The 909,584-nt window shown below is 70.5% G+C and carries 834 protein-coding genes, 2 tRNA genes, 11 pseudogenes and 3 riboswitches (2 of these 850 running past the window's edge); of the genes and pseudogenes, 400 read left to right on the top strand and 447 right to left on the bottom strand.

The genetic code is table 11. From position 1 onward, the window contains the following. The 8 genes from E5671_RS42695 to E5671_RS42660 all read left to right on the top strand — a co-directional run. A protein-coding gene (locus tag E5671_RS42695) for a dienelactone hydrolase family protein (RefSeq protein WP_160509570.1) crosses the window boundary here: on the top strand, positions 1 to 76 show its end. Its footprint begins 575 nt before the window's first position; the window shows 76 of its 651 coding nt (coding positions 576-651); its start codon lies beyond the left edge, outside the window; its stop codon occupies positions 74 to 76. A 133-nt stretch (positions 77 to 209) separates the two neighbouring features. Further along, positions 210 to 1,172 (top strand): L-threonate dehydrogenase, encoded by a 963-nt coding sequence (ltnD, locus tag E5671_RS42690; protein ID WP_160509569.1) that lies wholly within the window; start codon positions 210 to 212, stop codon positions 1,170 to 1,172. Position 1,173: 1 nt separating this feature from the next. Next, positions 1,174 to 2,499 carry a 3-oxo-tetronate kinase gene (gene otnK / locus E5671_RS42685; RefSeq protein ID WP_160509568.1) on the top strand — a complete coding sequence of 442 codons (1,326 nt, stop codon included), beginning with the start codon at positions 1,174 to 1,176 and terminating at the stop codon, positions 2,497 to 2,499. Further along, complete coding sequence (locus E5671_RS42680; protein WP_160509567.1) at positions 2,496 to 3,170, top strand: class II aldolase/adducin family protein; 675 nt, start codon at positions 2,496 to 2,498, stop codon at positions 3,168 to 3,170. The genes otnK and E5671_RS42680 overlap by 4 nt, the downstream gene beginning before the upstream one ends. A gap of 61 nt (positions 3,171 to 3,231) precedes the next feature. Next, a complete protein-coding gene (locus E5671_RS42675) occupies positions 3,232 to 4,536 on the top strand; it encodes an MFS transporter (protein WP_160509566.1) in 1,305 nt (434 codons plus the stop codon). A 44-nt stretch (positions 4,537 to 4,580) separates the two neighbouring features. Further along, entirely contained in the window at positions 4,581 to 5,420 is an 840-nt protein-coding gene (otnI, locus tag E5671_RS42670; RefSeq protein WP_160509565.1) for a 2-oxo-tetronate isomerase, read from the top strand. Continuing rightward, complete coding sequence (denD, locus tag E5671_RS42665; protein ID WP_160509564.1) at positions 5,417 to 6,457, top strand: D-erythronate dehydrogenase; 1,041 nt, start codon at positions 5,417 to 5,419, stop codon at positions 6,455 to 6,457. Before otnI ends, denD begins: the two co-directional genes overlap by 4 nt. 17 nt (positions 6,458 to 6,474) lie before the next feature. After that, positions 6,475 to 7,224 (top strand): FadR/GntR family transcriptional regulator, encoded by a 750-nt coding sequence (locus E5671_RS42660; RefSeq protein ID WP_160509563.1) that lies wholly within the window; start codon positions 6,475 to 6,477, stop codon positions 7,222 to 7,224. 33 nt (positions 7,225 to 7,257) lie between these two features. Here E5671_RS42660 and glgX read toward each other — a convergent pair whose 3' ends face one another. Both glgX and E5671_RS42650 read right to left on the bottom strand, forming a co-directional pair. Next, a complete protein-coding gene (gene glgX / locus E5671_RS42655) occupies positions 7,258 to 9,369 on the bottom strand; it encodes a glycogen debranching protein GlgX (protein WP_160509562.1) in 2,112 nt (703 codons plus the stop codon). Positions 9,370 to 9,458: 89 nt separating this feature from the next. Further along, a complete protein-coding gene (locus E5671_RS42650) occupies positions 9,459 to 9,977 on the bottom strand; it encodes a pep a2 (RefSeq protein ID WP_160509561.1) in 519 nt (172 codons plus the stop codon). Positions 9,978 to 10,269: 292 nt separating this feature from the next. On the opposite strand from E5671_RS42650, the gene E5671_RS42645 reads away from it, so the two are divergent. The 5 genes from E5671_RS42645 (at position 10,270) to glgB (ending at position 17,996) form a co-directional block, all read left to right on the top strand. After that, on the top strand, positions 10,270 to 10,503 hold the full coding sequence (locus E5671_RS42645) for a DUF5133 domain-containing protein (RefSeq protein WP_160509560.1): 234 nt from the start codon (positions 10,270 to 10,272) through the stop codon (positions 10,501 to 10,503). A 90-nt stretch (positions 10,504 to 10,593) separates the two neighbouring features. Further along, positions 10,594 to 12,564, top strand: a complete 1,971-nt coding sequence (locus tag E5671_RS42640; protein WP_160509559.1) for an alpha-1,4-glucan--maltose-1-phosphate maltosyltransferase — start codon at positions 10,594 to 10,596, stop codon at positions 12,562 to 12,564. Positions 12,565 to 12,603: 39 nt separating this feature from the next. Continuing rightward, positions 12,604 to 14,325, top strand: coding sequence for a maltose alpha-D-glucosyltransferase (gene treS, locus E5671_RS42635; RefSeq protein ID WP_160509558.1), 1,722 nt, complete (start codon positions 12,604 to 12,606; stop codon positions 14,323 to 14,325). A 9-nt stretch (positions 14,326 to 14,334) separates the two neighbouring features. Beyond that, positions 14,335 to 15,687: a maltokinase N-terminal cap-like domain-containing protein gene (locus E5671_RS42630; protein WP_160509557.1), complete on the top strand. Its 1,353-nt coding sequence runs from the start codon at positions 14,335 to 14,337 to the stop codon at positions 15,685 to 15,687. A 110-nt stretch (positions 15,688 to 15,797) separates the two neighbouring features. Then, positions 15,798 to 17,996 carry a 1,4-alpha-glucan branching protein GlgB gene (gene glgB / locus E5671_RS42625; RefSeq protein ID WP_237330950.1) on the top strand — a complete coding sequence of 733 codons (2,199 nt, stop codon included), beginning with the start codon at positions 15,798 to 15,800 and terminating at the stop codon, positions 17,994 to 17,996. A gap of 15 nt (positions 17,997 to 18,011) precedes the next feature. Here glgB and E5671_RS42620 read toward each other — a convergent pair whose 3' ends face one another. The 4 genes from E5671_RS42620 to E5671_RS42605 all read right to left on the bottom strand — a co-directional run bounded on the left by E5671_RS42620 (position 18,012) and on the right by E5671_RS42605 (position 20,919). Continuing rightward, entirely contained in the window at positions 18,012 to 18,617 is a 606-nt protein-coding gene (locus E5671_RS42620) for a hypothetical protein (RefSeq protein WP_237330368.1), read from the bottom strand. After that, positions 18,614 to 19,033 carry a RidA family protein gene (locus E5671_RS42615; protein ID WP_160509555.1) on the bottom strand — a complete coding sequence of 140 codons (420 nt, stop codon included), beginning with the start codon at positions 19,031 to 19,033 and terminating at the stop codon, positions 18,614 to 18,616. Before E5671_RS42615 ends, E5671_RS42620 begins: the two co-directional genes overlap by 4 nt. Before the next feature lie 126 nt (positions 19,034 to 19,159). Next, entirely contained in the window at positions 19,160 to 20,263 is a 1,104-nt protein-coding gene (locus tag E5671_RS42610) for a winged helix DNA-binding domain-containing protein (RefSeq protein ID WP_160509554.1), read from the bottom strand. Further along, a complete protein-coding gene (locus E5671_RS42605) occupies positions 20,260 to 20,919 on the bottom strand; it encodes a mycothiol transferase (protein WP_160509553.1) in 660 nt (219 codons plus the stop codon). Before E5671_RS42605 ends, E5671_RS42610 begins: the two co-directional genes overlap by 4 nt. Positions 20,920 to 21,017: 98 nt before the next feature. Between E5671_RS42605 and E5671_RS42600 the strand changes: the two genes are divergently transcribed. Further along, positions 21,018 to 22,079 carry a helix-turn-helix transcriptional regulator gene (locus E5671_RS42600; protein ID WP_160509552.1) on the top strand — a complete coding sequence of 354 codons (1,062 nt, stop codon included), beginning with the start codon at positions 21,018 to 21,020 and terminating at the stop codon, positions 22,077 to 22,079. On the opposite strand, the gene E5671_RS42595 is transcribed toward E5671_RS42600, so the two are convergent. Beyond that, positions 22,009 to 23,160 (bottom strand): hypothetical protein, encoded by a 1,152-nt coding sequence (locus E5671_RS42595; RefSeq protein ID WP_160509551.1) that lies wholly within the window; start codon positions 23,158 to 23,160, stop codon positions 22,009 to 22,011. The genes E5671_RS42600 and E5671_RS42595 overlap by 71 nt on opposite strands. 204 nt (positions 23,161 to 23,364) lie before the next feature. Between E5671_RS42595 and E5671_RS42590 the strand changes: the two genes are divergently transcribed. Beyond that, positions 23,365 to 23,976, top strand: a complete 612-nt coding sequence (locus tag E5671_RS42590) for a dihydrofolate reductase family protein (RefSeq protein WP_160509550.1) — start codon at positions 23,365 to 23,367, stop codon at positions 23,974 to 23,976. A 10-nt stretch (positions 23,977 to 23,986) separates the two neighbouring features. Here the strand turns inward: E5671_RS42590 and E5671_RS42585 are convergent, their stop codons facing one another. Next, entirely contained in the window at positions 23,987 to 25,180 is a 1,194-nt protein-coding gene (locus E5671_RS42585) for a hypothetical protein (RefSeq protein ID WP_160509549.1), read from the bottom strand. A 178-nt stretch (positions 25,181 to 25,358) separates the two neighbouring features. Here E5671_RS42585 and E5671_RS45640 point away from each other — a divergent pair, with 178 nt between their 5' ends. Further along, positions 25,359 to 25,523, top strand: a complete 165-nt coding sequence (locus E5671_RS45640; RefSeq protein ID WP_202121475.1) for a DUF5993 family protein — start codon at positions 25,359 to 25,361, stop codon at positions 25,521 to 25,523. Further along, a complete protein-coding gene (locus E5671_RS42580) occupies positions 25,523 to 26,161 on the top strand; it encodes a disulfide bond formation protein B (protein ID WP_160509548.1) in 639 nt (212 codons plus the stop codon). Before E5671_RS45640 ends, E5671_RS42580 begins: the two co-directional genes overlap by 1 nt. A gap of 56 nt (positions 26,162 to 26,217) precedes the next feature. Here the strand turns inward: E5671_RS42580 and E5671_RS42575 are convergent, their stop codons facing one another. The 3 genes from E5671_RS42575 to E5671_RS42565 form a co-directional block, all read right to left on the bottom strand. Further along, the gene (locus tag E5671_RS42575; RefSeq protein WP_160509547.1) at positions 26,218 to 26,382 is read right to left on the bottom strand and encodes a hypothetical protein; all 165 of its coding nucleotides are present in this window, start codon (positions 26,380 to 26,382) and stop codon (positions 26,218 to 26,220) included. A gap of 140 nt (positions 26,383 to 26,522) precedes the next feature. Further along, on the bottom strand, positions 26,523 to 26,735 hold the full coding sequence (locus tag E5671_RS42570) for a hypothetical protein (RefSeq protein ID WP_160509546.1): 213 nt from the start codon (positions 26,733 to 26,735) through the stop codon (positions 26,523 to 26,525). 54 nt (positions 26,736 to 26,789) lie between these two features. Then, positions 26,790 to 27,788 carry a GlxA family transcriptional regulator gene (locus tag E5671_RS42565; protein ID WP_237330367.1) on the bottom strand — a complete coding sequence of 333 codons (999 nt, stop codon included), beginning with the start codon at positions 27,786 to 27,788 and terminating at the stop codon, positions 26,790 to 26,792. 69 nt (positions 27,789 to 27,857) lie between these two features. On the opposite strand from E5671_RS42565, the gene E5671_RS42560 reads away from it, so the two are divergent. Next, the gene (locus tag E5671_RS42560) at positions 27,858 to 28,850 is read left to right on the top strand and encodes an NADP-dependent oxidoreductase (RefSeq protein WP_160509545.1); all 993 of its coding nucleotides are present in this window, start codon (positions 27,858 to 27,860) and stop codon (positions 28,848 to 28,850) included. Between the two features lie 144 nt (positions 28,851 to 28,994). On the opposite strand, the gene E5671_RS42555 is transcribed toward E5671_RS42560, so the two are convergent. After that, entirely contained in the window at positions 28,995 to 30,014 is a 1,020-nt protein-coding gene (locus E5671_RS42555) for a Gfo/Idh/MocA family protein (protein WP_160509544.1), read from the bottom strand. 220 nt (positions 30,015 to 30,234) lie between these two features. Between E5671_RS42555 and E5671_RS42550 the strand changes: the two genes are divergently transcribed. Further along, positions 30,235 to 30,507, top strand: coding sequence for a WhiB family transcriptional regulator (locus tag E5671_RS42550; protein ID WP_160509543.1), 273 nt, complete (start codon positions 30,235 to 30,237; stop codon positions 30,505 to 30,507). On the opposite strand, the gene E5671_RS42545 is transcribed toward E5671_RS42550, so the two are convergent. After that, on the bottom strand, positions 30,498 to 30,743 hold the full coding sequence (locus E5671_RS42545; RefSeq protein WP_160509542.1) for a DUF6479 family protein: 246 nt from the start codon (positions 30,741 to 30,743) through the stop codon (positions 30,498 to 30,500). The genes E5671_RS42550 and E5671_RS42545 overlap by 10 nt on opposite strands. A gap of 233 nt (positions 30,744 to 30,976) precedes the next feature. Between E5671_RS42545 and E5671_RS42540 the strand changes: the two genes are divergently transcribed. Continuing rightward, the gene (locus tag E5671_RS42540) at positions 30,977 to 31,777 is read left to right on the top strand and encodes a VOC family protein (RefSeq protein WP_160509541.1); all 801 of its coding nucleotides are present in this window, start codon (positions 30,977 to 30,979) and stop codon (positions 31,775 to 31,777) included. Between the two features lie 36 nt (positions 31,778 to 31,813). On the opposite strand, the gene E5671_RS42535 is transcribed toward E5671_RS42540, so the two are convergent. The 3 genes from E5671_RS42535 to E5671_RS42525 all read right to left on the bottom strand — a co-directional run bounded on the left by E5671_RS42535 (position 31,814) and on the right by E5671_RS42525 (position 34,908). Then, positions 31,814 to 32,998, bottom strand: coding sequence for a zinc-dependent alcohol dehydrogenase (locus tag E5671_RS42535; protein ID WP_160509540.1), 1,185 nt, complete (start codon positions 32,996 to 32,998; stop codon positions 31,814 to 31,816). Positions 32,999 to 33,065: 67 nt separating this feature from the next. Next, positions 33,066 to 33,971: a non-homologous end-joining DNA ligase gene (gene ligD, locus E5671_RS42530; protein ID WP_160509539.1), complete on the bottom strand. Its 906-nt coding sequence runs from the start codon at positions 33,969 to 33,971 to the stop codon at positions 33,066 to 33,068. 55 nt (positions 33,972 to 34,026) lie between these two features. Beyond that, a complete protein-coding gene (locus E5671_RS42525) occupies positions 34,027 to 34,908 on the bottom strand; it encodes an SDR family oxidoreductase (protein ID WP_160509538.1) in 882 nt (293 codons plus the stop codon). 275 nt (positions 34,909 to 35,183) lie between these two features. On the opposite strand from E5671_RS42525, the gene E5671_RS42520 reads away from it, so the two are divergent. Both E5671_RS42520 and ligD (E5671_RS42515) read left to right on the top strand, forming a co-directional pair. After that, the gene (locus tag E5671_RS42520; RefSeq protein WP_160509537.1) at positions 35,184 to 35,855 is read left to right on the top strand and encodes a DNA polymerase ligase N-terminal domain-containing protein; all 672 of its coding nucleotides are present in this window, start codon (positions 35,184 to 35,186) and stop codon (positions 35,853 to 35,855) included. Next, the gene (gene ligD, locus E5671_RS42515) at positions 35,852 to 36,862 is read left to right on the top strand and encodes a non-homologous end-joining DNA ligase (protein WP_160509536.1); all 1,011 of its coding nucleotides are present in this window, start codon (positions 35,852 to 35,854) and stop codon (positions 36,860 to 36,862) included. Before E5671_RS42520 ends, ligD (E5671_RS42515) begins: the two co-directional genes overlap by 4 nt. Here the strand turns inward: ligD (E5671_RS42515) and E5671_RS42510 are convergent. After that, positions 36,840 to 38,003 (bottom strand): RNA polymerase sigma factor, encoded by a 1,164-nt coding sequence (locus tag E5671_RS42510; RefSeq protein ID WP_160509535.1) that lies wholly within the window; start codon positions 38,001 to 38,003, stop codon positions 36,840 to 36,842. The genes ligD (E5671_RS42515) and E5671_RS42510 overlap by 23 nt on opposite strands. 8 nt (positions 38,004 to 38,011) lie before the next feature. Beyond that, positions 38,012 to 38,419, bottom strand: a complete 408-nt coding sequence (locus E5671_RS42505; RefSeq protein ID WP_160509534.1) for a YciI family protein — start codon at positions 38,417 to 38,419, stop codon at positions 38,012 to 38,014. 555 nt (positions 38,420 to 38,974) lie between these two features. On the opposite strand from E5671_RS42505, the gene E5671_RS42500 reads away from it, so the two are divergent. Both E5671_RS42500 and E5671_RS42495 read left to right on the top strand, forming a co-directional pair. Beyond that, the gene (locus E5671_RS42500; protein ID WP_160509533.1) at positions 38,975 to 39,820 is read left to right on the top strand and encodes a VOC family protein; all 846 of its coding nucleotides are present in this window, start codon (positions 38,975 to 38,977) and stop codon (positions 39,818 to 39,820) included. 42 nt (positions 39,821 to 39,862) lie between these two features. Next, positions 39,863 to 40,750: a SigB/SigF/SigG family RNA polymerase sigma factor gene (locus tag E5671_RS42495; RefSeq protein ID WP_160509532.1), complete on the top strand. Its 888-nt coding sequence runs from the start codon at positions 39,863 to 39,865 to the stop codon at positions 40,748 to 40,750. Positions 40,751 to 40,887: 137 nt separating this feature from the next. On the opposite strand, the gene E5671_RS42490 is transcribed toward E5671_RS42495, so the two are convergent. The 5 genes from E5671_RS42490 to E5671_RS42470 form a co-directional block, all read right to left on the bottom strand. Beyond that, on the bottom strand, positions 40,888 to 41,379 hold the full coding sequence (locus tag E5671_RS42490; protein WP_336606005.1) for a polyketide cyclase: 492 nt from the start codon (positions 41,377 to 41,379) through the stop codon (positions 40,888 to 40,890). A 98-nt stretch (positions 41,380 to 41,477) separates the two neighbouring features. After that, on the bottom strand, positions 41,478 to 42,008 hold the full coding sequence (locus E5671_RS42485) for a DUF3291 domain-containing protein (protein WP_160509530.1): 531 nt from the start codon (positions 42,006 to 42,008) through the stop codon (positions 41,478 to 41,480). A 32-nt stretch (positions 42,009 to 42,040) separates the two neighbouring features. Beyond that, the gene (locus E5671_RS42480) at positions 42,041 to 42,697 is read right to left on the bottom strand and encodes a helix-turn-helix domain-containing protein (RefSeq protein ID WP_160509529.1); all 657 of its coding nucleotides are present in this window, start codon (positions 42,695 to 42,697) and stop codon (positions 42,041 to 42,043) included. A 66-nt stretch (positions 42,698 to 42,763) separates the two neighbouring features. Continuing rightward, positions 42,764 to 44,110, bottom strand: a complete 1,347-nt coding sequence (locus E5671_RS42475) for a TolB family protein (protein WP_160509528.1) — start codon at positions 44,108 to 44,110, stop codon at positions 42,764 to 42,766. 443 nt (positions 44,111 to 44,553) lie between these two features. Further along, the gene (locus E5671_RS42470) at positions 44,554 to 46,017 is read right to left on the bottom strand and encodes an amidase family protein (protein ID WP_160509527.1); all 1,464 of its coding nucleotides are present in this window, start codon (positions 46,015 to 46,017) and stop codon (positions 44,554 to 44,556) included. Positions 46,018 to 46,194: 177 nt separating this feature from the next. Here E5671_RS42470 and E5671_RS42465 point away from each other — a divergent pair, with 177 nt between their 5' ends. Then, positions 46,195 to 46,785, top strand: a complete 591-nt coding sequence (locus E5671_RS42465) for a TetR/AcrR family transcriptional regulator (protein WP_160509526.1) — start codon at positions 46,195 to 46,197, stop codon at positions 46,783 to 46,785. A 463-nt stretch (positions 46,786 to 47,248) separates the two neighbouring features. On the opposite strand, the gene E5671_RS42460 is transcribed toward E5671_RS42465, so the two are convergent. Further along, positions 47,249 to 47,665 carry a CBS domain-containing protein gene (locus E5671_RS42460; RefSeq protein ID WP_160509525.1) on the bottom strand — a complete coding sequence of 139 codons (417 nt, stop codon included), beginning with the start codon at positions 47,663 to 47,665 and terminating at the stop codon, positions 47,249 to 47,251. A gap of 229 nt (positions 47,666 to 47,894) precedes the next feature. Here E5671_RS42460 and E5671_RS42455 point away from each other — a divergent pair, with 229 nt between their 5' ends. The 3 genes from E5671_RS42455 (at position 47,895) to E5671_RS42445 (ending at position 49,648) form a co-directional block, all read left to right on the top strand. Then, the gene (locus tag E5671_RS42455; RefSeq protein ID WP_160509524.1) at positions 47,895 to 48,221 is read left to right on the top strand and encodes a plasmid stabilization protein; all 327 of its coding nucleotides are present in this window, start codon (positions 47,895 to 47,897) and stop codon (positions 48,219 to 48,221) included. 90 nt (positions 48,222 to 48,311) lie between these two features. Continuing rightward, entirely contained in the window at positions 48,312 to 48,515 is a 204-nt protein-coding gene (locus E5671_RS42450; protein WP_160509523.1) for a hypothetical protein, read from the top strand. 242 nt (positions 48,516 to 48,757) lie between these two features. Then, positions 48,758 to 49,648: an ANTAR domain-containing protein gene (locus E5671_RS42445; protein ID WP_336606004.1), complete on the top strand. Its 891-nt coding sequence runs from the start codon at positions 48,758 to 48,760 to the stop codon at positions 49,646 to 49,648. Between the two features lie 37 nt (positions 49,649 to 49,685). Here E5671_RS42445 and E5671_RS42440 read toward each other — a convergent pair whose 3' ends face one another. Further along, complete coding sequence (locus E5671_RS42440) at positions 49,686 to 50,570, bottom strand: NAD(P)-dependent oxidoreductase (RefSeq protein ID WP_160509521.1); 885 nt, start codon at positions 50,568 to 50,570, stop codon at positions 49,686 to 49,688. A 48-nt stretch (positions 50,571 to 50,618) separates the two neighbouring features. Here E5671_RS42440 and E5671_RS42435 point away from each other — a divergent pair, with 48 nt between their 5' ends. The 3 genes from E5671_RS42435 to E5671_RS42425 all read left to right on the top strand — a co-directional run bounded on the left by E5671_RS42435 (position 50,619) and on the right by E5671_RS42425 (position 53,650). Then, positions 50,619 to 51,026, top strand: a complete 408-nt coding sequence (locus E5671_RS42435) for a MerR family transcriptional regulator (protein ID WP_160509520.1) — start codon at positions 50,619 to 50,621, stop codon at positions 51,024 to 51,026. 102 nt (positions 51,027 to 51,128) lie between these two features. Continuing rightward, entirely contained in the window at positions 51,129 to 52,538 is a 1,410-nt protein-coding gene (locus E5671_RS42430) for a (2,3-dihydroxybenzoyl)adenylate synthase (protein ID WP_160509519.1), read from the top strand. Positions 52,539 to 53,248: 710 nt separating this feature from the next. Further along, positions 53,249 to 53,650, top strand: a complete 402-nt coding sequence (locus tag E5671_RS42425; RefSeq protein WP_160509518.1) for a nitroreductase family deazaflavin-dependent oxidoreductase — start codon at positions 53,249 to 53,251, stop codon at positions 53,648 to 53,650. Between the two features lie 113 nt (positions 53,651 to 53,763). Here E5671_RS42425 and E5671_RS42420 read toward each other — a convergent pair whose 3' ends face one another. Further along, complete coding sequence (locus E5671_RS42420) at positions 53,764 to 54,528, bottom strand: NAD(P)-binding domain-containing protein (RefSeq protein ID WP_160509517.1); 765 nt, start codon at positions 54,526 to 54,528, stop codon at positions 53,764 to 53,766. A gap of 19 nt (positions 54,529 to 54,547) precedes the next feature. Beyond that, positions 54,548 to 55,528 carry an alpha/beta hydrolase gene (locus E5671_RS42415; RefSeq protein WP_160509516.1) on the bottom strand — a complete coding sequence of 327 codons (981 nt, stop codon included), beginning with the start codon at positions 55,526 to 55,528 and terminating at the stop codon, positions 54,548 to 54,550. A gap of 75 nt (positions 55,529 to 55,603) precedes the next feature. Between E5671_RS42415 and E5671_RS42410 the strand changes: the two genes are divergently transcribed. Next, positions 55,604 to 56,179, top strand: a complete 576-nt coding sequence (locus E5671_RS42410; RefSeq protein ID WP_160509515.1) for a TetR/AcrR family transcriptional regulator — start codon at positions 55,604 to 55,606, stop codon at positions 56,177 to 56,179. A gap of 24 nt (positions 56,180 to 56,203) precedes the next feature. On the opposite strand, the gene E5671_RS42405 is transcribed toward E5671_RS42410, so the two are convergent. Beyond that, entirely contained in the window at positions 56,204 to 56,899 is a 696-nt protein-coding gene (locus E5671_RS42405) for a DNA alkylation repair protein (RefSeq protein ID WP_160510787.1), read from the bottom strand. Between E5671_RS42405 and E5671_RS47545 the strand changes: the two genes are divergently transcribed. Further along, on the top strand, positions 56,780 to 57,169 hold the full coding sequence (locus E5671_RS47545; protein ID WP_202122797.1) for a hypothetical protein: 390 nt from the start codon (positions 56,780 to 56,782) through the stop codon (positions 57,167 to 57,169). The two genes, E5671_RS42405 and E5671_RS47545, sit on opposite strands and share 120 nt — an antisense overlap. A 370-nt stretch (positions 57,170 to 57,539) precedes the next feature. Continuing rightward, positions 57,540 to 57,908: an STAS domain-containing protein gene (locus E5671_RS42400; protein WP_160509514.1), complete on the top strand. Its 369-nt coding sequence runs from the start codon at positions 57,540 to 57,542 to the stop codon at positions 57,906 to 57,908. Between the two features lie 10 nt (positions 57,909 to 57,918). On the opposite strand, the gene E5671_RS42395 is transcribed toward E5671_RS42400, so the two are convergent. After that, positions 57,919 to 59,031, bottom strand: a complete 1,113-nt coding sequence (locus E5671_RS42395) for a hypothetical protein (protein WP_336606003.1) — start codon at positions 59,029 to 59,031, stop codon at positions 57,919 to 57,921. A gap of 183 nt (positions 59,032 to 59,214) precedes the next feature. On the opposite strand from E5671_RS42395, the gene E5671_RS42390 reads away from it, so the two are divergent. The 4 genes from E5671_RS42390 (at position 59,215) to E5671_RS42375 (ending at position 63,217) form a co-directional block, all read left to right on the top strand. Beyond that, a complete protein-coding gene (locus tag E5671_RS42390; RefSeq protein ID WP_160509512.1) occupies positions 59,215 to 60,108 on the top strand; it encodes an alpha/beta hydrolase in 894 nt (297 codons plus the stop codon). 64 nt (positions 60,109 to 60,172) lie between these two features. Further along, positions 60,173 to 61,447 (top strand): MFS transporter, encoded by a 1,275-nt coding sequence (locus tag E5671_RS42385; RefSeq protein ID WP_160509511.1) that lies wholly within the window; start codon positions 60,173 to 60,175, stop codon positions 61,445 to 61,447. 76 nt (positions 61,448 to 61,523) lie between these two features. After that, a complete protein-coding gene (locus tag E5671_RS42380; RefSeq protein ID WP_160509510.1) occupies positions 61,524 to 62,600 on the top strand; it encodes a polyprenyl synthetase family protein in 1,077 nt (358 codons plus the stop codon). 365 nt (positions 62,601 to 62,965) lie between these two features. After that, positions 62,966 to 63,217: a hypothetical protein gene (locus tag E5671_RS42375; protein ID WP_202121474.1), complete on the top strand. Its 252-nt coding sequence runs from the start codon at positions 62,966 to 62,968 to the stop codon at positions 63,215 to 63,217. Here the strand turns inward: E5671_RS42375 and E5671_RS42370 are convergent. Beyond that, positions 63,163 to 64,302, bottom strand: a complete 1,140-nt coding sequence (locus tag E5671_RS42370; protein WP_160509509.1) for a DNA glycosylase AlkZ-like family protein — start codon at positions 64,300 to 64,302, stop codon at positions 63,163 to 63,165. The two genes, E5671_RS42375 and E5671_RS42370, sit on opposite strands and share 55 nt — an antisense overlap. Positions 64,303 to 64,356: 54 nt before the next feature. After that, on the bottom strand, positions 64,357 to 65,568 hold the full coding sequence (locus E5671_RS42365; protein ID WP_160509508.1) for a helix-turn-helix domain-containing protein: 1,212 nt from the start codon (positions 65,566 to 65,568) through the stop codon (positions 64,357 to 64,359). Between the two features lie 107 nt (positions 65,569 to 65,675). Between E5671_RS42365 and E5671_RS42360 the strand changes: the two genes are divergently transcribed. The 6 genes from E5671_RS42360 (at position 65,676) to menC (ending at position 71,770) form a co-directional block, all read left to right on the top strand. Next, entirely contained in the window at positions 65,676 to 66,536 is an 861-nt protein-coding gene (locus tag E5671_RS42360) for an SGNH/GDSL hydrolase family protein (protein WP_336606002.1), read from the top strand. Between the two features lie 29 nt (positions 66,537 to 66,565). After that, complete coding sequence (locus tag E5671_RS42355) at positions 66,566 to 67,468, top strand: poly(ethylene terephthalate) hydrolase family protein (protein ID WP_160509507.1); 903 nt, start codon at positions 66,566 to 66,568, stop codon at positions 67,466 to 67,468. A 183-nt stretch (positions 67,469 to 67,651) separates the two neighbouring features. Next, complete coding sequence (locus E5671_RS42350; RefSeq protein ID WP_160509506.1) at positions 67,652 to 68,689, top strand: membrane dipeptidase; 1,038 nt, start codon at positions 67,652 to 67,654, stop codon at positions 68,687 to 68,689. Between the two features lie 41 nt (positions 68,690 to 68,730). After that, positions 68,731 to 69,822 carry a M20 family metallopeptidase gene (locus tag E5671_RS42345; RefSeq protein WP_160510785.1) on the top strand — a complete coding sequence of 364 codons (1,092 nt, stop codon included), beginning with the start codon at positions 68,731 to 68,733 and terminating at the stop codon, positions 69,820 to 69,822. Next, complete coding sequence (locus E5671_RS42340; protein WP_160509505.1) at positions 69,819 to 70,637, top strand: GNAT family N-acetyltransferase; 819 nt, start codon at positions 69,819 to 69,821, stop codon at positions 70,635 to 70,637. Before E5671_RS42345 ends, E5671_RS42340 begins: the two co-directional genes overlap by 4 nt. Positions 70,638 to 70,669: 32 nt before the next feature. Beyond that, positions 70,670 to 71,770, top strand: coding sequence for an o-succinylbenzoate synthase (gene menC, locus E5671_RS42335; protein ID WP_160509504.1), 1,101 nt, complete (start codon positions 70,670 to 70,672; stop codon positions 71,768 to 71,770). Between the two features lie 25 nt (positions 71,771 to 71,795). On the opposite strand, the gene E5671_RS42330 is transcribed toward menC, so the two are convergent. The 4 genes from E5671_RS42330 to E5671_RS42315 form a co-directional block, all read right to left on the bottom strand. After that, a complete protein-coding gene (locus E5671_RS42330) occupies positions 71,796 to 73,466 on the bottom strand; it encodes a PucR family transcriptional regulator (RefSeq protein ID WP_336606001.1) in 1,671 nt (556 codons plus the stop codon). Between the two features lie 152 nt (positions 73,467 to 73,618). Next, positions 73,619 to 74,302 carry a GNAT family N-acetyltransferase gene (locus tag E5671_RS42325; protein WP_160509503.1) on the bottom strand — a complete coding sequence of 228 codons (684 nt, stop codon included), beginning with the start codon at positions 74,300 to 74,302 and terminating at the stop codon, positions 73,619 to 73,621. Then, positions 74,299 to 75,162 (bottom strand): class I SAM-dependent methyltransferase, encoded by an 864-nt coding sequence (locus tag E5671_RS42320; RefSeq protein ID WP_160509502.1) that lies wholly within the window; start codon positions 75,160 to 75,162, stop codon positions 74,299 to 74,301. The genes E5671_RS42325 and E5671_RS42320 overlap by 4 nt, the downstream gene beginning before the upstream one ends. Before the next feature lie 415 nt (positions 75,163 to 75,577). Next, entirely contained in the window at positions 75,578 to 76,612 is a 1,035-nt protein-coding gene (locus E5671_RS42315; protein WP_160510783.1) for an NAD(P)/FAD-dependent oxidoreductase, read from the bottom strand. Positions 76,613 to 76,741: 129 nt separating this feature from the next. Between E5671_RS42315 and E5671_RS42310 the strand changes: the two genes are divergently transcribed. Beyond that, positions 76,742 to 77,332, top strand: a complete 591-nt coding sequence (locus tag E5671_RS42310; protein WP_160509501.1) for a helix-turn-helix domain-containing protein — start codon at positions 76,742 to 76,744, stop codon at positions 77,330 to 77,332. 182 nt (positions 77,333 to 77,514) lie between these two features. After that, a complete protein-coding gene (locus E5671_RS42305; protein ID WP_160509500.1) occupies positions 77,515 to 78,387 on the top strand; it encodes a class I SAM-dependent methyltransferase in 873 nt (290 codons plus the stop codon). Positions 78,388 to 78,442: 55 nt separating this feature from the next. On the opposite strand, the gene E5671_RS42300 is transcribed toward E5671_RS42305, so the two are convergent. Next, the gene (locus tag E5671_RS42300) at positions 78,443 to 79,780 is read right to left on the bottom strand and encodes an aminotransferase-like domain-containing protein (protein ID WP_160509499.1); all 1,338 of its coding nucleotides are present in this window, start codon (positions 79,778 to 79,780) and stop codon (positions 78,443 to 78,445) included. A 115-nt stretch (positions 79,781 to 79,895) separates the two neighbouring features. On the opposite strand from E5671_RS42300, the gene E5671_RS42295 reads away from it, so the two are divergent. Beyond that, positions 79,896 to 80,519 carry a DJ-1/PfpI family protein gene (locus E5671_RS42295; protein WP_160509498.1) on the top strand — a complete coding sequence of 208 codons (624 nt, stop codon included), beginning with the start codon at positions 79,896 to 79,898 and terminating at the stop codon, positions 80,517 to 80,519. A gap of 93 nt (positions 80,520 to 80,612) precedes the next feature. Here E5671_RS42295 and E5671_RS42290 read toward each other — a convergent pair whose 3' ends face one another. Together E5671_RS42290 and E5671_RS42285 are read right to left on the bottom strand one after the other, a co-directional pair. Beyond that, positions 80,613 to 81,278, bottom strand: a complete 666-nt coding sequence (locus E5671_RS42290; RefSeq protein ID WP_160509497.1) for a histidine phosphatase family protein — start codon at positions 81,276 to 81,278, stop codon at positions 80,613 to 80,615. A 155-nt stretch (positions 81,279 to 81,433) separates the two neighbouring features. Next, positions 81,434 to 82,570 carry a PQQ-dependent sugar dehydrogenase gene (locus E5671_RS42285; protein WP_160509496.1) on the bottom strand — a complete coding sequence of 379 codons (1,137 nt, stop codon included), beginning with the start codon at positions 82,568 to 82,570 and terminating at the stop codon, positions 81,434 to 81,436. A 366-nt stretch (positions 82,571 to 82,936) separates the two neighbouring features. On the opposite strand from E5671_RS42285, the gene E5671_RS42280 reads away from it, so the two are divergent. Then, the gene (locus tag E5671_RS42280; protein WP_160509495.1) at positions 82,937 to 84,223 is read left to right on the top strand and encodes a phosphatase PAP2 family protein; all 1,287 of its coding nucleotides are present in this window, start codon (positions 82,937 to 82,939) and stop codon (positions 84,221 to 84,223) included. A 4-nt stretch (positions 84,224 to 84,227) separates the two neighbouring features. On the opposite strand, the gene E5671_RS42275 is transcribed toward E5671_RS42280, so the two are convergent. The 3 genes from E5671_RS42275 to ku form a co-directional block, all read right to left on the bottom strand. Next, entirely contained in the window at positions 84,228 to 84,713 is a 486-nt protein-coding gene (locus E5671_RS42275) for a DinB family protein (protein WP_160509494.1), read from the bottom strand. Further along, positions 84,710 to 85,387: an SAM-dependent methyltransferase gene (locus tag E5671_RS42270; protein ID WP_160509493.1), complete on the bottom strand. Its 678-nt coding sequence runs from the start codon at positions 85,385 to 85,387 to the stop codon at positions 84,710 to 84,712. The genes E5671_RS42275 and E5671_RS42270 overlap by 4 nt, the downstream gene beginning before the upstream one ends. Positions 85,388 to 85,583: 196 nt before the next feature. After that, positions 85,584 to 86,567 carry a non-homologous end joining protein Ku gene (gene ku / locus E5671_RS42265; protein WP_160509492.1) on the bottom strand — a complete coding sequence of 328 codons (984 nt, stop codon included), beginning with the start codon at positions 86,565 to 86,567 and terminating at the stop codon, positions 85,584 to 85,586. A 172-nt stretch (positions 86,568 to 86,739) separates the two neighbouring features. Here ku and E5671_RS42260 point away from each other — a divergent pair, with 172 nt between their 5' ends. Beyond that, positions 86,740 to 87,486, top strand: coding sequence for a restriction endonuclease (locus E5671_RS42260; RefSeq protein WP_202121471.1), 747 nt, complete (start codon positions 86,740 to 86,742; stop codon positions 87,484 to 87,486). A gap of 56 nt (positions 87,487 to 87,542) precedes the next feature. On the opposite strand, the gene E5671_RS42255 is transcribed toward E5671_RS42260, so the two are convergent. From E5671_RS42255 to E5671_RS42245, 3 genes are all read right to left on the bottom strand, one after another. Beyond that, positions 87,543 to 87,803 (bottom strand): GlsB/YeaQ/YmgE family stress response membrane protein, encoded by a 261-nt coding sequence (locus E5671_RS42255; RefSeq protein ID WP_160509491.1) that lies wholly within the window; start codon positions 87,801 to 87,803, stop codon positions 87,543 to 87,545. Between the two features lie 85 nt (positions 87,804 to 87,888). Further along, positions 87,889 to 89,142, bottom strand: a complete 1,254-nt coding sequence (locus E5671_RS42250) for a cation:proton antiporter (RefSeq protein ID WP_202121470.1) — start codon at positions 89,140 to 89,142, stop codon at positions 87,889 to 87,891. A 94-nt stretch (positions 89,143 to 89,236) separates the two neighbouring features. Next, positions 89,237 to 89,836 (bottom strand): flavodoxin family protein, encoded by a 600-nt coding sequence (locus E5671_RS42245; RefSeq protein ID WP_160509490.1) that lies wholly within the window; start codon positions 89,834 to 89,836, stop codon positions 89,237 to 89,239. A 214-nt stretch (positions 89,837 to 90,050) separates the two neighbouring features. Here E5671_RS42245 and E5671_RS47175 point away from each other — a divergent pair, with 214 nt between their 5' ends. Next, the gene (locus E5671_RS47175; protein WP_272902850.1) at positions 90,051 to 90,179 is read left to right on the top strand and encodes an LPFR motif small protein; all 129 of its coding nucleotides are present in this window, start codon (positions 90,051 to 90,053) and stop codon (positions 90,177 to 90,179) included. A gap of 12 nt (positions 90,180 to 90,191) precedes the next feature. On the opposite strand, the gene E5671_RS42240 is transcribed toward E5671_RS47175, so the two are convergent. Both E5671_RS42240 and E5671_RS45630 read right to left on the bottom strand, forming a co-directional pair. Continuing rightward, positions 90,192 to 91,403: an FUSC family protein gene (locus E5671_RS42240; protein ID WP_160509489.1), complete on the bottom strand. Its 1,212-nt coding sequence runs from the start codon at positions 91,401 to 91,403 to the stop codon at positions 90,192 to 90,194. 181 nt (positions 91,404 to 91,584) lie between these two features. Further along, on the bottom strand, positions 91,585 to 91,740 hold the full coding sequence (locus tag E5671_RS45630) for a DUF6131 family protein (RefSeq protein WP_202121469.1): 156 nt from the start codon (positions 91,738 to 91,740) through the stop codon (positions 91,585 to 91,587). Between the two features lie 305 nt (positions 91,741 to 92,045). Here E5671_RS45630 and E5671_RS42235 point away from each other — a divergent pair, with 305 nt between their 5' ends. Beyond that, positions 92,046 to 92,699 carry a YceI family protein gene (locus E5671_RS42235; protein ID WP_160509488.1) on the top strand — a complete coding sequence of 218 codons (654 nt, stop codon included), beginning with the start codon at positions 92,046 to 92,048 and terminating at the stop codon, positions 92,697 to 92,699. Between the two features lie 105 nt (positions 92,700 to 92,804). After that, positions 92,805 to 93,461, top strand: coding sequence for a maleylpyruvate isomerase N-terminal domain-containing protein (locus E5671_RS42230; RefSeq protein ID WP_160509487.1), 657 nt, complete (start codon positions 92,805 to 92,807; stop codon positions 93,459 to 93,461). A 3-nt stretch (positions 93,462 to 93,464) separates the two neighbouring features. On the opposite strand, the gene E5671_RS42225 is transcribed toward E5671_RS42230, so the two are convergent. Beyond that, positions 93,465 to 95,216 carry an alpha-L-fucosidase gene (locus E5671_RS42225; RefSeq protein WP_160509486.1) on the bottom strand — a complete coding sequence of 584 codons (1,752 nt, stop codon included), beginning with the start codon at positions 95,214 to 95,216 and terminating at the stop codon, positions 93,465 to 93,467. A 307-nt stretch (positions 95,217 to 95,523) separates the two neighbouring features. Between E5671_RS42225 and E5671_RS42220 the strand changes: the two genes are divergently transcribed. Beyond that, the gene (locus tag E5671_RS42220; protein ID WP_160509485.1) at positions 95,524 to 96,234 is read left to right on the top strand and encodes a heparin lyase I family protein; all 711 of its coding nucleotides are present in this window, start codon (positions 95,524 to 95,526) and stop codon (positions 96,232 to 96,234) included. A 17-nt stretch (positions 96,235 to 96,251) separates the two neighbouring features. Here E5671_RS42220 and E5671_RS42215 read toward each other — a convergent pair whose 3' ends face one another. From E5671_RS42215 to E5671_RS42205, 3 genes are all read right to left on the bottom strand, one after another. Further along, the gene (locus E5671_RS42215; RefSeq protein ID WP_160509484.1) at positions 96,252 to 97,952 is read right to left on the bottom strand and encodes an ABC-F family ATP-binding cassette domain-containing protein; all 1,701 of its coding nucleotides are present in this window, start codon (positions 97,950 to 97,952) and stop codon (positions 96,252 to 96,254) included. Positions 97,953 to 98,025: 73 nt separating this feature from the next. Continuing rightward, entirely contained in the window at positions 98,026 to 98,517 is a 492-nt protein-coding gene (locus tag E5671_RS42210) for a hypothetical protein (RefSeq protein ID WP_237330364.1), read from the bottom strand. Positions 98,518 to 98,587: 70 nt separating this feature from the next. Further along, positions 98,588 to 98,707 (bottom strand) — tRNA-OTHER (locus E5671_RS42205). 458 nt (positions 98,708 to 99,165) lie between these two features. Between E5671_RS42205 and E5671_RS42200 the strand changes: the two genes are divergently transcribed. Next, complete coding sequence (locus E5671_RS42200; protein WP_160509483.1) at positions 99,166 to 99,783, top strand: GNAT family N-acetyltransferase; 618 nt, start codon at positions 99,166 to 99,168, stop codon at positions 99,781 to 99,783. A gap of 56 nt (positions 99,784 to 99,839) precedes the next feature. Here E5671_RS42200 and E5671_RS42195 read toward each other — a convergent pair whose 3' ends face one another. The 8 genes from E5671_RS42195 to E5671_RS42160 all read right to left on the bottom strand — a co-directional run bounded on the left by E5671_RS42195 (position 99,840) and on the right by E5671_RS42160 (position 106,217). After that, positions 99,840 to 100,481, bottom strand: a complete 642-nt coding sequence (locus E5671_RS42195; RefSeq protein ID WP_160509482.1) for a methyltransferase domain-containing protein — start codon at positions 100,479 to 100,481, stop codon at positions 99,840 to 99,842. Positions 100,482 to 100,555: 74 nt separating this feature from the next. After that, positions 100,556 to 100,831: a hypothetical protein gene (locus tag E5671_RS42190; protein ID WP_160509481.1), complete on the bottom strand. Its 276-nt coding sequence runs from the start codon at positions 100,829 to 100,831 to the stop codon at positions 100,556 to 100,558. Then, the gene (locus E5671_RS42185) at positions 100,828 to 102,399 is read right to left on the bottom strand and encodes a sensor histidine kinase (protein ID WP_202122731.1); all 1,572 of its coding nucleotides are present in this window, start codon (positions 102,397 to 102,399) and stop codon (positions 100,828 to 100,830) included. Before E5671_RS42185 ends, E5671_RS42190 begins: the two co-directional genes overlap by 4 nt. Positions 102,400 to 102,469: 70 nt before the next feature. Continuing rightward, positions 102,470 to 103,714 carry a PP2C family protein-serine/threonine phosphatase gene (locus E5671_RS42180; protein WP_237330363.1) on the bottom strand — a complete coding sequence of 415 codons (1,245 nt, stop codon included), beginning with the start codon at positions 103,712 to 103,714 and terminating at the stop codon, positions 102,470 to 102,472. 336 nt (positions 103,715 to 104,050) lie between these two features. Then, positions 104,051 to 104,620, bottom strand: a complete 570-nt coding sequence (locus E5671_RS42175) for a mycothiol transferase (RefSeq protein WP_160509479.1) — start codon at positions 104,618 to 104,620, stop codon at positions 104,051 to 104,053. Positions 104,621 to 104,661: 41 nt separating this feature from the next. Then, entirely contained in the window at positions 104,662 to 105,042 is a 381-nt protein-coding gene (locus E5671_RS42170) for a VOC family protein (RefSeq protein WP_160509478.1), read from the bottom strand. Further along, entirely contained in the window at positions 105,008 to 105,331 is a 324-nt protein-coding gene (locus tag E5671_RS42165; RefSeq protein WP_160509477.1) for an ArsR/SmtB family transcription factor, read from the bottom strand. Before E5671_RS42165 ends, E5671_RS42170 begins: the two co-directional genes overlap by 35 nt. Positions 105,332 to 105,386: 55 nt before the next feature. Next, entirely contained in the window at positions 105,387 to 106,217 is an 831-nt protein-coding gene (locus E5671_RS42160; protein ID WP_160509476.1) for an IclR family transcriptional regulator, read from the bottom strand. A 189-nt stretch (positions 106,218 to 106,406) separates the two neighbouring features. Between E5671_RS42160 and E5671_RS42155 the strand changes: the two genes are divergently transcribed. From E5671_RS42155 to E5671_RS42125, 7 genes are all read left to right on the top strand, one after another. Continuing rightward, a complete protein-coding gene (locus tag E5671_RS42155; protein WP_237330942.1) occupies positions 106,407 to 107,312 on the top strand; it encodes a 5-dehydro-4-deoxyglucarate dehydratase in 906 nt (301 codons plus the stop codon). A 45-nt stretch (positions 107,313 to 107,357) separates the two neighbouring features. After that, complete coding sequence (locus E5671_RS42150) at positions 107,358 to 108,695, top strand: gluconate:H+ symporter (RefSeq protein WP_160509474.1); 1,338 nt, start codon at positions 107,358 to 107,360, stop codon at positions 108,693 to 108,695. A gap of 59 nt (positions 108,696 to 108,754) precedes the next feature. Next, positions 108,755 to 110,086: an enolase C-terminal domain-like protein gene (locus E5671_RS42145; RefSeq protein WP_160509473.1), complete on the top strand. Its 1,332-nt coding sequence runs from the start codon at positions 108,755 to 108,757 to the stop codon at positions 110,084 to 110,086. Between the two features lie 240 nt (positions 110,087 to 110,326). Next, positions 110,327 to 110,887, top strand: a complete 561-nt coding sequence (locus E5671_RS42140) for an HPP family protein (protein WP_237330362.1) — start codon at positions 110,327 to 110,329, stop codon at positions 110,885 to 110,887. Positions 110,888 to 110,969: 82 nt separating this feature from the next. Next, entirely contained in the window at positions 110,970 to 111,803 is an 834-nt protein-coding gene (locus E5671_RS42135; protein ID WP_160510778.1) for an aldo/keto reductase, read from the top strand. Positions 111,804 to 111,955: 152 nt separating this feature from the next. Next, entirely contained in the window at positions 111,956 to 112,144 is a 189-nt protein-coding gene (locus E5671_RS42130; RefSeq protein WP_160509471.1) for a DUF6479 family protein, read from the top strand. A 20-nt stretch (positions 112,145 to 112,164) separates the two neighbouring features. Beyond that, complete coding sequence (locus tag E5671_RS42125) at positions 112,165 to 113,577, top strand: NADP-dependent succinic semialdehyde dehydrogenase (protein ID WP_160509470.1); 1,413 nt, start codon at positions 112,165 to 112,167, stop codon at positions 113,575 to 113,577. 51 nt (positions 113,578 to 113,628) lie between these two features. Here the strand turns inward: E5671_RS42125 and E5671_RS42120 are convergent, their stop codons facing one another. The 3 genes from E5671_RS42120 to E5671_RS42110 all read right to left on the bottom strand — a co-directional run bounded on the left by E5671_RS42120 (position 113,629) and on the right by E5671_RS42110 (position 116,114). Next, positions 113,629 to 114,051, bottom strand: a complete 423-nt coding sequence (locus E5671_RS42120) for a hypothetical protein (RefSeq protein WP_336606000.1) — start codon at positions 114,049 to 114,051, stop codon at positions 113,629 to 113,631. Positions 114,052 to 114,140: 89 nt separating this feature from the next. Continuing rightward, positions 114,141 to 115,106, bottom strand: coding sequence for an LLM class F420-dependent oxidoreductase (locus tag E5671_RS42115; protein ID WP_160509469.1), 966 nt, complete (start codon positions 115,104 to 115,106; stop codon positions 114,141 to 114,143). A 102-nt stretch (positions 115,107 to 115,208) separates the two neighbouring features. Beyond that, positions 115,209 to 116,114, bottom strand: a complete 906-nt coding sequence (locus tag E5671_RS42110) for a glycoside hydrolase family 16 protein (RefSeq protein WP_160509468.1) — start codon at positions 116,112 to 116,114, stop codon at positions 115,209 to 115,211. A gap of 225 nt (positions 116,115 to 116,339) precedes the next feature. Between E5671_RS42110 and E5671_RS42105 the strand changes: the two genes are divergently transcribed. The 4 genes from E5671_RS42105 to E5671_RS42090 all read left to right on the top strand — a co-directional run bounded on the left by E5671_RS42105 (position 116,340) and on the right by E5671_RS42090 (position 120,884). Then, the gene (locus tag E5671_RS42105; protein ID WP_160509467.1) at positions 116,340 to 117,155 is read left to right on the top strand and encodes an SAM-dependent methyltransferase; all 816 of its coding nucleotides are present in this window, start codon (positions 116,340 to 116,342) and stop codon (positions 117,153 to 117,155) included. Between the two features lie 78 nt (positions 117,156 to 117,233). Beyond that, positions 117,234 to 117,767 carry a 2Fe-2S iron-sulfur cluster-binding protein gene (locus E5671_RS42100; RefSeq protein WP_160509466.1) on the top strand — a complete coding sequence of 178 codons (534 nt, stop codon included), beginning with the start codon at positions 117,234 to 117,236 and terminating at the stop codon, positions 117,765 to 117,767. Continuing rightward, on the top strand, positions 117,764 to 118,747 hold the full coding sequence (locus tag E5671_RS42095; RefSeq protein ID WP_160509465.1) for an FAD binding domain-containing protein: 984 nt from the start codon (positions 117,764 to 117,766) through the stop codon (positions 118,745 to 118,747). Before E5671_RS42100 ends, E5671_RS42095 begins: the two co-directional genes overlap by 4 nt. Positions 118,748 to 118,778: 31 nt before the next feature. Then, on the top strand, positions 118,779 to 120,884 hold the full coding sequence (locus tag E5671_RS42090) for a xanthine dehydrogenase family protein molybdopterin-binding subunit (protein ID WP_160509464.1): 2,106 nt from the start codon (positions 118,779 to 118,781) through the stop codon (positions 120,882 to 120,884). Positions 120,885 to 120,894: 10 nt separating this feature from the next. Here E5671_RS42090 and E5671_RS42085 read toward each other — a convergent pair whose 3' ends face one another. Together E5671_RS42085 and E5671_RS42080 are read right to left on the bottom strand one after the other, a co-directional pair. Further along, on the bottom strand, positions 120,895 to 121,917 hold the full coding sequence (locus E5671_RS42085; RefSeq protein ID WP_160509463.1) for a PHP domain-containing protein: 1,023 nt from the start codon (positions 121,915 to 121,917) through the stop codon (positions 120,895 to 120,897). Positions 121,918 to 122,025: 108 nt separating this feature from the next. After that, positions 122,026 to 122,208 carry a hypothetical protein gene (locus tag E5671_RS42080; RefSeq protein WP_160509462.1) on the bottom strand — a complete coding sequence of 61 codons (183 nt, stop codon included), beginning with the start codon at positions 122,206 to 122,208 and terminating at the stop codon, positions 122,026 to 122,028. 259 nt (positions 122,209 to 122,467) lie between these two features. Between E5671_RS42080 and E5671_RS42075 the strand changes: the two genes are divergently transcribed. Both E5671_RS42075 and E5671_RS42070 read left to right on the top strand, forming a co-directional pair. Beyond that, positions 122,468 to 123,697, top strand: a complete 1,230-nt coding sequence (locus E5671_RS42075) for a PP2C family protein-serine/threonine phosphatase (RefSeq protein WP_160509461.1) — start codon at positions 122,468 to 122,470, stop codon at positions 123,695 to 123,697. 114 nt (positions 123,698 to 123,811) lie between these two features. Beyond that, the gene (locus E5671_RS42070) at positions 123,812 to 124,309 is read left to right on the top strand and encodes a DUF5709 domain-containing protein (RefSeq protein WP_160510776.1); all 498 of its coding nucleotides are present in this window, start codon (positions 123,812 to 123,814) and stop codon (positions 124,307 to 124,309) included. Positions 124,310 to 124,342: 33 nt separating this feature from the next. Here the strand turns inward: E5671_RS42070 and E5671_RS42065 are convergent, their stop codons facing one another. Beyond that, positions 124,343 to 124,915 (bottom strand): GNAT family N-acetyltransferase, encoded by a 573-nt coding sequence (locus tag E5671_RS42065; RefSeq protein WP_160509460.1) that lies wholly within the window; start codon positions 124,913 to 124,915, stop codon positions 124,343 to 124,345. A 366-nt stretch (positions 124,916 to 125,281) separates the two neighbouring features. Further along, entirely contained in the window at positions 125,282 to 125,824 is a 543-nt protein-coding gene (locus tag E5671_RS42055) for an HAD domain-containing protein (RefSeq protein ID WP_160509459.1), read from the bottom strand. A gap of 315 nt (positions 125,825 to 126,139) precedes the next feature. Between E5671_RS42055 and E5671_RS42050 the strand changes: the two genes are divergently transcribed. Together E5671_RS42050 and E5671_RS42045 are read left to right on the top strand one after the other, a co-directional pair. Next, positions 126,140 to 126,817: a carbonic anhydrase gene (locus E5671_RS42050; RefSeq protein WP_160509458.1), complete on the top strand. Its 678-nt coding sequence runs from the start codon at positions 126,140 to 126,142 to the stop codon at positions 126,815 to 126,817. A gap of 54 nt (positions 126,818 to 126,871) precedes the next feature. After that, the gene (locus E5671_RS42045; RefSeq protein ID WP_160509457.1) at positions 126,872 to 128,413 is read left to right on the top strand and encodes a SulP family inorganic anion transporter; all 1,542 of its coding nucleotides are present in this window, start codon (positions 126,872 to 126,874) and stop codon (positions 128,411 to 128,413) included. Positions 128,414 to 128,634: 221 nt separating this feature from the next. On the opposite strand, the gene E5671_RS42040 is transcribed toward E5671_RS42045, so the two are convergent. The 5 genes from E5671_RS42040 to E5671_RS42020 all read right to left on the bottom strand — a co-directional run bounded on the left by E5671_RS42040 (position 128,635) and on the right by E5671_RS42020 (position 134,141). After that, a complete protein-coding gene (locus tag E5671_RS42040; protein ID WP_160510775.1) occupies positions 128,635 to 129,384 on the bottom strand; it encodes an SDR family NAD(P)-dependent oxidoreductase in 750 nt (249 codons plus the stop codon). Between the two features lie 101 nt (positions 129,385 to 129,485). Then, positions 129,486 to 131,552: a Fe(3+)-hydroxamate ABC transporter permease FhuB gene (locus E5671_RS42035; protein WP_160509456.1), complete on the bottom strand. Its 2,067-nt coding sequence runs from the start codon at positions 131,550 to 131,552 to the stop codon at positions 129,486 to 129,488. Positions 131,553 to 131,558: 6 nt separating this feature from the next. Next, positions 131,559 to 132,539, bottom strand: coding sequence for an ABC transporter substrate-binding protein (locus E5671_RS42030; protein WP_160509455.1), 981 nt, complete (start codon positions 132,537 to 132,539; stop codon positions 131,559 to 131,561). Continuing rightward, entirely contained in the window at positions 132,536 to 133,342 is an 807-nt protein-coding gene (locus E5671_RS42025; RefSeq protein ID WP_237330361.1) for an ABC transporter ATP-binding protein, read from the bottom strand. Before E5671_RS42025 ends, E5671_RS42030 begins: the two co-directional genes overlap by 4 nt. Positions 133,343 to 133,547: 205 nt before the next feature. After that, positions 133,548 to 134,141 (bottom strand): hypothetical protein, encoded by a 594-nt coding sequence (locus tag E5671_RS42020; RefSeq protein WP_202121465.1) that lies wholly within the window; start codon positions 134,139 to 134,141, stop codon positions 133,548 to 133,550. A gap of 244 nt (positions 134,142 to 134,385) precedes the next feature. Here E5671_RS42020 and E5671_RS42015 point away from each other — a divergent pair, with 244 nt between their 5' ends. Next, the gene (locus E5671_RS42015; RefSeq protein ID WP_160509453.1) at positions 134,386 to 135,252 is read left to right on the top strand and encodes a YihY/virulence factor BrkB family protein; all 867 of its coding nucleotides are present in this window, start codon (positions 134,386 to 134,388) and stop codon (positions 135,250 to 135,252) included. Between the two features lie 3 nt (positions 135,253 to 135,255). Here E5671_RS42015 and E5671_RS42010 read toward each other — a convergent pair whose 3' ends face one another. Genes E5671_RS42010 through E5671_RS42000 form a run of 3 tightly spaced genes read right to left on the bottom strand, consistent with a single transcriptional unit; the run spans position 135,256 to position 138,369 of the window. Then, positions 135,256 to 136,179: a hypothetical protein gene (locus E5671_RS42010; RefSeq protein ID WP_160509452.1), complete on the bottom strand. Its 924-nt coding sequence runs from the start codon at positions 136,177 to 136,179 to the stop codon at positions 135,256 to 135,258. A gap of 5 nt (positions 136,180 to 136,184) precedes the next feature. Continuing rightward, on the bottom strand, positions 136,185 to 137,417 hold the full coding sequence (locus E5671_RS42005; protein ID WP_160509451.1) for a protein kinase domain-containing protein: 1,233 nt from the start codon (positions 137,415 to 137,417) through the stop codon (positions 136,185 to 136,187). Beyond that, entirely contained in the window at positions 137,410 to 138,369 is a 960-nt protein-coding gene (locus tag E5671_RS42000; protein ID WP_160509450.1) for a trypsin-like peptidase domain-containing protein, read from the bottom strand. Before E5671_RS42000 ends, E5671_RS42005 begins: the two co-directional genes overlap by 8 nt. 492 nt (positions 138,370 to 138,861) lie before the next feature. Here E5671_RS42000 and E5671_RS41995 point away from each other — a divergent pair, with 492 nt between their 5' ends. After that, positions 138,862 to 139,275, top strand: coding sequence for a hypothetical protein (locus E5671_RS41995; protein WP_160509449.1), 414 nt, complete (start codon positions 138,862 to 138,864; stop codon positions 139,273 to 139,275). Between the two features lie 239 nt (positions 139,276 to 139,514). Then, positions 139,515 to 140,402 (top strand): DUF2382 domain-containing protein, encoded by an 888-nt coding sequence (locus E5671_RS41990; protein ID WP_160509448.1) that lies wholly within the window; start codon positions 139,515 to 139,517, stop codon positions 140,400 to 140,402. 80 nt (positions 140,403 to 140,482) lie between these two features. On the opposite strand, the gene E5671_RS41985 is transcribed toward E5671_RS41990, so the two are convergent. Together E5671_RS41985 and E5671_RS41980 are read right to left on the bottom strand one after the other, a co-directional pair. Next, complete coding sequence (locus E5671_RS41985; RefSeq protein ID WP_160509447.1) at positions 140,483 to 140,929, bottom strand: DUF6372 family protein; 447 nt, start codon at positions 140,927 to 140,929, stop codon at positions 140,483 to 140,485. A 56-nt stretch (positions 140,930 to 140,985) separates the two neighbouring features. Next, positions 140,986 to 141,405 carry a hypothetical protein gene (locus E5671_RS41980; RefSeq protein ID WP_160509446.1) on the bottom strand — a complete coding sequence of 140 codons (420 nt, stop codon included), beginning with the start codon at positions 141,403 to 141,405 and terminating at the stop codon, positions 140,986 to 140,988. 275 nt (positions 141,406 to 141,680) lie between these two features. On the opposite strand from E5671_RS41980, the gene E5671_RS41975 reads away from it, so the two are divergent. Next, a complete protein-coding gene (locus E5671_RS41975) occupies positions 141,681 to 143,258 on the top strand; it encodes a carbohydrate-binding protein (protein WP_202121464.1) in 1,578 nt (525 codons plus the stop codon). A gap of 61 nt (positions 143,259 to 143,319) precedes the next feature. On the opposite strand, the gene E5671_RS41970 is transcribed toward E5671_RS41975, so the two are convergent. The 5 genes from E5671_RS41970 to E5671_RS41950 form a co-directional block, all read right to left on the bottom strand. Further along, complete coding sequence (locus tag E5671_RS41970) at positions 143,320 to 144,519, bottom strand: sialidase family protein (protein WP_160509445.1); 1,200 nt, start codon at positions 144,517 to 144,519, stop codon at positions 143,320 to 143,322. Between the two features lie 49 nt (positions 144,520 to 144,568). After that, the gene (gene arfA / locus E5671_RS41965) at positions 144,569 to 146,089 is read right to left on the bottom strand and encodes an arabinosylfuranosidase ArfA (RefSeq protein ID WP_160509444.1); all 1,521 of its coding nucleotides are present in this window, start codon (positions 146,087 to 146,089) and stop codon (positions 144,569 to 144,571) included. A 48-nt stretch (positions 146,090 to 146,137) separates the two neighbouring features. Continuing rightward, complete coding sequence (locus E5671_RS41960) at positions 146,138 to 147,025, bottom strand: carbohydrate ABC transporter permease (RefSeq protein WP_160509443.1); 888 nt, start codon at positions 147,023 to 147,025, stop codon at positions 146,138 to 146,140. Positions 147,026 to 147,027: 2 nt separating this feature from the next. Beyond that, complete coding sequence (locus E5671_RS41955) at positions 147,028 to 147,936, bottom strand: carbohydrate ABC transporter permease (RefSeq protein WP_336605999.1); 909 nt, start codon at positions 147,934 to 147,936, stop codon at positions 147,028 to 147,030. An 84-nt stretch (positions 147,937 to 148,020) separates the two neighbouring features. Next, a complete protein-coding gene (locus E5671_RS41950; protein ID WP_237330359.1) occupies positions 148,021 to 149,388 on the bottom strand; it encodes an extracellular solute-binding protein in 1,368 nt (455 codons plus the stop codon). Positions 149,389 to 149,668: 280 nt separating this feature from the next. Here E5671_RS41950 and E5671_RS41945 point away from each other — a divergent pair, with 280 nt between their 5' ends. Beyond that, positions 149,669 to 150,685, top strand: coding sequence for a substrate-binding domain-containing protein (locus E5671_RS41945; protein WP_160509441.1), 1,017 nt, complete (start codon positions 149,669 to 149,671; stop codon positions 150,683 to 150,685). A 180-nt stretch (positions 150,686 to 150,865) separates the two neighbouring features. Continuing rightward, positions 150,866 to 151,645, top strand: a complete 780-nt coding sequence (locus tag E5671_RS41940; protein ID WP_160509440.1) for an NAD(P)H-dependent oxidoreductase — start codon at positions 150,866 to 150,868, stop codon at positions 151,643 to 151,645. A 66-nt stretch (positions 151,646 to 151,711) separates the two neighbouring features. Here the strand turns inward: E5671_RS41940 and E5671_RS41935 are convergent, their stop codons facing one another. The 3 genes from E5671_RS41935 to E5671_RS41925 all read right to left on the bottom strand — a co-directional run bounded on the left by E5671_RS41935 (position 151,712) and on the right by E5671_RS41925 (position 154,612). Then, entirely contained in the window at positions 151,712 to 152,689 is a 978-nt protein-coding gene (locus E5671_RS41935) for an endonuclease/exonuclease/phosphatase family protein (protein ID WP_237330940.1), read from the bottom strand. Positions 152,690 to 152,808: 119 nt separating this feature from the next. Beyond that, complete coding sequence (locus tag E5671_RS41930) at positions 152,809 to 153,933, bottom strand: ATP-binding protein (protein ID WP_160509439.1); 1,125 nt, start codon at positions 153,931 to 153,933, stop codon at positions 152,809 to 152,811. After that, complete coding sequence (locus E5671_RS41925) at positions 153,926 to 154,612, bottom strand: response regulator transcription factor (RefSeq protein ID WP_160509438.1); 687 nt, start codon at positions 154,610 to 154,612, stop codon at positions 153,926 to 153,928. The genes E5671_RS41930 and E5671_RS41925 overlap by 8 nt, the downstream gene beginning before the upstream one ends. Before the next feature lie 86 nt (positions 154,613 to 154,698). On the opposite strand from E5671_RS41925, the gene E5671_RS41920 reads away from it, so the two are divergent. After that, complete coding sequence (locus tag E5671_RS41920) at positions 154,699 to 155,358, top strand: M15 family metallopeptidase (RefSeq protein ID WP_443032767.1); 660 nt, start codon at positions 154,699 to 154,701, stop codon at positions 155,356 to 155,358. A 15-nt stretch (positions 155,359 to 155,373) separates the two neighbouring features. Here the strand turns inward: E5671_RS41920 and E5671_RS41915 are convergent, their stop codons facing one another. Further along, positions 155,374 to 155,979, bottom strand: a complete 606-nt coding sequence (locus tag E5671_RS41915; RefSeq protein ID WP_202121463.1) for a TetR/AcrR family transcriptional regulator — start codon at positions 155,977 to 155,979, stop codon at positions 155,374 to 155,376. Positions 155,980 to 156,073: 94 nt separating this feature from the next. On the opposite strand from E5671_RS41915, the gene E5671_RS41910 reads away from it, so the two are divergent. Next, positions 156,074 to 156,631, top strand: a complete 558-nt coding sequence (locus tag E5671_RS41910) for a GNAT family N-acetyltransferase (protein WP_160509437.1) — start codon at positions 156,074 to 156,076, stop codon at positions 156,629 to 156,631. 57 nt (positions 156,632 to 156,688) lie between these two features. Here the strand turns inward: E5671_RS41910 and E5671_RS41905 are convergent, their stop codons facing one another. Next, positions 156,689 to 157,309 (bottom strand): LysE family transporter, encoded by a 621-nt coding sequence (locus tag E5671_RS41905; RefSeq protein ID WP_160509436.1) that lies wholly within the window; start codon positions 157,307 to 157,309, stop codon positions 156,689 to 156,691. A 111-nt stretch (positions 157,310 to 157,420) separates the two neighbouring features. Here E5671_RS41905 and E5671_RS41900 point away from each other — a divergent pair, with 111 nt between their 5' ends. After that, the gene (locus tag E5671_RS41900; RefSeq protein WP_160509435.1) at positions 157,421 to 157,873 is read left to right on the top strand and encodes an Lrp/AsnC family transcriptional regulator; all 453 of its coding nucleotides are present in this window, start codon (positions 157,421 to 157,423) and stop codon (positions 157,871 to 157,873) included. A gap of 171 nt (positions 157,874 to 158,044) precedes the next feature. Here the strand turns inward: E5671_RS41900 and E5671_RS41895 are convergent, their stop codons facing one another. From E5671_RS41895 to E5671_RS41880, 4 genes are all read right to left on the bottom strand, one after another. After that, positions 158,045 to 158,875 (bottom strand): helix-turn-helix domain-containing protein, encoded by an 831-nt coding sequence (locus E5671_RS41895; RefSeq protein ID WP_336605998.1) that lies wholly within the window; start codon positions 158,873 to 158,875, stop codon positions 158,045 to 158,047. A gap of 61 nt (positions 158,876 to 158,936) precedes the next feature. Further along, positions 158,937 to 160,082 (bottom strand): galactonate dehydratase, encoded by a 1,146-nt coding sequence (gene dgoD / locus E5671_RS41890; protein ID WP_160509434.1) that lies wholly within the window; start codon positions 160,080 to 160,082, stop codon positions 158,937 to 158,939. Positions 160,083 to 160,141: 59 nt separating this feature from the next. Next, the gene (locus E5671_RS41885; protein WP_160509433.1) at positions 160,142 to 160,870 is read right to left on the bottom strand and encodes an SDR family oxidoreductase; all 729 of its coding nucleotides are present in this window, start codon (positions 160,868 to 160,870) and stop codon (positions 160,142 to 160,144) included. Positions 160,871 to 161,126: 256 nt separating this feature from the next. Then, complete coding sequence (locus tag E5671_RS41880; RefSeq protein ID WP_160509432.1) at positions 161,127 to 161,657, bottom strand: GNAT family N-acetyltransferase; 531 nt, start codon at positions 161,655 to 161,657, stop codon at positions 161,127 to 161,129. Between the two features lie 168 nt (positions 161,658 to 161,825). On the opposite strand from E5671_RS41880, the gene E5671_RS41875 reads away from it, so the two are divergent. Further along, positions 161,826 to 162,650 carry a hypothetical protein gene (locus E5671_RS41875; RefSeq protein ID WP_160509431.1) on the top strand — a complete coding sequence of 275 codons (825 nt, stop codon included), beginning with the start codon at positions 161,826 to 161,828 and terminating at the stop codon, positions 162,648 to 162,650. 69 nt (positions 162,651 to 162,719) lie between these two features. On the opposite strand, the gene E5671_RS41870 is transcribed toward E5671_RS41875, so the two are convergent. Both E5671_RS41870 and E5671_RS41865 read right to left on the bottom strand, forming a co-directional pair. Continuing rightward, a complete protein-coding gene (locus E5671_RS41870) occupies positions 162,720 to 164,621 on the bottom strand; it encodes an RICIN domain-containing protein (RefSeq protein WP_202121462.1) in 1,902 nt (633 codons plus the stop codon). 395 nt (positions 164,622 to 165,016) lie between these two features. Continuing rightward, entirely contained in the window at positions 165,017 to 165,643 is a 627-nt protein-coding gene (locus E5671_RS41865; protein WP_160509429.1) for a hypothetical protein, read from the bottom strand. Between the two features lie 116 nt (positions 165,644 to 165,759). Here E5671_RS41865 and E5671_RS41860 point away from each other — a divergent pair, with 116 nt between their 5' ends. Continuing rightward, on the top strand, positions 165,760 to 168,366 hold the full coding sequence (locus tag E5671_RS41860) for a tetratricopeptide repeat protein (protein ID WP_160509428.1): 2,607 nt from the start codon (positions 165,760 to 165,762) through the stop codon (positions 168,364 to 168,366). 409 nt (positions 168,367 to 168,775) lie between these two features. Here the strand turns inward: E5671_RS41860 and E5671_RS41855 are convergent, their stop codons facing one another. Next, a complete protein-coding gene (locus tag E5671_RS41855; RefSeq protein ID WP_160509427.1) occupies positions 168,776 to 169,378 on the bottom strand; it encodes a sigma-70 family RNA polymerase sigma factor in 603 nt (200 codons plus the stop codon). Between the two features lie 78 nt (positions 169,379 to 169,456). Between E5671_RS41855 and E5671_RS41850 the strand changes: the two genes are divergently transcribed. From E5671_RS41850 to E5671_RS41840, 3 genes are all read left to right on the top strand, one after another. Beyond that, positions 169,457 to 170,299: an alpha/beta fold hydrolase gene (locus E5671_RS41850; protein ID WP_160509426.1), complete on the top strand. Its 843-nt coding sequence runs from the start codon at positions 169,457 to 169,459 to the stop codon at positions 170,297 to 170,299. A 55-nt stretch (positions 170,300 to 170,354) separates the two neighbouring features. Further along, complete coding sequence (locus tag E5671_RS41845) at positions 170,355 to 171,980, top strand: FMN-binding glutamate synthase family protein (protein ID WP_160509425.1); 1,626 nt, start codon at positions 170,355 to 170,357, stop codon at positions 171,978 to 171,980. A gap of 238 nt (positions 171,981 to 172,218) precedes the next feature. After that, on the top strand, positions 172,219 to 173,742 hold the full coding sequence (locus tag E5671_RS41840; protein ID WP_160509424.1) for a catalase: 1,524 nt from the start codon (positions 172,219 to 172,221) through the stop codon (positions 173,740 to 173,742). Between the two features lie 78 nt (positions 173,743 to 173,820). Here the strand turns inward: E5671_RS41840 and E5671_RS41835 are convergent, their stop codons facing one another. Beyond that, complete coding sequence (locus E5671_RS41835) at positions 173,821 to 175,878, bottom strand: SpoIIE family protein phosphatase (RefSeq protein WP_202121461.1); 2,058 nt, start codon at positions 175,876 to 175,878, stop codon at positions 173,821 to 173,823. Positions 175,879 to 176,094: 216 nt separating this feature from the next. On the opposite strand from E5671_RS41835, the gene E5671_RS41830 reads away from it, so the two are divergent. The 4 genes from E5671_RS41830 to E5671_RS41815 all read left to right on the top strand — a co-directional run bounded on the left by E5671_RS41830 (position 176,095) and on the right by E5671_RS41815 (position 178,907). After that, complete coding sequence (locus E5671_RS41830) at positions 176,095 to 176,847, top strand: hypothetical protein (protein ID WP_336605997.1); 753 nt, start codon at positions 176,095 to 176,097, stop codon at positions 176,845 to 176,847. A gap of 144 nt (positions 176,848 to 176,991) precedes the next feature. After that, positions 176,992 to 177,417 carry an SRPBCC family protein gene (locus E5671_RS41825; RefSeq protein WP_160509423.1) on the top strand — a complete coding sequence of 142 codons (426 nt, stop codon included), beginning with the start codon at positions 176,992 to 176,994 and terminating at the stop codon, positions 177,415 to 177,417. 513 nt (positions 177,418 to 177,930) lie between these two features. After that, entirely contained in the window at positions 177,931 to 178,197 is a 267-nt protein-coding gene (locus E5671_RS41820; protein WP_160509422.1) for a GlsB/YeaQ/YmgE family stress response membrane protein, read from the top strand. Positions 178,198 to 178,277: 80 nt separating this feature from the next. Then, entirely contained in the window at positions 178,278 to 178,907 is a 630-nt protein-coding gene (locus E5671_RS41815; protein WP_160509421.1) for an alpha-ketoglutarate-dependent dioxygenase AlkB, read from the top strand. A 218-nt stretch (positions 178,908 to 179,125) separates the two neighbouring features. Here E5671_RS41815 and E5671_RS41810 read toward each other — a convergent pair whose 3' ends face one another. Continuing rightward, positions 179,126 to 180,001 (bottom strand): LysR family transcriptional regulator, encoded by an 876-nt coding sequence (locus tag E5671_RS41810; protein ID WP_160509420.1) that lies wholly within the window; start codon positions 179,999 to 180,001, stop codon positions 179,126 to 179,128. A 118-nt stretch (positions 180,002 to 180,119) separates the two neighbouring features. Here E5671_RS41810 and E5671_RS41805 point away from each other — a divergent pair, with 118 nt between their 5' ends. Then, positions 180,120 to 180,518 carry a tautomerase family protein gene (locus E5671_RS41805; RefSeq protein ID WP_160509419.1) on the top strand — a complete coding sequence of 133 codons (399 nt, stop codon included), beginning with the start codon at positions 180,120 to 180,122 and terminating at the stop codon, positions 180,516 to 180,518. Here E5671_RS41805 and E5671_RS41800 read toward each other — a convergent pair. The 5 genes from E5671_RS41800 to E5671_RS41780 form a co-directional block, all read right to left on the bottom strand. Continuing rightward, positions 180,515 to 181,795: a cytochrome P450 gene (locus E5671_RS41800; RefSeq protein ID WP_202121460.1), complete on the bottom strand. Its 1,281-nt coding sequence runs from the start codon at positions 181,793 to 181,795 to the stop codon at positions 180,515 to 180,517. The genes E5671_RS41805 and E5671_RS41800 overlap by 4 nt on opposite strands. Before the next feature lie 168 nt (positions 181,796 to 181,963). Then, a complete protein-coding gene (locus tag E5671_RS41795) occupies positions 181,964 to 182,848 on the bottom strand; it encodes a geranyl diphosphate 2-C-methyltransferase (protein ID WP_160509417.1) in 885 nt (294 codons plus the stop codon). Between the two features lie 14 nt (positions 182,849 to 182,862). Then, positions 182,863 to 184,119: a family 2 encapsulin nanocompartment cargo protein terpene cyclase gene (locus E5671_RS41790; protein WP_443032813.1), complete on the bottom strand. Its 1,257-nt coding sequence runs from the start codon at positions 184,117 to 184,119 to the stop codon at positions 182,863 to 182,865. 32 nt (positions 184,120 to 184,151) lie between these two features. Continuing rightward, the gene (locus E5671_RS41785; RefSeq protein ID WP_160509416.1) at positions 184,152 to 185,564 is read right to left on the bottom strand and encodes a family 2B encapsulin nanocompartment shell protein; all 1,413 of its coding nucleotides are present in this window, start codon (positions 185,562 to 185,564) and stop codon (positions 184,152 to 184,154) included. Positions 185,565 to 185,852: 288 nt separating this feature from the next. Then, on the bottom strand, positions 185,853 to 186,578 hold the full coding sequence (locus E5671_RS41780; protein ID WP_160509415.1) for a TetR/AcrR family transcriptional regulator: 726 nt from the start codon (positions 186,576 to 186,578) through the stop codon (positions 185,853 to 185,855). Positions 186,579 to 186,741: 163 nt separating this feature from the next. Here E5671_RS41780 and E5671_RS41775 point away from each other — a divergent pair, with 163 nt between their 5' ends. Continuing rightward, positions 186,742 to 188,973: an MMPL family transporter gene (locus tag E5671_RS41775; RefSeq protein WP_160509414.1), complete on the top strand. Its 2,232-nt coding sequence runs from the start codon at positions 186,742 to 186,744 to the stop codon at positions 188,971 to 188,973. Positions 188,974 to 189,055: 82 nt separating this feature from the next. On the opposite strand, the gene E5671_RS41770 is transcribed toward E5671_RS41775, so the two are convergent. From E5671_RS41770 to E5671_RS41740, 7 genes are all read right to left on the bottom strand, one after another. Beyond that, positions 189,056 to 191,257: a discoidin domain-containing protein gene (locus E5671_RS41770; RefSeq protein ID WP_160509413.1), complete on the bottom strand. Its 2,202-nt coding sequence runs from the start codon at positions 191,255 to 191,257 to the stop codon at positions 189,056 to 189,058. 32 nt (positions 191,258 to 191,289) lie between these two features. Further along, positions 191,290 to 193,233, bottom strand: a complete 1,944-nt coding sequence (locus E5671_RS41765; protein ID WP_160509412.1) for a glycosyl hydrolase family 28-related protein — start codon at positions 193,231 to 193,233, stop codon at positions 191,290 to 191,292. 54 nt (positions 193,234 to 193,287) lie between these two features. After that, positions 193,288 to 194,895 (bottom strand): alpha-amylase family glycosyl hydrolase, encoded by a 1,608-nt coding sequence (locus tag E5671_RS41760; protein WP_160509411.1) that lies wholly within the window; start codon positions 194,893 to 194,895, stop codon positions 193,288 to 193,290. A 26-nt stretch (positions 194,896 to 194,921) separates the two neighbouring features. After that, on the bottom strand, positions 194,922 to 195,797 hold the full coding sequence (locus E5671_RS41755; RefSeq protein WP_160509410.1) for a carbohydrate ABC transporter permease: 876 nt from the start codon (positions 195,795 to 195,797) through the stop codon (positions 194,922 to 194,924). An 18-nt stretch (positions 195,798 to 195,815) separates the two neighbouring features. Next, on the bottom strand, positions 195,816 to 196,775 hold the full coding sequence (locus E5671_RS41750) for a carbohydrate ABC transporter permease (protein WP_160509409.1): 960 nt from the start codon (positions 196,773 to 196,775) through the stop codon (positions 195,816 to 195,818). Further along, entirely contained in the window at positions 196,775 to 198,187 is a 1,413-nt protein-coding gene (locus tag E5671_RS41745; protein WP_160510765.1) for an extracellular solute-binding protein, read from the bottom strand. The genes E5671_RS41750 and E5671_RS41745 overlap by 1 nt, the downstream gene beginning before the upstream one ends. A 277-nt stretch (positions 198,188 to 198,464) precedes the next feature. Continuing rightward, positions 198,465 to 199,475, bottom strand: coding sequence for a LacI family DNA-binding transcriptional regulator (locus E5671_RS41740; RefSeq protein WP_160509408.1), 1,011 nt, complete (start codon positions 199,473 to 199,475; stop codon positions 198,465 to 198,467). Positions 199,476 to 199,719: 244 nt separating this feature from the next. On the opposite strand from E5671_RS41740, the gene E5671_RS41735 reads away from it, so the two are divergent. Beyond that, positions 199,720 to 200,067 (top strand): hypothetical protein, encoded by a 348-nt coding sequence (locus E5671_RS41735; RefSeq protein ID WP_160509407.1) that lies wholly within the window; start codon positions 199,720 to 199,722, stop codon positions 200,065 to 200,067. Positions 200,068 to 200,092: 25 nt separating this feature from the next. On the opposite strand, the pseudogene E5671_RS41730 reads toward E5671_RS41735, so the two are convergent. From E5671_RS41730 to E5671_RS41720, 3 genes and pseudogenes are all read right to left on the bottom strand, one after another. After that, positions 200,093 to 200,877, bottom strand: a pseudogene (locus E5671_RS41730) (SAM-dependent methyltransferase). A gap of 82 nt (positions 200,878 to 200,959) precedes the next feature. After that, entirely contained in the window at positions 200,960 to 201,862 is a 903-nt protein-coding gene (locus tag E5671_RS41725; RefSeq protein ID WP_202122718.1) for a serine hydrolase, read from the bottom strand. 49 nt (positions 201,863 to 201,911) lie between these two features. Beyond that, positions 201,912 to 202,814 carry a LysR family transcriptional regulator gene (locus E5671_RS41720; RefSeq protein WP_336605996.1) on the bottom strand — a complete coding sequence of 301 codons (903 nt, stop codon included), beginning with the start codon at positions 202,812 to 202,814 and terminating at the stop codon, positions 201,912 to 201,914. A gap of 170 nt (positions 202,815 to 202,984) precedes the next feature. Between E5671_RS41720 and bla the strand changes: the two genes are divergently transcribed. Both bla and E5671_RS41710 read left to right on the top strand, forming a co-directional pair. Further along, a complete protein-coding gene (bla, locus tag E5671_RS41715; RefSeq protein WP_160509404.1) occupies positions 202,985 to 203,971 on the top strand; it encodes a class A beta-lactamase in 987 nt (328 codons plus the stop codon). After that, entirely contained in the window at positions 203,968 to 205,641 is a 1,674-nt protein-coding gene (locus E5671_RS41710; RefSeq protein ID WP_160509403.1) for a penicillin-binding transpeptidase domain-containing protein, read from the top strand. The genes bla and E5671_RS41710 overlap by 4 nt, the downstream gene beginning before the upstream one ends. 17 nt (positions 205,642 to 205,658) lie before the next feature. On the opposite strand, the gene E5671_RS41705 is transcribed toward E5671_RS41710, so the two are convergent. Together E5671_RS41705 and E5671_RS41700 are read right to left on the bottom strand one after the other, a co-directional pair. Beyond that, positions 205,659 to 206,363, bottom strand: a complete 705-nt coding sequence (locus E5671_RS41705; protein ID WP_160509402.1) for a ribonuclease H family protein — start codon at positions 206,361 to 206,363, stop codon at positions 205,659 to 205,661. Positions 206,364 to 206,460: 97 nt separating this feature from the next. Then, positions 206,461 to 207,048 carry an acyl-CoA-like ligand-binding transcription factor gene (locus E5671_RS41700; protein ID WP_160510764.1) on the bottom strand — a complete coding sequence of 196 codons (588 nt, stop codon included), beginning with the start codon at positions 207,046 to 207,048 and terminating at the stop codon, positions 206,461 to 206,463. Between the two features lie 105 nt (positions 207,049 to 207,153). Here E5671_RS41700 and E5671_RS41695 point away from each other — a divergent pair, with 105 nt between their 5' ends. Continuing rightward, complete coding sequence (locus E5671_RS41695; protein ID WP_160509401.1) at positions 207,154 to 208,092, top strand: oxidoreductase; 939 nt, start codon at positions 207,154 to 207,156, stop codon at positions 208,090 to 208,092. Positions 208,093 to 208,115: 23 nt separating this feature from the next. On the opposite strand, the gene E5671_RS41690 is transcribed toward E5671_RS41695, so the two are convergent. Both E5671_RS41690 and E5671_RS41685 read right to left on the bottom strand, forming a co-directional pair. Further along, complete coding sequence (locus E5671_RS41690) at positions 208,116 to 209,087, bottom strand: GNAT family N-acetyltransferase (RefSeq protein WP_160509400.1); 972 nt, start codon at positions 209,085 to 209,087, stop codon at positions 208,116 to 208,118. A gap of 90 nt (positions 209,088 to 209,177) precedes the next feature. After that, positions 209,178 to 209,687: a GNAT family N-acetyltransferase gene (locus E5671_RS41685; protein ID WP_160510763.1), complete on the bottom strand. Its 510-nt coding sequence runs from the start codon at positions 209,685 to 209,687 to the stop codon at positions 209,178 to 209,180. A 471-nt stretch (positions 209,688 to 210,158) separates the two neighbouring features. Between E5671_RS41685 and E5671_RS41680 the strand changes: the two genes are divergently transcribed. The 5 genes from E5671_RS41680 to E5671_RS41660 all read left to right on the top strand — a co-directional run bounded on the left by E5671_RS41680 (position 210,159) and on the right by E5671_RS41660 (position 215,125). Continuing rightward, positions 210,159 to 210,767, top strand: a complete 609-nt coding sequence (locus tag E5671_RS41680) for a TetR/AcrR family transcriptional regulator (RefSeq protein WP_237330357.1) — start codon at positions 210,159 to 210,161, stop codon at positions 210,765 to 210,767. A 59-nt stretch (positions 210,768 to 210,826) separates the two neighbouring features. Then, entirely contained in the window at positions 210,827 to 211,498 is a 672-nt protein-coding gene (locus E5671_RS41675; RefSeq protein ID WP_160509399.1) for an enoyl-CoA hydratase-related protein, read from the top strand. 50 nt (positions 211,499 to 211,548) lie between these two features. Continuing rightward, positions 211,549 to 212,007: a PaaI family thioesterase gene (locus E5671_RS41670; RefSeq protein WP_160509398.1), complete on the top strand. Its 459-nt coding sequence runs from the start codon at positions 211,549 to 211,551 to the stop codon at positions 212,005 to 212,007. Between the two features lie 109 nt (positions 212,008 to 212,116). Continuing rightward, complete coding sequence (gene fxsT, locus E5671_RS41665; protein WP_160509397.1) at positions 212,117 to 214,636, top strand: FxSxx-COOH system tetratricopeptide repeat protein; 2,520 nt, start codon at positions 212,117 to 212,119, stop codon at positions 214,634 to 214,636. A gap of 87 nt (positions 214,637 to 214,723) precedes the next feature. Next, positions 214,724 to 215,125: an STAS domain-containing protein gene (locus E5671_RS41660; protein WP_160509396.1), complete on the top strand. Its 402-nt coding sequence runs from the start codon at positions 214,724 to 214,726 to the stop codon at positions 215,123 to 215,125. Positions 215,126 to 215,149: 24 nt separating this feature from the next. On the opposite strand, the gene E5671_RS41655 is transcribed toward E5671_RS41660, so the two are convergent. Next, on the bottom strand, positions 215,150 to 215,620 hold the full coding sequence (locus E5671_RS41655; RefSeq protein ID WP_160509395.1) for a DUF5994 family protein: 471 nt from the start codon (positions 215,618 to 215,620) through the stop codon (positions 215,150 to 215,152). Positions 215,621 to 216,069: 449 nt separating this feature from the next. Here E5671_RS41655 and E5671_RS41650 point away from each other — a divergent pair, with 449 nt between their 5' ends. Together E5671_RS41650 and E5671_RS41645 are read left to right on the top strand one after the other, a co-directional pair. After that, a complete protein-coding gene (locus E5671_RS41650) occupies positions 216,070 to 216,498 on the top strand; it encodes a DUF5994 family protein (RefSeq protein WP_237330356.1) in 429 nt (142 codons plus the stop codon). 413 nt (positions 216,499 to 216,911) lie between these two features. Next, positions 216,912 to 217,913 carry an acyl-CoA desaturase gene (locus E5671_RS41645; RefSeq protein ID WP_160509393.1) on the top strand — a complete coding sequence of 334 codons (1,002 nt, stop codon included), beginning with the start codon at positions 216,912 to 216,914 and terminating at the stop codon, positions 217,911 to 217,913. 76 nt (positions 217,914 to 217,989) lie between these two features. On the opposite strand, the gene E5671_RS41640 is transcribed toward E5671_RS41645, so the two are convergent. Then, positions 217,990 to 218,592: a TetR/AcrR family transcriptional regulator gene (locus E5671_RS41640; protein ID WP_160509392.1), complete on the bottom strand. Its 603-nt coding sequence runs from the start codon at positions 218,590 to 218,592 to the stop codon at positions 217,990 to 217,992. Between the two features lie 146 nt (positions 218,593 to 218,738). Here E5671_RS41640 and E5671_RS41635 point away from each other — a divergent pair, with 146 nt between their 5' ends. After that, the gene (locus E5671_RS41635) at positions 218,739 to 219,623 is read left to right on the top strand and encodes an NAD(P)-binding domain-containing protein (protein ID WP_160509391.1); all 885 of its coding nucleotides are present in this window, start codon (positions 218,739 to 218,741) and stop codon (positions 219,621 to 219,623) included. A gap of 203 nt (positions 219,624 to 219,826) precedes the next feature. Here E5671_RS41635 and E5671_RS41630 read toward each other — a convergent pair whose 3' ends face one another. Next, positions 219,827 to 220,720, bottom strand: a complete 894-nt coding sequence (locus E5671_RS41630) for an NADP-dependent oxidoreductase (RefSeq protein WP_160510761.1) — start codon at positions 220,718 to 220,720, stop codon at positions 219,827 to 219,829. Positions 220,721 to 220,829: 109 nt separating this feature from the next. On the opposite strand from E5671_RS41630, the gene E5671_RS41625 reads away from it, so the two are divergent. Both E5671_RS41625 and E5671_RS41620 read left to right on the top strand, forming a co-directional pair. Beyond that, positions 220,830 to 221,399, top strand: a complete 570-nt coding sequence (locus E5671_RS41625) for a TetR/AcrR family transcriptional regulator (protein WP_160509390.1) — start codon at positions 220,830 to 220,832, stop codon at positions 221,397 to 221,399. 166 nt (positions 221,400 to 221,565) lie between these two features. Continuing rightward, complete coding sequence (locus E5671_RS41620) at positions 221,566 to 222,336, top strand: oxidoreductase (RefSeq protein WP_160509389.1); 771 nt, start codon at positions 221,566 to 221,568, stop codon at positions 222,334 to 222,336. 58 nt (positions 222,337 to 222,394) lie between these two features. On the opposite strand, the gene E5671_RS41615 is transcribed toward E5671_RS41620, so the two are convergent. Further along, positions 222,395 to 223,306: a LysR family transcriptional regulator gene (locus E5671_RS41615; RefSeq protein WP_160509388.1), complete on the bottom strand. Its 912-nt coding sequence runs from the start codon at positions 223,304 to 223,306 to the stop codon at positions 222,395 to 222,397. A gap of 475 nt (positions 223,307 to 223,781) precedes the next feature. Further along, positions 223,782 to 224,102, bottom strand: coding sequence for a putative quinol monooxygenase (locus E5671_RS41610; protein ID WP_160509387.1), 321 nt, complete (start codon positions 224,100 to 224,102; stop codon positions 223,782 to 223,784). Positions 224,103 to 224,226: 124 nt separating this feature from the next. Here E5671_RS41610 and E5671_RS41605 point away from each other — a divergent pair, with 124 nt between their 5' ends. Both E5671_RS41605 and E5671_RS41600 read left to right on the top strand, forming a co-directional pair. Next, positions 224,227 to 224,544 carry an ArsR/SmtB family transcription factor gene (locus E5671_RS41605; protein ID WP_160509386.1) on the top strand — a complete coding sequence of 106 codons (318 nt, stop codon included), beginning with the start codon at positions 224,227 to 224,229 and terminating at the stop codon, positions 224,542 to 224,544. A 49-nt stretch (positions 224,545 to 224,593) separates the two neighbouring features. Next, the gene (locus E5671_RS41600) at positions 224,594 to 225,160 is read left to right on the top strand and encodes a GNAT family N-acetyltransferase (RefSeq protein ID WP_160509385.1); all 567 of its coding nucleotides are present in this window, start codon (positions 224,594 to 224,596) and stop codon (positions 225,158 to 225,160) included. Positions 225,161 to 225,221: 61 nt separating this feature from the next. On the opposite strand, the gene E5671_RS41595 is transcribed toward E5671_RS41600, so the two are convergent. From E5671_RS41595 to E5671_RS41585, 3 genes are all read right to left on the bottom strand, one after another. Then, entirely contained in the window at positions 225,222 to 226,184 is a 963-nt protein-coding gene (locus tag E5671_RS41595; protein WP_160509384.1) for a hypothetical protein, read from the bottom strand. Positions 226,185 to 226,350: 166 nt separating this feature from the next. Continuing rightward, positions 226,351 to 227,619, bottom strand: coding sequence for an aminotransferase (locus E5671_RS41590; protein WP_160509383.1), 1,269 nt, complete (start codon positions 227,617 to 227,619; stop codon positions 226,351 to 226,353). A gap of 193 nt (positions 227,620 to 227,812) precedes the next feature. Next, positions 227,813 to 228,226 carry a cupin domain-containing protein gene (locus E5671_RS41585; protein ID WP_237330354.1) on the bottom strand — a complete coding sequence of 138 codons (414 nt, stop codon included), beginning with the start codon at positions 228,224 to 228,226 and terminating at the stop codon, positions 227,813 to 227,815. A 50-nt stretch (positions 228,227 to 228,276) separates the two neighbouring features. Between E5671_RS41585 and E5671_RS41580 the strand changes: the two genes are divergently transcribed. From E5671_RS41580 to E5671_RS41560, 5 genes are all read left to right on the top strand, one after another. Further along, the gene (locus E5671_RS41580; protein WP_160509382.1) at positions 228,277 to 229,110 is read left to right on the top strand and encodes an AraC family transcriptional regulator; all 834 of its coding nucleotides are present in this window, start codon (positions 228,277 to 228,279) and stop codon (positions 229,108 to 229,110) included. An 84-nt stretch (positions 229,111 to 229,194) separates the two neighbouring features. Beyond that, entirely contained in the window at positions 229,195 to 230,745 is a 1,551-nt protein-coding gene (locus tag E5671_RS41575; RefSeq protein ID WP_160509381.1) for an alpha/beta hydrolase, read from the top strand. A 251-nt stretch (positions 230,746 to 230,996) separates the two neighbouring features. Further along, positions 230,997 to 231,440, top strand: coding sequence for a hypothetical protein (locus E5671_RS41570; protein ID WP_160509380.1), 444 nt, complete (start codon positions 230,997 to 230,999; stop codon positions 231,438 to 231,440). 83 nt (positions 231,441 to 231,523) lie between these two features. After that, positions 231,524 to 232,084: a DoxX family protein gene (locus tag E5671_RS41565; RefSeq protein ID WP_160509379.1), complete on the top strand. Its 561-nt coding sequence runs from the start codon at positions 231,524 to 231,526 to the stop codon at positions 232,082 to 232,084. Between the two features lie 329 nt (positions 232,085 to 232,413). Continuing rightward, entirely contained in the window at positions 232,414 to 232,737 is a 324-nt protein-coding gene (locus E5671_RS41560; RefSeq protein WP_336605995.1) for an RDD family protein, read from the top strand. 17 nt (positions 232,738 to 232,754) lie between these two features. On the opposite strand, the gene E5671_RS41555 is transcribed toward E5671_RS41560, so the two are convergent. After that, positions 232,755 to 234,068 (bottom strand): hypothetical protein, encoded by a 1,314-nt coding sequence (locus E5671_RS41555; protein ID WP_160509378.1) that lies wholly within the window; start codon positions 234,066 to 234,068, stop codon positions 232,755 to 232,757. A 110-nt stretch (positions 234,069 to 234,178) separates the two neighbouring features. After that, positions 234,179 to 234,910 (bottom strand): helix-turn-helix domain-containing protein, encoded by a 732-nt coding sequence (locus tag E5671_RS41550; RefSeq protein WP_160509377.1) that lies wholly within the window; start codon positions 234,908 to 234,910, stop codon positions 234,179 to 234,181. A 358-nt stretch (positions 234,911 to 235,268) separates the two neighbouring features. On the opposite strand from E5671_RS41550, the gene E5671_RS41545 reads away from it, so the two are divergent. From E5671_RS41545 to E5671_RS41530, 4 genes are all read left to right on the top strand, one after another. After that, positions 235,269 to 236,423 (top strand): cytochrome P450, encoded by a 1,155-nt coding sequence (locus E5671_RS41545; RefSeq protein WP_237330353.1) that lies wholly within the window; start codon positions 235,269 to 235,271, stop codon positions 236,421 to 236,423. Next, on the top strand, positions 236,416 to 237,633 hold the full coding sequence (locus E5671_RS41540; protein ID WP_160509375.1) for a cytochrome P450 family protein: 1,218 nt from the start codon (positions 236,416 to 236,418) through the stop codon (positions 237,631 to 237,633). The genes E5671_RS41545 and E5671_RS41540 overlap by 8 nt, the downstream gene beginning before the upstream one ends. 129 nt (positions 237,634 to 237,762) lie before the next feature. Then, entirely contained in the window at positions 237,763 to 238,365 is a 603-nt protein-coding gene (locus tag E5671_RS41535) for an ImmA/IrrE family metallo-endopeptidase (protein WP_160509374.1), read from the top strand. Next, a complete protein-coding gene (locus tag E5671_RS41530) occupies positions 238,365 to 239,627 on the top strand; it encodes a DUF6545 domain-containing protein (RefSeq protein WP_160509373.1) in 1,263 nt (420 codons plus the stop codon). Before E5671_RS41535 ends, E5671_RS41530 begins: the two co-directional genes overlap by 1 nt. 29 nt (positions 239,628 to 239,656) lie before the next feature. Here the strand turns inward: E5671_RS41530 and E5671_RS47170 are convergent, their stop codons facing one another. Next, positions 239,657 to 239,785 carry a hypothetical protein gene (locus E5671_RS47170; RefSeq protein ID WP_272902848.1) on the bottom strand — a complete coding sequence of 43 codons (129 nt, stop codon included), beginning with the start codon at positions 239,783 to 239,785 and terminating at the stop codon, positions 239,657 to 239,659. A 21-nt stretch (positions 239,786 to 239,806) separates the two neighbouring features. Here E5671_RS47170 and E5671_RS41525 point away from each other — a divergent pair, with 21 nt between their 5' ends. After that, a complete protein-coding gene (locus E5671_RS41525; RefSeq protein WP_237330352.1) occupies positions 239,807 to 240,454 on the top strand; it encodes a hypothetical protein in 648 nt (215 codons plus the stop codon). Positions 240,455 to 240,783: 329 nt separating this feature from the next. On the opposite strand, the gene E5671_RS41520 is transcribed toward E5671_RS41525, so the two are convergent. After that, a complete protein-coding gene (locus E5671_RS41520; RefSeq protein WP_160509371.1) occupies positions 240,784 to 242,466 on the bottom strand; it encodes an ABC-F family ATP-binding cassette domain-containing protein in 1,683 nt (560 codons plus the stop codon). A 328-nt stretch (positions 242,467 to 242,794) separates the two neighbouring features. After that, entirely contained in the window at positions 242,795 to 243,964 is a 1,170-nt protein-coding gene (locus tag E5671_RS41515; protein WP_160509370.1) for a damage-control phosphatase ARMT1 family protein, read from the bottom strand. A 95-nt stretch (positions 243,965 to 244,059) separates the two neighbouring features. Between E5671_RS41515 and E5671_RS41510 the strand changes: the two genes are divergently transcribed. Next, the gene (locus E5671_RS41510; protein ID WP_160509369.1) at positions 244,060 to 246,117 is read left to right on the top strand and encodes a phosphocholine-specific phospholipase C; all 2,058 of its coding nucleotides are present in this window, start codon (positions 244,060 to 244,062) and stop codon (positions 246,115 to 246,117) included. Positions 246,118 to 246,135: 18 nt separating this feature from the next. Here the strand turns inward: E5671_RS41510 and E5671_RS41505 are convergent, their stop codons facing one another. Beyond that, on the bottom strand, positions 246,136 to 246,756 hold the full coding sequence (locus tag E5671_RS41505; protein ID WP_160509368.1) for a helix-turn-helix domain-containing protein: 621 nt from the start codon (positions 246,754 to 246,756) through the stop codon (positions 246,136 to 246,138). Positions 246,757 to 246,839: 83 nt separating this feature from the next. Between E5671_RS41505 and E5671_RS41500 the strand changes: the two genes are divergently transcribed. Beyond that, on the top strand, positions 246,840 to 247,538 hold the full coding sequence (locus E5671_RS41500) for a class I SAM-dependent methyltransferase (RefSeq protein ID WP_160509367.1): 699 nt from the start codon (positions 246,840 to 246,842) through the stop codon (positions 247,536 to 247,538). Here the strand turns inward: E5671_RS41500 and E5671_RS41495 are convergent. The 6 genes and pseudogenes from E5671_RS41495 to E5671_RS41470 all read right to left on the bottom strand — a co-directional run. Next, positions 247,505 to 248,008 (bottom strand): annotated as a pseudogene (locus E5671_RS41495) (dihydrofolate reductase family protein); the annotation flags it as partial. The gene E5671_RS41500 and the pseudogene E5671_RS41495 overlap by 34 nt on opposite strands. A gap of 90 nt (positions 248,009 to 248,098) precedes the next feature. After that, positions 248,099 to 248,527 (bottom strand): ATP-binding protein, encoded by a 429-nt coding sequence (locus E5671_RS41490; RefSeq protein WP_160509366.1) that lies wholly within the window; start codon positions 248,525 to 248,527, stop codon positions 248,099 to 248,101. Continuing rightward, positions 248,527 to 249,408, bottom strand: a complete 882-nt coding sequence (locus tag E5671_RS41485) for an MEDS domain-containing protein (protein ID WP_160509365.1) — start codon at positions 249,406 to 249,408, stop codon at positions 248,527 to 248,529. Before E5671_RS41485 ends, E5671_RS41490 begins: the two co-directional genes overlap by 1 nt. Before the next feature lie 236 nt (positions 249,409 to 249,644). Continuing rightward, on the bottom strand, positions 249,645 to 250,205 hold the full coding sequence (locus E5671_RS41480) for a TetR/AcrR family transcriptional regulator (protein ID WP_160509364.1): 561 nt from the start codon (positions 250,203 to 250,205) through the stop codon (positions 249,645 to 249,647). A gap of 37 nt (positions 250,206 to 250,242) precedes the next feature. Next, entirely contained in the window at positions 250,243 to 251,598 is a 1,356-nt protein-coding gene (locus E5671_RS41475) for an amidase (RefSeq protein WP_160509363.1), read from the bottom strand. Next, complete coding sequence (locus tag E5671_RS41470; RefSeq protein ID WP_160509362.1) at positions 251,585 to 251,794, bottom strand: hypothetical protein; 210 nt, start codon at positions 251,792 to 251,794, stop codon at positions 251,585 to 251,587. Before E5671_RS41470 ends, E5671_RS41475 begins: the two co-directional genes overlap by 14 nt. Positions 251,795 to 251,953: 159 nt before the next feature. Here E5671_RS41470 and E5671_RS41465 point away from each other — a divergent pair, with 159 nt between their 5' ends. After that, entirely contained in the window at positions 251,954 to 252,862 is a 909-nt protein-coding gene (locus E5671_RS41465) for an MBL fold metallo-hydrolase (RefSeq protein WP_160509361.1), read from the top strand. Here the strand turns inward: E5671_RS41465 and E5671_RS41460 are convergent. The 8 genes and pseudogenes from E5671_RS41460 to E5671_RS41425 form a co-directional block, all read right to left on the bottom strand. Continuing rightward, positions 252,859 to 253,248, bottom strand: coding sequence for a VOC family protein (locus E5671_RS41460; RefSeq protein WP_160509360.1), 390 nt, complete (start codon positions 253,246 to 253,248; stop codon positions 252,859 to 252,861). The two genes, E5671_RS41465 and E5671_RS41460, sit on opposite strands and share 4 nt — an antisense overlap. Before the next feature lie 95 nt (positions 253,249 to 253,343). Next, positions 253,344 to 256,049 carry a pullulanase-type alpha-1,6-glucosidase gene (pulA, locus tag E5671_RS41455; protein ID WP_336605994.1) on the bottom strand — a complete coding sequence of 902 codons (2,706 nt, stop codon included), beginning with the start codon at positions 256,047 to 256,049 and terminating at the stop codon, positions 253,344 to 253,346. A 132-nt stretch (positions 256,050 to 256,181) separates the two neighbouring features. After that, a pseudogene (locus E5671_RS41450) lies at positions 256,182 to 257,579 on the bottom strand (alpha-amylase); the annotation flags it as partial. A gap of 306 nt (positions 257,580 to 257,885) precedes the next feature. Continuing rightward, positions 257,886 to 258,980, bottom strand: a complete 1,095-nt coding sequence (locus tag E5671_RS41445; protein WP_160509358.1) for a LacI family DNA-binding transcriptional regulator — start codon at positions 258,978 to 258,980, stop codon at positions 257,886 to 257,888. Further along, positions 258,968 to 260,617: a glycoside hydrolase family 13 protein gene (locus tag E5671_RS41440; RefSeq protein ID WP_160509357.1), complete on the bottom strand. Its 1,650-nt coding sequence runs from the start codon at positions 260,615 to 260,617 to the stop codon at positions 258,968 to 258,970. Before E5671_RS41440 ends, E5671_RS41445 begins: the two co-directional genes overlap by 13 nt. 76 nt (positions 260,618 to 260,693) lie before the next feature. Beyond that, positions 260,694 to 261,545, bottom strand: a complete 852-nt coding sequence (locus E5671_RS41435; protein ID WP_202122715.1) for a sugar ABC transporter permease — start codon at positions 261,543 to 261,545, stop codon at positions 260,694 to 260,696. A 35-nt stretch (positions 261,546 to 261,580) separates the two neighbouring features. Continuing rightward, positions 261,581 to 262,591, bottom strand: coding sequence for a carbohydrate ABC transporter permease (locus tag E5671_RS41430; RefSeq protein WP_160509356.1), 1,011 nt, complete (start codon positions 262,589 to 262,591; stop codon positions 261,581 to 261,583). Then, the gene (locus E5671_RS41425) at positions 262,592 to 263,863 is read right to left on the bottom strand and encodes an extracellular solute-binding protein (protein WP_160509355.1); all 1,272 of its coding nucleotides are present in this window, start codon (positions 263,861 to 263,863) and stop codon (positions 262,592 to 262,594) included. Between the two features lie 336 nt (positions 263,864 to 264,199). On the opposite strand from E5671_RS41425, the gene E5671_RS41420 reads away from it, so the two are divergent. The 4 genes from E5671_RS41420 (at position 264,200) to E5671_RS41405 (ending at position 268,136) form a co-directional block, all read left to right on the top strand. Continuing rightward, positions 264,200 to 265,234 carry a LacI family DNA-binding transcriptional regulator gene (locus tag E5671_RS41420; protein ID WP_160509354.1) on the top strand — a complete coding sequence of 345 codons (1,035 nt, stop codon included), beginning with the start codon at positions 264,200 to 264,202 and terminating at the stop codon, positions 265,232 to 265,234. Positions 265,235 to 265,237: 3 nt separating this feature from the next. After that, on the top strand, positions 265,238 to 266,152 hold the full coding sequence (locus E5671_RS41415; protein WP_336605993.1) for an adenosine kinase: 915 nt from the start codon (positions 265,238 to 265,240) through the stop codon (positions 266,150 to 266,152). 65 nt (positions 266,153 to 266,217) lie between these two features. Continuing rightward, complete coding sequence (locus E5671_RS41410; protein WP_237330351.1) at positions 266,218 to 267,162, top strand: aldo/keto reductase; 945 nt, start codon at positions 266,218 to 266,220, stop codon at positions 267,160 to 267,162. A gap of 26 nt (positions 267,163 to 267,188) precedes the next feature. After that, complete coding sequence (locus E5671_RS41405) at positions 267,189 to 268,136, top strand: aminoglycoside phosphotransferase family protein (protein WP_160509353.1); 948 nt, start codon at positions 267,189 to 267,191, stop codon at positions 268,134 to 268,136. Here E5671_RS41405 and E5671_RS45625 read toward each other — a convergent pair. Together E5671_RS45625 and E5671_RS41395 are read right to left on the bottom strand one after the other, a co-directional pair. Further along, positions 268,067 to 268,417, bottom strand: coding sequence for a hypothetical protein (locus E5671_RS45625; RefSeq protein WP_202121459.1), 351 nt, complete (start codon positions 268,415 to 268,417; stop codon positions 268,067 to 268,069). The two genes, E5671_RS41405 and E5671_RS45625, sit on opposite strands and share 70 nt — an antisense overlap. Before the next feature lie 12 nt (positions 268,418 to 268,429). Further along, positions 268,430 to 269,932: an alpha/beta hydrolase gene (locus E5671_RS41395; protein ID WP_160509352.1), complete on the bottom strand. Its 1,503-nt coding sequence runs from the start codon at positions 269,930 to 269,932 to the stop codon at positions 268,430 to 268,432. 211 nt (positions 269,933 to 270,143) lie between these two features. Here E5671_RS41395 and E5671_RS41390 point away from each other — a divergent pair, with 211 nt between their 5' ends. Continuing rightward, the gene (locus tag E5671_RS41390) at positions 270,144 to 271,211 is read left to right on the top strand and encodes a YncE family protein (RefSeq protein WP_160509351.1); all 1,068 of its coding nucleotides are present in this window, start codon (positions 270,144 to 270,146) and stop codon (positions 271,209 to 271,211) included. Between the two features lie 90 nt (positions 271,212 to 271,301). On the opposite strand, the gene E5671_RS41385 is transcribed toward E5671_RS41390, so the two are convergent. Next, positions 271,302 to 272,597, bottom strand: coding sequence for an MFS transporter (locus E5671_RS41385; RefSeq protein ID WP_336605992.1), 1,296 nt, complete (start codon positions 272,595 to 272,597; stop codon positions 271,302 to 271,304). A gap of 79 nt (positions 272,598 to 272,676) precedes the next feature. On the opposite strand from E5671_RS41385, the gene E5671_RS41380 reads away from it, so the two are divergent. After that, positions 272,677 to 273,996, top strand: coding sequence for an aminotransferase class I/II-fold pyridoxal phosphate-dependent enzyme (locus tag E5671_RS41380; RefSeq protein WP_160509350.1), 1,320 nt, complete (start codon positions 272,677 to 272,679; stop codon positions 273,994 to 273,996). 89 nt (positions 273,997 to 274,085) lie between these two features. Continuing rightward, positions 274,086 to 274,625, top strand: a complete 540-nt coding sequence (locus E5671_RS41375; protein WP_160509349.1) for a GNAT family N-acetyltransferase — start codon at positions 274,086 to 274,088, stop codon at positions 274,623 to 274,625. Between the two features lie 11 nt (positions 274,626 to 274,636). Here E5671_RS41375 and cynS read toward each other — a convergent pair whose 3' ends face one another. Together cynS and E5671_RS41365 are read right to left on the bottom strand one after the other, a co-directional pair. Next, positions 274,637 to 275,107, bottom strand: coding sequence for a cyanase (gene cynS / locus E5671_RS41370; protein ID WP_160509348.1), 471 nt, complete (start codon positions 275,105 to 275,107; stop codon positions 274,637 to 274,639). 71 nt (positions 275,108 to 275,178) lie between these two features. After that, the gene (locus E5671_RS41365; protein WP_160509347.1) at positions 275,179 to 275,769 is read right to left on the bottom strand and encodes a carbonic anhydrase; all 591 of its coding nucleotides are present in this window, start codon (positions 275,767 to 275,769) and stop codon (positions 275,179 to 275,181) included. A 124-nt stretch (positions 275,770 to 275,893) separates the two neighbouring features. Here E5671_RS41365 and cynR point away from each other — a divergent pair, with 124 nt between their 5' ends. After that, positions 275,894 to 276,784 carry a transcriptional regulator CynR gene (gene cynR / locus E5671_RS41360; RefSeq protein WP_160509346.1) on the top strand — a complete coding sequence of 297 codons (891 nt, stop codon included), beginning with the start codon at positions 275,894 to 275,896 and terminating at the stop codon, positions 276,782 to 276,784. On the opposite strand, the gene E5671_RS41355 is transcribed toward cynR, so the two are convergent. The 3 genes from E5671_RS41355 to E5671_RS41345 all read right to left on the bottom strand — a co-directional run bounded on the left by E5671_RS41355 (position 276,762) and on the right by E5671_RS41345 (position 280,043). Then, positions 276,762 to 277,610: an aldo/keto reductase gene (locus tag E5671_RS41355; protein ID WP_160509345.1), complete on the bottom strand. Its 849-nt coding sequence runs from the start codon at positions 277,608 to 277,610 to the stop codon at positions 276,762 to 276,764. The genes cynR and E5671_RS41355 overlap by 23 nt on opposite strands. 33 nt (positions 277,611 to 277,643) lie before the next feature. Beyond that, a complete protein-coding gene (locus E5671_RS41350) occupies positions 277,644 to 278,453 on the bottom strand; it encodes an SDR family NAD(P)-dependent oxidoreductase (RefSeq protein WP_160509344.1) in 810 nt (269 codons plus the stop codon). Between the two features lie 111 nt (positions 278,454 to 278,564). Beyond that, entirely contained in the window at positions 278,565 to 280,043 is a 1,479-nt protein-coding gene (locus E5671_RS41345; protein ID WP_160509343.1) for an integrin alpha, read from the bottom strand. A 228-nt stretch (positions 280,044 to 280,271) separates the two neighbouring features. Between E5671_RS41345 and E5671_RS41340 the strand changes: the two genes are divergently transcribed. Both E5671_RS41340 and E5671_RS41335 read left to right on the top strand, forming a co-directional pair. Then, the gene (locus E5671_RS41340) at positions 280,272 to 280,943 is read left to right on the top strand and encodes a hypothetical protein (RefSeq protein WP_160509342.1); all 672 of its coding nucleotides are present in this window, start codon (positions 280,272 to 280,274) and stop codon (positions 280,941 to 280,943) included. Between the two features lie 173 nt (positions 280,944 to 281,116). Further along, the gene (locus E5671_RS41335) at positions 281,117 to 281,407 is read left to right on the top strand and encodes a hypothetical protein (RefSeq protein WP_160509341.1); all 291 of its coding nucleotides are present in this window, start codon (positions 281,117 to 281,119) and stop codon (positions 281,405 to 281,407) included. Positions 281,408 to 281,425: 18 nt separating this feature from the next. Here E5671_RS41335 and E5671_RS41330 read toward each other — a convergent pair whose 3' ends face one another. The 6 genes and pseudogenes from E5671_RS41330 to E5671_RS41310 all read right to left on the bottom strand — a co-directional run bounded on the left by E5671_RS41330 (position 281,426) and on the right by E5671_RS41310 (position 286,733). Beyond that, the gene (locus E5671_RS41330) at positions 281,426 to 281,632 is read right to left on the bottom strand and encodes a hypothetical protein (protein ID WP_160509340.1); all 207 of its coding nucleotides are present in this window, start codon (positions 281,630 to 281,632) and stop codon (positions 281,426 to 281,428) included. 266 nt (positions 281,633 to 281,898) lie between these two features. Next, positions 281,899 to 284,292: an ATP-binding cassette domain-containing protein gene (locus E5671_RS41325; protein ID WP_160509339.1), complete on the bottom strand. Its 2,394-nt coding sequence runs from the start codon at positions 284,290 to 284,292 to the stop codon at positions 281,899 to 281,901. A 255-nt stretch (positions 284,293 to 284,547) separates the two neighbouring features. After that, positions 284,548 to 284,649, bottom strand: a pseudogene (locus E5671_RS41320) (VOC family protein); the annotation flags it as partial. A gap of 131 nt (positions 284,650 to 284,780) precedes the next feature. After that, positions 284,781 to 284,858, bottom strand: coding sequence for a 50S ribosomal protein bL37 (locus E5671_RS47840; RefSeq protein WP_370443954.1), 78 nt, complete (start codon positions 284,856 to 284,858; stop codon positions 284,781 to 284,783). Positions 284,859 to 284,985: 127 nt separating this feature from the next. Beyond that, a complete protein-coding gene (locus E5671_RS41315) occupies positions 284,986 to 285,639 on the bottom strand; it encodes a cysteine hydrolase family protein (RefSeq protein WP_160509338.1) in 654 nt (217 codons plus the stop codon). 101 nt (positions 285,640 to 285,740) lie between these two features. Beyond that, the gene (locus tag E5671_RS41310) at positions 285,741 to 286,733 is read right to left on the bottom strand and encodes a GlxA family transcriptional regulator (protein ID WP_160509337.1); all 993 of its coding nucleotides are present in this window, start codon (positions 286,731 to 286,733) and stop codon (positions 285,741 to 285,743) included. Between the two features lie 207 nt (positions 286,734 to 286,940). Here E5671_RS41310 and E5671_RS41305 point away from each other — a divergent pair, with 207 nt between their 5' ends. From E5671_RS41305 to E5671_RS41295, 4 genes and pseudogenes are all read left to right on the top strand, one after another. Continuing rightward, complete coding sequence (locus E5671_RS41305; protein ID WP_160509336.1) at positions 286,941 to 288,041, top strand: methyltransferase; 1,101 nt, start codon at positions 286,941 to 286,943, stop codon at positions 288,039 to 288,041. A gap of 119 nt (positions 288,042 to 288,160) precedes the next feature. After that, complete coding sequence (locus E5671_RS45620; RefSeq protein WP_202121458.1) at positions 288,161 to 288,796, top strand: hypothetical protein; 636 nt, start codon at positions 288,161 to 288,163, stop codon at positions 288,794 to 288,796. Positions 288,797 to 288,843: 47 nt separating this feature from the next. Further along, positions 288,844 to 290,527: pseudogene (gene murJ, locus E5671_RS41300) on the top strand (murein biosynthesis integral membrane protein MurJ). A gap of 121 nt (positions 290,528 to 290,648) precedes the next feature. Continuing rightward, the gene (locus E5671_RS41295; RefSeq protein WP_160510754.1) at positions 290,649 to 290,891 is read left to right on the top strand and encodes a DUF6411 family protein; all 243 of its coding nucleotides are present in this window, start codon (positions 290,649 to 290,651) and stop codon (positions 290,889 to 290,891) included. Between the two features lie 28 nt (positions 290,892 to 290,919). Here the strand turns inward: E5671_RS41295 and E5671_RS41290 are convergent, their stop codons facing one another. Next, the gene (locus E5671_RS41290) at positions 290,920 to 293,811 is read right to left on the bottom strand and encodes an NACHT domain-containing protein (RefSeq protein WP_160509335.1); all 2,892 of its coding nucleotides are present in this window, start codon (positions 293,809 to 293,811) and stop codon (positions 290,920 to 290,922) included. 143 nt (positions 293,812 to 293,954) lie between these two features. Beyond that, positions 293,955 to 294,575 (bottom strand): TOPRIM nucleotidyl transferase/hydrolase domain-containing protein, encoded by a 621-nt coding sequence (locus E5671_RS41285; protein ID WP_160509334.1) that lies wholly within the window; start codon positions 294,573 to 294,575, stop codon positions 293,955 to 293,957. A gap of 140 nt (positions 294,576 to 294,715) precedes the next feature. Between E5671_RS41285 and E5671_RS41280 the strand changes: the two genes are divergently transcribed. Further along, a complete protein-coding gene (locus E5671_RS41280) occupies positions 294,716 to 295,192 on the top strand; it encodes a cupin domain-containing protein (RefSeq protein ID WP_336605991.1) in 477 nt (158 codons plus the stop codon). Between the two features lie 12 nt (positions 295,193 to 295,204). On the opposite strand, the gene E5671_RS41275 is transcribed toward E5671_RS41280, so the two are convergent. Then, entirely contained in the window at positions 295,205 to 297,616 is a 2,412-nt protein-coding gene (locus E5671_RS41275) for a phosphoketolase family protein (protein WP_160509333.1), read from the bottom strand. A 193-nt stretch (positions 297,617 to 297,809) separates the two neighbouring features. On the opposite strand from E5671_RS41275, the gene E5671_RS41270 reads away from it, so the two are divergent. The 3 genes from E5671_RS41270 (at position 297,810) to E5671_RS41260 (ending at position 301,491) form a co-directional block, all read left to right on the top strand. Beyond that, positions 297,810 to 299,009, top strand: a complete 1,200-nt coding sequence (locus E5671_RS41270; RefSeq protein ID WP_160510752.1) for an AAA family ATPase — start codon at positions 297,810 to 297,812, stop codon at positions 299,007 to 299,009. A 17-nt stretch (positions 299,010 to 299,026) separates the two neighbouring features. Continuing rightward, on the top strand, positions 299,027 to 300,649 hold the full coding sequence (locus E5671_RS41265; RefSeq protein WP_160509332.1) for a VWA domain-containing protein: 1,623 nt from the start codon (positions 299,027 to 299,029) through the stop codon (positions 300,647 to 300,649). Positions 300,650 to 300,993: 344 nt separating this feature from the next. After that, positions 300,994 to 301,491: a MarR family winged helix-turn-helix transcriptional regulator gene (locus tag E5671_RS41260; RefSeq protein WP_160509331.1), complete on the top strand. Its 498-nt coding sequence runs from the start codon at positions 300,994 to 300,996 to the stop codon at positions 301,489 to 301,491. Positions 301,492 to 301,534: 43 nt separating this feature from the next. On the opposite strand, the gene E5671_RS41255 is transcribed toward E5671_RS41260, so the two are convergent. Beyond that, positions 301,535 to 302,695 (bottom strand): SpoIIE family protein phosphatase, encoded by a 1,161-nt coding sequence (locus E5671_RS41255; RefSeq protein ID WP_160509330.1) that lies wholly within the window; start codon positions 302,693 to 302,695, stop codon positions 301,535 to 301,537. A gap of 258 nt (positions 302,696 to 302,953) precedes the next feature. Between E5671_RS41255 and E5671_RS41250 the strand changes: the two genes are divergently transcribed. Further along, entirely contained in the window at positions 302,954 to 303,838 is an 885-nt protein-coding gene (locus E5671_RS41250) for an RNA polymerase sigma factor SigF (RefSeq protein ID WP_160510751.1), read from the top strand. Positions 303,839 to 303,848: 10 nt separating this feature from the next. Here E5671_RS41250 and E5671_RS41245 read toward each other — a convergent pair whose 3' ends face one another. Beyond that, positions 303,849 to 304,757, bottom strand: coding sequence for an EamA family transporter (locus E5671_RS41245; RefSeq protein WP_237330350.1), 909 nt, complete (start codon positions 304,755 to 304,757; stop codon positions 303,849 to 303,851). Between the two features lie 73 nt (positions 304,758 to 304,830). Between E5671_RS41245 and E5671_RS41240 the strand changes: the two genes are divergently transcribed. Beyond that, a complete protein-coding gene (locus E5671_RS41240; protein WP_160509329.1) occupies positions 304,831 to 305,781 on the top strand; it encodes a LysR family transcriptional regulator in 951 nt (316 codons plus the stop codon). A 90-nt stretch (positions 305,782 to 305,871) separates the two neighbouring features. Further along, on the top strand, positions 305,872 to 306,111 hold the full coding sequence (locus E5671_RS41235; protein WP_160509328.1) for a DUF5133 domain-containing protein: 240 nt from the start codon (positions 305,872 to 305,874) through the stop codon (positions 306,109 to 306,111). Between the two features lie 198 nt (positions 306,112 to 306,309). On the opposite strand, the gene E5671_RS41230 is transcribed toward E5671_RS41235, so the two are convergent. Beyond that, positions 306,310 to 306,636, bottom strand: coding sequence for a plasmid stabilization protein (locus tag E5671_RS41230; RefSeq protein WP_160509327.1), 327 nt, complete (start codon positions 306,634 to 306,636; stop codon positions 306,310 to 306,312). Positions 306,637 to 306,958: 322 nt separating this feature from the next. On the opposite strand from E5671_RS41230, the gene E5671_RS41225 reads away from it, so the two are divergent. From E5671_RS41225 to E5671_RS41205, 5 genes are all read left to right on the top strand, one after another. Then, a complete protein-coding gene (locus tag E5671_RS41225) occupies positions 306,959 to 307,801 on the top strand; it encodes a SigB/SigF/SigG family RNA polymerase sigma factor (protein WP_160509326.1) in 843 nt (280 codons plus the stop codon). A 389-nt stretch (positions 307,802 to 308,190) separates the two neighbouring features. Further along, positions 308,191 to 308,655 (top strand): peroxiredoxin, encoded by a 465-nt coding sequence (locus E5671_RS41220; RefSeq protein ID WP_160509325.1) that lies wholly within the window; start codon positions 308,191 to 308,193, stop codon positions 308,653 to 308,655. A gap of 321 nt (positions 308,656 to 308,976) precedes the next feature. After that, complete coding sequence (locus E5671_RS41215) at positions 308,977 to 309,435, top strand: ATP-binding protein (protein WP_237330349.1); 459 nt, start codon at positions 308,977 to 308,979, stop codon at positions 309,433 to 309,435. A gap of 145 nt (positions 309,436 to 309,580) precedes the next feature. Next, positions 309,581 to 310,081: a hemerythrin domain-containing protein gene (locus E5671_RS41210; RefSeq protein ID WP_160509323.1), complete on the top strand. Its 501-nt coding sequence runs from the start codon at positions 309,581 to 309,583 to the stop codon at positions 310,079 to 310,081. A gap of 180 nt (positions 310,082 to 310,261) precedes the next feature. Next, the gene (locus E5671_RS41205; protein ID WP_160509322.1) at positions 310,262 to 311,269 is read left to right on the top strand and encodes a DMT family transporter; all 1,008 of its coding nucleotides are present in this window, start codon (positions 310,262 to 310,264) and stop codon (positions 311,267 to 311,269) included. Positions 311,270 to 311,280: 11 nt separating this feature from the next. Here the strand turns inward: E5671_RS41205 and E5671_RS41200 are convergent, their stop codons facing one another. From E5671_RS41200 to E5671_RS41190, 3 genes are all read right to left on the bottom strand, one after another. Beyond that, positions 311,281 to 312,033: a methyltransferase domain-containing protein gene (locus E5671_RS41200; RefSeq protein ID WP_160509321.1), complete on the bottom strand. Its 753-nt coding sequence runs from the start codon at positions 312,031 to 312,033 to the stop codon at positions 311,281 to 311,283. 14 nt (positions 312,034 to 312,047) lie between these two features. Next, positions 312,048 to 312,872: an endonuclease/exonuclease/phosphatase family protein gene (locus E5671_RS41195; protein WP_237330348.1), complete on the bottom strand. Its 825-nt coding sequence runs from the start codon at positions 312,870 to 312,872 to the stop codon at positions 312,048 to 312,050. 171 nt (positions 312,873 to 313,043) lie between these two features. Next, the gene (locus E5671_RS41190; RefSeq protein WP_160510749.1) at positions 313,044 to 313,538 is read right to left on the bottom strand and encodes a TetR family transcriptional regulator C-terminal domain-containing protein; all 495 of its coding nucleotides are present in this window, start codon (positions 313,536 to 313,538) and stop codon (positions 313,044 to 313,046) included. Between the two features lie 184 nt (positions 313,539 to 313,722). On the opposite strand from E5671_RS41190, the gene E5671_RS41185 reads away from it, so the two are divergent. The 4 genes from E5671_RS41185 to E5671_RS41170 all read left to right on the top strand — a co-directional run bounded on the left by E5671_RS41185 (position 313,723) and on the right by E5671_RS41170 (position 317,962). Further along, a complete protein-coding gene (locus tag E5671_RS41185; protein WP_160509319.1) occupies positions 313,723 to 314,925 on the top strand; it encodes an FAD-dependent monooxygenase in 1,203 nt (400 codons plus the stop codon). 112 nt (positions 314,926 to 315,037) lie between these two features. Further along, positions 315,038 to 315,682: a dihydrofolate reductase family protein gene (locus tag E5671_RS41180; protein ID WP_160509318.1), complete on the top strand. Its 645-nt coding sequence runs from the start codon at positions 315,038 to 315,040 to the stop codon at positions 315,680 to 315,682. Positions 315,683 to 315,772: 90 nt separating this feature from the next. Then, the gene (locus E5671_RS41175) at positions 315,773 to 317,014 is read left to right on the top strand and encodes an NAD(P)/FAD-dependent oxidoreductase (protein ID WP_160509317.1); all 1,242 of its coding nucleotides are present in this window, start codon (positions 315,773 to 315,775) and stop codon (positions 317,012 to 317,014) included. Between the two features lie 9 nt (positions 317,015 to 317,023). Further along, on the top strand, positions 317,024 to 317,962 hold the full coding sequence (locus tag E5671_RS41170) for a sigma-70 family RNA polymerase sigma factor (RefSeq protein WP_160509316.1): 939 nt from the start codon (positions 317,024 to 317,026) through the stop codon (positions 317,960 to 317,962). A gap of 35 nt (positions 317,963 to 317,997) precedes the next feature. Here the strand turns inward: E5671_RS41170 and E5671_RS41165 are convergent, their stop codons facing one another. Next, complete coding sequence (locus E5671_RS41165; protein ID WP_160510748.1) at positions 317,998 to 319,050, bottom strand: chitinase; 1,053 nt, start codon at positions 319,048 to 319,050, stop codon at positions 317,998 to 318,000. 191 nt (positions 319,051 to 319,241) lie between these two features. Between E5671_RS41165 and E5671_RS41160 the strand changes: the two genes are divergently transcribed. Continuing rightward, complete coding sequence (locus E5671_RS41160) at positions 319,242 to 319,976, top strand: ankyrin repeat domain-containing protein (RefSeq protein WP_160509315.1); 735 nt, start codon at positions 319,242 to 319,244, stop codon at positions 319,974 to 319,976. Positions 319,977 to 320,025: 49 nt separating this feature from the next. Here the strand turns inward: E5671_RS41160 and E5671_RS41155 are convergent, their stop codons facing one another. The 6 genes from E5671_RS41155 to E5671_RS41130 all read right to left on the bottom strand — a co-directional run bounded on the left by E5671_RS41155 (position 320,026) and on the right by E5671_RS41130 (position 326,723). After that, positions 320,026 to 321,210, bottom strand: a complete 1,185-nt coding sequence (locus E5671_RS41155) for a GDSL-type esterase/lipase family protein (protein WP_160509314.1) — start codon at positions 321,208 to 321,210, stop codon at positions 320,026 to 320,028. 96 nt (positions 321,211 to 321,306) lie between these two features. Then, entirely contained in the window at positions 321,307 to 321,879 is a 573-nt protein-coding gene (locus E5671_RS41150) for a TetR/AcrR family transcriptional regulator (protein ID WP_160509313.1), read from the bottom strand. Positions 321,880 to 322,004: 125 nt separating this feature from the next. Further along, positions 322,005 to 323,522, bottom strand: coding sequence for a DEAD/DEAH box helicase (locus E5671_RS41145; protein WP_160509312.1), 1,518 nt, complete (start codon positions 323,520 to 323,522; stop codon positions 322,005 to 322,007). A 163-nt stretch (positions 323,523 to 323,685) separates the two neighbouring features. Next, positions 323,686 to 323,889 (bottom strand): cold-shock protein, encoded by a 204-nt coding sequence (locus E5671_RS41140; RefSeq protein WP_100598391.1) that lies wholly within the window; start codon positions 323,887 to 323,889, stop codon positions 323,686 to 323,688. Positions 323,890 to 324,165: 276 nt separating this feature from the next. Then, positions 324,166 to 325,362, bottom strand: coding sequence for a carboxylesterase family protein (locus E5671_RS41135; protein WP_160509311.1), 1,197 nt, complete (start codon positions 325,360 to 325,362; stop codon positions 324,166 to 324,168). Continuing rightward, positions 325,359 to 326,723 carry an MFS transporter gene (locus tag E5671_RS41130; protein ID WP_160509310.1) on the bottom strand — a complete coding sequence of 455 codons (1,365 nt, stop codon included), beginning with the start codon at positions 326,721 to 326,723 and terminating at the stop codon, positions 325,359 to 325,361. The genes E5671_RS41135 and E5671_RS41130 overlap by 4 nt, the downstream gene beginning before the upstream one ends. Before the next feature lie 215 nt (positions 326,724 to 326,938). Here E5671_RS41130 and E5671_RS41125 point away from each other — a divergent pair, with 215 nt between their 5' ends. From E5671_RS41125 to E5671_RS41090, 8 genes are read left to right on the top strand one after another with little or no spacing between them, the layout of a single operon-like run. Next, positions 326,939 to 328,414: a 2-hydroxymuconic semialdehyde dehydrogenase gene (locus E5671_RS41125; RefSeq protein ID WP_160509309.1), complete on the top strand. Its 1,476-nt coding sequence runs from the start codon at positions 326,939 to 326,941 to the stop codon at positions 328,412 to 328,414. Further along, positions 328,411 to 329,256, top strand: coding sequence for a 2-keto-4-pentenoate hydratase (locus E5671_RS41120; RefSeq protein WP_336605990.1), 846 nt, complete (start codon positions 328,411 to 328,413; stop codon positions 329,254 to 329,256). Before E5671_RS41125 ends, E5671_RS41120 begins: the two co-directional genes overlap by 4 nt. Then, complete coding sequence (locus E5671_RS41115; RefSeq protein ID WP_160509307.1) at positions 329,253 to 330,218, top strand: acetaldehyde dehydrogenase (acetylating); 966 nt, start codon at positions 329,253 to 329,255, stop codon at positions 330,216 to 330,218. Before E5671_RS41120 ends, E5671_RS41115 begins: the two co-directional genes overlap by 4 nt. Beyond that, positions 330,215 to 331,246 carry a 4-hydroxy-2-oxovalerate aldolase gene (gene dmpG / locus E5671_RS41110; protein WP_160509306.1) on the top strand — a complete coding sequence of 344 codons (1,032 nt, stop codon included), beginning with the start codon at positions 330,215 to 330,217 and terminating at the stop codon, positions 331,244 to 331,246. The genes E5671_RS41115 and dmpG overlap by 4 nt, the downstream gene beginning before the upstream one ends. Positions 331,247 to 331,269: 23 nt before the next feature. Continuing rightward, positions 331,270 to 332,079: a 2-keto-4-pentenoate hydratase gene (locus E5671_RS41105; RefSeq protein WP_443032766.1), complete on the top strand. Its 810-nt coding sequence runs from the start codon at positions 331,270 to 331,272 to the stop codon at positions 332,077 to 332,079. Continuing rightward, positions 332,076 to 332,531 carry a RidA family protein gene (locus E5671_RS41100; protein ID WP_160509305.1) on the top strand — a complete coding sequence of 152 codons (456 nt, stop codon included), beginning with the start codon at positions 332,076 to 332,078 and terminating at the stop codon, positions 332,529 to 332,531. The genes E5671_RS41105 and E5671_RS41100 overlap by 4 nt, the downstream gene beginning before the upstream one ends. Next, the gene (locus E5671_RS41095; RefSeq protein WP_160509304.1) at positions 332,528 to 333,049 is read left to right on the top strand and encodes a 3-hydroxyanthranilate 3,4-dioxygenase; all 522 of its coding nucleotides are present in this window, start codon (positions 332,528 to 332,530) and stop codon (positions 333,047 to 333,049) included. Before E5671_RS41100 ends, E5671_RS41095 begins: the two co-directional genes overlap by 4 nt. A 13-nt stretch (positions 333,050 to 333,062) precedes the next feature. After that, positions 333,063 to 334,067, top strand: coding sequence for an amidohydrolase family protein (locus E5671_RS41090; RefSeq protein WP_160510746.1), 1,005 nt, complete (start codon positions 333,063 to 333,065; stop codon positions 334,065 to 334,067). Here E5671_RS41090 and E5671_RS41085 read toward each other — a convergent pair. Then, complete coding sequence (locus E5671_RS41085) at positions 334,064 to 334,993, bottom strand: LysR substrate-binding domain-containing protein (RefSeq protein ID WP_160509303.1); 930 nt, start codon at positions 334,991 to 334,993, stop codon at positions 334,064 to 334,066. The genes E5671_RS41090 and E5671_RS41085 overlap by 4 nt on opposite strands. A 215-nt stretch (positions 334,994 to 335,208) precedes the next feature. Here E5671_RS41085 and E5671_RS41080 point away from each other — a divergent pair, with 215 nt between their 5' ends. Next, positions 335,209 to 336,318 (top strand): sugar ABC transporter substrate-binding protein, encoded by a 1,110-nt coding sequence (locus E5671_RS41080; RefSeq protein WP_160509302.1) that lies wholly within the window; start codon positions 335,209 to 335,211, stop codon positions 336,316 to 336,318. A 43-nt stretch (positions 336,319 to 336,361) separates the two neighbouring features. Here the strand turns inward: E5671_RS41080 and E5671_RS41075 are convergent, their stop codons facing one another. Both E5671_RS41075 and E5671_RS41070 read right to left on the bottom strand, forming a co-directional pair. Then, complete coding sequence (locus E5671_RS41075; protein WP_160509301.1) at positions 336,362 to 337,324, bottom strand: ankyrin repeat domain-containing protein; 963 nt, start codon at positions 337,322 to 337,324, stop codon at positions 336,362 to 336,364. A gap of 69 nt (positions 337,325 to 337,393) precedes the next feature. Further along, positions 337,394 to 338,346: pseudogene (locus tag E5671_RS41070) on the bottom strand (LysR family transcriptional regulator). A gap of 231 nt (positions 338,347 to 338,577) precedes the next feature. Here E5671_RS41070 and E5671_RS41065 point away from each other — a divergent pair. Then, positions 338,578 to 339,330 carry a sulfite exporter TauE/SafE family protein gene (locus tag E5671_RS41065; RefSeq protein ID WP_160509300.1) on the top strand — a complete coding sequence of 251 codons (753 nt, stop codon included), beginning with the start codon at positions 338,578 to 338,580 and terminating at the stop codon, positions 339,328 to 339,330. 70 nt (positions 339,331 to 339,400) lie between these two features. Here the strand turns inward: E5671_RS41065 and E5671_RS41060 are convergent, their stop codons facing one another. Next, positions 339,401 to 340,339 carry an AraC family transcriptional regulator gene (locus E5671_RS41060; protein WP_160509299.1) on the bottom strand — a complete coding sequence of 313 codons (939 nt, stop codon included), beginning with the start codon at positions 340,337 to 340,339 and terminating at the stop codon, positions 339,401 to 339,403. Positions 340,340 to 340,396: 57 nt separating this feature from the next. After that, complete coding sequence (locus E5671_RS41055) at positions 340,397 to 341,320, bottom strand: zinc-binding dehydrogenase (protein WP_160509298.1); 924 nt, start codon at positions 341,318 to 341,320, stop codon at positions 340,397 to 340,399. A gap of 405 nt (positions 341,321 to 341,725) precedes the next feature. Here E5671_RS41055 and E5671_RS41050 point away from each other — a divergent pair, with 405 nt between their 5' ends. Continuing rightward, the gene (locus E5671_RS41050; RefSeq protein WP_160509297.1) at positions 341,726 to 342,241 is read left to right on the top strand and encodes a lytic polysaccharide monooxygenase auxiliary activity family 9 protein; all 516 of its coding nucleotides are present in this window, start codon (positions 341,726 to 341,728) and stop codon (positions 342,239 to 342,241) included. Between the two features lie 151 nt (positions 342,242 to 342,392). Next, positions 342,393 to 343,607, top strand: a complete 1,215-nt coding sequence (locus tag E5671_RS41045) for a serine hydrolase domain-containing protein (RefSeq protein ID WP_160509296.1) — start codon at positions 342,393 to 342,395, stop codon at positions 343,605 to 343,607. A gap of 4 nt (positions 343,608 to 343,611) precedes the next feature. Here the strand turns inward: E5671_RS41045 and E5671_RS41040 are convergent, their stop codons facing one another. The 4 genes from E5671_RS41040 to E5671_RS41025 form a co-directional block, all read right to left on the bottom strand. Further along, the gene (locus tag E5671_RS41040) at positions 343,612 to 346,464 is read right to left on the bottom strand and encodes an NHLP bacteriocin export ABC transporter permease/ATPase subunit (protein ID WP_160509295.1); all 2,853 of its coding nucleotides are present in this window, start codon (positions 346,462 to 346,464) and stop codon (positions 343,612 to 343,614) included. A 1-nt stretch (position 346,465) separates the two neighbouring features. After that, on the bottom strand, positions 346,466 to 348,751 hold the full coding sequence (locus E5671_RS41035) for an NHLP family bacteriocin export ABC transporter peptidase/permease/ATPase subunit (RefSeq protein ID WP_160509294.1): 2,286 nt from the start codon (positions 348,749 to 348,751) through the stop codon (positions 346,466 to 346,468). Continuing rightward, positions 348,748 to 349,554 carry an HlyD family efflux transporter periplasmic adaptor subunit gene (locus E5671_RS41030; RefSeq protein WP_160509293.1) on the bottom strand — a complete coding sequence of 269 codons (807 nt, stop codon included), beginning with the start codon at positions 349,552 to 349,554 and terminating at the stop codon, positions 348,748 to 348,750. Before E5671_RS41030 ends, E5671_RS41035 begins: the two co-directional genes overlap by 4 nt. Positions 349,555 to 349,648: 94 nt before the next feature. Then, complete coding sequence (locus E5671_RS41025) at positions 349,649 to 349,876, bottom strand: type A2 lantipeptide (RefSeq protein WP_160509292.1); 228 nt, start codon at positions 349,874 to 349,876, stop codon at positions 349,649 to 349,651. Between the two features lie 440 nt (positions 349,877 to 350,316). Here E5671_RS41025 and E5671_RS41020 point away from each other — a divergent pair, with 440 nt between their 5' ends. Further along, complete coding sequence (locus E5671_RS41020; protein ID WP_160509291.1) at positions 350,317 to 350,775, top strand: RrF2 family transcriptional regulator; 459 nt, start codon at positions 350,317 to 350,319, stop codon at positions 350,773 to 350,775. Positions 350,776 to 350,787: 12 nt separating this feature from the next. Here E5671_RS41020 and E5671_RS41015 read toward each other — a convergent pair whose 3' ends face one another. Then, positions 350,788 to 351,009 (bottom strand): hypothetical protein, encoded by a 222-nt coding sequence (locus tag E5671_RS41015; protein ID WP_160509290.1) that lies wholly within the window; start codon positions 351,007 to 351,009, stop codon positions 350,788 to 350,790. 215 nt (positions 351,010 to 351,224) lie between these two features. Between E5671_RS41015 and E5671_RS41010 the strand changes: the two genes are divergently transcribed. From E5671_RS41010 to E5671_RS41000, 3 genes are all read left to right on the top strand, one after another. Then, positions 351,225 to 352,448, top strand: coding sequence for an acyl-CoA dehydrogenase (locus tag E5671_RS41010; protein ID WP_336605989.1), 1,224 nt, complete (start codon positions 351,225 to 351,227; stop codon positions 352,446 to 352,448). 71 nt (positions 352,449 to 352,519) lie between these two features. Further along, a complete protein-coding gene (locus E5671_RS41005; protein ID WP_160509288.1) occupies positions 352,520 to 353,302 on the top strand; it encodes a thioesterase family protein in 783 nt (260 codons plus the stop codon). Between the two features lie 189 nt (positions 353,303 to 353,491). Then, positions 353,492 to 354,313, top strand: a complete 822-nt coding sequence (locus E5671_RS41000) for an endonuclease I family protein (RefSeq protein WP_160509287.1) — start codon at positions 353,492 to 353,494, stop codon at positions 354,311 to 354,313. Between the two features lie 61 nt (positions 354,314 to 354,374). On the opposite strand, the gene E5671_RS40995 is transcribed toward E5671_RS41000, so the two are convergent. Then, positions 354,375 to 355,352 (bottom strand): 2-hydroxyacid dehydrogenase, encoded by a 978-nt coding sequence (locus tag E5671_RS40995; protein WP_160509286.1) that lies wholly within the window; start codon positions 355,350 to 355,352, stop codon positions 354,375 to 354,377. Further along, the gene (locus tag E5671_RS40990; RefSeq protein WP_160509285.1) at positions 355,349 to 356,524 is read right to left on the bottom strand and encodes a lactate 2-monooxygenase; all 1,176 of its coding nucleotides are present in this window, start codon (positions 356,522 to 356,524) and stop codon (positions 355,349 to 355,351) included. Before E5671_RS40990 ends, E5671_RS40995 begins: the two co-directional genes overlap by 4 nt. 143 nt (positions 356,525 to 356,667) lie before the next feature. On the opposite strand from E5671_RS40990, the gene E5671_RS47540 reads away from it, so the two are divergent. After that, on the top strand, positions 356,668 to 357,864 hold the full coding sequence (locus E5671_RS47540; protein ID WP_160509284.1) for a helix-turn-helix domain-containing protein: 1,197 nt from the start codon (positions 356,668 to 356,670) through the stop codon (positions 357,862 to 357,864). A gap of 39 nt (positions 357,865 to 357,903) precedes the next feature. Here E5671_RS47540 and E5671_RS40980 read toward each other — a convergent pair whose 3' ends face one another. The 7 genes from E5671_RS40980 to E5671_RS40955 all read right to left on the bottom strand — a co-directional run bounded on the left by E5671_RS40980 (position 357,904) and on the right by E5671_RS40955 (position 369,380). Then, positions 357,904 to 359,031, bottom strand: a complete 1,128-nt coding sequence (locus E5671_RS40980) for an LLM class flavin-dependent oxidoreductase (RefSeq protein ID WP_160509283.1) — start codon at positions 359,029 to 359,031, stop codon at positions 357,904 to 357,906. A 14-nt stretch (positions 359,032 to 359,045) separates the two neighbouring features. Continuing rightward, positions 359,046 to 360,461, bottom strand: a complete 1,416-nt coding sequence (locus tag E5671_RS40975) for an NtaA/DmoA family FMN-dependent monooxygenase (RefSeq protein ID WP_160509282.1) — start codon at positions 360,459 to 360,461, stop codon at positions 359,046 to 359,048. A 17-nt stretch (positions 360,462 to 360,478) separates the two neighbouring features. Continuing rightward, positions 360,479 to 361,747 (bottom strand): LLM class flavin-dependent oxidoreductase, encoded by a 1,269-nt coding sequence (locus tag E5671_RS40970; RefSeq protein WP_160509281.1) that lies wholly within the window; start codon positions 361,745 to 361,747, stop codon positions 360,479 to 360,481. A 78-nt stretch (positions 361,748 to 361,825) separates the two neighbouring features. Beyond that, the gene (locus tag E5671_RS47160; RefSeq protein ID WP_272902847.1) at positions 361,826 to 361,960 is read right to left on the bottom strand and encodes a putative leader peptide; all 135 of its coding nucleotides are present in this window, start codon (positions 361,958 to 361,960) and stop codon (positions 361,826 to 361,828) included. 195 nt (positions 361,961 to 362,155) lie between these two features. Then, positions 362,156 to 364,963: a beta-L-arabinofuranosidase domain-containing protein gene (locus E5671_RS40965; protein WP_160509280.1), complete on the bottom strand. Its 2,808-nt coding sequence runs from the start codon at positions 364,961 to 364,963 to the stop codon at positions 362,156 to 362,158. 160 nt (positions 364,964 to 365,123) lie between these two features. Beyond that, positions 365,124 to 367,085: a M13 family metallopeptidase gene (locus E5671_RS40960; RefSeq protein ID WP_160509279.1), complete on the bottom strand. Its 1,962-nt coding sequence runs from the start codon at positions 367,083 to 367,085 to the stop codon at positions 365,124 to 365,126. A 60-nt stretch (positions 367,086 to 367,145) separates the two neighbouring features. Then, positions 367,146 to 369,380 (bottom strand): ATP-binding cassette domain-containing protein, encoded by a 2,235-nt coding sequence (locus E5671_RS40955; RefSeq protein ID WP_443032812.1) that lies wholly within the window; start codon positions 369,378 to 369,380, stop codon positions 367,146 to 367,148. Positions 369,381 to 369,627: 247 nt separating this feature from the next. Between E5671_RS40955 and E5671_RS40950 the strand changes: the two genes are divergently transcribed. Continuing rightward, on the top strand, positions 369,628 to 370,773 hold the full coding sequence (locus tag E5671_RS40950; protein WP_160509277.1) for a S1 family peptidase: 1,146 nt from the start codon (positions 369,628 to 369,630) through the stop codon (positions 370,771 to 370,773). 211 nt (positions 370,774 to 370,984) lie between these two features. Continuing rightward, complete coding sequence (locus tag E5671_RS40945; protein ID WP_160509276.1) at positions 370,985 to 371,995, top strand: DUF3048 domain-containing protein; 1,011 nt, start codon at positions 370,985 to 370,987, stop codon at positions 371,993 to 371,995. Between the two features lie 93 nt (positions 371,996 to 372,088). On the opposite strand, the gene E5671_RS40940 is transcribed toward E5671_RS40945, so the two are convergent. Next, positions 372,089 to 374,317, bottom strand: a complete 2,229-nt coding sequence (locus E5671_RS40940; RefSeq protein ID WP_160509275.1) for an MMPL family transporter — start codon at positions 374,315 to 374,317, stop codon at positions 372,089 to 372,091. A 368-nt stretch (positions 374,318 to 374,685) separates the two neighbouring features. Here E5671_RS40940 and E5671_RS40935 point away from each other — a divergent pair, with 368 nt between their 5' ends. Both E5671_RS40935 and E5671_RS40930 read left to right on the top strand, forming a co-directional pair. Further along, positions 374,686 to 375,735 carry a hypothetical protein gene (locus E5671_RS40935; RefSeq protein WP_160509274.1) on the top strand — a complete coding sequence of 350 codons (1,050 nt, stop codon included), beginning with the start codon at positions 374,686 to 374,688 and terminating at the stop codon, positions 375,733 to 375,735. Between the two features lie 211 nt (positions 375,736 to 375,946). Continuing rightward, positions 375,947 to 376,975 carry a tetratricopeptide repeat protein gene (locus E5671_RS40930; RefSeq protein WP_160509273.1) on the top strand — a complete coding sequence of 343 codons (1,029 nt, stop codon included), beginning with the start codon at positions 375,947 to 375,949 and terminating at the stop codon, positions 376,973 to 376,975. Positions 376,976 to 376,993: 18 nt separating this feature from the next. Here the strand turns inward: E5671_RS40930 and E5671_RS40925 are convergent, their stop codons facing one another. The 3 genes from E5671_RS40925 to E5671_RS40915 all read right to left on the bottom strand — a co-directional run bounded on the left by E5671_RS40925 (position 376,994) and on the right by E5671_RS40915 (position 379,623). Then, positions 376,994 to 377,380 carry a PPOX class F420-dependent oxidoreductase gene (locus E5671_RS40925; RefSeq protein WP_160509272.1) on the bottom strand — a complete coding sequence of 129 codons (387 nt, stop codon included), beginning with the start codon at positions 377,378 to 377,380 and terminating at the stop codon, positions 376,994 to 376,996. 152 nt (positions 377,381 to 377,532) lie between these two features. Continuing rightward, entirely contained in the window at positions 377,533 to 378,033 is a 501-nt protein-coding gene (locus E5671_RS40920) for a hypothetical protein (protein WP_160509271.1), read from the bottom strand. Positions 378,034 to 378,231: 198 nt separating this feature from the next. After that, a complete protein-coding gene (locus tag E5671_RS40915) occupies positions 378,232 to 379,623 on the bottom strand; it encodes a helix-turn-helix domain-containing protein (protein ID WP_160509270.1) in 1,392 nt (463 codons plus the stop codon). 229 nt (positions 379,624 to 379,852) lie between these two features. Between E5671_RS40915 and E5671_RS40910 the strand changes: the two genes are divergently transcribed. Next, positions 379,853 to 381,226: a M64 family metallopeptidase gene (locus tag E5671_RS40910; RefSeq protein ID WP_160509269.1), complete on the top strand. Its 1,374-nt coding sequence runs from the start codon at positions 379,853 to 379,855 to the stop codon at positions 381,224 to 381,226. 14 nt (positions 381,227 to 381,240) lie between these two features. After that, positions 381,241 to 381,753 carry a GNAT family N-acetyltransferase gene (locus tag E5671_RS40905; RefSeq protein WP_160509268.1) on the top strand — a complete coding sequence of 171 codons (513 nt, stop codon included), beginning with the start codon at positions 381,241 to 381,243 and terminating at the stop codon, positions 381,751 to 381,753. Here the strand turns inward: E5671_RS40905 and E5671_RS40900 are convergent. After that, a complete protein-coding gene (locus tag E5671_RS40900; protein ID WP_160509267.1) occupies positions 381,725 to 384,163 on the bottom strand; it encodes a hypothetical protein in 2,439 nt (812 codons plus the stop codon). The genes E5671_RS40905 and E5671_RS40900 overlap by 29 nt on opposite strands. A gap of 315 nt (positions 384,164 to 384,478) precedes the next feature. On the opposite strand from E5671_RS40900, the gene E5671_RS40895 reads away from it, so the two are divergent. The 3 genes from E5671_RS40895 (at position 384,479) to E5671_RS40885 (ending at position 387,611) form a co-directional block, all read left to right on the top strand. Further along, positions 384,479 to 385,756, top strand: coding sequence for an MFS transporter (locus E5671_RS40895; protein WP_160509266.1), 1,278 nt, complete (start codon positions 384,479 to 384,481; stop codon positions 385,754 to 385,756). Next, the gene (locus E5671_RS40890; protein ID WP_160509265.1) at positions 385,731 to 386,627 is read left to right on the top strand and encodes an aminoglycoside phosphotransferase family protein; all 897 of its coding nucleotides are present in this window, start codon (positions 385,731 to 385,733) and stop codon (positions 386,625 to 386,627) included. The genes E5671_RS40895 and E5671_RS40890 overlap by 26 nt, the downstream gene beginning before the upstream one ends. Positions 386,628 to 386,855: 228 nt before the next feature. Then, positions 386,856 to 387,611 carry an AraC family transcriptional regulator gene (locus E5671_RS40885; RefSeq protein ID WP_160509264.1) on the top strand — a complete coding sequence of 252 codons (756 nt, stop codon included), beginning with the start codon at positions 386,856 to 386,858 and terminating at the stop codon, positions 387,609 to 387,611. A 39-nt stretch (positions 387,612 to 387,650) separates the two neighbouring features. Here the strand turns inward: E5671_RS40885 and E5671_RS40880 are convergent, their stop codons facing one another. Beyond that, positions 387,651 to 388,283, bottom strand: coding sequence for a TetR/AcrR family transcriptional regulator (locus E5671_RS40880; protein ID WP_160509263.1), 633 nt, complete (start codon positions 388,281 to 388,283; stop codon positions 387,651 to 387,653). A 118-nt stretch (positions 388,284 to 388,401) separates the two neighbouring features. Between E5671_RS40880 and E5671_RS40875 the strand changes: the two genes are divergently transcribed. After that, the gene (locus tag E5671_RS40875; protein ID WP_160510745.1) at positions 388,402 to 389,796 is read left to right on the top strand and encodes an MFS transporter; all 1,395 of its coding nucleotides are present in this window, start codon (positions 388,402 to 388,404) and stop codon (positions 389,794 to 389,796) included. After that, positions 389,793 to 391,070 carry an FAD-dependent monooxygenase gene (locus E5671_RS40870; RefSeq protein ID WP_160509262.1) on the top strand — a complete coding sequence of 426 codons (1,278 nt, stop codon included), beginning with the start codon at positions 389,793 to 389,795 and terminating at the stop codon, positions 391,068 to 391,070. The genes E5671_RS40875 and E5671_RS40870 overlap by 4 nt, the downstream gene beginning before the upstream one ends. On the opposite strand, the gene E5671_RS40865 is transcribed toward E5671_RS40870, so the two are convergent. Next, entirely contained in the window at positions 391,054 to 392,085 is a 1,032-nt protein-coding gene (locus tag E5671_RS40865) for a DJ-1/PfpI family protein (RefSeq protein ID WP_160509261.1), read from the bottom strand. The genes E5671_RS40870 and E5671_RS40865 overlap by 17 nt on opposite strands. 178 nt (positions 392,086 to 392,263) lie before the next feature. Between E5671_RS40865 and E5671_RS40860 the strand changes: the two genes are divergently transcribed. Together E5671_RS40860 and E5671_RS40855 are read left to right on the top strand one after the other, a co-directional pair. Beyond that, positions 392,264 to 392,926 carry an HD domain-containing protein gene (locus E5671_RS40860; RefSeq protein WP_160509260.1) on the top strand — a complete coding sequence of 221 codons (663 nt, stop codon included), beginning with the start codon at positions 392,264 to 392,266 and terminating at the stop codon, positions 392,924 to 392,926. A 76-nt stretch (positions 392,927 to 393,002) separates the two neighbouring features. Continuing rightward, positions 393,003 to 393,737 carry a Clp protease N-terminal domain-containing protein gene (locus tag E5671_RS40855; protein ID WP_160509259.1) on the top strand — a complete coding sequence of 245 codons (735 nt, stop codon included), beginning with the start codon at positions 393,003 to 393,005 and terminating at the stop codon, positions 393,735 to 393,737. Here E5671_RS40855 and E5671_RS40850 read toward each other — a convergent pair. Further along, positions 393,724 to 394,833 carry an isopenicillin N synthase family dioxygenase gene (locus tag E5671_RS40850; protein WP_160509258.1) on the bottom strand — a complete coding sequence of 370 codons (1,110 nt, stop codon included), beginning with the start codon at positions 394,831 to 394,833 and terminating at the stop codon, positions 393,724 to 393,726. The two genes, E5671_RS40855 and E5671_RS40850, sit on opposite strands and share 14 nt — an antisense overlap. A gap of 50 nt (positions 394,834 to 394,883) precedes the next feature. Next, entirely contained in the window at positions 394,884 to 395,834 is a 951-nt protein-coding gene (locus E5671_RS40845; protein ID WP_160510744.1) for a (2Fe-2S)-binding protein, read from the bottom strand. Positions 395,835 to 396,136: 302 nt separating this feature from the next. On the opposite strand from E5671_RS40845, the gene E5671_RS40840 reads away from it, so the two are divergent. The 9 genes from E5671_RS40840 to E5671_RS40800 all read left to right on the top strand — a co-directional run bounded on the left by E5671_RS40840 (position 396,137) and on the right by E5671_RS40800 (position 407,814). Further along, on the top strand, positions 396,137 to 397,060 hold the full coding sequence (locus E5671_RS40840; protein ID WP_202122693.1) for an iron ABC transporter permease: 924 nt from the start codon (positions 396,137 to 396,139) through the stop codon (positions 397,058 to 397,060). Next, entirely contained in the window at positions 397,057 to 398,112 is a 1,056-nt protein-coding gene (locus E5671_RS40835; protein WP_160509257.1) for a FecCD family ABC transporter permease, read from the top strand. The genes E5671_RS40840 and E5671_RS40835 overlap by 4 nt, the downstream gene beginning before the upstream one ends. Further along, complete coding sequence (locus E5671_RS40830; RefSeq protein ID WP_160509256.1) at positions 398,109 to 398,963, top strand: ABC transporter ATP-binding protein; 855 nt, start codon at positions 398,109 to 398,111, stop codon at positions 398,961 to 398,963. The genes E5671_RS40835 and E5671_RS40830 overlap by 4 nt, the downstream gene beginning before the upstream one ends. An 81-nt stretch (positions 398,964 to 399,044) precedes the next feature. Further along, positions 399,045 to 400,049: an ABC transporter substrate-binding protein gene (locus E5671_RS40825; protein WP_160509255.1), complete on the top strand. Its 1,005-nt coding sequence runs from the start codon at positions 399,045 to 399,047 to the stop codon at positions 400,047 to 400,049. Between the two features lie 104 nt (positions 400,050 to 400,153). Beyond that, positions 400,154 to 401,395 (top strand): ATP-grasp domain-containing protein, encoded by a 1,242-nt coding sequence (locus E5671_RS40820; protein ID WP_160509254.1) that lies wholly within the window; start codon positions 400,154 to 400,156, stop codon positions 401,393 to 401,395. Next, the gene (locus tag E5671_RS40815) at positions 401,392 to 403,560 is read left to right on the top strand and encodes an IucA/IucC family siderophore biosynthesis protein (RefSeq protein WP_336605988.1); all 2,169 of its coding nucleotides are present in this window, start codon (positions 401,392 to 401,394) and stop codon (positions 403,558 to 403,560) included. The genes E5671_RS40820 and E5671_RS40815 overlap by 4 nt, the downstream gene beginning before the upstream one ends. Next, positions 403,560 to 404,786: an MFS transporter gene (locus E5671_RS40810; protein WP_160510741.1), complete on the top strand. Its 1,227-nt coding sequence runs from the start codon at positions 403,560 to 403,562 to the stop codon at positions 404,784 to 404,786. Before E5671_RS40815 ends, E5671_RS40810 begins: the two co-directional genes overlap by 1 nt. Then, positions 404,786 to 406,615 (top strand): IucA/IucC family protein, encoded by a 1,830-nt coding sequence (locus E5671_RS40805; RefSeq protein ID WP_160509253.1) that lies wholly within the window; start codon positions 404,786 to 404,788, stop codon positions 406,613 to 406,615. Before E5671_RS40810 ends, E5671_RS40805 begins: the two co-directional genes overlap by 1 nt. Beyond that, positions 406,612 to 407,814 (top strand): type III PLP-dependent enzyme, encoded by a 1,203-nt coding sequence (locus E5671_RS40800; RefSeq protein ID WP_160509252.1) that lies wholly within the window; start codon positions 406,612 to 406,614, stop codon positions 407,812 to 407,814. The genes E5671_RS40805 and E5671_RS40800 overlap by 4 nt, the downstream gene beginning before the upstream one ends. An 18-nt stretch (positions 407,815 to 407,832) precedes the next feature. Here E5671_RS40800 and E5671_RS40795 read toward each other — a convergent pair whose 3' ends face one another. Together E5671_RS40795 and E5671_RS40790 are read right to left on the bottom strand one after the other, a co-directional pair. After that, positions 407,833 to 408,831, bottom strand: a complete 999-nt coding sequence (locus E5671_RS40795; RefSeq protein ID WP_160509251.1) for a D-2-hydroxyacid dehydrogenase — start codon at positions 408,829 to 408,831, stop codon at positions 407,833 to 407,835. Between the two features lie 109 nt (positions 408,832 to 408,940). Beyond that, on the bottom strand, positions 408,941 to 409,450 hold the full coding sequence (locus tag E5671_RS40790) for a DUF2269 family protein (protein ID WP_160509250.1): 510 nt from the start codon (positions 409,448 to 409,450) through the stop codon (positions 408,941 to 408,943). Between the two features lie 221 nt (positions 409,451 to 409,671). On the opposite strand from E5671_RS40790, the gene E5671_RS40785 reads away from it, so the two are divergent. Then, positions 409,672 to 410,610, top strand: a complete 939-nt coding sequence (locus tag E5671_RS40785) for a GlxA family transcriptional regulator (protein ID WP_160509249.1) — start codon at positions 409,672 to 409,674, stop codon at positions 410,608 to 410,610. Positions 410,611 to 410,662: 52 nt separating this feature from the next. Here the strand turns inward: E5671_RS40785 and E5671_RS40780 are convergent, their stop codons facing one another. Next, the gene (locus E5671_RS40780; RefSeq protein ID WP_160509248.1) at positions 410,663 to 411,409 is read right to left on the bottom strand and encodes a methyltransferase domain-containing protein; all 747 of its coding nucleotides are present in this window, start codon (positions 411,407 to 411,409) and stop codon (positions 410,663 to 410,665) included. 104 nt (positions 411,410 to 411,513) lie between these two features. Here E5671_RS40780 and E5671_RS40775 point away from each other — a divergent pair, with 104 nt between their 5' ends. Further along, on the top strand, positions 411,514 to 412,344 hold the full coding sequence (locus tag E5671_RS40775) for a slipin family protein (RefSeq protein ID WP_160509247.1): 831 nt from the start codon (positions 411,514 to 411,516) through the stop codon (positions 412,342 to 412,344). A 227-nt stretch (positions 412,345 to 412,571) separates the two neighbouring features. Further along, complete coding sequence (locus tag E5671_RS40770) at positions 412,572 to 413,399, top strand: hypothetical protein (protein ID WP_160509246.1); 828 nt, start codon at positions 412,572 to 412,574, stop codon at positions 413,397 to 413,399. Between the two features lie 75 nt (positions 413,400 to 413,474). On the opposite strand, the gene E5671_RS40765 is transcribed toward E5671_RS40770, so the two are convergent. Continuing rightward, entirely contained in the window at positions 413,475 to 414,155 is a 681-nt protein-coding gene (locus E5671_RS40765) for an alpha/beta fold hydrolase (protein ID WP_160509245.1), read from the bottom strand. A 136-nt stretch (positions 414,156 to 414,291) separates the two neighbouring features. On the opposite strand from E5671_RS40765, the gene E5671_RS40760 reads away from it, so the two are divergent. The 3 genes from E5671_RS40760 (at position 414,292) to E5671_RS40750 (ending at position 418,238) form a co-directional block, all read left to right on the top strand. Further along, the gene (locus E5671_RS40760; RefSeq protein ID WP_160509244.1) at positions 414,292 to 416,733 is read left to right on the top strand and encodes a polysaccharide lyase 8 family protein; all 2,442 of its coding nucleotides are present in this window, start codon (positions 414,292 to 414,294) and stop codon (positions 416,731 to 416,733) included. 342 nt (positions 416,734 to 417,075) lie between these two features. Next, positions 417,076 to 417,519, top strand: coding sequence for an SSI family serine proteinase inhibitor (locus E5671_RS40755; protein WP_160509243.1), 444 nt, complete (start codon positions 417,076 to 417,078; stop codon positions 417,517 to 417,519). A gap of 176 nt (positions 417,520 to 417,695) precedes the next feature. Next, a complete protein-coding gene (locus tag E5671_RS40750; protein ID WP_160509242.1) occupies positions 417,696 to 418,238 on the top strand; it encodes a GNAT family N-acetyltransferase in 543 nt (180 codons plus the stop codon). Positions 418,239 to 418,256: 18 nt separating this feature from the next. Here the strand turns inward: E5671_RS40750 and E5671_RS40745 are convergent, their stop codons facing one another. The 3 genes from E5671_RS40745 to E5671_RS40735 form a co-directional block, all read right to left on the bottom strand. Continuing rightward, positions 418,257 to 419,489, bottom strand: a complete 1,233-nt coding sequence (locus E5671_RS40745; RefSeq protein WP_160509241.1) for an epoxide hydrolase family protein — start codon at positions 419,487 to 419,489, stop codon at positions 418,257 to 418,259. 30 nt (positions 419,490 to 419,519) lie between these two features. Beyond that, positions 419,520 to 420,395: a TauD/TfdA family dioxygenase gene (locus E5671_RS40740; protein WP_160510740.1), complete on the bottom strand. Its 876-nt coding sequence runs from the start codon at positions 420,393 to 420,395 to the stop codon at positions 419,520 to 419,522. A 258-nt stretch (positions 420,396 to 420,653) separates the two neighbouring features. Continuing rightward, positions 420,654 to 421,502, bottom strand: coding sequence for an SAM-dependent methyltransferase (locus tag E5671_RS40735; RefSeq protein ID WP_336605987.1), 849 nt, complete (start codon positions 421,500 to 421,502; stop codon positions 420,654 to 420,656). 271 nt (positions 421,503 to 421,773) lie between these two features. Between E5671_RS40735 and lpdA the strand changes: the two genes are divergently transcribed. Next, positions 421,774 to 423,177: a dihydrolipoyl dehydrogenase gene (gene lpdA, locus E5671_RS40730; protein WP_160509240.1), complete on the top strand. Its 1,404-nt coding sequence runs from the start codon at positions 421,774 to 421,776 to the stop codon at positions 423,175 to 423,177. A 152-nt stretch (positions 423,178 to 423,329) separates the two neighbouring features. After that, on the top strand, positions 423,330 to 425,474 hold the full coding sequence (locus E5671_RS40725) for an MMPL family transporter (RefSeq protein WP_160509239.1): 2,145 nt from the start codon (positions 423,330 to 423,332) through the stop codon (positions 425,472 to 425,474). Here E5671_RS40725 and E5671_RS40720 read toward each other — a convergent pair. Further along, positions 425,456 to 426,262: an isocitrate lyase/PEP mutase family protein gene (locus E5671_RS40720; RefSeq protein WP_160509238.1), complete on the bottom strand. Its 807-nt coding sequence runs from the start codon at positions 426,260 to 426,262 to the stop codon at positions 425,456 to 425,458. The genes E5671_RS40725 and E5671_RS40720 overlap by 19 nt on opposite strands. A 201-nt stretch (positions 426,263 to 426,463) precedes the next feature. Between E5671_RS40720 and E5671_RS40715 the strand changes: the two genes are divergently transcribed. The 4 genes from E5671_RS40715 to E5671_RS40700 all read left to right on the top strand — a co-directional run bounded on the left by E5671_RS40715 (position 426,464) and on the right by E5671_RS40700 (position 429,353). Continuing rightward, positions 426,464 to 426,880 carry a YciI family protein gene (locus E5671_RS40715; protein WP_160509237.1) on the top strand — a complete coding sequence of 139 codons (417 nt, stop codon included), beginning with the start codon at positions 426,464 to 426,466 and terminating at the stop codon, positions 426,878 to 426,880. Further along, complete coding sequence (locus E5671_RS40710; RefSeq protein ID WP_443032765.1) at positions 426,874 to 428,112, top strand: RNA polymerase sigma factor; 1,239 nt, start codon at positions 426,874 to 426,876, stop codon at positions 428,110 to 428,112. The genes E5671_RS40715 and E5671_RS40710 overlap by 7 nt, the downstream gene beginning before the upstream one ends. A 14-nt stretch (positions 428,113 to 428,126) precedes the next feature. After that, positions 428,127 to 428,783, top strand: coding sequence for a formylglycine-generating enzyme family protein (locus E5671_RS40705; RefSeq protein ID WP_160509236.1), 657 nt, complete (start codon positions 428,127 to 428,129; stop codon positions 428,781 to 428,783). A 234-nt stretch (positions 428,784 to 429,017) separates the two neighbouring features. Further along, a complete protein-coding gene (locus E5671_RS40700; protein ID WP_160509235.1) occupies positions 429,018 to 429,353 on the top strand; it encodes a hypothetical protein in 336 nt (111 codons plus the stop codon). A gap of 18 nt (positions 429,354 to 429,371) precedes the next feature. On the opposite strand, the gene asnB is transcribed toward E5671_RS40700, so the two are convergent. Both asnB and E5671_RS40690 read right to left on the bottom strand, forming a co-directional pair. Beyond that, positions 429,372 to 431,213 carry an asparagine synthase (glutamine-hydrolyzing) gene (asnB, locus tag E5671_RS40695; RefSeq protein ID WP_160509234.1) on the bottom strand — a complete coding sequence of 614 codons (1,842 nt, stop codon included), beginning with the start codon at positions 431,211 to 431,213 and terminating at the stop codon, positions 429,372 to 429,374. Positions 431,214 to 431,405: 192 nt separating this feature from the next. Further along, positions 431,406 to 431,993, bottom strand: coding sequence for a TetR/AcrR family transcriptional regulator (locus E5671_RS40690; RefSeq protein ID WP_160510737.1), 588 nt, complete (start codon positions 431,991 to 431,993; stop codon positions 431,406 to 431,408). Between the two features lie 153 nt (positions 431,994 to 432,146). Between E5671_RS40690 and E5671_RS40685 the strand changes: the two genes are divergently transcribed. Further along, positions 432,147 to 433,091, top strand: coding sequence for a DMT family transporter (locus tag E5671_RS40685; RefSeq protein WP_160509233.1), 945 nt, complete (start codon positions 432,147 to 432,149; stop codon positions 433,089 to 433,091). Here the strand turns inward: E5671_RS40685 and E5671_RS40680 are convergent. Then, entirely contained in the window at positions 433,064 to 433,510 is a 447-nt protein-coding gene (locus E5671_RS40680) for a cupin domain-containing protein (RefSeq protein ID WP_160509232.1), read from the bottom strand. The genes E5671_RS40685 and E5671_RS40680 overlap by 28 nt on opposite strands. Positions 433,511 to 433,562: 52 nt before the next feature. Next, positions 433,563 to 434,168: a TetR/AcrR family transcriptional regulator gene (locus E5671_RS40675; protein ID WP_160509231.1), complete on the bottom strand. Its 606-nt coding sequence runs from the start codon at positions 434,166 to 434,168 to the stop codon at positions 433,563 to 433,565. A gap of 269 nt (positions 434,169 to 434,437) precedes the next feature. On the opposite strand from E5671_RS40675, the gene E5671_RS40670 reads away from it, so the two are divergent. The 4 genes from E5671_RS40670 (at position 434,438) to E5671_RS40655 (ending at position 438,581) form a co-directional block, all read left to right on the top strand. Beyond that, positions 434,438 to 435,310 carry a Gfo/Idh/MocA family protein gene (locus tag E5671_RS40670; protein ID WP_443032764.1) on the top strand — a complete coding sequence of 291 codons (873 nt, stop codon included), beginning with the start codon at positions 434,438 to 434,440 and terminating at the stop codon, positions 435,308 to 435,310. A 460-nt stretch (positions 435,311 to 435,770) separates the two neighbouring features. Continuing rightward, complete coding sequence (locus E5671_RS40665) at positions 435,771 to 436,592, top strand: MmyB family transcriptional regulator (RefSeq protein WP_160509229.1); 822 nt, start codon at positions 435,771 to 435,773, stop codon at positions 436,590 to 436,592. 105 nt (positions 436,593 to 436,697) lie between these two features. Further along, positions 436,698 to 437,738, top strand: a complete 1,041-nt coding sequence (locus E5671_RS40660) for a 3-oxoacyl-[acyl-carrier-protein] synthase III C-terminal domain-containing protein (RefSeq protein ID WP_160509228.1) — start codon at positions 436,698 to 436,700, stop codon at positions 437,736 to 437,738. A gap of 54 nt (positions 437,739 to 437,792) precedes the next feature. After that, positions 437,793 to 438,581, top strand: coding sequence for a GNAT family N-acetyltransferase (locus tag E5671_RS40655; protein WP_160509227.1), 789 nt, complete (start codon positions 437,793 to 437,795; stop codon positions 438,579 to 438,581). A gap of 7 nt (positions 438,582 to 438,588) precedes the next feature. Here E5671_RS40655 and E5671_RS40650 read toward each other — a convergent pair whose 3' ends face one another. The 3 genes from E5671_RS40650 to E5671_RS40640 form a co-directional block, all read right to left on the bottom strand. Beyond that, a complete protein-coding gene (locus E5671_RS40650) occupies positions 438,589 to 439,137 on the bottom strand; it encodes an isochorismatase family protein (RefSeq protein ID WP_160509226.1) in 549 nt (182 codons plus the stop codon). Between the two features lie 95 nt (positions 439,138 to 439,232). Next, positions 439,233 to 439,676 carry a MarR family winged helix-turn-helix transcriptional regulator gene (locus tag E5671_RS40645; RefSeq protein ID WP_160509225.1) on the bottom strand — a complete coding sequence of 148 codons (444 nt, stop codon included), beginning with the start codon at positions 439,674 to 439,676 and terminating at the stop codon, positions 439,233 to 439,235. Positions 439,677 to 439,787: 111 nt separating this feature from the next. Continuing rightward, complete coding sequence (locus E5671_RS40640) at positions 439,788 to 441,014, bottom strand: acyl-CoA dehydrogenase family protein (protein WP_160509224.1); 1,227 nt, start codon at positions 441,012 to 441,014, stop codon at positions 439,788 to 439,790. A gap of 167 nt (positions 441,015 to 441,181) precedes the next feature. On the opposite strand from E5671_RS40640, the gene E5671_RS40635 reads away from it, so the two are divergent. Then, positions 441,182 to 441,829, top strand: a complete 648-nt coding sequence (locus tag E5671_RS40635) for a TetR family transcriptional regulator (protein WP_160509223.1) — start codon at positions 441,182 to 441,184, stop codon at positions 441,827 to 441,829. Between the two features lie 21 nt (positions 441,830 to 441,850). On the opposite strand, the gene def is transcribed toward E5671_RS40635, so the two are convergent. Further along, positions 441,851 to 442,390: a peptide deformylase gene (def, locus tag E5671_RS40630; protein ID WP_160509222.1), complete on the bottom strand. Its 540-nt coding sequence runs from the start codon at positions 442,388 to 442,390 to the stop codon at positions 441,851 to 441,853. Between the two features lie 142 nt (positions 442,391 to 442,532). Here def and E5671_RS40625 point away from each other — a divergent pair, with 142 nt between their 5' ends. The 5 genes from E5671_RS40625 to E5671_RS45615 all read left to right on the top strand — a co-directional run bounded on the left by E5671_RS40625 (position 442,533) and on the right by E5671_RS45615 (position 447,030). After that, positions 442,533 to 443,771: a MurT ligase domain-containing protein gene (locus E5671_RS40625; protein ID WP_160509221.1), complete on the top strand. Its 1,239-nt coding sequence runs from the start codon at positions 442,533 to 442,535 to the stop codon at positions 443,769 to 443,771. A gap of 40 nt (positions 443,772 to 443,811) precedes the next feature. Then, positions 443,812 to 444,540: a type 1 glutamine amidotransferase gene (locus E5671_RS40620; RefSeq protein ID WP_160509220.1), complete on the top strand. Its 729-nt coding sequence runs from the start codon at positions 443,812 to 443,814 to the stop codon at positions 444,538 to 444,540. A 162-nt stretch (positions 444,541 to 444,702) separates the two neighbouring features. Beyond that, entirely contained in the window at positions 444,703 to 445,728 is a 1,026-nt protein-coding gene (locus tag E5671_RS40615; RefSeq protein WP_160509219.1) for a 6-phosphofructokinase, read from the top strand. Between the two features lie 104 nt (positions 445,729 to 445,832). Further along, positions 445,833 to 446,783 carry a cytochrome c oxidase assembly protein gene (locus tag E5671_RS40610; protein ID WP_160509218.1) on the top strand — a complete coding sequence of 317 codons (951 nt, stop codon included), beginning with the start codon at positions 445,833 to 445,835 and terminating at the stop codon, positions 446,781 to 446,783. Positions 446,784 to 446,868: 85 nt separating this feature from the next. Continuing rightward, a complete protein-coding gene (locus tag E5671_RS45615; RefSeq protein WP_190078913.1) occupies positions 446,869 to 447,030 on the top strand; it encodes a hypothetical protein in 162 nt (53 codons plus the stop codon). A 45-nt stretch (positions 447,031 to 447,075) separates the two neighbouring features. On the opposite strand, the gene E5671_RS40605 is transcribed toward E5671_RS45615, so the two are convergent. Beyond that, positions 447,076 to 447,492, bottom strand: coding sequence for an SSI family serine proteinase inhibitor (locus E5671_RS40605; RefSeq protein WP_160509217.1), 417 nt, complete (start codon positions 447,490 to 447,492; stop codon positions 447,076 to 447,078). 286 nt (positions 447,493 to 447,778) lie between these two features. On the opposite strand from E5671_RS40605, the gene E5671_RS40600 reads away from it, so the two are divergent. Then, positions 447,779 to 448,507: a 1-acyl-sn-glycerol-3-phosphate acyltransferase gene (locus tag E5671_RS40600; RefSeq protein WP_160509216.1), complete on the top strand. Its 729-nt coding sequence runs from the start codon at positions 447,779 to 447,781 to the stop codon at positions 448,505 to 448,507. Positions 448,508 to 448,530: 23 nt separating this feature from the next. Next, entirely contained in the window at positions 448,531 to 449,028 is a 498-nt protein-coding gene (locus E5671_RS40595) for a YbaK/EbsC family protein (RefSeq protein ID WP_160509215.1), read from the top strand. A 100-nt stretch (positions 449,029 to 449,128) separates the two neighbouring features. On the opposite strand, the gene E5671_RS40590 is transcribed toward E5671_RS40595, so the two are convergent. The 3 genes from E5671_RS40590 to E5671_RS40580 form a co-directional block, all read right to left on the bottom strand. Next, a complete protein-coding gene (locus E5671_RS40590; protein ID WP_160509214.1) occupies positions 449,129 to 450,733 on the bottom strand; it encodes an alpha/beta hydrolase in 1,605 nt (534 codons plus the stop codon). A gap of 214 nt (positions 450,734 to 450,947) precedes the next feature. Next, complete coding sequence (locus E5671_RS40585) at positions 450,948 to 451,256, bottom strand: tyrosine-type recombinase/integrase (protein ID WP_160509213.1); 309 nt, start codon at positions 451,254 to 451,256, stop codon at positions 450,948 to 450,950. Between the two features lie 113 nt (positions 451,257 to 451,369). Continuing rightward, entirely contained in the window at positions 451,370 to 452,251 is an 882-nt protein-coding gene (locus E5671_RS40580) for a nuclease-related domain-containing protein (protein ID WP_160509212.1), read from the bottom strand. A 557-nt stretch (positions 452,252 to 452,808) separates the two neighbouring features. On the opposite strand from E5671_RS40580, the gene E5671_RS40575 reads away from it, so the two are divergent. Together E5671_RS40575 and E5671_RS40570 are read left to right on the top strand one after the other, a co-directional pair. Continuing rightward, positions 452,809 to 453,078 carry a hypothetical protein gene (locus E5671_RS40575; protein WP_160509211.1) on the top strand — a complete coding sequence of 90 codons (270 nt, stop codon included), beginning with the start codon at positions 452,809 to 452,811 and terminating at the stop codon, positions 453,076 to 453,078. Between the two features lie 307 nt (positions 453,079 to 453,385). After that, positions 453,386 to 453,856 (top strand): hypothetical protein, encoded by a 471-nt coding sequence (locus E5671_RS40570; RefSeq protein WP_237330347.1) that lies wholly within the window; start codon positions 453,386 to 453,388, stop codon positions 453,854 to 453,856. Between the two features lie 291 nt (positions 453,857 to 454,147). Here E5671_RS40570 and E5671_RS40565 read toward each other — a convergent pair whose 3' ends face one another. From E5671_RS40565 to E5671_RS40530, 8 genes are all read right to left on the bottom strand, one after another. Beyond that, on the bottom strand, positions 454,148 to 454,663 hold the full coding sequence (locus E5671_RS40565) for a DUF4760 domain-containing protein (RefSeq protein ID WP_160509210.1): 516 nt from the start codon (positions 454,661 to 454,663) through the stop codon (positions 454,148 to 454,150). A gap of 226 nt (positions 454,664 to 454,889) precedes the next feature. Continuing rightward, positions 454,890 to 455,663 (bottom strand): urease accessory protein UreD, encoded by a 774-nt coding sequence (locus E5671_RS40560; RefSeq protein WP_202121451.1) that lies wholly within the window; start codon positions 455,661 to 455,663, stop codon positions 454,890 to 454,892. Further along, complete coding sequence (gene ureG, locus E5671_RS40555; RefSeq protein WP_160509209.1) at positions 455,660 to 456,343, bottom strand: urease accessory protein UreG; 684 nt, start codon at positions 456,341 to 456,343, stop codon at positions 455,660 to 455,662. The genes E5671_RS40560 and ureG overlap by 4 nt, the downstream gene beginning before the upstream one ends. Positions 456,344 to 456,418: 75 nt before the next feature. Beyond that, a complete protein-coding gene (locus E5671_RS40550) occupies positions 456,419 to 457,093 on the bottom strand; it encodes an urease accessory protein UreF (RefSeq protein ID WP_160509208.1) in 675 nt (224 codons plus the stop codon). Positions 457,094 to 457,123: 30 nt separating this feature from the next. Then, complete coding sequence (locus E5671_RS40545) at positions 457,124 to 458,845, bottom strand: urease subunit alpha (RefSeq protein ID WP_160509207.1); 1,722 nt, start codon at positions 458,843 to 458,845, stop codon at positions 457,124 to 457,126. After that, positions 458,838 to 459,179, bottom strand: a complete 342-nt coding sequence (locus tag E5671_RS40540; protein WP_160509206.1) for an urease subunit beta — start codon at positions 459,177 to 459,179, stop codon at positions 458,838 to 458,840. The genes E5671_RS40545 and E5671_RS40540 overlap by 8 nt, the downstream gene beginning before the upstream one ends. A 14-nt stretch (positions 459,180 to 459,193) precedes the next feature. Then, positions 459,194 to 459,496, bottom strand: coding sequence for an urease subunit gamma (locus tag E5671_RS40535; protein WP_160509205.1), 303 nt, complete (start codon positions 459,494 to 459,496; stop codon positions 459,194 to 459,196). A gap of 199 nt (positions 459,497 to 459,695) precedes the next feature. Beyond that, positions 459,696 to 460,316: a TetR/AcrR family transcriptional regulator gene (locus tag E5671_RS40530; RefSeq protein WP_160509204.1), complete on the bottom strand. Its 621-nt coding sequence runs from the start codon at positions 460,314 to 460,316 to the stop codon at positions 459,696 to 459,698. A gap of 156 nt (positions 460,317 to 460,472) precedes the next feature. On the opposite strand from E5671_RS40530, the gene E5671_RS40525 reads away from it, so the two are divergent. Next, positions 460,473 to 461,486 (top strand): ABC transporter permease, encoded by a 1,014-nt coding sequence (locus E5671_RS40525; RefSeq protein WP_160509203.1) that lies wholly within the window; start codon positions 460,473 to 460,475, stop codon positions 461,484 to 461,486. 134 nt (positions 461,487 to 461,620) lie between these two features. On the opposite strand, the gene E5671_RS40520 is transcribed toward E5671_RS40525, so the two are convergent. After that, positions 461,621 to 461,908: a type II toxin-antitoxin system Phd/YefM family antitoxin gene (locus E5671_RS40520; RefSeq protein ID WP_160509202.1), complete on the bottom strand. Its 288-nt coding sequence runs from the start codon at positions 461,906 to 461,908 to the stop codon at positions 461,621 to 461,623. Between the two features lie 123 nt (positions 461,909 to 462,031). Then, positions 462,032 to 462,403 carry a helix-turn-helix transcriptional regulator gene (locus E5671_RS40515; RefSeq protein WP_160509201.1) on the bottom strand — a complete coding sequence of 124 codons (372 nt, stop codon included), beginning with the start codon at positions 462,401 to 462,403 and terminating at the stop codon, positions 462,032 to 462,034. 133 nt (positions 462,404 to 462,536) lie between these two features. Here E5671_RS40515 and E5671_RS40510 point away from each other — a divergent pair, with 133 nt between their 5' ends. After that, entirely contained in the window at positions 462,537 to 463,028 is a 492-nt protein-coding gene (locus E5671_RS40510) for an ANTAR domain-containing protein (RefSeq protein WP_160509200.1), read from the top strand. A gap of 49 nt (positions 463,029 to 463,077) precedes the next feature. Here the strand turns inward: E5671_RS40510 and E5671_RS40505 are convergent, their stop codons facing one another. Next, positions 463,078 to 464,085 carry a Ppx/GppA phosphatase family protein gene (locus E5671_RS40505; RefSeq protein WP_160509199.1) on the bottom strand — a complete coding sequence of 336 codons (1,008 nt, stop codon included), beginning with the start codon at positions 464,083 to 464,085 and terminating at the stop codon, positions 463,078 to 463,080. A gap of 75 nt (positions 464,086 to 464,160) precedes the next feature. On the opposite strand from E5671_RS40505, the gene E5671_RS40500 reads away from it, so the two are divergent. Then, on the top strand, positions 464,161 to 465,633 hold the full coding sequence (locus E5671_RS40500; RefSeq protein ID WP_160509198.1) for an aminotransferase class I/II-fold pyridoxal phosphate-dependent enzyme: 1,473 nt from the start codon (positions 464,161 to 464,163) through the stop codon (positions 465,631 to 465,633). A 31-nt stretch (positions 465,634 to 465,664) separates the two neighbouring features. Beyond that, complete coding sequence (locus E5671_RS40495; RefSeq protein WP_160509197.1) at positions 465,665 to 466,210, top strand: type 1 glutamine amidotransferase domain-containing protein; 546 nt, start codon at positions 465,665 to 465,667, stop codon at positions 466,208 to 466,210. Positions 466,211 to 466,237: 27 nt separating this feature from the next. Here the strand turns inward: E5671_RS40495 and E5671_RS40490 are convergent, their stop codons facing one another. The 12 genes from E5671_RS40490 to E5671_RS40435 all read right to left on the bottom strand — a co-directional run bounded on the left by E5671_RS40490 (position 466,238) and on the right by E5671_RS40435 (position 473,560). Next, positions 466,238 to 466,549, bottom strand: a complete 312-nt coding sequence (locus tag E5671_RS40490) for a gas vesicle protein GvpK (RefSeq protein ID WP_160509196.1) — start codon at positions 466,547 to 466,549, stop codon at positions 466,238 to 466,240. Further along, complete coding sequence (locus tag E5671_RS40485; RefSeq protein WP_160509195.1) at positions 466,546 to 466,734, bottom strand: gas vesicle protein; 189 nt, start codon at positions 466,732 to 466,734, stop codon at positions 466,546 to 466,548. The genes E5671_RS40490 and E5671_RS40485 overlap by 4 nt, the downstream gene beginning before the upstream one ends. Further along, positions 466,731 to 467,519, bottom strand: coding sequence for a GvpL/GvpF family gas vesicle protein (locus tag E5671_RS40480; RefSeq protein ID WP_160509194.1), 789 nt, complete (start codon positions 467,517 to 467,519; stop codon positions 466,731 to 466,733). Before E5671_RS40480 ends, E5671_RS40485 begins: the two co-directional genes overlap by 4 nt. Then, entirely contained in the window at positions 467,516 to 467,908 is a 393-nt protein-coding gene (locus tag E5671_RS40475) for a gas vesicle protein (RefSeq protein ID WP_160509193.1), read from the bottom strand. Before E5671_RS40475 ends, E5671_RS40480 begins: the two co-directional genes overlap by 4 nt. Then, positions 467,905 to 468,975 (bottom strand): SRPBCC family protein, encoded by a 1,071-nt coding sequence (locus tag E5671_RS40470; RefSeq protein WP_160509192.1) that lies wholly within the window; start codon positions 468,973 to 468,975, stop codon positions 467,905 to 467,907. The genes E5671_RS40475 and E5671_RS40470 overlap by 4 nt, the downstream gene beginning before the upstream one ends. Beyond that, a complete protein-coding gene (locus E5671_RS40465; RefSeq protein WP_160509191.1) occupies positions 468,968 to 469,654 on the bottom strand; it encodes a DNA primase in 687 nt (228 codons plus the stop codon). The genes E5671_RS40470 and E5671_RS40465 overlap by 8 nt, the downstream gene beginning before the upstream one ends. Further along, entirely contained in the window at positions 469,651 to 469,914 is a 264-nt protein-coding gene (locus E5671_RS40460) for a gas vesicle protein GvpG (RefSeq protein WP_160509190.1), read from the bottom strand. Before E5671_RS40460 ends, E5671_RS40465 begins: the two co-directional genes overlap by 4 nt. A 3-nt stretch (positions 469,915 to 469,917) precedes the next feature. Continuing rightward, positions 469,918 to 470,697 carry a GvpL/GvpF family gas vesicle protein gene (locus E5671_RS40455; protein WP_160509189.1) on the bottom strand — a complete coding sequence of 260 codons (780 nt, stop codon included), beginning with the start codon at positions 470,695 to 470,697 and terminating at the stop codon, positions 469,918 to 469,920. Further along, positions 470,694 to 471,119: a gas vesicle structural protein GvpA gene (locus E5671_RS40450; RefSeq protein WP_160509188.1), complete on the bottom strand. Its 426-nt coding sequence runs from the start codon at positions 471,117 to 471,119 to the stop codon at positions 470,694 to 470,696. Before E5671_RS40450 ends, E5671_RS40455 begins: the two co-directional genes overlap by 4 nt. Positions 471,120 to 471,180: 61 nt before the next feature. Further along, entirely contained in the window at positions 471,181 to 471,546 is a 366-nt protein-coding gene (locus E5671_RS40445) for a gas vesicle protein GvpO (protein ID WP_160509187.1), read from the bottom strand. A 69-nt stretch (positions 471,547 to 471,615) separates the two neighbouring features. Next, entirely contained in the window at positions 471,616 to 472,104 is a 489-nt protein-coding gene (locus tag E5671_RS40440) for a phage holin family protein (protein WP_160509186.1), read from the bottom strand. Then, positions 472,064 to 473,560, bottom strand: a complete 1,497-nt coding sequence (locus E5671_RS40435; protein ID WP_160510734.1) for an amidase — start codon at positions 473,558 to 473,560, stop codon at positions 472,064 to 472,066. The genes E5671_RS40440 and E5671_RS40435 overlap by 41 nt, the downstream gene beginning before the upstream one ends. 163 nt (positions 473,561 to 473,723) lie before the next feature. On the opposite strand from E5671_RS40435, the gene E5671_RS40430 reads away from it, so the two are divergent. The 4 genes from E5671_RS40430 (at position 473,724) to E5671_RS40415 (ending at position 476,430) form a co-directional block, all read left to right on the top strand. Next, on the top strand, positions 473,724 to 474,359 hold the full coding sequence (locus E5671_RS40430) for an ATP-dependent Clp protease proteolytic subunit (RefSeq protein WP_160509185.1): 636 nt from the start codon (positions 473,724 to 473,726) through the stop codon (positions 474,357 to 474,359). 7 nt (positions 474,360 to 474,366) lie between these two features. Next, positions 474,367 to 474,675 carry a hypothetical protein gene (locus E5671_RS40425; RefSeq protein WP_160509184.1) on the top strand — a complete coding sequence of 103 codons (309 nt, stop codon included), beginning with the start codon at positions 474,367 to 474,369 and terminating at the stop codon, positions 474,673 to 474,675. Positions 474,676 to 475,010: 335 nt separating this feature from the next. Continuing rightward, a riboswitch (cyclic di-AMP (ydaO/yuaA leader) is annotated at positions 475,011 to 475,203 on the top strand. Between the two features lie 3 nt (positions 475,204 to 475,206). Continuing rightward, positions 475,207 to 475,680: a C40 family peptidase gene (locus tag E5671_RS40420; protein WP_160509183.1), complete on the top strand. Its 474-nt coding sequence runs from the start codon at positions 475,207 to 475,209 to the stop codon at positions 475,678 to 475,680. Between the two features lie 183 nt (positions 475,681 to 475,863). Then, on the top strand, positions 475,864 to 476,430 hold the full coding sequence (locus tag E5671_RS40415) for a DUF6328 family protein (RefSeq protein WP_237330346.1): 567 nt from the start codon (positions 475,864 to 475,866) through the stop codon (positions 476,428 to 476,430). Here E5671_RS40415 and E5671_RS40410 read toward each other — a convergent pair. Continuing rightward, positions 476,408 to 477,037 carry a LysE family translocator gene (locus E5671_RS40410; RefSeq protein WP_160509182.1) on the bottom strand — a complete coding sequence of 210 codons (630 nt, stop codon included), beginning with the start codon at positions 477,035 to 477,037 and terminating at the stop codon, positions 476,408 to 476,410. The two genes, E5671_RS40415 and E5671_RS40410, sit on opposite strands and share 23 nt — an antisense overlap. A 128-nt stretch (positions 477,038 to 477,165) precedes the next feature. Here E5671_RS40410 and E5671_RS40405 point away from each other — a divergent pair, with 128 nt between their 5' ends. After that, the gene (locus E5671_RS40405; RefSeq protein WP_160509181.1) at positions 477,166 to 478,077 is read left to right on the top strand and encodes a LysR family transcriptional regulator; all 912 of its coding nucleotides are present in this window, start codon (positions 477,166 to 477,168) and stop codon (positions 478,075 to 478,077) included. Here E5671_RS40405 and E5671_RS40400 read toward each other — a convergent pair. Continuing rightward, complete coding sequence (locus tag E5671_RS40400; protein WP_160509180.1) at positions 478,066 to 478,533, bottom strand: ATP-binding protein; 468 nt, start codon at positions 478,531 to 478,533, stop codon at positions 478,066 to 478,068. The two genes, E5671_RS40405 and E5671_RS40400, sit on opposite strands and share 12 nt — an antisense overlap. Before the next feature lie 272 nt (positions 478,534 to 478,805). Between E5671_RS40400 and E5671_RS40395 the strand changes: the two genes are divergently transcribed. Beyond that, on the top strand, positions 478,806 to 479,666 hold the full coding sequence (locus E5671_RS40395) for a helix-turn-helix domain-containing protein (RefSeq protein WP_160509179.1): 861 nt from the start codon (positions 478,806 to 478,808) through the stop codon (positions 479,664 to 479,666). 9 nt (positions 479,667 to 479,675) lie between these two features. Continuing rightward, entirely contained in the window at positions 479,676 to 479,900 is a 225-nt protein-coding gene (locus E5671_RS40390) for a DUF397 domain-containing protein (protein WP_160509178.1), read from the top strand. Here the strand turns inward: E5671_RS40390 and E5671_RS40385 are convergent, their stop codons facing one another. After that, on the bottom strand, positions 479,901 to 481,043 hold the full coding sequence (locus tag E5671_RS40385; RefSeq protein WP_160509177.1) for an 8-amino-7-oxononanoate synthase: 1,143 nt from the start codon (positions 481,041 to 481,043) through the stop codon (positions 479,901 to 479,903). A gap of 162 nt (positions 481,044 to 481,205) precedes the next feature. On the opposite strand from E5671_RS40385, the gene bioB reads away from it, so the two are divergent. The 4 genes from bioB (at position 481,206) to E5671_RS40365 (ending at position 485,270) form a co-directional block, all read left to right on the top strand. Continuing rightward, positions 481,206 to 482,390 (top strand): biotin synthase BioB, encoded by a 1,185-nt coding sequence (bioB, locus tag E5671_RS40380; protein WP_160509176.1) that lies wholly within the window; start codon positions 481,206 to 481,208, stop codon positions 482,388 to 482,390. Further along, positions 482,383 to 483,672, top strand: coding sequence for an adenosylmethionine--8-amino-7-oxononanoate transaminase (locus E5671_RS40375; protein ID WP_160509175.1), 1,290 nt, complete (start codon positions 482,383 to 482,385; stop codon positions 483,670 to 483,672). Before bioB ends, E5671_RS40375 begins: the two co-directional genes overlap by 8 nt. 1 nt (position 483,673) lies before the next feature. Next, positions 483,674 to 484,420 carry a dethiobiotin synthase gene (bioD, locus tag E5671_RS40370; RefSeq protein WP_160509174.1) on the top strand — a complete coding sequence of 249 codons (747 nt, stop codon included), beginning with the start codon at positions 483,674 to 483,676 and terminating at the stop codon, positions 484,418 to 484,420. A 175-nt stretch (positions 484,421 to 484,595) separates the two neighbouring features. Further along, complete coding sequence (locus E5671_RS40365) at positions 484,596 to 485,270, top strand: class I SAM-dependent methyltransferase (RefSeq protein ID WP_160509173.1); 675 nt, start codon at positions 484,596 to 484,598, stop codon at positions 485,268 to 485,270. A 14-nt stretch (positions 485,271 to 485,284) separates the two neighbouring features. On the opposite strand, the gene E5671_RS40360 is transcribed toward E5671_RS40365, so the two are convergent. After that, positions 485,285 to 485,647, bottom strand: coding sequence for a VOC family protein (locus E5671_RS40360; RefSeq protein ID WP_237330345.1), 363 nt, complete (start codon positions 485,645 to 485,647; stop codon positions 485,285 to 485,287). A gap of 50 nt (positions 485,648 to 485,697) precedes the next feature. Between E5671_RS40360 and E5671_RS40355 the strand changes: the two genes are divergently transcribed. After that, positions 485,698 to 486,048 carry a VOC family protein gene (locus tag E5671_RS40355; protein WP_160509172.1) on the top strand — a complete coding sequence of 117 codons (351 nt, stop codon included), beginning with the start codon at positions 485,698 to 485,700 and terminating at the stop codon, positions 486,046 to 486,048. A 40-nt stretch (positions 486,049 to 486,088) separates the two neighbouring features. Here the strand turns inward: E5671_RS40355 and E5671_RS40350 are convergent, their stop codons facing one another. Both E5671_RS40350 and E5671_RS40345 read right to left on the bottom strand, forming a co-directional pair. Beyond that, positions 486,089 to 486,460: a fic family toxin-antitoxin system, toxin component gene (locus E5671_RS40350; RefSeq protein ID WP_202121450.1), complete on the bottom strand. Its 372-nt coding sequence runs from the start codon at positions 486,458 to 486,460 to the stop codon at positions 486,089 to 486,091. Positions 486,461 to 486,464: 4 nt separating this feature from the next. Further along, the gene (locus E5671_RS40345) at positions 486,465 to 486,692 is read right to left on the bottom strand and encodes an antitoxin (protein WP_160509171.1); all 228 of its coding nucleotides are present in this window, start codon (positions 486,690 to 486,692) and stop codon (positions 486,465 to 486,467) included. 207 nt (positions 486,693 to 486,899) lie between these two features. Here E5671_RS40345 and E5671_RS40340 point away from each other — a divergent pair, with 207 nt between their 5' ends. From E5671_RS40340 to E5671_RS40330, 3 genes are read left to right on the top strand one after another with little or no spacing between them, the layout of a single operon-like run. Continuing rightward, positions 486,900 to 487,745: an ABC transporter ATP-binding protein gene (locus E5671_RS40340; protein ID WP_160509170.1), complete on the top strand. Its 846-nt coding sequence runs from the start codon at positions 486,900 to 486,902 to the stop codon at positions 487,743 to 487,745. Positions 487,746 to 487,759: 14 nt separating this feature from the next. After that, positions 487,760 to 490,324 carry an ABC transporter permease gene (locus E5671_RS40335; RefSeq protein WP_160509169.1) on the top strand — a complete coding sequence of 855 codons (2,565 nt, stop codon included), beginning with the start codon at positions 487,760 to 487,762 and terminating at the stop codon, positions 490,322 to 490,324. Positions 490,325 to 490,371: 47 nt separating this feature from the next. After that, a complete protein-coding gene (locus tag E5671_RS40330; RefSeq protein WP_160509168.1) occupies positions 490,372 to 491,262 on the top strand; it encodes an LLM class F420-dependent oxidoreductase in 891 nt (296 codons plus the stop codon). A 6-nt stretch (positions 491,263 to 491,268) separates the two neighbouring features. Here the strand turns inward: E5671_RS40330 and E5671_RS40325 are convergent, their stop codons facing one another. Together E5671_RS40325 and E5671_RS40320 are read right to left on the bottom strand one after the other, a co-directional pair. After that, complete coding sequence (locus E5671_RS40325; RefSeq protein ID WP_160509167.1) at positions 491,269 to 492,906, bottom strand: outer membrane protein assembly factor BamB family protein; 1,638 nt, start codon at positions 492,904 to 492,906, stop codon at positions 491,269 to 491,271. 55 nt (positions 492,907 to 492,961) lie between these two features. Beyond that, on the bottom strand, positions 492,962 to 494,527 hold the full coding sequence (locus E5671_RS40320; RefSeq protein ID WP_160509166.1) for an outer membrane protein assembly factor BamB family protein: 1,566 nt from the start codon (positions 494,525 to 494,527) through the stop codon (positions 492,962 to 492,964). Positions 494,528 to 494,641: 114 nt separating this feature from the next. Here E5671_RS40320 and E5671_RS46625 point away from each other — a divergent pair. The 4 genes and pseudogenes from E5671_RS46625 to E5671_RS40305 all read left to right on the top strand — a co-directional run. Next, positions 494,642 to 494,755 (top strand): annotated as a pseudogene (locus E5671_RS46625) (GNAT family N-acetyltransferase); the annotation flags it as partial. A 121-nt stretch (positions 494,756 to 494,876) separates the two neighbouring features. Next, a complete protein-coding gene (locus E5671_RS40315; RefSeq protein WP_160509165.1) occupies positions 494,877 to 496,208 on the top strand; it encodes a hemolysin family protein in 1,332 nt (443 codons plus the stop codon). Further along, entirely contained in the window at positions 496,205 to 497,218 is a 1,014-nt protein-coding gene (locus tag E5671_RS40310; RefSeq protein WP_160509164.1) for a hemolysin family protein, read from the top strand. Before E5671_RS40315 ends, E5671_RS40310 begins: the two co-directional genes overlap by 4 nt. A gap of 28 nt (positions 497,219 to 497,246) precedes the next feature. Continuing rightward, positions 497,247 to 498,878 carry an ABC-F family ATP-binding cassette domain-containing protein gene (locus E5671_RS40305; RefSeq protein ID WP_160509163.1) on the top strand — a complete coding sequence of 544 codons (1,632 nt, stop codon included), beginning with the start codon at positions 497,247 to 497,249 and terminating at the stop codon, positions 498,876 to 498,878. On the opposite strand, the gene E5671_RS40300 is transcribed toward E5671_RS40305, so the two are convergent. After that, on the bottom strand, positions 498,875 to 499,123 hold the full coding sequence (locus E5671_RS40300; RefSeq protein WP_160509162.1) for a holin: 249 nt from the start codon (positions 499,121 to 499,123) through the stop codon (positions 498,875 to 498,877). The two genes, E5671_RS40305 and E5671_RS40300, sit on opposite strands and share 4 nt — an antisense overlap. Before the next feature lie 86 nt (positions 499,124 to 499,209). Continuing rightward, positions 499,210 to 499,605 (bottom strand): cupin domain-containing protein, encoded by a 396-nt coding sequence (locus E5671_RS40295; RefSeq protein WP_160509161.1) that lies wholly within the window; start codon positions 499,603 to 499,605, stop codon positions 499,210 to 499,212. A 52-nt stretch (positions 499,606 to 499,657) separates the two neighbouring features. Here E5671_RS40295 and E5671_RS40290 point away from each other — a divergent pair, with 52 nt between their 5' ends. Further along, the gene (locus tag E5671_RS40290; RefSeq protein ID WP_160509160.1) at positions 499,658 to 500,668 is read left to right on the top strand and encodes a GlxA family transcriptional regulator; all 1,011 of its coding nucleotides are present in this window, start codon (positions 499,658 to 499,660) and stop codon (positions 500,666 to 500,668) included. Between the two features lie 105 nt (positions 500,669 to 500,773). Continuing rightward, entirely contained in the window at positions 500,774 to 503,011 is a 2,238-nt protein-coding gene (locus tag E5671_RS40285; protein ID WP_237330344.1) for a VPS10 domain-containing protein, read from the top strand. A 9-nt stretch (positions 503,012 to 503,020) separates the two neighbouring features. Here E5671_RS40285 and E5671_RS40280 read toward each other — a convergent pair whose 3' ends face one another. The 5 genes from E5671_RS40280 to E5671_RS40260 all read right to left on the bottom strand — a co-directional run bounded on the left by E5671_RS40280 (position 503,021) and on the right by E5671_RS40260 (position 508,208). Beyond that, on the bottom strand, positions 503,021 to 504,160 hold the full coding sequence (locus E5671_RS40280) for an acyltransferase family protein (protein WP_160510730.1): 1,140 nt from the start codon (positions 504,158 to 504,160) through the stop codon (positions 503,021 to 503,023). 151 nt (positions 504,161 to 504,311) lie between these two features. After that, positions 504,312 to 505,337 carry a hemolysin family protein gene (locus tag E5671_RS40275; protein ID WP_160509159.1) on the bottom strand — a complete coding sequence of 342 codons (1,026 nt, stop codon included), beginning with the start codon at positions 505,335 to 505,337 and terminating at the stop codon, positions 504,312 to 504,314. Then, positions 505,334 to 506,671, bottom strand: a complete 1,338-nt coding sequence (locus tag E5671_RS40270; protein ID WP_160509158.1) for a CNNM domain-containing protein — start codon at positions 506,669 to 506,671, stop codon at positions 505,334 to 505,336. Before E5671_RS40270 ends, E5671_RS40275 begins: the two co-directional genes overlap by 4 nt. 208 nt (positions 506,672 to 506,879) lie before the next feature. Further along, positions 506,880 to 507,812 carry a M56 family metallopeptidase gene (locus tag E5671_RS40265; RefSeq protein WP_160509157.1) on the bottom strand — a complete coding sequence of 311 codons (933 nt, stop codon included), beginning with the start codon at positions 507,810 to 507,812 and terminating at the stop codon, positions 506,880 to 506,882. A gap of 6 nt (positions 507,813 to 507,818) precedes the next feature. Further along, positions 507,819 to 508,208 (bottom strand): BlaI/MecI/CopY family transcriptional regulator, encoded by a 390-nt coding sequence (locus tag E5671_RS40260; protein WP_160509156.1) that lies wholly within the window; start codon positions 508,206 to 508,208, stop codon positions 507,819 to 507,821. Between the two features lie 228 nt (positions 508,209 to 508,436). Between E5671_RS40260 and E5671_RS40255 the strand changes: the two genes are divergently transcribed. From E5671_RS40255 to E5671_RS40240, 4 genes are all read left to right on the top strand, one after another. After that, the gene (locus tag E5671_RS40255; protein WP_160509155.1) at positions 508,437 to 508,862 is read left to right on the top strand and encodes a VOC family protein; all 426 of its coding nucleotides are present in this window, start codon (positions 508,437 to 508,439) and stop codon (positions 508,860 to 508,862) included. Between the two features lie 381 nt (positions 508,863 to 509,243). Continuing rightward, positions 509,244 to 510,176, top strand: a complete 933-nt coding sequence (locus E5671_RS40250) for a trypsin-like serine peptidase (protein ID WP_160509154.1) — start codon at positions 509,244 to 509,246, stop codon at positions 510,174 to 510,176. Positions 510,177 to 510,186: 10 nt separating this feature from the next. Continuing rightward, complete coding sequence (locus E5671_RS40245; protein WP_160509153.1) at positions 510,187 to 510,480, top strand: carboxypeptidase-like regulatory domain-containing protein; 294 nt, start codon at positions 510,187 to 510,189, stop codon at positions 510,478 to 510,480. A 69-nt stretch (positions 510,481 to 510,549) separates the two neighbouring features. Further along, entirely contained in the window at positions 510,550 to 510,810 is a 261-nt protein-coding gene (locus E5671_RS40240; protein WP_160509152.1) for a hypothetical protein, read from the top strand. Between the two features lie 19 nt (positions 510,811 to 510,829). On the opposite strand, the gene E5671_RS40235 is transcribed toward E5671_RS40240, so the two are convergent. After that, the gene (locus tag E5671_RS40235) at positions 510,830 to 511,198 is read right to left on the bottom strand and encodes a response regulator transcription factor (protein ID WP_160509151.1); all 369 of its coding nucleotides are present in this window, start codon (positions 511,196 to 511,198) and stop codon (positions 510,830 to 510,832) included. A gap of 301 nt (positions 511,199 to 511,499) precedes the next feature. Here E5671_RS40235 and E5671_RS40230 point away from each other — a divergent pair, with 301 nt between their 5' ends. Together E5671_RS40230 and E5671_RS40225 are read left to right on the top strand one after the other, a co-directional pair. Further along, positions 511,500 to 512,123 carry a hypothetical protein gene (locus E5671_RS40230; RefSeq protein ID WP_160509150.1) on the top strand — a complete coding sequence of 208 codons (624 nt, stop codon included), beginning with the start codon at positions 511,500 to 511,502 and terminating at the stop codon, positions 512,121 to 512,123. Continuing rightward, positions 512,120 to 512,518: a hypothetical protein gene (locus E5671_RS40225; protein WP_160509149.1), complete on the top strand. Its 399-nt coding sequence runs from the start codon at positions 512,120 to 512,122 to the stop codon at positions 512,516 to 512,518. The genes E5671_RS40230 and E5671_RS40225 overlap by 4 nt, the downstream gene beginning before the upstream one ends. Before the next feature lie 69 nt (positions 512,519 to 512,587). Here E5671_RS40225 and E5671_RS40220 read toward each other — a convergent pair whose 3' ends face one another. Continuing rightward, positions 512,588 to 513,628 (bottom strand): NAD(P)-dependent alcohol dehydrogenase, encoded by a 1,041-nt coding sequence (locus E5671_RS40220; protein ID WP_160510729.1) that lies wholly within the window; start codon positions 513,626 to 513,628, stop codon positions 512,588 to 512,590. A gap of 143 nt (positions 513,629 to 513,771) precedes the next feature. Continuing rightward, the gene (locus tag E5671_RS40215; protein WP_160509148.1) at positions 513,772 to 515,715 is read right to left on the bottom strand and encodes a serine/threonine protein kinase; all 1,944 of its coding nucleotides are present in this window, start codon (positions 515,713 to 515,715) and stop codon (positions 513,772 to 513,774) included. A gap of 158 nt (positions 515,716 to 515,873) precedes the next feature. Here E5671_RS40215 and E5671_RS40210 point away from each other — a divergent pair, with 158 nt between their 5' ends. Further along, the gene (locus E5671_RS40210; RefSeq protein WP_160509147.1) at positions 515,874 to 516,878 is read left to right on the top strand and encodes a winged helix-turn-helix transcriptional regulator; all 1,005 of its coding nucleotides are present in this window, start codon (positions 515,874 to 515,876) and stop codon (positions 516,876 to 516,878) included. A 154-nt stretch (positions 516,879 to 517,032) separates the two neighbouring features. Here the strand turns inward: E5671_RS40210 and argG are convergent, their stop codons facing one another. After that, entirely contained in the window at positions 517,033 to 518,481 is a 1,449-nt protein-coding gene (gene argG, locus E5671_RS40205; RefSeq protein ID WP_160509146.1) for an argininosuccinate synthase, read from the bottom strand. 63 nt (positions 518,482 to 518,544) lie between these two features. On the opposite strand from argG, the gene E5671_RS40200 reads away from it, so the two are divergent. The 4 genes from E5671_RS40200 (at position 518,545) to E5671_RS40185 (ending at position 523,751) form a co-directional block, all read left to right on the top strand. Next, positions 518,545 to 519,075, top strand: a complete 531-nt coding sequence (locus tag E5671_RS40200; protein WP_160509145.1) for a GNAT family N-acetyltransferase — start codon at positions 518,545 to 518,547, stop codon at positions 519,073 to 519,075. Between the two features lie 71 nt (positions 519,076 to 519,146). After that, positions 519,147 to 520,640 carry an ABC transporter substrate-binding protein gene (locus E5671_RS40195; protein WP_160509144.1) on the top strand — a complete coding sequence of 498 codons (1,494 nt, stop codon included), beginning with the start codon at positions 519,147 to 519,149 and terminating at the stop codon, positions 520,638 to 520,640. A 7-nt stretch (positions 520,641 to 520,647) separates the two neighbouring features. Then, positions 520,648 to 522,471: an ABC transporter permease subunit gene (locus E5671_RS40190; protein WP_160509143.1), complete on the top strand. Its 1,824-nt coding sequence runs from the start codon at positions 520,648 to 520,650 to the stop codon at positions 522,469 to 522,471. Positions 522,472 to 522,503: 32 nt separating this feature from the next. Beyond that, the gene (locus E5671_RS40185; protein WP_237330920.1) at positions 522,504 to 523,751 is read left to right on the top strand and encodes an MDR family MFS transporter; all 1,248 of its coding nucleotides are present in this window, start codon (positions 522,504 to 522,506) and stop codon (positions 523,749 to 523,751) included. Here E5671_RS40185 and E5671_RS40180 read toward each other — a convergent pair. From E5671_RS40180 to E5671_RS40160, 5 genes are all read right to left on the bottom strand, one after another. Then, on the bottom strand, positions 523,740 to 524,621 hold the full coding sequence (locus E5671_RS40180) for an energy-coupling factor ABC transporter ATP-binding protein (protein ID WP_160509142.1): 882 nt from the start codon (positions 524,619 to 524,621) through the stop codon (positions 523,740 to 523,742). The genes E5671_RS40185 and E5671_RS40180 overlap by 12 nt on opposite strands. Further along, positions 524,618 to 525,367 (bottom strand): cobalt ECF transporter T component CbiQ, encoded by a 750-nt coding sequence (gene cbiQ / locus E5671_RS40175; RefSeq protein ID WP_160509141.1) that lies wholly within the window; start codon positions 525,365 to 525,367, stop codon positions 524,618 to 524,620. The genes E5671_RS40180 and cbiQ overlap by 4 nt, the downstream gene beginning before the upstream one ends. A 6-nt stretch (positions 525,368 to 525,373) precedes the next feature. After that, positions 525,374 to 525,754, bottom strand: a complete 381-nt coding sequence (locus tag E5671_RS40170) for an energy-coupling factor ABC transporter substrate-binding protein (RefSeq protein ID WP_160509140.1) — start codon at positions 525,752 to 525,754, stop codon at positions 525,374 to 525,376. Continuing rightward, positions 525,754 to 526,476 (bottom strand): energy-coupling factor ABC transporter permease, encoded by a 723-nt coding sequence (locus tag E5671_RS40165; RefSeq protein ID WP_160509139.1) that lies wholly within the window; start codon positions 526,474 to 526,476, stop codon positions 525,754 to 525,756. The genes E5671_RS40170 and E5671_RS40165 overlap by 1 nt, the downstream gene beginning before the upstream one ends. A gap of 30 nt (positions 526,477 to 526,506) precedes the next feature. After that, a riboswitch (cobalamin riboswitch) is annotated at positions 526,507 to 526,690 on the bottom strand. A gap of 122 nt (positions 526,691 to 526,812) precedes the next feature. Beyond that, the gene (locus E5671_RS40160) at positions 526,813 to 528,228 is read right to left on the bottom strand and encodes a short-chain fatty acyl-CoA regulator family protein (RefSeq protein ID WP_160509138.1); all 1,416 of its coding nucleotides are present in this window, start codon (positions 528,226 to 528,228) and stop codon (positions 526,813 to 526,815) included. A 201-nt stretch (positions 528,229 to 528,429) separates the two neighbouring features. Here E5671_RS40160 and aceA point away from each other — a divergent pair, with 201 nt between their 5' ends. From aceA to metE, 4 genes and pseudogenes are all read left to right on the top strand, one after another. Next, positions 528,430 to 529,731: an isocitrate lyase gene (gene aceA, locus E5671_RS40155; RefSeq protein ID WP_160509137.1), complete on the top strand. Its 1,302-nt coding sequence runs from the start codon at positions 528,430 to 528,432 to the stop codon at positions 529,729 to 529,731. Between the two features lie 130 nt (positions 529,732 to 529,861). Beyond that, positions 529,862 to 531,484 (top strand): malate synthase A, encoded by a 1,623-nt coding sequence (aceB, locus tag E5671_RS40150; RefSeq protein WP_160509136.1) that lies wholly within the window; start codon positions 529,862 to 529,864, stop codon positions 531,482 to 531,484. Further along, positions 531,481 to 531,636 (top strand): annotated as a pseudogene (locus E5671_RS40145) (3-hydroxyacyl-CoA dehydrogenase NAD-binding domain-containing protein); the annotation flags it as partial. The gene aceB and the pseudogene E5671_RS40145, both read left to right, overlap by 4 nt. A gap of 239 nt (positions 531,637 to 531,875) precedes the next feature. Beyond that, positions 531,876 to 532,092, top strand: a riboswitch (cobalamin riboswitch). A 163-nt stretch (positions 532,093 to 532,255) separates the two neighbouring features. After that, a complete protein-coding gene (metE, locus tag E5671_RS40140) occupies positions 532,256 to 534,577 on the top strand; it encodes a 5-methyltetrahydropteroyltriglutamate--homocysteine S-methyltransferase (RefSeq protein ID WP_160509135.1) in 2,322 nt (773 codons plus the stop codon). A 54-nt stretch (positions 534,578 to 534,631) separates the two neighbouring features. Here the strand turns inward: metE and E5671_RS40135 are convergent, their stop codons facing one another. Next, the gene (locus E5671_RS40135) at positions 534,632 to 535,126 is read right to left on the bottom strand and encodes a MarR family winged helix-turn-helix transcriptional regulator (RefSeq protein ID WP_237330343.1); all 495 of its coding nucleotides are present in this window, start codon (positions 535,124 to 535,126) and stop codon (positions 534,632 to 534,634) included. Positions 535,127 to 535,338: 212 nt separating this feature from the next. On the opposite strand from E5671_RS40135, the gene E5671_RS40130 reads away from it, so the two are divergent. The 7 genes from E5671_RS40130 to dgt are packed head-to-tail and all read left to right on the top strand — an operon-like array spanning position 535,339 to position 543,264. Next, complete coding sequence (locus E5671_RS40130; protein WP_160510725.1) at positions 535,339 to 536,262, top strand: SDR family NAD(P)-dependent oxidoreductase; 924 nt, start codon at positions 535,339 to 535,341, stop codon at positions 536,260 to 536,262. 5 nt (positions 536,263 to 536,267) lie between these two features. Next, positions 536,268 to 537,140 carry an amidohydrolase family protein gene (locus tag E5671_RS40125; protein WP_160510726.1) on the top strand — a complete coding sequence of 291 codons (873 nt, stop codon included), beginning with the start codon at positions 536,268 to 536,270 and terminating at the stop codon, positions 537,138 to 537,140. Positions 537,141 to 537,150: 10 nt separating this feature from the next. After that, positions 537,151 to 538,686, top strand: coding sequence for an acyl-CoA synthetase (locus E5671_RS40120; RefSeq protein WP_160509134.1), 1,536 nt, complete (start codon positions 537,151 to 537,153; stop codon positions 538,684 to 538,686). Next, entirely contained in the window at positions 538,683 to 539,138 is a 456-nt protein-coding gene (locus E5671_RS40115; protein ID WP_160509133.1) for a MaoC family dehydratase, read from the top strand. Before E5671_RS40120 ends, E5671_RS40115 begins: the two co-directional genes overlap by 4 nt. Positions 539,139 to 539,151: 13 nt before the next feature. After that, positions 539,152 to 540,528: an MFS transporter gene (locus E5671_RS40110; protein ID WP_160509132.1), complete on the top strand. Its 1,377-nt coding sequence runs from the start codon at positions 539,152 to 539,154 to the stop codon at positions 540,526 to 540,528. Next, entirely contained in the window at positions 540,525 to 541,964 is a 1,440-nt protein-coding gene (locus E5671_RS40105; RefSeq protein ID WP_237330342.1) for a S9 family peptidase, read from the top strand. Before E5671_RS40110 ends, E5671_RS40105 begins: the two co-directional genes overlap by 4 nt. Beyond that, complete coding sequence (gene dgt, locus E5671_RS40100; RefSeq protein WP_160509131.1) at positions 541,939 to 543,264, top strand: dGTP triphosphohydrolase; 1,326 nt, start codon at positions 541,939 to 541,941, stop codon at positions 543,262 to 543,264. Before E5671_RS40105 ends, dgt begins: the two co-directional genes overlap by 26 nt. 63 nt (positions 543,265 to 543,327) lie before the next feature. Here dgt and E5671_RS40095 read toward each other — a convergent pair whose 3' ends face one another. Beyond that, positions 543,328 to 544,125 (bottom strand): VOC family protein, encoded by a 798-nt coding sequence (locus E5671_RS40095; protein ID WP_160509130.1) that lies wholly within the window; start codon positions 544,123 to 544,125, stop codon positions 543,328 to 543,330. 416 nt (positions 544,126 to 544,541) lie between these two features. On the opposite strand from E5671_RS40095, the gene E5671_RS40090 reads away from it, so the two are divergent. From E5671_RS40090 to E5671_RS40080, 3 genes are read left to right on the top strand one after another with little or no spacing between them, the layout of a single operon-like run. Further along, positions 544,542 to 544,733, top strand: coding sequence for a hypothetical protein (locus E5671_RS40090; protein WP_160509129.1), 192 nt, complete (start codon positions 544,542 to 544,544; stop codon positions 544,731 to 544,733). Continuing rightward, the gene (locus tag E5671_RS40085; RefSeq protein ID WP_237330341.1) at positions 544,730 to 545,341 is read left to right on the top strand and encodes a sigma-70 family RNA polymerase sigma factor; all 612 of its coding nucleotides are present in this window, start codon (positions 544,730 to 544,732) and stop codon (positions 545,339 to 545,341) included. Before E5671_RS40090 ends, E5671_RS40085 begins: the two co-directional genes overlap by 4 nt. Continuing rightward, a complete protein-coding gene (locus E5671_RS40080; RefSeq protein WP_160509128.1) occupies positions 545,331 to 546,071 on the top strand; it encodes a hypothetical protein in 741 nt (246 codons plus the stop codon). The genes E5671_RS40085 and E5671_RS40080 overlap by 11 nt, the downstream gene beginning before the upstream one ends. 45 nt (positions 546,072 to 546,116) lie before the next feature. Here the strand turns inward: E5671_RS40080 and E5671_RS40075 are convergent, their stop codons facing one another. Together E5671_RS40075 and E5671_RS40070 are read right to left on the bottom strand one after the other, a co-directional pair. Beyond that, complete coding sequence (locus tag E5671_RS40075) at positions 546,117 to 546,497, bottom strand: hypothetical protein (protein WP_336605986.1); 381 nt, start codon at positions 546,495 to 546,497, stop codon at positions 546,117 to 546,119. A 235-nt stretch (positions 546,498 to 546,732) separates the two neighbouring features. Further along, positions 546,733 to 547,698 (bottom strand): pirin family protein, encoded by a 966-nt coding sequence (locus E5671_RS40070; protein WP_160509127.1) that lies wholly within the window; start codon positions 547,696 to 547,698, stop codon positions 546,733 to 546,735. Positions 547,699 to 547,844: 146 nt separating this feature from the next. Between E5671_RS40070 and E5671_RS40065 the strand changes: the two genes are divergently transcribed. Then, positions 547,845 to 548,192 carry a tetratricopeptide repeat protein gene (locus E5671_RS40065; protein WP_160509126.1) on the top strand — a complete coding sequence of 116 codons (348 nt, stop codon included), beginning with the start codon at positions 547,845 to 547,847 and terminating at the stop codon, positions 548,190 to 548,192. A 79-nt stretch (positions 548,193 to 548,271) separates the two neighbouring features. Here E5671_RS40065 and crcB (E5671_RS40060) read toward each other — a convergent pair whose 3' ends face one another. The 4 genes from crcB (E5671_RS40060) to E5671_RS40045 are packed head-to-tail and all read right to left on the bottom strand — an operon-like array spanning position 548,272 to position 549,852. Continuing rightward, positions 548,272 to 548,646: a fluoride efflux transporter CrcB gene (gene crcB, locus E5671_RS40060; protein ID WP_160509125.1), complete on the bottom strand. Its 375-nt coding sequence runs from the start codon at positions 548,644 to 548,646 to the stop codon at positions 548,272 to 548,274. After that, entirely contained in the window at positions 548,643 to 548,993 is a 351-nt protein-coding gene (locus E5671_RS40055) for a DUF190 domain-containing protein (protein ID WP_160509124.1), read from the bottom strand. The genes crcB (E5671_RS40060) and E5671_RS40055 overlap by 4 nt, the downstream gene beginning before the upstream one ends. A gap of 36 nt (positions 548,994 to 549,029) precedes the next feature. Further along, a complete protein-coding gene (crcB, locus tag E5671_RS40050) occupies positions 549,030 to 549,437 on the bottom strand; it encodes a fluoride efflux transporter CrcB (RefSeq protein ID WP_160509123.1) in 408 nt (135 codons plus the stop codon). Between the two features lie 49 nt (positions 549,438 to 549,486). After that, positions 549,487 to 549,852 (bottom strand): ArsR/SmtB family transcription factor, encoded by a 366-nt coding sequence (locus E5671_RS40045; protein WP_160509122.1) that lies wholly within the window; start codon positions 549,850 to 549,852, stop codon positions 549,487 to 549,489. A 103-nt stretch (positions 549,853 to 549,955) separates the two neighbouring features. On the opposite strand from E5671_RS40045, the gene E5671_RS40040 reads away from it, so the two are divergent. Further along, the gene (locus tag E5671_RS40040; RefSeq protein ID WP_160509121.1) at positions 549,956 to 551,947 is read left to right on the top strand and encodes a heavy metal translocating P-type ATPase; all 1,992 of its coding nucleotides are present in this window, start codon (positions 549,956 to 549,958) and stop codon (positions 551,945 to 551,947) included. A gap of 189 nt (positions 551,948 to 552,136) precedes the next feature. Here the strand turns inward: E5671_RS40040 and E5671_RS40035 are convergent, their stop codons facing one another. Beyond that, positions 552,137 to 553,561: a dihydrolipoyl dehydrogenase family protein gene (locus E5671_RS40035; RefSeq protein WP_160509120.1), complete on the bottom strand. Its 1,425-nt coding sequence runs from the start codon at positions 553,559 to 553,561 to the stop codon at positions 552,137 to 552,139. Positions 553,562 to 553,703: 142 nt separating this feature from the next. Between E5671_RS40035 and trxA the strand changes: the two genes are divergently transcribed. After that, entirely contained in the window at positions 553,704 to 554,093 is a 390-nt protein-coding gene (gene trxA, locus E5671_RS40030; protein ID WP_160509119.1) for a thioredoxin, read from the top strand. Positions 554,094 to 554,118: 25 nt separating this feature from the next. Here the strand turns inward: trxA and E5671_RS40025 are convergent, their stop codons facing one another. After that, on the bottom strand, positions 554,119 to 555,171 hold the full coding sequence (locus tag E5671_RS40025) for a LacI family DNA-binding transcriptional regulator (RefSeq protein WP_237330340.1): 1,053 nt from the start codon (positions 555,169 to 555,171) through the stop codon (positions 554,119 to 554,121). 204 nt (positions 555,172 to 555,375) lie between these two features. Between E5671_RS40025 and E5671_RS40020 the strand changes: the two genes are divergently transcribed. Both E5671_RS40020 and E5671_RS40015 read left to right on the top strand, forming a co-directional pair. Continuing rightward, a complete protein-coding gene (locus E5671_RS40020) occupies positions 555,376 to 556,791 on the top strand; it encodes an amidase (RefSeq protein WP_160509117.1) in 1,416 nt (471 codons plus the stop codon). Positions 556,792 to 556,876: 85 nt separating this feature from the next. After that, complete coding sequence (locus E5671_RS40015) at positions 556,877 to 557,335, top strand: type II toxin-antitoxin system PemK/MazF family toxin (protein ID WP_443032763.1); 459 nt, start codon at positions 556,877 to 556,879, stop codon at positions 557,333 to 557,335. On the opposite strand, the gene E5671_RS40010 is transcribed toward E5671_RS40015, so the two are convergent. After that, positions 557,332 to 558,198 carry a TIGR02452 family protein gene (locus tag E5671_RS40010; protein WP_160509116.1) on the bottom strand — a complete coding sequence of 289 codons (867 nt, stop codon included), beginning with the start codon at positions 558,196 to 558,198 and terminating at the stop codon, positions 557,332 to 557,334. The genes E5671_RS40015 and E5671_RS40010 overlap by 4 nt on opposite strands. 249 nt (positions 558,199 to 558,447) lie before the next feature. Here E5671_RS40010 and egtA point away from each other — a divergent pair, with 249 nt between their 5' ends. From egtA to egtD, 4 genes are read left to right on the top strand one after another with little or no spacing between them, the layout of a single operon-like run. Beyond that, positions 558,448 to 559,800, top strand: a complete 1,353-nt coding sequence (egtA, locus tag E5671_RS40005; protein ID WP_160509115.1) for an ergothioneine biosynthesis glutamate--cysteine ligase EgtA — start codon at positions 558,448 to 558,450, stop codon at positions 559,798 to 559,800. Next, positions 559,797 to 561,125: an ergothioneine biosynthesis protein EgtB gene (gene egtB, locus E5671_RS40000; protein ID WP_160509114.1), complete on the top strand. Its 1,329-nt coding sequence runs from the start codon at positions 559,797 to 559,799 to the stop codon at positions 561,123 to 561,125. The genes egtA and egtB overlap by 4 nt, the downstream gene beginning before the upstream one ends. Further along, complete coding sequence (gene egtC, locus E5671_RS39995; protein WP_160509113.1) at positions 561,125 to 561,880, top strand: ergothioneine biosynthesis protein EgtC; 756 nt, start codon at positions 561,125 to 561,127, stop codon at positions 561,878 to 561,880. The genes egtB and egtC overlap by 1 nt, the downstream gene beginning before the upstream one ends. Further along, on the top strand, positions 561,877 to 562,839 hold the full coding sequence (gene egtD / locus E5671_RS39990) for an L-histidine N(alpha)-methyltransferase (RefSeq protein ID WP_160509112.1): 963 nt from the start codon (positions 561,877 to 561,879) through the stop codon (positions 562,837 to 562,839). The genes egtC and egtD overlap by 4 nt, the downstream gene beginning before the upstream one ends. A 26-nt stretch (positions 562,840 to 562,865) precedes the next feature. Here the strand turns inward: egtD and E5671_RS39985 are convergent, their stop codons facing one another. Further along, on the bottom strand, positions 562,866 to 564,119 hold the full coding sequence (locus tag E5671_RS39985; RefSeq protein ID WP_160510721.1) for an extracellular solute-binding protein: 1,254 nt from the start codon (positions 564,117 to 564,119) through the stop codon (positions 562,866 to 562,868). A gap of 271 nt (positions 564,120 to 564,390) precedes the next feature. Here E5671_RS39985 and E5671_RS39980 point away from each other — a divergent pair, with 271 nt between their 5' ends. Further along, the gene (locus E5671_RS39980; RefSeq protein WP_160509111.1) at positions 564,391 to 564,612 is read left to right on the top strand and encodes a dodecin; all 222 of its coding nucleotides are present in this window, start codon (positions 564,391 to 564,393) and stop codon (positions 564,610 to 564,612) included. Positions 564,613 to 564,616: 4 nt separating this feature from the next. Here the strand turns inward: E5671_RS39980 and E5671_RS39975 are convergent, their stop codons facing one another. The 4 genes from E5671_RS39975 to E5671_RS39960 are packed head-to-tail and all read right to left on the bottom strand — an operon-like array spanning position 564,617 to position 568,249. Then, a complete protein-coding gene (locus E5671_RS39975) occupies positions 564,617 to 565,105 on the bottom strand; it encodes a phosphatase domain-containing protein (RefSeq protein ID WP_160509110.1) in 489 nt (162 codons plus the stop codon). A 47-nt stretch (positions 565,106 to 565,152) separates the two neighbouring features. Further along, a complete protein-coding gene (locus E5671_RS39970) occupies positions 565,153 to 566,613 on the bottom strand; it encodes a helix-turn-helix domain-containing protein (protein WP_160509109.1) in 1,461 nt (486 codons plus the stop codon). Continuing rightward, a complete protein-coding gene (locus E5671_RS39965; RefSeq protein WP_160509108.1) occupies positions 566,610 to 567,407 on the bottom strand; it encodes an SAM-dependent methyltransferase in 798 nt (265 codons plus the stop codon). The genes E5671_RS39970 and E5671_RS39965 overlap by 4 nt, the downstream gene beginning before the upstream one ends. Then, positions 567,404 to 568,249 carry a Scr1 family TA system antitoxin-like transcriptional regulator gene (locus E5671_RS39960; protein WP_160509107.1) on the bottom strand — a complete coding sequence of 282 codons (846 nt, stop codon included), beginning with the start codon at positions 568,247 to 568,249 and terminating at the stop codon, positions 567,404 to 567,406. Before E5671_RS39960 ends, E5671_RS39965 begins: the two co-directional genes overlap by 4 nt. Positions 568,250 to 568,643: 394 nt before the next feature. On the opposite strand from E5671_RS39960, the gene E5671_RS39955 reads away from it, so the two are divergent. From E5671_RS39955 to E5671_RS39940, 4 genes are all read left to right on the top strand, one after another. After that, on the top strand, positions 568,644 to 568,853 hold the full coding sequence (locus E5671_RS39955) for a winged helix-turn-helix transcriptional regulator (RefSeq protein ID WP_160509106.1): 210 nt from the start codon (positions 568,644 to 568,646) through the stop codon (positions 568,851 to 568,853). A gap of 115 nt (positions 568,854 to 568,968) precedes the next feature. Continuing rightward, positions 568,969 to 569,970, top strand: coding sequence for an MsnO8 family LLM class oxidoreductase (locus E5671_RS39950; RefSeq protein WP_160509105.1), 1,002 nt, complete (start codon positions 568,969 to 568,971; stop codon positions 569,968 to 569,970). Positions 569,971 to 570,009: 39 nt separating this feature from the next. Beyond that, positions 570,010 to 572,355 carry an ATP-binding cassette domain-containing protein gene (locus E5671_RS39945; protein WP_160509104.1) on the top strand — a complete coding sequence of 782 codons (2,346 nt, stop codon included), beginning with the start codon at positions 570,010 to 570,012 and terminating at the stop codon, positions 572,353 to 572,355. Positions 572,356 to 572,568: 213 nt separating this feature from the next. Next, positions 572,569 to 573,453 carry a glycoside hydrolase family 16 protein gene (locus E5671_RS39940; protein ID WP_160509103.1) on the top strand — a complete coding sequence of 295 codons (885 nt, stop codon included), beginning with the start codon at positions 572,569 to 572,571 and terminating at the stop codon, positions 573,451 to 573,453. Between the two features lie 10 nt (positions 573,454 to 573,463). Here E5671_RS39940 and E5671_RS39935 read toward each other — a convergent pair whose 3' ends face one another. From E5671_RS39935 to E5671_RS39925, 3 genes are all read right to left on the bottom strand, one after another. Continuing rightward, a complete protein-coding gene (locus E5671_RS39935) occupies positions 573,464 to 574,996 on the bottom strand; it encodes an FGGY-family carbohydrate kinase (RefSeq protein WP_443032762.1) in 1,533 nt (510 codons plus the stop codon). Positions 574,997 to 574,998: 2 nt separating this feature from the next. After that, positions 574,999 to 575,793, bottom strand: coding sequence for an SDR family NAD(P)-dependent oxidoreductase (locus E5671_RS39930; RefSeq protein WP_160509101.1), 795 nt, complete (start codon positions 575,791 to 575,793; stop codon positions 574,999 to 575,001). Between the two features lie 78 nt (positions 575,794 to 575,871). Beyond that, positions 575,872 to 576,822, bottom strand: coding sequence for a GlxA family transcriptional regulator (locus tag E5671_RS39925; protein ID WP_336605985.1), 951 nt, complete (start codon positions 576,820 to 576,822; stop codon positions 575,872 to 575,874). Positions 576,823 to 576,935: 113 nt separating this feature from the next. Between E5671_RS39925 and E5671_RS39920 the strand changes: the two genes are divergently transcribed. Further along, a complete protein-coding gene (locus E5671_RS39920; RefSeq protein ID WP_160509100.1) occupies positions 576,936 to 577,367 on the top strand; it encodes a Rid family hydrolase in 432 nt (143 codons plus the stop codon). 50 nt (positions 577,368 to 577,417) lie between these two features. On the opposite strand, the gene E5671_RS39915 is transcribed toward E5671_RS39920, so the two are convergent. The 5 genes from E5671_RS39915 to E5671_RS39895 form a co-directional block, all read right to left on the bottom strand. After that, positions 577,418 to 577,834, bottom strand: a complete 417-nt coding sequence (locus E5671_RS39915; protein WP_160509099.1) for an SRPBCC family protein — start codon at positions 577,832 to 577,834, stop codon at positions 577,418 to 577,420. A gap of 228 nt (positions 577,835 to 578,062) precedes the next feature. Beyond that, positions 578,063 to 579,574 (bottom strand): acyl-CoA synthetase, encoded by a 1,512-nt coding sequence (locus E5671_RS39910; protein ID WP_160509098.1) that lies wholly within the window; start codon positions 579,572 to 579,574, stop codon positions 578,063 to 578,065. Positions 579,575 to 579,662: 88 nt separating this feature from the next. Next, entirely contained in the window at positions 579,663 to 580,409 is a 747-nt protein-coding gene (locus E5671_RS39905) for a succinate dehydrogenase/fumarate reductase iron-sulfur subunit (protein ID WP_160509097.1), read from the bottom strand. Next, positions 580,406 to 582,364, bottom strand: coding sequence for a fumarate reductase/succinate dehydrogenase flavoprotein subunit (locus E5671_RS39900; protein WP_160509096.1), 1,959 nt, complete (start codon positions 582,362 to 582,364; stop codon positions 580,406 to 580,408). The genes E5671_RS39905 and E5671_RS39900 overlap by 4 nt, the downstream gene beginning before the upstream one ends. 3 nt (positions 582,365 to 582,367) lie before the next feature. After that, complete coding sequence (locus E5671_RS39895; protein WP_160510719.1) at positions 582,368 to 583,039, bottom strand: succinate dehydrogenase; 672 nt, start codon at positions 583,037 to 583,039, stop codon at positions 582,368 to 582,370. 132 nt (positions 583,040 to 583,171) lie between these two features. On the opposite strand from E5671_RS39895, the gene E5671_RS39890 reads away from it, so the two are divergent. Further along, positions 583,172 to 584,050 (top strand): LysR family transcriptional regulator, encoded by an 879-nt coding sequence (locus E5671_RS39890; protein WP_160509095.1) that lies wholly within the window; start codon positions 583,172 to 583,174, stop codon positions 584,048 to 584,050. 124 nt (positions 584,051 to 584,174) lie between these two features. Here the strand turns inward: E5671_RS39890 and E5671_RS39885 are convergent, their stop codons facing one another. The 4 genes from E5671_RS39885 to E5671_RS39870 all read right to left on the bottom strand — a co-directional run bounded on the left by E5671_RS39885 (position 584,175) and on the right by E5671_RS39870 (position 589,235). Then, complete coding sequence (locus E5671_RS39885; RefSeq protein ID WP_160509094.1) at positions 584,175 to 584,924, bottom strand: VOC family protein; 750 nt, start codon at positions 584,922 to 584,924, stop codon at positions 584,175 to 584,177. Between the two features lie 9 nt (positions 584,925 to 584,933). Beyond that, positions 584,934 to 587,069, bottom strand: coding sequence for a putative bifunctional diguanylate cyclase/phosphodiesterase (locus E5671_RS39880; RefSeq protein WP_160509093.1), 2,136 nt, complete (start codon positions 587,067 to 587,069; stop codon positions 584,934 to 584,936). Further along, on the bottom strand, positions 587,066 to 587,878 hold the full coding sequence (locus tag E5671_RS39875; RefSeq protein ID WP_160509092.1) for an SAM-dependent methyltransferase: 813 nt from the start codon (positions 587,876 to 587,878) through the stop codon (positions 587,066 to 587,068). Before E5671_RS39875 ends, E5671_RS39880 begins: the two co-directional genes overlap by 4 nt. A gap of 337 nt (positions 587,879 to 588,215) precedes the next feature. Next, positions 588,216 to 589,235 (bottom strand): SCO0930 family lipoprotein, encoded by a 1,020-nt coding sequence (locus E5671_RS39870; protein WP_272902846.1) that lies wholly within the window; start codon positions 589,233 to 589,235, stop codon positions 588,216 to 588,218. Between the two features lie 658 nt (positions 589,236 to 589,893). Here E5671_RS39870 and E5671_RS47155 point away from each other — a divergent pair. After that, positions 589,894 to 590,022, top strand: coding sequence for a hypothetical protein (locus E5671_RS47155; RefSeq protein WP_272902845.1), 129 nt, complete (start codon positions 589,894 to 589,896; stop codon positions 590,020 to 590,022). Between the two features lie 15 nt (positions 590,023 to 590,037). Continuing rightward, positions 590,038 to 590,802 (top strand): bestrophin-like domain, encoded by a 765-nt coding sequence (locus E5671_RS39860; RefSeq protein WP_160509090.1) that lies wholly within the window; start codon positions 590,038 to 590,040, stop codon positions 590,800 to 590,802. Between the two features lie 69 nt (positions 590,803 to 590,871). On the opposite strand, the gene E5671_RS39855 is transcribed toward E5671_RS39860, so the two are convergent. Next, positions 590,872 to 591,513, bottom strand: coding sequence for an HAD family hydrolase (locus tag E5671_RS39855; protein WP_160509089.1), 642 nt, complete (start codon positions 591,511 to 591,513; stop codon positions 590,872 to 590,874). 314 nt (positions 591,514 to 591,827) lie between these two features. Here E5671_RS39855 and E5671_RS39850 point away from each other — a divergent pair, with 314 nt between their 5' ends. Both E5671_RS39850 and E5671_RS39845 read left to right on the top strand, forming a co-directional pair. After that, on the top strand, positions 591,828 to 592,046 hold the full coding sequence (locus E5671_RS39850) for a hypothetical protein (RefSeq protein ID WP_160509088.1): 219 nt from the start codon (positions 591,828 to 591,830) through the stop codon (positions 592,044 to 592,046). 515 nt (positions 592,047 to 592,561) lie between these two features. Next, positions 592,562 to 593,131: a PT domain-containing protein gene (locus E5671_RS39845; RefSeq protein ID WP_160509087.1), complete on the top strand. Its 570-nt coding sequence runs from the start codon at positions 592,562 to 592,564 to the stop codon at positions 593,129 to 593,131. Positions 593,132 to 593,260: 129 nt separating this feature from the next. Here the strand turns inward: E5671_RS39845 and E5671_RS39840 are convergent, their stop codons facing one another. Next, a complete protein-coding gene (locus E5671_RS39840; RefSeq protein WP_160509086.1) occupies positions 593,261 to 593,761 on the bottom strand; it encodes a hypothetical protein in 501 nt (166 codons plus the stop codon). 350 nt (positions 593,762 to 594,111) lie between these two features. Here E5671_RS39840 and E5671_RS39835 point away from each other — a divergent pair, with 350 nt between their 5' ends. Then, a complete protein-coding gene (locus E5671_RS39835) occupies positions 594,112 to 594,762 on the top strand; it encodes a class F sortase (protein ID WP_160509085.1) in 651 nt (216 codons plus the stop codon). A gap of 61 nt (positions 594,763 to 594,823) precedes the next feature. Here E5671_RS39835 and E5671_RS39830 read toward each other — a convergent pair whose 3' ends face one another. Together E5671_RS39830 and lysX are read right to left on the bottom strand one after the other, a co-directional pair. Then, positions 594,824 to 595,669 (bottom strand): polysaccharide deacetylase family protein, encoded by an 846-nt coding sequence (locus E5671_RS39830; protein WP_160509084.1) that lies wholly within the window; start codon positions 595,667 to 595,669, stop codon positions 594,824 to 594,826. 108 nt (positions 595,670 to 595,777) lie between these two features. Further along, positions 595,778 to 599,080: a bifunctional lysylphosphatidylglycerol synthetase/lysine--tRNA ligase LysX gene (lysX, locus tag E5671_RS39825; protein ID WP_160509083.1), complete on the bottom strand. Its 3,303-nt coding sequence runs from the start codon at positions 599,078 to 599,080 to the stop codon at positions 595,778 to 595,780. 144 nt (positions 599,081 to 599,224) lie between these two features. Here lysX and E5671_RS39820 point away from each other — a divergent pair, with 144 nt between their 5' ends. Together E5671_RS39820 and E5671_RS39815 are read left to right on the top strand one after the other, a co-directional pair. Then, positions 599,225 to 599,686 carry a universal stress protein gene (locus tag E5671_RS39820; protein WP_160509082.1) on the top strand — a complete coding sequence of 154 codons (462 nt, stop codon included), beginning with the start codon at positions 599,225 to 599,227 and terminating at the stop codon, positions 599,684 to 599,686. 123 nt (positions 599,687 to 599,809) lie between these two features. Beyond that, the gene (locus E5671_RS39815) at positions 599,810 to 601,228 is read left to right on the top strand and encodes an amino acid permease (protein ID WP_160509081.1); all 1,419 of its coding nucleotides are present in this window, start codon (positions 599,810 to 599,812) and stop codon (positions 601,226 to 601,228) included. Positions 601,229 to 601,254: 26 nt separating this feature from the next. On the opposite strand, the gene E5671_RS39810 is transcribed toward E5671_RS39815, so the two are convergent. After that, the gene (locus E5671_RS39810) at positions 601,255 to 602,499 is read right to left on the bottom strand and encodes a CapA family protein (RefSeq protein WP_160509080.1); all 1,245 of its coding nucleotides are present in this window, start codon (positions 602,497 to 602,499) and stop codon (positions 601,255 to 601,257) included. 289 nt (positions 602,500 to 602,788) lie between these two features. On the opposite strand from E5671_RS39810, the gene E5671_RS39805 reads away from it, so the two are divergent. Both E5671_RS39805 and E5671_RS39800 read left to right on the top strand, forming a co-directional pair. After that, positions 602,789 to 603,304: a hypothetical protein gene (locus E5671_RS39805; RefSeq protein WP_160509079.1), complete on the top strand. Its 516-nt coding sequence runs from the start codon at positions 602,789 to 602,791 to the stop codon at positions 603,302 to 603,304. Positions 603,305 to 603,454: 150 nt separating this feature from the next. Next, entirely contained in the window at positions 603,455 to 604,108 is a 654-nt protein-coding gene (locus tag E5671_RS39800; protein WP_160509078.1) for a zf-HC2 domain-containing protein, read from the top strand. An 18-nt stretch (positions 604,109 to 604,126) separates the two neighbouring features. On the opposite strand, the gene E5671_RS39795 is transcribed toward E5671_RS39800, so the two are convergent. Genes E5671_RS39795 through E5671_RS39785 form a run of 3 tightly spaced genes read right to left on the bottom strand, consistent with a single transcriptional unit; the run spans position 604,127 to position 608,309 of the window. Then, complete coding sequence (locus tag E5671_RS39795; RefSeq protein WP_160509077.1) at positions 604,127 to 604,987, bottom strand: Fpg/Nei family DNA glycosylase; 861 nt, start codon at positions 604,985 to 604,987, stop codon at positions 604,127 to 604,129. Between the two features lie 10 nt (positions 604,988 to 604,997). Further along, positions 604,998 to 607,127: a SpoIIE family protein phosphatase gene (locus tag E5671_RS39790; protein WP_160509076.1), complete on the bottom strand. Its 2,130-nt coding sequence runs from the start codon at positions 607,125 to 607,127 to the stop codon at positions 604,998 to 605,000. Between the two features lie 42 nt (positions 607,128 to 607,169). Next, complete coding sequence (locus E5671_RS39785; protein ID WP_160509075.1) at positions 607,170 to 608,309, bottom strand: DUF6777 domain-containing protein; 1,140 nt, start codon at positions 608,307 to 608,309, stop codon at positions 607,170 to 607,172. Between the two features lie 107 nt (positions 608,310 to 608,416). Here E5671_RS39785 and E5671_RS39780 point away from each other — a divergent pair, with 107 nt between their 5' ends. Continuing rightward, on the top strand, positions 608,417 to 609,835 hold the full coding sequence (locus E5671_RS39780) for a lipase maturation factor family protein (RefSeq protein WP_160509074.1): 1,419 nt from the start codon (positions 608,417 to 608,419) through the stop codon (positions 609,833 to 609,835). 1 nt (position 609,836) lies between these two features. On the opposite strand, the gene E5671_RS39775 is transcribed toward E5671_RS39780, so the two are convergent. From E5671_RS39775 to E5671_RS39740, 8 genes are read right to left on the bottom strand one after another with little or no spacing between them, the layout of a single operon-like run. Next, on the bottom strand, positions 609,837 to 610,697 hold the full coding sequence (locus E5671_RS39775) for an amidohydrolase family protein (RefSeq protein WP_160509073.1): 861 nt from the start codon (positions 610,695 to 610,697) through the stop codon (positions 609,837 to 609,839). Beyond that, positions 610,682 to 610,996 carry an L-rhamnose mutarotase gene (locus E5671_RS39770; RefSeq protein WP_160509072.1) on the bottom strand — a complete coding sequence of 105 codons (315 nt, stop codon included), beginning with the start codon at positions 610,994 to 610,996 and terminating at the stop codon, positions 610,682 to 610,684. The genes E5671_RS39775 and E5671_RS39770 overlap by 16 nt, the downstream gene beginning before the upstream one ends. Further along, positions 610,993 to 612,006 (bottom strand): aldo/keto reductase, encoded by a 1,014-nt coding sequence (locus tag E5671_RS39765; RefSeq protein WP_160509071.1) that lies wholly within the window; start codon positions 612,004 to 612,006, stop codon positions 610,993 to 610,995. Before E5671_RS39765 ends, E5671_RS39770 begins: the two co-directional genes overlap by 4 nt. Positions 612,007 to 612,011: 5 nt before the next feature. Continuing rightward, positions 612,012 to 612,785 (bottom strand): SDR family NAD(P)-dependent oxidoreductase, encoded by a 774-nt coding sequence (locus tag E5671_RS39760; protein ID WP_160509070.1) that lies wholly within the window; start codon positions 612,783 to 612,785, stop codon positions 612,012 to 612,014. After that, positions 612,782 to 614,122 (bottom strand): enolase C-terminal domain-like protein, encoded by a 1,341-nt coding sequence (locus E5671_RS39755; RefSeq protein WP_160509069.1) that lies wholly within the window; start codon positions 614,120 to 614,122, stop codon positions 612,782 to 612,784. Before E5671_RS39755 ends, E5671_RS39760 begins: the two co-directional genes overlap by 4 nt. Positions 614,123 to 614,171: 49 nt before the next feature. Continuing rightward, positions 614,172 to 615,209, bottom strand: coding sequence for an ABC transporter permease subunit (locus E5671_RS39750; RefSeq protein WP_160509068.1), 1,038 nt, complete (start codon positions 615,207 to 615,209; stop codon positions 614,172 to 614,174). After that, positions 615,202 to 616,812: a sugar ABC transporter ATP-binding protein gene (locus E5671_RS39745; RefSeq protein WP_160509067.1), complete on the bottom strand. Its 1,611-nt coding sequence runs from the start codon at positions 616,810 to 616,812 to the stop codon at positions 615,202 to 615,204. Before E5671_RS39745 ends, E5671_RS39750 begins: the two co-directional genes overlap by 8 nt. Positions 616,813 to 616,820: 8 nt before the next feature. After that, positions 616,821 to 617,906: a sugar ABC transporter substrate-binding protein gene (locus tag E5671_RS39740; protein WP_160509066.1), complete on the bottom strand. Its 1,086-nt coding sequence runs from the start codon at positions 617,904 to 617,906 to the stop codon at positions 616,821 to 616,823. A gap of 189 nt (positions 617,907 to 618,095) precedes the next feature. Here E5671_RS39740 and E5671_RS39735 point away from each other — a divergent pair, with 189 nt between their 5' ends. The 3 genes from E5671_RS39735 (at position 618,096) to E5671_RS39725 (ending at position 620,833) form a co-directional block, all read left to right on the top strand. Continuing rightward, on the top strand, positions 618,096 to 618,797 hold the full coding sequence (locus E5671_RS39735) for an FCD domain-containing protein (RefSeq protein WP_160509065.1): 702 nt from the start codon (positions 618,096 to 618,098) through the stop codon (positions 618,795 to 618,797). A 309-nt stretch (positions 618,798 to 619,106) separates the two neighbouring features. Continuing rightward, positions 619,107 to 619,787 carry a HEAT repeat domain-containing protein gene (locus E5671_RS39730; protein WP_160509064.1) on the top strand — a complete coding sequence of 227 codons (681 nt, stop codon included), beginning with the start codon at positions 619,107 to 619,109 and terminating at the stop codon, positions 619,785 to 619,787. Next, positions 619,781 to 620,833: a MerR family transcriptional regulator gene (locus tag E5671_RS39725; RefSeq protein ID WP_160509063.1), complete on the top strand. Its 1,053-nt coding sequence runs from the start codon at positions 619,781 to 619,783 to the stop codon at positions 620,831 to 620,833. The genes E5671_RS39730 and E5671_RS39725 overlap by 7 nt, the downstream gene beginning before the upstream one ends. A gap of 339 nt (positions 620,834 to 621,172) precedes the next feature. On the opposite strand, the gene E5671_RS39720 is transcribed toward E5671_RS39725, so the two are convergent. From E5671_RS39720 to E5671_RS39700, 5 genes are all read right to left on the bottom strand, one after another. Beyond that, positions 621,173 to 624,196 carry an alpha-mannosidase gene (locus tag E5671_RS39720; protein ID WP_160509062.1) on the bottom strand — a complete coding sequence of 1,008 codons (3,024 nt, stop codon included), beginning with the start codon at positions 624,194 to 624,196 and terminating at the stop codon, positions 621,173 to 621,175. A gap of 273 nt (positions 624,197 to 624,469) precedes the next feature. Beyond that, positions 624,470 to 625,720, bottom strand: coding sequence for a glycoside hydrolase 5 family protein (locus E5671_RS39715; RefSeq protein ID WP_160509061.1), 1,251 nt, complete (start codon positions 625,718 to 625,720; stop codon positions 624,470 to 624,472). Positions 625,721 to 625,794: 74 nt separating this feature from the next. Continuing rightward, positions 625,795 to 626,640: an ABC transporter permease subunit gene (locus E5671_RS39710; protein ID WP_160510717.1), complete on the bottom strand. Its 846-nt coding sequence runs from the start codon at positions 626,638 to 626,640 to the stop codon at positions 625,795 to 625,797. 89 nt (positions 626,641 to 626,729) lie between these two features. After that, entirely contained in the window at positions 626,730 to 627,662 is a 933-nt protein-coding gene (locus tag E5671_RS39705; protein ID WP_160509060.1) for a carbohydrate ABC transporter permease, read from the bottom strand. Between the two features lie 23 nt (positions 627,663 to 627,685). Further along, positions 627,686 to 628,993: an extracellular solute-binding protein gene (locus E5671_RS39700; protein WP_336605984.1), complete on the bottom strand. Its 1,308-nt coding sequence runs from the start codon at positions 628,991 to 628,993 to the stop codon at positions 627,686 to 627,688. A gap of 250 nt (positions 628,994 to 629,243) precedes the next feature. Between E5671_RS39700 and E5671_RS39695 the strand changes: the two genes are divergently transcribed. Both E5671_RS39695 and E5671_RS39690 read left to right on the top strand, forming a co-directional pair. Then, positions 629,244 to 630,260 carry a LacI family DNA-binding transcriptional regulator gene (locus E5671_RS39695; RefSeq protein WP_202121443.1) on the top strand — a complete coding sequence of 339 codons (1,017 nt, stop codon included), beginning with the start codon at positions 629,244 to 629,246 and terminating at the stop codon, positions 630,258 to 630,260. Positions 630,261 to 630,316: 56 nt separating this feature from the next. Beyond that, positions 630,317 to 630,784, top strand: a complete 468-nt coding sequence (locus tag E5671_RS39690) for a hypothetical protein (RefSeq protein WP_160509057.1) — start codon at positions 630,317 to 630,319, stop codon at positions 630,782 to 630,784. 7 nt (positions 630,785 to 630,791) lie between these two features. On the opposite strand, the gene E5671_RS39685 is transcribed toward E5671_RS39690, so the two are convergent. The 8 genes from E5671_RS39685 to E5671_RS45605 form a co-directional block, all read right to left on the bottom strand. Next, positions 630,792 to 631,190: a DUF4440 domain-containing protein gene (locus E5671_RS39685; RefSeq protein ID WP_160509056.1), complete on the bottom strand. Its 399-nt coding sequence runs from the start codon at positions 631,188 to 631,190 to the stop codon at positions 630,792 to 630,794. A gap of 56 nt (positions 631,191 to 631,246) precedes the next feature. Further along, positions 631,247 to 632,893: an alpha-L-fucosidase gene (locus E5671_RS39680; protein ID WP_160509055.1), complete on the bottom strand. Its 1,647-nt coding sequence runs from the start codon at positions 632,891 to 632,893 to the stop codon at positions 631,247 to 631,249. 49 nt (positions 632,894 to 632,942) lie between these two features. Continuing rightward, complete coding sequence (locus E5671_RS39675) at positions 632,943 to 634,886, bottom strand: family 20 glycosylhydrolase (RefSeq protein ID WP_443032811.1); 1,944 nt, start codon at positions 634,884 to 634,886, stop codon at positions 632,943 to 632,945. Between the two features lie 157 nt (positions 634,887 to 635,043). Continuing rightward, positions 635,044 to 635,310 carry a DUF4235 domain-containing protein gene (locus tag E5671_RS39670; RefSeq protein ID WP_160509053.1) on the bottom strand — a complete coding sequence of 89 codons (267 nt, stop codon included), beginning with the start codon at positions 635,308 to 635,310 and terminating at the stop codon, positions 635,044 to 635,046. Beyond that, positions 635,307 to 635,744 carry a DUF3618 domain-containing protein gene (locus E5671_RS39665; RefSeq protein ID WP_160509052.1) on the bottom strand — a complete coding sequence of 146 codons (438 nt, stop codon included), beginning with the start codon at positions 635,742 to 635,744 and terminating at the stop codon, positions 635,307 to 635,309. Before E5671_RS39665 ends, E5671_RS39670 begins: the two co-directional genes overlap by 4 nt. Further along, on the bottom strand, positions 635,741 to 636,112 hold the full coding sequence (locus tag E5671_RS39660) for a phage holin family protein (RefSeq protein WP_160510716.1): 372 nt from the start codon (positions 636,110 to 636,112) through the stop codon (positions 635,741 to 635,743). Before E5671_RS39660 ends, E5671_RS39665 begins: the two co-directional genes overlap by 4 nt. A 158-nt stretch (positions 636,113 to 636,270) precedes the next feature. Next, positions 636,271 to 637,257 (bottom strand): YihY/virulence factor BrkB family protein, encoded by a 987-nt coding sequence (locus E5671_RS39655; protein ID WP_237330339.1) that lies wholly within the window; start codon positions 637,255 to 637,257, stop codon positions 636,271 to 636,273. A 103-nt stretch (positions 637,258 to 637,360) separates the two neighbouring features. Then, the gene (locus E5671_RS45605; protein WP_202122796.1) at positions 637,361 to 637,534 is read right to left on the bottom strand and encodes a hypothetical protein; all 174 of its coding nucleotides are present in this window, start codon (positions 637,532 to 637,534) and stop codon (positions 637,361 to 637,363) included. A 307-nt stretch (positions 637,535 to 637,841) separates the two neighbouring features. Between E5671_RS45605 and E5671_RS39650 the strand changes: the two genes are divergently transcribed. Beyond that, positions 637,842 to 638,675, top strand: a complete 834-nt coding sequence (locus E5671_RS39650) for an SDR family oxidoreductase (protein WP_160509051.1) — start codon at positions 637,842 to 637,844, stop codon at positions 638,673 to 638,675. A gap of 16 nt (positions 638,676 to 638,691) precedes the next feature. On the opposite strand, the gene E5671_RS39645 is transcribed toward E5671_RS39650, so the two are convergent. The 5 genes from E5671_RS39645 to E5671_RS39625 all read right to left on the bottom strand — a co-directional run bounded on the left by E5671_RS39645 (position 638,692) and on the right by E5671_RS39625 (position 647,715). Beyond that, positions 638,692 to 640,239: an SDR family NAD(P)-dependent oxidoreductase gene (locus tag E5671_RS39645; protein WP_202121441.1), complete on the bottom strand. Its 1,548-nt coding sequence runs from the start codon at positions 640,237 to 640,239 to the stop codon at positions 638,692 to 638,694. 70 nt (positions 640,240 to 640,309) lie between these two features. Continuing rightward, the gene (locus E5671_RS39640; RefSeq protein ID WP_237330338.1) at positions 640,310 to 641,692 is read right to left on the bottom strand and encodes a wax ester/triacylglycerol synthase family O-acyltransferase; all 1,383 of its coding nucleotides are present in this window, start codon (positions 641,690 to 641,692) and stop codon (positions 640,310 to 640,312) included. 194 nt (positions 641,693 to 641,886) lie between these two features. Further along, positions 641,887 to 644,238 carry a GH92 family glycosyl hydrolase gene (locus E5671_RS39635; RefSeq protein WP_160509050.1) on the bottom strand — a complete coding sequence of 784 codons (2,352 nt, stop codon included), beginning with the start codon at positions 644,236 to 644,238 and terminating at the stop codon, positions 641,887 to 641,889. A gap of 110 nt (positions 644,239 to 644,348) precedes the next feature. Continuing rightward, positions 644,349 to 645,044 carry a hypothetical protein gene (locus E5671_RS39630; protein WP_160510712.1) on the bottom strand — a complete coding sequence of 232 codons (696 nt, stop codon included), beginning with the start codon at positions 645,042 to 645,044 and terminating at the stop codon, positions 644,349 to 644,351. 61 nt (positions 645,045 to 645,105) lie between these two features. Continuing rightward, positions 645,106 to 647,715: a PA14 domain-containing protein gene (locus E5671_RS39625; RefSeq protein WP_160510711.1), complete on the bottom strand. Its 2,610-nt coding sequence runs from the start codon at positions 647,713 to 647,715 to the stop codon at positions 645,106 to 645,108. Between the two features lie 201 nt (positions 647,716 to 647,916). Here E5671_RS39625 and E5671_RS39620 point away from each other — a divergent pair, with 201 nt between their 5' ends. The 5 genes from E5671_RS39620 (at position 647,917) to E5671_RS39600 (ending at position 653,879) form a co-directional block, all read left to right on the top strand. Further along, entirely contained in the window at positions 647,917 to 648,930 is a 1,014-nt protein-coding gene (locus E5671_RS39620) for a substrate-binding domain-containing protein (RefSeq protein ID WP_160509049.1), read from the top strand. A gap of 144 nt (positions 648,931 to 649,074) precedes the next feature. Further along, complete coding sequence (locus E5671_RS39615) at positions 649,075 to 650,172, top strand: ABC transporter substrate-binding protein (RefSeq protein WP_160509048.1); 1,098 nt, start codon at positions 649,075 to 649,077, stop codon at positions 650,170 to 650,172. 1 nt (position 650,173) lies between these two features. Then, positions 650,174 to 651,700, top strand: coding sequence for a sugar ABC transporter ATP-binding protein (locus E5671_RS39610; RefSeq protein ID WP_160509047.1), 1,527 nt, complete (start codon positions 650,174 to 650,176; stop codon positions 651,698 to 651,700). Positions 651,701 to 651,897: 197 nt separating this feature from the next. Then, positions 651,898 to 652,860 carry an ABC transporter permease gene (locus E5671_RS39605; protein ID WP_160509046.1) on the top strand — a complete coding sequence of 321 codons (963 nt, stop codon included), beginning with the start codon at positions 651,898 to 651,900 and terminating at the stop codon, positions 652,858 to 652,860. Between the two features lie 29 nt (positions 652,861 to 652,889). Further along, positions 652,890 to 653,879, top strand: coding sequence for an ABC transporter permease (locus E5671_RS39600; protein WP_160509045.1), 990 nt, complete (start codon positions 652,890 to 652,892; stop codon positions 653,877 to 653,879). A 33-nt stretch (positions 653,880 to 653,912) separates the two neighbouring features. On the opposite strand, the gene glgC is transcribed toward E5671_RS39600, so the two are convergent. The 4 genes from glgC to E5671_RS39580 are packed head-to-tail and all read right to left on the bottom strand — an operon-like array spanning position 653,913 to position 657,883. After that, positions 653,913 to 655,133 (bottom strand): glucose-1-phosphate adenylyltransferase, encoded by a 1,221-nt coding sequence (glgC, locus tag E5671_RS39595; protein WP_160509044.1) that lies wholly within the window; start codon positions 655,131 to 655,133, stop codon positions 653,913 to 653,915. A 22-nt stretch (positions 655,134 to 655,155) separates the two neighbouring features. Beyond that, positions 655,156 to 656,322: a glycogen synthase gene (glgA, locus tag E5671_RS39590; protein WP_336605982.1), complete on the bottom strand. Its 1,167-nt coding sequence runs from the start codon at positions 656,320 to 656,322 to the stop codon at positions 655,156 to 655,158. A 52-nt stretch (positions 656,323 to 656,374) separates the two neighbouring features. Beyond that, positions 656,375 to 657,115, bottom strand: a complete 741-nt coding sequence (locus E5671_RS39585) for a (2Fe-2S)-binding protein (protein WP_160509043.1) — start codon at positions 657,113 to 657,115, stop codon at positions 656,375 to 656,377. Positions 657,116 to 657,145: 30 nt separating this feature from the next. Further along, positions 657,146 to 657,883, bottom strand: coding sequence for a class I SAM-dependent methyltransferase (locus E5671_RS39580; RefSeq protein ID WP_160509042.1), 738 nt, complete (start codon positions 657,881 to 657,883; stop codon positions 657,146 to 657,148). Positions 657,884 to 658,237: 354 nt separating this feature from the next. Here E5671_RS39580 and E5671_RS39575 point away from each other — a divergent pair, with 354 nt between their 5' ends. Beyond that, complete coding sequence (locus tag E5671_RS39575; protein ID WP_202121439.1) at positions 658,238 to 659,248, top strand: DMT family transporter; 1,011 nt, start codon at positions 658,238 to 658,240, stop codon at positions 659,246 to 659,248. A gap of 77 nt (positions 659,249 to 659,325) precedes the next feature. Here the strand turns inward: E5671_RS39575 and E5671_RS39570 are convergent, their stop codons facing one another. Together E5671_RS39570 and E5671_RS39565 are read right to left on the bottom strand one after the other, a co-directional pair. Further along, positions 659,326 to 660,555, bottom strand: coding sequence for a transglycosylase family protein (locus tag E5671_RS39570; protein ID WP_160509041.1), 1,230 nt, complete (start codon positions 660,553 to 660,555; stop codon positions 659,326 to 659,328). 115 nt (positions 660,556 to 660,670) lie between these two features. After that, the gene (locus E5671_RS39565) at positions 660,671 to 661,642 is read right to left on the bottom strand and encodes an acetylxylan esterase (protein WP_160509040.1); all 972 of its coding nucleotides are present in this window, start codon (positions 661,640 to 661,642) and stop codon (positions 660,671 to 660,673) included. A 100-nt stretch (positions 661,643 to 661,742) separates the two neighbouring features. Between E5671_RS39565 and gndA the strand changes: the two genes are divergently transcribed. After that, positions 661,743 to 663,185 (top strand): NADP-dependent phosphogluconate dehydrogenase, encoded by a 1,443-nt coding sequence (gene gndA / locus E5671_RS39560; protein ID WP_160509039.1) that lies wholly within the window; start codon positions 661,743 to 661,745, stop codon positions 663,183 to 663,185. Positions 663,186 to 663,242: 57 nt separating this feature from the next. Here the strand turns inward: gndA and E5671_RS39555 are convergent, their stop codons facing one another. The 5 genes from E5671_RS39555 to panD form a co-directional block, all read right to left on the bottom strand. Beyond that, positions 663,243 to 663,443: a hypothetical protein gene (locus E5671_RS39555; RefSeq protein ID WP_160509038.1), complete on the bottom strand. Its 201-nt coding sequence runs from the start codon at positions 663,441 to 663,443 to the stop codon at positions 663,243 to 663,245. Positions 663,444 to 663,539: 96 nt separating this feature from the next. Next, positions 663,540 to 663,986, bottom strand: a complete 447-nt coding sequence (locus tag E5671_RS39550; RefSeq protein ID WP_160509037.1) for a nitroreductase family deazaflavin-dependent oxidoreductase — start codon at positions 663,984 to 663,986, stop codon at positions 663,540 to 663,542. A 72-nt stretch (positions 663,987 to 664,058) separates the two neighbouring features. Next, positions 664,059 to 664,718, bottom strand: coding sequence for an aspartate/glutamate racemase family protein (locus E5671_RS39545; RefSeq protein WP_160509036.1), 660 nt, complete (start codon positions 664,716 to 664,718; stop codon positions 664,059 to 664,061). Further along, positions 664,712 to 665,059, bottom strand: coding sequence for a GNAT family N-acetyltransferase (locus tag E5671_RS39540; RefSeq protein WP_160509035.1), 348 nt, complete (start codon positions 665,057 to 665,059; stop codon positions 664,712 to 664,714). The genes E5671_RS39545 and E5671_RS39540 overlap by 7 nt, the downstream gene beginning before the upstream one ends. Continuing rightward, on the bottom strand, positions 665,056 to 665,505 hold the full coding sequence (gene panD / locus E5671_RS39535; protein ID WP_160509034.1) for an aspartate 1-decarboxylase: 450 nt from the start codon (positions 665,503 to 665,505) through the stop codon (positions 665,056 to 665,058). Before panD ends, E5671_RS39540 begins: the two co-directional genes overlap by 4 nt. 185 nt (positions 665,506 to 665,690) lie before the next feature. On the opposite strand from panD, the gene E5671_RS39530 reads away from it, so the two are divergent. Beyond that, positions 665,691 to 666,311 (top strand): glyoxalase, encoded by a 621-nt coding sequence (locus tag E5671_RS39530; RefSeq protein WP_160509033.1) that lies wholly within the window; start codon positions 665,691 to 665,693, stop codon positions 666,309 to 666,311. Positions 666,312 to 666,324: 13 nt separating this feature from the next. Here the strand turns inward: E5671_RS39530 and E5671_RS39525 are convergent, their stop codons facing one another. The 3 genes from E5671_RS39525 to E5671_RS39515 all read right to left on the bottom strand — a co-directional run bounded on the left by E5671_RS39525 (position 666,325) and on the right by E5671_RS39515 (position 671,727). Then, the gene (locus tag E5671_RS39525) at positions 666,325 to 668,592 is read right to left on the bottom strand and encodes an arylsulfatase (protein ID WP_160509032.1); all 2,268 of its coding nucleotides are present in this window, start codon (positions 668,590 to 668,592) and stop codon (positions 666,325 to 666,327) included. Positions 668,593 to 668,605: 13 nt separating this feature from the next. Continuing rightward, entirely contained in the window at positions 668,606 to 669,328 is a 723-nt protein-coding gene (locus E5671_RS39520; RefSeq protein WP_160509031.1) for a TetR family transcriptional regulator, read from the bottom strand. Positions 669,329 to 669,849: 521 nt separating this feature from the next. Further along, entirely contained in the window at positions 669,850 to 671,727 is a 1,878-nt protein-coding gene (locus tag E5671_RS39515; protein WP_160510709.1) for an ABC transporter ATP-binding protein, read from the bottom strand. 349 nt (positions 671,728 to 672,076) lie between these two features. Between E5671_RS39515 and E5671_RS39510 the strand changes: the two genes are divergently transcribed. Beyond that, complete coding sequence (locus E5671_RS39510; RefSeq protein ID WP_443032810.1) at positions 672,077 to 674,251, top strand: glycoside hydrolase family 3 N-terminal domain-containing protein; 2,175 nt, start codon at positions 672,077 to 672,079, stop codon at positions 674,249 to 674,251. Positions 674,252 to 674,302: 51 nt separating this feature from the next. Here E5671_RS39510 and E5671_RS39505 read toward each other — a convergent pair whose 3' ends face one another. Then, on the bottom strand, positions 674,303 to 675,160 hold the full coding sequence (locus E5671_RS39505) for a GNAT family N-acetyltransferase (RefSeq protein WP_160509029.1): 858 nt from the start codon (positions 675,158 to 675,160) through the stop codon (positions 674,303 to 674,305). A 352-nt stretch (positions 675,161 to 675,512) separates the two neighbouring features. Here E5671_RS39505 and E5671_RS39500 point away from each other — a divergent pair, with 352 nt between their 5' ends. The 3 genes from E5671_RS39500 (at position 675,513) to E5671_RS39490 (ending at position 679,904) form a co-directional block, all read left to right on the top strand. Next, complete coding sequence (locus E5671_RS39500) at positions 675,513 to 676,901, top strand: family 2B encapsulin nanocompartment shell protein (RefSeq protein WP_160509028.1); 1,389 nt, start codon at positions 675,513 to 675,515, stop codon at positions 676,899 to 676,901. Beyond that, positions 676,888 to 678,279 (top strand): cysteine desulfurase, encoded by a 1,392-nt coding sequence (locus E5671_RS39495; protein ID WP_160509027.1) that lies wholly within the window; start codon positions 676,888 to 676,890, stop codon positions 678,277 to 678,279. The genes E5671_RS39500 and E5671_RS39495 overlap by 14 nt, the downstream gene beginning before the upstream one ends. A gap of 89 nt (positions 678,280 to 678,368) precedes the next feature. Continuing rightward, entirely contained in the window at positions 678,369 to 679,904 is a 1,536-nt protein-coding gene (locus E5671_RS39490; protein ID WP_160509026.1) for an AMP-binding protein, read from the top strand. Between the two features lie 46 nt (positions 679,905 to 679,950). Here E5671_RS39490 and E5671_RS39485 read toward each other — a convergent pair whose 3' ends face one another. Both E5671_RS39485 and E5671_RS39480 read right to left on the bottom strand, forming a co-directional pair. Continuing rightward, positions 679,951 to 680,280 carry a Zn-ribbon domain-containing OB-fold protein gene (locus E5671_RS39485; RefSeq protein WP_237330912.1) on the bottom strand — a complete coding sequence of 110 codons (330 nt, stop codon included), beginning with the start codon at positions 680,278 to 680,280 and terminating at the stop codon, positions 679,951 to 679,953. Positions 680,281 to 680,443: 163 nt separating this feature from the next. Next, on the bottom strand, positions 680,444 to 681,157 hold the full coding sequence (locus tag E5671_RS39480; protein WP_160509024.1) for a TetR family transcriptional regulator: 714 nt from the start codon (positions 681,155 to 681,157) through the stop codon (positions 680,444 to 680,446). A gap of 108 nt (positions 681,158 to 681,265) precedes the next feature. Here E5671_RS39480 and E5671_RS39475 point away from each other — a divergent pair, with 108 nt between their 5' ends. Beyond that, on the top strand, positions 681,266 to 682,051 hold the full coding sequence (locus tag E5671_RS39475; protein ID WP_160509023.1) for an electron transfer flavoprotein subunit beta/FixA family protein: 786 nt from the start codon (positions 681,266 to 681,268) through the stop codon (positions 682,049 to 682,051). A 51-nt stretch (positions 682,052 to 682,102) separates the two neighbouring features. After that, positions 682,103 to 683,065, top strand: coding sequence for an electron transfer flavoprotein subunit alpha/FixB family protein (locus E5671_RS39470; RefSeq protein ID WP_160509022.1), 963 nt, complete (start codon positions 682,103 to 682,105; stop codon positions 683,063 to 683,065). 25 nt (positions 683,066 to 683,090) lie between these two features. Here E5671_RS39470 and E5671_RS39465 read toward each other — a convergent pair whose 3' ends face one another. Beyond that, on the bottom strand, positions 683,091 to 685,082 hold the full coding sequence (locus E5671_RS39465; RefSeq protein WP_160509021.1) for a BTAD domain-containing putative transcriptional regulator: 1,992 nt from the start codon (positions 685,080 to 685,082) through the stop codon (positions 683,091 to 683,093). A 113-nt stretch (positions 685,083 to 685,195) separates the two neighbouring features. On the opposite strand from E5671_RS39465, the gene E5671_RS39460 reads away from it, so the two are divergent. Next, the gene (locus tag E5671_RS39460; RefSeq protein ID WP_160509020.1) at positions 685,196 to 686,095 is read left to right on the top strand and encodes an alpha/beta fold hydrolase; all 900 of its coding nucleotides are present in this window, start codon (positions 685,196 to 685,198) and stop codon (positions 686,093 to 686,095) included. Positions 686,096 to 686,210: 115 nt separating this feature from the next. Next, positions 686,211 to 687,359 carry a serine hydrolase domain-containing protein gene (locus E5671_RS39455; protein WP_160509019.1) on the top strand — a complete coding sequence of 383 codons (1,149 nt, stop codon included), beginning with the start codon at positions 686,211 to 686,213 and terminating at the stop codon, positions 687,357 to 687,359. Between the two features lie 13 nt (positions 687,360 to 687,372). Here the strand turns inward: E5671_RS39455 and E5671_RS39450 are convergent, their stop codons facing one another. After that, entirely contained in the window at positions 687,373 to 687,624 is a 252-nt protein-coding gene (locus tag E5671_RS39450) for a hypothetical protein (protein WP_160509018.1), read from the bottom strand. Positions 687,625 to 687,808: 184 nt separating this feature from the next. Here E5671_RS39450 and E5671_RS39445 point away from each other — a divergent pair, with 184 nt between their 5' ends. Then, on the top strand, positions 687,809 to 689,458 hold the full coding sequence (locus E5671_RS39445; protein ID WP_202121438.1) for a sigma-70 family RNA polymerase sigma factor: 1,650 nt from the start codon (positions 687,809 to 687,811) through the stop codon (positions 689,456 to 689,458). A gap of 105 nt (positions 689,459 to 689,563) precedes the next feature. After that, a complete protein-coding gene (locus tag E5671_RS39440) occupies positions 689,564 to 690,352 on the top strand; it encodes a VOC family protein (protein ID WP_160509017.1) in 789 nt (262 codons plus the stop codon). Here E5671_RS39440 and E5671_RS39435 read toward each other — a convergent pair. Beyond that, a complete protein-coding gene (locus E5671_RS39435; protein ID WP_160509016.1) occupies positions 690,349 to 691,305 on the bottom strand; it encodes a GlxA family transcriptional regulator in 957 nt (318 codons plus the stop codon). The two genes, E5671_RS39440 and E5671_RS39435, sit on opposite strands and share 4 nt — an antisense overlap. A gap of 90 nt (positions 691,306 to 691,395) precedes the next feature. On the opposite strand from E5671_RS39435, the gene E5671_RS39430 reads away from it, so the two are divergent. Beyond that, positions 691,396 to 692,037 carry an MBL fold metallo-hydrolase gene (locus E5671_RS39430; RefSeq protein ID WP_160509015.1) on the top strand — a complete coding sequence of 214 codons (642 nt, stop codon included), beginning with the start codon at positions 691,396 to 691,398 and terminating at the stop codon, positions 692,035 to 692,037. Positions 692,038 to 692,057: 20 nt separating this feature from the next. On the opposite strand, the gene E5671_RS39425 is transcribed toward E5671_RS39430, so the two are convergent. The 6 genes from E5671_RS39425 to E5671_RS39400 form a co-directional block, all read right to left on the bottom strand. Next, the gene (locus E5671_RS39425; protein ID WP_160509014.1) at positions 692,058 to 692,891 is read right to left on the bottom strand and encodes a DUF1206 domain-containing protein; all 834 of its coding nucleotides are present in this window, start codon (positions 692,889 to 692,891) and stop codon (positions 692,058 to 692,060) included. 96 nt (positions 692,892 to 692,987) lie between these two features. Next, the gene (locus tag E5671_RS39420; RefSeq protein WP_160509013.1) at positions 692,988 to 693,668 is read right to left on the bottom strand and encodes a hypothetical protein; all 681 of its coding nucleotides are present in this window, start codon (positions 693,666 to 693,668) and stop codon (positions 692,988 to 692,990) included. Positions 693,669 to 693,711: 43 nt separating this feature from the next. Further along, positions 693,712 to 694,119, bottom strand: coding sequence for a GNAT family N-acetyltransferase (locus tag E5671_RS39415; RefSeq protein ID WP_160509012.1), 408 nt, complete (start codon positions 694,117 to 694,119; stop codon positions 693,712 to 693,714). A 174-nt stretch (positions 694,120 to 694,293) separates the two neighbouring features. Next, the gene (locus E5671_RS39410; protein ID WP_160509011.1) at positions 694,294 to 695,316 is read right to left on the bottom strand and encodes a CNNM domain-containing protein; all 1,023 of its coding nucleotides are present in this window, start codon (positions 695,314 to 695,316) and stop codon (positions 694,294 to 694,296) included. After that, positions 695,313 to 696,656 carry a hemolysin family protein gene (locus E5671_RS39405; protein WP_160510707.1) on the bottom strand — a complete coding sequence of 448 codons (1,344 nt, stop codon included), beginning with the start codon at positions 696,654 to 696,656 and terminating at the stop codon, positions 695,313 to 695,315. The genes E5671_RS39410 and E5671_RS39405 overlap by 4 nt, the downstream gene beginning before the upstream one ends. Positions 696,657 to 696,867: 211 nt before the next feature. After that, on the bottom strand, positions 696,868 to 698,499 hold the full coding sequence (locus tag E5671_RS39400; RefSeq protein ID WP_160509010.1) for a serine hydrolase domain-containing protein: 1,632 nt from the start codon (positions 698,497 to 698,499) through the stop codon (positions 696,868 to 696,870). Between the two features lie 109 nt (positions 698,500 to 698,608). Here E5671_RS39400 and E5671_RS39395 point away from each other — a divergent pair, with 109 nt between their 5' ends. Then, positions 698,609 to 699,235, top strand: coding sequence for a TetR/AcrR family transcriptional regulator (locus E5671_RS39395; RefSeq protein ID WP_160509009.1), 627 nt, complete (start codon positions 698,609 to 698,611; stop codon positions 699,233 to 699,235). A gap of 12 nt (positions 699,236 to 699,247) precedes the next feature. On the opposite strand, the gene E5671_RS39390 is transcribed toward E5671_RS39395, so the two are convergent. The 9 genes from E5671_RS39390 to E5671_RS39350 all read right to left on the bottom strand — a co-directional run bounded on the left by E5671_RS39390 (position 699,248) and on the right by E5671_RS39350 (position 709,429). Continuing rightward, positions 699,248 to 699,634, bottom strand: a complete 387-nt coding sequence (locus tag E5671_RS39390; protein ID WP_160509008.1) for a hypothetical protein — start codon at positions 699,632 to 699,634, stop codon at positions 699,248 to 699,250. 137 nt (positions 699,635 to 699,771) lie between these two features. Next, positions 699,772 to 700,563, bottom strand: a complete 792-nt coding sequence (locus tag E5671_RS39385) for an endo alpha-1,4 polygalactosaminidase (protein ID WP_160509007.1) — start codon at positions 700,561 to 700,563, stop codon at positions 699,772 to 699,774. Next, a complete protein-coding gene (locus E5671_RS39380) occupies positions 700,560 to 701,225 on the bottom strand; it encodes a spherulation-specific family 4 protein (protein ID WP_160509006.1) in 666 nt (221 codons plus the stop codon). Before E5671_RS39380 ends, E5671_RS39385 begins: the two co-directional genes overlap by 4 nt. Further along, complete coding sequence (locus E5671_RS39375; protein ID WP_160509005.1) at positions 701,222 to 702,184, bottom strand: NAD-dependent epimerase/dehydratase family protein; 963 nt, start codon at positions 702,182 to 702,184, stop codon at positions 701,222 to 701,224. The genes E5671_RS39380 and E5671_RS39375 overlap by 4 nt, the downstream gene beginning before the upstream one ends. Before the next feature lie 7 nt (positions 702,185 to 702,191). Beyond that, a complete protein-coding gene (locus E5671_RS39370; RefSeq protein WP_160509004.1) occupies positions 702,192 to 702,905 on the bottom strand; it encodes a nucleotidyltransferase family protein in 714 nt (237 codons plus the stop codon). Positions 702,906 to 702,993: 88 nt separating this feature from the next. Then, on the bottom strand, positions 702,994 to 703,995 hold the full coding sequence (locus E5671_RS39365; RefSeq protein WP_160509003.1) for a GDP-mannose 4,6-dehydratase: 1,002 nt from the start codon (positions 703,993 to 703,995) through the stop codon (positions 702,994 to 702,996). An 88-nt stretch (positions 703,996 to 704,083) separates the two neighbouring features. Further along, positions 704,084 to 705,502, bottom strand: a complete 1,419-nt coding sequence (locus E5671_RS39360) for a hypothetical protein (protein WP_160509002.1) — start codon at positions 705,500 to 705,502, stop codon at positions 704,084 to 704,086. After that, positions 705,499 to 707,037: a GT4 family glycosyltransferase PelF gene (pelF, locus tag E5671_RS39355; protein WP_160509001.1), complete on the bottom strand. Its 1,539-nt coding sequence runs from the start codon at positions 707,035 to 707,037 to the stop codon at positions 705,499 to 705,501. The genes E5671_RS39360 and pelF overlap by 4 nt, the downstream gene beginning before the upstream one ends. Positions 707,038 to 707,266: 229 nt before the next feature. Then, positions 707,267 to 709,429, bottom strand: a complete 2,163-nt coding sequence (locus E5671_RS39350) for a hypothetical protein (RefSeq protein ID WP_160509000.1) — start codon at positions 709,427 to 709,429, stop codon at positions 707,267 to 707,269. A 634-nt stretch (positions 709,430 to 710,063) separates the two neighbouring features. Here E5671_RS39350 and E5671_RS39345 point away from each other — a divergent pair. Both E5671_RS39345 and E5671_RS39340 read left to right on the top strand, forming a co-directional pair. Then, positions 710,064 to 710,747 carry an alpha/beta hydrolase gene (locus E5671_RS39345; protein WP_336605981.1) on the top strand — a complete coding sequence of 228 codons (684 nt, stop codon included), beginning with the start codon at positions 710,064 to 710,066 and terminating at the stop codon, positions 710,745 to 710,747. Between the two features lie 150 nt (positions 710,748 to 710,897). After that, the gene (locus E5671_RS39340) at positions 710,898 to 711,653 is read left to right on the top strand and encodes a GAF and ANTAR domain-containing protein (protein WP_237330337.1); all 756 of its coding nucleotides are present in this window, start codon (positions 710,898 to 710,900) and stop codon (positions 711,651 to 711,653) included. A 12-nt stretch (positions 711,654 to 711,665) separates the two neighbouring features. Here E5671_RS39340 and E5671_RS39335 read toward each other — a convergent pair whose 3' ends face one another. From E5671_RS39335 to E5671_RS47535, 7 genes and pseudogenes are all read right to left on the bottom strand, one after another. Beyond that, entirely contained in the window at positions 711,666 to 712,694 is a 1,029-nt protein-coding gene (locus tag E5671_RS39335) for a LacI family DNA-binding transcriptional regulator (protein ID WP_160508999.1), read from the bottom strand. Continuing rightward, positions 712,675 to 715,002 (bottom strand): glycoside hydrolase family 3 N-terminal domain-containing protein, encoded by a 2,328-nt coding sequence (locus tag E5671_RS39330; protein WP_160508998.1) that lies wholly within the window; start codon positions 715,000 to 715,002, stop codon positions 712,675 to 712,677. Before E5671_RS39330 ends, E5671_RS39335 begins: the two co-directional genes overlap by 20 nt. A gap of 50 nt (positions 715,003 to 715,052) precedes the next feature. Continuing rightward, positions 715,053 to 715,898 carry a carbohydrate ABC transporter permease gene (locus E5671_RS39325; RefSeq protein ID WP_160508997.1) on the bottom strand — a complete coding sequence of 282 codons (846 nt, stop codon included), beginning with the start codon at positions 715,896 to 715,898 and terminating at the stop codon, positions 715,053 to 715,055. Next, complete coding sequence (locus tag E5671_RS39320) at positions 715,895 to 716,884, bottom strand: carbohydrate ABC transporter permease (RefSeq protein WP_160508996.1); 990 nt, start codon at positions 716,882 to 716,884, stop codon at positions 715,895 to 715,897. The genes E5671_RS39325 and E5671_RS39320 overlap by 4 nt, the downstream gene beginning before the upstream one ends. 6 nt (positions 716,885 to 716,890) lie before the next feature. Next, positions 716,891 to 718,189, bottom strand: coding sequence for an extracellular solute-binding protein (locus tag E5671_RS39315; RefSeq protein WP_160508995.1), 1,299 nt, complete (start codon positions 718,187 to 718,189; stop codon positions 716,891 to 716,893). Between the two features lie 127 nt (positions 718,190 to 718,316). Further along, positions 718,317 to 719,375 (bottom strand): LacI family DNA-binding transcriptional regulator, encoded by a 1,059-nt coding sequence (locus E5671_RS39310; RefSeq protein ID WP_336606083.1) that lies wholly within the window; start codon positions 719,373 to 719,375, stop codon positions 718,317 to 718,319. 198 nt (positions 719,376 to 719,573) lie between these two features. Next, positions 719,574 to 719,915: pseudogene (locus tag E5671_RS47535) on the bottom strand (endo-1,4-beta-xylanase); the annotation flags it as partial. 224 nt (positions 719,916 to 720,139) lie between these two features. Between E5671_RS47535 and E5671_RS39300 the strand changes: the two are divergent. The 5 genes from E5671_RS39300 (at position 720,140) to E5671_RS39280 (ending at position 723,633) form a co-directional block, all read left to right on the top strand. Next, positions 720,140 to 720,907: an IclR family transcriptional regulator gene (locus tag E5671_RS39300; RefSeq protein WP_160508994.1), complete on the top strand. Its 768-nt coding sequence runs from the start codon at positions 720,140 to 720,142 to the stop codon at positions 720,905 to 720,907. A gap of 95 nt (positions 720,908 to 721,002) precedes the next feature. Next, positions 721,003 to 722,061, top strand: a complete 1,059-nt coding sequence (locus tag E5671_RS39295; RefSeq protein WP_160508993.1) for an aromatic ring-hydroxylating dioxygenase subunit alpha — start codon at positions 721,003 to 721,005, stop codon at positions 722,059 to 722,061. Then, a complete protein-coding gene (locus E5671_RS39290) occupies positions 722,058 to 722,246 on the top strand; it encodes a hypothetical protein (protein WP_160508992.1) in 189 nt (62 codons plus the stop codon). Before E5671_RS39295 ends, E5671_RS39290 begins: the two co-directional genes overlap by 4 nt. Beyond that, complete coding sequence (locus E5671_RS39285; protein ID WP_160508991.1) at positions 722,243 to 723,163, top strand: PDR/VanB family oxidoreductase; 921 nt, start codon at positions 722,243 to 722,245, stop codon at positions 723,161 to 723,163. Before E5671_RS39290 ends, E5671_RS39285 begins: the two co-directional genes overlap by 4 nt. Positions 723,164 to 723,417: 254 nt before the next feature. Next, a complete protein-coding gene (locus tag E5671_RS39280) occupies positions 723,418 to 723,633 on the top strand; it encodes a GH32 C-terminal domain-containing protein (RefSeq protein ID WP_160508990.1) in 216 nt (71 codons plus the stop codon). A gap of 539 nt (positions 723,634 to 724,172) precedes the next feature. Here E5671_RS39280 and E5671_RS39275 read toward each other — a convergent pair. The 3 genes from E5671_RS39275 to E5671_RS39265 all read right to left on the bottom strand — a co-directional run bounded on the left by E5671_RS39275 (position 724,173) and on the right by E5671_RS39265 (position 728,242). Then, complete coding sequence (locus E5671_RS39275) at positions 724,173 to 724,466, bottom strand: putative quinol monooxygenase (protein ID WP_160508989.1); 294 nt, start codon at positions 724,464 to 724,466, stop codon at positions 724,173 to 724,175. Between the two features lie 38 nt (positions 724,467 to 724,504). After that, positions 724,505 to 727,066, bottom strand: coding sequence for a GH32 C-terminal domain-containing protein (locus E5671_RS39270; RefSeq protein WP_160508988.1), 2,562 nt, complete (start codon positions 727,064 to 727,066; stop codon positions 724,505 to 724,507). Positions 727,067 to 727,267: 201 nt separating this feature from the next. Continuing rightward, a complete protein-coding gene (locus tag E5671_RS39265; RefSeq protein WP_160508987.1) occupies positions 727,268 to 728,242 on the bottom strand; it encodes a carbohydrate kinase family protein in 975 nt (324 codons plus the stop codon). 289 nt (positions 728,243 to 728,531) lie between these two features. On the opposite strand from E5671_RS39265, the gene E5671_RS39260 reads away from it, so the two are divergent. From E5671_RS39260 to E5671_RS39230, 7 genes are all read left to right on the top strand, one after another. Beyond that, positions 728,532 to 729,554: a sugar ABC transporter substrate-binding protein gene (locus E5671_RS39260; RefSeq protein ID WP_160508986.1), complete on the top strand. Its 1,023-nt coding sequence runs from the start codon at positions 728,532 to 728,534 to the stop codon at positions 729,552 to 729,554. 213 nt (positions 729,555 to 729,767) lie between these two features. After that, entirely contained in the window at positions 729,768 to 730,781 is a 1,014-nt protein-coding gene (locus E5671_RS39255; RefSeq protein WP_160508985.1) for an ABC transporter permease, read from the top strand. Next, positions 730,778 to 731,614, top strand: coding sequence for an ATP-binding cassette domain-containing protein (locus E5671_RS39250; protein WP_160508984.1), 837 nt, complete (start codon positions 730,778 to 730,780; stop codon positions 731,612 to 731,614). The genes E5671_RS39255 and E5671_RS39250 overlap by 4 nt, the downstream gene beginning before the upstream one ends. Positions 731,615 to 731,689: 75 nt before the next feature. Next, positions 731,690 to 732,718 carry a LacI family DNA-binding transcriptional regulator gene (locus E5671_RS39245; protein WP_160508983.1) on the top strand — a complete coding sequence of 343 codons (1,029 nt, stop codon included), beginning with the start codon at positions 731,690 to 731,692 and terminating at the stop codon, positions 732,716 to 732,718. Positions 732,719 to 733,174: 456 nt separating this feature from the next. Then, on the top strand, positions 733,175 to 734,821 hold the full coding sequence (locus tag E5671_RS39240; RefSeq protein WP_237330335.1) for a hypothetical protein: 1,647 nt from the start codon (positions 733,175 to 733,177) through the stop codon (positions 734,819 to 734,821). Further along, positions 734,818 to 735,270, top strand: a complete 453-nt coding sequence (locus E5671_RS39235) for a hypothetical protein (RefSeq protein ID WP_160508981.1) — start codon at positions 734,818 to 734,820, stop codon at positions 735,268 to 735,270. The genes E5671_RS39240 and E5671_RS39235 overlap by 4 nt, the downstream gene beginning before the upstream one ends. A 33-nt stretch (positions 735,271 to 735,303) precedes the next feature. Beyond that, entirely contained in the window at positions 735,304 to 736,188 is an 885-nt protein-coding gene (locus E5671_RS39230; protein ID WP_160508980.1) for a serine/arginine repetitive matrix protein 2, read from the top strand. A gap of 304 nt (positions 736,189 to 736,492) precedes the next feature. Here the strand turns inward: E5671_RS39230 and E5671_RS39225 are convergent, their stop codons facing one another. Next, entirely contained in the window at positions 736,493 to 737,122 is a 630-nt protein-coding gene (locus tag E5671_RS39225) for a TetR/AcrR family transcriptional regulator (protein ID WP_160508979.1), read from the bottom strand. Between the two features lie 88 nt (positions 737,123 to 737,210). Between E5671_RS39225 and E5671_RS39220 the strand changes: the two genes are divergently transcribed. Continuing rightward, the gene (locus tag E5671_RS39220) at positions 737,211 to 737,594 is read left to right on the top strand and encodes a YrdB family protein (RefSeq protein ID WP_237330334.1); all 384 of its coding nucleotides are present in this window, start codon (positions 737,211 to 737,213) and stop codon (positions 737,592 to 737,594) included. Positions 737,595 to 737,627: 33 nt separating this feature from the next. On the opposite strand, the gene E5671_RS39215 is transcribed toward E5671_RS39220, so the two are convergent. The 9 genes from E5671_RS39215 to E5671_RS39175 form a co-directional block, all read right to left on the bottom strand. Continuing rightward, a complete protein-coding gene (locus tag E5671_RS39215) occupies positions 737,628 to 738,416 on the bottom strand; it encodes a thioesterase II family protein (RefSeq protein ID WP_160508977.1) in 789 nt (262 codons plus the stop codon). After that, the gene (gene fabD / locus E5671_RS39210) at positions 738,413 to 739,366 is read right to left on the bottom strand and encodes an ACP S-malonyltransferase (RefSeq protein WP_160508976.1); all 954 of its coding nucleotides are present in this window, start codon (positions 739,364 to 739,366) and stop codon (positions 738,413 to 738,415) included. Before fabD ends, E5671_RS39215 begins: the two co-directional genes overlap by 4 nt. Continuing rightward, the gene (locus E5671_RS39205) at positions 739,363 to 739,965 is read right to left on the bottom strand and encodes a flavin reductase family protein (protein WP_160508975.1); all 603 of its coding nucleotides are present in this window, start codon (positions 739,963 to 739,965) and stop codon (positions 739,363 to 739,365) included. The genes fabD and E5671_RS39205 overlap by 4 nt, the downstream gene beginning before the upstream one ends. Then, a complete protein-coding gene (locus tag E5671_RS39200) occupies positions 739,962 to 741,017 on the bottom strand; it encodes a MupA/Atu3671 family FMN-dependent luciferase-like monooxygenase (protein WP_160508974.1) in 1,056 nt (351 codons plus the stop codon). The genes E5671_RS39205 and E5671_RS39200 overlap by 4 nt, the downstream gene beginning before the upstream one ends. 68 nt (positions 741,018 to 741,085) lie before the next feature. Next, positions 741,086 to 742,369, bottom strand: coding sequence for an MFS transporter (locus E5671_RS39195; RefSeq protein ID WP_160508973.1), 1,284 nt, complete (start codon positions 742,367 to 742,369; stop codon positions 741,086 to 741,088). Between the two features lie 103 nt (positions 742,370 to 742,472). Then, a complete protein-coding gene (locus E5671_RS39190) occupies positions 742,473 to 744,041 on the bottom strand; it encodes an amino acid adenylation domain-containing protein (RefSeq protein ID WP_160508972.1) in 1,569 nt (522 codons plus the stop codon). Next, positions 744,038 to 747,730 (bottom strand): beta-ketoacyl synthase N-terminal-like domain-containing protein, encoded by a 3,693-nt coding sequence (locus E5671_RS39185; protein ID WP_202121437.1) that lies wholly within the window; start codon positions 747,728 to 747,730, stop codon positions 744,038 to 744,040. The genes E5671_RS39190 and E5671_RS39185 overlap by 4 nt, the downstream gene beginning before the upstream one ends. Then, positions 747,727 to 752,667, bottom strand: a complete 4,941-nt coding sequence (locus E5671_RS39180; protein ID WP_160508971.1) for a non-ribosomal peptide synthetase — start codon at positions 752,665 to 752,667, stop codon at positions 747,727 to 747,729. Before E5671_RS39180 ends, E5671_RS39185 begins: the two co-directional genes overlap by 4 nt. A 121-nt stretch (positions 752,668 to 752,788) precedes the next feature. Then, positions 752,789 to 754,675, bottom strand: coding sequence for a non-ribosomal peptide synthetase (locus tag E5671_RS39175; RefSeq protein ID WP_160508970.1), 1,887 nt, complete (start codon positions 754,673 to 754,675; stop codon positions 752,789 to 752,791). Between the two features lie 165 nt (positions 754,676 to 754,840). On the opposite strand from E5671_RS39175, the gene E5671_RS39170 reads away from it, so the two are divergent. Continuing rightward, on the top strand, positions 754,841 to 755,581 hold the full coding sequence (locus E5671_RS39170; RefSeq protein ID WP_160508969.1) for an SDR family NAD(P)-dependent oxidoreductase: 741 nt from the start codon (positions 754,841 to 754,843) through the stop codon (positions 755,579 to 755,581). Between the two features lie 285 nt (positions 755,582 to 755,866). On the opposite strand, the gene E5671_RS39165 is transcribed toward E5671_RS39170, so the two are convergent. From E5671_RS39165 to E5671_RS39100, 14 genes are all read right to left on the bottom strand, one after another. Next, positions 755,867 to 757,417 (bottom strand): MFS transporter, encoded by a 1,551-nt coding sequence (locus E5671_RS39165; RefSeq protein WP_160508968.1) that lies wholly within the window; start codon positions 757,415 to 757,417, stop codon positions 755,867 to 755,869. Continuing rightward, complete coding sequence (locus E5671_RS39160) at positions 757,414 to 757,635, bottom strand: MbtH family NRPS accessory protein (RefSeq protein WP_160508967.1); 222 nt, start codon at positions 757,633 to 757,635, stop codon at positions 757,414 to 757,416. The genes E5671_RS39165 and E5671_RS39160 overlap by 4 nt, the downstream gene beginning before the upstream one ends. A 66-nt stretch (positions 757,636 to 757,701) precedes the next feature. Further along, positions 757,702 to 766,923 carry an amino acid adenylation domain-containing protein gene (locus tag E5671_RS39155; protein ID WP_443032761.1) on the bottom strand — a complete coding sequence of 3,074 codons (9,222 nt, stop codon included), beginning with the start codon at positions 766,921 to 766,923 and terminating at the stop codon, positions 757,702 to 757,704. A 261-nt stretch (positions 766,924 to 767,184) separates the two neighbouring features. After that, complete coding sequence (locus E5671_RS39150) at positions 767,185 to 768,672, bottom strand: UbiD family decarboxylase (RefSeq protein WP_160508965.1); 1,488 nt, start codon at positions 768,670 to 768,672, stop codon at positions 767,185 to 767,187. Further along, a complete protein-coding gene (locus tag E5671_RS39145) occupies positions 768,669 to 769,451 on the bottom strand; it encodes an indole-3-glycerol-phosphate synthase (protein WP_160508964.1) in 783 nt (260 codons plus the stop codon). Before E5671_RS39145 ends, E5671_RS39150 begins: the two co-directional genes overlap by 4 nt. Then, complete coding sequence (locus E5671_RS39140) at positions 769,432 to 770,139, bottom strand: N-(5'-phosphoribosyl)anthranilate isomerase (RefSeq protein WP_160508963.1); 708 nt, start codon at positions 770,137 to 770,139, stop codon at positions 769,432 to 769,434. Before E5671_RS39140 ends, E5671_RS39145 begins: the two co-directional genes overlap by 20 nt. Before the next feature lie 5 nt (positions 770,140 to 770,144). Continuing rightward, positions 770,145 to 771,509, bottom strand: a complete 1,365-nt coding sequence (locus E5671_RS39135; protein WP_160508962.1) for a TrpB-like pyridoxal phosphate-dependent enzyme — start codon at positions 771,507 to 771,509, stop codon at positions 770,145 to 770,147. Positions 771,510 to 771,568: 59 nt separating this feature from the next. Further along, on the bottom strand, positions 771,569 to 772,243 hold the full coding sequence (locus tag E5671_RS39130; RefSeq protein WP_160508961.1) for a transglutaminase-like domain-containing protein: 675 nt from the start codon (positions 772,241 to 772,243) through the stop codon (positions 771,569 to 771,571). A gap of 59 nt (positions 772,244 to 772,302) precedes the next feature. After that, a complete protein-coding gene (locus E5671_RS39125; RefSeq protein WP_160508960.1) occupies positions 772,303 to 773,442 on the bottom strand; it encodes an acyl-CoA dehydrogenase family protein in 1,140 nt (379 codons plus the stop codon). Between the two features lie 51 nt (positions 773,443 to 773,493). After that, positions 773,494 to 773,868: an ectoine synthase gene (locus E5671_RS39120; RefSeq protein ID WP_160508959.1), complete on the bottom strand. Its 375-nt coding sequence runs from the start codon at positions 773,866 to 773,868 to the stop codon at positions 773,494 to 773,496. Between the two features lie 43 nt (positions 773,869 to 773,911). Continuing rightward, positions 773,912 to 774,748: a tryptophan synthase subunit alpha gene (trpA, locus tag E5671_RS39115; RefSeq protein WP_160508958.1), complete on the bottom strand. Its 837-nt coding sequence runs from the start codon at positions 774,746 to 774,748 to the stop codon at positions 773,912 to 773,914. Further along, on the bottom strand, positions 774,738 to 775,814 hold the full coding sequence (locus E5671_RS39110; protein WP_336605980.1) for an anthranilate phosphoribosyltransferase: 1,077 nt from the start codon (positions 775,812 to 775,814) through the stop codon (positions 774,738 to 774,740). The genes trpA and E5671_RS39110 overlap by 11 nt, the downstream gene beginning before the upstream one ends. 2 nt (positions 775,815 to 775,816) lie before the next feature. Beyond that, the gene (locus tag E5671_RS39105) at positions 775,817 to 776,077 is read right to left on the bottom strand and encodes an acyl carrier protein (protein ID WP_160508957.1); all 261 of its coding nucleotides are present in this window, start codon (positions 776,075 to 776,077) and stop codon (positions 775,817 to 775,819) included. A gap of 119 nt (positions 776,078 to 776,196) precedes the next feature. Next, positions 776,197 to 777,723: an AMP-binding protein gene (locus tag E5671_RS39100; protein ID WP_160508956.1), complete on the bottom strand. Its 1,527-nt coding sequence runs from the start codon at positions 777,721 to 777,723 to the stop codon at positions 776,197 to 776,199. A gap of 408 nt (positions 777,724 to 778,131) precedes the next feature. Between E5671_RS39100 and E5671_RS39095 the strand changes: the two genes are divergently transcribed. Next, positions 778,132 to 779,175 (top strand): helix-turn-helix transcriptional regulator, encoded by a 1,044-nt coding sequence (locus tag E5671_RS39095; RefSeq protein WP_160508955.1) that lies wholly within the window; start codon positions 778,132 to 778,134, stop codon positions 779,173 to 779,175. 243 nt (positions 779,176 to 779,418) lie between these two features. Here E5671_RS39095 and E5671_RS39090 read toward each other — a convergent pair whose 3' ends face one another. From E5671_RS39090 to E5671_RS39080, 4 genes and pseudogenes are all read right to left on the bottom strand, one after another. Further along, complete coding sequence (locus E5671_RS39090; RefSeq protein WP_160508954.1) at positions 779,419 to 779,685, bottom strand: hypothetical protein; 267 nt, start codon at positions 779,683 to 779,685, stop codon at positions 779,419 to 779,421. Between the two features lie 152 nt (positions 779,686 to 779,837). Next, positions 779,838 to 780,138: pseudogene (locus E5671_RS47530) on the bottom strand (VapC toxin family PIN domain ribonuclease); the annotation flags it as partial. Next, the gene (locus E5671_RS45600) at positions 780,059 to 780,418 is read right to left on the bottom strand and encodes a hypothetical protein (RefSeq protein WP_202121435.1); all 360 of its coding nucleotides are present in this window, start codon (positions 780,416 to 780,418) and stop codon (positions 780,059 to 780,061) included. The gene E5671_RS45600 and the pseudogene E5671_RS47530, both read right to left, overlap by 80 nt. 246 nt (positions 780,419 to 780,664) lie before the next feature. Beyond that, a tRNA-Pro gene (locus E5671_RS39080) sits at positions 780,665 to 780,738 on the bottom strand. A 108-nt stretch (positions 780,739 to 780,846) separates the two neighbouring features. On the opposite strand from E5671_RS39080, the gene E5671_RS39075 reads away from it, so the two are divergent. The 3 genes from E5671_RS39075 (at position 780,847) to E5671_RS39065 (ending at position 784,795) form a co-directional block, all read left to right on the top strand. After that, entirely contained in the window at positions 780,847 to 781,356 is a 510-nt protein-coding gene (locus E5671_RS39075; RefSeq protein ID WP_160508953.1) for a DUF309 domain-containing protein, read from the top strand. A 482-nt stretch (positions 781,357 to 781,838) separates the two neighbouring features. Then, positions 781,839 to 782,618: a precorrin-6A synthase (deacetylating) gene (gene cobF / locus E5671_RS39070; protein WP_336605979.1), complete on the top strand. Its 780-nt coding sequence runs from the start codon at positions 781,839 to 781,841 to the stop codon at positions 782,616 to 782,618. A 77-nt stretch (positions 782,619 to 782,695) separates the two neighbouring features. Next, on the top strand, positions 782,696 to 784,795 hold the full coding sequence (locus E5671_RS39065; RefSeq protein ID WP_336605978.1) for an MDR family MFS transporter: 2,100 nt from the start codon (positions 782,696 to 782,698) through the stop codon (positions 784,793 to 784,795). Positions 784,796 to 784,819: 24 nt separating this feature from the next. Here E5671_RS39065 and E5671_RS39060 read toward each other — a convergent pair whose 3' ends face one another. The 7 genes from E5671_RS39060 to E5671_RS39030 all read right to left on the bottom strand — a co-directional run bounded on the left by E5671_RS39060 (position 784,820) and on the right by E5671_RS39030 (position 793,657). Beyond that, the gene (locus tag E5671_RS39060) at positions 784,820 to 785,611 is read right to left on the bottom strand and encodes a cobalt-precorrin-6A reductase (protein WP_160508951.1); all 792 of its coding nucleotides are present in this window, start codon (positions 785,609 to 785,611) and stop codon (positions 784,820 to 784,822) included. A 60-nt stretch (positions 785,612 to 785,671) separates the two neighbouring features. Next, positions 785,672 to 786,424: a sulfite exporter TauE/SafE family protein gene (locus tag E5671_RS39055; RefSeq protein ID WP_160508950.1), complete on the bottom strand. Its 753-nt coding sequence runs from the start codon at positions 786,422 to 786,424 to the stop codon at positions 785,672 to 785,674. 13 nt (positions 786,425 to 786,437) lie between these two features. Continuing rightward, on the bottom strand, positions 786,438 to 787,955 hold the full coding sequence (locus tag E5671_RS39050; protein WP_160508949.1) for a long-chain-fatty-acid--CoA ligase: 1,518 nt from the start codon (positions 787,953 to 787,955) through the stop codon (positions 786,438 to 786,440). 60 nt (positions 787,956 to 788,015) lie between these two features. Next, positions 788,016 to 789,203, bottom strand: a complete 1,188-nt coding sequence (locus E5671_RS39045) for an acetyl-CoA C-acyltransferase (RefSeq protein ID WP_160508948.1) — start codon at positions 789,201 to 789,203, stop codon at positions 788,016 to 788,018. 313 nt (positions 789,204 to 789,516) lie between these two features. Then, complete coding sequence (locus E5671_RS39040) at positions 789,517 to 790,749, bottom strand: FAD-dependent oxidoreductase (RefSeq protein ID WP_160508947.1); 1,233 nt, start codon at positions 790,747 to 790,749, stop codon at positions 789,517 to 789,519. After that, positions 790,746 to 792,188, bottom strand: coding sequence for an FAD-dependent oxidoreductase (locus E5671_RS39035; protein ID WP_160508946.1), 1,443 nt, complete (start codon positions 792,186 to 792,188; stop codon positions 790,746 to 790,748). The genes E5671_RS39040 and E5671_RS39035 overlap by 4 nt, the downstream gene beginning before the upstream one ends. Beyond that, positions 792,185 to 793,657, bottom strand: coding sequence for an FGGY family carbohydrate kinase (locus E5671_RS39030; RefSeq protein ID WP_336605977.1), 1,473 nt, complete (start codon positions 793,655 to 793,657; stop codon positions 792,185 to 792,187). The genes E5671_RS39035 and E5671_RS39030 overlap by 4 nt, the downstream gene beginning before the upstream one ends. A 257-nt stretch (positions 793,658 to 793,914) precedes the next feature. Here E5671_RS39030 and E5671_RS39025 point away from each other — a divergent pair, with 257 nt between their 5' ends. Beyond that, complete coding sequence (locus E5671_RS39025) at positions 793,915 to 794,907, top strand: hypothetical protein (protein ID WP_160508945.1); 993 nt, start codon at positions 793,915 to 793,917, stop codon at positions 794,905 to 794,907. An 87-nt stretch (positions 794,908 to 794,994) separates the two neighbouring features. Then, a complete protein-coding gene (locus E5671_RS39020) occupies positions 794,995 to 796,524 on the top strand; it encodes an amino acid permease (protein WP_336605976.1) in 1,530 nt (509 codons plus the stop codon). A gap of 33 nt (positions 796,525 to 796,557) precedes the next feature. On the opposite strand, the gene E5671_RS39015 is transcribed toward E5671_RS39020, so the two are convergent. The 4 genes from E5671_RS39015 to E5671_RS39000 form a co-directional block, all read right to left on the bottom strand. Further along, positions 796,558 to 797,112, bottom strand: coding sequence for a GNAT family N-acetyltransferase (locus tag E5671_RS39015; RefSeq protein ID WP_160508944.1), 555 nt, complete (start codon positions 797,110 to 797,112; stop codon positions 796,558 to 796,560). A gap of 123 nt (positions 797,113 to 797,235) precedes the next feature. Next, positions 797,236 to 798,009 carry an SDR family oxidoreductase gene (locus tag E5671_RS39010; RefSeq protein ID WP_160508943.1) on the bottom strand — a complete coding sequence of 258 codons (774 nt, stop codon included), beginning with the start codon at positions 798,007 to 798,009 and terminating at the stop codon, positions 797,236 to 797,238. Positions 798,010 to 798,183: 174 nt separating this feature from the next. Beyond that, positions 798,184 to 799,065: an NmrA family NAD(P)-binding protein gene (locus tag E5671_RS39005; RefSeq protein ID WP_160508942.1), complete on the bottom strand. Its 882-nt coding sequence runs from the start codon at positions 799,063 to 799,065 to the stop codon at positions 798,184 to 798,186. Between the two features lie 5 nt (positions 799,066 to 799,070). After that, positions 799,071 to 800,120: a saccharopine dehydrogenase NADP-binding domain-containing protein gene (locus E5671_RS39000; RefSeq protein WP_160508941.1), complete on the bottom strand. Its 1,050-nt coding sequence runs from the start codon at positions 800,118 to 800,120 to the stop codon at positions 799,071 to 799,073. Between the two features lie 82 nt (positions 800,121 to 800,202). Between E5671_RS39000 and E5671_RS38995 the strand changes: the two genes are divergently transcribed. Beyond that, positions 800,203 to 800,817, top strand: coding sequence for a TetR family transcriptional regulator (locus E5671_RS38995; RefSeq protein WP_160508940.1), 615 nt, complete (start codon positions 800,203 to 800,205; stop codon positions 800,815 to 800,817). Positions 800,818 to 800,828: 11 nt separating this feature from the next. On the opposite strand, the gene E5671_RS38990 is transcribed toward E5671_RS38995, so the two are convergent. Next, positions 800,829 to 802,175, bottom strand: a complete 1,347-nt coding sequence (locus E5671_RS38990; RefSeq protein ID WP_160508939.1) for a radical SAM protein — start codon at positions 802,173 to 802,175, stop codon at positions 800,829 to 800,831. A 180-nt stretch (positions 802,176 to 802,355) separates the two neighbouring features. Between E5671_RS38990 and E5671_RS38985 the strand changes: the two genes are divergently transcribed. Beyond that, on the top strand, positions 802,356 to 803,753 hold the full coding sequence (locus E5671_RS38985) for a CAP domain-containing protein (RefSeq protein ID WP_160508938.1): 1,398 nt from the start codon (positions 802,356 to 802,358) through the stop codon (positions 803,751 to 803,753). A 45-nt stretch (positions 803,754 to 803,798) separates the two neighbouring features. Here the strand turns inward: E5671_RS38985 and E5671_RS38980 are convergent, their stop codons facing one another. From E5671_RS38980 to E5671_RS38955, 6 genes are read right to left on the bottom strand one after another with little or no spacing between them, the layout of a single operon-like run. Beyond that, positions 803,799 to 804,809 (bottom strand): Gfo/Idh/MocA family protein, encoded by a 1,011-nt coding sequence (locus E5671_RS38980; RefSeq protein ID WP_160508937.1) that lies wholly within the window; start codon positions 804,807 to 804,809, stop codon positions 803,799 to 803,801. Beyond that, on the bottom strand, positions 804,806 to 805,855 hold the full coding sequence (locus tag E5671_RS38975) for a Gfo/Idh/MocA family protein (RefSeq protein WP_160508936.1): 1,050 nt from the start codon (positions 805,853 to 805,855) through the stop codon (positions 804,806 to 804,808). The genes E5671_RS38980 and E5671_RS38975 overlap by 4 nt, the downstream gene beginning before the upstream one ends. A 53-nt stretch (positions 805,856 to 805,908) precedes the next feature. After that, positions 805,909 to 806,766 carry a carbohydrate ABC transporter permease gene (locus E5671_RS38970; RefSeq protein ID WP_160508935.1) on the bottom strand — a complete coding sequence of 286 codons (858 nt, stop codon included), beginning with the start codon at positions 806,764 to 806,766 and terminating at the stop codon, positions 805,909 to 805,911. Further along, positions 806,759 to 807,706: a carbohydrate ABC transporter permease gene (locus E5671_RS38965; RefSeq protein WP_237330331.1), complete on the bottom strand. Its 948-nt coding sequence runs from the start codon at positions 807,704 to 807,706 to the stop codon at positions 806,759 to 806,761. The genes E5671_RS38970 and E5671_RS38965 overlap by 8 nt, the downstream gene beginning before the upstream one ends. Then, entirely contained in the window at positions 807,703 to 808,959 is a 1,257-nt protein-coding gene (locus E5671_RS38960; protein ID WP_160508934.1) for an ABC transporter substrate-binding protein, read from the bottom strand. The genes E5671_RS38965 and E5671_RS38960 overlap by 4 nt, the downstream gene beginning before the upstream one ends. 49 nt (positions 808,960 to 809,008) lie before the next feature. Then, on the bottom strand, positions 809,009 to 810,145 hold the full coding sequence (locus tag E5671_RS38955) for an ROK family transcriptional regulator (protein ID WP_336605975.1): 1,137 nt from the start codon (positions 810,143 to 810,145) through the stop codon (positions 809,009 to 809,011). 417 nt (positions 810,146 to 810,562) lie between these two features. Between E5671_RS38955 and E5671_RS38950 the strand changes: the two genes are divergently transcribed. The 19 genes from E5671_RS38950 (at position 810,563) to E5671_RS38860 (ending at position 828,994) form a co-directional block, all read left to right on the top strand. Beyond that, entirely contained in the window at positions 810,563 to 811,594 is a 1,032-nt protein-coding gene (locus tag E5671_RS38950; protein ID WP_160508932.1) for a hypothetical protein, read from the top strand. 48 nt (positions 811,595 to 811,642) lie between these two features. Then, positions 811,643 to 812,914: an FAD-dependent monooxygenase gene (locus E5671_RS38945; protein WP_160508931.1), complete on the top strand. Its 1,272-nt coding sequence runs from the start codon at positions 811,643 to 811,645 to the stop codon at positions 812,912 to 812,914. A gap of 19 nt (positions 812,915 to 812,933) precedes the next feature. Beyond that, positions 812,934 to 814,331 (top strand): MFS transporter, encoded by a 1,398-nt coding sequence (locus E5671_RS38940; protein ID WP_160508930.1) that lies wholly within the window; start codon positions 812,934 to 812,936, stop codon positions 814,329 to 814,331. Positions 814,332 to 814,413: 82 nt separating this feature from the next. Further along, positions 814,414 to 815,262 carry an FAD binding domain-containing protein gene (locus tag E5671_RS38935; protein WP_160508929.1) on the top strand — a complete coding sequence of 283 codons (849 nt, stop codon included), beginning with the start codon at positions 814,414 to 814,416 and terminating at the stop codon, positions 815,260 to 815,262. A 142-nt stretch (positions 815,263 to 815,404) separates the two neighbouring features. Continuing rightward, positions 815,405 to 815,554 (top strand): hypothetical protein, encoded by a 150-nt coding sequence (locus E5671_RS38930; protein ID WP_160508928.1) that lies wholly within the window; start codon positions 815,405 to 815,407, stop codon positions 815,552 to 815,554. A gap of 288 nt (positions 815,555 to 815,842) precedes the next feature. Further along, positions 815,843 to 815,992 carry a hypothetical protein gene (locus tag E5671_RS38925; protein ID WP_160508927.1) on the top strand — a complete coding sequence of 50 codons (150 nt, stop codon included), beginning with the start codon at positions 815,843 to 815,845 and terminating at the stop codon, positions 815,990 to 815,992. After that, on the top strand, positions 815,989 to 818,349 hold the full coding sequence (locus E5671_RS38920; protein WP_160508926.1) for a xanthine dehydrogenase family protein molybdopterin-binding subunit: 2,361 nt from the start codon (positions 815,989 to 815,991) through the stop codon (positions 818,347 to 818,349). The genes E5671_RS38925 and E5671_RS38920 overlap by 4 nt, the downstream gene beginning before the upstream one ends. Then, complete coding sequence (locus E5671_RS38915; protein WP_160508925.1) at positions 818,346 to 818,852, top strand: (2Fe-2S)-binding protein; 507 nt, start codon at positions 818,346 to 818,348, stop codon at positions 818,850 to 818,852. Before E5671_RS38920 ends, E5671_RS38915 begins: the two co-directional genes overlap by 4 nt. Further along, on the top strand, positions 818,852 to 819,535 hold the full coding sequence (locus E5671_RS38910; RefSeq protein WP_160508924.1) for an SRPBCC family protein: 684 nt from the start codon (positions 818,852 to 818,854) through the stop codon (positions 819,533 to 819,535). Before E5671_RS38915 ends, E5671_RS38910 begins: the two co-directional genes overlap by 1 nt. Continuing rightward, positions 819,532 to 820,191, top strand: a complete 660-nt coding sequence (locus tag E5671_RS38905; RefSeq protein WP_160508923.1) for an isochorismatase family protein — start codon at positions 819,532 to 819,534, stop codon at positions 820,189 to 820,191. The genes E5671_RS38910 and E5671_RS38905 overlap by 4 nt, the downstream gene beginning before the upstream one ends. After that, a complete protein-coding gene (locus E5671_RS38900; protein ID WP_160508922.1) occupies positions 820,188 to 821,036 on the top strand; it encodes an alpha/beta fold hydrolase in 849 nt (282 codons plus the stop codon). Before E5671_RS38905 ends, E5671_RS38900 begins: the two co-directional genes overlap by 4 nt. Positions 821,037 to 821,075: 39 nt before the next feature. Next, complete coding sequence (locus tag E5671_RS38895) at positions 821,076 to 821,588, top strand: MarR family winged helix-turn-helix transcriptional regulator (RefSeq protein WP_160508921.1); 513 nt, start codon at positions 821,076 to 821,078, stop codon at positions 821,586 to 821,588. 80 nt (positions 821,589 to 821,668) lie between these two features. Continuing rightward, positions 821,669 to 822,406, top strand: a complete 738-nt coding sequence (locus E5671_RS38890; protein WP_160510697.1) for a maleate cis-trans isomerase family protein — start codon at positions 821,669 to 821,671, stop codon at positions 822,404 to 822,406. 81 nt (positions 822,407 to 822,487) lie between these two features. Continuing rightward, a complete protein-coding gene (locus tag E5671_RS38885; protein WP_160508920.1) occupies positions 822,488 to 823,300 on the top strand; it encodes an SAM-dependent methyltransferase in 813 nt (270 codons plus the stop codon). Between the two features lie 183 nt (positions 823,301 to 823,483). Beyond that, complete coding sequence (locus tag E5671_RS38880; RefSeq protein WP_160510696.1) at positions 823,484 to 824,578, top strand: mechanosensitive ion channel family protein; 1,095 nt, start codon at positions 823,484 to 823,486, stop codon at positions 824,576 to 824,578. 127 nt (positions 824,579 to 824,705) lie between these two features. Beyond that, positions 824,706 to 825,656, top strand: coding sequence for an ABC transporter ATP-binding protein (locus E5671_RS38875; RefSeq protein ID WP_160510695.1), 951 nt, complete (start codon positions 824,706 to 824,708; stop codon positions 825,654 to 825,656). Continuing rightward, a complete protein-coding gene (locus E5671_RS38870) occupies positions 825,653 to 826,633 on the top strand; it encodes an ABC transporter permease subunit (RefSeq protein ID WP_160508919.1) in 981 nt (326 codons plus the stop codon). The genes E5671_RS38875 and E5671_RS38870 overlap by 4 nt, the downstream gene beginning before the upstream one ends. Positions 826,634 to 826,680: 47 nt before the next feature. Further along, complete coding sequence (locus E5671_RS38865) at positions 826,681 to 827,085, top strand: GntR family transcriptional regulator (RefSeq protein ID WP_160508918.1); 405 nt, start codon at positions 826,681 to 826,683, stop codon at positions 827,083 to 827,085. 112 nt (positions 827,086 to 827,197) lie between these two features. Continuing rightward, positions 827,198 to 828,994 (top strand): acyl-CoA dehydrogenase, encoded by a 1,797-nt coding sequence (locus E5671_RS38860; RefSeq protein ID WP_160508917.1) that lies wholly within the window; start codon positions 827,198 to 827,200, stop codon positions 828,992 to 828,994. Here the strand turns inward: E5671_RS38860 and E5671_RS38855 are convergent. The 5 genes from E5671_RS38855 to E5671_RS38835 form a co-directional block, all read right to left on the bottom strand. After that, complete coding sequence (locus tag E5671_RS38855; RefSeq protein WP_160508916.1) at positions 828,936 to 829,595, bottom strand: DUF6629 family protein; 660 nt, start codon at positions 829,593 to 829,595, stop codon at positions 828,936 to 828,938. The genes E5671_RS38860 and E5671_RS38855 overlap by 59 nt on opposite strands. Positions 829,596 to 829,651: 56 nt before the next feature. After that, complete coding sequence (locus E5671_RS38850; protein WP_160508915.1) at positions 829,652 to 831,055, bottom strand: FAD-binding oxidoreductase; 1,404 nt, start codon at positions 831,053 to 831,055, stop codon at positions 829,652 to 829,654. A gap of 123 nt (positions 831,056 to 831,178) precedes the next feature. Continuing rightward, complete coding sequence (locus tag E5671_RS38845) at positions 831,179 to 833,782, bottom strand: AAA family ATPase (RefSeq protein ID WP_160508914.1); 2,604 nt, start codon at positions 833,780 to 833,782, stop codon at positions 831,179 to 831,181. Between the two features lie 31 nt (positions 833,783 to 833,813). Continuing rightward, positions 833,814 to 835,109, bottom strand: coding sequence for a Zn-dependent hydrolase (locus tag E5671_RS38840; RefSeq protein ID WP_160508913.1), 1,296 nt, complete (start codon positions 835,107 to 835,109; stop codon positions 833,814 to 833,816). Then, on the bottom strand, positions 835,106 to 836,233 hold the full coding sequence (locus tag E5671_RS38835; protein ID WP_160508912.1) for a diaminopropionate ammonia-lyase: 1,128 nt from the start codon (positions 836,231 to 836,233) through the stop codon (positions 835,106 to 835,108). The genes E5671_RS38840 and E5671_RS38835 overlap by 4 nt, the downstream gene beginning before the upstream one ends. Positions 836,234 to 836,393: 160 nt before the next feature. Between E5671_RS38835 and E5671_RS38830 the strand changes: the two genes are divergently transcribed. The 4 genes from E5671_RS38830 (at position 836,394) to E5671_RS38815 (ending at position 839,970) form a co-directional block, all read left to right on the top strand. Beyond that, positions 836,394 to 837,299 (top strand): LysR family transcriptional regulator, encoded by a 906-nt coding sequence (locus E5671_RS38830; RefSeq protein WP_160508911.1) that lies wholly within the window; start codon positions 836,394 to 836,396, stop codon positions 837,297 to 837,299. Positions 837,300 to 837,366: 67 nt separating this feature from the next. Next, on the top strand, positions 837,367 to 838,491 hold the full coding sequence (locus E5671_RS38825; RefSeq protein WP_160508910.1) for an NADH:flavin oxidoreductase: 1,125 nt from the start codon (positions 837,367 to 837,369) through the stop codon (positions 838,489 to 838,491). A 70-nt stretch (positions 838,492 to 838,561) separates the two neighbouring features. Then, the gene (locus E5671_RS38820) at positions 838,562 to 839,179 is read left to right on the top strand and encodes a CGNR zinc finger domain-containing protein (protein WP_160508909.1); all 618 of its coding nucleotides are present in this window, start codon (positions 838,562 to 838,564) and stop codon (positions 839,177 to 839,179) included. Beyond that, complete coding sequence (locus E5671_RS38815; protein ID WP_160508908.1) at positions 839,176 to 839,970, top strand: transglutaminase domain-containing protein; 795 nt, start codon at positions 839,176 to 839,178, stop codon at positions 839,968 to 839,970. The genes E5671_RS38820 and E5671_RS38815 overlap by 4 nt, the downstream gene beginning before the upstream one ends. A gap of 200 nt (positions 839,971 to 840,170) precedes the next feature. Here E5671_RS38815 and E5671_RS38810 read toward each other — a convergent pair whose 3' ends face one another. The 9 genes from E5671_RS38810 to E5671_RS38770 all read right to left on the bottom strand — a co-directional run bounded on the left by E5671_RS38810 (position 840,171) and on the right by E5671_RS38770 (position 852,383). Further along, positions 840,171 to 841,205: a LacI family DNA-binding transcriptional regulator gene (locus tag E5671_RS38810; RefSeq protein ID WP_160510694.1), complete on the bottom strand. Its 1,035-nt coding sequence runs from the start codon at positions 841,203 to 841,205 to the stop codon at positions 840,171 to 840,173. Between the two features lie 32 nt (positions 841,206 to 841,237). Then, positions 841,238 to 842,098 carry an ROK family protein gene (locus E5671_RS38805; protein WP_160508907.1) on the bottom strand — a complete coding sequence of 287 codons (861 nt, stop codon included), beginning with the start codon at positions 842,096 to 842,098 and terminating at the stop codon, positions 841,238 to 841,240. Then, positions 842,095 to 843,804 carry a class I mannose-6-phosphate isomerase gene (locus E5671_RS38800; protein WP_160508906.1) on the bottom strand — a complete coding sequence of 570 codons (1,710 nt, stop codon included), beginning with the start codon at positions 843,802 to 843,804 and terminating at the stop codon, positions 842,095 to 842,097. Before E5671_RS38800 ends, E5671_RS38805 begins: the two co-directional genes overlap by 4 nt. A 36-nt stretch (positions 843,805 to 843,840) precedes the next feature. Next, a complete protein-coding gene (locus tag E5671_RS38795; protein WP_160508905.1) occupies positions 843,841 to 847,020 on the bottom strand; it encodes a glycoside hydrolase family 38 C-terminal domain-containing protein in 3,180 nt (1,059 codons plus the stop codon). A gap of 24 nt (positions 847,021 to 847,044) precedes the next feature. Then, positions 847,045 to 847,857 carry a carbohydrate ABC transporter permease gene (locus tag E5671_RS38790; protein ID WP_160508904.1) on the bottom strand — a complete coding sequence of 271 codons (813 nt, stop codon included), beginning with the start codon at positions 847,855 to 847,857 and terminating at the stop codon, positions 847,045 to 847,047. Positions 847,858 to 847,868: 11 nt separating this feature from the next. Beyond that, positions 847,869 to 848,852, bottom strand: a complete 984-nt coding sequence (locus E5671_RS38785) for a carbohydrate ABC transporter permease (RefSeq protein ID WP_160508903.1) — start codon at positions 848,850 to 848,852, stop codon at positions 847,869 to 847,871. After that, a complete protein-coding gene (locus E5671_RS38780; protein ID WP_160508902.1) occupies positions 848,849 to 850,156 on the bottom strand; it encodes an ABC transporter substrate-binding protein in 1,308 nt (435 codons plus the stop codon). Before E5671_RS38780 ends, E5671_RS38785 begins: the two co-directional genes overlap by 4 nt. Before the next feature lie 299 nt (positions 850,157 to 850,455). Continuing rightward, positions 850,456 to 851,715: an MFS transporter gene (locus tag E5671_RS38775; RefSeq protein WP_160508900.1), complete on the bottom strand. Its 1,260-nt coding sequence runs from the start codon at positions 851,713 to 851,715 to the stop codon at positions 850,456 to 850,458. Continuing rightward, the gene (locus E5671_RS38770) at positions 851,712 to 852,383 is read right to left on the bottom strand and encodes a winged helix-turn-helix domain-containing protein (RefSeq protein WP_160508898.1); all 672 of its coding nucleotides are present in this window, start codon (positions 852,381 to 852,383) and stop codon (positions 851,712 to 851,714) included. Before E5671_RS38770 ends, E5671_RS38775 begins: the two co-directional genes overlap by 4 nt. 159 nt (positions 852,384 to 852,542) lie before the next feature. On the opposite strand from E5671_RS38770, the gene E5671_RS38765 reads away from it, so the two are divergent. After that, on the top strand, positions 852,543 to 854,213 hold the full coding sequence (locus E5671_RS38765) for a GMC oxidoreductase (protein WP_160508896.1): 1,671 nt from the start codon (positions 852,543 to 852,545) through the stop codon (positions 854,211 to 854,213). A 10-nt stretch (positions 854,214 to 854,223) separates the two neighbouring features. On the opposite strand, the gene E5671_RS38760 is transcribed toward E5671_RS38765, so the two are convergent. The 4 genes from E5671_RS38760 to E5671_RS38745 all read right to left on the bottom strand — a co-directional run bounded on the left by E5671_RS38760 (position 854,224) and on the right by E5671_RS38745 (position 857,123). Beyond that, positions 854,224 to 854,703, bottom strand: a complete 480-nt coding sequence (locus tag E5671_RS38760) for a carboxymuconolactone decarboxylase family protein (protein ID WP_160510693.1) — start codon at positions 854,701 to 854,703, stop codon at positions 854,224 to 854,226. A 5-nt stretch (positions 854,704 to 854,708) separates the two neighbouring features. Continuing rightward, positions 854,709 to 855,788 (bottom strand): NAD(P)H-dependent amine dehydrogenase family protein, encoded by a 1,080-nt coding sequence (locus tag E5671_RS38755; protein WP_160508894.1) that lies wholly within the window; start codon positions 855,786 to 855,788, stop codon positions 854,709 to 854,711. Positions 855,789 to 855,892: 104 nt separating this feature from the next. Beyond that, positions 855,893 to 856,408, bottom strand: a complete 516-nt coding sequence (locus E5671_RS38750; protein WP_160508892.1) for a lytic polysaccharide monooxygenase auxiliary activity family 9 protein — start codon at positions 856,406 to 856,408, stop codon at positions 855,893 to 855,895. A 172-nt stretch (positions 856,409 to 856,580) separates the two neighbouring features. Further along, positions 856,581 to 857,123: a heme-binding beta-barrel domain-containing protein gene (locus E5671_RS38745; protein ID WP_160508890.1), complete on the bottom strand. Its 543-nt coding sequence runs from the start codon at positions 857,121 to 857,123 to the stop codon at positions 856,581 to 856,583. A gap of 178 nt (positions 857,124 to 857,301) precedes the next feature. On the opposite strand from E5671_RS38745, the gene E5671_RS38740 reads away from it, so the two are divergent. The 4 genes from E5671_RS38740 to E5671_RS38725 all read left to right on the top strand — a co-directional run bounded on the left by E5671_RS38740 (position 857,302) and on the right by E5671_RS38725 (position 862,548). Further along, the gene (locus tag E5671_RS38740) at positions 857,302 to 858,996 is read left to right on the top strand and encodes an ABC transporter transmembrane domain-containing protein (RefSeq protein WP_160508888.1); all 1,695 of its coding nucleotides are present in this window, start codon (positions 857,302 to 857,304) and stop codon (positions 858,994 to 858,996) included. Next, positions 858,993 to 860,789, top strand: a complete 1,797-nt coding sequence (locus E5671_RS38735; RefSeq protein WP_160508886.1) for an ABC transporter ATP-binding protein — start codon at positions 858,993 to 858,995, stop codon at positions 860,787 to 860,789. The genes E5671_RS38740 and E5671_RS38735 overlap by 4 nt, the downstream gene beginning before the upstream one ends. Positions 860,790 to 860,827: 38 nt before the next feature. Continuing rightward, the gene (locus E5671_RS38730; RefSeq protein ID WP_160508884.1) at positions 860,828 to 861,364 is read left to right on the top strand and encodes an NUDIX hydrolase family protein; all 537 of its coding nucleotides are present in this window, start codon (positions 860,828 to 860,830) and stop codon (positions 861,362 to 861,364) included. A gap of 125 nt (positions 861,365 to 861,489) precedes the next feature. Further along, positions 861,490 to 862,548: a YncE family protein gene (locus E5671_RS38725; protein WP_160508882.1), complete on the top strand. Its 1,059-nt coding sequence runs from the start codon at positions 861,490 to 861,492 to the stop codon at positions 862,546 to 862,548. 9 nt (positions 862,549 to 862,557) lie between these two features. Here the strand turns inward: E5671_RS38725 and E5671_RS38720 are convergent, their stop codons facing one another. Further along, complete coding sequence (locus tag E5671_RS38720) at positions 862,558 to 863,886, bottom strand: YhgE/Pip domain-containing protein (protein WP_160508880.1); 1,329 nt, start codon at positions 863,884 to 863,886, stop codon at positions 862,558 to 862,560. Positions 863,887 to 863,998: 112 nt separating this feature from the next. After that, positions 863,999 to 864,730 (bottom strand): FadR/GntR family transcriptional regulator, encoded by a 732-nt coding sequence (locus E5671_RS38715; protein WP_160508878.1) that lies wholly within the window; start codon positions 864,728 to 864,730, stop codon positions 863,999 to 864,001. Positions 864,731 to 864,949: 219 nt separating this feature from the next. Between E5671_RS38715 and E5671_RS38710 the strand changes: the two genes are divergently transcribed. The 4 genes from E5671_RS38710 to E5671_RS38695 all read left to right on the top strand — a co-directional run bounded on the left by E5671_RS38710 (position 864,950) and on the right by E5671_RS38695 (position 870,296). Continuing rightward, positions 864,950 to 866,212, top strand: a complete 1,263-nt coding sequence (locus E5671_RS38710) for an SLC13 family permease (RefSeq protein ID WP_160508877.1) — start codon at positions 864,950 to 864,952, stop codon at positions 866,210 to 866,212. A 43-nt stretch (positions 866,213 to 866,255) separates the two neighbouring features. Next, the gene (locus E5671_RS38705) at positions 866,256 to 867,719 is read left to right on the top strand and encodes an AMP-binding protein (RefSeq protein ID WP_160508875.1); all 1,464 of its coding nucleotides are present in this window, start codon (positions 866,256 to 866,258) and stop codon (positions 867,717 to 867,719) included. Then, positions 867,712 to 869,130 (top strand): carboxyl transferase domain-containing protein, encoded by a 1,419-nt coding sequence (locus tag E5671_RS38700; RefSeq protein WP_237330330.1) that lies wholly within the window; start codon positions 867,712 to 867,714, stop codon positions 869,128 to 869,130. Before E5671_RS38705 ends, E5671_RS38700 begins: the two co-directional genes overlap by 8 nt. A 116-nt stretch (positions 869,131 to 869,246) precedes the next feature. Next, a complete protein-coding gene (locus E5671_RS38695; protein WP_160508873.1) occupies positions 869,247 to 870,296 on the top strand; it encodes an NAD-dependent epimerase/dehydratase family protein in 1,050 nt (349 codons plus the stop codon). Between the two features lie 68 nt (positions 870,297 to 870,364). Here E5671_RS38695 and E5671_RS38690 read toward each other — a convergent pair whose 3' ends face one another. Both E5671_RS38690 and E5671_RS38685 read right to left on the bottom strand, forming a co-directional pair. Beyond that, complete coding sequence (locus tag E5671_RS38690) at positions 870,365 to 871,477, bottom strand: sensor histidine kinase (protein WP_160508871.1); 1,113 nt, start codon at positions 871,475 to 871,477, stop codon at positions 870,365 to 870,367. A gap of 5 nt (positions 871,478 to 871,482) precedes the next feature. Then, a complete protein-coding gene (locus E5671_RS38685) occupies positions 871,483 to 872,286 on the bottom strand; it encodes a response regulator transcription factor (protein ID WP_160508869.1) in 804 nt (267 codons plus the stop codon). A 124-nt stretch (positions 872,287 to 872,410) separates the two neighbouring features. Between E5671_RS38685 and E5671_RS38680 the strand changes: the two genes are divergently transcribed. The 3 genes from E5671_RS38680 (at position 872,411) to E5671_RS38670 (ending at position 874,783) form a co-directional block, all read left to right on the top strand. Further along, positions 872,411 to 873,181 carry a glycosyltransferase family 2 protein gene (locus E5671_RS38680; protein WP_160508867.1) on the top strand — a complete coding sequence of 257 codons (771 nt, stop codon included), beginning with the start codon at positions 872,411 to 872,413 and terminating at the stop codon, positions 873,179 to 873,181. Between the two features lie 235 nt (positions 873,182 to 873,416). After that, the gene (locus E5671_RS38675; RefSeq protein WP_160508864.1) at positions 873,417 to 874,094 is read left to right on the top strand and encodes a TIGR04282 family arsenosugar biosynthesis glycosyltransferase; all 678 of its coding nucleotides are present in this window, start codon (positions 873,417 to 873,419) and stop codon (positions 874,092 to 874,094) included. Beyond that, positions 874,091 to 874,783 carry a class I SAM-dependent methyltransferase gene (locus E5671_RS38670; protein ID WP_160508862.1) on the top strand — a complete coding sequence of 231 codons (693 nt, stop codon included), beginning with the start codon at positions 874,091 to 874,093 and terminating at the stop codon, positions 874,781 to 874,783. The genes E5671_RS38675 and E5671_RS38670 overlap by 4 nt, the downstream gene beginning before the upstream one ends. Here E5671_RS38670 and E5671_RS38665 read toward each other — a convergent pair. Both E5671_RS38665 and E5671_RS38660 read right to left on the bottom strand, forming a co-directional pair. Beyond that, positions 874,726 to 875,235 carry a hypothetical protein gene (locus tag E5671_RS38665; RefSeq protein WP_160508860.1) on the bottom strand — a complete coding sequence of 170 codons (510 nt, stop codon included), beginning with the start codon at positions 875,233 to 875,235 and terminating at the stop codon, positions 874,726 to 874,728. The genes E5671_RS38670 and E5671_RS38665 overlap by 58 nt on opposite strands. Next, positions 875,235 to 876,506 (bottom strand): molybdopterin-dependent oxidoreductase, encoded by a 1,272-nt coding sequence (locus E5671_RS38660; protein ID WP_160508858.1) that lies wholly within the window; start codon positions 876,504 to 876,506, stop codon positions 875,235 to 875,237. Before E5671_RS38660 ends, E5671_RS38665 begins: the two co-directional genes overlap by 1 nt. Before the next feature lie 113 nt (positions 876,507 to 876,619). Here E5671_RS38660 and E5671_RS38655 point away from each other — a divergent pair, with 113 nt between their 5' ends. After that, the gene (locus E5671_RS38655; RefSeq protein ID WP_160508856.1) at positions 876,620 to 878,011 is read left to right on the top strand and encodes a hypothetical protein; all 1,392 of its coding nucleotides are present in this window, start codon (positions 876,620 to 876,622) and stop codon (positions 878,009 to 878,011) included. On the opposite strand, the gene E5671_RS38650 is transcribed toward E5671_RS38655, so the two are convergent. Next, positions 877,998 to 879,203: an MFS transporter gene (locus E5671_RS38650; RefSeq protein WP_160508854.1), complete on the bottom strand. Its 1,206-nt coding sequence runs from the start codon at positions 879,201 to 879,203 to the stop codon at positions 877,998 to 878,000. The genes E5671_RS38655 and E5671_RS38650 overlap by 14 nt on opposite strands. 148 nt (positions 879,204 to 879,351) lie before the next feature. Between E5671_RS38650 and E5671_RS38645 the strand changes: the two genes are divergently transcribed. From E5671_RS38645 to E5671_RS38580, 14 genes are all read left to right on the top strand, one after another. Beyond that, a complete protein-coding gene (locus tag E5671_RS38645) occupies positions 879,352 to 881,409 on the top strand; it encodes a glycoside hydrolase (protein ID WP_336605974.1) in 2,058 nt (685 codons plus the stop codon). A gap of 233 nt (positions 881,410 to 881,642) precedes the next feature. After that, positions 881,643 to 882,749, top strand: a complete 1,107-nt coding sequence (locus tag E5671_RS38640; RefSeq protein WP_160508852.1) for a 3-deoxy-7-phosphoheptulonate synthase — start codon at positions 881,643 to 881,645, stop codon at positions 882,747 to 882,749. Positions 882,750 to 882,760: 11 nt separating this feature from the next. Beyond that, the gene (locus tag E5671_RS38635) at positions 882,761 to 884,125 is read left to right on the top strand and encodes an aldehyde dehydrogenase family protein (protein ID WP_160508849.1); all 1,365 of its coding nucleotides are present in this window, start codon (positions 882,761 to 882,763) and stop codon (positions 884,123 to 884,125) included. 33 nt (positions 884,126 to 884,158) lie between these two features. Continuing rightward, positions 884,159 to 885,484 carry a phenylacetate--CoA ligase family protein gene (locus E5671_RS38630; RefSeq protein ID WP_160508848.1) on the top strand — a complete coding sequence of 442 codons (1,326 nt, stop codon included), beginning with the start codon at positions 884,159 to 884,161 and terminating at the stop codon, positions 885,482 to 885,484. Further along, positions 885,481 to 887,220, top strand: coding sequence for a prenyltransferase/squalene oxidase repeat-containing protein (locus E5671_RS38625; protein ID WP_160508846.1), 1,740 nt, complete (start codon positions 885,481 to 885,483; stop codon positions 887,218 to 887,220). Before E5671_RS38630 ends, E5671_RS38625 begins: the two co-directional genes overlap by 4 nt. Before the next feature lie 13 nt (positions 887,221 to 887,233). Then, positions 887,234 to 887,680, top strand: a complete 447-nt coding sequence (locus E5671_RS38620; protein WP_160508844.1) for a hypothetical protein — start codon at positions 887,234 to 887,236, stop codon at positions 887,678 to 887,680. Beyond that, complete coding sequence (locus E5671_RS38615; protein ID WP_160508843.1) at positions 887,667 to 887,978, top strand: acyl carrier protein; 312 nt, start codon at positions 887,667 to 887,669, stop codon at positions 887,976 to 887,978. The genes E5671_RS38620 and E5671_RS38615 overlap by 14 nt, the downstream gene beginning before the upstream one ends. Beyond that, positions 887,975 to 888,994, top strand: coding sequence for a class I adenylate-forming enzyme family protein (locus E5671_RS38610; protein ID WP_160508841.1), 1,020 nt, complete (start codon positions 887,975 to 887,977; stop codon positions 888,992 to 888,994). The genes E5671_RS38615 and E5671_RS38610 overlap by 4 nt, the downstream gene beginning before the upstream one ends. Before the next feature lie 61 nt (positions 888,995 to 889,055). Beyond that, positions 889,056 to 889,805 (top strand): SDR family oxidoreductase, encoded by a 750-nt coding sequence (locus tag E5671_RS38605; protein ID WP_160508839.1) that lies wholly within the window; start codon positions 889,056 to 889,058, stop codon positions 889,803 to 889,805. A 45-nt stretch (positions 889,806 to 889,850) separates the two neighbouring features. Beyond that, positions 889,851 to 890,903 (top strand): phenazine antibiotic biosynthesis protein, encoded by a 1,053-nt coding sequence (locus E5671_RS38600; protein WP_160508837.1) that lies wholly within the window; start codon positions 889,851 to 889,853, stop codon positions 890,901 to 890,903. Further along, positions 890,903 to 892,537 (top strand): aromatic amino acid ammonia-lyase, encoded by a 1,635-nt coding sequence (locus E5671_RS38595; protein ID WP_202121429.1) that lies wholly within the window; start codon positions 890,903 to 890,905, stop codon positions 892,535 to 892,537. Before E5671_RS38600 ends, E5671_RS38595 begins: the two co-directional genes overlap by 1 nt. Before the next feature lie 92 nt (positions 892,538 to 892,629). After that, positions 892,630 to 893,100, top strand: a complete 471-nt coding sequence (locus tag E5671_RS38590) for an allene oxide cyclase barrel-like domain-containing protein (RefSeq protein WP_160508835.1) — start codon at positions 892,630 to 892,632, stop codon at positions 893,098 to 893,100. Between the two features lie 43 nt (positions 893,101 to 893,143). Continuing rightward, on the top strand, positions 893,144 to 894,211 hold the full coding sequence (locus E5671_RS38585; protein ID WP_160508833.1) for an NAD(P)-dependent alcohol dehydrogenase: 1,068 nt from the start codon (positions 893,144 to 893,146) through the stop codon (positions 894,209 to 894,211). 70 nt (positions 894,212 to 894,281) lie between these two features. Continuing rightward, the gene (locus E5671_RS38580; protein WP_160508831.1) at positions 894,282 to 895,880 is read left to right on the top strand and encodes an FAD-dependent monooxygenase; all 1,599 of its coding nucleotides are present in this window, start codon (positions 894,282 to 894,284) and stop codon (positions 895,878 to 895,880) included. A gap of 3 nt (positions 895,881 to 895,883) precedes the next feature. Here E5671_RS38580 and E5671_RS38575 read toward each other — a convergent pair whose 3' ends face one another. Beyond that, complete coding sequence (locus E5671_RS38575) at positions 895,884 to 896,762, bottom strand: helix-turn-helix domain-containing protein (RefSeq protein WP_160508829.1); 879 nt, start codon at positions 896,760 to 896,762, stop codon at positions 895,884 to 895,886. A 222-nt stretch (positions 896,763 to 896,984) separates the two neighbouring features. On the opposite strand from E5671_RS38575, the gene E5671_RS38570 reads away from it, so the two are divergent. Beyond that, positions 896,985 to 898,424, top strand: a complete 1,440-nt coding sequence (locus tag E5671_RS38570; RefSeq protein ID WP_202121428.1) for an MFS transporter — start codon at positions 896,985 to 896,987, stop codon at positions 898,422 to 898,424. 116 nt (positions 898,425 to 898,540) lie between these two features. Here E5671_RS38570 and E5671_RS38565 read toward each other — a convergent pair whose 3' ends face one another. After that, positions 898,541 to 899,599 carry a hypothetical protein gene (locus E5671_RS38565; RefSeq protein ID WP_160508827.1) on the bottom strand — a complete coding sequence of 353 codons (1,059 nt, stop codon included), beginning with the start codon at positions 899,597 to 899,599 and terminating at the stop codon, positions 898,541 to 898,543. A 266-nt stretch (positions 899,600 to 899,865) separates the two neighbouring features. On the opposite strand from E5671_RS38565, the gene E5671_RS38560 reads away from it, so the two are divergent. The 5 genes from E5671_RS38560 (at position 899,866) to recA (ending at position 907,164) form a co-directional block, all read left to right on the top strand. After that, positions 899,866 to 903,720 (top strand): type I polyketide synthase, encoded by a 3,855-nt coding sequence (locus E5671_RS38560; RefSeq protein ID WP_160508825.1) that lies wholly within the window; start codon positions 899,866 to 899,868, stop codon positions 903,718 to 903,720. Positions 903,721 to 903,793: 73 nt separating this feature from the next. Next, positions 903,794 to 904,417 (top strand): TetR/AcrR family transcriptional regulator, encoded by a 624-nt coding sequence (locus tag E5671_RS38555; RefSeq protein WP_160508823.1) that lies wholly within the window; start codon positions 903,794 to 903,796, stop codon positions 904,415 to 904,417. 62 nt (positions 904,418 to 904,479) lie between these two features. Continuing rightward, on the top strand, positions 904,480 to 905,286 hold the full coding sequence (locus E5671_RS38550) for an alpha/beta fold hydrolase (protein ID WP_160508821.1): 807 nt from the start codon (positions 904,480 to 904,482) through the stop codon (positions 905,284 to 905,286). 188 nt (positions 905,287 to 905,474) lie between these two features. Then, positions 905,475 to 905,753 carry a hypothetical protein gene (locus E5671_RS38545; RefSeq protein ID WP_160508819.1) on the top strand — a complete coding sequence of 93 codons (279 nt, stop codon included), beginning with the start codon at positions 905,475 to 905,477 and terminating at the stop codon, positions 905,751 to 905,753. Positions 905,754 to 906,081: 328 nt separating this feature from the next. After that, positions 906,082 to 907,164, top strand: a complete 1,083-nt coding sequence (gene recA / locus E5671_RS38540; RefSeq protein ID WP_160508817.1) for a recombinase RecA — start codon at positions 906,082 to 906,084, stop codon at positions 907,162 to 907,164. Positions 907,165 to 907,304: 140 nt separating this feature from the next. Here recA and E5671_RS38535 read toward each other — a convergent pair whose 3' ends face one another. Next, positions 907,305 to 907,625: a MerR family transcriptional regulator gene (locus E5671_RS38535; RefSeq protein WP_160508815.1), complete on the bottom strand. Its 321-nt coding sequence runs from the start codon at positions 907,623 to 907,625 to the stop codon at positions 907,305 to 907,307. 925 nt (positions 907,626 to 908,550) lie between these two features. On the opposite strand from E5671_RS38535, the gene E5671_RS38530 reads away from it, so the two are divergent. The 3 genes and pseudogenes from E5671_RS38530 to E5671_RS38520 form a co-directional block, all read left to right on the top strand. Further along, positions 908,551 to 908,733 carry a hypothetical protein gene (locus E5671_RS38530; protein WP_336605973.1) on the top strand — a complete coding sequence of 61 codons (183 nt, stop codon included), beginning with the start codon at positions 908,551 to 908,553 and terminating at the stop codon, positions 908,731 to 908,733. An 86-nt stretch (positions 908,734 to 908,819) separates the two neighbouring features. Beyond that, on the top strand, positions 908,820 to 909,179 hold the full coding sequence (locus tag E5671_RS38525) for a hypothetical protein (RefSeq protein WP_160508813.1): 360 nt from the start codon (positions 908,820 to 908,822) through the stop codon (positions 909,177 to 909,179). Between the two features lie 62 nt (positions 909,180 to 909,241). Then, positions 909,242 to 909,584: pseudogene (locus E5671_RS38520) on the top strand (IS110 family transposase); its annotated part runs 22 nt beyond the window's last position; the annotation flags it as partial.

Raw genomic sequence — 909,584 nt, 5'->3', positions numbered from 1 at the left:
TGAACCGGGAGCACTGGACGAGGCCGCCTCCGTGGCGGCCCGGTGGTTCGCCGGTATGGGGCAGGCGGAGATCTGAGCGTCCCCGACCGGCGCCGGCGGAGGAGCACACCACTGATCATGTGACCGGCATCACAGTGCGCCATCCCACATCCTCAGGTCATCATATGACCCGATCGCCGCAGGGATTCAGAGCTGAGACGAGGATGGGCATGAACGACCAGGACAGGTCGGCACGGCCGCGCGTGGGCGTGGTGGGCCTCGGGGCCATGGGGCTCGGCATGGCGCGCAGCCTGCGGGACGCGGGCTTCGATGTGGGTGTCCATGATCTGCGGCCCGACGTGGCCTCGGCCTTCGCCGTGGACGGCGGCACCGCCTACGCCTCCGCCGGTGAACTGGCGGCATCCGTCGACGTCCTGGTCGGCGTCGTGGTCAACGCCGCCCAGGTCGAGTCGGTCCTGTTCGGTGACGGCAACGGTGACGGTGACGGCGGCGCGGCCGAGCGTCTGCACCCGGGCTCCGTCTACGTCATGTGCTCCACCGCCGACCCCACCTGGTCCGCCGACCTCGAACGGCGCCTGGCCGAGCGCGGCGTGCTCTACCTGGACGCTCCCATCTCCGGTGGCGCCGCGCGGGCGGCAAGTGGACAGCTCACCATGATGACTTCGGGCGCTCCCACCGCGTACGCGATCGCCGGTCCGGTGCTCGATGCCATGAGCAGCACGGTGTACCGCCTGGGCGACGAGGCCGGGATCGGCTCCAAGGTCAAGGTCGTCAATCAGCTGCTCGCGGGCGTGCACATCGCCGCGGCGGCGGAGGCGATGGCGCTGGGCATCAAGGCGGGCGTACCCGCCGACGCGCTCTATGAAGTGATCACGCACAGCGCCGGCAACTCGTGGATGTTCGAGAACCGCATGGCGCATGTGCTCGCCGGTGATTACACGCCGCTGTCCGCGGTCGACATCTTCGTCAAGGACCTGGGTCTTGTACTCGACGCGGCCCGGCCGGAGAAGTTCCCCCTCCCCCTGGCCGCCACCGCCCACCAGATGTTCCTCCAGGCATCGGCCTCCGGTCTGGGCGGCGAGGACGACAGCGCGGTGATCAAGATCTTCCCGGGGATCGAGCTGCCCGGACAGGACACGGGCATCGAGCTGCCCGGCCAGGAAGAGGTCTGACGTGGGAATCCGACTCGGTTGCATCGCCGACGACTTCACCGGCGCCACTGATCTGGCCAACAACCTGGTACGCGCGGGCATGCGCGTGGTCCAGCTGATCGACGTACCGCCCGTCGGGGCCGAACAGCCCGTCGACGCCGACGCCGTCGTCATCGCGCTCAAGTCGCGGACCACCCCGGCGTCCGAGGCCGTCGCGGCCTCACTACGGGCGCTGGAGTGGCTGCGCTCCGCGGGCGCCGAGCAGATCTACTTCAAGTACTGCTCGACCTTCGACTCGACACAGGCCGGCAACATCGGTCCCGTCACCGAGGCCCTGATGGACGCCATCGGCACCGATTTCACGGTCGCCACCCCGGCGTTCCCGGACAACGGGCGCACCGTGTTCAAGGGCCATCTCTTCGTCGGCGACGTGCTCCTCAGTGAGAGCGGCATGCGGCACCATCCCCTCACGCCGATGACGGATTCCAACCTGGTGTCCGTGCTCGGTGCGCAGACCGCGCGTCCGGTCGGCCTCATCGACCACACCGTGGTCGCCGCCGGTGCCGAGGCGATCCGGGAGCGCGTCGACAGGCTGCGCAAAGAGGGTGTCGGCACCGCGATCGTCGATGCGGTGTCGAACGACGATCTTCTGCGGCTCGGTGCGGCGGTCAAGGGGCTGCCGCTGGTGACCGCTGGGTCAGGTCTGGCGATCGGTCTGCCCGCGAACTGGGGGTTCGAGTCGTCCCCCTCCGCTGCCCAACTGCCGCCGCACGGCGGCCAGCGGGCCATCGTCTCCGGATCGGTGTCCACCGCCACCAACGGTCAGGTGCAGGAGTTCCTGCGCGGCGGCCGGCCCGCGTTCAGCGTGGATCCGCTGCGGATCGCGGCAGGCGAGGACGTGGTCGGGCAGGCCCTGTCCTACGCCGCGACGCATCTGCCCGAGGGGCCGGTCCTCGTCTACTCCACCGAGGCGCCCGAGGCGGTCAAGGACGTCCAGGGTCGGCTCGGGGCCGCCGAGGCCGGTGAGCTCGTCGAGCGGACCCTGGCCCGCGTCGCCCAGGGGCTCGTGGAGCTGGGTGTCCGTCAGCTGGTCGTCGCCGGTGGCGAGACCTCGGGCGCGGTCGTCCAGGCGCTCGGCCTGACAGGCCTGCGCATCGGACCGCAGATCGACCCGGGTGTGCCCTGGTGCGCGGCCGCCCTGCCCGACGGGGACCCGCTCCACATCACGCTGAAGTCCGGCAACTTCGGCGGCCCCGACTTCTTCACCGCGGCCTTCGCCCGCCTCGACTCCGCCCGCCTCGGCCTCGCCTGCCTCGACTCCGCCCGCCTCGACGGGGAGACGGCATGACCGAGCCGCTGAGCACTGAAGTGGCCGCGGCGCGCTCCGAGATCGTCCGCGTAGGCACCAGCCTTTTCGCCCGGGGCTACGTCCACGCCAGCGCCGGCAACATCAGCGCGCGGGTCGGCGATTCCCACCTGATCACGCCCACCGACGCCGCCCTGGGTTTCCTGGAACCCGAGCGCCTCGCCCTGGTCGACGCCGCGGGCGAGCAGATCGCGGGCGACCGCGCCAGCAAGACCCTCACCCTGCACCGCCGCATCTGTGCCGCCGACCCCACGGCACGGTTCGTCATCCACACCCACTCCACGCATCTGGTCGCGCTCACCCTGGCCGGCGTGTGGAGTCAGGACGACGTGCTTCCGCCCCTCACGCCGTACTACGTCATGAAGGTCGGGCACGTCCCGCTCATCCCCTACCACCGGCCGGGCGACCCCCGCGTGGCCGACCTGGTGACCGGCCGTATCGCTGATCGCGCGGCGGGACGCACGCCGATCAGGGCCGTGCTGCTCGACCGTCTTGGCCCGGTGGTCTGGGGCCCGGACGCCGCATCCGCTCTCGCCGTCCTCGAAGAACTCGAGGAAACGGCGCGCCTCTGGCTCCTGACCGACCGTCGCCCCGAGCCGCTCACCTCCCCCGCTCTCGACGAACTGAGGTCCGTGTTCGGCGCCTCTTGGTGACCGCACACCGCACCGCACGCCGCCCGTCGGAGAATCCCCTGAGCCGCAGTAAGGATTCCGCATGTCCACGTCCACCGCGACGGCCGAGACCCCCGAACTCGCCCGTGAGAACGCCGTGTTCCGCAAGGTCGTTCTCCGTATCGTCCCCTTTCTGATCCTGTGTTACGTCTTCTCCTACCTGGACCGCGTCAACGTCGGCTTCGCCAAGCTGCAGATGTCCGACGACCTGGGCCTGAGCGAAGCGGCGTACGGCCTCGGCGCAGGTCTGTTCTTCATCGGCTACTTCATCTTCGAGGTCCCCTCGAACCTGATGCTGCAGCGCGTGGGCGCGCGCACCTGGATCGCCCGGATCATGATCACGTGGGGTCTGGTCTCGGGTGCGTTCTCGTTCGTCACGAACGAGACGACGTTCTACGTGCTCCGCTTCCTGCTCGGAGCCGCGGAGGCCGGCTTCTACCCGGGTGTGATCCTCTACTGCACCTACTGGTTCCCCTCCCACCGCCGGGCCCGCGTGATCGCGATGTTCATGTCGGCGATCCCCGTGGCAGGCATCTTCGGCAACCCGCTCTCCGGCTGGATCATGGACACCTTCGACGGGGTCAGCGGATGGCAGGGCTGGCAGTGGATGTTCCTGCTCGAAGCGATTCCGGCGCTCCTGATCGGTGTCGCGACGATGTTCTACCTCGACAACGGGGTGCGCAGCGCCAAGTGGCTCTCCGAGGAGGAGAAGGACATCGTCGAGGCGGCGATCGCCAAGGACACCGCGCACCAGAAGCACGGCCGGGTCTGGGACGGGTTCCGTGACGCCAAGGTGTGGCTGATGTGCCTCATCTACTTCTGCTTCGTGATGGGCCAGTACGCCCTGACCTTCTGGATGCCCACCTTCGTCAAGTCGACCGGCATCGAGGACAACTTCACGATCGGGGTGCTCAGCGCAGTGCCGTTCGTGGCCGCGCTGATCGCGATGAACCTGTTCGGACGCTCCGCGGACAAGCGCCGCGAACGCCGCTGGCACCTGGTGATTCCCAGCCTCATGGGCGCCGTCGGCTTCTCCCTGGCCGCCGGGTGGAGCGGATCGACCGTGCTGTCCCTGATCGCCCTGTCCTTCGCCGCGGCCGGCGTGCTCACCTGCGCCCCGCTGTTCTGGTCGCTGCCCACCGCGTTCCTCGGCGGCACCGCCGCGGCGGCCGGGCTCGCTCTGATCAACTCGGTGGGCAACCTGGCCGGCTTCGTCAGCCCGTACATGATCGGCGGCCTCAAGGACGCCACGGGCTCGACCTCCATCCCGATGTACGTCCTGGCCCTGAGTCTGGTCATCGGCGCGGCCGCCGTGCTGACCACCAAGAAGGACGTCGTCAACCGTTGACCGGGGCCACACCCGGCCGCCCCGGCCCCACCCCAGGAGCAAGCATGCCGAGGTTCGCCGCGAACCTGTCCATGATGTACACGGAAGTCGACTTCCTCGACCGCTTCTCCGCGGCGTCGGCGGACGGCTTCGAGGCCGTCGAGTACCTCTTCCCCTACGCCTACGAACCCGCCGAGCTGCGCCGCCGGCTCGACGAGCACGGCCTGCGGCAGGTGCTGTTCAACGCACCGCCCGGCGACTGGGACTCCGGGGAGCGGGGCATCGCCTCGCTGCCCGGCCGTGAGGGCGAGCTCCGCTCCGGGATCGGGCGGGCCCTGGAGTACGCCGCGGCGCTCGGCTGCGGCCAGGTGCACGTGATGGCCGGTCTCCTGCCGCGGGAGGCGACGGCGACCCAGCGGGCCGCGCACCGCGACACCTACCTGTCCAACCTGGCCTGGGCCGCCGAGCGAGCCGCCGCCGTGGACGTCGACCTTCTGATCGAACCGATCAACGGCCGTGACATGCCGGGCTACTTCCTGCACCGGCAGGCCGACGCGCATGCTCTCGTACAGGAGGTGGGCGCCTCGAACCTCAAGGTGCAACTCGACCTGTACCACTGCCAGATCGTGGAGGGCGACCTCACCACGACACTGCGCCGCGACCTTCCCACCGGACGCGTCGCCCATCTGCAGATCGCCGGCGTGCCCGACCGCCACGAGCCCGACCGGGGCGAACTCAATGTCCGCCATCTGCTCGACGTCGTCGACGAGTTGGGCTTCGACGGGTGGATCGGCTGCGAGTACATCCCACAAGCCGGTACGAGCGAGGGGCTCGGCTGGCTCAAGGACAACCGCTGGCTCAAGAACGAACGCTGGCTCAAGAACGACCGAGGAGAACACGCATGAGGATCGTCATCACCGGTGGCTTCGGCTTCCTTGGGCAGCAGGTCGCCGACGCCCTGCTGAAGCGGCGGACCCTGTGCGGGGCGCCCATCGAGCAACTGGTGCTCGCCGATCGGTTCGTGCCCACCGAGGCTCCGGTGGCGGCCGACCCGCTGGTAAACGTCGTCCAGGGCGACTTGAGCGAGCGCCTCGACGACATCTTCGCGCGGCCCGTGGACGTCCTGATCCACCTGGCATCAGCGGTCTCCGCCGAGTGCGAGGCGGACTTCGACCTCGGCATGAGCGCCAACCTGGACACCACCCGCGCGCTGCTCGACGCCGCTCGCGCGCAGTCGGCCGCGGGCGGACCGATCCCCCGTGTGGTGTTCTCCAGCAGCGTCGCGGTCTACGGCTCCGACCCCGCGCTGCCGCTGCCGCCCGTGGTCAGCGAGTCGACGCTGCCCACGCCGCAGTCCAGCTACGGGGCCCAGAAGCGCGTCTGCGAGCAGCTGGTCGCCGAGTACACCCGGCGGGGCTTCGTCGACGGACGCGTGGCGCGCCTGATGACCGTCGCGGTGCGGCCGGGCAAGCCGAACGCGGCCGCCTCCGGCTTCCTGTCCGGCATCATCCGCGAGCCCCTGGCCGGCCTGCCGGCCACCTGCCCGGTCAGCCCCGGCCTGCGGGTCGCCCTGGCCTCGCCTCGGCGTACCGTCGAAGGCATCCTCCGCATCGCCGAGGCCGGGCGCGGCAGTGGCCCGGGCGAGCTGGAGGGCGGGCTTCCGGTCAACCTTCCGGCGCTGACGGTGACGGTCGCGGAGATGCTGGAGACGCTGCGCCGGGTGGCCGGGGGCGCCGTGGCCGACCGGGTGGCGGTCGCGCCGGACCCCGCCGTCGAGGCGATCGTCGGCTCGTGGCCCGCCGCCTTCGACAACGCGCGCGCCACGGCGCTCGGCCTGCGGCCCGACGAGAGCTTCGAGTCGGTCGTCCGGGCGTACGTCGATGACCACCCCGAAGCCGTCACCGCCGCAGACCTGCCCGCGCCCGGGGCGATCAGGCCCTGACGGATAGACTGACGAGCATGTTCTCCAAGGTGAGTGGCCCCATTCGGCTCGCGGACCGGGTCGCCGCGATCCTCTCGGAGGAGATCGAGTCGGGCCGTCTGGCCGAGGGCGACAAGCTGCCGACCGAGGTCGAGTTGGTCAAGCAGCTCGGCGTCAGCCGCACCGTGATCCGCGAGGCCGTCTCCCGGCTGCGCAACGCGGGCCTCGTGGAACCGCGCCAGGGCCGTGGCGTGTTCGTCATGCCCCGGCGCACCAGGCCGCTCGACCTGGAGGCCGAGGCCTCGGGCACCAAGTCCAAGGTGCTGCAGATCGTGGAGGTCCGCCGCGCCATGGAGGGCGAGGCGGCTTCGCTGGCGGCCACCCGGGCCACGCCGGACGACGTCGCCCGGATGCGGCAGTCGCTGGCCGCGATCGACAAGGCGGTGGCGGCCGGCGGCGACGGGGTGGACGAGGACCTGGCGTTCCACCAGTCGATCGCCGAGTCGACGGGGAATCCGGTGATGGTCTCGACCGTGCGGTACTTGGGCGAGGTCATGCGCGGCGGTATCCGCGTCACGCGGGCCAACGAGGCGCGGCGCGACGACTTCATCGAGGCCGTGCGGGTCGAGCACCACGCGATCCTGGCGGCCATCGAGTCGGGCGACGCGGGGGCGGCCCGCAGCGCCGTACGCCGTCACATGAAGCACGCGGCGTCCCGGCTTCAGGACGCGGACGAGGGTTTCTGGACGGAGACGGACGAGCTCGATGTGGACTTGGACCGCCCCTGAGCCGACCCCGTCACCTGACCGGTGACAGGGTCGTCACCTGACCGGGGGACGGGAAAGGACGACCAGGGATCGCGGTTCCACACTCAGCGTCGTGTCGGCCTTGTGCTCCGTCTCGTCCGGCGGTCCGCTGGGTTCTGACGTGTCGAGCAACGTCGTCCAGCACCTTCCGTACGTGACGTCGGGAAGCCGGAACTCCATAGGCTCCCAGTAGCAGTTGAACAGTACGAGGAAGGAATCGTCGACGACGGTCCGGCCGACGCGGTCCCGTTCCGCGATCGCGTCGCCGTTGAGGAAGACGGCCACCGCGTGCGCGTCGGGCCGGTCCCAGTCCGTCGTCGTCATCTCCGCGGCGTCCGGGCGCAACCAGACCAGGTCCGGCAGCGGCTGCCCCTGGCGCGTGACGGTGTCGCCACGGAAGAAGCGGCGGCGGCGCAGGATGGGGTGTTCGGTACGCAGCGCCACCACCCGGCGGGTGAAGTCGAGGAGGTCCTCGCGTTCCTCGTCGAGGTCCCAGTCGATCCACGTCGTCTCGTTGTCCTGGCAGTACGCGTTGTTGTTGCCGAGCTGGGTGCGGCCGAGTTCGTCCCCGTGGCCCAGCATCGGAATGCCCTGGGACAGCATCAGCGTCGCCAGGAAGTTGCGCTGCTGCCGGGCCCGCAGGGCGCGTACCTCAGGGTTGCGCGTGGGGCCTTCCGTGCCGCAGTTCCAGGAGCGGTTGCTGCTCTCGCCGTCCCGGTTTCCCTCGCCGTTGGCCTCGTTGTGCTTGCTGTCGTACGAGACCAGGTCGCGCAGGGTGAATCCGTCGTGGGCGGTGATGAAGTTGACGCTGGCGCGCGGACGGCGCCGGTCGCGCTGATAGAGGTCGGCGGATCCCGTGAGGCGTGAGGCGAACTCGGCGAGTGTCCGGTCGCCCCCGCGCCAGAAGTCCCTGACGCAGTCGCGGTACTTCCCGTTCCACTCGGACCACAGCGGCGGGAAGTTGCCCACCTGGTAGCCACCGTCACCGAGGTCCCACGGTTCGGCGATCAGCTTGACGCGGCTGATCACGGGGTCCTGCTGGATGAGGTCGAAGAAGGCGGAGAGCCGGTCCACCTCGTGGAACTGCCGGGCGAGGGTGGCGGCCAGGTCGAAGCGGAATCCGTCGACATGGCACTCGGTGACCCAGTAGCGCAGTGAATCCATGAGCAGCTGGAGGACGTTGGGGTGGCGCATCAGCAGGCTGTTGCCCGTCCCCGTGGTGTCGTAGTAGCGGCTGAAGTCGTCGTCGGACAGCCGGTAGTAGGACGCGTTGTCGATGCCGCGGAAGGAGAGAGTGGGGCCTTTCTCGTTGCCCTCCGCGGTGTGGTTGTAGACCACGTCGAGGATCACTTCGAGGCCTGCCGCGTGCAGGGCCTTCACCATCGACTTGAACTCGGTGACCTGTTGCCCGAGCGTTCCGTGGGCCGCGTAGGTGTGATGCGGCGCGAAGAATCCGATCGTGTTGTAGCCCCAGTAGTTGGACAGACCCTTGTCGAGCAGGAATCCGTCCTGGACGTACTGGTGCACCGGCATCAGTTCGACCGCGGTGACCCCCAGGGAGGTCAGGTGGTCGATGACGGCCGGTGCGGCCAGGCCCGCGTAGGTGCCGCGGAGTTCTTCGGGAACGCCGGGGTGGGTCCGGCTCAGTCCGCGTACGTGCGTCTCGTAGATGACCGAGTCGGCGTAAGCGTGCGAGGGCGGGCTATCGCCGGTCCAGTCGAACGTCGGATCCACGACGACCCCGCACAGGGCGGCCTGCCCGGCGCCGTCGCGGGACGCCGCCCCACGCGCGGGTGCGGTCTTCGGCGGCTTGTCGTCGCGGAGGTCGTGGACCGCTCTGGCGTAGGGATCGAGCAGGAACTTCTTTGGGTCGCAGCGATGACCGGCGGCGGGCATCCACGGGCCGTGCACCCGGTATCCATAGCGTTGGCCCGGGCCGACGTCCGGCAGGTAGCCGTGCCACACCGAGCCGTCGGCCTCCGTGAGCGTCACGGCCTCCTCGACGCCGTCCGCGTCGAGGAGGATGAGGTCGACCTGCTCGGCCACCTCGCTGAACAGGGCGAAGTTCGTCCCGTCGCCGTCGTAGGTGGCACCCAGCGGGAAGGGTCGGCCGGTCCACACGTGCACAAGGTCTCCCGTCGTCGTCCCTGGGTTCGACCATCGGGCATGCGGCGGGTGCGCGCCCTTCCGGGAGCGCACCCGCCGTCGCGGTCCGGTCAGGCGGGGCCGGCGACCTCGATGGGCGTCGTACGCTCCGGCGCGCCCACGGCCACCGGCTGTGGAACGGCGCGGGGCAGGGGCCGCGCCTCGATCGTGATGGGCGCCGGGCTCTTGGGAACGAGCGGTTCGCGAAGCTCCGTACGACTGCGCAGCGAGAACCACACGATGTGCTGGTCGTCGGCGGTGCAGCTGCCCCACCCGTCACTGAGCGCCGCGATCTCGGCCAGGGAGTGCGGCTCGACGCGATGCTCCCCTTCGGTGTCCGGATCGTCGTGCGAGACCGCGGTGATCAGGTGCTGTCCGGTCCACCAGGTCTCGATCGCGGTCCGTCCCGCGGAGGTGTTCCGTGCCGCCGGCTCCAGCAGGAGGCCGACCCCACGCGACACGTCCGGTACGAGCTGTTCGAGCCCCCAGTACCTCAGATGGGCGGCCAGGATGCGTCGGATCTGACCGACGCGCTCAGGCACCAGATCAACGTCGAGGTGGTAGTAGCGGGGCACTGCGTGGTGGTTCATCGTTCTTGCTCCTCACCGCGGAGCTCGCGCTCCGACGCTTCGACGGAGCCGTGATGCGCACAGAGCGTGAGCAGTGTTCGCTTGAGAGTCAGCAACCACCTTCACCCCCCTACTCCATTCGTGCAACACGAGAGTGATCGGCCGAGCGCTCTGCGTTCAACAGGACGGCGCGCGCTTCACCTCGCACCATGAGGGAGGGAGCAAACCCGCTGTGATGGCTCGCTCCCCCTCCGTGAACGGCCCGCGAGCCCGCCGGGACTCGCCGTCGCGGAGGTTCAGGAGGTCGAGTGCGATGCGGACGGAGCGCGTCACAGATGACGTCGATCGGCAACTGGTGAGGTACCGCGCATGGCAGCGCCGCTTCCTCGCCTCCCCCGGCGACCCCGCGGTGCGGGCGCGGTTCGAGGACGCCGTGGCCGCACTGTGCGCGGTGACGAGCCGACGCTGCGGTCGGGAGGCGGCCGAGGCCGCGGAACGCCCGCCGGATCCCCGGCCGCGGGGCGGCACGGCCCCGCCCGGGGAGTGACGGACGCAGGAGACGAAGCCGCAAGGAACGAAGGCTCACGGAACGCAGCCGAGACGAACAACGCACCGGACGACCCCGGAGGTGGACAGCATGTCGGTGGACCCCAGCCACGTCCGCATCCCCATCGAGGATGTGCGGCCCTGTGTCCATGGCGGCCTGCGCCCGGCGAAGGCAGTCGTCGGCGAAGCCGTCGAGGTCACGGCCCTCGTGTTCGCCGAAGGCTCCGCCGTGATCGGCGCCGAGGCGGTCCTGTACGCGCCCGACGGCCTCACCGTCCGGCGCCGGGCCATGCGGGAGCTGGAGCCGGGGACGGACCGCTGGGCCACCGACGTCACGCCGGACGCGATCGGCCACTGGTCTTTCACCGTCGTGGCGTGGACCGACCCCATGGCCGCCTGGCAGCGTGACGCGGTGATCAAGGTGCACGCCGACGTGGACACCGGGGTCACCCTGGAGGACGGGGTCGGGCTCTTCGAGCGGGCGCTCGACCAGGCACCCGACGACGCGGCGCGCTCCACCCTGCGGGCGGCGCTCGGTCTGCTGCGCGACGACACCCGCACCCCGCTGGACCGTCTTGCGGCGGCCACGGCACCGGAGGTGCGCGCGCTCGTGTCGGCCCACCCTCTGCGCGAACGCCTCACCGAGAGCGCGCCGTTGCCGCTGCTCGTGGAGCGGGAGCGGGCGCTGTTCGCGTCCTGGTACGAGTTCTTCCCGCGCTCGGAGGGTGCCATCGTCCGTGAGGGCGCGCCCCCGAAGTCGGGCACCTTCCGCACGGCCGCCGAGCGGCTGCCTGCGATCGCCGCGATGGGCTTCGACGTCGTCTATCTGCCGCCCATCCACCCCATCGGAACCACCTTCCGCAAAGGGCCCAACAACTCCCTCTCCCCCGGCCCGCACGACGTCGGCGTGCCCTGGGCGATCGGCTCCCCCGAGGGCGGCCACGACGCGATCCACCCCGACCTTGGCACCCTGGAGGACTTCGACGCCTTCGTACGCCGCGCCGGCGACCTGCACCTCGAAGTCGCCCTGGACTTCGCCCTGCAGTGCTCCCCCGACCACCCCTGGGTGGACAAGCACCCCGAGTGGTTCCAGCACCGCGCCGACGGCAGCATCGCCTACGCGGAGAACCCCCCGAAGAAGTACCAGGACATCTACCCGCTGGCCTTCGACCGCGACATGCCCGGCCTGATCGCCGAGACCCTACGCCTGCTGCGGTTCTGGATGGACCACGGCGTGCGTATCTTCCGCGTCGACAATCCCCACACCAAGCCGGTCGCCTTCTGGGAGCAGGTGCTTGCCGACATCAACCGCACCGACCCCGACGTCATCTTCCTGGCGGAGGCCTTCACGCGCCCGGCCATGATGCGCACCCTGGCCGCCATCGGCTTCCAGCAGTCCTACACGTACTTCACCTGGCGCAACACCAAGTCTGAACTCACCGCATACGTACAGGAGTTGGCCGGTGAAACGGCTGCCTACATGCGGCCGAACTTCTTCGTCAACACCCCCGACATACTGCCTGAGATCCTCCAGAACGGCGGCCGCCCGGCCTTCGAGCTGCGGGCGGTGCTCGCCGCGACCCTCTCGCCGACGTGGGGCCTCTACAGCGGCTACGAACTCTGCGAGGGCACGCCGCTCGAGCCCGGCAGCGAGGACTACCTGGACTCCGAGAAGTACCAACTGCGGCCCCGTGACTGGAAGTCGGCGGAGCGCGAGGAACGCACCATCGCGCCGCTGATCACCACACTCAACGCGATCCGTCGACGCCATCCGGCGCTGCACCGGCTGCGCAACGTGCACTTCCACTCCGTGGACAACGATCAGGTGATCGCGTACAGCCGTCATGTGCCCGGCGACACGGTGCTGGTGGTCGTGAACCTCGACCCGCACCACGCCCAGGAAGCGACCGTACGCCTCGACCGCACGCGTCTGAACATCCCGCCCGGCTCGTCCTTCCGCGTGCGCGACGAACTGACCGACGAAACCTACACGTGGGGCGAGGCCATCTACGTCCGTCTGACGCCGGGCGTGTCCCCCGCGCACGTATGCGCGGTCGAGTGAGGAAGCACGCGCCCCCAGCCGTGCGGCAACGGAGGATGCATGACCATCAACAAGCCTGTGTCCGACCTGTTCGAGGACACGCCCGCCAAGGACCGGGACCCCGAGTGGTTCAAGCGCGCCGTCTTCTACGAGGTCCTGGTCCGCTCCTTCCACGACAGTGACGGCGACGGCATCGGCGACCTCAAGGGCATCACCGCCAAGCTGGACTATCTGCAGTGGCTGGGCGTCGACTGCCTGTGGCTGCCGCCGTTCTTCACCTCACCACTGCGGGACGGCGGTTACGACGTGGCCAATTACGTCGCCGTCCTGCCCGAGTTCGGTGATCTCGGGGATTTCGTGGAGTTCGTGGACTCCGCGCATCAGCGGGGCATGCGCGTGATCATCGACTTCGTCATGAACCACACCAGCGATCAGCACCCGTGGTTCCAGGCATCGCGCAACGACCCCGAGGGCCCCTACGGCGACTACTACGTCTGGGCCGACGACGACAAGCAGTACCAGGACGCGCGCATCATCTTCGTCGACACCGAAGCCTCCAACTGGACCTTCGACCCGGTGCGCAAGCAGTACTTCTGGCACCGCTTCTTCTCCCACCAGCCCGACCTCAACTACGAGAACCCCGCCGTCCAGGACGAGATCATCTCCGCCCTGCGCTTCTGGCTCGACCTGGGCATCGACGGCTTCCGCCTGGACGCCGTGCCCTACCTCTTCGCCGAAGAGGGCACCAACTGCGAAAACCTCCCCCGCTCCCACCACCTGCTCAAACGCGTCCGCGCCGAGATCGACGCCCACTACCCCGACACCGTCCTGCTCGCCGAGGCCAACCAATGGCCCGAAGACGTCGTCGACTACTTCGGCGACTTCAAAGACGGCGGCGACGAATGCCACATGGCCTTCCACTTCCCCGTCATGCCCCGCATCTTCATGGCCGTCCGCCGCGAATCGCGCTACCCCGTCTCCGAAATCCTCGCCAAGACCCCCGCCATCCCCTCCGGCTGCCAATGGGGCATCTTCCTGCGCAACCACGACGAGCTCACCCTCGAAATGGTCACCGACGAAGAACGCGACTACATGTACGCGGAATACGCCAAAGACCCCCGCATGCGCGCCAACATCGGCATCCGCCGCCGCCTGGCCACCCTCCTGGACAACGACCGCAACCAGATCGAACTCTTCACCGCCCTGCTCCTGTCCCTGCCCGGCTCACCGATCCTCTACTACGGCGACGAGATCGGCATGGGCGACAACATCTGGCTCGGCGACCGCGACGCGGTGCGTACGCCGATGCAGTGGACACCCGACCGCAACGCGGGCTTCTCCTCCTGCGATCCGGGGCGCCTCTACCTCCCCACGATCATGGACCCGGTCTACGGCTACCAGGTCACCAACGTCGAAGCCTCCATGTCATCCCCCTCCTCCCTGCTCCACTGGACCCGCCGGATGATCGAGATCCGCAAACAGAACCCCGCCTTCGGACTCGGCTCCTACCTCGAGCTCGCCTCCTCCAACGGCGCCGTCCTCGCCTTCCTGCGCGAGTACAACGACGACCTGGTCCTGTGCGTGCACAACTTCTCCCGCTTCGCGCAACCCACCGAGCTCGACCTCCGGGCCTACGACGGCCGCAACCCCGTCGAACTCATCGGCGGAGTCCGCTTCCCCGCCATCGGCGAACTTCCCTATCTCCTCACCCTCGCCGGACACGGCTCCTACTGGTTCCGACTCTGCGAAAGAGCGCCCCGGACCGTGCGTTCCAAAAAGTGATCGGACGTGATGCTGATGTCTTCGCCTCTGCTGCTGTCGTACGACACCGAACCTCATCCCATCGCCAGCCCGACGCTGGCGGCCCTGTTGAGCCGCTGGCTGCCAAGGCAAAGATGGTTCGCTCACCGGGAGCGTGCCGTCACCGGCGTCTACGTGACAGCCGCGACGGAGCTGGCCCCCGACGTCTTTCACCTGCTGGTGCGCGTCGAGCAGGACGGACTCCCCCAGGACTCCGCCTGTTACCAGTTGTTGCTGGGCGCCGTCACCAATCTGCCGCCCCGTCTGCACGGCTGCCTCCTGGGCCGGATGGAGGGTTCCCACGGCCAGGACCTGCTGGTCTACGACGCGCTGTACGACCCCCGGGCCACGATCCTGCTCCTCGACCGGATACGGCGCGGCGGCGCCACGGGAGCGCTCCGCTTCGAGTCGTTCCCGCGCTCCGCGGTTCCCGCGGGCCTCATGCCGCACGTCCTGGAGGCCGAGCAGTCGAACACGTCCATCGTCTACGGCGACGAGGTCATCCTGAAGCTGTTCCGCCGGGTGCAGCCGGGCATCAACCCCGACCTGGAGATTCCAGGGGTGCTTGCCCGGCACGGATACACGCGCGTGCCCGCGCCCGTCGCCTGGTTCCACACCTCCCAGCCGTTCTGGGGCACGCTCGGCGTCGTGCAGCGCTTCCTCCGCGGGGCGACGGACGGCTGGTCCCTGGCCCTGCAATCGGCGCTCGCCCATGGTGACTTCTCCGATCAGGCCCGGGAACTGGGCCGGTTGACGGGCGAGTTGCACGTGGCACTCGCCGAATCGTTCCCCGTGGGCGAGCCGACCGCGGAGCACCACACACGCCTGGCCGACCAGATGACGCACCGGCTGCTGCACGCGGCGGCCACCGTTCCCGCGCTGCGCTCGCACGTGCCGGGCCTGCGGGAGGTCTTCATCAAGCTCGCCACCGCGGACGGCGGTCTGCACCTGCAGCGCATCCACGGTGATCTCCACCTGGGTCAGGTGCTGCGGGCCGACGGCCGGTGGCATGTCGTCGACTTCGAGGGCGAGCCCGCCAAACCCCTGGCGGAACGGCGCGCCGATCGCTCTCCGATCCACGACATCGCCGGCATGCTGCGTTCCTTCGACTACGCCGCCCACGTCGAGAAGGGGGCCAGGCCGGAGTGGGCGGCGCGCTGCCGTACGGCCTTCTGCGAGGGATACGGCGCGACCGGCCTCTTCGATCCGCAGGACATCCCGGTGCTTCTGCACGCGCACGAGGCCGACCGGGCCGTCTACGAAGTCCTCTACGAAGCGACGCACCGCCCTGACTGGATCACCGTCCCCCTGCGGGCCGTCGCACGTCTCGCCCGACACCACTGACCGCCCGCCCGGTTCGAGGAGCAGCACACATGGCCGTCACCGACGTGTCCCCAGCCGCAACAGCCACCACTGCGACCTCGGCAACCACAGCCGTCCGCGGTGCGTGCGCGATGCCCCCACTGGCCGCCGCCGAACGGGACCGGCTGTTGCGCGGCGCCCATCACGACCCGCACGCCGTACTCGGTGCGCATCCCGTGCCCCACGGCGTACATCTGCGCTGCCTGCGGCCCGGCGCGAAGGCGGTGTCCGTCGTGCTGGACGGCCTCGCGTGGGAGCTGCACGACGAGGGCGACGGCCTGTTCTCGGGCGGCATTCCCATGGCCCAGGGGCCCACGCCCTACCAGCTTCGCGTGCACTACCCCGAGGCCGTCCTGGAGATGGAGGACCCGTACCGCTTCCTTCCCACCCTGGGCGAGCTGGATCTGCACCTCATCTCCGAAGGCCGCCACGAGCAACTCTGGACGGCGCTCGGCGCGCATGTGAGAGAGCACCAAGGGGTCCAGGGCACACGATTCGCCGTGTGGGCCCCCAACGCGGTCGGCGTGCGGATCTGCGGCGACTTCTGCCACTGGGACGGAACCGCGCTGCCCATGCGGTCACTCGGGTCATCGGGCGTGTGGGAGCTCTTCGTGCCCGGCCTGGGCGAAGGGACGATGTACAAATTCGAGATCACCCGAGGCGACGGCTCCCGTACGCAGCGCGCGGACCCGATGGCGCGCCGCACGCAGACCCCACCGGCGACGGCCTCCGTCGTGACGAGCAGCCACCACGTGTGGGGCGACGCCCGATGGATGGAGCACCGGGCCGACCGCCCCGTCCACGAAGCTCCCATGTCCGTGTACGAGGTTCACCTCGGCTCGTGGAGACAGGGATCCACCTACCGCGAACTGGCAACGGAACTGGCGGACTATGTACGGGAGTTGGGCTTCACTCATGTCGAGCTGATGCCCGTGTCCGAGCACCCCTTCGGCGGCTCCTGGGGCTATCAGGTCACGGGCTTCTACGCCCCCACGGCACGCTTCGGATCTCCCGACGACTTCAAGTACCTGATCGACACGCTGCACCAGGCCGGAATCGGCGTCCTCCTGGACTGGGTCCCCGGCCATTTCCCGCGCGACGACTGGGCCCTGGCCGCGTTCGACGGCCCACACCTGTACGAGCCGCAGGATCCCCGGCAGGCCGAGCACCCCGACTGGGGCACGCTGGTCTTCGACTACGGCCGCAAGGAGGTCCGCAACTTCCTCGTAGCGAACGCCACTTACTGGTGCGAGGAGTTCCACATCGACGGTCTTCGCGTCGACGCCGTCGCCTCGATGCTCTACCTCGACTACTCGCGCGAGGACGGCGAATGGTCCCCGAACATGCACGGAGGCCGCGAGAACCTCGACGCCGTCGCCTTCCTCCAAGAGATGAACGCCACCGTCTACCGCCGCTGTCCGGGCGTCGTCACCATCGCGGAGGAGTCCACGGCGTGGGACGGGGTCACCCGGGCCACGGACCACCCCTCGGCGGCCGGACTCGGAGGTCTGGGGTTCGGGCTCAAGTGGAACATGGGCTGGTCCCATGACTCCCTGGCCTACATCTCCCACGAGCCCGTGCACCGCAAGTACCACCACGACGAGATGACGTTCTCGATGGTGTACGCCTACAGCGAGAACTACGTCCTGCCTCTCTCCCACGACGAAGTCGTGCACGGAAAAAGGGCGTTGGTCGACAAGATGCCGGGCGACTGGTGGCAGCGGCGCGCCAACCACCGCGCCTACCTCGCCTACATGTGGGCCCACCCCGGCAAGCAACTCCTCTTCATGGGACAGGAGTTCGCGCAGGGAGCGGAGTGGTCGGAACGCGAAGGGCCTCAGTGGTGGGTGCTCGGAGAGAATCACCCGGCGCACCTGGAGCACCGGGCGATCCAGCATCTCGTAGCCGATCTGAACCAGCACTACGTCGCGACGCCGTCCCTGTGGGAGCGGGACACCTCCCCGTCCGGCTTCACCTGGATCACCACTGACGCCGCCGAGGACAATGTCTTCGCCTTCCTCCGCCACGCCTCCGACGGCAGCCCGCTCATGGCCGTCTTCAACTTCTCGCCGGTGGTCCGCCACGACTACCGGCTCGGGGTACCCCCCGAGGCGGGTGAAGCCTGGGAAGAGATCCTCAACACCGACGCGTCGCGCTACGGCGGCGGCGGAGTCGGAAACGATGCCCCCGTCCGGCAAGAGCCCCAGGCCGGCCACGGCTTCGCCGCATCCATCACGTTGACTCTTCCACCGCTGGCGGGTGTCTGGCTGAGGCCACACGCGTCCGCGTGACGACGAACGCACGCTTCAGGCCTGTGGCTGTCCCTGCGGGTCCTCGCTCAGGAAGTCGGTGACCAGTTCGGGCGGGTTGGCGGCTCGGGTCAGGGTGAACATCTCGTCGGGGTCGAACATGTCGTAGAGGATCACCGGCAGGGGCCGTCCGAGAACGCTGACGATGTGACCGTCCTCGTGGAGTCGGCGCGCGACGCCGACGCAGAGTTCGTGGAACTGTTCCGCAAGCACTTCGCCGCGTTCGTCCTGCTCCTCCTCGGCGAGGCCGCCCTCCTCCTCGTACCAGAGGTCTTCGGCCACCGCTTCTTTCCGGTGCAGATCGGCGCCGAACGGGTCGTGTGCGGGGTCGTGGCCGATGACGCGGACGCCTTCCAGCCCCGACGGCGGGAAGTAGGCGTAGTTCCAGCGGGTCTCCCAGGGCTCCGACCCGTTCGTCTCCGCGAGCTGCCGAGCCACCTCGGTCTCGGTGGTGTAGCCGATCGCCAGGTACGGGAACCTCGGGTCCTGGTCGACGCTGTCGATCCGGAACGTGACCGCGTAGATGTCGGCGGTCACCTCTTCGGGGAACTCCGCCAGGGTGCGAGCGGACATCTCCGCCATGTGCTGCCGGAAGGTCGTCAACGGCTCTTCTCCTCGATGACCGCGGTGGCCTCGACCTCCACCAGATGTTCGGGGACGTCCAGCGCCGCAACGCCCACCAGCGTGCCCGGCGGTACCGGCGTGACCCCCAGCTTCGCGGCCGCCCGTGCGACGCCCTCTCCGAAGAGGGGCATCTTGTCCGGCGTCCAGTCGACGACGTACACGGTCAGCTTCGCCACGTCGTCGAAGGAGGCGCCGACCCCGGCGAGGGCCGTGGCGACGTTGAGGTAACACTGCTCGACCTGAGCGGCGAGGTCGCCTTCGCCCACCGTGACTCCCTCGGCATCCCAGGAGACCTGCCCGGCGAGGAACACCAGCTTCGAACCCGTCGCGACCGACACCTGCCGGTAGGAGTCGGTCTTCGGCAATCCGTCGGGATCTACCAGAGTGATGGCCATGCTGTCTGTCTCCTTGGTCTCCGGTGGTTACTGGGAAACCTTAGGAGAGTGGCCGCTGACGTGGAAGAACGCACTTTCCGGTGACTGAGGAACCGTTTGGTGACCAAGGAGTTCACGACACCACCCTCACTGCGGCGAGCCGGAGGCCGAGATGCGTACGCGGTCGCTCTCGCCGTCGGAGAGGAACGCCGCCAGCGCCTGCCCCTCCTCGGTGACCGCTGCGCGGTCGGCGCGGGGGAGACGGCCCAGTGGGGTGACCGTCACGGTTTCTGCCTCAACCGTCCAGGTGGCGGCGACCCGGCCGTCGACCAGGACGACGCGGGCGCCGGCGACCGACAGGCCGCGGTGGGCGTCGTCGATGATCCGGGTGCGGTCCTGATAGCCGAGGATCGCGTTGTCGAACGCCGGCAGGAACCGCACCGGGGCAGGCGCGTCGGGGTCCGGGCGCGGCGCGTCGGGGAGGTCGAGCAGTTCCCGGCCCCGCTCGTCCCGGAAGGTGATCAGCTCCCCGCGCAGGGCGGTGACGGCGGCGGGCAGACCGGCGAGACCGCACCAGGCGCGCAGGTCGGCCGAGGCTGCGGGGCCGAACGCGGCAAGGTAGCGCCGCAGCAGCGCCTGTCCCACGGGATCGGAGCCGTCCGGGGACGGAGGGTCGACCTCGCGCTCCAGCCAGGACGAGAGCGGGGCGTTGCGCACTCCCGCCTTCGTGCGCCAGAGCCCGCGCGGCGGCATCTGCACCATCGGGACGACGGCCATCAGCATCTCCCCGAGCGCCCGTGGCCCCGGCTCCGGCCAGCGCTCGGCGAGTGCACGCGCGAGTTGAGTCATCGAGCGCGGTTCACCGTCGGCCATGACCTTCCGGCCCGCTGCCGCGAGCTCGTCGAGGTCCGTCCCGTCGAGTTCGTTGCGGTATACCCCGAGCACCCGTTGGCGCAGCATCGTGTCGTGGCGGGCGCGCCAGGCCAGGGCGTCGTCGGCGGTGACGAGGTGGACGGTGCGGCGCATGAGGTGGGTGCGCACCACGCGCCGCCGGGCGAGATGGTCCGATAGTTCCGCCGGGTCGAACGCCCGCAGCCGCGACCAGAGGCCGAAGAACGGCTCCTGCGGTTCCTGTGCCTGGAGACCGCCGAGGTGCGCGACGGCGTCGAGGGCCGGTACGTCGGACCGCTCGAGGAGCAGTTGCCGGGCGAGCGTCGCGCGGTTGAGCGCCCGGTTGTCGAGAACGGTCATAGGAGGCCTCCTGCGGCGTGTGAGGTACCCGGCGCCACGGCCCGGTCGATCCTTCGGTCAGTTTCATGCTTCCGGCCGTCGAGCGCCTCGCGCAGGATGTCCGCGTGGCCGGCGTGCTGGGCGGTCTCGGCGATGACGTGCATCAGCACCCCGCGCACGCTGCGTACGGCTCCCGGCTCGTGCCAGGGGGCCTCCGGCAGCGCGTGCCTCACCGAAAGGTCGGGTACGGAGGCGATGATCTCCTCGCTGCGGGCGGCGACTTCCTCGTAGCGCGCGAGGATGGCGGCCAGCGTCTCGCCGGGCAGCATCCGGAAGCCGTTCTGGTGGTCGATCGCCCACTGCGGGAACTCGCGGGCGGTACCAGCAGCGAGGTCGTCCCAGGTGACACCGTCGGGCAGGTCGTAGCGCATGGCCGCCGGGCCGTCGACGACGAAGCGCAGCCATCCCTCCTCGACGGACGCGACATGCTTGATCAGCCCGCCCAGGCACAGCGTGCTGACGGTCGGCCGCTGACCCGCCTCCTCGTCCCCGATCCCACGCACCGTATTGGTCAGGGCCGATCGCGCTGTCGCGAGCCCGGCGAGCAGGTCGATGCGCTCGGCGTCGAGCGCCGAGGTGGGCGAGGTCGGTGAGGCGGGCGTGGGTGTGGTGGTCACTGTGGTCGGGCCTTCCGGTCGTGCTCGGTGTCTGGCAGGTACGACCTTCGCAAGAGAAGCGGTCAGGTTGTGGCCGCTTCTCTTGGCAAACTGAAGCCATGCCGAAGACCTCAGGGCGACTGCTCTCGCTGCTCTCGCTGCTCCAGGCGCGCCGGGACTGGCCAGGGGCGCTGCTGGCCGAGCGTCTTGGCGTCAGCCCACGCACCGTACGCCGTGACGCCGATCGCCTTCGCGAGCTCGGCTACCCCGTCGTGGCCGTCAAGGGGCCCGACGGGGGCTACCGCCTTGACGCGGGCACGGAACTGCCCCCGCTGCTGTTCGACGACGAACAGGCCGTCGCCCTCGCCGTCGCCCTCCAGATCGCCACCACCACCGGCGCGGGCATCGAGGAAGCCGCGGCGCGTGCGCTGACCACGGTCCGGCAGGTCATGCCGGCCCGGCTCCGCCGCCGCATCGACACCCTCCAAGTGACCGCCGTCGAGCGGCCCTCCGCCTCGCCGAACCCACAGGTCTCCGGCAACGTGCTCATGGCCCTCAGCACCGCCGTGCACGCCCGGGAAGAGCTGCGCTTCGATTACGCCCCCGTCTCCCCGCAGGCGGCCACCGACGACGGTCGAGCCGATCCCCCTCCGCGCCGGGTGCAGCCCCACCACCTCGTCACCTGGGGCTCGCGCTGGTATCTGGTCGCCTGGGACCTCGACCGCGAGGACTGGCGCACCTTCCGCGCGGACCGGATCACCCCGCGCACCCCGACGGGGCCCCGCTTCACCCCGCGCGAAGTGCCCGGCGGCGAGGTGGCCGCCTTCGTCGCGGGCAGGTTCCAGGGCTTCGACGGCTCGGGCCGGCCCTGCCGCGGCGAGGTGATCCTCGACCTGCCCGCGGCCGCTGTGTCGCGCTACAGCCGCGAGGGGGTCGTCGAGGAACTCGGCCCGGACCGCTGCCGACTCGTCCTCGGCTCATGGTCATGGCCCGGTCTCGCCGCCGCCATCGGCGGGTTCGACGCCGACATCGAGGTCGTCGGCCCGCCTGAACTCAAGGCCGCCTTCGCGCACTTGGCCCGCCGTTACGCCGACGCCGCCACCGATGCGCCTACTTGTTCGGGTCCCGGAAGCGGCCGAACGCCTTTGTCAGGGCGCTCAGCGGCGAGCCGTCCGCCTTGACGTGCCCCGGCGCGGGAGGCCGGGGCACACCGTCGCCACCGGTCACCTCGGCCAGCGCGGCCTGCGCCGCCTCGGCCGCCTGCTGGTACAGGTCACGGGAGTTCGTCATGGCTTCGAGAGCCTCGGCGTACTTCGTGACCATGCCCTGGGCGTGGATCAGCTCCTCGTCCGGGGTGAGCAGGTGCCAGCCCTGGCGCAGCCGGGCCAGTGCCCGCTCGGCCTCGACGGGCAGCGGGCGCGGCAGCGCGGCGAACTCCTTGATCCTGTCGAGGAGTTCGGTGGGTTCCGAGCCGTCCAGGAAGACGGTGCGCACCGTGAAGCGCTCCGCGTCGTACCCCTCGGTCTGCGGCGCCGTGGGCAGGATGACGGCGCCACCGCGCGGCATCCGCACGCCCAGCTCCCGCTTCATCGCGAAGTCGGCGATCTGTGCCTGCTCCGGCGTGCCCCGGTGCTCGATCACCCGGTGCCGCAGGCTCGGCGGCAGGAACGTCGAGACCGGCTGCTGCCCGATCGCGTCCGGCGTCATCGCCTCGTGCACCACGAGGTGGATGAACCAGCTCTGCCGTGTGCAGTCCCGCAGCCAGTGGCGCAGCTCGTCGTCGTCCTTCGGCAGGTGGTTCGCCGTCCGCAGGCGCACGCCCGGCACCGTGTCGTGGTCCCAGGGGACACGGTCGCTGTCGGGCCAGAACATGAGGGCGGGCGAGGGCCAGCGCGCGTCCCACGCCCGTTCCGCCTCGGCGGCGATGACCCAGGTGACGCCGTCGGCTTCCTTGCGGCGGGTCTCGGGGTCGTACAGCGTCAGCTGCGCGCGGACCGTGACGTCGTCGGCCACGCGCCAGCGGGCCTCGAAGAGGCGGCGGGCCGACGGTCCGGGGTCGGCGGACTCGTCCCGCGGGTGCAGGACGGTGGAGCGGGCCGCTTCGACGGGGTCGAGGTCCAGGAAGTCGTCGAGCACCCCGGCCGCCTTGAGGGCGATCAGGTTGCGCCGGACGTCCTGCTCGGGCTCGGGCCCGAGGTGGCGCCCGCGCCCCAGCCACGCGGTGTCGGGGGCGGTGGTCGTGGAGCTGCTTTTCTTGGCCATGGAGTCGTTCTGTGAGTGATGGGGGCCCGACCAGTATGGCCCTTGGACCTGAGCAAGGAAGCGCTACCCCGCCTCGGCTTCACCACGCCGACATCTCCGCACCGAACACGGATCGGCAGCGCCAGGACCGATGAGTATGGGTGCGACACGCTGTCTGAAGAGTGGTGGGACGGACACGTCCCCCGGTCGAGAAAGTGGTGCGCGATGAGGTTGGTACTGCAGGAGTTCCTGTCCCTTGACGGCGTCTGCCAAGGTCCGGGGGCGCCGGACGAGGACACCAGTGACGGGTTCACCCGGGGCGGCTGGTTCGTGCCGCATCTGGACGAGGAGTTCGAACGGCTGGCCGGCACCTGGCTCGGTCGGGCGGACGCGTTCCTGTTCGGCCGCCGTACGTATCTGAACTTCGCGCGGGACTGGCCGAAGATGACCGAGCACCCGTTCGCCGCCATCTTGAACGGTCTTCCGAAGTACGTTGCCTCGCACAGCCTGACCTCGGCCGAGTGGGACCCGACCACGATCCTGTCCGGCGACATCCCCGCCCAGGTCGCCGAGCTCAAGCGGCTGCCCGGCCGCGAACTGCAGATCCACGGCAGCGGACGCCTCGGCCAGTCCCTGCTGGCCGCCGGCCTGGTCGACGAACTGCGCCTCGCGATCGCCCCGGTGGTCGTGGGCACGGGCCGCCGCCTGCTCCCGGACGGCGGCGCGCCCGCCGGTCTGCGGCTCCTGAGCAACGAGACGACACCGGGAGGTCTGGCGATCCACGTCTACGAATCGACGGGACTTCCGGAGTACGGGACGTACGGGGCCGAGGCGTAGGACCGGAGGATCAGCCTTCTCGCTTCAGGCGTACGACGACGGGGGCGCCGAAGGGGTCTCCCGACTGGTTGACCTGGACGTGCCCGGCGCCCAGCCACTCGCCGGTGCCCGGCACGCGGTGGATCTCCTCCAGCCACAGCGACTGGTTCGACCCCTTGCGGGCGCCTGTCGAAAGGGGCAGGCGATGGCGCTTGATCTTCACGCACCGTCCGTCGTCGGTCATGTACCAATTGCCGTCGAGGAACAGGCCCTTGTCGTCCTGGCCCACCGGGGTGCGCCTCGCGCATCCGCCGGGCGCGCCCTCCTGCTCGACCCACTTCGAGCCGTCCCAGCGCAGCTGGATGAACTCGTCCGCGGGTTCGTTCTCGACCTCGCCGTGGTTGAAGGAGTTGCTGCCGTACGCGCGCACCTCACCGCTGTCGAGCGCGAAGACCTGGCCGAGGCCGGCGCTGGGTTCCGGCGGCAGGGGCTCCTCGAAGCGGGCCTGCGGAGTCTCCACCGCCTTCCAGGAGGTGCCGTCCCAGTGCATCGAGGCGGGCTGGCTGTATCCGTCACCGGAGCCTTCGATTTGGGTGCCGGGACCGGTGGAGCGGCTGCCGACCGCCCAGACGTCGTCCGGCCCCACCACGGCGAGGTCGGAGGCTCCGTACGGCAGCCGGGTCGTGGTCCAGCGGGTGCCGTCCCAGTGCTGGGCGGTCCGCTCGCTGTCGAGGGCCCAGATGTCGTCCGGGCCCGCGGCTTCGAAGTCCCCGACGTTGCCCGGCGGGGGGCTGGGCACCGTGGACCAGCGGGTGCCGTCCCACTGGGCCCAGCGTCGCACGGCGGCGCCGTCTTCCGAGCCCTGCGGCCGCAGCCACAGTGCTTCCCCGCCGACCTCTTCGAGCAGTGGCGCGTAGGTGCTGTCGCCGAGAGCTTCGGGGAGGGGCTCGCGCTTCCACTTCGTGCCGTCGTAGTGCAGCAGGTGGGCGTTGGACTCGCCGTTGTTCTCGGTTCCGACCGCCCAGATGTCGTCCTCGGCCAGGACGGCGACGTCGGCGAGGTCTCCGCTGTAGTCCGCGATGTGCTCGAACTCCCAAGTGAGGGAGCCCGCGGGGCTTTTCGGCCGGTCGTCCTTGCCGGCGGATCCGGCGGAGCCCGTGCCCGGCGAGCCGCCCGGCTCGGAGTCCGTGCCGCACCCCGCAGCGGTGAGCACAACGGCCAGCATGACGCCGGCCACCACTGCCTTGCACCTGATTCCCGCAACGCCGCGAATGATCGCTCCCCCTCGTCCCACCTCAGCGAGCGGGCAGCCTACCTGCCCGTCAGCCCGTCGGCCCACACCAGCCGCGCGTCCCGACCGTCCTGCGGCTGTGAGGCCATCACCCCGGATACCTTCCGCGGCCATGGACACCCTCATCTTCGGCGGCCTCCTGGCCACCCTGTACGCGCTTCACCGGCAGCGGTCACGGGCCGTGCTGCTCGGCGGTTGGTGGATCATGCTCGTGCTCACGATCCTCCTCCTCGCCCATCACATCACCAGCAGCCTCAAGTTGGGGTTGAGCTACTGATGAGCATGCTGGCGGCCCCGCTGCCGGGCACCGAGCGCTCCACTGTGCTCGGCAAGGTCCAGTACTGGTTCGCCTGCTTCTTCGCCGTCGGCTGGACCGGTGTCGTCTGCGGCGGGCTCGGCGTGCAGTTCATCTCCTGGGACTACCCCTGCCCGCTGTGCATGGTGCAGCGCATGTTCATGCTGCTCGCCGCGCTCGGAGCCGCGTACATCGTGCGTCGCGGCATGACCGGCACGGTCACGGGCCGCGACTACATGATGGGCTGGGGACTTGCTCTGGTCGCCGTGATGTGCGGCGCCTTCGCGTCCTGGCGGCAGACGATGCTGCATATCCTGCCGGGCGACAAGGGCTACGGCTCCCCCGTGCTCGGTCTGCACATGTACGTCTGGGCCTGGATCCTCTTCATGGCCTCGGTGGTGGCGATCGGCATCGTGATGGCCTTCGCCCACTCCACGGCCGATACCACGGTGCCCACGTCACTGGTCTACGGGATGGCCGGTCGGGCCGTGCTCGGCTTCCTCGCACTGGTGATCGCGGTGAACCTGGTCGCGGTCTTCCTCCTGGAAGGCTTCCACTGGTTCCTGCCGGACGCCCCTGACCGCTACCGCTTCTTCTACGACGTCGGGATCATGGACTGAGGCGCCCCACCGCCCCGTCAGGGGGCAGGTGAGGCGCCTCGGTCAGGCTCGGCAGCCTAGAAGTCCATGTCGCCGCCCGGCTTGCCGCCGGGCTCGGAGCGCCGGTGTTCCTCGACCCTCTCGACGTCGCTCTGCTCGTCCTGCCTACGGGGCTGCTGCTTGCTGCGCTCCTGGTCGCGGACGGCGCGGCGCTTGTCCCGGGGAGACTGACGCTTACCCATGGTCGTTCCTCACTGTCGGTGCACGCACCTTTGCGTGCAGTAACCGTTCCAGTGCAACCCCGCCCCCGGCAGCTGGCCGTTACATGTACCCGTCCCGGCGTTGGTCGACTGCGATAAGCCCTGGTCAGCGCCTCGACGCGCTAGGCCGCTTCGTAGTGGTGGGCACGACCGCCCCGCCACTTCACCCACGCCGGGTCGTCGAGCAGCACTTCCGCGTCCGGCAGCCCGGCCCGGCGCAGGAACTCGATGACGTCCGCGTCCGAGTGCGCGAGGCCGAGGATCTCTCCGCGCGCCGTCACTCTGCGCCCGCCCGTCGGCGAGAGCGCGTGGACGATTATCGGCGCGGTCTGCATGTATCCAGGGTGCTCCGTGTCGTCCGCGCCGGCACTCCGAGCGGCGGGAACCGCCTATGCGCCGCCGGCCGCCGCCACCCCCGCCGCCTGAAACGTCTTCCGGTACACCTGCGGCGAGACCCCGATGGCCGCCTGCAAGTGCTGCCGCAGCGACGTGCCGGTGGCGAAACCGACCTCCGCGGCGACCCGGTCGACCGACAGGTCGCTGGACTCCAGCAGATGCCGGGCCCGGTGCACCCGCTGCTGGATCAGCCAGCGACCGGGGCTCGTGCCCGTCTCCTCCTGGAAGCGGCGGGCGAAGGTGCGCGGGCTCATCCGGGCGTGCGCGGCCAACTCCCTCAGAGCGAGCGGCCGGTCGAGGTGCTCCAGGGCCCAGGCGCGGGTGGCTCCGGTGCCGGCGGCACCCTCGTCCGGGATCGGCTGTTCGATGTACTGGGCCTGGCCGCCCTCCCGCCACGGGGGCACGACGCAGTGCCGGGCGACCCGGTTGGCGACCGCGCTGCCGTGGTCGGAGCGCACCACGTGCAGGCACGCGTCGACCCCGGAGGCGGCCCCCGCCGAGGTGAGCACGTCGCCGTCGTCGACGAACAACACGTCGGGATCCAGGTCGACTTGGGGGAACAGCTTCCGGAAGTGGTCCGCGAGCGCCCAGTGCGTCGTCGCGGGCCGCCCGTCCAGCAGGCCGGCCGCGGCGAGCGTGAACGCCCCCGTGCAGATGGACACGAACCGCGTGCCGGGCCTGATCCGGGCGAGCGCGTCGCGCACCGGCTCCGACAGCTCGGCGGCAATGAGCCGCAGGGCGTAGGGCGGCAGTACCACCGTGTCCGCGCTCTCCAGCGCCTCGGGGCCGTGCCCGACGGTGATGGTGAAATCGGCGTCGGTGGCCACCGTGCGGTCCTCCGTCGCCGCGCAGGTCACCACCTCGTAGGCCCCGGGGACCAGCGGGAAGACCCTGTTCGGGATGCCCAGCTCGAAGGGGTAGACGCCGTCGAGAGCGAGGACGACCACGCGGTGCGGGGGGCCTGCGAGGAGTTCCATCGACATCAAAGCCATGGCACGATCCTATCGCTTAATGGCAATCGTGCCATTGCCCAGGTCAGGCCCTTGCCGCACGCTGGACCCATGACCAACAACACCGCGTCTCAGCCCACAGACCCGACCCGCTCCACCCAGCCGACCATGAAGGCCATCAGCCAGGACGCCCTGGGCGACCCCGGCGTACTGAAAGAGATCGAGGTTGCTCGCCCCGAGCCCGGCGTCGGGCAGGTCCTCGTGGCCGTGCACGCGGCGGGCGTGAACCCGACCGACTGGAAGCACCGCAGGTTCGGCGCCTTCCTGGGCGAGCCGCCGTTCACGCTCGGCTGGGACGTGTCGGGCGTCGTCGAGGCGGTCGGCATCGGCGTCTCGCTGTTCGAGCCGGGCGACGAGGTGTTCGGCATGCTGCCATACCCGTACGGGGCCGGTTCGCACGCCGAGTACGTGACCGGACCCACCCGCGCCTTCGTGCCGAGGCCCGCAGGATTGAGCCACGTCGAGGCGGGCGCCCTGCCGCTGGTCGCGCTGACCGCCTGGCAGGCCCTGGTCGACAACGCCCAAGTGGAGGCCGGCCAGCGGGTGTTGGTGCACGCGGCGGCCGGTGGCGTGGGCCACGTGGCGGTGCAGATCGCCAAGGCGCGTGGCGCGTACGTCATCGGCACGGCCTCAGCCGCCAAGCATGACTTCGTGCGCGGCCTGGGCGCGGACGAGGTCATCGACTACCGCTCCGCGGACTTCGTGAAGGACGCTCGTGACATCGACGTGGTCCTCGACCCGCTGGGCGGCGAGGACCGGCTGCGCTCCCTGGAGGTGCTGCGGCCGGGCGGCATCCTGGTGTCGATCCTGCCGGGCAACTTCGGCGAAGTGGCCGAGCGCGCGGCCGAGTTGGGCGTGCGGGCCACGGACATGCTGGTGGAGCACGACCAGGCCGGCATGGCGGCGATCGCGGCCCTCGCCGAGTCCCGACGACTGCGGGTGCACGTCTCGGACACGTACCCGCTCGCCGAGGCCACCAAGGCGCACGCGGAGGGCGAGACGGGCCGGGTCACGGGGAAGCTGGTGCTCACGGTCCGCCCGTAGCCGCCCCGCGACGGCGCACGCCGACCTGGCCCCGCCGAGCCTCCAGCCTTCCAGCCGCGGCCTGTTCGACGGCTACGACACCGAGCGGGCGGCACCGATCCGGTGCCGCCCGCTCCGTCTCGCGGCTCCGTCTCGCCGCACGGTCTACCCGTAGAAGTCCGGCCGCTCGACCAGCTCGACCTCGATGCGCCCGCCCTCCCGCTGGGACACCACGCCCGCCTCGCACACGGCCGCCGCCGCATAGCCGTCCCAGGCGCTCGGGCCTGTGGCCTCGCCCCTGCGGGTGGCGTCCACCCAGGCCTGTACCTCGCGGTCGTAGGCGTCCTCGAAACGCTCGACGTAGTCCGGCGGGACGTGCCCTCCCCAGCGGCCGTCGGTGCTCACGCGGGGCCCTTGTTCGTCCCCGATGCGTACGGTGCCCCGCTCGCAGACCGCCTCGGCCTGGACCTGGTAGCCGTAACCGCAGTGACCGAAGATCTCGACGTCGACGAGCGCGCCCGCCGTGGTCTCGAGGAGGACGAACTGAGGGTCGTTCATGCCCGCCGGGGCGAGCGACGACGCCATCGGCTTGTGCACGGTGACCGCCGCGATCTCCTGGTCGAGCAGCCAGCGGGTCGCATCCACCTCGTGGGCGACCGAGCTGGTGATGAGCATCTCGTCGGTGAACCCGGGCGGCATGGCCAGGTTGCGGTGGCGTTGGTGCATCATCAGCGCCCTGCCCAACTCGCCGCTGTCGAGGAGCCCTTTGAGCTTGACGTACTCGGCGTCGTAGCGCCGCATGAAGCCCACCTGGATGCGCCGATGTCCGAGCCGCCGCTCCGCCTCCATGACGCGCAGGGAAGAGGCCGTGTCCGGAGTCATCGGCTTCTCGCACAGCACCGGCAGGTCGCGACCGAGGGCTTCGGTCAGGGCCGCCTCGTGGGCAGGGCCGGGGGAGGCGATGAGTACGGCATCCACCTCTCCCGAGGCCATGGCGGCCGCCGGTTCGGTGTAGGCCGTGCACCCGTCGATCGTGGCGGCCAGGGACTTCGCGCGCTCCGCCTCGATGTCGGCGACGGCCGCCACCCGCGCCCCGCTGATGACCTCGTGGAGCCGGCGTACGTGGTCCGCGCCCATCTTTCCGGTGCCTATGACGGCCACACCGAGTCCTCGCTGAGATGGCATGACGGTGGTGTCTCCCCTCCTGGTGAAGGACGTTCCCGCACCTCATCTCCAGCGAGAGAACCCTCCGTTGGGCCGCACCGTCAAGGTCGGTCGAGGAGGCCGAAACCGCCCCTTCGGCCCCAGCGAGCACTGCCGACCCCGTTTACCGACCCGCCCGGCCGGTCACTCGGACCGCCCGAGGACATCTCGAAGTCACGTCGTCAGGACGGGAGTACGGGCAATGAAGTGGTGGAGGCAGGACGCGGCGTGCGCGGAGGAGGATCCCGAACTCTTCTTCCCCGTGAGCGCCCTGGGCGCCGGTGCGACGCAGACCCTGCGCGCCAAGGAGGTGTGCGCACGCTGCCCGGTACGCACGGAATGCCTGCAGTGGGCCCTGGACACCCGCCAGCAATCAGGCGTGTGGGGCGGCACCGACGAGACGCAGCGCACGGCGATGCTGCGCCGCCTCGAGGCCCGGCGCCAGATGTCGTCGTCGCGGCACGCTCAGGGGTGAGGGTGTCCCTGGTCGGGGTCGTCGTCGGGGGTCTGCCAGGTGGTGCCGCGCTGGGCTTCGCCGCTGGCGGGGTCGGCTTCGTAGGCGGGTGTGGTGGGCTCGGTGCGGCGGGCCGCGCGGCGCCGTCCGCTGACGAACATGGCGAGCAGTCCGACGACCACGGCGATGCCGACGATGATGAAGATCAGCGCGCCGCCGCCCTCGATGGCCAGAACGGTATAGCTGTGAGTGCTCATAGCACTCATGTACCCCATATGGGGAGAAATCGCTCCCGTCGGTGGGACGGGTTCGCCGAGGCGTCCGCCCGAAGCCAGCAACACAGCGCGACGTGAGGCCCGGCGGTGGGGATGATGGAGCCGAAGGGATCACGGGCGCGGGCCGCTGACGCGGGTCGTCTTCCGGCCCACAGGGTCGGGCGCCAGTAGCCCAAAGGGGGTGGGGCGTCCATCGACCTCAGAACGGTACGAAGATGAACAGCGATAAGGCACCTGCAAGCCGGAACGTAGTCAGCGGCTCGGTCTTCGGCGCACCCTGTTGGGTCAGCTTGACCACGCGTGATCTAGCGGCCGCGGAGGAGTTCTACCACGCGGTACTGGGATGGGACTGGCGCATCGGAAAGCTGGGCGATCAGTACAGATTTGCGAGTGTGAACGGAGTTCCGGTGGCGGGTGTCTCCGCCGTGGAGGCCATGGGGCGGACGGCCGTCGCCTGGACCCCCTTCTTCGCCGCGTCCGACGCGAACGAGACCGTGGCCCGCAGCCAGGAGCGCGGGGGGACGACCGCCGTGGGGCCCATCTCGTTCCCTCCGGGGCGTGCGGCTCTGCTGGCCGACCGCGAGGGAGCGGTCTTCGGCATCTGGGAGGGCGAGCTGGTGGCCGGCTGGGAGGAGTGGCGCAGCGCGGCACCGGTCTTCGTGGAGCTCTACACCCGGGACGCCTTCGACGCGGCCATCTTCTACGCGGAGGTACTCGGCTGGGCGTCCTCGGTCGCGGGCTGCTGCGAGGTCCACTACGAGGACGAGAGGGTCGTCCTGCGCAGCCAGGGCGACATCGTGGCCCGCATCCACTCGGGCGCGGTGGAATCCGCGCCCGATCCGGAGATCCGGCCCCACTGGCAGATCCACTTCACGGTCGACGACGTGGATGCCTGCGCCCGGGCCGCGCGAGCCCACGGCGGCAGTGTCCTGCAAGGCGCGGCGGGCGCGACGGAGGCGATCCTGAGCGATCCGGACGGGGCGCGCTTCGTGGTGAACTCCAAACCGGCACGGTGAGAAGCCGCCGGGGCGAGGTCGCGGATGGCGCCCGGCTCAGGGCTTGAGCAGCGTCTTGATCATCCCGTCTTCCTTGTCCTGGAACATCTGGTACGCCTTGGGACCGTCCTCGAGGGTCATGTGGTGGGTGGCGAAGGCGTCGACTCCGAGCGGGTCCTCGTCGGTGAGGAGCGGCAGGATGTCGTCCACCCAGTGCCTGACGTTGGCCTGCCCCATGCGGACCTGGATCTGCTTGTCGAACATGGTCAGGAGCGGCATGGGGTCGAGCGCGCCGCCATAGACACCGGAGACGGAGATGGTGCCTCCGCGCCGGACGATGTCGATCGCCGCGTGCAGGGCGCCAAGACGGTCGACTCCGGCGCGGTCCATGAGTTTCCCGGCCACGGCGTTCGGCAGCAGGCCCACGCCCCAGTGGGCCGCCTTGGCCAGGGGCGCGCCGTGTGCCTCCATCCCCACGGCGTCGATGACGGCGTCCGTGCCACGCCCGTCCGTCAGGTCACGGATCGCGTTGCCGAGGTCCTTGCCGTAGCGGCGCAGGTCCAGGGCCTTGACGCCCTCGCCGTACGCGCGGCTCAGCCGCTCGGGCACCAGGTCGACGCCCACGACGAGGCTCGCGCCCCGGTGGAGTGCGATGCGCGCTGCCATGGCGCCGATCGGTCCGAGTCCCAGGACGGTCACCGTGCCGCCGGGCGGGATGTCGGCGTACTCCACTGCCTGCCAGGCGGTGGGGAGCACGTCGGAGAGGAAGACGAACCGGTCGTCCGGCGGGCCCGTGGGCACCTTGATGGGCAGGGTGTTGCCGAACGGCACCCTCAGGAGTTCCGCCTGCCCGCCGGGCACCTGTCCGTAGAGCTTGGTGTATCCGAAGAGGGCTGCGCCCGTGCCGCGCTCCTTGACCTGGGTGGTCTCGCACTGCGACTGCAGACCTCGGTCGCACATGAAGCAGTGCCCGCAGGAGATGTTGAACGGCACAACCACTCGGTCGCCCGCCGACAGTTCGGTGACGTCCGGGCCGACTTCCTCGACGATCCCCATCGGTTCGTGCCCCAGGATGTCGCCGGGGTCGATATAGGGCCCCAGGACCTCGTACAGATGCAGGTCGGATCCACAGACGCCGGTGGACGTCACCCGCACGATGACGTCGGTCGGGTCCTTGAGGACGGGGTCGGGGACTGTCTCGACACGGACGTCTCGCTTGCCGTGCCAGGTGAGTGCGCGCATCGGGCTCTCCTCAAGTAGCGGTGGCGCTCAGCCCTCTGCGGGTCTCCCGTGAGGGCGGTCGTCAGGCCTACGTACGTTCTCTCAGGCGCCGGGCGGCCGCGGTCACACCGCGCGCGTGACGGGCGAGTCCCGCCCACGGGTCCTTGTCGAGGCGGTCGCCGAGGTCGGTCACTGTCCAGCGGCGGGCGGTCAGCTCGGGTGCGTCCAGTTCGTCCCAGCTCAGCGGCACGGCCACCGGGGCGCCCGGCTTGGAGCGGACGGCGAACGGAGCGACCACGGTCTGGGCGTAGCCGTTGCGCGCGACATCCAGATACAGCCGCCCCTTGCGTGCGTCCTTGCGGGGCTCGGTCGTCAGCTCCTTCTCGTGCCGCGCCGCCAGCTCCTGCGCGGCGGCGCGGGCGAACGCGAGCACGTCGTCGGCGTCATCGCGCCGGTTCAGCGGGACGACGACGTGCAGACCGCGTGAGCCCGTGGTCATCAGGCCCGATGGAAGGTCCAGCTCGTCGAGCAGCTCGTGCAGGCGGTGTGCCGCACCGCGTACGGGCTCGAAGTCGTCGGCGGGCGGGTCGAGGTCGAAGACCAGGCGGTCGGGGCGGCGCGGCCGGTCGGCGCGGCTCAGCCAGCGGTGGGGGGTGATGCATGCCTGGCCCGCCAGATAGACCAACGTCGCCGTGTCGTCACAGACCACATGCGTCACCTCGCCGCCCTCCTTGGCCACCGTGGCGCGGTTGATCCAGTCGGGGAAATAGTCGGAGACCTCCTTCTGGTAGAAGCGCTCTCCGTCGATCCCGTCCGGCATCCGCTCCAGCATCAGAGGCCTGCCGCGCAGTTCGGGCAGCATGCGCGGTGCCACACGCCGGTAGTGCTCGGCGAGATCGGCCTTGGTGATGCCGTCCTGCGGGAACAGCTCCTTCTCGGCTCGCTTCACCTCGATCTTGCGTCGTCCGACCTGTAGGTCAACGGTGGAGCTCACTTCGCCGCCTCCTTCGCACCGATGCTCGCGCTGCCTCGCCACTCCCCCGGCCGGATCACGGGAGCGGCGTGCCTCCGGTGGCGTTCATGACCTCCGCGGTGATGAAGCTCGCCTGCTCCGAGGCCAGGAACACATACGCGGGCGCCATCTCGGCGGGCTGGGCGGGGCGGCCCATCGGGGCCTGCTTGCCGAACTCCTTGGTGTCCGGCAGCGTGGCCGGGATCAGCGGCGTCCACACCGGTCCCGGAGCGACGGCGTTGACGCGGATGCCGTTCTCGACCAGCATCTGCGCGAGGCCCTGGGTGAACGTGACGATGGCGCCCTTGGTCATGGCGTAGTCGAGCAGGTGAGGGCTCGGCTTGTAGGCCTGCACCGACGTGGTGTTGATGATGGACCCGCCCGAGGGAATGTGCGGCACGGCCATCTTGCACAGCCAGAACATGCCGTACAGATTCGTGCGCACGACGCGGTCGAACTGCTCCGTGGAAATGTCCCCGATGCCCTCAGGCTGGGACATCTGGTACGCCGCGTTGTTGACGAGGACATCGATGCGCCCGAACTCCGCCACGGCTCGCTCCACGAGGCGGCGGCACTGCTCCTCCTCCCGGATGTCGCACGGCACGGCGAGACCGCGGCGCCCCGCCTTGTCGACGAGGCGGGCCGTTTCCTGGGCGTCCTCCGCCTCCGTGGGCAGGTAGGTGAACAGGACGTCCGCGCCCTCGCGTGCGTAGGCGAGAGCGACCGCCCGGCCGATACCGGAGTCGCCGCCGGTCACGACCGCTGCCCGGTTCTGCAGCAGCCCGCTCCCTACGTAGGACTCCTCGCCGTGGTCGGGGGGCGGGTCCATCGGTCCTGTCCAGCCCGGCGGCTCCTGGTCCTGCTGTGCGAACTCCGGCCGGGGGTGCTTCGTCGTCGGGTCCTGCGGGGTGTCACCCATCGGTGCTCTTCCTTCCTCGGGTCCACTCTCTCCAGCTTGCTCCGCACCTCTCCGGGGCGCGAACGCCTGACGCCGCTCACGGTCTACGACCTGCGCGAACGCGAGCCATCGGTGCACCGGGTGTCCCGCGGGCCGCGGTCCCACACATCCCGGTCCGCGCGGGGTGCCGGCGCCGGTCGCTCGCCCGCCGGCCACGGAGCGCTCGCCGTGCGGGTGAGATCGGGGGTGCATAGCCTGTACGCGGCCTCCGGACCAGTCGGCAGAAGGGACCTGAGGTGAGCGACAAGGACGGGCTGCGGACCTATCGGGAGAAGCGGCACTTCGAGAGGACGAGCGAGCCGCGCGGCGAGCGCGGGACGCCGGACGGAGCCGGGCGGACTCCGGCCGACGAGCCCACGTTCGTGGTCCAGATCCACGACGCGAGCACGGTGCACTTCGACTTCCGCCTCGAGGTCGACGGCGTACTGAAGTCCTGGTCCGTCCCCAAGGGGCCCTCCACCGACCCGCACGACAAGCGGCTCGCCATCCCCACCGAGGACCACCCCCTGGAGTACCGGGACTTCGAGGGGGTGATCCCCCGGGACGAGTACGGCGGCGGGACCGTCATCGTCTGGGACCGCGGCACGTACCGCCCGACCAGCCACGACAAGCGGAACCGGCCGGTGCCGTTCGGGCAGGCCCTGGAGAACGGCCACGCCACGTTCCGTCTGCGTGGCGAGAAACTGCGCGGGGAGTACGCGCTCACCCGCTTCCACAGCCGTGAGGAGAAGAGCGGAGGGTCCTCCGCGAAGCCGACATGGCTGCTGGTGCGGACAGGGCACCATTCGGGTGGCGGCACCCCCGATCCACGGCGGGCGCGGTCGGCACGCAGCGGCCGTACGCTGCGCCAGGTCGCGGAGGCTCCGGACGCGCCGACATGGCACTCCAACGGCGGTGAGCGGGGATGACCGGCCTCCTCGACACACTGCCGCCCGGCCTGGCCGGCCGCACCCGCGAGGCGGCACCGGGCGTCGACCTCGCGGCCTCCCCGATGCTGGCGACGCTCACCAACCTGCGTCACTTCCCGGAGGGCTGGATCTTCGAGCGGAAACTGGACGGCGTCCGGGCACTGGCGGTGCGCGAGAACGGCACGCTGACGCTCCGGTCCCGGTCGGGGCGACGGCTCGACGCCACGTATCCGGAGATCGTCGACGCGCTCGCAGGACAGGACTGTGGGGACTTCACGGTCGACGGAGAGATCGTCGCCTACTCGCACGGCAGGACCGACTTCGCGCTGCTGCAGCAGCGCATGGGGCTCACCAGGCCCGCCGACGTCGCGGCGACCAAGGTCGCGGTGACGTACTACGTCTTCGATCTGCTGCGCCTGGACGGCATGGACGTACGGCGGCTGCCGCTGCGCACCCGCAAGTCCCTGCTGAGGCGCTCCCTCGCGTTCACCGCGCCTTTGCGGTTCAACACCCATCGCAACGAAGGCGGGCCCGAACTCCTCGCCGACGCGTGCCGGCGCGGGTGGGAGGGCCTCATCGCCAAACGGGCCGAGAGCATCTACCAGGCGCGCCGCTCGGGCGACTGGCTCAAGCTGAAGTGTTCCCGGGGCCAGGAATTCGTGGTGGGCGGGTTCACCGAGCCCACGGGCAGCCGGACGGGCATCGGCGCGCTGCTCATCGGCTACTACGAGGGCGGGCGGCTGCGTTACGCGGGCAAGGTCGGCACCGGGTTCGACGGGCGCACCCTGCTGTCCCTGCGACGCCGACTCGACGAACTCCAGGTGCCGAGATCGCCGTTCGCGGACGCGGTCCCGGAGCGGACCGCGCACTGGGCTCAGCCGTGTCTCGTGGCGCAGGTCGCCTTCACGGAGTGGACACGGGACGGCATGCTGCGCCACCCCCGCTTTCAGGGGCTGCGGGACGACAAGAGTCCGGCCGATGTCGTCAGGGAGCGCGGGGGGCCCTGAGCTCCGCGGCCGCGTTGAGCCGGGCTGCCTGGCGCGTCAGGTGGTCGCGTTCGGGGAGGTTGGGCGCCTTTCGGGCCGCATCGGCGTACAGCCGTGCCGCCGTCGCCAGATCGCCGTCGCGCTCGTGGAGGTACGCCGCCACGGCGGTGTGGCGGGGCAGTGCGTCGTCCAGGGCCGCGAGCTCCGCCAGACCGGCGCGCGGTCCGTCGGCCTCGCCGACGGCCACCGCGCGGTTGAGCCGGACGACCGGGCTGTCGGTCAGGCGTACGAGCTCGTCGTACCACTCGACGATCTGCACCCAGTCGGTCTCATCGGCGGTGGGCGCGTCGGCGTGGAGTGCCGCGACGGCGGCCTGGGACTGGAACTCGCCGAGGCGGTCACGGGCGAGGGCCGCGTGCAGGATCCCGATGCCCTCGGCGATCGTCTCGGTGTCCCACCGGCTCCGGTCCTGCTCGGCGAGCGGCACCAGGCTGCCGTCGGGCGCGGTCCGTGCGGCGCGCCGGGCGTGGTGGATCAGCATGAGGGCGAGCAGGCCTGCCACCTCGGGGTGGTCGATCGCGGCCGCGAGCTGCCGGGTGAGCCGGATGGCCTCGGCGGCGAGGTCGACATCGCCGGAGTAGCCCTCGTTGAAGACCAAATAGAGGACGCGCAGCACGGTGGCGACGTCGCCGGGCCTGTCGAACCGCACGTCGGAGACGGTTCGCTTGGCCCGGCTGATGCGTTGCGCCATGGTCGCCTCGGGGACCAGGTAGGCCTGTGCGATCTGTCGGGTGGTGAGCCCGCCGACGGCGCGCAGTGTGAGCGCGACCGCGGAGGACGGCGTCAGCGTGGGGTGGGCGCACAGGAAGTAGAGCTGGAGTGTGTCGTCCACGGCGCGGGCGGGTCCGGGCGCGGGCTCCTCGTCGACGAGTTCCTCACGCCGGCGGCGTGCGGTGTCCGCCCGGGTCATGTCGAGGAACTTGCGCCAGGCCACCGTGACCAGCCAGCCCTTCGGGTCCCGGGGCACGTCGTCCGGCCAGACGCGGACCGCCTCGACCAGGGCGTCCTGTACGGCGTCCTCGGCCGCCGCGAAGTCGGCTCCGCGGCGGACGAGGATTCCGAGCACGCTCGGTGTGAGACTCCGAAGCCGGGCTTCATCCATCTCCGGCGTCACTCCGTGACGGTGTGCTTCGCGCCCAGGAACGGGCGGATCTCGAGCCACTCGTGGATCGGCTTGCCGCCTGCCCCGGGGGCGGCCGACAGTTCCCCGGCGAGTTCGAGGGCGCGGTCGTAGTCGTCGACGTCGATCACCATCCAGCCTGCGATGAGGTCCTTGGTCTCGGCGAAGGGGCCGTCGGTGACCGGCGGGCGGCCTTCTCCGTCGTACCGGACGAACGTCCCCTCGGGGGCGAGCGCCTGGCTGTCGACGAACTCGCCGGTCTCCTCGAGCCGGGCCGCGAAGTCGTTCATGTACCGCACGTGGGCCGAGATCTCCTCGGGCGTCCAGCGCTCCATCGGCACGTCGTTGACCGCACTCGGGGCGCCGCGGTAGTGCTTGAGCAGCAGGTACTTGGCCATGGTGTTCTCCTCGGGCTGGTGCGTCCCATTGTGGTCGCGTTCACCACGGGGACGGAGCCGGACGCGAGTTCTCGACATGGCCGCTACGTGCGCGAATTCGGCGAACGGCCCTCGATGTCCTCGGGGAGGCACACAGCCTCGTTCTTGGGGAGGCACACAGCCTCGTACAGCATGCGGCGCAAGTGCCTGATGGTTCGCATCAGGTAGGTCTCCTTCGATCGTCTGTCATCCCTGGCCGAGCTCCCCTGCCGTACCCCGATGCGGTGCTCCCCTACCGGGTCCAAAGGCCCGCTTCTCGGATTTCCCGCATGCCGCCCGGCAGCGGACGGGAGCGGGGCTTTGGCACCGGGCAGGACAGGGCCTTGGTCCCCCGGATGGGTGAGGAAGGTCCCGGTATGGCGCCTGCCCTCTGCGGAACCACTGGCGAGGACCGCCGGAACCAGATGGGGAGAGGGCGCTATGCCAAAAGACATCGGTGTGAGCGACGAGCGTGAACAGCTACGGCGAGAGAGGCCCGCTCCGCCCGCCAGGGGTCAGGGCCGGGAGGCGGGGCGCGTGTGGACCGGCGTCAGGCCGTTCCGGCGGGCCGGAGGGCTCCGCCTGGTCCCGCCGGCCGGTGAGCGGCGGCCTGCCCTGCCGGGCAGGAGCCTGCCGCCGGGTGCTTCGGGCAGGGTGCGCGGCGCTCCGTGCTGGTTGAGCCTGGCCGCCGGTGATGCCCGGGCCGCCAAGGAGTTCTACGCCCGGGTCCTCGGCTGGTGTCACGTCCCGCTGCTGGGCGCGCCGGGCAGGGCGCGTTTTCTGGCGCTGCGGGCCGGAGCGCCGGTGGGAACCCTCAGCCAGGCCACGTGCGACCTCGGCGTCTCCGCGGGATGGATTCCGTACTTCGCTGTCGATGAGGTGGACACCACGGTGGGCCGGCTGCGTGAGCGCGGCGCCACCGTCGCCGTAGGTCCGCTGACCACCGAAACCGGGCGGCTCGCCGTGGCGGCGGGCCCACAGGAAGCGGTGTTCGGCCTGCGTCAGCGGGCTCCCGACCACCGTTGGAGGGTGGGCGCGGGCCCCATCGCCCGGCTGGAGCTGCACACCCGGGACATCTTCGCGGCCGCCTACTTCTACGGGGACGTACTGGGCTGGGCCGGTACGCCGGGCGACAGCTGCGAAGTGGAGTACACCCACGGGCAGATCGAGGTGCGCGACGGGCTGCGGACGGTCGCCGCGCTCAGGGACGCCGCAACGCCCGGTTGGCATCCGTGCTTTCGCGTGGCCGACGTCGGCATGGCCGCCGTCGCGGCCACCGGGTGGGGTGGGCGCGTCATCTCACCGCCCCAGGGGCCCCGCGGCCGAGGCGAGGCCGTGCTTGCGGACCGGGAAGGCAACCCCTTCACGGTCGTCGCGAGCTGAGCGATGCAGGACGAGAGTGACGAGAGAGTGAGGGGTCAGACGATGTTTCTGCAGGCGCCGGACGTGGACGACGCCGCTGAGCCGACCGGACCGGCGCGGGGAGGGGGTGGCGGGCTGCCGTGGATCGAGGAGGCCGACCAGGTCGCGCCGAAGGACGCCCGGGAGCTGTCGAAGCTCTTCTTCGAACAGCTCGGGACACTTGAGGAGGACTCGCCCGCGTACCTGTACACGCGCAACACGCTGATCGAGATGAACCTCTCCTTGGTGCATTACGTGGCAGGCCGCTACCGCAACCGCGGCAACGGCCAGTTGGAGGACATCGTCCAGGTCGGAATCGTGGGTCTGATCAAGGCGATCGACCGGTTCGACATCAGCCGCGGCTTCGAGTTCGTCTCCTTCGCCGTCCCCTACATCCTCGGGGAGATCAAGCGCCACTTCCGTGACACGAGCTGGGCCGTTCACGTACCGCGCAGACTGCAGGAACTACGCCTCCAACTGCTCAAGTCCCAGGAGCGGTTGTCCTCGAACCTCGGCCGCGAACCGACGGTCGCGGAGCTTGCCGCGGACCTCGCGGTGACCGAGGAACAGGTCCTGGAGGTGATCGTGGCCGCCAATGGCTACGCCGCCGGATCGCTGGACAGCCCGCGCAGCGAGGGAGAGGAAAGCGGGGCCCACACCACCGGACGCTCGCTTTCCGACGTCATGGGCGAGGAGGACCGGGCCATCGAGGTGTTCGAGGACCTGCACGCCTTGGCCCCGCTCCTGGCCGAACTCGGCGAACGTGAACGGCGCATCATCGAGATGCGCTTCGGCCAGGAAATGACGCAGGCGCAGATCGGCGCCGCTCTGGGTCTCTCGCAGATGCACGTCTCACGGCTCCTGTCGGCGACCCTCGCCGCCCTCCGCACCGGTCTGCTCACCCGCGACTAGCAGGGGTCCGGGTCCGGGCAACATGCTGCCCGGACCCGGACCGGCCATCCGCGGACAGAAACCCCACGCCTCCGCGTTCTTGGCACGCCTCTGGAGACGTATGTCTGAGGTGATCGGGGTCATGACAGGCGAATCCATCAAGTCGTGTCCGTCCGGTGGCGTGGGAGCAGCGCCGCCAGGTGGTGCAGCGAGTTGGTGAGGTGCTCGGGGCCGAACGGCGGGAACTTCAGGTACTCCCGGATGAACTGCGGCACCGCCGACCAGTCGTAGGTGAGCGTGACTTGAGTCTCGGACGGGCCGAGCGGCGCCAGGTCGTAACGCCAGCTCCAGCCGCCGAACTCCAGGCGGCCGTCCTCCTTCTCCTCGCCCGTCAGCCAGGCAATGGCGCGCGGCGGGTCGAGCACCTGGACCTTGTTGGCCACCTGATAGTCACCGTCCGGATGGTCGGGGTGGTACATGTCCATCCGGAAGATCTGCCCCACCTCGGCCAGCGGCGCCCGGTCGGCGGCTTCCTGGACCCAGCCGGTGCCGTCGATCGCGGAGTGGGTCGTCGGGTCCGCCAGTACCGCGAACACCTGCGCGGTGGGGGCCGCGACGGTCAGGGTGGCGCTCACGCTCTCCTGGTCCACGATGTGCACGCTCCTTGTCGTCTCATCGTCACCTCATCCGGCCTCCCGCGGGCGCGGAAGAAGGTTCTCGACATGCAGACGACGCGGCGATGCGGAACTCATCGGTAGGCGACCTGCTCGGACTGCGTCGGCGGCGTGGCCTGAAGGTGCTGGGCGGCCTCGGCAGCGGTGTATGAGGAGGCGAACGTGAACGCGCGCGGGGACGGCCCATGCGCCTGCAGCTCCGCCAGCCGCTCCAGGGCCTCGCCGACGGTCGGGAGATGGCCGGCGGGGACCCACCAGAGGACCATGTGCGCCTCGACGTGCCGCTCGAACCATTCGCGGCGCCGCCGCATCACTTCCAAGTGCCCGCTGCGGTAGGCGAAGTCCCACAGCGCCTCCTGGGTCTCCCACACCGAGAGGTTCACGATGACGTCCTCGCCCGCCGGACGCAGGCCGGTGGCGTCGGCCGCCCCCTCCTCCACGAGCCGCCACACGAAGCCGGGTGCGGCGTCGGCGGCGGCGTTGACCGGATCGAGCAACTCGACGAACGGCGCGATGCGCGGGTCGTCGAAGGGGTGGAGGAGCGTGGCGATGTTGAGCTCGGCGAGGTGGTGGGCGTGGGCGCCGTGCGCGGCGGATGCGGTCATGGCCTCATCCCAGCACGGCCCGCTTTTCTATGTCAATCAATATTGTTTTTAGAAGACTCGAGCACCACGCAGCACTCCCCCGGCCGGGCGTCCATACGAGCGCGTACAGGACCTTCCGCGCCCAACAGCCCTTCCAGCAGGGCGAGGTTCATCCCGCAGACGAGCGGCGGGAAGCGCTCGGCCACGGCATGAAAGGGGCAGTTGCGCATACGGACGACGCGGGCGTCTTCCACGTGCGGTTCGTAGCCGCGCGCGGCCAGCATCTCCATGGCCTCTTCGAGGTCCTCGCAGGGCGCCGCCGCGCCGCGCAGAGCCTCGCCCCTGCGGCGCGCGGCCGCGCGGAGCCCGGCGTCGAGACCGGCCTGCTCGGCAGCCTCGGCGAGCAGCTCGGCGGCGGTGCGGTAGTCGCGGGCGGGCAGCGACACCGTCCGCTCGGCCCGCGACCGCGTATACACCTTGGCGGGGCGGCCGGCCCCCGGCCCCGAGCGGCCCGTCAGGCGGCGACTGCCGCTGTCGAGCAGCCCGGCGTCCGCCAGCTTGTCCAGATGGTGCGCAGCCAGCGTGCGCGCCACCCCGGCCGCCTCGGCAGCCTCGTTGCGGCCCACTTCACGGCCTTGCGCCGCCACGTACTCGTACAGTCGGCGCCGCACCGGATCCTGCAGCACCGCGATCGCATCGATGTCCTCCACCTGACCATTCTAGGAACAACGCAGGTTGGAGATAGAAGGGCGGGCACCCCCGGCATCAGTGATCCGTCAGCGCAGCCTGCGCAGGAACACATCGGCCGCGCTGTTGGTGTCGCCGGGGACGAGGTTTCCTGCCGGTGAGTCGAACACCACCGCGCCGCCGTCCTCGCTGACGCCGGTCCGCCGCCCGGGTTCGGTGTCCTCCGACACCGGCTCGCTCTCGGCGCTGATGAGTCGCACCTCTCCCGTCTGCATGTCCCGCAGGAAGACGTCCGCGCTGCTGTCGCCGTCCTCGGCCGGGGCGAGATTGGAGGCGGCGGAGGTGAAGACCGCGTAGCGCCCGTCACGGCTCAGCGAGACGTCGCCGCTTTCCCCGTTGGCCGGTGTGCCGTCGGGGGCGGCGCTGACCAACCGCATGCGCTTGGTCTCGCGGTCGTAGAGGAAGACATTGCGCGAGCCGGTCGGAGGCGGTCCCTCCGGGCGGAGCACCCTGGATGCCGACGTGAACGCCACATAGCGGGCGTCACCGCTGAGGACGGCACCCCAGGACGGGGTCTTGCGGTTGTAGGCCCGCGGAATGCTGATGAGTTCCGTCGTGCCCTCCTCGCGGTCGCGCAGGAAGATGTCCGTCGCGGACGCATGGTCTTCCACGTCGGCGAGGTTCGAGGCGTTGGAGGTGAAGGCGAGATACCGGCCGCCGGCGTCACCCGCGAACGCGGGGGCGAACGCGTCGCCTTCGCCCTGCCCGCCCGCGTTGGTGAGTTGCGCGAGCTCCGTCGTCTTCTTCTTGCGGTCGTAGAGGAAGACGTCGTCCCGCTTGTTGGCGTCCCCCGCCACGAGGTCCTCGGCACCCGACGCGTAGGCGACGTAGCGGCCGTCGCCGCTGACGGCCGGGTCGTACGTCAGGTGACTGCGAAGCCCGTCGTAGGCCGCGCCCGTGGGGCTGATCCGTTGAGTCTTGCCGGTGCTCCGGTCGTGCAGGAAGACGTCGTCGAGGTCGTTCGGGTCGCCGCGTACGAGATCGTCGGCTGTGGAGGTGAACACCACGTACCGCCCGTCGGGACTGAGCGAGACCTCCCGTACGACGCCGTGGCTCGCCTTTCCGTTGCTCTTGACGCTGACGCGCTCCGTCTTTCCGGTGCGCAGATCGCGGACGAAGGCGTCGGGCGTGCCGTTGGTGTCGTTCGCGACCAGGTTCCGGGACGCCGAGACGAACGCGACGTAGCGGCCGTCGGCGCTGATGGCCGGGTTCGTGGAAGCGGCGTTGCCCTCGGCTCCTCCCGGGCCGACGCTCACCCTCTCGGTGTGCGGCACGGCGGTGGGGGCGGCGGACGCGCCGGCGGGTGACAGTACGGTCACGGCGCAGACGGCGGCCAGCGCGGCGCTTGCGGCCGTCACGCGCTGATGAACGGTCATCGGTTCCTCCTGTGTCGACAGTGGTCTCCGTGTGCCGTCCGGGCGCGCTCGGAAAGGGCAGGGCGTGGCAGAGCGTGTCGTTCCCCGTGCGCTGTTCGCAGTGCGCTCTTCGCCGTGCGCTGCTCCCCCGTGCGCTGTTCCCCCTTGGGGTTCCCCCGGCCGGTGCGGGCGGGGCGGCCGCGAAGGCCGTGCGCTCGCACCGGACACCCCGGCCATCAGCCACTGAGCCGATCGGTCATGACCAGGTGCACCGGAGGCGAGCGAACACCGTGCAACCCCGGGGGTCAACGTGTCGCGTGCCTTCCGCGGTGCGGATGCGCCGCTTGCATCAGCGGAGGAAGGCGGTTCGGCGGACTTTTGTGCCGTACTCGCGCGGAATGGGCAACCATCGGTGCCGTTCCGCGACCAGAGGAGGGGCCGGACCCCTCTCAACTCCCCGCTCCTCAGCGGCCCGTGCGATCCCCTGCCCACACCGTGGGGCTCCGGCCCGACCAGGGACTTGCCTGTTCGAGTTGTCCGGCGAGGCGGAAGAGGCGGCCTTCGAGCCCGTATCCGGCGGCGAACTGCATACCGATCGGGAGCCCCGTCTCGGCGTCGGCCTCTACCGGCACGGACATGGCGGGCGTACCCGCCACATTGAACGCCATGGTGAACGGCGAGCGGTCGTTGAGCCGGTCGATCCAGCCGAGGCCGTCCAGCACCTCTCCGCCCTCGGCGTAGGCACCCAGGGGCATGGGAAGCTCCGGCAACGTCGGGGTGAGCAGGACGTCGTGAGCGTCGAAGTACCGTGCCAGGCTTCGAGCGACGCGGTTCCGGATAGCGAGTGCACTCACGAGTCGGGCGCCGCTGACCCGCTGCCCGTAGTGGTAGCCGGCGAGGGTCTGCGGCTCAAGGGTCGAGGTGTCGACGGGCCGGTCGAAGGCAGCAGCCAGCTCGTCGACCAGGGCCGTGAGATTCGCCGTCATCAGACGGGCGTTGGCCAGGACGAACTCCCCCCAGTCGACCCCGAGGCCGACCTTGACCTCCTCCACCCGGTGGCCGAGGGATTCCAGGAGACGCACGGTGCGGGAGAGGGCGTCGGCCACTGGTGAGGTCGTGCGGCGGCCACCCCATGCCTGGGCGAGGACACCGATCCTCAATGAGCCCGGCTGGCGGGCGACTTCCTCCGCGTAGGGACGGGTCGGCTCCGGCGCGAAGTAGGGGTCACCCGGTTCCGGTCCACGTATCTGGTCGAGCAGCGCGGCGCTGTCACGCACTGTGCGGCTGACGCTCCCGTGCACGCCGAGACCGTTGAAGACTTCGTCGACGCCGGGGCCCATGGAGACCCGGCCCCGGCTGGGCTTCAGACCGAAGAGGCCGTTGTAGGCCGCGGGGATGCGGAGCGAGCCCGCGGCGTCGGTGGCGTGGGCGATCGGGACCACCCCGGCCGCGACAGCCGCGGCCGCGCCCCCGCTGGAACCACCCGCGCTCCGCTCCAGGTCCCACGGGTTGCGGACGGCCCCGTACAGCACTGGTTCCGTCGTGATGCTGTAGGCCATCTCCGGTGTGGCGGTGCGCCCGAACGTCATGAGGCCGGCGCGGCGGAAGCGACGCATCAGGGAGGAGTCGGCGCCTACGACGTTGCCGGCCGCGAGACGACTGCCCAGTTCCATGCGCCGCCCCGCCATGGAGACTCCGATGTCCTTGACCAGGAAAGGGACTCCGGCCAACGGTGCGCTGCCGCGGATTGGCTCCCGAATTGACTCGTCATCGGCCGGCCAGGTCTCCGCGATGGCGTTGATCTGCGGGCCGACCACCTCCGCGGCCTCGCGGGCGGCTGCTTCCAGTTCGGCGGGGGTCACCTCGCCTGCGGCCACAAGGCGCGCCAGCCCGACCGCGTCGAAGTGCACGTACTCGGAAACTCTCACTGTCACTCCCAGAGGAAGAACCGATACCGTCGAGTGCCTAATGATACCGCTCGGTATCACTCGGGACGGACTGGTACCGTAGCAGGGGTTGCAGGCCCCTCACAGCGCCCCCGAACAGCGCACCCAAACAGCGCCCTCAAACAGCGCTCCCAACTGACCGGACGTCACGGAGTAGTCATGGCATCGACCGCCAGCAGGCCGAGCAGGGTGGCGAAGCTGCCGCCTCGCGAGCGCATCCTCGACGCGGCGGAGGAGCTCTTCCAGAGCGAGGGGATCCGGCGGGTGGGCGTCCAGGCGATCGCCGAGAGGGCCGAGACCACCAAGATGGCGATCTACCGGCACTTCGAGACCAAGGACGCACTGGTCGCGGAGTGGCTGCGAATCGTCGCCGCCGACTACCAGGCGGCCTTCGACCGGGTCGAGGCCGAACACCCCGGCCGGCCGAGGGAGCAGATCCTGGGCCTGGCCCGCTTCATCGCCGAGGGCCTGTCGGCGATCTCGCACCGGGGCTGCCCGTTCATCAACTCCCTCGCCGAACTGCCCGACCGCGACCATCCCGCACGGCAGGTGATCGAGGAGCACAAGGCAGACCAGACCCGCAGGCTCGTCGGCATGTGCGCCGAGGCCGGGCTGCCCGATCCCGAACAGGCCGCGGCCGAGATCACGTTCGTACTCGAAGGCGCGCAGGTCAGCACGCAGAACGGAAGCATCGATCAGGCTGGGAACCGCCTGATGAGAATCGTCGAGAGGGTCGTGGCCGCCCCATGAGCTGGGGTTGGGGCTGCACGACGCGGAGTTGATCGGGGGCGGCGCCCTGTCGGGCAGGCACCCAGAGCCCCGGTCGGGGGCGGCTCCCTCCGGGTATGCGCAGGCATGGGGACAGGCCGCGCTCGTAGTGGGAGGCTGGGAGTGTCCGGCGCCGCCGCCCGAGTGCGGCAGCGTCCGGGGACGCGAGGGACCGAGGCTCCCCCTCGATCGGCCCTCGCGTGAGGTGCCCCCGGCGGTGCGAGGATGCGGGAGATGCCTCGCCGCCGCGCCTGGAGGGCGGAGGCTGGGGCCGTATTGTCGGTGATGCGGCTCCAGTCGGCCTTGCCGTGACAGCTGCCGGCTCACGTGTTCACGGGTACCGGGCCCGCCCCACGACGATCGGGGCACCGGCTCTCCCGTCGTCGGTGACGAGCCCCGCACCACTTAGCGAGCGTCAGCCCGCGGCCGGATCCACGGCAGCCGATCAGTCGGTGGAGAGCGCCTCGAGGAGCTGCCCGGCCTTGGGGTCCTTCAGGGCTCGGGCTGCGTCGGCGAGAGCCACCATGCCGACGAGCCGGTGTCCGTCGATGACGGGAAGTCGCCGCACCTTGTGATGCGTCATGGTCGCCACGATCTCGTCCGCGCTGTCGTCGGCGCCGATGGTGACGGCCTCGCCCTGGGCGAGTTCGCCGGCCAGGACGATAGCCGGGTCCTTGGACTTGCCCAGCACCTTCACGACGATGTCCCGGTCGGTCAGGACGCCCTTGAGCCGGTCGTCGGTCCCGCAGACGGGCAGCGCGCCCACGCCCAGTTCGGTCATCTTGCGGGCGGCGTCGAGCACGGTTTCCTCGGCGCCCACGCAGTGGGCACCACCGGTCATGATGTCGCGTGCCGTAGTCATGTCAGGATCCTCCAGGCCCGTCCCGGGTGCCCGGAGAGCCGGGTCGTAACCCGGGAGCCGAAGAGCTTCAGCCTGGTTTCAGACGCGGGTCATCCACTCATCCGTTCGGCCGCGTCGGTCGCGTCGGTCGCGTGAGGAGCGCCGACCGGCGGGTACGCGGAGGTACGCGCAAGGTCATCGCACAGCACATGCGGTCGTGCGGACCGCACCGATCGGGAAGGAGCACGTCATGCCGCAAGGTTCCAGCGCCAAGCGTGAGCGTCAGTACGAGCACATCAAGGAGGGCGCCGAGAAGCACGGCACCTCCGAGGGCCGTGCGAAGGAGATCGCCGCACGCACCGTGAACAAGGAACGAGCCCGCTCCGGCGAGTCGAAGACGGCGAGCAAGACGTCCATCAAGGACAAGAAGTCCGCTTCGCAGCGCGGCGGTGAGCGCTCGCACAGCGGTTCGCAGGGGCCGACGAAGGACCAGCTGTACGCGGAGGCCAAGAAGCGCGGCATCGACGGCCGTTCGTCGATGAGCAAGCAGGAACTGGCCAAGGCCCTCGGCCGCTGACCGACGGCTATGGCTACGGCTACGGCTACGGCTACGGCTACACGTGCAACCACAGCACGCACGCAAGCACGCAAGCACGCAAGGAGACGCATGAGCAACCCCAGCCCCAAGCACCAGCCCTCGCACGACGAGGAGCACCCCGAGACCGCCGCCGACGAGGTTCTCCACGAGGTGGAAGAAGCCGAGACCCGCGTGGAGGACGACGGCGATCGGCGCGACCAGGACGGCGAAGCGGCAGACGCGCTGACCCCGAACGAGGGCGCGCAGGAAGACGTCCAGCAGCGCGGCACCTGACCTCTCCCCAGTCGGCCCCGCAACCCGAGCCCCGCACCCCGAGTCCCGGAGTGCGGGGCTCGTTGCGCCTGAGTCTCAGGGGGGTCGTTACACCGTGCACACGTCGGGTTAAGGTCACTCTGGTGTGTGAGCAGCGGGCCCCTCCGGCGAACGGAGCTGGGGTGGGCGGCGTCAGCGACGCCGCGGCCGCTGCTCACTGATCGACAAGGACGACGGAGCTGGACGCCGCCATGGGAGACAACGTGACGAACATTCCGTCTGCGCCTCAACCCGAGGACCAGCCCTCGCCTCAAGACCGGGACCTCCCCTCCTCGAAGGGCGAGACGGAAGAGCTGAGAGCCACCGCCGAGCAGCTGCGCGAGCAGGTGTCCGAGCTGGAGGTCCAAGCGCGTGCGCGTCCCCGGATCGCCATGGCCGAGGGTGTCCTGGTCGAACGGTATCGACTGGCGGACGCCGAGGCGGCGTTCACGCTGCTGCGCCAGGCCTCGCAGCGGGCCAACATCAAGCTGCACCAGCTGGCTGCCGCGGTGGCCCGGACGCCAGGACCGGCACCGGGCGCCAAGGCGTGGTTCAGCAGACGGGAACAGCATCCGGTACCCGACCTGACCGCGCTCGAAGCAGGCACGCTCAACGCGACCAACCAGGGCGAGGTCCTCGGCGCCGCCCTGCATCGCGTCTTGACCGTCACCGGTACGGACATGGGGAACGTGCAGCTGCTCGAGGACGGTGTTCTGCGGATGGCGAAGCACGCGGGCCTGCCCCGGCACTTCACCGACTTCTTCGCGTTCGTCGACGGAAACACCTCATGCGCACGGGCCGCCGCCGCCAGCCACCAGGTCACCGTCAAGGACGTGGCCTCGTCGGCAGGTTTCGACGACGAGACGCGCCGGGTGATCCTCATGGCCGGCAGCCGCGCCTGCCACAGTGTCCCGCTCGTCGACGACCAGGACACTGTTCACGGCGTCATCTCCTCCCACCATGCCCGCCCCCTGATCGGCTTCACCCAGGCGCAGCTCCAGACCCTGCACACCACCGGCCGCGCCCTCGGCATCTGGATCAAGTGGCACCAGCACACCGTGCTCGTCGACGCGCTGGAGGACCTCCACCAACTGGCCCTCGCCGCCGACCAGTAGCCGCCGAGCGCGCTGCCGCGGTGGGGGGCGGAATCGGTCAGTCGGCCCGGGGCTTGCTGAACTCTTCGATCAGTACGGGATATTGCTCCCCTCCGTGCCCGGCGGCGATCGAACGGTCGGCCATCGCCTTGATCAGGCGCGGGAGTTCGGCATTGACACCCGCTGCCTCGCTCTCCTCGATCAAGTGCGCCATCGCCCGCACGTCGGTCTCCAGAGTCGACACCTCGGCCGGGAAGGAGCCGTTGTCGATCTGCTCGGCGTGCCCCGGCAGCCACTCGGCCACACCGGCAGCGATCTGCTTCGCGAACGGAGCGTACGTCGCGGCGTCGACGCCGACCGTCCTGAGCATGGCAGTGCCCTGAAGCCAGGCGTTCAGGATGCTCCACATCATGACCAGGCCGGCTCCGTCGTACAGGGACGCGAGACCGTGATCCGCACCGAGGTAGGTGACGGTACCGAGCGCGTCGAGTGTCGACTTGTGCGCCTCGAAGTCCGACTGCGGCCCGCTGTGCAGAATCACCGCCTCGGCGGTCCCGATCCCCGACGGGACGGCCATGATGGCGCCGTCCAGGTAACGGGCGCCGCGCTGCTCGGCCCAACGGGCGGCTTCCCGGGCCTGGGCCGAGTCGCCCGAGGTGAGATTGATCAACGTCGTTCCGTCCAGGGCGATATCGCTCGCGTCGAGCAACTCACGCATGGCCTGGTACTCGGTGACGCAGATGATCGTCAAGGGGCTCGTCTTGAGTGCGTCGCCGACCGTCGGCGCCAAGTGGGCGCCCTGTGCCACCAGTTGGTCGGCCTTGGAGGTCGTGCGGTTCCATACGGTTGTGGGGTGGCCGGCCTTCAGGAACGCGCCGGCGAGGGCCTGGCCCATCAGTCCGAGTCCGATGACTGACACGGGTGCTGCGGTTTTGTTGTTCATGGCAGCATCGTCAACGTTGATACCGGTATGAAGGTCAAGTGAGGTTCGATGCGAATCGGTGAACTGAGTCGTCGTACGGGCGTCAATGCCCACCAGTTGCGCTACTACGAGGCCCAGGGCCTGCTGGAGGCGGACCGCAGGGCGAACGGCTACCGCGACTACGACGAGAACGCCGTGCTGCGGGTGAAGCAGATCCGGCACCTGCTGGGTGCCGGGCTGTCCTCCGAGGACATCGCGTACGTGCTGCCCTGTGCGGTCGGCGAAGCCCCGGAGCTGCCCGGGTGTTCCGAACTGCTGGCCGCGATGCGGTCGCGGCTGCGGCGGCTAGAGGATCAGATGGACAGGATCGCTCAGTCCCGCGACGCTCTGGCCGTCTACATCGAGGCGGCCGAGCGAACGGGCAGCAAGAGCTATCCCCCCTTCGACGAAGCCGACCAGGAGGCCGTGCCTGCCTGAGGCAGTCCAGGGACAAATGCTGGTTGTCGCTTCCGCATCCGGCGTGCAAGTCTGAGCCGCCGTGATCCACATCCCCACGCGGCCCCGGAAGGAGTCTGGACCATGCTGAACGGCTGCACCCCGCGCCTGCCCGAGACCATCGGCCGCTACTACGACCACGGGTACTACCAGGGAGCCGCTCTGCCCCAACTCCTCGCCGAGCACGCCCTCACGCACACCACCCGCACCGCCCTCGTACACGGCGATCGTCGCCTCACCTACCGTGAACTGAACCGCCGCGTCGACCGCGTGGCTGCCGGGCTCTCGCTCCGGGGCGTCCGTGCAGGCGACCGGGTCATCGTCCAGCTCCCGAACGTGCCCGAGTTCGTCATCGCCGTCTACGCCCTCATGCGTGCCGGCGCCCTCCCGGTACCGGTGCCCACCTCTCACCGCGCCGACGAGATCGGGCATCTCGCCCATGTCACCGAAGCCGCTGCCTACATGGGCCCCGGCGTACACCGTGGCTTCGACCACGCCAAGATGGCCTCGGATGTCAGCGACGACAATCCTCGTCTGCGCCGCGCCTTCACTCTCGACGGCCCCGATGGCAGTGGAGGCGGCTTCACCACAGCCCTCAGCGGATGCCTGTTCTTCCCCCTCAGCTCCCTGGACGCTCCGCGCGACCCGGACCGCACGTACGACCCCAATGACGTCGCGTTCTTCTTGCCATCGGACAGGGCCACGACCGTGCCCGATCTAGTCCCGCGCACCCACAACGACTACGCGTACCAGACCCGGGCCGCCGCCGAACTCATCGGCCTCGGCCCCGAGGACGTGTACCTCGCGGCCCTCCCTGCCGCGTCCAACTTCGTCTTCGGCTGTCCCGGGATCGTCGGCACCCTCGCCGCCGGCGGCACCGTCGTGCTCGTCGACGACCCCGACCCCGCCGACGCCCTCCGCGTGATCGAGACCGAGAAGGTCACCGTCACCTCCCTCACGCCCGCCGACGCGCAACTGTGGCTGGACGCCCTCCCCGACGGCCGGTACGACCTCTCCAGCCTGCGCCTCATCCAGATCGGCGGGGCACCGCTCCACCCCGAACTCGCGGCCCGTATCCAACCGGCCTTCGACTGCCGCCTCCAGCAGGTCTTCGGCATGGCTGAGGGGCTGCTCTCCCTGACCCGCCTCACCGACACCGACGACGTCGTCCATCACACGCAGGGTCGTCCCCTCTCGCCCGGCGACGAGATCCGCATCACCGACCCGGACGGCAACGACGTACCGGCGGGCACACCCGGACAGCTCTGGACGCGCGGCCCCTACACTCTGCTCGGCTACTACAAAGCGTCCGACAAGAACACCCGCGCCTTCACCCCCGACGGTTTCTACAAGACCGGCGACATCGCCCGCCTCACCGAAGCCGGCGACCTCGTCATCGTCGGCATCGCCGACCCTCTCGTCCACGGTCAACTCACGCACAGTTTCGGGGAAATACGCCGAGGCCGGGTCGGGCCTTGCCGATGCCTTGAGTAGCGCACACGCACACCGCCAGAGCGCCACGCCACCGCCCCACCCGCATCAGAGGCCGACTTCATCCCCCTGCGCAACGCGGGTGTCTCGTGCCGGGCCGACGCACAATGACTGGGACCCGCTCGGGACGTTCAAGCCACCGAATGTTCAACAACCCCGATTCACGCGGTGAATTCACCGTAGGGGCCCGGGCGGCAAGGGAACTTCATTCGACCTGCATACGGACCCGCTGCTCGGTCGTGGCGCCTTCCCGCATCAACTGGGTGCACCACATGCATTCATCTCCCACATGTGCGGGGGAGTCCAACCAGTAGGCACCGGTGAGCAGTTGGCCTTGGCTCTGGGCCGGGGCGGGAAGCGGATCCCTCAAGTCGTCATCCATGCTCCGCACAACGAGGCCTGAGGGGCGGGGTTTTGGGGGCGGCCACCGCTCTGCCCCCGCAAGCCGTCCATACGCCTGAAGTTCGCCCCGCAGTGTCTTCAGACAGGAAGGAGGGGGTAGAAGGGGCGACTTCACTGTCGCTGCGGGGCGACCCTCACCCGTCCGCTCCCGCCCGGACCGGGACTCCGTACTGGCGGACGCCCGGACCCTGCTCGAGAGGTTCGGGGGCTATTGATGCGTGTTCGGCTGGGAAAGCGCAGAGTGACCATGAAGAGTTGGTCGGCACAGGCAGAACCCGCACAATCCCACGCATACACGAAGGAGACGGCAGATGCTGTTCGGTAAAGAGCACGTCGAGCGCTACGTGGCGACTGACGGCGCGGAAGGCCACGATTGGCAGAACACCACGGTGCTGATCCTCACCACCATCGGCCGCAAGAGCGGCGAGCAGCGCAGCACTCCGCTGATCTACCAGCCGTACGGTGACGACGTGCTCGTGGTTGCCTCCAACGGCGGAGCCGACCAGCCGCCCCTGTGGTACCGCAACATCGAGGCGAACCCCGAGGTCCAGGTGCAGGTGAAGGGCGACCGCTACACCGCCCGTGCGCGTACGGCGAGCCCGGACGAGAAGCCGGACATGTGGCGGACCATGGCCGCCACCTGGCCGGCCTATGACGACTACCAGCGCAAGACCGACCGGGAGATCCCGGTCGTCGTCCTGGAACGCGTCTGAGGCACGGGTCGCCGGAGCGGAGCGGATACGTACGCGCGTCGCGCGCGCTGAGTGAGTTGCGCCAGCCGCGTTCTGGCGTACGTATCCGCCCGCCCGGCCCCCGGGGACCCGGGCTAGTTCAGATCGCCGAGGAGGCCGTCCAAGGCCTTGTTGAGGGCTTCGGAGTTGGCCGGGCCGAACCATGTGGTGCGGATGCGTTCGTTGTTTCCGTTCGGCGTCTCGTGGTCTGCGGCGAGTTGGTGCAGGGAGCGCGTCTCGTCGTCCAGGGCGCGGCCCACGCCCTGAAAGAGCCCGCGGACGTAGCGGTCGGCGTCGTCGGACGCGATGCCGTGACCGACGGCCCACGACGTGAGCGTGGCGAGATACGAGTAGTGGGTGGTCAGCGTCCCCGTCAGCGCGGAGAAGACGTTGAAGGCCTCCTCGTCCGCGACCGGCTGCGCCCCGCCCAGCCGTTCGAAGAGCTCGTCCACCAGAGGGTGGGACGGGAACGTCACCGTGACGGAGCGGCGTTCGCGTACGGCGGGCAGGGGGATGGCGCGCACCAATGCGGCATCGGTCGCCAGTATCTGGCGCAGATCGTCGTTGGCGACGCCGGACATCACGTTGATCACCGTCTTGTCGCCGTCCACCGTCAGGCCGGCCAGTGCTTCGTGCCGGTCCTTGCCGCGTACGGCGATGATCACCATCTCGGAGCGGTCCACCACCTCCTGGTTGTCGGCGCAGACCTGTACGCCCTCGTACCGCGAGGACAGCTCCGCGGCCGTGCCGGCTCCCCGTGGGGAGAGGAAGACCTCTGGCGACTCGTCGGCGCCGTCGCACAGGCCCGTCACGATGGCCCGGCCGATCTCGCCCACTCCGATGATGCCGATGCGCTTCACTGCGTTATTTCCTTCCGGATCAGATGGCGAGGGCGGTTCGGAGGAACTCGAGGATCTCCGTCCGCGCGGCCTCTGCCTGGCTCTCCATGCCCGGCAGGGTGAGGAACGCGTGCCGCGCTCCGGGGTACTCGGTGAGCCGTACCGGTGTCCCGGCTGCCTTCAGTCGTTCGGCGTAGCTGCGGCCGTGATCGGCCACCGCGTCCTGGGTCGGCACCACCACGAGTGCCGGGGCAAGCCCGCTCAGGCTGTCGGCGTACAGCGGCGAGAGCGCACGAGCGTCGGTTCCTGGTGGAACGGCGAGCTGCTGGAAGAAGCGCAGTTGCGGCTCGGCGCGGGTCGGGCTGTACCCGTACTCGGCGATCGAGGCGTAGTCGAACATCGTCTCGGACACATCGACTGCGGGGTTGACCAGCACCTGCGCCTTGAGCCTCAGGCCGGCCTCCCTGGACCTGATCGCCGCGAGGGCGCTGATCAACGCGCCGCAGCTCTCGCCCAAGACGGCGGTCCGCGCCGGGTCGACGCCCCACTGCGCGGCGTGCCGCACCACGTGCCGGAGCACGTCCCAGCCGTCGTCGACGGCCGCCGCCAGGGGAGTTCCCGGGGCGAGGAGGCGGTGCTCGACCGAGACGACGACCGCGGGCAGCTCGGCGGCCACGTGGCTGTTCGCCCAGTCGCATTGCACCGCCGTGCCCACGAAGCCTCCCCCGTGAACGTGAAGCACGAGGGGCAGGTCGGCCCCGCCTTCGCGCTGAGGTGACGGCCGGTACACGCGGACCGGGAGCTCGCGGCCCGGCAGCGCCACCTCCTGCCACTCGATGGTGGCGCCGGGATCCGCATCCCCGAGGAACACCCGTGCGTGGGCCGACGCCCGGAAGCGGTTCTCCGCCTCGCGGTAGGTGAGCAGTTCCTCGGCCGTCATCGTCGGCCAGTCGGGCTCCGGCGGCCGCTCAACAGTGTCCTCCGGCTCCGGCGGCCGCTCCGTGACAGTTCCCTCGCTCATGGCTCTCCTTGTCGAGATAGTTACGCGACTTCAGGTATCGAAACCTAAGGTAGCGAAACCCGGTACCGTGTGGGTATGGCTTCGACCACATCCGCAAGGCCACCTGGCCGCCCCCGCGCCGGCGTCAACGCCGCGGTCTTCGCCGCCACGCTGAGCACGGTGCGGGAACTTGGCTACGCGCAGGCCACCGTCGAGCGCATCGCCGCCGCGGCCGGTGTCGCGAAGTCGACGGTCTACCGGCGCTGGCCGTCGAAGGGCGCGCTGATCGTGGACTGCCTCCTCGACGCGTTCGGCCCGGCGCCGCTTGAGGGCGCGAACCGCGCCGAGCTCATGTCCTCGACCGTCCGCTGGATCGCGGGGAAGATCGGCGAGCCCGGGGTGGGTGCCGCGTTCGCCGGCGTGTTCAGTGACGCCGTCAGCGACCCGGCCCTGCGCGAGATCCTGTCCACGCGGTTGCAGGACCCCTACCGCATCGCGCTCCAGGAAGCGCTCGGCGAGCCGGAGAACCGGGTCCTGTTCTTCATCGACGTCGTCGTCGGAGTCCTGCTCCACCGGATGGGCATGACCGGCGAGCCGATGGTGGATGCCGACGTCGACGCACTCGTCGAGATGGTGCTGCCACACTTCGCCGACGGCCCCGCGCCGGCCTGAGACGCCGTCCCGGGAGCCGCCGCCCTACCGTGCGTTCTGTCGTCGCACCATCTCGGAGATCCAGGTGGGCGCGAACGGCGACGTGCAGCCCGCAGGCGTCGGATAGTCCTTGAGCACTTCAAGGCGCTCGCCGATGTCGATGGCCCGGGCACGGTGCTCGGCGTGCTCGATCCCGATCTGAGCCAGGCAGTGGTTCATCGCCCACTGCAGGCGGTCCGGGGCGTCCTTCATCTCCGCCTCGACGACGTCGAGCAGCGCTGCGAGGTCGAGGCCCTCGGGCTTCTTCGCCACGCGTTCGGTGGTCAGCGCCCAGCCGGCACTCGCGACCACGGGGTCCGGATCGGCGGACCAGGCCAGGCGCAGTTCTTCCGCGTGCGGGCTCTTCTTCACGACGTAGTTCACGAGCCAGTCGTGCACCTTGGGTGCGCGCGCCTCGCGCAGCATGGCGTCCAGCTCGTCGCGGTCGAACGCATTCGGGCGGCAGATCAGGAGCGCAAGGAGTCGCGCCGCCGTGTCGCCCGTCTCCCAGAGGCGGTACGCGAGTTCCTGCTGGGTCTTCAGCCGCTTCGCGAGCGCACGCAGCTTGCTGAGGTTCACGCCGTGATCGTCACCGCGCTTCTCGTTCACGGCGCGTGCCTTCGGGTCCTCGAGCTCGGCAAGCTCGGCCATCACCTCGGCCAACACAGTCTCGCCCACCTCGGCCTCCTGTCCCTCACGCATGAAAATCAGCCTAGCCGCCGCGGGGCGGGCGGCGGTCACCGCGCCACCGGTCTGCGGGCGGAGATTGGGCAAGGCCTGCGGCACGTACTGGGCAACCCGGAGCTGCGCGCCCTGGCCTTCACCGCCGCCGTGCTCAATTTCGGCGCGGTGATCGTGAACACCCTGCTCCCGGTGCTCTTCGTGCGTGAACTCCACCTGCCCGAGGGCGTGTTGGGCCTCTACTGGGCAGTGGGCGGTCTCGGAATCCTCCTCGTAGCGAAGTCGGCCTGAGCGGCACGAACCCTTCGCCTCTGCTTGACGCGATCTGGTCCGCCTAGCTCCGGGTGACGAGGGCAGGCATTGCCAGCGAGACGGCCTCCCAAGTGCCACGCCGACCAGGAGATCAACCGCGCTCCTGCGCACTTGGCCGAGGAGCGGGCCCCGCCTCCCGAGGAGGGAGCACTCCAGGCGGGGCCCGCGCAGACACCCTGATGATCCGGCGGTCTGCCCACCCCAGCGCGGCACCGACTCCACCCGGGGTGTTCCTGCAAGCAGCGTTCCACTTATACCGTGCGTGCGGCGCAGCATTTCGGGGCATATTCATGCGCGACGAACGAGTAACCCGCTCAGCCGATCCACGCACCTGAGGAGACCACCAAGCATGGCTCCCGCCTCACCCCAACCGCTGCATGTAGACGCGGTCTTGGGCCTCGAACCCGTACTCATGCGTGTGTGCGGGGACTTGGACATGGACAGCGCGCCGTCGCTGAGAACCGAACTGGAGCCCTTGCTGGACAAGAGCGTCGAGCTGGATCTCGCCGACGTCACCTTCATCGACTCCTCCGGCGTCAACGTACTGCTGTCGCATCACGAACGGTGCCGGGCGGCGGGCGGCTCCCTCGTCGTGCTCCACCCGTCCAGGGCCGTGCAGCAGATCCTCCAACTCCTCGGCGTGGACGGGCTGCTGGCGCAGCAGCACAGGACCGAAGGGAGGCATGACCCGGGGGACGGCTCCCCCGGCATGCCCTAGCCCTTCTGCGTCAGGCGGTGAAGCGTTCCGTGTAGGCCTCGGTCGGAGGGGCCGGGGTGGGGCTCGTCATGCCCGCCGACCAGAATCCGGCTGTGCCCGGGATGGGCGTCACGTCGTTCAGGTACGGGGCCGGTGCCGCTCCCGCCGGGCCTCTGACCACGGACCAGGTGCTGCCGTCCCGGCGCAAATATGTGCTTCGGCTCTGGTCCTGGTAGTTCCAGCCCGAGATCCATGCGGCGCGGCCCTGTGCGTCGGCCGCGATGCCGCTCAACGACCCGACGGTGAAGCCCGGTTGCACCCGCGTCCAGGCCGTACCGTCCCAGTGGGCCAGGGCGGGGTTGCCGGGACGTCCCGGCGGGCCGCCGACACCGGCCTCTGTGCCTACCGCCCATACGTCGTCCGGAGCTGCGGCGTGCACGTCGCCGATGCCGAGGCGGGCGCCCGCGATCGGGGGCAGCACCGTCCACGACCCGTTCCAGCGGGCCACGAGCCCGGACCATCCACCGCCCGATGCCTGATCGCCGCTCACCCAGACCTCGTCCGGCGTGCGCAGCACGATCCGGTACAGGTTGGCGCTCGCGACGGGCAGCGGCTCCAGCCATTGCCACCGCTGCCCGTCGCCGAGCAGCAGGCGGGCCGCGCCGTCCCGGCTGCCACAGATCCACACGCGCCGGTCGGGGCCGACCGTCACCGATTCGAGCCTGACGCCCGGTTCACCCCTGCCCGGGAACGACGCCTCGCGCCAGGTGGTTCCGTCCCAGCTCAGCAGCGGGCTCGCGTTCCCGGTGGGCAGGCCGACGCTCCACGCCGCAGTGGAGCAGGTGCCGGCGACGTCGCTCAGCCGGCCGGTGTAGTTCAGGTGCGACAGATCGGTCTTCGACCAGGCGCTGCCGTTCCAGACCATGGCCAGTGCCCGCCCTCGTGACGGCCCGGCGAGGCCCTCCTCGCCGACTGCCCAGGCCAGTTGGGGTCCGGCGGCGGTGATGCGGCGAAGTTGCGCGGCCGGGGTGCTGCCGGGTGCCGGGACGGGCTGCCAGCCTTGTGCACGGGGTGTCGGCGCGTCGGCCCGGGCGGGGCCCGAAGCGAGCGTGATCCCCGAGAGGGCGCCGATGGTCCCTGCCACAAATCGTCTTCGTTTCATTGCTGAATCCATTGCTGTATCCCTCCGTGCGAGTAGGAGGGACCACCGTGGGCCCACGCAGCGCGGTGGTCTAGCCACTCACGTGACAAGACCCGGCCGTTCGCGTTCGACGAAGATCTTTAATTCGGTGTCCGAAGCACCGCACGGCCCTTACAGTGACCCCCGATGACACTCCTACATGCCCATGACTACGGGGGCGATGGCCCTCAACTGGTTCTCCTGCACGGTTTCTCACGGTCGCTCACAGACTGGGACGCCGCTGCCGCACTTCTCACCGCCGGACACCGCGTTCTCGGCGTCGACCTCCCCGGCCACGGCCGCTCTCCTCGTATCTCCCCCTGGACCGTCCCCACAGTGGTACGGGACCTCGCGGAAACACTCGACGCGCGGGGCGTGCCGGAGGCCGTGGTGGTGGGTCATTCCCTCGGCGGCCTGGTCGCGGTCGAGTACGCACGGGCGAACCCGGACCGTGCCCGCGCCCGCGGCGCCGTGAACCTCGACGGTTTCTGGTGGGCACGCGAATACCCCGGCGCTGAACGGGTGAACGAGGGGCTCCTGGCATCGGCCGGGGCCGTGGCGCCACCCGAGTACGTCGAACAGAAGGTCACCGCCGCAACCCGGTTCGGGATCCCCGCCGACCATGCGGAGGCCGCCGCCCGCGCGGCCGCACGCCCATTGCCCGACGGCACGTGGCAGACGCTGCCGGAACCGGCGGCGGCGAAGGAGATCGTGGACGAACTCCACAGGCTCTTCGCGCTCGGTGTCACGGCATGGCTGGAAGAGGTCGACCGCCCGCTTCTGGTGGTACAGGCCGGCCGACAACTGCCGCCGGCGCCCGGCATGGAGTGGTTCGCCGAATTCAGCGCGCGGTTCGCCCAAGGGGTCACGGACGAGCTGGCCGTGATCTCCCGTACCCGGCCGACGGTCAGCGTCCACCGGATCGACGCCACCCACCTGATGAACATGGAGGCACCGGAGACGGTGGCGAAGCTGGTCGCCGGGTTCGTGCAGGGACTGCCCGCCCAGCCGGAGCGGCACGGCTCACGTACGCGGAGGTGAGGGCGCCCCGTTGACCTAACTTCGCACCACTGACGGTGTGTTCGTCCGCTGCTAGCCTGCGCCCATGATCAAGGGGAGCTCGCCCGGCCGAATAGCTCACATGGCGGGGACCGGCAGGTCGGAGCGTGTCCTGATCCTGGCCAGTTTCGTGAACCGAGTCGGCAACGGACTCTTCAACGCGGCGTCGGCGCTCTACTTCACGTTGGTCGTGGATCTGCCGGCGGCGCAGGTGGGTGCCGCCCTCACTGTCGCCGGGTTGATCGGCCTCCTCGCGGGGATCCCGGGAGGTCACCTCGCCGATCGGCGTGGGCCTCGTACGGTCATGATGCTCGCTCTGGCGGTTCAAGCGGTGGCGATGTCCGCTCTCGTGCTTGTCGAGAGCTGGGGTGCCCTCACCCTCATCGCCACCGTCGACCAACTTGCCGCAGCCGTCGGCGGCGCGGCCTGGGGAGCCCTCGTGGTCCGGGTCGGCACTGACCGCCCGGCGCTGTTCAGGGCGAAGCTCCGTACCTACGTCAATTTGGGCGTCGTCCTGGGCACCGTGGGCGCCGGATTCGCGGTCGCCGCGCATACTCGTACCGCCTACACCGTGCTGATTCTCGGCAACGCGGCCAGCTTCGCGCTGTGCGCCCTCCTCCTGATCTTGCTCCCCAACTACAGAGCATTGCCGCCACCGTCGCAGCAGCGGCGCTGGATCGCTCTCACCGACCGCCCGTTCGTGGCCTTCACGGCGCTCTACGGTGCGATGGGGCTTCAATACTCGGCGGTGTCCCTGCTTCTGCCGATCTGGATCTCGGAGCACACGGACGCACCACGCTGGACCGTGGCCGCGGTGTTCGCGGTCAACGCCGGAGTCTGCGTCCTGTTGCAGACCAGAATCGGGTCCCGCATCGAAACCCCTCGCGAAGGCGGCAGAGCGTTCCGCACGGCAGGGCTGCTCTTCCTCGTCAGCTGTCCGATGATGGCCCTGACCGCGCACACTCCCGTGTGGGCGGCCGCAGGCCTCGTGGTCGCAGCGATCTTCGTCCACAGCCTCGGGGAGATATGGGAGTCCTCGGCCGGCTTCGCCCTCGGCTTCGGCCTGGCACCGGACCACGCCCAAGGCCAGTACCAAGGGCTTCTCGGGCTCGGCTTCAGCGCGGGCCAGGCGCTCGCACCCGCCATCCTCACCACCGTCGTGCTCGGCCTCGGCACGGCCGGCTGGCTGCTCCTCGGCGCGTTCTTCGCCGCTGTCGGCGCCGTCGGCCCCTCGCTCGAACGCTGGGGGACGCGAACCCGGCCTCGACAGGAAGCCGCGGCTGCGGGACCCAGCAAAGAACCGGACGAGGCGCGCGCATAGCCACAATGGCTCAATGGAGTACCCATGGAGCCATCCAGACCCATGGAGCCATCCAGGAAGGTCGGCCCGAACATCTATGAACAGCCATGCCGTCAGCGCCTTGGAGCGTGCCGCCGGTCACCAGCAGCGGTTCGAAGCGTCCTTCGAGAAATACTTCGCCGAGCTCGCGACCGACCTCAACGGCGTGCAGCTCGGCCGCTTCCCGCGGCGATGTCTGGAACTGCTTGCGCAGTTGTCGCTGCGCGGCGGGAAGCGGATCCGGGTCACGCTGCTCTACGAGGCGGCCGGCCTCGTCACGCGGGAAGAGGTACCGGGACTCGCGGAAGCCGCGCTGAGTCTCGAACTGCTCCACAGCCACGCGCTCGTCCTCGACGACATCATGGACGACTCAGCGATGCGACGCGGTGGCCTCTCGACGTACTACGCATGCCGCGAAGACCTCCCGGACCACCCTCAGGCCGCGCTGGGTCTGGCCATGATGGTGGGTGATCTCGCCGGTTTTCTGGCCCTGCGCGTCCTGTTCGAGGCCGACATGCCCGCCGACCGCAGGCAGGCCATGCTCGACGTCCAGTTCGGGGTGACGACCGACACCGTCATCGGCCAGGTTCTCGACCTCGAACGTGATGTGAACTCCTCTGCCGACGAGGGGTTGCTGGAGACGGTGTGCGAGTACAAGACCTCTCGCTACTCCATCCTCGGCCCCTTGCGCCTCGGCCTGCTGGCCGCGGGCCAGGACCTGACCGAACATGAGGAAAGCCTGCGTCGCTATGCCCAACTGGCCGGCCTCAGCGGCCAGATGCGTGATGACTACCTGGACCTCTTCGGCGACCCCGACGTCACCGGCAAACCCAGGGGCGCCGACCTGCGGGCCGGCCGCCACACCTACCTGACCCGCGAGCTCCTTGCCCTCACGGGCGACGATCACGACGCCGTCAAAGCGGCTCTCGGCAACCCCGAGGCCACGCCCCGGACCATCGACCATATCCGCGACATCGCCCACCGCCACGACGTCCACACCCGCCTGCAGAAGACCATCGACCACTACGCCCACGCCGCAACAACCGAAGCCGGCTCCTGGCACCGGCACTGGAACAGCGAGGCCGTCGCCCTCTTCGAGCAACTACCGCAGTGGAACACCCGCAGAACCCGATGATCTGAAGGAGAGCCCTTCATGCCAACACCCCGGGCGAACGAACACAGTTGGCCCCTCTAGGGGCAACGGCAGCGGGACCACGGTTACTCACCGGCCGGACCGGACCGCATCGACTGGGGACTCTGACCCGGCGTCGATCCCCCGGCGTCGCCCCCGGAGCCGAGGCCCTCGGGGACATCCGGGGCAGACGCGTGCTCGACATCGGACCGGGCCCCGGCCACCACGCCGCCCACCTGGCCCGCGCCCGCGCGGTTCACCCCGTACGCCGGGCCTGCCCCAGGATGTCTGGTGTTCCCGCCGGGGGGTTGGGCCAAGGCCGGCACGCCGGGGGCTGCCTGCAGCATCGTCCACTGAGGGGAAGTCCCATGGCGAACGAGCTCAAGTACGGCGACCAGATCCACCTGCAGAACGGCTACAACGGCTGGCAAGGCGGCTACCTGGACACCAACGGTCACGCCAGCGACGGGCAGAGGACCTCCGGGGCCAAGTACGACGTGTCCACCTCCCAGTCCAAGGACCGGGCCGCGGGAACCGGCCGGTGGCGGATCTTCGCCGTCGCCCGCTACAGCATCCGCACCTCGGCCCCAGCCTCGGGAAGCTTCGCCCACCAGTGGTGATATCGGCTGTAGACCGCGGCCTCGCGGTCGCCGATGAGGGCCGTCAGGGACTGGGCCTCCTTGGCGAGTTCGTCCCAAGCCGCGGGTGACAGGGGGTGAAAGGCCGTTGCCTCGATGCCGTCCTCCAGCAGACGCCACACACCTGCGACCTGACCGTCCACCAGCAAGGTGGGCAGTACGTCACCATTGCGCCGGATCACCCATGGCCGGTAGGCCGGGGGTATCACCCGGCCGCGGTCGGCGTACGCCAGCAGAATGCTGTCCCACATGGCCATGAGCCGGGCAGGAGCGGGGGTTTCCGCAGGTGGCCGAGAAGCGCCCGGGAGGTCGAACAGCACCTCCCCGTCCGGACCCTGGAGCTGCTCGACAGTGTCTCCCAGGGCAAGGAGCGCCGCGCGCACGGGTGCCCTCTGCACCATGGCGAACTGCGCCACGTCCGCGACCGACGCGGGCCCGAACCCTCCCAGATAGCGCAGGATCAAGGTCCGTAGCGCCTGCGGGTCCGCCTCCCGGCCCGTCGGCACGGGTCCGCTTCGGGCTGCGACGAAGGACGGCCGGAGGCCGAAGGACCAGGGCGCGTCCGTCGGGGCATGGTGCAACGGCGCGTACGCCTTCAGCCCCCACCACACCCCCTCCTTCTTCTCCGCGCCGAGCCGCTCCTCGACCCACGCCTGCATCTGTGCCGAGGTACGCGGATGGTCGGCGAAGTCCAGGAGCTCCGGCACCAGTTCGTCGGCGTCCGCCGGAGTCAGCCCCGAGGCGGCGAAGCGGAAGCCGAGCCGGGAGGCGTACAGCGTGGGCTGCATCGTCGCACGGAAGGCGGGGTAGTCCTCGGCGTGCACGACGTGCAGCGTGATCCGCATCAGGGTCGCTTTGATCAGCGAACGCTCGGTGAACGCGGCGTCGAGGTCGGCAGCGGTGAAACCGGTGAGCCGGTTCCACAGGGCGAGGTACGGCGAGACCGGCTGCTGCGCCTGGAGCGCGACCACGCGCCGCATGCCTTCCTGGACGGTCAGCGGCTCACGCTCCAGCAGCAGTTGGCGGCTGAGGGTGGCTCGGTTCAGTTCGCGCACGGAGATCATCACGATTCGGGATTCTGCCCTTCTCGTACATCCGCGTCCGCCCATCAGCCGGATGCATCAGACGGACCCCGCCGCGTCGTACGCGCTCAGTGCCGCCCGCAGCGTCAGCAGATCGGTGTGTGCGGCGAGGTCGAGGCCCGTCAGGGCGGCGATGCGGCGCAGGCGGTAGTCGACGGTGTTGGGGTGCACATGCAGCCGTGCCGCCGTCTCGCGGCGGTCCAAATTCGACGCGAAGTACGTCCGCAGGGTCGCCGGCAGGTCCGGGCCGTCCGTCAGGGGTGCCAGGAGCGCGGCCAGGTGGGCGCGGGCAGGGCTGGCGCGGGTGAGCTGGTAGTCGAGGAGCAGCGCGGTCAGGGGGTAGACGCCCGGCGGTCGTCCCGTGCCCGTCGCGGTGTCGCGCAGCTCGGTGGCGAGGCGGACGGCGTGCGGGACGTCGGCCGGGGTGCTCGCGGCGACGCCCGCGACCAGGGGCACTCCGCTGACGGTGATGAGGGATGCCGTCAGCCGCTCGAGCCGGGGCCGGTCGGTGTCGGCCGCGCGGTCCGGCACCGCGTCGGACGGGATGAGCGCGAGGCCCTCGTCGGCGGACAGGCGGGAGAGGACGGGGTGGCCGAGGGCGCGGTCCAGCTCCGTACGCAGGCGTCTGATCTTGCGCCGTGACGCCACGGTGGCGTCGACGTCCTCGCGGTCCTCGTCGGGGTGGCGCCCGATGGTGAAGGCGAGCACCAGATAGCACGGCGGGAGGCGTATCCCCAGGTGGGCGGAGTCGAGTTGGGGGCCTCTGCCGTCGAGCAGGGCGGACAGGACGGTGTGGCGGGCCGCGTCGCGCTCCCCTATCAGCGACTGGCTCTCCTCCACGTAGCCCGACGTGACGGCGGCCGTGATCTCCCGCAGGCAGTCGAGCAGGAGCCGGTGGGCCTCGATCAGGTCGTGCGGTTCGGCCGTCGCCGTCATCTCGTCCACGCAGATGCGGGCCCCGTAGTAGTAGGCGCTGACGACCGCCTCCACGGGGAGTCGTTCCTCCGCGCGCTTGGCCGCCGAGCGGCGCACCGTCTCGAGGAACTCCGGGGGCGGCATGCGTTCCGTGCGCAGCACCTCGGCGAAGGCGCGGATCGTCATGTCGACGATGGCCCGGACGTCCCCGTGGAGTTCCTCGGCGGGCAGCCGCCCGTAGACCGGCAGGTCGTCCGCGATGCGCCGGGTGACGGTCGCGGCCAGCCTCGGTACGTCGGCGATCAGGAAGCGGCTGACGCTTTTGTCACCGGTCACAAATGACCCCTCGGAAAGTCTGGTTGCGCGCCTAGAACACCAAGGCGTCGATGGCCCGGATCATAAGGGCGTCCGTTACCCCCGGTACACCCCACACTGGAGAGCCCGTGCGCCCCACACGTGCCCGCACCACCGCGGTCATGGCCGCCGCCCTGTCCGCCTGCGTCCTCGGAGTGTCTCCGGCCGGAGCGGCGTCCGCGCCGGCCGAGGAGGAGCTGGAGTACGTCGCCATCGGCGATTCGTTCGCGGCAGGTCCCCTCATCCCCGACCAGAGCCAGTGGTCCTGCTTGCGCTCCGGACGGAACTATCCGGCCGTCGTCGCCGAGGCGTTGGGCGCGCGGCTCACCGACGTCAGTTGCTCGGGCGCGACGGTGAGCGACTTCTCCGGCCGCCAGTTCGGCCTGCTGCCGCCCCAATACGAGGCCCTGAAGCCGAGCACCGACCTGGTGACCGTGACCATCGGCGGCAACGACGTCAGTCTCGTCAGCAAGGCGCTCGGCTGCGTCAACCTCCTGCCGAAGCCGGCGGGCATCTCCTGCGCCGACACCGCGGCGGCCAACGGCGACCCCACCGCGAAGGCCATCGACGCCTGGAGCGCCACCTTCGGCAAGGCCCTCGACGAGGTGCAGCGGCGCGCCCCGAACGCCCGGATCGTCGTCGCCGGGTACGCCACCTACATCCGCAAGGACGGCTGCTGGCCCACCCAGCCCCTCTGGGACAAGGACGCCAACTACCTCCAGGCACGCGTGAACCAGCTCAACGGCGTCCTCGCGGAGCAGAGCCGGGCCCACGACGCCACGTACGTCGACACCGCTGCCGTCAGCGCCGGGCACGACACCTGCGCGGCGCCGTCCGAGCGCTACATCGAGGGTCTGGTGCCCACCAGCGTCGCGGCGCCGCTGCACCCCAACGCCCGGGGCATGGCGGCCTTCGGGACGGCCGTCGCCCAGGCCGCGACGCGTCCGTGACGGCCGGCACCCCAGGACAGGAGATCCCCATGCCGAGGAAGCAGAGGGTGCGGCGGTCCGCCGCCGTACTGGCCACATCGCTCGCGCTGTCGGCGTCCGTGCTCACGGGCCAAGGACTCGCGCAGCCGCACGACAGCGGCGGCCAGGGAACGGCCGCCCGCACGGCCGACAGGTGCCCGTCGGTCGGCGGCCGCTGGGCCGACGACGGCCCCTTCGCCGTGACCAAGGAACGCGCCGGGCTGAGTCACACCATCCTGCGCCCCACCGAACTCGGCAGCAAGGGCTGCTCGGAACACCCGGTGATCATCTGGGGCAACGGCTCGTTCGTGACCCCGGTCATCTACGACGGACTCCTGAAGCACCTCGCCTCCCACGGGTTCATCGTGGTCGCCGCGAACACCACGCAGTCGGGCTCCGGCACCGCGATGCTCAACGGTCTCGACGTGGTGAAGAAGGCCGACGCGGACCCCCAAAGCCCCTACTACGGCAAGGTCGACCTGGAAGAGGTCGGCGCGTCGGGGCACTCGCAGGGCGGCGGCGGAGCGATCAACGCCGGTGCCGACCCGCGCGTCGACGTGACCGTCCCCGTCGAGCCGGGCCCCCAGGGCAGAATCGGCGACCTCAAGGGCCCCATGTTCATCCTCGGCGGCGAGCACGATCTCGTGGTGATCCCCGAGCTCCTGGTGATTCCCCGCTACGAGAACGCCGACCATGTCCCCGCCGTCTACGGTGAGTTGGCGGGGGCATCACACGTGACCCCCGCAGGGGACGGAGGCGGGTTCCGGGGCCCGATCACGGCGTGGTTCCGCTACTTCCTGATGAGCGATCAAGAGGCGCGCGGCGAGTTCTTCGGCGCCGACTGCGGCGCGTGTTCGGCACCTGTCTGGTCGGGCTTCCGGCGCAACAGCAAGGCAATCGGTTACGAGGGCTGAGGCGGGGCCCGGCTGACATGTGGCGGGATCCCAGGCCGGCACGGGTTCGGTGCCCTGGGCGATGGGTGTCGTGCGAGTTGTGCGGCAAGACGGAGAGCAGTGGTGATGTTGGGGCTTCTCGACGAACTTTGCGCCTTCGGAGTCGCTTAGCGTCGCGTGCATGTATCTGAGGAGGAGTCGAAGGTGACCGAAGATCTGCACAGCCGAACGGTCGTCGCCGACACGCACAACGACCTGCTCATGTCGGTGGTCGAGCGCCCACCGCACCGATGGGCGGAGTTCTTCCGCGAGCGCTGGCTTCCGCAGCTGCGCGACGGCGAGGTGAACATACAGGTCCTGCCGGTGTTCGTGGACGACCAGTTCCGGCCCGAAGGCGCCCTGCGCCGCACCCTGCGGATGATCAAGTGCGCGCACGCCATCGCCGAGGGGAACCCCGATCAGGTACGCCTGTGTCTGGACGGCGAGGACATCGACGCCGCCCTGGCGGCTGACCGGATCGCCCTGGTGCTCGCCTTGGAGAGCGCGCCCGGTGTGGACGCGGATGTGGAGTTGTTCCGGACGCTGCACCGTCTCGGCGTACGAATGGTCTCCATCGCCCACTGGGGGCAGTCCGCGCTCGGGGACGGCAGCGGAGAGGACTCCACGGGGTCCAGACTCACCCGCGACGGTGTCGAGGCGCTGCGTGAGCTGGAGCGCCTGGGCATCGTGTTCGACATCTCCCATCTGGGGGCGGCAGGTGTGGCGCACGTGTTTGAGCTCTCCTCCCGGTCGCTGATCGCCTCGCACTCCGCGGTACGCGCGCTGTGCGATCACCACCGCAATCTGACCGACGAGCAGATCCGCGGCGTGGCGGCCACCGGCGGCGTCGTCTGCGTCAACTTCGTCCCCGACTTCCTGGCCGCGGAAGGTGAGCGGCAGACCATCGACCGGGTCGTCGACCACATCGAGTACGTCATCGAGCTGGTCGGCGTCGAGCATGTCGGCATCGGCCCGGACTTCCTGCGGGAGGTCGCCGCGGACATCACCCCGCCGTGCTGCGACGGCGGCGACGACACCGGCGTCGCCCTCGACGCCTCGCTCCCCGGCCTCGACGGGCCGACGGAGCTCCCCGCACTCACCGAGGCCATGGCCGAGCGGGGCCTTGACGAGACGACCATCCGCGCGGTCCTGGGCGGCAACGTGCAGCGCCTCTTCCGCGAGCAGTTGGGGAGGACCCGATGAGCGGCACGACACCCGGGCGGCCGACGCCCAGCCTTCCCGCGATGCTCGCGGACCTCGAAGAACTGGTGGTCTGCGAGTCCTTCTCCTCCGACCTGGACGCGGTGGCGCGCAGCGCCGACGTCGTGGCCGCGCAGGGAACCCGTCACCTGGGCGCCCCGCCCGAACGCATCGTCGTCGACGGCGTCACGCACCTGCGATGGTCGTTCGGCACGCCCCGGGTGCTGCTGCTCGGGCATCACGACACGGTGTGGCCGCTGGGCTCGCTGGCCACTCACCCATGGTCGGTGACCGACGGCATCGCGCGCGGCCCAGGGATCTTCGACATGAAGGCCGGTCTTGTGCAGATGTTCCACGCCCTGGCCTCGCTGCCCTCCCTGGAGGGGGTCTGTGTCCTGGTGACGGGCGACGAGGAGGTCGGTTCGGACGCGTCGCGGCCGCTGATCGAGGAGGCGGCGCGGCAGTGCGCTGCGACCTTCGTCCTGGAGGCGTCGGCGGACGGCGGCGCTCTGAAGACGGCCCGCAAGGGCACCTCCGCCTACGAGTTGGTGGTGCACGGCAAGGCGGCCCACTCCGGCCTGGAACCGGAGAAGGGCATCAACGCGGCGGTGGAGGCCGCGCATCTGACCCTCGCCCTCGACGCGCTGGCCGATGAGACCAACATCGGCGCCCCGCAGGACTGGCGCACCACTGTGGTCCCCACGGTGGTCAGTGCCGGTACGACGACCAATACGGTGCCTGCGGAGGCGCGCGTCTCGGTGGACGTCCGCGTCCCGACGCTCAGCGCGCAGGAGCGGGTGGACGGGGCGATGCGTGCGCTGAAGCCCACCGTGCCGGGAGCGCGCATCGTCGTACGGGGCGGCCCCAACAGGCCCCCGCTGGAAGCGACTTCCTCGGCCGGCCTGTTCGAGCGGGCCCAGCGCCTCGCCGTGCAGCTCGGCCTGGGCCCGTTGTCCTCGGCGGCGGTCGGCGGAGCATCCGACGGGAACTTCACCGCCGGGCTCGGCTGCCCCACCCTCGACGGCCTGGGTGCTGTCGGCGGCGGGGCGCACGCCGATCACGAACACCTGGTCGTCGCCGAGATGGTCCCGCGCGCCCGGCTGCTCGCCGCCCTCGTCGAGGAGGCCGCCCGGTGAGCACCCTCGACGTACAGGAACCGACCACACCGCACGGCCTCGCCGTACAGGAGCTGCACGACCTGAGCGAACTGGAGGGCGCGAACGCTCTGTTCGAGAAGATCTGGGGCAGCTCCCCCGGCGCCTCCCCCATGGGCGTCGAGCAGATGCGTGCGCTCTCCCACGCGGGCAACTACGTCGCCGGGGCCTTCGAAGACGGTCAACTCGTCGGCGCGTCCGTCGCCTTCTTCGCGGCCCCGGCCGGAGAGGCCCTGCACTCGCACGTCACCGGCGCGCTGCCCGGCCGGCGAGCGGGCCTGGCCCTCAAGCTCCACCAGCGCCAGTGGGCCCTGGCCCGCGGGCTGCGGCGGATCACGTGGACCTACGACCCTCTGGTGCGGCGCAACGCCTACTTCAACCTGACCAAGCTGGGCGGACGCCCTGTGGAGTACCTCCCCAGCTTCTACGGGGCCATGGATGACGTGATCAACGGCGGCGACGACACCGACCGGGCGCTCATCGCCTGGGGGTTGAACGATGCTGCGGCCGTCGCCGCCGCGGCGTCACGCCCCGTACCCGTGGCGGTCCCCGACGGCGCCGCGATCGCGCTGTCCGTGCGCGACGGCCTGCCGGCCGTCGGCCGCGGTGACGCCGCCACCCTGCTGGTCGAGGTTCCGCCGGACATCGAGGGGCTGCGGCGCACCGACCCGGGCGCGGCCAAGGCGTGGCGCCTTGCGATGCGCGAAGTGCTCGGCGGTCTCCTCGCCGATGGCGCCCGCGTCACCGGCTTCCACGACCGGAGTTCCTACGTCATCACGCGCGCCGCCTCCGCGTGACCCCCAAAACCCTCCCCCAGGAGCCAAGCAGCATGAAGATCAACGGAATTGAACTGCGCCGGATCGCGATGCCCCTGCGGGCACCGTTCCGGACTTCTTTCGGCGTCGAGACCGCACGCGACGTCCTGCTCGTCCGCGTGGTCACGCCCGACAGCGAGGGCTGGGGCGAGTGCGTCGCCATGTCCGAACCGCGCTACTGCTCCGAATACGTCGACGGGGCGGCCGACGTGCTGCGCCGCTTCCTGATCCCGGCGCTGCCCGCCGTGGCGGACGCTCACGCGGTCAAGCGCGCCATGAAGCCGTTCAAGGGCCACAAGATGGCCAAGGCGGCGCTGGAGACCGCCGTACTCGACGCCCAACTGCGCGCAGCCGGCCAGTCCTTCGGCTCCTTCCTCGGTGCCGAGCGCGAGCGCGTTCCGTGCGGTGTCTCGGTCGGCATCATGGACTCGGTGCCCGAACTCCTCGACGCGGTCGGCGGTTTCATCGACGAAGGCTACGTACGCATCAAGCTCAAGATCGAGCCGGGCTGGGACATCGCACCGGTCCGCGCGGTGCGGGAGCGGTTCGGCGACGACCTGCTGCTCCAGGTGGACGCCAATGCCGCCTACACCCTGGCCGACGCTCGTCAGCTCGCCAAGCTCGACGCCTTCGACCTCCTGCTCATCGAGCAGCCACTGGCCGACGACGACCTGGTCCAGCACGCCGCGCTCGCCAAGCAGCTGCGTACGCCCGTGTGCCTGGACGAGTCCATCGAGTCCGCCGAGGACGCCGCCGCGGCCATCACCCTGGGCGCCGGCTCGATCATCAACATCAAGCCGGGCCGGGTCGGCGGCTACCTGGAAGCCAAGGCCATCCATGACCTGTGCGTGGCCCACGGCGTCCCCGTGTGGTGCGGAGGCATGCTGGAAACCGGAATCGGCCGCGCCGCCAACGTAGCCCTGGCCGCACTGCCCGGCTTCACCCTGCCCGGCGACACTTCCGGTTCGAGCCGTTACTTCGCCACGGACGTCACCGAGCCCTTCGAACTCACCGACGGTCATCTCGACGTCCCCACCGGGCCGGGGCTCGGTGTCGAGCCGGTCGACGAGATCCTGGATCGGGTGACCACGGCCAAGGAGTGGATCCAGCTGTAGGCCGGGCGTCAGGCTCTGACCCGTCTCACTCCTGCGTGACCGTGCCCGCAGGAGGCATCAACCGCAGCTGCAGCATGAGGGCGAAACGCACCGAGGGTTCCTGGAGGTCGACCTGGGCCACCTCGGCGACCCGGCGGATGCGGTAGCGGAAGGTATTGGGGTGGACGAAGACGTTCGCCGACGCGGCGATGATGTCGCCGAACGCGTCCAGCCACGCGCGCAGCGTCTCGACCAGGTGCGAGCGATGCCTGGTGTCGTACTCCACAAGGCGGGCCACCGGGCTGAGCAGCTCATCCCCCTGCACCGCGGCCAGGTCGCGCAGGTCCAGGAGCAGCGCGTCGATGTATACGTCGCCGATCGAGGCCACCCGCCTGCTGCCCAGGTCACTCATCAGGACACGCAGCGCGCGGTCCGCCCTGGTGCGCGACCGGCCCAGCGCCGACGGGTCGGTCGCCACCGACCCGATGCCGATCACCACCTGCGCCCGCTTGCCGGCACGCTCCAGGAAGTTGGCGGCGATCTGCACCGCCCGTTCGCGGCCGGCCACCGGGTCCGCGGGCACCGGAACGACGGCGTAGGCCACGTCGCCGAGGAGCGCGAGAGCCGACCGCGGCTGCACCGCGTTGAGGTGGATGCCCAGGGCGCTGGTCAGCCGCTGCCGTTCCGCCGTCAGCTGGGCATGATCACCCTTCTCCCCGGCGAGGCCCATGGCCATCACCACCGTGGGCTCGTTCACCAGGCCGAGCCGGTCCAGGGCGTCCACCGCACCCGTACCGCCCTCGAGGACCGTGCTCACGAGGTCGGCCCTGAGCCGGTTCCCTGCGTCGGCGCCCGCCCGGTGGCGCAGCAGGTGCAGTGCGACGAGCTTCGCCGCGTCCTGGAACGCTTGCTCACGATCGGGGGTCAACGGCTCCTCGACCGCGGCCCACACCGATCCCAGGAACTCGTCCCCGGCGCGCACCGCGACGGCCACCCGCGGGATGGCCGTCTCCCCTTCCTCGACCGTGGCCGGAGCGATGTGCACGGGGCGGTCACTGCGGTACAGCTCGCTGAAGACTCCGCGGCTCTCCAGGATCCGCAGGTATCCGTCCGGCACCTGGCGGGCCAGGATCGTGGCGACGCGCGACTGGTCCGCCTCGTCCTGACGGCCCGAGAAGGCCAGGATGCGCTGGCGACGGTCCTCGATCGTGATCGGCGCGTCCAGCAGCGTCGCGACGGCGTTGGCCAGCGCGAACAAATCACCGGAAGGGACACCTCCGAGTGACTCAACCCCCGCGTCACCGACATCCCCCTCGGTGAGCAGCGTCCGCAGGAGCTCCGTCAGCTGCGACCACGAGGCGCCCCGCGTCAAGCTGATCAGGACCACCCCCGAGGCCGCCGACGCCGCGGCCAGCGCCTCGTCCCGCTCCACCGGGCCGCGCACCACCAGGGCGGCCGCACCGTGCTCGCCCAGCTCGTGCATGAGCCGGGCGGTCTCCGCCGTCCCGTAGACGCCGACGCCGAGCACCATGGCGCGCGGCGGGTACGCGACCACGTCCCCCGGGTCGTGGATGACGACCCCGCCGACCTCGTCGGTCAGCTCAGTCGGATCAGTCAGCTCGGGGCTGCCGTGTACGAGATCGAGCAAGGCAGGACTGAAGTCCTCGAGCACACGGGCAAGACTGGTGCGAAGGTTCATCGGCACGTCACTGATCACCACCTCAGGCTAAGAGGGTGACTATCACTGACGTTCGTACGGGGACACAAGCTGGGGAGAGGAACTCGTCGCGGCGTACGAACGCGCAGTCAACGGGCAGTCGACGACGCCGTGCGGCGGCCGCTCGTTGCCCCCGCGCTCAGCAGCCTCGCTCAGCGGCCGCGCAGAGCCTTCCAGTCGTCCTCGAGAATCGAGTACTGAACGATGTCGTGCCACACCCCGTCCACATGGCCGTAGTGGCGCAGCCGCCCCTCCCGAACCATGCCCGCCTTCTCGATGGCCCGCTGCGCGGCGACGTTCGACGGCATGAATCCCGACCAGACGCGGTGCAGGCCGAGCCGGTCGAAGCCCAGGATGCCGAGCAGGAAGCCGATCTCGACGCTGTGGCCGACGCTCACCCGGTCGGCGCGCAGAGCCAGACCCACCTCCGCGCTGCGGTAGCCGACGCGGACCATCCCGCCCTCGCCCGACTGGTCCTCGACGATCAGCTTCGCCGAGCCGATCAGCTCGCCCGTGGCGATCTCGCTGACGCCAAGGCGGTAGTGCGTTCGAGGAGTCCGCCGGGCGCCTGCCCTGGCCTGCTCGACGAGCGCTGCGGCGTCGGAGCGCCGAAAGGGCGGCATGCCGAACTCGCGGGTCGTACGGGGGTCGCCGAAGATGCCGAGTACCCCCTCGACGTCGCTGGGCAGGAACTCCCGCAGTCGCAGCGTGGTGCCTTCGATGAGAACCGCACGCTGCTCCGACGCGCGCGGCGGCCGTTCTTCGACCCGCGCCCGCGATTCTCGCGGAGGCCACAGGTGGGCCTTCTCCCGCTCGGCTTCGAGGCGATCCGTCATCTGTTGACTCCTTGGTGATGTTTCGTCAGGCCGAACGACACGCGCGTGACCCAGAGTGGCTTCCGCGCACGGATCGCAGGAAGAAAGTTGGCCAGGGGCAGGACCCACCCGCAGAGGAAGCCCCGGCCCCGTGGTTCGCGAACCGCTCGCACGGCGGAGATGTTCGGGTGCACCGCGCGCAGCTTCCGCTGTTCCGCCGGTGTCATCCCCCAGAGCATCGGCGGCGGACGGTACCCCGCGGGGTACTTCCACCGACCCCGTACGGTGCGGGCGGCCATCCAGGCAGGCGGGGTGTCGAAGACCAGCTCCGCTCCGGGGAATCGGGCGGCGCACCCCTCGATGAGGCGGTGAACCGCATCGCGCGGAAGATACATCAGCATCCCCTGGGCGATGATCAGCACCCCGCGCGAGGCATCGACCTCGTCCATCCACCGTGTGTCGGTGGCCGAACAGGGCAGTGTGCGGTGGCGTGGCGCGTCCGGCAACAGCCGCCGGCGCAGCGCCGCGACCTCGGGCAGGTCGACCCCGAGCCAGCGCACCCTGCCGTTGTCCACCCGCCAGAACTGCGTCTCCAGACCCTCCCCGAGCGAGACGACCGTGCCGTCCGGATGGTCCCTGAGGAAACGTCGCACCTCGCGGTCGTAACAGCGCGCCCGTACCGCCATTCCTTGGGCGTAGCCCCAGTTGCCGGTCCCGAACCGTCCCTCGAAGGGGTAGTCGACGGCGTCGATCACCTCGATCGCCTTGGGGTCCCGCAGTGCCGAGCCAGGGTCCTTCGCGGCCAGAGCGCGGTGGTGCAACGTCCATAGCGTCGTCTCGGCGACGCCATCCAACTCGGCCTTCCGCTTCTGTCCGTTCATCCGGCGATGGTCACAACACTCCCGGCGCCCCAGCAAGGAGCGTCACTCCTGCGAGCACATAGATCACTCCTTCAGTTGGGATTTCCTACGGTGGGCCCCGCTCCCGGTCTTGTGCTGTCTACTGCGGCGCCATGTTGACCCGCCTCAACACCCCGATGGCGCTGCGGTAGCCCGACGAGAGCAGCGCGCCGAGCTGGGCGACGCCGAGCGCGGTGCCGAACTCCCGTGTGACGTCATTGCCAGTCGCCGGGGCGGCCCAGCCCCGCTCGGGCCCTCCTGCAGCGCCGCGCCGATGCCGCTCAACAGGCGTCCGCCGAGCATCACTTCGGCCGACGAGGCGAGTCCGGCCGCCAAATTGGCGACGCCGAAGACGGTCAGGCCGCCGAGCGGCAGGAGCAGTCCGGCTCTCCAAGGCTCAGGCGGCGGTGGTGCCTCGCTGCGTGGCGGCGAGGGCCGCCTCGGTGTCGGCGGCGGCCAGGTCGGCATTCATGTGGGCTCCTGCGAGCGCCCCGGCCGCGGCGGAGGCGCCGACCTGGGCGGCCAGGTCGGTTGCGTTGCCGGCCACCCACACCCCCGGCACTTCGGTGGTGCCGGCCATGCCGGTGGCGAAGTGGCGGCCCATCCCGCCGGGCAAGTCCCGCATCGGCAGCCGCAGTTGATCCAGACCCTCGGTACGGGCCTGCATGGAGGTGGCGACAGCCAGGACACTCCGGCGCTCCAGCTGTCCGTCGCTCAGGCGTACGCCCGCGATGCCGCCCTCCTCCGCGGTGACGACCTCGGTCACCGGGGTGTCGACGACGCGGATGCCGCGAGCGGCGAAGCGCGCGCGGGTGTCCTCGTCGAGATCGGTGCCGCGGGTGAAGTAGACGAGGTCGTCGGTCAACTGGCGGAACAGCAGCGCGTGATGGACGGAGGCCGGGCCGACGGCAATGATCCCGATGGGTTCGTCGCGCACCTCCCAGCCGTGGCAGTACGGGCAGTGCACCACCCCGTGCCCCCAGTGCTCGGCGAGCCCGCGGACGTCGGGCAGGACGTCGCGCAGACCAGTGGCGACGAGCAGCCGCCGCGCCGACAGAGCACTGCCGTCGGTGAGGGTGACCGTGAAGCGCGGATCCCCCTCGGCGGAGAGGGCGGTCGGGGCAGCCGGGGCGGCGGAGGCCACTTTCCCGTTCACGACAAGGCCGCCGTAACGGCGCACCTCTTCGCGCCCCCTCCGCAGCAGTTCGGCCGGCGGGGTGCCGTCCAGGCCGAGCAAGCCGTGCACGCCGTCGGCGGGGGCGTTGCGCGGGGTGCCGCTGTCGATCACGACGACCGCACGGCGGGAGCGGGCGAGCATCAGCGCGCCGTTCAGGCCCGCGGCGCCGCCGCCGATCACCACGGCATCGACGGTCTCCCCCGGCAGCTTGTCAGTCGAATACGCAGCACTGGCCACAGCAGTCGCAGTGTCCATGGGGGCCACAGGGGTCTCAGTCATGGCGTCACGCCCTTTCCTTCATGTCCTTCACACCAGTCCCCAGCGGTTCGGGGATGCGTTCACGACGATAAGCGCGGCTTGCGAGCTAGGCATATGATGTTGCCTATGACGCAAGACAATGGCGAGATGGACAGCCTGGTACGCAAACGGATCCGGGCCCTGCGGGTGGCGCAGGGCTGGTCCCTGGAAGAACTGGCCACCCGCGCCTCGCTCAGCCAGTCCACGCTCAGCCGCATCGAGAACGGCCGGCGCCGCCTGGCTCTGGACCAGCTCGTCACTCTCGCCCGGGCCCTGGACACCTCCCTGGACCAGCTCGTCGAGACGGCCACCGACGACGTCATCACCAGCCCGGCGATCGACGCGGCCCATGGACTCATGCGCTGGCCGATCAAGGCGGAGCCCGGCATGAGCGTCGTACGCCAGCGGATGACGAACCCGCCGCCCGACAGCCCCTCACGCATGCGTGCGCACCCCGGCCGCGAATGGCTCGTCGTGCTGTCCGGCACGGCGGTCCTGCTGCTGGGCAACAGGCGCTTGCGCGTGGAGACCAACCAGGCCGCGGAGTTCCCCACGATGCTCCCCCACGCCATCGGCGCCGAGGGCGGGCCGTGCGAGATCCTCGGCATCTTCGACCGCGACGCCCGCCGCGGACATCAGCGTGAGGGCAAGGACGAGAGCGGCCAGGCAAGCCAGTGACGTGACGCGACCTCCAGTCGGTTGGGCCGGCGGCAGAACAGATGGTTGCGCCCGCGGCGGAGCAACTGGTTGCGCCCGCGGCAGTGCAGTTGGTTGCGCCTGCGGCAGTGCAGCGGGCCATCTTCTTGCGCACCCCGGGATTCATAATGCCGCGACGGCATGACCGGCTTAGCGTCCCCGGCATGACCCACGACACTTCCTCGCACACCGGCCACCACGGCACCGACCACCACCCCCGCCATGAGCCGGACGCCGGCAACCAGGCGGAGATCCTCGATCTGGACGCGGAGGTGCTCTCCGAGCACATCGCGTCCATCACCGCATGGCTGCCCATCGAGAAGGCGCCGCGCCACGTCGTGGACCTGGGATGCGGGACCGGGGCGGGTACGTTCGCCCTGCTCGCGCGCTTCCCCGAGGCGGAGGTCACCGCCGTGGACGCGTCGGCCGACCACCTGCACCGCCTCCGAGCGAAGGCCGAAGAGCTCGGGGTGGCCGACCGGGTGCGCACGGTGTCGGCCGATCTCGACGCGGACTGGCCCGGCCTCGGCCGGCCCGAGCTGGTGTGGGCGTCGGCGTCGATGCACCACATGGCCGACCCCGACGGCGCCCTGCGCAAGGTCCACCACCTGCTCGCGCCCGGCGGCCTGTTCGCCGTCGTCGAGCTGGCCGGCTTCCCGCGCTTCCTGCCCGCCGACGCTCCGGCGGACCGGCCCGGCCTCGAAGAACGCTGCCACGCCGCCCTCGCACACCACGAAGCCGAGCACGTGTCCCACCGCGGCGCCGACTGGGGCCCCAAACTGGCAGCCGCCGGGTTCACCGTCGAGGGCGAGCGCCTGATCACCGTGAACGTCGACGGCTCCCGCAGCACGGCGGTCGGCCGCTACGCGCTCAGCAGCCTGAAGCGCCTGCGCGCCGGCGCCGCCCACGCCCTTCCCGCCGAGGACCTCGGCTCGCTCGACCAACTGCTCGACACCGAGAGCCCGCTCAGCATCCTGCGCCGCGGCGACCTGGCGGTCCGCACCGAACGCTCCGTATGGGCCGCGCGGCGATTCTGACCTCAGCGGCAGCGGGTCCGCGCGGACCGCGCGCGCACGGCTGATCGGAGGGAGTTCACATGTAGGCGTCCTCGACAGCGACGCGTCGCACTGTTCGCAGCGTCGACCGGAGACTGTCCATATCGGTCGAGCCCAGAGCGAGGCGGATCGCCTGCGGTGTGTGCGCCGAGGTGGTGAACGGTTCGGCCGTGGATACCGAGATGTGCTGACGCGCGAGGGTGGCGGTCAGGCGATCGGCGCGTGCGTCGTCGGGCAGCGGCAGCCAGGTGAAGTAGGACGAGGTGTGGCCGATGAGCGGCAGGCCCGCCAGCTCTTGTCCGGCGAGCGCTTGGCGGGCCTTGGCGTCCTGTCGTTTCTGCGCTTCCAAATGGTCCACCGTGCCGTCGTCGAGCCAGCGGCAGGCGATCGCGGTGGTGAGGGCCGGGGTGTTCCAGGTCGTCGCCCTGATCGCGCGTTCGAGCGAGGGCACCACGGATGGCGGGGCGACGACGAAGCCGACCCGCAGGCCGGTGGCGACGCTCTTGGACAGTCCCGAGACGTAGACGGTGATGTCCGGCGCGCTCGCGACCAGAGGCGGTGGAGGGTCCTCGGCCAGGTAGGCGTAGGAGGCGTCTTCGATGATGAGCGGACCGTGCTGTCGAGCGATCTCGATCAGGCGCGCTCGGTCCGTTTCCGGCATGACCCAGCCCAGAGGGTTGTGCAAGGTGGGCATGGTGTAGATCGCGCGCACGGGGCGGGTGGCGCACAGCTTCTCGAGGGCATCGAGATCCGGTCCGTCGGCGGTTACGGGGATGGGTGCCAGGTCGAGATGAGAGGCATGCGCGAGCACCTTGAGACCCGGGTAGGTGAGTGCGTCGACCGCGACGACGTCGCCGGCGTTGAGCGCGGCCATGACGCTGATGGCCAGGCCGTGCTGCGCACCGTTGACGACTAGGATCCGCTCCGCGTCGGTGGTGATTCCCCGGCGCCGCAGGTGCCGTGCGATCGAGGCTCTGTCCTGGGGGCGCCCTCGGTGTGGTTGGTAGCGCAGCAGCGAGTCGAGATCACCAGAGGTGGCCACCTCTCGCAGGGCCTGCCGCAGGAGATCGGCTTGCCCCGGCAGCGACGGACAGTTGAAGTTGAGGTCGACCGCATCCGCGGCGACGACCTGCTGATCGATGCCGTGACCGGCGGGAACCGCGATGTCACGCACGAACGTACCGCGGCCCTGTTCCCGGCTCACCAGACCCATCGCTTCCAGCTCGGCGTACACCCGAGTCGCGGTCACCACGGCGATGCCCTCACGGCCGGCGAGGGCGCGGTGTGTCGGCAGCCGCACACCCGCGGCGAGCCGCCCGGTCCGTATGTCGGATGCGAGCGCGTCGACCAGCTTTTTGTACCGCGAGGCTGCCATGCACCGGATTGTATGCATGACAATTCTTTGACTGTCCTGTCCACGGGTCCTTACGGTCAAGATCCACTCACCCGGATCACTCACCGGGATCCACTCACCCGGAAGGACAGCCGCCGTGCACATCGCCATCCTCACTTTCGAGGGCTACAACGAACTCGACTCCCTGATCGCGCTCGGTGTGCTCAACCGCATCAAGACCGATGACTGGCGCGTCACCATCGCCACCCCCAGCGCCAAGGTGACCTCGATGAACGGGGTGGTCATCGAGCAGATGTCCTCCCTTGAGGAGGCGTGCGCCGCTGACGCGGTCATCGTCGGCAGCGGCATCGCCACCCGCGAGGTGGTCGAAGACCCGGCGATCATGAACGTCCTTCGCCGCCTGGACCCCTCGCGCCAACTCATCGCGGCACAGTGCTCCGGCGCGCTCGTGCTGGCCAAGCTCGGCCTGCTCAACGACGTCCCCGCCTGTACGGACCTGACCACCAAGCCCTGGGTCGTCGCCGCCGGCGTCGAGGTGCTCAACCAGCCCTTCTACGCCAAGGACAACATCGCCACCGCCGGCGGCTGTCTGGCCTCGCACTACCTCGCGGCCTGGATCATCGCCCGCCTCGAGGGCAACGACGCCGCCGAGAGCGCGCTGCACTATGTCGCCCCGGTCGGCGAGAAGGAGGAGTACATCGAGCGCGCCTGGCGCAACATCACTCCCTACCTGCCCGCTCCCGCACCGGCAGTCGTCTGAACAGACCCGCTTCCGGACGGAAACGGGCCCATCCAGCAGTCCATCCAGCAGTCCATCCAGCAGGAAGCCTCGCCCGCGAGTGTCCTGTGCGCCTCACGCCACCGGAACGGTGACCTCTCCCGCCGGACCGCTGTCCTCGGGCGACTCCGGCTCCGGGCCAAGCGGGCGCCCCTCCCACACCAGGGCCCGCCAGCCCTCGTCGGGCGAGCCGTCGAGGATCACCACGCCCGTGTTGCGCAGCGGATGACCCGACGCGTACGCCACGTCGACGTTGTCCGCCCGGGCTGCCACCCACGTACGGATCACGGCGCCGTGGCTGACCATCGCCACCGTCTCCGCTCCCGTAGCGGCCGCCTCGGCGACGACGGCGTCGAAGCGCCCCAGGGCCTCCACGCCGTTCTCACCCCCGGGCATCCGGCGTTCGGTGTCGCCCCCGGCCCAGGCGAAGGCGGTGCCCATGTAGACGGCGGCGGCCTCCTCGTCGCCCCGCATCTCCAGGTCCCCGGCGGCCAGCTCGCGGATCCCGTCCCGGATCCGGGCCTCCAGGCCTGTCGCGGCGGCCAGGGGCGCGGCGGTCAACTGGGTGCGCAGCAGTGTGGACACGTACAGGGCATCGATCTTCTCCGCCGCCAATGCCTCCGGCACCGCGGCCGCCTGGTCCTGCCCCAGCGGCGTCAGCCCCGGGCCCGGTACCCCGGTGTCCAGGAGGTGCTTGAGGTTGGACGGGGTCTGGCCATGGCGTATGAGCAGCAGGCGCATGCGGGGACTACCTTCCCTGGGCGGCGACGGAACAACCTCTTCCACTCTGCCACCAGTGCCTCAGCCCCAGCGCACGGCCGGCCGGGTGACCTCACCCCCATCGCCTTGCGTGCATGGCGTCGGTGGGGCCGCTGCCCCACCGACGCCGGCAGTCGTTACGCCGGGGCGATCCGGTAGACGCTGCCGCCTATGTCGAGCACGTACAGCTCGCCATTGCCGCCCTGCACGAAGGAGACGACCTCCCCGCCGTTGACGCCGAGGTCGCTGACGCCGGTCACCTTGCCGTTCTCCATCTGCAGGGCGCGGACGGTGCCGTCGCAGTAGTCGCTGAACACGTACTGGCCCTTGAGGTCCGGGATCGCCTTGCCTCGGTAGACGTATCCGCCGGTCACCGAGCAGCCCAGGCCGTTGCGGTCGTACTCGTGGACCGGCGGCACGTGGTTCGCGGGCTCCGTGCCGTCCCGGAAGGGGTGGGTGCCCTCCATCTGGGACCAGCCGTAGTTCTCGCCGCCCTTGCTGTTCGCCGGCGCCCAGTCGATCTCCTCCCAGGCGCTCTGCCCGACGTCACCGATCAGCAGGTCGCCCGTGCCCGCGTCGAAGGAGAACCGCCACGGGTTGCGCAGCCCGTACGCCCAGATCTCGTCCTTGGCCTTCGGGTCGCCCACGAACGGGTTGTCCGGCGGGATCGCGTACGGCTTGCCGCCTCTCGGGTCGATCCGCAGCAGCTTGCCGAGCAGTGTGTCGAGGTTCTGACCGTTGCCGTGCGGGTCACCGCCCGCGCCGCCGTCGCCGAACGCGATGTAGAGGTAGCCGTCGGGGCCGATCTTGATGTCGCCGCCGTTGTGGTTCGGATAGGGCTGCGTCTGAGTGAGGACGGTGCGCCGGGTGTCGGGCCGGATCTTGCCGTGCCGCACGGCGAACTCGTCCACGGTGCTGGTGCCTTCGAGGTTCGTGTACGAGATATAGAAGTGCGCGAACTTCTTGTCGAACGCGATGCCCAACAGCCCGCGTTCCCCGTCGGTGGTGGTCTCTTTGGATATGTCGAGGACGGGCTTGCCGAGCCCATGGCGGCCCAATACCCGTACGGTTCCCGCGCGTTCGGCCAACCAGACCGCGCCGCCGGGACCGGCGGTTCCGGCGGTCGGATTCGTGGCCGTGGTCACCTTCTTGAGCGCGACCGCCGGAGCCTGCCGTGGGGAGGCGGGCTCGTCGGCGGACGCAGTGGCCAAGGCGAGGGAAGCCACGAGGCAGAGGGTGCCGACGATCGCCGAGCTTCTCGTGCGAACTTTCACCGTGATCCTCCTGGAGGCGGCAAAGCCTGGGTGGGAGCGGTGTGCTACTGGCCACGCATGAGGATACTGGGGCCGGGGTTGCTGGTATAGACCAAGACACCGCCCAGCTTTGTGTACTTGTAGCCAGAGCTGACGAAGTGTTCCGCGGGGCGAAACTCATCCGCAACGCTCCGCTAACATGATCGAACTCACGACGAGTGCCCTGATCGCTCATACATCACCCGAAAACCACGCCATCTAGCACGAAGAGTGAGCTATTAACCACAACTAACAAATCGGCCAAAACAATTGATACCTATAGCATCACGAAATTCTTCGCGAATTAACTACAGAGCAGTGCTCGCGGCGTGGCGACGGCCACGGGCGATGCTGTGGACCGCGGCGGCCGTGGTGGCCCTCGGATTCCTCGTCGCGCTGGAGATAGCCGCGCGCCACTACGGCGTGGCGGGGCCCATCACCAACCAGGCGCGCGAGGTGATCTTCGCCCCTAAGTCGGGGCCGCTGCTGTACGCCGGCATGGCGTTGATGATGGTGGTGTTCACCTGGCGGCAACGGTTCATCGCGGTGGGGGTCGCGGTCGGGATCGACGTCGTCTTCTTCCTGGTGCGGTGGGCTCTCGACGCCGAAATGATGTTCGGCAACGGCGCGTTGTGGGTGATCCTGGGCTGTGCGGTCCTCGCCGTCACACGCCGCACCGGCCAGGAACGTGTCCTGCTGCTGAAGGGCGTCGGGCTGAGTCTGCTCCTCGTGGCCGGCCGCAAGACGGGCGACACCTGGCTGCTCATCACGTCCAAGACCCGCCCCGCGGTGCTCGATCAGTACGTGGCCACCGCCGATCACGCGCTGGGCAACCCCTCGTGGCTGGTGGGGAGGATGGTCTCGGCGACCGGCCCGGTCGGCGAGCATGTTCTCGACTACGTCTACATCCAGCTCGCGGTGGCCGCGGTCATCGTCGCGCTGTACCAGTTGCGCAATGTGGCGGTCGAGCGGCGCTTCCCCGGCCATCATCTGGTGCGTACGTTTCTGGTCATCGGCCTGCTGGGGCCGGCCATCTACATGATCTTCCCGGTGGTCGGACCGATCTTCACCTACGGGAACGGCGCCTTCGGTACCGGTGGCGAGCAGTGGGCGCTGGCCAACCTCTGGCCGCACACGGTGCCGCCGATCAGCACCCCGCAGTCGATGCCGTTCGACGAGATCACTCCGCGCAACTGCATGCCGAGCCTGCACACGGCGTGGGCGACCACGATCTTCATTCATTCCCGCAAGGGCCCACGGATTCTGCGATACGCGGGCGTCTTCTGGCTGATAGCCACGCTCGGCGCGACGCTGGGATTCGGGTACCACTACGGCGTGGACATCATCGCCGGTGTGGTCTTCGCGTTCACGATCGACGCGGCGCTGCGCTCGCTCGACCGCGGCTGGGACCGGGCGGGAATCCAGCTGGTCGCTTACGGCACGACGGTTTTCGCGCTGCTCCTTGTGTCGTACCGCTTTCTGCCGATGCACATGGCCAAACACCCGTGGGTGTTCGGACCGCTTCTCGTCCTGGCGATGATCTCCGTGGTCCAGGGCTATGTGCGGACCACGAAACTGTGGGAGCCGAAGGCCGTGCCGGCGCAGCAACCGGAACCCCAACCGGAGTTGGTCTGAGGAGTCAGCGGCCGGTGGATCCGTCGATCCGCTCGCGGAGGATGTCGGCGTGGCCGGCGTGCCGGCCGGTCTCTTCGATCATGTGCACCAGGACCCATCGCATCGATGGCGCGGCTCCTCGGCGCGGAGCTCGCGGGGCGGGAAGGGCCAGGTCCGCGCAGGCGTCGATGACCTGGTTCGCTCGCTCGACCGTCGTCCGGTAGTCGGCGAGCACGCCGTCGACGGAGTCCTCCGCGGACGGCCGCATGCTCGCCGGCCAGTCGCCGACTTCCTCACCGAGGAAGTAGAACCGTTCGACGCACGTCAGATGCTTGACCAGCCCGAGAAGGCTGGTGCCCGAGGGCACTCCGCCCTTCCGGATCTCCGGTTCCGGCACGCCCACGACCTTGTCCGCGACCGAGCGCCGCAGATAGTCGAGGAAACCCCGCAAGGTGGCCTTCTCGTCGGCGCCGGTCCGCGGAGGCCCGGTGTCGCGACGTCCGGCGGTCATCCGCCGGTCCCGGAGGTCAGCTGGACGAGCAGGACGTTGTCGATCACGGTGGCGGCCTCACCGGCGGGGCCGGTCGCCCGGCGGCGCGGCATGTCGGCGCGCAGGACGGACCAGTGCGCCGGGTCGAGATCCAGTTCGGCGGCCGTCTCGGTGGGTGTGGGGTAGTGGATGCCGGGGTCCTGGTTCCAGGACCAGGGCGCGGTGGAACCGTGGTCGACGATCAGCAGGAGACCACCGGGCCGCAAGGCCTTCGCCGCGGTGCCAAGGACTCGGCCGCGGGACAGCTGGAGCGGGGTGTGGAAGTACTGGGCGGATACGAGATCGAACCGCCCTGCCGGGAAGCTGTCGGCCAGATCGTGCTGTTCGGTGGAGACCCGTTCCGCGAGGCCGAGCTCACCGGCGCGTTCCCGTACCCGTTCGACGGCGGTGGTGGAGATGTCCACGGCGGTGACCTGCCAGCCCCGCTGGGCGAGCCAGATGGTGTCCCCGCCCGCGCCGCAGCCCAGATCCAGCGCGGCGCCGGGGAACAGAGGTGAGGCGGTCTCGGCGAGCAGCGGGGTGACGCGTGCGGCCCCGGGGCGCCGGGAGCGGTAGTGCCGTTCCCAGAAGAGCTCGGCGTCCGCGTCCGCGTCGGCGGCATCGGCCATGGGTCGTGGGCTTCGGGTGGAATCCATCGGGGTCGCCCCTTCGTCGGCCGGCGTGCCGAGCGCGATTCGATGCGCGCTTCGACGCCGGTGATGTACCGACAGCATCGGCAGCACCTTTCCCCCCTTGCAATAGAAATTGCGGATCCGCAATCTTCGGGGCGAGCAGCTCCACACGGCACAGCAAGCCGCGACGCGCAGCGCCTCAGGTTCCGGGGCAGACGGCTCAGGCCGTGCGCCGCGGCTTCCTCGCGGCTGTCTTCTTCTCGGCCGTCTTCTTGGCGGTCGACTTTGTGCCTGCCGTCTTCTTGCCGGCGGTCTTCTTCGCCGCGGACGTCTTGGCCGTCGTCTTCTTCGCGGCCTTTTTGGCCGCCGTCTTCTTCCGCGGCATCTCGTGGACGGTGGCGTCCTTGCCGGTCTCGCCGCGGGCCGACTTGGCCTTCTGTACGGACTCTTGCAGCGCGTCCATCAGGTCGAGAACCTGCCCGCCCCGCGCTTCCTCCTCGTCCGGTTTGGGCGGCTGCTTCCCCTCGGCCTTCGCCTCGATGACCTGCTCAAGGGCTGCGGTGTAGCGGTCCGTGGCCCAGTCCTGGTCGGCGATACCGTCCGTGGTCATGGAATCGATGAGGAGGATCGCCCGGTCGATCTCGTCGTCGTCCAGCTCCATAGCCTTGGGAGCCAGCTCCTCGGGATCGCGGACTTCGTCGTCCCACTTCATGGCGTGCAGCAGGATCACGTCGTCCTGTACGCGCAGCAGGCCGAGCCGCTCACGCCCGTGCCACGCGAACTTGGCGACGGCGGCCTTGCTGTTCCGTTCGAGGGCCTTGCGAAGGAGCGTGTAGGGCTTGTTCGCCACCTGCCCGTCGGCCTGGAGGTAGTACCCCTCGCCGATCCGGATGGGATCGATCGATTCATAGGGCACGAATCCGGCGATCTCGATCGCCTTCGCGGTCGGGAGCGGCATCTCGTCGAGCTCTTCGTCGGTGACCGCGACGATCGTGTCCTTGCTGACCTCGAATCCCTTGCCGATCTCGGCGTTCGTGAGCTGCTTGCCGTCGAGATCGCAGATCTTCCGCGTGCGGACCCGGCCCATGTCCTCGAGGTGGTACTGGTGGAAGCTGATGCTGTGGTTCTCGGTGGCCGACAGAACCTTGATCGGGATCGTGACCAGGCCGAAAGAGATCGCGCCGGACCAGACGGGGCGGGGCATGCGGTACCTCCGTGACAGCCCCGAGAACACCAGACTAGGAGTGACTCCTGCCCACGGCATGTGGAGCGCACCCGAAGTCATTACGGTGAGCGATCTTGAGGTCGTCGATCTTGGGCACACGGAGACAAGTGATCTTCATTGTCGCCCTCCGTAAGCTCCGTAAGGGAGTCCAATGACCGCACCTTCGCGCCCGGTTCGACGTATGGACCGTGGGCGGCGCTTCAATCTGCGCGCGACCGCCTTGTTCTTCGCCCTGCTGGCGATCATCCTGTGCGTCCTCGTGTTCGTGGTCCGCACTGCGGCAAGCATCGTCGAAAGCCGCCCTGTGTGGGCCGGCTCCCTCATCGTGATGGGCATCGCGGCCGCGCCCCTGTGCCGGTCCAGATGGCGCCGCTTCTCCGCCGCGAGGTATGCGCGTCGTGCCGCCGAGGCGCTGGAAGATGCCGCCGAAAGGGCCTCCGCCGAGCGGGAGTTGGGCGGCGAAGAGGGTGAGGAGGCCACCACCGTCCTTGACCCTCCGGACGACTACGCCGAACTCGACCCCGACGGTTTCGAGCACGCCATAGCCGACCTGTGCGCCCGCGACGACTGCCGGGAGGTGGAAGTGGTGGGAGGCGCCCGCGACTTGGGCGCGGACGTCATGGCGGTCACCTCCGACGGGCTCCGCGTCGTCATCCAGTGCAAGCGTTACGGTGACGACAACAAGGTCGGCTCGCAGGAACTGCAGCGCTTCGGCGGGACATGCTTCACCGTCCACGACGCCGACATCGCGGCGCTCGTCACGACGAGCGACTTCACCGCTCCCGCCCTCGAGTACGCGCAGCAGTGCGGCATCGTGTGCGTGAACGGCGCAGACCTGCACGCCTGGCTCGACGGCACCGGCCCAAGGCCCTGGGAGGCAGCGGGCGTCGAGCCCTGACCGGGGAGAAGCATGCGGGCCTGCTCCGCATCGACGCTCGGCGCAGCTTCACCTGCTCAGCGCAGCTTCACCTTGCTCAGCGCGGCAACGCCCAGCGCCGCGAGGGCGATCTGGATGAGCCATTCGATCCAGTCCACGCCGTCGGTGTTCGCCACGTCCAGACCCGCCGCGATGGCCGTCCCGACCAACGCCGCCACGATGCCGACGACGAGTGTCCAGAGAATGCCGATGCGCTGTCGTCCGGGAACGACGAGTCGCCCCAGAATCCCGATGACAATTCCGATCACCACAGCACTGATGAGGCCCGAAATCTCCATGATTTCCCCTTGGTCGGCATCCTGTCACCAACCGAGTGCCCGTGGGCCGGGCGAATAGGCACCGCTCCCCCGTCACGCCACGGCGTCAGCGGTAGCCGACTCTGTCCAGGCGCCTGAGCACGGGCGAGGCCGCGGCCCCGTGCAGCATCACCGACAGCAGGACGATGAACGTCACCACCGCCCACAACTCCTCCTGGAACGCCTTGAGATCCCCCTCTCCCAGGGCGTACGCGAGGTAGAAGACGGACCCGATCCCCCGGATGCCGAAGAAGGAGGTCACCACGCGTTCCCGCGGGGTCGTCCTCCCCCGCAGCTGGGCGATCCAGCCGGTGAGCGGACGGATCACGAGCAGCACCAGGACGGCCGTCACCGCGCTGCCCCAGGAGAGCGCGGAAAGCCCGCCGCAGGCGATGAACCCGCCGATGAGGAGCAGCACACCGGCCGTGAGGAGCCTCTCCACCTGTTCCATGAAGGCGTGCATCACCCGTTGGTATCCGTGGGCGCGCTCGGCGGCCCGGATCGCGCAGGCCGTCGTGAACACGGCGAGGAAGCCGTAGCCGTGCAGCACTTCCGTGAGGCCGTACGAGATGAAGGTCGCCGCAAGCGCGACGAACCCTTCCCTGTGCTCGGACAGCCGGAGCGCTTCCCAGCCGGCCCGGAAGAACATCCAGCCGAGCAGTCGGCCGACCAGCAGGCCGACCGCCACCCCGACCGTGACGCGTACGATCACGTCGCTCCACAGCCAGTGGCCCACCCACGCGCCGGACCAGCCCGTTTCCGAGGCCGCGAACATGGCGAGGGCGGCCAGGACCAGCGGGAAGGCGAGACCGTCGTTGAGGCCTGCTTCCCCGGTGAGGGCGAAGCGCACCTCATCCTCGTCGTTCTCGGCGTCGGTCGGCTCACCGACCCGTACCTCCGCCGCCAGCACGGGGTCGGTGGGGGCGAGCACGGCGCCAAGGAGCAGGGCGACGGCCGGCGGCCAGCCCACGAGGCCCCAGGCGACGAGGGCGGTGGCCACGACGGTGAGGGGCATCGTGATGCCAAGGAGGCGCCATGCGGTGGCCCAGGAGCGTCGGCCGAACGGCCGGTTGATCGCAAGACCCGCGCCCATCAGGGCCACGATGACGCAGACCTCGGTGAGGTGCTCCAGCCACGCCCTGTGCTGATAGGGGTCGAGGTCGGGAAGCCCGGTCGGCAGCAGATAGACGAGGAAGCCGACGGCCAGGAAGACCATCGGCATCGACATGGGCTGTCGCGCCACCAGCCTGGGCAGCACCGCGGCGAGCAAGGCGCCGATCCCCATGCAGGCGTATCCGACGTCCGCAGCACTCACGTCCATCTACCGGCACCCGTCCTCGTGGTCATCTCCTGTCCCTCCGACGCCTGCCCCACTTGGGCCGTGCCGTATGCCGCCGGTCGTCCGGTGAAGGACGTCAGGGTGCCGGGTAGGGCTGTCGGCCGAGCAGCTCGGCCAGGTGGAAGGCGTTGACGGCGAGGGCGTGCGTGGCGGAGGCGACGGCCTCGGGGGTCTCGTCCAGGTCCTGGTAGTCGGTGCCCTGTTTCGCCTCGCCCACCCAGTAGGTGACCGCGTGGGGCGCCAGCGAGAAGCCGAGGTCGTTGCAGGCCTGGAAGACGTCCGCGCTCACGTTGTGGGCGCCGTCCTCGTTGCCGACCACGGCCACCGCCGCGACCTTCCCGTACATGAGGGGCCGGCCCGTGTCGTCGGTCTCCGACATGTCCGCGTTCAGACGCTCAAGGACTCGCTGGCAGACGCTCGACGGGTGGCCCAGCCAGATCGGCGTGGCCAGCAGCAGGATGTCGGCGCCCAGCACCTTCTCGCGCAGGGCGGGCCAGGCGTCACCACTGCCCAGGTCGACGGCGACACCGGCGTGGATGTCATGGTCGGCCACCCGGACCGTCTCGACCTCGACGCCCAGCTTGTCGAATTCGGCCATGACCTGATCGGAGAGTGTGTGGCTGCTGGATGAGGTGGGCGAGGAATTCAGCGTGCATACCAAGGACAGCGCGCGCATACGGAGCTCCATTCGTCAGCGGCGGGGGTCGTATCCCTGGGAGGCGTTCCCGATTGGATCAAACCTAATCAAGCACCTGCGAAAGAAACCGCAGGTAAGGGCTCCATGTTTTCGTCGCCGCTCACAGGGAAACCGGTAATCGACAAGCTGTGCAGCAGTTAACGAACTGACGACGAGCAAGTGAGCAAGTAAAGACGTTCTCTGGAGGTCCGTCATGCTGAAGGCCATTGCAGATGTGCTCCGAGCCATCGGTGGAGCCATTGCCACGGTGGTCACGCTTCCCTTCCGCGCCCTCGCGCGGCTCTTCGGCGGGGCTTCCTCGAGCGCCCACGGCCACCACTGACCGCAGGGCCTGTCACGCCTCTTGGTCGACGTGCCGTTGGAGCACGTCACAGGCGTGCTGGAACTCCTCCATGAGCCGGGTGGACTCCACGACAAGGACGCCGTACGGACGGGTCGGGTCGGCCAGCGGAAGGCCGGCCCGGCTCGCTCCGTCGGTCACGTTCCGGCAGCAGCCCTGGGCCTCTTCGGCCAGCCGGCACAGCTGGCGGGCCTGCTCGGCGAGGGAGTCCTCGTCCAGCTCGCCGAGCACCTGGCCGATGTTCGCGAGGGATTCGAGGAAGTCGGCGTAGCTTTCGAGGAAGGCCCGGTCGTCGTGCCGGGACCCTTCCTCTTCCTGCCACTGGTGGAGGCTGCGCGTCAGTGACGCCACTTGGTACAGCGAACGTTCGAGGGCTCCGAGCACCGCTCCGTACCCCTCGAACGAGGCCCTGCCCCGGTGCCTGCCCAGCAGTCGGCGAGGGTTGAAGTAGAGACTCTCCTCGGCCGTACGGAAACCCTCCCGCGCCTGCGTGATCTGGCCTCCGGTCTGCTCGGCCCGCCGGCGCCACTGCCTGCAGCGCTCCTCGTCCAACTCGCCCTCGCGCAGCACCGGATGCATGTCGCTGACCAGCTCGCCCAGAGCGGTGGAGAGCGAGCGGATCCCGTACTCGGCGCTGCGGTACCGCATCGGCGGGGCCACCGTCACGTTGACGACGACGCCGATGCCGCAGCCGATGAGGACCAGCAGGATGATCTGCCCGAGCTGCGTGATCTTCTCGGTGGCGGAGGTAGCGGCGGCGTAGGTGGAGAAGGCGAAGAACGCCGCGGTGGCGACCTGCGGTCCTTGTGCACCGAGTGGGGGCCACCGTCCGATGGACAGGCCCACCAGCGCCACCAGCACGAAGGTGAGCAGGTCGGGGCCGCCCAGGAACCCCAGGCCGGCCACCATCGCCACGCCGACCGCCACCGCTCCCAGGTAGCGCAGCGACTGCAACAGCGACTGGTACACCGTCACCTGCATGATCAGCACCGCGGAGAACGGCGCGAACGCCGGTGACGGCGCGTCGAGCGCGTAGTACGAGACCATCCAGGCCAGAGTCGCCGCCAACGTGCTCTTGAGGACCAGAAGCAGGGTGTGGCGCTCGTAGGCCGGTGTTTCCCAGGCCCGCCGCCACCATTGGCGCACACGGTCGAACCACCCCTGGGCGGCGGTTTCCGCCCGCTGCCCTCCGCCCTTGCCGGCCATGCACCGACTCCATTCCGTCCAGCAGGTGATCGAGTTCAGCCTGCTACCCGGAGGAGCCGTCCGCATGCGGACTTCGGGCCGCCAGAGGGCCCGGGGCCCCGGGAGGCACGTCAAGGAAAGCCGTTACCCGTGCAAACGCCAGGATGGTTGCGCTTGCGAGGGGTGGCCGGTGCCGCTGCGCCTACCAGTAATGCTTTCGCCCGCCCACCGCGTGACCGACAGAACCGAGAAGCCACAGGACCACACCTACGACGACGAGGATGACGCCGATGGTCCACAGGATGGAGATCCCGGCGATAAGGCCGATGATGAGCAGGATGATTCCGAGTGCGATCATTTCGCCTCCGACCCTCAGAATTATTTCAAGTATGCGCCTTTTGAATGCCGATGACAGCCTCCGGCGTCGTTCCCGTTGAGTCCCCTTGAGCGGCCCGGCAAAACCTGACCGGCGCGCTATTCGGCCCTGATGTGACGGTGCGTGATGCGAGGCGATCCAACCGTGCATCCACATCCGTGCCGATCTTGTGCATCTTTGCAGTCCGCGGCGGAGAACCCGGACGAGACCGCCCATCTTGCTGGGTGGCGCCTGCCGTCGACGTGATAACACGGAGTGATCAAATCCGAAGGAGACGACGCGACATCATGGGTATCTTCAGCCGTCGCCAGACCCCGACCCTCGAGCCGATACCGGCGGTCGGCCGCAGCACGCCCTTCTCGGCAGCCGCCGGTGCCGCACTCGACCCGGCGCTCCGTGCGCTGACCGGGGAGTGGACCATCGACCGCCCGCACAGCCGTATCGGATTCTCCGTGCGGCACGCGATGGTCACGACGGTGCGGGGTGCCTTCGGGGACTACGACAGCACGCTGTACTTCGACGGTGCCCGGCCCTCCGAGTCGCGGGCCGAGATCGTCATCCGGGTCGACAGCGTCGACACGGGCGTGGAGCAGCGGGACGCCCACCTCGTCGGCGGCGACTTCTTCGACGCGCGCCGCCACCCGGAGATGTCGTTCCGCAGCACCTCCACGGTCCATGAGGGCGGGGAGACCTTCCGGATGGCCGGGGAGCTGACCATCCGCGGCGTCGCCCGGCCCGTGGAGCTGCAGCTCGACTACCTCGGCTCGGTCGTGGACCCGTTCGGCTTCGAGAGGGCCGGCTTCGACGGCACCACCACCATCGACCGCACCGACTGGGGCCTGGTCTACAACCAGCGTCTGGAGACGGGTGGCGCCATGGTGAGCGAGAAGGTCCGGCTGCAGTTCGACATCTCCGCGATCCGCGCCACGGCGCTGGAGTAGCACTCGGCGAAGGGCCGCGCGGCGGGAGCTGGTGCCGTGGCCGACGGGGCTGCACACCCTCCTGTGTGCTTGTCCCCCGTCACGGCACCGCACTACCTTGGCGCTGTGGATCTCTTCTCACACTCTTGGACGGCCTTGCGCACGGCGGTCGCCGAACTCCCCGACGAGGCCTTCGCTCAGCCGTCCGGCTGCACCGGCTGGCTCGTGCGGGATCTGGTGTGCCATCTGGTCATCGACTCCCAGGACGTCCTGATCACCCTCGCGACCCCCGCCGACGCGGAGCCGACCCGCGACGCGCTGACCTACTGGGACGTCACCGCGGCGCCGCCGACCGGCGAGGACCCGCTCGACGCGCTGACCGTCCGGCTCGCCGCCGCGTACGAGGAGCCGTGGCTGCTCAAGTTCCACCTCGACGACGTCGGTTCGGCCGCGGGCCGCGCCGCCGGACTCGCCGACCCCGGCGCCCGGGTGAGCACCCGCGACGAGGTCCTCACCACGGGCGACTACCTCACCACGTACGTCATGGAATGGACCCTGCACCACCTCGACCTGATCGCGCACCTCCCGGACGTGGCCAAACCGCCCGCCGAGGGGCTCGCCCGGAGCCGGGAGATGCTGGAGAAGATCGCCGGCGCCGCCTTCCCCGCCTCGTTCTCCGACACGGACGCGCTGCTGGTCGGCACCGGGCGGCGCGCCCCGACCGACGCGGAGAAGGGCGAACTGGGCGGCTTCGCCGCGAGACTCCCGCTCGTCCTCGGCTGACCCTCACCTGGGAGCGACCCGCAACTCATCGATGCGCAGGCCGAGTTCCTCCCCTGCGTGCTCCGGGGCTGCCAGCCTGATGGTCACGGGGGTCACCTTGTCGCCGGGTACGGAGAAGGGGCCCACGGCACGGCGGGTCAGGTCCGCGCCCTGCACAAGCCGGGAGTGCTTGCCGACCTGGACCCGGTAGAGCGCCTCGGGCCGCGCCTCACCGCGGACTTCCACCGTCAGCCTCTCGGCGCGGTCGGCGGTGAGGTGGGCGGTGTGCCGCACTGTGGTCCTGCGGGTGCTGTAGTAGCTGCCGCTGTCGGCGTAGCTGTAGCCGTGCTCGATGTCGCCGGGGTCCAGGACGGCGGCCTCGTCCGGGCCGAGGGCGACCGTGCGCTCCGGGATGATCCGGAGTTCGCCGCCGAGTTCGACCTTCACGACGGGGAGCACGTCGTCGTGTGGGCGGTCGGGCAGCGTCACGACGAGGTCGTCCCTGTCCCAGCGCCGATCGAGCCGGTCCTTCGAGCCGTCCTCGCGGACATCGCGTACGGAGGTGGCCAGGCCCGGCAGCCGGAGTTCACCGGACTTCGGCCACTGGGTCACGTGCAGGAACAGGTCGGGGCCGTTGACGGTGACCTCGCCCCACGGCTGTCCGCCGAAGCGCGTGGCCGACGCCCCGAGTACGGCGCCCGGGTGGCGCCTGAGCCAGTCGCCCATGCCGCGCAGGACGTCGGCCTCGAACTCCACGACCGAACCGTCGCCGCGCGGACCGATGTTGAGGAGGTAGTTGCCGCCGCGGGCGCGTACGCCGGTAAGACCGCCGACCAAGTCTCTGATCTTGCCGGGCAGATCGTCACGCTTCTGCCAGCTGCGGTAGCCCCAGGTCTCGTGGTAGACCGACGCGGGTGTCTGCCAGGCGCCGTCGAGCGCCACCGAGGGAATTTCGTTGTCGCCGAGCGTGCGGAAGTCGCCCTTGTTGTTCCACACGCGGCTGTTGACCGCGGCCTTCGGCTGGAGTTCGCGGACGATCCCGGCGAATTTCTCGCTCTGTGCGGCAGTGGGTGAGGACATGTCGAACCACACCTCGGCGATGTCCCCGTACCCGGTCATCAGCTCACGGAGCTGCCCCTCGATGACGGGTTCCATCGATGCGGGGATCGGATTGTTGTTGTTGCCGTCGAAGTCGTGGCCCTGGTGCCAGTCGACGAGTGAGAAGTAGAAGCCGAACTTCAGTCCCTGGCTGCGGCATTCGTCGGCGAGCGCCTTCAGCGGGTCCTTTCCGTACGGGGTCGCGTCGACGACGTCGTAGCCGGTGGTGTCGGTGTCGAACATGGAGAAGCCGTCATGATGCTTGCTGGTGATGACCACGTAGCGCATCCCCGCCTGCTTCACGAGGGAGCAGATCTCGGCGGGGTCGAACCGGTCGGGCCTGAACCGCTGGGCCACTTCGAGGTACTCCTCCTCGGAGATGTCGGCCCACATCTGGATCTGTTCGCTGTAGCCCTTGGTGACCGGTTCGCCCTGCCACACGCCTCCCAGTTCGGAGAACAGGCCCCAGTGGATGAACATCCCGTACTGGAGCCGCTGCCAGGCCGCGAGGTCCTTGTCGTCGCTGGGCTCGATCTCGCCGGGAATGCCTTGGGTACGGGGCCCGCCTGTCCGGTCGTCCTGAGGGGCGACCGCTGTGGGAGGGCTTGCGGCGGCTGCTCCGACGTCGGCGACGACCGCGAGCAGGAGTGCGAGCATGACGCCGATCACCTTGCGCATCACGAATCTCCTCTACAACTGCCCCTGTTGATTCATCCGACGTTAAGAGCCCACACAGGCGCTCTGCGCGACACGAGGGAGGGATGGGGGCGGGTACATCGGATGTTAGATGCGCGACGGCGTGGCGTCACCACCCCCGACGGACCGGCTTGCGACAGATACCGGTTTCCGCGTCGAAGCGCCCAACTGGCGCTTCTCCCTTGAGCGTTCAGCCGTGCCCGTGCTAGAAACCGCTTACTCTCCACCCGTCGCACGGGTGACACACAGCCCCGCGAGCCCCTCCCCCCCACTCGCAAGGAGCCCCCTCATGCGCAAGCGAACCGGCACGCTCACGGCCGCCACCTCCTCCCTGGTCCTGCTCACCGCCGCACCCGCCGACGCCTCCGTCATCTGGGACGGGGACGCGTCCGGCGGGACCGGAGTGTTCTCCTCGACGCTGTGCGACTCCCCCGGAAGCGTCTCCGCGCAGGACAACAACGACGGCCGCGGCCAGGTCTTCAAGTTCAACAAGCCGCTCGGCCTTGAGCGTTGCGAAGCCCACGGGATCAGCGTCGGCGGTTCGCGGTACACCTTCAAGAACAACTCGACGTACTGGATCGGCTGGGACACCTCCACCAACACCCCGGACGCGGGCACGATCTTCCAGTGGAAGTCGTACGGCACCAACGACCAACACCAGCAGAACTACCCGGTGTTGATGAAGGTCGAGGGCGGGGTCCTCAAGCTGTTCCACATCGAGGTCGGCGAGAAGTGGACCCTGAAGTGGTCCACGCCCGTCACGACCAGTACGTACAAGCGCGTCGTGCTCGGCATCCACACCTCGTCCGATGCCTCCGCCGGGTGGGTGGCGGCCTTCTACAACGGCACCAAGGTCGCCGAGTTCTCCGGCCGCACCTGGGACGACCTGGGCAATGACACCCGCTTCGGGACCTACGGCGCCGAGGTCAAGGACAAGCGCGTCATCAACTGGATCGACGGGCTCAAGGTCGGCACGACGTACGGAGATGTGGACGGCTGACGTCGGCCGCGCCGCCCTCAGGCCCGCTGGACCAGCCGCCCCTCGGACAGCTCCAGCAGCCTGCTCTGATGGCGTTCGCGCAGGGCCCGGTCGTGGGTGACCATCACGACCGGGCCGGTGAACTGCTCGACCGCCTCCTGCAGTTGCTCGACCAGAGCCAGACTGAGGTGGTTGCTCGGCTCGTCGAGCAGCAGCAGGTGCGGGCGCCGCGAGAACAGCAGCGCGAGTTCGAGGCGTCGCAACTGGCCCACGGAAAGACGGTTCACCGGCACATCGAAGTCCGAGGGCCCGAACAGGCCGAATCGGGTCAGCTCCCTCGCGGCGTCGTCGGCGTAGGCCGCGCGGTGCGCGGCGAAGGTGGCGAGGACGCCGCGCCCCTCCTGGGAGAAGTGGCTCTCCTGCGGCAAGTAGCCGACGCGCAGACCCGGTTCACGTACGATCACCCCTGCGTCGGGCGACCGTAGGCCTGCCAGGGCGGCCAGGAGCGTGGACTTGCCCGCGCCGTTCACTCCGGTGATCACGTGCAGCGAACCGGGGGCGAGCTCCAGGTCCACGCCCCGCACCACATCGCCGACGACCAGGCCCTCGGCCCGGAGCAGCACCCCGGCGGGCGGCTCCGCACCCTCCGACGCCTGGACAGGGGGCTGGAAGGCCAGCGGCTGGGGCGGGCGTTGCACTTCCTCGTCGAGGAGCCGCGCCAATTGCTGCCGGGCCGCGCGGGTCGCGCGGGACGCGGCGGCCTGGGCACCGCCCCCAGCGAGGTTGTAGGACAGCTTGTCGCTGTCCCGCATCGCACCGAAGGTGCGGCCGGATCTGCCGGCCCTGTCGAGCCGCCGCCGCGCCTCGGCCAGTTCCTGGCGCCAGTCGCGGTACTGCTGCCACCAGCGTGTGTGGGCCGCGGCACGCGCGTCGAGGTAGTCGCGGTAGCCGCCGCCGTAGCGCACGGTCGAGCCGCGGGATCCGTCCAGGTCGACGATGGCCGTGACGGCGGTGTCGAGCAGCAGCCGGTCGTGCGACGCGATGAGGCACGGCCCCTGGTACCGGTCCAGCCACTGCACGAGCCAGTCCACCGCACGGTCGTCGAGGTGGTTGGTCGGCTCGTCGAGGAGCAGCCCGGCGGGTTCGGTGAGGACGAGCTCGGCGAGCGCCAGGCGGGAGCGCTCGCCTCCCGAGAGGGTCTCCGTGGGTCGGCGCCGGTCCAGGCCGCCGAGGCCGAAGACGTCAAGGACCTCGCCGATGCGGGCGTCGAGTTCCCATCCGCCGCGTCGGGCGAACTCGTCCTGGAGCCTGCCGTACTCGCTGAGCACCTCGTTCAGGTCGTCCTTGCCCGACGACATCAACTCCTCGGCGTCCCGCATCCGTTCGGCCATGTCGGCGAACTCGGCGGTCGCCCGCGCGATCACGGTCTCGATGGTCGCTCCGGCAGGGAACCCGGGCTGCTGCGGCAGGAAGCCCACCTGGCCCGCGACCGCTCGTACGACCTGGCCCCGCCGCAGCGGGAGTTCACCGGCGATCGCGCGCAGCAGCGTCGACTTGCCCCGGCCGTTCTCGCCGATCAGGCCTACCCGCTCGCCCCGGGACACCTTGAGCGAGACATCGCGGAGCACCATCCGGTCCCCGAGCACGCAGTGCACGTTCTCGGCGATGAGGTGCGCGGAGCGGTGGTCTCCGGACAGGACGTCCTGGGCACCGGGTTGGCCCGCCATCGTATCGGACATGGTGAGGAGCTCCTGTCTTGCGCCGAGAACCGCCGGAAAGTCACAGCCACCGCCGGGCGTTGGCCCGTACCCGTCAGTCGGCCAACGGCGTTCCGCAGCGGGCGCAGTAGCGGGCGTCGCGCTCGGCGGCGAGCCGGCCGCACTCGGGGCAGACGAGGCCGAGCAGGCACACCGGCTCGCCCGCTTCGGAGCCCTCGGCCGGGCCGGTGCCGGGGGCCGGACGGCGACGATGGGCAGTCGTGTAGACGAGCCCCTCCGCTCCCGCGTCCACGCACCGGGTGATGCCCGCGGGAAGCCAGGCGAGGGCGCCGGGTGTGAGCTGCCAGGTCGTGTCCGGGGTACGGAGCTCACCGGCGCCGTTCAGCACGGTGAGCAGTACCCCGAACTCCTCCTCCGTGTGCTCACCGATGCCCGCGCCCGGGGCCAGCCGGACGACATCGGCGTCCAGATCCCTCGTGCGGTCGCCGAGCGACCACAGGACGCTGATCTGCCCTCGCCCGACGGCCGCGGTCTGTTCCGGTCCGACGAAGACCGGGGCAGCGGGGGCGGGGGCGGGCGTGCTCATGCGAACTCCAGTCAGCGGAGGCGGAGGCGGTGGCGTGGCCATGTGCGTGTGCAGGGGCGCGGGTCGGCTGCGGCGCCGGCGGGATTCGAACCCGCGGACAGGGAAGGGCAAGGCCCGCCCGGCTCCCGTCAGTCGGCGTGAGAGGGGCTTCCCTCACGCCGATCGCAATGGGCCGCTCTGCCACGGCTCCGCAACCTGCGGGACCGCGCGATCCCGCTCAGCCGAGGATAGGGACAGCGCCGGGCGGGGGCGAGTCCATTATCGCCGCGGCCCGAACGCCCAGGCGTCGACGACCTGGGGCAGGGCGCGGCCCTGACGGCGAACGAGCGGTTCCCGCTAGCCTGCCCTTGATCTACGGCCTGAGGGCGAGACCACCGATGGCGACACGGCGTTGGTGCGCTGAGCCGAGGACGTGCGCTGAGCCGAGGACGACGGGCGGTCCGCGCTGCCGGACCTGATCGCGCGGGCGCTGACCGCCGTGTTCGGCGAGGCCATGATCGACGGCGCCCCGGACGCGCAAGACGTCCGCTCGGCCGTTCCCTGAACTGCCCGCCGAACTGCCCGCCCAGAACGGCCCATTGGCCCGCGTGTTGGCCCGGGTGCGCGAACGGGGGCCCGGCCCGACCGACGAAGATCATCGGGTGCAGAATGACCCGTATGTCGATAACGAACACTCCCAAGACGGCCACGATCGACGATGCTTCGCAGATCGGCCGCACCCTGGCCCGTGCTTTCGGCGACGACCCGATGATGTGCTGGTTCTTCCCCGACGACACCACGCGCGAGGCAGGACTCGGCCGCTACTTCGCCACCCTCTTCACCCGGCAGTACGTCCACCACGGCGTCTGCGAGCACACCGCGTCGGCTGCGGCCTACTGGGTGCCGCCGGGCGCACAGGACAAGGCCGTTCCCGACGCGGAGACCATTCAGGAGCTCGTGGGGATTCTCGGCGACCGGGCCTCCCTGTTCCAGGAGGCCGCGGCGGCGGCCGCCGAGCACGGCCCCCAGGAACCGCACTGGTACCTGGCCGTGGTCGGCGCGGACCCGGCCGCCCAGGGCCAGGGCCACGGAGCGGCCCTGCTCCGCTCGGGCCTCGCCAAGGCCGACGCGGACGGCCTGCCCGTCTACCTGGAATCCTCCAAGCCCTCGAACCTCCCCGTCTACGAGCACTTCGGCTTCACGGTGCTCGGCGAGGTCCAACTGCCGGGCGGCGGACCGACCTTGTGGTCGATGCGCCGCGAGCCGCGCCGCCCGGCCGACGCCTGAGTTACGTACGCACCTGAGCGCATCAAGAGCCTGAACGCATCAAGAGCCTCAGCTCATCAGGAGTCTGCGCGCATCAGGAGATGGCCGCGGCGGAACCGTTCACCCTCGATCGGCTCACGCAGCATCCGGCCGACTTCGACGAACCCGGCCTCGCGGGCAAGCTCCGCGAGGCCCTCGATCGGCCAGCGGTAGGCCGTCGTCACCTTGTGGTCGAACGGCGTGACCGGGAGGCCCTCCGACTCGAAGAAGCCGAGCAGGAGATGGCCGCCCGTCGCGATGACCCGCCGGAACTCGGCGAAGTACGGAGGCAGTTCCTGGGGAGGGGTGTGGATGACCGAGTACCAGGACAGGATGCCGCTCAGCTTGCCGTCGGGCAGGTCGAGGGCATCCATGGAACCGACCTCGAACCGCAGGTCCGGGTAGCTCTCGCGGGCGAGATCGATCATCACCGGCGACAGGTCGATGCCGAAGACGTCGAGACCCAGGTCCCGTAGGAGCGCCGTCGTCTGTCCAGGGCCGCATCCCAACTCGGCTACGGGACCGGCATCGTGGGCCGACGCGAGCTCGGCGAACGCGGCGAGCAGCGCACGGTCCAGCGGCAGGGCGTCGTACGCGTCGCGGACGAGTTCGGCGTAGACGTCGGCGATGGCGTCGTAGGCGTCCGCTGTCGTATCGAGGTAGGAGGAAGTATCAGTCACAGCCGAGGAATCTAGTGGGTGCCCATCACAACGACATCGACACCCCCTCCCCCGCAACGCCGCCCCGCGTCTGCTCAGCCGTGGCGTCGCGGCAGGCGTACCACCTGGACGAAGAAGTCGTCGATCTGGCGTACGGCGGCGATGAACTGGTCCAGGTCGATGTCGGGGCGCCGCGCCGCCGTGTGCTCGCCCCGCTGGTACAGGAAGTCGAGCGCTTCCTCGCCGTCCCGGACCACGTGCAGCGTGTTGCGGATCTTGTTGTCCTCGAACGCCTCGCGCGTCATCAGCTCGTCGCCCGGGTCGTCCTCCACGAGGAGCACGTCGATCGGCGCGGCGGAGGGGGTGGTCATGTCAGGGCCTTCTCCTCGGTGCGGGACACGGTGTCCTCGGCGGTGTCGGCGGCCACATCTGGATCGGCATCGGCATCAGCATCGGACGGCAGGGTGAAGCAGAGACGAGCTCCCCCGGCATAGCCGCTGTCGATCCAGATGTGGCCGCCGTGGTGCTCGACGATCTTCTTGCACAGGGCGAGGCCGATGCCGGTGCCCCCGTAGGCATCCCGGCCGTGCAGGCGCTGGAAGATCACGAAGACCTTCTCCGCGAACTCCTCGGGGATGCCGATGCCGTTGTCGGTGACGCTGAAGCTCCAGGTGCCCGAGCTCTCGTCCTCCTCGCAGGTGATCTGGATCCGCGGGGTGCGTTCGGGGTGGTGGAACTTGACGGCGTTGCCGACGAGGTTCTGCCAGAGCATCGTCAGGAGCGTCGGGTCGCCGACGATCTCGGGGAGACCCTCAGGACGCTCGATGAGGGCGCCGGTGTCCCGGACGGAGGTGTCCAGGTTGGCGAGCGCCTTCGTGAGGGCCTGGTCCAGATCGACGGGCACCCGGGCGTCGTTGAGGCGCCCGACGCGGGAGAAGGTGAGCAGGTCGTTGATGAGGACCTGCATGCGCTTGGCGCCGTCGACGGCGAAGTCGATGTACTGCTTGGCGCGGTCGTCGAGTGTGTCTGCGTACCGTTTCTCGAGGAGCTGGCAGAAGGAGGCGACCTTGCGCAGTGGCTCCTGCAGATCGTGGGAGGCGACGTAGGCGAACTGCTCCAGTTCGGCGTTCGAGCGGCGGAGTTCCACGGCCTGGGCGTCCAGTTCGTCCGCCTGCTGGGTCAACGCGTCCCGCTGCCTGCGCGAGGCTCCCAGTTCCTCGACGATCTGCTGCCGCATGCCCTCTACGTCCGCTGCCACCGCCCTGAGGTCCGCGGGACCGTCGACCGTGATGACGTGGTCGAAATCGCCGCGCGCCACTTGGCGGGATGAGACACGCAGCGCTTCCAGGGGCCGGGCCACCAGCGCGCGCACCAGGAACGCCAGGGCGACACCGGCCAGCAGGAAGACCGCCACCATGGCGCCGAGGATCACGGTGCGCACCGTACGGGAGCTGTCCAGCTCGGCCTTGCCGTCGGCGACAGCCTGGGCCAGGTCGGCGTTCTGCGCGGCCCATACGGTGCGGATCTGGTCGAAGACCTCCTTGCCGCGCTCGGCGTTCGCCTCGGCTATGGCGCGCGGCTCACCGGGCGTGACCTCGTCCACCAGCGGATCGGCGTACGCGCGCCGCCAGTCCGCAGCCTCCCGCTGGACCGCCTTGAGGTCCGCCATCAGCCGGGGCTGGTCCCCGATGAGTGCGCGCAGCTGAGCGGCGGCGCGGGCCTCGTCCCGCTTGCCCCGCGCATAGGGCTCCAGGAACTGGCGGTCGGCAGTGATGGCGTAGCCCCGGACGCCGGACTCCTGGCTCACCAGCGCGGCCTGCAGGCGGTATGTCTGCGTGCGGGCCGGCTGCAGGCGATCGGCCAACTGGTCGGTCACGTCAGCGGTCCGGCCCAGCAGGCGGGCGCCGACCACGGTGCCTGCCACCACCAGGAGCACCATGAGGACAAGGATCAGCTGGAACCAGCCCTGCACGGTCAGCCGGCGGCCGATCCATGCTCTGCTCGTCGTCTCAACCACGGCGTTGTTCTCCGATACTGCGTTCTCCGATACTGCTCTTGTAGCGGCCCTCGGCCACGGCTCTCGTCGGCCCTTCGCCGTCACCGTGCCAGTGCAGGTGCACCACGGCCACGTCGTCGGCTAGGCCGCCCTGCGCCTCCGCGAGGTTCTCGGCCCGCTGGATCAGCGTGTCGACGAAAGCCGCCGGTGTCAGCGCGCCCAACTCCCGGGCGATGCGCAGCAGTCCCTGTTCGCCGAGACGCTCGCGCCCATCGCCGACATGACCTTCGAAAAGGCCGTCGGTGAACAGCACCAGCGCCGACCCCGCGGGCAGCGTCACCTCCTCGACCGGCCAGAACGGAACACCGGGCGCGACGCCCAGGGCGGGACCGCCGACCACCTCCACCCACTCGACGCCGCCCGCCGCGGTGCGCAGCAGCATCCCGGGGTGGCCTGCACGCGTCAGCCGCGCGTGCGGTGCCCCGGCGGGTACGGAGAGGCTCGTCAGCGTGGCGAAGACGTACGGCTTGACCCGCTCCGCCAGCATGATCTCCTCGAGCCTGCCCACCTGTTCGGGGCCGGTGACGCCGCTGAGCACCAGCGTGCGCCAGGCGATGCGCAGGGCCACGCCGAGGGCCGCCTCATCGGGGCCGTGGCCGGAGACGTCCCCTATGAGCGCGTGCACGGTGCCGTCCGCGCTCTGGACGATGTCGTAGAAGTCGCCACCCAGCAGAGACTGGGCGCGGCCGGGCCGGTAGCGGGCGACGACGTCCACGCCCGCACTGTTCAGGAGCGGTCTGGGCAGCAGTCCGCGCTCCAGCCTGATGTTCTCCTGTGCCTGCATCTGGCTGGCCTGCAGGGCGACGGCCGCCTGCTCGGCCTGCTTGCGCTGGATGGCGTAGCGCACGGCGCGGCCGAACAACTCCGGTTCGACGCGGCCCTTGACGAGGTAGTCCTGGGCCCCGGCGGCCACGGCGGCGGAACCGGTCTCCTCCTCGGCGAGACCCGTGAGCACGACGACCGCGACCTGATCGGCCTGGGACCGGACCATGGACACGGCTTCCAGCCCCTGGGCGTCCGGCAGATGCAGGTCGAGCAGCACGCAGTCCGGCACTTCGAGGGTCATTGCCTCACGCGCCTCGGCCATGGAACGCACCCACCGCAGACGCATCTTCAAAGCACTGTCGGCGAGGAGTTCCTCGACCAGGAGCGCGTCGCCGGGATCGTCCTCGACCAGTAAGACCGATGGCTGCGACAACTTCCGGGCTTCTGCGGTGTCGCTCTCGCCGGCCGCACGTACGCCGGAAGTCCATGGCTGTGAGGCCACCGCTGTGTTCCCGCCTTCCTCACCCGGTAAGTCCGCCTGGCCATGCGGTCGTTGCCGACGCGACCGCCACGGCGAGCCCGCCGCGGCAACCGTCGAACGGTCTCCGGATCTTCGCACAACGCACACACCGCTCGGTAGCCGATCGTCAATGCGACGGGCCGCGGCCGAGCAACGGACGTGGGCAGGGACACCCACAAGGGGCGCACACCGCAAGGGTTTACGAGTGGTGCGCCTCCGCCACCCCGAACCCGCTCCCCCCGGAGCCCGTCACTGGCCCACCCTGCCGTCGATGCACTCGCGCAACAGGTCGGCCTGCCCGCAGTGACGGGCGTACTCCTCGATCCTGTGCACCATCAGTTCCCGGACGGCGAAGCCTTCCTTGCCCAAACGCTCGCCCAGGTCCGGGTGTTCGGCCAGTTCGGCGTCCAACGCCGCCTGTTCGCGCGCGAGGTCGGCGTGTGCGGCGTCGACCACCGCCTGCTCGCCGACAGCCCCGTTGAAGTCCGCGTCGCGCTCGCCGTACAGCTTCGGCAGGGGCTCGCCGTCCCTGATCCAGTTGCGCCAGTCCCGTTCCACCTCGGCGAGGTGCCGCAGCAGGCCGAGCAGGGACAGTGTCGACGGCGGAACCGACCGCCGGGCGAGTTGCTCCGCGTCCAGGCCCTCGCACTTCATCTTCAGGGTCATGCGGTAGCCCGTCAGGAAGTCCTCGAGCGTCGCCAGCTCTCCGTCCGGACTGACTCCGTCGCTGTTGCGGGGGTCGTCGTCCGGGTCCACCCACATGTCGGGGTAGGTGGTTGCCTGGCTCCATCGATCGGGTTGGTCGCTCATGCGGCACATGGTCGTCCGCGAGGACCCGGCGCGCTACCGAATTACGCGGCTCAGTGCTGGATCTGAATGAGGTTGCCGCAGGTGTCGTCGAGGACCGCGGTGGTGACCGGGCCCATCTCCACCGGCTCCTGGGTGAACTTCACCCCGAGCCCACGCAGGCGGTCGAACTCCGCGGCCACGTCCTCCACGGCGAAGGAGGTCACGGGGATGCCGTCCTCGACCAGCGCCGTCTTGTACGGCTGCACCGCGGGATGGCCGGAGGGCTCAAGGAGCAGCTCGGTCCCTTCGGGGTCCTCCGGCGACACCACGGTCAGCCACCGGTCATCGCCGACGGGGACGTCGTGCTTCTTCACGAAGCCGAGCACGTCGGTGTAGAAGCGCAGGGCCTTCTCCTGGTCATCGACGAAAACGCTGGTCAGGTGGATCCTCATGGGTGCGCTCCGGTGCTTCTGGCCTGAGCCATCGGGTCACGATGAGCTCGAGCGGTTCGGTGTTCAGGTCGTGGAACTTGTAGCGGCCTTCGCGTCGCGAATGGACGAGGCCGGCGGTTTCCAGCACCGCCAGGTGCTGGCTGATGGCCTGGCGTGACAGCCCCAGACCGTGCTTGTTCAGGAGCCTGGCGCATATCTCGAACAGGGTCTGCCCGTCCCGTTCCACCAGCTCATCAAGGATGCGCCGACGGGTGGGGTCGGCCAGCGCCTTGAAAACATCCTCCGACATGACCCCCACCATAGGCAAGTGGCAGCTTACCTATCAAGGCAGCCGACGGACCCGGTCAGCGCCAGTCGGGAGCGCCCGAGACGGGCGACAGGAGGCTTTCGATCTTCGCCTGGATCTCCCGCATGACGGACACGACGCGGCTCTGGTGTGCATCGGTGAGCCGGGCCACGGGCACCGAGCAGCTGATGGCGTCGACGGCCGGAACGTCGTACCGCAGGGCGAAACCGAAGCCTGCGATCCCGGTCACCGTCTCCTCGCGGTCGATGGCGTAGCCGCGTTCACGCACTCGCCCCAGGTCGGCGAGCAGGGCGGCACGGTCGGTGTGCGTACTCGGCGTGCGGGCGGTCAACGCCCCTTCGGGGAGAGGGAGTTCGTCGTCCGAGCGCTCGGCGAGAAGTGCCTTCCCCAGGGCCCCGGCGTGCGCGGGGACGCGGCGGCCGACGCGGCTGATGGTGCGCAGGTACTCGTGCGACTCACGGGTCGCGAGGTACACGACGTGCGGGCCGTCGAGCCGTGCCAGGTGGATCGTCTCGCCCAGGGCGTCCGACGCCTCGTCCAGATACGGGCGGATGGCCCGTACCCGTCCATCGGCGTCCAGGTAACTCGTGCCCGTCAGCAGCGTGCGGATCCCGATGCCGTAGAGGGATCCGGTGGTGTCGGTGCGCACCCAGCCGCAGTCGGTCAGGGTCCGCAGCAGCTGGTACATGCTGCTGCGCGGTACGTCCAACTCCTCGGCGAGCTCGTCCAGACGGGCGGGCCGGTCGGCGCGCTCGGCGAGCAGTTCAAGGAGCGCCACCGTGCGCAGCGCCGACTTCACCCCACGGACACCCGCGCCCGCCTCGCGGACGCCCGCGTCCGCCCCGCGGCCCGTTCCGCTCTCCGACATGCGCCCATCGTAGATCCGCGGCGCCGACCCATTGACCCCTGATCGTTCATGACTCTAGCCTCCATTCTCATACGTGGACGCCATCTGCATATAGAGATGAGATTCGTGAACGCGCTCAGCACGAACAAGCTCAGTACGAACAAGCTCAGTACGACGCCCCAGGACGTTGCCCAGCGGCTGCGAGAGGGAATGGCGCGCGGCGTGCTGTCCTTCCCCCTCACGAGCATGGGGAGTGACGGCAGCCTCGACGTGGAGGCCTACCGGGCTTATCTGACAGGCCAGTTGGCGACGGAGCCGGGCGCGGTGTTCCCCGCCTGCGGGACCGGCGAGTTCTTCTCACTCGACGAGGAGGAGTACCGCGCGGTCGTCAGGGTCACGGTCGAGGTCGCCGACGGCCGTCTGCCGGTGGTGGCGGGCACCGGATACGGGTGGGCCCAGTCGCTGCGGTTCGCCCGGATCGCGGAGGAAGAGGGCGCGGACGCCCTGTTGGTGATGCCCCATTACCTGGTCGAGGCCTCGCAGGACGGCCTGGTGGAACAGCTGCGCCGCATCGCCGCCGGCACCCGGCTGCCCCTCATCGCCTACCAGCGCGGCCAGGTCACCTTCAGCGCCGACGCCCTGCGCCGCGTCGCCGGCATCCCCGCCGTCATCGGCCTCAAGGACGGGCACAGCGACCTCGATCGGCTGCAGCGCCTGACCCTTGCCGCCCCCGACGGGTTCCTCTTCTTCAACGGCGCCGCCACCGCGGAGATCCAGGCCCGCGCCTACAGCACCGTCGGCGTCCCCGCCTACTCCTCCGCCGTCCACGCCTTCGCCCCCGAGATCGCCGACGCCTTCTTCGCCGCGCTGCGGGAGCGGGACGACGCGGCGGTGGACCGGCTTCTGAGGGACTTCTACGTCCCGCTGGTCGAACTGCGCGACCGGGCGCCGGGATACGCCGTCTCGCTGGTCAAGGCCGCCGCCCGGCTGCGCGGCCTCCCGGTCGGCCCGGTGCGCGCGCCCCTCACCGACCCCGGCCCGGACGACATCGCCGACCTGGAGAAGGTGCTGGACGCCGGACTCGATCTGGTCTCGGCCGCCCGGCACAGGGCCTGAACCCTCGACGCACCGCCTTGCCCAACAGTTCAAAGGGGAACTGAAATGCCGCTCGTCGTAGTCGGGGTCAGCGTCTTGATCCTGCTGTTCCTCATGACCCGCCTGAAACTGAACGGCTTCGCCGCCCTCCTCCTCGTGGCCGTCGGCGTCGCGCTGGTGCAGGGAATTCCGGTGGCCACGATCCCGGACGTCCTCTCGGAGGGCATCGGCGGCCAGATCGGCGACACGATGCTGGTCATCGGGCTCGGCTCCATGGTCGGGCGCGTCATGGGGGACTCCGGCGCCGCCCAGCGCATCGCCAACAGGATGCTGGACGCGTTCGGACCGCGCTGGGTCCAAGTGGCCATGGTGGTCACGTCCATGCTCATCGGCGTCACCATGTTCTACGAAGTCGCCTTCATCATCATCGTGCCCATCGCGTTCACCCTCGTACGCGTCACCGGGGCGAAGCTGCTGTGGATCGGCCTTCCGATGTCCATCACGCTCTCCACGATGCACAGCTTCCTGCCGCCGCATCCCGGCCCCACCGCCGTGGCCGCGACGTTCCATGCCTCCGTCGGTCTGACGCTGGTCTACGGCCTGTTCATCGCGATACCCGCCGGAGCGCTGATCGCGCTGGCGTGGCCGCGGCTTCCGTTCATCAGGGCCATGAACCCCTCCATCCCCAAGGGTCTTGTCAGCGAACGCGAGTTCACCGACGAGGAGATGCCCGGCATGGGGTGGTCACTGACCGTGGCCCTCTTCCCCGTCGTACTGATCGCCGGCGCCTCGGTCACCGAGATGGCCACGTCCGGCGCGAGCCCGTTCCTGCACTTCGTCACCTTCATCGGCTCGGCACCCATCGCCCTGCTCCTGACCCTCCTCCTGGCGATCTGGGCGTTCGGGCCGCGCATCGGCCGCAGCCTGTCCGACGTCAGCGCTTCCTGTACGTCGGCCGCGCAGGCCATGGCCATGATTCTCCTGGTGATCGGAGCGGGAGGCGCCTTCAAGAACGTCCTCGTCGAAGGGGGCATCTCCGACCACATCAAGGACACCACCGACAGCTGGTCCATCTCGCCGCTCATCCTCGCGTGGCTGATCGCGGTGATCCTGCGCATCGCCCTCGGCTCCGCCACGGTCGCCGTCGTCACCGCCTCCGGCGTCGTACTGCCGCTCCTGGCAGGCAGCGGCGTCCACCCCGAGATCCTCGTGCTCGCCGTCTCCTGCGGTTCGATCGCCTTCTCCCACGTCAACGACCCCGGATTCTGGCTGTTCAAGGAGTACTTCAACCTCTCGGTCATCGAGGCGATCAAGGTCCGCACCACCTATACGACGGTGCTCGCGATCCTCGGCCTCGGCGGCGTCCTCGCGGCGGAGTGGGCCCTGGACGTCCTCAGCCTCTGACCCACCCGGCCAGCACCCCGCCCATCCCCTCCATCTCACACCTGAGGAATTCCTTGATCATGAACAGGCAGCCGACGGTCACCGCGTTCAGCGTCTACCCGGTCGCCGGCCGGGACTGCATGGAGCTCAACCTCTCCGGCGCACACGGCCCCTACTTCACCCGCAACATCGTGGTACTCCAGGACTCCGAGGGCCGCACCGGCCTGGGTGAGGTGCCGGGCGGCGAAAAGATCACGCAGACCCTGCGCGATGCCGAGTCCCTCGTCGTCGGCGCCCCCATCGGTGACTACAAGCGCGTCCTGCGCGAGATCGGCGACCGTTTCGCCGACCGTGACGCGGGCGGCCGCGGCGCCCAGACCTTCGACCTGCGCACCGCCGTCCACGCCGTCACCGCCGTCGAGTCCGCGCTGCTCGACCTCCTCGGCAAGCACCTGGAGGTTCCCGTCGCGGCGCTGCTCGGCGACGGACAGCAGCGCGACTCCGTCCGCGTCCTCGGCTACCTCTTCTACGTCGGCGACCCCGACCGCACCGATCTCGACTACGTCCGCGAGCCCGAATCGCCCGTCGACTGGCACCGCATCCGGCACGAACAGGCCCTCTCCCCCGAGGCGATCGTCCGCCAGGCCGAAGCCGCCTACGACCGCTACGGATTCCGGGACTTCAAGCTCAAGGGCGGTGTCCTGGAAGGCGCGGAGGAGGTAGCGGCCGTACGCGCCCTGAAGGACCGCTTCCCCCAGGCCCGCATCACCCTCGACCCCAACGGTGCCTGGTCCCTGCGCGAGGCGATCGAGCTGTGCGCGCCCCTGACCGGCACGCTCGCCTACGCCGAGGACCCCTGCGGCGCCGAGGGCGGCTATTCGGGCCGCGAGGTCCTTGCCGAGTTCCGCCGCGCCACAGGACTGCCGACCGCCACCAACATGGTCGCCACCGACTGGCGGCAGCTGACCCACGCCCTGGCCCTGCAGTCGGTCTCCATACCCCTGGCCGACCCGCACTTCTGGACCATGCAGGGTTCCGTGCGCGTGGCGCAGTTGTGCAACGCGATGGGTCTCACCTGGGGGTGCCACTCCAACAACCACTTCGACATCTCCCTGGCCATGGTCACCCACTGCGGGGCCGCGGCCCCCGGCGACTACAACGCCCTGGACACCCACTGGATCTGGCAGGAGGGCCTGGAACGCCTCACCACCGCCCCGCCCCGCATCATCGGCGGGCAGATCGCCGTACCCGACGCCCCCGGCCTGGGCGTCGAGCTCGACATGGACCGTCTCCTGGCAGCCCACGACCTCTACCGGCAAAAGGCCCTTGGCGCACGCGACGACGCCGCCGGCATGCGCTACCTCATCCCCGACTGGCAGTTCGACAACAAGCGCCCCTGTCTGGTGCGTTGACGGCATGGCTGCACGCCGATCACCATGTCGGGCCTGGTCAGCACGGTGATCACCGGACCTGGCCGCAGGGGGCGTGAGCGGACTTCGTAGGATCTTGGGTGAGTACGCGGACGCCCCGACCCTGGGCCGCCGATGCTGCCCACGCCTCCTGCCGACCGCACGGGCGGCCGTGGCGACTCCCGCCCTCTGCCACCCTGCCGTCCGGGTTTCCCGCCGGCCGAAGTCCGGAACGTCCTTTTCTTGAGCACCGACGAAATCACCGAGGCGCCGCCCGCGCCTGCCCGCCCGCGCCCGCGTCCCCGCATCCTGCCCCGCCTCGTGGGCCGCGCCCCCGCCCCGCCGTCTACGGGCACCGCCCTGCACAACGTCAGTGCCGTCACCGCCGTGCTGCTTGCCTTGGTCGCGGTCGGTTCCGTCGTTCACGAGCCGGTCCTGATACCCCCGCTCGCGGCATCCGCGGCGATCGTGCACAGCGTCCCCCGGCTGCCGCTGGCCCAGCCGCGCAGCGTGATCGCGGGCCATCTGCTGTGCGCCGGTGTCGGTTACGCGGTCCTCGCCGCGCTGGGCAGCGCCCCGTGGGCCGCGGCGCTGGCCGCGGGCATCGGCCTCGCCGTGATGACCGTGGCCCGCACCCCGCACTCGCCGGCCTGCGCCACCGCCGTCGTCATCGTCCTGCACCATCCCCGGCCCGCGACCTTCGTGCCCCTGCTCGCCGGGGCGGTCGTCATGGTCGTCCTCGCGGGGTGGGCCGCCTCGTACGCCCGTCCCAGCGCGCCGCGCTATCCCGCGTACTGGTGGTGATCGGTTGTGCGACGGCGCCGGGCCGTGTGAAGTTCTGAGCGTGACGAGCCTGCACACGCAGGGATACGAGAAGGGATACGCGATGGCAGCGGCAAAGACGGTGACGTTCCCCTCCGGCATGAGCGTGCCCGCCCTGGGCCAGGGCACCTGGCGCATGGGCGACGATCCCGCCCGCCGGGCCGAGGAGCTCGCCGCCCTGCGCAGGGGCCTGGACCTGGGCATGACGCTGATCGACACGGCCGAGATGTACGGGAGCGGCGCGTCGGAGGAGCTGGTCGGCGAGGCGATTCGCGGGCGACGCGACGACGTGTTCCTGGTGAGCAAGGTGCTGCCGTCGAACGCCGACGCCCGCGGCACCGTCGATGCCTGTCACGCGAGCCTGCGCCGCCTGGGCACCGACCGTATCGACCTGTACCTGCTGCACTGGCGGGGCGGTGTGCCGCTCTCCGAGACCGTCGAGGCTCTCGAAGGCCTTGTGAGCCGCGGCAGCATCGGTGCCTGGGGTGTGAGCAACCTCGATGTCGACGACCTGGCGGAACTCCCCGAGGACGCCCGCCCGCAGACGGACCAGGTGCTCTACAACCTCACCCGCCGCGGCCCCGAGTACGACCTCTTCCCCTGGTGCCGCGAGCGCTCGGTGCCTCTGATGGCCTACTCGCCGCTGGAGCAGGGCCGTCTCCTCGGCAACCAGGCCCTGGAGTCCGTGGCGTCGGCGCACGGGAGCACACCGCTTCAGGTGGCGCTCGCCTGGGTGCTGCGCCACGACGACGTCATCGCCATCCCGAAGGCCTCCACCCGGGCACACGTGGAGGAGAACCACGGCGCCCTCGAAGTCAGCCTCACCGACGAGGACCTCAAGGCGCTGGATGCTGCGTTCCCCGCGCCGGTCCGCAAGGAGCCGCTGGAGCTCCTCTGACGACTGGAGATCCTCTGACGAGGTGTGCGTCGCGCGAGTCCGGGCACCCGCCAGGTCCCTGCGCATGCTTCCCCGCGTATGTCGCTCTAGGGTGAATCGCGGGGTCCGCTATGCCCGGAGCCACTGGCTCCGGGCCCTACTGGAGGCCGTACATGCCCCTCGCCGCAAGCGGAACCTCGTCGCTGATGCTGATCATCGGCGTGGTGATCGTCGCCGTACTGCTCGCCCTCTTCTTCTTCGGACGGCGACAGGTCACCCGACGCCCCAACCCACCGCAGCAGCCCCAGCCGCGCGCCGATTCCTGGGAGGAGCCCCACGACGGCCCTCCGCAGTCGCGCTAGGTGTCCCGAGGAGGAACGGCATGCCCATCGCCACGGTCAATCCCGCCACCGGTGAGACGCTCGAAACTTTCGAGCCGCTTGAGGACGCGGAGGTCAAGCGCCGTGTGGCGGCGGCCCACACCGCGTTCGGCGAGTACCGCACCAGCACCTTCGCCGAGCGTGCCCGGTTCCTGAACCGGGCGGCCGACCTGCTGGAAGAGGACAACGCGTTCATCGCCCGGACCATGACCACCGAGATGGGCAAGCCCATCAAGGCGGCCAGGGCCGAAGCGGCCAAGTGCGTCAAGGCCATGCGCTGGTACGCCGAGCGGGCCGAAGAGCTGCTCGCGGACGAACAGCCCGCGCAGGCCGACGTGGCGGATTCCGGCGCGACCCGTGCGATCGTCCGCTATCGCCCGCTGGGCGTCGTGCTCGCCGTGATGCCGTGGAACTTCCCGCTCTGGCAGGTCGTGCGGTTCGCGGCTCCCGCCCTGATGGCGGGCAACGTCGGTCTGCTCAAGCACGCGTCGAACGTGCCGCAGACCGCCCTCTACCTCGATGACCTCTTCCGCCGCGCCGGGTTCCCCGAGGGCTGCTTCCAGACGCTCCTGGTCGGCTCGGACGCCGTCGAGGGCATCCTGCGCGACGAGCGGGTGGTCGCGGCGACCCTCACCGGCAGCGAACCGGCAGGACGCTCGGTGGCGTCCACCTCCGGCGACGAGATCAAGAAGACCGTCCTTGAACTGGGCGGCAGCGACCCCTACCTCGTCCTGCCGAGCGCCGACATCGAGCGTGCCGCCGCGACCGCGGTGACAGCCCGGGTGCAGAACAACGGGCAGTCCTGCATCGCCGCCAAACGCTTCATCGTGCACGCGGACGTCTATGACGCCTTCCGTGACCGATTCGTCGCGGGCATGCGGGAGTTGACCGTCGGCGACCCGGCGAGCGAGGAGACCGACGTGGGTCCGCTCTCCACCGAGCAGGGCCGCAGCGATCTGGAGGAGCTCGTCGACGACGCGCTCGCCCGCGGCGCCACCGCGCTGTGCGGCGGACAGCGCCCCAAGGAGCAGGAGCGGGGCTGGTACTACTCGCCCACCGTCCTCGCCGACGTGACCGAGCAGATGCGCATCCACCGGGAGGAGGCGTTCGGCCCGGTGGCCACGCTCTACCGCGTGGCGAACCTGGACGAGGCCGTGACCCTGGCCAACGACTCGCCGTTCGGGCTCAGCTCGAACGTGTGGACGCGCGACGACGCCGACATCGAACGCTGCGTACGGGACCTCCAGGCGGGCGGCGTCTTCTTCAACGGCATGACCGCCTCCCACCCCGGCCTGCCCTTCGGCGGCATCAAACGCTCGGGGTACGGACGCGAGTTGGCGGGCCACGGTATCCGCGAGTTCTGCAACGCCACGACGGTCTGGTACGGCCCGTCCGATCCGGACGGCAAGGGCTGACCCCGGACGACAAGGGCTGACAGGGGTTTCTGACGGGGGCTTCGGCGGGACTCAGTGGCCCGGGACCGGTGGTTCGCCGTGTTCGGCGCCCGTCAGGCGCAGCTGCACCTGTACTTCCTGGTCCCCGGACACGGTGCCGTCGGCCGAGACGACGAACGCCGATTCGAGCGTGGCACGCAGCCGGTCCACCGCCACCGGGCTGCCTTGCAGGTCGGCGGTGACCGGCCCCGCGAGGAGCACGCCACGGACGGGTCCCGGGCTGTCGGCCGCGACGAAGCCGCCGGTCCAGACGGCGGGGCGGGGCTGCTCCGTGCGGTGGGGTGCGTCATCGCCGCGGTCGGAGGGGAAATGGGTCCGCAGCACCCCGAAGACGGCGTCCGCGTCGGCCGCGGAGCACTCGCCGAGTACCACTTGCACCAGGTCCGGGGAGTCGGCCTGTGCGGTGGGGGAAGCCGGGTCGGGTGTGTCGTTCACGCTGTGCTCCAGTGGGTCGCGAGGCCTGATGTGTGATCACGGGTACCCGATGTGCGGGCAGATATCTGATGTGCCTGCTGCTGAGCTGCTCAGAGGTCGCGCAGCGCGGGCAGCAGCTTCTTCTCCGCCCAGTCGATGAAGGGGCGTTGCTGGTCGCCGCCCACCTGGACGAGGGCGACCTCCGTGAAGCCCGCCTCGACGAAGGGGCGTACGGCGTCCACGAAGGCGTCGACGTCGTCGCCGCACGGGATCTGCTTCGCGATGTCCTCACGGGTGACGAACTGGGTGGCGCCCGCGAAGCCGGAGGGACCGGGCAGTTCGGCGTTGACGGGCCAGCCGCCGACCGACCAGCGGAACTGGTCGTGCGCGCGGGCGATCGCCGCGTCCTTGTCGGTGTCGTAGCAGACGGGCAGCTGGCCGACGCGCGGTTTTCCGCTGCCGCCGTGCCGGTCGAAGGCCTCGATCAGATCGGCCTTGGGTTCGGTGGCGATGACCAGGTCGGCGAGGCGCCCGGCCAGCGCGCAGGACCGTCCGCCGGAAACCGCCACTCCAATGGGCGGCAGCTCGTCGGGCACATCCCACAGACGGGCGTTCGCCACGTCGAAGTGGGTGCCCTGGTGGTTGACGTTGTCGCCGGCGAACAGCGCCCGGATGATGTCCACCGCCTCCTCGAGCATCTCCAGGCGGACCTGCGGCGACGGCCAGCCCGCGCCGACCACGTGCTCGTTGAGGTTCTCGCCCGAGCCGAGCCCGAGCCGGAAGCGGCCCTCGGAGAGCAGCTGCATCGTGGCGGCCTTCTGCGCCACCACGGCGGGGTGATAGCGGACGGTCGGGCAGGTCACGTACGTCATGAGCGGGATCCGCGAGGTCGCCTGCGCCGCCGCGCCGAGCACGCTCCACGCGTAGGGCGAGTGCCCCTGCGAGTCGAGCCAGGGGAAGTAGTGATCAGAGGTGACGGAGAAGTCGAACCCGGCCCGCTCCGCCGCGACCAGGTCGTCGACGAGGGCACGAGGGCCCGCCTGCTCGGTCATCATCGTGTAGCCGAATTGCACCATATTTGTACGCTTTGCCGAACTGCTCCCGCTGAAACCTCCCCGTCCGCGGGCACGCGAGGCCGCTGCCCACGCCACATGCTGCTACTCGGGTCCCCTCCGGTCCTACTTCCAGTCGTACGCGTACGCGGCGACCCAGGTGATCTCCAGCTGAGCGCTGCTGCCGGGCTCCGCTCCCGGGCCTTCCAGCGCGCTCTCGTTCTGCAGGACCCAGGACAGCGGGTGGTCCGGCACGCCCCGGGTGTCGTGACCGGTCTCCCGTCCGTCCACGAAGAAGCGCACATTCCCCGGCGTCCATTCGGTCGACACCGTGTGCCATTCGGTCCACTCGTCGGCGCCGCGGAAGTAGCCCTGTTCGCCGCCGCCGCACGGATGGTGGAAGGCGGTGAGGGATCCGGACCAGTTGCCCTCGGGGTGGTCCATCTCGCAGCCCCCGCCGTAGTGCAGCCAGGCCGACTTGTATCCGGGGGCCGGCTTGGTCACCTTGATGCGGGCGCTGTACTTGCCGTACTTCATCTGCATGACGGCACGCGGTACGACAGCGGCGGCGTGGACAGGACCTCCGTCGGCGGGCCGCCACATCCGGATGCGCATACGGCCGTCGCCGTTCTCCGCAGGGCCCACGCTCACGGTGTCCTCCGGGTGGTAGACGCCGACGACGTCGCGGCCCCGGTCGTTGGAGGTGTCGCGCCAACCGGTGGGGTAGGCCCACCAGTTGTCGCGGTAGGAGCCTTCGAGTCCCTCGCAGTACGCGGCGGAGGTGTCGGCGTGGTGGTCGCAGTCGCTGAACGCGCCCAGCGGCACCCGGTCACCGTTGAAGTCCTCGGCGACGACCTGCCAGAACGGCCCGCAGTCGCCGCGCGGCAGCTCGGTGCCGACGCTGCCGCAGGCGTCGGCCGACCGCGGCGCTCCCCCCGCGCTGGGGACGGAAAGCAGGGCGGCGAGCAGTGTGGTGCCGAGCGCCGCGAGCACGACCGGCCTGCGCCGGCTCGCCGCCGCGTGTGATCCCATCGCGATGCCCTTCCTCCCGGCCGCACACGCCCCGCAGAACCCGGCGGCCCCCTCGCGCGAAGGCGTCATCCTCGCGGAGGCCGGGGAGTCCCGCCATACCGCTGACGCAAGTCGGAGAACTCGGAGAACGCGCCGAGAACGTGAACTGGTATATGTGCCCGGACGGTTGGGACGTAGGTTGTGCGTTGAACAGTTCACGCCTCGGTGGAAAGACGGACGCTACCCATGACCGACCACGCCACGACTCCCGGACCTGCCGCGCATCAGAAGATCGACACATCGGTGCCGCACTCGGCCCGCATCTGGAACTACTGGCTGGGCGGGAAGGACAACTACCCCGTCGACGAAGCGGCCGGCGACGCCTACAGCGCCGTCTTCCCCGGCATCGTCACCGTCGCCCGCAGCAGCCGCGCGTTCCTGCGCCGCAACATCACCTGTCTGGTCTCCGAGGCGGGCATCGGGCAGTTCCTCGACATCGGGACCGGTCTGCCGACCGTGGACAACACCCATGAGGTGGCCCAGCGGCTCGATCCCAGGACCAGGATCGTGTACGTCGACCACGACCCGATGGTCCTCGCGCACGCCCGTGCCCTGCTCACCTCCACGCCCGAGGGAGCGACCGCGTACGTCGACGCCGATCTGTCCGACCCCGACCGCATCCTGGCGGCCGCGGCCGAGACGCTCGACCTCTCCCGCCCCACCGCCCTGATCCTCAGCAACATCCTGGGGCACGTCGCCGACTACGACCAGGCGCGCGCCATCGTCACCCGTCTGATGGAAGGCCTGCCCTCCGGCAGCTACCTCTCCATCAACGACGGCTCCCGGGGCACCGACGCCGATTACGAACAGGCCCAGGACGCCTACAACGAAACCGGCGCCGTCCCCTACTTCCTGCGGCCCGTCGACCAGATCGCGGCGTTCTTCGAAGGCCTGGAACTCCTGGACCCCGGCGTCGTCTCGGTCCCCTTCTGGCGCCCGGCCCCCGACTCCCCCGCCCCGGAGCCCATCGGCGAACACGGCGGCCTGGCCCGCAAGCCGTGATGCCGGAACGCATGTCCTGACTCAGGCTGGTTACGCGGTCACACCGCAGACCACGCTTCGACGAGGGAGCAGAGCACCATGGGGACCGATGTGTTCCGCTCGGAAGTGCCCCTGACGGTGAACGGCGCGCGCTGCCGCCTCACCGTCGACCACCGTTCGACGCTGCTTGACGTACTGCGCGAACAGATGGGGCTCACCGGCGCCAAGAAGGGCTGTGATCACGGCCAGTGCGGTGCCTGCACCGTCCTCGTCGACGGCCGCCGCGCCAACAGCTGTCTGCTGCTGGCCGTCGCCCACGAGGGGTGCGACATCACCACCGTCGAAGGGCTGCGCGGCGGCGACGGCGAGGGCCCGCATCCCGTACAGCGTGCCTTTCTGGAGCGCGACGCCTTCCAGTGCGGCTACTGCACCCCGGGCCAGATCTGTTCGACCGTCGGCGCCCTGGCCGAGGCCGCGGCGGGCAACGCATCGCACGTGACCGATCCGGGTACGGACACCGGCGACCCCGTGGAGCTGACCAGGGACGAGATCCGTGAGCGGCTCAGCGGCAACCTCTGCCGCTGCGGCGCCTATCCGCACATCGTCGAGGCCGTCGAGGACGTGACCCGGTGAAGCCCTTCCGGTACGTGCGCGCCTACAGCGTCGAAGAGGCGGCCGCCGCCCACGCGGGCCGCCCGGGCTCCCGCTATCTGGGCGGCGGCACCAATCTCGTCGACCTGATGAAGCTGGGCGTCGAGCGCCCCGGGACGCTGATCGACGTGAGCAGGCTGCCGCTGGATTCGGTGGAGGAACTGCCCGACGGGTCCGTCCGCGCGGGCGGGACGGTGCGCAACAGCGACCTCGCCGCCCACCCGCTGGTGCGAGACCGCTACCCCGTGCTGGCCCAGGCGCTGCTCGCGGGAGCCTCGGGCCAGCTGCGCAACGTGGCCACGACCGGCGGCAACCTGCTCCAGCGCACCCGTTGTCCCTATTTCCAGGACCTGAGCAAACCGTGCAACAAGCGGGAGCCCGGCACCGGCTGCGGGGCACGCGACGGCGTCCACCGCGACCACGCGGTCCTCGGCCACTCGCCGCAGTGCATCGCCACCCACCCCTCCGACATGGCGGTCGCGCTCGCCGCGCTCGACGCCCAGGTGGAGCTGCACGGCGTCCGGGGCCGACGCACCCTGCCCGCCGCCGAGTTCCACCGCCTGCCCGGCGGCCGTCCGGAACAGGACACCGAGATCGCGCCCGGCGAGCTGATCACCGGCGTGCTGCTCCCGCGCGCGACCGCGGGGCTGCCCTCCGCCTACCGCAAGGCCCGCGACCGCGCCTCCTATGCCTTCGCGCTCGCCTCGGTGGCGGTGGTCCTGGACGTCGAGGACTCCGTCGTACGCCAGGCGCGGATCGCGTTCGGCGGCCTCGCCCACCGGCCCTGGCGTGCCCGGCACGCGGAGGAGGCGCTGCGTGGCGGGCCGCCGAGCGACGGGGCGTTCCTGAGCGCCGTGGACGCCGAGCTCTCCGCGGCCGAGCCGCTGCGGGACAACGCGTTCAAGGTGCGCCTCGCCCGCAATCTCGCGTGTGACGTCCTGCGCCGCCTCACCTCTTCGTGACCCGACTGCCTCCGCTTCCAGGGAGAACCCCATGCCGGACACCGCCAGCGCCCTCGGGGCGTCCGCCGAGCGCAGGGAGGGCCCCCAGAAGGTGGCCGGGGCCGCCCGCTACGCCGCCGAGCACACCCCCGAGGGGTGCGCGTATGCCTGGCCGGTGCCCGCCACGGTGGCGCGCGGCGCGGTCACCGCCGTCGACGACACGGCGGCCAGGGAGCTGCCCGGCGTCGTCGAGGTCCTGACCCATCTGAACGCGCCGCGCCTGGAGAAGCCGGACGACGCGACGCTCGCCGTGCTGCAGGACGCACGTGTTCCGCACCGGGGCTGGTACGTCGCGCTCGTCGTCGCCGACAGTCCGGAGGCGGCACGCGAAGGCGCCGCGGCCGTCCAGGTCACCTACGCCGAGGAGGCGCACGACGTCACCCTGAAGGCCGATCACCCCGAGGCCTATGTGCCGGAGGACGAGGACGGCACCTCGGGGGAGCACGTCCGCGGCGACGCGGAGGGCGCGTTCAACTCCGCTCCCTCCCGCGTCGATGTCGCCTACCGGGTGCCGCCGCTGCACAACCACCCCATGGAGCCGCACGCGGCCACCGCCCACTGGCGGGACGGGCGGTTGACCGTGCACGACAGCAGCCAGGGCGCCACCACCGTCCGCGACGTCCTCGCGGGTCTGTTCGCGCTGCCCGAGGAGCAGGTCACTGTTGTCTCCGAGCACGTCGGCGGCGGCTTCGGCTCCAAGGGCACGCCACGCCCGCACGTGGTGCTTGCCTCGATGGCCGCCCGCGTGACGGGCAGGCCCGTCAAACTCGCCCTGCCGCGGCGCCATTTGCCGGCCGTGGTGGGCCACCGCTCGCCGACCCTGCACCGGGTGCGGCTGGGGGCGGAGAGGGACGGCAGGCTGACCTCCGTCATCCATGAGGTGACCGCGCACACCTCTCGCGTCAAGGAGTTCGTCGAGACGGCCGCCGCCGCCACGCGTGTCATGTACCCCTCGCCGCACGCCCGCACCACGCATCGCGTGGTGCCGCTCGACGTGCCGAGCCCGTCCTGGATGCGGGCCCCGGGCGAGGCGCCCGGCATGTACGCGCTGGAGTCGGCGATGGACGAGCTCGCCGTGACCCTCGGCATCGACCCCGTGGAGCTGCGGCTGCGCAACGACACGCAGACGGAGCCCGACTCCTCCAAGCCCTTCAGCAGCCGTCACCTCGCCGAGTGTCTGCGCGAGGGCGCCCGGCGCTTCGGCTGGTCCGAGCGCGACCCGCGCCCGCGGTCACGCGCCGAGGGGCCGGTCCTGGTGGGCAGCGGGGTCGCCGCGGCCACGTACCCGGTGGTCGTCGCGCCGTCCCGGGCGAGCGCCCACGCCTACCCGGACGGCAGCTTCGTGGTCCGCGTCAACGCCACCGACATCGGTACGGGCGCCCGCACCGTGCTGGCCCAGGTCGCCGCCGACGCGCTGGGCGTCCCGCTGGACTCCGTACGCGCCGAGATCGGCAGCAGCGACCTTCCGGACGCGCCGCTCGCGGGCGGTTCCTCCGGGACGGCCTCCTGGGGCTGGGCCGTCCACGAGGCCTGTACGCGACTTGCCGAACGCCTTGCCGGACAGCAGGGCCAGCAGCTGCCCCCGGAGGGCGTCGGCGCCACCGCCGACACGACGGGCGACGCCGACGCGGACAGCGCCTACGCCCGCCACGCCTTCGGCGCCCACTTCGCCGAGGTCGGCGTCGACACGGTGTCGGGCGAGGTACGGGTGCGCCGGCTGCTCGGGGTCTACGCGGCCGGTCGCATCCTCAACTCCCGTACCGCGCGCTCGCAGTTCATCGGGGCGATGACGATGGGCCTGGGGATGGCGCTGACCGAGGGCAGCACCATGGACGCGGCCTTCGGCGACTTCGCGGAGGCCGACCTCGCCGCCTACCACGTACCGGCGCACGCGGACGTACCCGCGATCGAGGCGCACTGGGTCGACGAGGACGACCCTCACCTCAACCCCATGGGCAGCAAGGGGATCGGGGAGATCGGCATCGTCGGGACGGCCGCGGCCATCGGCAACGCGGTGCACCACGCGACCGGCGTGCGGCTGCGCGAACTGCCTCTCACGCCGGACCGTGTCCTTGCGGGCGGTGCGGACGGTCTCTGAACCGGGGCCCTCAGGTCACGGCCCGTTTCTCCCTCGTCCAGGCCAGCAGCTTCTCCGCCGTCCAGGTGGTCACCACACGCTCGGCGGGCACCCCGCACTCCTCCGCCCGCTCGCACCCGTACACCTGCCAGTCCAGCTGGCCCGGCGCGTGCGCGTCGGTGTCCACGGAGAAGAGCACTCCGGCGTCCACGGCCTGGCGCAGCAGCCTGCGCGGCGGGTCGAGCCGCTCCGGCCTGCTGTTGATCTCCACCGCCGTGCCCGCGGCCGCGCACGCGGCGAACACCTCGTCGGCGTCGAACTGCGACTCCGGCCTGCCGCGCCCGGTGACAAGGCGGCCGGTGCAGTGGCCGAGGACATCGGCTCGGGGGTTGCTGACGGCGGCGACCATGCGCCGCGTCATCGCGGGGGCCTCCATGCGCAGCTTGGAGTGGACGGAGACGACCACCACGTCGAGCTGGTCGAGCAGCTCCGGTTCCTGGTCGAGCGAACCGTCGTCAAGGATGTCGCACTCGATGCCCGTGAGCAGCCGGAAGGGCGCCCAGCGTTCGTTGAGGTCGGCCACCACCGCGAGCTGCTCGCGCAGCCGCTCCGGCGACAGACCGCGAGCGATGGTCAGCCGTGGCGAGTGGTCGGTGAGCACGGCCCACTCATGGCCGAGCGCCTGGGCCGCGAGGCCCATCTCCTCGATGGGGCTGCCGCCGTCGGACCAGTCGGAGTGCAGGTGGCAGTCGCCGCGCAGCAGCGCCCGCAGCCGGGCGCCGCCCTCGACGAGCGGGGCCTGCGCCTCGCCTTCGAGCCGCTCCAGGTATCCCGGCACGTCGCCGGTCAGCGCCTCGCGGACCACACCGGCGGTCTTGGGGCCGATCCCCTTGAGCGACTCCAGGGACCCGTCGGCGACGCGCCGCGCGGCCTCACCCTCGGCGAGGCCGCCCACCACCGCGGCCGCGGTGCGAAAGGCCCGCACACGGTAGGTCGGGGCGCGGCCGCGCTCCAGCAGGAAGGCGATCCGTTCCAGCGCCTCGACGGGATCCATCGGCACCTCCGGCCGTCGGGGACTGCGACGGCGTACGTGTGCTTCCAGCGTCGCCCACAAAGGGCGGCGGGGCATGTGAGGACCGGAGCCCCCGCCCCCGGGGGACGCCTACGCCGCGGGCTCGGCGGACGAGTCGTCGGGCACGGCCGCTACCGGCCCCCTGAAGTCCAGCACGGCCTCGGCTCTCTGCTGGGTCTCCTCGGCGGCCTTGCGGGCTGTCGCGAGGACGTCGCCGTGCTCCTGGACGAGGGTTTCGTAGATCGGCGCCTCAGCGGCGTCATTGGCCGGCATGACCAGCAGCTCCTTGTTCGGTGACTGTGTGACTGTGTTGGTTCGGTTCGGCCGTATGCGGCCGGTCCGCGACCTTACGCTGCGCGGGCGGTCCTCTGCGGACCGGGGTCGATCACTGAGACGGCCCTCACAGCGCACTGGAGAGAGCCTGAGTACGCCGGAAATCCGGCGGGTGTACGTGAAATGGGCGCCGCGGCCGTCCGAAGCCGGGCGGGATCCGTGGCCCGATGTGAGACTGCTGATGAGGCGGTGATCACAGATGTCGAGCCATCCCAGGGAACCCGAACCCGGGAAGCGAGGCCCCCGGCAGCCCGGGCCCGGGGAGCAGCTGTTCGAGCAACTGCTCGCTTCGGCGCACGCGGCGGCGCCGATGGAGCTTCCCGCCCTGGCGCAGCGCTTCGCCGGCGCCGTCGGGCTCGACCGGGTCGACGTGTACCTGGTGGACATCCAGCAGCGGTGTCTGGTGTCGCTGGCCGAGGGGCCGCCCTCCCTCAGTGTGGACACCTCCGTCGCCGGTTCGGCCTACCGGGCGCACGAGCTGCGCGTCGAGGAACTGGCCCAGGGCAGGATCGTCGCCTGGCTGCCGCTGATCGACGGCGCCGAGCGGCTCGGCGTGATCGGTGCCACGGCGTCGGTCATCGACGTCGCGCTGCTGCGCCGCTGCCGCATGCTGGCCTCCGTCCTCGCCATGACGATCACCTCGAAGCGGGCGTCGAGCGACAGCTTCGCGCGCCGGACACGGTCCGAGACCATGCAGCTTCCCGCCGAGATGCTCAGGGCCTTCCTGCCGCCGAGGACGATCGGCAATTCCCATGTGATCTCGACCGCCGTCCTCGAACCCGCGTACGAGATCGGCGGCGACGCCTTCGATCACTCCCTGACCCCGTCGACCCTGCATGTGGCGATCTTCGATGCCATGGGCCACAACCTCGCGTCGGGTCTGACCACCGCCGTGGCCATGGCCGGCTGCCGTAACGCCCGCCGCGCCGAGGCCGATCTGCCCGAGCTCGTCAACACCATCCAGCACGCGCTTGCCGGGTGGCTGCCCGAGCAGTTCTGCACCGGGATCCTCGCCCAGCTCGACCTGGCCGGTGGGGTGCTGCGCTGGTGCAACTGCGGCCATCCGCCGCCCCTGCTGATCCGGGACCACCGCGTACTCGACCGCGCCCTCGAGCGTCCCGCCCAGCCGCCCATGGGGACGCCCGCCGTGCTGTCCGGCGTGTCGTGGGAGGTCCACGAGCAGGCGCTCGAACCGGGCGACCGGGTGCTGATGTACACCGATGGCGTCACCGAGCTGCGGACCGGGGGCGGCGCCGAGTTCGGCCTGGAGCGGTTCACGGACAGCATCATCCGCGCGACCGCCGCGGGCGAACCGGCGCCCGAGGCCCTGCGCCAGCTCATCCACTCCATCCTCGACCGGCAGGACAACCAACTGCGCGACGACGCGACGCTGTTGCTCCTCGAGTGGCGTCCGCCCGAAACCCGGTGACCTGCCGCCCCCCGCATGCCGGAACGTGTGTTCTGGATCAGGGTGGATACACGGCAGAACACCGGCATCAGCCGCGCACGAAGGAGGACGAGCACCGTGGGAGACGACGAGGTCATGGGCGACGAGGTCTACCAGCCCGACGCTGAGGAGGTCCGCGAGGACGAGGGCATCCTCGATGCGGAGGACACGCTCAGCGACCGCGGGGCGGATCCGTACGACGAGGGCTGGTCGCCCCCCGAGCGGCCGCTTGGAGTGGCCCACACCGGTACCACCCCTCAGGAGCAGCAGGAGGGCGAGAGCCTGGCCGAACGCCTCTCCGAGGAGCGGCCCGACCCCGCGCTCGACGTTCCCGGCCCCGCCGAGGACGACGACGGCATCGGGGACACGACCGACACCGACGGCGAGCCGATCGACGAGGCGGAGGTGGGTGACGCCCGCGCCGGACGCCTGTTCGCCCCGGATGAGGGGGCGAGCGGGGATCCGGAGTCCGACGCCGCGCAGGACATGGTCGGCGAGGACATGGGCATCGACGGCGGGGCGGCGTCCGCCGAGGAGGCCGCGGTGCATGTCATCGACCCGGACGCCGCCGACCGGACGGACTCCGCGGGCTGAGACGGCGAAGTCACCCGAAGCGTGGCTTCTCTGTCAGCGCAGGTCGAGCCGCATCAGGATCCGGGGGTGGCCGGCCAGTACGGAGGTGGTGTCGGCGGCGTGGGTGAATCCGGCGCGCTCGAAGTTCTTGCGGATCCCCGCGTACGCCATCGTCAGGTCGACCTTGGCGTCGCCGTTGTCGAGCGGGTACGCCTCGACCGCCGGTGCTCCGTGGGCGCGGGCGAACTCGACCGCACCGGCGATGAGTGCGTGCGAGATCCCTTGCTTCCGGTGGCCGGGGCGCACTCGAATGCACCACAGGGACCAGACCGGCAGATCGTCGACGTGCGGAATCTTTCGGTTCCGCGCGAAGGACGTGTCCGCGCGCGGCGCCACGGCTGCCCAGCCCACCGGCTCGCCCCCGTCGTAGGCGAGCACCCCCGGAGGGGGTTCCGCACGGCACAACTCCGCGACGTACTCACCGCGGTCGGGCCCACGCAGCTCGTTGTTCATCTTGGACGGGATCCGATAGCTCAGGCACCAGCAGACATTGGCACCGGGCGACTTCGGACCAACCACGGCACGGACGTCCTCGAACACCGAGGCTGGGCGCACTTCGATGGGCATGACACCAGAGTGGCACGCGTGGCGGCAGGTGCACGGCGTACGGGCTGAAGCGCCGACGCTATGAGCCCGCCTCGCCGTCCCGTACGGCCTCCGTCATGGACGCGGCTGTGCGGACCAGGGCTGCCGTGGCCGTCGAACGGGACTGCTGGGGCCAGGCGATGGCCACGATCGCGGGCGGCGACGGAGGTGGGCAGCAGCGGGATCACACCGCCGAGGCCGACGCGCGTGAGCACTTGGGCCAGCGCTCTCAACACGCAGGGCTTCTACGGCGCCACCGCACCGAGCCCTCCCGATTCCGCGCCCACCGGCTTCCGCCAGTGGTGCCAGGAGGTGCTCAGGCCGGCTGTCCGGGCTTAGGAGCTGGGGCTAGGGGCGTGCGTGAGCGTGGAGCCGCAGCCACGCGGCAAGGGCGGCGAAGTCGTCGTCCGTCATGCCCAGCGTGGGGTCGATTCGCCGCAGAAGGGCTGGTCCTGAGCGGTGCGCCTCCACCCAGGACCGGTCGGCTTCGGTGATTTCGTCGTCCACCCAGGCGAACGGACGTCCTGCCGCCCATCGGAGAACGGGTCGGGTCTTCCAGTGGAGTCCGCGCCTCTCGTCCTCGTCGGACTCCTCGGACGACTCCGGCCAGAGCAACACGGGCAGCTCCGGCAAACCGAGCCAGCGCGCGACACATTCGTTCGCGTCGGACATCCACGTCGTGGCCCACACCAGCTCGCACGGCAGCGCCATCAGCCGGGGTCCGTGCGCCGGGTTGATCCGGGTGATCAGCGGATTCGCGTCGGCTTCCGGGGGCTTGCGCCCGGTCTCGTAGGTCGGGTACCCCTCCGGAAGCTGTTGCCGTGTCGCCCCGAAGGGGATGAGGGGTCCATCGACATCGAGGAAGAGAAGGGGCACCACGGAAGCGGTCACGGTTGAACCGTAAACGCCCGCGAACGGAACCGTCTCATGTGCTCCACATGATCTCCACGCCAATCCTTGCCCAACAGTTGAGGCTTCGATCTATTCCCAGCTCAGGGGCGTTTATTACTCAATCTTTGGCAGATTTTTGCCCTGTCATCAGAGGTTAATGCGATGGCAAAGTGAGAGACACAGCTGCCGTACAGGCTGTTCCCGAGGCGACGTGGTGCCCGCTGTCACTCAGCAGCCCGCGCCGCCTCACTGTCACCATCGACCCGACCACACCGCGTCCCGGCTCCGCCGCAGTGACGCAGGAGGCAGGCCATCATGAAGTCCCTGATCGACAACGCCCGTTCCTTCGCCGCGACACACGTCGCGGCCCCTCACAACGCCGCGGCCTTCCAGGCCCTCGGGGCCGGGCAGTCGCCCGAAGCCCTGTTCATCACGTGCTCCGACTCACGCGTCGTACCGACCCTGATCACCGGAGCACGCCCCGGCGAACTCTTCGAACTCCGTACAGCGGGCAACGTCGTACCGCCCTACCCCTCCCGTAACTCCCGTAACTCCCGTAACTCCCATGACTCCCGCGACGACGTCAGCCGGGAAAGCCGCCCCATGAGCGAGGCGGCCACCATCGAGTACGCGGTGTGCGTGCTCGGAGTCCGCGACATCGTCGTCTGCGGACACTCGCACTGCGGCGCGGTGGGCGCCCTGCTGCGGGGCGAAGACCTTTCGGCCGTACCGGCCGTGCGCGACTGGCTGGACCACTCCGTCCCGCCGGACGCCCCCCTGCGCACCCTCGTCCCCGCCTCCGCGGACGTGGCCGAAGCCGTGCAGACCCACGTGCTGGCCCAGGTGGAGAGGCTGCGCGCGTACCCGTGTGTGACAGAGCGGATCGACGACGGCTCACTGAACCTGCACGCCTGGTACTACGAGGTGCACACAGGCGCCGTCACCGCCCATCGCCCGTCGTTCGACGACCGGCCCGCGTTCGGTCCGCTGTGAGAGCAGCCACGCCCCACCGCCCGGCCCGCTCTCACGACAGGACCCCCCACCCTCATGTCCTCCTTCCTCTCCTCTCTCCGCTCCCCCTACCGCCCACTGCGTGAACCAGGCGTCCGCCGCCAGGACTTCCTCGCCTCGCTCGTCGTCTTCCTCGTCGCCCTGCCGCTGTGTGTCGGCGTGGCCGTCGCCTCCGGCGTGCCCGCCGAACTGGGCCTAGTCACCGGCATCGTCGGCGGCCTCGTCGTCGGCCTCCTGCCGGGCAGCGCCCTGCAAGTCAGCGGGCCGGCCGCCGGACTGACCGTGCTCGTCTTCGAGGCGGTACAGGAGTTCGGGCTCGGCATGCTCGGCGCCATCGTGCTGCTCACCGGTGCCCTGCAGATCGCCCTCGGGCTGCTGCGCTGCGGCCGGTGGTTCCGCGCAATCTCCGTGTCCGTCGTGCAGGGCATGCTGGCGGGCATCGGACTCGTACTGATCCTCGGCCAGCTCTACACCATGGCCGGTGCCGAGCAGCCGCGCTCCGGGCTCGACAAGATAGCCGGGCTGCCCGGCCTCCTTGCCGACGTACTGGGCGACACCGCCTCACTGACCGCCGCCGCCTTGGGCCTCGGCACCATCGCCGTGCTCGTGCTGTGGCCGAAACTGCCCGCGGCCGTGCGCGTGGTGCCCGCACCGCTGGCCGCCGTCGCGCTGGCCACCGCGGTGGCCGCCGGGCTGCGGCTCGACGTGGCCAACGTGACGGTACGCGGCCTGGTCGACGCCATTCAGCCGCCGGGGCTCGGCGACCTGGCGGCCCTGGGCAGTGTGGCCGTGCTCGGCACGGTCCTCGCGTTCACCCTCATCGCCTCGGCCGAATCGCTGTTCAGCGCGGCCGCGGTGGACCGTATGCACGACGGTCCGCGTACGCAGTACGACAAGGAGCTGGTCGCCCAGGGCATCGGCAACGCGACGTGCGGCGTGCTCGGGGCGCTGCCGATGACGGCGGTCATCGTCCGCAGCTCGGCCAACGTCGAGGCCGGCGCACGCACTCCGCTCTCCCGTGTCCTGCACGGCGCGTGGCTGCTGCTGTTCGCCGTGCTGTTCCCGGCCGCGCTCGGCATCATCCCGCTGGCGGCGCTCGCCGGGGTCCTGGTCCACGCGGGATTCAAGTTGATCCCCGTCAAGGCGATCGTCCCGCTCGCCCGCGAGCACCGGGGCGAGGCCCTGGTGCTCGCCACCACCGCGATCGCCATCGTGGTGACCAACATGTTCGAGGGCGTGGTGCTCGGCCTGGTGCTCGCGGTGGTCAAGTCCGCCTGGGAGACCTCGCACATCCACCTGGACGTACGGGAGTTGACCGGCGGCCGGATGGTCGTCACCCTCACCGGCAACGCGACGTTCCTGCGGCTGCCCCGCATCCTCGAAACGCTGGAGGCCCTGCCCAAGGACCGGCCCATCGAGCTGGATCTGACCGCCGTGCGGCATCTGGACCACGCCTGTCGTACGACGCTGGAGAACTGGGCGCTGCGGCACAACGACAGCGGTACGGAAGCGGTGCGGATGAAGACGTTCCCCGACACCGAGTCCGGGGAACCCGCGGAGGCACCGATGCGCCACTGATCGCGCCCGCCCCCGAATGACCCGCCGCGCCGCCTTCCACCCGCCCCGGTGGCGGGCGGCGCGGTGCTCTTCGACCCAGCTGCCCGATGGGGTGCCGAAATCGATCCGCCGAAGCAGGCGTGAGACGCGCTCGACGGGGCACCCGCATACTTGGCCCCGCCGCGTCCCCCCGTCGCGGCGGGGCCGCTGTCCGTTGCCGTCGACCGCCGCGGCAACCGCCGCTAGTCGGCCATCGCACCGCAGGAGATGTTCACGTCCGTCGACGTCAGCGTGCGCGCCCGGTCCGATGCCACGAACGCGGCCACGTGGCCGACGTCGCTCAGCTCGGCGGTCCGCCCCAGGAGCGTCGCCCGCTCGAGCCCGGCGGTGATCTCGTCGCGGCCGGGGAAGCCCTCGGGGATGGCCTGGGGGACACCTCCCGACCTCAGGGTGACCACGCGGATGCCGTGCGCTCCCAGCTCACACGCCCACTGACGGCGCAGGCCTTCCAAAGCGTCGAGTGCGACCTTGAAGCCGCCGAGGCCCGGCAGGGTCTGCGGCCCGCCACCGCCGAACGCCAGGATGACGCCCGCGCCCCGGGGGACCATGTGCCGGGCCGCAGCCCTGGTGGTCAGGAACTGTGAGCGCAGCACCGTCGTGACGGGCTGCAGGAAGTCGTCCACCGAGATCTTCTGGAGCGGTTCTTGCACATCGGCTGCTCCGATGACGTTGAACGAGATGTCGATCTGCCCGGCTCGGGCCACGATCCCGTCGACGCACTCCGCCACCGCCCGTTCGTCCAAGGCGTCGACGACGACGGGCTGCGCCTGGCCGCCACCCGAGCGGATCGTCCCGGCGAGCGCATCGAGGGTGGCCCGGGTGCGGCCCGCGACGAACACCCGGGCTCCCTCGTCGGCGAAGGCGCGCGCTGCCGCCCCTCCGATCGCCCCTCCGGCCCCGTACACCACAGCGACCTTGTTCTCCAGCAGCATCGCCACCACGCCCTTCCCACACGGACATCTCCGGAACATTTCCGGCTTCCGTGGGGTACGTCGGAGCCGCCGGCCGGAATTCGACACGGCGACCCCCGGGGCTACCGGCGGCTGCGCACCAGCAGGTACACGAAGTAGGGCGTACCGACGACCGCCGTCATGAGTCCCGCGCCCAGCTGGGCCGGGGCGATGACGGTCCGGCCCAGCAGATCGGCGAGGCAGACGAGGGTCGCGCCGAGCAGCATCGCCACCGGCACGACCCGGATGTGGCGTCGGCCCACCAGCGCGCGTGCGGCGTGCGGCGCCACGAGTCCCACGAAGCCGATCGTGCCGGCCGCGGCCACCGCGGTGGCGCTGAGCAGCACGCTCACGACGAGGAACCCGAGGCGTCCGCGAGCCAGGTCGAGGCCCAGGAGCCGGGGGGTGTCCTCGTCGAGCGACACGAGGTCGAGTTCCTTGCGGCGGGCGAAGGCCACGGCCGTCGCGGCCACGAGCACGGCGGCGACCGGCAGGATGTCGGTGCCGGACCGTCCGTAGGTGGAGCCCGAGAGCCAGATCAGCGCCTTGGTCGCGCTGAACCGGTCGGTGAGCACGATCAACAGGCTGATGAGCGCCATCGTTCCCGTGGACACCCCCATGCCGACCAGGACGAGCCTGCTGTTCTGGAAGCCGCCCTTCGCCGCGAGTCCGAAGACGACGACGGCGCTGACCGCGGCGCCGGCGAACGCCGCCCCGGCGATGCTCCACGATCCGGCGCCCGGTGCCGAGGTGACAAGGATGATGGCGCCGAGCGCCGCTCCGCCGGAGACGCCGAGGACACCGGGTTCCGCGAGCGGATTGCGGGTCACGGACTGCACGAGCGTGCCGGACAGCGCGAGCGCGGCACCCGCGCAGAGTGCGGCGAGCACCCGTGGCACGCGGGTGTCGAGGACGAAGGTGATGGCTTGGCCTGATTGGCCCCGGACCCAGTTGGCCACGTCGCCGAGCAGGAACGTGCTGTCGCCGACGAGCACCGCGGCGATCGTGACGCCGGCCAGCGCGCCCACGAGGAGCACCACGGTGATGACGTACGCGGTCCTGCTGGGGATGCGCAGCCGGTCCGGCGCGGCGGCACCGGCGCCGTCGCGGGTGCGCATCGCCATGACGACGAGGAACACGGCGCCGACGACGCTTGTGATGACGCCCGTGGGCACGGTCACCGCGGTCTGGGATGACGTCACGGCGCGCAGGAGTACGTCGGAGCCAAGGACCAGGGCGGCGCCCACGAGACCCGCCACGGGGATGCGGGTCCGGTGGCGCAGGAGGGCACGGACGCGGCCTGCGAGCGGCCGCACCAGGGCGGGCGCGCAGAGTCCCACGAAGGCGATCGGCCCGGCCAGCGTCACCGCTCCGGCCGAGAGCAGCGAGGCGAGGACGACGGCCGTGACGCGGGTGCCGCGGACCGGGATACCGAGGCCGCGCGCGGCGTCGTCGCCCAGGGCCAGGGCGTCGATGCGGCGGGCGATGAGCAGCAGGCCCGCTAGGGCGGCGAGGACGACGGGCGCCATCTCGGCGACTCCGTCGAAGCCGTTCTGGCTGATGCTTCCCTGGCCCCACTGGTAAAGGCCCTGGGTCTGTTCGGGGGCCAGCAGGAGCAGCGCCTCGGTGATGGCGTTGAGCCCGAGGGCCAGCGCACTGCCCGCGAGGACGAGGCGGACGGTGCCGGCGCCGCGTCCGGCGAGCGCGAGGACGACGGCGGCAGCGGCGAGGCCGCCGACGAACGCCACTCCCGATGAGGCGAGCAGGGGCGCCGTCACACCGCTGGCGACCAGGATGGTGATCGCGAGGTACGAACCGGCGTTGACGGCGAGAGTGTCCGGTGCGGCGAGCACGTTGCGGCTGACGGCCTGGAGGGCGGCGCCCGCGGCGCCGAGTGCGACGCCGACGAGTATCCCGGCGACCATGCGCGGCAGACGCGAGGCGATGACGACGGAGGAGTCGCCCTGCTCGGCCTGGCCGGTGAGGGCCTTCCAGACCTGGCCGGGGCCGACGGACGCGGTGCCTTGCGTGATGTCGACGACGGCGAGAACGGCGACCAGAAGAACGAGACCGGCCGTCACCGCGACCGCGCCCGATGGGGATGCGGCAGTGCGTTCGGGCGTGGCTGAGGGCGTTGCGGTGACGGCCACGGTCTCCTACTTCTTCAGGCTGTCGATGAGGGCGTCGATGTACGCCTCCATCGCCTCGGGGCCGCCGAACATCCAGATGCCGTCGGGCAGGCGGTGCACCTCGTCGTCCTTGACGAACGGCAGCGACTTCCAGACGGAGTTGTCGGCGAGTTCGTCGGTGAACACGTCGGAGCTGTCGTCGCCCTTGTTGCCGATGTAGACGAACTTCACGTCGTCGCCGAGCGCGGTGAGGCCCTCGACGTCGGTGGTGGCGAGCCCGTAGTCCTTGTCGCCCTTGATCTTCCAGGCGTTCTTGAGGCCGAGGTCCTCGTTGACGGCGCCCAGCAGGGAGTTGCTGGTGTAGCCGCGCAGGGAGACCTGGTTCGAGGCGGCGTAGCCGTCGGCCATGGCGATCTTCGAGCCGTCGAGCTTGGCCTCCTTCAGCGCCTTCTTGCCTTCGGCGACCTTCGTCTCGTACGACTCCTTGGCCTTCTTGGCCTCGGCGGTCGTGCCGGTGGCCTTGGCGATGACGTCGAGCGTGTCCATCATCTGGCCGACCTGGTCGGAGCCGTCGGCGGCCTTGACCTGGAGGACGGGGGCGACCTCCTTCATCTGCTTCACCGCGGAGGCCGACATGTCGGTCGTGGTGACGATGAGGTCCGGGGTGAGACCGGCGAGGGTGTCCATGCTCGGCTCACCGCGGGTGCCGATGTCCTTGGGGTCGTTCTTCAGCGGAACCGCCGAGTCCCACGCCTTGTAGCCCTTGACGTCGGCGACGCCGACGGGGTCCACGCCTAGCGTGACCATGGACTCGACGACGTTCCACTCGGTTCCGACGACCTTCTTGGCCGGACCGTCCAGCTTCACCGACTTGCCGTTGGCGTCGGTGAGGGTGATCGGCTCGGACTTCTTGTCCGAACTGGTCTTGGCGGGCTCGGAGGTGCCGCAACCGGACAGGATGAGGGCCACGGCGGTGGCGGCCGTCGCGGCGATCAGGGGGCGTCTCATGAGGAGGTGTGGAGCCTTTCACTTCTGCTGTGGTGGCGGCCTATCGCGCGGGTGCGCAGCCGGCCGGTGAGGGGGTCTGTGTCGACCTCGATGCGGATGCCGTACGTCTCGGAGAGGCGTTCCGGCCGCAGTACGTCTTCGGGGGCGCCGTCGGCGACGATGCGCCCCGCGTCGAGGAGGGCGATCCGGTCGGCGACGGCGGCCGCCTGGTCGAGGTCGTGCAGGACGACGCCGACGGCGATGCCGCCGTCGTCCGCGAGGTCACGCATCAGGTCGAGGAGTTCGATCTGGTAGCGCAGGTCGAGGTAGGTGGTCGGCTCGTCGAGGAGGAGCACGCCGGTCTCCTGGGCGAGGCAGCTGGCGAGCCACACCCGCTGCAGCTGTCCGCCGGAGAGCTGGTCGACGGGGCGGTCGGCGAGGCCGTCGACGCCGGTCATGGTGAGCACGCGCTCCACCACCGCGGCGCCCCCGGCATCGGCCTGACCCCAGCGGCCCCGGTAGGGGTAGCGGCCGAAGTCCACGACGTCACGGACGGTCAGACCGCCGGGCGTGGGGCGCCCTTGAGTCAGAAGGGCTACGTGCCGGGCGAACTGGCGGGCGGTGAGGTCGAAGCCGTCGGCGGCGTCGGCCGTTCCGGAGTCGAGGGTCAGCGTGCCGCGCCGGGCGCCCTGCAAGCGGGCGACGGTGCGCAGCAGCGTCGACTTGCCGCTCCCGTTGGGGCCGACGAGAGCGGTCACTTCGCCGGGCCTGAGCTGGAGGGCGGCGTCGTGGACGACGTCGACACCGTCGTACGACACAGTCATGTGCTCGGCGGACAATTCGTGACCGCGCGGACGTGTGGCGCTACCTGCGCGTTCACCTGATCTCACGGCGTGCAGGTTAGCCTAACCTTAGTCTGGCTGGAAGTAGGGGGTCCCAACTCGGCCCGGTTGCCCCCATTGCGCACGGATGCCGCCCATCGGTCGAGATGATGGACGGCATCGGTGGTACCGATTCGTGCTGGTTCCGTCAGTAGAGCTTCTTGACGGCCTTGAGGGTCGTGGCCTTGAAGTCGGCCACCTGCGCGTGGGCGAAGTTGCCCATCTGCCCCCACTTGACGAGTGTCACCGTGGTGCCGTCCCGGCCGACCGAGAGCATGTTGATGTCGGAGGACCCTGTCGTGGCCTCGGTGTGGACGCCGTAGACGTGGGCGCCCTCCTCGACGTTCAGCTTTCCGTAGTACTTCTGGGTCGCGGTGACGTCGGGATTCTCCTGCATCAGCTTCTTCGAGCAGCCTTCGAGGTTCTTGCGCAGCAGGGCCGCGAAGTCCTTGGCGCGCTGCTCGTTGCGCTCCACCACCGTCACCTGGAGGGCGTTGGTGTCGTACTCCGTGTGGAAGGCGCGGTGCACGGAGATCGACGGCAGGGCCTCCCCGACACACATCGGCAGCGGGTCGGGCTGCCCGGCGGTCACCGGGCCCGCGGTCCACGCCGACGAGGCGTGCGGCGGCATTTCGGCCGCGGACAGGAACCGGGGCCCGGCGGCCGCCGCCGCTGGGCTCGTGCCCGCCACGACACCCGCGACGGCCACCGCGGCACCCAGAGCACACAGTCCTCGGCTCATACGAACGCTCATCATCGTCAACTCCCCGTTTACGGAAGGTCAGCTTGCCCGACCCCACGCCACATACGACCCGCGACACCCCACGCCCGTTGCCCCCTCCCCCGTCACAGCCCTGTCCGCAATGTCACCGAACGGCTACCTCCGCTACCGGTTGACATGCGTCGAGCAGGGAAGACGGCGCAGTGCGCCGTCCGCAGAGTGAACCGTCCGCGGAGAGAGCGCAGAGAGAACGAGGAGGAGCCCCATGGACAGTTCCGCATCGCCGTGGGCGCGGCGGGGCGCCGCGCTGCGCCGCACCCCGGTGGCGATGTGGAACGACGACGTGTCGGACTGGGCCGCGGCGCTGACGTACTACGCGATCCTCGCTCTGCTGCCCGCTCTCCTGGTCACGGTCAGCCTGATCAGCCTGGTCAGCCCCGGCACCACGCAGTCACTCATCGCCGAGGTCACCGACTGGGCGCCCGCGCAGTCGGGCAGCGCCCTGAACGAGGCGCTCACCGAGATGGCCCGCGCGCGGTCCGCCGCCGTGATGGTGGTGATCGCCGGAGGGGTCAGCGCGCTGTGGTCCGCCTCCAGTTACGCGGCCGTCTTCCGGCGGGCGCTGCACGCGATGCACGGCGTGAAGGACACGCGGCCCGTGTGGCGCAAGGCGCACCGAGTACTGATGACCGCCGTCGCGCTGCTCGCGCTGCTGGCCGCCAGCGCGCTCCTGCTCGTCCTGAGCGGCCCACTCGTCCAGACCGTCGGGCAGCGCATCGGGGTCGGCGACGCGGGACAGACCGCATGGAACGTCATGAAATGGCCGGCCCTTGTCTGCCTGGTGGTCCTGCTCGTCCTCGTGCTCTTCCGCAACGCGCCGCCCTCGGAGCGCGGATGGCGCCGCAGCCTGCCGGGCGGACTGCTCGCCGCGCTGCTGTGGCTCCTGTCCTCGGGCCTTTTCACCTTGTACGCCACGGGGTTCGGCAGCTACGGCAAGCTCTACGGTTCGCTGGCCGGGGTGGTCGTCTTCCTGGTGTGGCTCTGGATGTCCAATCTGGCGCTGCTGGCCGGAGCCCAGTTCACGGTGGAGGTGGCCCGCGCGCCGGCCGCCGTGTCCGGGTCCGGGTCCTGAGGTCTACCCGCCCTTGCGCCGGGAGCGTTTCGCCGACCTCAGGGCCTCCATCAGGCCCCTGGGCCGAGTCCCCTTCGGCTTCCGTACGACGGTGATCAAGTAGTCGGTGTCGATCGCCGTGCCCGCGAGGATGAACAGGCGGCGCGAGCGGGTCCACGCCCCGTGCGCGAGGAGGCCTTCGCGCTCCAGATCGTGGACGAGGGACGATGCCATCTCGTCGCGGGTGGACGTGTCGCTCATCAGGCCGGGGACACCGGGGCGGTTGTGGATGAGGGGCGCGTCGTCGGCCGTGAGCGGGACGAATTTGGTCACGACGCGGAGTGCTTCCTCCATCGTGGGAGGAATGAGGCCGTCGCGGGCGACGACAACACCCTCGATGCTCTCCGGGGCCGTCGGCTCCACGTCATGACGTCCGGTCGGGAGCACCGGGGTCGTCAGCTCGCCGGCACAGCCGGGTGCCGGACAGGGCTGCGAGACGATCTCCGCCATGTCGACCGGCGCGGTGTACGACTGGGGCCGCTGGTTCCGGCACTCCCTGCAGAGGGTGTACCGGCAGTCCTGGCACTGCAGGCCGAGCGGATTCATCACGGTGAGCGTGGTCGCGGCTCCGGGGCCATGGAACATGAGCGCGTGGTTCGAGCACCAGACGCCACGACAGCCCGAGCACTCCGTCATGACCGGCGCCAGAAGCGCGCTCGACGCCTGCTGTTCCGTCACGGGCTCGGGCGAGGTCAGACGGCCCGTGCGGCTCTGCATCAGGGTCACCTGCGCCATGAACAGTCCGGTGGTGCTCTCGGGGTCGCCCCGCAGGTGCCGCAGGACTTCGTCCAAGGCGGATCGATGCCGGTCGGCTGTCAGGAGCTCTCGTACGTGCCGTTCCAGTGGCCGGTCGTGGTCCCAGTCCGCCGGCAGCTCGAATCTCCGCATGTCGTTCACCCTCCTTCTCCCAGTGCGGCCGCTTCAGCGTGACGGCCGGTGGCCGTCAAGGCGTCGTGGGCCGCCCGGCATACCGCCGCCAGGAAGTCCCTCGGCAGCGATGTCGTCGCCAGCAGCCGGTTGAGACGGTTGATCGCCTCGTCGAAGCGGCCAAGATGGATCAGCACCTGCGACAGCGTCAGTTCCCTGTGCTGCTGGTCGATCCCGGACAGGGGCGGGGCCATGACCTGGAGCGGCGGCCTGCGCAGGCCTCTGGAGAGCATGGTGGCGAGGTTCGAGAACGACGCCGGGCGCTCGTCCATGTGCTGCATCAAGCAGCTGGAGAGGACCTGGCCGACGCCGGTGCTCGGCGGGACAACCGGATACTGGGTCGGCGCGGACAAGCCGTAATACAGCTCCTCGGTACGGCTCCCCGGCCCGGAGGTCTCGTAGTACTCGAGCAGCTGCGCGCGCTGCTCGTCGGGGGCCGGCGCCAGGCGGAAGGGATAGGGCAGCCGCCCCGTGCACGCTTCGTAGAGGAGCACACCGAAGGAGAAGGTGTCGGCCCGTATGTCGCACGGCTCTTGTCGGAGCACTTCAGGTGCGGCGTAGGCCCACGTGCCGCCGCGCGCCGCGGGGAAGCGTCCGTCGCGGATGCTCACCTGCTGGGCCAGACCGAAGTCGGCGACCTTGGCCTGGCCCGCACCGTCGAGGAGCACGTTCGACGGCTTGAGATCGAGGTGGGCCATCTCGGTCGTACGGGAGAGGTGGGCCATGCCCTCGCACACCTGCTGGAGCACGTCGGCCAGGTCGTCGGGGACGGGTGCGCGCGTGTTCGTGTGCGTCGCGAGGGTGTCGTGGTCGGTCGTCCCGCGTCGCTGTCTGAGGAACTCGGCCAGTGTGGAGGGCACGTATTCGAGGACGATGCCGGGCGAGTCACCGATCGTGATCTCTTCGAACGTGGTCACGACGTGCGGATGCGGTGCGAGGCCCAGCAGCGTGGCGAGTTCGGTGTCTCCCGCGAGGGCGCGGGACAGCGGGGTCTTGATCGCGCGGCGTACTCCCCGCTCGGCGTCGTCGACGATCAGGACCCACGCCTGCCCGCCGCGCCGGACCTCCGTCACCGACCAGCGTCCGTCGATGACCGTGCCCACGGCTGCGGGGGCGCCCGCGAACGCCGGGGGCGGGCACGCCGGCCCCTCGGCTGTCGGCGCGTCCGTCGTCAGGGCGTCCACTGTCCGGTCATCCACCACGCGTTGCCTCCTCGTCCGCCGACTCCGTCGGCTTCGCATAGGGGTCGTAAAGATCAGGGGCGGAGAATTCGACCAGCATCGTTCCGCTGGCGACCCGCAGCCGATCCTTGTCGCCGACCGTGCAGGACTCCCCCTTCCCGATCTTCAACTGCCTTGTGGCACCGTGCAGATAGGCGGGGCGGGGCCCCAAGTGCTGGTAGACGAGCGTCGTGCCGACCAAGGACAGGTGGCCGTGGAAACGGCTGTCGCGGAGGTCCGGCAGGTGCACGCGATTCGCCGCGCTGCGGCCGAGCGACACGTTGAAGTCGTCGGTTTCGAGGATGGGTTCCGTCGCGTCACCCCGCATCCACGACAGCCGCAGGGTTCCGTCCACGAACCGGTGGACCGGCGAGACCAGACGGAGACGGTCGGGTTCGAGCGCGACGAGCCGCTCCACGGGGGCCAGGAGTACCGAATCCCGGTTCCAGCGTGCGGCATTGAGGCGCAAGGACACGACGCCGATCACACAGCCGGTGCCGGTGAGCAGCACAGGAGCACCACTCATGCCGTGCTGAGCGTGTCGACAGCTGATCTTCACCCAGGACCGGCCGTCCTCCGACGTCTCGCCCACATAGCTGCCGACCCCGGCGTCGTAGTCGCGTGACCGGGCGAATCCGCGGAGGTGGACAGCGGCACCTGGCGTGGCATTCCTGTGCGGGGCGAGCGCCATCGGCTGCCAGTCGACAGCTTCGCCGATCCGCACGAGCGCCACGTCGGCTGCCTCGTCGACGAGCGCGGAGATCTCGACCGGCAGTGATCGGCCGGGCATGGTGAGCGGCACGAACGTCCAGTCCGCGTCCGCGTCCGGGGCGATGACATGCGCCGCGGTGGCGGCGAGACCGTCGGCGGTGACCACGAACGCGGTCCCGACGGGGACACCGTCACGTACCAGCCTTCCGATGGCGTCCACAGCGATTCCTACCGGACCGCACTGTTCACGTACTCCTCCACCGCACTTGTCACTCAGATCCCCCCACCTCTGGATGACACCGTCACCGTCCGGGAACCCGCGCACTGAGCGGGTCAACCACCCTCCACTATCCGGGAGTTACCCCGTCCGGCTCAAATCTTCCACCACTTCCGAGTGGAGTTCCCGTGGCCCCACCAGTCACAGACATGGCATCGAGCACCGCTACCAGGGCGCGATCGGTTCCATCCCCGTGCGGCGGCGCTCTTCGTCAGGGGAGCTGCCAGGGCGGGTCCGAGTTGTGCGCCCCCGGGCGGAAATCCGGGACGACGCGCCCGCGTTCGCCCTTCCCTGCGCGCCGCGTGCGCTCCCCCCGCGGGGGTTCGGGCGCGGCACGCACCGGTGATACGCCTGAAGGACGAGCTACTCGTGCGCGCGTTCGCCCAAGCGGCATCGCGACATGGCGGCATCGCGACATCGAAGAGGAGTCATCCCATGGCCTCGTTCGACACGGGACGGTTGTGCGCGATCGTCAAGATCCTGGACCAGGCAAGCACTCACCTCCGTCTTGCTGCCCGCGAGTGCGCCCTCGCCGGAGCCGCGACAGCCATGACGCGGCCGGCCGCCGATCCGACCGCGTCCGGCATCACCGCGCTCCTGAGCGTCTCGGAACAGGCCTCGGGCAGTGTCCGGCGCGCGCTGGTCCACATCCGCAACGGTGAGGACCAGCGCGCCCAGCACGAACTGGACCGGGCCCGGAGCCAGTCGTGCGGGGCAGTCCTCACTCCGGCCGGACTGCCCCGGCCCCTCCCCCGGCGTGTGACCACGGCGCTGCGCCTGATGCAGGGGATCACCGGCTTCTTCCCGTCCGAGACGGAACAGGTCCTGGTGCGGGCAGCCCTGCCCTAGCCCGCTCCGCCGCCACCTGGGCGATTCACTCGAATGGGCTAGCCAAGGCGGCGGTGAACCAAGTCACTCCGATCGCCGCAATCAGCCCGCCGAAGGACCTCGGGCGAGCCGTCCGCGTACGCTCAGTGACTCTCCTGGTTGCGTCGTCCACCGGTCCGGAGCGGGATGGAGGGGACGCGTGCGACGTCCGTGGCGAGATTCGATTCTGCCCGTCGCGCGCCGCGAGGGAGTGATCACCCATGACTCAGGGCGAGGCCTTCACCAGCGCCGACGGGCTCGCGGGCCTTACGGCCTATGACCGGACCGGCGAGAAGATCGGCAGCGTCGAGCAGGTGTATCTCGACGACCGAACTGGGCGTCCCGAGTGGGTGACCGTCAAGACCGGTCTCTTCGGCATGAAGCAGAGCTTCGTGCCGCTCGCCGGAGCCCGCCGTCAGCAGGACGAGCTGCACGTGACGGCCACTAAGGAAGCCGTCAAGGACGCCCCGCGCGTGGACGCCGACCAGCACCTCGAGCCGGGCGAGGAGCAGGACCTCTACACCCACTACGGCCTCACGCGCCCCACTGGCACGCCTGCCCCGGCGGCAGGTGGTCGCGCCGGTGCCGCGGGCATGGCCGGAGCAGGTGCCGGTATGGGCATGGGCGCCGGCGAGGGACGCGGACGCAACGCGGGCGCGCGTGAGTTCGCGATGCGTTCCGGCGCGGGCGACGAAGGCAAGACGGACGAAATGATCCGCTCGGAGGAGCGGCTGCGTGTCGGGAAGGAAGAGCAGGAGGTCGGGCATGCCCGACTGCGCAAGGTGGTCGTCACCGAAGACGTGAAGACCTCCGTCCCCATCTCCCACGAGGAAGTTCGCGTCGTACGCGAGCCCATCCGCGAGGGTGACCGCACGCGCGCCAACATCGGCGAGGAGCAGACCGAGGTGACCGTGCACGCCGAGAAGGCGGTGGTCAGCAAGGAATCCGTGCCGGTCGAGCGCGTCCGTCTGGAGACCGAGAAGGTCACCGAGACCCAGGAGGTCTCCGACACCGTGCGCAAGGAGCAGATCGAGTTCGACGACGCCAAGGGCGAGCGCCGCACGAAGGGCGAGGCCTGGCGTGACCGCAAGCAGGGCCCGCGGCACTGACGCCCGCGGCGCGCCCTGATCGAGGGCAACTGAACGTGGAGGGAGGGAGCACTCACACTGAGCGCTCCCTCCCTCCACGTTCACGTCTTCCGGCCGGCCTCCTCGCACTCGGCGCAGGCAGGCTTGCCGTCGATCGTCACGCCGTCCTCGGAGGCGGCTTCGCAGATGCCGGGGCGGTCGGGGTGGTTGGCCCGGCAGTGGCAGGTGCAGGTGTCGGTCACCGCTTCCAGAGCCGCGTCGCGTTGGGGGGCCAGGCCCATGCGGATGTCATGGCAGTTGCGGCACAACGGCACGGAACGCGCGCTGCCGGTGGGTGAGTTGACGACACCGGTGAAGCCTGGCTCGGCGTGACCGCTGCATGTTCCGGGGAACTCGGGGTGGGCGCCGCACGGGCAGTGGCAGGAGCCGGGCCCGGGGCGTCGGACGGTGGCCGGAGCCGGCTGCACGGCGGACGGAATCGCCCGCCTGAGCGCCTCGGCGAAGGCCTTGAACTGCTCTGCGTTCGGCGCGGGCGCGGGCTTGGTCATGGACCCATTGTCCCGCCGAGCCGCGCTTCAGGGGCGGGACTGGAGAAGGACCCGCTTCAGGGGCGGGACTGGAGAAGGGCCCCACCGGTGCCCGACCGGCACGCAGCCGCCGCGGTCGTGATGACCTCCTCGTACAGCTCGTCGTCGAGCAGGACGGTGAGCCCGCAAGCGATCCCCCAGGCGACGTGTGCGGCGTCTTCACCGAGGGTCTGTTCCTGCTCGTGGAGCTCTCGGCCGAGGTACTGGCTGTGCAGGTCCCTGGGGCCGTGGCTTTCCGCGCGACGCCGGATCGCTTCGACGGCACTCTCCGCGAACGTCTCGTAGTGGGTGTCACCGAGCAGCCTGCGCAGTTGCTCAAGCTGGGCGTGCGCGGCACGCAGGCGCAGCGGCCAGTCCCGGCTGATGCCGAACTGCTCTTCCATGGTCTGCGTCAGGTCGATGCGCCGGAACATCTCGTCCAGTGGGTCGTAGGTCATGATCTCTCGGTAGCGGCTGCCGAGGTCCGGGCAGCGAAGGCTCGCTGCGGGCTCCCCCGTGTGGCTGCACGCCGACCGGCCCCGAATCCTGCCCTGCGTCCGAGTCCGTGAATAAGAATCATGTACATGACCATTGACGCACCCGCTGCCTGGCAATAGCTTCCAACGAAAGCGCTTTCTCCCGGCAGATGCAAGAGCTGGCCCCCCAGCGCATTCACCCTGCCGACCCGCCCTCTTGATCTGGTCAGACGAGCCAATCAACCTGGAGACCCTCGATGCGCATAAGACCCATCACCGCGTGCGTCGGCTTACTCGCCGGCACTCTCGTCGCACTGTCCGGCAACGCCGCGCAGGCCGCGCCCATCCTCTACGAGGCCGAGAACTCCCCCGCGGTCTGCACCGGCACCCTCGACTCCGACTGGCCCGGCTACTCCGGCAGCGGGTTCTGCAACGGCACCAACGCGACGGGCGCCTACGCGCAGTTCACCGTGAACGCACCCACCGCCGGCACCGCAACACTGAAGGTCCGCTTCGCCAACGGAACCACCACCGCACGGCCCGCGGACATCACGGTGAACGGCTCGGCGGCCGCGTCGGCGTCGTTCGAGAGCACCGGCACGTGGGGGACGTGGGCGACGAAGACGCTCACGGTTCCGGTGAAGGCGGGCAGCAACACTGTCCGGCTCAGCCCCACCGCCTCCGCCGGACTGCCCAACATCGACTACCTCGACGCCGAGGCGGGCGACGACACCACGCCACCACCCTCCGCATCCGCGCTGTACGTGGCACCGAACGGAACCGACGGCGCGACCGGGACGCAATCGGATCCGACCACGCTCACCTCGGCGATCACCCGCATCACCCCCGGCGGAACGATCTATCTGCGCGGCGGTACCTACCGCCACTCCCAGACGGTCACCATCCCGCAGGGCAACAACGGCACCGCGAGCGACCGCACCGAGCTCTCCGCCTACCCGGGTGAGACGCCGGTCCTGAACTTCTCGGCGCAGAGCGAGGCCACCTCCAACCGCGGGCTCGCCGTGAACGGGTCGTACTGGCACGTCAAGGGCATCGTCGTCGAGCGGGCCGGTGACAACGGCATCTTCGTCGGCGGCAGCAACAACGTCTTCGAGCGCACGGTGACCCGCTACAACCGTGACACCGGCCTGCAGCTCTCACGGATGCTCTCCAGCACCCCCAGCAGCCAGTGGCCGTCCAACAACCTCATCCTGAGCGCGGAGTCGCACGACAACGCCGACTCCGACGGCGAGGACGCCGACGGCTTCGCCGCGAAGCTCACGTCCGGGCCCGGGAACGTCTTCCGCTACGCCGTGGCCCACAACAACATCGACGACGGCTGGGACCTCTACACCAAGCCGGACACGGGCCCCATCGGCGCGGTGACCATCGAGGACTCCCTCGCCCACGACAACGGCACCCTCAGCGACGGCTCGCAGGCGGGGAACGGCGACCGCAACGGCTACAAGCTCGGCGGCGAGGACATCGGGGTCAATCACGTGATCCGGCGCAACATCGCCTACAACAACGGCAAGCACGGATTCACCTACAACAGGAACCTCGGGACGATGTCGGTGTCGGACAACGTCAGCATCGACAACGACGAGCGCAACTACTCCTTCGACGCGGGTACTTCGGTGTTCCGGAACAACACCTCGTGCCGCAGCGGCAGTGGGACGAACGACAGGATCGTCGGCAACTCCGACAGCTCGAACCAGTTCTGGTCCGGTTCGAACGGGTCCCGCTGCTCCTCGTACTCCGGGGCCCTGAAGTGGTCCTTCGCGGCGGACGGGCGCCTCGTCGTGGCCTTCGGCGGCAACGCAGTGACGCCGTGACCGACTGGTGCCCCGCGTGCGTGCGATGTGGTCATCGCTCGCACGCGGGGCACCTACGCGCTCAGGCGGCAGGCACCGCCCCGGTCGCGAAGTACGGCTTGCAGACCGAGCCGGACCAGTCCGTGGCGATTTCAAGGAGCCTGTTGCCGTCGGCCGACGGCAGCAGGCTGGAACTGTAGTTGGGGCAGTAGTCGACGGTCGTCGACTCGACGGCGACCGGCGCGGGGATCTCCCGCCAACTTCCCGCGCCACCCGCGCTGTTGACCCAGACGGTGCGTCCGCTTCCGGCCGCCTTGCTGCCGTCGCGGTTGAACATGACCTGGCCGACGAGGAAGAGCCTGCCCTTCGGGTTGCCCGCCTCGGGCGCCCACGCCAGGTTCGGCGCGTGCTTGAAGTACTTGCCGTCGGCGGTCTCCGGGCGGATGCCCAGGTAGGCGGGAGAGCCCCAGTTCCAGCCGTCGGACGAGGTCCGGTAGTGCACGACGCACTGGAACTGGCCCGCCGCCGCGCAGATCTCGTACGACATGAAGTAGGTTCCGTCGCCCATCTTGCGCACCACCGCCATGCCGGGCCGGTCCGAGGCGAGGGTGCTGGCGATGGTGTCGTGGTGGCCGGTCCAGCTCACCCCGTTCGCCGTGCGGGCTGCCACCAGCTTCTGGCTGTGCGCGGCATCTGTCTCGTCTGAGTAGTGCGCCACGAGCTGCCCGGAGGCGTCGACGGAGAACTCCGGCTCCCACAGCCCCTTGTCGTTCGGCGCCGTGGCGATCGTGGAGAGGTAGCTCCAACTGCGGCCCACGTCAGTGCTCTTGAAGAGCCGCAGGGCCATGCGCCGGTTCGGCTCGTCCTGCCCTACCGACGCCGCCCACAGCAGCGTCCCCGCGGGCAGCTTGCCGATGCGCCGCGGGAGTTCGTACAGCGTCGAGCAGCAAAGACCCTGCCCGCCCGCCGCCTCGGGGTCGCGCACGGTGCCGACCTCTCGGAACGACGCGCCCCCGTCCGTGCTCTCGTGGATGGCGCCGAGTCCGTTGTTCCCGTCGAACGTGACCACGGAGGCCAGGATCCGGCCGTCGGCGGCGCCGTTGTGGTCGAGTCTGACGGCGCGTGGGTACAGACCGGTGCCGTCACGCAGCAGGGTGCCGGTCGCGGCGTCGGCCGGCTGCCCGGACTGCGTGACGAACAGCGCCGCCACGAGGGCGAGCAGCAAGGGGATCAGGGCGGTGGGGCGGAGGAGACGTGGTCGTGCGGGGTCGTGCGCTGACATGGGCCTCTCCTGACTCTGCGGTGGTGGTGGGGCGAACGGCGAACTGCCGTCAGATCTGTTGCGGTGCGAGGCGGATGACGTTCCAGGAGATCGGCGGCAGTTCGGCCGTCAGCGCGCCCTCGGCGGTGATGTGCGTGCCGGACGCGCGGCGCGGCGCCACCCGGTCCGGCTCCGCCTCGGTGTTGACCGCGTCCGGGTCCTGGTCGGCGATGACCAGGTGCTCCACGACGCGGTATCCGGCGGCGGCCCCACGCAGCGCGGCCTCAAGTCGCAGCGGCTGCTCCTGGTCGCGGTTGACGGCGAGAACGGTGAGCGCGCCGGTTGCCTCGTCGTGCGTCACCACGGTGTCGAGGGCGGATACGTCCCCGTACTGAGGTGTGTCGATGCGAGGACCGGAGGCGTCGGTGCGCAGCACACGTCCGGTGGCGAATCGGGCCGCCTGGGCGAAGGGGTGGAAGATGGTCTGGCGCCAGCTGGCACCGCCGGGCTCGGTGCGGATGGGCGCGATGACGTTGACCAGTTGGGCCAGGCAGGCGACGGCCACCCGGTCGGCGTTGCGCAGCAGCGTGATGAGCAGCGAGCCGACCACGGCGGCGTCCGTCACGCTGTACGTGTCCTCGATGAGCCGGGGTGTCTCGGCGGTCTCCAGATTGCGCTCGCCGGGGAAGCGGACGGCGTACCAGACGTTCCACTCGTCGAAGGAGAGCTTGATGTGCTTCTTGGCGCCCCGGACCGCCCGTACGTGGTCGGCGGTCGACACCACGTCGCGGATGTACTGGTCCATGTGCGCGCCCGAGGCGAGGAAGCTGGCGCGGTCGCCGTCGAACTCCTCGTAGTAGGCGTGCAGGGAGAGGTAGTCGACCTCGTCGTAGGTCTGCTCCAGGACCTCGCGCTCCCAGGTGCCGAACGTCGGCATGCGTGAGTTGGAGCTGCCGCACGCGACGAGCTCGATGGACGGGTCGACCTGGCGCATCGCCTTTCCGGCCTCAGCCGCGAGCCGCCCGTACTCGGTGGCCGACTTGTGGCCGGTCTGCCACGGCCCGTCCATCTCGTTGCCGAGGCACCACAGCTTCACGCCGTGCGGTTCGCTCACGCCGTGCTTGATGCGCAGGTCCGACCAGGCGGTGCCGCTCGGGTGGTTGCAGTACTCGACCAGGGCGCGGGCGGCGTCGATCCCGCGCGTTCCGAGGTTTACGGCCATCATCGGGTCGAGGCCCAACTGGCGCGCCCAGCCGAGGAATTCGTTGGTCCCGACGCGGTTGGTCTCGATGGAGCGCCATGCCAGGTCGAGTCGGCGCGGACGGTCGGCGACCGGGCCGACGCCGTCCTCCCAGTGGTAGCCGGAGACGAAGTTGCCGCCGGGGTAGCGCACGAGCCCCGTGCCCAGTTCGCGTACCAGCTCGGCGACGTCACCGCGGAATCCGTCGGCGTCGGCCGTGGGGTGCTCGGGGTCGTGGATGCCGGTGTAGACGCAGCGTCCCATGTGCTCGACGAAGGTTCCGTACAGGCGCGGGTCGACGTCTCCGACGCTGAACTCCGGGTCGATGACGAACCGTGCGGTGTGCGGCATGTTCTGGTGCCTCTCTGTTGCGTGCGGAGATGTGCGAGGGGGCGAGGGTTACTTGAGGCCTGTGCCTGCGATGCCCTCGACGATGCGGCGCTGGAACAGCGCGAAGACGGCGAGCAGCGGGATCGCGCCGAGCACGGCGGACGCCATGAGCTGGGCGTAGGGGACGCCGAACACGTCCTGGACGGAGGTGAGTCCGACGGGCAGCGTCATCATCTCCGGGTCGGTCACCACGAGCAGCGGCCACAGGAAGTTGTTCCAGACACCGACGAACACGAAGATCGTGACCGCGGAGACGGCCGGGCGGGAGATCGGCATCACGATCTGCCAGTAGGTGCGCAGCCAGCCCGCACCGTCCGCGCGCGCCGCATCGATCAGCTCCCGCGGTATCCCGTCGAAGAACTGCTTGAAGACGAACACGGCGACCACATTGGGCACTTGGGGCAGCACGACACCCCAGTAGGTGTTCAGAAGGCCCGCCGACTGGAGCGCGAGGAACTGAGGGATCATCAGGACCTGGCCCGGGATCATGATCCCGGCGAGCAGCATCACGAACGCGGCCCGGCGCAGCCGGAAGCGGGTCTGCGACAGGGCGAACGCGGCGAGGGACGCCATGATCACCGTGAGGACGGTGGTGAGGATCGAGGTGATGAAGCTGTTGGCGTACCAGTAGGGCAGCTTGCCCGCGTCGAAGATCTCCCCGTACGCGTCGAGGGTCGGATGCGCGGTGAACCAGCCGGTCGGGTTGGTGACGACCTCCTGCGCGGGCCGCACCGACGTGGCGAGCGCCCACGCCAGCGGCACGAGCCACAGCAGCGCGAGGGCGATGAGCGTGCCGAGCGCCACCCGGTTGAACAGGCGCTCCGAGTCGCGGCGGCGGGCCGGTGGCGTGGTGCCACCGCGCTGTTCCGTCTCGGGGCGTGTGGCGATCGCGGTCATGGTCAGTTCTCCTTCTCGGCGCGGCGTACGAGGGCGAACCAGACGAGGGAGACGAACAGGATCACCAGGAACAGGAGCAGCGACACGGTCGAGGCGTAGCCCACGCGGCCCTCGACGAACCCGGTGTCGTAGATGAGCTGAAGGGATGGGCGGGTGCTGCCGTCGGGGCCGCCGCTGGTCATCATGTAGATCTGGTCGAAGACCTTCAGCGAGGCGATGATCTGCAACACCGTCACCAGCGTCGTCGTACGGCCCAGCATGGGCACGACCACGTGCCGGATACGCTGCCAGGGCCCGGCCCCGTCGATGGCGGCCGCCTCGTGCACCTCGCGCGGCACGTCCTGCAGTCCGGCGAGGTACAGCACGAAGTTGAAGCCGATCGTCCACCACACCGTGGCCGCCGCGATGGAGATCATCGCCCAGTCCGGGTCGCCGAGCCAGGACGGCGGCGTTTCGACGCCGAACCACTTCACCGCCTCCTGGGCCAGGCCCAGTTGGTCGGCGTAGATGAACATGAAGAGCAGTGAGATGACCGCGGACGGCAGCACGAACGGCGCGAAGAACGCGAAGCGGAAGAACCAGCGGCCGCGCACGAACCGGTCGGCGAGCACCGCGAGGGCCAGGCTGAGCAGGACCAGCGGCACGGTCGTCAGGACCGTGAACCACAGCGTGTTGCGCAGGGTCCGCCAGAACTCCGCGTCGCCGAGCACCTCCTTGTAGTTCGTCAGGCCCGCGAAGTCACCGAGGCCGCTCTTGAGCAGGCTCGTCTCGAAGAACCCGGCGACCACGGTGTAGATGAGCGGCCCGACCAGGAACACCAGGTAGAAGAGGGCGAAGGGCAGCAGCATCCCCGGTCCTGCCCAGCGGTCGCCTCTGCTGGACGTCGAGGAGGGAGCGGTCGTCGTGGCCACGGTTCGGCCTTTCGGTCAAGGCGTACGGGATCCAGGGGCAGGTGGAGCAGGCAGAGTTGAGCGGCAGGCGGGGGGCGGCCCTGGTCACACGGGAGCGGGGCGCGACGCCAGGTCGCGCAGCTCGCGGCGCATCCGCGCGGCGCCCGCCGTGGCGCTGGTGTCACCGGTGAAGACGGAGGTCACGGCGTCGCCCACCACGTTCTGCATGGTGCTTCCCGCGCCGCCGTACCAGGCGGCCGGGTCGTAGACCGCGCCGTCGGCGGCCGTGGCGTAGTGCGATTGCGGGACCAGTTCCTTGTACGCGCGTGAACGCTGCGTCGGCAGCCAGGCCGGCACATGGCCGCCCTCCGACCACAATTTGCTGGAGTGCAGCATCGACGCGACGAACCCGAGCGAGAGGTCGAGTCGCTGGGCCGATTCGGTGGGGGCCTTCGGCAGTACCAGGGCGTGCGAGTCGGCGGCGCAGGCGTAGGGCGCGTCCTTGAAGACACGCGGCAGCGGGCGCATGTCGAACTTCACCTTCGCCGACTGGACCGCGAGGGCCTGCCAGACGCCGTCCATCAGGAACCCGGCCTTGCCGGTGGTCAGCAGCGTGATGGCGCCCTTGCCGTCGGTGTTAGCCGGGATCACCTTCTCCTGGCTGAGCCGGCGGATGTACGCGAGCGCCTCGGCCGCCGCTGCGGTATCGATGACCACCCGCTTGCCCTGGTCGGCGACGAGGTCCCCGCCGCCGACCTGCCGGTACAGCGACCAGAAGAGACGGAACTGCATCGAGGCTTCCTTCACCGAGGCGATCGAACCGCCCCACGCGCCGGTCACCTCCTTCGCCGCGCGCAAGGCGTCGATGAAGGCGTCGGGCCCGTCCACGTCCACCAACTGGCCCTGCCCGTCGAGCAGTCCGGCCTTCTTTGCGATGTCCGTGCGGAAGTAGAGCACGAAGGGATGCGTGTCGAGGGGTACGGCGTGCGGCGCCCCGCCGAACTGGGACTTCCGCCACGGCCGTGCGTCGAACTTGTCCTCGGTAAGACCGTGCCGTGCCAGATCCTCGGTGTGCAGCTCGGTGAGCAGTCCGGCCTCGGCGAGGGTGGGCAACTTCGACAGATGGACCACCGCGACCTGCGGCGGCCGATCGCCGAGCGTGGCGAGGGTGAGCTTCGTGTAGTACGGGTTGCCCCACAAGAACGTCGCCGATTTCAGTTCGGTCGAGCGGTGCGCGGCCCGGTAGGCGTCCTGCATCGCCAGCATCCGCTCGCCGTCGCCGCCGGTGAACGGGTTCCAGAAGTTCAGCCGCGACGGCGATGGCGCGCCGCCGGTGAACCCCTGCGCGATGGTGCTGCCGCAGCCGCCGACGGTGAGCGCGGCGGCGCCGGTCGCACCGAGCGCGAGCCCTCCGCGCAGCACACGGCGGCGGGACGGGGCGGGCGGCGACGGGGTCGGTATGCGGTCCCGCATGGGCATGCGTCCTTCCACGGCGGACAAGTGGGGCAGGCAAGGCTGACTGATACGAGTGCAACGTTGGAATCTGCACCGATGGCAACCGCACTGCGTGGCTGCCCGCTGCGTTTACAACGTTGTACTCAGCTGGCAATACGACGTCAACACCTAGGCACGCATTACCTGTTCACGTACTCGGCGGACGTACATCGACTTCTCGCGGCTCCCCCGGGTTGCAACGTTGGACCATGACGTACGCTGCTGCTGTCGGGGGAGGTCAGGGGGAGGGAGAAGCACCGTGGCAGGCACTCGCCTGAAGGACGTCGCGGAACGCGCCGGGGTATCGATCAAGACGGTGTCGAACGTCGTCCGCGGCGAGACCCGGGTCGCCGACCGGACACGCGAGCGCGTTCTGCGCGCCATCGCCGACCTCGACTACCAACCCAACGCCTCCGCACGCCACTTGCGCACCGGACGCAGCGGCATCATCGCGCTCGCCGTGCCCGAGCTCGTCGCACCGTACTTCGCCGAACTGGCCGCGCAGGTCATCGCGGCGGCGAAGAAGCGCGGCTGCACGGTACTCATCGAGGACACCGGCGGCAGCGCGGACGAGGAGCTCCGCATCGCCTGCGGCCTCAGCGACCCGCTCATCGACGGCGTCCTGCTCAGCCCGCTCCGCCTCGACGAGCAGGTCCTCGCCGCCCGCGAAGGCCGCGTGCCGCTCGTACTCCTGGGTGAGCAGTCGTACGAGATCCCCGCGGACCACGTCCTGATCGACAACTCTGCGGCGGCGCGCGAGGCCACCGACCACCTCCTGTCCCTCGGCCGCCGCCGCGTCGCCGTCATCGGACAGCCCTCGGGCCCCGCCCACGCAACCACGGTCCAGCGCATGCACGGCTATCTGACCGCGCTGCACGCGGCGGGCGTCCCGCACGACCCCCGACTCGCCCCGGACACACGGTCGTTCACCCGGGCCGCCGGGGCTGCCGCGATGCACGCGCTGCTGGCCCTGGAGGACCCACCGGACGCCGTCTTCTGCTTCAACGACCTGCTGGCATCCGGCGCGCTGCGAGTGGCGCACGAACACGGGCTGCGGGTCCCGCACGACCTCGCCGTGGCCGGCTTCGACGACGTGGAGGAGTCCCGCTACAGCGTGCCGAGCCTGACGACCGTCGCCCCCGACAAACGAGGCATCGCGGAACTGGCCGTGGACGCACTGCTCCGCAGGATCGACGCCGGCGCGATGGCCCCGCACACGCGGCTCACCGCGGGATACGAACTGATGGTGCGGGAGAGCACGCGCGCGACGAGCTGACCCCGGCCTGACCCGACCCCAGCGCCTCCGCCGCCGAGGCCGCGCGAACCCGGAGCCACCACTCGATGCGCCCAACGCCACCACGTCGCTGCACCGCGACCACACCCGTGGCCAGATCCTTGCACAGCATGGCCATCTGGCCACTCGTCCCCCACCCGGCCGCGGCGGAGGATCGATGGCATGAAGATTCTTTGGGTACTCGCACACCCCGAACCGCAATCCCTCAACGGCTCCTTGCGTGACGACGGGATACAGGAACTGCGCGATCTCGGGCACGAGGTCCGCGAGTCCGATCTCTACGCGATGGGCTGGAAACCCGTGGTGGACTCCGGCGACTTCCACCGCGAAACGGCCGACCGGCTCCTGGTCGGCGCCGAGCAGGAACACGCCTACAGCGCTGCAGAGTTGACGGACGACATCACCGCCGAGCAGGAGAAGATCGCCTGGGCCGACGCGCTGGTGTTCCAGTTCCCGCTGTGGTGGTTCGGGCCGCCCGCCATCCTCAAGGGGTGGTTCGACCGGGTGCTCGTGCAGGGCTTCGCCTTCGGGCTCCAGGATCACTCGGGGCGGACCCTGCGCTACGGGGACGGCGGTCTCGCCGGCAAACGCGCCATGGTCATCACCACGGTCGGCGCGCGGGAGTCCGGCTTCGGGCCGCGCGGCATCCACGGGCAGCTGGACGAGGTGCTGTTCCCGGTGCTGCACGGCACCTTCTGGTACACGGGGATGGACGCGCTCCCGCCGTACGTCGTCTACGGAGCCGACCGCCTCGACAAAGCCGGCTACGACGACCGCGCGACCGAACTCCGCGCCCGGCTCCGCTCGCTGCCGGTCACCGAGCCGCTCCCCTACCGCCATGAACACCGCGGCGACTACGACGACGCGCTCGTCCTGCACCCGGAGATCGAACCGACCCTCACCGGCGTCGCAGCACACCGCTCACGAACACCAGGACGGTGACGAAGAGACGTACTCGACCACCGTGGCCGGCCACTAGGGAGCTGGGAGGCGGAGCCTACGCAGTGCTCACCAGCTGATCCCGGCCGCCACCGGCAGGTGATCGCTTCCGGTCTCCGGCAGTACCCATGAGCTCTCCGGCTCCACGCCGCGGACCAGGATCTGGTCGATCCGCGCCATCGGGAAGGACGCCGGCCAGGTGAACCCGAAGCCGTCACCGGCCGCCTCCTGGGCCGAGTTCAGCTGCGAGGTGAGGCCGTCGAACGCGCGGTCGTCCGTGGTGCCGTTCAAGTCGCCGAGCACCACCATCCGCTCGTTCGTCTCGGCGGCGACGGCCTTGGTGAGCGCGTCCGCGCCGAAGTCGCGCGAGTCCGTCCAGAAGCCGTTCCTGGGCTGCAGCCGCACGGAACCCAGGTGCACCACGTACACCGCGAGCGGTCCCTGATCCGTCGCCACCGTGGTGCGCAGCGCCCGGGGCGGGTCCTCCGGATGGTCGGCCGGTCGGGTTCTCGCCAGCGGGCCGACATCGCCCCGCACGACGTCGACCGTCCGGGTGTCCGACAGCGGCAGCTTGCTCCACAGCCCGACCGTGCCCTTCACCGTGTGGTGCGGATACGCCTTCGCCAGCTCCTTCTCGTACGTGACCGTGGCCTGCGGAGTCATCTCCTCAAGGGCAAGCAGGTCCGCCCCGGTTGCGGCCAGGTCGCGCGCGGTTCCCCCCGGGTCGGAGTTCTCGGCGTTGACGTTGTGGCTGACCACGGTGAGGTCGCCGCCCGGCCGGGACTTGTCGGAGAGCAGCCCGCCGAAGAGGCTCAGCCACGCCACGGCCGGCAACAGCAGCGCGACCACCGCGGAGGCGGAGCGGCGCCACATCGCCCCGGCGAGCAGCACCGGGACGAACAGGCCGAACCACGGCAGGAACGTCTCCACCAGGCTGCCGAGGCCACCCCTGTCCGTGATCTGCGCGTGCAGGAGCATGAGCAGCCCGAGCAGCAGCGCCAGCGCGGCGAGCACCAGGCCGCGCTTCCAGGGTCCCGGCCGGGACAGGGCGCGTGTCGTACGACGGACACGCGCGCGCCAGCCACCCGAGCCGGTGTCCCCGGTGTCGGCGCGCTCCTCGGCATCGACCTGCTGCCGCGCATCCGTGACTTCTCGTATTGCTTCACTCACTGGTCAGACGTCCTATTGGTGAAATGTGCCGGTGGTGCGGGCAGTTGAACGGCGATACGGAGTCCGCCCTCAGTGCGCGGGGTGATGGTGAGGGATCCGTCATGCACGTCGGTGATCCGCTTGACGATGGCCAGGCCGAGGCCGACACCCGCGTGGTCGCTGCGAATGCGTTCGGTGCCGCGCTGAAACGGCTCGGTGAGAGTCGAGACGACCTGCGGGGAGAGCGTCGCGCCGCTGTTCTCGACCATGAGCACCACGGTCTCGGGACCGGCGACGGTCTCGATCCGTACCGTTCCCTTTCCGGGCAGGTTGTGCACGATCGCGTTGTGCAGCAGGTTCGTCGTCAGTTGCAGCAGGAGCGCCCCCGACCCGAAAGCCGGGGCGATGTCACCGGAGTTCTCGATGGTGACACCGCGCCTCTCGGCGAGCGGGAGCAGTGTCTCGGTGGCCTCTTCGACGAGCAGGGACAGGTCGACCGGTTCTCGGGTGAAGGACCTCTGGTCGGCGCGGCTGAGCACGAGCAGCGCCTCGGTGAGGTCGATCGCCCGGGAGTTGACGGCGTGCAGGCGGCCGATGATCTCGCCGAGGTCCTGTGCCGGGTCGTTGCGGGCCACGTCGAGAAGCGCCTGCGAGATGGCCAGCGGGGTGCGCAGTTCGTGCGACGCATTGGCCGCGAATCTCCGCTGTTCGGCGACGTGTGCTTCGAGTTGGGCGAGCATCGTGTCGAAGTCGTCGGCGAGTTCGCGGAACTCGTCTCTGCGGCCCGGCAGCCGGATCCGGTGCGAGAGTGACCCCTTCGTGGCCATGCGTGTGGCGTCCGTGATGCGGGTCAGCGGGGCGAGCATGCGGCCGGCGAGGATCCACCCGCCCACGAGGCCGAACACCAGCAAGAACGCCATGACGGCGGCCGCCCTCGGAGCGAAGACGTCCAGGAGGGCGGACCGGACGGGGAAGACACCATGGGGGCTGTCATCGGGGTTGTAGAGCATCGCACGATCGGGGACGTACCGAAGGAGGAACATCCACACCGCCGCGAGCAGCAGACCGCCGGCCAGCATGAGGAACCCGGCGTAGCTGAGGGTGAGCTTGAAGCGAACGCTGAACCCGGGCGCCCTATCCACGGTCTCCTCCCTCCTTGCCTTCGGTCTCGATGCGGTATCCGGCGCCAGGCACCGTGGCGATGACCCACGGTTCGCCCAGCCGCTTGCGCAGTGCGGAGACCGTGATGCGTACGGCATTGGTGAAGGGGTCCGCGTTCTCGTCCCAGGCCCGCTCCAGGAGCTCCTCGGCGCTGACGACACCGCCTTCGGCTGCCAAAAGGACTTCGAGCACGGCGAACTGCTTCCTGGTCAGTGCGACGTAGAGGCCGTTGCGGTAGACCTCGCGGCGGAACGGATCGAGCCGCAGACCCGCGAGCTCCCGCACGGGCGGCCTGTTGTGCGCGCGCCTGCGGTCGAGTGCTCTGAGCCTGAGCACGAGTTCCTGGAGCTCGAACGGCTTCGTGAGGTAGTCGTCGGCGCCGAGTTCGAACCCGGTGGCCTTGTCGTCGAGACGGTCGGCAGCGGTGAGCATGAGAATCGGCATTCCGCTGCCGGAGGCGACGATGCTTCTGGCGACCTCGTCACCGGTGGGGCCGGGAATGTCCCGGTCCAGGACGGCGATGTCGTAGGCGTTGAAGCTCAGCAGTTCCAGAGCGGTGTCGCCGTCCCCCGCGATGTCCCCCGCGATGGCTTCCAGGCGCAGGCCATCACGGATGGCCTCCGCCATGTAGGGCTCGTCCTCGACGATCAGCACTCGCATGCTCCGAGGCTACGAGTCGGCACATATCGTCGGCATATCGAAAACCGGATACGGGGCGGCAACACCGCGCTGTCTTGACTGCGGGCATGACCTACAACGAAACAGCGCGAACGGCACGAACACCGGCCCGCCGTGCCCGGTCGGCCACCCTCGCTGCCCTGGCAGTCGTCGGCGCGACGCTCATGGGCGTCATCGGTTGCCAGTCATCGGCATCCTCACCCTCTTCGACGGCGATGTCCTCCCCGGCCGCCTCCCCCAGCGACAGCCGTCACGGCAATCGCCCTGGGGCGCTGGGCGAGGCGGGTGGCGTCGTCTCCGACGGGGTGACCGTCTTCGACGGCGAAGTCCCGGCCGTGGCCAACCTCGACCCCGATCTGCTCGATGCCCTCCGCCGGGCCGCGAAGGAAGCCGCGGACGACGAGGTCACGTTCTTCGTCAACAGCGGCTGGCGTTCCCCGGAGTACCAGGACCAGCTGCTTCGCGAGGCCGTCGCCAAGTACGGCTCGAAAGAGGAAGCCGCCCGATGGGTCGCCACGGCCGACACCTCTCCTCACGTGTCAGGGAACGCGATCGACGTCGGGCAATCCGACGCCACGGCGTGGCTGTCCGGACACGGTGCCGACCACGGGCTGTGCCAGATCTACAGGAACGAGTCCTGGCACTACGAACTGCGCCCCGAAGCCATCGATCAAGGCTGCCCGCCCATGTATGCCGACCCCACGCAGGACCCGAGGATGCAGCGGTGACGAGCACGCCCGGCACTACGCACCCAGTCGCGCCAAGTACGCGTCGACCATCGCGGTCTGCCGCTCGGCGGGGAACTCCTGAGGCGCGAACAGCGCCTGGACGACCAGGCCGAGTACAAAGCTCTGGGCGGCCGCCGCGGTGTCGTCGGCCCCTTGGCCGAGCGGCAGTTCGCCCAGCTCCTGGGCTTGCGCGATGTGCCCGGCCATGCGCTCGCGCGCCCGGCGGTAGCGCTCGGCGTGCTCCTCGGCCAGCTCCGGATCAGCGAGCGCCACGTCCCAGGAGGCCACCCAGATGCGGTTGCTCGCGGCGCTCTCCGCGTCCAGCGGAAGGATGTCGAGCAGCGTCGCCCGCAGCATCACCAGACCGGACGCCGCCCCGGCCCGCGCGGCCGCCGGGCGCGGGCGTTCGGCCGAGCGCCGGTCGAGTACTTCGAGGGCGTGTCTCAGCAGCGCGCGCTTGCTGGGGAAGTAGTGCGTGAGCAGGCCGGTGGTGGCCCCCATCTCCGCGGCGACGGCACGCAGGGTGAGGCCGCCGAAGCCGTGGGCGGCAAGGACTCGCCACACCGCCTGGGAGACCTCGGTCCTGCGGGCGTCATGGTCGGTACGGGCCGGCGGTGTCATAGCCGTTAGAGTACATACCCAACGTTCGTTACGTACCTGGTGCGTGCTGCCACGACACCCGCGCGCCCAGCCGGACAACCGCATAGGACCAGCCATGTACGCCATATCGCTGACCGAGAATGCCGAGCTCCGCATGCTGGAGCCCTGGCAGGACGCCGAGTTCCTGGCCCACATCGACCGGGCCCGCACCAACACCGACCCGTGGATCCCCTGGGCCTCGCGCTCCACCGACCTGGAATCCGCCCGCGCCACCCTCCAGAACTTCGCGGACAAGCAGGCCGCCGACGCCGGGCGGATCTACGGGATCTGGCGGGACGGCGTCCTGATCGGTGGCGTGATGTTCGTGCATTTCGACGCCGAGAGGGGCAACTGCGAGATCGGCGTGTGGGCCGAGCCCGCGGGTGAGGGCCACGGCCTGGTCAGCGCCTCGGTACGGCACTTGATCGCGTACGCGTTCGGCGAGCGCGGTATGCACCGCATCGAGTGGTGGAACAGCGCCGGGAACACCCGCAGCCGAGCCGTCGCCCAGCGCATGGGCATGCACCTGGACGGCACCCTGCGCGAGCAATCGCTCTACAAGGGCGTCCGCCACGACATGGAGATCTGGTCCCTGCTCGCGCACGAGTGGCGGGGCGAGCAGGACGCGGCGTGAGCGTGAGGCATCCGCTACTCGTGAGGCATCCGCTGCTGGGCACGTGCCGCACTCGCCTCAGGCCGCGAGGCGTTCCGCGAGGAGGAGCACGCCGATCAGGATCATGGCGGCGCCCGAGACGCGGGTGACGGCGCGCGCGGCCTTCGGGCGTGCACGCAAGATGGTGCGCGCCAGTACGCCCACGCACAGGTAGATCGCGGCGCAGCTGAGCGTGTGCACCAGGCCGAGCGTGCCGATCTGGGCCGCCAGTGGCCAACTGCCGTGCGGGGCGGTGAACTGCGGCAGCAGGGCCAGGAACAGCAGGAGCGCCTTGGGGTTGAGGCCGCTTATCCCCACCCCCTTGAGGACCCGGGACCCCGCCGCTTCACTGTCCCCCTCCTGCGGTCCCGTCCCGGCGACGGCGGGCCGGGCGAGCGTCGTGGCGCCGAGCCACACGAGGTAGACGGCGCCGAGGACGGTCAGGGCGGTGAGGACGGACGGCGTCCGCGCGACCACGGCCGCCACCCCGGCGGCGACCACGGCGGTCAGCGCGACGTAGCCGAGCAGAAGGCCGCTGACGGCCGGCACCACGGACCGATCGCGGAGCCCGGCGTTGATCGCATAGGCCCAGTCCGCCCCCGGCACGAGGATGAGCAGGACTGAGACCGCCCAGAAGGCGGTGATGGAGCTGACAGCCACGACGTACTTCTCCCTCTCAAACAGGTTCTGAGTAGGAGATTAGTTCCGAATAGCCCAAAGGTGTTTCCAAGTATTGCCAGCTGAGGCGCCCGCAGTGGCAGAATCTTCCTCATGGATGATGTGGACCGGAAGATCCTTGCCGAGCTCCAGGAAGACGGCCGTCTGACGGTCACGGAACTGGCGGCGCGCGTACGGCTGAGCCTCTCCCCCTGCCACCGCAGGCTGCGCGAACTCGAACGCAGCGGAGCCATCCGCGGCTACCGCGCGATCCTGGACGCGCGCGCCGTGGGTCTGAGCTTCGAGGCGTTCGTCTTCGTCACCATGCGCCAGGAGGACCGCGACACCGTCTCCGCCTTCGAGCACGCCCTCACCGAGATCCCCGAGATCCTTCAGGCCGAGCGCCTCTTCGGGGATCCCGACTATCTCGTACGCATCCTCAGCAAGGACCTGCCCGCCTTCCAGCGCCTGTACGACGACAAGCTGGCGACCTTGCCCGGCGTACAGCGCCTGAGCTCCACGCTCGTCATGAAGCACGTGGTGAACGAGCGCGCGCTGCCCCTGTGAACGCCAGCAACCGAACCAGCGGGTTCCACCAGGCCGTTGGGGCGGCATATCCGTGAATCAGCACCAGGGCCGGCGCGTTCGGCGAGGTGTGTTCGGCATGGCTCTGCATGGCCCCACCCTCACCGGTGGCGGCGCGTCACGTCTTGGACGAATGTTCCCTGCTGATCGTCGTCACAGGTGACCGGCGTCTGCCGTGTAGATGTCGGGCGGCGGCCCCAGCGCACCCGGCGTACAGCCCGCGAAGGCCGCCACGTCGCGATGCAGGTGGGACTGGTCGGCGTATCCGCACGCCACGGCGACCTCGGCGGCGCCGCGGCCCGCCGAAAGGCCTCGGACGGCACGGTCGAAGCGTACGAGCATCGCGGCGCGCTTGGGCGTCAGGCCTACCTGAGCGGTGAACCTCGACCACAGCCGCTTGCGGCTCCACCCGCACGACACCGCCAGGTCGCCGACCCGCACCTGGCCCCGGCGCGAGACGATGCACTCCCAGCTGGCGACGACCTCCGGATCCATCGACGGTGCCGACGCGTGCCGGCGTGCCAGGAACTCATCCATCAGCGCGAAGCGGTCATCCCACTCCCTGGCGCTGGTCAACTGCTCGCGGAGCCGGGACTCATGGTGCCCCCACAGCTCCTCCAGGCCGAACACGCCGCCGTCCAGGTCGGTGGGCGAGACGCCGAGGAGCGAGTAGGCGCTCACCGGGGACATGCGTACCTCTACGCAGTCCACGTGCTCCCCGCGGATGCGCACCTCCCCCGGCGCGAGACCGGCGGCGAGACTCCTCAACGCCCGGTTGCCGGCGGTGTTCTCGACGGCCAGGGCTCCGTCGCCGAGCTCGATGACGACCGTCACGAGCGGCTGAGGGATGACCCGCATGTCGAGCCCGGCCCCCGACCGGTCACGGAATCCCGCCACCACCACGCCGTCGAGCGGCGCTGCGCGGCGCGGGCACGCGACCTCCCACCCGCGCAGGCGGTCACCTTCGTACAGAACCGAGTCCACGCCTTCAAAGCTACCGGCTCACCCGAAGTGACGCCGCCGCCTCCCACTTCCCCTGCGGCCCTCACCACTCGGCGAACGAGCCGTCCTCGTGCCGCCACACCGGGTTGTGCCAGTCGGCCTCGCTGTCGTCAGCCGCGCGCACCGCCGCCTCGTCGATCTCGATGCCGAGCCCCGGTCCGGTCGGGCGCAGGAGATGGCCCTGATGGAAGCGGAACACCTCGGTGTCGGCGAGGTAGGACAGGACGTCGGCGCCGGTGTTGTAGTGGATGCCGATCGACTGTTCCTGGATGAGGAAGTTGGGGACGCTGACGGCGATCTGGAGGCTGGCGGCCAGCGACACGGGCCCCAGCGGGCAGTGCGGGGCGATGAGGGTGTCGAAGGTCTCGGCCAGGGAGGCGATGCGGCGGACCTCCGAGATGCCGCCCGCGTGGGACAGGTCGGGCTGCAGGACGGCGACACAGGCCTGCAGGGCGGGCAGCACGTCCTGCCGTGAGTACAGGCGCTCGCCGGTGGCGATCGGCACGGGTGAGGAGGCGACCAGGGCGGGCAGCAGGTGGCCGTACTCCGGCAGGAGCGGTTCCTCGGCGAACATGGGCGCGAGCGGGGCCAGGTGAGGCAGCAACCGGCGGGCGTTCGCGGCGTGGAAGCGGCCGTGGAAGTCCAGCGCGAAGTCCCGTCCGGGGCCGAGGACTTCGCGGGCCGCCGCGGCACGGGTGACGATCTCGTCGATGTCGGCGCCGGTGGCAAGGCGGTTCATGCGGCCGCTCGCGTTCATCTTCACCGCGGTGAAGCCCGCCTCGACCTGGGCCGTCACCTGCTCGGTGATGTGGGCGGGGCTGTCACCGCCCACCCAGCTGTAGGCCCGTACCCGCTCGCGGACCGGGCCGCCAAGCAGCACGTGCACCGGCACGCCGAGCCGCTTGCCCGCGATGTCCCACAGCGCCTGGTCGAGTCCGGCCACCGCGCTGGAGAGGACGGGGCCGCCGCGGTAGAAGGACCCCTTCGTCATCACCTGCCAGTGGTCCTCGATGCCCGACGGGTCCTTGCCGACGAGAAGTTCGGCCAGCTCGCCGACGGCCGTACGCACGGTGGCCGCGCGCCCCTCAACCACCGGCTCGCCCCATCCGACCAGTCCCTCGTCGGTCTCCACGCGGCACAGGAGCCAGCGGGGCGGGACGGCGAACGTCTCGATACGGGTGATCTTCATCGGTGAACCTCCTTGGGCGGCAGGGCAGATGGCGGAGGGGCGGGGCAGGGGGCCTTGGCTCAGGCGGACGTCTTGAACACGCTCCATCCACCGTCGACGACGAGACTGGCCCCGGTGACGAAGGACGCCTCGTCGCTCAGCAGGAACGCCGCGCTCGCCGCGACCTCGTCCGGGCGGCCGAGGCGGCCCGCCGGGGTCTGCTCGATGCTCCGCGCCCGGTCGTCCGCGCCGATCGTGTCCCAGGCCCGGGTCAGGATGGGACCCGGCAGGAGCGCGTTGACCCGCACGCCGGGTGCGTACTCCACCGCGAGCTGGCGCGCAAGACCGGTCAGGCCCGCCTTCGCCGCCGCGTAGGCGGGACGTCCGGGCAGACCCATGACAGCGTGCACCGACGAGACCAGGACGACCGCGCCACGCGTGGCACTCAGGTCGTCCAGGCAGGCCCGTACGCCGAGGAACGCGCCGGTCAGCATCACCGACAACTGCCGGTTCCAGTCCGCCGGTTCGATGACGTCGGCCGCGCCGCCGCGCACCGTGTAGGCATTGCTGAGCAGGCCGGACACCGGGCCGAAGCGGGCGCGGGCGGCCGCCACCGCCCGCGCCCAGGACTCTTCCTCCGCCACGTCACAGGCCTCGAAGACCGCATGCCCGCCGCCCTCGCGGATGGAACGTGCGGTGCGCTCGCCCTCCTCGGCATCCACATCGGCGATCACCACCCCGGCCCCTTCGCCCGCGAGCCGCCGCGCGGTCGCCGCGCCGATGCCTTGAGCTCCCCCGCTCACGACCACGCAACGACCGACGAACCGCCGACTGGAGCCCACGGCCGCGCCACTGACGGATTCGGCCGATCCCGAGGAACCCAACGGCCCCGATGCCCCGGACGACCCCGACGGCCCCGACGACTCAGCACTCACAGGCAACTCCCGCTCCTCGCACCGGCACACACGGCAGCAGACGACCCACCCACGCCATTAACCACCACCGGACACCTCGCCGCCAATACCCCCTCTCGGCCGACCGGGTCAGCGCCCGCAGGCATCACACTCACACGGGGTGGCTCGGGTGTGCGGCGAGGTCGATCGTGAAGGCCACCCGGTCGAGGCCGGGGCCGTCGTAGTCCGGTTTCACGCCGGATGCCGTGAAACCGAGCCGGGTGTGGAAGGACTGAGACGCGGTGTTCTGCGGGCTGGTGATGCAGTGCACGTATCGGCGGCCGTGCGAACGGGCGAGGGCGAAGAAGGCTCGGTACAGGGCTCGTCCGATTCCCTGCCCGTGCAGATGGGGGTCGACGCCGACGAAGTGCACGTAGGCGGCGTCGGGTTCGGTCTGCGACAGAAAGCCGACCAGGAAGGCCGCGACCTGTCCCCCGTCGGCCTCCGCCCCGTCGCGTTCGACGAGGAAGCTGGTGGTGGTGAAGTGCTGGAAGTAGAGCCTGGGCAGGAGCAGCGAGCGCTCCAGCGCCCCTGCGGGCCCTTTCAGGCCGCCCCACCACGCGTCCAGCACGGCGAGCACCTGCGGATGGTCCTCCTCGACCAGATGTCGCGCCGTCAGACCACCAGGAAGAAAGTCGATCATCGTTGCAGTCTGTCAGTCATCGGCGCCCGTACACGTCTCTACGCCGAATTCTGTCGCGGTCACACACGGCTGACCAGTGGAAACCCCTGGCCCTCGCGGTGGCTCTCGGCTAGGTTGACGCGGCCGATGATCGGCTGGCTTTGGGGGAAATCGGTGAACGGACGGCGAGTGGCTCCGATGCTGGCGGCAGCGGCGTTGGTGGTGATCCCGACGCTGGCGGGCTGCGGCAACGAGGCGGCCCAGACCCAGCGAGGGAAGAGCAAGACGCCCCAGCCCGCGTCCGCGAACTCCTCGCCCTCACCCTCACGTACGCAGCAGACCCGCACCCCGGAGATCCTGCCGCCCACCGGCCCTGCGACCGCCTCCGGCCGCGACGCCGTCGCAGGTCCCCAACGGGTCTTCACCGGCGAAGAGTTGAAGAAGGCGATCCTGCCCGACTCCGCGTTCGGTCGGCATCTGACGGGCGGCGACGGATTCGCTATGGCCTTCGAGAGCACCCCCGAGCAGCGGAAGGGGCGTTGGCAGTACTGCATCCTCGGGGACGAGAACCCGGCCTGGCTCGGCACGGCCACCTACCGCGGCACGGAGGCGGCGGCCCACACGCAGCGCGTCATCGGCAACGAGGGGGAAGCGGTGGCCGTGCAGTGGCTCGCGTCGCTGCCCGTGGCCTCGGCCCGCGACTACATGCGCCTCGAGCAGGACATCAGGCGACACTGCCGGTCCTTCTCCTCCGACATGGAGGCGGGCACGGCGGGCGAGGAGTACTCCGTGGAACCGCTGGAAGGGCTCGGCGACGAGGCGTACTTGGAGATCCACGAAATTTCGTACGAAGGCGACGTTCGCACGGAGTACACGGCTCACGTCCGCATCGGCGGCGTGCTCGTCGCGGTCACAGGGGTCGCGGGCATGGCGGACCGCGACGACACCGTCCGGTGGACCGCGCACCTCGCCCGGGAGGTGGGCAGCACGTTGTACGGCACCGGCCAGGGATGAGGACGTAGCCGGGTCCTCGTCATGGGCTCGCCCCTGAGCCTTCGCCGTCGTCGAGCCCAGCAGCCCCGCTCACCGAGCGGCCTTCCTGCCGCCCTCACCCGATGGCACTCCGTCCAGAACTCCCGCTCGTACCGCAGGAGAACGGGGGCGCTCACCAGGAAGCTTCGGCCCGAACGACTCGGGACCGGCACAGCAGTCGGCTTCGGCGTACCGCTCCGCATGCCGCTCCGCCACCTCGCCGCGCCGAGTCGAGTCCGGCGCGGACCGCCGGTCCTTGCCCTTCGCGCCGTTTCCCCTTTCTCCTTCGCCCCTCCCTTCGTCCTCCGTAGGCCCCGGCCTCCGCTCGCGCGGCGCGCCGTTGCCGGGCTTCAAGGAGGGATCGCCTCTCCCTTTGATCGACCGGGAATTCGGGTTGGCCGTCGAGGAGTCGAGCATCCATCGCTGCTCCGGAGATCCGTCACGGACCTTGACCACGACATCCGCACCCTTGCGTGACGAGGCAGGCGCGACCGCAAGACCTTCGTGCCATCGCGGAAGCAACTCCCCCAGCACAGTCAGGTCGTAGCGCACCTCGTCGGCACGCGCGGCCGAAGGTGCCACACACGCACCGACGACGATCACGCCGTCGGCGCGGTGGGAGTCGAGGCAGAGTTGAGGACGAGTGGCGCTGCTCAGCAGTCCGTTCTTGTCGTACGACCACTGCTGGCTCGCCGCGGCAGAGCACTTCGCCAGCTTCGCCTCGGCGCCGGGCTTCACCTTGCCCCGGACGTCGAGGCACAGGTCCGCCGCTACATTGCGGAGTCTGCCCTGGTCGGAGCCGCCGGGGTACCCCGCGGATGTGGGCGCGGACGTGGGCGCGGAAGCGCCGGCGGATGGCGCATCGGGATCCGCGCTCGGGCGGGCGTCACGGCTTCCCGTCATGCCGGTCATTCCCCCTATTCCCGCCGGGGGCGCCGCCCCGCCACCGCCGCTGTCGTCCCCCGACGAGAGCGTGATGACGAGGACGGTGGCGAGCAGGGCCGCCGCCCCCAGCGCCGCTCCCGTGCGCAACGCCGTGGAGTGCGTGCGCGCCGACGCGAGCGTGCCGCCCGGCAGGAGGATGCGGGACGGCGTGGGGACGGGGGACGGTGGACGATGGCGTCCGCCGCTGCCCGCGTGCCTGCCGCCGCGTCCGGGGGTTACTCCGCCACGCCTCGCGGCGCCCCCGCGCCCTGGCCGCGACTCCAGGTAGCGACGGGCTCCCCAGCCGAGTACCGCTTCGGCGAGAAGAGTCCCCAACTCGCCGTCGACATGGCCGAGTTGGTCGGCGACATCAGTGCAATGCCGGCACGACGACAGGTGCTCCTGTACATCGGGCAGCAGGGTGCCACCGCGGCGAATCGTGACGTCGAGGATTCGGTTGTAGAGGGGGCATTCCTTGGTCGGCGCGAGTTCACGGTGACCGCGAACGATGCCTGTCCGGAATTGCTCACGCGCCTGCACGAGCGCGTCGGCCGCGAGGTCGGCACTCAAGCCCGACAAACCAGCGGGTATGGATATGTGCTCGGCCTCGACCGCGGTGTGCCACAGCAGACACTGGGCAACTCCGGGAAGCGCCCAGAAGGAGCGTGCGGCGAGTCGCCGCTTTTCGGCTGTCATGGAGGTTGCCGCCCGCATACCGCGGCCACCGGTGGGTTTGCGGAGTTCCGGCATGAGGGCGGATATGCGCTCGTCGACGGTCCATCCCCTGACCGTCTCCCGGACGGTCACCAGGAGATACGGGCGCAGCGCCCCGCCCGGCTCACTGCTCGCCATGTGTCCGAGCATCTGATGGAAGGAAGCCGTGGCGACCATCGAGGCCGAACTCGACCAACTGGCAAGGCAGATGGCGGAGTAGTCGTACGTCGCTCGCCAGTGCCGCGCGAGCAGGAGGGCGATGGGCTGGTCCGACTCCCCGTCCGAGCGGCCTCGCAGTCGGGCGGCGAGGCTCATGTCGGACTCTTCGGAGTTCACACCGGGACGAGGGGGGTGGGTCGGGCGTGGGGGGTGGGGGGATTGCACAGAACCTTTTCCTTCCAAGCCGAAAGACGGCGCACGGAAAACACACCCACCAAAAAGGGGCGCCTGATTGGTTCATACCTAATGCTCGCCGAGACGGGAAAATGGATCAACAAACCGCGGGACCGTCCGAATACGGCCGACTGACGACCTTTTGGGTCGGCGACACGAATCTCGAACAGGAATGGCGGGCCTGATCATTGCCTCAGCGCGAGGAAGCTCACCTTGGCACAGCCGACTCACGGGAAACAAGAAGTTCGAGTGACTTCCATTCGGGAAGAGAGAGGAACGCTGGCGTTACCTGCGGTACTCGCACCCGCTTTCGAAATCTATGGCGAATCGTCCAGCCGTGCGGATACGGCGAGGCTCGCGTCGAGTGTCGTGACCAGAGCAGCCGCGACGGGGGCGAAGCGCCTGGAAGCCCACCGTTCCACGGCTTCCAGGAAGCCCGCGAGGTCGTCCTGGACGGAGCCGAGGAGTTCCCGCAACTCCGCCCGGGGGATGTCGATGTGGAGCTCCTCGTGGCGGGCGGCATCGGGCCGGAGTCGGACGACATCCCCTGCGTGCTCGACGCGCGGTTCGGGATCATGGCCGAGCCAGGGCTCTTCGCCCTCCAACAGGCCGAACCAGTCCCGCCAGTTCTCCAGCCCGAAGCAGCATCCGGGAGACGCCGTAATCCCGGTGACGGTGTCCCGGACCCTCAGACCACCGGGCGCGACGACGCACTCGGCCGCCAACAGACGGCGCACGTGCGCCATGCCGTCCCCTGCATGGCGCTCCCCACGCTTGCGAGGCCCCTTGTTGTAGCTGGCCAAGACCGCCATGGCCGTGCCGACCTGACGTGACGACAGATCACCGGACAGCCTCAGAAGGCGCTCTTCGGGAAGTCCGGAAACGGGCCACAGAGTAAAGCCCTTGGCCTCGTAGGTCTCCAACACGGCATCCATGACCAGCATGACCCCAGTGTCCCGCGCCGGCCGACACGAACGCCTCCCCATTTCCTGACCGGCCGTTGAGGCACGCGACGGCTCACGATCCGACATGCTGGAAGCCAGGCACGGAGGGGGCGGCGATGGCAGAGGGGCCTGTATCAAGGCAGGAGTTGATTAGGCGGCGGCGCGACGGCGGTTTCGTGGGACGGCGGCGCGAGCTGGCGGCGTTTCGGGAGAACCTGGCGCATGGGCCCGGTGCCGACACCTACCAGTTCCTCTTCCATGTGCACGGTCTCGCCGGGGTGGGCAAGTCGACGCTGATTCGCCGATGGGAGACGACGGCGCGGGAAGAAGGCGCGGTAACCGCCGTCGTGGGGGACGACGTACACAGCGCGGTCGAGGCCATGGCGGCGATCAGCGAGCAACTGGGGCGCCAGGGCTGCCCGTTGAAGTCGTTCGACAAGCAGCTGTCGGCCTACCGGCAGAAGTGTCACGAGGCCGACACCGCTTCCGCCGAGCAGCTGATGGGCGAAGGAGGCTGCGGACCGGCACCCACACATCGGGTGGGTCCCTCGCCCTCCAGCACCTTCGCCGCGCAGGTCGGGGTGGCCGGACTTGGCCTTGTCCCGGGGTTCGGCGCGTTCAGCGGTGCGGTCCGCCCGGAGCACGTCGCCTCCGGCCTCGACCGGGCGCGTACGGCGCTCAGTTCACGGCTGCGCAGCCACGAGGACGTACAGCTGGTGCTGTCACCGCTCAAGGTGCTCACACCGCAGTTCCTGGCCGATCTGGGTGACGTCGCGGGACGTCGGCCGTGGGTGGTGCTGTTCTTCGACACCTACGAGCGCACGGCGCCGCTGTTTGACGTCTGGCTGCGGGACATGCTGGTCAGCGAGGCGTACGGGGCGGTACCGGTCAATGTTCAGGCGGCGCTGGCGGGGCAGGGGCCCCTGAACGCCGCGTGCTGGGGCGACAGTCTTGACCTGGTCACCGACGTTGCGCTCGAGCCGTTCTCCGAGGACGAGGCCCGCGCGCTGCTCAGCGCCCGCGCCGTGACCGACGCGGGCGTGGTGGACGTGGTCCTGCGCCTGTCCGGCCGGCTTCCGGTGCTGCTGGACGCTCTCGCCAGGAGTCGCCCTCAGCAGGTGGACGCGGTCAGCGACCCTTCCGACACCGCAGTCGAGCGCTTCCTCAAGTGGGAGACGGATCCCACCCGCCGCGACACCATCCTCGCTTGCGCCCTCCCCCTGCGCGTGGACGAGGACATCTACCGGTCTCTCGCGCCCGCCTCCGCCGTCGACGGCTTCCGATGGCTGCGCGGACTACCCTTCCTCACCGGCCAGGCGGGCCGGCATCGCTACCACGACGTCATTCGTGCCCCGATACTGCGAGTACAGCGCTCCCGCTCCCCCGTCCAATGGCGCCGGAGCCACGCCCATCTCGCCTCGGTCTTCGGCACATGGCGCCGCGAGCGAGAGGGAAGACTGTCGCCCGACGGCTACTGGGACGACGACGCCTGGCGGGATCACCGGCTCGACGAGACGTACCACCTGCTCTGTGCGCAGGGCCGCGACGCGGTGTCCGAAGCCCTGCACGACACAGTGCGGGCGTGCGGTCACAGCACCGAGTCCCTGCGCCGCTGGGGCCAGTTGTTCGCCCAGGCCGGGCAGGACAGCGACGACACCGGCGGCCTCGCCCGAACCGGGCAGCACCTGCTGGACTTCGCCGGGCGGGCCTCCGGTGAGGTGGATGCGCTGACGTTCCTGCTGGCCACACCCGGTCTCGGTACGGAGGGTCGGGCGCTGGCCCACGCGCTGCGCGGCCGCCGACACCGGCGCGACGGCCTGCACGGTCAGGCTCTCGCCGACTACACAGCCGCATTGGCCCTGAACCCGGATCTCCCTCGGGCCTACGCGGGCCGGGGGAACACGCACCAGGCCATGCGCCGATACGAGGAAGCCTTGGCGGATCACAGCCAAGCCATCCGGCTCGCTCCGAACTCCTCGACGCACCTGGTCAACCGCGCCTCCGCCTACTACAGCCTGCGCCGCTATGAGGAAGCCCTCGCGGACCTCGACCACGCCCTCGGCCTCGATCGCCATGACACCTGGGCCCTGGAGTTCCGCGGCCTGCTCCACCACCATATGGGTCACCATCAGGAGTCGCTGACGGACTTCAACGATGCGATCACGGTCGACCCGTGGGACGCTTGGGCGTATGCCGCCCGCGGGGACGTCCATCTCACCCTGGGCCGCCACCAATCCGCCCTCGCGGACCTCGACCACTCCCTCGCTCTGGAACCGCATGCTCCCTGGCCATGCTGCTGGCGAGGAGAGACGTACCGCGCCCTGGGCCGGTACGAGGAAGCTCTCGCGGACTTCGACCGTGCCATCGAACTCCGCCCCGACTGCGGCTGGTTCCCCTACCAGAGCGCTCTGGCCATGAGGCTGTCGGGAACGCCCGGCGAGGCGGACCAGTGGCAGCGCGCAATGGACATCTATCAGGCTCAGGCGCGCGGCGTGCCCGGATTCGCCGACCTGGCGCGCAGCAATCTCCTGGTGCTGTTGTGCGCGCTGCCCGACTGGGAACGCGCCGAGGAGCAGCTGCGGACTTTCCTGTCGCACACCCCTTCACGGCACCAGATCGTGGAGGCGCTGGACGACTTGGCAGACGTTCAGCGAGCCGCGCCGGTCAGTCCGGACAGGCTGGCCCCGATCCTTGGACAGCTGCGAGACGCGCTGGGGGCATGAAGCGCGCTTTGCCCCAGGCTCTCCGCGTCCTCCACTCCAGCAGCCAGGAATAGAGTGCCGGGTCTCATGCACCAGCCGCACCAGGCTGCTGGCCAAGCCCTGCACTCGGCGGCGCGGGCGGTGGGGTTGAGGTGCTCCTGCGGCGTGCTGGTGAGAGCGCGTGACGGTGGAGTCGACCCTCGTGTTCCAGTCGATGCCGCCTTCGGTGTCGGCGGCTGCTTGACGTGCCACAAGAGCTCGTCGCCACAGGCCCCCTGCCGCACCAGGCACTCACCCACGGCGTGCCCATGCTGACCTCACTGTTCACCAGCGCAGGAGACGAACCAGGCCGTTGTCGCCAGTCGGTCGAGCGTGGCCGGGGACGGATGCTCCGAGCCACGCCTGGTTCTCGTGATCGGAGCGACAGGCCCTAAGCCTGGCTTTCGAGTCGGTCGCGCTGGATCGCGTGGGCCAGAGCCCGGCGTACGGATGCCGAGCCCGTGGCGGTGGACCTCGTGGGGATGTCGAGGTGGCGGCTGATCTCGTCGTACGCCTTCCGGTGAACGCCCGGGAGTTGTGCGTGATGCTGTCTCAGGTCCTCTTCCAGGAGTCGTCGCAGCTCGTCGATGTTCTGGGGCGTGAAGCGCTTCTTTCCCCGACTGAGGGCATTCACGTAGCGGGTGCAGTGGGCACTCTCGTCCAGGGTCTCGGAGACCACCTCGGCAAGTCCCCACAGACGCCCTTCGAGCCAGGGGAGATCTCGCTGGTCGAGGTGGAGCTCCATCGGTGGCGGCCGGTCGGCCGTCCTGTACTTCGCCACCTGCTTGGACACGGCGGGCTGACTCATGTCCGCCAGCTCGGCGATCTTGTCCTGCGTCCAGCCGAGTTCGAAGAACAGCTTGACCATCTCCGCGCGCAGCTTCCGCATCTCCTCACCCGCGCGAATCACCTCGTTCATGCCGGCAAGCATCCGCTCGGCCTGCCCCTCGGTCAGCGCCCCGGAACCCTCGCGTGCGTCCTCTCCACCTGCCATGGGTCGGTTATACAGGTCAGCACTCTCCCTTGCATAACCGGGTTGTATAACTTGGTTATTACTGCCAGGATCCGTCTCATGCCCACCTACTCCGCGCCTGACGGAACCCAGCTCGCCTACCACGTACAGGGAAGAGACGTACGCGGAGACGGCGACCCTGTCGTCTGCATCCCCGGCGGCCCCGCCGGCTCCCGCTACCTCGGCGACCTCGGCGGTCTGTCCGCGCACCGGCAGCTCATCGTCCTGGACACCCGCGGCACCGGCCGGTCCGCGGTTCCCGAAGATCCCGCCTCCTACCGGTGCGACCGCCTCGTCGAGGACGTCGAGGCCCTGCGCGCGCACCTCGGGCTCCACCGGATGGACCTGCTCGGCCACTCCGCCGGCGCGAACGTCGCGACGCAGTACGCGGCCCGGTACCCCCAAAACGTCAGCAAGCTCGCCCTGATCGGCCCCGGCACCCGAGCCGTCGGTATCGACGTCCCTGGTGAGATGCGGCGTGAGCTCGCGCTGTCACGTAAGGGCGAGCCGTGGTTCCCGTCGGCGTTCGCCGCCCTGGAGGCGATCACGAACGGCACCGGCATGGACTGGGAGGCCATCAGCCCCTTCTTCTACGGCCGGTGGGACGCCGCCGCACAGCACCACCACTCCACGAGTCAGCCGGACAACAAGGAAGCCGTCACCGGCTTCGCGGCAGCGGGCGCCTTCGACCCGGAGGCCACTCGTGCGGGGCTCGCGAGCTGTCGGATGCCGGTGCTGCTGCTCACCGGAGAGTTCGACATGAACAGCCCTCCGCAGGCGGTCGCCGAGTTCGCGACGCTGTTCCGCGACGCGACGTTCGTCGTGCAGTCGGCAACGGGGCACTATCCCTGGCTCGACGAAGCCGAGGAGTTCGTGGCGACCACGGCGGCGTTCCTGGGGTAGCGGCTGGTAGCGGCCTCCCACGTGTGACCAGCTCGAATCAGGTCACACGTGGTGCATGACGCGTTTCGTGGTGGTCGGCCTGTTGACGGCCTGCGCAGTGGGCGGTGTGCTGCTCGCCCTCCTGGCATCCCCGTGGTGGTGGACGGCCGCGGCCCCCTTCCTGGCCGTGGCACTGACCGGCACGTACGACCTGGTGCAAGGGCGGCACTCCGTGCTGCGGAACTATCCCGTGCTCGGCCATCTGCGGTTCCTCATGGAGACGCTGCGCCCGGAGCTCCAGCAGTACTTCGTGGAGCGCGACTACGACGGCAGGCCCTACGACCGCGACACCCGCAGCATCGTCTACGAACGGGCCAAGGGGGTCGCCGCCGAGGAACCGTTCGGCAGTGAGCGGGACATGGACGCCCGCGGCTACGAGTTCCTCGTGCCGTCCATGGCACCGGCGGGCGTGCCCGACGAGCCGCCCCGCGTACGGATCGGCGGCCCCGACTGCACCACTCCGTACGACATGGCTCTCCTCAACGTCTCGGCGATGAGCTTCGGCTCGCTCTCCTCCAACGCCATCGTGGCCCTGAACACGGGTGCGGCACGCGGCGGGTTCGCACACGACACCGGCGAGGGCGGCCTGTCCACGCACCACCTGCGGCCCGGCGGCGACCTCGTCTGGGAGATCGGCACCGGCTACTTCGGCTGCCGCACCCGTGACGGGGATTTCGACGCACGGCAGTTCGCCGAGAAGGCCGCCCACCCTTCCGTGCGCTGCGTGTCGCTCAAGCTGTCGCAGGGCGCGAAACCGGGGATCGGCGGCGTCCTGCCCGGCAGCAAGGTCAACGCCGAGATCGCCTCGGTACGGGGCGTGCCCGAAGGCGAGACCGTCGTATCGCCGCCGTACCACCGCGTCTTCTCCACCCCTCGCGAACTCGTCCAATTCCTCGCCCGGATGCGGGAGCTGGCGGACGGCAAGCCGGTGGGCTTCAAGCTGTGCCCCGGGTCCCGGACCCAGTTCCTCGCCGTGTGCAAAGCCATGGCGGCGGAAGAGGTCACTCCGGACTTCATCGTCGTGGACGGTGCGGAGGGCGGCACGGGTGCGGCACCGCTGGAATTCGCCGACCACCTCGGCATGCCGCTCACCGAAGGCCTCTTCACCGTGCACAGCGCCCTGACGGGCACGGGCCTGCGGGAGAGGATCCGCCTCGGCGCCAGCGGCAAGGTGGCGACGGGCTCCGACATCGTCAAGCGCCTCCTCCTGGGCGCCGACTACACCAACGCGGCCCGCGCGATGATGTTCGCCGTCGGCTGCATCCAGGCTCAGCGCTGTCACACCAACCGCTGCCCGACCGGCGTCACCACCCAGGACCCGCACCGGGCACGCGCTCTCGACGTCGTCGACAAAGCCGCGCGCGTCACGCGCTACCAACAGGCCACCGTCGACAGCGCCCTTCAGATCATGGCCGCGATGGGCGTCCGCGACACCACGGAACTGGGCCCGCATCTCCTGCGGCGCCGCGAGGACCGCGGCGAGTTCCGGTCCTACGCCGAGCTGTACGAGTGGCTCTCCCCCGGCGAACTGCTCACCGCACCGCCCGAGAGCTGGGCCGCCGACTGGCGGGCGGCGGATCCGGACGCATTCGCCACGTATTGCCGGCGCCAAGTCGGGCACTCGGACACTGTCCAGCGATAGACCCACCCATGGAGAGCACCACGAAGAGCTCCACGGAGAACTCAGCCCCTGCCAGGAGGCCCGTAGTGGAATAAATGGCCACACCGGGGGAAAAGCCGCAATATGGACTCGACGCCCACGCGCCGCCGAATCCGCCACGCCACAGACCGACCCTCGACAGACAGCCCTTCGCAGCCGCAGGCCTGCCCAGGCCGTCGCGGCGCAGAGAACATCACCCACCGAAAGGCACTCGTACCTCATGAGCGACGTCACAGGTAAGGCGACCACCACGGACGCCGGCGTTCCGGTCGAAAGCGATGAGCACTCGCTCACCGTCGGCGCCGGTGGCCCCATCCTGCTCCAGGACTCCTATCTGATCGAACAGATGGCGCAGTTCAACCGGGAGCGGATTCCTGAGCGGCAGCCGCACGCCAAAGGCAGCGGCGCCTTCGGTCACTTCGAAGTCACCGGAGACGTCAGTTCCTACACGAAGGCCGCCCTCTTCCAGCCGGGCACGCGCACCGACCTGGTGATCAGGTTCTCCACCGTCGCCGGCGAGCGCGGGAGCCCGGACACCTGGCGCGACCCGCGCGGATTCGCGGTGAAGTTCTACACCACCGAGGGCAACTACGACATGGTGGGGAACAACACCCCGGTCTTCTTCGTGAAGGACCCGATGAAGTTCCAGCACTTCATCCGGTCCCAGAAACGCCGGGCGGACAACAACCTCCGCGACCACGACATGCAGTGGGACTTCTGGACCCTCTCGCCCGAGTCCGCCCACCAGGTCACGTGGCTGATGGGCGACCGGGGCATCCCGCGCACCTGGCGCCACATGAACGGCTACACCTCGCACACGTACATGTGGATCAACGCGCAGGGCGAGCGGTTCTGGGTGAAGTACCACTTCAAGACCGACCAGGGCGTCGAGCACTTCACGCAGCACGAGGCCGACCAGATGGCCGCGGCCGACACGGACTACCACACCCGTGATCTATTCGAGCACATCCGGGACGGGGAGTACCCGAGCTGGACCCTGTACGTGCAGCTCATGCCGTACGAGGACGCGGCCACCTACCGCTTCAACCCGTTCGACCTGACCAAGGTCTGGCCGCACGGTGACTACCCGCTGGTCGAGGTCGGCAAGATGACCCTGGACCGCAACCCCACGGACAACCACGCCGAGATCGAGCAGGCGGCCTTCCAGCCGAACAACCTGGTCCCCGGCATCGGCCCGAGCCCCGACCGCATGCTCCTCGCGAGGCTGTTCTCCTACGCCGACGCGCACCGCCACCGCATCGGCGGCAACTACCAGCAGCTCCCGGTCAACGCCCCGATCGTGCCGCTGCACTCGTACTCCAAGGACGGGGCGATGGCCTACCGCAAGGTCACCGACCCGGTCTACGCACCGAACTCCAAGGGCGGCCCGGCCGCCGACACGGACCGCTACGGCACCCCGCCCAGCTGGTACGCGGACGGTGACATCACCCGCGCCGCCTACGTCGACCACGCCGAGGACGACGACTGGGGCCAGCCGGGCACCATGGTGCGCGAGGTCCTCGACGACGCCGCGCGCGACCGCCTCGTGGACAACGTCGTCGGGCACCTGCTCAACGGAGTGACCGAACCCGTGCTCGTCAGGGCCTTCGAGTACTGGTCGAACATCGACAAGTCCATCGGTCAGCGCATCGAGCAGGGAGTGCGCGCCAAGGCGAACGAGAAGGACCCCAAGGCCGCGGAGCAGGCCAATCCGGCCCGCAGCAGCATGCAGGACAAGGCCTGACCGACCCTGACCGACCCGCACTCGTCGGCCGCTGCCTGTGGGGGGCAGCGGCCGACGCGCATGTGTGGCCCCGGGCCGTCACTCCCCAGGCACCGCGAAGTCGCACCAGACGGCCTTGCCCTCGCCTCGCGGCTCGATGCCCCAGCGCGAAGCGACCGCCTCCACCAGGAGCAGGCCACGGCCGGAGGTGGCGGTCTCCATCGGGGACCTCTTGCGGGGGCGGGTGCTCGAGCGGTCCTTCACCCAGAGGCGGACACGGCGAGGCGGGCCCGTGAGCACCTCTAGCGTGAGGATGGCGCCCCCGTCGGTGTGGACCAGGGCGTTGACGAGCAGTTCGCCCGCAGCGACTTCGACATCGTCGGCGACCGCTCCAAGACCCCACGACGCGAGGTGACCCCGCAGCGCCGCGCGCGCGTCGGCGAGTCCTTCGGGGTCGGCCTGGTGGACGTACCGGTGAATGCGCGGCTCCTGGAGCGTGCCGGGGTCGGGCAGCCTGCGCAGGACCAGGAGCGCCACGTCGTCACTGCTGCCCCATCTCTCCCACAGCGCGCCCGAGAGGTGGTCCGCCAGGTCCTCGGCGCCCTCGGGTCCCGTGGACAACACCTGGGCGAGGTTCTGGATGCCGGTGTCGAGATCGAGGCCTGCGTCCTCCACGAGCCCGTCCGTGCACAGCACCATGGTCTCGCCCGGCACGAGATCGAGCCGCACCTCGGGGTAGTCCTCCATGCCGAACTCGGTGGCGAGCCCCAGCGGCAGCCCGCCTCGGACCCGTGGCACGCCCACGCGGCCGTCCACATGCCGCACGAGAGGCGGCAGATGTCCGGCCCGCACCGCGCGCACGATGCCGGTGGCGGGGTCGAACTGGGCATAGGTGCAGGTGGCGAAGCGCTCGGTGTCCAGCTCGGCCAGGAAGCGGGAGGCACGCGAGAGGACCGTCGCGGGCGGGTGCCCCTCACCGGCGAAGGCCCGCAGGGCGATGCGAAGCTGCCCCATGATGGCCGCGGCGTGGGTGTCGTGTCCCTGTACGTCGCCGACGACCACGCCGATGCGTCCGCGGGGCAGGGTGATGACGTCGTAGAAATCGCCTCCTACGTCGCGACCGCCCCAGGCGGCGTGATACCGCACGGCGACCTCGGAGTCCGCGACCTCGGGGATCCCGCGGGGCAACATCGTGGCCTGCAGACTCTTGGCGAGGTCCCGTTCCTCGTCGAACAGCATGGCGCGCTGCAGCGACTGGGCGACGATGCCGGAAAGCCCGATGCAGAGGTTGCGGTCGGCGTCGGTGAAATCCTTCCGGCCGCGGTAGAAGAGCGCGAGTCCGCCGATGGCGCGGTCCTGCGCGACCAGAGGCAGGAACGCCGCCGAGTCGAGCTGCATGTGCTCGATGTAGGGCCCGAGGCGGGTGAAGCGCTGACCGAGATCGGGCAACGAGCCCACGAAGCGGGGCTGGCGGGTCACGACGGCCTCGGCCAGCGGCAGCGATTCGTCGACCTTGTGCAGCTTGAGTTCGTCGAGCGCCTGCATCGTCTGGCCCACCAGGGCGATCAGCTTCAGGTTCTCGCCCTCGACGAGGCCGAGGACCAGGCCGTCGGCGGCGAACCGGTCGAGGCCGCTCGCGCCGGACAGCACGGCCACCACGTCGTCGACGGTGACGGCCCGGGAGAGGGCCTGCGTGGTGCCCTGCACCATCAGGGCGACGCCCTGCCTGCGCTCCTCCCTGGGGTCGGTGGCCGCGAGCTGGGCCCCGTCGTCCGCGGCCGTCCGCACGATGCCGACGGCGCGCACGGCCCGGCTCGCGTCGTCGCGCAGGATGCGTCCACGGGCGTGCGTGAGGTGCACCGAGCCGTCGCGGTGGCGGACACGGAAGTAGACGCCGTAGAGGTCCATGCCCGTGGTGTCCGCCTCCGTGACGGCGAAGCTGATGCGCACGGCTTCCTCTGGGGGCACGCGTCCCTGCAATGAGGTGACCCGGCCGTGGAACTCGTCGGGTCGCAGGTCGAGCACCGCGAGGGCGCTGGCGTCGAGCCCGAGCTCACCGGTCTCGAGGTCCCAGTCGAAACTGCCCATGCCGGTCAGGAGCAGGCACTGTTCCAGGTCGATGGGTGACTTCTTGGGTGACTTCTTGGGTGACGTCATGGCTGTCTCCGTATGCCGCTCGGTCACCATAAGCGCCAGGAGTCCCAGGCGCGCGGCCGTCGCGCTCCGGCCCACCCGCCCGGAACCGTCGCAGAAAGTGGACATCAGCCTTCCGGTGATCCATCGCGGCAATGGGGTAACCGGGTGTTCCGCGGCCGGGATGCCGCGGACGACGACCGGAGGGCGCGGACGCACCCTCAGGAAGGAGCAGACGTGGTGAGGGGCAGCAGAACCATGGCGGCCGCGGCCGCCGGAGCGGCGTTAGTGGCTCTGGCCGGTTGCGGTGGCGACGCATCGGACGACAAGTCCGAGCAGCCGTTCGCGGGCAAGAGCGCCGATCAGATCGCGGCGGACGCGGTCAAGGCCACAGAGCAGGCCGACTCGATGCACATGAAGGGAACCGTGCAGCAATCGGCGGGTTCCACGATGACCGTCGACCTGTCGGTGGACAACAGCAAGAACTGTGACGGCAGCATCCGGGCGGAGGGTACGTTGGCGGACGTCCGGAACGCGAAGGGGACGTTCTACCTGCGGGGCGACGAGAAGTACTGGCAGAAGGCCCTCAAGGGTCAGGCCGGTAGCGACAAGATCGTGCCGAAGGTGGCCGACAAGTGGGTGAAGGCGCCCGCCGACGACGCGACGACGAAGAGCCTGTGCGACAAGAAGGCGCTCATGGCTTCCATGGACAAGGACAAGTCGGAACGCAAGGGCATGAAGAAGGGCTCGACGACGAACGTCGACGGAGCCGAGACGATCCGGCTGACGAAGAAGACCTCCGGCGGCGAGACCCTCACGATGTACGTGGCCACCGAGGGCAAACCGTACATCCTGCGTACGACGTCGACGGGCGGCGGGGAACCCAACACCGCCACCTTCAGCGACTACGGCAAGTCGGTCAGCCCCGAGGCGCCCGCACCCGGCGAGACCGTCGACCTCAAGGATCTTGCCGCGTCCGCCCAGAAGGCGTGACGCCGGATCGGCGGAGTGGCGTTCTCGCATGGTGCGTTCCTTGGCTCGCATGGTGCGTCCCTTGAGGGGTACCGGAGCGCCATTGCCTCACCGGCCCGGAGAACCGAGATCCCGTGGCCATTCCCCATGCAGAAAGAGGTGCGTATGTCCGCGTCCCTGCTCGAGTCCGTCGATGTCCGGGCGCCGGTTTCCGTCGCCTGGCAGCTGTGGAGCGACGTGGCCCGCTGGCCCTCCTTCCTCAGCCACGTACGGCTGGTCGAGCCGATGGACGAGCGACGCTTCGCGTGGCAGCTCGAACTTCCCGGTGCGGAGAAGAACTTCGTCGCCGAGCTCACCGAAGTGGTGCCCGAGAACCGGATCGCCTGGCACACCATCGAAGGGGTGGACCACGCGGGTGTGGTGACCTTCCACCGCCTCAGCGACACGACGAGCCGGGTGACGCTCCAAGTCGAGTACGACCCCAAGGGCTTCGTCGAACACCTCGGCGCTCTGACCAATCTCGACTCCACCCTGGCCAATTACGACCTGGGTGAGTTCCAGAAGCTCGCCGAGAAGACTGCAGCACGCTAGCCCCCCCGACGGGGCCCACTGACGAGAGGGCGTCGGGCCACCTTCCGTGGAAGGTGGCCCGACGCCCTCTCGTCGTGCCGTGCCTCAGGCCGCGTCGCTGCGATGCTCGGCGGCGGACGCTCGATGACGTCCCGCGTGCCCTCCGCCGTGGACGAGGCGAAGGTGGCGTGCGCGCCGATCGGTTCTCGGCCACGCTTCCCCGTTCATCCGGTCCTCGATACGGTCCATGGCGATGATCAGGAGTCCCATGGCCGGCAGGAGCAAAAGAGCGACAACTAGCATCGGCAGCGTCCTCCTCGCGGCTTCTCTCCTCGCCTGCCCGTGACCGTCCTGCTCACGGCCCCGAACTTATGGAGAGACTGCAACGCTCTCTTCACATCCACCGAGCGGGATGACCTTGGTCCCGTGGTTGATGACCAAGGTCCCGTGTGCGAGATCCGCGGGTGGACAGGCGTCCCAGTGCCCGGCGGCAGATCACACGCCGGCACGCGCACAAGGGAAGGGAACACACTCGTGGGCATCATCGCCTGGATCCTGATCGGTCTCATCGCGGGGGCCATCGCCAAGGCCCTCACTCCCGGCAAGGACCCCGGAGGCTGCCTGGTGACGATGTTGATCGGCATCGTGGGCGGGCTGCTCGGCGGCTGGCTGGGCAAGGTGGTCTTCGGCGTCCACTCGATCAACGGGTTCTTCCACCTGTCGACCTGGATCGCCGCCGTCATCGGTTCCGTGATCGTCCTGATCCTCTATCGCCTGGTCACGGGAGAGCGGTCCCGCTAACCACGGCGGCCTCGTGGCGACACGCAGCCACCATCATTCGGATTAGCTCGCATGTTCGAATCATTCGGTACACTGGCCGCATGGCAACGCACCAGCTCCAGGGCTCGCTCTTCGATCAGAGCGATGACGTGCGCCTGGGCCCTCTGGACGGAGTCCGCAGGACGGTCCTCGGTGACGGTGCGTGGATCGACCTCCTGCCGGGCTGGCTCAGTGGCGCCGACGTCCTGTTCGAGCGGCTCGCCACGGACGTCCCATGGAAGGCCGAGCGCCGCCAGATGTACGAACGGGTCGTGGACGTCCCGCGCCTGCTCGCCTTCTACCGCGCAGGCGAACCACTCCCCCATGCCGTGCTCGACGAGGCCCGCGAAGCCCTCTCCGCGTACTACGCCTCCGAGCTCGGCGAAGCCTTCACGACGGCCGGCCTGTGCCACTACCGCGACGGGCGCGACAGCGTGGCCTGGCACGGCGACCGCATCGGCCGGGGCGCCCGCGAGGACACGATGGTCGCCATCCTCTCCGTGGGAGCACCCCGTGACCTGCTGCTGCGCCCGCGCCACGGGGGCGAGGTCGTCCGACGCCCGCTCGGACACGGCGATCTGATCGTGATGGGCGGCTCCTGTCAGCGCACCTGGGAACACGCCATCCCCAAGTCGACCCGGGCCGCCGGTGGACGCATCAGCATCCAGTTCCGGCCGCACGGAGTGCAGTGACCGACCGTCCGCAGGCGTACGGGAGCGGGGTGCGGCCGACCCGCCCCATGCGCTACAGTTGATCTTGCGCCTGCGGCCGGAACTCCTGGCAGCGGGCCCGGCGTTGGTCGTCCAAGGAAAGACGCCCCGCTTCCTGCGGGGAAATGCAGGTGCAAGGCCTGCCCAGCGCTCGCGACAAGCCCCGGTCCCTCGCGAGGGACCGGGGCTTTTTTCTGCCCTCAGAACCGAGCCGGCGCCAGGTGGGCGGCGGCTGACTCCGCCAGTGCGCGGACCGCCGGGTGCCAGGGGCGGGCGTGCGGCCCTGCCAGTACGAGGCGGCGGGACATCTCGGGCTTCAGCGGCAGCAGAGTCAGGTCGGACGGGAGCAGGGAGCGCGAGACCTCGGACAGGACGGTCACACCGATGCCCGCCTGCACCATGCTGATCAGCGTCGTCAGATCGCGCACTCGGTGGGCGGGGTCGAAAGGCAGCCCGGCCTGCGTGTGGATCGTGCGGATGCGGTCCTCGCAGTTGTCGGGCGAGATCAGGAACCGGTCGTCCGCCAAGTCCCCGATGTCCACACGCGGTTCGTCCGCCAGGGGATGATCCCGGGGCAGCACGGCACGGTAGTGGTCATCGGCCAGGTGGATGCCGGTCCCGGGCGGCGGATCGATCACGACGGCCGCGTCGGCCACGCCGTCCGCCAGCCAGGCGGACACTTCTGCGCTGTCGCCCTCGAAGGCCCGTACCGTCACCCGCGGTTGGTCATCGGCCCAGTGCCGCAGCAGGCCCGGGATCAACCCCTGGCAGACCGTCGGCGTGCAGGCCAGCCGTACGGTGCCGGTCATCGTCTCCGCGGCCTCGGCCGCGACCTGCTCCACGGACCGGGCCGCCGCCAGGGCCGTACGGGCATGCGGCAGGATCCGTTCCCCCAGCGCCGTGGTCCGTACCGGCGTGGCGCGGACCAGCAGCGGAGCCGTCAGTTCACGTTCGAGGGAGGCGACGGCGTGCGACACCGCGGACTGACTCATGCCCAGCTCGTCGGCTGCCGCGCTGAAGCCGCCCGCTTCGACCACGGCGAGGAAGGCCCTCAGCTGGGGAAGGTTCACGGTCATGCGGCGTCCTCATAGAGCTATGACTTCGGTGCGTTGGATCCATCGTCGCAGGTTGGCGAGGCTTGATCCGTGCCGCCGACTCCGGCCGGCACCCGCCGAGCGCGTACTGAGGAGAACCATGCCGTTCATCCGCGTCACCGTCACCGACGCCGCCCTTCCCACCGCCACCCGGCGCACCCTGGCCGAGGGTCTCACCGGCCTCGCGGTCTCGGCCCTGGGCAAGTCCCGCGCCCGGACCATCGTCCACATCGACGTGGTTCCGGCCGACGGGTACTTCGTCGACGGCAAGCCACTGACCGGCGCGCTCGACGCGCACGTGGAGGTCAGCATCACCCTGGGCACCAACAGCGCTGCGGAGAAGGCGGCCTTCATCGCCGATGCCGGTCAACTCCTGACGGACGTCCTCGGACCGCTCGCCCGGTCCGGGGTCGCGCTGCACGAACTGCATCCCGAGAGCTACGGCTACAACGGGGTGACCCAGTTCGACTACTACCGCCGGGCCGCGACGGCCGCCTAACCGGCCAGCACGGCGGGTGTCGGGCCGTCGGGGCGGACCGTGATGCTGTAGACGGCCCCTTCCGGGGTGGAGCGGAAGCTCGGGGTGTGCGTGGGCAGCAGGTGTTCCAGGAGGACTGTCGACTCCCGCAGCGCGAACTGCAGGCCCAGGCAGGCCCGGGGGCCGATGCCGAACGGGAAGTAGCTTCCCGGGTGGGTGGGGCGTCGGCCCGGGGCCGTGAAGCGTGCCGGGTCGAATCGGGCCGGGGCGTCCCAGAGTTCGGGGTCCCGGTGGGTGAGGTAGGGGCAGACCAGTACGTCGGTGCCCTCTTCGACCTCGTACCCGGCCAGGGTGTCGTCCTGTGCCGCGCTGCGCGGCAGTATCCAGGCGGACGGGTAGAACCGCAGCGCTTCGTGGACGAGCGCCTGGATGGCCTGCCGCCGCTCGGGCGAGCCGTCGGCACCCGCGGCGAGAGCCTGCTCACGCGCCTCCGGATTGCGGTCCAACAGGAGGTAGAGCCAGGTCAGGGTGGTGGCGGTGGTCTCGTGCCCGGCGACAAGCAGGGTGACGAGCTCGTCGCGGATCAGCCCGTCGGTGTACTCGGGGCGCGTTTGGGCCGCTTCGAGCAGGACGTGCAGCAGGCCAGGACCGTCGGGTCCGGCGGCGTTGTCGCGCGCCGCGGCGATGGCGTGGCTCGCCACCGCGTCGATGCGGGCCAGCTCGGCGGCGACCTCACCTTGGGCCGCTGCGCTGTCGGCGGGCAGGCTTGGCAGGGCGGCCACCACGGCGGGCACGGCGGCCAGTTCACGCTCCGTCGCCGGGTCGAGGGGGTGTCCGGTCAGGGAGCGCCAGATGGTGTCCAGGGCGAAGCGGCGCATCTCGTCGCCGACGTCGAAGACCTGCCCGGTGCGTGCGTACGCGTCCCAGCGTGCCGCCGAGGTCCGGGCGGCTTCGGCGATCCGCTGCTCGTAGCGGCGCATGCCCCGGCCGGTGAACTGGGACTGCAACAGCCGCCGTTGACGCTGCCATGCCTCGCCCGTGGCGGCCAGGACTCCGTCACCGATCAGCAGCCGGGCGCGGTGCGAGCGCTTCACGTACCTGCCGGGATGGAGCGCGAGCACGTGCTGCACGGCTACGGGGTCGGTGATCAGGACGGTCGGGCGCGGACCGAGCCGGAAGGCGGCGACGCCGCCGAGCTGTTCGCGCGCCTGGGCGAGGAGATCGATGAGCTCCCCTCCCCCGGCCTGCCACTGTTCGACGACGGCGGGATCGAGCTCGGGGACGCGGCGGGTGGCCAAGGGGCTGCTCCTGGTCGGCGGCTGTACGTCGTCACGGGCGAGGACGGGCCTCACGCACTGTAGGTGAGCCGGATCGGCGCGCAACAGGGCGCCCTGCCACCGCACTTGGAGCACCGAAGGGGCCGGGCCGCCGCGTGTGACGGCCCGACCCCTCGCGTCGCCGGACGGTCAGACGCGGTCGGCGGCGATCAGGACGTACTGGAAGGAGCCGTCCTTGTACGAGTTGATGAACGCCTCCTCGATGCCGGTGACGAGCGAGGACGTGGCCCGCAACTCCCAGTAGGGCAAGGTCTCGGGTGTCAGGTCGATGACGGCCTGCGGTACGAGACGGTTGTCGGCCATGGCCCGCAGGTACTCCCGGCGGGAGTGGATGTTGCACTCGAAGTGCGCGTTGATCTGCGATACCCACTTCGAGGGCTGGCCGTACCGCGGGTTCCAGCAGCCGGTGATGGTCACATAGCGGCCGCCGACCTGGAGGATCCGCGCGTGCTCGGCGAAGAGGTCGTGCAGGTCGACGTACATGCTCGACTCGTTGTTCCACGAGCCTGCGGCCTGACCGGTCTCGAAGGGCATGTCGAGCATGTTGCAGACGCGGGCGCGCACATGGTCCTGGATGCGGAGTTCCTGGGCGCGCTGATTGGCGAAGTCGGCCTGCTTGGCAGACAGGGTGACGCCCTCGACCTTGCATCCGAAGCGCTGGTGGGCCATCACCATCGAACCGCCACGGCCGCACCCTGCGTCCACGAGCGTGTCGTCACGCCCGGGAGCGCCGAGGCTGTCCAGGAGGACTTCGGCCTGCGCGGACTCCAGGCGGTGGAGCTCGGTGATCAGCTTCTTCTCGTGCTCGCTGTCGTCGGCATCCCCCAGGGCGGCGTGGTCGACGTCGCCGATGCCGTAGTGGTGGTGGTAGAGCCCGTCGACATCGCCGAGGCGCAGATTCACGGGCCGCGCCTCGTTGTTCCAGTAGCGCGCGATGTCGCCTTGGTAGGGCGTCGCCGGGGAGGGGACGAACGCGGAGGCACCGCTGACGGTGGTGATTTCAGTGCTGGTCACAGATGATTCCGTCCTTACCAGAAATCGGGCAGGCTGTAGCGGTAGGTGTTGGTCTGGTGCCAGTAGTGGTTGCCGTCGACCCACACGGCCACGCCCCGCAGGAAGCGCAGCACGTTCGGGTGGGGGCACGTGGCCGCCAAGGCGGCGGCTTCGGCCTCGAAGTCGTGCATGAGGTCGTTGTGGACCTCGACCGCCTTGAGATAGCCCTCCCGGTCGGAGACGCCCTCTCGGTCGGCGATCACCACGGGCAGGTTCAAGTGCCTTCCCGGGCTTGCGAGTTCCTTGGTGTACGAGTACAGGTCGTTGACGATGGTGCTGGCGTTCCCGGCGAGCGCGAGGACCCGCTGCATGTCGGGGCGGGCGTGCAGGTCCGCAGGCAGTTCGTAGCCGCCGACGCTGTCGGTGATGGCGGGGCACGGGCGGAAGTTGTTGAACTGCCGCATCGCCAGGTACTCCCACACCTCGGGGGTGTGGTCCGTCTGGGCCCAGGCGCCCTCCGCGAGATACCCCAGGTGCAGTCGCGCCATGTCGTGCCGGAAGCGGTCGGCCTGGGAAGGGGTGGCTTGTTGGACGAAGTACTCCATCGCGGAGCGGTAGGCGCGCCGCGGGGCGTCCGCGTGGAGCGACTGCGCCCACTGCGGCTGGTACTCCTTCGTGGCGTGCAGGGGGTCGAGTGCGGTGTGCGCCAGAAGAAGGCGCCCGCCGAGGCCGACGGGCGAGCCGCCGTGGTCCTCGCAGTAGCAGTCGTCGACCGCGTTCTCGGCGACCATGAGCCGGGTGGCGACCATCAGGTGGTCGATGGTGGGGGCGTCGGGATGGCAGGCGACCATGTAGCGACCGACGGAGAAGCCGTCGAACTGGCCCTCCCACTCCTCGGGGTACAGCTCGACCTCGTCCACCGCCCAGTCCTTGATCCTGCGGCTGACCTCCTCCACCCGCGCGGGGTCGGGGTCCGGTACGGGGTGGTAGTAGAGGCCGGGGATGTGCAGGGCCTCCGCAGGCGCCTCGGCCTCCGGGCGCTTCGGGGGCTCCGGAGGCTCGGGCGGCTCCGGCGGCTCCGCGCGTCGGCCCAGGTGCAGGGCCGCCGTGCCCAGACCGCTCGGGCCTCGCAGGATGCGTTCCAGGGCCGGGCTCGACGGCAGAGGGGAAGACCCGGGTTCGGGCATCCGTGGCTCCTTGGTGAGATGGGTGGGCTCTCCCGGATCGGGGCATGGGCGCCCGGCCCGGGGAGGTTCCGGGCTGTCGTGGCCGTCCGACGGATCTCCGGGCAGGCCTGCGAGCGATCAGGCCGGCCTGGAGGCGGTCAGGCGGGCCTGCGGGCGATCTGCACGTTCTCCAGCACGCCGAGGGCGTTGGGCACCAGGATGGCGGCGGAGTAGTACGTGCTGACCAGGTACGAGGTGATCGCCTGCTCGCTGATGCCCATGAAGCGCACCGACAAACCCGGCTCGTACTCGTCCGGCAGTCCGGTCTGATGCAGACCGACGACGCCTTGGTTGTCCTCGCCGATGCGCATGGCGAGGATCGAGCTGGTCTGTTCCGGGGTGATGGGGATTTTGTTGCACGGCAGGATCGGCACTCCGCGCCAGGCCGGTGCCTGCTGCCCGCCGAGGTCGACGTGATCGGGGTAGATCCCGCGGGAGTTGAGTTCGCGCCCGATCGCCGCGATCGTCCTGGGGTGGGCGAGGAAGAGCTTGGTGCCACGGCGGCGGCAGAGCAGCTCGTCGAGGTCGTCCGGGGTCGGCGGTCCCGAGTGGGGCTGGATCCGCTGCTTGAAGTCGGCGTTGTGGAGCAGGCCGAACTCGCGGTTGTTGATCATTTCGTGTTCCTGGCGCTCGCGCAGCGCCTCGATGGTGAGCCTGAGTTGCTCCTCCATCTGATTCATCGGCCCGTTGTAGAGGTCGGTGACCCTTGTGTGGACCCGCAGAATGGTCTGGGCGGCGGAGAGTTCGTACTGGCGGGGCTTGAGTTCGTAGTCGACGAAGGCGCCGGGCAGCGCGACCTCGCCGGCGTGGCCGGCCGACATCGCGATCTCGGCCTCGCCGTACTTGTTCTGGCGTTGCCGAGGGAGCCTGCTGAACTCGTCGATGTGGGCCCGGAGGTGGGGCGCCGATGAGAGCACGGAGGTGAAGTCGGCGCGGGACAGGGTGAGCAGAGTGCCGGCGGTCTCGGCGGTGGCGGTGCTTTCCCAGCGGGCGTCGGCGTCGAGAAGGGCGTTCTCCCCGAACCGTTCGCCGTCGGCGAGTACGCCGACGGCGACCTCGTCCCCGTACTTGCCGACAGACTTCTGGTTGATCCTGCCGTGGGCGATCAGGTGGAGCTCCCCGGCGGGGGTTCCGCGCTCGACCAGCACCTCTCCGGCGCGGAAGTCACGCTGGGCGCACCGGCCGGCGATCTCGGTCAGCACCTCCACGTCGTCGAAGCCGCGCAGCAGGGCCAGTTCGCCGAGTTCCCGGGGGATCACCCGGACGTCAGAGCCGTCCTGGACGAACTCGATACGTCCGTCTCCGACGGTGTAGGTCAGGCGGCGGTTCACGCGATAGGTGCCGCCCTTGGTCTCCACCCAGGGGAGCATCCGCAGCAGCCAGCGAGAGGTGATCTCCTGCATCTGCGGGGCGGACTTGGTCGTGGTGGCGAGGTTGCGGGCAGCTGCGGTGCCCAGGCTGGACTGCCGGGGTGGCTCCAGCTGCGCTTCCGGGCTTGTCTCAACGGTCATCGGGCGGGCTCTCCTTCGCAGGGGTGGTAACCGGCATAGGCGTGCCAACCGGCGAAAGTGGAAGTAGAGGGGTGATGAGAGGGGCGATCTCAGGGATTTCGTCCGGATCCAGAGACCATTTAACGGTTGTTGCGCCCGCCTCGCCCGATAAGGGCGACCGCAGCACTCGAAGCAGTGATCTTGCTCAGCGCGAGGTTTATCTGAACAACCCACTGGGTTCTGGCCACTTGGCCGAGAGGGCGCTCGCCTCACGCACCCGCCGTCACTCCAGCGTTGTTTGATGCCCCGTCAGGCCCTCGTGCCGGGGATTCGGCGACGAATGTCCTCCAGCAGGTTCCGCATCGCCACGCGGAAGATCTCGGCCTGGTGTTCGCCGAGGAAGGAGGTGTGCCCGAACACCTCCAGAACCACGAGCCCATGCAGGTGCCCCCACGCGCTCAGGTAGAGGGCGGTGACGGCGGGCGGCAGGTGCCCCCCGCCGAAGTGCGGCAGCTGTTCCAGGTGTCCCCTCAGCGCGGGCGAGAGCGCGGGGGCATCGGCCGCGGCAAGCTGCTCAGCGCTGTACCCGGCGAACAGCTCGCGCTCGAAGATGGCGCTCATCCTGCGCGTCGCCAGGGTGGTCGGCCCCTCTACGGGCGCCTCGTAGTCCCGCAGCGGCGTTCCGTAGAGGAGTTGGAAGTGCTCGGGGTGGGCGATGGCCCAGCCACGGTACCCCTCGGCCGCGATCACCAGGCCCGGCAGGGACTCATCCTCAGCACCGTCAGCCCCGGCGTCGATGGCGGCCTGGACGGCGTCGGCCAGGGCGTCGTACGCCTTGGTGACGAGCGCGGTGACGAGTGCGTCCCGGCTCGGAAAGTAGTGGTAGAGCGCCTGCACGGTCATTCCGAGGGTACGGGCGACCGCTCGCAGGGACAGGGCCGCCGGCCCGTGTTCGGCGATGTGGAGCTCGGCGGCGTCCAGGATCTCCTGTGTGGCGGCGGCACGGCGCCGCTCGCGCAGGGAGGGCGTGGCCATGACGTGTTCCTCTCTGCGGGTGTGCTTGACCGGACAACGATCTCCCTTGCGGGCACCCGGAGTTGCGGGGTGTGAAGAAAATCTAACACTGCCAAATTTCTTGCCGTCTCACTAACGTCGTTCGCGGCCGCCAACCCCGTATGGACACCAAAGGAGATAGCGCGTGTTTGAACGCATAGCCGAACTGGCGATACGTCGGTCCCGGCTGATCCTCATCATCGCCGCCCTCGCTGTGGCCCTCATGGGTGTCCTGGGCGCCGGCGCCTTCGGCAAGTTGCAGGACGGCGGTTTCAACGACCCGGCCTCCGAGTCATCCCGCGCCAGGGAGGTCATCGACGAGAAGTTCGGCGGAGAGACGAACCTGGTGCTCCTCGTCCGTGCCCCCGAGGGCCGCGTCGACGCCCCGGCCGCCAAGAAGACCGGCCAGGCCCTGGTGTCCGACCTCAAGGACGAGGGGGACCTGGAGAACGTGGTCTCGTACTGGGACACGAACAGCCCCGACCTCCGCTCCAAGGACGGCCGCGAGGCCATCGTGCTCGCCCGTGTGAAGGGTGCTGAAACGGAGCGGCAGGACAACGCCGGCGGCGTCATCGACGAGTACGCCGGAACGTACAAGGGCGCGCTCACGGTCAAGGCCGGAGGCACCACCGGCGTGAGCCATGAGATGGGGCCACAGATCGGGAAGGACCTCGTCCTGGCGGAGTCCATCGCCGTGCCGCTGATTCTCCTGCTGCTCCTGGTCGTCTTCGGCACCGTGGTCTCCGCGCTCCTTCCGCTGGCCATCGCGCTCATCGCCATCGTGGGTGTGTTCGCACAGCTCTTCCTGCTCGGCGGCGTCACCGACGTCTCCATCTTCGCGATCAACCTCACCACGGCCCTCGGGCTCGGACTCGGCGTCGACTACGGCCTGTTGATGATCAGCCGGTTCCGGGAGCAGCTCGCGTCGGGGGCGAGTGTGGAGGACGCCGTCCGGACGACGATGAACACCGCGGGCCGCACGGTCGCGTTCTCCGCGGCGACCGTGGCGGCCGCGCTCGCGGCGCTCATGGTGTTCCCGCAGTACTTCCTGCGCTCGTTCGGGTACTCCGGAGTCGGTGTCGTCGTCATCGCGGCCCTCGCCACCCTGTTCGTGATGCCCGCCCTCCTGACCGTGCTCGGGCACCGGGTCAACAGCGGGCGGATGCCGTGGGCGAAGCCCGGACGCCCCCGAACAGGGACACCCGCTTGGGGCCGCCTCGCCCGCACCGTCATGCGGCGGCCCGCGCTCACCGCGCTGCCCGTGCTCGCGATCCTGCTCCTTGCGGCGAGCCCGCTGCTCGGCATCACCTTCGGCACGCCGGACGAGCGCGTGCTGCCCGAGGGGGCCGAGAGCCGCCAGGTCTCGACGGCACTGCGGGAGAACTTCAACGGCAATGACGACGCGGCCCTGCACGTCGTCATCGAAAAGGCCGTGGAGAAGGGCCCGTTGGCGACGTACGCGGCCGAACTGTCCAAGCTCGAAGGCGTTGCCCGCGTCGAGGCGAGCACAGGCGTCTACGCCGACGGGCGGTCCAAGGCAACCGGCCCCGGCAACGCGGCGCTCGGCAGCCCCGCCGCGCAGCAGCTCAACGTGGTGAGCACCCTGACACCGAAGTCGGACGAGGCCCGGAGTCTGGTCGAGGAGGTCAGGACGGCCGCACCGCCCTCCGGGACAGAACCGCTGGTGGGTGGCGCCGACGCCGAAATGCTCGACTCGAACGACTCCATCGGCAGCAAACTCCCGCTCGCCATAGGTCTGATCGCCGTCACCACCTTCCTGCTGCTCTTCCTGTTCACCGGCAGCATCGTGCATCCGCTGCGTGCGCTGGTCCTCAACATGATCAGTCTGGGCGCGACCCTCGGGGTCATGACCTGGATCTTCCAGGACGGCAATCTCTCCTCGCTGCTCGGCTTCACCGCGCAGCCGATGGAGACGTCGATGACCGTGCTGATGTTCTGCGTCGCCTTCGGCCTCTCGATGGACTACGAGGTGTTCGTCACCAGCAGGATCAAGGAACTCCACGAGCTGGGCGAGGACAACGAGTCAGCCGTGGCCAACGGCCTCGGGCACACCGGACGCATCGTCAGCGCGGCGGCCTTCCTGCTCGCGGTGAGCTTCTTCGCGTTCGGCGTCGCCAAGATCAGCTTCCTGCAGCTGTTCGGCCTGGGCAGTGGCCTCGCCATCCTCATCGACGCCCTCGCCATACGCGGCGTACTCCTGCCGGCGGCGATGCGTCTGCTCGGCCGCTCGGCCTGGTACGCGCCCGGCTTCCTGCGCAGGTTCCACGAACGGTTCGGCCTCAGCGAAAGGGGCCCCGCGCCCGCCGCTGCCGCCGCGACGGAGCCTGAGGCCGAGTCGCCCTACGTGAAGAACTAGACGCAGGCCTGCCCCCCACGGCTCCCGTACCGCCCCGCTCGCTCCCCGGCCACGGCCGGGGAGCGAGCGGGGCGAGCGCGCTTCAGGACAGGTATGCCTCCACCTCGCTGAACTGCGCCGCGGGCCAGCCCGTGTTGCCGGTGACGCGCAACCGCAGGTGGCGGACGTCTGGAGCGGAGGCGGGCAGCGTGAGGGTCACCTTGTTGCCGCTCGCCGGGTCGAAGCGGTAGTCCTTCGACTCGGCCAGCGTGCTGAAGGTGGTGCCGTCGGTGCTGCCCTGGACGGACAGGGTCTGGGTCCTGGCCTCCCAGGCGGCGGGCGGCGGCAGCTTCAGGACGAGCCTGCGCACCGCTTCGGACTTGCCGAGGTCGACGGTGATCGACTGGGGGAAGGCGTGGTTGGTGGATTCCCAGTACGTCGCCGCGTCGCCGTCGACGGCCTTGGCCGGCGTGTAGACGTCGGCGGAACCGGTCGCGGTGGCCGGACGGCTCTTGGCGAGGTTGCGGTCCGGATCGGGGTCGGGGTTGCCGCCGCCGGGCTCGGGCCACGTCGAGCAGTCGTCCCAGGTGCTGTCCCAGCCGGAGTTGCCGCCGCCGTCGGTGAGGGTGAAGGTGCCGGACCCTGCCGGGTAGGGGCAGTTGTAGATACCGGCCGCGCCCACCCCGGTGGCCTTGACGTTCGACATCTTCACCGCGCCGGGCGTCTCGGCCTGGACGACGACCGTGCCGACCTTGTCGATGGTCGTGCGGTCGATGCTGACGTTCTTCACGGCCTTGCCGGTGCCGCCGCCCGACACGAACTCGTACGCGCTCCAGGGACTGTCGGTGATCGTCGTGTCGGTGATGTTCACCGTGGCCTCGATGGCGCTGTCGTACGCGTCCACGCGCAACGCACCCATCGGATGCTGCCAGTTGGGGTTCATGGCCCCGGTGCGGACGAGGGTGTTGCCGGAGACGGTGATGGTGCCGGCCAGCGGGAAGAACGGGTCCATGAACTTCTGGTTGGAGATGGCGATGCCGCTGCCCAGGGCGTTGGTGTCGAGGATCAGGTTGTCCTTGACGGTGATGTCACGGCCGCCGTAGATGGCGATGCCGTTGGCGAGGTTGGGCTGCGAGATGGTGTTGCCCGCGAAGGTCGAGTCGCTGTTGGTGGTGTTGAGGGACCACATGGCCAGGGCGTCGTCGCCGGTGTTGCGCAGGAAGTTGTCGCGTACGTTCACGCCCCTGGCCGTGCCGTTGAGGTTGAGGCCGTCGGCGGTCATGTCGAGGAAGCGGTTCTTCTCCACGACCAGGTTGTCGTTGTTGCCCATCAGCCAGAGGCCGACCTTGAGGTGCTGCAGCCACATGCCGGAGACGGTGGAGTTCGGGCCGAGTGAGCCGTTGACGAAGTTGTCCGGGCTGCTGTCGACCCGCTCGGTGACCTCGCCGATCACCGCGAAGTCGTGCAGACCCACCTTGCCGGTGGGCGCGCTCGACTGGTCGATGAAGCGTGAACTGCGCACGATCGAATGCCAGTTGCCAGCGCCGCGGATGGTGACGTTGTCGACGTTGTTGAGCGACTGGGTGAGCTTGTACTCGCCCGGTGGGATCCAGACCGTGCCGCCCTTGGCGGACGCGATGGTCTCGCGGAAGGCCTGGGTGGAGTCGCCCTGACCGGTGGTGTCGGCGCCCTTGTCGGTGACCGAGAGCGCGCCGGAGGGCTTGGTCGCTGCCGCCGCGACCTGCTCGAAGTCCGCCACGTCGACGGTGACCTGGGTGGAGCCTGCCTCCAGTTTCACCTTGTCGCCGGACTGCAGGTTCTGGCCGAGCTGCAGCCGTGCGTTGTCGAAGAGGTGGTGGGTCTTGGAGCCCGCGATCCAGGAGGTGTCGACGTAGCTGTACTTCGACGTGACGGCCAGCGTCTTGGAGATCTTCTGCCCGTTGACGTACACGGCCACGGAGCCCGACTGGCCGTCGGGGACGTTGTAGGCGACGTTGAGTGCGTTCGCCGCCTTGGTGAGCGTGAACTCCACGCTCTGGCCCGCCGCGAGCCGAACCGCCTGCCGGCCCGACGCCTCGGAAGCGACCGTGCCCTGGGTGTAGTCGGGGCCGATCTTGGTGCCGTTCGCGGTCGCGCTCTCCGCCTCGATGGAGGTGAAGGGCAGGGTGGCGCCCGCGGCCGCCTCGGCCGCCTGCGCACTGGTGGCCGTGAGACCGGTGACGAGGGTGCCGACGAGGCCTGCGGTGGCCACGGCGGCGTACCACTTGCGGATGGTTCTTGTAGTGCTCCTGTCGTATCTGGTCATGGAGTGGTGCACCTTCCTTGTGAGTGGGGAGGTCAGTGCTCGGACCTGGGTGAGCCGGGGCCCGCGTGGGGCTTGGGCCATACGTCGCAGTACGTCGCGGGGAGCTTCTCGTTCCAGCCGGAGTTGCCCGGCCCCTGAGTGATCGTGAAGCGGTCGCCCAGACAGCTGTAGACGGGCTCGTCGAAGCCGAGGCCGGTGGCGGTCACCCGGGTGAAGGAGGCCGCGCCCGGATCCTGGAGCTGGAGGGCGAAGGTGCCGGTGCCGTCGATGCGCACGTCCTCGAAGTCGACCCCGCGGGTGGTTCCGGAGATGAACTGGATCGCCGCGTAGGAGCTGTCGAGGATGTCCGTGTCGGTGACGTTGATGGTGGCCTTGTCGATGGGGCTGTTGCGGGCGTCGAACCAGAGCGCGCCGATCGGGAAGTTCCAGCCGACGTCGGTGTTCCCCGCCCGGATCAAGGTGTTGCGCGCGAGGGTGAAGGTGCCGGTGACGTCGGTTCCGTTGCCGGGAGTGACGCCGTCGAAGCGGTTGCCCACATGCAGTCCGCCGCCGTTCGTGAGGTTCTCGCCGAGGACGTTGTCGGTGACGGAGATGTCCTTGCCGCCGTAGATCGCGACGGCGTTGGCGAGGATCGGCAGGACCACCGTGTTGGACGTGAAGGCGTTGCCGACGTTGGTCCTGGTGTCGGCCCACATCGCGAGGCCGTCGTCGCCGGAGTTGCGTACGAAGGTGTTCTCGACGCTCGAACCCGTCACGCCCCAGTGGAAGTTGAGGCCGTCGGCGGTCTGGTCCAGGATCCGGCTGTTCTTCAGCGTGAAGTTGTCCATGGGGCCGTCCATCCAGGCTCCGACCTTGGTGTGCTGCAGCCATACGTTGTCCGCGGTGGAGTCGCTCAGGGCGCCGCCGATGGCGTTGACCTGGTCGCCGTCGACCCGGTCGGTGATCTCGCCGAGGATCGCGAAGTCCCTGAGGGTGACGTCGCGGCTCGGGCCGCCTGCCTCGTGGGGCCGTATCTCACCCTTGTAGCCGCCGCCTTGGACGTACTTGCCGTAGATCCCGGCCGCGCGGTTGCGGTCGGTGGGGTGGCGGCCGGTGAGTTCGGAGTACCAGGGGCCGGCGCCGCGCAGCGTCACCCGGTCGACGACGACGTGGTCGGTGAGCTTGAAGCGCCCCTCGGGGATGTAGACGTCCTTGCCCTGGGAGCTTCCGGCGTCGACCGCCCGCTGGAAGGCCGTGGTGGAGTCCTGTCCGCCGGTGGGATCGGCGCCGTAGTCGGTCACCGAGAGGGCGGCCGCGGGACGGGCGATCGGCTCCGCGACCTGCTCGAAGTCCGCGAGGTCGATGACCGCCCAGGGAGTGGCGGTGGTCGAGGGAAGCTGCACGCGCACCTTCGTGCCGGCCTGGAGCGTCTTGCCGAAGAGAGCTCTCGTCTCGTCGTAGAAGTGGTGCGGGGAGCCGTCGGACGGGCGGTTGGTGAAGGGGTAACTGCCGTAGAACCAGCCGTACTTGGACGTCAGCTTCAGCTCGGCTAGCTGATCGCCGTCCGCGCTGAGCCGGACGGGTACGCTGATGCCGGTGCCCTCGGCGCTGTCGGGCAGGGCATAGCGCAGGGAGATCGCGTTGGCGGCGGCGGTGAGGGTGAACTCGACGTACTCCCCCGCCGCGTCGAGCCGTACCGCGGTGCGGCCGGACGCTTCCGAGGGGAGGGTGGTGTACGTCCGGTCGGGGCCGATGACGGACCCGGTGGTGACCGCGGACTCCGCCTCCAGTTCGGTGAAGGGGACAGTGGCGCCGCGGCCTTCGATCGCCAACGGCGAGACCGGGGCGGGTGGTTCGGCGGCTTCGGCCGCATGGCTCGCGACGGCCAAGGCGGCGGCGCAGGCGAGCGCGGCGAGTGCGGCAGTCATCCGTTTGACCGCGATCCCCGCGGTCAGCTGTTTGGCCAGGGAGCCTGATCTCTCTGTTGTGGGGGGCATGACATGCCTCTCTCCTCGGGGTGGGGGACGGCGCTGGTGCCGTGGTGCCGACGGTCAGATGCGCAGCCAGACCGCCGTGTCCTGCGGCAGGCGGCCCGCCTCGTCCAGGGGGCCGCTGGCCAGCAGGAGGCGTGTGTGGGCGGGGAGTTCGCAGGGCGCTGTGGTGAGGTTGACGACGCAGGCCAGGCCGGGCTCTCGTACGAAGGCCAGCACGCCGTCGGCGGTCGGCAGCCACGTCAACGGGCCGTCGCCGAAGCCGGGTTCGATGCGGCGCAGACGCAGGGCGGCGCGGTAGAGCGACAGCATGGAGCGGGGGTCCATCACCTGGAGGTCGGCGGCGTACGAGGGCCAGCCTTCGGGCTGGGGAAGCCAGGGTCCTGTCATCGAACCGAAGCCCGCGTGCGGTTCGTCGGCCGCCCAGGGCAGGGGCACCCGGCAGCCGTCGCGGCCGGGGTCGGTGCCGCCGGAGCGGAAGTGCATGGGGTCCTGGATGCGGTCGCGGGGGATGTCGGCCTCGGGCAGGCCGAGTTCGTCGCCCTGGTAGATGTAGACGGCGCCGGGCAGGGCGAAGGCGAGGAGGGCGGCGGCGCGTGCGCGGCGGGTGCCGAGTGCCAGGTCGGTGGGGGTGCCGAACTCCTTCGTGGCGAAGTCGAAGCCGGTGTCGTCGCGGCCGTAGCGGGTGACGGTGCGGGTCACGTCGTGGTTGCACAGCACCCAGGTCGCGGGGGCTCCGACCGGGGCGTGTTCCGCGAGGGTCGCCTCGATGGACGTACGCAGCTTGTCCGGCTCCCAAGGGCAGGACAGGAAGGAGAAGTTGAAGGCGGTGTGCATCTCGTCGGGGCGCAGATAGCGGGCGAAGCGTTCGGCGTCGGGGAGCCAGACCTCTCCGACGAAGATGCCTTCGTACTCGTCGGCGACGGCCCGCCAGGAGCGGTAGATGTCGTGCAGTTCGTCGCGGTCGATGAAGGGATGCGGGTCGACTCCTTCGGTGAAGTCGGGCAGGGCGGGGTCCTTGGCGGGCAGGGCGGCGGAGTCGATCCGTACGCCTGCCACTCCCCTCTCGAACCAGAAACGCAGGACGTCCTCGTGCTCCTGACGGACCGCGGGGTGGGCCCAGTTGAGGTCGGGCTGCTCGGGGGCGAAGAGGTGGAGGTACCACTCGCCGTCCTCGACGCGTGTCCAGGTCGACGCGGTCGGGGAGAACTGCGACGGCCAGTCGTTGGGCGGCAGTTCGCCGTGCGCGCCGCGGCCGGGGCGGAAGTGGAAGAGTTCGCGTTCGGGGGCGCCGGGGCCTGCGGCCAGGGCCGCCTTGAACCAGAAATGCTGGTCGGAGACGTGGTTGGGGACGATGTCGACGATGGTGCGGATACCGAGCCCGCGGGCCTCGGCGATCAGCTTCTCGGCCTCGGCGACGGTGCCGAAGGCCGGGTCGATGACGCGGTAGTCGGCGACGTCGTAGCCGCCGTCGACCATGGGCGAGAGGTACCAGGGGCTGAACCACAGGGCGTCGACGCCGAGTTCGGCGAGATAGGGCAGCTTGGACCGGACGCCCGCGAGGTCGCCGGTGCCGTCGCCGTCACCGTCCGCGAAGCTGCGTACGTACACCTGATAGATGACGGCCGAGCGCCACCAGGAGGCATCGGTCGGGGAGGTGACTGCCACGTGAGGTTCCTTTCGGGGCAGGGGGGTCAGCCCTTGAGGCTGCCGGCGGTCAGGCCGCTCATGATGTTGCGCTGGAAGATCAGGAAGATGATCAGGGTCGGCAGCGAGGCGATGGCGAGAGCGGCAAGGAGCCAGTTCTCGGAGACGCTGGCGGCAAGGGAGTAGATGCCGACGTTGACGGTCTGTTTGCCGGGGTCGGGCAGGGTGAGCATCGGCCAGAGGAAGTCCTTCCAGACCGCGACCACCGCGAAGATCGACACGACGCCGAGGATCGGCCGGGACAGCGGAAGGACCACGGAGCGCAGGGTGCGCATGGACGAGGCACCGTCGATGGCGGCGGCGTCCAGGAGCTCGCGCGGGATGGAGTCGAAGAACCGCTTGAGCAGGAAGATGTTGAAGGCGTTGGTGACCGACGGGAGCCAGATCGCCCAGGGTGAGTTGATGAGGTTGCGCTCCACGACCGGCACGTCAAGGACGGTCAGGTACTGCGGTACGACCAGGACGGCGGCCGGGATCATCAGGGTGAGCAGCATCGCGCCGAGGATCGCCTTGCCGAACACGGGCCGCAGCTTGGAGAGCGAGTAGGCGGCGGCCACGTCGAAGATGAGCTGGAAGGCGAGCGCGCCGAACGCGTAGTACAGGGTGTTGAACAGGAGCCTTGCCAGGTCCATCACGCCCCAGGCGTCCGCGTAGTTCTGCGGATGGATGGCGTCGGGGACCAGGGTGGGCGGGGTCTGGGCGAATTCCTGCGGGGACTTGAGGCCGCTGGTGACCATCCAGTACAGCGGGCCGATGAAGACCAGGGTGAAGAGGACCGTCACCACGGTGAAGGCCGTCCAGTACAGGAACTTGCCGCGGGGGCGGGCCAGTTGGGCCGGGGAGATCAGGGTGCGTGTGCTCATGTCCGTGCTCTCCCCCGGCTAGTCTTCGCTGCCGGCGCGGCTCAGTCGTGCGTACGCCGCCGAGAATCCGGCGAGCAGTACGAGCAGGACCAGGCCGAGCGCAGCCGCGCTGCCGTAGTTGTTGAAGGTGAACGCGTACTGGTAGATGAGGTGGACGACGGTCAGGGTCGCGCCCTCGGGGCCCGCGCCGCCGGTGAGCAGGAACGGCTCCACGAACACCTGCATGGTGGCGATGATCTGCAGGAGCAGCATCAGCGAGAGGATCAGCCGGGTCTGCGGGATGGTGACGTGCCAGATGCGGCGGAAGATGCCGGCGCCGTCCAGCTCGGCCGCCTCGTACAACTCTCCGGGGATGGACTGGAGCGCGGCCAGGTAGATCAGCGTCGCGCCGCCCATGTTCATCCAGGTGGCGGCGACGACCACGGAGAGCATCGCGGTGTCGGTGTCCTGGAGCCAGGCCTGTCCGGGCAGGCCGACGGCCTCCAGGATGCGGTTGAACAGGCCGTACCCGGGGTCGTAGAAGTACTTGAAGAGCAGGACCGATGCCACCGGCGGCAGCATCACCGGGAGATAGACGAGCAGCCTCAAGTAGCCGCGTCCGTGCCGGAATTCGTTGAGGATCAGGGCGATGGCGAAGGGCACGGCGAAGCCGAGGAGCAGCGCGAGTCCGGTGAACAGGAGGGTGTTGCGCCAGGCCTGCCAGAACGCCGGGTCGTTGAAGATGTAGGTGAGGTTGGACCAGCCCGCCCAGACCGTCTCGCCGTTCTCGGTCTTCTGGAAGGCCAGGATGAACTCCCTGACCATCGGATACCAGGAGAAGACCGAGAAGCACAGGAGGGCGCCGATCAGGAAGGCGTGGGCGGTGAGGTTGCGCTTCAACGCCCGGCGGAACGAGCCGTGTTCGGGGCCGGAGGCCCGGCCGCCTGGCGGCGGGGAGGGCCTGCGGGCCTCGTTCTTGTGGAGGGTGGGCGCGGACATCACTGGTTGGCCAGTACCTGGTTGACCTGCTGTTCGGCGGTCTCGAGCAGCTTGTCCGCGTCGGCGTCCTTGTTCGTGAGGACGGCCGACATCAGGGTGTCCAGGACCTTGTAGACCTCTTGCGCCTTGGGCGGTTCGGCCTTGCCCGTGACCGGCTTTCCGGTGAAGGCCTGGAAGTTCTCGACGGGCATCGTCGAACTTTCCTCGCGGGCCTTGTCGTCCTTGGCCTTGCTGTCACCGGTCCAGAAGTTCGGCTGCGGCAGCCCGACGGGCAGACCGTCCGCCTTGGTGCGGGCCCAGTCGAACTGACCCTTTCCGACGCTGAGGAACTTGAAGTTGATCCACGCGATCGCGGCCTTGATCTGGTCTGGCGAGCTGCCCTTCTTGATCATGTAGTCGTTGCCGCCGAAGAGCGTCGCCTTCTGGCCGGGTATCGGACCCATCCCGAAGTCGTCGTACTTCGCGCCGAGGTTCTGCACCATGTACGTGATGTCGTCGGGCGCGGCGAGGAACATGCCGAGCTTGTCGGCGGCCATCTGCTTCTGCAGGTCTCCCCACTTGAGGAGCTGGGTCTTGCCCATGCTGTTGTCTTCCCAGCGCATGGCCTTGAGGTTGTCGACGATGCTCTTGCCGGTGTCGTTGTTGAAGGCGGCCTTGGTGCCGTCCTTGCTCACGATGTCGCCGCCGAGGCCGTAGGTGGTGGCGGTGAAATGCCAGCCGCCGTTGTTACCTGCGCTGTACTCGCCGAATCCCGAGACGCCGTCGCCCAGGTCGGCGATCTTCTTGGCGGTCGAGCGGACCTCGGCCCAGGTCTGCGGAGGCGAGTTGGGGTCGAGTCCGGCCTTCTCGAAGAGCTTGCGGTTGATGAGCAGGCCCATCGTGTAGTTGCTGTAGGGCAGGCCGTAGAGCTTGCCGTCCTTCTTCAGGACGCCCAGGACGTTCGGGTCCATGTCCTTGAGGGCCGGTACGGACTTGTCGTTGACGTAGGCGCTGATGTCCTGGGCGCCGTCGTTGTCCAGGACCTGCTGGAGATCGGTGAAGTAGGTGTAGAAGACGTCAGGTTGGGACTTCGCCTTCAGCATCGCCGTGAAGCGGGGAGGCTCCAGGCAGGGGTCGGTCTGCTTCCCCTTGATCGTGACGTTCGGGTACTTCTTGTTGAACGCCTCGACGTCCTCCTTCCACTGCTTGAGCTCGGCCTTCTCGGCAGCCGGCGGCATGCAGTCGATGGTGAGCGTCACCTTGGTCTTCGGGTCCAGCGGGGCGGCGGCGTTGGCCGCGTTGGCGCCGTTGTCCCCGTCGGAGTCGCCCTCGCCACTGCTGCTGGTGCCGCAGGCGGCCAGGGCGGTGAGGGCGAGCGCGGAGGCGACGGCGGTGTGGAAGGTGGTGCGGCGGCGGATACGTGGAAGCGGCATCCGGAAGCTGCTCATCGGTGGACCCCTTTGGACAGCGTCACCCGCCCGTGCGGGCAGGGACGGCATGGCAGGAGCAGGGAAGCCCACAGCTGCGCGGACTGTGTGGCGGCGCTCACTCAAGCACCGCCGACAGTTCAGCGCAATATCTAGCGCGATGATTGAAAGAAGTTGACTGTACGAAACGGGGATCGTCCGGCGACCCGACCTGACCCCGCACCTCTGGCTGATCTTGCGGCTGGTCCTGCGGCCGGCCCTGCGGGGATCGCCCGTCGAGCGCCTACTCCTGCGGCGCCTGACCCGTCGAGCCGCGCACCACGAGCTCCGGTTCGAAGAGCAGCTCCTCGGTGGGCACCACGCTCCCCGCGATCTGAAGCGCGAGCAGCTCGACCACGGCTCGGCCCATGGCCTCGATCGGCTGACGCACCGTGGTCAGCGGGGGTTCGGTGCAGGTCATGAACGCCGAGTCGTCGTAGCCGACCACCGAGACGTCCTGCGGGACGCCGAGACCCCGGCGGCGCGCGGCGCGCACCGCGCCGAGCGCGAGGGGGTCGCTCGCGCAGACGATGCCGGTGACCCCGGCGTCCAGGAGACGTGCGGCGGCGGCCTGGCCTCCCTCGATCGAGAACATCCCCCGCGAGACATGCCGCTCGGGCAGCTCGCCGCCGCCTTGCTCGGCGATCGCGCGGGCAGCGGCGAGCTTGCGCTGCGACGGCATATGGTCGGCCGGCCCGAGCACCAGGCCGATGCGGCGGTGGCCGAGCGTGGACAGATGCCGCCAGGCCTGCTCGACCGCGACCGCGTCGTCACAGGACACCGCGGGAAATCCGAGCCGCTCGATGGCCGCGTTGACGAGGACCACCGGGATCTTGCGCGCCGCGAGCCGCTTGTAGTGCTCGTGCGGGGCATCCGCCTGCGCGTACAGCCCACCGGCGAAGACGACTCCGGAAACCTGCTGTTGCAGCAGCAACTCAACATAGTCAGCCTCGGACACGCCGCCCTTGGTCTGGGTGCAGAGCACGGGAGTAAGGCCCTGCTGGGCGAGCGCTCCCCCGATCACTTCCGCGAACGCGGGGAAGATCGGGTTCTGCAGCTCCGGCAGCACGAGCCCCACGAGCCGGGCCCGCTCGCCACGCAGCTGGGTGGGCCGCTCGTACCCCAGGACGTCCAGGGCCGAGAGCACGGACTGCCGGGTCGCGTCGGAGACCCCCGGCTTGTTGTTGAGTACCCGGCTGACCGTGGCCTCGCTGACCCCGACCTTCCGCGCCACCTGAGCAAGTCGTCGCGTCATGCACGCAAGAATAGTGCAATTCTTACGTTCTGTTTGCGTGCTTGCTGAATCCGTTCGGGATCGCCTGCGCCGAGCCTGGCCAGGGCCGAACGGGTGAGGGCGGATCGTTTCGGCGGCGAGCCTCCGTGGATTCAGGTATCACTGCTGGTCAGAGCGGGAATGCGGGATGCGTTCACGTGCCGTTCCCAGCATTCATGTGCCGTTCCCGGCATTCACGTGCCGTTCCCAGCAAAGGAAGAGATCCATGCGTCTTCGTCACTCACTGGCCGCCGCGGCCGGTGCCGCCGTGCTGATCCTGACCGTGCCCGGCTCCGCCTACGCCGCCGAGGGCGATTTCAGGTACACGTACATCGACAGCGACGGTGAGGAAGAGCAGGCCACGCTGCACGACCCGAACAGCGGCGAGTGCGTCACGCTCCCCGAGGCTGCCCAGGAGTACCACCAGCCACCCGCCCACTCCCCCAAGAACCGCACGGATTCCTTCGCGATCGTCTTCACGAACGCCGACTGCTCCGGTGACACTTTCACGTTGCGCCCCCACACCGGTGGCGCGAGCGAGCGGTTGAAGCTGCGGTCGGTTCTGTTCTCCTGAGCCTGCGCGTCACGCCTCAGGCACCTCAGGGGACGCGGGCGACCGCGACGTAGAAACCGCTCAACTCGGCCTTCGGTGCCGGCGATTGCTTGTACCAGTGCGTCGCCGTCACCAGGCCCGGCTCGACCAGTTCCAGTCCCTCGAAGAAGCGCTCGACCTCCGCGCGGCGCCGCATCCTCAGGGGCACCTGGCCCTTCTTGTAGGTGTCGGTGACGGAATCCGCGAGCTGGGGGTGTTCGTCGGTGGTGCCGTGGGACAGCACCAGATAGCTCCCGGGCGGCAGCGCGTTCACCAGGGTGCGCGTGAGGCCGTAGGGGTCCTCTTCGTCGGTGATGAAGTGCATCAGGGCGATGAGGGAGAGCGCGATGGGCTGCTTGAAGTCCAGGAGTCGGATGCGTGGTCGAGGATCGCTTCCGGCCGGCGCACATCCGCCTGGACATAGTCCGTGGCGCCTTCCGGGCTGCTGACCAGCAAGGCTTCGGCGTGCCGGAGGACGATGGGGTCGTTGTCGGCGTACACGACCCGGGAACTGGGAGCGATCGCCTGGACGATCTGGTGGAGGTTCGGGGCGGTGGGGATACCGGTGCCGATGTCGAGGAACTGCCTGACACCGTTGTCAGCGAGCCAGGCGGAAGCACGGTGCATGAACGCCCTGTTCCGTGCCGCGTTCGCGCGTGCCTCGGGCGGCAGCTTCTCGCCCATCTCCTGATCGACCAGGTAATTGTCCTTGCCGCCCAGAAGCCAGTCGTAGACCCGGGCCGGGTGCGGCTTGCTGGTGTCGATCAGGATGCTGGCGTCTTCTGCGGTCATCCAAGGATCTTCCGAGCGCCCAGGTCACCATGTCAACCGTCACGGCTGGTGAGGGAGTTGCCTCCGTTGCCTCCGGCAGCGCCTAGAGCTGCCGGAGGTGGTCGCGCAGGCTGCGGGCGACCTGCGCCATGAGGGCGTCGGCGCCGGGCTGCGCACTCGCGGGTACGAGGGACTCGGTCAGGGCGGCGATCGCGAAGGCCTGGCCGTCGGAGTGCTCGACGACGCCGATCTCGTGACGGAGGTTGAGGAGACTGCCGGTCTTGGAGGACCAGGTGCTCGCGTCGGAGCTGAAGTCCGGGGCGAGCCGGTGCCGCAGCACGTTGTGGGCCAGGAGGTCGCGCAGCCGCTGGGCCACGTCCGGGTGGATCTTCGACGGCGTCCACAGGGCCTGCAGCAGGTCGACGTAGGTGCGGGCACTGCCCGTGTTGGCCCGGGTGGTGTCGAGCTGCGGCACCCGGTGACCACGGCCGCTGGTGCCGGCGTCGATGGCGAGGGCGTGGGCGAGATGGGCCTGGTCGGCGTCGAAGCGTTCCACGGGGGTGTCGGACAGCTCGCCGACGCTGTGCCGGACGGCGATGCCCCGGATGCCGAACTCGTGGAGCATGCCGGTGACTTGGGCGGGCGGGGTGAGCTCGAACAGCGCGTCGGCGGCCATGCCGTCGCTCAGACAGGTGCTCAGGTAGAGCAGGTCGTCGATCGCGATCCGGGCGGGGTGACGGAATCGGCTCAGCCCGGTGGGACCGGGCGTGATGACCCGCCCTGGCTGCACCTCGAGCACCGTCGCCCCGTCGAGCTCGCCCCGCCGGATCCGCTCCAGCGTCGCGAGCGCGAGCGGGACCTTGACCAGTGAGGCGGACGGCAGGTGGGTGTCCGCCTCGATGCCCAGCTCCTCCCCCGTGTGCAGATCCCGCACGAGCAGACAGCCGTGCAGGCCGCCGTCGCGCAACTGCAGGCGCAGATCGCGCAGCAGAGCCTCGGTGCTCAGACCACCGCGCAGGTAACCGTTCATGCCCACCCCACCTCCGTGCCCAGGTTCATCGTGCCGCTCCTGCCATGGCCCCGGCCAGGGCGCCCGCCCCCAGGCAGCGGGCGATGGCGTCGCCCAGGCGCGCCTCGATGTGCTGCGGATTGCCCTCCGCGGCGGCGGCCAGGGCGAACCCACGGCCGAGCGTGACCTCACCGATGGGCCGCCAGGTCAGGGCGAGTTCCTCGGCCTGCGCGAGGGAGCACAGCAACAGGTCGCCCGAGCACAGGACTTCGGCCGCGGCACTCGTCAGGTCGGCCGCGGCGACGAGCTGCGCGGGCCGCAGGCCCAGCGCGTCGCGCAGGCGCGTCAGGGGGTCGCGGATGTGCGGCACGTCGTCCTCGGGCTGGATCCAGACGCGGCGGGCCGGGCCTGGCGAGGCGCGGCCGACCCGCAGCGTCTCCAGGTAGACGCGCCGGACGCCGGGATCCTGGGCGCCGGCGAGACCCAGCGGCACGGACCACGTCGCCTCGTCCGCGGGCACCGCGAGCAGCGCGGCGCGCACCTGCTGTGCGTGGAGGAGCTCCCTGCGCTGGGTCGGCGCCGCCACCCGCAGGTCGAGGTTGACGCCGTGGCCGCGTGCCTCGGCGACGAGGCGGGCGAGACCGGCCGTGGAGCAGATGCCGGGCACCGCGAGCCGCCAGGGCTTGCGCTTGACGGCTTCCGCCTCGTCGAGGAGCACGTCCGCCGCCTGCACGAGCTGCCGGGCCGTGGGCAGCATGTCGCGCCCGAAGGGGGTGAGGACGGCGCGCCGCGACGTGCGCTCGAACAGCGGCTCGCCGAAGCGTTCTTCCAGCGCGGCGACGCGACGGCTTGCCACCGACTGGGACATCCGCGCCGCGGCCGCTCCATCGGTGAAGCTGCCGTACTCGCTGACGCTGACGAACGCGCGACATGCTCCCACCAGATCCACGCCCGAGATCCTATGCCAGATCAGCATGGAACCACGCATGAGCGTATTGGACCGCATACGCACCCGAGGGCGAGGGTGGCACCGGCACTCACGACCACGTACCGGGACGGAGCCGTGCCGCCCCGTCCCCCACGCGCCCTGTCCCTGGGGCACCTCGGAGGTTTTGGCCCATGCAGCACACCCGCGCCGCCCGTCCACAGCAGACCCGTGCCCGTCGCGCCGTTCTCGGCGCGCTTGCCACGTTCTGCCTCGTCCCGCTCGTGGCCTGCGCCAATGGCGACTCCTCGGCTTCGTCGTCGCCTTCCACGGCGACCACCAAGCCCGCGGGAACCACGAAGCCCGCAGAGGCGACGAAGCCGTTCACCGGCGATCTCAAGGCGCTTGAGGACAAGTTCGACGCGCGGCTCGGCGTCTACGCCATCGACACCGGCACCGGGCGCGAGGTGGCCTACAACGCCGGTGAGCGCTTCGCCTACAACTCCACGTTCAAGGCGCTGGCCGCCGGAGCCGTACTGGGCAAGTACTCCCTGAGCGGCCTCGACCGGAAGATCACGTACTCCAAGGACGATCTGGTCGCCAACTCGCCCGTGACCGAGAAGCACGTCGACACCGGAATGACCCTGGGCGAACTGTGCGACGCCGCCGTCCGCTACAGCGACAACGCCGCGGCCAACCTGCTCTTCGACCAGCTCGGCGGCCCCAAGGGCCTGGACGCGGCGCTCGAGAGGATGGGGGACGATGTCACGCGAATGGAGCGCCGTGAGCCCGAGTTGAGCACCTGGGTGCCGGGTGAGACGCGGGACACGAGCACACCGCGGGCGCTGGCCAAGGACCTGCGCGCGTTCGTACTCGGAGACGCTCTCCGCAAGGGCGAACGCGCGCAGCTCACCAAGTGGCTGAAGACCAACACCACCGGGGACAAGACCATCCGGGCCGGTGTGCCCAAGAACTGGGTGGTGGGCGACAAGACCGGAACGGGCAGCTACTACGGCGCCCGCAACGACATCGCCGTGGTGTGGCCCTCGGACGGTGACCCCATCGTCATGGCGATCTTGTCGAACCGCGGCAAGAAGGACGCCGAGCCCTCCGACAAGCTGATCGCGGAAGCGACCTCCGTGGCCGTCGACTCGCTGACCACGGCGAGGAGCCCTCGATGACGGATGCCGCACCGCTCACCGGCCCAGGCAGCAGACCCGGCGGCCCCGGCAGCAGACCCGACGGCCCGAGCCGCAGACCCGCCAGGAAGGCCCCACGCGTGGTGGTCGCGGCCGGGCTGACGCTCGCGCTCGCCGCGGGCATCGCGTACGCCGCGGAGCTGGGCCCCTTCGACCCGGGGCCCCCGATACCCGACCCGGAGGCGACGAGGCAGGCGCGGGCGTTCCTGTCCGACTGGGAGGCGGGGCGAATGTCGCGCGCGGCGGCGCTGACCTCGCGTCCCGAGCAGGCGGAGCGCGTCCTGAAGAGCTTCACGGCCGGGCTCGACATCAGCGAGCCGACCCTGACTCCGGGCGCGGTCACGGCCGGTGAGGACGGCACCGTGACCGTGGCCTTCACCGCCAAGATGCCGGTCACGGAGCTGGGCACCTGGACCTACGCCTCCGCCGTGCCCCTGCGCGAGCAGGACGACGGCACATGGAAGGTGGAGTGGGCGCTGTCCCTCGTGCACCCGAAGCTGAGCGGCACGGAGAAGTTCCGTCTGGAGCGGGAGGACGCCGCCGGACCCAAGATCAACGACCGCGACGGGGACGCCTTGTCGAGCAGGACGCACCCCTCCCTCGCCCCGCTGCTCCCCCAGATCGCCGGGGGCAGCGGCGCAGGTCCCCGCGGCGCGGTGCGGCTCGTCGACCGGGTCACCGGTGAGGTCAAGGCGACGGAGGCCTCCTTCGGCAAGAAGTCCGACCGTCCCGCCGACCGGCCTGTGGCCACCACCCTCGATGCCACGTGGCAGTCCGCGGCGGAGAAGGCCATCGCCGCCGAGGCCGACGGCAAGGACGCCGCGCTCGTCGCCCTGCGGATCGACGACGGGGAAATCCTCGCCGTCGCCAACTCCCCCTCATCCGGGTTCAATCGCGCCGTCTCGGGGACCTACGCGCCGGGCTCCACCTGGAAGCTCGTCACCACCAGCGCGCTGCTGCTGAAGGACGCGGTCGCGCCCGGCGATGTCGTGGACTGCCCGAAGTACCTCACCGTCGGCAAGCGGTTCCAGAACGTCGAGACCTCCGAACACCGGGGCGCAACGTTCCGCAAGGACTTCACCACCTCGTGCAACACCGCCTTCATCAGCCTGCGCGACAAGGTCGGCGACCAGGAACTGGGCGATGTCGCCGGCAAGTACTTCGGGGTCGGGCAGAAGTGGAGTGTCGGCATTCCCTCGTACGACGGATCGGTTCCGACCCCCCGCGACCAGACCGAGAAGGCCGCGTCGATGATCGGGCAGGGCAGGGTGCAGGCCAACCCGCTGATCATGGCGTCCGTCACCGCGACGGCGGTCTCCGGCGCCTTCCACCAGCCCACCCTGACCGGTGGCGCCAAGGACACGACCGCCACGACCCCGCTGCCGCGCGAAGTCGTCACGCAGCTGCGCGAGTTGATGCGCGCGACGGTCACCGACGGCACGGCCTCGGTCCTTGCCGACCTGCCCGGCGAGGTGGGGGCGAAGACGGGTACGGCCGAGGTCTCCGAGGACGCCCCCAACAACGGCTGGTTCGTCGCCTACCGCGGCAACGTGGCCGTGGCCTGCGTCGTCGAGAAGGGCGTCACAGGTGGCGCGTCGGCCGGGCCCGTCGTCCGCAGCCTCCTCGGAGCCGTGCCCGACGACCCCTCCTGACGGGCCCGTCGCGAGCCTCAGGAGTCCCGGCACTCCACGTGGCCCCAGCCGTGGGCGTTCTTCGCGATCTTCTCTCCTGCGGCATAGGGCTTCTGGCAGTGGCAGCGGCCGGGGAACTTGGCCTTGATGACGCCGCCCGAACTCCCCTTGCCCGCCCGTGCGGTGGAGCTCTTGCCCGCGGTGGAGCTCTTGCGCGGCCGGGCGGCGGGGGAGGCCGTCATGCGCTCGGGCCGCGGTTCCGGGATCGTGAGCGCGCCGTGGGCGGTTCCTGCGGCCTTCTGCGTCGTCGCGGCGTCGCTGGCCGCGACGTCGGCGATCGCGTTGAGGTGGTCGCCGTCCGCCTGGTGGGCCGCGACGTGCCGGAAGGTCACCGCGCGGCCCTGGAGGAGTGCGTCGATGCGGACGACGAGGTCCTTGTTGGCCACCGGCTTCTTCGCCGCGGTCAGCCAGCCGTTGCGCTTCCAGGACGCGATCCACTTGCTGACCGCGTTCATCGCGTACTGGCTGTCCATGCGGACCTCCAGCGGGACGGCCGGGTCCGTGGACTCCAACAGCTCGGCAAGCGCGGTCAGTTCGGCGACGTTGTTGGTCGCGTCGCCGAGCGGCCCCGCCTCCCACCGCTGCGGCCGCTCGTCGGCATCGGCGACCACCCAGGCCCAGGCCGCGGGCCCGGGGTTCTTCTTCGCGGCTCCGTCACAGGCGGCGATGATCAAGTCAGACATCCCTCGATGATGCCAGCCCGCGAGAGGCCCGGAGGCCACCGCCCCTCTGACGACACCGGTCCGCCGACACCGGTCCGCCGACACCGGTCCGCCAGGCCTAGGCTCCGCCGGCGTCCAGCGCGGGGGCGATGACCGCGAAGGCCTGGTCGGTCAGCTCGGCCGGATCCTCGACGCCGTCGCTGTCGCTCCACCGTTGCAGCACGGCGTCGAAGGCGGACAGCGCCATCCCGGCGGCCAGCCGCGGGTACAGGTCGACGCCCGCGTCACGCCCCAGGCGCCGCGCCACCTCCCCCGTCAGGTCGTCGCCCCACTGAGCCTGGTGCTCAAGGAAGCGCGCCCGCAGGGCCGGGGTGCGCAGGATCAGCCGCACCACGGGCAGCACCCGCTCGGAGTGGTCGCCACAGGCGGTGAGGGGAACCCACACCGCGTGCCGCAGCGCCACGGAGGGCCGCTCCTCGACGGGGCGGGCCGCAAGCTCCGCGTGGATGCCGACCCCCATGTCGGCCAGGAACTGGACGACCACGTCCTCCTTGGACGCGAAGTACCGGAAGAACGTCCGCCGGGAGACGCCCGCGGTGGTCACGATCTCGTCGATGGTGACCGCGTCGAACCCCTTCCGGGCGAGGAGTTGCAGCGCCGCTTCGGTCAACTCGTTCGAGACGAGCTGTCGTTTGCGCTCGGCCATGGTCACTTCGGGGCGGGAACTCACCGGGCCATAGTACACGCCATGCCTTTCATGACACTCAGGCACCTCTTGACACTGAGTGCCACGAGCGACAACATGTGCCGCATGATGCAGCAACAGCGCTGGACAGCCGAGCAGATCCCCGACCAGACCAAGCGGGTGTTCGTCGTCACCGGGGCCAACAGCGGCCTCGGTCTGGCCACCACCCGGGCGCTCGCCCGGCAGGGCGGGCACGTGATCCTCGCGGTCCGCGACGAGGGCAAGGGCCATCAGGCGGTCGCGGAGATCACCGCCGCACAGCCGGACGCGAGCCTGGAGGTACGCCGCCTCGACCTGGCCGACCTCGATTCGGTCCGCGGCTTCGCCCATCGTCTGCGCGCCGACCACCCACGCCTCGACGTGCTCATCAACAACGCGGGCGTGATGGCGCCGCCTCGTACGCTCAGCAGGCAGGGCCACGAGCTGCAGTTCGCCTGCAACCACCTCGGCCACTTCGCGCTCACCGGCCTGTTGCTCGACCTGCTGGCCGCCGGAACCGACCCCCGAGTGGTGACGGTGAGCTCGATCAACCACCGGCAGGGACGCATCCACTTCGACGACCTGACCGGCGAACGCGGCTACAAGCCCATGGGCTACTACAACCAGTCGAAGCTCGCCAACGCCGTCTTCGGCCGGGAACTCCACCTCCGGCTCACCGAGGCCCGCAGTCCGGTACGCAGCGTGCTCGCCCACCCCGGCTACACCGCCACCAACCTCCAGATGGGCACGCCGATCGGCCTGTGGCGCGTGGTGCTCGGCCGCATCGGCAACCCGCTGTTCGCCCAGCGCCCGGCCGAGGGCGCACTCCCCCAGCTGTACGCGGCGACCGAACCGGAGGTGGAGAGCGGCCAGTTCATCGGTCCGGGCGGCATGGCCGAGCTGCGCGGCGCACCGACCCGGGTGCGGCTGGCTCCCGTGGCGGCGGACGCGGAGACCGGGCGGCGCCTGTGGGAGCTGTCGGAGCAATTGACCGACGTACGGTTCGCGTTCCCGGCCGCCGTGTAGCAGGCGCCTCCGGAGGAGCCCCGTCAGCGCCTGACGGGGCGGATCAACTCCCAGGCCTGGAGAGCGAAGTCGAGGGTCATGCCGTGGCGCTCGTACAGGGCGAGAGCGCCGCTGCTGTTGTCGGTGTCCACGCCGAGACCTATTCGGTCGCGGCCCAGCGCCGCGTAGTGGCCGAAGGCATGGCGCAGGAGGTAGCTCCCCAGGCCCTGGCCCCGGGCCTGGCGCAGCACCCCGAGGCTGCTGATCCACGCCATCGATGTGCGGTCGTTGTGGGTGTGCAGCACCGCCGCGTCACCCAGGCCGTCGACGTGCGCGATCCACATCAGGGACCAGTCGGTGCGCTCGGCGTCGATGTCGTCCAGCCACTGCTCGTACGTACGCGGCTGGAAGTCGAAGTGGTCGGCGAAGGTCTCCTGCAGCAGCCCGTGGGCACGCCTTCGGTCCGGCTCGGCCAGGCAGGGCCGGAGGGTCACCCCGGGCGGCGGCACGGGCACCTGATCCGCGTCCGTGTCCGCGTCCGCGGACAGGGGGCGGGCCATCGAGTTGTAGCGCCGGACCGTCGTCCAGCCTCGTCCGCGCAGCGCGCGCAGGTCCACGGTGGGGGCGATGTTGAGGTGCAGGTGCACCACCGCCCGGTCCGCTCCGTTGGCGGCGGCGCGCTCGGTGGCACGCGTCTCCACCAGGTCGAACAGATACTGGGCGGCCTGGGGCCGGTCGGGCAGCGTGTAGCACTCCGTGTCGATCCGTTCGCCGCCGGACTCGTCCCACAGCATCCCGTACGCGATCAGCCGGCCGTCGTCGAACAGCAGCCAGGAGTCGTGCTCCAGGTCGACTTCCGGGTGCTTCAAGTCGGCCTGGGTCTCGGTGAGTTCGGTGTCGGCGCGGCCGATCTCCAGCAGGACGATCTCGTTGAGCAGCGCGCACACCGCCGCCGCGTCGTCGAACGTCGCGGGGCGCACCGTCAGGCCGGGCGGGAGGGTGGCGGGCGTGGTCATGGACCCACTCTCCGGCGCCAGGAAGCGGGTCCGCAACGGACTTTCCGGGGCCGTGCCGGGGCCGCGGGGCCCCGGCACGGCGGGGTCCGGCTAGATACCGAACGGCGCGGCGTAACGCACCGTGCCGCTGGGCAGCGGGTGACCTGCGTCGAGGGCGAGGGCCATCATGGCCTCGTCCGGGACGTCGATGCTGATGCCGATGCCGTACGTGGAGGCACGGGTGAAGCCGAATCGCGGGTAGTACGCCGGGTGCCCGAGGACGGTGACGAAGCGCTCACCCCTGTCCTTGGCCACGTCGAGCGCGGCACGGATCGCCGCGGAACCCGCACCGGTCTTCTGGTACTCGGGGAGTACGGCGACGGGGGCCAGGCACAGGGCTGGAGTGTCCCCGATGTGGCAGCGGGTCAGCAGCGCGTGGCCGACGATCTTGCCGTCCTGACCGGTGGTGACGAGGGACAGTCCGTCGATCCACGCGGGGTCGGCGCGCAGCGCGTCGACGAGGTCGGCCTCCGCCGGGGTGTCGAACGCGGCGACTACGACGGCGCGAACGGCGGGGATGTCAGCGCCGGTCTCGGCACGCGTGATCCAGGTGTTGCTCATGGCGTTGCCCATGGTGGTGTCGCTCATGGTGGATGGAGATCCGTTTCATGGTGGGTTCGTGTGGGTGGCGCCCCGCGAGCTCACGCTTCCAGCGAGGGCGAATCCAGCTGAGGTCAGGCCACGGCCCGGGACGTGAGGGTGGTCCGGGCGGTGCGCATGGCAGTGGCCTTGAGCGCGGTCATCAGCCCCAACTCCCAACATCCTCGGTACGGATTTCACGAACGCCGTAGATCTTATCATCCGGGCAGCGGGCAGCCCCTCAATTCCGGTCCCCCGGATCGGCCATCAACGGGGTGACCAGCCAAGCGGTCAGACCCCTTGCATGTTCTATGCCATACCCCATAAGTTACCGAGCAGTAGTCCAGGGTCGGGCGCAGCTCGGCGACGCGAGGAAGGCTCCCGCATGTTCGACGGCCTCTTCACCGCCACCGGCGGCCCATCGACTCGCCCGATGACCGCGGCGGCGGGCGCATGAGCCCCCGTAAGAGCGACAGCCGTGAGCGGATGGTGCTGAGTGCCGCGGCACTGCTGCGTGAGTACGGGGCCGGCGCCACCAGCATCGACCGCGTGCTCGCCCACAGTGGCGCTCCCCGTGGCTCCGTCTACCACCACTTCCCCGGTGGGCGGGCCCAGTTGATCGACGAGGCGGTGGCACTCGCCGGTGACTTCATCGGCGGTCTGATCGCGGCCGGCACGCGGACCGACGACCCCCTGGAAGCGATCGACGCCTTCTTCAGGCTGTGGCGCGAGCGGCTCGTCGACAGCGACTTCCGCGCAGGCTGCCCCATCGTGGCGGTGGCCGTGGAGACCAACGACGACGCCCCGCACCTCGCCCGCTCCGCGGCCAGGGTCTTCGCCGCCTGGAGGGAGGCACTCGCCGACCTGCTCGTCCGGCACGGCCTGCCCGAGGAACGGGCGGGGAGACTGGCCGCCTTCATCATCGCCGCCGTGGAAGGCGCGGTGATCATGTGCCGGGCCGAGCGGAGCACCACCCCGCTGGACGCGGCCGCCGCCGAGATCCACGACATCCTCGTACACGCTCTGCCTGACCGCCCTCAGCCCGGTCAGGAGCACCAGTGACCCATCCCCCGCCATCCCCCGAGCTCTGCCCCACTGACCCGACCCCTGAGGGAGCCACCATGCCCACGCTCGACCGCCAGGACGACGTCTTCATCCTCGACCTCGGGGACGGCGAGAACCGCTTCCACCCCGACTGGCTCCTCGCCGTCGGCTCGGCGCTCGACGAGGTGGAGAAGGCGGAAGGGCCCCGCGCCCTGGTGACCGCCGCGACGGGCAAATTCTTCTCCAACGGCCTCGATCTGGACTGGCTCTTCGCCCACGCCGATCAGCACCAGGACTATGTCACCAGCGTGCAGGGCCTCTTGGCGCGGATGCTGTCCCTGCCGGTCGTCACCGTGGCCGCGCTGCAGGGGCACACCTTCGCGGCCGGTGCGATGCTCTCCCTGGCGCACGACTTCCGGGTGATGCGCGCCGACCGCGGCTACTGGTGTCTGCCCGAGGCCGACATCAACATCCCCTTCACCCCGGGCATGTCCGCGCTCATCCAGGCCCGGCTGACCCCGCAGACCGCACACGAGGCCATGACGACCGCCCGGCGCTACGGCGGCCACGACGCCCTGGCCGCCGCCGTGGTCGACCGGGCGGTGGACGAGGACGCCGTGCGCGGTACGGCAATGGAGATCGCCCGCTCCCAGGTGGGCAAGGCCGGCCCCACTCTCGGCACCATCAAGACCCGCATGTACGCATCCGCCCTGGCCGCCCTGCGGGACAAGGACAACATCCTCGGCTGACACCGGCAGCACCGAACCCACCGGCACAGCAACACGCACAAGGAGACACCATGTCGACCGCAGAAGTCACCGCCGCCATGTCCGGCCTTGACCTGATGCGCTGGGTACAGACCCAGCGCACCGCGGACATACCGTCCATCGGCCGCCTCCTCGGCATGCGCTTCGACGAGGTGGAACACGGCCGCATCGTCATCTCCCTGGACACCCGCCCCGACTTCGCCAACCCGCTCGGCACGGTCCACGGCGGCATCGCCGCGACCCTGCTCGACTCGGCGATGGGCTGCGCGGTCCACACCACGCTCCCCGCCGGCGTCAGCTACACCACGCTGGAACTCAAGGTGAACTACATCCGCGCCGCACGCACCGACGAACGCACGCTCACCGCCGAGGGCACGGTCATCCACACGGGCCGCCGCACCGCGACAGCCGAAGGCAAGGTGCTGGACGAGGAGGGCAAGCTGATCGCTCACGCGACCACCACCTGCCTGATCATCGGGTCCACGGCCTGACGGCGAATCACTTGCGGCAGCATCACCAACGGTATTGCCCAATACACCAGTTGGGCACTCTGATGGCATCGAATGGCGAAGTGCGCGCCGGACATGCCGGAGGTCTGCCGTGGGTCATGGGGTTCGCTGGGCGGTCGTCGTGCTGTCCACGCTGGGGGCCTTCGCCGCGCCGTGGACCCTGCTGACACTGACGGACGCGGGACCGGAAGCTGCCCTCGCTCTCGCGTCGACGACCAGTGCCGCGGTGCTCAGTGCGGGCGGTTGGTTCGCAGCCCGCGATCCGGCACCGGTCCATCAGGCCGCGGGCGCCCCGCCCCCTCCCCTGGCGGACGGGCCTCTGCTCATCGGACCCCTGCCACACGAACCCCTCGCCTTCCAGGAACGCGCCGAGCTGTTCGAGGCCATCGAAACAGGTATGCAGCACAATGGGGTCACGGTCGTCTGCGCGCTCACCGGCGGCCGAGGCGTGGGAAAGACGCAGTTGGCCGGGGCCTACGCACGCGCTTGTGTGGATGCGGGGTGGCGGGTCGTCGTCTGGATCGTGGCCGAGGTACCGGGGCAGGTCGTCGCCGGGCTCGATGAACTCGCGGACGCCGCGGGCGTCAAGGGCGGCATCCAGGACGCACAGCTCTCGGCCGCGGCGGCGCGTCGGTGGCTTGAGGGACTGCGGCAGCCCGCCCTGCTGGTGCTCGACAACGTCGTCGACCCTGACGAAGTCGCACGCTGGCTGCCCCGCACGGGTCCCACCCGCACCCTCATCACCAGCACGGTGCGCTCCGTCACCCATCTCGGCTCCACCGTGGACATCGGGGTGTTCACGCGGGAGGAGGCCGTGGCCTTCCTGCGTCAGAGGGCAGGGGCGAGGGACGCGGGGAGCCAGGGCCATGCCTCCGCCGAGGAGTTGGCCGAGGATCTGGGCCGGCTTCCGCTGGCCCTGGCCCAGGCCGCGTGGGTGATCCGTACGCAGGGCCTGACCTTCTCCGAGTACCGGGACCGTTTCCGGCACAGCCGCCTCGCCCAGGTCATCCGGCGTGCGCCGGGAGAGCCATACCCGATGGGTGCCGCGGCCGCCCTTGCTCTGGCCATCGAGCACGTGCAGGCAGGGGAGGACGCCGCGGCCGTGCGTCGCGTCGTGGAGCTCATGTCGCTCCTGTCACCGTCCGGTGTGCACCGGGACGACCTGCGCAGCGCCTGCGAGGACCAGGATGTGTCCGCAACGGACGACGCGGTGGGCCGGCTGTGTGAGGCATCCGTGGTGACGCTGAGCCTGGACGGAACCACCGTCCTGATGCACCGGCTGATCCAGCGGATCGTCCGGGACCAGTTGCTCGAAGAGGGCCGCCTCGGCACCCGCCTCACGGAAGCGGCGGCAGCCCTGCGCGGGCTACTGACGCAGGCTGACAGCACCACAGCAACGGACGCGGCCGACCGCGGTCTCACCGACCACATCCTGGCCTTGTGGGTGGCGGCCGTCCCGCTGGGAGACGCGGACCGGCGCGCACTGCTCGACCTGCCTCGGGCCGCGGTAAGGCTGTTGGTGGCCCGCGGTGAGGTCGTGCGCGCGTGCTCGGTCGGCCGGGATGTGCTGGCCGAGCACGAGCGACTCGTGCCGTCCCAGGACGACAACCTCTTCGGGGCTCTGGCCGCACTCGCCTCCGCCTACCAGGCGCTGGACCTGTACGACCTGACGGTGGCACTGCGCGAACGGACCGCGGCCGCCGCACGGGAACGGTTCGGCCCGCACCACCCGAGAACGCTGGAGTGGGTCAACTCGCTCGGCTACGCACTGGAAGGTGCCGGACGGCTCGACGAGGCGGAGGCACTGCACCGCCAGAACCTCGCCGACAGCCTCGAGGTCAACGGCCCGGACGGTCAGACGACGATGCGGGCTCAGATCAACCTGGCCAGCACGCTGAGGTCCAAGGGAGACGACGCGCAAGCGCTGGCGCTCTTCGAGAAGAACGTCAGGGACAACGAGCGCGGCCTGGGCCCAGAGCATGGCTCCACCCTCAACGCGCGGGGCGAACTGGCCCGCATGTACGAGCGCGTGGGCCGATACGAGGAGTCGCTCGCCCTGCATGACCTTGTCCTCGCGGATGTCCTTCGTACCGAACGCAATGGCAGCCACCTCCATCTGTGGTGGAGCCGCTACCGGGCGCTCGCGCTCCAGGGCGTCGGCCGCGTCGACGAGGCCATCGAGGAGCTGGATCATCTGCTGACGCTGGGGGAGAACGAGTTCGGCCACGATCATCCGTTGACCATGGAGATCCGGATTTTCCTGGCCCGCGCCCACACCGTGGCCGGCCACCACTCCCAAGCCCTCCAACTCTTCACACAGGTCGCCATCGACCGCCGTCGCGTCCTCGGCGCAGACAACCGCCGGTCCCTCAACGCCCGCCGCAATCTCGGCCTCGCTCAACTGGCTGCGGGCAAACGCTCCCGTGCGGTCAGCACCCTGCGGGACGTGCTCGCCGACTACGAGCGAGTCCTCGGTCCCGCACACCCCTACACCGAAGGGGCCCGTGCCGACCTCGCCCGCGCCGGCGCCCGGTCGCGCCGGCAACCCCATGGCAGTGGGAACGCGCTGCAGCGCCATGTCCCCCACAGCGGTGGGAGGAGCGAGGCGTAGGGCGGGGCGGACGGGGGACTCGGGAGCGAGGCATATCGTGCACCGGCATGCGCCCGGGCTTCCGTACGACGACCACAGGGAGGCGCGATGTCGACGCAGACCCATCGCCTCATCATCCACGAGCTCGCACGGTGCGAAGAGTGCGCCGTGCTGCGTGTGAGCGGTGAACTCGACCAGAGCGGCGAGAAGTTCTTTCTGCGCACCCTCGGCGCCTCCGTCATGGCGGGTCATCGACATCTCGTTCTCGATGTGACGGCGCTGGTGTTCTGCGACTCCCGCGGGCTCAACTGCCTGCTCGGCGTGCGGTGGTTGCTGCGGCGCCGCGAGGGCCAGCTTCTGCTGGCGGGAGCCGGCCGCCACCTCGTCCAGCTGCTGACGCTGACCGGCAGCACGGAGATCTTCCCCCACTACCTCACGGTGGGCCAGGCCCTGCTGACCCTGCCGCCCGCGCACCGCCCCACGTGGCCGCCCGACACACACAGCGCCTGAGCAGCGCCTGAGCAGGGAGAATCCTCAAGCGGAAGCGATTCCGGTGGCCGCCAGGATCTCCGACGCCGAAGCGCTGTTGCCGTCCTGTACGGCCATGGTCATGGCGGCACGCGCGGCGGACGCCTCGGTCTGCGGCGGGAGCATCAGGAAGGAGAAGATGTCCTGCCGCCCGCGGGTGACGAGCATCGTGCTGTCGTCGACGGCGGACCAGTCGATGCGGACCGTGTGACCGTCGACGACCAGATGGCGCGCGTGTACGTCCCAGGAGCTCGTGTCCAGGCCTATGCGAGCGATGGGTCCAAGGCGTTCGGTCAGCGCGCGGATCAAGCCGGCCAGCTGGGTTTCGAGGTCCCGGGTTCGCGGCCACCACGCACCGTCGAAGGTCCCGTCACGACGGGGCGTCGTCTCCATCCGCAGTACAGCCGCCCCGGGGATCACCTGATGGGCCTGGGTGTCCGCCAGCAGCATCACGGGAGGCGCGGGCTCGGCGGTCATGGTGCACCGCTCGCTCCAGGCTGCGGCAGCGGTCGGTCACGCTCGACCGGCGGCCAACCCGCCTTCAACGCATGGCCGTTGGCAAGTGTCTTCTTCGGGCCAAGTGTGTTCGTGATCATGATTGTGTTCGTGATCATGGTGTGACCTCGCCCGGGCGGGCCCGGTCCGGTGACTCGCCGAGGACGAGACGGGTATCGGGGCCCGTATACACAGAGTCCTCAGTACCACCAGGCTACTCCTGGCCGCTGCCCCAAAGGCGGGTGCGGCCCCGCTCAGAGGGGATCAGAGGGGAACAGGGGGGAACGGTCGGACGGTCGTGGTCGGGGCCGCCGCAGGAGTACCGTTGGGAGTACTGAGAGCATTCCTTGACCGGCTTCCATGCCGGTATCTCTCTCGGTTCCACACCACCGGACCGGGCACGACAGCAGGTCTGGGGACAGGTCGACACCATGACGGTGCTCACCGCACGACCTCCGCCGGCCACACCGATCGCCAAGCCTTCCGACCACCCGCCGTTGCGGCTCTCCGTCAAGCCGGCCGCACCGCGCAAGGTTCCCGTCAACGGCCATGTGGTCAACGCGAGTTGGTTCCGCGCCCAGCAGGATGTGCACCAACTCCTGGTGCTCTCCTATCACGTCGGACGCTGGGACCTGCTGATCATCCCCCCGGAGACCGGTGCGGCAGCCGCCGCCCGGCTCATGGCCGCCGCCTGCGATCCTTCGATCGTCCGTACGGGCAGCGCCATCATCGCCGACGAGCTGGACCGTCACCCCGCAGCCGCCGCCGAGGCGGACCCACCGGGCCGCACACTGGCAGAGGCGTGGGAGGCGGAGGGCGGTGCCATGGACACAGCCGGCGGCACGGTCGGCGGGAGGTGACGGGCCATGGACACCGTCATCACCGTCGCCCTCGTACTCGCGATGATCGCTCTGGGAGCATTCGTGATTCATCTCCTCAATGACCAGCACACCGAACGGATCGCACTGCATCGGTACAGCAATCGCCTCCCCGGTCACCCTGGCGCCCACAACCCCGCACCGCCGCCCCCCGGCGGCACCGCTTCCCCCACCGTCCGCGCCCGCCGCGACCACCGGGACGGAGGACGTGGACGCCTCCGCCCACGGCGCAGGACCAACAGAGCCGCGAAGGGGCCAAGGAGGCCAAGGACCTGACCGAACATGCGGCGACGCGGTTCGGCCCCGGTCCTGACCCTCAGGCAGCTCATCACGGATTCCATTGGCCCCGGACCCCGGCCGCCCTACCTCCGGCCCCGAGGCCAAAGGAGCAATACATGTCCCCCAGTCCCACCCTGTCCCAAGTACTCCCTTCACCACATGACGTCACCTCACCCCAGGGGTACGACGGGACGGCGCCCTTCCCCGACGAAGCCCCGACAGAGACCCGCCGCGACGGCGAACGGCTGTATGTGACGGTGACGGCCGTGATCGTCGTCCTGCCCTTCCTGGCACTCGGACTGGCCGGCTGGCTGTTGTGGGGGCGCCTCATTCACCCCACTGACGTCCTGCTCGCCCTGGCTCTCTACGTGATCACAGGGCTCGGCATCACCGTCGGCTTCCACCGCGGCCTCACCCACGCTGGATACCGGGCCGCCCGCCCCCTGCGGATCGCCCTCGCGGTGGCCGGGTCGATGAGCTTCCAGGGCGACGTCATCGGCTGGGTCGCCACCCACCGCCGCCACCACGCCTTCACCGACCGCCCCGGCGACCCGCACTCCCCCTACCGCTACGGCACCCACCTGCGCGGTCAACTGCGCGGCCTCGCCCACTCCCACGTCGGCTGGCTGTTCCGCAACGACCCCACACCCGCCGAGCGATACGCCCCCGACCTGCTCGCCGACCCCGATATCCGCGCCGTCTCCCGGGCCTTCCCTGCCCTGTGCGTACTCACCCTGGCCCTCCCCTTCGCGCTCGGCTGGGCGATCGGCGGCACCTGGCTACATGCCACCACCGCCCTGCTCTGGGCGGGCCTGGTGCGCATCGCGCTGCTCCACCACGTGACCTGGAGCGTCAACTCACTGTGCCACGTGATCGGCCGGCGCCCCTTCCGCACCCGGCGCCATGACCGGGCCACCAACCTGTGGCCCCTGGCCCTGCTCTCCTTCGGTGAGAGCTGGCACAACCTCCACCACGCGGACCCCACCAGCGCCCGCCACGGCGTCGACCGCGGCCAGATCGACCCCTCCGCCGCCGTCATCCGCCTCCTCGAACGCCTCGGCTGGGTACGCGACGTGCGCTGGCCCACTCCGGACCGCATCGCTACCCGCCGTAGGTGAACTCCCACCGCAGACCGCGGACTTGAGACCGTTCTCGTCTCCCACCCCGGCGGTGCTCACCACGGCCTGGATGTACTCACCCCGGCATCGGCGTGCTCGCTGCGGCATCGAGAAGGGGGCCGAGTTCCTGGGCCACGGTCGTCAGAGCGCGGACGTCCCGCTCGGCCCGGGCCATCAGGATCGCCCCCTCCAGGGAACTGATCATGAGCGTGGCGAGCGCTTCTGACCGCGCCTCCGGGACGCCCATGTCCACGAGGGCTCGGGCCACCGAACCGCCCCAGGTGGCGAAAGCGGCGGACGCGGCCTCCCGCGTGGACTCAGTCGACTCCGCGCAGTCCACCGTGGCGGCGGCGACGGGACAACCGCCCGCGAACCCGGCGGTCCTGTACTCGTCGGTCCACTGGCGCACCATCTCGGCGAACAGACCGCTGGGGGTCGGCTCGGGCAGGGCCGCGAGGAAGCGACCGACGCGACGGCTCGCGTACCGGCCCGCCCAGCCCACCGCCTCGTTGACCAACTCCTCCTTACCGCCGGGGAAGTGGTGCTGGAGCGATCCGCGCGGTGCTTGCGCGTGAGCGGCGACGTCGCGCATTCCCGTGGAGGCGACCCCGTCGCGCCGGATGAGCTGGGCCCCGCTGAAGACCATCCGCTCGCGAGGCCCCCGCTCCGACACCGCCATGCTCGACCTCCACTGTTGCGTCCGGCTTCCGGGATCCTCCGGCTTCCGGAAGCCACTCTATGACCATCGTCATAGAGTGGCTATTATGACAGCGGTCATAGTCAGTGACGGCGACGCCTCTGTGCGGGCCGGGACGGGGGTGCGTCGTGCACACAGGCTTCGTCGGACTCGGGGTCATGGGTCAGCCCATGGCGCTCAACCTCGCCCGCTCCGGGACGCCCCTCCTCGTCTGGAACCGCACCCCTGCCCGCTGCGAACCCCTGCGCGCCGCCGGAGCCGAGGTCGCGGCGAGCCCCGCCGAGGTCTTCGACCGGGCCGACGTCGTGATCCTCATGCTGGCCGACGAGTCCGCCGTCGACACGGTCCTGGGGCGCGGGACCCCGGAGTTCACCGCGCGCGTCGCCGGGCACGTCGTCGTCCACATGGGCACGACGTCGCCGGAGTACTCGGGCGGCCTTCAGGAGGCCATCCGCGCCGCGGGCGGGCGTTACGTCGAGGCCCCTGTCTCCGGGTCCCGAGTCCCGGCGGAGAAGGGGCAGTTGGTGGCCATGCTGGCAGGTGACGCCGACGCGGTGGAGCCGGTGCGGGCCCTGCTCGGGCCCATGTGCCGGGAGGTGTTCGACTGCGGTCACGTCCCGGGCGCCCTGCTGATGAAGCTGTCGGTGAATCTGTTTCTGATCACGCTGGTCACCGGCCTGGCCGAGGCCTTCCACTTCGCCGACCGGCATGGGCTCGACCGACGCAGGTTCCTGGACGTCCTGGACGCGGGCCCGATGGCCAGCTCCGTATCCCGCGTGAAGGCGCCGAAGCTGCTCGACCGCGACTTCGCCGTCCAGGCGGCGGCCAAGGACGTCCTGAAGAACAACCAGTTGATTGCCGAGGCCGCCCGCAAGGCCGGCCTGGCCTCGCCCCTCCTCGACGTATGCCACACCCTCTTCGACGAGACGGTGACACAGGGGCACGGCGGCGAGGACATGGTGGCCGTACTGCGCGCGCTGGAGGCCCGGACGGACGGTGCGTGCTGTGACTGACGTTCGACCCCGGCGCTTCGCCCGCATTACGGATCCGGTCGGCTGCGGGGACGATGGGCGCCCGGCCGAGGAGCGTCGCCGAGCCACTGGCGAAACCCTTGTTCATCAGCCGGGCGGCTCAACCAAGTTGGTCGTCGCGCGAGCGGAGCAAGTTGGCCGTAGCGCGAACGGACCAAGTTGGCCGTCGCGCGAACGGAAACGGCTCAGACAACCATGACCCGGCGCCCGCGCGCGTGACCGGCCTGGCTGTCGATGTGCGCCGCGGCGGCCTCGGCCAGCGTGTACGACTTCTCGACCGGGATGTGGAGCTTCCCCCGCGAGATGAGACCGGCGGCCTCGGCCAGCGCTTCCGGCACGCTCCCGGCAACGCCGGAGAACCGGACACCGAGCTTCGGCGCGTCGAGATCGGCGATGGAGATCACCTTCTGCGGATCCCCGGTCAGCTCGATGAGCTCCCGGATCACGCCCGAGCCGGCCAGATCGAGAGCCGCGTCGACATGGCCGAGCTCGCGCACCCGCTCGACCCAGCCCTCGCCGTACGTCGTGGCGACGGCACCCAGGCTGCGCAGATAGTCCTGGTTCGCGGCCCCGGCCGTGCCGATCACCGTGATGCCCCGGTCGCGTGCGATCTGCAGCACCGCCGATCCGACTCCCCCTGACGCACCGCTGACCAGCAGCGTCTGCCCCGACCGCACACCGACCTCGCGGATGACGCGCAGCGCGGTCTCCACCACGGAGGGGTACCCGGCCGCCTCCTCGAACGTCAGGCCGTCGGGCATACGGGCCCAGGCCCCCAGCACGGCGAACTCGGCGTAGGTGCTCGCGCCTTCGCCGAACACATGGTCGCCGACCTCGACCCCTTCGACATCCTCACCGACCTCGTCCACCACCCCGGAGGCGTCAAGGCCGACTCCGGCAGGCAACTCGATCGGATGGGCCCCCAGAATCTGGCCTTCGCGAAGCCTCCAGTCGACGGGGTTCACGCCCGCCGCCCGCACTGCGATGCGTATCTGGCCGGGTCCGGCGTGAGGCTTCTCGGCGTCCAGGAGCCGCAGGACGTCCGGACCGCCGAACTCGGCGAAGCTCACTCTCTTCATGCTCTTGCTCGTCCTCTTCATGCTCTCGATCGTCGTCATGCGGCAGACCATAACACTAACCGTTAGGGTTTTAGAACGGTTACAGCTTTGCAACTGGTAGCATCACGGCATGACCGTGCCGACCGGACGTCGTGAGCGCAAGAAGGCCGCGACCCGCCAGAACATCGCTGAGACCGCCCTGCGGCTCTTCCTGGAACGCGGGTACGAAGCGGTGGGCATCCGTGACGTGGCCGCCGAGGCCGACGTGGCCGTCACCACGCTCTTCTCCCACTTCGCCTCGAAAGAGGCCCTGGTGTTCGAGCAGGACGCGGACTTCGAGCAACGCCTCACGCAGGCGGTCACTGGCCGGGCGCCGAACGAGCCCCTCATCCCTGCGCTGCACCGCGAGATCCTGGCCCTGGTACGACATTGCACGGCGGACGGCGCCGCCCCGATCTGGCGCCTGATCGACTCGTCACCCGCCCTGCGGGTGTACGAGGAGTCGATGAGGCTGCGCCACGCGGAGTCCGTGGCAGCGGCCATCGCCGCCGATCCCGAGCTGGCGCAGACCACGACGGCCTGCCGGGCGATCGCGAGGTTCGCGATCGACGCGTTCTCGCTGGCCCGCGAGGCGACCGATCCGGAAGCCGCCGTGGACGAGGTCTTCCTGATGATCGACGCGGCCTGGAAGGCCACCTGACCTTCCCGACAGCGTCGAGCTCTCTTCCCCTCCCTCCCTCCCTCCCTCCCCGATATAGGAATTCCCTATAGCGCCTGCTGACAATTCGTCTTTGCCCCTCGTTCTTTTCCGGACCTACCTTGAAACAGGTCGAACGGACGAATGGACGATGGAGAGGGCCGGTGGCATGACCACGGTTGAGGACGTATCGGGAACGCGCGAACTCGCGGGAAAGCGGGCCCTGGTCACAGGTGGTTCCCGCGGAATCGGAGCGGCCGTCGTACGCCAACTCCTGGACGCGGGCGCCGAGGTGCTCACGACCGCCAGGTCGGCGACGAGCACGGTGCCGGAGGGGGCCACCTTCGTAGAGGCCGATGTGCGGACACGGGCTGGAGCGGAGGCGCTCGCGGCGGCCGCGCGGGAGGTGCTCGGCGGGGTGGACGTCCTGGTCCACAACGCGGGTGGGGCGCAACCGTACAAGGGCGCTTCGGCCATCCCCGACGAGGAGTGGCAGAACGCGCTGGACTTGAACTTTCTGGCGTCGGTGCGGCTGGACTCGCTGCTGACACCGGGGATGCGGGAACGGCGCTCGGGAGCGGTCGTGCACGTCTCATCGGCCGCGGTCCCCACCGTGGCACCACCGTTCCTGCACTACGTGGCGGCGAAGGCGGCGTTGGAGAGCTACAGCCGGGGGCTGGCATCGGAGCTGGCCCCGTTCGGGATCCGGGTCAACACCGTGTCTCCCGGCAGAACCGCCACCCCCGGCGGTGAAGCGACGCGGGAGCAGTGGGCGCGCCTGGACTCGGGGCCGGGCCAGGACAACACAAGTCCCCCGCTGGGACGCGACGGCCGGCCCGACGACATCGCCCACGCGGTGCTGTTCCTCATGTCCGACCGGGCGAGCTGGCTGACCGGGAGCAATGTCGTCGTGGACGGCGGAGAATTCCCCAGGGGCTGACGCCACGGAATTCCGGAACGCCAACTCAGAAAAACAGGCCCGTCGGGACAGCATCCCGTCAGGAAACCGGTGAGGAAAGAGCGGACTCGGTGGACCAGTTCTCCTTACGCAGGAGTTCGAGCAGAGCCGTCTCCGCCGGACCCGCGGCCTGCCGGACCACGGCGATGACGGGCTGGGACACGACCGGGAACACCGGGCGAACGAGGTGCTCGTGCTCGTGGGGCACAGCGGAGGCCGGGACCAGCGTCACCCCCAGCCCCTGGGCGGCCCAGCGCACGGCCGTGGCCGTCTGCGACACGCGGGCGGCCGTGGTCGGGGGCAGTTCGTCGTCCCGCAACACGCCCCGCAGCACGTCCATCAACACCCCGTCGAGCGCGCTGTCGCGGTCGAACCTCACCCACGGCTCCCCCACCAGCTCGCGCAGCTCGACCCGTTCCGCTGCGAGCTGCCGGTGCCCGGCGGCAAGGACCACGACGAACTCCTCGTCACCGAGGTGGTGGGCGTCGGCGGGGGTCTGCTCGCAAGCCGCCATCAGCGCGAGGTCCAGCACGCCCCGGCGCCCAAGGCGTTCCAGCTCGGCGGAGCTCGGCTCCTCGAACACCGTGACCTCGAGCCGCGGGAAGCGGCGACGCAGCGCGCCCAACGCGCCCGGCAACTGCCGCGTGCCGAAGCCCATCTGCACCGCGACCACCAGCTCGCCCACCAACTCGTCGGCACCGGCCCGCGCCGTCGCCCTCGCCCGGCGCGACGCGCTCACCGCGACCTCCGCCTCCCGCAGGAACGCGCGGCCGACGACGGTGGGCACAAGTCCGGTCGGCGTGCGGGCGAACAGTTCCACGCCGAGTTCCCGCTCCAGGCCGCGGATCTGCTGGGACACCGACGGTTGAGCGACGTGCAGCCGCTCCGCCGCCGCCGTCACCGATCCCTCCTCGGCAACGGCCAGGGCGTACTCGTACTGACGAAGGCTCATCGATTCCATCCCTCCCGCGGCGGACCGAGCCCACCCCGTCCTCTGCGCTGCGGCCGTTGCAGTCGTGAGCAACTCAGCGCCGCCGACGGAGATTCCCGCGTACCGCGACGGGCCCGCCACCCTGGAGGTGGCGGGCCCGTCGCGGTACAGCGAAGTAGGGGGGTCGGGTCAGGTTGCCAGAGCCCAGCCCATGAGGCTGTCCGGCACGCTATCCGTCGGGGTTCGACCCGTGCACTGCTCGCAGGTGGCGTGCTGCGCACAAGCCTGCGGTTGCGCCGGCTCGCCCTGGGCCTTGCGTGCGGCCAGAAAGACCGCGATATAGGCAGGCCCGGCCGTAATAACGGCTACAGCAATCTCAGTGAAAGCCATCGGTCTCACCCCCTGGCACCCAGTCGTGTCCGCACCACCATAGGTGCGAGGGGCATCGATGGGCAGTAGCTTGCCGGATCAGGCCTCTAACATGGCCGAATCCTCATCAGGCCTCGACAGCGGACCAGTACGGACTGTGCATGGTCAGGAAACGGATGTCGAGGTCGGACTCCAGGTACTCCATCCGCCGCTCCCAGAAGGCCCGCATGTGCGGGAGAGCCAGGTGGGCGTCGAGGTCGGCCTGGGAGCGCCACGCCTCGTAGAAGACGAAGACGCCGGGCTCGTCCCGGTCCTCGTGGAAGTGGTACTCCAGGCAGCCGGGCTCCTGCCGCGTCGGCTCGACGAACGAGAGCAGGAGCTCTTTCAGGTCGACGGCGCGTTCGGGCTTGGGGCGGGCGGTGCCGACGAGCGTGAACGGCTGGTCCATGAAGGTTCTCTCCTCGATAGGTATCCTGCTTGCTAGGTACGATTGATCTCGTACCTAGGTGCCGGGTGGACGCTAGCGGTCCCCTAGGTACGATGCAAGCCGTACCTGAAGGGAGGCGTCCGGTATGCCCGACGACGAAGGTCACCCGACCGTCGACGAGATGCGGCTCGGCCCGGTGCTCGCCGCACTCGCGGACCCGCTGCGTCGCCGCGTGGTGCGCGAGCTGGCCGCCGCGCCCGACGGCACCGCGCGCACGTGCAGTTCCTTCGCGCTGCCGGTCTCCAAGGCGACCGTCACGCACCACTTCCGCGCGCTGCGCGAGGCCGGGCTGATCCAGCAGGTCGCCCGCGGCAACAGCCGGATGGCCACCCTGCGCCGGGCGGATCTGGAGCAGCGGTTTCCCGGGCTCCTTGGGGTCGTCACGGCAGAGGCGGAGGAGTGAGTGCCGTGAGCCACATGAGCCACGTGAGCCACACGTAGGGTGCGGCAGCATGAACCAGGTTTCCCGCGTTGCCGTCCGTCCGATACGTGCCGACGAGTGGCCCGAGGTGAAGGAGTTGCGGCTTCTGTCACTGCAGGACCCGGTGGCTCCGATCGCCTTTCTCGAGACGTACGAGAAGGCCGCCGCGGAACCGGACACCTTCTGGCAGGAGCGGGCCAAGAGGGCAGCCGACGGGACGCAGGTGCGCCAGTTCGTGGCCGAGGGCCGGGACGGGATCTGGAGCGGCTCGGTGACCGTGCTCATCGAGGACACGGGCAGCGACGATGTGTTCGGCGGCCCCCTTCAGCAGCGCCAGGCGCATCTCGCCGGCGTATACGTGCGCCCCGAGTACCGCGGGAGCGGAGTGATCGACGCGCTCTTCGAGACGGCCGTCGGGTGGGCGTGGTCGGTGCCGGACGTGGCGCGGGTGCGCCTGTTCGTCCACCAGGACAACGCGCGGGCGGAGAGCTTCTACCGGCAATACGGATTCGTGTGCTCCGGGGAGACCGTCCCGATGAAGGGCGACCCCTCCAAGGTGGAGCGCGAGATGGTTCTCGACTCCCCGGACAGGCGCTAGTTCCTGGAGGCCGGTCCACGGCATCGGCGCCGAGGACACCCCCGACCGCACACGACTCACGTCATCCGCGGTTGCGGATGCGGACGCCATGGCGGGTGCGCATCCGGTGGAGTTCCCACAGGACCACCGCGGTCACGGACAACGGGCCGCCGAGGATCGCGCACCACTGCACGGCCGGCGGCCCGTGTGGCAGACCCCCTTCGAGCGCGACGCTGAAGAGCATCAGTTCCCAGACGAGTACGACGGTGAGCGCGGCCGGCAGAGCGGCGTGCACGTTGGACGTGTTGAAGGCGTAGCGCGCGGCGTAGGCGGAGGCGAAGAGAAGGAACGGCAGCAGCCAGACGAGACCGATGAGCAGCGCGAGCGCGATGAGGCCGTTCACGAGCGTGCCGTGGTTCTGCTTGAGCACAAGGGCGCTGCCCGCAAGTACGAGTGCGACACCCACCAGGATGCCGACGTACCAGGCCACGGCCTTGAGCGGCTCACGCAGCCGGGAGCGGAGCACGCGCCGTTGCGCGGCGGGCGCGTAGCGGATGAAGCCCAGGACGACCAGTGGCCCGGTGAAGATGAGCAGCAGCGGGGCGAGGATCAGCTTCACGACGCCGTCGTTGGCGACCCCGCTCCAGCCGTCGTCCGCTCCGTAGGTGTAGACGAGGAGGAAGCTGGCGGCCGCACCGGCGATCGCGCGGCCCAGCTGCACCCTCGACACGACCGGGTCCGCGACGCGCCCTGCGCCGGGCTGGTTGAAGATCGCCTCGGCGCGGCGGCGGGCGGAACGGATGAACGGGATGAGCGGCGAGACGAAGAAGAGCGCGCACCCGGAACGCCGCCGCCGGACGGGCTGCGGCGGGAGCGGATACGGCTGTGGGTGTGGGTGTGGGTACGGGTGCGGCGGCGGATACGGACCGGGTTGCGGCGGGCCGTACGGATTCGGGCCGCCGCCCTGAGGCCCGTACGGATTCGGGCCGCCGCCCTGCGGCTGACCGTTCCCCGGTCCCCAGCCCTGATAGCCCCCGTGTGCCACGACTTCCCCCGCCTCCTGCGCCACTTCTGAGCGCGCGCAGTTTACTGGCCGGAAGCGGGCAGGTGTCATCGGGGCTGAGGCTCGGAAGCGGGAACGCATGGCATGCGTTCCCGCTTCCGGCTTCCAGCTCTGTCCGTGGGCGGCCCCTCGGGCCTATCCCTCGGGCCTAGGCGACCCGCTGCTCGTACCCCACGAGCCGTACGCACACGGCGAGCCCCGCGATGGCCTGCTCGAGCTCGGCGAGGCTCGGGTAGCTGGGTGCGATGCGGATGGTGGCGTCGCGCGGGTCGTCGCCGTAGGGGTGGGTGGCGCCGGCCGGGGTCAGGACAATGCCTGCCTCGGCGGCACGGCGCACGACCTCCTTGGCGCCACCGTCGGTCAGTTCGAGCGTGACGAAGTAGCCGCCCTTGGGGTCGGTCCAGCGGGCGAGGCCGGTGGAGCCGAGCTCCGCTTCCAGGATCCGGGCCACCGCCTCGAACTTCGGCTGGAGGAGGGCGCGCTGGCGCTCCATGTGGGCCCGCACACCGTCGGCGTCCCGCAGGAACATGACGTGCCGCAGCTGGTTGATCTTGTCCGGGCCGATCGACCGCTTGGCGTTGTTGGCGAGCAGCCACTTCAGGTTCGCGGGCGACGAGCCGAAGAACGCGACGCCCGCGCCCGCGGCGGTGATCTTCGAGGTGGAGCCGAAGACGAAGACACGGTCCGCGTTGCCGACGTCCACGCAGGCGGTGAGCAGGTCGGCGATCTCGACGGGCTCTTCGGTGAGGTGGTGGGCGGCGTACGCGTTGTCCCAGAAGATCCGGAAGTCGGGCGCGGCGGCCTGCATCGAGGCGAGGCGGGCGACGGTCTCGTCGCTGTAGCAGACACCGTCGGGGTTGCTGTACTTCGGGACGCACCAGATGCCCTTGACCGCGGGGTTCTCGGCGACGAGCCGCTCCACGACGTCCATGTCAGGACCCTCGGCGGTCATCGGCACGGGAATCATGTCGATCCCGAACCGCTCGCAGAGCGCGAAGTGCCGGTCGTAGCCCGGGACCGGGCACAGGAACGCGATCCGCTCCTGGTCCACCCAGCGCGACTCGGCCCCCGGAACCACGCTCAGCAGGGCGTGCACGAGGCAGTCGTGCATCAGCTCGAGGCTGGAGTTGCCGAGCGCGAGGAGCTGCCCTGCGGGCACCTGGAGCACGTCCGCGAAGATCTCCCGGAGCTCCACCAGACCCTGCAGACCGCCGTAATTGCGTACGTCCGTGCCGTCGGCGGAGGTGTGCCGCCCGCCCGGCAGACTCAGCAGGTCCTCGGAGAGGTCGAGCTGCTCCGGCGCCGGCTTGCCGCGCGTGAGGTCGAGCGAGAGCCCGCGTCCTGCGAGGTCCTGATAGTCCTGGCGGGCCCGCTCAAGGAGCCCGGTCACGGCGTCGGGGCTCAGCTCGGTGGTCATTGGTGTGTCCTTACGTTGTCGGCGCAGCCCGGGCCTGTGAGCTGCCCGGGCCTGCGACGGGGGTATCGGCACTGCCCGCCGAGGATACAAAGCGATGGCCTGCCCATGCCCCGGCAGGTGGCGCTCGTCACTCTTCCAGGAGACCGACGCGGTCCATGATGTGGCCGCCCTCACACACGTAACGCGGTCAAGATCAGCAGACGAGCTCGGTGGCCTTGGTCATCGGGCCGCCGGCGTCGCCGGTGTTCAGCGTCCCCGCAGGCTCGAAGAGCAGGATGGCGGTCTCCTCGTCCGCCACCGGGCAGTGTTCGACGCCGCGCGGAACCACGAACAGCTCGCCCGGCGCCAGGGTCACGTCGCCGTCCCTGAGCTGGATGGTCAGCTGTCCGCTGATCACCAGGAACAGTTCGTCGGTGTCCTCGTGGCTGTGCCAGACGAACTCCCCGTGCAGCTTGGCCAGCTTGACCTCGTAGTCGTTGAGGGTGGCCACTGTCTTCTGCGACCACAGTTCGCTGAACCCCGCGAGCCTGTCGGCGATGCTGACGGGGACCCTGTCGTCGATGTTGACGGGGACGGGCTTCTCGGACATGCCGTGTTCGTTCCTCATGGACGTGAGCCTGCCGCGACCGGACTCGGCCGGTCTTGTACGTTCCTGGCATGAACGAAGAGCGGCCCCGCACGTCCATCAGCGCTTGGCGGCCGTCGGTTCCGGGGATCGCCGAGGTCTTCCACGCGCACTTCACCGACCACGCGTATCCGGCTCACACCCACGACACCTGGGACCTGATGATCCTCGATGACGGGGCGGTCGACTTCGCGCTCGACCGCCGCCGCCATGACGCGACCGGCACCGCCAACGTTCTCTTGCTGCCTCCGGGCGTGCCCCACGACGGACGGACGGTCACGGCCTCGGGCTTCCGCAAACGCGTGCTCTACCTCGATGACTCGGTGCTCCCCCAGCGGTTGGCCGACGGCGCGGTGGACGGTCCGGTCCTCGAAGACGCCTTGCTGCGCCATCGGATCCACCAACTCCACGCTTCCCTCGGCCACACGGGAGACGAGTTCGAAGCCGAGTCGCGCCTTTCCTTCATACGCGAGCGGCTCCACGTCCACCTCGACGCGCTGCGGCCCCGCACACCGGGCCTCGAAGCCAACCGTCTCGCGGCCGCACTGCGCGAACTCCTGGACTCCCGGACCGCCACCGGTCTCCCGCTGCAAGAGGCCGCCAACACCCTGCACGCGCACCCCACCCACCTGATCCGCTGCTTCCGGCAGACCTACGGCCTGCCGCCGCACGCCTACCTCACCGGCAAGCGCATCGACCAGGCACGCCACCTGCTGCTCGACGGTCGTCGCCCCGCCGAGGTCGCGGCCGCCGTGGGATTCCACGACCAGGCCCATCTGAACCGGCACTTCACACGCCACGTGGGCACGACACCCGGACGCTATGGGCGGGGCGGGGGCCAGCCCCCGTACGCATCGACCAGGTGACCTGATGTTCTGTCACCGCCCGTGCTCCTAGCGTCGATTCCATCGATTCCGTCGATTCCGACTCAGGCAATCCCAAGGAGCACGATGCGCGGCGTCACCCCCTCACTCGCGATAGGCCTGAGCCTGGCCGGACTGCTCGCCGGAGCCGTGCCTTCGACGGCGACTTCTTCCCGGGCCCCGCGCCCGATCCCGGCCCACGAGCAGCAGCGGCCGGCCTGGGGTCCCTGCTCGAAGGCGCAGACGGAGCTGAACGCCGCGGGGGCGGAGTGCGCGAAGGTGGCCGTTCCCCTCGACTACTCCGATCCCGGCGGGCGCACACTCCAGATCGCCGTCTCCCGTATCAAGGCCAAGGCCTCGTCCGACCGCCGCGGCATCCTGCTGTCCAATCCCGGTGGCCCCGGCGGCAGCGGTCTCGCCAACACCCTTGCGTTGCGGCCCGCGTTGAAGCAGGTGGCCGATCGGTACGACCTCATCGGGTTCGACCCGCGGTTCCTCGGCGAGAGTTCCCCGATCACCTGCGCACCGGCCAAGTCGCCGTCCCCGCCCGGCCCTTCGACATCACCCCGTGCGGACTTCGACGCGTCGGTGCGGGCCGCGCGGGACACCGCGCGGCGCTGCCAGGAGCACGGCGACAACGCGGAACTGCTGCCGCACGCGTCCTCCCGCAACGTGGCCCGGGACATGGACGTGATCAGGAACGCCCTCGGCGAGCGGAAGCTCTCCTACTACGGCATCTCCTACGGCGCCGACCTGGGCGCCGTCTACACCCAGATGTTCCCCCGCCGCACCGACCGCATGGTCATCGACTCCTCCACGGACCCGGCGGCCACCCAGTACGAACTGTTCCAGCGCTCCGGCGAACCGGCCGAGGAAGCACTGGACGAATGGGCCGCCTGGACCGCCCGCCACCACGACACGTACCGGCTGGGCCGCACGGCCGCCCACGTACGGATGCGCGTCGAGCGGCTCCTCACGCAGGCCGAGCGTCGGCCGGTCAGCATCGACGGGCAACGCCTCAACGCCCCTGTCCTGCGGCTGCTGTTGAAGCAGCCGATTCAGCACACGGAGAACGACCCGACGCTGGCCGCGATCATCCGCGACCTGGTCGACGCCGCGGCGGGGAAGCCGGTCGCGCCGGGCCCCGAACTCGCCGCGATGCTGGAGCTGCTCGCTTCGCCCGACCTGGCGGACAGCATGGTGGGCGGGGCGCTCTTCATGTGCGGTGACGGCGGCTGGCCTGCGGGCGGCTGGCCGAAGGACCCGGAGACGTACTGGAAGAACAGTGTGCGCAGCCGCGCCGGCCAGCCCGTGTTCGGCCCCTACGTCAACGGCATGATCGCCCCGTGTGCGTTCTGGGCCGGCGAGCCCCGCGAACCGGGCACGGCCATCGCCAACGACGTACCCGTACTGATGCTCCAGGCCCGCCACGACAACAACGTCCCCTACGACGGGGCCCTGGCCCTGCACCGCAAGCTGAGCGGCTCCCGCCTGGTCACCGCGGACATCCGCTCCCACGGCGTGTACGGCCGCGGTCTCGAAGGCCTGAGCCCTGTCCCCTGCGCCGACCGCACGGTCAACGACTACCTGCGCACGGGCGACCTTCCCGCCCACGACATCACGTGCGCTCGCCGGTAGACCGCCCGACCGGGCCCGACCGCCAGCCCGATCGCCCGCCGGTGGTCGCCTGACGAGGTCTCAGGCCGTCCGAAACCGTCGGAGCAGGTCGAGCGCGTCAGGGCTCTCCGCCGCGAAGCCTTGGAGTCCGATCAGGTCGGCCGAAGCGAAGTTCACCACGGGACCGGTGAGCCGGACGACCCCGTCGTCACGGCACGTGCCTCAGTCTCCTTCTGTGCCCGCCGCCCGCTCTGGCCTACCATCGGTCGGACATGGCCACACGGGAGACGCGACTCCAGGGCGGTGCGGTGCGCACGGTCCTGTTCGCCATGGCCTTCCTCTTCCTCGTCCCCTCGCTCGGGACCGACGGTCCGTCGAGCACCGCCGTCGCGACAGTCGCCGAAGAGCGCGGTGCGGCCGCCGTCACCTCCTTCGGTCCGCACGCCGAGCGCGCGGTCGACAGCCGTGACAGTGGCAGTGACAGTGGCAGTGACAGTGGCAGTGACCGGGCCCGCGACGGCAGCCGTGGCTGTCACGAGGGCGAGAACAGGGCGCCCCGCGGGGCGTTGCCCGCTCCCGAGCGGTCCAGTTCGCCCGCCTTCGAGGCGACGCCATCGCCGTACGAGCCGCGGGACGAGGCTCCCGCACTGCCCGGCGCCTCTCCCCCGGACGCGACGTCCGTCGACCTCTACAGAACCCAGGTCATCAGAACGTAGACGGGATCTCTCCGCCCGCACCGCGCCGACAGAACCGGTCGGCATCACCGCGTCACCTTCACCGATCAACAGGAGAGATCCGCATGCCCCTTTCCACTTCCACCAGCACACACACGGCCGCTCTCCGCGGCACCAACTCGACGCTCACCCCCGCGCAGTACGGCGGTGACATCGGCCTCCTTCTGCTGCGCTGCGCGGTCGGTCTGACCATGGCCGTCCACGGCAGCCAGAAGCTCTTCGGCTGGTTCAACGGCGCCGGTCTCGACAGCACCGCGGGGTTCTTCGCGAGCGACGGCTACTCCGCCCCGAAGACCATGGCCACGGTCGCCGGTCTGACCGAGACCCTCTGCGGCCTCGGTCTCGCCATCGGTCTGCTCACCCCGCTCGCCGGTGCGGGCATCCTCGGGATCATGCTCAACGCCATCGCCATGAAGTGGGGCAATGGCTTCTTCAGCCCCGCCGGCATCGAGTACGAACTGGTCCTGCTCACAGCTGCCGTGAGCCTGGCGCTTGCCGGCCCCGGCAGGTTCGCCGTCGACCACCTCCTGCCCGTCCCGCGCGCACACCGGCTCTCCCACGGCATCACCGCCGTGGCACTCGGCGCACTGTCGGCCGCGGTCGTCCTGGTGGCCCTGCACAACTGACCCACAGAGCCTCGCACTTCCCCGCCGGGCGGGCCCGCCCGGCGGGGAACAACGCTCCGTGTCACGTGGTCAGCACGGTGGCTGCTTCACGTGCCCCCCCGGGCGCCCGCGCGATCTCGGTCAGTAGCGTGCAGCCTGGGCCCGGCGGCTAGCGGCCCATTCGGACTGAGCCAAGGAAGAGGCCGGGAAGCAGAGTCGTGGTCAATCAGCAGTACGTCCCCACCCGTGTCGCGGCCCCCTCGCAGGCGCGCAGAGCGTCCGCGGCCGTCATCGACGCGCTCGTCGCTCTGGTGTGAGGCCTCGCGGCCGGAGCCGCGGCCGGTGTGAAGGTGAGTGACGGCGTGGTCGAACTGCGGCCGCAGTCCCCCACGGTGTGGGGCCTTGCACTCGGCGTGGCCGTCGGAGTGTCCTTCGTCAACCATGTCCTGCTCGCGCAGGCGGCCAGGGCCAGCCTCGGAAAAGTGATCTCGGGACTGCGTGTGGTCCGCGCGTCCGACGGGCGACGTCCCGGCCTCGTCCGGCTCATCGGGCGTTGGCTGTTCGGCTTCTACTGGATGGTCGTCTTCGTCCCTGTTCATCTGGCGACGGACAGCGACGTGGAGCAGCAGGACGCGGTGGGGGTGCGTGTGGAGCGTCGGGCGATCCGTTCTTGACGCGGCAGCGGCGAGGGTCAGGCGCCCGCTCCCCGGTACAGGCCCCGGCGTTCGGCTGCCCTGATGGCCCGGTGGTCCGTGTCGACGTCCCTGCGGCTGTCAGCGGCAAGGATCAGCTCGCCCGGGGAGTCGGTCCGGCCCACGGTGCGCCGCACGCGGGCGCCGGGGCGCAGATCGCCCACCGTCTGCCGGACGGTGGGCAGTGCCGTGATCGTTCGCAGCAACCCCTCGTCGAGCGCTCCGTCCTGCGGAGCGATCAGAGAGACGCGTGCGACGTGCTGCCGGGGCAGGGGACGTGTCGGTAAGCGGGAGCTTCCGGGGAGCGCGGCCTGTACCGCGTCCTTCACGAGGTTGCTTCCGGTCAGCTCGCGCAGCACGAGGTCGGCGGCGTCCATCGGCGGCCCGGGCTCAGCGCGCGCCAGCACCGGTTCCTGCCCGTCCACGACCACGAGGCGGCTGCGGAGCACGCCCGTGGTCACCCCGAGGATGTCCAGGACCCGCAGCATGTAGAGGGTCAGGAGCCGGGGTACGAGCCCGCGCGGATCGACCAGGTCCGACCGGTCGTGCAGACCGGCGGGGGTCCGGGTCTCGGCCCAGATGCGGGTGACGCGGTGCTCCACCGCGCCGTGCGGGCCGCGCCCGGTGACGGTGTCGAGGTGGTAGACGGTGCCGGGCAGGTACTCCTGGAGGACCAAGTGCGGGCCCATGCCCTGCTGTTGGGTGGCCTGGAGCATCTCGCGCCAGGCCACGGCGAGGTCATAGCCCGACAGGCACCGCCGGACGGGAGCTTCGATCGTCGTATCGGCCGCAGCGACGAGATACTCCGGCAGATCGTGGAAGGCGGCCCAGTCGAGCGCGGCGGCCAGACTCGCCGTACGGATACCGCGCGGGGCCGCCACGCCCGCGATGGCCAGAGTCTCGGCCTGGAGCCCGATGTCGTGGCGCAGCAGCGAGCTGGAGGGGTCGTTGCCCGTGCTCCGCAGCCTCTCGGCCAGCTGGTCGGCGAGATCGACCCCGAGTGAGCTCCCTGCGACCACCGCGCCCACCCGGTAGGGCGCCAGCGACTTGACGGTCTCGCTCAGAGAGCCGGTGTGCACGATCCGGTGGTGGTACTCCCCGCTGACGGTGGATCCCGCGAGTTCCGGCGGCAGGACGTCGGGGGCCAGTTCGATCGCGACGCAGGGCCAGCCGCGCGCGGTGAACTCGCGGGCGTACGCGCCGCCATCGCCGTAGGGGGCCACGACTACGGCCGCGCGGACCGGGGTCGAAGCGGTCTCCCCCGGTGTCGAAGCGGTCTCAAGGGCAGCGGGCGCGGCCGGCTGGAGGGCCATGACGGATGTGCTCCTCAAGCATTGACGAGTCACGTAGATCTTTGTGTACGCCGGACAGCCTGGTGTACGCCCAACGACCTGTCAACAATTGGGGCACTCGGAGGGACCGTCTACTCGTCCCGAGGCTCCAGGCTCGCCCGTCGCGCGCGCTCCTGAAGCGCGAGCGTGTCCAGGGCAGGGAGGATGTCCCGCAGCACGTCGACCTCGCCCGTGCTGCGCAGGGCGAGGCTGTCGGCCCCAAGTCGCTTGAGCGCGACCTTCGTTGCCAGCTTCGGCAGATCCTCGTTGACCATGCGCCTCAGATGTTCGGCGAGGGCCTCGCCCTCACTGCGGAAGCAGAACCCCAGGGGAGCGCGGAAGAAGTTCTCCAGGGTGCCGACCATGTCGTGGCGCGGCTTGCGCTCGCCGTTGAAGATGTTCCAGACGGTCTGCCGCGTGATGCCGGTCCGCGCGGCGATGTCGGCGTCCCTGAACGGCTTCTGAGTGTCCGGGTTGAGCCGCGTGGCCCTGAGGAAGGTCAGGCGCGGCAGCAGGAGGGCCAGGCGGAAGCCTTCCCGCTCCTTGGCCTCCGCCGGTTCCTCCTCGGTGAGAGGTGCCCCGTCGAGCAGCGCCTGTGCGCGTTCTGCGGCGATGCCGGTCATGTAGGAGACGTGCCGCGGAGGCAGCAGGTCTCCCCTGGTCTTGCCCAACCGGGCGGCGTAGGCGTCGACATCGACCAGGAACCGGTCGATGGCATACCTCAGGAGGTACTCCCGCGGCAGCCCTTCTCGCTGGGCGTCCGCGTGGGAGGCGGCCAGCAGCCGGTCGATACCGCCTCCTCCGGGGTCGGCGTCTGCGTTCACCTGTAGGTCTCCAAGGGCCACGGAACACGATGGGCGGTTTGAGGATAGCCACTGACGCCCGCCCCCACCTGCGGGCTTCCTCGATCGTTGACACCCCGTCGAGGGGTGCAGGAAGATCGCTGACCAGATGAGGGGCCGTAACACGGCTGTTCGTGCCAGCCTCACGCTGCGGCATTCCCCAATTGTTGACGACTGAATCGGTGTCATGACTTCCTATCCTGATTTTCCCGCCGCTGCCAGCACTCTCTTACCGCCCCCGGGCTGCCCCGCTCATCCCGCGGCGCTGCCGCTGGCGGAGATCGACGCGCACCCGGACCCGCGAGATATGTACCGCAGGATGCGGGCCGAGCACGGGCCCGTGGTCCCCATCACCCTGGACGGGGTGTTCGCCTGGCTGGTCATCGGCTACCAGGAGGCGAAGGTCGTGATGCGCGAGGGGGTGGCCTACAGCCGCAGCCCTCGGCCCTGGCGGCCGCGCAGCCCGGTACCCGCCGACTGGTCCCTGGCGCTGCACACGCAGGAGCGGCCCAACGCCCTGTTCGCCACAGGGGAGGAACACACACGGTTACGCGGAGCCCTCACCCGCAGTCTGGGCCGTACCCGGCCCGGGACCGTACGCCGCTACACGCGCGACCGCGCGAACCGCCTGATCGACCAGTTCTGCGAGACCGGGAGCGCGGACCTCGTCGCCCAGTACGCGGCGCAGCTGCCCCTCATGGTCCTGATGCGGATCTTCGGGTTCTCGGAGCAGGCGGCGCAGCAGCTGGTGACCGCCCTGCCCGCACTCCTGGACGGCGGAGAGGAGGCGCAGCAGGCCAACCAGCAGATCATGAGCGTCATCGAGGGCCACATCGCCTACCGGCGGCGGGAGCTCGGTGCCGACGCGATCGCCTGGCTCATCGAAGAGGACACGGCCCGGAGCACGGACGAGATCGCCCGCAGCAACGAGGAGATCCGCGAGCAGGTGTGGCTCACGCTGGCCTCCGCCATGGGCGCCATGGGGAACTGGATCTCGAACGGCCTCGAACGGCAGGTCAACAGTGCGCAGATGCGCAATGACGTGAACCACGGCCTCGCCGACATCGAGGGGGCCATGCGGGCCACGCTGTGGGAGCAGCCCCCGCTGCAGCGCGTCATCGGCCGCTGGGCCACGCGGGACGCCCGCCTGGGTGAGCAGGACATCGCGGCCGGCGACATGCTCGTGCTCGACCTGGCCGCCGTCAATCAGGACCCGTGCATGGGGTCGGACGCCGAGCGCGCCGCGATGGCCGCCCACAGCGAGGCCAACCTCCCTTACGGCGCGGGGGAGCACGAGTGCCCGTTCCCCGACCTGGCGGAGGCGATCGCGGTGACAGCGGTCGACTGCCTGCTGCAGCGGCTGCCCGACGTCCGCCTCGCCGACGGCGCGTCCCTGACGTGGCGCCCGTCCGTCATCGTTCGCGCCCTGGAGGCCCTGCCCGTCCGCTTCGCCCCGACCGCCCGATCCGCCTCGGAGGTCCCCCTTCATGCCTGACCTGACGCCGCCTCAAGTGACCTTGCTCGACCCGCGCGACCTCGTCGTGGCCGAGGGGCGCGGCCTCAGGGACCGGGGCCCGGTGGTGCGGGTCCGGCTCACCGGCGACGTGGAGGTGTGGGCCACCGGGGACCATGCCACCGCGCGCGAGGTGCTCACCCACCCGGACTTCCGCAAGAATCCGGCGCATTGGCAGGCGTACACCGACGGTGAGGTGCCCGACAGCTGGCCCTTGCTGGAACTGATCACCCTCTCCGGCATGCTGAACGCGGACGGCGTGGACCACACCCGGCTGCGGAAACTGGTGGGCAAGGCCTTCACGCCGCGCCGGATCGAGGCACTGCGGCCGCGCGTCGAGGAGATCGTCCAGCGCCTTACCGACGACCTGGCTGCCGAGCCCGGCCCGGTCGACCTGCGGCAGGCGTTCGCTCTCCCGCTGCCGATGGCCATCATCTGCAGCCTGTTCGGGCTCGGTCTGGACAAGAGCGAGCAGCTCGCCGACAACTTCGCGGCCCTGCACGACGAGAGCCGCGCCGAGGAGGCGCCGGCGGCAAAGACGGGTCTCGTGTCCGTGATCAGTGAGCTGATCTCCGAGAAGTCCGCGGCGCCCGGCGACGATCTGACCTCGGCCCTCATCGCCGCCCACGGCGACGGACAAGGCAGCCTCAGCGAGAAGGAGTTGACGGAGACCCTGCTCCTTTTCCTCTTCGCGGGGCATGAGACCACCGCCAACCTCATCGGCAACGCGGTGGTGAACCTGGCCCGCCATCCCGAACAGCTCGCCCTGGCCCGCGAGTCGGACGCATGGGCGGCCGTCATCGACGAGACGTTGCGCCGCGACAGCCCGGTCCGCACGGTGATGTTCTACTACGCCGCGAAGGACGTGACCCTCTCGGGCACGGAGATCAAGGCAGGGCAAGCCGTGGTGATCCATGTCGCGGCCACCGGGCGCGACGCGCGGCAATTCGGCCCGACAGCCGAGGAGTTCGACGTACTGCGCGAGGCGGCGGCCTCCCATCTCGGGTTCTCCCATGGTGTCCACTACTGCATCGGGGCTCCACTGGCGAAGATGGTGGGCGCGACCGGCCTGCGGGCCCTCCACAGCCGGTTCGACGTCGAACTCGCCGCCGAGCCGGAGCCGGTGGCCTCCTACTCGTCCAACGCCGCCGGGGCTCTGCCGGTTCTGCTGAGGAGCCGGACAGCGGTCTAGGTGATGCTTCCGACCTCTCCAACATGGCTGTGCTGACCGGGAGTTGCTCTCGCGCCATGGGATTCGATCACCGGCAGGACGGGCTGATAGTGTCCCGGCGCGGGACGCACGTCTGGGAGGGCTGACCCCATGCATTCCACCGGCACCCCCGAGCACCGCACCGGCCCAGGCCGCCTGATCCCCGGCCGGGTCTCCACGGCCGTGCGCAAACGCCTCGCCTGGAGCATGGAAGAACGTCGCGCAGCGCGCCTCATCTACAAGGAACTCGCGCTGGAACCCGACGCCGGGCTCATGGACCTGGTCGAGGCCGTCGGGAAGAAGCGCGGCCGCCCCATCGAGATCGTCCAGCGCTCTCTGAGCCCACAGGCGACGGGCATGTGCCTGCCGGGGAAGGAGGGCGACCGTATCGTCATCACCACCAACACCAGCCCGCACCACCAGCGCTTCATCCTGGGCCACGAGCTCTTCCACCTGCTCGAGGGTGAGGACGACGACGACTGCGTCAGCGGGCACCACTTCCAGGGCTCCGACGCCCTGGAGAGCGAACTGACCTCCCTGCCACCCGGGTTGGTGGACGACGTCATGAGCGGCCCCGTCTTCTTCCGTACGACATTCGAGCGCAAGGCGGAGTGGCGCGCGGAGGCCTTCGGGACCGTCGCCGCGCTGCAACTGACCGGCAAGAAGGGCGCGGGGTCGCTCACTTCCGCCTTCGCCAACCGGCGGTTCCACTGATGTGGCACGTGGTCCTCACCGCGGTCAATCTGGCCATCGCCGGATTCGCCCTGACCCTGGGCTTCGCCAAGGCCCACGCCGCCCGGGGCAATCCGGACCTCACCCTCAAACTGACGGCGTCGGTCCTGATCCACTGCGGCGTGATCTTCCTGCTCTGCACGCCCGCCGTCTACCGGGCCGTGGGCGCGGCCGCGGGCTCCGCCAATCTTCCGGCGCTCATCGTCAACTCCGCCACCCTGCTGTGTCTCGGCCATGCCCACCTGATGACTCAGCTGTGGCACCCGGCACGCAAGGAGCGGGCCGCCCTGCGGCGCACGATCGCCACCTGGGCGCCGGTGTACGGCAGCGCCATCCTCCTGATGACCGTCCTCTACGTCTGGGCCGACGTGCGGGGCCCCGCACGCCCCCTCCGCTACTCCGCGGCCTATGCCGACATCTGGCAGGTCGTCGCCTTCCAGGTCGTCTACTCGGTCGGCATCGTCGCCACCGCGCTCGTCACCATGCAGCAGTGCCGTGGCGTCGTCATGCCGGGGCGGCCCGACCTCGACATGGCCCTGCAGAAGAGCCTCAAGGCGTTCGCGACCGCCGTGGCCCTGGACATCGCCAACATCGCCCTGACCCTCACCGCGGTGATCTCAGCCGTCGCCACGGGCACACATCGCCTGGACTTCCTTGCCGAGGGCGCATGGCTTGCCACCATCGCCAGCGGCGTGGCCGCTTCCTTCGCCCTGGCCCGGCTCGTGTTCAGCTCCCGGCGCGAGGAGCGCCGCGACTGCCGGGCGATGGAACAGCTGTGGAAGGTGGCGACACGGCTCGGCGAGGACAACGGACAGCTCGTCCTCGCTCCGCAGCCGCTGTTCTGGTGGCGGAACTGGCGGGTGGAACTGCTCCGCCGGCTCGCCGAGATCCGCGAGGGCGAGCGCGTCCTGAGCCCGTGGTGGAGCGGGGCACCCGCTCAGGCAGTGGCCGGCCTCGCCGACCGTGAAGCCGACCTGCCCGACCACTTCGACCTGGTCGCGGCCCAGGCCGCCGCCGTCGTACTGCACGCGGCCCGAGCGCGCGGCCAGGGCCTGCCGCCGCTGCCTGACCACACGCGTCTGAAGGCCATGCCCGGCGGCAGAGTCCCCGAGGAACAAGAGCGGGCCCACCTCGTCCTGGTGGCACGGCACTTGAACCTTCCGCTCGTCTCCGAAGCCGTCACCCGCGCAGGCTGCGGGGTAACCGCCCCTGCTGGGCCTGGCGTTGCCGTGCCCGGAGGGTGACGTAGCGTATCGGCATGTCCACGCCGCCATCACAGCCCGGTGGGTTCGGCGCTGCCCCGCCCCCGTACGGGCAGCAGCCTCCGCAACCGCCCTACGTTCATCCGCCCTTCCCGCAGCAGGGCCAGCCGTACGGGCAGCAGCCCTACGCCGCAGGGCACGGTCCATGGGGTGCGCCGCCCATGGCTCCGCCGCCCAGGCACAGCACCGGCAAGATTCTCGCCGTCGTCGGTGCCGGCGTGGGGGCCCTGGTGGTGGCGATCGCCGGGTTCGCGGTGTTCGGCGACGGGGCAGGGTTCCCGGAGGCGAAGTATCGCCTGCGGGTGCCCGCCGAAATGGTCGGGGGGACGTTCAAGCTCAGCACGGACCTCTCGGACACCACGGGCCGGCAAATGGTGGAGGAGAACCGGAGCCGCAGCAACGTCCGCGACCCGACGGGCGTCGTGGGCGGGTACACGGGACAAGGCGAGCAGGACGGCAGCAGGCTGGTCGTCTCCGGCATGTACGGGCGGTTCAAGGATCCGGCGTTGTCGCGGACCTACATGATGGAGGGCGCCGCCGAAGCACCGGGCGCCACGGTCGCCGTCCCCGCGCACGACATCACGCCCGAGGGCTCCGGCATGACACTGCGGTGCCAGGTGCTGACCTCCGAGCAGGCCGGGGTGCGGAGCAACGTCCCGATGTGCGCGTGGGGCGACGCCAACACCGGGGCAAGTGTGGGTCTGATCACCGATGAGAACGTGAGCCAGGCCCCCGAAGACGTCGACCTGGTCGAGGTCGCACGCATCACGCTGGCAGTACGCGAGGAGATGCGCGAGCCGATCGCCTGACGCGGACAGGGCCCCGTGGGGGGCCTTCTCAGCTGACCATGTCGACCAGCAGCTTCGCGGCCACCTCCGCCCCGTCGGCCCGGACCGTGGCGGCCACGGCCCTCGCCCGTGCTCGGGTGTCGTGGGCCAGGGCCGTCGTGAGCGCGGTGGACAGGGATTCGCCGGTCGGGGTGGGGCCGTCGTGTGCCGCGCCGACGGCACCCCTCGGCCGCCCGGACGACCGCCTCGAAGTGGCTCGCGATCAGCTCGGCAGCGCGCCGGGGCAGGGACGACGGCCGCGGTGCCGCGGTCGTCAGCGCGCGCGCCGACCGGCCCACTTCCGCAGGTTCCTAGGCCGAGGATTCTCCCGCATCACCCCGGCCCGGCGCTGCCAGGAGATCGCGGACCTCGTCCGAGGTGGTCTCCTGGAGTTCCTCCGCGACGAGCACCCAGCGCGTGATGCCGACCGACTCCAGGAACGTCAGGTCGTGGCTTGCGATCAGGAGCGCGCCCTCGTACGACTCCAGTGCGCCGGTCAGCTGGCGCACGCTGGCCAGGTCCAGGTTGTTGGTCGGCTCGTCGAGCATCAGCAGCTGAGGGGCCGGGGCGGCGAGCATCATCGCCGCGAGCGCGGCACGGAAGCGCTCGCCGCCCGAGAGGGTGCCCGCCAGTTGTTCGGCGCGTGCCCCCTTGAAGAGGAAGCGCGCCAGCTGGGAACGGATCTGGTTGTCGGTGAGCCCGGGAGCAAGGCGGGAGACGTTCGCCGCGACGCTCAGAGCGTCGTCGAGCACATCCAGGCGCTGCGGCAGGAACCGCAGCGGCACCGACGTCCTGACCTCGCCGGACAGGGGTGCCAATTCCCCGGTGAGGGTGCGCAGCAGCGTCGTCTTGCCGGCGCCGTTGCGCCCGACGAGAGCGATCCGTTCGGGCCCCTGCACATGCAGGCTGCCATCCCGCAACTTGCCGAAGCGAGGGCGCAGTTCGCGCAGGGTCAGCACCGTGCGGCCCGCGGGCACAGCGGTGTGCGGGAGGCTGACGCGGATCTCCGCGTCGTTGCGGATCGCGTCCGCCGCCTCCTCGCGCCGCTCGCGTGCCTCGTTGAGCCGCTCCTCGTGCAGGCCCCGGAGCTTGTCCCCGGACTCCTGCGCGGAGCGCTTCTTCTCCCCCGCCACGATGCGCGGGGCGCGCCGCTGGGCGTCCATCTTCTTGCTGTGACGCTGGCGGCGGGCCACCTTGACCTGGGTCTCCTCCAGTTCGCGCTTCTGGCGGCGTACGTCGGCCTCCGCGGCCCGCAGCATCCGTCCTGCCGCTTCCTGCTCGGTGGCCAGCGCTTCCTCGTAGGCGGACCAGCCGCCGCCGTACCAACTCACCGAGCCGGCGCGCAGTTCGGCGATGCGGTCGACACGTTCGAGCAGGTCGAGGTCGTGGCTGACCACGACGAGGACGCCGGAGCGCCAGGAGTCGACGGCCTCGTAGAGTCTGCGGCGCGCGAACAGGTCGAGGTTGTTGGTCGGTTCGTCGAGGAGGAGGACGTCCGGGCGCTCCAGGAGCAGTGCGGCGAGGCGCAGCAGCACGGTCTCCCCGCCGGACAACTGGCCCACGGTCCGGTCGAGTTCGACGTCGCCGAGGCCGAGTGACCCCAGCTGGGCCAGGGCTCGCTCCTCGACGTCCCAGTCGTCGCCGAGCGTCTCGAAGTGCTCCTCGCGTACGTCACCGGATTCGATGGCACGCAGTGCGGCGCGCCGCTCGGCGATGCCCAGGGCCTGGTCGACGCGCAGGGTCGTGTCGAGGGTGATGTTCTGCGGCAGGTAGGCGAGGCTGCCGCCGGCGGTCACCGAGCCCTGGGACGGGCGCAGTTGACCGGCGAGCAAACGCAACAGGGTGGACTTGCCGGTGCCGTTGGCGCCGACGAGCCCGGTGCGGCCCCGGCCGATGCTGACGGAGAGACCATCGAAGACGCTCGTGCCGTCCGGCCACTGGAACGTCAGGGCGGAGCAGGTCAGGGAGGCGCTGGGTGTCGTGGGCAGAGGCATGGTGAATCTCGCAGTCGCAGACGTGGCGGGCAGGGGGCGTCGTATGCGAGCACCACGCGGCGACCGGCCGGGAGAGGGGGTGCGGCGGTCCGGGAGATCGAGGGACGGCTCATGCACCGAGGTCGCATCCACGCGGGGTCACGGGCGGCACGGCAAGGCCGGCTGCGGCGTGACGGGCGTACGGCGAAGGGCCGTACGGCGCGGTGATCGCGAACCTCAGATGCGCAACGTCCACCTCTATCGGAGACAACAGGACCGTTCGAGACGATAACGACCACAGGGGAGAAAGGCAAAGCCTTATGTCATCTCCTGAGGTCACCGCCTGAGGTCACCGCCGTGCCTGGATCAGGGCGTGGGTCCCGCTGGTGCGCCACCCCTGGCCGTGTTCGGCGACGAGCGTCGCCTCGGTCCGCTCGTCGAGTCCGACGATCACGTCGGACTTCAGTGTCCGCAGGGCGGCCACCGGTCCCGGGAAGTACGCCGTGCGCTCCTCGAACGGCGTGGTGGCGGGCCACAACTGGTCGCCGACCAGGCGCCGGTAGTTCAGGTCGCCCTTCATGACGGTCACGTCGGCGTCGGCGAATTCCTGGCGCAGGTCGTCGGACATCCGCGCGTACGGCAGCGGGGCGCAGGAGAAGGTGTGGCTGCGGACTTCGAGCCGGCCGTCGCCCATCGCCGACCACAGGCGTTCGCCCACCTCCGCCGCGGCGCCCCGCGCGCCGTTCAGCCGGCGCAGGCAGTCGATCACGTCGGCGGTCATGGCGTCCGAGACGTAGTACGGGTAGGGCTTGACGTGCAGAACGGCCCGTTCGGCCCGCTGGTGCCGCAGCAGGTGGTCGATCAGGATGAGGTCGGGAAGCAGCTCGCGTCCGGCGTTGTCCGCGACCAGGCACAGCGTGGCCGCGCCGCCCTCGGGCAGCAGGGACCACAGCAGCTCGGAGTCGTCGGCGACGAGACGCGAGTCGACGGCCCCGGCACCGCCGCCGCCCACGGCGAAGCCCAGGTCCGCGCGGTTGCCCCACAGTGAGCCCAGGAGCAGGGCCTGACGCTGCTCGTCGACGGGCCGCGGGGCGAGCCGGTCGAGCGCGGCCAGTTCCTCGTCGGCCTCCCCGGTGTGGAGTTCCGCCTGCTTGAAGGGGCGGAACGGATCGATCCCCTGCCAGGGCCCCGCCTCGAAGTACCCGACAGCGGCGAGGAGTTGGCGGTAGAAGTAGCTCTCGGCCCACAGGAAGGGCACGTCGAACCAGGACAGACCGAAGTACTCGCGTCCCCACTCGTCCCACAGGTGACGGTCGTGCGCCTCGGGTCCCAGCGGTTCGATCACCCCCTCCGTGGCCTGCACAAGGAGGGCGTCGAGGGCGCGATGCTGCCGCGGACCGTAGGGGAAGGCGTCGCGCACCTTCTTGATGAGCGCGGGGTGCCGCTCGGCGAGCACGCTCCTGGGGAACGAGCCGGGCTCGTTGCTCAGGATGACGGGGGCGTCGACTGCGTCGTTCATTCCTTCACCTTTTCTTCTCACTATTTGACGACTTGAGGGCAGGCCGGTCTACGGTGACCGGCCCTCTATCCCCCACGTTTCAGAGGTACAGCTTCATGCCTGCATTCAACCGTCGACGCTTCCTCCAGGCAGCGGGTGGCACCGCCGGCGTCGCGGCTCTGTCCGCCAGCATCATGCGCGCCGCCGACATCCCCGCCTCCGCCAGGTCGGGATCGATCGACGACGTCGAGCACATCGTGGTCCTCATGCAGGAGAACCGCTCCTTCGACCACTACTTCGGCACCCTCAACGGCGTCCGGGGATTCGGTGACCCCCGCCCGCTGATCCTGGAGAGCGGAAAGTCCGTATGGCATCAGTCCGGCGACGGCGAGGAAGTCCTGCCGTACCACCCGGACGCCGACGACTTGGGAATGCAGTTCATCGCCGGGCTCGACCATGACTGGGAGACCGGTCATCAGGCGTGGAACAAGGGCAAGTACGACGACTGGATCGCGGCCAAGTCCTCCGGGACGATGGCCCATCTGACCAGGGAAGACATCCCGTTCCATTACGCGCTCGCCGACGCCTTCACGGTCTGCGACTCCTACCACTCGTCGTTCATGGGCGCGACCGACCCCAACCGCTATTACCTCTACACCGGGCACGCCGGAAATGACGGCAAGGGCGGCGGTCCGGTCCTCGGCAACGAAGAAGTCGGCTACGACTGGACCACCTATCCCGAGCGCCTGGAGAAGGCCGGGGTGTCGTGGAAGATCTATCAGGACACCGGCGACGGGCTCACCAAGGAGGGGCTGTGGGGCGTCCTGGAGGACGCCTACCGCGGAAACTACGGCGACAACTCGCTGATGTTCTTCAACAAGTTCCGCAACTCGAAGCCCGGTGACTCGCTTTACGAGAAGGCGAGGAAGGGAACGAACGTCAAGGAGAGCGGCCATCTCCTCGATGACCTCCGCGCGGACGTCAAGTCCGGGAAACTCCCGGAGATTTCCTGGATCGCCGCTCCGGAGGCGTTCTGCGAGCATCCCAACTGGCCAGCGAATTACGGTGCTTGGTACATCTCGCAGGTCCTGGACGCGCTGACGTCCGACCCCGAGGTGTGGAGCAAGACCGCCCTGTTCATCACGTACGACGAGAACGACGGCTACTTCGACCACGTGCCGCCGCCCTATCCGCCGGCCGACTCCTCCTGGGGCGCGTCCACCGTCGACACCGAGCTCGACGTCTTCCCCGGCGACAGCGACTACAGCGCGGGCCCCTACGGGCTCGGCATGCGGGTCCCCACCCTCGTCGTCTCCCCGTGGTCCACCGGCGGCTACGTCTGCTCCGAGGTCTTCGACCACACCTCCGTCATCCAGTTCATGGAACGCCGCTTCGGCGTCCACGAACCACACATCTCCCCCTGGCGCCGGGCCATCTGCGGCGATCTCACCTCGGCCTTCGACTTCAGCCTCAAGCGCACCGAGCGCGCGGACCTGCCGAGCACCGACGCCTACGAGCCGCCGGACCAGGAACGGCACGACAGCTACCACCACTCGCCGCCGGCCTCCCCCGCCCTTCCCAAGCAGGAGAAGGGCGCAAGGCGCACCCGGCCCCTGCCCTACACGCCGCTTGTCACCGCGGCCGTCAAGCCCTCCGACGGCACCATCAAGCTCACCTTCACGCCGGGTGACGAGACCGGCGCCTGCTTCCTCGTCACCTCCGGCAACCGCGACGACGGGCCCTGGACCTACACCGCGGCGGCGGGCAAGAAGATCTCCGACACCTGGAGCACCGGCCCCTCGGACGGGACGTACGAGCTGACTGTGCACGGCCCCAACGGTTACCTGCGTACGTACGAAGGCACCGCCGCGACCCCGGGTCCGGAAATCACCGCCCGCCACGACGAGAGCAGCGGCCGCGTGAAGCTCACCTTCACCAACCCCGCCGAGACCGCCTGCCGGCTCACGATCACCAACGCATACGGCGGCAAGAGCACCGAGCTCACCGTCGCGGCGGGTGGCCGCAAGACCCGCTGGGTCGACCTCGGCCACAGCAAGCGCTGGTACGACCTGCGGATCACGTCCGACAGTGACGGCGCCTACCTGCGCAGGTTCGCCGGACACGTCGAGACGGGCGAGCCCGGCACCAGCGACCCGGCGCTCCGCACCGCCTGACCCTGCCACCCCCGTCGGCTATCCCCCGTCGTCTCCCTCGCCGCTGCCCGGCCTGACGCGCACGTGCATGCGCTCGCCCTGGGCCCCGTACAGGGCGAGGAATTCGACGGGGATGTCACCGGCGTTGGCGAAGCCGTGAGGGGTGCGGGTGTCGAACTCGGCGGCTTCGCCCGCGGTGAGGACCAGGTCGTGGTCGCCCAGGGCGAGCAGCAGGCGTCCGGAGAGTACGTAGAGCCATTCGTAGCCCTCGTGCATGCCCTGCTCGGGGCGCGTGGTCTGCCGGGTGGTGTTCCTGGCGACCGGCATGACCTGCTTGTAGGCGTGCATTCCGCCGAGGTAGCGGGTCAGAGGCACCCAGGTGTTGCCGTGGCGCATGAACGGCCGCGGGTGGATGCGCGGGTCGCCGGTCCGGGGCGCGCCGACCAGTTCGTCGAGCGGTACGCCGTACGCCTTGGCCAGGGGCAGCAGGAGCTTCAGGGTCGGCTCGCGCTGTCCGGCCTCCAGACGCGAGAGCGTGCTCAGGGAGATCCCCGTCTCCTCGCTCAGCCGGGCCAGGGTGGCGCCCCGTGCCTTCCGGAGCGCCCGTAGCCGCGGCCCGACGGCGGTCAGTACATCCGTGAGTTCGGCGTCGTCGCTCATCCCTCCATTTGCCGTTGCGGCAAATATCTTTGTCAAGCCGCCAGGGCCGCGCGCAGGGTTGCCGCAGAGCAGAAGGAGCCCACATGAGCGACCACACGACCGACCCCACCGACGGCACCCACGCCGCCCACGACACCCACACCTCCGCCGCGTCCGCCGCCGATTCGGCCGAAGCGTTCTGGGACGAGCGCTACAACCAGAGCGGCCGTCTGTGGAGCGGCGAACCCAATGCCGCACTAGTCCGCGAGACCGAGGGGCTCGTCCCGGGCAGCGCCCTGGACCTGGGCTGCGGAGAGGGGGGCGACGCGATCTGGCTCGCGCGGCAGGGCTGGCGCGTCACCGCCACCGACATCTCCCGCATCGCCCTCGGCCGTGCCGCCGAGCACGCGGCCGAGGCCCAGGTCGCCGACCGCGTCGACTGGCAGCACCACGACCTGGGGGCCTCCTTCCCGGCCGGCAGCTACGACCTGGTCTCCGCCCAGTTCCTGCACTCCCTCCACGAGATGCCGCGCGAGCGGATCCTGCGTAGCGCCGCCGAGGCCGTCGCGGCGGGCGGCACTCTCTTGATCGTCGGTCACATGGGCTTCCCCGCCTGGGAGACCGAACCGCACCCCGGCGTGGACTTCCCCAGCCCCCAGAAGGTCCTGGCCTCCCTCGACCTGCCGACCGAGCAGTGGGACGTACTCGTCTGCGACACCCATGAGCACTCCCTGACGGCCCCGGACGGCGAGCCCTCCACACGGACCAACTACACCGTCAAGCTGCGGCGGCGTACGCGGTAGAGCAGGTGCAGCACCCGGTCGCCCTGGATCACCGTGTGCGGGTCCTCGAGCAGGTGCTGGGCGTCGACCGATCCGAAGTACCGCTTGCCCGAGCCGAAGACCACGGGCACGACGTCCATCGCCACCTCGTCCACCAGGCCGAGGGCGAACGCCTGCCCGCCGACGTCACCTGCCGCCACAGCGACAGTGCGCTCCCCCGCGAGTTCCTTGGCCTTCGCGATCGCCTGTGCCACATCGTCGACGAAGTGGTACGACGCCTCGGGGTGCCACCCCTCCGGCTTGGGCCGGTGCGACACCACGACCACGTGCTCGCCCGCCGGCGGCGCGCCCTCCCAGCCGTTGGTGATGTCGAACAGGTGACGCCCTATCACCATCGGCCCGATGCTCGCCCACACCGGCCGCACGTACTCGGCCGAGACCTTCGAGACCTTGCCGACGTCGCCGAGTGCGGAGTCGCCGTTGGAGTACCAGCATCTCCCGGGTGTTCCGCAGCTCGAGTTATCCCCTCTCAGGCATAGACCCGGTACGCCCCCGAAACTCATCGTGCCGGTCCGGTGGCCTTACTGGGGCTTGGGGAGTCGCACGGTCAGAGTCACCATGCTGCCGCCGGGGCCCGCGGAGATGGTGAGCTCGTCGGTGAGCAGGCCTGCGAGCCACAGGCCTCGGCCGCCCGCGTGGCCGTCGAGGCCGGGAGCCAGCTCGGGGATGACGTCGGCGCTGAAGCCGGGGCCCACGTCGTGGATGTGGCAGGCCAGTTGGCCGTTGCTGCGCTGCAGGACCAGCGTGCCGCCACCGCCCGCGTGCTCGACCGCGTTGGCCGCCACGGCGTCCAGGGCCACGATGAAGTCGCCGCGCCGTGGTTCGGTCAGGCCTTGGTCGTCGGCGTACTGCTCGACGAGCATCCGCAGCCGGGGCAGATCGTCCTGGGTGAAGCGCGACTCCAGCAGGGTGACGGGAGGAACCTCGTGAGGGCCTGGGGTGGTCGTCATCAGCGAGCCACCTCGCTGATCACCATGTGGGGCACCTGGTCGGCGCCTGCTCGGCGCAGTATGCGGGCCGGTGTCGGTGGACAGTGGACATGGACCGGGCCGTGCGGATGTTCCAGAACCAGCCGGAGCAGGTCCACGGCACAGGCGACGCCGAGGAACACGAGACCGGACAGGTCCACGATCAGCGGCTGCCGGGAGCCTTCGCTGCGCCTGAGCCCCTCGCGCACGGCGCCGATGAACTGCTCCCGGGTGGCGATGTCCGCCTCGCCGGCCAACTGCACCCGCCCTTCGGCCTGTTCCGCGTGCAGAGCGCCCAGGCGGGGCAGCAGCCGGCAGGGGTGCGCCTTGTGCATGGCCGTCACGACGTCAGGATGGAACCAACGGCTGTCGTAGGCACAGATCTCGGTGTAGGGGCGGTCGGTGAACAGATGCTGGGCGTGGGATTCGCGGTGCATCATCACCTCGACATCGGCGCCCAGGTCCCCCACCCAGTGCATGTCGATGTAGGTACGCAGCCCGCTGTACCCCTCGGCCAGGGCACGGTCGGTCTCCTCCGTGATGCGCTCCCACTGCCGGTGGGGAGTGAACGCGTCCTGGGGGTGGATGAGGGCGCGCATGCTGCTGAGCACCAACTGCCCGTTCTCCCGGGCGGTTCCCAGCAGGGCTCCCGGCGCGTCCAGCCGGTCCCACACCTGTGCGTCGTCCATGTGCGGAGCGGCGAAGACCATCACCTTCTCGCGTTTCACGAGCCCCGCCCACGCAAAGGCGGACACCACGTCGCGGCCCGCGTCGTCGTCGGCGTAACTGACGAAGGCGTGGTCGCCCGCCCGGAGATGCTGGACCGGGATCGTACCGCCCGACGCCGAGCCGGCATCCGCCATCTCTCACCTCCAGGGCCGAGGTGGCCCGACGGGGAACAAGTGCGGGCCACACGCTAGCGGTCCATACCTCACGGCGGCGCATCTCCGCAGATAGCGACAGTTAGCTGGCAACGCGCCCTCTCTTGGTGATCGAGAGTGCGTGAAGGTGATCCGTTCAGAGCTGGTTCTGTTCGTCGAGTGCCGTCCGGCGCCTGCGGCTGCCGACGGGTATGACAGCGCCACATTCCACGCCGGACTCAGGATGCCGGGAGGGCGTGATCCACGAGTGCGCGCGCGTAGGCGGCGTCCAGTTGGCCGGGACGGAACAGGATGCGGTACATCATCGGTGCCACCACCCGGTCGATGACCTGCTCCGTGTCCGGAACGGCCTCGCCCCTCTCCGACGCACGGGCGAGGACGATGCCGATCTGGTCCGCGGCGTAGGCGGAGCACTGGCCGGCGTTGCTCCCGTCCGGGTCTCCGAGCAGGGCGTCCCTGATGTAGGCGCGCCCCGGCGGGGAGGCCATTTCGTCGAGGAACTGCTCGGCCCACGCGCCGAGGTCCGCCCGCAGGGTGCCGAGGTCGGCCGGCGGCTCCTCGGGGCGCAGGTGTTCGACCGCGACGTCGGACAGGAGCTCCTGCAGGTCTCCCCACCGGCGGTAGACGGTAGACGGGGTCACCCCCGCGCGAGCCGCGACGAGGGGAACGGTCAGCCCGTCGCGCCCCAGCTCGGTCTGGAGCTCACGGACCGCCGCGTGGACGGACTCCTGAACACGGGCGCTGCGCCCTCCGGGGCGAACCCTGGGCTTGGGACTCATGACTCCACTCTAATCCCTTAATGCGAATTCGTTGCTTCTAGCTTGGCGCCAACACCGGTGCCGGTGCCGGAGCGGCCACCTCGTAGGCACGCCCGACCCGCAGCACGGTCGCTTCGTCGAGGGGGCGCCCCATCAGCTGCATGCCGATCGGCATGCCCGCGTGGTCCTGACCCACGGGCAGGGTCAGCGCCGGCACTCCGGTGATGTTGGCGGGGGCGGAGAGACGGACGTAGCTGTCGGAGACGGACTCCACCGTGCCGTCCGCCCACTCGACGCTGTCCTGACCGGCCTTGGCGGCCGTCATCGGCACCGCCGGAGCCGCGATCACATCGACGTGGCCGAGCAGCTGCGCCCAGGCCTCGCGCATCAGCGCCCTCGCACGCTGGGCCCGGAGGTAGTCACCTGCGGACACGAACTCGCCCGCCTCCAGCAGGACGCGGACGTCCGCCGTGTACAGATCGGGCACCGAGCGAAGCGTGCGCTCGTGGTACGAAGTCGCCTCCGGGACCATCAGCCCCCACTGGGTGGCCTGGATGTAGTGCGCCAACGGGATCTCTACGTCGACGAGTTCGGCCCCGAGCCCCTGGAGCTGCCCGATGGCCCGGCGCACGCTCTCCTCGACCTCCGGGGTGACCCGCTCGAAGTAGTAGTTGCGCGGCACTCCCACTCGCAGCCCGGTGAGGTCACCTGCTTCAGGGTCGGGCCGGTCCCGTCCCACCAATGCGGCGAGGACGAGTGAGGCGTCCCGCACCGTGCGGGTGAGGGGGCCGACATGGTCCAGGGACCAGGACAGGGAGGTCACACCGCGGCGGGGGATCAGGTCGTACGTCGGCTTGAGGCCGACCACGCCGTTGAGCGCCGCGGGCACGCGGATCGATCCGCCCGTGTCGGTCCCCAGCGCGAAGGTGGCCTCTCCCGCCGCGACGGCGACGGCCGAGCCCCCGCTCGACCCGCCCGCGACACGGCTGTGGTCCCAGGCGTTGCGCGTCTGAGGGGTGGTGAGCCCGTAGGCGAACTCGTGGGTGTGGGTCTTTCCCAGCAGCACCGCACCGGCCTCGGACAGACGCGCGGCGACGGCGCTGTCGCGTTCGGCGACGTGGTCCGCCCTGACGTGCGAGCTCGCCGTGGTGGGCATGCCTTCGGCGTCGATCAGGTCCTTCAGGCCCATGGGTATTCCGTGCAGCGGACCGCGTGACCTCCCCAGGGCGATCTCGCGCTCGGCACGGGCCGCCGACTTCCGGGCGGAGTCCGCGGCCACGGTGACGTAGGCCTGGAGGCGTGTTTCCACCGCTTCGATGCGGCCGAGCACCGAATCGGTCAGTTCGACCGGGGAGAGCTCTCCCGCGGCCACGGCACGGGCGGCGTCGGCGAGCGAAAGCTCATACGGCTGCATCGACGTCCTCCTGTCCGGCCGTGTAGGAGATCGCGGGCGGCGTCTCACCGAAGTCCAGTTCGCGCAGCGTGGCGATGACGGACTGGATGTGGCGGGCGGTCGACGCCACCACCTCGTGACGGTCGCTCGCCAGCGGCAGGCCCGCCCGGAGCGCCCCTCGGGCGGCCTCCTGCGGGGTGAGTTCGGCGGTGTTCATGTGCGGCCTCTCGACTCGTGGCGCTGCGCGGGGGACGGCGGACGGCGGCCCGCCACACCACAGCAGCACTCAAAAGCTAACGGTTTGCTTTAGCGAGACCATAGGCCCTACGCTGACCTTAACGCAAACGCATTGCTTTTAGCCTCGAGGGAGAACCGCATGTCCACCACCACGCCCCACGCCGATCCTCTTCCCAGCACCCCGGCCTGGACGGTGGGAGACCTCACCGTCCGCCGTGTCGACGAGGTACATCTGCCCCCGCGGACAGGCCCCTGGCTGCTGCCAGGAGCAACCCCGGAGATCGTCGCCGACCTCCCCTGGCTGCAGCCGGAATTCGTGGACGAACAGCGCGTCCTGCGGCTTGCGAGCCACAGCTTCGCGGTCGAGGCCAACGGGCTGCGCGTACTCGTGGACACCGGTATCGGCAACGGCAAGCAGCGGGCCAACCCCGCGTGGGACAACCTGAACAGTGACTACCTGGCACGGCTGACGGAGGCCGGCTTCACACCCGAGACGGTGGATCTCGTCGTCCTCACCCATCTGCACACCGACCACGTCGGCTGGAACACCCGGGCGGACGGGGCCAGTTGGGTTCCCACCTTCCCCAACGCCCGCTACCTCACGACCCGCGCCGAATGGGACTACTGGGCCGGCGTCGACATGGACGAGGCCAGGCGCCAGATGTTCCGTGACTCCGTGCACCCCATCAAGGAGGCAGGCCTACTGGACGTGCTCGACGTTCCTTCCGGCGGCGCCGACATCGCGCCGGGTCTCCGCCTGCGCCCCACCCCGGGCCACACACCGGGTCAGGTGGCGGTGGAACTGAGCAGTCACGGCGAGAGCGCGCTCATCACCGGTGACTGCATCCACCACCCCGTCCAGCTGGCCCACCCCGATCTGGGGAGCTGCGTGGACATCGACCCCGCGGCCGCGGCGAGGACCCGCCAGGAGCTCCTCAGTTCCCTCTCCGGCACACCAACTCTGCTGCTGGGCAGCCACTTTCCGCCGCCCACAGCAGGCCACGTGGTCCCCGAGGGCGACACCTACCGGCTCGTCCCCGCGTCCTAGGGACGGCGGCTCGCGAGGACGCAGAACTCGTTGCCCTCGGGGTCGGCGAGGATGACCCAGCTCTCGTCGCCGCTCTGGCCGACGTCGGTGTGACGAGCACCCAGGTCGAGCAGGCGACGGACCTCTTGGTCCTGCTCCCTGTCGGTTGGATTGACATCGATGTGGAGCCGGTTCTTGATGGCCTTGCCCTCGGGTACCCGCGCGAATCCCAGCGTCGGTGGCACCGGTCCGACGCGCTTCCCGCCTTCGGGCACCAGAGGGGAGCCGATGGAGATGAATCCGTCCTCCGCCTCTTGCACCTCGTAGTCGAGCACAGCGCACCAGAACCGGGCGAGAGCGCCGGGATCGACACAGTCGATCGCGAGCTCGGTGAACTTGCTTGCCACGTCAGGATCTCCCCGTCAGATAGCGCTTCCAGCTTCCACTGAACTGAAGGGTCCACGCTATCTTTCGAGTTGCCCCTACGGGATCCTTCGAGCTGTCAGCCGCGCTCGAAGACCGCGACGCTCCGTGCGGGGACGCTGAAGGTGCCTGAACCTCCTTCGTACGACGATGACTTGACCACCGGGTCGGAGCCCTTCGCCTGAGTGGGGTGGAGCGCGTATGCCATGTCCTTCAGGGCCGTGACGCTCTGCTTCTGGGACTCCGGGGTCGCGTTGAAGATGACCACGAGATTCCCGAGCTCCATGGTGATGACGCCGGGGGTCTCCGCGGAGGTGCCCGACAGCGGGAAGGAGAGCCGGGACTGGACCTCGTCGGCCGTGGCCAGGGAGAACGCGGGCTCCGTCGCGCGCAGCTTCACCAGGTCCTGGTAGGCGGCCGACGTGCCGTTGATCTCGGCGCAGCCCGGGGTCAGGGACGCGGACGTCAACAGGGGCTTCCCGTACGGCCACTTGTCCTTGTTGTCGGCGGCCGGGGGCAGGCCGCGTCCGAAGCCGTTGCCGTCCTGGCAGTTCCAGTGCAGGGCGTTGAACCAGTCACCGCTGTCGTAGGAGTTGCGGTCCAGGGACTTCGAGCGGAGCAGGTCGCTGCCCGCCTGGGAGAGAGAAGGGCCCTGCGCCAGGGTCGCGGTCGCCATCGCGAGCACCTGCATGCGCGAGCGCTCGGCGGCCGTCGTGTCCGCGGGCAGCTTGAAGGCGAGGGCGTCGTAAAGGGATTCGTTGTCGTGGGCGTCGGCGTAGGAGAGGGCGTCGCCGGGGGCCGCCGCGTATCCGGCCGGTGCGCCGTTGTAGTCGACCTCGGAGCCCTTGACCCTGCGGCCGGAGGAGTCCGTGAAGGTGTACGCGGACAGGTTGCCGGTGAGGGCCACCTTGAGCAGGTCCTGGTAGCGCAGGAGCCTGGCCTTCTGCTCGGCCGGCATGCCGTTCGCCTTCGAGGCGTTGGGGTCGGTGAACAGGCCGCTTGCGAAGCCCTGGACGCCGGGGTCCTCGTCGAAGGGGCCGCCGCCGCGCGCCGCGTCGCGGCCCCGGTCGGAGAAGGTGGCGATGCCCGTGCCCGCCATGTTCTTCTGGGTGGCCTGGACGAAGCGGGCGTCGTCGGCGATCTCGCCGAAGTTCCAGCCCTCGCCGTAGAGGACGATCTTCTTCCCGTCGACGCCGTCCTTCTTGAGGGTCAGGGCGTCCAGGGCATTCCTGACAGCCAGGATGTTGGCCTTGGGGTGGTGGCCCATCAGGTCGAAGCGGAAGCCGTCGACCTTGTACTCCCTGGCCCAGGTGACCAGTGAGTCGACCACGAGTTTGCCCATCATGGCGTTCTCGGGCGCGGTGTTGGCACAGCAGGTGGAGGTGGCCACCGAGCCGTCGGGCAGCAGCCGCTGGTAGTAGCCGGGCACGATCTTGTCGAGTACGGACTTGTCGGCCTGGCCGCTCGCGACGGTGTGGTTGTAGACGACGTCCATCACCGTGCGCAGGCCCGAGCCGTTGAGGCCCTGGACCATCTGCCGGAACTCGACCGTGCGGCGGGTTCCGGCAGGGTCGCTCGCGTAGCTGCCCTCCGGCACCGTGTAGTGCAGGGGGTCATAACCCCAGTTGTAGGCGTCCTTGGCGGCGGACTTGGTGACGCAGGCCTGCTGCTCGTCGGAGTCCGGGGCGGGCGCCGTCAGGTCGCAGTCGGGCGTGGCCTGGTCGGCGGCGCGCTCGGGGATGGTACCGATGTCGAAGGCGGGCAGCAGGTGGACGTAGGAGGTGCCGGCCTCGGCCAGCTTGCGCAGATGCTTCATGCCGTCGGACGCCGTGTCGGTGAAGGCCAGGTACTTGCCTGGGTGACGCGCCGTGCGGTCCTCGACGGAGAAGTCGCGGATGTGCAGCTCCTGGATCTGCGCGTCACGCAGCGGCGTGGCCTTCGGCTTCTTCAGCCGCTCCCAGCCCTTGGGTGCAAGCTTCGGGTCGTCGAGGTCGACGGCGATACTGCGCTTCGAGTCGGCCGTGAGGGCCGTGGAGTAGGGGTCGGTGACCTTGTTGGTGACGACCTTCTGGACGCTGGGCGCCCACACCTTCACGACGTACCGGTACTGCTTGCCCGACCAGCTACGGGCCCCGGCGACGGACCACACACCGCTGGCGTCGTCGCGCCGCATCGCCACGCGCTTGCCGTCGAGTTCGAGGCTGACGGACTGGGCGGTGGGAGCCCACAGGGCCAGCGTGGGGCGGCCGTCGCGGAACTGCGGTCCGAGGGCGGCCTTGGTGGCGGTGGCGCTGTAGAGGTCGTCGAGGACGCCCTGTGTCTGGACGCCGGTGGCGCTCACCAGGCTGCCGTCGGCGCCGCTGCGGGTGGCGACGAGCTGGCCGGTGAGGGCGTGCCGGACCCGGTCGCGGTCGCGCGGGTCGACGGTGAAGGCCGCGTAGTTCTTCAGGTGGGGGTATTTCTCGCGCTGGGCGTCGGTGAGGCCGCCATCGGCCGGGGTGAGGCGTATCCGCCGCCCCTCGCCCGCGAGTTCGCCGTCCTTGACGGTGAGTTGTCCGTCGCGGGCGTACACCAACTCCTGGGAGACGGCGTCGCCTTGGACGTCCCAGGCGACCGTGTTCTTGTCGATCCACTGGGCCCGGGACGTGGACAGGTCGAGCGCGGCGGGCGCGGCGGCGGCGGCCGGTGCTCGGGGCGCCGCGACGGCCGAGGGCGTCAGGGGCGCCATGGCGGCGAGCAGGGCGAGGGCCGTGGTCACCAGGGTGCGGCGGGGGGAGCCGGTCAAGGGGAGCTTCTCCTTGTGGGTAACGGGATACAGGGGTGAGTAGGGGTACGGAGGTGCGGCCGCCCGGCGGCGGGGAAGCGAACGCCGGGCGGCCCGTGAAGCGGGGCGGTCAGCCGCGCCGCACGGCGCTCAGCAGCTCCTGGCCCCGGCGTGCAGAGCCAAGGCGGTGTTCGGCGCGACGGTGGCCGTGAACTGGCCCGAACCGTTGACGGTGACGCTCCTGCCGCTCTGGACGTCGCAGTAGCTGCCCGCGGCGAGGGAGGTCTGGAATGTCCGGGCGACCGAGGAGCCCTCGTGGTTGATGACCACGTACGCCTTGTCGCCGCGGCCGAACGCGATGGCGTCGTTGCCGTTGTCCCACCAGTTGGTCATGCCGGTCCCGCGCGCGGTGTTGCGGAACTTGACCATGCTCTTGATCTCGGGCCAGGCGTGCTGGCACTTCCAGCCGTCGCTGTAGCAGGCGTTCACATGGCCGCCGTTCGGCGATCCGGCGTCGTTGCTGCTGAACTCGTAGCCGGAGTGCACGTCCGGTGCGCCGTAGGGAAGAGCCAGCATGAAGACGTGCGCGAGGGTGTAGTTCGCGCCGTCCTTGTAGTTGAGGGTCTGGCCGTGCCGTTCGGTGTCGTGGTTGGCGACGAAGACGGCGGCCGAGCCGCTGGGCATGTAACCCCAGCCCTCGCCGAAGTTCTTCAGGTAGGCGAGCTTCTCGTTGTTGAACACCCGCTTCAGGTCCCAGCCGTAGCGGAACTCCTGGGCGTCGCCGGTGGCGGTGTACTCGCTCGGGGAGACCGCCTCGCCCGCGCCGTAGATCGTCTCCTGCTTCAAGTAGACGCCGGGATTGCTGAGCCGGGACTTGATGTTCTTCAGGTCGTCCACGGGGATGTGCTTGGCCGCGTCCACCCGGAAGCCGTCGACACCCAGGGACAGCAGGTCGTTCAGGTAGGCCGCGACCCGCCCCCGGACGTAGTCCTCACCGGTGTCGAGGTCGGCGAGTCCGCCCAGTTCGCAGTTCTGGACGTTCCAGCGGTCCTGGTAATTGCTGATGTCCGAGCGGCAGTTGTCCATGTCGGCGCCCGAGTACGTGCCCGGGTAGTCGTACTTGGTGAAGGCGGATCCTGCCGAGCCGGTGCCGTTGGCGTTCGTCATGTGGTTGATCACCGCGTCGACGACGACCTTGACCCCGGCCCCGTGGCAGGTGTCGACCATGTTCTTGAACGCGGCTCTGTCGCCGAGGCGGGTGCCGATCTTGTAGCTGACGGGCTGGTAGGCGGCCCACCATGCCTCGCCCTGGATGCGCTCCTGGGGCGGGGAGACCTGTACGTAGCCGTAGCCGTCGGGGCCGAGCTGCTGCGTGCACGCCTTGGCCACCGAGTCGAACTTCCACTCGAAGAGCACGGCCGTGACGTCCTTGCCGCCGGGCGGGGCGGCCTGCGCCTGCGGTGCTCCGGCGACGATGCCGCCCGCGGCTCCTGCGACCAGGGCGAGGGCGGCGGCGAGGGGTCTGCGGACTCTGATCTTTCGGCCAGCCATGAGGGCCTCCTGCATGAGTGAGGTGTGACCTTGAATGGCAACGCGCCGTGCCCGTCAGGCCGTTGAAGGATGTTGCAGAAACATTTCAACGCCGTTTTCGGTCGAGACCGTACGACCCTCAAGAACCCCGGTCAACCCTCCGCGCACACTCTCGCGTCAGATGCGCAATCCCGGGAGTTCACGCGCCGCAAAACCTTTCGCAAGACATTGCGACGGTGCTACGTTCAACCACGACTCCGGTCCGGACAGCCGGGGGACCCGCAACGGGCCCCACGCGCCCGGCCGTTCGGACCGGAGACCTCCCTCTCAGTGCCGCGCCTGCGCCGTCGAACCGCGCACCACAAGCTCCGGCTGGAAGACGAACTCCGTGTGCTGTACGGGATTTCCGTGCAGCTCTTCGAGCAGCGCGCCCACCGCGGCGCTCGCCATCGCCTGCACCGGCTGGCGCACCGTGGTGAGCGGCGGGTCCGTGAAGGCGATCAGCGGCGAGTCGTCGAAGCCGACCACGGAGACGTCGCCGGGCACCGAAAGGCCCCGTTCACGTGCCGCGCGGACGGCGCCGAGCGCCATCATGTCGCTGCCGCAGACGATCGCCGTACACCCCTGGTCGAGCAGGACGCTGGCCGCCGCGTGTCCACCCTCGACGGTGAACAGCGTGCGCTGCACGAGCTGTTCGGCCTCCCCCTGTTCCAGGCCGAGCAGCGCGTCCAGCGCCGCCACGAACCCCTCCGCCTTGCGCAGCGAGGGGACGTAGCGGGTCGGGCCGATGGCCAGACCGATCCGCTCGTGGCCCAGGTCGACGAGGTGACGCACCGCCATCCGCACGGCCGCGCGGTCGTCGGGCGAGACGAAGGACACCGGGATGTGTTCGTTGTAGCCGTTGATCAGGACGAACGGCACACCGCGGGCGTGCAGTTCGAGGTACCGGGTCGGGTCGGCCGTGGTGTCGGCGTGCAGCCCGGAGAGGAAGACGATGCCGCTGACCCGCCGCTCCTCAAGGTGCTCGACCAGCTCGTCCTCGCTCGCCCCGTCCGGCATCTGGGTGCACAGCATCGGCGTGTAGCCGTGCCCGGAAAGGACCTGCTCGACGACCTGCGCGAAGGCGGGAAAGATCGGGTTGCTGAGCTCGGGGATGACCAGACCGACCAGACCCGCGCTGTGCCGCTTGAGCCGCATCGGCCGCTCGTAGCCAAGGACGTCCAGAGCGGCGAGCACCCGGCGCCGGGTGCCGGCAGCCACTCCCGGCTTGCCGTTGAGCACCCGGCTCGCGGTGGCCTCGCTGACGCCGGACTGGGCCGCGATGTCCGCGAGCCGCGGGACGCCCCGGTCTCCCCGGTCTCCCCGGTCCCCTCCGTCTCCCCGGTCGGCGGACCGCGGCAGGGAAAGGGTCACACCGCCCACCAGACGGTGGTGTCGGCGGGCAGCTCGACCTTGCCGTCCGCCGTCTCCACCTCGGCGTTGGACAGGAGGATCCGGCCGGGGGCCGGGATGCGCACCGCCGCTCCGGTGGTGTTCGCCGTGCACACGAAGCCCTCCCGGCGGAAGGCGAGAACCCCCTCGGGGGCATCGAGCCACTCCAGCGAGTCGCCCGCGCCGAGCCCCGGCTGCTCCCGGCGCACGGCGAGCGCGCTGCGGTACAGCTCCAGGGTGGACGCGGGGTCTCCGGTCTGGGCCTGGACGCTGAGCTCGCCCCAACCGGCGGGCTGCGGGAGCCAGCTGCCGCCCGCGCCGAACCCGTAACTGGAGCCGTCGGTGGTCCACGGGATCGGCACCCGGCAGCCGTCACGGAAGCCGTCCTGCCCGCTCGCGCGGACGAACGACGGGTCCTGGCGCACCTCGTCGGGCAGCTCGGTGACGTCCGGCAGGCCCAGTTCCTCGCCCTGGTAGACGTACGCCGAACCGGGCAGCGCCAGCATCAGGAGCGTCGCGGCGCGGGCGCGGCGCAGGCCGAGCGCGCGGTCTCCCGCGGTCTTCAGCTGGGTGCCGAGTCCGGGCGGGTTGGCGAACCGCGTGGCGTGGCGGGTGACGTCGTGGTTGGAGAGCACCCAGGTGGCCGGGGCGCCGACGGGCCGCATCGCGGCGAGCGACACGTCGATGACCTCGCGCAGCTCCGCTGCGTCCCAATGGGTGCCCAGGTACTGGAAGTTGAAGGCCTGGTGCATCTCGTCCGGGCGCACGTACGCGGCGGCGCGCTCGACGGTGGGCGTCCACGCCTCTGCGACGAGGATGCGCTCACCCGCGTACTCGGTGAGGACCTTGCGCCAGCTGCGGTAGATCTCGTGCACGCCGTCCTGGTCGAAGAACGGCATGACGTCGTTGCCGAGCAGCTTGAGCTGGTCGCCGCGGCCGATGTCGGGCAGGCCATCGGCCTTGACCAGGCCGTGGGCGACGTCCACACGGAAGCCGTCGACACCCATGTCGAGCCAGAAGCGCAGGATCGAGCGGAACTCGTCGTGGACGGCGGGGTGTTCCCAGTTGAAGTCGGGCTGCTCGGGGGCGAAGAGGTGGAGGTACCACTCGCCGTCCGGGGTCCGTGTCCAGGCGGGGCCGCCGAAGACGGACTCCCAGTCGTTGGGCGGGAGTTCACCGTTCTCGCCCTTGCCGGGCCTGAAGTGGTAGCGCTCGCGCAGGGGCGAGCCCGGCCCCTCGCGCAGGGCGCGCTGGAACCAGTCGTGCCGGTCGGACGAGTGGTTGGGCACCAGGTCGACGATGACGCGCAGGCCCAGGTCGTGGGCGTCCCGCAGCAGGGCGTCGGCGTCGAGGAGGCTGCCGAACATCGGGTCGATCGCGCGGTAGTCGGCCACGTCGTAACCGGCGTCGGCCTGCGGCGAGGAGTAGAAGGGGCTGAGCCAGACGGCGTCGACGCCGAGGCCCCTGAGGTAGGGAAGCCGGGCACGGACGCCGTCCAGGTCACCCATTCCGTCACCGTTGCCGTCGGCGAAGCTGCGCGGGTAGACCTGGTAGATCACCGCGCCACGCCACCAGTCCGTGTGGGTGCCGGAGGCGGGGGCTGCAGGGGCAGCGAGATGCTGGGTCATGTCTTCCCTGAGATCGAGAGGTCGAGTGCGAGGGGGGTGTGTGCCGTTTCAGGGCTTCGTTGTCCAGGACTTCGTGTCAGGACTTCGTCGCGCCGGCCGTGAGGCCGGATACGAGGTGGCGCTGCACGAAGCCGAAGATCACCGCGGCGGGCACGGCGACGATCACCGCCGAGGCCGTCAACGAACCCCAGTCGCTGGTGTACTGGTTGACGAAGGTCTGCAGGCCGCCCGCCAGGGTGAGGTTCTCCTCGCCGGTCATGAAGGCGGAGGCGTACGCGACTTCGGCCCAGCCGGTGATGAAGCTGTAGAAGCCGGTGACGGCGAGACCGGGCTTGGCCAGCGGCACGATGAGCCGCCAGAAGGTGCCGAACGGATTGAGCCCGTCCACCCGTCCGGCTTCGTCGATCTCCACCGGGATGGTGTCGAAGTACCCCTTCATCATCCAGGCGCAGAAGGGCACGGCGATCGTCAGATAGGTGACGACCAGGCCGATGGGCTGGTTGAGCAGGCCCAGGCTTGCGAGGAGGTTGTAGAGCGGCACGATGAGGACCGCGACGGGGAACATCTGGGTGATCAGCAGGAGCCACATCAGCGGCCGCATGCCGGGGAACTTGAAGCGGCTGACGGCGTAGCCGGTGGTCGCCGAGATGAAGACGCCGATCACCGTGGTCAGGCCGACGACGAACAGGGAGTTGCCGAGCCAGCTCAGGAACTCGGTGTCGTTGACGACGTGGTCGTAGTTGCGGAACGTGAAGTCCTTGACCAGGTCGGTGGAGAACGCCTCGCTCGTCGGCTTGAACGAGGTGATGAGCAGCCACAGCGGTGGGAGCACCGCGGTGGCGGAGGCGATCAGCAGGCCCACGTGGAGCGCGACCGAGGCCAGCGGTCCGCGTTCGCCGCGCTCCCTCACCTTCTTCGCCTTGCGCAGGCTCGCGGTCGACGTCTTCTGGTCGGTCACGGTGGTCACCACACTTCTCCCTGCTTGCGGAGCGCGCGGCGGTAGACGACCGCGAAGAGCGAAAGGAGCAGCAGAATGATGACGCCCCAGGCCGCGGATCCCGCGAAGTCGCGCGGACTCACGACGAACGAGAGCCGGTAGGCGTACGTCACCAGGATCTCGGTGGCGTCTCCAGGACCGCCCCGGGTGAGCAGGAAGATCACCGGGAACATGTTGAAGGTCCAGATGCCGCTGATCAGGATCACGGTGCTGCTGACGGTGCGCAGGCCCGGCAGGGTGATGTGCCGGAAGCGCTGCCAGGCGTTCGCGCCGTCCATCTCCGCGGCTTCGTAGAGCTCGCCGGGGATGGACTGGAGTCCGCCGAGCATGGCGACCAGCATGAACGGGACGCCGAGCCAGACGTTGACCGTGATCACCGAGAGCTTGGCCCAGGTCGGGTCGTTGAGCCACGGGATCGCGTCGATGCCGCCACCGGCGAGGATCTTGTTGAGGATGCCGTTCTTCTCGTTGAAGAGCAGCCGCCAGGTGAACACGGAGACGAACGCCGGCACCGCCCAGGGCAGGATCAGCGCCATCCGGTAGAGGGAGCGCCCCGCCAGCTTGCGGTTGAGCATGTTCGCCAGGACCAGGCCGAGCGCGAAGGAGATCGCGACGCAGGAGACGGTCCAGATGATGGTCCAGGTCAGGCGGTCCCAGAAGATCCCGTCGGAGAGGACGGCGGTGTAGTTGTCCAGGCCGACGGACTTGTAGGTCGCCGGGATGTGGTTGACGCCGATCGTGCGCTCGACGTTCGCTTCGTTGGCGTCGGTCGTCGACAGGTACAGGCCCCGCACCAGCGGGTACCCGATGATCACGCCGATCACGGCCACCACGGGGGCGACCATGGCCCACGCGTACCAGTGCGTGGACAGCGACCTGCGCAGCCGCCCTGGAGTCTTGCCGGTCCCCCGTCCGCGGCCGCGGACGCTGTGGGCGTCCACGGCCTTGGTCAGGGACTGGCTGCTGTCAACAGCCATTTACTTGTAGTCCTTCAGCAGTTTGCGGTAGGCGTCGCCGACACCCTTCGCCCCGTTCTCGGGCGAGGCCTTGCCGCTGAGCACCTTCTCCATCTGCAGCCGGATCGGCTCGAACAGGGCGTTGGCCTGCGGGATCCACGGCCGCTCCACGGACTTGTCCACGGCCGGCTTGAAGAACTGCACCATCTGGTTGTCCTTGACGGACTGCACGTCGTACACCGAGGTGCGGGTGGGCAGCAGGCTCAGCTTCTCGGTGGTCTGCTGCTGCACCTTGGCCGAGCTCATGTACTTGATGAACTCGTAGCTCGCGTCGAGGTTCTTGGATCCCGCGTAGGCCGCGAGGTTCCAGCCGCCCTGCGGGGATGCCTGCCGGTCGCTGCCGCCGGGCACCGGGGCGATGCCGAGGTTGTCCTTGTCGCCCTTGAACTCCTTGCCCTGCATGGCTCCTTCGATGGACCAGGGGCCGTCGAGAGCCATCGCGACGTCGCCGTCCTTGAAGGCGTTGAGCTGGTTGTTGTAACCGTCGCTCGCGTCGGTGGTGGCCGCCTTGGAGTCGACCAGGTCCTTCATGACCTTGAAGGCCGCGGCGCCCTGGGGGTCGTCGACGGTGATCTTCTTGCTCTTGGTGTCGAGGAGGTCGCCGCCCTCGCCGTAGAGGTAGGGGAGGTAGTAGTACGGGTCGTCGCCGCGCAGGTAGAGGCCGGTCTTGCCGGACTTCGACTTGATCTTCTTCGCGGCGGTCTTCACCTCGTCGAAGGTCTTGGGGACCTCGACGCCTGCGGCCTTGAGCATCTTCTTGTTGTAGAAGAGCGCCAGGGTGTCGATGGTCTGCGGCGCGGCGTAGGTCTTGCCCTTGAACTTGGTGCTGGCCGCGGCCTGCGGGAGGTAGTCGTCCGCCTTGTCGAGGGCGGGGGTGCCCTCGAGCGGGGCGAGGTAGCCCAGGTTGGCGAAGTCCGCGACCCAGGCGACCTCGGTGCGCATCACGTCGGGGGCGCCGGAGTTGCCGCCCGCGGCGTTCTTGAACTTGGCGTTGGCCTCGCCGAACGCGACGCTCACGTAGTTGACCTTGACGTCCGGGTGGAGCTTCTCGAAGCCCTTGGCGAGCTTCTCGTAGGTCCCCTTCTCCGCGTCGTTCGAGGTGTCCCAGAAAGTGACGGTTCCGGACAGCTTGCCCGAACTCTTCTTGCCGCTGTCACCGTCATCGCCACCGCACGCCGCCGCTGTCAGGGCCAGGGCCGCGACCATTGCGGTGGCCGCTATGCCACGCCGCATGTGAACTCCTTCAACTGATCCCGGAACAAGGGGAGGCGAGACCCCCAACAGAGCTGCCTCCTACGAGCCGCACTCGACGCGGCGCCGGGTTGCCAGGGAACGTAACAGGATTGAAAAGCGCCCGAAAGACCTTGCGAGAAATTTCTGCAAGGGCTGCTGATCGTTACCCCTGTGTGTCCTTACGGTTGCCCTTGCTGCGCTTGACAGGCCCCTGAGGTGGCCGTTGGGCTCCCCCAGCGTGCCCTGGAGCTCCCGCAAGCTCCTTGCAGGACCGGCCCTTTCTGCAAGCTTTCACAACCGGTGTGCAATCCGGCGGATCACCGGTACAGTCCCCGCATGACCGCACGGCTCGTCGACATCGCAGCGCAGGCGGGGGTGAGCGAAGCCACCGTCAGCCGTGTCCTCAACGGCAAGCCCGGCGTGGCGGCGGGCACCCGCGAATCCGTACTCGCCGCCCTGGACATGCTCGGCTTCGAACGTCCCACGCGACTGCGGCAGCGCAGCAGCGCCGGACTGATCGGCCTGATCACGCCCGAGCTCGACAACCCGATCTTCCCGGCGCTCGCCCAGGTCATCGCCCAGGCCCTGACCCGCCAGGGCTACACGCCGGTCCTTGCCACCCAGACACCCGGTGGCTCCACCGAGGACGAGCTCACCGACATGCTGGTGGACCGCGGTGTCTCCGGGATCATCTTCGTCTCCGGCCTCCACGCCGACACCACCGCCGACATGGAGCGCTACGAAGTGTTGCGCGGCAAGGGTGTGCCCTTCGTCCTCGTCAACGGCTTCTCCCCCAAGGTGCAGGCCCCCTTCATCTCCACGGACGACCGTGCCGCGGCCCGGCTCGCCGTCACCCACCTCGCCTCCCTCGGCCACACCCGCATCGGGCTCGCGGTGGGTCCCAAGCGCTTCGTGCCCGTACTGCGCAAGATCGAGGGCTTCCAGATCGGCATGCGCGAACGCCTCGGGATGTCGCCCGCGGACTCCGAGCAGCTCATCGAGCACTCCCTCTACACCCTGGAGGGCGGCCAGGCCGCGGCGGGCACGCTGATCGGCCGGGGTTGCACCGCGATCGTGTGCGCCAGCGACATGATGGCGCTCGGCGCCATCCGGGCCGCCCGGGAACGGGACTTGGAGGTGCCCCGGGACATCTCGGTGGTCGGCTACGACGACTCCCCGCTCATCGCCTTCACCGACCCCCCGCTGACCACCGTCCGCCAGCCGGTCCAGGCGATGGGGCAGGCCTCGGTCCGCACCCTCCTTGAGGAGATCGGCGGAACCCCCGCCCCGCACAGCGAGTTCCTCTTCATGCCGGAGCTTGTGGTCCGCGGCTCGACCGCGTCCGGCCGGCCCGAGCGCCGCGACGTCTAGGCCGTGCCCACGGAGACCGAGATCGACGTCCTGGTGCTCGGCGGCGCCGGGGTGGACTCGATCGTGTACGTTCCCGAGCTGCCGCTCCCCTACGCCGACAGTTACATGGTGCCCGCGATCGACGTGCGCGCCGGGCAGACCGGCGACTTCGTCGCGATGGGGGTGCGGGCCCTGGGGCTGCGCACCCATCACATCGACCTCATCGGCGACGACCACGAGGGCGACCTGGTCCGCGCGCTGCACCGCGAGCGCGGCATCCCCTTCACCGAAGCGCTCCAGCGCTGCGGCACCAAGCGCGCGGTGAACCTGGTCGGCCCCGACGGGCGGCGCCTCTCGCTGTACGACAACAGCCGTTCGCAGGGCCCGGACCGACTGCCCGCGGCGGCGGTCGAAGCCCTCGCCGCGGTGAGCCGGCACGCCCACGTCTCGCTCACCCATCCCTGCGCCCACGCCCTGCCCACGCTGCGCGCGGCTGGCGTCAGCGTCTCGACCGACCTGCACAACTGGGACGGGGCCGAGCCCTACCACGAGGCCTTCGCGTACGAAGCCGACCTCGTCTTCCTGTCCACCGCCGCCCTGACCGACCCGGAGAGGACCATGCGTCAGATCGCCGCGCGGGGCAGGGCCAAGGCGGTCGTCGCGACGGCAGGGGCCGAGGGAGCCCACCTCCTCGTCGACGGCGAACTGACCCACGTACCGGCCATCACGCCTCCCGCGCCGGTGGTGGACTCGAACGGCGCCGGTGACGCCTTCGCCTCTGCCTACCTCTTCGGACTGCTGGCCGGCGAGCCACCCCTGCGCTGCGCCCGCTACGGCGCGATCGCCGGCGCGTACGCCTGCACCGTCCCGGCCACGCGCACCGACGTCATCAGCAGGGACCAACTCCTCACCCTGGCCGCCGCGCCACCGCGGGCCTGAGCGACGATGGCCGGGTCCACCACGCGGCGACGCAGAGCAACACGGAGCGACACGGAGGAAGAGACATGGCATCGCGGACCGACGTGCGCCCCGGTCAAGTGCTGTACGGGTGCATGGGACTCGGCGGCACCTGGGACACCACGCCGTACGCCGCCGCGGACATCGCGGCGGCCGAGGCCGCCGTGGAAGCCGCCCTCGAGGCCGGCATCACGGTGTTCGACCAGGCCGACATCTACCGGCACGGCAAGTCCGAGTCGGTCTTCGGCGAGGTCCTGTCCAGGGCGTCCGGGCTGCGCGAGCGCATCGTCCTGCAGACCAAGTGCGGCATCCGCCTCACCGACGGCGTCCGGCCCGGCCTGTACGACCTGCGGGGACCGACCATCGTCCAGCGCGTCGAGGAGAGCCTCACCCGGCTGCGGACCGACGTGATCGACGTACTGCTCCTGCACCGCCCCGATCCGCTGACGGGCCCGGAGGAGATCGCGAAAGCCCTGTCCTCCCTCCACGGACAGGGCCTGGTGCGCCGGTTCGGCGTGTCGAACATGAGCGCCGCCCAGATCGCGCACCTGCGGGCGCATCTCGACGTACCGCTGGTCGCCAACCAGCTGGAGATGAGCCTGGAGAGCCGCGACTGGGTCGAGGCGGGCGTACTAGTGAACACGCCTTCCGCCGCCGCCAGCGGCTTCCCGCACGGGACACTCGAGTACTGCACGGCCAACGGCATCCAACTGCAGGCATGGGGAGCCCTCGCCCGCGGCCGCTTCACCGGCGGCGGCGAGACCCCTACCGCACGCCTCGTCACCGAGCTCGCCACCCGCAAGCGGACGACCCCGGAGACGATCCTCCTGTGGTGGCTCCAGCGGCATCCGGCGCGGATAGCCCCCGTCATCGGCACCAGCCGCCCGGACCGCATCCTCGCCTGCCGGGACGCAGTGCACCGCGAACCCGAACTCACCCACGAGGAGTGGTACGACCTGTGGACCACGGCCCGGGGCGGCCCGTTGCCCTAAGCGCCCCGGCGGCCATAATCGACGCCGTGACCGAGCCCGCCGCCGAAGTCCAGCCCCTCGTACGCCAGAAGGCCCACAGCCTTGGGGCCCCCGGCCGCCGGTGGCTGGACGAGCTGCCAGGCCTCCTCCATGACCTGGAGCGGCGCTGGTCGATCGGGATCGGGGCGCCGCTGCCCGGCGGAAGCGCCTCCTACGTGGCGCGGGTCCGGGCCCGCGACGGCCGGGGCGCGGTGCTCAAAGTCTCCCTGCCCGCACCGGACTTCACGAGTCAGGTGCGGGTCCTGCGCCTCGCGGAGGGGCGGGGGTACGCGAGGCTCCTCGCCCACGATCTCGGCCGGCGCGCGATGCTCCTGGAAGCGCTCGGGCCGTCGATGGACCGGCTCGGCCTCGCTCCTCGGCAGCAGATGGAGACGCTGTGCGCCATGCTCCGGAGCGCCTGGCGGGTGCCGCGCGCCGCAGTACTGACCGCCGACCCCGCCCAGGAGAAGGCCCGCGCCCTGGGCGAGATGGTCGAGCGGCTGTGGGAGAGCCTCGGGCGGCCCTGCTCGGAGCGGGTGGTGACCAGGGCGCTGACGTACGCCGAACATCGCGCCGCCGCCTTCGATCCCGGCCGTTGCGTCGTCGTGCACGGCGACCCGCATCCCGGCAACGCGCTGCGGGTCACCGCGCCTCGGGCCGGGGCCGAGGCCGGTTTCGTCTTCGTGGACCCCGACTCGTTCCTCGCCGATCCCGCGTACGACTTGGGGGTCGTACTGCGCGACTGGTGCGCCGAGTTGAGGGGCCGGGACAGAGCTGCGGCGCGCGGTCTGATCCGCTCGTACTGCGCGCTGCTCGCGGACCGGACCGGGTCGGACGAGCGGGCGATCTGGGAGTGGGGTTACCTGGAACGGGTGTCCACCGGTCTCTATGTGCTCGATTTCGGCGCGGAGGAGCGCGGCAGACCGTTCCTGGACACCGCGGAGCTGCTGGCCTGAGGGGCGGGCGACACAGCGCCGCCGCCCCCGTGCCCGGCCAGGAACAGTCTCAGGGCGCACTCGTCCTCGGCCTCGACGAACACCTGCACTGCCCAGCGAGCGGTGAGGCGGTGCGCGACGTCGACCAGCCGGCGGCGCTCTTCCGGTTCGTACGCGGGGAATCGCGCCCAGCCCCGGTCGGCGATCTCGTTGCCGAGCTCGCTGAACAGCACGGCTCGCTCGCAGGTCGTCGCTCGGTGGTCGTCCGGAGAGGCTATCGACTCCCGGACGACCACCCTCACTTGGTGTCCGGCCTAGCCGCAGTAAGTGTCCCGCCCCGGCCGCTCCCCCGTCGCCAGGTAGCGGGAGACGGTCCGGTCGCCGCACTCGTTGCCGTTGGCGAGGTAGGCGTCGTGGCCGGTCGCGTTCACCGTGACCATCGTGGCCCGCTTGCCCAGGGCCTTGCGGAGGTTGAGCGCGCCGCTGAGCGGGGTCGCCGGGTCGCGCTCGTTCTGGATGAGGAGGATGTTGGACGGGCCGCTGCCGGTGATCCGTACCGGGGCCTCCTTCGACCGGTACGGCCAGGCGGCGCACGGCATGGCATTGCGCGGCATCCCCGCGGTGAGGGGGTACTTGGCCCGGCTCTCGGCCACCTCCTTCGCGTACGCGTCTGCCGGCTTTGGCCACTCGATGTCGTTGCAGAGGACCGCGGTGCCGACCGCGACGGCCTTCTGCAGCTCCGGTTCCGAGGGTGCCTGTGGCGCGGGCGGGACCGTGCCCTTCCGGGCGGCACGGATCAGCTCCGCGAGGTCGTCGAAGTCGTCGGGGTCGTCGAGCGAGTTCAGGAGTGCTTGCCGCAGGACGTTGCCGTTGAGCTCCTCGGGGTTGGCCTTGGGCCACGGGATCGGCTCGCGGTCGAGTTCGGCGGCCAGGCGCAGGAAGAGCGGGCGCACTTCGGCCGCCGTCCGGGCCAGGCGATGCGGATTGCCGGGCGCCGAGGCCCACTTGGCGAACTCGGGGAAGGTGTCCTCGACTCCCTGCTCGTGCCCGGCGAGCCAGGCGCGGGAGACCCGCTCGGGGTCGGGGTCGTCGTTGCTGTCGAGGACGACGCGGTCGGTGCGGTGCGGGAAGAGCTGGCTGTAGACCGCCCCTACGTACGTGCCGTACGAGACGCCCCATGCGGAGACCTTCCGCTCGCCGAGCGCCGCCCGGATGCGGTCGATGTCCCGGGCCTCGTTGGCGGTGCTGATGTGGCGGATGAGGTCACCGCCGTTGCGTGCGCAGGCATCCGAGACGCGCTGCGCGGCGGTCATGTTCCCGCCGATGGAGCCGTCGGGGCCGGGCCAGGGGCGCAGTCTCGACGCGGCGAGGTCGGCGCGTTCGAGGCCGCAGCTGACCGGGGTGGAGCGGCCGAGGCCGCGGGGGTCGAAGCCGATCAGGTCGTACGCGTCCCGGACCGCTTGCGGCAGCTTCTGACCCTTGCCCGAAGGGGTGTCGCGGCCGACGCCGCCGGGCCCGCCGGGGATCAGGAGCAGGGCGCCGCGGCGTGCCTCGGGGTTCTCGCTGGGGATGCGGGAGACGGCGATGCCGATCTGTTTGCCCGTGGGGTCGGCGTAGTCCATCGGGACGTTGACGGTCGCGCACTCCTGTCGGGCGTCGGTGACGCCGCCCTCGCACGGCTTCCAGTCCAGGGGCGCGGCGGCGGAAGGAGCGTTGGGGGTGGAGGGAGTCGAGGCCGTCGCGGCCAGCGGTGCGGTGAGGCTGAGGACGGCGGCGGAGGCGGCGAGCAGGGCTGCGTTTCGCTTGATCTTCGTCATGGGGAAGAGCCTCGCCGATCTCGTACGGCCGCCACATCCTCCCAACTGGCCTATGGAGATGGGGGTTTACCCCCTCGGGCCCCCTAGGGGACATAGGGTCGGATGTGGTGGGCGCCACACAATGAGAGGCATGTGACTTAGGTTAGCCTAAGCTAAGTTAACGAGTGATCGCCTCTCTCGGAGGCGCCTCAGTCAAGGAGATTGACGCAGCATGACCTCACTCACTTGCCGCATCCGCCGTACCGCCGCAGTCGCCGTGGCCCTCGCCGCGGGCAGCGCGCTGGCCCTGACCGGTACCGCGTCCGCGCAGCCCGGCCAGAACTCCGGCAAAGCGGCCGGCTCGACCGTCGAGTCCGCGCCGCTCGTGAAGGGTCTCTACCAGTCCGCGTACTCCGAGCGGAACAACGTGCTGTGGGCCACCTCCGCGGTGGGCCGGCCGCCCGTCACCAACTCAAGCCTGCTGAAGGTCGACCCGCGCACGCTGAAGGTGAAGGACAGCTACACGCCTCCGGTCACCAACGCCGGGACCGGCGCCGTCGAGGCCGTCTACGGAGTCGCCGTCGACGACGAGCACAACACCGTCTGGACGACGAACACCCGCGACAACTCCGTCGCCGTCTACGACCAGCGCACCGGCAAGCACCTCGTCTCGCTGCCCGGCGTGAACCACGCCCGCGAGGTCGTCGTGGACGCCAAGCACAACACGGCGTGGGCGAGCAGCTTCGGCGACGGCACCGTCGTCGCCTTCGACACCCGCACCTTCAAGGAGAAGAAGCGCGTCACGGTCGAGGGATCGGGCCCGGCCGGCCTCGCCGTGAACGCGCGGTCCGGCGCCGTCTACGCCGCCGACCTCAACGGCGACCGGATCATCGAGATCACCCGGAAAAGCGAGAGCCCCCGCCTCATCCCCACCGGTGACGGCCCGATCTCCATCGCGCTCTCCAAGGACGGCCGCACCGCCTACACCGCCGACCAGGCCGCCGGCGGCCTCTCGGTCGTCGACCTCGAAAAGGGCGCCGTGACGAAGTCCGTGCCGACCGGCGCGGGCGCCCTGTCCGTCGCCACCGACCGGCGTTCGGGCAACGTCCTGGTCGCCAACCGCACCCCCGGCACCGTCACGGTCGTCGACCCCGCCAAGGGCGCCGTCATCGAGACCCTGGCCACCGGCGCCAACCCCAACCACGTGCAGGTGACGGGCGGAACGGCGTTCGTCGTCGACAAGTCCGGCACCGGCCCGGAGGGCCAGGACAAGGCGCACCGCATCCGCATCGGCCGCTGAGCTCGAGCTTCCGCGCATCCTGAGTACGGCTCATCGTCCCGCCCGCCACGCGAAAGCGGCGGGCGGGACGTCGTCGTACGCGGGGACGCGCTATGACCCGAGCCGCTGATCGCGTTCACGCAGCACGCCGGGCGCGCCCTCCGGCCCGCTGGACCGGTGCAGCCTCTTGCGTACGAGATGGCTCTGCGCGGCGACCGTCGCGATCACGCCCGCGCCGAGCAGCGGCCAGGCGAGAGGGCCCGCGGCGATCACGGCGGTGACCAGGAGCGGTCCCCCGCTGCGCTGGGCGGACGAGGACAGTCCGTGTACGCCGAGGTAGGCACCCTGCGCTTGGTCGGGGGCGAGGGCGATGGAGAGTTCCCACGAAGCGATGGCGTGCAGTATCTCCGCGAAGGTGAAGGCGATCGCCGCGACCACCAGGGTGGTGACGGCCAGCCAGGTGCCGCCGGCCACGGAGGCGGTCATCGCGGCGCAGCCGACGACGAAGCAGGCGGCCAGGGGTACGAGGAGGGCGCGGGCTCCGTCCGGCGTGCTCCCGAAGCGGGACAGCGGGACCTGGCAGCAGACGACGAGCACGCAGTTGAGGACCATGAGCAGCGGCGCGAGGCCGTGCGGGGCGTCCGTCGCGTGGACGATCCACAGGGGCATGCCGACCTGGAGCACCGCGTCGTCGAGGAAGAGCGCCGCCTCGGTGGCGGTGAAGAGCAGATAGGGGCGGTCGCGCCACGGGCTCGACGGCGGGGCGGGGAGCGCGGGCGCCGTGGAGTCGGTGACCACCCGGGACGGGGAAGGCGGTTCCGCGCAGCGCAGGGTGAGGACCGCGGCGACGAGGAAGCTGAGCACGTTGCCGACGAGCAGGGCCTGGTAGGCGTGGGTGGTGCCGACGGCGAGGGCAAGCGCGCCGGCCAGGCCGCCGATGGCCCAGCCTGCGTTGGACACGGTGCGCTGGACGGCTTGGTACTTGGTGCGCTCCGGGCCCGCGATACGGGCGGCGTACAGCTTGGTGAGGACGTTGGCGCCGCGGTCGGCGAGGCTGTTCACGGCGGAGTACAGCAGGAGCAGGGAGAAGTTGTCCGTCGTCAGCAACGCCAACAGGGCGATGGCCTGCTGAAGTTGGGCGCCGATGATGACGCGGGTCACGGGGAACCGGTCGGCGAGGTGGCCCGCGAGCGGCGCCCCCGCGATGCCCACGGCCCCCGAGACCCCCATGAGCACGCCGACCTCGGCGACGGAGAGCCCGGTGACCAGGGTGAAGTAGAGGGCGGCCGCCCCCATCCACAGTCCGGTTCCCGCCTTGTTGATCAGGGCGATCCAGAGCATGCGGCGACCGTCGAGGCCCCCTGGTATGCGTGCGTACAGCGCGGCCCGCCTACGACTGAGGCTCACCACTCCCCCTTGGCTTGCGACTTGGTTTGTGCGGCTTGCGACTTGACGGTTTTCTTTGTACTGATACATACTTGATTACGTGGCAGCACAATATGCGATCAGTGGCACGACCGCCAAGGGCATTACCTCGTCGGTCGAACAGGCCGTGGCCGAAGGCGGTTTGGGGCCGGGTGACGCGCTGCCTCCGGTGCGGAGGCTCGCCGACGAGCTCGGAGTCAGCGCGGGGACGGTGGCGACGGCCTACAAGGAGCTCCGGCAGCGCGGGATCGTCGTGACGCGGGGGCGTGGCGGAACGGTGGTCGCGCAGGCCCCGGCGGTCGGGGCGCGCAGGCCGCCGAAGGTGCCGCAAGGGGTGCGTGATCTGGCGGGCGGACATCCTGACCCGGCTCTGCTGCCGGTCCTTCTGCCGCCCGAGCGAGTGGTCCCCGTCAGTGGTTCGCACCGCGGTTCGCCGCGCCGTGCGGGACTTGAGGAGCTGGCCCGTGAGTGGTTCGCGCGGGACGGGATTCCGGACAGCCGGGTGACCTTCGCGCACGGAGCACTCGACTGCATGGCACGGCTGCTCTCCGCGGAGCTGAAGCCGGGCGACGCGGTGGCCGTCGAGGACCCCGGCTTCCACCATCTCCTCGACCTGGTACCGGCGTTGGGCCTGCGCATGGTGCCGGTCGCGGTGGACGACGAGGGGCTCAGGCCGGAGGCGCTGCGCGGTGCGCTGCGGGCGGGGGCCAGGGCGGTGGTGTGCAGCCCGCGGGGGCAGAACCCGATGGGCGGCTGCTTCTCGGAGGCACGACGCAACGCCCTGCTAGAAGCACTCGGCGGCTTCCCCGACGTACTGGTCATCGAGGACGATCACAACGCGGAGGTCGCGGGGGCGCCTTCGTACTCGCTGGCGGCCGGCGGGCTCGAACGCTGGGCGCAGGTACGGACCGTGTCCAAGCACCTGGGCATCGACCTGCGGTGGGCGGCGCTGGCGTGCGACGCGACCACGCTGGCCCGGCACGAGGGGCGGATGCTGCTCACTTCGGGGTGGGTCAGTCACCTGCTGCAGGAGACGGTCGAGCGCACGATGGCCGACCCCTCGGCGCGAGCGCTCGTGGGGCGGGCCGAGCGTGCGTACACCGAGCGGCGCGAGGCGCTCATCGGGGAGCTCGCGCGGCGCGGTCTCGCCGCGCACGGGGCGAGCGGACTGAACGTGTGCGTGCCGGTGCGGGACGAGTCCGCGGTGGTCAACGGGCTGCGCTCGCGGGGGTGGTGGGTGGCGGCGGGCTCGCGCTTCCGCATCGCAGCGCCCACCGTCGTACGGATCACCACGGCCACACTGGAGGTGGCGGAAGCGGCCCGTTTCGCCGCGGACTTCGCCACGGTGCTCGGCGAGTCCGAGGCCACGTACGGGGGTTGAGTTCGCGGCGGGCGGGACAGCGGGACAATGGCCGTGGTTGCCACCGTTCCGCTCGCCCGAGTCTCCCCCGAGTTCCCCGAGGTGCCCCGATGATCAGCTGGCGTCGACTCGAAGAGCCGGACTTCCCCCTGCTGCGGCGGTGGCTCGAGCAGCCGCACGTCGCGCGCTGGTGGAACCACGAGACCTCGCCCGAGGCGGTGGCGCGCGACTTCGGCCCGGCGGCCCGTGGCGAGGAGGCGTCGGAGGACCTGCTCATGCTGCTCGACGGCGAACCGTTCGGTCTCGTCCAGCGATACCGCTTCGCCGACTACCCCGAGTACGGCGCCGAGTTGACCGGCCAGGTGGAGGTCCCCCAAGGTGCCATGTCCATCGACTACCTCATCGGGGAGCCCGGACAGGTCGGCCGGGGCCTAGGCACACGCATGATCCAGGCGATCGTCCGGGCCACCTGGACCGACCACCCCGAGGCCACGGCGGTGCTCGTCCCCGTACACGTGGGCAATCACGCGTCCTGGCGCACCCTGGAGAAGGCGGGCCTGCGGCGGGTCGCCGATGTGTCGCTGGAACCCGACAACCCCATCGACGACCGCGCCCACTACCTCTACCGGATCGACCGCCCGGCCGCCTGAGCCCAGAGGGCTCAGAAGGGCTTGGTCGGCAGGTACTTGCCGTCCAGGGTGATGACGGCGCGCTCGCCGCCCTCGGGGTCGGCGACCTTCTTCACGTCCAGCTTGAAGTTGATCGCGCTGATGATGCCGTCGCCGAACTCCTCGTGGACCAGGGCCTTGAGCGTGGTGCCGTAGACCTGGAGCATCTCGTAGAACCGGTAGATCGTCGGGTCGGTGGGGATCCCGCCGGGGATGGAGCCGCGCGTCGGGATCGTCTGGAGCAGCGTCGCCGCATCCGCGTCCAGGCCCAGGAGCTCCGCGACGGCCTCGGCGGCCGGCTTCGGCAGGGCGTGCTGGCCGAGTACGGCTGCGGTGACGAAGGCGACCGAGTAGCCGGTGACGTCAGCTATGCGCTGCCAGGACAGGTCCTTGCGCACCTTGGCCTCGACGGCGGTGACGGCGAGGGCCTGGCGGGCGGTGGGGTCGAACTGGGCGTGCGTCATGAGAAGGCTTCCTTACGTGGTGTGCGGGGACGTGGTCTGTGCGGGAACGTGGTGCGCGGGACGTGGTGCGATCAGGCGGCGCGAACGGCCGGGGCGAGTTCCTCGACCGTGCCGGCGGGGATGTCGTAGACCCAGCCGCGCAGCGTGAGCGTGCCGCGGAGAAGGGCACGGGCCACCGAGGGGTGCGTGGCGAGGTTCGCCAGCTGGGCGAGCACGTTCTCCCGTACGAGGGAGTCCAGCTGTTCCGTACCGGCCTCACCGGCGACACGGGCGCGGGAGGCGTCCGCGTGGCGCAGCCAGTCGGCGACGGCCGGCAGACCGGTCAGGTCGTGCTGTTCGGCGAGGGCGGTCATGGCTCCGCAGGAGGAGTGTCCGCAGACGACGACGTCCGACACTCCCAGGACGGCGACGGCGTACTCGACACTGGCCGCTACCCCGTCCGCACCGGGCGCGTACGCGGGCACGAGGTTGCCCGCGGTCCGGATGACGAACAGCTCACCCGGTTCGCTCTGCGTGAGCAGTTCCGGCACCACACGGGCATCGGAACAGCTGATGAAGAGCGTCGTCGGCCGGTGGCTGCCCGCGAGGCGGGCGAAGAGATCCGCCTTCGCCGGGAAGACGTCGCGCCGGAAGCGCGCGACACCCTCGGTGAGGTCGTGCATGGTCACTCCTTTCGGGGGCATCGGACTTGGTATGCCCGACGAGATCCACCATGCATGACCTGGCCCTATAGCGTCCAAGACGCAATCGCCATGCCTGCCATCGATGCCATCTATAGTTGGGGTCATGGCCCTGGAACTGCGCCACCTGCGCTATCTGCTCGCCGTCTCCGAACACGGCAACTTCACCCGCGCCGCCGAAGACCTGCGCATCTCGCAGCCGACCCTCTCCCAGCAGATCAAGCAGCTGGAGAAGTCACTGGGCGCCCAGCTCCTGGACCGCACCGGCCGCACCGTGCGCCTGACCGACGCCGGCGAGGCCTACGTCCCCTACGCCCGGCGCGCCCTGCGTGACCTCGCCGCAGCCGAGCGTGCCGTGCTCGACGTCCAGGACCTGACCCGCGGGCATCTGCGCCTGGCGATGACGCCGACGTTCACCGCCTACCTGACCGGCCCGCTCGTCGCGCGGTTCCACGAGCGCCATCCCGCGATCAGCGTCGACGTGCGCGAGATGAACCAGGACGGCATCGAGGCCGCGCTGCTCGCCGACGAACTCGACCTGGGAATCGCCTTCAGCGCGGACCATCACCTCCCCGGCATCAGCGCAACGGCGCTGTTCACCGAGACCCTCGGCCTCGTCGTCGGCTCCCGCCACCCGCACAGCGGACGCGAGGGGGCACTTCCCGTGCGGGAGATGGCCGACGGCCTCGAACTGGCCCTGCTCAGCGGCGACTTCGCCACCCGCGGCCACATCGACGGCTACCTCGCCGCACACCGCGTCCAGCCGCGCATCACCGTGGAGGCCAACTCGATCAACGCCCTGACCGAGATCGTCCGGCGTACGGAGCTGGCCACGGTCCTGCCCGACGCCCTCACCCGCGACCACGGCCACCTGCACCCCGTCCCGCTCGCTCCCGCACTGCCCGCGCGCACGGTGGTGCTCCTGCGCCGCGACAGCGCCTACACCAGTGCGGCGGCGCAGGCGCTGGCCCGGATCATCCGACGGTGGGAGGCGTGATCCGGTCGAGGCGCTCGCGCTGCTCGGCGCTCAGCCGAAGGCCCGCGGCGGCGACGTTCTCCGCCAGGTGGTCGAGCGATGCGGTACCGGGAATCGGCAGCACGACCGGCGAACGGTCGAGCAGCCAGGCCAGCGCGACCTGCGCCGCGGTGGCGTCGAGTTCGGCCGCGACGGCCGCGATCTCGGCCGTCGCGGTCGAGGCCGCCGGGTGTACCGGCCGCCAGGGCAGGAAGGCGATCCCCGCCGCGTCGCAGGCGTCGAGCACGGCCTCGTGCTCGCGATCGAGCAGGCTGTAGCGGTTCTGCACGCTCGCCACGTCGACGATCCGCCTTGCCTCGTCGAGCTCGCCGACGGTCACCTCCGACAGGCCGATGTGGCCGATCCTGCCGTCGAGTTGGAACTCCCGCAGCGTGCCGAGCTGATCGGCGAGCGGCACCTTCGGATCGAGACGGTGCATCTGGAGAAGCCCGATCCGCTCGACTCGTAGCCGACGGAGGGCCTGCTCGACCTGCTCGCGCAGGAACTCCGGCCGTCCGTTGACCAGCGCTTCTTCGCTGCGGCGGCTCGGCTGCTCGATGGCGACCTTGGTCGCGATGAGCAGGTCGTCCGGGTACGGATACAGCGCTTCGGCCAGGAGTTCCTCGTTGGCGCCCCACCCGTACATGTACGCCGTGTCGATCAGCGTGATGCCCAGCTCGACGGCCCGCCGGGCCACCGCGACGGAGGCCTCCCTGGCCGCCCCGGCCTCGGTCGCGAGGCGCATCGCCCCGAACCCGATCCGGCGCACGCCGATCTCACCGCCGATGCGGAAGATGCTCGATGTCATGTGTCGCGTCCACCCCTCAGTCGACGCGCCACGTTACCTCCGCGGTGCGATGCTGAAGTCGAACGCGGAGGTTCCGGGGTCCACCGCCGTCACCCCGCCGTCGACGGTCAGTACAGCACCGTTGACGAAGGAGGCGGCGGGCGAGAGCAGCCAGGAGATCGCCTCGGCGACCTCCTCCGGCTCCCCCGGCCGGCCCGCAGGGACGAGCCGCGTCGCTTCCTCGTACGCCGCGTCGGCCCCGCCGTCCCCAAGGCCGGCCTCCTCGGCGAACCGGGTCATCCGCCGGTCGGCCATCTCGGTGCGCACCCAGCTGGGGCACACGGTGTTGGCGCGAAGCCCGGCCTTGCCGTAGTCGACGGCGAGGGAGCGGCACAGCTGGAGGAGCGCCGCCTTGGACGTGGCGTACGCGGCGTTGGCCACGCCGTTGCGCAGTGCGGCGACCGAGGCGACCGCGACCACCGAGCCGCGCGCCTCGAGGAGTTGGGGAAGCGCGGCCCGCAGGAGGAGGAAGGGGCCCGTGAGGTTGGTACGCATCACGGCGTCCCAGTCCTCGTCGGACAGATCGCCGACCGCTCCGCTGCGCCCGACCCCGGCGTTGAGCACGAGCCCGTCGACGCGGCCGTAGGCTTCCGTGGCCGCCGCGACGAGACCGGCGACCTCCGCGGGGTCCCCCGCGTCGGCGGGGTGGGCCAGCGCCCCGGTCTCCTCGGCGACGCGGCGCAACGGCTCGGGGCGCCGCCCGGAGACGACGACGCGGTGTCCTGCCGCGCACAGCTGCCGGGCCGTGGCGGCACCGATGCCGGTCCCGCCACCCGTGACGATGACAACTCGACTCTCCGTCATGCCTGTTCAGCCTCCGAACGCGGTCGTGAGCACATGCCGTGATCATACGTAGCACCGCTCACGACCGCGTTCGGACGGTCTGCCCGAAGGCCCTTGCGGGCCTCCGGCAACCTACTCGTCGATCGCCGCGCCGAACGCCGCGCCCTTGCCCGGCGCGCCCAGCGAATCCGCGCCGTACGTCCACGAGCCCGACGCGGTGATGCCGCTCGACCCGGCGGACAGGACCCACACCACTCCGTCACCGGCGTTCTCGCCGGGCGCGGCGGCCAGGAGACCGAAGCGGCCGTCGCGGTTCGGGTCCGTCAGGCGCACCTGGGCTCCCCACTTGTCGCCCTTCTCGGCCACGCCGGGGATGTCCGCGGAGTTCTGGTCCCAGGACTTGGCGCCGCCGGCCGTCAGGCCGGTGTCCGAGCCCCGCAGCACCCAGGCCGCCCCGGCGTCCGCGACCGTGCCGATGTCCTCACCCGGTGCGCCGATCGCGACGTCCGCGTAACCGTCGCCGTTCGTGTCCGCCACGGACAGATCAGCACCCCAGCCGTCACCGCGCTCGGCGGTGCCTGGCACGCCCACGCTGTCCTGCGTCCACCACTTGGCCTCGTCCTGGAGACCTTCCGGGGTGCCGTAGCGGACGCCCACCAGGCCGCCGGTCATCGTCTCGCCCCCGTCGTCAGGGGAGTTGGGCTCGCCGGTCACCAGGTCGTCGTAGCCGTCGTGGTTGATGTCGCCGGACGCGGCCGCGGGGCCGCCGCGCAGATCGCTCTCGTACGTGAGTCCGTCGGCGTTCCCCTTGAAGTACGCGGACCAGCCGTGCCCCGGTTCGTCGCCCACGGTCACGCCGGAGACGATGAGGTCGGCGTAGCCGTTGTCGTCGTAGTCGCCGGTGGTCAGCGACTTCGGCAGGATGTCGCGCTCCTCGGCCACCGCGGCGAGACGCTCGGTCGCCTGACGCCGCAGCGGAGCCTGCCCGTCGGCCTGCGGCGCGGCGTCGTACGCGAAGAGTTCCAGGTCGTCGCGGTCCAGTACGGCCAGCACGTCGCCCGGCGTCTCTCCGGTGAGGTGCGCCGCGGCGAGACTCAGGCCGAACTGCTCGCCCTTGGTGGGCTCCTGGGTCTCGAGCCAGTCGCTGGATCCGCCGCTGAGGCCCTCCTTCGAACCCCACAGGATCGCGACGCCACCGGCGTCCGCCGTGTCGCCGATGTCCTCGCCGGGGATGCCGACGATCGCGTCGTCGAAGCCGTCGCCGTCCAGGTCACCGGTGGCGACGGCCGTCCCGAAGCCGTCGCCCGCCTCCGCGGCGCCCGCCACGCCGGACGTCGACTGGCTGAAGCGGGCGACCGAGGTGGTGTTCATGCCTCTGGAGGAGCCGTACTGGGCCGTGACGAGACCGGCGCCCTGCTGGCCACTGACCGTCGCCCCGGGGGCTCCGACCAGCACGTCCTCGTATCCGTCGCCGTTGAAGTCACTGTTGCGGTCGTTGGCGTGCGTGCCCCCGGGGGTGCCGGCGACCGCGGAGGGAGCGGCGGCGATGCTCGCCCCGCTGAGAAGGAGGAATGAGGCCGCTGCGAGGGCGGCCGAACGGTTCTTGCGCACGAGCGGCTCCTGTGAAGGAAGGTGGCCGGGCAGGCGCGAGGGTGTCCGGAAAGGGCCCGTTCCTTGTCCGGCGCCCTGTTCGACACCGGATGGGGCACAAGGGTTGTACGCGGACTTGAGCTCGGGTGCGGGACGCGCAATCTCCTCTGGGATCATGGCGGTTGCGCTCATGATCGTTGAGATCACGGCCGACGCAGGACCGCCGCCGCAGAACGGGAGAGACCGCGCGTGCCCCAGAACCGAGTGACGTACCGGGTGATGTACGCGCCGAATCCGCCCGTCGTCGTCAGCTGGGGCGGAAGTGAACGGCCCGACGCGGACGGCGCGATCGGCCGTCTCTGCCGTGACCCCGCCGGTCCCGAGCGGGACAACGGCCGCTCGCTGCGCACCTTCCAGATCGTTCCGGACGGCCGGGCGCCGGTCGCGCGGGTGACCACCGAGCAGACCCTCGGCTCCCGCGCGAGCGGACGCGCCGCCGCCTACCGCGTGGACGACGCCGCCGGCACCCCGCTCGCCAGGATCACCTTCCGGCGCCGCCCCCTCCTGCGCCTGGGCCGCACGCAGTGGACCGTGGAGCCCGTCGCGGGGCCCGCCCTCCAGGGCTACCGGGGCCGCCTGGTGTGGTGGGCGCTGTGGTGGCCCATCGGCCTGCCGCTCAGCCTGGTCTGGGGCATCACGTCGCTCCTGGGCGAGGGCGACGGCGGTTTCGGCGCCCCGCGCCGGATCATCTGGCGTGACTCATCCGGCCGGGCGCATCTCGTCTTCCGGGGTCTGGCCGACGAGTACCGGGTGCTCGGCCAGGGCTTGGCCCCGCGTGTGGTGGCCGCCCTCGTGGCACTGCACCAGTCCTTCGATCCGTCCGACGGCGGCGGGGCGTTGGGCTGGTACGAGACGGCGTGAGCGACCCCCGTTGACACCGGGGTCCGCGGTGCCGGTCCTGTACTCGGACATGGATCGCGGCCGCCGGGCGGTTACCGCGTTCGGGTGTCTTGGCGGTCCCGGTGCAACCGGAGGGCCGCCCGACCGCTTCCTGTCCGACACAGGCATTGCCCGCACGTCGTGAGGAAGCCGCCATGACTTCACCTGCCACCATCCTGCCGACCGTCAACTGGGACGCGGAGGCCGACCTCCTGCTGCCCCCGCCCGACCCGGCGCAGCGTCTGGACATGGCGGCCCCGGCCGTGCTCACGCCCCGCGACCGGCACCGTCTGAGCCTGCACGCGACGCTCACCACGGCCGGTATCCCTCCCCACCCCGACGACGTCAAGGCCATCGACGCGCTGAGCACGCTCGACGACACGGTCGCCCTCGCGATCTGCCGCTGGCTCAGCACCCATGCCCACCCGGCGACGCCGCTCGCGTGACGCGGCAACCGCAGCCGGTCAGCCTCGGTGGAACAGGTCCTGCGGGTCGACGCGCTCCCAGCGCGAGCGCGGGGCCGGCGTGCGCGGCACCTCGCGGTTCTGGGCCTCCCACTCGCGTACCAGCGCGTCGTAGATCGGGGATTGTGAAGCGACCTGCCCACCACCCGCCCTTGTCTCGGCACGGGGTGGCCGCGGCGAAGGAATCCCGCTCCCCGCATCGCTCATGCGCAGTCCAACGATCCTTTCCGCTCCCGGCACCTTCACGAATTCGCCCGCGTCCGGCATTAAGCCCGTGGCACACGCATGCCACGGGCTTAATGGAACGTCAGACGCAGATTACTGACCCCATGGATCGTCTGCGGGCGGTCTTCGAATTCGCACCCAAACGAGGCTTACTTCTTGCCCAGGGGCCCAGGAGTGCCGACGAGTTTTGCACACGACACTTGAGTGACGGATTTATGCAAGACGGCTGCGCGGGACCTTGCGATAAATCAGCCGACGTATGCCGAGAGATGTTCGCCGGTGAGCGTGGAGCGGTCGGCGACGAGCTCCGCGGGCGTGCCCTCGAAGACGATCTTTCCGCCGTCGTGGCCCGCGCCGGGGCCGAGGTCGATGATCCAGTCGGCGTGCGCCATGACCGCCTGGTGGTGCTCGATGACGATCACCGACTTGCCCGAGTCGACGAGGCGGTCCAGCAGACCCAGCAACTGCTCGACGTCGGCGAGGTGCAGCCCTGTGGTCGGCTCGTCGAGGACGTATACGCCGCTCTTCTCCGCCATGTGAGTGGCCAGCTTGAGCCGCTGCCGCTCGCCGCCGGACAGCGTGGTGAGCGGCTGGCCGAGGCTGAGGTAGCCGAGCCCCACGTCCGCGAGCCGTTCGAGGATCTTGTGCGCGGCCGGGGTGCGCGCCTCGCCCTCGCCGAAGAACTCCTCCGCCTCGGTCACCGACATCGCGAGCACCTCGCTGATGTTGCGGCCACCGAAGGTGTATTCGAGGACCGCGGGCTGGAACCGCTTCCCCTCACAGTCCTCGCAGAGGGTCTCGACGCCGGCCATGATCCCCAGGTCGGTGTAGATGACGCCCGCGCCGTTGCAAGTGGGGCAGGCGCCTTCGGAGTTGGCGCTGAACAACGCCGGCTTCACGTCGTTGGCCTTGGCGAACGCCTTGCGGATCGGGTCGAGCAGTCCGGTGTACGTCGCAGGGTTGCTGCGCCGCGAGCCCTTGATCGGCGCCTGGTCGACCGAGACCACACCCGCGGACGCGGGGACGGAGCCGTGGATCAGTGAGCTCTTGCCGGAGCCCGCGACGCCGGTGACGACGCACAGCACTCCGAGCGGGACGTCGACGTCGACGCCCTGGAGGTTGTGGCGGGTGGCGCCGCGGATCTCCAGCGCGCCGGAGGGCTCCCGCACCGTCTCCTTGAGCGCGGCACGGTCGTCGAGGTGGCGGCCCGTGACGGTGTCGCTGGCGCGCAGCCCGTCGACGGTGCCCTCGAAGCAGACGGCTCCGCCCGCCGTACCGGCGCCGGGGCCGAGGTCGACGACGTGGTCGGCGATCGCGATGGCCTCGGGCTTGTGCTCGACGACAAGGACCGTGTTGCCCTTGTCCCGCAGTCGAAGGAGCAGCTTGTTCATCCGCTCGATGTCGTGGGGGTGCAGGCCGATGGTGGGCTCGTCGAAGACGTACGTGACGTCGGTGAGCGAGGAGCCGAGGTGGCGGATCATCTTGACGCGCTGCGCCTCGCCGCCGGACAGCGTGCCCGCCGGGCGGTCGAGGGCGAGGTAGCCGAGGCCGATCTCCACGAACGAGTCGAGGGTCTGCTGCAGCGCGGTGAGCAGCGGCGCGACCGAGGGCTCCTTGAGGCCGCGGACCCACTCGGCCAGGTCGCGGATCTCCATCGCGCAGGCGTCGGCGATGCTGATCTTCTTGATCTTCGAGGACCGGGCCCCCTCGCTCAGCCGTGTGCCGTCGCAGTCGGGGCAGGTGGTGAAGGTGACCGCGCGCTCGACGAAGGCCCGGATGTGCGGCTGCATCCCCTCCTTGTCCTTGGAGAGGAACGACTTCTGGATCTTGGGGATCAGCCCTTCGTAGGTGAGGTTGACGCCGTTGACCTTGACCTTCATGGGCTCCCCGTAGAGGAAGTCCCGTAGTTCCTTCTTGGTGTACTTGCGGATCGGCTTGTCCGGGTCGACCAGGCCCGACTGGGCGTAGACCTGCACGGTCCACTGGCTGTCCGACTTCCAGCCGGGGATGGTGAACGCGCCTTCGGAGAGCGACTTGGAGTCGTCGTAGAGCTGGGTGAGATCGATGTCGGAGACCGAGCCCCGGCCCTCGCAACGCGTACACATGCCGCCGGTGCGGTTGAAGGTCGCCTTCACGGTCTTGGTCTTGGCGGCACCGCGTTCGACTGTGATCCCGCCGCTCGCCCGGACCGACGCGGTGTTGAAGGAGTACGCGCTGGGCGGGCCGATCTGTGGCTTGCCGAGCCGGCTGAAGAGGATGCGCAGCATGGCGTTGGCGTCGGTGGCGGTGCCGACCGTGGAGCGGGGGTCGGCGCCCATCCGCTGCTGGTCGACGATGATCGCGGTCGTGAGGCCGTCGAGTACGTCGACTTCGGGGCGCGCGGGCGTCGGCATGAAGCCCTGCACGAAGGCGCTGTAGGTTTCGTTGATCATCCGCTGCGACTCGGCGGCGATCGTGCTGAACACCAGCGAGCTCTTGCCCGATCCTGAGACACCGGTGAACACCGTCAGGCGTCGCTTGGGGAGCTCGATGCTGACGTCCTTGAGGTTGTTCACGCGCGCGCCGTGCACCCGGATCAAGTCGTGGCTGTCGGCGGCGTGGAGCGCAGGCGACTGCGCGGTCCTTCTCTTGGCCGGGCTCATGGTGTCTCCATCTGTCAGGCGGAGCCGCCTGCGCGGTCTCCGTCGGTGCCGCCTGGCTCGATCTGATCATCGTCGAGCGATACGTCAGGTTCTACTTCGTCGGCGTGATTGCGGCAACGGGTGGCCGTCCTTCCGCTTGGCGGTGTCGGCCGGTGTCGGCCGGGTGGCGTGCGATTACAGGACCGTTGCCCTCAGCGCAGCTCCTGGATGCGGAGCCAGGAGCCGCGCGAAGGTGCCGTCCAGGTCCGCGGTGGCCATGTCGTGGCGGACCTCGAAGCCGAGGGAGGCGCGGTAGAAGGCCAGGGAGGCGTCCGGATCGCTGTGCGGGAGGAAGCTCGCGTGAAGGGTGACGTCCATGGGATTCACGCTAGGCACGGCTCGGGGGGCGGCGCTTCTCGATTCCTGACCGGTCTGGGCCTCCGCGCTCGCCCGGGAAACGCCTCGGGGGCGGCACCACATGGTGCCGCCCCCGATCGCCGCGCCCGTCGTCAGGACTGGGGGCGGCTGCCGTGGTTCGCGCCGTTCTTGCGGCGGGCCTTCTTCTTGCGACGTCGCTTCGAGGACATGGATACCTCCGTGGTTCCGGTGTTGCTTCCCGGGCACGAGCCCAGGCGATCATGCGCCCCCTACCCAGGACGACGCCTGGTAATGACGTGTCCTACGTCACGACACTCACCACCTGTGGCGGCCTGGTCAGACAGGGATGGTGTCGACGGTGGGGACGACGGTGCCGAACAGGTCGGTGACGGTGGTCAGGGCGGCGCTCTGGAGCGCGGCGGCGGGCAGGACGGTGCCGTCCGGGGTGGCGAGGGCGCGGGTGGCGGTGGCTTCGGCGACGACGGTGGGGCGGTAGCCGAGGTTGAAGGCGCCCTGGGCGGTGTAGTTGACGCACATGTGGGTCATGAAGCCGGCGAGGACCAGGTCCTTGCCGCTGCCCGGGGCGAAGCCCAGGCCGGTCAGCGTCTTCTCCAGCTCGGTGGCGTGGAAGGAGTTGGGGAACTGCTTGACCACGACCGCCTCGCCGTCCACCGGGGCGACCTCGTCGCTGATGGCCCCGATGTGGGCGCGGATGTCGTAGGGGGTGCCTTCGCCTCCGTCGTTGAGGATGTGGACGACCGGTGTGCCCGCCGCACGGGCGCGCTCCAGGAGGCGGGCGCCTGCCGCGAGTGCCTCCTCCGCGCCGTCCAGGGCCATGACGCCGGTGCGGTAGGTGTTCTGGAAGTCGATCATGATCAGGGCGGATTCGCTCAGCCGGGGCGGCTGGTTGTCCAGGCCGATCACGTCGCGCAGGGTCGTGGACGGGTGAGTGGAGGGCTGAGGGGCGGGCTGGTTCGTGTACGTGCTCATGGGGCGAGGCGCCTTTCGTGTTGCGCGGTGGGGTTACGGCATGAGGCATGGCGAAGCCGTAGGGCTCGCCTGCGTGCCCCAGGGGTGCTGGGTGGGGAGGGTCAGGTGGTCTGGACGCGGAAGCGGCGGCGGTAGGCAGCCGGGGTGGTGGCGAGCTGCCGGTTGACCGCCCGGTGGAGGGTCTCCACCGAGCCGAGCCCGGCGGCGGTCGCGACCTGGTCGAGCGGGCTGTCGGTGGTCTCTAGCAGGCGGCGCGCCACCTCTACCCGGGCGGCTTCCACGTAGTCGGCGGGGCTTGTGCCCGTCTCCTGTTTGAAGACGCGGGCGAAGTGCCGCTCGCTCAGGCACATCCGGGCCGCCAGTGCCGCCGCCGACAGGTCACCGTCGAGGTGCTCGGCGATCCACAGACGCAGCTCGTCGATGTCACGGCGGGCGGACGCGGGGCGGCTGAGCGGTACGGAGAACTGGCTCTGTCCGCCCTGGCGTTTGAGGTACATGACCAGGTTCCGGGCCACCGAAAGGGCCACGTCCTCGCCCTGGTCCTCGGCCACGAGCGCCAGGGCGAGATCCAGGCATGCACTGATCCCGGCCCCGGTCCACAACCGGCCTCGGTCGGTGCGTACGAAGATGGGGTCAGGGTCGACCAAGACGGCGGGGTGCTCGGCCGCGAGCTGGGCGGCGGTCGACCAGTGGGTGGTCGCCGTCTTACCGTCGAGGAGTCCGGCCGCGGCCAGCACGTGCGCGCCCACACAGACCGATGCCACTCGGCGGGCCTGCGGGGCGGTCGCCTTCACCCACTCCACGACGTCCGCGTCGATGCGGGCCAGCGGGCCCTCATCGGTCATGTCGACCGCGCCGGGCACCAGGAGGGTGAACACCTGCCCGCGCACCTCGTCGAAGCCGAGGTCCGCCACAAGCCGCACCCCTGCCGACGTACGGACCTCACCGGCGACCGGCCCGGCGAGGCGCACCTGGTAGCCGGCGCGGCCGGCGGTCTCCCGGTTGGCCAGCGCGAAGACCTCGGCCGGGCCGGTGACGTCGAGGAGATCGACATCGGGGAAGACCGCGATGACGACACGGTGCGCAGTGGGCATGACCCCATCCTCACCGCCCCCACCGATGGCCGCAATGACGGTTCTCTGTCACATCCGGACATGTGCGGTGACGGTTCGGAGAGCGGCTGCCCCGGGGAACATTCGTCCAATACGGCCACTGTCGGCATCGGCATAGTCGGGGGCACGGGCCGGCGGGGTCTTTGGGCACAGCCGCTGCCTGACATACCGAACCGAGGGGAAGCCACGATGACCACGAACGACGACACCACGACGAACGACACCGCGACGCATCACACCCCGGCGAACGACACCGAGGACGTACGCGGCCTGGTCGCGCAGCTCATCTTCGGAAGCCTGGCCGCGCAGACCGTCCGCGCGGCCGTCCGGCTGCGGGTGATGGAGCTGATCGGCGACAAGGAGCGCTCGGCGGCCGAGGTCGCCGCCGACGCAGGAGCGCTTGCGCAGCCCATGACCAGGCTGCTGCGTGCCCTGGCGAGCCTCGGCCTGCTGCGCGAACACACGGCGGGCTCCTTCTCGGTGACTCCGGCGGGCGCCACCCTGAACCCCGGGCGGCCCGACTCCATCACGTCACTTGTACGGATGTTCACCGAGCCGACGATGCTGCGCGCCTGGGAGCACCTGGACGACAGTGTCCGGACCGGTGACGTCGCGTTCGACGCGGTCTTCGGGAAGGACTTCTTCAGCCACCTCAAGGAATTCCCCGACCTGTCCGCGGAGTTCAACGCGGCCATGAGCCAGGCCGTCAGGGCAACCGCCGCCGTCCTGCCGCGCGCCTTCGACTTCGGCCGCTTCACCTCCGTGACCGACGTCGGTGGCGGTGACGGCACCTTGCTGAGCGCGGTGCTCCGCGAGCACCCCACCCTGACGGGCGTCATCTACGACACCGAGGAGGGCCTGGCCCAGGCACCGGCGACGCTGGAGCGCCAAGGGCTCACGGCGCGATGCTCGTTGGTGGCCGGCGACTTCTTCCGCTCGGTTCCCGAAGGCGCCGACGTCTACCTGATGAAGAGCATCCTGCACGACTGGTCGGACGAACAGGCGGTCGCGATCCTGAGCCACTGCCGCGAGGTGCTGCCGCCCGCGGGCCGCGTCCTGATAGTGGAGCCGGTGCTGCCCGAGATCGTCGACGCCGAAACCGCCGGACTCACGTACCTCACCGACCTCAACATGATGGTGAACGTGGGCGGCAGGGAACGAACCCGGCCCGACTTCGAGGACCTGTGCCGCAGGGCAGGCCTGTCCCTCACCGCGGTGACCCCGCTGCCGCAGGCGGATCCGTTCTGCCTCATCGAAGCCACAGCGGCGACAGCGGCGACAGCGGCATAAGGCTGCAGCATCACGACCCGATCACATCCTGCACGTTTCAACCGCATGTGACTTAACGTGTTCCGCCTGGCTCAACCTTGGGGGGACATATGCGCGTTCGCGCTACTACGGCCGCGGCCGTGATGCTTCTGGCCGCTCTGACCGCCTGCGGCGGCAGCGATGGCGATGGTGACGGTGGCGGTGGCGGTGACAAGGCCGACGCCAAGTCTGCGGGCGGTTCGAAGGGGTCGGTGTCGGAGAAGGTCGACTGCGCCGACCAGGACATCAGTCAGGCCGACTGGACGAAGCACTGCTCCGACGAAGGCGCCGACGCCGACGCGGACGGAGCTGAGGCGCAGGCGAAGGGCCTGAAGTTCGGCGAGTCCTACACGTGGCCCGACGGCCTGAAGGTGTCCGTCACCGAGGCGAAGGTGTTCACGGACCACGACGCCGAGCTGATGGAGTCGGCCGAGCCGGGCAACACCGACTTCCGCGTGAAACTGAAGGTGACGAACTCCGGCAAGTCCGCCGTCGCCCTCGATGACTTGTCCCTCATCATCGAGGGCGCCACGAAGGGCGGCGAGGCCGCCCAGACCGCGTTCGAGAAGGGCGCCGAGCCGCTCGAAGGCCGCCTGGCTCCCGGGGTGTCCGCGACGAAGACCAACGACAACGTCCTGGAGACGAAGTACGGCAAGAAGATCGTCGTCACCGTGCAGCGCAGCAGCGAAGACTTCGACCTGGACTTCCCGGAGTACACGGGATCCATCACGGGGTGACGTGGGGCGGCGGTAGCCGCGGCTGCCGGGCAACGTAGGTTGACCGCATGGTGGAGGGGACGGGCCCCGCGGTGCGGACCATGCCGCGGGAGCAGCAGAGAAGAGGGCGGCATGCCGCTCGGCGGAAGAAGAAACAAGGCGGGCTTGTTCGCTCGTCGTTGCTGATGGCTGTCGGCACGGTGGTGTCGCGGGCGACGGGTCTCATCCGGCAGGTACTGCAAGCCGCGGCGCTGGGCACGGGCTTGCTGGCCAGCACGTACAACACGGCGAACACCGTGCCGACGAGCCTCTACACGCTGTTGATCGGCGGCGCGCTCAACGCCGTCCTGGTGCCGCAGCTGGGTGCGCGCCAGGACGACGCAGCCCGATGGCGGGCGCGCCTACGAGCAGCGGCTTGTCACCCTCGTGGTGTGCGTGCTCGGCGTCGGTACGGCGTTGGCGGTGTGGGCGGCTCCACAGATCGTGGGCCTGTACATGCGCGACACCCCCGACAGCCACGAGGCGTTCGAACTGACGGTGACGTTCGCCAGGTTCCTGCTGCCGCAGATCTTCTTCTACGGCCTGTTCAGCATCTACGGACAAGTCCTCAACGCCCGCGAGAAGTTCGGCGCGATGATGTGGACGCCGGTGCTGAACAACGTCGTTCTGGTCGGCATGTTCGCCGCCTACCTGACACTGATGACGGTCCCCGATCAGGTGGAGGACATCACCGCCGCCCAGGTGCGGCTGCTCGGCCTCGGCACGACCGCGGGCATCGCCGTACAGGCCCTGGCGCTCGTCCCGTTCGCGCGGGCGGCGGGTTTCCGGTTCCGGCCGCGCTTCGACTGGCGCGGGACCGGCTTGGGCCGGAGCGTCCACGCGGCGAAGTGGACGCTGCTGTTCGTCCTGGCCAACCAAGTCGCTCTGACAGTGGTCACGAATTACGCCAACGCCGCCGACCAGGAGCTGCCCCGGGCCGGCGCGGGCTACTCCGCCTACACCTACGCGCAGACCATCTGGCTGCTGCCGCAGTCGATCGTGACCGTGTCCCTGGTGACGGCTCTCCTGCCGCGCATGAGCCGGGCCGCCGCGGAGGGGCGCGTCCAGGATCTGGGCGCGGATCTGTCCCGGGCTCTGCGGCTCAGCGGCGTGGTCATCGTGCCCGCCGCCTTCCTCTTCCTGACCCTGGGGCCGCGGATCGCGTCGCTGCTGTTCGCCCACGGAGCGGCGGATACCGCGTCGGCCCGCCCTCTGGGGTACATGCTGCAGGCCTTCGCGCTCGGCCTCATCCCGTTCTCCGCCCAGTACCTCTTGCTGCGCGGCTTCTACGCGTTGGAGGACACGCGTACGCCCTTCTTCATGGCGTCCTGGATCGCGGGGGTGAACATCGCCCTGGCCACGGCCTGCCACCTGCTGCTGCCGGCCCGCTGGGCAGTCGTCGGCATGGCCGGGGCCTACACCCTGTCCTACCTGGCCGGCCTCGCGCTCACCGCGTACCTGCTGCGCAGGAGGCTCGGAGCCCGCATCGACGACGGCAGCCTGCGGCGCACCTACGGGAAGCTGCTCTGCGCCGCCGGCCCCGCCGCGGGCCTTGGCTGGGCCGCGGCACAGGCGTGCGCCGGGCTGGGGAGCGGAACGTGGCCGACTGCCGCCGCGCTCTGTGCGGGAGTGTTCACGACGGTCCTGGGATACCTCTTCCTCGCACGGCTGATGAAGGTCAGCGAGCTCCGGCGGCTGCCCGGAATGCGCTGAGTCCGGCAAGGGACGAAGCAAGGGACGAAGCATGGAACGACAGAGCGTCGGGCTGTCGGTGCCCGCATACACCTCGCTCAGCAGGGCACACGGCAGGCACGCCTCGACACAGGAGCCTTTCGTGATCATTATCGGCATAGTTGCTGTCTGTATCGTTCTGGCCGTCCTCGCCTTCTTCGTCCCCCGCCTTTCCCGGCACCCCGAACGTGGAACCCAGCGCACCCTGGGAGCCGGCTCACGCGCCGGAAGCAAGGCTCCCGGCATCCTGGGGCGGCTCTTCAGCAAGCCGTTCCGCAGCAGTTCCAAGGCCGTGTTCCGCAGCGGCTCGGCCGGTCGGCGCACCCGAGGCCGTCTGCCCTTCTGACGCCTCGCCCTCTGACGCAGCACGTCCCTCAGCGATGGTCCTCGTCCGTGGACGCCAGCCGTTCCTGTAGCCGCGCGTGCCGGAACTGGTAGACCGCCCCCGCCTGCCTCAGCACGCCCCGCTCATGTGCCTCCGCGAGGAACGCCATCAGGCCCCAGGGCAGCCGGCCGGTCGAGCAGAGCCACAGGCGGGCCGTGAGGAGACGCCCCCACGCGGACAGGGCGACGGTGACGAGGCCCGTCGGGATGACGACGACGGTCGCGGCAGCCGCGCCCAGGGGCAGCACGGCCACGAACACGTTGCAGAGCCAGGCCACCAGCGTGATCAGGAAGCCGCGGACCAACCCCGTGTCCCGGTCCGTTCGCAGGCTGGCCAGTGGGCTCGGCGTGCGGGTCGTGTCGACGGGCGCGCCGAGCCAGCGGTGCAGCCCCGCCGCGAACCCCGCCACGACGCCGATACCGAGACCGCCCGCAAGCCCGAACGACAAGGCGGCGCCCATGAGTTGGCCGGGGTTCTGCCGGGTGAGCCACCGCCACTCCGCCTCCTCCATCCCGTCCTCCACGCCGTCGGCCGAGGCGTCACGGCCGTCGGGCAGACGAACCCGCACGACACCCGTTTCCGGCGAGCCCACGGTCACTTCCATGACCGCCTTGACGCTCGCCCGCTCCTCGCCGCCTTGGCACGGATCGAAGTCCGGGCCCGTACTCCGCGGGACGAAGGCCGGGCCCTGTCCGTAGCAGTCCGGGACGACGGCTCCCTCCAGAGGGCGCGCTCCGCGGATGTACGTCTCGCCGTCCGGACGCAGCCCGTAGCGCGTGCCGTCGTCCGCCACGACGTAGCGACCGCCGTCGGCCGAGGTGTGGACGGTCGCCCGGAACGGGAAGTCGTCGCGCATCGCCGCCCTCCCCGCAGCCGTGCCGCCCGCCACGAGCGCGAAGACCAGGCCGAGCACGGCTCCGGCCGGCAGCCCCACGCCGAGCCCGCGGACGACGGCCCTGCCGAGTCTGCCCGCCCGGCGCGGACCGTATCGCCGACCGGGCGGCCCGCCGGACTCGACCGCCGTCGCCCCCTCACCCCGTACGGCGAAAGCGCCCAGCGCGGCGGCGACCGCGGCGACGGTCAGGAGCGTCGCCCCCGAGGCCGGGTACACGACCATGTCGGTGACGAACACGGCGGGGATCGCCACGAAGATCCCCGCCACCGTCTTCCACACCCACCGCCGGTAACGCCAGGTCCGCAACAGGGGGAACGGCATCGTCGCGGGCGTGGGAGCGGCTGTGACGCCGATGACACCGAGCCCCGCCGCCACCGCCACCCCGTACAGCGCGCCGACGGTCAGCCAGCCGAGGAGTTCCTGCATGCCGGCGAACGGGACGTCGAAGTAGGGGTCCCTGGTGAGCGGGCGCGCCGCTCCTATGGTCGCCGCCAGCGGGATCACGCAGGCGAGTGACAACAGGAGGGTGCGCGGCAGGCCCGCGCCCTCGCGCGCGAGCGCCGCGTATCCCGCGCACAGACCTGCAAGGACCGCGGCCCCCGCCACCGGCCACACGGCGCCCTGCCCCGACAGCCACGCGGTGATGCAGATGATTTCTCCGACCGCCCCGAGCAGCAGCAGCGGACCGAGCAGGCGCAGCGGGCCCGGCAGCGCCGTGTGCAGTTCCCACCAGGCCAGGTCGCGGGTGCCGCGCCGCTCCAAGTGCCGGGCCAGGAAGCGGAGTCGGCGCATCGCGTCGTCACCGTCCCAGCGCTCCGACGTACGGAACGAGGCGGGGACGAAGGCGTCCAGCAAGTGCTGTTCCATGGCGGCCGGTTCGGCGAGTTCGCGACGGCGCAGGATTTCGGCGGGGTCGGCGCCGGTGTCGCCGTACACGGCGCGCGCCATCGCCACCATCAGGGGCAGTTCCAGAACCTCGCGAAGGCAGCGGGACGCCGCCTCATCGGGGTGTCGCCTCCCGTGTTCGAGCACCGGGTCCCAGGCCGTGGCGCGTGCGCCCGCGGGGCCGCGCACGGGGCGGGCGGTGCGGGTCAGATATCCGGCGGCCTCTTCGAAGCCCAGCGGCTGGAGTTCGACCACGGCGGCCGAGGTGAGGACGTCTCCGGCCTCGACTACGTCGGAGTACACACCGCTGCGGCAGGTGAGGAAGAGCGGGGCTCCGGCGTCGAGTTCGGTGTTGAGCCGCCAGACCGCGCGTGTACGCAGCTGTCCGCCCAGTTCGTCGAGTCCGTCCACTACGGGGAGGATGCGTCCGGATGCCACAAGTTCCGCTGCCAGCGCTACTCCTGATGGGCCGTAGGCTGCCAGGGCCGGGTGGCCGGCGACGATACGGTCCGCAAGCCACTGGCGCAGGTCCTGCTGGTCGGGTTGCCAGCTCGACGCCTGGAACAGGAAGGGCACGGGGTCGCCCGCGTCCCGGCGCTCCAGGAGGTCGAGGGTGAAACGCACCGCGAGTACCGTCTTGCCGCTGCCGGGCGGTCCGAGCACGGCCAGGCGACGTGACGGCACGTAGCCGAAGACCTGCGTGATCTCGGACAGGAGGCCGGACAGGTCGGGGCGTTCGGTGTCCCGGGCCGGCCAGCCGATGGCCTCGTCGAGATCGGACAGCCAGGGCTGCGCGGACGTCCAGCGCACGGCGAGCGGCTCGGGATCCTGGAGCCTGCGTAATCGCCACTCGGCCTGCCACTGGGCGCGCACCGCGTCGGCAAGGGCGTCGGCGGCACGGTCCAACTGCTCGGCGGGCGACGGCGATACGGCCGCGGGCCGCACCGTCGCGTGCAGGAGCCCGGCCAGCGACACCAGGAACCCGAGGACCGAAAGGAGCGGACCCACACCCTCAAGGCTCCGGTCCCGTAGCGTCACCGCCACCAGCGCGCCGGTCCCCAGCGCCGCCCCCACCCATATCCCACGCCGCCAGTACCTCATCAGTCGCGCCCCCGTCCGCCGCGCCCTGGCTGGTGCCGCACATTGTCCCAGCCGGGGTACGACCGGCAAGGCGGAACGGGGGACGCCGGGTCCCGGCGGCGTCGGCGTCAGCGGGCGTCAGCGGGCGTCAGCGGCCTCGGGGCTCACAAGGTCGTGAGGAGGTCGTCGAGCGGGGCCGGTGTCAGTTCGGGGTCGAGGGCCTCGACGAGGAGGCGGCCGTAGCGGATCTTGCGGCCCTTCTTCGTACCGAGGAAGCGCCTCAACTGCTGCTGCCGGGGCCGATCGTGCTGTGCGGGCTGGTGCAGGAAGGTCTGCCAGGCCCGCAGGTCGCCCTCGTTCCCGACGATCTCCTCGGCCCTTGCCGTGCCCAGCGCGCGGATGAGTTCGTCCTCCAGGTCGGACACGCACACGAAGAAGTCCCGGCGGGGCGCCCCTGCCCGCTCCAGACCGCGGTCGTAGAAGCGCTGCTCCCCCACGTCGCACAGTCCCGCCAGACGCAGGTCGAGGCCGGGCGGGCCGAGGAGCTCGGTGTAGCGGCCGATGCTCATCGCCCCGCCCATCGACACGACGCACACCCCCTCGGCGGCCAGGTCCCGGCCACGCCGCGCGGCCAGCGCCTCAACGGCCGCGCGGTCACTCGGCCCTTCCAGCAGCACCGCCGTCCGCACCCCCACCTGGACAGCCAGCTCACGGGCCGGCTCGCCGGGCCCGCCGGCCGCCCAGTCGTCGACCGCGTCCCGGAACGCCCCCATGTCCTCCGCCATGCAGCGAGTCTGCACCTTCGCCGACGCCACGGCACGCGATATTCGACAGCGCCGGTCGCCATGCCCGGCGTACTCAGTCCCGGTAGGCATCCTGGTAGGCGGCGATCGCGATCCGGACGAACGAGCGGATCAGCGGATTCGTGTCGCCTTCGTTCACCCCGCCGTCCGTATCGGTGGTCGGCCCGGACGACGGCGAGACGATCGTCCTCGGCACCACGCGACTGCGCGCCCTCGACGACGGCAGCAACACCGGGCACCGCATCGGGCTCGCCGAATCGGTCCTCGCGCCCCACACGCCGGGACCGCCGCAACACCGCCACGCCCAGCACGACGAGGGTTTCTACGTCGTCTCCGGCACGGTACGGTTCACGGTCGGCGAGACGAACCACGACGCGACCGCGGGAACGCTCGTGATGGTCCCGCCCGGCGCGCCGCACACGTTCACCAACACGACCGGCCAACCGGCCGTCATGGTCAGCACGTTCACACCTGACCTGTACGTGCAGTACTTCCGGGACCTGCGAGCCATGATCGCCGACGGCCAGGCACTCCCCCCCGAGGCGACCGCCCAAGTGATGAGCCGTTACGCCACCGAGCCCGCCACCGACTTCGCGTGAAGGGGCGGGAGATCAGTCCTGCCAGGTCCAGTCCCGCACCTCGGGCAGGTCGATGCCGTTCGTGCGCACGTACGCGTGGTGGCGCAGCCGTGTGTCCACCATGCGCTGACGTACCTCCACCGCGCGGATGCCGTGGCCCGGTACCCGGTCGATGACGTCCATCACCAGGCGGTAGCGGTCCAGGTCGTTGGCGACCACCATGTCGAAGGGCGTGGTGGTCGTGCCGCGCTCCTTGTAGCCGCGGACATGCATGTGCGGGTGGACCGCGCGCCGGTAGGCGAGCCGGTGCACCAGCCACGGGTAGCCGTGGAATCCGAAGATCACCGGCTTGTCGCGGGTGAACAGGGCGTCGAACTCCGCGTCCGGCATGCCGTGCGGATGCTCGCCCTCCGGCATCAGCCGCGCGATGTCCACCACGTTGACCACCCGCACGGCCAGGTGCGGCAGGTGACTGCGCAGCAGGCTCGCGGCCGCGAGCACCTCCAGGGTGGGCACATCCCCGGCGCAGGCCAGCACGACGTCCGGCTCCTGATCGGGGGCTTCCGTGCCGGCCCAGGTCCACACACCGGCACCCCGCGCGCAGTGGGCCCGCGCCTCGTCCAGGTTCAGCCAGTCGAAGCCGGGCTGCTTGCCGGCCACGATCACATTCACGTAGTCGCGTGAGGCGAGGCAGTGCTCGGCGGTGGACAGCAGGGTGTTGGTGTCCGGCGGCAGGTAGACCCGTACCGCCTCCGGGCTCTTGTTGAGGACGTGTCCGATGAAGCCGGGGTCCTGGTGCGAGAAGCCGTTGTGGTCCTGGCGCCACACATGCGAGGTCAGCAGGTAGTTCAGCGAGGCGATCGGCGCCCGCCAGGGCAACTCGCGGGTGGTGCGCAGCCACTTGATGTGCTGGTTGACCATCGAGTCGACGATGTGCACGAACGCCTCGTAGCAGGAGAACAGACCGTGACGGCCCGTCAGCAGATAGCCCTCGAGCCAGCCCTGACAGGTGTGTTCGGAGAGGATCTCCATCACCCGCCCGTGCCGGGTGAGGTGTTCGTCCACGTCGTGGATCTCTTCCTGCCAGGCCTTTCCGGAGGCCCCGTAGACCTCGTCGAGCCGGTTGGACGCGGTCTCGTCCGGGCCGACGAGCCGGAAGTCGCGCCGCTCGGCGGTGTCGGCCATCACCTGCCGCAGGTAGCCGCCGAGCACCCGCGTCGGCTCGTTCAGGGTGGCGCCCGGCTTGTCCACGTCGACCGCGAACTCGTCGAGCGGCTTCAGCGGCAGCGAGCGCAGGAGCAGCCCGCCGTTGGCGTGCGGGTTGGCGCCGAGACGCAGCGTGCCCCGCGGGGCGATGTCGAGGAGCCCGGATGCCGGGCGCCCGTCGGCGTCGAACAGTTCCTCGGGCCGGTAGGAGCGCAGCCATTCCTCCAGCTGGCGGCGGTGCTCGGCGCTCTCCCTGACGTTGGCCAGCGGCACCTGGTGCGCGCGCCACGTGCCCTCCACCGGCTTGCCGTCCACCGTCTTGGGGCCGGTCCAGCCCTTCGGGGTACGGAGCAGGATCATGGGCCAGCGGGGCGCGGGGGCGTCCTTGGCGCGCTCGGCGTCCCCGGCGGCCCTGGCCTCGCGCTGGATCGCCGCGATGCCGTCGAGGCAGCGGTCGAGGGCGGCGGCGAAGTCCCGGTGGACCGTCATGGGGTCGTCGCCGGTGACGTGCACGGGCTCGTACCCGTACCCGCGCATCAGGTCGTCGAGCTGGTCCTCGGGCAGCCGGGCCGGGATCGTCGGGTTGGCGATCTTGTAGCCGTTCAGGTGCAGGACGGGCAGCACCGCGCCGTCGTGCACCGGGTCCAGGAAGGCGTTGGAGTGCCAGGAGGCGGCCAGCGGGCCGGTCTCGGACTCTCCGTCGCCGATGACGCACACCGACAGGAGGTCGGGGTTGTCGAACGCGGCGCCGTAGGCGTGCGAGAGGGAGTAGCCGAGTTCGCCGCCCTCGTGGATGGAGCCTGGCGTCTCGGGGGCGACGTGGCTCGGCACTCCGCCGGGGAACGAGAACTGGCGGAAGAGCCGGGTCATCCCCTCCTCGTCGCGGGTGATGTCGGGGTAGGTCTCGGTGTACGTGCCGTCCAGCCAGGAGTTGGCCAGTACGGCGGGCCCGCCGTGCCCGGGGCCCCAGATGCAGACGGTGTCCAGCTGTCGCGCCTTGATGACCCGGTTGAGGTGCGCGTGCACGAGATTGAGCCCGGGCGAGGTTCCGAAGTGGCCGAGGAGGCGTGGCTTGATGTCCTCGACCGCGAGGGGGCGCCTCAGGAGGGCGTTGTCCATCAGATAGATCTGCCCCACCGAGAGGTAATTGGCTGCCCTCCAGTACCGTTCCAGGGCCTGCAGTTCGGCATCAGAGGGTGGTGCGGCGGGTACGGCCGGGTTCACCGCGGGATCGCCCATGGCTGTTCCTTCCGATAAATGGCCAGCCTGGCTCAACGTAACGGCGCGCCGCATCACACGCCTCCCGAAGTCGGCCGGACGCATGTTCCGCGCCCCCGGGTTCCCACTGGGAGAGATCTACACAGCTATCGTGCTCGGGCGAAGGGCCGTACCGGAGAACGAGCCCGGCGGGGTACAGGCAAGGAGCGAAATGGTGGGGGCACCGGAAGCGCAGGACACCGCCAAGAGGTTGCGGGCGATCGGCGACGAACTGTCGGACCGTTTCTACGAGCGGGCTGACGTGGTGCGGACGCTGGTGGTGACGCTCCTGTCCGGACAGCACTCGTTGGTGCTCGGCCCGCCCGGAACGGCGAAGTCCGAGATGGCCCGGGAGCTCACGGGCCGGGTCGACGGCGCGTCGTACTGGGAGATCCTCCTGTCGAAGTTCACCGCGCCGACGAGGATGTTCGGTCCCGTCGACGTCGCCGCGCTGGCCCGGGGCGAGTACCGCCAGGTCTACGAGGGCCGCGCCACGACCGCGCACGTGGCGTTCATCGACGAGATCTTCAAGTGCTCCACGGCAGCCCTGAACGAGACGCTGGGCTACCTCAACGAGCGGATCTACCACCCCGAGAGCGGCGGCGAACCGATCCGCTGCCCGCTGATCGGGGCCATCACGGCGAGCAACGAACTGCCCGCGGGGGAGGACACGGCCGCGATCTACGACCGGCTCCTCGTACGGATCGAGGTCGGCTATCTGTCAGACCCCTCGAACTTCGCCGCGCTGGTCCGCTCCGCCGTCGGCCGCCCGGAGGCACCGACGCGGACCACCGTCGAACTGGCCGCGTTGCAGCACGCCGTGGCCGAAGCCGTCCCGGCCGTGGATGTCCCTGAGGCGATCGTGGACGCGGTGTGCACGCTGCGGGCCGCCCTGCGCCGCAAGGAACTCGTCGCGTCCGACCGCCGCTGGCGGCAGGCGGTACGTCTGCTCCAGGCTTCCGCGTACCTCGACGACCGCCCTGCGGTCGCCGCGACCGACCTGTCGGTCCTGACCCATGTGCTGTGGGATTCCCCCGCCGAGCGGCCGACCGTCGAGCGCGAGGTGCTGCACCTGGTCAACCCCGACGCCAAGGAGGCGCTCGACCTGGCCGACGCCATCGAGGAGATAGAGGCCCAGCTCGACGCCATGGCCGGGCAGTCCCGCGAGGCGCTGAGCGACTGGGTCATCAAGAAGGCCCACAACAAGCTCGCCATGGCGGGAAAGCGTCTTGAGACGCTGCGCGCGGAGGCGGCGGGCGCGGGCCGCTCCACCGCCGCCATCGACCGCGTCACCGGCCGCCAGCGCGCCGTCCGCGCCCGCGTTCTCACCGAGGCGCTCGGCGTGGACGCGAGCATGGTGCAGGCCCAGTTCTGACACCGGGAATCGGGCGCATGGACGAGACCGCGAGCAGGCTCGACGAGCTGGCGAGCCGGGCCGGGAGGTGGCTCGGCCTGTCGGCGGTCGCCGCTCCCGAGCGGCACACAACGGCCGTGATCGCGGACCGGTTCGAACAGATCGCGTGGCGCGACACCTATGAGCAGTCGGCCGGGCTGCGCGAGCTCACCGAGGAACTGAACGAGCGGCACGAGTACGCCACCGACCTCCTGACCGACGTGTTCCTGGCCGCGTACAAGGCCGTCCCGCTGCTGCGCGAGTGTGCGCGGATGGCGCCGTCCCGGCTGCTGAACCACCGGGTCATCGCCTCCCTCATGGAGTCGCCGGAGTTCGCCGAGCTGCACCGGGAGACGGCTGGTGACCCCTACGCCGCCGCCATGGCCGTACTCGCCCAGGCACCGGAGCTGCGCCGGCTCCTCGAGCGCTCCCGCGAAGCCCAGGAACGGGCCGAGCAGACGAAGAAGGCCCAGCAGGACGCGGACGACGCGGCGGCCGCCGTGGGCGAGGCGCTCCAGAAGGCCGCCGACCGGGCCGACGAGGACGGCAGCGTGCCGGCCCCCGCCGCCGAGGCCCTCCAACTGGCGGTCGAGGCCGCCGAGTCCGCCGAGACAGCCGCGCGGCAGGCTTCCCAGTACGCCGAGCAGGCCATCGCGGCGGCGGCTCCCGGTATCCGTGCCGCCACGCGGAACGCGGCGTCGAAGGCATCCGACGCCGTGCGGCAGGAGGCCTCGCTGATGCGGGCCTGGGGCGTCGGCTCCGGCGAACTGGAGCGGATGCCGTTCGAGCAGCGCGCCCGCCTCGCCGAACGGCTGCGCACCAGCCGTCTCGCCCAGTGGGCCGAGCTGATCGGCCGCTTCCGGCAGATGGCCGACGGTGAGCGCGCCCGCAAGGTGGAGAACGCCACCGGGGAGCTGGTCGGCGTCACGCTCGGCGACGATCTCTCCCGCGTCATCCCCTCCGAGCTGGCCAACCTGGGCCTGCCCGAGCTGCGTGCGGTGTTCGCCGCGCGCTACGCCGCCGGGGAACTGATGCTCTACGACAGCCAAGGCGAGCAGTCCACCGGCAAAGGCGCCGTCATCGCCTGCGTGGACACCTCGCACTCCATGTACGTGGAGGGGCCGGGCGGTGTCACCCGCGAGGCGTGGGCCAAGGCGTGCGCCCTGGCGCTCTTCGATCAGGCCCGCCACGCCAAGCGTGACTTCGTCGGCATCCTGTTCGCCGCCGCCGACAAGCTCCAGGTCTTCCGCTTCCCTGCCGACGAGTCCGCCGACATCGCCAGGGTCGTCGACTTCGCGGAGACGTTCCTCGGCGGCGGCACCAGCTACCAGAGGCCGCTGTCGGCGGCCGCCGAACTCCTGGAGGAGGAGTTCGACGACGCCGCCCGCTCGCGCGGCGACATCGTGATGCTCACCGACGACGAATGCGGTGTCACCGAGGAATGGATGCGCGGCTGGAACGACGCCAAGCACCGGCTGGGGTTCCGCGTCTTCGGCGTGGCCATCGGCGCCCCGCCCGCCGCCGAAGCCGGCTCGGTCCTCGACGCCCTGTGCGACAACCTCCGGTCCATCGAGGACCTCACCGACGTCCACGCGGCGGCCGACCTCTTCCGCGTGATCTGAGTACTTCTGCTGGTCCGGCGCACACAGCGGTGGATCGTTTCTCGAATCACCGACCGGCCAGCGAAGCTCAGGCCGATTTCCACTATGCTTCCTCGCACAACCGCCCGCGCCGAGATGCGATCCGGTGCCGCGTGATCCACCGGCGCCCCTCGCACCGTGCCCCATCAACCGAGACGAGTCAGCCGGGGTCGACGCGGTCTCACGGAGCTTTCCGCCATCGCACGCACGGTCCTCCGGGCTCCGCGACCTGAGTGTCCTTGTCAGCCGACCGGGCCACGGGGTGTGGACCGTGCCCCGGTGGCAAGATGTACAAGTGAGACAACGCCGATCGGAGTGTCATCGATATGGGTCTGAGTCCCGAACCCGATCGCAGGTCCCGGGATGCGGCTCATGCGGGTTCCGAGTTCATCGAACTGCTCGAAGTCATGTGGGAACGGGGACGTGAGGCCGTTCCCACCGGGCCCGTGTCTCCGTCCCAGCTGCGCGTGCTGTACGCACTGGACCGCGACGAGGGCATCAACCTGCGGATGCTCTCCGAGGCCCTGGGCTCGGCTCCCCCCTCGGTGAGCCGCCTGTGCGACCGGCTGCAGGCCACGGGGTTGATCGAACGTACCCCCAGTCCGGTCAGCCGACGGGAGTTGGAGCTCCGGCTGACCAGCCATGGCCGGGCCTACCTCGCCGACCTGCGAAAGCGGCGCGAGAGCATACTGATGGCCACCATCGACGCCATGCCGCCCAAGGCGCGCCGTGCCCTGCTCGAAGGGCTCAGGGGCTTTCGCGAAGTGGCGACCGCCTCCGAGCAGGACAACGACGGAGCCAGAACCTGGCGCTCGGTCGGTTAGACCAGCCACTGAGCGCTCAGGCCGGCTCGTCCTCCACCCTCGGCTACCGTCCGAACCAGTCGAGGCAGACCACCAGAGCGTCATCGTCCAGGGGCAACGAACCTCGGTACTCCCCGAGATCACGCAGCACCGCCTGCGGCACCTGCGACGCGGGCAGCAGGCGGTGCGCCGACAGAGACCGGGCAAGGGCCCGCTCCCCGTACCGCTCCCCCGCCTTCGAGACGCTGTCGTAGACCCCGTCGCTGCCCACCAAGATGCGGTCACCCGGTTCCAGTCGCAGGCGCTCCGCGACGTAGACCGTCTCCTCGAACATCCCCAGGGGGAGCTGCGCGTCGAAGTCGACGGACTCGACCGTCCGCCCTCGATACCTCCACATGCGGGGCGATCCGGCGTCGACGACCTCCACATCGCCGGTGGCGAGATCGAAGCACAGAAGCAGGACGGAGGCGTGCAGCTCACCCCGGTACTGCGCGTACACGGCCTGGTCGGCGAGGCTCGCCTGGCCGGGCAGGTCGAGCCCGGCGCGGCGGGCGTTGCGCAGCGCGTTCACCACGAGGTTGGTGAGCAGGGCCGCTTCCATCCCCTGGCCCATGCCGTTGGTCACGGTGAGCGTGAGGTGGCGCGGCGAGACCGACCAGTCGAAGTTGTCGCCGAAGATCGCGTACGCGGGCTCCAGATGGGCGCCCAGCTGGAACTCCGGACGGGTCACGGACCGCCCCGGCAGCAGCTGCCACTGCATCTCGGCGGCGAGAGTGAGGCGGGCGGCCCTGCGCGCGAGAAGGTACAGATCGGTGTCGCGTTCGGCGACCAGGATCTCGTGGCCCAGCGCCTGACAGATGCGCTGCATCTCCGGCAGATGATCCAGTTCAAAGCGCGTTTCGGGAAACGTGACGGTGAGTACGCCCATCCGGTCTCCCCGGACGGTCACCGGCAGATGGATGGTCGCCGCGCCCTGCGCCCGTGACTCGACGCGAGGCTCCTGGGCGCCGAAGGCTCTGCCCTGCGGACTGTCATGGATGAGTACCGACTCGGTGGTGAACGGCACGTCCTCCACCATCTGGAGGGTCGTCAAGCCGTAGTCGGCGAGCCGCAGTTCCACCCTCTCGACCCCGTACTGCTCCCGCAACGCCCCCGTCACGACATCGAGCAGCAAATGGGGCGCCGCGCTGCGCAGCGCCCGCTCGACGGCAGCGAATCTGTCCACGTGATCCTGCTTCTCATTAAGCCACGCCGAATTGGGGACCCGGCCGACAGCGCCCCCGGTCCGTCGGCCTTCGGCGTGGGGCTGTCAGGTTCGGGTGAATGCCTGGCTGACGCCGGGCAACCTCGCACATCGTACGATGCATGGAGACAACTATTTCCCCGCAGCAAGAAAAATTGGGTCAACGCACATGCCTCCCGTGAGCTGGGGCAGGGGCGGTACGAGGAAGCTTCGTAGACCAGGGGAGGTAGGGAAGTGACACTGATCTCTGAACAAGCTGCCGAGACTGTACGAAATGACGAGACGCCGGCCTGGGGCGAGGCAGCTGCCGTTGAGGGTGCGCTGCCGTGGATCGAGGACACGGACAAGGTCGCCCCGAAGGATGCCCGAACCCTGTCGAAGCTGTTCTTCGACCGGCTTCAGACCTTGGAAGAGGGCACGCGCGAATACCAGTACGCACGCAACACCCTTATCGAGATGAACCTGACGCTCGTGCAGTTCACCGCCCGCCGGTTCCGCAATCGCGGCAACGGCGACATGGAAGAGATCATCCAGGTCGGAACCATCGGCCTCATCAAGGCGATCGACCGGTTCGACCTCAGCCGCGAGGTCGAGTTCGCCACCTTCGCCGTGCCTTACATCCTCGGCGAGATCAAGCGGTTCTTCCGGGACACCACCTGGGCGGTGCATGTGCCGCGCCGGCTCCAGGAGTTGCGCGTGGAGCTCGCCAAGGCCAAGGAGCAGCTCTCCGCCCATCTTGACCATGACCCGACGGTCAAGGAACTCGCCGACTACCTGTCCATCACCGAAGAAGAGGTCATCGACGGGCTCGTCGCCTCGAACGGTTACACCGCCGGTTCCCTGGAGGCGCCCACCGACGGTGGTGAGAGCGCGGCCGCACCGACGCGCACCTTGGCCGATGTGATGGGCGAACCGGACCCCGCCATGGAAACGGTGGAGGATCTGCACACGCTTGCACCGCTCCTCGACGAACTCGACGACCGGGAGCGCCGCATCCTCGAACTGCGCTTCGGCCAGGAGATGACCCAGTCGCAGATCGGCTCCGAACTCGGCGTCTCCCAGATGCACGTCTCCCGCCTCCTCACCGGCACCCTCACCAAGCTCCGCAAGGGAATGCTGGCCTGACACCCAGCCGTCAGAGCGGACAGCGGGGCTCGTCGGAGTGTCGCGATCGTGGACGGGGAGCGCCCGCTCCAGGCGCAGCGGCCTCCCCGTTCCCGGTGTTGGTCGGGACCGTCACCCCAGCGCTCGCCGCTCCCACGCATGCCAGCGCCAACCACTGTATGACGCCCAGGTTTTCGCCGAGGACCAGTACGCCCGCCAAGCCCGCGCTCGCTGGTTCCAGGCTGGTCAGGACGCTCACCGTTCGGACCGGCAGCCGCCTCAGGGCTGCCAGCTCCAGGGAGTACGGGATGACCGCCGACAGTACGGCCAGTGCGGTTCCGAGCAGCAGAATCCGCGGGGTGAGCAGTTCGGCCCCCGGGCCCGCCACACCCAGCGGGAGCGTCAGCACCGCCGCCCAAGTCACCGCCAGGGCCAGCGGACCGCCTCCCGCGCTCCGGGCTCCCGCCTTCTTGCTCAGGAGAAGGTAGGCGGCCATGGCTGCCCCCGCGGCCAGCGCGAGCAGCACTCCGGCGAGCGGAAAACCGCCGCCGTGGGGGACGTGGAAGAGGAACACCCCGCCTCCGGCGAGGACGGCCAAGGCCGCGTCACGCCACCGGCGCGACGTCAGCACGGCGAGGGTGATCGGGCCGAGGAGCTGGAGGGCGCTGGCAAGGCCGAGGGGCAGCAGGAGCAGCGCGGGATAGATCAGGTTCATCCCGGCGATCGCCGTCCCGAAGCCGAGGACCAGGGCCACGTCCGTACGGTTGCGTGGCAGCGAGGGCCGGTACAGGAGCAGCAGGAGAACCGCCGCCAGGCCGAGGCGCACGGTCACGGCGCCGGACGCGCCCACGGCGTCGGCGAGTTGCTTGCCCAGGGCCTGCCCGAACTGCAGGCTCAGCACGCTGCCGAGCATCAGCGTGGGTGCGGGAAGCTTCATCATGCGTCCAGGCTCTGCACCTCGACCGTGCAGGTCCAGCAAATGAATGTGCACAAAACCATTTAGGCTTGCCTGCATGATTGACCATCGGCTGCACGTCCTTCAGGCGCTCGCCGAGCACGGCACGGTCACCGCGACCGCCGGGGCCCTGCACCTGACCCCCTCGGCCGTCTCGCAGCAGTTGAGGCTGCTGGCCCGCGATCTGGGAGTGGAGCTGCTGCGCCCCGAGGGGCGGCGCGTACGCCTGACACCGGCTGCGCATGTCGTGCTCAGGCACGCCGACGCGCTGCGGGTGCAATGGGAGGCGGCGCAGGCCGAGTTGGCCCAGCAGGGCGCAAGCACCCAGGACGCTCGGGGCCCGCTGCGGATGTGCGGGGTGTCATCGGCGCTTGCGGCGCTCGGCGCTCCGGCCGCGGCCCGGCTGCGGGGGACCCACCCGCTGGTGGAGTCGCTGATCGTCGAGGAAGAGAGCGCCGAGTGCTACCGGATGCTGCTCGCGGACGAGACCGACGTGGCCCTCGTGCTGCCCGGCCCCGACGCGCCGCCCGTCACGGACGCCCGCTTCGAGCAGGCCCCGCTGCTGACCGACCGTCAGGACCTGCTGGTTCCCGAGGGACACCGCCTTGCCCGGCCCGAAGGAGTCGAACTCGCGGAAGCCGCCGGGGAGTCATGGATCGTGAAGAAGCCGAACAACGACACCTACCCGCTGGTGATGGCGGCGTGCACGGCGGCCGGCTTCACTCCCCGCATCACCCATCAGGTCAAGGAGTGGTACGCGGTCTCCTCGCTCGTCGCCGAGGGATTCGGCATCTGTCTCATGCCAAGGATCGTGCCGCTCCCCCAACAGGCGGTCACGCGCGTCCCGCTGCGGGGAACGCCCGTTCCCACGCGACGGTTCCTGACCGCCGTGCGGCGGGGCAGCGCGGCCCATCCTCTGGTGGCGGCCGGACTGCAGGCCCTGCGCGAGGCGGCAAAGGCTCATACGGGGGCGTCCGCATCACCCCGTGCAGACCCCTGTCCGGAGTGACCCTCGCCTCACGCCACCGCAGATTGATCTGTTCCGGCACGGGCACACGGGCGACGCGATGGTCTCACCGCAACCCGAGAGAGGATGCTCATGCTGCTGGCACACCCCGTGGTCCTGGAAGACCTGGTGGAACGCTACAAGGCTCTGGCCGTGCTGCGGGCCGACCAGGGAAGCGCCGCAAGCCGCCAGGAGTACGAAGACGTCGCCTACAGCCTGTGCTTGGCCACCGGCACCAGCGACATCGACGCCGCCCTGGTGGCCGCGAGTCACCACCTGCCCGGCGCCCGTCCCGCCGACGACTCCCTCCTGTCGGGCGAAGCCCCCGGGTGACGCCGCGTCCTCCGGACCGCCGCGCGAGCGGCGGCACTCCCCTGCCCTGACGCCATGGCACCCGGCCTCGCCCGAGGGGCCGTCGATCGGCCGCACCCCCATGCGGCCGATCGACGGGGCCAAGCGCCCGAGGCCGTTCCGACGCTTCGCACCCCGCGTCACGCGTGCCCCGTCCGCCCCTCGCCATGCACCTCGCGCTCAGCGGCCGAGAGCCTGCTTGAGTTCCTTCTTGTTCATGGACGAGCGGCCCTCGATGTTCTTCTTCTTGGCCTCCTCGTACAGCTGATCCTTCGTCGGGCCCTGCGCGCCGCTGTGCGATCGCTCCCCGCCTCGCTCGTACGCCGATTTCTTGTCGCGCGTGGACGTCTTGCTGGCCGTCTTCGACTCTCCCGAACGTGCCCTTTCCTTGTTGACCGTCCGGGAGGCGATCTCCTTCGCGCGCTTGGTCGAGGCCCCGCGGTCCTCGGCGCTGTCCTTGATGTGCTCGTACTGGCGTTCACGCTTCTTGCTCGATCCAGCAGGCATGCGATGCACCTTTCTCATCAGCGGTTCGACTCGGCCGGTCCGCCTCCGTGGGTTCGACCGCGGCGATTTGTCCTCATGATTCTTGGTAGCCGTGCGGCCCGCACGTCGACGGACGGGGGCGGGCGTTCGACCATGGCTCCGTACGCATGCGCCCAACTGGTGGTTGTTTCCTCTCCGAGTCCAGGGGCAGGCGGACATCGTGCTTCGGACCGGAGGCGCATTCGCGGGGAGCGGTATGCCCACTCCTGTCGGATGTCCGGCTCCGGGCCGTCCCGTTCTCTCCGCGGTCACCTGTTCGCCCACCGCTGAGGAGCGATTCCTGATGCTTACCGATCTCACCGCACCCTCCGCCCGTCGTCGCACGGGAACCCGGCACCTGCACGACGACGCCCCCGACACCGAGGCGGCGTTCGCGCGCCTGGCCACCCTCGACGGCGGACCCGAGTACGACCTGCTCTGCGAGGAGATCGTGACGGCCTGGCTGCCCATGGCGCACCGGCTGGCGAGCCGTTTCCGCAACAAGGGGGAGAACCTCGAAGACCTGCGGCAGGTTGCCGCGATGGGCCTGATCAAGGCCGTCAACCGGTACGAGCCCGAGCGCGGAGCCTTCGAGAGCTACGCGGTGCCCACCATCACCGGCGAGCTGCGCCGGCACTTCCGCGATCGCATGTGGGACGTGCGGGTACCCCGTCGCGTCCAGGACCTGCGCAACAAGGTCCGGGTCGCGCGCCGCGAACTCCTGGACCGGCCGGGCAGCGACGCCGAGCCCAGCTCGGCGGACATCGCCGCGCAGGCGGGACTGACCGAGGACGAGGTCCGCGAGGGGATGGAGGCCATGACGAGCTACAGCGCCCTGTCGCTGGACGCCGAGATCTCCTCGGACCCCGATGGATTCAGCCTGGCCGACACCCTCGGGGCGACCGACCCCGCGTACGACTGCATCACCGACCGGGAGGCCGCCAAGACCGGGCTGCGGCGGCTGCCGGAGCGTGAACGGACCATCCTGTACCTGCGCTTCTTCGAGGACATGACGCAGAGCAGGATCGCCGAGGAGCTCGGCATCTCACAGATGCACGTCTCCCGTCTCATCACCACCAGCTGCGCCCGAGTGCGCGCGGAGGCCGTCCGCGGAGAGGACGGCGTCAGGCACGCTCAGGCGGCGTGACCGCGGGCCGCGCGCGAACCGTGCGCTGCCCGCGCCGAGTCCCTGGGGCGCCAGGGCCGCCCCAGGGGCTCAGACCACGACGTCCGGCGAGCTGCTCCCGCGCGCCGGACGAGCCGAGATGCAGCCGTGAAGGAGCACGGGGGAACAGAGCCCGGCAGGGCCAGACACAGGCATCGGATTCCGAGCGGCTCCACGCGAGCGGCTCCACGCGAGCTTTTCGCCGGGGAAGCAGGGAACCAGGCCGAGTACGCGCCTCCTTACCGCCGAGTAGTATCGCGTGCCACGCCGCCTTGTGATGCCGAGCCGTCAGGAGACCCCATGTCCGCCCCTCCCCCACGCCCGCCTCGCTCTTCGCCTGCCCGCCTCCACCCCGGCCAAGGAGCCAAGCGATGACACGCATCCAAGTCGGCTCCCTGGTCGAGGACTTCACCCTGCCCGACGAGAGCGGCACGCCCACGACCCTTTCGTCTCTCCTGTCCGAAGGCCCGGCGGTGGTGTTCTTCTATCCAGCGGCAATGACCCCCGGCTGCACCGCCCAGGCATGCCACTTCCGGGACCTGGCAGCCGAGTTCGCGGCAGTGGGTGCCAGGCCGGTGGGGATCAGCTCGGACGCCGTCGAGCGCCAGCGTGAGTTCGCGGGGCTGCACACGTTCGGTTTCCCCCTGCTGTCCGATCCGGACGGCGTGGTACGCGGCCAGTTCGGCGTGGCACGCGGCTTCGGCCCCCTGCCGACCAAGCGCGCCACCTTCGTCATCGGCTCCGACCGGCGCGTGCTCGAGGTGGTCCGCAGCGAGTTCCGGATGAGCGCCCACGCGGACCGGGCGCTGGCGACCCTGCGGTCGGCCGCCGGTTGAGACCTGAGTGATCAAGCGGCTGCGCCGCCGTGTGCCCCTTGCGACGGGTTCGGCATGAAGAGCGGGGTGTCCTGGGCTGGGGTCTGTCACCATGTTCTCGACCGCACTCGCTGGTGCGGCGCGGGCCCCGGGCATGCGTCGGGAGCCTGTGCGACGGTTCGGACAGCCAGCTGCGCTCGAACAGATTATCGATCCGGGTCGGAGCAGAATGTGCCGCGTCCAGCAGGGTAAGTGAGCAGAAAACGGGGACGCGGGGACGAAGGTGGAGCGGAAATGGAGTCAGCCGGAAGTGGCGGCGAAGGGTCGTCGGCAGCTCATCCCATGGCTTTCGCCGTCCCCCTGAACGACGGGGACTCCTCCATCGCCGAAGCACGTCACCTCGCTCTCGACTTCCTCACCCGCGCCCGGACGGACCTGGACGTGACCGTCTCCGCCCGCGCGATGGACCTGACGCAACTGGTGGTCAGCGAGCTGGTCACCAACGCACGCAAGTACGCCCCCGGCCCGATGGTCATGGAGCTGCGCATCGTGGACTCCTCGGTGGCGGTGACCGTGCACGACAGCGCCCGCGCCCGTCCCGTCGCCCGCCCCGAGGACCCGCACAGGATCGGCGGGCACGGCCTGGAGATCGTCAAGGCCGTCGCCCAGAACTTCCACGTGCACCTCGAACCGGCCGGCAAACGCGTCACCGCCCACATCCCCCTGGCCGGCGAGCCGGCCGCCGGTGGACGAGCCGCCAGCTCCGTGCACTCCCGCCGCGTCGGTGGGCCGCAGGAGTGACACACGCGACGGCCGGGTACACGAGGCACCTCGTAGGCGAGTGAGCACGTTACGTATCTGTACGAAGCCGCTCACTACGAAGGTATCCGTACGCAGTCGCTCACAGCGCTGAGCCCTCTGCCCCCTGCTGAGAAGGAGCCCCGACATGCCGGACAAGGCAACGGCAACGGACGTCGTCGAGCTGATCCTCGATGATCACCGGCGGATGGAGGGTCTGTTCCGCGACATGCGCAGCGTGGAGGCCGAACGGGCCGATGCCCTGAAGGAGTTCGCCGACCTTCTCATCGCGCACGCGCTCGCGGAGGAGGCCGAGGTCTACCCCGCCCTCAGGCGCTACCGGGACATCGACAACGACGAGGTCGAACACGGCGTCGAGGAACACGAGGAGGGCAATGAAGCGCTGCTGGCACTCCTCGAAGTGGACGACGTCGGCTCCGACGACTGGGACGAGAAACTGGAGAAGCTTGTCGAGGCTGTGTCCCACCACACCGATGAGGAGGAGCGGACGATCCTCAACGGCGCACGCGAGAACGTGGCCATGGATCGCCGCGAGGAACTGGGCGCCGCTTTCACCAGGGAACGCGACAAGCACCTCGAGGCGGGCTGCGGAAGCATCGAGAACGTCCGCCGAATCGTGAAGGACTGATTCATCAAGCACTGATTCGTGGAGCACCGTCTCGTCATCCGGCCCGCCCTGTCCGACGACGGACCGATCGGTTAGAAATGAACTGATCAGTTGGAAAGGTACGGGCCCGGCCGCCATTGCCCAGGCGCCTCCGGGGCACCCCCTGCCCACCGTCGACGCCCACCCAGAGGTAGTACGCACATGCCCGCCGCCGCAGCCCCCTGGCTGCTCCTCGCCGTCTTCTCCGGCACCCTGATATCCCTGCAAGCGCGTATCACCGGTGAGCTCGCAGCCGGGCTCGGCGGCGACGGATTCGCAGCCGCGGTGATTTCGTTCGGCTCGGGGTTCGTGGTGCTGGCCCTCGGGCTCCTCGTACTCCGCAAGCCGCGCCGCGGGGTCGGTCTGGTGCTCGCGGACGTACGCGGCAGGCGCCTCAGGTGGTGGCAGGTGCTCGGCGGCTTCGGAGGCGCTGCCTTCCTGCTCGCGCAGGGGCTGACGGTCGGGGCACTCGGGGTCGCACTGTTCACGGTCGCGATCGTCGCGGGCCAGGTCACCGGGGGTCTGCTCTTCGACCGGATGGGGCTCGGTCCTGCCGGGCCGCAGCGGCCTACGCGGCGCAGGGTCGTCGGCGCGGTGCTCGTGCTCGCGGCCGTGGGCCTGTCGATGGCGGACAAACTGGGCGGCGGGTTCCCGTACTTGATGCTGTTGCTGCCGCTGGTGGCGGGCGTGTGCGTGAGCTGGCAGCAGGCGGTCAACGGTCATGTGAAGAACGCCGCCGGATCCGCGTACGCGGGGACGTTCTTCAACTTCGCCGCCGGTACCGGCGCGTTGAGTGTGATCTTCCTGGTGCATGCCGTGGCCGCCGGGCTTCCGTCCCGCCTGCCGAGCGACCCGTACCTCTATCTAGGCGGCCTGGTCGGCATCTCCTTCATCACCATCGCGGTCGCCGCGGTCCAGAAGCTCGGCGTCCTGCTGCTCGGACTGTGCACGATCACCGGCCAGTTGGTCGGTTCACTCGCCCTTGACCTGCTGCTCCCGCACGGTGACACGGACGTCACGGCGGCCACCGTCGCGGGCGTCGCACTCGCCCTGGCGGCGGTCGCGCTCGCGGCGCTGTCGGGCACGCGGACCGGCCGGGTGGTCGCATCGAGCGGCGGGAAGCGTCCCGCCGCTTCGGAGGAGCGGGTGAAGAGCCCGGGTGCGGCGTAGGCCGCCCCCGCTCAGACCGCGTACCCCAGATACGTCACCACCGGGCTGCCCTCCGGCTCGAGCACCATCTCGACCAACTCCGGCAACTGTTCGTCGGTCAGCGTGCCGCGCCTGCGTCCGCGCGTCGCCCGCACCAGGCTCCGTACGTCGCGCGGCTTGAACGCCGAGACGTCCCGCGCCGAAAGCCCCGCCCGGTCGAGGGCCTCGGCGAGCTCCGCCGGACGGCGCAACCGGTGAGCGGCGTAGCGGCCGTGGGGCATGATGCGCGTGGCCGGGAAGGCCTGGAAGGCGCCGAGGTAGATGAGGCGGGACACGAGGGTGCGGTTCACCGTGTCGTAGACGAAAGCCCCGCCGGGACGCAGCACGCGCGCCGCGTCCGCGAGGACCGCGTCCGGATGTTCGGTGATCTCGAGGGTGTCGGCGCAGTACACGAGGTCGAAGGAACCGCCCGGAAGGTCGAGTGCCTCCGGGGGTGTCGTCCGGTAGGTGATGCCGAGACCGTCGTCCGCCTCCGAGGCGAGGGCCGTCGCGGCCAAGGACGGGTCGACAGCGACGACCTCGAACCCGAGCCGGGCGAGGCCACGCGCCAAGATGCCGCGCCCGCTGCCGACGACAAGCGCCCGGCTACCGGCCGCCGTGATGCCCAACTCCCCGAGCACGCGCCGCAGATACTCCATGCGTACGGACTGAAAGGTCAGGGCCCGGATGTGGCGGCCGTCGACGGCCGAGGCGGAGTCGAGTGCGATGCGCGGGGCGGCGGTCATGGATCAGGCTCCCCCTACGTTGGGTCCAGGTCAGTGTGCAGCAGGTTGTGGTCCGAGTACGAGGTGGATTCCACGCGGTGCCTGAGCGGGGCGATGCCTCGCAGGAAGATGTAGTCGAACTTGGTGTGCCAGTCGGTGGTCGTCTTGCAGGTGCCGGCGAGCGAGGGACGGCACTGCGGGTCCGTGTCCGTGGCCAGTTCCCACACCCGGGTGAGTTCGGGAGCCTCCGGCACGGCGTTGAAGTCGCCGAGAACGATCGCACGGTCGTGCCGGGCGACCTCTGCGGCGAGTACACCGACCTGCTCCGCTCGGACCTCTTCCTGGCTCCGCTGGGCGAGGTGCGTGTTGAAGACCCGGACGGACCGGCCGCCCACCGTCGTGGTGACCGCCATGTACCCACGGTCTTCGGATCCGCCGTCGGGGTACTCCACGTTCACACGGTCTGTCATCGGCGCCGCCGAGAGGACCGCCTGGCCGAAGCCACCCGGGTTCCACGGCACTCCCCCGCACCGGCCCCAACTGCTCAGCACCGAACCGTACTCGACGTGGTAGACCAGCCCGTGCAGGTACTGCAGATACTCCCGGATCCTCTCGACGTCACCCACGCACGCTTCTTGCAGGCCGATGACCTGGGGCGCGTACGAGGCGATCTCCGCGGCCCGGTCGACATCGCTCTCCTCGCAGGGGTTGCAGATGTTCCACGTCATGACGCGGTTCGGTACGACATCCCTGACGGCCTCGGGCGGTGATCTGTCGAAGAGGGCGTCGCTCGGCGCACTGGGGCCGACGAGCACCATGCAGGCCACGGTCATGGCACCCGCGAGCCATCGCGTGCTCATTCCGAGCACCATCGCCTCCTCAGTGTGGGTGCACATGGCAGTGGGTGCACATGGCATCTGACGTCTCCATGCACGAGGTTATGGGACGGGGTGGACAGCAACACCTGCTTCTTGCTCATCACCAGACTCAACCACGGCCGTTTGGACCCACTCGATGCCCGCGGAGGAGGGCTACCGGAGCGCTGCCGCCACCAGGCCGCGGATCTCCTGCTCCGACACGGTCCCGCCCCCCACCAGACGGTCGAAGACCAACCCGTCCACACAGGTGAGCAGCGTGACGGTCCGGCCGTCGGCGTCCGCGACACCTTGCGCGGTCAGGAAGTCGCGTACGACCTGTCGCGCCGCGTTCTTGCGCGGCACGAGGATCTCCCGGAGTTCGGGGTGGTGCACGCTCTCGATGGCGCACGCGTAGCGCGCCAGGGAGCGTCGCCGCCTTTCGCCCGTGAGCTGTTGCTCGACGAACTCGGCGATCCCCGCCACCAGTTCGTCCGCGTTCCGTGGCACCGGCGTCCGTTCCCCGATCGCCTGGAGTTCCGCCTGGTCGACGGCGACGAGGCGGCGGGCGAGGGCGGTGAGCAGCGCCTGGCGTGTGCGGAAGTACGCCGATGTGGTGCCGGGCGGCAGGTCCGCCTCCCGGTCCACGGCGCGGTGGGTCAGGCCCCGCATCCCGGCGTCGGCGAGGACACCGATGGCCGCGTCGGCGAGGACGGTGCGTCGATCTGTGGTCCGATTTGTGGTCACCCCCCATTTCTACACCTGTAGAGGCAGTGGAGTACGCTCCTTCTACACCTGTAGAAGGATGCGGGAGTCTTTAGAAGTCCGCTGCACGGCAAACACGAGGGGGCCACACATGGGCAGCAGCGCGGTAGTTGTCGGCGGAGGGATCGGCGGCCTGGCCGCCGCCATCGGTCTGCGGCTCATCGGCTGGGAGGTGACAGTCATCGAACGCGCCCCCGTGCTCGACGACGCGGGCGCGGCCATCTCTCTGCACGCCAACGGCATCCGCGCCCTGGACGCCCTCGGCGTCGGAGAAGTGATCCGCGCCGCCGCTCGGCCCCAGTACAGCGGCGGCACCCGTAACCCGGCCGGAGGCCGCCTCGCGCGGATGGACGGAGCCGCCCTGGAGCGCGAGTTGGGCACACCGATCGTCGGCATCCCCCGCGCCACACTGCACCGCCTGCTGCGAGAGGCCCTGTCGCCCGGTTCCCTGCTCCTCGGGGCCGAGGCCGCGTCCGTCGACCGCTCGGATCCCGCCCGGCCGCGGGTCCCCCTCGGGGACACCGTCCTGGAGGCGGATCTGGTCGTGGCCGCCGACGGCCTCAACAGCCGCCTGCGCACCCAGCTCTTCCCGCACCACCCCGGCCCCGCCTACAGCGGATCGACGGTACTGCGCGCCATCACCGAGCGCCCCGTCGACGTACGCGGCGACTTCGAACTGACCTGGGGGCGCGGCGCCGAATTCGGCCACATCGCCCTCGCCGACGGCCGCGCCGAGTGGCACGCCGTCCTCAACTCACCTGCCGGAGTGCGCTATCCGGATCCCCTGGCCGAGATGCGCCGCCGTTTCTCCGGCTGGCACGAACCGATCCCGGCGCTGCTGTCCGCGACCCGGCCCGGCGCCGTGCTGCACCACGACATCCACGAGCTGACCACTCCGCTGCCCGCCTACGTCGTGGGACGCACCGCCCTGCTCGGTGACGCGGCCCACGCCATGACCCCGAACCTCGGCCAGGGCGCCTGCCAGGCACTGGAGGACGCGGCCGTACTGTCCGCCGCGCTCGCCACCGAGCCCACCGTCGAATCGGCACTGACCCGTTACGACACCGAGCGCCGCCCACGCAGCCAGTCCGTGGCACGCGCCGCCCGCCTGGCCGGCCGGATGGGTCAGCAACTGACGCACCCCCTGGCCATCGCCCTGCGCAACACGGCCCTACGGCTGACCCCCTCCCGTACGACCATCCAGGCCATCCTGCGGCACGCCAACTGGACACCGCCGAGCCTGGGCCCGCTGGATGCGACAGCCCCCTACCCGTGTCCGCCCGAGCGGCCCTGACCCTCCCGATGCCGCTGAACGCCGCGCCGATGACTTTTCCCGGCGAGGACGGTCCTACCGTTGCCACCAACACAGGTCCGCCAACACAGGACCGCCACCCGGGAGAAGTCACATGACTCAGTTGCTCAGAGTGCAGAACTTCGGCGTATCGCGGGACGGATTCGGTGCCGGAGAGAATCAGAGCCTCGAGAGGCCGTTCGGTGACGCCGACCCCGGGGACGTGCTCTCCTGGGCCGGAGCCACGGCGAGCTGGCCCAATCGCACCGACGCCGGGGGCACCCGCGGGCTCGACGACTACTTCACGCGGGACTTCGCCCGCAACATCGGCGCCGAGATCATGGGCCGCAACAAGTTCGGGCCCCAGCGGGGGCCCTGGCAGGACCATGAGTGGCAGGGCTGGTGGGGCGACGAGCCCCCGTTCCACACCCCGGTGTTCGTCATGACCCACCACAAGCGGCCTTCGTTCACCCTCTCCGACACCACGTTCCACTTCGTCGACGGCGACCCGGCCACGGTCCTCGACCAGGCGCGGGAGGCCGCACAGGGCAAGGACGTGCGGCTCGGCGGCGGTGCGACCACCATCCGGCAGTTCCTCGACGCCGACCTCGTCGACACCCTTCATGTGGCGGTCTCCTCGGTGAAGATCGGATCCGGGTCACGGCTGTGGGAATCCCCCGACGAGCTGCTCGACCGTTTCCACCTCGAGGTCGTGCCCAGCCCGAGCGGAGTGACGCACCACCTGTTTTGGCGAAGGTGACGAGAGGTGACCCACCTCACACCTCACCCCTGTCAGAAATCGCGGCGCTGTCCCGCTCAAGGGGCAAGCGATTCAGACAGGAGCCACATCATGAAGCACCGCATCCTCGTCCTCGGCGCCGGATACGCCGGAACCTTCGCCGCCGGGAGCCTGGCTCGTCGCCTCTCGCCCGCCGACACCGAGATCACCGTCGTCAACGCCGAGCCGGTCTTCGTCGAGCGGATGCGCATGCACCAGCTCGCGGCGGGCCGGGAACTCGCGACCCGGCGGCTCGCCGACGTGTTCGCGGGCTCCGGGGTACGGCTGCGCGTCGCGCGCGTCACCGCGGTCGACCCGGACCGCAGGACCGTCACCGTGACCGGCGAGGACGGGGACGGCGACGGGGACGGCGAGCTCACGTACGACACGCTGCTGTACACGCTCGGCAGCCGCGTCGCCGACCACGGCGTCCCCGGCGTGGCCGAGCACGCCTTCGACGTCGCGGGACGGCCGTCGGCGCTGCGGCTGCGCGCACGCCTGGACGGTCTGGGCGGAGCCGGCTCCGTACTGGTCGTCGGCGAGGGCCTGACCGGCATCGAGACCGCCACCGAGTTCGCCGAGTCGCACCCCGGTCTTTCCGTGGCGCTCGCCGCCCGTGGCGAGCTGGGAGCCTGGCTCTCTCCCGGGGCCCGGCTCCACCTGCGCGAGGCCTTCGACCGGCTTGGCATCACCGTCCACGAGCACACCGCCATCGAAGCCGTGGGGGCGACGTACGCGATCGGCGCCGACGGCACCTCGTACCCGGCCGACGCGACCGTGTGGACGGCCGGGTTCGCCGTCGACCCGATCGCGGCCGCCGCCGGTCTCGAGGTCACCGAGGGCGGCCGGATCGTCGTCGACGACACCATGCGCTCGGTCTCCCACCCGGACATCTACGCCGCGGGCGACAGCGCGTACGCGATCGGCGACAACGGCAGGCCGCTGCCGATGTCCTGCGCCTCGGCGGGGTACACCAACATGCAGGCGACGGACACGATCGTGGGACAGTTGACCGGGCGCCGGATTCCGAGCGTCAAGAAGAACTACATCGGCAACCACATCAGCCTCGGGCGGTACGACGCGATCTTTCAGATGGTCGACAGCGACGTACGGGCGAAGTCGTGGTTCCTGGGCGGCCGGAAGGCCGCGCGGCTCAAGGCGGGCGTCCTCAGGGGCAGCCTGTGGGGCGTCGCGCACCCGACCTTCGGCATGCCGAAGCGCAAGCGCCGCCTGACCGCGACCACAGGGGCTGCCCCCCTGACAACTGCCGACAGCACGGCCGTGGCCACCGCACCCGGAAAGGCCGCGGCATAGGATCGTCGCATGGACAGCATCGCCGCTGACCGCTTCGAGGCCGACCGGACCCGGCTGGCCTCGCTCGCGTACCGTCTGCTCGGCTCGGCCGCCGACGCCGAGGACATAGTGCAGGACGCGTACCTGCGCTGGCACGCCGCCGACCGGGAGCGGATCGAGGTGCCGGAGGCCTGGCTGGCCAAGGTCGTCACCAACCTGTGCCTGGACCGGCTCCGTTCGGCACCGGTGCGCCGCGAGCGCGCGGCCGGGGCCTGGATGCCCGAGCCGCTCCTCGACGGCGACCCGATGCTCGGCCCGGCCGACACCTTCGAGCAGCGCGAGTCGGTGTCGCTGGCCGTCCTGACCCTGATGGAGCGGCTCTCGCCGGTCGAACGGGCCGTCTACGTCCTGCGCGAGGTGTTCTCGTACGCCCACTCCGAGATCGCCGAGATCCTCGACATCTCGGAGTCCGCCAGCCAGCAGCACGTCCACCGGGCCCGGCGCCGGGTCGCGGCCGCGCGCCGCGGCGGCGGCGAGGTCGACCCGGCGTCCGCGCGCGACGTCCTCGAGGAGTTCCTGGCCGCCGCGTCCTCAGGTCGTACCGAACGTCTGGTGGCGCTTCTCACCGACGACGCGACCGCGGTCTCCGACGGCGCGGGACTCACCAGGAGGCTGTGGCGCTACGAGACCCCCGAGCGGATCGCCACCATGATGCGCACCGCCTTCAAACCCACCCCCGCGAAGCGACGCCTGGCCGGCGGCTCACCCACGATCCACATCGGCCGGGTCAACGGCTGGCCCGCCGTGCTCGCCGCGCTCGATGACCGGATCGTGGGCGCGGTGGCGTTCGAGATCAGCGACGGCAAGGTAGCGGCGGCCCACGGCTTCGCCGCCACGGAACGACTCACCCGCCTCACCGAGATGTGGCCCCAACACGAACCGGACGCACCGGCCATCGCCCAGTGGTGACCGACGCCTTCGCCGAGTGATGCGCGGTTCCCGGGCTAGAGCAGCTTCTTCACGTTGTCGCCGAACGTCCATCCCTTTGAGCCGTCCCAGTTGATGGACCAGGTCATCAGGCCCTTCAGCGCGCCGTTGTAGTGGTTCCACGCCTGGGTCACCAGGCTCGGGGTCATGTAGCCGCCGCCCGCCCCCGGTTGGGCGGGCAGGCCCGGGACCTGTTTGTCGTAGGGGACCTTGATCGTCGTGCCCTGGACGACCAGGCCCTTGTTCAGGCAGTCCGTCTGTGCGATGAAGCCCTGGACGGTTCCGGCGGAGTAGGAGTCGCCGGAGCAGCCGTACATGCTGCCGTTGTAGTACTGCATGTTGAGCCACCAGAGGCGGCCGTTGTCCGCGTACTTCTTGACGATGGGGAGGTACGCGCCCCAGATCGAGCCGTACGCCACGCTGCCCCCGGTCACGTACGCCGTCTCGGGCGCCATCGTCAGGCCGAAGTTGGCGGGCATCCGGGCGAGGACGCCGTCGATGATGCGGACGAGGTTGGCCTGCGACGCGGAGAGCTGGTTGATGTTGCCGCTGCCCACGAGGCCGGTCTCGATGTCGATGTCTATGCCGTCGAAGTTGTACTTCTTCAGGATCGGCACCACGGTCTCGACGAAGCGGTCGGCGACCGTGCTCGAGCTGAGGTCGATACCCGCCGTCGCGCCGCCGATCGACATCAGGATCGTGGCACCGTTCGCCTTGGCCTGGCACATCTCGGCCGGTGTGGCGACCTTCACCGTCGAATCCATGCCGTCCTCCCACAGGACGGTGCCGTCGGAGCGGATGACGGGGAAGGCCGCGTTGATCACGTTGTAGCCGTGGTCGCGCATGCGCGTGTCGGTGATCGGCGTCCAACCGAACGGCGGGTGAACGCCGTTGGCGGCGCCGTCCCAGTTCTCCCAATACCCCTGGAGCACCTTTCCGGCGGGCTTCGACTTGACCGCGCACGTTTCGTCCTGCGCGGCCTGGGCGTGGTGGGCCGCTTGCGAAGCCGCGCTGCTCCGCGCCGCGCTGCTCTGCGCCGCACCGACGAGCACCGGCACCGCGAAGGCCATCGCCAGGCCCGCCGCCAGGAAACGGGACCGTGTTCGGCGCGGGGTGTGGGGAGAGGTTCGGGATGACACGCTTACCTCCTGGACTGTCGTGCCTGGAGACGTAAGTAGTGCGACGCGCCACACCGTAAAGTGGTCCAGACCTGCCGTCAATAGGTCTGGACCAACCCGATCAAGCAGGAGGTCTTCCCTTCATGGGCATCCTCAACTTCCTTGACCCGCTTGCCATTTCGGTGACCGAGGCCATCCGGAAGGGTGACGTCCCCGCGCTGCGTCAGCTCTTGGCCGACCGACCCTCGCTGGCCACAAGCCTGATCAGCCAGGACGGTCCTGCCGCGGGCCGGCGGAGCCTCCTCCACATCGCCACCGACTGGCCCGGCCACCACCCCCACGCCGAGGAGGTCATCGCCGCCCTCGTCGCCGCGGGCGCCGATCCTGATGCCCGCTTCGTCGGCACCCACACCGAGACGCCCCTGCACTGGGCCGCCAGCAACGACGACATCATCGCGCTGGACGCCCTCATCGCCGCGGGAGCCGACATCGAGGCCGACGGCGCCGTCATCGGCGGCGGCACCCCGCTCGCCGACGCGCGCGGCTTCGGTCAGTGGCGGGCGGCCCGCAGGCTTCTGGAGCACGGCGCCCGCGCGGACCTGCAGGATGCCGCCACCCTGGGACTGCTCGACCAGGTCGAGGTCTTCCTCGCCGCACCCGACTCCCCCACACGGTCCGCGATCACCAGCGCCTTCTGGGGTGCCTGCCACGGCGGCCAACTTCCCACCGCCAGGCGGCTGTTGCAGCAGGGGGCGAACGTGAACTGGATCGGCTACGACGACATGACGCCCCTGGACATCGCCCGCGCGCAGGGCGCCGATGACGTCGTCCAGTGGCTGCTCACCCAAGGAGCCAAGGGGCGCGCCGACTTCGGGTAGGTGACGACCTCAGGCCTTAAAGCCTTAAAGCCTTCAGGTCTTCGAGCCTTCAGGCCTTCAAGCCTGCGAAGGCGCCCTCTGCCCCGAAAGCCAGCTCGGTGAAGCGTTCGCCCATGCGACGGTGCGTTGCGGCGTCCGGGTGTATCTGGTCGGGCAGCGGGAGCTCGGCGGCGTCGGCCTCCCCGTACAGCTCACGGCCGTCGAGGTAGTGCAGGTTGGGGTCATCGGCCGACCGCTGCTCGACGATCCGGGCCAGCTCCTCGCGGATGACGCGCAACGTCAGCTTTCCGCTTGCACGCTCCGCCGGATCACCCATGGCCCTGAACGTCAGCCGTCCAGAGCCGAGGTCGCCGAAGTCCGGCGCGCTCGGGCCCGGGGTGTCCTCGTGGATGGGACACAGGACGGAGGAGACGACCAACAGCGGCGTGCCGGGGTGGCCTTCACGGATGGTGTCGAGAAAGCCGTGGACAGCCGGACCGAAGGCACGCAGGCGCATCAGGTCGGCGTTGACGACATTGATGCCGATCTTGACGCTGATCAGGTCGGCGGGAGTGTCCCGCAGGGTGCGAGCCGTGAACGGGTCGAGGAGCGCGCTGCCGGCCAGGCCGAGGTTGATCAGCTCGACACCGCCGAGGGAAGCGGCGAGGGCGGGCCAGACGGCGGTGGGGCTCGCCGCGTCGGAGCCGTGGCTGATCGAACTGCCGTGGTGCAGCCACACCTTGCGGCCCCGGTCCGGTGCGGGCTCGACGGGCGCGTCGGTGCGCAGCGCGATGAGTTCGGTGGTCTCGTTGTGCGGCAGCCAGATCTCGATGTCCTTGGCGCCGTCGGGCAGTTCGGTGAAGCGCAGGGTGCCGGCCGGGCCGGACCGGCGCTCGACGGAACCGTTGGTCATGTCGATGGTCAGGGTGTTGCCGCCGCTCACGGGGGCCTGACCGGCCAGGTGGCCGTCCACCAGCAGGTCGTACAGGCCCTCCGGGCGGGGCGGTGCGCCCACGTAGTCGCGCCTGGTGCGCAGCGTGTCCAGTTCGATGGCGGTGGCGCGGGTGCGGAAGACGAGACGTACACCGGAGGGCTGGGATTCCGCCATGGCCAACTGTCCGTCGGCGCACTGGGCGCGGGCCCATGCGGGCAGCCGGTGCGGCAGGACGCCGTGCGCGGTGCGCTCCAGGTCGAGGGCGCCGCGCAGGATGTCCGCGGTGATGGGTGTGTCGATCCAGTCGTACTCGGGGTCCATGGTCTCCGCCTGCTGATCATCGTGTCTGGGCTGTCGGTCCGGGTTGCCGGTCCAAGTGCCGGAAGGCCCCACGGAAGCCGGCCTGTGCGGACCCGGTCAGGGCGCGGGGGGCCAGTTCCGCAGCAGGGAGTCGAGGGCGTCCAGGATGCGTGCCCACGATTCCTGCGAGTCCGGCTCGCTGTGGCTGAAGCCCCCGGCCATCTCCAGGCTGACGTAGCCGTGGAAGACGCTGCCCAGCATCCGGACCGCGTGGGTCTGGTCGGGCTCCGTCAGGTCGTATCCGCGCAGGATCGCCCGTGTCATCTGTGCGTGTCTGACGCCCGCGCTGGCGGCGGCCGTCTCCGGGTCGAGCCTCAGCTGGGCCGCGGCGTAGCGCCCGGGGTGCTCACGGGCGTAGTCCCGGTAGACGTCGGCGAACGCGGCCAGCGCGTCCTTGCCTGACCGCCCGGCCAGCGCGGCGGCACCCCGGTCGGCGAGCTCCTCCAACGAAAGAAGGGCGATCCGCGTCTTGAGGTCCTGTGAGTTCTTCAGGTGCGAGTACAGACTCGCGACCTTCACGTCGAAGCGCCTGGCGAGCGCCGAGACGGTCACCTGCTCGAAGCCGACCTCGTCGGCCAGCTCGGCCCCGGCCTGCGCCAGGCGCTCCGCGGTCAGTCCTGCGCGAACCATGACGCCCCTCTCCTTCGGCATAACCGATTATGCAGTTGCCTAATACCTTTAGGCAAATCGGTTAATCGTTGAGGAAGCGGCAGACGGCGTCAGGGTTCGGACGGTGGGAAGAACGCTCCCGTCGGTCAGGCAGCGCGACGCACCCGTGCGGCCTTACGGGCCTCAGCCATCTCGCGGGATTCGGCCGTACGGCGAGAGCCACCCCCGGAGCGGCCGGGCTGCCCCGGACGCGTACCCATCCCCCGGAAGGGGGCGCCACCGCGCTGCTTGGGGCGATCGGCGGGCGCACTGCCCGCGATCGGCACGCCGGAGGGGACCTTCGCGCCGGTGATGCGGCTCAACTCGGCCTCGCCGGAGCGCACTTGGGTGATCCGCGGCCTGATCCCGGCAGCGGACATCAGACGGCTCATGTCGCGGCGCTGGTTAGGCGTCACGAGGGTGACGACGCTGCCGGACTCACCGGCGCGTGCCGTACGGCCGCCGCGGTGGAGGTAGTCCTTGTGGTCGGTGGGCGGGTCGACGTTGACCACCAGGTCGAGGTTGTCGACGTGGATGCCGCGAGCCGCGACGTTCGTGGCCACCAGGACCGTCACCGCACCGGTCTTGAACTGGGCGAGGGTGCGGGTGCGCTGGGGCTGTGACTTGCCGCCGTGCAGCGCCGCGGCCCGTACGCCGCTGCCCATCAGGTGCTTGGTGAACTGGTCGACGGCGTGCTTGGTGTCCAGGAACATGATCACCCGGCCGTCGCGGGCCGCGATCTCGGTGGCGGCCGCCATCTTGTCGGCGCCGTGCACGTGCAGTTCGTGGTGCTCCATCGTGGTGACCGCGCCCTTGGAGGGGTCGACCGAGTGGACGACCGGGTCGTGGAGGTAGCTGCGCACCAGAAGGTCGACGTTGCGGTCGAGCGTGGCGGAGAACAGCATCCGCTGGCCGTCGGGACGCACCTGGTCGAGCAGTTCGGTGACCTGGGGCATGAAGCCCATGTCGGCCATCTGGTCGGCCTCGTCGAGGACGGTGATGCTCACCCGGTCCAGGCGGCAGTCCTTGCGCTCGATGAGGTCCTTGAGGCGTCCGGGCGTGGCGACGACGACCTCCGCGCCGGTGCGCAGCGCACCGGCCTGCCTGCCGATCGACATGCCTCCGACCACCGTGGCGATACGCAGCTTCAGCGACCGGGCGTACGGAGTGAGCGCCTCGGTGACCTGCTGGGCGAGCTCCCGAGTGGGAACGAGGACCAGGGCGAGGGGCCGCTTCGACTCGGCGCGCTGACCTGCGGTGCGCACGAGGAGCGGGAGTCCGAAGGCGAGGGTCTTGCCGGATCCGGTGCGGCCACGGCCCAGTACGTCCCGGCCCGCGAGGGCGTTCGGCAGCGTGGCCGCCTGGATCGGGAAGGGCTCGGTCACGCCGAGGCCGGTGAGCGTCTTCAACAGCGGGGCCGGCATGTCGAGTTCGGCGAAGGTCTCCGCCGCCGGCAGACCCGGGGTGATGGTGACCGGCAGGGCGAACTCGCCCTGGGGGGCGGAGGGCCTGCGGCTGTAACCGCCGGAGCGGTTGCCGGGACCCTTGCGGGGGTTGGCACCGCGGGGGCCGCCGCTGTTGCGGGGATTGGAATAGCGGTCGTTCGTGCGAGCTGAACGGTTCATGGAGAACCTTCCTCGATATGGCACGCATCGAGGAATTCTCGGTGAATTTCAACCGAACGAATTGCAAGCACGAGCCGAATAAAAGACAAAACTTCTGTAAACAGCAACGAGCTGGTGCCCGCACCGTGAGGTGCGGGCACCAGCGTCGTCTTACGCTTCAGCGTCAGGCAGGAACGATGTTCTCCGCCTGCGGGCCCTTCTGGCCCTGAGTGACATCGAAGTTCACCTTCTGGCCTTCCTGAAGCTCACGGAAGCCCTGGGTGGCGATGTTCGAGTAGTGGGCGAAGACGTCGGGGCCGCCACCCTCCTGCTCGATGAAGCCGAAGCCCTTTTCCGAGTTGAACCACTTCACGGTGCCAGTAGCCATACTAAATATCTCCTTCGGGGCAAGCTCCGGGACCCGCACTGTGCGAACCCCGGCGTCGCCACGTTGATTGCCCCGTCCGGGAAACTTCTCCCGGAAATACAAAAGTGCCCGGCGGAATAGATCCGCCAAAGGCACTTGAAGTCTTATGGGAACCACAACTGCAACTACGATCAACAGTAGCACGAGATGGGCTTCACGGCACGGGCAAGCGCTACATATTTCGCCCGACCGGCCCTGGGCCCGCACCACATTGCGGAAATTTGTGGACCTCTGGTCTCACCAGGGGCGGGAAATGGCCCCCGGCATCCCGAGCGTCCCGAGCGTCCCGGTGCGGGCGAACGTGGTCCAGGCGGTACGCAGCTTCGAGCCGAGTGCGTCCACGTCCTCCCAGGAGACGGCCCCGAGCATCGGTGACGCCCGCCACGCCTCGCGCGAGCCGAAGAGGAGGGGGAGTTCGAGGCAGTGGGTGGCACCGAAGGCCGATCCGGCCGGGCGCCAGTCGAGGCGGTACGTATACACCTGGGCGCCCGCTCGTGCCGCGCGCGCCCCGAAGAGGGAGAGGGGCTCTTCGTAGGCGCGGCGGGTCAGGTCCGCCACGTCGTCGCCCTCGCCGGGGAACGCGCTCATGTCGTCCAGGTTCCAGCCGTACAGGATGTCGAGGCCGCGTACGTGATCCTCGAAGGACACCGAGGAGGGGTGGGCGGCCTCCACGGGGGTGAACGCGGGTTCCATCGTGCTGCCGGAGCGGCTCAGGTTGGCCACGGCGGTCTCGCGCTGGGCCGCCAGGATCGCGGGCGCGTCAGCGGTGCGCGGGTCCGTGGCGAGGAAGTCGGCGAAGAGGCGGCCAAGGATCTCGGCGTCCTCGCGGGGGCGGGCCGCGAGCGCGAGCGGGGCGCTCTGCAGGATCGCGCGGCGGAAGAGTCCCCTGGCCTCGGGCATGTCGAGGAGGAGGCGGATGGAGAGGGCGCCGGCCGACTGGCCCACCACCGTGACGTTGCCGGGGTCTCCCCCGTAGGCGGCGATGTGCGCGGCGACCCAGCGGAGGGCTTCCAGCTGGTCGTACAGGCCGAGGTTGCCCTCGCTGATCCCGTCGAGGCAGAGGTAACCGAGCGCGCCGAGACGGTAGTTGACGCCGACGACCACCACATCGCCCTGGGCGGCGAGCGCGCCGCCGTCGTACCAGTCCATCAGGCCGGCTCCGCTGCTGAACCCGCCGCCGTGCAGCCACACAAGCACCGGGCGTGCCCCGGCGTCGCGGGCCGGTGTCGTGATGGACAGGTTCAGGCAGTCCTCGCCCTGCGGGTGGCGGTCAAGGGGCGGGCCCATCACCGCGTCGAGCCTGGAGGGCAGCTGCGGGCAGATCTCGCCGCTGGAGGGGCGGGGGTCCGGGTGCGGCACGGGCCGTGGGCGGACGAAGCGCTCCGCGGTGGCGTAGCGGACGGGTCCGGTGCGGATCATCGTCGGTTCGGTCATGCGTCGGCGCCCTCCGTGGCGAGTACGGCTGCACCGGGCGCAGTCTCCGGCACCGTACGGAACAGCGCCACCGCCCCGGCGAGACTGATCCCGCACATGCCCACGAGATACCAGGTCACGCCGGCCGACGAGGAACCTTCACCGGAGTCGAGGAGCGCGGTGGAGATCATGGGTGCGAGCCCGCCGCCGAGGATGGCGCCGCTCTGGAGGATGAGCGAGGACCCGGAGTAGCGGACGTGGACGGGAAACGTGTCGGCGATGATGCCGCCCTGCACACAGTGGGTGACCGGAATGACGAGGCCCATTCCGGCGAGGGCCACGACGGCAAGGGCGGAATTCCCCGTGTCGAGCAGCGGGAAGAAGGCGGCACACCACACCAGGATCGCCGCTGAGCCGCCGATGAACATCGTTCTCCGGCCGTACCGGTCGGCGATTTTCGTCCATACGGGAATGGTGGCGAACCACAGCACCGCGGCCGCCGTCACGCTCAGGATGAGGAATTGTTTCCCGTAACCGAGATGCTTCGTGCCGTACGACAGCGTGAACACCATGAACACATAGGCGACGGCGGAGTTCGCGACGACAGCCAGCAGGGTGAGGCCGAGGCGCGGGAATCCGACCTTGAGTGCTTCCGCGAGCGGGAACTTGACCACATGATGCTGCTCGCGAACGCGGTCGAAGGACGGTGATTCGGTGACCCGCAGCCGGATCACCAGGCCCACCGCGACGAGAACGAAGCTCATCAGGAACGGAATCCGCCAGCCCCACGCGGTGAACGCGTTGTCTCCCATGAGGGAGTTGGTGGCGAGGAAGATGACATTGGCGAGGACCAGACCCGCCGGCGTTCCCATCTGCGGGAAGCCCGCGTACAGATTCCGCTTTCCCTTCGGGGCGTGCTCCATGGACATCAGGGTCGCCCCGGCGCCCTCGCCTCCCAGTCCGATGCCTTGGACCACGCGCAGGAGAACCAGCAGGACGGGCGCCCAGAATCCGATCGCGTCGTAGTTCGGGATGGCGCCGATCAGCGTGGAACCGACACCCATCAGAACGAGGGAGACCACCAGGGTCGCTTTCCGCCCGATGCGGTCTCCGAAATGGCCGAAGACCAGGCCGCCGAGGGGCCGGGCGACAAAGCCGACGGCGAGCGTGCTGAATGCGGCGAGGGTTCCCGTGGCGGGACTCAGCGAGGGAAAGAACTGCTTGTCGAAGATGAGTGCGGCGGCTGTGCCGTAGAGGAAGAAGTCGTACCACTCGAGCGTGGTACCGGCCAGCGTCGCGACGGCCGTTCTTCCGGGAGAGGGAGCGGTTCTTTCGCCGCCCACGGTTTCTTCCTGAGACGTCGGCGCGGATGAATGGCTCATGGGTGACCTGTCCGTCGGGTTCCGTCGGGTTCCGTTGGTCGTGGATCCTGACGCCGTGCTACATGACGCACAAATACCAAATCCGGGGCCTGGCATATCCGTTTGGGTATATCGGGGCCCTACTGGTCCTCGCCTCAGCGCTATACCAGTACGGATATAGCTGCGTACGAGAAGTTCATTTGTCCGGCATGACCACGGCTCCCAGAGTGGTGGTCATGACGGCAGACACACGGCGGTGGATCCGCAATTTCGTCGACGGCCAGTACGTCGACCCCGACGAGAACCACAGCTTCGACAAAGTCGATCCGGCCACCGGCCAGGTCCACGCCCGCGTCCATGAAGCGGACGCCACCCTCGTCGACCGCGCCGTCGCGGCGGCCCGGCGGGCCCTCGACGGCGGGTGGGCGGACACGGCGGTGCGCGAACGGACCGCGCTGCTGCGCCGCGCCGCCGACCGGATCGAGGAACGCTTCGAGGAGTTCGTCGCCGCCGAGGTCGCCGACACCGGGAAGCCCGTCACCCAGGCGCGGGAACTGGACGTCGCACGGGCCGTCGCCAACTTCCGCACCTTCGCGGACGTGGTCGCCGCCGCCGGTCAGGAGTCGTTCCTCACCGATCTCGCGGGTGGCCGCCGCGCCCTCAACTACGCGGTGCGCAAGCCGCTCGGTGTCGTCGCGGTCATCGTGCCGTGGAACCTTCCGCTGCTCCTCCTCACCTGGAAGGTCGCCCCTGCCCTCGCCTGCGGCAACGCCGTGGTCGTCAAGCCCAGCGAGGAGACGCCCGCGACGGCCACCCTCCTCGCGGAGGTACTGGCCGAAGTCGGGCTCCCCGCCGGGGCGTACAACGTGGTCCACGGCTTCGGCGACGACTCGGCAGGCGCGTACGTCACCTCCCACCCCGGCATCGACGGGGTGACGTTCACCGGCTCGTCGGCGACCGGCTCGCACGTCATGCAGACCGTCGCGCCCCGGGTCCGCCCGGTGTCGTTCGAGCTCGGCGGCAAGAACGCCGCCGTGGTCTTCGACGACGTCGACGTGGACGAGGCGCTGACCGGTCTGACCAAGTCGGTCTTCACGAACACCGGGCAGGTGTGTCTGTGTACCGAGCGGGTGTACGTCCAGCGGCCCGTGTTCCAGGACATCGCCGACGGCCTCGTGGAGCGGGCCGGGGAGCTGCGCCTGGGGCGCCCCTGGGACGCGGCGACCACCACGGGCCCGCTCATCTCGCGGAGCCACCGCGAGAAGGTGCTCGGCTACTTCGACCTCGCCGAACAGGCCGGGGCCAAGGTGCTGACCGGCGGTGGCACTCCCCGGCTCGGGCCGGGCCTGGACGGCGGCTCCTGGATCGAGCCGACCCTGTGGGCCGGTCTCACCAACGCCGACCGGGTCGTACGCGAGGAGATCTTCGGGCCCGTCGCCGCGCTCATCCCCTTCGACACCGAGGCCGAGGCGATCGCCCTGGCCAATGACACCGAGTACGGCCTCGCCGCGTCGGTGTGGACCAACGACCTGCGGCGCGGACACCGCGTGGCGCAGGCGATGAACGTGGGCATGGCCTGGGTCAACACCTGGTTCCTGCGCGACCTGCGCTCGCCCTTCGGCGGAGTCGGGCTCTCCGGCATCGGCCGCGAGGGCGGCGCGTCCTCCCTGCACTTCTACACCGAGCCGACGAATGTGTGCGTACAGCTGTGACCGAACTCCTTGAATCCGGCGCGGACTTGACCGCGCGCGTCGACGCCGCCGCGGAGCTGCTCACCCTCGCCGCGGCCACCCGCACCCCCTGCCCGCCGGTCCGCAGCCACCTGGGCGCCGACGACATCGACGCCGCCTATGAGGTGCAGCGCCGGGTCGCCGATGCCCGGGTGCTGGCCGGGGCCCGCAGGGTCGGCGCCAAGATCGGCCTCACCGCGCCCGTCGTACAGCGGCAGTTCGGTGTCTTCCGGCCGGACTTCGGCGTGCTCTTCGACGACATGGTCTACGCCCATACCGAGCCGCTGCCGCTCGGCCGGTTCCTCCAGCCGCGCGCCGAGGGTGAGATCGCCTTCGTCATCGGCCGCGATCTCGACCTGCCCGGCGCGTCCGTCGCCGATGTGCTGCGGGCCACCGAGTTCGTGCTCCCGGCCATCGAGATCGTCGACTCCCGGATCGCGGACTGGGACCTGGCCATCACCGACACGGTCGCGGACAACGCCTCCAGCGGCGCGGTCGTCCTCGGCACCACCCCGTACGGCCTCGACGCCCGCGATCTCGCCCGGGTCGGGATGACGCTCCACCGGGACGGCGAGCCCGTCTCCTTCGGTGCGGGCCACGCCTGCCTCGGCTCGCCCGTCGTCGCCGTGGCGTGGCTCGCGCGCGAACTGGCCGGGCGCGGGCGGCCGTTGCGCGCCGGGGACGTGGTGATGTCCGGGGCGCTCGGCCCGATGGTGCCGATCGTCGGGCCGGGACGTTTCCGCCTCGCCCTTGACGGGCTCGGCGAGGTCGAGGCCGTCGTCGAGGCGGCCGGCGAGGCAGCCCTCGTGGAGGAGAGCGCATGAGCACCCCAACCATCCGCGCCACAGCCCCCGTTCCGGTCGCCGTCATCGGCTCCGGCAACATCGGGACCGACCTCATGGTCAAGGTGATGCGCCTGTCGAAGACCCTTCGGATGAGCGCGCTGGTCGGCATCGACGCGGAGTCCGACGGTCTCGCCCGCGCCCGGCGGCTCAAGGTCGCCACCACCTACCGCGGCATCGACGGCCTGATGGCCATGCCGGAGTTCGCCGACATCCAGGTGATCTTCGACGCGACCTCGGCCAAGGCCCACGTACGCAACGCGGACATCGCCCGTCGGCACGGCAAGGCGATGATCGATCTGACCCCGGCGGCCATCGGCCCCTTCGTCGTGCCCTCGGTCAATCTCGACGAGCATCTGCACGCGCCGAACGTGAACATGGTGACGTGCGGCGGGCAGGCCACCATCCCCGTCGTGGCCGCGGTGTCCGAGGTCGCCCCGGTGGCGTACGGCGAGATCGTCGCCTCGATCTCCTCGAAGTCGGCGGGTCCCGGCACCCGGGCCAACATTGACGAGTTCACCGCGACGACCAGCGAGGCGATCCGCGTCGTCGGCGGCGCGGCGGTGGGCAAGGCCGTCATCGTGCTCAACCCCGCCGAGCCGCCGCTCGTGATGCGCGACACCGTGTACTGCCTGGTCGAAGGCGCGCCGGACCTGGACGTACGCGAGCGGATCGACGCCTCCGTACGGCGGATGGCGGCGGCCGTCCAGGAGTACGTCCCCGGCTACCGGCTGAAGCAGGACGTGCAGTTCGATCCCGTCGAGGACGTCATGGTGCCCGCCCTGGGGCGGCGGTTCACCGGCCTCAAGGTCTCCGTCTTCCTGGAGGTGCTCGGCGCGGGCCACTACCTCCCCGACTACGCCGGGAACCTCGACATCATGACCTCCGCCGCGCTCAGGACCGGCGAGAGGATCGCCGCACTCCGAGGAGGGGACACCGCATGAAGCTCTACGTACAGGACGTGACCCTGCGGGACGGCATGCACGCCATGGGGCACAACTACACCGTCGACCAGGTGCGCCGGATCGTCTCCGCGCTCGACCGGGCCGGGGTCGCCGCCATCGAGGTCGCGCACGGCGACGGCCTCGGCGGGTCAAGCGCCAACTACGGCTTCGGCGCCCACACCGACGAGGAGTGGATCGAGGCCGCGGCCGACGTGCTGCGACACGCGAAGCTCACGACCCTCCTCCTGCCCGGCATCGGCACCATCGAGCAGCTGCGCCGGGCCCACGGCCTCGGTGTACGCAGCGTCCGCGTCGCGACCCACTGCACCGAGGCCGACGTGAGCGCGCAGCACATCGCCTGGGCGCGCGAGAACGGCATGGACGTCTCGGGATTCCTGATGATGAGCCACCTCAACTCCCCTGGCGGCCTGGCCGCACAGGCCGCCCTGATGGAGTCCTACGGCGCCCACTGCGTGTACGTCACCGACTCCGGCGGCCGCCTCACGATGCGGGACGTCGCGGAGCGGATCGACGCCTACCGCCAGGCCCTGGACGACCGGACCGAGATCGGCATCCACGCCCACGAGAACCTCTCCCTGTCGGTCGCCAACAGCGTGACCGCCGTCGAGCACGGCGCACGCCGCGTCGACGTGGCCCTCGCGGGGCAGGGCGCGGGGGCGGGCAACTGTCCGGCGGAGCCGTTCGTCGCCGTCGCCGATCTCCTCGGCTGGGAGCACGGCTGCGACCTGTTCGCACTCCAGGACGCCGCCGACGACGTCGTACGACCGCTGCGCGACCGCCCCGTACAGGTGGACCGCGAGACCCTGACGCTCGGGTACGCGGGGGTCTACTCCAGCTTCCTGCTGCACGCCGAGCGCGCGGCCGTGCGCCACGGGATCGACACCCGGGAGATTCTCCTCGAAGTCGGACGCCGCCAACTGGTGGGCGGCCAGGAGGACATGATCGTGGACATCGCACTTGACCTGGCCGCGGGGCGCGCGGCCCTGACGGACGGGGGCACCAAGTGACCGGCTCGGCAAGGAACTTGACGGTGAGCTCGCTCCCGGACCCGGCCGTGCTCGACACGGCCACCGTGGACGCGCTCGCGTCGCGGCTCGACACCGCGCAGACGTCCCGCGCCGACACCCCGTCCCTCGCCGACACCCACGCCTTCGGCATCGACGACGCGTACGCGATCCAGGCGGCGCTGCTCGCGCGGCGCGAGGCGCGGGGCGAGCGGGTCGTGGGAGTGAAGCTGGGCTTCACCAGCAAGGCCAAGATGGCGCAGATGGGCGTCTCCGACGTGATCGTCGGGCGGCTCACCGACGCCATGCGCGTCGCGGACGGCGACGATGTCGACCTGTGCCGTTTCATCCACCCGAAGGTGGAGCCCGAGGTCGCCTACCGGCTCTGCCGTGACGTGGACCTGTCCGATCCCGCGACGGATATCGAGTCGTGCGTGGACGCGGTCGCACCGGCGCTGGAGATCATCGATTCGCGCTACCGGGACTTCCGCTTCACCTACGGCGATGTCGTCGCGGACAACACCTCGGCCGCCGCGTACGCGATCGGCCCCTGGCGCCCCGTGCGGGACATGTCCAACCGGGCGGTGCGGATGGTCGGTTCGGGAGCCGCGGGCTCAGCGGGGACGGAGGTGATCGGCTCCACCGCGGCCGTCCTCGGCGACCCGGTGCGCGCGCTGCACGCGCTCCTGGACATGTGCCGGCGCCGGGGCATCCCGCTGCGGGGCGGACAGGTGGTGCTCGCGGGTGCGGCGACGGCGGCCGTGCCGCTGACGGCCGGCGTCACCGCCTGCGAAGTCGCGGGGCTCGGGACCGTCAGCGTGCGGGGTGTGCGATGAGCGGGTCACGGGTTCTGGAAGGGCGGGCCACGCCCCGCGGGCCCTTCCCGCACGTGAAGGTCGTCGGTGACCTGGTGTTCGTGTCCGGGACGAGTTCGCGCAGGCCCGACAACACGTTCGTGGGCGTCGAGGTCGACGCGATGGGGACGACGAACCTCGACATCCGGGCGCAGACACGTGCGGTGATCGAGAACATCCGGGACATGCTCGCGGAGATCGGCGCGGAACTCTCCGACGTCGCCCAGATCACCACGTACCTGGTGTCCATGAACGACTTCGGCGGATACAACGAGGTCTACGGCGAGTTCTTCGACGAGCGTGGCCCCACCCGGACGACCGTGGCGGTGCACCAACTGCCGCATCCGCACCTGCTGATCGAGATCCAGGCCATCGCCCAGCTGCCGCGTACCGACCCGACACACTCGCACCGCACCACGGAGGTGGCTGCATGACCGACATCCCGCGGGTCATCGATTTCCGGGGCTGGATCACCGAGCACGAGCATCTGCTCAAGCCGCCGGTGAACAACAGGACCATGTCCCTCGGCAAGGACTTCATCGTCCAGATCGTCGGCGGCCCCAACCAGCGCACCGACTACCACCTCGACCCGTACGAGGAGTGGTTCTACCAGGTCAGGGGCGACATGCACGTCAATGTCATGACCGACGACGGGCCCGCGACCGTGCACATCAGGCAGGGCGAGGCCTGGCTGCTTCCGGGCAGGCTCCCGCACTCACCGCAGCGGCCGGACGCGGGGTCGATCGGTCTGGTCATCGAGCGGGTCCGCGAGGAGGGCACCCTGGAGAAGTTCCAGTGGTACTGCCCGGACTGCTCCGCCCTCGTCCACGAGATCGAGCTCCAGGTCCGGGACATCGTCGAGGATCTGCCGCCGGTCTTCGCCGAGTTCTACGAGAACGAGCGGGCCCGTGTCTGCCCGCAGTGCGGTGCGCCGCACCCCGGGAAGGGCTGACGTGGCGGACCGAATGATCGACGTCCACACCCATTACGTTCCCCGGGGCTGGCCGGATCTGACCGCCGATGCGGGGCCCGACGCGCCGTGGCTGAAAATCGAGTCCGAGTCCGACGCGGTGATCATGACGGGCACGAAGGAGTTCCGGCGCGTCCAGGCGGACTGCTGGGACGCGGAGACGCGCCTGCGCGACATGGACGCGGACGGCGTGCGGGCCCAAGTGGTCTCCCCCACCCCGGCGTTCTTCACCTACCACCGCAGCGGCCGGGAGGCCGCGAAGATCGCCCGCATCTTCAACGACCTGGCCCTGGAGATCGTCGCCCCCGCACCTGAGCGGCTCATCCCGTTCTGCCAGGTGCCGTTGCAGGACCCGGATGCCGCCTGCCGGGAACTGGAGCGGAGTGTCGCCAATGGCCACCGCGGCGTCGAGATCGGCAACCACGTCGGCGATCTCGATCTGGACAGCGAGGGCGTGGTCACCTTCCTCCAGCACTGCGCGTCGCTGGACGTACCGGTGTTCGTGCACCCCTGGGACATGCCCGACTCCCCCCGGCTCGACCGGTGGATGGCCCGGTGGCTGACGGCCATGCCCGCGGAGACGCATCTGTCGATCCTCGCGATGATCCTGGGCGGGGCGTTCGACCGCATCGACGAGCGGCTGAAGATCTGCTTCGCGCACGGCGGCGGGTCGTTCGCGTTCTGGCTGGGCCGGATGGAGAACGCCTGGCACGGGCGGAACGACATCATCGGTACGTCAAAGTTCCCGCCCTCGCACTATCTGGGCCGCTTCTACGTCGACTCCGTGGTCTTCGACGACCGCGCGCTGCGGCTCCTGGTCGACACGGTGGGCGCTGAGCGGGTGGTGGTGGGCAGCGACTATCCGTATCCGCTGGGCGAGCGCCCGGTCGGTGAGGTGGTCCGCAAGAGTCAGTTCCTCGACGGGCCGGACCGGCAGCTGATCACCCACGGCAATGCCGAGCGCTTCCTGGGCCTCCCCGGCCTCTCCGGACCGGCCTAGGCAGTGGCCGTCATCCCCGCGGCGACCTCCTCCAGGTTCCGGATCAGCGCCTCGGCGGAAGGGCTCAGCGTACGGGCGGCCGACAGGGTCAGGCCGACGCTGTGCCCGATCGGGTCGAGCGCGACCGGGAGGCGGACGATCCGGGTGTCGTCCCGGACGATCAGGCTGGGCAGTACGGCCACTACGTCTGTTTCCAGAAGGAGTTGACGGACGGTCAGGAATGAGGTGGTCTCGACGCGGTTCATCGGGAGAGCGAATCCGTGCCGCGTGAAGAACTCCTCGACCTCCCGGCGCAGCGCGGTCTCCGCTCCCGGCAGAATCCAGGGATAGTCCATGAGTTCCGCCAGATCGACGTCCGCTTTCCCGGCGAGGGCGTGCGCGGCCCGTACGACGAGTTCGACCGACTCGTCGTACAGCTTGCGCCGCACCATTCCTTCCCCCGAAGGCACCGTGAGCCGTCCGACGATGAAGTCGATGCGCCCGGCCTCAAGATCCAGGAGCAGCGCCTCGGGGGACGCCTCCCGGACGATCACCGTCAAGTAGGGGCGCCGCTCCTTGATCCGGGCGATGGCCCGTGGGAGCAGCACATTGGATCCGGCGAGGTGCGTGCCGACGATCACGGTGCCCCGGTCGGCGTCGGCGAGTTCCACTACATGGCGCCCCGCCTGCGTCAGCTGCGCGAGCACGGCCCGCGCGTGCTGGGTGAACGCCTCGCCGAAGACCGTGGCGGCGATGCCCCTGGGCCCGCGCTCGAAGAGCGTGACACCGAGGATGTCCTCCAACTCATGCAGGCTCCGCGTCGCCGCCGGCTGCGTCACGTGCAGCTCCGCCGCGGCCCCGACGACACTGCCCTGGCGCGAGAGAGCGTCGACGAGGATCAGGTGCCGGAACTTCAGTCGGCCGTCGAGCAGGCGGGGAATCTCCACACGGCGACCCTATCCGCGGCGATCCTCGCCGCACATTGCGGGCTCCGCCGTTGTCACGTGTAAATACGGGACAGTTCAAAACCGAAACGCACATTCCATTGCAATCTCGTTATGCATTGACTCCTTGACGCCGGGAACACTGCAGGGTTGGCTTTCAGCCATCTCGGATCACAACGAAGCGGTCCGATCGAGGAAGTGGGCGAATGAAATCCCGTATGCGTGAAGCCACCGTCGCCGTATCTGTGAGCGCCTTGGCACTCTCGCTCGCCGCATGCGGCAGCCTGCTGGACTCGGACGACGACGGAACATCACAGACCGAGAGGAAGGGTGACGCGGTCACCGTCGGTCTGCTCCTGCCCGAGGCGGAGACGGCCCGTTACGAGAAGTTCGACCACCCCATCATCGAGAAGCAGGTCAAGAAGCTCACCAACGGCAAGGGCAAGCTCGTCTACGCCAACGCCAAGGGGGACGCCGCCAAGCAGAACGGCCAGCTCGCCCAGATGGTCGCCGACAAGGTCGACGCGATCCTGGTGAGCGCGGTGGACGCGAAGAAGCTCGCGCCGGCGGTCAAGAAGGCGAAGGAAGCGGACATTCCCGTCATCGCCTACGACCGGCTCGCCGAGGGTCCCGTCTCCGGCTACGTGGCCTTCGACAATGAACTGGTCGGCCAGGTCCAGGGCCAGGCGATCCTGAAGGCGCTCGGCGGCGACCGCCAGAACAGCAAGATCGTCATGATCAACGGCGCGCCGACCGACCCGAACGCCGCCGTCTTCAAGGAAGGCGCGCTCTCCCAGCTCAAGAACCAGGTGGACATCGCCAAGTCGTACGACACCGACGGCTGGAAGCCGCAGACGGCCGGCACCCACATGACCGACGCGATCACCGCAATCGGCAAGGACAACATCGCCGCCGTCTACTCCGCCAACGACGGCATGGCGGGCGGCGCCATCAAGGCCCTCAAGGCCGCGGGCATCACCGACCTGCCGCCGGTCACCGGTCAGGACGCGGAGCTGCCTGCCGTGCAGCGCATCGTCACGGGCGAGCAGTACATGAGCGTCTACAAGCCCTACCCCGAAGAGGCCGTCGGCGCCGCGGAGATGGCGGTCCGGATCGCCCAGGGCCGCATGGTCGAGTACGACGCCCTGGCCGGGGACAGGTCCGAGAACGCCACCACGAAGAACATCCCCTCCCTCCTGGTCTCGGTCCGCCCTCTGACCCGGGACACCATCAAGTCCACGGTCATCAAGGACGGCATCTACAAGACCAAGGAGATCTGCACGGCCGAGCTCAAGGCGGCGTGCGCGACGGTCGGTCTCAAGGGCTAGGCCGATGAGCGGCTGCCCGGCAGATGAGCGGCTGCCGGGCCGCTCAGTGCCAGTAGCCGCGCCGGGGCAGCTTGAGCCAGAGGTCGGGCGGGCCGGTGACGGCGCGGGCGTCGGTCAGCCGCAGGCCCGCGTAGGCACAGGAGTACGCGACGGCGTTGTGGCGGTAGAGGTACGAGGCGAGGACCTCCTCCGAGGGGTCGTCCTCGTCGGGGCCGCCTCCCGGGTGCAGGTCCGAGCCTTCTATGACGCCGTCGCGGACGATGCTGCCTTGGTTGCCGCTCTTGGGGTTGGCATAGAGGCCGTAGCAGACGGTGCCCGCCGATAGCCGGGTCAGCACTCCGGGCATCTGCGGTGCGTAGCCCCACGGTTGGGTGATGACGCAGCCGCCCGGTACGTCGGTGGCGCCGATGATCTGCAGGGAGTCGTCCATGTCGTACGACTGGAGGTCCTCCAGGAGGGTGTCGAGCTCAGGGTCCTCATAGGGCTCGGCCCCGAGGCGGCGGGCGGCCTCGGCCGCTTCGATCCCGGCAACGCACGCCAGACCCGTGCCGTCGTAGTAGAGGTCGCCCAGGGCCGCGGTCAACCGTCTGCCCTCCGTCGCGGCGGCGGACTCCGCCGGGCTGAGGCCGCGCTCGCCGGCCGGAACCATGAAGAGGTCCGGGGTCGGCCCCGCCAGGCTGAGCCTCCCCGGGGACCAGCCCGCAAGCACGGTCCGCCACGGGTCGGCACCGGCGGCGGCCAGCACACGGGCGTTGTCCGCGCGGTCGGCCAGGACCGCGGCCCAGAGAGCGGTGCGGCCCGCCTCCTCCGCGTCGACGTCATCGACGCGGCGGGCCAGTTCGGCGACCACCTCCGGTGAGCCGCACACGGCCGCCCGGTGCAGAGGGTGGCCACCGCCCCACACGTTCGGGTCTGCCCCGCGCTCCAGCCGATCCCGTACCAGCGCGTGGTCCCGCCAGCCGTCCCAGCCGAGACCCGTCCAGCCGTCTCCCTCGACAACAGCCATGCCACTCCCCCTCGTGACTCATGATGGCCGCGGCCTCTGATCGTGTCGTCGTCGGCCACTTACTGAACGCTACATACGGCCACTGACAATCCCCTCCGACTCCTTCGGCTCCTGCGACGCCTGCTGGGGGATGCGCGCGCCCGGACAGTTGTGGCTGACCGTTTCGGCGAAGGCCTTGGCCAAGGGGGACAGCGCGTCCCAGCGGCGTACCGCCCAGCCGGCCCACAGAGTGGGCAGTTCCGGGATGGGGATCAGGTTCAGGTCGGGGTGCCCGGGACCGTGCCAGCCCGGCAGGTCGGGGACGATCGCGTGGCCCAGGCCGAGTTCGGCGAGCAGGAGTGCCGTGTCCCAGTCGGCGACGCTGGTGTCGGAAGCCGGGCTGATGCCGCGCTCGGTGAACCAGGCGTCCAGACGCCCACGGGACGTCGTGCTCTCCGGGAGCCCGATGAGCTGGATTCCGGCCAGATCGGCGGTGGTGATCAGCGACTTGGTGGCGAGGGGGTCGTCGCGGTGGACGGCCAGCACCCAGGGAAGTTCGATGACGGGGCGCTGCTCGATGCCCTTCACCGGGGTGCCGAGGGTGATCCACGCCAGGTCGAGGCCGCCCGCGATGAGGGCGTCGAAGCAGCTGCGGCTGGAGTGCGCCGTCTCGAATTCGAGGCTCACCTGGGGATGGCGCCGGCGGAAGGCCACGATCGCGTCGGACATGAAGTGCCGCACCGTGGTGGCCCCGGTGGTGATCCGCACCGAGCCGCCCTCGCCGTGCACCAGGTCGTTCAGCCGGCGCAGGGCCTGGTCGATGTCGCCCAGACCGCCTGCCGCAGCGTTCTGCAGGAGCTGTCCGGCCGGTGTGGGGACGACCCCGCGCGGGTGGCGTTCGAGCAGGCTGAGCCCCAGCTCACGTTCCAGGCGCTTGATTGCTGGCTGACCGCTGGCTGCGTACAGGAAAGGTCACGGGCTACGGCGCTGAGGCTGCCCGTTCGGCAGACGGCGACGAAGACACGCAGGTCATCGAGAGTCATGGAGAGTGAAGCTACAGCTTGGGGGTCTGCAAGGAAATCCGAGGATTGACTTGGGTGTTGGCCGAGCGAGACGATCTTCCCGGGCCCAGGGCGGCAACCCGGCCCGGTCCACGCGTCATCCGGAGGACGTGCGGACCGTGCCGGGTGCCGACCCGCCGGCTCCGCATCAGACTCCGTCCCGGGCTGCCCGCACTCCGGTACGACGACCGTCCCGGGGAGGGCGATCCATCCATGCACGCACTCGAAGCAGTGGCCATAGGGGCCGCGGCTGTCGCGGCAGGCGGCATCAACGCGGTGGTCGGCTCCGGCACCCTGATCACCTTCCCCACGCTGCTCGCCTTCGGGTACCCGCCCGTGCTGGCCAACGTGTCCAACACCATCGGCCTCGTCCCGGGCGTGATCAGCGCGGCGTACGGATATCGCGCCGAGCTCAAGGGCCAGCGGTCCCGCCTGATCAGGCTCGGGCTCGCGGCGCTCCTCGGTGGTGTCGTGGGAGCCGTCCTGCTCCTGAAGCTGTCCGCCGACACGTTCCGCTCCGCGGTGCCGGTGCTGATCCTGCTCGCCTGCGTGCTGGTGCTGTTGCAGCCCCGCCTCCAGAAGTGGCTCGCGCGGCGCGACGGCCACGGCCGTGCGGACGGCGGTGTTCCCCTGTGGTCCGGTGTCATGGTCACCGGGGTCTACGGCGGTTACTTCGGCGCGGCCCAAGGGGTGCTGCTCATGGGCCTGTTCGGGTCGTTCCTCCGTGATGACCTGCAGCGCCTGAACGCCGTCAAGAACGTCCTCGCGTCCATCGTGAACGGCGTCGCCGCGGTCATCTTCATCGCGGTGACGACCGTCGACTGGACGGTGGCCGGAGTGATCGCCATCGGCGCGACCCTGGGCGGTCTGGTCGGCGCGAGGGTGGGCCGCCGTCTCTCACCCGCCGTGCTGCGCGGGGTCATTGTCGCCGTCGGTGTGACGGCGGCGGTTGCCGTGGCGGTGTGAGTACCGGTGGGAGCGCCAACCGCCTGGGCGTCATCAACACGCGGCCGGCGGGCGACTGCCGGCCGGCCGCCTAGGCCGCCCTGCTCCTGCGTCGGTAGCCGCCCGGCGCCAGGCCGTACTCGCGCTTGAAGGCCTTGGCGAAGGCGAACTCCGAGCCGTATCCGGTGCGGGCGGCGACCGTCGTCAGCGGAGCGTCGGACTCGCGCAGCATGCGGGCGGCGGTCGTCATCCGCCAGCGCGTCAGATAGGCCATCGGCGGTTCGCCGACCAGCGCGGCGAACCGCCGGGCGAACGCGGCGCGGGACAGACCGGCCCGCGCCGCGAGGGATTCGACCGTCCACGAGGCCGCGGGATCGTCGTGCATGGCCGTCAGGGCGGGCGCGACCGCCGAGTCGCCCAGGGCCGCGGCCCAGCCCTGCGCGGCAGTCGGTGGCTGATCGTCCAGCCAGGCCCGCAGGATGTAGAGGAGCAGCGAGTCGATCAAACCGGGCACGATGCCGTCGGAGCCGATGCGCGGGTTCTCCAGCTCGGAGCCGAGGAGTTGGACGGCAGCGCTCAGCTCCGGATGGCGGCCGTGCCGCGTCGGCAGATGGATCACCTCGGGCAGCTGGCGCATCAGAGGATGCGGTCGTCCCTGGTCCAGGTGGTAGCTGCCGCACAGCAGCCTGGTCTCGGCGCCCTCGCCGCCGAGTGTGATGGAACCGATCGGTGAACTCCCTTGGAACTGCTCGCTCTTGCAGTCCTCGGCCGGGGTGGAGGGATGGTCGGCGAGGATGTGGCTCCGCCCGCCGCGCAGGAAGATCACGTCGCCGGGGTTCAGCGGAATCGGCTCCAGGTGCGGGGGCGCGTCGGGCAGGGGGACCAGCCAGCAGGTCCCGTACAGCACGACATGGAACCCGGCGCCCGCGACGGGCGGCAGCCGCAGGCCCCAGGGGGCACGGCCGTTGGTGCGTACCGACGCCGGGTGCCCGGTGCGCATCGAGGCCAGCGCCTCGGTGAGAATGTCCATCCGGACTCGCCCTTCCTGGTGCCGCTTGCCGCTTGCCGCACGTCGCGGTCGGCCCGTTCAGACCGTCAGGACAATCTTGCCCTGTACGTGTCCCGCCGCGACCAGTTCGTGTGCCTTGCCTGCCTCCGCGAGCGGGAACGTCTCCTCTACGTAGGGACGGATCCGCCCCGCGTCGATCAGCTCGGCGAGCGCTTCGAGCCCTTCGGTGTCCGGCTCGACCAGGACTCCGGCGAAGCGCCGCCCGGCGGCCTCCACACGTGTGGCGAGCTCCCGGTCGCCGTGTTCCAGGACGCTGATGAGTACGCCGCCGGGGCGCACCACGCCGAGCGAGCGGTCGCCCTGGGCCGTCGAGTCGAGGAACACGTCCACGTCCTTGACGGCCTCGGTGAAGTCGGTGGTGCGGTAGTCGATGATCTCGTCGGCGCCGAGGCCTCGTACGAAGTCATGCCGGCCCGCGCTGGCGATCGCGATCACATGGGCGCCCCGCGCCTTGGCGATCTGCACCGCGAAGTGGCCGACACCACCGGCCGCCCGCTGGATCAGTACCCGGTCGCCCTTCTTGATGTCCGCCGCCCGCACCAGGCCCTGCCAGGCGGTCAGTGCCGCGAGGGGGACGGCCGCGGCGTGCACGTGGTCGAGTGAGGCGGGCTTGCGGGCCAGGTGGCGGGACGGCACGGATACGTAGTCGGCATACGCGGTGGCGGCGCGGGGGAAGAGCGGCATCCCGTACACCTCGTCGCCCACCGCGAAGACGGCCCCGGCGCCCGCCTCTTCGACCACTCCGGAGATGTCCCAGCCCACACCGAACGGCGGCTCGCCGAGCAGCGGGAAGGCACCGGACCTGACGGCCACGTCCGCCGGGTTGACTGCGCTGGCGTGGACCTTGACGAGGACCTCGCCGACCAACGGCTTCGGCCGTTCGGCCTCCACGACCTCAAGGACCTCGGGCCCGCCGAAGGACTTCTGGATCACTGCGCGCACGGTAACTCTCCTGGGTTCGTCCGGCCTGGGTTCGTCCGGTTGATGTCCTCAACCCTAGGGAGATCGGATGAGCCGCAGAATGGCCTTCTGTCTCGCCCACATGTCCCAACGTCTCTCCAGCAGGCAGCCTCGGCCATGCGTGCCCCAGGTCACACGCCAGGTGGCGTCCGCCGGTCACATTCCCTCGTCGCGACCCGTCAGAGCAGTGACGCGGCTGTACGCGGCGCCGGTGGTCGGCGCCCTGGTTCTGGGCTTCTCCGCCTAGTCCCAGGCGCAACTTCCGTACCACCGGGAGTACTTGAAGGGTTGACTGAGCCCTGACAACCAGTATGGTCTAGGCCAATGAGTCGACCGAGGCGCCCGGTTGTCTCTCGCCCCTCATCCCCCCACTCAGAGGGAACAGAGATGAACAAGAAACAGAAGCTGGCAGCCGCTCTTGGCGCGGGATTCGCGCCCGTGCTCGTCCTGGCCTCCGTCACCCCGGCCGGCGCGCACGGCTACGTCTCCTCGCCCCCGAGCCGTCAGGCACAGTGCGCGGCAGGCACCGTGTCCTGCGGCGAGATCACCAACGAACCGCAGAGTGTCGAAGGCCCCAAGGGGCAGACGACGTGCAGCGGCGGCAACGCGCGGTTCGCCGACCTGGACGACGACAGCAAGGGCTGGAAGGTCACCGATGTCGGCTCGTCGCAGGAGTTCAGCTGGAAGCTGACGGCACGTCACAGCACAAGCACCTGGCAGTACTTCGTCGGCGGCAACAAGATCGCTGAGGTCGACGACGGGGGCGCCCAGCCGGGCGAGACCGTCACGCACAAGGTCGACTTCGGCGGACTCAGCGGCAAGCAGAAGGTGCTCGCGGTGTGGAACATCGCCGACACCTCCAACGCCTTCTACGCCTGCATCGATGTGAACATCGGGGGCTGAGCCCCCGCGCGGGTGGCACCCCCACACCACCCCAGCCGGTCTGCCGGGCAGCGGCGTCATCACGCCGCTGCCCGGCAGACCGGGCTTTTGCGTACGCACCTGCCGCATGAATCGACGCTGCGTATCGGGTCCGGGCTGAGAGGGTGGACTCATGGCCGATCTGCGCAAAACTCTGGAGACGCACGTCAGCAACAGCTCCGTGGCGGGAGCGGTGGGCCTGGTGGCCCGCGGTGACCGGGGCAGCCGGGGTGACGGGGGCGAGGAGGTCGCGGCCGTCGGGTACGTCGACGTCGAGGGCACCGCCCCGATGGCCAGGGACTCGATCTTCCGTATCGCGTCGCTGACCAAACCCCTCGTCGCCGCGGCCGTCATGATGCTGGTCGAGGAGGGCCGGATCGGGCTGGACGACCCGGTCCGAGAGTGGCTCCCGGAGCTTGCGTCGCCGACTGTCGTCCGCACGCCCGCCTCACCGGTGGACGACGTGGTCCCGGCGGTCCGGCCCATCACCGTCTTCCATCTGCTCGCCTCCCGTGCCGGATACGGATTCCCGTCCGACTTCTCCCTGCCCGCGCTCGCGCCGCTCTTCAGCGAACTGAAGCAGGGGCCTCCGCAGCCGCGGGCCGTTCCGGCGCCGGACGACTGGATGGCCGCGCTGTCCCGGATCCCGCTCCTGCACCAGCCCGGCGACGGCTGGCTCTACAACCTCAGCTCCGACCTCCAGGGCGTACTGATCTCCCGGGTCACAGGGGCGCCGCTGCCCGAGTTCCTGGCGGAGCGCCTGTTCGAGCCACTGGGGATGAGCGACACCGCGTTCTCCGTGCCGCCCGGCAAACTCGACCGATTCACCAGCTACTACGCGGCCGGGCCCGAGGCCGGGCCGGAACGCGATCCCGAGAGCGGACTCGAACTGCTCGACGCCCCCGACGGACAGTGGAGCAGCCCGCCCGCGTTCCCGTCCGGCGCCGGCGGTCTCGTGTCGACCGTCGACGACTGGCTCGCCTTCGGGCGGATGCTGCTCGCTGAGGGACGCACGGCCATGGGGCGTCGGCTGCTCGCTCCCGAGTCGGTACGGCGGATGACCACCAACCAACTCACCACGCCCGAGCGGGAGTCCGCAGGTCTGTTCCTCGAAGGGATGGGCTGGGGTTTCGGCGGCGCGGTGGATGTCGAGGCCGTCGAACCGTGGAACGTGCCGGGACGCTACGGCTGGGTCGGCGGCACGGGAACGACGGCACACATCACACCGTCCACCGGCACGGTCACGCTCATGTTCAGCCAGCTGCAGATGGGCGGGCCAAGCTTCCCCGAACTGATGCGGGACTTCTGGCGGTACGCGGCCGGGACCAGCGCCGCGGGGACGACGTAGCCCGTCACTGCATCTGTCGCCGCACCAGCTCATGCAGCCGCCCGCCCGTATCCGCCAACAGCTGTGCGGGCGGGCCCTGTTGTACGACTCGGCCCTCCGACATGACGATGACCCGGTCCGCGTCCATGACCGTGGAGAGGCGGTGGGCGATGACGATGCGCGTGGCGTTCAGGGCTCGGGTGCTGTCGATGACCGTGCGCTGCGTCTCGTTGTCCAGGGCGCTCGTCGCCTCGTCGAAGAACAGGACGCGGGGGCGCCGGATCAGGGCCTGGGCGATCATCAGGCGCTGGCGCTGGCCGCCGGAGACCGCTCCGCCGCCGGAGATGATCGTGTGCAGGCCCATCGGCATGCGCTTGATGTCCTCGGCGAGGCCCGCCATCGCCGCCGCCTCCCACGCCTCCTCCTGCGTGAACGTCTCGGCGCCGCAGATGCAGTCCAGCATCGATCCCGTGAGCGGCTGCGCGTTCTGCAGGACGACTCCGCACTGGCGGCGGACGGCCGCCTGGTCCAGGGCCGACAGGTCCTGGCCGTCGTAGAGGACGCTGCCCGAGACCGGCTTGTCGAAGCCGATCAGCAGGCGCAGGAGAGTCGACTTGCCGCAGCCGCTGGGGCCGACGACCGCGACGAACTCGCCCGGCCTGATGGAGAGGGACACGTCGTCCAGGACCAGAGGGCCGTCGTCCGAGTAGCGGAAGGACACTCCGCGGGCCTCGATCTCGCCCTGCAGCTCGCCCGGCTGCGTGCTCGCGCCCCGCACCTCCGGCGCCTCGTCGAGCACCGGCTTGATCTGCTCGAACATCGGAAGCACCGCGGCCGCCGAGAGCAGCGCCCCGGTCAGCTGGGTGACGGATGTCAGGAGCATCGTCACCGCCGTGCTGAAGGTGAGGAACTCCCCTGCCGTGAGGCTCCCGCGGGCCGGGCCCGCGAGGAGGATGAACATGATGAGCGTGCACAGCGGGAGGTAGACGGAGTTGAGGACCGTGGTGACGTTCTTGATGCGGCCCGCCCGCTGCTGCAACTCCCGGCTGCGCGCGAACTCCCCCGCCCACGCCGCGTACGCGAAGCTCTCCGCGCCGGCGACGCGGAGTTTGGGCAGGCCGCGCAGCGTCTGGAACGCCTGGTTGTTGAGCTTGTTGGAGAGCTCGACCAAGCGGCGCTGCCAGCGCAGCTCCCACAGGCCGAGCGTGAGGAACACGGCCGCGATGACCGTGAGCATCCCCAGGGCGGCCAGGGCCAGCGGCACGCTGTAGAGCAACAGCAGGACCAGGTTCATCGCCCCGATCGTGCCCGCCTGCAGCGCGACGGGACCGATACCCGAAAGGACCCGGCGGATCGCGCTGACGCCCATCGCCGCGCTGGCCAGTTCACCCGTCGAGCGGGAGGCGAAGAAGCGTGTGGGCAGGCGCAACAGCCGGTCCCAGACCGCTGGTTGGAGGACGCTCTCCATGCGTCCCTCCATCCTGAGGATGGTGAGGTTCTGGAGCAGCATGAAGGCCGCCGAGACGATGCTCGTGATCATCACCGCCAGGGACATCTGGACGATGAGGCTCTTCTCGCCGTTCGGGACGAACACGCCGAGCACTTGGCCCGTCGCGATCGGCACCAGCGCCCCGATCGCCACCGTCACCAGACCGGCGATCGCCAGATTGCGTACGTCGCCGCCGTTGCCCCGCAGGCTGAAGCGGAAAAGCCGCCATGGCGTCAACGACCGCTCCGGCAGCGGTCGGTAGAACATGACCGCCTGCGGTTCGAACTCCTCCGCGTTGGTCTTGTCGATGCGCGTGCGCCGACCGGACGTGGGGTGCACGGACTCGTAGCTGCCGCGCCGCCACAGCAGCGCGACCGGCGCCCCGCTCGCCGCGCGGTACCCCACCAGCGGGCCCGTGTTCTCGCGCCACCAGCGCCCGTCGAGCCGCACGGCACGGGTGCGGATGCGCGAGGCGACCGCGACCTGCTCCACCGGGTCGATCCGGTCGCTCACCGCACCGCCCTCCGCGGCGCCGGACAGCGTGATGCCCGCCGCCTCGGCGACCAGGCGGCAGGCCGCGTACGTCGCGTCGTCACCGCCCCGGGATCCGCTGGGGCGTGAACCGCCCTTGCCGGAGCGGCCGATGGACGCGATGAGCGTGCGGTCCGCCTGCTCGCGGACCGTCTCGCCCGCCTTGATTCCGGCCGCGGTGCGGTCCTCGTGGGCCCGCTCCTGGCGTTCGATCCAGCGGTCGAGGGTCGAGAGCAGCCGGTACTGCTGGTTGACCATGCGCTGCCACATGGCGGCGTCGACGAGCAGATCGCCCGCGGCCTCCGCGCTGTAGGCGGAGCCGTACTGCACGCTGCCCGGCGCGACCGGCATCCAGAGGATGTCGTCGTCGGTCACGATGTCGTCGCCCATGGTGCGGCCGTCGAGCGGGGCCTCGAACAGGACCCGCTGGCTGCGTCCGATGCCGAGCGCGAAGGCGTGCTCGAGCAGGCTCAGGGCCTGGTCCTGGGTGTCGTACTGACTGGGGTACTGCTGCTCGTAGGCCCAGGTGTCGCCGTAGTCGGGGCGGTACAGCTCGCGCAGCGGGATGCGGCGCAGCTCGCAGCCCTGGAGGGGGCGTCCGACGAGGGTGTGCTGGGGGCCTTCGACGGGGCCGAGTAGCAGGGTGCCCGGTTCGAGGCGGCCGAGGAAGTGCCAGTGGCCCTGCTGGACGGCGTCGACCGCGAACAGGTCGAGCGCCCCGGCGACGACGAGCCAGAGGACTTGCGGGCCTTCGAGGTGCACGCTGCGCAGGCCCGTGCAGTCGGCCGGTGTGCCGAGCGTGCCGAAGGCAGCGGCGACGCTGTCGCCTGGGTACGTATGTTCCGGTGCCTGGGTCACCTCAGTGCTCCTTGACCAGGTCGGCGTAGGGTCCGCCGGCGGCGACGAGGTGTTCGTGGCGTCCGCGTTCCACGACCGAGCCGTGGTCGAGGACGACGATCTCGTCGCTGTCGCGCACGGTGCTCAGGCGGTGCGCGATGACGACGCAGGCGCAGCCGCGGCGGCGCAGGTTGTCGATGATGACCTGCTCGGTCTCCGCGTCCAGGGCGCTGGTCACCTCGTCGAGTACGAGGATGCTGGGGCGGCGGACCAGGGCACGCGCGATCTCCAGGCGCTGGCGCTGCCCGCCGGAGAAGTTGCGGCCGTCCTGCTCGACGCGGCCGTGGATGCCGCCGGGCCTGCGGGCCACGATCTCGTACAGGCAGGCGTCCTTGAGGGCGGCGATGACGGCGTCGTCAGGGATGGACGGGTCCCACAGCGCGACGTTGTCGCGGATGGTGCCCTCGAAGAGGAAGACGTCCTGGTCGACGAAGGAGACGGAGGCGGCGAGCGCCCCCCGCGGTATGTCCTCCAGACGCTGTCCGTCGATGCGGATGGTGCCCTCCCAGGGGCTGTAGAGCCCCGAGATCAGCCGGGAGACGGTCGACTTGCCGCTGCCCGAGCCGCCGACGAGCGCGACCTGCTGGCCGGGGCCGACCGAGAGGGAGAAGCCGGTCAGGAGCGGCTTGTCGAGAGGGCTGTAGCCGAAGGTGATGTCGTCGAGGGTGACGTGGCCCTTGAGGCGACGGGTGCTCGCGGCCGGTTCGGGGCGGGAGTAGAGGGTGTCGACGGGGAAGTTCTCGACGTCCTTGAGGCGGGCGACGTCGGCGCCGAAGTCCTGGATGCGGCCCGCGACGCCGTTGAGGCGGGTGATCGGCGCGGTGAAGCGGGTGACGAGCGCCTGGAACGCGACGAGCAGACCGATCGACAGATGTCCCTCGACCGCGCGCAGGCCGCCGATCCACAGGATCAGCGCGCTGTTGAGCGTCGCGAGGGTCGGCGCGACCACGCCGAGCCAGGCGCTCGGCACTCCGAGGCGCTGCTGCTCCTCCAGGGTGGTGGCGTGCTGGCCCGCCCACCGCCGGAAGTAGCCGTTCTCGGCTCCGGTGGCCTTCATCGTCTCGATCAACTGGAGGCCGGTGTACGAGGTGTTGGTGAGCTTGGCGCTGTCGGCCCGCAGCTTCTGGGTGCCGGTGGCCCGCAGCCGGATGACGATGCGCATCGCGACGATGTTCAGGAGGGCGATGCCTACGCCGACCAGGGTGAGCTGGGGGTCGTAGGTCCACAGCAGGGCCGCGTAGAGGAGTACGACGATGCCGTCGACGCCCGCTGCCGTGAGGTCGCGGGCCAGTGTCTCGGCGACCGCGTCGTTGGACGCGAGGCGCTGGACGAGGTCGGCGGGGCTGCGCTGGGCGTAGAACGTGACGGGCAGGCGCAGCAGATGGCGCAGGAAGCGGGCGCTGCTCAGCGTGGAGGAGATGATGCGCCCGCGCAGCAGATTCGCCTGTTGCAGCCAGGTGAGGACGACGGTGAGCGCCACCATCGCGCCCATCGACACGAACAGCGCGCCGAGCAGGGACGTCTGATGGCCGATCAGGAACAGGTCGATGTACGTGCGGCTGAGCGCGGGCAGCGCCGCGCCGACCGCGACGAGCAGCAGGCTGGCGAAGAGCGCGGCGAGCATGGTGCCCGTGGTGCCGCGCAGCCGAGCGGGCATCGCTCGCATGATGCCGGGCTTGCGGCCTCCGGGCCGGAAGTTCTCGCCCGGTTCGAGGACCAGGACGACGCCGGTGAAGCTGGTGTCGAAGTCCTCGGAGGGGACGAAGCGGCGGCCCTTGTCCGGGTCGTTGATGTACGCGCCGCGGCGTCCGAAGCGGCGGCCCATGCCGTCGTGGACGACGTAGTGGTTGAACTCCCAGAAGAGGATCGCGGGCGCCTTCACCTCGGCGAGCGCGGCCGGTTCCATCTGCATGCCCTTGGCCGTGAGGCCGTAACTGCGCGCCGCCTTCAGGAGGTTGCTGGCCCGCGAGCCGTCGCGGGAGACGCCGCACGCGATGCGCAGCTCCTCCAGCGGGACGTGCCGTCCGTGGTGCGCCAGGACCATGGCGAGCGCCGCGGCGCCGCACTCCACGGCCTCCATCTGCAGGACGGTGGGGGTACGGACGGTCTTCTGCGGCCTGCCCTTGGACGCGGGGCGCGGCGCGGCGCGGCGGCGGCCGCGCTGCGGGGGTTCGGGGCGGTGCCTGCGACGGCCGCCGGGGGGCGGCAGTTGCTGCTGGTGTGCCGGGGAGGGGTGCGGTGCGGTCACGGAAGCAGCCAATCGATCGGGCGCTGCTCGGCGAGGTGGAAGGCGCCGGTGGCCAGGGTCATGGAGTCGAGCGCGAAGGGCGGGCCTCCGGCGGATGACCACTTGTAGCCGGACTTGGTGCCGGAGGAGGTTTCCAGGCGCACGAGGACGGCCACGGGTGGCCCGTCCTTGGTGAACTGCCCGGCCAGTTCCTTGTCGCCGAGGAACCCGCTGATCTTCTGGTCGCTCTGGGCGGTGCGCCCGACCGCCTTCACGCGGCCGCGCAGCATCCCGTACTCCTGCGTGGGCACGGACTGGACCGTGAGGTCCACGGAGGCGCCGACGGGGACGGTGGCCGCGCTGTCGGCGGGGACGTAGAGCATGGCGAGGAGTGGGTCGTCGGTGCCCGAGACACGCTCGACGGTCGCGACGTCGGCGCCGGTGGTGACGACGGTGCCGATCCTGGCGACCAGTGTGGTCACGCGGCCCGCGGCGATGGAGCGTACGACCTTGTCGCCTTGGTCCGTACGGACTTTGAGCACGGGGGCCCCGGCGTCGACGCGTTTTCCCTCTTCGGCGATCACGCGCGTCACCTGTCCGGTGACGGGGCTCTGGAGGACGTAACTGCCCTGGCCGTGGGTGAGGATGCCGGGTGCGCGGAGTGTGGAGGAGATCGAGCCGGTCACGGCCCAGACGCTCGCGGCGGCCATGACGATCACGGTGACGGCGAGCACGAGCAGGCCCTGGGGTCGGGCGTAGCGCACCGGCAGGTCGAGTTCCTCGGGCGACTGCAGCTTGGACAGGGCCTGTTGGCGGAACTGCACGGGGGCTTCCCTTACCTTGCCTACGGCGTCCGTGAGCCCCGGAACTGGATGTTCCGGGGCTCACGGATCAATGGTGTCTCAGTGAGTTCGAGACTCAGAGACCGGCGACCGTGCTGGTGGCCAGGCCGGCGATGGGGGCCGTGTTCAGGCCGGTGGTGCCCTCGACGACGCCCACGGCGGTGCCGACGGTGGAGGAGACCGGGGCGATCGAGTCGACGACGCCGGTCACGGTGCCGACGGCGTTGGCGGAGAGGCCACCCGAGACGTTGTCGAGGTCGGCGTCGGAAATCTCGAGGGTCTCGACCTGGGGGGTGTAGTTCATGGTGTGAGCTGCCCTTCTCATGAATGTTGCAAAGGTGTTTCCAACACTGCGGAATCTGATGTGCGAATTCCGCGGTGGCCAGGATCAAAGCACGTTCGCACGTCGTACATCCAATCGACGAGGCGATGCCCTGCGACGCTTGCGGCATCGAATCACCGCTGCGTGCAGGCATGTTCACCGCGTGGGAGCAGCTCCTTCACAAGCTTCACAGACGGGAATACCGCGAGCGGAAGGACTCCCTCCACCAAAGCGGACACTCTCGCATCAAAGCGAAAGTTCTGTGGTCAATACACAAGGGCTTCGCGTGGAGTGTTCGCCGAATGGCGTGACCGGGCTGCGCATTCGATGTGCAGGTTTATTGAAGGCGTGCCGAATCGTGGCCGAAGGGGACACCGGGGTCAGGGACGTGCCGTTCAGGGCGGTGCAGCATAATGCGGGCCATGCGGATCTCAGCCAGGGCGGACTACGCGGTACGTGCCGCGCTGCAACTCGCCGCGTGCCAGGACGACGGGCCGCTGAAGGCCGAGGCCATCGCGGACGCCCAGGAGATCCCGCACAAGTTCCTCGAGGGCATCCTCAACGACATGCGGCGCGGCGGTCTCGTCCTCAGCCAGCGCGGCGGCAACGGCGGCTACCGCCTCGCCCGGCCCGCCGACCACATCAGCATCGCGGACGTCATCCGCGTCGTGGAGGGGCCCTTGGTGTCGGTACGCGGAGTACGCCCTCCGGAGCTGGCCTACAGCGGGCCCGCGGAATCGCTGCTGCCGCTGTGGATCGCACTGCGGGCGAACGTCCGCCAGATCCTTGAGGGCGTGACCCTGGCCGACGTCGCGGGCGCCGAACTGCCCACCCCGGTCACGACACTCACCGCGGATCCCGCGGCTTGGACGAACCCTTAGGCGCGCGGGCGCCTAGCGCCGGTTGCGCGGATGGTTGCGTGCCGTGCGTTCGTTGCCGTGCTTGTACGCACCTGTCCAGCGCGCCATCACCAACTGGGCGTCACCCGACTCGACCTCGGCGAGGAACTTCTCGGCGCGCGCGCCGCGCAGCGTGCCGGCAGCGCGGCCGTGGTGGGTGATCGCGACACTGGCGTCGGGGCGCTGCTCATAGGTGAAACCGGAGGGTCTTGGCATGGCCGGATGCTAGGCACGACGGCTGTGGTTCCGTAACCGAATTTCCCTGTGCCTTCGGGCGTTCGGCAGCGAGGGCCGCCGCCGGATCGGCCTTCTCGGTACCACCGTGCGAGACGGGGCAGTCCGCCCCTTGAACACCCCCTTGTCGATACGGGAGTTCATCTCCACTATTCCTATCAATCAGGTAGGGAAACTAGGAATCTGTGAGGCGTCCCGTGACAACGCTGACCCCCTCCGCCTCGCCGCGCGTCGTCCGGGAACTCGCCGACGACCTCGCCGTCGACGCGGACCTGCGCGACCGGGCGGGCAAGCCTCCGGTCGACGAGGTCTCGCGGCTGCGCGAGGCGGGGCTGCCCGCGCTCCTGACGCCGTCCGGCCAGGACGGCCCTGACGGCGCTGACGGCGCTGACGGCCGGGGCAGCGACTGGCGCACGGCGTGTACGGCGGTCAGGGACATCGCGGCGGCGGACAGCTCCATCGCCGAACTCCTCGCGCACCACCACGCCCTGTCGTGGAGCCCCCGCCTCTTCGCCGCGCCCGGGGACGCCGCCGCGCTCGAACTGCGCGCCGTACACGAGCAGTGGCTCTGGGGCGGTGACATCGAACTGCCGGACGCGCAGACAGGTACCGACCTCGCCCTCACCCCGGCCGCCGACGGGTACGTCCTGCACGGCAGGCGGTCCCTCACCGCGGGCGTCGCCGTCGCCGACCGGCTCGTCCACACCGTGCGGCGCACGGACAGCGGCGAGTGGGTGGTCGTCCATGTGGATCCGGCCCACCCCGGCGTCTGTGCCGAACCCGCGCACGATCTGCTCGGTCAGCGCCTGAACGGTGCGGGCGCGGTCAGCTACGACGACGTACCGGTGGCCGCGCACCAGGTGCTCGGCACGGTCCCCGTGGACGAACACGAGATCTCACCGTTCACCGCGCTCGCGCCGCTGACCCGCCGTCTTCTGCTCGTCCAGGTCGGCCTGGGCAATGCGGAGGGCGCCCTCGCCGAGGCCCGGGACATCAGCCGCGCCCTGCCGCGCCCCGCCCTTGCGGCGGCTCTCGACGCCGGAGGGGACTGCGGGCCGCCTCCCACGGACCCCTATCTCCTGCTCGCCTACGGAGAGTTGGCGACCGCCGCGCACACGGCCGCCGCCGTGGTGGAACGCGCGACGGAGGCACTGGCCCGGGGCCTGGAGACGGGGCCCGCGCTCGGCGCCGACGAGCGTGCCGACATCGCGTTCCTCGTGGGCGCGGCCGAAGCGGTCACCACCCGGTCCGCCCTGCACATCACCACCCGCGTCCTCGAACTCACCGCCGACGCGCCCTCCCCATCGGCCGACTCCGGCCTCGACAGGTTCTGGCGCAACGCCCGCGCCCTGACGGCCCACAGCTCCGCCGCGCACCGCCTCCGCGACCTCGGGGAGCACTACCTCAACGGCCTTCAGTAGCACTCCGCCCCACGCCTCTCGCGGCCAGTACGATCTTCTTCCGCGTCCACGAGGCCGAGAGGGAAGCAGCGTTGAACACCGGCAGCTACTACGAGCCCATCGACGAGCACCGCTACAAGCCCACACCCCACGCGGGCGGGGCCTGGTCCACCGACGAACAGCACTTCAGCCCGCTCGGCGGCCTCATCGTGCACGCCATCGACCGGCACCTGGCCGCCCGGCCGGACAGCGGCCTGCTCCTGTCCCGGATCAGCTTCGACATCCTCGGACGACTCGCCCTCGACGAGTGCGAGATCCGGGTGGAGACCCTCCGGCCGGGCCGCACCATCGAACTGGTCGAAGCCGTCGTGCTCATGGCCGGCCGTCAGGTGGTGCGGGCCCGTGCCTGGCTCCTCGCCTCCGGTGACACCAGCGCCGTCGCGGGCGGCGGCGCCGGGAAGCTCACCCCTCCCGAGGCGCTCGCGCCCTGGCCCATGGCTTCCGTGTGGCCGGGCGGATACATCGCCTCCCTGGAAGTCCGTCCCCTGACGCCCCCGCAGCCGGGCCGTACGACAGCGTGGATCTCCACCCCGCTCGAACTCGTCGCCGGGCAGAGCGCGAGCCCGCTCGCGTCGTACATCGCACTCGTGGACACCGCCAACGGCATCGCCGTACGCCAGCCACCCACGGCCTGGATGTTCCCCAACGTCGACCTCACCGTCCACCTCCACCGCCAACCCGAAGGCGACTGGACCGGGCTCGACACCACAGTGACCTTCGGACCGACCGGCCAGGGCATCACAAGCACCGTCCTGCACGACGTCTCCGGCCCCGTCGGGCACGCACAGCAGATCCTCACCGTCCGCCCCCTGTAGGGCGCCCGGTCACCCCGCACACCCAGCATGTCGCGTCCATGACATCGTCACAGATTCGACCCACAACGTTCATACAGTGATGCGCCCACCCGTGCCACTCTCCCGTTGGCCCACTTGTCAACTCGCGTAGACCACAGGCTCAGTTGAGGGGTCCGTGGTGCGCGAGCCTCCGGGAGAGGACACCCCCACATGCCCGTCCCTCACATACGTCGCTGGAAACCGCTCGCCATGACGGCCGCCGCGGTCCTCGTCGGGATCACCGTCCCGGCCGCCGCCGACGCCGCGACCACGGCCCCCACGCCGACCGCGGCAGCCACCGGCGCCTATGACGACACGTACTACAAGGACGCGCTCGGCAAGACCGGTCCGGAGCTGAAGAGCGCCCTGCACACGATCATCAGCGACCAGACCAAGCTGTCGTACGACCAGGTATGGGACGCGCTGAAGGTCACCGACGAGGACCCGGCAGACAGCGGCAACGTGATCCTGCTCTACACCGGCCGCTCACAGAGCAAGGACAGCAACGGCGGCGACCCCGACCAGTGGAACCGTGAGCACGTGTGGGCCAAGTCCCACGGCGACTTCGGCACCGCGACCGGCCCGGGAACCGACATCCACCACCTCCGCCCGGAGGACGTCTCGGTCAACAGCACCCGCGGCAACAAGGACTTCGACAACGGCGGCAGTGCGGTCGGCGAGGCGCCGGGCAACCTCACCGACTCCGACTCCTTCGAGCCCCGTGACGCCGTCAAGGGCGACGTGGCCCGCATGATCCTCTACATGGCCGTGCGCCACGACGGCGAGGACGGCTTCGCCGACCTCGAACCCAACGACAAGGTCGACAACGGCAGCGCACCGGCCATCGGACGCCTCTCCGTGCTGAAGCAGTGGAGCGACGAGGACCCGCCGGACATGTTCGAGAAGAACCGCAACCAGGCCATCTACGACCAGTTCCAGCACAACCGCAACCCGTTCATCGACCACCCCGAGTGGGTCGGAGCGATCTGGTAGATCACGGTCGCCGGTGGTGGCGGCCTCCGGGGCACTGCCACCACCGGCAACTGACCAGCCGTCAGGAGACCACGTCCCCCAGCGGCTTGCCCTCCAGGTGTCCGACCACGTTCTGGATCGCGGCGAGGCCGATACGGACGAGCGTCTCGCGGGTGACACCCGCGACGTGCGGGGACAGCACCACGTTCGGCGCCTTCAGCAACCGCAGGGCGGCGGTGGGCGGTTCGGGGTCGAAGACGTCGATGCCCGCCCCGGCCAGCTTGCCCGCCGTGAGAGCGTCGGCGAGGGCGTCCTGGTCGATGAGCGCGCCCCGCGCCGTGTTGATGACGAAGGCCGTCGGCTTCAGGAGGGCGAGGCGCTCGGCGTCCAGGAGATGGCGCGTCCGCTCGGTGAGCGGGGCGTGCAGGCTGACGTAGTCCGACGTACGGAGAAGCTCGTCGAGTTCTACGTGGCGCGCGCCGCCGATGCGGGCCTCCGCCTCCGCGCTGAGGGCGCTCGGACCGGCATAGACGATGCTCATGTCGAACACGACCGCGCGGCGGGCGACTTCCTCGCCGATGTGGCCGAGCCCCACGATGCCGAGGGTCTTGCCCGAGAGCTCCGTGATGGACTGCTGGAGGCGGGGCAGCGCCCAGTCGGCTTCGGTGAGAGCGGTGTGCGCCGGGATCAGCTGCTTGGCGAGGGCGAGCATGAGGGCGAAGGTCTGCTCGGCGACGTTCTGCTTCTCGGCGCCGCTGGACCCGATCGAGCAGACGGTTACGGAGCGTGCGCGGGCGGCGTCCACGTCGACGTAGTCGAAGCCGTGGCTCGCGCACTGGACGACCTCCAGGTCCGGGGCCGCCGCGATGTGTTCGGCGGTGACCGGGGCGAGGCCCGTGATGACGACGTGTGCCTCGCGCAGGGCCGCGGGGTCCTCGTCGGCCGACTCGACGACGGTGACATGCGCCGAAGCGGGCAGCAGCCCGGCTAGGGCGCCTCCCGCCGCTCGGCCGCCCACGTGGGGCGAGACGATGGCGAGGACGTTCTTCACGGCGGTCATGCGGTCTCCTCGATCAGGTCGTCGGGGGTGAGGGTGGCGGGTCCGGCATGCCCGGACAGGGCCAGGGTGAGGTCGAGTTCGGCGAGCAGACAGCGGATCACGTGATCGACGCCCGCCTGCCCGTCGAGGCCGAGCCCATAGGCGTACGGCCGCCCCACGAGGACGGCCTCGGCGCCGAGGGCGAGCGCCTTGAAGATGTCGTCACCGGTGCGGATGCCGCTGTCGAACAGGACGGAGAGCCGGTCGCCGACCGCCTCCACGACGCGGGGCAGCGCGTCGGCCGCCGCGACGGAGCCCGCCACCTGGCGGCCGCCGTGGTTGGAGACCACCACCCCGTCCATGCCGACGTCGGCGGCGCGGCGCGCGTCGTCCGGGTGCAGGATGCCCTTGAGCACGATCGGGCCGTCCCAGTTCTCACGCAGGAACTCCAGGTCCGGCCAGGTCTTCGCGGGATCGGCGAACATGCCGACGAAGTGCATCACGGCCGCGTTCGGGTCCTCGTGCACCGGCTTGGCGAGGCCTGCCCGGAACGCCGGGTCGCTGAAGTAGTTGGCGGTGCCCACGCCGTGCAGGAAGGGCAGATACGCCTGGTCGAGGTCGCGCGGGCGCCAGGCGAGGAGCGGGGTGTCGAGCGTGACGACAAGGGCCGTGAAACCCGAGGCCTTGGCGCGGTCCAGGAAGCTCTTGGTGACGTCGCGGTCCTTGGCCCAGTACAGCTGGAACCACCGCTGCGCGTCCCCCATCTCCTTGGCGACCTGCTCCATGGGCGTGCTGGAGGCCGAGGACAGGATGTACGGGACGCCGCGAGCAGCGGCGGCGCGGGCCGCGGCGGACTCGCCCTCCGGGTGCATGATCGACAGGACGCCGACGGGCGCGAGGGCGAGCGGCGCGGGCAGCCGGTGTCCGAGCACCTCCACGGACAGGTCGCGTTCGTGTACGTCGCGCAGCATGCGCGGCACGATCCGGCGCCGTTCGAGTGCCTCGCGGTTGGCGCGGGCGGTACTGCCGTTGCCCGCGCTCCCGGAGACATAGCCGACCGGTCCAGGGCCCAGGCGCTGTTCGGTCAGCGCCTCCAGGCGGGTCAGGTCGGTGGGCAGGCGGGGTACGGCGCCAGTCATGCCGTTGAGATAGATCTCGTACTGGAAGTCCGCCCAGTTCGGCGTCGTCGTCATGTGGTGGGTCCCGTCCGGTGGCCGTGACTGCGTGAGGCTGCGTGCGGCTGCGTGAAACAGCACTGTCTACCCGACGATCCTTGCCACAGTGACAAGCCCCGTCCATGGCCGTACGCACCTTTTTCTGATGGGACTATCACCCTGTGACAAACAAGCGGGAACGCGTCCGGCAGGAACTCCTGGCCGACTCCCGCCTCGTCGAGGCGGTCGTCGAAGCGGTGCACGAACAGGTTCCGGCGTACACGGCGCTCGACGGCAGCAGGTTCCCCGAGGTGCGGGCCATCGCGGCGTGGGCGACGGACCGCCTCCTGGACCGCTGGGTCACGGACAGCGCGATCAGCGACGGAGATCTGCGGCGCTTCCGGGGGATCGCGGCGGCGCGGGCGGCGGACGGCCGCCCCTTGCAGGCCGTGCTGCGCGCCTACCGGGTCGCGGCCGCCGTGCTCGCCGACGAGGTCGCCGCCCGCGCCCCTCAGCTGTCCGCGCGGGACGCCTTCGCCCTCGCACAGCTGCTGCTGACCGCCATGGACACCATCTCCGAGGAGATGACGACGGCGTACGCGGCCACCAGTGAGCGCCTCACCGGTGACCGCGACAGGTCGCTCCAGCTGCTGCTCGACGACCTGATCGCGGGGCGGCACGCGTCGTTGGGCGCGCTCGGTGCGAGGGCGTCCCGCCTGGGCGTTCAACTCCCTGAGCGTTACTGCCTGTTGGTGGCGGAACCGGCGGACGCCGGAGTCCTGGACCGCGGTTCGTCCGACATCTCCCTCATGGCATCGACCGCCCTGCTTGCGGCCCTCGGTGGCGGCGGGGCGCGCGGAACGTCACTGGCGACCACACACGGTTCGCGCGCCGTCCTGCTCCTGCCCGCCGCCTCCGCCGACGCCGTGCCGGAGGTCCTGCGCCGGCACGCCTGGCGCGGCTGCGTGATCTCGGGCGAGAGCCTTGACCGCGTCGCGGTCGCCCACCGGCTGGCGGCGGGCGCCCTGGACACCGCTCCCCCGCACGCCCACCACACCGACCGGGCTCTCACCGACGCCGACGCGCACGTCCTGGCGCTGCTCGCGGGCCACCCCGTGGTGAGCCCCGACCAGATCGGCCGCATCGTCCTCGGCCCGCTGGTCGAGGGCGCCCGACGCCACCTCCTGGAAGCCCTCACCGCGTACATCGACACCGGCTCGGCCAACGCCGCGGCCCGCGAGCTCCACCTCCACCCGCAGTCCGTGCGCTACCGCCTGCGCCGCGTCCGGGACATCACCTCGCGCGATCCGCAGGACCCGTGGCAGCGCCTCACGCTGGACATCGCCCGCACGATCGTGCTCGGGGGCCGGGGCGGGTAGCCGTCCGCCGGGTGCGAAGGCGCCCGGCGGACTGCCGGGTCACCTGCGCCGCCACTCCTCGGCGAGCAGTTCGTAGGAGCGCACCCGGTCGGCGTGGCCGTGGGTGATGGTGGTGATGAGCAACTCGTCGGCGCCGGTGGCTTCCTGGAGCTGTTCCAGGAGGTCGGCGACGCGTCCCGGGGAGCCGGTGAACTGGGTTTCGGTGCGGTCCTCGACCAGGGCCCGGTCCGCTTCGGTCCAGACGTGCCTGCGCGCCTGCGCCGGTGTGGGGTACTGGATGGCGCCCTCGGCCGTGCGGATGCTGCGGACCCAGGGGGCGTAGCCCGCGGCGAGTTCACGGGCGGTCTCGTCGTCCTCGGCGACGACGACGTCGGCGGAGACGCTGACATAGGGCTTGTCGAGTACGTCGGAGGGCTTGAACGCGGCGCGGTAGCCCTCAGCGGCTTCCAGCACCGTGCCCGGACTGACGTGGTAATTCGCCGCGAACGGCAGTCCGTTGCGGCCCGCGACGTCCGCGCTCTGCCCACCGCTGCTGCCCAGGATCCACACCTGGATGTCGGCGCCCTCGCCGGGCACGACATGCGCTTCGATGCCGTCTTCGGACCGGTACGTCCCCGCGAGCAGCGCGAGGATGTCGTCGACCTGCTCGCCGTAGTCCTGCGCCTGGGCGCGCGGCTGCTGGAGCAGCTTGCGCTGGAGGGCGACGCGGGGCGAGCCGAGCAGGTGCTCGTAGGAGAACCGCGCCGGAATCCGCAGCCCGTTGGGGGCGCGTCCGTCGACGACGGGGGTCGCGGTCGGCAGCGGAGCGGCAGGCGTTGCGGGCGGCTTGCCGCCGGAGCGGCCGAGCCCCAGGTCGAGGCGCCCTGGATGCAGCGCGTCGATCAGGCCGAACTCCTCGACCGTGGAGAGCGCGGTGCGGTGACCGAGCTGTACGGCGCCCGCCCCGAGCCGGATCGTGGAGGTCGCGGCGGCGGTCAGGGCGAGGACGACCGCGGGTGATGTGCCTGCCACGCCCGGGTTGAGGTGGTGTTCGGCGAACCAGTAGCGGGCGTAACCGAGTTGCTCGGTCCGCCGGGCCAGGTCGATGGAGTTGTGCAGCGCCTCGGCCGCGGTGGAGCCGGAGGAGACCGGGACCAGGTCGAGGACGCCGAGAGGAATGGCTGACATGTGTGTGGTCCTCCTCAGTGGCCGGCCGACGCGGGCACGGACTCGGGCTCGGGCTCGGACGTGCGGACGCCCGCGTCGGGATGGGCCAGGCCCAGGTGGTCGCGCAGGGTGGTGCCCTCGTACTCCGTACGGAAGACGCCGCGCTCCTGGAGCAGCGGGACCACGGTGTCGGCGAAGGCGTCGAGGCCGCCGGGGGTGATGTGCGGGACGAGGATGAAGCCGTCGGAGGCGTCGGCCTGGACGAAAGTGTTGATCGTCTCGGCGACGGTGGCCGGGGAGCCGACGAAGGACTGGCGGTTGCCGGTCTCGATGACGAGGTCGCGGATGGACCACTTGTTCGCGGCAGCCAGCTCGCGCCACTCCCGGGCGGTGGCCAGCGGGTCGCGGTACATCCGCACCTGGGCCCGGCCGCGGGCGATGGTGTGCTCGCCGACGTCCGGGTCGATGTCGGGCAGCGGGCCTTCCGGGTCGTACGCGGAGAGGTCGCGGTTCCAGACGAACTCCAGGTGCTTGATCGCGGTGGCGCCGCTGACCTGCTTGCGCCGCACCTCGCGGGAGAGTTCCTCCGCCTCGGCGTCCGTGTCCGCGATGACGAAGGTCGCGGCGGGCAGGATGAGGAGCTGGTCGTGGGTGCGGCCGTGGCGGGCCAGGCGGCCCTTGACGTCCGTGTAGAACGCCTGGCCTTCGTCGAGGGTGCTGTACCGGCTGAAGATCGCGTCCGCACCGGCGGCAGCGAACTCACGCCCCTCGTCCGAATCACCGGCCTGGAAGATGACCGGCCGCCCCTGAGGACTGCGGGGGACGTTGAACTGCCCCTGAATGTCGAAGTGTTGGCCCTGGTGGACGAAGGAACCCGCCCGGGCGTCGCGCAGGAAGGTGCCGGTCTCCTGGTCGGCGACGATCTCGTCCCCGCGCCAGGAGTCGAACAGCTCGCCCGCCGTGCTGAGGAATTCCTTCGCCCTGGAGTAGCGCTCCTCCTGCGGCAGGAATCCGCCGCGGCGGAAGTTCTCGCCGGTGAAGGAGTCCCAGGAGGTCACGACGTTCCAGGCGGCGCGTCCGCCCGAGAGGTGGTCGAGGCTGGCGAACTGGCGGGCCACCTCGTAGGGCTCGTTGAAGGTGGAGTTGATGGTGCCGGTCAGGCCGAGGTGTTCGGTGACGGCGGCGAGTGCGGTGAGGACGGCGAAGGTGTCGGGCCTCCCGACGACGTCCAAGTCGTAGATTTTGCCGCCCTGTTCACGCAGGCGCAGCCCTTCGGCGAGGAACAGGAAGTCGAACTTGGCGCGCTCGGCGGTCCGCGCGAAGTGCGCGAAGGAGCTGAACTCGATGTGGCTTCCGGCCTCCGGGTCGCTCCATACGGTGGTGTTGTTGACGCCGGGGAAGTGCGCCGCGAGGTGGATCTGCTTGAGCGGCTTGTCCGGTGACTTGCTCATGACGGGTCCCTTCCTGCTCAGGCGGTGGCGGTGGCGGCGTAGCGGCCGGCCGGGCGGGCGAGGCCGAGGAGGCCGCGCAGGGTGTCGGCTTCGTACGCGTGCCGGAAGGCGCCGCGCCGCTGGAGCTCGGGCACCAGGCCCCGGGTGATCGCTGGGAGGTCGTGGCCGATGACGGCGGGGCGCAGCCGGAACCCGGTGAGTCCGGCCTGCCGCAACTCCTGTAGCAGGTCTGCCAGTTGGGCGGGCGTGCCCGTGAACACCCGCGCGTCACTGGTGTACGGGTGGCCGGCGAGGGCGTCCAGACGCTCGCGGCGGGCCCTGGCGGCGGCCGGGTCGTCGTCGAGGAACACCACCAGGTCACCGAAGAGGTGCAGGGGTTCGTCGGCCCGTCCGGCCGCGTCCTGTTCGGCGCGGACCGCCGTGACGACGGCGCGTGCGTGCCGGGCGTCGCGCGGGGTGACGTATCCGATGTCGGCGGAGCGGCCGATGAGCCGGAACGGCGCGCCGGTGGAGGTCTCGTGGGCGAGCGCGCTGACGACGGGCTGCCCCTGTGGCGGGCGGGGCGTGATCGAGGGGCCCTTGACGCTGAAGTACTTGCCCTCGAAGTCGATGTAGTGCAGCTTGTCGCGGTCGATGAAACGGCCGGTGGCGACGTCCCGGATCTCCGCGTCGTCGTCCCAGCTGTCCCAGAGCCGGCGCACCACTTCGACGTAGTCGGCCGCCTCGTCGAAGAGATCGGCGGCCAACTCCCGTACGGCCGGGCTTTCGAGGTCCTCGAAACGGAAGGCGGGGAAGGTACGGCGTCCGAAGTGCGCGGCCTCGTTCCGGCGTGCCGACACCTGTACGCGCAGGCCCGCGCGGCCCGTGCTCACGTAGTCGAGCGTGGCGATCGCCTTGGAGATGTGGAAGGGCTCCGTGTGGGTGGCCACCACCGTCGGCACAAGACCGATGTGGCTGGTCAGCGGGGCCACGCGGGCGGCGATGAGGACGGCGTCGAGCCGTCCGCGGAGCTGATCGGTGCGTTCGTCGGGTTCGGTGAAGTGCGAGGACTGGAGGCCGAGCGCGTCCTCGATCGTCACGAAGTCGAGCAGGCCGCGCTCGGCCTCGGTGACCAGATCGGCCCAGTACCTGGCGGTGAACAACTCCCGTGGGCGGGCGGCGGGTTCGCGCCAAGCGGCCGGGTGCCAGCCCGCGCCGTCGAGCGCGACGGCGAGGTGCAGCGCCGCGGAAGGAGCAGTGGGATCGGAAGAGGGCAGGGCGGATGAAGGTGAAGGTGATGACGACACGAAAGGAGTGCCTTCCTGATTCGACCGTACGAGAACACCGGCCCCTCGGCTTCGAGGGTGCGGCGGCGGGGTGACGGGTCAGGAACGACAGAGGGCGCCGGCGACGCGCTGCAGGTCGATGTGCGGCCGGGAGTACAGATGCACCTGGCGGCTCGGGGCGATCACGAGGACGCGCGGGGCGGGCACGGGCGGCACCTGTGGCACGTCCGTCACCTCCACCCAGGGTTTGACGCTGGCACTCGTAACCTGCTCGGACGTTACGTGAGGTCGTAGCCGTGCGCAATGCCCGTGGATCATGGCCGGGCTCACATCGCCGTACGCACCTCGCCGTCGGTCTCCGTCAGGGTCAACCGCCGGACCACGCCTTCTGTTCCGCTCCCCCGGGTCGAGCCGGCTCGCCGCCCTCGCCTACGGCACGTACGTCGCGCTCTTCGCCGTACTCACCACCTTCTTGCCGTCCGCCGCGCTCAGGCGTCCTCCCCCGACCCAAATGTCCACGACGGTCCGGACGTGATTGACGAGCGCGGTCTTGTTCCTGAAGGGGGCGGCCGACCAGATCTCGTCAAGGAGCGTCGTGCCGTCGGGCCGTGCCGGGTTGGCGACGCCCGAGTCGGTCGTGCCGAAGACCATCTTGGGTTCGACCCGCTGGAAATAGGCGTGGGTCGGGTCCTGAGTGCCTTCGTGGAAGGGTGCGAGGCGGACGCCGTCGAGCGTGTAGTGCAGCGGTTCACCGTCGACCGGCGTGAGGGTGGGCAGCAGGTCGCCGGAGAGTGCGGTGTTGCGGTGGAGGGCGAAGCGGAGGTAGGTCTTCGCACTGCCGCGGGCCACGAGATGGACCGGTCCGTAGAACAGGGCCTGGACGTCCGGCTTGTCGAGGGTCTTCTCCACCCGCAGCCGGAAGGGGATCGAGACCCGGACGGTGTCCCCGTCACGCCAAGTCCGCGACACGGAGAAGTAGGCCCCCGGAACCGGATCGCCCTTCGCCTTCCTGCCGTTGACGGTCACGGCGAACCCGCTCCCCGCCCAGGCGGGCACGCGCAGCCGCAGGTCGAAGGCGGCGGTGGAGCCCCGGACGGTGAGCGTGGTGCCCTGTTCCCTCGGGTAGTCGGTGGTCTGTGTGACCGTGACGCCCTTGTCCTTCCAGGTCAGAGTGGAGGGACTGTAGAGGTTCACGTACAGGGCGGAGTCGTCGGCCTTCCGGAAGTAGACGGAGTCCTGGTATTTGGTGGCGCTCTCCATGCCCGTGCCCTCGCAGCAGGTCGTGCCCGCCTTGGGCGTGTAGTCGCGCACATGGCCGGGCGTCAGGCCGATGAAGTAGGTGACGAGCGGCTTCTCCGCGTCGGCCTTGTCCTGCTTCGAACCGAGGACCTGGTTGTACAGGGCCCGTTCGTAGTAGTCCATGTACGCGGGGTCCTGCTCGTGGAGGAACAGCGACCGGCTCAGCTTGAGCAGGTTGTACGCGCAGCAGGTCTCGGCGGTGGTGTCGCCGAGCGTTCCGGCGATGACACCGGGCGCCTTCCAGAACTCGCCGGTACTGGTGCCGCCGATGCCGTACATGCGGGTCGGCACGACCATGCCCCAGAAGTTCTTCGCTGCGGTGAGGTAGCGCCGTGAGCCCGTCTCGTCGTACAGCCGGAGCAGTCCCGTGAAGATGGGGATGTGCTGGTTGGCGTGGAGCCCGTCGAGGGTGTCGTCGCCCGCGGCGCACGCGTCGATGAGCTTGTCGAGGTCGAAGAGGCGGGCCAGGGCCAGGTGTTCGGCCTTGCCGGTGATGGCGTACAGGTCGCAGATGGCCTCGACGATGCCGCCGAACTCTCCGCTGGAGAAGATGCCCCACATGCGCTGCAGGGTGGTACGCGGCAGTGCGGACAGGCGGGCGTACATCCAGTCGCACATGCCCGAGGCGAGGTCGAACGCCCGGCTGTCGTCCGTGTGGAGATAGGCGTCGAGGACACCGCGCAGGATCTTGTGCGCGGTGTAGTAGGGCGCCCACACCACGGTGTAGTCGCCTCGGGTCATCGACTCCAGGGTGATGAACTGCGTCTCCGGGTAGGCCGCGAGGAACCCGGGGTGGCTCGGCCCGCCCCAGGTGCGGCGCAGGGTGGCGTGCCGGCCGCGGCCGGACCGGTCGGCGAAGGAGGCGCCGCTTGTCTCGTCGAAGGCGTACGACGCCAAGTCCCCCGCTCCAGCGGGTGAGTCGGCGGCGGGCTCGTCCTGCAGTCCGGCGATCTCACCGGCGGTCAGCGCCCGCGACCAGACGTTGACCTCGTCGAACGCGCCGGCGAAGACGGGGTCGGCCGCGAAGTTGGAGCGGCCGAGCCAGTTGTTCTTCAGGGGGCCGAGTGCGGCGGGATCGAGGGTCATCGCGGTGTTCGCGGCGACCGCGGTGCCGTTGACGTAGAGCGTGCCGGTGGAGCCCGCGATCGTCACCGCCACGTGGTTCCACTCGTTCAGGGCCAGCGGCTCGGTGCCGTTGATGCCCTGCTCGCCGCCCGGCCCGTCGGAGGTGAGCGCGAAGCGCGGGACTCCGTCCGCGTTGCGGGCGGCCAGGTAGAGGTATCGGCTCGTGTCGTGGCCGCAGTCGAGGATCCGGGTCCAGTCGGCGTCGTGGGCGGGCTTCACCCAGGCCGAGAGGGTCAGGTCCGTGGCGTCGCCGAGGACTCCGGACGGGAGATCGACGTACTGGTGGGAACCGCGGACGTTCTCCGCCGCCGTGCCGAACCTGCCGGAGACGCTGAGGACGTTCGGGTCGTGGCGGAGCGCTTCCCGGACCTCCGTCAGCGCCCCGATCATCGAGCGGATCCTGTCGGCGTACGCCTTCTCGCCCGTACTGCCGTAGGCCTGGGACAGCATGGTGAGGAAGTGGCCGGTGTAGTGGCCGCGGAGATTCCCGTTCGCCTCGCCGTCGAGCCCTTCCCAGCCGCCGGGGGCCACCGCGCCGCGCGTGGAGAGCCCCGCGTTGGCGCGGAACACCTGAAGGAGCCGGTCCACGTCGTAGCCCCGGCCGTGGTCGAGCATCAGGGCGCGCTTGGCGGCGAAGAGTCCCTTGCCCAGGGCCACGTCCTTGAGCGCGAACGGCCGCGCACTCGCAGGAACCACGGATCGCGGAGCCGCGCCCGCCCTGCTTGCGGCGAGCGACGGGATCACCGGTATCGCCGCCGCGAGAACCGCGGCACGGAGGACTGCTCGTCTGGCGGGCGTGGGGGCGGGGGCCATGGGTGCCTCATCCCTGATCGGTTCGTTCGAAATCTCGGACGCAGTTCGGGTAACCGACCAAAAACTAGGAGTGTGGCAAGGGCACGTCAATGCTTCTGTCAGGATCCACGATCGACGTGGGGGCGGTGGCCGCGGCAACAGCGCCGCGGCCACCGGGAGTTCACCAGATCCTGACGCGCTCCGCCTGGTCCAGCCAGAGGCCGTCACCGTCCGCCGTCCCGAACGCCTCGTGGAACTCGTCGAGGTTACGGACGATGTTGGCCCGGAACTCCGGCGGCGAGTGCGGGTCGATGGTGAGGTACTGCTGCTCCTGCTCCTTGCGGCGCTTGGTGCGCCAGCAGTAGGCCCAGTTCATGAACAGCCGCTGCGAGCCGGTCATGCCGTCGCTCGTGGGCACGGGGTCGCCATTGAGCGCGATCTTGTACGCCGTGTGCCCGATGGTCAGGCCGCCCAGGTCGCCGATGTTCTCGCCCACCGTCAGCGAGCCGTTGACGAACTCGCCGGGGAGGTTCCGGGGCGAGAACGCGTCGTACTGCTTGACCAGCGCCTTCGACTTCGCCTCGAACGCGGTCTTGTCGGCCGCCGTCCACCAGTCGTTGAGGTTGCCCGCGCCGTCGTACTGCGCGCCCTGGTCGTCGAAGCCGTGGCCGATCTCGTGGCCGATGACCGAGCCGATGCCGCCGTAGTTCTCGGCGGGGTCGGCGTCGGGAGAGAAGAACGGCTTCTGCAGGATGCCCGCCGGGAAGCAGATCTCGTTGGTGCCCGGGTTGTAGTACGCGTTGACCGTCTGCGGCAGCATGAACCACTCGTCGCGGTCGACCGGGGCGCCGATCTTGGCGAGCTGCCGGTCGGACTCGAAGGCGGCCGCCGCGTGCGCGTTGCCGAGCAGGTCGTCGCTGGAGACCTCCAGGGCCGAGTAGTCCCGGAAGGTGTCGGGGTAGCCGATCTTGGGGCGGAACGTGGCGAGCTTCTCGTAGGCGCGCTCCTTCGTCTCGTCCGTCATCCAGTCAAGACGGGCGATCGACTGGCGGTAGGCCTCCAGGAGGTTGGCGACGAGGTCGTCCATCATCGCCTTGGAGCTCGGCGGGAAGTGCCGCGCCACGTACTCCTTGCCGACGGCCTCACCGATGGAGCCCTCGACGAAGGCGACCGCCCGCTTCCACCGGGCGCGCAGCTCCGGGGTGCCGTTGAGGGTGCGGCCGTAGAACTCGAAGTTGTTCCGGACGAACGCGTCCGTGAGGTACGGCGCGCAGGAGCGAAGGACGCGGACCAGCGTCCAGTCCCGCCACTGCTCGATCGGCACCTCGGCGAGGACCGCGGACAGGTGGCTGAGGTAGGACGGCTGGCGGACGCACGTCTCGGCGATGGTGGCCTCCGAGCCGCCGAGCCCCTCGGCGTAGCCGCGCCAGTCGAACTCCGGTGCCAGGGCGGTCAGTTCGTCCAGGGTGGTGAGGTTGTAGGTCTTCTGTACGTCACGCGTCTCGGCCCGCTCCCAGTGTCCTGCGGCGAGACGGGTCTCCAGGGCGAGGACCGCCTGCGCGGCCTCGGCGGGCGAGGCGTGCTGCCCGAGCGTGAGCAGCTCGGTGAGGTGGGCGACGTACTTCTCGCGGATCTCGGCGAACTTCTCTTCGCGGTAGTACGACTCGTCGGGCAGGCCGAGCCCGCCCTGGAGGATGTTGAAGAGGTAGCGGTCGGAGTCGCGGTCGTCCGAGTCGATGTAGGAACCGAAGAGACCGGAGCCGCCGGTCCGCTCGAAGCGGCCGAGGAACGCCGCGAGCTCCCGGGTGTCCCGCAACCCCGCGACCTCGTCGATCAGGGGCTGCGCCGGAGCGAGCCCGCGGGCGGCGATCGCCTCCTCGTCCATGAAGGAGGCGTACAGCGTGGCGATCTTGCGCGCGTCATCCGGGACGGCGCCGGCCGAGGCGGCCGACGCGAGGTCCTGGATGATCACCTGCACTTGTTCCTCGGCCGTGTCGACCAACTGCACAAAGGGGCCCCAGCTTGAGCGATCCTCGGGGATCGGCTCGTCCTCCAGCCAGTGACCGTTGACGTGGCCGAACAGGTCGTCCTGCGGCCGGATCTCAGGGTTCATGCCCGCGCGGGCGTCATCCAGCATGCTCATTCACGCACCCTACGCGGACACCGGGCCCGAGCACGATCGGCTTGTGCCGCCGACCTGGCCTCAGCCCGCGACGTACTCCCGCAGATGCCGCGCCGTCACGGTGTCACCCTCGGCCACCAGGTCCGCGGGCGTGCCGGTGAACACCACTTGACCACCGTCGTGGCCACCGCCGGGGCCGAGGTCGATGATCCAGTCCGCGTGCGCCATCACCGCCTGGTGGTGCTCGATGACGACCACGGAGTTGCCGTCGTCGACGAGCCGGTCGAGCAGCGCGAGCAGCTTGTCCACGTCGGCCAGGTGCAGTCCGGTCGTCGGCTCGTCCAGGACGTACGTCGATGACTTCTCGGCCATGTGGATGGCGAGCTTGAGGCGCTGGCGCTCGCCGCCGGAGAGGGTGTTGAGCGGCTGGCCGAGCCGCAGATAGCCGAGCCCGACATCGCTGAGGCGGCCGAGGATGGTGTGCGCCTGGCCCGAGGGGAAGAAGTCGTGCGCCTCGGCGATGGACATGCCGAGGACCTCGCTGATGTTCTTGCCGCGCAGCCGGTAGGTGAGGACCTCGGCCGTGAACCGCTCCCCCTCGCACTTCTCGCAGACGGACGCGACCCCGGCCATCATCGCCAGGTCGGTGTAGATGAGCCCGATGCCGTTGCACTTCGGGCAGGCACCCTCCGAGTTCGCGCTGAACAGTGCCGCCTTGACGCCGTTGGCCTTGGCGAACGCGGTGCGGATCGGGCCGAGCAGTCCGGTGTAGGTCGCCGGGTTCGAGCGCCGCGAGCCGCGTATCGGCGACTGGTCGGCCACCACCACGCCCTCCCGCCCGGAGAGATAGCCGTGGATCAGCGAGCTCTTGCCGGAGCCTGCGACTCCGGTGACCACGGCGAGCACGCCGAGCGGGATGTCGACCTCGACGTCCTTGAGGTTGTGCAGATCGGCGCCCTTGATGGACAGCTGCCCCTTGGGCACCCGCACCTGCTCGCGCAGCTGAGCGCGGTGCTCCAGGTGCCGCCCGGTCAGCGTGCCGGAGGCGCGGAGTCCGGCCACGTCGCCGGTGAAGCAGATCTCGCCGCCCGCCGAACCGGCCCCGGGTCCGAGGTCCACCACGTGGTCGGCGATCGCGATCACCTCGGGCTTGTGCTCCACCACGAGCACGGTGTTGCCCTTGTCGCGCAGCCGGATCAGGAGGTCGTTCATGCGCCGGATGTCGTGCGGGTGCAGGCCGATGGTCGGCTCGTCGAAGACGTACGTCACGTCGGTGATGCTGGAGCCGAGGTGGCGGACCATCTTCACGCGCTGGGCCTCGCCGCCGGAGAGCGAGCCCGATGTGCGGTCCAGGCTCAGATAGCCGAGCCCGATCTCGACCAGCGATTCGAGCAGCTCGCGCAGGCTCGTGATCAGCGGCGCGACCGCGGGGTCGTCGAGGCCGCGTACGAACGCGGCCAGATCGCTGATCTGCATCGACGAGCAGTCGGCGATGTTCAGGCCGTCGATCCTCGACGACAGCGCGTCCGCGGCGAGACGCGTGCCGTCGCAGAGCGGGCAGCGGGCGAACACCACGGCCCGGTCCACGAAGGCCTTGATGTGGGACTGGAGGGAATCGCGGTCCTTGGCGAGCCACGTCCGCTGCATCTTGGCCACCAGGCCTTCGTACGTGAAGCCGTTCGAGCCGACCTTCACCTTGACCGGGGCCTTGTGCAGGAGGTCGGCCCACTCCTGCTCGGTGAAGTCCCTGAGCTTCTTGTCGGGGTCGTAGAAACCGGAGTTGACCATGATCTGCCAGCTCCAGGAGTCCACCGCGTAGTACGGGACGGTGATCGCGCCCTCGTTCAGCGAGAGCTCGCGGTCCACGAGCTGGTCCACGTCGACGGTGGAGGCCTCGCCGGTGCCCTCGCACTCGGGACACATGCCTTCGGGCAGGTTGAAGCTGAAGGCGCCCGATGTGCCGATGTGCGGGACGCCGAGGCGGCTGAAAATGATCCTGAGCATGGTGTACGCGTCAGTGGCCGTGCCCACCGTGGAACGCGAGTTGGCGCCCATCCGCTCCTGGTCGACGACGATCGCCGCGCTGAGATTGCGCAGGCTGTCCACGTCGGGCCGGCCCAGGCTCGGCATGAACGACTGGACGAACGCGGTGTAGGTCTCGTTGATCAGGCGCTGCGACTCGGCGGCGATGGTGCCGAAGACGAGCGAGGACTTTCCGGAGCCCGAGACTCCGGTGAAGACGGTGAGGCGCCGCTTGGGGATGTCGAGCGAAACGTCCCGCAAGTTGTTCTCGCGGGCGCCTCGCACCTGAATCACGTGGTGGCTGTCGGCGGGGATGACCGTCACTGATGCTCCTTGGCCTGAACCGGGCGGAAGGAAAAGCGTACACCGTACCCAGTCTTCGTCGCGCAGGAATTTCCGGCTCCAATGGCCGCTCGGGAACGCTCAGTTGGTATGGACATGACCGCCAGACCACTCTTATGCTCCGCCTGAACTCATCGTGAGAGCGCTCTCATCACCCTGTTCCTCCCCACCCCGATGGAACGACAGAAAGGGCACAGCCATGAGACGCAGAACCGGAGTCCGCATCGCCTTCTCCTCCTTACTCCTGGTCGGCACGTGGGCGAGCGCCTCGCTCACTTCCACCGCCGGAGCCGCCCCCGCACCCTCCGCTCCCCCGGCCTCCGCGGGCATGCTCACTGCCCTGCAGGACGACCTCGGACTCACCGCGAGCCAGGCGCGCGCCCGTCTCGCCGCCGAGAAGACCGCGATCCGCGTCGACCGCGCGGCGCAGCGGGCGGCCGGATCCACGTACGCCGGATCCTGGTACGACGCGGACACCGCGAAGCTGACCGTCGCCACCACGAGCGCGGGCAGGACCGCCGCCCTGCGCGCGACCGGCGCGACCGTCCGCGTGGTCCGCCACAGCGCGAAGGAACTGGACGCCGCCAAGGAGCGCATCGACTCCCTGTCCGCGCCCAAGGGCGTCAGCAGCTGGCACGTGGCGCCGCGCGGCAACACCATCGTGGTGAACGTCGTCGCCGCTCAGAAGGACGACAACGATGTCCGACGCTTCGTCGACCGCGCCCGGAAGGCGGGCCCCGTCAAGGTCGAGACCGTCGGCAAGGCACCGAGCACCTTCGCCGCGGGCACCGTGGGCGGCGACCCCTACTACACCGGCAACGTCCGCTGTTCCATCGGCTTCTCGGTGCACGGCGGCTTCGTCACGGCGGGCCACTGCGGGCGGGCCGGAGCCGGGGTGCGCGGCTGGGACGGCTCGAACATCGGCAGCTTCCAGGGCTCCTCGTTCCCCGGTGACGACTACGCGTACGTCAGCGTGGGCAACGGCTGGTGGACCGTCCCCGTGGTGCTCGGCTGGGGCACCGTCCCCGACCAGCTCGTCCGCGGTTCGGCCGAGGCGCCCGTGGGAGCGTCGGTCTGCCGCTCCGGCTCCACCACGCACTGGCACTGCGGCACCGTGCTCGCCAAGAACGAGACCGTCAACTACAGCCAGGGCGCCGTCCACCAGATGACCAAGACGAGCGTCTGCGCGGAACCGGGCGACTCCGGCGGCTCGTTCATCAGCGGCGACCAGGCCCAGGGCGTCACCTCCGGCGGCTGGGGCAACTGCAGCGGCGGCGGCCAGACCTGGCACCAGCCGGTCAACGAGATCCTCGGGCGCTACGGCCTGACCCTGCACACCGCCTGACGGCTACTAGGGCCTGACCCATCGGACAGGCCCTAAGGAGCGCGCCGGGCCCGCGGGAGGGTCCGGCGTGTACGCCGCTGCGGTGAGTCCTGACGCCTGTATGGCCCTAACCGGGTTCACCGCCCGCGCGGCGGAGGAAGGACTGCGGCTGCCACTGCCAGGAACGAACTGGTCCCCCAACCGCGCGTTCGGGGACGAACGGAGAACCGCGATGACAGCTAGGGCCTCTCGTGTGGATCAGGCCGGATCAGGGAGCCGGGCCCGCCGCCGTACCCGCGTCGGCACACGCCTTCTCGCCACCGTCGCCGTGGGCGCGCTCACCATGGGTGCCGCCCACGAGAGCGCACCGGCGGACACCGGGGCCCCGCCCCTGGAACGGTCGCCCTTCACCGGGAAGAAGGCGGATCAGGGGCCGGTCCTCGCGGTGAAGCTCGACAACGCCCGCATGGCCCGGCCGCACACCGGTCTCGCGCAGGCGGACATCGTCTACGTGGAGAAGGTCGAGGGCGGCATGAGCCGGCTGATGGGTGTGTATTCGAGCCGTCTGCCGGAGGCTGTCGGCCCGGTGCGCAGCGCGCGGGAGTCCGACGTCGAGCTGCTGCGGCAGTTCGGCCGCCCGGCCCTGGCCTACTCGGGGGTGCGCAGCTCGCTCAACAAGATGCTCAACCGGTCCCCGCTGTACGTCCGCTCGCCCGGCCGCCTCCCGGGCGCCTACTTCCGCGACGGCAGCCGCCCCGCCCCGCACAATCTCTTCGTCCGCCCCCAGTCCGTGCTGCGCTCGGCCCCGAAGGCCGACCAGGCCGCCGACATCGGCTTCCGCTTCGGCCCGGCCCCGGCCGGCGGCAGCCCCGCCACGGCGCGGACCGTCCGCTACTCCTCGGCCAGCCACACCTTCAGCTGGTCGCCCGGGGAGCGCCGCTGGCTCGCGTCCTTCGACGGGGCCCCGGCCCGCAGCACCTCAGGGGCGCGGCTCGGGGCGAGGACGATCGTGATCCAGCACGTGGACATGCCCCCGTCGCGCTACAAGGACGTCAACGGCGCGGCGACTCCGTACATCAAGACGGTCGGCAGCGGCAGGGCGACCGTCCTGCGGGACGGCAAGGCGTACGAGACCCGCTGGAAGCGGTCGAGCCCCGAGGGCGGCACGACCTTCACCCTCTCCAACGGACAGCGGATGCCCTTCGCCCGCGGTCAGGTCTGGATGGTCTTCGCGGACCGCTGACCCTGGCGGCCGGTCGCCCAGGACAGGCGTCAGCCCGGTGACCGTGATCGGTCACCGGGCTGACGGGCGTACTCCTCACGGAGCGTCAGGTGCTCAGCCGCGTACGGACTCCAGCTCCCGGTCCTGGTCGTCCTCGCGTGCCGCGGGGTAGTCGCCGAGCTGCTTGTGCAGCTTCTCGCCCTCCACGTCGACGTTCGGCAGCGCGCGGTCGAGCCACTTCGGCAGCCACCAGGCCTTGTCGCCCAGGAGGGCGAGCACGGCCGGGACGATCGCCATGCGGACGACGAAGGCGTCGAAGAGGACGGCGATGGCCAGACCGAAGCCCATCATCTTGATCATGTCGTCGTTCTCCATGATGAAGCCGGAGAAGACGCTGATCATGATGACCGCCGCGGCCGCGACGACCCGTCCGCCGTGCGTGAAGCCGGTGACGACGGCCTCGCCGGCGCGCGCCCCGTGGACGTACGCCTCACGCATGCGCGTCACGAGGAAGACCTCGTAGTCCATCGCCAGGCCGAAGACCACGCCGATCATGAAGATCGGCATCATGCTCATGATCGGGCCAGGTTGGTCCACGCCGACGATGTCGGCGAACCAGCCCCACTGGAAGACCGCGACGACGGCGCCGAGCGCGGCGGCCACCGACAGGAGGAAGCCGAGTGCCGCCTTGAGCGGTACGAGGACCGAGCGGAAGACCAGCATCAGGAGCAGGAAGGCCAGGCCGACGACGAGTCCCAGGTAGGGCAGGAGCGCGTCGTCCAGGGTCTGCGAGAAGTCGATGGTCATGGCGGTGGCGCCGGTGACCAGGACCTCGGAGCCCGTCTTGTCCCCGAGACCGTCGACCGTCGAGCGGATCTCCTTGACGACGCCCTCGGTCTTGTGGTCACTCGGGCCGGTCGTCGGTACGACGTTGAAGATCGCGGTGTCGTCGGACTTGTTGCCGTTCGCCGGCGTGACGGCGGCGACGCCGTCGATCTTGGCGATCTCCTTGCCGACGGTGCCGGCCGCGGCGGCCGCACCCTTGTCCTTGTCGGTGTCGACGGTGACCATCAGCGGGCCGTTGAAGCCGGCGCCGAAGGACTCGGACAGCATGTCGTACGCCTTGCGCTGCGTGGTGTCCGGCGCCGACGTGCCCTCGTCGGGCAGGCCGAGCTCCAGGCTGGCCATCGGGACGGCGGCGGTACCGAGGCCGACCACGGCGAGCAGCAGCACCGGAAGCGGGCGGCGCAGCACGAAGCGCGCCCAGCGGGTGCCCAGCTTCGGCTTGGCGTTCGGGTCCTGCAGCTCGGACGGCGCCTTCTTGCGGTCCTTGCGGCGCAGCACCTTCTTGCCCGCGAAGCCGAGCAGCGCGGGGATCATGGTGAGCGCGATGAGGACGGCTATCGCGACCGTGCCGGCCGCGGCCAGGCCCATCTTCGTGAGGATCGGGATGTTGACGATCGCCAGGCCGGACAGCGCGACGATGACGGTGAGTCCGGCGAACACCACGGCGGAACCGGCGGTGCCGGTGGCGCGGCCCGCGGCCTCCTCCGGTTCACGGCCGTCGGCGATCTCAGCCCGGTAGCGGGAGACGATGAAGAGTGCGTAGTCGATGCCGACGGCGAGGCCGATCATCATCGCGAGCGTCGAGGTCGTGGCGGAGAGGTCGAGGAGGCTACCGAGGGCCGCGATGCCCGAGACGCCGATGCCCACGCCGATGATGGCGGTGAGGAGCGGCATGCCCGCGGCGATCATCGAGCCGAAGGTGATGATCAGGACGACCGCGGAGACCGCGATGCCGATGAGTTCGGCGGTGCCGCCCATCTCCTGCTCGGCCATCACGGCGTCGCCGCCGGTCTCGACGGTGAAGCCTGTCTTGCGGCTGTCGTCGGTGGCCTTGGTCAGCGCGTCACGCGCCTTGTCGGTGAGCTCCTGGGCGTTGACCTTGTACGTGACGGACGCGTACGCGGTGGTGCCGTCCTTGCTGACGGCGTTGGCCTTGAAGGGGTCGGCGACCTCGGCGACCTGCGGGCCTTCGCCCAGGGTCTTGACCAGCTTCTCGACGTCGCCCTTGGGACCGGACTCGGTCAGCTTCTCGCCCTCGGGGGCGCGGATGACGACGCGGGCCGTGGCGCCCTCGGCGCTGGCCGCCGGGAACTTCTCGTCGAGGAGGTCGAAGGCCTTCTGGGACTCCGTGCCCGGCATGGAGAAGGAGTCTTCGGGCGGTGCGGGTGCCGCGGACGCGGAGAAGCCGACGCCGGCGAGCAGCACCACCCACATCAGTGCCACATAGCGGCGTCGCCGGAAGGCGAGGCGGCCCAGTTTGTAGAGGAACGTAGCCACGGCGAAGGGGGCTCCCGTCGGTGTCGGCAGGCGGAGTGAGACCTCCCGCGGCACGATCAGCGCACGTCAGGGCGGTCAGCAGGTTCCCTTCAATAGTCCAGGCACGCTCCGGCCCGGAAGTCAGACTCAGAGTCGGACTCTGCGCCCACGGGCGCTGTAGTGCCGTGCACGCCGGGTCATCCTCGGGGAGGAGAGGTGATCAAGATGTGTAGGACCCACACCGCGCGCCCGATCACCGGAGGCTTCGCCTCCGCGCCTGGGGAGACCTGTTCACCCCAGAACAACTCGCCCTCATAACACCTCAATAGGAGAGATAAGGTGTCGAGTCAGCTCTCAGATACTTGTCATCACCATCCAGGAGAACCTTCGTGACTCTTGCCATCGCGCCGTCTGAAGCCGCCCCGTCGCCGGAGGTGCCCGAGCCGGTGGCCCGGGACGCCCGCGAGTTCGGTGCCTACGCACGGACCGGCGGCTGGGCCTTCGCCCTCAAGGTGGCGCGCAGTGTGCGCCCCGGCGGACAGGGCTCCGACGAGACGCCGAAGGTCTCCGCGAAGGAGTTCAGCGATCTTGCCGGCTGCTCGGCCGAGCGCGTCATGCGCTACTACAAAGCGTGGGACAAGGCCGCTGACGATGGCCTCGTACCCCACTTCGAGGCGCTCACGCCCGGCGAGGACATCGAACTTCCCGACTCCGACGTCTGGTTGACGTACTACACCTCCCGGTCCAGCGCCCTCTCGTCGCGCGGCACCGCGATCACGGAGGCCGCGGAGGCCGAGGGCATCCGCCCCACCAAGGCCCTGGAGGTGGCCGAGAACCCCACAGCGCTGCGGGCCGCGATCCTCGCCGACCCCGGGACCGCCGAGGCGGCGCGGCGCGCGCTGATGGACCGGCTCGACGATGACCCGGCGCTGCGCACCGAGCTTGTGCGCGACATCGTGCGGGCCGACGACCTCAAGAAGGCTGTCGCGGCCGAGGCGAAGGCGGGCGACCGCGTCGACTACGTACGCCAGATCGTCGACAAGGGGCAGGTCAAGACGCCGGCGGGGCAGCTGATCGACGCGCCCGCCGAGCTGAAGGAGGAGGCCGAGCGGCATCTGTCCCTCATCGACGAGCTCGACGAGGGCGAGGACTCCGGCGAGTGGGCCCGCGAGGCGTACGACACCGTGAAGGACCTGGTCGCCCAGACCGTCCAGAGCGACCCGCAGCTGCGGGTGCAGGAGCGCCGCGCGAAGTTCTACAGCAGCCTGCAGAAGGCGACGAAGGTCTTCGAGGAGCTGACCTTCGACGATGCCGAGGCCGAGGACATCTACGAGGACGACATGCTGCGGCGCCTCGAAGAGCTGCAGCAGTCGATCGCCGCGTGCATCACGGCGCTCCAGGCGGCGACCGCGACCGCTCCCGCGGCGGACGGCAGCTGACCGGCATCTGACCGGCACCTGACGCCGCAGTTCCTTGCGGCGGCCCCTCCCTCCCCGTACATCCCGATGATGACCATGGCCCCGCGCGTAGCCCTGGAGTCGTACGGAATGACCCATACGCGGAGGGATTCGCCGCACCCCGCCCCGCTCGTAGCTTCTTGATCAACGTACGGAGACCGGCGTACGGAGTTGATCGAGAGGTCATGGATCTATGCACGGCAAGGCATTCGCGCCCGAATACCAGGGCGAGTTGGGCGCGGCACTCGGGGTGAACTCCTCCTACGAGGAGGTGCTGGCGGAGGCGGACCGCGCCCTCTCCCGGGCGGACACCGCACTGGAGAGGGCGCGCGCCGCACTCGCGCTTGCCGAGGCCAACCGGCGGCTCGGCCAGGTGGACGACGCGGGTTCCGCCTGGCGCCAGAGCTACCGCAGCGCACGCGTCGCGGGGGACGGCGGCGCCATGGCCTGGGCGCTGTGGAGCGGCGGCACGCTGGCCCGCCAGTGCGGCCAACTGCGGCTCGCCCGGCGCCTGTTGGCCTGGGGAGTCGAGCTGGCTGCCGACAGCGGCGAGCGGCTCGCGCACGGCTACGCACTCGCCGGACTCGCCGAGACGGGACGCATCCAGGGGGACTACGCGGCGGTGGCCGCCCTCCACGAGCAGCTCCTGGAACAGGGCCGGGCGCACGGGGAGGCGCGGCACATGGTGTGGGCGATGTCCGGCATAGCCCAGATGCGGCGGAACACCGGCGACTACGCCGAGGCGCTGGAGCTGTTCGAGGAGTGCGTCAGGATCTCGGCCGAGGCGCAGGACGCGCGGGGGCGCGCCTGGTCGCTGCGCGGGGTCGCCGACGTCCTCTCGCTGCGGGGCGATGCGGAGAAGGCGCTCGCGCTGCTCTCGGAGGCGGAGGTCATCTGCCGGGCCATGGATCTGGCGAGCGCGCTCGCGTACAACCACAAGATGCGCGGCAATGTCCTGTACCGGGACGGGAGTTACGCCGCGGCCCGCGAGATGTATGCCATCGCCCTGGAGGAGTTCGACGCCATGCGGGAGCCGCGCGGCGCGGCCCTGTCCCGCCTCGGCCTTGCCAAGTCGCGCGCCTGGCTCGGCCGCGACCGGAGCGAGACGCTGGCCGAACTCGCCGAGCTCGAAGCCGACTTCGCACGCATGGGGCTGCGGCAGGCGCGGGAGGCTGCGATCGGCTTCCGTAACGAGATGGCCGGGGAGCTGAGCAGGACGTGACGCGGGGGCTGCGGGGTGTCACTCCGTCGGTGTGATGCGGATGCCTACCGTCCCGCTCGTGCCGCGCCGGAGCTTGCTGCCGAGCAGGGTGAGACGGCCGATCAGGCCGTACTTGCGCCTGAGGAGGGTGCGGTAGCGCGCGGTGGTCTCCGGGTCGCAGATCTCGGCGGTGGCGGGAATCGACTCACCCGTGGGGTTGCCCCGCAGGTCGCAGGGGCCGATCAGGACGTCGGCTCGGTTGCGGATCCGCTTGACCTTCCAGGAGTCCGCGACCGTCCAGATACCGAGCGCGTCGCCGTCCTCGACGACCCAGACGGGGCTCGGCACCGGGGTGCCGTTCTTGCGGTAACTGGTGACCAGCAGGTACTTCCCGCCACCGAGCCCCGCCCGCGCTACGTCGTCCACTTGACCGCTCCAGACCCTCTTGTCATTTCGCACGCACACCGCCGAGGGTTCGGATGCTACTCGCGATCACGTTCGCTCGGTGCGGGTGAGTCGCGGGCAGGCCTGCGGGGCCCGAACGGATCCGGACCCCGCAGGCATGGGCTGTCCGATGATCAGGCGCCCCACGTGCCCTGGTTGACGGCGCAGTTCCAGCCGTTGCCGTGCACCTTGAACTTCACCTTGTACGACCTGGTGTTCAGCAGGCGCGTCTTGACCCTGACGCCGAGGCTGGCCTTGCCCTTCAGGCTCTTGTCGTAGACGGAGACGGTCTTCGAGGTCTTGTGCGTGACCTTGCCGCCCTTCGCCTTCGCCGTGCCGAAGCGGACGTTCTTGACGTTGCTGACCGTGAAGGTGACCTTCTTGAACGTCTTGGTGCTCTTGTTCTTGAGGCCGAAGTACAGGCCGTCGCCCTTTACCCATCCGCCCGGGCCGATGTAGAACCGGGACGTGTAGACGATGTCGATCGGGCAGCCGGCGCTCTGCGCCGCGGCGGCCGACGCCTTCGGCGTCTTCGGTGCGTCCGCCGCGGACGCGGATCCGGCGAAGCCGAGCTGAGCGGCCGTGAGTGCCCCTGCCGTGGCCAGGACTGCGGCGGTCGTGCGTGCGTGGTTCATCAGGCTGGTGCCTTTCCCCCTGCGGCCCTCGCGGGCCCAACTGTCAAAATGATGCGATGGATGCGCACAAGACGGTCTGCGTCCCTGTGCCGCCCGTATTTTTAGCAGGCATACGGACATAAGTGGACGTCAGGTTGTCCACGCGCACAGCACCGTGACGAAAGCCGGACATTCGCTCGGCGATCTGCCCACGGCCCCTCACATCGGCGGTGGCGCGGGCGCCGGTCCCAGCGTCGTCGTGCCCGGCGTGGTCCGGTGGGCGAGGCCGGTGCGGTAGGCGTCCAGGGCCGCCTCCGTCCGTCCCGTGCGCCGGAGCAGATCGCCGAGGAGGCAGCACAGGCCGGCCATGTCCCCGGCCGCGCCCGCGCGTTCGAGCAGCGGCAGGGCGGCGCGGTAGTGCTCCTCGGCGCCCTCCGTGTCACCGCACTCCTCCGCGATGAGGCCGAGCAGCCGGTGTGCGGCGCCCCTGTGCACCGCGCCGCGTCCCGCTCGCAGGGCCGGGGTCTCCGTCGTCTCCGGGCCTGCGGCAAGCAGCGGCCTCAGCAGCGCCTCGGCCTCCCGGATCCTGCCGCGCCGGCGCAGCACGTCCGCGAGCTCCACTTCGACCTGCTGGGCGTAGAGCGCGGCCCGCTTGGTGGTGAGCATGTCGTGCGCGGTGCGCAGTTCGGTCTCGGCGCGTTCCAGGACGCCGTCCTGGGCGTGGACGTAGCCGCGCATCCAGTGGCAGTGGGCGAGTTCGGTGCGGATGTGCAGCTGCTGGTAGAGGTCCTGGGCTCTGGCCAGCGACGCGTCGGCTTCGGCGATGCGGCCCTGGGCGATGAGCGTACGGGCCACCCCGCGGTGCATCCCGGCGAGCAGGGCGGGGTCGTCCACGCGCGGCGCGAGCGCGAGGGCCAGTTCGGCGGCGTGCGCGGCGCGCTCGTGTGCGCCCATGTCCATGTACGGGGCGATGGACGCCGAGTAGAGGAGGAGCAGGGCGTCGGGGTCGTGCAGGCCCGAAGCGTTGAGCTGGTCGAGAGCGGTCTCCAGCAGATGGCAGGCGTAGCGGAGTTCGCCCGTGAGGCGGTGGGCGTTGGCTCGGCCTCGGATGGCGGGGACGCGGCGCGGCAGCGGCTCGTCGGCGAGCAGCCGCTCCACCGAGGCGAAGCACTCGTGCGCGCCGTCGAGGTCACCGGATTCGAGGAGGCAGTCGCCCAGACCGAGGAGTGCGGTGGCCCGCTCCCCCGGCAGGCCGTGCTCGACGGCTTCGGCGCACAACGCGCGGAAGAGGGAGGCGGCGTCCTCGGGAGACCCGGCGGCCAGGGCGCGCCGCGCGTCGGTGAGGCGCAGGCGCAGCTCGGCGGCGAGGCGGGCCGGGCGCCCCGTCGCGAGTTCCTCGGGAGTGACGCCGAGACGCTGGGCCAGGTGCCGAAGGGCGGCCTCGGAGGGCCTCACCTTGCCCGACTCCAGTGTGGAGACGTAGGCGGGCGTGTACGCGGGTTCGGCCAACTGCCGCTGGGTGAGGCCTAGTTCCGTGCGCAGTCGCAGGACGCGACGCCCGATCGCCACGGGCTCGTCCAGTCGGCCGCCCGCAGTTCCGCTCTCCGTCATCTCTCCCTCTCCGGGTCTGAGCTACGTCCATCAAGGCCTGGGCCACGCGCACTTGGGCATGTGGGGCGCGAACTCACGATTCCCACCGTCACCTTGCGCCTCGGGCATTGCCTGGATTCCCCGCAGCCCCTACATTGAACCGCGCCTTAAGCTCCCTTAACCCCCCACTTATATCGCGGACTTGCCGACCCCGCGTCCGGGTCCGCGCCGACTCATCGGGAGATCCTCCATGCGTAGACACGCTTCCCGTATATCCCGCATATCCCGCAAGCGGCTCGCCATCGCCACCGGAGTCGCCCTGGCAGCGGCGCTCGCCGCCTCCGCGCCGGTCGCCGCGGACCAGGGCCAGGACGGCAGCGCGCGGGCAGCCGCCCACGGCACCGACACCGGCACCGGCACCGGCACCAACACCAATGGCGACCGCGTCGAGGTCGAGTACTTCACCCGTCCCGACAGCCGCCCCCGCCACACCGACATCCCGAGCTCCACCCCGCTCACCAGGAAGGAACGGGCCACGATCCAGGACGACGGCGACGTCCTGCCGATCGTGGAGGCCGGAGCGAGCGACACCAAGGTCGACGTCGTCTTCATCGGCGACGGCTACACCGCGGCCCAGCAGGCGGACTTCCACGCCGACGTGCGGAGCAAGTGGAAGCAGATGGCCGCCGTCGAGCCGTACGCCGAGTACGAGGACCTGTTCAACGTCTGGGCCGTCGACGCGCACTCGCGGGACTCCGGCGTCTCGGGCGACCCGACGAGCGACGTCCGCAAGAACACCGCCCTGGACTCGGCGTTCTTCTGCGACGGCATCGAGCGGCTGCTGTGCGTCGACACCAACAAGGTCGAGGCGTACGCGAGCAAGGCCGCCGACCCCGATCTCGTCATCGTGCTCAGCAACTCCACCAAGTACGGCGGCGCCGGCTACAACGCCATCACCTCGCCCTCGGGGTACGACGGCATAGGCACCGCCTCCTCCGACCACCCCGACTCGGACCAGGTCGCCGTCCACGAGACCGGCCACTCCTTCGGCAAGCTCGCCGACGAGTACTGGTACGACGAGAGCACCTACACCGGCCCCGAGCCGGGCGAGTCCAACCTCTCCAAACTCAGCGCCGCCGAGATGGCCGCGCAGAAGGTGAAGTGGCATCGCTGGCTCGGCCAGGCATCACCCGACGGCGGCACCGTCGGCGCGTACGAGGGCGGCGGCTACCACGGGCACGGTCTCAACCGCCCCACCGAGGACTCGATCATGCGCACCCTGGGCCGCGAGTTCAACCTGCCCGGACGCGAGGCGATGATCGCGGGCTTCCACCAGCACGCACCCGTCCTCTCCTCCACCACCCCCACCGACCGGAAGGTGCGCGGCACCGGGCGGATCCGCGTCGAGGCGTCTTCCCACGCCCGACTGCGCTGGTACGTCGACGGCCGCGAGGCGCGGAAGGCCCGGGGCGCGGACAGCGTGACCGCCAAGGCGCTCGGGGTGCCCGCCGACGGACGCGCGCACACCGTCACGGCACGCGCCACCGACCCGACCAAGGCGGTCCGCGCCCCTGAACTGCGCAAGCTGATGACCGGCTCGCTCAGCTGGCGGGTCATCCGCTGACGGATACTTCGGCCATGACTACGCATGCCGAACAGTCGCGGGAGGCCGCGGCGCCTGCCCCGGGGTGGGCGCTGCGGGCCGCGGAGCCCACCGACGTCGAGGCCATCGCCGAGCTGCGCGCGAGGGTGATGCGCCCGGATCTGGAGCGGCTCGGCCGGTTCGACGAGCATCGGGTGCGCCAGAGACTGCGGGACTCCTTCTCTCCACTGCACACCTCGGTCATCGTCGCCGACGGCGTGTTCGCGGGCTGCGTGACCCTGCGACCCGCTGAGGACGGCCAGTGGCTCGAACACTTCTACCTGGACCCCGCACTCCAGGGCCGGGGCCTGGGATCGGCCGTACTCCGCGGGCTGCTCGACCGGGCCGACGCCGACGGCGATCTCGTCCGCCTGAACGTCCTGCGGGGCAGTGCGGCCCAGCGGCTCTACGAGCGCCACGGTTTCGGCGTCGAGGAGGAAGACCCGATCGACGTCTACATGGTGCGGCGGCCGGGGCGGCTCAAAAGCGGTGCGGGTAGCGGGACTTGAGCTGGACCCATGACACCGACGGCGGGACGGCGGCGGTGGTGCCTGTGCCACCGGCGCCGGTCGCCAGCCGTGCGGTGAAGGCGAGGCGATGGTCGACGCGGCGTTCCACCGCCCGGCCCGCGGTGATCGTGAACTCCACGCTCTCGCGGCCCATGGGCGGTACGTCGACGGTGCGCGAACCCGTGCTCCTCGCCGACCACCCCTCTGCCGGGTGCGCCGTGACGGTGACCGTCCGGGGTGTGTCGTTGAAGTTGTGGACGTCGAGACTCATGCGGGTTCGTGCGCCGAGCCGGTAGCCCAGGGGCGGCTCGGCGTCGCCGTTGTCCTTGCCCGGCGCCGCGTTGCGCACGTGATAGCGCTGGCTGAGGACGATGTGCTCGGCCGGGGACAAGCGGGCACGGCCCCGCGGGCGCGGCGCGGGACGTTCACGAGGTGTGCCACCGCCGGTGGTCACGACGTACACGGGATCGCGTGAGACGTCCACGCCGACCGTGCCCGCGGCTGACGGGGTGACCGTCGCGACGCGCTTGCCCATGATGTCGAACACCGCGGCCCGGCCGCCGGACAGCGGCAGCTCGATACGTGAGCGAAGCGGCGCCCACAGGACCGTGGCCGTCTCCTGGTCGCGCCCGGTGTCGAAGGCGTGGCCGACGACCGGGGAGGGCAGCCCCACCACGGGTCCCGCGAAGTGTGCCTCACCGAGGAGCGAGGTCAGCGCGGCGAAGGCGCTGTAGGCGGGCCAGGGCTGGAAGTCACGGCTGAGCAGCCCGAAGTAGACGCCGTCGTCGTGCACGGGCGGTCCGCCGAACCAGAACTGGCGATCGTTCCCCGCGGCGAGCCCCTCCACCATGGAACGCACCAAGTACCGTGCCTGAACGGCCTGTTGGGCCGGGTCGAGATCGGTCTGCGGAGCCGCGTCGAGGAACACTCCGCATTCGGTCATCCACAGGGGGATGTCCGCCCCGTACCGGCGGCTGAGCTCGTGCTGCTCGTCCGCCGCGCCGGGGAACTCGGGCTCGTCCTGGTCGGCGGGGTCCGGATAGCCGTGGAACGCCCACACGTCGGCGTACCGCACGACGTCGTTCTCCAGCATCAGCCTCTGGAAGTGCCCCGCTTCGGCGACGCCCGGCAGCACGATGAGCGGCGGCCGGTCCGCGCCCGCGATGCCGAGCGCGGCGGCCTTCACGTACGCGGCGTGTGCGTCGCCCGTGCCGCGGGTGACGTCGACGTCCGGTTCGTTCGACAGCTGGAGCGCGTGCGGGGTGGCGGCGGTGTCGCGTCCGGCGGCGAGGTGGCGGGCGTAGTGGTAGGCGACGCGCAGGTCGGCCGGGAGGGGCAGCGAGGCGTCGGACATGGCCCACTCGGGGGCGGGTGAGATGACCTCGACGGCCGAAAGGCCTTGGCGGCGCAGGGCCTTGGTGACGCGGTCGTAGTGCGCGGTGTCGTAGGCGCCGGGTGCGGGTTCGGCGGCGGGCCAGGAGTTGCCGTCCCGTACGCAGCCCACGCCCATGTCCTTCATCGCGGCGGCGAAGGCGTCGAGACGCGAGGGCGGGACCAGGGAGGAGACGAACGCGTTGACGCCGAAGCGGTTGGCCGGCCCGTGGGCTGCGGGGCGCTCCTCCGGAAGGCATGCGAAGTGGCGGGTGAGGGGCGGGCGCGTGGCGTTCGAGGCGGGCGAGGCGTTCGAGGCGGTCAGGGCCGCTTCGACACGGTAGTTGCCGGGCGGCAGTCGGGGCAGGCCGACGGTCGTCTGCGACTCTCCCTCCGCGATGGTCGCGGCACCGAAGGCGGCTCGTTTCCCGAAGTAGTCCGTGACGGTATAGCGCACACGCTGCGGCCGGGTCGCGTGGCCGCTCAGCCGCAAGGTCAGGCAGGCGTCTTCACCAGGGCGGTACGTGCCGAGACCGGTCCGCGGATCGCCGACGAACGCGTCGCGCAGGGTGGGGTGTTCGGCCGGGGTCAGCGTGAAGTGGTCCAGGCGGAGGACATAGACCGTGGCGTCGTCCACCACGGTCGGTTCGGCCACGGAGAACGTCAGCGAGTTCTCGCCATGCCGCAGCTCCACGTCGCCGAGGCGCAGGGTGGAGAGGCCGCCCCAGGCGGGCTTCGACTCGTACCAGTAGGGCTGCGAGCGAGCGATCTCCGTCACCGGCCCATCATTCACGGCCAGTTGGATGTACGAGGCGACCGCCTCGGTGTGCGGCACCTCGACCGGCGCGGTGGCCACCGCGGTCAGCTCGTGGACCCCGGCGCTCGGCGCGTCCACGGTGTACGTCGCGAACCAGGCGCCCTCCGGTGGCTGGTGCGCGGCGAACAGGCCCAAGTACTTCCCCTCGGAGGCTCGGCGGTCGGCAACGACCGGAATGTTCGTGTGCGTGGCGTCCTCGCCCCGCACGGTGATCGCTTGCATGCCCATGGCTCCAGGACACACGGTCGGACTGCCCGGGGCATCGTGCGTGAGGGGCACGTGACCCCGAGGCCGAGTAAGGGTGGGCGTCGCCCTACAGGCGGAGTGCACCATGACGCCGGGCGCGGAATTGGCCCACGCTCATGATGCATAAATGGTCCATGGTCCGGACCACTTGGCTGGCTAGCCTCTTCCCATCAGCGGTTCTCACCAGTGGTTCTCACCAGCTGCTCTCACCAGCTGCTCTCACCAGCTGTTCACACCAGCTGCTAACACCAGCGAACGAACGGCCCAACGGCCGCCTACCAAGGGAGCGTTGTGCCGATTCAGGTCCTGCCACCCGCCGGAGCCCCGCGCGTGCTCGCCGCCGCCCAGCTGAGCAACTCGCTCGGCGACGGCGCCTACTACGTGACCTCGGCCCTGTACTTCACCCGCGTCGTCGGCCTCTCCCCCACGCAGATCGGCCTCGCGCTCACGGTCGCGTGGGCCATCGGTTCCGTGACGGGTGTTCCGCTGGGCGCGCTCGCCGACCGGAGGGGGCCGCGCGGCACAGCGGTGCTGCTCGCCCTGGCCACCGCCGCGTCGGTCGCCTCCTTCCTCTTCATCCGCTCCTTCGTTCCGTTCCTCATCGCGGCCTGCCTGTACGCCGTCGCCCAGTGCGGTCTCGCCGCCGCGCGTCAGGCGCTGCTCGCGGGTCTCGTGACGGCAGCGGCACGTACGGGCCTCCTGGCCCGCCTCCAGTCGACGCTCAACGCCGGTCTCGCCGTCGGTGCGGCCCTCGGCGGCCTCGCCCTGCACCACGGCACGCGCGGGGCGTACCTCGCGGTCTTCGGGCTGGACGCGGTCAGCTTCCTGTTCTGCGCGCTGGTGCTGCTGCGGCTGCCCGAGGTACCGCGGTCCGTGGCGCGCGGGAAGGGTGAGCCCCGCCTGTCCGTGCTCCGCGACCGGCCGTACGCCGTCATCACCGCCCTCAACGCGGTCCTGCTGCTGCGGATGCCGCTCCTGAGCCTCGCGATTCCGCTGTGGGTGGTGGACCGGACGGACGCGCCGAGCTGGCTCGTGTCGGCGCTCTTCGTCCTCAACACCCTTGTGGTGATGGCCTTCCAGGTCCGCGTGGCCCGTGACGTCCGGGGACCGCGCTCGGCCACGCGTGCGGTGCGGCATTCCGGTCTCGTCATGCTCGCTTCGTGCGCGGTCTTCGCCTTCTCCGCCACGGGGCTTCCCGTGTGGGCGACGGTGGCAGTCCTGGTGGCGGGAGCGGTGCTCCAGGTCATCGCGGAGATGCAGCAGTCCGCCGGCTCCTGGCAGATCAGTTTCGACCTGGCACCCGCGCACCAAGTGGGCCAGTACCAGGGCTTCTTCGGCACCGGAGTCCCCGCCGCCCGTACCCTCGGCCCGCTCCTGCTCACCTCGCTCCTCGTGGTGTGGGGCATACCGGGCTGGCTCCTCCTCGGCGGGATCCTTCTCGGGGCGAGCCTCGCGATGGGCCCGGCGGTGCGGTGGGCGCAGGGGGCTCAGGCGTATATTCATCGGCCGACCACCAGCACCCCGAGGGATGGGCTCTCCGTACATGGGCGACGTCGTGGAGATCGATGAGGCACTGGTCCGTTCGCTGCTCCATGAGCAGCATCCGGACCTCTCCGATCTCGAACTCCACGGGGCGGTCAGCGGCTGGGACAACCAACTGTGGCGTCTGGGCGATGAGTTGGCGGTACGGCTGCCGTGCACGGAACGCGCCCCGGACCTGCTCCGCAAAGAGCATCACTGGCTCCCCGCCCTGGCCCCACGCCTGCCTCTCCCGGTGCCGACTCCCCTGCGGATCAGCGAACCGTCCGTACGCTTCCCGAAGCCCTGGACCATCGCGGCCTGGGTCCCCGGAGAACCGGCCGACCGCGCCGCCATCAGCCGCGGCGACCACGCGGCCGACGCTCTGGCGGAGTTCCTGGGGGCGCTCCATGTGGAGGCGCCGTCCGACGCCCCGGTCAATCCGACGCGTGGCCTTCCCCTCAGCAATTACGCGCAGGGATTCACCGAAGGTTTCGAGGTCATGGCCTCCTTCAGCCACGTTCCCGCCGCCGTACGGGACATCTGGGAGGACGCCCTCTCGGCTCCCGGTCCGGCGGGACCGCCGGTCTGGCTGCACGGTGACCTGCATCCCGCGAACGTCGTCGTCTCCGGCGGGACCCTGTCCGGCGTGCTCGACTTCGGTGAACTCTGCGCCGGCGACCCCGCGACCGACCTATCGGCCGCGTGGCTGCTCCTCCCCGCGGGCGCGGCGGCACGGTTCTTCGACGCCTACGCCCGCGCGGACGAGGCGACCGTACGGCGGGCCCGTGGCTGGGCCGTGCTGCGCGCCATCGGCCTCATCCACATCGGCCGGGCCGGGGAGCGGGGACTCCCCGGCGGGAAACGCACCTGGGGAACCGCGGGCCGGGCAACGCTGGATCGCGTCATGGCAGACATCTGACACCTCGACCACGCGCCCGCGCCTCGCCCCGCTGCCGCCCGACGTTCCGGGGTACTGGCCGACCTCACGTACCCACCGCGAGAGCAGTTCGTAGAACTGGCTCGAATTCCTGGCGCTCCGGCCCTAGTTGCCGACCGCATCAGCGTGGTCGCGGGGCGCCCCCCGTGGCGTCCGAGCTCGGCGCTCAGCCAGGCCCCGGCCTTCCCGCCTCCGGTAAAGTGCCCGCTTGTGTCGAAAATCCGCCACGCTCCCCACGCGACCACCGGCCTCCTCCCCCTTCGTGCGGGCGCGGAGGTCGACGCGCATCGGCATGACGAGCACCAGATCGTGTACGCGGGCCGCGGCGTCCTGTCGGTCACCACCGACGCGGGCAGCTGGGTCGCGCCCGCGACGCGGGCGCTCTGGATCCCGGCGGGAACCGTCCACGAGCATCGCGCGTACGGCGACACGGATCTGCACCTGGTGGGCCTGCCGGTGGCGGACAATCCGCTGCGCCTCGACCGGCCCGCCGTCCTCGAAGTCGCCCCGCTGCTACGCGAGTTGATCATCGCCTACACCCGGCAGCCCGAGCCGCCCGTCGGCCGTACCGCCGAGCGCCGCCGCCTGCGGTCCGTCCTGCTCGACCAGCTACGCCACTCGACCCAGCAGCCCGTCCACGTACCGGCGGCCCGCGATCCCCGTCTGGTCGCGGTGTGCGCCGTCCTCCGCGGCGACCCGGCCGACCCCCGGACCCTGGCCCAGCTCGGCGCCGCGACCGGCGTCAGCGACCGCACCCTGACCAGGCTCTGCCGGGCCGAACTCGGCATGAGCTTCCCGCAGTGGCGCACCCAGCTGCGCCTGCACCACGCGCTGTGCCTGCTGGCCGACGACACCCCGGTCACCGTGGTCGCGCACCGCTGCGGCTGGGCGTCGAGCAGCGCCTTCATCGACGTCTTCCGCCGCGCCTTCGGCCACACGCCCGGCGCTCGGCGGGCGCACAGCTGACCACCGCCGGAAGAACAACTCGCGCCGCCCCGAAGGGCGCTACGCGGCCCGGTACGCCCGGAGGAAGGTCCGCACTCCCTCGACGAGGAGTGGCCGGACACGGGCGTCCTCGGCGGCGTTGGCGGAACCGAACCTGTTGAGCGCGACGTTGAAGGTCAGCGCGATGAACTGGTCGGCCGCGAGCCGGGCGTCGGGGACGTCGAGCAGCCCGGCTTCGGCGAAGGCGGCGAACCGCTCGGCGAGCGCCTCGTCGGGGGTGTCGGCCATGGCGTTCTCGCCCCCGCCCGGCAGGTGCCCGGATCGCGCCCGGACCAGGCGTTGCAGCGTCGCGTACTCCGCCGAGCCGAGCATGTCGGTCGCGATGCGCATCGAGAACGTGACCAGGACGTCTTCGAGGTCGGCGGCTTCGGTGGGGTCGGTGAGGGTGTCGTCGAGGATGCGCCGGATCGTGGTGATCAGTGACTGGCCGACGGTATCGACGGCTGCCTGCAGCAGCGTCTGCTTGTCGCCGAAGTAGTCGTAGACCGTCCGCTTGGACACCTCGGCTCGGCCGGCGATCGCGTCGACGCTCGTCCGGTCGAAGCCGTCGGCGAGGAACAGTTCCCGGGCCGCGGAGAGGATGGCGGCCCGCTTTCGCGTGGACCCCTCGCGCAGTGTCTTCGTGGTTGGCATGGCCGTATCTTAGCCTGACTTTACTACACGGTGTAGTGTAATTTTGGTGACGTCGGCACCCACGCGCTGCCGACCGCTTGCTCAACCGGCAACGAGGGAAAGGACGTTGATGACCACGATGACCACAGCCCTGGCTCCCCCGGCCCGCATCGGGAAGGCCGCTGTCTGGGCTCTCGGCATGCTGGCGGCCGCCACCGGAGCCCTGGAGTCGGTGGTGACACCGACACTCCCGCTCTTACAACGCGAATTATCAATGAGCCCTGCCCAAGGGGCACTTCTCAGCATCACGATGCTCATCACCGGCGCTCTCGTCACGCCCGTCGCGGGCAGCCTGGGTGACCGCTACGGCGGGAAACGGGTCATGCTCCGGCTGATGGCGGTGGTCTCGGCCGGTGGCCTGGTGTCCTCGCTGGCACCGAACCTGCCGGTGCTGCTGCTCGGTCAGGTACTGGAGGGCGCGATGGTGGGCGCGATGCCGCTCTCGTTCATCCTGGTGCGCAAGCACCTCCCGTCGGGCGAGTCCCAGGTGGCCATCGGGATGGTCAGCGGGCTGTTCGTGGGCGGCGGCATGCTGGGCACGCTGATGGCCGGACCCATCGCGGAGGGCCTTTCCCGGCACTGGATGTTCGCGATACCGACAATCGCGATCGTCGCGGCGACCCTGTTGGTCCACAAGCTGATGCCGGACGATCCGCCGGGTCGCTCGGACGCCAGGATCGACTGGCCCGGCCTCGTTCTCCTGAGCGGCGTTCTGCTGACGCTCATGCTCGGGCTCTCGATGGCGCCCGAGCTCGGCAGCCGGCCACTCGCGCTCGGCGCGATCGTCGTGCTCCTGGCCGTCCTCGTGACGGCATGGATGTCCGTCGAACGCCGGTCACCCTCGCCGATGGTCGATCTGCGCGTGGTGGCGAAGCCCTCCGTATGGAGCTCCTATGTGATCACCTTCGCCGTCTGCGTAGGCACCTCGGTCTCGATGTATCTCGTTCCGCAGCTGTTCGCGGTGTCCGCCGACGGGTACGGCTTCGACGCCGGCTCCACCGACATCGGACGCTACCTGCTGCCCGGCGCCGTCGCGGGGGCGATCAGCGGGCCGCTCGGCGGGCTCGCGGCGCGGCGGTTCGGCTCGACTGCCGTGGTCACCGCTGGGATCGGTGTCATGACGGCCACGTTGGCCGCCATGGCGTTCGTGCACACCGAGGTCTGGCACCTCGTCGTCGGCAAGGCGCTGATCGCTCTGGCCAGTGGTGTCTGCATCACGGCGATGGTCGTCAAGACCGCCACCTCCGTCGACCACGGCGACACCGGCACCGCCACCAGTCTGGTCCTGGTGACGCGCGTGATCGGCTTCGCCGCGGGCGCACAGGTCAGCGGGGCCTTCCTCACCGCCGGGACCCGCCCCGGGACGGACGACCCGGCCGAATCGGCCTTCGTCACCGGCTTCGTCATCGCCGGCGTCGTCACGGCGCTGTCGCTGCTTGTCGTCCGCACCATGCGCAAAGGAGTCAAAGCATGAGCCCCACCGAACAGTTGACGGATGGTCACAGCCGTTCCACGCCGAGGCGCGAGGTCCTGATATCGGGGGCCAGCATCGCGGGCACAGCCCTCGCGTTCTGGCTGAACCGCTACGGGTACGCGGTCACGGTGGTGGAGAAGGCGGGCGCGCCACGTAGCGGCGGTTACCCCATCGACGTACGTGGCACCGCACTTGAGGTCGTCCGGAGGATGGGGATCCTGCCCCGACTGCGGGACGCGCACATCGGCGCACGCCGGATCACCTTCCTCGACGCGGACGGCGGCAAGGTGGCCTCGGTCAATCCGCATTCCGTCGCCGGCAGTGTCGCGGGACGGGACCTCGAAGTGCGACGCGGGGATCTGACCGACGCTCTTTACGCAGCCGTGCGTGACGACGTGGAGTTCTTGTTCAACAACTCCATCGACACCCTCGACCAGGCCAACCAGCCCGACCAGTCCAACCAACCCGACCAGCCCCGCCAGCCCGGCCACGGGGTCGGCGTCACCTTCCGCAGCGGCAACAGCCGTACGTTCGACATGGTGTTCGGCGCGGACGGTCTGCACTCACGTACCCGGGAGTGCGCTTTCGGCCCCGAAGAGCAGTTCCACCGCTACCTCGGGTACCGCTTCGCCGTGTTCACCATGCGCAACACCTTCGGCCTCTCCCACGAGGTCATGATGTGGAACACCCCGGGCAGAGCCGCGGCTCTCTACGCCGTGGGCGACAACGACGAAGTACACGCCTTCCTGAACTTCGCCCACCCGGAACCGCCCTTCGACGTCGACGCGTTCCGTGACCCGGAAGCCCAACGGGACCTGGTCGCCAGGATCTACGCCGACGCCGGATGGGAAGTCCCTGGCATGATCGCCGCCATGCACGACGCGGATGACCTGTTCATCGACGTGGTCAGCCAGATCCGCATGCCCCGATGGTCAAGCGGCAGGGTCGCACTGGTGGGCGACGCCGCGTACGCACCCTCGTTCCTCACCGGACAAGGCTCCAGCCTCGCGCTCGTCGGGGCGTACATGCTCGCCGGATCCCTGGCCGGCCGGGACGCCGCCGCGGGTTTCGCCGCCTACGAACACGACACCCGTGAGTTCGTGACCCTGAATCAGGGGCGGATCGGCGTGGGCGACGCCGCCCTCTTCCCCACCACCGCTCGGGCCCTGGAGCAGCGCAACGACAGGCTGCGCAATCTCAGCACCTCGCCTTCCGGGGAGGAACGCCCCGCCCACTCGGCCCTCACCCTGCCCGAGTTCATGCCCCTGAGGTAACTCCGTGCGCACGCACCTCGATCCGTGTCGTGCGGAAACGCGCTGCGTACGCGGACGGGGTCGTCCCCAGGTGGCGGGCGAAGGCCCTGCGCAGCGTCTCGTCACTGCCGAGGCCGCTGCGCTCGGCCGCGTCGGTGACGCTCGCGCCGCGTTCGAGGAGCATGCGTGCGGCCTCCAGCCTGAGGGATTCCACGTACGCGGCCGGGGTGGTGCCGAGCTGCCGCGTGAAGAGGCGGGTCAGATGCCGGGGGCTCACGGCGGCCCGCCCGGCCAGGGTCGCAAGGCGGTGGTCGGCCGCCGGGTCGGCGGCGATGGCGTCGAGCAGCGGGCGCAGCACCGGGTGACTGGTCGCCGGGGCGCGCGAGGCCGCGGAGAACTGGGACTGACCGCCGGGTCGCTGGAGGAAGACCACGAGGTCACGGGCGACCCGCCGCGCTGTGTCGGGGCCGTGGTCCTGCTCCACGAGAGCCAGGCAGACGTCGATGCCGGCGGTGACCCCGGCCGAGGTGAGGACGGGCCCGTCCTGGACGTAGATGGCGTCCGCCGTGACGGTGGTGTCGGGGTGCAGCCGGGCCAGCTTCGCCGCGTGCTCCCAGTGCGTCGTCGCCCTGCGGCCACGCAGGAGTCCCGCCGCGGCGAGCGCGAAGGCGCCGGTGCACACGGCGGCCACCCGGCCTGCCCCGCTTGCCAGTTGGGCCACGAGCTCGACGAGGTCGGGCCGTTCGGCGAACGTGACGAGCTCCGCGTGACCGGGGACGACGAGAGTGTCCGCGCCGCCTGCCCCAGCCACCTCGGCCACCTCCGCCGCCGGAAGGTCCGCCGCGATCCGCAGCCCGGTGGAGGTCCTGACGTCCTGCCCGCCGGGGGTGCAGACCCGCACGGTGTAGCGGCCGCCGGTGTATCGGCTCGCGGTGGCGAAGACTTCCAAGGGCGCCGCGACGTCGAGAAGGCGCACGCCGTCGAAGGCGAGGACGTAGACGTGGTGGGGGCGGGGTCGGTCCGGTTGTTCGCGCACGGGACCACGGTAGCGGCAGGACGTGTCCAGATGTGTGGGGTACGTGTCCACAGGGACATGGCCGTGGAACGTCTACGGAGAGCAGGCTGGCATCAGGGGCCGACAGGTTCCGGCAGGGGGCCACACCCTGCGCCCGGCGCCCCGCCCCCCTTCTCTCGATGACAACAGGAGGCACCCCATGACCGCCCACGCACCTTCCGCCCAACCCTCCTCCGCCGCCGGAGTGTCCGTGCCGGACACCAAGCTGGCCGCCGCTGCCACCGAACTGGTGCGGGACACGGCGAGCGACCTGATCTACCACCACTCCCGCCGCGTCTTCTGGTTCGGCAGCCTGCAAGGCGCCCGACGGGGGCTGAGCTTCGACCCCGAGCTGCTCTACATCGGCGCGATGTTCCACGACCTGGGCCTGGGCGAGCGGTTCCGGGACAGCGGGCGCCGCTTCGAGGTGGACAGCGCGGAGGAGGCGCGCCGCTTCCTGCACGGTCACGGCGTCCCGGAGGACAGCGTGCGCCGGGTGTGGACCGCCATCGCCCTGCACACGACCCCGGGCATCCCCGAGTTCATGGAACCGGAGGTCGCCCTGGTCACCGCCGGGGTGGAGTACGACGTACTGGGCATCGGCTACGACGACCTGACCGCCGGCGATCGCGCCGAGATCACCGCGCTGCATCCACGCCCCGACTTCAAGCGGCGGATCCTGGAGGCGTTCACCGAGGGCATCGCCCCCAAGCCGGAGACCACCTTCGGAAACGTGAAGGCCGACGTCCTCGAACACTTCGTCCCCGGCTACACGCGCGGCGACTTCGTCGAGGTCATCCAGAACTCCGCCTGGAAGGAGTAGGTGGAGTACCTGTCGACGGAAGGCAGGTGTCAACCGAGGGTTGACACCTGCTTCACTGTCAACCTACCGTTGACACATGACGCAACCCACTCACCCCATCCGTCTGGACGACCTGATCCAGGCCATCAAGAAGGCCCACCCCGAAGCGGCGCTCGACCAGCTCTCCGACGCCGTGATCGCCGCCGATCACCTCGGCGACGTCGCCGACCATCTGATCGGCCACTTCGTGGACCAGGCGCGCCGCTCGGGCGCCTCGTGGACGGAGATCGGCAAGAGCATGGGGGTCACTCGGCAGGCGGCCCAGAAGCGGTTCGTGGCCAAGGACCCCGGCGAGATGTCGGACCTCGATCCCCGTCAGGGCTTCAGCAGGTTCACCCCACGGGCGAAGCACGTGGTCATGGCCTCGCAGGAGGAGGCACGCGCCGCGGGGAACGACGAGATCGGCCCCGGCCATCTGACGCTCGCACTCCTGACCGACCCGGACGCCCTCGCCGGGAAGGCCCTTGTGGCGCAGGGCAGTTCGCTCGACGCGATCCGCGAGAGCGTCACCGAAGCGCTGCCTCCCGCGGTCGGCGAGGTGCCCGACCTCATCCCGTACGACGCCGGGGCGAAGAAGGTCCTCGAACTCACCTACCGCGAGGCGCTGCGGCTCGGTCACAACTACATCGGGACCGAGCACATCCTGCTCTCGCTCCTGGAGGCGGAGGGCGGCACGGGCACCCTCGCCGGGCTCGGCATCGACAAGGCGGCAGCCGAAGCACACATCACCGAGGCCCTCGAGGCGATCCGCGCCTCCCTCAACCAGGCGTGACCGAGCCGGATTCGGCCGCGGGGCCGCCCTTCCCGGCCCCCCGCCCCGCGGCCTCCCGCCCCGCGGCCGCTCGCACCCGCGCCGCCTCCCGGACGGCCGCCGCGTTCGACTTGCCCTGCCGGGAGCCCGCGAGCTTCGCCTTGATGTGGTCGCGCACGAGGATCGGTTCGTAGGCGAGTTCGTCGGAGGCGTCGAGGTGGCTCGGCAGTGTGGAGATCACCGCGTCGACGTTGCCGTCGTGGAAGTAGGCGGCGGACCGGCGCCGGACGATGCCGCCGTCCACGATCGGCGGCTTGACGCGGTGCAGGGTGGACATCCAGCGGTCGTTGGTGAGCCGGGCGGTGAGATCGCCGAGGTTGACCAGGAGTGCGCCGTCGACGGGCGTGACGTCGTGCCAGGCCCCGTCGGTGCCGAGCACCTGAAGACCGGCGACCTGGTCCGCCCACAACACGGTGACGAGGCCGAAGTCGGTGTGCTCGCCCATCCCCGTCAGGTCGCCGTCGAGGGTGACGGTGCCTTCCGGGAGCGCGTAGTTGTTCATGCGCAGTACGTCGATGGAGTGGTCGGTCAGCGACTCGAAGAAGTCGGACCGCTCCCCGAGGGCGTCCGCGAAGATACGGGTCAGGGTGCGTGCCACGCGGCCGGCCTCGGCGAAGTAGCTCAGCACGTCCGGTTCGAAGCCGTCGACCTGCGTGGGCCAGATGTTGAGCCCGTAATCGTCCTCGGACAGGTCGAGTCCGGGGAACGAGCGGGCTTCGGTGCCGATGTTGAACGCCTCGAAGAAGTCGTTCATGCGCCCGGCGGACTCCACGCCGAGGCTCAGGCTGAGGGATTCGCTCTTGGGCGGGCTGTAGCCGCGGTTCGCGCCGGTGACGCGGTAGCTCTTCCTCGTCTCCAGGGGAAGGCCGAAGAAGCCGTCCACGGCGGCGGTCAGGCCGTCCACCGTCTCGTCGGGAATGCCGTGGCCGAGGATCTGGATGAAGCCGACGCGGGCGCAGGCTTCATCCATCTCCCGTGCCACGCGGGCGCGTTCGGCCGCCGGGCCGTCGTCGTCGACGTACGGCGTGATGTCGATGACGGGAACCTGGAAGGGCATGGGCGTCTCCTGGCGTGAGCGAGGGCTACGCGAGATTCCCTACCACGTTTTCACCGCACGGCTTCCGACGGCACGTCTGTACGCGGCACGGTTTCCGACGGTGCGTCAGTTCGCCGCACGGCTTCCGACGGCACGTCGGCCGAGGTGATGTCCGCCTCCAGCCTCCGCAGTCGTTCCGCGTCGCAGACGCGCGGGCAGGTGCCGCACGCCTCGGGGGCGCGGATCGTGTAGTAGAGGCAGCAGCCGAGACGGGTGCGGGTCGGGTGCCGTTCGCCGTCACGGGTCGTCAGATGGCGGAAGGCCGCGCCGCCGGGGAAGGGCTCGACAGGGCCCGGGAGCAGCGCGTCCACCGCTCGCAGCGCCTCGTCCTCCTGGCCGAGCATGCGTCCCAGGTACCAGATCCCGGAGATGAGATCGTCCCCGGCCATGCCCCACAACGCCCGCTGTCCGCGCCGCAGTCGGGGCCCGATCGCCGTGAGCAGCGGCCGCATGTGCGCGACGACCGCGGCACGGAGTTCGATGCGGAGCGACTCCTCGTCGGCGAGGACCTGCACTCCGGGGAGCCCCGCCGCCGGATCGTCCGGGAGGCAGGCGAACGAGCCGGGGACGACCTCGAAGGCGCCGGTCTCCAGGTGGACGCGCACGTCCTCCGGGTGGATCCGGGGCACGCGCCGCTCCAGGTACCAGGCGCCGCTCATCAGCAGAGAGACCGACCAGAGGTAGCCGTGCAGGGCGCGGGACGCGGCTACGTCCGGGCGCGGGGTGTGGTCGTGACCGGCGCGGATGCGTGCCGCTTCCGCCGCGACGAAGGCTTCCAGAGCACCCTGATCCGACGTCAGTTCGGCGCCGGTGACCCACCCCTGACCCGCGGTCGAGCCGGGTTGCGCGACCGTGACGGCGAGTGTCTCGCAGTGCGCGGCGAGCCGTCGGCAGGTCGCGGCGAGCAGAGCGGCGGGGCTCACGGCGGTGGCGTTCGGCGCCAGGTCCGGGGCCACGGTCAGCGGCACTCGTACTCCTTGGAAGGCAGGGCAGGTCCATCGGGCGCTCACCGGCGGAGTCGTCAACCGGCGAGCTAAGTAAGGCTTACCTTATTTTTCTTCAACTTGCCGCATCGACGCGGCGCGCCACCTGGCCCGACTATCGCGAGTAATCCGCCCCTCACAGGCAGTTGACAGCCTTAGGTATACCTAACCTAAACTCTCACCCTGTGTCCAAGATCGATCGGGCCGCCCCACCAGGCAGCCTCTCCGCACGGCGGATCCCTCTACTCTTCGCCGGATTCGCCGCGTTGGTGCTGTGCGCCATGCTGAGCCTGGCCCTGGGGTCGCGCCCGGTGCCGCTCTCCACAGTGGCCGAGGCGCTCTTCGGCGACGCCCACGGGCGGGACGCCATCGTGGTCACCGGACTGCGGCTTCCGCGCACCGTCGTCGCGCTCGCCGTGGGCGCCGCCCTCGGCGTGGCCGGTGCCGTCGCCCAGGGCATCACACGCAACCCGCTCGCATCGCCGACCACGCTCGGCATCAACGCGGGCGCCGGATTCGCGGTCGTCGTCGCCATCTACGCCCTGCATCTCACGCGGCCCGTCGAGTACTTGTGGTTCGCCTTCTTCGGTGCCGCGGCGGCCGGAATGCTCGCCCAGATGCTGGCCCGGCACGCGGGTGACCTCGACCCGGTGCGGCTCGCGCTCGGCGGCGTCGTGCTCCAGATGGTGCTCCTTTCCTGGACCCAGGCCGTGATGCTGGCCAGCGAACGGACGCTGGACGAGGCCCGCTTCTGGCTGGCAGGCTCGCTGTCCGGGCGCACGCTCGACGTGCTCTGGCCGGTCCTTCCCACGCTCGTCATCGGCCTTGTCCTCGCCCTCGCGATCTCGCCCGCGCTCAACGCCCTCGCCCTTGGCGACGATTCGGCGCAGGCGCTCGGTGTGCCGGTGACCAGGATCCGCGTGGCCGGGGGCATCGCGGTCGTCCTCCTTGCGGGCTCGGCGGTGGCGGTCGCCGGGCCCGTCGCGTTCATCGGGCTCGCGGCCCCGCATCTCGTACGGCTCGCGGTCGGCTCCGACCACCGGCTGCTCGTGCCGGGCTGTCTGATCGCCGGGCCGCTGCTGCTCCTGGCCGCCGACGTCCTCGGCCGCGTCGTCGTGCGCCCCTCCGAGCTGGAGGTCGGCATCGTCAGCGCCTTCCTCGGCGCACCGCTGCTGGCGGTCCTGGCCCGGAAGGTGGCGCGATGACCGTCTTCGCCGTACGGGAGACCAAGGCCGCCCCCACCGGGACGCGCGCCCGGCACGCTCGTCGCCTCGCGCTGCTCGCCTGCTGCGGCCTCGCCATCCTCTTCACCCTCTTCACACTCGCCCTGACGAAGGGCCAGATGCCGATGTCGGCGTCCGTCGCGCTGCGCGGCCTCGTCGGGCTCGGTGACCCGGCGGACGTGCTCGTGGTGCAGGACTTCCGGGCACCCCGGGTGGTCGCCGCGGTCATCGCCGGGGTCGGGCTCGGGGTCGCGGGATCGATGTTGCAGCGGGTGTTCCGCAATCCACTGGCCTCGCCGGACGTGATGGGCGTGACGGGCGGCGCCTCCTTCGGAGCCGTCGTACTGCTCGCCACGGGGGCGTCCCAGACACTGATCCCCCTGGCAGCGCTGGGCGGCGGTCTCCTGGCGGCGCTGCTGCTCGGAGTGTTCGGCTGGCGCTCGGGGCTCACCGTCACCCGGCTCGTGCTCGTCGGGCTCGCCGTCCAGGCGGGCCTCGCCGCCGCCGTGAACCTCATGGTCGTACGCTTCCCCGCCGAACTCGCGAGCTCCGCGCTGCAGTGGACCACCGGATCGCTCTACGGGCGGACGTGGACCGAGGTGTGGGCCGCCGGAGGTGCGGTGATGCTCGCGCTGGTGGCCGCGTTCGCGCTCCAGCGGCGGCTCGCCGTACTGGACCTGGGCGACGAGTCGGCGGGCGGGCTCGGCCTGAACCCGTCTGCCGCCCGGCTCCAACTCCTCCTCACCGCCATCGTGTTGGCCTCGCTCGCCGCCGCGCTCACCGGGCCCGTCGCGTTCGTGGCGCTCGCCGTACCGCATCTGGTGCGGTTCGTCGCGGGCCCGCCGACCCCGGGGACGCTGGCGCTCACCGGCCTCGCTGGCGCGGTACTGCTCCTCGCGTCCGACCTGGTGGTGCAGCATCTGCTGCCGGTGTCCGGGCTCCCCGTCGGGGTGGTCACCGCGACGCTCGGTGCTCCCTGGCTCCTTGTGCTGATGATCCGACAGAGCAGGCCCGTCAACCGGAGTGCCGCATGAGCCCCACACAGACGTCCGCGCCGGCGTCCCCCGCCAACCAACTCTCCACGCACGGGCTTGACTTGCGGTACGGCGACAAGGTCGTGGTCGGCGGCCTCGACATGACGCTGCCCGGCGGCGCCGTCACCGCCATCGTCGGCCCGAACGCCTGCGGCAAGTCCACCCTCCTGCGCGGCCTCACGCGGCTGCTCGCGCCCGCCGGCGGCAGTGTCGCCCTGGACGGTGCCGACATCCACCGGATGTCCGCGCGTGCGCTCGCCCGGCGGATGGGCCTCCTGCCGCAGCAGCCGGTGACACCCGAGGCCATCACGGTCGAAGCCCTCGTACGCCTGGGCCGCTACCCCCACCAGACCTTCCTCAGCCCCTGGTCCAAGGCCGACCAGGCCGCGGTGGACGAGGCGTTGGAGCGTACCGGCACCACGGAGCTGCGCGAGCGGAGCGTGGACCGGCTCTCCGGCGGCCAGCGCCAGCGCGCCTGGATCGCCCTCGCGCTCGCCCAGGACACCGAACTGCTGCTCCTCGACGAGCCGACCACCTTCCTGGACCTGCGGCACCAGCTCGACGTACTCGACCTGGTCGCCGATCTGCACACCGAGGCGGACCGCACCGTGGTGATGGTGCTGCACGACCTCGGGCAGGCCGCCCGGTACGCGGACCACCTGGTCGTCCTCAAGGACGGGCAGCTCGCCGCGGCCGGGGCGCCCGCCGACGTACTCGACGCGGAACTCGTCAAGGACGTGTTCGACGTCAACTGCCGGGTCATCCCCGACCCGGAGACCGGCACCCCACTGGTCGTACCCAAGGGCAGAACCGCCCGCCGCACCTCGGACGATCCGGCCGTCCCCGCCTGATCGTCCCCGGCGTCACGTCCCGTCTGTCACGTCCCGTCCCACCGCCCCACCATCCGCTCACAGCAAGGGAATCCAACCCTCATGACCACCAGCACCCTTCCACGCAGGCTCAGTGCCGTCCTGCTCACCGTCGTCCTCGGAACCGGAGCGCTCGCCGCGTGCGGTGACTCCGACGGGGACGACAAGGGCAAGGGCGACTCCGCCGCCGACACCGGTTTCCCGCGCACCATCAAGCACGCCATGGGCAGCACCGAGATCCCCGCACGGCCGCAGAAGGTCGTCGTCCTCGACACCGGAGAGCTCGACGACGTCACGCTGCTCGGCGTCAAGCCGGTCGGCGCGGTCTCCCCGCACTTCAAGACCGCGGGCGGCTTCCCCTCGTACCTCAAGGACAAGATCGGCGGTGTGAAGGACGTCGGCCCGATGGAGGAGCCGAACCTGGAGCTGATCGCCTCCCTCAAGCCCGATCTGATCCTGTCCTCCAAGGTCCGGCACGAGAAGGTCTACGACAAGCTCAAGGGCATCGCGCCGACCGTCTTCACCGAGACCACGGGTTCTCCCTGGAAGGAGAACCTGAAGGTCCACGCCAAGGCGCTCGGCATGGAGAGCCAGGCCGACACGGCGCTCAAGAGCTACGAGACGCGCGCCAAGGCCCTGGGTGAATCCATCAAGGCGAAGTACGACGGGAAGATGCCGTCGGCCTCGGTCGTCCGCTTCGTCGCGGGCCCGACCCGGCTCTACCAGAAGTCCGCCTACAGCGGCATCGTCCTCGACGACATCGGCCTCACGCGCCCGGCCTCGCAGAACTCGTCCGACCCCGAGAAGACGATGCTGGACGTCAGCCCCGAGCAGATCGACAAGGCCGACGCCGACCTGATCTTCGTGACGGTCGCCGACGCTCCCGACAAGACCCAGCAGAAGGACGTCACGTCCAACCCGGTCTGGAAGGACCTGACGGCCGTCAAGAAGAAGAAGGTCTTCACGGTCCCTGACGAGACGTGGATGTCCGGCATCGGCGTCCAGGCCGCGGAGCACGTCCTCGAAGACGTGGCCAAGGCGACGGACGTCGAACTCCCGGCCAAGTAGACGCTAGTTGGGGGCGGGCCCTTCGACCGGCCCGCCCCGCCCCACCCCGCCCCGCTCACTCCCCCCCACATGCACCTCCGCTCGCACCCGGAAGTGGACTCGCCATGCGGCTGTACGTCCTTGCCCGCAACCCCACCGACTCGGTCACCGAAGGCTTTCTGCCCGCCGCGCACAGGCTCGGCCTCGACGTCACCCTCCTCACCGATCAGCCGGACGCCCACCGGGACGGCCTGGTCCAGGAGAGCCTCGAATCCCTGGGGTCTCTGGAGCCTCTGGAGCCTCTGGAGTCTCTGGAGATCCTGGAGTGCGACGTACTCGATTTCCGTGCCGTCATCAGCCGGATCTCCGCCCACCACTCCCCCGGCGCGATCTTCACCAACAGTGACCATCTGCAGACCCAGGCCGCGCTGGCCGCCGAGTACTTCGGGCTGCCCGGCAAGGACTGGCGGGCGGCGCTGCGCACCAAGGACAAGGCGCAGATGCGGCGCCATCTCGCTGCTGCGGGCGTTGACGCGGTGTGGTCGGCGGAGCTGCCCACCGACCGGGATCCGGCCGAACTCACGGCTCTCGACGTGCCGTTCCCTTGCGTGGTCAAGCCGCGGGAGGGGGTGGCGAGCGAGGACGTGGTGCTGGTCGAGGGGCCGGAGCAGCTGGTGCGGCGGTGCGCGGAGATACAGGCGCGGCGTCCGGGGGCGGCACTGGTCGTCGAGGAGTACCTGGCCGGGGAGTTGTGCACCCTGGAGACGCTCGGCGACGGCCACGTCAGGCACGTACTGGGCGGCTTCCGTACGGAGGTGTCGCCGCCGCCGTACTTCATAGAGGAGCGGCTGACGTTCGTCCCGGCGCATCCGGAGGCGGTGGTGGCTCAGGTCCTGACCCAACTGGACGTGCTGGGGGTGGGATTCGGGGCGTGCCACACGGAATTCGTGGTGTCGGAGGGGCGGGCACGGCTCATCGAGGTCAACTACCGCGCCATCGGCGACCAGTGCGATCTGCTCCTCGCTCAACTCCTGGACATACCGCTCTTCGAGCTCATTCTCCGTACGCATCTGGGCGAGCCGCTCCCTTCGGACCTGGGCGCGCGGACGGACGGCCGGGCACTGCTCGACTATCCGTGCGCGCAGAGCGCCGGAACGCTGACGGCTGCGCCGGGCGCGACCGAAGTGAGGATGGGCGGGGTACATCTCACATACCGCCCACTACGCGAAGTCGGCGAACGCCGCGAACTCCACGGCACGAACCGGGACTTCCTCGGGGTGGTCCGCGCCACCGGCACCGAACAGTCAGAGGTGGACCGAGCCGTGGCGGAGTTCCTCGCCGAGCATCACTGGGAGATCACGCCGTGACGCGTCCGCCTGGCGGGGCACCTTCGACCGGGGCCGACGTCGAGGCCGAGTTCCTGTTACGCGTACTCAGCGCACTCCTGCGCGAGGACGTGGCGGGGTGGCGCACCCGAAGCACGGCGATGCGGCAACCGGACGGCTTGTGGCTGAGGCTGCCGGTGGCGGCGGTGCGGGAACACTCCGCGGAGGACGAAGCCACCACTAGGGTGCCCGCGCCGCGGGTCGGTGCCGACGGGGGCCGTGGATGCGGCCTGCCGGGGGCGATCCCGCCGGACGATGTGCCCCATGCCTCCGTAGAAGAAGCTGCGGCCTCCAGTGGTTCCGCCCGCCGACCCGGCGTCGGCGTGAGCGGTCGGCATGACTCGGGGGCGGTCGGCCGCGACGTCCAGGCCACCGTCCCGCCCGGCGCGGAACCCCGTGGCTCCGTGGAAGCCGGGGTCGTCGTCGCTGACCCAGCCGAGGTCGTCGTCGCTGGCCCACCCGGAGACAGCGACAGCCGCGCCGGAAGCACGCCGAGTTCGTGCCCCGCCGGGTGCGCGCCTCGCACCGACGCTCTGCTGATGGCCGTCCACCCGGACGGCTATCAAGCCACGTACGCCGCCCGGCTCCCCTTGCTCCGGCGCGAGTCCGATGGGGCCGAACTCGCTGACGCGGGCAGCATTCTGGGCGCCCTGCGTGATCTCGCCGAGCCCGTCGACCGTGGCGGGTTCGAGGCGTTCGCCGTGGAGTGTGAGCAGGCGCTCGATGCCCTGCGGCTGCATGACGAGACGAAGGGTGAGGTGGAGAGCCTGCTCGTCGAGCGGTACGGCGCGGATCCCGCCAACTGGACCGGACTCGCGGGCGGGCTCGGTTACGACACGCTCGCCGCCCGGGCCGATCACCCCGTGTATCCCACCTCCCGCGGCCGCTCAGGGCTCTCCGTCGCCCAACTGCGTGCGTACGCACCCGAGTTCCATCCAGCCTTCGCGCTGCGACAGCTCGCCCTCCCCCGCGAGGCCCTCACCATCGGCGGTGGCACCACCTCCTGGCTGTCACCCGGCGCAGCCGGCATGCCCGAGCTCGAAGGGACCCATCTCCTCCTCCCCGTACACCCCTTGACCGCGGAAGGACCCCTGCGGGACGCGCTGCGGGCAGCCGGGCTCGACGGGCGGGCCCAGCTCGTCGACCGTCCCGGACCCGACGTCGTACCGACCCTCTCGATGCGTACCGTCGCCCTCACCTCCGACGCCACGCAGCACCTCAAACTGCCGCTCGCCACCGCCACACTGGGCCTGCGCAACCGGCGCACCATCAAGCCGGGCACCCTCGCCGACGGCGCCGCGGGCCAGCGGCTCGTCGAAGCCGTCATCGACCGCGAACCCCGGTTCAAAGGTGTCGTCCTGCACGCGGACGAGACCCGCTTCGCCCACGCCGGACATGAACTCCTCGCCGTGCTCCTGCGCCGTTACCCCGCCGGCCTCGACGGCGCCGCGGTCGTGCCGATGGCGGCGCTCCTGTGCCCGGCACCCGGCGGCGACCGGCTGCTGATCGACCACCTCGCCGACCGCTTCTACGGCGGCGACCCCCTCGCCCTCCTGGACGCCACGCTCGCCCTCCTCTTCGACTGGCAGACGACCCTCTTCGCCTACGGGATCGCCCTGGAGTCGCATCAGCAGAACATCTCGCTGGTGATGGACCACCCCGCGGGAAGTGACGCGGCCGGCCCCACCCGGCTGCGGCTGCTGTTCAAGGACAACGACGGGCCTCGCGTCAACCTCGCCCGGCTGCACGACGTCATGGGGCAACCGGCCCCGGAGGCGGGCGAGTTCGACGATCCCAGGATCTTCGTCGACGGAGATCGGCCCGTGCTCGACGTGTTCACCACCATCACCCTCCACCTCTGCGCCGGGTCCTACGCGTTCGGGCTCGCCCGGCACGGCCACGCCCCGCTGGAGCGGCTGCTCCGGCTCGTGCGCGAGCGGCTCGCCGAGGCCGTCGAGCGGCTCGGCCCGGGTCCCGGCGAGCCGGGCGCGCTCCTGCGGGCGCACGTCCTTGACGCGCCGGAGCTGCCCGTCAAGGCGATGGTCACCGCGGGCACCCTGCTCTCCAAGGAGCGCTCAGGGGCCGCCGACATCAACAAGCACTACACGACAGGACCCAACTACCTGCGGCAGACGGGGACTTCATGATGGCCACCGCATCATCGGCGCACGCGCTTACGGAGGGTTCGACCGTGGGCACAGGATTCGGCCGGCGCCAGGTGCACGCCGTCGCCGCCTGCTACTTCGTCGCGTCCTTCGCCGCCCTCGGGCTACCCCCGTATCTCACCGCGATCCTCCCCGAGTTGGGAGACGCGAGCGCCCGCTGGGCCGGGCTCCTGTACGTCGTCCCGACGGTCTTCGGCGCGCTCGGCGCGCCCCTGTGGGGCCGGGCCGCCGACCGCTTCGGCCGAAAACGGCTGCTTCTGCGGGCTCAACTCGGCCTCGCTCTCTCCTTCTTGCTCGCCGGGTGGGCCGAGTCCCTCGGCGCGTTCGTCACGGCCCTGGTGCTGCAAGGCGTCCTGGGCGGCACGTTCGCCGCGTCCAACGGCTACCTCGCCGCCGCGCTCACCGGCTCGGGCCTCTCCAAGGCGCTCACCTTGATGCAGGGTGCCGCGCGGGCAGCGCTGGTCCTCGCGCCGATCGTCGTCGGCTCGCTGACCCCCTGGATCTCGCCGCACCGCCAGTACGCACTGCTCGCCGTCCTGCCGCTGGCCGCGGCCGCGATGCTCGCCGCCCTGCCGGAGCCCACGGCGAAACCGCCGGGCACCGAAGTGGCCGACGCGCCGGAGGCCGCCGTACCGCTCGCCCCTCTCAGGGCGCTCTACGCCTTCGAGTTCGCCTTCGTCTTCTCCACCGTCATCTCCTTCCCCTACCTGATCGCGCTGGTCGAGGAGCGAATACCCGGCGTCTCGCCGGTCGTGTCCGGCGCGCTGTTCGCCCTGCCGCACCTGTGCTACCTGCTGTTCGCGCTGCGGGTGCACCGGGCCGTCGAGCGCCGCCCCATGCAGGGGATCGCCGCCGGGTTCGGTCTGGTCGCGCTCGGTCTCGCCGGGCACGGCGCCGCCGATTCGCTCGCCGCCTTCACCGGTGTGCGACTGCTGCTCGGCGCGGGCCTCACCCTCGGCCTCGTCAGTCTGTCCGTGCTGGCCGCCGAGTGCGCCCACGGCAGGCCCCCCGGCGGGATGTTCGGCACGCTGGAGCTCGTCTCCAAAGGCGGCGCGGTCGCCGCCGGTCTCGCGGCAGCGGCCGGCCACAGCCTCATCGGCCTGCCCGCGCCCCTCCTGACCGGCACCGCGATCGCCCTGGTAGCCCTGGCCGCCGCCACTCTCCCCGCTTTGTTCCGCCGCTCGCCCCGCATCCGCTGGAGCCGTTGATGTCCTTGCCGACCGGCACGTTCGCCGCCCCATCCTGGGCGCCCGCCCAGTCCGCCGCCCTCGTCGCGGGCGCCCCCGTCGCCGGGGCCGCGCCCACCCGTCTGCCCAGCGCCGACCATGCGGTGACGCACACCCTCCTCAACTGCCTGCTGCGCGAGGTCTCGGGCCCCGAGCACCAGACCGCCGTCGTCGACGGCGACCTCCTGCTCCGGCTGCCGCGCCGCGGGGTCCTCCTGCGCGTCGCGCTGCGCCGCGCGTCCCTCCTCGGCGCCCACCGCTTCACCGGCCCGGTGACCGAGCAGCGGGACGGCGCCTGGGTGGAGGTCGACTGGCCGCGCCTCGCCGAGTACACCCATGCCGAGCTCTCGCTGCGTACGGGCGTGAGCAACGAGGAGTTCCTGGAGCAGATCGCCTCCAGCCACGAAGGCGTCAGCGCCGCGATCGCCGCCGACCGTCCGGCTCCCTCCACGGAGACGACCCCCGCCCCGGCCCCGAAGTGGCTCGCGGACTACCTGGCCTCCGAGCAGTCCCTGCTGTTCGGCCACCGCTTCCACCCCACTCCCAAGGCCCGCGGCGGCGACCTCGCCGACTGGGCGGCGTACGCCCCCGAGACCGCGGCCGCCTTCCCGCTGCGCCACCTCGCCGTACGGGACCACCTCATCGCCGAGGAGTCGGCGCGGCCGGGCGCCACGGCCCCGCTCGACCGCCTCGGCACCGTGCCGGACGGCTACCGGCTCCTTCCGGTGCACCCCTGGCAGTACGACCTGCTGCGGGAGCACCCGGGGCTGCGTGCCGCCTTGGACCGCGCCGACGTCATCGACCTGGGGCCCGGTGGCTCCCCCTTCGCGGCCACCGCCTCCGTGCGCACGCTGTACGACGGTGACACCTTCCTGAAGTTCAGCCTGAACGTCCGCATCACCAACTGCCTGCGCAAGAACGCCAGTTACGAGCTGGCGGGTGCGGTCGCACTCACCCGCGTACTCGAAGGCACGCTGGACGACCTGGCCGCCCGCTTCCCGGGCAACGCCGTGCTCCGTGAGCCCGCCTACCGCGGCCTTGCGCTCCCGGGCCCCGACGGGCGCCCCGACCTCGCCCTCCTGGAGGGCTTCGGCGTCATCGTCCGCGAAGGCCTGGCCGGACGGCTCCTTCCCGGCACGACACCGCTGCTCGCCGCGGCCGTCGCGGACGAGTACCCGACGGGGCCCGGCCACATCTCCCGCCTCCTCGACGGCGCGGGCCCGCAGCGGGCGCTCGACTGGTGGCAGAGGTATCTCCGGCTTCTGCTGCCGCCGGTGCTCGCCGCGTACTTCGACCACGGCCTGGTGCTCGAACCGCATCTGCAGAACGTACTGATCTGCGTCGACGACGACGGCATGCCCGCGCAGGTGCTCTTCCGCGACCTGGAGGGCACCAAGCTGGTCCCGGAGCGTCACGCGGAGACCCTGGCGGCGCTCCCGCCCGAGGTCGCGGGCCCGATGACGTACGACGCGCAGCGCGGCTGGGACCGCGTCGTCTACTGCCTCCTGGTGAACCACGTCGCCGAGCTGCTCGCCGCCCTCGCCGACCTCCATCCGCACACCGAGGCCGCGCTCTGGTCACAAGTCCGTGCCATCGTGCAGGAGTTCGCCGACACGCACGGCTGCCCGCCCCGGCTCAGCGCCCTGCTCGCCGGAGTGCCGCTGCCCGCCAAGGCCAATCTGCTCACCCGCTGGGAGCGCAAGGCCGACCGGGACGCGGGCTATGTCCGTCTCACCTCCCCCTTTCCGCTCGCCGAGCACGTACGGGACCTGGGCGCCCGCACCGACGCACCTTGGAGCACCGCCGAATGACCCTCCCCACCCCCGCCGTACGTGACCGTGCCCTCGGCCTCGCCGCGGAGGAACTGCCCGCCTATCTGTACGACCTGTCGGCGCTCGACGCCCATGCCGCCGCGGTGCGCGCCGCGCTCCCCCGGCAGGTCGAGCTCTACTACGCCGCCAAGGCCAATCCGGAGCCGGAGATCCTGACCGCGCTCGGCCCGCACGTCGACGGCTACGAGGTCTCCTCCGGCGGCGAACTCGCCCACGTGGCCAAGGCGGTCGCGGGACGACCGCTGGCCTTCGGCGGCCCCGGCAAGACGCCGGACGAGATCACGGCAGCCCTTGAGCTCGGCGTGGAGCGCTTCCATGTCGAGAGCGCCTACGAGCTGCGGATGCTGGCCTCGATCGCCGCCCGCGTCGTGCCGCACACCCGCGTCGGTGTGCTGCTCCGCTTCAATCTCGACCTCAACGCCGAGTCCCTGGCCGGCAGTTCCCTCGCGATGGGCGGACGTCCCACTCCCTTCGGCATCGACCCGGCCGAGGCGGATTCCGTGGTCTCGCCGTTCACCGACGGCAGCCTCCGCGGACTCCACCTGCTGGGCGTGCACGCCCATTTGGCCAGCGGACTCGACGCACCGCGGCAGCTCGCGATCGCCGAGTCCGTCGTGACCTGGTCGCAGGCGCTGGCCCGGCGGCACGGCATCCGCCTCGCGGAGGTGAACGTCGGTGGCGGGATGAGCGTGGACTACGCCGACCCCGGCGCGCGCTTCGACTGGGCCGCGTACGGAGAAGGCCTCGCCCAACTCTGTGCGGCGCACCCGGAACTGACGCTGCGTATCGAGCCGGGGCGGGCGCTCACCACGTACTGCGGCTGGTACGCCACCGAGGTCCTGGACGTGAAGCAGAGCCACGGCGAGGAGTTCGCGGTGGTGCGCGGCGGCACCCACCATCTGCGCACCCCCGCGGCCAAGGGCCACGACCAGCCCTGCACCGTGCTCCCGGCGCGCGAGCCGTGGCCGCACCCCTGGCCCCGGTCCGAGGCGCTGCAGGACCGGGTGACGTTCGCGGGGCAGTTGTGCACCCCGAAGGACGTCCTGGCCCGGCAGGTTCCGGTGACGGGGCTGCGGGCCGGGGACCGGGTGGTGTTCGCGATGGCGGGCGCGTACGCGTGGAACATCTCGCACCACGACTTCCTCATGCACCCGAGGCCGGGCTTCCACTTCCTGTGACGGCGCGTGGTCCTGGTACTAGTAACCCTGGGACCAGCGCACGACGTTGCGCAGCGGCTTCCCGTCGGCGAGCCGCTGCCAGTTGTCCACGAACATGTCGACGATGCGCTTCGTCTCGTCGCGTGAACCGCCCGCGGTGTGCTGGGTGAGGATCACGTTCGGGCAGCTCCAGAGCGGGTGCCCGGCGGGGAGCGGTTCCTCGCGGGTCACGTCGAGGACCGCGCCGCCGAGCCGGCCGGAGGCGAGGGCGGCGACCAGGGCGTCCTCGTCCGCCAGGGTGCCGCGTCCGGCGTTCACGAAGACCGCGCCGGGGCGCAGCAGGTCTACGCGCCGCCGGTCGAAGAGGTCCGCGGTCTCGTCCGTGCCCGGCAGCAGTCCCACGACGACGTCGAACTCGGGCAGCCTGGCGTCGAGTTCGCGCCGGGTGCGGATGTCGCCGTTGCCCCGGGCGAAGTGCGTGACGGAGCAGCCGAAGGGCGCGAGGAGTGCGGCGAGGCGCAGGGCGATGGATCCCCTGCCGAGGATGAGGACGTTCGCCCCGCCCAGGAGCCGCAGGCCGGGGCGTACGTCGAGCTTGGACCAGGACTCCCCCGCGCGGAGTACGGCCAGGACGTCGACACCGCGGTAGAGCGCGAGGATGCCCGCGAGGCAGGTCTCCGCGACCGGGTCGGCGAAGAGCCCGCCGAGGTTGGTGACGGTCAGCCGCTGCCCCAGGACCGGCCAGTCCAGGCCCGCATAGCGGTCGATGCCGACGGACGCGAGCTGCAGCCAGCGAAGGTTCGGCGCCTGCTCAAGTCGGTCCGCCCTCGGGTTGCCGAGGGCGATGTGGGAGTCGGCGAGGACGCGTGCGTCGTCGGCGGATCCGGAGTCCGGTTCGGCGAACCAGACCGGCCCCGGCGCGACGGCGCGCAGCCGCTCCTGTTCGGCGTCGTCGAGCGCCAGCTCGACGTACAGGGCGGCGGACGGTGGCAGGGCGGCCGGGTCAGCGGCCTGTGGAGCATGTGGTGCACGGACCATTCCTGATACCCCCGTGGTAAGGAAAGCGCTGGTGAACGCACGTTCACCGAACTTAGGGCCTTCGCTCCACAGGGGTCAACAGCGATCTAGGGCAACGCCCTACGCGAGATCAGGCTCCGGTAGTGGAACCGGGCCTGATGATCATGAGGACGGTGACGGTGGCCCAGAGGAGGTTGAACACGCCCGTGTACATGGCGAGTTGGGAACTGGTGCGCTCACCCACGGCCACCACGCCTGTCCCCTGGGCCAGTTGGCCGCGCGCGCCGTCGCCGCCTTCCCCTGTCACCGCTTCGAGCGCCGCCTCCTGACGCGGCAGGACGAGGACGATGAGCACCGCGGCCGCCGCGGTCGTGAGGATGATCGAGGCGATCAGCCAGGCGCTGCCGAGCACGTTCAGGCTGCTCGCGGTCGCGAATCCGGTGACGGGGACGGCGACGCCGACGAACGCGTACACCGAGCAGATGCGCTGCAGCAGGCGCAGCGAGGCGACGGCCGCCGGGTCCCGCGGGTCGGCCTGGGCGCGGCGCAGGGCCGCGGGGAACATGCTGGCGGCGACGGTGACCGGGCCGACGGCGAGGATGGCGGCCAGTACATGCAGCGTCAGGAAGAACTTGGTCACAAGGGCCCCTGGGATTCGGAGAACGGCGGAGGTCAGGCGGCTCCCGATCGGGACCCGGTCGCCGAGATTAGCCAGCGCTCCCTGCGGCGGAACAGTGGCATTAGTGACAGGCTTCGCAGAGATACCGCCATCGAATCCCAGGCCAGCTCACGCGGTACGGGGAAGCCGCACCGCCTGTGCTCGCGCTTGGCGGGATCCCGACTCTGCCGTACGTTGCCGCCATGCACACCGTGGCCGTTCTGGCGCTGGACACCGTCATCCCGTTCGACCTGTCCACCCCCATCGAGGTCTTCAGCCGCACCCGGCTGCCGGGCGGGCGGGACGGCTACCGGGTGCGCGTCTGCGCCGCCGCGCCGCGGGTCGACGCCGGCCTGTTCACCCTCCAGGCGCCGTGGGGCCTGGAGGGGCTCGCGGACGCGGACACGATCATCGTGCCCGGCACCGCCGACGTGTCCGGGCCGGTTCCCGACGCGGTCCTTGACGCGCTGCGGGACGCGGCGGCGAACGGTACGCGGATCGCCTCGATCTGCGCGGGCACCTTCACGCTCGCCGCGGCAGGACTCCTGTCAGGGCTCCGCGCCACCACACACTGGATGGCCGCGGCCGGTCTTGCCGAACGCCATCCCGACATCGAGGTCGACCCGGACGTGCTCTACGTCGACAACGGGCAGATCCTGACGTCCGCCGGCGCTGCCGCCGGACTCGACCTGTGTCTGCATCTGATCCGCCGGGACTACGGCTCCGCCGTCGCGGCGGACGCCGCCCGCCTCTCGGTGATGCCCCTGGAACGCGAGGGCGGCCAGGCCCAGTTCATCGTCGCCGAGGCTCCGCCCACTCCGCAGGGTTCGGAGCTCGAACCGCTCCTGCGCTGGCTGGAGGAGAACGCCGGGCGCGAGCTCACCCTGGAGGACATCGCGGGCCGGGCGGGCATGAGCACCCGCACCCTGTTGCGCCGCTTCCGGGACCAGACGGGCAGCACGCCGTTGCAGTGGCTGCACCGCGCACGGATCCGGCAGGCCCAGCACCTGCTCGAAACGACCGGGCACTCCGTCGAGCGCATCGCCGTCCAGGTCGGCTTCGGCTCGCCCACAGCCTTCCGCGACCGTTTCAAGCGCGTCGCCGGAGTCAGCCCACAGGCTTACCGCAGGGCGTTCCAGTGACCACGGGCCCCGGCCCCTCTCTCCCCCCCGGGCCCTCAACCCCGGGTGACACTCAGACCTTCCGCGCCTCGACCATGCACCAGCGGGGACTACCGTCGGCCCGGCGCCCGAACTCCTCCAGCGGGTGCAAGCGCATCGTGAACCCGGCCCGGAGCAGGTCCTCCAGCACACCCCGCAGCGGGAAAGTCCTGTAGTACATGACGAACGGCGGACGCCACAGCAGATTCCGCACCCGCATCACCCCGTCGAAGCCGAGCAGCGCCCAGTGCAGCGGCGACGTCAGGGGCGGCGGCGCGCCGACCGGGAAGGCGAAGACCCCGCCTGGCCGCAACGCCCCGCAGACCTCCGCGAACAACCGCGGGCGCTCGGCGGGCAGAAAGTGCCCGAACGCCCCGAAGCTCACCGCCAGGTCGAAGACCTCGGCGAAGGGCAGGGCGCGGGCGTCGGCCCGCACCCAGTCCACCGCGGGCCCGCCGTCATCCATCGCGGGCCCGCCCTCGCGCGGAACGGCGGACCGCGCCTCGGCCAGCATCCCGGCGCTGAAGTCGACGCCGGTGACCCGCTCCCGGCACAGCGGAAGGAGCGTCTCGACGCCCGCGCCGGTCCCGCAGCAGACGTCGAGACCCGCGTCGAACGGCCCGAGGCCGCCGAGCGTGTCCGCGACCGCGTCCAGGATCCGGTCCGGCGTACGGAAAGGGGTGTGGTCGAACTTCGGGGCCAGCAGGTCATAGCCGTCCTCGATGGAGGAAAGAGCTTGCACGGCCAGTTCGCGGAGTGTGGGGCCCTGGGAGGTGAACACCGCCCCCACCCTAGTCAGCGGCGGGATCGGCAGGGGCTCGACCATGGACAAACCTGGGCATATCTTTGTTATGAGACGGGCGACTCGGAAGAAGGGGGGTCGTCATGGTCGAAGAGCTGCTCACAGCAGGGGCCGCGGTCGCGGCCGCCGGTTTTGTGTACGTGGTGTCGGCGGCCCGCGTGGTCAAGCAGTACGAGCGGGGCGTGGTCCTCCGCCTTGGCCGGCTGCGGGAAAACATCCGACAGCCGGGATTCACCATGATCGTCCCCGGTGTGGACCGGCTGCACAAGGTGAACCTGCAGATCGTGACGATGCCGGTCCCGGCGCAGGACGGCATCACCCGGGACAACGTCACGGTGCGCGTGGACGCGGTCATCTACTTCAAAGTGATCGACGCGGCGGACGCGGTGATCAAGGTCGAGGACTACCGGTTCGCGGTCTCGCAGATGGCGCAGACGTCCCTGCGCTCGATCATCGGCAAGAGCGACCTGGACGATCTCCTCTCCAACCGCGAGAAGCTCAACCAAGGCCTGGAGTTGATGATCGACTCCCCTGCCCTCGGCTGGGGCGTGCAGATCGATCGCGTCGAGATCAAGGACGTGTCCCTTCCCGAGACGATGAAGCGATCGATGGCCCGGCAGGCCGAGGCGGACCGCGAGCGGCGGGCCCGCGTGATCAACGCGGACGCCGAGCTGCAGGCCTCCAAGAAGCTGGCCGAGGCCGCGCATCAGATGGCGGACGAGCCTGCCGCGCTCCAACTGCGGCTGCTCCAGACCGTGGTGGCGGTCGCCGCCGAGAAGAACTCGACCCTCGTGCTGCCCTTCCCCGTGGAGCTCCTGCGCTTCCTGGAGAAGGCCCAGCAGACGCAGGCGCTGTCGCCCGCACCACCGGTCACCGCGGCGGAGCCGACACCGAAACGGCCGACGGCGGCATAGGCATGATCCCAGCCGTTCGGGCCTGAACCAGCTTCGGAGGCGCTCTTGGTCAGCAGCGGATAACCGGGCTTCGACCAGCGGGCGAACGGAACGGGCCGAGGTGGCGTCAGGGACTCCTGACCGCCGTGGTGGCTGGTTAACGCCATGAGGTCTATCGGGTTGAGCCATCGGTCAGGTAGACGTATCGCGGCCGTAGACCCGCCACTCAGCACGAGGAGGCATGCCTCATGACCGGTGCCCGAACGACGACCGCGGCAGGCAAGACCCGGTTCGACGACATCTACAACCAGCCTGACCCCCGCGCGTACTTCCGCACGCTGGCCCCCTTGCAGTACGAGATACCGCAGCAGGCTCAGGACGTCTTCCGGCGCACGCTCGCCCAGCGGTCGGCGGTGCGCGGCACCCATCTCCCTGTCACGGTCCTCGACCTCTGCTGCTCCTACGGGATCAACGCGGCGCTGCTCAACCACGACCTCACGCTCGCGGACCTGTACGCGCACTACACCAGCGCCGAGACCGGCGACCTCACCCGGGGCGAGCTCATCGAGGCCGACAAGGAGTTCTACGCCTCGCGGCGGCGGGCGGACGCGGTCCCGGTCATCGGCCTCGACACCGCCGACAACGCGACGCGCTACGCCCTGGAGGTGGGGTTGCTCGACGAGGCCTATGCGGAGAACCTCGAGCGCCACCCGCCCAGCGACGGGCTGCGCCGCGCCGTGGAGCGCGTCGGCCTGATCACGGTCACCGGAGGCATCGGCTACATCACCCACCGCACCTTCGACGCACTCCTCGACGCGACACGCGTCCCGGTGTGGGTGAGCGCGTTCGTCCTGCGCACGGTGCCTTTCAAGGAGATCCTGGCGACCCTGGACGCCCACGGCCTCGCCACCGAGACCGATCCCGAACGGACCTATCCGCAGCGGCTTTTCACCGATCTCACCGAGCAGAGCAACGCTGTGGACCACGTGCTCAAGGCCGGTGACGATCCCACGGGCCTGGAGGCGGAGGGCCGCTACTACACCCGCCTCTACCAGTCACGACCCCGGCCGGCGTAATCCTCGACGGACGGCGGTGCGGGGCGTGGTCGTACCACGCCCCGCACCGCGGCGGCCATCAGCCACCCCGTCCGCTCAGCTGGTGAAGAACTCGCTGACCTGCTCCGCGAACTGCTGCGGGCTCGCCTCGTGCACCGAGTGGCCGACCGGGATCGTGATCAGCCGGGAGTCGGGGATCTCCGTGGCCATGTCGGGGATGCGCCCCTGCGGCATGCTGCTGTCCGGGCCGCCCGCCACGATCAGGGTCGGTGCGACGATCTCGCCGAGCCGTTCGGCCCACTCGGGATCGGGATCGAAGATCTGGGCGCGGACCGCGGGGGACACGGGCCAGTCGAAGTCGAGGACGTCGGGCCGCTGGGCGTCGACCCAGTCACGCGGATAGGGCGGCGGCGTCTCCTCCAGGACGAGGCGCTCCACGCGGTCGGGGTGCTCCTCGGCGAGGAGGTACGCCACGACCCCGCCCATGGAGTGGCCCACGACGCCGACGCGGTCGAGGTCGAGCTCGTCGAGGAAGCCGAGTACGTCGTCCCTCATCAGCTCGACCGAGTACTCGTCCGGCCAGTCGCTCTCGCCGTGCCCGCGCAGATCCAGCGCGTACACCCGCCATTCCTCCCCGAGCACCTGCCCGACCTGCTCCCAGGTCGCCGAGGAATCGCCGAGCCCGTGCAGCAGCACGACGGGCGCTCCGTACGAGTCGCCCCAGGTCCGATAGGCCAGGCGTACGTCGCCCACATCCACCACTGCGTGATCGCTCATGCCCCTGACGCTACAGCGCCGTGCGCAACCCATTGAGCAGTGGCCTGGACCCATGCTAGAAAGCGCTTGCTCTTCCTGCACCCCTCACGCCGCATCCACCTCCCCCTCCCCTCCCCTCGCCACCATCGGAGAACCCATGCACTCTCCCTGGTCCCGCCGCGCCTTCCTGTTCAGCACCGGCGGCTCCGCGCTCGCCCTGACGACCTCGGGGCTGCTGCCCTCCGACGAGGCGGCAGCAGCGGCGGTGGAGGCGGACGCGTACGAGGTACTGCGCGCCAAGTGGCGCACCCTGATACTCGGCGAGGGCTTCTCCCCCACGGCCGAGCCCTTCAAGAGCCGTCTCGCCGAACTCGGTGCCACCGCACGGGAGTTGCGCGCCACCATGACCCCGGCCACGGGCTCCCTGTGGCCGGATGCCTCGTACGCCGACCCCGAGCCTGACACCGACCAGGAGTCGTACGGCTACTCCGCGAACATGGTGACCGGCTACAGCAGGCTGAGCACCATGGCCCAGGCCTACCGGCAGGAGGACACGGGCCTGACCGGCGACGCGGGCCTCAAGGCCGACATCCTCACCGGCCTCGATCATCTCTACACGCAGATCTACAACGAGAACCAGGCGCGGTTCGGCAACTGGTACAGCTGGCAGATAGGCGCCCCGCAGCACCTGCTCGACCTCTGCGTGCTGATGTACGACCACCTGTCCGCGACGCAAGTGGCCAACTACTGCAAGGCCGTGGACCACTTCGTGCCCGACTCGGCGGTGGGCAGCTACACCGGGACGAGCACCGGAGCGAACCGCGTCGACCTGTGCCGCGTACTCGCGCTGCGCGGGGTCGTCGGCGCCCGTGCCGCGAAGATCGCCCTGGCCAGGGACGCCCTCTCCCCCGTCTTCCCGTACGTGACGACCGGCGACGGCCTCTACACCGACGGGTCGTTCATCCAGCACACCACCGTGCCCTACACGGGGTCGTACGGATCGGTGATGCTGGGCGGGCTCGGCATGCTCTTCTCCCTGCTGCGCGGCTCCAGTTGGGAGGTCACGGACGCCAAGAAGCAGATCATCTTCGACGCCGTGGAGAAGGCGTGGGCCCCGTTCATCTACAACGGCCTCGTCATGGACGGTGTCGCGGGACGCGCCATCAGCCGTGGCCTCGCCGCGTCCGACGCCAAGAAGATCCAGGCGGACGACCATCGGCGCGGCCACCCCATCATGTCGGCCATGGTGCTCCTGGGACAGGGGGCGAGCGCGGCCGAGAACGCGCGCTGGCGCGGCATGGTCAAGGGCTGGATGCGGCGCGACTACTACAGCCCGCCACTGAGCGACTCCACGCTCGGCCTGACAAGTCTGGCCCGCCTGAAAGGTGTTGAGGACGACGCGTCGGTGACCGCGATCGCCGAGCCCACCGGCCACCGCCTCTTTCCCAGCATGGCCCGCGCCACACACCGACGCCCCGGCTGGGCCGCGTCGATCAGCATGGCCGATCCCCGCATCACGTACTACGAGACGGGCAACGGCGAGAACCTGCGCGGCTGGCACACCGGCTCCGGAATGCTCTACTGGTGGGGCGACAGCTACGCCAACGGGCAGTACAGCGACGCCTTCTGGCCCACCGTCGACCCGTACCGACTGCCCGGCATCACGGCCTCCCGCAAGGCGCTCGCGGATGCGGCGGGCGGCGACTGGGGCGCGTCCATGCCGGACGTGAAGTGGGTGGGCGGGGCGAGTGACGGCCAACGCGCCTCCATCGGGCAGTACTTGAAGGGCCTGCAGAGCACCCTGCGTGCGAAGAAGTCGTGGTTCTGCCTGGACGACTCGATCGTCTGCCTGGGCGCGGGCATCGTCTGCACGGACGGCGCGGCGGTCGAGACGACCGTCGAGAACCGCAACCTCGGCCCGACGGGCACCACTTCCTTCCAGGTGAACGGCGCCGCCAAGCCGACCGGCACTCCTTGGTCGGCGACGCTCACGGGCGCCAAGTGGGCGCACATCGGCGGCCACGGAGGCTATGTCTTCCCCGGCGGCGCGACGGTGAAGGCGCTGCGCGAGGAGCGCTCCGGCAAGTGGAGCGACATCAACAAGGGCGGTGCCACGACCGCGATCGCCCGCAAGTACCTCACGATGTACGTCGACCACGGCACCGCTCCGACGAACGGGACGTACGCCTACGCCCTGATGCCTGGCGCGAGCGCGGCGCAGACCGCGGCCCGGTCGGCGGACACCGGATGGCTCCAGATCCTGGCCAACTCCGACCACCAGCAAGGCGTTTTCGTACCCTCACTCGGCTTCACCGGGGTCAACTTCTGGTTCGGCGGCACGGTGGGCAAGGTGACCGCGAGCGCGCCCTGCTCCGTGCAGATCAGCGAGAAGAGCGACGGCACCGCGGTCATCTGCGTCAGCGATCCGATGCGCGCGCAGACCTCCCTGGCCCTCACCTGGAACCGCGCCGTGTCCGCGGTGACGGACAAGCCCGCCACGGTCACGTCGGCGGTCACGGGTGCGTCCCTGAAGCTGACCTTCGGGGATCTCAGCGGCACGAAGGGCGCCACACAGCGGATCACGGTCAGGCTGGGCTGAGGAGCGGGGGCGGTGACGGATCACCCCAATCCCTTGCCCCTGCGCCCATATCACCGATGCTTTCCGGTCGACCCTGAATTCCGGTAGAAAACCAAATCAACTGTCGTCGCAGGTCAGGCAGTTGTTTCGGCTTGCACCATCGACTCCGGTCCATATGTTGGACACCCTGCGCGCGTTCCAGCGGGTCTCCCGCGCCCGTTCTGAGCTGCCCGAACAGCTGTCCGGCGACCGCTGAGCGGACACAAGCATCCGGAAATCGACCATGCATTTGGTGCTCACTCTCCGCACCGACAAGACTCCCTTCTGCAACCAGGAAAACACCCGCATCAAAGGAGAGTTGACGTGCGTTTCTTCCTCAAGACGGTGGGCGCCACCGCTGTCGTGGCCGCCTGCGTGATGTCCGGGACCTCTGGCACGGCCCAGGCCCAGCCCAAGGCCGCCCCGGCCGGTCTCTACGCGCCCTCGTCGCTGGTCCTCGCCGTCGGCCAGGGCGAAGAGGCAGACACCGCCACCATGCAGCGCGCCGTGACCCTGACCTGTGCGCCGAAGGCATCGGGTACCCACCCCTCGCCGTCCAACGCCTGCGCCGAACTCCGCGCGACCGCCGGCGAGTTCGACCGGCTGATCGGCGAGTCACCCGGCATGATCTGTACGAAGGAGTGGAAGCCCGTCGTGGTCAGCGTCGACGGGGTGTGGGAGGGCCGCCGCGTCACGTGGTCCAAGACCTTCGGCAACAGCTGCGAGATGCGAGGGAGCCTCTCGGAAAGCGCCGCCCTCTCGTTCTGAGCCCCACCTGCCGCACATCCGGAGGTGAGCGGCCTCGTCCCTGACGGGGGGATGAGGCCCCCTCCACGGCCACGCCTTGAACGACGCCCCGAGCGCCGTCCAAGGCGTGGCCCATGTCGCCGCCGGGGCTACGCTGCCCAGCGCACATAGGGTCTCAGCTTGGGGAGGTGGCGTCCGTGACCAGGGTCCACGCCGAGGAGATCAGCACCGCCCGGCTGATCCTCGAACCGCTGCGGGTCCAGCACGCCGACGAGATGGCCCGGGTGCTCTCCGATCCCGCCCTGCACGCCTTCATCGGCGGCTCTCCGGACGACCCGCCGGCCCTGCGAGCCCGCTACCGGCGGATGACCGCCGGGTCCCCCGATCCGGCGGTCTCCTGGTGCAACTGGGTGCTGCGGTCGCGTGACGAGGAGTGCCTCGTCGGGACGGTGCAGGCGACGCTGGGGCCCGCTTCCCCGGGCCCCGCCGACGGCAGCAGCGCGCTGGTCGCGGAGATCGCCTGGGTCGTGGGGACTCCCTGGCAGGGGCGGGGCATCGCGGTGGAGGCGGCCCGGGGCCTCGTCGAGTGGCTTGCGGGGCAGCGGGCCGTAGGTGACGTCATCGCCCATGTCCACCCGGACCACCGGGCATCAGCAGCCGTCGCCGCTGCTGCGGGGCTGGCCCCCACGGACGCGTGGCAGGACGGCGAGGTCACGTGGCGGCGGACGCCGGAGCGTTGAGCGAGGGCGGCTGCTCGCTCAACGTCGCCCCCGGAACGTACGGCGCAGGTCGTCCACCCAGCCGTCGGGAATCTCCCACGGAATGAAGTGACCGCCGCTCTCGTGTGCGGTGAGGTTCACGTGCCGGTACCAGTCGGCCCGGTCGCCCCCGAGCCAGTTCTGGACCCGCTGCTCGGTGGTGGTGACCCCGGGCGGGTTCTCGTGGCCGACGAAAGTGATGCCGGTGGGGGCTTCGATGACCGGCTGACGGTCGTGCGAGGGCGTCCAGGGGTAGCGGTTGGCGTTGGCGTAGTAGCGCATCGACGTCCCGATGGCGTTGTTCACCCAGAAGATCATGGCGTGGGTGAGCAGATCGTCCTTGGAGAAGACGCTCTCCACGTCACCGCGGTTGTCGCTCCACTTGTCCCAGCGCTCCAGGATCCAGGCGAGCAGCCCGACCGGTGAGTCGCTGAGCCCGTAGGAGAGCGTGCTGGGACCGAGCATGTGCACGGCCAGGTGGGCGGCGAAGCGCCGTTCCAGGGAGAGCAGTTGACGGTGGTCGGCCTCGGACAGTCCCTCAGGAATCGGCCGGCCGCCGCTGAGATCCCAGCCCCGGTCGCCGTTGAAGAAGGTGAGCTTCAGGCCGGATCCGATGTGGATGCCGTGGAGTTCGTCGGCGTACTTGTGGCCGAGCTGACCGGTGACGAGGGCGCCGATGTCACACCCGCCTGCGGCGTACTTCTCGTGGCCGAGCGTCTCGGTCATCAAGGTGTGCCAGAGGTCGGCGACCTTCCAGAAGTTCATGTCGGGGTGGTCCGGCAGCGGCGTGGAGAAGCCGAAGCCGGGCAGGGAGGGCACGATGACGTCGAACGCGTCGGCCGGGTCGCCGCCGTACGCGGCGGGGTCGGCCAGCGGATCCACCACCTTGGACCAGTGCCAGAAGGTCCAGGGCCAGCCGTGCGTGAGGATGAGCGGGGTGGGGGCCGGGCCGACGCCGGGCCTGCGCATGAAGTGCACGGGCACGCCGTCGACGCTCACCCGGTAGTGCTCATAGGAGTTGATCGCCGCTTCGGCCTTGCGCCAGTCGTAGTGATGCAACCAGTGGTCGGCCAGTTCCTGGAGGTAGCCGCGACGGACGCCGTAGTACCCGTCGTCGTTGCCGATGTCGTCGGGCCACCTGGTCAGCCGCAGCCGCGCCTTGAGGTCATCGAGCACCGCGTCGGGGACGTGGATGGGCTCGGGCGTCATCGGGAGGCGCGCTGCGGCTGCCATCAGGAATCACATTCCTTCCGAAGAAGTGGGTCAGTGCGGGCGGTCGCCCGCTATCGCGACGCGTTCGGCCACGCGGCGGTGCGGGGCGTAGTCGTCGACCGCGTAGTGCTGGGTGGAGCGGTTGTCCCAGAAGGCGACGTCACCCGCCTGCCAGTGGAACCGCACCTGGTACTCCGGGACCTGCGCCTGCCGCACCAGATAGCTCAGCAGCCGGTCGCTCTCGGCCCGTTCCATGCCCACGATGTGCGTGGTGAAGGACGTGTTCACGAAGAGCATCCGCCGCCCGGTCTCCGGGTGCCTGCGCACCACGGGGTGCGTGACCGGCGGGAACTGCTCCTGGAGCGGGATCAGCTTCTCGGGGCCGTAGAAGCGGACGAAGCCGGGAATGAAGTCGTGCACCGCGCGGGCACCCTCGATGCGTTCCTTCACCTCGTCGGGGAGGTTGTCGTACGCGGCCGCCATGTCCGCCCACATCGTGTCGCCGCCCACCGGCGGCACCTCTCGCAACTGCAGGACGGCGCCGAGCGCGGGGCGCTCGCGGAAGGTGACGTCGGCGTGCCAGACGTTCTCGTACGTGGGGGTCGCGCTGCCGCCCTTGTCGAACCGGACGACGTCGTCGGCCGAGCCACGCGCGAGCAGCGGATTGGTCTCCAACTCGCCCCAGTTGAGGGCGAAGGCGCGCTGCTGCTCGGAGGTGATCCCGGCGCCGCGGAAGAAGAGCACCTTCCACTCCAGGAGGGCGCGGTTGAGTTCTTCACGCAGCGCGGGCGTGAGCGGCTCGGCGAGGTCGACGCCGCGGATCTCGGCGCCGATGAGGCGCCCCTGGGGGACGACGTCGATCAGTTCGTACGGGCGCTCTTCCCAGCCCTCGGGGACGCGGCGCAGGGTGCGGCGCCCTTCGTACATGCCGTCGGCGGGGACGCGGGCGTCACGGAGCGTGGGAGAGACGGGGGCGGCGGGAGAGACGGCAGGGGAAACCACAGCCATGGTGATCCTTCAGTGGTGAGTGAACGGGCGGCGGTGCGGAGAGGGAACTCCGGACCGCTGGAGACGTATGCCTTGCGGCAGCTATCGACCCGATCGCTCGCACCCGCGCCGCCACGGAACCCCGAAGGTCCTCACGGCGGCGGTCAGGTGCTGGATCATGCACGCCATTGTGTATGGCTATGCCTTGCGGAGCAAACCCCCGTACTCGTAGATCCCCTTGCTCTGCTCGGTGGCGCCCAGGTAGGGGGCCAGGTCCTCGTGGACCGGGGCGAGCGGGGGCTGGTCCGCGTCGGGGCGCCAGTCGACCAGGTTCACCAGGCCGGGCTCGACCGGCTCAAGACCGTCCAGGAGGGCATCGACCTCGGCCGGGGTGCGGGTCTGCCAGGGGACGCCGCCGCCGGAGATGTGCGCGCTCATCGCCGCGCCGCGGACGGGGTCGTCGGCGACGACCTGCGAGAGGCCGAGGTAGCTGCCGGGCGCCGCCCGGTCGACGATCGTGCGCAGCACGCGGCGGGGACCGTCGGCGTCGGTGAGGTGGTGCACCACCGACAGGAAGAGCACCGCGACCGGCTCGTCGAAGTCGATGAGGCGGATGACGTCGGGGTGGCCGAGGATCGCGTCCTGGTCGCGCATGTCGCCGTTGATGACGGTGGTGGTGGAGTCGTCGGCGAGCAGCGCCCTGCCGTGCGCGAGGACGATCGGATCGAGGTCCACGTAGACGACGCGGGTGTCCGGTGCGAAGCGCCGGGCGACCTGGTGGACGTTCTCGTCGGTCGGCAGGCCGCAGCCCATGTCGATGAACTGGCGGATCCCCGCCCGGGTCAGATGGCGCACGACGCGGAACAGGAACTCGCGGTTCTGCCGGGCGATGTCGACGCACTCGGGGAAGTCGGGCAGTGTCCGCAGCAGGAAGTCGCGGTCGACCGCGTAGTTGTCCTTGCCGCCGAGCATCCAGCCGTAGGCGCGTGCCGATGTCGGCACGTCGAAGGGAATGGACATCATCTCGGCCTGGTCGTCTGCCGCCACAGCGCGTTCTCCACCTCTCCCAGAGGGACATGTGTTTCCAGAGGGACATGGGTTTCTGCTCCGTCGCGGCGACACTATCCCGTGACTCACGACCGGGTGAACCCGGGCCGGATCGCCAACGGGCGTGCCCCCAGCGGTGGTTGAGGACAGGGGGCAGTAGGGGCGGCATGACATCGGACACCCGGCCGCCCGCGAGGCGTCCGGATGGCGCATGATCGGACGTGCGCGAGTCACGTACCACCGGATACGTACCACCAGAGAGGACCTCCCCATGGAAGACCGCTTCGACGTCGTCGTGCTCGGAGCAGGACCCGGCGGCTATGTGGCCGCCATCCGCGCCGCCCAGTTGGGCAAGCGGGTAGCGGTCGTCGAGGAGAAGTACTGGGGAGGTGTGTGCCTGAACGTCGGCTGTATCCCGACCAAGGCGCTGCTGCGCAACGCCGAGCTGGCCCATCTGTTCACGCACGAGCAGAAGACGTACGGCATCAAGGTCGACGGGAACGTGTCCTTCGACTACGGCGAGGCGTTCAACCGCAGCCGCACGGTCGCGGACGGCCGCGTCAAGGGCGTCCACTTCCTGATGAAGAAGAACAAGATCACCGAGTTCGACGGCCGGGGCACGTTCCTCGACGCGAACACGCTCCAGGTCGCCAAGTCGGACGGCTCCACGGACACGATCACGTTTCAGAACTGCATCATCGCCACGGGCGCGACGCCGAAGCTGCTGCCCGGCACTCAGCGTTCCGAGCGTGTGGTGACGTACGAGGAGCAGATCCTCGCCGACTCCGTGCCTGAGTCGATCGTGATCGCGGGCGCGGGCGCCATCGGCATCGAGTTCGCCTACGTCCTGCACAACTACGGCGTGAAGGTGACGATCGTCGAGTTCCTCGACCGCATCGCGCCCCTTGAGGACGCGGACGTCTCGACGGAACTTGCCAAGCAGTACCGCAAGCTCGGCATCGACGTGAAGACCTCCACCCGCGTCGAGTCGATCGACGAGTCCGGGGCCAAGGTCAAGGTCACGGTGACGGGCAAGGACGGCAAGCAGGAGATCCTGGAGGCGGACAAGGTCCTCCAGGCCATCGGCTTCGCGCCGAACGTCACGGGCTTCGGCCTGGAGGCGACGGGCGTGGCGCTGACCGAGCGCGGCGCCATCGACATCGACGGGCGCGGGCGGACGAGCGTGCCGCACATCTACGCCATCGGTGACGTCACCGCGAAGCTGATGCTCGCGCACACCGCCGAGTCGATGGGCGTCGTGGCCGCCGAGACGATCTCGGGCGCCGAGACGATGGAACTCGACTACCCGATGATCCCGCGCGCGACCTATTCGCAGCCGCAGATCGCCAGCTTCGGCTGGACGGAGGCGCAGGCCAAGGAGAAGGGCTTCGACGTCAAGGTCGCCAAGTTCCCGTTCATGGCGAACGGCAAGGCGCACGGCCTCGGCGACACCGTCGGCTTCGTCAAGATCATCAGTGACGCGCAGTACGGCGAGATCATCGGCGCCCACCTGATCGGCCCGGACGTCACCGAGCTTCTTCCCGAGCTGACCCTGGCCCAGCAGTGGGACCTGACCGTGCACGAGGTGGCGCGCAACGTGCACGCGCACCCGACGCTCGGCGAGGCGGTCAAGGAAGCGGTGCACGGCCTGGCCGGGCACATGATCAACTTCTGACGGCGCACGGGCACTTCCAGGGCGCCCCCGGGGCATGACCGGGGGCCCCTTCCGTTGCGCCGAACGGCTCAAGTGGCGGGGCCGCCCGGTCCGGAAGATCCTTGGTCAGAACGCGCCGTTACGCCTCGGGGGCGAGGGAGAGGCAGCAGCCGATGTTCTCTGGCCTGGGCCGATTCGTGGTCCGTCGCCCGTGGTGGATCATTCTGGCGTGGGTCGTGGTGGCCGGTGCCGTGATCTCCCTGGCGCCAAAGCTCACATCCAGCAGCGACGAGGCGAGCTTCCTTCCGGATCATTACGAGTCCATCCGCGCGGCGGACGTACAGGAAGCGGAGTTCCCCCAACAGCAGAACGTCGGCGCGATCATCGTCTTCCAGCGCTCCGACGGCGGAAAGCTGACGGCGGCCGACTCCGCGGACATCACCCGCATCTCCAAGGATCTGCAGGCCAAGAAGATCCCCGAGGTACAGGCGGTCGTGCCGGGCGCCGTCTCCCCCAACAAGCTCGTGCGGACGTCGGTCGTCGCGATGCCGAAGATCACCAACCCCGAGGACACCGCACAGCAGGACGCGGTCGAGGAACTGCGCTCCGACCTCGAGCCCGAGCTGAAGGGCACGGACCTCTCGGCCGGAATCACGGGCTCCGCCGCCCAGGCGCTCGACGAGAGCGATGCCTCGGAGCGGGCCGGACTGCTCGTCGGGGTCGGCACGATCGTGATCATCATCGTGCTGCTCCTGGTGATCTTCCGGAGCCCGATCATCGCGCTGCTCCCCGTGGTCCTGATCGGCCTCATCTCACCGATGGCGACCGGCCTGATCGCCTCCGCGAACAAGGCCTTCGACATGAAGGCCGACTCCTCCATCCAGGAACTCCTCACCGTCGTCCTGTTCGGCGTCGGCACGGACTACATCCTGTTCCTGCTCTTCCGCTACCGAGAGGCCCTGCGGGCGGGCGAGGATCCCAAGGGCGGCATGGTGCATGCCGTCGAGCGGGTCGGCGAGGCGATCACCTCGGCGGCCGGCGCCGTCATCGTCGCGTTCGCCGCCCTGACGCTCTCCTCGCTCGGCATGCTGCGCTCCATGGGCCCCGCCCTGGCCATCGCGGTCTTCGTGACGCTGCTCGCCGGGCTCACGCTGGTCCCCGCCGTCGTCTCGCTGCTCGGCACGAAGGTGTTCTGGCCCTCGAAGTCGTGGCAGCGGGAACCGCAGGGCACCGGGTTCGCGCGGCTCGGCGCGTCCATCGCCCGTAAGCCCGCCGTCTGGGCCCTGGTGTCGGCGCTGTTCATGGGGGCGCTCACCCTCGGCGCCCTCGGCTACAAGGCCAACTTCGACCTCGCGGGCTCCTCGCTTCCCAAGGACAAGGAGTCGATGGTCGCCCTGAAGAACCTCCAGAAGGGCTTCCCCGCGGGCACCACCGACCCGACCTTCGTCTACCTCACCTCGACGGACGACGGGCCGCTCCCGAAAGCGCGGACGGCCGCCTTCCGAGAGCAGCTGGACGAGGTCCGTGGCGTGGGCGAGGTCTCCGCGCCGCGGCTGAGCACGGACGGCACGACGGCCTCGTACTCCGTGGTGCTCGCGGATCCGCCCGCGTCCGACAAGGCCCTGGAGACCGTCAAGGACCGCCTGCGCCCGATCGCGCACGAGGACGCGCCCACCGGAACCGAAGCGCTCGTCGGCGGGACGACGGCGGTGTACGTCGACATCAACAAGGCCGTGGACCGCGACTATTCGGTGGTCTTCCCGGTGGCCGCGCTCGCCATCATGGTCATCCTCGGCCTGCTCCTGCGGAGCCTGGTGGCTCCCTGGTATCTGATGCTGTCGGTCGCGCTCGGCTTCGGCGCGACCCTGGGCGCGACCTCGCTGCTGTTCCAACAGATCGGCAGCCAGCCCGGGTTGATGTTCATGCTGCCCGTGATCATGTACTTGTTCGTGGTCGCCCTCGGCACCGACTACAACATCCTGATGGTGTCGCGGCTGCGCGAGGAGGCCCGCGAGGGCCGCACCCCGCACGACGCGGCGGGCACGGCGGTGCGCCACTCGGGCCCGACGATCGGCTCGGCGGGCGTGATCCTGGCGGGCACGTTCGCGACGCTGATGCTCGCGGGCAACTCGACGCTCTCCCAGATGGGCTTCTCCCTCTCCTTCGGCATCCTCATCGCCGCCTTCGTCATGGCGATGATCTTCACGCCCGCGCTGACGGCGCTCATCGGGCACGCGGCGTGGTGGCCGGGGCACGGGGACGAGAAGCGCGACGCGGACGACTCGCCCTCGACGCCGCCCTACACGCCCTCGCCGTAAGCCGCCGAGAGCGCCTGGGCATCCGCGTACGAGGGCAGGTCCTGCGGCACCGTGTCACCCCGGGCGATCGAGCGCGCCGCCTCGACGGCTCCGTGCAGCGCGGCGCGGAACAGCAACGAGCCGCTGCTCACCCGCCGCACGCCGAGCTCCGCGAGGCGCCCGTACGTCAGGGCGCCCGGCGCGAAGAGGATGTTCAGCGGCACGTCGGCCAGCCCCTCGACCAGCCCCTCGATGGCCTTCTCGTCCTGAAGGCCGGGGACGAACACGCCGTCGGCGCCCGCCAGTTGATAGTCCGCGGCCCGGCGCTCGGTCTCGCCCGCTCCCCCGGCGCGCAGCCAGTACGTGTCGGTGCGCGCGTTGACGAACAGGTCGGGGGCCGACTCCTTGACGGCGCGGATCAGCTCGCACTGCAGAGCCGTGTCGGCCAGCGTGCCGTCCGGGCGGCCGTCCTCGATGTTCACGCCCACGACCCCCGCCCCGACGAGTTCCGCCGCGAGCACCGCCACCTCCCCGGGCCGGTCGCTGAAGCCGCCCTCGATGTCCACGGTGATCAGCGCGGGCAGCCGGGCCAGGCCATGGGCGAGGCGCAGGGTCTCCTCCCGTGTGTCGCCCGTGGCGTCCGCCTTGCCCGCGGCGGCCGCCACGCCCAGGCTGGTGGTGCCGATCGCCGGGAAGCCGCCGTGGGCGAGCGCGGCCGCTGAGGCGTGGTCCCAGGCGTTGGGAAGCAGCAGGGGTTCGCCGGTGCGGTGCAGGGCGCGGAACTGGTCGGCTCGCTGTGCGTACGTCATGGTCGGACCGTAGCCGCGCGTCGGTTCGGCGACTACCGAAATGTCCCGGTGGGCCGGGGCCCGGGGCAGCGGGCGGACACGCCCCTTCGGCAGGGCGTCGAAATTGTTCCGGCGTAATGTCGAGAACGGGTCGTCCGCTCCGACGTCCCCTGTGAGAGTTGCCCACAAGGGGTGACCACCGCACAGCCGAGGAGCGACATCATGAAGTACCTGGTGATGGTTCAGGGCACGCAGGCGGACTACGAGGCGCAGAGCGGCAAGGGCAACGCGACAAGCCCGGCGTGGAGCGAGAAGGACCTGCAGGCGATGTTCGCCTTCATGGGCGCGCTCAACGACGATCTGGCGGAGTCCGGCGAGATCGTCGACGGGCAGGGCCTTGCCGAGCCCGCGCAGACCCGTCTGGTCGACGTGGACAAGGACGGCCGGCCGGTCATCACGGACGGTCCCTACGGCGAGACGAAGGAGGTCCTCGCCGGGTACTGGGTTCTCGACTGCGCGAGCCTGGACCGCGTCACGGAGATCGCCAACCGCATCCAGCAGTGCCCGATTCCCGAGGGCGCACCGAACTACCCCGTCGTGATCCGCCAGATCATGGGCGGCCCCGACGAAGCGTGCTGAACGGCACCGCCACGGTCGAGGACCTGCTGCGCCTGCACGCGCCGCAGGTCCTCGGTGCGCTCGTGCGCCGGTACGGGCACTTCGGCGAGGCCGAGGACGCCGTGCAGGAGGCTCTGCTCGCCGCCGCGCGGCAGTGGCCCGATCAGGGTGTTCCCGAGAATCCGCGCGGCTGGCTGATCAGGGTCGCGTCGCGGCGGCTCATGGATCAGCTGCGCAGTGACGAGGCGCGGCGCAGACGGGAGGAGGAGGCCGCCCAGATGTCGCCGCGGGACGCCTTCACGGCGCCCGCGCCGGGCGAGGGCCGCGCGCCGTCCGACGACGACACCCTGACCCTGCTCTTCCTGTGCTGCCATCCGGGGCTGAGCCCGGCCGCGCAGGTCGCCCTCACGCTGCGCGCGGTCGGCGGTCTGACCACGGCGGAGATCGCCCGCGCCCATCTCGTGCCCGAGTCGACGATGGCGCAGCGCATCAGCAGGGCGAAGGCGAAGGTCAAGGGGGTGCCGTTCCGGCAGCCGTGCGCGAAGGACCGTGATCAGCGGCTCGCTGTGGTGCTCCAGGTGCTCTACCTCATCTTCAACGAGGGGTACACCGCGACGTCCGGCAGCGCCCTGCACCGCTCGGATCTCGCGCGGGAGGCGATCCGGCTCACCCGTTCCGTGCGCACGCTGCTGCCCGAGGACGGCGCGGTGACCGGGCTGCTCGCGCTCATGCTGCTCACCGAGGCCCGCAGCGCTGCCCGCACCGGCCCGCACGGTGAGCTGATCCCGCTCGACGAACAGGACCGCTCACGCTGGGACCGGCGCGCGATCGAGGAAGGCTCCGCGCTGGTCGAGAAGGCCCTGTCCCAAGGCCCCGCGGGCGCCTACCAGTTGCAGGCGGCGATCGCCGCGCTGCACGACGAGGCCGCGCGCGCCGACGACACCGACTGGCCGCAGATCCTCGCCCTCTACGACATCCTCGTACGCCGTGCTCCCGAACCCATGGCCGAACTCAGCCGGGCCGTGGCCTTCGCGATGGTGCACGGGCCGCGCGCCGGTCTTGCCGAAGTCGCGGCCCTTGAGGACCGGTTGGCGGGCCATCACCGGCTCGACGCCGTGCGCGCCCACCTCCTGGAGCGGGCGGGCGAGACGGACGCGGCCCGCGCCGCCTACCAGTTGGCGGCCAAGCGTACGCTGAGCATCCCCGAGACGCGCTACCTGCAGATGCGTGCGGCCCGCCTGTCGTCGACCTGAGTACGGAGAACGAGATGATCAGCGTCCCGGCGGGGCAGGTGACACTGTCGGACCGGCGGACGCGACGCAGCTGGCCGGTCGAGGTCGCGGCCCACGAACTGGCCGCCTTCCCCGTCACCCAGGAGCAGTACGCGCAGGTCACCGGCGAGCGCCCGAGCAGCGCGCACGGCGACCGGCTGCCCGTCGAGGGCGTTTCCTGGCTGGACGCGGTCCGGTTCTGCAACGCCCTGTCCCTGCGCGAGGGACTGACTCCCGCCTACCTCCTCGGCAGCGATGAGGGCGCCGAGTGGGACGCGTCCGCGGACGGATACCGACTGCCGACCGAGGCCGAGTGGGAGCACGCGTGCCGGGCCGGCACGGCCGGTGCGCGGTACGGGCCGCTCGACGAGATCGCCTGGCACGGCGGCAACGGCTCCGGACGGATCCACGACGTGGGCGGCAAGCGGCCCAACGCGTGGGGCTTGCACGACATGATCGGCAACGTGTGGGAGTGGTGCTGGGATCTCTACGACCCCGAGGTCTATGGCACCTATCGGGTGCTCCGTGGCGGTGGGTGGTTCGACGAGCACTGGAGCTGCCGGGCCTCGGTGCGGCGCCGCAGCCACCCGACGTTCCGGATCGACGACGTGGGGTTCCGCGTCGCGCGTTCCCTGGCACCCGCGCGCACGTGACGAGACCACCCGCGCACACGTAACACAGCTCACAACAACAGGCGCCTCACCTGGGAACACCGATGGTTGGTTCACCGTTGAACAGTGCGTAGGTCCCGATCGCGATTCCCCCGTCCGGTCGGGGCCTACCTCTATTTCCGACCGTTCATGTCCACTCCGGTCCGTTTCACGCCTTCGAGCGCGAATATGCCAACCGCACCGCGCGGCGCACCCTCGGACCGGCATCATGCGTTCATGGACGGTGCCAAGCCTGTGCAGGTCTTGTTCACGCCCGACGAGTACGAAGCGGTCCTGCGGAACGCGGACCAACTCGGGCTCCCGGTCGATGAGTTCATACGCCGGGCCGTGACCGTCGACGCCACGGAGCTCCCCTTTCCCACCGCCGGGGCCCGGCGCGGCTCCGGCGCTCCGGCGGCCGTGCCGCCGATCCGCCGGCGCCTGGGTCCCGGTGGCGCACCCGCGCTCCAGCGCTTCCTCGACACCCTCGCGGCCACAGCGGTCGCGGTGGAGCCCGCCCCCGAGGGACGGGTACCACCGCAGCCGGCGGTCCGCAGCTGCTCGGGACAGTGAGTTCCGGGGCGGGCCGGCTCAGGCCAGGGAGATCTCCGGCTTGTACAGCTCAAGCCAGAGCGCCAGATCCAGCGTGCGTTCGAGGCCACGCCGGGACGCCTGGGTGATCTGCGGCACGTCGCGTCCCGCCGCCCGCTTCACCCGGTCCCGGTCGACGAGGTCGAAGACCGGGTGGGCGGGCTCGGCGAGCAGATCCTTGACGTGTCCCTGGAGGGCGACGGCGTACTTGGGGTCCTGCGTGGAGGGGTAGGGGCTCTTCACGCGGTCGTACACGGAGCGCGGCAGGACGTCCGCCGTCGCCTCCCGCAGCAGGCTCTTCTCCCTGCCGTCGAAGGACTTCAGGGACCAGGGGGCGTTGTAGACGTACTCGACCAGGCGGTGGTCGCAGAACGGCACTCGCACCTCGAGCCCGACGGCCATGCTCGCGCGGTCCTTGCGGTCGAGCAGGACGCGCACGAACCGGGTCAGGTGCAGGTGGCAGATCTTGCGCATCCGGAACTCGAAGTCACTCTCGCCGTCGAGCCGTTCGATGCCGCCGACGGCCGTGTCGTAACTGCCCTGGATGTACGAGGGCAGGTCGAGGGCGGCGGTCAGGTCGGGGCGCAGGACGCCGGCGTCGTCGCCGAACTGCTCGGCGAACTTCACCAGCCAGGGGAAGGTGTCGGCGTTGCGCGCCTCCTCGTCGAAGAACTGGAGGTAGCCGCCGAAGACCTCGTCAGCGGACTCCCCCGAGAGCGCGACCGTCGAGTGTTCGCGGATGGCCCGGAAGAGGAGGTAGAGGGAGGCGTCCATGTCGCCGAAGCCCATGGGCAGGTCGCGGGCGCTGATCATCTTGGCCCGGACCTCGGGGTCGGCGAGGGCGTGCGAGTCCAGGACGATGTCGCGGTGATCGGTGCCGGCGGCCTTGGCCACGTCGTGCACGTAGGGGGTGTCCGGGGTGGAGCGCAGCGCGTCGGCGACGAAGTTCTCGCTCTGGCCGACGAAGTCCACGGCGAAGCTGCGTACGGTCTCGCCCGCTTCGCCGAGTTGACGAGCGGCGAGCGCGGTCATCGCCGAGGAGTCGAGGCCGCCGGAGAGCAGGGTGCAGCGCGGCACGTCCGAGACGAGCTGGCGGCGCACGATGTCGTCGAGGAGTTCACGCACCTTGGCGACGGACTCGTCGCGGCCGTCGGTGTGCGGACGGGTCTCCAGCTGCCAGTAGACGTGGCGGCGCAGACCGGAGCGGTCGACGGTCACGACGGTGCCGGGTTCGACCTCGTTCATGCCGTCCCACACGGCGTGGCCAGGGGTCTTGACGACGGTGAAGACCTCCCGCAGTCCGTCGGCGGTCACCCGGGCGCGGGCCAGCGGGTTGGCGAGGATCGCCTTGGGTTCGGAGCCGAAGAGGACGCCGTCCGGGGTCTCGTAATAGTAGAAGGGCTTGATGCCCATCCGGTCGCGGATCATGACGAGCTTGTCGTGCCTGCCGTCCCACACCGCGAACGCGTACATGCCGTTGAGCCGTTCTGCGACCGCCTCGCCCCACTCCAGATAGCCGCGCAGGACGACCTCGGTGTCGGAGTCGGTGGTGAACTCGTGGCCGCGCCCGGTCAGTTCGCGGCGCAGTTCGGTGAAGTTGTAGGTCTCCCCCGAGTAGACGAGGGCGACGGTGCCGCGCGGTGTCCGCACGGTCATGGGCTGGCGCCCGCCGGGCAGGTCGATGATGGCGAGCCTGCGGTGCCCGAGCCCGGCGGGGCCTTCGGTCCAGGTTCCGCGGTCGTCGGGGCCGCGGCAGGACATCGTCTCGGTCATCGCGTCCAACGTGCCGGACGCGGACCGCAGATCACGGTCGAAGGAGACCCAGCCAGTAATGCCACACATGCGCTACCTCCTGCTTCACGCTGCCCGTGCGCCACCACCCGAGGAACTAGGTACAGGCGGCACTAGATGTAGGCAGCATCTATATGGCCAGCGTGCGCCCCGCGACTGCGTACGGTCAATGAGCCCGTAACACGGAACGACACATTCCGGCCAACGGCAAAGACTTCCCCAAAGGGGCTCGCAAAGGGGTTCTCACCTGCGCTTTTCATCAGCGTCGGGGGTGACGCGGAGAGCGTCACGGAGCAGCGCCGCCGCCTCGTCACGTGCGTGGTCGATCGCGTCCGGGAAGATCCGCAGGCCGTGCGCGACCAGGCCGCCCTCGTGCAGCAGCATGAGCGTCCGGCCGAGTTTCGCCGCCCGCCGGGGCGCGATGTCGCGGGCGAGGCCGGTGAACAGGGCGAGCATCCAGGCCTTCTGGCCGGTGATGACCTGATACGCGGGGTGCGCGGGGTCACTGATCTCGGCATGCGCGTTGACCATGCTGCAGCCCTTGGCGCTGTTCGCGCCGGCCCAGTCGCGCGAGGCGTCGAAAACGGCCAGGATCCTGGCCCGCGGGGTGTTCGCGGCCTCGACGTACGGAGCGAGGAAGGCCTGCCAGCGCTCGTCGCGGGCCGCCAGATACTCGACGACGATCTGCTCCTTGGAGCCGAAGCGGTCGTAGAGCGTCTTCTTGGTGACCCCGGCCTCGGCGGCGATGAGGTCCACCCCGACGGCGTGGATGCCGCGGTCGTAGAACAGCGCGCTCGCGGCGTCGAGCGCGCGCCGCGCGCCCGGCGTCATGACGATCCTCCGCGGCCCGCCTTCGGCTCCGGCGGCGTCCTTCACGATCTCACTCAGTAGCTCGGCCATGCCCCCATAGTAAACCGATCTGTATACTCGGCAGAAGTAGACAGATCGGTTTACCTCACTCGGTGGGGCACTCGGAGGCACACCATGAACTTTCTGCTCTCGATCGCGTTCGTACTGACCTGGAGCTCGGGCTTCATCGGAGCCAAGCTGGGCGCCGGGAGCGCGTCCGCCGTGACCGTCCTCATGTGGCGGTTCCTGCCGCTGGCCCTCGTGCTCGCGGTCGTCGCCCTCACCGTGGCGCGGGCGTCCTGGCGCGGCTTCACGGCACGTGACGCGATACGGCAGGCGGTCGTCGGGGCGCTGTCGCAGAGCGGCTATCTGCTCACCGTGTACTACGCGATCCAGCTCGGCGTCTCCAGCGGCACCACCGCCCTGATCGACGGCACCCAGCCACTGGTGGCGGGCGCGCTCGCCGGACCGCTGCTCGGCCAGTACGTCTCGCGCACGCAGTGGGTGGGCCTCGGGCTCGGCGTGACCGGGGTCGTCATCGTGACGGCGGCGGACGCCACGGGCGGCACCGACGCCCCCTGGTGGGCCTACCTGGTGCCGTTCCTCGGGATGTTCTCCCTGGTCGCGGCGACCTTCCTGGACCGCCGCTCCCCACGCCCGGTCGCCCCGGCGGTCTCGATGACGGTCCACTGCGTGACCAGCGCCGTCATCTTCACGGCGCTCGCGGTGGGCGCGGGCGCCGCGACACCGCCGGCGGAGACGTCCTTCTGGGTGGCGATCAGCTGGCTGGTGACGCTCTCCACCTTCGGCGGGTACGGGCTCTACTGGCTGATCCTGCGGCGCTCCGGGGTCACGCAGGTCAACACGCTGATGTTCCTGATGGCGCCGGTGACGGCCCTGTGGGGTGCCCTGATGTTCGGCGAACCCTTCGGCGTACAGACGGCGTTGGGCCTCGCGGTCGGGCTCGCGGCGGTCGCGGTCGTGCACCGGGGGAAGGAGCCGGAGGCATCGGTGGTGTGCTCCCGGCGGGAGGAACCGGCGAGCGCACCGCGTCAGTCCGCCAGCCGGAAGTCCGCGTAGTCGAAGCCGGGCGCGACGACGCAGCTCACCAGGACCGGTTCGTCGCCGGTGGGGCGCGCCGCCTGCCATACACCGCCGGGCACCAGGATCTGCGGGCGCTCACCGTGCTCGACGCCCGGACCGAGGCGCATGGGTGCCGCGCCCTCCTTCGGGAGCGCGCCGTCACCTCCCAGGCGCAGATCCAGGGGGCCGCCGCGGTGCCACAGCCAGATCTCGTCGGAGCGCACCACGTGCCAGCGGGACTCCTCCCCCGGGCAGAGCAGGAAGTAGATGGCGGTGGCCGCCGTCCGCGCGCCGGGGTAGCCGGTGGGCGTGAAGGAGTGGTCCGAGACCCAGGTCTCGACGAACCAGCCGCCTTCCGGGTGCGGCTCCATGCCCAACTCGCTTGCCAGGGCAGGGCGTTCGCTCGCGTCGTTCATACGTGCTCTCCGTTCCGGAGGTCGAGGGGGATCCGAGGGCCGGGCGTCGCCCTCACGGAGGCGTGAGGAAGGCCTGCACCGTGGGCGCGTACAGCTCGGTGATCTCGGCGACGGGTGTACCGCGCAAGTGCGGCCCGCGGGCTATTCCGTACATCACGCCGAGACCGAGCAGTGTGCCCACCGCGAGCTCGGCGCGCACGCCGGCGTCCGGCCCTTCGAGGCGTTCGCTGAGGCGGTGCACCACCTGCGTACGGAAGTTCGTGCGCAGGGTGTCGCCCTGCTCGCGGTGGAGCGGGGCGAAGACGATCCGCAGGATGGGGTCGGCGCCGTGCTCGGCCTGGCCGGTCAGCAGGTGGTGGACCATGTGGTGGCCCAGTGCGGCGAGGGGCGCGTCGAGCAGTCCCTCGACGTCGGCCTCGAAGGACATGACGCGGGCGAAGAGCGCGTCCTTGTTGCCGAAGTACTTCAGGATCAGCGGCGCGCTCACACCGGCCCGTTCGGCCACCGCCTTGAGCGTGATGTCGGCGTGGGCGTGCCGCGCCAGGAGGTAGCGGGCGGCGCGGATGATGGCGGCCTTCGTCGCTTCGGCGTCGCGGCGTGCGGGCGCGGCGAGGGAGGCCTCGGGTTCCGTCGCCGCCCCGGAGGCGGATGTGGTCATGTGCATATGCCTGCGCTATCTGCGGAAGATATCGGGGCGAACTTCATGATCACTCCAGCACGGGCACGAATGTCCGCAGAAGTGGACGGAGGCGAAGCGAAGTGAATGGCAATTCACCATAGCGGGTGAATGCGCTTTCACCACGGCAGGTTTCGGATACGAGATCCAGCCACTCGCGGCTTGGAAACAAGAACGAAGAGCGGCCAACTGCCTTGCGGGCACTGGGCTTCGCCACCGCCGACAGTACGGAGTCAGCCATAATGCCGACCATGAAGAGACTGCGAATTGGACTGGTCGGCACGGGTCCCTGGGCCTCGTCCGCGCACGCTCCCGCGCTCGCCGCGCACCCGGACGTGGAGCTCCGCGGCGTGTGGGGACGGCGGCCCGACGCGGCGGCCGCGCTGGCCTCGGCGCACGCGACCACGGCGTACGCGGACGTGGACGAACTGTTCGCCGCGAGCGACGCGGTGGCGTTCGCGGTACCCCCGGACGTGCAGGCACCGCTGGCCGCGCGGGCCGCGGCGGCGGGCTGCCATCTGCTCCTGGACAAGCCGGTGGCGACGACGGTGGCCGCGGCGCGCGACCTCGCGGTGGCGGCCGAGACGGCCCGGGTGGCGTCCGTCGTCTTCTTCACGCTGCGCTTCGCAGGCCCGACGTCGGCATGGGTGAGCGAGCAGGCGGCCACGGAGGGCTGGTTCGCGGGCCGCGCCGACTGGTACAGCTCGTTCTACTCGGCGGACGGCACCAGCCCGTTCTCCTCGCCCTGGCGGGCGCGGCGAGGCGGCCTGTGGGACGTCGGCCCGCACGCCCTCTCCGTCCTGATGCCGGTGCTCGGCGACGTGACCGACGTGACGGCGGCGGCAGGTCAGGCGGACCTGGTCCATCTGATCCTGCGGCACAGCGGCGGCGCGTCGAGCACGGCGACGCTGAGCCTGACGACGCCCGAGAAGGCTTCGGGGGTGACGGTGGAGCTGCGCGGCGAGGCGGGGACGGTGCTGATGCCGTCGGGAGGCGGCGCGCTCGACGCCTTCCGCTCGGCGGTCGACGCACTCGTCGAGTCGGCGCGATCCGGTCAACCGCACGCCTGCGACGTGCGGTTCGGTCTGCGCGTGACGGAGATCCTGGCCCTGGCCGAGGAGTAACTTCCCACCCGGTGAACCACCCCGTGAACCGCCCGGGGACAACCGCGGGCGGCCGGTACCGTGGCCGCTACGTAATGGCGAGTGACGGCACCGGCCGCAGCCAGTGGACCCAGGAGCCGATTCGGGAAGTCATGCGTCGTACGTCCCGAGTGCGACGATTCCGACCACACACATCGGAATACGAACAACCGATCCATACTCTTCCCGCAGCGGCCCAATGGGCCTAGGGGGTACCCAACGCCGAGGAATTTCAGCCAATTTCAAGCTCCTCGGTCAAGATGCCCCACAGTTGTGTCCGCGTGCCCACCGACGATGGAACTCGCAGGTCGGTGGTCCCGCTCCGTCCATGATGCAGCATCGACTGATCGTTTTTCTTCGGGCAATCTTTACTACCAAAGCTGGTGAGAATATTTAGACTGCTGATGCTCAACTCGGCGTGCACCAAGAGGGATTACCCACCATGAACAAGACGGCGCTCCGCGCTCTGCTCCGCGAACGACGCGCCCTCATCGCCCCCGAATCGCACGGCTTCCGCCGTCCCACGGGCCAGGGGCGCCGCGCCCGCGGCCTCTCCCAGCACCAGGTGGACCAGCTGCTGCACCGGGCCATCGGGACGTACCACCGCCTGGAGTCGGGCAGTTACCCGAATCCGCCTGCTTCGCTGTTGCGGGACGTGGCCCGGCTGTTCGGGCTCAATGAGCAGGAGTGGGTGTCGCTGTGTCGGTACGCGCTGCGGCAGGAGCCACCCGGGCCGCTGTACTCGTCGTCCGGCAAAGAGATTGCCGGCGTCTGGCGGGAGGCCGTGGACGGCATCGGACACATGGCGTACGTCACCGACGCTTCTTGGGAGCTGCTCGCGTACAACGCCGCCTTCGCCGCCCTGTTCCCCCGAGGCAAGGTGCCGAGCAACACGATGCGATGGATGCTCCTCGAACACAACGGCCGCGAAGCCCTGACGGACTGGCGCAACTCGTGGGTTCCCATGGTTCTGCCACAGCTGCGCGCCGCGCTCACTGCCAGGCCCGACGACGAGATCCTCCGCCAGATCGAGAAGGAGGTTCTCGCCGACCCCGAGATGTCCTCTCTTTACGAGGCTGACGGTGCCCTGATCCACCCTGACGGGCACGAACGCCCCCTGCGGCACGCGGAACATGGGCCGGGCTGGGTGTCGATCTGCGCGGCACAACCCATGGCGGCGCCCGGTTCAAGGCTGTTCATCCTGATATTCAAAGCAGGATCCCATCGCAGCCACACGCGTGCGCCGATGCTTCGAGCCGACTGACGGCACGTCGGCCAGCAGATTCCCGATGGCAGCAAGGGGGTACGAATTCAGCCCCCTCAAGTACGTTGAACGGCACCCCGCCCGCCCTGACCCGTGGGAGCTACCGTGCCTGCCTTCGTCTCCAGCCCCAGAACCGTGTTCGGCCCCCATAAAGTCACCACCGATGAGATAGCCGACGACATACGCTCCCACCACCACGATCACCCGCGGCTCACCGCGATCCTGCGTGTGGTGGGCAACTGCGGTGTGCGCACCCGGCATTTCACCCGCCCCCTCAGCTCCCCCACCGTCTCCGGCACGGCCGACGTCCACGAGCGCACCCAGGCCGCTTTCGACGATGCCGTCGCGATGTCCGAGCAAGCTGCCACAGCAGCCCTCGACGCGGTCGGGCTGGGGGCGCAAGACATCGACGCGATCGTCACCACGCATTCCACCGGCTGGGCCGTCCCCAATCTCGACATCCACCTCATCGCCCGGCTCGGCCTGCGTCCAACGGTGCACCGTGTCGCGCTGACGACCGTTGCCTGTGCCGGAGGCGTCCAGAGCCTCATCCGGGCGCGGGACCTCATCGCCGCTCGTCCGGGCAGCAAGGTCCTGGTCGTGGCGGCGGAAGTCCTCTCCACCTCCTACAATCACTCCGTCACCAGCATGGAGTCGATGATCTACAAGGCGTTGTTCGCGGACGCCGCGGGCGCCGCCGTCGTCACGGGGGCTCCGCTGACCTCCGGTCTGGCCATCGAGGACACCTTCGAATACACGCTCCCCGACAGCCTCGACCGGTACAGGGGCCGACTCGACGCGCAAGGAATGCACTTCGACTCCACCAAGCAGGCTCCGTCGGCCGCTGCCGAAACCTTTCCGGCCCTCATGGACTGGCTCGGCCCGCGGAACGTCGACTTCGCGGTGATCCACCCGGGCGGCCATCGCATCATCTCGGACACCGCCAAGGCGCTCGACCTCGATGCTCACGACGTGCGCCACTCCGTGGAGACCCTGACCGAAGAGGGCAACATGGGTGCCGTCAGTGTCTTGCGGGTGCTGGAGCGCACCCACACGGCCCCACCCGCGGACGGCGCGAACGGCGTCGCCATCGCCTTCGGCCCCGGCTTCGCCACCGCGGCCCTGCGCTGTCGCTGGCAGGCGTGATGCCTGCCCCCAAATTCATTTGCCGCTTCCCGGCACCCCTGCTGTAGTGCCCGCATGGATCATCAAGCGGTACTGACGGCGTACGACGGGCAGATTCGGCGCGGCGCGCGGACGGACAGCCCCGGCGCGCGCGTCGAGCGTGACGGGGGCGTCGTCCGGCAGACCGGCGCGGCGCACGACTGGAACGGCGTCCACTGGGCGGACGTCGACGCGGCCACGGCGGACGCCGTCATCGCCGAGCAGGTGCGGTACTTCACGTCTCTCGGGCGCGAGTTCGAGTGGAAGCTGCATTCCCACGACCGCCCCGCCGACCTCGCCGACCGGCTGCGCGCGGCCGGCTTCATTCCCGAGCCGCCGGAGACCGTGATGGTGGCCGAGGTCGCCGATCTGCCCACGGAGCCCGCACTGCCCGAGGGGGTACACCTGCTCCCGGTGACGGACGCGTCCGGCGTACGACTCATGGCGGACGCCCACAACGCCGCGTTCGGCGAGGACAGTTCGGAGCTCGGTGAACGCCTCGCCAAGAGGGTCCTCACCCAGCTGAACGAGACCCCGGACGCCGTCGTCGCGGTGGTCGCGATGGCGGGCGACGTGCCGGTGAGCTCGGCCCGGATGGAGTTCTACCCAGGCACGGACTTCGCGGGCCTGTGGGGCGGCGGCACCGCTCCCGAGTGGCGGGGCAAGGGCATCTACCGCGCCCTGGTCGCCCACCGCACCCGCATCGCCGCCGACCGCGGCTACCGCTACCTCCAGGTGGACGCCACCGACGACAGCCGCCCGATCCTGCGACGCCTGGGCTTCGTGCCGCTGAGCGTGACGACGCCGTACGTGTACCAGCCGTAGGGCCCGCTCACAGCAGCTTCGCGATCGCCTCCGCTGTGTCCGTCTCGCCGAGCTTCGGGAAGATCTTCTCGATGCTGTTGCGGTGCGCGTCGGCGTCCATGTCGGTCACGGCGTCGACGGCGACCGTGACGTGGTAGCCGTGCTCGTGTGCCGCGCGGGCCGTCGACTCGACGCCGATGCTCGTCGCGATGCCTGCGACCACGACCTGCGTGACGCCGCGGCGGCGCAGCTGGAGGTCGAGGTCGGTGCCGTAGAAGGCGCCCCACTGCTGCTTCGTGACGACGATGTCACTGTCCTTGCGCCCGAGTTCGGGAACCAGGTCCGCCCACTCCGCGGGCACATCGCCGCCCCGAACCGGGCCTTCGGTGCGCCCGGGGGCGCCGCCCGTGACCCGGACCAGGATTACGGGCAGGCCGCGTTCGCGGAAGGCGTCGGCGAGGCGGGCGGACCGTTCGACGATCTGCGCGGACGGGTGGGCGGTGGGCAGGGCGGTGATGCCCTTCTGGAGGTCGACCAGGACGAGGGCCGTGGTGGGGTCGAGGGTGGTGGCAGTCATGGCTCAGATCTCTCTTACGTGGGTGCGGCCGGGCAGTTGGCCGTCGGCGGCGCCGGGCTCCGGTCTCGGACGCGTGAGGGACTGCGACTGCGCTCTCACTGCTGCACCAGCCGCTCCAACAGCACGACCGCGTCGGCCAGTTGGCGCCGCTCGTCGGCATCGAGGCCGTCGGCGACGGCGCCCGACAGCCATCCGTGCTTGGCGGCGCGCGCGTCCGCGAGGGTGCGGCGCCCCTTGGCCGTCACGGAGACGACGGACTGACGCCCGTCGTCCGGGTCGGGGGCACGCTCGATCAGCTCCATGCTCTCCAGGGCGCCCACCGTCATCCGCATCGACTGCGGCCGTACGAGCTCCGCGCGGGCCAGAGCGGCCGTGGTGGCGGGCCCCTCCCGGTCCAGGAGGGCAAGGACGGTGCGCTGCGACGCGCTGAGCCCGACCCCGGGTGACGCCGTTCGCAGCCGCCGCACGACGCGTCCGATGACGGCCGTGAGATCTGCCGCGACCTGCTCGGGGGTCGGGTCCCCGGGCTTGTCGGTCATGACACGACCGTAGGAGGTAGACAGGCAAACTTGCAAACTTGCCTGTCTATCTCCTACGGCATTCCTCAGGGCCCGCGGGCCGCGGTCTGGCCCCCGGGCCGCGGTCTGTGCCTAACGGATCGGCATCCCCGACAACGTACGAGCGATCACCAGGCGCTGGATCTCGCTCGTGCCCTCGAAGATCGTGTAGATCGCCGCGTCACGGTGCATGCGCTCCACCGGGTACTCACGCGTGAAGCCGTTGCCGCCGAGGATCTGCACCGCCTGCGCGGTGACCTTCTTGGCGACCTCGCTCGCGTACAGCTTCGACATGGAGCCCTCGGCCGACTCGAACTTCTTGCCCGTGCTCGCCATCCACGATGCGCGCCAGACGAGCAGACGGGCCGCGTCGATCTGCGTAGCCATGTCGGCGAGCTGGAAGGCGACGCCCTGGTTGTCGATGATCGGGCGACCGAACTGCGTACGCGTCTTGGCGTACTCCAGGGCCTCCTCGTACGCGGCACGCGCCGTACCCACGGCCATGGCGCCGACCGCCGGGCGGGACGCCTCGAAGGTGGCCATCGCGGCGTTCTTCACGCGCTCACCGCCGGTCTTGACACGCTCCCTGGCACGGGCGAGGCGCTCGTCCAGCTTCTCCTTGCCGCCGAGCAGGCAGTGACCGGGGACGCGGACGTCCTCCAGGACGACCTCGGCGGTGTGCGAGGCGCGGATGCCGTGCTTCTTGAACTTCTGGCCCTGGGAGAGGCCGGGCGTGTTCGGCGGGACGATGAAGGAGGCGTGGCCCTTGGAGCCGAGCTCGGCGTCGACGACCGCGACGACGACGTGGACGTTGGCTATGCCGCCGTTGGTCGCCCAGGTCTTGGTGCCGTTGAGGACCCACTCGTCCTTGGCCGCGTCGTAGACGGCACGGGTGCGCATCGCCGCCACGTCGGAGCCCGCGTCGGGCTCGGAGGAGCAGAAGGCGGCGACCTTCACGTCGTTCACGTCGCCGTACATCTGCGGGATCCAGGTGCCGATCTGCTCCTCGGTGCCGTTGGCGAGGACGCCGACGGCGGCCAGGCCCGTGCCCATGATGGACAGGCCGATGCCCGCGTCACCCCAGAAGATCTCCTCGGTCGCCATCGGGATGCCCAGGCCCGTGGGGTCGAAGAACTGCTGGGCGTAGAAGTCGAGGGAGTAGATCCCCAGCTTCGAGGCCTCCTGGATGATCGGCCACGGGGTTTCTTCACGCTCGTCCCACTCGGCGGCCGCGGGACGGATCACGTCAGCGGCGAAACCGTGGAGCCAGTCCCGGACCTCCTTCTGTTCGTCGTTGAGCTCCATGGTGAACTCGGCCATGACCCCTCCAGGACCTGCGGTGAAGACGTGCGTTACTTGCGGTAACTGGAGTCTGTTACCGGCCGGTAGCCGATGTCAACTCCCGGCCGCCCGTTCGATCGGCACCGCACGCGGGGTGTTACGTTGCGCGTGCGTCACGCAATCGCACGGGCGGGGAGAGAAACGCTATGGAGACCACCACACAGCAGACCGATCAGCAACGGTCTGCCGAGCGCCGGCGGCGCGAGTTGCTGGAGGCCGCCGACCGGGTGGTGCTGCGCGACGGCCCCGGAGCGTCGATGAACGCCATCGCGGCGGAGGCCGGCATCACCAAGCCGATCCTCTACCGCCACTTCGGGGACAAGGGCGGGCTTTACGCGGCGCTCGCCAAGCGGCACACCGACGCGCTCCTCGAATCGCTGCGCGCCGCCCTGGACGCCCCGGCCGAGCGCAGGGAGCGCGTCGAGCAGACGCTTGACACGTACCTGGCGGCCATCGAGGCCCGCCCGCAGGTCTACCGCTTCCTCATGCACCCTTCGGACGGCGCCGCCCCCGGCGAGCAGGGCTTCGACGTGGGCCTGCACTCCGCCCCGGTCCTTCGCCGCATGGGCGAGGAGCTCGCGCAGGTCATCGAGGAGCGGGTCGACCTCGGCCCCGGCAGCGCTCAGCTCGCGCGCGTGTGGGGGCACGGCATCGTCGGCATGATGCACGCGGCGGGCGACTGGTGGCTCGGCGAACGGCCGTGCCCGCGCGCGGAGTTGGTGAGCAGCCTGGCCGACCTGCTGTGGGGGCGCCTCGCCGCTGCGGGCAACCGCGTCGGCGGCCCCGGCTTCTGACAGCCGGCAGGCCGTCGAAGGTCAGCCGCTCCAGGACGCCTTGGCGGCGGCCCGCAGAACCCTGCGCCGCCGCCAGCCCGTGACGTGATCGGTGTAGACGCCGCCCTCCAAGTGGTCGCACTCGTGCTGCAGGCAGCGCGCGAACCAGCCGGTTCCGTGCACCCGCACCGGCTCACCGAGCATGGTGACGCCCTCCACCACCGCGTGGTCGAAGCGCGGGGTGCTCGCTTCGAGGCCCGGCAGCGAGAGACAGCCCTCGGGCCCGCGCACGCTGACCCCGTCCACCTCGACGAGGCGCGGGTTCACCACGTACCCGAGATGACGCACATCGTCGTCGTCCGGGCAGTCGTACACGAAGACCCGCCGGCTCACGCCGATCTGGTTGGCGGCCAGACCCACGCCCTGGGCGGCGTACATCGTGGCGTACATGTCCTCGACGAGCCGGGCCAGTTCAGGACCGAAGTCGGTGACCTCCTCACAGGGCTTGTGCAGCACGGGGTCACCGAGCAGTGTCAGAGGTCGTACGCGCCCTGAGGCGCCCGGGATCGAGCCGTGTCGCATGGCCGCAAGGGTACGGTCCTTGGAAAGCCCCGGGGTCGGGGTGGTGCCGCGGTTCGGGCTTGTGAGTGGATCTCGATAGGCTGAGGTTCATCGCGTTGCCGGGGGCAGGCGCGGCGCCGTACGCAAGGAGGATCCAGAACTGATGGCAGGCAACACGGACCCGCTGTCGCCGCGGGCCAAGCTGGCCGTGACGGCGGGCAAGGCGGCCGCGGCGGTGTCGCGCGCGGCGGGCCGCGGCAGCGGATCGGTGATCGGCGGCCGCGTCTCACTCAAGCTCGACCCCGACCTGCTCGGGAGACTGGCCACGCACCTGGACGTGGTGCTCGTCTCTGCCACGAACGGCAAGACGACCACGACCCGGCTCCTCGCGGAGGCACTGCGCGCCGCCGGACCCGTGGTGTCGAACGCGCTTGGCGCGAACATGCCGGCCGGTATCACCTCGGCCCTCGCGGGCGGCTCGGACGCCAGGTTCGGCGTGATCGAGGTCGACGAGAAGTACCTCGCCGGTGTCGCCCGTGACGTGGAGCCGAAGGCGATCGCGCTGCTCAACCTCTCGCGCGACCAGCTGGACCGCGCCGCCGAGACGCGCATGATGGCCGAGAACTGGCGTGAGGGCCTGGCAGGATCCAAGGCGGTCGTGATCGCGAACGCGGACGACCCGCTGGTCGTCTGGGCGGCCTCCTCGTCGCCGAACGTCGTGTGGGTGGCCGCCGGCCAGGAGTGGAAGGACGACGCCTGGTCGTGCCCCTCCTGCGGCGGTGTGATGCAGCGCCCCGGTGACGACTGGTTCTGCGGCGAGTGCGGCTTCCGCCGCCCCGCGCCCAGCTGGGTGCTCTCCGGCGACCACGTCCTGGACCCGCACGGTTCGGCCTGGCCGATCCATCTGCAGCTGCCGGGCCGGGCGAACAAGGCGAACGCGACCACGTCGGCCGCCGTCGCCGCCGTCTTCGGCGTGCCGCCGCAGGTCGCCCTGGAGCGGATGTACCAGGTGCAGGCCGTCGCCGGACGCTATGACGTCGTGCAGTTCCAGGGCCGCGATCTGCGCCTGCTCCTCGCGAAGAACCCCGCGGGCTGGCTCGAAACGTTTTCGCTGATCGACCCGCCGCCCACCCCGGTGGTGCTCTCCGTCAACGCCCGTGGCGCCGACGGCACCGACACCTCCTGGCTGTGGGACGTCGACTACACCCGCCTCGCCGGACACCCGATCTTCGTGCTCGGTGACCGCAAGCTGGACCTCGCCGTGCGTCTTGAGGTCGCGGGCCTGGACTTCCGGGTCTGCGAGTCCCTCGACGAGGCCGTGCAGCTCGCGCCGCCCGGACGGATCGAGACCATCGCGAACTACACCGCGTTCCAGGACCTGCGCCGCCGCGTCGGCAACTGACCCCACCGGACCCTCTAGACCCTCGTAGGGACGAATGAGCATGAGCGACAACAGCCTGCGGCTGGTGTGGGTCTACCCCGACCTGCTCAGCACGTACGGAGACCAGGGCAACGCCCTGGTCGTGGAGCGCCGCGCCCACCAGCGCGGCCTCCAGGTCGAGCGTTACGACGTGCGCAGCGACCAGCCGGTGCCCACCTCCGGCGACATCTACCTGATCGGCGGCGGCGAGGACCGCCCGCAGCGCCTGGCCGCCGAGCGGCTGCGGCGCGACGGCGGCCTGCAGCGTGCCGTGGGCAACGGCGCGATCGTCTTCTCGGTCTGCGCGGGCTACCAGATCCTGGGCCAGGAGTTCATCAACGACCTCGGCCAGCGCGAGCCGGGACTCGGCCTGCTCGACGTGATCTCCACCCGCGGCGAGGGCGACCGCTGCGTCGGCGACGTCCTCGGCGACATCGACCCGCAGCTCGGCCTGCCCCCGCTGACCGGCTTCGAGAACCACCAGGGCATCACGCACATCGGCCCGTCCGCGCGGCCGCTCGCCCGCGTCACGCTCGGCCGGGGCAACGGCACGGGTGACGGCACGGAGGGCGCGTACAACGGCACGGTCTTCGGCACGTACATGCACGGCCCCGTCCTCGCCCGCAACCCGCTGATCGCGGACCTGCTCCTGAAGCTGGCCCTCGACGTGAACGCGCTGCCGCCGACGGACGACCGCTGGTACGAGGCGCTGCGCGCCGAGCGCATGAACGCGGCGCAGCAGCCCGCCTGAAGCCCCCGCCGCACAGGTGAGCGGCGGCGTCCAGCAGTCGGACGCCCGGTGCGGCCCCGCCCCCTGTCGCCTATAGGGTGGCGGGGTTCCCGCCGGACGACGTGGTCCGGACTTCGGCCCACGTAGCAAAGGGCCCCTCTTTATGAAAGACGTTGACGGGCTATGCGCATTGGTGTCCTCACGTCCGGCGGCGACTGCCCCGGTCTCAACGCCGTCATCCGCTCGGTCGTGCACCGTGCTGTCGTCGACCACGGTGACGAGGTCATCGGCTTCCACGACGGCTGGCGCGGCCTGCTCGAATGCGACTACCGCAAGCTCGACCTGGACGCGGTGGGCGGCATCCTGGCGCGAGGCGGAACGATTCTCGGCTCCTCGCGTGTCCAGCCCGCGCATCTGCGCGACGGCGTCGAGCGGGCCAAGGGCCACCTCGCCGACCTGGGCCTCGACGCGGTCATCCCGATCGGCGGCGAAGGCACGCTGAAGGCGGCACGGCTCCTGTCGGACGCCGGTCTGCCGATCGTCGGGGTGCCCAAGACGATCGACAACGACATCGCGGTGACCGACGTGACGTTCGGCTTCGACACCGCGGTCGGCGTGGCCACCGAAGCACTCGACCGCCTCAAGACGACCGCCGAGTCGCACCAGCGGGTGCTGATCGTCGAGGTGATGGGCCGGCACACCGGCTGGATCGCGCTGCACTCGGGCATGGCCGCGGGCGCGCACGCGATCGTCGTGCCGGAGCGTCCCTTCGACATCGAGGAACTGGCGCGGAAGGTCGGCGAACGCTTCTCCGCGGGCAAGAAGTTCGCGATCGTCGTGGCCGCCGAGGGCGCCAAGCCCCGTGAGGGCACGATGGAGTTCGACGAGGGCGTCAAGGACATGTACGGCCACGAGCGTTTCGCGGGCATCGCCACGCGGCTCTCCGGCGAGCTGGAGCAGCGCCTGGGCAAGGAGGCGCGCCCGGTGATCCTCGGGCACGTCCAGCGCGGCGGCACCCCGACCGCGTACGACCGCGTGCTCGCCACCCGCTTCGGCTGGCACGCCGTGGAGGCCGTGCACCGCGGCGAGTTCGGCAAGATGACCGCGCTGCGCGGCACGGACATCACGATGGTCCCGCTCGCCGAGGCGGTCGAGACGCTGAAGACGGTGCCGGACGAGCGGTACGCCGAGGCGGAGTGCGTGCTGTAGAGCCAGGCCCTTTTCGAACGGCCCCCGGACGCGTCGGCGTCCGGGGGCCGTTCTACTCTGGTGCGGACACACAGCGCACAACCGCACGAATCAGGAGCCAGTGGATGGATCACAGCGGGCACGGCATGAACATGGATCTGCCGCCGTTCACGCTGGGGCGCGGGCTCGAACTCTCGGCCGACCCCTTCTTCCTCATCAGCTGCCTGGTGGCCCTCGCGCTCTACGGCTGGGGCGTGGTCCGCCTCGTACGGCGCGGTGACAAGTGGCAGGTCGGCCGCACGATCTCCTTCGTGGCGGGCGTGCTGACCATCCTGCTCGTGATGTGCACCAAGCTGAACGACTACGGCATGGTCATGTTCAGCGTGCACATGGTCCAGCACATGGTCATCAGCATGCTCTCGCCGATCCTGATCCTGATGGGCGCTCCGATCACCCTCGCCCTGCGCGCGCTGCCGGTCGCGGCGCGCGGCCGCAAGGGCCCGCGCGAGTGGCTGCTGTGGATCCTGCAGAGCCGCTACATGCGGATCATCACGCACCCCGCGTTCACGATCCCGCTGTTCATCGCGAGCCTGTACGCGCTGTACTTCACCCCGCTCTTCGACACCCTGATGGGGTCCAAGGCGGGCCACATCGGGATGATGGTGCACTTTCTCGCCGTCGGCCTGGTCTTTTTCTGGCCGATCATGGGCGTCGACCCGGGTCCGCACCGGCCGGGATACATCATGCGGATGCTGGAGCTTTTCGCGGGCATGCCGTTCCACGCGTTCTTCGGCATCGCGCTGATGATGGCGTCCGAGCCGATGGTCGGTACGTACAAGAACCCGCCCTCCTCCCTGGGCATCGACGCACTCGCTGATCAGACGGCCGCGGGCGGCATCGCCTGGGCGTTCAGTGAGGTGCCCTCGGTGCTCGTGCTGCTCGCGCTGCTCTTCCAGTGGTACCGCTCCGAACAGCGCCAGGCACGGCGTACGGACCGGGCCGCCGACCGTGACGGTGACAAGGAGCTTGAGGCGTACAACGCCTATCTGGCCTCACTGGCCGCGCGCGGGCGCTAGCGGCAAAGGGTCTTCGCGGGTCAGGATGGTCTCAGGCCGCGGTCTTGGCGTCGAGGCGTCGGGGCTGCCGGGAGGAGGCAGGGCGATGCCTGATTCAACGAAGACGATGGGTGTATTCACCATCGGAGGCTTGGTCGCGGTGACCGCGTACACGGTCGCGCTGGGGAGCAACGGCTGGCTGTGGTTCGGCTGGGTCGTCATCGGGATGCTCACGCTGGCGATGGTGCTCTCGCGCAGCACCCCCTGAGGGGCGCCGCGCGACGCCGGAGAGCCGCGCGACGCCGGAGAACGGTCAGAAGCGGAAGACGGCGCCCGTCGAGTACTCCATCTCGCAGGCGTTGCCGAAGGTCTTGTTCCAGCTGACCGGCTTGCCGCGGTGGACCCCCGTCGCGCTCACGGTGACCGGGGCGTACTGCTTGGTGCAGATCCCCGGTTTCGCGGCCAGCGCGTCGAAGTCACCGTGCGCCTTGTCGATCGCCGCGCAGGCCTCGGCCGCGTGCGGATGGTGTGCGGGCCGCTGGGTCACGCAGTCGAGCAGGACCCCGCGCACCCAGGCGTTGTCCTGCCCCGTGACGGTGAGGAAGACGCCGCTCGTCCGCGCGGGGGCGGCGTCGTCGGCCGCGTGGGCGGGCGCGGCCACGGCGAGGGAGATCAGCGCGGCGGCGGTGGCCGCTGCCGGGCGCAGGCGGGACGTGGGACGAGAGCTCATGTGGGCCTCCTGGGGCGGTGACGTACTGCGTCGGAGAGAGGCCAGGCCACCCCCGTGCCCGCCGCTCGCGCGGGCGACACGCCGGGCGGTCACCCGGACGGGTCCGGCGCGGCGCCCGGACGGGCGTCCCGTCAGCCGGGCGCACGTGGCGCGAAGGGACCGAGGCCACCCGGCTTCGGTCCCTTCTCCCGTCGGGGCGGCGCACCTAAACTGACCGCTGCGCGAGGACCCGTGACCTGCGACGACGCAGCGCCCAGGCCGGTCCACCTATGTCAAGGAGCAATGGGTGTTCTACTACCTGCTCAAGTACGTCGTCCTGGGGCCGCTGCTGCGGCTCATGTTCCGGCCGCGCATCGAGGGTCTTGAGCACGTACCGGAGTCGGGTGCGGCGATCGTGGCGGGCAATCACCTCTCGTTCTCGGACCACTTTCTGATGCCCGCCATCATCAAGCGGCGTATCACCTTCCTCGCCAAGGCCGAGTACTTCACGGGACCCGGCATCAGGGGCCGTCTGACGGCCGCGTTCTTCCGCAGCGCCGGGCAGATCCCGGTGGACCGCTCCGGCAAGGAGGCGGGTCAGGCGGCGATCCGCGAGGGCCTCGGGGTGCTGCGCAAGGGTGAGCTGCTCGGCATCTATCCGGAGGGCACACGCTCGCACGACGGGCGCCTCTACAAGGGGAAGGTCGGCGTCGCGGCGATGGCGCTGAAGGCGCAGGTGCCGGTGATCCCGTGCGCGATGATCGGCACGTTCGAGGCGCAGCCGCCGGGTCAGAAGATGCCGAACTTCCAGAGTGTGTCGATCCGCTTCGGCGCACCGCTGGACTTCTCGCGCTACGCGGGCATGGAGAACGAGAAGGCGGTCCTGCGCGCGGTCACCGACGAGATCATGTACGCCATCCTCGGGCTCTCGGGGCAGGAGTACGTCGACAAGTACGCCGCGGTCGTGAAGGCGGAGGAGGCCGAGCGGGCCGCCGCGGCGAGCAGGCGGAAGTTCCCCCGGATGCCGCTGAGTTGATGTGGTGACGTACGGTCGTCGCCATGAGCGAACACAGCCTGTACACCAAGCTGATCGGGCTTCTCGACGAGCGGGGCGCGGCGTACCGCGTCATCGAGCACGAGGAGGAGGGCGCCACGGAGGCGGTGAGCGCGCTGCGGGGCAACACCCTCCAGCAGGCGGCCAAGTGCATCGTGGTGATGGTGAAGATCGGCAAGAAGACGAAGCGGTACGTGCTCGCGGTGGTGCCCGGTGACCGGCGCGTCGATCTGAACGCCGTCAAGCAGCTCCTCGGCGGGACGTACGCGGGCTTCGCGACGCAGGAGGCCGCCGAGCGGCTGGCGGGCAGTGTGAGCGGCACGATCCTGCCGTTCTCCTTCGACCCCGAGCTCGAACTGGTCGTGGATCCGGCGCTGTTGGCCCATGAGGAGCTGTTCTTCAACGCGGCGCGCCTGGACCGCTCGCTGGCGCTGAGTACCGGGGACTACGAGGCGATCGCCGAGCCGCGCAGGGCCGCGATCGCGCAGGATGCGGCAGCATAGAGCCAGGGGGCGACCGGATAGAAGAAGGGGGCGACCGGAGTGATCCGGTCGCCCCCTTCAGTGCCTAGCGGCAGGCAGTTCGGTGCCTAACGGCGGACCGTCACGGCTTGGGCGTGGCGTGCGGTGCGCACGTCACGTCCTTGCTGTCGACCTTGCCGGTCAGCAGGTAGGTGTCGACACGGTCGTTGAGGCACGGGTTGACCAGGTTCGTGATGCCGTGCGAGCCGGCGTCCTTCTCCGTGATCAGACGCGAGCCCTTGAACCGCTTGTGCAGCTCGACGGCACCCTCGTACGGCGTGGCCGCGTCGCGGGTGGCCTGGGCGATCAGGACGGGCGGCAGGCCCTTGCCGGTCTTGACCTCGACCGGCTCGTGCTGCTTGCTCTTCCAGGTCGCGCAGGGCAGGTTCATCCAGGCGTTGGACCACGTCATGAACGGGTTGTCACGGTGGATGCGGGTGTTGTCGCGGTCCCACTTCTTCCAGCTGGTGGGCCACTTGGCGTCCGCGCACTCGACGGCCGTGTATACGGCGTTGCCGTTCTCCGACGCGATGTTGCCCGCGGTGTCCGACAGGTCGGGGCTCGCCGCCTCGATCAGCGGCTTGGCGTCACCGGCGACGTACTTGCTGAAGTTCGTCGCGATCCCCACCCAGGCGGAGTCGTAGTACGGAGCGCTCTGGAAGTAGGCGACGAGCTCGGCGGGGCCGACGACTCCGCCCAGCGGCTCCTTCTTCGCGGCGGCGCGCAGCTTGTCCCAGTTCTTGGCGACCTTGTCCGCGGTGTCCCCGAGGTGGAAGGTGGCGTCGTACTTGGCGACCCACTCCATCCAGTCCTTGAGACGGATCTCGAAGGCGACGTCCTGGTCGAGGTTGGCCTCGTACCAGATCTTCTTCTTCGACGGGTTGACCACGGAGTCGACGACCATGCGGCGCACGTGCGTCGGGAAGAGCGTTCCGTAGACCGCGCCGAGGTAGGTGCCGTAGGAGACGCCGAGGAAGTTCAGCTTCTTCTCGCCGAGCGCGGCCCGGATGACGTCCAGGTCGCGCGCGGTGTTCGGCGTCGTCATGTGCGGCAGCATCTCGCCGCTGCGCTCGGCGCAGCCGTCCGCGTACTCGGCGGCGAGCTTGCGCTGGGCGCGCTTGTCCGCCTCGGAGTCCGGCACCGGGTCGAGCTTGGGGGCCTTGACGAACTCCTGCGGGTCCACACAGGAGATGGGCGCCGAGTGACCGACACCGCGCGGCTCGAAGCCCACGAAGTCGTACGCCTTCGCCGTCTTCTCCCAGAGCTTGGCCTTGGTGACCACGCGGTTGGGGAAGCGCAGCCCGGAGGCGCCGGGGCCACCGGGGTTGTAGAGAAGAGCGCCCTGGCGCTCCTTCTTCGTTCCGGTGCTGCCGATGCGGTCGACGGCAAGCTTGATCTTCTTGCCGTTGGGCTTGGCGTAGTCGAGCGGGACGGTGACCCAGCCGCACTTGATCGCCTTGTCCAGACCCCAGTCGGCGGGGCACGCCTGCCAGTCGATGCCGGCCTTGGCGGCACGCTGCGCGGCCAGGGCGACACCGCGCGCCTCGGAGCTGGTGCGCTGGCGGGCATCAGCGCTGCCGCCGCTCCGGCGGGCGTCCGCATTGGCGACGGGCGCCATGATCGCGCCCGCTATGAGCGAGCCCGTGATCAGCGTGCCGGCGGCGCCGAATGCTGTGGTGCGTCTCAACTGGTTCCTCCCCCTGTCGCTTTACCTGTCGATTTTCGAACAGTAGGAGGATCCTGTCGGTCATCGGGTTCAGTGCGACAGACGGGGCGGGTGTTTCTTTACCAATCCGATAACCGGGTCGCTGGAACCGGTGAGCGGTTCGTCCAGGTAAGAGGCCCAATCCCCCGAGGAATCGGGCCTCGACCACTGCATGCGTGACCAACTGAGTGACTGACTACGGCTCCAGAGGGAGCCCGAAGATGTCGTCCATGACGGTTGCCCCGGTCTGGATCACCGGGCGGAGCTGCTTCCGGTACACGGTCTCGGTCGTGACCTGGCTGGAGTGACCAACCAGCCGCGAGATCTCCTCAATCGGCACTCCGTTGTCGGAGAGGATCGACACGAAGGACGTCCGGGTCTCACGCGTGGTCCACTCGTGAGGTTGGATCTCGACCCCTTGGGCCTTGACCTGCCCGAGGACCCGGCGGAACTCACGTCGCACGCTCGTGGCGTCCAACTGCGTACCGACAGTCGAAGTGAACACGAGCCCGTTCTCTTGCCACTTGGTACCTGCGACCTGGGATCACCGTCCAAGTCCACGTGCTCCCACCGCAGTGGGCGGGAACCGGCCAATCGGGCCCCGAAATCGCACTCACCTCAGGCGGACAGCCAGGCGCGCCGATGCCGTGCAACCGCGTACAACGCATCGACCTGCCCGGCATCAAGCACCCCGCTGAGCGGGCCAAGTGCGGACACCTCCCGCTCGCGGTATACGCGGACGGTGAACTGGGTGGCCGCCTTGGTCAGTTCCGTCACGCCAACGAACACGATGACCGGCTGCACTTGAACCGGGATGTCGGCGTACCGCTCCATCACCGCCTGGACACGACCAGCCTCCGCCTTGCTCTTGCGTGCGTACGGCTGCGGCGGACCGTGACTGACCTTCGCCATCTCATCGCCGACCCAAACGGACTTCCCGAAGTGGCGCTTGGTGTTGATGCTGAACACCCCACCGGGACCGATCAGAAGATGGTCAATGTCCACATCCCGAGGCAGCGGCACGGAATGCAACACGCGCCAGCCAGACCGCGAGAGGCGCTGTAACTCACCACCGACCCGACGCTCACCGGCGAGCCCCATGCGCCATGAATCCCATTCAGACTCACGCCGCAACAGCCACGAGAGCACCCTCTGTGCGGGGCTTGGCCCCTTCTCAGCAAGCAAGCACCTAAGGCTCTCCCCCGGCCGATTCAAGGCGAGATCGTCCGGTGGCGTCAGCGGGGGCAACTCCGGAACGACCTTCCGCCCATCCGTAGTACGCGGTTTGGGCTTCACGGCGGGGCTCGATCTCGATGCGGGCGAAGGCCGCGTGAGGAGCGGACGCAACAACCTGAGCGCCTCATGCCGATACGGCTCTACCAGGATCGTGACCTTGCCCGTCCGGCAGTCGGCCCACGCAGCAGCGGAGCCGTCAGGGAGATTCACGTAGAGCCGATCTTGCCCATGCCGCTTCCACCGAACGACCTTGAGATCACTCATGTTTGCCCCCCATGCAAGTACGGACCCCAGAAACATGGGAGCAGCCGATCGGCACCACCACAAGGACGCCATTCGGTCGCGGACCGAACTCCCCCGTCAAGCCCGCGCGCGGGGCTGGATAGAACTTTCCCTACTTCATCAAAACCACCACCAGACCCGAGCCGTTCCCGAAGGGGATCAATCCAAGGACCGAGGGCCCCGCCGCTTCCATGTCTACGCCACCAGCTGCGCGCCGCCGCCCGTCCGTCGCCCACCCCCCGGATCGCAACGGCGGTACCCGGCGGGCTATCCCACTACCTGGGCCGTTGCCCCGTGGCTGGGGCGGTCGGCTCCACGGCTTTAGGCAGCCACCATGGGGCGAGCCTCGAAGATTATGACCCCAACGTCGTGCTTAACCGGCAGGTCCACAGACTGCCCAACTCGCCGGAAGCTTACGGGGCCATGATCACTCGCCCCATAGCAGCTCCCGCCCAAAGCCGCTCCGCCGACCTATCTCACCAACCCGCTTGATGAGGCATACATTGGCTATGAGCCCTTCGTCTAGAAAGGTGGCAATCGTGGCCTCTCGTGAGCAACGTGAAGAGCACCGGACAGCGGTTCAACGTGCCGTATATGAGCGCACTGAGGGCAACACGAGCAGGACGGTTGATGCCATGGAAATTGCTGGTGAGCTGGGCATCGAGCGGGCAGATATGGCAGCCGCCTGCGAGTATCTGGAGGGGAAAGAGAAGATCGAAGTCACTGGTTGGGGAATGGGACCCACCCCAGGGCTGCTTTCGCTAACCCATGACGGGCTCGTCGAGATGGAGGACGAGGAAGAGGGCTGACGTGCACCTGCCCCCTATGCGTTTCAAGCCCCGCACCACAGCCGCACCAGATTGAGCGGGGAACCACGGGCACGGTCCCACCACAAGCGCGACGCGGGCCACGACTCCCTCGTCTTACCAGCTCAGCGGCCAGATCAGCCCTAGATCATCGCAGCTTCCCAAGCTGAGAGCGCTCGTAGCTGCGCTCTGATGGTCGCATCGACACCTCAGCGGCGGCGAGTTGCCATCGCCGTCGTGATGCGACGCTGGGCGCGGGCCGCATAGGCACAGGCGGATCACACGCGGTGTCTGCGGGCAGACTCATCGTATGAGTGAGTGGGGGGTTGCCCTGATTGCGGCTGGCTCTGCAGTTGCCGGCAGTATTGTGACGGGTTGGTTCACACGCAGCGCGGGACAGCGACAGGCCGCTGCGGCGAGGCACGCCGGGGACCGGCAGGCCGATGCTCTGCTGGCTACAGTGCAGGCAACATTGGATGACCAGCGGAGAGCGCGAGCGATTGACCGGCGGCGGCAGGTGTACCTGGAATTCACGGAAGCGGCGCACCAGGTCTTCGTTCAGGGGAGGACCACGCCGGAGCACGTAGCCAGGCTGACACACATGAGCTGGGCCGTCGGCCTCGTGGGACCCCGATCGGTTGACGATGCGGCAGATGCGCTTTGCCAGGAAGTATCGAGCCTCACAGGTGAGAGCCTGTCCTTCGATGAAGACCGCGTGGCGAGTCTCTATTTTGCATTTCAGGAATCCGCCAGAAGGGCACTTGATGAGAACATTCCTTGAGGCCCTATGTGTTGCTTCCGCATCGAGCTCCGCCTGCCAGCGTCCTCGTCAGTAGAGGCTCGTCTTCGGTCCCTGCATTGCGGCTGGCCTGCTGTACAGCAACCACTGCGACCGCAGCCGATCACGAGCGGCATGCCACAGTCGTGCCACGTAAGTGGGTCAGCCACGGTCAACAGCGGCATTCAGCGGAGCCATCTGCGCTGTAGGCCCAAGTGGACAAACCACAGGTCACCCGCCATGCCACACGGCCTCTCTCCTAAAGCGGGCCTTCACTCAGCGATCAGTCCGAACTCACCGAGGAGGTAAGCGGCGAAGGCCAACCGTGCGATGAACGTCCTGCATCGTGGTGTTCTTCGCCCGCCACGCCAGGTCCTCGAAGTAGGACATCGTCAGGTTGCGATGTCTCTCCCTTTCGGCATAAACGAAGGGAGCCAGCTTGTCCCATGCTCCGAGGATCGCCCTGCCGTACGCCCCAAGGACCAGTTGCTCGTCCACGACGTTATGGGCAACAAGCTTCCCAATATCGTCATAGAACAGGCCAACTCGCCGAATGTGCTCTTTAATCTCTTCCGGAAGGTTCCGGTACCCCTCTTCGGCGGGATGGCTATCTCTAAGCTGATCCCGGATGTACTCCATCGACCGAGAGAACTCCGGAGTTCGCGTCTCCTTAAAGACGTCGATGATGACCGGCAAGACATTCGAGTCGTTGGCCAGCTTGAGCTGACGGCGGGCAGCCAATGCAGAAGTCAGAAACGCGCCTCCCGACACCGTCAGGGCAAGCAGATTCAGCACCAGTGATCCATCCACGCGACCACTCTGCCCGCCACCCAACGCAGCCGTACGCGTGATCGAGGAACTGGCTCTCGTGGAAGGCCGCACGTCACGACCGCCGATGATCAGTTGTGGCTGTACGACCGCTGGTTGACAGTTCCGATGAGTGTCCAACTGCGTGACAACGCCGACGCACAGCCGCGAACAACCGTGGACGTCAGCGGACCATCAACGCAGGTGAGAGACACTCCAACCGCCCTGTTCACGTGAGTGTGCGCAAGGCGCCGTCGAGGACGCGGCGGACCCGCAGCGCGTCGGGGGCGACGGCGGTGACTAGCACGGCGGGGCCGGCGAGCGGAGTGAGCGCGGCGCCATCGCCGAGGAGGGCGGGGCCGGGCAGGTCCTGCTCGAACTCGGGGCGTACGACGATGAGTTGTCCGATCGCGCGATGCCCCGCAAGGACAGCCGGGCCGTCCCATCCGCCGGGCGCTCCGGGCCCGCAGGAGAGCTCCTGGTCGAGGAGGAGCCGCCCTGCCCGGCGCACGGTGAGTCGGCTGCTGAGGCGGCCCGCGTCTTCACCGGTCCGCCCGAGCACCTGCTCCTCCCGCAGCACCAGGCGCGCGCTCGCGGCGAGCTCGGCCCGCGTGGTCACCCGCAGATCGCTGTCGCGTACGGAGATCAACTGCTCGGGCAGCCAGTGCAATTCCGCGTCGTCGCCGACCGTGAGCCGCACGTCGTAGCGCGCCGCCTCCTTCGACTGCCCCGGCAGGGCGAGCGTGGCGGCGGCCGAGCCGATGTGCAGCCGGGCCCCGTCGTGTGCGGCGGCCTCGACCGTGAGGTGGTCGCCCCCGAGGGGGCCGCTCATGGCTCCGACGAGCGTGACGTGGGCGCCCTTTCCTGCCGACCGGGTGCGGCGCGGGGCGAGCTGTCCCTCCCCGTCGAGCACGGGCAGGACGGTGCCGCCCCGCCCGTCGCCCCGCGCGGTGATGCGGGCGGTGCCGCGCACACCCGACGCGGAGATGGTCTCCGTGCTCATGCGGACGCGGTCCAGGCGGCGTACTGGGCGCGTACCCAGGCGGCGACGGGGGCGACGCCCTCGCCCGACCTCAACGACTGGAAGACGACGGGCAGTTCGGCACGCTGGGCCTTGGCGTCCGCGGCCATGCGGGCGAGGTCGGAGCCGACGTGCGGGGCGAGGTCGGTCTTGTTGACGACCAGGAGGTCGGCGGTGCTGACGCCGGGGCCGCCCTTGCGCGGGATGTCGTCGCCGCCCGCGACGTCGATGACGAAGATCTGCGCGTCGACGAGGCCCTTGGAGAAGGTGGCGGTGAGGTTGTCACCGCCGGACTCGACGAGGATCAGGTCGAGCGGCCCGACTTCGTCCTCCAGGTCCTCCACGGCCTCCAGGTTGGCGGAGATGTCGTCACGGATCGCGGTGTGCGGGCACGCGCCGGTCTCCACGGCGGTGATCCGCTCGGGCGGGAGCACGGCCTCGCGCAGCAGGAACTCGGCGTCCTCGCGCGTGTAGATGTCGTTCGTGACGACGGCGAGGGACAGCTCTGCCCGCAGCTCCTTGCAGAGCGCGGCGACGGTGGCGGTCTTGCCGGACCCGACGGGCCCGCCGAGCCCGATCCGCAGGGCGCGGCGGCGCCCGTCGGGGCGGTGGGCGTCGGCGCTGACGGCGGTGGCTTCGTCGTGGGTGTGATTGAGGTGCATGTGCGACTCCTTGGGTTCAGCAGTTCTTTCGGCCTGTGCGGCGGGGCCGACGGCAGGGACTTCGGCCGGGGCGGCCTACGAAGCGAACAACCGCGCAGGCCACCCGGCGTGGGCCTCGGCCCCGATCTCCAGCAGCGGCGCGGACGCCGCGGGCAAGGCGTCGACCCCGTCGACAACCGCGCACCGCGCCGCATCCGCCGCCGCGCAAGCGACGAGATCGAGCTCAGGTGCCAGCCGAGCCAGCACACCCGTCGCGTCGAACGGGTCGAGGCTCAGCAACCGCACGGTCGCCGTCGCCGGCCCGCTGACGCACTCGTACACGGAGCAGTACGCGGCGTCCTGTGCCCCCAGACCCGCCGCCCGGGCGGCGAGCCCGAGAACGACCGGCTGGTGCGCCCCCTTGGGCCGGGCGGCGGCCAGCTGATCCAGAGCTGGGTCGGGCCACGCGGCCCGCGCGGCCCGCATCATCTGCCGTCCGAGCCGTCGCCCGGCACCTCGCAGCGCGGCCGAGGGTGTCCGCGCGTCGGCGGCCTCGTCAAGTTCCAGCGGATCGAGCCCCAGCGCGGCGGACGCCGACAACGCGGCGGACACGAGCCCCGTCGTGTGCAGCCGACCCCGGCAGAATTCCTCCAGGTCGGCGGCGCCGGTGATCCGGCCCGCCTTGACGGCCTCCTCGGCCCCGCCGGAGTGCGCGTGCCCTCCGGCGGGAAAGCGGCCGTCGGCCAGAACGAGAAGTGCAGCTCTAGACATCGCGGTCGACCGTCGTCACAACAAGCGCCATCAGAACAGGAAGTACCGCTGCGCGAGCGGCAGTTCGGCGGCGGGCGACGGCTCGACGAGCTCGCCGTCGATGGTGACGGCGAAGCTGTCGGGAGCGACCTCCACCCTCGGCAGGGCGTCGTTCTCGCGCATGTCCGCCTTCGTGCGCCCGCGCGTGGAGCGGATCGCGGTGAACTCCTTGGCCAGGCCGAGCCGTTCCGGCAGCCCGTCGTCCAGCGCCGACCGCGTCACGAAGTTGAGCGAGTTGAGCCCCGGCGCCGCGCCGCGCGCACCGAACATGGGCCGCGGAAGGACCGGCTGCGGAGTGGGGATGGAGGCGTTGGCGTCGCCCATCTGCGCGTACGCGATCTGCCCGCCCTTGATGACCAGTTGGGGCTTGACTCCGAAGAACTTCGGGTCCCACAGCACCAGGTCGGCGAGCTTGCCGCTCTCGACCGAGCCGATCTCGTGGTCGACGCCCTGCGCGACCGCCGCGTTGATCGTGTACTTGGCGACATAGCGACGCGCGCGCCGGTTGTCCGCGCGGGTGTCCCCCGGCAGGAAGCCACGCCGCCGCTTCATCACATGGGCGGTCTGCCAGGTCCGCATGACGACCTCGCCGATGCGTCCCATGGCCTGCGAGTCCGACGACATGATCGAGATGGCTCCGAGGTCGTGCAGGATGTCCTCGGCCCCGATGGTGGTGGGCCGGATACGCGACTCGGCGAAGGCGAGGTCCTCGGGGACCGCCGGGTTGAGGTGGTGACAGACCATCAGCATGTCGAGGTGCTCCTCGACGGTGTTGACGGTGTGCGGCCGGGTCGGGTTGGTGGAGCTGGGCAGCATGTTCGGCAGCGACACCGCCGTGATCATGTCCGGGGCGTGCCCGCCGCCCGCGCCCTCGACGTGGAAGGCGTGCAGGGTGCGGCCCGCGACGGCGGCGAAGGTGGCGTCGATGAAGCCCGCTTCGTTCAGGGTGTCGGTGTGGACGGCGAGCTGGGCGCCGGTGTCCTCACAGACGTTCAGGCACGCGTCGATGGTGGCGGGTGTCGCGCCCCAGTCCTCGTGGATCTTGAAGCTGACGGCTCCGGCCCGCAGTTGGGCGTGCATGGACTCACTGGAGACCGTGTTGCCCTTGCCGAGGAAGCCGATGTTGACGGGGCTGGAGTCCATCGCGGCGAACATCCGGGCCAGGTGCCAGGAGCCGGGCGTGATCGTGGTCGCCTTGCTGCCCTCGGCGGGGCCCGTGCCGCCGCCGATGAGGGTGGTGACCCCGGAGGCGAGGGCCTCGTCGACGATGGTCGGCGAGATGAAGTGGATGTGGGTGTCGATGCCGCCTGCGGTGAGGATCTTGCCGTTGCCCGCGATGACTTCGGTCTCCGGGCCGATCACGAGTTCGGGGTGCACGCCGTCCATCGTGTCCGGGTTGCCGGACTTGCCGATGCCGGTGATGCGGCCGTCTCGTATGCCGATGTCGGCCTTGACGATGCCCCAGTGATCGATGATCACGGCGCCGGTGACGACGGTGTCGGGGGCTCCTTCGGCGCGGGTCGCGCGCGACTGCCCCATCGACTCGCGGATGACCTTGCCGCCGCCGAACACGGCTTCGTCGCCGGAGCGTCCGGGTCCGCCGGAGCGGTCCTCCTCGATCTCGACGAGGAGGTCGGTGTCGGCGAGCCGGATGCGGTCGCCCGTGGTGGGGCCGAACAGATCGGCGTACGCGGCGCGGGACAGCTCAGGCATCGAGGGGGCCTCCGGTCTCGCCGCGCAGTCCTGGCACGATGCGCAGGCCGGCCAGGGGGATGAGTTCGACGTCGACGGGGATTCCGGGCTCGAAGCGCACGGCGGTGCCCGCGGCGATGTTGAGCCGCTTGCCGTGCGCGGCGGCGCGATCGAAGTCGAGACCGGGGTTGGCCTCGGCGAAGTGGTAGTGGGAGCCGACCTGGACGGGGCGGTCGGCGGCGTTGAGGACGGTGAGGGCGGTGACCTCGCGGCCCACGTTGTAGGCGACGGGCTCGTCGGCGAAGAGGATCTCGCCGGGGATGACGGGATGCGTGGGACTCTGCGCGGAACTCATGCGGCCGGCCCCCGTCAGACGATCGGATCGTGGACGGTGACGAGCTTGGTGCCGTCCGGGAAGGTGGCCTCGACCTGGACGTCGTGGATCATCTCGGGGATGCCGCCCATCACCTCGTCACGGGTGAGCACCTTGCGCCCCGACGACATGAGTTCGGATACGGTGCGGCCGTCACGGGCACCTTCGAGGATGTGGGACGTGATCAGCGCGATCGCCTCGGGGTGATTGAGCAGCAGCCCCCGCGCCCTTCGCTTCTCGGCCACGTCCGCGGCCACATGGATGAGCAGTCTCTCCTGCTCGTGCGGGGTCAGTTGCACGCGTCCCACCTCACAGTCCTCGCTCCGGACCGTGCGGGGTCCGGCTGCCGCGGCCACCGCGACGGATATAGATGTAACACACAGGCAGTGCGCTTGATCTTGCGCACCCCGGTTACGAAATCCCCTGGTGGCGTGGCATGGCAGGCTAGTTGGGAGGAGTTTCAACGAGGTTAACCAGCACTTGACCGCTCTATGACCATCAGCTGGGCCGACCCATACTCATCAGCCCGCGCAGACCGTCCTGCAGCGCCTCGACCGGGACCTCGTCGAACAGCGCCAGCTGGGCGGCGAACCCCTGAGCCGCGGCGACCATCACCCGCGCGACATGGTCGGCCGGGATGTCGTCGCGCATCATGCCCGCCGCCTGATACCCCTCGACGATCTTCACCCAGGCCACCCGCACCTTGGCGTAACCCTGGTTCAGGACGGCCGCGAGCTCTTTGTTGCGCAGGGTCTCCGCCCACACCTGCACGAGCAGCCGCGGGAAGTACGAGACCTCCCCCTCCTGGACGCCGGGCTTGCGGCGGAGCACCTGGGCGAGGGCCTGGCCGACCAGCACGTCCGGCGGTGGCGGCGGGGTCTCCTTGGCCGCCTCTTCGAAAGTCGCCTGGATCCACTCGAGGACCTCGCCGACGATCGCCCCGATCAGCTCTTCCTTGCCCCGGAAGTAGCGGTAGACCGCTCCGGCCGAGAGGCCGACCTCCTTGAGCACGTCCTGCATCGAGGTGGCGTGGAAGCCATTGCGGGCGAAACAGAGGGCGGCGCCGTCAAGGATCTGGCGGCGGCGTGCGTCGAGGTGCTCCTGGGATACGCGGGCCATGCCGCCAAACTAAAACGAACATTCATTCTTGACAAGCGCCTCATCCGGCAGCACAGTGAGGCCATCATGTAAAACGAACGATCCTTCTCTTTAAACTCATCGTTGATTCCGGAAGCGCCCGCGGCACAGCGCGCGATCCCAGAAGGAGCTCGGCTCATGTCCACGCCCCTCGCCACCCCGCCCCCACAGGGCCGCCGCATGGTGGCGGTGGCCGTCCTGGTCTCCGCCCTCGTGGCCCTCGCACTGTGGGCGTTCGCCTGGCCCGCGGCCAGGACCGCCCCACGCGACCTGCCCCTCGGCGTCGCGGGACCCGCCGCCGCGACGGCGCCTCTCACGGCCCAACTCAAGGACCGCGAGGGCGCGTTCGAGATCCATCGGTACGCCGATGAAGCCGCGGCCCGCGCTGCCGTCGAGGACCGGGCCGTGTACGGCGCGGTCGTCGTCACGCCGCAAGGAATGAAGCTGCTGACCGCGACCGCGGCGAGCCCGGTGGTCGCCCAGCTCCTGGAGCAGGCGGTGGCCGCTCAGGCTCCGGAGGGGACCGAGGTGCCGACCACCGATGTGGTGGCCGCGCCCACGGCCGACCCGCGGGGCTCCGCACTCGGCGCGAGCATCCTGCCGCTGGCGATCGCGGGGGTCGCGGCCGGCGCGATCGTGACGATGCTCGGCCTGCGCGGCATCCGCGCGGTGGCCTGCCTCGTGTCTGCCGCCGCGGTGGTCGGCGTGGTCGCCGCCGCCGTGACACACAGCTGGCTCGGCATCCTGACGGGCAACTGGTGGGCGGAAGCGGGGGTGTTGGGTCTCTCGACGCTCGCGATGGGCGGCGCCGTCGCCGGGTGCGCCGCGCTCTTCGGCCCGGCGGGCATCGGGGCCGGCGCGCTGACGATGGTGCTGCTCGGCAACCCGTTCTCCGGCGTGACGTCCGCGCCTCGACTGCTGCCCGAACCGGTCGGATTCATCGGCCAGTTGCTGCCGCCCGGCGCCGGGGGCACCCTGCTGCGCTCGGTGTCCTTCTTCGACGGCGCGCGCGTCACGGGCCCGCTCGTCACCCTCGCCCTCTGGGCCCTGCTCGGCCTGACGGCCGTACTGCTCGGCGCGCTCCGCCGCCCCGCTGCTGCCGGGGCACGCGACGAGTCACAGGCGGCGAGAGAAGCGGAGCCGGTCGCCTGACCCGGCGGCAAGACCCGGCAGCACCAAGACCCGGCAGCACACGGAGACAGCCGTACGCCCCCGCTGTAGCGGACGGAGGCGTACGGCCCTTCCTGAGCGGCGTACGGCCATTCCTCAGCTCAATTGCCGTACGGCTACGTGGCGTTGGGGCCCTGGTGTTCGGCAGCGATGCCGAACCGCTGCCGCTCGCCCGCACCGGTCGACGGGGACGACGTGGAGCGCAGCGACGAGACGGAGCTGACCACCTGCCCCTCGTCCGCCTCCGGCAGCGCCTCGAGCCGTTCCAGGTCGGCGGCGGAGACAAGGGCCACGAGCGGCTTGCCATGACGCGTGACGACCACCCGCTCACCGCCGTACACGACGCGGTTGATCAGGTCGGCGAGCTCTGCTCGGGCTTGCGTCACCGGAATCTCGTAGGCCATGCTCCCCAGCTTAACCGGCGCCCGGTACGGCCACCCGGTCCGCGCGGAACGGATACGCAGCAGGTCAGAGGGCTGGCGGACGCTCTGGTCCGGCGCGCGCGGCGTGCACCGCTTCCCCGCATGTCACCGGCCGGTTTCCGGGCCGCGCGCCTGCGGTGGCGCCGACTCCAACTGCCGGGTCCCGTCGCCCTGGCCGGCGTCGTGCTGGGCGAGGAGCGAGAGGAGCTCCGCCACGGCGAGGCCCGATTCGGCGGGGTGCCGCAAGATGGTCCCCGCCTCGATGCGGTACGTGTTCGAGCGGCCCTGGCGCGTATGGGAGAGGTATCCGCCCTGCTCCAGATCGGAGACGATTTTCTGCACGGCCCGCTCCGTGAGCCGGCAGCGGGCGGCGATGTCCCGGATGCGCGTGGCGGGGTCGTCGGCGATCGCGGCCAGCACACGGGCGTGGTTGGTGAGGAAGGTCCAACCGCTGTGTGGTTCAGGTACTGCACCCATCACTCCAAGATAGGGCGTTTGATTCGCGCATTCAAAAAGACGAACTGCATTTCAGGTATCACTTGACGTGTGTGGCACGTCGGGCCGACGCTGGGTGAGGTGATGACGCCAGGACGCCTACGGAGTGGCCGCCATGACAGAACGTGTACTTCCTGCGCAGCTCGTGGAGGACAGCGACGGCACCCCCAGCGTGTGCTCCCGCCCAACCGTGTGCTCCCGCCCAACCCTGTGCTCCTGTCCGCCGGGCGAGGACGACGGGCCGTTGCCGCCGATCGGACCGGCCATGGACGGTGACCTCGTGGCCGTGTCGGACGCCGACGCCGAGCAGGACCCGCACGTCGAACTCGGTCAGCTGCGGCGGGCCATGCAGACGCGACCCGTCATCGACATGGCGCGCGGAGTCCTGATGGCCTCCTTCGGCCTGAGCGCCGAGGACGCGTGGAGCGTGCTGGTCTCGGTCTCCCAGCACACGAACACCAAGCTGCATCTCGTGGCCGACGAACTGGTCAGTGCCGCCACCGGAGGAGAGATCCCGAAGCCGTTCCGACGGCAACTGGCCACGACGATCGCCCAGCTCCGGGCGGGCCCGACGGACCCGCCGGCAGCCAACGCCGGCGAGGAATGAGCCCGACGGAACACGCGGCCCGCCCCTCCTCCCGGCCAGGAGCCATGGTTCAGTGCCGCAGAGCCGCGATCCGCAGTGGCACCGGGTGGGTGGCGGGCTCCGTCGCCTCGCCCTGACTGACCTCCGACCACCACGCCCCGCCGTCCTCCATATGGCGCAGAAGTACGCCTTCACGGATGGCCCAGGGGCAGAGGGTGACCGTCTTGACGCCCGTCAGCTTCATCGCCGTGTGTCCCACGATCGCCCCAGCCAGGCTCTGCGCGGCCCGCGGCGCCGACACTCCCGGCAGCTTGGCGCGCTCGGCCGCCGGCAGCGCGGCGAGCCGGTCGCGGCAGTGGCGCAGGTCCGCCCGGCTCAACTGCCGTGCCATGAACGGCCCGTGGCGGCCAGGGGCGGCGCCCCCGAGCCTGGCCAGCTGCTGGAACGTCCGGGACGTCGCCACGGCGGTGCGCGGCCCCTCCCAGCGGATGCGCGCGGCGACGTCCCGAAGTTGGTGACGCACCTTGCGCCGCAACGCCTTCACGCTCTGCTCGGTGGGCGGATCCTCGCCGTCGAAGAACTCCCGGGTCAGCCGGCGCGCGCCGAGGGGCAGCGAGGCCACGTAGTCCGGCAGCCGTCCGCGTCCGAAGGCCACCTCCAGCGAGCCGCCGCCGATGTCGAACATGGCGAGAGGCCCGGCCCGCCAGCCCATCCACCGACGGGCGCCCAGGAAGGTGAGTTCGGCCTCCACCTCTCCGGGCAGCGTGCACAGCCGTACGCCGGTCTCCTCGCCTATCGTCTCCAGTACGCCCAGCCGGTTGGGCGCGCTGCGGACGACCGTCGTGGCGAAGGCCAGCGGCTCCGCCGCGCCCCATCTCCGGGCGGTCCAGGCCGCCTCAGCGACCGCCGTGACGAGCTGCCCCACCGATTCTTCGGGGATCACCCCGCTCGGCCCGACCTCCTCGGAGAGTCTCACCTTCCACTTGGCGGTGTGGACCGGCAAGGGCACACCGTCCTCAGCGTCCACAACGACCAGCCGCACCGCATTCGAACCCACGTCCATCACACTCATCCGCATGTGACTCTGAGTACCCATCAGGCCTGAGGTCAGTCACTCTGATTGACCTTCGCGCGGCCAGGGAACCCGTGATCCATGACCGTCGATCACGCCCGAGCCCCCGTACTCGAAGCCCTGGCCGACCACCGCAGGAAGGGCCGCATCGCCTTCACCCCTCCGGGCCACAAACAGGCCCGGGGTGCCGATCCGCTGGTTCGGGAGGTGCTGGGCGACGCCGTCTTCCACGGTGATCTCCTCGCCTCCGGGAGTCTCGACGACCGTCTCGGCCGCGGCCGGGTCCTCGAACGGGCCGAGCGGCTGATGGCCGACGCCGTGCACGCGTCGCACACCTTCTTCTCGACGTGCGGCAGCTCCCTGTCGGTCAAGGCGGCGATGCTCTCGGCCGCGGGCCCACACGAGAAACTGCTCATCGGGCGCGACGCGCACAAGTCCGTCGTATCCGCCCTGATCCTCTCCGGGATCCGCCCCGTCTGGGTCGACCCCTCCTGGGACCCCGACCGGCATCTGGCACACCCTCCCTCGGCCGCGGCCTACGCCGAGGCGTTCGCCGCGCATCCCGACGCGAAGGGCGCCCTGGTCACCAGCCCCACTCCGTACGGAAGCTGCGCCGACCTGCGGGGCATCGCGGAGGTCTGCCACCGGCACTCCCTCCCGCTGATCGTGGACGAGGCCTGGGGCGCACACCTGCCGTTCCACCCCGACCTGCCGTCCTGGGCGATGGACGCGGGCGCGGACATCTGCGTGACGAGCATCCACAAGATGGGCAGCGGCCTGGAGCAGGGTTCCGTCTTCCATCTCCAGGGCGATCTGATCGATCCGACGGTGCTGAAGTCCCGTGCGGACCTGTTCGGCACCACAAGTCCGTCCGTGCTCATCTACGCCGGTCTCGACGGCTGGCGCCGCCAGATGGCCCTGCGCGGCAAGGACCTGATGGGGGCCGCCCTGGACCTGGCGGCCGACGTCCGGGCGGCGATCGAGCAGATCGACGGGCTGCACGTGAACGACCGCGAGGACTTCTGCGGCCCGGCCGCCGACTTCGATCCGCTGCCGGTCGTCATCGACGTGAGCGATCTTGGCACCTCGGGCTACCGGGCGGCGGACTGGCTGCGCGAGCACCGCTCGGTCGAGGCACACCTGGCCGACCACCGCCGCATCAGCACCCAGCTCACCCACGCCGACGACCGGGAGACGACGGACGAACTCCTGGCCGCGCTGCGGTCGCTGGCCCGCGCCGCTCCCGGACTGCGTCCGGCGCCGGACGTGGACGTCCCATCGCCCACCGCGCTGCGACTTTCCCAGGTCGATCTGCCCCGCGACGCCTACTTCGGGCCCACCGACGACGTTCCGGTGGGCGAGGCGGCGGGGCGGGTGGCGGCCGAGATGCTGACGCCGTATCCGCCGGGCATTCCCGCGGCTCTGCCCGGCGAACGTCTCACCGAGCCGGTGCTGCGCTATCTGCGCACCGGGAAGGCGGCCGGGATGAACCTGCCGGATGCGGCGGATCCCGGCCTCGAAACCGTGCGGGTCGTGCGGGACACGGCCCGCTAGACAAGGCTAGAAAAGGAGAGAGTGAGCAACCATGCGTATCGCGTTCCTGATGGCGCCCGAGGGCGTCGAGCAGATCGAACTCACCGACCCCTGGAAGGCGGTGACCGACGCGGGCGACGAGCCCGTCCTCGTGTCGACGGAGCCTGGCCGCATCCAGGCCTTCGACCATCTCGACAAGGCCGACACGTTCCCCGTGGACGGGGTCGTCGGCGAGGTGTCCGCCGACTCCTTCGACGGGCTCGTCCTGCCGGGCGGCGTGGCCAACCCGGACGCGCTGCGCCTCGACGAGGGGGCCGTGTCCTTCGTACGCGGCTTCTTCGACACCGGCCGTCCGGTGGCCGCGATCTGCCACGCCCCGTGGATCCTCGTCGAGGCGGACGTCGTATCGGGCCGGGGGCTCACCTCGTTCCCCAGCGTTCGTACGGACATCCGCAACGCCGGCGGCACCTGGGTCGACGAGCAGGTGAAGATCTGCCACGACGGGCCCAACACGCTGATCACCAGCCGCAAGCCGGACGACCTGAAGGCGTTCTGCGAGGCGTTCATGACGGAGTTCGCGAAGTCGGCAGGCTCCTGAGCTTCCTGAAGAGAGCTGCCGGGGGAGTTACTCCCTCGGCAGCAGCGGTCCCAGCGGCCCGAGGTCCAGATTCAGGTCCTCGGGCTTCAGGCCGTAGCGCTCGCGCAGTTCGGCCATGCGGTCGTCCAGGAGCATCAGCGTGAGCCCGATGCGCTCCTCCTGGTCCTCGTCGAGCTCCCCGGTGTCGAACCGGCGCACTGCCTGCCGCTCCATGAGCTGACGCAGCAGTTCCACGACGGTCAGGACGAGTTTGATCAGGTCGCGTTCCACCGTGTCCGGCTCGAGTTCGAGCCGGTTCTTCCTCGTTGCCCGCTCCCGCCCCTGCTCCCGCTCGCTCACAGCAACTCCTCGAAGGGTGAGGGGACTTGCTCGTTCACCGAGCTGATGAGCGCGTTCAGGTCGATGCGGACGAGATCGACGTCCGCGATGCGCAGGGTGAGGTCCCCGGTGATGACGACCCCGCCCGCGAGCAACCGGTCGAGCAGGTCGACCAGGGCGACCTCCCGGCGTTCGACGACGGTCACGGTCCCACCTCCCCCGCGGTGTCGTCCCCTTCGGCCTCCAGGCCCGCGAACGAGTACGCGGCCCACGGACCGGTGAGCTCCACGCGCAGACCTGACTCCTCGCCCTTCACGCGTTCCACCAGTTCGACGAAGGCTTCCGATTCCGAACGCGGCACCAGATAGGCCGCGTTGAGTACGTTGCGGCCCGATTCCTTGGAGAGCGCGGAGTTCTGGGGCGCGTGCAGCCGGGCGTCCTCCGCCCGCGCGCAGAGCGTGTCGTGCAGCCGGCGCGCGAACTTCTCGGCGCTCTCCCACATCTCTTCGTGGGCCCTGTTGCGCTGTCGGCGCTGGCGTAGATAGTCCCGGCCCGTCGCCGCCTTCTCCGGCTCCGGCGCCGGGCGGGCGGCCTCCCCGTCGGAGTAGATCTTGACGCCCCATTCCACGCGGCCGTCGAGCCGGTCGAGTGTCCGCCCGAGGGAGTCCTCCCGCGCCTCCATCATCGCGCGCACCCCAGCATCGTCCCGGAAGACGGTGGCGAGCCGCAGCGGCAGCGGGGTCGTGACCGCGGTGAGCGCGTCGATGACGGACTGGTGAGCGCGAGCGGTCGCGCTCAGCCAGTCCAGATCCTCCAGATGGCGCCGGAGCGGCTCCTCGGCGAAGTCCCGCTCCGGCACGGTGCCGACCACCGCGATCAGGCCGTGGTGCGCCAGCTGGCCAGGGGGCGCGCCGTCCACTCCGGTCACCTGCGCCTGGAGCGCCGCGTCGAAGGGGCGGCAGATCGCGTAGACGTACCGCAGTCCACTCATGTGCTTTCCTCCGCCTTGCCGCGCTTCGTCCTGCCTTGCTCGGCCTTGCCCTGCTCGGCCTTGCCTTGCTCCGTCCTGCCTCGCTCCAGCTGCTCCAGTTCGGCGACATGGGCTCGCAACTCGGCGTTCTCACGGGTGAGTTCATCGCGACGCGCACGGGTGGACAGCGCGGGGTCGTCCTCCCACCAGTCGATCCCCATCTCCTTCGCCTTGTCGACGGAGGCGACGATGAGCCGCAGCTTGATGGTCAGGAGCTCGATGTCGAGCAGGTTGATACGGATGTCTCCGGCTATCACGATCCCCTTGTCGAGCACCCGCTCCAGGATGTCGGCGAGGTTCGCGCCGCCGCCCTGCCCGTACGGCTCCGGCATTCGTCCAGCCATCGTCATCTGCGACTCCCGCTCGCCGCGACGTCTTCGTCGTACTTCGCCTCTTCTTCTCCCTCGTCCTCCTCGTACCTCGCCTCGTCGTCCTCGTCCTCGCCCTCGTCCTCTTCTTCCTCCTCGTAGAACTCCTCCGGTTGTTCCTCGTCGCGCTCGTACTCGTCCTCGGCGACGTCCTCCGGTTCATCCTCGGCGCCCTCGCCCTGCTCCGCCGCGAGTGCGTCCTCGTGGCTGTGGACGACCTCGCCGTCGCGGATCTCACCGCGCCAGCCGTCCTCCGCCTCACCCTTGATGGTGATGAACCGCGCGAAGTTCTTCAGGTCGAGCCGGGCCCGGCGGCCCTGCGCGCGCCAGATGTTGCCGGTCTTCTCGAAGAGGCCCTTCGGGTAGTACTCCAGGACCAGCAGAACGCGCGTGAGGTTCTCGGCCAGCGAGTGGAAGGAGACGACGCCCTTCGTCGTGCCCTTCGCGCCCTCCGAGGTCCACGCGATCCGGTCGTCCGCGACCTGTTCGGTGGTGTGGGCCTTCCAACTCCGCTTGGACCAGAAGACCTTGGCCTGCCAGTCGGAGGTGGTGTCGTCGGCGTGGTTCGCACTGTTGACGCCCTTGGCGAAGGTGCTGAACTCCTGGTACTGGGTCCACTGGTCGTACGCCGTGCGCAGCGGCACGCCGACGTCCACGAACTCCATGATGACCGTCGGCTTCTTGCCGGCCCCGCCCTTGCGGCGGCCCTTGCCTTCGGTCAGGTTCTTGAAGGCGCCGACCACACTGTCCTTGGCCCGTCCGGCGCCGATCTCGACGGCGGACCGCAGAGGGCCTTTGCCCTCGGCCATTTTGCGGCCACCGTCGCGGGCGAGCTTGGCGAACCCCGGGCTGTTGCCCTCGGCGATGTCGTTGAGCTTGCCCGTCGTCTCGCCGAGCTTGTGGCCCACGCCGACAAGCAGCCGCTGCGCCTGGGCGCCGAGATATTCCTGGACCTCTGTCTTCAGCCGGTCGGCGGCCTCGCTCTGCGCGATGCCGGCGAGCGGATTGTCCTTCGACTTGCCCGTCGCGGACTTCAGGGTGTCACTCATCGCGGCCCCCTTCCTTCGGCAGCCGGGCCCCGGTGGCACGGCGCGCGGAGGTCTTCGCCGCGGCCCTGGCGGGGGCCTTCTTCGCCGTCTTCTTCGCAGGGCTCTTCTGTGCCGCCGTCTTCCTGGCGGTGCTCTTCTTGGCCGCCGCCTTCTTGGGAGCGGCCTTCTTCGCGGGCGCCTTCTTCCTCGCCCGGGGCTTCTCGTCGGACTCCTCGTCGGACTCCGCCTCAGCGGACTCCTCGTGATCCCGGTCGTCCCGCTCGTCCCGCTCGCCCCGGTCGCCCTCGTCGTCGTACTCCTCGTACGCGTCGTCCGGCTCTTCTGCCTCTTCCTCGCCGCCGCGACCCGGTATGTCCGGTGCCACGCCCGCGAGTTGGTCCCGCACATCCGCCGTCCGGCCGTGCAGCCGGTCGGCGAGGCCCGAGATCTGCCGCTCCACCAGGGCTCCGGTCGCGGCCTTCCCGACCCCGCGCATGTCCTCGCGCAGCTGGTCGCCGATCTCCTTGAACTGCGGGTTGTTCTGCAGCTGTTGAGACAACAGGTCGCCCAGGGCCCGCGGGCTCAGGTTCATCCGCTTGCCGGCCACCATGGTGCCGACCGCGAACGCAAACTTCATCTTCTTCGTACGTCCGAGGACGTATCCGGCCCCTACCGCGAGGCCAAGTCCCAGTCGATTCATCGTGTGGTCCCGTTGTCAGTTCCCGCGCCCGTGCGCAGGCCGATTTCCAGGCGGTCGAGCAACTCGTCCTCCCGGCGGTCGAATTCCTCCTCGCCGAGCTCCCCCGACTCGAGCTGCTGCTCGAGAAGGGCAAGCTCGGACCGGACGGTGGCCGGGTCGTAGTACAGGCGCTCGGCCTCGGCGAGTACCTGGCTCACCGCCCAGAGGCCGCCGCGCACCGGGGCGAGCGGCAGCATCAGTACTTCGCCGATCAGTCCCATGCGCTACTCCCGGCCGGCCTGTGAACCGGCGGACTCCGGCGTGGCTCCCGTCGGCTCGGAGGGCCCGGGCTCGACGAAGCTGTAGGGCGGCAGCGGGCCGTTGACGCGCAGTTCGATGTGCGGGTGGGTCTTGCGGACCTCCTCGACGGCGGCGAGGAACACCTCGGCCGTCTTGCGCTCCACCAGGAACGAGAGGTTGGCCAGCCAGCCCGTGGACTCGGGGCCCACGCTGACGGAGTGCGCCGACGGCTCCAGGGCGCGGTGCAGTTCCACCGCGTCCTCGGCCTCGCGGCTCTGGAGTGCGGCCACCACCATCTCGCCGAGCTGCAGCTTCTGTTCGTAACTGCCGCCACCCGCTTGGCGGTTGGCCTCGGCGAGCGCCTGCACCTCGGGGTTGTCCGCCATCACGCGGTGCAGTGCGGCCTGTTCGTCGTGGCTTGCCTTGACGTTGTACTCGACCTTGCCCGCCAGCGTCGAGAGCCGCTCGCTGTAGTGCTCGGCGCGCTCCGCGAGGACACTCGTGACGGCCGCGTCGTCAGGGGCGACGTTGCCGAACCGCATGGGAAGGACCGGACCCGCCGCGCCCGCCTCGTTCAGCACGTTCTGGTGGGCCAGCAGGTCGTTGCGCTTGGCGCGCAGCCCTTCGGGGGCTTCGCTGACGATCGCCGCCAGGCCGCCTTCCTTGAGGATGCGCACGGGGCGCGAGGGCTTGCCCACGCCGTCCATGCCTTCGGGGAGCGAAGGGTGTGAACTCGCGGTGATGCCGTAGACGTACGTGCTCATTCCTGCTCCTCCTTCCTGCGCGCCGACGTGCTCTTACGGGCGCGCGGACGGGACTCCGACTGGCTCTCTTCACGGGACTGCTTGAACGCGTCGGAAATGGTCTCGGCCGCGCCGGAAAGGGCGCCCTTCGACTTGCCGCGCGCACCGGATTCGGTGATCTCGCCCATGAGGTCGGGGAGTCCGGGGTCCTTGCGCGGGCCCGCCTCCAGGTCGAGGCGGTTGCACGCCTCGGCGAAGCGCAGATAGGTGTCGACGCTGGCGACGACCACACGCACATCGATCTTCAGGATCTCGATGCCGACGAGCGAGACACGCACGAAGGCGTCGATGACGAGACCGCGGTCGAGGACTAGCTCCAGGACGTCGTACAGGCCACTGGTGCCGCCCGATCCGCCGGCTTGCTGTGCAGGGACAACGGTCATGCCGGTCTGCCCTCCTTGTCTGGGAAGTCTGTGGAAAATCCGCGGAACCCGCGCTGCGGCTCTAGCGGCCGCCGGCCTTGTGGGTGTCGGCGCGACCGCGTTCGTAACGGCGGATGCGCCGGTAGCCGAGGAGTTCGCCCTGCGGGTCGCACTGCACCTGATAGCTCGCGAGGAGACTCATCGTGTCCGGTACCCGCGAGAGCTCCAGGACCTCGATGTCGAGCGTCCAGCCGTCCTCGGTCTGCTCGAAGGACGACACGGACTCGACGGCCATCCCGGTGAGCTCAGTGAGCTGGGTGCGTGCTGTGCGCAGCACCTCCATGGGGCCGGGGCGGCGCTTCGCCCCGCCGCGTTCCGCGTGTTCGGTTGAATTCCGCGAGTTCTGTGAACCCGCCTTCTTCTTCTCTGGATCCGACGATGTGTTCAATACAGCCACCTCGATCCCCCGGGTGGCCCGTAAGCCGTTGGCCAAACATCTCTGGTCAGGTGTCCCGGCTCACGGCTCACGACGGTGCGGCGCCTCGGGATCCACGCCGCCCGGGCGCGTCGCGTCGACGGTCGGCGGCGACGTCGGCCGTTCAGGCGTCGGCGGTGTCATGGGCGGAGGGCTCATGGCCGGCCCGTCCACGGACGGCCCGTCCACGGACGGCAGGTCCGCGGCGGGCCGGTCCGTGGAAGGACCGTCAGTGGAAGGGCGCTCCGCGGAAGGGCGGGCCGCGCTCCGCAACAGATGGGCCACGACACCGAGCACCACCGCGGTGATCAGCGCGGCCGCCCAGTCGGGTAGCCCCAGAGCCAGCGCGAGGCCGATGGCGAGGGCCAGCGCGGCGCCCGCGTAGAGGCCGACGGCCCCCGCACCGGCGTACAGCGCGGCCTTGCGGCGCTGCTTGCGCGTCTGCTCCCTCAGTTCGTCCCGTACGGCCTCGCGGGCCGCGCGCGTCAGTTCATCGACGAGGCTCTTGTCCAGATGCTCCAAACGATTCATGGCGCCCGAGTACCCGGCCGTCCGACCGCGTAACGCTCAGCCCCGGCCTGCGCTCGCCGTGCCCGGTGGCTTGTTCAAAGGCGTGACCGATCTGCAGAACCCGTAGGTCGCCGCGGTGCGGGCCGACGATCTGCAGCCCTACCGGCAGTCCGACCTGGCTGAATCCGGCGGGCACCGACAGGGCCGGGCTGCCGGTCGCGGACACCAGGTACGCCGAGCGCATCCAGTCCAGGTAGTCCTCCATCGGCACCCCGTCGACCTTGTCCGGATACTCCAAATCGATGGGGAACGGCAGGACTTGGCTCGTCGGCAGAACCAGCGCGTCGTAGCGCTCGAAGAACTCCCTCACCCGGTGGAACAGTTCGCCGTGCAGCACGGTGGCCCGCTCCAGGTCGAGGCCGGTGAGCGTGCGCCCCTGCTGTACGTTCCGGACCAGGCTGGGTTTGATCCGGTCCGCCGCGGTCTCCAGGAGCCCACCGAGCGCCAGGTGGAACTGCCAGGCGCGGAAGGTCCGGAACACCTCGTCGGCGCCGGACAGATCGGGGCAGGCCTCCTCGACCGTGCACCCCAGGCCGGCGAAGGCCGCGACAGCGGGTGCGAGCACGTCGCTGACCTCTCGGTCGACGGGCACCGCTCCTCCCATGTCGGGCGACCAGGCGATCCGCAGCCCTCTCAAGTCCCGCTCCAGCGGCCCGCCGAACGCGCTCCCCGGCGTCTCCAGGGCGATCGGCGAGCGCGGGTCGGGCCCCGCGACGACGGACAGCAGCAGGGCCGCGTCGGCGACCGTGCGCGCCATCGGCCCCTGCACGGCCATGGTCGACCAGGGGGCGGTCTCCGGCCAGCTCGGCACCCGGCCCGGCGAGGGGCGCAGGCCCACCACGTTGCAGAACGAGGCGGGGTTGCGCAGCGAACCGCCCATGTCGCTGCCGTCGGCCAGGGGATGCATGCCGCACGCGAGCGCCGCGGCCGCTCCCCCGCTGCTGCCGCCCGCCGATCGCTGAAGGTCGTACGGGTTGCGGGTGGCCCCGAAGACCGGGTTGACGGTGTGCGAACCGGCCGCGAACTCGGGGACGTTGGTCTTGCCGACGGTGATCGCCCCGGCGCCCCGGATGCGTTCGACGATCAGCTCGTCCCGGTCCGGGACGTTGTCGGCGAGGAGCGGCGTCCCGTAGGTGGTCCGGATGCCACGGGTGTCGTGCGTGTCCTTGTGGGCGACGGGCAGCCCGTGCAGCGGGCCGAGCGGCGCACCGCGCACGGCGGCCTCGTCGGCGGTGTGCGCCTCGGCGAGCGCGCGCTCCGCCACGAGGGTCACCACCGCGTTCACGGCGCCGTCGACCTGCTCGATCCGGTCCAGATGCGCCTGGACGACCTCGCGCGCGGACAGCTCGCGGGCGCGGATCCTGGCAGCGAGTTCGCGGGCGGTGAGGTGGACGAGCTCGGAGGCTTCAGGGCTCATACGACGGCGCTTTCGGCTCGGGGCGGCGGAGATCGCGACGAGGCGGAGTATGCCCACGTCGCCGGATCCCCCGAACATGCCCCCACCAAGGTTACGTACGTCCTGTACATTTTTTACAGGAAGCCTTGGGGAGCAGCCGACCCCGGCAGAGGAGAGACGTGCCATGAACCGACCGTTCGCCCGCTATGTCCTGCCCGAGTTCACCGAACGCACCAGCACGGGGCAGCGGACCCTCGATCCGTATTCGAAGCTCTTTGAGGAACGCATCGTCTTCCTGGGGACGCCGATCGACGACACGTCGGCCAACGACGTGATGGCGCAGTTCATGCACCTCGAATATCTGGCGCCCGACCGCGACATCGCGCTCTACATCAACTCCCCCGGCGGCTCGTTCAGCGCGATGACCGCGATCTACGACACTATTCAGTTCGTCACCTGCGACGTGGAGACGACGTGCCTCGGGCAGGCCGCGTCGTCGGCCGCCGTCCTGCTGGCCGCGGGCACCCCCGGCAAACGGTTCGCGCTGCCCGGCGCCCGGGTGCTGATCCATCAGCCTTCGCTCGCCGAGCCGGTCCACGGCCAGACGTCCGACCTGGCGATCCAGGCCGACGAACTCCTGCGCACCCGCGCTCAACTGGAGAAGCTGCTCGTCCAACACACGGGCCAGAGCGCGGAACGCGTCGCGGCCGACATCGAGCGGGACAAGATCCTCAGTGCGTCCGAGGCAGTTGACTACGGCCTGGTGGACCGGATCATCCCGAGCCGCAAGTCGTCCCTGCGCACGCCGGACGCGGGGTGAACCGCCGATGCTGCCACCCGAGCTCCCTCCGCTGCCCGCACTCACCCGCGCCGAGGGCGAGTTGATCGACCGCTACCTCGAAGTGGTCGACCTGGTGGGCCGGATCAACCCCGCCCGAGCCTCGGACACCTACGGCGGACTGCGCGCCGCCCAGGCCCTCGTCGGCAGGGCCAGTGCCCTGCGGGACGCGCTGACGCTCATGCATCAACGGGGCGAGAGCGCCGTGCACGCACCGACACTGGCCCGGGCACTGCGGGTCCTCGACGGAGAGCGGCGGTCCGGACGGGTCATCGTGCCGCCCTCGTCGCCGTCCTGAGCACCCGTCACCTCCTCCTCCGAAGCCCGAGGCGTCCGGGGCCGATCTCAAACGAACCAAACGGGCTACCTCGTTCGGCGTAGACATGCGTCGTTGTTCGGGCCGTCTTCAGTTGCGTCAGATGTGTACGCGGGGGCCGGAATTCCTCGTTCCGGTGCTGGTCGAACGATCGTCTGGTGCCGTGACCGGATCCCGAAACCGACCTTGTCCACCCGAACGGTTCAGCCGTGAGGAGCCTCACAAAACGCCGTTTCGGCTCGGAATTCTTGCCCTTGACGGGTCAAGATCCCTTCCGACGACAAGCCCCCGCCACAGCGGCGGGGCGGTCCGGGCGGACGCCGAATCCTGCCGCCGCCCGGATGACCGGTCGACATCGGTGCATCGGCAGGAGTGGAGGACCCAGGCATGACGGGTCGGTCCGGAAGGTCCGGACGACGACCCTTGGGGTGAAGCCGCACACCGCGGCCGGGCAACTTTGTCAGCCCGAATCCGACAGGTCATCCTTCACAGGCGGTTGACGAAGGGTTGCGCATGACCGCGCTGAATCATGTTCCGTCGCTGCTCACCAGGGCCGGTTCCGTATCGGCCCTCACGCTCGCCGTCGTAGGCGGCACCCTCGTGGCCCCGGGGCTCACGTCGGAGGCAGAGGCCGCGACACACGGGACGAAGGCGCTCAAGATCGCCGCCTCCAAGAAGGGCTCGCCGTACCGCTACGGAGCGACGGGGCCCAACCGGTTCGACTGCTCGGGCCTGACGCAGTACTCGTTCAAGCGCGCGGGCAAGAAACTGCCACGCACCGCCGGACAGCAGTACAACAAGACCCGCCACGTCTCCGCGTCCAACCGCGCCCGCGGCGACCTGGTCTTCTTCCACTCGGGCCGGAACGTCTACCACGTAGGCATCTACGCGGGGAAGGGCCGGATCTGGCACGCCCCCAAGTCGAACACCGTGGTGCGGCTCGAGAAGATCTGGACGAAGAGCGTCTCGTACGGCCGGGTGCGCTGATGGCCCGTCACTGATCCCCGGTAGCTGACCTGTCGGAGGGCGGTGGCGGTGGCCTCACGGCCGCTGCCACCGCTCGGTCGCCGCTCGGTCGGCGCTCGGCCACCGCTCAGTCGGCGCTCAGTCGGCGCTCTGATCGGCGCGCCCGCCAGGCGTGGAGCGCGTCGACGCGGATACTCGTGCGCCATGGCCGAAAACAACAGTTCTTCCACTGCGGGTGAACCATCGCGCAACGAGACGCGCTTCGAACGTGCCGATCGCAATTTCTCGGAGATCCTCCAGGAACTGCGGGTCACGCAGGCCGGGGTGCAGATCCTCTTCGCGTTCCTGCTGACGCTCGCCTTCACCGAGCGCTTCCCCTCGCTCGACACGATGCAGCGCGCCACCTACGTGACCACGCTGCTGCTCGCCGTCCTCGCCGCGGCGTTGTTCACCGCTCCGGCCGCCGTGCACAGGTGGCTGTTCGGGCAGCACGCCAAGCCGCTGATCGTGCGGGTGTCGTCCCGCCTCGCCGGCGTCGGTCTGGGGGTCCTGGTGTTCGCGGTCTCCGGCGCCGTACTCCTGGTCGTCGACGTGGCGGTGGGCAGGACCGGCGGGATCATCGCGAGCGCGGGCACGCTGGTGGTGTGCGCGGGCCTGTGGGGCCTGCTCCCCCTCCTGGTGCGTGGCGCGGCGGACAAGAACGAGGACGAGGGCGACGACGGCAAGGCATCGGGCACGTCGCACGACATCAGGCGACCAGGGCCTCGGTGAGGAGCACCAGGCCGAGCACGCTGAGCGCGACGCCGGTGCCGCCCTCGATGGCGCGGGCCGTGCGCGGCCTGCGCAACCACCGCCCGAGGCGGTCGACCAGGAGCGCGACGACCGGGAACCACACCAGGGCGAGGGCCACGATGATGGACGCGAGCAGCAGTGTCCTCGGCATCGCGGGGCTGCCCGCGGGGACGAACTGGGGCAGCACGCTGAGGAAGGTGATGGGCGCCTTGGGATTGAGGGCGTTGGTGAAGAACCCCTGCCGCAGGCTGCCCCCGACCGCCTCCTGTCCCGCACCCTCCCGGGCGCCGAAGCTCTCCAGCGGCCGCGCCGCCGACCGCAGCGCGCGATACCCGAGGTAGAGCACATAGGCCCCGCCCGCGGCCTGCAACGCCCGGAAGAGCGTGGGAACCGCCGCGAGGACCGCCGCGACCCCGGCCACCGCGAGCGCCGTGTGCACCAGGAGCCCGCCCGCCACACCGATCGCGCAGGTGACCCCGGCGCGGCGGGAGGCGAGGGCGTTGCGCACCACGACGGCGAAGTCGGCACCCGGCATGGCGACCATGCCCGCGGCGACTCCGGTGAAGGCGACCAGTTGTGCGTCCATGGCGTCAAGGCTGGCGTACTTCTGCCTTCAGCAGGTATGTGGAATATCCTGGGTCTGCCTTAAGCAGGCCTTTAGCCCCACGCCGACGGACACCGCACCTCCCGCCGGCTCCTGCACCGGGAGAGACCATGTACGACCCGACGCGGCTCGCCGCACTGGTGGCGGTCTCCGAGGCCGGGTCGATCACCCGCGCCGCCGAACGCCTCGGCTACACCGTGCCCGCCCTCTCCCAGCAGCTGGCCAAGCTGGAACGGGAGGCGGGCACCGCGCTCCTGGTCCGGCACCACCGTGGCGCACGGCTGACCGGTGCCGGTGAGCTGCTGCTCGCGCGGGCGCGCAGGGTCCTTGACGAGATGGAGCAGGCCCGGCACGAACTGGCCCAGCTTGCGGGCCTTTCCGGCGGCAGGCTGCGCGTGGGGACCTTCACCACGGCCGGGATCCATCTGGTGCCGCCCGCGCTGACCGCGTTCCGCCGCGCCCATCCGGACATCGATCTGACGGTACGGGGCTATGAACCGCCGCTCGGCATCGCGGCCGTGGCGGCGGGCGAGGTCGACCTGGCCCTCACGCACACGTACGAGCCCGCGGATCCGGTGCCGCTGCCCGCGTCCGTGACCGCGGAGCCGATCCTGGTCGAGGAGCTCGTCCTGGTGACCTCCCCCGGACACGCGCTCGCGAACTCCCCCTCGCGGCTGCCCCTGAGCGAGCTCGCCGGTCAGCCGCTCATCAGCATGGCGCCGACGCATCCGCCACGGCAGGGCGTGGAGTCCGCGCTCGTGCGGGCCGGCGCGACGCCCTCGGTCCTGGTCGAGACTCCGGGCTACGCGCTGGTGTGCGCGCTCGTCAGCGCCGGGCTCGGCGTCGCCGTCGTACCGGAGATGGTGGCGCGGACGGCGGCGACACCGGTGGGGACGAGGCCGCTGGAGCCCGGCAGTCTGCGCCGCACGATCTCGGTCGTCCACCGCGTCGACGAGCCGCATCCGGCGGCGGACACCTTCCGGGCCCTGCTCCGGGGTGCCTTCGGACGCTCAGCGGGGTGAGGGCGAGGCCGAGGGCGCCGTGGCCCCGTCGCGGACCGGCGCGGTCCACGGCAGCGCGATCCAGACGGTCTTGCCGCCCTCGGGGGTGGGCGCGACCGACAGCCTGCCGCCGCACTCCATGGTCAGCCAGCGGATGATCACCAGGCCGCGGCCGTTGTCCTGCTGGACTGCGGCGGGCAGCCGCTTGGGGTAGCGGGGATGGCTGTCGGTCACGCCGATGCGCAGCTGCTCGTCCCGGTCCAGCTCGATGTCCACCCTGAAGGTGGGCGACTCGCCCCGGGTGTGCTGGACGGCGTTCGTGGCCAGTTCGGAGACGATGAGCCGGACCGTGTCGGCCGCTTCGGTCTCGCCCGGCAGGCCCCACTCGGCAAGGATGCTCGAGACGTATTTGCGGGCCGCGGAGACCGAGGCAGGATCGCTCGGCAGGGTGACGGATGCTTCCTGAAGGTCTGCCATGGCGACGTTGTCCCTTTCCCACCGGGGCTCGGCTCCGACCCGTAGCGAAGGCACGAGGACAGTCCCGGAATGGTGCTTCGCGCCAGCCTGCCACTCTTGGACCCCTCACAGGTGTCCATCCACCAAGATGTGCATATATCTGTCGCTCAAAGCGGTGAACTCTGCTACGAGAGACCGTATTTGGGCGCGAGGTCGGCGCTTCCTCTACTGTCGCCCCTGAAGAGGCTCGGGGAGGCCGGAAAAGGGAACACTCCGTCGGGAAGGAGACGGACATGCGGTACGGTCCCGCGGTGCGCCGCCGGAAACTCGGCGCCGAACTGCGTGCGCTGCGCACGCGCGCCGGGCTCACCAGCGGCCAGGCGGCGGGCCGGGTCGGCTGGCATCAGTCGAAGGTCAGCCGGATCGAGACGGGGCGTAGCAGCGTCAAGGCGGCCGACGTAGGACTGCTGCTCGATGCGTACGAGGTGGGGGACCCCCAACTCCGCCAGTTGCTGGTGGCATTGGCGGGCTCGGACGACGACGGTGGACGCCGCCACTGGTGGCACGCCTATCGCGAGCTGCTGCCGCCCGCATACCGCGACTTCATCAGCCTGGAGTCACAGGCCTGTCGGATGCGCACCCTGGAGACCACCGTCGTGCCCGGCCTTCTCCAGACGCCGGACTACGCGCGTGCGGTGACGCGGGCCGCGCTCGACGGGCTGCCGGACGAGCAGGTGGACACGCTGGTGGAGGTGCGTCTGGCACGTCAGGACGTACTGCGCACGGCTCCGCCGCTGCGACTGAGCGTGATTCTGGACGAGGCGGTGCTGCACCGGCCGGTGGGCGGCAACCAGGTGCTAGCGGGTCAGTTGAAACGGTTACTAGAAGCCGCACAGTTGCCCCATGTACGACTTCAGGTGCTGCCGTTCGCCGCCGGAGAGCACGTGGGTCTCATCGGCTCTTTCGTTATCTTCTCATTTCCGAACATTGCTGATCTGGATGTGGTTGTTCTCGACCACTTGACGAGTAGCCTCTACCTCGAACGGAAAGAAGACCTTCAGGCATACACGGAGGCCTTCAACTCCCTTCAGAGAAAGGCACTTTCACCCGAGGAATCAACGGATCACATCGCCGGGATACGTGACGGCGCGTAAGGGGGCACCATGACTGCACTGCCTCGGCACGTACCTTCCAGCACATCTCTGCACGGCGCACGGTGGTACCGCAGTAGCCGCAGCAACGGCATGAACAACTGCGTGGAGACAGCCCCTCTCGCTTCAGGGCCGAAGCAGGGGCTGCTCGCCGTGCGCGACTCGAAGAACACGGCAGGGCCCGCCCTGCTCTTCTCACCCGCGACATGGGAGGCCTTCGTCCACGGCCTCCGGTGACTACCGGGGTGCGGCGCGGCTGATCACTCGTACGGCATCGGCGATCTGTGCGTCGGTGAGATCCGCACGGGCGGTCAGCCGCAGCCGTGAGATGCCGTCGGGCACCGACGGCGGACGGAAGCAGCCGACGGCGAGGCCCGCGCCCCGGCAGTCGGCGGCCCACCGCACGGCCGCTTCTGGTGAGGGTGCGCGTACGGAGACGACGGCGGCGTCGGGGCGTACCGCCGTGAGACCTTCCGCCGTGAGGCGTTCGTGCAGCTCGGCCGCGACCGAGCGCGCCCGCGCGGCGCGCTCCGGCTCCCTGCGAAGCAGCCGCAGGGCCGCGAGTGCCGCGCCCGCGGCGGCGGGAGCGAGCCCCGTGTCGAAGATGAACGTCCGGGCCGCGTTGACCAGATGGTCGATGACCTTGGCGGGCCCGAGGACCGCACCGCCCTGACTGCCGAAGGACTTCGACAGGGTGACCGTGGCCACGGTGTGGGCGGTGCCCGCGAGTCCGGCCGCCTGCGGGGCGCCACGGCCGCCGTCCCCGAGCACACCGAGCCCATGGGCGTCGTCGACGACGAGACCGGCACCGAACTCCCCGCAGACAGAACTGAGTTCGGTCAGCGAAGCCGCGTCGCCGTCGACCGAGAAGACCGTGTCCGACACGACGACCGCGGGCCCCGCGTGCGCGTCCAGCGTCTTGCGCACCGCTTCGGGGTCGGCGTGCGGCACCACCTGCGTCGTACCGCGCGCCAGGCGGCAGCCGTCGATCAGCGAGGCGTGGTTGCCCGCGTCCGAGACGATCAGCGAACCGTGCGGGGCGAGGGCGGTGACGGCGGCGAGGTTCGCGGCATATCCGGAGGAAAGGACCAGAGCGGCCTCGAAGCCGCAGAACTCGGCGAGCTCGCGTTCCAGTTCCGCGTGCAGTTCGGTGGAGCCGGTCACCAGGCGCGAACCGGTCGCTCCGCCTCCCCAGCGCCGGGCCGCGGCTGCCGCGCCCTCGGTGATCTCGGGGTGCCTTGCCAGGCCCAGGTAGTCGTTGCTGGCCAGGTCGAGGAGACCGCCCGCGTCGGCGGGGCGGGGGCGCAGGGTGCGGACGAGTCCGGCCCGTGCGCGCAGGCTCGCCTGCTCGTCGATCCAGTCGAACGGCGAGCTCGCCATGGGTCCCCTCCGGGTCGTAAGGATTGGCCGGTTTGTAGACAGTGCACAGACCCTAGCCGTCCGGCCACCGGGCCAGGATGTGGCAATACCCACACCTCTCAGCGTTTCTGTTGTGCGAACTCTCCTTGGAAAGCGAGGCTCTCGTACGTAAGGATCAGCGCCATGGATCTGCTGAACACGCTGGTGGACAAGGGGCTTCGGCGCGAGCTGCCGACCCGTGAAGAGGCGCTGGCCGTGCTGGCCACCTCCGACGACGAGCTTCTCGACGTGGTTTCCGCCGCCGGGAAGGTACGGCGGCAGTGGTTCGGGCGCCGGGTGAAACTCAACTATCTGGTCAACCTCAAGTCGGGCCTCTGCCCGGAGGACTGCTCGTACTGTTCGCAGCGCCTCGGCTCGACGGCCGGCATCCTCAAGTACACCTGGCTCAAGCCCGACGAGGCCTCGCAGGCCGCGGCGGCCGGGGTGGCGGGCGGCGCCAAGCGGGTCTGTCTGGTCGCCAGTGGCCGCGGTCCGACCGACCGTGACGTCGACCGGGTCTCACAGACCATCGAGGCGATCAAGGAGCAGAACGAAGGCGTCGAGGTGTGCGCGTGCCTCGGGCTGCTCTCCGCGGGCCAGGCGGACAAACTGCGCACGGCGGGCGCGGACGCGTACAACCACAATCTCAATACGTCCGAGGGGACGTACGGCGAGATCACCACGACCCACACGTACGCCGACCGCGTGGACACCGTGCAGCAGGCGCAGGCCGCGGGCCTCTCCGCCTGCTCGGGTCTGATCGCGGGCATGGGCGAGACGGACGAGGACCTGGTGGACGTGGTCTACGCGCTGCGCGACCTCGACCCTGACTCGGTGCCGGTCAACTTCCTGATCCCCTTCGAGGGCACCCCGCTCGCCAAGGAGTGGAACCTCACCCCGCAGCGCTGCCTGCGCATCCTCGCGATGGTCCGCTTCGTCTGCCCCGACGTGGAGGTCCGCATCGCGGGCGGCCGCGAGGTGCACCTGCGCACGATGCAGCCCCTGGCGCTGCACCTCGCCAACTCGATCTTCCTGGGCGACTACCTGACCAGTGAGGGCCAGGCAGGCAAGACCGACCTGGAGATGATCGCGGACGCCGGCTTCGAGGTCGAGGGCACGGACACGGTGACGCTGCCGGAGCACCGCGCGGACGCGCTGGCGGCCGCGGGGTGCGGGTCGCACGGCGAGGGCGGGGGCGGCTGCGGGCCGTGCGGCTCGTCCGAGCCCGAGCCGGTCGTGGCCGCGGAGGGTGAGACGTCCGAGGCGCGCACGGATCTGGTGGCGGTACGCCGCCGGGGCGCGGGAACGGATCTGGCGCCCAATGCCTGACTTCTCCGTGCCCGAGCTGCTCGACCTCGACCGCCGTCACGTGTGGCACCCGTACGGCCCGATGCCTGGCCGCCAGGAGCCCCTGGTCGTAGAGGCGGCGAGTGGTGTGCGGCTGCGACTCGCGGGCGACGGGGGCGAGTTGGTCGACGGCATGTCGTCCTGGTGGTCGGCGATCCACGGCTACAACCACCCCGTGCTCAACGACGCGGTGCGCGGCCAGCTGGACCGGATGAGCCATGTCATGTTCGGCGGGCTCACCCATGAGCCCGCCGTCCGCCTCGCGAAGCGTCTTGTCGACATATCGCCGGACGGGCTCGAGCATGTCTTCCTCGCCGACTCCGGTTCGGTGTCGGTCGAGGTCGCGGTCAAGATGTGCCTGCAGCACTGGCGCTCGCTCGGCCGCCCGGCCAAGCGGCGGATGCTGACCTGGCGCGGCGGCTACCACGGGGACACCTGGCAGCCCATGTCCGTGTGCGACCCCAAGGGCGGCATGCACGAGCTGTGGCAGGGGGCGCTGCCCCAGCAGGTGTTCGCGGACGCGCCGCCCGCGGGTTTCGAGGCGTACGACGATGCCTACGCCGACCACCTGCGGGAGGTGATCGGGCGCCACGCCGACGAGCTCGCCGGTGTGATCGTGGAGCCGGTGGTGCAGGGGGCGGGCGGTATGCGGTTCCACTCCCCCGCCTATCTGCGGGTGCTGCGGGAGGCCTGCGACGAGCACGACGTGCTGCTCGTGTTCGACGAGATCGCCACGGGGTTCGGCCGTACGGGCGCGCTGTTCGCCGCGGACCACGCCGGTGTCACGCCCGATGTGATGTGCCTGGGCAAGGCGCTGACCGGCGGCTATCTGACGCTGGCGGCGACGCTGTGCACGCCGCGGGTCGCGGACGGCATCTCCCGGGGCGAGGTGCCGGTCCTGGCGCACGGCCCGACGTTCATGGGCAATCCGCTGGCCACCGCGGTGGCCGCCGCCTCGATCGAGCTGCTGCTCGGGCAGGACTGGCAGACCGAGGTCAAACGCATCGAGGCGGGCCTGCGCGGCACGCTGGCCGAGGCGGCCGCACTGCCGGGCGTCCGTGACGTACGCGTGCTCGGCGCGATCGGTGTTGTACAGCTGGACCACGCCGTGGACATGGAGGCCGCCACCCGCGCCGCGACGCGCGAGGGAGTGTGGGTGCGGCCGTTCCGCGACCTCATCTACACGATGCCGCCGTTCATCACGAGCGACGACGACGTGGCACGGATCGGGCGCGCGGTGTGCGCGGCGGCGAAGGAGGGCTGACGTGACGGTCATCGTGGTGTCCGGGACGGGCACCGAGATCGGCAAGACGGTGACGACTGCGGCGGTGGCCACCCTCGCGCTCGCCTCGGGGCGCAGCGTCGCGATGCTCAAGCCCGCGCAGACGGGGGTGGCACCCGGCGAGCCGGGCGACGCGGAAGAGGTGAAGCGGCTGGCGGGCGACGAGATCACGACCCTCGAACTCGCCCGCTTCCCCGAGCCGTTGGCGCCGAACACCGCCGCGCGGCGGGCGGGCATGGAGCCGGTGCGACCGTACGAAGTGGCCGAGGCGGCGCAGAAATTGTCGACGGAGCACGACCTGGTCCTGGTCGAGGGCGCGGGCGGTCTGCTCGTCCACTACGACGACGAGGGCGCCACCCTCGCCGACGCGGCGCGTCTCCTGACGGCCCCGGTCCTGGTGGTCGCGCCGGCGGGACTCGGCACGCTGAACTCGACGGCACTCACGGCGGAGGCACTGCGAGCCCGCGGTCTCGCCCCCCTGGGCGTGACGATCGGCAACTGGCCCGCCACCCCGGACCTGGCATCGCGCTGCAACCTGGCGGACCTGCCACGGGCGGCGGACGCACCGCTGCTCGGCGCGGTACCGCAGGGCGCGGGCTCCCTCGCGCGCGCCGACTTCCGGGCCCGGGCGCACGATTGGCTGGCGCCGCAGCTGGGCGGCAGGTGGGACGAAGCGGCGTTCACCACGCGCGAGACACCGGAAGGACCGGCGCTCGGGGCTACCCACTGAGGTCCGGACGGCAGACCCGGTGCGCGGGGGCGCCTCGTGCCGCACCTCGGCGCCCACCTGTCACGAAGGCCTCGCGCGCAGGGCGGCGCGAGTGGGTCGTCCGCGTCGGCGTAGGGGGAAACCGGCCGTGCCGGGGCACCATTGCGGTATCCGCTCGTGCCGTCGAGGAGGGCCCATGTCACCTCGCTTCGCCAAAGCCGCGTCACGGGACGCGGTGCACCATCCCGTTTTCGCCCGGTTCTACGCCCGTCAGAGCGTGGCCGCCGAGCGTCTCATCGCCACGTACCGCAAAGAGCTGCTCGCCGGTCTCTCCGGTCGTGTGATCGAGGTCGGCGCGGGGAACGGCCTGAACTTCGCGCACTATCCGGCGGCGGTCTCCGAGGTCGTGGCCATCGAACCGGAGCGTATTCTGCGCCAGTTGGCCGCGTCCGCGGCGGTGCGGGCCGACGTACCGGTCGACGTCGTGCCCGGCGCCGCCGAGGCGCTGCCCGTCAAGAGCGAGGCCTTCGACGGCGCCGTGGCCTCGCTGGTGCTGTGCAGCGTGCGCGACGTGCCCCGTGCGCTCGGCGAGCTGCGGCGCGTCCTGCGGCCGGGCGGCGAGCTGCGGTTCTTCGAGCACGGCGTGGCTCCGGGCGCGGCGATGGCGGCCACGCAGCGCATTCTGGACCGCACGGTCTGGCCCCTGCTCTTCGGCGGCTGTCACGTCGCGCGGGACCCCCTGGCCGCCCTGCGCGCCGCGGGCTTCGAGATCGGCCCGTACCGGAGGCTGCTCGTGCCCCCGAAGGGTCCGCGGCTGCCTCCCTCCTACTGCGTGCTCGGCACCGCCCGGCGGCCGGAGACCGACGACTGACCCGTGGCGGCGCCTCAGATCAGCTGCGTGAGGTTGACCGCGTTGCCGTCCGGGTCCTTGATGTGCGCGACCCGCTGCCCCCACGGCATGTCGTTGGCAGGCCCGAGCGTCTCACCGCCGAGGGAGTCCACCCGCTCCAGGAGGTCGTCGACGGCCTGCACCGCCACGCTCAGCAGAATGCGCTGCGGGGTGTCGAGCGGCACGCTCGTGTCCGAGACCACGCCGAGCTCCGAGTCGCCGATGCGCAGATCCACGAAGAACGCGGGCCCCTCCTCCGGAGTCCTCGACACCTCCTCGGCCCCGAGCAGCTCCTGGTAGAAGCGCAGCAGGCGGTCGAGATCCGGGGTGATGATCATCGGCTGGATGGCGGCAGGCATGGGCGTCCTCCTGGAATGCGGCTCTCTCCCGCCGAACTTATCCTCGCCGCATGATCAATGGCGCGCACCTCATCATCTACAGCAACGACGCCGAAGCCGACCGGGCCTTCTTCCGGGACGTACTGGAGTACCCCCACGTCGACGCGGGCGGCGGCTGGCTGATCTTCAAGCTGCCGCCGGCGGAGGCCGCGGTCCATCCCACGCCGGGTCCGGAATCGCACGAGCTGTATCTGATGTGCGACGACGTGGAGGCGACGGTGCGGGAACTGACCGCCGGAGGCGTGAAGTTCACCCAGCCGGTCACCGACGCGGGCTGGGGCCTGCTCACCCGCTTCAAGCTGCCGGGCGGCGGCGAGGTCGGCCTGTACGAGCCGCGGCACCCGCGGGCCACCGGCCTCTGAGGTCCCGCCGGGCGACGGCTCCCCACAAGGCGCCCGAAGGCTAGAGGCTCCATTTCCGCAGCTCCTCCGCGATGGCGTGCACGCTCGCCCCGTCCTCCTTCACCAGGCGGGCCAGTTCGCGCACCTGCTCGGGCGAGGTGACGACCTTGACGCCGCTTGCGACCAGATAGGCGTAGGCGGCGGACGAGGCGAAGAGGGCGTTGGAGCGTTCCAGGGCCGGGATGTGCAGAAGGACCTGGAGCAGGGCGGCGGCGCGGTCGTGCGGGCTTTCGTAGACGGGCACGCCGAAGATCTCCGCCTCGTGCCGGCTGACGGCGGCCACCAGGGCACCCCAGTCGGTGACCTGCGGGTCTCCGGGCGTCTTGTGTTCGGCGATCATCAACAGCCAGGCAAGATCGATTCTGAGGTTCAAGGGCTTAACGACGACCCTCGCGCTCAGCACCGAACTCTTCGGCGAAGACGGATTCGTACTGCTTCATAAAGTCGGCGGCGGCCTCGACGAAGGTGTGGCCGATCTCGCCCGCGTCCTGTTTGACCAGTTCCTCGATGTAGCGGTTCACGCTCATCCCGCGGGCGAGCGCTCGCTCGCGCGCGGCCCGGGCGGTGCCTTCGTCCACCCGCACGTTCAGCTGGGTCTTCGCCATGCCCTCAAGCTAGCGCCGGGGCGCTAGCACCGGCAAGAGGGCAGCGGGAGCGCGCAGGGGCGCGCGGACGGGCCGGGCGAGCACCGGGCCGATGCCCCTTACATACGTCTCCGGTTCACGACCTTGGAGGGATACCGGCACCCGGCCGGACCCTCTACTCTCGGCAGGATTACGGGAGTTGGAGCGGCCACGACCCAGGAGGCGGCCTTGTCCACACCTGCTTCGGCTTCGGCCACAGGCCTTGCGGAGCCCACCAAGGTCGCCGCACGGGCACGCGGTCTGACCAAGGCGTACGGCTCGGGCGAGACCACCGTGCTCGCCCTCGACTCGGTCGACGTGGACATCGCGCGCGGCCGTTTCACCGCGGTCATGGGTCCGTCCGGCTCGGGGAAGTCCACGCTCATGCACCTGCTCGCCGGGCTCGACACGGTCTCCGCGGGTCAGGTGTGGCTCGGCGACACCGAGATCACGGGCCTCAAGGAACGGGAGCTGACGCAGCTGCGGCGCGACCGCATCGGATTCATGTTCCAGTCCTTCAACCTCATCCCCACCCTGAACGCCGCCGAGAACATCACGCTGCCCATGGACATCGCGGGCCAGCGCCCCGACCGCGACTGGCTGGACCACGTCATCGAGACGCTCGGCCTGCGCGACCGCCTCAAGCACCGGCCCGCCCAGCTCTCCGGCGGCCAGCAGCAGCGCGTGGCGTGCGCGCGGGCGCTCGCCTCGCGCCCCGAGCTGATCTTCGCGGACGAACCGACCGGCAACCTCGACTCGCGCGCGGGTCTCGAAGTGCTCGGCTTCCTGCGCGAGGCCGTCGACAAGCTGGAGCAGACCGTCGTGATGGTGACCCACGATCCCGGCGCCGCCGCCCATGCCGACCTGGTGCTCTTCCTCGCGGACGGCCGCATCGTCGACGAGATGCCGCGCCCGACGGCGGAGTCGGTCCTGGAACGCCTCAAACGGTTCGACGTGATCCACGCGATGCCGCAGGAGAGCCAGGCCGAAGCCGACGGCGGTCAGGGCGCCGACAGCGCGCCGGACCGGGACTGAGGCGGTCCGCGGCCATGCTGAAGGCGACACTCAGGAGCTTCCTCGCGCACAAGGGCCGGCTGCTGCTCTCCGCGCTCGCCGTGATCCTCTCGGTGGCGTTCGTCGCGGGCAGCCTCATCTTCTCGGACACGGTGGCCCGCACCTTCGACCGGCTCTTCGCCTCGACGTCCGCCGATGTGACCGTCGAGCCGAAGGAGAACCTCGACGAGGCGGTGCCATCGGGGCAGACGCCGACGGTCCCCGCGAAACTCGCCGACCGCCTCAAGGAGGTCGACGGGGTCGCACGGACCCGTGTCGACGCGGCCGTCGAGAACATCACGGTCGTCGACAGCGAGAACGACCCGGTCGGTCCCACCACCGGCGCCCCCACCATCGCCACGAACTGGTACGTCACCGACCGCAGCCCAGTCGAGCTGACCTCGGGGCACGCACCGCGCGGCAAGGACCAGGCGCTGCTCGACGCGGACACGGCCGACAAGAAGGACGTGGAGATCGGCGACACCCTCACGGTGCTCGCCGCGCCGGGCTCGTTCAAGGTCGAGGTCGTCGGCATCGTCACCTTCACCACCACCAACCCCGGCGCGGCCCTGGTCTTCCTGGACACCCCGACCGCCCAGCGCGAACTCCTGGGCGACAAGGACGCGGCGACGGGCATCTCGGTGGACGCCTCAGCCGGCGTGAGCGACACCGAGCTCAAGCGCCGTCTCGCCGCCGAACTCGGCTCGGGCTACGACCTGAAGACCGCGGACGAACAGGCCGAATCCGCGGCGTCCGAACTCGGCGGTTTCCTGGACGTCATCAAGTACGTGATGCTCGGCTTCGCCGGGATCGCCGTCCTGGTCGGCATCTTCCTGATCGTCAACACCTTCTCGATGCTGATCGCGCAGCGCACCCGCGAACTGGGCCTGCTGCGCGCGCTCGGCGCCGACCGCAGGCAGGTCCGCCGCTCCGTGCTCACCGAGGCGCTCCTGCTCGGCGTGGTCGGCTCCACGGTCGGCCTCGCGGCGGGGATCGGCCTCGCGGCCGGGCTCATCGAGCTGATGGGCGCCTTCGGGATGAACCTGAAGTCCACCGAGATGGTCATCGGCTGGGGAACTCCCGTCGCCTCGTACGTCGTCGGGGTCGGCGTCACGTTCGTCGCGGCGTATCTCCCTGCCCGGCGCGCGGCGCACGTATCGCCGATGGCGGCACTCGCCGACGCCGAGATCGCGGGCGTGGGACGGCCGTTGAAGATCCGCGCCGTGGTCGGCGCGGTGGTCGGTGCGGCGGGCGCGGCCGCGCTCGTCGGCTGCGCCACGGCGGAGAAGACCTCGTCGGCGGCGTCGCTGCTCGGTCTCGGCCTCGTCCTCACCCTGATCGCCACCGTCATCGCGGGACCGCTCCTCGTCCGCCCGGTGATCCGGGTGCTCGGCGGCGCGTTCCCTGCCCTGTTCGGTTCGGTCGGCCGGATGAGCCAGCGCAACGCCCTGCGCAATCCACGCCGTACGGGCGCCACGGCCGCCGCGCTGATGGTGGGCCTCGCCCTGGTGAGCGGCATGTCCGTGGCGAGCGCGTCGATGACCAAGTCGTTCGACGAACAGATCGACAAGACGCTGGGCGCCGACTTCGTCGTACAGAACAGCAACTTCATGCCCTTCTCCCAGGAGATCACCGAGAAGGTGAAGGACACCGGGGGTGCCGGGCTCGTCGTGCGCCAGCGGTTCGCGCCCGTGAAGGTGTCCATGCCGGACGGCAAGAGCGTGGAGACGACCGCTGCGGGCTACGACCCGCGCCTCGACGACGTCGCCCGCGTCACGTACGTCGACGGCGGCACCGCTCGGGCGCTCGCACCCGGAAGCATCGCCATGCAGCGGGACTTCGCGCGGGACCACAAGGCCCGGATGGGCTCCAAGCTGCCCGTGGAGTTCCCCGACGGGCGCAAGACGGAACTGACGGTGGGCGCGCTCACCGACCAGCCGGGAGCCGAGGGGTTCGGCGTCGAGGGCGGGATCTTCTTCGGCATGGAGACGGTCGAGGAGTTCGTGCCGGGCGGTCAGGACTCCGCGCTGTACGTGAACGCCGCCTCGGGCACGGAGCCCGACACGCTGCGCGACCGTCTTGAGAAGACACTCGACCCGTATCCGCAGGTGCAGGTCCGCGACCAGGCGGACTACAAGGAACTGATCCGCGAGCAGATCGCCGTGATGCTCTATCTCGTCTACGCGCTGCTCGGCCTCGCGATCATCATCGCGGTCCTCGGCGTGGTCAACACCCTTGCCCTGTCGGTCGTCGAGCGCACCCGCGAGATCGGTCTGCTGCGCGCCATCGGGCTCGCCCGGCGGCAGTTGCGCCGCATGATCCGCCTGGAGTCCGTGGTGATCGCGGTGTTCGGCGCGCTGCTCGGGCTCGCGCTCGGCCTGGTGTGGGGCGTCGCGGCGCAGCAGGTGCTCGCGCTGCAGGGCATGACGGCGTTCGCGATCCCCTGGACGACGGTGATCGCCGTACTGATCGGTTCCGTGGTCGTCGGCCTCGCGGCGGCTCTGCTGCCCGCCCTGCGCGCGTCGCGCATGAATGTCCTTGCGGCCATCGCGCACGAGTGAGGGACTGGACGGCTGTGCCCAACTGCTCGTACATATGAGGAGAGTTCATGGCTCGCCCGTTCCGTTTCGGGGTCAACATGGTCATCGCTTCCACCGGTGACGAGTGGCGCAAGAAGTGCCGCAAGGCGGAGGCGCTCGGCTACGACGTCATCCTGGTCGCCGACCACCTCGGCATGCCCGCCCCGTTCCCCTCGCTCGTCGCCGCCGCCGAGGCCACCGAGCGGCCCCGCGTCGGCACGTTCGTCCTGAACGCCGCGTTCTGGAACCCCACCCTGCTCGCCCGTGAGGTGGCCACCACGGACGCGCTCACAGGTGGCCGCCTTGAGCTGGGGCTCGGCACGGGCTACGTCAAACCGGAGCACGACGTGGCCGGTCTGCCCTGGGGCACGCCCAGGGAACGCGTGGGCCATCTCCGGCACACCATCGAGGAGTTGGACAGACTCCTCGGCTCCGACGAGCACCAGCCGCAGCCCCGGCAGAAGCCCCGGCCGCCGATCCTCGTCGGCGGCAACGGCGACCGTATGCTGGAGCTCACCGCCGAGCACGCCGACATCGCCGCGTTCACCGGCGCCAAGGCGGCCCGTGGTGACAGCAGCGGGAAGATGACCCACCTCACGCCCGAGGAACTGGACGAACGCGTCGCCGTCTACCAGCGGTTCGCGGCGCGCCGCCCCGAACCGGCGGAGCTGAACCTGCTGATCCAGATGGTCGAAGTGACCGGCGATCGCCGCAAAGCGGTACAACAGGTCATCGAATACATCCCGCATCTCACCGAGGACGCGGCGCTCGGCCTGCCGCTCCTGCTGATCGGCACCGTCCGGCAGATCGCCGACCAGTTGCGCGCCCAGCGGGAGCGGTACGGCTTCTCGTACATCACCGTCCTCGAACCGTACTTCGAGGCGTTCGGTCCCGTCATGGAGGTACTCGCCGGCGCGTGAAGGCGATTACTTGGCCGCGAAGCCGAACATCATGATCGTTTCCTTGCCCCCGGAGTACTGGGCGAGCAGATCGGAGCTGAGGAACAGCTTGTTGCTGCGGAAGCGCAGTTCGGAGATCAGGGGCGGCAGCGCGCTCGGCCGGGTGCCGGCGTCGAGAAGCAGCGTCTCCTTCTTCAGATCCCTGCCGTCGAGGGAGACGACCTGTGCGTACGGGCCGCTCTTGTAGACGAGTACGTTCCCGCCGTCCATGCGGATCGGGAAGATGGGGGAGCTGTCGCCCGCCTCCACCTTCTCCCCCGTGGTCTTGCCCGTGGCCAGGGAGAAGACCACGATGTCGTTCGTCGACGAGAACTTCTTCGCCCCGTCGCGCTGTTTGGTGGGGACATAGAGCTTGCCGTTGCCCGCCGCGATGCCCTTGCAGTCCTGGACGACGGACACGGTGCCGCACTCGTGCAGGTACTTGCCGTCCGGCAGCGCGATCCTCGTACGCCGGTCGCCCTTCTCGTCGAGGGAGAAGACGTCCGTGGCGCCGGACGACGTGATCTCACCGGAGTCGAGGGCGACGACCACCGGCTCGGTGGAGACCACGCTGGGGCTTCGGACGCCCGCGGGGAGCTTGTGGGTCCACTTCGACTTTCCCGTGGCCGGGTCGAGGAGCTGGACCTGGAATCGCTCCGATCCGTAGTCACCGCAGGAGCGGACCGCCACCAGCCGCTCGCCGCCTCCGTAGCCGACGTCGCGGCACTTGTCCCCCTGCTTCGGCTCCCACAGGACGTCTCCACCGCGCAGGTCGAAAGCCGCGCCGCCGTAGAGGCCCCCGACGGCGACCGTGTCACCGCTGATGGTGACCTGGTTGAAGACCGTCTTCTCCTTCTGGTAGCCGACGGTGATCGACTTGGTCCAGAGCTTCTCGCCGGTGTCCACGTCGAAGGCGGTCACCTCGGTGCACGCGTCCTTGAAGCCCCTGTCGTCGTGCACTTTCGCCCCCGTGACGACGACGGCGATGTTGCCCTTGCCGACGTCCGGGGAGCCCGCGCACGACTCCCCCGGCTTCGGCAGGCGGTAGAGCCCCTTCCCCGACGAGGCGTCGACGCCGACGATCGCTTCGACCGAGGCCTTCGCGTACACCTTGTCGGTGAGCCAGGACCCCTGGGCCTTCCAAGTGGTCTCCCCCTTCGGCAACTTGGGCTGCAAGGCCTTGGTCGAGAAGAAGGCCTTGGGGACCTTGGGCGCCTTCTCCTTGGGCTTCTCGTACTTGGGTGCCGCGCCGTCGCCGCCCGGCTTGGCCGCGGTCTTGTCCTTCGAGCCGCCGTCGGCCGAGGTGGCGTACCAGACGCCGCCTCCGACGATCAGGGCGATCGCGGCGACGACGGAGACGACGATCGCGGTGCGGCGACCGGGCCGTCTGCCTCCGCCGCCCCCGCCGCTTCCTCCGCTTCCTCGGCCCGGTGGCGAGGCGGGCGCCGGTATCGGCTGGTAGACCTGATGGGGACCGAAGCCACTGGGCGGCGGGGCGACGGGCGGGCCGAAGCCCGGGGCCTGCCCCTGCGGGGGCGGGCCGAAGGCTCCCTGCGGAGGCGGGCCGAAAGCTCCGGGGCCCTGAGGGTGCTGCGGGGACTGCTCGGGGGGCGGCGGCTGCGTCATCGTGGCTCCACTGCTGGTGAGGGTGTGGCTGTCTGCTGCTGTGCTGCCGGGGGCGTCACCGGGCGAAGGCGAGCATGCGGGCGTTGCCCTCCTCGCCCTTGCCGCCGTGACTCTTGCCGTCCAGGCGCGTGGGGGTCACGAAGAACCGCTTGTCGGCGTACAGGGTGTGGCCGGCGTACATACCGGCTTCCATGCTCTGGGCCGACGAGGTGTGCCTCAGCAGTACGTCCGGCTTGCCGCCACCGGGGCCGAAGCGCACGGTCTGCCCGTTCTTGCCGTCCTGCGCCCGCGCGTAGGCGATCACCCCGGGCCGGTCGGCTCCGGCCACCGTGACCGGCGTGATCTGGCGCCCGCCCTCGACCGAGCCGGACCACTTGGACTTCCCCGTGCGGAGGTCGAAGGCGACGATCTTGTTCGGGCCGAGGATGCCGCCCTTGGGCTCGCTCGCCAGATAGAGCGTGTCCGCGTCGACGGCGGCTCCCGGACAGTTCTGCACGCCCTCGCCGGAGTCGCCCGCCCCGGCGCACATCTCGAACTTGTGCGGGCCCTTGCCGACACTGATCCAGGAGCGCTGCTTTCCCTTGTCGTCGACGGTGACGACGGCCCACTTGTCCATGTCGTCGCGGTTCTGGACGACGGCCACGGCGGGGTCGACCGAGTAGACCTTCTGGACGCTCCAGCCCTTCTTCGTCCGGTAGGTCCACTTGACGTCGCCGGTGCGGGGGTCGAGCCTCTTGAGGCGGCCGTGCGTGCTGGGACTGCCCGGCTGACAGGACTCCACCTGGAGCAGCCGCGAGCCGCCCGCGACGCCGTCGAGGGAGCAGCCGCCCTCCCGCTCCCGCTCGGTCGTGAACAGCCGCTTGCCGTCGCCGATCCGGTAGGCGCGCATGGTGGCGCTCTGGTCGACCATGACGGTGCTGCCCGTGATGGCGACGTGGGTCATGCTGGTGTCGTCCCAGAAGCCGCGGTCGACGAGCTCCTTGTGCCAGCCCTTCTCACCGGTCTTCAGGTCGATCATCCGCAGCTGGTCGCACTGCGAGTTCCCCTCGGACTTCCGCTTCGTGTACGCGACGACGACCTTGCCGTCCGGTGTGGGGTTCACCGGGGTGTCGCACACCGCGCCCGGCAGCGGCACCGTCCATGCCTTGGATCCGTCGGCGGTCCGGTAGCCGGTGACCTCGTTGTGCTCGGCCTGGGCCACGATTCCGGGTACGTGCCAGAGGTCGAGCAGCTGCGCGCCCTTGCCCGGCAGCTTGAGGTCGTTCATCGCGAGCCAGGCCTTGGCCTCGCCGGGCTTGCGCCCCGCGTTGACGTCGATCACGGCCGCCGACCCGTCGTCCTTCGCGTCGGCGTCGGCATCCCGGTCCGGGGCGGCCGACTCCCGCCCGCCGTCCGCCGATTCCCGTGTCTGCCCGGCGACGGGCTCACGGGAACCGCTCCCGTCCCCGTCTCCGTCTGCTTGCGTGACAGCGTAGAAGCCCACACCGATCAGGACCAGGGCGACGGCTCCGGCACCGAGGGCGAAGCCGAGCCTTCGCGTGGTGCGGGCCGGGGGCGTCGGCTGGACGTAGGGGTTGCCGGGCACGGGCTGATGCACCGGCTCGGACTCGCGATTGACCATGAACGAGATTCTGGACCAATCATGACTGTTACTAGAGCCTTTTTCTAGAAAAAGTTTTCATGGCAGGTTTCCGTTCCGAGCCGAAGGGCATGGCGGGCGACGGAACCCGCTCGCCGGACGGGCACCGCCATGGTCCTTGACCGCAATGAGCAGGCCCATCACACCTGGCATGCCGCGGGCTACGCGCCCGAGCCGCCGTGGAGCCGCTGGGTGAAGCACCTCCTTTAATATGGACGGATCACTCGAACATCATCGAAAGGTGTGAGCGTCCGCCCATGGGCGAGCCTCCTAGTACCCGACATCGCGCATTCGCCCGGTCCCTGCCTGATCATGGGACGGAGGTGACCCGATGACCGAAGTGCTCCTGCTCCTCGTGGCGGTGCTGCTCTCGGTGGCCTGTGGTGTCTTCGTCGCTGCCGAGTTCTCCCTCACGACGGTCGAGCGCAGCGAACTGGAGCGAGCCGTCGAACGCGGCGAGCGCGGTGCCGCCGGCGCCCTCAAGGCCGTCAAGAACCTCACCTTCCAGCTCTCCGGGGCCCAGCTGGGCATCACTGTCACCAATCTGGTCGTCGGCATGCTCTCCGAGTCCTCCATCGCCAAGCTGATCTCGGGCCCGCTGCGCGCCATGGGCATCCCCGCATCGGCGGCCTCGTCGATCGCCCTGGTCATCGGCACGGCCCTGTCGACGGTCTTCCTGATGGTCGTCGGTGAGCTGGTCCCCAAGAACTGGGCGATCTCGTCGCCGCTGGCCGTCGCCAAACGGGTGGCGACCCCGCAGCGCCTGTTCAGCGCCTTGTTCCGCCCCTTCATCGCGCACCTGAACAACACCGCGAACCGCTCCGTACGCCGCTTCGGCATCCAGCCCACCGAGGAGCTGGCCTCCGCGCGCAGCCCCAAGGAGCTGGTGGCACTGGCCCGGCACTCCGCCAAGGAGGGCTCCCTGGAGGCGGACACCGCCGAGCTGTTCGTCCGCACCCTGAACCTCGCCGACCTCTCCGCGGAGAACGTGATGACGCCGCGCGTCCAGGTCATGGCGCTGGACGTCCTTGCCACCTGCGAGGACGTCGCGAACGCCACCCGGGCGACCGGTCTGTCCCGCTTCCCCGTCTACCGCGGCAACCTCGACTCGGTCGTCGGCGTCGCGCACATCAAGGACGTCCTGGCCGTACCGGCCGAGCGCCGCGCCCGCTTCCCCGTCGCCGAGCTGATGCGCGAGCCCCTCCTCGTACCGGAGTCACTGACCGTCGACCGCCTGCTCGACCGGCTCTCCGGGAAGCGCACGATGGCCGTGGTCATCGACGAGTACGGCGGCACGGCCGGCGTCGCGACCCTGGAGGACATCGTCGAGGAGGTCGTCGGCGAGGTGCGGGACGAGCACGACCCGCACGAGACGCCCGACATCGCCCCCGACGGCACGGACGACGACGGCCGCACGCGGTACTCCGCCGACGGCTCGGCCCGCACCGACCAGCTGGCCCGCGTCGGCCTGCGCGCGCCGGACGGCCCGTACGAGACGCTCGCCGGACTCGTCGCGACCGAGCTGGGCCGCATCCCCGCCGAGGGCGACACCGTGGACGTGGGCGGCTGGCGGCTCGACGTCGTGGACGCCCGCGGCCGCCGCGCGGCCCGCGTCCTGCTGCACGCGCCCTTGCACGACGACCACCAGGAGGAGGAGCGATGACCGCCATCCAGTTGCTGATCGGCCTGGCGACCCTCGTCGTCAACGCCTTCTTCGTGGGCGCCGAGTTCGCCCTCATCTCCGTACGCAGGAGTCAGATCGAGCCGTACGCCGAGGACGGCGACCGGCGTGCCGAGAGCGTGCTGTGGGGCCTGCGGCACGTCTCCGCGCTGCTCGCCGCCGCGCAGCTCGGCATCACGCTGTGCACGCTGGTGCTCGGTATCGTCGCCGAGCCCGCGATAGCGCACATCCTGGAGCCGCTGTTCGACGGGGTCGGGGTGCCGCACGGTCTGGTCCACCCGATCTCGTTCGTCATCGCCCTGGCGCTCGCGACGTATCTGCACATGCTGCTCGGCGAGATGATCCCCAAGAACATCTCGCTGGCCGAGCCGGTGCGCACGGCGCTGCTGCTCGGCCCGCCGCTGGTCGCGATCGCGCGGGCGCTGCGCCCTGTCATCTTCGCGATCAACGCGTTCGCCAACGGCCTTCTGAAGCTGCTCAGGGTCGAGGCCAAGAACGAGGTGAGCGCGTCCTTCTCGGACGACGAACTCGCCCGGATGGTCAAGGACTCCAGTGACGCGGGCCTGATCGACGACCGCGCCCAGGAGCGCCTGCACGACGCCCTGGAGCTGGGCCGCCGTCCCGTGAGGGATGTGGTGCTCCCGCTGGAGAGCGTGGTCTACGCCCGCGTGGGCGTGACGCCGGAGGAGCTGGAGCGGCTTTCGGCGGAGTCCGGTTTCTCGCGCTTCCCCGTGGTGGACGACGGCCGTCGTATCGTCGGCTATCTCCACGTCAAGGACGCGCTCGACCGGATGCCGCGCGATCTGCCGTTCCGGGTGCCGGACATGCGGAAGATCGCCCAGGTCCGGGAGGCCACGCCGCTGGACGACGTGCTGACCGCGATGCGGGGCAGCCGCACGCATGTGGCGGCGGTGCTCGGCTCGGACGGCAGGCTGGCCGGCATGGTCACGATGGAGGATGTACTGAGGGAGCTGTTCGGTCAGCCCGTGTGAACCGAGACAGACGCGTGAACCGAGGGGGATGCGCACCGTGAGTCAACTCGTCCTGCGCGACGTGTCGTACGGCTATCCGGAGCGGCCCGTGCTCGAACGGGTCTCCCTGTCGGTGCGGCCCGGCGAGAAGGCCTGTGTCATCGGTGAGAACGGCTCGGGCAAGTCGACGCTCCTGCGCCTGATGGCGGGCGAGTTCGCGCCCGCCGACGGCGAGGTGGCCGTCGTCTCGGACGGCGGCACCGGCTACCTCGCGCAGACCCTGCGCCTTCCGCCGCACGCCACGGTGCAGGACGCGGTGGACGACGCGCTCGCCGAACTGCGGGACCTGGAGCGGCGGATCCGGGAGGCGGAAGAGGCGCTCGGCTCGGCGGGCCCGGCCGAACTCGCCGCGTACGGGGACCTCATCGCCGCTTTCGAGGCGCGTGACGGCTACCGCGCCGACGCGCGCCTGGAAGCCGCCCTGCATGGCCTTGGCGTCCCCCACCTGGAGCGTTCGCGCACGCTCGGATCGCTGTCCGGCGGCGAGGCGGCGCGCCTCGCGCTCGCCTGCGTCCTGGCTCCGCAGCCCGAGCTGCTCCTCCTGGACGAGCCGACGAACCATCTGGACGACCAAGCGCTCGGCTGGCTGGAGGAGCGGCTGCGCGCCCACCGGGGCACGGTCGTCGCCGTCACCCACGACCGGGTCTTCCTCGACCGGGTCGCCGAGGTGATCGTCGAGGTCGACGGCGACCGCAGGTCCGTTGCCCGCTTCGGCGGCGGCTGGCACGGCTATCTGGAGCAGCGCGCCACGGCCCGGCGCCGCTGGGAGGAGCGCTACCGCGAGTGGAGCGAGGAGGTCGAGCGCCAGGAGCGGCTCGCCGAGGGCGGCTCCGACCGGCTCTCGGTGGGCTGGCGGATGAGCGAAAGACCGCGTTTCGCGGGCCATCAGCGGTCGGTGGAGGGTCAGCTCTCCGGGATCGTGCGCAACGCGCGCGAGCGGCTGCGCAGGCTGCGCGCGGACCCGGTGCCGCGCCCGCCCGACCCGCTGCGCTTCACGCCGGGCGAGGGCATCGAGGGCGGCGACCACCCCTTCGTACGCCCGGTCGCGCTGACGGACGTCACGGTGGGCGAACGCCTCGCCGTGGACCGGCTGCTCCTCGATCCCGGCTCGCGCACGCTGGTGACCGGGGTGAACGGCGCGGGCAAGTCGACGCTGCTCGGCGTCCTGGCCGGAGTGCTCGCCCCGGATCGCGGGGAGGTCCAACTCCCGGCCCGCGTCGGCTACTTGCCGCAGGAGATCGAGTACATCACGTACGAGGACACGGCGAGGCCGCTGATCGACGCCTTCGCGGCGGGGCTCGCGGGGCTCCCCGAGGACCACGCGCAGACGCTCCTGTCCCTCGGTCTCTTCCGCGAGGAGGATCTGGCCGTGCCGGTGAAGGGACTCTCCGTGGGGCAGCGCCGCCGCTTGGCGCTCGCACGCCTGGTGACGCGCCCGGCCGACCTCCTCCTGCTCGACGAGCCGACGAACCACCTCTCCCCCGCCCTCGTCGAGGAGCTCGACGAGGCGCTCGCGGGATACCGGGGCACGCTGGTCGTCGTGTCGCACGACCGGAGGCTGCGGGAGCGGTTCCGGGGCGAGCGGCTTTCGGTCGAGTCCGGACGGGTGACCCGCTCCTAGGGCGTGGCGTGCCCCCCGCGGGTGGTCGGCGTCTCCGTGATGCCGGGCCCGCCCGCCCCGGCGTTCGCGGCGCCGACCGCCGTGAGGACGGCGAGCAGCGTCGCCATCCCCGCGGTGGCGAGCGCCGCCTTCCATTCGACGTCCAGGAGGGTGGTCGCCCCGGCGACCAGGACGGCGGCGAGCGACTGCGCGAAGGTACGGAGCGCGCGCTCCGCGGTGGCCTTCCAGAATCCAGCGGTCCACATGTCTGGCCCACCCTCTCGTGGTTGACGGGTCAACACTTGGCATACCGCTGTTGACTGCCGCTGCCCAGAAGGCCGACGGGCCGCTCTCAGAGATCGAGGCTGTGGCCCGTCGTCGCGTCGACATGGGACGGGATCTCGTCGTGGCGGTCGCCGACCGTCGGGGTGCCGGTGGGCTCGAAGACGAGGATCTTGGCGCCGGAGGGGGCCGACGGCTTGTGTTCCGTGCCGCGCGGGACCGTGAAGACGGCGTCCTTGGGGAGGGTGACCGTGCGTTCGCCGGTCGGCTCGCGCAGGGAGATGCGCAGTTCGCCTTCGAGGACCAGGAAGAACTCGTCGGTGTCGTCATGGACGTGCCAGAGGTGGTCGCCCTCGGCCTTGGCCACGCGTACGTCGTAGTCGTTGACGCGGGTGACGATGCGGGGGCTCCAGAGGGCGTCGAAAGAGGCCAGGGCCTTGCTGAGGGCGATGGGTTCGTTGCTCATGGGTCCAGCGTCCGACGGTCACGGCTGCCGTCGTGAGTGGTAGAAATAGCGTATGTCGCAAGGATCCTCTCAGGGCGCCGGGAACGGGGAACTGCATCGCAACGGGGAACTGCACCGCGTCGTCGTCATCGTCGACGCGAACTCCAACCCCTTCGAGCTCGGCTGCGCCACCGAGGTGTTCGGCCTGCGCCGCCCCGAACTCGGGCGAGAGCTCTATGAGTTCGCTCTCTGCTCGCCCGAGCCGCGCACCCTGATGCGGGACGGGTTCTTCACGCTCACGGGCGTCGCCGGCCTCGACGCGGCCGAATCGGCGGACACCCTGATCGTGCCCAACCGGCCCGACATCGAGGTCCCCCGACGCCCGGCCGTCCTCGACGCCGTGCGCCGGGCGCATGCCCGAGGGGCTCGGCTCGTCGGGTTCTGCAGCGGTGCCTTCACGCTCGCCGAGGCCGGGGTGCTCGACGGGCGCCGGGCCACCGCGCACTGGCAGTGGGCGGACGACTTCCGGGTCCGTTTCCCCGGCGTACGGCTCGAACCGGACGTGCTCTTCGTCGACGACGGCGACATCCTCACCGCCGCGGGCAGCGCCGCCGCCCTCGACCTCGGGCTGCACCTGGTCCGCCGCGACCACGGCGCCGAGGTCGCCAACGCGGTGAGCCGCCGCCTCGTCTTCGCCGCCCACCGGGACGGCGGTCAGCGGCAGTTCGTGGAGCGGCCGGTGCCCGAAGTGCCGGACGAGTCCCTGGCCCCGGTCCTCGCCTGGGCCCAGGAGCGGCTCGACTCACCCCTCTCCGTACCGGGTCTCGCGGCGCACGCCGCACTGAGCCCCGCGACCCTGCACCGCCGCTTCCAGGCCCAGCTCGGCACCACGCCCCTGGCCTGGCTCACGGGTGAACGCCTCGCGCTGGCCTGCCGGTTGATCGAGCTGGGCGTGGCCCCCTTCGACACGGTCGCCCGGCGCAGCGGGCTCGGCACCACCGCCAATCTGCGCGCCCTGATGCGCCGCGAGACAGGCCTGACCCCCTCGGCGTACCGCCGCCGCTTCGGGCCCGCGCCGGACTGAGCCGGCCGCCAGGGGGTGTCCTCCGGCGCCTCCTCCGCCACAAAGTCCGACTTGCGGCCTACTGCTCCCTCACCCCGTCTCCTAAGGTCACCGCTTGATATGGCCATGACGAAGAAGAGGGAGTCCATGCGCAGACGTCTGCTTCACCTGGTCCTCGCCCCGCTCGCGGGGGTCCTGATGGTCACGGCCCCGGCCTCAGCGGCGCCCCCGCCCCCGGGAGACGTGTACCGCCCCGTACGGGGGCCCGCCGCCCCCGCCGAGTACCGCTATCTGCAGAAGACCGTCCCCGGAGAGTCGATTCCACGCCACGCCCACGAGGACGCCGCCGCGCAGGCACGGCAACTGCCCACCACCGGCGGCCGGTGGAAGTCCGTCGGGCCCACCAACATCGGCGGGCGCATCGTCTCGCTGGCGCTCGACCCGAAGCGCGCGGACACCCTCTACGCCGCCGCGGCCAGCGGCGGCATCTGGCGCAGCACGGACGCAGGACAGACCTTCAAGTCCGCGTGGCCCGACAGCTGGACGCAGGCCATGGGCGCGGTCGCCACGGGCCCCGACGGCACCCTGTACGCGGGGACGGGCGAGCCCAACCCCGGCGGCGGCAGCATCACGTACGAAGGGACGGGTCTCTACCGCAGCACCGACGGCGGCAAGCACTGGAAGCAGTCCGGGCTGCGTGACTCGGGCGCGATCAGCGCCATCACGGTGGACCCCGACAACCCGCGCCGCATCTACGTGGCCGCGGCGGGATCGCTCTACAACGGCGGCGGCGACCGCGGCGTCTACCGCTCCGAGAACGGCGGCAGGACGTGGCAGCGCATCCTCACCGGCGCCAATGAGTTCACCGGCGCCACCGAGATCGTCGTCCAGGGCAGGAAGCTGTACGCCGTGCTGTGGGACCACCGCCGCACGCCCGAGCGCCGCACCTACGGCGGCGAGGGCTCCGGTGTCTTCCGCTCCGGTGACGACGGCAGGACCTGGAAGCGGCTCGGCGGCGGCCTGCCCGCGCAGGGCCCGGACGTGGGACGGATCGGCCTCGCCGTGGCGGGTGAGCGCGCCTACGCCATCGTCAACAAGACGGACGGTCCCTTCGAGGGCTTCTACGCCTCCACGGACGCGGGCGACACCTGGCAGCGGACCCCCGTCGACAAGAAGCTCACCGACTCGCAGTCCACGTTCGGCTGGTGGTTCGGGAAGATCTGGACCGACCCCCGCGACGCCGAGCACGTGCAGGTCGCCGGAGTCCCGCTGATGACGTCGAAGGACGGCGCCGCCACCTGGACGGCCGACGACACCAGCATCCACGTCGACCAGCACGCGATGGTCTGGGACCCGCGCCGTCCGGGCCGCGTCTACCTGGGCAACGACGGCGGTGTCTACCGCTCCGACGCGAACGGCGACGGCGGCTGGGTCAAGGCGCGCCACGAGCCGTACACCCAGCTCTACAGTGCCGCGATATCGCCGCAGGACACCTCGCGGATCTCCGGGGGTTCACAGGACAACGGCTCGATACGTTCCTGGGGCGGCGACCGCTTCAACGAGTACCTCGGCGGTGACGGCGAGGAGAACCTGATCAACCCGACCGACGTGAACAACGTCTACGCCTGCTACCAGTACGGAAACTGCTTCAGCTCCACCGACGGCGGCGACACCATGACGTACTTCGCGGACAAGACCACATTCAAGCGACGGAATTGGTTCACGCCGGTCGTCTTCGACCCCCGTGATCCCAAGATCCTCTACTACGGCTCCGAGGTGCTCAACCGCTCCACGGACGGCGGCGCGACCTGGCAGGCCATCAGCCCCGACCTGTCCGGCGGTCCGGGCCCCGACCCGATCTACACCAACTACGGCACCATCACCTCGATCGCGCCCGCCGCGGACGGCCGCACCATCTACGCCGGCACGGACGACGGCCGCGTCTGGGTCACGAAGGACAGCGGCGCGCACTGGACGAAGCTCGCCGAAGGGCTCCCCTGGGTGACCCGCGTCGTCGTCGACCCGCGCGACGCCGACCGCGTCTACACCACCCACTCCGCCTACCGTTCCGGCTCCGGCACGCCCCACGTCTACGGCAGTACGGACGGCGGCGCGCACTGGAGGAACCTGTCAGGCAATCTGCCGGACGCGCCGGTCAACGACCTCGTCATCGCACGGGGCGGCAAACTCCACATCGGCACCGACCAGGGGGTGTTCACCTCCGGCACCAAGGGAGGCCACTGGTCGCGCCTGGGCCGCGGGATGCCCGCGGTGCCGGTGGACGACATCGAGTACGACGCGGGGAACCACCGCCTGGTGGCCGCGACGTTCGGCAGGGGGTTCTACGAGCTGAACACCGCCTGATCCACTCCATCAGCGCCGGTGCGCGCCCCGGCCACGGGCGCGCGCCTTGGCGTCCCTCCTGAACGCCCACTCCATGTCGGGTTCCATCGCGAACCGGAAGAGGCGCTGCACCGGTGGGGTGCAGAGCACGGTGATGAGGGCCGCGGCGCAGAGGGTGACGGTGATCTCGCCGAGCGGTGTGTGCAGCCAGTCGAGGTCGTACCAGTCCCAGAAACGGGAGCCCTTGGCGAGGAACCCGTGCAGGAGATAGCCGTAGAGGGTGCCCGCGCCGAGCGCGGTGAACCAGAGTCTGCGACCGGGGACCCAGGCGAAGAAGCACGCGACCAGGATCGCCGAGCAGCCGAACATCGCGAGCGTCATCACGCCCCCGGACCAGCCGGGCGCGGCCAGCTCCTGTGCGCTGTCCCTGCGGTAGAACCACGCGGCGTTCATGCGCGGCGCCGCCCAGTACGCGAACAGCAGGGCACCCGCGAAGACGGGCAGCGCCAGGATGCGGGCCTCCCGGCGGCGCACGATCTGGAAGTGCTCGGGCTTCAGGCACAGGCCGAGGACGAAGAACGGCAGGAACTGCAGCACCCGTTGGAGGTCAAGGTCGTCGCCGATGTCCGGCGAGACCGAGGCGAGCACCGCGATGGCGAGCGCTATGGGCAGGGGCCAACGGACCACCTTCCACAGCGGGGTGGTGAGCCGCCAGACGAAGAGCGCGACCAGGAACCATGTGAGGTACCAGGGGTCGAGCAGACTGATCGGGTACGTCGGGTCGTCGCCCGCCCAGCGCTTGAAGAAGGTATAGGCGACCTCGAAGATGACGTACGGCACCGCGATGCCCGTCACCAGGCGCTTGAGGCGGCCGGGGCTCGCGTCGAAACTCCGCGAGAAATAGCCGGAGATGACGATGAACGCCGGCATGTGGAAGGTGTAGACGGTGATGTAGAGCGCGGCCGCCGCCCGGCTGTCGCCCCGCAGCGGCTCCCACGCGTGGCCCATCGCCACCAGCACGATCGCCAGGTACTTGGCGTTGTCGAAGAACGAGTCCCGGCGCTTGACCGGAGGCTCCGGCGCCACGGTGGGGGCCGCCGGAGCCTTCGGAGGCGCACTGCGCGCGGCGGGCAGCGGCGCCCGCAGTGCCCCGGGCCCGGACCGGTCCATCGAGCGGACAGGCTCACTCACGGGACCTCCCGGGGGAACCCGGGCCCGCGGTCTCGCGTCTCACGTCAATTGCGGGTGCTACACCTGTGTAGAACATCACGGGCACCCTAGCCACCGGAGCCCCCGCGCGTACAGTCACGCCACCCGTGAATCAGCCGAGCGCCGCCGGAGAGGGGCCCACCAGCTCGGAGAGGACGTCCTCCATGGTGACGAACCCGAGCACCGTTCCGCTCTCGCCGGTGACCGCGGCCAGGTGACTGCCCGCGCCACGCAGCGCGGTGAGGGTGTCGTCCAGCGGTGTGTCGATGTGCACCCGCGTGACCACGTGCAACGCGCCGCGCGGGAAAGGCCGGTCCCGCTCGGCGATGCCCAGGGTGTCCTTGATGTGGAGGTAGCCGAGCAGGGTGCCGTCGGGTCCTGTCACCGGGAAGCGCGAGAAGCCCGCGTCCGCGGCCACCCGCTCCAGGCGCGCCGGGGTGACGGTGTGCTCGACGGTGCGCATCCTGGCGGTCGGTACGAGGATCTCGCCGACCGGCCGGGTGCCGAGTTCAAGGGCGTCGCGCAGCCGCTCGCCGTCGGCCGCCGAGAGGAGCCCGGCCGCGCTGGAGTCGACGACCATGCGGGCGAGCTGGTCGTCCGTGTAGACGGACTCGACCTCGTCCTTCGGGTCGACCCTGAGCAGCTTGAGCAGGGTGTTGGCGAAGGCGTTGATGCCGAAGACGACCGGCTTGAGTGCGCGGGTGAGGGCCACCAGCGGCGGGCCGAGCAGCAGGGCGGTCCTGGCGGGCGCGGCGAGCGCGATGTTCTTGGGGATCATCTCGCCGATGAGCATGTGCAGATACGTCGCCACGGTCAGGGCGATGACGAAGGCGATCGGGTGCACGAGGGCGTGCGGGATGTGGACCGCCTCGAAGCCCGGCTCCAGGAGGTGCGCGATGGCGGGTTCCGCGACCGCGCCAAGCACCAACGAGGAGACGGTGATGCCCAGTTGGGCGGTGGCCATCATCGCGGAGATGTGCTGGATGCCCCACAGGGTGATGCGGGCGCGCTTGTCGCCTGCCTGGGCGCGGGGTTCGATCTGGCTGCGGCGCACGGAGATCAGGGCGAACTCGGCGCCGACGAAGAACGCGTTGGTGAGCAGGGTCAGGGCGCCGATGGTGAGCTGGAGCGTGGTCATCGGGCCTCCTCCACGGCCTGGCGGGGCACCTGGAGCGCCGGTTCGGTGATGCGGATCCGGTCGGCGCGGTGGTGCTCGACCGTCAGGACGGACAGGTGCCAGCCGTCGAGGTCGAGGGCGTCACCTTCGGCGGGGATGCGGGAGAGCCGGGTGGCCATCAGTCCGGCCACGGTCTCGTACGGTCCTTCGGGCGCGGTAAGTCCTATCGTGGCGAGCTGGTCGATGCGGACGCCGCCGTCGGCCTCCCACACGGTGCGGCCGTCCTGGGCCCTCTGTGCGGGCAGCAGGTCGGGGACCTCGACGGGGTCGTGCTCGTCGCGGACCTCGCCGACGACCTCCTCGACGATGTCCTCCACCGTCGCGACACCGGCCGTGCCGCCGTACTCGTCGATGACCACGGCCATCGTGCGGTTCGCCCGCATCCGCTCCAGAAGCCGGTCGGCGGGCAGGCTGTCGGGTACGAGCAGGGGCTCGGCCGCGAGGTCGGTGACGGGGGTGAGCCGCCGCTTCTCCGGGGGCAGGGCGAGCACATCGCGGATGTGTACGGTGCCGATGACCTCGTCCAGGCTGTCGCGGAAGACGGGGAAGCGGGACAGGCCCGTGGCGTGCGTCAGGTTCGCGGCGTCGGCGGCCGTGGCGTGCGCCTCAAGCGCCCGTACGTCCACCCGCGGGGTCATCACGTTCTCCGCGGTCAGCTCGCTCAAGTGCAGGGTGCGGACGAACAGTTCGGCCGAGTCCGCCTCCAGGGCGCCCTCCGCGGCCGAGCGCCGGGCGAGGGCGACCAGCTCCTCGGGGGTGCGCGCGGAGGCCAGCTCCTCGGCGGGCTCCAGGCCGAAGCGGCGTACGACGTGGTTCGCCGTGTTGTTCAGATGCCGGATGAACGGTCCGAAGGCGGCGGTGAAGCCGCGCTGCGGGGCCGCCACCACCTTGGCGACGGCCAGCGGCCGGGAGATCGCCCAGTTCTTGGGCACCAGCTCGCCGATGACCATCAGGATCACGGTGGAGAGTGCCACACCGAGCAGGGTGGCCGTGGTCGGGGCGGCGCCGCCCAGGCCCGCCGCCTCCAGCGGGCCGCGCAGGAGCGCCGCGAGGGAGGGTTCGGCGAGCATGCCGATCACCAGTGACGTGACGGTGATGCCGAGCTGGGCGCCGGACAGCTGGAGGGTCAGCCGCCGGACGGCCTTCAGGGCGCCTTCGGCACCCCGCTCCCCCGCGTCCGCGGCGCGCTCCAGGTCACCGCGCTCGACGGTGGTCAGGGAGAACTCGGCCGCCACGAACACCGCGCAGGCGAGCGTGAGGAGCAGGGCGAGCAGCAGAAGCAGGATCTCGGTCACCGTGCCACCCCCGTTCCCTCACGCTCGGACAGCGGGCGGGACATGGCACGGTTCGTACTGGGAGGCTCACCCATTGCGGGTCCGTGTCTCCTTCTCGTACTCGTACGACGTGTCGTACGAGGGCGGTGGCATGGAAGCGGTAGTGCTTCTACACCACTGTAAAGGAACGGCAAAGCGAGTCGGTCAGGCCATGGGGTGGAGAGCGGGCCTAGAGCGGGGTGGCCGCGTGCAGGATCAGGACCATCGTCACGGCGGAGTTCGCCGACGACATGGCCGAGACCGCGGCCCCGGCGGCGGCCGCCCACGCCGCGAGCCCCACCGCGGTGAACAGGGACGGCCAGCTGCGCGCCGTGGGAGCCGGGCCGAGGAGGGCCGCGACCCGGCGGGGCACGGGCCCCGGCGCGGCGAGCCCGGCCAGGGTCGGGGCCGGGGCGCCCCGGGAGTGCAGAGCCGCCTTGCCGATCGCGCGGGCGACGGTCCTGCGGTCGCCGACGGTGTGGGCGGCGTCCTCGTCCGCCCAGCGCTCGGTCGTGTAGGACACGGCGGTACGCAGCGGGCGCAGGAACGGATTGGCGCGCGCGGCCAGCTGCACGGCGAGGAGGTAGCGGTGGTGCCGGGTCGCGAGGTGGGCGCGTTCATGGGCGAACAGGGCGCGGCGCTCGCCGGGTTCGAGGCAGTCGAGCAGGGCGGTGGTGACCACGACCCGGTCGCGGCCGCCGCCGGGCAGCGCGTACGCGTAGGGCACCTCGTCGGGCAGGACGGCGACGGCGGTGCCGGGAAGACCGGCAAGCGCGCGGTGGGCGCGACGGCGTACCTGGTGGTGGCGCCACAAGGTCCTGCCGCACGCCACGGCCACGGCGAGCAGCCCCGGAATGGCAAGGCGCCCGGCGACCTCGTCGTACGGGACGGCGGCGCGCACCTCGGGGTCCGACCAGCCGTCCGGCAGCGGGTTCCCGGGCAGCTGCGCCGTGCCGACGACCATCAGCAGGCCCAGGCACAGCGTGCTGCACAGCGCCATGACCGCGGCGACCGTCGTGAGCAGCCGGGTGGCGGTCCTCGGGTGCAGCCGCTGCTCGGCGAGCCGGGCGACCGGCCAGGCCGTCAGCGGCAGGACCAGGGGCAGAAGGACGAACATCCCCATGGCGGTTCAGACGTCCCTCTCCGCCTCGTCCTGCCGCAGGAGCTCACGCAGCAGCCGCTCGTCGCCCGGCGGCAGCGCGGTGAGGAAGCTGGCGAGCACCGCCTCCCGGTCGCGCTCGCCGTCGAGCACCTTGCGCATCTTGCGCGCCGCGAGGCCCGCCTCGTCGGCCGACGGCGTCCACGCGAAGGAGCGGCCCGCGCGCTCGCGGGTCACCGCGCCCTTGTCCAGGAGCCTGCTCAGGATCGTCACGACAGTCGTGTACGCGAGGTCAGCGCCGAGCCGCTCCTGCACCCAGCCCGCGGTCGCGGGACCCTCCGCCTCGCGCAGGGCCGACAGGACCTGCGCCTCCAGCTCACCCTGCCCCCGCCGCCGGGAACGCCGCCGCTGCTCCGCCACGCCCGTCTCCCTTCCACTGCCTCGTCGTCCTGGACGAGGCTAACGCCTGCCCGCTAGGGTCACTCGGGTGACTGCCGGGTCGGCCATGGGCCACGTACGAGTGAGGCACCCGGCCTCGGCGTGAGCGCGAGGCGGGCCAGAGCCCCGCCGACCTCTCTTCCGTCTTCCCTCCCGCGCCCCACGCGGCGCACCGTCAGTGGAATCCAAGACCCGGAAGAGATCTCATACATGCCGCACGGCCAGCACTCGCACGACCCCAATTCACCTGTCACGACCGTCCAGTTGAACCACACCGCCGTCTACGCCAAGGACCGCCTGCTGTCGGCGGAGTTCCTCGCCGCGATCCTGGGCCTGAAGGTCGGCGCCCCGTTCGGGCCGTTCCTGCCCGTCGACCTCGGCAACGGCGTGACGCTCGACTACTACGAGCTGAGCGACGAGCCGGTCCAGTCGCAGCACTACGCGTTCCTCGTGCCCGACGAACAGTTCGACGCCATGATCACCCGCCTGGAGACGGTCGGGGTGACCTACTACGCCGACCCCGGCCACACCGACCCCGGCCACATCAACCGGCTGTTCGGCGGTCGTGGCGCGTACTTCGACGATCCGGACGGCCACAACATGGAGATCATGACCCGGCCCTACGCTCGCCCCTAGCCCTCGCGGAAGGGGAACGGGCCGCTCCCTGGGGCTGATTGTTTGTTCGAGACGTGATTGAGGCATCGCGCCCCGCCCGCTCAGGCAGCGGCCGGGGCGCGGGTGCCCGGCGGGGGCTGCTGAGACCTGGCCCCGGGCCGTTCGCCGTGAGGCGGCGGGGCGAGCTGACGTCCCGCGCGCCGTATGGGCCCCGGGAGCCGGTCAGTTGACGTACTTGGCGCCCCGAAAGCACGTGTACGCACACACGCGCCGGTCGGCGCAAAAGTCTCATTGCGGCACTTGTCCGGCGGCAGTAGAAGGGGCACTGACCCAAAAACGTTGCGGCCGCGGCGTCCTGCAAGGCATCACATCGCAGCTCTGAGAGAAGCCGGGTGATCCAGAATGGCGCACGATCCACACACCGCAGTGACGAACGAACCGGACGACGGAGCGATAACCCTGGCAACCGAGCAGGAGGCGGTGCTGCAGCCGCCTTCCGAGGGGACGGAGGGCCAGGCCCAGCACTCGACGGGTGAAGGCCTGGAACACGTCGAGGGCTACCGGCGCCCGGAGCACTTCGCGCCCGAGGCCTGGACGGCCCCGACCGCCTCGCTTCCCGACATCGGGGAGGCGTCGTACGGACCGCCGCCCCTGGCCCCTGAGACCGTGCACGGCCCCGACGACCGCATCCAGATCACCAACACCAGCGTGTATCCGTGGCGCGTGCACTGCTACCTGCTGATCACCGCCCGCGACAACGCCCTCTATCAGGGCACCGGATGGCTCCTCGGACCACACACCCTCGCCACCGCGGGCCACTGCGTCTACATCAAGGGCAGCGGCGTGGCGGGCCGGGACGGCTGGGTGAAGAGCATCCAGGTCATGCCGGGACGCAACGGCGCCTCGCTGCCCTACGGCAGCATCACCTGCACGAGCTTCCGCTCCGTGACAGGCTGGACGACCAACGGCGACGAGAACTTCGACTACGGCGCCATCATCACGCCCTCCAACATCGGCTCCACCACCGGCTGGTTCGGCTTCGGCGTCTGGTCGGACTCGGACCTGCTCAAGACCACCGGCAACATCTCCGGCTATCCGGGCGACAAGCCGCCCGGGACGCAGTGGTACGCGGCGCGCGGGATCGACTCGGTCGCCCCTCGCAAGGTGTACTACGACATCGACACCGCGGGCGGGCAGAGCGGCAGCTCCGTCTACCGCATCGACAGCACCGGCCGCTACGGCTTCGGCATTCACGCCTACGGCGGTGCCCGGGTGAACTCGGGAACCCGGTTCACCACCCCCGTGTTCAACAACTACGTGGCCTGGAAGGCGTGAGCGAACCCCGATGAACGGCAGCAGCCCCGCAGTGGAGATCACCGGCGTCGTCCGCGACACCTCGGGCGCCCCGGTGCCGGGCGCCCACGTCCTGTTCACCGAGGGGCCGCAGCCCTTGCCGGACATCGCTGCCGTGACGGACACCGAGGGACGGTTCTCCCTCGGCGCCCCCACCACGGGCGAGTACACGCTCGTCTGCCGGGCGGACCCCCTCATGGGCCCGTCCGGCACCGCCGAGGCCACCGTCCGCGTCGAACCGTCGGCGCGGGCCGCCTCGCTGCGGGTCGAGCTGACGCTCGGCTAGCACGATGCGCGGCGCCGACCGGCAGCGGTGGACGTGCATGGTGGGCGAGTTCTGTCTACCGTCACGTGCATGAACACTGTCCCGCAGCGTTTCGAGATCCTGCTGGTTCCCGGGTTCACGGGGGACGGCGTGAGTACGACCGATGCCCGCGACGCCCTGCGCTCGGCCGTCGTGGTGGCCACCGGCGAGACCGGGTCGTCCGGGTTTCCCCGGTACGCGGGTGACGGCATGGAGGCCGACATCGATCCCGCGACCCGCACCGTCGAGGCGCTCCTGGTCGACGGGTCCGAGCTTGACTACGGACTCTCGGTGCGGGTCGCGGACGCGTAGCAGGGCCGGCCCCGCCTGGTCACGGCGGCGGGGCGACGTCGCCGGCGAGACGCGCCAGCGCGTGCGCGAGCCCCGGCGGTGAGCCGCCGGAAGCGGGTCCGACCGCGCCCGCGGGGGAAACGGCCCCCACCACGGCGTCGCCCGAGTGGACCAGGATGTGGCTGGGCGGCTCGAGTTGGCGGGCCTGGTCGATGACCGTCGCGGCGTCACCGGCGAAACGGGCGCTGAGGTCGATGACCAGGACGTCGGGCAGCAGGGCGCGGGCCCGCGCCATGGCGAGGAAACTGTCGTCCGTCTGGGAGATGACGTACAGACCGGGGACGGCCTCGATCTGCGGGATCAGGTCGCCGGCCCGGTGATCGGCGGCCAGTACCAGCACGGTCAGCACTTCGCACTTGTCCTTCGCGTGGTCCAGGTTTCACCGGCACTCGCCGTACTGCGCTCTCGACTTGACCGATCGTTTCAGCATGTCATCCGATGCGGCGGATCCGGCGACCTCCGGAGCGCGGGGCGTGTCGATGCTCCCAAGCCGGGTACTCGGCCGCCGTGCGAACACGGAAGCAGTCGTTCAACCGCTGATCGCAGACGCCCCGATCGGTGCCCACGTCGCGTGGGTGCCCATCGGCCGGCCTCAGCGCCGAACGACCACGAAATCAGCTGAACGGACCACGAGATCAAGGGAGGCAGCCATGATCACCGCCGTCATCATCGCCGTGGTCGTCATCGCGGCAGCCGCCGTCCTCTTCGTCGGACTGCGGCGAGCCCGGGGCGGCGGACGCGGCCTGAAGCACCGCTTCGGGCCCGAGTACGACCACACCGTCGCCCGTCACGACGGGGACGTACGGGCAGCCGAACAGGAGCTCCGCGAGCGCGTACGACTCCACGGCTCCGTCAAGGCCGAGCCCCTGCCGCCCGGGGCGCGCGAGCGCTACGCGGCCCAGTGGGCCGGCGTCCAGGAGCAGTTCGTCGAATCACCGCAGCAGGCCGTGGTCGAGGCCGACGCGCTCCTTGCCCGCCTGGCCAGGGACCGGGGCTTCCCCGACGGTGAGCGCTTCGACGAGCAGGTGGCCGCGCTCTCCGTCCACCACGCGCACTCCGTCCACGGGTACCGCAAGGTGCACACGGCCACCCGCGGGCAGGCAGGCACCGAGGAAATGCGCGAGGCCATGGTCGAGGCCCGGCGCCTCTTCGAGGCCCTGGTCGCCGAGCACACGGTCGACTCCAACCGGCACGGCCGGCAGTCCACCGCCGACCGCGGCCACGCACCGTGGGCACTGCCCCGGCGCCACGCGAAGGGAAGTGGCACGTCATGACGGACGCCAAGGACCTCACACCGCGCGAGCAGGCCATCGGCGGCGGCGCCCCCGCTCCTGCCCCCGCTCCCGCCGCGACCCCCTCCCCCGCCACCGGCTCCCCGGCCTCCGGCTCCGAACCCGGCCCCGTACTGCTCCGTCAGGACGAACGGGACAAGCTCGGCCTGCGGCTCCAACAGGCGCTCAGCACCTTCGTCGAGAGCCCGCGCCAGGCAGTGGAGGAGGCCGACGGCCTCTTCGACGACGCCGTCAGGCACCTGACCGAGACCCTCACGCAACGACGGCACACTCTGCGCGCGAGCTGGCAGGGCCACGACACCGAAGCGCATACGGAAGAACTGCGCCTCGCGCTGCGGCAGTACCGCGAAGCCACGGAAAGGCTGCTGCGGATCTAGGCACCCAGGCGCCACGCGTCCGGACCCCGAGGCTGTCGCCTCGGGGTCCAGGTCGTACCGGGCCGGAACTCAGCCGCTGGGCAGGATGACCGCCCGGCCGTTGATCCGCCCGTCGTGCAGGTGCTCGTACGCCTTGGGGGCGTCGGCAAGTGCGTACGTCTCCACCTGGACGTCGATCGCGCCGGACCTGGCCAGGTCGAGGACCTCCATCAGCTCGGCCCTGCTGCCCCAGTACGGGACGCGGACCGCCGCGTCGTAGGGGGTCGTCCCGAAGCCGACCGACGCGGCTCCACCGCCGATGCCGACGATGGCGACGTCCGCCTCGACCGCGGCGCAGGCGGTCGCCGTGGCGACGGTGGGCGGCGCGCCGACGAAGTCGAACACCGCCTGCGCGCCGAGGCCGCCGGTCAGGTCACGGACCTTCTTCGCCGCGCGCTCGTCCGAAAGGACCGTCTCGTGAGCGCCGACCTGGTGGGCAAGGCGCAGCTTTCCGTCGGTGACGTCGAGGGCGATCACCCGTGCCGGGGTCAGCGCGCGCAGCAGTTGGATGGCGACGTGTCCGAGGCCGCCGGTGCCGATGACCACGGCGGTGCTGCCGGGGATCAGCTTGGGCAGGGAGGTCTTGATGGCGTGGTACGGGGTCAGGCCCGCGTCGGTGAGCGGCACGGCGGTCACGGGGTCGAGGCCGCCCAGCGGGACCAGATGGCGAGCGTCGTCCACGATCATGTACTCGGCGATGGCTCCGGGCGCCCCTAGTCCGGGCGGAAGGATGCCGAGCTCGGCGGCGCGCGTGCAGTAGTTCTCCTTGCCCTGCGCGCACATCGGGCAGGCTCCGCAGCCCCACGGCCCGTAGACGGCCACGGAGTCGCCGACCTCGAAGCCGGTGACACCCTCGCCCAGCGCGGCGACGGTCCCGGCGCCCTCATGGCCGAGGGTGAGCGGCAGCGGGAAGGGCAGCGCCTCCGCGGGCCAGCTCATCACCGCGATGTCGGAGTGGCAGACGCCCGCGGCGGTGACCTTCAGGAGTACCTGGCCGGGGCCCGGCTCCGGGCGCGGCACGGTCACCACCTCGGGGGCGGCGCCGACGCTGCGGTACTGGACGGCCTTCATCTCGGCCGGCATGTCGGGGCTTTCTTGCGCTGACATCTGGGATGCCTCTTCTCGTTCCGCGTGCTGAGCGCCTGGTGTCCCCCGTGTGCATGCATTCCCGTGCTGACGTGGTGGTCAGCCGCCGTCGATCAGGTGACAGCCGCTCAGCCGCGGTCGTAGTGGTAACCGTCGCCGTGGGCGGGGCCGACGTTGTGGCGGATGCCGCTCGGGGCGTCGAGGGTGAATGAGGAGGGATCCATGTCGCCGCACACGATCTGGCTGGAGCGCCCCTCGTCCACATGGGCGGTGCCGATGTTGATGCGCTTCCCGCCGTCCGCCACGGACACCAGCCTGGCCTGGTTCTCGCAGTGCCCGCCGCTGCCCGAATCGGTGATGAGCTTGACGGCGTACCCGCCCGGCGCGACCCGGTAGATGATCACCTTCTGCGGCTGCTGGACGTACGGCGACGTGAGGGCCCAGGTTCCGGTGAAGGCTTGCGGGACACGGTTGTCGGAGGTGCCGGAGCCTGAGTCCGATCCGGAGCCGGAACCGGAACCGGTGCCGGATCCCGAGCCGCTGGAGTCCGAACCACCGCCGCCCGAGGGGGCCTTGGGGTCCGAGCCCCCGTCCTTCCCCGCGGATGAGGGGTCGTCGTCGGAGGCCTTGTCATCGCCCGCGGCGTCACCGGAGGAGTTGTCGCCGTCCTCGCCCGGCGAGGAATCGTCGTCCTTGCCGTTGCCCTTCCCCTTGCCGCCCTCTCCGTCCTCTCCGCCCTTGCCGTCCTTGCCCTTGTCGCCGGAATCCTTGGACCCTGAAGGCGCTGGGGCCGTCGGGGAGTTGTCGGCGCCGGGAGCCCCTTGGGCGCCGTCCTCCCCGTCGAGCAGGGCCACGGTGCCGCCGGACGCCAGGACGGCGATGACGGCTGCTGCTACGGCCCAGTTTCTGCGGGTGCGCCGGTCGGCCCCCTGCGCTTCGGCTTCCGGCTTGGGCGCCGCCCGCAGCCCGAAGGTCGCGACATCCGGCTCCGGTGCCATCGAAGGCTCCGGCGCCTTCGCGATCTCCGGTGTCTCCGCGATCTCCGCTGCCTTCGCGATCTCCGGTGCCTTGGAGTCCTTCGGCGCCTCCGCATCCAGCAGCCTCGCCGCCTCCTGCGCGAGGCGGGCAACCAGAGCAGGCGGCAGCCAGGCCCCGCTCTCCGCTCCGGAGGGGCGCGGTAGATCAGGGCCCGCCAACAGCTCGTCCACGCCCGGCCGTTCACCGGGGGACTTGGTCAGGCAGCGGGCGATGAACGTGCGCAGCGGCTCGTCCTCGACGCCGGTCAGATCGGGCGCGGCCTCGACGATGCGGTACATCACCGCGTGCTGGTTGCTCGCGCCGTGCCCGAAGGGCAGTTGCCCCGTCGCCGCGTACATGAGGACGCAGCCGAGCGCGAAGACGTCGGCCGGTGTGCCCGTCTCCTCGCCCAGGATCTGTTCGGGCGCCATGAAGCCGGGCGAGCCGATGACCATGCCCGTGCTGGTGAGCATCGACTCCGCGGAGACCTGCAACGCGCGCGCTATGCCGAAGTCGATGACCTTCGGGCCCGTGACGGTGAGCAGCACGTTGGACGGCTTCAGGTCGCGGTGCACGATTCCGGCGCCGTGGATGCCCTTCAGCGCCCGCAGCAGCCCGTCGGCCAGCGCGTACACCGAGGAGGCGGGCAGCGGACCGTACGTCAGGAGCGCCTGTTCCAAGGAGGGGCCCGGCACATACCCGGTGGCCACCCAGGGCCGTGCGGCGTCCGGGTCCGCGTCGAGCACCGGCGCCGTGAAGTGCCCGCCGACGCGCCGCGCCGCCTCGATCTCCCGGCGGAACCGGGCCCTGAACTCACCGCTGGAGGTGTGCTCTTCGTGCACCACCTTCACGGCCACCGTGCGCCCGCCGTCGGAGCGGGCCAGGTAGACCCGGCCCATGCCGCCGGAGCCGAGGCGGCCGAGGAGCGGGTAGGGGCCTATCCGACGCGGGTCACTCGGCGTCAGCGGCTCTATGCCGCCGCTGACGCTGTCTCTGCCATCACCACTGTCTCTGTCATCGCCGCTGTCCCGCTCGTCGCCGTGGTCGCCGCTCATGCCGCTCTGTTCCCCCGCTGTTCCATGTCCCGTATGCCTGGCCTGCCTGGGGCGGTCACACCCCAGCGCGACTCAACAGGCCACCGGACCCCCCGAGTTGATCGGTACTATAGAAAACCTAAGTGCCTGCTATCAATGGGGAAGGCGGCCCGGCGCGCATGACACGCAGCTATGACCAGTCCTGTCCGGCGGCGCGGGCCCTGGATGTCGTCGGCGGCCGCTGGTCCCTGCTGATCGTGCGCGAGCTGCTGCTCGGCCCCCGGCGCTACACCGACCTCGTCGCGGGGCTGCCCGGCATCGGCCCCAACGTCCTGGCCGAGCGGCTGCGCGCGCTGCGCGATGCGGGCATCCTCAGCCAGGCCAAGCTGCCGCCCCCCGCACCGTCGGCGGTCTACGAACTGACCGAACTCGGCGCCGCCATGCGCCCGGTGCTCGACGAGCTCACCCGCTGGGGCATGCACCTTCCGACCGCGCCCCGGCCGGGCGACACCTTCCGGCTCAGCTGGGTGCTCGGCTGTCTGCGCGCCAGCTTCCGGCCCGAACAGGCCGGGGGCGTGCGGGAGACGTACGAGTTCCGGGTGGACGGCGACACGTTCCATCTCCGTGTCGACGACGGCGTGCTCGACATCCGGCACGGCAGCGCCACGGACGCCGTCTGCGCCATCACGACCGACCTGGGGACGTTCCTGGCAGTCGGCGCCCGTCTCGTGGACATCGAGGACGCCGTCGCGCGCGGCCTCGCCCAGCTGGAGGGTGAACTTGCTGCCGCCGCACGGGTGATCACCATCCTCGGCGCGCATCCCGAGGCCACCGGCGGCCGCCACGGCATCGTCGGAGCCGTCGGCGCCTCGTTCCGTCCCGAGCGCGCTCTCCGCGTACGCGAGACCTATGAGTGGGTGATCGGCGATCTCGTCTTCCACGCCCGCGTCGACGACGGCACGGTCGAAACAGGCCTCGGCCCCGCCCCGGACGCGGTCGCGACACTCGTCACCGACCTGGGCACCCTGCTCCAACTGGGCGCGGGCTCCCTGCCACTTGAGGACGCGCTCAGCGCCCAGGTCATCGAAGTCGACGGCGACCTTGATGCGGCGCTGCGGATGGCGGACGTCTTCGGCGTGGTCCGCGCCGACCGCTCGGCCGGCCGCCCGGCTCCCACATCCTGAACGTGCGCGGGCCCCGGCGGATCGAATTCCGCCGGGGCCCGCACTCCGTGTACGTACGACCGGTGAGCCGTGTCGTCCGTGGAGCCGTGTCGGTCCGTGGAGCCGTGTCGGTCCGTGGAGCCGTGTCGGTCCGTGGAGCCGTGTCGGTCCGTGGTCAGTCCGTGCCGGACTCCATCGCGGCGCGGTCAAGCATCGACTCCTCGTCCGTGGTCCCGCCGCGCGAGGCGATCGCCTCGGCGCCGCCGCCGTCCATGGCGCCGATCAGACCCGTCGACGCCGCCTGCGCGGCGCCGATCGGCGTCGGGTGGCCGGAGCCGACCAGGCCGAGGCCCGCGTACTGCTCAAGGCGCGCGCGGGAGTCCGCGATGTCGAGGTTCCGCATGGTGAGCTGGCCGATCCGGTCCACGGGGCCGAACGCCGAGTCCTCGGTCCGCTCCATGGAGAGCTTGTCCGGGTGGTAGCTGAACGCCGGGCCCGTGGTGTCGAGGATCGAGTAGTCCTCGCCGCGCCGCAGCCGCAGCGTCACTTCGCCGGTGATCGCCGCGCCGACCCAGCGCTGCAGCGACTCGCGGATCATCAGCGCCTGCGGGTCGAGCCAGCGGCCCTCGTACATCAGCCGGCCGAGGCGCCGGCCCTCGTTGTGGTAGGCGGCCAGGGTGTCCTCGTTGTGGATCGCGTTGACCAGGCGCTCGTAGGCGATGTGCAGGAGCGCCATGCCGGGCGCCTCGTAGATGCCACGGCTCTTCGCCTCGATGATCCGGTTCTCGATCTGGTCGGACATGCCGAGGCCGTGCCGGCCGCCGATCGCGTTGACCTCCATGACGAGGTCGACCGGGGAGGAGAACTCCTTGCCGTTGACCGTGACCGGGCGGCCCTGGTCGAAGCCGATCGTCACGTCCTCCGTGTCGATCTCCACCGACGGGTCCCAGAAGCGCACGCCCATGATCGGGTCGACGGTCTCAAGGCCGGTGTCGAGGTGTTCGAGCGTCTTGGCCTCGTGCGTGGCGCCCCAGATGTTGGCGTCCGTCGAGTAGGCCTTCTCCGTCGAGTCGCGGTAGGGCAGCTGGTGCGCGAGCAGCCACTCCGACATCTCCTTGCGGCCGCCGAGCTCCGTGACGAAGTCCGCGTCCAGCCAGGGCTTGTAGATCCGCAGGTGCGGGTTGGCGAGCAGCCCGTACCGGTAGAACCGCTCGATGTCGTTGCCCTTGAAGGTGGAGCCGTCACCCCAGATCTGCACCCCGTCCTCGAGCATGGCCCGCACCAGGAGCGTGCCGGTCACGGCACGGCCGAGCGGCGTGGTGTTGAAGTACGGACGCCCGCCCGACCTGATGTGGAAGGCACCGCACGCGAGCGCGGCGAGACCTTCCTCGACCAGCGCCTCACGGCAGTCGACGAGCCGGGTGATCTCGGCGCCGTACGCGGAGGCACGGCCGGGCACGGAGGCGATGTCGGGCTCGTCGTACTGACCGATGTCGGCGGTGTACGTGCAGGGGACGGCGCCCTTGTCACGCATCCAGGCGACGGCGACCGAGGTGTCGAGACCGCCGGAGAAGGCAATGCCGACGCGCTCGCCGGTGGGGAGGGAGGTGAGGACCTTGGACATAGGAAGAGTATGCATGACTTCGCATGACCATGCAACGTCCGGCTTAATGCTTAGGATGTGCAGGTGCTTGAATACCGCATCAAGAGGGCCACCGCCGATGACCTCGGCGCCGCGCGAGCCGTCATGCTCGACACCGTCTACCACGACTTCGACACGGGATACGTGCCGCGCTGGCACGGCGACATCATCGACCTCGACGGCGTGTATCTGAGACCCGCCCGGCACACCCTGCTCGTCGCGGTGGACGAGCGGGACGGGGCGGTCGCCGCCACCGCAGCCCTCGACTCCCGCGGCCCCGCGCACCCGCCGAACCCGCGCTGGATCGCCGAACGCTTCCCCTCGGGCGAGACGGCGCAGCTGCGGCGCGTCTATGTACGGCCCGAGCACCGGCGCCGCGGCCTGGCCCGGCAACTGGTCGGCGAGCTGCTGGAGTTCGCCGCGACGGACGGCGGATACCGGTCCGTCTATCTGCACACTGATCCGGCCGTGACCGGCGCCGAGGCCTTCTGGCGCTCCCTGGGGAAGGTGGTGCACGACGAGCGCGAGGACCCCGGCGCATCGCGTGTCCTGCATTTCGAAGCACCCATGCATTAATGGAAATGGTTGTCATGTAACCTATGGCGCTGCTGCACCTCCGGACCCACTCCACCCCGAGAACGAGGACCATGCGCTCCGTCCGCCACCGTCCCCTCATAGCAGGACTGCTCGTCGCTCCCCTGCTCACCGGCTGTTTCGCCGCCAAGAACGACGCGGCCGGCGACACCGCGGAAGGCGCCCGCCTGAAGGTCGCGCTGGCCTTCCCTCCCTCCGAGAACTTCTCGCCGTACGGCGCCGACGCCACCCTCCTCAGCCGTCTCGGCGTCACCGAGGGCCTGACCGAGCTGGACGCGAACGGCACCGCCGCTCCCGCGCTCGCCGCGTCCTGGAAGCAGGAGAGCGACCGCAGCTGGCTGTTCACCCTGCGCCAGGCGGAGTTCCAGGACGGCGCCCGCGTCACACCGGCCGCCGTCGCGTCGGCCCTCACCCACGCGGGCAAGGCCAAGCCCGTCACCGCCGCCCTGTCGGGCGTCACGCTCACCGCCGAGCCCGTCGGCAAGGACCGGGTCCGGATCACCACCGCCGACCCCGACCCGGCGCTTCCGCTGCGCCTGTCCAGCCCCGGCCTCGCCGTGCTCTCCCCGAAGGCGTACGCGAAGGGCGACAAGGTCAGCCCGGTGGGCACCGCCACGGGGCCCTTCGAGCTCACGAAGACCACCGGCACCACCGCGGCCACCCTCGACCGCTTCGACGCCTACTGGGGCGGCCTGGCCCAGGCCTCCGGCGTCGACGCGCGGTTCATCGCCGACGGCACCGCGCGCACCAACGCCCTGCGCACCGGCGAGATGGACATCGCCGAGGCCGTCCCCGTCTCCCAGGCCGCCTCCCTCGACAAGGGCCACGGCCGCGAGACCGCCACGACACGCACCACGGCACTCCAGCTCAACACCGAGAAGGGCACCTTCAAGGACCCCGGCCTGCGCGCCGCCGCCCGTGCCGCGATCGACACCTCCGCGCTCGCCAAGGACGTGTACGAGGGCCACGCCGACACCGGCAAGGGCATCTTCGGCCCCGCCCTGAACTGGGCCGAGGGGAAGCGGGACAAGCCCGAGGGACGGAAGCGGGCCGCCTCGCCCGGCGGGAAGTCCATCACCCTGGCCACGTACGACAACCGGCCCGAGCTTCCCGAGGTCGCCCAAGTCCTCAAGCAGCAGCTGCAGAAGGCCGGGTTCGAGGTGACGCTCGAGGTGCGCGAGTCGTCCCGCATCGAGGGCGACGCGCTGGCCGGGAAGTTCGACGCGTTCGTCGGCGCCCGCAACACCATGCTCGACACCGGCGACCCCGTGTCGGTCCTCGCCAGCGACTACGCCTGCGACGGCAGCTATAACCTCTCGCAGCTGTGCGACACATCGGTCGACAAGGCGGTTCGGAAGGCCGAGAACACGGCCGAGCCCGCGAAGCGACAGGACGCGACCATGGCCGCCGAGGCCGCGATCCTCGGCACCGACGCGGTCGTGCCGCTGGTCCACCAGCGGATCATCACGGGCGTCGGCGGCTCCGTGCGGGGCGAGATCCTCGACCCGTACGAGCGGACGCTGGTCGGTACCGGCACCAGGCGCTGAGGACCCCATGCGAAAGGGGCTCATCAGCGGTCCTGCGCTGCTCTGGCGCGTGGTCATCGCAGCGGCGCTGCTGTGCCTGATCGGTCTGCTGCCCTGGCTGTCGCGCACCGACCCGGCGCTCACCGTGCTCAAGGCCCGGTCGGCGGAGCGCACACCCACCCCCGAGGACCTGGCCGCCGTCCGCGGCGAACTGGGCCTGGACGACGGCCCGTTGCGTCTGCTCGGCCAGTGGACGGGTGGGCTTCTGCACGGGGACGCCGGGCGGTCGTGGATCTCCGGCGAGGCGGTACTGCCCTCCGTGGTGCAGGCCCTGGGTGTCTCGTTGCTTCTCATGTCGGCGGCGCTCGCGGTGGCTGTCGTGACGGCGGGCGCGGTGTGCTCCCGCACCCTGTGGCTCGGCTCCCGCCGTCGGCTCTCCGGGCGCCGTCGCTCGGGCGGCGGGGCGGCGGTCGTCGCCGCGTTGCCCGAATTCCTGACCGCATCGGTGCTCGCCACCGTGGTCGGCGTGCAGTTGGGCTGGCTGCCCGCCCTCGGCTGGTACGGGCCCAAGTGGCTCGTGCTGCCCGCCGTATCGCTGGGGCTTCCCGCCGGGGCGCTGCTCGGGCGGCTCCTCGACGACCTGCTGCCCGGCGCCTTCGCCGAACCGTGGGCTCGGGCCGCCGTGGCCCGCGGCATCCCGAACGGACGCGTCGCGCGCCAGGCGCTGCGCCGCTGCGTCCCCGGACTGCTGCCGAACCTCGGTCTTTTCCTCGTGGGCCTGACCGGCGGCGCGGTCGCCGTGGAGCAGGTCTTCGACATTCCCGGGCTCGGCCGCACCACCTTGCAGGCCGCGGTGGCACAGGATCTGCCCGTCCTCCAGGCCGGCACGCTCGCGCTCGTACTGCTCGCCGCCGTGGCGGGCGGTCTCTTCCGCCTCGCGTCCCGGCTCACGAGCGGCCCCGCACTGCGCGACGGGGCTCTGCCGACCCTGCACCTTCCCGCGCCGCCCGCGCCGAGTCGGCTGCCGCTGCTGTGCGGCTGTGTGCTGGTGGGCGTCATCTTGTTGAGCCTGGCCCGGGATCCTCTCGCCCTGGACACCGCGGCCCGGCTCCAAGCACCGTCCTGGGCGCACCCGTTCGGCACCGATGCCCTGGGGCGTGATGTGCTTGCCCGGGTCGGGCACGGGGCGCTCCACACCCTCGCGCTGGCCCTGGGGATCAGCGCCTTCGCCCTGGTGGCCGGCGTCCTGCTCGGGCTTCTGCCGCGGTTCTCCGGACCGCTTCTCGACACGCTCAACGCGATACCGCCGACGCTCGCGGGGCTCCTTGTCGCCGGGGTCGCGGGCAGCGGAGCGGCCACCCCCGCGATCGCGGTGGCCGCCGTCGCGTGGGTTCCGCTGGCCGCCCATGCCGCCGCCCTGCTCCTCCAGGAGCGCGCCACGCTGCACTTGACGGCGACACGGAGTCTGGGCGCAGGCCGTCGGCACCAGCTCCGGCACCATCTGCTGCCCGCGGTTCTGCCGCCCGTCGCCCGCCACGCGCTGCTGCGGCTCCCCGCCGTCGCGCTGGCCCTGGCCGCACTCGGCTTCCTCGGCCTCGGCGCGCAGCCGCCGTCCCCCGAGTGGGGTCTGCTGCTCGCCGAGAACCAGCCCTACGCGGAACGCGCCCCCTGGGCCCTGCTCGCTCCGGCAGCCGCGCTCGCCCTGCTCGGCGCTCTCGCGGTGACGGCGGCGGGCGGCGTGCCGGTCCCCCGATGGCTGCGGCGTAGGCGCCGACCCCACGAACCCCCGCGCACGGCCGAAGTACGCCCCTCGGAGCGGGAGTTGGCCACGGCCGGGGCGGCTGCCCGGTGAGCGTCCGACACCAGCTGTCCTTGCCCGCGCGGCTGCGGCCCGCGAAGCGCGTACGCCGCGAACCGACCTGGCCGCACCTGTCACCGCTCCTTCGCCTGCTGATCCTGACCCAACTCGCCTTCAACATCGGCTTCTTCGCCGTGCTGCCCTTCCTGGCAGAGCACCTGGGCGCGGCGATCGGCATGGCGGGCTGGCTCGTCGGCCTCGTGCTCGGTCTGCGGACGTTCAGCCAGCAGGGGCTGTTCGTCGTGGGCGGCGCGCTGACCGACCGGTACGGCGTACGGCCGGTCGTGCTCACCGGCTGCCTGCTGCGGATCGCCGGTTTCGCCTGGCTCGGTTACGCGCAGCAGACGTGGTCGGTCATCGGCGCGGTGCTCCTGATCGGCTTCGCCGCGGCCCTGTTCTCGCCCGCCGTGGAATCCGAGGTCGCCCGGCAGGCGGTGCTCTGGGAGGAGTCGGGGCGCGGCCCGCGCACTCGTGTCCTCGCCCTGCTGACCGTGGCCGGCCAGGCGGGCGCGTTCCTCGGTCCGCTCCTCGGCGCGCTGCTGCTCTCCGTCGACTTCCGCACCGTCTGCCTGGCCGGGGCCGGGGTCTTCGTCCTCGTCCTTGCCGGGCACCTGTGGCTGCTGCCCCAGCACATCCCGGGGCGCGAGCGGATCCGCGTACGAGGAGGAGTGGGCGAGTTGCTGCGCAACCGCCGCTTCCTGGCGGTGTGCGGCGCGTACGGCGCCTACCTCCTGGCGTACAACCAGCTCTATCTCGCCCTGCCGGAGGAGGTGGAGCGCACGGCCGGGTCGCAGGCGCCGCTCGCCTGGCTCTTCGCCCTCTCCTCCCTGCTTGTGGTGACCACGCAGCTCCCGGTCACGCATTGGGCGGCGGGGCGGCTGGACCAACGGCGCTCGATGGCGACGGGGCTGGTGCTCATCTCCGCAGGGTTCACCGTGGTGGCCGCCGCGCGCCCGGCCGCGCTGACCGGGGTGGCCGGGCTGCTGCCCGCCGCCGCCTTCGTCGTCCTCCTCACCCTCGGCCAGATGCTGGTCGCTCCGGCAGCCCGCGCCTGGGTCCCCGATCTCACGCCGGACGGCAGGCTCGGCCTCTACACCGGTGCCCTGTCCTCGGTCTCGGGCCTGATCGTCCTGGCGGGCAGCGCCGCGACGGGCTCACTCCTGGACGCAGGGCTGCCGCCCTGGGCCCCGTGGCTCACACTGGCCGCGATCCCGCTCCTGGCCCTGACACTCCTGCCCGACCGATCCCGGCCCCCGGGCCGGTCACCCCGCTGACGCGCCGGGCACCACCGAGGCCATCAGCGCCGCCAACTCCTCGGGAGTGCGCGGTCCGTCGCCCGCCCCGGGCAGCAGGCCCTTCGTCCGCAGCAGCTCCGTGACGGCGATTCCCCACGGCAGGCGGAGGCCCGCCTGCGCGAGGAGGTCCCTGTGGGCGAGCATCTCCGCAACCGGCCCCGCGCGCACTCCCGAGGGGGTGAGCAGCGCCGCGTCGTCGGCCCAGCGCAGGGCCAGATCCACGTCGTGGGTGGCCATCACCACGGTCGTTCCCGCGTCCCGCAGGCCTTGCAGGGTCGCCAGGAGGCGCTCCTGGCCGTCGGGGTCGAGCCCCGCGGTCGGCTCGTCGAGGATCAGGACGCGGGGGCGCATCGCCACGGCGCCCGCGATGGCCGTCCGCTTCCGCTGGCCGTAGGAGAGCAGATGGGTGGGGCGGTCCGACAGGGCGCTGATGTCGAGCGCGGCGAGCGCCTCGGCGACCCGGCCGCGGACCTCGTCGTCCGGCAGCCCCAGGTTCAGCGGCCCGAAGGACACGTCCTGCTCGACCGAGGCGGCGAACAGCTGGTCGTCGGGGTCCTGGACGACCAGCTGAACGGTGGTGCGCAGCCGGGTGAGCCCCCTGCGGTCGTACGTCACGGGGGTGCCGTCGACCGTCAATCCGCCCTGGTCCGGGCGCAGTCCACCACTCAGCAGCCGCATCAGGGTGGTCTTGCCGCTGCCGTTGCGGCCAAGGAGCGCGAGCGCGCGGCCTTCGGTGACATCGAAGTCCAGGCCACTGAGCACGGTGGGCCCGTCTTCGTACGCGTAGGAGGCGGCCCGAAGAGCGACCAAGGACCCGCTCGGCTCGCGAGGAGCGCTCGGCTCGCTCATGGAAGAAGCCTTTCCAGTACAAGGGTGAGGGCCGCAAGGCCCAGGAGGAGCACGGCGCTTGCCGCCACGAAGCTCCGGGAGATCCGGGCGTCCGGCACGAGCACCCGCAGGGTTCCGTCGTACCCGCGTCCGGCGAGCCCGGCCTGGAGCCTGCTCGCCCGGTCGAAGGCCCGCACGAACGCGGTGGCGCCGAGACCGCCGAGGGAACGCCAGGTGGCGGCGCGGGTCGTGTGGCCGAGGCGCGCGGCCTGCGCCTGCCGGATCCGGCTCATGGAGTCCAGGAGCAGGAAGCTCATCCGGTACATGACGAGGGCCACGTCGACGACCGGCGCCGGAACACCCGCTTTCACCAGGCGGGGCAGCAGGTCCGACATCGGCGTGGTGAAGGCGAACAGGAGCACGCCGAGGGAGGCCGCCGATGTGCGCAGGAGCAGACCGCCCGCACGGGCGGGGCCGCCGTCGGCGAGTGTGACGAACCCTTCGGGCCCGCCGAGTTGGACGATGAGGGTCAGTGCGCCTGTGACGCAGAAGCCGAGCGGCACGCGGTAGGCGCGCCACAGTTTGCGCGGCGGCACACCGGCGGGCCCGAGCAGCACGGCGAGCGCGGCGGCAAGGACCAGGGCGGCACCCGGCCAGGGCGGCAGGGAGACCGCAAGGACGGTGAGGCCGAGCCCGAGCACGGCTTTGTCCACGGGGTGGCGGCGGCGCCAGCGACTGCTGTGCGCCGCCGCGTCGATGGGCAGCACGCGGGGTCAGACCTGCTCGGTCTCGGCCCGGGTGCTCTCCGCGTCGGCGGCCTTCTCCGCAGGCGCCCCCTCGGCCTCGGCCCGCGCGATCTCCGCGCCCTGACGGCGCCCCTTGCGCAGACCGAAGTAGTACGCGAGGACGCCCGCCCCCAGCGCCGCCTGGAGCGCGAAGAGCGCCGACTCGACCTCCCCGGAGGGGGGTTCGTACAGCGGCGAGAACCAGGGTTCGTAATCCGGCTTGATCTCGGTGATCGCTGTCTCGGCCTGGGCGTCGGCCCCGGTGAACGGCTCCTTCTCGTCGTCGCCGAGGCCGAGCGCCAACGGCAGCACGGCGAGCGCGGCGACGATGAGGAGGAGCAGAGTGTTGATCTTCGCGTTCCGGCTCATCAGGCGCTGGCCCCCGTCTCCGTCTTGGTGTTCCTGTCCGCCTTCGCGCCCGACCGCTTGCCCTGGAGCAGCACGCCGAGCCGCGTGAGTTCACCCTTGCTTGACTGCACGAGCAACCGCATCACGATGACGGTGAGCAGTCCCTCGCTGACCGCGAGGGGGATCTGCGTGACGGCGAAGATGCCGCCGAACTTGCCGAGGGCGCCGATGAATCCGCTGCTGGGGTCGGGGAACGCCATGGCCAGCTGGACGCTGGTGACGCAGTACGTGGACAGGTCGGCGACGAACGCGCCGAAGAACACGGCGACCATGAGCGGTACGTCGTACCGCTTCAGGAGCCGGTAGACGGCGTATCCCGCCCATGGCCCGATGATCGCCATGGAGAAGACGTTGGCGCCGAGCGTGGTGAGCCCGCCGTGGGCGAGCAGCAGGGCCTGGAACAGCAGCGTGATGGTGCCGAGCACCGTCATGATCGGCGGCCGGAACAGGATCGCGCCGAGCCCGGTGCCCGTGGGATGTGAGCAACTGCCCGTGACGGAAGGGATTTTCAGCGCGGAAAGGACAAAGGTGAAGGCTCCGGAGGCGCCCAGGAGCAGAGTGCTCTCCGGGTGTTCCTTGACTTCACGGGTGAGGGAGCGGACTCCGTGGACGACGAACGGCGCGGACGCTACGCCCCAGGCGATCGCGTGCGCCGGTGGGAGGAAACCCTCGGCTATGTGCATGGCTAAGCAGACCCTCTCCAGCACCTCGTGGATGGACAACGCGCCTTGGCCGGTCTCCTGGCTGACGGGTCGTACCGACCGGACTCCGCCTTCCCGGGTACGCGCGTACCCAGTGGCTGCCGCGAGGGCTGGAGCCGGACTTCCCGATCACAGTGGCGAGGGCCGCACCGGCATCACACCGGATTTCCCGAGCACCAAGGCGTGGCGACCTTAGTGCGCAATCGAGTTACCTGACAACTTGCGGGACCGTGCCACCTGTGGCACGTGCGAGCGCACACGACCAGGGCGTACGCCCCTGGTCAGCCCATGTGCCTCCGTCCTTGATGTCGGCACTCTTCAGTCCCTCGCCTGCTCCCCGGCCACGGGATAGGGAACGAAGGTGCTGCTGTTCTCGTCGATCGCCAGGCGGCGGTCCAGCGGGGGCACTGCCCGCTGGGGGCAGTCGGTGCGTTCGCAGAGGCGGCAGCCCATGCCGATGGGCACGGCCGATGAGGCGCTGTCGAGATCGAGGCCGTCGGAGTAGACGAGCCGCCCGGCATGGCGGATCTCGCAGCCGAGGCCGATGGCGAACGTCTTGCCGGGCTCGCCCCAGCCGCCGCGGTGCCGGGTGACCGCACGGGCGGTCCACAGGAAACGCTGCCCGTCCGGCATCGAGGCGACCTGGACGTGGATGCGGCCCGGCGCGGCGAACGCCTCGTACACGTTCCACAGCGGACAGGTGCCGCCCGCGCGGGAGAAGTGGAACGCGGTGGCTGACTGACGCTTCGACATGTTGCCCGCCCGGTCGACGCGGACGAAGGAGAAGGACACGCCGCGCAGCCGGGGGCGCTGCAGGGTGCTGAGACGGTGGCAGATGGTCTCGTAGCCGAGGCCGAAGTGGTCGGTGAGACCCTCGATGTCGTACCGGAACTCCTCCGCGGCCGCGTGGAAGCGGCGGTACGGCAGGATCAGCGCGGCCGCGAAGTAGTTGGCGATGCCGATGCGGGCCAGCGGCCAGGCCGCGGTCTCCTGACCGAAGTCCTCCGACGCGAGCGCGGAGATCTCGTCCGCGTACTCCAGGAGCGCGAGCTGGGTGGCCATCCGGAACGCCTGCTGGCCGGGGCGCAGCCGGCTGGAGAGGTGCAGGACCCGGGCCGTCGGGTCGTAGTGGTGCAGGAGTCCTTCGGCGTCCGCGACCAGGCGCACCCCGTGGCGCTCGGCGAGGCGCGCCGACAGGGCACGAACGACCTCGCCGGGGCGTACGCCGATCTCCGCCGCGAACCTCTCGGCGGCCAGGTCCATGTCGTGCAGGTAGTTCTGGCGCCGGTAGAAGAACTCGCGGATCTCCTCGTGCGCGGAACGCGGCTGGGCCACCGTTCCCGGCCCCCGGCCCTCCGCGGCTTCGGAGAGCTGTTCGGTGAGGTGCTGGTTCCGGCGGCCGAGGTCGACCAGGACCGTCGCCACGGCGGGCATGCGCGATGCCAGGTCCGAGAGGTCGGATGCGGAGACCCGCCCCGCGGCCACCTCGCCGGTGAGGGCGTCCCGCAGGTCGGCCACCAGACGGCTGGTGTCGCGCTCGGAGAAGAAGCCGGGGTCGACGCCGAACGCCTCCGTGAGACGCAGCAGTACGGGCACGGTCAGCGGCCGGGAGTCGTGCTCCATCTGGTTCAGATAACTCGGCGAGATGGCCAGGGCACGAGCCAGGTCGGCCTGGCTCATCCGGCGTTCCTCCCGCAGCCGTCGCAGTCGCGCTCCCGCGTACGTCTTGCTCACCCGTGGCTCCTGTTAACAGAGTTGGCAATTCGGCGGGGGAAGATGCGCAGAACTTGGCATCTTTCCCCGGTTGTTGGCACTGAGTGCCAATGCCAGAGTCGTACCGCGGCCCGCCGGGCTCCGCCGACGGGCCGCACCTTGCATTCGTCCGGCACTCAGTGCCTGACATTCGCACAGTTCACGATTCTCCGGGAGACGGTCATGGCACAGGCAGGGACGACGGCGGCAACGGCCCAGGAGACGGCTCAGGAGCTGGCTCAGCGGTGGGCGGCCGACGCCCGGTGGAAGGGCATCGAGCGCACCTACTCCGCAGAGGACGTGGTCAGGCTCTCCGGCAGCGTCCGCGAGGAGCACACCCTGGCCCGGCGCGGCGCCGAGCGGCTGTGGCGCCAACTGCACGAGCGGGACTACATCCACGCGCTCGGCGCGCTGACCGGCGGCCAGGCGGTCCAGCAGGTCAAGGCCGGTCTTCAGGCCATCTACCTGTCCGGCTGGCAGGTGGCCGCCGACGCCAACCAGGCCGGGCACACCTACCCCGACCAGTCGCTCTACCCCGCCAACTCCGTGCCGCAGGTGGTCCGTCGGATCAACAACGCCCTGCTGCGCGCCGACCAGATCGCCACCGCCGAGGGCGGCGATGACACCACCGACTGGCTCGCGCCGATCGTCGCCGACGCGGAGGCCGGCTTCGGCGGACCGCTCAACGCCTTCGAGCTGACCAAGGCGATGATCGCCGCGGGCGCGGCAGGCATCCACTACGAGGACCAGCTGGCCTCGGAGAAGAAGTGCGGTCACCTGGGCGGCAAGGTCCTCGTGCCGACCGGCCAGCACATCCGTACCCTCAACGCGGCCCGCCTGGCCGCCGACATCGCCGATGTGCCGACGCTGATCGTGGCGCGCACGGACGCGCTCGCGGCGAACCTGCTGACCAGCGATGTAGACGAGCGTGACGCCGAGTTCGTCACGGGCGAGCGCACCGCCGAGGGCTTCTACCGGGTGCGCAGCGGCATGGCGCCCGTCATCTCCCGGGGCCTCGCCTATGCCCCGTACGCGGATCTCATCTGGGTCGAGACCGGCACCCCCGACCTCGCTCAGGCCCGCGAGTTCGCCGAGGCGATCCACGCCGAGCACCCCGACCAGATGCTCGCCTACAACTGCTCGCCGTCCTTCAACTGGCGTGCGGCCCTGGACGACGACCAGATCGCCAAGTTCCAGCGGGAGTTGGGCGCGATGGGCTACCGCTTCCAGTTCATCACCCTGGCCGGCTTCCACTCCCTCAACCACGGCATGTTCGACCTGGCCCGCGGCTACGCCGAGCACGGCATGACCGCCTATGTAGACCTCCAGGAGCGCGAGTTCGCCGCACAGGCGCAGGGCTTCACCGCCGTGAAGCACCAGCGTGAGGTCGGTACCGGCTACTTCGACCAGGTGTCCACCGCGGTCAACCCGGCCTCGTCGACGACGGCGCTCGCCGGTTCCACCGAGGAAGAGCAGTTCCACTAGGCGCTTGGGCGCTTCGCTGGATCGCCGCATTGATGTCCGCGGGCCGGTGGGGGCTGGGCGCGCAGTTCCCCGCGCCCCTTACGGGGCGCCCCCCGCCGTCCCCAATCCGCCCCCCACTGAGGAGACCCGCATGTCCATCTCCGCTCCCACCCGCCGTGCCCAGGTCCTCGGCCCACCGGCCGACCGGCACGACGAGATCCTCACCCCCGAGGCGCTGGAGTTCGTCGGCCGCCTCGTCGGCGCCTTCGCCGACCGCCGCCTGGAGATCCTCAAGGAGCGCACGCGGGTGGGCGCCCGCCTCGCTTCCGGTTCCCCGCTCGACTTCTCCATCGCCACCGCCCGCGTCCGGGCGGACGACTCCTGGCAGGTGGCTCCCCCGGCCCCCGGACTCACCGACCGCCGAGTGGAGATCACCGGACCGCCCGAGCGCGCGATGGCGGTCAACGCCCTCAACTCCGGTGCGCGGGTGTGGATGGCGGACTTCGAGGACGCCACCTCACCCACCTGGGACAACATCATCGGCGGTCAGCTGAACCTGCTCGACGCCATCGAGCGCAGGATCGACTTCACCACGCCGGAGGGGAAGCGGTACCGGCTCGGCGAGCGCCTCGCGACCATCGTCGTCCGCCCGCGCGGCTGGCATCTGACCGAAGAGCACCTGGAGTTCGACGGCAGGCCCGCGCCCGCCTCCCTGGTCGACTTCGGGCTCTACTTCTTCCACTGCGCCCAGCGGCAGATCGACGCCGGGCACGGCCCGTACTTCTATCTGCCGAAGCTGGAGAACCGCGACGAGGCGCGGCTGTGGAACGACGTTTTCGTCCTCGCCCAGGACCTCATGGGCATCCCGCACGGCACGATCCGGGCCACCGTCCTGATCGAGACCATCACGGCGGCCGTCCAGATGGAGGAGATCCTCCACGAGCTCCGCGAGCACAGCTCGGGCCTCAACGCGGGCCGCTGGGACTACCTCTTCAGCCTCATCAAGACCTTCGGGCACCGCACCGACTTTCTGCTGCCCGACCGGGCGAAGGTCACCATGACCGCCCCCTTCATGCGCGCGTACACCGATCTCCTCGTACGCACCTGCCACAAGCGCGGTGCCCACGCGATCGGCGGCATGGCCGCCCACGTGCCCGGCAAGGACCCGGACGCCCATCAGGCGGCCATCGCCACGGTGCGCCTGGACAAGGAACGCGAGGCCGAGGACGGCTTCGACGGCTCCTGGGTCGCCCATCCCGCGCTTGTCCCCGTGTGCCGCGGGGTGTTCGACGGGGTGCTCGGCACCCGCCCGCATCAGATCGACCGCACCCGCGACGACGTCGAGGTGACGGCGGCTCAGCTGCTGTCCGTGCGCCGCGTCAGCGCGCCGCCCACAGCGGAGGGCGTGCGCACGAACATCGCGGTCGCCCTGCGTTACTTCGCCGCCTGGCTGCGGGGGCGGGGGGCCGTCGCCCTGTACGGGCTGATGGAGGACGCGGCCACGGCCGAGATCGCCCGGGTGCAGATCTGGCAGTGGCTGCGCCACCGGGCCGTCGATCGCACGACCGTACTCGCGCTGGTGGAGGACGAACTCGCCGCCTTGGGGGCGGAGTACCCGTGGGCGCCGCTCGACGAAATCCGCGGGCTCTTCGAACGGAGCGCGCTGGCACGGGAGTTGCCCGCGTTCTTCACCACCGATGCCTACAGCCGCCACCTTGTGGACCAGCCGTTCGTGCGCGACCCGCTCGCCCGCCGTTCGGAGGGTCAGTCATGACCGCGGCCATTCGCCGGGTCGGCGTGGTGGGCGGAGGCCAGATGGGCGCCGGAATCGCCGAAGTGTGCGCCCGCGCCGGCCTGGACACCCTGGTCTGCGAGGCCGACGCCCTCGCAGCACGCGCCGCCCGCGAGCGCGTCGCCGTCTCACTCGGTGGAAGCGGGGCTGCTCGGCCGCAAGAGCGGGCGCGGGTTCCACCTCTACGACCGGGGCTGAGGGGCCCGGGTCCGCCGTCGGGCTGAGGGGCCCGCGGCTGCTGTGAGCGGGGCGCGGAACAGAGTGGTGATCTGTTCCGCGCCCCATCAGGTGTTCGCCCCCCGTCCAAGGCATTGGTGTCGCACCTCACGGTCCGGAATGTGATCAGTACTGCCCAAGAGGCCGACCACCCTCTAGCCTGACCTGTGCAGCTGGTTCGCCCTGTCCGCCAGGCAGACGCGTCGTAAGAGGGAACCCGGTGGGAATCCGGGACTGCCCCGCAGCGGTGAGTGGGAACGACCTCCGTCATACGCACTGGATCCGAGCAGGATCCGGGAAGCGACGGCCAGTAGGGATCTGCCTCGGCAGGTGTGCCCACAAGTCCGAAGACCTGCCTGTTGCCCGCATGTGATCCCTCACGTGCGGATATCCCGGTGACCTCGTGGGCGGGTCGGCGTACAGATCAGGTGGAGCACCGCGCCGGTGGCGCGCGTCCGGTCCATCCGGTTCGTCATCCCTTCGCGTCCGTGTCCCGTCCCCGGGATTCTCAGGAGTCATCTCGCGAAGGAGATTTCCGTGACAGCGAAGTCCGCAGCTGCGGCAGCACGGTCCACCGTGTACGGCTACCCCCGCCAGGGCCCCGACCGGGAACTGAAGAAGGCCGTCGAGGGCTATTGGAAGGGCCGCGTCAGCGCCGACACCCTCCGGGAGACCGCGGCGCGGCTGCGCCGGTCCACCTGGCGGCACCTGTCCGACGCCGGCATCCACGAAGTGCCGACCGGTGACTTCTCGTACTACGACCATGTCCTGGACACCAGCGTCATGGTCGGCGCCGTCCCGCGGCGGCACCGCGAGGCCGTCGACACCGACGCGCTCGACGGTTACTTCGCGATGGCACGCGGCACCCAGGACGTGGCGCCCCTTGAGATGACCAAGTGGTTCGACACCAACTACCACTACCTCGTACCGGAGCTGGGCCCCGACACCGTCTTCACCGCCGACTCGGCCAAGCAGGTCGCCGAGCTCAAGGAGGCCGTCGCGCTCGGCCTCGCCGCACGCCCGGTGCTGGTCGGCCCTGTGACCTATCTGCTGCTCGCCAAGCCCGCGCCCGGCGTGGCCGCGGGCTTCGAGCCCCTGACGCTCCTTGACCGTCTGCTGCCCGTGTACGCCGAGGTCATCGCCGACCTGCGCGCGGCGGGCGCCGAGTGGGTGCAGCTCGACGAGCCCGCCCTCGTCCAGGACCGCACCCCGGCGGAGCTCAACGCCGTCGCACGCGCCTACCGTGACCTGGGCGCCCTCACCGACCGCCCGAAGCTGCTCGTCGCCTCCTACTTCGGCAGGCTCGGCGAGGCGCTGCCGGTGCTCGCCAAGGCGCCGGTGGAGGGCCTCGCCCTGGACTTCACGGAGTCCGCCGCCAGCCAGCTCGAGGACCTCGCCGCCGTCGGCGGGCTGCCCGGCAAGCGGCTGGTCGCGGGCGTCGTCAACGGCCGCAACATCTGGATCAACGACCTGGAGAAGTCCCTGTCCACGCTGGGCACGCTCCTGGGCCTCGCCGACCGGGTCGACGTCTCCGCGTCCTGCTCCCTGCTGCACGTCCCGCTGGATGCCACCGCCGAGCGGGACATCGACCCGCAGATCGCCCGCTGGCTCGCCTTCGCCCACCAGAAGACCACCGAGATCGCCACGCTGGCCCGCGGCCTGGTGCAGGGCAGGGACACCATCACGGCCGAACTGTCCGCCAACCGCGCCGACCTGGCGTCCCGCTCGGGCTCGGCCCTCACCCACGATCCGGCCGTACGTTCCCGCGTCGCCGCCGTCACGGGCTCCGATGGCCGCCGCGCGCACGCCTATCCGGAGCGTGCGGCGGCTCAGCGAACCCGCCTCGGTCTGCCGCTGCTTCCCACGACCACCATCGGCTCGTTCCCGCAGACCACCGAACTGCGCACCGCACGGGCCGACTTGCGAGCGGGCCGCATCGACACGGACGGTTACGAGGAGCGCATCCGCTCCGAGATCAGCGAGGTCGTCGCGTTCCAGGAGAAGGCGGGCATCGACGTCCTGGTGCACGGCGAGCCCGAACGCAACGACATGGTGCAGTACTTCGCCGAGCAGCTCACCGGCTACCTCGCCACGCAGCACGGCTGGGTCCAGTCGTACGGCACCCGTTATGTGCGCCCGCCGGTCCTCGCGGGCGACATCTCCCGGCCTGTGCCGATGACGGTGCGCTGGACCTCGTACGCCAACTCCCTCACCGACCGCCCCGTGAAGGGCATGCTCACCGGTCCTGTCACCATGCTCGCCTGGTCCTTCGTCCGCGACGACCAGCCGCTGGGCGACACGGCACGCCAGGTCGCCCTCGCCCTTCGCGACGAGGTCGACGACCTGGAGACCGCGGGGACTTCGGTCATCCAGGTCGACGAGCCCGCGCTGCGCGAGACGCTGCCGCTGCGTACCGCCGAGCACGCCGCGTACCTGGACTGGGCCACGGAATCCTTCCGCCTCACCACGAGCGGCGTCCGGCCGGACACGCAGATCCACACCCACATGTGCTACGCCGAGTTCGGAGACATCGTCCAGGCCATCGACGACCTCGACGCCGACGTCATCAGCCTGGAGGCCGCGCGCTCGCACATGCAGGTGGCCCGCGAACTGGCCGAGCACGGCTACCCGCGCGAGGCGGGACCCGGGGTCTACGACATCCACTCCCCGCGCGTACCGAGCACCGAGGAGGCAGCGGCCCTGCTGCGCAAGGGACTTGAGGCCATCCCCGCCGAGCGGCTGTGGGTGAACCCCGACTGCGGCCTCAAGACCCGCGGCTGGCCCGAGACCAAGGCCTCCCTGGAGAACCTGGTCGCGGCCGCGCGCGAGGTGAGGGCGGAGCTGCCCGCGGGTTCCTGATCCGAACGCGCGGAACGGGGCGGCCATTCGAGGGCGAATGGCCGCTCCGTTCCGTCATGACGCATCACCCGTATGCGCCACCCGCGACAACAGCGCATGCAACGTCTCCCGCTCGTCCGGGCCGAGCGGGGCGAGGAGTTCGTCGCGGACGCCGCGGGCCACCTTGTCGGAGTCGCGCAGGAAGTCGTGGCCCGCCGGGGCGAGGGCGACGATGCGGCGGCGGCGGTCGTCCGGGGCCGGGCGGCGTTCGACGAAGCCGAGGCGTTCCAGGTCGTCCACCAGGCCGACGATCGCGCTGGGGTCATAACCCAGCTCCTGGCTCAGCTCGCGCTGCGCCGCGCCCGCCACCGTGGCCAGATAGCGCAGCAGCGCGTAGTGGCGCAAGCGCAGGCCGGATCTCTGGAGCGCCGCGTTGAAGAGCTGCCCCGAGCGCAGTCCGAGACGGTAGAGCAGGTAGCCCGTGTCGGCGTGAAGGGCGCGCATCCAGGGTGCGCCCTCGTCGACGGATCCTTCCTCCACGGGCTCGGCGGTGGTCTTCCGGCTGGTCATGAGGGGGCTCTCCCTGATCGGCACTTCGCGGGCATCCGGCGGTCGTCGATGACAGTGTCCAGCATGCCGCACTATCGATGTTGGAAACAATCATTGACGACAACAATGATCTGTCTTAGCTTCCCTTCTGCGGGCCGATACCGACCTGAGTCGCGTTCCCCCTGCCCGCCAACCCATCTCTTTTCGCTGCCTGTTGAAGGGATCTACCAGTGCTGGACTCATACGCCGTGGACCTGCGCGGCAAGGTCGCCGTCGTCACGGGATCGGGGCGCGGCCTCGGCCTCGCCTACGCCTCGGCCCTCGCTCGCGCCGGCGCCGCGGTGGTCGTCAACGACGTCGACCAGGAAGCGGCCGACCGCGCCGTCAAGGCCATCACGGAGGAAGGCGGGCGTGCCGTCGCCGAAGTGGCGGCCGTCGGCACCGGCGAGGCCGCCGACCGCCTGGTCGCCCGCGCCGTCGAGGAGTTCGGGCGGCTCGACGCGATGGTGACCAACGCCGGGATCCTGCGCGACCGGGTGCTGTGGAAGATGACCGACGAGGACTTCGACGCGGTCGTCACCACCCACCTGCGGGGCACCTTCACCTGCGCCCGCCCCGCCGCCGTACGCATGCGGGAGCAGGGCGAGGGCGGCAGCCTGATCCTGGTCGGCTCCCCCGCCGGGCAGCGCGGCAACTTCGGGCAGACCAACTACGCCGCCGCCAAGGCCGGGATCGCGGCCATGGTGCGTACGTGGTCGATGGAGCTGGCCAGGGCCGATATCACCGTCAACGCCATCGTGCCCGTGGCCGCCACCGCGATGACCGAGACCATCCCCGCCTTCGCCCCGTACATCGAGGCCATGAAGGAGGGGCAGCCGCTGCCGGACTTCCTGCGCAAGGGCGAGGGGTTCGGGACGGCCGACGACTGTGCCGCGCTCGTGCCCTTCCTCGCCTCCGACTCCGCCCGCGACGTGACCGGACAGTGCGTCGGCATCGGCGGCGACCGGCTCACCCTGTGGTCGCACCCGCACGAGGCCTCCGTGGCGTACGCGGACGGCGGCTGGACACCGGAGACCATCGCCGCCGCCTGGCACACCTCGGTGGGCAGCGCTCCGGAGACGGTCGGCATCCCCGCCCCCAAGATCCCGGGGGCGTGAGGGAGTTGGACCTCTCCGAGCTCACCGCGATCGACGTCCACACGCACGCCGAGGTCTCCTCCCAGGGGCACGCCTCGCTCGACGAGGACCTCGACGCCGCCTCCAGCGCCTACTTCAAGGTCGAGGACCGCAAGCGCAAGCCCACCCTCGAAGAGATGGCCGCCTATTACCGCGAGCGCAAGATGGCCGCCGTCGTCTTCACCGTCGACGCCGAGTCCGCCACCGGCACCCCGCCCGTCCCGAACGAAGAGGTCGCCGAGGCCGCGGCCGCCCACCCCGACGTCCTGATCCCGTTCGCGTCCGTCGACCCGTTCCGCGGGAAGGCGGGCGTGCGACAGGCCCGCCGGCTCGTGGAGGAGTACGGGGTCAAGGGCTTCAAGTTCCACCCGAGCATTCAGGGCTTCTTCCCCAACGACCGTTCTCTCGCCTACGCGTTGTACGAGGTCATCGAGGAGACCGGCTGCGTCGCCCTCTTCCACACCGGGCAGACCGGCATCGGCGCGGGCGTGCCCGGAGGCGGCGGGATCCGGCTGAAGTACTCGAATCCGATGCACGTCGACGACGTGGCCGCCGACTTCCCGCACCTGAAGATCATCCTCGCGCACCCGTCCTTCCCCTGGCAGGACGAGGCCCTCGCCGTAGCCACGCACAAACCGGGCGTGCACATCGACCTCTCGGGGTGGTCACCGAAGTACTTCCCGCCCCAACTCGTGCACTACGCCAACACCTTGCTCAAGGACAAGGTGCTCTTCGGCTCCGACTTCCCCGTCCTCACGCCCGACCGCTGGCTCGCCGACTTCGCGAAGCTGGCGATCAAGGACGAGGTCCGCCCCAAGATCCTCAAGGAGAACGCCGCCCGTCTGCTCGGGCTCAAGTAGAGGGGGCGCCATGCGCAACGAAGGACTCGGCTCCTGGCCCGCGCGCCGGGCCCGCAAGACCCCGCACCGCACCGCCCTCACCCACGAGGGCCACCCCATCAGCTATGCCGCCCTCCACTCCCGCGTCCTGCGGCTCGCGCACGCCCTGCGCGCCCGAGGCGTCCGGCGCGGGGACCGGGTCGCCCACCTCGGGCCCAACCACCCGGCCTTCCTGGAGACCTTCTTCGCGGCAGGCGCGCTCGGCGCCGTCTTCGTGCCGCTCAACACCCGCCTGACCGCGCCCGAGCTCGGATACCAACTCGCCGACGCGGGCGCCCGCACGCTGATCCACTCCCCCGCACACACCCCTGTCGTGGCGGAGCTGCGGCAGGCGGGCCAGGTGGACCTCTTCATCGAAGTGGGCCCGGATTACGAGGAGTTGATCGAGCACTCGGTCGAGGAACCCCTGGACGAGGCGGTCGGCGGAGACGACGTGTGCATCCTGATGTACACCTCCGGCACCACGGGCCGCCCCAAGGGCGCCATGCTCACCCACGCCAACCTCACCTGGAACGCCGTCAACGTCCTGGTCGACGCCGACCTCACCGCCGACACCGTCGCCCTGGTCTCCGCCCCGCTCTTCCACGCCGCCGCGCTCGGCATGCTCACCCTGCCCGTGCTCCTCAAGGGCGGTCACTGCGTGCTCGTCGAGTCCTTCGACCCGGCCGAGGCCCTCGAACTCGTCGAACGGCACGGAATCGGCGCGATGTTCGGGGTGCCCACGATGTACGAGCTCCTCACCCGTGAGCCGCGCTGGCGGGCGGCCGACCTGTCCTCGCTGCGGATCCTGATGTGCGGCGGCGCACCCGTGCCCACACCGCTGATCGAGACGTACGCGGAGCGCGGGCTCGCCTTCCAGCAGGGGTACGGGATGACGGAGGCCGCGCCCGGCGCGCTCTACCTCGACGCCGAGCACGCGGAGCGCAAGGCGGGCTCGGCCGGGGTGCCGCACTTCTTCACCGACGTGCGCGTCGTGCGTCCCGACCTCTCCACCGCGGCCGTCGGGGAGGCCGGGGAGGTCCTTGTCCACGGGCCCCATGTGATGGCCGGGTACTGGCAGTTGCCCGACGAGACCGCCGCCGCCTTCGCCGACGGATGGTTCCGCACCGGCGACGCGGCACGGGTGGACGCCGACGGCTTCGTCACCATCGCCGACCGCATCAAGGACATGATCATTTCCGGCGGCGAGAACATCTACCCCGCCGAGGTCGAGAGCGCGCTGCTCGCCCACCCCGACGTGGCCGAATGCGCCGTCATCGGCGTGCCGGACGCGCGCTGGGGCGAAGTACCGCGCGCCGTCGTCGTGCCCCGCGAGGGCGCCGCCCCCGCACCGGACGACGTACTCGGCTTCCTCGCGGGCCGGCTCGCCAAGTACAAGATCCCCAAATCGGTGGTGTGCGTGAGCGAACTGCCGCGCACCGCCTCCGGGAAGCTCCACAAGCCCAGCCTGCGCCGCGCCCACGGCGGCGCGGCGACACCCAGCCCTCCGGAAGGAACATCCCAATGACCGTCACCGCCAACGGACTTGACGAACTGCACGCCCTCGCCGGCAGCGAACTCGGCGTCACCGACTGGCTCGAGGTCGGCCAAGGCCGCATCGACACCTTCGCCGACGCGACCGATGACCACCAGTGGATCCACACCGACCCGGAGAAGGCCGCGCAGGGGCCCTTCGGGGCGCCGATCGCGCACGGCTACCTCACCCTGTCCCTCTTCATCCCGCTCTTCACCGATCTCCTCGACGTCCAGGGCGTCACCACGAAGGTCAACTACGGCCTGGACAAGGTGCGTTTCCCCTCCCCCGTGAAGGCGGGCGCCCGGATACGTCTGCGCGCCACGCTCGCCTCCGTCGAAGAGGTGCGGGGCGGGGTGCAGATCGCCGTCGACGGCACGGTCGAGATCGAGGGCGGCGACAAGCCCGCCTGTGTCCTGCGGAGCCTGTCCCGCTTCTACGCCTGAGGAGCCCGACGCCATGACACACCCACCTGCCAGAACGACGAGTTCCGAGGCCGCACCCGAGGAAGGATCCGGGCAACTGCGCCGCGTCGCCCTGTCCGGTCTGCTCGGCACCGCGATCGAGTTCTACGACTTCCTCGTGTACGGCACCATCGCCGCGCTCGTCTTCGGCGACCTCTTCTTCCCCGAGGCCGACCCGGCGGTGGGCACGGTGGCCGCCTTCGGCACGTTCGCCGCGGGCTATCTCGCCCGCCCCCTCGGCGGCATCGTCTTCGGACACTTCGGCGACCGGCTCGGCCGCAAGTCGATGATGCTCCTGACCATGGTCCTGATGGGCGCGGGCAGCTTCCTCATCGGCCTGCTTCCCACGTACGACGCGATCGGCGTCTGGGCGCCCATCCTCCTCGTCCTGCTCCGCGTCGTGCAGGGCATCGCGATCGGCGGCGAGTGGGGCGGCGCCACGCTCATGGTCGCCGAGCACGCGGGCGACCGGCCGCGCGGCCTGTGGACCAGCTTCACCCAACTCGGCGCCCCGCTGGGCATGGTGCTCTCCACCGGGGTCGTCACGTTGGTGAGCACTCTGCCCGACGACGACTTCCGCTCCTGGGGCTGGCGGGTGCCGTTCCTGCTGTCCTTCCTGCTGCTCGGGGCGGGCCTCTACATCCGCCTCAAGGTCACGGAGAGCCCGCTCTTCACCTCGCTGTCGCAGCGGCGGGAGCGCGCGCGGATGCCGCTGCTCGAAGTCCTGCGCGCGCCGCGCCCGGTCCTGCTCGCCTCGGCGGTCGGCATCGGCCCGTTCACCGCGCAGGCGCTGATGACGAGTTTCATGATCTCGTACGCCGTCGACGAGGGGTACACACGCCCGCAGGTGCTCACCGGAGTCACCGTCGCGTCCTGCGTGGCCCTTGTGGTGCTGCCGTGCGCGAACCTGCTCTCGGACCGCTTCGGGCGCCGCCCCCTGGTCCTTGCCGGGGCGCTCCTCTCGGCGGCCACCGCCTTCCCGGTCTTCGCGCTCGTGGACAGCCACCGGCCCGGACTCCTGATCCTCGCCTGCGTGATCGGGCACGGGATCGCTCAGTCCGTGATGTACGGGCCGCTGGGCGCGCTGTTCAGCGAGATGTTCTCGACGCGGGTGCGCTACACGGGCGCCTCGCTCGGCTATCAGACGGCGACGCTGCTCGGCGCCGGGTTCTCTCCGCTGATCGCGAGCGGGCTGCTCACCACGTACGACTCCAGCGACGCGGTCGCCCTGCTGCTCACGGCCGGCAGCGCGATCACCGTGCTGGCCGTCTGGCGGGTCAAGGAGACCAACACGCGTGACCTCGCCGTACAGGGCCCTCCGCTCGCGCCCTCCGCGCCCTCCGCATCCTCCGTACAGGGAGAATCCACATGACACGCGCCACCACCCGGCAGCCCGCGGCCGGTCTCGCGGCCCTGCTGCTCCTCATGGCTGCCGCGGCCCCGGCCTCCGCCGCGCCGCGGTCCACCGCCCGCCACCTGGAGGGCACCCTCCCCTCCGGCGCCGCGTACATGATCGACACTCCGGATCACTGGAACGGCACCGTCCTGCTCTTCAGCCACGGCTACCGCCCCGAGGGCGCCCCCAACCCGGCCGTGAACACCCCCGACGAGCCCACCAAGAAGCTGCTCCTGAAGGAGGGTTACGCGCTCGTCGGCTCCTCGTACGCGACGAACGGCTGGTCCGTGGAGCAGGCGGTGCCCGACCAGCTGGCCGCCCTCGACGCGTTCACCGGGAAGGTCGGCGAGGCCCGGCGGACGGTCGCATGGGGCGAGTCGCTCGGCGGTCTGATCACCACGACGATCGCCGAGCGGCATCCGGGACGCGTCGACGGCTCCCTGTCCATGTGCGGCCTCGTGCACGGCGGGGTCGCCAACTGGAACTCGACGCTGGACGCCACGTTCGCCCTCCGCACTCTTCTCACGCCCCGCTCCGGCGACTCCGACATCCCGCTGACCGGCTTCAAGGACGCCTCCGAAGCCGCCGCCTCGGCCAAGCGGCTCGGCGCGAGTCTGAGCACGGCGCAGAACTCCGCGGGCGGCCGGGCCCGCATCGCGCTCGCCGCCGCGCTGCACAACATCCCGGGCTGGAACGACCCGGGCACGCCACGGCCGGCCCCGGACGACTACCCCGCACAGCAGGTGAACCAGTACACGGCGGTACGCGGCCTGGTGGCGCAGCCCGGCTTCGGCTGGCGGGAGGAGGCCGAGCGCCGCGCCGGCGGCAACATGTCCTGGAACACCGGCGTCGACTACTCGGCGATGCTGGCCCGCTCCTCCCACTACAAGGAGGTCAAGGCCCTCTACAAGTCGGCGGGCCTGTCCCTCCGGAGCGACCTGCGCGACCTCGCCCGCGAGCCTCGCGTCAGCGCGAAGCCGGGCGCGGTGCGTTACATGGCCGACCATGCCTCGCCGTCCGGCCGTCTGAGCAAGCCCCAGTTCGACATCCACACCACCGGCGACGCGCTCGTGCCCGTGCAGGTGGAGAACGCCTACGGCCGCGCGGTGACCGAGGCGGGCCGCGCCCCGCTGCTGCGCCAGGCGTACACCGAGAACGCCGGGCACTGCACCTTCAGCCCCGGCGAACAACTCGCCGCCGTCCACACGATCGACCACAGGATCACGACGGGCCACTGGGCCGACACCTCACCGTCGGCCCTCAACTCCCGCGCCCATCAGGCAGACCCGACCACCCCGGCCCGCTACGCGACGTACCGCCCCGGCCCCTACCCGCGTCCCTACCAGGGGAGGTCACGGATTGTTCAGCAGGACGTAGCATCCGCACATGCGACCAGCCCTGTACAGCCATGAGGATCTCGAACAGCACTCCCTGCGGCGCCGGGTTCCCGACGACGGGCAGCGGTCCGGCTTCGAGCACGACGTGGACCGCATCCTGTATTCGACCCAGTGGCGGGCGCTTGCGGGCAAGAGCCAGGTGGTGGCGAGCGCCGAGCTGGGCGCTTACCACACCCGGCTGACCCACTCGATGAAGGTGGCCCAGCTCGGCCGGCGCATGGCGGAGCGGCTTGAGCGCAAGTACGGCGGGCCCAACCCGGCGCTCGTCGAAGCGGCTTGCATGGCGCACGACATCGGCCATCCGCCCTTCGGGCACGCCGGCGAGCTGGCGCTGCGCGACACGATGGACGAGCTGCACTTCGCGGACGGCGTCCTTGACAGCTTCGAGGGCAATGCGCAGACCCTGCGGGTCCTGACCTTCCTCGCCGCTCACAAATACCCGGGCCATCGCGGACTGCATCTGACCCGCGCCTGTCTCGACGCGTCCACCAAGTACCCGTGGGAGCGGGCGCCGGTCGACCAGGATCCGGCGCGGCACGTGAAGTGGGGCGTGTACGTCGCGGACCGGGAGGCGTTCGCGTGGGTGAGGGCGGGCCGCACCGACGCGGAGGTGCCGGTCGAGGAGCAGGTGATGGACTGGGCGGACGATGTCACCTACGCCTGCCACGACGTGGAGGACTTCTACCGTACGGGCCTGATCCCGCTGGCCGCGCTGTTCCCTCCGGACGGCGCCGCGGGCGGCGACACCGAGCGCGAGACCCGCCGCTTCCTGGACTACGTACAGGCCAAGCGGGTGCGGGCGGGCGAGGACTTCGACCGCGATGCGGCGCTGCTCCTGATGGCGGACATCGGCAAACGGCTCGCGGTGCACGCCCCCTACAGCGGCAGCCACGAGGACGCGGTCGCGGTCAACCGGCGCACAGCCGACCTGATCGCGTACTTCACCCGCGGGATCGAGCTGGAGGTCGGCGGCACCGCGGCGATCCGGTACGGGGCACGCCTGGTGATCCCGGCCGAGCGGCGGGCGGCCTGCGATCTGCTCAAGGAGCTGGTGTGGTGCTACGTCATCGACCGCCCGGCGCTCGCCACCCAGCAGCACGGCAAGCGCCGGGTGGTCGGCGAACTGCTGCGGTGGAGCCATGACGCGCCCGAGCTGCTGCCGCCGGACCGAGCCGAGGAGCTTGCGCTGCACGGCGACCGGCTGCGCGCCGCCGCCGACCATGTCGCCTCGCTCACCGAGGACCAGGCGCTGGCACTGCATCGCCGGCTGTCCGGCACGGGCCTGGGCTCGGTCAACGACAACGTGTGGCTGTGACATCGGGCGGCCACGGCACCGGGCATCGACGACGCGGCTACCGCTGGTGGGGCCTCTCGTGGCTCAGCTCTCGGCGGGCGTGAGCACCACGAAGTCCGCGTTCGACGGATCGAGGCAGACGGCCAGGCGGCCGACGCCCTCCACGTCTTCGGGCCCCATCTGTACGCTGCCGCCGTTCCCGGTGACCTGGGCGACCGCCGCGTCGCAGTCGGCGACGGCGAAGACCGGGTGCCAGTACGGCCGCCCGCCCGTCAGCGCGAGGTCCTCCTTGCTGAGCTCCATCAGGCCGCCCTGCATGCGCTCCTCGGGCAGTCCGGCAGGAGTGACGAGGGTGTACGTCCCCGCGCCGCCCGGCAGTTCCATGTTGCTGAACTGCCAGCCGAGGACACCGCCGTAGAACTCCTTCGCGGCGGCGACGTCGCTCGTGAACAGCTCGGTCCAGGACAGCGAGCCCGGGTCGTCCGCCAGCTCGAAGCCCGAGTTCGTCCCTGGCTGCCAGACGGCGAACTGGCCTCCCAGCGGGTCGCTGTACTGGGCCATCCGTCCCCAGTCGTCAAGGTCCCTCGGCGCTACCCGCACCGTGCCACCCGCGCGCTCCACGGCCTGAGTCGTGGCGTCCGCGTCCGTGACCGTGTAATAGATCATCCAGGCGGGGCGCGCGCCCTCCTCGGTGAGCTTGCCGAGTCCGGCGACGGTCTTGCCGTCCTTCTGGAACATGCCGCCTTCCATGTCCTCGGCCTCGCCCATGGACTCGTACTCCCAGCCGAGCACCGCGCCGTAGAAGGCCGCGGCGGCCCGGACGTCGGGGGCACCGAGATCGAGCCAACAGGGTGAGCCGGGAGTGAGGTCAGTGGTGATCACGACGATTCCCTTCGCAGGTCCTTGTGACACCACCAGCCTTGCACTCGGCACTGACAGTCGCGCGTCGGCTCAGAACGGCGCAGGCATGTAGGTGACCTCAGTCACATCTACATAGCGAAATGAACACGGAGGGTTTGCGCAAATCATGGCAGATGGGTGGTCGCGTCGACCGTCGCGCAGGTGACAGGGGTGGCGCAAAGGGTGGCGCGGACTGGCTGGCGAGAGCTGAACTCGCGCTCGATATTTGCCGTAACCGGAAAGCTACTCTCCGTTAAAAACTGTGGTGAAGTGCATTGCACGAACAGGCCCCCAGGAACGGTTTCCTTCTCGTCAGGAGCAACGAGGCTCCAGGCGTGGCCAGTTGACGAGCGGGGACGAGTCGCTGCCGACGCTGTGTGAGATCAAAGGGACCACAGGTGACACTCGACGACGTTGCCAGCCTCGCGCTGGCCACGGCAGCGGCGGCGCGGGCTTTCGCGCCCGACGTGCGCTCCGGCCTGCGGCGCCTTCTTGGTGCCGGGGTCCGGGTGGGTGCAGCAACCCTCATCGAGCAACAGCCCGCAGCCCACCCCAAGGCTGCCGGCCTGGACGAAGGAGGCGGCCGATGACCGGACAGCCTCCCGACGACCGCGGGGAGCGCGCGCTGCGTGAGCCGAGCGAAGTAATGCCACCGGCGTTCTGGGCCTTCCACAAGCTGTACCACCAGGCGTACTTCGAGTACGCCCGGGTGCAGCTCGGCGACAGGGCCGCCGCGGACCGGCTGGTCGACGCCACCTTCGTCTTCCTGGCCGTCATCTGGCAGCGGGCCACCGCCCAGGAGGACCTCGAAGCGTTCGCCTGGACGCTGCTCAAGGAGCGCGTCGCCGGGGAACTCGAAGTGCGGGGCCGCACCGCGGCCGCGTTGGAGACCCTGGCCTTCGAGCGCGCCGTGCGTGCGGCATGCGAGCCCATCATGGACAACTTTCGCCAGGAATTCCGGGCGCAGGTTAGCGAGTTGGAGGACGGCCTGGGCCTTTATCAGGCCATGGCCCACCTGCCGGAGCGCCAGTTTGATGTCATGGTGCTGCAGTACGCCCTCGGCTTCACCACGAAGAGCATCGCTCTGGTGATGGGCGTGTGCCAGGCAACTGTCCGCTCCACCCGTCGTGCCGCCAAACGGAGGCTGGCGGCGGATCTTGAGCTGGCGATCGGCGAGGACGTCGACGATGAGGAGTGAGACCGACATGCGCCCGGAGGAACCGCGCACCATCGAAGAAGCCCTTGCCCGGGCCCGGATCTTCGAGGGCGACTACACCGCGGCACATCAGGCTGCTTCCCAGCGGCGCATCACCGAGCAACTCCTGGAACTGCGCTGGATGCAGACCCTCACCGAACCCCCTACCGGCTCGGCCCGGCCGGTAGGGGCACCTCTGCTGCTGCACGAGCGGGCCGCCGTCGACCTGCGGGCCCTGTGCCAGGGCGTCATTCACGACGACGACGCCGTCCGCCGCCTGGCCCGCTTCGACACCTTCCGCGACTCCGGCGGCGCGCTCGCCTTCGCCTGCCTGCTCGTCCTCGCCGACCGGGAAGAGGGAGCCCAGTTCTGGCTCCAGTTCGCCGCCGGCGGCGGCGAAGCCACCGGCGCCCTGTGCCTGTACCTGCTGCACCTGCGCCGCGGCGAATGGCGTGACGCCAAGCACTGGGCCCAGCAGATGTCCGCGCTCGAGGACTGGCCGAGCCAGTACACACCGGTGCCCCATGAGGTCGTCGACGCGGCCCCCGCACCGGGCTGCGGGGTGACGGTGTACATCAACCTGCCCGACCACGGCGCCGCCATCTCCGAATCCGCGGTCAAGGGCGCGGTGGAGGACCTGGACGTCGACCAGGTGGGCGACTTCAACGCCGTCCCTCAACCGAGCCCAGAACTGGCACACCAACTGGAAGGCCTCGTCACCGCGGCCCGCTGAAGCCTCGCCTCCCACAGAACTGAGCTCTAATGCGTCACGAATGCGTCACGCCCGGCTGAGCCGGGCAGCGATCCCATGACCGACCAGCAGATAAATCACAGCCGGCAGACCGTAATTGAGGAGAACTCGAAGCCCCTCTGTGTCCATCGTGAAAACATCCTGTGACCACCAGGCCAGCCAGTCGGCCGTTCCGTGCACGAACTCGACGAAGATATTCGCCTCATTTGCATCGAGCAGATAGAGCACGATCCACATACCGAGGAACACGGCCGCGATGTCAGCGATCGTGTGGACAGCCAGGGCCACCCGTCGAGCAGTGCTCTGGTTCCGCTCGTGGCGGCGCGGGGGCTGCGGCTGCAGGGGCTGCGGGGGCTGGGGGGACTGGCCGTAGGCATGGGGCCCGGACATCGGGTCGATATTGCTCACAGGTATCCAATCTGACGCGTCGCATTGCGGGCCGAGGCAAGGGCAGGACACACCCCTGGGCTCCCCTCAGGAAAATCTCCTGACGCGTCACGCACACGATTCGCCGCACGGGCCCGAGTAAGTCTGCGTCGCATGAACGCCGCGCGTTACACGGCTATCGCAATACGCCAAATATGACCAGGCATTCGGCAACTTACCTAAATCCACATCCATGGCATTTCCCATGCGAGGCCGGTCAGCGCATGCGCCCCCGCGCCTTCAGCGGCACCGGCGGCAGATCCGGTGCGGGGATCCGTTCGCCGTCGTAACCCTTCACCTCTCCGAAGCGGGTGCTTTCCATCCAGTCGGCCCGTGCCCTTGCGATCTCCTCGTTCGACCGCCCGATGAAGTTCCACCACATGATCAGTTCCTCGTCGAACGGCTCGCCGCCCAGGAGCATCAGGCCCGCGTCCGACTCGGCGTGCAGCGGGAGTTCGGTGCGGCCGCAGCCCAGGTACAGCATCGAGCCGGGCAGGACCGGGACGCCGTCCACGCGGGTTTCGCCGGACATGCTGAGGACCGCGTACTCGAAGTCGGGGTTCAAGGGGAGGCGTACGTCCGCGTCGCGGGTCAGGGCGAGGTCGGCGCCGACGATCGGGGTGTAGGTCGTGCCGGGTGACGTGGCGCCGTCGACCGTGCCCAGGATGAGGGTCGCCGTCAGGCCGGGGGCCGTGACCAGGGGCAGCTCCGCGTGGTGCTCGAAGCGCGGGTCGGTGCCGCGGTGGACGTCGGGCAGCGCCACCCACAGCTGGGCGCCGTGCAGGAGGCGGGCGTGGGCCCTGGGGCTCTCCTCGGAGTGCGAGATCGCCCGGCCCGAGGTCATCAGGCCCAGCTCGCGGGGGCCGATCGTCTGGAGGCTGCCCGTGGAGTCACGGTGCAGGACCTCGCCTTCGTGCAGCCAGCTCACCGTCTGCAGGCCCATGTGGGGGTGCGGCCCCACCTGCATGCCGGGCTCGTCCGCGATGTCGTCGGGGCCGTAGTGGTCCACGAAGCACCAGGCGCCGACCATGCGGCGGCCCAGGTTGGGCAGCAGGCGGCGGACCTCGGTGGACTCGCCGAGCTTGACCTTTCTGGGGCTGAGGAGTTCCCGGACCGGTTCGGCGACGACGAACCCGCGACCGCCGCACAGGGACGGGACCGCCTCGCGATCAAGATTGCTCATGCCGCACAACCTAGACCCGTGGGGTACCGGTCGTCAGGCACGCGCCCCGGTCATTCCGGACTCCGTCGTCCCTGCTCCGCCACCGAGGGCCCCTTAGTGGAATTTTTAACTACCTGTGGCCGTTGGACGGCTCGAAGGAGGCGACAGTGGACACGACGTACTACGACCACGGAACCGCGGCGGAGCGCTGGGAGCGCGCGCGGCAGTTCTTCGACGCCAAGGAGTACGCCACGGCGGCGCGGATCCTCGCCGCCCTGGCCGACGAGGTACCGGAGCAGGTCGCCCCGCGTCTGCTGCTTGCCCGCGCCTACTACCACTCGGCGCAACTGCGGCGCGCGGAGAGCGAGTTGCGTACGGTCATCGAGCTCGACCCCGTCGAGCAGTACGCCAGGCTGCTGCTCGGCCGCACGCTCGAGCGGCAGGGACGGGACGCGGACGCGGCCCCGCACCTGCGGATGGCGGCAGCCCTCTCGGGGGACTTCGCCGAGGCCTGATCCCGGGAGCGCCCCCTCCCGGTCGCGCAGGGCGCCGGTGGCACTGGCCGCCGGCGCCCTGGCAGTGGCTGAGGGCCTGTCAGCCCCACACCGCCTCCGCCGACGCGACGCCCACGAAGACCGCGCCGAGCGCCGCGACCACACTCGCCACGACATTGGCCACCGCGTAGAACCTGGCCCCGCCCTCGGAGAGCCGCAGCGTCTCGTACGAGAAGGTCGAGTACGTCGTCAGGGCGCCGCACAGGCCGGTACCGAGGAGCAGCTGGGTGTGGGAGGAGACGGCGCCCGCGACGGTCGCGCCGGTGAGCACGCCGAGGACCAGGCTGCCCGCCACGTTGACCGCGAACGTCCCCCACGGGAAGACCGTGTCGTGCCTGGCCTGCACGGCACGGTCGGTGAGGAACCGCAGCGGGGCGCCGATCATCGCCCCTGCCACCACGCAGAGCCAGTTCACTGCTCGGCCTCGCCCCGGCCCACGTACCGGATGACCTCGCAGTCGTCGAGGATCACAAGGCCCTCGGTGACCAGCTCGTCGAGCTGCGGCAGGAACGCGCGGATCTTGTCCTCGTCGTCCACGATCACGACCGCGACCGGCAGGTCCTCGCTCAGCGAGAGGAGCCGCTGCGTGTGGATGAGCGACGAGGCGCCGAATCCCTCGATGCCGCGGAAGACGCTGGCGCCCGCGAGGCCCGCCTTGCGGGCGCGGTGGACGATCTCCGAGTAGACCGGCTTGTGGTGCCAGATGTCGGTCTCGCCGATGAAGACCGTCACGCGCAGGGCCGTGCCCGTCAGTCTGGTCATGTCCGCCTCCGCCTGGTCATGTTCGCCTCCACCTGGTCATGTCCGCCTCAGCACCACGATGCGGCGGGTCGCCCACGACGCACTCCACACTGCCGCGAGGGCCGCGAGCAGCGTCAGTCCGAGATAGGCCAGGCCCGTGCCGGCGTGGCCGCCCTCCACCAGGCGCTCGATGTCCACGGCGTAGGTGGAGAAAGTGGTGAAGCCACCGAGCACGCCGGTGCCGAAGAAGGGCCGCAACAGGCGGTGCGGTGTCCGCATTTCGGTGAGGATCACCATGAAGACACCCATGATCGCGCATCCGACGACGTTCACCAGGAACGTCGTCGTGGGGAAGGTGCCGGGGGCGGTCGGCCAGATCAGGGACGCGCCATAGCGGGCGGACGCGCCGATCGCACCGCCGACGGCCACGACCGCCACCACGGGCCACACGCCGTACTCCCTCATCTGTCTCACCTGCGGAATCAAGAGCTCACCACTGAAGATCACCCTCAGGCTAGCCGCCCTGCGGTGTGTCCCGCAGACCGAGGCGCAGGTGCTCGACGTGGAAGAGCGCCTGGTCGAGGAGTTCGGCCACGTGGTGGTCGTAGAGGGCGTATATGACGGAGCGGCCGTGCCGTTCGCCGGTGATGAGGCCGAGGTTGCGCAGCAGACGCAACTGGTGGGAGCAGGCCGACTGCTCCATGCCGACCGCGTCGGCCAGATCGCCGGCCGCGCAAGGGCCCTCCTGCAGACGGGCGAGGATCAGCAGCCGTGAGGGTGTCGCCAGGGCCTGGAGGGTGGCGGCGACGTCGGCGGCCCCCACGGTGTCCAGGCGTTCGCGCGTGGTGGCGGTGCTCTTGTCGTCGACTCCGTGACCCATGGCAGCATCCTATCGACGACACATGTACGCATGAAGAGCTGTTCATTCGTTCCTGTACGGTGTGGGCGTTGCCGTTCCCCAGCCCGTGAAGGGTTCCTTCGCCATGCCCACTGCCCTGCTCCCCCGCTCCGACCAGGGAACCTCCGCCGGTCCCGCGGCGGCTCCGCGCCGCCGCACCCGCGTCCTCGCGCTCGCCGAGGCCCGCTGGGCGGCGGCGGCCACGGTCGCGTTCCTGATCGCGCTGCCGCTCCAGCTGACCGGGGCCGCCTCATGGCTGTGGGGCGCGCTGTACGCCGTCGCGTACGTCGCCGGCGGCTGGGAGCCGGCGCTCGCCGGGCTGCGCGCGCTGCGTGAGAAGACCCTGGACGTGGACCTGCTGATGATCGTCGCGGCGCTCGGCGCGGCCTCGATCGGGCAGGTGATGGACGGGGCGCTGCTCATCGTCATCTTCGCCACGTCGGGCGCCCTTGAGGCCCTTGCCACCGCTCGTACCGCCGACTCGGTACGCAGCCTGCTCGACCTCGCGCCCACCACGGCGACGCGGGTGGCCGACGGGGGCGGTGAAGAGACCGTCGACACGGCCGAGTTGAAGGTCGGCGACGTCATCCTCGTACGACCCGGTGAGCGGGTCGGAGCGGACGGCGAGGTGCTCGACGGTGCCAGTGACGTCGACCAGGCGACGATCACCGGGGAGCCGCTGCCGGTCGCCAAGGAGGCCGGGGACGAGGTGTTCGCGGGCACGCTGAACGGGGCGGGGGCGCTGCGGGTGCGGGTCGGGCGTGACGCGTCCGACTCGGTGATCGCGCGGATTGTGGCGATGGTCGAGGAGGCGTCGGAGACCAAGGCGCCGACGCAGCTGTTCATCGAGAAGATCGAGCAGCGGTACTCGCTCGGCATGGTCGTCGCCACGCTCGCCGTGTTCGCCGTGCCGCTCGCGCTCGGCGACGACCTGACCGGTGCTCTGCTGCGGGCGATGACGTTCATGATCGTGGCCTCGCCGTGCGCGGTGGTCCTTGCCACGATGCCGCCGCTGCTCTCGGCGATCGCGAACGCGGGGCGGCACGGCGTCCTGGTCAAGTCGGCCGTCGTGATGGAGCGTCTGGGGCAGGTCGACGCGGTCGCCCTCGACAAGACGGGCACCCTGACCGAGGGGACGCCCCGGGTGACCGCCGTCCACGCGCTCCCCGGCAGCGGCCTGACGGACGACACGCTCCTCACGCTCGCGGCGGCGGCCGAGCACCGCAGCGAACATCCCCTGGCCCGCGCCGTCGTGAGCGCGGCGCGCGCTCGCGGCCTGGAGATTCCGGCGGTGGCGGACTTCGCATCGGCGCCGGGGATCGGCGTGAGCGCCACGGTCGGGGGCGCGGTCGTCCGGGTGGGCGCTCCGGCACGGCTGCTGACCGTGCCGCCGACCGGTGAGCCCCAGGACACGGCGAGCACCGAAGCCCTCGCCCGCGCACGGCAGTGGGGCGAGGACGGCCAGACCGCGGTGCTCGTGCTGCGCGACGGGGCCCCCGTGGGCGTCCTCGGCATCGCCGACCGCCTGCGCCCGGACGCGGCGACGACCGTCACCGCCCTGGAATCCCTCACGGGCACGGCTCCGATGCTGCTCACCGGCGACAACGCGCAGGCCGCGGCCCGGCTCGCGACGGAGGTCGGCATCGATGACGTACGGGCCGGGCTGCTCCCGCAGGACAAGGTCGCGGCGGTACGCGAGGCGGAGGGCGCGGGACGCAAGGTCCTGGTCATCGGCGACGGCGTCAACGACGCGCCCGCCCTGGCCGCGGCCCACACCGGCATCGCGATGGGCCGGGCCGGTTCCGACCTCGCTCTGGAGACCGCCGACGCCGTCATCGTGCGGGACGAACTCGCCACCGTGCCAAGGGTGATCGCCCTGTCCCGGCGGGCCCGCGGGCTCGTGGTGCAGAACCTGGTGATCGCAGGGGCGTTCATCGCCGTCCTGGTCACCTGGGACCTGGCCGGCAACCTGCCGCTCCCCCTCGGCGTACTCGGCCACGAGGGCTCCACCGTGCTCGTGGGCCTCAACGGCCTGCGACTGCTGCGGGAGGGGGCGTGGCGCGACGCAGGTGAGTGAGCGCCCGGCCGGGGCTGACTCCCCCGACGGCTCTCCCGCCGAGAGCGGTACGTGACCACCGGTCCGGGGCCCTCCCCCGAACCGGGCCTGTTGGGCACCCAGGTCCGGGAGAAACTGCGACGGCGCGCTACGACGATTCCGTCCGCGTCGACCTCATCGCGGGGCAGCGGCCCGCGTCGGCGACGCCCGCTATCCCCGATACGTCTCCAACAGCCGCAGCCACACCTCACTCACCGTCGGGTAGGCCGGGACCGCATGCCACAGCCGGTCGATCGGCACCTCCCCCGCGATCGCCACCGTCGCCGAGTGGATGAGTTCGCCGACGCCGGGGCCCACGAAGGTCACGCCGAGCAGGATCTCGCGGTCGAGGTCGACGATCATGCGGGCGCGGCCTTCGTAGCCGTCCGCGTAGAGGCCGGCTCCCGCTACGCCCGCCATGTCGTAGTCCACGGCACGCACGCGGCGGCCCGCGGATTCCGCCTCCGCGAGGGTGAGGCCCGCCGATGCCGCCTCGGGGTCGGTGAAGACCACCTGGGGTACGGCGGCGTGGTCGGCGGTGGCCGAGTGCGCGCCCCAGGCGTCTGTCTCCAGGAGGGGGACGCCCTGGGCGCGGGCGGTGATCGCGGCGCCGGCGATGCGGGCCTGGTACTTGCCCTGATGGGTGAGGAGCGCGCGGTGGTTGGCGTCGCCCACCGCGTAGAGCCAGTCGCTGCCCTGCACCCGCAGGCTCTCGTCGACCGGCAGCCAGGAGCCGGGATCGAGGCCGATCGTCTCCAGGCCCAGGTCGTCGGTGCGCGGCGCGCGGCCCGTGGCGAAGAGGATCTCGTCGGCTTCGAGGGTGTCTCCGTCGTTCAGAGTCGCCCTTACCGTGCCGTTCTCCCTGCGTACGCCCGTGGCGGAGACCCCGGTACGGACCTCCGCGCCCGCCTCCGTCAGCGCCTTGGCGACAAGCTCCCCGGCGAACGGCTCCATGCGCGGCAGCAGCCCGTCACCCCGCACCAGCAGCGTGACCTGCGAGCCCAGCGCCTGCCAGGCCGTGGCCATCTCCACGGCGACGACGCCACCGCCGACCACCGCGAGGCGGCCGGGCACATGATCCGCGCTGGTGGCCTCGCGGCTCGTCCACGGCTTCACATCGGCAAGGCCCGGCAGATCGGGCAGTGCGGCGCGGGTGCCGGTGCACACGGCCACCGCGTGGCGGGCCGCGAGGGTCTGCTCGGTCCCGTCCGAGCCCGTGACACTCACCTGGCGTGTTCCCGCGATGCGGCCCTGACCGCGGTAGAGGTCCACGCCGATCGAGTCCAGCCAGCCGGCCTGGCCGTCGTCCTTCCAGTGCGAGGTGTAGTCGTCCCGGTGCGCGAGGACCGCCGCGGCGTCCAGGGGACCCTGCACCGACTGACGCAGTCCGGGCACCTTGCGGGCGTCCGAGCGGGCGATGACCGGGCGCAGCAGCGCCTTGCTCGGCATGCAGGCCCAGTACGAACATTCGCCCCCGACGAGTTCGCTCTCCACGATCGCCACGCTCAGGCCGCCCGCACGGGCCCGGTCCGCGACGTTCTCCCCCACGGGACCGGCGCCAAGGACCACTACGTCGTATGTCTTCGAATCCGTCATGGAAGCCAGTGTGGTCGCAGGTGTGCGACGTGGCCACATGGGTACGCGCGCGGAACGAGCACGGGTGAGCGCGCGGAATACGTCTGCCGCCCGGGCCGTTGTGCACAGCGGCTTCGACCGACAGCAGGAAGAGGGAAACACCATGAGCAGCACGACTGTGGAGCTCACCAAGGAAAACTTCGACCAGACGGTCACGGACAACGAATTCGTCCTGATCGACTTCTGGGCGGAGTGGTGCGGTCCGTGCCGGTCGTTCGCGCCCGTCTACGAGAAGGCCGCCGAGGCCAATCCCGACATGGTCTTCGGCAAGGTGGACACGGAGGCGCAGCCTGAGCTCGCTCAGGCGTTCGGCATCCAGTCGATCCCGACGCTGATGATCGTCCGCGATCAGGTGGCCGTGTTCGCGCAGCCCGGCGCGCTGCCCGGGGAGGCCCTGGAGGACGTCATCGGGCAGGCCAGGAAGCTGGACATGGACGAGGTCCGCCAGTCCGTCGCCGAGGAGCAGGCCAAGGCTCAGGCGCAGGAGCAGTAAGGACGAAGCCCTGTAAGCAGCAGGGTCAGCTGGACTCGCGGTGCACTGCCGTCGCACCGAGCACGTCGTGCACCTCGGGCTCCATGCCCGGGTCACGCACGACCCGGTCGACGAGCTCCGCGAGCTTCTGACCCGACGGCAGCTCGATGCGGACCGTGCTGAGCCGGGGCCGCAGGAGCCTGCCGAGCATCAAGTCGTCGGCGCCGATCATCGCCGTCTCCTCGGGGACGGCGATGCCTTCGTCCTGCAGCGCCCGCATCAGGAGCATCGCGTACTCGTCGTTGTACGTGAACACTCCGTCGACGCCCAGCGTGCACCAGCGCGCCGCGAGCCGGGCCGCGGACTCCTCGTCGTAGGCCAGGGGCAGCTCGGTCGCTGTGGCGTCCGTGCCGTGCTGTGTGACGGTGCGACGGACGCCTTCGGCACGCGGGTGCGCGAAGGGCTCGAGGCCCCGCTCCTCGGGGATCACGACGCCGATGTGCCGGCTGCCGCGCTCCAGGAGGTGGGTGGCGGCGCACTGTCCCACCAGACGCTGGTCCATGAGCAGGGCGTGGGCGCCCTCGGCCCGCTGCGGGCCGATCGTGAAGACGGCCTTGGCACCTGAGCGCTTCAGGACGCTCACACCCCGCGCGCCGAGCCCCGACGCGTCGGGCGCGAGGACCGCCACCGGGCGCAGCTCGGCCCAGGCGCGGGCCGCATCCTCGCCGGTCAGGCCGAGGCTGCCGTACTGCACGACGGTGTAGTCGAACCTGCTGAGCGCCCACTGCAGCTCGTTGAAGAACTCGCTGAAGAGCGGGCCCGCCGGGATCTGCGGCGTGGGCATCAGGACCACACGGGTGTGCCCGGCGCGCAGGCTGCGGGCCGCGGCGTGCGGGACGTATCCCAGTTCCTTGGCTGCCTCGTGGACGCGGCGGCGGGTGGGCTCGCTGATGCGGACGGCGCTCGTGTTGTTCAGGACGTACGAGACGGTCGCGCGCGAGACTCCCGCCAGACGCGCCACGTCGGCGCTGGTCGGCACGGAGTACTGCGCGGACTGCTGCGTCTGCTGCTGTGCGGTCTTGTTCGGTATCTGCGCCATGGCACGACTCATCTTTCCAGACGGCGCGGGGGCGCTCCCAGGCGGGCGTCGGGGCGCCCCCGACCTGTGCCTCGGATTCCGCCGGGTGCCGTGCGCGGCGTGAACTGCCCTGCACACATACCGCGTTCCCTCGCGACACGTACCGCGTTCCCCTCCCGCCGGTTAGCGTGCGTGCACCTGCCCGTCGATCAAAGGTGCCCCCACATGACAGTCGACCGTGCCGATGGCCTCGCGCGCACCGCTCGCGCGCTGGCCGACGGAGAAGTGTCCGCACGTGCGCTGACGGAGCGGACGCTGGCGCGGATCGAGGCTTCGCAGCCCGTGCTCAACGCATTCAAGCTGGTCCGGGCCGAGGCCGCGCTCGCCGAAGCGGACGCCGCCGACCGGGAGTTGGCGTCCGGCGGGGCGGGGCGGTCCCAGGGGCGTCCGCTGCTCGGCGTGCCGCTCGCCGTGAAGGACGACACCGACATAGCGGGCGAGCCGACCGCGTTCGGCTGCCGGGGTGACTTCCCCGCGAAGAAGGAGGACGCCGAGTCGGTACGCCGGCTGCGGGCGGCCGGAGCCGTGATCGTCGGCAAGACCAACACCTGTGAGCTGGGGCAGTGGCCCTTCACGGAGGGGCCCGGCTTCGGTGACACCCGCAACCCGTGGCACACCGACCACACCCCCGGCGGTTCGTCGGGCGGCTCGGCGGCCGCGGTCGCCGCGGGTCTCGTCCCCGCCGCGCTCGGCTCCGACGGCGCGGGCTCGGTGCGCATCCCCGCGGCCTGGACCCATCTCGTCGGGATCAAGCCGCAGCGCGGCCGCATATCGACCTGGCCCTGGCCCGAGGCCTTCAACGGCATCACCGTCAACGGCCCCCTTGCCAGGACCGTCGCCGACGCGGCCCTGCTGCTCGACGCGGCGAGCGGCAACCACAGCGGTGACCTGCACAAACCGCCTGCCATCAGCGCCACGGACGCGGCGACCCGCGAACCGGGGCGGCTGCGGATCGCCCTCTCCCTGCGCATGCCGTTCACGGCGACCCCCAAGCGGCTGCATCCCGTGGTGCGCCGGAAGGTGATGGTCCTGGCGGACCGGCTCGCCTCGCTCGGCCACGACGTGGAGGAGGCCGACCCGCGCTACGGCCAGATCGGCCTTGACTTCGTGCCGCGTGCCACGGCGGGCATCACCGACTGGGCCCGCGAGATCCCCGACCCGCACCTGCTCGACCCGCGGACCAAGGAGGCGGCCCGTCTGGGGCGCGTGCTCGGCGGCGCCCCGCTGCGTCTCGCCCGCCGCGCCGAAGCCGTCCTGCACCGCCGTGTCGGCGCGATCTTCTCGACGTACGACGTCGTCCTCACGCCCACCACCGCCACTCCCCCGCCCCGGATCGGCACCATGGCCGCCCTCAGCGGCTGGCGCACCGACCAGGCCATGATCGCCGCCTGCCCCTACGCGTGGACGTGGAACGTCCTCGGCTGGCCCGGCGTCAACGTGCCCGCGGGCAAGGCGGACGGCGGCCTGCCGGTCGGCGCGCAGCTGCTCGGGCCCGAGGGCAGCGAGCCGCTCCTGGTGTCCCTCGCCGCGCAGTTGGAGGCCGACCAGCGGTGGTACGAGCAGTGGCCCGAGGCCGCCTAGCCGGTGGGCGCGATGGACCGAGCCCGCGGGGCATCTGACGGACCCGCCCCGCGGGTTGGGCCGGACGGGTTCTACGGTGGCCCGCGTGACTGCCAACACCGATGACCCGCAGATGTCCGCGCACCCGGGCCGCACGGGCCGCACCGCGACCACCGAGGCCGAGCCCCGCGAGGTCGGCCGGGTACAGACGACGTACGCCCCCGCTCACGACGGCGATCCCGACCCCGGCGAGATCGTCTGGACGTGGGTGCCCTACGAGGAGAACGACGGGCGCGGCAAGGACCGTCCCGTCCTGGTCGTCGCCCGCGAGGCGCGCGGCACGCTGCTCGCCGTGCAGCTCTCCAGCAAGCAGCACGGAGGCGAGAGGGACTGGGTGCCGATCGGCAGCGGGCCCTGGGACCGCGAGGGCCGCGAGTCGTGGGTCGCCATCGACCGGGTCCTTCGGGTGCACGACGCGGGCATGCGCCGCGAGGCGTGCGCGCTCGACCGGATGCGGTTCAACCTCGTCGTGCGGCGGCTCCAGGAGCGCTACGGCTGGCGTTAGCCCCGCTGGGCAGCACGAGCCGCGCCCTTGAACCCCGCGCCGAACGTCTCCTCGAAGGCGGCCCGCGTCACCGCGCCGCGCGTACGGTCGAGCACCCCGAACACGATGTGCTCGAAGTACCCGTGGAACCGGCCGCCTTCGTCGAGGAGCACCCGGAACGCGTCCGCCACCTGGGCGGGATCGTTCTGGAAGACCCCGCAGCCCCACGCGCCGAGCACGAGCCGCCGGTAGCCGCAGACGACGGCGGTCTCCAGGACCCGCTCCGCGCGCCGGGCCAGAGCGGACGGAAGCTCCGAGACGCGCTCGGGGGCCTGTCGCCGTACGACGCCCGCGTTCGGCGCCGCCGAGGTCAGGAAACCGACCCTGTACGCCGCGTCGAGGAGCTGTCCCCGGTCGTCGCGGAAGACCGGCACGGCCGGGGAGTGAATCACGCGGTCGCTGTAGAAGGGGTCGCGGTGGGCGCGGTGGTGGTCGTAGAACTCCCGGGCCGACCGCACGCACGTGTACAGCGCCGAGGCCCGGCACAGCGCCTCCTCCTGTGCCTGGGCACCGTTCAGATAGCCGCCGCCGGGATTGCGTGCGGAGGAGAAGTTCAAGACGGCCACAGGGCCCCCTTCCGCGCCCGTCAGGCGGCGCGCGGCCTCCAAGCTGCTCTCGCCGGTGACCTCGACTACCGTGGAGGTCAGCTCGGGCGGCGTCACAGGCGTCACGTGCAGGGCCGCCGGACCGAACATCCGCGTGCCGGAGCGCGCGGCGTCCACCGCATCCGCGATCACCACCTCGCGGCCCCCCGGAGCGACGTATCGCCCCGCGGCCACGATGTCCTCGGTCTGCTGCGCGATGCCGCGCAGTCGCGCACTCATGCCCGCTCCCCCGACCCGGCCTCTGCCGACCTGTCCCCCGTCTCACACATGAACGCATGGTGAGCTCTTCCCGTCGTCCGCCGCAACAGAATTCCCTGGCATCGACTCAACCTCAGGGGCACTCTTGTGCGAATGGCCGACCTGGTCTTGGGTGGGACGAGCGCTGCCAACTCGGTCCATCCCATATCGAGTTGACCGGGTGGTCCACAACCGCTGGACCAGGCAGAACTTGAACAGGAGGACCCCTGCATGCCCGAGGGCGACTGTACGACGTACCGCGCGAAGTACGGCACCGCGGTATCCGAGTCCGAAGCGGAGGCGCTGGTCACCGGCATCTGCTTCAAGACCGGACCACCCCGCGTCACCGGTGTCGAACTGGAATGGCTGATCCACGAGCCGAACCAACTTCATCTGCCCGTGTCCCCCGCCCGCCTCGAAGCGGCCTACGCCGCACTGCGGGCCCTGCCCCTGCACTCTCTGATCACCGTCGAACCAGGCGGCCAGCTGGAGCTCAGCTCGCTCCCCGCCGCCTCGCTCATGGAGTGCGTATCCGCCGTATCGGCCGATCTCTCCCTCGTACGTGATCGACTTGCCACCCTGGATCTGACGCTCACCGGTCTCGGTGCCGATCCGTGGCGCCCGCCTTCCCGCATCCTGCACCGGCCGCGCTATGACGCGATGGAGCGCTATCTCGACCGCACGGGCCCGGCCGGCCGCCGCATGATGTGCTCCACGGCATCCGTGCAGATCTGCCTGGACGCGGGGCACGAGGAGCCGGGTCCGCTCGGCTACGGACGGCGCTGGCGGCTCGCGCATCTCCTTGGCCCCGTACTGGTCGCGGCGTTCGCCAACTCGCCGGTCCAGGACGGGCGTTCCACCGGCTGGCGCTCCACGCGGCAGGCCGTGTGGGCGTCGATCGATCCGGGCACGTCCGGCGCCCCTTCGATGGACGCGGAGCCACGCGCGGCCTGGACGCGGCACGCGCTGGACGCACCGGTGATGTTCATCAGAGACCTCACAGGCGAGGGCGGCGATGACGACGGTCAGGACGGGCCCTGGACCGTCCCGGAGGGGCTCACCTTCCGCACCTGGGCCCGCTCGGGCGGGCCGCGCCCGCCGACCCGCGACGATCTCGACTACCACCTGACCACCCTCTTCCCGCCCGTACGCCCGCGCGGCCACCTGGAGCTGCGGATGGTCGACGCCCAGCCGGGCCACAGCGGCTGGATCGTGCCGCTCGCGGTGACGAGCGCGCTGTTCGACGACCCGCAGGCCGCCGAGACCGCCTACCGCACCGTGAAGCCCCTGGCCGAGCGCGCATGCCCGCCGGGCGCCCCCGCGGCGCCGCGCAGCCCGCTGTGGCTGGACGCGGCGCGGCACGGGCTCGCCGACGCGGAGCTGCGCGAGGCCGCGACCGCGTGTTTCGCGGCGGCTGCCGACGCGCTGCCCCGGATGGGCGCGAGCGCCGAGGTGCGGGAAGCCGTCGCCGCGTACGCCGAGCGGTATGTCGCGCGGGGCCGCTGCCCGGCGGACGACCTGCTCGACAGACACCTGGACGGCCACCACTACGACCACGAGCACGAGAAGGGCATCCTCCGATGACCGGAACCGTCAGCGACCCCGATGCGCTCCGGCAGCGCGCCCTGGCCGCGCTCCTCGCCGCCAGGGACCGCACCTCGCTCCTCACCACGTGCGTCGAGGAACCGGAACTGACCGCACAGCACTCGCCGTTGATGTCGCCACTGGTCTGGGACCTGGCGCACATCGGCAACCAGGAGGAGATGTGGCTGCTGCGGGCGGTGGCGGGCCGTGACGCCATGCGACCCGAGATCGACGGCCTGTACGACGCCTTCGAGCACCCCCGGTCCGAGCGGCCGAGCCTGCCGCTGCTCGCGCCCGCCGAGGCCCGCCGCTACGCGGCCGAGGTGCGCGGACGCGCGCTCGACGTCCTGGAGAGCACGCCCTTCCGCGGGTCGCCGCTGACCGACGCGGGCTTCGCGTTCGGCATGATCGCGCAGCATGAACAGCAGCACGACGAGACGATGCTGATCACCCATCAGCTGCGCACGGGCCCCACGGCGCTGACGGCGCCGGACCCCGCTCCCGCGCCGCCGTTCAAGGGCCCTGCCGAAGTCCTCGTGCCGGGCGGCCCGTTCACGATGGGCACCTCCACCGAGCCCTGGGCGCTGGACAACGAACGTCCGGCCCACCACCGTCTGGTCCCGCCGTTCTTCATCGACACGACGCCGGTGACCAACGCCGACTACCAGCGCTTCATCGCCGACGGCGGCTATGAGGAGCAGCGGTGGTGGGCCCCCGCGGGCTGGGACATGGTCCGCGGCAACGGCCTCTCGGCGCCGCTGTTCTGGCGCCGAGAGGGCGGCCAGTGGCTGCGCCGCCACTTCGGGACGGTCGAGGCGGTACCGCCCGACGAGCCGGTGCTGCACGTCAGTTGGTACGAGGCTGACGCGTACGCCCGGTGGGCGGGCCGACGGCTGCCCAGTGAGGAGGAGTGGGAGAAGGCCACCCGGCACGACCCGGCGACCGACCGCTCGATGCGCTACCCGTGGGGCGACGCGGATCCCACACCCGAGCGCGCGAACCTGGGGCAGCGCCATCTCCGCCCGGCCCCCGCAGGCAGCTATCCGGCCGGTGAATCGCCGCTCGGGGTACGCCAGTTGATCGGCGACGTGTGGGAGTGGACGTCGAGCGACTTCCTGCCCTATCCGGGGTTCGCCCCCTTCCCGTACCGCGAGTACTCGGACGTCTTCTTCGGTGGCGACTACAAGGTGCTGCGCGGCGGGGCGTTCTCCGTGGACGAGGTGGCGTGCCGTGGCACGTTCCGCAACTGGGACCATCCGATCCGGCGGCAGATCTTCTCCGGGTTCCGCACCGTGCGCGACGCGGGTCCGACGGAGGCCGTCTGATGTGCCGTCACCTGGCGTTCCTGGGCCCCGAGGAGCCCCTCGGCAAGCTCCTCGTGGACCCCTTGCACAGCCTGCTGCGCCAGTCATGGGCGCCACGGCACCAGCGTTACGGCACCGTCAACGCCGATGGCTTCGGGGTGGGCTGGTACGCCGACGGCGACCCGGTGCCCGCGCGCTACCGCCGCTCCGGGCCGATCTGGGGCGACCAGTCCTTCGCCGACCTCGCCCGGGTCGTCCGGTCCGGTGCCGTGCTCGCCGCGGTGCGCGACGCGACCGAGGCGGGCGCGGACGGTGAGGCCGCGGCGGCGCCGTTCGCGGCCGGGACCTGGCTGTTCAGCCACAACGGCGCGGTCACGGGCTGGCCCCACTCGCTGGCCCAGGTGTCCCGCCTCCTGCCGCCCGCGGACCTCCTCTCCATGGAGGCGCGCTGCGACTCCGCGCTGGTGTGGGCGCTCGTCCTGCACCGGCTGCGCAGCGGCGACGACGAGGGCCAGGCCCTCGCCGACACCGTGGTCGAGGTCGCCGAGGCGGCCCCCGGCTCACGCCTCAACCTGCTGCTCACCAACGGCGAGACGATCGCCGCGACCGCCTGGGGCGACACCCTCTGGTATCTCTCCGAACCGGGCCGCCGCACCGTCGTGGCCTCCGAGCCCTACGACGACGATCCGCACTGGCGCCAGGTGCCCGACCGCACGCTGCTCGCCGCCAGCCGTACCGATGTCCTGCTGACCCCGCTCAAGGAGCCCACCGCGTGAGCCCGTTCCAGCTGACCCGCACCCTGCCCGTGGACGCCACCGACGCCGCGCTGCGCGCCGACGTCCTGCACGGCCTCACGCGCATGCCCAAGACGCTGCCGCCCAAGTGGTTCTACGACGCGCGGGGCAGCGCGCTCTTCGACGAGATCACCACGCTGCCCGAGTACTACCCGACGCGCGCCGAGCGCGAGATCCTGCAGACCCGCGCCACGGAGATCGCCGAGGCGACGGGCGCGCGCACCCTGATCGAGCTGGGCTCGGGCTCTTCGGAGAAGACCCGCCACCTGATCGACGCGCTCGCGGACCTGCACACGTACGTCCCCGTGGACGTGAGCGAGAGCGCGCTCACCGGCGCCGCGAACACCCTGATCGCCTCGCGCCCCTCCCTCAACGTGCACGCCCTGATCGCCGACTTCACCCGCGGTCTCGCCCTGCCGGGCACACCGGGCCCGCGGCTCGTCGCCTTCCTGGGCGGCACGATCGGCAACCTGCTGCCCGCGGAGCGCTCGGCGTTCCTGGCGTCGGTGCGCACCCTGCTCTCTCCCGGTGACGCGCTGCTGCTCGGCACGGACCTGGTGAAGGAGGAGTCGGTGCTCGTCTCGGCGTACGACGACGGGTCGGGCGTCACGGCCTCCTTCAACAAGAACGTCATGGCCGTGATCAACCGCGAGCTCGGCGCGGACTTCGACCCCGACGCGTTCTCGCACGTGGCCGTCTGGGACCGCGAGAACGAGTGGATCGAGATGCGCCTGCGCTCCCTGGTGACCCAGACGGTGAAGATCCCGGCCCTCGACCTGGCGGTCGACTTCGACCGGCACGAGGAGATGCGCACCGAGATCTCGGCGAAGTTCCGGGAGGAGGGAGTACGGGCCGAGCTGGCTGCGGCCGACCTGAAGCTGACCCACTGGTGGACGGACGAGAGGGCACGTTTTGCGCTGTCGCTGAGTGTGGCGGGGTAGGGCCCGGCCCAGGGGGCCTGTGACCCTCACGGCCCGCTGACGTCCAGCTCCCGGGTGATCCGGCGCGAGGCCGCCTTCGCCTCCGTCGCCGGGTCACCCCCGGTGAGGACCTTGGACATGTACGCCTTGATGGGGTTGTCCGCCTCCACCGCCGCCCACTTCGGTGAGGCGGGTGTCGCCCGGCCACGCGCGGCGCCCGCGGCCATCGCGGCGACACCCTCCTCGCCGGAGACGGCGGAGGCGAGAGTCGTCTTGTTCGGCACGTAGTTCATGGTCCGGGCCAGGTCCGTCTGCCACTTTTTGCCCGCGAGTGCCTCGATCACGGCGACCGCGCCCGCGCGGTCCTCCGTCTTCCCGCGCACCACGAGGTCGGATCCGCCGGTGAAGACGGCTCCCGGCTTGGCCGCCGCCTTGCCCGGGATCGGGAAGTAGCCGAGTTTTCCCTTCAGTTCGGGGTTCTCCTCCTCGATGGCCCGCGCGGTGCCGGGCACGGCGACGATCTGCGCCACGTCCCCCTCGGCGAACACCCCGGCCTGCGGCGGATGCTCCTCGTCCGCGTCGCGGGGGCCCTGGCCCAACGCCTGCAGCTGCCGGTAGAACTCCATGCCCCGCAGCGCCGCCGGCGTGTGCAGGCTGCCCTCCCACACGCCTCGCGACCCCTTGGCCTCCTTGGCGAGGTCGCCGCCCTCGTCCCAGATGAAGCCGGCCAGGGTGTACCAGTCCTGGCCCGCCAGATAAATCCCCTGCCGGCCGCCGGAGTTGAGCCGTTGCGTGTCGGCGATCCACTGCGCGCGCGTCTTCGGCGGCTGCTCGATGCCTGCCTGGGCGAAGAGGTCCTTGTTGTAGATGACGACGCGGTTGGCGGCGTACCAAGGGATGCCGTACTGGCTGCCGTTGTAGCGCCCCGGCTCGGCCAGGCCCGGCAGCCAGTCCTTCATGCCGAGGTCGCGCGCGGACTCCAGGGTGAGGTCGTAGAGCCCGCCCTCGTCGACGTACTGAGCGACCTGGGTGTTGCCGACCTCGATGACGTCGGGCCCGTCATCGGACTTGAGCGCGGCCTTGACCTTGCCGCCGATGCCGGTCCATTCCTGGAGGCGTATCTCCAGGTCGATGTCGCCGTTCCGCTTCTCGAAGTCCGTGGTGAACCGCTTGATGAACTCCGCCGACGCGCTGCCCCGCATGAGCCACACGGTGACGGTCCGCTTCTCCTCTTCCCCGCCCGGCAGGACGCCGCATCCGGGGAGCAGCGCGGTGACGGCGAGGGCGAGGGACAGGGACATGGCGACGCGGCGGCGCGGTTTCACGTGGGTCACTTTCTGCCTGCGGACAGGGAGGGGCGGCCCGACGCGGGGGGTGAGCTGGCGGCTCGAACGGGTATGGCTGGATTTTGGTCTGTACCAATGGGTCGGTCAAGGGGGTAACGGGCACCGGAATCGGAGATTGCCGGGCGCCCCTCGCTCACCACCTCGCGCACCGCCGCGCGGTGGGGCACGGTGGAGTGACGTCACCCCACAGCTGTGAGGTCACCACACGGCGGAGAGGAACACCCTCATGTCCGACCACACCTATCGGGTCACCGAGATCGTCGGCACCTCGCACGAGGGAGTCGACCAGGCCATCCGCAACGGCATCGCCCGCGCCTCGCAGACGTTGCGCTCGCTGGACTGGTTCGAGGTCACCCAGGTGCGCGGCCACATCGAGAACGGCGAGATCGAGCACTACCAGGTGGGCCTGAAGGTCGGGTTCCGCCTTGAGGACGGCGACAGCGCCTGACCTCTCACGTCCGCCCTTCACGCTCCTGAGCGTCCTTCAGCGCGGTGGACGTGCTCACCCAGCGCGCCCGTACGACCTTGAAGCCCGCCCGCTCGGCCTCGTCGCACACCAGCTCGTCGTCGTCCACCAGCATGCGGACCTCGCGGGACCGGGAGATCTTCCGCAGGATCTCCAGCTTGGTGCGGCGGGCGGGCCGCCGGTCGTCGTTGCGGCGCATCCAGATGCGCCCGTCCGGAAGCCCTTGGGCCGCAAGCCACGCCACGGTGTCCTTGCGGCAGCGCTCGGGCCTGCCCGTGAGGTAGACGACCTCGCACTCCCCGGCGCTCTCCAGGGCGAGTGCCACGCCACGCTCCAGCGGCGGGTCGTCCGGGGCCGCCGCGAAGAAGGCCGCCCAGTCCCGCGGCTTGCGCTCCAGGAAGCACTGGCGGTGCGCGGTGTCCGCGAGGGTGTTGTCCAGGTCGAATACGGCGAGTGGCCTGCTGTCGTCCGTCACGCGCCCAGCGTAGGCAATCCCCGTGGCGGCCCACCCGGGGCCCTGAACTATCGCCGCGGCCCCCGATAGGTTCTGCCCCCGCGGCGTGGCAGCGCGGTGGCGGCGTCGCCAGGAGGCGCGATGGTTTCGGCGGCCAGGTGCAACTCCGCCCTGACGGTCGCGGACGACAGGTCCAGGCCCAGGATCTCTTCGCACTTGGTCAGCCAGGCGGTGAGGGTGGTCCGGTGCAGTCCCAGCTCGGCGGCGGCGGGAGCGGTCCTGCCGCGCTGCCTGAGCCAGCACCCGAGTGCGGTGCGCAGTCGCGTGTCCAACGGCGCGAGCAGGGCGGACGCCCAGCGCTCGGCCTGACCGGAGCCGAGCAGGTCAGGGGGCAGCGGCGAGGCGGGAAGGCGTACGTACGAGGGTGTCGGCTGCGGTGTTGCCGGGGCACGCAGGGCCAGCAGCAGTTGCGCCTGGACGGTGGGGTTGTCGAGGTCGGCCGCGAGCAGAGCGCTGACGCCGCGCAGGCGTGAGCGGACCGTGCCCTCGGACACGTCCAGGGCCGGCGCCGCCGCCTGGGCCGAGCCCGACCGCAGCCAGGCCTCCAGCGTCCGGCGCTGCTCACGGTCCAAGGTCTTGAGGACGGCCGCGGACCATGCCGCGAGCCGGTCGCTGGGCAGGACCCGGAGCAGCCCGTGCGCCCCGAGGCCGGCCGGGGGCACGAGGCGTCCGGCGGGCGCGCTCTGCCGCACGGCTCCGGCCTCGGCCCACGCCGTGGGGAGCATGTCCAGGGGCGCGGGGTCCGCCGCGCCTCCGGCCAGCTGGTAGCGCTCGGCGATCCGGGCCAGGAGTGCGACCGTGGCGCTCTGGTCGTAGCGGGCGCCATGGAGGTCGACCACCGCCAGTTCCTTCGCGTCCAGACTGACCAGCATGCGGGTGTCGCCGAGGGACGCGCCGGGCCGCGCCGCTCGCCACAGGGCCTGGTGGGCGGTGGGTGCGTTGCTCCCGGTGAGCCGGTACACCGTGGCGTGCGTGGCGGGGCTGCCTCCGAGCACGTCGGCCGCCAGACGGTGCCGGCCGCTCAGGAGCAGGTGCAGCGCGGCGCTGTGCAGCCGCTGCTCGGCGCCTCGCGTCTCGTCCGCCTGCCGGGCCCGCACCAGCAGCAGGTCCGCGGTGATCTGCGCGATCAGGACGGCGTGCGGTGCGGGCGTCGCTTCGCCATGGCCCAGGACGAGGACGGTGTCGGCCACCTGCTGGACGGTCAGGTGCGGATGGGCCCGGGGGTGCGCGGCGGCGCGCACCGCCGCGGGCCCGGCGGTGTGCGGGTGGCTGTGGACGGCACCGGTCACGGGGTTCACCAGCACGGCCCAGCCGTCGGCCAGGGTGGCGGCCTCGGCGATCAGCTCGGCGCCGGAGCGGCCCGCCGCATGCGTGAGCCGTCGCGCCACCCTGTAGGGGGTGTCCTCGGCGGGAGAGGCGGGCGCGGGCCGCGCGCGGTCCTGCGCGCGGCCCGCACTGCTCTCCGTCACGGAATCCGTGCGACGGCGCCCCAGCCCGCCCGCTCGGTGGTGCGGTCCGTATTGGCGTCGGGCCGCCAGTTGGGCCAGGAGACGAAGCCGGGCTCGACGAGTTCAAGGCCCTCGAAGAACGCGATCGTCACCTCCGGCTCGCGGAAGATGTAGGGAATCGCGCCGGAGTTGTTGTATTCCTCCTGGACCTTGCGGTGTTCCTCGTCCGACGCGGTGGAGTGGCTCAGGGCCAGATGGCTCCCCGAGGGAAGTTTCTCCACCAGGCGGCGCACGAGAGAAAGGGCGTCGTCCCAGTCGACGATGTGGCCAAGGACGTCGTTGATCACCAGGGCGACGGGCTGGGTCATGTCCAGCGTCTCGGCAGCGCCCCGCAGGACCGCGTCCGTGTCGCGCATGTCCGCGAGCACATAGGCGGTGGCGCCCTCAGGGGTACTCGTACGCATCGCGTGCACATGCAGCAGGACGAGCGGGTCGTGGTCCACGTAGACCACCCGGGATTCCGGGGCGATGCGCTGGGCGACCTCATGGGTGTTGTTGGCAGTCGGTAATCCGGCGCCCAGGTCGAGGAACTGCCGGATCTTGGCGTCCCGTGCCAGATGGCTGACGGTGCGCCGCAGGAAGTCCCGTGACTCACGGGCGAATTGCTCGATCAAGGGGTACTTGTCGCGGTAGGCGTCGCCGGCCTGCTGATCTGCGGGGAAGTTGTCCTTGCCGCCCAGCCAGTAGTTCCAGACACGCGCGCTGTGCGCGACGGATGTGTCTATCTCCGGGGGCAGTTTCGTCGGTTCGGTCACGCCAGTTCCTCTTTCGACTTGTGGGGGTGGGGCGCGGCGGTGCAGGAGTAGTCAAGGAGCATGAGGTGGGCCGTCACGGTCTCGTGCGCGTCCCAGACGTCGGCCGTGCCGGGCAGGCCCCCCTCCCGGACCACATGGTCGGAGATCTCCGGCACCTCGACGCGGTACACGGTCAGCGGGGCCTTGCCCGTCAGGGCGTGCGCCGGCCCGTCAAGGGGGTGGATCTGCAAGGTCACCTCGGGTCGCTCCGCGGCGGATCCGAGCGATTTCTTCTGCCCGGCCATGACCTCCGCGCCCCCTACCCGCGTATGGAGAGCGGCGGCCGACATCAGGGCCCAGACGCGTGTCTGCTGCGCACGCAACCGGCCTTGACGCTCCATCAGGAACTCCGTCCGGCGGTCCTTGTCCGCGGGGGACAGGTCAGGGCGCAGGACGTCGTCGACGGCACGGGAGTAGTCCGGGGTGCGCAGCAGGGCGGGGACGAGCGCCGGGTGCCAGGTGCGGATGATGCTGGCCGCTGATTCCACGCTCATCAGGTCCAGCTGCCAGGCATCCATGACGGCACGCCACGGATGCCACCACCCGGGGCGGTTGGCGGCCGAAAGCTTCCCGAGGAATTCCTCGGTCTCCGCCGCACCTGCCCCGTACACCGACAGGAGCGTGGAGACCTGACCGGCGTCCAGAGATGTCTGGGCCTGCTCGATACGGCGGACGGTCGCCGGATGGGCGCCGAGAGCCTCGGCGGCCTGCTGGAAACTCAGCCCGGCCGATTCACGCAGAGTTTTCAGCCGGGTGGCGAGAACCAGGTGCGCGACGGTCCGGCCGGATCGTTCGCGAGCCACAAACACCTCCCCTCTTCCGGCACTTACCGCAACTTGTGGGCAGTGCACACTGTGCATCTTGCAATCGCTGCGCACAACCCTTTGTATGTCCCTATTCCATATGGCGAAAGACCCGGACCGGGCCGAGCGAAGGAATGATCAACTATCCGTGAGAGCACGTAAGTTGAAATCAAAAACAAGCCGCCCGGTCCATGCGGGAATGCCACCGACCGGCGGGCGATACCTCCAGCGAATCCACGACTTTTTCCACTTATTGAACGGTGAATGGCATTGGGATGTCCTGGTGGCCCTGAATGACGGACCACTGCGGTACACAGAACTGTTGAATACGGTTCGCGCGCAGACCCCCGTCAGCAACTGGCCCGGAAATGCGCACCATTACCTCCAGGAAGGCATGCTGAGCCGGACTCTGCAGCGCCTCGCCCAGGGAGAACTCATCGAACGCGAGCGGACGACGGGCTTCCCGTACGCCACGACGTACCGCCTCGCCCCGCCGGCCCGAGAGCTCCTGACCGCCTTGGTGCCGGCCGCCGAGTGGACAGAGACGCATTCCGCCCTCGTGGCCCGGGTGCAGGGGCTGCGACAGAGGCTGCCCGAGGAGTAGCAGGCTCCGGCCTTCGCGGCGACCGAAATCACTTTGCCCGCCGCCCGCACGTGACGGATCATGGAGAGCACAGAGGAGATCAGAACGCGATCCCCACCCGGCGAAGGGATCTCGCGTGGAAGCGACCCGGTTCTCCGTCCTCGACCGCTCCCGCACCCGCGAGGGGCACGAAGGACCCGAGGCCCTGCGCGACACCGTGCGCCTGGCCCAGGAGCTCGAAGGACTCGGATACCACCGTCTGTGGGTGTCGGAACACCACGCGGTGCCTGGCGTCGCGGGCTCCGCGCCGACCGTCCTCGCCGCCGCCGTGGCCGCCGCGACGCGCACGATCCGGGTCGGCACGGGCGGCGTGATGCTGCCGAACCACCAACCCCTGGTCGTCGCCGAGCAGTTCGGGGTTCTCGAAGCTCTCTTCCCCGGGCGCATCGACATGGGGCTCGGGCGCTCGGTGGGGTTCACCGACGGGGTGCGCAAGGCCCTCGGCCGGGACAAGCACGACGCCGACGACTTCGCGACGCAGCTCACCGAGCTCCTCGGCTGGTTCCGCGGCACGTCGGAGACCGGAGCGCACGCCCGTCCCTCCGAAGGCATGACCGTCCCGCCGTTCGTCCTGGCCATCGGCGAGGGCGCCACCATCGCGGCGCGGGCCGGGCTCCCGATGGTCATCGGCGACATCAAGAGCCGCGAGAAGATGCTCCGCGGCATCGAGCACTACCGCACGTCCTTCCGGCCCTCCGTCTGGTCGAGTGAGCCGTACGTGGTCGTCTCGGGCACGATCGCCGTCGCCGAGACGCCCGAGGAGGCCCGCCGCCTGCTGATACCGGAAGCCTGGTCGATGGCGTACTCCCGGACCCACGGCACGTTCCCGCCCCTGCCCCCGGCCGAGCGCATCGAGTCACCGGAGATGCGGATGACCGAGAAGGAGCGCGGCTTCTACGAATCGGGGCTCGCCGGTCACATCCACGGCACGGAGGAGCAGGTGGCCGACGATCTTGAGACGCTGATCAAGGAGAGCGGCGCCCAGGAAGTGCTGGTCACGACCAGTACGTACGATCGTGAGGGCCTGCTCGACTCCTTCCGGCGCCTGGCCCGGGTCGCGGGTCTGGCCGGGACCTAGAATCGTGGGGTTTGCCCCCGAGCCGCGTACGGAGTCCCCATGCACAGCCCCCACGATCCGTTCGTACGCGTCCGGGGTGCCCGCGAGCACAACCTCCGGAACGTCGACGTGGACATCCCGCGTGACGTCCTCGCGGTCTTCACCGGGGTATCGGGCTCGGGGAAGTCGTCGCTCGCCTTCGGGACGGTCTACGCGGAGGCTCAGCGCCGCTACTTCGAGTCCGTCGCCCCGTACGCCAGACGGCTGATCCACCAGGTGGGGGCGCCCAAGGTCGGGGAGATCACCGGCCTTCCCCCTGCGGTCTCGCTCCAGCAGCGCCGCTCGGCGCCCACGTCGCGCTCCTCGGTTGGCACCGTCACGAACCTCTCCAACTCCCTGCGCATGCTCTTCTCCCGCGCCGGCACCTACCCCGAGGGCGCCGAGCGGCTCGACTCGGACGCCTTCTCGCCGAACACGGCCGCCGGAGCCTGCCCGGAGTGCCACGGCCTCGGCCGCGTACACCGCACGACCGAAGAGCTCCTGGTCCCCGATCCCTCCCTCTCCATCCGCGAGGGCGCCATCGCGGCCTGGCCCGGCGCCTGGCAGGGCAAGAACCTCCGCGACGTGCTCGACGCCCTGGGCCACGACGTCGACAGGCCCTGGCGCGAGCTGCCGCAGGCGGACCGGGACTGGATCCTGTTCACGGACGAGCAGCCGGTGGTGACGGTGCACCCGGTGCGGGACGCGGGCCGCATCCAACGCCCGTACCAGGGCACGTACATGAGCGCACGGCGCTATGTGATGAAGACGTTCTCGGACTCCAAGAGCCAGACCCTGCGTACCAAGGCCGAGCGGTTCCTGGCGAGCGCCGACTGCCCGGCGTGCGGCGGCAGCAGGCTGCGCCCGGAGGCGATGGCGGTCACCTTCGCGGGCCGTACGATCGCCGATCTCGCCGCGCTGCCCCTGTCGGAGCTCGCCAAGTCCCTGGAGAGCGCGGCGGGTTCGGAGGCGGCCCAAGTCCTTGCCGCCGACCTCCTTGCCCGCATCGCCACGATCACCGAGCTCGGTCTCGGCTATCTGAGCCCGGACCGCGCCACGCCGACCCTGTCCACCGGCGAGCTCCAACGGCTGCGTCTGGCAACCCAGTTGCGCTCCGGTCTCTTCGGAGTCGTGTACGTCCTGGACGAACCGTCGGCCGGTCTGCACCCGGCGGACACGGAGTCCCTGCTCACCGTCCTCGACCGGCTCAAGGCATCGGGGAACTCGGTCTTCGTCGTGGAGCACCATCTCGATGTCATGCGCCACGCCGACTGGCTCGTCGACGTGGGGCCGGAGGCGGGTGAGCACGGTGGGCAGGTGCTGCACAGCGGCCCGGTGGCAGACCTGGAGGGCATCGCCGAGTCCGCTACGGCCCGGTTCCTCTTCGACCGAGAGCCCGCTCCCGCACGCGAGGTGCGCGGCCCGCGCGGCTGGCTGAAGGTCGGCCCCGTCAGCCGGCACAACCTGCGCGACGTGACGGCCGAGTTCCCGCTCGGCGCCTTCTCCGCGGTCACCGGCGTCTCCGGTTCCGGCAAGTCCACGCTCATCGGCGAGGTCACCGAGGACCTTGAGGGCGTGGGGCGTCTGGTGTGCGTCGACCAGAAGCCGATCGGCCGCACGCCCCGCTCGAACCTGGCCACCTACACAGGCCTCTTCGACGTCGTACGGAAGGCCTTCGCGGCCACGGACGCGGCACGGACACGCGGTTACGGGGTGGGGCGCTTCTCGTTCAACGTCGCGGGCGGGCGGTGCGAGACCTGCCAGGGCGAGGGTTTCGTGAGCGTGGAGCTGCTCTTCCTGCCCAGTACGTACGCGCCCTGCCCCGACTGCGGAGGCGCGCGCTACAACCCCGAGACCCTCGAAGTGACGTACCAGGGGCGGAACATCGCCGAGGTGCTCGACCTGACGGTGGAGACGGCGGCGGAGTTCTTCGCGGACACCCCGGCCGTGGCCCGCAGCCTGCGGACCCTGCTCGACGTGGGCCTCGGCTATCTGCGCCTGGGGCAGCCCGCGACGGAGCTGTCGGGCGGCGAGGCCCAACGCATCAAGCTGGCCAGCGAGTTGCAGCGGGTCCGGCGCGGGCACACGCTCTACCTCCTGGACGAGCCGACGACCGGACTCCACCCGGCCGACGTGGAGGTCCTGATGCGCCAGCTGCACGGCCTGGTCGATGCGGGCCACTCGGTGGTGGTCGTCGAGCACGACATGGCGGTGGTGGCAGGGGCTGACTGGGTGGTCGACCTGGGTCCGGGCGGCGGCGACGAGGGCGGTCGTGTGGTCGCTTCGGGGCCGCCCGGGGTGGTGGCGGAGGCCGGGGGCAGCCGGACGGCGCCGTATCTGGCGCGGGCGGTCGGCGGGGGCCGCTGAGGTTGGTACACACCAACTCCTTGACGGCATACGGGAGCCTGCCTTAAATCAAGTACTGAACAAAGCGGTCGGGGTTGATCGCTCGCCGCGTTCAGTTCTCGATGCCTGGTTGTCATGCGCATGCCCCTGATTGTCATGCGCATGCCCTGAGGCTCCGCCCCCCCAGCACCTCGCACCCCCCACCCTCTCGCCACCCCCACGTGAAGCGATGTGATGACAGTGCACACCTCTTGGCGCCGCCGTGCGGCGCTCTCCACGGTCGCCCTGGCCTGCTGCGCCTCGGCCCTGGCCGGACTGCCTTCCGGAGCGTCGGCGGCCCCCTCCCCCGCCAAAACCCCCTCAAAGTCCGCCGCCGCGGCCGCCACCTTCACCGACGACTTCAACGGGCCCGCGGGCTCGGCGGTCGACGGCGGCAAGTGGCAGATCGAGACCGGCGACAACGTCAACAACCACGAGCGGCAGTACTACACCTCGGGCAACAACAACGCCGCCCTCGACGGCCAGGGCAACCTGGTCATCACCGCCCGCAAGGAGAACCCCGGCAACTACCAGTGCTGGTACGGACGTTGCGAGTACACCTCCGCCCGCCTGAACACCGCGGGCAAGTTCACCCAGACGTACGGCCACGTCGAGGCCCGGATGAAGGTGCCGCGGGGACAGGGCATGTGGCCCGCGTTCTGGATGCTCGGCGCCGACATCGGCAGCGTGGGCTGGCCCCAGAGCGGCGAGATCGACGTCATGGAGAACGTCGGCTTCGAACCGAGCACGGTCCACGGCACCCTGCACGGCCCCGGCTACTCGGGCTCGGGCGGGATCGGCGCCGGCTACACCCTGCCCGGCGGCGAGGCGTTCGCGGACAAGTTCCACACCTTCGCGGTGGACTGGTCACCGAACAAGGTCACGTGGTCCGTGGACGGCAACGTCTACCAGACCCGCACCCCGGCCGACCTCGGCGGCAAGCAGTGGGTCTTCGACAAGCCCTTCTTCCTCATCCTCAATCTCGCGGTCGGCGGCTACTGGCCGGGCGACCCGGACGGCAGCACGACCTTCCCGCAACAGCTCGTCGTCGACTACGTCCGCGTGAGGACCAACAGCTAGGCGGCACGCGTCAGTTGAGGCGCGCCAGCACGTGCGCGGCCTCGCGGGTCGCCGGATACAGGTCCAGATAGAGCCCGTAGAGCCGGTCGTAGACGGCCGAGGTGGTGGCGTCCGGCGCGACCACCTCGACCGTCGGGTTCCAGTGCGCGATGTCGCCGGGCTCGGCGAGCCCGGCCCCGACCGCCGCCAGGAACGCGTCGCCGTACGCGGCGCCGATGGTGTGACGCGGCAGGCGCTGCTCGCGTCCGGTCACGTCGGAGACGATCCGGGTCCACAGCGCACGGGCGCCGCCGCCGACCGCGACCAGGCGTTCGGCGGTGGCGCCCGCATCGGCCATGGCGGCGAGATTGTGCCGCACGCCGTACGCGGTGGCCTCAAGCGCGGCCCGGTAGAGGTGGCCGCGGCCGTGCCGCAGCGTCAGGCCGTGGACGAGGCCCCGCGCGTCGGGGTCGAAGAGCGGGGTGCGCTCCCCCGCGAAGTACGGCAGCATCAGCAGCCCCTCGGCGCCGGGCGGCAACTCACCCGCTTCCGCCGTCAGTTGCTCGTACGAAGTCCCGGTGAGGTCACGCAGCCACCCGGTGACCGCGCCCGACGTCGCCATTCCGGCCGCCAGGCAGTACGTGCCCGGGAACGCGCCCGCCGTACCCCACAGGTGCGGGCTGGTCAGCGGCTCCGGCAGGATGCCCACCAGGAACATCGTCGTGCCGTACATGAGCATGAGGTCACCCGGGGCGGCGACGCCGACGCCGGCCGCCTCCGCCCAGGCGTCGACCGTGCCGGCGACGACGGGAGTGCCCGCGGGGAGGCCGGTGAGGGCCTCGGCCTCCGGGGTCACGGCGCCGACGACGTCGGAGGGCCAGACCAGCTCGGGCCACTGAAGGCCCGGGGCGATCTCCTCGCAGCGGTCATCCATCCAGGCGCGGGCGGCCAGGTCGTACAGCGGTGTGCATTGGCTCGCGGACTGGTGGTCGAGGACGTAACGGCCGGTGAGTCGGTGCACGAGGTACGAACTCGCCATGTACCAGCGGCGGGTGCTGCGGTAGGCCGCCGGTTCGTGGCGGCGGAGCCAGGCGAGCTTGGGGCCGATCGCCTGGCTGGTCAGAGGCGAACCGCAGCGGCGGATGATGTCGTCGGGCCCGTAGCGCTCGTTCTGCTCGGCGATCTCGGCGACGGCCCGGGTGTCGACGCCGTACAGGATGGCCGGGCGGACCGGCGTGCCCTTCTCGTCGACGGGGAGCAGGCAGGGGCCGATGCCGCTGACGCCGACCCCGGCGAGCGATTCACCGGCGGGCAGCTCGGCCAGCAACTCCCGTGTCAGCGCTCGGAATTCGGCCCACCACACGCCGTCCGCGTCGTGCTCGAACCAGCCGGGGCGCGGGGTGGACGTCGCGTGCTCGCGCTGCGCATGGGCGACGAGCGTCCCGTCGGGGCGGACGAGGACACCCTTGGAGGAAGACGTCCCGATGTCGACGCCGAGCAGAAGACCGGTACGGGGCGCGGTGGCGGAGGTCATGGCTACGGAAGTCGCGGTGGATGAGGTCATGACTACGGGACGATCGCGTCCACGTAGCCGCCGTCGACGCGGATCGCGCCGCCCGTCGTGGCCGAGGCCAGCGGGGAGCTGAGATAGACCACCATGTGCGCGATCTCCTCCGGCTCGATGAGCCGCTGGATCAGGGACTGCGGGCGGTGCTTGACCATGAACTCCCGCTGCGCCTCGTCCCAGGGCAGGGCGGAGTCGACCAGCTCGTACACGAAGTCCTCCACACCGCCTGTGTGCGTGGGGCCCGCGATCACGGAGTTGACGGTCACGCCCGATCCGGCGGCCTCCTTCGCGAAGCCCCGGGAGACCGCGAGAAGCGCCGTCTTCGACGTGCCGTAGTGGATCATCTCGGCGGGGATGACGAGCGCCGAGTCGCTGGCGATGTTCTGGATCCGCCCCCAGGAGCGGTCCTTCATCCCGGGCAGATAGTGCCGGATCATGCGGACGGCGGTCAGTACGTTCACCTCGAAGTAGCGGCGCCATTCGTCGTCGCTGATGTCGAGTGCCTGCTCCGCGCCGAAAATGCCCAGGTTGTTGATGAGGATGTCCACCTCGGGTACGGCCTCGAAGACCTGCGCGGCGCCCTCGTCGGTGGAGATGTCACCGGGGGCCGGGAGGAACTCGGCGGCGCCGTGCTCCCCCTTCAGCCGTCCGACGGCCTTGTCGACGGACGCGGCGGACCGTCCGTTGACAGCCACCCGGGCTCCCGCCTTGGCCAGGCCGACCGCGATGGCCGCCCCGATCCCCTGGGTCGATCCGGTGACGAGGGCGGTCTTGCCGGAGAGATCGACGAGCATGCTGCGTACCTCCTGCTGCGGTGCGACTGGGTGGGCCATCGGGGCGTGGCCCGGCCTTGTCCCCCAAGGTTCAGTAGATCACCCGGCGGCTGGGCCATGCAGCTTCCGGTAGGCGGTCGGGGTCACTCCCACCTCTCTGCGGAAGAGGGTCCGGAAGTTCGCGGCCGAGCCGAAACCCGTCGCTCCGGCGATTTTCTCGACGGACCAGTCGGAGGCCTCAAGGAGCCGGCGCGCGCCGAGAATCCGCTGCAGGGTGACCCACTGCATCGGCGGCATCCCCGTCTCACGCGCGAAACGCCGGATCAGCGTCCTGCGCGACAGGAGGCTGTGATCGGCCAGCTTCTGTACGGTGATCGACGAGCCGATGTTCTCCATCACCCATTCCTGTGTCGCCCGCAGGCTGTCGCGAGGAGGCGCGGGCGCCTCTGCGTACTGGGGGGCGTTCGCGTACTGGGGCGTGTTCGCGTACTGGGGCGCGTTCGCGCCACGGACGGAAGAGAAGACGACTTCCTTCGCCACGCCATCCGCGACCGTGACGCCGAAATCGCTCTGGACGACATGGAGACACGCGTCAATCGCCGCACCCCCGCCCGCCGACGTCAGAATGGGCCCGTCCTCGACGAACAGCCGGTTCTCGACGACGTCGACGCGAGGATAGGCCAGGCGGAGTTCATCGGTATGGCGCCAGTGCGTCGTGGCCGACCTGCCGTCCAGGATGCCGCCGGCCGCGAGCGCGAACACACCTGTGCAGACGGCCACGACACGCGCGCCCCGGTCGACCGCGCTCCGCAGCGCTCCGAGGTAGTCCTCCGGGACCGGGAGGTGCGGATCCTCGTAACCCGGGACCACGACGACATCGGCGTGCTCCACGGCGGCGAGCGACGACGATCCGTCGCCCGCATCCCCACATATCAAGACGCGATATCCCAGATGCCGTCCGAAGACATGCTCGGGGATGCTGACGTCCAGCGCGTAGAAACGCGGCATCGCCAGGACCGCGACAACTGTCTCGCCCTCTGCGGATCGCACTTGTGCCCCCTCATACCTTCGCTCACCCGGTGCCCGGCCCTGGCACGATCCTTGCCGTAAGTGGCACAGCCGAGCCTGGCCCGCCCCTGAACAGGCCCCATACCGTCAACACCATGAGCAGCGCACAGCAAGTCGAACGTTTCGGAGTCCCGTGGGAAGAGACTTACGGGTACGTGCAGGCGGTCAAACGCGGCGACACCATCTACCTCTCCGGCCAAGTGGCCCACAGCGGGACGGAGGTCGTGGCACCCGCTCCGATCAATGATGCCGGACGGGTCACGGACTTCTCCCTCATGGGCGAGCAGCTGCGCCAGTGCTATGCCAACGCGGCGGAACTCCTTCGTCGTTTCGGCGCATCGCTGGACGACGTCGTCGAAGAGGTCATCTACGCACTCGATGTCGACGCGGCCGACGCCGCGGCGGGGCCGGTGCGCAAGGCCGCCTACGGCCGGCCGGACCCCCAGGTGGCGAGCACCATGATCGGCACCTCCCGGCTGGCCTTCCCCGAACTCCTGGTCGAGGTCAAGTTCGTCGCCCGGGTCTGACGGCGGCCGCGAGGGCTCCGGGGCGAGGCAGCCCCGGCGCCCTCGGATCCTCAAGCGGCGAGGGTCTGCTTCAGGGCGGCGAGACCGCCGCTGAAGATGCCGTGGAACAGCGCGACGACCTCGTCGTCGCCGACTCCCACCGGCGTGAAGACGCCCGACCACTCCACGCGGGACGCGTCCTGTCCGGGCACCTCGTGCACCGTGAGGGTCGCCACGTAGTCGGTGGCGGGGAAGGGGGCCTTCAGGATCGAGTAGCTGTAGGTGCGCGCCTTGTCGTCGAAGGTCAGGAGGCGCTCGATGATGACCCCGCCGTCCTCGCTCGTCAGGCTGCGCACACGGCCGCCCTCGCTGGATTCGCTGGAGGGGATGTACGGAAGCCAGTCGGGCAGCGAGTCGAAGCCGCCGATGAGCTGCCAGACGCGGTCGGCCGGTACGGGGAGCTCGATGGACGCGGAGGTGGAAGCCACGGTTTCTCCTTGAGGCTTGAGGCTTGTCACTTGAGGAATGTATGGGTTCACGGGCAGGGGTGGTTGGCAGGTCAGGCAGTCGGCACCGGCGCGTCCCCGGCGATCAGCTTCTCCGCGCGCAGGTCCGCCCAGAACGCGGCAGGTGCCGGCCACCCGCGAGGAGGAAGGCGTCGGCGTCACGCAGCCGTGCTCGAAGAGGCCGCCCTTCTCGCCACCCGCCCCTTCGCGTCATTCCCAGTACGACCTTCGCAGCGAGGACTTGGCCAGCTTCCCGGTGGGCGTGCGGGGCAGCGTGTCCGTGAAGTCCACGGAGCGCGGCGCCTTGTAGTGGGCGATGCGCTCCCGCACGAACGCGACCAGCTCACGCTCCAGTTCGGGCCCGGCGGTCACTCCGTCGGCCGGGCGCACCACCGCCTTGACGACCTCACCCATCTCCGGGTCAGGCACCCCGATCACCGCGACGTCCGCGACCGCCGGATGCAGCACGAGACAGTCCTCGGCCTCCTGCGGATAGACGTTCACGCCACCCGAGATGATCATGAATGCCTTGCGGTCGGTGAGGAAGAGATAGCCGTCCTCGTCGACGTGCCCGATGTCCCCCGTGGTGGTCCAGTTGGGGTGCTCGGGATGCTGAGCCTCGCGGGTGCGGACCTCGTCGCCGTGGTAGCGGAAGGGCAGTTCCTCGCGCTCGAAGTAGACGGTGCCGGTCTCGCCGCTCGGCAGCAGTTCGCCCGCCTCGTCACAGATCCGCAGCTCCCCGAGGAGTCCGTCCTTGCCGACAGACCCGGGTTTGCGCAGCCATTCCTCGGGCGAGATGAACGTGATGCCGTTGCCCTCCGTCGACGAGTAGTACTCGTACAGGATCGGCCCCCACCACTCCAGCATCCGCCGCTTGACCTCGACGGCGCAGGGCGCGGCGGCGTGGATGGCGGTCTTCATCGACGACAGGTCGTAGCGCTCGCGCACCTCGGCGGGCAGCTTCAGCATCCGTACGAACATGGTCGGCACCCACTGGCTGTGCGTCACCCGGTGGCGTTCGACGGCGGCCAGTGCGCCTTCCGCGTCGAAGGCGTCCATGAGGACGACCGTGCCGCCGAGCGCGGTGACGACTCCGCAGAAGCGCAGTGGAGCCGCGTGATAGATCGGGGCGGGCGAGAGGTAGACGGTGTCCTCGCCGAAGCCGTACATCGCCTGGAAGATCAGTACGTAGGCACTCGGCTCCCCGCGCACGTCGCCCTCGGGGAGCGCGGGCTTGATGCCCTTGGGGCGGCCCGTGGTGCCGGAGGAGTAGAGCATGTCGGTGCCGCGCGGCTGGTGGGCGGGCGGCTGCGCGGACGCGGACTCCAGGGCCTTCTCGTACGTTCCGTCGTCGAGGCCGATCTTGATCGGCGGACCGCCCGCCAACTCCGTTACCGCCGCGCCGAGTTCGGTGAGCGAGCCGGAGACGATCAGCGCTTTCGCACCGCAGTCACGGACGATGTACGCGGCCTCGTCCGTCGTGAGGTGGTGATTGACGGCGGTGAGATAGAGGCCCGAGCGCAGCGCCGCCCAGTAGACCTCCAGAGCGCGCGGGTCGTTGTCGCAGAGGAGGGCGAAGTGGTCGCCCCGACACAAGCCCGCGGCCCGCAGATGATCCGCGAGCCGCAGGGAGCGTTCTTCGAGTTGTCCGTAGGTGAGGGTCCGTGTGCCGTCGGCGGTGACGACGGCCGTCCTGGCGGGGTCGTACGCTCCCGGATGCATGCGCAGACGGTACGCGCCCCGCAGGGGCGCGGGGAACTGCGCGACCAGCCACAACCGACCCGCAGATCCCAACGGCCCCGCACAGTACCTAGCGGCTCACCTTCCTCGTGGCCCGCAGCCATTCCTTGTTCATGGCGGAGATGGAAGGCAACGGGATCCCCTTGGGGCAGGCAGAGGCGCAGGCGCCAGTGAGCGTGCAGCCGCCGAAGCCCTCCTCGTCCATCTGCGCGACCATGTCCAGGACACGCGTCTCGCGCTCGGGAGCACCCTGCGGCAGGACGCCCAGGTGGTTGACCTTGGCCGAAGTGAACAGCATCGCCGAGCCGTTCGGGCAGGCGGCGACGCACGCGCCGCAGCCGATGCACTCCGCGTGCTCGAACGCGAAGTCCGCGTCCGGCTTCGGCACGGGTGCCGCGTGCGCCTCGGGGGCGGCGCCCGTCGGGGCGCTGATGTAGCCGCCGGACTGGATGATCCGGTCGAAGGACGAGCGGTCCACCACCAGGTCCTTGACGACCGGGAAGGCGGCGGCGCGCCACGGCTCGATGTCGATCGTGTCGCCGTCCTTGAAGGACCGCATGTGCAGCTGACAGGTGGTGGTGCGCTCGGGCCCGTGCGCGTCGCCGTTGATGACGAGCGAGCACGCGCCGCAGATGCCCTCGCGGCAGTCGTGGTCGAAGGCGACCGGGTCGTCGCCCTTGACGATGAGCTCTTCGTTGAGGGTGTCCAGCATCTCCAGGAAGGACATGTCGGACGAGATGCCGTCCACCTCGTAGGTGGACATGGCGCCTTCGGCATCGGCGTTCTGCTGGCGCCAGACGCGCAGGGTGAGCTTCATGCGTAGCTCCGCTGAGTGGGGTGGACGTACTCGAAGACGAGGTCTTCCTTATGAAGGGTGGGAGCCTCACCCGTGGCCGTGAACTCCCAGACGGCGGCGTACGAGAACTTCTCGTCCACGCGCGCCGCTTCGCCGTCCGGCGTCTGCGACTCCTCGCGGAAGTGGCCGCCGCAGGACTCGGCGCGGTGCAGGGCGTCGAGGCACATCAGCTCGGCGAGTTCCAGGTAGTCGACGATGCGGTTCGCCTTCTCCAGGGACTGGTTGAACTCCTCGCCGGTGCCCGGCACCTTGATCCGGCGCCAGAACTCCTCGCGAATCTGCGGGATGCGCTCCAACGCCTTGCGCAGACCCGTCTCCGTACGGGCCATGCCGCAGAACTCCCACATCAGCTCGCCGAGTTCGCGGTGGAAGGAGTCGGGGGTGCGGTCGCCGTCGACGGCCAGCAGCCGGGTGATACGGTCCGCTGTCTCGTCCAACACCTCGCGTACGACGGGGTGTTCGTCGGAGATCTCGTCGTGGTGCGGGTTGCGGGCGAGGTAGTCGTTGATCGTGGACGGCAGCACGAAGTAGCCGTCGGCGAGGCCCTGCATCAGGGCCGAAGCGCCGAGCCGGTTCGCTCCGTGGTCGGAGAAGTTGGCCTCGCCGACCGCGAACAGGCCCGGGATGGTGGTCTGCAGGTCGTAGTCGACCCAGAGTCCGCCCATCGTGTAATGCACGGCGGGGTAGATCCGCATCGGCGTCTTGTACGGGTCCTCGTCGGTGATCCGCGCGTACATGTCGAAGAGGTTGCCGTACTTGGCCTCGACCGCCTTCCTGCCCATGCGCTTGATGGCGTCGGCGAAGTCGAGGTAGACGCCCTGGCCGCCGGGGCCGACCCCGCGGCCCTCGTCGCATACGTTCTTCGCGGCGCGCGAGGCGATGTCGCGGGGCACGAGGTTGCCGAAGGAGGGGTAGATGCGCTCCAGGTAGTAGTCGCGCTCATCCTCGGGGATCTTGTTCGCCGGGCGGTCGTCGCCCTGGGCCTTGGGAACCCAGATCCGGCCGTCGTTGCGCAGCGACTCACTCATCAGCGTCAGCTTCGACTGGTGGTCACCGGTGCGCGGAATGCACGTCGGGTGGATCTGCGTGAAGCAGGGGTTGGCGAAGTAGGCGCCGCGCCGGTGCGCGCGCCATACGGCAGTGGCGTTGGAGTTCATGGCGTTCGTCGACAGGTAGAAGACGTTGCCGTAGCCGCCGGACGCGAGGACCACCGCGTCGGCGAAGTAGGTCTCGATCTTGCCCGTGATCAGGTCGCGGGCGACGATGCCACGGGCCCGCCCGTCCACGACGATGACGTCGAGCATCTCCGTGCGCGGGTGCATCTCGACGTTCCCGGCAGCGATCTGCCGCGAGAGCGCCTGGTACGCGCCGAGGAGCAGCTGCTGCCCCGTCTGGCCGCGCGCGTAGAACGTACGCGAGACCTGCACACCGCCGAAGGAGCGGGTGTCGAGCAGTCCGCCGTACTCGCGCGCGAACGGAACGCCCTGTGCGACGCACTGGTCGATGATCTCCACCGAGATCTGCGCGAGGCGGTGGACGTTGGACTCGCGGGCGCGGAAGTCGCCGCCCTTGACGGTGTCGTAGAAGAGCCGGTGGACGGAGTCGCCGTCGTTGCGGTAGTTCTTCGCGGCGTTGATGCCGCCCTGCGCGGCGATCGAGTGGGCGCGGCGCGGTGAGTCCTGGTAGCAGAACTGCACGACGTGGTAGCCCTGTTCGGCGAGCGTGGCGCCCGCCGAGCCGCCGGCGAGACCGGTACCGACGACGATCACGGTGTGCTTGCGGCGGTTCGCGGGGTTGACCAGCTTGGCCTCGAAGCGGCGGGTGTCCCAGCGCTCGGCGACGGGCCCTGCCGGGGCCTTGGTGTCGACGACCGGCTCCCCGGTCGCGTAATCGGCGTACTCACGAGAGGAATTCATCTGCTAGCTCACCACTCCGGTCATGACGGCCACGGGTACGACGACGAAGCCCGCCGTCAGGAACAGCGCGAGGCCATTGGCGATGATCTTGAGGGCGCGGTCACGGGTCGCCTTGCCCGCGCCGAGGGTCTGCGCGGCGCTCCAGAGCCCGTGACGGACGTGGAAGCCGAGGGCGACCACGGCGGCGATGTAGATGACGTTGCCGTACCACGTGGAGAACGTGTCGATGATGTTCTGGTACGGGTGCAGGTGCTCGTAGCCGCCGGGGTGCACGGTGCCGGTCGTCAGGTCGAGGATGTGCCAGACGATGAACAGGCCGAGGATGATCCCGCCCCAGCGCATCGTGCGCGTCGCGAAGCTCTTGCCCGCCTTCTTGTTCGCGTACTTGGTGGGGCGTGCCTTGATGTCGCGGCGGCTCAGCTGGTAGGCGGAGGTGGCGTGCGCGACCACTGCGGCCACGAGGACGACACGGATCAGCCAGAGCGTCCACTCGTAGTGCATGAAGGGCTCGCCGACCGTGCGCAGCCAGTGGGCGTAGTGGTTGATCTCCGCGGGCCCGAAGAAGATCTTCAGGTTCCCGATCATGTGGGCGATCAGATAGAGCAGCATGATCAGGCCGCTCACTGCCATCACTGTCTTCTTACCGACGGACGAGTCCCAGATCGTGCGCGTCATCGACGGCCGTCGGTCCGTCCGCGTTGCCAGAGCCATGGGACCGACGCTAAGGCCGAAAGTCCCGATCGGTCCAAGAGATGGATCAGCTCATCTCGATAGCGAGTGGCTATCATCGGTCGTATCCTGCCGTGTATGCAGTTCCAGCAGCTCCTCTACTTCGTCGCGGTGGCCGAGACCAGGCACTTCACTCGGGCCGCCGAGCAGGTGCACGTATCGCAGCCCTCGCTCTCCCAGCAGGTCCGTGCCTTGGAGAAGGAGCTGGGCGCCGAGCTGTTCAGCAGGGCCCGGGGGAACATCGCGCTGACCGACGCGGGCGAGGCTCTCCTTCCACTGGCCCGCCGGATCCTCGCGGACGCCGACACCGCGCGCATCGAGGTCCAGGAGCTGGCCCAGCTGCGCCGCGGGCGGATCCGCCTGGGGGCGACGCCCAGCGTCTGCACGGGCCTGCTGCCCGAGGTGCTTCGCGCCTTCCACGACCGCCACCCCGGCATCCAGCTACTCCTGGAGGAGGGCGGCTCCCACGATCTCGTACGGGAACTGGCGCGCGGCGCCCTGGATCTGGCCATCGTCGTGCTGCCGCTGCCGTCGCCGTCCCCCGCCCTGACCACCGTGGAGCTGCTCCGCGAGGACCTGGTCGTGGTGTCGTCACCGGACGTGCGCAAGTTCGGCGGCAAGTCGGTGCGCGTCGCGGATCTGGAGCGGGAGCGTCTCGTGATGTTCCGGCACGGCTACGACCTGCGGGAGCTGACGGTCGCCGCCTGCCGGGCCGAGGGGTTCGAGCCGGAGTTCGCGGTCGAGGGCGGCGAGATGGACGCGGTGCTCGGCTTCGTGCGGGCCGGGCTCGGGGTCGCGGTGGTGCCGCGGATGGTGGCCGAGCGCGCGGGCCGCGGCCTGCGGATGACACCTCTGGCCCGCCCGACGCTCCATCGGACCATCGCTCTGGCTCACCGAAGTGACGTGGCTCCGCCACGGGCTGCGCGGGAGCTGCAGAGGATGCTGTTGGAGCGGTGAGTTCTTGGCTGCCGGCCCGGTGGGGGCTGGCCGCGCAGTTCCCCGCGCCCCTACGGGGCGCTGGCTGAGCGCCCCGTAGGGGCGCGGGGAACTGCGCGCTCGGCCCCCACCGGGCCCGCAGGTGCTAGCGAGCGCGAGGCAGACCGCCGGTCTCGGGGTCCCGGATCGTCAGGCAATACGTGCCCCCCGCCGGGTCCCGCATCACGATCCAATGCGGCCCCCTCCGCAAGGCTTCGGCGCCAAGCCGCTCGTGCCGGACGCGGTCCGCGTCGAGGTCCGAGCAGGAGAAGTCCAGGTGCGCTCCGGGCAGCGCGTCCGAGTCGAGGCGCTGGAGCAGGATCCGCATCGGCAGCTCGGCGGCCGGCTCGACGAGGTGGAACTCCGGGCGGGAACCCGGGCGGTCGGACCACCCCGTGAAGGCGGGCCAGAAGGCCTTCTCCGCCTCGAACACCGCCGGCGGCACGTCGAGGCAGACCTGGTCGAGGCGGCTCGTGGTGCCGTCCGGCGCGACGAGCGGTGCGGGGCGGTCCTTCTCGCCCTGCCACGTCACGACACAGAACAGCTGTCCTCCCGGGGAGCGCATAACCTCCAGGCCCTCCTCGGCGAAGACGGGTGTGGCCCCCAGCTCGCGGGCGGCGCGCGCTCCTGCGGCGACGTCGTCCACCGCGAAGTCCAGATGCGCGCCACCGGAGCCCGCGACCGCCTGCGCCTTCAGACAGGCGTCGGCGCCCTCGTCCGGCAGCAGCGTCACGAACTGATCGGCGTCACCGCGGAACGCGGAGAGCCGCGTTCCCGTGACCGTCGTCCAGAACGCGCAAGCCCGCCCGAACCGGTCCGCGGGCCGGTCGACGAACGCGTACACCCAATGGATCATCGTGGAACCTCAGCTCGTCGCGTCGGCAAGCGCCAGCTCGTGCAGCTGGTCCGGCGGTCCTGGCCGTGCGTAGTACCAGCCCTGCGCCGTGTCGCACCCCAACTCTCGCAGCTGATCCGCCTGGGCGCCCGTCTCGACGCCCTCCACCGTGACCGCGAGGTCCAGGCTGTGGGCGAGCGCGACGATCCCCTCGACGATCTTCAGATCGACGGGGTCGGCCGGGAAGTGCTGCATGCCCTGCGTGAAGGAGCGGTCGAGCTTGAGGATGCTCACCGGCAGGCGGCGCAGATTGGCGAGGTTCGAGTAGCCCGTGCCGAAGTCGTCGAGCGCGATGTCCACGCCCATCTCGGCGAGCCGCCGCAGCGGCTTGAGCAGGTCGTCGTCGGCGCCGATCAGCGCGGACTCGGTGACTTCCAGGCACAGGGCGCCCGGTTCGAGCCCGGCGCGCTCCAGGATCTCCACCGTGTCCGAGACCAGGCCGGGGTGGTTCAGCTGCATGGGCGAGAGGTTCACGTTCACGCGCAGCGGCCCGGCGTCCTTGTGCCGTGCCTCCCAGGTGCGGGCCTGGCGTACCGATTCCTCAAGAACCCAGCGGCCGAGCGGCACGATCAGCCCGGTGTGCTCGGCGAGCGGGATGAACCGGTCCGGGCCGATGATGCCGTGCTGCGGATGCAGCCAGCGCACCAGCGCCTCGGCCCCGCGCACGCTGCCGTCACCCAGGTGCACCAGGGGCTGGTACTCGATGAAGAACTCGCCCCGCTCCAGGGCGGCGGGCAGCGCGGTGGTCAGGCCGTGCCGGGTGATGGCGCGGGCGTCGGCCTCGGGGTCGGCGAGCTCGAAGCGGTTGCCGCCCGCGGACTTCGCGCGGTACATCGTGATGTCCGCGCTGCGCAGCACCTCCGCCGCGCCACGCTCCCCTGCCGGGCCCTCGACGATGCCGATGCTGCCGCGCACGGTCAGTTCGCGGCCCTCGACGCGGATGGGCGTGGAGAGCGCGTGCATGATGCGCCCGGCGAGGTCGTCCACCTCGGCCTCGGTGTCGCGGCCCGTGGTCAGCGCCACGAACTCGTCACCGCCGAGCCTGGCGACCATCTCGCCGGGCGCCGTGGCGCAGGACTGGAGCCGGTCGGCGACCTCGACGAGGAGGCGGTCGCCCGCCGCGTGCCCGAGGCTGTCGTTGACGGTCTTGAAGCCGTCGAGGTCGAGGTAGCAGAGCCCGAACCGCGCGCCGTCGCCCGCCGCGAGGGCCTTCTCCAGGCGCTCGAAGAACAGGGTGCGGTTCGGCAGTCCGGTGAGCGCGTCGTGCGTGGCCTCGTAGCGAAGGCGCAGATTGAGCAGCCGGCGTTCGGTGGTGTCCTCCATCAACGCCAGTTGGTACTGCGGCACTCCGTCCGCGTCACGCAGCAGCGAGACCGTCAGGTTGGTCCACAGGGCGGTGCCGTCGGGGCGGTAGAAGGCCTTCTCCACGCGGTAGTGCTCGCGCTCCCCGCGCACCAGCTCCTCGTAGAGCTTCCATACGTGGGGCGAGTCGTCCGGGTGCGTCCACTCCGCGACGTTGCGTCCACGCAGCTGGCTCTCCAGGCCGCCGAACATGCGGATCAGCGCGTCGTTCGCCTCCAGGACCGTGCCCGTGAGGTCGGCGATGCCGATGCCGATCGCCGCGCCGTGGAAGACGGCACGGAAGCGTGCCTCGCTCGCGTGCAGGGCTTCGGCCACGGCGCTGCGGGCGTCCAGGGCCGCCCGGGATATCGCCTCCTGCTCGGCGAGTGTCCGCTCGCGAAGCGCTGCCGCGAAGCCCGCGGCCACGGCGTGCTGCAGGCGCGCGGACCGGGCCCGCAGCTCCTCCCGGGGGCCGTCGTCGCCGCAGTACAGGACGAGGTAGGCGTCCACGCAGTCGAGCGTGCGGCTCAGCGCCTCCGGGTCGGTGCAGTGCGTGCCGACGAGCGCCGCGCCGATCGCCTGGCCCTCGGCCGCGTCGAAGATCCGCTCGTGCAGCGCGGCACGCAACCTCCGGGCCAGCGGCACCAGTTGCTGCTCGAACTCGGGGCGGGTCAGCGAGGTCGCCGTCACCGGGAAGATGGCGCGGCTCCAGATGGTGGCGAACCTGCGCACTCTGTCCTCGGGCCCGTCGGGCTCCCCGCTCATGCCCTGCGCCCCACGCCGGCGAACCCGGAGAAGGCATAGGGGTCCTCCTCCTCGGGCGCGGTGTCGGGCCGCCAGCGCGGCATCGGCACGAGGCCGGGTTCCACCATGTCGTATCCCTCGAAGAACCGCGCGATCTCTTCGCGCGAGCGCATGATCAGTGGATTGCGTATGTCCTTGTAGACGCCGACGGCCTGACCGGCCTGCTCGGCGGGGATCGGCATCCCTTCGTACGAGGCGTGCGTGAGGGCGATCACGCTGCCGGGCGCGAGTGCGTCCCGCAGTTCGGCGACCGCTGTACAGGGATCGTACGCGTCCTCTACGAAATGCAGGACGGCGACGAGAAGAAGGGCCACCGGGCGGTCCAGGTCGAGCAGCGCCTCGACCTCCGAACTGCCCAGGATCTCCTGGGGTTTGCGCAGATCCGCGGCGACGACGGCCGTCTTCTCGTCACCGTCGAGCACGGCCCGGCTGTGCGCGACGGCCACGGCGTCGTGGTCGACGTACACCACGCGGCTCTCGGGATCCGCACGCCGCGCGACCTCGTGGACGTTGCCGAAGGTGGGGATGCCCGAACCGATGTCGAGGAACTGGGTGATGCCCTCGTCGACGGCGAAGCGCACCGCCCGGCGCATGAAGGCACGATTCGCCTGCATGATCTTGGGCAGCCCCGGCATGAACTCCATGGCCCGGCGGGCTGCGTCCCGGTCGACCTCGAAGTTGTGCGAACCGCCCAGGTAGTAGTCGTAGATGCGGGACACGCTGGGCATCGTGATGTCGATGCCCTGCGGGGCCCAGGCGGGACGCTCCATCAGGACTCCAAGACGTAGGCGAGACGAGCCGGTGTTCGAGGGTGAGGCTACTGATCGTCCGCCAAGGGAGCGAGTCAAAACGGAAATTGGCCGTCCGTTCTCGGTCACTGCCTGTGGCAAGTGCCGAATTTCAACCCAAAGAACCGGTCCGTTCCTTCCCCGGGAGGGGGGAAAGGAACGGACCGGTAGACCGTACGCGAGGTACTTCTGGCTGGCCCCCCTTCTTGGCTGAGTTCTTCTTCGCACTTGCCCTTCGGCGCCGGCTGCTTCTGTACCTCTATTTCCTGTACGTCTATTTCCCGTACGTCTGCTTCCTGTACGTCTGCTTCCTGTACGTCTACTTCGGGGCGCCGACAGGCTTTCCGTCAGGGCCGGCGGCGTACCAAGTGCCGCCCACGCCCTGCCCGTTGGTGTCGCCGGGCTTCTTGTCACCGGCGAAGGTGTACATCGGCCAGCAGTCGATCGTCTGCTGGCGCTGTCCGTCGGGGCGGTCGAAGACGACGAACCCCTTCTTGAGGATTCCCTTGGTGTCGTTCTTGTCGACGGGCGGAACCACCGGCCACTTCTCCAGACAGGCGCCGGTGCAGGCGGACTTCATGGGCCAGGCGGAGTCCTTCGTGAAGCGGTAGACGGTCATGCCGTTCTTGTCGACGACGATCTCCCCGAGCTTGGGGTCCTTGCGGGTGGAGAGCCCTGCCGGGTCGACGGGAGCCGTCTCGGCGGGAGGTTCGGCCTCTTCGGCGGGGGGCTCGGCCTCTTCGGCGCCGGGCGCGGCCTTCTTGCCGTCGGGGGCGGCCGCGTACCAAGTGCCGCCCACGCCCTGGCCCTTGGCGTCGCCGGCCTTGGTGTCCTTGGCGTACCGGTACATCGGCCAGCCGTCGATGGTCAGCTGCTTGCTGCCGTCGGAGCGGGTCACCTCGCCGAGCAGGGACTTGTCGACGCCGGGTGCGGCGGCCGCGCCGTCGGGTGACACGACGGGCCAGGTCGTGGCGCAGGCGCCGTCACAGTTCGACTTGGGGGGCTGGGCGGTGTCCTTGTCGAAGCGATAGAGCGTGAAGCCCTCGCTGTCGGTGACCACCTCGCCGAGCTTCTTGCTGTCCCAGACAGCGAGCTGACCGGCGGCTTTCGCCTTCCCCGCCCCCTCCTTCGCGTCGCCCGCGCCGGCGCCGTATCCGTCGCTCCCTGCCCCGTATCCGTCCGACTTGGCCGGGGCCTGGTTGCCGACGTTCTGTCCGTTCGGCGACTGGTCCCCCTTGTCCTGACCGCACGCCGTCGTCAGCGCCAGCATGGCCGCAGCTGTCGCTACGAGCGAGGCGCTCCGCCAGGCCCGGGGGGAACCCCCTGATGGGTGCAGCATGTGTAACTCCCGCTGTTGCTTGGGGTGTCGAGCCGCTGAGTGCGACACGCATGGCCCTAGGTACGGGTGGGAACGGCTGGTGCGTTCAACCGGCCTTCAAGATTCTTTTGTTCGTCAAGCTGGCGCCCGGCGTCTCCTCCCTTCGGGTCACAGGAGGCCCGCATCGGCGTGGCAGGGCGACATGCTGCCCATGATCCCTGTCGTGCATGGATCCACTAGGGCCTCGTCCGGCCTGGTCACACGCTTACTGGCGCTTCTGGTGCTGGCCTGGCTGCTCGGTGCGCCGACGGCCGCGGCGGCACCGGCAACCGCCTCCGCCGCCGCGCCCGCTGCCGCGCCCGCCGACAACTGCGCCTATGCCTCGATCGGTGACGGGCCCGGCGGTGACGCGGTGGCTGTCTCGGGCGACGGAGTGGTCTGCAGTGCGGGCCCCACGCGCCCTCCGAAGCCTCCACCTCCACCGCCTCCACCACCTCCACCGCCCGCTCCGGCTCCACCGCCCCGCCCTGAGCCACCGGCGCCGGAGCCTCCTCCTCCCCCGCCACCGCCACCGCCCGCGCGCCCGGCCCCTCCTGAGCCCGCGCCGCCGCCACCGCCGCGTCCGAGCCCGAAGCCGAAGCCGACCCCCACTGCCCCCGCCAAGGTCACGCCGTCGCCGGTGAGTTACCCCTCGTACCGCATCACGCCGCGCAAGACGCCGCCCCGCGGCGGCCCGTCCCTGGTCTCGCTCACCCTGCTCGTCACCGCGCCCGCGGTGCTCGCCGTCGCCGCGCTGCGGCCGCGCTGAACCGTCGGAGGTCCCATGTCGGAATGGCTTGTTCTCACCCTCGCGATGGCGGCCGCGTGCGGCGTCGTCCTCCTCGTCACCTTCCTGCGGCACCGCAGGACGAGCCCGGATTACGACGCTTCGGAGACTCCGGACGTCATCGAGTACATGACGATGATGATCGGCGTGGTGTACGCCATCGTCCTCGGTCTGGCCATCGCCGGCGTCTGGGAGGCCCGCAGCGTCGCCCAGGACCATGTGCACAGCGAGGCCCAGGCGTTGCACGAGGTGTCCGAGCGTGCGCGGGTCTACCCCGCTGACGTCCGCGAACGCATCCGTACGGACGTGCACGCGTACGTCAGCCATGTCGTCACCACCGAGTGGGACGTCATGGCCGACCGCGGCGAACTCACCGACCGCGGCTCCCAACTCCTCTCCCGCGTACGCCACGAAGTCACCGACTACGAGCCCAAGTCCGACTTCGAGGCCCAGGCGTACCAGCCGCTCGTCGACGCGGTAGCGGCCGCGGCCGACGCGCGCAGCTCCCGTGGCGACAGCGCCGGGGCCACCATGCCTGGTGTGGTCTGGTTCGGTCTGATCACGGGCGGTCTCGTCACCGTCGGCATGATCTTCGCGCTGCAGATCCGCCGCACTCCACGCGAACTCATCCTCGCGGGTCTCTTCTCGGCCTTGATCGCCTTCCTGCTCTTCCTCATCTGGGACTTCGACGCCCCCTACAGCCGGGGCATCGCGGCGACCCCGGAGCCGTTCCGCGCGCTGTTCGACAACCTGGGCAGATGAAGGAAGTGCGGCCCCACCCTCAAGTGCAGGGCGGGGCCGCAACTCTGCCCCTCACTCTCACTCTCGCTCTCACTCAGCGGTGATCGACGCGACCTGGGTGAGGGAGGCGATCCGCCAGTCCGCGGCGTCGACGAGGGTCGGGTCGTCGGCCCACCAGTACCCCCAGGGCCCGCGCCGGATGTGCGCGGCCCTCAACCCGGCAGCTTTCGCCGGGTAGATGTCGTTCGCGGGGTGGTCACCGACGTACAGCGTCTGCTCCGGCGCGGCCTGGGCCACCTCGATCACCCTGGCGAAGAACGACGGATCCGGCTTCGCCACGCCCCACTCCCCCGAGGTGACGACGAGGTCGGCGGGCAGATCCAGGTCACGCAGCAACTCGCCCACGCGCGACGTCTGGTTCCCCGCGATGACGACGCGCAGCCCCTGCTTGCGCAGCCCGCCGAGAGCGGGGCGCACATCGGGGTAGAGGTCGGTCTCGGCCAGGTACTCACCGCGCCCCGCGGCCTCGCGGGCGTGATAGGCGGCGGCGACGTCTATGTCCGGGCTCAGCAGCCGCAGCGCTTCGGCGTTGTCGCGGCCCCGCGTGACGACACCTCCCACGAGCGCGGAGACAGTGTGGCGGGGCACACCGAGCCAATCGGCCCAGGACGCCCAGTAGCGGTCATCTTTGGTGAGGGTCTCCCCCACGTCGAACACGACGGTCTCAATCATCAAGCCCAGCCTATGGGCCCACGACACGGGACCGGCCGCCTGACCCGCGGCTCGCGCACCCCGCTCTCCGACCTGGACGTCGTGGTGGTGCTGGTCGGCGAGCGGGATCCGTCCCGGCCAAGTTCGTGCGGGCGGAGATTCCGCGGCGGTGCTCGCCCTACCGTTCATCGTCACCGAGATCGCCCGCCGGACCGCCGAGTTCGTGCTCTTGCGTACGGGGGCGTGGCTGCTGCCCCCGGCTCCGCGCCCCCGGCTTCGCACACTGGTCCGTAAACCATGCTGCGCGGCGGCTCCGCGCGGCGCACTCTGGTGGCATGACCTGGCAGACACCCATCATCGTCCACCCGCCCGCTCCCGACGGCGGACGGCGGGTCACCGTGCGCGGGCAGGCCGTCGGCGTCGCGCGGGACGACCGCGACCTGGTGGAGTTCCTGCGCCGCGCGGGTCTCGGCGACGCGGACATGGCCCTCGACGACCCCCACCTCGTGGAGTGGCGGGGCGGCGGGGCACATGTGTGGGCGAAGGGTTCCTGAGCCACCTGCGGACGCGGGCCCGCAGGGGCAGCTGCAGCGGGGCCGGATTTGTCTTCCGGGAAGGCGAGTTGGGCACGCCCCTGGGCGTGATTGAGGAGACCCCCGAGGCCATAGGGCTGCTCACTGCGCGGCCTTCGGCCAGGGGCGGAGAGGGCATCCGCAAGGCAGTCACCCCGCCCCGGCACCGACGGCGGCTGCGTACCGGACGACACCTGTGAGCACTCCGGAACGACCCGGCAGGCGACCGCAAGGCCCATCAGCCGTCGGCCCGGCCCGCCCAGTCCACCCGGCCCGCCCGCCCCCCAGCCCCTCTACACGCCCCACCCCCGTCCGCCCCTCACCACCCCCACGACACCCCGCCCCGTTCCCCTGTCCGGCCCACACCGTTGCCCCGTTCGCGCGGCTGCGATCGCGGGGGCGCTGCTGTCTGCTTAGCGTTTCCGGCATCGAGGTGCATATCAGGTGAAAGCGGAAGAAGGTCCGCGGCTGCTCCTCGGGTACCCGGAGGAATCATCATGCGTGCGATACGCGTCGCCTCGGCCGCTCTTCTCGCCGCCACCACCCTGACCCTCACCGCCACCACCGCTTCGACGGCCGTCGCGGACGAGACCGACACGAACAACAACATCACCTCGTTCGGCTTCCGCGTCACCCCGTCCACGATCGCCGCCGGCGGCCAGGTCATGCTCAGCGTGGACGGCTGTGAAGGCGACGCCAAGGTCACCTCCGGTGTCTTCGACGACGCCCACATCCCCAAAGGGCAGAATTCCGTCTCCGCGATGGTCTTCCAGGACGCCAAACCGGGCGCGATGTACGAGGTGACCTTCGACTGCAAGGGCGAGACGGGGACCACGGACCTCACCATCGCCACGGGCCGCCCCACCCATCAGCCCACGCATCAGCCCACGCATCAGCCCACGCATCACCCCACCGCCCCGGTCCGCCACGGAGTCAAGGCCGGCGTCGGCGGCAGCCTCGGCGGGCTCGATCTGCACGAGATCGCCCTCGGCGGCGCCCTGATCGTGGGCACCCTCGGCACCGCGTACTACTGGACGCGCCGCCGCAGCGGGGACGGCAACTCCTGACCCCACGAACCGCCGCCCGACCGGCGCGGAAGGGGGGACGCGCCGGTCAGGGAGGCGGAACGGTTCACACCCGGCGTGCGGGCACCCCGACGTGCGAGTGACGGGCGTGCCGGCAGCGGGGACGTACGGTCAGAGGCCGCGCTCCGCGTTCTCCGAACGGCGGCGCATCCAGAACACCCCGCCGCCGACCAGCGCGACCGCCACCAGCGCCCCGCCGATCGCCATGTCGGTGCCGGTCGCCCCGGCGTTGCTGCTGCCGCCGAGACCACCGCGGACACCACCGTGGATGACGGTGAACGCGTCGGGCTTGGTGAGGGTCTTGCCGCCGCAGTGCACGGTGATGCTGTGGGCCCCGGGGCTGGCGTGGTGGTAGACCATGGGGTTCGCGCTTGCCGTGCCGCCGCCCATGGTCTTCAGGTTCGTGTCGGGGAAGGCGTTCGACGTGACCTTGCTGCCCGGCGTGTGGCAGGCCGTGCCGTCGACCGTGACCGTCAGCTGCCCCCCGCGGGGGATCACGCTCGGCATGGCGACGATGTTGGACGGATCGGCCCAGGCCGATGCCGTCGGGGCGGCGAGCCCGACGACGGCACCCGCGGTGACTGCGACCGCGAGGGCACGAGTGGTGCGCATACGAGAAGTACGCATGTGATTCCTCCGCGGAAGACGCCCCGGGGTAACCGTCCCCGGTCGATCGGCGAGAGCGCCTCCCAAACAGACCCTCAGTTGCCGTGCACAGACCCGCATTTCGACGCTCGGCCGTCCTGGTGAGGCGACACGCCGAAGCGCGAACGCACAAGCCGATATTGCCGCAGGTCACGGACCGTCAGAAATTTCCTGCCGCCCACGACTCATATGGCGCATGCCCGGTATGGGCGCCACCCGTTCGCTCCCGCTCTGTCGCCCGTCACGCGCGCCGCGCTTAGCGTTCTTGTACGCGCAACGGACGCGGTTCGAATGCCGCGTTGAGAGGGGATCAGAGAATGCCTTTGTCCCACCCGGCCGATGAAGAGGAACCGCAGCGGAAGCGCGCGCCCTGGGGCGCGATGGCGCTGGTTCTGCTGACCGGCCTCGCGCTGATCCGGAATGGCTCAGGGGAATTCGACGTGGGCCCGCCCCAGCCGGAGTCGGCCGCCGCGGCGGACCAGGCGCCCGATGGGAAGGCTGTCACGCCGCTGACGTTCTCCCCCGCCGAGCGCGTGGGGATCAAGGGCATCCGGGTGGACGCGCCGGTCATGCCGGTCGGACTCGACGAGGACGGGTGGGTGGACGCACCGCCGCCGGAGGACCCGAACCTCGCCGGCTGGTTCACCGGAGCCGTCTCGCCGGGCGAGAAGGGCACGTCCGTCATCGTCGGCCATGTGGACAATCAGCAGGGTCCCGCCATCTTCTACGGCCTTGGCTCACTGAAGAAGGGAAATCGCGTCGAGATCCTGCGCAGGGACCGCAAGACCGCGGTTTTCGAGATCTATGGAATCGAAGTGTTCGAGAAGAACAATTTCCCGGGAAGTCGCGTCTACAAGGACAAGGGAGCTCCGGAACTGCGCGTCATCACCTGCGGTGGCGGATTCTCCAAGCAGTCCGGATACGACGGGAACGTAGTCGCTTTCGCCCGCCTGGTGGACGTGCGCTGACGGTGAATCCGTCGGCGGAACACGGCGCCTGGCGGGCGAAATGCCGTCCTGAATCCACGTCCTACGTGGGGTAGCGGCTCGGCACGGTGATCCGGTATCCCGAATCGATGAGTTCCGGGAGATACGTCCGCAGCGCCTCGACGCTCTGGGAGCGGTCGCCGCCCGCGTCGTGCGAGAGCACCACGACTCCGGGCCCCGCCCCGGCCCGTACGCGCCGGATGATCGTGCCCGTGCCCGGCTCGGTCCAGTCCAGGGTGTCCACGGTCCAGGCGAGCGGCTCCATGCCCAGGTCGGCGCCCAGCTGGAAGGCGTTGCGGTTCCAGGCTCCGTAGGGGGCGCGGAACCAGGCGGGGGGTTCGCCCACGGCGTCCTCGACGACCTCGCAGGTGCGCTCGATCTCCTCTCGCATCGCGCTCCGGCTCATCTTCGGAAGCAGTGGATGCGTATAGGTGTGGTTGCCGATCAGATGCCCGTCGTCGGCCATCTCGCGCAGCAGGTCCTTGTTGTCGACGGCCATCTCGCCGCAGACGAAGAACATCGCGCGGACGTCGTACCGGCGCAGGGTGCTCAGGATGCCCGGCGTGTAGCGGGGGTCGGGTCCGTCGTCGAAGGTGAGCACCATGGTGCGTTCCTGCCCGTCCATGCGCAGGATCGGCTCTCTGCGCACACGGGGCCGGGTCCTTGCGGCATCTGGCGGGCCGTAGCCCGCCATGGGCTGGAGGCGGTACGCGGAGGGCTTGAGGGCGCGTGCGGCGGGCGGGCCACCGGCCGCCGCGCCGCTGGGAGCCGTGGGGCCTGGCGCGGGGGTCCGCTCCGTACCCGCGCAGCCGGCGGTCGCGGCCAGACCGAAGACAGCGGCGGCGCGCAGGAGTGCGCGCCGCCCTGGAGTCATCTGATCCTTTTTCATTACTAATCCGTCGCATGGCGGAAGGCCAGGGAGGATCACCAACACCACGGCGGGCCGCGAAAGCACCCGATGGGACCAGCAGCAGCGAGAGGGAGCGACCGAGGGGGATCAGCGGCGGCGTACGAGAGGGAAGGGCAGCGTCTCCCGGATCGTCAGGCCGGTGAGGAACATGACGAGCCGGTCGACGCCGATGCCGAGACCTCCGGTGGGCGGCATCGCGTACTCCAGGGCGTCCAGGAAGTCCTCGTCCAGCTCCATGGCCTCCGGGTCTCCCCCGGCGGCGAGCAGCGACTGCGCGGTGAGGCGCCTGCGCTGCTCGACGGGGTCGGTCAACTCCGAGTAGGCGGTGCCCAGTTCGGTACCGAAGGCGACGAGGTCCCAGCGCTCGGCGAGGCGCGGGTCGGTGCGGTGCTGGCGGGTCAGCGGCGAGACGTCGGTCGGGAAGTCCTTGTAGAAGGTGGGCAGCGTCGTCCTCTCCTCGACAAGCCGCTCGTACATCTCCAGTACGACGTCACCGCGGCCGTCCTCGGGCTTGTACGGGACGTCCGCGCGGTCGCAGAGCTGGTGCAGTCCCGGCAGCGGGGTGTCCGCGTCGACCTCGTCGCCGAGCGCTTCGGAGATCGCGCCGTAGACCGTCTTGACCGGCCAGGGGCCGGAGATGTCGTGCTCGGTGAGCCGCCCTTCCGCGTCGGCCTTGCGGGCGACGGGCGCGCCGAAGGCGGCGGTGGCCGCGCCCTGGATGAGCTCGCGGGTGAGGTCGAGCATCACGTCGTAGTCGGCGAACGCCTGGTAGGCCTCCAGCATCGTGAACTCGGGGTTGTGCTTGTAGCTCACCCCTTCGTTGCGGAAGGTGCGGCCCATCTCGAAGACCTTCTCCATGCCGCCGACGCAGAGCCGCTTCAGGTACAGCTCGGGGGCGATGCGCAGATAGAGGTCGAGGTCGTAGGCGTTGATGTGGGTGGTGAACGGGCGGGCGTTGGCGCCGCCGTGGATCTGCTGGAGCATCGGGGTCTCGACCTCCAGGTAGCCGCGGTCCAACAGCCCCTGCCGCAGGGCCTGTACGGCGGTGGAGCGGGCCCGGACGACGTCACGGGCTGCGGGGCTTGCGACCAGGTCGAGGTAGCGGCGGCGGACCTTGGCCTCGGGGTCGGCGAGACCGCGGCGCTTGTCGGGCAGCGGGCGCAGACACTTGCCGGTGAGCTGCCAGGCGGTGACGAAGACGGTGAGCTCGCCCTGGTCGCTGGCGCCGACCGTGCCGGTGGCCGTGATGTGGTCGCCGATGTCCGTGCCGGAGGTGAAGCGGTCCAGGACGTCCGGGCCCGACCGGTCGCGGGTCAGGGCGAGTTGGCGGTCGCCGGACCAGTCGCGCAGGACGGCGAAGACGACCCCGCCGAAGTCGCGTACGAGCATGACGCGACCCGCGACCGTGACTTCCTCCCCCGTCAGGGCGGGCGTCACGGCGGCGAGGGTGTGGGTGCGCGGCGGGAGGCCCACGGGGTAGGGGTCGACGCCGTCGGCGCGCAGCCGGTCGAGCTTGCGGTGGCGTACGCGGACCTGGTCGGGGAGCGCGGCCGTCGGGTCGGCGTCCGCGGTCTCCCCGTGGCCCGCGAGGCCGAGGGCGGAGATCGGCGGGAGGCCCTCCGTGCTCGCGGGCTTGGTGACGCCCTTGGACCGCCGGCCCTTGCCCCAGAGCTTGCGCAGCGAGGGCACGGAGACGAAGCCCTCGGCGATGCCCGACGCGAGGCTGATCCGGGCGAGGGCTCCGGCGTCGCCGTAACAGATGAAGCGGGGGTACCACTCGGGGTGGTACTTGGCGTTGGAGCGGTAGAGCGCTTCGAGCTGCCACCACTTGGAGAAGAAGAGGAGCAGCTTGCGCCACAGCCGCAGGACGGGACCGGCGCCGATGCGGGCGCCCTCCTCGAAGACCGAGCGGAACACGGCGAAGTTCAGGGAGATGCGGCGCACTCCGAACTTGCCCGCGCCCGCGCAGAGTTCGGCGACCATGAACTCCATGACGCCGTTGGGCGCGGTCGCGCGGTCGCGGCGCATCAGATCCAGGGAGATGCCGTCCTTGCCCCAGGGGACGAGGGAGAGCAGGGCGAGGAGCCGGCCGTCGGCGTCCAGGGCCTCGACCAGCAGGCAGTCGCCGTCCTCGGGGTCGCCGAGGCGGTCGAGCGCCATCGAGAAGCCGCGCTCGGTCTCGGTGTCCCGCCAGGCGTCCGCCTTGTCGATGATCTCCTCCATCTCCTCGTCGGTGAGGGTGGAGTGACGGCGGATACGGGTGGTGGCGCCGGTGCGGCGGACGCGGTTCACCGCCTGGCGGGTGACCCGCATGTCGCGGCCGTCCAGATCGAAGCCCGCGACGTGCAGGATGGCCTCGTCGCCGAGCTGGAGCGCGCCGAGCCCGGAGCGGGCGTACGCGGTGGCGCCCTCCTCGGACGCGCCCATGACGGCGGGCGCCCAGGCGTACTGCCGGGCCACGTCCAGCCAGGCCCCGATCGCGCGCGGCCAGGCCTCGCGGTCGCCGACGGGGTCGCCGCTTGCCAGGCAGACGCCCGCCTCGACGCGGTAGGTGACGGCGGCCTTGCCGCTGGGCGAGAAGACGACGGCCTTGTCGCGCCGGGTGGCGAAGTAGCCGAGCGAGTCCTGAGCGCCGTATGTGCCAAGGAGCGCACGGATGCGGGGTTCCTCGTCGCCGTGCAGGGCGGCTTCCATGCGCTGGGAGCGGAAGAGGGCCGCGGCGGCGTTCAGGAGGGCGAGGGCGCCGAAGAGGCCGAGCCAGAAGTGCAGGGTGCGCGGTGGCCTGCCGTCGAAGTAGTCGTGGCCTGTGAAGAGCCCGCCGCAGACGCGGTTCGCCGCCCACGGCAGGGCCTCGGCGCGCGGCAGCGTACCCGGGAAGAGCGCGACGAGCCCCCAGCCGGCCAGGATCGCCACGGCGAGGCCCGCGACAAGCACGAGGACGGCCCGCAGGACCGCGCCGCGGCGTGAGTCGGCGGAGAACTCCTTGCGGGCCAGGACCAGGAGGACGAAGGCGGCACCGCAGACGATCAGCGAGGGGATCGAGTCCGCCCAGAAGCCGAGGGCGATACCGAGTACGTCGAAGGCGAGGAGAAGCCCCAGATAGATGATGACGAGCCACCACGCGACCTTCTTGCGGGCCGCTGTCGCCGCGGCGAGCAGGAAGAGGAAGACGGCGTACGCGAGGTTCGGGCTGACCGGAACCGTGAGGAGGTCCAGTACGCGGACCACCGGGCGCAGAAGGTGGCGCAGCGGGGCGATGACCGCGAGGGTCGCGCAGAAGAGGCCCAGCGCGCCGAAGAAGGCGGCGAATCCTTCCGGCACCCGTCCGAGGAAACGGTCTCTCGCGCCCTGCGGTGGCGCGGTGCGGGGGCTCTCCACGCTGGTGCTCATGGATCGACCCTAGGAAGGGTCGGCCGGTGCCGCCCGTCGAGACGGTGCCGCTCGGCGAGAGGGTGCCGCCCGTCGAGAGGGTGCGCGCCGCCCCGGCCATGGGCGCCCTCAACAGGAACGGGGCTCTCCGTTAGCCTCTCGGCTGTGACTGAAGACCACTCCCACCAGTTCGAACGCGGCACCGACGGCCCGAAGGTGATCCTCGTCGGTGTCGACGGGTCGGACTCCTCGCTCAGGGCCGCGGCATATGCCGGAGGCCTTGCGCGGCGGCAGCGCGCCTTGCTAGCCGTCGTCTACGTGCAGCCGGTGATGGCCGCGGGCGCCGCCCTCGGCGCCCCGGTGGCCGACGCGACCGATGAGATCGCCGAGGGACTGATCACCGAGATCAGAGACGCGGCCGAGCGGGTGAAGGACATATTCGATGTCCGCTGGGAGTTCCACACCTTCCGTGGCGACCCGTACAGCGGTCTGGTCACAGCGGCGGACGACCTCAAGGCGGACGCCGTGGTCGTCGGCGCCTCCGAGCAGGCGGGCCACCGGATCGTCGGCTCGGTCGCCGTGCGCCTCGTCAAGGCGGGCCGCTGGCCCGTCACCGTCGTTCCGTGACCCACGGCCGCCAGGCTGCTGAACCCTCACACCTATGAGGGGTGTGGCGTCTTCCGTCATGCTCACGCCTGCGCCATCATGATCCGCCATCAGCCGACTGCCGTCCGCGAAAAGGTGGAGCTCATGGCGGGACTCCGGATGGGGCACGGCGTCATGCGCCGCAAGCCCATCGAACACATCGAAGAGACCGAAGCGGGTGGCGGGCTCACTCGCACGCTCGGCCTCTGGCAGCTGACCGCGATCGGCGTCGGTGGCATCATCGGCGCCGGCATCTTCACCCTCGCCGGGACGGTGGCCAACGGCACGGCCGGGCCCGCCGTCCTCATCTCCTTCCTCATCGCCGGTGTCGCGAGCGCGGCGGCGGCCTTCTCGTACGCCGAGTTCGCGGGCCTCATCCCGAAGGCGGGATCGGCGTACACCTACGGCTATGTGGTGCTCGGCGAGCTCACCGGGTGGTTCATCGGCTGGGACCTGCTCCTGGAGTACACGGCGATCGTGGCGGTGGTCGCGATCGGCATCTCGGGCTACTTCAACTTCCTGCTCAACGACATGGGCGCCCAGTTGCCGAACTGGATGCTGGGCGCGCCCGGCACCGGGGACGGCCACAAGGTCGACCTGTTCGCCGCGGTGCTGTGCCTGCTCATCGCCTATCTGCTGACGCTCGGCATCAAGAACGCGGCGCGCTTCGAGATGGTCGTCGTCGTGCTGAAGGTCATCGTCGTGATCGTGGTGATCGCGGTCGGGTTCTTCCACATCAACACCGGGAACTACGAGCCGTTCTTCCCCTTCGGCGTCAGCGGGGCGTTCACGGGCGCGGCCACCGTGTTTTTTGCTGTCTTCGGCTACGACGCGATGAGCACCGCGGCCGAGGAGTCCAAGGACGCGCAGCGCCACATGCCGAAGGCGATCCTCTACTCGCTCGCGATCTCGATGGTCCTGTACGTCCTCGCCTGCCTCGTCCTCACGGGCATGCAGAGCTACAAGGACATCGACCCGGAGAGCGGCTTCTCCACCGCCTTCAAGTCGGTGGGCCTGGGCGGTCTCGCCGACGTCATCGCGATCGGCGCGATCATCGGCATCCTCACCGTGATGTTCACCTTCATGCTGGGCGTCACCCGCGTCTGGTTCAGCATGTCGCGTGACGGGCTGCTGCCGAAGTGGTTCGCCAAGACGCACAAGACCCGGCACGTGCCGACCCGGGTGACGTGGATCGTCGGGTTCGCCTCGGCCGCCATCGCCGGTTTCCTGCCGATCGGCGAGGCGGCCGAACTGACCAACATCGGGATCCTGTTGGCGTTCGTGGTGGTCTGCATCGCGGTGATCGTGCTGCGCTACAAGCAGCCCGATCTGCCGCGTACGTTCCGCTGTCCCGGAATGCCGGTGGTGCCCGCCATCGGGGTCGTCTTCTCCATCTGGCTGATCACGTTCCTGCAGTGGCAGACGTGGGCGCGGTTCGCTGTGTGGTTCGCGCTCGGCCTTGTCATCTACTTCGCTTACTCGTACCGGAAGTCGGAGCTGGCCAAGACCGACCGCGTTCCCTAGCCGGGCCGCTCAGGCGGCGCTCTCGTCTACCGGCCCATGACCAGACCGTCCTTCCCCGCGTCCCGGCTCAGGACGACCCGGCGGATCCGGTCGCGGATGTCGGCGACGTCCTCGCCGCGGTCCAGCGCCGCGTTCAGATTGATCACGCGTCCCTCGTCCGTGTCGAACCACTGGGGGATGAACTCGGCCTTCTTGACCTTCCAGCGTCCGCCGGGCTCCGCGGGCGGGGCGAACGTGAAGCGGCCGAGCGTGCCCTGATTGCCCCGCGGGTCGTTCTCGCCCTCGTGGTTGACCATGTCGCCGGCGATCTGGTCGCCCATGCCGTAGATGACCCAGGTCTTGTTGACCTTCTCGTACGCCTGCGGGACGTGCGCGTGGGTGCCCAGGATCAGGTCGATGTCGGGGCGGCCCTTTGTGCGGGACGCAGTGAGCTGCTTGCCGAGTCTGAGCTGGCGGCGGTCAGGGGCGTCCTGCCACTCCGTGCCCCAGTGGACCGAGACGACGACCACGTCCGCGCCCGCCTTCCGCGCGGCGCGCGCGTCCTCGATGATCCGCTCGCGCTTCATGAGGTTGACCGTCCAGGGCTTGCCCTTGGGCATCGGATAGCCGTTCGTTCCGTACGTGTACGCGAGCTGCGCCACCTTCGCGCCGCCCGCCCGCATCCAGGCGGGGGACTTGCCCTCGTCGGCCGTGCGGCCCGAACCCGCGTGCTTGACGCCTGCCTTGTCGAGCGCGGCGAGCGTACGGCGCACCCCCGCCGCGCCGTCGTCGAGCGTGTGATTGGAGGCGGTGGAGCAGGCGTCGTAGCCGGTGGCCTTCAGGGCGCGGGCGATCTGGGGCGGGGATTTGAAGCTGGGGTAGCCGGTGTAGTCGCCGTTCTTCCCGTAGACCGTCTCCATGTGACAGATCGCCAGATCGGCCTTGGACACGACGCGTTTGACCCCCTTGAGCATCGGCTCGAAGTCGTAGCCGTCGCCCCCCGCGTCGGCGTTGGCCCTGCGGATGATGGAGGAGTGCGGGAGGACGTCCCCGGATGCGACGAGCGTGAAGGCGCGCGGAGCGTCCTGGCCGCCACCGGCCGCCGAAGGCGCCGGCGGCGAAACCTCCCGATCTCCGTCCCGTGTTCCTTCCTGATGTCTCTCGTTCCGGTGCTTCGGATTCCGCTCCTGTGCGGCTTCTGTATTCGCCGTGCAGGCGGCGGTCGCGGCGAGAGTGGCTCCGATCGTTACGGCGGTCAGAACGGCTGTTCCCTGCGGGGTGCGCTGCGTCATCGACCAGGCTCCGTGAATGGGGGATATTCGGCGAAACGAATCCACATTCGGACACACTGTCGAGTCAAGCAGCAATGCCGTCATAGTCCCCGAAAAGGACTTAAATCATCCGGCCATGTGACACGAAGAACAGACCGGCTCCGACCTGCGACGAAACCGAGGGCTGAGTCAAAGCTCCGTAAAGCGCCTTGCTCGGAGGCCCCTCCGGGTAATCGGCTGTCCTCATCCGTGTTCCGGATTGGGGGCCAGAGGCCGGCGACGCGCACGGATCGGAGGAAGGCGAGACGGGATGCTGCACGAGAGCCGAGGAAACGCGGAGGGCCCGAGTGGTGGCGAACTGGCCGTACCGATGGCGTGGTTGTACGCCGAGTACATCGCGGACGAATTACTGCGTACCGGCGATTTGATGCCGCCGACATCTTTCGAGTACCGCGCGGGGCGTGACGCTCTGGCCCTGACTATTTTCCTTTCCGACACAAAGGGCGAGTTGTCGGGCATTCGCGTGGTCTCCCAGCTGGAGACCTGGCTGTCCCTGACGGCCTACGACCAGCCGTGGCAGGACTGGGTCGGCGAGCGGATGGCCGCGCTCGCGGCGGACGCGGTCGCCTCCGGTGAGCCAACGCCCGATCTGGACCTCGCCGACCTGGCCTGGCGGTGGCTGGAGGAGACGGAGCTGCTCGCGCCGGATCTGGACGCGGTGCCGGGCGGCGGGTCGCCGTGCGGCGAGGACGACGGGCCCAAAGTGTGGACGGCGGCCTGGCGCCTGGGGCTGCCGCTCGGACACCTGGCGATCCATCTGTTCTGAGGCCACGGCGGAGACGTTCCGACACCGCGACGAGGCGCCCTGACGCCCCGCGCGCGTGTTCGCGTCCCGCGTCTTGAGTGATTAGGCGGTCCGCTGCGTACGGGAGGGCAGGAAGCACCCCCCTGCCCGACTCGTCACGCAAGGAACGCCATGAGGTCCCTGGAGCGGCATCGCGACGCCGGCGCCTACGCGCTCGGTGTCCTCGACGCGGCGGACACCTTCCGCTTCGACGACCACCTCATGGCCTGCCCCGAGTGCCGGGCCCTGGTGGCGGAACTCGGCCCGACGGCCCAGCAGTTGGCTGCCTACGTCCGTCTCACGCCGCCCCCCGTCGAACCGCTCGCCGTGCCAGGACCCGGCCTCGCCGACCGGCTGCTCGCCGAGGCCGGGCGGCTGCGCAGGGCCGGGCGCAGGCGGTGGGTGTGCGCGGTCGCGGCAAGCGTCGTACTGGCGCTCGTGGTGCCCGCGACGGCGGTCCTGCGCGCCGGGGGGCCAGGACCGGAACAGATCTCCGCACGCGACGGCCGCACCGGCGTCTCGGCGACCCTGACCGCGCGGGGCCGCGACTGGGGCACGGACATCGGGCTCCGTATCCGCGACCCGGAAGGCGCCCGCGTCTGCGAGCTCGTCGCCGTCGGCACCGACGGCTCCGAGCAGACGGTGACGACGTGGAAGGTGCCCGCGGGCGAGCCCTCGGCCACGCTGTCGACGCAAGGCGGCGCGGCGATGCCCCGCGACGGCATCGCCCGCTACGAGGTGCGCACGACAGACGGCCTGCGTCTGCTGACCTTGCGGCGCCCCTGAACTCCCCCTCTCGCCCGGCTACTTCAGGAGCCTCGACATCCTCCGGTCAGCCAGTGGCTTCCCGCCCGTCTGGCAGGTGGGGCAGTACTGCAGCGAGGAGTCGCTGAAGGAGACCTCGCGGATGGTGTCGCCGCACACGGGGCACGGCTCGCCGGTGCGGCCGTGGACGCGCAGGCCGCTCTTCTTCTCCGCCTTGAGGCGGCCCGCCGCGATTCCGCGCGAGCGCTCCACCGCCTCGGTCAGCGTGGTCCGCAGCGCCCCGTACAGCCCATGGACTTCCTCATCCGTGAGGCTCGATGTGAGTTTGAACGGGGACATGCGGGCCGCGTGCAGGATCTCGTCGCTGTACGCGTTCCCGACGCCCGCGATCAGGCTCTGGTCCCGCAACGCGCCCTTGATCTGCCGTCGTTCGCCCGCCAGGAGACCGGCGAAGCGGTCCTCGTCGAAGCCCGGGGCCAGCGGGTCGGGGCCCAGGCGGGCGATGCCCGGGATCTGTGCCGGGTCGTCGGTCACGTACACCGCGAGGCGTTTCTGCGTGCCCGCCTCCGTCAGGTCGAAGCCCTCCCCCGTCTCCAGGGCGACGCGCAGCGCGAGGGGGCCCTTGCCGGGGCGGGGCGTGCCGTCGGGGAGTCGGTCCTTCCAGTGCAGCCAGCCCGCGCGGGCGAGGTGAGTGACCAGGTGCAGGCCGTCCGCGTCGAGGTCGAGGAACTTGCCGTGGCGGGCCACCGCCGTGACGGTGCGCCCTTCGAGGGCGGAGAGCGGCGGGTCGTACGTCTTGAGGACGCTGATCGCCGCGGGCAGTACCCGGATGATCTCGTGGCCCACCAGGTGGTCGTCGAGGAAGGCGCGCAGCGCCTCGACCTCGGGGAGTTCCGGCATCCGCTCGCTCCTAACCCTGGCTTTCCCGATTCTGGCTTTCCCGGCCCTGGCTTTCCCGACCCTGGCTGTCGCGACCCTCACTTTCCCGCGCGGGCACGATGAACTCGCACCACACGCACTTGCCGCTGCCTCGCGACTCGACACCCCACACGTCCACCAGCATGTCCACCAGCAGCAACCCCCGCCCCGACACCCCCGATTCCCCCGCCTCCCGGCGGCGCGGCAGTGCGCTGGAGGAGTCCTCGACCTCGACGCGCAGCCGCCGGTCGCCGCCGCTGATCACCCGCAGGGTCACGATCGCCGCGCCGTCGGTGTGCATCAGCGCGTTCGTGATCACCTCGTCCGCCACCAGCTCGATCTCGTCGGCGCGCTCCCGGGCGCCCCAGGCGCGCACCGCGGCCCGGATCATGTGCCGGGCCTCGGCAAGCGCCTCCGGGTCCCCGGGGCCCACATGCTGCTGGAGGCGGCCGCCGGACCGGGGAGCGTCGATCAGGCGGCGGCGCAGGAGGAGCAGCGCCGCGTCGTCCTCGCCGCCCCGCTCGTCCACGATCTCGCAGAGCCGGTCCGCGAGCTGCTGGAGGTCGCGCGGCCCCGAGCAGGCGAGATCGCCCAGGGCGCGCAGACCGTCGTCGAGGTCGGCGCCCGGCTCCTCGATGAGGCCGTCGGTGAAGAGCAACAGGGTCTGGCCCGCGTCGAGTTCGAAGGTGGTGACCGGGTATTCGAGACGACCGAACTCGGCCGAGAGCCCCAGCGGGAGACCACCGTCGACCGGCACCCTGCGACAGCTCCCGTCGGTCTGCTGGAGGAGCGGGTCGATGTGGCCGGCCCGCACCAGCTGGACCACGCCCGAGTTCAGGTCGGCCTCCGCGTAGAGACAGGTGGCGAAGCGTTCGGTGTCCAGCTCGTGCAGGAACCCCGAGGCGCGGGCCATGACGGTGGCCGGCGTGTGCCCCTCGGCGGCGTAGGCGCGCAGCACGATGCGCAGCTGGCCCATGACGGCCGCCGCGTGGGTGTCATGGCCCTGTACATCGCCGATGACCGCCCCGACACGGCCACCGGGCAGCGGGATCACGTCGTACCAGTCGCCTCCGATGTCGCGGCCGAGCGCCGCCGAGCGGTAGCGGACCGCGACGTCGGCGCCGGGCACGCCGGGGATGGTGCGCGGCAGCATCGCCTGCTGGAGGCCCTGGGCGAGGTCCTTCTCCTGCTCGTAGAACATGGCGCGCTGGAGGCTCTGCGCGATGCCGCTGCCGAGGGCGACCAGGACGTTGCGCTCCTCCTCGGTGAAGCCGGTCTTGTCCTGGTAGAGCAGGCCGAGCACGCCGATCGGCTTGGCCTGCGCGATCAGCGGCAGATACGCGGCCGCTGTGATGCCCAGCTTGTCTATGTGCGGCCACAGGTCCGGGTACGACGCCGCGAACTCCGCGGCCGTCTCGATGAACCGCGGCGAGAGCGTGCGCACGGCATCGCTCATCGGGTACCGCTCGTCGATCCGCGTGAACTTGGTGCCCGGCACGAAGCTGCCCACGGGCCCCTCCGCGACCAGCCGGATCCGCCCGGCCTCGACCAGGCCCATGACCAGGTTCGATGCGCCCAGGTGCGCGAGGCCGTGGGTGTCCTTGAGCACGTCGATGACGTCCCGGACGGTACGGGCGTGCGCGAGGGCCGCCGTGGTGCCCTGCACGATGCTCGTACGGCGGCGGCGGTCCTCCTCCTCGTCGGCGCGCTGGTGCCGGGCCGTGCTGTCGCCCAGTTCCTGGGTGGCGTCACGGATGATGCCCACGATGCGGCGCGGCCGGCCCGTCCCGTCACGCTGGATGAACCCTTGGGTATGGGTCCAGCGGAGTCCGCCGTCGCGCAGCCGGATGCGGAAGTAGATGCCGTAGGTCCGGCTGCCGTCCTTGAGCGCGTGCGAGACGTAGGCGTCGAGGCGGTGTGCCTCGACCGGCGGGACCCGTACGCCGAGGCTCGTCGGGTGGCCGTCGTACTCATCGGCCCGCACGTCGAAGACTTCGTGGCCGGCGGCGTCGAGATGCATCAGGCCGCTGTCGAGGTCCCAGTCGAAGCAGCCTGTGTGGTTGAGAGCCAGGATCGACCGTGGATCCGCTGGCCAGTCGTCCGGCAGTGACGTGGGCGTCATGACACTTCATGATTCTTCGCTGTCGGGCCCGAGCGCGCACGCTCAGCTCTGGAAAGTGCCGGGATCGTCGGTCGGAGGAGCGTCACCGGTCCCGTCACCGGGGTCTTCCTGGGGCGGGGGCTGCACCGTGTCGTCCTCCGGCGTCCTCGGCTCGTCCGTGGGCGGGGTGGGGCTGCTCGACGAGGGCGCGGGCGTGGGGCAGCCCGGAGGGATCTCGGACGGGGTGCCGGTGGGCGGCTCCGTGCCCGGGTCCGGGAGCGGCGTGGGGCAGTCCGTGGAGGTGGTGCCCGGGGCGGTGGGGGTGTCGCTGTCGTCCGGGTCGCTCGGGTCGCTCGGGTCGCTCGGGGACGGAGTGGTCGGGGTGGGTGTGGGGGTCGGCGTCGGGGTCGGGTCCGGGGGCGGCACGGTGTGGTCGTCGCCGCCGTCCTCGTCGCCGGTCTTCCGCTCGATCCAGGTGTTGTCGACGATGTTCACGATGGTGATGTTCACGATGATCTTCGGAGCCGGAGTCACCACCACGACCTGCGCCGGGCGGTAGCCGGACCACGGCTCGCCCTGGTGGCTCGGGGTGCCCTTGAGCGCGACCGGCGGCTTCAGCGGGTTCCCGCAGGCGCACCGCACGCGGGGCAGCCCCCGGTTGTCGACGAGGACGGCGGTGCCCGTCTGCAGCACGGACTGGAAGCTGGTGGCACCGCCGTCGCGGTAGCCGTGGTTGGTGACGCGGGTGTCGGCCCGCAGCACGACCGGCGTCAGACCGCGCAGGAAGCCCGGGATGCCGGCCTGGGAGATGCCCGACGCCTGGGCGAAGGCGCGGCCCTTGCCCTGGTCGGCGGTGAGGAATCGGACCTGGGCGTCGACGTCGCAGCTGCCGAGCGAGTGCGTGCCGCCGTACAGCCCTGGCGTACCGCCCGAGAGGGAGCGCACGCCCTGGGCCGTGGGCGAGGAGGTTCCCGTCGGCGACGGCTGCGGCGAACGGGTGACGGGCGAGGGGGACGCCGTGGACGTCGCGGTGGAGTCGGTGAACGGATCGGGGCCCTGGGCGGCGGCCGGCTGCATGAACAGTTCAGGGCCGCTGTCGGCGGAGTTCTTGCCGCCTCCGCCGGAGCATCCCGCGACCGCGAGGGCCGCGGATATCGCGAAGACCGTCGCGAAGGTCCTGGTGGGCCTGGTGGGCACACGCACCGTGCTCTCCCGCCTGCTGTCGGGAACTTTGCCCCATTCTCTTGGGCAGTCGCAGCCGCCGCGCAAGCCGGGAGGGGAGCCGGGCGGGTTTGGCGCAAGATGGCCTTGTGGAGTGGTTCACAGCGGAGCAGTACTGGCTCGGCCGCCTCGTCTTCCAGCGGGCGCTCGCCGCGCTCTACCTCGTCGCGTTCCTCGGCGCGGCGCTGCAGTTCCGTGCGCTGATCGGGGAGCGCGGCATGCTGCCGGTGCCGCGCTACGTCGAGCGCGTGCCCTTCCGCCGGGCGCCGAGTCTCTTCCAGCTGCACTACTCGGACCGCTTCTTCTCCCTCGTGGCGTGGTCGGGCTGCGCCTGCGCCCTCGCGCTGCTCGCGGGCGCCGACGGTCTCCTCCCCCTGTGGGGCGGCATGCTCCTGTGGGTGGTGCCGTGGGTCCTGTACCTCTCGATCGTGAACGTGGGGCAGACCTGGTACGGCTTCGGCTGGGAGTCGCTGCTCCTGGAGGTGGGCTTCCTCGCCGTCTTCCTCGGCAACGACGAGACGGCACCCCCGGTCCTCGTCCTCTTCCTGCTGCGCTGGGTGCTGTTCCGCGTCGAGTTCGGGGCCGGGCTGATCAAGATGCGCGGCGACGCGTGCTGGCGCAAGCTCACCTGCCTGTACTTCCACCACGAGACACAGCCGATGCCGGGCCCGCTGAGCTGGTTCTTCCACCATCTCCCCAAGCCGGTCCACCGGATGGAGGTCGCGGCGAACCACTTCACCCAACTCGTCGTGCCCGTCCTGCTGTTCACACCGCAGCCGGTCGCGACGGCCGCGGCCTGCCTGATGATCGCCACCCAGCTGTGGCTCGTCCTGTCGGGGAACTTCGCCTGGCTGAACTGGCTGACGATCGTGCTCGCCGTCTCCGTCGTGGACCTGGGCGGCGCGGGAGCACCGTCGACGTCGCCCTCTCCCCCGCTCTGGTACGAGGTGGTCGTCATCGCTGTGACGGCCCTGATCCTGGGGCTGAGTTACCGGCCCGCGCGCAATCTGTTCTCGCGTCGGCAGATCATGAACTACTCCTTCGACCCGCTCCATCTCGTCAACGCGTACGGCGCGTTCGGCAGCGTCAGCCGCGTCCGCCAGGAAGTGGTCATCGAGGGCACGGCGGACACGGCACCCCGCCAGGAATCGGAGTGGCGGGAGTACGAGTTCAAGGGCAAGCCGGGCGATGTGCGCCGCTGGCCCCGGCAGTTCGCGCCCTACCATCTGCGGCTCGACTGGATGATGTGGTTCGCCGCGCTCTCCCCCGCCTACGCGCGGTCGTGGTTCGGCCCGCTGGTGGAGCGGCTCCTGGACGGCGACCGGGACACGCTGCGGCTGCTGCGCCACGTCCCGTTCCCGCCGGACGCGCCTCCCACGTACATCCGCGCCCGTCTCTACCGCTACCGCTACACGACCTGGCGCGAGCTGCGGGAGACGGGCGCCTGCTGGGAGCGGACGTACGTGCGGGAGTTTCTGCCGCCGACGCGGGTGTCGTCGCCCCGGTGAGTCAGAGGCGGTAGACGCGGGTCGCGGTCCCTGCGAAGAGGGCGGAGCGTTCGCTGCCGCTCAGCGAGTCGGTCAACTCCCGTGCCGCGTCGATAACTTCGGAGTACGTGGCGGCCAGGGTGCAGACGGGCCAGTCCGAACCGAACATCAGCCGGTCGGGCCCGAAGGCGTCCAGAACCGTGTCCGCGTACGGGCGCAGGTCATCCACCGTCCAGGTCTTCGGGTCGGCTTCGGTCACCAGGCCGGAGAGTTTGCAGACGGTGTTGGGGAGCGCGGCGAGCGAGCGGACCGAGGCGGCCCAGGGTTCGAGGGCGCCGGATGCGATGGGCGGCTTGCCCAAGTGATCGAGGACGAAGGTGAGTTCGGGGTGCTCCTGGGCCGCCTCGACGCAGGCCGGGAGCTGGTGGGGCAGGACCACGAGGTCGTAGGCGAGGCCTGCCGCTCCGACCGCGGCAAGACCTCGGCGCACGTCGGGCCGCAGCAGCCACTGCGGGTCGGGCTCGCCCTGCACTTGGTGCCTGATGCCCACCAGGTGCTGCCCGCCCGGGAGTTGGCCCAGCTCCGCGAGCGTGTCGGTGATGTCGGGCCGGGTCAGGTCGGTCCACCCCACGACTCCCGCCACCAGCTCGCTGTCCGCCGACGCGGCGAGCAGCTCGGGGGTCTCCTCCACGACGGTGACCGTCTGGACGAGCACGGTCGCGACGACACCGGCCGCGTGGGCCTCGGGCAGGAGGTCGGCCAGGGAGAAGTTCCGGCGGATCGGGGCGAGCGCCTCGCCGGTGATCCATTCCTGGTCGCGGACGGAGAGGTCCCACACGTGGTGGTGGGAGTCGACGACGTGCGGTGTCACGGCAGCTCCCATACGACGGGCAGTCCCGCGTCCGCGCCATCAGCCGAGTAGTCGTGGACGACGTCGAGCAACTCGGCCATGCGCGCCTGCCAGGCGATATTGACCGGCAGCTTGTCCAGCTCGGCGAGCATACGGGCGTAGTCCTCACACTCCAGGACGTGGAAGAGGTCGGTGCCGCTGCGCCAGATCGTCCAGGAGGTGGCGCCCGCCGCGCGGATGGCGGCGACCAGCTCGGCGGGTACTTGGCGGTGCGCGGCGTCGTACTCGGCGACGCGGTCGGCGCGGACCTTGGTGTGCAGGGCGATTCTCACGCGGGGTCCTCTCCGGGTACGGGTACGGGTACGGGTACGGGCACGTGGGCGGGCAGCAGTCCTTCGGCGCGGGCTTCCTTCCAGAAGCCCTCGGGGACGGCGAGCGCGAACTCCTCTGCCGCGTCACGGACTTCGTACGGAGAGCGGGCGCCGACGAGGACGGTGGTCACCGCCGGGTGGGACAGGGGGAAGGCCAGGGCGGCGGCGCGCAGCGTGGTGCCGTGCCGCTCGGCCGTCGCCTTCAGACGGAGGGCGCGCTCCAGGAGGGCGCGGGGTGCCGTCGCGTAGTCGTAGGTCGCGCCGGGCCGGGGGTCGGCGAGCAGGCCCGAGTTGAACACGCCGCCGACCACCACCGCCGTGCCGTGCTCGTGCGCGGCCGGGAGCAGTTCGGCCAGGGCGCTCTGGTCGAGGAGCGTGTAGCGGCCCGCGCACAGCACGGCGTCGACGTCGGTGTCGCGGACGAAGCGGGTGAGCATCGCCGTCTGGTTCATGCCCGCGCCGATCGCGCCGACGACACCTTCGGCGCGCAGCCGCTCCAGGGCCGGATACCCCTCGCGGAAGGCCTGTTCCGCGTGGTCGTCCGGGTCGTGGAGGTAGACGATGTCGACGTGGTCGAGACCGAGGCGGGTGAGGCTGGCCTCCAGGGAGCGGCGGATGCCGTCCGCGCTGAAGTCCCAGACCCGGCGGTGCGTGGCGGGCACGGCGAAGCCGTGGGCCAGGTCGTCACCCTCGGGCCTCTCCACTGGTTCGAGGAGGCGGCCCGCCTTGGTCGAGAGCGCGTACGTCTCCCGTGGGCGGGCCCGCAGCGCGTCGCCCAGCCGCCGCTCGGACAGGCCGATGCCGTAGTGCGGCGCCGTGTCGAAGTAGCGGATGCCCGCCTCCCACGCGGCATCGATCGCCGCGGCGGCCTCATCGTCGGTGATCGGGGTGTAGAGGTTGCCGAGGCCGGCGGCGCCGAAGGACAGCTCGGTCACCTCGACGCCGCCGGGTCCGATGCGGCGCCGGGCCATGCCGCTCACTGGCCCGCCGGGCGCAGTCGCAGGCCCTGCATGCCGCCGTCGACAGCGAGCGCGGTGCCGGTCGTCGCGCCGGAGAGCGGGCTCGCCAAGTAGGCGATGGCGCCCGCGACTTGATCCGCCGACACGAGTCGCCCGGTCGGCTGCCGGGCTTCGAGCGCGGCACGTTCGGCCGCCGGGTCGGGCGCGGAGTCCAGCAGGCGGCCGACCCACGGGGTGTCGACGGTGCCGGGGTTGACGCAGTTGACGCGCACCCCTTCGCGTACGTGGTCCGCGGCCATGGCGAGTGTCAGGGAGAGCACCGCGCCCTTGGACGCCGAGTAGAGGGCGCGCTGCGGCAGACCGGCCGTGGCGGCTATGGAGCAGGTGTTGACGATCGCCGCGTGGTGGGAGTCCCTGAGGTGCGGAAGGGCGGCGCGGGTGGTGCGCACGATCCCGAGGACGTTCACGTCGAGCACCCTGTGCCACTGGTCGTCGTCGTTGTCCTCGACGGTGCCCTGCGCGCCGATCCCCGCATTGTTGATCAGTACGTCGAGTCCACCGAGGCCGGCCACCGCGGCGGCGACGGCTTCGCGCACCGAGGCGTCGTCGGAGACGTCGGCGCGGTGGCCGGTGAGCGGCTTCTCCACGCTGCTCGGATCCAGGTCGAGCACGGCGACGTGGGCGCCGCGCGCGGCGAGCAGCTCGGCGGTGGCCCGCCCGATGCCGGAGGCTCCGCCGGTGACCAGGGCCTTCAAGCCCTCGAAGTCCTGGAAGTCCTGGGCGTCCGTCATGCGGCTGCTCCCTTGCCCTGAGCGAGGTCGGCGGCCCAGAAGGCGCCGTCCGGATAGGTGAATTCGGCGAGGGCATCGGCCCGCATGGTGGCCGAGAAGCCCGGCGCGGAGGGTGCCAGGTAGTGGCCCTCGCGGAGCACGACCGGGTCGATGAAGTGGTCGTGAAGATGGTCGACGTACTCGATGACGCGGTTCTCGGTGGTGCCGGACAGTGCCACGTAGTCGAACATCGACAGGTGCTGGACGAGCTCGCACAGGCCCACGCCACCGGCGTGCGGGCAGACCGGGACGCCGAACTTGGCGGCGAGCAGCAGGATCGCGAGGTTCTCGTTGACGCCGCCGACACGAGCGGCGTCGATCTGGAGCACGTCGATGGCGCCCGCCTGGAGGAGCTGCTTGAAGACGATGCGGTTCTGCACGTGCTCGCCGGTGGCGACCTTGACCGGGGCGACCGCCTTGCGGATCGCCGCGTGGCCGAGGACGTCGTCGGGGCTTGTGGGCTCCTCGACCCAGTACGGGTCGAACTCCGCCAGGGCGCGCGTCCATTCGACGGCCTCACCGATGTTCCAGCGCTGGTTGGCGTCGATCGCCATCCGGATGCCGGGCCCGATCGCCTCGCGGGCGGTGCGGCAGCGGCGTACGTCGTCCGCGAGGTCCGCGCCGACCTTCAGCTTGATCTGGGTGAAGCCGTCCGCCACGGCCTGCCGCGCCAGGCGGGTCAGCTTCTCGTCGCTGTATCCGAGCCAGCCCGGTGACGTTGTGTAGCCGGGGTAGCCGCGCTCCAGCAGCAGGGCTTCCCGCTCCGCGGCCCCGTGGCGGCCCGACTGGAGCATGTCCAGGGCCTCTTGCGGGGTGAGGGCGTCCGCGATGTAGCGGAAGTCGATCTGGGAGACCAGCCACTGGGGCGCGGCGTCCGCGAGGAACCGCCACAGCGGCTTGCGCGCACGCTTGGCCGCCAGGTCCCACAGCGCGTTGACGACGGCGCCGATGGCCATGTGCATCACGCCCTTCTCGGGCCCGAGCCAGCGCAGTTGGCTGTCCCCGATCAGGTCGCGGTTCAACGTCCCCGGATCGGCGCAGAGTTCCTCGACGGACCGGCCGAGGACGTGGTGGCGCAGCGCCTCGATCGCGGCGACCTGGACGTCGTTTCCACGCCCGATGGTGAAGGTGAAGCCGTGCCCCTCCAGGCCGTCGTCGGCGTCGGTACGCAGGACCACGTAGGCGGCGGAGTAGTCGGGGTCCGGGTTCATCGCGTCGGATCCGTCGAGCTCCCGTGAGGTCGGGAACCGTACGTCATAGGTGTCAACCGCGGTGATGCGGGCGGGAGTCGGGGACACAGGATGCCTTTCCGGAAAGGGGCAAGGAGACGGGGAACCCGGAGCGGGGTCAGTCCTGTGCGCGGCCGGTGGTGACGCGCGCGATCATCAGGGCGACCAGGATGATTCCGCCGTAGATGGCCTGGATCCAGAAGGACGGCACCTGGGCGAGAGTGAGCAGGTTCTGTACGACGCCGAGCAGCAGGACGCCGGTGAGGGCGCCGAACATGGTGCCCTTGCCGCCGTCGAGGCTGATGCCGCCGATGACCGCGGCCGCGAACACGGTGAAGATCATGTTCTGGCCCTGGTTGGCGTTGATCGCGCCGACGTAGCCGGTCTGCATGAGTCCGCCGACGGCGGCGAGGCAGCCGGCGACGATGAACACGCCGAGCATGACGCGCTCGACGCGGATGCCGGCGGCGCGTGCCGCCTCGGCGTTGCCGCCGATCGCGTACAGGGCGCGCCCCACGCGGTGGTACTTGAGGACGAAGCCCGCGATGCCGAAGGCGAGGGCGGCTATCCACACCGAGAGCGGGATGGTCAGGAACGTCGAGGTGGCGAGGGTGTAGAAGGCGTCGGGCATGCCGAAGAGCGTCTTGCCCTCGGTCGCGCCGACGAGCAGCCCGCGCAGCACGATGAGCATGGCGAGCGTGACGATGAAGGCGTTGAGCTTGAGCTTCACCACGAGGATGCCGTTGAAGGCGCCGATGACCGCGCCGACGACGACGATCGCGAGCAGTGCCACCACGGCGGGCATCTCGGTGCCGAATCCGGCCTGGGCGGCGGGCAGCACGAGCAGCGCGCCGACGGCGGGCGCGATCCCGACGACCGATTCGAGGGACAGGTCGAACTTGCCGGTGATGAGGACGAGCGACTCGGCGAGCACGACCATGGCGAGGGCGGCGGACGCTCCCAGGATGGAGATGATGTTCCGCTCCGTGAGGAAGGAGTCGTTGACCAGCGCGCCGAGCAGCATGAGGAGCAACAGGGCGGGGACCAGGGCGAGTTCGCGTGCGCGACGCAGCATGATGCTTTTCGCTGCGCGGCTTTCGGCAGTGCCTTTCTTTGCGGGGGCAGCCTGTGCGGCCGGGGCCTTCGTGTCAGCCACGATTGTCTCCTTGTTCTTCGGCCGCGGGCCGGTGGGGGTTGATCGCGCAGTTCCCCGCGCCCCTTACGGGGCTTGTGTGGCCCACCCCCTCGATTGATGCGATCAGGTCGTGGTCGGTGAAACCCGCCTCGTGCTCCGCGACGACCCGGCCGTGGAAGAGGACCAGGACGCGGTCGCAGCGCCGCAGGTCGTCCAGCTCGTCGGAGACCACGAGTACGGCGGTGCCGTCCTCGCGGGCGTTGTCCATCCGGGCGAGCAGCGACTCCTTGGACTTCACGTCCACGCCCGCGGTGGGGTTGATCAGGACGAGGAGCCGGGGGTCGGAGGCGAGGGCGCGCGCCATGACGACCTTCTGGGCGTTGCCGCCGGAGAGGTCCGACACGGGCTGGTCGGGTCCCTCCGCGTGGATGTCGAGGCGGTCGATCAGCTCATCGGCGAAGCCGCGCTTGCGCTCGGTGCCGACGAAGCCGTACTTCCCGAGCCGGTCGAGCACGGTCATCGTGGCGTTGTCGCCGATCGTCATCCCGAAGACCAGGCCCTGGTCGTGCCGGTCGCGCGGTACGCAGCCGACGCCGGCCCGCAGCGTGGCGGTGACGTCACCGAACGGCAGTCGCTTGCCGTCGAGTTGGGCGCTTCCGCCGGTCGGCGCGTGCAGTCCCGCGATGGTCTCGGCGAGGTTGATCTTGCCGCTGCCGCTGGATCCGGCGAGACCGACGACCTCGCCCTTGCGGACGGTCAGGTCGACGTCCGCGTACGACTCGCTGGTGAGGCCCCTGACGTCGAGCATCACCGGGGCGTCGGCGGGGACCTCGGTCCGGGCGACGGACTCCTCGGCGGCTTCCTTCTCCCGCAGGGCCTCGCCCGCCATCGCCTCGACCAGGGCGGCGCGCGGCAGGTCGGCCACGGGCGCTGTGGTGATCCAGCGGGCGTCACGCAGGACCGTGACGGTCTGGCACACCTCGTACACCTCCTGGAGGTGATGTGAGATGAAGAGGAAGGTGACCCCGGACTCCTGGAGCGCCCGCATGCGCGTGAAGAGCCGCTCGATCTCACGGTTGTCGAGCTGCGCGGTGGGCTCGTCCAGGACGATGAAGCGCGCTCCGAAGCTCAACGCCCGTGCGATCTCCACCATTTGACGGTCCTCGACCTTGAGGTCGGCGGTGCGCGCGTCCGGGTCGACCCGCACGTCCCAGGTGTCGAGCACCTCGGCGGCCTGGGCGCGCAGCTTGCGCCAGCTGATGAAGCCGCCGCGCCCCTCGGGCTGCCGGTTGATGAAGAGGTTCTCGGCAACGGTCAGGTCGGGCACGACAGTTGGCTTCTGGTAGACGCAGGCCACCTTGCGGCGCCAGGCGTCGCGGTCGGTGAGCGGCGGCGCGGGCTCACCGTCGAACAGGACGGTGCCCGCGTCCGGGGCCTGGAGCCCGGTGAGGATGGTGACGAGGGTGGACTTGCCCGCGCCGTTGCGGCCGACGAGGGCGTGGGACTCACCGGGCAGGACGGTCAGTTGGCCGTCCTGGAGGGCGACGGTGGGTCCGTACCGCTTGACTATGCCGGCCGCTTCGACGAGCGGAGTCGTCGCCTTGCCGGTCGGGGGCTCGGTCATCGGCGTACTCATTTGACCGTGTTGCCCCACAGCTTGGAGTCGTCCACGTTCTCCTTGGTGACCAGCGGTGCGGGCAGCTGGTCCTCGAGAATGCCGCTGGGCAGCTTCACGATGGTCGAGTCGTGGTCGGTCGGGCCGGGCTTGAACTTCTTTCCGTTCATGGCGGCCTTGATGTAGTACATCCCATACTTGGCGTAGGCGTCGGCGGGCTGCGAGACGGTGGCGTCGATCTGGCCCTTGCGGATGGCGTCGAACTCCTGCGGGATGCCGTCGTTCGAGATGACGGTGATGTGCCCCTTCTCGCCCGCCTTCTTCAGCATTCCCTTGGACTTCAGGGTCTGCAGTGTGGGCGCGAGGTAGACGCCGCCCGCCTGCATGTAGATGCCCTTGATGTCGGGGTTGGAGTTGAGCAGCGTGTCCAGCTTCGAAGCGGCCGTGTCGGACTCCCATTTGGCGGGAATTTCAAGCACCTCAAGCTTGGGGAACTTCTTCTTCACGCAGGTGCGGAACGCCTCGGAGCGCTCACGGCCGTTGACGGAGGCGAGGTCTCCCATGATCTGGACGACCTTGCCGGTCTTGACCTGCTCGCCGAGGTAGTCACAGGCCTTCTCGCCGTACGCGACGTTGTTGGCTCGCACGACCATCGCGACCTTGCCCTTCTCGGGGGCGACGTCGACGGCGACCACGGGCACGCCCTTGCGCTCGGCCTGGTCGAGTCCTGCGGAGATCGCGGCGCTGTCGAGCGGCGCGACCACAAGTCCCTTGATGCCCTGGTTGAGCTGGTTGTTGATGTCGGTGATCTGCTGCGAGGGGTCGCTGTTGGAGTTGACGGTCTTCATCGCGTCGACGTCCTCGGACTTCGCCATCTTCGGCACGTAGTCGTTGTACGACTGCCAGAACGGCGAGGTCAGCAGCGGCAGCACCACGCCGACCTTGCCCTCCCCACCGCCTTCCCCGCCCGCGGGCGCCGCGCTGTCCTTCGTACTGCCGCATGCCGTGAGCACGAGGGACGCGCAGGCCGCCGCGGCGGCGATCCGCGCCGCCCGCGAAGTCCCCGCCTTGCTGGACCTGTTGCGCACTGTTCTGCCGGCCATCTGACGGCTCCTCATCGAGCGTGAGTCGAGTGTGGATCGGGAGTCCTAGCGACTGATGGGCGAATATTTATCAGACCACTTGGCGCTCACAACACCCCTCGACGCCAAGTTTTCCCGCTTTCAAGCCGTAGTGGTCCGACCACATCTCTGATTAGACTGCGGCGCACTCGGCTAGTGGAGGAGCGTTACGTGGACCAGACCGGCCCGCAGAAGGGCACCGTGACCGGGCGGGCCATCGAGCAGATCAAGGCGATGATCGGCGAGGGCAGGCTCGAACCGGGCCAACGACTCCCCACGGAACGGGACTTGGCCACCCAACTGGGCATCTCGCGCAGCTCCATGCGGGAGGCGATCCGCGCGCTCACGGTGATGGGGGTCCTTGAGGCCCGGCACGGCTCGGGCATCTACGTCACCCAGCTGGAAGCCGGTGACCTCCTGGAGACCTTCGGCGTCGTGGCGGACCTGTCCCGCGGACCACGCCTCGTGGAGCTCCTTGAGGTACGCCGAGTCCTCGAATCCACGGCGACGGCGCTGGCTGCGGCGCGAATCTCGGCGGATCAACTGGCTGACGTGGAAAAGCACTTGGAGGCGATGAACGCCACGGACGACCCGGAGGAGATCCTCTCCCACGACCTGGCGTTCCACCGCACGATCGCCTTCGCGGCGGGCAACGACACGATGGCGGCGATCCTGGAGGGCCTGTCGTCACGCACGTTCCGCGCACGGGTATGGCGCGGCTACCAGGAGGAGGGCGCCTTCGAACGCACCCGCCGCGGGCATGCCCGGATCCACCGGGCCCTGGTCGCCCGGGACCCGGAGGCGGCGAGGGCCGCGGCGGCGGCGCACGTGGGCGAGGTGGAGGAGTGGCTGCGGACGCAGCTGGACGACTAGGCCCTGTCGTCAAACTCCCGTCGTCCGCCCGGAGGGCGGGCCCCGCGGCGTCAGGTGCGTGCTCTGGGGGTCCCCCCCCGGCCGGAGGCTGGGGAAGTGCCGGGCGTAGACCCTCGTACTGGGCGTACTCGGGTCTGCGCCCGGTGCGGCGAGAGTGCGTGCATGGCGTCGCGGGGCTGGGGGCACCTCCCGGCCGGAGGCTGGGGGAGGGAGTTTGACGACAGGGCCTAGGGGCGCGGCGATGGGGCGGGCCCTGTTGACCTTGACACGGTGACAAGGCTTTCACTGCTTGCCGAGGAGGTGGTCTCGATGACGGTCACGAGACAGGACACGGAAGCGGTGCGAGCGCTCCAGGGATTGGCGGACGGTCGCCCGTCCGTGCGGCTTCGGGCCGCTCTCGCGGTTGGCACGGCGCCCGACCCGCGCTGCGTCGAGGCACTCGTCGAGCGGTGCGCGATCGAGCCCGAGTTCTTCGTTCGCGACATGCTGACCTGGGCGCTCACCCGCCACCCGGTGTCCGTGACGCTCCCCGCGCTGATCCGCGAAGCTCGCTCGCAGCGTGCGCAGGCACGGAGCCAGGCGCTGCACACGCTGTCCAAGATCGGGGACCGGCAGGCGTGGCCGGTCATCACACGGGCGCTCCTGTCCGACGCCGACGACGAGGTGGCGCGGAGCGCCTGGCGGGCCGCGGTCGTGCTCGTACCGGAGGGCGAGGAGTCCGCCTTGGCCACGGTGTTGGCGACGCAGCTCGGGCGCGGTGGGCGGGAGACGCAGCTGAGCCTCAGCCGAGCGCTGGTCGCGCTGGGTGAAACGATCGTGCCGGCTCTGCGTGCCGCGGCGAAGGCCCCCGACCCGGGCATGCGGGCGCACGCGCTCGCCACAGAGCGGCTGCTGCGGGATCCGGACGCCGGGTTCGAGTTCGCGATCGAGGAGGCGAAACGCGCCGTGGCCCTCGGCGGGTCCGGCCGGGGGGACAATGGGGCGTGCTGATCGGTGAGGTGTCGCGACGGTCCGGGGTAAGTGCCCGCATGCTCCGGCATTACGAGTCGCTCGGTCTGGTACGGCCCTCGGGCCGTACCGGCTCCGGCTACCGGGAGTACTCCGGAGAGGACATCCGGCGGATCTTCCATGTCGAGAGCCTGCGGTCACTGGGTCTTTCGCTGCGTGAGATCGGGCGCGCGCTCGACGATCCCGGCTTCACGCCGTCGACGCTCGTCGGCGATCTCGTCCGTCAGACGCGTGAACGCATCGCGGCCGAGACCGACTTGCTCACGCGGCTTCGCCGGATCGATGCCGCGGACCCCACCGGCTGGGAGGACGTCCTCCAGGTCGTCGCGCTCCTCCAGGCACTGGGGTCGAAGAACGCCGACACGCGCCAGCGCGCTGCCCTTTCCTCGGTCGACGAGGTTCCGGTGCCGGTGGAGGCCCTGGTCGACGCGGCCCTGAGCGAGGCGGATCCGAACGTCGCCGGGGCCCTTCGCTGGGCGCTGGCCCGATCGGGCGACGGCGCCCCGGCCCTCCTGGCCGAGGGCCTCGGCTCACCGGTGTCCGCGGTGCGGGAACGGGCAGTTCAGTCCCTCGCCGAGCTGCCCGACGATGAGGCTAGTGGGACTGGTGGGTCCGGTGAGGCCACGGCGCGACTGCGGGACGCTCTCGTGAACCCTGACGTCGTGGTCCGGGGGCATGCGGCGCTGGCACTCGGTACACGCGGGGTGGCCGACGCGGTCCCGACGCTCGTCGACATGATCGTGGAGGGAAGGAACGACACCGACGCGGCCGATGCGCTGAGCGTGCTGGCGAGCGACACCGCCACGGCGGATCAGATCTCGACCAGGCTGGTCGCCCGCCTCGCCCACGACACCGCGGAAGCGCCCGCACGCGGGCGACTGACCCAGGCGCTTGCGGGCATCCCTGGGTCGAAGGCGTCAGCCGCCCTCATGGAACTGGCACAGGACGCGGACCGCGCCGTCGCACTGACAGCGACGTACGTCCTCCAACTCCGGGACACAAACTACGGAACGCACAACGACGGATGACGCCCACGCCGGACAGCCGGAGGGCGGGCCCACCCCGGCGCCGACCCCGACCGCAGGCGGGCGACCGACCCCGGCGCTAGCGGGCATCCCTGGGGCGAAGGCGTCAGCCGCCCTCGTAGAACTGGCACAGGACGCGGACCGCGCCATCGCACTGACAGCGACGTACGTCCTCCAACTCCGGGACACAAACTACGGAACGCACAACGACGGATGACGGCCCCATCGGACAACCAGGAGGGGGCCCGCCCCGGCGCCGGCCCCGACCGGACGCTGGCGATCAGGTGCCGGTCAGGGGCCGCTCCATCCCTTCGATGCCATCCGCTCAGCGGGACATCACTGTCACGCCCGCGTCAGCCGCAGCGTCACCAGTTCGAACGGCCGCAGCGTCAGCGCGACACCGTCGCCCGAGCGCTCCGGGGCCTCGGCCTCCGCGAGGGGCCGCTCCAGCAGGTCCGTCACCTCGACGGAACCGACCTGGAAGCCCGCGGTCAGCGTCGCCTTCGCGCGTCCGCCCCGCGACTCGTGGAAGCGGACGACCACGTCACCGCTGCCGTCGTCGGCGAGCTTGACCGCCGTGACGACGACGGCGTCGTTGTCGACCGTCACCAGCGGGGCCACCTCGGCACCACCCGTGATCCGCCGCTCCGGCAGGTTGATCCGGTACCCCTCCCGCACCGCGTCGCCGATCCCGGCCCCCGGAACCAGCGCGTGCCGGAAGCGGTGGACGCCCTGGTCCGTCTCGGGGTCGGGGAAGCGCGGGGCGCGCAGCAGTGAGGCGCGGACCGTCGTGGTCGTACCGGAGTCCGAGGTGCGCACCGTACGCATCACGTCATGGCCGTACGTCGAGTCGGTGACCAGGGCGACACCCCAGCCCGGCTCCTCCACGTGCACGAAGCGGTGGTTGCACGCCTCGAACTTGGCCGCCTCCCAGCTCGTGTTGGTGTGCGTGGCCCGGTAGAAGTGGCCGAACTGCGTCTCCGACGCGTACCGCTCCGCGTGGATGTCCAGCGGGAACGCCAGCTTCAGGAACTTCTCCGTCTCGTGCCAGTCGACCTCCGTGTCGATGTCGAGACGCATGGAGCCCGGCGCCAGGGACAGCACCTGTGTGAGCCGCGATGCGCCGAAGGTGCGTACGACGCGGACCGATGCGCCGTCCTCGACGGGCTCGACCACGTCCGCCTCGGTCAGGTCGGTGACCGTGTTGCGGTAGAACTCGTCGACGTCCCACGCGTCCCACATGTTCGGGAAGTCGGCGTGGATCTGCGGCAGGTTGGCCGCCTGGCCGGGGGCGACGGTCTCCCGGTCGGCCACGATGTCGTACGCCGAGACGACAAGCCCGCGCGCGTCGATCTCGACCCGCAGCAGACCGTTGTCGAGGACGTAGCCACCGTCGGCGCGCGAGGCGATCGCCGACTGGCCGTCGATCACGGCGGGGCGGGCGCCACCCGCCGGGACGCCGTCGCGGGTGTGGGGTGTTGAGTTGAAGACGAGGGTGCCCGTGCCCGCATCGCCCGCGAGCGCACGCTGGGCCGCGTCGATGATGCCGTTCAGCTCCTCGGCGACCTTCGCGTACGTCGCGCGCGCCTCCCTGTGCACCCACGCGATGGACGAACCGGGCAGGATGTCGTGGAACTGGTGGAGCAGCACCGTCTTCCAGATGCGGTCCAACTCCTCATAGGGGTACGAGAATTCAGGCGAACGGACGGCTGCCGTGGCGGCCCAGAGCTCCGCTTCCCTCAGCAAGTGCTCGCTGCGGCGGTTGCCCTGCTTGGTGCCCGCCTGGCTGGTGAGGGTGGCGCGGTGAAGCTCCAGGTACAACTCACCCACCCAGACAGGGGCGTTCGGGTACTCCGCCTCGGCCTTCTCGAAGAAGGCGGCGGGGGTCTCCCATTCGACGGTCGCCGAGCCCTCCAGATCGCGGAGGCGTCCCGCCTTCGCGATCATCTCGCGGGTGGTGCCGCCGCCCCCGTCGCCCCAGCCGGTCGGCGCGAGGGAGTGCCGGGCGACTCCCTTGTCCTTGAAGTTCTTCGCCGCGTGGGCGATCTCGCTGCCCTTCATCGAGCAGTTGTAGGTGTCGACGGGCGGGAAGTGCGTGAAGATGCGGGTGCCGTCGATGCCTTCCCAGTTGAAGGTGTGGTGCGGGAAGCGGTTCGTCTGCGACCAGGAGATCTTCTGGGTGAGCAGCCACTTGGAGCCCGCCGCCTTGATGATCTGCGGAAGACCGGCGGCGAAACCGAAGGTGTCGGGCAGCCACGCCTCGTCGTTCTCGATGCCGAACTCATCGAGGAAGAACCGCTTGCCGTGCACGAACTGACGGGCCATCGCCTCAGACCCGGGCATGTTCGTGTCCGACTCGACCCACATGCCGCCCGCGGGCACGAACCTCCCGTCGGCGACCGCCTTCTTGACCTTCGCCCACACCTCGGGACGGTGCTCCTTGACCCACGCCCACTGCTGCGCCTGCGACATGGCGAAGACGAAGTCCGGCTCGTCCTCGATCAGCGCGGTCATGTTCGACGTCGTACGCGCGACCTTGCGCACCGTCTCGCGCAGCGGCCACAGCCACGCGGAGTCGATGTGCGCGTGGCCGACGGCGCTGATGCGGTGGGCCGAGGGCTCGGCGGGGGTGGCGAGGACGGCTTCGAGCTCGGCGCGGGCGGCGGATGCGCTGCCGTTGACGTCCTGGAGGTCGACGGCGTCCAGGGCGCGGCCGATGGCGCGTACGACGGCGTAGCGGCGCCCGGAGTCCTCCGGCAACTCCTGCATGAGCTCGCCGAGCACTTCCAGATCGATGACGAGCTGCCACACGGTCTCGTCGAACACGGCGAGGTCCATGCGGGCGAGCTTGTACTGGGGCTCGCTGCCTGCCGTCTCCTTGTCGCCGAGCTGGGTGGGCAGGAAGGGGTGGTAGTCGAGGATGACGGGGTTGGAGGCCGCCTCGATGTGCAGGTGGACGTCTTCGCCGCCGGTCGCGGGGGCGGCGATCCGTACCCACTGGTTGCGGGGGTTGAGGCCCTTCACCGGGGTGCCGTCGGGGCGGTAGACGAGGCCCTCGCACTGGAAGCCGGGCATGTTCTCGTCGAAGCCGAGGTCGAGGATGGCCTCGACGGTCTTTCCCGCCCATTCCGTGGGCACGGTGCCGGTCACCTGGAACCAGCTGGTGGCCCAGGGGGCGCCCCAGGCTGCGCCTACCTCAGTCGGCTCGGGGGTCGCGGCGAGGCCCTCCGCCACGGGGACGGGCTCGCCCGGAGCTGTCCAGACGGCCACGTCAAGGGGGACGGACTCGGGGTAGACGGCGGGGCGGATGCGCTCGTCCAGGACGCGCTTGAGGCGGGCCTCTATGAGGGTGCGGTCGTCGTGCATGGTGCTCTCCGTTTGTGTGTTGGGTGCGGGTGGGGTGGACGGGGTTTGATTTCCCCAACCCCGCCCCTTCCCGAAAACCCGCTCGGCGCGGGGGCCTTACCTGGGGCTCCGCCCCAGACCCCGTACAAGATGGCCTCAATCGCCGGCCGGGCTGATTCTCAGCCCGTCCGGCGATTGAGGACGAACTCGGCGAAGCCAGTGATGACGGCAACCACGGCCCCCGCGCCAGAGCGGGTTCTCGGGAAGGGGCGGGGTTGGGGAGAGATCTTGGGCCTAGCCGACCTCCCCCGGCCGCACGACCTCCCTGATGCCCCGCGCAGCCAAATGCGCCGAGTCACCAACCCTGCTTGCCAACACAGCGGTAGGCCGAACCCCATCCCCCACCAGCCGGACGAACGCCTCGAACACCGCTCCCCCGGGGGCACACTCGGACCGCCGCGAGGTGGAGTCTTCGACCACCACCGCGGTCGTCCGGACCGCAGGCGCGTACTCCCGCCCCCGCCACTCCTTCGCGAGCCGCGCCAGCACCTCGCCCCCCGGCTTGACCCGCCCGTCATTCGTCAACAGGCCCAGGCTGTACTCAAGTTCAGGGAAATCCGCCAGCGAACGCGACACATCGTGCGAGCACCACCACGTCACCCCCCAAACATCCGCGCAGTCCAGCGCCGCCTCCACCGTCGCCTCGGTGAACGACGCCGCGTGCTCCGCGGGGATGAGGGGAGCGGGCGCGCCCACCTCCTGGAGCCATACCGGGCGGTGCGGATCGTCCGCCCACGCCTTGGACAGCTCGATCATGTACGCCGCGTGCTGCGCGGTGGCGAGTCCCTCGCGCCCGTGCCGCTGGGCCGTGCCGTTGAACACCCAGGAGTGCACGGCGGTCGCGCCGCCGAGGCGTGCGGCCTGGGCCGGGGTGAAGGGCTGGTCGTCCTGGTACCAGGCGGCGTCGTACTCGGCATGGAGGTGCAGCTTCCCCGGAGCGCCCTCCTCGCACGCGGCGAGCACCCGCCGCAGCCACTCCCCCGCCTGGTCCTGCGTGATGCGGTCCGGATCGGGATGCGGGCCCGCCGAGAACTGGTTCACCTCGTTGCCAATGGTCATGCCGATGAAGTTCGGCCGGTCGGCGAGCGCGGCGGCGAGCGTACGCAGGTACGCGACCTCGCCCTCCACCACGTCGGGGTCGGTGAAGATGTTCCGCCGGTGCCACGTCTGCGTCCACGCGGGCAGGAAGTCGAAGCTCGACAGGTGCCCCTGCAGTCCGTCGACGTTGACGTCGAGCCCACGCTCGGCCGCGGCGTCCGCGAGGGCGACGAGCTGCTCCACGGCGCGCGGCCGGATCAGGGTGCGGTTGGGCTGGAAGTACGGCCAGATCGGGAAGACCCGGATGTGGTCGAGGCCGAGTCCGGCGATCGCGTCGAGGTCGGCGCGCACGGCGTCGATGTCGAAGTCGAGCCAGTGGTGGAACCACCCCTTGCTGGGGGTGTAGTTCGCGCCGAAGCGCGGCACATCAGCAGGCGTGCGAGGCATACGAGTCCTGGTTCTCGGGGGTGCGGGGGCCCGGGAGCGAAGCCCGGGGGTGCAGAGATGCGGAGTGCGGCGGCTCAGCCCTTGACGGCCCCCTCGCCCACCCCGCGGAAGAAGTACCGCTGGAGACAGGCGAAGAGCACGATCAGCGGAAGCACGGCGATGACCGTGCCCGCGGCGACGAGCCGTTCGTCGTTGGCGAAGGTGCCGTGCAGATAGTTCAGGCCGATGGTCAGGGTGAACCTGTCCGGGTCGCTCAGCACGATCAGCGGCCACAGGAAGTCGTCCCAGGCGCCCATGAAGGCGAAGATCGCGACCACGGCGAGCGTGCCCTTGACCGCGGGCAGGGCGATCCTCAGGAAGCGTTGCCAGACGTTCGCGCCGTCGACGTACGCGGCTTCCTCGATCTCGTACGGCAGGTTCAGGAAGGCGTTGCGCATCAGGAGGACGTTGAGCGCGGAGACGCAGCCGGGCAGCAGCACCCCGATGAGGGTGTTGTTCAGGCCCAGCTCCCGCATGGTCGTGAACTGGGCGATGATGATGCCCTCCACGGGCACCAGCATGGCGAGGATGAAGACCACCGTGGCCGCCTTGCGGCCCCGGTAGCGCAGGCGCGCGAGGGCGTAGCCGGCGAGCGTGGCGCCCACGCAGTTGGTCACCACGTTGGCGGCGGCCACCTTCAGGGAGTTGAGCGCGTAGTCCCAGACAGGGATGGTGTCGGCGACCCGCTCGTAGTTGTGGAGGGTCGGGCTGCTCGGCAGGAACTGGGGCGGCGAGCTGAAGATGTTCTCGTGCGGGCCCTTCAGGGATGTGGAGAGCTGCCACAGGAAGGGGCCGATCATCAACGCCAGTACGGCGAGCAGGAGTACGTAGCGCAGGACGATCTCCCATACGGGCATCCTGCGGCCGTTCTCGTCGGTGATCCGGCCGCGCCTGCGGGCGCCGGCCTTGCGGACCCTCCCCTCCGCCTTCCGCTCCGCCTGCTCGGTCTTCCGCGTGTCCGTCGCGATGCTCACGCGTCCTCCTTCCGGTCCGCGCGCAGCACCAGCAGCATCAGCGCGACGGTGACGACGAAGACGACGACCGAGATGGCCGACGCGTACCCGACGCGGCCGGTCAGGCCGGTGCCGACGCGCTGCACCAGCATCACGAGCGTGGTGTCCTCGCCCGCGGGGCCGCCGTTGGGCCCGGCCATCAGGTAGACCTCGCTGAACACCTTGAAGGCGGCGACCGAGGACAGCGCGGCGACCAGGACCATCGTGGAGCGCACGGCGGGCACGGTGACCGTGAAGAAGCGGCGCACCGCGCCCGCGCCGTCCACCGATGCTGCCTCGTGGAGTTCACGGGGCACGTTGGCGAGCGCCGCCAGGTAAATGATCATGTAGTAGCCGAGGCCCTTCCAGACCGTGACGGCCATGGCGCTCAGGAGGAGCAGCCACTGGTCGCTGAGGAAGCCGACCGAGCCGACGCCCACCGCCTCCAGCACCGCGTTGACCAGGCCCCGTTCATCCAGCATCCACACCCAGATCAGGCCCACCACGACGATGGACGCGACCACCGGCGTGTAGAAGGCGGACCGGAAGAAGGTCATGCCGGGGATGTGCTTCTGGACGAGCATCGCGAGCAGCAGCGGCAACAGGACGAGCGCGGGGACGACCCCGACGATGTAGAGCGTCGAGTTGCGAAGCCCGATCCAGAACATGTCGTCGTGCAGCAGCTCCCGGAAGTTGTCCAGGCCGACGTACTCCCCCGGGATCAGGGTGCGCTTGTCGGTGAAGGAGTTGATGAGCGTGCTGACGAACGGATAGAGGATGAAGATGCCGACGATCAGCAGCCCGGGGGCGGCGAACAGCCAGGGGCTGGAGGGTAGTTGACGTCTGATACGGCTGCGCGGACCGCGGTCGGCGGCGGCACGGGGAACGGTGGCGGCGGTGGAGCTCTTCATGGTGGTGGTCCCGTGTCGTCTTCTCAGCTCTGCTTCAGCAGCCGGTCGCAGTTCTTGACAGCGTTGTCAAGCGCTTCCTTGGGGCTCTCCTTGCCTTGCAGCGCACGGGCGACGGCGTTGCGCAGCTCGATCTTCATCTGCTCGCTGAACAGCACGGGTGTGTAATTCACCGCGGTCTTGACGGACTTGGCGGCGGCGACCCGCACGCGCGTGTCATCGGTGCCGTCCTGCTCGGTGAAGTACGGGTCGTCGAGCGAGCCTTCCGTACTGGGGAAGATCGCCACCTTCTTGGCGAAGGACATCTGGCGCTGCGCGTCCGTCACGTAGTGGGCGAAGGCCACGGCCGCGGGCGTCTGCTTGGTGCGGGTGTTCACCATCACGCCCATCACATACATGTTGTCCTTGCCGGTGTTGGTGAGCTGCGGGGTGATCCCGATGTTCTTGTAGAGGCCGGGTGCCTCCTTCTTGAACTTGCCGAGGTCCAGGGCGCTTCCGGGGTTCATGGCGACGGCCTCGGTGAGGAACTTCTTCCCGGTCGACTCGGGCGTGGCGTTGAGCGCCTGCCCGTCCAGGGCCTTCGCGTCGTACAACTTCTTGTACTCGGTGAGGAGTTCGACGCCCTTGGGGCCGTTGAAGGTGAACTTGGTCCCGTCCTTGTCCATCAGCGGGACGCCGTACCGCCCGAAGTCCTCGATGGTGGGGATGTTGGCGAGCGTGGCGGTCCTGCCCTTGCTCTTCTTCGCCAGCTGCAGCGCACTGTCGAAGAGTTGGTCGTACGTCTTCGGGGGCTTGTCGGCGTCGAGCCCGGCGTCCTTGAAGATCCGCTTGTTGTAGAAGAGCGGCCCGGTGTTCAGGTACCAGGGGAAGGCGTACGTCCCCTCCGTGCCCGGTATCTGGTGGCTCTTCCACGCCCCCGGCAGGTACTCCTTCTCGTACTTCCCCGCGGCCTTGTCCAGGTCGAGCGCGAGTCCGGCCTTGGCGAGCGGGGCCACCAGGTCGGGCGAGACGTTGACGACGTCGGGGAGGGTGCCGGCCGCGGCGTCGGCGCTGATCTTGTCGGCGTAGCCCTCGCCGGGCTGATCGACCCAGTTCACCTTCGTGCCGGGGTACTTCTTCTCGAAGCCGTCGACGACGCCCTCGAAGTACGACTTGAAGTTGGCCTTCAGGTTCCAGGTCTGGAAGGTGATCTCGCCCTCGATCTTGCCGGACGCGTCGGTCGATCCGCCGCCGTCGCCTCCGTCGCCGCACGCGCTCAGCGGCAGGAGCACGGCGATGGCGGCGGCAGCGGCGGCTGCCCTTCTGGGGATGCGGGGGTGGTGGGAGATGCGCACGGTGAAACGGCTCCTTTGCTCGGCCCAGCGTGAGGCAGACCTTGCATGGAACGCCGGTAAAAAGTCAATGGATTCGTTGAATAATCCCGGACGCCTCATCAACTACGCAGGTCAGTGGGGTGCGTTGAACTTCTTGCGGGGATCGACTAATGCGCTTTAGAGTGGGCTGGCTCAAGCGCATTAGTATGCGCTCCACAGGAAAGGGGCAACACCGGTGCAAGGCAAGCGGTCCCCGGCACGCCGGCCGACCATGAAGGACATCGCGCGCCGCGCCGGAGTCTCCGAGAGCGCCGTTTCCTTCGCGCTCAACGACCGGCCCGGAGTCTCCGAGGTCACCCGCGACCGGGTCCGCAGGGTCGCCGAGCAGCTGGGCTGGCACCCGAGCACGGCGGCGCGCGCACTGTCCGGTGAGGGTTCGGCGACGGTGGGTCTCGTGGTGGCGCGGCCCGCCGGGACGCTGGGCGTCGACTCGTTCTTCCTGCAGCTGATCTCGGGCATCCAGGAGGTCCTGGCGGAGCGTCAACTGGGCCTGCTCTTCCAGGTGGTGGAAGACGTGAGCGCCGAGTGCGCGGTCTACCAGCGGTGGTGGGCCGAGCACCGCGTGGACGGCGTCATCGTCGTGGATCCGCGCACGGACGATCCACGTCCGGCGCTCCTCGACGATCTCGGGCTCCCCGCGGTGGTGACGGGCGGCGTGCCGGACCCGGAGGCGCACCACCCAGGTCTCTCCACCGTCTGGGCGGACGACGCGGGCGCGATGGCGTCGGTGGTGGACCATCTGCACGCCCTCGGCCACCGCCGCATCGTGCACATCGCGGGGCTGCCCGGCCTCGCCCACACGGAGCGGCGGATCAGGACGCTGCGGGCCGAGGCGGAGCGGCGGGACCTCTCCGAGGTCCGCTCGGTGACCACGGACTACTCCGACGCGGAGGGTGCCGCGGTGACACGCCGGGTGCTTCGTGCCGCGTCACCGCCGACGGCTCTGGTGTACGACAACGACGTGATGGCCGTCGCCGGGGTCGCCGCGGCGGCCTCGCTCGGCTTCGCCGTGCCGGGGGACGTATCGGTGATCGCGTGGGAGGACTCGGCGCTGTGCCGGATGGTGCACCCGTGGCTGACGGCGCTCTCACGCGACACGGTGTCCTTCGGCCGGACGGCGGCGCGCGAGCTCCTGTCCCTCCTGGACAACGGCCCCGCGGCCACGGTCCAGGTACCGCTGCCCACGCTCATCGAGCGGGAGAGCACGGGGCGGGTGTCCGGGGGCTGAGCCGCCCGCCGCCCCTGTGGCGCAGGACTGTCGTACCCCGCGAGTACGGTGCCGGCATGGCGGACATCTACGAAGTCTCGATAGCGATGGACCTGCGTGACGGTCTCTCCGAGGAGGAGGTCGCCGAGCTCCGGTGGCATCTCGGCCTCGGCCCCCGGCCGGTGACACTGACGGTGGTGCGAGAGTTCCCGATCGTGGTGGAGGACGACGAGGGTGTACTCGACACGGAAGACTTCCCTGTGCCGCTCCTGGCATCCCGAGGCGAGGCCTGGAAGGCGGGCGGTGCTCTCACCTCCCTGCTGCTGCGGCGCGCGAAAGGTGGCTGGGCGCTGACGTCCCGGCAGGAGATCCACCCCGACGACTTCGATCGCCTCGGCGAACTGCTCACCTGGCTGGCGGCCAAGGCCTTTGATCACCACGAGCGGTTCGACGGATCTGTCCGCGTCGGTTGGATCAGGTTCTACGAGGAGGACGAGACCCGTCCCCTGGCAGTGCGGGACGGCGGGGTCGAGTGGCCCACGTGAGCGGCGGTCAGGGCTTGTCGTACCAGGAGAACGCCGCGATCCGCCATCCCTCCGGGGTGCGGACGAACTGGATGGTCTTGGTCCCGTCTCCCTCGAAGGGTTCGCCGTCCAGTGTCCCGGACTTGCTGTACGTGCCGAACCGCGAGGCGATGTCCCCCTCGATCTCGGTCTTCTCGGAGGTCTCCCACTCGGAGAACACGACCAACCGGCCTTCGTTCAGGAGCCGTTCGCGGGGCTCGATGGACTCTTCCACCGTGTAGACCCTGTAGTCGGGGCCGGTCACGACGATCACGCCACCCGGGATGACCAGGCGGCGGATCCGGGCCACGTCTGCGGCCCGGCCGCCACGGTTGTCGAAGGCGCCGTAGAACTCGGCGGTCACGGCGTCGATCTCGTTCTTGGACATGGCCGCGACGGTAACACCGGTGCGGCACAGCTCACTTGGGCCCCCTGGAGAAACCCCTACACCCGCGACCGGTACAGCCCGAACTCCGCGAGCCGCACCGCTCCACGCGACCCCGTCACCCGGAGCCGCCACTCCCGCGCCCGTACCGGCGTGGCCAGCGTCAGGACCCGGCTGGCTCCCACCGTGGCCACCTCGGTCACCAGGGACCAGCCGGCCTCGCCGGACACCCGCGCCTCGATCACCGCCTTCTCCAGCTGCTGACCCCGCCGGATGTCCTCCCCGAGCCGGATCCGGTCGACCTCGCGCGCCTTGCCCAGGTCGAGCGTGAGCGTCCCCCGAGAGGGCGCCGGGCACGCCCATGCCGTATCCGGGTCGCCGTCCACCGCGTACGACGGACGGCGGCCGTCACCTCGGGCCCGCGCGCCCCGCGCGAAGTCCTCCGGCAGTTCCCGGCCGATCCGCTCGTGGAACTCCCGCAGCCGCGCCACGTCCGCCTCAGGGAGCAGGCCGCGCTTGTCCGGAGGGATGTTGAGGAGCAGCACGGAGTTCCGGCCCACCGAACGGAACCAGATGTCCGTCAACTGCTCTACGGACTTGGGCTGTTCGTCCTCGTGATAGAACCAGCCCGGCCTGATCGATACGTCGCACTCCGCCGGCCACCACTGCACGTACTGGGCGACCGCCCTCGCCTCGGCAAGCGCCTCCCTGCTTCCCTGGTCGGGCGCGTCGTACTTCAGGGCGTAGTCGATGCTGCCGTTCCCCGAGTCCTTGACGGGGACGACGCTCCACTCGTCCTCACGCGCGAGCCCGCCCTCGTTGCCGACCCACCGGACGTCGGGGCCGCGCACGGCGACCGTCGCGTTCGGGGCCAGGGCACGGATGACGGCGTACCAGCTGTCCCAGTCGTACGTCTCGACCTTCTCCGGCGGGATGCGTCCCTGCGCTCCGTCGAACCACACCTCGTCGATGGGCCCGTACTCGGTGAGCACCTCGTACAGCTGGTTGAGCATGTGCGCGCCGTAGTCGGTCGCGTCGAGCGTGAACGACCGTACGGCTGCGGCGTCCGCCCGGTCGTCGCCATCGACCGGTGTGGGAATGGTGCGTCGTGAGCGGGCGCTGCCGTTGGCGTAGACGCCGTGCAGGTACTGGTTCTCGTCGGCGGGTGAGATGTAGACGCCCACCTTGATGCCGTACCGGCGCAGCGAGTCGGCGAACGAGCGCAGCACGTCGCCCTTCCCGCCCCGCCAACTGCTGCTCACCACACTGTGTTTGGTGTAACGGGAGGGGTAGAGCACGAAGCCGTCGTGATGCTTGACCGTGAGGATGGCGAGCTTGAATCCGCCGTCACGCAGGGCCCGTGCCCACTGGTCGGTGTCGAGGCCTGCCGGCTGGAAGACGTCGGGGTCCTCGTCGCCCGTGCCCCATTCGAGGCCGGTGAAGGTGTTGACCCCGAAGTGCAGGAACGCGGTCTGTTCGAGCCGCTGCCAGGCTATCTGCCGTTCCGTAGGCCGGACTTGGGAGGCTTTGGCGACGACTTCGTCCGGGGTGTCCTTGGGGCTGATCGGGATGCGGTAGGGCGGTTCAGGAGCGGCGGCCGCGGCCGTCCCGATGGAACCGGGTGCCGCGAGGGCGACGGAACTGCTCGACGCGGCGACGGCCGTGGTGACGGCGGCGGTCACGAAGAGACGTCTGCTGACAGTCATGGGTGTGCGGGTCTCCCTGTCGGAACTCGGGGCCATCGGATCGGCGGGTTCAGCGGGTGGTCAAGGTCCAGACTGCCGGGGTCTGTTGATCGGCCGGGAACTGCTGAAGCCGCCCGTCCTCGGCGGCGTACACGGACATCTGCGTGATCGCGTTCGTCAGCCGGTAGCCGTCCCCCGTCTTCGTCAGCTGCCAGCGCTGCAAGGTGTTCGCCGCGTCGCACGTCTCACGCGTGACCGAACTGCCGGGCTCCAGCGGAACGTTGAGCGTGAGCCTTCCGCTGCGGGTCTCCAGGCAGGTGGCGTCCGACGTGGACTTCAGCGTGACGTAGCCGTCGGCGGTGCGCTTGATCTCGTAGGCGGCGGGTTCCGCATGCCCCTTGGTGTCCCGCAGGGTGTACGTACCGTCCGCCACCGGCGTCTTCGTCAGGTCCCGCCAACCGGGCGCGTGTCCAACGGCCTTGGCGCGCGCGGTGAAAGCGGCGTACGTCGGGTCCGGGTGTGCGGAACCCCAGGTGACCTGGGCGACATGGCTGAGCGGCATCGCCATGGAGGCCGCGACCTCGTTCTCGGTCTCGCCCCTGCCGTTGTCCGGCCACAGGCTGATCTTCGCCCCGGTGATCCCGTCACGCGACGCGAGCTTCTCGCCCTCGAAGCTGCGCGGGTCCCACGCCTTGTCGTACAGCGCCTTGGTGTCGGTGTGGAAGCCGCCTCGGACGAGGTAGAGGGAGTAGGCGGCGTTCTGCAACGGGTAGCCCTGGGCGATGAGCTGGCTGGGTTTCGTCTTTACGTCGAGCCAGTGCTCCACGGTCGTCTCCGCCGCGACCGGCACCGTGTTCGCGCCGGTCAGGCCGTCGTTCCAGATGCGCAGCCGCTTGCCCTTGCCGGTCGCGTACGCGTGCACCCGGTTCACGAAGTCGACGAAGGCGTCCTGCGGGGTCGCCTTCTCGCCGTACTTCTTCTTCGCGTATTCGAGGATGTGGGGGTACTTGGCGAAGTCGGAGCCGAGCATGTACTCGTCGGCGCCCATGTGCCAGGACTTCGCGGGGAACACCTCGGCGTACTCGTCGATGAGGCTCGTGTAGTACGCGAAGGCCTCGTCCTTGGTGATGTCGAGGCGCGAGGGCTGCGGCTTCCCGTCGGAGTCGGTGAGCTGGAGGTCGGTGCGCTTCTCCAGCCAAGGGTCCATGTGGCCGGGCGAGTTGATCTCGGGGATGATCGTGACGTGGTACTTCTCGCCGAGGGCGACGAGGCGGCGTATCTCGCTCTTGGTGTAGTAGCCCCAGCTGTTGGCCTCGGGGTGCTTCTCGCTCTTCACCTTGAGTTCGAGGAGCATCTGGTTCTGCTTGTTGTACGCCATGTCGCGTACGAGGTTCTCCAGCCAGGGCGTCGAGATGTGGATGTAGCAGGCGCAGACGCCTACTCCGCGCTCCTTGTACTGGGGGACGTCGACCGTGCGTCCGGCCGGTACGCGGTCGCCCTGGGCCAGGAGTTGGAGGAGCGTGCGGGTGCCGTAGAAGGCGCCGGTCCCGGTCGCGCCGGTGATCTCCAGGCGTTTGCCCGCCCGGAGTTCGTACCCTTCGGCGCCGAGCGGCTTTCGCGCGGGGGCGATGCCGATCACGATGTCGCCGTCGCGCGGGGTACCGCCGGTGACCGGCACCCGGCCCTCGCCCGCGGCGTGCAGATCGTCGGCGAGGGTGCGGGCGACTTCGCGCGCTGCCTGCCCGTGGGCGACGAGCCGGGTGCCGGGGCCGTAGGCGTAACTCCCCTTCCCCGGCGTCCAGTCGGCCAGGGCGGGGACGGTGCGGGGCGGGTCCGCGGCGGGCCGCGGGCTCCCAGCGGCTTGCGGGCTCCCGACGGCCTTCGGGCTCCCAGCGGCCTGCGGGCTCCCGACGGCCTGGGCCGCCGGGACGGGCGCCGCGAGCAGCAGCAGGGCCACCGCGGCGCCTCTCATCCGGCGTAGCCGCGCACGGGGAGCGCGGCGCATCATGCGCATGTCAGTCATGACATCCGATGATTCAAGTGGCCCCGGAGGGTGTCAATGCATTGCTCTCAGCGGGGACTTGGACATTTACGTAGCCCCACACCGACCCATCGGATGAATACGGGCCAGGCTCGCCCTACTGTCAGCCCGTCCAAGCTCGCCCTACTGGTCAGCCCGGCCAGGTGCCCGTCAGCCGACGCGTCGCGACAGCGCCACCGCGGTCGACGGCCGCCTTGACCACGGCGAAGATCGCGCCCTGCAACGTGGCCGCCAGCAGAATCTCGCCCCAGCCGCGGTCCTCGTCGGTGGCGTCGGGCGCGTCCTCGTCATGTCCTGCCATCTTCCACGCCTGTTTGAAGAGCCCGCCCGCGGCCATACCGGCGAGCGCGCCGAGCGCCATCCCGACCGGCTTGTACGCGATCTTCGATGCCTTCACACCGCGCTCCCGTGCTTCCTCTTGCGCCGCACCAGTACGTACGCGACCACCAGCGCCGCGCCACCCGCGAGGTAGCCGGCGCGGCGGCTTCGAACCTGCTCCGGCGCCTTGTCCTGCCACACCTCCGTGGCCTGCCCGGCGGCGGCCTTCACCTGGCCGGTGGCGACGGCGGCCTTGTCCTTGACCTGGTCGGGGACCTTGTCCTGCAGCACATGGGCGGCCTCGGTGGCCTTCGCCCTGGCCTGCTCACTCAGCTCCGCGGCCTTCGTGGCCGTCTGGCCCTTGATGGCGACCGCCTTCTCCTGCGCGCGGGCCTTGACGTCCGTCTTGGCCGCCAGCGCCTCGACCGTCTCTCCCAGGTCGTGGCGGGTCCGCTCGACCTTCGCACGCAGTTCCCCGGCGCCGGCGGTGTGCTTGTCGTGGGGCTGGTTCATCGTTGTGCACTCTCCTTGATCTCTGCGACATCGGCCTTCACGCCGCCGATGGCCTCTTCGGGGATCGGCGGGGCAGCCCGGCCGACTTCCTTCTTGCCGGTCAATGCCAGTACCGCGGCGATCAGACCGAGGACGGCGGTGACGATCAGTCCCGCGGCCCACACCGGAAGCGGCACCGCGAGCGCGGCGATCGCGGTGGCGACGAGGGCCTGCAAGGTGAGGAAGCCGACGAGTCCGGCTCCGCCGAACAACCCACTGCCCTTGCCGTAGCGCCTGGTCTTCTCCTTCATCTCGGCCTGCGCCAGACGCATTTCGCCGCGCACCAGCTCCGTCAGCTGCTGTGAGGCGCGCTGCACCAACTCGCCCACCGGCTCGTTGTGGTGAGCGCTCTGGCCGGCGCTGTCACGGCCGGTGGTGTGCGGGCCTGTCTGGGCCATCGTCATCAACCTCCTGTCTGTTCGGCGGCCGAGTACCCCGATCTCCGGCATCGGCACATGGTCAAGGCCCGCGGACGCGGCGGGCGGTGTCATTCGTCCATGCGGCGACGGTCCTGCTCGTCCCAGGCGCGGGTGTCGCGGGGCGGTACGTAGGGCTCCTCCTCCGGCGGAAGCCCACCGGCGATCGCACGCTGGCGGGACAGCTCCGCGTCAAACTCCAGGCCGAGCAGGATCGCGATGTTGCTGATCCACAGCCACACCAGGAAAATGATCACTCCGGCCAGCGCGCCGTAGGTCTTGTTGTAGGAACTGAAGTTCCCTACGTAGAAGGCGAATCCGGCGGAGGCGATCAGCCAGATCACCAGGGCGAGCACGCTGCCGGGGGTGATCCACCGGAAGCCCCGGCCCTTCACGTTCGGCGTCGCCCAGAACAGCAGCGCGATCATGAAGGTCACCAGGACGACCAGGACAGGCCACTTCGCGATCGCCCACACCGTCAGAGCCGCGTCGCCGAACCCCAGGGCCGAACCCACGGTGCGCGCGAGACCGCCGGTGAACACCACGATGACCGCGCTGATGACCGCGAGCAGGAGCAGCACCACCGTCACGCCCACCCGGACCGGCAGCACCTTCCATATGGGCCGCCCCTCCGGCATGTCGTAGACGGCGTTGGCGGTGCGGATGAACGCCCCTACGTACCCGGACGACGCCCACACCGCGAGCACGATGCCGACCACCGCCATCAGGGAGCCGACACCGCCCCGGCCCTCCAGCTGCCGCACGGCGTCGCTGATGATGTCCCGCGCCGAGCCGGGCGCGAGCTCCTCGAGGTTCTCGAGGAGCGAGTCGATCGCCGATTTCCCGACCACGCCGAGCAGAGAGACCAGCACGAGGATCGTCGGAAACAGCGAAAGCACTCCGTAGTAGGTCAGTGCCGCCGCCCGGTCGGTCAGCTCGTCGTCCTGGAACTCCCGGACCACGCCGGTGAGCACCGCCCGCCAGGACCGCTTCGGCAGTTGTGTCGGTTCCTCCGGCGCGCCGTCCTCGCTGCGCCCGGCATCCGATGTTCCGTTCATGCTTCCCGGAGTAACCCGCAACCGCCGGGCCATGCGCGCCACGCCCGAAACGCCGCGTGCCCCCGGCCGGGGTCGGCAGGGGGCACGCGGCGAAGCGAAGGGATCAGTCGATACCGGGGAGGATGTGCGGCTCCGCGAGGTCGTCCTCGTAGCCGGCGAGACGGATCGGGGCCGCTTTCGCCCACGAGTCCAGGTTGCTGAGCTTGCGTGGTCTGCTGACCCGCTCGCTGCTGTGTTCCGCCGGTCGCTTTTCCTGCTTCGTCAGATCTGGTGTCACCGCGCACTCCTTTGTGTCGCGTAACGGAAGGACAAGGGCTGTTCGGGTCGCGGTGGCGCCGTCGTTCGGGCGGGATCGCGGCCAGGGTTACAAGCCTGTCCCGGGGCGGCACAGGGGTACTTGTGGATCCCTAGAGGCCGTCCGTTCGCCTCACATTAACCAAATGAGCGGGCCCGCGCTCTATGGGTTCGACCGAAGGGGTGGATTTCAGACAGTTCGTTACGGTGTGCGGGTGACCGACGGGCCGGAATCTTTCCAACGAGTCGGCGCCATGGGTCTTTCCAGGCCTCCATGGGACCGTACGGAGATGACTTCTGCGCAGGCACGGGAGGGCGCGGTGGCTCTGGTGACCGGAGCCTCGCGAGGGATCGGGCTCGCCGCCGCGCGGGCTCTCGCCGAGTCCGGACATCGCCTTGTGGTGACCGCCCGCGACCCGGACGCACTGGAGGCGGCGGTGGCCGGGCTGCGCGCGGACGGCGCGGAGGCCGTCGGGTGCGCGGGCGGCGTGGCTGATTCCGGTCGGGCGGAGGCATGCGTGGCTCTCGCGGTCCGGGAGTTCGGGCGGCTCGACGTCCTGGTGAACAACGCCGCGACGAACGCCCCTTACGGCGCGCTGATGGACGTCGACCTCACCCGGTGGCGCGCCGCGTTCACGGTGAACGTCGAGGCCGCGCTGCGCCTGACGCAGCTCGCCTGGCGGGCCTGGATGAGCGAGCACGGCGGCGCGGTGGTGAACATCTGCACCGAGGGCGCCTCCCATGTGGGGCCGAACGTGGGCGCGTACGGCACCAGCAAGGCGGCGCTCCTGCACCTGACCGCCCAACTCGCGGGCGAACTGGCGCCCTTGGTGCGGGTCAACTCCGTGTCCCCCGGCCTCATCCGCACCGAGATGGCCCGCTTCGTGTGGGACGGCGCCGAGGATCAGCTCGCCGCGAGCCTGCCGCTCGGCCGCATCGGCGAACCGGAGGACGTCGCGCGGGCAGTGGCATGGCTGGTCTCGGATGCGGCCGAATGGGTGACGGGCGCGGATGTGCTGGTGGACGGTGGTACGCGGGTGCGGGCCGCCGCCGGCGCGACCTTCTCGTACGCGGTGCACGAGCGGCTGCGGGCGGCGGCGGGCGGAGCCACGGACAAGGCCTGACGCCGCCCGCGCGTGGCTACCACTTGCCGGGCGCGTAGTCCTTCAGGAAGACGCCGAAGAGGTCCTCGCCCGCCTCGCCCCGCACGATCGGGTCGTAGACCCGGGCCGCGCCGTCGATCAGGTCGAGCGGGGCGTGGAAGCCCTCGTCGGCCAGGCGCAGCTTGTCGTAGTGCGGGCGCTCGTCGGTGATCCAGCCGGTGTCGATCGAGGTCATGAGGATGCCGTCGGTCTGGAACATCTCCTGGGCGCTGGTCCGCGTCACCATGTTCATGGCGGCCTTCGCGGCGTTCGTGTTCGGGTGGCCCGCGCCCTTGTAGCCGCGGCCGAAGACGCCCTCCATCGCCGAGACGTTGACCACGTACGAGCGGCCGCTCGACGCCTTCTTCGCGGCGTCGGCCATCGCCCCACGCAACGCGCTGATCAGGATGAACGGCGAGGTGTAGTTGCACAGCTGGGTCTCGAGGAGCTCCACCGGGGAGATCTGCTCGATGGTCTGCACCCAGGTGTTGCTGTCGACGACGTCCGGGACGAGGCCGCCCGCGTCGATGGCGGTGCCGTCGAGGTGCCGGGCGACGCTGGCGTTGCCCGCGACGAGGGCGAGGTCGGCGACCTGCTGCGCGTCCAGGCCGCTGGTGCCGACGGGCAGGGCGGCAAGGCTGTCCACCGCGCCGGAATTGAAGGCGCCGATGACGGAATGGGCGGGCAGCTCGCCTGCGGGCAGCGGCGCGCCCTCGCCGTCGACCAGGGCGGCGTACGCGGAGGGCAGGCGGCGCACGGTCTGCGTCGCGTTGTTGATCAGGATGTCGAGGGGTCCCGCCGCGGCGAGCCGCTCGGCAAGCGCGACGGACTGGGCCGGGTCGCGCAGGTCTATGCCGACGATCTCCAGGCGGTGCAGCCAGTCGGCCGAGTCGTCCATCGCCTTGAAGCGGCGGATGGCGTCCTTGGGGAACCGCGTCGTGATGGTGGTGTGGGCGCCGTCGCGAAGGAGGCGCAGCGCGATGTACATGCCGATCTTGGCGCGGCCGCCGGTGAGCAGGGCGCGCTTGCCGGTGAGGTCGGTGCGGGCGTCGCGCTTGGAGCGGTTCAGGCGGGCGCAGTCCGGACAGAGCTGGTGGTAGAAGTAGTCGACTTCCACGTACCGGGTCTTGCAGGTGTAGCAGGAGCGCGGGCGCTGGAGTATCCCCGCGAGCCTGCCCTCCTCGGTCTGCGAGGAGGGCAGAAGACCCTCGGTCTCGTCGTCGATGCGCTCGGCGGAGCCGGTGGCGGTGGCCTCGGTGACGGCCTTGTCGTGCGCGGTCTTGGCGGCCCGGCGCTCCTGACGGCGGCGCTGCTTCACGGTGCGGTAGATCCCGGCCGTGGCGCGGCGCACCGCGATCGCGTCGGGGTGGTCGACGTCGAGCTTGTCCAGCTCGTCGAGCACGGCGAGGCAGACGGCGAGCCGGTCGGGGTCGATGCCGGGGCCGAACGAGTCCGCGGACGCCTGCGTCTCGGCGGAGTCAGCAAACTCGGCCTCCTGGGGCTCGGCCGAACCGGCAGCCTCCAGGCTGTCCTCTGTCACCGTCATCGCCGCTGTCCTCGCGTCACTCATGCCGCGGCTCGTCTGGGTGACCGCGGAAGCTCCAAAGAAGAGAACTTTACGTAGCGACGGCCCCCTCTACCAAACGCGGACGGTTTACGCACGCTTCGACGAGCCCCGCGAGCTCCTCCCGCACGCTCCGCGCGAGAACGTCCAGGTCGGGTACGGCGGCCGCGTCCGCGACCAGACCGAAGTGCACCCGGCCCCGGAACGTCGACACCGCGACGGCCAGTGCCTGCCCCTGGGCGAGCGGCGCGAAGGGGTACACGGCGGTGAGCGGGCACCCGCCGAGTTTCAGGCCGAGGCTGGGCAGCGGGACGCTGGTCACCAGGATGTCGAAGAGCAGCCGGGCGGCCTGCGCGACGACGGGACCGCCGATGCGGTGGCCGATCGGCGGCACATGATCGGCGAGCAGGGCGACCGCACCCGCGCCGCGGCCGGGCCCCGCGTGCTTGTTGCGGTCCATGGCGGCCCGCACCGCACGCAGCCGCGCGACCGGGTCCGGATCACCGACGGGAAGCCGGACCAGATACCCGGAGAGCCGGTTGCCCGGCGGCTGCGCGGTGCGCGGCCTGCGCCGGGAGACGGGGACCAGGGCGCGCGGCTCCACCCCCTCGCTGCCGTCGCCCCGCTCGTCGAGCCAGCGGCGCAGCGCTCCGGCGACCACGGCGATCAGTACGTCGTTGACGGTGCCGCCCACGGTCTTGCGCACGCGGTGCACGTCGTCCAGGTCGAGCAGCACCCCCGCGGTGCGCCGCGTGCCGGTGGCCTGTGACGTGAGGGCGGCCGATGACCGTACGCCCCAGGTGGCGCGGGCGACGGACGAACCGATGTCCAGGGCCTGCCCCACGTCGCTGACGGTGTCGCGGACCAGTCCCGGCAGCTTGCGCGGGTCCGGCAGCCAGGACCACCGGGAGGTCTCGGGCCCGGCGGGCGCCGGACGGACGGCGGGCAGATCGGTGGGGTCCATCACCGCGGCGGCGAGCATCAGGGCACGCAGCCCGTCGGCGAGGGCGTGGTGGAACTTGAAAAGCACGGCGAAGGAGGTGCCGTCGTCCCCCGGCAACACATGCGCCTCCCACGGCGGCCTGCCGCGCTCCAGAGGGCGCTGCATGAGCACACCGGCCGCCTCGTGGAAGTCGCGTGCGGGCTCGGCGAGGCGGACGTGGTCCAGCGGGTCGAAGTCGTGCGCGGCGGCGCGGACGGCCCCGCCGACCGGCAGCCAGACGGAACGGATCCGCAGCCGCAGTCCCGGCACGGCGGCCGCGCGTGAGGCGAGCAGCTGGGCGGCACGCTCGGCCGCGCCCGGCGAGTCGGCATCGAAGACGCCGAGGGCCCCCAGGTGCATGGGGTGCTCGGCGGACTCGATGTTCCAGAAGGCGAGGTCGAGAGGGGCGAGCAGGTCTGAGGGCTCAGCAGTCTGCGCTTTCAACGGGTTCAACGGGCTGCTCTCGCGTCGAGGACGATGCGGGGGATGGCATGAGCGTGCAGTCAATCGCCGTTGCACGACTACGGTCAAGTACGATCAAGCTACGCACAGTTAACAACAGATTAAGGCCCGCCTCTCTGAGAGAGGCGGGCCTGATGGTGCGCAAGTGGCGTATCGATTACGTCACTTCGGCGCGGGCGGCTACGTCACTTCAGCGCGGGCGGCGCGGCATCCTCCGACGTGCCCCACTCCGACGGCTTGTCGCCGACCGTGAAGGAGAGTTCGCGGGTGTCACGGATGTCGTCCGTTGTCAGATATGTCTTGCCGTAGTCGGCGCCGTCCGTGCGCGCCGACTGGATGTACCGGTCGGTGTCCGAGGTGCCCGGCGCCTTCACCGTGAGGCGGCCCTTCGGGTAGTAGCGGCGGTCGAGCTTCAGGTCGACGCGCTCGAAGACGGGCGTGGAGAGACCCCACGTGTCCGTGCCGGGCTGGACCGGGAAGACGCCGATCGAGGAGAGCACGTTCCAGGCGGACATGGTGCCGAGGTCGTCGTTCCCTGTCATGCCGGTCGGGGTGTCCGTGAAGAGGGTGAGCGCGGCATGCACCACGTCGGTGGTCTTCCACGGCTGACCCGTCGACAGATACGTGTACGGGGCGATGAGGTCGGGCTCGTTCTGCGGGTTGTACTTGTCCGCGTTGTAGTAGTCGTACGGGCCGTTGACCCACACCTCGCGCGCGGTCTTCGCCGGGTCCTTCAGGAGCTGCTCGTAGGCGAAGAAGGAGTCGAGGCGGTCGTTGGTGGCCTGCTTGCCGCCGATGAGGTCCACCATGCCGGGCAGGTCCTGCGGGACGAGCCACTGGTACTGCCAGGACGTGCCCTCGTGGAAGCCCTCGCTCTTGGCCGGGTCAGCGGGTCCGGTGAAGGCGCCCGCGGCGTCCCGCGCACGGAAGAACCCGGTCGAACTGTCAAAGATCTTCCGGTAGTTCTGCGCACGGTCCGCGTACCGCTCGGCGTCGGCCTCGTGCCCAAGGTCGCCGGCCATCTGACCGAGCATCGCGTCCGAAAGTGCGTACTCAAGCGTCGCGGAAGCGCCGTGGTCGTAGTCCGAGTCGCCGGGCTTCGCGTGCGGGCGGCCCTTGATGTACGGCGCGAAGCCCTCGCTCAGGTACTCCTTGTTGGCCTCGCGGCCCACCGGCGCGGAGTCGGTGGGCGGCACACCATCCGCGTTCTTCTTCAGCGCGCGGTACGCCTCCTCCTCATGCCCCTTGAGTAGACCCTGCTGGTAGGCGTTGGTGAGGAAGGGGGTGACCGGGTCGCCGGTCATGATGTTCGTCTCGACCGTGCCGTAGCCCCACTTGGGCAGCCAGCCGCTCTCCTCGTCGATCTTCAGGACGGAGAGCGCCATGTCGCGGGACTCGTGCGGCGCGAGCAGCGAGAGAAGCTGGGCCTGGGTGCGGTAGGTGTCCCACAGGGACCAGTTCTGGTAGTACGTGAAGCCTTTGGCCCGATGGATCTTCTGGTCCCAGCCCGTGTACCGACCGTCGACGTCGCTGCCGATGTTCGGCGCGAGGAACGAACGGTAGAGGGACGAGTAGAAGGTGCGGCGCACGGTCTCGCTGCCGCCCTGCGCCCGCACGTCGTCGAGCCGGTCCTCCCATGCCCGCTGGGCGGCCTTCTCCACACGGTCGTACGAACGCCCGCCCTCCGCACGGAGATTGAGCGCGGCGCCCTTGGCATCGACGTACGAAAGAGCGGTGGTCGCCTCGACGGTGCGGTCCTTGGAGGTGTCGAACCGGACGTACGCGCCGTTGCGCTCGTCGCCCGCCGACGACTTCTTGGAGCCGGCGGTGACGGTGTCGCCCTTCCACGTGCCCGACGTGGTGAAGGGCCGGTCGAAGCGGGTGATGGTGTAGACCGTGTACGGCTTGGTGTCCTGGCAGAAGCCGCTGCCGGTGATCGCCGTGCGGACCGTGCGGCTGTCGAGGATCTCGACCTTGGTGCTGCCCGTCTTGTGCAGCGACTGCCCGGCGTTGAGCAGGACGTTGGCCTTGTCGGTGGCGGGGAAGGTGTAGCGCTGCACACCGGTGCGCTTGGTGGCGGTCAGCTCGGCATTGATGCCTGACTTGAGGCCCACCTGGTAGGAGCCGGGGCTCGCCTTCTCGTCGTCGTGACTGAACTCCGCCGCGTACTTCGCGTAGTCCGTCTCCTTGACGTCGCCCGTGGTGGGGAGCACCGGCAGATCGCCGCCCAACCCGCAGCCCACGCCCGAGAGATGGACGGTCGAGAAGCCGCGGATGTGGGTGTCGGAGTGGTCGTAGCCGGTGTTATGTCCGGTGTCGGGCGAGAACTGGACCATGCCGAAGGGAACGGCCGCGCCGGGGTAGGTGTTGCCCTCGTTCTCGGTGCCGATGAACGGGTTGACCAGGTCGGTCAGTCGACCGTCCGCTGCTTCCGCTGCCGGGGCGGCCTGTGCCGCCGGTATGGCGAGGGCTCCCCCGAGGAGCGTGGCCGCGGCCAGTGCCACCCCCGTACCGCGTAGCCGTTGGGTCCATCTCATGGGTGGGAACGCCTCCTTGGACAACGTTGTCAAAGCGCGGAACGCGATCATTCTTCGGGGGTCGTGTCGCGTGCGTCAAGGGGTGGGAGGCGACGGGAGGACGGCGGCTCTCAGCCGGTGTGCAGCCAGACCCGCAGCGGCCCGATCGGCTTGAACCCCTGACTGACCGCCGCGTCCAGGCTCTCGCCGCTCTCGTAGCCGATGACGGGCAGGCCGGGCCAGAGCCGGGCGATCTCCGTCAGACAGCCGGCCCACGCGGACTCCTCGTCGGCCGAGGTGAACAGGTTGGAGACACCCACCACCGACGCGCCACGGCTCGCGACGGCGCCCGCCACGATCCGCCCCTCGGCGTAGGCGGCCAGGAACCTCGTGTCGTCGGACAGCAGCCCCGGGCGGAACAGGCCCGTGCTCTCCTCGCCGTCGTTCCACGCGGTCTCCCATGCGGGCAGCGACTCGGCACTCCTGAGCGGCTCCCAGCCAAGGTGCGCAGGAGCGGGCGTGCCCGCTTCCCGGTGGATCCACTGAGCCTCGAACAGCACCTCGAAGCCCAGCGGTTCCAGGTCCAGGCGGGCGAAGCTGTCCTTGACGGAGCAGCCCGGTGACGCCGTGTCGATGCGCGCCACCAGGTCGGCCGCCGACACCTCGGGGGTGAGCGAGACGGCGTCCGGGTACAGCGGCGGCGTCCGCCGCGCGCTGCTCCACGCCCCGGCGCCGAACTCTCCCGCCAGGCCGTGCGCGCGGCAGACCGCGTCGCACCACTCGGCGTTGTTGCGGGCCGCGGCCCCTGCCCACTCGGTCTCGGTGATCACGTGCTGATCGTGCCAAGTGGGAGGGGCCGCGTCCACGGGTTAAACGCGACGCTCCGGGTCAGGAGCCCGAGCACCCCGCCGGGTCCGGCCGCGACGCGTCGCTGATCAAGGCCTCATGTGCTGCCTTGAGTCGCTTCACGTCGGGCTTGACGACCCTGCGGTCGTACGTAAGCAGGCCGTTCAACTCGCCCTCCACATCCGATATCTGGGTGTAGACGGCGCCGTTGCCGCCCTTGCAGGCGAGCGCGTGCACCTCGTCGAGCTTGGTGAGGTAGTCGTCCGTGTACGTCGCCGGGTCCACGTCGACGTAACTCTGCTGGACCGACCAGGCGTGGCCGGGCACCGCAAGGCCGAGACCGCCGTACTCGCCGTTGATCAGCGCCCGTTCGCCGTCGGGTTTGGGCGGCAGTGCCGGGCTCGGGTAGCCGTGCTCGTCCATGATGTCGCCGGTTCCGCCGTCGGCCCCGAGGTTGAGGCCCGACATGCCGTTGACCAGGCGGGTCGGGTCCCAGGACTTGGCCTGGGTGGCGATGCGGCCCTGGTCGTACTGGCCCCAGCCCTCGTTGAAGGTGACCCACATGACGATCGACGGGTGGTTCGCGTGCTCGTCGATCATCTGCTTCATCTCGTGCTCGTACTGCGCGCGGGCCGCCGTGGACGGGTTGCGGTCCGACCGCATCGAGGGCATGTCCTGCCAGACCATCAGGCCCAGCTTGTCCGCCCAGTAGAACCAGCGGTCCGGCTCCACCTTGATGTGCTTGCGGACCGAGTTGAAGCCCATCTCCTTGTGCATCTTCAGGTCGTACGCGAGAGCCTCGTCGGTCGGCGCCGTGTGCAGGCCGTCCGGCCAGAAGCCCTGGTCGAGCGTGGCCATCAGGAAGGTGGGCTTGCCGTTGAGCATCGTGCGCGGGGTGCCGTTCGCCTTCTCCACCGCGACGGTGCGCATCCCGAAGTAGCTCTTGACGCTGTCGCGGCCGACCGTGACCTTCAGGTCGTAGAGGAAGGGATCGTCAGGCGACCAGAGGCGCGGCTCGGCGATCTTCAGCTTGAGCGGTGTGCCCGTGCGTCCGCTCGCCTCGGCGACCTTCCTCTTCCCTTCGTACGCGACCGCCCTGACCGGCACTCCGTCGCGTACGCCCTTGGGCTCGACGGTGACCTGCTTGGCGGCGACGTCGGGCGTGATCTTGAGCGAGTCGGCGTGGTCGGTCGCCACCGGCTCCATCCACACCGTCTGCCAGATACCGGACGACGGGGTGTACCAGATGCCGCTGGGGTCAAGGCGCTGCTTGCCGACGGGCGGGTTCTCGCCGTCCTTGCCGTCGGTCGGGTCATAGACGCCGACGATCAGTTCCTGGGTCCTGCCCGGCTTCAGGGCGTCCGTGATGTCGGCGCTGAACTTGTCGTAGCCGCCCTTGTGTTCGGTGACCTTCTTGCCGTTCACGAAGACCTCGGACTGCCAGTCGACCGCGCCGAAGTTGAGCTTGAGGCGCTTGCCGTCGCCGACCTTCCAGCCCTGGGGGACGGTGAAGGTCCTGCGGTACCACATGCGGTCCTCGTGCCGTTCCAGGCCGGAGAGCTGGGACTCCACGGGGTAGGGGACGAGGATCTTCTCCCCGAGATTCTTGCCGAACGGGGGCTTCTCGCCGGCCTCGGCCGAGGCGAACTGCCAGGAGCCGTTGAGGTTGCGCCAGGCGTCGCGGGTCAGCTGGGGGCGCGGGTACTCGGGCAGCGCGTTGCCGGGGCCCACCTCGTCGGCCCACTTGGTGCGCAGCTCGTACGTGGAGTGGTTGGGCCCGCTGGTCCAGAACGCGGCGACCGCCTTGCCGTTGTCGCCGGTCAACCCGCCCTTGCCGTCGTAGCGCAGGTCGGCGGTGCCCTTGGCATTGCCTTCCTTGTTGCCGACCACCGGCTCCTTGAGGCCCACGAGGAGCGCGCGCGGGTCCTCGGGGTCGGCCTTGACGGCGCCTATGGGCCACTTGGCGCCGCCGATGACCGCCTCAATGTGGGTGGCGAGATCCTTCGGGGGCGCGGCCAGCTTCTGCGCGAAGTCGAGCTTCAGGGTGCGGCCGTCCTTGAGGACCGTGGCGGCGGTGGCTCCGTCGTACTCGAAGCCGTCGGGGAGGCGGAAGGCCGACTGCGGGACGGCTTTCTTGCTGCCGCCGGGCTCGGTCCAGCGCAGGTGGAGGTTGGAGCCGCCGTAGTGCTCGAAGTACTCGACCTTGATGTCGTAGGCCTTGCCCGCGGTCAACTCGACCGGCTGCGCGGTCTGTTCCTTGTCCCAGTCGTCGACCCAGTGGTCGATGGCGAGCTTGCCGTCGACCCAGAGCCGGAAGCCGTTGTCGCCGATCATGGAGAAGGTGTGGGATCCGGTCTTCTCCGGGACGACCTTGCCGGTCCAGCGGACGGTGGCGTCGTCGCCCTTTCCGGTGGCGAAGGTCAGGCGCGGGTCGAGGTTGTCGAAGTCGATCTTCTGGTCGAAGCCGGTGGCCTTGAGCTCGTGGAAGTCGAAGGCCCCGGGGGCGGACTGGGTGTAGTACTCGCCCTTCAGGCCGTGGACTTCGGGGGGTTCGTCGGCGGCTGACGCGGCCGGCACGGCGGTGAGTCCGGCGAAGGCGAGGGCGACGGTGAGCAGCAGTATCAGTTGCCTGCGGAGTCGTCTGTGACGGATGGGGCGCACGGATCCTCCTTTGCTTGAAGCGGTGCTCGAAGGCTGAGGAAGGGTGGCGGCTCGCCGCTCCAGTCGGTACAACGAGTCTGTACAACGTTGGAAGGAACGGCAGTTGGCATGACAGCACGCCCTTCGGCGCGCTGTCCAGGGCCATGACAAACACCCCAGGACAGGGGTGCACCTCGACGCAGGGAGCTGCACGTGCGGGTTAGCCTCAAGGACGTCGCGGAGCGCGCGGGCGTCTCCATCAAGACCGTCTCGAACGTGGTGAACAAATATCAGCACGTCACCCCGGCGATGCGGGCGCGCGTGCAGGAGGCCATCGACGAGCTGGGCTACCGCCCGAACTTGACGGCACGTCACCTGCGCAAGGGCCGTACGGGAATCATCGCCCTTGCCGTTCCCGAGCTCGGCAACCCGTACTTCGCCGAGCTGGCGGGCGCGGTCATCGACGCGGCGGCCGAGCACGACTTCACCGTCCTGCTCGACCACACCCGTGGCGAACGCGAGCAGGAGGTCCTGGTCAGCCAGGGCTTCCGGGCCCGGGTCATCGACGGTCTGATCCTGAGCCCGCTGGAGCTCGAAGCGGCCGACCTGCTCGGCCGCGAGGACGACGTACCGCTGGTGCTGCTCGGTGAGCGCCAGTACGACCTGCCCTACGACCACATCGCGATCGACAACGTCGCGGCGGCACGCACGGCGGTGTGCCACCTCATCGGCCGCGGCCGCTCCCGTATCGCGTATCTCGGCGCCCGCACGGACTCCGCGAACCAGCCCGCGAACCTCCGACTCCAGGGCTGGCGCGAGGAGTTGACGCAGGCGGGGATAGCCGCGCCGGACAATCTGGTGGGCCCGGTCGGCGGCTGGAACCGCTGGGACGGGGCGAAGGCGATGGCGCGGATGCTGGACTCCGGGGTGCGGCCCGACGCGGTGTTCGCGTACAACGACCTGGTGGCGATCGGCGCCATGCGCGTGCTGCACGAGCGGGGACTGCGCGTGCCGTGGGACGTGGCGGTGGTGGGCTTCGACGACATCGCCGAGGGCCAGTTCGGGGCGGTCACCCTCACCACGGTCTCGCCGGACAAACAGGCCATCGCCCGCCTCGCGGTGGCCTCGCTGCTGCGGAGCCTTGAGGGCACGGCCGAGCCCGAGGGGCGTGAACTCACCGCGGAATTCCGCCTGGTGGAGCGCGAGAGCACACTGGGCCGACGCTGATCCGTCGGCGCTCTCCCCTTGCGCAGAGGGTTTACAGCCCCCTTGCAACGATGTAAAAAGCTCCCCGTACCGCTGAGTTGACCGTAAGAGCCGATCCTCCCGTGAGCGCTCTCAGCGCCGGGGCCGTGCCGTTTTGGGGACTCCATGAAGCCGACCACACGCCTTAGCCGCACCTCAGCCAGGACCCTCCTCGCCGCCGGTCTCGCCGCGAGCCTCGCGCTCGCCACCGGGTGCGCCAAGTCCGAGGACGACGGCGACAAGAGCTCCGCGTCACAGGACCAGGGCGACTCGGGCCAGGTCGTCTCGGAGCCGAGCGCGGGCAGCGGCCCGACCTGTGCGATAGACGCCTACGGCGGCAAGAAGCTCGATCTCAAGTCCGCCACGGTCGGCTTCTCCCAGTCCGAGAAGGAGGCCAACCCCTTCCGCATCGCGGAGACGGCGTCCATCAAGGCCGAGGCGAAGAAGCGCGGCGTCAAACTCCTGACCGCCAACGCCCAGTCGCAGTTCTCCAAGCAGATCAGCGACGTCCAGGACCTCATCGCCAAGGGCGCCGACCTCCTCGTCATCGCACCGCTGAACTCCGACGGCTGGGAGCCGGTGCTGCGCTCGGCCTCCGCCAAGCACATCCCGATCATCACCATCGACCGCAAGATCAACGCCAAGGCCTGCAAGAACTACGTGAGCTTCATCGGCTCCGACTTCGTCGAGCAGGGCAAGCGCGCGGCGGACCAGATGATCAAGTCGACGGGTGGCAAGGGCAAGGTCGCGATCCTGCTCGGCGCGGCGGGCAACAACGTCACCACCGAGCGCACCAAGGGCTTCGAGGACCGCATCAAGGAGAAGGCCCCCGACCTGAAGGTCGTCTTCAAGCAGACGGGCGAGTTCGCCCGCGAGAAGGGCCAGCAGGTCACCGAGCAGCTCATCCAGTCCAAGCCGGACATCACCGGGATCTACGCCGAGAACGACGAGATGGGCCTCGGCGCCGTCAACGCCCTCAAGGGCGCGGGCAAGAAGGCCGGCGACGTGAAGATCGTGACGGTCGACGGCACGCGCAACGCCGTGCAGGGCATCGTCGACGGCTGGATCGACGGCGTCATCGAGTCGAACCCGCGCTTCGGCCCGCTCGCCTTCCAGACCCTCGACACCTTCACCAAGGGCACGAAGGTCTCGCAGGACATCGTCATCAAGGACAGCGCGTACACGAAGACCAACGCCAAGGCGGACCTCGGCAAGGCGTACTGAGATGCCTGACGTCCTCTCAGTAACCCACCTGACCAAGACGTTCCCCGGCGTACGAGCTCTCGACGAGGTCGACTTCACCGCGCGCGCCGGTGAGGTGCACGCCTTGATAGGCGAGAACGGCGCGGGCAAGTCAACCCTGATCAAAGTCCTCACAGGCGTATACGCACCGGACACAGGCAACCTGACGTACAACAACCGCCAAGTCACCTTCGCCACCCCCCTGGAGGCCCAGCACGCGGGCATCTCCACCATCTACCAGGAGGTCAACCTCGTCCCCCTGATGAGCGTGGCCCGCAACCTCTTCCTCGGCCGCGAGCCACGCGGCCGTCTCGGCCTCATCGACTTCCGCCGCATGCACCGCGAGGCGGACGCGGCCCTCAAACGGCTCGGCATAAGCGTCGACGTACGCCGTCCTCTACGCGAACTCGGCGTCGGCACACAGCAGATGGTGGCCCTGGCCCGAGCGGTCTCGGTCGACGCGCAGGTCGTCATCATGGACGAGCCGACGTCGTCCCTCGAACCCCGCGAGGTACAGACCCTGTTCGGCGTCATCCGCATGCTGCGGGACCGCGGGATAGCGGTGATCTACGTCAGCCATCGCCTTGAGGAGCTCTACGAGGTGTGCGACACGGTCACCGTCCTCCGCGACGGCAAGCTGGTACACACGGGACCCATCGCAGAGCTCGACCGACTACGTCTCGTCTCCCTCATGCTGGGTCGCGAGGTCGGCGAGGTCCGCGAAGAGGGCGTAACCAAGTTCTCCGGAGAACACGCCCCAGAAACCCAACCAGTCCTCCAAGCCACTGACCTGACGATGCGCCACCACCTCCACGGCGTATCCGTCGAGATCCGCCCAGGCGAGGTCGTAGGGCTGGGGGGCCTGCTCGGCTCGGGCCGCAGCGAGACGGCGAAGGCGATCGCGGGTGCACTTGCGACCGACTCGGGCAACGTACTGATAGCCGGAAGCCCGATCCGCACCGGCTCACCCCCCGCCGCCATCCGGGCCGGGATCAGCCTCCTCCCCGAGGACCGCAAGGCCGAGGGGATAGTCCCCGGCCTCTCGGTCCGCGAGAACATCGCACTCGCAGCACTCCCCCGCCTCTCGCGCTTCGGCCTGGTGAACGAGAGCCGCATCGACGGGATCGTCGACACGTTCATGAGGCGACTGCGCATCAAGGCATCGGGCCCCCACCAGAAAGTGGGCGAACTGTCGGGCGGCAACCAGCAAAAGGTCCTCCTGGCCCGCTGGCTTGCGATGAACCCCAAGGTCCTCCTCCTCGACGAACCCACCCGAGGCATAGACATCGGCGCGAAGGCCGAAGTCCAAAAGCTCATAGACGAGCTGGCCAACGACGGCCTTGCGGTCCTCCTCATCTCCTCCGACATGGAGGAACTGATAGAGGGCTCGGACCGAGTCATCGTCCTCAAGGACGGCACGGTGATCGAAGAACTCACCGGCGCCCAGGTCACAGAGGACGCCCTCATGCGAGCGATAGCCACCACCGGGGGCCCCAGTGAGAGTGAGTAACCCCCAATCCACCCGCGGCCGCCGAGCCGACCTGAGGGGACGTGCCGGTATGTCTGCCCGGAGCACGGTTCGCGGCGCTCCGGTGCCGAAGTACCCATGCGGCCACCGGACGATAGCGAGGACGGACATACCGGCGCGGCCCCGCCCCACAGAAGAGCCAAGGCGCACCCGGGGCACCCGGAGCACCGGGGGCACCCATGACTGACCTCGCCCTAGGAGCCAAAGCCGCCGACCGCGAGCGCACCCTCCGCTTCCTCCAGAACTACGGCGTCTACCTGGGCGTAGCCGTACTCCTGATCCTGAACATCGCCCTCACCCCCCACTTCCTCTCCGCCGAGAACTTCCGCACCCAGGCAGTCCAGGTAGCCCCCGTCCTCATCGTCGCGCTAGGCATGGCGCTAGCCATAGGCAGCGAGGGCGTGGACCTCTCCGTCGGCTCGGTCATGGCGCTGTCCACGTCCCTCCTCTCCCTCTACCTCGGCTACGGGACATGGATCGCCCTCGTGGTCGCGGTCATAGGCGGCGCAGCCATAGGCATCGCGAACGGCTCCCTCATCGCCTTCATCGGCGTCCAACCCATCGTCGCCACACTGGCGTTGATGGTCGCGGGCCGGGGCCTCGCCCTCGTACTCCTCCCCCAGCTCAAGGACGTACGCGACCCGACCATGGCATCGCTCGGCTCCGGAGCGATCCTCGGCATCCCCTACCTGGTCCTGATCGCAGCAGCCCTCGCGCTCCTCGTCGCCTTCGTCGTCCGCCGAACCACCTTCGGCCGCCAACTCCTCGCCATCGGCGACAGCCGCCCCGCGGCCCGCCTCGCGGGACTCCCCGTACGCCGTGTCCTGATCCTGGTCTACGTCTGCTCCGGAGCACTGGCCGCCATCGCGGGCGTCCTCGCGACAGCCCGCCTCACCGCGAGCGATCCGACTTCGCTCGGCAACCTGATGGAACTGTCCGCGATCACCGCGGTCGTGGTCGGCGGCACCCCGCTCAGCGGCGGGCGCGTACGGATCGGCGGCACCGTCGCGGGCGCCGTGCTGATCCAGCTGCTCACCGCCACGCTCATCAAGCACGATCTGCCGCCCTCCTGGACCCAGATCGCCCAGGCCGTAGTGATCATTCTCGCCGTCTACGCGGCACGGGAGAGGGGCAAGCGGTGACCGGCACCGTCCTATCCGAAGCCAAGCCCATGAAGAAGCCAGAGGACGAACCAACAGGCCCGACCCGCTCCGAACGCCTCAGCGCCCTGGCCCAACAACACGGCGCCCTGGTCACGTTGCTCGTGGCCGTCACAGCCGCGTCGCTCAGCTTCGACACGTTCCTGACCGGCGACAACCTGGAGAACATGGCGGTGTCCTCCGCGTTCCTCGCGGTCGTGGCACTCGGCATGACGTTCGTGATCATCACGGGCGGCATCGATCTCTCGGTCGGCTCGCTCTTCGCCCTCGGCGGCGTCCTCGCGGCCTGGGGTTCCCAGTACGGAACAGCGGTGGCGCTCCTCCTCCCCCTGGCCGTCTGCGGGCTCATCGGCCTGGTCAACGGCCTCCTCATCGCCCGCTCCCGCCTCGCCCCCTTCATCGTGACGCTGGCCGCGATGCTGGGCGCACGCGGCATCCTCCTGTCCATCACCGACGAGGGCTCCAAGACCTACCTGGTCGACAAGGACTCGTTCTTCGCGACACTCGGCCAGGGAAAGGTCCTCGGTGTCGGAGCCCCGGTCTGGATCACGCTCGCCCTCTTCGTGGCCGGCGCCGTGGTCCTGCGCCGCAGCCGCTTCGGGCAGTACGTGTACGCGGTCGGCGGCAACGAAGACGCGGCGGCCCTCATGGGCGCCCCGGTGGCCCGCACCAAGGTCACCGTCTACACACTCTCCGGCCTCTGCGCGGGCCTCGCGGGCGCGCTCAACGCGGCCTGGCTGGTCTCGGGCGTCACCATCCTCGGCTCGGGCATGGAACTGGAGGCGATCTCCGCGGTCGTGATCGGCGGCACGCTGCTGACCGGCGGATTCGGCTTCATCAGCGGATCACTCGTCGGCGTACTGCTCCTGAAGGTCATCCAGAACGTCATCAACCAGATCGGCTCGCTCGACTCGGCCTACCAACAGGTGGTCAGCGGCGCCTTCCTGGCGCTCGTCGTGATCGCACAGACGTGGCTTGGCCGCAGACGGCGGGTGCTGTAGAGGGCAGCACAGCTATGCACGGGGCGGACCGGGCTACATGGGAACAACCTGCCCCTTCCCAAGGGCGATCACGCCCCCCTTCGACACGGTGTAGAGCTGTTCGTCCCGCTCGGGGTTGACCCCGATCGTCGCCCCGGGCGGGACGTCCACGTTCTTGTCGAGGACGGCGCCCCGCACCACCGCTCCCCTGCCGACGCGGACGTTGTCGTGCAGCACCGACCCCTGCACCACCGCCCCGTCCTCGATCGTCACACCGGGTGAGAGCACGGACCGTGTGACCTGCCCCCGGATGACGCAACCGGCGCTGACGATGGACTCGCTGGCGATGCCCGCCGCGCAGAACTTGGCGGGCGGCAGGCCGCCCGGATGGGTGTAGATGGGCCAGCGCCGGTTGTCCAGGTTGAAGACCGGCTGGTCGGAGATCAGGTCCATGTGCGCTTCGTAGTACGCGTCGAGCGTGCCGACGTCACGCCAGTAGCCGTGGTCGCGCGCGGTCTCCCCCGGTACGTGGTTGTCGTCGAAGTCGTACACCTGGGCAAGGCCGCGGTCGGTGAGCATGGGGAGGATCGAACCGCCCATGTCGTGCTTGGAGTTGTCGTCCTCGGCATCCTGCTGGATGGCGTCGACGAGGGTCTTCGTCGTGAAGACGTAGTTGCCCATGGAGGCGAAGACCTCGTTCGGCGATCCGGGCAGTCCTGGCGGGTCGGTGGGCTTCTCCAGGAAGCGGTCGACGCGCAGGCCGTCTCGGGCGGGCGTGATGATGCCGAAGGACGACGCCTCGGAGCGCGGCACGCGGATCCCGGCGACCGTCACCCCCGCGCCGCTCTCGAAGTGCTGGGTGAGCATCTGCCGGGGGTCCATCCGGTAGACGTGGTCGGCGCCGAACACCGCGATGTAGTCGGGCTGTTCGTCGTGGACGAGGTTGAGGGACTGCAGGATCGCGTCCGCGCTGCCCAAGTACCAGCGCGGGCCCAGGCGTTGCTGTGCCGGGACCGGAGTGACGTAGTTGCCGAGGAGGCTCGACATCCGCCAGGTGGTCGTGACGTGCCGGTCCAGTGAGTGCGACTTGTACTGGGTCAGTACGCAGATCCGCAGGATGTCGCCGTTGACGAGATTGGAGAGCACGAAGTCGACGAGGCGGTACGTGCCGCCGAACGTGACCGCTGGTTTGGCCCGGTCGGCCGTGAGGGGCTGCAGACGCTTTCCCTCACCGCCCGCCAGGACGATTCCGAGCACCGAAGGTCCACCGCGCATCGCGCCGCCCCCTTAACTGGGATCACTTGGACTCGAGTAACTCCTCGTACACGTCGGCCGTACGCCGCGCGACCGCGTCCCAGCCGAACTCCCTGACGGCCCGGTCGCGTCCGGCCGCGCCCATGCGGCTCGCGGTGTGCGGGTCGGCGACGAGTTCGTTCAGGGCCTGCGCGAGCCGCGCCTCGAAGGCTGCCGGCTCCTGCTCCTCGTACGGGACGAGGAGCCCTGTGCTTCCGTGGGCGACGACCTCGGGGATGCCGCCGACGTCCGATGCCACGACCGGGGTGCCGCAGGCCATCGCCTCTAGGTTGACGATGCCGAGCGGCTCGTACACGGAGGGGCAGACGAACACCCGGGCGTGCGTGAGGAGTTGGATGACCTGCGGGCGCGGCAGCATCTCCGGGATCCAGTGGACTCCCCCGCGGGCACGGCTCAGCTCCTGGAAGAGGGTGCGGAACTCGGCGTCGATCTGCGGGGTGTCGGGGGCGCCGGCGCAGAGCACGAGCTGGGCGGCGGGGTCCAACTCCTTTGCGGCACGCAGCAGGTGGGGCACGCCCTTTTGCCGGGTGATGCGGCCGACGAACAGGACGTAGGGCCGCTCGGGGTCGATCCCCAGGCGTTCGAGGACGTCCGTGCCGTGGTCGGGGCGGTAGAGGCCGGTGTCGATGCCGTTGTGGACGACGTGCACCTTCGCCGGGTCGATGGCGGGGTAGCAGCTGAGGATGTCGGCCCGCATGCCGCGTGAGACGGCGATGACTCCGTCCGCGGCCTCGGCGGCGGTGCGCTCGGCCCAGCTGGACAGGGCGTAACCGCCGCCCAGTTGCTCGGCCTTCCAGGGGCGCAGGGGCTCCAGGGAGTGCGAGGTCATGACGTGCGGGATGCCGTGCAGGAGCTTGCCGAAGTGGCCCGCGAGGTTGGCGTACCAGGTGTGGGAGTGGACGAGGTCGCGTCCCGTGAGAGCGGCCGCCATGGACAGGTCCACTGAGAAGGTCCGCAGGGCGTCGTTGGCGCCGTTCAGGGAGTCCCACGCCTGGTGGCGTACGGGTCCGCGGGCGGATTCCCCGTTCCCCCAGCAGTGCACGTCGACATCGACGAAAGCCTCTAACTCCCTCGCGAGGAACTCGACATGGACTCCGGCGCCGCCGTAGACGTCCGGCGGATACTCCCGGGTGAGCAGTCCCACTCGCACGCAGAACCCCCCGTCCGTCCGCCCCAGCCGTCGGTCGCCCGCCCCCTCATGGTCACCCAGAAGCGCCCGGTGGGGAAGAGGCCCGCACCGGCCTCTGGGGCGGCCGGTCGAAGCAGCAGTCGCCGCACAGGCCGCCGCCCGGGCAGCGGTAGTAGAGGCAACAGCTTCGGCGGCGGAAGGCGGTGCCGGTCAGGGTTCCGGTGCCGCGCAGGTCGGGGTGGTCGAAGAGTTCGACGGCGAGCGCCCGTGCGCGTTCCCCCACGTCGGTACGTCCGTTGCGGCGGGCCCAGGTGTCCAGTTCGCGTGCGGCTCCGGCGAGCGCGGAGCCCGCGTTGCCCCACAGGAGGGGTGCGGAGATCCGGTGGCGCGTGCGCAAGGCGTCGGCCAGGGGCGCCAGATGACCGTGCTGCACGATGTCCCGGATGCTCGCGGCGTCGCCGGGCCGCGTCCGCACGTCCGTCAGCCACAGGTCGTCGGGCGAGCTGCCGTCCGCGTCCCAGTGCAGCAGCGCCGGGTCGAGGTCCGGCACTTCGCCGTGCAGCGCGGCGGAGCCGAGCGCCACGGACCACAGCCGCGCCGCGAGCCCCAGCTGCGCCACGGACACCGCGATGCGCGCGTCGGGCGCTCCGAGCCGGGCGGCGACCTTGTCGACGCGGAACGCGAGGGGCCCGCTCTCTCCCGCGTACACCCTCGCCAGGGGCTTCACTTGGGCACCGCCGGGCGGCGCCCCCGTGCGCAGGGCGAAGAATCCGCCGACGGAGCCGACTTCTGTCAGGTCGAGAGGGGTTTCCACGAGAGCAGAGCCTAGGCGTCCTTGCCGGACCTAGGCGTCTTTGCGGAACAGGGCCGTCCAGAGGAAGGGTTCGCCGAAGTACGCGGAGTCGTCCGGTTCGTCGCGCATGCGCCGCAGTTCGACCTCCGTGAGGTCGGAGAAGATCCAGCGCAGGGACTCCGGCGTGTAGGCGAGGCCGCCCTGGAGTCCGGACGCGCGGTAGAAGTCCGCGTCGGGCAGCTCGGAGCCGGACCCCGCCTCTCCGGCGGCGAAGCTGGTGAGGGCGAGGTGGCCGCCGGGGGCGAGGGCGCGGTCGAGCAGGGAGAGGTAGCTGACGCGGCGGTGCGGCGGCAGGTGGTGGAAGCAGCCCGAGTCGTGGATCAGGTCGTAGGGGCCACTCAGTTCGGCCTCCGTGAGCGCGAAGGCGTCACCGCGGTGGAAACGGATGTCCGCCCCGGCCTCGCGGGCCCGCTCCTCGGCCCAGGCGACGGCCGCCGGGGAGAGGTCGACGGCGTCCACCTGGAACCCCAGGGAGGCCAGGTACAGGGAGTTGCGGCCGGGCCCGCAGCCCAGATCGAGGGCTCGGCCCGGCGTGAGCAGGCCCCGGTCGACGTACGAGGCCAGGTTCTCGTCCGGTTTCGCCACGAAGAAGGGCACCGGCCGTGAGCGGTCGGTGTAGAAGCCGTCCCACCAGTTCGCCGCGTCGGCGGTCCAGCGGTCGGCTTCTGGCGCGAACAGGCCGTCCATGAGCTTCAGGACGTCGTCGACACTGCGTATGTTCCGGTGCATCCGGACCCCTTTCCACAAGGGTCAAGAATACGGTCAGGCATCATGAAAGGCCAGGTCAGAGGCTACGTCGACCGAAACTCCCCAGCCCTCACGGCGGCCTGTACGAGGGTGCTCAGCGGGGCGTTCACGCAAGAATTTCCGAGATTCTGGATGATCCACCGAACCGCTGCGTAACCCACCCCTGGGAGGACATCTTCGGGGTCGTACTCCATCGGCAGTAGGACCCAATGCCTGCTGAGGTACGACGACGTGGAGCGAAATCCGCGAGATCGTAGTGAGTATGGAAGCCGACCGTTCGCCGCGCCGGACGCCCCGGGCCCACCAAGGGGCGCACCGCAAGCCGTGGAGCACCTCATGAGTGCCCTCACGGTCGCCGTGCTGCTCTCCCTCGTCTCGGCCGTCGCCTATGCGGGCGGGGCCATTCTGCAGGAGCGCGTCGCCGTCAGCATGCCGGAGCGGCAGTACGCCCCGCTGCGCCGCGGAGTCTGGTGGGTCGCCATCGCGCTGAACAGCCTCGGTGCGCTGCTTCACGTGGTGGCGCTGGCGTACGGGCCGCTGAGCCTGGTGCAGCCGCTTGGCGCCCTGACCATAGTCTTCGCCCTGCCGATGGCCGCCCTCTTCGTGCGCCGCAAGGCTGGGGCCACCGCCTGGCGCGGCGCCATCATGGCGACCGTGGGTCTCGCCGGGCTGCTCTCGCTGACGCAGTCGGCCGACGCGCAGTCCCTGGACGACGCCGAGCGGGTCATGGTCGCGCTGGTGACGGCCGGTGCCGTGGTGACGCTCATGATCGTGGCGCACGCGGTGCACCGTCATCCGGTGGTGCGCAGCGTCATGCTCGCCAGTGCGGCGGGCGTCGCCTTCGGCATCGCCTCGGTGTTCACCAAGACGGTGGCGGTGGACTGGGAGGCGAACGAACCCCTGACGCATCAGCTGCCGAGCCTCGGCGTGATCGCGGTCCTGGCGTCGGCCGGCGTGCTGATCTCGCAGGCCTCGTACCGCGGCGCGGGCCTGGCGGCGCCGCTGTCGACGGTGACGGTCGTGAACCCCGTCGTGGCGGCCGCGGTGGGCCTCACGCTCTTCGGCGAATCGTTCCGCTACGGCTCTGCGGGCACGGCCCTCGCCCTCGGCTTCGGAGTCGTCGCGGCCGGCGGTCTGATCCTGCTGACCACGGAGCGCATCGGCGCGGCGCAGGGGGTTCCGACGCCGACGGTGCCGGTGGCCAAGGGCGGCCCCGTGGCGGCGGACACCGTGGCCCCCGAGGTGCGGGCGCGCGAGCTGCCCGCGCTGCCCTCCCAGCCCGCCGCCGGGCCGCACCGGCGGGTGTTGTTCCGCCATGGCCACGGCCGCGAACGCATCGGCTTCTGAGAGCTGAAAGCTCGCAGCGCGTCTGAAGCCCCTGGGGATTCCCCGGGGGCTTCGGTCGTTCACGCGGAGCGGCCGCGTCAGATCCGGACGCCCCCGGCCCGCAGATACGCGAGCGGGTCGACGTCCGAGCCGAAGCCGGGCCCCGTCCGGATCTCGAAGTGCAGATGCGGTCCTGTGCTGTTGCCCGTGGACCCCGAGCGCGCGATGCGCTGCCCCGCGCCCACCTTCTGCCCGGCCTTCACGGTGAGCGCCGAGAGGTGGCCGTACTGGGAGTACTTGCCGTCGGCGTGCCGGATCACCACTTCGTAGCCGTACGAGCCGCCCCAGCCGGAGGACACGACCGTGCCCGCGGCGACGGACTTCACGGAAGTGCCGGTGGCCACGGGGAAGTCGACTCCCGTGTGGTAGCCCTTCGACCAGGAGCTGCCCGCCGCACGGTAGGGGGTGCTCGGCGATGCGGCCACGGGTGCGGAGAAGCCCTGCCCGGCCTGCGCGGGCTTCGCCTTGTTCGGCTCGGCCTTGGGCTTCTCGGCCTTGGGCTTCTCCGCCTTGGGCTTCGGCTTCGGTTCGGTCCGCTGCTTCGGTTCGGTCCGCTGCTTCGGCTGCGTGCGCTGCTTCGGCGTGGCCTCCGGCTTCCCGGCCTTCTTCTGCGCGGCCTGCAGCGCGAGCCGCTGGCCCGGCGTGATCAGGTCGGGGTCGCCGCCGATGGTCGAGCGGTTGGCCTCGTACAGCTGCCGCCAGCCGCCGCTCACCCGGCGCTCGTCGGCGATCCCGGAGAGCGTGTCGCCGCGTACGACCGTGTACATCTGGCCGCGGCCCGCGGTGGACTGCGGGGTCACTTCCGGCTTGACGTCCTTGACCTCGCGCTGGGGGGCCTTGGGCGCCGCCTTCTTGGGTGCGCTCATCGGCGTGATGCCGGGCGCGTCACCGCCCCGCGTCAGGCCCGCCCGCTCCGAGCAGACCGGCCAGGCCTGCGGGCCCTGTGCCTCGAGGACCTTCTCGGCGACGGCTATCTGCTGGTCCTTGGTCGCGCGGTCGGCACGGGGGGCGTAGACCGTGCCGCCGTACGCCTCCCAGGTGGACTGCTTGAACTGGAGGCCGCCGTAGTAGCCGTTGCCGGTGTTGATGCTCCAGTTGTTGGTGGATTCGCAGGCGGCGACCTTGTTCCAGGTGTCGACGTCCGCCGCCTCCGCCGTGCCCGTGCCCATCAGCGGAAGCGCCATTCCGGCGCCGCCCGCCGTGACGGTCAGCGACGCACGGTTGATCCGGTTCGGCTGATACCGGCGGTGCCGACCGCGTAAGGCCATGAGAGCTCCCTCAGTCACACACATCACAGTCACGTCGGACACACGACAAGGCGGCAAGTTAGCCGGTCCGACCGAGCCGTGACAAGGGTGCGCGACCGAGGGAACGCCCGACCGGTCAGCCCTTCAAGTGCTCCGGGATCCACTGGAGTTGGACACTCTGCTGGTAGGGGCCGCCGCCCTCGTGATCATTGAAGGAGTACACCTCCATCGAACGCTCCGCCCCCGCATAGGAGTTGTGGGCGGCGAACACGGTGGACGGCGGGCACGTCATGTCCTCAAGAGCCGCCGAGAAGAGGGCGGGCGCCGTGCCCCGCGCCGCGAAGTGCACGCCGTCGAAGTAGGAGAGCGTACGGAAGACGCGCTCCTCGACGCCGCGCCTCGCCTTCATGTAGAGCGCGATCTCGCGGTACGGATGGCGGTCGGTGAGGGTCGTGGCACGCGGGAAGTCACACAGGAACGGCACGTCGGACGCGATGGCCGCGAGGTCGTGGACGAGTCCGCCGACGGCGAGCGTGATCCCGCCGCCCTGGCTGCCGCCGACCGCCGCGACGCGCGAGGAGTCGACCAGCGGATGCGCGCGGGCCGCCTCGACGGCCCGTACGCCGTCGGTGAAGACGCGCCGGTAGTAGTACTCGTGAGGATCCTCGATGCCGCGCGTCATGTAGCCGGGGTAGGCGGGCCCGCTGCCGACCGGGTCAGGGGTGTCGCCCGCCGAACCGCCGCTGCCCTGCCCCCGGGTGTCCATCACGAAGTGCGCGAAGCCGGCCGCCGACCACAGCAGGTGCTCGTGCGGGAGGCCGCGGCCGCCGCCGTATCCGATGTACTCGACGACGGTGGGGAGCGGCTCGGTCGTCCCGGCGGGCAGTATCAGCCAGCCTTTGACCGGGTGCCCGCCGAACCCCGCGAACGTCACGTCGAAGACGTCGACCGTGCTCAGGTGCGCGTCGACGGGAACGAAGCGGGCGTCCAGGTCGTGCTCGCGTGCGGCCGAAAGGGTCTTCTCCCAGAACGCGTCGAAGTCTTCGGGCTCGTTCGCTTCGGGCCGGTAGCGGCGCAGTTCGTCGAGCGGCATGTCGAAATGGGGCACGGGCGGCTCCTCCGTCGGACACAGTGTCGTCAATGTCACGCTACGCCGCGGGGCGATACTGGCGAACACCACCGGCACTTCCACTTCCAGGAGCCACTGCATGAGCAGCACGTCAGCCCAGATCGGTGTCACGGGCCTCGCGGTCATGGGGCGCAATCTGGCCCGTAACTTCGCACGCAACGGCTACACCGTCGCCCTGCACAACCGCACGGCGGCCAAGACGCATTCACTGGTCGAGGAGTTCGGCCACGAAGGCGAGTTCATCGCCACCGAGACCGCCGAGGAGTTCGTCGCGGCCCTTGAGCGCCCGCGCCGCCTCGTCATCATGGTGAAGGCGGGCGAGCCCACCGACGCCGTCATCAAGGAGTTCGCGCCGCTCATGGAGCCGGGCGACATGATCATCGATGGCGGCAACGCGCACTTCGCGGACACCCGGCGCCGCGAGCGTGAACTGCGCGAGCAGGACATCCACTTCGTCGGCACGGGTGTCTCGGGCGGCGAGGAGGGCGCGCTGCTCGGTCCGAGCATCATGCCGGGCGGCTCCGAGGAGTCGTACGCCTCTCTCGGCCCGATGCTGGAGAAGATCTCGGCGAAGGCCGAGGACGGCTCGCCGTGCGTCACGCACGTCGGCCCGGACGGCGCGGGGCACTTCGTGAAGATGGTGCACAACGGCATCGAGTACGCGGACATGCAGCTGATCGCCGAGGCGTATCAGCTCCTGCGCGATGTGGCGGGCTACTCCCCCGCGCGGATCGCGGACATCTTCCGCACCTGGAACACCGGCCGCCTCGACTCCTACCTGATCGAGATCACGGCCGAGGTCCTGAAGCACGTGGACGCCGCGACGGGCGAGCCGTTCGTGGACGTCGTCCAGGACCGGGCCGAGCAGAAGGGCACCGGCCGCTGGACCGTGCAGATCGCCCTCGACCTGGGTGTTCCGGTGTCGGGCATCGCGGAGGCGGTGTTCGCCCGCTCCCTCTCGGGACACTCCGAACTGCGGGACGCGTCAAAGGAGTTGGCGGGTCCGACGGCGCGTCCGCTGGGCGAGGCCGAGGCGGCGGCCTTCGCCGACCAGGTGGAGCAGGCGCTGTACGCGTCGAAGATCGTGTCGTACACGCAGGGCTTCCACGAGGTCGCCGCGGGCAGCGAGGAGTACGGCTGGGACATCGACCTGGGCTCGGTCGCCGCCATCTGGCGCGGCGGCTGCATCATCCGCGCCGCCTTCCTGGACCGCATCCGCGCGGCGTACGACGCGCGCGCGGATCTGCCGAGCCTGCTCTCGGACAAGACGTTCGCGCAGGAGATCGGTGCGGCCCAGGACGACTGGCGCGCGGTCCTGGTCGCGGCCACCCGGCAGGGTGTCCCCACGCCGGGCTTCTCGGCGGCCCTCGCCTACTACGACGCGCTGCGCGCTGACCGTCTTCCGGCCGCGCTGACGCAGGGGCAGCGGGACTACTTCGGGGCGCACACCTATCGGCGTACGGACCGCGAGGGCTCGTTCCACACCCTGTGGGGCGGGGACCGCTCGGAAGTGCGGGCCTAGGGCCTGTCCGACCCTGATCCGCCGACAGGCCCTGGGGCCTGTCGGCCTCCCCCGCCGTCAGACCGGCTTCGGCTCGGTCTCGGGCTCCGGTCCCGGCGGCGGGAGCGGGGTCGGCGGCGGGTCAGGCGTCGGCCGCGGCACGGGGCCGGGGCCCGGGCCCGGGCCGGGCGTGGGGCGCTCGGGGTCCGGCATCGGGTTGGGCCCGCCCGGGTCGGGGATCGGGCTGGGTGGCGTGGGGTCGGGGTACGGGACGGTCATGTCTCCTCCATGGGGGTCGGAGATCGGTCGTGTCCACTCTCTCCCGCCTCGCGTGCCCACGCCTGCCGAGTCCACGCGTCCTCGTGCCGTCCGACCTCAGTTCTGGGTGCGCCTGAGCCGCATGACGGGGATGTCGCGATCCGTCTTGGCCTGGTAGTCCGCATAGAGGGGGAACAGCTCGACGAGGCTCGGCCAGACCCTGGCCTTGTCCTCGGCCGACAGGGTCTCGGCGCGGGCGGCGAACCGCTCCTCGGCGCCCACGCGGAGCCGTACGCCGGGCTCGTCGACGAGGTTGCGGTACCACAGGGGGTGCTCGTCGGCGCCGCCGTTCGAGGCCACGATGAGGTAGTCGTCGCCGTCGCGGCCGTAGATCAGTACGGTGCGGCGCAACTGTCCCGTGCGCCGTCCGCGGTAGTCGAGCAGCAGGCAGGGAACACCCTGCACCCCGGCGCCCTTCGTGCCGCCCGACTCCTCGTACAGGCGGGCCTGCGCGGCCACCCAGCCGGTGGGACTGATCACGGCCTCTTCGTCCTGCTGCGCCATGTCCGCTCCTGTGAGGTGTGCGGTCGAAGGGGTGCGCGGGAGCCGAGCGGTCACTCAACCCCCGCTGTCACCCTACGACTTGCTGTCGCCACCGCACTGGAGAACAGCCGCGCGAAGGCCGGGGCGCGGGCTGGAGATGACCGGTACGGGGAGGGTGGCGCGGTCCGCCGCGTCCGCCATGGACGCCTGGGCGAGGACGACGGAGTCGACGCCCTCCAGGGCATCGACGGCATCCGCGATCAGGCGTACGTGGCCTTCCCTGTCATCGGCTTCGAACCGCTCCCAGGCGCCTTTCACCAGGACCGTCGTGACGTCGACCTGCCGCCCGGCTTGGGCGGCCTCCTCCTCGACCAGCGCGCGGGTCGGCGCCAGGGTGCTCTCCAGCGTGGCGACGACGGCGACGGACCGCCCCGCGGCGACGGCGGCGGCCGCCATGGGCCGGTCGACCCGCACGAGGGGGACGGCGACGGCGGCGGCGCGGGCTTCGGCGACGGCGCCGATGGTCGAGCAGGTGCAGAGCACGACGCCCGCCCCCTCGGCGACGGTCCGCACCAGGAGCTCCTCGATGTCGTCGGCCACCGCGTCGGGACCCTCGGCACGGGCGCGCGCCAGCAGATCCTCGTGGACGAGATGACGCAGCTCGAACCCCGGGTGATCCTCGTCCCGCAGCCCCTCGAAGACAGGGACGTGCACGGGAGAGGTGTGCAGCAGGGCGAGCGTCGCGTTCACCATGCGGCCGGGTCCGACTTCACCTTGTCCAGGGCGGCGCTGACCAGCTCTCCGGAGGCTACGGGCGCCTCCTCGGGGTGCCGCTCGGCCCACTTCACGACGTACGGGCACAGGGGCGCGACGGCGACGCCTTCCCGCGCCGCCATCGCGTACAGCTCCCTGGCCAGCGATCCCGCGATGCCCTCGCCCTCGTGGGCGGGCACCACTTCGGTGTGCACCGGCACCAGGGCGGGCTCGGGCGCGTCCAGCGTGAAGTAGGCGATATGGCCGACGACTTCACCGTCCGCGCGCGCTTCGAGGGCGCCGCGCGCCCGGTCGTCGCGGATCTCGATCCCACTGCTCATCGGCTCTCCTGGAGGGCTTGCACCGCATGCGGGCTGCGCGCCATGTCGTCGGCGCCCGGCACCGGCGCTGCCGCGTCGTCGCCGAGGGCCACGATGCGGTTGACCGCGCCGTCGACGCCGTCGACGTGCACGACCTTGGGCCGCAGGGTGCGCGCCTCGGCGTCGTCGACCTGGGCGTAGCTGATGATGATCACCCTATCGCCGGGGTGCACGAGGTGCGCGGCCGCTCCGTTGATGCCGATGACGCCGCTGCCGCGTTCGCCCTCGATGGTGTACGTCTCCAGGCGGGCGCCGTTGGTGATGTCGACGATGTGCACGAGCTCGCCGGGCAGCAGGTCGGCGGCGTCGAGGAGGTCGGCGTCGATGGTGACGGAGCCTACGTAGTGCAGGTTCGCCTGGGTCACCGTGGCGCGGTGGATCTTGGACTTGAACATGGTGCGCAGCATGAAGGCACTCCGGGAGGTAGGCTCCCTGCCTGCGTTATTGCAGGTCAAGGGCTGTGCTCGCAGCCTACAAATGTTTCGGCGTCCGGCCCAGGGGCGGTGGCCGGGAAATTTTGTGAGACCGATTGCGTGAGACCGGTCAGGATTCAAGAAGCGCCGGTCACCGGCCCGCGCCTAGCGTGAATTCCATGACTTCCACGACTTCCATCGAATGCATCACCCTTGAGGTGGCCGACCCCGCGGGCGCCGAGCGCTTCTACGCGGACGCCTTCGGGCTGGGCAAGCAAGTACGGCTGCGGGCCTCGGAGGCGGCCACGTCCGGCTTCCGGGGGTTCACGGTGTCGCTCGTGGTCTCGCAGCCATCGATCGTCGACGGTCTGGCCGGCGCCGCGCTGAAGGCCGGGGCCACTGAGCTGAAGCCCGCCAAGAAGTCCATGTGGGGCTACGGCGCCGTCGTACAGGCCCCTGACGGGACGATCTGGCAGCTCGCGAGCTCGTCGAAGAAGGACACCGGCCCGGACAGCCGGCAGATCGACGAGATCGTTCTTCTGCTGGGCGTCTCCGACATGGCCGCGACGAAGCGGTTCTACGTCGACCGCGGCCTCACGGTCGCGAAGAGCTTCGGCAGCAAGTACGTCGAGTTCGACGGGTCTGGGGGTTCCGTGAAGTTGTCGCTGTACGGGCGTCGCGGCCTTGCCAAGGTGGCAGGTGTTCCGCCGGAGGGCAGCGGGTCGCACCGGCTCACGATCGGCGGCGACGCCGGGGCCTTCACCGACCCGGACGGATTCGTGTGGGAGCCCGCCGCATAGGGGTCCGCCTCGGTCAGTCGCTGTGCAGCGCCGCCCGCAGTTCCTCGTCCGCGAGCCGCTTCCGCTCCGATCGCGCGGACGTGGTGTCGATGACCACCTCGTGCAGGGTTCCCCGCCAGGGGAACGGGGGGCGGTAGCACTCCGCGTCCACCGAAAGCCCCCGGTCGTGGCCGATGCGCAGCCCCGCGCCCCCGTGCTGGAAGGTGTACGGGAACGGGCCCCCGAGCGCGGCCCTCGCCACGTCCTCGCCGTCCACGCAGAGGCTGAATCTCCCGTCGTCCGCTTTCTGGTGCCCCGCGTCGAACCGCACACCCACCCGGTGCCTGCCCGCGGTGAGCCGCTCGGTCGCCACCAGTCGGTCCAGGTCCCCGGCGCGGGAGCAGGCGAAGGTGAGGCGGCCCTCCCGGGCGTAGAGGACGAATCCGCCGTTGAGGTCGCCGAGCGCGCACAGCACCCCGGCGGCCACCGTGCCGTCCGGCACCTCCACGTCGGCCGTCAGGGTGAACCCGCCGAAGAGCAGGGGCAGCGCCTCGTCGTGGACAGGGGCGCCGCCCGGCACGTAGGCCGCGCGGGCGGGCGGCGGCCAGGCGGGCGGGATCATCGCGGTGAGGCGTTCCTGCATGCGGTCGTCCAGGGGCAGTACGTGGTTGCGTGCGGCCTCCTCGTCCCACAGTGCGGCCAGCTTCCGTACGACGTCGGGGTGCTCCCCGGCCACATCGCGTGCCTCCGCGAAGTCGTCGGTGAGCCGGAAGAGCGACCAGCAGTCCGCCGCGAAGTCGCGGCTGCCGGGCAGGAGGCGTTCCTCGTCAGCGACCCCGGAGGAGACGTGGTCGGTGGTCGCCTTCCACTCGCCGTGCACGAGCGAGCGGGAGCCCAGCATCTCGAAGTACTGGGTGGGGGCGGGCAGTTGACGGCGTGGGTCGTCGAGGACGGGCAGCAGGCTGCGGCCGTCGACGGGCTGCTGGGGCACGCCGTCGACCTCCGCGGGCGCTCGGACCCCGCAGGCGTCGAGGATCGTCGGCATGAGATCGACCGCGTGCGCGAACCCGGAGCGGATGGCGCCCGCGTCCCGGAAGCGGCGCGGCCAGTGGGCGATGAGCGGGGCGCGGGTGCCGCCGAGCCAGGTGTAGCGCTTCCACAGCCGCAGCGGGGTGTTGCCCGCCCACGCCCAGCCCCAGGCGTAGTGCGGGTAGGTCGAAGGGCCTCCCCAGTCGTCGAGCGCGGCGAGGTTGCGGGCGGCGCTGTCGCCCGAACGGGCCGTGAACCGGTGTTCGTTGAGGGTGCCGAGGCTGCCGCCCTCCGCGCTTGCCCCGTTGTCGGAGAGGATCAGGACGAGGGTGTTGTCGAGGCGTCCGGTGCGGCGCAGGAAGTCGGTGAGGCGTCCTATCTGGGCGTCGGTGTGGGTGAGGAACCCCGCGAACACCTCCTGCATGCGCGCGAAGACCCGCCGCTCGTCCCCGGCCAGCTCCCGCCAGTCCTGGATCCAGGGCGGGCGGGGCGAGAGCTCCGTGCCATCCGGCACTACGCCGATGGCGGTCTGCCGGGCGAACGTCTCCTCGCGCCAATGCTCCCAGCCCTGGTCGTACCGGCCCCGGTAGCAGTCGCTCCAGGCGCGGGGCACATGGTGCGGGGCGTGCGTCGCGCCGAGCGGGAAGTAGAGGAAGTACGGCTTGTCGGGGGTGGCCTGTTTCTGGTCGAGGATCATGCGGATCGCCGAGTCGGCCAGGTCCTCGCTGAGGTGGTAGCCGTCGTCGGGGCCCGCCGGGGGCTCGGTGTAGTGGTTGTCGCGCACGAGGTGCGGGGCGTAGTGGTTGGTGTCGCCTTGCAGGAATCCGTAGAAGCGCTCGAAGCCGTAGCCGAGCGGCCAGCGGTCGAACGGCCCCGACGCGGTGCGCTCCCAGCGGGGCGTGAGGTGCCACTTGCCGACGGCGAGCGTGGAATAGCCCGCGTCGCGCAGCACGCGGGGCAACGGCGCGGCGGACTTCGGCAGCCGCGCGGTGTATCCGGGGTGTGCGATCGGCAGGTCGACGAGGAAGCCCATGCCGACGGCGTGGTGATTGCGGCCCGTCAGCACACTGGCGCGGGTCGGGGAGCACATCGCGGTGACGTGGAAGCGGTTGAAGCGCACCCCGTCGGCGGCGAGGCGGTCCATGTGGGGTGTGGCCATGTCTGAGCCGTAGCAGCCGAGTTGGGCGAATCCCAGGTCGTCGAGGACGATGACGACGACGTCCGGGGCGCCCGGGGCGGGGCGTGGCTCTGCCGGGTGGATGGGGTCGGGCATCGGTCCCTCCGGTTCACGCGGGGGTGGGTGGCCAGGGGCGCCCAAGGACGGCGCTGGTCGCGGGGCTGATGGGTGCCGTGAGGACGGCGACGGCGGCGTCGACGAGGTTCGCGACGAGCAGGTCCGTGCGGAGTCCCGGACGGGCCGCGCCGTGCTGCAGGGCGCGTTCGTGGTCGGCGAGCGTGTGCAGGGTGAGCCCGACGAAGACGCGCCACCGGTCGGCGCGGACCGGGCCGGGGAGCTCGGCGAGGCACGTGTCGATGCGGGTATAGAGGTCGTGGAGCGCACGGGTCCAGGTCTCGGCCGCCAGGTCGTAGGGGGCGATGTCCTCGACGTACAGGGCCTGTGCGACGAAGCGGAGGAAGTAGCTGGGCGGTGCGGGCGGTGTGCTGCGCCCGGGCGCGGCCCGGGCCAACCGGTCGGCCATGGGCCGTACGAACACCTCGACGAGGCCGCGCAGTTCCGTGCCGCGGCCTTCCGCGTCGAGCGCGGCCAAGCGGCGCAGCTGCCCTTCGTTGGTCGGCCCGAGCCGGTGTGCGTACACGGCGGTGACCAGGCCCCGCTTGTCCCCGAAGTGGTAGGCGACGGCCGAGGTGTTGCGCTGTCCGGCCGCCGCGGCGATCTCGCGCAGTGACACCGCGTGGATGCCGCGTTCGGCGAACAGCCGCTCCGCGGTCTCGATGAGCCGCACCCGGGTGGAGCCGGGGTGCTGGTGGGGGTCGGTCACGTCGGTCACGTCGGCCAGTGTGTGGGCCTTACCCCTTCAACGCAAGTGCGTTAGAACCTGAACTCCCAGTGCGAGCAGGTTGGTTGAGCCGACGAGCGGTGGTGCGACCCTGCTGCTCGCCGGCCCCGGCAGTGCAGGGCACCTGCCTGGTGATGGCACCGGCGGCGCATTCGCGATGCCGATGCTGGTCCAGACACCGTCGTCGCTCGGCTACGGCTTCGGGATGAGCATCGTCGGCGCCGCGGTGTTCCTGGTGCCGCAGGGCCTCATCGGCGCTGCCTGCGGACCGCTCGGCGGGCTCCTCGCCCGGCGCCGCGGCCCCCGCCACACGTGCCCGGCACGTGGTGGACGACTCGGACGAGGACCGGATCCTGTACGCGGAGACCGGCTACGCGCTCGCGTTCGGTCTCGCCGCGGCGGTCGCAGGCGAACAACTCGGGGAAGCCGAGGAAGCCGAGGAACAAGAAGGGGTCCCGTCCCGTCGTGGACCGACGGGGCGGGACCGGAGAAGCCGGAGATGAGCCACGCTCCTACGCCGCCAGTGCCTCCTCCGACTTCCCCGCGAACTGAGTGCGGTACAGCTCCGCGTACCGGCCCCCCACCACGAGCAGTTCCTCGTGCGTCCCGCGCTCCACGATCCGCCCGGCCTCGACGACGAGGATCTGGTCGGCGGACCGCACCGTCGAGAGCCGGTGCGCGATGACGATCGCGGTGCGGCCCTCCAGCGCCTCGGCGAGCGCTTCCTGGACCGCCGCCTCCGAGGTGTTGTCGAGGTGCGCCGTGGCTTCGTCGAGGATGACCACACGCTGCTGGGCGAGCAGCAGACGGGCGATGGTCATCCGCTGGCGCTCGCCGCCGGAGAGGCGGTAGCCGCGCTCGCCGACCACGGTGTCGAGGCCGTCGGGCAGGGAGCGTACGAGGGCTTCGAGGCGGGCCCTGCGCAGGGCGTCCCACAGGTCGTCCTCGGTGGCCCCGGGGCGGGCGAGCAGCAGGTTGGCGCGGACCGACTCGTGGAAGAGGTGGCCGTCCTGGGTGACCATGCCGATGGTCTGGCGCATGGACGCCGCCGAGAGGTCGCGGACGTCGACCCCGCCGATGCGTACGGCCCCGCCGTCCGTGTCGTACAGCCGGGGAAGCAGTTGCGCGATCGTCGACTTGCCCGCGCCGGACGATCCGACGAGCGCCACGGTCTGGCCCGGCTCGGCACGGAAGGAGAGCCCGTGCAGGACCTCTTCACCGCCCCGGGTGTCGAGGGAAGCGACCTCTTCGAGTGAGGCCAGGGAGACCTTGTCGGCGGACGGGTAGCCGAAGCGGACGTCGTCGAACTCCACCGCCACCGGGCCCGAGGGGACCTCACGTGCGTCCGGCTTCTCGTCGATCAGCGGCTTCAGGTCGAGGACCTCGAAGACCCGCTCGAAGCTGACGAGCGCACTCATGACCTCGACACGTGCTCCGGCCAGGGAGGTCAGCGGTGCGTAGAGGCGGGTCAGGAGCAGGGCGAGGGACACGATGGCGCCCGCTTCCAGGGTGCCGTTCAGGGCGAAGTAGCCGCCGAGGCCGTAGACGAGGGCCAGGGCGAGGGCCGAGACCAGCGTGAGCGCGGTGATGAACGTGGACTGTGCCATGGCCGTGCGGACACCGATGTCCCGCACCCGGCGGGCCCGCGTGGCGAACTCATCCGACTCGGCGCCCGGACGCCCGAAGAGCTTGATGAGGGTTGCGCCCGGAGCGGAGAAGCGCTCGGTCATGCGCGTGCCCATCGCCGCGTTGTGGTGTGCGGCCTCGCGCTGGAGCTTCGCCATCCGGGAGCCCATGCGGCGAGCGGGCACGATGAAGACGGGCAGCAGGACCAGCGCGAGGAGCGTGATCTGCCACGAGAGCGTCAGCATCACGGCCAGGGTCAGGAGCAGCGTGACCACGTTGCCGACGACGCCGGAGAGCGTGTTGCTGAACGCGCGCTGGGCGCCGATCACGTCGTTGTTGAGGCGGCTGACGAGCGCGCCGGTGCGGGTGCGGGTGAAGAAGGCGACGGGCATGCGCTGTACGTGGTCGAAGACGGCCGTCCGCAGGTCGAGGATGAGCCCCTCCCCCAGGTTCGCCGAGAGCCAGCGGCCCAGGAGGCCGAAGGCGGCCTCGGCGACGGCGATGGCGGCGATGAGCAGGGCGTACCGGACGACGAGCGAGGAGTCGCCGTCCTTGACGATCACGTCCACGACGCTGCCGGCCAGGACAGGGGTCGCCACCGCGAGCAGCGCGGTGATGACGCTCAGGAGAACGAAGTAGACGATGCGGCGTTTGTGCGGGCGGGCGAAGGTCCCGATGCGGCGCAAGGTGGCGCGGGCGAAGGGACGGCGGTCCTGCTCGGCGTTCATCACGCTGTGCAGCTGGATCCAGGCTGTCGTTTCCATGCTCATGAGAGGAACGTAGAACCTCAAGCTTCCTTGAGGTCAAGTACCTGGGGTCACATCATCGAAACGAGACTCCCGCGCGTCCCTGTCCCATCCCTTGACCCACATGTAACAGGAACGTACTTTCGCTTCAACTCTTGTGGCCATCACAGAGGTTGTCGACTTCCTGATGCGAGAAGGCGAACACATGCGAGAGCTACGAAGGCGTACTCTGCTGTCCGCGATCGGCGGCACAGCCGTCGCCGGAGGCGGCCTCACCGCCGCGGGCACCGGGATCGCCCAGGCCGCGCCGCAACGCCCGAGTCCCACGAGCCCCCTCCACCCGGAGATCCAGCAGCTGCTCGACCGTATGACTGTCGAAGAGAAGCTCGGTCAGCTTCAGCAACTCCCCTGGGCCGTAAGCACCGGCCCCGGCGGCAGCGAGACGAAGGACGTCGAGGACGCGGCGCGCGCCGGACGGCTCGGTTCTGTCCTGAACATCTTCGGCGCCAAGAGCAGCAACGCCCTTCAGCGCATCGCGGTGGAGGAGTCCCGGCTCGGCATTCCGCTGCTCTTCGGGCTCGATGTCATCCATGGCCTGTGGACCACGTTCCCGATCCCCCTCGCCCAGGCGTCGAGCTTCGACCCGGAGGTCAGCAGGCGGGACGCCGAGGTGTCGGCGAAGGAGTCCCGCTCGAACGGCGTGCACTGGACGTTCTCGCCGATGATGGACGTCACGCACGAGCCGCGCTGGGGCCGGATCGCCGAGGGCTGCGGCGAGGACCCGTACCTCACGACGGCGTTCGCGGTGGCCAAGGTGGAGGGCTACCAGGGCGAGAAGGACGGGAAGGGCGGCAAGGGCGGCAAGGACGGGAAGGGCGAGAAGGGTTCGGGGCTCGACGCCAAGGACCGGATCGCCGCCTGCGCCAAGCACTTCGTCGCGTACGGCGGGGCCGAGGGCGGCCGGGACTACAACACGGTCGACGTGTCGGAGTCGCGGCTGCGCAATCACTATCTGCCGCCGTTCAAGGCCGCTTTGAACGCGGGCGTGGCCACGGTGATGGCCTCCTTCAACACCATCAGCGGCGTCCCGGCCCACGGCAACTCCCACATGCTCACCGACGTACTGAGCAGGGAGTGGGGCTTCGACGGCTTCGTCGTCAGCGACTGGAACGGCGTCGACGAACTCGTCGCGCACGGCTTCGCCGAGGACGGCGCCGACGCGGCCCGTCTCGCGCTGAACGCCGGCGTCGACATGGAGATGGCGAGCACGGACCTGGCCAAGCACGGCAAGAAGCTGCTGAGCAGCGGCAGGATCAGAGAGCAGCGCCTCGACGAAGCGGTCGCGCGGATCCTGCGCCTGAAGTTCGCGCTCGGGCTCTTCGACCATCCGTATGTCGACGAGGGCGCCGCCATCGACAAGCCGTCCGCCGAGGCCCGCGAAGCGGCCCGCGAGACCGCCGCCCGCTCGATGGTGCTCCTGAAGAACGACGGCAAGGCGCTCCCGCTCAAGAAGTCCACCGGGTCGATCGCGGTCGTCGGGCCGTTCGGCGACTCCGACGACCTGCTCGGCACGTGGACGTTCCCCGGCGCGGCGAAGAACTTCCCCTCGGGCAAGGTCCTCGCCGCGGTGAAGGCCGCCGCTCCGCGGGCGAAGGTGACGTACGCGAAGGGCGTCGACCCCGAGGGCAAGGACACCAGCGGTATCCCGGCGGCGGTCTCCGCGGCCAGGCGTGCGGACGTCACCGTCGTCGTGGTCGGCGAGCCCCCGGCGATGAGCGGCGAGGCTGCCGCGCGCGGTGACATCAGCCTGCCGGGCGGGCAGGAGAAGCTCATCGAGGCGATCGCCGCGACGGGCAAACCGTTCGTGGTGGTCCTGGTCAACGGGCGCCCGCTGACCGTCGGCGGCTGGCTGAAGTCCGCACCCGCCGTCCTCGAGGCCTGGCACCCGGGACTCGAGGCGGGCAACGCGATCGCCGACGTGCTGTTCGGCGAGGTCAATCCGGGCGGCAAGCTGCCCGTCTCGTTCCCGCGGACGGTCGGCCAGATCCCCGTCCACTACAACCACGAGTCGACGGGCCGCCCCTACGCCGCGGACAACAAATACACGTCCAAGTACCTCGACCTGCCCCCTGACCCGCAGTTCACCTTCGGCCACGGTCTCTCGTACACGTCCTTCGAGATCGGCGAGCCGAAGCTGAGCCGCGACCGCGTGCCGGCGCGGGCGCTGCGCGAGGGCGACACCCTGGAGGTCTCGGTCACCGTCCGCAACACGGGCGAGCGCGCGGGGGACGAGGTGGTCCAGCTGTACGTCCACGACATCGCAGCGAGCATCACGCAGCCGGTGCGCAAGCTGCGCGGATTCCGCAGGGTGACGTTGAAGGCCGGCAGGTCGAAGACCGTCCGCTTCCAGCTCGGCGCCGACGACTTCGGGTTCTGGACGAACGCGGAGAGCGGCGAGTTCCGTGTCGAGGAGGGGGCGGTGGACATCTACGTGGGCAACAGCTCCGAGGCCGAGGCGAAGAAGAGGCTGACGATCACGTAGCGGCAGCTCTGCGGAGAGGAGGGCCGGGCCCGGGGGCCCGGCCTCCGTACGTCAGCCGAGTTCGAGCGTGGTCACACCGAAGATCCGCTCCTCGGCCAGGTCCCGCACCGGTCCTGTGTACATGCGGGCGGTCTCGGACGTGGGCTTCATGCCGCGCGTCTCCGCCAGGGCGACGGCATGCGGCTGGGACTCGGGGACGTCGATGACGACGGGCATCCCGTCCGTCTCCGCCGTCAGCGCGTCGAAGAGCTCCTCCGCGTCGGCGCGCGAGTCCGCGAACAGGGGCCCGACGCGCAGCGCGCCCCGGGCCGGGCGGAGCACGCCGTAACCGGTGACGCGGCCGTCGACGATCCGGGCGAGGGCACGGTGCCCGGGAGCGGTCAGCCAGGATTCCAGGAAGCGCGGGCGGTCGGCGGGATAGCTCGCGGCGTCGTACGCGGTGATCGCCCGCAGGCCCGCGGCCTCGACCGGCAGGACCCGTGCGGCTCTTGGGGCACCTCCGGGCACGGGGCCCGCGTACCGGATGGTGCGGTGGGCGAGCTCGAAGCCCGAGCGGCGGTAGTTGTCCTGCTGGGCGACCACGCCGTCGAGGCCGACGGTGCGCTTTCCCGCGTGGGCGAGAGCCTTCCGCCAGGTGGCGAGTCCGTAGCCGAGGCCGCGCACGTCGGGGCGGACGAGGTAGAAGCCCAGGAAGGCGTACACGTCGTCGTAGTTCACGACCGAGATCGCGGAGACCGGCTCACCGTCGACGCGGCCGATGAAGAATCCGTCGGGGTCCTGCGCGAAGAAGGACGGGGCGTCCCGCAGACCCGGGTTCCAGCCCTCGTCCGCCGCCCATCCGCTGACGACCTGCCAGTCGTCGAGCGTCGCCCGCGAGATGGTGAGCCGCCCAGGGTCCGAGTCCGTCATCGCTGCACCCTTCGTCCGGCGGCCGCTCTCACCGGCCGCACCGGAACCATCCTGCCCGACTCCCCGCCCCGTCACCCGAGCCATAAGCGCTCCTTTCAGGGGCACTTGGCTCCGGTATTGGGATGATTTGAGCCTGATATCTGCTGTGGAGGGATTTTCCGGCGGAGCACTGGAAGGGTGGTGCGCCGGTGCGAGGCCAACTGTTCGTTCATTTCCGGCCTTTTCTCAACTATCCCTGAAAAACGACCACTTGCGGACACGGAACAACGCGAAGACGATCGGCGCCGAATGCCATCGCGGCAGCAATGCCATCGCGGCAGCCCAAGAATGACCGTTCTTCCAGGAGGTTCCAGTGAACGACCGGCTCGCACTCGGTCCGGATGCCGCACGGCAACTGGCGACGACGACCAAGACCACTCCGCAGATGCGCGGCATCACCCCGCGCTATCTGCTGCGCGCCCTGCCCTGGGTGGACGTCGAGTCGGGCACCTACCGGGTGAACCGCCGCAGGACGTTCGTGCTCGGCGACGACCGCATCACCACGTACGAGGAGAGCGGCTCGCAGCGCGTCGTGCCCGGCGACTTACGCGAGATCTCCTACCTCCGTGACGCCGACGACGCGGCGCTCGCGGAGCTGGCCGGTGCCTTCACCGAGGTCACCTTCGATGCCGGGCAGGTCCTCGCCCAGGAGGGCGACGCCGCCGACCGGCTGTGGGTGATCGTGCGGGGCAGGGCCGAGAAGCGGGTGACCGGGCGGTACGGCGAGGACGCGCTGCTCGAAGTCATCGGCGACGGCCAGTTCTTCGACCTCGGCGCATGGACCCGGACCGAGGAGATGCCCTACCGCGTCAAGGCGCTCACCCCGGGTGTGGCGCTCTGCGCGGAGCGCAGTGCGCTGGCGCGGATAGCCGACCGGGACGAGGCGCTGGGGGGTGCGATCACCGCGTACTGCGAGGGGGACACCATGGCGCCCGGCACCGAGGTGCCGGTGGATCTGACCGCGGGGCATGTCGGGGAGCCGGATCTGCCGGGGACGTTCGTCGACTACGAGGACGCACCGCGCGAGTACCACATGACGCTCGCGCAGACGGTGCTCCGCGTGCACACACGGGTCGCCGACCTCTACAACGGGCCCATCGACCAGACCCGCGCGCAGTCCAACCTCACCATCGCGGCGCTGCGGGAACGGCAGGAGTCCTCGCTCCTCAACCACCCGGAGCACGGCCTGTTCCACAACGTCTCCGCCGGGCAGCGGGTCCAGTCGCGCACCGGCGCCCCCACCCCCGACGACCTGGACGAGCTCCTGACGCGGGTCTGGAAGCAGCCCGGCTTCTTCCTGGCCCACCCCAGGGCGATCGCCGCCTTCGGCCGGGAATGTACGCGGCGTGGCGTTCCCCCGGTGACGGACAACCGTTTCGGCAGCCCGCTCCTGACCTGGCGGGGTGTTCCGCTGCTTCCGTCGGACAAGGTGCGGTTCTCGGGCAGCATGGGTGCCGGACTCGGCACGACCGAGATTCTGCTGATGCGAACGGGCGAGGCCGAGCAGGGCGTGGTGGGGCTGCGTCCGGCGGGCGTCCCGGACGAGGTCGAACCGGGCCTGTCCATGCGGAACATGGGCGTCGACCAGAAGGGCATCACGTCGTACCTGATGACGGCGTACTTCAACACCGCGGTCCTGGTCGAGGACGCCATCGCCGTCCTGCAGAACGTCGAGGTGTCCAACTACCATGACTATTCCTGACCTCACGGCGCGAGGGGCGGGCGTCGCACCGGGGCTGCCGGTGAGTGATCCGGGGCTTCCGGTCAGTGCTCCGGGGCTTCCGACGAGTGCCGCGGAGCCGCCGACGACTGCCGCCCCGGGCGCGGGCTCGCTCCCGCAGCTCCAACCCCCGGGGTTCTCCCCCGAGTCGGCCCGCCAGGACATCCCGATCCTGCACCGCACCGTCAACGGCCACCCCCTCGTGTGGCTCGACAACGGCGCCACCACGCAGAAGCCGCGCCAGGTCATCGAGGCGCTCGGCGCCTTCTACGGCACCGCGAACTCCAACATCCACCGGGGCGCGCACACCATGGCGCGCGAGGCGACCCAGATGTACGAGGCGGGGCGGGCCGCGGTCGCCGGGTTCCTCGGGGCGGGGTCGCCGGACGACATCGTCTTCGTACGCGGCACGACCGAGGCCATCAACCTCGTCGCCCAGAGCTGGGGGCGGGCCAACCTCGGCCCCGGGGACGACATTCTGGTGGCCGTCCTGGAGCACCACTCCGACATCGTGCCGTGGCAGTTGATCGCGAAGGAGACCCGCGCCCGGGTCGTGCCGATACCCCTCACCCCCGAGGGCGCCATCGACCAGGACGCCTACGCCGATCTCCTCTCGTCCCGCACGCAACTCGTCGCCGTCAGCCACGCGTCGAACGTGCTCGGCACCGTCCCGCCCGTGAAGGAGATGACCGCCCTCGCGCACCGGTACGGCGCGAAGGTCCTGGTGGACGGGGCGCAGGCCGTCGCGCACTTCCCGGTCGACGTGACGGATCTGGACGCCGACTTCTACGCCTTCTCGGGGCACAAGCTCTTCGCCCCGACCGGCATCGGCGCGCTCTACGCCAAGCCGGAGATCCTGGAGTCCATGGGGCCGTGGCAGGGCGGCGGCAACATGATCGAGTCGGTCGACTTCACGCGGACCACGTTCGCGCCGGTCCCGCACCTCCTGGAAGCCGGAACGGGCCACATCTCGGGCGTGGTCGGCCTGCTTGCGGCGCTGAACTGGTTCACGTCCTTCGACCGGAACTCCGTCGCCGCGTACGAGACCTCGCTCATGACGTACGCGCAACAGGCCCTGTCCACGGTGCCCGGCCTGGATGTCCTTGGTTCGGCGCCCGAGCGGATCGCGGTCCTCACGTTCACCCTCGCGGGCCATGATCCGGCGGGCATCGCGGACTGGCTCGACCGCGACGGCATCGCCATCCGCGCGGGCCACCACTGCGCCCAGCCCGCGCTCGCCCACTACGGCCTGGAGTCGGCAGCCCGCGCCTCACTTGCCCTCTACAACACGTCAGAGGAGGTGGATCAGCTGGTGGCGTCCTTGCGACGGCTTCAGGAGGCGCCGGAGACGGCCGGGTGACGGCTGACGGATGAGGAGGCGTCGGGGGTCCCGTTTCCCGTGGGGCATGGTCGGATAGGCGTACATCGACTGAGCTTCGGGAGGCCAGGATGTTCGTCCCGTTCGGGGCCCTTGATTTTCTGGACCGCGCCACGGCCGTGTACGGGGACCGGGTCGGCATCGTCGACGAGCCCGATCAGCCGGCCGAGCCCTGGGAAGGGCTCACCTATCGGCGCGTGGGCGAGCTGGCGCGGGCCCAGGCCGCCGGTCTCGACGCGCTCGGGGTGCCGCACGGCGCACGGGTCGCGGTGGTCTCGCCCAACAGCGCACGGCTGCTGACGTCGTTCTTCGGCGTCAGCGGCCACGGCCGGGTCCTCGTGCCGGTCAACTTCCGCCTCTCGGCCGACGAAGTGAGCTACATCGTCGCGCAGTCGGGGGCGAGCGTCCTGCTGGTCGACCCCGAACTGGAGGACCGCCTCTCGGAGGTGACCTGCAAACACCGCTTCACGCTCGGGGCGCGGGCCGACGCGGAGCTGTACCGGTTCGACACCGAGCCCGAGCCCTGGCAGCACGACGAGAACGCCACCGCGACCATCAACTTCACCAGCGGAACGACCGCGCGCCCCAAGGGCGTTCAGATCACGCACCGCAACATCTGGGTGAACGCCCTGACGTTCGCGCTGCACGCCGGGGTCACGGACCGGGACGTCTATCTGCACACCCTGCCGATGTTCCACGCGAACGGCTGGGGCATGCCCTTCGCGATGTCCGGCATGGGCGCGCGCCAGATCGTGCTGCGCAAGGTGGACGGCGCGGAGATCCTGCGCCGGGTGGCCGAGCACGGCGTCACGGTGATGTGCGCGGCGCCGGCCGTGGTCAACGCGGTCCTTGCCGCCGCGCGGTCGTGGGAGGGCGAGATCCCGGGGCGGGACCGGGTGCGCATCATCGTCGCGGGAGCTCCGCCGCCCACCAAGACGGTCGAACAGGTCGAGTCGGAGCTGGGCTGGGAGTTCATCCAGATCTACGGGCTCACCGAGACCTCTCCCCTGCTCACCATCAACCGCACCCGCGCCGAGTGGGACGGTCTCACCCCGCAGCAGCGCGCGGAGAAGCTGGTCCAGGCCGGGGCGCCCGCCCTGGGCGTCACACTGCGCACGTCGGACGAGGGCGAGGTGCTCGCCCGCTCGAACGTGATCCTCGAGGGGTACTGGGAGCAGCCGGAGGAGACGGCTCAGGCGCTGGAGGGCGGCTGGTTCCACACGGGCGACGGCGGGTCGATCGGCGCGGACGGCCATCTGACGATCAGTGACCGCAAGAAGGACGTCATCATCACCGGCGGTGAGAACGTGTCATCGATCGAGGTGGAGGACGTGCTGTTCAGCCATGACGCGGTCGCCGAGGTCGCGGTCATCGGGGTGCCGGACGAGAAGTGGGGCGAGACCATCAAGGCGCTGGTCGTCCTCGCCTCCGGCGCACACGCCACGGAGGAGGAGCTCATCCGGCACTGCAAGGACAACCTCGCCGGCTTCAAGGCGCCGACCTCGGTGGAGTTCCGCGACGAACTGGCCCGCACGGCCACCGGAAAACTCCAGAAGTACAAGCTGCGCGGGCCTTACTGGGAGGGTCGCGAGCGCGGCGTCAACTGAGCGGGCTCCGCCTGCGTCGCCTGATCCGCATAAAGCGAAGAAGGCACTACCAGTCGGCGCTCGTGTGCGTCTCGCAGAGCTCGAAGACGGCCTCACCGGTCTCCGGATCGGACCCGGCCACGGGCCGCACGCGCGCGCCGACCCACACGAGGTGCGGCGAGGCACCCACGACACGGCAGCGGAACACGAACCCTTCGGGGAAGCGGACGAGGGATTCGTTGCGTGCGGTGCCCGTGTAGCGGTTGACCACGCTGGACTGGACGACGACGCCTTCGCCGTCGCTGTGCTCGGGGGCCAGATCACTGGACGCGCACACCGGACACAGCATGCGCCGGAAGGACGCGGTGCCGCACCATCGGCAGCGCTGGTAGATCATGCCGGTTCGCTCGTGCTCTGTCGGCGCGATGCTCAATTCCTGCTGGGACACGACTCGACCCCCTGCATTCGACCTGCACTCGGCTCGGATGCGCCGCGCTCGGCGTCGACGCATCCGCACCATATGGCACTGAGTGCCAGGAGGTAAAGGTACTGAGTGCTACTCAGTCTGATTCCTGGCCGAGGGCGGACTCGACGCGCTGCACCACGCGCCACATGGGCGCGCGCTTAGAGACCACCATGACGACGACCTCTTCATGGACGTCGTCGGCTACGTCTCCGCTGGTGGCGCCGCTCCCCCACCCTTCCCGCACGAGCCCGAGCGCATGGTCCACCGCCGCCTCGGCGTCGCCTTCGCCGCCCGAACGCAGCCAGGAGCGCAGGGCGTTGTTGTGCGCGGCGACCACGGCGGCGGCGATCACCTCGGCGCGCAGGGAGCCGTCCTCGGCCCCGTCGTATCGGCCGCGGAGGTAGCCGGCCATGGTGCGTTCGTAGCGGCGCACCACGGAGAGTTCGTACGTACGGAGGCCGGGGACCTCCTGCGTGAGGCGGTAGCGCTGCACGGAGAACTCGGGGTTCGTGGCGTACATGCGCAGCACGATCCGGGCCGCGTCGCACACGGCGTCCACCGGATCGACGCCGTCGGCCGCTTCGAGGAAGGCCGTCATGTCGGCGAGGCAGCGCTCGTGGTCGGGGAAGACCGCGTCCTCTTTGGACGGGAAGTACCGGAAGAAGGAGCGGCGCCCGACCCCGGCCCGCGCCACGATGTCGTCCACCGTGGTCTGCTCGAAGCCGCGCTCCAGGAACAGCTGGAACGCCGCCTTGGCGAGCACCTCCCGCATGGGGGCCTTCTTCGCTGGTCCGCGCGCCTCAGTCATGCGGGGAACGTAGCATCGAGAAGGCCCGTCTGGCACTACGTACCTTTACAGGGGGTACTGAGTGCCATACCGTCGTCATAACGAACCACACCAGGTAGGAGAGCCGGCGTGAGCTTGAGGATCGTTGTCACCGTGAAGTACGTGCCTGACGCCACCGGCGACCGGCACTTCGCCGATGACCTGACCGTCGACCGTGACGACGTGGACGGCCTGCTGTCGGAGCTCGACGAGTACGCGGTCGAGCAGGCCCTGCAGATTGCCGACGAGGCGGACGACGCGGAGATCACCGTGCTGACGGTGGGTCCTGAGGACGCCAAGGACGCGCTGCGCAAGGCGCTGTCCATGGGCGCCGACAAGGCGATCCACGTCGAGGACGACGACCTGCACGGCACGGACATCATCGGTACGTCGCTTGTCCTGGCCAAGGCGATCGAGAAGGCCGGCTATGACCTGGTGATCTCGGGCATGGCGTCCACGGACGGCACGGCGGGCGTGGTGCCGGCGCTGCTGGCCGAGCGTCTGGGGGTGCCGCAGGTGACGCTGCTGTCCGAGGTGGCGGTGGCGGACGGTGTGGTCAAGGGCCGTCGGGACGGTGACGCGGCCAGTGAGCAGCTGGAGGCCTCGCTTCCGGCGGTGGTGTCGGTGACCGACCAGTCGGGCGAGGCCCGCTACCCCTCGTTCAAGGGGATCATGGCGGCGAAGAAGAAGCCGGTGGAGTCCTGGGACCTCTCCGACCTCGACCTGGAGGCCGAGGAAGTGGGCCTGGAGGGTGCCTGGACGAAGGTCGAATCGGCCACCGAGCGTCCCGCGCGCACCGCGGGCACGATCGTCAAGGACGAGGGCGATGGCGCCAAGCAGCTCGCCGAGTTCCTCGCGGGCCAGAAGTTCATCTAGTCCCCTTCTAGTCCCCCGATTCGCTGACACGTCACGGAAATTGGAAGAGTCATGGCTGAAGTTCTCGTCTTTGTCGACCACGTGGACGGCTCTGTCCGCAAGCCCACCCTGGAGCTTTTGACGCTGGCCCGCCGGGTCGGTGAGCCCGTCGCGCTGGCGCTTGGTGCCGGTGCCGCCGAGACGGCCGGGGTGCTGGCCGAGCACGGTGCGGTCAAGGTCCTGACCGCCGATGCCGCCGAGTTCGCCGAGTACCTGGTGGTGCCGAAGGTGGACGCGCTGCAGGCCGCCTACGACGCGGTGTCCCCGGCCGCGGTGCTGGTGCCGTCGTCCGCCGAGGGCAAGGAGATCGCCGCCCGTCTGGCGGTGCGCATCAAGTCCGGCATCATCACCGACGCCGTCGACCTGGAGGCCTCCGACCAGGGCCCGGTCGCCACGCAGTCCGCGTTCGCCGCGTCCTACTCGACCAAGTCGCGTGTCTCCACGGGCACTCCGGTCATCACGGTCAAGCCGAACTCGGCCGCCGTGGAGGCGGCCCCGGCAGCGGGCGCCGTCGAGGCCCTCGCCGTCTCCTTCTCGGAGCAGGCCACCGGCACCAAGGTGACCGGGCGCACGCCGCGTGAGTCGACCGGGCGTCCGGAGCTGACCGAGGCCGCGATCGTGGTCTCCGGTGGGCGCGGGGTGAACGGCGCGGACAACTTCCACCTCATCGAGTCCCTGGCCGACAGCCTGGGCGCGGCCGTGGGCGCTTCGCGCGCCGCGGTGGACGCGGGCTGGTACCCGCACTCCAACCAGGTCGGCCAGACCGGCAAGAGCGTCTCGCCGCAGCTGTACATCGCCTCGGGCATCTCGGGCGCGATCCAGCACCGGGCGGGCATGCAGACCTCGAAGACGATCGTGGCGATCAACAAGGATGCCGAGGCCCCGATCTTCGACCTGGTCGACTACGGCATGGTCGGCGACCTCTTCGACGTCGTCCCCCAGCTCACCGACGAGGTCAACACCCGCAAGGGCTAGTCCTGTTCGGAACGCTCCCGGGCGCTCACCTGCGGCGGCGGAGCGCTGTGGCCAGGTCGTCGAGGTGGCGGGCGACCGGGCCCAGGGTGAGCAGGCCGCTGCCCGCTCCCGCCAACTCCCTGGAGGCCGACGTCAGTTCGGTATGGGCGCGCTCCATCGTCTCCCGGTCGTCCACGGCGATCGCCGCACGCCCCGCCAGGCACCAGAGGGCTTCGAGCATCAGGTCGCGGGGCGGGTCGGGGAGCAGGCGCAGCGCCTTTGCCGCGTCGCCGCGGCGGCCCTGGGTCAGCAGCACGAGGGGTCGGGCCCAGGGTTCGTAGGGCCCCCAGTCCGTGCTCTCGTCCAGGCCTCGACCGATTCGTACGTCGGTGGAAGCCTGCGGCCCGCAGTCCAGGGACAGCAGGGCCAGCGGCAGCAGTCCGCGCTCCAGGCCGGGCATGCCCGCGCCGTCCAGTCGCGCCGCGGCTTTCCGGTAGGCGGTCTCGGCTGCCGGGGCCCGGCCGGTGGCGGCGAGCCGCAGCGCCGCGTACCAGTGGGTGAACACGCCCACCAGCGGCAGCTCGTGACGCTCCGCCAGGAGGTCCGCGGCCGCCGCGTGGCCGTCGGCGCCAGGGAAGTCCGCGAGCGCGCTGCGGGCCTGGAGGCGGATGAGGTGGCCGAGGACCTCGTAGGTGGCGAGCCCGTGCCGGGTGGACAGGGCGACGAGTTCGGCGCCGATCGCGTCCCGCTGAGCGGCCAGACCCGTGCGGTGGAAGGTCTGCATGAACAGGCCGTTGAGGGCGAACGCGAGGAGTCCGGGGTCGTCGATGCGGCGGGCGATCTCCTCGGCCTGGCGGGCGGCCTGGGGCCCGCGCGCCGATCGGGTGCCGCGTGACTCCAGGGCGATCGTGGCAAGGAGGCGGGCCCGCGCCGCCGGGTGCGCGTCAGGACCGAGCGCGGCCAGGGTGCGTTCGGCCGCCGCCACGACCTGTGCGGCCCGGCGTGGGTCGTCGACACGGGTCCAGATCGCCGGGACGTCGTACGCGCCGATCACTCGGGCGGTGAGTTCCGCGTCGCCCAGTTCCTCCGCCGCCTCGATGGCCGCCACGCGGTGCTCGCGCGCCGCTTCGAGGCCGCCGCCTCCGGTCACCGCCAGGTTGCGCAGCAGACCCACCGTCGAGTCCAGCCTGGCGCGGGCGCTGGACGCCACGGTCCGGTCGTAGGCGGTGGTGGCCCGGGCCCACACCCGTTCCGCCGCGTCCCCGGTCCGTGACGGCACGGGGTCGAGGTGGCGGGCCTGGCCGAGGATGTCCGCCTCCAGGCGGCGAAGGGCCGGGCCGGGGTCCACGCCGAGCTGCTCGACCAGGAGCGCGCGGGCCCGGCGCAGGACCGCGAGCGCGTCGCCCTGGCGGCCGGTGCGGTAGAGCGCGAGGGCAAGGAGCCGCCAGGCGTCCTCACGCCAGGGGTGCTCGGCCACGTGCGCGTCGAGATCCGGCACCGCGTCGGCGGCACGTCCCAGGTCGAGGCGCGCCTCGGCCCGGCGCTCGACGGCGTGCAGGCGCAGCTCGCCAAGGCGGGAGCGCTCGGCGCCGGCCCAGGCCTCCTCGGTGAACTCGGCGTAGGCGGGGCCGCGCCACCACCCGAACGCCTCCTCCAGGCGGTCGATGGCCTCCCGCGGCGGCAGGGTCGCGGCGTCGGTCACGGCCTGCTCGAAGCGCCAGGCGTCCACCGCGCCTTGCTCGGCGCGCAGGGCGTACCCCGGGCCCTCGGTGACGAGCAGCCGGGCGGGTGTGCGGGGCGGGCGCTCCGGCTCCAGGGCGCGGCGCAGCGCGGCCACGAAGGTGCGTACGGCCCCGACCGCGTCCTGGGGCGGGTCCACCCACAGGTCGTCGACCAGGCGGGCGACCGGGACGACGCGGCGGCGGGCGACGATCAGCCGGGCGAGCACCGCGCGGTGCCGCGGCCCCTTCAGCGCGACGGCGTCCCCGGCACCGTCCCAGGCCGCCACCGGCCCGAGCACCCCGAACGTGACCTGCACGCAGCCCCCTTTCCACGGACATCGACCCTGGTCACGGTAGCGCGCTCATTGGATGCTCATTGGCGCCCCGCAGGCTCGGAAGCACCAGTTCCGCCACCGCGAAGGACGCGAAAATGCCCCCTGCCGCCCCTGCCATCGAGAACTTCAGCTACCGGCGTGTGCCCGTCTCGGAGGACGTCTCCGAGGGCGTCTCGCTGAACGTGGCCGTCGGCGGCTCTGGCCCGCCGCTCGTGCTCCTTCACGGCTTCCCGCAGACCCATCTGATGTGGCGGCATGTCGCCGCCGATCTCGCCGCGGACCACACGGTGATCTGCCCCGACCTGCGCGGCTACGGGGCGAGCGACAAACCCGCGGAGACCGACGGCACCACGTACTCCAAGCGCACGATGGCCGCCGACGTCGTCGCCGCGGCCCGCGCGCTCGGCCACGACCGCTTCGCGCTGGCCGGGCACGACCGCGGCGCCCTGGTCGCCTTCCGCGCGGGACTCGACCACCCCGGCACGATCACGCATCTGGCCTGCCTGGACGTGCTGCCCACGCTGGACATGTGGGACGTGATGCACGGCGTCACCGCCGCAGTCGGCTTCCACCTGTATCTGATGGCCCAACCCCCGGGCCTTCCCGAGCAGTTGATCGCCGCCGCACCGGACGCGTTCTTCGGCCACTTCCTCGACATCTGGACGAACGACCCGAAGGCGATCCCCGCCGACGTGCGCGCCGCCTATCTGGGCGCCTGTCGCGCCGCGGTGCCCTCGATCGTGGCCGACTACCGTGCCTCCGCCGGTATCGACGTCGACCACGACCGGGCCGACCGGGACGCCGGCAGCACGCTGCGGATGCCGGTGGCAGTGCTGCAACAGGACTGGGGCGCCGCGCTCGGCTTCGACGCGCCATCCCTGTGGGGCGCCTGGGCGCCGGACCTGCGGCACATCCCCGTCACCTGCGGCCACTTCATGGCCGAGGAGGCGCCCGCCGAGGTCGCCGATGCGCTGCGGGACCTCCTCGCCCGCTGAGATCGCTCCGAGGCCCTGCCTCCCCCTGCCTCCCCCCTCCGCGTAAATGCGTTGGAGTCCTCCAGCCTTGCCGCATAGCGTCTTCCGGTCGATCAACGCACGGAGGAGAAGCGCGATGGAGTACAGCGGGTGGGCCGACGAGCGGTACGGGGCGGTCGCGGACGTCTTCTCGCGGAACTTCGACGAGTTCGGTGAACTCGGCGCGTCCGTCGCGGTGTTCGTCGATGGACGCCAGGTCGTCGATCTGTGGGGCGGCGTCGCGGACGAACGGACCGGGCGCCCGTGGGACGAGCACACGGTCGTCCCGGTCTTCTCTTGCGCCAAGGGCGTCGTCAGCGTCTGCGTCCATCTCCTCGCCCAGGAGGGCCGCCTGGATCTCGACGCTCCGGTGGCCCTGCACTGGCCGGAGTTCGCACGCGGCGGCAAGGAGGCGATCACGCCGCGCATGATCCTCGCGCACCGCGCCGGACTGCCCGCTCTCGACCGCACCCTGAGCTTCGACGAGATCACCGGGTGGACGCCGGTGGTCCGTGCGATCGAGGAGCAGAAGCCGCTCTGGGAGCCGGGAGCCGCCCACGAGTACCACGGGCACACCTTCGGCTTCGTGCTCGGCGAGCTGATCCGCCGCGTCACCGGCCTCACCCCGGGCGCGTACTTCCGTGAGGCCATCGGCGTCCGGCTCGGCCTGCGGACCTGGATCGGCCTGCCCGAGAAGGAGGTCGCCCAACTGGCCCGGCTCGTCGAGGCGGAGGGCAGGCCGGGGAACCCCGACCCCGAGTCCCTGGTCATGCGGATCGTGACGATGAACGGTGCCTTCGCCTTCCCCGGCCTCGACGCACCGCACGGCTGGAACGACCCGGCGCTGCTGCGCGCCGAGATCCCCGGCGCGGGCGCGGTGTCTTCGGCGCGCTCACTGGCGACGCTGTACGCGGCCGCGGCGACGGGAGTCGACGGCTCGGCGCGGCTGCTCACCCGGGACACCGTGACCGACGCGCTGCGCGAACTCACCGCGGGCCCCTCCTGGTCGGGCTTCCCCGACCTCGGTGCCCGCTGGGGTTCGGGCTTCCTGCTCGACGCCCCGCGGTTCCGGCCGATGCTGGGCGCGCGGAGCTTCGGCAACGACGGCTCGGGCGGTCAATTCGCCTTCGGGGACGATGAGTTCGGCGTGGGCTTCGCCTACACCGCGAACCGGATGATCGGCCATGGCGACGCGCGGTCCGCGCGACTCATCGCGGCGGTCGAGGAGTGCTTGCCGGGGGCGTGAACCACCGGCCTCGTCAGGGGCCCGAGCCGCCCTCTGCCCGGCCGTGGTCGAGCAAGTGGGCCAGCGCGGCTGCCGCGTCGGCCGCGTACCGGCCGGTGAGGGCTCCGGGGGCGTGGACCGCCTGCTGGGCAAGGCCCGCGGTCAGTGCGCGGACCGCGGGGGCCAGGTGTGCGGCCTGTTCGGGAGTGGTGCGGGCAGCGGCCGGTGCGGTGGGGTCGATGTCCGGTATGCCGGACAGAGGGCCATGCGTACCACTCTCAGCCATGACGTCAGTAATCTGCATTACTGAATCTGCTGCCTGTGATGACCGGGTGCGTATGCTCTCCGACTCGGCCCGGATTTCTGTTCGCGGATTCCGTCCGCGGTTTTCTGTTATCTCCGTACGCTCCCGCGATCTCCCAGGTGTAAGGCCAGAAACGTGCCGACGAAGAAAGCGAGTGAGGCAGTCCATGATCGGTGAACACGATCCTCTGGTGACGGCGGCGCAGACCGGGGACCAGCAGGCGCAGGACGAGCTGGTGGCCGGATACCTGCCGCTGGTCTACAACATCGTCGGGCGGGCGCTCGACGGCCATGCCGACGTCGACGACGTCGTGCAGGAAACCATGCTGCGGGCACTGGCAGGACTGGCGTCGCTCCGCGACCCGGCGAGCTTCCGGTCCTGGCTCGTGGCCATCGCCATGAACGAGATCCGCAGGCACTGGCAGCAGCGTGCGTCCGGCCAGAAGAGCCCGAGCCCGCTCCACGAGGCGCACGACGTCGCTGACCCCGGCGCCGACTTCGTCGACCTGACCATCATCCGGCTCGGCCTGGTGGGGCAGCGCCGGGAGGTGGCCGAGGCCACGCGATGGCTGGACACCGACGACCGCGCGCTCCTTTCGCTGTGGTGGCTCGAGGTCTCCGGCGAGCTCACCCGGTCGGAGGTCGCCGCCGCCATGGAGCTGCCGACGCAGCACGCCACGGTCCGCGTCCAGCGGATGAAGACACAGCTGGAGACGGCCCGGATCGTGGTCCGCGCGCTGGCCGCGGCGCCTCGGTGCCCGTACCTGGGCGAAGTCGTGGCCCCCTGGGACGGCACGCCTTCCGCCCTGTGGCGCAAGCGCCTGGCCCGGCACGTCCGTGACTGCGCGATGTGCTCGGGCCACGGCGCCGGCCTGGTGCTCGCCGAGCGTCTGCTGGTGGGCCTCGCCCTGGTGCCGCTGTCCGCCGCGCTGGCCGCCCCCGGTGCGATACGCGCGGCGAGCGCGGCCGACGCACACCACCTCGCGGCCGACGCACACCACCTGGCGGCCGGCTCCCCGCACATATCGGCCGACGCACACCGCACAGCGGCCGATCCGTACGAGATATCCGGCTCCCGGAGCGCTCCGGCGAGACATGCGGCCAAGCGCCACCGGATGCCGCGCAAGAGCCGGACCGTGGCGGCGGGGGTCGCCGTGCTCGTCGTCGCGACCGGGGTCATCTACTCGGCCACGCGCCCCTCGGACGACGAGCAGACGGAAGCACAGTCGCTCACCGCCTCGCAGCCGCCCTCCCCGGCGGCTCCCTCCACCACGGCGTCCAAGCCGGGCAAGTCCCCCTCCGCCTCCCCCAGCAAGACGCGGAAGCCGTCCCCCAAGCCCACGCCGTCGAAGACCAAGGCGCCGAAGCCGAAGGCGACCACACCGAAGCCCACCCGCACCAGCAGCGCGCCCCAGGCCCCGCAGGCCCCGGCGGGCAACTCGTACAGCGAAGAGGTCACCCGGCTCGCGAACGCCGAGCGCGCCAAGAGCGGCTGCGGCCCGCTGACCCTCAACAGCAAGCTGGGAGACGCGGCGCAGGGCCACTCCGACGACATGGCCGAGCGCGACTTCTTCGACCACACGAACCCCGACGGCGAGGACCCCGGCGACCGGGTCACGGCGGCGGGCTACAAGTGGAGCACCTACGGCGAGAACATCGCGGCGGGCCAGCGCACCCCCTCTGCCGTGATGGACTCCTGGATGAACAGCTCCGGCCACCGCGCCAACATCCTCAACTGCTCCTTCAAGGAGATCGGCATCGGCTACCGGCAGGGCAGCGGCGGCCCCTGGTGGACGCAGAACTTCGGCGCGCGGTGACCCTGGCTCACGGGGGCCGCCGGGATCGGGGTTCGACGGGCGCGGGCGCCTTCGTTCGAATAGCGTGAAATCCTCAGGAAACCGCCGGAACTGGAGGCCCTCGCGATGGCTGCGCACCCGGAAGGTACGCCCTGCTGGGCGGACGCGATTTTCCCCGACGTGGAGGCCGCGAAGAGCTTCTACGGCGAGCTGCTCGGCTGGACGTTCGACGCCGGCTCGGAAGAGTTCGGCGGCTACACGCAGGCGCGCTCGGACGGCAAGGCCGTGGCGGCGGTCATGCCGCAGATGCAGGGCATGGACGGCCCCGCCGCCTGGAACCTCTACTTCGCGTCGCCCGACGCCGCCGCGACGGCCGCGAAGATCCGTGACAGCGGCGGAACCATCGCCGTGGAGCCGATGCGGGTCGGCGAGTTCGGCACCATGGTGACGGCCCGGGAGCCGAGCGGCGCGTACTTCAGCGTCTGGCAGCCGGACACCCACCAGGGCTTCGAGAAGACCGGCGAGGCCGGCGCGTACTGCTGGGCGGAGCTCACCACGCGGGACCCGGCGGCGACGGACGCGTTCCTGCCCTCTGTCTTCCCGTTCGAGGCGAAGAGGATGGACGTCGACGATGTCGACTTCAGCGTCTTCGAGGTCGGCGGCGAGCCGGTGCTCGGCCGCCTCAAGATGACCGAGGACTTCCCGCCGGACGTGCCGCCGTTCATCAACGTGCACTTCGCCGTGGACAACTGTGACGCCGCGATCGCCACCGTCACCAAGCTCGGCGGCCAGCTGTTCTTCGGCCCGATGGACAGCCCCTTCGGCCGCTTCGCCACGGTCGCCGACCAGCAGGGCGCCGCCTTCAGCGTCATCGACCTGACGACCACCGAGGGCGAGATGCCCTCGTTCTCCTAGGGCGCCCGCGTGAACGCGCGTCGGTAGGACCGCGGCGGCACGCCCCGGCGGCGTACGAACTGCTCGCGCAGGACGGCCGCGCTGCCGTATCCGACCCGGTGGGCGATCTCCTCCACCGGCAGGTCGGTGGTCTCCAGGAGTTCCTCGGCGCTGCTCAGCCGCAGGTTGACCAGCCAGGCGTGCGGGGTGGTGCCGGTCGCCGCGGTGAAGCGGCGGGCGAAGGAACGCCTGCTCATCAGGGCGCGGCGGGCCAGCTCCGCGACGGGCAGCGGCTCGTGCAGATGCGCGCGGGCCCAGGCGAGCACCTCGGCGAGACGGTCGTCCTGGCAGTCCTCCGGGACGGGGGCGGCGAGGTACTGGGCCTGTCCGCCGTCGCGGTGGGAGGGCAGGACCAGGTCCCGGGCGATGGTGTTGGCCGTCGCCGCGCCGTACTCGCGTCTGAGCAGATGCAGGCTGAGGTCGAAGCCCGCGGCGGCTCCCGCGCCCGTGACGACCTGCCCTTCGTCGATGTAAAGCGCCTCGGCCTCGACGGTGACGTCCGGGTACCGCTGGGCAAGGAGCTCCGCGAAACGCCAGTGGGTGGTGGCGCGCCGCCCGTCGAGCAGCCCCGCCGCGGCCAGGGCGAACGCGCCGACACAGTGCCCCGCGACGAGCCCGCCCCGCTCGTGCGCCGCGGTGAGCGCGTCGAGCACGGCAGGCGCGGGCGGCGTACGGAAGTCGGCCCAGGGCAGGGCGATCACGAGGTCGGCGACGGCGAGCCGCTCCAGGCCGTGCTCCACGGTGATCGGCACTCCCGCGTCGGTGCGGACCTGCCCCGGCCGGTCGGTGCACAGGGCGAAGTCGAAGCGGGGCAGGCCGGGCCCCCGTTCGTCGAACACCTCGGAGACGATGCCGGCGCCGAGAATGCCGACGCCCTTCGGGGCGTAGGCGGCGATGGTCACGAAAGGCGGCATACGGAAGTGTGGCACGTGTGGCACGTTTCCTGCGATCAGTGGCAGAAGGGCCACTCGTTGCCGGGCCGCCCGCCCGGAAGACTCATTGGCATGAGAGACGCACAGACAGTCACACGGACAGCCACAGAGACAGTCGCGCGGACAGACGCCCCGCTCGCCCGCAGCGCCGTATACACGATCCTGACCACCGGCTATACCGGCTCGACCGGTCCCGGAGTCGCCGCCACCGTCTCCTACGTCCGCGACGCCGACCGGCACGTGATCGTCGACCCGGGCATGGTGGCGAGCCGGGACCGGATCCTGGGCCCGCTCGCGGAGTTGGGCCTCGGCCCGGACGACATCACGGACGTCGTGCTCAGCCACCACCACCCCGACAACACCATGAACGTGGGTCTGTTCGGCCGGGCCCGGGTCCATGACCACAAGGCGATCTACGAGAACGACCAGTGGACCGACCGTGACGCGGAGGGCCATGAACTCACCCCGTCCCTGCGGCTGATCCGCACTCCGGGGCACAGCCGCGAGGACATCACGCTGCTCGCGGGCACGGCCGAGGGCACGATCGCGTTCGTGGGCGACCTGTGGTGGCGGCCGAACGGACCGGTGGACGACCCGGTGGCCCCGGACCACACGACACTGCGCACGTCACGGCTGCGGGTCCTCGCCGCCGCCGATGTGATCGTGCCGGGTCACGGTGGCGCGTTCAAGGCCGACGAGACGGCGCCCGTCTAGGCCGGCCGCACGCGGTCCTCTCACAGCCTCCGCCAGCGCGCGGAGGCGAAGGAGAAGACGCCGAAGAGGATGAGTCCGGCCGCGACGGCGGCCAGGAGCCAGGGGCCTACGGGGGTATGCGCGAAGCTGCGGAGCGTCGCGTCCACGCCCTTGGCCTCGTCCGGGTCGAACTGGACGGCCGCCGTCACGATGAAGATGCCCGCGGCGGCGAACACGGCGCCACGTGCAGCGCCGCCGGTCACGCCCAGGGCCGTGACGACCTGCCGCGAGCGGCCCTTGAGGGAGCTGAGGTCCAGCTGCCGCAGGAAGCGGCGCATCATCGCCCGTACGGCGAGCACGACCCCGACGCCGATCAGCACGCAGCCCGCGGCGCCCACCAGGATGCGGCCGTAGGGGAGTTCGAGCGCGGACTTCGTCCAGTCCTGCGACTTGGCGTCGCCGCTTGAGCCCTGGCTTCCCCCGGCGGCGTACGAGGCGGTCGCCCAGCAGACGAAGACGTAGAAGACAGCCCTTCCGCCGTCGAGGGCCCGGGATCCGGCCTTCCTGCGCGGTCCGCGGTTCAGAGCGCGGGAGCCCCGCCACAGCGCCATGCAGCCAAAGCCGACGACCAGTGCCCACAGCATCGCCTTGCCGAAGGGCTGCTCGGCGACCTGAGCCAGGGCTCCCTGCCGGTCGGCCTGCTTACCCCCGCTTCCGAGGGCGATCCGCAGGGCCAGCACGCCGATGAGGACGTAGACGACACCGCGGGCGACGAACCCGGCCCGGCCTGCCGCCGTCAGCGTTTCCTTCTCCGCCGAGCGGCGGCCTACGGCCCTCTTGGTCCGGCCGCGGGTGCCCAGTATGGACGGCGTCATCATGTCCTCCCCAGAAACGAGGGCGCGCCGTACGCGCCGGGTTCCCGAGTGCCCCGGTCAGGGGCCTGCCATGCCTGGCGGGCCCCGCGTCGGACGTCAGTCGACGCCGGAGAGCAGGAAGCCCGCCACCAGGAGGCCGAAGCTCACCGGCGCGAACACGACGACCGACAGGATCGGTATCCAGCCTATGACTCCTTCGCGGACGGTGCGCCCCGCCTTGAGGCGGCCGTGCGGGCGGCGCACCTCCGTACTCAGGTCGAGGCGTTCGGCGGCCCGGTCGGAGACGACCACTCCCGCGCCCGGGGGCCTGCTGAGGAGAGCCCTGCGCACCAGGGCGTCGACCGTCTCGTCGCCGCCCGCGAGCTTGTCGAGGATGAGCCGCACTCCGTGCGCGTCGGTGAGGATGAGCCGGTCGTCGGTGCGGGCCTGACCCGGCACCTCCAGACGGCCGACCTTGGTGAGCCGGGCGAGGTCGACGGTGCGCCGCCCGCTCAGTGTGCGGGCGGAGAGCAGGTCACCGTCGTGCGGGCGGGCGTGCCAGCCCATCTGGGCGTAGGCCGCCACCAGAGCGCTGATGCCGAGCGAGGCGAGGTTGAGGAAGAGGTATCCGTCGTCGATCGACCGCGCCCGGATCAGCAGCGCGGGCACCACCAGCAGGAGGGGCGGTGTCAGGAGTACGACGAGGTCGGCGACGCGCCGTCCTGTTCGTCCTTGCCCGCCGAACACCTCCGAGTGTCCGGCGGAGTCAGGGGTGGCCCCACGCGCGTTGATCGTCACGGCGGTGACGCTATCGCGTGCGGATCGCCCGGCGGCAGGCGGCTCAGAGCAGCGCACCGCCGGGCCCGAACCCCCGTGGTGGAGCGGTGATATGAGGGCATCCCGCGGCTCCCGGCACAAAATCCATGCCCGTCTCCTCCGCCATCACGGCGAAGAACTTCCGGCCGTCGGCGGACTGCCGGGAGGTGGTCCACGCGTAGCCGGGCCAGGGGTCGGTGGCTCGGTGGAGTGCCTCGCGTCCCAGGCCCATGCGCTGCCAGGGGCCGGCGATCGCGATGGTGTCGACGTGGGCGGTGGCGCACGGATGGCACATCCGGAAGGCGAGGTGCCCGATGTTCCGGCCGTCGCCGTCGAGGAGCGTGATGACCTGGCAGCCCGCCGCCACCGTCGCCGGGGCGCATCGGTAGGTGACCGCCTGCGGGCAGGGAGGAGGCCGTCTTCGGAACTTCACCGCGGTGCCGCGCTCACGCGTACTGCCGGGTGGCGAGGGATGGCTTCGCCGGGGCGGGACATTGCGAGCACAGTAGCCACAGGGAACGACCCCCGCATATCCCCGTACCGGATGGTTTTTCGTGCCAGGAGGGGCGCATCGGAGCGGGCCGGGGAGTGGAGAACCGGGCGGCCGTCAGACCGGCCGTCGCGGTTCCATCAGGCGGGCGAGCAGGTCGTCCAGGCTGACCAGGCCGGTGAGGCGGCCCGATTCGTCGCAGAGCACGGCGAGCGAGGCGCGGCGGCCGCGCAGTTCCTCGACGGCGTGGGCGAGGGTGTCGTCAGCGGCGAGCTCCGGGACGGGGCGCGCCAGCTCGCGGGCGGTCAGGGCACGGCTCCGGGCGCGGGCCACCAGGGCGTCACGGGCGTGCACCGAGCCGAGGACGGTGGCGCCGTCCCGGACGAGGAGCCGGGTGCGGTCGCTCGCCGCGGCCACCTCGAGGACCTCGTCGATGCTCGCGTCGGCCGGTACGGATGTGATCCGCGCGGCCGTGGTCTGGAGGTCGCCGACCGCGGTCAGCGGCACGGTGAGCGAGGACGTGATGAGGCCGGAGTCGGCATCGCTGATCAGGCCGAGCCGCCACGACTCCTCGACGAGATGGGCGAGTTGCTCGCGGTTGTGCACCGAGGTGAGTTCGTCGCGCGGGGTTACCTTGCACAGCCGGACGAGCTGATTGCTGACCTTGTTGAGGAGGATGAGCAGGGGACGTACGACCTTGACGACGGCCCGGAAGGGCGGGGTGAGCAGCATCGCCGAGCGCTCGGGGTGGGCGATGGCCCAGGACTTGGGGGCCATCTCGCCGACGACCATGTGCAGGAACACCACGACGACCATGGCGAGCGCGAAGGCGATGCCGTAGCTGAGCCCGGCGGGCAGGCCCAGCCTCGCCAGGAGCGGGTCGAGTGCGTGGGAGATCGCGGGCTTGGAGACCGAGCCGAGTCCCAAGGTGCAGACGGTGATGCCGAGTTGGGCCCCGGCGAGCATCAGGGACAGCTCCCGCATGCCCGCGAGCGCGGACTTGGCGCCGCGCTGCCCGGCGGCGACCGCGCGCTCCATGCGGTGCCGTTTGGCGGCGACGAGCGCGAACTCCGCGGCGACGAAGAATCCGCTGGCGATCAGCAGCAGGACGGTGACGAAGAGGGCCACGGGGAAGCTCACGCGGACGCCTCCTCGGCGGTCGGCGCGTCCGCCCCCGGCAGGCGCTCGATCCGTACGCGCTCCGGGACGTGGCGGTCGAGGCCCAGTACGGCGACGGCGACGCGGCTGCCGTCCGGAAGCTCCACGGTCAGGCGGTCGCCGATGGCGGGGAAGCGGCCGAGCCGGTCGACGACAAGACCGGCCACGGTGTCGTAGTCGTCCTCCTCGGGCAGGTCGATGCCGGTCGCTTCGGCCACCTCGTCCAGGCGGCGGCCCGCGTCGACGAACCAGCCCGCTCCGTCCGCGACGGCGAGTTCGACGACGGTGTCGGACTCGTCGGCGATGTCCCCGACGAGTTCCTCGGCGATGTCCTCGTACGTCACGATGCCCGCCACGCCGCCGTGCTCGTCGAGTACGACCGCGAACTCGTCGTCCCGCTCGCGCATCTGCGCCACCGCGCCCGGCAGCGGCAGGGTGTCGGGCAGCAGCAGGGGCCGCCGGGCCTGCTCACCCGCCGTGACGCTCTCGAAGTAAGGGGCGGGCAGCCGCATCAGCTCGCGCACCCCGAGGACGCCTGCGACGTCGTCCGGGTGGTCACCCATGACGGGATAGTTCGAGTGCCCGTGTTCGGCGATGAGCCGCACGGCCTCGTCCGCCGTGGCGTCCTTGCGTACGAATGTGACGTCCACCCGCGGCACCATCACCTCGTCCAGTGTGCGCTCGGAGAACTCCAGGGCGTGGTCGAGGAGTTCGGCGCTCTCGCGCGGCAGCTGTCCGTGCTCGTGGGACTCGCCGATGAGGTGGCTGAGCTCTTCGAGCGTGGCTCCGTGGTGCAGTTCCTCGACGGGCTCGATGCCGATGCGGCGCAGCAGCCGGTTGGCGGCGCCGTCGAAGACACGGACGACAGGGCCGACGACCTTCAGATAGGTCAGCGTGGAGGCGGCGAGGGACTTGGCGAGCCGGTCGGGGACAGCGAGCGCGAGGTTCTTGGGAGCGAGCTCGCCGATGACCATCTGGAGCACGGTGGCGACGACGAAGCCGATGACCACGGAGAGGGCGGAGACGACGCCGTCCGAGAGGCCGGTGCCGTCCAGGGCGGGCTTCAGGAGCCCGGACACGGACGGCTCGGCGAGGAAGCCGACGACCAGACCGGTGACGGTGATGCCGAGCTGGGCACCCGACAGCATGAACGACAGCCGTCCGAGGACCCGCACGGCCCGGGCCGCCCGCCTGTCGCCCGCTTCGGCCTCCCGGGCCAGCGCGAGCCGGTCCGCGGCCACGTACGCGAACTCCTGCGCGACGAAGTATCCGGTGCCCGCGGTCAGGACGAGGACGGCGAGCAGGCCGAGGACGGCGGACAGCAACAGCGGCTCCGTTCCGATGAAGGGTCGTGCCGGTCATTCTGGGTGCGATCGGGGTGTCCCGCCACGTCGGACGGGGCGCCCGGGCGCCCTCCTGGACCGGAGGCCACCCGCCGCGGCGTCCTGGAGGGGCTCACCAGCACGGGCGGAGTGATCACCCGCACGGACCTGGTGTCGGCCATCGCCCTGGACCTGGGCCACTGCGGGGATTTCACCCGGACTTGGACGCCGCCCCCTGCACGTCACCCGCGGGGCGGGGAGGGCGTCGCTTCAAGGCTACCGGCCGGTTCTCGCGGGGGCCGAGCGTGGGGCCGCACCGCCGCATGTCCAGGACGCCGAGTACCGCACGCTCCACGGCGAGCGCCAAGGCCAGCGTGACGGCGGTGACCAGGCCCCACCCCACATCGGGCAGCCACAGCAACGCCATCGGGAACGTGCCGCCGAGAGCTGAGGGCAGCCGCCACAGGAGCGCCGCGACACCCAGCGCGGCGGCGACCGACGCGAGAGTGGTCGCGACGATCCTGCGTCGGGAGCGGGCGCGGGCCGCGGCGCGACGGCCCGGCAGCCGACGCAGGGCGGGGGCGGCCACACTCAGCAGCAGTCCTCCCGCGACGGCCGCCGAGATCCAGGGCAGCGCGACGGCCAGCGGGTCGGTCGGCGTGGTGCGGGGTTCCGCCTCCGACAGCAGCTGCGCAGCTCCCGTCGCAGCGTCGCCGAACTCCTTGGCCCGCAGCTGGTGGTAGGCGTTCTGCAGGACGATCACGGCACGATCGCTGTCGGGCAGCATGATCAGCATGGCTTGGTAGCCGGGAAGTGCCCCGTCGTGCCAGACCATGCGTTCCCCCGTGCCCTCGAGCGTGCCGACCGACCAGCCGAGGCCGTAGCGCTCGGCACTGCTTTCGACGTGGCCGCGCTGGGTTTCGGCGATGCCTTTCTCCGACAGCAGCCGCCGCCCGTCCAGTTCACCTCCCCCAAGCTCCGCCAGGGCGAAGCGGGCCAAGTCCCGTACGCTGCCGCCCACATGGCCGTAAGGGACGCCCGAGGTGTCGTAGGGCGCGTCGAACGGGACCTGGGCGCCGAAGACGGAGCGGTGGCCGGGCGCCACCGACTCCCGCACGAAGTCCCGCTCGGTGGCGACCGCGTGCTCCATGCCGAGCGGGCCGAGGATCCTCTGGTGCAGGTACGTGCCGAACGGCCGCCCGGAAACCTCTTCGACCAGGGCCCCGAGTACGGCGTAACCGGCACTCGAGTAGGCGTAGGAGCCGCCGGGCCGGTCGGCGGGCTCGACATGCGCCAGCGCGCGGGCAGCGGTGGCCAGCGCGCCGGGCTCGTTGTCGTAGCGGTCCCCGATCTCGCCGGACGCGGCGGTGGGGATGCCGCTGGTGTGGGTGAGCAGGTGGCGGACGGTGATGCGGTCCGAGACGTCCGGGTCGGCGAGGCGGAACCACGGCAGATACGTGCGCACAGGTGCGTCGAGGTCCACGCGGCCCGCCTCCACCTGCTGCATCACGGCCAGGCCGGTGACGGGCTTGGACAGAGAGCCCCATAAGAAGGGGGTGTCGGGCGTGACCGCCCGGCCCCGGCCGTCCTCGCCGAAGCCCCGCTCATGTACGACACGGCCATCCTCGATGACGGCCAGTGCGGCACCAGGCGTGCCTGTCGCGTCCAGTCGCTCGGCGACGAACGTGTCCACCTCCGACCAATCCCCCGCGTCGGCCGCGGCGGCGGGTGCGGCAAGGCCCGCCAGTACGCCCGCGACCAGCAGGACGCGCGTCAACTTCTTTGATCGCCACCACTGTTGACGCCCGCGCTCCCGCAACGTCATCACTCGTGCCATCGCCATGCCCGTGGCCACCTTCTGTCTGCGTCCAGTTGCCCGCGTCCAGCGTTTTTACCATACGAGCATATGGTTAAAACGATCCGCAAGACCCGTCGACGGATACCCTGACGGCATGCCGAAGGTCGTCGATCACCAAGCAAGGCGCATCCAGGTCGCCGACGCCGTACAGAAGCTGGTCACCGAAGAGGGGCTCGACCGGGTCACCGTGGCGCGGACCGCCGCGACGGCGGGTTTCTCCGTGGGGCACGTGCAGCACTACTTCGCGACCAAGGACGAAATGCTGCTCTTCACCCACGAACGCGTCGTCCAGAAGATCCTCGACCGGGTCTCGGCGCTGGGGGAACGCGCCACGCGTCAGCGGTCGCCGATCCGGGACGTGGTCGTCGAAGGACTCGGCGAATGGCTCCCGGTGGACCCGCGCCGCCGCTCGGCGCACCGGGTGATGCTCGCCTTCCTGGGCCGCACCGTCGACAACCCCCACCTGGCCCGCTCGCACAGCGAGACGGGCCGGCTCATCCGCTCGATGCTCGCCACGGCCGTCCACAACGGAAAGGAGTGCGGCGAGGTCCCGGACGACACCGCCCCTGACCTCGCCGCGCTCGAACTGCACTGCCTGACCGAGGGTCTTGCCCTGCAGCTCGGGTCCGACCCCGTACCCGCCGACACGCAGACCGCCCTCGGTCTTCTCACCGCACGCGTCCAGGCCGTCTTTCCCGGCCGCTGCCGCCAGTACGGCTGAACCGCGGCGCCGTCAGTCGGTGAGGGTGACGCAGGGAAGGCCCACGCTGCTGTCGCCCCGGAAGCCCTCCGCGCAGAGCCGGGTGCCCGCCGGGAAGTGGCGCTGCGGATAGGCCTGGTCCCGGTAGGTGCGGAACTTGGCGACGTCTTCCACCTTGGTGTCGGCGCTCCAGCCGTTCGTGGTCCACACGCGCGCGCGGATCCGGTTCGGCTGGTTGGTGTTGGTGACCGACACCTCGACCCGGCCGAGGTAGGTGCCGCTGTCGTAGGTCCTGATGCAGACCGAGTGGTTGCACCACTCGCCGTCGGCCACCGCCGACGGCCCGGTGACGATGACACAGCCGAGCGCGGCGGCCATGGTGCCGATCCCCGCGACGATCTTCCTGGTGATGTCATGCATGATGAGTGACCCTCAAGCCTTCGTCATGGCCCGGTCTGCGTGCCGGGCCCCGGCCGTCCAACGCGAGGGCAAGATCATCAGTTACGCGGCTTCCCCCGCTCGCCTCAACAGGGAAACAGCAGGGAAACGGCTGGGATTCAGCAGGGCCTGCGCCACTCCCCCAGGTTCAGTTTCTTGCGCATGGAGGACAGGCCGAGGCGACGCGACTGGGCGCAGAACTTCTCGTTGGGCACGGCGTATTCGACGTGCAGCACCGCCTTGCCCGCCTTCACGAAGGGCGTGAGAGAGGCGCACTCGTCGTACTGTGCGCACTCCTCGTTGACAGCGAAGTCGAAGTCCCGCACGAGCTGTGGGATCTGCGGGAGGTCGTTCTTCAGGCCGACGGACAGGCCCCGGTCGTGGGCGAGGCGGGCGACCATGCGGTTGAAGGCCAGCTGGTGGCGCGCGGTCAGGGGGAATCCGGTGCGGTTGAGGTAGCTGTCGAGCAGGTCGGGCTCGATCGCGTCGAAGCCCTTGCGGCGGCACATGTCGAAGCGCTCCGCGAGGAGCGGGCGCAGCACGTCCAGGCGCCGGATGTCGAGCCAGCGCTCGCCCTTCCAGCCGTTGGCGCGGCCGAGGACGGATGCGGGGTAGTCGTCGCTGTCGGGGCGGAAGGACTCCCAGGCACCGGCGTTGATGTAGCAGATGACGCGGCGTCCGTCGCGGTGCAGCCGGGCCACGTCGGACGCGCGGTTCTCGAACCCGTCGATGTCGTAGACGGGCACGTCCACGCGCGGGTCGACGCGGCCGTCGAGCTGCCACTGCCACGTGGTGCCGGGCCGGGGCCGCCAGCGGTCCGGGGCGCCGCCGTCCCGGTCCGCCGACGAGCAGCCGGCGAGCAGCAGGACGGTGGCGAGGAGCGGACCGAGCCAGATGGCGCGCTGCCTCACGACGCGCCCCCGGCCAACGGCACGGGCGGCGGCTGCGTCCAGGGATTGGGCCCCGCGCCGGGCACCGCGCAGTGCACCCCCGCGCCCCGTTGCACGGCGGTGCGCCCGGCGAGACGGGCCAGCGCGGGCGGCACTCCGTAGACGAGGTGGCAGAAGTGCTCAGGGGGGTGCTTGGCCGTCCAGGAAGGGGCATCGAACGAGCGCAGATACGTCGTCCAGTGCCCCTCGAACGTGACGAGCAGGTCGGCGGCGCGGGCGTAACCGGGCGCCGGATGCACGCCCGGGTTGAGGACCACGGTCTCCGCGCCCCGCCCCCGCGCCGAGCGGACCATGCGCCGGCAGTGCCGCAGCTCGCGGCGGCCGGGCGCGACCCGGTCGAAGAAGCAGCCGTCCACGCCGTACCAGGCGCGGTGCCGGTCCAGGTCGTCGGCGACGGCGTCGAGCGGCCGTTCCCCGTACGCCGTGTCGACGTACCCGAGCACCCGCACCCCCGCCTCGCGCAGTGTCCGCGAGGCGGCGGTGAAGGCGGGGTCGGGTGCCGTACCCGGGCCGTCGGCGGCGTTCAGGACGATGCCGTACAGCTGAGGGGCGGCCGCCACGAGCGCCTGCCAGGCCGCGGGGTCCGCGGCCGGGTGTACGTACAGCGGCACCAGCAGGGTCATCGCGAATCCCCGCCGGCGGGCGCGAGACGCGGCGCGCCGTCATCAGCGCCTTCCGGCCGCGTCCGCGCCGCCCCGTCGGCGACCCACAGAGCGGTCACGGAATCCCGTAGGGAGTACGTCGGCGTCCAGCCCAACTCCCGTTCCGCGGCGCCGATGTCGGCGCACTGCCAGGGCACGGCCACCGAGCGGCCCACCTTGCCGAGCGACTCCTCCACGCGCCCGGTGAAGCCCGCCGCGCCGACCAGGCCGTGCACCAGGTCGCGCACCGGCACGGCACGGCCGCTGCCGATGTTGAGCAGGCGCGGCAGCCGCCCCGGCAGGGCCACCGCGAGCGCGACGGCGTGCGCCACATCGCGTACGTCGACGAAGTCCCGGTACGCGGACAGGTCGCCGACCTGGACGGTGGCGTGCGGAGTCCTGGCCACCGCACGGCCGAGCTCGGCGGTGAGCCGCCCCGGCAGTCCGGCGCGGGGGGCCCGGGGGCCCACCGGGTTCGTGACCCGCAGCACGAGGGCGTCGAGCTCCGTGTCGATGACGGCCAGGGTGCCGGCCAGCTTGGTGGCTCCGTACGGGGCCACCGGGCGGGCCGCGGCCCCTTCCTCCGTCCGCTCGCCGATGCCGGTCGGCCCGTACTCGGCCGCCGAGCCCAGATGCACCAGGCGCGCGTCGGGCGCCGCCGCCCGCATGGCCTCGCACAGGGCCGCGGGGCCACGGGAATTGACCTCGGCGAGGGTCAGCGCGCTGCCGCCGACCGCGCCCACGCAGTTGACCACGGCGTCGGGCTCGGCCCGGGTCAGCTGCTCGGCCAGTGCGGCGGGCGTCATATGGGCGAGGTCGACCCGGAGGTCGTCCGAGGGGGCGCGGCCGCCGCGGAGCAGCCGCACGCCCGGCAGGGCGTGCAGCCGCTCGGCGATGTGCCCGCCCAGGTAGCCGGTGGAGCCAAGGACGAGAATGCGCACGGCCCGCTCACGCTCCCTTGAGGAGAAGGGAGCGGTACGTGGTGAACTCCGCGTTCGCGCGGTCGTAGTCGTCCGGGCGTCCGATGTCGAGCCAGTAGCCGTCGAACGCGTAGGCGTGCGGCGGGGTGTCGGTCTTCAGGAGGTCGAGCACGAGCTCGTCGAATCCGAGCGGCAGGCCCGGTGTGTAGGAGGCGAGCGTGTCACGCGAGAGTCCGTAGACCCCCATGGAGACGCGGTAGTCCACGCTCGGCTTCTCCGTGAAGGCGACGACGCGGTCCGATTCGGTGGTCAGCACGCCGAAGTCGATGCGCACCTGACGCGCGTACGTCGCGATCGTCAGCGGCGCTCCCGACGCGCTGTGGCTTTTCAGGACGTCCGCGTAGTCGAGGTCGGTGAGGATGTCGCCGTTCATCACGAGGAAGTGCTCGGGCAGCCGGTCCATCATCGTCAGGAGGGGGCCCATGGTGCCGAGCGGGCTGTCCTCCGTGGAGTAACCGACGCGCAGTCCCCAGCGGGCGCCGTTGCCGACGTACGCGCGGATGATGTGGCCCAGGTGGCCGATGGCGATGGTGCAGCTGGTGAAGCCGGCGCTCGCCAGCTGGCGAAGGACGATCTCCAGGATGGCGTGCTGGTCGCCGATCGGGACCAGCGGCTTGGGCAGCGCGGTGGTGTACGGCCGGAGCCGGACGCCCTTGCCTCCGGCGAGAATGACTGCGTGCATGGTTGTCTCCCCTGTGCGTGACCCGAAGTGGTCAAGTGGCCTGATGCGCAGATCCGTTGACGGTTGGTCAGGGACGGTCGGGAATGGCTCAGATGTTGTAGATGTCCGTCTTGTAGCGGGCCAGGTTGGCCGGGTCGCGGAAGAACTCGACGGTGCGGGCCAGGCCCTGCTCCAGGTCGTGGCCGGGCGCCCAGCCGGTGGCCGCGCGCAGCCGGCTCGCGTCGGCGACCAGGCGCATCACCTCGGAGGCCGCGGGGCGGATGCGCTGCTCGTCCTCGCGCACGTCGAGGTCGGCTTCCATCACCTTGCCGATGAGCCGCACCAGGTCACCGACGGAGATCTCGCCGCCGGTGCCCGCGTTGAAGGTGCGGCCCACGACCGCTTCGGCGGGCGCGGTGCCGACGGCGATGAAGGCCTGTGCGGTGTCCGCGGCGAAGGTGAAGTCACGGGTCGGGCGCAGGTCGCCGAGGGTGATCTCCCGTGAGCCCGCGGCGACTTGGCCGATGACGGTCGGGATGACGGCCCGCATCGACTGGCGCGGCCCGAAGGTGTTGAAGGGCCGCAGGGTGACCACGGGCGTCTCGAAGCTGGCGTGGTAGCTGTCGGCGAGCCGGTCGCCGCCCGCCTTCGAAGCGGCGTACGGGGACTGGGTGTTGATGGGGTGGTCCTCGGTGATCGGCACGGTCTGCGCGGTGCCGTACGTCTCGCTGGTGGAGGTGTGCACCAGGCGCGGGATCTCCAGGTGGCGTACGGCTTCGAGGACGTTGAGCGTGCCGGTCACGTTCGTGTCCACGTAGCTGTGGGGGGCCTGGTAGGAGTACGGGATCGCGATGAGGGCGGCCAGGTGGTAGACGGTCTCGGCGCCGGTGACCAGGCCGCGGACCGAGCCCGGGTCGCGTACGTCGCCGAGGACGATCTCGACCTCGGCGAGCACCTCGGGCGCCAGGGTCTCCAGCCAGCCGTAGGAGGAGAAGGAGTTGTACTGCGCCATCGCGCGGACCCGGTGGCCCGACGCGACGAGGGCCTCGGTGAGGTGCGAACCGATGAAGCCTTCGGCTCCGGTGACGGCGACGAGTGGTGCGGGGGCCATGAGCTCTCCTGATGCTGGGGCGTTGACGAGGTGGTGCGGTGGGCGGGGGCCGGGCCCGGTGGGCGTGGCGCCGGACGGCGCGGGCGGCTCAGGCGTGCGCCGTGGGCCTGCCCAAGCGGTGGACGGCGACCGCGAGCAGCGCGAGCGCGGCGGCGGTACAGCCGATGAGTTGAGCGGTGGGCGTCGGGACGACGCCGGTGAGCGGAAGTGCCGTCACGAGGACCGCGGCGGCGAGGCAGGGCGCGGCGGACGGCCAGGCCGCGCCGAACGCCTGGAGGAGCAGGGCGGTCCACAGCACGGCGCCGAGCAGGAGGAGCCGGGTCGCGCTCGCGCCGACGAGTACGGCGCCCAGGGCGAGCGGCACCAGATAGGCCCCGCCGCACACGGCGAGCGCACGCGCGGCGCGCAGCCTGAAGCCTCTGGGGGTGGTCGAGGCGTGCAGGGCGGCCACGGCGAGCCCGCGGTAGCGGTAGAGGAGCCACTCGGCGGGGCCCATGCTCAGGGTCAGCACGATGACGGCGTACGGCTCCTGATGTCCCGCCACCGCGGTCAGCGCGCCCGCCGCGAGGCCGAACAGGCCGTACGGGAGCGAGCGCACCAGGCGTGGTGCGGGGCCCGGCACCGGGGTCGCCCTGAGCGCCGAGCGAAGTGCGTGGCCCGCGGCGGCCGTCGCGAGCAGCACGGTGAGCAGCGGCAGTCCGGTGCGCAGGAGCTCCGGTGGCTGCCACCACGGCTGAGCCGCCGCGGCCACCACGACCGGAAGGAGCGCCGCCGCAAGGATCCTCTCGTGGCCGAGCACGAGCAGCAACCCGGCCGCGGCGAGATAGCAGGACTGCCCGACGGCGAACAGCGCGGCGGCCCCGGGGCCCGCGACCAGCAGACCGGTCACCGAAGCGGCCACGACGCCCAGCGGCGCGCCGGCCAGCAGGGTGCGCCCGGCCTCGTGCCGCCCGGTCGCGAGCCTGCTGTACGCCCGGTGGCTCAGCGCCTGGGACCAGGCCCAGGACACCAGGGCCGCGGCGATCAGCCCGTACAGCCCGGAGGCCGACCCCCACGCGCCCTGCGCCAGTACGTATGCCGTGCCGGGAAGCGCGAAGAGCAGCCCGCGCAGGGCGCAGCGGAGGTGGTCGGGCCGCCAGGGGTCGGGCGGCACAGGCGGCTTCGGATGGCTGCGCGGCACCCGCCGGAAGACGGCGTCGGCCAGCGAGAACAGATCGGGGTGCCCATAGGTCTCCTGGATCCTGTCGCCGGTCAGGCCCTGCGACTCCAGGAGCGCCGCGACTTCGTAGGGGTGCACGGCCGCGCCCGCCTCGTCGCCGAGTTCGGCGGCGAGCCGGTCGACGGGGTCGTCGGCCCGGGCGGGGCGCAGGCCGACGCCGGGGCGGGTGCGGGGCCGGGGCGGGCGCGCGAGGCGCAGGGCGAGGGTGTCGTCCGCGCCTGGAGCGTCGCCGTGGTTCGCGCGGCGGGCATGTCCGCCGCGCGGCCTGAGAGGGAGCGGTCCGCTCATCCCGCCACCTCGTCCGAGACGTGCTGGATCGCGAACTCTGCCTGCCTGACTGCCTGTTGGCCGGGCGTGGCCAACTCCTCGTAGATGGATCGGAACGCGTCGACCGTCTGCCGGAGCGTGAACTGCTCGATCACCCGCAGCCGGGCCGCCTCGCCCATCGCGGCGCGGCGTGCGGGGTCGCGGAGCAGTTCGACGACGGCCCGCGCCATGGCCTCCGGTGCGCGGGGCGGCACCACGAGGCCGGTGGGGCCCACGGCCTCCCGCACCCCGCCGACGTCCGTGGAGACCGTGGCGCGCCCGCAGGACATGGCTTCGATCAGGGTGAAGGGGAAGCCCTCGCTGATGCTGGAGAGCATCACCACGTTGCCCGCCGAGTAGGCGTCCTTGATGTGCTCGACGCGGCCTTCGAAGACCACCGCGTCGCCGTGGCCGAGCTGGGCGGCAAGGGCTTCGCAGCGCTCGCGGTAGGCCTCGCCGCCCCGTGGGGTGCCGCCGAAGAGGCGCAGCCTGGCGTCCGGGATCTCCTGCCTGACCAGGGCGAAGCAGCGGATCAGGGTCTCCAGGTCCTTGATCGGGTCGACCCGGCCCGCCCAGCTCAGGGTGGGGCTCAGCGGTTCGGGGCCCGCGGGTGGGAAGGCCTCGGGGTCCACGCCGTTGTAGACGGTGCGGATGAGGGCGGGCTCGGCGCCGCCGCGCTCCTCCCAGAGGCGGTTGTAGCGGTTGCCCGGGGTGATCAGGGCGGCCTGGCGGTACGTTTCTTCGGCGAGCAACCGGAAGAATCCGAGCAGCACGGCCTTCACTGGCCAGCTGTACGGGCCTGTGCGGTAGCCGAGGTAGCGCTCACGCAGGTACACGCCGTGCTCGGTCAACAGCAGGGGCACGCCGTGGAGTTGGCGCCCCACGAGGCCGGGCAGGGCGGCGATGCCGCCGCTGACCGCGTGCGCGACGCCGCGCTCGGGAGGCCGTGCGGCGAGCGGGCGCAGCGCGTGTTCGAGCAGGCCGGTGGCGGTGACCGCGTCGTGCAGCGTCGGCCGCGCATCGGCGGTCGCGCGCCCGGGGGCGTTCCACACGGAGGTCAGGACGTGTACCGCGCGGTCGGTGCGCAGCATGGGCGCCAGGGCGCCGTCCCGGGCGTGCCGGGCGAGGTCGTGGAGCGCGGGGGCGAAGCCGTCCTCGGCGGCCGGGTCGAGCAGTGCGGTGAGGAACTGTTCGTAGGAGCCGAGGAGTTGGCGTCGGCGTCGGCCACGCGGGGCGTGTCCGGCGGGGGCCGGGCCCCACATGGGCAGGCAGACGGGCTCCTCGACGTGCGGCGGCAGCTCCCAGGCGAGGCTCTCGCGGCCGGTGGCGGTGACGGCGAGCACGCCGAAGTCGATGTCGGGCATGCCGCGGACGAGTTGGTCGCACCAGACGCTGACGCCGCCGTGGCTGTGCGGGTAGGTGCCTTCGGTCAGCAGGGTGACGCGGGTCCGTGGGGGGTGGAACGACGGTGCGGGGAAGGGTGCCGGTATCGGCACGGGCGAGGGTGAGTCGGGCATGGTGGGGCTCCGCGGGTGAGATACGAACGCGAGGGAGCCGACGGCGGCGCCCGCCCCGGCGGACCGGGGTACGGCGAGTTCCGTGAACGGCGAGGTGCGGGACGTACGGGCGCGGGGGGATGGTGGTGCGATGCCCCTGGACTGCGGGTCGGTGGGCGTGGGCGGCGCCCGTCGTGGGCCCGGTGGCAGGCCGGGAGGGGCCGGCCGGCCACCGTGTGGTGCCGGTGTGTCAGCGCCGGGTGGGCAGCGCGCGTGGCGTGTGGCCGTCGGTGCCGGGTTTCACGTACGTGGTGGCGCCGGGTGGGACGGGCAGTTTCCCGGCCGCCTTCGTGACGTCGGGCTGCTCGGCCGCCGCCTCGCCCACTACTCCGGGGGCGGACGGCAGATTGAGCGTGACGCGGCTCTGGAGGAGCGCGGGAGACACCCAGCCGGAGGTTCTTCCCGCGTACGCCGAACCGAACGGGTCGGTGCCCAGGAGGAGTTGCTGGTCGGTTCCGGTGGGCATGGTGGCGCGGGCGGCCACGCCGGACGGGGCCTGGACGGTCACCTTGTCGCCGATCCGGTAGGCCGTGACCTTGCCCGCCTTGACGGCCGTGTCCCAGGCCGCGCGGGAGCGCAGCTCGCCGCCGATGTCGGCCATCCGCAGGTTGACCACGGGGGCGTTGTCCGCGAACAGCGCGCCGTACGCGTCGAGGATGGAGCCGAGCACGGGGTAGGCGATGCGGTCCTCGGCGAGGTTCGACTGGTGGATGAAGTGCGGCCGGGGGTCGTTCGCCAGGACGTGCCCCATCGCTATCGTCGACTCCACCGGCACGATGTGGTCCTGGTAGCCGGTGGTGGAGTCGAGGGGGCTCTCCAGGCAGGTGGCGACGGAGGAGTTCTCACAGACGCCACTGCCGCCGTCCGCCTTGCGGGTGTAGATCCAGTTGTACTCGTCGATCTGCTCGCTGGTGCGGCCCGCGTTGTAGAAGACGTTCATCGGGAAGCGCGGCACGGTGAGCCCCGGGCCCACCGGGCGCTGTCCCCGGTCCCGGGAGTTGTCCGAGCCGAGCCAGGTCACGCCGTTGTCCCGCAGGGCCGGTCCGAGGTTCGGGTTGTCGTCGGGCTGCTGCGGAAGGACCTTGAGTCCCGAGTGCTCGCCGGTCACCAACTCGCCGCTCTGGAGCGGGAGTCCGGCGCGCTGCCCCCAGTTGCGGTTGTCGGAGATCTGCTGGGAGATCTCGGTGCGGGAGACGTAGCGCGTGCCGCCGTCGGCGTTCTTCGCGCAGGTCCACGGCACGGTGCTGACGTCCTGGACGCAGCCGAGGAAGGGGTGGTTGTACGTGTGGTTGATCCAGCGGTGCTCGCCGCGGTCGGCGATGAGCCGGTCCGCCAGGGGGTCCGCGCCGCCGTTCTCCTCGCGGTAGAGCTCGCTGCCGCCGCCGTTGAAGGCCATGTCGAGAGGGAACTTGCGGCCCTTGGACCACTGGGCCGCGTAGGCGGCGTCGTCCGCGGTCATGCGGATCGGGTCGGGTGTGCCCTGGCCCGGCGGGCAGTCCACGTCGCCCGGGGTGCAGTTGAGTTCGCTGTCCCAGCGGTCGTCGGCTCCGAAGACGTCGTCGACGTGCACGGCGAAGTAGTTGCGGGACGAGCCGAGTTGGACGCCCTGGGTCATCCAGTCGACGATGCCGCGGGCGAGGAGCCGGAACTGCTGCTGGTGCTGGTTGTAGACGAAGGTCACCACCAGCTCGCGCCGTCCGTCATGGCGGTACTCGCCCACGAGCGATCCGCGGCCCGACGCGCCGGGGATCGGCGCGTCCACGTAACTCGTGAAGTCCGCGCCGGGCGCGGGCTCGGCCAGGAAACCGTAACTCTCGCTCGCGGCGGACGCGTTGTTCTCGAAGGGCACCTGCCCGGCGAGATATCCGAAGGGGCCGCTCTTGCCCGATGCGGTCACCTGGGCCCGCACCCCGTCGAGCGAACCGCTGAACTCGGGTGCCCGCAGGCCTGCTTCGGGCCTGGCGTAGGTATAGGCGTCGACCTGCGGGATGGAGTAGGTCTGCTCGTAGGAGGCAAGGGCGGCCATCTCGGCCGAACCGGCCCCGAACGGATTGTCGTTGGGCAGCACGACCGCCTGGAACTTGGCGCGCGCCCTGCCGTCGGCGGTGTCCGCGAGGTACGCGGCGTCGATCACCGGCCGTCCGCTCTGCCGCAGGTCGACGGTCGTGTACGGCGTGCCCTGGCCGTCGAGTTCGGCGGTGAGCGCGGCGGTGGCGGGGCCTCCGTCGGTCACCACCAGGACACGCAGGTCGATGCGTGGCAGCTCGGCGGCCGCGGCCGGATTGCCGGGCAGCGAGAGCGCGAGAAGCAGAGCGCCGGCACCGAGTGCCGCCGCTCGCGCGGTGTGATTCATGCGGTGCGTGGTCCCCTCCACGGTCGGACCGAGGGGATGTCTCCACCCCACGGCCCGCCCCCCAACGACACGTTCACACATCGCAGTGTGTGTCCGTCTCGCTCTGTCGCGTCACATAGTGCGGCCCACCTGTGGGGTCTGTGCGGATTCTGTGGAACCTGGCGGAAAAAAGATGGCGAACCCTTAGCGGTACGAAATGAGCGACAAGGGACGGGAGATGACCTGCCGGAGTCGGGCGTTCCGGGATGCCGTGGCCGCTCAGAGGGGTCGTAGATCCCGGGCCGCTTATAGGTGCTGGATACACGCGCCGGTTCTCGGCGCGCACGGAGGACACCGGAATCGAGGCCGCGCCGAACCGCACCAAACCAGCCAAGTGAGCGAGACCCAGCTCGCGACGCCTTTACTCGGAAAGCGCGTTCTGACCTGCACGGCAAGCGCGTTCCCTGAACATCTGGGGGTGTGATTCAGGGCGCGATCGGGGGGCGCGCGAGGGGGCGCTCTTGCATTCTCGGCGTCTACCAATCCGGCACGCGTCCGCCGACGAACATGTCGATGCGTGAGCCTCCTCGCGGCACGTCTGACGGGCGATGAGACGCTGGACGAGGCTGGCCCGCCGACATGTCGAGGAGTCCCTGTGCCCTTCCGCGATGGCAACCGCCCGGCGCTCGAGCTGAGCGGACCGGTCGAGAAGCCACGTGCCGCCGTCCTTCTGTTGCACGGCGGCCGGGAACACGGAACCGCATCACCCCCGCCGTGGAATCTGCCGGGCGCGCGCCTGCGTCTCTTCGAGGGCGCGATCCGTCGGTCGACGTCGAAAGGCGCGGTGCTGATGGGACGGGTGCGCTACCGCGTCCGGGGCTGGAACGGCGAGCGGCAGGACGCGGCGCGGGACGCCCGCCGGGCCCTGCGTGAGCTGGAGCTGCTCACCGGTGACGTACCGACCGTCCTGGTGGGGCATTCGATGGGGGCCCGCGCCGCACTGAGCGCCGCCGGGGATCCGCTGGTGCGAGGAGTGGTCGGCCTCGCCCCCTGGTGCCCTGCCGGGGAGCCGGTGGCGCACCTGCGCTGCCGTCGCGTGGTGCTGCTGCACGGCGACCAGGACCGTACGACCGACCCCAGGTCCTCCCTGGACTTCGCGGCTCGGGCCGGCGCCGCGGGCGCCGAGGCGGCCACCGTGCTGATGCACGGCGGTGACCACGCCATGCTGAGACGTGCCACCGCATGGCACGACCTGACGGGGAGGACGGTGGCCGGGCTGCTGGGCCTCGCCGAGCTCCCTCCCGCGATCGCCGACCAGTTTCCCCGGCACATCGGATGAACGCGTGTCTGCTGTGCGCCGACCGTTGGCGGTAGCGTGGAAGGGATTCCGTGGATTCCTCAACCGGAGCATGAACACAGTCCAGTTGCCGACATGGGGCGACTGTTGACGAGGATGCCGTGGAGGGTGCCCACGGAAGGGAGAGGCGGCATGACCGCCATGTCCGAGAGGCGGCGCGAGGAACGGCTGGCGTCCGCGTTCGTGGATCTCGCTGCCCCCTTGACGCGGGAGGTGAGCGTGACCGATGTCCTGCGCACACTGACCGAACACTGCGTGGACCTGCTGGACGTCTCGGCGGCCGGGGTCCTGCTGAACGTTCCGCACGGCCAGGTCGTGGAGGTGGTGGCCTCCGACGAGTACACCCACGCTCTGGAGCTGTTCGGCCTCGAATGCGACGAGGGTCCGTGCCGGGACCTCTGTCACTCCCAGTCTCACGTCTCCGAACTCCGGCTGGACGTCGAAGCCGCCTGCGTACGGTGGCCCCGCTTCACGCCGCGTGCCCTGCTTCTCGGCTTCACTTCGGTCGCGACGGTCCCGCTGCGCTGCCAGGACACCGGCACGGTGGCCGGCGCCCTGAGCCTCCTCCACGATCTGCCGCGGCCCCTGGACGACACCCAGCTGCGGCTGGCCCAGGCGCTGGCGGACACCGCCACCATCTGCGTCATCCGCCAGCAGATGATGCACCGGCAGAAGACGCAGATCGCACAGCTCCAGGGCTCCCTGGAATCCCGGATCGTCATCGAGCAGGCCAAGGGATACCTCTCCAGCTCCCGCGGATGCAGCACGGACCAGGCCTTCACACGCATGCGGACGTACGCCCGCAACCGCCGGCTCAAGCTCTCCGACGTGGCCCACCAGGTCCTGAACGGCGCCGTCGCGGACACCCTGCTGGATCCCGAACGCTGAGCCGCAAGAAGCTCAAGAAGCAGGCGGCGCCGTGCTCTTGCGGACGACGAGGCTCGTCGCCAGTTCGATGCGTGTGGTCACCGGTTCCTGGTCACGCAACCGCATGATGATCTGCACCGCTTCCTCGGCCATCTCCCGCAGCGGCTGGTGCACCGTCGTCAGGGCCGGGCTCGACCAGCGTGCCACCGGGACGTCGTCGTAGCCGACCACGGAGAGATCCTGCGGCACCCGCAGATCGCGGACCCTGGCCGCCTCCAGGACACCGAGCGCCTGGAGGTCACTCCCCGCGAAGATGGCCGTGGGCGGCTCAGGCAGGTCGAGGAGTTCCAGGGCGTGCTCGAAGCCGCCCTTGACGTGGAAGTCGCCGTAGCGGACGAGATCGGGGGCGGCTTCGATGCCCGCCATGCTGAGCGCGGAGCGGTAGCCATCGAGGCGGGCGTGGGAGCAGAGCATGTCGTCGGGCCCCGTGATGATCCCGATGCGGCGATGTCCGAGGTCCACCAGGTGCCGGGTGGCGACCCGCCCCCCGTTCCAGTTCGCCGAGCCGACCGAGGGTACGTCCGGGTCGGGGTCGCCGGCCGGGTCGACGATGACGAACGGGATGGAGCGCGACCGCAGCCGCTGCTTGACCTCGGCCGGCAGGGCCGAGAAGACGAGCACCACGCCGCGCGGCCTGCGCTGCATGACGTCTTCGATCCAGTCGGGGGCGGGCGCGTGCCGGGTGCCGCTCTCGGTCAGCACGACGCCGGCCCGGTGCGCCTTGGCGACGTTCTCCACGCCGCGGATCAGCTCCATCGCCCAGATGCTGTCCAGCTCGTGGAAGACCAGCTCGATGAGCGGCGCCTCGCGGGAGGCCCGTGTCGTACGCCGGTAGGAGTGCGTCTCCAGGAGTCGCTCCACCTTGACCCGGGTCGGGGCGGCCACGTCCTGCCGCCCGTTGAGCACTTTCGAAACTGTCGAAATGGAGACGCCTGCCTTCTGGGCCACCTCGGCCAGGGTGATGCGGCCGAACTCCTCGTCATCACGCATGCCTTGGAGCATAAGACACGGTGCCCACCGAGCGAGACGCCAAGAAGTCCCTCTGGTTTCCTTGAGACGACAAGAACCTTTCGGTGCCCGCATCGAAATTGTTGACGCGCGTCTCGCACCGCATCCGCCGCCCGTGCCCGACTTCCCGCTCCGCCCCCGTCAGGGTGAGGGAGACAGTGTGGTGGACGCGTTCGCTGGACGCGGCTACGCGCAGTTCGAGCGCGCCGGGTTCGACGACACGGCGGCCGTCGGCGCCGGTGTACGCGGCGAGGTCCGCCGGAAACGTGGCGTGGACCTCGGCGGACGCCCCGGCATCGAGGGTGACGCGGGCGTAGCCGACGAGCCGGACCTCGGGGCGGGCTACGGTGCCGACCGGGTCGTGGAGGTAGAGCTGGACGACCTCGGTGCCGGGGCGGTCACCGGTGTTGCGGACGGTGAGGCGCAGGGTCGTCTCGCCGTCGGTGGGCAGTTCGGGGGCGTCGCACTGCGGGGCGTCCCAGCTGAAGGTCGTATAGGACAGGCCGTGCCCGAACGGGTAGAGCGCGGTGGGGTCCACATTGCTGGCGCCGCTGTGGCGGCCGAGCGGCGGTGCGAGATACGGGGCGGGCTGGCCGCCCGCGGTCCGCGGCACGCCGACCGGCAGTCGGCCCGACGGCTCGACACGCCCGGTCAGCACGCCGGCGACCGCGCCGCCGCCCTCCTGTCCGGGGAAGAAGGCCTGGACGACGGCGGCTGCCCGGTCGGCCCAGCGGCCGAGCGCGTAGGGGCGGCCGCTGAGCACGACGATGACGACCGGCGTCCCGGAGTCGAGCACATCGTCGAGCAAGGCGCCCTGGCCGTACGGCAGTTCCAGGTCCGCCGCGTCGCAGCCCTCCCCGGAGGAGCCGCGCCCGAACAGACCGGAGCGGTCTCCCACCACGGCCAGGCAGACATCCGCCCGTGCCGGGTCGTCGACGAAGGTGGCGTCGGGCAGCTCCGTGCGCAGGGCCTCGGCGAAGGTGGGGACTTCGACGCCCGCAGGGAATTCGGGGTGATGGACGCCCACATGGCGGGGGAACGTGTAGCAGCCGAGCATGGCGGCCTGCTCGTCGGCGAGCGGTCCGGCAACGGCGATGCGCAGCCCGCCCGCAAGGGGCAGCAGACCGGAGTCGTTGGCGAGCAGGACGATCGATTCCTGCGCCATCTTCCTTGCCAGTTCACGCATATGAGGGGGGTTCAGGTCGATGGGGGTGTCCGCGGTCACCGGTTCCCAGTCGGGGTCGAGCAGCCCCAGTTCGCACTTCTGCTCCAGGACCCGCAGCGCGGCCCGGTCGAGCGGTTCGACGGGGAGGCTGCCGGCTTCGGTGAAGCAGCGGACGGAGGGCAGTTCGACGTCGACGCCGGCCGCGAGCGCCAGACCGGCGGCGGTTTCAGTGGAGTCCGCGACCCTGTGCGCGGACTCCAGGAGCGAGACGCCGAAGTAGTCGGAGACCACAGTCCCCGTGAACCCCCATGTCTCACGCAGGAGTTGGGTGAGGAGCACGGTATGGACGTGAGCGGGAAGTCCGTCGATGTCGTTGTAGGCGGGCATCACCGAGCGGGCGCCGCCGTCCCGTACCGCCATCTCGAACGGCGGCAGGATCACGTCGGCGAGTTCGCGCGGTCCGAGCGGGGCCGGGGCGTGGTTGCGGGCCGCGCGTGAGGCCGAGTACCCGGCGAAGTGCTTGAGGGTGGCGACGATCCCGGCCGCCTCCAGGCCCCGTACGTAGGCGGTGCCGATGGTGCCCACCAGGTACGGGTCCTCACCGATGGACTCCTCGGTGCGGCCCCAGCGCGGGTCTCGTACGACGTCCAGGACGGGCGCAAGACCCTGGTGGATGCCGGCCGCGCGCATCGACGTACCGATCGACTGTGCCATCTCGGTGACCAGGGCCGGATCGAAGGTGGCGCCCCACGAGAGCGGTGTCGGGAAGATGGTCGCCTGCCAGGCGGTGAATCCCGTCAGGCACTCCTCGTGGGCGAGCGCGGGCAGCCCGAAGCGGTTCCCGGCGCGGATCCGTCGCTGCAGTGCGGCGAGCCTGGCGACGCCCGTCGCCGGCTCGACCGGGACAGTGCCGAAGGGGCGGGTCAGCTGGCCGAGGCCGTGCGGCAGGAGTGCGTCGAGGGCGGGGCTTTCGGCCGCGTACGCGTGCTGCCCCGGCGCGACCTCGGGTCTTTCGGTGTCGGCCCCCAGCCACACGCTGGACAGTTGGGCGGCCTTCTCCTCGGCGGTCATCCGGGCGAGCAGGTCCGCCGCCCTGACGTGGGCGGGCAGGGTGGTGTCCTGCCATGGCTTGACCATGGAACTCCTCAAGTGCGGGGTCAGCGAGGGGGTTTGGGTGCGAGTGAGGGTCAGCCCTTGGTGGCGCCCATCGTGATGCCGCCGATCAGCTGCCGTTCGGCCACCGCGTAGAAGGCGAGGGCGGGCACCATGGCGAGGACGAGGTAGGCGAAGACGCGGGCGATGTCGGCGGCGTACTGCCCTTGGAACTGCTGGACACCGACGGGGATCGTCCACCAGGTCTCGTTGCTGAACACCAGCAGCGGCAGCAGGAAGTTGTTCCAGCTGGTCACCACGGCGAGTACGGAGACGGTGCCGAGCGCCGGGCGTGCCATCGGCAGCAGGATCCGCCAGAAGAAGCCGAACGGGGAGCAGCCGTCGAGCGTGGCCGCCTCCTCCAGTTCGCCGGGGATCTCGCGGAAGAAGCCGCGCAGGATGACGATGGTGAGGGGCAGTCCGAACGCGGCCTGCGGCAGGATCACGCCCCACGGGTTGTCGAGGAGTCCGAAGGTGCGCAGCAGGATGAACAGCGGCAGGATCGCCACCGCGAACGGGAACATCAGCCCCATCGTGAAGAGCGTGAACAGCAACTCCCGGCCACGGTAGGCGAATCGGGCGAGGGAGAACGCCGCGAGGGCGGCGGCCCCCACCGTCAGGACGGTCGTCCCGATCGCGATCAGGGTGGACGAACCGAGCATCCGCCAGAAGGAGCCGGAGGCGAGGATGTCCGTGTAGTTGGACGTCACCCAGGGCGAGGGCAGACCGAAGGGGTTGCTGGACAGCTGGTCGGTGGACTTGAAGCCGGACACGAGGGCGTAGAGCAGCGGCGTCACCATGACGATGCCGACCAGCCACACGATCACGTACAGGGGCACCTTGCCGAAGCGGCGGCGGCCCACCGCGTCGGGCGCGGTCATCGGGTGGCTCGCATGTTCGTGAGGGCTCCTTCGGTGTCGCGACGCAGCACGAAACGCTGGTAGGCGAGGGCGAAGACGAGGCTGATGAGGAAGAGCGCGATGCTGATCGCGCTGGCGTAGCCGATCTGGTAGCGCTTGAACCCGAACTGGAACAGCGTGATGGCCATCGTCTCCGAGGCGTGGTCGGGGCCGCCCTGGGAGACCACCCACACCAGGTCGAACAGCTGGATGGCGCCGATGACCGACAGGAACGCGCTGATCCGGAGGGTCGGTCCGAGCAGCGGCAGGGTGATGTGCCGGAAGCGCTGCCAGGCGCCCGCCCCGTCGATGCGGGCGGCCTCGTGCAGTTCGGCCGGGATGCCCTGCAGCCCTGCCAGGTAGAGCATCATGTGGAACCCGAAGTACTTCCACGTCATCACGAGGAACAGAGTCGGCATGACGGTCGACTGGTCGGCGAACCACAGCCCGCCGAGCCCGTCGAGACCGACCGCGCCGAGCACCTTGTCGGCGAGCCCGGCGTCCGGCGCGAAGATCATGGAGAACAGGACGCCGGTGATCACCTCGGACAGGACGTACGGGGCGAAGAACAGCATCCGGTACACGGCCCGGCCGCGCAGCTTCTGATTGAGCAGGACCGCCATGGCGAGCGCGAACGGCAGCTGGACGAGGACCGAGAAGCCGACGAGGAGCAGGCCGCGCCACAGGTCGCCGAGGAAGACCGGGTCCTTGGCGAGGCGGCTGTAGTTGTCGAGTCCGGTGTAGTCCGAAGGGGCCCCGAAACCGCCCCAGTTGAAGAGGCTCACGTACAGCGCGTACATGATCGGGGCGAGCACGAGCGCGCCGAACAGGATCAGGGCGGGCAGGGTGAAGGAGACGGCGGTCAGCCAGTCCGTGACGCGGCGGGCGAGCGGGCGTCGGTTGCCGGGGCCGGGCTTCTGCTCCTTGGCGACGGCGGGCCGCGCGTCCTTTACGTAGGTCGACGTCATGGTCTCTTACTGGCTCTTGGCGACCTGGGTCACCGAACGGGCCACCTGCTCGGGCGACTTGGATCCGGCGATGAGCGCGGCGACGGAGTCGTTGACCTCCTGGCCGACGGCCGGCGGGTAGGCCTGGTCGAGGTAGAGCTGGAACCCGGTGGACTTGCCGAGCATGCCGGAGACGGCCTTGAGGTTGGGGTCGGTCAGGGCGCTGGTGGCGTCCTTGACGACCGGGATCGTGTTGGCCTTGGAGACGAGGATGCGGTCGGACTCGGCGGTCATGAAGAACTTCAGGAAGTCGACGGCCGCCTTCGGCGCGCCCTTGCGGACCGCGTAGCCGCCGCCTCCGCCGAACACGTCCGTGCGGGCTCCCTTGCCGCCGGCCACCGAGGGGAAGCCGAAGAAGCCGAGGTCCTTGCCGATGCCCTTGCCCGCGTCGGCCTGCACGACGGGCGCCCACTGCCCCATCAGCTCCATGGCGGCCTTGCCGTTGCCCATGGTGGCGGCCTCGCCGTTGGGGGTGGAGTAGGCGGCGCCGAGGAAGCCCTTCTGGAACGGCTCCAGCGCGACCAGCTCCTTGAGGTGCTCGCCCGCCTTGACGAAGTCGTCGCCGGTGAAGTCCTTGGCGTCGGCGGCCTTCTGCATGCCGTCGACCCCGGCGATCCGCATCGACAGATACGCCCAGAAGTACATGCCGGGCCACTTTTCCTTGCCCGCGAGGGCGATGGGCGTGATGCCGGCGCTCTTCAGCTTCTGGACGGTGTCGAGATAGCCGTCCCAGGTGGTGGGCAGGGCGTCGATACCGGCCTTCTTGAAGAGCGCCTTGTTGTACCAGAAGCCCACGGCACCGATGTCGAACGGCACAGCGTACGTCTTGCTGTCGAACTGGTAGGCCTTGACCGACGCGGGCACGAGCGTGGCGGCCAGAGGCTCGACGGACAAGGTGAGGTCCTCGACGAGGCCCGCGTCGATCTGCTGCCGCAGAACACCGCCGCCCCAGGTGTGGTAGATGTCCGGAAGTTTTCCGGAGCTGGTCAGTGCCGTCATCTTGGACTTGTAGGCGTCGTTCTCCAGCGTGACGAGCTTGATGCGCACATCGGGGTTCTTGACCTCGAACGCCTTCGCCCGCTCCGGCCAGACAGTCTTCGACGGCTCCGTGGTCTGGATGTTCCACCATTCGACGACGGTCCGGCCGGAACTGTCCTTCCCGCCACCGGAGTCGGAGCCACCGCACGCGGTGAGTGCGGCAGCCCCGAGACCGGCGGCGGAGGCGGCGCCGAGGAGGCGTCGGCGGGAGAGATCGGAGGCTGACATGGCACACCTTCCGGAAGCGATCCGAAAACTATCGGTAGATGGCCACGGAAGTTACGGACACAAGACGGGGGTGTCAACGCCCTTAACAAAAAGGGACGTTGACACCCCCGTCCGGGTGCCCGACGCGCTACAGGTCGCGCGGGGCCGCCGTACTGGCCCTGACCACGAGTTCCGTGGCCAACTCGACGCGCGGCGACGCGGGTGCGACGGAGCGCGCGAGGTCGAGAACAGCACGGGCCGCCAACTTGCCCATGTCGGACAGGGGTTGGCGGACCGTGGTGAGCGGCGGCGCGCTCCAGCGCACCTCCGGCAGGTCGTCGAAGCCGACGACGCTCATGTCCTCGGGCACCCGCAGACCGCGCCGGCGCAGCGCCTCGATCGCGCCGAGCGCCATCTGGTCGCTGGACGCGAAGACGGCAGTGGGCGGGTCGGCGAGGTCAAGGAGCTGGTTGCAGCCGGTGAACCCGGACGCGTGGTAGAAGTCGCCGGGCACGATCAGTTCGTCGTCGACCGGCACGCCCGCCACGTCGAGCGCGGCCCGGTACCCGTCGAGCCTGGCCCGCGAGCACAGCAGCCGGGGCGGGCCCTCTATGAACCCGATCCGCCGGTGCCCGAGGCCCAGCAGGTGCTCGGTCGCCGCCATCCCGCCCGCCCAGTTGGTGGCGCCGACCGTCGGCGCCTCGGTCGCGGGCGAGCCTGCCGGGTCGATCACCACCAACGGCACGCCCAGGCGCCGCAGTTCGTCGTGGAGACCGGGTTCGAGGACGGAGGTGACCAGGATGACGCCGTCGGAGGCGCGGGCCCGCAGATTGGTCATCCACTGCCGTGCGGCGCCCGCCCTGTCGTGGATCGCGGAGACCACGGTGCCCACCTCGGCCTCGTGCGCGACCTCCTCGACGCCGCGGATGATCTCCACGGCCCAGGGGCTGTCCAGGTCGTTGAAGACCAGGTCGAGCAGGGCCGCGCGGTCGCCGGGCGCAGGCGGGCGGCGCTGGTAGCGGTGCCGGTGCAGCAGATCCTCCACCCGGGCGCGGGTGGCCGGCGACACGTCGGATCGTCCGTTGACGACCCGCGAGACGGTCGGGACCGAGACCCCGGCCTCCCGCGCGATCTCGGTGATCGTCACCTTGGCCGGCCCGTCCGGGCTCCGCGTGGTCGCCTTGCGCTGAGCGCCTTCCCCGGCCACGTCCCTCACCTCCGTCGACTCGCCATCCGAAAGACCTCCGGATGCCTTCCGGAAACCGTAGGACATGCTGTCGACCGTGCGCCGGTCAAGCCCTGTGCCCAGCCAGGCGAGTTGGCGCCGCCTCCCGGGGCGGGGCGGTGCCTCGCGGGCCGGGGCGGTGCCGGCCTGCTTCAGCGCCGCGAGGACCGCCGCCCAGGGGTACTTGTCGGTGACGCCCCACACGGTGATGCCGTTGCACCGGGCGACGGCCACGCACGCCTGAGTGACCTGCCGGTACACGTTGGCCTGTGCCGCTCCGGAGCCGCCGACGTCGAGCTCGTAGTCGTTGTAGCAGAGCTTGGCCTTGGGGTCGGCCGCTCGTGCGGTGCGAAAGGCGTCCTCGATCCATCCGTCGCCGAGCTGCTACTGGAGGTTGGACTGGCGCCGGCTGCCGTCCCACTCGAACGCCTCGTTGACCACCTCCCACGAGTCGACCTTGCCCGTGTAGTGGCCCGCGACCTTGCCGGGCGTGAGGGCCGGCCCGGTGGCGGAGGCCGCCATCGGGCACGATCTCAGGATGTCGCTGTGTCCACTCCATCTGGTCTTCGCCCCGCTGCTCGACCGACTGACGCCGCTCGTCCTGCGGCACGAGGGATGTCGGACGGGCCGGCTCACTGTGGACTGCGCGGCGGTCGGCTCAACCCGCCGGCGCCCAGCCCGGCCAGGCCACCGGCCTGCGGCCCCCGCTCCCCGCTCCCCGCTCCCCGCTCCGACAGGGTCGTCCGATGAACCGTTCCGCCACCGACCGTCTCCTCGACGTCCTGGGCGCCTTCGACCAGGCACATCCCGCCCTGACCCTCACTCAACTCGCCCACCGCGCCGACCTGCCGCTGGCCACCGCGCACCGGCTCGTCGGCGCGCTGACGCGGTGGGGCGCCCTGGAACGGGACGACGCCGGGCTGTATCACGTGGGGCTGCGCCTGTGGGAGATCGCCGCGCTCGCCCCGCGCGGCCTCGGACTGCGGCAAGCGGCGCTGCCCTTCCTGGAGGACCTGTACGAGGCCACGCACGAGAACGTCCATCTCGCCGTGCGCGACGGCCTGGAGGTCGTCTACATCGAGCGGCTTTCCGGACGTTCCGCGGTGGGCGTGCACTCGCAGGTCGGCGCGCGCTGGCCCCTTCACGCCACCGGAGTCGGACTCGTCCTGCTCGCCCACGGGGGCCTCGACCTCCAGGCCCGGTACCCCACCGACGCCCTGGCCGCTTTCACGCCGTACACGGTGACCGACCCGAACCAACTGCGGCGGATACTCGCCGATGTGCGGCGCGGCGGGGTCGCGGTGAGCGACCGCCAGATCACCGACGACGCGCTGTCGGTGGCGGCACCGGTGCGCGGACCACGCGGGGACGTGGTCGCCGCGGTCTCGGTCGTCGTACCGGTGACGGGGGCGCGGACACCCGCGCTGATTCCGGCGGTCCAGCTGGCCGGACGCGGCATCTCGCGTGCCCTGGGCTGGCAACCCGTCTCTCCCGAGTCCCCGGCTTCCGCCTGACGGAAGTCGCGTTGTGAGGGTGTGCCCCAGGTCACGACTCTGTTCCACGACGCGGAGCGACGGTGCTGCGCGCAGTGACAGGAGGGACGCCTGCCATGACCGATCACACCGCTTTCGCCCGCGACCAGTGGTACGTCGCCGCTTGGTCCTCCGAGGTCGGCCGCGAACTCCTCGGCCGTACCGTCCTCGGCGAACCACTCGCCCTCTACCGCACGCAGGCGGGGGAACCGGTCGTCCTCGCCGACCGCTGCGTGCACCGCCGCTACCCGCTCTCGGCCGGCGGTCTCGACGGTGACCAGGTCGTGTGCGGATACCACGGGTTCACCTACGACACGACCGGGACGTGCGTGTACGTGCCGGGGCAGAAACGCGTTCCGCGTACGGCGCGGGTGAGTTCGTACCCCGTCGCCGAGGTCGACGCCATGGTGTGGGTGTGGATCGGTGACCCGGAACTCGCCGACGCCGACAGGATCCCCCGGGCCCCGCACCTGGCCGAGGACGGCTGGGTGACAGTGCGGGGGATGGAACCGATCGACGCCGACTACGGCCTCCTGGTCGACAACCTGATGGACCTCTCCCACGAGACGTATCTGCACGGCGGCTACATCGGCACCCCGGAGGTCGCCGAGACACCGATCACCACCGAGGTCGACGAGACCGCCGGGATCGTACGGGTCTCACGGCACATGGCCGACGCCGAGTGCCCGCCCTTCTACGCCCGCTCCACCGGGATCGAGGGCCGCATCCAACGGTTGCAGGACATCGAGTACCACGCGCCCTGCCTGTACCTGCTGCACAGCCGCATCAGCCCGTCCGGGGCAGATCCGTCCGGGGTCGATCCGTCCGGGGCTGAATCGTCCGGGGCTGAATCGCCGGTGTTCCGTACGGAGATCACGTACGCCATCACGCCGTCGGCACCCGGCAAGGTCTACGACTTCTGGGCGGTCTCCCGGAACTTCGCCGTCGACGACCACGAAGTGACCGACTTCCTGCGGGACTTCAACCACACGGTCGTCATGCAGGACGTGGACGCGCTCAACCTGCTGCAGCGCTCTCTGGACACCGAGCCCGCCGCCTACCAGGAGCTCAGCATCAACATCGACACCGGAGGTCTGGCCGCCCGCCGCATCCTCGCCAAGCTGGCCGCGGGATGAGCGACGACATCTTCCGCGTCGAGTGGCTCCCCGGCACCGATCTCCTCGACGGCTCCTGCCACTGCGGCGCGCGCCACGCGTGCCAGGACCCGGTCGCCATGTGGGAATGGATGCTCGCCCACCCCGACCACCACTCCGACCACTCCAGCCACCCCGCTGTCACGGAGGAGGACCGCACCTCATGAGCGAGTTGCTCGTCGACCTCGTCGTCACCGAACGCCGCCAGGAAACCGCCGACGTCGTATCCCTGTTCCTGAGCCGCCCCGACGGCGCGCCGCTGCCGGCCTGGGAGCCGGGCGCCCATGTCGACCTCGTCCTGTCCGAGGACCTTGAGCGGCAGTACTCACTGTGCGGCGGCGACGCCCGCGCCTGGCGGATCGCCGTGCTGCGGGAGCAGGAGAGCCGCGGTGGGTCCGCCCATGTACACGGTGAGCTGGGGCCCGGCAGCCGGGTGCGTGCCCGGGGGCCGCGCAACCACTTCCGGCTCGAACCGGCGCCCTCGTACCGGTTCGTGGCGGGCGGCATCGGCATCACCCCGATCCTGCCGATGCTGCATGCCGCAGCCGGCGAATGGTCGTTGTACTACGGCGCCCGCTCGCGCCAATCAATGGCGTTCACCGAGGAGTTGGCGACCAGCCATCCCGCCGACAGGATCCGGCTCTGCGAGGGACCGCTCGACCTGCCGGAGTTCCTGGCCGGCCTACGGCCAGGTGAACTCGTCTACGCCTGCGGCCCGGAACCCCTGCTCGCCGCCGTCGAGGCCCTGGTGCCACCCGAGGCCCTGCGCACAGAACGCTTCACCCCGACACAGGCCGACACCGACACCGCCGGGAACACACCCTTCGAGGTCGAACTGGCCCGCTCCGGCCGTACGTTGACGGTCCCGGCCGACGAGTCAATCCTCGCCACGTTGCGGAGGGCCGGGGTGGAGGTTCTCTACTCCTGCACAGAAGGCACCTGCGGCACCTGCGAGACGGACGTACTGGCCGGAAAAGTCGACCACCGCGACAACGTGCTCACCGCACAGGAGCGGGCCTGCGACGACACGCTCATGGTGTGCGTGTCACGGGCGAAGGAGGGCCGGCTCACGCTGGACCTTTGACGGGCACGGGCCGGAATCCGAGTACGGTACGCGCCGCCGGCCCCCAAAAAAGTCGCTCCCAAACACGAAGTAGGGGCCACCCGAACCTGCGCCCCCTTGCCCCCAGTCAAGTGCATAATTCTGGTTCGTAGTTCTGAAGCCCGGTTGACGGCCGTACGACGCCATACGCGGAAGTACAGCGCCGCTGGGCCCCCTACGGGCCGATCCCCTGCCTGCCGAACTTGGCAGCAAGCTCAGAGATTCGGTTGGGCAACATGGTCCACATCAAGCTGACCATGGAACGAGGCACCGCCGATACCTTCGGACTCGACGTACTCCGCAGCCCCGGAGACGAAGAACGAACCCGCCTGTTCTACGACGCTCCCGCAGGACAGCTGGGCGTCGACCGATCAAGATCCGGGAACAACTCCAGCGCCGAGCCCAACTTCGGCATCCACAAGGGCCCGCGCAGACTCTCAGACGGCACCTGACCCTCGACGTGTTCCTCGACCGCTCGATGATCGAGGCATACGCGAACTCGCCACCTCCTGGAACCGGCACCCCTGCAAGCTTCGTGGCGGGATGGCAACAAGACCTGGATCCCGTACGCGACCCCGAGCGGGGGGGGCTGGCCCTGCGCGCCTGGTTCAGGCCCGGGCACGCGGAGGTCACGACAGTCGACGTCGACGATCACGCGACCCGGCTTACGGGCCGGCTCCTCGGGAGAAGGGACCAGGACGGCCGCTTCGCCATCGACGTGCCGGCCTCCCTTGTGGCCGCGTACCACCCCGGGGACGGAGCGGTTTGGGAACTGTCCCTGAGCGCGTACGGCGGGCCGGAGGTCCGCCTGGGGATGATCACGACCTGGTGCTCAGAGCCCGCCCGCTTCGAGATAGTCGGCCGCAGTATGTGGGGCACGCGATCTCGTCACCACGTTTGCACGGCACGGCACGGCACGGCACGGCACGGCCAGGGCCGGGCCCCCGATGGCGGGCCCGGCCGGCGTCAGGTCACCGGGGCCAAGTGCCGTTCAGGTCACCGGATCGAGGAAGGTCAGCACCGAGGCGTCCTCCTCGATCAGCGGGGCGAGTGCGGTGTTGAACGGGCCACCGTACGGGGCCTTCAGATGCTCCTGGAAGGCGTCCTCGTCCCGGTACATCTCGAAGATCCAGTAGGCACGCGGGCTTGACGCCTTGGTGTAGATGTCAAAGGCGAGGTTGCCTTCCTCCTCGCGCACCTTCTTGGCGTAGTCAAGGAGCAGGCGGGCGACCTCGTCCTTTGCACCGTCGCGGGCGGTGAACTCGGCGAGCAGGGTCTTGTTCATTGTGTGGTGTCATCCTTCGTGGTCGAAGACGGTCGGGGTCAGTCGCGGTACGAGTTGAGGTGCCAGACGCGGGCCCGGTCCAGCTTCACCGACCCGTTCTCGGCGAAGACCTGGACGCCCTGGCTGTCGGGGTCGGGGAAGATCTGGTCGGTGATCACTGCCTCGCCGCTCCCGCCGAAGACCTCGACGGACGACCAATCGACGAGGATCCGCAGCTTCACCTTGCCGTTCTTGGCCTTCAGGGGTGCTCTCTGGACTCCGGGGAAGGCGTCGCTGAATTCCACGGCACCGGAGTTGGTCCGGTCGACGTACAGCTCCTGCGTCGTGGTGTCGTAGCCGATGACGGTCTCCTCGCCGTCGGCGCCGGTGCGTACCTTCAGGCCGAAGCGTTCGGCGTCCTTGAGGGAGAAGGTCGCCTCGATGTCGAGTGCCCTGCCCTTGGCCGCGGGACCGGTCAGGGGCTTCGAGGTGCTCTTGAGGGTGACGTCGTCCGCCTTCGCCGGGCGCTCCTGCCGCAGCGACGCCAGGCTGTCGACCGGCTCGCTGGTCAGCTGGATTCGGCCGTTGACGGTACGCAGGGCCATCTGCCGGGGGACGCTCTGCGCGCCGCGCCAGGGAGAGGTGGGGATGGAGCCGCCGTACTCCCAGTTGTTCATCCAGCCGATCATGTGACGCTTGTCGCCCGGCGCGTTCTCCCAGGACACCGCCGCGTAGTAGTCCTTGCCGTAGTCGGCCCAGTCGGCGCGCTGCACAACGGACTTGGCGGGGGCGTCGGCGGTGGTGAACCGGTCGGCCAGGAGGTGGCCCATGCCGGCGGTATTCATGTCGACGAGTTGGATCCGCGCCTCCTTGCCCGTGTAGGGGCGCATGTCGAAGGAGGCCCAGTCCAAGGTCTCGCTGTGGGAGCCGGTGGCGCTTTGCACGACCTTGCCGTCGACGACCAGGTTGACGGATGTTTCCTGGGAGAGGGGCCGGGCCTTGGTGTCGGAGAGCATGATGTGGTCGACGTTGAGGTGACCCCAGCCGCCGGTGTGGTCGTCGACGATCCTGATCCGCGCCTTCTTGCCGACGAGGTCTTTGACGTCCCAGGAAGCCCAGTTGAGCGCCTCGGCGTCCTTTCCGGTCGCGCTGTGCACCACTTGGCCGTCGATGAGGAGTTCGACGGCGGTGGGGTTCTCGGAGCCGGCCGGGTGGTTTCCGCCGCCGACGAGGAAGTTGACGTAGTCCTTGTCGATGGTGAATTCGGGTGAGGTGAGTGTGCCTGTGGTGGAGTCGCCGTCACGGAAGGTGTTGACCAGGCCGCCGCCCAGGAATCCGGAGACTTCCTGCTGGTTGGGGAGGGTGCCGGTGGCCGGTGCCGAGCCGAAGGCGTCGCCGGTCGTCGTCCAGTCGCCGTAGCTGCCGCCTTCGAAGTCGGCGAGGACCGTACCCGTGGGCGGGTCTCCCTGCTCGAGGACCGTGCCGGGTTTGTGCGGGTGCCGTCCGCCGCCGACCTTGAAGTTCAGGTACTTGCTGTCGACGGTGAACTCGGGCGAGGTGAGGATGCCGGTGGCGCCGTCACCGCCGTGGAAGCTGTTGGCGAGGCCCGTGCCGTCGTAGCCGGTGACCTTCCCCTGTCCTGCCACCGCCCCGGCGGCCGGTTTGTCGCCGAACGCGGTGCCGGTGGTGGTCCACTTGCCGAAGTCCGTGCCCTCGAAGTCCTGCGTCACCGTGCCGGCCGGCGGGGTGTACGTGCCCTTGTCGTCGGCGGTGAACTTCTTGCCGTCGAAGTCGCCGACGAAGTACTGAGCGGCCGAACCTCCGGCGATGCCGCCGGGGTTGATGTTGACGACCAGCACCCACTTGGTTCTCTTCTTGTCGCCGTCGACCGGGAGGGGGAACAGGTCGGGGCACTCCCACACTCCGCCCGTCGCGCCGGCCGGCCCGAAGTCGCTGAGCAGCTTCCAGTCCTTGAGGTTCTTGGACGAGTAGAACTGCACCTTGTGCTCGGTGGACAGCGATACCGTCATCAGCCAGCTCTTGGTCGGCGCGTGCCACTGGACCTTGGGGTCGCGGAACTCCTTGGAGCCGAGGTCGATGACGGGATTGCCCTTGTACTTGGTCCAGGTGCGGCCACGGTCGGTGCTGTAGGCGAGCGACTGCGCCTGTATGCCCGTGTCCTTGTAGGCGCTGGTGTAGATCGCCACCATGGGCGGGTTCTTCTTGGTGCCGAACCCGGTCGTGTTGTTCCAGTCGACGACCGCGCTGCCGGAGAACACCGCTTCCTTGTCGTCGTGCGACAGGGCGAGCGGAAGTTCCTTCCAGCGTACGAGGTCCTTGCTCACCGTGTGGCCCCAGGACATGTCGCCCCACGAGTTGCCGTTGGGGTTGTACTGGTAGAAGAGGTGGTACTCGCCCTTGTAGTACACGAGGCCGTTGGGGTCGTTCATCCAGTTCTTCTTCGGGGTGAAGTGGAACTGGGGCCGGTAGGTCTCGGAGTACGGCGAGGTGTCGGCAGCCACGGCCTGGGGGGCCAACGGGGCTGCGGTCAGGGCACAGACGGTTGCCACCGCCGCGATCATCCGGATTCGGGCATGCCGGGGTACTCGTCCAGAGCTCATGGTGTCTCCTGTGCTGCGGTCGTCCACACAGCGGTGCATTCGCCACACAGCGGTGCATGATGCCCGGGGCGGACCAACCGAGAAGGGGCGTCATCGTTGACTTGTGTCATCGATGACATCGAGTGGGGCGATGATGGACGCAGTCCGGCCGCCGCGTCAACGGTCCGGCCGCGATGTCGTGCTCCGCGATCCGTCGGTGCGTCAGGCGCGCTCTGCTGTGGCGAGCTGCTCCAACTGACTCGCCAACTGGCTCTGCCACGGCGGGTTGGGACCGGCGACCGAGCAGGTCAGGGCCGCTGTCCGAGCGGCGAAGACGCACGCTTCCGCGACGTCGTCGAGGCCAAGTTCCGGCAGCCGGCCACCGAGAAGTCCGCGGGTGCCAAGGTGGTGCAGCAGCCCTGCCGTGAAGGAGTCCCCCGCCCCGACGGTGTCCACCACACTTGTCCGCACGGCGGGCACCTTCACCCGTTCACCGTCGAGTGAGGCCAAGGCGCCGTCTGCGCCGAGTGTGATCACGACGAGCCGGGCACCGGCCGCATGCCAGATGTCGCATGCCTGCGCGGGCGGGATGCCCGGCAGCAGCAGCTCCAAGTCGTCCTCGCTCAGCCGCAGCACATCGGCGAGGGCGCACCAGTGCGCCAACCGGGCACGATAGACGTCGGGTTGTACGAGCAGTGGCCGGACATTGGGGTCGATGCTGATGGTCGCCCGGGTGGCCGCAGCCGCCAGGAAGCCCTCGACCGCTGCCGCGCCGGGCTCCTGGACCAAGGCCAGGGAGCCGGTGTGCACGCAGGCGGTATCGGACAGATCAACCCGGGCCAGCTCCTCGGCCGTCCACTGCCAGTCGGCCGTGTTCTGCGCGTGGAAGGAGAACGCGGCCTGCCCCTGGGCGTCCAGCTCCGCCACGGCGAGCGTGCTGGGTTCGGCGGCCGGGACGGAGCTCGACAAGTCCACCCCCGATGCCTCCAGGCGGGCACGGAACAAGCGGCCGAACACATCGCCGGACAGGCGCGCGAGGAAGCGGGCCGGAGTGCCGAGTCGGGCCAGCGAAACCGCCGTATTCGCAGGTCCGCCGCCCGGTAGTACACGCAGGGCGAGTTCATTGGGAGTGCTTGCGGGTTCGGTGAACGCGTCCGCGACGCACTCTCCAAGGACGGTGATCTGACGCGGGCTCATGGACTGCTCTTCTCTGACGGACGTGTGGGCGAAGCGGACGGATGCGTGGGCGAAGCAGACGGATGCGTGGGCGAAGCAGACGTCGTTGAGCGCCCGTCGAGCACTGCAAGTGAGGGGCGACTGCGGGAGTTTGCCGATTTGTGACGGGTGCAAGGCATTGACGTTTCCCGGAGGCGGAGTCCATCATCCTCGCCATGAAGTGTCAACGATGACATAAGTCAACGATGACACTCCGGCGGCATGCCTGACCTCCAACCCCGTGCCGCTCGCCATCCCACAGGAGTCGACCATGCCTCGCACCACTCGTCTGCCCTCCTCCCTCCTCCGAGTCGCCGCCCTCACGGGCGTGGCGGCCCTCACCCTGACGGCCTGCGGATCCGGCTCCGGATCGAGTTCCACCAGCGCCGGTTCAGGCAAAGTCAAGGTCGGCCTGATCACCAAGACGGACACCAACCCGTTCTTCGTGAAGATGAAGGAGGGCGCGGAGAAGGCCGCCAAGGACAACGGCGCCCAACTGTCCACTGCCGCAGGCAAGTTCGACGGCGACAACGCCGGGCAGGTCACCGCCATCGAGAACATGGTCGCCTCCGGCGTGAAGGGCATCCTGATCACCCCGAGCGACTCCAAGGCCATCGTGCCCGCGATCGCGAAGGCCCGCGCCAAGGGCGTCCTGGTCATCGCCCTGGACACCCCGACCGAGCCGCAGAGCGCCGTCGACGCCCTCTTCGCCACCGACAACCTCGACGCCGGCAAGCGGATCGGCCAGTACTCCAAGGCCGCCATGAAGGGCAAGACGGCGAAGATAGCCACCCTCGACCTCGCACCGGGCGTCTCCGTGGGCGTGCAACGGCACAACGGATTCCTGCAGGGCTTCGGCATCGGCGCCAAGGACAAGTCGATCGTCTGCTCGCAGGACACCGGCGGCGACCAGGCCAAGGGCCAGACCGCGATGGAGAACTGTCTCCAGAAGGACCCGGACATCAACCTCGTCTACACCATCAACGAACCGGCCGCGCTGGGCGCGTACACGGCGCTCAAGGCGAAGGGCCGGGAGAAGGACGTCCTGATCGTCTCCGTCGACGGCGGCTGCACCGGCACCCGGGCGGTCAAGGACGGCAAGATCGCCGCCACGTCCCAGCAGTACCCGCTGAAGATGGCCGCCCAGGGCGTCGAAGCGGTCGTGACGTACGCCAAGAACGGCAAGAAGGCGTCCGGTTACACCGACACGGGCATCAACCTGATCACCGACAAGGCGCAGGCCAAGGTCGCGTCCAAGGACACCTCGTTCGGCCTGAAGAGCTGCTGGGGCTGAGCCCGACCCCAAGGTCGTACGACTCTCCGCCTCCGCCCTCGTCGACTCCGCCTCTCCCCTCCTTGGGTCCGCCTCTCCCCTCATCGGGTCCGCCTCTCCCCTCATCGGGGCGGCCGCCCCTTCCTCCCTGACCGGGACGGGCGCCTCCCGCTCGTCCTCCAGTCCCTCCGACCAGGACGGACAACGACCTCTGTCTTCCGACAAGGACTTCGCATGACAGCCACGACCACACCTCCGGACACGTCCGCGCCGTACGCCGGGCTCAAAGCGCCGACCACGGGCCGCAGACTGCTCACGGCACCGACCACCGGCCCCCTGGTCGCCCTCCTCCTGGCCTGTGCCTTCTTCTCCTCCTCGAACGACCAGTTCCTCACCGGCGGGAACTTCTCACTGATCGTGCAGCAGGTGATGGTCGTCGGCACCCTCGCCATCGGCCAGACCCTGATCATCCTCACGGCGGGCATCGACCTGTCGTGCGGTGCCGTGATGGCGTTCGGCAGCATCGTGATCGCCAAAATGGCCGCCGAGGGTTCCCTGCCCCCGCTCCTCGCCATCGCGCTCGGCATAGCCGTCTGCGGCGGATTCGGGCTGCTCAACGGGCTGTTGGTGCAAAAGATCCCGCTGCCGCCGTTCATCGTCACCCTCGGCATGCTCAACGTGGCGTTCGCGCTGACCCACATCTACTCCGAGGAGCAGACGATCAGCAGCCTGCCCGGGCCGCTGACTGCCCTCGGGCAGACCTTCCCGCTCGGCAACACCGACATCACCTACGGCTCCCTGCTCACCATCGCCCTGTTCCTCTTCCTCGCGTATGCGCTGAGCAGCACCAGTTGGGGCCGGCACGTGTACGCCCGGGGCAACAGCCAGGAAGCGGCGCGCCTGAACGGCATCCGCACCTCCCGTCTGACCATCGGCATCTACACCGTGGCAGGCCTCCTTTACGGCATCGCAGCCCTGCTGCTCATCTCCCGCACCGGAGTGGGCGATCCGCAGGCCGGCCAGACCGACAACCTCGACAGCATCACCGCTGTGGTCCTCGGCGGCACCAGCCTCTTCGGCGGACGCGGATCGGTCCTGGGCACGTTCATCGGCGTCCTCATCGTCGGTGTGTTCCGCAACGGCCTGCAGCTGATGGGCGTCGCCTCCACATACCAGACGCTGATCACCGGGGTCCTGGTGATCCTCGCGGTGACCGTCGACCAGATCTCCCGGAAGAAGACCCGATGACCGCCGCCTCCTCCCCCGTCCCCGTGCTGCAGGCCCGTGGTCTGGTCAAGCGCTACGGCCAGGTCACCGCGATCGACGGCGCCGACTTCGACCTGATGCCCGGCGAGGTGCTCGCCGTCATCGGCGACAACGGTGCCGGCAAGACCAGCCTGATCAAGGCGCTCACCGGCGCGGTGATTCCCGACGCGGGCGAGATACGCCTCAACGGCGAGCCCATCGCCTTCTCCGGCCCGCAGAGCGCACGCGCCCACGGCATCGAGACGGTCTATCAGGACCTCGCCGTTGCCGCCTCCATGGACATCGCCTCGAACATGTTCCTCGGGCGCGAGCTGCGCCGCCCCGGCGTCCTCGGCAGTGTCTTCCGGATGCTGGACAAGAAGCGCATGCGCCAGGAAGCCGCCGAGCACATGGCCGACCTGAAGATCGGTCTGCGCTCGCTCACGCAGTCGGTCGAGACTCTCTCAGGCGGACAGCGGCAGGCTGTCGCTGTCGCCCGTTCCGTCGCCTGGGCCAGCAGCGTCGTCGTCATGGACGAACCCACCGCGGCCCTCGGCGTCAAGGAGTCCGGCCAAGTCCTCGACCTCATCCGCCGCGTTCGGGACAAGGGCATGCCGGTGGTCCTGATCAGCCACAACATGCCGCACGTCTTCGAGATCGCCGACCGGATCCACGTCCACCGCCTTGGCCGGCGCGCAGCGGTGATCAAGCCCGCCGACTACTCCATGGCGGAGGTCGTCGCCATCATGACCGGCGCGCTCACACTCGACGCGTCCGGGGATACTGTCGTAGCGGATTCCGAGGCGGCAAAGGCCGCGGGAGTCCAGGCCAACTGACCGGACAACTAAAACGCTCACAGGTTCCGGCCGAGGCCGCGGCCGGAACCGACGCGCAAGGGGGCCATCTTCTCCATGGCAGCGAACCGCCGCCCGACCCTGGCAGACGTCGCCCGTGAAGTGGGCGTCAGCGCCAAGACCGTCTCCCGTGTCCTCAACGCGGACGGCCCCGCCTCGGCACAGACCAGGGAACAGGTACTCGCCGCCGTCACCAAACTCGGCTTCCAGCCGAACCTGATGGCCCGCAACATCCGAGTCGGCGGACCCGACACCACTGTCGGCCTTGTCATCCCCGACCTCGCCAACCCCTTCTTCGGAGCCGTCGCCAGAAGCATCGAGGACACCGTCCGAGACCGCGGCCTGACGCTTCTCATGGGCTCCTCCGCGGACGACCCCGACCGCGAGCGCGCGCTGACAGACAAGTTCCTCGCCCGCCGCGTCAGCGTTCTGATGGTCGTGCCGTCGGTCGGCGCCGGCCACGCCCACCTGAAGACCCACCGTGCGACGGGCCTGCCGATCGTCTTCATCGACCGCCCGGGGGCAGGCCTGGCCACGGACAGCGTCGTCAGCTCCAACCGCACGGGCGCTCACGGCGGCGTCGCCCATCTCATCGCCCACGGCCACCGGCGCATCGGCTTCATCGGTGACCTTCCCGCCAAGCTCTACACCCGCCGTGAACGTCTGGCGGGCTACCGCTCGGCCCTGCAGGAAGCCGATATCCCCTACGACCGCTCGCTCGTCGTCAACGCCCACGACCAGCGAGGGGCCGAAGCGGCGGCCGGACAATTGCTCGACCGGGCCGAACCGCCCACGGCCCTGTTCGCAGGCAACAACATCATGGCGCTGGGGATCGTCGCTGAACTCGCCCGGAGCGGACGCAAACACGTGGCGGTCGTCGCCTTCGACGACGTATCGCTGGCTGATGCCCTCGAACCGGCCCTGACCGTCGTCGCCCAGGACCCCGAAGAGATCGGCAGAACAGCAGCCGTGACGGCCCTGGCCCGGCTCGACGGCGACCGGTCCCGTGCTCGCACCGTCACCGTTCCCACCCGATTGATCGTCCGCGGATCGGGCGAGCAGTCCGTGGCGGCGGCCCGCAGCTGAACGTCGCCCTGGCGAGCTTTCCGTTGACGGAGACCAGCACGGGGGCACAACCATGCGGGAACAGCGTCGCCACTGCGTGAATCCTCGTCCTCGCAGGGCAAGGATTGCCAGATTCGGGTCGCGACAGATACCGCATCCGGGAAGCGGGCACGGAAGTGCCGGATCTCGTCGTGCACCCCACGGCTTCTGACCGAAGACGTCGACCATGGCCGACGAGCCGAGAACGGCCGGTACGGGCTGGGGCGCGGATGCGGCTTCAGCCGGAACCACTCCGTGGCCGTCAGACCAAAGGTGACCGGCGCTCCTCGAACGTGACCCGAACAAGCGCCGGATACGCCATTGGCAGGTGCCGCGGCAGCGCTCCTTCTCCTCCGCCACCGTATTCTGTCCAGTATCCGCATACCCGCCAACTCGCTTTAGTTATTGGGGAGTTTGACCATCGGGGGGTGCATGGGCATGCCGCTGCAGGGACATTCCCACAACTACTCACGCAGCGAGGCGACGCGCCTGCTCTGTGCAGGGACCTATGTCCACGGCATGTTCCGCCGCAAGGTCATCGAGGAACTCATCGAGCACGAGGAGCGGTCCGTCGCTCCCTCGCTCGGGATCGATGTAGTCCCTGTCCTGGCTCACGCGCTGCGCGCCCGCCGTCTGGAGGTGCAGGCCGCGGTGCAGGTCCTGTTGATATGGGTGCTGTTCATCGTGGTCGAGCTGAACGCCAATGTCCCGTCGCTGCTGGTGCCGTGGTTCCTGGTGTACGCGGTGATCGTCCTGTTGGTGTTGAGCACCCGGTTGACCCTCGGCGCGCGTAGCCTGTCCGTCTACACCATGGATCGAGCGACCCTGCGCCGCGCCAGCAGCGGCCGGCTCACCGTGCTGGCGCCGATCGGCCCCCGCATGTTCGTCCTCGCCTACTGGGTTGCGGCGCTCTTCCTCGCCCTCTCCGATCCCGCGGTGCTGCTCGCCCTGCTCTTCCCGCTGCTGCTGGTCCTGCCGGTGTGGCTGCACCGCTCGCGGGTCGAGGACATCATGCGTCACGAGCTGTCGTCCGACGCCTTTTCGAGGGTGCCCCGCGCGCTGCCGCAGAGCACGCTGCGGCTACGGCGGATCACCGCCGCCATCGACCGTGAGCAGTACGCCCCGCTCACCTTCTACGACCCCTACCGCCCGTTCGTCGGCGCCGGACGCCCCTACGAACCCTGGTCCTTCGCCCTCGAACTGCGCCGCCGCATCGCTCCGGACGGCAGCCGGCCCACCGCCGACCGTCTGCTGGCTCGTACCGTCGTCGATCTGATCGTGCCCCGTCTTGAGCGGCTGTGCGCCTCCGCCGCTGCCACCGGCCGCGACCGTCTGCGCGAGCTGGAAATCGACGAGTTCGTCTATCTGCCGGTCGGTCCGGCCCGCGGTCAGGTCTCCTATGACGCCCTCTCCGTTCAGCGGCATCTGACCGAGGCCGTCGACGAAGGCGGCGAGGCCCGACGGCACTTCCTGCGGATCCGGATCGGCGCCTGGGACGAGCAGGTGGTCGTCTCCATCCTGGTCCGGGTGCATACCCAGGGCGAGATGCTGGTCCTCGAGGTCATCCCGCACATCCTGATGCCGCTGAGTGACACGTTCAGGATCGTGGACGTCGTCGCTGCCCGCGACCACCCGGACGTAGGACGCGAAGCGGTCCGCGCCCTGTTCGCCGCGCCCTCCGCGTCCGTGGCAGCCGGGGCCTCCGCCATCCGCACGCTCATCGCGCTCTTCCGCGTCTGGCTGGCCGACCCCCGGCGCGCGATACCGGACGGCCCTGAGGCGTCGATCCGCGAGCAGGGCAGCGCCGAGCAGGTCTCGCTGATGCAGGAGATGGACATCAGCCGCTACGTGAAGACGGTCCAGGACCGGATCATCAGCGGCGTACGGGAAGCGTTACGCACCCAGGGCTACGAGACGGGCGAGTTCGAGCAGCAGATCGTCAATGTCAGCAGTGGCGGCGTCTTCGTCGGAGCCATGAGCGGCGGGGCCGTGGCCACCGGCGACCATGCCGGCGCCCATCACTCCTCGCGGCCGGGCCCGGCCCACGGCAACGCACCCCAGAAGCCACCAGGAGGTTCCTCATGACCGACACCGCACCACCCCACAGCCCTGACCCGGGCGGCACCAATGAACCACCACGCCGCGTCGCGGGCCCCACCTCGGGCAACATCACCATCACCACGATGCACGGCGGCGCGGTCGCCTCCGGTCCCGGCGCCCAGGCGGTGCACACCACAAACGATGGTGTGCCGCTGGGCCGGGACACCGCGGCCCTGCTGGCGGCCATCCACACCCTGCGCGACCAGCTGCCGCTGCTCGCCCCCAGCGCTCCGGGCCCGGACAGCCTGGACCCCACCCTCGACCTGGACGGCCAACTCGCCCGGGTCGAGGAGGAGATAGCCACCACAGGGCGGCCGGACCAAGGCCGCCTTGAGCGGCTGCGCGCCCACCTGGAGACAGGCACGAGCGCGGCCGGTGGCCTGGCCTCGGCGGTAGCTGTGGTCCAGGCGATAGTCCAGCTGCTGAGCGGCTGAACAGCACGCGGAACGAACACATCGGGGTGCGCCATGAGCCACTGGGACGCCGAGAACCAGCGCTGGGTTCCGGAAGGACCACAGCACGGGCAGCCGGAGTACGAGCCGCCGCCACAAGGGCCGTCGCCGTACGAGCCGCAGCCCACACCGCCGTGGGACGCGACCGCACCGGGCCCCGATTCTCCGCACTCACCCGAGCCCGACGCAGTGGTCACCAACCCCCAACGCCGCTTGGTCCTCAGCCTGATTGCCGTCCTCATGTGCGCGGTCCTGGGCGTCGGCACCTGGTTTCTCGTGGACCGCTCGAGCGATAACCGCCCCGGCACACTGCCGGGCCCGGCCACCCCGACGGCAACCAACAGTCCGACCGACGAGCCAACCAACGAGACGACGGACGAACCCACCGAGGAACCCACCGACGAACCCACAGCCACGGACAGCCCGTCCGTCTCCGACGGCGACCCGCCCGCCCCCGGCTACACCCGGGTCGACGACGAGGCCGGATTCACCGTCGATGTACGCAACGGCTGGCAGCGCACCACCGGCGATGCCAGCGTCATATATTCCTCACCTGACGGGACGTACTTCCTCCAGCTCTTCCAGCTCAACGGCCCGGAACCAACCCCGTACGACTCCGCCGCCGAGGCCGAGCGGCTCGCCTCGCAACAGCCCGACTTCGACCTTGTCAGCCTTGCGAGCCAGGGACCGAACACCGACTCCGCCGTCTACCTCGAATACACCTACACCAGCAACACGGCGGGCCATCGACGCATCATGGACCACCGCGCCACAGCGGACGACCACGCCATGTACGCCGTACTCGTCTCAGCCCCCTCCGGCGCAAGGACCACGCAGTCCGAGATACTGCAGAACGCCGTGAACTCCTTCTGCCCGACGGCCTACTGCCCATCCTCATGAGTAACCCTCAGGCCTTCCCCAGTGGTGGCCCGTCCTTGCATCGCGCCCGTCAGTGCGCTGAAGGAGCTGTGCGCCGCGCACGCCGTACAGCGGGTGGCCGGTACGTCGGCGGAAGCGCCAGCTCAGGAGTCTGGTCGGTAGTGCGGCAGGATGAGCACTCGTGTCGCTCCGTCTCGCTTACCTGACCGTCACTAACGTGTTCGCCGCCCTGCGGCTACTACCAATGAGCGACCGCGACAAGGACGCGGAGATCCACGCCCTGCGCCTCTCGGAAGTGTGACGTGAAGTCGAACCCCGGTAGCGATCAGCTTCGTTCGGCGCGCGGGGTCGGTGCAAGGGCTCCGGCCAGGACCTGGTCGACGAGGCGGGAGGCATAGTCGCCGCCGAAGGGCTCGCCGGTGATCAGCAGGCGGTAATAGACCGCGCCCGCCAACCCGTCGAAGATCAGGGTCGGTTGAGCGTCGGCCTTCAGGTCGCCGCGTGCCCGCGCGGTCTCCAGGAGTGCGAGCGGCAGTGCGTTGCGGCGGGCGAAGACCGCCCGTACGGCCTGGCCCACGTCCGCATGGCGGGCGGCGGCCGCGACGAGTTCCGCGACCAGGCCGGCCGACGGGCCGTCCGCCGAGGCGCCGACCCGGCGCATGCGGTCCAGGCCCGCCGCGATGGCTTCGAGATACGCGACGAGGTCGTGCCGGATGTCTCCGGTGTCCGTCACCGGGACGTCGTCCTGGATCTTGGCGACGACGGCGACGATGAGGTGGTCCTTGGTGGGCCAGCGCCGGTAGAGCGTGGTCTTGGCGACCTTGGCCCGCTGGGCGACCTCGTCGATCGAGTAGCCCTCGTACCCGCGCTCCAGGAGCAGTTCGTGCGCCGCCGCGAGGATGCGGGCGTCTGTGCCTTCCCCCCGGGGGCGGCCGCGCCGGGCAGTGGTGGTCATGGGAACGAATTTAACCAGACCACCCCCTTTACGCAACGGCCGTAGCGTAATTATGCTCCCCCCACGTCACCGACCCTGGGGGAGCACGTTGACCACCATCGCTCTGGCCTACAACCCGGCCATGCTGTTGATCCGCTTCCTCTTCGAACTCTTCGCGCTGGGCTGCCTCGGTCTGTGGGCATGGCGCAGGACACCATCACCATGGCGCTGGCTCACCGTGATCGCCCTGCCCGTCTTCGTCGGCTGGGCCTGGGGCGCCTTCGCCGTGTCGGGCGACGAGTCGCGCTCGGGCGAGACCGACTTCGAGACACCGGGCCCGCTCCGGCTGCTCCTCGAACTCTCCGTGTTCTTCGGGGCGGTCGCCGCCCTCCACCATCTGGAGATCCGCCGCGTCGCCCGCTGGTTCCTCGTCGCCCTCGTCGTCTATCACGTCCTCGCCTACGACCGGGTCTGGTGGCTTCTGACGAAGTGACGGGGGCGGGGCGGCGGGGTGGCAGCCCGTGGTTCACCAACTGGCCGTTCCTGGCAGGGCCGTGTCGATTTCCTCCACGATCTGGGCGACGACCTCGTCGGCCAGGCCGTCGAAGTAGAAGTGCGCGCCCGCGAAGAGGTGCTGCCCGATGAGCTGGTCCGCTCCCGCGGCCCACTCCATCAAGTGGCCGGGGGCGACCACCGCGTCGTCCTCGCCGCCGAAGAGCGAGCAGGGGACGGCGATGCGGTCCGCGCCCGCCCGGCGGGGACGCCACTCGCCGACCACCTGGAAGTCGGCGCGCAACCGCGGCTCGTACAGCTGCCAGATGTCGTCGTCCTCGATGATGGTCGGGGGCAGTCCGCCCATGGCCGCGAGGGCGTTTCGCAGCTGCGGTGACGGCAGGGTGTACAGGGGTGGGCCGGCGTCGGCGGCCGGCTCGAAGGGGGCCTCGCAGGAGGAGATGCCGAGCCATGCGGGTTCCGGCAGGAAGCGTTCGGCGAGCTGCTGTGTCATCTCGTACGCGATGAGGGCGCCCATGCTGTGTCCGAAGAGCGCGAACGGCACGTCCAGTCGCGGCGCCACGGCATCCAGAAAATGGGCGGACAGCCCCGGCGCGGTGACGTGGGCGGGCAGCTGACTCAGGGATCCGCGGCCGGGCGCCTCCAGAAGGCAGATGTCCCAGGAGGCCGGGAAGCGCGGAGCCCAGTCCCGGTAGGCGAGATGCGAGCCGCCCGCGTGGTGCAGCAGGAACAGCCGCAGCTCCGGGTCGTCGACCGGGCGCGGGCGGATCACAGAGGCGGCAGTGGTGGCGAGTTCGGTCATGCCCTGTCCTTTTCGGCGGTGACTGCGGCGGCCGCGGTGGCCGCGGTGGAGCGGGGTGCGGTAGTGATGCGCGGGGAAGTGGGGCGGGCGGCCCCGGACGCGCCGTGGGCCGAGCTGCGGATGGCGCGCAGCAAGCGGGTGAGGACCGTGCCGACTCCGATCTCCTTGAACTCCGCGCCGGGGCCGTCAAGTTGTTCGACGGTCCGCTGCCAGAGCACCGGGTGGTCGATCTGGTCCCGCATCAGCTCGATCAGGGAATCGGCGGTGTACGGCCGCGCGGTCCGGTTGGCGATGACGGGGAACGCCGGGGCGGCGAGGGCGGTGGCGCGCAGCACCGGGGCGAAGGCGGCCGCCGCCGGAGTCATATGGCGGGTGTGGAAGGGGCCGCTCACGTTCAGCTCGCGGACGCTGCGGGCGCCCGAGCCGCGCAGCAGGGTGGCCGCCGCCGTCAGTTTCGCCAGCGGTCCGGCAATGATCGTCTGGTCGGCGGTGTTGAGATTGGCCACCTCGACCGACTCGAGCCCGGCACGGCGGAGCAGCAGTCGGATCACCGCCTCGTCCATGCCGCTCACGGCGGACATGCCACCGTCGGTGATCGCGGCCATGGCCCGCGCCCTGGCCGTCACGAGCCGCAGCCCGTCCGCGAAGCCGAAGACCCCGGCCGCCGCGAGGGCGTTGTACTCGCCCAGGCTGTGGCCGATGGCCACGTCCGGGGCGATTTCTTGGGTCAGGGCGGCCGCGTACGCAAGGGAGTTGACGACGTACACGGCGGGCTGGGTGAACTCCGTGTGGGCCAGCCTGCCTTCGGGGTCGTCGAGGCAGAGCTCCCGGATCGAGTAGCCGAGGACGTCATCGGCCTGCGCCGTCTTCTCGGGGAAGCGGTCGAACAGGTCCTTTCCCATGCCGAGGTGCTGTGCGCCCTGGCCGGGGAACATGAAGACACGGGTCACGGGCGCTCCTTGCGCGGGGCGAATCGGCTGTCGGAGAAGAGCAGCGCGGGCCGGTCGGAGAGCACACCGAAGGACTCGGCGCGGCCGAGCAGCAGGGTGTGGTCGCCCGCGGGGTGAGCGTCCTCGACCGCGCAGTCGAAGTAGGCGACGCCATCGAGGAGTACGGGTGCGCCGGAGTACGGTGCCGCGCTCCAGGGGCGTCCGCCGAAGGCCTCGCGTCCCACCGGGCGGGCCGGGTCGGCGAACCAACGGGCGTCGCCCTCCTGCCGGTCGGAGAGCACGGTGACCGCGAACCGCCAGCCGTTCAGGACGTGGTCGTGCAGCCGGGAGCCGCGGCCCAGCGAGACGAGGACCAGCAGCGGGTCCATCGACACGGTGGTGAAGGAGTTCACGGTAGTGCCGTGCGGCTGCCCGTCGACGACAGTGCTGACCACCGTGACACCGGTGGGGAACCGGCCCGCCGTCTGCCGGAAGGCCCGCCGCGCGGCTCCGGCGTCCGGGTGCGCGGCCCTTGCCGTGAGGGCCGGGGGCGCGGCCGGCTGCCGAGTCCTGTCGAGGAGTTCGTCCGCTCCGGTCAGGAGCTCCCCCGCCCCGCTCATGCGCTCAGCTTCTTCAGCGCGTCGAGCTGCGGAAGGCCGTCGAGGACGACCTTCGTGGGCAGCCCGAAGTCGATGAGGCAGGCGATCTCGTCGACACCGAGGCCTTTGAGGCGCTCGACGACCCGGGCCGCCTTGGGGACTGTGCCGAGCAGCCCGCCGTCGTCGTAATAGCGGTCGAAGGCCCGGTCCACCAGGAAGTCCAGGTCCTTCTCGCGGAGCTTGGCCGGATCGAGGCGCCGCGCACTGGTGTGGGCCCCTGAACCGAGGAGCAGCCCCACCGACGTGCGCAGGTAGTCCCGCAGCGGCTCTTGGACCAGGTCCCGGGCGGTGTCCTCGTCGTCGTGCAGATAGGTGTGGACCATCACCACGACGTGGCCCCGCCAGCCGTCGGCGTCGGGGCGGGCGGCCACGGCCTCGCGATAGGCGGTGATCTTCGTGGCAAGCTCGTCGATGTCCTGGCCGAGCAGATGCGTCAGGACACCGGCGCCCAGCGTGCCGGCGTTGCGGAAGGTCTCGATGCCACCCGCGCTGGTGATCCACACCGGCAGCTCGCGCTGCACGGCACGCGGATAGGACCGCACCCGCTGCGTCTTGCCGGTGCCGTCGACGACCTCCGCCTCCTCGCCGCGCCACAGCCCGCGGACCTGCCGCACGGTGTCGAGGAGGACCTCACGACGGTTCTCGTACGACTCCGGGCGCAGCGCGAAGTCCGTCGCGTGCCAGCCCGAGGCGAAGGCGAGTCCGACCCGGCCGCCGGAGATGTTGTCGACGACCGACCACTCCTCGGCGATCCGCAGCGGATGGTGCAGCGGTGCGACGACGCTGCCCGCGCGGACCGCGACCCGTCTTGTGGCCGCGGCGATGGCGGCGCCGGTCACCGCGGGATTGGGGTAGAGCCCCCCGAAGGGGTGGAAGTGCCGCTCTGGCGTCCATACGGCGGTGAAGTCGTGCTCATCGGCGAAGCGCGCTCCGTCGAGGACCAGGTCGTAGCGGCTGCCGCCGTCGCCGGGCGCGGTGCTGTCGTTGCCGAAGTAGAACAGGCTGAAGTCCATGTGTGTCTCTCTGACGGTCCATCTGGCGGACGGGAGGCGGGGTGGATGTCGTTCCTGGGAGCAGGAGTTCAGGCTTGGGTCGACCCCGCGGGCTCGGCCGCTCGTTGCTCCGGCTGCGGGTGTGCCCGAGTGCGGGCCGCCCAGGCCCCGACCGCGGGGAAGGCGAGACCGCCGGCGAGCACCACGGCCCCGAAAAGCAGCCAGCCCGGCCAGCCCCAGCCGATGATCACGGCGGTGGTGAGGGCCGGAGTGACGGCAGCGCCCACACGCTGCGCGAGATTGAAGAGCCCCTGGTACTGCCCGTGTGCGTCTTCGGGAGCCAGGTCGTAGGAGAGCGCCCAGGACCCGGCCGAGTGCAGCATCTCTCCGCATACGTGGACGAAGGCGCCGACGATCAGGCAGACGGCCGCGACCCAGGCGGGCTGCCCGGCGGACAGGGCGAAACAGGCGCAGGCGACGGCGAGCAGGATGCCGGATCTGCGGAGGGCGCGTGTTCCGCCGCGTACGTCCTCGGCACCCTTGCTCATCCGTACCTGGAACAGCACGCACATCGCGGTGTTGATGAAGATGATCCCGGCGTACAGCGAGGCCGGAGCGTCGGTGCGGTGGGCGATCCAGATGGGCAGGGCCACGGTGAGCAGCGCGTCGGTGCCGAGCACAAGGACCGCGTTGAGGGCCGCCACGGTCAGGTACGGGACGTCGCGCAGCACATGCCGCCGGTCCACGCCGTCCTTGGCCGCGGCCGCCGCCCTGGTGGGCGGCAGCGGCAGCGGCAGGCACATCAGGCCCGCGACGACGAACAGGGCGCCGCTGCCGAGCAGCAGCACGGTGTAGAGCGCCGCGGAGTGGACGGCGAGCGCCGCGCCGCCGAGCAGGGTGCCGAGCGAGAGCCCGACGTTGATGACCGACTGCAGATAGGCGCGGGCGCGTACCCGCTCGGCCGCAGGAAGGGCCTCCGCGATCAGTGCGCCACGGGCGGCCGCCCCCGCGGCGTCCATCATCGAGGCGAGGGCGACGACGGCCAGGAAGCCGGTGAAGCCGCCGACGAAGGCGTAGCCGCAGACCACCACGCCCTGCACGACGCCGAACACCACGGAGGTGTTGCGGGAGCCGAGCCGGTCCGACAACTGCCCTGCCGGGATGCTCACCACCATCGCGAGGACGGCGGCGACGGTGAGACCGAGGCCCACGCGCTCCGCCGGGATGCCCACGGAGCGGATGAAGAACAGCACGCTGACGGAGAGCAGGAAGCCGTTGGCGACCGTCCGGGCCAGATTGCTCGCGGCGAGGACGCGCACCACACCGGGCGGGGGCTTGAGATCTCGGAGGATCGTGGGGATCGGGAGCGACATCGGACTTCCTGAACTTGTCGTAGACGGGGGGTGGTTGGAGGCTGCGGACCGGGCGTGACGCGGACCGGGTGCCAGGAGAACCGGGTGCTAGGAGAACCGGGTGCTAGGAGAACCGCTGCCGCAGCGCGGGGCGGTCGATCTTCCCGTTGGGGTTGAGCGGCATGGCGGCCAGCTGCTCGAAGCGGCGCGGCACCATGTGCACGGGCACCTGCTTGCGCAGCCAGAGCATGACGTCGGTGGGCTTCACCGGCTCGCCCGTGTAGCAGCCGACCAGCTCGGTCTCGTCGCGGCCCGGTACGGCCACCACCACGGCGTCGGCCAGCGCCGGGTGGCGGCGCAGCGCGGACTCGATCTCGCCGAGCTCGATGCGATAGCCGCGCACCTTCACCTGGTTGTCGAGGCGCCCGAGGTGCGTCAGGGTGCCGTTCTCCCGGCGGACGCGGTCGCCGGTGCGGTAGTAGTGCGCGGGGGTGAGCGGGCCCTCACCCCGGTAGACCTCGCCCCGGTAGACCTCGGCCGGGTGGTCGCCGGCCGGGTCGTAGGAAAGGAAGCGGCCCGCGTCGTCGGCCGGGTCGAGATAGCCGTCGAAGCGCTGCGAGCCGCGGACGCACAGCTCGCCCTCCTCGGCGGGGCGGCCCGACTCGTCGAGGACGACATGGTCGAGGAAGCCGTAGACGGGGCCGATGGGCACGGTCCCGTTGGACGAGTCGGGCCAGTCGTCCGGGTCCTCGGGGAGCCTGAACTCGGTGCAGGCGACGGTGAGTTCGGTGGGGCCGTAGACGTTCTCGATCCGCGCCTTGGGCGCCGCCGCCCGCCACAGCCGGGCCTGGCGGTCGGTGAGCTGCTCACCGATGAAGATGCCGTAGCGCAGCTGGGTCGCCTCGCCCGCGGGCAGGTTGCCGAGGCCCGCCGTCACGGACACCACCGAAGGCACCGAGAACCAATGAGTGAGGGACCGTTCGACTACGTACTCGACCGGCTTGAGCAGTTCGATGCGCTGCGGCACGACGAGGGTGGCGCCGCCGCCCCAGGTGACGAAGAGGTCGAAGACCGACGGGTCGAAGGTGAGGTCGAAGGTGTGCGAGACCCGGCAGCCGGGGCCGACCTCGAAGCGTTCGATGTTGTGGGCGATGTACGGCGCGAGATTGCGGTGCTTGACCGGTACGCCCTTGGGCCGCCCCGTGGAGCCGGAGGTGAACAGGACGTACGCGATGTCGTCGGGTGTGGCGGTACGCGGCGGCAGCACCCCCTGCGCGTACGGCAGCCCGGCCGTCGCGTCGTCGTCGAGCCGGACCACGGTGAGCCCCGACTGCCCCTGAGCTGCCTCCAGTTGGGCGGCACCACCGTCGTCCACCACGAGGACGTCGGCGCGGGCGAGCTCGCACACGGCACGGTTACGGCGGGCCGGGTAGCCCGGGTTGAGCGGGGTCACCGTGGCGCCGAGGCGCTGCGCGGCGAGATAGCCCGCGAAGGCGGTGAGGCTGCGCGATGCCAGCAGGGCGATCCTGGCGGGGGGCTTGCCGTGCGCCTCGACGAGTGCGGCGGCGACCGCGCAGGCCCGCTCGTCGAGCTGCCGGTAGGTGAGGGTTTGGCCCTTCACCTCCAGGGCGGGCTCGTCGGGGTAACGGTCCACGGAGCTCGCGAACCAGTCGTACAGCGTGCGGTCGTTCATCGGGTTCCTTGCGTGCTGAGGGTGCCTTGCGGGGCGTCTTCGCGCAGTGCCACGTGGCCGAGGAGCTCCGCGTAGCCGCCGCGGCGCCGCGCGGCGAAGTCGAGGCTGCGCAGCAGGAGTTCGCCGGTGGGCCGGGGGTCGTGGCCGCCGCTGCTGAGCCAGGACTGCCAGGCCTTGGCCTCGATCCGGGTGGCGCCGAGGGCGAAACGGCCCATGGCGCGCGGGGCGAGCGGGTCGAGCGTCTCGTTCTCGTGGTCCAGGGCGCGCAGCGCGATGTCGCGCTGCCACTGGCGCTCGGTGACGGTGGACGTCGGGCGGTCCGCGGCCGCGAGCAGCTCGAAGAGTCGCTGTGCGGTCACGGTGTCCTCGCCGACCAGGTGGTAGGCGCGGCCCTCCGACACCGGGGAGAGGGCGAGTTCGGCGATGGCGCGGGCCGCGAGATCGACCGGGCTCACGGCCAGCGGGCGCTCGTCCCTCGGGTGCGCCCCGACGGCCAAGGCGCCGGCGAGCAGCCGCCACAGCGGGTGGTCGGGGTCGCAGGCGCCGGAGGCGGCGCTGCCGAGCAGCAGCCCCGTACGGAACACCCGGACCCGCATGCCGTCCTGTTCGGCCCGCCCCAGCAGGCGCTCACCGACCCAGGCGGCGACGGCCCCGCCGTGCATGCCGGGGCGCAGCGGCTGTTCCCGGGTCTCCTCGACGCGGCTCTCTGCGCCGAGTCCGGCGCCGCAGGCGCTGAGGGTGGAGAGCAGGGTGATGTCTTCGATGCCGTGGCCGCGCATCCAGGTGAGCAGCGCGGCGAACGGCAGGACGGTGTCGTCGCGCAGCTCCTCGTACGGTCCTGTGAGCCCGAACGGCGCGGACGTGTGCACCACCCGGCCCACCCCGGCCGGGAGTTGAGCGGCCGCCGGCCCGGCGAACAGCCCGGCGAGCCCGGCCGGTCCTGCCAGCAGCAACGGCACCCGTGCGGGGTCGGGGGCCGGTAGCGCACAGGCCTCGGCCCGCGCCCTGAGCAGCTCCCGGCCCTCGGCCTCGCCGGCCACGGGCAGCACACAGTGCACGCGGCCCTCGCCCGACCTCAGCAGCTCGTGCAGTACGAAGGTGTCGAGGAAGCCGGTGGCGCTGGTCAGCAGAGTGTCCCCGGCAGCCGTGGCCCCGGTTCCGATTCCGGTATTGGGGTGCACCTCGCCCAGGGGGAGGCGGAGGTCGGCGTCGACCAGGTCGGCCTCGGTGGCCGGGGCCGGTGCCGGTGCCGCACAGGGGCGGGCGGCCGTGGCTTCGGCGGTGTCCGGTGCGCTTGTGAGGCCGCGTACGATCTCGGCCGTTCTGCGCGCGGTGGCCTGGGCCCCGCCCACCCGGTAGACGTTCACGGCGACGCCGAACTGTCGCTGGACGCCTGCCTCCACGCGCATCGCGGTGAGGGAGTCACCGCCCAGCTCGCCGAACTGCTCATCCGGGCCGAGGTCGGTGCGGCCGAAGATCTGCCGCCACAGCTCGAGGAGCGCGCGCAGTACGGAATCGCCCTCGTCCGGCGCCTCGTCTCCCGGCGCCTCGTCTCCCGGCGCTTCGTCTCCCGGCGTGGCGACGGCTGCGGGGGCGGTCTCCGCGGTCCGCGCGGGGGGCGCGGCCGGCGGGGGCAGGTGGTCGAGGGCCCAGTAACGGCCGCGCGTGAAGGGGTAGGTGGGCAGGGCGAGCCGCTGTCCGCGGCCGTCCGCGAGGGCTGCCCAGTCGACCTCGATGCCATGCAGCCAGGCGGCGGTGACGGCCGCGTCCAGTCGGTCGGCGAGCAGAGGCCTGGAGCCGGGATTGCCGCAGTCGGGGCCTCCGGGGTCTGCGGGGTCTGCGGGGTTGCCGTCGGGGTCTTCCAGCGGCAGGACGTGGTCGATCTCCGTGCCTTCGAGGGCCTGGTGGCCTGCGTGCCTGTCCACCCCCGGGCCGATCAGGATCGTGAACCTGCCTGCCGGTACGGTCAGTTCGTCTCCGGTGACTGTGACGACCTCGGCACGTCCGCCGAACGCGGTGTGCAGGCGGGTGAGGACGGGCCGGGCCACCGCGGCCGGTGCCGAGACCACCAGTTGCACCCGGCGCAGTGCCTTCGGCGCGGGCTCGGCGGGAGCGCGCAGGGCATCGGCGAGCAGGGCGCGGTCGTCGGCCGGGCGGACGGTCACCACGCGGCGGTGGGCCTGGCCGGTGCGGCCGACCCGCAGGGTGTGGGCCACATCGGCGACCGGCAGGGCCGGGTCCTGCTCCAGGGCATCGGCCAGGTTCCGGGCCACTGCGTCGAGTTCGGCCTCGTCGCGGGCCGACAGGACGAGCCTGGCCTGCTCGCGCTCGGGGGCCGGGGCGCGGGTCGGGGCGGGCGGCGGACCGATGACCGCGGTGGCGTTGGTGCCACCGAGGCCCATGGAGTTGACCAGAGTGTAGGGGGCTCCGTCGGCGGCGGCGCCCGCGTCCCGGGAGATCGTGAAGGGGCTTTCGGCGAGCACGCCGGGGTTGCGCGGGCGCTCGAAGAGCGGGTGTGGCGGGAGCCGGCCGGTGCGGGCCACCTGGATCGCCTTGATCAGTCCGGCGATACCGGCCGCGGGCCCGCAGTGCCCGATGTTGGCTTTGACGGAGCCGAGGCCGCAGTACCCGGTCAGCGCCGGCCCAGAACCGGCCCGCAGGCCCGCGGTCAGTCCGCGCAGCTCGATCTGGTCGCCCAGCGGGGTACCGGAACCATGAGCCTCGACATAACGCAGCTGGTCGCCGCGGACCCCGGCCACATCGAGGGCCGCAGCCACGACGTCGGCGAGCCCCGCGGGGCTGGGGGCGGTGAAGCCGGAGCGGTTGGAGCCGTCGTTGCCGACGGCGGTGCCCCGTACGACGGCGAGCACGGGGTCGCCGTCGCGCTGGGCGTCGGCGAGCCGGCGCAGCACCACCACTCCGACGCCCGAGCTGAAGGACGTACCGGTCGAGCGGGCATCGAACGGCCGGCAGTAGCCGTCCTTCGAGGAGAGCGCGCCCACCTGGTGGCGGTAGCCGAGCATCGGCTCATTGACCGAGGCGCCGCCCGCGAGGGCCATGTCGCACTCGCCGGACAGCAGGCTGAGAACCGCGTAGTGCACTGCGGTCAGCGAGGACGAGCAGGCGGTCTGCACACCGATGGACGGTCCGCGCAACCCCAGCTTGTACGCGACCCGGGACGGCAGGAAGTCGCCGAGACCGCCCAGATGCAGGGCCACGTCGTCGACAGCCGCGATGACACCGCCGGCCAGCGCTCGGGAAGTCTGCAAGGCCGCGAGGTAGGTGCTGGGACTGCCGCCCGCGAAGACGCCGGTGACCAGGCTGTCGCCGATCGGCGGGCGGCCCGCGGACTCCAGGGCCTGCCAGCAGGCCTCCAGGAAAATGCGCTGTTGGGGGTCGGTGGCCTCGGCCTCGGAGGGCGAGTAGCCGAAGAAGTCGGCGGCGAACTCCGCGGCGCCCGGGATGCCGGCCGCCCGCTTCACGTACTCGGGCGAGGCGAGCAGCTCTTCGCTCAGGCCCGCCGCGCGCAGCCGGTCGGGATCGAGGTCCCGGATCGCGACCTGACCGGTCGCGATGTTCTGCCAGAACTCGTGCGGGCTCCAGGCGTCGGGGAAACGGCAGCCGACGCCTATGACGGCTATCGCCCCGTCCATCGCCCCGTCGTCGTTCAAGTCGGCGGTGGGGCTCATGCGGAGCCCTCCGGCGAGGCAGTGCGACGGTTGCGGCCGATGAGGCCGGACCGGCCCCGGACCACACCGGTCTCCGGCTGCTGCGGGGCGGGGGCGGCGGCAGCGGTGGCGCTGCCGAGGAGGAAAGCCACCTGGGCCTCCACCGTGCTGTGCTCGAAGAGGTCGGCGGCATCGAGCTCGCGACCGGTGAGCTCGCCGAGCCGGTCCAGGAGCACGATGAGCAGCAGCGAATCCCCGCCTGCCTCGAAGAAGTTGACGTCGCGCGGCGCATCGGGCACATCAAGCACCTCGCTCCAGGCGTCGGCCACCAGGTCGGCGAGCTCGTCCGTGGTGCGCGGGGCGTCGGTCTTCGGCTGGGAAACGGTGTCGAGCACAGGGGCCTCCGGATCGTTGGACAGGTCGCGGGCGGCCCGCGCCAGGTCGGCAAGTAGCTCGTCGACGGTCGGCCCGTCGAACAGAGCGGTGAGATGGACAAGGGAGAAGACGAGGCCGTCCGCGCCGCCGGTGCAGGTCAGCTCCAGCTCGTACTTGGCCTTCAGCCGAGGCGGGACCACATAGCGGGCCCCTGCCGCACCGCTGAGCCGCGGCGGCTGCGGCGCTTCGTCGACGGCGTTCAGATACACCGGGGTGACGGGCGGCCTGCTCAGATCGCGGTCCGGGTGCAGCGCGGCGGCCAGTGCGTCGAAGGGCGTGTCCGCGTACCGGTACGCGATGAGCGCCGACTCCCGCACTCGGGCGAGGAGTTCACGCCAGGTCGGTCCGTCCGCCAGATCCGCCCGTACGAGCAGCGTGTTGACGAACATGCCGACCGCTTCGGCACGCCCGGTGCCGTCGCGGCCCGCCCAGGGGAACGCGAACAGGAAGTCCCGCTGGCCGGAGCGCCGGGCCAGAGCGGCCGCGAGGAGGGTGGCCGCGGTCATGAAGGTGGTGCAGCGCTGTTCCGCCGCGATCTCCCTGATCCGCTGCGGGAGTTCACCGGTCAGCCGTGCCTCACGGTGGTCCGCGTCGGTCGACTGCGTCTTGGTACGCGCCCGGTCGTGCGGCAGCTCGATATCGGTGGGCGCCCCGCGCAGCGCGGCGAGCAGCCTCTCCGTCCCGTCCGTGACCGCGCCCGCGCCGTCCGTGGGCACCGCGGCCGGGTGGCCCGGCTCCGGGAGGAGGAGCGGCACGCCCGTGGTCAGAGCCCGGTAGGTCTGCGCGATGTCCCGCATGACCAGCTCCAGGGACCAGCCGTCGGAGACGATGTGATGCACGCCGTACACCAGCAGTGTGCGGTCGTCGGCGACTGCGATCACCGAGCCGCGCGCCGGTGCGTCGGCGGCGAGGTCGAACGGCGTCCAGCACAGCTCGCCGATGCGCGCATCGAGCTCGGCCTCCGCCCAGCCGGTGCCGTCTTCCAGGACGACACCGGGGACCGCTCCGTCCGTGCGGTAGACGATCTTGCGGGCCTTGGCATCGAGCGCGAAGCGGGAGCGCAGGCCCGGGTGCCGGGCGAGCGTACGGGCGAAGGCTTCGCGCAAGGCCTCGCGGTCCACGGCGCCGGTGAACTCGACGACGCTGGGGGCGAGATACGCCGTGCGCTGGGCGGGCAGCCGGTCCATGAACCAGAGCCGCTGTTGTACGGGAGTGGCCGGGTGCGGGCCCTGGGCGTCCCACTCGGCGGCGGTACGCGCCATGTGCTGTTTCCGGTCCCGGCCCTCCGCTGTCTCCTGCGCCTCCTGCCTCTCCTGCGTCTCCGCCAGGCAGCGGGCCAGCCCGGCCACGGTCGGCTCGGCGAGGAAGGCCCGCAGCGAAACGGCCGTGCCCCATTGCCGTTCGGCCTCGGCCAGCAACCGGACGGCGAGCAGCGAGTGTCCGCCCAGGGTGAAGAAGTCCGCGTCGGGGCCGAGGGATGCCGGGTCAGGTGCGGGGGTGAGCACGGATACGAGGAGGGCGGCCGCCCGGCGCTGCGCCGGGGTGAGTGCGGCGGTGGGGGCGGCGTGCGGCAGCGGCCGGTCGCGCAGCCCGGCCAGGGCCGCGAAGTCGACCTTGTCGTTGACCGTGCGGGGCAGGGCGGCCACGGCGTAGATCTCGGCGGGCAGGACGGCGGCGGGCAGCCAGCGCAGCAGCGGGCGGACCACCTCCTCGCGGGACGGGCGCGCCTCGCCGACCCGGTACTCGTCGGCGAGTTCGACGTACGCGGCGAGCGCGGGCGGCGTTCCCACCGCGTGCACGGCCGCGGCCGCGACGGCCGGGTTCTCCTCGATGAGGCGGGTGACCTCGCCCGGCTCGATGCGATTGCCGAGAATCTTGACCTGGTCGTCGGCCCGGCCGAGATAGCCGAGGCTGCCGTCCGCGCGCAGCACCACGCGGTCGCCGGTCCGGTACATGCGGGTGCCGGGTGCACCGAACGGGTCGGGCAGGAAGGCCTGTTCGGTGAGGTCCGGCCGGTTCAGATAGCCGAGCGCCACACCGGCGCCCGCCACGTACAGCTCGCCGGGGACGGTCGGCGGCAGTTCCTCGCCGTGCGGCCCGAGCACATAGGCGCGGGTGCCGGGCAGCGGCACACCGATCGCGGGGGCCTGGTCGTCGGCCGGGTCGACCGCGGCGTAAGTGCTGTTGCAGGACGCCTCGGTGGGACCGTAGACATTGCGGACCGCGGTGCCCCAGCGGCGTACGCATGCCGTGGCCAGCCTGCGCGGGAGGGCCTCGCCTCCGGAGTAGAGGACGCGCAGGGTGGTGGCGGCCGCTCCGGCGGGGGTGTTGTCCTCGTCGGCATCCAGCATGGCGTGCAGCAGGCTGGGCGTCAGCGAGCCGCCGACGGTCGCGCCCTCAGGCCTCCGGACCAGGCGGAGCAGGGCGCGCGGGTCGCGCCGCTCCACGTCGTCGGCGACGATCAGGCGGGCGCCGGCCAGCAGTGCTTCCACGACGTTGAAGGCGGCGGGGTCGAAGGCGGTACCCGCCGTGAGCAGCAGCCGGTCGTCCGGGCCGAGTCCGCAGTCCCGGCCCCACCACTGCGCGGTATTGAGCAGCCCACGGTGCGGGACGAGTACACCCTTGGGGCGGCCGGTGGTGCCGGAGGTGTAGATCACCGCGGCGGGGTCGTCACCGGCTGGCTGCTCACCGGCGAACGGCATCAACCCGGAGCCCTGTGCGCGTAGTTCGTCGAGCAGTACCGGCTTGGCACCGGTGTCGAGGCCGGCGAGATGGTCGACGCCCTCCGCACAGACCAGCACCACTTGGGCCGCGGTCTCGCCGAGGATGAACTCGATGCGCGCGGCCGGGGTGTCCATCGCCAGCGGCACGAACGCCGCCCCGGCCCGCAGCACCCCGAGCCACCCGGCGACCAGGGACGCGCCCCGCGCCGAGAGCACCGGCACCAGGTCTCCCCGCCCGACGCCATGCGCCCGCAGCTGCCCGGCCACGGTCCGCGACCAGGCATCGAGCTCACCCCAGGTGAGATTCCGTCCCGCACAGGTGACGGCGACGGCGTCCGGGGCGGCGGTGGCGAGGCGGTGTTCGAGCAGGGGCAGCACGGTCGAGGCGCCGGTTCCGCGTGCGGAGGGCCCGGCGCCGGTCAGTACCCCGTACGGCAGCTCCCCCGACGCCCGCCGGGTCACCGGGAGTTCACGCAGCCGCGACTCCGGGTCGGCGACGGCCGCGGTCAGCAGGGCACGGTAGCTCTCGGCGACGTGGGCGGCGGTCTCGGCCCGGTAGCGGTCGGTGGCGTACTCGATGGTGGCGGAAAGACCGCCGTCGGGCGCGTACTCGAGGATCAGGGACAGGTCCTGCTTGGCGGTGCCGGTGGGGAGCAGGACGGGCGGGTGCCAGGGGTGGCGGCCCCCGGGGTCGGCGGCCGGTGCGTTCTGGAGCACGAATCCCACGTCGGCGAGGTTGCCCCGGACCGCGGCGGTCAGCCGGTCGAACGGGAGCCTCTGATGGGCCAGAACCCGGAAGGCCTCGCCGCGCGACGCCGTGCACAGCTCGGCGAAGGTGGCCTCGGGATCGGGTGCGCAGTGCAGCGGAACACTGTTGACGAAGAAGCCGACGAGGCCCTCCACCGCGGGGTGCGGCCGGTTGGCCGCGACCGTGCCGAGCAGGAACTCACGCCGCCCGGTCCAGCGCTGCACCACGGCCTGGAAGGCGGCGAACAGCACGACGAACGGGGTGACCTTGAGCCGCTTGGCCAGGGCGTCGACCGCTGCCGAGAGCTCCGCGTCGAGCGCGAACCGGTGCTGCTCCCCGCGGCGGTCACCCTCGGCGGTGCGGCGGCGTGGCGGGCAGGGCCCGAGTTCAAGCTCGCCGACCGCCCCGGCGAGCCGCGCGGCCCGTTCGCGGACGCGGGCCTCCAGCGCGGGGCCGTCGGCGACGGCACGGTCCCAGACAGCGAAGTCCGCGTACTGCACGGGCAGTTCGGGAAGGACCGGGCGTGCGCCCGTGAGCGCCTGCCGGTACGCGTCCGCGAGGTCGCCGTAGAGCGCGCCGAGGGACCATCCGTCGATCGCGATGTGGTGGACGGTGAGCAGCATGGTGCCGGGCCCGTCGTCCTCCTGCCACACCGTGCAGCGCAGCGGCGGCCCGGCGTCGAGGGCGAAGGGCGCGCGGGCCTCCTTGGCCAGCTCCGGATCGTCCGGCGGCCCCGACTCGATGACGGTCAGGGGTACGCGGACGGAGCCGGGCTCGGCCATGTGCTGGACCGCGGCCCCGTCACGTACCGCATAGCTCGTACGCAGCACCTCGTGCCGCGCGACGACCGCGGCCAGGGCCGCGGTGAGCGCCGGGACGCTGATGCGCTCGCGCCAGCGGCTCAGGAGCGGCACGTTGTAGACCGCGGAGTCGGGCGCTGCCTGGTGGATGAACCAGAGCCGCTCCTGCGCGGGCGACAGCGGCGCGACGGTGGCCGCGAGGCGCTGGGGTGCCGGGGGCACGGCAGGGGAGGACGGGCGCGGCTGCGCCATCGGGGGTTCCTTCCTCAAGTGGTGCACCACGTGGTGCGTCAAGCAGTGGGCTACGTAAGCGGGTTGGGCCGGGCACGCATCGTGCGGAGGGCCCGGGGCGCAGGGCAGGGCAGGGCAGGGCCTAGAGCCGCACCCCGGCGGCCCGGATCTGCCCGGCCAGCTCCGCCAGGTCCGCGGCGAGCAGGATGTCGGTGGGGTCGAGCGGTGTGCCGAGCAGTTCGCTGAGCCGGAACGCGGCCTGGGTGGCCACGATCGAGTTGCCGCCGAGGCTGATGAAATCGTCGGACGCTGACACGTCCGGGGTGCCGAGGAGTTCGGCCCAGACCCCGGCGATACGGGCCTCGACCGGGTCGGCCTCGAACGGGTCGACCGCGTGCGCGTCATCCGGGGGCGCGTCGGCAGGGACCGCGTCGGCGGACTGTCCGGCCGGGCCGGGGCGCTGCTCCTGGGCCGAGGCGAACGCGCCGATCAGCTCTCCGATGTGCCGCCGGTCGGCCTTGCCCGTGGAGCCGAGCGGGAGCGTGTCCAGGGTCAGCCACTGGGCGGGGACCATGTAGGAGGGCAGCTGTCCGCCGAGCCGCCGGGCGAGTTCGGCGGTGACGTCCACGCCGGATGCCGGGGCCAGACAGGCGCCGACCAGCTTGGCCGATGGCCCCTCGCCGATCTTCTCCACGAACGCGGCCTCGGTCAGGCCGGTGGCGACGGCGGCCCCCTCGATCTCCTCCAGCTCGATCCGGAAGCCGCGCAGCTTCACCTGGCGGTCGACACGGCCGATGAATTCGTATGCCCCGTCGGGTAGTTGGCGGGCCAGGTCGCCGGTGCGGTAGACGGTGCCGCGGGTGCCGTCGGATGCCTCGTACGGAACGAAGGACCGGGCGGTGCGCTCCGGTTGCCCGAGGTAGCCGGTGGCCACTCCGGGCCCGCCGACGCAGAGTTCGCCCACGCCGCCCGGGGCGACGGGGGTGAGCGCGTCGTCGAGAACGTGGATCTCCGCCGCCCGCACGGGATGGCCGATGGGAACACGGGTCCGGTCCGCCAGGGACGCCTCGGTGCAGTCGAAGTACGTGGCGAGGACGGTGGTCTCGGTGGGCCCGTACACATTGACCAGGCGTCCGGGCGGCCCCTCGGCCAGCACCCGGCGGACCGCCGGGAGCTCCAGCTGTTCGCCACCGACAAAGAGCAGCCGCAGCGAACCGAGCGCTCCGGGGGCCTCCCTGGCCACCATGTGGAACAGCGAGGTGGTCAGCAGCATTGCGCTGATGCCCTCATCGCGGATCAGCGCGGCCCAGCGCTGCAGGTCGACATCGACCACAGAGGGCAGCACCACCAGCGTGGCGCCTGCGGTGAGGGCGCCCCAGACCTCCCAAGTGGCGGCGTCGAAGGCGGGGTTGGCGACGCTGCCGACCCGGTCGTCGGCGTGCAGGTCGCCATGGACGGGCGCGGTCACCAGGTCGCGGACGGCACGGTGCGGGACGAGCACGCCCTTGGGGACGCCCGTGGAGCCCGAGGTGTAGCCGACGCAGCAGGGGGACTCCTCGTCCACCCGCACATCGGGGGCCGGGGTGTCGGCCCGGACCGCCTCCGGCACGGTGAACCGCGGAACGGCGGGGTCGGCGTCGAGCGGGCGGGAGCGCGGGGCCGGGCCCTCGCCGACGATGATGGCGCCGACCCCCGCTTCCTTGAGCACGGTCGCGGCCCGGTCGGCCGGGGCGTGTCCGTCGAGCGGGAGGTAGGCGGCGCCGGCCCGTGCGATGCCCAGCAACGCGACGGCGAGCTCGGCGCCGCGGTCCAGGTCGACGGCGACGGGGCGGCCCGGCGCGACGCCATGCGCGGCCAGCTGACCAGCTACGGCGCCCGCCCGGTACCAGAGCTCCTGATAGCTGAGCTCGACTCCGGTGAGGGCCTCACGGACCGCGACGGCGTCGGGGTTGTCGTGCAGCCGCGCCTCGACGATGCGGTGAACTCCCCCCGCACCTGGCTCCTCTGAAACTGCCGACGACGACCCCATGACTCTCCTCGTGCTCAGTACCGATTCCCCGGACGGCCCCCGGGCGACCCCCCGGCGAAATGAACACCGAGCGCCATAATTCCATTAGACGGAAAGTCGTTTCCGCAAGACGGACAGTAAGCTATGATCCGCTTCAACAATTTGTCAACGCTTCAGGAGGTAGAAATGAGCGAGGAACGCGTCGCCCTGATCACCGGATCGTCATCCGGAATTGGCGCTGCAGTTGCCCGCCGCCTTGCCGCTGAGAACATCAAGGTGGTCGTCAACTCCGCGCGCAGCGAAGCCGCGGGCAAGTCATTGGCAGCGGAACTCCCGGACGCCATATACGTCCAGGGCGATGTGTCAAAGGCGGACGACTGCCGCCGCCTCGTGGAGAGCGCCGTGAACGCCTACGGACGGCTCGACATCCTCGTCAACAACGCCGGCGCCACCCGCTTCATCCCCCTGAACGACCTGGAGGCCGCCGACGCCGACGTCTGGCGCTCCATCTTCGAGGTCAACGTCATCGGCGCCTGGCAGATGACCACGGCCGCGGTCCCCAACCTCCGGGCCAGCGGGGCGGGAGCGATCATCAACGTCTCCTCGGTCTCCGCGACCCGGGCGCTCGGCAGCTCCATCCCCTACGCGGTCAGCAAGGCCTCGCTCAACCACATGACGCGCCTGCTGTCGACCCAGCTCGGCCCGGCGATCCGGGTGAACGCCGTCGCCCCGGGGCTCATCGAGACCCCCTGGTACGACGAGGCCGAAGAGGTCTGGGACAGCTCCCGCGAGTGGATCACCGCGAACACACCACTGCGCCGGGTGGGTACGCCCGAGGACGTGGCGGAGGCGACGCTCTACCTGGCGAACGCCGCGTACACCACCGGGGACGTACTGACGGTGGACGGCGGCCGGCACGTCGTCTGAGCCGTCCGGGCAACACAAGGGATCCGCCCTTGCGGTCGCGCCGAGCGCGACCGGAGGGGCGGATCTCCGCGCTTTCAGACAGCCGTAACCAGGTATGCGTATTCAGCAGAACCGAGCACGGATTCGCCGGGCTTTCGTTTTTCCGGTAACGCGTTCACAGAATTCCCGGGGCCACCCAGGGACCGCCCAAGGACCACATCCTGCACCCACCGTTTCCCTGGACTTCCGGGATACGGACAATGCGCCACGGATGTGGAACCTGAGGAATTCTCGGCCCGCATCGGCTCAGCGCAACCCCACCGAGGATTCCTGCTCCGTGCCCGCCCCGGATTCGGCGGCGGACTCGGCCGCGGGCTCGGGCTCGGGCTCGGGCTCGGCAACCTTTTCGTTCGCGGTACCCGGTGCGCTCTCCCGGATCGCCAGAGTGAGCAGCGCACCCGCCGACATGATCGCCACGGGCAGGAACATCGTGAACTTGATGGCGGTGGTGGCATCCCCGGTCGCCAGCTGCGCCTGCAGCACGGCGCCCACGGCCGCGCTGCCGAGCAGACTGCCGCTCAGCCGGGTCGTGTTGAACACCCCGGACGCCGAACCGGCCATGTCGGGATCGATGTTCCGGAAGGCCACGACACTCGCCGGCGCAAAGCCGACGCCCATGCCGATGCCGACGCAGATCAGGCCGGGCAGCAGCACGGTCCAGCCGGAGCCGTCCTGGATGAGCGCGCCCATCAGCGCGATGCCGCCCGCGAAGAAGCCGAGGCCGGTGATCAGCACGTACTTGCCGCCGAACCGGTCGGTGAGCGTGCCCGAGTACGGCGCGATGAACACCGACACCAGCGGCGCCACAGCGACAAGGAGGCCCGCCTGGAAGGCGGAGAACTCCTGCACGTCCTGCAAGTACAGCGGCGTGAGCAGCATGACGCCACCGAGTCCGCACGGCAGCACGCAGACGACAACCGCCATGAGCGAGAAGTTGCGGTCCCGCAGCACTGCGAACGGAATCAGCGGATCCCGGCCCTGCCGCTCCCGCTCGACCAGGAAGAACGCACCGAGGGCGAGGATCCCCGCACCGGCGAGCACCGGCACGGTCACCGGACCCCACAGGCTGCCCCAGTTGTGCGCCTCGCCTTCAAGCAGCGCGTACACGATGGCCAGCATCGCGACGGCGAGGACGCTCGCGCCGAGCACATCGAGACGCTGCTTCTTGCCGGTGTCCAGCTTGGGCACGGCGAGCAGCACGAGGACCGCGCCGATGATCCCGACCGGCACATTGATGTAGAAGATCCAGCGCCAGCCGAGCGAAGCGGCGAGCAGGCCGCCGAAGGTCGGCCCGGCCGCCGCGACGATGCCCGCGAACCCGCCCCACACGCCCATCGCCTTTCCCCGCCGCTCAGCAGGGAAGATCCGCGTAATGATCACGATGGTCTGCGGAGTGAGCAGGGCGGCGCCCACACCCTGTGCGAGGCGCGCGGCGATCGCCTGCCCCGCGTCCTGGGCCATCCCACAGCCGACGGAGGAGACCGTGAACACGGCAAGGCCGACCAGGAAGACCCGGCGCGGCCCGAACATGTCGGCGAGCCGGCCGCCGATCACCAACAGGGCGGCGTACGAGAGCAGATAGGCGTTGACCACCCACAGGACCTGGTCGAGACCCGCGTCGAGGCCGGTGCCGATCTCGGCGAGGGCCACATTGACCGCGGTGGTGTCGAGCAGCACGACGGCGCTGGCGAAGCAGATGGCGAACATCGCCCACCAGGGTGTACGCATCCTCACGACGAGCCGCTCCCGAAGGCCGGGCGGCGCCGTGTTCTGCTGTCCGGCCCGCTCCCCGGTCATGCGGCCTCACCCTCCACGGCACGCACCAGGCTGCGCGGGCGCATATCCTGCCAGGTGGTCTCGATGTGGTCGACGGCGTGCTGGCGGGCCTCGGGGCCGAACTCGACGGTCCAGCCCGCCGGTACGTCGATGGTGGCGGGCCACAGGGAGCGCTGGCCCTCGTCGTTGACGAGCACCAGGTAGCTCGTGTCGGCGTTCTCGAACGGGTTTGTCTGCACTGCTGCTTCCCTCGGTTCGTTCGTGGGGGTGATCGATGAAGTGGTCGTCACGGCCGGATCCGGCCGTCAGGGGCGGTTCAGCGCCCTGCCGAGCGGCCCCGCGATCTCAGCGAGGGGGTCCGGCTGGGTCATGGCCCCGTGCGCACAGGCCACCGGGTGGTCGTCGATCCGGCCGGTGACATGGGCCCGCCAGGACTGGGCTGTCGGGTCGGCCGGTGTCTTGTCGGCCGTGGCGGTGAAGAAGAGCAGATCGCCTTCGTACAGCCGGTGTTGGGCCTCCCGGGCGAGCCGCACATGGTCGGCGAAGGCCCGGGCGAGCGCGGTCAGCCTGCTCGCGTCGAGCGCGGACAGCGGGCTTCCCTCGGCGTCGAGCAGTTCGGTCAGTTCGGCGGGGGCCAGGGTCCGGCCTTCGGCGTCCCGGGTGCGGAAGCCGAGCGAGTCGAGCATGCCGGCGAGGTCGCCCTGCTCCGGCCCGGCTGCCTGCTCCGGTCCGGCTGCCGGGGTGCCGCGGCGGCCTTGCTCGCCACCGCCGGGGTAGCTGTCCATGAGCGCCAGTACGGCGACCTGCTCGCCCTGTTCCTGCAGCTGTACGGCGATCTCCTGGGCGACACCGCCGCCGAAGGACCAGCCCAGCAGGCGGTAGGGGCCGTTGGGCTGGACCTTGCGGATCTGCGCCAGGTAGTCGGCAGCCAGCTCACCGAGGGTTCCCGCCCGGTGCTCGGGCTCGGTGATCCCGCGCGCCTGGAGCCCGTAGAGCGGGATGTCCGCGTCGAGGTGCCGCAGCAGCCCGGAGTACACCCAGCTGATACCGGCTGCCGGATGCACACAGAACAGGGGCGGCCTGCTCCCCTGTGCCCGGATGGGCAGCAGCACATCGAAGTCGTCCTCGGCTCTGCCGTGGGTGAGTTGGACAGTGAGGGTGGCGACGGTGGGGGCTTCGAAGAGGGTGCGGATGCCGAGTTCGGCGCCGAGGGCCGCTCGGATGCGGGAGACGAGGCGGGTGGCGAGGAGCGAGTGCCCACCGAGCTCGAAGAAGCTGTCGTCGATACCGACCCGGGGCAGGCCCAGGACTTCGGCGAACAGCCCGCACAGCACTTCTTCCTGAGGTGTACGCGGCGCTCGGCCGGTGCTCGCCCGGCTGAGGTCCGGCTCGGGCAGGGCCTTGCGGTCCAGCTTGCCGGAGGGTGTCAGCGGCAGCGCGTCGAGCACCATCACGGCGGCCGGGACCATATAGTCCGGCAGTTCCTCGCCGAGGCGGGCGCGTATGTCCGAGGGCTCGGCATCGGCGCCGGGCGGGGGGACGACGTAGCTGATGAGCTGCTTGATGCCGCCCGCGTCCTCGCGGACCACGACCACGGACTGGGCCACGTGCTCGTGCTTGGCCAACGCGGCTTCGATCTCGCCCAGTTCGATCCGGAAGCCCCGGATCTTCACCTGGTGGTCGACCCGGCCCAGGAACTCCAGGTTCCCGTCCGCCCGCCAGCGGGCCAGATCCCCGGTGCGGTACATCCGCGATCCGGCCGGACCATGCGGATCGGCAACGAAACGCTCAGCCGTCAGCGAGGGACGACGCAGGTAGCCGCGGGCCAGGCCCGCACCCGCGATATACAACTCACCCGCCACCCCCACCGGAACCGGCCGCAGCCCGTCATCCAGCACATAGGTACGGGTGTTCCAGATCGGACGGCCGATCGGCGGGGCGAGTTCGGCCGGGACCAGGGGATCGCTCATCGTGGCCACCACCGTCGATTCGGTCGGACCATAGACCTGCATCACCGTCCGCCCCGGCGACCACCGCTCCACCATCTCCGCCGGAAGCGCCTCACCACCCACCACAAAACCGCGCAGCGAGGGGAAGTCCCCCTCCGGCAGCGAGATCAGCATCGGAGCCACCAAATCGGTGTGCGTCACCTTGAACTCATTGATCAACCCGGCGAGTTCCTCACCCACAGCCTGCTGCCCCGGCTGCGGCACCACCAACGCCGCACCCGACGACAACGTCATGGCGATATCCGCCATCGACACATCGAAACTGATCGACACCACCAACAAGAACCGGCAGCCCACACCCAGACCAAGCCGATCCGCATGCATCCCCGCCACACTCGCCACACCCCGATGCGAAACCACCACACCCTTGGGCCGCCCCGTCGATCCCGACGTATAGATCACATACGCCGGATGCGACAGCAGGAGCGGACCAAGCCGTTCGCTGTCGGTCAGGTCGGTCTCGGCCTGACCGGCGATGACCTGCGCGGTGTCCGCGTCATCGAGGACGACGAGGGGCACATCGGCCCCGGCCTCGCGGATCTGTCCGGCCACGGCGCGCGTGGTGACCACGGCTACGGGCTGTCCGTCTTCGAGCATGTAGGCGATCCGGTCAGCCGGATACCCCGGGTCGACCGGCAGATATGCCGCACCCGTCTTCAGCACCGCCAGCCACGCCACCACCATCTCCACCGACCGCGGCAACGCCAGAGCCACAAACCGCTCCGGCCCCACACCCCGACCGATCAGATACCGCGCCAGCCGATTCGCCCGCCGATTCAACTCCCGATACGACATGGAGACTTCACCAAATACCACCGCCTCCGCACCCGGCGTCCGAACCACCTGAGCCTCAACCAACCCCGGCAAAGCACACCCCGCCACCTCACGCGACGTATCGACCCACTCCCCCAGCACCAGCCCACGCTCAACCGGCGACAACACCTCCACCGCACCCACCCGCACACCCGGATCAGCGACCAACGCCTCCACCACCCGCACCAACACCCCAACAAACCGCTCCACCGTCACCCGGTCGAACAGATCGGTGGCGTACTCGAAGGCACCCTCGAGCCCCGCGGCCCGACCTCCTTCGCCGAACCGCTCCGCGACATCAACCACCAGGTCGAAGTTGGCGGTCTCCCGGTCGAAGGCGTGCTCGGAGGCGGTCAGACCGTTGAACTCGGGCTGCTCACCAGGGGTGTTCTGCAGCACCAGAAGGATCTGGAAGAGGGGGTGCCGGGCCAGCGACCGCGACGGGTTCAGCTCCTCCACCAGACGCTCGAACGGCACATCCTGATGCGCGAACGCCGCCAGATCCGTCTCCCGCACCCGACCCAGCAACTCCGCGAACGTCGGATCCCCCGACGTATCGGTCCGCAGCACAAGGGTATTGAGGAACAACCCGACAAGGTCCTCCAGCGCCTCATCGGTACGCCCGGCCACCGGAGTACCGATCGGGATGTCGGTGCCCGCACCGAGCCGGGTCAGCGCCACGGCCAGCGCCGACTGCAGCACCATGAACGTGGTGACCCCGTGCTCCCGGGCCACCCGCCCGACCTGCTCGTGCAGAGGCGCCGGCAGGCTGAAGGGAACGGACCCGCCGCGGAAGGTCGCCCGCACCGGACGCGGCCGGTCCATCGGCAGGTCCAGCTGGTCGGGCAGCTCGGCGAGTGTGTCCCGCCAGTACGCCAACTGCCGGGCGCCCAGGCTGCTTTCATCGCTCTCGTCGCCGAGCACCGCACGCTGCCACAGTGCGAAGTCCGCGTACTGCACCGGCAGGGGCGTCCACTCCGGCGCGACCCCGACGCATTGCGCCGCGTACGCGTGCGCGAGGTCGTGCGTCAGTGGACCGAGCGACCAGCCGTCGCCCGCAATGTGATGCAGGACGAGCAACAGCACCTGCTCCTGCTCCTGCGGCCCGACGCGGAACACATGGGCGCGCAGCGGGATCTCGGTGCTCAGATCGAAGTCGAGCGCGGCTGCCGCGACCAGCGCGCGCTGTAGCCCGGACTCGGTGACCTCGGTGACGTCCAGGCGCACGGTGATCTCTTCGGCGGGCAGGATCGCCTGGTACGGCTGCCCGTGCGCCTCACCGAAGACCGTACGAAGGACCTCGTGCCGCTCCACCACATCGCCGAGTGCCGCGTACAGTGCCGGCACATCGAGGTCGCCTTTGAGGCGCAGTGCGATCGGCATGTTGTAGAAGGCGCTGTTGCCCTCCAGCTTGCCGACGAGCCAGAGCCGCTGCTGTCCGTAGGAGACGGGCGTCTGCTCGGGACGTTCGACGGGGCGCAGTGCCGGGCGTATCTCGCCCTGTGCTTCAGCGAGTTGGACGGTGAGGGTGGCGACGGTGGGGGCTTCGAAGAGGGTACGGATGCCGAGTTCGGCGCCGAGGGTCGCTCGGATGCGGGAGACGAGGCGGGTGGCGAGGAGCGAGTGCCCGCCGAGCTCGAAGAAGCTGTCGTCGATACCGACCCGGGGCAGGCCCAGGACTTCGGCGAACAGCCCGCACAGCACTTCTTCCTGAGGCGTACGTGGCGCTCGGCCGGTGCCTGCGTGGCTGAGGTCCGGCTCGGGCAGGGCCTTGCGGTCCAGCTTGCCGGAGGGTGTCAGCGGCAGCGCGTCGAGCACCATCACCGCGGCCGGGACCATATAGTCCGGCAGCCCGTCCGCCAGGGATGCCCTGACCTCGGCAGGCTCCAGAACCGCACCCGTCGCGGCAACCACATAGCCGATCAGCTGCTTGATTCCGGCCGCGTCCTCACGGACCACCACCAGCGATTGCCCCACCCCGTCGAACCGCGCCAACGCGGCTTCGATCTCGCCCAGTTCGATCCGGAAGCCCCGGATCTTCACCTGTTGGTCGACCCGGCCCAGGAACTCCAGGTTCCCGTCCGCCCGCCAGCGGGCCAGATCCCCGGTGCGGTACATCCGCGATCCGGCCGGGCCATGCGGATCGGCAACGAAACGCTCAGCCGTCAGCGAGGGACGACGCAGGTAACCGCGGGCCAGACCCGCGCCCGCGATATACAACTCACCCGCCACCCCCACCGGAACCGGCCGCAGCCTGGCATCCAGCACATAGGTACGGGTGTTCCAGATCGGACGGCCGATCGGCGGGGCAAGCTCGGCCGGGACCAGAGGGTCGCTCATCGTGGCCACCACCGTCGATTCGGTCGGACCATAGACCTGCATCACCGTCCGCCCCGGCGACCACCGCTCCACCATCTCCGCCGGAAGCGCCTCACCACCCACCACAAAACCCCGCAGCGACGGGAAGTCACCCTCCGGCAACGAGATCAGCATCGGAGCCACCAAATCGGTGTGCGTCACCTCGAATTCGGTTATCAGAGAGGCGAGTTCCTCGCCCACAGCCTGCTGCCCCGGCTGCGGCACCACCAACGCCGCACCCGACGACAACGTCATGGCGATATCCGCCATCGACACATCGAAACTGATCGACACCACCAACAAGAACCGGCAACCCACACCCAGACCCAACCGATCCGCATGCACCCCCGCCACACTCGCCACACCCCGATGCGAAACCACCACACCCTTGGGCCGCCCCGTCGACCCCGACGTATAAATCACATACGCCGGATGCGACAACAACAGCTGCTGAGCCCGCTCCTCATCGAGAACGTCGTGGTCAGCGTGGCCGCCCAGCAGGGCCGAGGTCTCAGGGTCGTCGAGAACCACAAGCGGTACCTCGGTACCGGTGTCGGCGACCTGCCCGGCGACCGCGGCCTTGGTCAGCACCACCATCGGCTGTCCGTCTTCGAGCATGTACGCGATCCGGTCAGCCGGATACCCCGGGTCCACCGGCAGATACGCCGCACCCGTCTTCAGCACCGCCAGCCACGCCACCACCATCTCCACCGACCGCGGCAACGCCAGAGCCACAAACCGCTCCGGCCCTACACCCCGACCGATCAAAAACCGCGCCAGCCGATTCGCCCGCCGATTCAACTCCCCATACGACAAGACGACTTCACCAAATACCACAGCCTCCGCACCCGGCGTCCGAACCACCTGAGCCTCAACCAGCCCAGGCAAAGCCAAACCCGCCACCTCACGCGACGTATCGACCCACTCCCCCAGCACCAGCCCACGCTCAACCGGCGACAACACCTCCACCGCACCCACCCGCACACCCGGATCAGCGACCAACGCCTCCACCACGCGCACCAACACCCCCACAAACCGCTTCACCGTCACCCGGTCGAAGAGGTCCAGCGAGAACTGCACGCTGCCTTCGAGCCCGGCCGCGGCTCCCTCGGCACCGAAGCGCTCGACCACGTCGACGACCAGGTCGAAGGTGGCGGAACCGGAGTCGATCTCTTCCATGCGGGCGGTCAGACCCGGCATGTCGAGCTCGGCAAGGGGGCTCTCCTGGAAAGCGAGGAGAATCTGGAAGAGGGGGTGCCGGGCCAGCGACCGCGACGGGTTCAGCTCCTCCACCAGACGCTCGAACGGCACATCCTGATGCGCGAACGCCGCCAGATCCGTCTCCCGCACCCGCCCCAGCAACTCCGCGAACGTCGGATCCCCCGACGTATCCGTCCGCAGCACAAGGGTGTTCACAAAGAGTCCGACGAGGTCGTCGAGGGCTTCGTCGGCGCGGCCCGCGACCGGGGTGCCGATCGGGATGTCGGTGCCCGCGCCGAACCGGGTCAGCGCCACGGCCAGCGCCGACTGCAGCACCATGAATGAGGTGACCCCGTGCTCCCGGGCCGCTCCCCGGATCTGCTCATGCAAGGCGGTCGGCAGATTCAGCGGGACCGAGCCACTGCGGAACGTGGGCCGGACCGGGCGGGCCCGGTCCACCGGCAGGTCCAGCTGCTCCGGCAGGTCGGCCAGAGCCTCCCGCCAGAACACCAGCTGACGGGCACCGAGGCTGCTTCCATCGCCTTCATCGCCCTCAGCACCTTCATCGCCGAGCACCGCACGCTGCCACAGCGCGAAGTCCGCGTACTGCACCGGCAACGGCACCCATGTGGGCGCCACGCCTGCGCACCGCGCCGCATACGCCTGCGAGAGGTCCCGGCCGAGCGGCTCGAGGGACCGGCCGTCGCACGCGGCGTGATGCACCACGAGCAGCAGCACATGTGCCTGCGGACCGACGTGGAACAGCTGGGCGCGGAGCGGGATTTCAGCGCTCAGGTCGAAGCCCCGGGTGGCGGCGGCCCGCAGGGCCGCGGGCAAGGCGGCCCTGCCGACCCGGCCGCCGTCGAGCAGCGCGGGGGCAGCCTCGCCGAACGGCAGCACCACCTGGTGCGGCGCGTCGGCCCCCTCGCGGAAGACCGTGCGCAGCACCTCGTGCCGCTCCACCACATCGCCCAGCGCGGCCCGCAGTGCCGCCGTGTCGAGCGTGCCGTCGAGATGGAGGGCGAGCGGAATGCTGTAGAGCGCGCCATCCCGCTCGGCAGCGGAGCCGTCGAAGCGATTGAGGAACCACTGACTGCGCTGCTGAGCCGACAGCGGCAGCGGCCCTTCGTGCCCGGTGGCCCGGACCAGCGGCGGCACCTCGTGCCCGACACCACCGACACCACCGACACCACCGGCCCCGCCACCGGTGCCACCGACGAGCGGGGCAAGACCGCGCACCGTCGGTGCGCCGAACAGCGCGGCCACCGTGGGCGCACTGCCGTGCTCCTTGCGCACGGCACGCAGCAGTCGGACGGCCAGCAGGGAGTCGCCGCCCAGTGCGAAGAAGTCGTCGTCGACGCCGACTTGGGGCAGTCGCAGCGTCTCGGCGAACAGCCCGCAGAGCAGCTCTTCCTGGGGCGTACGCGGCGTACGCGGCGCGCGCCCGGAGCCGGCCGGGCGGCTCGCACCCGGCTCCGGCAGGGCCCCGCGGTCGAGCTTGCCGTTGGCGGTGAGCGGCAGCCGGTCGAGCAGGACCACGGCGGACGGCACCATGTAGGCGGGCAGCCCTGCCGCGGCGTGTTCGCGCAGCGCGGCGCCGGTCACGCCATCGCGGGCCGGTACCGCATAGCCGACGAGGCGCTTGCTGCCCGGGATGTCCTCGCGTACGACGACGGCGGCATCGGCCACGTCCGGGTGCCCGGCGAGCACCGCTTCGATCTCGCCCGGCTCGATACGGAAGCCGCGGATCTTGACCTGCTGGTCGGCGCGCCCGAAGTACTCCAATTGTCCGTCGGCGGTGCGCCGGGCCAGGTCGCCCGACCGGTACATCCGGCTGCCGCTCTCACCGAAGTACGCGGCGAACGGGTCCGCGACGAACCGCTCGGCAGTCAGCGCGGGCCGGCCCAGATAGCCGCGGGCGACACCTGCCCCGGCGACGTACATCTCACCCGTGACACCCGGCGGTACCGGCCGCAACTCCTCGTCGAGAACGTAGACGCGCAGGTCGGGGATGTTCACGCCGATGCCGCTCGACGTGCTCGCGGCGGCCGCCGCACGGTCGAGGGCGACATACGAGACATGCACCGTGGTCTCGGTGATGCCGTACATGTTGACCAGGGTGGGCGTGTCGTCCGCGTGCCGCTCGTACCAGTCGGCGAGCCGGGCGGGTTCGAGGGCCTCACCGCCGAACACGACGTAGCGCAGGGCCAGTTCACCGGCCGGATGCTCGTGGTCGGCGGCGGCCAGCTGGTAGAACGCGGACGGCGTCTGGTTGAGGACGGTGACCTGCTCGCGGGCCAGCAGGGCGCGGAAGTCCGCGGGGTCGCGGCCGGTCAGATACGGCACCACCACGAGCCGCCCGCCGTGCAGCAGGGCGCCCCAGAGCTCCCACACCGAGAAGTCGAAGGCGTAGGAGTGGAAGAGGGTCCACACATCCCGCTCGTCGAAGCCGAACCAGTGCTCGGTCGCCGAGAACAGCCGGGTCGCGTTGTGGTGGGTGACGGGGACGCCCTTGGGGCGGCCGGTGGAGCCCGAGGTGTAGATGACGTACGCCATGTCCTCGGCGTGCAGCGGCCGGGCGCGATCCGCGTCGGTGAGTTCCTCCGGGCTGTACGCGGCGTGGTCCGAGCCGTCCACCAGGATCGCGGGCAGTGCGTTGGCGGGCAGTCCGGGAGCCGTCGCCGTGTCGGTGAGCAGCGCGGCGGGGGCGGCGTCCTGAAGCATGTGGGCCACGCGGTCGGCCGGGTAGTCCGGGTCCATCGGCAGATACGCGGCGCCCGAGGCGGTGACCGCGAGCAGGCCGACGACCAGGTCGAGGGAGCGGGGCAGGGCCAGGGCCACCAGCTGGCCGGGCCCGATGCCGCGCTCGGCAAGGAGGCGGGCCAGGCGGTTCGCCCGGGCGGCCACTTCGGCGTAGGTCAGCGCGTCGGTGCCGCAGCTGACGGCGGTGCGGTCCGGGTGGGCGCGGACGGTCTCCGCGAAGAGCGCGGGCAGCGTGGCGTCGGCCGGCTCCGGGCGGGCGGCGCCTGCCGCTCCGCCGTTCCACTCGACGATGGCGCGGTACTCGTCCTCGTTGAGGCTCTTCGACATGTCCCGGTACTCCTTCGCGGACGACGCCCGCGCAACGTCTCGTTGTCGTCTGTTCATTCGTCTGCTGCCGGGCCGCGGCGCTGCGGCACGAGCGGGGGGGGCCACCTGCGGATCCGCCGGCGTCAGCGGCTGCCGCGGGTTTCGTACGACGCGGCGGCACAGGGCGCCACGTCCTGACGCGGGCGACTCGGCACGACGGCGTGCTGTTCAGGGCACCGGACAGTCGACCCTAGCCATGCACGGGCATGGTCGGGGCGATGCCGCGGTGCCACAAAGCGGCCATGGCCGCTACAGGCCAGGGGCCGGTCCGCTCGGCACTCAGCCGGGCCGGGGCGCGGGCACGGCGAAGCTGCGTCCGGTCGTCTCGCGCAGGGCGAAGGGGGTGGTCGCGTCGAGGGCCACCCGGCCGGGGATCCGGCCCGCCGCCCGGTGCTCGGCCCAGGCCTCGGTCTGGGAGGGGTCCATCGGTACGGGCCCCAGATCCGTCCACTCCGTACAGTCGGCCGCCAGATTCGAGCGGGTGGTCATCGCCCACAGCACGTCCTCCGTACAAGAGACGGCGATGTCCTCGTCGGTGAGGACGACCGTCTTGACGAAGGGGTGCCGGCGCAGAATCTCGCGGGCGAGGCCGGGCAGGGCGGTGTCCCCCGCGGCGGACGCCTTGCGCACCGCGACGGTGAGCAGCAGCATGCCGCCGCCGGCCGCGGCGAAGTGCAGGTCGTGGACGGCCAGGTCAGGGTGGTGCGGCAGGGAGAGTGCGACGGACAGCGCCCCGGCGGTGCCGAGGAGGTACGACTGCTCCCGGCCGGGGCCGACGACCGCCTGGTAGAGGGGGTCGTGGCGGGTGGTGACCGCGGTCACGGTGAGCACCGGCAGGCCGGACCGGGCCCGGCCGTCGTAGCCGAGGAACTCCGGCAGCGAAAGCCCCGGTTCGGCGCCGTCGAGAGCCTCGTCCGCCACCTGGTCGTCGAGGTGTCCCTCGATGACGATCTCGGCCTGGGCGAGCGCGGGCACGGGCTGGGTCAGGCCCGGCGAGAGCTCGATCGCCTCGCCGGCCAGCGCCCCGGCGAGGGCCAGCTTGTCGACCGAGAGCTCGACCGGGGGCCCGTCCGCCGACGGAGCGTCACCCGGCCCCAGGAAGGCCGTGTTGACCGCGGAGGCCACCATGACGGCGGGCGGCACCCCGATGCTGACGCTGACCGGGAGGCGATCGCCCCGCTCCAGGGCCCGCCGGTGCAGCTCGCCTAGTTTGCGGCCCGGCACCATCCACACGGTGAGCCGGGACCGGTCGAGCACCAGCATGCGGTGGCAGGAGAGCGCGGTCTCCCCGGTGACCGGGTCCTCGGCCCGGATCAGCGCGGTGGTCAGATACGGGCCCGCGTCCCGAGGTGTGCTGGTCAGTACGGGCAGCCGGCGCAGATCGACCTCGTCGCCGACGGCGGCCACCGCACGGCAGGGCGCGTCGGGCACCTCGCGCGGCGCCGTCCGGGCCGCCGCCGCGAGCAGCGGGACCACCGTGTCCGGGGCGGCCCGGTCCGGCAGACCCGGCAGCCAGCGCCGCAGCCGTGCCGCGTCACCGTACAGACCGAGCAGGACGGGGAGTTGGAATCCCTTGACGCCGCGGTAGAGCACCGCGGGCTCGCTGCGGGAGATCCCGACGGCCGGTACGCCGGCGTGGGCGGCGGCGAAGTGGGCCGCCACCTCCGCCACGGGCATCGGCTCGGTGTACTCGTGCAGTGCCTCGGGCTCCTGGGCCCGCAGCTGGGCCAGTGCGGCGCGCACCGAAAGGCCGGGGTTGCCGGTCATGGAGTGCGCTCCTTACGGGAGTCGGCCCCGGTGGCGTCGTGCGCGCCCGGGGGCCACAGGGCCCTGAGCTCGCCGAACCAGGCGTCGAGGTCGGCGGCCCGCAGCAGACCCGTACCGATCAGCAGCCCCCGATAGCCCGCGGACAGCAGTCCGGCCGCGTCGCCCGGGGTCTCGATGGCGCTGGCGCTGACCGGCACGGCGGTGCCCGTGGCGCGGACCCGGTCGATCAGCCGATGGCTGCGCCCCAGGTCTCCGGTGTCGCGTTCGCGCTGCCGGATGTCCTTGTTGTTGACGGCGATGACACAGTCCTGCGCCTGTTCCACCGTGGCGAGTTCGGCCTCGGAGGTGATCTCGACGAACGGGGTCACGTCGTACTCCAGACAGATCCCGATCAGCCGGCGCAGCACCGTGCGCGGCAGCACGGTCGCGGTGAGCAGAACCGCGGACGCCCCTGCGGCGGCCACGGCCGCGATCTGCTTCTCCTTGGTGAAGAAGTCCTTGACCAGGAGAGGCAGTTCGGTGGCCTCGGCCACCTCTTCGAGCAGCTCGGGTGTGCCGCCGAACCAGGACCCGGTGACCACGGAGAGCGCGGGCGCGCCGAGCTCCGTGTACCGCGCCACCAGCTCGCCGACCGGACGGCCTGCGAACAGGTCGGCGCCGTGCGCGCTGTTGCGCTTGAGCTCCATGATCACGGGGATGTCGGCGGTGCGCAGCGCGGCACCGAAGCGTCCGCCGCCGGTGAGCTCGGCGGGTGCGGAATCAGCTGACGGCGACGGCATGGCGCAACTCCTCTCTACGGCGGCGCAGTTCCTCGCTCCAGGCGTGCCGGATCCCATCGACGATCAGCGGGGCAAGCGTGCCGTCGGGCCTGCGCGCCCCGCTGTCCACATCGATGCCGAGGAATCCGTCGTGCCGCAGGGCCGCGCCGTGCTCCTTGGCCGCGCCGGCGGTCAGCCCGCCGGCGAGCAGGAACGGGATCCGTACCGTGTCGAGCACAGGCGCCAGGGCCGCGGGGTCAAGTGGCTTGCCGGTGCTGCCGATCCGCCCGTCGTCGCCCACCGAGTCGAACAGGAACAGGTCGGTGCCCGCACGCTCGAAGGCCGTGACGAAGGGCTTCTCAAGCACTTTGCCGCGGCGCACATGCAGCACCTTGAGCAGCACGACGTCCGGCAGGGCCGCCCGGACCGCGGCCACCTGCCGCGGCGTGGTGTAGCCGTGCAGCTGGACGCGGCGCACCCCCGAAGCCCGTACGGCATCGCGCAGTTGCTCCGGGTCGTCGAGGAGCGTGACCAGGACGGGCTCAAGACCGCGCTCCAGGGCGAGCCCCGCCAGCGTCGTCAGCTCGTCCCGCGTCAGGTCGGCCTTGCCGTCCGGCACTCCGTACCAGAGGCCGACCGTGGTCACCGGGGAGCTGCTCAGCAGTCTGATCTCGCTGGTGCGGGTGAGTCCGCACACCTTCAGCCACACGGGGATCAGACCTGGCCGAAGGGAGCGGGGATGCGGGCCAGTGAGCGGGCCACCAGCTCCTCGTCGTAGCCCTCGTCCGCCAGCTCATCGGCCATGTACTTCTCGTATGAGCCCAGGTCGAAGTGGCCGTGGCCGGACAGGCCGAACAGGATCGCCTCGGACCTGCCCTCCTCGCGGCAGCGCAGGGCCTCGTCGATGGCGGCGCGGATGGCATGCGTCGACTCGGGGGCGGGCACGATGCCCTCGCTGCGGGCGAAGGTGAGGCCGGCCTCGAAGCAGGCGGTCTGCGGGACCGCCCGCGCCTCCATCAGACCGTCCTGCAGCGCCTGGCTGACCAGCGGGGCGATGCCGTGGTAGCGCAGGCCACCGGCGTGGATGGACGGCGGGACGAAGGAGTGGCCGAGGGTGTGCATCTTGAGCAGCGGGGTGAGCTGCGCGGTGTCACCGAAGTCGTAGGCGACCTGGCCCTTGGTCAGGGTCGGGCAGGCTTCGGGCTCGGAGGCGATCACCCGGACCTGCTTGCCGCCGCGCAGCTGCTCGCCGAGGAACGGGAAGGTGAGACCGGCCAGGTTGCTGCCGCCGCCGGCGCAGCCGATCACGATGTCCGGGTAGTCGTCGGCCATGTCCATCTGCAGGAGGGCTTCCTGCCCGATGACCGTCTGGTGCAGCGCGACGTGGTTGAGCACGCTGCCACCGGCGTAGTTGGTGAACGGGTCGTTCATGGCGACCTCGATCGCCTCCGAGGTCGCGATGCCGAGCGCGCCGGGGCAGTCCGGGTCCTCGGCGAGGATGGCGCGGCCCGCCGCGGTCTCGGTGGAGGGGCTGGGCACACAGGTGGCGCCGTAGGTGTGCATCAGGGCCCTGCGGTAGGGCTTCTGGTGATAACTCACCTTCACCATGAAGACCTTGACCTCGAGGCCGAAGAACGCGCCGGCCAGGGCGAGGGACGAGCCCCACTGGCCGGCGCCGGTCTCGGTGGCCAGACGGCGGATGCCCGCTTCCTTGTTGTAGAAGCCCTGCGCGATACCCGTGTTCGGCTTGTGGCTGCCGGCCGGGCTGCCGCCCTCGTACTTGTAGTAGATGCGCGCCGGGGTGCCGAGCGCCCGCTCGAGGCGGCGGGCACGGAACAGCGGCGAGGGACGCCACTGCGCATAGATCTGCCGCACGGTGGCGGGGATCTCGATGTCCCGCTCCAGGGTCAGCTCCTGCTCGGCGAGCTCCTTGGGCATGATGCCGGTCAGGTCGTCGACGGTGGCGGGCTGCCCGGTGCCCGGGTGCAGCGGCGGGTCGACCCGCGCGAGATCGGCGGCGATGTTGTACCAGCTGGTGGGTATCTGGTCGTCACGGAGCTGGTACTTGATGGTGTCCACGTCGGTAGTCCTCGCGATTGCGGTGAAAAGGCTGATGAACAAAGGAAATTGATGAGGTGTCAGGCGAGCTCGGTGGCGGCATCGGCCACCAGCGACCCGTCGGCGAACCGGGTCCGGTCAGGGCCGGCGAAGATCTTCGGATGCGCGCTGCGCATGCCGTCGAGGATCTGCTGGTAGGGCAGATCGTCGAACTCGCCGTGCTCTCTGAGAAACTCCATGTGCGCCTTCCCCTGGCCGTCATAGGGGTGGTAGACGCTGTCGGCGGTGCCGTCGAAGTCGAGCGGCCGCATGCCGTAGAGGCGGCAGAGCAGCCGGTTGAACACCGGGGTGGCCCGCATCCAACGGCCGTCGAGCCGTACGGAGGTGAGCGCGTGGTAGTGGAAAACGTCACCGCCGATGAACTCCCGGATCTTCGGCGACGACAGATGGTTGCGTACGTCGGTGAGCACGAGCCGGGCCGGAATGCCGACCGAGCGCAGTGCGGAGGCGTACAGGACGGACTTGTGGATGCACAGTCCCTTGCCTGCCTTGACGACCTGCGACGCGGTCAGCCCCTCGCGGGAGAAGTCGGCGCCGTAGATCTCGTAGCCGATCTTGTCGCGGACCGCGTAGTACAGGCGCACCGCCCGGTCCCGGTCGTCGGCCCCGCCATCGGGCAGCACCTCGTCGACGAACCCGGTCACCTCGGCGGAGCCGTGGTCGAGGAAGTCGGTGGCGGCGAGTGTGGGTTGCATGGTCGTTCTCCCTGTCACAGCTGTTCTCCCGCTTGTCTCGCTTCTCCCGCTCCTCCGGCTCACAGGCCGAGCATCGAGGCGATACGGCTGTACTGGACCTCGGTGGTGCCGGAGTAGATGGTTCCGGCGACGGCTCCGCGCAGCTCCTGCTCCAGGCCGTACTCGGCCATGTAGCCGTTGCCGCCGAAGATCTGGACGGCGCTCAGCGCGGATTCGAGCGCGGCCCGGCTGGTGATCAGCTTCGCCGTGGCCAGGTCGACCGTGACCTTCTGCCCGGTGGTGACCTTCTGTGCGGTGTCGTACAGCCACTTGCGGGAGGTCTCGAGGCCGATCTTCATGTCGACGATCCGGTTGGCCACCGACTGGAAGCCACCGATCGGCTGCCCGAACGCCGTGCGCTCACCGGCGTACGCGATACAGCTCTCCAGGCGGCGCTGCATCTCGCCCGTGCCGACGATGAAGGAGCAGAGGATCTCCCACTTCATCACGTGATCGAGCACCAGGAAGCCGGTGCCGACCCGGCCGATCACATTCGCCTTGGGCACCCGGCAGTCGTCGAAGTACAGCTCGCACAGCGGCGAGGCCTTCAGGCCCATCTTCTCGATGGGGTTGCCGACGGTGAGCCCAGGGGTGTCCCGCTCCACCAGGAACGCGGTCACCCCGAGCGGGCCCGCCGTCGGGTCCGTCTTGGCGTAGACGACGATCAGGTCGGCCACCGGGCCGTTGCTGACGAAGGTCTTGCTGCCGTTGAGCACGAAGTGATCGCCGTCGGCGATGGCGGTGGTGCGCATGTTCATCGCGTCCGAGCCGCTGCCCGGTTCGCTGATCGCATGCGCGCCGATGGTCGTTCCTTCGCAGACGCCCGGCAGATGACGCCGCTTGAGCTCGGCCGAGCCGAACCGCTGCAGCGACACGCCGGTGCTGACCATGTGGGTGGTGACGGAGAAGTTGAGTCCGCCATTGCGACAGCCGTGGCCGAGTCCTTCGAGGACGTACATGGTGGTGAGCAGCGACTGTCCGAGCCCGCCCCACTCCTCGCCGAACGGCAGCCGGAGCAGCCCGGATTGGGCCACGGCGTCCCACGGCACGCGGGGGAACTCGGCCTGCTTGTCGTAACGGAAGTGGTCGTCGCCGAACTTCTCGAACCACGGGGTGAGGCCGTCGCGCAGGTCACGCTGGTCGCTTGACCATTCGATCACGGTGGAACTCCTGGAAGGTGGTGGCGGTGCGCGGCACGGTGGTGGGGTGCGTCAGTAGTGGGACGAGGCCGCGCCGTCCAGCGAATGGACCTCGTCACCGTTGAGGGCCGGGGTGAAAACGCAGACGAGGCGCAGGTCCTCCTCCGGCCAGGCGATCAGCCAGTGCGCGTCGTGCTCGTCGAGGGCGTAGAGCGTGCCCGGCTCGATGAGGTGGCTCTCCCCCGCCATGTCGACGACCTCGCCACGGCCCGAGATGCAGTAGCAGGCTTCGAGATGGCGGCGGTACTCGAGCAGGGACTTGGAGCCGGCGGCCACGACGGTGTCGGTGACCGTGTACCCCATGTTGTCGGCCTCGAGGAGGAATCTGCGGCTGACGCCGTTCCCCCAGTCCACGGTCTTCACGTCTTCCAGCTTGCGAATGATCACGGATTTCCCCCCAACGACTCTGCTGTGAATAAGTAGTTGACTGTCAGTGCGCCGGTTCCGGGCGCAGCCCTTCGACGAACCGGCCGACCTCGGCGAGCAGGTCGCCGCCGGCGTTCTGCGCCTGCTCGACGCGGTCCACCAGGGCTGTGCCGACAATCGCCGCGTCGGCACCGAGTGCGCCCATCGTCCGGACGTCCGCACCGGTCCGTACCCCGAAGCCCACGGCGATCGGCGCGGCCGTGCTGCCCCGCAGGGTGGCGAGGACCGGCCTCAGCGCGTCCGCCCGGGGCGGCGGGGCGGTCCCGGAACGCCCGTAGTGGGCGACGAGATAGAGATAGGCGGTGGCATGCCGGGCCGCCTGCGCCAGTACGTCGGGTTCCGACCCGGCGTAACAGCTGGTGACGACGGGCTGGCCGATCCGCTCGGCGGCCTCCAGATAGCCCGGGGCCGCCCGTGGCGGCAGTCCGTGCAAGAGGACGCCGTCAGCGCCGCAGTCACGGGACTTGGCCACGAACTCCTTGATCCCCACGGGCCGTACGGAGTGCCGCCAGTCCGCGAGCAGCGCCACCTTGGTGTGCCGCAGCCGGGGCCGCACCGCCGCGATGAACCCCAGGACGGCGTCCAGGTCCGTCCCCCTGTCCAGGGCCCGGCGGGCGGAGCGCCGGATGACCGGGCCGTCGGTGACCGAGTCCGGGAAGGGCACCGCGAGCTCCAGGCAGTCCACGCCCGCCTCGTCCAGGAGCAGGACGAGGTCGCGCAGCCGGTCCAGGCCCGGGTCGCCGGCGTTCACGAAGAGCGCGAGCCCCGGGTCCGACGGTCCGCGCCCCGCGAAGAACCGCCGCTCCGACGCGCCTGCTACGTGGGTCGGTTCAGCCGACACGTGCCATCACCGGCTCCCCCTGGTTGCCCGCCGGGTGCGACCGCGCCCGGCGAAATGCGCGCAGCCGCTCGACCAACTCGAGCGCGGCGCCCGAGTGCATCGCGTTCTGAGCGACTCGGAAGGCTTCCGCCCAATCGGTGCGGGTGCCCGAAGCGACCGCCGCCGCGGCCGCGTTCAGGCAGATGCTCTGCACGGCGGCGTCGGGCCCGTCCCCGCCGAGCAGCGCGAGCAGCTGCGGGACCGGCGACCCCGCGTCGTCGTAATTCGGACCCAGTTCGGCGAGCGTGCCCGGGTGGAGGCACACCCCGTCCAGAGTTCCGGGCTCGATCGTCAGGTCCGGGCTGCCTGCCCCGGTACGGATCGTGTTCCTCGCGAACCCGATCAGCTCGTCCACCCCGTGGTTGTTGTGGAGCAGCCAGACCTCGCGCCCCGACAGCGAGTCCGCCACCTCCGCCAGGGCCGGAACGAGCGCCGCGTCGGAGACCCCCGTCAGCTGGGCGCCGACCGGAACGGCCGCCAGGAAGGGGCCGAGGACGTTGAAGATCCGGCCGACCTGCTTCATGCCGTACGGGAGGATCGCCCGCGCCAGACGGCTCAGCTCCGCCGGGTAGACGAACCCGTCCGCGAAGGCGATGCCATGGGCGTCGAGCATGTCCTCGCACTCGGCGTACGAGGAGGCGGTGGGGATGCCGAGGCGTTCGAGGAGGTCGATGGAGCCGAATCGGCTGGTGTAGCCGCGCGACCCGGTCTTCACGACCTTGACGCCGGTGGCGGCCGCGACCAGGACCGAAGCGGTGGTCAGGTTGAAAGTGGCAGGGCCACCCCCGGTGCCGACCACGTTGACCGTGCCCGGCCAGGACGCCGGCTGCTCGCGCCGTGCGTCCAGCGAGGCCACGAGCGCCACCGCGGTCTGCGCCTGCGGCATCCGGGTGGACAGCGCACTGACCGTGGCGAGGGCCTCTCCGGGGTGCAGTTCCTTGTGCCGCAGCCGGTCCCAGAAGCCGTCCCATTCCTGGACGGTCACCGGCCGGGTGCGGGCCACGAGGCTGTGGAGCAGTTCGGTCACGGCTACTTGGCTCCGGCCGGCACGTCGCCCGAGGCCACGAACGTCTCGATGTCGCCGACCGAACGGAAGTTGTCCGGGGCGATCTCCATGGCGTCGATGTCAAGGCGGTACCGGTCCTCGAGCCAGCTGACCAGGGTGAGCAGGCCGAGGCTGTCGATCACGCCGTTGGCCAGCAGGTCGTAGTCGTCGGCCAGCTCGTCGGCGGGGATGTCGAGCAGGAACTCCTCGACCAGGTACTTCTTGATGTCGTCGATACGTGCCATGTCGGCCTCCTGAAAGGGTGACGGGTTCATACGGGAATCGGACGGCTCGCACGGGCGAGCCGGGCGAGCCCGCAGGGCAGCCGGACGGGGTGCCGCAGCGGGGTGGATTCGTACGGGAGTCAGGCGCTCTGCCCGTGCAGCCGTCCCAGCACGGCCTTGCGGTCGAGCTTTCCGGTGGGAGTGCGGGGCAGCGCGGTGTCCACAAGGTCGACCTTCGAGGGAATGGCGACTCTGGGCAGCAACTTGGCGGCGTGCTCGCGGAGTTGAAGCCCGTTGAGCGCCGAATGCCCGGTGCGCTGCACGACCGCGTGCAGCCGTTTGCCCGCCCGCTCGTCGGGGAGGGCGAGCACCGCCGCGTCCGCCACCTCCGGATGCCGGCGCAGCGCCTCTTCCACCTCGGCGGTGTTGATGCGTACTCCGCGGACCTTGACCACGAAGTCGCGCCGGCCCTCGAGCGTCAGCGTCCCGTCCGGGTGGCGCCGGACCAGGTCACCGGTGCGGTACCAGCGCCCGGTCGCGCCCGGCTCGGCGGAGCCGCCGCCAGGGTGCGGGACGAACACGCCGTCGTCCAGGGCGGGGTCGAGGTATCCGGCGCTCTGGAAGGGCGTACGGACCATGAGTTCACCCCGGCCCGCACCGGTGAGGACGGCGCCCTCCTCATCGAGGACGAGCGCGTCGGCGCCGGTGACGGGGCTGCCGATCGGCACCGAACCGTAGCGCCCCGGATCCACGGCCGGGTCGATCTCGTGGACGAAGCTGTCGTTGGTCTCCGTACAGCCGTAGACGTTGTGCAGCCTGGCCTTCGGAAAGAGCCCCGGCAGGGCTCCGAGCCCCTTCGCGGAGATTGCGTCGCCGGTCAGCAGGACGTGCTCGACCTGCGCGAACTCATCGCCGCGGGAGAGCCGTTCGGCCTGTCCGAGCAGCTGGAAGAGCATCGGTACGCCCTGCACCACCTGGACCGGGCGGGCCTGGAACTGCTGCAGCAGATGGGCCGGGTTGACCGCCAGGTCCTGGTCCACGAGGGCCGCGCAGCCGCCGCTCGCCAGGGTCGTCCAGATGTCGAGGAGACACAGGTCGAAGTTGAGCGGGGCGTAGTTGAGCACGGTGGATCCCGGTCCGATCCCGAACCGCTGCCCGGCCCAGGCGGTGAAGCGGTCGAGGGCGGCGGCGGACACGGGCACGGCCTTGGGCAGTCCGGTCGAGCCAGAGGTGGTCAGCAGGAAAGTGGTGTCCTCGGGCAGGGCCGGACACCCGGAGCCCTCGGTCCCGGCGGGCTCGCCGAGCACAAGCCCGGGGTGTGCCGCCTGGTCCGTGAGGGCCAAGGGACTGGGCAGGCATGGAGCCCCAGCCCGGGCGAGAAGTTCGCCCAGCGTCTCCTCACCCAGCTCGGCGGAAGGGATGAGCACGGGCTGACGCAGGGCAAGACAGGCGAGCAGGACCGCGACGGCCTGTGGAGATTTCTTGGCCACCAGGGCTACCGGGCCCTCGCCCGGTAGCCCCAGCGCTTCGAGGCCTCGGCGAGCCGTGCCGGCCAGGCCGCTCAGCTCGGCGTAGCCGATCTCCTGCCCGTGCCAGAGCAGGGCCGGGGCGTCCGGGCGCTGCTCTGCCTGTGTGCCGACGCGTTCCGGCAACGTGGTCCATGCCATCGCGCAGTCATCCCCCCTGTAATGCAAAAGACGTGATCCGGTCGGGGCTTTGCCCCCGAGATTCCCCGGAGCTCTCCGGGCAGCGCCATCGCTGCGCCAGGAGAGAAAGAATCCGGTGCGCCGGGCGAGCTCTTCCCGATAAACGGGCCATGGTTCGCACAAACACCGGGCGGAAACCCTTGGCTGCTTTTCAGCCGCCACCGGGCATCGACATCACGATCCTTTCTGATTCAACCTGCAAGAGTCCAGCGGGAACCGTGGCCACTCAGTGCCATGTCCATAAGCGGAAGTCATGAGTTAACGTGCAGCAGCGGGTCCGAAGGGCCCGTCTGGGGGGCCAAGCCAGTTTCAAACTTAAACCGTTGAAAGTTGTGGTAACCCGCCAGCTCGCCCGATTTCGAGGGACCCATGCACCAGGAAACCGCAGTCGACGCCCACAAACTCTTCCGCCATATGTTGGCCGAATCAGGGAGGAGCACCTCGGCGGCCCGGACCCGCCTCAAGCTGAGCGACCAGACCTTCGAAGCAGCCGAGGCGCTTCTGCTCGAGCTGGGTCTCATCCGGCCCACCACCGCCGGCGACACCTTCGTCGCCGTCCACCCGGAGACGGCCCTGGCGCAGCTGCTCGCCCTCGAGCAGCAGGCGATACGCGAGCGGCTCACGCTCAACGAAGAGCTGTCGGAGACCATGGCGATCCTGGGCTCCAATCTCCTCGCCCTGCAGTCGAGGACGGAGAGCGACGCCCAGCTCAATCTGCTGATCGGCGAGGACAGCATCGCCGCCGCGCTGCACGGCGCGGCCATCAAGGCGCAGAACGAGATCCTGAGCATGCACCCGGGCTCGCCCCTGCCGCAGCGCATGCTCCAGGAGAGCATGGAACGCAATCAGACCGCTCTGAAGAGGGGCGTCACCATGCGGGCCATCCACCTCAACTCGATGGCGAGCCTGCCCCACGGCCGTGCCCATCTGGCCGCCCTGAAGGACGCCGGCTGCGAGGTTCGACTCGCCTCCGTGCTGCCGTTCCGGATGATCCTCGTGGACAACGCCCTTGCCTACATGTCCGCTTCACCCCGTGACGGACAGATGACCGCACTGGAGGCCCGCGGCCCCGACATCTGCCAGCTGCTGCGCGGCACCTTCGAGCACTGCTGGGTGCACGGCACGGTGCCGCCCGACGCCACGGCGGCCCCCAAGGGCGCCGTGGACACCCCCGGCGAAGTGGAACTGGACGAGCGCGAGACGGCAGTGATCAAGCTGCTTGCCAACGGCAGCAAGGACGACTCGATCGCCCGGGCCCTCGGCATCTCGCCGCGCACACTGCGCCGTATGACCACGTCGATCATGGAGAAGCTCGACGCCGAGAGCCGATTCGAGGCTGGCGTGAAAGCGGCGGCCCTGCAGCTCGTCGATGTACCCGGCGCCAACCAGGAGAACGTTCACAACGTTCGGTAGTCGGCGTTGACAGTTCTGCCACCGAGCCATAATCTACCGACATGCAGAAACACTTTTCCGCATTGCGGAAAAGTGAGCGGGGGGACCGCGAGCGTTTCGGTTTGCGAACGGGGCATTGAGCCGGTGCGGACACTCAATGAAGAGGCTTTCCGTCCACACCTCTCCCTGATGCGATTGCTTATGCTCGTGCACCACCAGGGGGAGTGATGAGTGCAAGACTGCGCATGACCATATCCACGAAGTTCAAAACCCGCTGCCGTGACCTGGCGTGGGGGTCCTGGTAAACGACGCGGCACTCTTTTGGTGCGGGGTCAGAGATGTTCCGGCAATATCCCGGGCTAGAAGCCAGACCACTTCGCGGTTCTGATATTCCGCTATTCCGCTTTCACCAGGCGGTTCTTCCTGCGATGACGCCGCCGGCGCAATAAGCTGCGCCTCATCCACGATCACGCAATCCGGCTCAGCCGCTGATGTTGTGAGCGGGCGGGTATTGGCGGTGGTTCCCGTCATCGCGTCCGGGGTGCACTTCGGCAGAATCACGATGCGTGCGCGGGTGCGTTCGGCCGATGCGCGGTGCCGCCCGCACAGCGCGGGATGCTGACCCCCGGTCGCGGTGCGGTGCCGGCCCGCCCGGTTGGGGCCCATCGAGCCCAGCGGGACCATCTCCGCAGGTGGTCGACTGCCCCACTCCCGGTTCGCGCGAAGCCGTTGTCCACGTGGCGCACCGTGTGATCGTGGTGGGTTGCTGTCGCACACACCATCGACCCAGCGCCACGCGTTCTTGGGAACCGGCGAGAACCGGCAGAGAACATCCAGCTCTTCGGCCAACTCGTCGCGGTGGGCCGGACTTGTGGCCGAGTAGAGGCACTCCGCCCGCGCGGGCTCACAGATATGAAGAACCCCGGCGGCGATATGCCCTTCCCAGGGCCGCAACGCCCCCGGCGTACGAAAAAGATGCCACAGGGCGGAAGCGTCGAGGAGGTTCGGGGTGTTTGGGGTCGAGCAGGCGCAGGCCGCTGATGCGGGGCAGGTCGCGGTGGTGGTCGATGGCGATGCGGTAGCCGCCGGAGTGGGCGACCTCCACCGGAGTGCCGTCGGGCGTGTAGCGGAGGGTGATGCGCTGGCCGTTGCGGTCCACGATGGCCTGCAGGGGCAGGCCGACCACCTGACCGTCGTCGATGGGACACGGGGAGTGGAAGAACAAGGGGTCGGCACAAGCCGTCAAGGGGACGAGTGGGAGCACGGCCCCATGACGAGTATTCGGACAAGGGGGCGAACAGCGCGGCCCCTTGCCTCGAACATCAGACCGTGCGGCGGAGACTCTGCCTGGGAGCGACCGGATCGGGTGACCGTCCGTCCACCCCCAGTTGGCGTCGCTCCCAGACTAGCCGCTCCCTGGGAGCGCAGGGAGCGGCTCCCCGCTCCCAGAGTTGCTCCCAAACACGAAGTAGGGGCCATCCGAAGATGGCCCCTACTTGCGACGTTTCCGTCGGGACGACAGGATTTGAACCTGCGACCCCTTGACCCCCAGTCAAGTGCGCTACCAAGCTGCGCCACGTCCCGGTGCGCGTGTCCCGCGGTGTTCTGCGTGATCGCGCAGACAGAACTTTACCCCACGTTCGGGGGTGGTCCTCGCCCCCGCCGAGCGCCCTCGCGAGGGACAATCGCCGTATGAGCACCGCACCTCGCCCCGATGACCGTGGCCGTGACCGTGACGCCGAAGGGCGGGCCCGTAACGCGCGGCCGCGTGATGGGCTCGGGCGGCCGTTGCCGTACGGCACCGACGGCGTGGAACGGCAGCCCGAGGGGGTCACGCGTACGCCCGATGAGACGGTCACTCAGGCGCAGGCGCTGCTCGACGCGGGGCGGCCCTTTCACGCCCACGAGGTCTTCGAGGACGCCTGGAAGTCGGGGCCCGATGACGAGCGCGACCTGTGGAAAGGGCTCGCGCAGCTGGCCGTTGGGCTGACCCACTCCGCCCGCGGCAACCTCACGGGCGGGGCGCGGCTGCTGCGCAGGGGGGCAGGTGCGATCGGCGGCGGGAAGTGGGGCGAGCGGCCGTACGGGATCGATGTGGACGGACTCGTGGCGTGGGCGCAGGAGTTGGCGCGGTCCCTGGAGGGGGGCGGGTCCAGGGTGGACGCCGCCGAGCACGCGCCGCGGTTGCGCGGAGGCAACTGACGCAGCCGCCGCGGTCCCGCCCGAACGACCCGGGCCGGACGCCGGACACCCCGGGCGGAACACCCCGGCCGGGCAGCCGGCACCAGCAAACCGGGGCCAGCAAGCCGGGGCCAGCAAGCCGGGGCCAGCATCGGAGCGACCAGCCCAGCAGCAGCCGCACCACACTGCCCCCCCGAGCAGCACCCCAGGACGCCAACCCCGAAGCACCGCCCCGCCCCCGAGCAGCGCCCCACGAACCCGGCCTGGCGGCACCGCCCCGGTCACGATTCCGGGCATCGCACCGCCCAGCAGCAGCACCACACCGCCCCAGCCCGGAACCACCGCCCCGGCGACAAGCATGGGTATCGCGCCGCCAGGCAACGGCAACACCACACCAGCCCCCGAACCGCACCCCACCGACCAGCCACCCGGCACGCCCCGGCATGACTCGCCCCGCCCAGCCCCCCGTCTCCCCCCTCACCCCCGTACGGCAGACTCTCGGCGTGCGAAAGATTCATGTCATCGGTATCGGCGCGGGCGACCCCGACCAGTTGACCCTGCAAGCCGTCAAGGCCCTGAAGAGCACCGACGTGTTCTTCATCCTCGACAAGGGCGGCGATAAGGACGATCTCGTCCAGCTTCGGCGTGATCTCCTCGACGCGCACCGCGCCGACGGCGCCTACCGTGTGGTCGAGGCGCGGGACCCCGCACGCGACCGGAAGGCGGGTGGGGCGGACTACTCACCCGCCGTCGGGGACTGGCGCAGCCGCCGTGCGGACATCTACGCGCGGATGATCGCCGATGAGCTGGCCGAGGACGAGTGCGGCGCGTTCCTGGTGTGGGGCGATCCCGCGCTGTACGACAGCACGCTCGGGATTCTGGAGGAGGTCCTCGACCGGGGCGAGCTGACCTTCTCGTACGACGTCGTGCCCGGTATCAGCAGCGTTTCCTCGCTCGCCGCCAAGCACCGCACCGGCCTGAACCGCGTCGCGCGCCCCGTGCAGATCACCACCGGGCGGCGCCTCGCCGACGGCGGTTTTCCCGACGGTGTCGATGATGTCGTGGTCATGCTCGATGCTCAGCAGGCGTTCCGGCAGTACCAAGGCGGAGAGGGCGGCGACATGTACATCTACTGGGGCGCCTACATCGGGACCGCCGACGAGATCCTCGTCTCCGGGCCGCTCGACGAAGCCGCTCCCCGCATCGAGGCCCTCAGGGCCGAGGCGCGCGAGCGCAAGGGCTGGATCATGGACACCTATCTGCTGCGCCGCAACCTGGACTGAACGCCCTCGCCGACGAACGTCACCGGACCGGACCGGCCCCGCATGCACAGGCCCATGCGCGGTGTGAGGGTGACGGTGTGACCACCACCGCCGAGCCCGCCGAGCCCGCCGCCGAGGCCCCTGCGCAGGGGCCACCCGTCCTGGACAAGCGCCGCCGCAACATCGTCTTCGTGACGATCATGCTGGGGATGCTGCTCGCCGCGCTCGACCAGACCATCGTGGGCACCGCGCTGCCCACGATCGTGGCGGATCTGGGCGGCGCCGAGCACATGTCGTGGGTCGTGACGTCGTATCTGCTCGCCGAGACCGTCGCCACGGTCCTGGTCGGCAAGTTCGGTGACCTCTTCGGGCGGAAGATCGTCTTTCAGGTCTCGGCGATCGTCTTCATCACCGGCTCGTTCCTGTGCGGTCTGTCCACGAACATGACGCTGCTCATCGCCTGGCGCGCCCTTCAGGGCATCGGCGCGGGCGGGCTGATGGTGACCTCGATGGCGTTGATCGCCGATGTCATCCCGCTGCGCGAGCGCGGCAAGTACCAGGGGGCGATCGGCGCCGTATTCGGTGTCGCCACCGTCATCGGGCCGCTGCTCGGCGGGCTCTTCACCGACCATCTGACCTGGCGCTGGGCCTTCTACGTCAACGTGCCCATCGCGATCGTCGTGGTGATCGCCGCGGCCCGCACGATCCCCGTCGTGAAGTCGGCGGTGCGTCCCGTCATCGACTATCTCGGCATCGCGTTCGTCGCGATCGGCGCCAGCGCGCTGATCCTGGCGACGAGTTGGGGCGGCAACCAGTACGCGTGGGGGTCCGGCACCATCATCGCGCTGTTCGTGGGCGGCGCGATCGCGCTCGCGCTGTTCTGTGTGGTCGAGACGCGGGCCGCCGAACCGATGCTGCCGATGCGGCTCTTCGCCAATCCCGTCTTCACGGTCTGCTCGATCCTCAGCTTCATCGTCGGCTTCGCGATGCTGGGCGCGATGACGTTCCTGCCGACCTATCTGCAGTACGTCGACGGGGACTCGGCCACGATCTCGGGCGTGCGGACGCTGCCCATGGTGATCGGGCTGCTCATCGCTTCGATCTTCAGCGGCAATGTGGTCAGCAAGACCGGGAAGTATCGGATCTTTCCCATCATTGGTGCCTTGGTGATGGCGCTCGGGCTGTATCTGCTCTCGCTCATGGGCAGTGAGACCAGCGCCTGGCTCGAATCGCTGTACATGTTCGTCCTCGGCGCCGGCATCGGGCTCTGCATGCAGGTCCTGACGATCGCCGTGCAGAACACCGTCGTCTACTCGGACCTGGGCACGGCGACCTCAGGGGTCACCTTCTTCCGTACGCTCGGCAGCTCCTTCGGCACCGCCGTGTTCGGGACGATCTACGCGAATACGCTGAAACCGAATCTGGAGGACGGGGTCGCGGCGGCGGCCCAGGCCGGGGCCGCGGATCCCGCCGTGGTGGCCAAGGCCGCACAGAGTCCGCAGGGGCTGCACGGCCTTCCCGCGGAAGCGGCCGTGCCCATCATCAAGGCGTACGCCGACACGTTGCACACCGTGTTCCTGTGGACGGTGCCCGTGGCGCTGCTCGGGTTCCTGGTGGCGCTCTTCCTCAAGCAGGTGCAGCTGCGGGACAGCGCGCGGATGAGTTCCTCGGACATGGGCGAGGGCTTCGCGTCGCCGACGTCGAGCGGCAGCCCGGACCAGGTGCTCGAGCTTGCGGTCGGGAACATCATCCGCAGTACCGGCATGGACACCGCTCGTCGTGTCATCCGCGAGTCCGACACCCGGCTCGACGTCGCGGGCGCGTGGGCCGTGATGCAGGTGACGCTCTTCGACCGGATGGTCGGTCACTCGAATCTGAGCCTGATCGCCGCCCGGCGTCAGCTGCCGGCGGAAGTCCTGGTGCCGGTCTTCGACCGCATGGTCGAGGAAGGGTTCCTCACCCGCTCCGGGACGCTCTTCTCGCACACCCCCGCCGGTGAACGCGAGGCCGACGTGATCGGCAAGGCGTGGGCCAAGTGGCTGGGCGAGCAGGTGGAGAAGGACAGCGGCCGTCCCGCCGACCAGGACCTCGTCAAGGCCGTGGACGCGATCGCGAAGCGGCTGCTCGTGGAGGATCTGGAGCATGGCCTGGTCCCCGAGGCGAGGCAGCCGGTCGCGGTACCGTCACGCAAGGCCTAGACCGCGGCCCTGTTCACCGCGTGCCTATTCACCGTGGCTCTGTTCACCGAGGCCCCGTTCACCGAGGCTCTCTTCCAGGTGTGCCAGCACGCTCTTCCCGTCCGGCAGCACCGTCGCGCCCTCCGGCGGCCTAGGGCGCCGGACGATCACCACGGGTACGGACAGCGCGCGGGCGGCGGTGAGCTTGGCCGCCGTGGCCACGCCGCCGCTGTCCTTGGTCACCAGGACGTCGATGCGGTGCTCGCGCAGCAGCGCCGTCTCGCCCTCCACGGTGTAGGGGCCGCGGTCGAGGAGCACCTCGGTGTGGCGGGGCAGGGGCGGATCCGGCGGTTCCACGGAGCGTACGAGGAAGTGGAGTTCCGCCAGGTCCGGGACCGCGCGTACGTCCGCGAAGGTGGCGAGGCCGAGGCGCCCAGTGGTCAGGAAGACGCGGCGCCCGAGTGCGGGCAGCAGCGCCGCCGCGTCCGTGAGGGAGGCGGCGTCGTGCCAGTGGTCGCCCGGCTGTGGCCGCCAGCCCGGCCTGCGCAGCATGACGGAAGGGATGCCGGTGGCCGCCGCCGCACGGACCGCGTGCTCGCTGATGGTGGCGGCGAAGGGGTGGGTGGCGTCCACGACGGCGTCCACCTCGTGGTCGCGCAGCCAGGCGGCCAGGCCGTCCACACCGCCGAACCCGCCGATGCGTACGTCTCCTTCGAGCGCGGCCGGGCGGCTGACGCGCCCCGCGAGCGAGGTGGTCACACGGACGCCGGGGCGGACGGCGAGGTCGGCGGCGAGCCGGCGGGCTTCGGTGGTTCCGCCGAGGACGAGCACATGCATGCCCTGAGGCTACGCGGCGCCGCGCGGCCGGGTTCGAGCAGTTCGAGCAGTTCGAGCAGTTCAGCGCAGCAGCAGCTGGAGGCCACCGAGCACCGTGGCCCCGATCACCAGTCGCTCGAAGAGGCGCTGATTGATCCGGTGCACGGCCGCCTTGCCGATGAGGGCGCCCGGGATGACGAAGAGCACGAGTGCGGCGTCGAGCAGCAGCGAGTGCGCGTCGATCAGGCCGAGGCCCACGCTGAACGGCACTTTGGAGGTGTTGACGATGAGGAAGAACCACGCCGACGTGCCCAGGAAGCCGAGCTTCTGGAAGCCCGCGGAGAGGAGATACATCGACATGACCGGGCCGCCCGCGTTGGCGACCATGGTGGTGAAGCCGCCGAGCACGCCGTAGGAGGGGGCCTTGAGCCGGGAGCCGCGCGAGGGGTGCGAGGCTTCCGGCTCGACCGCGGGGGCCCGGCGGCGCCACAGCGTGACCGCCGCCATCATCAGCAGGATCGCCCCGATCGACGTACGGACGACAGCGTCGTCGGCCCACATCAGGAAGACCGTGCCCACCACCACGCCCCCCGCGACGGCGGGGAACAGCCGCCACAGGGTGGGCCAGTGAGCATGCCTGCGGTAGGTGAGGACGGCCAGGACGTCACCCGCGATGAGGACGGGCAGCAGGACACCGGTCGACTCGCGGGCCGGCAGGACCGCGGCGAAGACCGCGAGGCTGACCGTGTTGGCCCCGCTGACGGCGGTCTTCGAGAAGCCGACGAGCACCGCGGCCGCGGCGAGCGCGGCGAATTCCCAGAGAGATATGTCCATGCCGGGGCGAAACCTACGCCCCGCTGTAGGTGGCGCGCAGCTCCCGCTTGAGGATCTTCATGCTGGGGCCGAGCGGCAGTTCGGCGGTGAACTCGACGCGGCGCGGGTACTTGTGGCGGCCCAGGTGCTCCTTGGACCACTCGGTGATCTGCCCGGCGTCGGGCGCGGAGCCGGGTGCCGCGACGACGACGGCGCAGATCTCCTCGCCGTGCACGTCGTCGGGCAGCCCGATCACGGCGACGTGCGCGATGTCCGGGTGGCGCATGAGCACCTCCTCGACCTCGCGCGGGTAGACGTTGAAGCCGCCGCGGATGATGACGTCCTTCTTGCGGTCGACGATGGCCAGGAAGCCGTCGCCGTCCTTGGTCCCGAGGTCACCGGTACGGAACCAGCCGTCGACGACGGCCTCGGCGGTCGCCTCCGGGCGCCCCAGGTAGCCGGAGAAGACGTTGTGGCCGCGGACCACGACCTCGCCGAGCTCCCCCGCAGGCAGCAGCTCGATGCGCCCCTCGACGTCGGCGCGGGCGATCTCCACGTCGACGCCCCACAGCGGGTGGCCGATGCTGCCCGCCCTGGTGCCGAAGACGGGCTGGTTCACGGAGGCGGTGGGCGAGGTCTCGGAGAGCCCGTACCCCTCGTAGACCGGTACGCCGAAGGCCTGCTCGAAGCGTTCCAGTACGGCCACGGGCAGCGAGGCGCCGCCGGAGATCGCGAGCCGCAGCGTGGGCAGCTCGGGGGCCGTGGACGCGGCGGCCACGAGGTTCACGTACATCGTCGGCACCCCGTGGAAGGTGTTGACGCCCTCCGCCGCCATCAGCTCGACGGCCCGCGCGGCGTCGAAGCGCGGCAGCAGGACGAGCGTCGCTCCCGCGCGCCAGGTCGCGTTCATGGAGACGGTCTGGCCGAACGCGTGGAAGAGGGGGAGCGCGCCGAGCGCGATGTCGTCGTGGCGCACGTCATGGGCGTCGAAGGCGCAGACGGTCGCGTTCATCACGAGGTTGAGGTGGCTGAGCACGGCGCCCTTGGGGACGCCCGTGGTGCCGCTGGTGTAGAAGACGACGGCGGGGTCGTCGGCGTCCCGCGTGACGTAGCTGGGCAGTGGCTCGGCCGCGCCCGCCAGGGTCTCCAGCTCGCCGTCCCCGCCGAGGGTCAGCATCCGTACGCCGGTGGCCGCGGCGGCGGCCTTGCCAGTCCCGGCCTGTGCGGGGTGGCAAAGCAGCAAGGTGGCGCCACTGTCCCGCAGGACGTGCTCGACCTCCTCCGCGGAGAGCAGGAGGTGTACGGGGACGACGACGCCGCCCGCGGCGAGGATCGCGTAATAGGCGCGCGGGAACTCGGCGGTGTTGGGCGCCATCAGAGCCACCCGGTCCCCCGGCCGCACCCCGAGCCCCACGAGCGCCGCCGCCTGCGCGCGGGCCTGCGCCCACAACTCACTGAAGGAGAGCCGCAGTTCACCCTCCACGAGGGCGGTGCGGTCCGGCCTGCGGCGGGCGGGCTCGGCGAGGATCGCGGCGAGGGACAGCGTGGCCATGGGTGGTGCTCCGTTTCCTTGCGTTCCTTGCGTTCCGTGCGGTCTTGCGGGGGGGGAATTTCAGCCGCGCTCGACGAGCAGCGCGCTGCCCTGGCCGACGCCCACGCACATCGTGGCGAGGCCGCGGGCCGCGCCGGTGCGGCGCATGCGGTGAAGGAGGGTGGTCAGGATGCGGGCGCCGGAGCAGCCGAGGGGGTGGCCGATGGCGATGGCGCCGCCGGTGGGGTTCACCAGCTCCGGGTCGATGCCCAACGCGTCGACGCAGGCGATGGCCTGGGCGGCGAACGCCTCGTTGAACTCGGCCTCCTGGAGATCGTCGATGGACCAGCCGACGCGGGTGAGCGCCTTCTGGGTGGCGGGGACGGGTCCGATGCCCATGACGTCCGGATGCACACCGGCGGAGGCGCCCGCGACGTAACGCCCGAGGGATTCGAGCCCGAGCTCGTTCAGGGCTTCCTCGCTGACGAGGAGGAGTCCGGCAGCGCCGTCGTTCATCGGCGACGCGTTGCCCGCGGTGACGGTGCCGTCCTTGCGGAAGACGGGGCGCAGACTGCTGAGCTTCTCGTACGAGGTGTTCTCACGGACGCATTCGTCGAGGTCGACGAGGGTGCCGTCGGGCAGCGTGACGGGGAGGATCTCGGCGTCGAAGTGGCCGTTCTTGCGGGCCTCGGTGGCGCGTTGGTGGCTGCGGAGGGCGAAGGTGTCCTGGCGCTCGCGGGAGATGTTGTGGCGCGCGGCCACTTCCTCGGCGGTCTCGCCCATGGCGAGGACGCCGTGGAGGTCCTTCATGGCGGGGTTGACGAGACGCCACCCGAGCCGGGTGTCGGCGGTCTCCATCTTGTGCGGCAGCGCTTCGTCGGGGCGGGGCAGGACGAAGGGGGCGCGGCTCATCGACTCGGAGCCGCCCGCGAGGACGATGTCGGCCTCGCCGCAGGCGATGGTGCGGGCGGCGGCTGTGACGGCTTCCATGCCGGAGGCGCAGAGCCGGTTCACGGTGGCGCCGGGCACGGAGTCCGGGAGGCCGGCGAGGAGGGCGGCCATGCGGGCCACGTTGCGGTTGTCCTCGCCCGCCTGGTTGGCGGCGCCCCAGTAGACGTCGTCGATCCGGGCGGGGTCCAGCTCGGGGGTGCCGGCCAGGAGGCCGCGTACGACGGTGGCGGCGAGGTCGTCCGGGCGTACGGAGGAGAGGGTGCCGCGGAGTTTGCCGATGGGGGTGCGGCGGGCTGCGGCGAAGTGGACTGGGCGCACGATACGGCTCCGGATCGTTTGCGGTACGTAAATTAGCACTGCTAGTTTTTTAGTGTACGGGGAGGCTCCGCTCGGCGGAAGAGCGGTCTTTTCCCCAACCCCGCCCCTTCCCGAAAACCGTGCCTGTGCCCCGGACCTACCTGGGGCTCCGCCCCAGACCCCGCACAAGATGTCCTCAAACGCCGGACGGGCTGGATTTCCAGCCCGTCCGGCGTTTGAGGACGAACTCGGCGAAGCCGGTGATGACGGCAACCGAGGCCCCCGCGCCAGAGCGGGTTCGCGGGAAGGGGCGGGGTTGGGGAAGGAATAGGGCCTAGCCGAGCGCCACCCGCACCGGACCACCACCCGCGTCAACCTTCCCGACCCAGCTCCCCGAGAAGTACAGCCCCCGGTTGGGAAGGACCTTCCCCAGCACCCGCTGCCGGTACAAGCACCGCCCATCCTGCGAGACGACCAGAACAGGGCAGACCAAGGCCTTCGCAGTCCGCAGGACGAAGCGACTCCCCGGAGCTCCGGGCGAGAGAAGGTTCGGTGCCACCCACCGCAGTGGGGCCCCGACCACCACCGGCACCGCGCCGCACGGCCACCCCACGCCCTCAAGATGCCCCCGCACAGCGCGAGCGACCCGTACGCCCTCCCCCGCCGCCACCCGCGCCGGCACCACCGCATGCACCCCGCTGCCCACAGCGAAGACGCCCGGGGACGCCGTGCGGAACGAGCCGTCCACCGCCGGGCCCCGCGTTCCGGCGTCGAGAAGGACACCCCCGCGCCGCGCCAGCTCGTGGTCAGGGACGAAGTCGCCGGTGAACACCACCGTGTCGCAGGCGAGCACGCACTCGCGCCCGTCGCGCCCATCGCCCCGCCGCAGCCGCACCCCCGACAACCGCCCACGGCCCATGAGTTCGGCCACCACCGCCCCGGTCACCAGCGGCACCGAGGGGACCCCGAGCCGGGCCGCGGCCGCCCGGCACCGGCCTACCTGGGGCCGCTTCTCCTCCGTGACGAGCGCGGCGACCTCCACGCCCGCGCGCCGCAGCGCGGACAGCGCCGCGTAGCTCACCGGCTCGGCTCCCACGACGACCGCCCTGGTGCCGATCTCCTGCCGGTAGATGTTGACCGCCTGCTGCAACTCCCCTGTGGTGAAGACTCCCGCCGGGCGCGACCCCGGCACGAGCCGCGCCGTCCGTGGCCGTTCCCGCGCGCCCGTGGCCAGGATCAGGGCGCGCGCGGTGATCCGCTCCAGGCCGTGCGGTCCCGTCGTGTCCAGGGACAGCGGCCCGGCCCAGCCGGTGGCGCTCACCCCGGTCCGCACGGCCGCTCCGGCGCCGAGCGCGTCCTCGACGAGGCGCTCCGCGTACTGCGGTCCTGTCACTCCCCAGCGTCCGAACCCGCCGTGGTGGCAGTGGTGCGGCACTCCGCCCGCTCGCGCCTCGCGTTCGAGGACCTCCACCGTGCCCGCGCCCGACGCGGCGAGTCTCGCGGCCGCGGCGAGCCCCGCGGGACCACCGCCGACGACCAGTACGTCCACACTCCGCTGCCGCCTCATCGCGCCGCCCCCGACTCGCCCCAGCCGTCGAAGAGTTCGCGTACGGCGGCCCCGCAGTAGAACCCCTGGCAGCGCCCGCCGCGCGCCCGCGTCCTGCGCCGCAGGCCGTCAAGTGATCCGGGCGGGACCGTGCTGATGAGGGCGTCCCTGATCTCCCCGCGGGTCACGCGCTCGCAGTGGCAGACGATGCTGCCGTACGCGGAGTCGGTCGCGATGAGGTCGGCGCGCTGGTAGGGGCGGAGGAACGCCTCTCCGAGGTTCGGCATGCTCACCGGGTCCAGGTTTCCGGCCACCGTCAGGTCGAGGTCGGGGCCCGCGGCCTCGGCGAGCAGGCCGACGACGTACTCCGCGATCGCCATCGACGCGGTGAGGCCCGTGGACCGGATGCCGCCGACGGTGATGTACCGCTCCTCCGGTGAACCGTGGATCTGGTAGTCGTCGTGCTCGGTGGCCGCGCGCAGCCCGGCGTAGACGGCGGTGACCTCCTCGTCCAGCAGCGCGGGCAGGATGCGCCGGCCCTTGGCGCGCAGCCCGGCAAGACCTTCCCCGGTCGTGCCGGTCGCCCTCCTGTCGTCCAACTCCTCGGCGGTGGGGCCGAGAAGGACGTTCCCGTACACGGTCGGCGCCACGAGCACGCCCTTGCCGAGCGCCGTCGGCACCGGCAGGAGGATGTGGCTGACGAGGTCGCGGGCGAGCTTGTCGAAGACGATGAGCTGGCCGCGGCGCGGGGTCACCGTGAACGCGCCCCGGCCGAGCACCCGCCGGTCGAGCGCGTCGGCGTGCAGACCCGCGGCGTTGATGAGGTAGCGGGTGCGTACGACACCACGGGGCGTGGTCAGTTCATGGCATTCGGAGCCGCCGGGAGGAGACGAACCGACCTTTTCCACCGTGCAGTTGAGGTGCAGGTCCACTCCCTCGCGGACGGCCTGGGTGGCGTACGCGAGTGTCGTCGTCCAGGGGCAGATGATGGACTCGCCGGGGACGTCGAGGGCACCCAGGGCGCCTTCGCCCAGGTGGGGTTCGCGGGCCCGGACCTCGTCGGCGCCGATGATGCGGGCCTCGTCGTAGCCGTTGCGTTCCGCCTTCTTCAACAGGCCCGGCAGTGCGGCCAGTTGCTCCTCGTCCCAGGCGATGAGCAGTGCGCCGACCGGTTCGACGGGAATGCCCGACTCGGCGGCGTACGCGGCGAGCAGACGGCTGCCCTCGCGCACGAGACGGGCCTCCAGGGAGCCCGGCACGGCGTCGAAACCGGTGTGCAGGATCGCGGTGTTGGCCTTCGACGTGCCGTCACCCACGTCACCGGAGGCTTCCACCAGGGCGACACGGAGGCGGTGGTGTCCGGCCAGTTCGCGGGCGATGGCCGAGCCGACCACCCCGGCGCCGACGACGGTCACGTCGTAGGGCTCCGCCGGCAACGGGCCCTTGGTGGTGACACTCATGACGACGGAGCGGGCGCGCGGTCGAGGAGGGCGTCGACCGCCGAGCGGAAGCCCCCGAGGCGCTCGGCGGCGCGCGTGGCGTCGATCTTCGGCTCGTACACGGTGGCGGGCCGCCACCGGGGGACGGCGTCCCGCACCGTGAGCTTCGGGTCGAGGCCCATGCGGGCGACGACACCCACACCGAGGGCGGTGACATCGGGCAACGCCGATACTTCCACGGGGAGTTGGAGCAGGTCGGCCTGGGTCTGCATCAGGAGGGCCGAGCGGGTCAGGCCTCCGTCGACACGCAGGCTCGTCAGGGGCTCGCCCAGGTCGGCGGCCACGGCGTCGGCGAGGGAGACCACCTGGGCCGCGATGCCCTCGCACAGGGCGCGGACCAGATGGCCGGGGGCCGTGTCGAGGCCGAGGCCGGTGATCGAGCCGCGCAGGTCGCCCCGCCACCAGGGCGCCGCGAGCCCGGCGAGCGCGGGCACGAACGTGACGCCGCCCGCGTCCGCCACCGACGAGCCCACCAGGTCGAGGTCCGCCGCCCCCTCGATCACGCCGAGGTCCGTGAGCCAGCGGACGGCGGACGCGGCCGTGTAGACCTGCCCGTCGAGGCAGTAGCTGCTCTCCCCCGCAAGTCGCCAGGCGACGCAGCTGACCAGGCCGGAGTCACCGCGCCGCGGGCGTGGGCCGGTCTGGGCGAGCAGGAACGCGCCGGTGCCGTAGGTGCACTTGGCGGTGCCCGGCTCGGTCACGTCCTGGGCGAGCAGCGCGGCCTGCTGGTCGACGAGGAGGCCGGTCAGCGGGAGTTCGGGCCCGAAGGCCTTCGTCGTGCCGGCCGGGCCCGCCGCGTCGACGACGCGCGGCAGCCGCTCATCGGCGAGGCCGAAGACGTCGAGGGCGCGCGGTGACCACGTGACGTCGTCCAGGTCGAGGAGCTGGGTGCGCCCCGCGGTCGCCGCGTCGGTGACGAACTCGCCGGTGAGCCGGTGGATCAGCCAGGCGTCGCTGGTGGTGACGACGCCTTCCGGCGTGAGGTGGCGGCGTATCCACGCCATCTTGGGCGCGGCGAAGTAGGGGTCGAGGGGGAGCCCGGTCAGGCGCCTCAACTCTGCGGAGTACGGGGCGAGTTCCGCGCACAGCGGCTCCGCGCGCCGGTCCTGCCACACGATCGCCTCGGTCAGCGGGCGGCCTGACGCGGGATCCCAGGCGAGCACCGTCTCGCCCTGGTTGGCGAGGCCGACCGCGGCGACCGGCTCCCCCGCGTCGGCCAGGGCGCGGCGTCCCGCGTCGACGACCGAGGTGAGCAGGGCCGCCGGGTCGACCTCCACCCGGCCGCCGGGAAGGTGGCGCGGGCGTACGGGCGCGGCGCCCGAACCGATCACTCCGCGTTCCGGACAGAGGACGAGAGCCTTCGTGCCGGACGTGCCCTGGTCGATGGCGAGGACAGCCTCGCCGCGCGGTCCTCCGCCGTTGGTGATCACCGCGGAAGCCTGCTACAGCGCCCAGGAGGGCGTCAAGAGCCCCCTTCATGGGCCGGTCCGTCACTGACTCTTTTTCAAATTGCCAACGGGCGCGCCGAGTTGAACACAAATCGATCCCAAAAGATCCACGAACCGACCTGTAAACGGAAGTTACAGATCTACACTGACCGCCGAACATCATCACTCAGCCGAACAACATCACTCCGCCATAGGCCAGTTCCTCCCCTGCCCACCGCCCTCCTCCCCACAGAGGATTCATGCCCACTCCGTCAGGCCGCCCCGTGTACCACCCGGCGGGCCACGACGAACAGTTGCGCGCCGTGCTCCAGGACCTCAAGGCGGGTCGCTGGGTGTCGACGCGCAATCTGCTCGACTCGACACCCGACTGGGGACTGTGGACGCAACGCACGCAGATCCTGGCCGCCGCCGTCGCCGGTTCCGATGTGGTCAGGACCTGGCAGGCCGAGGAACCGCACAGCGCCGCGGCATCCGTGCTGAACACCAGGGTCCTCGTCGAGCGGACCCTGCGCGCCCATCGCGGCGGACACCGTCACACCAACGAACTGTGGCGCGAGGCGGCAGCGGCGTGCGGAGCCACGATCGACGCCTCGCCCGAGGACCCCGTGCCGTGGGTCTGCCTGCTCGCCCTCGCGCAGCTCGACAAGGGGCAGCGGTGGGACGAGCACCGCGTACCGGCCCCCGAGCCGATGCTCTTCCCCGGCCCCTGGCATCTGCTCGCCGAGGCCGACAAGCGCGACCCGGGCAACCGCGAGGCCTACCACCGGATGCTGCAGTTCGCCTACACCCGCCGCCCCGGCGGCCCGCTCACCGAAGCGGTCAACTTCGCCCACTGGGCGTCCGGTTCGGCGCCCGCGGGATCGGCACTCCACGTACTGCCCCTCTATGTGCGCGTCGAGCGGTACCGCAAGGACGGCGGCGCCGAGCACGCCCTGGATCTGCACTGGATCGGGGAGGACGCGACCCGTTCCGCCCTGCGCGCGCTGCACCTGTGGTTCGAGCACGCGCTGCCTGCCGCGACCTCGCTCCTCGACCTCAGCCACCTGGCCCACGCTCTGTGGGGCGCACATCAATTCCGGGACGCAGCCAGGGTGTTCGAGGTACTCGACCCCTTCTACACCGTGGCCCCGTGGACGTACCGCACGCGGTCGCCCGGTGACGCGGACGCGGCGGCCGAGGCGTTCACACAGGCACGTACGCGCTGTCTGAGCGCCTTACGAGACCCGGGCTGAGGCAATCGCCCCCTCCCGGATCAGCACGAACACGCCAGCACCACCCGCTCTCCCCCTCATCCCCCGCTCCTCGACGGAGGTATATCCGTGTCCCGCACCACCTGGTCGAGTCCCACATCGACCGCGGCCCCGCTGCCCGACGAGGAACAGAGGCTCAGGGAGCTCGGCTACCAGCCGGTCCTGGCGCGCCGGATGGGCGGATTCGGCAACTTCGCCATCAGCTTCTCCGTCATCTCGATCCTCTCCGGCTGCATGACCCTGTACGGCTTCGGGCTCGGCACCGGCGGCCCTGCCGTGATGCTCTGGGGCTGGGCGGGCGTCGGCCTCTTCGTGCTCTTCGTGGGCATGGCCCTCGCCGAGGTCACCAGCGCGTACCCGACGTCGGGGGCCCTCTACTACATGGCCGACCGGCTCGGCGGCCGGCGCTGGGGCTGGTACACGGGCTGGTTGAACCTGCTCGGCCTGCTCGGCGCGATCGCGGGCATCGACTACGGCGCGGCGCTCTTCTCCGGGGCGTTCCTGAACCTGAAGTTCGGCTTCACGCCGACGCCGGAGAAGACCTTCCTGATCTTCCTCTGCATCCTGCTCCTGCACGCCGTCCTGAACCTCTTCAACGTGCGTCTGGTCAGCCTGCTCAACTCGATCAGCGTGTGGTGGCACGTGGCCGGTGTCGCCGTGATCGTGGGCGCCCTCGCGATCGTGCCGGACCACCACCAGTCGCCCGGGTTCGTCTTCGGTGAGTTCGTCAACGACACCGGGTGGGACAACCCGCTCTACGTCACGGCGATCGGCCTGCTCCTCGCGCAGTACACCTTCTCCGGGTACGACGCCTCCGCTCACCTCTCGGAGGAGACCTCCAACGCCTCGGTGACCGCGGCACGCGGCATCGTGCGTGCCATCTGGGCGTCGTGGATAGCCGGTTTCGTCCTGCTGGCCGGGCTGACGTTCGCGATCCAGGACTACGCGGGGACGCAGAACAGCGAGACCGGCGTACCGCCCGCGCAGATCATGATCGACGCCCTGGGCGAGTCCGGCGCGACGGCCCTGCTGCTCATCGTGATCGTGGCGCAGCTGTTCTGCGGCAACGCCGAGACGGCGGCGGCGAGCCGGATGGTGTTCGCGTTCAGCCGCGACAACGCGCTGCCCGGCTCGAAGCTGTGGCGCAAGGTCAGTTCCCGTACGCAGGTGCCGGTGCCCGCGGTGTGGCTGTCGGTCGGTCTCGCCGCCGTCATCGCCCTCCCCTCCCTGTACTCGACGACCGCGTACACGGCCGTGACCGCCATCAACGTCATCGGGATCACGCCCGCGTACGCCATCCCGATCTTCCTGCGGCTGCGGGCGGGCGACCGTTTCCAGCCGGGTCCGTGGAACCTGGGCCGCTGGAGCAAGCCGATCGGCTGGGTCGCGGTGGTCTGGGTCGGCTTCGTGACGGTCCTGTTCTGTCTGCCGCAGGCCTCACCGGTGACGGTCGACACGATGAACTACGCGTCGATCGCGCTGGTCGTGGTGCTGACCCTCGCCACGGTGTGGTGGTTCGTGGCGCGGCGCTCCTACAGCACGCCGTCGGCGTACGGGTCGGAGCGGGAGCAGGCGGAGATCGCGGAGGACATCATCTAGCTCCCGGCAGCTCACGGCAGCTCACGGAGTCCCTTACGGGGTGCGGTCGTTGAGGATCCGCTGGAAGAGCCGGTGGTCGCGCCAGGCGCCATGGATGTGCAGGTACTCCGGCGCGACACCGAACTCCTCGAAGCCGCACTTGGCGAGAACGCGCTGCGAGGGGACGTTGTCGAGGAGGGTGTTCGCCTCGACGCGATGCAGGCCGAGCTCGGTGTCGGCGGACTCGCAGGCCCGGGTGACGGCGGCGGTGGCGAGACCTCGGCCGACGTGGTCCACGTCGATCCAGTAGCCGAGGGTGCCGCTGCGGAGGGGGCCCAGGGTGATGGCCGACAGGGTGAGCGAGCCGACGATCTCCCCCTCACGGTCGAGCACCCAGGGCGCGGCACGCCCGGCCCTCGCCTCCTCCAGCCGGCTGCGGAGCCGGGCGGCCTGACCCCGCGGGGTGAAGTACTCCTCGGGCCGGATCGGTTCCCACGGCTCCAGGTGGGCGCGGCTGTGCAGACAGGCGCGGGCGAGACCTTCCGCGTCCTCCAGCGTGGCGGGGCGCATGACGACGTCCGGGGTGATGCGGGCGGATTCCGTGATCATGCGCCAAGCGTAAGGAGTGGCGTCAGGACTGGCGTAAGGAGTGGCGTTAGGACTGCGGCACGCGCGCGTGCCGGTTCGGCTTCGGCCGGGCGCGCGCGTGCCCGGTGGCTCACCCCCGGTGGCTCACCTTCCGCCCGCCACCCGCAGGATGGTGCCGGTCGTGTAGGACGCCTCGTCCGAGAGCAGCCAGGCGACGGCCGCCGCGATCTCGTCGGGGTGGCCCGATCGCCCCAGCGGGATGCCCGCGGCGAGCTTCGCCGGGCGCTCGGGGTCCGCGTGGAACTCGGTCCAGATCACGCCGGGCGCGACCGCGTTGACGCGGATGCCGTCCGCCGCGACCTCCTTCGAAAGGCCGACGGTCATCGTGTCGACGGCTCCCTTGGCGGCGGCGTAGTGGACGTACTCGCCCGGGGCGCCGAGGGTCGCCGCCGCGGAGGAGATGTTCACGATGCCGCCGCCTGCGCCTGCGCCTGCGCCGGCGCCGGGGCCGGTCCGCTTCATGTCGCGGATCGCGCGGCGGGCGCAGAGGAGGTAGCCGAGTACGTTCACTTCGAGTGCGCGGCGCATGGCGGCGGCGTCGGCCTCGGCGAGGGGGCCCACCGGGGCGCCGATTCCGGCGTTGTTCACCAGTCCCGTGACCGGGCCGAGTTCCGCGGCGGCGGTGTCGAAGAGGCGGTCGACGTCTGCCTCGTCGGCGGTGTCCATCCGGACGGTGACGCAGCGGGCGCCTGTGCCTGTGCCTGTCGCGCGGACGGTCTCGGCCACCTTCTGCGCCGCCTCGGCGTCGGAGTGGTAGCCGATCGCGATGTGGTGGCCGTCCGCGGCGAGGCGGGTGGAGACGGCTGCGCCTATGCCGCGGCTGCCGCCGGTGATGACGGTTACGGGGTTCTGCGGCACGTTTCCTCCAGGAGCGGGTTGGGTGGGGCTGCGGTTTGATCGATCATTCCCCAAACCCGCCCCTTCCCGAAAACCCGCTGGCGCGGGGGCCTTGCGTACCGTCATCACCGGCTCCGCCGAGTTCGTCCTCAAACGCCGGACGGGCTGAAAAATCAGCCCGCCGGAGGCAAGACCTCAGCCCCTCCGCCCCCGCACGAACTCCCGCAGCGTCCCCGGCACGTCACCCCCGAACCGTTCGATCGCCTCCGTCACCTCATACAGCTGGTGGTGCGAGCCGATCAGGCGGAACAGTTCCCACAGCTTGTCCAGGTGGGCCACCACGTGCGCGTCCCCGTACAGGGACATCGCCCCCTCCCGCCATTCCTCCGGCGACGCGTCCACGTACTTCAGGCCGCCGCCGAACGTTTCCACGATCTCGGCCACGGAAAGCACCTGCCCCGTCAGCAGCACCACCGGGTCCGGACACGACGGCATCGGGTCCGCGAGAAGCCCCGCGCCCACCCGCGCCACATCCTCCCCCGCGATCAGCGGAAGCACCGTGTCCAGCGGGCCCAGCGGCATCGCCAGCTCGTGGCCGCCGCCCGCCCGCACCAGGAAGTCCAGGTTCTCGAAGAAGACCCCGGCGCGCAGGTGCACCGCCCCGACCCCCGCCCAGTCGAAGACCTCCTCCGCGACCCAGTGCTGCCGCATCCGCGGCGTCCCCGCGTCCGGCGCCGCCGCGAGCTGGGACACCTCGACGACGCGCTCCAGGCCCTCCCGCTTGGCCGCCGCCGCGAACGCGCCGGTCGCCTCAAGGAGGCCGTCCGTCACCGGGTACGTGAAGAAGGCGCGGCGCACGCCCCGTACCGCAGTGAGTACGTCCGTGATCTCGCGGAGGTCGCCGACGACCACCTCCGCTCCCAACTTCCGCAGCCCTGCCGCGCGTTCGTCGTCGGTGCGTACGAAAGCACGTACCGCCTGACCACGATCGAGCAGCAGCCGCACCACATGGCGGCCCGTGGACCCCTGCTGTCCACCCGCCGCTCCCGTGACAAGGACCGGTTCGTTCGACGCCATCCCGCTCACTCCTCTCCGGCCTCTCCGCGCCGCAGCGTGAGCGTGAACGCGCCCTGCCGCTCCAGATCACGCAGGAACGGCTCCGCCGGGAACGCCTCGCCGGGTGCGAGGACGCCGGTCTTCGTGGGCCCCCTCCCTTCCGCGATCCGCACCGCGCCTTCCACCGAGGCCAGCGCTCCGGCCCGCCACAGGTCGTGGCCCGTCAACTGCCCTGCCACGCCGCCCCCTTCCCACATGGCCTGGACGGCGATGGTGAAGTCGGTGCCCGCCCGCTCCGCGGCGCCGATGTGTTCGCTCTCGAAGGCGTCCTTGGCCTCGAAGGCGCTTGAGCTGAGCATCAGGTCGATGGTGCGGACGGGGACATGGCGCGGCACCGTCACGGCCTCGCTCGACGGGAACGGAGCGATCATCGAGCGCGGGCCGAGCGGCGGCGGGAAGGGGAAGACGGCGTTGCGGGGTTCGACGTAGCCCGTGTGCAGGGCGCCGTCGCTGAAGGTGAGGCGTTCGGTCTCGGCGAGGAGGTGGGTCGCGGTGTTCTTCGCGCCGGTGGTCAGCCGCCAGCCGTTCACGGCGTACGCGATGACGATCCGGTCGATGCCCGCGATGCCGTCCGACACCGCTCCCGCGAGCAGGTCGCCGAGGCCGCCGTAGAAGCTGAGACTGGGGATCATGACGGCGCCGGTGCGCTGCGCCGTGGCCTGCGCGGTGTCGAACACCCCTTTCACGTGGTGGGGTTCGAGCGCGTGGTCGATGTAGTGGCAGCCCGCTTCCGCGGCCGCGGTGGCGACGGGCGCGCCGGTGACGGCGAAGGGCCCCGCGCACTGGATGAGGACGTCGGCGTCCGTCATCACCTCGCGCAGTGCGGTGGCGTCGTCCACGGAGGCGGTGCGGGTCCGCACCCGCTGCCCCGCGTCGAGTTCGTCAGCAACGTTCCGCAACGCCTCGGCGTTGCGGCCGACCAGGAGTAACTCGGCGTCTCTGGCGAGGAGTTCGGATGCCACGAGGCGTCCGGTGTGGCCATAGGCACCGTAGATCGCGAAGAGCGGCTTTGTCATGCTCAACTCGCTTCCATACCGAAGGTATGCAACTGGTGCGGAACCTACGTACCCTGAGTATGTTCGTCAAGAGGAGCCGACCGTGATCCCGCCCGCGCACCCAACTGCCCGCCGTACACAGGCGGAACGCTCCGACGTGACCATCGCGCAGCTGATCACCGCGGCACAGCGGCTCTTCGGCGGCGAGGGGTACGCGACCACCTCGATCGCCGCGGTGGCGGCCGCCGCCGGGGTCACCAAGGGAGCGGCCTACCACCACTTCGAGGGAAAGGCAGCTCTCTTCCACGCGGTGTTCGTCCGTGAACAGGAGGAGATCGCGGCCGAGTTGGCGCGCGCCGCCGCCGAGGAGCCCGACGCCTGGTCCGCGCTGCGGCGCGGCTGCCGCCGCTTCCTGGAGCACTGCCTCGACCCCGGCTTCCGGCGGATCGTACTGCTCGACGCGCCCGCGGTCCTCGGCTGGGAGACCGTCCGCGAGATCGAATACGCCCATACTCTGCGGGTGTTGACGGACGGAATGCGTGCGGCGGCGACCGCGGGCCACTTCGGCGACGGAGATCTGGACGTGCGCTGCCAGATGATGTTCGGCGCGCTGTGCGAGGCGGGCATGCTCCTCGCCCGCTCGCCCGACCCGGCCTCCGCCCTCACCGCGGTGACGGCGGAGGCCGAGCGTCTACTGTCGGCGCTCGCCGCCCCCTAGACCCGTTCCTCCTAGACCGTCTCCCCGACTTCCTCGGCCGACTGCTCCGCGGGCAGGCTGTCCATGAAGGAGGAGACGGAGAAGACGGCGCGCCCCGGCCCCGCGGGGCCGTAACCGGGCGGTGACGTCAGGCCGTTGGCCTCCATCGTCGCGCGGTACGCCTCAAGGAGACGCACGTGGTACTCCAGCGGCGCGCCCTGCGGATTCGCCTTGCCCAGGGGCGTCGTGGGCTCCGGGCACCACGTCGTGAAGCGGGGCGTGATGCCGCGCGACATGAAGTACTGGAGCCCCTCGACGGTGGAGTCGATGGCCTCGCCCACCGTCTTGAAGCCGAACGGCTCCGCCATCTCCACGCCCGCCACGAAGTTCGGGATCACATTGCGCGGCCCGAAGACCTCGGCGGAGTCCAGGATGCGGCGGTGCCACTCGTCACGGCCGACGTAGCGCTCCTTGCCGGGGCAGTAGCGCTCGAACAGGTACGGGTCCCACACCTCGTAGTTGGGGTGGTAGATCCGCACGCCGTAGTCGTGGAAGCGCTGCACGTCCGCCTTGGGCAGCGCCTGCGCGACGACCTTGCCGATCCAGCGGCCGGGGAAGCGCTCCTCGATGGCCTTCGCGTACTGCCCGTAGAAGTCGGCCTCGTCCTTGCCGCCGATCTGCGAGGTGATGGCGCCGCCGGTGAGCGTGTACGCGGTGGAGGACTTCGCGGTGTCGTACTTGTCGATGATGGCGAGGGCTTCGAGGACCTCCTCCATCGGCTTCACGCCCGTGTAGGGGCGGCCCGCCGCCTTCTGCTGGCGCCAGTTGTGGTTGATGTCGCAGTACTGGCACTCCTCCTTGGCACCGAAGTACTGGCAGACCCGGAAGACCGTCAGATAGATCAGGTAGCCCCACTGGATGGTGGGCGCGACCTCCATCACGGACTTGCCGTTCTCAAGGGTGTGCCGGTAGTAGTCCGGCATCGGCGGCAGACCCACGTCGGAGATGCGTACGCCGTCCAGGTAGAGGCCGAGTACGCCGTCGTCGTCGGCCGCCACGCGGTACGGCGACGAGGGGTTCACGCGGACCGAGACGACCGTGCGGCGCAGGTCGTAAGGGCCACCGGTGAGGACGATCTCCTCGGGCGGACGGCGCAGGGCGGCGGCGCCGAGCTCGGGCAGGGTGCTGTGGTCGAAGGAGAAGATGAAGTACGACTTCGGCTTGACCTCGCCGCCCTCGTTGTCGCTGAGCGCGGACTCGTCGAACGCCATGCCTCCCCTGAGCAGGTCCTCCTTGATCACCGCCTCTCGCGGCACCTGCGGGAACCGCTCCATGAGTCCCTCGACGAGCTGGGTACGGCTCTCGCTGCGGCTTGCCATCTGCCGGGCACCTCGGATCCTGTCGGTGAATTGTGCTTTCCCGTGACCCCCACGCTAATACGCGGCTTTTCCGGCGCGGATCCGCCTCCGGTCTCAGGGGGCCTCCGCCGTGGGGCGGTACCTCCGGCTCGGTGTCCGCGTGCCGGGAACCTGGCGGTGCCGCCCTCGCGTTGTCCTGGCATGAACGAGCTGGTTGCCGGGGGGAACGTGCCGCTGCCGGACGGTGCTGTCACCCTCCGGGTGCCCGGCCCCTTCGACCTGTCCGTGATCGTCACGGGCGACAGCGGGAAGGTCGCGGGCGACGCCGACTTCGTCTTCTACAACCAGCCCGCCACGTCCGGCGCCCGGCTCCAGGGCGACACGGTCACGGTCGACGGACGGCGCCTTCGCGCCGGTGCCAGCCGCGTCACCGTGGCCGTCAGCCCCGCCGAGCCGGGCACTCCCTTGGGCCGGCTCCCCGCCATCGCGCTCCAGGTGCACGGGCCCGGCGGCCGGCTTGTGGCTCGTTTCACACCGCCGCGCCCCGACCGCGAGACGGTGCTGCTGCTCGCGGAGATCTACCGCCGCGGCCAGGGGTGGAAGCTCCGGGCACTCGGTCAGGGGTACGCGGACGGGCTCGCCGGGGTGGCGCGCGACTTCGGGGTGGACGTGGCGGAGGAGGACGTGGCGGAGGGAGTCACGCAGCCGCCGGTCTCCGCGGGATCGCCGGTCGCCGCGGGGGCGTCGGCGAGCGTGCATGCCGGTGCGTCGCCGTCCTTCCGCCCCGCCGCGTCCAGGCCTCCCCTACCCTCCGGCCCGCCTGCCCCCGACGGGTTCCTCCCGCTGGTCAACGCCGCGCGGGCCTCGGTCGGCGCGCCTCCCGTCGCTCTCGACGCCCGGCTGACCGCCGCCGCGCACGCGCACGCCGCCGGGATGGCGGCGCGGTCCACGCTCAGCTCGGAGCACTCGGACGGCACGTCCCTCTACCAGCGCGTCGTCGCGGGCGGGTACGCGTACCTGGCCATCGGCGAGCATCTGGTCTCCGGGCCGCGCTCGCCCGCCGAGTTCGTGGAGTACTGCCTCTCCGGCGAGCAGACGCGGCGTACGGTGCACAGCCGCTCGTACACGCACGTCGGGGTGGCCCATACCGCCGACGCGCGCTCCGGGGACGTCTACTGGACGGCGCTGTGGGCCGCACCGTTCAGCGGGCAGGGCCTGGCGGAGTGGGCGGCGGCCGTGCTCCGTCTCACCAACGCCGAGCGGACGGCCGCGGGTCTGCGCCCCCTCTCCCCCGATCCGCTCCTGACCGTGGCGGCGCAGGGCCACAGCGCGGACATGATCGCCCGCGCCTTCTACTCCCACACCTCGCCCGACGGCGGCGAACCCTGGCACCGCGCGTCCGCCGCGGGCAGCACGCACCGCGCGATCGGCGAGAACATCGCCTGCGGGCAGCGCACGCCCGCCGAGGTGGTGGACGGCTGGATGAACAGCCCCGGCCACCGGGCCAACATCCTCAAGCCCTCCTTCACCCACCTCGGCGTCGGCTTCGCGGGCGGCGGCTCGGCCGGGACGTACTGGACGCAGCTGTTCGGCGGCTGAGGACCGCCGGGCAGCCCCGCCGCGGCCCCGGCCACCGCCGTCGCCTCAGCCCACCGCCACCGGCACCCCGCTCCGGGCCGACGCATAGCCAGCCGTCACGATCTTCAGCGTCCGCAGCCCGCCATCGCCGTCGGCCACGTCCATGCCGCCCTCGCCCGGACCGTGGAGGAAGGCCCGCAGCATCCGCTCGTCCAGGTCGGCGCCGAAGGGCAGTTCGAGGCCTTGGCGGCGGCATTCGCTGTAGCCGTGCACCGACTGGTCGAAGGCGTCCATCTCCAGGGTCGCCCGCTCACCGACCACGGTGAGTTCGAGGCCGCCCCAGGAGTGGTGGGAGCGGGGATGCGACCAGCTGCAGTCGATCGTGGCCACCGAGCCGTTGTCGTAGGTCACGGTGACCAGACCGCTGGTCTCGGCGTCGACCTCACCCTCGTACATGCGGTTGTTCGTCTGGGCGTACACGTCGACGGGGCGCGCGTCGCCGAAGAGGTCGTCCAGGAGGTCGGCTATGTGAACCGTGTGGTCCATCAGGGCGCCGCCGCCCGCGAGTTCGGGGTCGGCGAACCACCGCCGCGAGGCCGGCATAGAGCCGTTGTTGGCACCTGACACGGTCAGGACCCGGCCTGCCTCACCGGACGCGACGGCCGCCTTGACGGCCGCGTACGCGGGGCTGAACCGGACCGGGAAGGCGACCGCGAGCCGTACCCCGGCCTCCCGGCACGCCGCGAGCATCGCCTCGCCGTCCTCGACCGTCGTGGCCAGGGGCTTCTCGCACAGGACATCCACGCCATGGGACGCGGCGAGCTCCACCAAGGGGCGGTGGCGGGCGTTCTCGGAGCAGACGATCACCGCGTCCGGGCCCCAGGCGAAGACTTCCGCGTACGTCTGCGCGTACGCGACCCTCATCTCGTCGGCGAAGGCGCGCCCCCGCACCTCACCGGGCGCGGCCGACCCGCTGTCCGGATCGCTGCCGATCACCTCGACTCCGGGCATGCGGGCGAGGAGCCGGAGGTATCCGGCCGCGTGGACATGGGCGAACGACAGAACGGCGACCTTCATCGCGCGACCTCCTTGACACCGGCCCGGATCTCTACCGCGACACCGGTCCGGAGCTCCACCGCCCGGCCCGTACGGCTCGACTCCACGGCAGCCTCGGCGATCCGCACCGCCTCGATCCCGTCCCGCGCGCGCACCCGCGGTTCTCCGCCGCCGTCCTCCCAGGAAGCCGCGAACTCCCGCAGCTCGGCCAGGTAGGGGCTCTCCGTCATCGGGCTCGACGGGATGCCCTCGTTGGCCGCGCGCACCCCTTGCGCGGTGATCCGGTAGCCGGGCACGGACGTGGAGTCGTGCCGCAGCAGCCCGTCGCCGCCCGCGACGCGGAACGTCGTACGGAACTGCTGGTCCGGAAGGCCCCAGAGCCCGGTGACGTGACTGATCGCGCCGGAGGCGTGGGTGAGGACGGCGGTCGCCGAGACGACCTCGGCCTGGCCGCCGCCCGTGGCGTGCTCGACGCCCCGCGTCTGCGCGTGCACGCGGACCACGTCGCCCGCGACCCAGCGGGCGATGTCGATGTCGTGCACCATCAGGTCCATGATGACGCCGCCGGACTTGGCGGGGTCACCGAACCAGGGCGCCCACTGCGGCCGCGCCCCGCCGCGCGTGAACCGCAGCACCGCTAGGTCACCCAACTCGCCTCGCTCGACGGCCTGTTGCATCGCCGCATACGCCGGGAAGTACCGCACGACATGGGCGGGGTGCAGCCGGACACCCGCCGCCTCGGCGGCTGCCGCGATCTCCTCGGCGTCGGTGGCGCCCAGCGCGAGGGGCTTCTCGCAGATGACGTGCCGGCCCGCCGCTACGGCCGCGAGGGCGAGTTCCTTGTGCGTGGGGGTGGGGGTGCATATGTCGACGGCCGTGCAGTCGGCGAGCAGTTCACCGAGGTCCGCCACCGCGGTGACCTCGCGGCTCGCGTACTCGGCGGCGAGCTTCTCCGCCGAGCCGTCGACGGTGTACACACTGACGCGCGCACCCAGTTCCAGCCAGCCGGGGAGATGGGCGCGGGCGATGCCGCCCGCCCCGATCAGGCCGATATGAAGCGGTCGCATGTAGGGAGTTACCTTTCCTGGTTCCTGTCCTGGTTCCTGAAAAAAAGGGGGGGTCAGCTCTTGGAGCCGGAGAGGGCGACGCTCTGCACGAAGTGCCGTTGCAGGAAGACGTAGACGATGAGCATGGGCAGGCTCGCGATGAGCGAACCGGCCATCATCACGGGGTAGTTGGTCTCGAACTGGCCCTCCAGTGAGGTCAGTCCGGCGCTGATGGGCATCTTCTGCGGGTCGGTGTTGACGATCAGCGGCCACAGGAGGTCGTTCCACGACCACATCGCGGTGATGACGGCGAGCGCGGCGAGCGCGGGCCGCACCAGCGGCAGCATGATCGACCAGAAGATGCGGAACGAACCCGCGCCGTCGATCCGCGCGGCCTCCTCAAGCTCCTTGGGGAGCGTGAGGAAGAACTGGCGCAGCATGAAGGTCCCGAACGCGCTGAACATGCCCGGCAGGAACAGCGCGGGCGCCGAGTTGAGCAGGCCGAGCCGCTGGATGATGTCGTACTGCGGCAGGACGAGCAGCGAACTGGGCACCATCAGCACGGAGAGGAACAGCGCGAACAGGACGTTACGGCCCCGGAATTGCATGCGCGCGAAGGCGTAGGCGGCGAGGGAGCAGAACACCAGCTGTCCGACCGTGCGCCCCACGGTGTTGAAGACGCTGTTGAACAGCATGTCCCGGAACGGCAGCGCGGTGAAGACCTCCTCGAAACTCGACCAGTTCCAGGTGTCGGGCAGGAACGTCGGAGGCACCTTGGCCGTCTCGGCGAGAGACTTGGCCGCGGTGAGCAGCTGCCACAGGAAGGGGAAGACCATCACCAGGGCGCCGAGCGAGAGCGCCGCGTGGGTGGCGACCGAACCGGCGTTGATACGACGGGCGTTGATACGCCGACGGGGCGAGGACTCACGCATAGTGCACCCACCTCTTCTGCAGCCTGAACTGCACCAGCGTCAGCGCCGCGATGATCAGCATGAGCAGGAAGGCGAGCGCGGCTGCGGCGCCCTGGGCGTTCTCGACGAAGGCCCATTTGTAGAAGAGGCTCACCACGGACTGGGTGTCGCCGATCGCCGGGTTCTTCTCGGCCATCATGATGTAGATCAGGTCGAAGGTCTGCAGCGAGTTGATCATGCAGATGATGGACGCGAAGAAGATCGTCGGGCTGAGCAGCGGGAGCGTGATCGTGAAGAAGCGGCGCAGCGGCCCCGCCCCGTCCAGCTCGGCGGCTTCGTAGTAGTCCTGCGGGATGCCCTTGATACCCGCCATGAAGATGATCAAGTAGTAGCCGGTGGTCGACCAGACCATGACGGTGCCGATCGCGTACACGGCGGTCGAGGGGTCGGAGACCCAGTAGCGGCGGTCAGCGCCGAACCATTCGAGGACTTCGTTGATCAGTCCGTAGTCGCCGTTGTAGAGCCAGTTCCAGACGAGGCCGACGGCGACGGGCAGCGTCACGAACGGGATGAAGTACAGGGCCCGGTAGACCGAAACGCCGCGCAGTCCGCGCCGGTTGAGCAGCGCCGCCACGAAGATCGCGAGCGGCAGGGCGAGCAGCCCGATGACGCAGTAGATCAGGGTGTTGCCGAGCGCCTGCCACACGGTGACGTCCTTGAGGACGCGCACGTAGTTGTCCGTGCCGATCCAGGTGTGGCCACCGAACGCCCCGAACTCGGTGAAGCTGTAGTAGAAGGTCTGGAGCAGCGGCCAGAAGTAGAAGACGGCGAAGCCGATGCCGAGCGGCGCGATGAAGAGATAGGCGGCGCGCTGGCCACGGGACTTCGGCGCGGCGGCGGCCGAGGGACTGCCGCGGCTCGCCTTCTTCGCCGCCGCCGTGGAGGGAAAGACACTCATCATGCGCGCTCCTCCTTCAGGGCTCGGTCCATCTGCTCGCCCAGGGTGCGGGCCGCGCTCTCGATGCCACCCTTGCCGCTGAACGCGGAGCCCAGGAGCGGGTATTGAAGGTTCTCCCAGACCGCGGTGTTCTTCGAGCTGGGGTAGGGGACGGCGTACTCCAGCATGTCGACGAAGCGCTTCAGGTCGAACTCGGGCATCGACTTGAACCAGGCATCCTGCGTCCCCTCGTACGAGGAGATGGTGACGCCCGCCGACGCCTGGATCTCTGCGGCCTTGCGGCCCGCCATGAAGTGGACGAACTCCCAGGCGGCCGCCTTCTTGCGGCTCTTGGCGGAGATGACGTTGGCGAGGCCGTGGATGATCGTGGCGCGCTCCCGGCCCTTGGGCAGGACGGTGACGCCGGCGTGGTCCTTGATCGCGGGAACGGCGTAATACTGCCCTGAGAACGCGGATATCTCGTAGACCATGGCGGCCTTCTCCGACCAGAAGCGGTTGCGGGCCTTGGACTCGACCATCGCGCTCTGCGGCGGGGACCAGCCGCGGTCGATCATGTCGGTCCAGTAGCGCAGGCCCTCGATGGAGCGCTCGTCGCCGAAGCCGGACTTCCCGTCCTTGAGGACGTAGCCGCCCGCTCCGTGGATGGCCGGGTAGAGCTGGCCCTGACGGTCCATCTCGGCGGCCATGCCGTGCACGCGCTCCCGTGGGTTGGTGAGTTCGGCGGCGGCGTCGCGCACGTCGTCCCATGTCCACGTCGTGTCCGGGTACTTGATGCCCGCCTTGTCGAAGAGCGCCTTGTTGTACCAGAGGCCGATGGTGTCGAAGTCCTTGGGAATGCCGTACTGCGTGCCCTGGTAGGCGTAGATCTTCGCGAGCGACTCGGGGTGGCGGTCCAAGGGGGTCGCGTCGCTCTTGATGTGTCCGCTCAGGGGCTCCAGGACGCCGCTGGAGGCGTACAGCTGGAGATTGACCGCGTTCATCCAGAACACGTCCGGGGCCGTGCCGCCGCGCATCGCGGTCTTCAGGGTGGTCCAGTAGCTCGACCAGGGCGTGAGCTCCATGCGCACGGATATGCCGGGGTTCTCCTTCTCGAAGGCGTCGATCACCTTCTGAAGACCGGGCACTTGGGCCACGTCCCACACCCCGTACGAGAGGGTGGTCCTGCCGCCGCTCTGCTTGCCGTCGTCACTCTGGCCGGAGCAGGCGGCGAGCAGGGGCGCCGCCATCGCTCCGTACAGCAGAGTCCTCCTACGCATGAGCGCCTCCGCTTCCGGGCTGTCTTCCTTCGGGTGTCCTGGAGCTGATCTAGAGCGCCGAATCCGTCAGGAGATCGGATTCGACCTGGTCAAGTGCCTTGCGTACGGCGCCGATCGCGACGCCCTGTTCGCCGAGCGTGCTCAGCGCGATGCGCGGGACGTGCAGGGTCAGCGGGCGCAGCCTGTCCTCGATCAGCGGCACCAGGTGGCCGCCCAGCGGGGTCGCGCCGCCGGTGAGCACCACGAGTTCCGGGTCGACGGCGAGGGCGAGGGCGGCGATGCCCGGCGAGATGCGGTCGGCGAAGTCCGCGACGGCGGCGAGGGCTCGTGGGTCCGCCGCGTCCGCCGCGCGGGCGAGGGCGGCCACTTCGGACTCGCCGGAGCGCCGGTCGCCACGCCAACTGAGCGCGTCCTGGGCGGTGTTCATGCCGAGCAGTGGAAGCAGGCCGAGTTCGCCCGCGCCGCCGCGCCGCCCCCGGTGCAGCCGCCCGCCGATGGTGAGGCTGCACGCCACGCGGTGGCCGGTCAGGACGCAGACGACGTCGCTCGCGAGGGTGGCCGCGCCCTGCCAGCGCTCGGCGAGCACGGCGAGGTTCACGTCGTTCTCGACGAGGGTGTGCCCCGCCTCCCCGTCGCCGAGGAGCCGCCCGAGGTCGACGCCGGACCATTCGGGGATGACGTGGGAGGTGATGGTGCCGCCCGCGTCGACGACGCCCGGGACGCCCACGCAGCGGGCGAGGATGTCGTCGCGCCGCACGGAGTGCGCGTCGAGGAAGGCTTCGAGGCCCTTGCGCAGGAGGTCGAGCCGCTGGGCCCCGCCCAGCTCCGGGTCGATGTCCTCGCGCCGCACGGCGAGCACCGTGCCGCCGAGATCGGCGAGGAGCAGCACCATTTTGTGCAGGCCTATGTCGGCGCCCACGACACGGCCCGCCTCCACGCGGAACCGGAACCGCCGGGCGGGGCGCCCCGGCGCGCGCTCGGCGCCGTCACGCTCGGCCTCCCCCGCCCAGCCGTGCGCGGTCAGTTCCTCGACGGCGGCTTCCACGGTGGGCCGGGAGAGTCCCGTGCCCGCGGCGAGTTCCGCGAGCGTCTGGGGGCTGCGGCGGTGCAGGGCGCGCAGCACGACGGTGGTGTTCAGCCGGCGCAGCGAGGCGAGATCGTGCCCCCGTGTCCCGTTCCGCAACACTTCTTCACCCCATGTCGAGGCGGGGGCAGCCCTGTTGACCAGTGGATCGACCGCTGCTCCCGGAGATTAGGGAGGAGACTTGCATATCCCTGGCCGACGGGGAACCCCCTTCGCGCCACCCCTCGCTCCTGATGACCTCCTGATGACCCAACAGGAAACACCCGGGTTAACTCCGTGCGCGACCCCTTGCCAACGGAGATAGTACGTGTTCGGATTATCTCCATCGAGCGGTCACCCACCGCCTCGTAACCGCAGCTCAGACCCTGTACGGCGGGCCAGTCAGGCCTGCCTGAGCACCCCATAGCTCCCCATACCCCGTAGCTCCCCATACCCCTCGCACGATGTGTCCGGAGTCGTGCTGCCCGTATGCCTGCGGCAGCCCGTGGCAGCCCGAAAGCCCGAAAGAAGGGAACCCCCGTGTTCGATCTTTCGTCCGTCGACCTGCTCGACGCGTTCACCCGCGAACTGCGACTGTGCAAGCTCCGCGAGGGCGAGCACGTCGTCGTCCTCTCCGAGCCCGGCAGCCGCGGTGACTACGTGGCGGCGGCGTTCGGCGCCGCGAAGACGTGCGGCGCCCATGTCATCGCCGCGACCGTCCCCGGCGGCAGCCCCGCCCCGATGCCGAGCACCCACACCGGCGCGGGCCCCGGCCTCGTCTCCGTGCTCAACGACTCCACCGCGCAGGACCTGCTGAAGTCGGCCGATCTGGTCGTCGACCTCACCCGTGAGGGCTTCATCCACGCGCCCGTCCAGCAGGAGATCCTGCGGGCGGGCACCCGCATCATCTTCGTCTGCGACGCACCCGACGTCCTCATCCGCAATCTGCCCAAGGAGGCCGACAAGGACCAGGTGCTCGAAGGCGTCCAGCTGCTCAAGCGGTCGTCCGTCATGAAGGTCACCTCGGACGCGGGCACGGACCTGACCGTGCAACTCGCGGGCTCCAAGCCCGAGTTCCAGTGCGGCTTCGCCGACGACCCGGGCCGCTGGGATCACTGGCCGAGCACCATGGTGCTGTGCTGGCCGGAGATCTCCGACGGCCAGATCGTGCTCGCCGAGGGCGACATCCTGCTGCCCTTCAAGGAGTACGTCCGTCAGCCGGTGACCCTCCAGATCGCGGGCGGCCGGATCGAGAAGGTGTCGGGCGGCGCCGAGGCCGAGCTGCTCACCACCTTCTTCGAGGACGCCGACGACCAGTGGGCGCGCAGCCTCTCCCACATGGGCTGGGGCCTGATGCGTACGGCCGACTGGTTCGCCACCGCGATGTACGGCAAGGACGACCTGATGGGCATGGACGCCCGCGCCTTCGCCGGAAACTTCCTGTGGTCGACCGGACCGCACCCCGTCCTCGGACGCGAGTCGTACGCGCATCTCGACATCGCCATGCGCGGCTGCACCGTCAGGGTCGACGGCACCGAGGTCGTGACGGGCGGCCGTCTCACCGAGCACTGACCGGCGCATGCGTCAACTGCACGTACGCATCAGGAAGATGGAGGAAGCGTGGCGTCCAGCCAGTCGTACGAAGTCACCGTCGTCGGAGGCGGACTCGGTGGCCTGACCGCCGCCCTCGCCCTGCGGCACCGCGGTCTGCGGGTCACCGTGCTCGAACAGGCGCCGCAGCTCGGCGAGGTGGGCGCGGGCATCCAGACGGCGCCGAACGCCAGCCGCGTCCTGCTCGGCCTGGGGCTGCGCCGGCAGCTGGAAGCCATCCACACCGAGCCGCTCGACCAGGTGCGGCGGCGCTGGAAGGACGGCAGCGTCGTCGGTCTGACCTCGCTGGGCCGCCGCTGCAAGGAACAGTTCAACGCGCCGTACTGGCACTATCACCGGGCCGATCTGCACCGCGTACTCATGGACGCCTGCGTCGACCCGGCGGGTCCTGGCCCGGTCGTCGCCCTGCACACCGCGAGCCAGGTCGCCGAGCTCGACCGCACGGACCCCGCGCGCCCGGTGGCGATCACGGACGACGGGCGGCGGTACGCGTCCGACGTCGTCATCGGCGCGGACGGCATCCGCTCGCAGGTGCGCGACCTGATGGGCGCCCCCGACACCCTGCTCTTCTCCGGGGAGATGGCCTACCGGGCCCTGATACCGGGCGAGTTGATCGCGGCCGATCCGGCGACGCGCTGGCTGGTGGACCGCTACCAGTCCACGATCTGGTACGGCCCCGACCGGCACCTCGTGCACTACATGATCCGCGGCGGCGAGTATCTCAACATCGTGGCCTGCGTGCCCTGCACGGACGAGGTCGCCGAGAAGTGGTCCGTCGCCGCCACCGCGCAGGACCTCGTCGACGCCTTCCCCGGCTGGGACGACCGGGTCCCCGCGATGCTCTCCAAGGCGAAGGAGGACGTCTCCTGCTTCGCGCTCTACCACCGGCGCCGCGACCCCGTGTGGCAGGACGGCCGGGTCGCCCTGCTCGGCGACGCCTGCCACGCGATGCTCCCCTACCAGGCGCAGGGCGCCTCGCAGGCCATGGAGGACGCCGCCGTGCTCGCCGAGGAACTGGGCGCGGTCACGACGGACGGCATCGAGGGCGCGCTGCGCCGCTATGTCGACCGGCGCGCCAAGCACGCCGGGATGGTCCAGGACGCCTCGCTGCAGAACAAGACCTTCTACCACTTCCCCGACGGCCCCGAGCAGCGGGCCAGGGACGAGAAGCTGCGCCGCGACTTCGACGGCGAGTCGGACCTCTCGTACGACTGGCTGTGGGGCGGCACGCCGCTCAACGACCCCGATCTCGGTGCGTTCTCCTACCAGTTCACACGCTGAGCCCCCCTTTGGAGCGAACGTGAAAACAGGCGATCAGATCGTTCAGGAACTTCCCTGGAGATGGTCGGTCCAGGGAAAGATCTTCATCATCGGTGGCCTCGGCTACCTCTTCGACGCGTACGACATCGCCTTGAACGGCTTCCTCATGCCGCTCCTCGGCAAGCACTTCGACCTCTCGCTCAGTGAGCGCGGGCTCGTCGCCACCGCGAACCTGGTGGGGATGGCCGTGGGCGCCGTCGCCTGGGGCGCGGTCGCCGACCGGATCGGCCGCAAGAAGGCGTTCAGCGTCACGCTGCTGATCTTCGCCCTGTTCTCGGTGCTCGGGGCGCTCGCGCCGACGTACTGGGTCTTCCTCGCCCTGCGGTTCCTCGCGGGTGTGGGGCTCGGCGGCTGCATCCCCGTGGACTACGCCCTGGTGGGAGAGTTCTCGCCGCGTAAATACCGGGGCAGGATCCTGACCGCGCTCGACGCGTGGTGGCCGGTGGGCGTGACCCTCTGCGGGCTCGTCTCGACGGCGATGCTGACGCTCGACGGCAACTGGCGGTGGATGCTCGCGACGATGGTGCTGCCCGCGCTCCTGCTCTTCTGGGCCCGGCGCGGCATCCCCGAGTCGCCGATCTATCTGACGAAGAAGGGCCGCGAGGCCGAGGCGCGGAAGGTCATCGACGACCTGGTCCGGCGGACCGGCGCTCCCGTGGAGCCCTACGTCATCCCCGAGCCGGTACCGGACGACGGGCCTCGCGGAGTGGCTGCCGCCGTCGAACAGCTGCGCCGCATCTGGCGCTTCAGCCCGCGCATCACCTCCGCCGCCTGGCTGCTCTTCGCCACGATCATGCTCGTCTACTACGCGGCGCTGAGCTGGATGCCCTCGATCCTCAAGGAGGAGGGCCAGGGCGACACGGCCGCGTTCATGAGCACCACCCTGATGAGCGGCGTCGGCATCGTCGGCGTCCTGGTCTCCACCGCCCTGGTGGACCTCGTCGGCCGCAAGTGGCTGATCGGCGTCTCGGCGCCGGTCGCCTCGCTCGCCCTGGTGGTTTTCGCACTGGTGCGGGACCTGCCGACGGGCTCGGTCGTGGCCATCGCCGTCTTCGGCTTCCTCGCCCAGCTGGCCATCCCCGCCCTGTACGCGTACGTCTCCGAGCTCTATCCCACTCCCCTGCGGGCCAGCGGCTTCGGCTGGGCCTCTTCGGTCAGCCGGGCGCTCACCGGGTTCGCGCCGCTGCTCTTCGGCTCGGTGATGTGGCCCTTGCTGGGGCTGCCGCTGACGTTCGCGGTACTCGGCGGGACGGTGCTCGTCGCCGTGGTGTGGATGGCGGTGGCGGCGCCGGAGACGAAGGGGCGGGAGCTGGACGGCGAGGAGGGGCCCCCGGCTTCGGTGGCTCCTGTGCCGGTAGCCGAGCAGGCGGCGCTCTGACGCCAGGACGCACGGACGCACGGACGCTCTGAGCACGCCCCGCACCCCGCACCCCGCGCATCGTACGTACGACAGGAGGACCATGAAGCCCGCCCCCTTCGCCTACCATCGGGCCCGCGACCTCGACGGCGCCACGCGGCTGCTCGCCGAGCTGGGCGACGACGCCAAGGTCGTGGCCGGCGGCCAGAGCCTGGTCGCGATGATGAACTTCCGTCTTGCCCGGCCCCGGCATCTGGTCGACATAGCCGGCCTGCGGGAACTCGACCGGCTGCGCACGGATGCGGCGGGCGGGCTGCGCATAGGGGCGCTCACCACCCATCACACGGTGGAGAGAGACCCGGCGGGGCGGCTCGGGGCGGACTTCGGGGTGCTGCGCGATGCCATGCCGTGGATCGGGCACCTGCCGATCCGCACGCGCGGCACGGTCGGCGGCAGCATCGCGCACGCCGACGCCACCGCGGAGTGGTGTCTGCTCGCGGTGGCGCTCGACGCCGAGTTCGTGGCCCGCGGGCCGCGCGGCGAGCGCAGGATCGCGGCGGGGGACTTCTTCCTCGGCTACTACACCACCGCCCTCGACTTCGACGAGATCCTCGTCGAGATCGTCTTCCCGCGCCCGGCACCGCACGCCGCCCTGACCGAATTCGCCGAGCGGAAAGGGGACTTCGCGCTCGTCTCCGCAGTCGTGGACCTCGATGTCGGGGGCGGCGTGGTACACGGCGGGCGCGTCGCGCTCGGCGGGGTCGCCGCCACCGTGGTGCGGGTGCCGGAGGCGGAAGCGGTCCTCGCGGACGGCGGCTCCTTCGCCGAGTGCGCAGCCGCGGCGTCGGCAGCCGTCGATCCCCCACCGGACGCATCCGGCAGCACGCACTACCGCAAACAGCTAGTCCGCACGCTGGTCAGGCGGGCGTGCGAGGAGGCGATGAAGCGATGACCCAGCCAGTGCAGAACGGCCAGCTGATCGGCCTTCTCGCTGCCGCCCACAGCCCGACACGCGGCGGACGCGCCACGCACGGCGGCGTCGCCCCCGCCATCACGCGGAGAACCCAACGTGCCTGTAAGGAGGCGGAGGCCCGATGAACCAGCCACTGAAGGAGGGGCAGCTGATCGGCCTTCTCGCTGCCGCCCACAGCCCGACACGCGGCGGGCACGCCACGCTCGGCGGCGTCGCCCCTGCCGTCACGCGGGGAAGCCAATGTGCCGGTAGGGAGGCGGAGTCCCGATGAAACAGCCAGTGCAGGAAGGCCAGCTGATCGGCCCTCCCGTCGCCGCCCACAGCCCGACACGCGGCGGACACGCCACGCTCGGCGGCGTCGCCCCCGCCATCACGCGGAGAACCCAACGTGCCTGTAAGGAGGCGGAGTCCCGATGAAACAGCCAGTTCAGAACGGCCAGCTGATCGGCCCTCCCGTCGCCGCCCACAGCCCGACACGCGGCGGACACGCCACGCACGGCGGCGTCGCCCCCGCCATCACGCGGAGAACCCAACGTGCCTGTAAGGAGGCGGAGGCCCGATGAACCAGCCAGTTCAGAACGGCCAGCTGATCGGCCCTCCCGTCGCCGCCCACAGCCCGACACGCGGCGGACACGCCACGCACGGCGGCGTCGCCCCCGCCATCACGCGGGGAACCCAACGTGCCTGCGAGGAGGCGATGACCCGATGAAACAGCCACTGGTGGAGGGGCAGTTGGTCGGGCGGTCCGTGTCCCGGCGCGAGGATCCCCGGCTTCTCACCGGGCGCGGTCGGTTCGTCGACGACATCGCGCTGCCCGGCATGCTGCACGCCCAGTTCGTGCGCAGCACGGTCGCGCACGGCGAGATCACGTCGGTCGACCTGACGGCGGTGCGTGAAGTTCCGGGCGTCGTCGCTGCGTTCACGGCCGATGATCTGGAGCTGGCCGATATCACCGCCGAACTCGGGCGGCCGCTCTCGGAGTTCGTGCCTACGGCGATGCCCGTCCTTGCCCGTGACCGGGTTCGCTACGTCGGGGAGCCCGTCGCGATCGTCGTGGCACGGGACGCCTACGCCGTGGAGGACGGGCTCGAAGCGGCCAAGGTCGGCTACGCCACCCTTCCCCCCGTCACCTCCGAGCAGACGGCCCTGGCGCCCGGCGCACCTCTCGTCCATGAGGAGGCCACGCGCAACACCCTCGTGGACGTCTCGCTCTTCGCCACGGACGGCATCGACGAGATCTTCGACGCCGCAGCCTGTGTCGTCCATGTGGAGTCGCGGACCGGCCGGCAAAACGCCCTCCCCCTGGAGACGCGCGGCGTCGTCGCCCACTGGGACGACCGCGAGGAGCAGCTCGTCCTCCAGACGTGCACTCAAGTCCCGCACCAGGTAAGGACGGTGGCGTCCCGCTGTCTGCGCCTGGACGAACGGGCGGTGCGGGTCGTGGTGCCCGACATGGGCGGCGGCTTCGGCCAGAAGTGCGTCGTCGGGCGCGAGGAGATCGCCGCGGCCGCCGTCGCGCTGCGGCTGCGCAGGCCGGTGAAGTGGATCGAGGACCGCAAGGACGCCCTGTCGGCGTCGTTCCTCGCCCGCGAGCAGCACTACGAGGTGCGCGCGGCCTTCGACGCCGATGGCAGGATCCTCGGGCTCGACGCCGATGTGGTGTGCGACATGGGTGCCTACTCCTGCTACCCGTTCACGGCGGGCATCGAGCCGCTGATGGCGTCGGCGGAGATGCCGGGGGTGTACAGGGTGCCCGCCTATCGGGTGCGCGGCCGGGCGGTCACCACCAACAAGGCTCCCACCGCGCCCTATCGGGGAGTGAGCCGTCCGCAGTACGTGATGGTGGTGGAGCGGCTCTTCGAGCGTGCCGCCCGCGAACTGGGCCTGGACGCCGTGGAGATCCGCCGTCGCAACGTCATCACGGAGTTCCCGTACACGGGCGTCAACAACATCACGTACGACCCCGGCTCCTATCTGGAGTCGCTGAACCTGTGCGAGCGGCTCGTCAAGGACGAGGGCTGGTACGAGAAGCGCTCGGCGGCGGCAGCGGAGGGGCGGCACATCGGCATCGGATACTCCTGCTTCAGCGAGCGCACCGGATACGGCTCCGCGGCCTTCGCCCAGCGCAAGATGCGGGTCGTCCCCGGCTTCGACATCTCCGAGGTCCGGATGGACACCAGCGGCGCGGTGACCGTCACCACCGGCACGATGAGCCACGGCCAGAGCCACGAGACGACGATGGCGCAGATCGTCTCCGACGAACTGGGCCTGGACATCGGCAAGGTGAGGCTCCATCAGGGTGACACCGAGCGCATCACCTACGGCTGGGGAACCTTCGCGAGCCGCTCCATCACGGTGGGCGGCAGCGCGGTGCGGCTCGCGGCGGCGAAACTCGGCGAGAAGCTGTGCCGGATCGCGGCGGCACGCTGGGACGCCGCGCGGGACGACGTGGAGCTCGCGGGCGGTGGCGCACATCACCGCGACGGCCGCGTCCTCACCTACGAGGAGTTGGCCGATGTCGCCTATCTCCAGGCGCACTTGCTGCCCAAGGACATCGAGCCGGGCCTGAGCGCCACCGCCACCTTCGACGTCTTCAACGACGGCACGTTCTCGAACGCCACCCATGGCGTGGTCGTGGAACTCCACGAGAACACCGGGCAGGTGGAGATCCTGCGGTACGTCTGCGTCGAGGACTGCGGAGTGGCGATCAACCCGCAGGTCGTGGAGGGCCAGTGCCGGGGCGGCATCGCCCAGGGCATCGCGGGCGCGCTCTTCGAGCAGGTGACGTACGACGACCAGGGCGAGCCTTCGGCGACCAGCTTCATGGACTACAAGGTGCCCACGGCCCACGAGATCCCCGACGTCCTGATCCACCACCTGGAGACGCCCTGCGCGTTCACCGAGACCGGCGCGAAGGGCGCGGGTGAGGGCGGCACCATCGGGGCGCCGGCCGCCGTCCTCAACGCCGTCAACGACGCCCTGCGCCCCACGGGCGTCGAGCTCGACCACACCCCCATCACCCCGGAGACGGTGCACCGCGCCCTGAACCTGGAGCTCTCCTCATGACCGAAAGCGGCAACGCCACCGATGTCCTGCTGCTCACCCTCGACGTCAACGGCGAACAGCACGAAGTGATCACCGAACCCCGCCGCACCCTGGTCGACGTGCTCCGGCACGATCTGCGCCTGACCGGCACCCACGTCGGCTGCGAGCACGGCATCTGCGGTGCCTGCACGGTGCTGGTCGACGATCGGCCCACGCGCGCGTGTCTGATGTTCGCGGCGCAGGCGGAGGGCGCCCGGATCCGTACCGTCGAGTCACTGTCGGACGGGCCCGAACTGAGCGATCTGCAGCGGTCGTTCAGCGAGCACCACGGATTGCAGTGCGGCTTCTGCACCCCCGGCTTCCTGATGCTCGCCGAGGGGTTCCTCGCCGAGCGGCCCGAGGCGACCAAGGACGAGATCCGCGAGGTCGTCGCCTCCAACCTCTGCCGGTGCACCGGCTACCAGACCATCGTCGAGGCGATCGACGGGTGCGCCGTCGCCCGGCGCTGCCCCAAGGAGTTCTGATGCAGCTCACCAACTCGGTCCCGGTCAAGGCCTCGCCGGACGAGGTCTTCGCCCTGATGAACGACGTCGAGCGGGTCGCCTCGTGCATGCCGGGCGCCGCACTCGACGGGCTGGACGGGGACGCCTGGCAGGGCTCCGTGAAGATCAAGGTCGGACCGATCAGCGCCGCGTACGCCGGCACGGTCCGCTTCCTGGAGGTCGACCCGCGGGGGCGGCGGCTGCGGGTCCAGGCGCGCGGGGCCGACACCCACGGGAGCGGCGACGCGGAGGCGGAGGTCGCGCTCGAAGTGCTCGCGGCGGCCGAGGGCGCGCTGCTCAAGATCTCCACGGATCTGGTGATACGCGGCAAGATCGCGCAGTTCGGCAAGGGCGCCATCGCGACGGTGTCCGACCGGATCCTGCAGCAGTTCGCGCAGAATCTCGGCAGTCTGCTCGATCAGGATCGGGCACCGGCCGCTCCTGCGTCCGATGTGCCCGCCACGGCTCCCCACGCTGCCCGCCCGGCTGTCCCTGCGGAGGCCGAACTCGACGGCCTCTCCATGCTGCTCGGCCCGGCCGCCGCCAAGTACGGCCTCGTCGCCGGCGCCTTCGCCTTCGGTCTCTTCGAGGGCTGGCTGCTCGGCAGGCTCGGCGCACAGGCGCGGGAGCTGCGGGCCCTGCGCGCGCCGAGGAGGGCCTCGTGAACTACGGGCAGGATACGGAACGTACCTACGAACGAGCCGGATTCGGTGCCCCCGTGCGCAGGGGCAGCCGCCCCGCGATCCTGGTCGTCGACCTCACGCGCGGCTTCACCGAGGATGGCTTCCCCTCGGGCGCGGACCTGACCGACGTGGTGGGCGCGGTCGGTGAGCTGATCGAGGCCGGACGTCCGGCCGACGTGCCCGTCGTCTTCACCGCGATCTCCTACACGCCCGCCGAGGCCGCGGGCGACGCCGTCACCTGGCTGCACAAGGCACAGGGCATGCGAGCCCTGGTCGAGGGCAGCGATGAGGTCGCGCTCGACCCCCGACTGCCATACGAAGCACAGGACTTGATGGTGCTGAAGAAGGGCGCGTCGGCGTTCTACGGGACCTCGCTCGCCGCCCTGCTCACCGGCCTCGGCTGCGACACGGTCCTGGTGTGCGGGGCGACGACGAGCGGCTGTGTGCGGGCCACGGCGGTCGACGCCGTGCAGAGCGGGTTCTCGGTGCTCGTGCCGCGCGCGTGCGTCGGCGACCGTGCCGCGGGACCGCACGAGGCGAGCCTCTTCGACATCCAGGCCAAGTACGGCGACGTCATCGACCTCAAAGAAGCAGTCGAGTACCTCGGCACCCTCGCGCACGCCAGGAGGAACGCATGACCCCGCCCGACCGCTGCCTGCCGCAGTCCGCCGTCGCCGACCTGGCCGACGTCCCCGCCACCGGCCGCTGGGTCCGTTCGGGCACCACCCGGCTGCACGTCCTCGATTACGGGGGCACGGGCACCCCGCTGCTCGTGCTGCCCGGCATCACGAGTCCCGCGGTCACGATGGACTTCGTGGCGCGGGAACTGACCGATGTCGTAAGCCCGTTGGTGCTCGACGTCCGGGGGCGCGGACTGTCGGACGGCGGCGGCTCCTACTCCCTGGAGGAGTACGCGGAGGACGTCGAAGCCGTCGTCACGGGGCTCGGTCTGGACCGGCCCGTCCTGTTCGGGCACTCCATGGGCGCGCGCATCGCCGCGGTGACCGCGGTGCGCGGCAAGGTGGCGCTGCGCGGCACGGTGCTCGGGGACCCGCCGATGAGCGGGCCGGGCCGCGGGCCCTACCCAACGCCCCTGGAGGCCTTCCTCGACCAGCTTGCGCAGGCCCGGCGCGGTACCGACGCGGACGAGGTGGCCCTCTCCTGGCCGCGCTGGCCCCGCCGGGAGCAGGAGCTGCGGGCCCGCTGGCTCACGAGCTGCGACGCGGAGGCGATCGCGGCCACGCACCGCGGCTTCGAGACCGAGGACTTCTTCGCCCTGTGGCCCTCGGTGCCGGGGCCCACGGCGCTCCTGTACGGCGCGGACAGCCCCGTCGTCACCGCGGCGGGCGCCGCCGAGGCCGCCCGGCTGCACCCGTCGGCCGTCCTCGCGGGCATCCCGGACGCGGGCCACATGCTGTTCTGGGACAACACCCGGGCGGCTCTCTCCGCGCTCCGCGAGGCGCTGCGCCCGATGCTGACCTGACCGCCCGAACCGATCAACCCCCGTGCTTAAGTGGGCCCCATGGCTGACGAAACCTCCACCACGACGCCTGCCCCGGCTCCGGCCATGGCTACGGCGTCAGGACAGCCCGGGCCGCCCGCCGCCCTCACGGCAGCGCCCGGATACCAGGTCCGGCGCCTGTACCAGGCGTATCTCGCGGTGTGGATCCGCGCCGTGGACCCGACGCTCACCGGACCGCAGTTCGCCGTCCTCCAGGCAGTGGACGCCTCGCCGGGCCACGACCAGCGGTCGATGGCGTCGGCGGTGGCCCTGGACACGTCGACGATGGCGGACGTGGCACGGCGCCTGGAGAACCGCGGGCTGATCCTGCGCAGGACGGCCGCCGACGACGGCCGCCGCAAGCTGCTCTATCTGACCGAGGAGGGTGAGCGCACCCTCCGTGACTCGAACCGTCGCGCCCGCGAGCTCGACGAACGGCTCCTCGCGCCGTTCGGCGCCGAGCGGCGCGAAGAAGTCATGCATCTCCTGACGTCCCTCGCCGATCACTGGGAGGGGCTGACCGAGGACACATAGCCGTACGAGCAGTCGTACGCGAACATCCGGAGGATCCCGTGGCAGTGACCGCGACGACCGCGACCGACCACCACATCGGCATGATCGTGCCCAGCTCGAATCTGACGATGGAGACGGAGCTGCCGCGCATGCTGCGCGACCGCGAGTCCGTGGCCCCGCGGGACCGGTTCGTCTTCCACAGCAGCCGGATGCGCATGAAGCACGTGACGCCCGAGCAGCTCAAGTCCATGAACGCGCAGACCGAGCGCGCGGCGCTCGAACTCGCCGACGCCAGGCCCGATGTCGTCGCCACGGCCTGCCTCGTCGCGATCATGGCGCAGGGTCCAGGACACCACTGCACGGCGGAGGACGAGATCACCGCCGCCCTGCGCTCCGAGGGCGCGCAGGCGCCGGTGATCTCCAGCGCGGGCGCTCTGCTCGACGGCATCAAGGCGCTCGGCGCCGCGCGGGTCGCGATCATCACCCCGTACATGAAGCCGCTCACGCGCCTTGTCGCCGACTACATCGAGGACACCGGGATCGAGGTCGTGGACGCGCTCAGCCTGGAGGTGCCGGACAATCTGGCGGTCGCCCGGCTCGACCCCGCCGACCTGCGCGAGCACTGGCGTCGCGTGGATCTGGGCCGCGCCGACGCGCTTGTCCTCTCCGCCTGTGTGCAGATGCCTTCGCTGGCGTCGATCCAGGCCGTGGAGGACGCGGCGGGCCTGCCCGTACTCTCCGCGGCCACCGCGACGGCGTACCGCGTCCTGACCGAACTGGGCCTGCCGCCGCATGTGCCGGGCGCGGGCAGTCTGCTGCGGGACCCAAGTGGCGCTTGAGCCGGGCGGGATGGGCGGGCACGATGACCGGACGCACCCGACGTCCGCCTGAACGCCCGCCGCATCCATGGGAGTTGAAGCATGTCCGCGATCCCGTCACCCCTGTCCCACCCGATCGACACCAGTAAGCCGCACCCCGCCCGGGTCTACGACTGGTTCCTTGGCGGCAAGGACAACTACCCGGTGGACGAGGAGCTCGGGCTGCAGATCGTGTCGCTCGAACCGCAGACCAAGTACTGCGCCCAGCACAACCGTTGGTTCATGCAGCGCGCCACGCGCCGCCTCGCGGGAGAGGAGGGAATACGTCAGTTCCTGGACATCGGCACCGGCATCCCCACCGAGCCGAACCTCCACCGCATCGCCCAGTCGGCCGCCCCCGAGGCGCGCGTCGTGTACGTGGACAACGATCCGATCGTCCTCGCGCACGCGGAGGCGCTGTTGCGGGGGACGCCCGAGGGGGCGACGGAGTTCCTCCAGGTGGACGCGCGCGAGCCGGACAAGATCCTCGAACAGGCCGAGGGCGTACTGGACTTCACGCAGCCGATCGCCCTCTCCCTGATCGCGCTGCTGCACTTCATCAGCGATGACGACGGCGCCTACGACGTCGTGGAGCGGCTCGTCTCCGCCCTCGCGCCCGGCAGCCACCTGGTCCTGTCCCAGATGGCGGGCGACGTCGATCCTGAGCGGACGCGGCAGGCGGTGGAGATGTACAAGGCGGGCGGCGTCACGCTCGTGCCGCGGGCGCGCACTGAGGTGGAGCGGTTCTTCGAGGGCCTGGAGCTGGTCGGCCCCGGCATCGCGTGGCTGCCCGACTGGCATCCGGAGCTCGGCGTCGACGAGGTCAGGAACGGCACACCGGTGCCGCTGTACGCGGGGGTGGGCCGCAAGCCGTAGCCTCCTGACCGGACGTCAGGTGATTCGGCGCGGGATGTCGGATATCAACCTGTGCCCGGCGAGTTGAGGGCAAGCTGGTGCGGGCCCCCGGCGACGGCGCCGTACCCATGGGGCAGGATGACGCTCGCGACGACGGACACGAACATACGTCCGGCGCGCCCGCACAACCTGGAGAAGGAACTGATGGAGCGAGCCCTCACTTGGCACGACCTGATCACCGCCGGTATCGCGGTGGCCGCCGGTATCGCGGCGGGTCTGCTGCTGCGGATGATCCTGCGGTGGCTGGGCGAACGGGCCAGCAGGACGCGGTGGAGCGGCGATGACGTCATCGTCGACGCCGTGCGCACCCTGGTCCCCTGCGCGGCGATCACCGCGGGCGCGGCCGTCGCCGCCGCGGCCCTCCCGCTCACCCCCAGGACCGGCCGCAACGTCACGATGACGCTGACCGCCCTGCTCGTCCTGGCGGCGACCCTGACGGCGGCCCGCGTGGTCACCACCCTGGTGAAGTCCCTCGCGCAGTCCCGGTCGGGCGTCGCGGGCTCGGCGACGATCTTCGTCAACATCACCCGTGTCGTCGTGCTCGCGATGGGTTTCCTCGTCGTGCTCCAGACGCTCGGCGTCTCCATAGCCCCGCTGCTCACGGCGCTCGGCGTGGGCGGCCTCGCGGTGGCCCTGGCCCTCCAGGACACCCTGGCCAACCTCTTCGCGGGCGTCCACATCCTCGCCGCGAAGACGGTGCAGCCGGGCGACTACATCAAGCTCAGCAGCGGCGAAGAGGGCTACGTCGTCGACATCAACTGGCGCAACACGGTGGTGCGCCAGCTGTCGAACAACCTCGTCATCATCCCCAACGCCCAGCTCGCGGGCACCAACATGACCAACTTCAGCCGCCCCGAGCAGGATCTGTCGATCATGGTCCAGGTCGGCGTCAGCTACGACAGCGACCTGGAGCAGGTCGAGCGCGTCACGACCGAGGTCGTGGAGAACGTCATGAAGGACGTCGACGGCGCACTCCCCGATCACGAACCGGCCGTGCGGTTCCACACGTTCGGTGACTCCAGGATCAGCTTCACGGTGATCCTGGGCGTCGGCGAGTTCAGCGACCAGTACCGCATCAAGCACGAGTTCATCAAGCAGCTCCACCAGCGCTACCGCGCCGAGGGAATCCGGGTCCCCGCCCCGGTCAGAACGGTGAACGTCCAGCAGGGCGAACTGCCACCGGGCCTGATCCCGCACCAGCGCGAGGCCACCACCCCGACGGCGAAGCCGACGCCGTAACGGCGGCGCCACTACACCTCTACGCCTCTACACCACCACAGCGCCCCCGAGGCGTTTGACAGGCATGCGCCGCGCAGATCATGATTCCATTAATTGTTTAATGGAATCGAGAGAGGCGCGCGTGGACATGACCCTTGCCGATCCCACCGAGGCCCACGGCCCCCTGAGCGCGATCGCGCTCGAGGCCCGTGGCCTGGGCAAGCGCTATCGTCGCGGCTGGGCGCTGCGTGACTGCTCCTTCCGGCTGCCCGCCGGGCGGATCTGCGGTCTCGTCGGGCCCAACGGGGCGGGAAAGAGCACCCTGTTGGGGCTCGCCACCCGCTTGGTGACGCCGACCGAGGGCGAACTGCGCATCTTCGGCGTACCGGTGGACGACCCGGCCGCCATGCCTCGCTACGCGTTCCTCTCCCAGGACAAGCCGCTGTTCAAGCGGTTCACCGTGGCCGAGACGCTGCGCATGGGCAGCGAACTCAATCCCGGCTGGGACATGGCCGCCGCCGAGCGGATCGTGCGCTCCGGCAATGTCCCGATGAACGCCAAGGTCGGCACCCTCTCCGGCGGTCAGCGCACCCGCGTCGCCTTCGCGCTCGCCTTCGGCAAGCGGCCCGACCTGCTGCTGCTCGACGAGCCGATGGCCGACCTGGACCCGCTGGCCCGGGACGAGATGAGTTCCCTGCTGATGTCCGAGGCCGTCGAGCGCGGCACCACGGTGGTGATGTCCTCCCACATGCTCTCCGAGCTCGAGGACATGTGCGACTACCTCCTGGTCATCGCGGACGGCCGGCTCAGGATGGCGGGCGACACCGATGAGCTGGTCCCGGCCCACGCCCTGGTGACCGGTCTCGCGCCCGACGGAACGCCGCCCGCGGACCTCGCCCCGCACACGGTGGTCGAATTCCGGGCCCAGGGGCGCCAGTTCCGTGCCCTCATCCGGCCCCGCGGCCCGCTGGCCCCGGACTGGGAGGTCTCCGAGCCGAGCCTGGAGGAAGTCCTGCTCGCCCACCTCCGCACGCCGGACGCGGAGCCGCTGTTCACGCACGACGCACGCATCGAGGCCGAAGGGAACGCCGCCGCATGAGCACCACCCTGACCGAGCAGCCGCGCACGGGGCAGCCCGTCAAGAAGCCGGGCCTGCTGCACGGGCTGACCTGGCTCGTCCTGCGCCAGCACCGCGCCACGACGTGGATCATCCTCGCCCTGGTCGTGCTCGGCACGGCCGCGATCATCTACGAGCGCGGCGAGATGGCCGACATGCTCGCCGGGAGGGGCTGGCCGGACAAGGACGTCAGCCTGGACACGGCACCGCAGAGTTACGAGTACATCGCCGAGGCCCTGGGCGCCCTGCCCGTCATCCTCGGCGTCTTCCTCGGCGCCCCGCTGATCGCGAGCGACCAGGAACACGGCACCGCACAGCTGGCCACCACCCAGTCCGTGCCGCGCCGCCGCTGGCTCGCGGCCAAGCTGACCTGGTGCCTTTCGCTCGTCCTGGTGGCCACCCTCGTACTCTCCACACTGTTCTTCTGGTGGTGGGAGCCCTACCGCGATCTGCTCCTCTCGGAATGGCTTTCGGGCTCGGTCTTCGACAACACGGGCCCCATGCTGACGGCGCTCTCCCTCTTCCTCACCACCTGCGGCATCGCGATCGGCATGCTGCTGCGCAGGGTGCTGCCCGCCATGCTGGCCACCTTCTTCTTCTCCGTGGCCGTCCAGGTGGCCTGGGACATGTTCCGTGACCGTCTCGCCACCCCGCGCACGATCACCTGGCCGCTGAACGACGACACGCCGGCTCTCGTCAACAGCAGCAGCGTGGTGGAGGCGGACCGCTGGATCAGCACCGCGGACGGACAGCTCTACGGGTGGGGCATGTGCGCCGAGCCGACCGAGAAGGCCTCCAACGCCTGCATCAAGGAGCACGGCATCGTCAACAACATGGTCGAGTACTTCGGCTACGACCAGATGCCGGGCATGCAGTGGACCGGCGCCGCCCTGCTGCTCGGCGCGACCGCCGCCGTGGCCGTGTTCGTCCTGTGGTGGGCCTCGCGGCGGCCCCTCTAGGACGCCGGTGAGGGTAAGTACGTAAAGTGTCCGCAAACGAGCAGAGAGTGGGGACAGTGGTCGAATTCCGCATCGACCGGCGCAGCGGTGTGGCCACGTACCTCCAGATCGTGCGCCAGGTCGAACAGGCCCTGCGCATGGGCGCGTTGGAGGAGGGCGACCGGCTGCCCACCGCGGCCCAGGTCGCCGCGGCCACCAAGGTGAACCCGAACACGACGCTCAAGGCGTACCGCGAGCTGGAGCGCGCGGGTCTCGCCGAGGTCCGCCAGGGAGCGGGCACCTTCATCACCCGCTCACTCGCCCGCCCCCAGGCGGGACCCGACTCTCCCCTGCAGACCGCCCTGACGGAGTGGATGGAGCAGGCGCGGTCGGCGGGGCTCACGGGCCAGGACGTCACGGCGCTGTTCGAGGCGGTGCACACGGCCACCTTCCAGAGGGACACGATCGGCTGAGCCCCGCGTCACGGGCCGCACTCGACAAACCCCATAAGCAACCGCTTAGTATCGGGTGTGCGGGGCTCCCTGCCCCGGGATCGGTTCCGCCGTCACCGCATGGAGAATCCGCATGGCATCCCTGCTCCTGTCCCGTCGTGACCTCGACTTCCTGCTGTACGAGTGGCTCGACGTGCCCGCGCTCACCGGCCGGGAGCGGTACGCGGACCACTCCCGCGAGACCTTCGACGCCGCCCTGGAGCTGAGCGAGCAGATCGCCACGCGGCACTTCGCCCCGCACAACAAGAAGAACGACGCCCAGGAGCCCACCTTCGACGGGGAGCGGGTGCACATCATCCCCGAGGTCAAGGAGGCCCTGCGGGTCTTCGGGGACTCGGGGCTCCTGGCGAGCGCCATGGACCACGAGATCGGCGGCGGGCAGCTGCCCGCCGTGGTGGCGCAGGCGTGCTTCGCGTGGTTCCAGGCGGCGAACGTCGGCACGGCCGCGTACCCCTTCCTGACCATGGGCAACGCCAACCTGCTCCTCGCGCACGCCTCCAAGGAGCAGATCGACACCTACGTACGCCCCATGGTGGAGGGCCGCTTCCTGGGGACGATGTGCCTGTCGGAGCCGCAGGCCGGTTCGTCGCTCGCCGATGTGGGGACGCGGGCCGAGGCGCGGGACGACGGGACGTACCGCCTCTTCGGGAACAAGATGTGGATCTCCGGCGGCGAGCACGAGCTCTCGGAGAACATCGTGCACCTGGTGCTCGCCCGGATTCCTGGCAGTCCGCCCGGTGTGAAGGGGCTCTCGCTGTTCATCGTGCCGAAGGTGCTCGTCGGCGACGACGGCTCGCTCGGCGAGCGCAACGACGTCGTGCTCGCGGGCCTCAACCACAAGATGGGATACCGGGGGACGACCAATACCCTTCTCAACTTCGGCGAGGGCGCCCACCGTCCCGGCGGCGAGCCCGGCGCGGTCGGCCACCTCATCGGGGAGGCCAACCGCGGTCTCGCGTACATGTTCCACATGATGAACGAGGCCCGGATCGGCGTGGGCCTGGGCGCCACCGCCCTCGGCTACACCGGCTATCTGCACGCCCTGGACTACGCGCGCACCCGCCCGCAGGGCCGTCCGCTCGCCGCGAAGGACCCGGCGTCGGCGCAGGTCCCGATCATCGAGCACGCCGACGTACGCAGGATGCTCCTTGCCCAGAAGGCGTACGTGGAGGGCGCGTTGGCGCTCAACCTGTACTGCGGGCGGCTGCTCGACGAGCAGAACACCGGAGCCTCGCCGCAGGAGCGCGACGAGGCCAAGCTGCTGCTCGACGTACTCACGCCCATCGCCAAGAGCTGGCCTTCGCAGTGGTGTCTGGAGGCCAACAACCTGGCGATCCAGGTGCACGGCGGCTACGGCTACACGCGCGAGTACAACGTCGAGCAGTTCTACCGCGACAACCGCCTCAACCCCATCCACGAGGGCACGCACGGCATCCACGGCCTCGATCTGCTCGGCCGCAAGGTGATCATGGACGGCGGTGCGGGCCTTCGGCTGCTCGGCGAGCGCATCGCGAGGACGACGGCCCGCGCGTCGGAGGCAGGCGGGGACGCGGCCGAGTACGCGGCCTCGCTCGACGCGTCCGTACGCCGTGTGGTGACCGCGACCGGGCGGCTCTGGTCGACCGGTGACCCGCGGACGGCCCTCGCCAACGCGAGCGTCTACCTCGAAGCGGTCGGGCATGTGGTCGTCGCCTGGATGTGGCTGGAGCAGCTGCTCGCGGCCGAGCCCGGCACCGAGGACTTCCACGCGGGCAAGCGCGGCGCCTGCCGCTACTTCTTCCGCCATGAACTGCCCAAGACGGACGCCCAGTTCACGCTCCTGGAGAGCCTGGACCGGACCGTGCTCGAACTGGACGAGAACGCCTTCTGACCCAGAAGTAGAGGACCACCGAGCACACCGCCGCGAACGCGCACCACGTGGAGATGTACTCGCGTCGCCACAGCAGCACGCACACCGCCGCCCCGACGGCGACCAGGACGCCGAAGAGGACGAGGCCCCGGTCGCCGGAGAGGAGCAGGGAGCCGACGGTGGCGATCAGGTATCCGGCGACGATCAGCTCGGTATGGGGCAGACCGAGTGCGTACCCGACCGTGTGGCCGCGGATCTCGGCCGTCACGGTGCGGGTCGCCAGGTAGTAGGAGAGCACCGCCGCCGTCGCGATGCCCACCGCGAGGGGGATCAGCAGACGGCGGCGTGCGCTCGGCGGGGCCGCGCACAGCACCGCCACCGGCATCCACAGCGCGAGCAGCGGCATGGCGATCACGGCCCAGGCGACGGTGGCGGGTCCCGTGCCGCCGTCGCCTCGCCACACCTCGGCCTCGACGATCTGATGGGCTCCGAGCAGCAGCGGAAGCGCGGCCATCGGCAGATCGCGCGGACGTGGCCCGCGCGCCGCGCGGATCACACACGCGACCCCCACGGCGGCGACACCCACGCCCGCCACGAGATCGGCCGTCGCGCTCCAGCACATGGCCGCCACGCTACGGCCGCCTCGGCCCGGGGGCCCGGCGGGGCGGGCCGCCCGGGTTACGCGGCTCCGTGCGGGGCGGGCTCGATGTTCTGGTTGAGCCGGAAGACGTTGTCCGGGTCGTACGCGGCCTTGACCCGCGCCAGGCGTGCGTAGTTGTCGCGGTAGCTGGCCCGTACTCGTTCCTGACCCTCCTCCATCATCATGTTCACGTAGGCGCCGCCCGCCGAGTACGGGTGCAGGGCGTCGAAGTAGTCGACGGTCCAGCGCTTGATGAGGCCGGCGTTCGCCGGGTCTGCGTCCACTCCCGCGTAGACGCAGGCCCAGCGGGCGCCGCGGTAGCTCCAGGCGGTGTCCGTGGAGCTGTGGTCGTGGGCCGCGCCGTCGATGGGGTACAGGTGCATCGTCGACTTCATGGTCGGCACCTCGGGGCCGAACTTGGCGTGCAGGGCCACGGCGTCGTCCGGGATCTCGTCGACGAAGTCCGCGCGCCAGTACCACTGGTCGCCGGGCGGGTAGAGCCCGTCGAACATGGACTGGAGCACGGGGTGCGGCATCTCCGAAACGGCGTGCAGAAGCGGGTCGGGCAGCTCGTCGAGCAGCGGCGCCATGGCGTGGGCCGCCGCTTCGGGGTCCTGGGAGGTGTGGCACCACACGACGCCGCAGACCTTGCGCAGGTGGAGGCTCTCGGGGAAGGGCGGGGCCGGGGGCACGGTGCCGTACATGAAGAAGCCGTTCACCTCGCGGGGTGCCCGGGGCAGGAAGTCGCGGTAGGCGGCGAGGACTTCGGCGCCCCGTTCGGCGGGCCAGAAGGTGGGGCCCGCGACGACCGTGCTCAGCTCGTGCAGCCGGAAGAGGAAGGAGGTGACGACACCGAAGTTGCCGCCGCCCCCGCGGATCGCCCAGTACAGGTCCGCGTTCTCGTCGGCGCTCGCCCGCACCTGACGGCCGTCGGCCAGGACGACGTCGGCCTCCAGTACGTTGTCGATGCTCAGGCCGAACCTGCGCGTGAGGTGGCCGAGGCCGCCGCCGAGGGTGAGCCCGCCGACGCCGGTCGAGGAGATGATGCCGCTCGGCGTGGCAAAGCCGTGCTCGTGCGTGGCGCGGTCCACATCGCCCCAGACACAGCCGCCGCCGACCCGTGCCGTGCGGGCCTGTGCGTCGACCTCGATCGACTTGAGCGGCGACAGGTCGGCGACCACGCCGCCGTCGACGGTGCCGAGGCCCGCTCCGTGGTGGCCGCCGCCGCGGACCGCGAGCGGCAGGCCGTAGGCGCGGGCGAATCCGATGACACGGGACACGTCGTCGGCGTCTGTGCAGCGGGCGATGAGCGCGGGGCGCTTGTCGGCCATCGCGTTGTAGACGGCGCGCGCCTCGTCGTACCCGGCGTCGTCCGGGCCCTTCAACTCCCCTTTGAACCGTGTCAGTTCGCTACGTGCTGCCTGTGCGGGCGTGATGGACATATGCTCCCCCGTGCTGGATTGACGCATCCGCTGCTGGACTGGTGCATCCGGTCCGCCCGTTCTAGTGCCGCCCGCCACCCACCGGTATCCGTGCCCACCACCCAGCTCACGCCCGGCGATTGCCTACTTTTCGCGGCCGATTTCCATCCCCAGCTGCGCGGCGCGGGCGGCGACGTCGCGCCGGGTGCGGGCGCCGAGCTTCTCCAGGACCGCACGGACGTGGTTGTCGACCGTGCGCACGGACAGGACGAGCCGGCCGGCGATCTCGATGTTGGTGAGGCCTTCCGCGAGGAGCCGTCCGACCTGGAGCTGACGGCCGGTGAGCCCCGCCGGGTTGCGGCGGGTCGCCGCGTGCGGGCCGCGCGGGATCCGGGCGACACCGAGGGCGCGCAGATCGGCGCGGACGAGCCGGGCCAGGGGTTCGGCGCCCAGGGCGTCGAGGCCGGCGAGCGCGGTGAGCTTGTCCGCCGGGTCCGGGCTCTCCGCGAGGGCGGCGGCGTGCTCGTAGGGGCAGCCCGCCGCCCGCCAGGCCTCGGCGGCCTTGCGCCACTGCCCGGCGGCCTGGAGGTCATACGGATGGTCCGATTCGTCCGCGGGGACGGGGTGCCCCGCCTTGGTGAGCCAGTGGCCGAGCTCCGCGCGGTACGGCGTCGCGGCCAGGCCGCGCGCCTGCATGTACAGGGGGCCGACGGCTTCGACCACGGCCGCGTGGTCACCGCGCAGCCAGGCGGCCTCCGCCCGTGCGGCCGCGACCGGGGCGGTGCGCTGGAGCTCCCGGGTCCGCGCGGCCACTTCCCAGGCCCTTTTGAGGAGTTCGTCGCCGCCTTCCGCGCCGCGCCGGATCCGTACCCGCGCGAGGACGGTCAGGGCGGGGCAGCGCGCGGGCGGGAACTCGTACGCGTCACCGAACTCGGCGTGCTTCTCCGCCTCCTTCCACTTCCCGGCGGCGAACTGCCGCAGCGCCAGCTCCACTTGGAGGTAGCGGAGGAACCCCACATGCTCCGTACGGTCGGCGAACTCCATGGCGGGGGCGAGAAAGTGGTCCGCTTCCGTGAACCGGAGGTTCTCCAGGAGGGTCCAGATGACGTTGGCGTAGGCACGGCAGGCGTGTTCGGCCTCGCCGGCCTTCAGCGCGACCGCCAGGCTCTCCTCCAACTGCGGCCGCCCCAGCGGGTCGCCGCCGCGCCAGCGGGCCGTGCCCACGTTGTTCAGGGCGTGCGAGAGGATCGCCGCGTCGCCCGTGCGCCGGGCCAGGGTGATGGCGCGCTCGCCGTAGCCGATGGCCTCGGCGTACCGGTCGGAGAGCATGCGCAGCTGAGAGGTGTTGCTGAGCGCGAGCGCCAACAGCCGCTCGTCACCGGCCTGTTCGAGCACGTCGATGGCTTCCCTGGCGGCCTCCTGCGCCGCGTCCGCGTCGCCCGCCCACCAGTGGATGCGCGACAGCCAGCGCAGATCGGCGCCGAGCGCCCGCAGGTCGCCCAGCGAGCGGCGCAGGGCGACGGCTTCCCGCTGGGCGCCGACGGCGGCCGGCGAGTCGGCGATGGTGTAGCTCTCCACCGCGAACCGCTCAAGGAGGCCGGCGAGTTCGGCCGGGCCGTATCGCTCTCGCTGCCGCAGGACGAGCCGCAGCTGGGCGGCGGCCTCACGGTGCGCGCCGGTGCGTGCGGCGTCCCTTGCCGCGTCGGGTCCGTACCGCGCGATGGCGTCCCGGTCGCCCGCCTGTGCGGCGTGGTGGACGATGCGGGAGCAGTCGGCGCCCGGCTGTGCGACCAGGACGGCGAGCACGTGGCGGTTGAGTTCGATCCGCCGCGCCGCGGGCAGCGAGTCGGCGATGGCCCGCCGGATGATCTCGTGCCGGAACATGACCCGCTCCGGGGTCACGACGAGCAGGCCGCGCCGCTCCGCCGACGCCAACTGGCATACGCCGTCCGGCAGTAGCGCGTCGGCCAGGCAGCGCTCGGCCGCCGACGGCACCACCGCGAGCTGTTCGAGGGCGTCGCGTACGGCGTCGTCGAGGCCGCGCAGCCGGGCCAGTACGGCGTCGACCACGGTCGGCGGCACATCGCCGGTGCCGCCCGCCGCGACGACCTCGGCGACGTAGAAGGGGTTGCCCGACGTCACGGCGTACACCTGCGCGGGATCGAGGCGGCTCACGGCGCTCAGCGTGCGCACCGCGTCGCGGGACAGCCGGGGCAGGGGGACGCGGTGCACGCGCGGCGCCCTCGACACCTGGCCCAGGAGGTGCCGCAGGGGATGCTCACGGCTCAACTCGTCGTCGCGGAAGGTCAGCACAAGGACGGCGGGCATCCGGTCCACGCGGCGTACCAGGAACCGCAGCGCGTCGAGTGAGGCCTCGTCCGCCCAGTGCACGTCCTCTACGACGAGGACCGTCGGATGCGGCGGCTCGCCCAGCTCGGCCCGCAGCGCGTCGTACACCCGATGCCGGTCGCCGCCCTCGGTCACCGCCTGCGCCAGCTCGGCCCGTACGCTGCCGACAAGGTCACGGAACGGTCCGAGCGGCCGCCGTGTCGCCAGGTCGTCGCACTGCCCGACCAGCACCCTGGCCTGCGCGGACAGCGCACCGGGAAGGGCGTTCACGAGGCTCGACTTGCCGATCCCGGCCTCTCCGAAGACGAGCGCCACCGAACCCGCTCCGTCGGCCGCTTCCCGTGCGGCGGCGGCCAGTCGAGCCAGCTCACGATCCCGCTCGAGGATCCCCCCGTCCACGCTGGGGATTGTCCCACCTGGTGGCGTGTTTTCATCTCCCGTGGCCGGCAAGGCGGAGCAGCGTCGTGGCCAGGACGTCGACGCCGTGCGCGCAGGCCTCGGGGGTGGAGTACTCGCGCGGGTTGTGGCTGATGCCGTCGTACTCACCACGTACGAAGATCATCGCGGTGGGGCAGAGCGCGGCGATCTCCTGGGCGTCGTGTCCGGCGCCGGAGAGCAGGGAGATGTGCTCCAGGCCGTGGTCGTCGGCGGCCCTGGCGATGACGTGCTGTACGCCCTCGTCGAAGGGGACGTACGCGGTTCTCGCCATCCGGCGTGTGGCGACGGTCAGGCCGGTCGTTCCGGCCTCCAGGGTGCGCAGGGAGGCGGCGAGGTCCGCCTCCGCGCGGGCCATGTGTGTGTCGTCGGGGTTGCGCAGGTCCACGGTCAGTTCCGCGCGGGCCGGGACGATGTTGGTCAGGTCCGGGTGGACGGTCAGGTGGCCGACGGTGGCCCGCAGGTCACCGTAGGCGCCGGAGTCCACCATGGACCGCAGGTGGACGACGGTCCGGGCGGCGGCGAGCCCGGCGTCCACGCGCAGCCGGGTGGGTGTGGTGCCCGCGTGGGCGGCGCGGCCGTGGAGGGTGATCTCCTGCCAGGAGATGCCCTGGACGCCGGTGACGACGCCGATGTCCAGGCCCGCGTCGGCGAGGACGGGGCCCTGCTCGATGTGGCACTCGACGTAGGCGTGCGGTGGGGAGAGGCGCACGCCCTCGGGCCCGGCGAAGCCGGTGCGGGCCAGCTCGGCGCCGAGGGTGCGGCCTTCGCGGTCGGTCAGGGCGTGGGCGTGGTCCAGGGGGATGCGGCCCGCGGCGACGGCGCTGCCGAGCATGTCGGTGCCGAAGCGGACGCCTTCCTCCTCCGTGAAGACGGCGACCTCTATGGGGTGGCGGGTGGTGATGCCGTGTTCGTCGAGCGTGCGGACGGCTTCGATGCCGCCCAGGACGCCGAGGCAGCCGTCGAAGGCACCCCCGGTGGCGACGCTGTCGAGGTGGGAGCCGGTCAGGACCGGCGCGGCGGAGGCGTCGGTGCCCTCGCGGCGGCCGTAGATGTTGCCCATCGCGTCGACGCGGACGGCGAGCCCCGCCTGTTCCATCCAGCCGATGACCTTGCGGCGTCCGGCCGCGTCGGCGTCGGTGAGGGCGAGGCGGTTCACGCCGCGCAGGCCTGTTCGTCCGTCGTCGTAGGCGCCGGTCTCGGCCAGGTCCATCAGGGACCGCCACAGGCGATCGCCGTTGACGGTGAGCGCGCCGGCGTTCGGGGCGGTGGTGGTGTCGGGGCGTGTCATGAACGGGGCTCCTGGTGCTGCGGGTTGGCGTCCGTGCCTTCTGTGCTGAGCAGTACGAGGGTCGACGCGGGGCCGAGGCCGAGTGCCGCGCGGCGGTCGTCGGCGCCGTCTCCGGTCAGTGCGGCGCGGATGCCCGCGAGCGACGCGGCTCCGCAGGGTCCGGAGGAGACGCCGAGGGCGTCGAGGGTGCGGGCCGCCCGTGCGCTGTCGGCGTCGGTGATGGCGACGGCGGCGTCCAGACCGTCGCGCAGGTAGGGCCAGGCGAGGCTGGAGGGGGTGCCGCAGTTCAGGCCCGCCATGGCCGTGTCGCCGGTGACGACGCTGGTCAGCTCGCCGCGGGTGAGGCTCTCGATGACGCAGGCCGCCGCTTCGGGTTCCACGGAGAGCAGCGCGGGGGCCGACAGGACCGCGGGGCGGCCGCGGTAGTGGGTGACGGCGGCCTGGGCGAGCGAGCCCACGCCGACGGGCACGGCGACCAGGTCGGGCGCCTGGGCGCCGGCGGCGGCGGCGAGTTGGGCGTCGATCTCGGCGAACAGGGTGGAGTAGCCCTCGACGATCCACCGGGGAATCCGCTCGTAGCCGGGCCAGGCCGAGTCCTGGACGAGGACGGTGGCGGTGCCTGCGGCCGCGGCGGCGGCCGCCCGGTGCACGGCCTCGTCGTAAGGCCCGTCGACCCGCGTGACCTCGGCCCCCTCGGCGGCGATGGCGGCCGAGGCCGCCGGATGCACTCCCCCCGACACGAAGACGTGAGCCCCCTGGCCGAGGAGCCGCGCCATCCGGGCCACCGCACGGCCGTGGTTGCCGTCGGTGGCGGTGACCAGCGTGACCGGCCGCGACGGATCCTCGCCGCTCGCGGCCCGCTCGGCGAGGACCCGGTGCACCGCCCAGGACGCGCCGAGCGCCTTGAACGCGGGCAGCCCCAGGCGCGAGGACTCGTCCTTGACGAAGACCCGGTCGACGCCCAACTCGGCGGCGAGAGCGGGGAGTTCACGCAGCGGGGTGGGGGCGTGACCGGGGAGCGAGGCGTGGAAGGCGCGGGCCTCGGCAGGGGCGGGTGGGCAGGTCCAGGTACGGGCGGCGGGCCGGGCGAACCAGGCCGCCGGCTTCTTGATGTTCTCGGGCATGCGGCCAGCCTGCGGCCCCTGTCACTCCTCGGTCCAGCGAATGTTTCCGACCTATATTCATCAGAGAATCCGATGGATCCAGGGGTCTGGACGATGGATCCGACGGACCGACGCCGCCGATGACGATGAAGACGACGAGGACGAGGACGAGAACCCGCTCATGTTCGACCTGCACCGACTGCGCCTGCTGCGCGAGCTCAAGGACCGCGGCACGCTGGCGGCCGTCGCCGCCGCCCTCTCCTACAGCCCCTCGTCCGTCTCGCAGCAGCTGTCACAGCTGGAGGCGGAGGTCGGCGTCCAGCTCCTCGAACCAGTGGGGCGGCGCGTGCGCCTCACGCCGCAGGCGGAGATCCTCGTCGCCCACACCGAGGCGGTGCTTGAACGCCTTGAGCGCGCCGAGGCGGACATCGCCACGTCCCTCACCGACCTGACCGGGACGCTGCGCATCGCCTCGTTCCAGACGGCGGCCCTCGCCCTCGTTCCGGCCGCGCTGACCCTGCTGCGCGAGGCGCACCCGGGCCTGCGCGTCCACCTCACCCAGCTGGAACCGGAGAAGTCCCTGCCCGCCCTGCTCGCCCGTGACTTCGACCTGGTCGTGGCCGAGGAGTACCCGGGTGTCCCGAGCCCCCGGCCCACGGGCCTCGAACAGGAGGATCTCTGCGCGGATCCCCTGCACCTCGCCCTCCCGGAACCGGCAAGCGACGCGGGAAGCGACACCGAGAGCCCGACCGCCGCGCTCCGCGCCCTGGCCGACCGCCCCTGGGTCATGGAACCCACGGGCACGGCGGCCCGGCAGTGGGCGATGACGCTCTGCCGCAACGCGGGCTTCGAGCCCGACGTACGGTTCGAGACCACCGACCTCCTCCTGCACCTGCGTCTCGTCGAGCGCGGCCATGCCGCCGCCCTGCTCCCCGGTCTCGTGTGGGACGGGCGACCCGCGACCGTCCCCCTGCGGCAGCTGCCCCGAGGGCAGCGCGCACGTCGGCTCTTCACGGCGGTGCGCAGCGGCCGGAGCCACCATCCGGCGATTCGGGCCTGCCGGAGGGCCCTCCGGCAGACGACATGAGCAACGCGCGTACGCTTACGTCATCGATCGCAGGAGATCGCTCCCTCATTCCCTGCCAGGAGGACGCATGACCTCGGCGTCGCAGACCGCGCGCACCCCCCAGACCCTCGACCGCCCCTTCAGCGTCGGCAGCCTCACCTTGCCCAACCGCATCGTGATGGCGCCCATGACCAGGGAGTTCTCACCGGGCGGCGTTCCGGGCGCGGACGTGGCGGAGTACTACGCCCGCAGGGCCGCCGCCGGCGTCGGCCTGATCATCACCGAGGGGACGTACGTCGATCACGCCTCGGCCGGTACGAGCGACCGGGTCCCGCGCTTCCACGGGGACGACGCCCTCGAAGGCTGGCGCAAGGTGGTCGACGCCGTGCACGCGGCGGGCGGGAAGATCATTCCGCAGCTGTGGCACGTGGGCGTCACGCGCGAAGAGGGCAAGGGCCCGGTGCCGTCCGCCCCCGCGGCGGGCCCCTCCGGGATCGACCTCGACGGGCAGCCGAAGGGCAGCACGCTGACGGCCGACGATCTCGACGATGTGATCCGGGCGTTCGCCGACGCCGCTGCCGCCGCCGAGCGCATCGGATTCGACGGCGTCGAACTGCACGGCGCGCACGGCTACTTGATCGACCAGTTCCTCTGGGAGCGCACCAACCGGCGCACGGACGGCTACGGCGGCGGCATAGAGGCCCGCACCCGCTTCGCCGCCGAGATCGTCGCCGCCGTGCGGGCCGCCGTCTCGCCCGACTTCCCCGTCGTCTTCCGGCTCTCGCAGTGGAAGGCCGGCAGCTACGACGCGCAGCTCGCCGAGTCCCCCGAGGAGCTGGAGCGCCTGCTCACCCCGCTGGCGAACGCGGGCGTGGACGTCTTCCACGCCTCCACCCGCCGCTACTGGCTGCCGGAGTTCGACGGCAGCGACCTCAACCTCGCGGGCTGGGTCAAGAAGGTCTCCGGCAAGCCTGTGATCACCGTGGGCTCGGTCGGCCTCGACCAGGAGTTCATCGGACCCAAGGGCTGGGCCGCGCCGTCCGCCTCCACCGGCATCGAGCTGCTCGTCGACCGCCTGGAGCGGGACGAGTTCGACCTGGTGGCAGTGGGCCGCGCCCTCATCGCCGACCCGGAGTGGGCGGCCAAGGCCCTGGAGAACCGGCTCGGCGACGCGCTGCCCTTCGACAAGTCGCTCCTGAAGAGCCTGGCCTGAGCGAGGGCCACCGGGCGACAGCAGCCAAGGCCGTACGCTGCTGTCGCCCGCGGTCGCGTACGATATGCGCATGACCTGGCCTGCCACCGAGCGCTACTTCCCCACCGCCGTCCCCGGCGGCCTGGGGCTCGTGCAGGACATCCTGAACACCGCGCCCTCCTGCGGTGTTCCCGGTGCGGATCTCCTCGAAGACGTGGCCGCCGCGCAGGACTGGGTCTCCGTGGCGCTGCCCACCTGGGCCGAGAGGACGGGGCGCACGGCGGTGCGGCTCACCCTCACCGAAGAGGACCTGCCCAAGCTGCGGCAGCTGCGCGAACAGCTGCGCCGGGCCCTGCTCTCCCGGTGCGGCACGGCGAGCGGCGAGACCGCGCGCTTCACCTCGTGCGCCCTCCAGGTCAGCCTGCACGGCGACGCCGCCCTGACCACCGAACCGGAGGGCGAGGGCTGGCGCTGGCTGACGTCGGCCGTGCTGTGCGAGGCGCTGCTCGCCCAGACCACCGGAGAGTGGCGGCGCCTGAAGATCTGCCGCAACGAACGCTGCGCCACGGCGTTCTACGACCGCTCCCGCAACAACAGCGGCGTCTGGCACTCCACCCGCGGCTGCGGGAACGCCGCGAACCTGCGGGCTTCGCGCCGGCGCCGCCGTGCGGGCGCCGAGTCGGAGCCGACGCCGGGCGGTCAGGCGTGAAGCCACGGCGCCCGGACGCGGCGGGGGGCACGGAGCCGACGCGGATACTCGACTGGCGGCACGCTCGCGTCGCCGACCTCATCCGCAGTGTCGGAGCCGTCCCGACCGGCGCTCCCGACTCCCCTGACTCCCTCGGCCAGTTGGCGGCCCTGCGCCGGGCGCACGGGCGGATCGCCGCGACCGTACGGCCGGTGTACTCGGTGCACGACGAGCGGCCGGTGTCGGAGGTGCTGCGGCGCGGCCGTGGCTCGTGCAGCCAGCGGCTCGCGATCCTCGAATCGGTGGCACGGGCGTCCGGCGTGGCCACGCGGGTGCGCGGGCTCCTCGTGGACGGGGCGTTCTGGCACCCGCGCTTCCCGCACCTTCGACGGCTCGTCCCGGATCAAGTGCTGCTTGCGTGGCCGGAGTTCCACTTCTCGGAGCCGACGCCCGGCAAGGGCTGCGCCACCGGCCCGTGGCTCCCGGTGTCCGAACTCTTCGGCGGTCTGGACGAGTTGAGGGAGCGCCGCGCCGGTGGTTTCACCAACGCGGGGGCGGAGACGCTCTTCGAGGCCCTGTCCCGCACGGCGGTCGACTGGGACGGAGCGACGGCCTGCGGCGCCGACACCACGTCCTGCGATCTGTCGGCCCATGTCCTCGCCGACCTCGGACACTTCGACTCACGCGACGATCTCTTCACCCGGCACGGTCAGACCCTGTGCGGCCCCGCACGGTGGGTGGCCGAGCCTGTACTCGGCCGCCGCTCGGCGGGCGCCCGACCGTCGGCCACGCCGCTCGCACCGGCCGGCTGAGAGCGACCGCCGCGAGCGGTCAACTGCCGTACTCCACCAGGCTGGTGGAAGTCACGACGCACCACGCCAGACCCGGGCGGGGCCTCCTCGCAGCATCAGACCCCCGCCGCCCACATCCGATCGGCAAGCAGCCGACCCGGCGGCCCCTGCCCTCAGCCCCCGCCCTCACGCCCCTCGACTGAGACCGGACACAGCGGACGTCAACTGCCGTACTCCACCAGGCTGGTGGGCGTCACGATGCGTCGGGCGGGGCCCGGCTCCGGTTTCCTGCCCGGGTCGGGCTCCCTCCCCCGCATCCGGTCGGCGAGGAGCCTGCCCGCCACCCGGCCGAGCTCATCGCTGTCGTACGCGACGAGGGTGAGCGGCAGGCCGAGCGCGTCGGCCAGTTCGAAGTCGTCGAAGCCCGCGAGCGCGGTGTCCGTGCCGGATGCGCGCAGGGCGCGGAACGCCCCTATCGTGTTGCGGTTGTTGGAGCAGAACAGCGCGGTGGGCGGCTCGGGCAGTGCCAGGAGTCCGGCCGCCGCGCGCCGGGCTTCGCGCGGTTCGGTCTGTCCTTGCCGTACGTAGTGCTCGTCGAAGGGGATGCCATGTGCGGCGAGGGCCGCGGCGTACCCGCGCAGGCGCTCGGTGCCGGTGTAGACGGCGGGCGGTGAGCCGAGGAAGCCGATCCGGCGGTGGCCGCGGCTGATCAGCCGCACGGTGGCGGCGCGGGCCCCGCCGAAGTCGTCGACCAGGACGCAGTCGGCCTCGAACCCTTCGGGCGGCCGGCTGGCGAGCACCACGGGCACGCCGTCGGCCACCGCGGCGGCGAGATGGCGCTGGTCAGCCGCGGCGGGGACGGCGATGATGCCGTCGACGCGGCGGGCCACCAGGTCGGCGACGAGTTCACGCTCGGCGTCCAGGTCCTGGCCGGTGTTCCCGATGACGGTCTTGAAGCCGTCGCCCGCGATGACGGAGTCGACGCCGAGGGCGAACCGCGAGTAGAAGGGGTTGGCCAGGTTCGTGACGACGAGTCCGACCAGGCCTGTGCCGCGCCCCAGGCGGAGGCTGCGGGCCACTTCGTTGGGCCGGTAGCCGAGCTCCGCCGCCGCGGCGCGGATGCGCTCCCGGGTTGCCGGGAGCACGCGCGGGTCGTCGCGCAGGGCCCTGGACGCGGTCATCGCGCTGACGCCCACCCGCTCGGCGACGTCCCGCAGGGTGGGCGGACCGTCCGAGGGGGGACGCGGTTCGGGCATCGTCATGTGTGTCCTTTCCCGGGGGGATCGCCTCACCTCCCGGCAGCCCCCACATACTCGGCCGTCCCGATCAGCGCCGCGTCCGCGCCCAGCGTGCCGGGGCGCGGCCCCACCGGAGTATCCCCGAGTCCGGTGCGCAGGGCCGGACCGACCAGGTCCCAGGACAGCGCCATGGCCCCGCCGACGACGACCGCGGACGCGCCGAAGTCACGTACGCACCGGGCGAGGACAGTACCCAGGGCCGCGAGGGCCTCGTCAAGGACGTGCGCCGCCCAGGCCTCGCCCTCCCGCGCCCGCACGGCGATGTCCCGCACGTCCACGCCGTGGTCGCCGCCGTAGCGGGCGAGGATCGCCCGCCGCGAAACGGTGTGCTCCAGCGGCGCGCCGGACCAGTACATCAGGTCGACGCGGCCCTCGGGCGGCACCCCCGGGCCCTCCCGGCACACGACGCCGTCCGCGAGGAACGCCGACCCGACCCCCGTCCCCAGGGTGATCCCGACACAGCGCCGGTGGCCGACCGCGGCCCCCGCGCTCCACTCACCGAGGAGGAACGCGTGCGCGTCGTTCAGGAACACCACGTCGGAGGGTCTCGGCCAGACTCCGTCGAGCAGCACCGAGCGCACGTCGATGCCGTACAGGTCGTCGAACTTCCCCACGCCCTCGAAGCGGGCGATCCCCTTCTCGTGGTCGAAGGGTCCCGGTACGGCGGCGCCCCACACCTGACCCGCGGGCACCTGGAGGTCCGCGGCACAGCGCACGACCGTGCCGAGTATGTGCTCGGCGTTGCCCCGCGCGTCGAGCGGCCGCCGGATGCGGCGGCTCACCCGCGTGCGCAACGGATCGACCAGGGCGGCGGTGACATGGGTGCCGCCGATCTCCAGGACGGCTCTCACGGGTGCCCCGCGCCCGCGCCGCGTCGGTCACGCACGAGTGCCTTCACCACCTTGGCCGGGCCGCCACGCGACTCCAGGCGGTAGCCGCCGACCGCCGCGGGCACCGTCAGCGTCTCCGCGTACTCCAGCGTGTGCCGCTCCCCCGCCGAGGTCAGCACGGTGACCCCCTCGCCCTCCACCACGTTCAGGACGTGGAACCGCCCCGCCGTGTCGTCGGCGGCCACCGCGTCCGCGTCGAGCGCGTAGCGCCGCACCTCGTAGAACATCTCGTCCAGCGCGCCGAGCAGTTCCTCGCGCCAGCCGTCCCCGCGCCGCAGGACGTACGGCTCCTGCACCAGATCGCGCGTCACGGCGTCGCCGCGCCGCTCCGTCTCCAGGTTGGTCAGGCCGTGTTCATAGGGCAGGGGGCGCGGGTTGCCGTCGGCGTCCGGCCGCAGCCAGTCGTAGAAGCGCAGGCTGTAGAGGTAGGGGGTCGCGCTGATCTCAAGGACGAGGTTTCCGGCGCCGCTCGCGTGCGGGGTGCCCGCCGGGATCATGAAGAGCCTGCCTTGTTCGGCCGGGTACGTCATGACGTGGTGCGCGGGGTCCATCGGAACCCCGTCGTGCGCCGCTTCCTCGATCTCCTTGCGGAAGAGGGCGAGGTCGGCGTCCTCGCGCAGGCCGAGGAAGACGCGCGTGTCCGCGCTGCCGAGCGTCATGTAGTACGTCTCGTGCTGCGTGTAGCGCCAGCCGAACCGCTCCCGCATGTAGGGCTCCTTGGGGTGGCAGTGCACCGACAGATTGCCGCCGCCCACGGTGTCCAGATAGTCGAAGCGGATCGGGAAGGACGTGCCGAAGCGGGCGTGCGCCTCAGGGCCGAGCACCTCGTCGGGGTGCAGGACGCACAGGAGCTGGAAGGGAACCTCCGCCTGCGCCTCGGGTCCCTCTCCGATGAGGATGCCCGCTTCGGGGGCGATGAGTTCGTAGCCGAGGGCGGTGTTGCGCGCTCCGGGGTTGAAGCCGAGCGCCCGTTGGCCCCAATGCCCGCCCCACGGAGTCGAGTTGAAGAACGGCCTGGTGCGTACGGGGCGGCGCGCGAGGCCGGCGTAGCTCGCCCGCAGGCCGTTCCCGTCGACGAACACGGGCCGTTCCGGATCCTGGACGTCCACCCAGCCGTCCAGCTGACGGGCGATCGCGTCACGGTGGCGGTCGAGCATCGGCCAGTCCACGTAGAAGAGCCGCTTCAACTCGGCCCGCTCACCCGGCAGTCCGAGGTTGCTGCCCTCTCCGGCCGCCACCGCGGACTCCGCGTACCGCTTGGGCAGATCGGCGTACCAGAGCACGTCGTGCAGGACCAGCGAGGCGCCGGGGCCGTAGACGATCAGCAGACCCTCCATGTCGCCGTCGTCCTGCGGGAGTTCGTCGAACAGGTCGGCGAGGGGGTTCTCCGCGAGCTTGCAGTAGTAGGGGTCGTCGGTGTCCGGCGCGCTCATGGTGCGACGCCGCACCACGGCGGGGGGTGCGTAGCGCGTACGGACGTCGAGGGTGCGTACGGGGAGGGGGCATCCGGTGGTGAGCCGGGCCGCGATGGTCTCCCAGTCGGCGGCGGGTGGCCCTTCGACGGCCACAATCGCGGGCTCGGAGGGCAGTTGGGCGGCGACCGCCTCCCAGCCGCCGGTCAGTACGGTCCCCGGTGCCGGGGGGTAACGCGGGTCGAGCCGGTACACGCGTGCTCCTTCGTGCGGAGGTTCCTCGCGGGGGATTCAGGGACGTATGAACAGCACCGCGGTCGTGCCGAGGGCCGGGATGTCGACGGTCAACGCGCCGCCCGACACGGGTAGTTCACTTCCTGCCCAACCCATGTAGTCCGCGCTGTGAGCGGCGGCGACCGGGAAGTGGACCCGCACCGGGCAGGCCACCGGCTCCTCCGCGAAGGACTGCAGCCGGAGCAGGACCTCTCCAGGGCCCGGCACGGTGGCGCCGACCAGGCGGACCCGGGCGTCCCCCACGTCGGCGAAGGCGAGCGACGCCTGCCCGCCGCCCTCGGCTCCCCTGGCCCGCACGGCCCGCAGCGGGCGGCTCCAGGCCGCCGCCGTGCGGGGGCCGAGCCCGTCGGCGGTGGGGCCGCAGGCCAGGCTGTAGCGGTAGGTGAACTCGAAGCCCTGCTCGCTGGGGAAGTTGGTGTCCCACAGGTTGTTGTGGATCCAGGAGAAGACGGTGGCGGGCTCGTCGTGGCCCATGGTCTTCGGGAACGGCGCGTACGGCAGCGCGATGTTGCCGAACTGCACCAGCGGCGCGTCCTGCGTGGACCAGGCGACCGCGAGCGCGTCGTCGGCGAGAGTCACCCAACGACGCACGGCCCGCATGTGAAGGGCCGAACCCGGCACCACGGGAAGGGAGTTGCCCGTCAGGCCGCCCGACGCCTCCATCCGGACGACCGGCTCGTCGAAGGCGAAGGGGAACGCGAAGTAGGCACTCTCCTTGCGCAGGGTCGCGTCCTTGTCGAGGCGGTTCTCGATGTCCAGTCGGGGCACGCCCACGGGCAGGGTGAGGGTGGTGCGCAGCCGGTTGGCTCCGGCGGGACGCGTCTCGTACGTGATCGATTCGGCCGTCGGCGTCGAGTGGCGGGCGATGAGCGCGGCGGGCGGCGCGACGGCACGGTTGCCGAGATGTTCGAGGCGGTCGGAGGCTGTCGTGCGGCTGGAGTTGTGGTTGAAGGCCCCGGCGGTGGTGTAGCTGTCGTGGATGTAGCCGTTGAAGCCGACGATCGCGTCGGCCCTGACGAGTTCACGGCCGGTGGCCTTGTCGACGACCGAGGCGATGCAGGCGTGCGCGAGGTCCACGCGGACGGCGAGGTGCTCGTTCTCCAGAAGCGTCGCTTCGGGACGGGCGAGCGCGGCGGCGGCGGTCTCCGCCGGGTCCTCACGCTCCGTGCCGCCGGTGGGGTTCCAGCCGGTGGCGGCCTTGACGACCGGGGCAGGCGACCGCTCGTCGGTCCGTGTCGCGGCTGCGGTGATGTCCAGGCGCACCGACCCCGCGGGCGGTACCTCGTCCACTCGGACCAGTAAGAACCGTCCGGCGTCCCGGTGGTCCTCGTTGGTCTGCGGCTGCTCCTCGTGGGCGAGTTGGTGGCCGCTTCGGGCGTCGTGCACGGCCACCGGCTGCTCAAGGGGCACGCTGCTCTCCGGCAGGAAGATCCGTACGACGTCCGTGCGCGGCCAGGAGCAGGTGTTGATCACGTGGTACGTCGCCGCCACGCCGGGCGTCGTCGCGAGCCGCTGGCCGAGCCGGGCGCTCGCCCTGCCGAGGAGCGCGTTCCCGTCGTCGTACGCGCGCATCGCCTGCCCGTACTTCCAGTGCCACTGGTGCTCGCCGGAGTGGCCGCCCTCGTCGCCGTGGGTCCACGGGTCGCCGGCGCCCCAGGTGTGCTCGTCGAAGAGCGACACCGCCTCGTAGACCCCGGACGCGTCCGCGCTGTCTTCCTCCGCCCCCGTGGCGCCGAGGAGTCCGGCGAACGTGCCGATGGTCTGGGCGTCGGCGACCACGGACTGGGCGGTGCGGGCCAGGGAAAGCGGCCGCGCGCCCGAGCCGACACCGTCGACCCACCAGTCGGTCCAGTCGCCATCGAAGGTCTGGATGGCATCGCCGAGTCTGGCCTCGGCGTCGGTGAAGAAGTCCTCGTTGCGGGAGAGCCGCAGCTGGGGGAAGGCCCAGGTCTCGTTCCAGCGGCGGACGGTGTCGGCGATGATGCGGCGCGGAGGCGCGTTGTCACCGAACTTGCCCTGGACGCGCAGATGCAGCACGTCCCAGGGGTAGGGCTCGCGCTTGACCTCCGTCTGGTCCATGGCCCAGCCGAAGATGCCGCCGCGGTAGGGGTAGGGGTTGGTGGCCAGGGAGGTCAGATAGGCGGGCAGCAGGTCGTCGACGTCCGCGTAGGCCGTGTCGAAGCCGAGCAGCGGGCCTTCCATGTAGGCGAGGCCGTGCGGGGTGTCGGTGACCCAGACGAGGACGCTGTTGCCACTGGGGGCGCGCCAGCGGAACAGGCGGGGCAGCTTCTCGCCGCCGACCAGGTGGGGCACGGAACGCCCGGCCCAATTGTGCGCCACGGAGAGGTACTTGACCCCGGCGGCGGCCAGCGCGTCGACGAGGCCGACGACCGCGCCCGGCACGTCGGTCTGCATGGCGGAGGTGAACACGACGCCGTGCCGGTCGCGCACGTCGTGGGCGAGCCGGAGCAGTTCGTGCAACTCGTCCGTGGAGCAGGTCTCGGTGTGCAGGTTGAACGGCATCGCGGTCAGCTCGATGCGTCCTTCGCGCACGCGGCGTACGAACTCCTCGACCTGCTCGGCGGGCCGGGCGTCCGCCCACTGCCGGAAGGACCACAACGACTCGACGCACCAACGGAATTGAGACTCCGCGGGCCAGTCGTCGGTGGCCCGCGTCAGCTCAAGGCAGGAGTCGAGGAAGGAGAGGTGCTCGGCGAGGACATGGCCCTGGGGGTCGGTGTAGCCGATGTCGAGGTGGGAGTGGTGGACCAGATGGAGGGTCCACTCGCGCTGCCGGGTGAGACGGACGTCGATGCCCTCGGCGTCCTCCTCGGTGGCGTCCGGCAGGCAGACGGTGAGGCGGGTCTCGGTGCCTACGGCGGGGACCATGAGGCGTACGGAGCCGCCGGGTCCGGTGAGCTGCTCTACGGGCAGCACCGTCCCGGACTCGGTACGGACGGTGAACTCCCCCGGCAGGACCGAACCGTTGACCGCCTCGACCCGCAGTGACTGCGTCAGCCCTCCGCCGTCCGCGGCCCTGCGCAGCAGAGGTTCCTCCGTCAGCCGCAGGGCGCTGCCGCCGAGGCTTCCCTCCGCGGTGATGACGGAGGAGCGCAGACTGTCGCGTATCCGGTCGTTGTCCCAGTCGGCGGTGCGGACAAGGGCCCGTGTCGTCATGCGGTTCTCCCAGAGAGGGGCTGGTCAGCGGGCGGATGCGGTGACGCCGCGCAGGAACAGGCCGCGGAACACCAGGAAGAGGAGGAGGGTGGGCGCGGAGACGATCAGCGCGCCGGCCAGGATGACGGGCGGCCCCGTCGAGGAGTAGGCGTTGTTGAGGGTGGTCAGCGCCGCCATCACCGGCTGGACGTCGGGGCTGCGGCTGAGCGTGATGCCGAGGAGCAGGTCGTTCCAGACGGCAGTGAACTGGAAGATGAAGGCCGCGCCGAGCCCCGCCTTCATCAGCGGCACGTGGATGCGCCAGAAGATCCGCCGGAAGGATGCGCCGTCGAGGAGTGCCGCCTCGGTCAACTCAGGTGGCATCGTGGTCATTTGATTACGGATCAGGAAGAAGGCGAACGGCACCGCCCACGCGGCGTAGATCAGCATGAGCCCGATCCGCGTGTCGTACAGATCGGCGTCCGCGTACAGGCCGAAGAGCGGCGCGAGGAACATCTGCAGCGGGAAGAGCGTGCCGGAGTAGATCAGCCAGAACCAGAAGGCGGGCCTGGGGATGGGCAGGACGACGACGGCGAACGCCGCCATGGCCGCGATGAGGACGGCGGCCAGGCCGCACACCACGGCGTAGAGCAGCGAGGCCTGGAAGCTGTCGCCGATGCCCGCCACGTTCCAGGCGGTCTTGATGTTCTCGACGAGGTCGAAGCCCTGGAAGGTCCAGTCGGGCTTGCCCGTGTACTCGGCGGCGGGCGTCAGCGCGTTGACCACGAGGAGATACATCGGGATCAGCCAGAGCAGCACGCATCCGGCGACGAAGAGTTGGCGCACGGTGCGACCCATGAGGAGCCTCCTCAGGCCTTGGCGTCGGCGGCACGGGAGTCGGTCTCGGGCATCTGGCGGCGCAGGTACATCCAGGAGGAGGCGACGACGATCACCGAGAGGACGAGGGCGATCGCGGAGCCGTAGCCGACGTGGAAGAGCCGGAACGCCTCGCGGTACATGCTCAGGGCGAGGGTCTCGGAGGAGCGGGACGGGCCGCCCTTGGTGAGGATCCAGATCATGTCGAACGCCTTGAGGCTGTTCACGATGGCCATCCCGACCACGACGACCGTCACGGCCCGCAGCTGGGGCAGCGTGACGTACCGGAACATCCGCCAGCCGCTCGCGCCGTCCAACTGGGCGGCTTCGACGGTGTCTTGAGGGATGGCGCGAAGACCGATCGCGAAGAGCACGACATTCAGCCCGGTTGCCTGCCACGTACTGGCGACGATCATCGAGAGCGTGTTCTGCGGCCACTCCAGGAGCCAGGTCTGCGCCCATGAGTCGAGGCCGATCCCGCGAAGGACCTGGTTGACCGCGCCGTCGGAGGTCAGCATGAAGTTCCACAGGACGGCGGTGGCGGCGGCGGAGATGGCGTAGGGCAGCACGATGATGAGTTGAGCGATGCCACCGAACCGCGTCCGGTGCGTGGCGACGGCGATGAGCAGTCCGGCGAGGACGGGCAGGAGCAGGGTCCCGGCCACCCACATCAGGGTGTTGAGCAGCGACCGGCCGAAGATCGGGTCGTCGGCGAGCCGGGCGTAGTTGTCGAGTCCGGTGAAGCTGCTGGTGAAGCCGTTGTCCTCGAAGAAGCTGCCGTAGACGCTGCGGAAGAAGGGATAGACGAGGAGTACGCCGACGAAGGCGAAGGCGGGCAGCGCCCAGGGCAGTGCGGCGAGCGGACCGCCGAGCCTGCCGTTGCCGCGGACGGCCTGGTGCGGGCTGCGGGTCGGGACGCGGCGGCGTACGCGCACGGGTTTCGCGGTGTGCCGGGCGGGGGTCACGATCTCGGTCATGTCTCCTCCGCCTCCCTCCACACCTGCCAGGCCTCGTCCGCGCGGTCCTGCATGGTGCGCAGGGTCTTGCGGGCCGACGAGGGATTCAGCAGGAACCCGGCGAGATCGTCGACGGTTGCCTCGACCAGTTCGGGCGGGCCCTGTTCCCAGAAGCGGTTGAGCAGCCAGAGCTTGTCGCCGCGCACCTTCTTTGCGAGGCCGGCGATCACCGGGTTCGGGGGCTCGACCTTCGGGTTGGGGCAGCCGTCCTGGAGGGTGTGCGAGAAAGCTTTCATGACGGCGGGCCGCAGCCAGTTGCCTGCCGCCTTCAACGCCTCTTGCCTGTCGGGGCCTTTGACGGTGGAGACGAGGGCGCTGGACTCGAAGATGACGCATGGACGGGCCTTGGGATCCGCCATGGGGAGGACGAAGGCACCGAGGTTCTTGCCGGGCTTCGCGCCCGCGCCCACGAGGGTGGAGCCGAGCCAGGTGCCGCAGGGCACCATCCCGACCTTGCCGTGGACGACGGCCGCCGCGGCGTCCGCGTGGCTCATGTCCATGGAGGTGAACCAGTCCTTGTCGAAGAAGGACTCCAGGGTGCGCAGGGCGCGTTCGGCGCGCGGATCGGTGTACCGCTCGCGGCCGTTCATCAAGTCTTCGTAGAACTGGGGGTCTTGGCGGCTGAGGATCTCCTGGAACCAGATGAAGGAGGGCCAGCGGTCGGCCGCCGAGCCGTGCAGCGGGGTGATCCCGCTTTTCTTGAGCCGCTCGCAGGTGGCGAGGAACTCGTCCCAGGTCTCGGGGACTTGGAGTCGGTGCTCCTCGAACACCTCGATGTTGTAGAAGAACACCCAGTACGCGAGGTTCATCGGCAGGCCGTAGACCCGCTCCCGGTAGGTGAACGCGTCCCGTAAGGAAGCATCGGCCCAGCCCTTCCTGACGGCGCTGTCCCACTGCCGGGTCAGGTCGACGATGCCGCCCGTTCGGGCGAGGTCCTGGAGCCGGTAGCCCGACCAGTACTTGAGCATGTCCGGTGTCTTGCTGGTGCGCAGCGACGACTTGACGACCTGCTCGAACGACTCCAGGGACGGGTTGACCTCGGGCACCAGTTGGAGGCCCGCCGCGGACTTCATGGCGGCTCCCGCCGCGGCCATCGGCTTCTCCCAGGCCGCACTGTCACCGAGTACGGCGACCTTGCCGGGAGGCTGCCCGCTCGCGGTTCCGCAGGCCGTGGCGAGCGCTCCGGCGGCGGCCGCGGCGAGGAGGGCACGACGGTCGAGCGGAGCACCTGGCAGCGGATGAACGCGGTGACGACTACCTGACATGGGTGGCTCCCCCAGGTGTGTGTCGGCCCGGTGTTAGCGTTAACACGGGCGTGATGGAGCTTCTCTACGCCGGGGTGCGATGTCAATGGTTCGCGCAGCGCAAGGCGTGGGCGGTGGTCGGCCCCGCTGAATGCTCCGTGAGCGGTGGTCAACCCCGCTGGATGCCCGACGTGTCGAACAGGAACCCCCGCCGGCTGCCCTGGGCCAGCGCGAGGAGCACCTCGCCCCGGCGCGCGATCGCGAGGTACCACGTGCCGGGCTGCAGCGCGGCCCGTGCGAACAGCGGCCTTTCCGGGGCCCTAGGCCCGCACGGCGTCTTCCGCGGGTTCGGGCAGTTCCCGGGTGCCCGGTACCGGCGACGGCAGGAGCCACAGCACCGCGAGAACGGCCCCGCCCGTGCCGATCCAGAGCGTGGGGCGCAGGCCGACGGCCGTGCCGAGGAAGCCGCCAAGCAGGGCGCCCAGCGGGCGGAAACCGTGGTTCAGGGTCCGGTAGGCGCCCATCACCCGGGAGCGGATGGCGGAGGGTATCAGCGCCATCTGGAGCGACGCCGCGGCGATGTCGATGACCATCACGCCGACGCAGCAGAGGAATTCGGCGGCGAAGAGCGTGGCGACGACCAGCGGCAGCGGGCCGCTCGCGAGGGGGATGAGCAGCAGCGGCATGGTGAAGCCGAGCGAGCCGACGATGATCGAAGGACCGACGCCGAAGCGGCGTACGACCATGCCGCTGCATGCGGCGCCCAACAGTCCGCCGACGGCGCCCGCGCCGAGTATCGCGCCGAGAACGCCTGCGCTCAGGCCGAGTTCGACCGTCACGTACAGCACGAAGAGCGTGTGGAACATGTAGTTGAAGAACTGGATCGTGCCGGACCAGGCGAAGAGTGCCCGCATGGTCGGCTCCTTGACGACCCAGCGCAGCCCGGCCGTGAAGTGCCCCTTGGCGACCGGCGCCGGTTCGGGCTCCACGGGCTTGATGCGGGACAGCTGGCGTGCCGAGACCAGATAGGTGAGGGCATCGGCGAACAGGGCGAAGGGGGCGGTGAGGAACTGCACAAGGAGACCGCCCGCCCCGGGACCGGCCAGCCAGGACATCGAACGGCTGCCGTGCACCAGGGAGTTGGCCTGCACATAGCGCTCGGCCGGTACCAGCGCCACGAACAGCGTGGCGTTGCAGACGTCGAAGACAACGGTCAGCGCGCCGATACCGAAGGCGGTCGCGTAGAGCTGCCCGAGAGTGAGGGCGTCGAGCAGATAGGCCACCGGCAGCGTGAGGAGCAGCGCCGCGCGGGCCAGGTCGGCGGCGATCATGGCGCGCCTCCGCCGGGTCTGCCGGTCGGCCCATGCGCCGAGCGGCAGGTTGAGGAGGAGCGTGGGCAGCAGTTCGGCGGTCTTGAGCCAGCCCATCTCGGCGGCGTCCGCGCCGAGGACCAGCACGGCGGCGAGCGGGATGGCGATCAGCGAGATCTCGTCGCCGATGAGCGAGACGGTCTGCCCGGTCCAGTAGCGCCGGAAGCCCCGCTCGCGCAGCAGGCCGGGTATCCGGTCCCGGAGCTTCACCCACCGGCCTCCGTGCCACCGGCCTCCATGTCGCGGGGCTCCGTGTCATCGTCCGGGACTTCCTCGGGGATCTCCCGGTCGACGAAGGCGAGGCGCAGCAGGCTGACGGGGCGCGCGCCTTCGGGGCGCCGGTCCGGGGCGTTCTCGCGGTCCTCGTAGGGCTGCAGCAGCCCGTCGAAGCGCTCGATGATGCCGGTCAGCTCATCGGGGGTGAGGTGGAGGAGCGTGTCGCTGAACTCCTCCGCCTCGCGCCAGACGCGTGGCAGCCGGTGGCGTTGCTCCATGGCCCGGACGGCACGCTCGAAGTACCGCTCGGCGACCGCCGCGCTCAGCGCGTCCGACGCCTCGGCGATGGACGGGTCCTCGCTGTATCCGGGCCAGTCGGTGAACTGCGCGGTCGCCTGCCACGGCTTCTGACGCCCCCGGCCGCCGGGCGCCTCCTCGACGAGCCCGTACTTCGCCAGTATCCGCAGGTGGTACGAGCAGCTGGCCACGGACTCGCCGGTCAGCTCGGCGGCACGGGTGGCCGTGAACGGCCCGCTCCGCCGCAGCAGTCCGACCAGGGCCATGCGCGTGGGGTGGGCGTAGGCGCGCAGGGCGCGGGGGTCGGTGAGGCGAATGCTGCGCTCAGCGGGTCTGGGGCTCTCGGGGGTCTCCTGGCTCTCCATGATGTAAAGGTACCTTTAGAAAGACTTCTTTACAACGGAGGCCGCGGCGGGCCGCAAGTGGAACAAGATCGGACAGAAGTTACCTCTAGGTATGCAGTGACTTAATGCGCCAGTAGCAGTAGAACTCGTTCCCATTCCTACGAGAGTGAGGAACGTCACATGAGTGGCTCTACCACGCGTATTGCCGTCCCAGAGGGCGTAAGCCGACGAAGATTCATCGCTGGAACTGGTTCTATTCTGGGTGCCGTCACCCTCTCCGCTCAGACCGCTTCCGCTTCCGATTCCGCTTCCGCGCAGACACGACCCGCAGCCGCGGCCGGACCCATCGGCGATGGAGCCCGCGTCCCGGTGCTGGTGATCGGCACCGGGTACGGCGGCTCCGTCGCCGCCCTGCGGCTCGCCCAGGCGGGCGTCGACGTCCACATGGCCGAGATGGGCATGGCCTGGGACACCCCCGGATCCGACGGCAAGATCTTCGCCCACACGACCTCACCCGACGGCCGTTCCTACTGGCTGCGCACCAGGACCAAACAGCCCCTGAGCAACTTCCTCGGCTTCCCCATCGACAAGGACATCCCCCGCTACACCGGAATCCTGGACGCCGAGGACATGGGCGGGATCCTCGTCTACCAGGGCCGCGGCGTCGGCGGCGGTTCGCTGGTCAACGGCGGCATGGCGGTCACGCCCAAGCGCGAGAACTTCGGCGCCGTACTCCCGTCGGTCGACGCCGAGGAGATGTACTCCACCTACTACCCGCGCGCCAACGCCGGTCTCGGCGTCAGCACCATCGACCCCGCCTGGTTCGACAGCGTCGACTGCTACCAGTACTCCCGCGTCGGCCGTAAGCACGCCCAGCGCTCCGGCTTCCCGTTCCTCTTCGTGCCCGGTGTCTATGACTGGGACTACATGAAGCAGGAGGCGGCCGGAACAGTCCCCAGGTCGGCGGTCGCCGGTGAGATCCTCTATGGCAACAACTACGGCAAGAAGTCACTCCAGAAGACCTACATCGCCCGTGCCACCGCCACCGGAAAGGTCACCATCTCCCCGCTGCACAAGGTCACTTCGGTCTCCCCCGCGTCCGGCGGCGGCTACACCGTGGTCATCGGGCAGCTCAACACCAGCGGCACCACCACCGCCACCAAGACGGTGACCGCGGACAAGGTGTTCTTCGCGGCCGGCAGTGTCGGCACCAGCAAGTTGCTGGTCAAACTGAAAGCCACCGGAGCGCTGCCCCGGCTGAACGGGGAGATCGGCAAGGGCTGGGGCGACAACGGCAACGTCATGTGCGGCCGCGCCAACCACATGTGGGACGCGACCGGCAAGGTCCAGTCGTCCATCCCCACGGCCGGCATCGACAACTGGGCGGCCGGTGGCGCGTTCGCCGAGGTCGCGCCGCTGCCCACCGGGATCGAGACGTACGCGTCGTTCTATCTCTCGATCACCAGGAACCCGAACCGTGCCGCCTTCTCCTGGAACGCGGCGGCGGGCAAAGTGGAGCTGAACTGGCAGACGGCCTGGAAGCAGCCCTCCATCGACGCCGCCAAGACCATCTTCGACAAGATCAACTCGAAGGAGGGGACGATCTACCGCACCGATCTGTTCGGCTCGTACAAGATCTGGGGCGACCACCTCACCTACCACCCGCTCGGAGGCGCCGTCCTGAACAGGGCCACCGACAACTACGGCCGTCTGCACGGCTATTCGGGCCTGTACGTCATCGACGGCTCGCTGATCCCCGGCAACACGAGCGTCAATCCGTTCGTCACCATCACGGCGCTCGCCGAACGGAACATCGAGAAGATCATCGCGACCGATCTGCAGCGGTCGTAGCCGTGGCCCCTCAGTGCCCGGGCAGGACGCATACCGCGTCCAGGCCGAGCACATGGTTGAGCCGGCCGAACGCCAGCCAGGAGCCGATGCTCATGCTCAGTTCCACGATCTCGCGCTGGCTGTAGTGCGCGGTCATCCGCGCCCAGAACTCCTCGTCAAGTCCATGGTGATCCAGGGCGTACCGCTCGGCGTACTCGGCGGCAAGACGTGTCCGGTCGTCGAAGGCATCGGTGGTGCGCCACTGGGCCACCGCTTCGGCGAACTCCTCCTCGACCTTCCGGCCCTCGCGCTCGGTCCGCCAGTCGAGGCAGAACAGGCACCCGTTGATCTGCGCGACACGCAGCCGCGCCGCCTCGAACTCCCGCAGCCCCAGGGTCGTGTGCTCGTACACCGACAGCGAGAAGTTCGCCGCCGCCATGCCGATCCCGGGGACCATCTCGCCCCACACGTACCCGATCGGCTCCTGCCCCTCGGGAATGTCTATGTGCATCGAGCTCATTGCTTGCTCCTTCCGAGCTTGCCGGTCGCGGGGCGCAGCGGGACGTCGAGCGCGTCGTAGAGTCCGGGGTCCGCGTCCACGAGCCAGTCGATGGCGCCGACCAGCCGGCCGACCGCGGTGGCGTTGCCGCCCGCTGACCGGTTCTCGCCCTCGTCGGTGGCCTCGACCGTGACCTCGATGCGCGGGCGGCCCTCGATGATCACGCGGTGCGCGCCCGCGCCGTCGGGCGGCGTCGGCCAGTCCGGTGCGCAGGACGGGTGGATGCGGGTGACGTGCTCGATGACGATGCGGGGTTCGCCCCCGACGATGCCCTGCACCTCGAACCGCACCGCGCCCTGGGTTCCCGCGTCGAAGTCGCCCATCGTCCGCGTGCTCACCGACGTGTCGAGCGCGCGCCGCTCCAACGTCTCGCGGATGTCGTCGAGTTCGACGCCGAGCGCCCTAGCCATCAGCCGGATCTGGCCGCCCCACACCATGGTCGGTACGGTCTCGGCGAGCATGAGGGGCGCGTAGTCCATCGGATGCCCCATGCCGATCAGGTGGCGTACGGAATCCTCCTGGTCGTACGTGGAGTAGTCGAAGATCTCCTGGCAGCGGATCCCGTCGACGGTGCTGCCGAGTCCGCTGATCAGGAGCGGCAGCACGTCGTTGCCCCAGCCGGGGTCGACGCCGGACACGAAGAGGGAGCCGCCGCCTTCCGCGACGGCGGCCAGGAGCGGATCCCGCAGCTCGGCCGGTGCGTTGCGCTGGTCGTAGAGGGCGTACAGCGCCGGGGTGACGACGACGGCTCCGGCCCGGATCGCCCGGCCGACGTCGTCCAGGGCCTCGTCGGGGCGGATGTCGCCGGATGCCGCGTACACCACGGCCTGGGGCGAGGCCGCGAGGACCGCGTCGATGTCGTCGGTCGCCGGTATGCCCAACTGCCCCTGGAGACCGGCGAGGTCGGCCGCGTCGCGGCCGACCTTGTCGGGACTGTGGACGAGCACGGCCGTGAGCTTCAGCGCCGGGTGGGCCTCGACGGCACGGATGGCCGCGCGGCCGACATTTCCGGTACCCCAGACAACCGTGGAAATCATGCGGCGGAGGGTAACCAGCGGGCGTATCAGTTCATAGGGCCATGACCGGAGAGATTTACGTCAAGAGGGCGTGCCCCCGCGGATGTTCCCTAACCGGACGTTCCCTAACGGATGTTGACGTCGATGCACGCGTAGAAGGCGTTCGACGTGTCGCCTATGTTCCAGACCGCGAGCACCTTGTGCCTGCCGGTGGCGCTGCCGAGGTTGACCTGGTGCGAGACGGTGGCCGGCGGCTGCTGGTTGCCGCCGTCGATCGTGGCGACCTTCGTGCCGTCGACGAAGTACTCGTAGTTCGCGGTGCGGTGCCGTGCGGTGAACGTCCAGGTGAAGGTCTGCGTCCTGCTCACGTCGCTGACCTTCCAGCCCTTGCTGTCGTCGTTCAGCTCCGCGAACCTGGCGTTGCCGCCATGGCAACTGCGCAGGCCCTTGGGCCCCTCGACGCTCTGCGGTTCGTACTTGATGTCGCCGCAGGCGATCGTGCGCGCGGCGCACTGCGCCTGCCGGCTTGCCGGTGCGTTGACGTATCCGTGCGCGCTGGCCGAACCCGTCGGCAGGGTGAGGGCGAGGACCGGCGCGAGACCCGCACCGATCATGGCGGCCAACTTCCGCTTCCTGTGCATGCGTAACTCCTTCACGGCGCTGCTGGGGTGGGGGTGGGCGTGAAGCGCACGTGCTGAGGCCAGAGGTTCGCGATGGCCGATTGGTCCAGACCGATTAGTCCAGACCATAGACTTCGGCGAGTCTCGGTCAAGGCCGCTTTCACGCCACGTGCGGCCGGCGGGCCGCCCCGCCCTACGCCGTGCGGCGCAGCCGTGCCGAGAGGTGGTGCTGCAGCGGCTGACCGACCGCTTCGAGATCGTGGGCGAAGGTGAGTTCGCCGTCGTCGGTGACCGTGTAGCGGCGACGGGTGGCCGTGACCTCCTTGGCGGTGGGCGTACGGGCCACCTCGCTGGTGGAGAGGTCGATGGTGTTGCCGCTCACCTGACCCACGGCGATCTCCGCGATGCCGGTGGGCTGGGTGATGAGCGCCTCCACCCGCCCGTCGGGCTGCAGCCGCCACCAGCCGCTCTCGCGTGCGGACGGCCGCAGCGGCGCGTCGTCGGAGTCCAGGAGCCAGGCCCGTGCCTCGTAGCGGAGGAAGGGGCGGCCGTCGTGGCTGAAGGTGACCTCCTGGGCGTACGTGAAGTCCGCGTCGAGGGTCGGGTACTCGCCCTGACCCCGGCCGTGCCAGGTGCCCAGGAGACCGAGCACGGGCGCGAGGAGCGCGTGCGGTGCCGGCGCCTCGTCCGGTCGGTGACCGTCGGGGTACGGGTGCTCCGGTGCGGGGTCGAACACGGTGTGCGCTCCAGGGGTCGGGGCCGGGTGCCTGGAGGAAGCCTAGGTGTCCACAGGGAGTAGGGGGCCCACGGGGACAAGGGTGTGCCGCAGGCTCCCTCGGGCGATGACCCGGCCTCGAACCGACTTAGGGTAGCCTCACTTAGATTTCTACTGTCCGGCCCTGGAGAGGTGGCGGGTGAGTTCTTCAAGTCCGTCGGGGCGGGACGTCCTGAGAGAGTCGATACGGGGCCAGCGGCGCGATGTCGCCGTCGGCTCGGTGCTGGGTTCCGGGCACCAGATAGGCGAGGCGCTCGTCCCCGTCCTGATCGGCGTCGCGATCGACCAGGCCGTCACCGACTCCGACACCGGCGCCCTGCTCCTGTGTCTCGGTGTCCTCGCCGTCGGCTATGTGGCGCTCGCGCTGAGCTTCCGCTTCGGCGCCACGGCCGGTGAGCGGGCCGCCGCCCGCGCCGAGCACACGCTGCGCATTTCCCTCGTACGACGCATCCTCGACCCCGGCGGCGGAGCCGAGGAAGGCCGGCTGCCCGGCGCCCTCGCCAACATCGCGACCGAGGACGCCAAGCGGGTCGGCGCCGTCAACATGGCCCTGATGGCCGGGATCTCGGCGCTGACCGGCATCCTCACCTGCGCCGTCGTCCTGCTGCGGATGTCGCTGACGCTCGGCCTCGTCGTGCTGCTCGGCACACCGGTGCTGCTCTGGCTCGGGCATCTCCTGAGCAAGCCGCTGGAGAGCCGCAGCGAGGCCGAGCAGGAGCGCGCGGCGCACGCCTCCGCCGTAGCCGCCGACCTGGTGACCGGCCTGCGGATCCTCAAGGGCATCGGCGGTGAGTCGGCGGCCATCGCCCGCTACCGCACCACCAGCCGCGACTCCCTCGGTGCCACCCTGAAGGCGGCACGTGCCCAGGCCTTCCAGAGCGGTGTGGTCCTTGCCCTCACGGGGTGCCTGATCGCCGCCGTCGCACTGGTCGGAGGCAGGCTGGCCGCCCAGGGCAGCATCAGCCTGGGCGAACTGGTGTCGGCGGTCGGTCTTGCGCTCTTCCTCATCGGCCCTCTGGAGACGCTCTCCTGGGTCAACGCCGAGTTCGCCCAGGGCCGGGCATCGGCAGGACGGATCGCGGAGGTCGTCGCCACCGCGCCCGCCGTCACCGGCGGGGACCGGAGCCTGCCCGTGCCGGTGCGCGGAGCGGTACGCCTCGACGGCGTGCGGCACGGCGGGCTGCGCGGAGTGGACCTGGACATCACGCCCGGCGAGCTGCTCGGCGTGGTCGCGACCGACCCCGCGCACGCAGGCGACCTGCTGCGCTGCCTGGCCCGGCGGACCGATCCCGACACCGGGACCGTGGAGCTCGACGGCATACCCCTGCGGGACCTCGACCCGGCCGAACTGCGCACGGCGATGCTGGTCGCCGAGCACGACGCGGACCTCTTCGAAGGCACCGTCCGCGACAACGTCACCGCCGCCGCGTCCGACGCCACCGACCCGGAGCAGGCGATGGCGGCCGCCGGAGTCGCCCAGGTCGCCCGGACACTGCCGGACGGCGAGCACACGCCGGTCGGTGAGCGCGGCCGCTCGCTCTCGGGCGGGCAGCGCCAACGCGTCGCCCTCGCACGGGCGCTGGCCGCCGAGCCGCCCGTCCTCGTGGTCCACGATCCGACCACCGCGGTCGACGCCGTGACCGAGGCCCGCATCGCGGCCGGGCTCCGCGAGATCCGCAAGGGCCGCACCACGGTCCTGGTCACCACCAGTCCCGCCCTGCTCTCGGTCACCGACCGGGTGGCCCTCCTGGACGAAGGCCGGGTCACCGACACGGCCCCGCACGCCGAACTGATCCAGCGTCATGAGGCCTATCGCACGGCGGTGTTGGCATGAACGAGACCCCGACCGAGCAGCACACGGACACCCGTGAGCTGCTCCCCGTCGCCACCGCACCACGGACCCGCGCCGCGGTTCGCGATCTGGTGCGCCCGTACCGCGGCCTCGCGGCCGGCGGCTTCGCGGTGATGATCGCGGCGACGGCCGTGGGACTTCTCGTCCAGCCGCTGCTCGGCCGCATCGTCGACCTGGTGGCCGACCAGCGGCCGGCGGGCGACCTCACGCTGCCGGTCGTCCTGCTCGTCCTGGTCGCGCTCGCGCACGGCGGGACCACGGCGCTCGGCCTGTCGCTCGTCTCCCGGCTCGGCGAGACGGTGCTCGCGCAGCTGCGCGAGCGGTTCGTGGAGAAGGCCCTGCGGCTGCCCCTCGAACAGGTGGAGAAGGCCGGTGCCGGAGACCTCACCGCCCGGGTGACCCGGGACGTCTCGGTGGTGGGCGATGCGGTGCGCAGCGCCCTGCCCGAACTGGCCCGTTCGCTGCTCGCCATCCTGCTGACGCTGGCCGCGATGGCGGCGCTCGACTGGCGTTTCCTGGTCGCGGCCCTCCTCGCGGTGCCCATCCAGGCGTCCACGGCCCGCTGGTACGTCCGCCACGCCGTTCCGCTCTACGCCCAGCAGCGCATCGCCACCGGGGCCCAGCAGCAGCAGTTGCTGGACACCATCGCCGGCGCGGGCACGGTGCGGGCCTTCCGCATCGAGGAGCAGCACACCGCGCGGGTGACCCGGCGTTCGTCGACCGCGGTCGAGCTGAAGATGCGCGGCATCCGGCTGGTCCTCGACTTCTACAACCGCCTGCACGTCGCCGAGTACCTCGGCCTCACCGCCGTCCTCGTCACCGGGTTCTTCCTGGTCCGCGCGGACTCCGTGTCCATCGGGACCGCGACCGCCGCCGCGCTCTACTTCCACAGCCTGTTCACGCCGGTCAACTCCGCACTCGTACTCCTCGACGACGCACAGTCGGCGACCGCCTCGCTCGCCCGCCTCGTCGGGGTCGCCGACGAGCCGACGCCTGAGCCCGCGCGGGCGCGGGGGACGGCCGAGCCGTCGCGGCCCGGTACGGAGCCGGACGGCACCGTCACCGTGATCGGCATCGACCACGCGTACGTACCCGGGCAGCACGTCCTGCAGAACGTGGACCTGACGCTGCGGGCCGGGGAACGGGTGGCGCTCGTCGGCCCGAGCGGTGCGGGCAAGACCACCCTCGCCAAACTCATCGCGGGTGTGCACCGGCCGACCTCCGGCTCGGTGCACCTGACCGGCACCGGGGGCCGGGGCAACGGCCTGCCGGTGGCTCTGGTCACCCAGGAGACACATGTCTTCGCCGGGCCGCTCGCGGACGATCTGCGCCTGGCCCGTGCCGACGCCACCGACGACGAGCTGCGCACGGCGCTGACCGACGTCGAGGCGCTCGACTGGGTCGAGGCCCTGCCCGACGGCCTGCAAACCGTCGTAGGCGACGGAGGCCACCGGCTCACCTCCGCCCAGGTGCAGCAACTCGCCCTGGCCCGGCTGATGCTGGCCGACCCGCCGGTGGCCGTGCTCGACGAGGCGACGGCCGAGGCGGGCAGCACCGGCGCGCGTCTCCTGGAGAAGGCCGCGGGCCGGGCGGTGGAGGGACGCACCGCGCTGGTCGTCGCGCACCGCCTCACCCAGGCCGCGACCGCGGACCGGATCGTCGTCATGGAGGGCGGCCGCATCGTGGAGAGCGGCACCCACGACGAACTGCGCGCGGGTTCCGGGCCGTACGCCTCCCTGTGGGAGACGTGGTCAGGCACCCGTACCGCGAGGTGAAGCAGCACGGCGGGAGCCGGTGAACGTATGATCAGCCGATGTCTGACACGACCGAAACCACGCCCGGCTGGCTGACCTCCGACGAGCTCGAGCAGGCCCGTAACCGCATGCCGATCCTGTACGTCGAGGCCGTGCCGGTGCGCGTCGACGACAGCGGCGAAGTCACCAGCATCGGACTGCTGTTGGGCATGGGACGGGACGGGTCGGTCAGCCGCTCCCTCGTCTCCGGCCGGGTCCTGCACCACGAGCGGGTCCGAGACGCCCTGCTGCGCCACCTTGAGAAGGACCTCGGCCCGGTGGCGCTCCCCCGCGTCCCGGCCTCGCTGCAGCCCTTCACCGTCGCCGAGTACTTCCCGACGCACGGCATCACGCCGTTCCACGACCCCCGCCAGCACGCGGTGTCCCTCGCCTACATCGTCCCGGTGGCAGGCGACTGCCGTCCCCGCCAGGACGCTCTCGACCTGGTCTGGTTCAGTCCGCAGGAGGCCTCGTCCGAGGTGGTCCAGAACGAGATGCCGGGCGGTCACGGCGTGCTCCTCAAGCAGGCCCTCGCGCACGCCGGTTGCCTGTCCTAGAGAGCGGCGGAGAAAGCGGCGAAGAGAGCGGCGGAGAGAGGAATGACGAATTAGGTAAGGCTCGGCTAAGTTGATCGGCGAGTGCCTTCCTCCGGAGGCACATCTGCCAAGGAGATCGACGCAGCATGAGCTCAACCATCCGCCGGGCCCGCCGTACCACCGCGATCACCGTGTCGCTCGCCGCGGGAAGTGCCCTGGTCCCGACCGGCACCGCGGGCGCCGACACCGCAGGGGGCGGCTCGCCCACCACCACGGTGCCGATCAGGCAGGGCCTGTACCAGTCCGCGTACTCCGAGCGGAACGACGCGCTCTGGATGACCTCCTCCGTCGGCATGCCGCCCGCCACCGTCACCGACTCCCGTCTGCTGAGGGTCGACCCGGACACGCTGAAGGTCGAGAAGGCCTACGCGCCACCGGTCACCGACGCGGCCACCGGCGCCGTGGAGTCGGTCTACGGCATCGCCGTCGACGACGAGCACAACACCGTCTGGACGACGAACACCCGCGACAACAGCGTCGGCGTCTACAGCCAGCGCACCGGCAAGCGCCTCGCCACGCTGCCGAACGTGAACCACGCCCGCGAGATAGTCGTGGACGAGCGGCGCGACACGGTGTGGGCGAGCTCCTTCGCCGACGGCAGCCTCGTCGCGTTCGACTCCGGCACCTTCAAGGAGAAGAAGCGCCTCACCGTCCCCGGCACCGGCCCGACGGGCATCACCGTGAACGAGCGGACCGGTTCGGTGTACGCCGCCGACTACCACGGCGCCCAGATCATCGAGGTCTCCCCCCGTGCCGAGAGTCCGCGCCTCATCCCGGCGGGCAAGGGGCCGCTCTCGATCGCCCTCTCCAAGAACGGCCGCACCGCCTACACCGCCGACCAGACCTCCGGCACCGTCACGGTCGTCGACCTGCGCAAGGGTGCGGTCACCCGGTCCGTGCCCACCGGCGGGGGCACCAAGTCCGTGGCCGTCGACCACCGCTCGGGCCACGTCCTTGCCGTCAACCGCACCACCGCCACCGTCACGATCGTCGACCCGCACAAGGGAGCCGTCGTGAAGTCCGTGGCCACCGGGGCGAACCCCAACCACGTCCAAGTGGCCGAGGGACACGCGTACGTGGTCGACAAGTCGGGCTCCGGCCCCGCGGGCGAGGACCTGCTGACCCGCGTCCGCCTCCGCCGCTGACGGGCGAGTTCAGGGTGAGGGCTGCGGGGTCAGCCGGTGCAGCCCCTTGCGGTCGTAGTAACGCGTCATCGCGAACCCGAAGGCCACGGCGATCGCGCTCCCGACCGCGATCATGATCCAGGCGCGGGCGAGGCCGGCATCGGCGCGGGCGTCGAAGAAGAGGATGGAGCGGACGCCCCCGCTGAGCTGGCGCATGGGCTCGAAGATGCCGAGGAAGCGGTAGAAGGCGGGGACCGCCTCCAGCGGGATGGTGGCCCCGGACGACGGCAGGCCGAGGACGATGAACACGAACATGGACACGAGCTGACCGATCCCGCCGAAGGCGGCGTTGATGGCCTGGACTCCCAGGCCCACGGCGAGGCTCGCGCAGTAGGAGAAGATCCACAGCAACGGCAGGTGGCCGGCGTCCATCCCCAGGATCGCGATGGTCGCCAGCATGACCAAGGTGGTGGTCAGGACCGTGATGCCCGCGGTCATGACCATCTTCAGCAGCAGGGTCTGGGTACGGCTGATCGGCACGGTCGGGCGACGGGTGTGCCAGGGGCCGATCTCACTGTCGGCGTAGCCGAGGGCCGTGTCGACGCCCATGCTGATGAGGTTGGCGCCGAGGAACCCGGCTAGGACGAGCAGCAGGGTGTAGTAGAACGCGCTCAGGCCCAACCCGCTGTTGTCGCCGATGGGGCGGCCGACCTCGGTGGTGATGCCGACAGGGTCGGTGAGCAGCAGGCCCGCGGTGGAACCGGCCTCCTTGTCGGCGCCCGCCGACTTCAGCTGCTTGCCGATGGCCTGCGACGACTGCTGTGCGGCCGCCGTGGTGATCCTGCTCGCCAGGGAGGAACCGAGGCTGCCCATGCCGGGGTTGGTCAGCACGGTCAGCGTCGGCCGCTCCGTCGCGCGCGGCGTGGTGAGCGCGGCTACGGAGTCGGTGAAGTTCGCGGGGATGACCAGGGCCCCGTAGATCTTGCCGGAGTCCAGCTCGTCCTGGGCCTCGGCCCGGGTGAGCCCGCGCCAGTCGGCCTTGTCGCTCGACGTGTCGGCGAGGACGGTCTCGGCGACCTGCGTCCCCAGGTTCTGCTTCTGCCCGGCCGGGGGCTTTCCCTGGTCGGCGTTGACGATGGCGATGGGCAGGTCGCGCAGGTCGCGGTTGGGGCTGATGATGCCGCCCATGTAGAGCAGGGACAGCAGCAGCGCGAGCATCCCGGTCAGAACGGTCGGTACCAGCCACAGCTTGGGGCGGCGCAGGAGGGCGGAGGCGCGTGCCTCGGTGCCGGGCTGACGGGGAGCGCTGTTGCCGTCCGTGGTGTCGTCGTCCGTGGTGTCGTCGGTGTCGTCGTGCATGGGCCCACCTTCGGTGCCGCGTGCGGCGCCCGGGGTGAACGACACGGCCGGCCGCCGACGAAGCCCCGCACCCCCCCCGTGCGGCAGGGAAGTGACCGAGTGACCGCGGGTCCTACGCCTCCGAGTCGTCCGGGGTGCTCGCCTCGTCGTCAGGGTTCCAGTCGAGGAGCCGCACTTTCGCGACCGTCCGCACATGCCGGCGCATGGCGGCCGCCGCCGCCCGGCCACGGCCGGCCTCGATCGCGTCGAGGATCGCGTGGTGCTGGGCGAGGGAACGGGCGGGACGGCGCACCTGGCGCAGCGACTCGTTGCGGCTCTCGGTGATCTGCTCGGCGATGGAGCGCATGAACTCGGCGAGCAGCGCGCTGTGGGCGGCCGCGGTCACGGCGGCGTGGAAGAGCCGGTCGCCCTCGACGCCGCGCTCGCCCGTCTCGATCTCCCGAGCCATCGTGCCGAGGGCGTCCCGCATCGCCCGCAGGTCCTCGTCCGTGCGGCGCTCGGCGGCCAGTTCGGCGAGTTTGGTCTCCAGGGCCTCGCGTGCCTCCAGGACGTCGGGCAGCCGTCGCTTGCGCTCCACGAGCCGCTCCACGGGCTCGGCGTCCAGGCTGTCCTTGACCAGATAGGTGCCGCCGCCGTGCCGCACCTCGACCAGGCCCTGCACTTCGAGTACGACGATGGCCTGCTTGACGGAAGCGCGGGAAACGCCGAGGCGCTGGGCCAGTTCACGCTCGGGCGGCAGCCGGTCGCCCGAGCGCAGGCCGCCCTCGCCGACGTAGGCGCGCAGCCGGTCGAGCACCTGCTCGTACAGCCTCGTCCTGCCCATGGGGCGCAGCGCGTCGGACATCCCCACCCCCCATTCCGGTCCCCGTGAGTCCGGTCCCCGTGCCGATGGAGCCGCAGCCTAACAGCGGGCGATCCAGTGGACGAGTGGACAAGTGGCTGAGCCAATGTGCGTCCGATCCCTTGACGGCCGAAACCGATACCCCGACGCTGAGTTCCGCCAACGGCCATATTGGCTCAGCCACTTGGCCACTGAGGGACGGCCCAGGGACGGGAGCCCACGTTGTCCGCCGAACTCATCTCCATCCTCGTACTCGTGGTGGTCTTCGTGATCGCCACCACCCGCTCCATCAACATGGGCGCGCTCGCGTTCGCCGCCGCCTTCGCGGTCGGCGAGCTGGCCGCCGACCTCGACGCGGACGGCATCTTCGCCGGTTTCCCCGGCGACCTGTTCGTCGTCCTGGTCGGCGTGACCTATCTGTTCGCGATCGCCCGCGCCAACGGCACCACGGACTGGCTGGTGCACGCGTCCATCCGGCTTGTGCGCGGGCGGATCGCGCTGATCCCCTGGGTGATGTTCGTGATCACCGGTGCGCTCACCGCGATCGGGGCGGTCAGTCCGGCCGCCGTGGCGATCGTCGCGCCGATCGCCCTGAGCTTCGCCGCGCAGTACGGAATCAGCCCGCTCCTGATGGGCGCCATGGTGGTGCACGGGGCCCAGGGCGGCGGCTTCTCGCCCATCAGCATCTACGGCTCGATCGTCAACGGCATCGTGGAGCGCGAGAAACTCCCGGGGAACGAGGTCGCGCTCTTCCTCGCCTCGCTCGTCGTGAATCTCCTCATCGCCGGCATCGTCTTCGTCCTCTTCGGCGGGCTGAAGCTGGGCGGCCGTCACGAGGACGACGAGTCGGCAGAGGCCGAATCGGCCGAGAAAGAGGCCGGTTCGCGGCTCGATCCGGCCAAGATCGCCACGCTCGCCGCACTGGTCGCCCTCGTCGTCGCCGTCCTCGGCTTCGATCTCGACGCCGGTCTCAGCGCCATCACCCTGGCCGTGCTCCTGAGCGCGTTCTGGCCCGAGTCGAGCCGCAAGGCCGTCGGCGAGATCGCCTGGCCGACCGTGCTGCTCATCTGCGGTGTGCTGACCTACGTCGGCGTACTGGAGGAGATGGGCACCATCGACTGGGCCGGTGAGGGCGTGTCCGACATCGGCGTCCCCCTCCTCGCCGCCGTACTGCTCTGCTACATCGGAGCGCTGATCTCCGCCTTCGCCTCCTCCGTCGGCATCATGGGCGCGCTCATCCCGCTGGCGGTGCCGTTCCTGGCCCAGGGCGAGATCGGCGCGGTCGGCATGATCGCGGCGCTCGCCGTCTCCGCCACCGTCGTGGACGTCAGCCCCTTCTCGACCAACGGCGCGCTGGTGCTCGCAGCCGCCCCGGACGTCGACCGGGAGCGCTTCTTCCGGCAGCTCATGGTGTACGGCGGGATCGTGGTGGCGGTGGTGCCCGCCGCGGTGTGGCTCGTCCTCGTGGTGCCAGGATTCGGGTAGGACGAACCACCACAGGCCCCCTACGACCAAGGAGACACGCAGCGTGAGTTCCCCCCGACCGCCCGCCTTCCCGCCCCTCTTCCCTGCCCTTGCCGCGGCCCCCGATCTCCCAGCCCTGCGCTTCGGCGAGCGCTCGCTGACGTACGCCGAACTCGCCGCCACGGCAGGTTCCCTGGCCGCCTCGATCGGCTCGGCGCGCCGGGTCGCGCTGTGGGCGACGCCGACGCTCGAAACCGCCGTCGGCGTGGTGGCCGCGCTGCTCTCCGGTGTGCCCGTCGTGCCGCTGAACCCGAAGACCGGCGAGCGCGAGCTCGGACACATCGTGGCGGACAGCGCGCCGTCGGTGGTGCTCGCGGGGCCGGGTGATGAACTGCCGGAGCCTCTGCGCGCGTTGGAGCGTAAGGACATCAATCTCACCGGCGTCACGACCACCCCTGAAGCGCCGGTCGAGCCCGACCCCGAGTCTCCCGCCCTGATCGTCTACACCTCGGGCACCACAGGGCCGCCCAAGGGTGCCGTGCTGCCACGCCGGGCCCTCGCCACCACCTTGGACGCCCTTGAGGACGCCTGGCAGTGGACGTCCGACGACGTGCTGGTGCACGGGCTCCCGCTGTTCCACGTGCACGGGCTGATCCTCGGCATCCTCGGGCCGCTGCGCCGAGGCGGTTCCGTACGGCACCTGGGCCGGTTCTCCATCGAGGGCGTGAAGAAGGAACTCGCCGACGGGGCAACGATGTTGTTCGGCGTGCCCACCATGTACCACCGCATCGCGGAGGCGCTGCCCGGCGATCCGGGGCTCGCCAAGGCGCTGTCCGGCGCGCGGATCCTGGTCTCCGGGTCCGCCGCGCTGCCCGTGCACGACCACGAGCGGATCGCGGCGGCCACCGGGCGCCGGGTGATCGAGCGGTACGGCATGACGGAGACCCTGATGAACACGAGCGTGCGGGCCGACGGCGAACCCCGCGCGGGAACCGTCGGGGTGCCGTTGGCCGGTGTGGAACTGCGCCTCGTGGACGAGACGGGCGCCGAGACCGCGGACCCGCGGGAGGTCGGCGAGATCGAGGTGCGCGGCCCGAATCTGTTCACCGAGTACCTGAACCGGCCCGACGCCACCGCCGCCGCCTTCACCGCCGACGGCTGGTTCCGCACCGGCGACATGGCGTTGCGCGACGACGACGGCTATGTGCGCATCGTCGGCCGCAAGGCCACCGACCTCATCAAGAGCGGCGGCTACAAGATCGGCGCGGGCGAGATCGAGAACGCCCTGCTTGAGCATCCGGGTGTACGAGAGGCCGCCGTGACCGGGGAGCCCGACGACGACCTGGGCGAGCGCATCGTCGCCTGGATCGTGCCGACGGACCCCGAACAGCCGCCGTCGGAGCGCGACTTGGCGGACCATGTGGCCGCGCAGCTCGCCCCGCACAAGCGCCCTCGGGCCGTGCGCTATCTGACGGAGCTTCCCCGCAACGACATGGGGAAGATCATGAAGCGGTCTCTCCATGCCTGAGCCGATGCCTGACGGCCCGGCGCTCCGCCTGACGGCCCGCGCGGCCATCACCTCCGTGGCAGATCAGGACAGCTTCCGTGAACTCTTCCCTCCCGATGCGGAGTTCAGGGACACCGGCTCCCGCCCGGACGGCCCGCTCGCCTGGCAGGGGTACGCGCAGTCCCGCGCCCGCGCCGAGGAGCGTACCGGCGAACGGGAGTCGGTGGTCTGCGGCACCGCCACCGTCGGCGGCACCCGGGCGGTGATCGTCTCCTTCGAGTTCGGCTTCCTGGGCGGCTCCCTCGGTGAGCGCACGGGCGACCGCCTGGAGGCCGCGCACCGTCACGCCCGGGACCACCGGCTGCCCGTCGTCTCGCTGATCGCGACGGGCGGCAGCCGTATGCAGGAGGGCATGCGCGCCCTGGTCCAACTGCAGCGCGTGGCCCGGCAGTCCGAGCTCACCGGTGCGGCGGGCCTCGCCCGGATCGCGGTCCTTCGCGATCCGACCACAGGCGGCGGCTGGGCCACCCTGGGGGCGGGTGCCGACCTGATCCTCGCCCTGCCCGGCAGCCAGGTCGGCTTCGCCGGGTCGCGGGTGCGGCCCGTGGACACGGACCCGGCCGCGTACACCGCCGAGGCCCAGCTGGCGGCGGGGGCGATCGATGACGTCGTACGCCCGGAGGAGCTGCGCGAAGCGCTGGCGTTGCGCCTGGGGCTGCTGGCCGCCGCTCCTGGGGCCGTCCGCCCTCTTACCGACGGGTCCACGTCTGCCGCCCCCGACCCCCCCGGCGCACTCGGCCGCTCCGACCTGCCCGCCACCGGCTGGGAAGCCGTCAGCCGGGCCCGAGCACCCGAACGGCCGCGCGCCGACGCCTACTTGGACGCCTACTTCACGGTCCGGGCACCGCTGCGCGGCGACCGGTGTGGCGGCACGGACCCGGGGATGCTCTGCGGTTTCGGGCGGCACGAGGGGCGGACGGTCGCCTACGCGGCGCAGTGCGGGACCGCGACGACGCCCGCGGGGTACCGCACCGCGGCACGTCTTGTCCGGCTCGCGGGGCGTCTCGGCATCCCCGTCCTGACGCTCGTCGACACGCCGGGTGCCGCGAACGGGGCGGAGGCCGAACGGGCGGGCGCGGGCGCGGCGATCGCCGATCTGTTCGCCGCCGTCGCCACGGCGCCGGTGCCGGTCACTTCCCTGGTCATCGGTGAGGGCGGCTCCGGCGGGGCGCTCGCGCTCGCGTCACCGGACAACCTCTGGGCGACGCCGGACAGTTACTTCTCGGTGATCGCCCCGGAGCAGGCCGCCGCGATCCTCAAACGAGGGAAGGGGGAGATCCGGTCGACGGCGGAGCAGCTGCGTCTGCGCCCACAGGATCTGGTGGAACTCGGTGTAGCCCGGGGCATTGTGACGGCAAGTCATTATGACTGATCAGCACCGCGCGCGGCGCTCTGCGCGAGGGCATGTCGCCGCGCGGTTCTTACGGACCCGTGACGAAGCCCCGTCGGTGCCCGTCGCCGATGCTCGGCGCGCCTAGCGTGGGCCGCATGCGCGTACTTGTCACCGGCGGCGCCGGGTTCATCGGATCGCACGTGGTCGAAGCACTCACCGAACGCGGGCACGAAGTGGTGGTGTACGACGCCCTGCTGCCCTCCGCGCATGCCGATCCGCCGCGGCCGCCCCACGGCCAGCGGTGGACCGTCGCCGATGTCCGGGACCGGGACGCGGTGCGGGGCGCGCTGCGCGGGGTGGACGCGGTCTGCCATCAGGCGGCGATGGTGGGGCTCGGCAAGGACTTCGCGGACGCCCCCGAGTACGTCGGCTGCAACGACCTGGGCACGGCCGTCCTGCTCGCCGCGATGGCCGATGCGGGGGTACGTGAACTGGTGCTCGCCGGGTCGATGGTGGTGTACGGGGAGGGGCGGTACGAGTGCTCCCGGCACGGTGTGGTCCGGCCCGGACCGCGCGCGGCGGCGGACCTGGACGCCGGGCGCTTCGAGCCCCTCTGCCCCGACTGCGGGGCCGAGTTGAGGCCTGGCCTGGTGGGCGAGGAAGCGCCTGCCGATCCGCGCAATGTGTACGCGTCGACCAAGCTGGCGCAGGAGCATCTGGCCGCCGCGTGGGCGCGGGCGAGCGGTGGCCGCGCGGTGTCGTTGCGCTACCACAACGTGTACGGCCCCGGCATGCCGCGCGACACCCCGTACGCGGGTGTGGCCTCGTTCTTCCGCTCCTCGCTGGAGCGGGGCGAGGCGCCTCAGGTCTTCGAGGACGGCCGCCAGCGGCGGGACTTCGTGCACGTACGGGATGTGGCGGCGGCGAACGCGATGGCGCTGGAGGCGGTGCGCGAGCGGGAGGCGGGGGCGTTCACGGCGTACAACACCGGCAGCGGTGAGCCGCACACGGTCGGGGAGATGGCCCGCGAACTGGCGCGGGCGTTCGGCGGCCCGGCTCCGGAGGTGACGGGCGAGTACCGCCTCGGGGACGTCCGCCACGTCACGGCGGACTCGGGACGACTGCGGTCGGAACTGGGATGGCGAGCGGAGGTGGCCTTCACGGAGGGAATGACATCCTTCGCGAAGGCACCACTACGGGGGTAGCGGACAGTCCCCCCTCTCCGCTTCGCGGGCGACCGTCCTGGGGCTGCCCCGCGTCACCCGTGGGGCTGTTACGCCTTTGCCGTTGGCAGCGTTACCTCGAAGCGGCAGCCGCCCGCCACGTTGCGTACGGCCGTCCGGCCCTGGTGGGCCTCGACGATGCCTCGTACGATCGCGAGGCCGAGGCCCGCGCCCGCCGGGGGTGTGCGGGACTGGCTGCCGCGCCAGCCGGTGTCGAAGACGCGGGACAGGTCCTCCTCCGGGATGCCGCCGCAGCCGTCCGTCACAGACAGGACCACGCCCTCCGGGGAACGCTCCGCCGCCACCGCCACCGTCCCGTCCGCCGGCGTACGGCGGATCGCGTTGATCAGGAGATTGCCCAGGACGCGGCTCATCTCCTTGCTGTCGACCTCCACCGGGACGGCCTCGACGCTGTCGCCGACGAGATGGACCCGGAGCTCGCGGGCGAGCGGATCGACGCCCGCGAGCGCGTCGCCCACGAGGTCGTACACGGAGATGCGGGCGGGCGAGAGAGCCAGCGCGCCCGCGTGGATGCGGGAGAGCTCGAAGAGGTCTCCGACCATGGAGTTGAGGCGTTCGACCTCGGTGCGGATCTGGCGCAGGTAGCGGTCCGGTTCGGCGGCCACGCCGTCCTCCAGCGCCTCGGACATGGCCCGCAGTCCCGCCAGCGGGGTACGCAGGTCGTGCGAGATCCAGGCGACCAGTTCGCGTCGGGACCGCTCCAGGGCCCGCTCGCGATCCCTCGACTCGGCGAGCTTGGCGCTGGTCGACTCCAGCTCCCGCGTGAGCGCGGCGAGTTCGGCGCTGACGGGTTCGGGCGGCGCCGCGAAGCTGCCGCCGTCACCGAAGGAACGGGCCGCCAGGGTCAGGGCCTTGCTGCGGGCGACCACCCAGCGGCCGAGCAGCAGCGCGGTGGCGAGCGAGACGACGGCGGCCATCGCCACGACGATGGTGACCACCTTCAGGTCGTGCGGCGACAGGAACATCTCCCAGGCCACGGCGAGCGTACCGGCCAGCATCGCGAGCACCGCGACGGCCGCCACGACGGTCATCGCCACCACGAGGGAGCGGTGCCGCAGCTGGCGCAGCGTCAGGGCGCCGAGCAGCCCGGCGCTCGCGGCGCCCAGGAAGGCGAACAGGGCGATGAGGATGATGTCCTGCATGAGGGTCAGCCTTCGGCTCGGGGCGGCACGCCATCGCCCTGGGGGTCTTGGAGTCCGGGCGGGACCTCACCGGCCGGTACGTCAAGGCGGTAGCCCAGGCCCCACACGGTCTGGATGAGCCGCGGCCGGGCCGGGTCGTCCTCGACCTTGCCGCGCAGCCTGCGGACGTGGACCGTGACCGTGGACAGGTCGCCGAACTCCCAGCCCCACACTTCCCGCATCAGCTCTTCCCGCCCGAAGGCCTGCCCCGGATGGCGCAGCAGGAAGGCGAGGAGGTCGAACTCCCGCAGGGTGAGGGCGAGTTCCGTCCCGTCCTTCGTCGCGCGGCGCGCCGCCGGGTCCAACCGCAGACCCGCGGCACCCAGCGTGGCGGCACCCCCCTCGGTAGCGCGTGCGGCGTGGCTTCGCCGCAGCACCGATTCCACCCGCAGGACCAGCTCGCGCGGGCTGAACGGCTTGGTGACGTAGTCGTCGGCCCCCACCTCCAGGCCCAGGATCCGGTCGTCCTCGTCGCCACGGGCGGTGAGCATGATGACGGGCACCGGGCCCTTGACGCGCAGGCGGCGGCACACCTCCAGGCCGTCCATGCCGGGCAGCATCAGATCGAGGACGACGAGGTCCGGCCGGAACACCCCGGCGCGCTCCAGCGCGCCGGGGCCGTCCTCGGCGCGGTCGACCGTGTAGCCGCCGCGCTCCAGATAGCCCGCGACGACCTCGGCGACGGTCGGGTCGTCGTCCACGACGAGCACCCGAAGCGCGGTGGGCGCGGTGGGCCCGGCGGGCGGGTGGTCCTGCGGTGGTGGCTGCATGCCGCAAGCCTCGCACCTGCGGCGCGCAGACCTGCCGGTCAGACCTGATTCCGGTTGCCGACGTCCCTGTTTCGTAAGAACCTCAAGTCCAATATGTCCGGTTCGGATTCATAGGGTGAGTCACATGACCCCCTCCCCCTCCGCGGAACCTGATGTACCTGACGTCCCCGACCCGCCCGGCTCTCGCGCTGTTCGGGTCGATGTCATCCTGCCCTGCCTCGACGAGGCCGCGGCGCTGCCCTGGGTCCTGGAACGCGTTCCCGACGACTGGCGGGCCGTCGTCGTCGACAACGGCTCCACCGACGGTTCACCGGACATCGCCCGGGCCCTGGGCGCCACCGTCGTACGGGAGCCGCAGCGCGGCTTCGGGGCCGCATGCCACGCGGGCCTCACGGCGTCCGACGCGGACATCGTGTGCTTCTGCGACTGCGACGCCTCCCTCGATCCCGGGCTGCTGCGGCCCTTCGTACGCAGCGTGAAGGACGGGGCAGCCGATCTGGTCGTCGGACGGCGGCGCCCGCAGGGCCGCGGGGCCTGGCCACCGCACGCACGCGCGGGCAACCTGGCGCTCGCGCGGATGCTGCGGCGGCGAACCGGCGTACGACTGCACGATCTGGGCCCGATGCGGGCGGCACGGCGCGAGGAGCTGCTCGGCCTTGACCTGACCGACCGGCGCAGCGGATATCCGCTGCAGATGGTCGTACGGGCGGCCGACGCCGGCTGGCGGATCGAGGAGCGGGACGTGCCGTATCTGCCGCGCGCCGGAAAGTCGAAGGTCACGGGGACGTGGCTCGGGACGTGGCACGCGGTGCGCGACATGCGGGCGGTACTGGCGGAGGCCCCGCAGGCGACCCCCGCAGGCCCTGCGCGGCGAGCGTCGGGCGGTGCCGCGTGACCAGCTACAACAAGCCCCTGCTCGGCCCCGGCAACGAACCACTGCCGGGCCGGACGAAACCACTCTGCGCTCCGCCCCGCCACACCGCACCCACGAAGCCACCGCAAGCAGCCGCCGCCCACACCCAGCAAGCGACGGGCAGGACACACCCCACCCCACCCCTCAACACCGCACCCGCGACACCACCACAGGCAACCCCCGCCACCCATCCACACCAAGCGAGGGGCGCCGCCGCATGACCACCAACACCACCACCCACGGAACAACCCTCCTCGTCATCGCCAAAGAACCACTCCCGGGACGGGTCAAGACGCGCCTCACCCCGCCCTACACCCCCGAGGAAGCCGCCGAACTGGCCGCGGCCTCCCTCACCGACACGCTCAACGCCGTACTCGCGGCGCCCGCCCGCCGGCGCGTGCTGGTTCTCGACGGGCAGCCGGGGCCCTGGCTGCCTTCCGGCATCGAGGTGGTGCCCCAGTGCGCGGGCGGCCTGGACGAACGGCTCGCCGCGGCGTTCGCCTGCTGCACCGGGCCCGCACTCCTGGTCGGCATGGACACCCCCCAGCTCACCCCCGGCCTGCTCGCCCCCGCGCTCGGCCCCGACGCCTGGCAGGACTGCGACGCCTGGTTCGGGCCCGCCGTCGACGGCGGATTCTGGGCGCTCGGCCTGGCCGGGCCCGATCCGCGGCTGCTGCGCGGCGTCCCCATGTCGAGGCCCGACACCGGCGCCCTGCAACGGGCCCGGCTCACCGACGCCGGCCTGCGGGTGCGCGAGCTGCCCCTGCTGCGCGACGTCGACACGGCCGACGACGCCGGGAAGGTCGCCGAAGCCGCGCCGGGCAGCCGGTTCGCCGCCACGCTCGCCCGCCTCGCGACGGCGGCCGGGCACCCGGGCCGGGGCAGTGGCCGATGAGCACGGCGCCGCCGGACACCGGCCTGCGCAGGACGGCCCCCGCGGCCGCGCCCTGGCACGCGGATCCCTACACCAATGCTCTGCGCAACGGCCACGGCCCGTTGTTCCTGCGCCGCAGCGACGGCTGGCTGCTGCCCCTCGACGTCGAACGCTGGTGCGCGAGTGCCGACGCGGCTGACCTCTCCGCGTTGCGCCGCTGCGAGGGCAGCGTCCTCGACATCGGCTGCGGCCCCGGCCGCCTGGTGGCCGGGGCAGCGGCCGGAGGCCATCGCGTCCTGGGAGTCGACGTCAGCCAGGCAGCCGTCGACCACACGATCCGGCTCGGAGGCACCGCCCTCCTCCGCTCCGTCTTCGACGCGCTTCCCGGCGAAGGGCGTTGGGGGACCGCCCTGCTCATCGACGGCAATGTGGGCATCGGCGGAGACCCCACCGCGCTGCTCACGCGGGTTTTCCAACTTGTCGCCCCTGAGGGACTTTTGATCGCCGAGACCGCGCCGATGGACGTCGACGAGCGGGTGGAGGTGCACGTCGACGACGGGCACGGCGCACCGGGCGAGCTGTTCCCCTGGGCCCGTCTCGGCACCCCCGCCCTACTGCGCCACGCCCGTCCGCTCGGCTGGAACCCGGCCGATCAGTGGACCACCTCGGGCCGCTCCTTCCTCGCGCTGCGCCGCGCGCGCCGGGTCTGAACCACCCGGCACAGTGCCGCTCCCGCGAACAGCAGGGCCGTGACGGCCAGCCAGCGAGCGAGGAAGACGCCGGCGGGGAGCCCGGTGGCCGACTCATAGCGCTCCACCTGTCCGGCGACGAGCGGGAACCACACCAGCAACAGCAGCCCGGACAGGAAGGCCGGAACACGCACGAAGTTGATCCACCCCCCGCCGACCCGCTCCCCGCGCCCCCGCCGCCCGGCGACGGCCCGCAGTGCCCGGTCGGCGAGTGCGTACGCGGGCACGAACAGCAGATCATGCACCAGCGCCGCGCCGACGAACCAGACGGCGACCAGCAGCCAGTCGCCGTCCAGGAGGCGCATCCCCGCGTACCCCGTGAGCGCGAACGAGGCGAGCAGCACGAGGAGTTGCAGCGGCCCCTCGCCGTACCACCGCCTGAAGACCGGGAGCCGACGCGCGAGACCAGTCATCACAGCTCCCCGAAGGTCAGGCGGGAGACCCACTTGGTGTTGAGCACGCCGGGGGCGGCCGGAACGATGATCCGCGCCGGATAGCCGTGGTCCGGCGACAGATCCTCCCCGTTGACGTGCAGGGCGAGGAGGGACCTCGGGTCGCGGACCTGGTTGTCGCGCAACGCGGCCTTGCGGAAGGCCCCGTGGCGCTGCAGGGACTCCACGAGCACGCCCGGAGGGTCCTCGTCGAACCCGGCAAGGGCCGCGAGGTCGCGCAGCCGCACGCCGCGCCACCACTGGTCCGATGTCGACCAGCCCTCCACGCAGGCGATGGGCAACGCTGCGCTGTGCAGAGGCAGTTGGAGCAGATCGTCACGAGACAGTCTGACGTCTCCCCGTGGTCCGCCGACGACGAGCCGCCACAGCTCACCCGTGTCCCGCCGCTCGATGCCCACCCTCGCGGCCGTCTTGTTGATCTGAAAGCCGTTCGGTCCGCTTCCCGGATCGCCGCCACCGTGCGGGGCGAACAGGGCGGTACGCCGCAGGGGCCCGTCGAAGTTCTGCCCCGCCGTCGTCACGAACAGCAGGGCGGAGCCCGCGCCGACCATGCCGAGCGCTCCCCGCCGCGACACGGTCGGCTCGGCGGCCCTTGGCGCCACCAGACCCGCTTCGTCGGGCGGCTCAGGGCGCGTATCCCGCAGCCGTTCGCGCCACCCCTGCTCCCGCAGGATCCGTGCGACCTGGGGCAGGCGCAGCACGACATGAGTGACGAACGCGCCGAAGAACACCCAGGCGCCGTAGAAGTGCAGCGGATAGAACGAGCCGGGAAAGAGGTACTCCAGCTGGACGTTGAGGACACCGGTGACGAACTCGAACAGCGCGCCGCCGACCAGCAGGAGCAGCGACACCCGCTCAAGGGCGTGCCCCACCGACCGCGCCGGGGGCAGCGCGAAGAGCTTCGGGATCACCGACCACAGCTTCGCGAGGAGCACCGGGATCAGTGTGATGCCCACCGTGACGTGCAGGCCCTGGTTGAGGCGGTAGAGCCAGTGCGGGTCGGTCGGCCAGTCGAAGAGGTAGAAGCCGAGGAGGCCCTTGTCCGGTGTCTTGTCGTTGACGGGTGACAGGTTCGGGTTGTACGCCGCGTACGACAGCAGGCCGGTCACGAACAGCACCGTGACACCGGCCAGCAGTACGACGCCGAGAACCGAGGTGAGCCAGGGCCCGCGCAGCGGGCTGCGCCAGAAACCGGGGTCGGTGGGAGACGTGACGCGTGGTGCTGGGGGCATGAAACGACCGTATGCCGGACCCTGTCGTCCAGCGGGGCCACGACTCATGACAAAACGCTGACGTCATCCCTCGGAGCCCGTTCGCACGCGCCACCTGCGCCTACCGTGCAGACGTGAGCACCACAGAGCGCACAGGACGCCCCCGTGACCCGGCCCCTGAGCGCGGCGGGCGCCGCCGTGACCTGGCAGCTGCCGGGGTCGCGGCGCTGCTCGTCGCCGCGGCCGTCGTCGTCGGCGCCTCCATCGAGCACGCGGACGGCACCCTGCACCTCAACTGGCCGCCCCTGTACGCCCAGTGGGACCCGCACGTCGGGCCGGGCACGCCCGCCGCGCTCGCGGTCGCCGTCGCGGTGATCGCGTACGGCCCGGCCCTCGCCGCCCGGCTCTCCTGGCGGGCGCTTCTCCTCACCGCGTGGACCGCTTCGATGGCCTGGATCTGGTCGCTCGCGCTGATCGACGGCTGGCACCGGGGCGTGGCGCGGCGGCTCACCACCAAGTACGAGTACCTCCAGGTCATCGACCGTTTCGAGGACATCCCGGCGACGCTGCGGGACTTCACCCGGCACATCCTCATCGATTCCCCCGACCGCTGGCCCGCCCACACCGCGGGCCACCCGCCCGGCGCCACCCTCACCTTCGTTCTCCTTGACCGCGTCGGCCTCGGGGGCGGTGCCTGGGCCGGGGCCTTCTGCATCACGGTGGGCAGCACCGCCGTGGCGGCCGTCCTGATCACCGTGCGCGCGCTGGCCGACGAGGCGACCGCCCGACGGGCGGCTCCCTTCCTCGTCCTGACCCCGGCCGCGATCTGGGTCGGCGCCTCCGCGGACGGCTACTTCGCCGCCGTAACCGCCTGGATGATCGCCCTGCTCGCACTGGCATCGACGCGCGACGTCCGCTCCCCCGCCGCCGCGGCACTCGGCTCGGGGCTGCTGTTCGGCCTCACCTGCTATCTCTCGTACGGCCTGACGCTGTTCGCCGTCGTCGCCGCCGCCGTCCTGCTGATCACCCGCACCCTGCGCCCGCTCCCGCTGTTCCTGGCAGGGGCAGCCGCGGCCCCGCTCGTCTTCACTCTGGCGGGCTTCGACTGGTGGGAGGCGTACCGCCTGCTCGTCGAGCGCTACTACCAGGGCGCGGGCGGCATCAGACCGTACGCCTACTTCGTCTGGGCCAACCTCGCCTGCACGGTGCTTGTCGTCGGCCTCGCCACGGTCGCGGGTCTCCGCAGAACGGTGGCTTCGGCGCCCGGCGCGATCAGCCGCCTGCGCGCCGGCCGGACAACGCCGGCCGACCGCTTGGTCGTTCTTGTCCTGGCCGCCCTCCTCGCCCTGCTTGCTGCCGACCTCTCCGGGATGAGCAAGGCGGAGACAGAGCGCATCTGGCTGCCGTTCGCCACGTTCCTGACGGCGGCGACCGCACTCCTGCCGAAGGCGGGTGCGCGCCACTGGCTCGGCGCACAGGCCGTACTCGCGCTCACGCTGAACCACCTGCTGTTCACGGGCTGGTGAGGGCGCGACGCTCACCGTCCTCGCCGCCGTGGACCGCGTCCGCGGGCCGCGGCACGGCCGGTTCGGGGAGGGTGCGGAACAGCAGCCAGCTCAGCACGGGCATCAGGGCCAGGGGTGCCAGGGCGGTTCGCAGGGACGTCGCGTCGGCGAGGCTGCCGATGAACGGACTCACCAGACCACCGACGCTGACGGTCAGTCCGAGCGTGATCCCGGAGGCGGTGCCCATGCGGGAGGGCAGGTAGTCCTGCCCGAGCGTGACCTGCAGCGAGAAGGGGACGTACAGACCGGCCGAGGTCAGCGCCACGCACAGATACATCGCCGGGCCGGGTACGAACACCACACCCGCCACACATACGGCCGTGAGCAGATACGACCAGCGCGCGACGGTGACCCGGTCCCAGCGGTCGGCCAGCTTGCCGCCCAGCACGGAGCCCACCGCACCGCCGAGGTAGAGCACGAACAGCGCCGCGGTACCGGCCGCCGCGCTCCCGCCCATGCGCTCCTCGGCGAACAGTGAGATGAAGGTGCTGAGGCCGATGAAGACTATCGACCGGCACACCACGGCCAGCGACAGCTTCACGAACGACGCCCGGTCGTCGTCCCGGGCCGTCGTCATCGCCGTACCGGCCCCGGCGTCCTGTCGTTGCTTCTCCAGCGCACGCAGCACGGGCAGGCACAGCACGGCGCCGACGAGCGCCGGCAGCGCAAGCAGTGGCGTCAGGCGCAGACCTCCCGTCGCCACGACAGCGGTGACCAGGAGCGGGGCCGCCGCGAAGCCGAGGTTGCCGCCGAGCGAGAACCAGCCCATCCCGCTGTGGCTGCCCCGGGCGGCGAGCCGGGCGACGCGTGCGGACTCGGGGTGATAGGCGGCCACGCCCACCCCGGACACCGCCACGAACACCAGGGTCAGCGCGTAGGAGCCGCTCACCCCGCTCAGCGCGATGCCCACACCGCCCAGCAGCGTGCTGACCGGAAGGAGCCACGGCATCGGCCAGCGGTCGGTGAGGACACCGAACAGCGGTTGCGCCACCGAGGACAGCAGGGAGGCGGCGAGCACGATGCCCGAGACGGCGGCATAGCTGTAGGCGCGCTCGGCGACGAAGAACGGCACCAGGGACGCCACGGCACCCTGGTACACATCGACGCAGGCGTGCCCGGCGGACAACAGAGTGATGGATGTATTCCTTCGCACCCCGTCATCGTCGACGCCGGGCACCCTGTCGCACTTCCGATAATCTGCCAGAAGATGCCGATGTTCCGCCACGTTCCGTCATGCTCTGCCAGCAGCCCGGAGCGCGACTCTTAGAAACTTCTTACGCCCTCCCCCGACGCTCTCCCCCGTGAACTACGTGAAGAGCAACAGCAGTCAGCCACTGCCCCAGCCACGTGAAGCCCGGCACAGTGACATCGCGGGCGCGCGGCGTCGGCGCCGCTTCCGTACGTACGGCATCGCTGCGGCCGTCGTACTGACCGTCACCACGGCGTCGGCCGGCTACCTGGCCATGGCAGAGCCGCCGTCGGACGGCGGTACGGCGGACGTGGCGCCCCAAGTGCAGGGCAGCGCGGTCGACTTCACCGTGCGCGGCGGCACCACGCGCGTGGACACCGGGTCGCTGCGCGTCACCGGGCACGCCGACGACGGGGCTTCGCTCCCGATGTCCGGCGCGGCGGGCCGGCAGCTCGGCAAGCCCGGCGCGGTCAGCGTGGACGGCGGCACGGCCCGCTGGTCGTACCCCGGCAAGAAGCTCACCGTCACGGCGAAGAGCGATCACGGTCGGCTGCGCATGACGGTCCACTCCGACACCGACCAGAAGCTGTCCTGGCCCACTACCGCGCCCGGCGCCCACGGAGCCCTTCAGATCCCGCGCGGCGAGGGCCTGCGCGTCCCGGTGAGCGACGCCTTCTGGAACTCCGGCGAGGCCGGTCTCAAGGACTCGGAGACCGAACTCTCGGGCGGCCTCACCCTTCCGGCCTGGGGTTACACCGAGGGCAAGCACGGCGTCGGCTACATCGTGCCGGAGGAGGTCGGCACATCGCTGGGCTTCGCGTCGAAGGACGGCCGCATCGGCTCCACCGCGCGGCACGAGTTCTCGCGGCGCGAGCAGACCCGCGACTACACGGTGCACTTCTCCCTCACCGGCTCCTCCCCGGTCTCCTCCGCCGCCAACTACCGCGCATACCTCGACGAACACGGCAAGCTGCGCTCCCTGGCGCAGAAGATCAAGGAGAACCCCGAGGTCGGGCGGCTGCTCGGGGCGGTGCACGCCTACGCATGGGGCAGCGCCCGCACCACGAAGGGCGTGAACGAGCTGCGCAAGCTCGGCGTCTCCCGGCTCTGGCTCGGTTACGACGCCGACGACCAGCCGATGGACAAGGCAGCCGTGCGGGCCGCGCAACGACACGGCTACCTGGTCGGCCCGTACGACTCCTACGCCAACGGCCAGCCCTCCCGGAGCGCCGACAACCCCTCGTCGAAGTGGCCCGGCTCGGTCTACCCCGACTTCTGCGTACGCAACTGGAAGGGTGAGATCAAGGAGGGCTTCGGCGGCCGGGGCTGCTACGTCAGCACCCAGGCGTTCAAGCAGGCCGAGCCGGGCAAGCACTACCTGGCCGACCGGGCGAAGAAGATGACGGCCAACGGCGCCGACAGTTACTTCCTCGATGTCGACGCGGCAGGCGAGCTGTTCACCGACAGCAGCGAGGGCCACCGCATGAACAAGAAGCAGGACCGCGCCAACCGCCTGGAGCGCATGCAAAAGCTCGCGTCCGACGACAAGTTCGTCCTCGGCTCCGAGTCCGCCGGCTCCTGGGCCGCCCCCGTGCTCGCCTTCAACCACGGTGGGCAGACGCCGGTCGCTGACGGCTTGTGGCAGCTGGAGAAGGACAAGGAGAAGTGGGGCGGCTACGCGCCGCAGGGCGAGCCCGCGTTCTTCTTCAAGGAGGCCGAGCTGCCGCCCTCACTGGCGAAGGCGATGTACGACCCGCGCTACCGCGTCCCCCTTTACGAAACCGCACTGCACGGCTCCGTCATCAACACGGACCGCTGGGAAATGCCGTACAACAAGCTCCCGGCCCAGAAGACCGACCGGGCATTGATGTCCGCCCTCTACAACACCCCGCTCAACTTCACGCTCGGGGACAAGAACCTGAAGTCCACGGGCAAGGAAATGGCGGAGCTCCAGCGCTATTTCGCACCTCTGCACAAGGCCGCGGGCACCGAGCGGATGACCGGCTACCAGCGGCTCACCGCCGACGGGACGGTACAGCGCTCGGAGTTCGGCGACGGGAAGCTGACCGTGACCGCCAACTTCGGCAAGAAGCCGTACGGGTCGCTGCCCGGCGACTGCGTGGACGCCAAGCTCAGGAACGAGACGAGGTCCCACCGCCTCTGCAGCTAAATGCACCACAACTTGCTGCACGCGGTGCAGGTGGCGGCCCGCCCACGGGATGGGGCACGGTGAATCACGTGCTTACCGAACGGCTGCACCGCGGTATCTCCCTCAGCATCGCCCATCCAATCGGTCTTTCCAGTTGGGCACTCAGGAGATCGCGGTCCGCCCCAATGATTCGTTGCCGACGCACAACTCTTGCGCTGATTAGCACGAATTGAGGATCGATGCAGAGTCTTGACATGCTGACCGAGGAAAAGCCCCGTTCCGTGGTCGAACAGTTCTCGCCGGGTGACATCGGTGGCCGGCACCGTACGCACTTGGCGAGCACCCCTGACGAACTCCTGACCGAGCTGCCGCTGACCGCGGACGCGGCCCGTTCGGTGAGCTCCGGCCGCCTGATGACCCGCCGCGTACTGAGCGGTGAGGACGACCGGCTGCTCGTCGTGGTCGGCCCGTGCTCGATCCACGACGTCAACGCCGGTCTTGCGTACGCGAGATCACTGGCTGAACTGGCCGCCGAACTCGCCGACGACCTGGCGATCGTCATGCGGGTGTATGTCGAGAAGCCCCGCACCACGGTCGGTTGGACCGGGCTGCTCGCCGATCCGGCGCTGGACGGCAACCTCGATCTCGACCGAGGGCTTCGCACCGCCCGTTCCCTCATGCTGGAGATCGCCGAACTGGGCCTGGCCATCGGCACGGAGTGGCTGAGCCCGGCGGCTCCCGCGTACCTGGCGGACCTGATCTCCTGGGGAGCCATCGGCGCGCGGACCGTGGAGAGCCAGGTGCATCGCCAGTTGGCGAGCGGTCTGCCCATGCCCGTGGGCATGAAGAACGGCAGCACCGGCTCGGTGGGCGTTGCCGTCGACGCCATCCGGTCCGCGGCCGCCCCCCACGCGTACCTCGGCCTCGGCCGGAACGGCAGGCCTGTCACGCTGCGAACGAGCGGGAATCCCGACTGCCATGTAGTGCTCCGGGGCGGGTCGGGGCAGCCCAACTACCGCGCCGAGCACGTGCGCGACGCGGCGCGGCTGCTGTCGGCGGCCGCGCTGCCGACCGGCCTGGTCATCGATGCCAGCCACGGCAACAGCGGCAAGGACCACGAACAACAGGCCCTGGTCGCCCGGGAGATAGGCGCACAGGTGGCGGCCGGTGACACGGACATCCGGGGCGTCATGCTGGAGGGCTTCCTCGTCCCAGGGCGCCAGGAACTCGGCATCGGTGAGGCCGTGTTCGGCCAGAGCATCACCGACGCCTGCATGGGGTGGGACGCCACCGTGGACGTGCTCAGGGACCTCGCGTCCGCGAGCCGCCGGTGCCGCGCCCTGACGGCCGCCGGACGCTGAGGGGAGCGAGCATGCTTGACATCGCCGCGCTGGGTCCGAATGGGCCCTACCGGACGCGGAACCGCACCACCGTGGCGGACGCCTCGGGCACACCGGCCCTTGAACTGGCATCGGTCCCGGGCCTTGTGGTCTCCCACTGGATCGATCAACTGCGCGGAAGCGCGCCTCTGCCCGTCGCGGAGACAGCCGACGTGCTCAGCAAGGCGGCCGACGTCTTCGAGGGCCAGGAGCTCCTGGGAGACGATCTGGAAGCCCACGAGCGTCGCGTGTCGGCGCTGACGGGAACGCCCGTCACGGTCGTGCGCGAGTGCGACAGGCTGATCACGGCGACCCTGCGCGACGTGGGACGTGCGCCGTCGGCGGCACGCCCCACGGGCTGCGCCCCGGCAGGCACCGCCGTGCGTGACGCTCCCTCGGCGGGCGCTGCGTGGTGCCGTACAGGGGACGTCTTCGCCGTGCACGCGGCGGGCAACAGCCCCGGCGTGCATGCCATGTGGCCCGAGGCGCTGGCGCTCGGCTACCGGGTCGTCGTCCGCCCCTCCACCCGGGACCCGCTCACCCCCTTCCGCCTCGTCACCGCGCTGTGGCAGGCAGGAGTACCGACCACGCAGCTGGTCATGGCGCCCTGCGACCACGCGACAGCGGATCTGATCATCGAGCGCGCGGACCGTGCCCTCGTGTACGGCGGTCAGGACGTCGTGGACAAGTACCGCAACCGCTGCGACGTACGACTGCAGGGGCCGGGCCGCTCGAAACTGGTCGTGACCGCCGACGCGGAACGGCGCTCCGGTCTCGGCCTCGCCGGCACGGGCGCGCTCTATCACGCGGGAACCGCGTGCACCGCGACCACGGGCGTACTGGTCGAACAGGATCCGGCGGGATTCGCCGGCGAACTGGCCGCCACGCTACGGAAGGTGGCACCGGCCGGGCCCCTGGACGACGAGGCCCTGCTGCCGTGCATGCCGGAGGCCGACGCGGAACGACTGGCGGCGGCGGTCATGCAGCAGGCCAAGGACGCGACGGTGCATCTGGCGCCGAGAGTCGAACGGCTCGGCGGCGAGGGCTCCCTGGCGACCGTGACACCCGCAGTCGTGGAACTGACGTCCCCGAGGAGCCCGGCGCTGTCGTACGAGGCGCCCTTCCCCTGCGTATGGGTCGCCCCGTTCGAGCGGGACGCCGTGGATGTCCTCGACGGATCTCTGGTCCTGTCGCTGCACACCGAGGACTTGGAGCTGGTCGAGGCGGCCACGCGGCTCACGTCGGTCTCCAACGTGTACCGGAGCAGGCCGACTTCCTGGGTCCATCCGGACGTACCGCACGACGGGTTCCTCGGAGAGTTCCTGATGCGCGCCAAGGGGCTTGCCCATGGCGACTGACCTCAAGCATCCGCCGCGAACAAGGAGTGGCAAGTGAAGATCAACTCCAGGAGCGACCTCGACTTCATGGAGCGGATACAGCAGCAGGTGGCAGCTCACCGCCGCGAGTCCCGTTCCGACGAGGCGTACTACACGTCGAAGCTGGCCGAGGTCTGGCACCGCGCGGAGGGGACGTCCGCCTACGCCTCGCTCGACCCGTTCTCGATGCGGGCGTTCCGGGACCTGCACGCGACGTCCAAGGACGACCTCAAGGCCCGGCCTCTCGACTACCTGCGGGTACCGATCGACGCAGGTCTGAAGTACTACCAGACCACAGGGACGACAGGGGCCCCCACGCCGACGCCCCGCACGGCCCAGGACATGATCGCCAACACCGTGTCCGTCGCCGAGACCTGGCGCACGATGCTCGCGGACAGCGGTCACCGCGCTCTGATCCTGCTGCCGTCGGACATCGTGCCGGTGGCCGACCTGATGGTCGGCGTCTGCGAGTTCCTGGGCGTTCCCCACGTCAAGGCGTACCCCTACACCACCGGGATCTCCGACTGGGACCGCATCGTCGGTCTGTGGGAGGTCTTCCGGCCGACCGTCCTGTTCGTGGCGCCCGGTGTGCTGCTCCAGTTCTCCCAGATCATGATGAAGCGCGGCCTCCTCGACCAACTGCGTGAGTCCGTGGAACTCCTCATGCTGCTCGGGGAGGTGAGCACCCCGGAGCTGCGCGCCATGGCCGGGCACTGGTGGAACGCGCGTGCCTACGACGCGAGTTACGGCAGCACGGAAAGCGGCACGCTGGCCGCATGCTGCCCACAGGACCGACTGCACCTGCTGCGCGGGGCCAACTACTTCGAGATCGCGAACGAGGACGGCATCGTGCCCGCCGAGGCGGGACGCGAAGGGCGGCTCGTCGTCACCCCGCTCAACAACGATGCCCGTCCGCTCCTCCGCCTCGACATGGGCGACGACGTGTCCCTGACCGACGGCTGCCCCTGCGGCGAGGACAGCACCGTGGTGACGGTCCACGGCCGGGGAAGCGACGGAACCGAGATCAAGGGCAGCCGGGTGCGCACCCGCGACCTCGAAGGCATCATCTACGCGAACCGCGACGTCATGGGCTACCTGATCGAGGTCGACGAGGGCGGCACGTGGGCCAGGCTGCTGCTCGAGCGGGACCCGAGCACCGACCGTGAGGCCGAGTCCGCGAAGAACGCCGCCATCCAGCGGCGTACGGACGAACACCTCGGCTTCCGGTGGGACGAGGTCCGGTTCGTCAACCGGCTGCCGGTGACGACGAAGAGCGGTGGCTCCCAGAAGAGCTGGAAGCGCTCCAACTTCCGGGTCGTCGCCGAGGTGGTACCGGCATGACGTACGAGATGTTGCGGAGGTCGTCCGGGGTCGTCTCCGGAGACTCCGACCTGTGGTGCACGTACGCGGCCGTGCGTACGCTCACCTGGCTCGGCCGTGTCGACGACCTGCCATCCCCCGAGACCGTCACCGGCTTCCTCTCCTCCCGGCAGAACTCCGACGGCGGGTTCGCGTGGTCGGCCGGCATGAGCTCCGACGCCTGGGCCACCTACTACTGCACCCAGGCCATGGCCGATCTGCCGGGCGGCGGCCGCGACCCGGTCGGCGGTGCGGGTTCCGCATGGGTGTGGAGTGCCGCCCACGCGGACGGCGGGTTCGCGATGACGCCAGGTCAGGCGTCGGACGTGTGGGCCACCTACTACGCCGTACGCACCCTGGTGGAGATCTTCGGTGAGCGCCCTCCGGAGGCGCTGTTCGACTGGCTGTCGGCGCTTCAGGCCAAGGACGGCGGACTCGCATGGAGCCCCGCCCACGCGAAGGACGGCACGTCCGACGTGCGGGCCTGCTATTACGCCCTCACGGCCTGGAGCACGGCCACGGGTGGTCAGGGTCCCCTGCCGTGGAGCCGCGAGCGGCTCACGAGCTGGCTCAAGGACCGGCAGAGCGAGGCCGGCGGCTTCACCTTCCAGGCGGGCGACGACACCGACTGTCTGTGGGCGACGTTCCGGGCCACCAGCGCCCTGAGCCGCCTCGGCGAGACCCCGCGGGACCCCGAGGCCTGCGTCGCCTGGATCCGGGCCCGGCTCACGCCGGGCGGATCGTTCACTCGGTGGCCCGGATATCCCGTGCCGGATGTGTGGGCCGCGTTCTGCGGGGTGGGAGCGCTGAGGGAACTCGGCGCCGGAGCCGAGGACTTCGAGGACATCGCCGACCGGGTGGTCGAAACGGTGCTGTCGTTCCGGACCGGGCAGGGCGGATTCACCTATCGCGCTCCCGAACTCGCGTCGGACGTGCTCACCACCTCCGCTCACCTGATCGCCGGCCACTTCTCGGACACCGGGGAGCGCGACGCCCTTCGGTGGACGGAGAGCTGCATGCTGCCGAATGAGGACGGCATCATGTACATGCCGGGGCGGGGAAGTGAGGTGCGGTGCACCCTCTGGGCCCTGTCGGCGGGGGCGTTCAGGGACGACACCGCGGCCCGTGGCAGGATCGCGGACTGGCTCGCCGGTTCCATCCAGAACCCCGACGGCGGCTTCGGGTACTGGGAGGGCCGCGCGTCGGACATGGTGTCGACGTGCGCGGCCGCTGAGATCCTCCACCGGACCGGCGGGGAGTCGGTGGCCGCCCACCTGCGGGACATCGCCGGGTACGTGGCCACCTGCGAGACAGCACCCGGCCAGTACGCCAACGTGCCCGGTGGCCGGCCCACGCTGCGAGCCACCCTGCAGGCGCTCAGGGCGCTGAACCGTGCCGTCGGGACCGACGGCGCCCCCGCCTGTGACGCGCTCGCCCTGCACCGGGTGCGCGGCGGCGGATTCGCGAACGAGGGCAACCGGGTCCCGGATCTGCTGAGCACCTACGAAGCCGTCCTTGCGGGCGACGAGTTCGGCCTCGCATGGGATGCCGGCCATCTGACGAAGTTCCTGGACAGCGTACGCACGGCGGACGGCGGGTTCGCCTGGACTCCTTTGATGGCCGCGAGCGGCGGCCCGCTCGCCGACTGTCTGGGACGGCGTCTGGAGATGCGGCTCTCGCCCGAACGGCACGCTCTGCCGCCGCTGGCCCTCTCGTGAAAGGCGCGGAATCTTGCCGACCATCGATGTGACCAGCACCCCACTGACCCCCTCCGCGCGGCTGAAAGCCACTCTGCGCCTCACCCGGTGGATGGCCGCGCACGGTTCGGACGCCGCGCACGTCGTGGTCACCTTCCGGACCACGGAGCCCATGACGTACTTCGCCGGCGGGGTGCCGTTGACGCCCTACGGGGACGGCACGGGCGAGGACAAGCACGCCCGGTGGGCGTCCGTCGTGTGCCACATCCATCCAGACCGCGACACCGCGTACCGGACCGAACTGGCCGAGGAGATCAGGGAGGCGCTCGGTCTCGACCCCGCCACCTCCCACCTGACGGTCCGGCTCGAACCCACGCAACCCGACCGGGTCTTCTACCTGGACTCGGGGTCGATGACGAGCGGCGGCCCGCCACCGGGCGGCCGCAGCCAAGAGAAAGGTTCCAGGCATGCACACCTCTGACCGCACTTCTGAACACACCTCTCACCGCGCCTCTGACCACACCGAGACCAGCACCCGCGTCCTGGCGGTCCTCGAGAAGCGCTTCGGCGACGCCGCCCGCACGCTGGCCCCGGACGCGGACCTGTCCGACGCGCTGCCGGGGTTCGACAGCCTGGCGGCTCTTGAGTACGTCACCGCCGTCGAGGGCGAGTTCGGCATCGAGGTCGATTTCGTGGGCGACGACGTGCGCTATTGGTTCAGCACGCTCGACCGGACCGCCGAGTACGTGCGCGAGTGCGTCGAGGATCAGGCGGCATGACGGCGAGGGCGGCTCGTACGGCGGAGCCCCGAGCTGGGGGGCGTGACGAGATCCGCTTCGACACGTCCGGCAGCACGGGTGTCGCGCGTGGCTGGTTCCGGCTGCCGCACCAGATGGAGCGAGAGGTGGAGCTGATCGGCACGCGTCTCGTCGGTCAGGTCGATCGCGTCATCAACTACGCCCCGCCGCAGCACCTGTTCGGCGCCCTGTTCGGTCAGTGGCTGCCGCGCATGGCGAAGGTCCGCGTCCACCAGGCGTGGACCGACCCGTTCGAGCCCCTCCCGGTGCGCCCCGGCGAGCGAGTCCTGGTCGTCTGCGTCCCGATGGCCTGGGACCTGCTGCGCCGTGGCTGGCCGACGCTGAAGCGCGCGAGCTCGGTCGTCGCCCTGCACAGCTCGGCGGCCCCGCCGCCGACCGCCCACGCACTCGTCCGCCGCGCCGCTCCGCTGCTTCGGGCTCACGAGATCCTGGGGTCGACCGAGACCGGGGGCATCGCCCACCGGCGGCTGGCTCCCGAGGGGAACAGCGCGGCGCCGTGGGAGGCCTTCCCCGACATCTCCTTCGTACGTGACGTCGGCACACCGGCGGAACGGAAGCAAGAACTGGTGGTGCGCGGTCCGCGCCTGGCCCGCCCGGAGAGCGGGACGGGACCACCCGCCCAGTGGGCCACCGGCGACCTGGTGCGGTTCACGGGACCCCGTACGTTCCGACTCGTCGGGCGCGGCAGCTCCCTGATCAAGGTGAACGGCATCAAGGTGCATCTCGCCAGGGTCGACGAGCGACTGGGCGCCCGCCTGCCACAGGCGGAATGCGTCGCGCTCCCCCTGCCCGGCGATTCGCTCGCCGGGGAGGGATACGTGGTCCTGTGGTCCGGCCGGGGCAGCGGAGTGGGCGTGGCGGACATCAGAGCGGCTCTCGGAGATTTCCCCGGTCCGTCGCGGATCGTGGAACTGGCTTGCATACCAAGGACTTCCACCGGAAAACCGGACCGGGAAGCCCTGCTCTCGGCGCTCTGACCGCCGTCACCTTTCGTTCTCTCTTTCTCTCTTTCCCCGCAATTCTTCAGAGGATTTTTCTGTGTCCAGGTTGATCGTGGTGACCGGTGCGAGCGCAGGCATCGGAAAGGCCACGGCGAAGCGTTTCGCCGAGAACAACGACAAGGTGCTGCTGATCGCGAGGCAGCGGAACCGGCTCGCGCGGGCGGCCGAGGAGATCGAATCGAGCGTTCCGGGAGCGGACGTCGAGACACTCGCCCTCGACATGTCCGACGCCGATTCGGCGGAGCTCCTCCAGAACCACGTCAGGTCGACCGGACTGCCGGTCAACGGCCTTGTGTGCTGCGCCGGTTCGGTCCCGCCGTCAGGGAGCGAGGACGTGAAGTCCGTCGTGACGGAATGGCGGGAGGCGTACCAGTCGAACGTGATGACCTCCGTCATCGCCGTGGAAGGCTTGGTCCCGCTCATGGCCGACGGCGGCAGCATCGTGCTCTACAGCTCCATCGCCGCCTACCGCGGATCCGGCGGTTCAGGTGGGTACGGCGCCGCGAAAGCGGCCCTCCACTCGTACGTCCACACGCTCGCGACACGCCTGGGGCGGCGCGGCATCAGTGTCAACGCCATCGCGCCGGGCTATGTCGCGGGCACCGACCTCTTCGGCGACGGCCTCTCCGCCGCGCGGGAGACCATGCTCGTCCGGCAGACCGCCCTTGGACGCTCGGGAGATCCGGCCGACATCGCGGAGCTCGGCTTCTACCTGTGCTCAGAGCCCGGTGGCTATGTCACTTCTCAGATTCTCCAGATCAACGGCGGCTCGTACCACGGCGTTTGACCTCGTGCCCTTCAACCCCCGACCGCGAAAGTACGGTGACAATCCATGAACGCCCGCGAGCAGGCGGACGCGCACGTCCGAGCCATGATGCGCTGGCACTTCGACCCGGCCACGGGCTCCCGCTACTGGGTGGAGCGCCGCGACCGGCTGGGTTTCGATCCGGTCGAGGACGTGCGGTGCGTCGATGACCTGCTGAAGTTCCCCAACCTGGTGGACGAACTCCGCGACGTTCCGGTCGAGGACCTGATCCCCCGCGGCCTGGACGCGACGGAGAAGGTGTTCGCCGTCTACGAGAGCGGTGGCACCACAGGAGCTCCCAAGCGCTTCATGATGTTCGAGAAGTGGTTCGATCAGTACATGGCGTGGGAGAACTCCCACTACCCCGATGACGGTGAGGGACACGCTCTGGCGGTGGCACCCAGCGGCCCCCACATGCTCGGCGAGTACTCCAGGAGGATCGCGCAGGCCCGGGGCGGGATCCGGTTCTCCATCGACCTGGATCCGCGCTGGGTGAAGCGCCTCATCGCGGCCGGTGACGCCGCCGGCGCCGGCGCGTACGTCGACCACCTCGTCGACCAGGCCGAACTGGTCCTGCAGTCACAGGACATCGCGTTCCTGATCACGACGCCGCCGCTCCTTGCCCGGCTGTCCGAACGGGCCTCGGTCCGCGCCCTGATCCAGGAGAAGGTGCGCCTCGTGATCTGGACAGGAGCGCACATGGATCTCGACACCCTGGACTACCTGTCCACGGAGCTCTTCCCCAAGACGCGGTTCCGGGGGTCGTACGGCAGCACATCCGTCCTCAGCGGCACGGTCCAGCGCCCCGACGCGGAGGGCACGGGCGACACGGTCTTCGATTCGTACGCCCCCTTCGTCTTCTACCGCGTGGTCGACCCGGACACCGGTCGGCCCGTCGAGTTCGGGTCGGAGGGAGCCGTGGTCATGAACTACCTCACCAAGTACGGCATGGTGCCCAACAGCCTCGAACGCGACCTGGCCACGCGGGTCCCCAGCCCCACGGGCGCCGGCGACTCCCTGCGGAACATTCATCCGGTCGCCGAAATGGACGGCCAGAAGATGATCGAAGGCGTCTATTGATGCCGCACGTACCCACGGCCCAGCACATGGAAATCGACGGAGCCGGCCTCTCCCCCCGCTCCGTCGCTGCGGCCGCACGCCACAGCGGCGGCGGGACTCGCGTGACGCTCAGTGCCTCGGCCGCCGAGCGGATGCGTGCCTCCGTGGGCCTCAAGGAGTCGCTGCTGGCGCAGGAAGTTCCCATGTACGCCGTCACCACGGGCTTCGGCGACAGCTGCGTCCGGCAGATCTCGCCGGACAAGGCGCACGAACTCCAGCGCAACCTGGTGCTCTATCACCTCAACGGCGTGGGTCCCGCAGCCGTACCGGAGGTCGCCCGGGCAGCCATGCTCATCAGGGCCAACGCGCTGGCCAAGGGAGTCTCCGCGATCCGGCCGCAGGCGGTGTCGACCCTGCTGGAGTGCCTGGGCCGGGACATCCTGCCCTTGATTCCTGAACGCGGATCGGTCGGCGCAAGCGGTGACCTGGTACCGCTGTGCTATCTGGCCGCGGCGCTGATCGGCGAAGGACAGGCCCTGCACCGCGGCACCGTGCGTCCGGCGCTCGACGCCCTGCGCGACGAGGGCATCGAGCCACTGTCCCTCGCGCCCAAGGAGGGAATCGCGCTGATCAACGGAACCTCCTTCGCCGCCGCGTACGCGGTCCTCGCCGCCTCGGACGCAAGGGAGTTGGCCTGCGTCGCCGAGATCGCGACAGCCATGACACTGGAGGCCCTGCACGGCAACGCGTCCGCCCTTCATCCCTTCGTCCACGCGAACAAGCCGCACCAGGGCCAGGTCAAGTCCGCCGACGCCATCCGTACGTTGCTGGCGGGGTCGCGGCTCGCCACCTCCTTCGACGACATCCTGGTGCGCCGCGAAAAGCTGGCCGGGCGGAGTTTCCTGCAGCTGAACGAGAGGATCCAGGACAAGTACTCGGTGCGCTGCGCACCGCAGATCATCGGCATCGTCCGCGACACGCTCGACTGGACGGAGAGCTGGCTCACCACCGAGATCAACTCCGCGACCGACAACCCCCTGTTCGACGTCGACGAGTCCGGGCTCCATCTCGGCGGCAACTTCTACGCAGGTCATGTCGGGCAGTCCATGGACAGTCTGAAGACCGCGGTGGCCGGCCTGGCCAACCTGCTCGACCGTCAGCTCGCGCTCGTCGTGGACGAGAAGTTCAACGAGGGGCTGCCGCCCAACCTGGTCGTCGCACGGGACCCGGACGATCCCGAGGCCGGGCTGCACCACGGGTTCAAGGGGATGCAGATAGCAGCCTCGGCCGTCACCGCCGAAGCCCTCAAACACACAGGTCCCGCATCGGTGTTCTCCCGCTCCACGGAGGCGCACAACCAGGACATCGTCAGCATGGGCACCATCTCGGCCCGTGACGCGCGCACCGTCAACGGCCTGGTGCGCGAGGTGGCGGCCATCCATCTGCTCGCCCTCGCCCAGGCCCTCGATCTGCGGGGCGTCGAGAAGGCGTCGCCGGCCGTCCGGGCCGTGCACGCGCTCATCAGGGAGCACAGCGCCTTCGTCACCCACGACCGCCGTCTGGACCAGGACATAGAGGCGGTGATCGGGCTGATCGAGACCGGATCCCTGCGACGCGCCGCGGGGATCGGCGACGACGAGTTCGCCGTCGATTGACGCAGCGCATCACCAAGCAGTGCGTTCACCAAGCAGTGCGTTCACCAAGCAGCGCATCACCAAGTACTGCATTCACCAAGGAGGTTCATCGCATGTCGAAGAAGACTCTGGCCATTTCCGGTGCTGTCGCCAGCGCATTGCTGGCACTGGGAATATCCGCCGTGCTGACCGTTCCCGCGCAGGCCACGTCCGAGGAGGTCATCAACCTGGACGTGGGCAACAACGGCGTCGTGCACACCGATGTCGGTGCCCACGGGTTGAGCGTCGGGGACGAGTACGTGTACGCGGACAAGCTCTCCCGGGGCGGTGAACAGATCGGTGAGGACGGCAGTTCCTGCCAGGTGACCGAGCTGCGCGGTTCGGACGTCACCACCAGCTGCGTGCTGTCGATACAGCTGCCCAAGGGGCAGCTCACCGCGCAATCCCTCTGGGTGAAGGGCAGCGACACGGTGCGGATGGCCATCACGGGCGGTACTGGTGCCTATCGCGGCGCGACCGGCGAGCTGGCGGCGAAGAACATCCAGACGCCGAAGGAGACCTACCGCATCACGTTGGACAGGTAAGCAATCGCCCCTGAACACAGCTTCCAAGGGAAACAGGATCGCCATGCCCAGCACCCTCGCGCTGTCACTGCCCGCCAAGGGAGCGCCCTTCACGCTGACCACCATCGAGCGGCGCCCGCTGCGCGCCAACGACGTCCGGATCGACATCAGATTCTCCGGTATCTGCCACACCGACCTGCACTTCGGGCAGGACGACTGGGGTGGGACGTTCTTTCCCCTCGTACCCGGACACGAGATAACCGGAGTGGTGTCGGAAGTCGGCGGCGCCGTCACGGAGTTCGCGCCGGGGGACCGGGCGGGCGTGGGCTGCATGGTCAACTCCTGTGGCAAGTGCGCCCCTTGCCGGTCGGGCGACGAGCAGTACTGCACGGAAGGCTTCGTCAAGACGTACTCGGCGCGTGACCACGACGGGACGGTGACGCTGGGCGGTTACAGCCAGTCCATCACCGTCTCGGAGCACTTCGTCCTGCGGATACCCGACGCGCTCGAACTCGACGGTGCGGCACCGCTGTTGTGCGCGGGCGCCACGGTCTACTCACCCCTGCGCCGCTGGCAGGCGGGTCCGGGCATGCGTGTCGGCGTGCTCGGCATGGGAGGTCTCGGGCACCTGGGGGTGAAGATCGCCGCGGCCATGGGCGCCGAGGTCACCTTGCTCGGCCGGTCGCCGGACAAGAAGGACGACGCCCTGAGCTTCGGCGCCGCACGGTTCGTGGACACCCGCGACAGCGAGCAACTCGCCGGACTCGCGGGCCACTTCGACCTTCTCATCAACACGGTGCCTGCCCAGATCGACATGGACGCCCACCTGGGCCTGCTCGGCATCGACGGCACCCTCGTCCACGTGGGCGCCCCGGGCGACCCGACCGCCTCGTACAACGTGTTCTCCCTCTTGGGAGCCCGCCGCAGCATCGCGGGGTCCTCCATCGGTGGCATACGCGAGACCCAGGACATGCTCGACTTCTGCGCGCGGCACCACATCACATCGGAGATCGAGAAAATCCCCGCGGACCGGGTTTCCGAGGCATGGGCGAATCTTTCCGGTGTCCGCTACCGATATGTCATCGATGTCGCCACGCTCGGCACCCTTCACACTTCACCGCCCGCGTTTTGAATGACGCACACAAATCAGCTGACGCGCACGAATCAGCCGGCCAATGACAGCAATAACGGAGGCAGAGACCATGTCAGTCCAGCGAGTTCCTGTACTCGTCGTCGGTGGTGCATATACCGGGCTCACCACGGCGCTGAGTCTGGCCGCGCGTGGTGTGCGCCCTCTGCTGGTGGAGCGGCGACCGAATACCTCCACGCTGCCGAAGGCGTGGGGACTGAACACCCGTTCCCAGGAGCTGCTCCACACGCTGCCCGGCGTGGCCGAGCGGCTCCGCACCGCCCTCGCGGACACGCAGTGGCCCCGCATCAGCCACGGTGCCTCCATGGCCGACCCCGAGCGGCTCCACCTCGATCCGCAGGCCGGGCTGCCCGACCCGCAGGAGTTGTCGGCGGTGCCGCCGCTCGCCTGGGTGTCTCAGGCCCAGGTCGAGGAGATCCTCCGTACAAGTGCCGAGGAGAGCGACGCGGACATCCGCCTCGGCACCGAGATGGTCTCCTTCACGCAGGACGACGAGAAGGTCACCGCAACGCTGCGTGAGGTCTCCAGTGGCCGCGAGTACGTGGTCGAGGCGGACTACATGGTGGCGGCCGACGGGAACACCAGCCCGATCCGGGATATGCTCGGCATCGCCGTCGAAGGCAGCGGAACCATCGGCCACATGTACATCCTCACCTTCGAGGCCGATCTGACGCGCTACGTGGAGAAGGGCGCGGTCGAGGTCATCGGGATGCCCGGCAGCGGATCCAGCTTCATCCTGGACGGCTCGGAGCGGCACACGCTCTGGGTCGACTACTTCCCCGAGCGGGGCGAGACGCCGGAGGACTTCACCGAGGAGCGCTGCCTGGAGCGGATACGCCGCGCGATCGGCGACCCGGAGATCGACGTCACCTTCGTCAACGCCCGCTTCTTCGCCATCAATCACAAGCTGGCCGAGCGGTTCCGCCAGGGCCGTGTGTTCCTGGCCGGCGACTCCGCGCACGCCTGCCCGCCCAACGGAGGGCAGGGCGGCAACCTCGCCATCCAGGACGCCTACGAGCTGTCCTGGCGGCTCGCGCTGGTTCTCACCGGACAGGCGGGACCCGACCTGCTGGACACGTACGAGACCGAGCGGCGCCCGATCGTCACCATCACTCTTGAGCGCGAGGTCGAACTGGCGAAGATCTCCGAGGGCCGGGTGCCCGCCAGCTACAACCCGTCCGATCCCGACGCCCCCATCCCCATGCCCAAGGAGTTCCTGGGGTTCCGGTACCACTCCGCCGCTGTCCGCACCGAGGCCGACGACGACGGCAGTCTCCAGGAGGATCCCTGGAAGGCCACCGGGCGTCCCGGTGGACGAGCACCGCACGTCGCCCTCACCGAAGGCCCGCGGGAGCTCTCCACCCACGACCTGTTCGGTCGCGGTTTCGTGCTGCTGGCGGGGTACGAAGCCCCCGAGTGGGTCGCCGCCGCCGAGAAGGCCGCCCGCGGTCTCGGGACCACCCTGGCCGCGTACCGGATCGGCGACCGCTTCGTCGCGGGCGGCGATGCCTGGTGCGACCGTTACGGGGTCGAGCCGACCGGAGCGGCGTTGATCCGCCCCGATGCCGTCGTGGCCTGGCGCGCCAAGAAGGCCGCGGACGATCCGGAAGGCGAACTGACGGCAGCGCTCACCGCGATACTCGCGCGCTGATGGCTACTCCTCGGCGCCCTCGGCCTCGGAAAGTGCCGCCTCCGTGGGGCTCGCCATGTCGAGGAGCAGCATCGCGTCGTGGTCCGGGGTGCCGGGCGGTGCCTGGTAGATGACGAGGCGCTGGCCGTCCGTGCGGAAGATCGCCATCACCTCGAACGAGAGGCACATCGAGCCGACCTCGGGATGCTGGAAGTGTTTCTCGCCGCCGCCGCGCGCCTGTACGTCGTACCGCTCCCAGAGCCGGGCGAACTCCGGGCTCTTCACGACGAGTTCACCGACGAGCTGGGCCAGCTCCGGCATGTCAGGGTCGGCGCCCGCCATCGCCCGCAGATGGGCGGCGCTGTGTGCCGCCATCTCCTCCCAGTCGCGGTACAGACTGCGGCCCATGGGGTGCAGAAACATGTAGCGGGTGAGGTTGCGGCGCTCCCACGGCCAGTCCGTGATGCCGGGGAAGAGGCGCAGGCCGGGCCGGTTGGCGGCCAGCAGGTCGTTGGCACGGCCGACGACGTACGCGGGTGCGGGACGCAGCGTCTCCAGCAGGGTACGGACCGACTCCCGTACGGCACGCGCCGGGCCCGGGGACGGCGCGGGCGACTGGCCCGCGGCGAGCGCCACCAGCTCGTGCAGCCGGTGCAGCGCGTCGGGGGAGAGCTGGAGCACCTCGCCGATCGCGGTGACGACGGAGGGCGATGGTCTGGTCTCGCTGCCGCGCTCAAGTCGCGTGTAGTAGTCGACGCTGACCCCGGCCAGCGTCGCCAGTTCCTCGCGGCGCAGCCCCGGAGTGCGGCGGATGCCTGTGCTGCCGCGCAGGCCCACGTCCTGCGGGCGGATCTGCCCGCGGCGGGCGCGGAGGAAACGACCCAGTTCCGTACCTTCGCTCATCCGTTCATTGTCGCAAAGGGGCGCGCGTCCAGGGAGGCCGTGTCAGGGCCTGGAACAGCGCTCCCCCGCACGGCTCGGTCTGCCGGGGGCCGCCCACGCCGAGCAGGCTGTTCTCCGTAGCCGCCCCGGTCCGATCCGATCCGATCCGCCCACGCCCACGCCCACGCCCCCGATCCAACCCGTATCCGACAGCGACAGACACACAGTAAGGAGCAGTGCACGATGAAGGTGACGCAATCCGGGACAGGCCGGGGAGTCGAGGCGAGCGCGGTCGCCCGGGGTGAGCCGAAGCAGCCCCAGGGTGAGCCGACGCAGCCCCGGGGTGAGTCGAAGCAGCCCGGCTCCGCCCGCGCGGCTCTGATCGCCTCTGTCCTCGGCTTCTTCGTGATCACTCTCGATGTCTCCGGCGTCAACGTGGCGCTGCCCGCGGTGCGGGACGAGCTCGGCGGCTCGATGTCCGGGATCCAGTGGGTCGCCGACAGCTACACCCTGATGTTCGCGGCGCTGATGCTCTCCGCCGGTGCCTTCTCGGACGCGGTGGGCGCGCGGCGCGCGTACGGCTGGGGGCTCGGTGTCTTCACCCTCGCCTCGCTGGCCTGCGGGGCGGCACCGACGCTCGGGGCACTGATGGGGGCGCGCGTGGTGCAGGGGACCGCGGCAGCCATGATGGTGCCCGCCTCGCTCGCGCTGATCCGGCAGGCGTTCCCCGATGCCGAAGCGCGGGCGCGTGGCATCGCCCTGTGGACGGTCGGCGGCGCGGTGGCCGTGGCCGCGGGGCCCGTGCTCGGTGGGCTGCTCACCACGGAGTGGAGCTGGCGCGCGGTGTTCTGCCTCAACGTGCCTGCCGGGATCGCCGGTTTCCTCTTCCTGCTACGGGCAGCGCGCTCGCCGCGCCACGCTGCCGCGTTCGACCTGCCCGGTCAGCTGACGGCGATTCTCGCGCTGGCCGCCCTGACCTTCGCCGTGATCGAGGGCGGGCACGAGGGGCTCACCGGCACGGTGCTGGCCGCTGCCGGGGTCGCGGTGGTGTCCGGGGCCGTTTTCGTGGCCGTCGAGGCACGGCGGCGCACGCCGATGCTGCCGCTGCGGCTGTTCCGTGAGCGCGGTGTCAGCGTGCCGGTCGTCGCGGGCTTCGCCCTCAACGCGGCCTTCTACGGCGGAGTGTTCGTACTGAGCCTCTTCTTCCAGGAGGAGCGGGGGCAGTCGGCGCTGTCCGCCGGGCTGATGTTCGTGCCGATGGCAGTGATCACCGCGAACTTCAACTACCTCTCGCCCCGGGCGGTTTCCCGCTACGGCCCGCGGGCGGTGGTCGTCGCGGGACTGCTGACCGGCGCTGTGGGCTGCGGCGGGCTGCTCACCGTCGACACCGGCACGCCTTGGTGGGTGACCGCCCTGCTGATGGTCCCCCTGGGCATCGGCGGCTCCCTCGCCATGCCTGCACTGACCTCCCTGATGCTCGACAGCGTCCCCGCCGAGCGGGCCGGCACGGCGGCGGCGCTGCTCAACACCAGTCGCCAGACGGGCGGAGCGCTCAGCATCGCCGTCTTCGGGGCGCTGCTCGCCGGGGACTTCGCGCCTGGGATGCGGGAGAGTCTGCTGCTCGCCGGCTGCCTGCTGCTGGCCAATGCGCTGGGCGCGGCGGCATTGCTGCCGCGAAGGTGAACACAGGACGCCGACGGGGGCCGACCCTCCCCCCGTCAGGAACGACGGGAAGCCCGGCCCGCCCGTCCCGTCGTTCCTGACGGTGAGGGCGGCCGGGCTTCATTCGTGACGGCGGCTCAGGCGGGCCCCTCGGTCAAGGCCTTGGCCAACGCCTTGGCCCGCCACGGCCCTTCGAGGCCGGACACGGGCACGTGGTCGCGCACCATCCATCCCGCCTGGAAGCGGCTCTGCGCTCCCAGCTCGTCGAATATCTCGGCGATGTACTTCCGGCACGTCCGCACACCGATGCCCAGGCGTCTGGCCACCACTTCGTCCTTGTAGCCCGCGGCGAGCAGCTGGACGATCGCGCTCTTCGTCTCCTGGGTCAGACACTCCGGGATTCTGGTGCTGCCGCCCCCTCCCTGGAAGGCCGCGCTGGTCGCCCAGGAGCTCACCACCATGTGAACGATGAACTCCACCAAGGCTCCGTGCCGCACCATGTGCGCCTTGCCCGAGTCTTCGCCCTCCAGCAGGAACGCCACAGAGCGGTCGAAGACGATCAGCGCGGGCAAGGACGCGGCAGTGGTCCTGACCTCGCCCCCTGTCGCCGAGATCAGTTCGACACAGTCGCGCACCTCCGCGTCGTAACGGGACAGGTGAGGGAGTAAGACCCGCACGCTGACCGCCGACGCCATCCGTCCGGAATCCCGGCAGACCACGTCCCGGGCGAGAGCCGGAGCTCCCCGCCCCAAGGGCTGCACGGCGAACACCTCCTCGGTGCACCGTGCGGCACAGTCTTCGAGCGCGTCCTGGATGTCGGGCACACCCTCGACCGTGACCACAGGGCTGAGGCCGCCGCCCTCCGTGCCGTCGCCGCCCAGGCCGGAGAGCGTGTCGAGCTGCTCGCGGATTCCGTCGAGCTGCGCCTGCCAGGCATCGATGACACCCGAGAGCGGCTTGGCGTACTGGAGCTTGACCGTTTCCGGGTGCACCGCGGTCCAGTCGCTGCGGCCCTCCGCCTCGGATCGCGCCAGCCGCATTCTTCTCAGCCCGGACAGCACTCGCTCCGCCTGTCCCGTACCCCACCCCAGACTTCTCGACAGCTTCTCGAGGGTGGCTCCGCCGGTGGTGACGAGGAACTGATAGGCCACCAGCTCCTCGTCACCCATCAGCGGAACGATCTGGGCGATGTCCACAGCTTTCCCCCTTGGCCGCTTCGACAACTGCGACCTAAGAATAAACACCGAGATATATATGAACGCAAGTCCAAGTTTATTGCTGCAGCCCGAGTGGGCAAAGCGGATCAAAGTAGCTGTTAAGTAGCTGTCTCCACCCGGCTGACCCCAAGATTTGGTGAAAAGCATCAGGGCATCCCAGGCAAATAATGGTCGCGAGTGTATTTTTGGATCCCGTTTTCTAACGATCACTTGACTCGCCCATGCCGTGAAGCTTGGAGTCGTCCATGCGCCCAGAACTCTCGAGCACGACACCCATCGCGATCGTCGGCATGGGATGCCGGTTCCCAGGGATCGAGAGCGTCGACGAACTGTGGGACGTGCTCGTGGCCAACGTCGACACCGTGAAGCCCGTACCTCACGAGCGCTTCGACATCAGCGACTTCTACGACCCCACCCCCATGACTCCCGGTCGAACGGTGTCCCGGCACGGCGGTTTCCTCACCGACCCCTTCGGCTTCGACGCGGCGTTCTTCGGCATCTCCCCCGTGGAAGCACGCGAGATGGATCCGCAGCAACGGCTACTGCTGCACGTCGTGTGGGAAGCCCTGGAATCGGCCGGGACGGTCCCCTCCCGGCTCGCGGGCAGCCGCAGCGGCGTGTTCGTCGGGCAAGCGACGTCCGAGTACGCGGACATCGCCCCCCGGGCCCACGAGCCCGATGTCCGCGGCATGGTGGGCAGCAGGCTGCGTGCCGTCACGGCCGGCCGCGTCTCCTACGCCTTCGACCTGCGCGGGCCGAGCGTCGTGCTGGACACCGCGTGCTCCTCGTCGCTGGTCGCCGTGCACGCCGCACGGCAGAGTCTGCTCACCGGCGAGAGCGACCTGTGCATCGCCGCGGGTGTCAACGTCATGGTGTCGCCGCACGACTCCATCGCCTACTCCCAGGGAGACATGCTCTCCCCCGGGGGCCGCTGCCGGTTCGGTGACGCCGGAGCCGACGGGTTCGTTCGCAGCGAAGGCGTAGGAGCGGTGGTGCTCAAGCGGCTGGACGACGCGCTCCGGGACGGTGACCCCGTGAGTGCGGTGCTGCTCGGCAGCGCGGTCACCAACGACGGTGCGGCGAGCGGACTGCTGATCCGCCCCTCCGTGGAGGGCCAGGCCGACATGATGCGCGAAGCGTGCGTCAGCGCGGGCATCAAGCCGTCGGAACTCGACTACGTCGAGGCGCATGGCACCGGAACGCACGTCGGGGACGAGGTGGAGCTCCGGGCGCTCGCCGAGTCGGCCGGTCAAGGCCGCCCCGCGGACCGGCCGTTGCTGACCGGATCGGTCAAGACGAACGTCGGTCACGCCGAGGCCGCGGCCGGCATCGCCGGCCTGATCAAGACGGCGCTGATCCTCCGGCACGGTGTCATCCCCGCGTCGCTGCACCTTGACGAGCCGCACGCCCTGCTCTCGCAGGACGACTTCCCGGTACGCGTGGTGACGCGCAACCGGCCCTTGGACACCGCCCGTTCCGGTGCCCTGCTCGGCGTCAGCTCCTTCGGCCTGTCCGGGACGAACGCCCATCTGGTCGTCGGCGCCCACGTCCGCGAGCCCGATCCCGAACCCGACCCCGAACCCACGCCCGAGGCCCGGCGCACGGCCAGGGACTCCTGGCCCCACCTGCTCGTGCTCAGTGCGCGTACGTCCGACTCCCTCCGCCGCCTGGCTGAGAACTACGCGGCCTACCTGGGCCCCTCCGGGCCCGGACGGCCGCACCGCCTTGGCGACATCTGCTCCGCCGCGGCCACCGGACGCGACGCCCATCCGCACCGGCTGTGGGTCGTGGGCGACGACCACGACTCTCTGTCACGGCGGCTGCGCGCCCTCGCCGCGGGCGAGACCATTCCCGACGGCGGAATCGCGGAGGCGGGGCTGTCGGGTGACAAGCGCGTCGTCTACGTCTTCTCGGGACAAGGGTCGCAGTGGGTGGGCATGAGCCGGGCTCTGTACCACTCCTCGCCCGCCTTCCGGACGGCGCTGGACGCCTGTGACCGGGCCGTACGCAAGGAGCTCGGCTGGTCGGTTCTGGAGCAACTCGCTTCCGGCGAAGCCGAGTTCCCGACTGATGTGAGCACCGTTCAACCTGCCCTCTGGGCCGTGCAGGTGGCGCTCGCCGCCGCCTGGCGCGACCGCGGTGTGGAGCCGGATCTGTGCATGGGCCACAGCATGGGAGAGATCGCGGCCGCCCATGTCTCCGGCGCCCTGTCGATCGACGACGCGGCCGCGGTGATCTGCCGGCGCAGCCGGCTGATGCAGCGCCTGGCGGGACAAGGCGCCATGCTCGTCGTCGAGTTGTCGGCCACCCGGGCTCGGCAGTACACCGAGGCCTACCGGGAGACAGTGTGCGTGGCCGTCGAGAACGCACCCACCACCACCGTGCTCGCGGGCGACCCTGTCTCCTTGGCCGCCCTCCAGGCCGAACTGGAGGAGAGCGGCATCCTGTGCCGCCTCGTGAAGGTGAACGTGGCCTCGCACTCGCCGCAGATGGACTCCCTGCGCGACGACCTGCTGAAGGAACTGACCGATCTCTCCCCCGTGCCCGTCACGACAGGCATGGTCTCCACCGTTCACGGTTCCAAGATCCAAGGGCCGGAGCTGACGGCCGACTACTGGATGGACAACCTGCGCCGCCCCGTGCGGTTCGCCGACACCGTACGGGAGGTGGCCCACGAGACGGAGAGCGTCTTCCTCGAAGTCAGCCCGCATCCGGTCCTCGTCGCCGCCATGGACGACACGCTGGGCGACGAGCACGGCGACGCGGCCGCGGTCTCCTCGCTCCACCGCGCCTGCGATGAGCCCACCGAACTGGCCCGGGCGGCGGGCAGGATCTTCGCCCATGGCGGGCGGGTGGACTGGCAGCGATGGTACGGCGGGGGCCCACGGCATGTGCCGTCACTTCCCACGTACGCCTGGGACGTCACGCAGTTCCGGCGCGAGGCCGCCGACCCCGTGGCCGCACGCGGAGCCGCCGCCTCCCGCGTCCGGAGGATCGACCTCTCGTCCTGGGGCTCGACTGCCGACTGGGGCAGCGGCGTCGCGGTCCACGGAGTCTCGCCCGTACCGCCCGTCGTATATCTCGCGGCGATGCTGGAAACGGCCCAAGAGGCCGATCGCGGCACGTCGTTCGAGCTGCGGGACGTCAAGCTGGGCGACGCGCACGTGCCCGTCGAAGCAGTCGGCGACACCACCCTCCAAGTGACCCTGGACGGAGACCGAGAAGGAGACCGACACGCGCGCACCGTGACGGTGCAAGCCGCACTCCGGGGCTCCCCCTCCCCTGTCTTCTGCGCTTCGGGGCGGGCCGTCAGGGCGGACACCGACGAGGCCGGCCCCGTGGACGCGGGCGCCCTAGACGACTCGGGGGCCCTCGACGTTGCGGGCGCCCTCGACGGTGCTCTCGCGCGGTGCCGGGACTATCTGGGGGCACAGGACTTCCTGTCGCTCGCCCGGCGTCACGGGTACGACATCGGAGAGCCGTTCCGGGCCGTGGAGCATCTGTGGCGGCGCGACGGCGAGGCCGTGGCTCGTGTCCGGCTGGAAAAGCCCCTGCCACAAGTCGGCTGGGAGACGGGCCTGTTGTCACTCCTGGCGGCCCGGCCCGGAGCCGCGTCCGGCAACGACGGCTTCGCCCACGTTCCCCTCTCCTTCGACTCGGTCCGGTTCCACGCGGAACTGGAACCGGAGTTCTGGAGTCTGAGCACCGTGCGGTCCGAGAACGGCGGAGCCTCACTCCGGGCCGACGTCCTCCTGATCGCGCCGGACCGTCGCCTCCTGGCGCGGTTCTCCGGAATCCGCATGCGGCGACTCGCGCGTACGTCGTCGTCCCGGGCGAGCACGGCACCGGTCACCAGCCGCCCTCACCGTGGAGACGCCGCGGAAACCCTCGTCGCGTACTCCGCAGCACTGCTGGGCATGCCCGCGTCGGACATCGACGAGCGGCGGTCGCTGCGCGACCTCGGGCTCGACTCCCTGATGGCCTCCCAGCTGCGGGGGCACCTGCGCCGCAGTCACGGCATAGAGATAACCGCCGGGCGGCTCCTGGGAGCGGAGAGCATCGCAGGCCTGCGCGAGAGCCTCGCCGGGCACGGCGAGTGAAGCGAGAAGCAGGAACCGTCAAACTTGTACTGTGGTATAAAAAAACGAGCTCACCACAAACAGGAGGGACGGAATGGACTCGCGCGCAACGACGCCGCCGGTCAGCCGCCGGGAACGCAATAAACAGCGGGTCCGGGAACGCCTCTACTCAGCGGCGGTCGAGCTCTTCGTGGAGAAGGGATATGACCACACCTCCATCGACGAGATCGCGGAGCGGGCCGATGTCGCACGGGGAACCTTCTTCAACTACTTCCAGCGCAAGGAAGACATCATCGGCGCCTGGGGAGAGAGGAGGCGTGCCGCACTCGTGACGGGCCTCGATGCGAACGGCGCGTTCAACCCCGGTTCGGTCGCGCAACTTCAGCAGTGCATGGCGGTCCTCGTCCGGATCAACCAGGAGGAACCTCAACTCACCACCGCCATGCTCATCGCCTGGGTGAAGGCGGGCCGGCCGATCCTCGAGGAACCGTATGTGGCGGAGGTGTTCGCCAGGATCGTCGACAGCGGGGTGCAGCAGGGAGAGCTGAGCCCGGGAATGTCACCGATCAGCGTCGGCAACGTTCTGCGCGACGTCTATCTCGGCGCCCTCTACCGCTGGGCCCACCAACCGACGGACGCAACCGGATCACTGGCCGAGGAGCTGCAGCAGATCCTGCGACTTCTCCTCGAGGGCATGACCGCGCCGGCACGTCGCTAGAAGCTCGACCTGCCCCGCGGCCCGCCTCTCCTTACGCTGGACGCAGAGGTGAGGAGGCTGTCATGTCCGCCGTCACCGTGCGCGAGGCAACGCTGCGCGAGGGTCTCGTCCTCCCGTATGCCGAGGCGGGCGGCCCTTCTGGCACGCCGGTCGTCCTGGTCCACGGCTACGTCGACTCCTGGTGGACGTTCGAGCCGCTGCTGCGGCGGATGCCGTCCTCCCTGCACGCCTACGCGCCCACGCAGCGAGGCCACGGAGACGCCGACAAGCCCCCGGACGGCTACCTCCCCGAGGACTTCGCGACCGACCTCGTCGCCTTCATGGACAGGGTGGGGATCGAGCGGGCCGTGCTCGTCGGGGCATCGAGCGGAGGAGTGCAGGCGCGCATCGTCGCGGGCCGCTATCCCGACCGGGTGGCCGGGCTCGTACTCCTGGGCGTTCCGGTCACCCTGGCCGACAAGCCCGCCGCCGCTGAGCTGTGGGAGGCCGTGCGGCAGCTGGAGGACCCGGTGGAGCGTGGCTTCGTGGAACGGTTCGCGCTGGGCATGACGGCCGAGCCCGTCGCCCGTGGCTTCCTGGAGACGGTCGTCGAGGAGAATCTGAAGGCACCCGCCCGCGTGTGGCGGGAGACGCTGCGCGGCCTGCTGGAAACCGATCTGCGGGCCACGCTGTCCGGGATCCTCGTCCCCACCCTGGCCGTCTGGGGCGACCGCGACCCGATTCTGACGCGCGAGGAACAACAGACGATCCTCGACACCGTCATCGGCTCCCGGCTGATCGTCTACGAGGGCGTGGGCCACGTCGCGTACTGGGAAAGGCCGGAACGGGTGGTGAGGGACATCGCCGCCTTCACCGAGGACGTCAGCTGACCACCGGCCAAGGCCGAGCCGAATCCGAATCCCCGGCCCTGCCGTGCCGCCCCTGCCATGCCGGCCGTACTGCTTGCGGGTGCCATCGGCGGACGGGCGTGCTGTCCTGGCCATGAGGCAGCGGCCGCCCCGCGGCGCCCCCTCCCCACAGCCTCACCGAACCCCACATCACAGAAGGAGCAGCCGCCATGGCGATCTTCATGCACGTTTCCCTCCCTGGTGTCACCACCGACCAGTACGACACCCTCAACGCCAAGCTCCAGGAAACGCCCGAGATCTTCGACGGCTGCATCGCCCACGTCTGCGTTCCGAGCGGCGACGGCCTGGACATCTACGACGTCTGGGAGTCCGAGGAGCACATGCAGGCGTTCTCCCAGAAGATCATGCCCATCGCCGAGTCGGTCGGCTTGTCCGGCCCCGGAGGACAGCCCGAGTCGTCCTCCGTGCACAACTACTGGATCCCCTGAGCGGGACCACGAAATCGCTCCCGCAATTCGCCCCCGCAATTCGCCCCCGAAAAACGAAGTAGGGGCCACCCGAAGGTGACCCCTACCTGCGACGTTCCCGTCGGGACAAGCAGGCCGATCACGAGAGGAAGCGGGCGAGGGCGCCGTCTGCGTCCGGGGCGGTCCGGTGGCGTCCCGTCCCGCTCCCCCGCGGTTTGGTACCTTTCACTCGACACGCAAATCGATCGGATGTTCGTTTACTGGGATCTCCGAGACGTCCGTTGTCGGCAGTAGACGCTCACGTCCTCCGACGTGCCGCGTGCCACACAAGCGGACCGGGTGAAAGCTCATGGCAGGAACCGACCACGAAAAGGCGCTGGACACCGCGCTCGCACAGATCGAGCGGAAATTTGGCAGGGGTGCGGTCATGCGCCTCGGCGAGCGGCCCAATGAGCCCATCGAGGTGATCCCTACCGGATCGACCGCGCTGGACGTGGCGCTCGGTGTGGGCGGTCTGCCCCGCGGCCGTGTGGTGGAGGTATACGGGCCGGAGTCCTCCGGCAAGACGACGCTGACGCTGCACGCCGTGGCGAACGCGCAGAAGGCCGGCGGCTCGGTGGCGTTCATCGACGCCGAGCACGCTCTGGACCCGGAGTACGCCAAGAAGCTCGGCGTCGACACCGACAACCTCATCCTGTCCCAACCGGACAACGGTGAACAGGCTCTGGAGATCGCGGACATCCTGATCCGCTCCGGCGCGATCGACTTGATCGTGATCGACTCCGTCGCGGCCTTGGTGCCACGCGCCGAGATCGAGGGCGAGATGGGCGACTCTCACATGGGTCTGCAGGCCCGCCTGATGAGCCAGGCGCTCCGGAAGATCACCAGCGCGCTCAGCCAGACGAGGACGACGGTTATCTTCATCAACCAGCTGCGCGAGAAGATCGGCGTGATGTTCGGCTCGCCGGAGACCACGACCGGTGGCCGCGCGCTGAAGTTCTACGCCTCGGTGCGGCTCGACATCCGCCGGATCGAGACCCTGAAGGACGGCACGGACGCGGTCGGCAACCGCACCCGCGTCAAGGTCGTCAAGAACAAGGTCGCGCCGCCCTTCAAGCAGGCCGAGTTCGACATCCTCTACGGCCAGGGCATCAGCCGCGAGGGCGGCCTGATCGACATGGGCGTGGAGAACGGCTTCGTCCGCAAGGCAGGCGCCTGGTACACGTACGAGGGCGACCAGCTCGGCCAGGGCAAGGAGAACGCCCGCAACTTCCTCAAGGACAACCTCGACCTCGCCAACGAGATCGAGAGGAAGATCCTCGAGAAGCTCGGAATCGGAATCGGGGTACCGGCGAAGGCGGCAGCCGCCGAGGACACGGGCGCCGTCCCGGCCCTTGATGCCGCACGGACCTCGGCGGGAAACGCCGCCTGACAGGCAAGGGCGCGGCCCGGCCGGGGGCTCGACGACCGCGTAAGGATCCGGCTGGCCGGGAGCGGCCGGATTGCGCCGGGAATGCCGAGCACTTCCGGCATAGCTCCCTCCTGACGGGAGTGCTGAAGGAGTTTCAGGTCTCAGCCTGCGGTTGTGGTGCGGCGGTATTCGGCATTGATCCGCTGGGCTTCCTCGAGCTGGTCTTCGAGGATGACGATGCGGCAGGCGGCCTCGATGGGGGTGCCCTGGTCGACGAGCTCTCGGGCGCGGGCGGCGATGCGCAGCTGGTAGCGGGAGTAGCGGCGGTGGCCGCCCGCGGAGCGCAGCGGGGTGATCAGGCGGGCCTCGCCGATGGCGCGCAGGAAGCCCTGGGTGGTGCCGAGCATTTCGGCGGCCCGGCCCATGGTGTAGGCGGGGTAGTCGTCGTCATCGAGACGGCTGAACGAGTCGTCTGCTGTCATCTGCACCTCTCTGTGGAACGCGTGAACGCGTGGAGGGGCCCGGGTGCCGTACTGGCACCCGGGCCCCGAAGGAAACTGCTACACCATCTGCCGGCCCTGATACTGCGCCGGCCTTCTGTTTCCGCTGACCCGACCTGGAAGTCGTCGGGGTTGCGGGGATCGCGGTTGCTTGACCGGAGACCACCTCACTATCGATGTCCTGCGGTACCCGGACCTGTCATGCCGTCCGGGCGATCCTGATGGCGTCTCGCTCCTCCGTTTCCCTCTTGAACCACTTGCTTACCTACGGGAACTGCGTACTGCCGGGTGGTGCGTACTGCTGGTGACCTGAGTAAGCGTCACGTTTCGACAGCCAGCCCCGTCGCCTCTCCTGCATCTGCTCTGGCTTAGAACCCCACTGCCGAACCTCCCGATGCGCGCGCCCGCAGCCGACGCCTTCACCGAGGTGCTGCTCACTTGCCTTCACTGCTGGGTACTGCTGGGTACTGCGAACTGCAATTACCGGTACCGCACTTGCGTTAACTGCGGTCCTGCTCGTGGCGGCCCCTGATCACTGCGGGCCACCCGGTCCGGTCATCAGCCCCGTCGCCGTCCTGCTACTGCTCTGGCTTCGGAACTCCACCACCGCACCGTCCTGCGAACTGCACTTGCGGGTACTGCTGCCCGGCAGTTCATCCCTACCGGGCCCTGCTGTCTCTCTGGGTTACGAGAGAAACCATAACCACACCACCACCCAATGTCTACTCCGGCCGACACAGATTTCTGGATGCTCGCCAGTGAGGCAATCGGCCTCGACCGGTGACGGAGGGTGGGAGCAAGGCGTTCATCGCCCGGTTTTCGGGCTGTCTGCCGGGGCACAGGGCCAGAGCAGACGGGGACCGGGCATGAACGTCGCCAGAGGGCCCGAGATTTCCTCGGAGGGCTCGTGCCGGTGATGGCAGCCGAGGCCGCCGACACCGTGACGGCCACGCTGAAAATGCTCAGTCAGCAGGCCCCGCACATGCGCGCGCCCGACCTGTACGGCGGCGGCACCGGAGGCTTCGGCTGGCCCAGGGTCAACCGCCTCGCCCGCACCACCGCGGTCACTCGCCTGGCCTCCGGCGCTTAGCCTCCGGCGGCAAGACAGTGAGCGCGCGTCTCGCCCGGTAGCACCACCGTTGAAGCAGCTGGAGCGTCGGCGAATACAATTCGCCCATGTCGAAGCATGATGAGCTGCTCGTTGCCGTCGCCGCCCTGGTGGAGTCCGGGCAGAGCAATCAGATGTCCCTGACCGTCGTGACCGGTGGCGCTGTCATCACCGGTCGGCTGGCTCCCGAAACAGTGTGGCGCCAGCGTGTCGCCGAGGTCCTGACGGACTCCATCCACCTGGGAGAGTTCTCCGTCATCTTCGATACCGCCGCGGAGAAGAACGGGCCGCCCACGCATCTGCACTTCCACGTCGCCCGGATCCTGCAGGGCACGGTGGGGATCCCGGAAACCGGCGGGATGTACCGCGTCGCGATCGAGGACATCAACGCCTGGACCGTGGGCGACTTCAGCTATTCCGACCACTGAGCAACCAGAACACCGGCGTTGAACAGAGTGTGGGGCCGACCGGCGCGCGCCGGTCGGCCCCCGCGGACGCCTTCATCATCGCCGAGCAGGCCCGTGTCCGACGCGATGTGAGCATGCTGCGGCCCGGCGACGACCTCACCGTCGACCTGCGCCTTCCCACCGCCCGACGCCTGGACGTCGTGTTCGACAAACCCGCCAGATCAACCGCATGCGCGCTCAACTCCTGGGGTTCTTCCCGGCGTTGGAGAGGGCCCTGGACCTGGCCAAGGAGGGCCCCGTCACGCTGCTGACTGGGTACCAGACCCCGGCGGCAATCCGGTGCATGGGCGCCAGGCGCCTGGAGAACTGGCTGCGGAACCGCAAGGTCAGCGACGCCGCCGCGCTTGCGAGCAGGGCCGTGGAAGC

Origin of the sequence: Streptomyces sp. BA2 (assembly GCF_009769735.1) — a bacterium.
GTDB lineage: Bacteria > Actinomycetota > Actinomycetes > Streptomycetales > Streptomycetaceae > Streptomyces.
The sequence above is the reverse complement of the archived record's forward strand: the minus strand, read 5'-3'. Positions and strand labels throughout refer to the sequence as shown.

Coding starts and splice junctions, on each gene's coding strand:
- E5671_RS41750 (WP_160509409.1), bottom strand. CDS start 196,775: ATGTCCGCGCCCACCCTCCACAAGAACGAGGCCCGCAGGCCCTCCCCG.
- E5671_RS41540 (WP_160509375.1), top strand. CDS start 236,416: ATGCCTGACCTGACGCCGCCTCAAGTGACCTTGCTCGACCCGCGCGAC.
- E5671_RS40040 (WP_160509121.1), top strand. CDS start 549,956: ATGCCCACTGCCCTGCTCCCCCGCTCCGACCAGGGAACCTCCGCCGGT.
- E5671_RS39850 (WP_160509088.1), top strand. CDS start 591,828: ATGACCTGGCAGACACCCATCATCGTCCACCCGCCCGCTCCCGACGGC.
- E5671_RS41705 (WP_160509402.1), bottom strand. CDS start 206,363: ATGTCTGACTTGATCATCGCCGCCTGTGACGGAGCCGCGAAGAAGAAC.
- E5671_RS42145 (WP_160509473.1), top strand. CDS start 108,755: ATGAACAGGCAGCCGACGGTCACCGCGTTCAGCGTCTACCCGGTCGCC.
- E5671_RS41470 (WP_160509362.1), bottom strand. CDS start 251,794: ATGAACACCGCCGAACTCACCCCGCAGGAGGCCGCCCGAGGGGCGCTC.
- E5671_RS39025 (WP_160508945.1), top strand. CDS start 793,915: ATGCCCACTCCGTCAGGCCGCCCCGTGTACCACCCGGCGGGCCACGAC.
- E5671_RS41565 (WP_160509379.1), top strand. CDS start 231,524: ATGCCCCTTTCCACTTCCACCAGCACACACACGGCCGCTCTCCGCGGC.
- E5671_RS39510 (WP_443032810.1), top strand. CDS start 672,077: ATGACTGTCGAAGAGAAGCTCGGTCAGCTTCAGCAACTCCCCTGGGCC.
- E5671_RS41990 (WP_160509448.1), top strand. CDS start 139,515: ATGACTCAGGGCGAGGCCTTCACCAGCGCCGACGGGCTCGCGGGCCTT.
- cynR (WP_160509346.1), top strand. CDS start 275,894: ATGGCCCTGGAACTGCGCCACCTGCGCTATCTGCTCGCCGTCTCCGAA.
- E5671_RS39650 (WP_160509051.1), top strand. CDS start 637,842: ATGACTTCTGCGCAGGCACGGGAGGGCGCGGTGGCTCTGGTGACCGGA.
- E5671_RS42415 (WP_160509516.1), bottom strand. CDS start 55,528: ATGAGCGAGGGAACTGTCACGGAGCGGCCGCCGGAGCCGGAGGACACT.
- E5671_RS39515 (WP_160510709.1), bottom strand. CDS start 671,727: ATGGAAACGACAGCCTGGATCCAGCTGCACAGCGTGATGAACGCCGAG.
- E5671_RS40365 (WP_160509173.1), top strand. CDS start 484,596: ATGTCACCTCGCTTCGCCAAAGCCGCGTCACGGGACGCGGTGCACCAT.
- E5671_RS42250 (WP_202121470.1), bottom strand. CDS start 89,142: ATGGACGTGAGTGCTGCGGACGTCGGATACGCCTGCATGGGGATCGGC.
- E5671_RS41130 (WP_160509310.1), bottom strand. CDS start 326,723: ATGAGCCATTCATCCGCGCCGACGTCTCAGGAAGAAACCGTGGGCGGC.
- E5671_RS41570 (WP_160509380.1), top strand. CDS start 230,997: ATGGCCACACGGGAGACGCGACTCCAGGGCGGTGCGGTGCGCACGGTC.
- E5671_RS41115 (WP_160509307.1), top strand. CDS start 329,253: ATGAGCACCCCAACCATCCGCGCCACAGCCCCCGTTCCGGTCGCCGTC.
- E5671_RS42240 (WP_160509489.1), bottom strand. CDS start 91,403: ATGGCCGGCAAGGGCGGAGGGCAGCGGGCGGAAACCGCCGCCCAGGGG.
- E5671_RS39205 (WP_160508975.1), bottom strand. CDS start 739,965: ATGAGCGGGGCGGGGGAGCTCCTGACCGGAGCGGACGAACTCCTCGAC.
- E5671_RS41950 (WP_237330359.1), bottom strand. CDS start 149,388: ATGCGGGACCGCATACCGACCCCGTCGCCGCCCGCCCCGTCCCGCCGC.
- E5671_RS42460 (WP_160509525.1), bottom strand. CDS start 47,665: ATGACTACGGCACGCGACATCATGACCGGTGGTGCCCACTGCGTGGGC.
- dgoD (WP_160509434.1), bottom strand. CDS start 160,082: ATGAAGATCACCCGTATCGAGACGTTCGCCGTCCCGCCCCGCTGGCTC.
- E5671_RS40475 (WP_160509193.1), bottom strand. CDS start 467,908: ATGACGATGGCTGGACGAATGCCGGAGCCGTACGGGCAGGGCGGCGGC.
- E5671_RS41305 (WP_160509336.1), top strand. CDS start 286,941: ATGACCACGAACGACGACACCACGACGAACGACACCGCGACGCATCAC.
- E5671_RS39015 (WP_160508944.1), bottom strand. CDS start 797,112: ATGATCACGGAATCCGCCCGCATCACCCCGGACGTCGTCATGCGCCCC.
- egtA (WP_160509115.1), top strand. CDS start 558,448: ATGCCCGAGGGCGACTGTACGACGTACCGCGCGAAGTACGGCACCGCG.
- E5671_RS42540 (WP_160509541.1), top strand. CDS start 30,977: ATGAACAGCGATAAGGCACCTGCAAGCCGGAACGTAGTCAGCGGCTCG.
- E5671_RS41865 (WP_160509429.1), bottom strand. CDS start 165,643: ATGCTGGTCATGGATGCCGTGTTGGAGACCTACGAGGCCAAGGGCTTT.
- E5671_RS40215 (WP_160509148.1), bottom strand. CDS start 515,715: ATGAGCGGCGACCACGGCGACGAGCGGGACAGCGGCGATGACAGAGAC.
- E5671_RS42550 (WP_160509543.1), top strand. CDS start 30,235: ATGAAGTGGTGGAGGCAGGACGCGGCGTGCGCGGAGGAGGATCCCGAA.
- E5671_RS39290 (WP_160508992.1), top strand. CDS start 722,058: ATGAGCGACGACATCTTCCGCGTCGAGTGGCTCCCCGGCACCGATCTC.
- E5671_RS38975 (WP_160508936.1), bottom strand. CDS start 805,855: ATGCGACCGCTTCATATCGGCCTGATCGGGGCGGGCGGCATCGCCCGC.
- E5671_RS41690 (WP_160509400.1), bottom strand. CDS start 209,087: ATGACCACGCCCGCCACCCTCCCGCCCGGCCTGACGGTGCGCCCCGCG.
- E5671_RS39690 (WP_160509057.1), top strand. CDS start 630,317: ATGGCGGACATCTACGAAGTCTCGATAGCGATGGACCTGCGTGACGGT.
- E5671_RS42160 (WP_160509476.1), bottom strand. CDS start 106,217: ATGTCGGAGAGCGGAACGGGCCGCGGGGCGGACGCGGGCGTCCGCGAG.
- crcB (WP_160509123.1), bottom strand. CDS start 549,437: ATGAGGGAGTACGGCGTGTGGCCCGTGGTGGCGGTCGTGGCCGTCGGC.
- E5671_RS41555 (WP_160509378.1), bottom strand. CDS start 234,068: ATGGCCCTCCAGCCGGCCGCGCCCGCTGCCCTTGAGACCGCTTCGACA.
- E5671_RS42375 (WP_202121474.1), top strand. CDS start 62,966: ATGGCGAACGAGCTCAAGTACGGCGACCAGATCCACCTGCAGAACGGC.
- E5671_RS39275 (WP_160508989.1), bottom strand. CDS start 724,466: ATGAACAAGACCCTGCTCGCCGAGTTCACCGCCCGCGACGGTGCAAAG.
- E5671_RS38550 (WP_160508821.1), top strand. CDS start 904,480: ATGTCCGCCGTCACCGTGCGCGAGGCAACGCTGCGCGAGGGTCTCGTC.
- E5671_RS42385 (WP_160509511.1), top strand. CDS start 60,173: ATGATCAAGGGGAGCTCGCCCGGCCGAATAGCTCACATGGCGGGGACC.
- E5671_RS40715 (WP_160509237.1), top strand. CDS start 426,464: ATGAAGTACCTGGTGATGGTTCAGGGCACGCAGGCGGACTACGAGGCG.
- glgB (WP_237330950.1), top strand. CDS start 15,798: ATGCCCCCACTGGCCGCCGCCGAACGGGACCGGCTGTTGCGCGGCGCC.
- E5671_RS39910 (WP_160509098.1), bottom strand. CDS start 579,574: ATGCATCCGGGAGCGTACGACCCCGCCAGGACGGCCGTCGTCACCGCC.
- E5671_RS41765 (WP_160509412.1), bottom strand. CDS start 193,233: ATGCCCCCCACAACAGAGAGATCAGGCTCCCTGGCCAAACAGCTGACC.
- E5671_RS42435 (WP_160509520.1), top strand. CDS start 50,619: ATGCGAATCGGTGAACTGAGTCGTCGTACGGGCGTCAATGCCCACCAG.
- E5671_RS40665 (WP_160509229.1), top strand. CDS start 435,771: ATGAACAAGACGGCGCTCCGCGCTCTGCTCCGCGAACGACGCGCCCTC.
- E5671_RS42015 (WP_160509453.1), top strand. CDS start 134,386: ATGGACAGTTCCGCATCGCCGTGGGCGCGGCGGGGCGCCGCGCTGCGC.
- E5671_RS41845 (WP_160509425.1), top strand. CDS start 170,355: ATGACGCGTTTCGTGGTGGTCGGCCTGTTGACGGCCTGCGCAGTGGGC.
- E5671_RS42400 (WP_160509514.1), top strand. CDS start 57,540: ATGGCTCCCGCCTCACCCCAACCGCTGCATGTAGACGCGGTCTTGGGC.
- E5671_RS39060 (WP_160508951.1), bottom strand. CDS start 785,611: ATGCATGTGCTCGTCCTCGGCGGAACCACCGAAGCCCGCCGGCTCGCC.
- E5671_RS40795 (WP_160509251.1), bottom strand. CDS start 408,831: ATGGTCCGTGCACCACATGCTCCACAGGCCGCTGACCCGGCCGCCCTG.
- E5671_RS40500 (WP_160509198.1), top strand. CDS start 464,161: ATGACCGTCGATCACGCCCGAGCCCCCGTACTCGAAGCCCTGGCCGAC.
- E5671_RS45630 (WP_202121469.1), bottom strand. CDS start 91,740: ATGATCGCACTCGGAATCATCCTGCTCATCATCGGCCTTATCGCCGGG.
- E5671_RS39330 (WP_160508998.1), bottom strand. CDS start 715,002: ATGGTCAAGCCATGGCAGGACACCACCCTGCCCGCCCACGTCAGGGCG.
- E5671_RS40115 (WP_160509133.1), top strand. CDS start 538,683: ATGACCGTCACCGCCAACGGACTTGACGAACTGCACGCCCTCGCCGGC.
- E5671_RS38985 (WP_160508938.1), top strand. CDS start 802,356: ATGAACGAGCTGGTTGCCGGGGGGAACGTGCCGCTGCCGGACGGTGCT.
- E5671_RS39835 (WP_160509085.1), top strand. CDS start 594,112: ATGCCTTTGTCCCACCCGGCCGATGAAGAGGAACCGCAGCGGAAGCGC.
- E5671_RS42560 (WP_160509545.1), top strand. CDS start 27,858: ATGACCAACAACACCGCGTCTCAGCCCACAGACCCGACCCGCTCCACC.
- E5671_RS45640 (WP_202121475.1), top strand. CDS start 25,359: ATGGACACCCTCATCTTCGGCGGCCTCCTGGCCACCCTGTACGCGCTT.
- E5671_RS38990 (WP_160508939.1), bottom strand. CDS start 802,175: ATGGCAAGCCGCAGCGAGAGCCGTACCCAGCTCGTCGAGGGACTCATG.
- E5671_RS39985 (WP_160510721.1), bottom strand. CDS start 564,119: ATGTCCCTGTCCCTCGCCCTCGCCGTCACCGCGCTGCTCCCCGGATGC.
- E5671_RS38660 (WP_160508858.1), bottom strand. CDS start 876,506: ATGCCCCCAGCACCACGCGTCACGTCTCCCACCGACCCCGGTTTCTGG.
- E5671_RS41375 (WP_160509349.1), top strand. CDS start 274,086: ATGATCAGCTGGCGTCGACTCGAAGAGCCGGACTTCCCCCTGCTGCGG.
- E5671_RS41235 (WP_160509328.1), top strand. CDS start 305,872: ATGCTGCTGGCACACCCCGTGGTCCTGGAAGACCTGGTGGAACGCTAC.
- E5671_RS39720 (WP_160509062.1), bottom strand. CDS start 624,196: ATGCACGACGACCGCACCCTCATAGAGGCCCGCCTCAAGCGCGTCCTG.
- E5671_RS40495 (WP_160509197.1), top strand. CDS start 465,665: ATGCGTATCGCGTTCCTGATGGCGCCCGAGGGCGTCGAGCAGATCGAA.
- E5671_RS42680 (WP_160509567.1), top strand. CDS start 2,496: ATGACCGAGCCGCTGAGCACTGAAGTGGCCGCGGCGCGCTCCGAGATC.
- E5671_RS39075 (WP_160508953.1), top strand. CDS start 780,847: ATGAGCACCGCACCTCGCCCCGATGACCGTGGCCGTGACCGTGACGCC.
- E5671_RS40450 (WP_160509188.1), bottom strand. CDS start 471,119: ATGACCGTTGTCCCTGCACAGCAAGCCGGCGGATCGGGCGGCACCAGT.
- E5671_RS41515 (WP_160509370.1), bottom strand. CDS start 243,964: ATGAACGACGCAGTCGACGCCCCCGTCATCCTGAGCAACGAGCCCGGC.
- E5671_RS39815 (WP_160509081.1), top strand. CDS start 599,810: ATGGCGGGACTCCGGATGGGGCACGGCGTCATGCGCCGCAAGCCCATC.
- E5671_RS38720 (WP_160508880.1), bottom strand. CDS start 863,886: ATGCACGACGACACCGACGACACCACGGACGACGACACCACGGACGGC.
- E5671_RS42215 (WP_160509484.1), bottom strand. CDS start 97,952: ATGTCCGATACGATGGCGGGCCAACCCGGTGCCCAGGACGTCCTGTCC.
- E5671_RS39665 (WP_160509052.1), bottom strand. CDS start 635,744: ATGAACCAGCCCCACGACAAGCACACCGCCGGCGCCGGGGAACTGCGT.
- E5671_RS40420 (WP_160509183.1), top strand. CDS start 475,207: ATGACCGCGCTGAATCATGTTCCGTCGCTGCTCACCAGGGCCGGTTCC.
- E5671_RS39175 (WP_160508970.1), bottom strand. CDS start 754,675: ATGGGGTCGTCGTCGGCAGTTTCAGAGGAGCCAGGTGCGGGGGGAGTT.
- E5671_RS42070 (WP_160510776.1), top strand. CDS start 123,812: ATGGGCGACGAGGTCTACCAGCCCGACGCTGAGGAGGTCCGCGAGGAC.
- E5671_RS39225 (WP_160508979.1), bottom strand. CDS start 737,122: ATGACCACCACTGCCCGGCGCGGCCGCCCCCGGGGGGAAGGCACAGAC.
- E5671_RS42615 (WP_160509555.1), bottom strand. CDS start 19,033: ATGGCCATCACTCTGGTAGATCCCGACGGATTGCCGAAGACCGACTCC.
- E5671_RS40910 (WP_160509269.1), top strand. CDS start 379,853: ATGCGTAGACACGCTTCCCGTATATCCCGCATATCCCGCAAGCGGCTC.
- E5671_RS42315 (WP_160510783.1), bottom strand. CDS start 76,612: ATGGACACTGCGACTGCTGTGGCCAGTGCTGCGTATTCGACTGACAAG.
- E5671_RS38640 (WP_160508852.1), top strand. CDS start 881,643: ATGCTGACCGAGGAAAAGCCCCGTTCCGTGGTCGAACAGTTCTCGCCG.
- E5671_RS41125 (WP_160509309.1), top strand. CDS start 326,939: ATGACGGCAGACACACGGCGGTGGATCCGCAATTTCGTCGACGGCCAG.
- E5671_RS40620 (WP_160509220.1), top strand. CDS start 443,812: ATGAGCGACAACAGCCTGCGGCTGGTGTGGGTCTACCCCGACCTGCTC.
- E5671_RS39400 (WP_160509010.1), bottom strand. CDS start 698,499: ATGGCGATGGCACGAGTGATGACGTTGCGGGAGCGCGGGCGTCAACAG.
- E5671_RS40435 (WP_160510734.1), bottom strand. CDS start 473,560: ATGAGCCCTGAAGCCTCCGAGCTCGTCCACCTCACCGCCCGCGAACTC.
- E5671_RS38560 (WP_160508825.1), top strand. CDS start 899,866: ATGCGCCCAGAACTCTCGAGCACGACACCCATCGCGATCGTCGGCATG.
- E5671_RS42570 (WP_160509546.1), bottom strand. CDS start 26,735: ATGCAGACCGCGCCGATAATCGTCCACGCGCTCTCGCCGACGGGCGGG.
- E5671_RS40685 (WP_160509233.1), top strand. CDS start 432,147: ATGAACTTTCTGCTCTCGATCGCGTTCGTACTGACCTGGAGCTCGGGC.
- E5671_RS40640 (WP_160509224.1), bottom strand. CDS start 441,014: ATGGCCGAGTTCACCATGGAGCTCAACGACGAACAGAAGGAGGTCCGG.
- E5671_RS39215 (WP_160508977.1), bottom strand. CDS start 738,416: ATGACCGAACTCGCCACCACTGCCGCCTCTGTGATCCGCCCGCGCCCG.
- E5671_RS38755 (WP_160508894.1), bottom strand. CDS start 855,788: ATGATTTCCACGGTTGTCTGGGGTACCGGAAATGTCGGCCGCGCGGCC.
- E5671_RS41840 (WP_160509424.1), top strand. CDS start 172,219: ATGAGCGACGTCACAGGTAAGGCGACCACCACGGACGCCGGCGTTCCG.
- E5671_RS41310 (WP_160509337.1), bottom strand. CDS start 286,733: ATGCCCACTGCGCACCGTGTCGTCATCGCGGTCTTCCCCGATGTCGAT.
- E5671_RS38525 (WP_160508813.1), top strand. CDS start 908,820: ATGTCGAAGCATGATGAGCTGCTCGTTGCCGTCGCCGCCCTGGTGGAG.
- E5671_RS41430 (WP_160509356.1), bottom strand. CDS start 262,591: ATGGCTGTTGACAGCAGCCAGTCCCTGACCAAGGCCGTGGACGCCCAC.
- E5671_RS39900 (WP_160509096.1), bottom strand. CDS start 582,364: ATGAATTCCTCTCGTGAGTACGCCGATTACGCGACCGGGGAGCCGGTC.
- E5671_RS41850 (WP_160509426.1), top strand. CDS start 169,457: ATGCCCACCTACTCCGCGCCTGACGGAACCCAGCTCGCCTACCACGTA.
- egtC (WP_160509113.1), top strand. CDS start 561,125: ATGTGCCGTCACCTGGCGTTCCTGGGCCCCGAGGAGCCCCTCGGCAAG.
- E5671_RS41585 (WP_237330354.1), bottom strand. CDS start 228,226: ATGAGGAACGAACACGGCATGTCCGAGAAGCCCGTCCCCGTCAACATC.
- E5671_RS40315 (WP_160509165.1), top strand. CDS start 494,877: ATGACCGAAGTGCTCCTGCTCCTCGTGGCGGTGCTGCTCTCGGTGGCC.
- E5671_RS38715 (WP_160508878.1), bottom strand. CDS start 864,730: ATGTCCGACGCGCTGCGCCCCATGGGCAGGACGAGGCTGTACGAGCAG.
- E5671_RS40280 (WP_160510730.1), bottom strand. CDS start 504,160: ATGGACCGGTCCGGGCCCGGGGCACTGCGGGCGCCGCTGCCCGCCGCG.
- E5671_RS39575 (WP_202121439.1), top strand. CDS start 658,238: ATGAGTGCCCTCACGGTCGCCGTGCTGCTCTCCCTCGTCTCGGCCGTC.
- E5671_RS41190 (WP_160510749.1), bottom strand. CDS start 313,538: ATGCGGGGCCTGACCCACCGCGCCGTGGACCGGGAGGCGGACCTGCCG.
- E5671_RS38780 (WP_160508902.1), bottom strand. CDS start 850,156: ATGTCAGGTAGTCGTCACCGCGTTCATCCGCTGCCAGGTGCTCCGCTC.
- E5671_RS39980 (WP_160509111.1), top strand. CDS start 564,391: ATGTCCGACCACACCTATCGGGTCACCGAGATCGTCGGCACCTCGCAC.
- E5671_RS41680 (WP_237330357.1), top strand. CDS start 210,159: ATGAGCCCCCGTAAGAGCGACAGCCGTGAGCGGATGGTGCTGAGTGCC.
- E5671_RS40405 (WP_160509181.1), top strand. CDS start 477,166: ATGTACGACCCGACGCGGCTCGCCGCACTGGTGGCGGTCTCCGAGGCC.
- E5671_RS39600 (WP_160509045.1), top strand. CDS start 652,890: ATGAAGAAGCCAGAGGACGAACCAACAGGCCCGACCCGCTCCGAACGC.
- E5671_RS42115 (WP_160509469.1), bottom strand. CDS start 115,106: ATGGTGCAATTCGGCTACACGATGATGACCGAGCAGGCGGGCCCTCGT.
- E5671_RS40875 (WP_160510745.1), top strand. CDS start 388,402: ATGACCACAGCCCTGGCTCCCCCGGCCCGCATCGGGAAGGCCGCTGTC.
- E5671_RS41940 (WP_160509440.1), top strand. CDS start 150,866: ATGAAGATTCTTTGGGTACTCGCACACCCCGAACCGCAATCCCTCAAC.
- cynS (WP_160509348.1), bottom strand. CDS start 275,107: ATGACGCACGCCCAGTTCGACCCCACCGCCCGCCAGGCCCTCGCCGTC.
- E5671_RS39680 (WP_160509055.1), bottom strand. CDS start 632,893: ATGACTGTCAGCAGACGTCTCTTCGTGACCGCCGCCGTCACCACGGCC.
- E5671_RS45615 (WP_190078913.1), top strand. CDS start 446,869: ATGCCTGATTCAACGAAGACGATGGGTGTATTCACCATCGGAGGCTTG.
- E5671_RS42010 (WP_160509452.1), bottom strand. CDS start 136,179: ATGCGGAGATTCGAGCTGCCGGCGGACTGGGACCACGACCGGCCACTG.
- E5671_RS39035 (WP_160508946.1), bottom strand. CDS start 792,188: ATGAGTGTCACCACCAAGGGCCCGTTGCCGGCGGAGCCCTACGACGTG.
- E5671_RS42600 (WP_160509552.1), top strand. CDS start 21,018: ATGCCGAAGACCTCAGGGCGACTGCTCTCGCTGCTCTCGCTGCTCCAG.
- E5671_RS39605 (WP_160509046.1), top strand. CDS start 651,898: ATGACTGACCTCGCCCTAGGAGCCAAAGCCGCCGACCGCGAGCGCACC.
- asnB (WP_160509234.1), bottom strand. CDS start 431,213: ATGTGTGGCATTACTGGCTGGGTCTCCTTCGACCGTGATCTGCGGTCC.
- E5671_RS42270 (WP_160509493.1), bottom strand. CDS start 85,387: ATGGATTCCACCCGAAGCCCACGACCCATGGCCGATGCCGCCGACGCG.
- E5671_RS39130 (WP_160508961.1), bottom strand. CDS start 772,243: ATGCAACCCACACTCGCCGCCACCGACTTCCTCGACCACGGCTCCGCC.
- ureG (WP_160509209.1), bottom strand. CDS start 456,343: ATGCACCTCAATCACACCCACGACGAAGCCACCGCCGTCAGCGCCGAC.
- E5671_RS39480 (WP_160509024.1), bottom strand. CDS start 681,157: ATGACTGAGGCGCGCGGACCAGCGAAGAAGGCCCCCATGCGGGAGGTG.
- E5671_RS40820 (WP_160509254.1), top strand. CDS start 400,154: ATGCGGCTGTACGTCCTTGCCCGCAACCCCACCGACTCGGTCACCGAA.
- E5671_RS39335 (WP_160508999.1), bottom strand. CDS start 712,694: ATGCTCCAAGGCATGCGTGATGACGAGGAGTTCGGCCGCATCACCCTG.
- E5671_RS42305 (WP_160509500.1), top strand. CDS start 77,515: ATGACCCACGACACTTCCTCGCACACCGGCCACCACGGCACCGACCAC.
- E5671_RS39430 (WP_160509015.1), top strand. CDS start 691,396: ATGAGAGACGCACAGACAGTCACACGGACAGCCACAGAGACAGTCGCG.
- E5671_RS42300 (WP_160509499.1), bottom strand. CDS start 79,780: ATGGCAGCCTCGCGGTACAAAAAGCTGGTCGACGCGCTCGCATCCGAC.
- E5671_RS40645 (WP_160509225.1), bottom strand. CDS start 439,676: ATGACCGACAAGCCCGGGGACCCGACCCCCGAGCAGGTCGCGGCAGAT.
- E5671_RS38935 (WP_160508929.1), top strand. CDS start 814,414: ATGAAGCCCGCCCCCTTCGCCTACCATCGGGCCCGCGACCTCGACGGC.
- lysX (WP_160509083.1), bottom strand. CDS start 599,080: ATGAGCACCAGCGTGGAGAGCCCCCGCACCGCGCCACCGCAGGGCGCG.
- E5671_RS40635 (WP_160509223.1), top strand. CDS start 441,182: ATGGAGACCACCACACAGCAGACCGATCAGCAACGGTCTGCCGAGCGC.
- E5671_RS42345 (WP_160510785.1), top strand. CDS start 68,731: ATGCTCGCGGACCTCGAAGAACTGGTGGTCTGCGAGTCCTTCTCCTCC.
- E5671_RS41365 (WP_160509347.1), bottom strand. CDS start 275,769: ATGCACGACCTCACCGAGGGTGTCGCGCGCTTCCGGCGCGACGTCTTC.
- E5671_RS40855 (WP_160509259.1), top strand. CDS start 393,003: ATGACGCAACCCACTCACCCCATCCGTCTGGACGACCTGATCCAGGCC.
- E5671_RS39705 (WP_160509060.1), bottom strand. CDS start 627,662: ATGAAGAGCTCCACCGCCGCCACCGTTCCCCGTGCCGCCGCCGACCGC.
- E5671_RS41645 (WP_160509393.1), top strand. CDS start 216,912: ATGTCCCCCAGTCCCACCCTGTCCCAAGTACTCCCTTCACCACATGAC.
- E5671_RS41970 (WP_160509445.1), bottom strand. CDS start 144,519: ATGTCAGCGCACGACCCCGCACGACCACGTCTCCTCCGCCCCACCGCC.
- E5671_RS42555 (WP_160509544.1), bottom strand. CDS start 30,014: ATGCCATCTCAGCGAGGACTCGGTGTGGCCGTCATAGGCACCGGAAAG.
- E5671_RS39180 (WP_160508971.1), bottom strand. CDS start 752,667: ATGGCGCAGCCGCGCCCGTCCTCCCCTGCCGTGCCCCCGGCACCCCAG.
- E5671_RS38920 (WP_160508926.1), top strand. CDS start 815,989: ATGAAACAGCCACTGGTGGAGGGGCAGTTGGTCGGGCGGTCCGTGTCC.
- E5671_RS40135 (WP_237330343.1), bottom strand. CDS start 535,126: ATGACCAGCCGGAAGACCACCGCCGAGCCCGTGGAGGAAGGATCCGTC.
- E5671_RS38915 (WP_160508925.1), top strand. CDS start 818,346: ATGACCGAAAGCGGCAACGCCACCGATGTCCTGCTGCTCACCCTCGAC.
- pelF (WP_160509001.1), bottom strand. CDS start 707,037: ATGCCCGACTCACCCTCGCCCGTGCCGATACCGGCACCCTTCCCCGCA.
- E5671_RS39930 (WP_160509101.1), bottom strand. CDS start 575,793: ATGCTCGTCGATCTCTCCGGCAAGACCGCCCTCGTCACCGGATCGACC.
- E5671_RS39000 (WP_160508941.1), bottom strand. CDS start 800,120: ATGACAAAGCCGCTCTTCGCGATCTACGGTGCCTATGGCCACACCGGA.
- E5671_RS41960 (WP_160509443.1), bottom strand. CDS start 147,025: ATGACCGCGATCGCCACACGCCCCGAGACGGAACAGCGCGGTGGCACC.
- E5671_RS38625 (WP_160508846.1), top strand. CDS start 885,481: ATGACGTACGAGATGTTGCGGAGGTCGTCCGGGGTCGTCTCCGGAGAC.
- E5671_RS41160 (WP_160509315.1), top strand. CDS start 319,242: ATGGGCATCCTCAACTTCCTTGACCCGCTTGCCATTTCGGTGACCGAG.
- E5671_RS40825 (WP_160509255.1), top strand. CDS start 399,045: ATGACCACCAGCACCCTTCCACGCAGGCTCAGTGCCGTCCTGCTCACC.
- E5671_RS40975 (WP_160509282.1), bottom strand. CDS start 360,461: ATGAGCAAGTCACCGGACAAGCCGCTCAAGCAGATCCACCTCGCGGCG.
- E5671_RS39145 (WP_160508964.1), bottom strand. CDS start 769,451: ATGCCGTCGCCGTCAGCTGATTCCGCACCCGCCGAGCTCACCGGCGGC.
- E5671_RS40290 (WP_160509160.1), top strand. CDS start 499,658: ATGTCGCAAGGATCCTCTCAGGGCGCCGGGAACGGGGAACTGCATCGC.
- E5671_RS41975 (WP_202121464.1), top strand. CDS start 141,681: ATGCGCATAAGACCCATCACCGCGTGCGTCGGCTTACTCGCCGGCACT.
- E5671_RS41240 (WP_160509329.1), top strand. CDS start 304,831: ATGATTGACCATCGGCTGCACGTCCTTCAGGCGCTCGCCGAGCACGGC.
- E5671_RS41925 (WP_160509438.1), bottom strand. CDS start 154,612: ATGCGAGTGCTGATCGTCGAGGACGAGCCCTACATGGCGGAGGCCATC.
- E5671_RS38885 (WP_160508920.1), top strand. CDS start 822,488: ATGTCCGCGATCCCGTCACCCCTGTCCCACCCGATCGACACCAGTAAG.
- E5671_RS40830 (WP_160509256.1), top strand. CDS start 398,109: ATGAGCCCCACACAGACGTCCGCGCCGGCGTCCCCCGCCAACCAACTC.
- E5671_RS42080 (WP_160509462.1), bottom strand. CDS start 122,208: ATGCCGGCCAATGACGCCGCTGAGGCGCCGATCTACGAAACCCTCGTC.
- E5671_RS41065 (WP_160509300.1), top strand. CDS start 338,578: ATGCACGCACTCGAAGCAGTGGCCATAGGGGCCGCGGCTGTCGCGGCA.
- E5671_RS38725 (WP_160508882.1), top strand. CDS start 861,490: ATGAGCTCAACCATCCGCCGGGCCCGCCGTACCACCGCGATCACCGTG.
- E5671_RS42105 (WP_160509467.1), top strand. CDS start 116,340: ATGACCGACCACGCCACGACTCCCGGACCTGCCGCGCATCAGAAGATC.
- E5671_RS41870 (WP_202121462.1), bottom strand. CDS start 164,621: ATGAGCCTCGCCGCCCGACTGCGAGGCCGCTCGGACGGGGAGTCGGAC.
- E5671_RS41075 (WP_160509301.1), bottom strand. CDS start 337,324: ATGGCTGTTGTCGAGGGAGACGGCTGGACGGGTCTCGGCTGGGACGGC.
- E5671_RS40225 (WP_160509149.1), top strand. CDS start 512,120: ATGACGGACGCCAAGGACCTCACACCGCGCGAGCAGGCCATCGGCGGC.
- E5671_RS38900 (WP_160508922.1), top strand. CDS start 820,188: ATGACCCCGCCCGACCGCTGCCTGCCGCAGTCCGCCGTCGCCGACCTG.
- E5671_RS39360 (WP_160509002.1), bottom strand. CDS start 705,502: ATGAGCGGACCGCTCCCTCTCAGGCCGCGCGGCGGACATGCCCGCCGC.
- E5671_RS39445 (WP_202121438.1), top strand. CDS start 687,809: ATGATCGGTGAACACGATCCTCTGGTGACGGCGGCGCAGACCGGGGAC.
- E5671_RS38575 (WP_160508829.1), bottom strand. CDS start 896,762: ATGAGCGAAGGTACGGAACTGGGTCGTTTCCTCCGCGCCCGCCGCGGG.
- E5671_RS40020 (WP_160509117.1), top strand. CDS start 555,376: ATGACAGTCGACCGTGCCGATGGCCTCGCGCGCACCGCTCGCGCGCTG.
- E5671_RS38785 (WP_160508903.1), bottom strand. CDS start 848,852: ATGACCGAGATCGTGACCCCCGCCCGGCACACCGCGAAACCCGTGCGC.
- E5671_RS41335 (WP_160509341.1), top strand. CDS start 281,117: ATGACTTCACCTGCCACCATCCTGCCGACCGTCAACTGGGACGCGGAG.
- E5671_RS41330 (WP_160509340.1), bottom strand. CDS start 281,632: ATGAGCGATGCGGGGAGCGGGATTCCTTCGCCGCGGCCACCCCGTGCC.
- E5671_RS42050 (WP_160509458.1), top strand. CDS start 126,140: ATGAAGTCCCTGATCGACAACGCCCGTTCCTTCGCCGCGACACACGTC.
- E5671_RS41440 (WP_160509357.1), bottom strand. CDS start 260,617: ATGACCCAGCATCTCGCTGCCCCTGCAGCCCCCGCCTCCGGCACCCAC.
- E5671_RS39380 (WP_160509006.1), bottom strand. CDS start 701,225: ATGACCCTGCTGGTGCCGCTGTACGTACACCCGGCCGCGGACCCCGCG.
- E5671_RS39240 (WP_237330335.1), top strand. CDS start 733,175: ATGCCGCTGCAGGGACATTCCCACAACTACTCACGCAGCGAGGCGACG.
- E5671_RS38695 (WP_160508873.1), top strand. CDS start 869,247: ATGCGCGTACTTGTCACCGGCGGCGCCGGGTTCATCGGATCGCACGTG.
- treS (WP_160509558.1), top strand. CDS start 12,604: ATGACCATCAACAAGCCTGTGTCCGACCTGTTCGAGGACACGCCCGCC.
- E5671_RS41465 (WP_160509361.1), top strand. CDS start 251,954: ATGTCCACCACCACGCCCCACGCCGATCCTCTTCCCAGCACCCCGGCC.
- bla (WP_160509404.1), top strand. CDS start 202,985: ATGCAGCACACCCGCGCCGCCCGTCCACAGCAGACCCGTGCCCGTCGC.
- E5671_RS42325 (WP_160509503.1), bottom strand. CDS start 74,302: ATGACGGATCGCCTCGAAGCCGAGCGGGAGAAGGCCCACCTGTGGCCT.
- E5671_RS42390 (WP_160509512.1), top strand. CDS start 59,215: ATGACACTCCTACATGCCCATGACTACGGGGGCGATGGCCCTCAACTG.
- E5671_RS40010 (WP_160509116.1), bottom strand. CDS start 558,198: ATGAGTGCGCGACTGCGCGGCATCGCGCAGCAGACCGAGGACATCGTG.
- E5671_RS42585 (WP_160509549.1), bottom strand. CDS start 25,180: ATGCTGGCCGTTGTGCTCACCGCTGCGGGGTGCGGCACGGACTCCGAG.
- E5671_RS39790 (WP_160509076.1), bottom strand. CDS start 607,127: ATGACGCCCACGTCACTGCCGGACGACTGGCCAGCGGATCCACGGTCG.
- E5671_RS39460 (WP_160509020.1), top strand. CDS start 685,196: ATGCCCCCTGCCGCCCCTGCCATCGAGAACTTCAGCTACCGGCGTGTG.
- E5671_RS41980 (WP_160509446.1), bottom strand. CDS start 141,405: ATGACCTACGACCCACTGGACGAGATGTTCCGGCGCATCGACCTGACG.
- E5671_RS41985 (WP_160509447.1), bottom strand. CDS start 140,929: ATGACCAAGCCCGCGCCCGCGCCGAACGCAGAGCAGTTCAAGGCCTTC.
- E5671_RS39855 (WP_160509089.1), bottom strand. CDS start 591,513: ATGATTGAGACCGTCGTGTTCGACGTGGGGGAGACCCTCACCAAAGAT.
- E5671_RS38860 (WP_160508917.1), top strand. CDS start 827,198: ATGGCATCCCTGCTCCTGTCCCGTCGTGACCTCGACTTCCTGCTGTAC.
- E5671_RS39495 (WP_160509027.1), top strand. CDS start 676,888: ATGACTATTCCTGACCTCACGGCGCGAGGGGCGGGCGTCGCACCGGGG.
- aceB (WP_160509136.1), top strand. CDS start 529,862: ATGTCCATCTCCGCTCCCACCCGCCGTGCCCAGGTCCTCGGCCCACCG.
- E5671_RS40180 (WP_160509142.1), bottom strand. CDS start 524,621: ATGAGCGAGCCGAGCGCTCCTCGCGAGCCGAGCGGGTCCTTGGTCGCT.
- E5671_RS39450 (WP_160509018.1), bottom strand. CDS start 687,624: ATGGCTGAGAGTGGTACGCATGGCCCTCTGTCCGGCATACCGGACATC.
- E5671_RS39715 (WP_160509061.1), bottom strand. CDS start 625,720: ATGCCTCGCACGCCTGCTGATGTGCCGCGCTTCGGCGCGAACTACACC.
- E5671_RS38690 (WP_160508871.1), bottom strand. CDS start 871,477: ATGCAGGACATCATCCTCATCGCCCTGTTCGCCTTCCTGGGCGCCGCG.
- E5671_RS39880 (WP_160509093.1), bottom strand. CDS start 587,069: ATGAGCGGGGAGCCCGACGGGCCCGAGGACAGAGTGCGCAGGTTCGCC.
- E5671_RS47175 (WP_272902850.1), top strand. CDS start 90,051: ATGCTGAAGGCCATTGCAGATGTGCTCCGAGCCATCGGTGGAGCCATT.
- E5671_RS39810 (WP_160509080.1), bottom strand. CDS start 602,499: ATGACGCAGCGCACCCCGCAGGGAACAGCCGTTCTGACCGCCGTAACG.
- E5671_RS41620 (WP_160509389.1), top strand. CDS start 221,566: ATGACCACGGTTGAGGACGTATCGGGAACGCGCGAACTCGCGGGAAAG.
- E5671_RS40540 (WP_160509206.1), bottom strand. CDS start 459,179: ATGAGTTCCGCGCAGAGTCCCACGCATCCCGTCATCCCCGGCGAGATC.
- E5671_RS41230 (WP_160509327.1), bottom strand. CDS start 306,636: ATGCCTGCTGGATCGAGCAAGAAGCGTGAACGCCAGTACGAGCACATC.
- E5671_RS40680 (WP_160509232.1), bottom strand. CDS start 433,510: ATGAACGACGCGAGCGAACGCCCTGCCCTGGCAAGCGAGTTGGGCATG.
- E5671_RS38850 (WP_160508915.1), bottom strand. CDS start 831,055: ATGTCCATCACGCCCGCACAGGCAGCACGTAGCGAACTGACACGGTTC.
- E5671_RS40570 (WP_237330347.1), top strand. CDS start 453,386: ATGAGTGAGTGGGGGGTTGCCCTGATTGCGGCTGGCTCTGCAGTTGCC.
- E5671_RS42310 (WP_160509501.1), top strand. CDS start 76,742: ATGACGCAAGACAATGGCGAGATGGACAGCCTGGTACGCAAACGGATC.
- E5671_RS40250 (WP_160509154.1), top strand. CDS start 509,244: ATGGCGCACGATCCACACACCGCAGTGACGAACGAACCGGACGACGGA.
- E5671_RS40880 (WP_160509263.1), bottom strand. CDS start 388,283: ATGCCAACCACGAAGACACTGCGCGAGGGGTCCACGCGAAAGCGGGCC.
- E5671_RS42020 (WP_202121465.1), bottom strand. CDS start 134,141: ATGAGCCGAGGACTGTGTGCTCTGGGTGCCGCGGTGGCCGTCGCGGGT.
- E5671_RS40055 (WP_160509124.1), bottom strand. CDS start 548,993: ATGACCAGACTGACGGGCACGGCCCTGCGCGTGACGGTCTTCATCGGC.
- E5671_RS41615 (WP_160509388.1), bottom strand. CDS start 223,306: ATGAGCCTTCGTCAGTACGAGTACGCCCTGGCCGTTGCCGAGGAGGGA.
- E5671_RS41710 (WP_160509403.1), top strand. CDS start 203,968: ATGACGGATGCCGCACCGCTCACCGGCCCAGGCAGCAGACCCGGCGGC.
- E5671_RS39100 (WP_160508956.1), bottom strand. CDS start 777,723: ATGGCATGGACCACGTTGCCGGAACGCGTCGGCACACAGGCAGAGCAG.
- E5671_RS40770 (WP_160509246.1), top strand. CDS start 412,572: ATGACCGGTGCCCGAACGACGACCGCGGCAGGCAAGACCCGGTTCGAC.
- E5671_RS42170 (WP_160509478.1), bottom strand. CDS start 105,042: ATGAGGATCCACCTGACCAGCGTTTTCGTCGATGACCAGGAGAAGGCC.
- E5671_RS38685 (WP_160508869.1), bottom strand. CDS start 872,286: ATGCAGCCACCACCGCAGGACCACCCGCCCGCCGGGCCCACCGCGCCC.
- E5671_RS41735 (WP_160509407.1), top strand. CDS start 199,720: ATGCGTCTTCGTCACTCACTGGCCGCCGCGGCCGGTGCCGCCGTGCTG.
- E5671_RS42380 (WP_160509510.1), top strand. CDS start 61,524: ATGAACAGCCATGCCGTCAGCGCCTTGGAGCGTGCCGCCGGTCACCAG.
- E5671_RS41220 (WP_160509325.1), top strand. CDS start 308,191: ATGACACGCATCCAAGTCGGCTCCCTGGTCGAGGACTTCACCCTGCCC.
- E5671_RS40245 (WP_160509153.1), top strand. CDS start 510,187: ATGAACGGCAGCAGCCCCGCAGTGGAGATCACCGGCGTCGTCCGCGAC.
- E5671_RS38665 (WP_160508860.1), bottom strand. CDS start 875,235: ATGACTGGTCTCGCGCGTCGGCTCCCGGTCTTCAGGCGGTGGTACGGC.
- E5671_RS39455 (WP_160509019.1), top strand. CDS start 686,211: ATGGAGTACAGCGGGTGGGCCGACGAGCGGTACGGGGCGGTCGCGGAC.
- E5671_RS40720 (WP_160509238.1), bottom strand. CDS start 426,262: ATGACGTACGCACAGCGAGCCGACCAGTTCCGCGCCCTGCACCGCACC.
- E5671_RS39170 (WP_160508969.1), top strand. CDS start 754,841: ATGAGCGAGGAACGCGTCGCCCTGATCACCGGATCGTCATCCGGAATT.
- E5671_RS38855 (WP_160508916.1), bottom strand. CDS start 829,595: ATGTGCTGGAGCGCGACGGCCGATCTCGTGGCGGGCGTGGGTGTCGCC.
- E5671_RS38965 (WP_237330331.1), bottom strand. CDS start 807,706: ATGATGAGTGTCTTTCCCTCCACGGCGGCGGCGAAGAAGGCGAGCCGC.
- E5671_RS39505 (WP_160509029.1), bottom strand. CDS start 675,160: ATGACGGACTCGGACCCTGGGCGGCTCACCATCTCGCGGGCGACGCTC.
- E5671_RS40220 (WP_160510729.1), bottom strand. CDS start 513,628: ATGAAGGCCGTCCAGTACCGCAGCGTCGGCGCCGCCCCCGAGGTGGTG.
- E5671_RS38615 (WP_160508843.1), top strand. CDS start 887,667: ATGCACACCTCTGACCGCACTTCTGAACACACCTCTCACCGCGCCTCT.
- E5671_RS40700 (WP_160509235.1), top strand. CDS start 429,018: ATGGACGGTGCCAAGCCTGTGCAGGTCTTGTTCACGCCCGACGAGTAC.
- E5671_RS40530 (WP_160509204.1), bottom strand. CDS start 460,316: ATGGCCCGCGTATCCCAGGAGCACCTCGACGCACGCCGCCGCCAGATC.
- E5671_RS38680 (WP_160508867.1), top strand. CDS start 872,411: ATGACCCCCTCCCCCTCCGCGGAACCTGATGTACCTGACGTCCCCGAC.
- E5671_RS39830 (WP_160509084.1), bottom strand. CDS start 595,669: ATGAAAAAGGATCAGATGACTCCAGGGCGGCGCGCACTCCTGCGCGCC.
- gndA (WP_160509039.1), top strand. CDS start 661,743: ATGAGCAGCACGTCAGCCCAGATCGGTGTCACGGGCCTCGCGGTCATG.
- E5671_RS39945 (WP_160509104.1), top strand. CDS start 570,010: ATGCACAGCCCCCACGATCCGTTCGTACGCGTCCGGGGTGCCCGCGAG.
- ku (WP_160509492.1), bottom strand. CDS start 86,567: ATGCCCCGCCCCGTCTGGTCCGGCGCGATCTCTTTCGGCCTGGTCACG.
- E5671_RS41755 (WP_160509410.1), bottom strand. CDS start 195,797: ATGAGCACACGCACCCTGATCTCCCCGGCCCAACTGGCCCGCCCCCGC.
- E5671_RS38545 (WP_160508819.1), top strand. CDS start 905,475: ATGGCGATCTTCATGCACGTTTCCCTCCCTGGTGTCACCACCGACCAG.
- E5671_RS41500 (WP_160509367.1), top strand. CDS start 246,840: ATGAGCGACCACACGACCGACCCCACCGACGGCACCCACGCCGCCCAC.
- E5671_RS41145 (WP_160509312.1), bottom strand. CDS start 323,522: ATGAACCGTTCAGCTCGCACGAACGACCGCTATTCCAATCCCCGCAAC.
- E5671_RS39730 (WP_160509064.1), top strand. CDS start 619,107: ATGACGGTCACGAGACAGGACACGGAAGCGGTGCGAGCGCTCCAGGGA.
- E5671_RS39190 (WP_160508972.1), bottom strand. CDS start 744,041: ATGAACGACCGCACGCTGTACGACTGGTTCGCGAGCTCCGTGGACCGT.
- E5671_RS42175 (WP_160509479.1), bottom strand. CDS start 104,620: ATGTGCCGCATGAGCGACCAACCCGATCGATGGAGCCAGGCAACCACC.
- E5671_RS38595 (WP_202121429.1), top strand. CDS start 890,903: ATGCCGCACGTACCCACGGCCCAGCACATGGAAATCGACGGAGCCGGC.
- E5671_RS39485 (WP_237330912.1), bottom strand. CDS start 680,280: ATGATCTACCAGCGCTGCCGATGGTGCGGCACCGCGTCCTTCCGGCGC.
- E5671_RS41590 (WP_160509383.1), bottom strand. CDS start 227,619: ATGACCACCGAGCTGAGCCCCGACGCCGTGACCGGGCTCCTTGAGCGG.
- E5671_RS38830 (WP_160508911.1), top strand. CDS start 836,394: ATGTTCGACCTGCACCGACTGCGCCTGCTGCGCGAGCTCAAGGACCGC.
- E5671_RS39890 (WP_160509095.1), top strand. CDS start 583,172: ATGCAGTTCCAGCAGCTCCTCTACTTCGTCGCGGTGGCCGAGACCAGG.
- E5671_RS40785 (WP_160509249.1), top strand. CDS start 409,672: ATGCACACCGTGGCCGTTCTGGCGCTGGACACCGTCATCCCGTTCGAC.
- E5671_RS39875 (WP_160509092.1), bottom strand. CDS start 587,878: ATGGAGCGTCCCGCCTGGGCCCCGCAGGGCATCGACATCACGATGCCC.
- E5671_RS40465 (WP_160509191.1), bottom strand. CDS start 469,654: ATGAATCGACTGGGACTTGGCCTCGCGGTAGGGGCCGGATACGTCCTC.
- E5671_RS39615 (WP_160509048.1), top strand. CDS start 649,075: ATGAAGCCGACCACACGCCTTAGCCGCACCTCAGCCAGGACCCTCCTC.
- E5671_RS42150 (WP_160509474.1), top strand. CDS start 107,358: ATGCCGCTCGTCGTAGTCGGGGTCAGCGTCTTGATCCTGCTGTTCCTC.
- E5671_RS42575 (WP_160509547.1), bottom strand. CDS start 26,382: ATGGGTAAGCGTCAGTCTCCCCGGGACAAGCGCCGCGCCGTCCGCGAC.
- E5671_RS38880 (WP_160510696.1), top strand. CDS start 823,484: ATGGAGCGAGCCCTCACTTGGCACGACCTGATCACCGCCGGTATCGCG.
- E5671_RS42065 (WP_160509460.1), bottom strand. CDS start 124,915: ATGCCCATCGAAGTGCGCCCAGCCTCGGTGTTCGAGGACGTCCGTGCC.
- E5671_RS40690 (WP_160510737.1), bottom strand. CDS start 431,993: ATGACGCCGGGCGCGCGGCGCGCGCTCGACGCCGCGAGCGCGCTGTTC.
- E5671_RS38825 (WP_160508910.1), top strand. CDS start 837,367: ATGACCTCGGCGTCGCAGACCGCGCGCACCCCCCAGACCCTCGACCGC.
- E5671_RS39005 (WP_160508942.1), bottom strand. CDS start 799,065: ATGGCGTCGAACGAACCGGTCCTTGTCACGGGAGCGGCGGGTGGACAG.
- E5671_RS42535 (WP_160509540.1), bottom strand. CDS start 32,998: ATGCGCGCACTCACCTGGCACGGCAAGCGAGACGTCCGTGTCGAGACA.
- E5671_RS40745 (WP_160509241.1), bottom strand. CDS start 419,489: ATGGCAGCCGCAGCGCGCCTCCCGATGACGCCCGAGCCCATCCACGTC.
- E5671_RS42405 (WP_160510787.1), bottom strand. CDS start 56,899: ATGCGTGAGGGACAGGAGGCCGAGGTGGGCGAGACTGTGTTGGCCGAG.
- E5671_RS41155 (WP_160509314.1), bottom strand. CDS start 321,210: ATGGACCCCGAGTACGACTGGATCGACACACCCATCACCGCGGACATC.
- E5671_RS40930 (WP_160509273.1), top strand. CDS start 375,947: ATGCACGGCAAGGCATTCGCGCCCGAATACCAGGGCGAGTTGGGCGCG.
- E5671_RS40905 (WP_160509268.1), top strand. CDS start 381,241: ATGACTACGCATGCCGAACAGTCGCGGGAGGCCGCGGCGCCTGCCCCG.
- E5671_RS41060 (WP_160509299.1), bottom strand. CDS start 340,339: ATGGACATTCTCACCGAGGCGCTGGCCTCGATGCGCACCGGGCACCCG.
- E5671_RS40080 (WP_160509128.1), top strand. CDS start 545,331: ATGAGGAGTGAGACCGACATGCGCCCGGAGGAACCGCGCACCATCGAA.
- E5671_RS41855 (WP_160509427.1), bottom strand. CDS start 169,378: ATGGCAGGTGGAGAGGACGCACGCGAGGGTTCCGGGGCGCTGACCGAG.
- E5671_RS40195 (WP_160509144.1), top strand. CDS start 519,147: ATGCGCTCCGTCCGCCACCGTCCCCTCATAGCAGGACTGCTCGTCGCT.
- E5671_RS41575 (WP_160509381.1), top strand. CDS start 229,195: ATGCGCGGCGTCACCCCCTCACTCGCGATAGGCCTGAGCCTGGCCGGA.
- E5671_RS40615 (WP_160509219.1), top strand. CDS start 444,703: ATGCGCATTGGTGTCCTCACGTCCGGCGGCGACTGCCCCGGTCTCAAC.
- E5671_RS39490 (WP_160509026.1), top strand. CDS start 678,369: ATGTTCGTCCCGTTCGGGGCCCTTGATTTTCTGGACCGCGCCACGGCC.
- E5671_RS40945 (WP_160509276.1), top strand. CDS start 370,985: ATGACAGCTAGGGCCTCTCGTGTGGATCAGGCCGGATCAGGGAGCCGG.
- E5671_RS39955 (WP_160509106.1), top strand. CDS start 568,644: ATGCTGAGCCGGACTCTGCAGCGCCTCGCCCAGGGAGAACTCATCGAA.
- E5671_RS41325 (WP_160509339.1), bottom strand. CDS start 284,292: ATGAGCCCGGCCAAGAGAAGGACCGCGCAGTCGCCTGCGCTCCACGCC.
- E5671_RS41745 (WP_160510765.1), bottom strand. CDS start 198,187: ATGCCGCTTCCACGTATCCGCCGCCGCACCACCTTCCACACCGCCGTC.
- E5671_RS42545 (WP_160509542.1), bottom strand. CDS start 30,743: ATGAGCACTCACAGCTATACCGTTCTGGCCATCGAGGGCGGCGGCGCG.
- E5671_RS42410 (WP_160509515.1), top strand. CDS start 55,604: ATGGCTTCGACCACATCCGCAAGGCCACCTGGCCGCCCCCGCGCCGGC.
- E5671_RS41815 (WP_160509421.1), top strand. CDS start 178,278: ATGGCAACGCACCAGCTCCAGGGCTCGCTCTTCGATCAGAGCGATGAC.
- E5671_RS40070 (WP_160509127.1), bottom strand. CDS start 547,698: ATGAGCAATCTTGATCGCGAGGCGGTCCCGTCCCTGTGCGGCGGTCGC.
- E5671_RS39795 (WP_160509077.1), bottom strand. CDS start 604,987: ATGCCGGAACTCCCCGAGGTCGAGGCGCTGCGCGCCTTCCTCGACGAC.
- E5671_RS41025 (WP_160509292.1), bottom strand. CDS start 349,876: ATGAACTACACCCCCCAGGTCGAGACCCTCGAGATTTCCGACGCCGAC.
- E5671_RS39185 (WP_202121437.1), bottom strand. CDS start 747,730: ATGAGCCCCACCGCCGACTTGAACGACGACGGGGCGATGGACGGGGCG.
- E5671_RS39635 (WP_160509050.1), bottom strand. CDS start 644,238: ATGAGATGGACCCAACGGCTACGCGGTACGGGGGTGGCACTGGCCGCG.
- E5671_RS40670 (WP_443032764.1), top strand. CDS start 434,438: ATGAAGAGACTGCGAATTGGACTGGTCGGCACGGGTCCCTGGGCCTCG.
- E5671_RS40560 (WP_202121451.1), bottom strand. CDS start 455,663: ATGAGCACGGAGACCATCTCCGCGTCGGGTGTGCGCGGCACCGCCCGC.
- E5671_RS38555 (WP_160508823.1), top strand. CDS start 903,794: ATGGACTCGCGCGCAACGACGCCGCCGGTCAGCCGCCGGGAACGCAAT.
- E5671_RS41995 (WP_160509449.1), top strand. CDS start 138,862: ATGGCCTCGTTCGACACGGGACGGTTGTGCGCGATCGTCAAGATCCTG.
- E5671_RS39525 (WP_160509032.1), bottom strand. CDS start 668,592: ATGCCCGACCCCATCCACCCGGCAGAGCCACGCCCCGCCCCGGGCGCC.
- E5671_RS39760 (WP_160509070.1), bottom strand. CDS start 612,785: ATGACGGACGCCCAGGACTTCCAGGACTTCGAGGGCTTGAAGGCCCTG.
- E5671_RS41695 (WP_160509401.1), top strand. CDS start 207,154: ATGATGCAGCAACAGCGCTGGACAGCCGAGCAGATCCCCGACCAGACC.
- E5671_RS39765 (WP_160509071.1), bottom strand. CDS start 612,006: ATGGCCCGGCGCCGCATCGGACCCGGCGGCGTCGAGGTGACCGAGCTG.
- E5671_RS40230 (WP_160509150.1), top strand. CDS start 511,500: ATGATCACCGCCGTCATCATCGCCGTGGTCGTCATCGCGGCAGCCGCC.
- E5671_RS41090 (WP_160510746.1), top strand. CDS start 333,063: ATGATCGACGTCCACACCCATTACGTTCCCCGGGGCTGGCCGGATCTG.
- E5671_RS40890 (WP_160509265.1), top strand. CDS start 385,731: ATGGGCGACGTCGTGGAGATCGATGAGGCACTGGTCCGTTCGCTGCTC.
- E5671_RS40850 (WP_160509258.1), bottom strand. CDS start 394,833: ATGCCCTTCCAGGTTCCCGTCATCGACATCACGCCGTACGTCGACGAC.
- E5671_RS40285 (WP_237330344.1), top strand. CDS start 500,774: ATGACGAAGAAGAGGGAGTCCATGCGCAGACGTCTGCTTCACCTGGTC.
- E5671_RS40460 (WP_160509190.1), bottom strand. CDS start 469,914: ATGGGACTGATCGGCGAAGTACTGATGCTGCCGCTCGCCCCGGTGCGC.
- E5671_RS39685 (WP_160509056.1), bottom strand. CDS start 631,190: ATGTCCAAGAACGAGATCGACGCCGTGACCGCCGAGTTCTACGGCGCC.
- E5671_RS39195 (WP_160508973.1), bottom strand. CDS start 742,369: ATGTCGCTCCCGATCCCCACGATCCTCCGAGATCTCAAGCCCCCGCCC.
- E5671_RS41050 (WP_160509297.1), top strand. CDS start 341,726: ATGAACAAGAAACAGAAGCTGGCAGCCGCTCTTGGCGCGGGATTCGCG.
- E5671_RS38610 (WP_160508841.1), top strand. CDS start 887,975: ATGACGGCGAGGGCGGCTCGTACGGCGGAGCCCCGAGCTGGGGGGCGT.
- E5671_RS42165 (WP_160509477.1), bottom strand. CDS start 105,331: ATGTCGGAGGATGTTTTCAAGGCGCTGGCCGACCCCACCCGTCGGCGC.
- E5671_RS40810 (WP_160510741.1), top strand. CDS start 403,560: ATGGCCACCGCATCATCGGCGCACGCGCTTACGGAGGGTTCGACCGTG.
- E5671_RS42125 (WP_160509470.1), top strand. CDS start 112,165: ATGCCCATCGCCACGGTCAATCCCGCCACCGGTGAGACGCTCGAAACT.
- E5671_RS40515 (WP_160509201.1), bottom strand. CDS start 462,403: ATGGGTGCAGTACCTGAACCACACAGCGGTTGGACCTTCCTCACCAAC.
- E5671_RS40870 (WP_160509262.1), top strand. CDS start 389,793: ATGAGCCCCACCGAACAGTTGACGGATGGTCACAGCCGTTCCACGCCG.
- E5671_RS40395 (WP_160509179.1), top strand. CDS start 478,806: ATGCGGTACGGTCCCGCGGTGCGCCGCCGGAAACTCGGCGCCGAACTG.
- E5671_RS38760 (WP_160510693.1), bottom strand. CDS start 854,703: ATGCACATAGACATTCCCGAGGGGCAGGAGCCGATCGGGTACGTGTGG.
- E5671_RS40345 (WP_160509171.1), bottom strand. CDS start 486,692: ATGGCGAAGACCCAGCTGAACGTGCGGGTGGACGAAGGCACCGCCCGG.
- E5671_RS40725 (WP_160509239.1), top strand. CDS start 423,330: ATGTTCTCTGGCCTGGGCCGATTCGTGGTCCGTCGCCCGTGGTGGATC.
- E5671_RS38835 (WP_160508912.1), bottom strand. CDS start 836,233: ATGCCCGAGAACATCAAGAAGCCGGCGGCCTGGTTCGCCCGGCCCGCC.
- E5671_RS39245 (WP_160508983.1), top strand. CDS start 731,690: ATGGCAGCGAACCGCCGCCCGACCCTGGCAGACGTCGCCCGTGAAGTG.
- def (WP_160509222.1), bottom strand. CDS start 442,390: ATGCGACACGGCTCGATCCCGGGCGCCTCAGGGCGCGTACGACCTCTG.
- E5671_RS41135 (WP_160509311.1), bottom strand. CDS start 325,362: ATGACCGAACCGACGATGATCCGCACCGGACCCGTCCGCTACGCCACC.
- E5671_RS42505 (WP_160509534.1), bottom strand. CDS start 38,419: ATGGCCAAGTACCTGCTGCTCAAGCACTACCGCGGCGCCCCGAGTGCG.
- E5671_RS41530 (WP_160509373.1), top strand. CDS start 238,365: ATGTGGCACGTGGTCCTCACCGCGGTCAATCTGGCCATCGCCGGATTC.
- E5671_RS40760 (WP_160509244.1), top strand. CDS start 414,292: ATGCACTCTCCCTGGTCCCGCCGCGCCTTCCTGTTCAGCACCGGCGGC.
- E5671_RS40835 (WP_160509257.1), top strand. CDS start 397,057: ATGACCGTCTTCGCCGTACGGGAGACCAAGGCCGCCCCCACCGGGACG.
- E5671_RS40740 (WP_160510740.1), bottom strand. CDS start 420,395: ATGTACGAAGGGCGCCGCACCCTGCGCCGCGTCCCCGAGGGCTGGGAA.
- E5671_RS39230 (WP_160508980.1), top strand. CDS start 735,304: ATGAGCCACTGGGACGCCGAGAACCAGCGCTGGGTTCCGGAAGGACCA.
- E5671_RS39550 (WP_160509037.1), bottom strand. CDS start 663,986: ATGGCGCAGCAGGACGAAGAGGCCGTGATCAGTCCCACCGGCTGGGTG.
- E5671_RS41150 (WP_160509313.1), bottom strand. CDS start 321,879: ATGGTTCGCGCAGGACTGACCGCGGAGCGCCTGGCGCAGGCCGGGGCC.
- E5671_RS41630 (WP_160510761.1), bottom strand. CDS start 220,720: ATGAAGAGAGTGAGCTTCGCCGAGTTCGGCGGTCCGGACGTCCTGCGG.
- E5671_RS40805 (WP_160509253.1), top strand. CDS start 404,786: ATGTCCTTGCCGACCGGCACGTTCGCCGCCCCATCCTGGGCGCCCGCC.
- E5671_RS42275 (WP_160509494.1), bottom strand. CDS start 84,713: ATGACCGCCGGACGTCGCGACACCGGGCCTCCGCGGACCGGCGCCGAC.
- E5671_RS38820 (WP_160508909.1), top strand. CDS start 838,562: ATGACCTGGCCTGCCACCGAGCGCTACTTCCCCACCGCCGTCCCCGGC.
- E5671_RS41165 (WP_160510748.1), bottom strand. CDS start 319,050: ATGGCCTTCGCGGTGCCGGTGCTCGTCGGTGCGGCGCAGAGCAGCGCG.
- E5671_RS40085 (WP_237330341.1), top strand. CDS start 544,730: ATGACCGGACAGCCTCCCGACGACCGCGGGGAGCGCGCGCTGCGTGAG.
- E5671_RS41600 (WP_160509385.1), top strand. CDS start 224,594: ATGAACCAGGTTTCCCGCGTTGCCGTCCGTCCGATACGTGCCGACGAG.
- E5671_RS41625 (WP_160509390.1), top strand. CDS start 220,830: ATGACCGTGCCGACCGGACGTCGTGAGCGCAAGAAGGCCGCGACCCGC.
- E5671_RS39395 (WP_160509009.1), top strand. CDS start 698,609: ATGCCGAAGGTCGTCGATCACCAAGCAAGGCGCATCCAGGTCGCCGAC.
- E5671_RS41100 (WP_160509305.1), top strand. CDS start 332,076: ATGAGCGGGTCACGGGTTCTGGAAGGGCGGGCCACGCCCCGCGGGCCC.
- E5671_RS39940 (WP_160509103.1), top strand. CDS start 572,569: ATGACAGTGCACACCTCTTGGCGCCGCCGTGCGGCGCTCTCCACGGTC.
- E5671_RS40655 (WP_160509227.1), top strand. CDS start 437,793: ATGGATCATCAAGCGGTACTGACGGCGTACGACGGGCAGATTCGGCGC.
- aceA (WP_160509137.1), top strand. CDS start 528,430: ATGGCACAGGCAGGGACGACGGCGGCAACGGCCCAGGAGACGGCTCAG.
- E5671_RS40275 (WP_160509159.1), bottom strand. CDS start 505,337: ATGACCACGCTCCAGCTCACCATCGGCGCCCTGACCCTGCTCACCAAC.
- E5671_RS41095 (WP_160509304.1), top strand. CDS start 332,528: ATGACCGACATCCCGCGGGTCATCGATTTCCGGGGCTGGATCACCGAG.
- E5671_RS39250 (WP_160508984.1), top strand. CDS start 730,778: ATGACCGCCGCCTCCTCCCCCGTCCCCGTGCTGCAGGCCCGTGGTCTG.
- E5671_RS42465 (WP_160509526.1), top strand. CDS start 46,195: ATGGCATCGACCGCCAGCAGGCCGAGCAGGGTGGCGAAGCTGCCGCCT.
- E5671_RS42040 (WP_160510775.1), bottom strand. CDS start 129,384: ATGCTGCTGGAGAACAAGGTCGCTGTGGTGTACGGGGCCGGAGGGGCG.
- E5671_RS42210 (WP_237330364.1), bottom strand. CDS start 98,517: ATGAGCACGCCCGCCCCCGCCCCCGCTGCCCCGGTCTTCGTCGGACCG.
- E5671_RS42565 (WP_237330367.1), bottom strand. CDS start 27,788: ATGGCTTTGATGTCGATGGAACTCCTCGCAGGCCCCCCGCACCGCGTG.
- E5671_RS41675 (WP_160509399.1), top strand. CDS start 210,827: ATGCCCACGCTCGACCGCCAGGACGACGTCTTCATCCTCGACCTCGGG.
- E5671_RS38585 (WP_160508833.1), top strand. CDS start 893,144: ATGCCCAGCACCCTCGCGCTGTCACTGCCCGCCAAGGGAGCGCCCTTC.
- E5671_RS41355 (WP_160509345.1), bottom strand. CDS start 277,610: ATGACATCGAGCATCTTCCGCATCGGCGGTGAGATCGGCGTGCGCCGG.
- E5671_RS40510 (WP_160509200.1), top strand. CDS start 462,537: ATGACAGAACGTGTACTTCCTGCGCAGCTCGTGGAGGACAGCGACGGC.
- E5671_RS42135 (WP_160510778.1), top strand. CDS start 110,970: ATGGCAGCGGCAAAGACGGTGACGTTCCCCTCCGGCATGAGCGTGCCC.
- E5671_RS41175 (WP_160509317.1), top strand. CDS start 315,773: ATGAAGCACCGCATCCTCGTCCTCGGCGCCGGATACGCCGGAACCTTC.
- E5671_RS41350 (WP_160509344.1), bottom strand. CDS start 278,453: ATGACGGAGAGTCGAGTTGTCATCGTCACGGGTGGCGGGACCGGCATC.
- E5671_RS38675 (WP_160508864.1), top strand. CDS start 873,417: ATGACCACCAACACCACCACCCACGGAACAACCCTCCTCGTCATCGCC.
- E5671_RS38770 (WP_160508898.1), bottom strand. CDS start 852,383: ATGGAGAGCCAGGAGACCCCCGAGAGCCCCAGACCCGCTGAGCGCAGC.
- E5671_RS39090 (WP_160508954.1), bottom strand. CDS start 779,685: ATGACGGGAACCACCGCCAATACCCGCCCGCTCACAACATCAGCGGCT.
- E5671_RS39645 (WP_202121441.1), bottom strand. CDS start 640,239: ATGACGGTGACAGAGGACAGCCTGGAGGCTGCCGGTTCGGCCGAGCCC.
- E5671_RS40860 (WP_160509260.1), top strand. CDS start 392,264: ATGACCGCCCACGCACCTTCCGCCCAACCCTCCTCCGCCGCCGGAGTG.
- E5671_RS42590 (WP_160509550.1), top strand. CDS start 23,365: ATGAGGTTGGTACTGCAGGAGTTCCTGTCCCTTGACGGCGTCTGCCAA.
- dgt (WP_160509131.1), top strand. CDS start 541,939: ATGCGACCAGCCCTGTACAGCCATGAGGATCTCGAACAGCACTCCCTG.
- E5671_RS41000 (WP_160509287.1), top strand. CDS start 353,492: ATGCCCGTCCCTCACATACGTCGCTGGAAACCGCTCGCCATGACGGCC.
- E5671_RS40415 (WP_237330346.1), top strand. CDS start 475,864: ATGGCCGAAAACAACAGTTCTTCCACTGCGGGTGAACCATCGCGCAAC.
- E5671_RS41045 (WP_160509296.1), top strand. CDS start 342,393: ATGGCCGATCTGCGCAAAACTCTGGAGACGCACGTCAGCAACAGCTCC.
- E5671_RS39040 (WP_160508947.1), bottom strand. CDS start 790,749: ATGAGGCGGCAGCGGAGTGTGGACGTACTGGTCGTCGGCGGTGGTCCC.
- E5671_RS40355 (WP_160509172.1), top strand. CDS start 485,698: ATGATCAATGGCGCGCACCTCATCATCTACAGCAACGACGCCGAAGCC.
- E5671_RS42425 (WP_160509518.1), top strand. CDS start 53,249: ATGCTGTTCGGTAAAGAGCACGTCGAGCGCTACGTGGCGACTGACGGC.
- E5671_RS39895 (WP_160510719.1), bottom strand. CDS start 583,039: ATGACGCGCACGATCTGGGACTCGTCCGTCGGTAAGAAGACAGTGATG.
- E5671_RS42225 (WP_160509486.1), bottom strand. CDS start 95,216: ATGCGCAAGGTGATCGGCGTCATGCTCGCACTCCTGCTCGCGGTCGTC.
- E5671_RS38970 (WP_160508935.1), bottom strand. CDS start 806,766: ATGCGTGAGTCCTCGCCCCGTCGGCGTATCAACGCCCGTCGTATCAAC.
- E5671_RS40025 (WP_237330340.1), bottom strand. CDS start 555,171: ATGGCGCAGATACCGAACAAGACCGCACAGCAGCAGACGCAGCAGTCC.
- E5671_RS40980 (WP_160509283.1), bottom strand. CDS start 359,031: ATGTCAGCCATTCCTCTCGGCGTCCTCGACCTGGTCCCGGTCTCCTCC.
- E5671_RS38980 (WP_160508937.1), bottom strand. CDS start 804,809: ATGAAGGTCGCCGTTCTGTCGTTCGCCCATGTCCACGCGGCCGGATAC.
- E5671_RS39320 (WP_160508996.1), bottom strand. CDS start 716,884: ATGACGTCGACCTACGTAAAGGACGCGCGGCCCGCCGTCGCCAAGGAG.
- E5671_RS38570 (WP_202121428.1), top strand. CDS start 896,985: ATGAAGGTGACGCAATCCGGGACAGGCCGGGGAGTCGAGGCGAGCGCG.
- E5671_RS41605 (WP_160509386.1), top strand. CDS start 224,227: ATGCCCGACGACGAAGGTCACCCGACCGTCGACGAGATGCGGCTCGGC.
- E5671_RS42455 (WP_160509524.1), top strand. CDS start 47,895: ATGCCGCAAGGTTCCAGCGCCAAGCGTGAGCGTCAGTACGAGCACATC.
- E5671_RS39845 (WP_160509087.1), top strand. CDS start 592,562: ATGCGTGCGATACGCGTCGCCTCGGCCGCTCTTCTCGCCGCCACCACC.
- E5671_RS41780 (WP_160509415.1), bottom strand. CDS start 186,578: ATGGCCACGCCCTCCCTGCGCGAGCGGCGCCGTGCCGCCGCCACACAG.
- E5671_RS40580 (WP_160509212.1), bottom strand. CDS start 452,251: ATGAGTGATCTCAAGGTCGTTCGGTGGAAGCGGCATGGGCAAGATCGG.
- E5671_RS42290 (WP_160509497.1), bottom strand. CDS start 81,278: ATGCGCCTGCTGCTCATACGCCATGGCCAGACCCCGTCCAACCTCAAG.
- E5671_RS40110 (WP_160509132.1), top strand. CDS start 539,152: ATGACACACCCACCTGCCAGAACGACGAGTTCCGAGGCCGCACCCGAG.
- E5671_RS40800 (WP_160509252.1), top strand. CDS start 406,612: ATGACCCTCCCCACCCCCGCCGTACGTGACCGTGCCCTCGGCCTCGCC.
- E5671_RS41170 (WP_160509316.1), top strand. CDS start 317,024: ATGGACAGCATCGCCGCTGACCGCTTCGAGGCCGACCGGACCCGGCTG.
- E5671_RS42475 (WP_160509528.1), bottom strand. CDS start 44,110: ATGACCGTTCATCAGCGCGTGACGGCCGCAAGCGCCGCGCTGGCCGCC.
- E5671_RS38870 (WP_160508919.1), top strand. CDS start 825,653: ATGAGCACCACCCTGACCGAGCAGCCGCGCACGGGGCAGCCCGTCAAG.
- E5671_RS39270 (WP_160508988.1), bottom strand. CDS start 727,066: ATGAGCTCTGGACGAGTACCCCGGCATGCCCGAATCCGGATGATCGCG.
- E5671_RS41655 (WP_160509395.1), bottom strand. CDS start 215,620: ATGACCGCCGAGCCCGCGCCTCCCGTGATGCTGCTGGCGGACACCCAG.
- E5671_RS42630 (WP_160509557.1), top strand. CDS start 14,335: ATGCTGATGTCTTCGCCTCTGCTGCTGTCGTACGACACCGAACCTCAT.
- E5671_RS42190 (WP_160509481.1), bottom strand. CDS start 100,831: ATGACCACCCCCTCCGCCGCGCCGATCGACGTGCTCCTCGTGGAGGAC.
- E5671_RS39870 (WP_272902846.1), bottom strand. CDS start 589,235: ATGCTGCACCCATCAGGGGGTTCCCCCCGGGCCTGGCGGAGCGCCTCG.
- E5671_RS40035 (WP_160509120.1), bottom strand. CDS start 553,561: ATGACGGATTCGAAGACATACGACGTAGTGGTCCTTGGCGCCGGTCCC.
- E5671_RS39285 (WP_160508991.1), top strand. CDS start 722,243: ATGAGCGAGTTGCTCGTCGACCTCGTCGTCACCGAACGCCGCCAGGAA.
- E5671_RS40390 (WP_160509178.1), top strand. CDS start 479,676: ATGACTGCACTGCCTCGGCACGTACCTTCCAGCACATCTCTGCACGGC.
- E5671_RS40375 (WP_160509175.1), top strand. CDS start 482,383: ATGCCTGACTTCTCCGTGCCCGAGCTGCTCGACCTCGACCGCCGTCAC.
- E5671_RS41215 (WP_237330349.1), top strand. CDS start 308,977: ATGGCTTTCGCCGTCCCCCTGAACGACGGGGACTCCTCCATCGCCGAA.
- egtB (WP_160509114.1), top strand. CDS start 559,797: ATGACCGGAACCGTCAGCGACCCCGATGCGCTCCGGCAGCGCGCCCTG.
- E5671_RS40335 (WP_160509169.1), top strand. CDS start 487,760: ATGCTGAAGGCGACACTCAGGAGCTTCCTCGCGCACAAGGGCCGGCTG.
- E5671_RS41910 (WP_160509437.1), top strand. CDS start 156,074: ATGTACGCCATATCGCTGACCGAGAATGCCGAGCTCCGCATGCTGGAG.
- E5671_RS42440 (WP_160509521.1), bottom strand. CDS start 50,570: ATGAACAACAAAACCGCAGCACCCGTGTCAGTCATCGGACTCGGACTG.
- E5671_RS40360 (WP_237330345.1), bottom strand. CDS start 485,647: ATGCCTGCCGCCATCCAGCCGATGATCATCACCCCGGATCTCGACCGC.
- E5671_RS41290 (WP_160509335.1), bottom strand. CDS start 293,811: ATGAGGTACTGGCGGCGTGGGATATGGGTGGGGGCGGCGCTGGGGACC.
- E5671_RS41140 (WP_100598391.1), bottom strand. CDS start 323,889: ATGGCTACTGGCACCGTGAAGTGGTTCAACTCGGAAAAGGGCTTCGGC.
- E5671_RS40545 (WP_160509207.1), bottom strand. CDS start 458,845: ATGCCTGAGCTGTCCCGCGCCGCGTACGCCGATCTGTTCGGCCCCACC.
- E5671_RS42645 (WP_160509560.1), top strand. CDS start 10,270: ATGCGGACGGAGCGCGTCACAGATGACGTCGATCGGCAACTGGTGAGG.
- E5671_RS40240 (WP_160509152.1), top strand. CDS start 510,550: ATGAACACTGTCCCGCAGCGTTTCGAGATCCTGCTGGTTCCCGGGTTC.
- E5671_RS39800 (WP_160509078.1), top strand. CDS start 603,455: ATGAGGTCCCTGGAGCGGCATCGCGACGCCGGCGCCTACGCGCTCGGT.
- E5671_RS42355 (WP_160509507.1), top strand. CDS start 66,566: ATGCCGAGGAAGCAGAGGGTGCGGCGGTCCGCCGCCGTACTGGCCACA.
- E5671_RS39315 (WP_160508995.1), bottom strand. CDS start 718,189: ATGTCAGCCTCCGATCTCTCCCGCCGACGCCTCCTCGGCGCCGCCTCC.
- E5671_RS40525 (WP_160509203.1), top strand. CDS start 460,473: ATGTCCACGCCCCTCGCCACCCCGCCCCCACAGGGCCGCCGCATGGTG.
- E5671_RS41915 (WP_202121463.1), bottom strand. CDS start 155,979: ATGACACCGCCGGCCCGTACCGACCATGACGCCCGCAGGACCGAGGTC.
- E5671_RS41880 (WP_160509432.1), bottom strand. CDS start 161,657: ATGATCGACTTTCTTCCTGGTGGTCTGACGGCGCGACATCTGGTCGAG.
- E5671_RS47840 (WP_370443954.1), bottom strand. CDS start 284,858: ATGTCCTCGAAGCGACGTCGCAAGAAGAAGGCCCGCCGCAAGAACGGC.
- E5671_RS42650 (WP_160509561.1), bottom strand. CDS start 9,977: ATGAACCACCACGCAGTGCCCCGCTACTACCACCTCGACGTTGATCTG.
- E5671_RS40295 (WP_160509161.1), bottom strand. CDS start 499,605: ATGAGCAACGAACCCATCGCCCTCAGCAAGGCCCTGGCCTCTTTCGAC.
- E5671_RS40995 (WP_160509286.1), bottom strand. CDS start 355,352: ATGACCGCCGTGAAGAACGTCCTCGCCATCGTCTCGCCCCACGTGGGC.
- dmpG (WP_160509306.1), top strand. CDS start 330,215: ATGAAGCTCTACGTACAGGACGTGACCCTGCGGGACGGCATGCACGCC.
- E5671_RS39935 (WP_443032762.1), bottom strand. CDS start 574,996: ATGACCTCATCCACCGCGACTTCCGTAGCCATGACCTCCGCCACCGCG.
- E5671_RS41785 (WP_160509416.1), bottom strand. CDS start 185,564: ATGACCGTTGAGACAAGCCCGGAAGCGCAGCTGGAGCCACCCCGGCAG.
- E5671_RS40605 (WP_160509217.1), bottom strand. CDS start 447,492: ATGAGCTCTCGTCCCACGTCCCGCCTGCGCCCGGCAGCGGCCACCGCC.
- E5671_RS42660 (WP_160509563.1), top strand. CDS start 6,475: ATGTTCTCCAAGGTGAGTGGCCCCATTCGGCTCGCGGACCGGGTCGCC.
- E5671_RS42075 (WP_160509461.1), top strand. CDS start 122,468: ATGTCGAGCCATCCCAGGGAACCCGAACCCGGGAAGCGAGGCCCCCGG.
- menC (WP_160509504.1), top strand. CDS start 70,670: ATGAAGATCAACGGAATTGAACTGCGCCGGATCGCGATGCCCCTGCGG.
- E5671_RS42280 (WP_160509495.1), top strand. CDS start 82,937: ATGCTGTGGACCGCGGCGGCCGTGGTGGCCCTCGGATTCCTCGTCGCG.
- E5671_RS41835 (WP_202121461.1), bottom strand. CDS start 175,878: ATGACGTCACCCAAGAAGTCACCCAAGAAGTCACCCATCGACCTGGAA.
- E5671_RS40255 (WP_160509155.1), top strand. CDS start 508,437: ATGCCGCACGGCCAGCACTCGCACGACCCCAATTCACCTGTCACGACC.
- recA (WP_160508817.1), top strand. CDS start 906,082: ATGGCAGGAACCGACCACGAAAAGGCGCTGGACACCGCGCTCGCACAG.
- E5671_RS40480 (WP_160509194.1), bottom strand. CDS start 467,519: ATGAGTGGACTGCGGTACGTCTACGCGATCTGCCGCCCCTTCGACGCG.
- otnI (WP_160509565.1), top strand. CDS start 4,581: ATGCCGAGGTTCGCCGCGAACCTGTCCATGATGTACACGGAAGTCGAC.
- E5671_RS42110 (WP_160509468.1), bottom strand. CDS start 116,114: ATGGGATCACACGCGGCGGCGAGCCGGCGCAGGCCGGTCGTGCTCGCG.
- E5671_RS40470 (WP_160509192.1), bottom strand. CDS start 468,975: ATGAGTGACACCCTGAAGTCCGCGACGGGCAAGTCGAAGGACAATCCG.
- E5671_RS38535 (WP_160508815.1), bottom strand. CDS start 907,625: ATGACAGCAGACGACTCGTTCAGCCGTCTCGATGACGACGACTACCCC.
- E5671_RS40305 (WP_160509163.1), top strand. CDS start 497,247: ATGCGCACCGTGAGTCAACTCGTCCTGCGCGACGTGTCGTACGGCTAT.
- E5671_RS41180 (WP_160509318.1), top strand. CDS start 315,038: ATGACTCAGTTGCTCAGAGTGCAGAACTTCGGCGTATCGCGGGACGGA.
- E5671_RS39555 (WP_160509038.1), bottom strand. CDS start 663,443: ATGACCGTCCCGTACCCCGACCCCACGCCACCCAGCCCGATCCCCGAC.
- E5671_RS42090 (WP_160509464.1), top strand. CDS start 118,779: ATGCCGGACACCGCCAGCGCCCTCGGGGCGTCCGCCGAGCGCAGGGAG.
- E5671_RS42525 (WP_160509538.1), bottom strand. CDS start 34,908: ATGGGTGACACCCCGCAGGACCCGACGACGAAGCACCCCCGGCCGGAG.
- E5671_RS38840 (WP_160508913.1), bottom strand. CDS start 835,109: ATGACACGCCCCGACACCACCACCGCCCCGAACGCCGGCGCGCTCACC.
- E5671_RS42200 (WP_160509483.1), top strand. CDS start 99,166: ATGACCCGTATGTCGATAACGAACACTCCCAAGACGGCCACGATCGAC.
- E5671_RS40505 (WP_160509199.1), bottom strand. CDS start 464,085: ATGCGGATGAGTGTGATGGACGTGGGTTCGAATGCGGTGCGGCTGGTC.
- E5671_RS41015 (WP_160509290.1), bottom strand. CDS start 351,009: ATGCCAAGACCCTCCGGTTTCACCTATGAGCAGCGCCCCGACGCCAGT.
- E5671_RS39105 (WP_160508957.1), bottom strand. CDS start 776,077: ATGGCACGTATCGACGACATCAAGAAGTACCTGGTCGAGGAGTTCCTG.
- E5671_RS38795 (WP_160508905.1), bottom strand. CDS start 847,020: ATGACGACACGGGCCCTTGTCCGCACCGCCGACTGGGACAACGACCGG.
- E5671_RS41225 (WP_160509326.1), top strand. CDS start 306,959: ATGCTTACCGATCTCACCGCACCCTCCGCCCGTCGTCGCACGGGAACC.
- E5671_RS42045 (WP_160509457.1), top strand. CDS start 126,872: ATGTCCTCCTTCCTCTCCTCTCTCCGCTCCCCCTACCGCCCACTGCGT.
- E5671_RS40775 (WP_160509247.1), top strand. CDS start 411,514: ATGGTCGAAGAGCTGCTCACAGCAGGGGCCGCGGTCGCGGCCGCCGGT.
- E5671_RS41425 (WP_160509355.1), bottom strand. CDS start 263,863: ATGCGGCGTGGCATAGCGGCCACCGCAATGGTCGCGGCCCTGGCCCTG.
- E5671_RS40840 (WP_202122693.1), top strand. CDS start 396,137: ATGCTGAGCCTGGCCCTGGGGTCGCGCCCGGTGCCGCTCTCCACAGTG.
- E5671_RS41285 (WP_160509334.1), bottom strand. CDS start 294,575: ATGGCGGAGGACATGGGGGCGTTCCGGGACGCGGTCGACGACTGGGCG.
- E5671_RS42025 (WP_237330361.1), bottom strand. CDS start 133,342: ATGACTGTGTCGTACGACGGTGTCGACGTCGTCCACGACGCCGCCCTC.
- E5671_RS40920 (WP_160509271.1), bottom strand. CDS start 378,033: ATGAACCACGCACGCACGACCGCCGCAGTCCTGGCCACGGCAGGGGCA.
- E5671_RS40265 (WP_160509157.1), bottom strand. CDS start 507,812: ATGGGGATGTTCGTCCTTCTGCCCCTGGTCCTGCCGCTGACGGCCTGG.
- E5671_RS40625 (WP_160509221.1), top strand. CDS start 442,533: ATGGCAGGCAACACGGACCCGCTGTCGCCGCGGGCCAAGCTGGCCGTG.
- E5671_RS38590 (WP_160508835.1), top strand. CDS start 892,630: ATGTCGAAGAAGACTCTGGCCATTTCCGGTGCTGTCGCCAGCGCATTG.
- E5671_RS41805 (WP_160509419.1), top strand. CDS start 180,120: ATGCCGTTCATCCGCGTCACCGTCACCGACGCCGCCCTTCCCACCGCC.
- E5671_RS42640 (WP_160509559.1), top strand. CDS start 10,594: ATGTCGGTGGACCCCAGCCACGTCCGCATCCCCATCGAGGATGTGCGG.
- E5671_RS40900 (WP_160509267.1), bottom strand. CDS start 384,163: ATGCAAGCGATCACCGTGCGGGGCGAGGACGCCACGCACACGAACATT.
- E5671_RS41810 (WP_160509420.1), bottom strand. CDS start 180,001: ATGACCGTGAACCTTCCCCAGCTGAGGGCCTTCCTCGCCGTGGTCGAA.
- E5671_RS39530 (WP_160509033.1), top strand. CDS start 665,691: ATGACTTCCACGACTTCCATCGAATGCATCACCCTTGAGGTGGCCGAC.
- E5671_RS39200 (WP_160508974.1), bottom strand. CDS start 741,017: ATGGACTTCAGCCTGTTCTACTTCGGCAACGACAGCACCGCGCCCGGC.
- E5671_RS42030 (WP_160509455.1), bottom strand. CDS start 132,539: ATGAGACGCCCCCTGATCGCCGCGACGGCCGCCACCGCCGTGGCCCTC.
- E5671_RS40455 (WP_160509189.1), bottom strand. CDS start 470,697: ATGAGCACGTACGTCTACGGCATCACCGCGAGTTCACACCCTTCGCTC.
- E5671_RS41185 (WP_160509319.1), top strand. CDS start 313,723: ATGGGCAGCAGCGCGGTAGTTGTCGGCGGAGGGATCGGCGGCCTGGCC.
- glgC (WP_160509044.1), bottom strand. CDS start 655,133: ATGCGCGGTGGACCTTCGGTGCTCGGAATCGTCCTGGCGGGCGGTGAG.
- E5671_RS42155 (WP_237330942.1), top strand. CDS start 106,407: ATGGCGCGCGGCGTGCTGTCCTTCCCCCTCACGAGCATGGGGAGTGAC.
- E5671_RS40550 (WP_160509208.1), bottom strand. CDS start 457,093: ATGTCTAGAGCTGCACTTCTCGTTCTGGCCGACGGCCGCTTTCCCGCC.
- E5671_RS41900 (WP_160509435.1), top strand. CDS start 157,421: ATGGATGATGTGGACCGGAAGATCCTTGCCGAGCTCCAGGAAGACGGC.
- panD (WP_160509034.1), bottom strand. CDS start 665,505: ATGCTGCGCACCATGTTCAAGTCCAAGATCCACCGCGCCACGGTGACC.
- E5671_RS40425 (WP_160509184.1), top strand. CDS start 474,367: ATGCTGCCACCCGAGCTCCCTCCGCTGCCCGCACTCACCCGCGCCGAG.
- E5671_RS42130 (WP_160509471.1), top strand. CDS start 111,956: ATGCCCCTCGCCGCAAGCGGAACCTCGTCGCTGATGCTGATCATCGGC.
- E5671_RS39435 (WP_160509016.1), bottom strand. CDS start 691,305: ATGCCGCCTTTCGTGACCATCGCCGCCTACGCCCCGAAGGGCGTCGGC.
- E5671_RS42260 (WP_202121471.1), top strand. CDS start 86,740: ATGACCGCACCTTCGCGCCCGGTTCGACGTATGGACCGTGGGCGGCGC.
- E5671_RS41505 (WP_160509368.1), bottom strand. CDS start 246,756: ATGAGCGACGACGCCGAACTCACGGATGTACTGACCGCCGTCGGGCCG.
- E5671_RS39580 (WP_160509042.1), bottom strand. CDS start 657,883: ATGCACCGGAACATACGCAGTGTCGACGACGTCCTGAAGCTCATGGAC.
- E5671_RS40165 (WP_160509139.1), bottom strand. CDS start 526,476: ATGCACATAGCCGAGGGTTTCCTCCCACCGGCGCACGCGATCGCCTGG.
- E5671_RS39365 (WP_160509003.1), bottom strand. CDS start 703,995: ATGGCCCCCGCACCACTCGTCGCCGTCACCGGAGCCGAAGGCTTCATC.
- E5671_RS38875 (WP_160510695.1), top strand. CDS start 824,706: ATGACCCTTGCCGATCCCACCGAGGCCCACGGCCCCCTGAGCGCGATC.
- E5671_RS40320 (WP_160509166.1), bottom strand. CDS start 494,527: ATGGTCAATCGCGAGTCCGAGCCGGTGCATCAGCCCGTGCCCGGCAAC.
- E5671_RS39390 (WP_160509008.1), bottom strand. CDS start 699,634: ATGCATGACATCACCAGGAAGATCGTCGCGGGGATCGGCACCATGGCC.
- E5671_RS38670 (WP_160508862.1), top strand. CDS start 874,091: ATGAGCACGGCGCCGCCGGACACCGGCCTGCGCAGGACGGCCCCCGCG.
- E5671_RS38580 (WP_160508831.1), top strand. CDS start 894,282: ATGTCAGTCCAGCGAGTTCCTGTACTCGTCGTCGGTGGTGCATATACC.
- trxA (WP_160509119.1), top strand. CDS start 553,704: ATGAGCAGCACGACTGTGGAGCTCACCAAGGAAAACTTCGACCAGACG.
- E5671_RS41200 (WP_160509321.1), bottom strand. CDS start 312,033: ATGACCGCCGCCCCGCGCATCGCACTCGACTCCGCCTCGGCCGTCGAC.
- E5671_RS42085 (WP_160509463.1), bottom strand. CDS start 121,917: ATGGATCCCGTCGAGGCGCTGGAACGGATCGCCTTCCTGCTGGAGCGC.
- denD (WP_160509564.1), top strand. CDS start 5,417: ATGAGGATCGTCATCACCGGTGGCTTCGGCTTCCTTGGGCAGCAGGTC.
- ltnD (WP_160509569.1), top strand. CDS start 210: ATGAACGACCAGGACAGGTCGGCACGGCCGCGCGTGGGCGTGGTGGGC.
- E5671_RS39570 (WP_160509041.1), bottom strand. CDS start 660,555: ATGGCCTTACGCGGTCGGCACCGCCGGTATCAGCCGAACCGGATCAAC.
- E5671_RS41510 (WP_160509369.1), top strand. CDS start 244,060: ATGCCTGCATTCAACCGTCGACGCTTCCTCCAGGCAGCGGGTGGCACC.
- E5671_RS42220 (WP_160509485.1), top strand. CDS start 95,524: ATGCGCAAGCGAACCGGCACGCTCACGGCCGCCACCTCCTCCCTGGTC.
- E5671_RS42430 (WP_160509519.1), top strand. CDS start 51,129: ATGCTGAACGGCTGCACCCCGCGCCTGCCCGAGACCATCGGCCGCTAC.
- E5671_RS42610 (WP_160509554.1), bottom strand. CDS start 20,263: ATGACCGTTCTCGACAACCGGGCGCTCAACCGCGCGACGCTCGCCCGG.
- E5671_RS38790 (WP_160508904.1), bottom strand. CDS start 847,857: ATGGGTCGCACCGTGCGCCAACTCTTCGTCGCCGGATGCGTGCTGCTC.
- E5671_RS42595 (WP_160509551.1), bottom strand. CDS start 23,160: ATGGCCAAGAAAAGCAGCTCCACGACCACCGCCCCCGACACCGCGTGG.
- E5671_RS41395 (WP_160509352.1), bottom strand. CDS start 269,932: ATGACGAAGATCAAGCGAAACGCAGCCCTGCTCGCCGCCTCCGCCGCC.
- E5671_RS40650 (WP_160509226.1), bottom strand. CDS start 439,137: ATGACTGCCACCACCCTCGACCCCACCACGGCCCTCGTCCTGGTCGAC.
- E5671_RS40385 (WP_160509177.1), bottom strand. CDS start 481,043: ATGGCGAGCTCGCCGTTCGACTGGATCGACGAGCAGGCGAGCCTGCGC.
- E5671_RS39745 (WP_160509067.1), bottom strand. CDS start 616,812: ATGACCGAGCCCCCGACCGGCAAGGCGACGACTCCGCTCGTCGAAGCG.
- E5671_RS41275 (WP_160509333.1), bottom strand. CDS start 297,616: ATGGGCGATCCCGCGGTGAACCCGGCCGTACCCGCCGCACCACCCTCT.
- E5671_RS38735 (WP_160508886.1), top strand. CDS start 858,993: ATGAACGAGACCCCGACCGAGCAGCACACGGACACCCGTGAGCTGCTC.
- E5671_RS40765 (WP_160509245.1), bottom strand. CDS start 414,155: ATGAGCGATCACGCAGTGGTGGATGTGGGCGACGTACGCCTGGCCTAT.
- E5671_RS41475 (WP_160509363.1), bottom strand. CDS start 251,598: ATGCAGCCGTATGAGCTTTCGCTCGCCGACGCCGCCCGTGCCGTGGCC.
- E5671_RS40675 (WP_160509231.1), bottom strand. CDS start 434,168: ATGACCACATCCGCCTCCGGGGCGGCGACGGAACCCGAGGCCTCCCTC.
- E5671_RS41580 (WP_160509382.1), top strand. CDS start 228,277: ATGAACGAAGAGCGGCCCCGCACGTCCATCAGCGCTTGGCGGCCGTCG.
- E5671_RS39740 (WP_160509066.1), bottom strand. CDS start 617,906: ATGGCCGGCAGAACAGTGCGCAACAGGTCCAGCAAGGCGGGGACTTCG.
- E5671_RS40950 (WP_160509277.1), top strand. CDS start 369,628: ATGAGACGCAGAACCGGAGTCCGCATCGCCTTCTCCTCCTTACTCCTG.
- E5671_RS41660 (WP_160509396.1), top strand. CDS start 214,724: ATGTCGACGCAGACCCATCGCCTCATCATCCACGAGCTCGCACGGTGC.
- E5671_RS39265 (WP_160508987.1), bottom strand. CDS start 728,242: ATGAGCCCGCGTCAGATCACCGTCCTTGGAGAGTGCGTCGCGGACGCG.
- E5671_RS40965 (WP_160509280.1), bottom strand. CDS start 364,963: ATGGCCCCCGCCCCCACGCCCGCCAGACGAGCAGTCCTCCGTGCCGCG.
- E5671_RS41920 (WP_443032767.1), top strand. CDS start 154,699: ATGACCTACAACGAAACAGCGCGAACGGCACGAACACCGGCCCGCCGT.
- E5671_RS40325 (WP_160509167.1), bottom strand. CDS start 492,906: ATGACGCAGCCGCCGCCCCCCGAGCAGTCCCCGCAGCACCCTCAGGGC.
- E5671_RS39295 (WP_160508993.1), top strand. CDS start 721,003: ATGACCGATCACACCGCTTTCGCCCGCGACCAGTGGTACGTCGCCGCT.
- E5671_RS39655 (WP_237330339.1), bottom strand. CDS start 637,257: ATGAACGGAACATCGGATGCCGGGCGCAGCGAGGACGGCGCGCCGGAG.
- E5671_RS39055 (WP_160508950.1), bottom strand. CDS start 786,424: ATGGACATATCTCTCTGGGAATTCGCCGCGCTCGCCGCGGCCGCGGTG.
- E5671_RS42510 (WP_160509535.1), bottom strand. CDS start 38,003: ATGGATGAAGCCCGGCTTCGGAGTCTCACACCGAGCGTGCTCGGAATC.
- E5671_RS39340 (WP_237330337.1), top strand. CDS start 710,898: ATGACCGCCATGTCCGAGAGGCGGCGCGAGGAACGGCTGGCGTCCGCG.
- E5671_RS41860 (WP_160509428.1), top strand. CDS start 165,760: ATGGCAGAGGGGCCTGTATCAAGGCAGGAGTTGATTAGGCGGCGGCGC.
- E5671_RS39280 (WP_160508990.1), top strand. CDS start 723,418: ATGGTCCACATCAAGCTGACCATGGAACGAGGCACCGCCGATACCTTC.
- E5671_RS39905 (WP_160509097.1), bottom strand. CDS start 580,409: ATGAAGCTCACCCTGCGCGTCTGGCGCCAGCAGAACGCCGATGCCGAA.
- E5671_RS38925 (WP_160508927.1), top strand. CDS start 815,843: ATGAACCAGCCAGTTCAGAACGGCCAGCTGATCGGCCCTCCCGTCGCC.
- E5671_RS42185 (WP_202122731.1), bottom strand. CDS start 102,399: ATGGTGCTCCTGGTGGTGGCAGGCACCGTGGTCGGCGCCCGCCTGCTG.
- E5671_RS41420 (WP_160509354.1), top strand. CDS start 264,200: ATGACCGCACGGCTCGTCGACATCGCAGCGCAGGCGGGGGTGAGCGAA.
- E5671_RS42495 (WP_160509532.1), top strand. CDS start 39,863: ATGTTTCTGCAGGCGCCGGACGTGGACGACGCCGCTGAGCCGACCGGA.
- E5671_RS42675 (WP_160509566.1), top strand. CDS start 3,232: ATGTCCACGTCCACCGCGACGGCCGAGACCCCCGAACTCGCCCGTGAG.
- E5671_RS38960 (WP_160508934.1), bottom strand. CDS start 808,959: ATGCGTAGGAGGACTCTGCTGTACGGAGCGATGGCGGCGCCCCTGCTC.
- E5671_RS41410 (WP_237330351.1), top strand. CDS start 266,218: ATGGCATCGCGGACCGACGTGCGCCCCGGTCAAGTGCTGTACGGGTGC.
- E5671_RS39675 (WP_443032811.1), bottom strand. CDS start 634,886: ATGCGCATGATGCGCCGCGCTCCCCGTGCGCGGCTACGCCGGATGAGA.
- E5671_RS41020 (WP_160509291.1), top strand. CDS start 350,317: ATGCGGATCTCAGCCAGGGCGGACTACGCGGTACGTGCCGCGCTGCAA.
- E5671_RS38635 (WP_160508849.1), top strand. CDS start 882,761: ATGCTTGACATCGCCGCGCTGGGTCCGAATGGGCCCTACCGGACGCGG.
- E5671_RS39840 (WP_160509086.1), bottom strand. CDS start 593,761: ATGCGCACCACTCGTGCCCTCGCGGTCGCAGTCACCGCGGGTGCCGTC.
- E5671_RS38810 (WP_160510694.1), bottom strand. CDS start 841,205: ATGCCCGAACCGCGTCCCCCCTCGGACGGTCCGCCCACCCTGCGGGAC.
- E5671_RS39805 (WP_160509079.1), top strand. CDS start 602,789: ATGCTGCACGAGAGCCGAGGAAACGCGGAGGGCCCGAGTGGTGGCGAA.
- E5671_RS39350 (WP_160509000.1), bottom strand. CDS start 709,429: ATGAATCACACCGCGCGAGCGGCGGCACTCGGTGCCGGCGCTCTGCTT.
- bioB (WP_160509176.1), top strand. CDS start 481,206: ATGGATCTGCTGAACACGCTGGTGGACAAGGGGCTTCGGCGCGAGCTG.
- E5671_RS42255 (WP_160509491.1), bottom strand. CDS start 87,803: ATGGAGATTTCGGGCCTCATCAGTGCTGTGGTGATCGGAATTGTCATC.
- E5671_RS41490 (WP_160509366.1), bottom strand. CDS start 248,527: ATGACGACCACCCCAGGCCCTCACGAGGTTCCTCCCGTCACCCTGCTG.
- E5671_RS42320 (WP_160509502.1), bottom strand. CDS start 75,162: ATGAACGGACAGAAGCGGAAGGCCGAGTTGGATGGCGTCGCCGAGACG.
- E5671_RS40210 (WP_160509147.1), top strand. CDS start 515,874: ATGACACGCAGCTATGACCAGTCCTGTCCGGCGGCGCGGGCCCTGGAT.
- E5671_RS39260 (WP_160508986.1), top strand. CDS start 728,532: ATGCCTCGCACCACTCGTCTGCCCTCCTCCCTCCTCCGAGTCGCCGCC.
- E5671_RS38890 (WP_160510697.1), top strand. CDS start 821,669: ATGATCGTGCCCAGCTCGAATCTGACGATGGAGACGGAGCTGCCGCGC.
- E5671_RS42245 (WP_160509490.1), bottom strand. CDS start 89,836: ATGCGCGCGCTGTCCTTGGTATGCACGCTGAATTCCTCGCCCACCTCA.
- lpdA (WP_160509240.1), top strand. CDS start 421,774: ATGGAAGACCGCTTCGACGTCGTCGTGCTCGGAGCAGGACCCGGCGGC.
- E5671_RS39610 (WP_160509047.1), top strand. CDS start 650,174: ATGCCTGACGTCCTCTCAGTAACCCACCTGACCAAGACGTTCCCCGGC.
- E5671_RS41080 (WP_160509302.1), top strand. CDS start 335,209: ATGCGTGAAGCCACCGTCGCCGTATCTGTGAGCGCCTTGGCACTCTCG.
- E5671_RS40310 (WP_160509164.1), top strand. CDS start 496,205: ATGACCGCCATCCAGTTGCTGATCGGCCTGGCGACCCTCGTCGTCAAC.
- E5671_RS39370 (WP_160509004.1), bottom strand. CDS start 702,905: ATGCACGCAGTCATTCTCGCCGGAGGCAAGGGCGTCCGGCTCCGGCCG.
- E5671_RS41520 (WP_160509371.1), bottom strand. CDS start 242,466: ATGCCTCTGCCCACGACACCCAGCGCCTCCCTGACCTGCTCCGCCCTG.
- E5671_RS39325 (WP_160508997.1), bottom strand. CDS start 715,898: ATGACCGCGCCCGACGCGGTGGGCCGCCGCCGCTTCGGCAAGGTGCCC.
- E5671_RS41685 (WP_160510763.1), bottom strand. CDS start 209,687: ATGAGCAACACCTGGATCACGCGTGCCGAGACCGGCGCTGACATCCCC.
- E5671_RS39300 (WP_160508994.1), top strand. CDS start 720,140: ATGAACCGTTCCGCCACCGACCGTCTCCTCGACGTCCTGGGCGCCTTC.
- E5671_RS40915 (WP_160509270.1), bottom strand. CDS start 379,623: ATGACGGAGAGCGGAACTGCGGGCGGCCGACTGGACGAGCCCGTGGCG.
- E5671_RS38910 (WP_160508924.1), top strand. CDS start 818,852: ATGCAGCTCACCAACTCGGTCCCGGTCAAGGCCTCGCCGGACGAGGTC.
- E5671_RS41195 (WP_237330348.1), bottom strand. CDS start 312,872: ATGAGCACGCGATGGCTCGCGGGTGCCATGACCGTGGCCTGCATGGTG.
- E5671_RS39425 (WP_160509014.1), bottom strand. CDS start 692,891: ATGACGCCGTCCATACTGGGCACCCGCGGCCGGACCAAGAGGGCCGTA.
- E5671_RS39470 (WP_160509022.1), top strand. CDS start 682,103: ATGGCTGAAGTTCTCGTCTTTGTCGACCACGTGGACGGCTCTGTCCGC.
- E5671_RS41610 (WP_160509387.1), bottom strand. CDS start 224,102: ATGGACCAGCCGTTCACGCTCGTCGGCACCGCCCGCCCCAAGCCCGAA.
- E5671_RS40595 (WP_160509215.1), top strand. CDS start 448,531: ATGAGCGAACACAGCCTGTACACCAAGCTGATCGGGCTTCTCGACGAG.
- E5671_RS40705 (WP_160509236.1), top strand. CDS start 428,127: ATGATCAGCGTCCCGGCGGGGCAGGTGACACTGTCGGACCGGCGGACG.
- E5671_RS41525 (WP_237330352.1), top strand. CDS start 239,807: ATGGCTCCGCCGCCCAGGCACAGCACCGGCAAGATTCTCGCCGTCGTC.
- E5671_RS41390 (WP_160509351.1), top strand. CDS start 270,144: ATGACCTCACTCACTTGCCGCATCCGCCGTACCGCCGCAGTCGCCGTG.
- E5671_RS41650 (WP_237330356.1), top strand. CDS start 216,070: ATGACGGTGCTCACCGCACGACCTCCGCCGGCCACACCGATCGCCAAG.
- E5671_RS39775 (WP_160509073.1), bottom strand. CDS start 610,697: ATGGGAGCTGCCGTGACACCGCACGTCGTCGACTCCCACCACCACGTG.
- E5671_RS39155 (WP_443032761.1), bottom strand. CDS start 766,923: ATGAACAGACGACAACGAGACGTTGCGCGGGCGTCGTCCGCGAAGGAG.
- E5671_RS40045 (WP_160509122.1), bottom strand. CDS start 549,852: ATGGGTCACGGAGTCGACGACAAGAGCACCGCCACCACGCGCGAACGC.
- E5671_RS38730 (WP_160508884.1), top strand. CDS start 860,828: ATGTCTGACACGACCGAAACCACGCCCGGCTGGCTGACCTCCGACGAG.
- E5671_RS41535 (WP_160509374.1), top strand. CDS start 237,763: ATGCATTCCACCGGCACCCCCGAGCACCGCACCGGCCCAGGCCGCCTG.
- E5671_RS39540 (WP_160509035.1), bottom strand. CDS start 665,059: ATGAGCAGTGGGATCGAGATCCGCGACGACCGGGCGCGCGGCGCCCTC.
- E5671_RS40960 (WP_160509279.1), bottom strand. CDS start 367,085: ATGAGCATGCTGGATGACGCCCGCGCGGGCATGAACCCTGAGATCCGG.
- E5671_RS38600 (WP_160508837.1), top strand. CDS start 889,851: ATGAACGCCCGCGAGCAGGCGGACGCGCACGTCCGAGCCATGATGCGC.
- E5671_RS41315 (WP_160509338.1), bottom strand. CDS start 285,639: ATGAGCACGTACACGAACCAGCCCGCCCCTCAGCCCTCCACTCACCCG.
- E5671_RS40120 (WP_160509134.1), top strand. CDS start 537,151: ATGCGCAACGAAGGACTCGGCTCCTGGCCCGCGCGCCGGGCCCGCAAG.
- E5671_RS40520 (WP_160509202.1), bottom strand. CDS start 461,908: ATGGCCTACGAGATTCCGGTGACGCAAGCCCGAGCAGAGCTCGCCGAC.
- arfA (WP_160509444.1), bottom strand. CDS start 146,089: ATGCCGCACACCGCACGGTTCGTCATCGACCCGGAGTTCAGCGTCGGA.
- E5671_RS41640 (WP_160509392.1), bottom strand. CDS start 218,592: ATGGCGGTGTCGGAGCGGGGGCCTCGCGAGCGGATGGTCTTCAGCGGG.
- E5671_RS39150 (WP_160508965.1), bottom strand. CDS start 768,672: ATGACCGGCAACCCCGGCCTTTCGGTGCGCGCCGCACTGGCCCAGCTG.
- E5671_RS38700 (WP_237330330.1), top strand. CDS start 867,712: ATGCCTGAGCCGATGCCTGACGGCCCGGCGCTCCGCCTGACGGCCCGC.
- E5671_RS41245 (WP_237330350.1), bottom strand. CDS start 304,757: ATGATGAAGCTTCCCGCACCCACGCTGATGCTCGGCAGCGTGCTGAGC.
- E5671_RS40400 (WP_160509180.1), bottom strand. CDS start 478,533: ATGGCAGACCTTCAGGAAGCATCCGTCACCCTGCCGAGCGATCCTGCC.
- E5671_RS42235 (WP_160509488.1), top strand. CDS start 92,046: ATGGGTATCTTCAGCCGTCGCCAGACCCCGACCCTCGAGCCGATACCG.
- E5671_RS41265 (WP_160509332.1), top strand. CDS start 299,027: ATGGACGAGACCGCGAGCAGGCTCGACGAGCTGGCGAGCCGGGCCGGG.
- E5671_RS40170 (WP_160509140.1), bottom strand. CDS start 525,754: ATGAGCCGGAACGCGAAGATCAACACTCTGCTCCTCCTCATCGTCGCC.
- argG (WP_160509146.1), bottom strand. CDS start 518,481: ATGTCCAAGGTCCTCACCTCCCTCCCCACCGGCGAGCGCGTCGGCATT.
- E5671_RS41770 (WP_160509413.1), bottom strand. CDS start 191,257: ATGACCAGATACGACAGGAGCACTACAAGAACCATCCGCAAGTGGTAC.
- E5671_RS39165 (WP_160508968.1), bottom strand. CDS start 757,417: ATGACCGGGGAGCGGGCCGGACAGCAGAACACGGCGCCGCCCGGCCTT.
- E5671_RS42580 (WP_160509548.1), top strand. CDS start 25,523: ATGAGCATGCTGGCGGCCCCGCTGCCGGGCACCGAGCGCTCCACTGTG.
- E5671_RS40330 (WP_160509168.1), top strand. CDS start 490,372: ATGGCTCGCCCGTTCCGTTTCGGGGTCAACATGGTCATCGCTTCCACC.
- E5671_RS40105 (WP_237330342.1), top strand. CDS start 540,525: ATGACACGCGCCACCACCCGGCAGCCCGCGGCCGGTCTCGCGGCCCTG.
- E5671_RS39235 (WP_160508981.1), top strand. CDS start 734,818: ATGACCGACACCGCACCACCCCACAGCCCTGACCCGGGCGGCACCAAT.
- E5671_RS41485 (WP_160509365.1), bottom strand. CDS start 249,408: ATGGCGGATGCCGGCTCGGCGTCGGGCGGTACGATCCCGGTCCAGCAT.
- E5671_RS41260 (WP_160509331.1), top strand. CDS start 300,994: ATGGGTCTGAGTCCCGAACCCGATCGCAGGTCCCGGGATGCGGCTCAT.
- E5671_RS39255 (WP_160508985.1), top strand. CDS start 729,768: ATGACAGCCACGACCACACCTCCGGACACGTCCGCGCCGTACGCCGGG.
- E5671_RS39095 (WP_160508955.1), top strand. CDS start 778,132: ATGCACCAGGAAACCGCAGTCGACGCCCACAAACTCTTCCGCCATATG.
- E5671_RS41825 (WP_160509423.1), top strand. CDS start 176,992: ATGTCCGCGTCCCTGCTCGAGTCCGTCGATGTCCGGGCGCCGGTTTCC.
- E5671_RS42100 (WP_160509466.1), top strand. CDS start 117,234: ATGGGGACCGATGTGTTCCGCTCGGAAGTGCCCCTGACGGTGAACGGC.
- E5671_RS41670 (WP_160509398.1), top strand. CDS start 211,549: ATGTCGACCGCAGAAGTCACCGCCGCCATGTCCGGCCTTGACCTGATG.
- E5671_RS40300 (WP_160509162.1), bottom strand. CDS start 499,123: ATGTGGACCGCTGGATTCTGGAAGGCCACCGCGGAGCGCGCGCTCCGT.
- E5671_RS40610 (WP_160509218.1), top strand. CDS start 445,833: ATGGATCACAGCGGGCACGGCATGAACATGGATCTGCCGCCGTTCACG.
- E5671_RS41210 (WP_160509323.1), top strand. CDS start 309,581: ATGCCGGACAAGGCAACGGCAACGGACGTCGTCGAGCTGATCCTCGAT.
- E5671_RS39860 (WP_160509090.1), top strand. CDS start 590,038: ATGTCGGAATGGCTTGTTCTCACCCTCGCGATGGCGGCCGCGTGCGGC.
- E5671_RS39920 (WP_160509100.1), top strand. CDS start 576,936: ATGAGCAGCGCACAGCAAGTCGAACGTTTCGGAGTCCCGTGGGAAGAG.
- ligD (WP_160509536.1), top strand. CDS start 35,852: ATGACCGGCCTCCTCGACACACTGCCGCCCGGCCTGGCCGGCCGCACC.
- E5671_RS41205 (WP_160509322.1), top strand. CDS start 310,262: ATGCCCGCCGCCGCAGCCCCCTGGCTGCTCCTCGCCGTCTTCTCCGGC.
- E5671_RS42450 (WP_160509523.1), top strand. CDS start 48,312: ATGAGCAACCCCAGCCCCAAGCACCAGCCCTCGCACGACGAGGAGCAC.
- E5671_RS40430 (WP_160509185.1), top strand. CDS start 473,724: ATGAACCGACCGTTCGCCCGCTATGTCCTGCCCGAGTTCACCGAACGC.
- E5671_RS39695 (WP_202121443.1), top strand. CDS start 629,244: ATGAAGGACATCGCGCGCCGCGCCGGAGTCTCCGAGAGCGCCGTTTCC.
- E5671_RS40440 (WP_160509186.1), bottom strand. CDS start 472,104: ATGAATCGTTTGGAGCATCTGGACAAGAGCCTCGTCGATGAACTGACG.
- E5671_RS41480 (WP_160509364.1), bottom strand. CDS start 250,205: ATGAGTCCCAAGCCCAGGGTTCGCCCCGGAGGGCGCAGCGCCCGTGTT.
- E5671_RS39885 (WP_160509094.1), bottom strand. CDS start 584,924: ATGATCCATTGGGTGTACGCGTTCGTCGACCGGCCCGCGGACCGGTTC.
- E5671_RS38750 (WP_160508892.1), bottom strand. CDS start 856,408: ATGCACAGGAAGCGGAAGTTGGCCGCCATGATCGGTGCGGGTCTCGCG.
- E5671_RS38895 (WP_160508921.1), top strand. CDS start 821,076: ATGGCTGACGAAACCTCCACCACGACGCCTGCCCCGGCTCCGGCCATG.
- E5671_RS40990 (WP_160509285.1), bottom strand. CDS start 356,524: ATGACGACGACGCCGAACTGGGCGGACTTCCAGTACGAGATCTATCTC.
- E5671_RS42485 (WP_160509530.1), bottom strand. CDS start 42,008: ATGACCGCATCCGCCGCGCACGGCGCCCACGCCCACCACCTCGCCGAG.
- E5671_RS39440 (WP_160509017.1), top strand. CDS start 689,564: ATGGCTGCGCACCCGGAAGGTACGCCCTGCTGGGCGGACGCGATTTTC.
- E5671_RS41700 (WP_160510764.1), bottom strand. CDS start 207,048: ATGGCCGAGCGCAAACGACAGCTCGTCTCGAACGAGTTGACCGAAGCG.
- E5671_RS39545 (WP_160509036.1), bottom strand. CDS start 664,718: ATGGTGAACGCGACGCTCGCCCTGCTGCACACCTCTCCCGTGCACGTC.
- E5671_RS41740 (WP_160509408.1), bottom strand. CDS start 199,475: ATGACGCGACGACTTGCTCAGGTGGCGCGGAAGGTCGGGGTCAGCGAG.
- E5671_RS38765 (WP_160508896.1), top strand. CDS start 852,543: ATGAGTGGCTCTACCACGCGTATTGCCGTCCCAGAGGGCGTAAGCCGA.
- E5671_RS39050 (WP_160508949.1), bottom strand. CDS start 787,955: ATGGCCACGCTGTCCCTCGCCGCGATCCTCGCCGAGCCCGCCCGCCGC.
- E5671_RS38930 (WP_160508928.1), top strand. CDS start 815,405: ATGAACCAGCCACTGAAGGAGGGGCAGCTGATCGGCCTTCTCGCTGCC.
- E5671_RS40410 (WP_160509182.1), bottom strand. CDS start 477,037: ATGGACGCACAACTGGTCGCCTTCACCGGAGTCGCCGCGGGCATGGTC.
- E5671_RS40190 (WP_160509143.1), top strand. CDS start 520,648: ATGCGAAAGGGGCTCATCAGCGGTCCTGCGCTGCTCTGGCGCGTGGTC.